Origin of the sequence: Spartinivicinus ruber, assembly GCF_011009015.1 — a bacterium.
Classification (GTDB): domain Bacteria; phylum Pseudomonadota; class Gammaproteobacteria; order Pseudomonadales; family Zooshikellaceae; genus Spartinivicinus; species Spartinivicinus ruber.
In genome coordinates this window covers 2,101,714-3,024,459 of the sequence record NZ_CP048878.1, presented here as the reverse complement: position 1 = coordinate 3,024,459, position 922,746 = coordinate 2,101,714, and the positions used below count along the sequence as shown (strand labels likewise).

Genomic DNA, 922,746 nt, shown 5'->3' with positions numbered 1-922,746 from the left:
AACGGCGCTATTTGGCCTGCAGGATAGCGACTGATTAAATAACTCCATAAGCTATACCCTAAAATACTGGCGCCAAATGCCAAATACAGCAGCGAACCCACAGACAGCCAAGAGAACTGTTGCAAGCTATCAGCAATAGCCACTGGGCCTTCGACAAAATATGAGAGAGTAAAAAACGGCACTGGAGGTATCCAGGCTGACCACACAACTAAACCAACGCCTGCTTTATAACCTTGCTGAGAGATTGCGCGATTGACAATATTGCCCATTGCCCAACAAGCAGCAGCAGCCAGTGTCAAACCAAAACCAACAGCCGTCATAGCCTCACCATTGTCAGACCAGCCGATTAATGCTAAACCACCGCCAGCAATTAAAATAGCAATTAACTGATAGCGTTGAATCGCTTCAGCAATCAATAAACTAGCCAATAGAAGCGTAAATAATGCCTGCGACTGCAGTACCAACGAGGCAAGCCCTGCCGGCATCCCCACAGCCATCGCCGAAAACAGGAAAGCAAACTGGCCAAAGCCAAGCGTCAAAGCATAAGCAAACAACCATTTAATCGGTATTTGAGGTCTGCTTATAAACCAGGAGCCAACCGTTGCAATTAGCAGAAAACGAAGCCCTCCCATTAACAAAGGAGGCATCTCTTCTAATCCCCAAACAATTACAACAAAATTAAACCCCCAAACTAAGATGATAATCAGGCCCAACACTACATCTTTAATACGCATAACTAGCTGCTCAAATAAGCTTTATGAAATAGCTGCCATTATACAAGGTAACCAGATATTAAATTTGCTGAAAAAAGGCAGAAATGAAGAAAAAAGACATCTGAGGTGACAGATAAAACAAAAGGAGACAGCTAGTCTCATTTTTAACTTCTCATCAAAAGTAAGGTGTTTACTTAATTTTTTTCGACTAACGTTAACTCCCACTTCACTGATACAACGGGGTTTATCGACTTGAGCCCCATTACCTGGGTCATCTTTTGGATACCGTCTTCACCACCATACTGATTGATATTGATTGAAGTGTCTTTATAAGACACAACCGAATAGTGAGTAGCCGAGTTTTTGGTCACTTTAACAAATAGTTGGATGGGCAACGTTGCCTCACGAATGGTTAAACTACCATCAACAGCCATTTGCTTAGAATCCCCAACTGCTATTTTTTGCTCATTAATAGCTGATAAATCAGCTTTTACTGTCGCATATCGATAATTAGTGATATCAAGTACCCACTTTTTAATGCGGTCATTCCGAACGGGTATTTTGGTATCAATCGTGGCTAAATCGATTTTTATTTCAGCCTGCTTTTGGTTATCTACCTCTCCTGCTACTCCACTGATTAATTGTGTTTCTTTTACCGACTTGTCATTAGTGAAAATTTTCTCCGTGATAAAATTAACCTTAGAATTCTCACTCTGTACTAGCCAAGCCGCTTGCACCTGTGAAACAGCAGCCGTCAGCAATGCACCTAATAACAGTTGTTTTGTCATAAAACACCCCTAAACAGTTAATTGTAGGGATAGCCTAAGGGGTGGAAATATTTTAGTTAAATAAAAAAGGCTAATGGTAGCGATTAGAATCTCTTATCAATTAAGCTTGATTTAAGGTAAGCATTCTATAGTTTGCCCTTCAACAGTAATACGAAACCGTGTATACAACAGGAGGGAACGAAAACAAACCAACATTTTATGCCTAAAGTCATATTTATGAGTTAAACAAAAGCGCTCCCGTTATCCCCTTAATCAGGGTTGAATCTGGTTAAGGGGCTCTTCTGCCCATTCCCACCTATTAAGACACACTTCGGCTTCTCCCTATTCAGCTTGATTTCAGGTAAAGTTGCTATCATTTACCAGGCCTTCAAAGCTGACAAGGAAACATAATGAAACTGCGATTACTTTTAGTCTTTCTGCTCTGCTGGATCACAGCATCAGGCGTGGCAGGTCAGGATATTTCGCCTTCACAGGCGTTGAGGCTCCAGCAGCAGGGGGTGATCTTACCAATGAATCAATTACTGCAACGGGTACGACGGCGCTACCCCGGGGAGTTACTGAATGCTGAGCTAGAAAAAGAAGGTAGTCGCTATGAATACGAGCTTAAAATACTCACCCCCCAAGGCCAAGTATGGGAAATTGAAGTCAACGCACAAACTGGTGCCATCCTTGAAGCAGAAAGAGATGACTAAACAATGCGACTACTCGTTGTAGATGACAACCTTGAGTTACTGGAAACAACAGCCCAAGAACTACGCCAAGCGGGCTTTGCGGTCGATACCTGTGACAATGGTGTTGATGCACTGCACCAAGGCCAGGAAGAAAACTATGCAGCGATAGTGTTAGATTTGGGCTTGCCGGATATTAATGGTTTAACCATTTTGCGAGAATGGCGTAGCCAACAAAATACAGTACCTGTCATCATCCTCACTGCACGTGGAGAATGGTACGAGCGGGTAGAAGGCCTCCAAGCTGGAGCAGATGACTATGTCAGCAAACCTTTTTATCATGAAGAACTGATTGCCCGTTTGCGAGCGGTTATTTGTCGTTATCACGGACATAATAATGCAGCTTTGCAGTTAGGCGATATCAGTTTAGATGAAGAAAAACAACAACTGAATTTTCAAGGCAAGCAATACAAGCTTACTGCCATGGAATTTCGATTATTGCGTTATTTTATGCTCAATCCAGGCAAAGTTTTAAGTAAACAGCGGCTTACCGACCAGCTGTATGAATACGATACAGATAAAGACAGCAATGTACTCGAAGTCTATATCGCTCACTTACGGAGAAAGTTAGGTAAAAAAGCAATCGAAACGCGTCGTGGGCAAGGCTATATTTTTCATGGATATGCTGCATGAAGTCAATCAGTCGTACCTTGGGGCTGGGTCTTGCCAGCTCCATTTGCTTTTTAAGCTTTATTATCGGCGTTATTACTTATGCAGCCATGGGAGAAAGCTTTAAGTCCTTTTTCAGCAATAAGCTAGATGATGATGCAAAAACAATACTCTCGCTACTGAGTACCAATAACCAACAACTAGTGTTAGACAAACAAGGGATCAGCCAATTACATAGCCGAATATTTTCTGGGCATTACTATATTATTCAAACTACCAAACAAAAATTTCGTTCCCGCTCATTATGGGATTATGAACTCACCTCTCCTACACTTGCAGTGGGTGAAAAGCTAATCGACGAGCTACCGGGCCCAGACCAGCAACAATTAATGATATTAAGCCAAGGATTTCGCATTGGTGATATCCCTGTCACAGTGACTATTGCCGAAGATGTTGGTGGCTTATATGCCAGTTTCCGTACCATGACTGGCGGGCTATTATGGGGGCTGTTCTTTGCTTTATTATTATTACTAATCATCCAACAATGGTTGTTACACCGTGGTTTAAAGCCCCTTACCAAATTAAAAAAATCCTTACATGCACTCCAAACAGGCGAGTTAAAAGTTATTACTACTAAAAAAATGCCAAAAGAAATACAGCCATTAGTTGCCGCATTGAATCAACTATTAGAAAACACTGCCAAATTATTAAAACGCAGCCGTAATGCAGTGGGGGATTTAAGTCATGCTCTTAAAACGCCTATAGCGCTGATGCAACACACGATTATTAGTGAATTACGGGAACAACCAGAAATTAGTAAAAAACTATTACGGCAATTAACTAGTATTCGTCAATACAGCGAACAAAAGTTAACCTCTGCTCGACTCGCAGGTGATATTTTACCTGGCGCCCAGTTTGAGCCTCATAAAGACTTAGTTGACCTTATTCAAACCCTACATACAATCTATCAAACCAAATCCGTGGCCATTAATTGGCAACCCCACCTATGGCCTGAACGCATTGCGATGAATCGCGAAGATGCATTAGAACTGATGGGTAATCTACTGGATAATGCCTGTAAGTGGGCTAACCAGCAAGTAGAGTTAAGCTATTCGCAGACCTCCACCCACCAACAGCTTACTATTGCTGATGATGGCCCAGGAGTTGCCCAAGCACATCAGAAACAATTAACCCAGCGGGGAAAACGCTTGGACGAACAGGTGGATGGACATGGTTTAGGATTAAATATAGTTGCTAATATTATTCAACATTATCAAGGCAATATTGAGTTCATCGGAAAAGGCTCATTGGGCGGTTTTGAAATTATAATTCAATTGCCGACTACTTCAATACAGTTAAAGTGAAGGGTATAAATACCTTCACTTTAACTGTATTACGCATATTACCTCAATCATTTATAAATACATAAGCTCATGGGATATCATGGATTGGCGGCCCAACTATAGAAGTTTTAATTTAATTAGTGCGGCTATCGCTAGCTTCACAGTAATAAGCTAGCCACCTAAAAACCATTCACGTTGTCTATAGATTATGGTTCATCCAAAAACATTTATTGAAATTTTTGTTTAACATTTCGACCTTCCTTAATCATTGATAATAACTCACTGTATCACCCGCCAATCAATATAAACAGAATAGAAAAACATAACGCGCAATAGTGATCATATACAAACAACAAAACAGCTATAGCTTATAACAGTATTATTTCATCGCGTTTAACTTTTATTGTTGTATGCTTTTTGTAAAATCGTAGTCACACTTCCTTACAGCTAAGGAAAACTCCAGTTATTTTTTAACTTCAGGAGGAAAAGCAATGGAAGCGTTCGAAACATACTGCAAAGGAATGGCAGCAAATATAAAAAAAATAAGAAAACAACGCGGCATGACCCAAGAAGCACTCGCAGAAGCCGCTAATATCAGCCCAGAATATGTTAGCCGAATAGAAAGAGGAATCAATAAGCCATCACTAAAAACCCTGTATGACCTTTCAATGGCATTAGAGTTCAAGTTCATGTTTATTATGGAAGGACATGAACCGGAAGCCAATCATCAAATCACAAACATCAAGTAACATGTATAAAGGGGAACTGCTTGCAAAGCAGAAGTAAATAAAAACTTACTTAAAATCAACAAAATAACAACAAGTCATAATAAAATAAATCTATCAACTTATTTTAAATAATAATATTTATATAAGCGCAAATCCTTGCGCTTATAACTGTCATCCATAACATTCAACCATTCGAGCTATTTAGCTACCTATAAACAGCTAATAGACCATCAGTGCCTATGCTTTCAAACAATCTAGCTGTCTATCAAACCCCAAATATTAATCATACACTATTTTCATAAATTATGTTTATTATAACATTATCCTGCCCTGTCTTGAATTAACTTATCCAGTTTTTCTTCTAATAACTGAATTTTAGAAAAACTCTCATCTTTACGTAAATAGGTTTCTGCTACTTGCTTTTGATACCCCAAAAAGCTCTTTTCAACTTCATGCAAATGTTGATCTTGTCGATGAAATACCTGCTTAAAATCCTCATCAAGATTATCCAACTTTTTACTGACATTACTCAAATTAGTATCAGCCTGCTGTTTTAACTGTTGAAACTGCCGACTAATACTTAGCCTGATAGTTGTCAGAATAAGCGTTATCAAGGTGACACTAACAGCAAGTAGTTGGAGCAGTTCTGATAGTTTCATTATTATTTCTCCATACAATGTTGGTTAGCTATACCTATTTTTATTTATTAAGGTATATCCTCTTCAAAATACGCTTCATTACCATTATTTTCTTCAAAGTCCATTAACTCATCCAAGCCATTACAATCCATTAGCTCATCAAAGTCTGTTAATAGCCGGTCAACTTCCTGCTCAGATTCAATAAAAAGATCAAAATCACCAGAAAAATCCCACAAAAAATCATTAGCCATACATTGCTCTCCTCTATTTTATGGTTTTAAACACTGCTACTTGATTAAATAGAAGTCATCAACCAATTGACAGGAACTATGGCTACCAATTAGTTACGATTGGAGGTGGCATAAAAGTGCTTACTGTTGTATAAAAATCAAATAGATTAACAACATAACTTGGTTTAAATACGATTAGGGCTTTATGGAAAAACACTTTATAACCCACGATGGCATAGAGCTATTTTATCGCCACTGGCCAGCTGAACAAACAACCAGAAAACAGGCTATTGTGCTGTTACACCGAGGCCACGAACACTCCGGTAGAGTGGCTCATCTGATAGCAGAATTAGGGTTAGACGAGTTTACTTTTTTTGCTTGGGATGCCCGTGGTCATGGCCATTCACCCGGCGAAAGGGGTTACAGCCCAAGTTTTGGAACTTTAGTCCGGGATTTACAAACCTTTATCGAACACATTACTACAACTTACCAAATTGACATTAATGATATTGCAGTTATCGGCCAAAGCGTAGGGGCAGTGGTAGCTGCAACCTGGGTACATGACTATGCCCCTAATATTCGCTGTCTGGTGCTTGCTTCACCTGCTTTCAAAATCAAGCTCTATATCCCTTTTGCCAGGACTGCAATTAAATTATGGTATAAATTTAAAGGATTATTTTTTGTTAATAGTTATGTCAACGCTAAATTCCTAACCCATGATCCCAAGCGCATTACCAGTTACAATACCGATCCATTAATTACTCGACCAATTGCTGCCAATGTATTATTGGGGCTATATGAAACAGCTGAGCGTGTCGTCACAGACGCAGCGGCAATAACGGTGCCTACTCAGCTATTAATTTCAGGCGCAGACTATGTGGTTCACCAACAACCACAGCATGCTTTTTTTGCTCGTTTGAGCTCAATAATCAAAGAAAAGCATGTGTTACCTGGATTTTATCACGACACATTAGGTGAACTTCACCGCGAACTTGCTGTTAATAAAATTAAACACTTTATCACTCAAATGTTTGCATCACCCCAGCAGCCATTATCAATGATTAATGCCCACCGACAAGGCTATACCAAAACAGAGGCTGATGAATTGGCCGTTCCCTATCCCGCTTTATCCTGTCAAAACCTATATTGGTATATATATAAACTTACATTAAAACTTGGTGGTTTATTATCCAAAGGGATTCGTTTAGGTCATCAAACAGGGTTCGACTCAGGCAGTACCCTCGATTACGTTTATCGAAATAAACCCACTGGAGCTTCATCAGTAGGCCAATGGATAGATAAACAATATCTCAGTAGTATCGGTTGGCGAGGTATTAGGCAGCGGAAAACTCATCTGGAAGAGTGCTTACGACTGGCCATCCAGTGGCTAAACCATAAAAGCATGCCAATAAATATTGTCGATATTGCAGCAGGTCATGGTCGCTATGCACTGGAAGCAATTGAGACTAGCAATATCAAGCCTGTTTCAATCTTATTACGCGACTATAGTGAGCTAAATGTTGAGCAAGGACAACGATTGATTGAAGAAAAAAGGTTAGCTGATATTGCTACTTTTACGACAGGTGATGCTTTTGATCAAGCTAGTTTAGCAGCAATTACACCAACACCTACAATTGGCATCGTTTCTGGCTTGTATGAGTTATTTGCTGATAATGAATTAATTAAACAATCATTAGCAGGGCTAGCCAGCGCTATCCCTACTGGCGGTTATCTCATTTACACCAACCAACCCTGGCACCCCCAATTGGAAATGATTGCCCGAGCATTAACCAGCCACCGTGAAGGGCAAGCCTGGGTCATGCGTCGACGTACTCAATTAGAAATGGACCAGTTGGTTAAGCTTGCAGGATTTAAAAAAATCACCCAGCGCATCGATGATGATGGAATATTTTCTGTATCCGTAGCAAAGCGCGTTGACGAAAAATAACTGAATTATTTTAGCTACCATAAATTTATTAAATTAATTTATGCGTCATGGATGACACATAAATTAAACTTAACAATCATTTAAATTGACAGTGGGAAATACTAATCCCATACTCAAATTTGGGTTCAATGGAATAGGAGCTATTAAAAGGTCTGTTACCTGCCTTCGTATTTATACTGTCTTATTAACAATTTTGCTTTCTTTTAATGTTGGCTTACGAGCAAAACCCAAATAGTATAATGAATTGACCTTATATGTATACTACATTTTCCCTTTCCTCTCATAGTTATTCTAATTCACCTCTAATCATTATTTAATATACCACAACCACTCTTATTTCATTTGCTTCATATAATTATTTATTATTCAATCAATTTTAATATCTCTTGAATGGAATTTTCTTGTTTTTTTAGGAAAACTTTCAACTCATCACCACTTTTCAAATAATCAGCCCAACCATATTTACTGCGCACTTCATTCCATTTATCAGTTTGATTAAGGGATTTAAACAGGTCAACATATTGCTGGACTTGGTCACTACTCATCCCAGACCGAGCAAAAAAACCACGCCAATTGGCAAAAACCAAATTTAGGCCTTGTTCCTTGAAAGTTGGAATTTCTAGCCCTGGTACCTTTGATTCACTTGTGATGCCTAAAATACGAACCTTATCTTTTTTATACTCGTCAACAATCTCACCAAAACCAGTTACTAAAGCAACACCTACTCCTTTATATAAACGCTCCAAAGCCTCTCCACCCCCATCGCTTGAAATATAACGCATTTTTTTAGGATTCAAACCTGCAGCTTGTAGAATAAGCGCAGCAGTAACATGATCCAAACTTCCTTTAGCAGAGCCACCAATAATTGAGTTTTTAGAGTAATTTTCTTTAACTGCCGCGATAAGCTCAGAGGTATTTTTATATACTGAATCCTTAGGAACCACCAAAACCTGATATTCAGCTATCAGCAGGCTAATTGGGGTTATATCTCGATAGCTATGTGGAATAACACCAGACAGATTACGCAATATTAAAGGTGTCGACTGAACCATCAGTGTGTTTTGATATTTATCAGGTTCCGTGACTAATGACTTAATTGCACGCCCACCGCCGCCCCCAGACAAGTTGTTATAACTAGCAGATTTGATTAAATTAGTCTCTATTAATGCCTGACCCGTTTGGCGGGCGGTTGTGTCCCAACCACCGCCCTCACCACCAGGAATTAGAAAGTCAATATTACTAATACCAGCAAACACGTTATTAATATTAAGTATTGTTATGAAAACAAATAACGCTTTAGTCAAACAACCGAGTTTCATTCGATGACTCCTAATCAATAACCATAAGAATCATAGACTATATTTTTATTAAACGTTAAATTTTTGATTAGCTGTTATGAGTCAGTAATTGATCTGGAGTTCAAAAATTAATATTGGCTAAATATCCTTCTACCTTTCTTGACAATATAGTCAAGTTATCTAAAACAGCTTCAATACATTTTTTCATGTTCAAAAGCCGAAATACCTGTTGCAATTAAGCCTTCTATACTGGTATGAATCATCAACAATGCACTTTCTTCAGATGCTTCCAACCAAAACTTATCACTCAGCTGATTAACCAGCTTTAGCCAACGCACGTTTTAGCCTAAAAAAAATACTTATTATTAATAAAATATTGATAATTAAAAAAATCCAAACCCCATAAGTCGCTATAGGCCAACCCAGAAATAAAGCTAGCCCACAAGCACCAATAACAAAAGCCCGGTCGCTTTTCCCCATTGGCCCATCATAACGACGCTCATAAGCTATTACTTTACCCAACAGCCCAGCAAACTCACTCAATATACTCAAACATAAAAAAACAACTACTAGATAAAGCTGCTCTGGAAAGAATTTTAAAAGTGGGAAAAAAATCACCCAATCAGATATAATATCCCCGACCTCATTCAATACCTCGCCCAATGTCGATTGTTGATTATAGGTGCGAGCCATCATACCATCGAGGGCATTCAAGGCCATTCGGAAAAACAAACCTACTGGCAGCGCTAAAAACAACCACGAATAACTCTCTGCATACCAAAACGCCACACCAATAACCACTGACAGTACAATAGCAACCAAGGTTATTTGATTAGCAGTGATATTCGAACGGTGCAACCAATGCAGGATAGGCAACAACAGTTGTTGAAACTTAGGCTTAATATCGTAAATAGAAACCATAATATAACTCTTAAATAATTGAGTCTATCCTATCCTACTCAACATAACTAATGGCTTAATCCTACTGACTAACATTTACTCCATTGATTTAGAGTTTCACACATTAGAGCGAACAACAGCGTAGGTATAGGGTTTTTACGCATTGTCATGCTTTAGTAATCTAGGCATTATTCGCCCCTTTTTTCAGTTGTTGTGTCGACATTAACTTGCTCAAAAAGCAAACAAGCTGTCAGCAGCAGTAAAAGCCACAAGCTAAAAAGGCTAACTTACTATAGCCTTCGAGAGGAAGTATCAATGGGCTGTAATCAATTCAGTCGTCGCCCTGGCCCAAACATCATGCTATTAATATTAGTATTTTGTACAGCATTAGGCCCCCTGTCTATTGACTTATTTGTGCCCTCATTACCAACAATCAGCACAGTATTTACCACTGATGCGGCAACAGCTCAGTGGACAATCAGTGTTTTTATGCTGGGCTTTGCTGTATCAATGTTAATCGTCGGACCGCTTTCAGATCGCTATGGCCGAAAGAAGACCCTTATTGCTGGTTATCTTGTTTATTTAGCAGCCACTGCAGTTATTCTTGTCACAGACAATATTTGGTTTCTGATCGCATCACGTTTCTTTCAAGCTGTTTTTGGCTGCTTTGGTACCGCACTCTCTCGAACAATTGTGAGAGACCTATATGATGGCAAGCAAGAAATAAAAATGATTGCACTCATTGGTGGCTGTATGGCCATCGCACCAGCCATTGCGCCGATTATTGGTGGTACGGTAGCCGAACTATTTAGCTGGCAAGCTAACTTTGTGCTCATGCTAATCATTGGCACAATATTAATGGCTATCATCATCTTATTTGTCCCAGAAACCCAGCCTTCACAGACAGCCTCCCATTCACATAGCAATCCTTTAAAAGGGTTTACCACTGTCCTAGCTGATCGGCACTACTGTTTTTATACCTTAATAGCAGCAATTGCGTTTGCCGGTGTTTTTGTATTTATCGCCGCAGCCCCCTTTGTGTTTATTGACCACTTTGGATTTAGCACTCAACAATTCAGTTACTGCATCGCTATTATGATCAGCGGCTATGTCATCAGTAGTATATTTGCTTCTCGAGTTACCGAGCATTTAGGTATACAACGAACAATACACATTACCTTTGCTATTATGGCCGCAGGAGCAAGCTTGGCAATTATCACAGGATTTGCATTTATCACTGAAAAACTAACAAGCAGCCAGTCAATTACAGGCTATATTGCAGGTATGTTTTTGTACGAGCTTGGCATAGGTATTTTTATACCTGCATGCCAAATTACAGCTTTACGTAATATCAAGCAAAACATTGGCACAGCATCTGGGTTAATATTCTTTGCTGAAATGGCTCTAGCCGCACCCATCAGCTACCTAGCAGGACAACTGCCACATAATAGTACCTATCCACTCAGTTGGGTATCAGCCGCTGCCGTGCTTATTATTGGGATAATGTTTTTATTCAAAAACACCTTTATCGCTAACAACTATAGCAGTTACACTAAAACCTCTGAGCCAACAGCCACAACGGTATAAACGAAAAATAACCAGGCTAAATAATCAGCCCCAAAAAATTAACTTGAATTTTTTGGGGCCCATAAGCAGATTACACTTACCTGAACTGATTAATTAAATCTCTCAATTTAAGTGTTTCATTTCGTGCGGCTTCGGCAAAATCTCGACCACTACTGGCATACAGAATACCTCTTGAAGAATTTACAATCAGCCCAGTACCATCTTCTGTTTTGCCTGCTTTTACCAATTGCTCTACATCGCCACCTTGAGCACCCGCTCCAGGTACCAAAAATGCCATATCACCCACAATACTGCGGATTTTCGCCATTTGCTCAGGCCAAGTAGCCCCAACCACCAGTAAACAATTGTTGTGTTTATTCCACTGATTCGCCACTAAATCAGCCACTTTTTCATAAAGGGGGGAGCCATTAACAACTAAATCTTGAATATCACTGGCACCACTATTGGAGGTGCGACACAATAATATAACCCCTCGGTCCTGATAAGTTAAAAATGGCTCAGCAGAATCAACCCCCATATATGGATTAATTGTCACTGCATCGGCTTGATAACGCTCAAAAGCTTCCACCGCATATTGTTGAGCAGTACTGCCAATATCCCCTCTTTTTGAATCAAGAATAACCGGGATATCAGGGTAATTCGTTTTTATATACCTAATTGTCTGCTCCAACTGCTCTTCAGCAGAACAAGCAGAAAAATAGGCAATTTGCGGCTTATAGGCACAGACTAAATCATGGGTGGCATCAATAATCGCTTTATTAAACTCAAAAATAGATTCTCGTTGCGGCGCCAATCCAGCAGGGAGTCTCGATAAATCTGGATCGAGCCCTACACACACCAAAGAATTGTTTTTCTTCCACGCAAGCTTGAGTTTTTCATTAAAGCTCATTAATAGCACCTTTTGATTAGTTCCAATGCACCCTTTTTGGCTAAAAAAAGCCGATACATCAGGTGTAATATAGTACGCGAATAGCCCTCAGACAGCCAATACGCATTTTTCCCCTCCGTTTCATTCACTTAGGGGTAATAGGGTATTTTGACACTGCGGTCGGGGGCTCTAAAGTCAAGGGATGGCACTGCAAGTGCGGTGGAGGCATATCCTGTTATTCCTATCTTTTTTCTATCCTCCCCCAGTACCCATTATCTAGTCCTGCCCATCCCTCCACACTAAGGTCTTATACAGGCATAGCGTTGCTTCTTATAAAATACATGAGGTATAGTAGCCAGCCATAGTCACCTATTGTGTGCTATGGCTTACATGACATTAGGATATTCATGGATCATGATTTAAACAATACCTCACATTAACAAAAATACAACACTCTCAATAGACTAAATAACAAGTTACGTCTGTTCTTAACCTATTGCAGTTGCAGGGATTCTGTTCATGTTTAAACGCTTAGCCATTATGGTCGTCTTATTGACCGTCATTTTTGGTGGTATTTTCGGCTATAAAATGTTCGAAAAAAAAATGGTTGGAGAATACTTTGCCAATTTTACACCACCTCCCATCACCGTATCTGCTGATAACAGCAAAACCGAAACATGGCAGCCAGAAATTCATGGTATCGGCACTTTACAAGCAGTCAATGGGGTTGAACTCGCTACTGAAGTAGGAGGCATGGTGCAAACCATTCACTTCGAGTCAGGCCAAATGATCGAAAAAGGTCAATTACTATTACAAATAGATGACGAAGTAGAACAAGCCACCCTAAAAAGTCAGCAAGCCCAGCTAAAACTGGCACAACTTAATTACAACCGAGATAAACAGCTACTGATAAAAAAAGCAATACCACAAACTCAGTTTGACTTAAGCAGTGCTGAACTGGAAGAAGCGATTGCCAACGTAGAAAAAACCAAGGCAATCATTGCTCAAAAGAAAGTTCGAGCACCTTTTTCTGGCAAAATTGGAATTCGCTTGATTAATCTAGGTGAATATATCAACGCCGGGGCTAGTATTGCTACCTTGCAAAATATCAACTCATTATTTGTTGATTTTAACCTGCCTGAACAGTTTTACCCCAAACTGTACGTCGGTCAGCAAGTTAGGTTTGATATTGACGCCTACCCCAATGAACACTTTATTGGTGAAGTCACTGCACTAAACGCCAAGGTTGATCCTAATACCCGCAATATTTTAGTGCGTGCCAGTGTGGCAAACCCAGAGCATAAGCTCATTCCTGGCATGTTTGCTGACTTAGCCGTACTGGAAAAAGCGTCAATCCAGGTAGTTACCGTACCAGTCACCGCCGTGACATACAGCTTATATGGTGATTCAATCTTTTTAATTACGGCACAAAATAATCAAACAACCACCAACCAGACAGCTGACAATGCAAACGACCAACCAAGTGCGAATAGCGAACAAGAAACAGACCCCACGCTGATTGTTAGCCGAAAATATATCAAAACAGGCCCACAGCAAAATGGCAAAGTAGCGGTATTAGAAGGGTTAAAAGAAGGTGACCAAGTAGTAACGTCTGGTCAACTTAAATTAAGTAATGGTGCCCGCATTGTTATCAATAATGATGTAAAAATTTAATTGCAGGGAAATGCTATGCAATTGACTGACATATTTATCAAACGCCCAGTGCTGGCAACGGTGGTTAGTTTACTGATCATCTTGCTAGGTGCGAAAGCGTTTGAAAACTTATCAATACGACAGTATCCCGAGTTAGAAAACTCTGTCATCAGTATCCAAACCACCTATGCAGGTGCTAATGCTGATGTTATTCAAGGATTTATCACCACTCCAGTGCAACAAACCATTGCCAGTGCAGAAGGGATTGATTACATCACCTCTTCCAGCATGCAAAGTGTCTCCAGCGTAAAAGCATATTTACGGTTGGGATACGACACTAATAGTGCATTGACAGAAATCATGGCTAAAGTGGCCGAAGTGCAAAATGAGCTGCCTGATGCAGCTGACCGCCCCGTAATTTCCAAAGAAACCGGCGGTGGTACTGCCCTGCTCTATATGAGTTTTTACAGTGAACAAATGTCCAATGAACAGGTTACTGACTATCTGACACGGGTTGTTCAACCTAAGCTGGCGACTATCGATGGTGTGGGTAGTGCTGAAATACTAGGGAAAAAAACCTTTGCCATGCGGTTATGGTTAGACCCAGTAAAAATGGCTGCATTTCAAGTGTCTGCTCAGGATATAAACCAAGCTATTATCAGCAATAACTTTTTATCCGCTGCTGGGCAAACGAAAGGTGAATGGGTAGTCACCAATGTTAATGCAAAAACAGACCTGAGCGACGTAGAAGCTTTTAAAAATATGGTGATTAAAAGCCAGGCTGACTCCCTTGTACGATTGGGCGATGTAGCAGAAGTAAAATTAAGCGCAGAAAACTTCGACAGTTATGTAACCTTTAATGGTATCCAGTCGGTTTACGTTGCCATTAGCCCTACCCCTTCTGCCAACCCCTTAGACGTTATTAAGCGGGTAAGAACAGCCATGCCGGCAATTGAAACACAGTTGCCGGATGTATTGAAAGCCAAAATCGTCTATGACGCCACAGAATTTATTAATGCCTCTATTGATGAAGTCGTTAAAACTCTGGTCGAAGCCACGTTAATTGTCATTGTAGTGGTTTTAATGTTCTTAGGTGCTTTTCGTTCCGTTATTATTCCGGTGGTTACTATTCCCCTGTCAATGATTGGGGTGTTATTTTTTATGCTGATGATGGGGTATTCCATTAACCTGCTGACCTTGTTAGCCATGGTGCTTGCAATTGGCTTAGTAGTGGATGATGCCATTGTGGTAGTGGAAAATATTCACCGTCACATTGAAGAAGGTTTATCACCTTTTAATGCAGCACTAGTGGGTGCTCGAGAAATTGCACTACCGGTGGTGGCCATGACCATTACCTTAGCAGCCGTTTATGCACCCATTGGTTTTATGGGGGGATTAACTGGCACACTATTTACTGAGTTTGCTTTCACCTTGGCAGGTGCCGTTATTATTTCTGGGATAATCGCCCTTACCTTATCTCCAATGATGTGCTCAAAACTGCTACAAGATAAGAGCCATGAAAGTAAAGTAGCACAAAAGCTGGATCATTTATTTGAACGACTCAAACAACGATTTCAACGCTCCTTAACTGGTGCACTCAATTACCGCCCAGTTACAGTGTTGTTTGCAATGACAGTTTTGGTAAGCATTCCATTCTTATTTATGATGACCAAAAGTGAACTGGCGCCAACAGAGGACCAAGGAATTGTTTTTATTTCCTCATCTTCACCCCAGTATGCCAATCTGGAGTATATGAATAAATATACGGCACTTTATGAAGATATCTATAAAGCATTTCCAGAGTACGACAGTTCATTTATGATCAATGGCATGGGTACCGTCAATAGCTCTATTGCTGGTATGCTATTAAAACCTTGGGATCAACGGGAACGTAGCCAACAACAATTGCAACCTTTAGTTCAGCAAAAATTAGATCAAATTGCCGGGTTACAAATCTTTTCGTTTAACTTACCCCCCCTGCCAGGCGCAGGTGATGGTTTACCCATTCAGTTCATTATTAATAGTACAGCTGATTACCAAACCATTAACCAAGTGAGCGAAAAACTGGTGGCTGCTGCCATGCAAAGTGGCTTATTCATGTTTATTTCCAGTGATTTGAAATTTGATAAGCCAGAACTGCAAATCAATATTAACCGTGATAAAGCAGCACAACTCAATATTGATATGAGACAAATAGGAGAAACCTTAGCAACCTTTTTAAGTGAAGGCCGTTTAAATCGCTTTACCTTGGATGGCCGCAGCTACAAAGTGATTCCACAGGTCAATCTTACTAGCCGTAACTCTGCAGATTGGCTCAACCGCTATTATATTAAAAATCGCCAAGGGGAGATGATTCCATTAGCCAGTATTATTGAGCTAACGTCGATAAATAAACCTAATCAACTGAATCAATTTCAACAGTTAAATTCAGCAAAACTACAAGGCGTAATGTTCCCAGGGGTTTCCTTAGGTCAAGCATTGGATTTTTTAAACCAAAAAGCCACTGAATTATTGCCCCAAGGTTTTGGTAAGGATTATTCTGGCCAGTCACGACAATATATGCAGGAAGGCAGTGCCCTACTCTATACTTTCTTGTTTTCATTAATTGTGATTTTCCTAGTACTTGCTGCGCAATTTGAAAGCTTCAGGGATCCAATTGTAGTATTAATCAGTGTACCAATGTCTATTTGTGGGGCGTTGATCCCTCTCACTTTAGGTGTCAGTACCATAAATATTTATACTCAAATCGGTTTGGTTACTCTCATTGGTTTGATTAGTAAACATGGCATTTTGATTGTGGAGTTCGCTAATCAATTACAAGTAGAAAAAGGCTTAACTAAACACCAAGCAGTGATCGAAGCCACCGCCATTCGCTTAAGGCCTGTATTAATGACAACTGCCGCCATGGTCTTGGGCGTTGTGCCTTTAGTGCTGGCATCTGGCGCTGGAGCAGCCAGCCGCTTTGATATCGGCTTGGTTATCGCAACAGGAATGACTATTGGTACTCTATTTACTTTATATGTGGTACCAACGATGTATACCTTCTTTGCTAAAGATCATAGTAAACAACCAGTGGCGAGTAGCGAACTGGTAACAAGTTAATTGATTAATAATATTGATCAACTAAGTGAATGAAGGCCAGCAATAGCTGGCCTTATTTTATTGCTGTCGCTGAAAAACAGGCGGCTTCAAGAACTCTCACTATCAGCAATAGAAGATGCTTATCGGGCAGATATAGCTGGGGCTTCGCCTGGATTGGTGTTTTAGTATTAATGGCTTATTTATTCTCTCTCGCTGAAAAAACATAATCAACTAAAGTATGCAGTAACTGGCAACATATCATTTGATAAAGTCATACTCTCCTTTATTATATGACTCTATCATTTTCTGATATTTTTCTGACTGCATTAAAATATCAAGACCTTTATTAAACTTTATCAGAAAATTTTTATTACTTGGTATTTTTTTAGATAGCATTAACCGATATATATTTTTCGAAATAATTTTATCAGAATGTGTTAACTGATTTTTTTCTAAAGGAAACTCTGTTCGCAACACATAGTCTGCTACCATTTTATTATAAGGAAAACCATCCACTCTCTTTTTAAGCAACAATAACAAACTATGTTTTATATCCTTAGCACGTATAAACTCGATTTTATCGCTACCTTCATGCTCAAGCCAAACGCCAAGGGTAGACCCTAATGGAATAGCTAAACGCAACCCATACAGATCGCTGAACTCTTGCCAACTAAGTTGACTCTCTCGACGAGAGTACAACACTTCTCCTAAAGAAATCACTGGTTTACTAAACCAAGCAAACTTCTCTCGTTCAGGCGTTTTCATCCATACGATAGACCCTGACACTGTTCCAGTCCTGACATTATGCTCTGCTCTACCCCATGGTAAAAACAAGTATTGGGTTTGAATACCTGCCTCAGCAAAAGCCTCAGTCACGATATGCGAAGCAAAACCAAAATGGGGTAAATTCTGGGATAAAAAAATAGCTTTTCATTATTTGATGAGATAGCAAGCCCTACCTACCTATTTACTACAGCATAGCAGACCGTTATATCTACTATACTTATCATGGAATATTCTGTTGCACCATTGCTTATCGCCCATCTAGCAACATACATCAACGATGTCCTCTTATATAGGATGAAGAGTGAAATTACTAAAAAGACTATCAACTATATTGGTAATAGTAGGAGGTTCTTATAACTGTTTTGCAACAGAAGTAATTCGCTTAACCAATGGCGAGTGGCCACCTTACTTAGGAAAAAACGTATCACATTATGGTATCTCCTCCTACATTGTTACCCAAGCATTTGCATTAGTAGGTGTAAAAGTTGTTTATGGCTTCTTCCCCTGGAAGCGTGCTTTTGAAGCAGCTTCAATTGGCAAGAACTGGGATGGTTCTGTGATATGGATTCGTCGTCCAGAGCGAGAAAAACTCTTTGACTATGGCCCAGCCATATTAGAGCAGGAAAAAGTATTTTTTCACCTTAAAGACACCCCATTTTCTTGGCAAACTGTTGATGACCTTAAACATTTTCAAATAGGTGGCACCATCGGCTATACTTATGGTGAAAGCTTCGACAACGCTGAAAAAAAAGGGTTATTAAATGTACGACGCCTGGTACAAGATAAACAAGGTTTAGGGATGGTGTTAGAAAAGCGACTGGATATTTTCCCATTAGAAATTGATGTTGCCAATAGTTTATTGGCTAAAGAATTTCAACCACAACAAATTCAACAATTAACCTATTACCCTAAACCATTAACTCGTCTTAATTATCATTTTATTTTATCGAAAAATATCAGTAAACAAAAAAGACAACACTTCCTACAGCTTTTTAACAATGGGCTAAACCAATTAAAACAAAGAATCGGAGAACAATGGGTTTTACACCCTTGTAGCACACCACTTACCGGCAACCACGGTTTAACGAAAGAAGAAGTTGAGCTGTACCAATCACTTTGCCCAAGTAAACTAGTTCAGCCTTCTCAACCAACCAGCCTTGATTAACAGCTTCTTCGTTCTTCCCTGTTTGAAAAATCACCCTTGACATCCTACTTCAAACTAGTTAGTTTAACTAACAAACTAGTTGGCTATGATGATCGATCATGAAGTTAGATGAGTCGTTAGATTGTTTTCACCGTTATTTGGCTCGGCTGTGGAATCAAGATCAACGGCAAGCTGAGTTAAGTTTTAACGAATATGAATACTTAACTTGCTTGGCCGCTATCGAAGGTGTTTGTGATGCCCACCAAGACACAATGTTTGATGGACCACACCTAACGGATTTAGCCGCAAAAATGCAAGTCAAGCGGGCATCAGCCAGTACGATGGTGAATAAATTGGAAAAACGTGGGCTGATTCAACGGGTACAATGCCGTTACGATGCACGAGCCCAACATGTGTTAGTCACCAAAGCTGGGATGACGTTGGTACGCAAAGAACAGGCAATTTATAAGGATATGGCTACCACCATTAAGCAACAGTTAACCAAGGAGGAATATCGACAGTTTGAGAAGGTAATGGATAAAGTGTGTAAACATTTGTAGATGGGTGTTGTGATAAAGGGAAAAACTAAATCCGCCCCCTAGTCCACTTTTTAAAGGGGGGAATAAAAGATGCTGGCTATTCCACGTAGCATTGCCTTTAAAGTAACTTCTCCCTCACCCCGTTCCAGCTAGCGCTCTCATAAAAATTAAAGATGCTATCGCTCACTATGCAGTAGCTAATGAGCCCCTCTCCCTGAGGGAGAGGGAGCTAAAAATGGCTTTTGTGACAGCCTGCATTGGAATAAATAGTTAAAAAACAGCTTATATAACAACCTAAAAGAAAGGAATAAATAGTACCGCTTGGAGTACTTATTTTAATTTTTTTAACCAAATAGTTAGTTAGTCTAACAAATCACTAATTTATTTTTTCAACTCATAAAATGGAGAACAGAAATGAACTCAGAATTCTGGAATAATTATTACCAAGAACAATCTACAATCTGGACCCAGCCTGATGAGGTATTTGCCGCAGAAGTGGCTGAATTAACTTCGGGTAATGCATTAGAGTTAGGTGCCGGTGAAGGTGCCGACTGTTTATTTTTAGCGAAATCCGGCTGGCAAGTGACTGCCATTGATTTTTCTCAAAAAGCTATCGATAGAATAAATCAACAGGCGGATTTGCAACAGTTAACAATTACGACAGATGTAGCGGATATTTTAAATTATCAATCTACCCAACAATATGACCTGGTGTATATGGTTTTTATTCATTTACCGTTGGCCGAAAGAAAACAGATGCTGGCTAATGCTGTTAACGCTTTAGCCCCTGGCGGCACCCTACTCTTTATCGGTATTGCTAGCAGTGATATGGACTGTGGCCAGGATGTTTCCCACCTGTTTTCTCCAGCCAAGGATATTGCTGCATTGCTACTAGAGGTAACGCCCGATTTACACATAGATAAACAAGACCATATTAATCGAACAATCCCAATGCCAGACAAAACCTCATTCAAAGCTGAAACCATTATTGTGAAAGCCAATAAACTTCCTTAAAAATAATTAACCCTATTTGTAAGCCATACTTACAACCAAGTATGGCTTACAGTGCTTTTATACTCTTCGCCAATGATTTTTAGGCTTTGTTACCATCGCTTTTCAGTCCAGTCATTTAGTTTATCTAAACTCCTGGAACTTCATCGCTCGGTGACCACACAAAGAAAATCCTTCGCTGTGAGAATATACCACTTTATTTATTACACCTAAAAATGAATCGTGATAGGTATATTACCAGTCACAATCAAATAAAGCACGACAGTACCAAATCATTCTATTTATCTCACCCCAATTCACCTACACTTAAAAGCTACCAACACCATACCTTTATATTCAAGTGGTTAACAGCAAATAGGGAGTCATTATGAATACCATGACTAAAGGACTAGTCACACTACTACTGTTTTACTGTGTAACGCTGACTAGCCAAGCAAAGCTATTGGAGTTTGTTCTAACTAACCAGGAATTGTCAGTGGACAGGGACAGTGAGCGTTACGATAACTATCTTAACAAATTAAACAATCAACTAGGTCAGCCCCAGTCAAGCCATACCCTCGCTGTCATCCAGTTAAATAAACATAACCAGATAGTGAAGCTAGAACAGTTAACTAGCCCATTAATGTTAAGAGGAGAAGCATTCAATCCACAAACTGGTCATATTGAATCAGTGGTTAATCAGCCTCTGGCCACTGGCAACCTTTACCTAAAGATTGATGAACAAGCAGCCATTAATAAAATACTGATTTTTTCACCTAAAATTAGTGGTGAAACAGGCTTAACTTGGCAGTTTGCTACTGAACGCAATGTAGCTTTGGCCGATATTGGAATTAAAGAAAAAACTGAAGAGTCCGTTTTTAAACTGGTTGATAATGGTCCATCCAGTAACCGGGTCGACTTGGTATTTGTAGCAGAAGGTTACACCAAAAATGAAATTGCGCGTTTTAAAGAAGATTTAGCACCTGTTGTTAATGGCTTTTTTGAAGAGCATCCTCTCAGTCTATATAAAAACTATTTTAATGTATGGGGCGTTGAATCAATCAGTAACCAGTCTGGTGCTGGCTATAGCTATCCCAAAGATACTCGATTTAAATCGTATTTTAATTGCTATAATATCGACCGACTATTATGTGTCGATATCAGTGAAGTACAAAAATATGTTTCTCAACGTTTAAGCAGTCATTCTCGCGATATTATTGTTGTGGTAGTCAATACCGATAAATATGGCGGTTCCGGCGGTGCAGTGGCAACAATGTCACTTCACTCTTCTGCAGTTGAGTTAGCGCTACATGAAGTAGGTCATACGTTTGGCTTGCTAGCCGACGAATACGATTATGGCAGCTGTCGTGTTGCACCAGCTTCAGAAGCCAATGTCACCAATAACCGTTCAGGCAGCAAGTGGTCTCATTGGTTTGACGCCGCCAATAATGTGAATGTGTTTGAAGGTGCAAAATACTGTCGATATGGTATGTATCGGCCAACCAATAACTCATTAATGCGTACATTAGGCTTGCCATTTTACGCCGTAAATAGTGAGCAATTGATTCGAAGAATTTACAATTTTACTACACCGCTCTCGTCACAAGCACCAAATACCAAAAACATCAATCTTAGCACTCGGCAACAACAAGGGTTTTCTGCCGCCTTGTTACAACCTACCACCAATACAGTCGCTGCAAAATGGCTGTTAAATGGCAAACCAATTAGTTCAGCAACCGATTTTACCTTTATGGGAAACCAATACCAGCCCGGTAAATATCAGTTAACCGTAGAAGCTCAAGATAATACTAAACATGTGATTATTGACAGCAAAAATAATCTCAAAGATTCATTTACTTGGACTATTAATCTAACAACCGGTAGCAACCAGTGCAGTACACCGTCAGACCCAACCCACTTGTCCGCACAAGTGCTTGATAAACAGAGCTTTCAATTATCCTGGTTGGCGCCAAGTTACGCACAACAATATATTGTGCAACGACTAGTTGAAGGCTATTGGCAAGATGAAGTGAGTACTACAGCAACCGTTGTAGAAATTGCTAATCTGCCAACAGAAAGCGAGCAAGTCGTTCGGGTAGTCGGTTTAAATGGCTGTGATGAAACGGGCCAAGCCTCTGAGCCACTTGAAGTTTCGCTTAATATTTAATACCAACCAAGGGTACCTTCTTTAAAGGCGCTAAAAACGCGCTTTTAGCGGTGCCCTAAAAATAGTATGTCATTTCAACAGTCAACCAGGTATTGTCCTTTAAAAAACCAAGGCGTGGGTCTTGTTTATCTATTCCTACATCAACATAAGCCAATACTGTCGCAGCACCTAACTGAGAATATTCAATCATAAATTGATGAGCATCCTTAGAATAAGCATTAATGGTACGATCCATCATGCGCTGACTATTTCTCAATCTCAACCCCTAACTTTCATACACAGAAAGCTATATAATAATTCATATCGTATTTTATAAACAGCTTATTGAATTCTTTATTACATTAGGCATGCTTTTAGAATATTATTTATTTAAATAGGAATATTCAGTTTTCTTTTTTATGATAAATACTCCCTTGCAATATAATTTAAGTCACCCAAAACCATTATTATTTTTTAACACACAACAACAATATAGCTACATAGGTGCTATGGCTCACTTAAAGCCATTGGTAGGTAAATGTTATGTCTATCTCAATATTAGCCATCATTTAGTTAAAAACATCACTTGGTTTGTTGATTACTGGAGATATTCAGGTTAATTTCTGCAAAGATATAATCAACTATTAGAGATATACACTTATGTTAGGTAGTGTGGGCTTAGTTTTTATTTGGTTATTGCGCAAAACGTTCGAGTGGACCTTAGTAACCGCAGCCGTATTAACTTACGCTGAGTTAGGCCCAGGTGGTGAGGCTGTTGCAGAATTAATTAATACTTTTCAGGAAATTTTACGTAATATTGACTGGCAAAATATCTTTCAACAACTGACCGATACTGTAAAAACCCTCATGGAATCATTATCAAAAGCTGTCTTTAATTAAACTCCATTAGCCTTGCCAACAACGCTGGCCAGTAAATCGAGAGCATAAGTATTCCATTTGATCACCTCGAATTTGCCGGTTGGCCAAATACATAAACTCAAACACATTGGGTTCAAAAGGCACTGCCAACAATTCCATTCCCGCTTGTTCCGGAGTTCTGCCCCCTTTATGGTGATTACAGCGCTGACAAGCGGCGACTACATTTTTCCATACATCTTTGCCACCTTGCACTTTGGGCACAATATGATCCCTCGTCAAATCCGTTTCTTTGAACTTATTTCCACAATACATACACAAATAATCATCACGACGAAATAACAACGCATTATTTAAACCCGGTACAAAATTCTGCCTGCGATGATTCCCCATGCAAGCAATGATTGGATCCATATTAATTTCTGAACGTACACCAAATTTATTTATCCCCCCAACAATCCGTAATGGTTGTTCACCAATACTCCACAACACTTGTTGCTTGACATACAGCGTTGCCGCTTCTTGCCGACTGATCCATGCCGTCGGCAACCCAGACTTATTCAATCTCAATACCCGAATCATCTGTATTCACCATTCCACCAGTCTGCTTCACACCTGTTATTACCAAAAAACACCATCAACACCCGATAATATGAATGGCTTTAAGGGTCAATGCAGATTGTCGCTGCAACCATTATCTCTGCTTAGGTTCTCAGCTACTCAACCCCTAACATTCAACACTAACGGGGATAGGCTAACGAAATGATGCTATCTATTTATAGTATCCCCCTTTTTTATTACAATTTTTACCATTTACTTTGACTATTATTAAAAGTGTACTCATCTTGTCATATTACCGATAAACACACTAATGTTTACCATTTTACTTTCTTATTTATAAACATAGCCTTACTCTTATATTCTGTCTTGCGAATTGTACCTAGCACTCGAATATTTAAACAACATGTTGATCAATTAGAGAAGTGAACTAAACTAGGGAATAGAAGTAATATAAAACCAAACATTATTTCATTCATGTTAGTTACTTAGTTATCAAGCAAACCTTATATAGCCTAACTCTTCCTAATAACCTGCTGCACGGTCAGCCTTTACTTGCCAAGAGCCTCAAGTGGCGGGTTTAACTATTTAGGAAAATACCAGCATGTAATGAGGACAACATGGGTGTTCGTGACATGCTTTTTATAAATAGCGAGTTTAGAGGAGCTCATGCAGCAAAATAAGCTTTATGTAGGGAATTTACCCTACTGCATCAACGAGTCACAGCTAGATGATTTGTTCTCACAATACGGCGAAATTGATGATATCAAATTAATTTTAGACCGTGAAACTGGACGTTCTAAAGGCTTTGCCTTCATTACCTTTGCCTCTGAGCAAGCAGCGAAGCAAGCACTGCAACATAATGGTATAGAAGTAGAAGGACGTACAATTAAGGTCAATAAAGCAATTGATAATAATCGTCAGCGTAACCGACGCCACTATTCTGCACAGCGAACAACATAAAAAAAATTAATAGTGCAAGTCATCTGACTATTTTAAGGGAATGGCCTAGCCCAACTACTTCAATGGGCTGTTATGTAAAAAACATTAGTTGCCTGGTAAAAGGCGTGAATAATACTACACCCTCTATCGACGGCCGTCCCTAAAAGCCATTCGCTTTGGCTATATTGTTGTAGCTAAGTGGCTGCTGTACTCATTACAAAAAATGTTAGCTGACCGGGTAGGAGGTATAATTGCTAACATTTTTCGATAGATAATAGGTTTCTGCTATACAAGAAAACAAGCCACTTTATTAATACCTAGTTAAGCAGCATCTACGGTAACACCTAATAACGTGTCAATTTTTTTCAAGATCGCATCTGACTGCCCAAATAACTCCTGCTGCCTATGTAATAATTTTTTAATAATAGGATCATCTTGATCAGCTGAACCTTGCAAACTAATAACGTTATTAATGGTATCGGTAATAATATGTAATTGGTCATTAATATTACTCAGAGTCTCATTTAACTGGCCTAAATGCTGGTCTAAATTATTCATTGAGTTATCCTTACTCATTCTTACGGTTCAATCCATTATAGCCAATACCCAACAAGACCAAACGTAACAATAAATTATAAAGGGATTGGGAGTTAATCAATGACTGTCATCAAACTACAACAGGTGTGTCATTATATTCCTGCTGGAAAACAGCGTACCCCTCTATTAACAGACATTAATCTCTCCCTTCAGGCTGGTGAAATAATGGTTTTATTGGGGCAAAGCGGCTCTGGAAAAACCACCCTGCTTAACCTGATTGCTGGCCTGATCAAACCCCATCAAGGGAAAATTTATCTGCATCAACATGCTATCCACAACAGCTCTGAATCCTACCGAGCCAACATTCGGCGACAACACATTGGCTTTGTTTATCAACAATTTAACTTATTACCCTCTCTCACGGTTGTAGAAAACGTGATGCTACCTGGTTTGCTTAACAAACAAACCCAAGTGGCAGCGCGGGCTAAAACGCTATTACAAACCGTTGGCATGGATGAATTACTGCACCGATTTCCCCATCAGCTGTCAGGTGGCGAGCAGCAACGGGTAGCCATCTGTCGTAGTTTAATTCACCACCCGAGCATCATATTAGCTGACGAACCAACTGGAAGCTTAGATAATGCCTCTGCCGCTAACGTCATTGAGCTATTTTTTTCTCAGGTGAAAGCCAGGCATCAAACCCTGTTACTGGCTACTCATAATGAGCAACTATGCCAATGGGCTAATCGGATTGCCGTTATTCATTATGGGAAGCTTGCAATCAAGTCATGAATTATTTACTACTGGTTGCCCTGTTAAGACACTATCGTTTTCATCCTTGGCAATTATTTTTTATTTTAATCGGCATCAGCTCTGCTATCTGCTTACTAACTACCATTGATTTATTGATAAAAAATAGTCAGGAAAATTTTTCCATTGCGGCCAATCAGCTCAGTGGCCCTGCTACGCATCATATTACGTCACCAACCGGTTGGTTGCCAGAACAGCTTTACAGTGAGTTAATACGTCGTTTTTCAATCATAGCTAGCCCAGCTATTCAAACGTCTATTAAACTGAGTCAAAATGGCGAACTGTACACGCTATTAGCCGTAGATCTATTTAAGTCGCAACGCTTTCAACTTTTTACCACAAACCAGTCCAGCACAAAACAACCAAACAATCGTACAGTCCCATTCCTCGATTTTATTCAGTTATCCCCTCCTGCTGTGATCATTGGCCAACATCATGTTAAACAACACCAGTGGCAAATGGGTGATGAACTAACTCTTTATACAGGCACACACGACTTTCCAGTGACATTATGGGCCAGTTTTAATCAAGACGTTAGTCCCCTGTTTGACCATTTATTAATAATGGATATAGGACGGGCGCAGCAACAGCTGAATATGAAGGGTAAGATTAGTCGCATTGATTTAACCCTTCATCAGGAGGAACAAATTAATGCTATTCAACATTGGCTACCTTCCACTTACCAATTAGCACCAAGCAGTGAAATCACCCTGCAATTAGGGCAAATGAGTGAAGCATTAACCATTAATTTATCAGCTTTGGCTTTATTAGTGATGGCCACTGGACTGTTTATTATGTTTAATACCGTACGGTTTGCCTTGCTACAACGCTACCCATTATTAATTCAGCTCACTCAGTTAGGCGTCACGGTCCAGCAAAAAACCTACTTACTATTACTGGAAATAAGCACTATTTCAGCAGTAGCAACCCTGTTGGGTAGCCTATTTGGTATTTTAATCAGTTTTGAAATACAACAAGTGGCACAACAAACGACTAGTAACCTCTATGGAAGGACACCTGTTAATTTATTCCATATACCTACCGCCACATTGATAAAAACCCTCTTGATTGGTTTGATTGGCCCCTTAGCCATTACTGGCTATGATTGTTGGCAAGCCAGTCGCCTATCTACCCAGCCCCAACAAGAATACCAATTAAGTTGGCAGTCAAACCAGTTAGTGTTTTTTTTATTATTCGGCGGGCTTAGCTTAAGTGTGAGTTTACTAATGTTTTATCTCACCACTGGGCTTATTCAGTGTTTTATGGCAATTGGCGGTTTACTTATTGGTTATGCGGCATGGATACCAGTAGTAAATGGGCTAATTGCTCACTTTGCCAGCAAAGTTGCATCCTGGCCAACTCAGCTAAAAGGATTATTGTGGCACTATTTTTGGCAAGATAACCAACGACACAGTATGACCACCAGCATTGCTATGATGGCATTGGTCATTGCCTTAGCAACAGCAATCGGGATTGGTATTATGATTGATAGCTTTCGATTAACCGTTACCAATTGGCTAGAGCATCGCCTATCTGCCCATATATACTTAAAACAACAAACCTGGGGACAACAACCAGCGAAACCACTCCCCCCCCCATTATTAAAGGTAATTGCTCAACATCCTGCAGTTCTTCACATCGCCCATTTTCAATCTAACCAAGTCAGTAGCCAAGGAAAGTATTTTCGGTTAACCAGTAGCAATACCCCGCCTCCTATGCAACAAGGTTATCTATTTACTCATGGTAACCCAATCCAAATTTGGCAAGATTGGCAAAAACCTAATCATTTACTAATCAGTGAACCATTGGCTCACCGGTTAAACCTAAAGCCTCATAGCCCATTGGAAGTGAATACACCCAAAGGCAAGCAGATTTTTCAAGTCGCTGGAATTTATTATGACTATGCCAGTGAATTTGGCCAGGCCTTAATGAGTGATACAAATTACCAGCATTACTGGCCTGTATTACCTATCACGTCAATTGCTATTTATTTAAACAATCCAATGCGACAGCAAGAAGTGATTAAATTTATTAAACAGCATACCGAGAGAAAAACCAACCAGCGACTCAACTTGCAAATAACTACTCCAGATCAAATCAAGCGACTTTCATTAGCCATTTTTGACCAAACGTTCTTAGTGACGAATGGTTTAAGAACGATCGCCATTATTATTGCAGCTATTGGCATTACCAGTACTTTAATGGCTTTGCAATTGAGCCGACTGCCTGAGTTTAAACTGCTATTACAATTAGGGTTTACCCAGTGGCAAATTAATATTTTTCAATTTAGTCAAATGATTTGGTTTGGCTGTTTATGTTGTTTGCTTGCCTTACCCATTGGTTATTGGTTATCCCTCTGGTTAATTACCGGGGTTAATATTCGGGCATTTGGCTGGAGTATGCCTTTAGTATTTAATTGGTCAAACTCATTACCCACGCTGGGATTAACCTTAGTTGCGGTGAGCACTGCCTGCCTTTACCCGATATGTCGTCCCCCCCTGGCCTTAAAAACATGAATAAACAACGACGTTTAATCATCATTGGGAGCACTATTACGCTTTTTTTATTGGGTGGGTATTTAACTAATCATTGGTTACTCCCAACGATTGCCTATTTATTTGAAACAGGAAAACAGCCCACTAATCAGTCAGTGGATAACAATAATACCGTTTCTTTACATCAACTGCTGGGTACGTTACAAACCAGTCCATTTCAGCAAGCTATCAAGCCGATTATTTTTAATTTTCCAGAAGACCATGGCCCCCATTTTTCATTTCGTTCAGAGTGGTGGTATTTCACCGGGCATTTATTTGATGCAAATCGACAGCATTATGGCTTTCAGTTTACCTTATTTCGTTTTGCCAGCCGCCCAACCACAGCTGCATCCAACCCTTGGTTGATTCCTCAGTTTTATATGGCCCACCTGGCTCTAAGTAATACTCAACAGCAAACCCACCGCAGTGCTGCTAAATTTAGCCGCCAAGGGCCCGGTCTTGCTGGCATTAAGTCCACACCTCTGAATGCCTGGTTGGAAACCTGGCAATTACAGTCAATCAATCCAGCGTCGCTATTGCCTGCCAAACTGATTGCCCATGCACCTGAACAACAAATAGGCTTACAGTTAACCCTCAATAAAGAGAAAACTTTAGTTTTACAGGGTAATCAGGGGCTTAGCCAAAAAAGCAACATGCCCGGCAATGCCTCTTATTATTATTCTTACCCTCGACTAACGGTAAGTGGCACTATTCACTGGAATCAACAGCAGCTGCCAGTTACCGGGCAAGCATGGTTTGACCATGAATGGGGCACCAGTGCCCTCGAGTATTTTCAAACCGGTTGGGATTGGTTTTCACTGCAATTGGAAAACCAACAGGAACTGATGATTTACCGTATTCGTAGCCAGCCCGGCCACCCTGAAACCTTATTCGCCAGCCTTAATCAAGCTAACCAACAACTTATCCCTCTCAATTCCAACCAAATTAACATTAAAACAACTCAATATTGGCAAGCACCTAATGGAACAAGTTGGCCAAGCCAATGGCAACTCAACGTTCCTGAGCATCAATTATCACTCACTCTAACGCCTACTCAGCCCAACCAACTGATGCCCTATTTATTTACTTATTGGGAAGGTGCAGTAAAAATAACAGGCAGTCACCAAGGCTGGGGGTTTGTCGAACTTACCGGCTATTAGTCAGTGTCAATATTCTTTTATCTCTAATACATAGCCAATGCGAAGGATATACACTAGATCAAGTGTAGACATTTGTATAATATACAACAATTGCTGTCTGAGGCACTTTAACTGGTTTTTTTTTAACAAAACAGGTAGTATTTTTATGCTTATTTAACAAGGATGGCAGTGTTCAAAAAATCGCCATGGCAAAAACAAAACTAGCACAAAACATTAAGTTTTTATTAGCAGAAAGTGGGTTATCTGAGCAAGATGTTCAACAGCAAACCGGGGTAAAACAAACCACTATTTATCAATTAGTAAATGGAGATGTTACCAGCACTAAGCGGTCAACGGTTAATATTTTATCTGATTTTTTTGGTGTGGATGTCTGGGAGCTGACAGAAGTTGATTTAAGTAAAAAGGATCATGATAGCAATGAAATAGAGTATATAGAGAGTAAAGCGCTCTATGCCGTTCCTCTACTAGAATGGCAGGATGTACTCCATTTTAAACGTTTTCCCATTGCTTATTGGTATCAACACCGCCCCACTACCTGCGCATCACGGAAAATCAACCAGGGGTTTGGCTTAACCATTCAGTCCAACGCTTACTTGCCTTATTTTAGCCCTGGTGTCACCTTGATATTTAGTGGTAACCGTCCTCCCGAACAAGACAATATTGTGCTAGCAATGGCAAATAAACAGCAACCTATTTTAGCTAAATGCAAAGCCTTTTCAGACGGGCTAATTTATCTACAATCACTGAACGATAAAAATAACACCATGCTTTACTCAAAAGCTTACAGTATCCAAGGAGTACTCATTGAAGAAAGGTATTCGTGACGAAGACAAGGCCACTCAGAAGTATGCCTTGCACGGGTTTGACAGCATTGAAGGCAAAGTCATTCTCACCGTCACAGGCATAGGGAAAAGACTGTCTGTTCCCATTGAATTGTTTTTTGAAGGTGACATGATGGATGGCGTGTCTGAGCGTGACTTCAAGCTCATCTGCATGCATTACTACAAAAAAACCAATACGTCGATTCTCTTTGATAAAAAAGAACGTAGTGAGCGCTCATGGACAACCTATGCCATCATGATCAGCATTTTAAGTGCAATCCTGATTAGCAGTAATTTTTCCGGTCTAAAGCCTATTAATTTAATGGGTACTGAGTTAGTGATTCCTATCGCGCTACTATTTTACCCTATTACCTATATTATTAACGATGTCATTAATGAATTTTATGGCCTGCGAATGGCCCGTAAAGGAATTCAAATTGCTTTTTTATCGAATATCTTTTTCTGCGCAGTTATCTTTGCTGCCCTGCAAATTCCACCCATCAATAATTGGCAGCTCAACGACGGATTTAACCTGATTGGTACTGAATTACTCAGTGTATTTTTTGCCTCAATGGTTGCTTATTTAGTCAGTGAAAACCTGAATGCGGTGATTCTGTCAAAAATCCGTAGTCTTACCAACAGCCGCTGGTTATACTTACGGGTATTGGGAAGCACCCTACCAAGCACGGTTATTGATAGCCTGTTATTTTGCACTATCGCTTTCTGGCATACCTTGGGCCCCGAGATTGTGATGATTATGATCACCTCACAAATTATCGTAAAATCCATTTATGCCCTGTTAAGTGTTCCCATGACTTATGCTGCCCACGCTGTTATGCGAAAATTCATTGTAACTGAAGACAGTACGAAGAAGGATCAACATGAATACGCCACTAGACAACACACCCTTAGGGAAGTCAGTTAAATATGAGTTCTGCTATAACCCTAAGCTGCTGGAAGGTGTGCCCCGGCGCTTGAATCGAGAGCCCATTGGGTTATACCCGGACAACCTACCCTTTTCTGGCGTGGATGTATGGAATTTATATGAGCTATCCTGGCTGACCCCTTCCGGTAAACCCACTATCGCAGTAGGGGAAACTTTTGTTGATGCCACCACCACCAATATTATCGAATCAAAGTCGTTTAAACTGTATTTAAACAGTTTTAATCAAACCCATTTTGATAATATTGAAGCTGTTCAGGCTACCCTTATTAAGGATTTAAGCCAAATTGCCGATGGTGAGGTAAAAGTCAATTTATGGCATCAACATAATGCCACCATTGGTAACTTGCCTGGCCAATCCATTGATGATGAAAACATCACCACTGACAGCTATGAAATTGACTCGACCCTATTAATAGATGCTGCAGACCCTCAACAAAACGCTGAAGAAACTTTACATTCTCATTTACTAAAATCCAATTGTTTAGTCACGGGTCAACCTGACTGGGGCAGTGTAATGATAAAATATGCCGGCGCTAAAATTAACCGAGCAGCTTTATTGAAATATATTATTTCTTTCCGTCAGCACAACGAATTTCACGAGCAATGTGTCGAGCGGATTTTTACCGATATTCAACGCTACTGCCAACCAGAAAAACTCACCGTCTACGCCCGCTATACCCGCCGCGGTGGTTTAGATATCAACCCCTTCCGGAGTAATTTTGAAACCGCCCCACCGGAAAATATACGGTTGTTAAGGCAGTAAGGTTTAAACAGCTAAATAATTATTTTACTTAATAACAATCGATACTCTCTCATCTAGCCTACTCTCACCCACTAGAGTTTTAGTGGGTGAAATAATATTTTTGCACTTTTTAGCCATTTGAATGATGATGCGTTAGTATCACCTAAGCTAACCAAGCGATTACAAATTATTTTTTATGGCTGGGCTGGGCGAGATGTTTTAAGAGCTTCAAGGATTACTTTGGTTTCTTCCCACCCACCACTTCCAAAACGGTGAGCGCCTTTTCTTACTAACTCAAAGCCCTCATTTGGTCCACGGCGAGCATAAATACCAGTTCTGTTATCAAACTTGAGTTTCATCTCACTATCTTCAGGAACCCAAAAGGTATATCTTCCAGTTGCAGACTTACTAGGCCAAATAGTAAACTTTGTTCTAACTTGAAAATTCTCATCTTTAGTCTCTAATACATCAGCTTCTCCAGATAAATTTGCATTAACATAAGCCCTTAATCTTCGGAAGTTAAAGCCGTCTATTGTAGGTTTTATTTCTTGCAAGTTACTAAATGTCAATACCTGTTCTCCTTCTGGCAAATCAGGTACATATAAAGAGTACTCCCAGGGACTTTTTGTGCTTTGCCAAATAGTTAATTGGTTTGAAGGGAAAAGGCCTCCAGGACGACTAGGATTAAATGTATCAGGAAGCAAATTATAACTGAATAGATTAATATCACTTCCAAAGGCTTTTTCTATTGTATATTTCTGGACTAGGTGAACTATTTTACTCAAATCCTCTAGGGGAACTGGTAACTGACCAGGAACGTATAGCGAATACTTACCAGGAAATCGTGTACTTTTATAGATAGCAATCTGGCTATAATTTGTCTCTGGGCGACTTTCTAACAGTTGTATATCTATGCCCAATAACTCATGAAATTTGCTTGGTAAATTCGTTTCAAAAAGTATTTTATTAGCTGGTTGGCTATAAAAATTATCTACTTTGGCGATAGCATCAGGAAGTGACTCTACAGCCGTTTCTTCTTCTCCTGGTAAGTGAATTTCGTAACTAATAGGGTTTAGCTCACTGATCCAAATAGCAGGAGCACTTGGATCAAGCAAATCATTTTGTGGCTTTTCTTCAAATACGTTTAGTTGTAAGTTGTTGGTTCTTTCCTTAAATGCTGAGCGCAAATTATTGATAGCTGTTTCTTTAGTAAGACCTGCCCCCCTAGTTGTATAGTTATTACTACTGCTCTCTCCTCCTTCTCTAGTCTGAAGGCGATTATCTAAGTTTTCTGTTAGGTTTTGTTTTCCTTTTTTCTTCCACCATCCTGGCCCCTCTCCACGACCTCCAGTATACCGATCAGATACAGACCACCAACTACCATCTTTTGTTATTATTACTTCCCAACTGTCAAAACCATTGTTTGATCCATGTTTGCTCGGTTTGAGGAAATATTTAGTAATTATTTTGTTGTTGAGAGTGTATTTCCTCTCAATTAACCGTACATAAGTACCATTACTGCCTTTTACATAGGGAATATGCTGACTATCTCTATATAGGCCCGGTCTTTTGGTGTCTCTGGTTGGGGGGCTATCGAAGCTTTCTTCTGATACTTTAGAGTACTCTAATGCTCTATTACGATTTTGAAAGTCAATTTGTTTTTGGTAGGTTTTAACTGGGGTAAAATCCATCCCCTCTGTATATTGGCCTTTTGATTTTAGTTTAGCGATTTTTTCATCTACTCTGATTTTATTTGGCCTGAAGTTTTCGTGAACTTCCGTTTTAATACCTAAGCTTTTCGCTTCTTGTAGTTCGGTAACAGTGACGTCCCCTCCCCCTAGAGAGTAGAATTTTCCTTTGTAGGATGCATTGCCTTTAGCTACATTCACCATATAGGACTCACCATTAGGATCTAGCACTTTCCAAGTACCACTGGGGTCAGGCACGTAGACATGGTTATCACAGTCCTCAGCTATAGGCACATTGTATTTTTCTGCTTCCTCAGAAACGATGCCTAATGTAGTCAGATTTTTACTTTTGGCAACTCCATAGACAGTTCCAATACCTTCTTCTGTTGCACCTGCAACAACAACAATATTGTCTTTACCATAACGCTCTATTTCCTTATCTAGAATTTCAGATAAGGTGTTTTCTAAGTCTAAGTAGGGTTCATTAAATTCAGCGTAAACTGTAGCATCAGCATAACCAAGGCCAGAGTAACCACTAAAGACGATAACTCGTTTATTTGCAGTAATATTTTCAATAGTGGTTTTTACTTCTGCATGTTTTGCAGCTAATTCTTCAGCAGTGAATGGCGTTTCAGAGGAGGGAGATTCTGTTGTATTCGATTCTTCCACACTAGTCTCTTCAGGTAATGATGTATTGTCAGTTGGTTCTTCAATAAAACTGGTTTCTTGAATTGGAGCAGCAAATTCACCTTCGCCTGGTAACATACCTTCCTTAGCGATAGCAGTAAAAACTGCTCTTCGGGCTGCTGGATTTGCTCGAATAGCAACAATACCTTCAACCGCACCATAGGCAGCCATAGCGACATTGATAGCCGCAGATAAACCAGACGAAAGGGCCTTACCTTCAAGCTCGTCTAAATAATGATCGGGCCAGTCTGTAAAACGGTGACGAGTTGCTAGTTCAGTACGCCAATGGTCTAGGTAGGGTTTTATTTGGAAAAAGTCGACTAAATTCTGTATAGCATCGTATACACCCGCTGTATTGACATTAGCCCATATTGTTAGCCCTGCTTTAGCATGCTTATTAATATTCCAATAACCTAAATTATCATCTTTAAGGGTTTCATTTATAAATTGCTGCGCTTCATCTTTATTAGTGACTTTTGCCTGTTTTAGAATTAATTGGCCTTTTTCTATTAAATATTTTGCACTAGACTGCGCAGAGTTATCAAAGTAGTGATTTAGCAAGTTGGTATTTTTTTTAAAATTATCGACATACTTATCGTGGTTATTTATTCTGTCAATATAACTTAGCTTATTTTTTAATTCATCCGTAGTTAATTCCGAATACTCGTTTACTATTTCTTTGGCAAAAGCAGCGATTCTTACCTTAGGGTGAGGGGTAATTAGGGTGCCATCGGCATTGAATTCTGGCCTCCATGTATCAATAGCATGCTTTAAAGCCCGCGTTAAAACTAAGTACTGATATTCAGGATGGTAAATAATATGAATACGGTTATGTTTATAATAATTATTAATTGTAGCTGTCCACATCCCAGTATTCATTCCTGAAACCCATTGGTGAGGATTTGCTGCAGAAAAGCTCACTTCTTCTCTTTTTTCAATCCTTTTCTTATCTAGTGTATCTAAAGCAGCCTCGCCTTTACCTTCACCATGCTCTTTGTCTACTTTTTCTTTATAAACTTGTCTGGCGACGCTTAAAAGTGCTGTTCGTGATAGGTCCAGGGAGAAACCAACTTCACGCCATTTATTTTCTACCTGATGCTGAGGAATATAATATCGGTATTCATATTTTAATGCTGTTAAATAAAAGCTTTGAACTGCAGAGAAAGACTTATTAATGTTGGGGTATTTTTCACCTTGAATTGTATAAAATAATACAGCTGCATGTTGGAATGCGTTGATAAAATCATTCTTTTGGCGACGAGGAAACTCATCAAATAGTGCTTGCACATGTCTATCTTCAAGACGCCTAGTACGGACGAACCTTTCTAAATAAGCTTCCAATGCTGTTACAAAACGATCGCAGTCAACATTATAATTCTCACAGGTTGCACTTAATATTTCATTAGGTGTATAACTAAATAATTCCGTTGTGTTTTTTGTCCATAGAGTAATAGCAGTGGCAATATCAGCAAATTTTTGTTCATCGGTCCGAATATCCAGTTTACAAGTAGAATCTGGAATTAATTTATCTATACACTGGTGTGTTTGAGTTTTGCCAAAGACTAATGGGGCGCTTACAGAAGCAATGCTTATTGCTAATACTAATGGTTTTACATTCATAATAAACCCATATTTCAATACTGTAGATAATTTTGGTCTTATAAAGATAAGAAAGCCAAGTACAAGACTCCACATGCTTGAACCATCACTGCTGTTTCATAGTGTTCCCATGCTAGGCTTGTGTAGCTGTTGAGTCTGAATTGATAATGTGTTTTGCTATTAAAACTAGAATCTTCTGGTATAGTATCCAGTGTATCTGCTACTCCCCAGAACTAACAAATAAATTACAAATAAAACACTTGAAGTATACCCTAACATATAATATTAGTGAATGATATCTAGCCTGGGTACATATTAGTTGATTTAATTTAAATTTATTAGATAAACTGAGAAAATTTACATTTTCTTTACGTTTCGATTAATGCATCCTGTTGTTCTTCTATGCTCCCTCTGCAAACATAGGATATTAATAACTTACACATTATACGGCCAATATCGCCTATTCGGGATTCTGTGACAAACTTTTTCAGATGCAAAAATGCCTGCTTAACCTGCTAATGCACAGAACTGTTCAAGTATTAGCTTGTATGTAGCTGCTACATCAGCAGCATGACCTTTTCTAAACCTATGCACCAGCTAGTAGGCCTGGCACTATTGACTGATTTAAAGTCCAACATCGGCCGATGTCATGCGCTTGATAAATCTATGGTCCTGCTCAACGATGTTATTGAGGTACTTGACTTGACGTATAATTTTAGTATAACAGTCCAGTTTTATTTTCCAGCCACAAAAAATAAATTTACTGGGCAGGTGAGAGTTTATAAAACAGGTTAGGCTCACTTACAATATAAATATTATCATTATCATCCATTGTTATCCCTTCTGCCTGTGGGATACTGGATTTAAAGCCATACAGGCCTTTTTCCAGATCAATATAGCTTAACGTTGAGCCTTTTTGATTTATCTCAACCAGCATTTGCGACTCATCGCTTAATAACATAGTGTGGCCTGTTTTGCTATGAAAATACATGCCAGAAAGATCGTCAATATCAAAGCGCTTTTTCTTAAAAAGCCACTTTATTTTAATATCACTTCTATTCAAGCTATTTTTAACTAAACCCACTATTTCATAAAATAAGATGGGTGATTTTTCTTTAGTTGTGATAATACTTTGGCTGTTCGTATTATAGGCTAAAGCTTCCAATCCCAAATTTTTATCCTTTAAAAAATCTAATGAGATACTGTCTTTAATTTGATAACCGTTTTCACTCTCAGGATTAATTTCAAGCAGTGAAACTTTAAACTTTCGTTCTTCTGATATGATAAACTGGTTATCTTTTACCCACACTAGTGCCTCCGTGTCTTCTAATTGCAAATCAACTTGATTGAGGCACTCCCCCTGCTCATTGACCACTACCACTTTGGTTGGGCTATTAACCACCAGGTAAAATAACTGATCTTGTTTATTATAGGTAATATCCGATAGGTTACTGTCAACACAGTTAATCACTTTTGACTGAATAATGGCTTGATATTGGGGGAGCCAGATGGCGGCTTTTTTCTCTTGTTCTGATGTCAACACGTTAAGCATGAAGCTGCCAATATGGTGATCAACGTTGTTCCAATAACCAACGCCCATTAACAACAGGCTTCCTACAACCAGCCACATCTTTTTTACTACATTCATCTTAAAAAACTCAAACCTTCATTAAACAACCTATCCAATCATACAGGTCGACAGCCTTAACCTGGAAAAGTTTAACATAAAAAATGTGAATAAAGTTTCACATTTACATTTGAGCGCCCTCTTACATATCTTTTATGATGGAGTTGAATATCAATGCAGTAGATAGCAGGGAGCGCCAAGTAAACACATGGGGTGAAAATGCCCAACAAGGGGAAATTGGTAATATATTTACTTACCAAAACCCTTTTAATAAAAAGAAAGAATTATTCAAACTGACTGGACTCAGCGATGATAAAAAATACTGGTATTTTCTTACCATTGGGTGGTAGAAGCCAATCCAAATGAAATTTATGTGATCACTGATAAGCAAACGGCTATCAAGTTTACTATTGAAAAATACAAGGAACCCTTAGAGAAGGAAATCACCATAAAGCCTGCTAGTGAAGCGATACTATTAAATTTTGGCACTGGATTTGAGTTTGGAGGAATAACCTATAACCGAGAGACAACTGGGTTTTATTTAATAAATTCAGACAATAATGAGAGTAATGATGATATTTTATATAAATTTAACCGTGAATTTACGAAAATTGATGGGTCAAAAATTACCATAGCAAACGATGCCTCTAGGACAAAGAATTTTCAAGTGTATGATACAGCTGGCGTCTTATATGCCAACAATCATATTTATGTCATATCAGAAGCATTCAAAAAAGTACTTAAAATGAATACAGATGGTGTGATTCAAGCGGTTTATGCACTACCCTGTAAAAGTCCAAAAGAGCCCTCTGAAATTGCTATTTATAAAGGCAGTATTTGGTTAATTGGTGACAATGAAGATACCCCACTTGCCTACCAGTATTCACTTTCCTCTCATTAACAGCTAAAAAACTGCCAGGTACAAAAGGAAGTGCCTGTTATTCAGCTAACTCAATCATTTCAAAGTCTGCCTTAGCCGCACCACAATCTGGACAAAACCAGTCTTCCGGAATATCTTCCCAGCGGGTCCCCGGTGCTATTCCCTCTTCCGGTAAACCCAGTGCTTCATCATAAATAAACCCGCAAACGATACATTGCCACTTATGCATATCCTCTCCGTTTCACCTTATTCAGGATACCTCTAATAATTGTTTATAGACTCTGGACAAGCTAGCAAGGTCTTGAACAATTATTAGAGGTGCCCTTCATCTCCATTAACTTTACGACAATCTCACATGCAGTAATAGTTTTCCTATCTTCACCCAAACAGTGTAGCAGTGTCCTTCCTGTCAGCACCCCATGCAACTGCAAATGATAATAATTCTCGACTATATTTAGCATACTTTCTGTTTTGGAAATCCTACCTTACGGAACATTTATTAAATATTGAAATTTTTATACGACAACTTATGGAGTATTTGCTGACTATGATGCCAGCTACTGCAGTAAATTCTACCCCATCCACTACCTCCATCAGCCAACCATTTCCTCCTGATTCGACCTCTGCTCCAGTAATGCCACCAGTAGGTCGTATTGGTAACCACACAGTACAATTAACGCCGACTGATCATACAATCGCTATGCGTCATAAAGCAGCATTGGATGAGAAAGCGTTAAGAAAGCAGCAAATCAAACAGCTTACTAACCAGTATCAGGTAACTATTAGCCGCTCAAACAACCCAAACTACCCCTGGAAAGTTACCGGAGAAACATTAGAGCAAGCTTTTCGTTTTAAATCATTAGATGAGATGAAACAGTCCCTTGAAGGGGGTTACTTACGCCGTACCGCCAAACACATGGCAGCTGTCGAAAGACTAGGTCGTGGTCGGGATGTACATAATGTGACGTCTCTTACCAAAATGGACACAGGTCCAGTATTAGTTATTGATGGAGGAGATGATTTAGCCGTCAGTTTGGAAAACTCAGGCCTACCTCGTTCGTTAGTGTTAGCCGTGCAAAGTACAGCACTGTACCCTGCTTTTATCGGTGTTGTGCATAAAGGCTGGCAAGGTGCTAGTGATGAATATGGTGAGGCTAGGGAGGAATATCAAGAACTGATCCAATCACAACAAGCATTAAAGAAAGAAATTCGTGAATTGGTTACCAAGGAACTGGTGCTTAAGGAACAATTACTGAATAGCTCTGACAATTCCAATGATCAACAACAGTTGCGGGATGTATTATTCAAACACAGTCAATTTAAAACGGCCTTATTAGCCAGCGTAGAGCCACTATTAAAAGCAAGCCCTCATGATGATGAGCAAACTCAGGCCACTACAAGTCAATTAAAAGACACCATCAAACAAATCAATGGCCTAAAAAGCCAGCTGGCTGAGCATAATCAACAAATTAATGAACAGTTAGCTGATACCCAACCATCCGGTGAACTACAACAGTTGTTAGATAAGCTGTCCAGTAACCAATTGTTTGACCCTACTTCACCAGAGTGCCATGACCTCATTCAGAAGCTAGCTGAATATAAAGCCAATCAAGATGATAAATTAGCTAAATTTGCAGATACCCATATTGCTGCCGCATTTACTGAGTCGGGGTTAAGTGGCATGTATTGGGGAATGGTCTCCTTTGAAGCCCGTGCGACCAGCGAATTATTATTAGGCGAAACAGCACAATCTTTCAGTGGCATCCTCAGCCAAATGGGAGACACCTTTAATGTCATTGGTCAAGCACAAATGGTCATTGCTGGGCTAACCAAAGCAGGCTTAGGCATCACAGAAATCAAATCACTAAATGAGTGGCTGGATCAAATCAATACAACACCTGCCTTGAAAAATCCAGACACCCCCGAGTTGGCTAAAGTCAAAAACATGGTTGACCAGTTTTATCGTCACCAGCGAAATGTAACAGCAGCGGAAACTGTTGGTAATAGTGTTCTCACCTTAGGTCAATTGGGGATGATTTTAGGTGGCCCGTTTGGCACAGGTATAGGTGGCATATTATACGCCGGGGTCGGCGCAACTATTGGTGGGGTGGCAATGAGCCAAGCTGCTGCTCAATATTCCAATAAAGTGTTTAATGTATCTGAAGAAAAGTCAACTAAAGAGCAAGCCATCAGCGAGTCACGAGGTAATGATCCCCAAGCGTCTGCGTTAACTATTATTCAGCAACGTATTAGTGATCTATACAAATTAAGCCAGGAACAGGCAATACCTAAAGTATGGTTAAACATTTACCAAGCCTTAATTAATAATCCTAAAGCAGATGCTTTTGAAATATTGGCAGAAACCGGTAAAAAATACCAACAATATGATGCCGAGCATACTGGCCATTACCGGCAATTATACAGAGAGGCACTAGATAATATAAAAAATGATCATCAAAACACCATTGATGTGATTAATCATGCAAAAGCGCTGTTACAACAAGATATCAATGGAGCAAATGCTAAAACCGCACTTTCTGCTTTTGTTAGCCAACATATCAGCGCTTTACAAGAGGGTGACAAGGTAGCAGCAGCAACCCAAGAAACTACTACAGCAGACCAAATCAACCAACTGTTTCAGTTTGCAGAACAACAAGGCTTTGATAAAGAGTTTGAGCGACGCATCGTCAAACGCCTAATTAATCAAAATGGCTATATTGGTCACAAAGAAAACGAGGTTGATCCTAGCCCTTATATTACTCAAATTGCAGCCAATAAATCAAAACGTCCCTGGCAAATCCCTAACCCTATAGCCCCTATTATTAATTTAGGCCGCTTAGTTAAGCAGCTAATCAAGCCTGTTGCTCATCCTACATTGTTATCAAATACTCTCTCTATACCCATGAACTGGGGTAAAAAAGATACGACTATTTACGTATTTAACCGAGAAAAGTTTTTACAAGACTTAGACGTGTTAACACCCGATAGCGCTGAAGGAAAAAAACTACACCTACTTTGTCAAACCTTATTTACTGAGCAAATGGCCAATGAAGCCAAAACTTGGCTGGGTAAAGACAACCGCCATGTATTTGAAGAAACCATGCGCCATATTGGTAAAAAAGTTTTAAGGGATAATGTTTTACGTCCTATTGTTCATGACGTTTCTGATCAAGTAAAACTGGCTGATTTAATAAGCCAGTTAGAACAGGGTAAAACCATCTAATGAGTACCAACAAAGATTACTATTTTTAGAGATACCCTAATTAGTGAGCACCTGAAGTAGCCTTTGCTACTTCAGGTGCTCAAATGCTTATACAACAGGCGTTGCTAAAGCCACTGACCTGGTAACTGAAGAACCAACCTGACCACTATCTCTACTCTCTCCATTAGCCTCATTTACGACAAACCCTGACATTGCATGTGCTAAGGATTGGCGATCCACTGAATGATGTGTTATTGCTGGCTGTTCGCTAAAAACAGGTTGTAACTGACTATTTAATTTAGCATCCGGCTTCACTGACAGTTTGGTTGTAATCTCTTTCAGTTGGTTATTGCCTAACACCTGTAAATCACTAAATGTTAACGTCAAGTTTTGCACTGTTTCATCACTAAACCAATCAGCCAAATAAACTTCCCGCCCAGTCACTTGCCTGTGCTCACCGTTAATCTGGTATTTACTAATCACCAAGTCGTTATCTTGCCGGGAAAACATGGTCTGGCTTAGTTGTAAATTGACCAACTGCACTTTATCAATCGCATTAGTATCATCATGATTATCAATCACAACAGAATGGCCATTATAATTAGCTGCTGTAATGGTTTTACTGGACTGCACATTTTCATGGCTAATAATAACTCGGTAGGTGTCTTTGCCTGCGCCACCTCGTAAATATTCAGTTCCCCCTCTTGCTTCAATGATGTCATCGCCTTTACCGGTATTCACATGATTATTAACGGTGGCATCAGTGATCACTTTATCTTGATAATCTGTCGTGATTACAGCTTCAATGGAAGTTAAAATATCCTTATCACCATTGGCGTCTATTCCCTCGCCAGCTTCTAAATATATACTAACCCCTTGTGCTTTTTGACTATCACCATCATATATAGCCGTATCAAACCCCTCTCCACCATCAATTGCATCCCGACCACGCCCACCAATCAGGATATCATTCCCTCCTCGGCCTAACAGAACATCATTACCCGCTTCACCGCGTAAAATATTGGCTTGGTGATCGCCTTTTAGCTGATCTGCATAGGCAGAGCCAGTTATATTTTCGATATCATTTAACACATCGTCTGTCGCATCTGCATGAAAACCTTCACCTTTTTCTAAGTCCACATGCACGCCCGTTTGGGTTGCCACATCACCCGCATACAGTACTGTATCATTGCCACTGCCACCTGATAATTTATCAGCCCCTAGCCCACCATACAGCACATCATTCCCTTCATTGCCAAATAAATGATCATGACCTGATCCACCAACCAACTGGTCTTCACCCTCTCCACCATGCAGTCGATCATCACCTGCCAGTCCTTTCAGAACATCGTTACCGTTATTTCCCAGTAATGTATCCGACAACTGTCCTCCAGTTAGCTGATTATTTTGCTGATTACCAGTGATCTGATTGCTCTGTGTAAGTGATCCTGTTACTGTGCGCACCGACTGCCAGTTACCTTCAGTTAAACTGATGGTTTGGGCATTTACTGATTGGTTACGCTCAATAACAATAGGGGTAAACTGGCCTGCTGTCGCTGCATCACCAGATAAAGCAAATAAAACCCCATCCTTGGACTTTACTAATAAATGTTGATTGGCAGAACCTTCAAACCAGCCTTTTAACCTTACTGCCACATAATCATGACCAGGAATATCAAGCTGTTTTTGTTTAATCTGAATAATCTTTTTTGCAGTCAAATCATGATTAGTCAATACCAAGTCATTAGCACCTGACCGCTGATAATGGAAACCACGAACATTGGCAAAATCAATATCTAACTGTAGAAAATCCGTTTTGTTATCCGTCGCTTCATTAGAAATAGTCACTAAACCGTAGCCTTGTTTGGCAATATAAGTATCACTACCATTATTGCCCTGTAACCAATCTCCCCCACGCCCATCAACAGTGCCTCGACCATCCAGCCGGTTATCACCTTCATTTCCCTTGAAGTTATCTTCACCGCCACCACCGATAATTTGGCGAACTCGTTGCCAGACCGGCTCACTCATTAAATTAATAGTTTGATTATCATTACTGGCCGAAAAATCAAATCCCAACAACTGCTTGCTGCCATCGTTACTATCTAACGTAAATAGCCGACCATCTTTGGATTTGATTAACAAATGACGGTATTGCTCACCTGCAAAGAAATTTTTAATCTCTGCACCACTGACAGGATCCGTTGTATAAAGCACTGCACTATTTCGAGTGTCACGCAATGAGCGTATTTTTATTTCATCATAATTAGCTTTATACAACAGGTAGTCAAACTTGCCATCAGCCGCCTTGTTATCGATTGTCACTGCAGAGCCATTTTGGGTAGGATCAACAATATAAGTATCTATACCATTGCCACCGGCTAGGGTATCAGCACCACCGCCACCATGAATAAAGTTATTTTTATCATTACCTATGATATTGTCATTGTGAGCACTGCCCGTAACAGCCACTACCTGTCGGGTAGTAGCCGATGTGGTTAAGTCAATGGTTTGCCCTGCTGTTTCAGTAGAAGCATCCACAGCCATCGGCTGTTTAAGTAACGAGCCATCATTATTAACTACTATTTTGAATACGATGTCATCCTGGCTAATAATGGATAAATGCTGCTGCTCAGCCCCTTTAAACCACTGCTTTAAAATAACCCTGTCACCGTCCACGTTTTGATGATATACCACTAAATCGTTACTGTCAGACTCTCTATGTAAGCGAATGTTGTCGTAATTCGCAGTGTAATACAGGAAATCGGCTTGTTGATCATGGGCATAATTATCAATGGTCATGACATTAGAACGGTCGGTATAGGTGGAAAAATAATACTGATCCATGCCATTGCCGCCAGCTACTTTATCTTCACCACCATAACCATCAATGATATTATTTAAATGGTTGCCAGTAATTGCGTCACTTTTACTGCTACCAGTAATACTGGTTACATGGAACCAGGTAGCACTTTCAGACACATCAATTATTTGTCCCTCAGCTTGGTGACTGCGGTTAATGGCGACTGCTTGCAAACTAATATTAGCGGAAGTTTCATCTACAAATTTTAAGATGGCACCATCGTTGGTTGATACCAATAAATGCCGATAACGATCTCCTAAAAACCAGTTTTCTACATTCACCAGGTATTGAATATTATCAGGTGTGACATAGCGAATGGTTAAATTTAAATTATTACCTGACTTTGACGCTTGTAATCGAGCTGCTTCAGAGTTCACTTTAAGAATATCCAGCTTTCTATCTTCAGCATCATTGTTAATCGTTAAATAAGAAGCTCCTTGTCCTGTGCTATAGTAATCTTGTCCTTCACCGCCGACAATATAAGCTTGCTGTGGCCCCATTAAAAAAGCATCATTGCCAGCACCACCAAACAGTCGATAATGATAAGCGGTTATGGATGAACCAATCGGATTACCAGGGCAATCGCATATAAAAATACAACAAAATCAGTATAATAGGATAAAAAGCAACTGATATAGAGTGCAACATTGGTAAAAAATAGTACAGTTTTAGATCATTTTGAACAGTTAGATGATCCTCGAATGGAACGCCATCGTCGCCATAAGCTCATTGATATTATTACTATTACGATTTGTGCCGCTTTATGTGGAGCAGATGACTGGGTAGCTATTGAGCGATTTGGTAACGCCAAAGAATCATGGTTTAAAAGCTTTCTAGAACTACCGAATGGAATACCCTCTCATGATACCTTTGGTCGTTTTTTCTCACGCCTTTGCCCTATCTCGTTTCAAAGCTGCTTCATCCAATGGATTCAGTCAATCACTGATAGCTTACCTGGCAAGCTGGTAGCAATTGATGGTAAAACCCTTAGACGATCATTTACTGAACCTGATAAGAAGAACGCTATTCACTTGGTTAACGCATGGTCAATAGAAAATAAGCTGGTGTTAGGCCAACTTAAAACTGATAGGAAATCCAATGAAATCACCGCCATTCCTGAACTATTAGAAGCAATAACAGTTAAAGGTGCTGTTGTATCAATAGATGCGATGGGATGTCACAAAGCCATTGCTGAAAAAACTCGTGAAAAAGAGGCTCATTACTTGTTGGCAGTTAAAAATAACCAACCTCGTTTATATTCTGCTATTCAAGAACAACTGTATTCTAAAAAAGCCAAAGTGTATCAACGTCCCGCTATAGACTTTCATTCTTCAGAAAAAGAACAGCATGGCCGTCATGAGATACGGCGCTGCTGGGTTTATCACTCAGTGGCTAAACTACCTATAGCAACAGAGTGGATCGATTTAGCGGCTGTCGTTAGGGTTGAAACAGAGCGCACCTTGCAAGGCAAAAAAGCAAAAGAACAACGCTATTATATTTCTAGCCAGCCCTTGTCAGCAAAAGCTGTCAGTGAAATGATTCAGCATCATTGGCAAATTGAGAATAGCCTACATTGGAGTCTGGATGTTGCATTTAGGGAAGATGATAGTCGAATTCGTATAGGCCATTCAGCTGAAAACATGTCCAGGATTAGACAAATAGCCCTTAATATACTTAAACAAGATGACACTTATAAAATTGGTATAAAAAATAAGAGGCTGTCTGCTGGTTGGGATCATGAGTATTTAATGAAGTTGATTTGTTCCGTGTAAATTTATATGCGATTGCCCTGATCGGATTACCCTCTTGATCTTTAGGTTGTTGCTGTACTGCGATAAACCGGTTATCTTGGGAATTACCGTAATAGGTGCCATGTAAGCTTGTGCTTTCCTCATCAATACCACTGATAATTCGTTTTTTATCAACCGGAATAAACCATAAAAACTTCACACTCTGTTCTTTAAAGCTGATTTTTTCTGACTCACCTACGCCTAAAACAATATCATTGACATTGTTACTTAAATTCAGGGGATGAGTTTCACTGTGATTATTACCGCGACTGTCGGGTATAGATGCAAGGTTTAATGTGGAAGCTTGCCCTGGCTCTCCCAACCTGAAGGTAATATTCCCTCCATTCCAGGAAGCACTACCATTGGCAAAATTAATTTCCTGAACATTATCACCTTGTTCTTTTTCCACTTTAAAATAGTTATGGTAATCAGCCAGGTTATTTAAATAAGCTTGATCCTTGACATATTCTTGATCCAGTTTTTTCGAGTGAGTCACTGCACCATAAATTTGCCCTGGTAACGTCCACTCTTCCCAAAGATGAAAACTTGCCTTGCCGATACCAGTAAATACAGCTTCTGCTTTTTGTCCTGCCGAGGCATCAGCGGGTAATGCATCTAATTCCTTTTTAATATCCGTATAAAACTCATCAATCCCCATGCGAATAATAGTTAAAGCAATCACAATAGGCTCAGCTTCAGGCCCAGCCAGCGATAAAGCGGTAATTGCCCCATCCAAGCCTGCGTCAATATAGCCTAGGGTATCACCCCGTTGTAAATCCTGTTCAATATTATAAATACCAAACGCAGTACCAATAATCGGCACATCTTCTAATAATTCACCAACACGTCCTGCTGTGCGTAATAAACTACCTGCATCTTCTGTTAATAGCTGGCCAACTTCTCTACCTGCTACCTCAGCGGTAACCTGACCCAACTGTTGTACACCACGGGACAGCACTTTAGTTAACGCCTGCCCTGCTGCCTTATATAACTTGCGGTTAATTCCGGTTAACTCACCAATACCATGAGAGGCTTGGCTTAATGCAATCGACCCTTCTGTAATTCTGCCTTGTTCAAGGGCCTGTATACCGCCTTTTAAACCAGCCGCAATCCCATAAATTGCCAACCCTCGATTAATATGGTTATTTAGACTTCCTTTCAACTCTTGTGGCTTACTGAGCTCTTCAGCCGTTTTATGATATTCATCCACCAGCCCAGGTGTTCGCAATTCTTCAGTTGGTATTTTTGTTTTAACCAACGGTCGCTGACGAGGGTCATTAACATCCACCACATTGAACTGCAAGTCACCTGTCGTTAAATCTACCTTCAACGAATGCTCATCAATCTCATAGTGACGTCCAGTTTCGCTATTTTTTTCAGCTAATACACTAGCCATGACTTTCACCATTACCCCATGGTCATGGCTTAACGCCAACGTTGCTTCTATTGGCTTGGCGACAGTTTGTTTTATTGACTGCTCTAAATTAGCAAAATAGTCTACTTGTTGTTGCCGCCATCTGTTAACCAGCTTACTGTTTGTTAATGCATCCGCAATTATTTCATCGGTGATAATATCAAGATTAGGACTGCTACTTTCACCTTCTCCATAGCGGGCTTCCACTTCACTAAACTGTCCTTCACCATCTGTCGTAAGAATCACTTTATGAGAGTGGTCACCTGATTGCCAGGCAACAGTGCCATCAGCCATAAAGCGCAGTGTTTCCCGTTGTCCTGTAGAGTTAATTCGAACCAATGTATCTCGAGCTGATATCTCAACTTTTGCTGTCGGATTATATCGTACCAGTGCTTGCGCTAGCTTTTTAACAAAGCTACTACCAGCCTGATCAACGGAACCTAATCCACAAGCTAATAAACTGATACGCTTAGGCATTCCTTTAACTAAGCCACTTTCAAACAAATTTTGACTAAAAGTAGTCGCATCAACACCCGCTATCTGATGGCCACCTGTTAATAAGTCAGTTGTCCTATCACTATGTCCAACAGCTAATAATCGATCATTATTGCTTAGTTGTAGTTCAGTTACTTGTTGGCCAGTTAGCACATCAACCATATTGCCTTGATGCGGATTCCACTGCAACCAGCGCACTTTTTCACTGGGGTATTTATGAAATAAACTCTGTGCAGCACGAAAGCTAACAGGATCGCCATCTGCTTGTAAAATAATATTGCTGTCGTATGCACCACGACTCACTTCTGTCAGCGGTGATCGCTCCAACTCATTTTGTGTCGGTTTTCTCCATTGCAGGGCATTAATTGCTCGGTAGTCATTGAGGTTAGCCCCTGCCGTTAAACTCGCTTCATAACGTACATCAACATTATTATTAATTTTATCTGGCTCTAACCAGTTTTTAGGGCTTTGATTACTGCCTTCTCCCGTTGATTCTCCACTTCGATACTCAATGCCATATTGCTTCAATTGAGCCTCACACTCACTACAAGCGGGCTTCGAAATTCCAAACCGTTTACCTTTCAGCTCTATGTTATGATCTTTTAAATAACGAATAAGCTGCATTTCAGCATGAGGAGCTGCAGCAGCTTCAGCTGACTCAGCTGTGTCACCGATACCAATAAACACTACTTTATCAAACTCGGCAACACCTTTTAACTCTGCTTGTAATTGATCAACCAAATTAACCCGATTTGCAGCGTGACTCATTCCACCAGGATTTTCAGCCGTAGGTTGTTGGTCCTGAAATAGTGAAAAAGATAAATATTTATTATTATTTTCCAAACCTTCAACATGTGTAGTACCATCTGGATTATCTGTAACGGTTACTCCACTACGGGTTTTGGTATTAGACGTGAAATAAAGTGTTTTATCAATTACCGTGACGGCTACCGTATCATAGCGAATCTCACTAGCGCCACCTGACTTTTCTTTTAAAACAACCCAATCATCTACATTATTACTGTTTATATCTTTTATAACGAAACTTTTAATTTTAGCAATTTTAGCTGATGTAATACCTGGAATAGTTTCAGGATGCAGCAAATACCCTTTCAATTGTTGTGCTGTTAAACTTTGGACATCGACAACACCTTTTAAAGCTTGTTGCAACTCTTTTACCGGTGAAGTAGATAAATAAGACTTAATATTAACCTGTCTGCCTTCAGCAAGATAAGGTCGCCACGACTCGATATGATTACTAACCCGCTGCTGGTAAGCTTTTGTCGCTTGCTTGACCACTTTTGGCTTTGCATTAGCTGGAATGCCAGCACCTTCCAGCCAACCTTCAATATGTTCATTTGAATAAGCAGAAGCTAAAATAAAGTTTGCCAATTTATCTTCAAAACTCAACTGACCATTAGCCACGGCTTCTGTTGAACTTGCTGTACCAGTCGGAACACTATTATCATCTGGCATAATTGCCCACTCCTGAGTTTATGATAAATATAAAAAACACTGACTAAAACACATAATATGTACCGTACTAACGTATCTATTCAGGAAAACCTCACCAGTAAATACATCATATTTCGTACATATTGAGTAAGCTCTCATAAACTCAGCAAGTCAACTATCAATAATAACCAGCATTTTTTATAACATAGGCAACACCTGTATTAAACTTAATTAAAATAATACCAATAATGCTCCACATAATAAGTAGCAAGAAAATATTCCCAATAATGCTCCACATAGTAAGTAGCAAAAAAATATTCCCAATATGAAGGGTAAAATTACTTAATTTTATAATTTAGAGAAAGGTCAGAAGTCACATAAACATAGCAAGCAGCTTCAATTATTTATGCTATTCCAATCGATGTGTGTGATATCTTAACTAATCACTTCAAGTGATTCAGGCTTACACCCAGCGTTATGGCGCCAATAGGCTGTTGATCCTCAGGATTAGTTACGGTAAAACTAAACTGGGTAGAATAGCTTAACGTTGATTCATCAAATTCCGTTTCAGCAATATGGGTAGCCCCTGCTCCCTTTAAATAAGTCTGTTGCCATTTGGCTTCATCTCCTTGCCAATAGTCTGATGTAATATCACTCATGCCAACATTGGTTCCTTTATCATTCATTACAATAATTTCTTTATATAAACCATTACTGTTGGCTTTTAGCTCACGCACAAAACTTGATGCACGACTATTAAAAATCTCATTAATTAAATCATATTTTCCACTTATTTTTTCCGAACGCCATTTATCATCAAGCGCTTTAACTTTAGCCTCATCCCACGAAATGGCATTTCGATTAGACTCAAGGATAGCATCAATCAACACTTTATCCGTTAGCCATTTATTTTGAATAGCCTGTAAATGTTGTTTAAGCTTGGCTGGTGTACTTGCAACAAAATACCAGTAAGCTCCCCCAGCCCCCCCAACAACGACCACTAGCAAGATAACTGCAATAACAAGCTTCTTCATAATATTCTCGAACTGGGTTTGGCAAATTTTTATAAGAGTATAGCCTTCATTTAACAGAATGGTAGCAATAGTGTCATTAGCTATTTTCAGCAAATCCCTATAGCATGGCTATTCTAAGTCCTTGCCATCATTTCAGGTACTTTATAAAAAACGTTAGCTAACGTTAACAAAAAACAGTCACTTAACATGAATAGGCGATATTACATTCAAACATCAACCACCACTCTATAGCTTTTTAGCTGCTATATTTTTTACATCTCGTTAAGAGATGAAAGGATCACCTTTGTGCCAAGCCATCTCTCTTCCCAGCAATATTATTTAGAGCCCAAAAAAGTTCAATACTAATCAAATTTTAAGGAAAAACCTTATTTATCAACCTATTTACCTAAAAATTATAGTTTGAACTCAAACCAAACATCTGCTATGTTTTTTCAGATAACTTGACAACCAAAAGGTTAACTATGTGCGGTATTTGCGGGGAATTTCGCTTCGACAAAGCAACACCATCTGTTAAAACGTTAGAGCAAATGAATGCAAAACAGGCACGGCGAGGGCCTGACCATTCAGGAATATTTGTACAAGATAATGTAGGGTTCGGCCATACTCGATTAAAAATTATGGACTTAGGGTCCGAGTCAGCCCAACCTATGCATGATTATCAACTTGGCTTAACGTTAGTATTTAATGGTGCTATTTATAATTATCCAGAAATTCGCCAACAGCTTGAACAATTGGGTTATCGTTTTCACTCTACTGGAGATACGGAAGTAGTACTAAAAGCATTCCATGCCTGGGGACCAGAATGCTTGCAACGATTTAATGGGATGTTTGCTTTTGTTATTTGGTTACGAGATAAAAATAAATTGTTTATGGCCCGTGATCGCTTGGGCATCAAACCACTTTATTATTCATTAAAGGCCAATACTTTTTTATTTGCTTCAACATTGCCCGCATTATTATTAGCTCCTACAATAAGTAAACAGCTCTGCCCAAAAGCGTTACACTTCTATATGCACTTTCATTCTGTAGTGCCAGCCCCTGACACTTTATTTAGCGATATTAATAAGCTAGAACCTGGCCATTACCAGTGGGTTGATGGTAACGGCCAACTAACCAAACATCAATATTGGCGCTTAAATTATGAACCTAACCATCAACCAATAAATGCTGACACCTTATCTGAATGGCAAGACCAACTCACCGAACAATTATTAACAGCGGTTCGACGGCGCAATGTTGCAGCAGTTGATGTAGGTATTTTACTGTCTGGCGGTGTCGACTCCAGTTTGCTGGTGGGTCTGTTAGCTGAAATAAAATCAACACCTATTCAAACCTTTTCTATTGGCTTTGATTCCATTGATAATGAAGCAGGTGATGAATTCAAATATTCTGACTTGATTGCCGAGCAATTTGCTACAGATCACCATAAATTATTTATTTCCCCAGCCCGACTAATGGAAAACTTACCCCATGCGATTGCTGCTATGGCCGAACCTATGATGAGCCATGACTGCATCGCCTTTTATCTACTAGCAGAAGAAGTCAGTAAACACTGCAAAGCCGTACAAAGTGGTCAAGGAGCAGATGAAGTATTTGGTGGTTATCACTGGTATCCTCCATTATTGACTTCAAATATGCCAGCACAAACCTATAAAAAACATTTTTTTGATCGTAGTTATTCAGAATACCAACATATTTTTCAAACGAACTGGCTAACGCGAGATTACGCCAGTGAGTTTGTCACTGAGCATTTTAGCCAACCTGGTGCCAGCGAGCCCATTAACAAAGCACTCCGTCTAGATACCACCGTGATGCTGATAGAAGACCCAGTAAAACGTGTAGATAACATGACCATGGCCCATGGCTTAGAAGCAAGAGTTCCCTTTCTTGATCACGAGCTAGTTGAGTTCAGTGCTACCTTACCAGCTGCCGTTAAAGTAAAAGCCAATGATGGCAAATGGATTTTAAAATCCGTGGCAAGACAGTTTGTCAATGAAAAAGTTATTGATAGGCCTAAAGGTTATTTTCCTGTCCCTGCCTTGAAATATTTACAAGGAGATACCCTTGATTGGGTTGCAACCGCGCTTACTAGTGACACAGCCAAACAACGTAAGCTTTATAATCCAGATTATATTCAAACTCTGCTTAATAACCCAAAAGACCATATATCTCCTTTAAATGGGTCTAAACTTTGGCAAATGGGCCTACTTGAACTCTGGCTTCAAACCCAAGGAATTTAACCATGCAACTTGACCAGCCAGTCTCTAATGAGCGACTTTTAAGAAAGCAGTTACCTTCTTTTAATAACTTAAAAGCCGTTGCCAGTCATAATGAGGCAAACAAGTTACCAGAAAACATTATCATTCCCTGCGGGTGGGGACGGTTATTAATAGGTAACACTTTTCAAGATCCACAACAACTGGCGCACACCCTAGCCGAAGAGTCCGAAGGGCAAAGGGACATCGCTCTCTATGTATCAAATCCCCATGTGGTACTCAGCTACTCGCCCCAGCACTTGTTTTTAGATCCTTCAGATACCTTGCGGATTTGGATGGATAATTACCGGGCAGCAAAAAAACCTTTTTCGCAACTACAAATTCGCCGCGCTTGCTCTACTGATGATGCAACCGCCATCAATGCGCTTTATCAGCAGCGCAAAATGGTGCCGGTCGACCCACAACAAGTTGAATTTTATAAAAATTCTCGCAAGGTAATTTTCTTTGTGGCAGAGCATTCTACCACTAAAGAAATTATTGGTACCGTCATTGCGGTTAATCATCGGGAGTCTTATAGTGACCCAACCCATGGCAGCAGTTTATGGTCATTAGCTGTGTCACCCAACGCCCAGATATCAGGCGTTGGAGAAGCTTTGGTTCGGCATGTCATTGAATACAGTGCCGCACGAGGTTGCCATTATCTAGATCTGTCTGTGCTACACAGTAATAACATGGCTAAAGACTTATACAAAAAAATCGGCTTTAAACTAATAAATACATTTGCCATAAAAAATAAAAATGCAATTAATGAAAAATTATTTTTAGGTGATAACCCACCCACTAAACTAAACCCTTACGCAAAGATAATTACTGATGAGGCCATGCGGAGAGGGATTGATGTAACAGTACAAGACTACGCCGAAAATTTATTTACCTTGTCTTTAGGTGGGCGCAAAATACGTTGTCACGAATCACTATCCGATGTAACACCTGCTGTTTCCATGCACCTGTGTCAACAAAAGGCCCTCACCCATAAAATCTTGAAAAATGCAGGTTTAAATACCCCAGAACATTGTATTTATCAGTCAGAACTGCAAGCCAATGCCTTTTTAGCCAAACATCAAGCCATTGTGGTAAAACCTGCTAATAGCGAGCAAGGCAAAGGGATTACTGTCAATATTCAAAATCATACGACATTAATGAATGCAATTGAACGCGCCCAACAAGAATCATCAGATATTTTATTAGAAAAATTTTATCAAGGCTTGGATTTACGAGTTGTGGTGATTGGTTACCAGGTGGTGGCGGCCGCCATTCGCAAACCCGCCGAAATTATTGGCGATGGGGTACATACTATTAAACGGTTAGTAGCTTACCAAAGTCGCCGACGCCAAGCAGCAACAGGCGGTGAAAGCCGTATACCGATGGATAATGAAACAGAACGCTGTATAACTGAGCAAGGCTTTTCCTGGAACTCTATACTTCCAAAAGGAAAGCGATTATTTGTCTGTAAAACTGCTAATTTACACACTGGCGGCACTTTGCAGGATGTTACTGGCCATTTATCTAATACCTTAAAAACAGTTTCAGAAAAAGCTTCTCAAGCCTTAGCCATCCCTGTGGTTGGGTTAGACCTCATTGTCTCAAGCCCTACTGACAATGATTATGTCATTATTGAAGCCAATGAACGGCCGGGGTTAGAGAATCATGCACCACAGCCCACAGCTGAAAAATTCATTGATTTATTATTTCCATTAAGTAACAAACACATAAAATGAAAAATATTCCTTTTACTATTGATCAAGATTATTTACTTGATCAACTGCAAGCTCTATTGGCAATCCCCTGCCCAACCGGGTTTACAGACCAGGCCGTTTGCTATGTCTGTCATGAACTTGATAAACTCAAAATAGACTACTCCCTCACTCGACGTGGGACAATCATTGGTAATATAGTTGGTAAACAACAGTCACCTGATCGTGCAGTTGTTACTCACTTAGATACCATTGGTGCCATGGTAAGAGAAATTAAACCCAATGGCCGCTTGGCCATTACGCCTGTTGGCCACTGGTCAAGCCGTTTTGCTGAAGGTGGTCGAGTCAGTATTTTTACCGATGTTGGCGAACTACGGGGAACTGTATTACCTATTTTTGCTGCAGGCCACGTGTTTAACCAGGAAATTGATACCCAACCGGTCACCTGGGACCACGTGGAAGTGCGAGTTGATTTGGAAATTCATTCTGAGGCTGATGCCCTGAACCATGGCATTGGGGTAGGCGATTTCGTAGCTTTTGATCCTAATTCTGAGGTGATGGAAAATGGCTATTTAGTTTCCCGCCATCTTGATAATAAAGCAGGTACTGCCAGTTTGTTAGCTGCCATCAAAGCAGTTAAAGATTACGGCATACCCGTTACAATTGATTGCCACCCTATTTTTACCTTATCAGAAGAAACCGGCATGGGCCTGGGCCACGCCTTGGATTGTCATGTAACAGAATGTGTGGGTATTGATATTGGACCTATAGCAGAAGGGCAAAATGCAATTGAACGAGGCGTCACCATTGCAATGAAGGACTCAAGCGGCCCTTATGATTATTATTTAACTCATCACCTGATCGACTTGTGTCGTACTAACAATATCCCCCATAGCCGAGATGTTTTTCGTTATTATTATAGTGATGCCGTGTCAGCAATTAATGCTGGACATGATGTTCGACATGGGTTAATTACCTTTGGTACTGATGCTACCCATGGGTATGAAAGAACCCATCTAGAAGCACTCATTCATTGTGCAAGACTAATTGTTCATTATGTGCAAAGCCCACCTGCAATTAAATCAGACGCAAAAGCAAAACCCACTGCAGAAGAGTTTTCAGATCAAGCGGCTAGTTATCCGAATATGACAACTAACAATACACCAACTTTCGCTAAATAATAATAGTCATGTATATCAGCAGAGCCTTCAGTAGAAAGCTCCACTTTCAAAACTCGCGACAGATATACATCATGACAAGTCTTTTTTGCCAGCAGGGGTAATGGCCCCCACCTCCAACACAGGTGCAGCATCCAAATCCTGAGCGTCCATCATGCTGGCAATTCGCTGCATTGATGAAAGTAACAAAGATTGCTCCCACTCTTTCAGTCCACAAAATTTTTCAATAAAGTGGTCCTGTAAAGGTTGCGGGGCTGATTTCAACGCTGCCTGCCCCTGATCAGTCAGATACAGCCCTACTCGTCGTTTATCTTGTTGGCTGCGCTGTCTAACTAACAGACTACGAGCTTCTAACCGATCCGTAATATTAGTAATCGTTGCTGGGCTTAAATTAATATTTTTGGCAACAGTGCTAATGGTAATGCCTTCCTGCTTTCCTACTTCCTGTAGAATTAACAACTGGGGGCCAGTCAAACCCAAATTTTTGTTTAACTGTTTTGAATGCAAGTCAATTGCCCGGATGACTTTCCGCAAGGCAACTAACAGTTCTTCATATTTTTCCATACGTAAGTATACCACTGTCAATTCTACCAGCTGATGCTACCTCCATTGTACAACAGATTTTCTTTAGTCAATAACTACTAAACATATCGAGGTGTCCTTAAGAGCATTATTCAACCAAAGTGTCCTTGTTACTCAGCAGTATGATGCAGCAGTTTTATCAAACTGAGCCGCTTAACCCAACTACCCCTTAAGCAGGAAAAACGAAATCTAAATATTACACTTCTAAACAGTAGAGTTCAAACAAATAAGCTTTAGCACAACTTTAATCCTTTAACTCCATCACAACAAAAATCAGGACATATTGCTAAAATTCATTCAATATAACGTATTTTAGGAACAACTTACGGGCTTAGCAAACTAGTTTGTATTGTAATGTTTAACAGAAAACACAGAGAGATAACAACCAAATTTTATTTTGAATACTAACAATATTACGTTAATATGTAACAACAATAATAAATCGACAGTCCTTTTCTCACGAATGAAAAGAAATTAATTAGGTTTACGATAATGAAAAAATCACTGCTTTTTATCTGGTTAACATTGATCCTTGCATTCCCTGTACAGGCAAATGATTGTGAAATTGATAGAAAAATTCGCTTTGCAGGAATGAATTGGCTCTCTAATCAAATTACGGTAGAAATTGAACGATTTATTTTAGAAAAAGGTTATGGTTGTACAACCACCGTTGAAACTGGTGGTACCTTACCCATGCTCGCAGCAATCAGCCGAGGTGATGTGGATATTATGGCTGAAGTTTGGATCAATAGTGTTTCAGATGCATGGAATAAAGGTGTTAAAGAAGGCAAAGTGAAAAGTCTAGGTGATGTTTACACCGGAGGTGTTGAAGGCTGGTTTATTCCTAAGTACCTTGCAAAAAAATACCCTGATCTAAAATCCGTCAACGACTTACCCAAATACAAGCATTTATTTAAAGACCGAGAAGCCCCAGGTAAAGGCCGGTTTTATTCTTGTCCTATTGGCTGGGCCTGCGAAGTAATCAACCAGAATTTGATTAAAGCTTTTCAACTGGAAGAGCAATATAATGTTTTTTCACCAGGAACTGGTGCTGCATTAAAAGCAGAAATTACCTCACACTACAAGCGTCGTAAGCCCATTTTATTTTATTATTGGGCACCAACTGCCATATTAGGCAAATATGATATGGTTAAGTTAGCCATGCCTCCTTATGAGAAATCCGGTCACCTTTGCAACACCAACCCTGAGTGTACCCAGCCCTATCCTGGTAGCTACCCCGTTGCAAAAATAAAAAGCGGCGTTCACACCGGCTTCGCAAAAGCTGCACCACAGCTGGTGAACTTTATTAGTAAAGTGAAAATTCCTACCCAGGAAGTCAACAAATTATTAGCCTGGGCTGATGAAGAAGGCGCCGAGTCAGCTGAAGTTGCGCAATATTTCTTAAAAAATTATGAGCCTTTATGGAGTCAATGGATACCTAGTGACATTGCCAATCAAGTTAAAGCGGCACTGTGAGGTACTAATATGTTTCCTGAGTTGATTCCTGCCCGCAAACTACGCAAAGCAATTGATAATACCGTTGATAACCTGGTAGCAGAGTATGGCGATATCCTTGAGCAAGCCACTCAACCTTTTATCGATCTATTAGTATGGCTTGAACAGGGGTTACGACAGTCACCCTGGTGGCTAGTACTACTGGTGGTGGCAGGATTAACCTGGCTTGGTAGCCGCCGCTGGCAGCTAACCCTGGCTATGCCCGCTTTACTTGGTTTTATCGGCGCCATCGGCCTTTGGGATCAAGGTATGCAAACCCTCGCCTTAATGATTGTGGCTACCGGGTTATCAATCCTAATTGGTATTCCTACTGGGATATTGATGTCTCGGTCAGTATGGTTGCGAAAAATCACCTTGCCTATCCTGGATATTATGCAAACCATGCCCAGCTTTGTTTACTTGATTCCAGTGGTGATGTTATTTGGCTTAGGAAAAATCCCTGCCATCATTGCCACGGTTATTTATGCTGTGCCACCGTTAATTCGGTTGACTGATCTTGGTATCCGCCTGGTTGATAAAGAAATTCTAGAAGCCTCACAAGCGTTTGGAGCCAATACCAGGCAACAGTTGCTGGGTATTCAATTACCCCTGGCTTTACCCAATATTATGGCAGGCATTAATCAAACCACGATGATGGCATTAGCTATGGTTGTTATTGCATCTATGATTGGAGCAAAAGGATTAGGCCAGGAAGTATTGATGGGCATCAACCGACTAGAAGTCGGACGTGGTTTATTAGCAGGATTGGCCATTGTTGCCCTAGCAATTTTATTTGATCGTATCACCCAGTCCTTTGGCCAACGCCAGCGGCAACAGGAGCAGTCTGCATGAAAATTGAAGTTCGCAATATTTATAAGCTGTTTGGTCCCCGCCCTAAAAAATGGCTGGATGAGGCTAAGGCTGGTTTAAGCAAACCGGCACTATTAGAAAAAAGCGGCCATACCATTGGACTACGCAACATCAACTTGAATATTGAAGCAGGACAAATATACGTCATTATGGGATTATCTGGCTCAGGAAAATCCACTTTGATTCGTCACTTTAATCGACTGATTGAGCCCACCGATGGAAAAATTATCGTTGATGGCATTGACGTGATGGCGATGTCTAAACGGGACTTAGAAGACTTCCGTCGTCATAAAGTGAGTATGGTTTTCCAACGATTTGGCCTATTCCCCCATAAAACCATTATCGATAATGCGGCTTATGGACTCGCTATTCAAGGTGTTAATAAACAAGCTCAAGAAGAAAAAGCCCGCTATTGGCTCGGTCAAGTAGGCTTAACCGGGTTTGAAAATCAATATCCTAGTCAGTTATCCGGTGGTATGCAACAGCGAGTTGGTCTTGCCAGGGCATTAGCCACTAACCCGGATATTTTATTAATGGATGAAGCCTTTAGTGCCCTTGATCCATTAATTCGCCGAGAAATGCAAGATCAGTTAATGGAATTACAAGAAAAACTCAATAAAACCATCATCTTTATTACCCATGACTTGGATGAAGCCCTGCGTTTAGGCAATCGAATTGCCATTTTACGAGATGGTGAGCTGATTCAGGAAGGCACTCCGGAAGATATTTTACTCAACCCAGAAAATGACTATGTGCAAGCTTTTCTTCAAGACGTCAATAGAGGTAAAGTACTTACTGCCGGCCACGCCATCAAACAACCCGGCATTACCTTAACTACCAGGACCACTCCACAAAAAGCACTGGAAAAACTTAAGCAACAGGGACTTGATTATGCTTGCGTATTAGAAGGTAAAACTTTAAAAGGCATTGTTACTCATTTGGATATCACCAAAGCCAGTCAGGAACAGGCTAAAGAAATCAGTCGTTATGTGCAGGATGCAATCACTATCCCTGATGATGCCGAATTACAAGAAGTTTTCCCTCAGTTACTCACTTCCAAATTGCCCGTTGCTGTCACCAATAAGCAAGGGGAGTTTAAAGGCTGGTTATCCAAAACCAAAGTAATCGACTTAGTGGCTTAGTCCTTTACATCTTTGCACCTTGTAGTTCAGTCAGTCATTATTGACCGAACTACAAGATGCAAAACTAGTAGTCTAACAATAAAGTTTTTTCACCTTGACTTATGCTGCATCTCTAAGAAAGAGCCTGTATATCAAAGCAGACAGGCATCACCTGTTGCCTTGAGTAGTGAAAGAATTTTTTGGTTGAAGCACTAAGTATTTAAATTATTTCCTGCCGTTGCTGGCACTCTTTATTATCTTAAATATGCTAAGCTATATTGCAGTTTCCGTATGGATAAGCTGCCATGACATTTTTTTTGCTATCTTTTTTGATATTCCTGTTGACCGCTTGCAGTCATATTGAAACCACCGCATCAGAACAACAGACCTCCCCCACAGTTAATGAAATTGTGATCCAAAATGATACCGGAGAACCAATTGATCAAGTTAAAATCAGCGTGCAGAATATTAATGGCTTTTTCAATTGTAGCCAGATTTTAGCCGGCTCTATTTGCTTGAATAAATTCTCTGATCGTACCTACCAGGGAAACCCTATCGAAGTCAGTTGGATTCAGCATTATGAGCCATGGACATCCGGACAAATCTGGTTAACCCTCCCCAGTCAAATAATGCCAGATCACCCCGTACGTGCTGTGATAGTCATTGGTAATGACGGTCAAGTGAAAGCCTCAATGAAAACCTCAGCCCAATAATATTCAACACTTAAAAATAATAACCAACATTTAAATTAAAATAGGTTTCCCAATTTCTATCACCATCGCCTCCAAACCCTCTGGCATCGTCACTATCAAAATACTGCGCATTTTTACCAAAAATAAAGTCTACATAAGTAAAGATAGGGCCAATTCCAAAACTGCAGCCTAAAGTATCAATTTGTGAATCTTCGATACTATTCCCTCCAGTGAGGATACTATAGTCGTTATAACACGTAATAGATTTAAGCTTTCCCCAATTCACATCAATGGTTCTCGCCACGTTAAAAACAAAAATATTCGCTTCTGACGGAATTAAATATTTATCAGCATACCCTCCAAATAAAACTGTATCTTCACTCACCCCTATAGGGTTTTCTGGATGATATTCATAACGCATACCTTCAAAACGAATATTCCATTTATCAATGTAAGTATCACTATGCACAGCAACTGCCCAGTGATCTCCATTGTCATCCGTAACTGTATTATATATCTGACCAATTAAAGCCGATGTGCCAACCTCTGTTTTATTTGCATCACCATGTTTAAAAGTATAACCAACTCGGCCATGCAGCCGGTTACTTTCCTCATTTGCCTGCAAACCAAACCGACCACTATCATCGGTTAATAAATCATAAGTATAGCGCTCATCTTTACTAGAATTGCCCCACTCTTCTGTTTTAATAAAAGCCATCTGAGCATTCCATGGGTCTTGGGTATAAGTCAGCTTAGCACCTAAATCATAATCCCACTCTAAACCTGCGTAATAATGAGTACCCCACCACCAGTTATTATCCGCATAAGGCAAAATACCAAAGGGCGTCTCAATTACCCCCATTTCCCCCCGCCAGGTTTCATTAAAGTCATAGCCAACAATGGCCCGCACAATGGTATCTTGATAACTATAAAAGGCATAGGCAAAATCAAAATCAAAATCAAAATCAATTTGTTCAATTTCTCCTTTAGCCCCTAAAATCAATTTATTATATGAAGCCCTGCCAAGTCGACTATCATCACCGCCATGCAATGAGCCTGAATCACGCCATGCATAATTAAAGGCAAATGCCCCCGTTGGTGAGATAGTATTGGTTGATTCAGCTTTTCCCTCGCTGGGTTCATTATATTGTGTACTGGATACCACTTGCTGTTGAGGTGACTGCTGAGCTTGTTCAACTCGCTCTAATTTCTTCGTTAGCAAATCCAGCTGTTGTTTAAGCATTTCAATTTCTTGGCGCAGCTGTTGAACCTGAACTTTATCATTAGCTAATACAGGGTGAGTCACAAGTGCTAACACAACACTTGTGCAAAGAGCATGACTACTTTTCATGTTTCTACACCTAATGACTGCGAATGCATTATTTTCGTTTTAAATATGCAGTATAGTTGCAATACAATCTTTTACTAATATAGCTAAAGATCAAATACAGGGAATATATCAGGCAGGTAACAACTATCAATGAAATAAAGAGAAATGAAATAAACTTCATTGCCCTTCATTGATTATATTTGATGAAAGATACTGGCTAGGTAGGTAAAATTTAGGCAAAAAAAAGCTCTGGCAGATTAGGAGGGATGCCAGAGCGTGAAAGTGTACCAATTAGGAGTCAAGCGAGTAACTTAACTGTGGTACAGTTTACCAGCTGCTCATTATAACAATATTCGTAGATGTACCGGCACTAATGTGGAAACTACTTACTTAGCTTAAGTTAGCAAAGTCCTGTAAGCCTATAATAGCTATAAAAAAATAAACAGTGATTAGGATGATATTCAATAAAGATAGATAGCCGAGCTTTGTGTCAGAAAATTAATTACACTAACGTGCAGAAGCTAACAGGATATTAGGCTCTTTCAAAAGGAAAATGGCATGGGTGGATTAAAACAAAAACTATTATTTGTTAAGCCTGCCTCGAGTTAAATTCTCAGCAGGCAATAACAAATTAGCAGCAGATTAGAAAGCAACTAGATATACGATTTATAAGTAATAATTACTTCTTTTTCTTTTTTAACAAGCTAACACCTGCTAAACCTAGCCCCATCAGCAATAATGAAGCAGGAGCAGGTACTGGCACAGGTGGCTGTGGTGGCTGTACATAGGTAACTTGTGTATGAATGTCTGTTGGGCTTAAACCAGGTGTCCAGTTGTGAACTGTAAGGTTTTGATCTTCTCTTAAGTACAGTGCATATCTCTTATCAGCACCAGCATATTTGTGGCGTAAAACATTATAGCTTCTACCATCGCTATAAGAAACCTTACCAGTTAAACCCACTAACCAATCAATATTATTTCCGCCTTTATTTCTTAAGGCTTTAACATCATGATATTCAATAGTGAAATCTATACCTTGTCTGGTTGTTCCTTTAATTGTGGCTGTAGTACCGCCATTCCATGTTAAAGTTTGAGCTCCTTGGCGGTTATTCTTAAATTGGTAATCGCCTTTAAGGATAGTTGCCAAGCTGTTTTGTGAAACAAGTAATGCAGTTGCAGCAGCAGCGATAGCTAATGCTTTTTTACTTTTTTGAAAAACTGTTTTGCTCATTTTATGACCTTCCATAATAGATTTTATTGCACTTCCTAATCATACCAGCCTGCTAAGCAAGCCCAGTGCCAATTTTTCTAAATCATTATTTTGAAAGGATTTTTTTATTAAATTATGCATTTCAAAAGTAATTACCACCATAAAAAAGCAGTGCTTTCACATAGCTGTAAAATTTATATTTATCTTACATTTTTTAAACACCGCTTAGTCTACATCCTACTAGTAAAATGGCTAAAATAAGTCCGACAGGGCTGTCTTTTTGTATAAGCCATCACATAAAAGTTGTAAATTTTTTTAATATATTAGCGTTGCATTAAGAAATACTGAAGGGGCGAAAACAACCCTACCCATTGACTAATCAATCAATTATCTATTGTTTTTTTGGGTGAGCGATCAAATAAAAGGGTAAGCAGAATTAAGGTTACCCTTTTATCATTAATGTATCCCTATTAGCATTTATTATTGAATGGTTAAATAAGGATATAAATCTTCATCATAACCCTCATTTTGATCATCGAGAGTTTCAATCGCCATCGGGGTAACCCCTGTCCATCGTTTTAGCATTCGATCTGCCTGCTTACGATCCTGCTGGTTTAAAGTGACAATATTCTCTCCATGATTGCCTTTTGCCACCATAAATTTATGGGTGCTGCGGTAAGTGGAGTTAGGTAAAAAAAACGCTGCGGCTGTCCAAGGATCAATCTCACCATAAATCAACATCACATTCCGACTATGAAAAGTCACCCAATTACCCACATCCCACATGGCATGCCAATCAAATGGTTCTGGCCACTCAGAAACATATACACGATAATCGTTAGGATCGTACATCAGTAGGTCCTTTAAATGACGAGTCAGTAATTTAGGGTAACCAAACTGGGAAATAGCCTGATAAAAATAAGGTTCAAAAGTAGCAACACCTGCGTCTGTTAATAATGACAGAGGCCCCCACTCTTTCATAAAACTACCTAATTATCACTATACCTAAGCCATTAACTGCTGTATATTTGAACAGCATGGAAACTTAATTGAGAAGGTATAAATAATGGCTATCAACAAAGTTCAATTTCAAAAAGGCCTGAGTTTAAACGAGTTTCTCAAACAATATGGTACAGAAGAACAATGCTTTAATACCTTATACAAATTGCGATGGCCAGAAGGTTTTCAGTGCCCCAATTGTGGATACGACAAATGCTGTCAACTCACTACTAGAAAGCTTCAGCAGTGCTATAAATGTCACCAGCAAACATCTGTAACTGCAGGTACTATCTTTGAATCAACCAAATTACCATTAAAGACTTGGTTCCAAGGGATGTATTTGATCTCCCAAGACAAAAAAGGTATATCAGCCATAGAATTACATCGCCATTTAGGTATTTCCTATCAAGCTGCCTGGAGAATGAAACATAAGCTCATGAAAGTGATGCAAGAAAGAGAAGGCACCAAGCAATTGTCGGGTTTTATTGAAATTGATGATGCCTATCTTGGTGGTGAGCGTACAGGTTGCAAAAGAGGTAGGGGAGCAGATGGGAAAATACCTTTTGTAGCAGCCGTAGAAACAACAAAACAAGGTCAACCGACACGAATTAAACTGAGCATTTTAAAAGGGTTTAATAAAGAAGAGATAACGGCTTGGAGTAGGCAGAATTTGGCCAAGGGCAGTACCGTAATCTCCGATGGACTGGCCTGTTTTAATGGTGTCATAGAAGCAGGTTGTCTTCATGATAAAATTGTATGCGGTGGTGGTCGTGCATCAGTAGAGGAACCTGAATTTTATTGGGTTAACACCATCCTTGGAAACTTAAAAAGTGCTTTACGTAGTACTTATCATGCTATTCGCGCTAAATATGCACAACGTTATCTTGCTGAATTTCAGTATCGATTTAATCGAAGATTTAGCTTAGTAGAATTTATTCCTAGGCTAGCATTTGTAGCACTGAGAACACCTCCACTACCAGGTAAGCTACTAAATATAGCTTAGGTATGATGATAATTAGGTAAAACTAAACATAGCTTCATCAGAAGCATCACTGGCTGGAATTAACCGACAGTTATCCAGTGAGCCATACTGATAAAACTGAAAATATAATTCAGCCACCGTATAATCTAACACTTGATCTAATCCACCTGGCACACTGAACTGCCAGTTCTGCTCTTTTGCATAGTTACTGATTAGTGTTTTCATCGACTCACGACGTTCTAATAAATTTCGCTGATAACGCTTAAGTGCCTGCCGACAGCTGCGTTCCCCCACCTGGTTTTGGAAAGTCACATAACGCTTATCCAACCGGCCAAAACTGTGTGGAGCCACGTTCGCCACTGTGCCATTAACGTCATTGGGATAAAAACGTCGATGGTATAAAGCCGTCATGCCGCCCTTACTACTCCCCCTGGAAACCCATTTACCCTGATAAAATGGACGAATCGCTTGTACAATTCGATGATGATCAGCAGCTGCCTGCCGAATAGTTAAATACTGCCAATCCAGCGGATCTGGCCGTGACTCAGCAAAATAGCGATGTTCAACTTTTAACTGGTTTGCGCCTAGCACTCTGGTTAAATTATAACGATAGGCACTAACTGATGTGTAATAACCGTTGGTAGCTAACACAGTAGGGGCATCTACAGAACGGTGCAGCAATACCATCCGCTGTTTAAAACTACCCTGCCAGGGTCTTAAATGATTGATAGGCTGCTCATAGCGGAGTAAGAAATAACGATAGCCCTCCGGCGGGTCAGCCATTTCTTCAACTTCCATGCCTGGCACTGATTGCAAATAAGCAAATATATCCTGGTTATCTGCTTTAGGTGTACCAACAAAGAAAAAACAACTAAATAATACAACCAATAATGTATAAATTCGATGGCCTGTCCTTAACATGTTAAATCCTTTTTTTAAATTATTTATTATTAGTTTGTACTGATGTACGCTATTTTAAATAGCGAGAACGTTGTTCAAGTAGGCGTACAGGAAAAATAATACTGCTATTGCCTGACTTGGGTCCAGCTTATAAATACCTACCAACCACTTATATCAATAATAATTAGTTCTTTCACTGCTATCATTCAGTAATAAAAAAATCCTTTTATGCTAACCCAAGAAACTTGTTCTACAATTTACTATCAAACAGGGTAACAGGTCATCAAGGTAGCGAATGACCTGAGGGGGAAGTTCAATGCCAGCAATCGCAGGCTTGAATATACCCAGGTGAAGCACATCAGCAATATGCAGAGCTGTAAAGATGTGGAATAAACTAGCTTCTTTAATGCTGGTCTCCTTTTCCCTGCTGATGAATACTCAGACATCAGCCAATGGTGCTTACTATGCCCAACGTTTTTGTCAATATGACCATGTTAAATGCGTGCTAGTTGATGAAGACAGCAGCTGGTACAGCCTATTTCCAGACTCAACTAAAAGAGACCTGATCCGTCGCCTTAATCGGATGAATACACCACTAAGACCGGGGACTGTCATTGCAATCCCCAATGATATTGACTCAATGCATATTATGGATATTTCCCCTTTTCAATATCGCATTGAAGCCCCTCAGCAAAAACTGTTATTAGTTAATTTAGATCGACTCGCCTGGGGGGCCTATGACCCTGATGGCAATCTTGTTCGATGGGGTCCGCTTTCAGGCGGTAAGTCATGGTGTCCAGACGTAAAACGTCCCTGTCGCACAGTAGCCGGAAACTTTTCTATTATTCGAAAAAAAGGAGCTGGATGTATTTCAACTAAATACCCCTTACCCAAAGGGGGCGCTCCCATGCCCTATTGCATGTTTTTTTTCCGCGGTTTTGCCTTCCATGGGTCTGACACAGTACCAGGTTATCATGCCAGCCATGGTTGTATCCGACTCTTTCACGAAGATGCAAAATGGCTTAACGAAGACTTTATTGACTTACCAGGCAATGGATTAAAAGGCACCAAAGTCATTGTTATGCGCACTTAACCCGTGTGTGTATTTCTCTTTATTATCACCACTAGTTGACAACTGTGGTGTAGCTCGATCAATCACCGCTTGAGCATTAATATGAGTGGGCAAGGTGCCATATTGATAACCAGAATTTGGTACCAATCGCCCGGCAATAAATGCTTCTGCAATAACAGGCTCTCCATAATTAATTAAAATACTGGCTTGTAATGCTAGCGCCAGTTTTTCTACTAGCTGGCGTGACTGCCATTGTACTTCTGTCGAACTGAATTGACCTAATTTCACAGCTATTTGCTCTAGTTGCAGACTTAAATGATCCAGATATTGATCACTTCCTCGCACCGCTTTTATCTCTTGAAAATAAACATCCAGTATCGCCGGTTGTTTATTGATTGCTCTTAATACGTCCAAGCACTGAATATTGCCAGAACCTTCCCAAATAGCATTCACTGGGGCTTCTCTATACAAACGAGGTAAAATATTATCTTCGACAACGGCCACCCCACCAATCGTTTCCATTGCTTCATAGCTATGTTGAACAGTGCGTTTACATACCCAGTATTTACCCACTGCAGTGGCCAGTCGTAAAAATAATTGTTGCTGCTCCTGGTCTTGGTTATCTAAGGAAGAAGCTACACGCATTCCTAAGGCAATAGCCGCTTCTGACTCAACAGCCAAGTCAGCCAACACATTTTGCATTAATGGTTGCTGTTGTAATACTTTACCAAAAACTTGTCGCTCCGCTGCATGATGTAAAGCTTGTGCCGCAGCTTGTCTCATTAAAGCAGCCGAGCCGATAATGCAATCAAAACGGGTCAATGCCACCATTTCAATAATATTTGGCACTCCCTGCCCCTCTTCCCCCACTAACCAAGCCAAAGCTCCCCGAAACTCGATCTCTGAAGATGCATTGGAAACATTACCCATTTTATTTTTCAAACGCTGAATAAATAGCTGATTTTTAATTCCATCCGGCCGCCACCTTGGCATTAAAAAGCAAGACAAACCACCCTTGGCTTGAGCTAACACTAAAAAAGCATCACTCATGGGTGCCGAGCAAAACCACTTATGGCCCACTAACTCATAGGCTTTGCCAGGTCCACTTTGAGCAATGGGTGTTGCAGTAGTGGTATTAGCACGCACATCAGAACCGCCTTGTTTTTCGGTCATTGCCATCCCAATTGTCACCCCCGCCTTGGTAAAATAAGGCTTATTTTCCGGATCATATTGGTCAGCCAGCACTTTTGGTAACCAATCATTCACTAGATCAGGCTGCTTACGCAACGTGGGTACCGCAGCAAAGGTCATAGTTAAGGGGCAACCGGTACCAGGGTCTGCCTGAGTATGCAGATAGCCCATGGCCGCCCTGACCACGTTGGCCCCTTCAATTGGTTGCTGCCAAGGCAATTGGTGATAACCACTTTCAACAGCAACCGTCATTAGCTGATGATAGGCCTGATGATAATCAACCTGATCAATCCTCCTCCCAAAGCGATCATGACTATTAAATTCAGGCTTATATTTATTTGCCAAAAAGCCTGCTCGTAGTAATTCATGCCCCACCGCTTTACCATAAGCCTGGCAACGACTATACCCCCAGCCTCCAGCAAATACTTTCAACCAATGTTGTAAAGTTAAGTCACTGTTAAACACATTATAATTTTCCAAAGGAGTTGGCTGATTCACTACTTGATGGGTGTCGGCCCACTGACTTGGGTAATGCTGATCAATAATGGGTTGAGACATGGGCAGGTTATCCTTTACCAGACAGAATACATAACAATATCAGTGAAAGTATCAATGATTGATAATAAATACTATTAATATACTTTAATTTATAATCGATATAATACTTGTTTTAATATTTTACACTTTTATTTCTTTTATATTTCACTTCTTCTTAACTATTTGATTATGAGGGGTTTATAAAGTTGGCACCAAGCTTGCTGTAGACTCATTAAATAGTTAATTAAAATAAGACAACTTGGTGTCAGCCTCATCGAGTAGAGTCGTTAAGTATTAATACCAGCGTTAGGTATCAGGGATAAATATTATGAAGAAGTTGGTCACCTTGTTAGGCAGTTCTGCTTTAGTTCTTTCCAGTCAGCTGTTTGCGCTTCCATTTAATGCAGATAAAAATATCACTGTCTATGATGGCAAACATAGTCGTGCAAGTGGTTGGTATGGTCCTCAAGAAGATAATGAAATAGAGCCAGGTAATTTAACCGGACAAAAGTGGGATTTAGAAGGATTTTTTCAAAAAGAAAATACTCTTAGCCTAATTGGTGGTTTTAACTATCAACAAGGGGCGACTGGCTATCATAATCGCCGTTGGCACTCTGGTGACATTTTTATTGATATCGATAACAACCATATCAATGCAAATTCACGTCGTAATTACAATGGAAATGACACCGTCCAAAATACTTTTGGTTATGACTATGTATTTGATGTCGACTGGGCAAACTTAACGTACGACATTATTAAATTAGACAATTTATCCTCCACAAAAACCGCTTATTATGGCAATAATTACGGTTCCAGTGCCTGGCTTTATGCTGGCGGTGGCCAGACTATTGGAAATGGCACCTTTTCAATCTCAACCTTAACTGACCAAGAGAGCGGCTTTAGCGGCGGTATTCACTACGGCGCAACAGGTTTTGACTTAAGCTTTTTAGGTGAAAATAGAGATTTTTATGCTCATTTTACCATGCAATGTGGGAACGACAATTTAAAAGGCCATGGCAAAACACCTAACAAACCAGTAGTCCCCGTACCTGTTCCTTCAACAATCGCACTGATTGGATTAGCACTACTTGGTGCCAACCGGTTTAACAAGCGAAGCTAAACCTACCCATACTTTCACCTACTCTTTAGCCGTCAGTTGACGGCTTTTTTATTTAATTATTATAAGCCTGCTAACCAAAGCCATAATAAATAACAATTATTTCTTGTTATTTATCATTTAAATTATCCATTTCCTGTATTTTGCAATTGGCTTATTCAAATCAATTCTACATAACAACCACTTTTTGTTTGGTTAATCACACTTTTTCTGACAATAATACCTATCAAAGATAACCAATAAAACTTGGTTAAGCTGACAAAGGGCAGCCGTGATCAGCATATCGAATTAGTGTCAGTAAAGTGACTTATGATAGTGAGCATAACGCTATGGCAACACAATCAAAGCTTATTTTTGGCAGTTTGGGTGTAATCATTTTAGGAGCAACTCTCACGATTGCTTTTAATTACTGGCAACAAATCACTACCACTCCACAAACTAGCAAACCCAAACCAGAGCCGACCATCCAACCACCCCCTACTATTCCCCAAACCGATGATGCGCTACCCCAACAACTGAATGAACAACAATGGCTAGTTCAATTAAATAAAGAGGATGACCTGGATGATCAACTTCTACAAGCAACCATCGCAGAGTTCCAGCTTGATGCCGTCATAGCAGAAAATTCGCCAGTTTGGGAAACAAACTATACAACAGATGCCGAATCATTACCTCTCGATAAACGCATCACCGAAAAACAATCCGTCCAAGTAGACAATGAACCACTGGAAAACAAACAAGTAGGCAACAAGTTATCGTTTGATCTGCCAGGAGGTTATCAAGTAGCTGCAACAATTAACCAGGTAACCCATAGTCAAACAGGGGCTACCATATTATCAGGCCACCTTGATGGCCACGGTGATCGCTACCCAGTGGTTGTCACCTCTGGCACGAACAGCAGCTTCGCCACTATCACCACTCCTCAAGGGAGTTACTCAATGGAAGCAGTTGAAGGTAAAGGTATCGTTTATAAAAACATTCCAGTTGAGCAGTTAAATGGCCCAGGTGGAGTAGATAATATTGAACCAGGATCACCTGAACAACCAAATATAGAAACTCTGAAAGGTTGACTGAATTACTTCATCATAAAAGTTTACTATTGAATGACAAAAAAATTCTTTTTTATTCTTTTATCAGTTAAGGAGGTTAGTTAACAGCAAATCCCTTCAAAATACCACGTGGGTTTTGGAATATTTAAAGCATAATTTTGCAAAGTTATTAGCTTGATATTCCTTAGCAACCTTCGTCTTTAACGGATGCGAATTGGATACAAGGAAGTTTGTTATGTAAAGACTGAAGATGAGACTCAAGCATGCCAAAAAAATCCATTATATCTACACTAGCAAGCTTACAAGTAGGGCTATTAACCCTTGTAAGTAGTGCCTCTGTAGCAAGTCAGACTGAAATTGATGTATTAGTATTATATACCCCCGGCGCAGCCAGTTTATATGGTGGTAACCCTAACGCTCGAATTGACCATTTAATGGCTGTTACCAATCAAGTTTATCAAGACAGTAACCTGAACTTAAAACTCCGTGCTGTTCATACTCATCATATAAACTACCCAGATACGGGTAACGCAGGCGATGCACTTAAAGCATTAACATATAAATCTGACCCCGCTTTTGACCAAGTTAATCAGTTACGCGAACAATACGGTGCCGATATGGTAATGCTGTACCGGCCCTATCACTCTAGCCATGCTAGCTGTGGAGTTGCCTGGATTGGTGGCTATAAATCAAATGGCAACTTATCCAACAGTTACTATAAAAACTACATGTACAGCCATGTGGCTATCTCAACGTGTGGTGAATATGTTACCTCCCATGAGTTAGGCCACAATATGGGACTACTGCACTCCCGAATACAAGACGGCAGTGGTGGTACATACCCCTTTGCCTTAGGTCATGGAGAACAAGGTAAGTTCGTTACCATTATGGCTTACCAATCAGCCTACAATGTGAACTACTGGACAGGTAAAGTCTACAAGTTCTCCAGCCCCAAATTACAATGCCAAGGCAGCCTATGCGGGGTTGACCGCCACGATACCTACTGGGGAGCCGACGCTGCTTATAGCTTAGGAGTTACCACTCCACAGATTGCCAAATACTTCCCCACCAAAGTTGAAAATAACAATCCATTGTTAGGAGAGCTGAAAAAAGCTAAGGAAAAGCTGGATAACATTAACAAACAAATTAAAGCCCAAAAAAACCAGTTAAGAACATTACGTTCACAGCTTCACCAAGCCCGCTACGCTGTCTGGCAACACTGGCACGCATTTCGTCAAGCCTGGTGGAACAGGCAAAACATCTGGGGAGCTTGGCAATCACTCATCACTGCTTACAAACAACGTTATACAATTCGTAAGGAGTATATGGCTAAAGCAAATGAACTCAGAAAGCTGTATAAAGAAAAACGCGCTGCCTGGAAACATTACCAAAAAATCAAACAACAAATTCAGTAACGCCTTTACTGAACAGTCTTTCTCCAATAAGCCCCGAAAAGGGGCTTTTCTTTTCTAATTACAACAATCTTAAAAACGTGACTTTCGGCTAAATTTCACTATGCTAGTAGCGAATTACAGCGACTAATTTCAATGTGTTGTCTATGTGGCAAGCCAAACTCCGTTTAATTTCTGGCCTTATTTTGTTTAGCTTCGTGCTTACCCACCTGCTTAATCATGCTGCAGGAATCATTAGTTTCCAAATGCAAAATCAATGGCAGCAGTGGTTGCTTGGTCCATGGCAAGCAGGCATTGGCAATATTCTATTAATATCCTCGCTCATTATTCATGCCCTCAATGCCGTTTATAGTATCTACCAACATAACAGCTTAAAGCTGGCCAAATGGCAGAAAACCCAGTTAATAACCGGGTTAATCATTCCATTTTTATTAATCGAACATGTTATTGGAACGTTTATCGCCGAAGAGCTGCTTGGGGTCAATCACGAATATATGTCAGTGCTGGCTATATTTTGGCATGTTGACCCTACCAAAGCCATCATCCAAATGGTTACGTTGTTAGTGGTATGGGGACATGGTTGTATAGGGATTCATTACTGGTTACGGGTGTTCACTGGCTATCGAAAATACCAAACAACATTATTGGGTTTGGCAGTAGTAATTCCCACCCTGGCATTAGCTGGATTTATTTCAGCTGGACAACAGCTGCTTAGGGATTTCTCAGAAGACATTTTGGTGATGCATCTGGCGGAAGCCAACTTAACCAACGAAGTTATTCAAACCATCAATAATTGGGTCACGCAAGGCCGCTATTTATTGATCATTATCATTTTGTCACCTTTTGCTCTGCGGTGGCTGAAACGGTGGATTAAGCAGCAAACCACCGCCACCATTACCTTAGCTAATGGTCATCAAATACCACTTAACCGTGAAGCGACATTGCTTGATAACTTACGCCAAAATAATATCAGTCATGCCGCTGTCTGTGGTGGGCGAGCCCGTTGCACAACTTGTCGCATACGCATCCTCGAAGGTAGTAGCCATTTCCCTCCCCCTTCACCACTAGAGCAACAAGCACTCACTAAAATCAAAGCACCACGGGATGTGCGCTTAGCTTGCCAAAGTCGCCCCAAAGGCTCGGTGACAATTCAGCCCTTAATAAGTCCAAAAGCCTCTCCGAGTGAAAGCCTGAAGCCTGGCGGCCTGGAAGGCCAGGAGCAGGAAGTGGCGATTTTATTTTTGGATTTACGCGAGTCCACCCGCCTGGCAGAACAGCGTTTACCCTACGATGTGTTATTTATTCTCAACCAGTTTTTTTCAGAAATGACTGAAGCACTGGCGCAAACCAAAGGACATTATGCTCAGTTTGCTGGCGATGGCTTGATGGCGCTCTATGGTATTGATAATGACAACCATCAACAGGCTTGCTTTCAAGCGTTAAATGGAGCAAAAGCGATGCTGGCAAAGCTTGAAAAGCTCAACCAACGCGTCGCTTCAGAGCTGGATAAACCATTGCAAATAGGTATTGGCCTGCACTTTGGTCGGGCTATTGTTGGCAGTATGGGACCACCAACCGCAGAAATGGTAAGTGCAATCGGTGATGATGTGAATATAGCTGCCCGCCTGGAAAGCTTATCTAAACAATATCTTGCCCCTGTGATTGTCTCTGCTGCTTTAATCAACCAGGCAGGTATAGAGCGCCCCATGACCACCCTGCATCAGGCGACGTTAAAAGGACGTAAAGATGCTGTCCAATTTTATGCACTCCAAAAAGAGGAGTTAACCTAACCAATATTAGCAAGCATTAAATCATTCAGCTGATTCGTGCCACAGTTTCATAACACTAGATACCTTGTCTGACATCGTCTGTGCTTTATCAGTCCGGGTACCTACTTTTAAGGTGGTGGTAATACGTGGGGCACCCATCTCATGGACTTTTTGGTGACAAGCCTTGATGGCTGTAAAGACATCATCCCAGTCACCCTCAATCAGCGTGCCATAGGCATGCAACTCCCAACTCACACTAGCTTGATCCAAGATAGGCTTACAAGCAGCTACATATTTAGCCAAGGACACACCAACGCCTATGGGGATCAAGCAAAAATCGACAGACACTTGCATAATTCAAAACTCCGTTGTTGCGCTACTTAGGAATGTGCACGAAATAACTTCCGCCTTTGGCCCAATCCATCACTCTTAATTCGACTTAGCCATATTTTTTGCACCCTGCCCAAATGAGCACCTTGGAACAAAAATCTAGCAAGTTACTTCATGCAGGTCCATTACAAGCTTAACCAAGTCCCGATAACAATCCAGTTTCTCAGGGTTACCCCTATTTGACTCACTAGTTGCAGTTAATTTCCAAACAAACTGTGATTGCTGTAGTCGAAAATTTGTCATAGATCTGTAACGATTCGCCACATCAACACCGAAATAAGGCGAGTTAGATATGATTGTAAAAAAGCTACTGTTATGCTTATTATTTTGTGTGCCTCCTGTTCTCGTCACTGCTCAAGAAATACCTCCCACTCCTTTTGAACGCAGTAAAGATTATCAATTACCTTCTGCGACACAAGTCGCCCAATACTTAAAACAGTTAGCAAATAGTTCACCCAAGGCGAGTTTAAAACAACTTGGGATTTCAGCAGGAAATCGACCTATTTATGCATTATTAGTATCTGACAACCCTGCTTTTTTAAACAATGGTGATGGAAAAGCAGAAAAACCCACCGTAATGCTCGTTGGCTCTCAACATGGTAATGAGCCTTCTGGCGCAGAGGGCTTACAAATTCTGGCTAAAGAGTTAATTGCAGGCAATCACCCCTCTTTACTCAAACAATTAAACCTAGTCATTGTTGCCTTAGCTAATCCAGACGGACGAGACCTGAAATCCCGCTATAATGCAGCCAAAACCAACCCTAATGTGGATTACATTGCAGCTTCTGCTGATGAAACCCGGATGTATATTGATGCTCTTAATCAATACCAACCCCATGTTGTTTATGATGTCCATGAGTCGGGAGTTTTTAAGCGAATTCTTACTAAACAGCAGGGTTATATGACAGATGTACAAGCCCAGTTTGAAGTGGGGAATAACCCTAATATTTATCAGCCACTTCGCCAGTATGCTGAACAAACATTTCTTCCACAATTGATTAGTCAGGTTAACCAAGCAGGTTTAGCAGCTGCCCGTTATCGTGGGGAAATTACTCGACTTCAGCAGTCTGTTGCCCGTGGGGGTATCGGTATTTCCAACTTTAGAAACTATGCTGCTATGCGTGGTGCCTTATCTGTGCTGGTTGAAAACCGCCTGGACAGTAAACAAGGCCAATACTCTACTCCACGGAATATTAAGCAACGTGTTGAAAAACAACACTTAAGTACCCTACAATTTCTTAAACTAGTTGCCAAAGACAAAGCTCAGATTTTACAGCTGACTGAGCAAGCACGACGCTTACATCAAAAGCCTGACTACACTGTACCAAAAGTGTACCTGGATATAGCGTTTACCAATAATCCAGAAAGAAAGCTGATAAAAGTCCCTCTAACAGAAGTTCAAACCGGTAAGCAAGTATTTAAAACCTTTAAAAACACTGACACGATCTCTGCACAACGACCGATCAAACCACCTAAAGCTTATGTCGTGGTAAATGAAACGCAAACAGTGGCTGAGCTGCTAAGGGCGCACCATATTCACTATCAAATGATTGATAAACCTACTACCGTACGTGTTGACCGCTGGAGAATAAGGTCAGTAAGTATTGACGAAATACATAAACCTGGTATTCGAGACTGGTTAGATGTAAAGCTGGATCAGCATGCCACAAACTTACGCCTGCAAAAAGGCAATTTAATTATTCCAACCAATCAACTAATGGGCCGTTTTGTTACCTTACTTTTTGATCCACGTTCTTCTACATCGATTTATCAAGAGCCACAGTATCGGGGCCTTTTAATTAAATTTCCCTATTTATTTATCGCGCCAACAAAAGCTCAACAAATTGCCATTGCACAAAACAAATAACGATAGTTAAAACGAATGTCTTTAGCAACGACAACAACCTCTAAAAATCATTCGAGAAAAGTATAACAACAAAAGCCACGTCATTATGCGTGGCTTTGACTCACTCTCCCATCCTTGTTTTTTCACTACTACTCTGCTTCTTTTCCACCCATCCCCTTGATTCAATCATCGTTTTTGCGTCAACATCTATTAATACTGTGGTACAAAATAAAAATAAACCTCATAAAAAAACCATCAAACACATCATCAACCAACCCCCGGCATTTTCCAAACAAGCTTGAGCATAAATTGAACGACTCAAAATTTTAATGTCACTAAACCAAAAGAAAAACCTATCTGATCTGATAAAATACTCAGGCTAGCTATTTACTGGAAATAACTGTAGTATTTCAAATTAAAAAACATTAATTATTATAACTCGATAGTTACTACTTATTAACTATAATTTTTATAAAACAATTTATTTGCTTTTGGATTGAATATTGTCAGTCCATTTTAAGGATTAACAGTGAAAGTGAAAAAACAGTATCTACTATTGTTTGCACTTGGGATTACTCACGCAACAACACAAGCAAACCCTATGGTGCAGCAGCTTAACCCTGTTCAACAAACAAGTCCCATTCAAGGTGGCAACCTCACCGATGCTAGGCTCTTTCTTGCTGAAACCCAGGCAAAACTGGAAAAAATAAATATTTTGAGCAGCAAGGCGGCCTGGATATACAACAACTTTATTACGGATGACTCAGCTGAAATTTCTGCACATTTTAATGAACTATCAACAGCATCTTATGTAAAAGCAGCTACCGATGCAGCTCAATATAATGATTACCCATTAGATCCTGTGACTCGCCGTAAACTGGATTTATTACGTACCAGTTTAACCCTACCAGCACCACAAAATGCCCAGGAAAATACCGAATTAGCTACCATTCAAACCCAGTTAGAAGGTATGTACGGCAAAGGAAAATACTGTCCTAGTGAAGATAAATGCCTTGACCTGACTGAAATGAGTAAAATCATGGCCACTTCCAGAAATGCCGATGAGTTATTGGAAATTTGGCAAGGTTGGCGACAAATTTCTCCACCCATGCGTGCACTTTACGAACGGGAAATAGAGCTGGCTAATAAGGGTGCACAAGAATTAGGGTTTGCCAATTTAAGTGAAATGTGGCGCTCCAAATATGATATGCCCGTTGATGACTTTCCTATAGAGCTGGATCGCCTGTGGGGACAAGTTAAACCCCTTTACGACTCACTACAGTGTCATGTGAAAGCCAAGCTGGGTGAATTTTACGGGAAAGACATCGTTCCACAAGATAAACCTATTCCAGCTCATTTATTAGGGAATATGTGGGCACAAACCTGGGGCAATGTCTATGATTTAGTCAAACCAACAGGCCCTGACAGCTCAATAGACCTAACTAAACAACTTGAGCTACATAATTATGATGAGATGAAAATGGTAAAAACTGCCGAAAACTTCTTCTCATCCTTAGGTTTCGCACCATTACCTGACACCTTTTATCAACGATCACTGTTTATTAAGCCAGCTGATCGAGATGTTGTATGCCATGCCTCTGCTTGGGATATTGATGATAAAGATGATATACGAATCAAGATGTGTATTCAGAAAACTGGTGAGGACTTCTCCACTATTCACCATGAATTAGGCCATAATTACTACCAACGGGCCTATAAAGATCAGCCATTATTATTTAGAGGCAGTGCCAATGATGGTTTTCATGAAGCCGTTGGCGATACCATTGCCCTTTCCATTACTCCTAAATATTTAAAGCAAATTGGTTTAATCAATAAAATTCCAGACCCAGCTAACGACCTGGGAATGTTAATGCGTCAAGCTTTAGATAAAATAGCCTTTTTACCTTTTGGCTTATTAGTTGACCAATGGCGTTGGAAAGTTTTTGCAGGTGAAGTTGCTCCTGAAGATTACAATAAACTATGGTGGGAATTGCGAGAAAAATACCAGGGAGTACGCGCACCTGTCGCGAGGGATGCTAATGCCTTTGACCCAGGTGCTAAATATCATATTCCAGGGAATGTGCCTTATACCCGTTATTTTCTAGCCTTTATTCAGCAGTTTCAATTCCACAAGGCGCTGTGTGAAATAGCAGGCGACCAGGGCCCCATTCACCGCTGTTCAATTTATGGCAGTAAAACAGCTGGCAAACGACTTAAAGATACTCTGACATTAGGCTTAAGTCGCCCATGGCAAGATGCCATGGAAAAATTGACAGGACAACGGGAAATGGATGCCTCTGCTATTTTAGATTATTTTGCCCCATTAAAAGCTTGGTTAGATCAACAAAATAAAGACCGTAACTGTGGTTGATAGTATTATCACCATTGAGTCCTGATTAAGGACTCAATGGTATTTAAAAAATACTATATAGTAGGTAAATAAGTCATAAACCTTGTGCCAAATCGACACATTTTTGTCAAATATCCATTCAAGTCTATTGACATAGAGGCGTTATCTGTTTGTCATATACCACTTAATAAGGGCACCTAAAAATGTACTTGTCCGCATTACTCATTTTTTTAGAGGCCCCCTTTAATTGTGATACTTGATTATAGCTACACAGCAACTACCAAATAAGCTTTTCAACTAACCAGAAGGAAGGAGGGACCCTTCATGTATTATTATTGCCAAAATAAGTCTTTTTTTAATAATTCTCATTTTATTTACAAAACATGTTTACTGGCTCTGCTCCTGTTCTTGAGCTGTTTGGTAGGTAATGCTTTTGGTGAAGAGCCCAGGCCACCAGGAAAAGGTTACACTAACCGACTTATTGTTAAGTTTTATGCCAGTAAAAACTCCATTGCAACGGAAGACTATTTTTTACAATGGAGTCATAATCAAGGTTTCCCATTAACTTATGTGAAAACCTTAGGTACAGGTGCTAATGTCTATCGTCTGAATGAGTACAAATCAGCAACTGATTTAGCTCTGATTATCGATTTAATGCTGAGCAATTACTATATAGAATATGCTGAGCCTGATTGGATTATGACACCAGTTTATAGTCTGCAAAGTTCAACATCTCAACAGCTTAAGCCCAATAAAGAATTGTTAAACCAGCAGTTCAGTCAATCTACAACCATTGCTCTACTTGCTCAGGGATATCCTCAACAAACATCACCTGACTTATTAACCGGCCTACAAATTAATCACCAACCTGAAAGGTACTGTGAAAGCTCAAATTATTATCACAATATAGTTGCCACTGCACTTGCCAGCCTCTTGCTAAATGAGCCAGATAATACATTTACTCATCACCAAACCAATCGAATGAAACTGCTGCCCGTCAAATTAGGTAGTGCTTGTCAAATATTAACCTCTGAGTTGGTAGAAGGCATTATGTGGGCTTCAGGCGTGCAGTTGCCCGGTTACCCTAAGAACCAATATCCAGCACAGGCCATTGTATTACCTATCGCCCTACAAGGGCAGTGCTCCCGACAACTGCAGTGGGCCATTGATCTGGCCGAAGGTAAAGGCAGTATCGTGATTTCAGCACAACCCAATTACCAAACCACTCAACCTACTCCATTATTAACTAACTGTCGTGGACTGATACCTATAGAGTTATTTACTTACTAGTAAGTAATAAAGAACTCGCTTGTTATCTGAATATGCAACAAGCGAGTTCTTTATATTACTGTCTTAAGGTGGGGTAAATTAGTCGTTAGGGTTTCACCTTTTATACCCGTTAATCCAGCATATTTCATAATTAATTGTCGGTTCAGCTCATCTTGCTGTTCATTATCATAAGAATTAGCAACCCCTAAAATAACCATTGGCTCCATCCCAACGCCCACCAAAAACATTGCTGCAGGAGAATTTTGTAGTAAGTTTAATTGCTGCTCGTCAATTGCCTTTAACTGTTGTTTAAGTTGCTTTAACTGCTGCTTGGTCAAAGACTCACCGGGTTGTGTTTCTTCAGCATATTGTTTTAGCAAAGTTATTATTGCTGATGTTGCTGAATGCTGGATACTGGTATTAGCCAGCTCTATTTTTAATTGATGAAGTAACTGTTCAGCAGCAAGGTGAGGAAACCGTTTTAATAACGCATGAGTTAACTGGATTTGCTGATCTTTTGTTGAATTTACAGCATTTTTTGCTGAATTTTGCTTTAATAATTGATTCACTCTCAACTGGGTTTTATCACTGGCAATATTCACTAAAGCTTCTGCTAAGCCCGCAACATTACGCTGCTTAACCCATTGCCGACCTTGATGATAAGCAACAGCACCTATCGCTGTACTAGCAGCAACAGCTGCTGCTACAGCCCCTGCAATAGAAGCTGAAGCAATACCCACTCCAGCTGTACCAGCTGTAGCCAAAGCAGCAGCTCCAACACCAGTTGATGCTGCATAAGCCGCTGCGGAAACTGTTTCTTTTGCCAGGTCAATAGCCTTAGGTAGCACTTTATGTTGCTTGGCCATCCCATAAGCAAAATCAGCTACTGCTGTCGTATTTTGCTCTTCACTCGGCAAATCAACTAGTAGCTGCTGCGAGTTGGCAAAAGCTCCTTTCAGTTGTCTTGTTCTTATTTGCTCTTGATGTAAGTTAATCCCAGCTTTTACAGCTTTAGCTGTTGATAACCCCAATGCAACAGCAGATGAAGCCGTTGAAGCAGTCGCCAAGACAGAGGCAGCTGATGTGGCAATGCCCACCCCTGTCGCTGTACTAACAGCCGTATCCGTTAAACGAGTACCGTTGACAGCTGTATTGGTTAAATAGCGCATTGTTCCCAGCAGCGCATCACTTGTATCAACTACCAGCCCATATAACCCTGCTTTTCCCAACTTACCTTTATTTAGTTCGAGTAAACCAGAGACCAACTGAGGAAAAGACCGCTGCTGGTTAAATAAAGGTTGTTGTAAAAATGCAGAAACTTTTTCTTTGGCTGCCAACTGAAGTTGTTGATTAGACTGCAACTGTTTTACTTTATTTAATAGCTCCTGAGTTTTAATCACCGAACTGGTAACACCAGCCACCGCTTCCGTTAAACCAAGCGCACTGGGAGCTAAGCTTACCATCAACGGCAGCTGAGTTGCCTCTCCCGCAGCCGCCATTTGATCAAGTTGCGTACTGGTATTATGAGCCCGCTGTAAACCACCTCCAAGCTTTGCTTTTTCTTTGACTAAATCAGCCTTTTTGACAGCAGGTTTTCCCTGCTTTAATTCTTGAGCCAAATTCCCTTTCAACGTTTTATGACGAAATTTAATGGGTTGAAATAACTGGCTGATAAAGGACTGCCGTTTTCGCTGAATTTGCGCTTCAATTTTCTGTCCTACCTGTGTAGCATTTGCTAATACAGTACGCCCATTACCCCTTTTAGCAGGGGATAAATTCAAACTTTGCTGGTGTAGTGTTAACAACAATTTTATTTCTGCCATCACTGGATGGCTTTCTACTCCACTAGTATGCTTGGCTGTATCAGCCATATTAAATGGAATACCCAGTTCGGTGAACTGCTGATGCATTAAAGCAATACTATGAGTACCGTATTGTTTTTGAAAGTTTTCAGCACCCACTGTTAGTAGCTGTGCTAACTGGTTTTTTAACTGAATCAATGTACCTAAGGTAGTTTTCTGCAAACTATCCACTTGAGTTTGGGCAGCTGTCTTACTTACAAACTTGCCTGTCAGTGGCGCTAAAGCATGACGCGCTTTTTTAGCCACCATTGACGAGGTCATGCTGACCCAATCAATCAACTCTTGGCTCTCATTGGATTGACTATAACGCACCTGCCGCCAATGCTGTTGTATCGTTTTAAAGAGCTTTTGTCCATTTTCCATCGACTCAGCAGTCTTATCTTGACTGACAAAACCGGTTAAAACATGGTCAGCCTTTATTATGGACTGATCAATAAGGTCTCTAATTACATAGTCAGGACGACGGTTTTGCCATTGACTAATCACCTTGTTCAGTTGATTAATAGCCGTGGTTATGGCGTCAACCTCTAATGGTTTTCCCTCTCCCATAGCCGTTTCAATAGCCGCTAACTGCTCATCACAGCCAATGGACTTAGCTAATAATTCACTAGGCGCCCATTGCTTAGTTTGGATTGTAATTGTTGGTGCACTTTTTGGTTGCGATTGATTGAACGGCCGCCCGGTTTTCACATCAAGTGGGATTAGCTTAGGAGAATGGGTTGTTTGATTGACATTCGCTGTTGCTGGTAGTGGAATCGCTTGTTTATCCAAACGGGATTTTGCCAGGCCTGGCATTGCTACTAATAACCCCAATTTTGCCGCAGTACGTGGTTGCTGAATAAATCCATTCACCACTTGTCGGGATACGCTTGTTAGTTGATTCAGCAACATCAGCTTACATCCACCAGCTAATATATTTAGAATTAATTTACTATACTTTAATGGCTAAAGGCTCTGTGGAACGAGCAGTCGATATCGTTTTGGAGGTATCACCACCATAAGCCTGTAACTGATGCCACCACTGATCAGCCACCTCAATAAAGTGAAATACTACCTCTTGAAACCCAACTGAATTATTAATCTCAGTCATGGCAACTCCATGCCAAAGAATGACATGGTCATCATCGTCTAAAGCAAAACTATAACCCTCTGTAGCCTGGCCTAGTAAATTTTGCTTTAACAGATATTCTGACAGCTGTTTTCTACCAGTATCCGTCAAACGGGTTAATACACCATAAAAATACAGTCGCTCACTGGCACCTGCTAACTCAATATTCAATAGCCAGCGTTGATCATAATTAAAACAATACACCATTTGATCATGGCTACAGATTGCCCCTGTGAAACCAGCAGCATCTAGCCATTGAGTTAATTGTGCGGTTACATTCTGCACAGTAAGCCTCTTTAACCTGGAAAAGAAGTTGTTGGCTATTGTAATGATTTATATGACAAACAAATGACAAAGAGAAACCAAAACAAACGAGCCTTAGTTTCTCAACAAAAGATTAATAAAAATTTACGCGAAATTATAAAATCACTGTGGTGCAGTATTCTGACTCGGCAACTCAACTGTATTACTGGCCAAAACCGGTCCACTATTAACTATTTGACCTACATGCTGACGTAAATCTTTTTCAAAGTAGTGTTGTAATGTCTTAGAAAGCGTTGTTAGATCATGACTGATCATCGTTTTGGGTAATGGGTCAATCCCCAGTGAATTAAGCACCATTCCATACTCGCTTTGCACTTCTGCATATTGATAATACTGATCAAGCTTCGCCAGCAATAAATCCCCTTGTGACTGAATTAGCTCTAGCCGCTCACCCACGCCACTGGTACTTGCTGCCTGGTATTGCTGATAGCGTTGCTTTTCAATATCAGTCGCCCAGGTGGAATACTCCAGGTCTTGTTTCGCTGCCAAATAACTGCGTAATGATAACTCCACCTGAGATAAAACCGCAGAGGTTAATGCTTGACGCTGCATATTGACTAGCTTTAGTCTCGTTTCGTGGAGTAAATTAACATCGGAAATACGTGCCAATTTCATCAAGTCATACGACACTTGGATACCCGCTTCAGCCCAGCTTTGGTTCAGCAGAAAGCTGTTATCGTCATAATAACTGCCCAGGTTAAATGATAAACCAGGCAATAAATCCAGTTTGGCTATCTTGCCTTCTTTTTTGACAATGCGTGACTTATAGTCCATTTCTATTAATTCTGGACGATAACTCAATGCCGCTAACTGGAGCTTTTGTAGCTGGCTAGCACTTAAAGCAGCGGCCGTATTGGTTGCCAAAAGGTTCTGGGAAACCTGAAAGCGACTACCAGGCGGTATATTCATTAACCGTGCTAAATCAGCTTTAGCCAAGGAAAGCTGCTCCTTTTTTTTCATTAAATTTCGCAGGGTTTTCAGTAAGTCGCGACGATACCTTAATGTCAACAACGGCTTTTGCAAAGCACCACGTTGCATTCTTTTAGCGGTATTTAGCGCATACTCAATATCACGCATTACGCGTTTAAGCTTCGTTTCAACTTGCTCTGCCGCTACCACTCGCCAATAGGCTTGCCGTACTTCTTGCACAATATTTTGCACTACTTTTCGGCGCTGCTCTTCTGCAATCAGCACTTTGTTTGCCTGTTGCTTCTGTCGTAAATAACTCACCCCAAAGTCCAAAACATTCCAAACAATACGGGCCTGTGCATTCCATAATTCTTGGTCTTGAGAAGTAGAGGTTTCCAAGGATTCAGTGTCACGAGAGACAGAAAAGCTGCTGGAAGCATTCACATTATCCCGATGTTTATAACCAGCAGAGGCAGCTAATTGAGGCAATAAATCATAGCGAGAAACATCCAATTCACGATTTTTAACCACTTGATCGAGCATTTTTAAGCGATGGGCCAAATTATATTTTAAGGCGCGTGCCATCGCCTCATAAAGCGAAATTTCTCCTCTAACAGGATCCTGATCTTTAAACATTTGTTCAAGGTCAGAGGTCACCCGCTTATTAATCGCTTCTTTATCAACTGGTTTTGGCGTCACCACACAACCGGTAACACACAATACCAAAACCCCAATGGAAGCCTTAACATACCCTACCCGTCCTTGGGCTTTTAACATAGGAAATCCTTCTTTATTATTATGCTGCTTATGTAGGGTAAATTATAGCCAAGGCTCTTGAGCAATCTACCTATTATATTACCCATTAACCACTTCAGGCTGCTCCAGCATATCTTCTAGAGCCTCTAAAAACAGCAGCTGTTCAATTTCAAAACGATTACTGACCAGTTGTAATTGCTCATTAAAGTTGAGCCCGTTTTGCATTAATTGTAGCTGTGCTTCAGTTTTTTTCTGCTTATTTTGCTCACTCGGCTGACTATTTGTGTCATTTGTTGCAGGCTCACCAGTTGTGTTTTCTCCTTGCTTAGCTGGCTCATTGTTAGAATTTGACCCTGCATTATTTGGCTGCTGACTATTGTTATTTATATCTACACCACTTGGTAAACCATTGCCTAGTAACGGTGCAGCAGTAGGATTAGCTTGGTTGTTATTAGTTGATGGGTCACCACTATTAGCTCCTTGATCACTACCTACAGGTTGATTACTCAAGCCACTATCAGCCGGAGATACAGATGTTACTGGGGATAGGGGAGCCCCAGGTGCAGTGGGAGCCACTCCCGAAATGGGTGACGTTGTAGGGGATGGTGTTATTGAGGGTGAGCCGGTTGAAACACTTGGTAGCGATTGTGAGCCAAAACTAACCCGAACACCTGGCTCACCACCAGATACAGCCGAATCACTACCACTGGGGACTAGCTGGCTGGTACCACTGTCACCACTGGAACTAAAACCAACGCCATTAGCCGTGTAAAAATCAAATGCTGCATTAATGCCTAAACCTGCATCTACCCTTTGGGGTAAGCCCGTTGCTATGCCTGTGCTGGCAGTAATCACATCAGCTGTCGTATTAATAGTTGGTATTAAGGTACTCACAACAGGGGTAACAGTTAAGGTAGGCGTGATCGTTTCCAGTACATCAGACAATACAGTGTCTGAGCTTATAGGCTCAAGCACAAAGGTAGCTAAGGGCGTCGTTTCAGCAACAGCAAGTGTCGTATCAACTGCACTATTACCACTTAGTTGGGTGATATTCAGATTGCTGCTTACATCATCAATAATAGTAATGGTAAAAATCCGCTCAAAACGTCCGCCATGACCATCATTAACTGCTACTCGAATACTATAAGTACCCTCATCTATTGCCGATAAATTTTTAGGTTTGAGTAGGTTATTGGTAATGGTAAATAAACCATTGTGTTGACTACCCACACCAGTAACCAAACTGTAATTATGGGTATCATCCGTATCTACATCCGTTGTTGCAAAGGTCCCTATTAAACCAGTGGTATTGGATTTCCTAATCACATCACTAGATAGACTGATTGCAGTTGGTGCATCATTAACCTGTACTACACCTACTGTAGAGCTAATATTAAACGCCCCTGCATCCTGCCCACCATTGGCTATGCCACCGTTGTCGGATAATTTGGTTAGTGTGACTACCCGCTCAACGGTATCAGGGAATTGACTATTATTTTGATAGCTCATGCCATTGACCAAGGCTTGCATAGCTATAACCGATAACGAGCCTCCCGTTAAATTCACGTGGGCTGTCGTCCCTACCACACTAACGGTATAGCTTAGATTATTAACCGAGGTTATACCGGTACGACCATCCACTAGCCTGATCCGAGTTCCATCAACATTAATGATTTCGTTAATACCATCCTTAATGTTGCTAACCTTGAAACTCAACCCTGTTAATGTTTGACCTGATTCAACCGTATCAATGGTGGTGCCATTGAATAAGCTCACTGCAGCACCGTCTTCAATGTAAGTAGGATTACTGGCCGTGCTACTTAATGTGGGTGCATCATTGTTTGCCACCACTGTCACTGTCGAGGCAATCGCCAATGAGCCAGTATTATCACCACCATTGGCCGTACCACCATTGTCCTGAATGCTGGTTAAGGTTACTACCCGATTCGCTGTAGTCGGTGTTTGGCTGTTATTTTGATAGCTCATATTATCAACTAGCGATTGAGCCGACGCCGCAGATAAGTTGCCTCCCGTCAGTGAAATGGTTGCAGTTGTGCCCACTACCGTCACGTTATAGTTCAGGCCATTGGTCGCGGTGGTGCCACTATTGCCATGGGTCAACACCACTGAGACACCATCCACAACAATGACTTCGCTGTTTCCATCACTGATATTACTTACCGTAAAGGTCATCCCAGTAATCGTTTGACCCACTTCTACTGTGCTAATGCTAGTACCATTAAACAGGCTGGCTACCGCGCCCCCTTCGGTAAAGGTCGGGTTGCTGGCATTAGCCGTTAGCGTCGGCTCATCATTTACCCCCACCACCGTCACAGTCGAAGCCACAGAAATAGACGCCGTATCATCCCCACCATTGGCGGTACCACCACTGTCTTGAATACTGGTTAACGTCACCACCCGGTTGCTGGTGCTGGGGGTATTGCTGTTGTTCTGATAACTCATGTTATCAATCAGGGTTTGCGTGGTGGCGGTGGACATCGTGCCGCCGGTCAATGCCACGGTGGCCGTCGTTCCCACCACGGTAACGCTATAACTCAAGCTATTACCCGCCGTACTGCCGCTGGTGCCATGGGTCAGCACTATCGCCGTGCCATCAATATTGATCACCTCATTGATCCCGTTGGCCACATTGGACACGGTAAAAGTAAAGCCCTTGATGGTTTGCCCCGCTTCCACAGTACTGATACTGGTGCCATTAAACAGGCTGCCCGCTGCCCCGCCTTCGGTAAAGGTGGGGTTGCTGCCATTGGCGGTTAGCGTCGGTTCGTCATTGTTTTGCACCACGGTGACAGTGGATGCCACTGCCAATGAGCCAGTGTTATCACCGCCATTAGCGGTACCCCCGCTGTCCTGGATGCTGGTTAAGGTCACTACCCGGTTACTGGTGCTTGGCGAGTTACTGTTATTCTGGTAACTCATGTTGTCGATCATGGTTTCTGCCGCTGCCACTGACAGGTTGCCCCCGGTCATAGTCACCGTAGCCGTAGTGCCAATCACCATCACGCTGTAATTCAAACTATTCCCTGCGGTGCTGCCATTGGTGCCATGGGTCAGCACAATCGTCGTGCCATCAATATTGATTCGCTCATTGCTGCCATTGGTGACATTGGTAATGGTAAAGCTCAGCCCCGTGATATTTTGCCCCGATTCCACCGTATTGATATTGGTACCGGTAAACAGGCTAGCTGCCGCGCCCCCTTCCGTAAAAGTGGGGTTACTGGCATTAGCGGTTAAGGTCGGCTCATCGTTTACCCCCACCACTGTCACGGTCGAAGCCACAGAAATAGACGCCGTATCATCCCCGCCATTGGCCGTACCACCACTGTCTTGAATACTGGTTAACGTCACCACCCGGTTGCTGGTGCTGGGGGTATTGCTGTTGTTCTGATAACTCATGTTATCAATCAAGGTTTGCGTGGTGGCGGTGGACATGGTGCCGCCAGTCAGCGCCACAGTGGCGGTCGTACCCACCACGGTAACGCTATAGCTCAAGCTATTGCCCGCCGTGCTGCCACTGGTGCCATGGGTCAGCACTATCGCGGTACCATCGATATTGATCACTTCATTAATGCCGTTGGCCACATTGGACACGGTAAAGGTGAAGCCCTTGATGGTTTGGCCCGCTTCCACAGTACTGATACTGGTGCCATTAAACAGACTGCCGGCTGCGCCGCCTTCGGTAAAGGTGGGGTTGCTGCCATTGGCGGTTAGCGTCGGCTCATCGTTGTTTTGCACCACGGTGACAGTGGATGCCACTGCCAATGAGCCAGTGTTATCACCGCCATTGGCCGTACCACCACTGTCCTGGATGCTGGTTAAGGTCACTACCCGGTTACTGGTGCTGGGGGAATTACTGTTGTTCTGGTAACTCATGTTGTCTACCAATGTCTGAGTTGCAGCAGTAGACATATTGCCACCCGTCATGGTCACCGTAGCCGTAGTGCCAATCACCATCACACTGTAGTTCAGGCTATTCCCCGCCGTACTGCCGTTAGTGCCATGGGTCAGTACAATAGTGGTGCCATCCACATTAATCCGCTCATTACTACCATTGGTGACATTGGTGATAGTAAAACTCAGCCCAGTAATGGTTTGACCAGCTTCTACCGTGCTAATACTGGTTCCGTTAAATAGACTGGCCGCCGCACCCCCTTCAGTAAAGGTCGGGTTACTGGCATTAGCCGTTAAGGTAGGTTCATCATTGACTCCAACTACGGTAACCGTCGAAGCAATAGCGACAGAAGCAGTATCATCCCCACCATTGGCGGTACCACCACTGTCTTGAATACTGGTTAACGTCACCACCCGGTTGCTGGTGCTAGGCGTGTTGCTGTTATTCTGATAGCTCATATTGTCTATCATGTTTTGAGTAGCCGCAGTTGACAGCGTGCCCCCAGTTAAGGAAACCGTCGCAGTCGTGCCAATGACCATCACACTGTAATTCAAGCTATTAGTAGCGGTGCTACCACTCGTGCCATGGGTCAACATAATCGCCGTGCCATCAATATTGATGATTTCACTACTGCCATTGGTAACGTTCGTTACCGTAAACGTCAGTCCTTTAATAGTTTGTCCGGCTTCTACCGTACTGATACTGGTACCGCTATATAAGCTGGCAGCTGCGCCCCCTTCGGTAAAGGTGGGGTTACTACCATTGGCAGTTAAGGTGGGTTCATCGTTGTTTTGAACCACGGTTACGGTGGAGGCAATCGCTAATGAGCCAGTGTTATCACCGCCATTGGCCGTACCACCACTATCCTGAATACTGGTTAAGGTCACTACCCGATTACTGGTGCTAGGCGAGTTACTGTTATTCTGGTAACTCATATTGTCCACCATGGTTTGCGCAGCAGCAGCTGACAAGCTACCCCCTGTCAGCGATATGGTGGCAGTGGTGCCAATGACACTCACTGAGTAATTTAAGCTATTGCTCGCAGTAGAGCCATTAGTGCCATGGGTCAGCACAATCGTCGTGCCATCGATATTGACCCGCTCATTACTGCCATTAGTCACATTGGTGACGGTAAAGGTTAGGCCACTGACAGTCTGTCCTGACTCAACTGTACTGATATTAGTACCACTAAACAGGCTGGCTGCCGCCCCCCCTTCAGTAAAAGTGGGGTCACTAGCGTTAGACGTTAAGGTAGGTTCATCATTGACTCCAACTACGGTAACCGTCGAAGCAATAGCGACAGAAGCAGTATCATCCCCACCATTGGCGGTACCACCACTGTCTTGAATACTGGTTAACGTCACCACCCGGTTGCTGGTGCTAGGCGTGTTGCTGTTATTCTGATAGCTCATATTGTCTATCATGTTTTGAGTAGCCGCAGTTGACAGCGTGCCCCCAGTTAAGGAAACCGTCGCAGTCGTGCCAATGACCATCACACTGTAATTCAAGCTATTAGTAGCGGTGCTACCACTCGTGCCATGGGTCAACATAATCGCCGTGCCATCAATATTGATGATTTCACTACTGCCATTGGTAACGTTCGTTACCGTAAACGTCAGTCCTTTAATAGTTTGTCCGGCTTCTACCGTACTGATACTGGTACCGCTATATAAGCTGGCAGCTGCGTCCCCTTCGGTAAAGGTGGGGTTACTACCATTGGCAGTTAAGGTGGGTTCATCGTTGTTTTGAACCACGGTTACGGTGGAGGCAATCGCTAATGAGCCAGTGTTATCACCGCCATTGGCCGTACCACCACTATCCTGAATACTGGTTAAGGTCACTACCCGATTACTGGTGCTAGGCGAGTTACTGTTATTCTGGTAACTCATATTGTCCACCATGGTTTGCGCAGCAGCAGCTGACAAGCTACCCCCTGTCAGCGATATGGTGGCAGTGGTGCCAATGACACTCACTGAGTAATTTAAGCTATTGCTCGCAGTAGAGCCATTAGTGCCATGGGTCAGCACAATCGTCGTGCCATCGATATTGACCCGCTCATTACTGCCATTAGTCACATTGGTGACGGTAAAGGTTAGGCCACTGACAGTCTGTCCTGACTCAACTGTACTGATATTAGTACCACTAAACAGGCTGGCTGCCGCCCCCCCTTCAGTAAAAGTGGGGTCACTAGCGTTAGACGTTAAGGTAGGTTCATCGTTGACAGCCGTCATTACAATAGTTCGTGTATCCGAACCACTGGCTGCATTTTTATCCGTAGCGGTAAATGTTATTGTGCGATTAGATGTCCCAGGATCATCAGTAGTCGAGTCATAACGAATTGACTGCAATACTTCCTGTACATTGGCATTCGTAGCGTCGCTGTCAAAGGTAATAGTCAGTTTGGTACCACCAGTGACAATACCCCCGCTCCCACTCAAATCACCTATATCAACGCCATTAGCAAAAATATTGGTACCACTAATCGTAATCGCCGTACCATCGCCATCACTGTCCACAATACTGATGCGATCCCCTGCTTCAGCGTTGCCAGTAATTTGCACGGAAAGGGAACCCCCATTCCATTCAGCATCACCATCCGAGTCACTGACAGTGGCAGCACCATCTATCTGACCCGCTGCATTTCCTTCGGTATAAGCTAAATTAGTGTCATTGACAGAAATAGCAGGGGTTGCATTGGCAGGAATTTCCGCCCCTACTTTTAAGTTATCCATGAAGATCCAGTGAGTATTAGCAACCACCTTCACTTCATCAACAGAGCCCCAATTTAAAGTCCAGGTACCAGAGCTGGTATCTGCAGCATTAAACCCTTGCGACTCTACTTGCACACCATTGCGAAAGCCATAAAAGGTAATGGTGGCATTGGCAGGATTTCCTGCGGTATCAATAACGTAATCGATACTGGTAAATTTAAAGTTAGAGCTATCGCTGGTATAAAAACGAGTACCAGTCGTATTAACATTGTCAGTTAAACTGCCTTCATGAGCATAAATACCCGTTTCACCTCCAAATCCATTAAATCGCCAACCATCATAAGAAATATCATCAATGACTGTGCCATTAGCAATAACTGCTGTATCAGCCAGTCCCAGCCCTTCATAATTAGTGGTCTGATCACTGGAAATAGGTAAGGCAAATAAATAATCATAGGCGGCAATTGCCTCCTCTGAAAACGGTGTATCGGTAGTGATATTGCCAGTGTTGTATTCTAAATCCCAATCCCCACTCAAATCACTGTTACCGGTATCATCCGTTGAAGCAGCAATATCAGCATCAGTTAAACCAGCCAGTGCTTGAACAAATGCTTCTCCAGCTGCACCACGGCCAACATCACAACCATATAAAAGAATATCCCCACGATCATTCCCTACACTATTAAGTGACTGACCTATCGCTGTTAAATAACTGGCATGATTATTCAGAGTATTGACATCAAGAATAGTATTTCCTAAAAATAATTTACCATCATCCCCATGGGAAACTATGTGAATAGCATCCACCTGTCGGCCACTCAAGCTGTTAGCGATTTGCTCTACGCCATTTTGATCAGCATTTAATACCACGACCTCCAGGTTATCGCCTAAACCATCCACTAGTGATTCATAATCGATTACTCGACTATCAATAAAAACCACTTCTTTTCGGGTATCATTATTATTTTCTGCTTCATTCGCCGTATTTAACGCTTGTAACAAATCTTGAGCAGCAGCGTCATCATTTGCCGGTTGAGGTTCAACAGGTTGTTGAGCTGCATCAACAGCAGTTGCCACCGCAGCTCCATCAAATAAATAGCGTTTTTCTAAAGGCAGTAACAAAGAAGCGTACATTGTTGGCAATGGAGAAACATCTGTATTCTTTAATGATGAAGAACAGTTTTTTACCTGTTGACATAAAACATTTAAATTTCCATTAAAAAATTTAAACGGCGTAAAGCTAAACAGGTTTTTGATGTAGTGACGCATACAATTGCCTCCAGCGTATAGCCTCTTTGCATCGGCTATAAATTGACCTTAACCTAACTTCTCAATTAATTATGTAAATACAGCTTCATATAAATAAGCTCCTTCCTGGATATGGTCCGATTGATGATCCCTACCAACCGGCACTAAAAAAAGTGATAATTCACCCATTATTTCATGGTTCAACTGATAAATTTGTTGGGGTAAAAAGCACTCGGCATCTCCCTTAAACAATAAAGAAAACTGATCTCTCTGGTTTTCTCCCTGAGCTTTTCTAAGCACTTTTACTTCAGCCAATTCAAGGATCAATTCACTTTTATTAGTTTTTATAATAAAAGGTGTGTTTATTTCTTTATTAAAATCCTGGTGCGTTAACGTTGCTAGCATTCCCTTTATTTCCGATTAATTAAAATTCCATTTCCAACCTGCTTACCCATTAAAAGTAGGTACATTTAACACCCCGTGCACCTACTTTTCTAACACACATATACTATTAACTTCGACTAGGATAAATACCCATTAATGCCATACAAAAATTTACAGCCAAAAATGGCTGCCGATTTTCATGCCCCTGCCCAAGCCCTGTCTCAGTTAAAGATGATGGTGACAATGGCATTAAATTTTCTGGATTATTGTATGTATCAATTGGATAAAAGCGTCCACCTCGACCCGGTGTTCCTCCTCTTGCTAAATAATCAGCGGCTGTTTCCGTTTCTACCGCATCAATATCTTCAGCATACATTTGGTGAGTGTGTTTCGGCATGGAGGCTTGAGTTAAGATGACTTCTTCTGTTCCTCCTTTTTCCGCTAATAGCCTAGGTGTAAGTCCTGGGCCATTTCCAGGATTCATGGGGGCACGCCCTTGAAGATTAGGAATTCCCATCGTGGTGCGACCATCACCACCATAAATGGTACCAATCAAAGAAAAGAGTGCCGTATTTTCGGCTATCGATAGTAATCCACCATCACAGTATGCCCAACCACGAGGTGCATAATTACAACCCCACATTTGAATTTGTGCAATAAAGGGTTCTGACATAGTTTGTAGCTCCTACATATAAAGTTAAGGCGACTCTAAAAATAGTAATTTTTAGAGATTCCTTTAATTTCGTTGGGGGTAAATACCTTGTAGTGCAATAATAAAATTGACGCATAAAAATGGCATAACATTATTGTGCGGTTGATCTCCTCCGGTATTACCTACTTGGCTTGGTGACATGGCAACTAAATTCGCGTGTGTTGATGAATAAATCGGTTGTCCATTTGCCAATACCCGGCTTTGGGGCTCTATGCTATCTGCCGCATTATTACTTCCTTGCAACTGGTGTGTATGAGCAGGCATTTGTGGAACCGTCAACGTCACTTCCTCTACTCCCATCCGCTCACCAATACTACGTGGGGTTAAACCTGGACCAGTGCCTTGGTTTACCGGTAATCGACCACGCATGTCCGGTAAGGCAAAAGTGCTTCTGCCATCGCCACCATAACGGTTTCCCAGCAACGAGAATAACGCACCATTTTCAGTCACAGGAATCAGGTTATTATCACAAAAAGCCCAGTGTACCGGTGCAAAATTACCAGCAAAGATTCTGATTTCACCAATATAGGGTTCAGCCATCATTCAATTCCTTTTTCATAAATTAAGTATTTTTGCCATTAATTAGGGTGCCTCTATAAATATAAATAGTAATTTTTAGAGGTTTCCATTAGCTTCTTGGTGGAAATAAACCTGTCAATGCAATGCAAAAATTTATTACCTGGGATGGCTGCATATTAAAATGAGCTTCGCCACCCCCAGTAGCCATCAGGGAATTTCCCATCTCCACTAAATTGGTGGCTGGACCATAGATATTTCTACCACTAGGCTCCATGGCTAACACTTGGTTACTTGGTTCATTGGTTTCTGCTGGTTGACTATTCGCTTGCATTTGATGGGTATGACGAGGCAAGTTTTCAACGGTTAACCGAACCGTTTCACTGCCTCCTTTTTCTCCTAATTGGTAACCATTACCCATGTGAATGGGTACACGGCCTTGTAAATTTGGTAAACCAAATGTGGTACGACCATCACCTCCATATGCAACCCCTAATAATGAAAACAAACTTGGATTATTGGCAATGGGTAAATTTTGTCCATCACATTTGGCCCAGGTTCTAGGTGCAAAATCAAACCCAAACATATTTATTTGACTAATATACGGTTCAGACATATTCGACCCTTCCTTTGTTTTTATTACAAAATAGTCACAGGCAACTTATTACTTACATGACAACTCCCTTGCTCATGCACTCATTTCTTTGACAGTGGGATACCAAATCATACGCTCGTAAGGAGTAGCAGACTGCTCAACTTGAAAACCCAGTTTTAAATAAAGGTTTTTAGCAGCCCAATTATTAGCATAAACACTGAGCAATAAGGGGGCACAGGTTTTTCCTGCTGCAATTTGTAGTGCTTGAATAACACCTTTTCCATAGCCTTTTCCCCTTGCCTCAAGAATAAAAGCAATATCTATGACGTGGATCACCTCATTAGTAAAATCTAAGGTAACTCTTCCAATGGATTGCTGTTGTTTTTCAATAATAAAATAGCAAGCATTGGGAAACATATTGCTATAGCCAACTGTTTGTGCCTGATATTGTTGTGCAATAAGCTCACTAATAAACTCCCCATGAGCATTAATATACTGCAGATCACTTCGAGTAGAATGATAAAGTAATTTAAGAAAATACTTATCTGCATCAGTGGCTGGGCGAATGACAAGTCCTTGAGGTAATTTCAAATTATCCGTTGAAGCGCTCATTTCAATTCCGTGACATGTTAAAAGTAAAAAGTGACTACTTCTACTTCTCCTTGTTTAATTATATACATCAGCTAGATTAACCGTTATATTATTTTCCCTAGCACAACTTGTGAAAAGCGACGACCAATATAAAAAGGTCAGCAAGAATTCTGTGACATTTAAAAGCCACAATGGGTTATTTCTAAAAAGACTATTTAAAGAAGAATCTAACAATTAAAACTGAGTTTCTCTGATAAGCACCTGCAATACTGAGCTAAATAAAGAGTAAATAATACTATAAGATTGCGTTTCTATTACCACTGTGCCACGAATAACCTGGCGAAGCACAGGAATATCTTCACTGACTTGTAAACGTACCTTAAATAACGCCTGTTCGCTATTTAGCTTGCCATTATTTCCCTTTCGTACAGCAATATCTCCACCATAAATAGAAGCTAAATAAGGTTGCTGCAGCTGTGCACTATGAATTAACTCAATTTCAGTGACTCGGCATTTAAAACTTGGCCAATCTGGGTCTTCTGGATAAAATTCCCCCATACTACCCACCTTAACCAGAGGTAAGTCTTTTTCTTTTACATAAGCTTCAACAAACCGGCTATTATTATTAACCAATAAAGCAAGTTGTTGTTTTGGATTAACCCACCGATTTTGCGTTAATCCTGTAGTAACTGACATAACTTCTCCAGCAAATGTACTTTTAATCACTAAATTTGCTAGCTCAGCCTCTAAGCCGGTGATTTTATTTTTTATTTCAGCTAACTGTTTTGCAATAATTGGCACTGTATCGATCATTTCCACGGTGGTAGCCCGTCGATCCAACGCCAGTTGAAATGCTTGATATCGCGCTTCTGCTAATGCCAACTGATAATTCAATGATGGTGAATACAACTCGAAAAGTGTATCACCAGCCTCAACCCGATTTCCTACCTGAACATTCACTTTTGCTATTTGTGCAGCTGAAGAGGGAAATAAATATTGATATTGTTTAGCACGTATGATTGCCGGCACATCAATATGCACCTGCCAGGGAATAATAAAAAAAACTACAATAACAGCAAAAAATAGTAGCCAAAGGCATTTTCGCCAAACTGAAATATCAGCTTTATATTTCCACCACACAGCTACCTCCCGAAAAATAGGGGTAAAAATTAAATAATAAATTTCGATAATAAATAAAAGGATTCCCAACGCTTTAAATGCCAGATTATAAACCAGCACAGCAATCCCTAAAAATAATACTAAACGGTAAAGCCAGGTACCAAAGGCATATAATATCAACCAAAATTGTTTTCTTGATGAAAATAACTCTGGCGGCTCAAAGCCAATACCTAATAATCTTTCTCGTAGCCACCAACGTGCTAAAGCAAAAGCACGAGGTTGTAGATTGGGAATATCAAAATAGTCTGCCACTAAATAATAGCCATCAAATCGCATAAATGGGTTAAGATTAACCGCCAAGCTAAATATCCATGAAGTGGTAGCAATAATAAAGGTGACTGTTTTAAAAACCCCTTGGGGTAAAAAGCTCCAACAGAAGGCAGCAATACCAGCAATAGCCAGCTCCGTCATAACACCTGCAATCGCAATGGTTGCCCGAGATTGTTTGTTTGTTAGCTTCCAAGCTTCAGTCGCATCTGTATAGAGCACTGGCCAAAACACCATAAAAGCCACTCCCATGGTCGGAACTCTGACACCATAATGTTTACAAGCATAAGCATGACCAAACTCGTGGGCAATTTTCACGACACATAAGCTGATCATAAATATTACTGCACCTTGAAAGCTAAATAAATAACTAAAGGTATGTAAAAAAGTATCCAGTTGTCGTGTAATCAAAAATAAACCTAAAGCACTGAGTAATAATACACACCAAAGCCACACTTTACTGAATAAGAACCGAATGTGAGGATAGGTTTTAGTTAAAAACCGATCGGGCCGCAACAGTGGAATACGTAAAAATAAATAATGTTGCGCTAACCAGCTATGCCAAGATTTTTTGATACGCTGATAGCGTTCATCAAATAACTGGAAAGCCCCCTGATGGGTTATTTTCAATAGCTCATTTTGCTGTAAAAAAGTAAACAATTTTTCAACATCTACAACACTCACCTTACCCGGAAGGACTTGATTAGTGCCCGCTAAAATATCAGCGACAACACTTTTATACCAATTGGCTAACAGCTGAAATTCACGCCAACCCAGGCGAAAAAAACGGTTGCTGGCGGGGTCGTGTAATGTCCAGGTTGGCGCCCCCTGTTGATCTCGAGGGCCTGGCACTAATTGAATTTCCTGTCTTAATGGCGGCAGTATTGAGTGCAATTGTAAGCTTACGGTGGGTTCCATTCCCTATCCTTTACAACTGTCAGCCTATTAGTCCATTATAAGCCTAGCCATCGCCTAGCTTCAGCTAACGGGCGGCGAAAAATATAATAAAACAATGACACGCTTTCTGAGTAGACTTTTGCAACCCCTTTCAAACCGAGTCTTGGCGGCTGTTGATCAACAGTAAAAGTTGCTTTTAATCGATAAGCTAAAATATCCTGTGGTGATATAGTGGCTTCATAACTGGTTTGCTGGATAATACCTTTTATTGATCGGACTGGATCAATATTTAAAAACAGTCTTAGCTCTGCTCCTTTATCCAAGGCGATAGCATCATCCACTGGCAGCCATATTTCCAACCAAGTGTCGTGAATATCTGCCAACGTCATTACTTTTTCACCCACAACGACTGGTTTGCCCAGCCAGTCATTGATATCTTCAAAAATTACCACCCCCGCTCGCTCAGCAACGACCTGAGTACGCTTTAGCAACTCAGCATAATAATCCGCTTCGGCCTGCTTCTCTGCCAGTACCGCTTTTAAAATTGCTAACTCACTTTTACTACGAGCATCTGCAAATGCCTGTTGGGTGGCTCTTAAATAATTAGCGGCGGCCACTTCCAGTGCTTTGTTAGCTACCGTGTGTTTATTGCGGATATTGGTATCATCCAAGGTAAATAAAACATCCCCTTTCTTTACTTCTTGGTTCGGCATAATATCAATTGAATGAATCACACCATCCAACGGTGCGCTAATAACAATTGGGTTTCGCGCCACTACTTGAGCATTCGCCAGTACGCTCATCCGAACGGGAATAAAACCCAATAAAATGAACAATAACAGCAACCACTTTATTCTCCCAGTTAAATGGGTATAAAGTACTTGTCGCCAGTTTTTCTGGGGCGCCAGTGCTTCCCAACTATAGGTATATGCATCAGCTAAATAATCTAAAATCGTTATGTCACTTTTCAGCCAAGGTTTTTTTCGTAGCAGCCACAAACCACCCAGTATTACTCCTCTTGCTGAAATCAACGGACACCACAATACCTGGCCTGGACACCAGCTGAACCACTCCTTACGCAAAGATAACGGTATATTGTCTGGTTTTATTTCACTGATGTTTCTGACTTCTTCTGCTTTTATTAAGTGTTTAACAACGGACTTTAACCAGGCAACCAAGGGCGCATCATTGTCAACCTGTGACATCGACGAAATGGCTGCTACTTTGACTCCATGTAAATCATTCTGTGAACTGTCGGACACTGGAAATACAACTAAAATGGCCTGCTCATAAGGTACAAGTCGATGGGTTTCATTACAAATCATAAACTTTAGCTGGTCACGATTATGCAACTGACGGATATCCCGTTCCATTTGCAATAATCCCGCTAAGCTTTTTAACCGAGGGTCAATATTTTGCTCTGCTGTATCTTGAACCAGAGCTTCTTCCATCACAGATTCCTTTCACACTTAAAAATTAGCAGTACCACTCATGCCGGCTAATAGTTCTTTTTGCTTACCCGTTAGTGACGCTTTAACTGCAACCGTTTGACTAGCCGAATCTACTTTAGCACCAATGGTTTGTACCAGAGCACTATAGTGTTTACCCGTTTCATCAATTTTCAATGTAAAACCATGGCCTACATTCAACCAACTTAGCCAGTGAGAGGGAACAAATAAATCCAACTGCAGAGGACTATTATCAATAATCGTTAATAATGGTGCACCAAATGCAACATTTTCATAGGAATTTGTTAGTCTTTTTACAACCCAGCCGTTATATGGCGCCTCAACTACACACCGCTGTACAACCACCTGGTTTAGGTTATTGGTTGCTTTCGCTTTTTCCACTTCAGCTGCTGCTATAGCAACATCCAGTTCACTGGCTGCCGACATTTTAGAAAGCTTTAACTGTGCCTGATAAGTTTTCTTGGCAATTTTCAATTCCGCCTCACTCATTTTCAAATTTGCCTGCTGCTCTTTACAGTCAAACTCTAACAAGACATCGCCTTTCTTAAATAAATCACCCTCTTCAACATTAAAATGAATAATTTGTCCATTCATTTGACTGGATAATTGCGCTTCGTGATGAGGAACTAATAATACCCGAATATCCCCTTGCTGCTTAATGAGTTCGCTGGGTTGTTCTCCAAGGGTTGTTATAGCAAAAGCCGAGAAGAACCAAAGAACCATTATCCTTAATATTGCTGTCATTTTTTTCATCACTCTGGCAATGGGTGCTATCATAAAACCGCTACTTGTGGTTATCCATAGAAACCCGGTTTGATGACTAAGCAACAACTTATCTACTTATTACTTTATACGCCAAGTGTGATTTTTTAAAATAATTGCTAAAAAAACGACTATTGTTGTCGAATGTAAAGGTGGGCTACATGAGGATATTCTGTAGCCTTGTGAAATATTCCAGCTAAGTTACCCTTTAGGGCCTCTGTTAACACAAGCTATGCAGTAATTGAAAAGCACCTTAAGCTGTTTCTATTACTTTTTTCTTTTATTTTTTTTACGCTTGTTACTTTTCTTTTTGGCTACTGGCTTAGGTTTAGTCGGCAAATAAGCCTCAAAACGCTGACGCATATCTTTTACTTTTTGCTCCTTGCGGGAGTGTACATGGGGCTCCTTAGCAGACAGGAAATCGATTACTTTATCATCACTCATTGCTTACCTATCTCGTTTTACTCACCGCGGTTTGGGTACAGTGCTATTGTACAGGTCTATGAACTTTTCTCATAGCTTAAGGAATTTATACCCTTCGCGAACGATTTTTAGGCTTTGTTACCATCGCTCTTCATCTCAGTCATTTTGATATTCCCCCCATTTAGCCTATCTAAACTCCTGAGGCTTCATTGCTCGGTGGCCTAGCCCTAAAAACCTTCGCTGTGAGTATATACCGCTTTAGGTTTACACCTAAAAATGAATCTTGATGAGTATATTTCGCTTGTCAGTTTTACTTTTAACTGGCTATATTCTAATAGCAAAATGTTACCAATCCTACCTATATATAGCCAAAACGAATGGTTGATAACGGACAGTAGACACAATTTCAGTTAGTGGAAAATAAGAGGCTGGCTTATCAGACTTTTGCTACTTCAGAGTTTTTGGGGCTTTCATCTCATTGCCCTTTTGGATATTTGTAAAACAAACCTGACCTCTTCCTTGAGCTTTGGCTTGATACAGCAGCCTATCGGCCTGTTCAATTAATAGCTTTGGAGAGATATCATTATCAGGAACCCAGGTTGCTACGCCTGCGCTCACTGTTACAACATGAGCTGTTGTGGAGGACTTATGTTGTATTTTCAAGTCCCGTATGGAAGCTTCTATGCCCTTAGCCACATTGACTGCGCCCGAGAGCGCTGTTTCTGGTAGGGTAATAGTAAACTCTTCACCACCATAGCGGGCTACTAAATCACCTGCACGTTGGGGTATCTTGATAATTGTTGAGGCAACTTTCTGGAGACACTCATCACCATACTGGTGTCCGTAAGTGTCATTAAAAGCTTTAAAGTGGTCAATATCCAATAAAATTAATGATAGAGGTTTTGAATTGCGAGCACACCGCCGCCACTCATGTCGTAAATGCTCATTAAAATACCGCCTATTGGCTACACCTGTTAACCCATCGAAAAAGGCAAGCTCCTTTAATAGGTCTGTCTGAAATTTGAGTTGTAAATGTGAACGCACACGATGAATTAAAGTGTGTATATTGAATGGTTTATGAATAAAGTCAACGCACCCTGCGTACCAACAAGCATCTTCTTCCTCTGGTGAATTATGACCTGTTACAAATATTACAGGAATATCTGCAGTTTCCTTTGAGCTTTTTAACTGTTGGCATACAGTTAATCCGTTCATTTCAGGCATTACAACATCAAGCAAAATTAAATCAACACTATTTTTTTGTAGAAAATTGATTGCTTGCATGCCACTCGTTGCCATAAATACAGTATGATATTTAGAAAAAACCTGATGAATAACTCGAATATTAATAGGCTCATCATCAACGATTAAGATACGTCCTGGTTTACTTAAGACATTAAACTCAGCAACCTTATCAGACAATATCGCCATATTTTTAAGCCTCACTCAGTGTTTCTTGTATGTTGCGACAATAAGAGGTTGCTGTTTGGAAGTCCATGTTATTAATGGCTTCATCAAGTGATTGAAAAGCATCCGGTACAGAGGTTTGAAACCGCATTTGTAAGCTCTCAAATAATGTCAGTGCTTCTAGATTCGATTGATTGAGCAATTCAATTAGCTTTTCTAAGTCTTCAACAAACTGATGTCTATCCTGGTCGGATAATGCTTTACTACCCTCTTCAACTGAAGTCAGTTGTGCTGCTTGTTTGCTAAGTTCCTGTTCCACAACTTCACACGTGTCATTCATTTGTTGATTTAATTGAAGGAGTAGTTGCTCGTAATTATTTGAGCTATTCTCGTTAAGTAAAAGCTGCTCCATTTGTTTGCAAGTATCAGCTACAACCATTGCACCCATTGTAGAAGCTACACCTTTCAAGGAATGTAATTGACTGGACACTTCTTCTATCTGTTGCTCGTGGGAAGGTATGTTGGTTGGTAATGTTGATACCCGTTTAGGGGCATCTCTTAAAAAATTACGTAATGCTCGATAGTAGATATGCTTGTGACCACCAAATCGAGTGATGGCTCTTTTTATATCTAATAAACCAGATGCTGTTGATGAATAGGCATTAAGTGTCTCTTCTTTTACAGTTACTATTGTTGATTGGTCTCGATCTTCTGCTTGAGGGGTATTCTGAGCTGTTGCTGGCTTGGTGTATTCAAGTAGAACTTTAACAACATGTTCTAATTCAAAAGGCTTACCTATATGAGCATTCATGCCAGCTGATAAAGCCGCTTCTTGGTCAGTCACCATTGCATTGGCTGTCATGGCAATAATCGGTAACTGCTTTAACCCTAGTGATTCACGAATTTCTTTAGTGGCAGTATATCCATCCATAACAGGCATCTGGATATCCATTAAAATTGCATCAAATGCTAATTGAGAGTTTTTAATTTTATCCAACGCAATCTTACCGTTATCAGCCAACTCAACTGTGGCTCCTTCTAGCTCTAATAGTTCTTGGGCTACTTGCTGATTGGTCTCATTATCTTCAACAAGTAAAAGTGATAGTCCATGAAGGCGGTTCTCTACAAATTTAGCGTAATCCAAATTTTCGATAGGTTTTTTTAGTTCCACTACTTTATCAAACAGCATTGAAGCGGTAAGGGGCTTCACTAAATACCCATCAGCTTGATGCTGTTGACTTTTTATATCATCGTGATGGGCAGTAACAAGAATAACCAATGGGCACTTATCAGATGCAAGCTGGGTTTTGATTAAATTACACGTTTGGGCCCCATCCAGTTCAGGCGTACACCAATCCAGTAACACTAAATCATAGGGAGCTGATCCATGTAATTTAGCCACAGCTTCCATTCCACTATTCACTGTCTCAACAGTCCATCCTATGGACTTGGCTAAATCAGCCATCACCGTGCGTGCATATCGATTATCGTCAACAACTAATACCCGTAGTTTATATACAGCTTCATTGGTTTGATGTGAAGTCGGTGCAAGACTACAGGATAAATAAAAACTAAATGTACTACCCTCTCCTAACTGGCTACTGACACTTATTTCTCCTCCCATTAATTCAACTAGGCGTCTACAAATCGTTAACCCTAGTCCTGTTCCACCAAATTTCCTGGTTGTAGATGATTCAGCTTGTATGAAACCATCAAAAATTTGCTGTTGCTGTTTTTTAGAAATTCCAATACCGGTATCGCGCACTTCGAAAAACAAAAAATGTGTTCCATGATCTTCTGTTTCTTCAACTACTAATGAAATTTCCCCTGCTGTGGTAAATTTAATAGCGTTGCTGGTTAAATTAATGAGAATTTGCTGTAAACGCAACTCATCAAGCATAAACATTTTATGAGATAAAGAAGGAGAAATATCAAACCCAATATTGATATCTTTATTGCCGAGGTTATTGGATGCAATCACGGCAACATGGCGGAGAAGTTGATCAACATTACACGGTTGTTGATTTAGAATAAGTTTACCCGCTTCAATTTTCGAAAAATCAAGGATATCGTTGATGATCGCTAGCAAAATCTTTGCGGAAAATTCTATTTTTTGTAAATAATCGCGTTGTTTATTTACCAGTGGGGTACGTGCAAAAAGTTGAATCATACCCATAATAGCATTCATTGGCGTACGAATTTCATGACTCATATTCGCGACAAATTCAGATTTTGCTTTGTTCGCATTGTCTGCAGCATCTTTAGCTTTTTGTAGTTGTAATTCATACTGTAACTGTTCTGTAATATCTCTATTTACACCGAGCAAAAATATAGGCTCTCCATTACTGTTGTTCTCTACAATAGCAGAAGCTTTGATATAGCGTATTTGCCTGTTAGGACGGATGATTCTAAAGGTAAAATCAAGGTTATCTTCCCCAACGATGACCTTATCAAATTTATCCAATGTCTCTTCTTTGTCTTCGGGATGTAGATACTCACACCAATCGTCATAAGACAAATGTTCTCCATTACCTTTCTTTGGAATCTGATAAATATCGTACATCATTTGATTCCACTTAAGCAGGTTACTGTTTAGATGCCAAGTCCAAATCCCTAATTCTGCCACCTCTGCTGCTTTTTGTAGTTGATCATGCATGGACATCAGCTTACGTCTACTTTTAACCAGCTGCGTCAAGTCTGTCGCCATAAATAGAAAACCCGTTATAATACTAAACTCATCTTTCAATGCGCTTACTGTTAAGAGTGCAGGAAATACTGACATATCACACCGTATAAGGCTCCACTCATGCTCATTTGGCATATTATGCTGTGACTTAATAATGAGTGCTTCAACCCCCGGTTTGACGGTTTCTTTGAGTTCATCCGTAAGTGCTTCTGCGTGTTTTTTCAATTCCTCTGGTGAGAAAAAAGTAGTAATATTCAGCTTATTAGAGACCTCACTTTCAGGATAACCCAGCATTTTTTCTGCAGCAGGATTAAAAAGCTTGACCACACCTGTTTCGTCCGTTGAAATAATCACGGCTGCTGCTTGGCTTAGAATAGCTGTTTGTAATTGAGCATAGCGACGTAACTCAGCAGTTCTTTCCTCTACTCGCTTCTCTAACTGTGTATTGAGTTCACGAATCTCATCTTCTGCTATTTTTTGTTGGGTAATATCACGAACGGTTGTGGCTGCACCAATAATGTGATGATTACTATCTGTGATAGGCGATACAGCAATGGATACATCCACTAACTGACCACCTTGGCCTTGCCGCTTCGTAACGAAATGAGGAATAACTTCACCTGCAGATACCTTATCTAATAGCGTATCTTCCTCCTGCTTTCTATCTTCCGGAATAATCAGGTCAACGACTCGCTTACCAATGGCTTCTTTAGCTAAATAACCAAACATATTTTGTGCTGCTTTGTTCCAATCGGTAATAACACCTTGCAACGTTTTGGCAATAACAGCATCTTGAGAGCTGGTTACAATGGCAGCAAGTCTTGCCTGTTCAGTATTCACACGTTGTTGCTGTTTTACATTCATCCAAAACAAATATAAAAAGCCAACTATCACTAGCATCCCTGTTAGCAAGCCTGCGAGATTTATCAGTAATCTCTGTAAAATACTGGATTGAATAATGGGTTGAGGTACAGCAATAGCAATTTTTAGAGTACGTTTTGGCTGAGCCTCTATTATTAATTCACTTTCACGAACTAACTGATTTCCCCCAGAGTGCTTATAAAGCGTAAAACCCGGTCTCTGGTATTTGTTGTTGGGTAGTATTTGAAATTCTTCACTCCAGCGATAGCGCTTGCCTAAATCAAAGCCAAACGTCATTTCCTGATTGGGATGTACAAGAAAGTCACCTTCAGAATTAGTAATATAGAATTGATATTTGTAAGGGATTTGTTTTCGTAAACGTGAAAATAACTCCGTCACATTAACATTAATAATAATAATTCCAAAAGGCGCTGCATTATTATATATAGGAATTGCTACTCGCAAGGTAGGTACATGAGGTTTTTGAATTTTTCCATTTTCTCTATTTAAGTTAATATCCGATATATAAATTTCACCCTCACTTTTTGAAATAGTTTTTTTAAAGTAGTTTCTGTTAGATTTGGCCTGTAATTTTTCTTTTTTTATGATGAGAGGAAAGCTATTGAAGTTATCAACGCGAACAAGTTCTCTGCCTTTATCAGCAATACCAATATAGCGTACCTGAGTGACATCAGGGTGAGACTCAATAAAGCCACTAAAAATTGTGTTAAGTCTTTTTTGCCAAAGTGATACTGTACTACTTTCCTGTTCATCAAAGCCATTATTCAATGTAGCCCTCACTATACCTTGAATAGGAGGAACCTTTGCAAGAAATAATACATCTTTTTTAAGTGAACTAATATTGTCTTTTATTTGAATCCTCGCAACTTCAGATTCATTCTGTAGGATTGATTCAAATTCAGTATAAACAGACTTATGAGCAATAAAATAACTTATATAAACTAATACAGACAATATAATTGTAATAACAGCAGCTACAATAGGGCCACGTTGAGCTGCTATAGATAATTTACTTAACATACCAGTCTCGAACAAGTCCTTTTGATCGACATTGCTTGTTAGTTTTTTATTCTACTCTAACAAGTGTTTTAATTTTCTTCACACTGTTAATTGTAGATCAGCTTTAGAATATAAGAGAAATGGTTGATTTGCATGGCTCCTGTTATAAGGAAACAGGAGCGTTAGAAGAAGATCAAAAAGATTAGCTTAGACCCTATTAATAGGCCCTCTAGCTCAGATATTTATTCAAACGTTACTAACCTACTAGGCTTAAGTGCCTCTAACTGTGAAATAAATGAAAACTAATAACGTTTAACTTCCGCATAGCGAAAGCAGTTGGTAGTATGATCATTAACCATACCGACTGCCTGCATAAAAGCATAACAAATCGTACTACCAACAAATTTAAACCCCCTTTTCTTTAAGTCTTTACTCATTAAATCTGATTCATTAGTGCTTGCTGGCACCTCCTTGATTGAAGTCCATTTATTTTGAATGGGTTTACCCTTTACAAAAGACCATATATAAGTATCAAAACAGCCAAACTCAGCTTGAGTTTGTAAAAAAGCCTTAGCATTCACCACTGATGCATTTACTTTCAGCTTATTCCTGACAATTGCTGGATTAGCTAATAACTTAGCTATTTTTTTCTCTGAATAACTGGCTATTTTTTTAGCATTAAAATCATCAAATGCCTTTCGATAACCTTCTCGCTTAGCTAAAATCGTAGACCAACTCAAACCAGCTTGTGCTCCTTCTAGAATTAAGAACTCAAATAGCAGTCGGTCATCGTGAATAGGCACCCCCCACTCCTGGTCATGATAAGCGGTTTCAAGTGTTGTTAATTTTACCCAGCTACATCGGTTCATTACTTCTCCCTATTAGTTTAACCAAGCTTAACCTATTGTGTTGACCTATGTTATAAAATAAATCCATTATAGGAAAGTACAACATTTGATAGTCAGAGTTTGCGACACTCTCAAACCAGAGAAGGAAAAGATATTATCCAGGAAACCCCTGCCTCTTCATCAACTTCATAAGAAAAACTCCCCTTCAATTCTTGTTGTACAAACAACTCGATGATGTATAACTCAAAAGCCAATTTAGTATAAGGGCTAGTATGGTCACTTTCGTGCTGAATGGTACTCAATGCATAAGAAACCACTAGATAAATATTCATGTTTTTTTTGTAAATACTGGTTTTTAACGAGGTAGGCTCATCTATTTGATAAATTAAGTAAAATACCACCCATAACAGTCTTTTGATTACACCAGGTTCTGCACTAAAAATAATATCTTCTTCTATTACCAAGTGATTTCTTTTTAAGAATGAAGAAACTTTCTGCAAAATCTCAGTCAAATCATTTTTATAAAAAAAAGTTAAGTTACCTTTATTCACTTCCCCAAACATTTCACTAACACGATCAGAAAACTTCATCGAAACGCTTATAATTTGCCTTGTTTTATTTGTTACCATTTTTTGTTCATTTAGCAGACCATCTATTGATTGGTTAGAACCACTCTGATTAATTATTGCATCATTCAGCAAAGCCATTTCATTGAGGTTACTTTCACAGTCATTTAGCACATTGTTTAATTCATTATTTAATCTAACAACTATACTATGAGTAAAATTTTTATCATGTTTTGCCAATAGTAGGCCGTAGTCTGCTATGTACTCATCTTTTAAAACTTGTGGCTGCTGCTTTTCTTGTTCTGCTTTTTCTTCTGCAGCCTTGGTGTCTACTACATAGTTACAAAGTTTATTAATACTATTAATTAGCGTATTGATTTCGCCTAAGCTTTCTTGATCACTTAGCACTATTTTCTCTTCACTCAGCAAGAGTTCTTTATGACGATCCAGCTGCTCCGATATACTTACAAGATGATTGGTGACCAATTTCCAAAAAACAAATAATATAACAAATGAAACGGCTAGTGTTTTTAGGCAGTTCAATAAAAAAATAAAAACCAGCTTCTCCAGTAATCCAAAATAAATACTTTCAAAATCATAAGATACTTTTAAAATGCCTAAATCAACCTGGGTAGAGTCATCTCTAGTATAAACAAGCGCAAAGTCATATTGTTTCACAAAAAATCTTTCTTTTGGTATTTCCCCATGAATAATCGCTTCTTTTTTGGGTATCTCAATTTTCACTCGAATCACTTCTGGAATTTTCATCAGTGATTGCAACTGAACCTTGACCTGTTCATCATCAAGATTCCACAACGACACCACAATACTGGGAACACTGGCAATTTTTATTTGTTGAAGTGTTCTTTCAATACGCTGAATATCTTGATAATAGTCGTATACAAGCTGAGATATAGTAATAATAAAGGCAATTAAAGTACTCACGCCAATAGTAATAAATAATAATTTTCTTGCTATTGGACTACGGCCATACTTTTTAAGAAGCATACACTTACTTAGAACAATACCAATAAGAAGGTTTCATGCCAACTTTACCCTCCTAGCCATTATACAGATACATAATATGTTTCTATTGTAGCATGCATGCCTTTCACGAATGATTTTAAAAGATTGTTGTTGCTACTCAAAGAACTTCTCTATGGCTGTTACGTTTTGATTAGGTACAAAATAAACAGTTTATTATGACTATTGCGCATAGCAATTTTAATCGTCATGCCAATTGGAAACTTGTAAGCATAGGTAGAAGTTGACTGCCCGCAAATTTAGAGGCTATCGATAACTTACTAATTCCGGAAAAGTTATTACATGTAAACACTTTGAATCGTTCATCTTATTCCCTATAAAAATACTTTTACTAAAATAAGACTATCATAAGACAATATGTGTAGCCTAAACATCACTCAAAATGATTGATCTTTACTGTGAACGCCTAGGACCTGGCTTATTAGCCGAGCCGATTAATGCAGCCTCTAATCTTGCTTTTTTTATCGCCGCCTGGAAAAGCTGGCTACTCATTAAAGATAGGGAAAGTATTGGTTATGAAGGGTTTTTACTAGTTGGACTTATCATTACAATTGGTATTGGTAGTACCTTATTTCACTCCTATGCTACAAACTGGGCAAAGCAGCTTGATATCATTCCTATTTTATTATTTCAACTGTGTTTTGTTTGGTTTTATATTCTCAAGGTAATTGAGCTCAATTACAGTAAAACGGCTATTATCGTGATAGCTTTATTTACTGCTAGCCACCTCACTAGACAATTCCCCCATCTCCTTAATGGCTCACTTATCTATGCTCCCGCATTTTGTGTCATTATTACGCTGGCCATTGTTCATTACTATCAGAAAAAAAATAACCCCACCTTACTCATTAGTGCGACAGCCATTTTCGCTCTTTCTCTCTTTTTTCGCACAATAGACAATGCCATTTGCTCTTACTTAACAATAGGCAGCCACTTTCTCTGGCATATTTTGAATGGGGTGCTGATATATCTTGTAATGAAAGCCTTGTTTACAAACTGGCCTGCTCAAAGGCATCTAAGTTAGATTCATCTCTCTGGTACTTCCGAAACAACCTGATAATTATTAAAACAACAAGCGCTAATAAGGCAATACCAGCAAGAGTAAAGTTGAAAAGGCAGTAGACAGCAAACGACAACAATAGAAGGGAGAAATAAAATCGCCCCATAAACCCAATTGCTTCTAGAAAACGCTGATTCTCAGATAAGTACAAGTTATTATCCCACTTCAGGCATATAGATCACACCAATAATTCCGCTCGGATTATCACTTAGTTTGCACAACCAATCAATAAAACTTAATGATGTGCATCACACTTTACTGTAAAGATAACTAGTCCATTTTCTATTTTCTCTCTTTTATTCACCTGTAATCCAACGAAGATTGATCAGTTATTGTTCCAACCCAGCATTTATAATTATCACGATAAGCTATATCTATCTGAAAAATATAGATTTTATGACTTCCCATGATAATTATTGATCAAATATTTTGACACTCAAAATTATCACATGTAACATACAGGAAATCTAAGGACATTTTATGTCAATCGCAATCCAAGGTTGGATTCTGCTATAGAGAGGTAATCCATTATGCTTTTTCTTGATAACTCTTATATAAAGGTTGGTCTGTTCTGCTTCGTACTTTCTGGTGGTGCAAGGCATTAACAACTTCCACTTCCTGGGACTTTAAGTGAAATTATCTACAAGGAAATTGACGCATGATGACTAACAACTTCATTGTTGATGATGTGCTAGAAGCCACCTGTCCAAAGTGTCACTCAACGGTTAAACGATTTTATTTCGACATTTTAGGCTGCCCTTCCTGTGGACACCAAAAAAAGGACAAAGAGAATAAAAAATAACTAACAGCTACATACAAACGAAAATAATGAAATTAAATAGCAGGCCCTTCAATAGAGAAGGGTTATTTTTTTGATTAATCATTTCTAAATCTTTCCAATGACAAAATTCTGGGTACTTTTCTGTAATTTTCACGCTATAAAATAAAACCTTGATTAAAGCACCATACCCAATCAATATTTGCAGAAATTGTGTGTTTAAACCTACACTTACATTACACTGCACCCATAAAATATCTAGGCTAACCAATACATGCGATATGCGTATAACTTACTAATACTGCTACTAAGTATTTTAGTGATATCTACCCAAGCTAAACCAAGGTATACCATTGCAGTCATCCCAAAAAGTACTAACCATATCTACTGGGATTATGTCCATGTAGGAGCCAAACAAGCCGCCAAAGAATTAAATATTAAAATCATGTGGTCTGGCCCAAGAGATGAAAGCCAACCCCAAATAGGCTATATCCAACGGATGCTAGAAAGTAATATAGACGCACTTGTCATCGCCCCTAATCACCGCTCGAATCTAATCCCTATCATCGAAAAACTAGTAGCGTCAGGGATTAAAGTCGTTATTATCGACTCTGGCATGGATGGCAGCAGTTATAGCAGCTTCATCGCAACCGACAATTATCAGGCAGGCTCTCAAGCAGGGGAATATCTAGCTAAGCTATTAAACCAACAAGGTCATATTATGCTTCTTCGTTATAAACAAGGAAATAGTTCTACCATGCTTAGAGAACAAGGTTTTTTGGATACGATAAAAAAATATCCTGGTTTGAAATTAGTATACGATGACTATGTCGGTACCTCTGTCGGTTCTACCTATCATACTCTCTTGCGAATATTTAAAAATATGCCAAAAATTGACGGTATTTTTGCCCCAAATGAGTCATCAACAACTGGTTTAATTCGAGCACTTAAGAAAAAAGGTCTTAGCAGTAAAGTTAAAACTGTTGGCTTTGATATAAGCCCAGAGCTAGTAAAAGCCATAAAAAGAGGGAAACTAAATGGCACCATGCTTCAACAGCCTATCAAAATTGGATACTTGGGCGTTAAGCAAGCATTTGAAATTTTGGAAAAAAAACCAGTTAAAAGTCAGACTTTAACTAAAGCTATATTGGTCACACCGAAAAATATCCGTAACAAGAAGATAAAGTCCTTATTATATATATCGTCTAAAGCAGGTAAGACTCGCTCCCCAACCACACCAGAAGACTTCTTAACCAAACTTCTCATCATATTAGAACTATTATACAAACATGATTAATAATACTTTATATCTTTCCATAACCATTAATTATTCATCACAAATAGTATAAGCCTAATGATTATTTACACTAAAATAGTAATATTAAAATTTCAATCGTTGTAAACCTTTAAGTTTATTTAATGAGACCTATTTAATCAATACAAGCGTGGAATTTCCAAACTATGCTAAAAACTTCTATCTAATTGCTGATATAGCTCCGCCAGTTGAAGCAACTGATCACCTTCATACACCTCAACTGCTTCAAGTGACGCCCAGGTTGAGTAAGGGGCAGCAGCCTCTGTAAAACCATCAATACGCTTTAGCTGTAAGGTATCTTCATTAAAGTAATCAGACGAGTAATTGGTAAAACGCCAATGTTCCATCTCATTTGAGGAACTAATTTGTTCCGCTTCAAGCGGAGTTACTTGTCGCTTAAAGATTTTCAAATCGGCTAAACTGCCACGGAAAAACTGTGTATTATCGAACCCCCCGTTGAACTGATCTTGTTCCTGACCAATAATAAATCGACCTGCAGTATCCAGTTTACCATGCTGTTCCGTGGTTACAGAATCGCGTAGCTGACCATCAACATAAATATCCAATTTACCCGTATTATTATTCCAGCTAGTTGTTACATCATGATATTGACCATCAAGTAGCTCATTGGCTTTAACAGATGTCGTATATTGCTTGCCTTTTATCCATACATTCAGGCCACCAGGGTGAACTCCTAATAAAAACTCATTAGCAGTATGACTGCCAGCATACGATATTAAGGGGACATAATCGTTACCACTCAATTGTTGACGGTCAGACCTAAACGACATTTGTACAGTAAATTCATCCAGCCCGGCTAAAGGTGAGTTCTCAATGGTAAAGTATTGATCATTCCCTCCTTGGTTTAAAGCAACTGCACCATGGGCCATGGCAGAGTAATGATTGGGCATTTCCCCATCAACCTGACTACCATCGTAGCTTTTTAACACGATGTTCGGCTTATTTTTCAAGTAGTCAGGTAACACGATAGTTAAGCTTTTACCGGCTTCACTACGAGGGGCTTTTCCTTCAATAATAAAACTCCCTTGGTCATAATGATAGCTAGCATCCTTCAGAGCAAAGGGTACCCATAATATCGTCTGCTCACTGTTATTAGCATTAATCACTTTTACACCTTGAGCATTGGAAGCTAAACGAACCTGGTCATAACCCGTGCCCGTATCAATTTGGTCATCCCCCCAAGAACTCACAATAATATCGTTATCTTTTCCGCCAATTAATACATCGTCAGCCAAACTATCCCTTAATGTGTCATTCCCTTCTCCACCTATCAGAATGTCGCCATCGGTTAACGTATAACTATCTGCTTGAGTGACAACCGTATGTTTTGCCTGTAGCCTATCGTCACCGGCCTCTCCTAATAGCGTATAACTGCCTTGTTCCCGTTCAGTCGTGTATAAATCATCAGCGCTCTCTGTACCAGAAATCACCGCACTATTCGATAAAACAGCATTGCCTTGTTCATCCACTTCGATGGCAGACTGACCACCTTTTTCATCAACGATAGATATATGCTGATAAGCTTCACCTTTAAAAAACTGTTGAAGTCGTACTGTTTCCTTTTGATCATTATCTTTCAAGCCGTTAACCAATAAGTCATCACCTTCTCGACTTAATTGGATATTATCACGACGAACGCCAGCCATTACCAAGTAATCTTGTTCATAGCTTGTTTGATGGTTAGCACCTGTTCCCTGAGCAGGATTAGCAAAATTATTAATTACCTTTTCAGCAGGATTGGTCGTTGTATCACCACTTCTACCAATAATATAAGTATCTTGTCCTTGATTACCTGTTGCCTCGTCCTGACCTTGATCAAGCATAAAGACATCATCTTGATTACCTCCCACCATCACATCACTCCCTTCCCAACCAGCAGGAATTAAGCGAATAAATTCTGGTGTGGTTAATGTTTGCGTAGCGCCATCTTTGTCAGTAATTTGAACCGTAGTTTCGTTACCTGACAAATCCTGTTTAATTTGTTGAATATTGTCCGGGTTTTGCTTAGCTGCAACAAAGCTTGCTGCCATAGTTGAGTTAAATGGGCGCTGACTGGAAATTGTTTCGGCCCATTCTGGCACTACTAAAAAGCCATCCCGAGTGACCATACTGAATTGATTTTGTAATTGTTTGGTACCATCAGGACGGGTTTTATAAACATCTTTCAATCGCAGGGTTAATTTTTCATTATTATCCCCTGTGAGGTCCATTAATATATCATTGCCTTCTAACCGGGCAGCCCCCATTTCATTAATATCATAATCTAAATAAAGGGCATTCACTTCCGTTAAATCAGCTTCTTCTTTTATTGTTATTTCACCTTTGCTTCGAGTAACATAGTAGGTATCAATACCCTGCCCCCCCTCAGCATGGTCACCACCATGGAGGAATAAAATATCATTACCACCGCCTGCTTTTAAGGTGTCGCCACCGCCATTACCATTTAAGGTATTGGTTTGATCATTCCCAATTAATTCATCAGCTGTTTTAGCTTGTCCTATGGCATTTTCAAAGCCATTAATAGTGGCAACTTTTTTATTGGAACCACGATAGCGAACGTCCCCTTGGTTAAGGTCAATACGATAGCCTGTATCTTCGGCTCGTCCAGTTAAATCCCCCTGGGCAATAATCGTGTCATTACCTTTACCAGCCGATAACTGACTGGCATTCGTTGGTGCAGCACCACCGGCTAAAATAAAGGCATCGTCTTTATTACCACCCGTAAATGATTTTTCACCTTCCCCTACGACAAAGATATTGCGTTTATTGGTGAAACCTTTCGCGGTGTCATTACCTTCACCAAGATTAATAAAAGCCGCTTTATTATCGTCTTGCTGAGTCGTTTGAACAGCAGCCGTGTTACTTCCAGCACTTGCAAAACTCTTTACTTTTAAATCATGATCTGGGGTGATTTCCCGGGTTCTGGTTTCATAAACAGGGGCCATACCCAATTTTCCAACTGGCCGAGAGCCCACTTTCACACGATAGCTTTCCGTTGTTGGCTCTACTTCTTTTTTAGTCGTATTTCCTTTTTCATCAGTCTGGTTTTTGTAGTAACGAATTTGGGCATGACCTGCAACACCATTAGTTAAATCCACATTGTCATTGCTTTCCTCTAGCTTTGGCTCATGCTTATAGCGAGCCACATCTTCATACCAAACCCGACCAATACCTGCATAACCGCCGCTACTTTCTCGCCTGACTTTTTCATAATATTTGGTTTCTTTTACTTCAACATCACCTTTTGAATAAACGACAGTATCAACAGTATTCAACATACTGTCCAGTTGACCGGTAGAACCTTCTCTTAATCCTTTATCAAATAATTTACGGCCTTCTACTTCAGCCTTAGCTTTTCCATAGCGCCGTACCACATCTTCGTCTAACTCTTTCCCCCAAAAGGCATACCAACCATTACGTAAACGTTCTCCTGTAGTTAAGCTGATATAATCGTCTATCTCATCAATTTGCCGTACTGCATTATAAATTTGCCCACCGATAGCTAATACAACAGCTGCCGCTACTCCAATGGGACCCGCCACCGCTGCTGCAGTACCACCAATCCCTATTGCTACAGCAGTGGCAATCCCAACCACCGCACCACTCACCGAGAGTGAACCATTGACAATTAAATCCTGGCGTTTTTTAGGGTCAGTTTCTGAAGCCAGTTTTTTAAAGGAGTCAACTGCCGAATAAATATCAAACCCAGAGGTTAATACCCCTAACACCGCGCCACCAGCCCGCATTAACCCTGAACCGAGTTTACCGGCAAATTTACCTGCCGTTGAAGCTGACTGGCCAAACCGGTTAACCAAAGACAAGCCTGCTTTCTGTAATCCTTTTTCTGCTAGTGGCTCTAATAAATCAGCCGCTAACCCACCGGCAGCCAAACCAATTTCCTTATTAATTTCACTTTGATCAGCCCCTGGTTGATTACTTCGACGAAGGGCGTTAAAAATTCCCATGATGTTCTGGTAATAGCCATACCCTTGTAGACCTTTACCTACTTTATTTGACACACTATTAGCCGTTGCCAAATGACTGTTAGATTTGACTTTGCTCGCTAATGATTGCCAGAATTCAGGGTCAACATTTAACTGGTTATTAACATGTTGTTTGACTGAAGCCAAAAAATCATCAGCAATTGCCGTATTTTGTCCTTCAGTTAAATTGGTTAATAATGATGTACTGCCTTCTCTTTGGTTGACTACTTTTTTCAACCATTGTGCAGTAGAGGGCAAAGAGCTATCGAGTGTTTGTACACGTTGAGTAACAAATTCACCTAGCAAGGCTCGATCAAATTGTAATTGATCAAAGCGACCTGTTTGCTGTAGATTTTGTACGTCATCAGCTGTCAGTCTTCTGCCATTAAGGCTGGCGCCCATATCATACAAGGTCGTCCAATTGATTTTTTGTCCTTCAAGCTCAGCCTCTCCCAGTTGTGCAAGGCGGTCCCGCTCCGTCATTAATTGCTCAGTATTCACAAACTGATTCAATTTAGCTGTTTGGCTGGTTAAACCCACATTAGTTGTATCAAGGCGAAATACACTCAATGTTGGTTTATTGTTGGATTGCTTCGTTTGATAAAGCTCAGCCAATGACTGATTAGCTTGACTGGTTAGGGCAAGATTGAAATGTTTCGTTAATACCTGCTGTAGGTTACTTGCTGAAGCCACCTGAACATCAGCAAAATTAGGATCATAGAAAAAGAATTGATTGCCTTTTTTGGCGACAGCTAAACTATGATTTCCGGTATTTAATACTAAATACTGATCACCACTGGCAGTGAGTTGGCCCACAATATCACGGATAGATAGTTCACCCATCGCTTGTAAAGGATTATTGCTGTCACGATTCTGGCTGGTCTCGTGTAATTGATCAATCAATGTAGCAAACTGATTGGCATCCTTTACTTCCTTACCACTAACACCTTCATCGATTGATTGCTGATAAATCGCCGAGTGAGTAACCAGGGTTTCAAACAATTTATTTTTCTTGGCTACACCATTATTTTGACTCAATAATTGTAAATAAGCCATAGCCAGTCCCGTACAACGCCCCTTGGGCTGACCAGACTGACTTAGCTGAACATACAATGACTGTGGTGCAAAATTCACCTTCGCATTAGAGGCCACCTGTTGTTTAAATTTAGTTGCCCCTTCCAGAACAAACTGATCCCATGACAACAAATATTCTAACCCTCGTTGGCCTGTTGGCCCAGTTATACGATCACTGGCTACTAACTCTGCGGGACTGTACTGATTCGCTTGATGAATAATCGCAGCTAATTTAGCCGGGTTATCAGCCAATGCTTGCAACTGTTGTTGCTGACTGGCCTGGCCGCCCGGAAAATATTCATTGATTAATAGACGCTGAGCAGGGTTTAGTCTTTTTAATGTCAACTCACCTGATACTAACAAATTAATTAAATCGCCTACTTTTAAAGTACGCAGACGAGGGCTTTGGCCAATACGAGGCTTAATTGAATTCACATTTTCTTGTCGTTGAACAATACGCTGCAAATCTTCACCATTAAATGGAGACTCACCTGCAAAAGCAGCAAATCCACTATAGCCGGATTGCATTTTTTGCAGTATTTGATCTCCAAAATGCCGCACTACCTGCATGGCTTCTGTTTGCGTTAATAATCGATTTTGATAAGCCAGTTGCCCCCGTACAAATTGTAAAATAGTGCCTGGGGTTTGAGTTTCGGTGGTCGCCACTTGATTAGTCGCTTGAGCTAATAATCGAGTAATATCAGCATGTCGTTGAGAAGCTAAATGCGCTCGCTGATAAAGCGATTGTTGGTATACATTTAATTTAGGCTGTTGCTGTTTTAACTGAGTTAATATATCCGTTACCTGTTTTAAAGCAGTGGCTCTATTATCAATAGGGTCATTAAGTAGCCCATTTAATATCGTTTGTTGATTAGATGATAGCTGTCGTGAATATAGCTCTTGAGTTCGCTGAGCCATGCCTTTGATTTCTGCCGGTGTGACTTGATTAATACCTAACTCTGATAATTGGCTCAATAATGCTGCCCGAGCTGCTTCAATAGGATCAGCGACCAGAGCATTCATATTATGTTGGTTAACACTGTCTGCCACATTCAACAAACGTTGCTGATGGGTTTGTTCAAAGTTTCTAAGGGTTGCTTGTAACTGTTGTGGTGTTTTGTTTAACAACTCACCTTCTAGCTGATAGCCTTTAGGTGTAGTATCGTTAGTATCATAATTAAAACTGATTTTACCCAATTTTTTCTTAATACTGGTTGCAGCTGCACTTTTAAAGTTCGCTAGTCCTATAGACTGGCCAAATGCACTATTATTTTTAGCACTGGCACTGACTTCAATCGACTTAATCCTAAACTGGCTGCGATCATTTAACAAATCGACTAATTGCGCAGGTGCTGCTGAATCATTACTGGCCATTAATCGGGCAACCTTTAACTTAGCATGCTCCGTTAACTCCATGGTAATTTTAGCCTCAGTGGCATCACTTTGCTTTAAGCTATCCACCAGGGTTTTTAGTTCTGGATGTTTATCCATCCACTGGCTTAACGTACGCGAACTGCTTTGCTGTTGATGGTTGGGATTGAGCTGTGCGCCTGCCCAACCCAATAAACCGCGCTCATCAAGTCGAGATAAATTAGTGACTGTCTTACCAAAAGAGACATCACTGACCGTATACTTACCTTGTTCAGCCAACTGCTGTTGTACTTTTAGTGATCCCAACTGCTCCAAAGTGTGACGGGCCAACTTTGAGTTTCCACCTGCCGCTTCCAGCTTTAATAAAGTTTGACTGAAATCTAATGATTGCAATTGCTTAATGGCTTCCGCTGCGCCAGCATCATTGCTGTTTTTAATATTGGCAACTCGATCTAACAATTCCCGCTGCTGTGGCGTTAAATCATCTTTGAACTGTTGTTGTAATTTCTCAACCACACTTTGCCATTCAGTCAGTTCAACCTGTTCAGCTAATTTTGTGGTTACATCATAGCTTTTACTGGTTTTTGACTCTACTGAACCACTCCACTTACCACCAGCTGAATAACTCAGCGCATTAGTAGCAAACTCATCATGCGCAACCCCAAATTTAAAATGACTGGTAGCCTCTATATCTAAACCTGCTTTGGTAAAAAAACGCGGCCGGTTACTTGAACGAGATTGGGTTTGCTCACCATTATCTTTATTAGTAGTCGATCTATCTTTATTGGCACTTAATATATTCAGGGTAAATTTAACCCCTCCCTTAGCTCGGGCCCAACCATTTAAATCAGTAACACCATCAGTCTCTGCATTGTCACCACCACCGGTGCTACCACTTCCCGTTAGTCGTGCCTCAGCCACTGCCTGAACATCTAAGTCAAATCCCCATTTATGGCCTTTTTTAACCGCATAATCATGCCCTTGTTCTAATAGTTGAGCAGGTTTTAATTGACCTCGAGTTAATTCATTTAGAAATTGATCCACTTTATTATTATCAATCTCAAAGGCCAGTTGATTATTTTTATCATGCTTTAAGGTTGGGTTTAATGCTCCACCTACCCGTGCTGATGCAACACCTGGTGTCCCAACATACCCACCAACAGTCACATTAACGGGTACACTCATATCACGTATAAAGGAGACTTTAATCCCTTTATCTGTTTTTTCAAAAGACAACCCATAGTGTCTTTCTGCTTTTACACCCGGCTCAAATTCAACCCCTACTGGATTCACCAGCTGCTGTAATTTATTAATAATCAAAAAAGGTGAACTCCCCCCTGAATAATTCCGGTCAAAGGTTAAGGTTTCACCTTTTTTCAGATGGGTAATCGCATCATATAAATTCGCTTTCAGTTGTTCACTAGACTCACTACCAAACGTATTAGCAGCATTTTGATAAACAGGGTGATGGGTTTTGCTAAATGCTTTACTGAAAAAGCGCATAGCATCATAACTTGACTCTAACCGATCCAAGTTACTAAACCCCATATCACTGTACTTTTTAATCGTGCTATTATCGTAGTTACCTTGAATTTCAGTAATCAACTGTTTGACCTGCTGAGAATCAAAGTCACTTGTCTTTGCACCATTAATCACTTTAATTAAGTTTTCTAAATCAGCTAAGGTATTACTGTTATGAACAACCCGCGCTGTCAACAAGCCAACACTGTCATCATAATCACGCCGGGTAAACCAATTATTTTGCCCAGGATGTCTTAAATAAAGCCCCTTATCCTGCATTAGTTTCAGTTGTTTTTTTATTTTTGATAAAGTTGAATTACTTTCATCACCTTGATAATTTTCCCATAATTGATTGAGCTCTCTAGTTAAATCATGAGAAGTAATCCGTGGATTTAAAAAACGGCCAATTTTAGCTTTATTGTTACCTGTAAACTGTTGATTTACCTCACCTGATTCCGTTAAAAGCCCTTTCTTTTTCCCTAGCCTATTTAAATAGGACAATGTTTCAGCTTCTAGTTGTTGTTTTAATGCCAATAATTGTTCTTTTTGCTCTTGGGTAATACGCCCTGAGTCTAAGGCTTGCTCAATGCGACTGGATAATGTTGACGTTGGTTGTTGCCCGCTTTGTTTAGTGGATAAATGTTGCAGCAACTGATTAAAACTATTACCTATTTCATTATAAAGTGGTTGTAACCCTTCCCGCCCCCTAGCTCGGTGCTGAAAATGATAGCCAATCGCTTTTAATGGCCGCGGCCAGTGAAACCAGTTTGGTTTTTTATGATATAAATGAGCTGCAAGATAATCTTTGGTATTAATGCCATCACTGGTTGGATTACCACTTTCAACCCCAGCAAATGCAAAGCTCCCTTTAGCTGTAAGCCCAGTTCCTGGTAGCCGCATTTGATCAACATCCTGCTGTTTTAAGCGCTGAAATAATTGATCAATGATCGCTTCCTGAGGAATATCACCCAGCTGACCTTGGTTATTGATGGTTTTACGAATAGCCAACTGACCGTCTGTTGACCGGTTATTTTCTATTATTACCGCTAGTTCACCCGTAGAGGTATGATTCAAGCCAATAATGTTTTCATCAACAGTAGCAGTAGCCACTGCTCGCCAATTACTATCTACTTGCTTGAGCACTTCCCCTGTTCTGGTTAACCCCACTAACTGGCCCTGCTTATTACTACTAATTGATTTTAATTGTGGCGCCGACGCCGTTAACTTAGCCTGTTGATTGGCTTTATCATATTCATATAACTGCCCCTGATGATCGATAAAATGGATTTGACCATCCTGGCCTACGGTAAAGTCACTGACAATATGGTTTGTCATCACCAAACTATCCGGCGTTAGTTGGGTTTGTTGACGGTCATTACCCCAGTCTTTAGTTGCAGGTAAACCATATTGAATTGATTTTGTTTGTGGGTTAATAGTGACTAGTTCATTAATACCTCGTAAGGCGTATAGCTGACCATCTCCCCCTAACTTTAACTGACTAAGATTGTGCACACCTGTACTATGCCAACGATTATCACCTGCTCGTTGGTAATGTAGCTCACCATTATGGATTGCATAACGTTCACCATCCCGCGTTTGTACGTAACCCTTGCTACCAATAACTGAATTCGATAGTCCCTGGGGATTAACAAATAAAACCGCACTATCTAAGGCTACACCTGTTTTCCATTTTCCATCCAGATAAACAAACTGCTGTAACCGCCCTGCTTTCTGCGCAGCTATTTGTAATTGAACACCAGCCTCCGTTGTCACGCGTTCTATACGAACAACATTTTCCACTCCCTCAGGTAGTTGCACAGCTTCCGGTTGTGCATTACCCGGTGCTTTTCGATAGAGTTGCTGATTATCACCTAATAGCCAGCGCTCATCTCCCCGGTTAACCAAGGCAGTCGCTTTCACGCCATCAGGTAACACCACAGGTGTAGTCGTTATACGACCATTGGTTGAAGTAACACTATAGTTCTGGGCTGTATCAATGAACGCGATTTGTTGATTCTGCTGTACAGTAAAATCCTGAATGCGTTTATCTGTTGCAGCTAAACGATAAATAGAGGTTGTTGTATTATTATTTAAACGGAAAATTTCATGTCCTTCACTTAAAGCATAAAGCTGACCATCCTTTCCTACTCGTAACTGTGATACGGACTTATCATGGGCCAACTTCCACTGTTGTTGGCTGTCATTCCAGTTAAATAGTTGATTATTTTCCAATAGCCACCGTTGCCCATCAGGTGCCGTATAAATACCTGCTGCCTGTTCAATCAGCCTTGATGTTAATACTTTAACTGGTTGACGGCCCTGCTCAATGCCATTACTAAGTATCTTTAATTGCCCTTGAGCTAAAGCTAAACTTATTTTAGATTTTACTTGTTGATAAGCAATGCCTTTTGCGCTCACTTTATTCTGCAATATTTGCTGGGAAAAACTGGCATCACTTGAGCGGGATACACGGGTAAGCCCTTTATCTTGTCTAACTTGATATAAAAAACCTAAGTTATCAACAGAAAAAAGGGTACCATTCTGGGCCGTTTCAATGGCTACATAATGATTATTACCCTGATTTAATAATGCAGATACAGATTCATTATATTGATACTGATTCACTACTTCTGACTGTCGGGTAAACTGATATATTTGACCTTTGTTACTTAATACCCATAACTGTTCACCGTTGCCTGATACTTTAACTTGGCTGACATTGATATTTTTAGGTAATTGGACATTCAACTAATCGCCACTCACCAATGAAACCACTAGCTTTAGTCGAGATAATAATGGTTTTTTAAATTGAGTGACTTGCTGGTTGGATGGGTTGACGGAGGTTTCATGCTGCTGATTGGCAAATTGTTCTTGGCTGTCTGTAATAGCAGTTGTAGGTCGTCGTGCTGCACGATGGCTAGTAGCATCACGATTAGTTCCTGTTGCGACCATAGGCCCTAATCGTTTAGTAAGTTTTCTAAACCCTCTTCGGCTTGGGCTGTTTCTTCTAAAAGGCTGGTTATCAGGAGTATCTTCAAAACCTAAGTCATTGGGCTGATTAACTGCATTAGGATGATCAACAGTGGGGGTCGTAGGCATCGCTTAACTCCTAACAATATTACTTTATGCGATAAGTAATACACATAAAGCGTAAATAGTTAGCCATTTAGACCCATTGTTTATTATACTGAATACCCTCAACTGAATTCGGTAAAGGGTATAGTGGGCCTTGTTAAATGGCCTTTGTTATTTTCGATAAGTTCATTATGCCGTATTCAGGAAAAACAAATAGTCATCAAAATAGCTATAAAGGCCAACTAAGTCACAGTAGGGCTGGGGCGATCATTTTTTTTAGTGGGCCACAAACACTTCTGATAAATAACATCTATTTTATAAATAAAGATTCTGTCGTAATAAAAAAGCAACAATTTATGACAAGTAATCAAGTACTGTATACTTGTCATTGGAACTAAAAGTAGTATACACCCTGTTATTATTAAAGCCTCATCACAAACCACTCTGGTTGTTTAATAGCTTTTAAATAACGTCGGGATATTTTATCCATTGTTAAAAATTCAGGGGTTACCATGGTACGTTTGAAACCAAATTGTTTCGGTAATTTTGTGTACAATGATCGAGGAGGGTTTGACCAGATACCTTTAATTTTCTTTCCTGTTTCATAGGTATGGTAATAAATTGTAGTAATACCCAATTCTTCTCTAATCAATTGAATAGCTGCAGCTAACGAAGCCTCAGCCCAAACTTGCTGATATGGTTTTAATGCATTTTGCACATATTCAACAAGTCCAGCATAATCACCACCAATATCCGACCATACTTGACTGGGTTTAGCATTTGGGTTGTTTTTTCTTTTGGCTTCCAACCGCTTTAAAGCACTATTCGCTTCCCGCAACCAGTCATTTTGCACTTCCTCAATTAATGCTTCATTTGTTTCCAAATTAAAATCCAGCCTCACCCAGGCCATGGTATGACGTCCCTGGTCATTAATAGGGTGCCCAAAGGATTCAAAGGGTCCACAAGAAAAGTCCTTTGGCTTTATTAATTTACGATAATCATCTAAATGCTCACCAGTAAAATTAATTTGTAATACAAGATTTGATTGATTACGAGAAGTTTGATCCCAACCTCTATCCCCTTCTCCCCAACTAGATAGGGTTAAGGTAAACAATAATGGTTTTTCCAACCAACAACTGACTAATTGTTCTATGTTAATCTCACCATTACCATAGCCTGCCAGTGTATTTTTTACGGTTTTTTTAGTAAAAAATTGACTAAATTGGCTTTGCTTTAACTGGCTAAGTTTACAGACTGATTGATTACTTTTCTGTAATTCATAACGCAACAAATCAAAACAATAGCGATCTTTATAATAATAGAACAAGCGCCTTTCGTCGCCTAAACAGGCGATAATCTCTTTTATATCTTTTTCGTTCATAATATCGGGTAGTTACAATACGAAACAAGGAAGTCATCGATTTTATTTTCCTAAGTTACTCTAGGGCCTGTTACCACTATTTGAATATCACTGTTGTGATTCAACAGGCCCTAGCTTATTAGTTGAATCTGCCCTTTTTTAGCATATGCAGCGGCCATTCACGAATGAATATAATAAATATTCAAGACACAGAAACCCACCTGTATTAACGAATAATACAAAGTCATTCGAATACAAATAAGGTAAGAGCCTACTAATTATGAGTTTTCAGAAAGCTACGAAGCACCCGTGAAATAACTTGAAAAATTTTTAACCCAAGAAGTAGATCTGATAAAAAATTTCAAGTTAATTTTTGTTCCTAAGCTCATAATGGTTTCGCGAAGTTCGAACAAGCAAAAGCTGCTATACATAGCGAAAAGTCTATAGAAAACAGATACTTGTATTCCGACTTTTCCTGAAAACTATCAACGAATTATTGCGCTAGGGCATAGTAACTAATAAGCTTAAAGCTTAGTTTAGCTAAATGGGCGATCAGCAAAGAAGCCTAATGCTGTCACAGTTAAGCGAATTATCATCATCTGAGCCTCCTTGTAATAGTATGTGAAACAACATGTGTAGGGTGAAATAGATAATGGCGAAGGACTATATAGCGTTTACACTTGAAATGCAACGATAATCTTCACGAATCATTGTTAGGCTTTCTCCTATACGATTGACGGGGTCAAATTGGAATAGCTTCAGCTGGCCATGGTAAATAATGCTAGGAAGGGACTTATAAAATTCAGCGGCATAGTAAATTCACTGCCTAGTATTAATACTCAAACAAACAGTAATCGATAGGTGATTTATTAATATTTAACCGATCAGCCCGGATAATACTGATGAACTATCCGGGCTGACTATGAGATTAATGGCAGTTAGTTATAAAATTAAAACAGCTATTTTGTAGATAGCACTTTTATAACTCATCTTTTTTGGGGCAGAAGTTATTATAAGTCCGTGCGACATTTAATACCCTTCCTTCAGTTATCTTTTCTTCTAAACTAGCGACTTTATCTGCATTAGTTAATATTGCTTGTTTAATTGACTTCATCGTTGCCCCTGGGTTACATGATTTCAATAATGCAGCAACACCTGATACAATCGCAGCGGCTTCAGATGTACCATTAGAAGGTTTCACTTCACCATCTGGGGTCAGTATTGATATATTTTGCCCTGGTGCACCAATATCTACACGACCAGTGCCGTAACGACTGCCTGTTGAGCGGCCGCGATAAATCTGTGGTGTTTCTCCAGGCTTATATTGAGCTAATGCAGCCACTCGAATAACTGGGTCATTGTCTTTATGGACTTTTGTTTTAGGTTTATAGGCAGCAGGCCAAATTTGTTTATCAGGCGATGCCGTTCGTATATCTAATGCATCATTTCCAACTGAAGCAACTATGAGTGCATTACCTGCTGCACCCAGCCGCTGCAATAACCCATTCCACTCATTGGCATTACCCGTACCCGTATTACCTCCCGAAATGTTAATAATGGTTTCCTGTACTCTTTCATCCGCTTGCAAACTAATCGCATCCTCAACTGCAGTTAATAACGAAGTACTGGTTCCATTTGGCGTCCAACGACGGTTAACAATTTTAACCCCTGGCGCAATACCCACAATACGGGTTTCATTGACAACAGTATCTTGAGAGGCAATCACACCAGCCATCGCAGTACCATGTATATATTTTGCTTCATCACTCCCTTTAACTGGCCCAGTTTTTCCATCGGTTGTATAACTTTTCGAAAATGCTTCTGTTCCTGCCAACCCCTTAACAAAGTTGATTCCAGAATCTAATACTGACACCGATACGGTTGAACGAATTTTGATTTTATCGGTAATTTGATCCAGACCAGTTGTACTAAAATACCATGGTAAAGCATATTGCTGCCCATGATCAGGACGTTTAGGCTTAAATGCCTTAGCATCAAATGTGGTTTCAGCAGTATAAGCATGATAGCCATGTACGACTGTTCCAAAGAATACCGCTGCACCCGCACAAACCCAAAAACTGACCGGACCAATACAACGCTTCTGTCGTCTAGATGAATGCAAGCCTAACCAAACCTGGCCATTCTCAGTATATTTATAAGCTAAGTGTTTTACTTTTATACCTTCCTGATTAGTGCTTGGGATGGCAAAATCAAAGTCACTGCCATATTGAGTTTTACAAGCGTTATCGCCATCAGCCCAACTAACCGCACGTTTGGTAATACGCCATTGAGTTCGATCATTGGAGCGACAAATTACTTGATGTTGATTATCACAATTATCTGCATACCAATAACCTTCGTACTCGCCTTGCCCCATTACGACACAATATCCGTTGTCTTTGTTAGGCTCATTAGTTGCCCAATGGCTATAAATAAATGGGCGAGATGTCCAGGTTTCACCCCGATGATCTAAAGGGTCTCGATGCCGATGGTCATCAGCGGTTTTAAAATAATTGACCCAAGTCCATTGATTTGTTTGAAGGCCAATTACTGTATTAAGTTCATCACGGTCTGCGTAAATCGCAAATTGATAATTATCGCCAAACTCATCATTACAAGCTTGATGCCCCCTATCCCATTTATCAACACGTTGAGTGATTTTCAAGTCATTACTGTTGTATTTATGCTTACAGACAAAAGGATACTGCTGATCACAGTTGGCTGTCCCTAACCCATTTGCCCGACCTTTAAAAACAGCAGCGCATAGATCATCACTGGTTGTATAATTGGCAAACCAATCATCTGTTATCCAATAAGGAAATGATGCATGATTACTAGCTGCTTGAGCAGTATGGCTTAATGATATCTGTAGCACCATTACCGATAATACAGACTTTGGTATTGTTAACTTCATCAACACATCCTCTTTGTTTTTATTTAATATTCTTATATTTATCATAATTAAAAGAGAGATGTATTTTGCCATTTTTAAGCTAAGTTTTGTTAGTTTTCGACTTTTTACAAAATAGTATAATGAAAACATGCACCCTGTCATAAACCACACTTAACTAAATTATAAATCACTATTTGTATGTACTATATTGCTTTAACTAACTACTGAAACTTAATACATTAGTTTTAAGATGTGTCTGCCAACTTTTTTCCCAATATTCAAAATTTGGCTGAGCAATAACATTAAATGCTGCAAAACTAGGTAGTCTACGCATACCTACATACTGTTGAGTAAAATGTACTGATGCTAATAACTCGTCAGGAGAAGTATGCTCAAATAATCCGTTAGTGTATGAAAAGGCTTCAATCGGCGCATTCCAGCTAGTAGACAACATGTAGCGCTTATCCGTTAAAAACCCTCCTTCACCATACCGTTTGGCATTACCAAAAAACAAGCCGTGAGCATAAACATCATCAAAATATTTTTTTAAACTCGATGGGGCACTAAACCAGTAAACAGGAAATTGAAAAATAATTGTATCAGCCCATAAAATCTTACTTTGTTCCTCAACTACCTGATATTGATCTGCCACCCGAGTCACTTTTATCTCAGCACTGGCTGATAACAATCTGTGAGCCGCCGTCAACATACTTTCGTTAAATCTACCTGGTGCAATATCTCGCACTTCCGCACCATTGATAATGAGAACTTTTTGCATAATCACAACACCGTAACCACTTGACGATGCCATATTAGTTGTTTCACACTTTGTTATTAATCAATCTTTTTCAATTTTATTATTCGAAAAATTGCAACAATGATCCGTTCCCTTGACTCCCTACGGGCATTCCTAGCAGTTGCCCATCATAACAGCTTTGCTAGAGCCGCCTCCCAGTTGAACCTGTCTAGCTCCTCAGTTTCTCGCCATATTGCCGAGTTAGAAAAAGATATGGGAGTAACCTTGTTAACCCGCAGCACCCGTAAAGTAGCCATGACAGCAGCTGGTCTCAGCTTATTTGAGCAAGTATCACCTTTAGTGGCCTCACTTGATGATTTGGGGAATAACCTGAAAGAAAAAAGCCAGCAAGTCTCTGGTAATGTCAGCCTTTCTGCACCTTGGTGGTTTAGTACGGACTTTATTGCACCGCTTTTGTCTGAATTACACCAACAACATCTAGAGTTAACGATTAACCTGGATAGTGATGACCAGCTATTGGACCCTAACGAAGGAAAACATGATATATATTTGCGATTTGGTCGCTTAGCTGACTCTGGCCTTATTGCCAAAGAAGTTGCGAAAAATGACTACTGGCTGGTGGCAGCTCCCAAGTATCTGGAAAAACATCAGCCTCCCAATACTCCTCAAGATTTATTCAATCATCAATTATTAACTTATCGATTTACTCAACCACACTCTAGTTGGCTGTTTAAACACCAAAAACAACGACATCGAATCAACCTTCAACATGCTTGGCTACAAACCAATAATTCTGCAGCCATTTATTATTGCGCCTTAAATGGCGGAGGCATTGCGTTATTACCTGAAATAGGCGTTGCACACGCCGTGTCAGAAGGGAAATTGATTCGTTTATTAAGCAGCTTCTCAGCAACACCTAACCGTTTAGACAACAGTATCTATTTAATTTACTCCAAAGATAAAATCCGTATAAAACGCATCAAGTTGGTTATCGACTTTTTAACCAATCAGTTAAGGCATCAACTAAACACTCTGACTAACGGGTAAAAAGCAGTTTTTATCAAATAAGCAAATATGCAACCATTGGCGCCAATAGATTTGTTTAAAGGTGCTCATCTTTCTCTCATTTTATGGGGTAATTTTTATCGATTTATGCATGCCTGCTTCGTAGTGACCAGGAATATTACAAGCGGCTTGAATATTGGCTGCTTTAGAAAACTGCCAGATTAATTCGCCCGTTTTTCCAGGTTCAACTGTAATGGAATTACCACCACCTGCGTGCACAATGCCAGGGTTTTCTCGCATCATTTTGCCATGAGCTTTATGCTCTTTCTGAGTGCCAATGGAAAACTCATGAGCCAACTTACCGGTATTGGTAATTAAAAATTTTACTGTTTCACCCGCCTTAAATTGGTTAGGTGAAAAGACAAATCGCATATCATCACCAGCAACTACTTTAACGGTACGATTCACTTCATCAGCCTTACCTGGGCTGCCTGTAACTGAACCATGATCCATTCCACTAGCATGATGTCCTTCACGATGATGACCACCATCATCGTGATGACCGGTTTTTTGCGCTTTATGTTCATCATGGCCATGCCCAGGTTCGCCTTTACCTGCATTCACCCAAGTACTAACACTCAAGACACTTACCATCACACCAATTGCTAATTGATTACGTTTTTTCATGTTTTTTCTTCTCATGATAGAGATTGTGATAAATGCTGCTTGTAGCTCCCTCTGAGGCTGTCGTAAAAATTGGGAAATATGGAGTGATAGGGTGTTCTGGAACTGCTGTTGGGAACAGCAAAAGCTCTAAAGGCTAGGGATGGCCTTGTAGAGCTGTGGAAGAATCCCCTGTTACTTCATATTTATTCTCCAGTACCTTTTCGCGACATCCTCTTTTAAAGCTTTACCTTTTTGCTTTCGATAGTCCTCGCGATTTCCATATAAAATAGATGACGGGTATTACCAGTAGAGTTAATACGACAGAACTCACCATCCCGCCAATCATTGGGCCTGCTATTCGTTGCATCACTTCCGATCCAGTACCTGAGCCGTACATGATGGGCACAAGGCCTGCAATAATAGCCGCAACCGTCATGGTAATAGGCCGCACCCGTTGTGCAGCTCCCTCCATAACTACTTGCTGTAATTCAGATAAGGTTAAGGTTTGATTATTTTCTGCCAGTCGTTGTTGCCAGGCTTGGTTCAAATAAACCAGCATCAACACGCCAATTTCAACAGTAACTCCCGCTAAGGCAATAAACCCAACACCCACAGCAACAGACATGGCATAGCCACTTAAATACATCAACCACAAGCCACCAATCAGGGCAAAGGGGACGGTGCCCATAATAATCAGCACTTCAGTTAAATTGCGGAAATTCAAATACAACAGTAATGCAATAATAACCAAGGTTAATGGCACCACGACCATTAATCGTTGTTTAGCCCGCTCCATGTATTCATATTGACCTGACCAGGTAATGGAGTAACCTGCAGGCAAAGTGAGTTTATCCGCTACCACTTGTTGTGCTTCAGCCACATAAGTGCCTAAGTCACGCCCTTCAATGTCTACAAAAGTCCAGCCATTAATTCTGGCATTTTCACTTTTAATCGCGGGAGGCCCATCTTCAATAAACACATTCGCCACATCGGATAGCGCTAACCGCTCTTTACGTGGGGTAACAATGGCGAGTTGTTTAAGTTGCTCCAGAGAATTACGATAATCCTGTGGGTAACGAATATTAACTGGGTAACGCTCTAAACCTTCAATGGTTTGGGTTATATTCATCCCCCCTATCGCGGTACGAATCACCATTTGGATATCACTGATATTTAAGCCATAGCGGGCGGCTTTTAACCGGTTAATATCCACTTTAATATAGCGACCACCGGCCACTCGCTCTGAATAAACCGAAGCTGTACCCTTAACATCTTTAAGTACTTTTTCTAATTGTTTACCAATTTTTTCAATTTCCACCAGTTGTGGTCCAGCCACTTTAATTCCTACCGGCGTTTTAATCCCGGTGGCCAACATATCGATACGAGTTTTAATCGGCATTACCCAGGCATTGGTTAATCCGGGAAACTGTACTAAAGAATCCATTTCTTTTTTCAGCGTATCGGTGGTTATACCAGGCCGCCACTCTGAGCGTGGCTTTAGCTGGATGACCGTTTCTATCATGGTTAATGGTGCCGGGTCAGTAGCCGTATCAGCCCGACCAATTTTACCGTAAACGGTTTTTACTTCAGGAATCGTACGAATGAGTTTATCCGTCTGTTGCAATAATTCTCTGGCTTTACCAATGGATACCCCTGGGTAGGTCGTCGGCATATACATCAAATCCCCTTCATCCAGTGGGGGCATAAACTCACTACCTAATTTAGTGGCAGGCCATAAACCAGCCACTAATACAATCACCGTCATTAAGAGCGTGGTTTTAGGAAATTGCAAAACGCCTTGTAGCAAAGGTTGGTAAATGGCGATTAAGCCTCTGTTTATCGGGTTTTTATGCTCAGCAACCACTTTACCGCGGATAAAATAACCCATTAATACTGGCACTAAGGTAATAGCCAATCCCGCCGCTACCGCCATGGCATAGGTTTTGGTATAAGCCAGTGGCGAAAATAATTTACCTTCCTGGGCTTCCAAGGTAAAAACAGGTAAGAAACTCAGAGTAATAATTAATAACGAAAAGAATAATGGTGCACCTACTTCTTTAGAGGCTCGGTAAATAATATCCCAGCGATTCTCATCTGTGAATGGTGTTTTTTCCATGTGCTTATGAACATTTTCAATCATGACAATGGCACCATCCACCATGGCCCCAATCGCAATCGCAATACCACCCAGGGACATAATATTGGCATTCAATCCCTGTAAATGCATGATCACATAAGCCCCTAAAATCCCCACTGGTAAACTAATCACAACGACTAATGCCGAGCGGAAATGAAATAGAAAAATGGCACAAATAATTGTCACCACTAAAAATTCTTCAATTAATTTTTCATATAAATTATCCACCGCACGATCAATTAATAGGGAACGATCATAAGTGGTTACCACTTCCACTCCCTCTGGCAAACTAATTGCTAACTCTTTAAGCTTTTGCTTCACCCCTTCAATTACCGATTTAGCATTCTCACCAAACCGCATTACCACTACACCACCAACCGCTTCACCTTCACCATTAAGTTCACCAATACCACGGCGCATTTGTGGGCCTAAGCGGATATCCGCCACATCTTTAAGCAATAAAGGGGTACCATTAACATTTAACCCTAACGGCACACTGGCTAAATCCTGTTGATTACTTAAATAGCCATTAGAACGCACCATATATTCGGCTTCCGCTAACTCGACAACCGAAGCACCGGTTTCTTGGTTCGCTTGCTGAATAGCGACTCGAATTAAGTGCAATGGAATTTGATAGGCTCTTAATTTATTGGGGTCAACCACCACCTGATATTGCTTGATCATGCCGCCAATCGTCGCTATTTCAGACACCCCAGGTACAGTTTGTAATTCATATTTTAAAAACCAGTTTTGTAAGCTAGTCAGCTCTGCTAAATCATGGTTACCGGTTTTATCAACCAAGGCATACATATAGGTCCAACCAACCCCTGTAGCATCTGGCCCTAGTGAGGGTTTTGCGGCTTCAGGCAAACTAGCGGTTACTTGATTTAAATATTCCAATACTCTAGAGCGTGCCCAATATAAATCGGTATCGTCGTCAAAAATCACATAGACATAGGAATCACCAAAAAAAGAATACCCCCTTACAGTTTCAGCCCCCGGCACAGCTAACATAGCCGTTGTTAATGGGTAAGTAATTTGGTCTTCTACCACCTGGGGGGCTTGGCCTGGATAGCTGGTTTTAATAATCACCTGAACATCCGACAAGTCAGGTATTGCATCAATGGGAGTTTGCCGCACCGACCAAAGCCCAGCAGCAATTAAAAATAACGTCGCAATGAGAATCAAAAACCGATTATGTAGCGACCAATAAATTATTTTATTAATCATATTCAGAGGCCTTCTACATCATTGATTGGTGTGATTCATATTGGAATGGTCCATCGTTGAATGGTCTACAGGTTCTTCACTTTCAGTCTTAGGCATTTGATGCTGGCTGTGATCCATCTGCGAATGATCCATGGTTGAATGATCTACTGGCTTTTCATCTTTAGCCTCTGGCATCTGATGTTGACTATGGTCCATTTTCGAATGATCCATGGTCGAGTGATCTACAGACTTTTTATCACTCATTTCAGGCATTTGGTGCTGACTATGATCCATCTTCGAATGATCCATTTTTGAGTGATCCATGCCTTCCATATCAGTACTCATTGACATGGCTTTTGCTGTTTTTTCACAGGCAGCCTCTGTTAAATCCCCCTTGGTTGAAAGGTCCGTAATCAGGTATTGGTTATTTAGTTTCTGAATACAAAAATCAATCGCTTGCTTATTTTCTACTGCTTCAGTGGATACACTTTTATCTAACTGAAAATTCATGGTCATCGCAGGCCAGTTCCAGGCTTCGATTGGATCATGGGTGATATTAACTTGATCAGCAGCAATTGCTTTATTCCAAACCCCTTTGGCTAATACCACACTAGCTGTTTCTGGCATTTTTTCTGCTGTTTCCATTCGATTAAAATCAGCGGTAATGCTTGACTCCGAATCAATTAAAAATTGTGCTGAAGTCACTATGCGATCACCTTCTTTTAACCCAGACAGAATTTCCACCTGTTGACTGGTTTCTTTTCCTGTGGTGACAGTTATAGATTGATACTTACCATCGCCCAACGCTTTCACTACTCGATTCATGGTGCCACTGCGTATTAATGCACCGTTAGGTATCAATAATGTGGGCTTAGTACTTTTGGCATCAATGGCTAAATGTACAAACATATTAGGCTTTAGCGATAATGCTTGATTGGGAAAACGTAGCCGGACTTTAAATGTACGGGTGGTGCTGTCTAAATCCGGGTAAATATAATCCACTTTACCTTGCCAGTTTCTTCCGGGTAAAAAATCAGTACGCATTGTGGCAGGTTGCCCCGGCTGAATTAAACTAGCTTGACGAGCAAATACTTCAGCAATTACCCAAACCTCTGATAAATCACCTATTTCCATAATTTGGGTCATCGGTTTAACGTACATACCTTCTCTCACACCCAGCTTGGTCACATAACCGGACATGGGGGCCCGAATTTGGATACGTTGACTCACTTGTTGAGTATTTACGAGTTGCTTAATCGCTTGATCATCTAACCCCAATGCCATTAAACGCGCTTTTGAGGCTGCAATTAACCCTTTATTATTGGTTTTTAATAAGCTTAAAAATTCATATTGGGCATTAACTAAAGTGGGAGAGTATAGTTCGAAAACAATGTCACCTTGTCCCACTGGGTCACCAACGGCTTTACGATTTAATTTTTCAATCCAGCCCTCGACTCGGGTATGAATATGATGCAGCTTGTCTTCATTGTGACTGATATAGCCGACGGTATTGATGCTACTAGCCACCTTTTGTCTCATTACTTTGGCTGTTTTAACCCCTAAATTATTTTCTACCGTCGCATCAATTTTAACCAACCCAGGCTCATCCTTACCTGCAGCATCTTCAGGATAAACAGGCACCAAGTCCATGCCCATTGGCGACAAGCCAGGTTTATCCCGCTTATAATTGGGGTCCATTGGTGCCACCCAGTATAAAGGCTTACGCTCAGCCGATGATTCACTCATCTCACTATTATTCACTCCACTCGCCCCCATCAAACCAGGCAACCATTGTTGAGCAAAATAACCACCAGTAAAGCCCAAACCAACCAGTACAATGACTAAAAAAGTTTTTTTCATTATTTATTTACCAGTAATAATCTCTTCAGAATAACAGTCCAACACCAAAGCTAGCAGATATGGGGTAACAGGATATTCTGGAGCTGCAACATGGATGTCGCTTTAGTTCTTGATGGGCCATGGATAGCACTTCAAGAACGGAGGAAGAATGCGCTGTTATTCCATATCAAACATCAGATTTATGATCTATATTTCTGTAAAAAATCGTAATTGAGTTAGTGTCTTAAACCTATTCTCTTTTAATTTCAGCAACTCTAATTTGACATTAAGCCGACTGATATATGCTTGAATCACCGTAGCAAAATCAATGCGATCTGCTTGATAAGACTCCAACGCCGCTTTTGCTTGTAAATTAGCCTCAGGAATTAATCGATGTTGATACAATGCAATACTGTCATTAATGCCTGTTATCTGTGATTGGAGCGACAGATATTGTGAGCGCATCTTGCGTAATAACACTTCCCGTTGATAAGTGGCCGACTCACGCCGTATTTGATTAGCAGCCAGGGTTCTATCCTGTTTATTTTCCGTAAATAACGGTAAATCAAAGGTCACCATGGCAGAAACAAAATTGGCTCTATCATTACCCATGGCATCGTCACCTTGTCTTACGCCATAACCCAACTCAACACCCCATTGTGGTTTGTATGCTTCTTTTGCTAACGCAATTTTATTGTCAGCTAAATCAACTTGTTTATTGCGCATTTCAATCATGGGATGTTTGAGTAATAGGGGGTCGATTGAGTTTGTTATAGAAGACCAGTGAGGTAATTTATTGGCAACCCGATTTATCTGTTGATCAGGTAACCACCGAGCTAGCATCGCCAATGAGGATTGCTGCTGTTTTTTTAGCTCAATAATCCGATTATCATGCCGACTTAAGGCGAGCTTTGCCTGATAAATATCCTGTTGGGTTTTTCTACCAACCGAATAAAGCGACTCAGATAACTCAATTAACTGACTAAACAAATAGCGGTCATTTTTCAGTAATTGAACGGCTTGTTGACTTCCCCAACTGCTAAACCAGGCGAGTTGGACTGCACGTTTAATTTCCAGCTTCCGTAACGCAGCACTGACTTGCTGATTAGCCGATTGAATCCCTAAGCCATCCCCTTGTAAGGCAAGCGTATTACCCCGTGGAAATTGCTGACGCACCCCAAAGCGCAATTGGGTCATATTTTCCTGATCAAAGTCAAAGGTATCATCGGGTACATTGATTGCACCAACACTGACTATCGGATCAGGCAATGTATTAGCTGCCACTTGCTCTTCTTTTAGTGCATTGACTTCTAGTTGACGACTTGCAAGCCCCGGTTCATTGGTTAACGCTGTCTTGACTGCCTGATCAAGCATTAGCCCTGAGTGAGCCTGCAACATGGGTACATAAACGGTAAATATAATGCACCAGAACAACCGCGTAGGCATAATCCCTCCTGACGCTAATAAATTATAATTAACTAACAACCAACAAAATGGTTAAATTGCTTAAAATCTTTTAATTTAGCTAAGGGTAGGGAGAAAAGGCTATTTCAGCCAGCGACAATGGCGAAGGTTAATGGGCGGGCTAGTTTGAGCATACCTCAACTGTTGTTGACGTACGGCTAAGCCAATTGATGGGCCAATCAGCAGTTGAAGGAAAGGAATGATAAGGAAAAGCGCAAATAGTGGCTGTAATGGTAATTGCAATAATGACTGCCATTTATTCATAGACTGGCAGGCACCATTAGAGTCACTGCAACCCATATCCCCAACATGTGATATATCATCACTCAATACTGATGCCATATGATGCTGGGTTACTGTGCTATCCATACTGGGCATAACATTAGTATCAGCAGCAGACATCCATACCGTTAAACAGCCGACAAGATGTAACATAACCCATACTGCCAATAAGGCTAAGGCTATACCACTTCGTTGTTGGTGTAGTTTGTTTAGCATTTAATTACTTTGCTGCCTTACAAGCGTTTACTTAAGAGAACTCTTGTTTAAAACTAGCCTACTATCATAAACCTTCCACCCACAAGAAGGTCAAGTCGCCCAGTAAATTAATTAACATTATGGTTAGTCTATTGGTCTGCGATTGTATTTAAGAAATCAGGCAAACGTTTGCCCCTTATACTGGAATTAATTGCTGGAAAAATATGGGCAGCACAGCTGATTAAGCCAATGCTATAAACATTGTTGTAGACGTATATATGTGGTTTTAAACTTTGTATATGACAATTTTCAGTATACAAAACAATCAATCAGATTAAGCAAAAGTAATGAGCCCACAGTTGAAGTCCAAGAGGTTGTTTTGTATAAACAACATTGGCTGCTAGCCATATCATGGCTAAGATATGGAAGCTATCTATGACTGGGCACAGGAATATAGCCAATATGAAAAAACTCAAAAATGAAGCAGGCCTGGTAAAGGAAGCCCTGCGGGTTGGGGCTATTTATGCAAAAAAACGGGGCGTCGGCCAAGTGGAAGAGTCTGACCCGCAAAAAGTGAAAGTCACTTTTATTTACCGTTTATTAGTGCATGATAACTTGGTCCAACCATTGGCTAAAGGTAAGGAAACAGAACCCAATATGCGCCATAAGTTGGCTTTATGGATTTCCCGTCAACTACCAAAAGACCACCCACTATTAAAAGAGGAATAAAGTGCAACAATTGGACAGTAACTGATATACAACTGGTTACAAACAAAGGTTAATGAGCTATTGCTTGGGACAAAATAGCCAATACTTTTACTATTCCCTCTTCCAGGGCCTGCTTAATATCATCCATGGTAATAATACCTGCTGAGCGACCTGCCGCCATATTGACCACTAAGGCAATTGACGCATATTCCAGCCCTAGCTCTCTAGCTAATGCTGCCTCTGGCATACCCGTCATCCCTACAATATCAACCCCATCTCGCTCCAACCGATCAATTTCAGCCTTGGTTTCCAACCGTGGTCCCTGGGTGCAACCATACACGCCACTCTTCGTACAACTAATGCCTTTTTGTTCAGCTGCTATTATTAACGCTTTGCGCAATGTATCTGCGTAGGGATAAGTAAAATCAATATGCTCTACTGAACGATCCTCATCACAAAACGTATGTTCCCGCCCATAGCTATAGTCAATAATTTGATCAGGGATAACGACATGTGCAGGGGGCATTGTTGAGTTTATTGCACCTACGGCATTAACTGCATAGATAGCCTTTACCCCTAGTGTTTTTAAGGCAAATATATTCGCCCGATAATTGACCTGATGCGGTGCTAGTTGATGAGGATCACCATGCCTGGCTAAAAAAGCTATCTCCTGCTCAGCAAGTTGGCCTATTCTAATAGGTGCTGACGGAGTTCCATAAGGGGTTTCAACTGATTTTTGTTCGGTAAGGGTTAATCCTGCTAACTGTGTTAACCCTGTTCCACCGATAATAGCAATATTTGGCATACTTAAGAGTTGGCTACTGATTGCTGAATATTAACTGGCTCTACATGCAAGGTACGGGTTGGGAAGGCTATTTCAGCACCATGCTTGGTAATAATTTCCATAATATCGAGCAATACCTCCTCCTTAATTTCATGGAACCGTATCCAATTAATAGTTTTGGTAAAACAATAAATAAAGAAGTCTAGTGAAGAAGCCCCAAAGCTATTAAAGTTAACAATCAAGGTTTGATTAGTATCAATTTCTGGATGCTTAATTAAGTAAGCTTTTACCTCACTAATAATTGGTTTTATTTTTTCCGCATCGTCATAGCGTAAACCAATCGTTTCATAAATACGTCGATTAAGCATCCGGGAAGGATTTTCTACCGAAATATTGGCAAAGGTTGCATTAGGAATATATAACGGCCGTTTGTCAAAGGTTCGAATATGCGTCAACCGCCAGCCAATATATTCTACTGTGCCTTCTATTTCTTTGTCTGGTGAGCGAATCCAATCTCCCACTTTAAAAGGCTGGTCTAAATAAATCATCAACCCACCAAAGAAGTTAGCCAGCAAGTCTTTGGCTGCAAAACCCACTGCAACACCACCAATACCTCCAAATGCTAATACACCAGAAATGCTATATCCCAATGATTGCAATATAACCAATGCTCCAGTAATAATCACTGCTGCTCGCAGTAGCTTACCGATGGCATGAACGGTGGTGGGATCTGCCTGTTTTTTACCTTCTCGGGGAGTAATTAACTGTTCTTCTACTGCTTTTATCAAGCGAATAAAAAACCAAACTATAAGGGCAATAATCAAAGTTTCACGTATTGGATCAATGGCTTGAAAAATCACCGCATCCGACACTTTATGCACAATTTCAGCTGCCCAGCTAAAACCAATCACCCAAATTAAAGCCGCTAACGGTTTTTGTGCTGAGTCAACAACAGTTTCATCCCAAATAGTACGGGTTTTAGTCAATTGTTGGTGTAAACGAGCAAGCAAGCGACGGGCAATAAAGTTGGCAAGTAAAGTTAAAAATACAACAATAAAAACCTGATAAACCCAAGCATCTTGCCCCTTAGCAAAATTTAAAAAGTCCAACCACTTTTCCATGAATTAATAGCTCTGATTGTTAATTAAGGTTCCGCCTATTCTACATTATTTATCGATTATTACAGTGTTTTTAGTTTTTCGTGGATTGCTAACCGACGGGGATGCTCCTCTAATTTCTGCCAGTTAAGTTTTGCATTCCCTTTTAATGGTTCAATATTAACATCTGTTGTCAAATGATTATTCAGTTCGGCAACCACCGCTTTTGCTCCTGCCACATTATTACACACTAACAATAACTGACAGCCCGCTTCAAGCGCTGCTAATGCACGTGATGGATAATCACCCGCCTGACTCGCAGCGTGCATGGTTAAATCGTCACTAAAAATAATACCCTTAAAATTCAAAGACTCTCGCAACACCGTTTGTAGCCAATAACGAGAAAAACCAGCAGGCTCTTCTGCCACTTGTGGATATAAAACATGCGCAGGCATAATCCCATCTAACAACTGTTGCTTAATTAGTGCAGTAAATGGCAGCAGGTCAGCTTGCTCTATTTCGGTAAAGGGCCGATCATCACAGGCAATATCATGATGGGTATCTGCCGCTACACTGCCATGCCCTGGGTAATGCTTACCGACTGTTGCCATTCCTGCTTGTTTCATCCCTACACAATAGTTGCAGGCTAATTCAGCAACGGTCTTAGGCTGCTCTGCAAATGCACGAGAACCAATCACCTGACTGATGGGTAAACCTAAATCTAAAACGGGTGCAAAGCTTAAATCTATGCCTGAGGCAATCACCTCACTGGCCATTAACCAGCCTAAATCTTCTGCTAATTGACAGGCTTCAACTGGATTATGTTGATAGTGCTCCCCTAGCCGACAGGCAGCGGGTAGTTTGGTATAACCATTAACCAACCGTTGTACCCGCCCCCCTTCCTGATCAACCGTAATTAATAAATCTTGCCGTACTGCTCGGATTGATTCCAATAATGTTAATACCTGCTGGCGATCTACCACATTACGGGCAAATAAAATCACCCCAGTAACCGCAGGCTGGTTTAACAACCAACGCTCGTCATCCGTTAGCGATATTCCTGCTAAATCAACAATTACCTGACCTGGCATAGGATTTACCAATGTTTATTGTTTACTGAAATTAAGGCTCAATTATCACTTGTGTATATACTGGCATACGCTCAAATAGTTCAATAACTGCATTATTACGCATCCGAATACAACCGTGGGAGGCGGGTATTCCCATTGGTTCTGTGTCAGGGGTACCATGGATATAAATATACCGTCGCATTGAGTCCACTTTCCCCAAGCGGTTATAACCAGGTTCCTGTCCACTTAACCATAAAATACGGGTTAAAATCCAATCGCGCTGGGGAAACTGACTGGCTAATTTCTCATCATAGACTTCCCCTGTAAATCGTCGCCCAACAAATACAGCATTTAATGGGCAGTTAGCACCGATCTTAGCTCGAACAAGGTGTCGGCCCAACGGGGTTTGAAAGCTGCCTTGCTGCTGGCCAGTTCCATTCGCCGCTGTAGAAATCGGGTATTGTTTAATCAGTTGATTATCATCAAACAATTTAAGGGTTTGTTCGGCAATGGAAACATAAATAACAGGCATCACTCACCGTACACACGCATGTAAAATAAACGATTAAACCTCTAGGCTGGTAGCAGGCAAATCAGCTTTCATGCCTTGAGCTAAAAACGGCACCAGTCGTTTCATAACCGCAGGTACAGAGGTATGCTCGTTGTATTCACTTTCAGCAATATCCCGTAAAGCATCTAATCCAGACATAGTAAATGCCACTGAACCAACCATAAAATTAACACGCCAGAAAATTTCTACAGGTGGTAAATCTGGTGATGCTTGCACGACCAAACTAACAAAACGGCGAAACACATCTCCATATACTTGTTCAAGGTATTTGCGTAGATGTCCTTGAGACTGGCTAAAAGCTAGTCCTAGCAAGCGCATAAACACCGATAGGTCATTCTTGCCTCGAGCTTCTACAGAGAGTATTTGCTGAAATAGCAGATTAAGCAGCTGTTCTGGAGTGGGTTGACGATCGGCTAATGATGCTTCAAATTCATTAAGCTTCAAAGTGAGTTTTTTACAAAAAGGCTCCAAGAAACGTGCAAATACAGCCTGAATGAGCGCCTTTTTAGAGCCAAAATGATAATTCACTGCCGCTAAGTTTACTCCAGCTTTACTGGTAATAGTCCGTAATGACGTTTCGGCAAACCCCTTTTCTGCAAATAAAGCCTCTGCAGCATCTAATATTCGTTCAACAGTTTCTGATTGTGCCATAACAAATTTAAAATAATTAATTAAAAACCTTAGCCCCCTACCCTCATCAAAACTTGTCGTAAAAGCTGAGAAATATTTGGGCTAGGGCCTGTTATAATCTTCAAACGTTTTGAACATACGTTTAATACGTATACAAGTCAAGCAGGCTTTCCCTTTTCCTGCAAGTGATATTGAACGCTACAAAGTAAGGAAACACCCTGATAAAAAACAACAAGGTACTTGAAAACTATTGAAGGATAGGCAAAACTGGATATAATCACAGTAACTGTATAAAATCACAGCAGCAGTGTTAGCCTGCAATTATCTAAAGCATTATTAGATAAGCTGAAGCATATAAAACAGCAAAAATCCAAATGCGTATAAGGAGCCATCTCAATGGCTAAACTAACAGCCCGACAGGCTGAGATTTTTCAATTTATTAAAGACCATATCGAAGATACGGGTTTCCCACCCACCCGAGCAGAAATTGCCCGACAGCTAGGGTTTCGTTCAGCAAACGCTGCGGAAGAACACCTCAAAGCCCTTGCCCGCAAAGGCGCTATTGAAATTATTGCAGGCACATCTCGTGGCATTCGCATCCCTAACGAAACCCAGCAAGGCATCCCAGTGGTGGGTCAAGTAGCTGCTGGCTTTCCAATTTTAGCCGAACAGAATATAGACAACTACTGCCAGATACCCGCCAACTTTTTCAAGCCCCAAGCTGATTATTTTTTAACAGTAAAAGGGATGAGCATGAAAGACTGCGGTATTCTTGATGGTGACCTATTGGCAGTACATAAAACATCCGATGTACATAATGGTCAAATTGTGGTGGCTAGAATCGAAGATGAAGTCACTGTCAAACGGTTTGAGCGCAAAGGTGATGTTGTATTACTCCACCCGGAAAATAACGAATTCAACACCATTGAAGTGGATTTGCACGACGGAAACTTTACTATCGAAGGCATTAGTGTTGGGGTAATAAGACACTAAGATGCTACCAACGCCTCTCCCCTATGAGGAGAGGCAAAAGAGTTTTTAACGATGTTAGCTTTTAGTTAGTCATATCTAACTGTTTTCGCAACTCTTTATTTTTTCAACTCCTTCATCGCTTCAATTAAGCTGCCAATAAACCATGCACAATTAACTTGTTGCGACTTATTCTGCAGTTTTGCACATTTTCATCAACTCTGATCCACAATCTACTCCAATATGGTAAACACAGTGAATTAGGCCAAAGATATAAATTTTTTGTCAGTGATACACTCCAGCCATAATTAGCGAACATGATAATAGGAATTAATCTCATGGAGTACAGTGGCAATGAAAATGATTCCAAGCCCAACTGTAGTACACCTAGTCAGCCACCTCACTTTCCTCTATCAACGAGTCACAGCGGCTTTACTCATATTACAGAAATTATTTTATCTTCTGCTCGCGTACCACTGACATCGTTTATTCCACCTATGTTGGCCCAGCTAAGTCATCATGAAAAGCAGCGCTGGCTAACGGTTGTCTGCTCAAAGCAGTACCACAAGCTTACCTTGAAGTGGCTACAGGATGCATACATTAATAACAAACAGGTTTTATTTCTAACAGCAACCAATGAAGGCTCTATTAAGGACCTAACTTTACAGGCTTTATCTCTAGGTAAAAGTCATACGGTAGTTAGCTGGTTACCGGTGTTGGACGAAGCTACCTTATCGGCTTTAGAGATTGCAGCAAAAAAGGGTAACTGCCATGTTATTAATATTAGACAACGTTAACCAGCCTATTATTTTGCGCTACTTACAAGATAAGAAGATTATTTACCAACCAATGAAATCGTTTGACCGGTCTTGCTGCTCTGTTCAGCCAACTGAATTATTTTAATTACTGCTAACGCTTGCTGCGCAGTTACAGCCACTGTTTTATTTTGCAAAATTGCGTCTGAAATGTTAGCAAAATAATGCTGGTATCCTCCTGCTTGCGTGGGATGAATACTTTCCCCATTTTCTTGAAACAAGGTCCCATAATTTTTTTCTGCTTCATTTGCCCAATTTTCATGCTGAGGCGAAAGCCCTTGTTTTAGCTGTTCTTCTTGTGGATCAAGGCCATACTTTACAAAACTACCTTTGGTTCCCTCTAATTGAAAACGCAACCCAGGCCCTGCAGAAAATGGGCTGGAGCGTAACACCACTTCATGATTAGGATAATGCAATTGAACATGGAAATAATCAGTGGTTGGTGAGTTTTCCCTTAACCTTCGACAACATGCAGTCAGTGCCATCGGCCAGCCAAATAAACATAACGCTTGATCTATCAGATGAGGACCTAAATCATACCAAATCCCCGTCCCTTCACCTGCTTGTTCGCGCCAGCGTTGTCGTACGATTGGCCTAAACCGGTCAAAGTGAGATTCAAATAAACGTATTTCACCCAGTGCTTTCGAATCGATTAATTGTTTTATGGTTAAAAAGTCACCGTCCCAGCGACGATTGTGATAAGTCGACAGTATCAGTTCTTTTGTTTTTGCTAGTGAAATTAATTCTTCCCCTTGTTCTACTCGCGTAACAAAGGGTTTCTCAACAATAACATGTTTATTACTGAGTAATGCCAGCTTAGCGAATTCATAATGGGTATCATTAGGTGAAGTAATAATCACCAACTGGATTGTATCGTCTTGAATTAATTGTTCGGCTGTATCATAAACCTGAATATCAGGGTTATCGGCTAATACTTGTTCTCTTTTACTTGAGCTGATAGCTGTTAATTCAAACTCCTTTAAATAGTTAATAAAAGGCAAGTGAAAAGTCTGAGCAGAAAAACCATAACCGATAATACCTGTTTTTATCATCTATCAAACCTTAAAACTTTTAACAATTTTGGCAATATTAAATGCAGTGTCTTCAATATTCTGTGCGGCAGTTTTTAAAGCATCAGTTAAATTCATTACCCCTGGTACCACACTAAATACTGCATCAATCCCTTGCTGATAAACCGCTTGGTAGCCAGCTCCCATGCTACCTGCTAATGCTATTACACAACAATTATATTGTTTAGCCCGTTTAGCAACACCAATCGGCGTTTTACCATAAATAGTCTGGCTGTCTATTTTTCCTTCGCCAGTGATCACTAGGTCCGCGTCAGATAAATAAGTTTCCAGTTGAATAGTATCTAACACAATATCAACACCACTTTCTAACTGGGCATTAAATCCCCCTAATAAAGTAGCGCCTAAACCACCAGCAGCACCCGATCCCGGTGTTGAAGCAATATCCCGATTGAGTGCTTGTTGCATGACTTTAGCAAAATGGCTTAAATGGTTTTCCAACTGTTGCAGCATAGGCTCATCAGCACCCTTTTGAGGACCATAGGTATAGGTAGCACCTGTAGGGCCTAATAATTGGTTATCTACATCACAAGCGACTTTAAATTCAACATTTTCTAGCCTGCTATCTAAGGAGTTAAAGTCAATCTGTTGTAAATTAGCCAGCCCTTCTGCACCTAGCGAAATTACATCCCCTGCGGTATTTAATAATCTTGCACCTAACGCCTGCAACATACCAGCCCCTCCATCATTGGTGGCGCTTCCGCCTAGACCGAGGATAAATTGTTTAGCACCGGCATTCAGTGCTTCAATAATCAGTTCTCCTATACCATAACTGGTGGCTTTTAACGGGTTACGTTGCTGAACTGGTACTTTCGCCAAACCCACAGCCTCAGCCACTTCAATCACTGCTGTAACACCATCACCCAATACCCCCCAGCAGGCGTCAACGGGTGTTCCCATTGGTCCAGTTACGCGACAAGTAAACTTACTACCCTGGGTACCAGCTACCATGGCATCAATCGTCCCTTCACCCCCATCGGCTACGGGTAGTTTAATTAACTCAGCATCAGGCAACACTTGTTGAATACCCTGCGCAACAGCATCCGCTACCTCAATGCTGGATAGGCTCTCTTTAAAAGAATCAGGTGCAATGACAATTTTCATTGGTTATTTTCTATCAAGTATTTATGACCTGTTAACACCATTTGATTTTAGTACGCCAGATTCGATAGCTTTGGTGAGAAAGCTCCATTTCACGACACCCTAAATCTATTAGTCATATAATCCATAAACAGCCTTCAATTGATTCATTCGATTCACCGCTAATACCGGATCTCTTAAAATACCTGCTTGGTCTGCTAATCGAAATATCTCTGCATAATGCCTTAAAGAACGGGCCGAATGCATGCCGCCCGCCATCGAAAAATGAGACTGATGGCCATTTAACCAGGCAATAAACACTACCCCTGCTTTATAATATTGCGTGGGCGCTTCAAATATTTTTCTTGATAAAGCCACGGTCGGGTCCATTAATCGATGATATTCAACAAAATTCCCATTAGCCAGCTCAGTTAATGCTTGCGCTGCCACTGGCGCAATCGGGTCAAAAATACCCAATAAGCCATGAGAAAAACTGTCGCCCTCCCCTGCAATTAATTCCGGGTAATTAAAATCATCCCCAGTAAACATTTTTACATTGTGAGGTAAACGCTGGCGTAATGCTAATTCATATTCCGTAGCTAACAATGACACTTTAATACCCTCTATTTTACTGGGGTTTTCTTTAATAATGGTCTCTACTGTATCCATCGCCTGCCAACTATTGGCACTGCCCCAATAGCCACTTAGCAGAGGATCAAACATATCTCCTAACCAGTGCAAAATCACCGGGTAACGACACCCCTGAATCAATTCAGCATAAAGAGACAAATAATCTTCTGGACCTCTTGCAACTTTCGCAAGTGCACGAGAAGCCATTAAAATCACTCGTGCACCCACAGCCTCGATAGCTTCTATTTGTTCAATATAGGCTTTACGCACATCATCCAAGTTAATTTGGGAAAAATCTATCAGTTGATCAGTACCTGCGCCTGCCGCTAAATCTGCACCTGGAATGGTGTTTGCCAACACAGTACTGCGTTTAATCAACTCTAAAGCGGTTGGCCAATCAACCCCCATCCCTCGCTGAGCCGTATCCATAGCTTCGGCTACTTTAAACCCCAGCTTCCACAAATACTCCCGATAAGCCAGGGTTGCTTCCCAATCCACTGCCGGCTTACCTTGCCAGGGATACAGCTCCTGTAAAGGATCAACCACTAAATGCGCAGCAGCATAAGCAGTGCGATTAAAAGGCGTATCTGGTATCACTTCAGCGAAACTACAAGACGACAAATTAAAACGTTCCAATTTTGAATTCAACGCTGGCAAGATAATCTGGTGAGACATTAAAGGCACCTCTAAATAGCTAATTCCTTCATATAATGGTTATTTGTTAATTAAATCAGCCCGTAGGGTTATTTTAAGTGAGTCCACTACTGTTATTTGAACGAGTTTATACTCATGCTATTGCAACAACTATTTAGAACGTTACAATAAACAAATACCTGTTGCAACTCTACACACTTGTTGCAGTAGGCACCTGTTTACTTGCAATATATTTAACTACCAGCGGCTAACCCCAAATCAGTTAGCTTTTGAAAAACTTACAATGAGAAAAAATAGTGAGTAAAACCAGTATTACTATTCCTGATATTGCGGCAGCCGCTGGGGTTTCAAAATCGACTGTGTCTTTAGCCTTACAAGACAGCCCCAAAATCAAACCAGAAACCAAGCGGAAAGTCTTAAAGGCCGCTAAGCAACTTGGTTATGTTTATAATAGAGCTGCGGCTAACCTACGCCGTCGTTCCTCAGAAATCATAGGGATGGTTATTAACGACCTGACCAATCCTTTTTTTGCTGAGCTGGCCGTTGCCTTAGAGCGCAGTTTTACTGACTCTGGCTATGTAGTGATGATGGCGAACACTTCTGAAGATATGCAACAACAAGCAAAGGTGGTGCGCACTTTTGCTGAACATGGTGCCGCAGGCATAGTAATTTGCCCTGTATTTGGTACTACCTACGAGCAACTGACTACCCATACAATGAAAGGCTTACCCATCGTCAGTGTGATGCGGCCAATTGAAGGGAACGAGTGTGATTTTATCAGCCCAGATAATATTGCCGGTAGTCAGGCAATTACTCAGCATTTGCTAGAACAAGGCTTTACCCAACTGGCTTTTTTAGGGGGTATCACTGACACTTCAGTTTACCAAAACCGGCTCGCTGGTTTTAAAGCGGCTTTAACCAAAGCCAATATACCAGTCGACCAGTGCGAAATACTCCCCTGCCCTCCCACTCGAGAAGCCTCTGCTCAACTGATTATGGCGCGTGCTAAACAAGGCCCTTTACCAGAAGCCATTGTGTGCTATAGCGATATAGTAGCATTTGGAGTGACGTTTGGTTTAGATCGTGCTGGTTTAAAAGCAGGAAAAGACGTAGCTGTCACCGGCTTTGATGATATTCAAGGCTGCAATGTATTTAGCCCTTCCTTAACCAGCGTCCATATATATACAGACCAATTAGCAAAATTAGCCGCCGAATGTTTAATCAATCGTCTAAAAGATCCAGAGCGCCCTATTTCCAACCAAACCGTGATGCCAAAAGTTATAGTACGAGAGTCTTCTACCCTAGCGAGAGAGCCATAGAAACACAATAAAAAGTGCTTAAAAAATAATACTGAACCTAAAAGCATCTCCAATAAAATTCAGTATTATTTTTTCTGGTTTTATCCTTTCCCTAAAATTAAATCCGCGCCTTTTTCTGCAATCATTATTGTTGCTGCATTAGTATTAGCGCTGACTACCCGAGGCATTACCGAAGAATCCATAACCCGCAGCCCATCGATCCCTCTCACCCGTAAATCTGGCCCAACCACACTATACTTGTCGTTTACTGCCCCCATTTTGCAAGCGCCAACCGGATGGTAGTCAGTTTTAGAAAATTGTTTGGCATATTTCATAATTTGCTGATCCGTTTTAGCTTCTACCCCTGGCATAGCTTCACCTTTTATAAAGGGTTTAAATGCCGGTTGAGCCATTATTTCTCTGGCTAACTTAAACCCTTCAATAGACATTTTCCGATCGTACTCTTCAGCCCAGTAATTCGGGTCAATTAAAGGTGCATCATTAAAATCTGCCGAACGTAATCTCACCGTTCCTCGGCTTTTTGGCCGTAATAATGCCGAATTTAAGGTGACCCCATTACGAATTTGTTTTAACCCATGTTCTAACCCTGAGCCGGGCAAAAAGTGAAATTGAATATCTGGCGAGCGCGCCTCTTTGTCTGCATACCAGAACCCACCCCCATCACAAAGATTAGAAGCAACCGGTCCCGTTTTAAATAATAAATATTGCAGCCCAGCCCATAGATTCATATACCAGGGTTTATAGCGATCAAAGCTATAATCACCACTGCATTCACTGACTACAAAAACATCCATGTGGTCATGAAAATTTACACCCACACCAGGCAAGTCATGCACAACATCTAACCCCACATTGCATAAATGATCGGCGGGACCAATTCCAGATAACATTAATAATTTCGGTGAACCCACTGCACCAGAAGTCACTAATACTTCTTGTTGTGAAGTCGCTTGATAAACCTGATTGCTTCCCTGCTGAATATATTCCACGCCTACTGCACGATAATTTTTAACTAATATTTTGGTGACAGTTGCTTTGGTAATAATAGTGAGATTGGGTCTATCTAATACAGGTTTAATATAAGCAGCAGCGGCACTACAACGCTTTCCAGAACGATTGGTTAACTGGTAGTAACCAAAACCTTCCTGAACGTCGCCATTAAAGTCTGCCGAAAAAGGAAGCCCTGCTTCTTGGGCGGCACGGACAAATGTACTGGTTAATGGATGGGGTACTGGGTCAGAAACTTTTAACGGCCCTCCCACTCCATGAAACTGATTCACTAGCCGGATATTATCTTCAGCCCGGCGAAAATAGGGTAATACCTCGTCATAAGACCAACCCTGACAGCCTTCCCGTTCGGCCCACTCATCATAATCTTTGGGATGACCGCGAGTATAAACCTGAGCATTAATTGAGCTACCCCCGCCCATCACCCGACCTTGCGGATACCACACTTCACGATTATTTAAATGCTTTTGTGGCACCGTGGAGTAACCCCAAGTGGCGGTTTTCCCTGTTAATTTGGCAAACCCCGCAGGCATATGAATAAAGGGGTGGTAATCCGTATCACCCGCTTCTAATAGTAATACCGAAATATCAGGATTTGCGGTTAAACGATTAGCTAATACACAGCCCGCCGGGCCTCCGCCAGTTATTATGTAATCGTACATCTTCACATCACCTACAACCTGTTAATGGATAAGCCACCATCCAATTCAATGGCACTACCACTGGCAAAGGCCATATACCCTTGGGCAAAAGGCACCACTGCTGAAGCAATATCTTCCGGTATCCCCCATCGTTTAGCAGGTACCAAACCCTCCTGTATATGCTGCTCATAACGGTTGGCAACACCTGCTGTCATACTGGTTTTAATAATGCCAGGCCGCAATTCAAATACTCCAATATTGTCACCGGCCAAACGTAATGCCAGCGTTTTATTGAACATGGCCAATGCTGCTTTAGACATACAATAATCTGCACGTTCAGGAGATGCCATCAGTGCACTCACCGACGAAATTGTAATAATAGAACGATAACACTCTGCGGAAGTCTCCAACATCAACTTGGCAACCGCCTGAGATAAAAACAAAGTACCCCGGACATTCACGGTCATGACCTGATCAAAAGACTCTGTTGTCAACTCCAACAAATCACCCCGGGCCAGCGAGCTGATACCTGCATTGTTTACCAAACAATCCAGCCCTCCCCCCCAACTGATGACTTGATCCAGCAATGCACAGTGGCCACTAATATCAGCCAAGTCATTGGGAATATAACAGGCTCTACTCCCAACAGACTCACAATAGGCGATTAATTCTGCACAATCATCATTTGAGTTTCTCGCAGTAAACGCCACTGCAAACCCCACTTTAGCAAGCTGTTTGACAATAGCCTGTCCTATCCCCTGGCGCCCCCCGGTGATCAATGCTACTGGTTGTCTCATCATTAAATCTCCGTCTGTTTTATATGTGTTGCTACCCGAATAGCCTGTGCTGCAATGGTCAGCGCAGGGTTAGTAGCAGCAGAATTAGGTAAAAAGGAAGCATCAACCACAAACAAATTATTATGGTCATAAGTTCGACAATAAGGATCTAATGGGGATTTAGCAGGATCACTACCCATCCGCACCGTGCCACATTGATGAGAAGGCGTTCGACGATCAAAAGCTTTGGTTAATAAAATGGGATATCCGGCGGAGTGCATCAGCGCTTTAGCTTTTTTTATTAATTGGTAATGAGCCGTTAAATTGCTTGGCTGCCAGTCCAAAATAATTCGACCACTACTATCAATGCGCACACGGCTATTAGCTTGAGGCAAATCTTCGCTCATGACATACCAATCTACTGAGTGTTTGGCCAACCAATCCAAAACCAGTTTAGGAATAAGCTTTAATTGCGCCTGCAGCATATTGCCATCTATTTTGCCTAATAACTGGATATTCCCTAATGGCTGCCCACCCTCGCCGTCAGACAAATAAAAATCATTAATACCCAGGGTTTTCTGATAAACAGCGTCGTTGACTTTAAAAGGGTTAATGGCCAAAAGAGCCGTACAGTTGTGATTCATAAAATTACGGCCTACTTGATCTGAGCTATTTGCCAGTCCATTGGGATATTGGTCATTGGCGGAACGCAGCAAGATAGCTGCGGAGTTAACCGCGCCTGCAGAAAGCACAAATAACTGCGCAGTAAGCTGTTTTCGTTCCCCCTCATGAGTGACTTCAACCGACTCAATTCGTTTACCACCCTTTGTAGTATGCAACTTGATAACAGTCATATTTGTCATTAATGTAATGTTAGGATGGTCTAATACCATTTGAAGAGCCGCCGTTTCAGCATCAAACTTCCCAGCGCCAGTGCCAGGAAACGCATCCCATGGCGTACGACCAGCTGCTAACCAAGCATCCACATCCATAGCCAATGGTAAACTAAAAGGATTAACGCCCAATTGAGAGAGTCTACCGCGCAGTAGACTAATCACAGGTTCATCAGCCACGGCTGAACCGACATAACCTTTCGCACCTGACGGCTCACAACTATCCTGGCCTGTTGTGCCTTTTACTTGGTAAAGGGTTTCTGCCTGTTGGTAATAGGGCGCCAATTCTTCATAGGGAAATGGCCAAGCGGGTGATACACCTTCATCAAACATTAATTCGCCAAAATCCTCCTGACGATAACGCATCATTACTGCGCCATAAAACTTCGAATTCCCCCCCAAGTAATAGTAATTCCCCGGATTAAATAATTTCCCTTGGCCATCCAACCACTGTTCCTGCGGGCGATAAATACCTTGCTTAAAAATGGCTCGACTATCCCGGGAACTGGCGGAATTAATTAAAGGCGCACCACGTTCAATCAGTAGTATGTTTAAGCCACTATCCGCTAACTGATTTAATAGCGTGGCACCACCAATGCCAGAACCAATAATGATTATGTCGTACTGCATCAACATTCCTTTTGTTACCCTTTTACTGACCCAGCCATTAACCCACGGACAAAATAACGACCACCCACGATATAGACAATCAGTGTCGGTAGTGCTGCAATAATAGCCGCAGCCATATGCACGTTATATTCTTTAACGCCGGTTGAGCTATTGACCAGGTTGTTCAAGGCAACTGTCATCGGTGCTGACTCGCCTGACGCAAATGAAGCACCAAAAATAAAATCATTCCAAATATTGGTAAACTGCCAAATAATAGTCACGACAATAATAGGGCCAGAATTAGGTAATAAAATATAACGGAATATTTGGAAAAAGCCGGCGCCATCCATTACTGCTGCACGAATCAATTCACTAGGAAAAGCTTCGTAAAAGTTTCGAAAAAACAAGGTGGTAAATCCCAAACCATAGACCACATGGACCAAAACTAAACCTGATGTACTATTGGCTAAGCCTAACCAACCTAACACTTGTGACATCGGCAATAACACAATTTGAAAAGGAATAAAGCAAGCAAACAACATCATGCCAAAAGCAACATGATGACCGTTAAAACGCCATTTGGTCAGCACATAACCATTTAATGCCCCTAAAAAAGTAGAGATCAGCACGGCTGGCACCACCATTTTCAAGCTATTCCAGAAATACCCATTAATACCGTTACAGTCCAACCCCAAACAGGCTGACTGCCAAGCTTTTAACCAGGGATCAAATGTGATTTCCAGCGGCAAAGCCATCATATTCCCTACCCGAACTTCATCTAGAGATTTAAATGAAGTGACGATCATGACAAACAGCGGCGCCAAATAAATGACTGCCACAATAATCAGTACAGTATAAATAACTGCACGCCCAATAAGATTGAAACGGAAGCCATTTTCTTGGGAGTTTTTATTCATTTTTTGCTCCCTTTTAGTTCTGAATACAAATAAGGCACTATAATTGCTGCCACCGTTATCAGCATAAATACCGCACTGCTGGCCCCCACCCCGATTTGATTGCGAGTAAATGAATAAGAATACATAAAGGTCGCAGGTAAAGCCGTGGCATTACCAGGTCCACCGCCGGTTAAAGCAATCACTAAATCAAAGCTTTTTATGGCTAAATGTACCAATACAATAAGCGCACTCATGAATACGGGCCCTAATTGCGGAATAATAATTCGCGTATATATTTTCCAGGTGGGCGCTCCATCGATTTGGGCTGCTTGAATAATTTCATTATCAATACCACGCAAGCCGGCTAAAAACATGGCCATTACAAACCCTGATGCCTGCCATACACCAGCAATCACCACCGTATAAATGGCCATATTCGGGTCAATTAACCAATTAAACTCAAAGTTTTCAAAACCCCATGCCTGCATGGTACGTTCTAACCCCAACCCTGGATTTAAAAACCATTTCCAGGCAGTCCCCGTCACGATAAAACTCAGTGCCATTGGGTATAAATAAAGGGTTCGTAAGCCTCCTTCCAAACGGATTTTCTGATCCAACAAAATGGCTAACAATAAACCAATAACCAAACATAAAATGATGTATAAGCTGCCAAATATTAGTAAATTATCGAGTGCCGTTTGCCAGGTTAAGGTATTCCACAGCCGCTGCCATTGTTCTAAACCAGCCCATTCATAATTGGGTAACATCCGTGATGTGCTAAAAGATAAATAAACTGTCCAGATAATAAAGCCATAAACAAATAATAAAATAACTGTGAATGACGGTGCCAATACTAATTTAGGTAACTGTATCTGTAACCACCCAATGGCTTTATCGGTATTTTTTTGTTCAACTGAGTTGGATTGCTGACTACTCATATCATTAATTCCCACTCCTAATAATGCTTTTCTTTTCTAACAGTATTTTTTAGTCCCTTCTCCCCCGTGAGGGTGTCGCGAAAGGGTGTTGAAAATAAGTCTTGTGTCCGATATGGAATAACAGCCTATTCCTCGCCACTCTAAAAGGCCATCCCTGGCCTTTAGAGCTAAAGCTGTTCCCGACAGCAGCGATTGAATACCCTGTTACCCCATATCCATTAGCTTTTGCGACACCCTGAAAAGAAAGAACCAAGCATCGATTTGTTATAAATAAACTCCATTTATTGTTATTAATTAAAGAAATCTCTAATAGGTATTTTTAACTGACGACACTAATGCTTTTACTGCTTCTTCTGATGAAAAAGCACCATTAAAGTGAGCGGTAATCACATCATAAAACGCAGTTTTTATAGCAGCGGGCACAGCATGACCATGAGCTAAACTCCCTACCAGGCTGTTGTTATTAACCGCTTGTTTTAAGTCAGCAATGGCTTTTTTACCGCAGTTATCAAAACGCTCAGTAGCAATGTCGGTTCGTGCTGGTGCAGAACCTTTAACCTGGTTAAAACTAATTTGAAATTCCGGTGATAATATTGCTTTAGCCATTTGTTGTTGGGCTGCTTTACGTTCTTTACCCACTTGAAACATGGCAAATTGATCAGCATTAAAAGTCACTGCACCCTGGCTACCCGGCGTTCGGAAACAGACAAAATCTTTACCCGGTTTTTTCCCGGCACTGATAAATTCGCCTTTGGCCCAATCCCCCATCATTTGAAAAGCGGCTTTACCATTAATAACCATCGCAGAAGCTAAATTCCAGTCACGGCCAGGGTAGTTTTTATCAACAAAACCCCGTAATTGCGCCATTCGATCAAAAACTTGTTTCATAGTGGCAGAGCTTAAAGCTTTAGGGTCTAATTCAATGAGGGCTTTTCGATAAAAATCCACGCCACCTGTTGCCAATACCACACCATCAAAAACGGTCGCATCCTGCCAGGCTTGCCCCCCATGAGCCAGCGCGACATAGCCCGCTGCTTTAACCTTCTTCATGGCATTTATTAGATCGTTCCAATTTTTAGGTATACTAACACCAACTTTGTCGAGTACCGCCTTATTTCCCCACACCCAATTTGTAGAATGCACATTTACTGGTACAGCAATCCACTTGCCTTCATATTTGGAGAATTTTTGCAACGCTTGCGGTACTACCTTATCCCATCCTTCTTGCTTAGCAACATCATTCAAATTGGCAACTACTCCTTGCTCACCCCAGTCTTGAATATCAAACCCAAGCATTTGAACAGCTGTCGGCGATTTACCTGATAATACTCGAGCCCGTAATACGGTCATGGCATTACTACCACCCCCTCCAGCTACCGGGGTATCTTTCCAACCAACTCCCTGTTTGGCTAAGGTTTGCTTTAACTCACCTAACGCCTTCGCTTCCCCCCCAGCTGTCCACCAGTGCATCACCTCCACATCTGCTGCTTCTACACCAGACACTAACGTCATCGCCAATGCCAACCCACTGATTGTTTTTTTAATCGTTATTTTCATTACTCACTCCACTTCTCTTTTTACTCCTATTGATTTGGTGCTTTTATTCCATATCAAACACCTTGGGTATCGCTTTTAGGCTGCATAAACAACGCAATACCCACTTACCTTGATAGCCACCAATTGGTTCTTGGTCCCATATGCATTTGAATGGTTTTTAGTTCAGTAAACTCTTCAATGCCGTATCGTCCTAACTCCCTCCCTTGACCACTCTCTTTAAAACCACCAAACGGCAATTCCGGATAGCCACTCATCCAGGTATTCACCCAAACTGTACCTGCTTTCACCTGCCGCCCAATGGCTAAGCAATTATCGATATTGGCACTCCACACCCCAGCGGATAAGCCATACAAACTGTCATTGGCAATGGCAATGGCCTCATCTAGATCACTAAATGTCAGCACTGATAACACTGGACCAAACACCTCCTCCTGTGCCACTGCCATGCTAGGCTGAACACCTGCAATCACTGTCGGTGCCAGATAAAACCCCTCCTGCAAGCCCGCCACTGGTGGAGATTGCGTATTCCCTATATAAACCTCCGCCCCTGCCGCTTTAGCCTCATCCACATAGGCAGTGACTTTCTGCAGATGTTCTGCAGAGATAATCGCCCCCACTTTGGTGGCTTCACACAAGGGATCACCCACTGGTACCTGACGACTGCGTTCTACTACAGCCTTAGTAAATTGATCCGCAATGGATTCATGGACTAATACCCGCGAGCTACTGTTACAGCATTCTCCAGCATTGAAATAAATACCAAATACCACTGCATCCACGGCCGCTTCCCAATCACAATCAGGGAAAATAATTTGTGGGTTTTTGCCACCCAGCTCTAGGGATACCTTTTTCAAGGAATCCGATGCTGCTGCACTAATGGCTTTCCCAACCCCTGTAGAGCCAGTAAACGACACCATATCCACCATAGGATGCGTGCTTAAAGTTGGGCCAATTTCTGGCCCTTCACCAACAACGATATTAACCACACCGGCTGGTAACCCCACCGTTTGCAAAATATCACCAAGAATTAAGGTGGTGGCCGACGTCAGCTCACTGGGTTTCACCACACAGGTACAGCCTGCAGCCAAGGCAAAAGGGAGTTTTTGGCTAACGATCAACAAAGGAAAATTCCAGGGGGTAATAATGCTGACGACGCCAACAGGCTCACGAATCACCATGGCTAGCATGTCTTCCCCTAAGTTGTTATGGCTTTCACCATGAAGACTTCTTGCCGATACTGCTGCATAACGCCACAACTCAGCCGCCCATACCACTTCATCTCGGGCTTGGCTAATGGGTTTGCCTGACTCCAATACCTCAAGTAATGCCAGTTCTTCTTGACGCGCCATCATCTGGTCAGCCACTTGATTCAGCAATTTGGCACGCTCAGCCCCAGACTGTTTTGACCATATCCCCTGATCAAACGCGTGACGAGCGGCTTTAATCGCTGCTTCGGTATCAGCCACAGTGGCTTTAGCATAACGGGAAACCGTTACACCATAAGCTGGGCTTTGTCGAGTTAACTGTTCCTTATCAGCAGCCTCCCGCCACTCCCCATTAATTAATAGCTGACCTTGAAAAGGCTCAGTGGGTATCTCAACCACCCGATTGCCAGTAACCCAGTTGACTAATGATTGTTGTTGGGACATTGAGGTTACTCCCCTTTAAACACTGGTTGTCTCTTTTCACGGAATGCAGTAATACCTTCCAGGGCATCCTGAGTATGGGCTGCCAAGCTGCCAGCCATCGCTTCTAAAATCATTGCGGTATTATCCCCCACTCCTGCATCCACCAATTGCTTAGCCAGTTGCACAGAAATAGGCGCTCGTTGGGCAATGTCTGTAGCCATTCGTCGAGCAAAGCTTAAGCCCTGGCCTTGTGCAGTTAATTCATTGACTAGCCCTAGCTGATATGCCCGTTGACTATCCAATCGCCGGCCCGTAAATAGCATTTCTTTGATTAGGCTTGGGTTAATCAACCGATTTAACCGCTGTGAACCGGACCAACCTGGGCAGGTAGCAATACCTGTTTCTGGCAAACCCAAACTGGCATTGGTCTCCGCAATACGAATATCAGCTGTCAGAGCGAGCTCCAGTCCACCACCTAACGCAGGCCCTTGAATCACTGCAATCACTGGCTGTCGTAACTGGGCTATGGCATCAAATAGCTGGTGACCCCGCTTTACCCAAGTGCGCCACATGGCTAATGGAGAGTATTCTGCCCAGGCGTTAATATCTGCACCCACACAAAAGGCACTAGAACCCGATGAGTGAATAATTACCGCTCGACAATCAAGCCTCTTTTCCAAGGTCTGTACACACGCATGTAGTGACTCCAACATTTCAACATTTAGTGCATTCAGCTTGGCAGGCCGATCAATAATGATTTCAGCAATAGGCCCCTGCTGTTCTAAACGAACCTGTCCACTCATGAAGTTTCTCTCTGTGTTTGCCCTACTAAAGTTGGCTCGCCAAGCATTAAGCCAAATGGCTCAGGTTTAAACAGTGCAGCATCCATTTGCTTTACATGATCAGCGACTTTCAGTTCAAAACCCGCCTGATTCAACACATCCCTCTCCAGGTCAATCCCTGGTGCCAATTCGACGACTTCAATACCCTCTGGTGTTAGCTTCATGACACAACGCTCAGTCACATAGAGCACTTGTTGCTCTCGCTGAATACCCATTCGCCCGGAAAAGGTGACGTGCTCAACCGCTTTAACCAACTTTTGAAAACGACCTTCCTGAATGACTCGAAGCTGGCCACTGTCCAACGAGTACTTGGCTCCTGCAGTAAAAAAACCACTGAACACAATTTTTTTGGCATGGGCAGTGATATCAACAAAGCCACCACAGCCAGCGGTAAGGTAAGGTTTGATCCCCAACTTGGAAACATTAACGTTCCCCTGCTGGTCCACCTCCATAAATGAGAGCAGGCTTTGGTCAAAACCACCGCCCTGAAAATAGGTAAATTGCTGGGGACTGGGGATAATACTGTCAGCATTGGCTGCACAACCAAATGCAAAACCCAACAGGGGAACACCACCCACCGCGCCTTGCTCTACCACCCAGGTCACCTGATTATGCAGACCTTCTTCCAACAGGATTCGTGGCACATTGGCAGAAATTCCAAAACCTAGATTTACTGCCTGACCCGCCTTAAGCTCTTGTGCCACCCTGCGGGCAATGATTTTTTCTGGCGAAAATTCCGGCATGGTAAAACTATCCTCTGGCTGGCGAATCTTACCTGAGATAGCTGGATCATAAGGGGTTTGGGTGGTTTGTAGCTGTTCTGGATCAACAACAATGGCATCCACCAGATTATTAGGAATATGGACTTGATAAGGAGGCAAACTGTTATTGCTAACTACCCGTTTGACCTGAGCAATGATCACACCACCATTATTCCTCACCGCTAATGCTTGCTCTAATGCACCGAGATAGGCGCCTTCTTGTTCAAAGGAAAGATTGCCTTTTTGATCAGCGGAAGTGGCACGAATAATTGCCACACGAGGAGTAATACTGGGGAAAAATAAATAGTCCGCCCCCTCAAACTGGACTTTTCGCACTATTGGCTCAGCGGCTGCCCGAGCATTCATTGCACCACCTTGGCGATCTGGATCAACAAAGGTATCAATACCTACTTGGGTCAACACCCCAGGTCGCTTAGCTGCAGCCTCTCGATGCATATCAAACAAAATACCACTGGGAATATTGTAGGCAGTAACACGATTTTCAGTAATTTCCTGCCAAACAGCCGGCATAGGTAAACTAGAGGGACCACTTGGGTAAGAGCCCGCAATCACCTTGGCAAGTAAGCCAGGCTTAGCAAGGTGATCAATCCCCTTAATCCCATACATATCCCCCGCTGCGATAGGGTGTAAGGTTCTAAGGGCTCTGGGCTGGCCTTCCTGCTCGAACCGCTCACCAATTGCACGCAACATGCGGTCTGGACAACCTAGCCCACTTGAAGAAGAAACAGTGACCACATCGCCATCTTTAATTAGCTTCGCGGCTTGCTCAAATGAAATCACTTTTGACATTTTCAGCCTCAATACTGCTCGTTATGGACATCAAACCGCGGGGTAATGAACCGCCACTCGTTGTTTTGTGGCAGCCGACTCAGTCATTGCCAAAGCAATGGCTAAGGCTTTCAAACCATCTTCGCCAGTCACTGCAGGTTCACCGCCTTGTGTTATGGCTTTGGCAAACTGACTCAATGCGTACTGGTATAAATTGTGATGCTCAATACTGAGCTGGCGCCGGCCTGCATCATTAACCAATTCAACCGTACCGGTGGCACGTTGGCTCATGACATCACGGGCAATGATACTGCCATGAGTACCATGCACCTCTAGCCCTGTTCCTGCATAAGGCACCATAAACGACTGATGGGTTTGCACCAAGGCACCACTGGGCATTTGCAAAATTGCCATCGCACCGTCTTCAACCTTTGAGGCCATACCACCTGTTTGGGCATAGGCCATCACATCGACTGGGTCTTCTGCCAACAAATAACGAATGACATCAACATCATGCACCGCCACATCAAGAATCACTCCACCACCTGCTTCAGGGTTATTTACTCGCCAGGTTTGGAGGGGTTTGGGTAAATGAATCGCATGAAAGATGCGCATGCCAATCACCTGGCCAATGGTGCCAGTAGCTAGCTCTGCACGCACTGCTTGATGGGTAGCGGCATTGCGTAAATGGTGGTTGGTGGCCATCACCACCCCTGCCTGCTGACAGGCTTTAACCATTGCTGCGGCATCAGCCAGATTAAGTGCCAGGGGTTTCTCACAAAACACGTGTTTACCTGCCTTTGCTGCCGCTAATACAGCTGGTTTATGCAACTCGTTCGTATTGGAGATATAAACCACATCTACAGCCGGATCAGCTAGTAGTGCATCAATCGAGTCATATGCACTGGCTATGTTTAACTCTTCGGCAAAGGCTTTGGCCCGTGACAAACTGTTACTCATGATGGCCACTACTTCATGGTTTTCTTGTGTCCGCACCGCATCCGCCATCCATTGCCTGGCAATATTGCTGGCCCCAACAAACCCCCAGCCGACTGTTCTCATCATTAACGGGTTATCAGTACTTGCCTTGGAATTCATGAGGTTATCCTCTTTTTCTATCACGGCTATTTTGCGGTAGCGGCTTTCTATATAGCCACTTTTTTAAAACTAGAGGGTGTCGCGAAAGCGTGAAGCAATAAGCTCTGTGCCAATATGGAATAACAGGATATTCATTGACTTTAGCGATACCCCCACTGAGACTTTTGGATAATGCGCTATTAATTGGAACGATCCAATTATTTACGTTTAGCATTCTTCTCGTCAAGGATTTTTTAAGCTAACTTTGGCTTTGTTGTAGTGTGAGCAAAATCAATTATTCCCATAACATGGGATAAAAAAATCATAACATACTGATTTTTAAAACTAATATCTCATACTGAGCAGCTTCATTAGCAAAAGCACTTGAAATTAAATCGTTCCAATTTATAATACTGCTTTATACTTAGAAAAGCTGTGTTCCGCATATGACATGAGGAAATCCTAATGATAAGCCATTTAGTACTGTTGAAATGCAGGCCAGATGTCAGTCAAACTCAAATAGACGACATGTTTACTCAGCTAAATTCGCTTGTGGGGGTTATTCCAGGACTACTGTCATGTAGTGGTGGTGAAAACAACAGCCCTGAAGGCATTAACCGGGGTTATACCCATGGATTTGTTATGCAGTTCGAAAGCATTGAAGCCCGCGATAATTACCTCCCCCACCCCGAACATAAAAAAGTTCAACCAGCAATACATACCGTTCTTAATGAGTGTGAAGATAATGTATTAGTTATTGATTTTTAATTTTCACAGAAACACTCAAAATTTCATGTCGTACTATTTATCATAATGTTCCAAAATAATAATTTTTTATCGCTTTAATATATTTTTACAACTTATCAAGCTCATAAAAATAAAATAGTATTTTTCAACTACTAGTTTTCCAGCTTAAATCATCAATTTTTAATTTATATTTCTTGCTAACAGGTCAATTAAATGAAAAAACTACTCGCTACAGCACTATTCGCATCTACCAGTTTAATGGCTCATGCCAATGTCGTATCCAACCATGCACTCAGTGTAGATACTGCTTTAGAACTGGTGAAAGAAGGCTTAGCCTACTGCGCCAAAGATCAATATAACGTTAGTGTTGCTATTGTAGACCACAGCGGCGAGTTAAAAGCCTTTGGGCGTCATAACCAATCAGGCCCCCATGCAGCAGAGGGCGCTAAACGCAAAGCCTTTAGTGCTGCTTCAATGGAAGCCAGTACGGAATTCTTTTTTAAATTGATTCAGAAAAATCCAGAACTACAGGGCTTACATTCGCTGCATGATAAGCTGTTGTTATTACCTGGCGGATTACCAATTAAATATAAAGGCAAAGTGATTGGCGGGATTGGTGTTAGTGGTGCCCCCGGTGGTGATTTAGATACAGCCTGTGCTGAAGCTGCAATAAATAAGGTACTCAATAAGTGAATTTTATTTATTTGCAATAACCAAGTTATTTATAAGTTCTCATTACTCTGTTAACTCCCCTTTGAGAGTAGCTTACTCTGTTATAATACCTCTTATAAGGCTGCTCTCCTTTTTAAATCCAGTCATTAGTGATTATCTCGTTTCTTCTGAAAAACTACTTTTAGACAACCGATAAAACTCAGCAATAACTGATTATAAGCAATAGTTATTTTTTATTGAAATAATTATCGTTGCTATACTGTTAGCAGCTCAATTTATATGCTGAGCTTTTACTACTGTGCCCTATGCATACTGCACAAACCTAGGTTCGGAATTAAAACGTATGGGTAAGTTAGACAGAAATGAGTTGACCAATCATATATTAGTTTGGTTTTTTGTGCTTATCCTCGCATTTGGTGGATGCTTCTACCTGATTAACGATGCAGTTTATATAAGTAATCTAAGATCTCAAGCGAGTGGTATTGCTGATATGGTTACCCATGTCGGCCATTGGGCAGGCAAGTTTAAGGGAGGCGTTTGGGTTAAGTCTGGTGTGCGAGAGCACTTCAATCCACAGGACTACCTCGAAAAAAAAACCTATGTGACAGAACTGACACAAGAAAATAAAAAAAGAGTTATCATTGAACACTATCATTTAAAGAATCCTTCCTTGGTGCAAAGAGAGCTATCTGATATCACTCTTGGAAGTAGCTCCAAAGTTAAATTTCGGATTACCTCGGATAACTTCCTAAACCCTCGTAATGCCCCTAATGGATTTGAACAACAAGCAATCAAATTAATCAAAGAAAAATTCCATAAGAGTGAATACTATACAAAAAGTAACAATCAATTCTTTTATGCACGAGAAATTGTAGCCGACAGGTCCTGTTTAAACTGTCATGGCGACCCCAAGAAAGCACCCGAAAAACTTCAAGAGCTTTACCCAGGGGAAAGTGGCTATAACTATGAACAAGGACGACTTGCCGGTATTGTAAGCATCACCTTACCCTATGAAAGCGGTCTATTAAATGTGATAAAAAATACTAATATTTATTCACTATTGGCTATAGGGTTATTTTTTATACTTATCATCTGCTTTATTGCTTATATTTTTATCTTTATTATCACGCCCATAAAACAGTTAACATTTCAAGCCTCCAAAGCTATTCAGTATAGCTATCAAGATAGAGAAGCAGATACTAACTTCTTTGCTAAAGATTACAAATCAAGCATTGAAATCAATGAGTTAAATAAACAATTGAGATCTCTTTACAGCATTATTCAAGAGCTGAAAAAGCTCATCAAAATGCATGACTAAATAAATGGCTGGCTAGACTGTTATAAAAACAGACTGTAGAGAGCTACATCAAGGTTTAAACCACCATTTGTCGTCGATATTTTTAAAGCCTTCAGATAAGTTGGGGGTTTCAATATCAATTCGCACTCTTTCTTTAAGTTTGGCTCTAGTAAAAGCATCTTTAAAGTATTTATGAGTTTCTAACATTTTCTGCAGACTACCATCACTTAAGGCTTTTTCCATCCCCTGATGGATAAGATTAGCTAGCTCAGTATCGCCCTTTTTTACATAGAAGAACCGTCCATAAGGGTATACTAACACAACATTAGTATCGATAACTAAATTGGGATCGCTTCCACCAAACTTTTCTAAAAAACTGTATACCTCATTGGCGCCTAAAGGAAAAAAGTCAAATCGTTTTCCTCCTACCATTTTAATCAAGCTAGGAATTTTACCTGCTGTTTTAACTTTAATACCTGCATTTTCAATAACAACTATGTCTCCCCAACCTTTTCCCTGTCCAGCAACATATTGCTGCAAATCTTTGAGTGATTTTATATTACCAAATTTTTCCTGATTATCCTTATGGATAATAAAAAGCCGCCAGCCTAATATTCCCCTATCAATCGGCAAATAAACAGGATCAAATCGTTGCTCCAGCCCCACTTGAAAGCCAGTATCAAACAATGAAAGCTGCCCCTGCTCAACAAGTTCTCTTGCCCGTTGCTGGTTTACCGTTGGCCCATAAACACTCAAATCAAATACCTGACCAGACTTCTCTAATGCCAACTTTAATACACTATAACCAATTGATTCTGCCCCTATACCGTCAATATTGGGATAGACTATCTTCAAACTTGAATAGGCTGTTTGCAACCCAAATAAGCAACAAATTAAAAAAAGCTTTACCACGTTAAAACTAAAAGTCATAGTCTCCCACCACTTAGCTTAGGTCAGTTTGTTAATTCCATTAAAGCACAACAAACTCTATGAAACCTTAGCTTCAAAACACATATGAGCCACCCACCATTATTCTCACTTAAACTAACAGATACGTCATCTGGCTATTATTTTAAGCTAAAGCGCCTTTAGTTTAGTAAAAGGATACACAATGTTACGATTACTACAGCAACTGCAATGGCAAATTAAAATAAAAAAATATTATTTAGTGGCACTATTGATGATATTTACTACTACAGTCAAGTCTGAAGTAGTAAATATCGTTTACCCGAACACCGATAATCTCGGTCAGACAGCACTGGGTTATCAAGTTCTTAAGCTAGCCCTCGCCCACTCCGGTGTAGAATATCAACTAACCCTATCAAAGAAAGTGATAAACCCAAAACGTGCAAGATTTTATATAAAACAAGGTAAAATAGATATTTACGACTTTGGCACAAGTAGTATCTTTGAAACAGAGTTATTGCCAATTTACTTCCCAATAGACAGAGGACTGAATGGCTGGAGAATTTTTATCATTCATAAAGATAATAAAACTGAATTTAATAAAGTCAACAATTTATCAGAGTTACAGAAATTTGTAGCACTTCAAGGTATTGGTTGGTCAGATATTGATTTACTTGAAAATGCAGGCATTAGGGTTGTGTCTTCTGAAATGCACAATTTATTTCGAATGCTACAACGTAAGCGAGCAGATTTTTTTCCTTTAGGTGTAAATGAAATTTATGGATTTTATCGAAACAACACAATAGAAACTCCTAGTCTGATTGTTGATAAAAGAGTATTGTTAATTTACCCTTTTGCTCGTTTTTTCTTTGTTAACAAACAAAATCACCAGCTAAGAGATATAATTCAACTCGGTTTAGAACGTTCATTTGCCAATGGTAGTTTTCAAAACTTATTCAATGCTCAACCAGAGTATATTGAAGCGCTGCAACTTGGTAAATTAAATAAAAGAACGACTATATATATTGACAACCCAGATATTACTGATGAGTTCAAGGCAATACCAAAAAAATATTTTATTCAACTTAATGAAATGTATACTATTCGTGAATAATTTTTTATAACTATCAGAAAAACAACAAGGGGCTATAAAGCCCCTTTTTACTACTGTTGGCGGCGGCATCGTTTTCGATAAAAGACAACTAAATAGGCAAGTAATAAACCAAACAAAGCAAATACAGGTGGTTCATCAATATTAATTAAGTAGACTATATAGTCACCTCCCATAATTCCGGAAGACCAGCTATTATCAGAATTAAGCATTAAGATATTATTGCTAGGTATAATAGGGGGAATGGCTGTATCTATCGACATAAAGCTTAATACAGACGAATTTGGATTCATTATGTCTATTAACGCCATTGCGATTGTTACATTATCTACTGGCGTATGAATACCTGGTACTCCTTCCATATCAAAGAATGCCCAATCCACTAATGCCTGAAACCCAGCACCATAATTTGGATCAGCATCATCAACGCTGAACATACCTGTTAGTACCATTGGATTAGTGACATCTTCTAGCTGAAATAAAACCGGTGCAGTATGCCCTTTCGTTGGAAGTAGCATGATGGTTGACATAAATGAAAAAATAAAAACTAGCTGCCTAACTGATATCAATGATTTCATAGCTTGCCTACCTATTGCTGTTTATAATTTAATCCGTTGCAATAAATAAAGCAAGTGATGTACCAGCTTCTATTAATCAACTACTTATATGCGTTTCACTCGTTTTGCCAACCACAATCGTATAAAAACACAACATTGATTTCAAAAACATTAATCGCGGACTTCACTCATGTTTAATTATTGTATTTTTTATGATTTACTACAGTTAAAATATAAAGATAAAAAGCTAATACCCAATGAAAAATCACAGGTATCAGGCCATTACTCCACCCATCCTGTAGTAAATTCTGCAACATATACCTAATTAGCATTCCTATGAAATATACGAGGCTAAACCAGTGAACCAATTTCCTTTTCTTGGTTGACTCAATAACAAAATAACCTTGCCCTTTTAAATTATCATAATTAATTACTGCCATTAACATTAAAATGAGTAGCTGGGTTAATACTAATATGGGATAAGCAATTAAACCTGAATACCACTGCGTAAAAGTGGGCAACCAGTCGGGCTGAGCAAATAGTACTACTATTTGCCCATATACGCGTAAAAAGAATAAGCTCGTACAAGCGATTAGGCTTTGTTGCCAAAAGCTATTCGTATTTATATTATTTAGTCGCATTGTAATAATCCAGCTTACTGACGATTTTTCAATAGTTTTCTATTGTCTAATAGCTCTTTGGCAAAGAGTCGACGATAATGTTGATACCAGTTACTTTGAAAGCGTTCCTCAGGGTCATACTTGAGTTTTTCCTGGAGAAAAGCTGGGAGCTGAGGAAAACAAGCCAATACCTGTTCACGACTGGCAAAGCGATGATAGGTCGGAAAATAACTACCCTGATATTTTATAGCGATATCAATTAATCCACATAATACTTTTCTACTTTTTGCCTTGCCTTCTATAGTATGGTCTGTGTGTACATTAAAAATAATACAAGCAAAATCTTCTTTAGCCCAGTTCAAAAATGACTCTTCATCACGTTGAATAAGCCGGACAGTCCCATAAATAATATCGGCTGCTGTTTTTCGTAAAAAATCTCTGGCGTCCGCCATAAACACAGTCAGTTTTGATTGCGGTACATAGAGTTCCGTTATCATCTCCGAACCACGACATTTAGCCCCTAGCTTTTGATCTAAAGCTTCATGATAGTCGTCCAGATAAATACTTAGCTGATGGGTATCTGACCAATATAACTGTCCTGATGATGCTAAGTAAAAATCACGAAACTGTTCAAAGGCTTTGGTTTTATCGGTATGGGCTAACTGCAATAACTCTTGCCACTGACTTTTGCTTAATCGCGTTTGATTTTTAGGAATAGGCATGTCCATTGGTACAGGTTTATAACAAGAAAATATCCCTGCTGTTAAAAACTCAGGTGACTGGGAATCAATTGCAAATTGAAAATCACCGTAAATATACCCTTGTTTAATTTTTTCATGAAGCAGAGGAATAAGCTGGTCAATGGTTGTAGCTTCCACAACTCTTCGTACTTTTTGCCTTTTTTTCAACTGGATGGTTACTTCTACGACAATGCCAAACAAACCATAACCGCCGATAACTTTACTAAATAAATCGTGATTTTCTGTGCGACTACAGTTGCACACGTTACCTTCTGCATCCACCAACTTAAAAGACACTACATCCTGGATAAACGGCTTCATTTGTAAACCTCGGCCATGAATATTGGCAGCGATAGCTCCTCCAATACTCAGCCGGTCTGCACCAGTTTGTTTTTGAGCAATTCCCCATATCACTCCAGTATCATGCTGTAGTATATGATACTGCCTGATTAAATCAGGCCATTGAATACCCGCTTCAACAGTAATTGTTCCTGCTGTAGAATCAAAATTAATCACCTGATTAAAATACTTCATATCCAGCAATAGCCCACCTGTTTTAAATTGCTGGCCTCCCATGGCATGATGCCCTCCCGCTACACAAATCAGTTGATTATGCTGCCGCGCTTGCTGTATCGCTTGTGTAACATCTTCTATAGTGGTTACCTGGATAACCTGTGTTACACAGGTTTGATTAAGTTTAGAGTGAACATCATTGACCCATTGGGGTTGATTGCATTGGTTAGTCAAGGAAATTAAGTTAGTTGTATTCTTTTTCATCACTTAACAACTTAGTAATTAAACACCTCTTTAAACTAGCAATCTCTTATCATATATTCGATACTTATATATGAAGTATTGTTTTTCGATACTTCATATCACCTATATTGAGACTAAGCTAAGGCAGTGACTCTTATGCAGCAAACCGAAGCCCTTATCACCGCACTCAAACGCCAACTCAAAGCCCGCGGTTTTCATTACACTGATGTAGCCCAAGCATTGGCTATTAGTGAGGCAAGTGTTAAACGGTTGTTTTCAGAGCGAAGCTTTTCACTGAAACGTTTAGAGGCCATTTGCCAATGGCTAGACATTTCCTTTTATGACCTGGCTAAACAGACATCCATGGCAGAATCAGATCGCTCAACCCAATTAACCTATGAGCAAGAACAAGCATTGGCCGATAATTCCTTATTATTAGTGTACTTTTATTTATTAATTAACGATTGGCCACCCCAAAAGATTGAAAAACACTACAATATTGCCCCGATTGAAAATATCAAATTGCTTACGACACTTGATAAATTGAAACTTATTGAATTGTTACCCAATAATAAGGTTCGCAGGCTCACTCACCGCCAAATAGACTGGCTTCCCAATGGCCCAATCCGAAAACAACATGAAGCTCAAGTTAAAGAAGAGTTTCTTAAAGCTTCTTTCTCCAATAACCTAAATGAATATTTTCAGTTTCATTTTGGCGAGTTGTCATCAGCGTCACGAAATTTGCTGTTTCGTAAACTTGAAAAATTAACAAAAGAATTTAATGATTTAGTGGAAGTTGACCTGCCTTTACCTAAAGAAGAAAAGACCAGCATTGGACTATTGACCGCCTCCCGTCCCTGGGTATTTTCAATGGTGAATCAGTTTAAGCGAGAAACCCATAATCATTAAAAACCACAAAAACCTTCTTAATAATTTTTTATTGTGTCTATACATAAGTCTAATCTATATTAGGCTTTTCCTAATAGTATTAGGCTCTTTATTGGCTATACAATTATAAATTTTACATTTCATGTCTGTCATTTTTATTCTTTACAGTTTTCTAACATATTCAGGAAGTCTTTTTAGCTCAATAAGTTAGGCGGTTTTCCTAATATCAACACAAGCATCCGAAACATTTCTATAACAAATATCACTTTTTTATTTAATCTTTCATGTTTACTATGTGACCTCTCTCAAATATTGGCGCATCCTAATAAATGGATTTTTTAAAACAGGAATAACTAAGGAATATAGAAAAGCCTACCTAGCTACCAATTAGTATGAGGTTGTAATATGAGCTGCTCATATAAATCACCATCGATAATAAAAAAATCACTAATAATTCCAACATTATTTTTTATTAATTTAGCCAGTGCTGAAACATGGGTCTACCTGGGCAATAACACAGATTACTCCGTTAATGTTAATACAACCAACACAGTCGGTAGTTTAGGCAGCGCCTATTGGACTAATAATTCAGGCAGCATCACTGCACGAAATGGCGATTTTCATAAAGTTACTAACCCAATAGCCAAATTTAATCGAAACGAAGGGCTTGGTTATAATAAAACATTTGAGTTTGATACCACTTTAACCATCCAATCAAAAACCGTCACTTTTACTACCTGGATCAAAAGTTGTTACTCTTGGCCATGCTCTGGTAGTTCCATAAAAACCAAAATAAAAGGGCCCAATGGTACACCGAATACAAGCTTAACCGATGACTATAGCCCTCATACCTTCACATTTACTTTAAATAATGGACAAACTATTCAAGCTCAGTATCGTCAATATAATACGGGTACGGGTGACGATCAGATATATTTGGTGCTCAACCAAGATCACCCTAATAACTATGTAGCATCTGGTGATATTGAAAAAGAAAATGTAATTGATGTCATCAATTACAATACCTGGATGCCAAGACATATGGCTAATGAAGCCAGTTATCGCAAGAACGAAATTCCTTTTCACCTCAAACCATTCGATATCATCGTGTTTGAAGAAGTATTCAATGATGAATATCGTAATGACATGCGTACTGCCTTAAATAACTCCCATCCCTTCTGGACAGGCCCTTTAAATCAACCCAACAATCAAAACTTTTCAGATGACGGTGGGGTTGCCATTTTAAGCAAATGGCCCATAGCAACAGACAGCCAAGGTAACGAAATCAAAGATGCTATTACCTACTCTCATTGTCCATGTGGTTTTAACAATGAGTATAAAGGGGCTTGGTATGTCAAAGTATTAAAACATGGGACGCCTTATCATATCTTTGGCACGCATACTGTGTGGGATTCTAGTCAAACGGCCAATATCGATACGATGGAGCAAATAACAGAATTAGGTGGATTTATTGCCCAGAAAAATATTCCCGCTAATGAAGCCGTCATCATCGCTGGCGATATGAATGTTTTTCAACATAAACCTATCTACAGTACAATGCTCGCTTCTCTCAATGCCCAAAATCCATCAAACCAGCCTGGAGCTGTACTAACCAATAGCCATGATGAAACCAGAAATGATGGCACTGAAGGTGGTACAGGTACGTTGGATTATGTACTTTATTCAAAAGCGCATAAACAACCTGTTTCCAGCTACGTTAAAGTCTTACCTTTGATGAGTCCTCAAACCAATGATAACAATGGTTATGGCGGCTATCTGCTAGGAGAGTATTTATCTGATCATTTTGCAAAACATGGCCACTTTGTATTTAATACAAGCAACAATGCGCCTAACTATGTAGAAATCAAATCAGTCAGTAATGCTAACTATACTTTTAGTTATCAAGGTGCAGGATACAGTGGTTGGGTAGGTATTTACAGAGAAGGTGATACCCCAGGACAACAATCTGCCTATACATGGAAATATACGTCAGGCACTAGCGGAAATCTGACGTTAAATGTAAGCACAACTGGAAAATATAAAGCTTATCTTTTTTATGATAATGGCTATAACCGCATCGCCGGGCCCATTTACTTCAACAAAATTTAATTTCACCTAGAGAGGAACAGCAATAGTTGTTCCTCTCTTTCATATTCATCACTATTAAAATCAGCTTTATTCCAAGTTTAACCTGCTACACTAGAAACTGATGGTAAATAGCTGCATATGTTACGAGCATTTCGATGAAAAAAATAATACTGATATTATTAATTGTGCTAATCGCCTTATCTATTGCTGGAGGAGTCTACTGGTTTTTCTTTAGCGCCAGCGCAACTTCGCAGAAAAAAATTGTAATCCTGTCAGACCCTATGCCACCTTGGCAATTTGTTGATGGGCCAGAAAATAAAGTGAATGGTATTAATGTCGATATCGCTTCAACAATTTTTAAAAAACTGGATATACCAGTCGAGTTTAAAGGGTTAAGATGGGAGCAAGTCTGGGAAAGAATAGAACAAGGGCAGGCAGAAGCAGCAATGTCTGTTTCTAGAAAAGATGCCAGAAAACCTTTTTTATGGTATCCAGAAGAAGACTTATGGCTTAGCGAATATGTTTTTTTTGCTAATAAAGGAACCAAAAAAAATGTCGCCGGTACTTACCAAGATGCCCATCAACTCTTTAATCGAATAGGGATACTCAAAGGATTTTCTTATAACAGTGAACTGTGGGAGCTATTCCCTTATAAAAATGGTAATACCTCCTATGATCAAGACGCCAAACGACGAGACTATAATGAAAGGCTAATCATCATGACCACCCCCAAAAGGTGCATGAAAAAACTAGCACTTAGGCAACTTGATGCATGCTTAATGGATAAGTCCGTTGGCTTATATGTCATAAAGGAAATTGGTGTTAAAGATAAAATTGAACCCTATAAGGCCGTTTTATTCTCCAAAGGCTATCCGATGCCTTTTATTAAGAAATCTAGTTATCCCGACCTAAAGAATGTTGCTACCCTCTTTGAAAAAGAGCTTAAAGCAATGAAAGCGAATGGTGAGTACGATAAAATCGTCAACCGCTGGCTTCATTAATTTCCAAGTTCAACTCACTGCTAATATTGCAATGAGTTGAACCCTTATCAGCCAACTAAGGAACATTCAAAAAATAATTTGAATTTTTTCTCTCCATTCATCCCACCAGGCTTTGTTGCAAACACTTGACAGAGTGCCCACTCTCCCTTCGATTTTGCACCTTGCCAGGTAGGTGCCTTGGGACTAAAGCTTTTCAAGTTATTTCCCATGCATTCCTAAAGCATAATAGCCGTTTCAAATTTGGGCCGGTTCAACGAAATGAGTGATCGAAACTTCCGCATATTGGCTTCAGTGTACAACACCCGCTGGATAAAGGCTTCATAAGCCTGCATATCAGGTACGACAACAACCAAAATAAAATCAACTTCTCCGGTTACCTGGTAACATTGGGTCACTTCCTCTGCAGCTAAGACCTTACGCTTAAACTGGTCATACAGGTCAGGTCGGTCCCGCTCTAATTCTACCTCTACAATTACATTAAGTTGGTAACCAACCTTCTTTGGGTCAAGTAATGCGACTTCAGCGTAGATAATCCCTGCTTCTCTCAGTCGGTTAACTCGCCTTAAACATGCCGGCGGTGACAGACCAACCTGATCAGCTAAAACCACATTACTGATACTGCTATCCTGCTGAAGAATATTCAAAATATGTCGATCAATCCGATCTAGCTCACTCATAGTTACTCAGCATCTCAACTGGATAATAAACAACCAAAGCTTATATAAAATATTATTTCATATAATATTAACTATAAAACATAAAGTTAAACAAAATATTTTGATTATTAAATTTTAGATATATTTAAGATTATATATTCGAATATTATTTCTTTAAGCCTCGTTATCATAGACCACCTTATTAACCTTCCAGATGTGAGAAATTGAAATGGTTATCAATCCCGTAGTGTTATTTTTCAGGGAACTCGTCACTGACATTTATGACGTCACCAGCACCTTATTTAAGGTAATGATTCCCACCACACTATTGGTCAAAGCCTTAGATGAACTGGGTGGTACTGTCTATTTAAGCTATTTGCTAGCCCCTATCATGGAGTGGGTCGGTTTGCCTGAATCTATGGGATTGGTTTGGGCAACCACCTTATTAACTAACATTTATACTGGCATGCTAGTTTTTTTCCTGGAAGCTCAGCAACACACCTTTACTGTCGCAGATATCACTGTGCTTGGCAGCATGTTATTGATTGCCCATTCACTGCCAGTGGAAGCGAGAGTGGCACAGCTAGCTGGAATACGGCTTGGGTTCACTTTAGTTCTGCGTATTGCTGGGGCACTACTGTTTGGCTGGCTATTGCATCAACTGTTTAGTTACGGTGGATGGCTACAACAACCCAACCAACTCCCCTGGCAACCGACCCAAACAAACCAGAGCTTAGGTGCCTGGCTAATCAGTTTTAGTCAAAGCCTGGGAATGGTGATTGTGATCATCAGTGCTTTAATAACATTATTAAAAGTCTTTAAGTTACTACACATTGAACAGCTCTTAATCTGGCTGTTAAGTCCGTTATTACGTTGGTTAGGAATCAATGTAAAAGCCACTTCTATTATTATTGTGGGGACTTTATTAGGACTTAGCTATGGTGGTGGTTTATTAATCAAGGAAGCTAACACGGGTGAATTAACCAAACAAGATATGCTGGTTACCATGGCATTTCTTGGTTTATTTCATAGTGTCATTGAAGACACCTTATTAATACTACTCCTCGGTGCCCATCTATCTGGTGTGTTATGGCTACGCTTGGCATTTGCCATTATGGTTACTTTATTAATTACTTACTGGCTTCGTCGATCCCGCAATCAGGAAATACAACGTCTTTTGTTTACCTCTTCAGCTAATGATCAAGCAACAAGCGTCACTGTTCATGCGGGTAACTAAACCTGCACCCACAAATCAATTCTGCTCAATTGTTGTGGCGCATTCTGTTAAGTAGAATGCACCACTCCCCCCAACATCTATAAAAGAATAGAAAATAAGTCTAGTGTCTGATATGGAGCAACCTGTTACCCCATATATCCACAGGCTTTTGCCATGCCTGTCAATGTAACACAGCTGTTTTTGTAGCTAAACTAGATACTCAAAAACCACAACAACTAAAAAATTTTGCGAAAACTCAATTTTCTGCTTCCCCTCAAGGGGCAAGATGTAGAAAATGCGCAAATTATTTAGCGATCAGGTTAGGGTTCGATTAATGACGCCGTATGTTAACGACTCAACTGGGAAAGCCACTGATAATGTGCCTACCCAAAATGCTTCCGAGTGGACTGCAGCCGACAGTGCCCAACTTTATGGTACCAGTCATTGGGGAGCTGGTTATTTTGATGTATCAGCCAAAGGTGATGCCTTAGTCACCATAGACTTCAATGGTAGTGGCAAAGTATCTGTACCCATTATTGAGCTTGTTAAGGGTATGCAAGAGCGTGGTCTGGATATGCCTGCAGTACTGCGGATTGAAAACCTGCTGGACCACCGAATTAAACAACTAAATGAAGCATTTGGCCGGGCAATCAAAGAGTGCGGCTATCGTAACCACTACCGTGGTGTTTTCCCTATTAAAGTTAACCAGCAGTGTCATGTTATTGAAGAGATCGCGACCTTTGGCGGCAGTTATCATCATGGCCTAGAAGCGGGAAGTAAAGCAGAACTGATTATTGCCTTATCCCAGTTGCAAGACCACGAGAGTTTTATTGTCTGTAACGGTTATAAAGATGCGGAGTTCATTGAGCTGGGTCTGTATGCCAAACAAATGGGCATTCGAACTTTCTTTGTGGTTGAAACCCCTGCTGAGCTGCCAATTATTATTGAACGTAGTAAGGCATTAGGAATTGAACCATTAATTGGCGTTCGTATCCGACTATCTGTCACTGTTGAAGGACACTGGGAACAGGACAGTGGTGATCGCTCCATTTTTGGCTTATCGACATATGCTCTGCTGGATGTGGTAGAACAATTGAAGTCAGCTAATATGCTTCATTGCCTGCAGTTGTTGCACTGCCATTTGGGCTCACAAATCCCGAATATTCGCAACATCCGTACTGGGGTACTGGAAGCCTGCCGTTACTACAGTGGGCTGGTGGCAGAAGGCGCTCCCATGGGTTATCTGGATATGGGAGGCGGCCTGGCTGTTGATTATGAAGGCTCCTGCTCGAATAGTACCCATAGTATGAATTACAAACTTGATGAGTACTGTGTGGATATTGTTGAAACCATTCGGGAAAACCTTGACCCTTTAAATATTGAACACCCAGTCATTATCACTGAATCTGGCCGAGCAACTGTGGCTTACTCCTCCATGCTGCTGTTTAATATTCTAGATGTAAGGGATCACCAGCCAGCCCAACTACCTGAGGCACTACCTGAAAACAGCCATGAACAATTGCATAACCTGTGGTATGTCAAAGAAAATATCCAACTGAAAAAGTTTCAGGAAAGTTATAACGACTGTTTGTATTACCGGGATGAAGTGAGAGAGTTATTCCGTCGGGGTCAAATCAACTTACGTGAACGTGCTTTAGCAGAAAACATCGCGTTGGCGATTTTTGAAGAAATTGCTTTACTTCTTCCCCAGGTAGATAGAATTCCAACCGAGTTGGAAAACCTGCCTACATTATTGTCTGATATTTATTATGGCAATTTCAGTTTATTCCAATCACTCCCGGATATTTGGGCTATTGATCAGACCTTTCCGATTATGCCTATTCATCGTCTTGATGAAGAGCCAACTCGAGAAGCCATTTTAGCGGATATTACTTGTGACTGTGATGGTAAAATTGATCAATTCACGACACCTGACGGCGTTCGAGCTACCCTACCACTACATCCCAAGCGAAAAAATGAAGAGTACTATTTAGGGGTCTTTTTGGTAGGGGCTTATCAAGAAACGTTAGGGGATTTACATAACCTGTTTGGTGATACCAATGTAGTTAGTGTGCGAATTAATGCTGATGGCAGCTATAATTTTGTGCGCGAGTTTCACGGTGACAGTATTGCTGATGTACTTAGCTATGTGGAATATGACCCTAAGATTATGCATGAGCAAATGCGGCGCAGTGCTGAATCAGCAGTTCGTGAGGGTAAAATTACCGTTAATATGCGTCAGCAGATTTTAAAAGCCTTCCGGGAAAGCCTACGTGGCTATACCTACTTTGAACGTTAATAAGAGGAAAAAAATGTCAAAAGTTTTAATTATTGGTGCCGGTGGTGTGGGTGGTGTGGTTACCCATAAATGTGCTCAACTACCTGAAGTATTTAAAGAAATTACTTTAGCCAGTCGTACTGAAGCAAAATGTAAGGCAATTGCTGCCCAGTTAAACCGCCCGATTAAAACTGCCCAAGTCGACGCTGATAATGTCCCAGAACTCGTGGCACTGTTAAAACAGGAAAAGCCAAACCTGGTAATTAACGTTGCACTTCCTTACCAAGACTTAACGATTATGGACGCCTGTTTAGAAGTGGGTGTTCATTATCTGGATACCGCCAATTACGAGCCACTGGATACGGCTAAATTTGAATACAAATGGCAGTGGGCTTATCAAGAAAAATTTGAAAAAGCCGGTTTAACGGCATTATTAGGCAGTGGCTTTGACCCAGGCGCTACTAACGTTTTTACAGCCTATTTAGCGAAGCATTACCTAGATGAAATTCATGAGCTGGATATTATCGATGTCAATGGTGGCGATCATGGCTATCCTTTTGCAACTAACTTCAGCCCTGAAATTAATATTCGTGAAGTCACTGCCGAGTGTCGCCACTGGGAAAACGGCAAGTTTGTCACTACCCCAGCCATGTCGAAAAAAGCTCGCTTTACCTGCCCGGATGGTGTCGGTGAGTACAACATTTACCGTATGTACCATGAAGAATTAGAGTCATTAGCCAAACATTTCCCTACCTTAAAACGGGCACAGTTTTGGATGAGTTTCTCTGACAATTACCTCAAGCATTTAGAAGTGTTAGGAAACGTAGGAATGACCAGCATTGAGCCGATTGAATATAACGGCCAACAGATTGTACCTATTCAATTACTTGCGAAATTACTGCCTGACCCCTCCAGCTTAGGCCCTCGTACCAAAGGCAAGACCTGTATTGGATGTGTGGCACGCGGTATCAAAGATGGTAAAGAGAAAGTCGTCTACATCTATAACATCTGTGATCACCAGTCCTGTTATCAGGAAGTGCAATCCCAAGCAATTTCTTACACAACAGGTGTACCAGCCATGATTGGCGCCAAAATGATGCTTGAAGGCAAGTGGCTAAAACCTGGGGTTTGGAATATGGAGCAGTTTGACCCTGATCCATTCTTAGCCGATATGAACGAACATGGTTTACCTTGGAAAGTCATTGAGCTCGATAACTTCAGCCTGGATCAATAAGCCATGCAGTTTACTGACTTCAGCCAACTGGATCTAAGCCGTCTCCCCTCCCCTTGTTTTGTGGTGGATGAAGTCGCTATTGAGCGTAACCTGGTCATCCTGAAACAGGTGGCTGATCAGAGTGGGGCCAAAGTTTTAGCTGCACTCAAAGCCTTTTCTATGTGGAGCCTGGCCCCTTTAACTGCAAAGTATTTAAGTGGCACCTGTGCCAGCGGCTTACATGAAGCGCGATTAGGACATGAGGAATATGGTGGTGAAGTCCATGTATTTTCGGCTGCCTATAGTGAAACAGATTTAACGGAATTACTGGAATTCGCCCACCATATTATTTTTAACTCTTGCAGCCAGTGGCAACGCTTTCAACCGTTAGTTCAGGCAGCCAAAGCCAAGCGCCCAGAACTGCAATTTGGCTTGCGGATTAACCCAGAACATTCAGAAGGCACAGTCCCCATTTATGATCCCTGTGCCCCCGGCTCACGTTTAGGCATTCCATTATCTGAACTGGATGAATCATTGTTAGACGGCATTACTGGTTTGCACTTTCATACGTTGTGTGAACAAGACTTTAGCCCATTGGCCCGAACCCTAGATGCAGTGGAAGCCAAGTTCGGCCATTTATTGCCAAGCATGGAATGGGTTAATTTTGGTGGTGGCCATCATATTACCCGCCCGGATTACCAGGTAAATGAACTGATTGAACGGATTAAAGCCTTTAGGCAAAAATATGATGTACAGGTGTATCTTGAACCTGGTGAAGCGGTGGCAATCGGCACAGGCGTTTTAAGTTGTGAAGTACTGGATATTACCTGGAACCAGCTAGACCAGGCAATTCTGGATACCTCAGCAACCTGCCATATGCCAGATACCCTGGAAATGCCCTATCGACCGGATATCTTAGGTGCCGGCAAGCCCGATGAACTGGCCCACACCTATCGTTTGGGAGGGCTCACCTGCCTGGCTGGAGATGTGATCGGTGACTACAGTTTTACCAAGCCTTTGACAGCTGGGCAACGGCTCCTGTTTGAAGACATGGCACACTACACCATGGTTAAAACTACTACCTTTAATGGTACCAAACTACCTGCATTGGCAGTGTGGAACTCAAAAACTGATGAGTTGAAAATTATCAAAACTTTTAGTTACGAAAACTTTAAAAATCGGCTGTCATAAATAATATAACGATTTTTTGTACTCCTCCTTTGATAGAGAGGAGGTTTTCGCTCAGCTAATCATTGTGGAATAACAGGGTATGAAGAATAACCTGTTATTCCATATGGAACTCTTAATTAATTATCTGTTCCCTTTTGCTACACCCTTTACAGGTATAAAGTCCAGCTGTGAGTTACTAGTAATGAATGAACCAACCAGTGATTACCCTATTTTTCTAGGCTCTGAAATTGAACAACCAGCACCTGAAGAAGCTCGCTTTCATGTGCTGCCAGTACCCTATGAAAAAACCGTTTCCTATGGTGGTGGCACCTATTTAGGTCCTTCTGCTATTTTAAAAGCGTCCTGGCAATTAGAAGAATGGGACGGTAAAAGCAAACCCTGTGAACAAGGGGTGTTTACGTGCGAGCCGGTTGACTGCTCAGTTTCTTCTGATCAAGTGATTGAGAATATTGCCGCGGCTACAGCCCATATTGTTAAACAAGGGGCTATGCCCGTAGTACTAGGTGGTGAGCACACTGTTACTTATGGTGTTATCAAAGGCTTAAAAGCCGCAGGTGTTGATGATTTTGGTATAGTCCAAATTGATGCCCATGCAGATTTACGGGATGCCTACGAAGGCGACCCACTAAGCCATGCCTCAGTCATGAAACGCTGTGTTGATATGGGTATTCCACTCTATCAGCTCGGTATTCGTGCCTATTGTGAAGAAGAAATGTCCATTCGTCAGCAGCATGGTGTCTACTTTCAAGATGCTGATGAGCTAGTCCCCCAAAACCTGCAAACCATTAAGCTACCTGCTGATTTTCCTAGCAAAGTATTTTTTACCCTGGATATTGATGGTATGGACCCCTCTGTATTCCCATCAACAGGTACCCCAGTTCCCGGTGGTTTAGGCTGGTATCAAACCCTTAATTTGTTTGAATCTGTGGCTAAGCAGCGGAAGATTATTGGTTTTGATATCATGGAGTTTGCTCCTATCGAAGGCTTCCACGCATACGACTTTGCTGCTTCTTTATTAACTTATAAGTTAATGGGTATCGTTCAGCGAACTAAACTTAACGACCATTAATTTCAAACCTCCCCTTTCCAATGAGGGTGTCGTAAATGGATGCCCACAGTAGTTTTGCGACACCCTCATACGAAAGGGAAGACTGCTCATAAGCCATGCCAAAATGCTTCATCACTTCTTAACAGACTGCAAAACCACACATCGTTATACTAACTATTCAAATAGTCAGTAGCAGCTAATTTAGCCCCTTAACCTATGGATAGTATTCTCTTTACCGGCACCCATCGTGCTCCCCGCAAGACCACAAAGTGGCATGCTGCACTCAAAGTTAAAGGTAACATTATTGCAGTAAAAATTCTGAACATTTCAGCGCAAGGGGCATTAATTAACTCCAACTATAATCTAATCAAAAATGAACTCATTGCTTTAATGATAAACGCTAAATACGATAAAAATAGGTTGATTATCTATACACGGGCTTTAGTTAGGCACTCCACAATAAGAAAAAATAACTTCTATCTTGGCCTGCAATTTATTGAGATTGCCAGACCACATCAACAATTTATCACAAACTATATTGACTATAATGAGGCCGGTTTCTAGGCCTTTTTATGCTGCCTTCGTTTTCGCTATAAACCCTATAAATGAACAAGGTGTTATATTTTTTTCTTTTTAAATAACATAACACTATTACATGATAAAACTTCATTGATCTTTCAGAAAGTTTATTGTGGGTTATGACAGCATTTTTTCGCTTTTGCTTTCATCCTTGGCAAGCTGTACTAGACTGAGAATTAACCCCATAGCTGGTAACGGGTCGGTTATGGGAAGCGGTTTTTTAACTAACCGTGTTGGGGTGAGAGTAATAACAAAGCTTGATAGGCAGTAACTAATTCCAGGTAGTCCTATGATTCCAAAAAGTATTCGTGCCCGCTTTATTTTACTATTTGTAGCTGTAGTTTCCGTCGTGCTGTTTGTATTTGGCTACTACAACTACAGCTCTGCAAAAGCTAGCCTGGAAGAAGAGTTAAATACCCAAGCCGAAAACGCCACTAAACGGTTATCTGTTAGTTTACCTGGCCCCATCTGGAATTATGAGCCTGAGTTTATCAACAGTAATGTTACCTCTGAAATGCAGGCAGCCAAGTTTATTGCAGGTATTCAAGTTAAGTCTAAAAGTGACGTATTGGCACTATTTGGTAGAGATGAAGAACGTAAAGTTGTTAAAGCGAAAGCAGCACCTGATAATTATTCCAGCACAATAGAAAAAGAGCTGATTTTTGATGATGATGGTGACCAGCAGAATGTGGGAACTGTTGTTATGTATATTGACGACTCATTCGTCAAAGCCAAATTAAAAGAAAACCTCATCATCCAAATTGTCCAAGGGCTGGTTTTAGATACACTAATTGCTTGTTTAATCATGGTTATAGTTAGTCGAATAGTTATTACACCATTACGTAATGTCACTGATGCGATTAACGACATCGCCGGTGGTGGCGGTGATTTAACTCAGCGTTTGGAAACTAAGAGTGCCACAGAAGTCAGTGAGTTAGCGACTGGCTTTAATGCCTTTGTTGCCAAATTACAGGCTATTATTCGAGAGTTAAGCCATGTTTCGGTGCAGTTACTTTCTTCTTCTCAAGACAGTGGCAATATTATCAATGAACAAACCGAAGGCATTTTAAGCCAACAAACAAAAATTGATATGGTGGCCACAGCCACCTCAGAAATGTCTCAATCGATCAGTTCAGTAGCGGATAACGCAAATTCTGCATCTGAATCTGCTCAAGATGCCAATAATAAGGCTTCAGAAGGTACACATGTGGTGAACCAAGCTGTTAATGCTATTCAGTCATTAGCCGATGAAATCACTGCTGTTACCCATGCCACCCAACAGTTAATTACTGAAGGCGAAAATATTGGTACTGTATTAGATGTCATTAAAAGCATTTCTGAACAAACCAATTTACTTGCACTTAATGCTGCGATTGAAGCAGCACGCGCCGGTGAAGCAGGAAGAGGGTTTGCGGTAGTCGCTGATGAGGTACGTACGCTGGCACAAAAAACCAATGAGTCTACTGATGAAATACACCAAAGCATTTTAAATTTACGGTCTTGTAGCGAAACCGTAGAAAAAGGCATTGTCAATCTGGAGCATCACGCTAATAGTGGGGTAGAAAAAGTAACCGAAGCCGGTTCTGCTATTGCCAAAATATTAGATGCAGTGAATACCATCACTGAAATGAACTCTCATATTGCTGAAGCATCTCAAGAGCAGAGCCAGGTTATCAGCGAAATTAATGAAAACATTGTTAACATAGCAGTGGTGGCAGAAGAAACCGTAGAACGCTCTAAAGAAACGCTCAGTAAAAGTAATGAAGTTGAAGGGCTGGCAAACCAGGTCCAAGCCGTGGTGGGCCGATTTAAAATTTAATCCACTTTATTATTTTTAACTTCAGCTTCTCTTTCATACTCTGTCATTTTACACATAATATGTTTTATTCGTTAATTTAACCTTTTTCCCTAACCAGAAATTCTGCTCATTGGTTTAATTCAGCATTTAAAAAATATCCCTGGTTAAAAAAAACCAACAAAAAGCCATGGATTTTTCCTCTGTCCATATAACGCCAAGCTTGCTGGGCTGAGGTATTTTTAGAGTTTATGATGACTTCCACAACCTTGTAACAGATCATACTGGTACAAGGCTGTTGTTAGGACTACTGAGCCTTCTGACTTTTACCATCTGGATAATAAACCAATTACTCAGTTTATTTATTAGCCGCTGATACTTTACCAGCCTCCACCACCGCCGCCTCCTCCGCCACCACCAGAGAAGCCTCCACCGGACGATCCAGAGCCAGAGCCAGAGCTGGAGCCTGGCGGAGTAGATGAGGATGAGATGTTAGATGAGAGGCTTGATCCCAGCGCATTGATCGATGAAACCATGTTAGCTGCGCTAACATGGTTGGTTGAAGTGTACCAGCCACGCTGCGGCAGCTCATCTGACTGCTCCATTGCGGCGAGCACTCCTTTGAAATGATCTGCCCAAGTACTTGCGCAACCCAGTGCGACAGCATAAGGCAGGAATTTTTCGAATTCCTCGAAGGTCTGTGGTGGTTCTTTCTGCCTTTCGAGGTCTTGCCGCTCAGCAACACCAAGATACAGCTTCAGGCCTTCGATTTCGTCCATGATCTTACGACCGCGAAGTGTTGGTGCCTTCATGATGATTGAAAAGACGGTGTTGATGATCAACAGAAGTCCCACAATAACGAACGCAGCAAATGACGGGAATGCACCCAGTAAAGCCATCAGGATGACAACAACCACGGAGCTACCCCAACCCAGCACAAGATAGTTGCTATTCAAAATGAAGTATTTCTTGTTGAAATCCTTCTCTAGCCAACGTTTATGAGCGCTTAACACCGACTGGATAATCTTATGATCTTGCTTGTCGAAACTGAAGCTCTTGCGTTGGCCAAGTAGGCGACGCAGAATAATCGATTCACCTGGCGCCAGTTTGGCATCGCTCTCGGTACGGTGGACGGTGAACGTTTTGGAGAATAAGAAGCCCCCCTTTTGTTCAATACGGATGTATCCCTTGACGGCCAGATTGACCAATGCCGCTGCCAGACAGGTCGTGTCATAGCCCATCCGCAGGATGTAGCGCAGTGAAGCTGGCGAATAGCCACCGGGTGCCTCGTAGCGCGGGATGATGATACCTTTTTCCGGATCCTTGCCAACTCGCTGCCAGGCGCGGAAATAGAACATGAACAAGCCAGCTGGCAACACTAAGCCCAGCAAAACCCATAAGTTATCACTGAAGAATCGTAGTGCTCGGTCAGCTGCCGTCGGTTCATCGACGATACCCTTCGGAAAACCGACAGCGATGGTCAGCCCTTGGTATGCGTCGAGTGGCCGGGTTGTCTCGAAGCGAACCTGATGAGGACTGGTGATCTCGACCTTTGCATTGTTGGCAGTACTGCCTTGGGGGCCTGTATAGCTGGCGGTTTGTAGATGCTCTCTGGCTACCTGCGTTGGGAGCGTCACGGTTGCCGATGCCTTGAGGATTGGGAAGACCCAACCGTTACCTGTGACGTTGAAATACAACTCATCAAAGGCTTCAAAAAAACCAAGCTGAAAGGTAGTACGGTATTTTAGCTTGTAGGTGTGTGTCCCATCCGGGAGCATCTGGTCAGGCGAACCAATGTAAACTCGGGTGCCATTAGGCATACTTTCGACATGCCGTGCTTCGTTTTCATTGTCGCGAAGTACACCGAGCACCTCAAAACCGACATTGACATTGTGACCGTAGCGGTCTTTATACTTGGTCGGAAAGTCCCGATAGATACCACGACGAATTTGGTTGCCTTCCGCATTGACGGTGATAGTTTCGGTAACGATCAGGTCGCCGGACTGTTTAATCTGTATGGCTGAATCAAAGCTGAGTATTTCTTCCGCAGCCTGTGCGCTTGGAAGGAGTATCAGAACGATAAAAGTGAGTAGGGCGAACCAGCGGACTACTCCGATGCGGCGCAGCTGTTCACCCTTCATGACAGATCCCCAACATTGATTGCCCCCCTGCTCTCTGCTTCAGCCTGGAAGAACTCAGCTGCCTTAAATCCAAGCGGCCCAGCTAGCAGGCGATCTGGCACCCGCTCAATGCGAATATTGAAGTCCCGCACGGCACCGTTGTAGAACCGGCGCGAAAACTGCAGGTGGTCTTCAATATTGACCAAGTTATCACTCAAATCGCGGAAATTTTCACCGGCTTTTAGGTCTGGATAGTCTTCAGCAATGACCATCAGCTGATGTATAGTCCTCTCCAGAATCGTTTCAATGCCTGCTTTTTCGCTAAGTGTTGCAGCACGGACGGCTGCGTCACGTTGCTGGACAACCGCTTGCAGCGTATCGCGTTCATGTTTCACGTAGGCCCTGACAATTTCAACCAGTTGCGGGACCAGGTCGTGACGTCGCTGCAGTTGTACATCAATATCAGCCCAGGCCGCTGCCACCAGATTGCGAGCTTTGATCAGTCCATTAAAAATCAAGATGACATAAATGAACACAATCACAATGCAGCCCATGAAAACCCAGCTACTACTCACCCGTTTTCCTCCATAGCCACAATTACACTCCGTGCCCTTACATTGCCGGCACGCATCAATACATTATGGTCCCTTGCACCACTCCGCACGATTTGATGACCTCAAAGTCTGGGTATAGAGAAAATTATAGGAAAAATAAGAAATTAGTCTTAATAAACTAGCTCTGACTTTACTATTGTAGCTTAGTTTAAACTTTAACTGGCGTAACAGATTTATATTCACTAAAACCATAAACACTTTGAGCTTAGCTTTATAAAAAGCCGTGTTTTAGAAAAAATTTCACCACACAAAAGCATATATAACAAAATATATATTTTTCATAATTATATACAACATATTTTGCATAAGAACATCATTAATCTATGCTACTTTAAGTGTGTGACTCTATTTTCATTCAAGGATGAATATAATGGATAGAAAAAATCAACCGGATAATCAAAAACGTCATGACGTTGATGGTAGCTATTTAGCAATGATAGCTGTACCAGAAAATTATTCTTTAAAATATTTTGAAGCTACTTGGCAAGTACCACAATTTCCAGATCCAGACGCCTATGGAACTGACCCCTTTTATATCTGGAATGGTGTTTGCCCTAGGAAAGGATCACAAATAATTCAGCCTGTACTCGCTTGGCAAAGAGGTGGGAGAGGTAGCAAAGATGATCTTCCCGGGTGGGTTGTTAATGTTGTGGATAATATTGACGGTTCCTATATTAACCACGATCATCACCTGCCAGTTAAGCCTGGCGAAACAGTCACAGGTTTTATACAGTTTGAGTCTGTAGCTGTTCATCCAAAAGAAGGTAGAACTGAATATACCTATCTTGTAGGTTTTAAGGGAGATGTTCCAGATCAAAAAGATTACTTCACTCCCACACAAATAAAACTGGTCACTCCAGTTCCTTATGATAATCCAATTCTTTGCGTTGAACCATGGAAAAAAGGTTCTGTTGATGGCTATCCTAATCAGGATTCTGTTGCTATGACTAATATTATTGTTGAGTTTTATGATAATATTAGCGAGCAGAGAGTTTCTTCTGGTCCGCACTGGCAGTTCATCACTAAGGGTGATGACCATAGGAAGCCAACACCATCCAATCGTAATGGTGAAATTATAAGTGATAGTATCAACGGTGGAGAAGTCCGTTTTTACTTTAAGTGACTTTATAATTTACAACTGTAAATCTACATAAATTCCTATTAAGTATTAATAGGTAGAATAGCTAAACTGGTTAATGCTTATACTGTAGTTAGCCAGTTTAATTCTTGAAAATTAAATACTGGATTTTTGTTACACAAAATCATTCTCAGCAAATTTTACTGATAAGCCTTGACGACTATTTAAATCTCCATAGATATCGAACATCAAATTTAAATCACTATAATAATTACTATCCATTAATATGATAATTGTCCACATTTATATACAGCTAATAATGTAAAGAAATAGAGGGGTTTGTAGAAAAACTCACTTTATCCATACTTGATTTTAATAAAAACAAAATATGATTACTCCCTGCAAAAGCCAGTTAAAGCACTCTCCAACCATTCAGCTCGTAACGGCTTGGCTACTGTACCAATTACCTGCAACCCCACCATTTTCGCTACCTGAAAACTATGCTCTAGTACTGATTGTTGCTCTTCACTGGCAATAATAACGCCCCCTTCAAAGCCTCGTTTGCCTAAGTGATGAAGAAATTCAGCACCATGCATCCCTGGTAGTTTTAAATCACAAATCACCACATCGACATTATGTTCACTCACAAGGTTTAATGCCGACTCACCATCTTCAGCTTCCAATAATTTACTAACACCCAACTGTTTTAGCAATAACAATAAATAATTACGCTGAAACTCATGATCTTCCAGCACAACAATGGTTAGATCAGCAACTGATGTGTTCATTCCTGGTTAAACTGTTCATCAAAATATTGTTGTAAATGGGTAAATTCACCACTCACTTGATCTGCATAATGAGTGATACCTGACCAGTCTCCTCCCTTCGCAGCCATTTCTAGTGAGAGACTGTTCTCCGCTAATGTATTTGCCTCAATAATTTTAGCGGCTCCTTTAATTCGATGGGCCGTTTCTGCTACTTCCTTTGCCTGGTGAGCCTCGACTGACTGATTTAATTTTGTAACATCTTGTTGAGTTTGACTGATAAAGTCCCGCAACATTTTATTCACTAATACCAGATCACCAAACAATGAAATGAGTTGATTAATCTGAACAGGAGCATCAGGGGGTTCATCAATTTGCTGTACAACAGCCTCTTTTTTATCACGCTGATTAATTATCGTCTTACCCAACCAGTAACGAAGAATTTTCCCCAACTCTGGGATGGTTACCGGTTTGGTAATGAAATCATCCATTCCTGCATTCCGGCACTTTTGGGCATCACCTGCAAGGGCACTGGCTGTTAAGGCAATAACAGGCGTTCTGCTCTGCCCCCGTTGCTGTTCTTCTTCTCGAATGGTTTGGGTCAGGGTATAGCCATCCATTTCAGGCATATGGCAATCAGAAATAATTAAATCATAGTCACCAGTCCGCCAAGCCTTTAGCGCTTCTACGCCGTTTTCAACCAAATGGGCATTCACCCCCAGTAGTTTTAACTGCTGTCTGATGACCTGCTGGTTGGTAGGGTGATCTTCAGCGACTAAAATCTTTCCAGCAAATTCCAACTTAGGAACTTCGACTTTTGGCATTGCCGTTAAGCGATCAGCCAAATAATCTTCAATCGCTAATGCCACTTTCAAGGCCCGGTAAAAGAGGCTGGGAAACAAAGGTTGTGCTCCCAACTTCACACCTACATTTTCTATCTCTTCGATTTGCTGATCATAATTAGGTGACAGTAATACAATTGGCACACCCAAATTAGCAAACCAATGCTGACTGCTTTCATCATCTAGCTGCCAGTAATGTTGGATCACATATTGTTGGGCCACAATACAATTTACCTGATTTGACTGGACAATATTGGGTACATCACTGGCGGCACGAGGTAACTCTTTTGGGCTAATTTGCTCCATTCCCCAAGCGCTTAGATATTTACCAATACAATTGGCTAGAAAACTGTCCTGAACCAGTGTTAAAACCGATTGTTTATTAAGCACTACAGACGGTTTACTGGGAGTAATAATTTCAAAGGGCTGGTTATAACTAATCATTGTTCCCTTTCCGATCGTGCTGGAAAGGGTAATCTCACCATCCATCATCGCAGCCAACCGTCGACAAATGACTAACCCCAAGCCAGTGCCACCATACCGACGGGTAGTGGTTGCCTCCGCTTGACTAAAAGGTTCAAACAATTTGGTTTGTTTTTCCTGACTGATGCCAACTCCAGTATCTTCAACAATCAATGCTAACCATTGGGTTTGAGCAGTAGCCCGCTGCAACTCTAGGCTTACCTTGACATAGCCCATATCCGTAAATTTAATAGCATTACTCAACATATTGAATAAGATTTGTCGAATTCTGACGCTATCAGCTTTCACTTCTTTTGCCAGATATGGGTCAATATACAGGCGTAACTCAACCTGTCTTTCAATAGCTTGAGCAGCAAAGGTACCTGCTACAGACTCTAGGAGTGCACTGAAGTCAACTGGGTGGTAATCCAACTTGAGTTTACCCGCTTCAATTTTGGAAAAGTCCAATATATCATTAAGAATTTGCATCAGAGCAGTGGCAGAGTCTCGCATGGTATCCACCAGCCGCTGCTGATCAGCTTGTAGCGTTGTATAACAAAGCAGCTCTAGCATCCCCATCACACCATTCATTGGGGTGCGAATTTCATGACTCATCACTGCCAAAAAGTCCGACTTAGCCTGGGTAGCAGCTTCAGCCTCTTCTTTTGCCTTTGCCAGTGCCTCTTCCTGAGCTTTACGCTCAGTAATATCAACAATTACGCCATCAATGAAGAGTGGATCTCTATTATGATCATAAATAGCCTTACCCCGCTCAAAGACCCAATGTAACTGTCCAGTTTTATCTACTATACGGTATTCAATGCTATAGGTTGGCTGCTGCAATACTTGCTGATGTACTTGTTTCCTCAAATGCTCTGCATCATCTGGGTGAGTAATGCTATCAAACTCTCGTACTTTGTTATTGATGAAGTCAGTTGCAGGGTAACCACTCAATGACTCAATGGCATCACTGATAAATAACATTGTGGATTGCTCATCCAACTGATAGCGAAATACTGCACCTGTCAGATTACTGAGCAAATTTCGATACCGTTCTTCACTTTGCTCAAGTGCTCGCTCAGTAGCCTTGCGTTCCGTAATATCAACCACTACCCCTAACAACCCAGAAGGCTGGCCCACCTGGCCACCAAAGGTGGACTTCCAAAACAACACATCGTGGACCACCCCATCAATGTAATGAGCCTGGGTTTCGCAGTGGGTTACACCTCCAACATCTAATAGTGAGCGATCATCAGCATCGTATTCATCCGCTTTAATCGGGTCTTCATGAACCTCCATTACAGTCTTACCAACCAACTCTTCTCGATAAATACCAAAAGCTTCTTCATAAGCCCGATTACAACCCAAGTATTTACCTTCTCGGTCTTTGAAAAAAATGGGGTTGGGAATGGTATCGAGTAATACTTTTTGAAAGTCCAACTGAGCAGAAAGCTGTAATTCCAGTTGACGACGCTTGTCAATTTCAGCAGATAATCGTTTGTTCCACCATAGGATCAAAGCCCAGGCAATTACAATAACTATTGTCACAGGCAGCAGATAGGTCAGCACCTGACGCCAGTTAGCCGCATGCTCATAACGAACCGCTAGCCATTTCTGCTGAATAGCACGATGTTCTTGGGGGGTCATACTGGCCAACACTTTGTTAACCAGTTGCACCAGATGAGGCCAGTCCATCCGTACGGCTAATCGAATATCCTGCAAGCGATCTTGAACGGGTGCTGCAATCTTTAACTTGCCTAAAAACTGCTGTTGAATCATTTGGCTCATTACCACCAAATTGCCAACAGTCGCTTCTGCTTCACCTTTAGCCACCATATCCAGAGCACTTTTAACAGAGTCGGTTTCTATCAGAGGAATAAAAGGATAGTCAAAACGTAGCATTTCAAAGCTGTCATACTCCGACACTGCGACCACTTTCTTGCCTGCTAAATCCTGCAAACCTTCAACAAAACCAGCATCAACGGCGGTAACAATTGCCAATGGCACTTTGGCATAAGGCCTGGAAAATAGCATGTTCTGAGCACGACTAGGGGTTTTGGAAATAGCAGCCAATAAATCAATATCGCCATATTGAATGGCTCTGATCTGCTGGCTCCATGTTTTATATTTCACCACATGAATGGAAACACCTAACCGCTGGCCAACAATTTTGGCATATTCAGAAGCAATACCAATATGATTCCCCTTAGCATCTAAGGCATCAAAGGGTGGCCAATTTGGATCAACCCCAAGCCTGATCACGGGATGAGCTTTAAGCCAAGCTTGTTCTTCCTGGGTTAATGCCAGCGCCCCTCGGCTAATTGCCGCCTCCTCTTTCAACCAGGGCCCATTTAGCAGTTGCCGCTCATCATCCCTCAACTGTTTTAAAAATGCTTGTAGTGCCTCTTGCCATGGCTGGTCCCCTGGTAGGCTACCAAGGAACCACTTTAAACTGGCCAGTCCTTTAACAGACTGCCATTGCCAGTTATGCACATTCACCTGATTCAGCCAGTAATTAGCCATAGCACTATCCCCTAATAGCCCCACTACCTCTCGCCGCTCTATTGCCTTTAGCACACTATTAAATGAGGTAAAGGTGCGCACCGTTGTCGTTTCAGGTAACTGAGACTTAACTAAGGGAAACCAAACAGGCTGACCAAGTACTGCAATCGTTTTATTTTGCAACCCGTCAATCGTCACTACACTAGCCTGATGGGAAGTGAGCAACCCCATCGGCGCTTGAATTAAGGCAGGTAAAAAAGTAAACCGGCGATGAAAGCGCTTATCAGGTTCACTGGCAAACACCAGATCAACCTGCTTTTTATCAGCTGCTTTTAGCAGTGACTCCACTGTTGAGTAAGCAGTTATCGTAAACTCAATGCCTAACTGTTTACTGAGTAACGCCAGATAATTGGCCTCAATTCCTCGTAGTTCATTACGGTCATTGAGAATGACATAGGGAGGCATTGTATCCGCAAGGGTACCCACCCTCCAACGCTCAACTTGGTTAAGCCGTTGTCTGACACTGGGATGAATTTCTGTGGTGGTGATTTGGTTCAGCTGGCCACTGATCTCATCAACCAATTGAGCCTGATAAGCCGCCACGCTCCCCTGACTAAGCAAGCAACTGAAAATCCCCCACAGACACAACCTTATCCAATAGCGTAAACCTGTGCAGCCCTCCAAACCATTTTCCTATTTCAACAAAACTTGATGACAACTCACCGTAATCTAAGTGTAGCTGTTTGCTATTGGCTTGCTATCTAGTTCAGTACTGTTTTTGAGCCTTTTTGCAGCTGGTTGGCAGGCCTTCGCTTAAACCGCCTGATCCGCCGATAAGGATAAACATCCATCACTTGTCCTTGCTCTATTAGCCGTTGTAGCTCTTGCCAGTAATTAGCATCAAACAGTTCAGGATGTAACTGAATAAATTGTTGGCGAATTTTGGGATCAGCAAAAAGAAACACCCCAAACTCTTCAGGAAAAACATCATTAGGTGCCACCGAGTACCAAGGCTCAGCAGCCATTTCATCTTCAGGAAAGCGCGGTGGCGGAATTTTTCGAAAGTTGCATTCCGTTAGATAACAAATTTCATCATAATCATAAAATACCACTCGCCCATGACGGGTTACGCCGAAGTTTTTCAGCAACATATCGCCTGGAAAAATATTTGCTGCCGCCAGTTGTTTGATAGCATTGCCATACTCATCCAAAACTGCGGCTAATGTCTCTCCTGTTACCTCTTTGATATATAAATTGAGCGGGATCATTTTTCGCTCAGTATACAAATGATGGATAATCACTTGATCATCGGTAATGGTTAAATTCGAACGAGCCACATTTTCCAACTCAGCTAATAATTCCGGAGCAAAGCGGTTTTTAGGAAAGGCAAAATGAGCAAACTCCTGGGTATCTGCCATCCGCCCCACCCGGTCGTGGATTTTCACCAACTGATATTTTTCTTTGACCATTGCTTTATTTACTTCTTTAGGCGGGTCAAAATAGTCTTTAATAATTTTAAAAACCGTCTGGCTAGAAGCAAGGGTAAATACTGTCATGACCATCCCTTTTACCCCAGGTGCAATAATAAATTGGTCATCAGTTTGCGCTAAGTGGGATAAAAAGTCTCGATAAAACTCGGTTTTGCCATGCTTATAAAAACCAATAGAAATGTATAATTCATAACGTTGTTTCCAGGGTAATAACTCATGTAAGAACTGCACATACTCTGAAGGGATGGGCGCTAGCACCATAAAGTAGGACCGGGTAAAACTAAAAATAATACTGACCTCATCAGGATCCATAATTAGGGTATCAACATAGGCTGCCCCCTGGCCATTATTTAATAATGGCAACACAAATGGCTTTACCTGCTTTTCAGTAATAATACGCCCCACTAAATAAGCGGCTTTATTCCGATAAAAAACTGACTTGATAATATCCACATGACTAGCAGTTTCACTGGCAAATGCCTCGCCCATTTCCTGTTTAATACAATAAATAATATGACTGATATCGCGGCGTAAATTCTCGTAAGGAATAGCAAAAGCATAGTCCATTAATATTTGCTTAATCAGTGCAACCAAACCTTGCTGAGGTAGATAACGATTATAAATCGGCTGCTGACTCCCTAGCGGCGGCGCTGTAAAGGAAGACTGCACAAATAAGCTATCTTTACTAATGGCATGGTGACGAAATACCCGGCAAAAAATCGAATTAAAAAAGGTTTCAGCTAATTCATAGTCAGTACGGCTAGCTATCAACTGATGATAAGCTCGCTTGGCATGACACCAAATGCCTAATGACACATAATCACCTGGCACATGCAGGTATAATTCAGCCACGACTTCAGCAACGGCTTTATCGTATAAATTAATTCGCCCACTGGATGCTCGCTGAACCTCTCCCCAGGCAGCTCGTTCAAAACGACGTCGTGCTCCTAAGGTTATTTCACTGAAACGTAAACGATAATGGCTAAAGCCCGTTAAGATTAAATCAGCAATTTGTTCTGCAGCTTGTTGTTTTTCCACCCACTTGCTCCATGCTGTTTTTTCCTATTGTGACTAAAACCTTGGTGAAACTCAGGCTAAAGCCATGACTTAGAGGTCAGTCTCAGTCTGGCAAAGTGTCAAACATGTGCCATACTGCGATATTAGTTTGCTATTAATTATTTGTGCTTGTCAGCTGAAACCAATCAATAACTGACAAGCTTAACCGCCTACCTAACTGAAAGTTGTTTGCAATGCAGTTCAAATCAATTTCTTCACAGGTATTAATCTATTCTGGTCTCTGCTTAATTTTAGCGATTGCTGCTATTGTTGGTTACAGTTTTATCTCCAGCAAGCAAGTGGAAACCCTAGTCACCGAAAACTCGACTGAACTGATTTCAACGGCTACTAAAGAAAAATTGGATGCAATTGCCAGTGCTCAAACCGGCATAATGATTACACGCATGGAAAAAGCAATGGTAGCAGCTCGCTCACTGGCACAAGCATTTGCAGCATTAAAAGCCTCTGAATTCACTAACCAAGCCGAAAACAGTCGAGAACATGTATCAAGCATGCTCAAGGGCATTACCGAATACAACCCTGATTTTTTAGGTGCCTATACTGGCTGGGAACCTAACCAGTTTGATAACAAGGATACTGACTTTAAAACGAACGAATTGGCTCATTCACAAAAAGATACCGGGCAATTTGCCCCTTATTGGAATCGTAATGCAGCGGGTAATTTAGCCAGTCGACCATTAGGTAGTTTTTATAACACCACCAAACAGCCTAATGGCGTTAGGCAAAGTGAGTGGTATTTATGCCCTAAAGACCAAAAGCGTGAATGTATTATTGATCCTGCCAGCTATGATATTCAAGGTACCCAGACCCTATTAACTTCATTTGTCGTCCCCATTATTGTAGAGGGTAAGTTTGTCGGTATGACCGGTATCGACTACTCCATGAATTTTCTTCAAGAGATGAGTTTACAGCTCAAAAAATCGATTTATGAAGCTAAAGGACAGGTCACTATTCTCAGTAGTTTAGGGATAGTTGCCGCATCAACCCCTACCCCTGACCAGATTGGTCAGCCCGTTGCTGGCCAACCTGACTGGGATAAAATTATTAGTTTGATCCAGTCCGGTCAAACCAGTATTCAAGAGACGGGAGAAAATATTCGAGTAATTAAACCGTTTAGTGTTGGCAATACCAAGACCTATTGGGGCATGATCGTTGATGTGCCTAAAGCGGTTGTGTTTGCTGAACTCAATATTTTCGAGCAAACCCTACATAAGCTGTTTAATAATAATTTACTCTTGCAAATGGGCATTGGTGTGCTTGCCACCCTTATCTCGTTGTTATTGCTGTGGCGCGTGTCAATCTCTATCGCCAGACCCATTCGACAAGTGGTGTCTTTAATTAAAGACTTGTCTTCTCAAGAAGGTGATTTAACCCATCGGATTAATGTCAAACGCGCTGATGAAGTGGGAGCATTAGCCCATTGGGTTAATCAATTTATTGAGAAAATTCAGCTTATGATCAAGGATGTTGCACATTCCATTGAGCAAGTTAACGGCTCAGCTAATCAAAGTGCTAACATTGCTGAAGTCACTAATAATGGAGTCCAGCGTCAGCGAGAAGAAATTGACCAAGTAGCAACCGCCATTAACGAAATGTCCGCCACTGCTAATGATGTAGCTAAAAATGCAGCACAAACAGCTCATTCAGCGAATGATGCCAATCATTCTGTTGAAGAAGGCCAGTCCATTGTTAATGACAGTGCGAATACTATTCGTCGCTTGTCTGTAGAAGTCGAGGATGCAGTAGAGGTTATTAATCAATTAAAAGAGGACAGTGAAAATATTAGCTCAATCTTGGATGTTATTATTTCCATTGCCGAGCAAACCAATTTACTGGCACTCAACGCTGCCATCGAAGCCGCCCGAGCAGGCGAGCAAGGCCGCGGTTTTGCCGTGGTTGCTGATGAAGTAAGGACCTTGGCTAGTCGCACACAGAGTTCTACTGATGAAATCCGTCAAACCATCAATAGCTTACAGGAAAGAACAGAAGCAGCCGTATCAACCATGAGTAGAGGCCAAACCATGACTCAAGAGAGTGTGGTTCAAGCTGAAACTGCTGCCAGCCGATTAGAACAGGTGGTGAATGCCATTAGTCAAATCACCGATATGGCCACCCAAATTGCCAGTGCTGCGGAGGAACAACATGCGGTTTCCGAAGACATCACCCGCAACATCACCACGATAAGCGATGTAGCAGGTGAAGTAGCAACCGGAGCACACAATGCCAGTGAAGAAAGCGATAAGCTCAGCCGATTATCGACGGAGTTACAAAATAAAATTAATCGCTTTAATTTCTAGTAGTTGCAGTATAAACAGGAGAAAATTAAGCTTCCTCTGTTTCAGCCTCTTCAGCCATCGCATCCAGCTTGCCCAAAATAGAACCAACCCGTTGGCTCCACTGACCCATTTCTTCCTTCAAAATATTATTTTCTTCTTCTAAGCGGGCTTTTTCTTCTCGCAACTCTTCAATTTCCATCCGTTGCAAACTAACGGTATCAACCACCTGTTGAATTTTCTCTTCAAGCCGAGCTAAATGATCTGTAGACATAAGGGTTCTCAGTCAATCTATTAAAAGTAATGTAACAGACTTTATATTATAGTGTGACTAGGTTAAAAAATTAAAGATTATCTTAGTCATTTTATTCTTTACTGAAACATACCACAATTTAAACATCCCCTCTCATTCAACAATCAACTGTCGTCGTATAAAAACCAGCCAGACTTTAGCTCATTACATCATGGCTATGTTATTGCGTATTTTTTATCAAATAACTGCCATCAAAAAGTAAACAACAGCTTAAGGACAACTCTAATAATTTTTTATTTGACGCATGCTAAATTCCATCCTTGTCTTATAGTGCATATTCTATTTAACAGGGACAGCCACCATGAAGTACTCTACATCAGCAGATGTACTTCATGTACTCACCTACTGGCAAATAAGAGAATAAAAGGAAAGGAAACCAACAATGAAGCAGACAAAACGCACTTTAACCGGGGTAGCTATTGCGATGGCAGCGGCCAGCCTGATTAGTGGTTGTGCTGGCCCCAGCAAGACCTCATCTCACTCAGCAGCTCCTCCAGCGACGGGCAAAACAGATCTTGCACACTGTTATGGGGTAAATATCTGTGGTGGTCACAACGACTGTAAAACCGCCAATAATGCCTGTAATGGTCAAGCTGCTTGCAAAGGCCAAGGGTTTGTAGCAATGCCAACTAAAGCCTGCAATGATGTCGGTGGCAAAGTGAAAGACAGCTGGCGTAGTAAAGTGAACAAAGCCGATTTAGTCAAATGCTATGGGGTTAATCTCTGTAAAGGTCATAATGACTGTAAAACTGCTGATAATGCATGTGCTGGTCAAGCGACTTGCAAAGGTCAGGGCTTCGTTTCAACTACCCAAAAGTCTTGTGAAGATATTGGTGGTAATGTGGGTTAATATTTTGAACTACACCTTCAGTACTCCAGGCAGCTAGAATACTGAAGGTGCAGTTTACAACAAATACAACACCAGCAAACAATAATTACAAAATATGAATCAACACTTTCTTGGTTTTGGTTTAGGGTTGAGAACCAACCACTTTCAAGACATTATCGATTTTCAGCCCCAGGTTGACTGGTTTGAAATTATCTCTGAAAACTTTATGGTGGCAGGGGGTAAGCCCAAGTATTACTTACATAAGATTCGTGAGCAATACCCCATGGTCATGCATGGTGTTTCTTTATCTATTGGCTCAACCGACCCGCTAGATTTTAATTACTTAAAAAAGTTAAAAGTGCTTATTAACGAAGTAGAGCCAGTGTGGGTATCTGATCATTTATGTTGGACAGGGGTTAACCACATCAATAGCCATGATCTGCTGCCCCTGCCCTATACTCAGGAAGCTATTGATCATGTAGTGACAAGAATACAGCAAGTGCAGGATTTTTTAGGCAGACAAATTCTGCTTGAAAATGTATCGAGTTACCTTTCCTATCAAGACTCCGAAATGTCAGAATGGGAATTTTATCAAGAAGTGGTAGCTAGAGCTGACTGTTACATGCTGTTGGATATTAATAATATCTATGTGAGTGCCCGTAATCATGGTTTTTCCGCCAACGATTATTTATATCATATTGATCCACAACGTGTACGACAGTTTCATTTAGCGGGTCATACAGATTATGGCGATTATGTAATCGACACTCATGATCACGACATTTGTGATCCAGTTTGGTCGCTTTATCAAAAAGCCTTACACCGTTTTGGTGCTGTAAGTACTATGATTGAGCGTGATGATCACATCCCCCCATTAGCTGAGTTGTTAGCAGAGTTGACTGTTGCCAAGAAAATTGCTGATGATGTCTTGGACTTAGCAAACAGTGAACAAAAAGCTCCTTTCGAGCCTGTTGCACTTATTAATTAAATCGGTCATGGATACACTACTAGCTGTTCGCCAACAGCAATTACTGGATTACTTATTAAAAGGCAATACCTGTATTAGCGATCACATCGTGAGTCAGGGTAATATTGCTATCGATACTCGCCTGAATATTTACCGCAATGCTTACCGAGTACGACTAAAAAAAACCATTGAAACTGACCATGAAATATTAGGTATCTATTTAGGTGATAACTTATTCGATGAAATGGTGGATGGTTACCTTAACACCCATGTTTCTAAATATACGTCACTTCGCCAGTTTGCAGACTCACTCCCCCGCTATTTAGCAATAACCTCGCCTTTTAATAACTACCCTATTATCAGCGAGCTAGCCGCATTTGAGCGACTGTTGCTAACGGCATTTGATGCAGCCGACGCTACACGCATGACCCAGGACCAATTAACTAGGCTACCTGTTGATCAGTGGCCCAGTTTACACTTGAAATTCCATCCCAGTATGCAATTATTCACCACTAACTGGAATACAGTTGAAGTATGGCAGGCCCTCAAAGTTAGTAAAACACCTCCTACTACAGCCGAAGGCCAAGCATACTGGATTATTTGGCGTAATAACGAGCGGTTAACGGAATTCCAGTCCCTAACCAGTGAAGAGTATCAATTGATCTGCCTCGCTTTAAAAGGTAATCCCCTAGCGGTTATGTGCGAAACTTTATTAACCAACCACTCCACTGAAAATACCAGCCAGTTGATCGTAAATTATTTATTGAGTTGGATTGAAAGAGGTTTATTAGCGTTTACCATGAGCTAATTTTACTGAATCGGGATGTAATCGTAATCGCCACATGGCTACCACGCCTAAAAATGGTCCAATTGCTAACAACCCAAATGCATACTGCCAACCAACCTGTTGCACCCAGATGGGAATTAAATGAATGGTAACCAAAGTTAGTAAAAAGCCAATAGAGGTTTGAATAGTTAACATGGTACCTTTATACGTAGGCTGGGATAATTCTACGACACAAGATGAAAATTGAGCCGAATCAGCAACAATAGATATCCCCCAAATAAGACAAATGATGGTTAATAGCCAAGGGTTACCTCCAAATAAAAAACCAACCACTAAGGCACAACTGCCACTTACTGCCATGGCTAACATAGTCAGTGTGGTTCGGCCCAATTTATCGGCAAATAATCCTCCACACAAACAACCAATAGCACCTGCAGCTATCACCAAGAAAGTGGCAAGGTTAGCGTAAAAAGTCGATTCAGTTTCCAACCATCCGGATTGTGCAAAACTAGCATGAAAAAATACCCCTATCCAAGCCCACATGGCATACAGCTCCCACATATGCCCAAAATAGCCTAAATTAGCTAGCCGTAGTGGTTTATTTTTCCATGCCTGTAGAACCAAAGCCCAATTAAATGATGAGGCCATACTATGTTGGGGCCCAAGTCCTACCAAATGAATTAAACCACCTGCTAGTAAGGCACAAATAGACGATAATTGAATTGTCAACTGCCAATCGATACCGCCTAGTGCATTAAATAAATGAGGGCAAGCAGAGCCTAACGTTAAAGCGCCCACTAACAGACCAATTAACAGCCCAGTATCTTTTTCTGCCCAGCTTGCCGCTATTTTCATGCCTACAGGATATAACCCAGCCATACAAACACCCGTGGCTAGACGACAGATAATTACCAGCCAGGAGGTAGGTTCCAGCAATAAAATTGCTCCATTAACACCCGCCGCAACAAAAGCCGCTATCGAAAAAAACTGTCTGGGATCTACACGGTCAGCCAACCCCAACAAGGCACTGGCCACAGTCCCCATGACAAAGCCTATCGCCACACTGCTACTAAACAGTGACGCCTGCCAGCTAGCCAGCTGATATTCTTCTCTCAAGACCGGGACGACCGCTGTGGCTGAAAACCATAAGGTTAATGCTAAAACTTCACAGGCCACCAAAATAGCAATGGCTGTCCATTTAGAAGCAATCATATTGGAGGTAGCCATCCGTTGTTCAAACATAGTGTTAACATCCAGTTTCATGAATCATTTTTAGATGTAAAGACAAGGCAGTAAAACCTCACAGCAAAGGGTTATTTTAAATATTTTGTATGATTAACCCACTGCCCCATAGCAATAAAATAGTTCCGACAGGTTTAGCAATGAGCTTACCCCAGCTGACATTTTTCTCAATCGCCATGATAGCGCCTAGCAACAGCATCCAAGCAACACTGCCAGTACCGACAGCAAACATCAGTAACATTAATGCCCAACAACATCCCACGCAATACAAGCCATGGTGTAAGCCTAATAACCAAGCCTGACGATAATAATGACTACCCCGCCAATAGCTCATTACAAAACTCAATGGTGTACGACACTTGTCTAAGCATTTATATTTCAATTGGCTAAATTGAAAAGCACCGGCAGTTATTAGTAACCCTGCACTAAACAACCAGGCATTTTCTCTCATACCACTATGCCCAAATAAATACTGCGTAATTGCCCACTGGGCCAGATGTACGACAACCCCAAACAATAGCCATACGAGTAAATAACCGAATATTAATAAACTCACCAATAACCAGCGATCCGTTCGAGCAGCGGCAATTCGATGAAATAACCGAATTAAAGGCAAAGTAGTCGGCAACATCATGGCAATACACATTAACATCCAACCCAGTAAGTACATAGCAACGGCAGGTGATACTGGCCCATGATGATGCATCCCATGGCTAGCTGTTGGGCCATGTAATATATAATGACTATAAGGTGACTGCTCCCACCAAAAAAGCACCAACCAGGCAACAATAACTAATACAACCGTTGTCGGTACAAATAATGACTGCTGAAATTTAATGGCTTTCATTTGATAATATTTTTAAAATAATTATGACATTGGCTGACAAATCAAAAATATCGACAAGTTATTCATCACATTGCCTGCATAAAAGTACTACACACAGCAAAGGAAATAGCAAAGTGATGAATAAATAAAATTAAGCTTCAAATAAAAACTGGCCTTGAATCGCATTATGACCTTGCATATCAATATCCAGGCCAAGCAGGGGTTGTTTCATTTTATAATCAGAGGCTTTGCCAACATAAGCTGGGGCACCCGGAACAGTGGAAAACACAGTGTCTGATAAAGTGGACTTACCTGTTGGACCTTCAAAGGGTTGCAAGTCCGCACTGATATCACTGCCGATACGAATCGTTCCTTTGCCGTCATGTACCGTAAAATCTATATTAGCGCGCTCAACGGCCACTACTTCACCAATTAATTGCACTAAATCAGCAACAGGACCACCCAACTCACCTTTATACACTTGAAGTAAGGCTTTCTCCTGCTCTTTTGTGGCTTTTTCATCCACATACATTACTACTCGCCAATTGCCTTCCATTATATTGCCAGGGATATGAGCAGTAACGGCTATGGTTAGTCCTGTTACATCAATACCATTGATGTCGCCTTTATCCATATGCCAGGCAATAATGGTATTACAGGTTTCACCATCAGGATCTTCCCCTACCCAACAAGGGCATAAAATATTACAATCGCAAACTTCGAGTAGCTTACCTTCCAGTTTGTAGCCCATCGTATCTTCCTTAATTAATGAGTATCAACGTTCTATTTTTTTAGAGGTGCCCTCAATTTGACACTTGTTTAGAACCTATCAGAGATCACCATCTTATACAGCTATTATCTGTATACACAATACTACTGTACAAATAAAGATTATGTTAAGCTAATAAAAGTAATGGTTTAAATTGATTGGTAAGAGAACTGGTTGGTAACAATGTTGCAAGCGTTGCAGACTAAACGATGGATAACGACGTTACTGCTAACAGTAGTGTGGCAGCTAATGGCGGTGTCTATTGTACAGGCAAGTCACTGCAACCAGGGGCAAGTGCTATTGGGCTTTTCTAGTTCACATGCCAGTTGTCAAACATGTGAGCCACAATCAAAACCAATCACTAGTCACTCTAAAAGATCCAGCTCGATAGATAACCATTGTTTAGATTGCTGTTCCTGTGTTGCCTCCAGTATAACAGGGCTAATTAATCAACCTCCTTTGTTTAAGCAACCTGAATCAATACCCTACTATCCAACACTCACTATTCAATTCACTACAGCTTTTCCAAAACGACTATTGCGCCCACCTATATACTGCTAACCCAGCTCTAACCGTGTTCAATCTTGGAGCTTAGCTACTATTTTTTACTGCATGCTGACACTTAAGTTAGCGGATATAGAGTAACAGGCTATTCAATATCGAATACTAAACTTATTTTACCCCCTTCTGAGACAGCCTCTACAGGGAAGGGAAACCGTGTTTTCACGCAATTATTGTTAAGGTTTTTTTGTAATGAATATTATTTATTTTCTTCGTCACTCTGTCATCTTTTGCTTGTCGCTGTTTAGCATAATCACTTTTGCTCAAGACAAACCCACCTTGAATACCTTGTTGCAGGTTTATAAAAGCCCACAATGTGGTTGCTGTGCCAAGTGGGTGGATCATATCGAACAAGCGGGATTTACCACTCAGGTTATTAATACTAATTCCTTAGCAGAGATTAAAACCCAATTTGCTATCGCACCCAACCACCGCTCTTGTCACACAGCCGTTTCCCAACAAGGCTATGTGTTTGAAGGACATATTCCCGCTAAAGTCATCAAGCGCTTTTTACAGGAGCAACCTAAAAATGCCGTTGGGCTTAGTGTTGCCGGAATGCCTGTAGGCAGCCCAGGAATGGAGGTTAAAAATAACTTTATGCCTTATCAGGTAGTGATGTTATTAAAAGATGGGAGTACTAAAACCTATGCTCAAATCAATTCAGCCAAACAGCAACACTGATTTATGATGGCAGGTTATTCATCGTAAACTATTTTTTCTAATCAACTAAAAAAGCCGTTACTAAATAAAAGAAGTAACGGCTTTTTTAACTATTTATACACTTAGTGAGTGATTTACGTTCTTGGCCTTAAGTGAGCATGCCAACGTCTTTCCAATATTTTAAAGCCACCCACAATGGCAAATGTCACTATCATATACAGTACACCCGCAGCAATGAACGCTTCGAATGGGCTGTAGTAGGTAGAATAAATTAATTTTGCTGCACCGGTTAAGTCTACAATAGTCACTGCACTGGCAATGGCACTGCCATGGAGCATAAAGATTACCTCATTACCATACGCCGGTAATGCTCGACGAAAAGCACTAGGAAATACAATTCGGTAAAAGGTTTGCCAGGGTGTCATCCCATAGGCTTTCGCAGCTTCTATTTCTCCACGATCAGTGGTATTAATCGCACCACGTAAAATTTCAGCCGTATAAGCTGCTGTATTTAGCGTAAAAGCCAACAAGGCACACAGGTAAGCTTCTTTGAAGAAACTCCATAGAAATGTATCTCTTATCCATTCGGCTTGACCCAGTCCATAATATATTAAGTACAACTGCACTAATAATGGCGTACCACGAAAGAAATAAATAAAGCCCCAAGCAAACCAGCGTGGTATAAGTGCTTTACCATTGCGCATCATCGCCATTGGCACAGCTAAAATAAAACCAATTAATAACGACAACGACACCAGCTCAATTGTAATGAGCAACCCTTCCAATAGCTGCGGATAATTATCTTTAATGATATCAAAATCCATTAGTGGCTCCCCCGTTTCACGCAAGCACCATAATGGTTTTCAGCCCACTGTAATAACGCGACCGATATGGAAGTGAATATTAAGAAGATAACCGCTACCGCTAAGAAAAAGATAAACGGCTCTTGTGTTGAACCTGAGGCCAGATGCGCTTTCCTCACCATATCTTCTAAGCCAATTAATGAAACCAGTGCGGTTGCCTTTAACAAAACCAGCCAGTTATTACCCAACCCTGGCAAAGCGTGACGCATCATTTGCGGAAATAATATTCGATGAAAAATCTGCCAGCGGGTCATACCATAAGCACTGCCCGCTTCCAGCTGCCCTTGATCAACGGCTAAAATTGCCCCTCGAAATGTTTCTCCCATATAGGCTCCATAAATAAAGCCAATGGTGATCACCCCAGAAATAAAAGGATCAATATCGATATAATCTTCATAACCTACACTGGCCGCCAACTCATTAATTAATAACTGGCCACCATAAAACACCAAAAACATTAACACTAGCTCAGGTATACCACGAATCACCGTGGTGTAAATACCAGCCAGCCAACGGGCAAACAAGTTATTGGAAAGTTTACCTAAGGCAGCTAACATGCCAAGTAAAATGGCAATTAATAGGGATAATAATGCCAGCTCAATGGTTAATAAGGCACCGTCCAGAATTGAGCCTGCATATTCAATTGGGTGTGGAGAGCCACTTGCTTGCGCCATACAACTATCTCAATGCACAAATAAAATAAGACTTTAAGCACTTTCTTGACTGTAAAATAATAAAGGGCACCTTAATTATTGTTAAGTTGTGCCCTTTTTAAATTACCTCTTTTTACAGTAACAGCTTGCTTTATTAGTTAGTCACCATAAATATCAAAGTCAAAATACTGGGTTCTAATTTTATCGTAAGTGCCATCTTTACGGATTTGCTCAATCGCCTTATTTAGTTTTTCTTTTAAGTCTTTATCCCCTTTGCGTAATGCAATCCCAATACCTTCACCAAACCAACGCTTATCGTTAATATCGGGGCCCACAAACTCAAATTTATCGGCATTTCCTTTTTTCAAAAAGCCTTCGTTCAGTGGAATAATATCACCCAGCAATAAATCTAACCGACCGGCTTTCATATCCAGATAAGCTTCATCTTGGGTGCCATAACGCTTGATTTTCACCATATCACCGTATTTATCAGTTAAATATTTGTCTGATACAGTGGAACGTTGCACACCAATGGTTTTGCCTTTTAAGCCTGCCTCTGTCACCTCAATATTAGAGCCTTTTTTGCGAATAAACTTAACTGGTGCATGGTAATACTTATTGGTAAAAGCGACTTTCTTTTTACGCTCTTCAGTAATCGACATGGATGCAATAATGGCATCATATTTACGGGCAAGCAGTGCTGGAATAATCCCATCCCAGTCCTGTGGGACGAGTTTACATTTGGCTTTCATCGCATCACAGAGTGCATTAGCTATATCAATATCAAAGCCTTTTAGCTCACCAGTTTCGGTCGTCCAGCTAAAAGGTGGATAAGCACCCTCAACGCCAATCCTGATATTTTTCCACTCTTTAGCCGTTGCCGTTGTTGCACAAACAGCCAGTAATACTGCTCCTATTAATTTTAAAGGTTTCATGGTTTAACCCCCATTCAATTATTGTTATTAACCCTAGCCAGTGATTTAATGATCTGCTAGCTCATTTGACCCAAAGAAAGCTAGTAACTACTCGCTAGAAATTGCTTTAAGCGCTCAGATTTCGGGTGATTAAATAACTCATCCGGTGAGCCCTGTTCTTCTATGGTACCTTGATGTAAAAACATCACGTGATTACACACGTCTTTAGCAAAAGCCATTTCATGGGTAACAATTAACATTGTTCGCCCCTCTTCTGCTAATCCCCGCATGACTTTTAACACTTCTCCAACCAGTTCTGGATCAAGTGCGGATGTGGGTTCATCAAACAACATCACTTCAGGGTCCATGGCCAATGCTCGCGCAATTGCCGCACGCTGTTGCTGACCACCGGATAAATGGCTGGGATAATAGTCCTTGCGTTGATAAATGCCGACTTTATGAAGTAACGCTTCAGCTCGCTCTATCGCTTCAGCTTTAGACAATTTCAGCACCCGGATTGGCGCCTCAATGATGTTGTCAAGAATGGTCATGTGAGACCATAAATTAAAACTTTGAAATACCATGGATAAACGTGAACGAATGCGTTCTACCTGTCGCATATCAGCAGGCACTCGTTGCTTATTGCGCCCAATTTTCATCGCAATGGGCTCACCATGCACTTTAATCTCGCCCGCAGTTGGAATTTCCAGCATATTAATACAGCGCAAAAAAGTACTTTTTCCTGAACCAGATGAGCCTATCATGGAAATCACATCGCCTTTACGGGCAGTAAGTGAAACCCCTTTTAACACCTCAGCTTTGCCAAAATGTTTATGAATATCGGTTAATTCTAATGCGGGTATCTCTGACATTATTATTTTCTCGCGCCCCTGGGACACAACTCCACTATACACTTCACTAATACTACAAATGAGCTAACACATCATAATCGGTTGGTGCGCTACTGTTAATGTATTTGATTAAATTATTATTTTTTTATCGTTATCATTATTATATTAGCTGTAATATTGTTCTCCCCTCTGCCTAATTTAAACAAGTAAACGACCTGTTTGAAGCAATCCAAGTAGGGAGATGCTAACCGTTTAGACCTTGCCCTGTCATCCACATTACCAAAATATTTCAGCAAAGAATGTCGGTATTTGGCCAAAAAGTTTTAATCTGGCGACCATTTTGAGCAAAGCTGCCTAAAAAGTTTTCAAAATATGACATTTTTCACCTTAACAAAAGTGAATACAACTTCCTTATTTCTCATTCAATAACTGTTGTCTTTCTTGGCGAGGTGTTACCCCAAAGTGGCCCCGGTAGGTCGTACTAAAGTGGGACGCCGTAGCAAAGCCACAACTTAACCCCACCTGAGCAATAGCTTTATCGGTTTGCTGTAATAGCTGTCTGGCGCGCTCTAAACGCAGCTGTAAATAGTATTTTGAAGGGACACTTTGTAAGTGTTTTTTAAACAGACGCTCTAAATGCCGTCGGGAAACCCCCACATGAAAAGCCAGGTCATCGGTGCTAAGCGGTTCTTCAATATTAGCTTCCATCAACGCCACAGCTTCAACCAGCTTACTATGACTGGTACCAATCCGCACTTTTAATGGAGCACGTTGCGGATCCTCGCCTGGACGAATCCGCTCACAAACAAACTGCTCTGAAATTGCCGAGGCCAGTTCCAACCCATGATGTTTGCCAATTAAAAATAACATCATATCCATTGCCGCTGTACCACCACTGCAAGTAAACCGGTTACTATCAATTTCAAATAAATGATTAGAAACAATTGTCTGGGGAAACTCTTCTCGTAAGCTGGCAATATCCCACCAATGAATCGTGGCTCGATAACCATCCAGCAATCCTGCACAGGCCAGTAAATAGCTGCCTGTACCAATCCCCCCTAGGGCAATCTGCTGATTTTTATCCTGCTGTCTTAGCCAAGCAATGACAGACTCGTTACCCGTGCGGGCAACCGGGCTAGCTCCTACCACAAACACCGCATCTAATGGGGGAATCTCCTCTAGTGCAATATCCACCTGAACAGTGGCACCACAGCTACTAGCCACCGCCGAGCCCTCTGCACAGATGGTAAATGTTTCATAAAGGTTATCGCCACTCACCCAGTTTGCCATGCGTAAAGGTTCGATAGCGGAAGAAAAGCCAATGAGAGAAAAGTTCGGCAAGAGTAAAAAGCCAAACTGTAATGGTTGATTGGTTTTATTAATAGTGGCTAAATCCGTGACGACCATCCATTCAAAGCCTTAAAATACTACACTTGATTACAAGCACTGACATAACTACCCAGTGATTAGCCATGCTCGTAACAGCGTTATGCTGAATTATGTTTGTAGCCCAGGTCACTTTTCGAATGAACACTACTCACATGCGCACTACCTGGTTTTAAAATTTGCGACACCCCAAAGTGTTCACTAAGAGACTAGTGCGCCAATTATAGCCAGATCAAAGGAGTACACAAGCTTACCAAAAAAGAAAAAATGTCAGGCCTTTTAAAGTCAAGGTCGCTTTCTTAATATTGAACATCTATCGTTATCGCTTGCTTTACACCATAATTTAATAGCCTAAAACGGTCGACGCTATTGTTAAGTTGCCACCATTTTAGGTAACAACATAATTCATTCGTGGTATTAAAAGACCCAGTCATGAGTAGTGTAACAACAAAAAAACAAGACACGATCGCCAAAGTCGTTGCTGTTATTCAAGAACGCCTGCCTTCTCATACCCAACCGGCAGCAATTGAATTTGCCAAACAGTTTTTGGCCGAAAGTATTACTAAAGAAATTATTAAGCTGCCTTTTGAAGGCCTTAGTAGCAGTGTATTGTCCCTGTGGGATTACCTGCAACACAAAGCACCAGGGGCTCCCTTAATAAGGGCATTCAATCCGACGTTTGAAGACCATGGCTGGGAATCACGTCATACCATTGTGGAAATTATCACTGATGACATGCCATTTTTAGTGTCGTCTATTTCAATGGCCTTGAATCGACTGAATTGCTCCATCGAAATAATCACCCATCCAGTAATTGCTATCAGCCGAAGCAGTGAAGGAGAACTGCAGACAGTTTTACCTCGACGCGATACTGCAATTACTACAACAGAAGCCGTCATGCGCTTTGAAATCGAACGGGAAAGCGATGAAAGTAAACTAGCAGAAATTGTTGAACAAATTCATCAAACCCTGAGCGATGTGCGCCAAGCAGTGACTGACTGGCCAGCAATGGTCGATAAATTAAAAGAAGCCATTCAGAGTACCGAACAAGCTCAATTACCTGTATCAGCAGAAGACCTAGCTGAAGAGCTAGACTTCTTACACTGGGTGGCCGCCCACCACTTTACGTTTTTAGGATTTCGCGCTTATCAACTAAGCTGTGACCCTCAAGATGGCAGTTGTTCTTTAACCCTTGATACTGCATCTAGTTTAGGCACCTTCCGCTCTTTGGGTGAAGATACACCTAAAGTACTTAAGTTGTCGCCTTACATGGCTGAGCGACTACTGGAGCCCTCTTTGTTAGTGCTCACAAAATCTATTAGCCGGTCCACGGTACATCGCCCTGCTCATTTGGATTACATTGGAATTAAACGCTACGACCAAACCGGTAAGGTGATTGGCGAGTGGCGCTTCTTTGGGCTTTATTCCTCAACGGCTTATACAACCCCCTACTCTGAGATTCCATTATTACGAAGAAAAGCAGCGCAGATTCTGGATAAAGCTAATATCCCGCTAAATAGCCATAAAGGCAAAACCCTACGCAATATCCTCAACCATTACCCCCGCGACGAAATGATGCAGGCAAACTTCCAGCAGTTGGAAGACACCGTGCTCGGTATTCTGGAAACTCAGGAAAGACGTCAGTTACGGGCTTTTATTCGGCCTGACATTTATGGCCGTTTTATTACCGCTATTGTCTATGTGCCTCGTGACCGGTATAACACCGAGCTACGGGTAAAAATGCAAAATTTATTGCTGAAAATTTTCAATGGCCACAGTGTTGAGTTTAATGTGCAGTTTTCTGAGCAAATCTCTGCTCGAGTGCAGTTTACTATCCACTGCGAAAACGCCCAGGAAATCCAATACAACACGGAAGAAATTGAAAGCCAAATGACTCGGGCCATGCTGTCCTGGGTGGATAATGTCAAAATTGCTCTTCGAGAAAAACTTGGAGAGGCTGAAGCCAATCGCATCTACAAAAGTTATCAGCAAGCATTTCCCGCAGCTTACCGGGACGACTTTGCCACCACCCAAGCCTTAGTGGATATACTACGAATCGAACAGCTCGATGATAACCACCCCTTATCCACTTATTTGTATCGCCCTCAAGGTAGTTTTGGCAACTTACACTTTAAAGTCATTGGCCGCGGCCAAACCTTAGCTTTATCGGATGTATTGCCGATCCTTGAACAAATGGGAGTACGGGTATTATCTGCACGCCCTTATACCATCACCCCACAAGAGCATGAGCCAGCCTGGATTATTGATTTTGATATTGCTACTGACAGCGCAGTGGATCTGGATGTTCCTAGCTGTAAGGATGAATTCCAAGATACCTTTGTTAAAGCTTATACCGGTGCCATTGAAAACGATGGCTTCAATAAGCTGGTAGTAGCTGCTGGGCTGAAATGCCGTAAAGCAGTAATGCTTCGTGCAGTATGCAAATATCTATTACAGATTAAGGTACCTTTCAGCCAGGCCTATATGGAGCAAACCCTGGCTCGAAATGCCGTTATTACCCGGTTACTAGCCGAGCTGTTTAGTTGGAAGTTTGACCCTTACCACCAGGACGAAGAACGAGCAACTCGTATCGAGCAACTGCAAAATAACATTGAGCAATCCCTTAGCTCCGTCAGCAATTTAGATGAAGATCGTATTCTGCGCCATTACCTGAGTGTTATCCAGGCGATGCAGCGGACCAACTATTACCAACTGGGTAATGACCATCTGCCAAAAAATTACCTGTCATTCAAGCTGAAGCCCAAGAAAATTCCGATTGCGCCTCAGCCACGCCCCATGTTTGAGATTTTTGTTTACTCACCCTGGGTAGAAGGGGTTCATATGCGAGGCGGCAAGGTCGCCAGAGGCGGGTTGCGCTGGTCAGATCGCAAAGAGGATTTCCGGACAGAAATTCTTGGTTTAGTCAAAGCACAAATGGTTAAAAATGCCGTAATTGTTCCAGCAGGCGCTAAAGGTGGCTTTGTTGCCAAACAACTTCCAGAAGCCACTGATCGAGATACTATTCAGCAAGAAGTCATACGTTGTTACACCACTTTTATTTCTGGCCTATTGGATATTACGGATAACCTGGTCCACAACCAGGTAACGCCACCCAACCGGGTGATTCGCCATGACCCAGATGATCCATACTTAGTCGTGGCTGCCGATAAAGGCACCGCTACCTTTTCAGATATTGCCAACCAAATAGCCAATGACTATGGGTTCTGGTTAGGCGATGCATTTGCTTCCGGAGGTAGCAACGGTTATGACCACAAGAAGATGGGTATCACTGCCCGGGGTGCTTGGGAGTCCGTTAAGCGACTCTTCCTTGAACAGGGCTTAAATACTCAACAGCAGGATTTTACCTGTGTGGGTATTGGTGACATGGGGGGCGACGTCTTTGGTAACGGGATGTTGTTATCTGAGCATATTCGTTTAGTCGCTGCCTTTAACCATATGCATATTTTTATCGACCCTAATCCCTCGGCAACAAGTAGCTTTGCCGAGCGACAACGACTATTTAAGCAGCCTCGCTCCAGCTGGATGGATTACGACCAGAGCTTGCTGTCCAAAGGTGGTGGTATTTTCGAGCGGTCAGCAAAACAGCTCACCATATCCGCTGAAGCCCAGCAAGCATTAGGGGTAAAAAAATCGACCTTAACCCCAAACGAATTAATTAAAGCTATTTTAAAAGCCCCGGTTGATTTGCTATGGAATGGTGGCATAGGCACCTATGCGAAAGCCAGTGCTGAGACTGATACCGATGTGGGTGACCGTGCTAATGATGCTCTACGGGTCAATGCCAATCAGCTTCGCTGCAAAGTCATTGGTGAAGGGGGCAATCTTGGCTTAACCCAACTGGCTCGAGTTGAGTTTGCTCAATATGGTGGTTTCATTACGACCGACGCGATCGATAACTCTGCTGGTGTTGACTCTTCAGACCACGAGGTCAATATCAAGATTGCCATTAGCCAAGTTGTTGAAAATGGTGACATGACAATCAAACAACGCAACCAGCTGTTGGCCGAAATGACCGATGAAGTAGCTGAGCTAGTGTTAAAACACAATTATCAGCAAAGCCAAATCCTCAGTATTACTAATCAATTCGCCACAGAGTTACTACCTGAGCATACACAGCTGATTCATCAGCTGGAAAAGCAAAAGCGGTTAAAGCGAAAGCTGGAGTTTCTACCAAACGATGAGCAAATTGCAGAACGACAACAAAACCACCAAGGCTTTTATCGCCCTGAACAAAGCGTATTGCTGGCTTACAGCAAAATAAACCTCCACGATGAATTAGTCGCTTCAGATATCAGTGCAGATAAAGACCTCCGTCAAATACTGATGGAGTATTTTCCTAAGCCATTAGTGACTCAATGCAAGCAAGCTTTGGGTAGCCACCCGCTGAAATCAGAAATTATTGCCACTCATTTAACCAACTTAATGGTTAACCGGATGGGACCTACTTTCTGTCTGCGAGTGCAAGAGCAAATCAACAGTAGTTCAGCTGACATCGTTCGGGCCTACATGGCTGCCAACGCCATCCTTAAACTGGATAACCTTTGGCGAGCTGTCGATAGCTTACAAACCAGCCTAAGCCATCCAGTATTGAATGATTTATTCCAAGGTCTGCAAGAAGTGGCAGAAAAAGTCACTGTCTGGCTGCTACGCCATGAAAGCTGGCCAATGCCCATCAATAAAGTGGTTGAAAAATACCGCGAGCCACTAAATAACGTTGTTGAAATATTGCCTAAGGTACTGATTGGTAGTAACTCCAAACACTTTAGCCAACTGCTCAACCATTATACGGAAAGTGGTGTGCCTGCTGACTTAGCTTCATCACTCGCGACCAGCCGCTATTTATACAATGGTCTGGATATCGTTGCCGTTGCTCTGATGCAGGGAGAGCAGGTTAACACCGTAGCCTCACTGTACTTTGCCTTAGATAACCAACTAAACCTGTCCTGGTTCCGGCAAAGCATCAACGCCCTGCCCCAACGTAACCTATGGCAACGCAAGGCCCGGATTACATTGGCTGATGAGCTAGAACTGGCCTTACGGCAAGTGTGTGTTCAGCTCATACTACAAACAGATGCAGTCACTAAACCAAGTGAGCGGCTGAATTGCTGGCATAACACGAATGTGGCTCGTCTCAAACATAGCCAGTCACTGGTGACAGAAATGCAGGCTGCAACCCAGCAAGACCTAGCCATGTTATCGGTAGCCGTGAAAGAAATCCGTCGGCTGACTTAAAAACATCATTGCTGCCAGCTGCACTGGCAGCTAACTAAGCAACACCAAGGAATAGCGACTGCATTTAATGCAGAGCAAACAAAAAAACTAAGAGGTAAGATAATGACAGATCAAACACTCACTCGTGACCTTTTTAATGAAGTGATGGTACCTAACTACAACCCACAGACCATCATTCCAGTACGCGGTAAAGGCTCACGGGTTTGGGACCAGCAAGGTAACGAGTTTATTGATTTTGCTGGCGGCATTGCCGTTAACGCCTTGGGGCACTGTCACCCCCGCTTAGTGGCTGCACTGAAGGATCAGGCTGAAAAACTCTGGCACTTGAGTAATGTCTACACCAACGAGCCCGCTTTAGCCCTAGCGAAAAAGCTCACTGAGCTGACTTTTGCTGATAAAGTATTTTTTGCCAATTCCGGCGGTGAAGCTAATGAAGCAGCTTTTAAACTGGCCCGAAAATATGCGTACGACAACTTTGGCCCAGAGAAAAACGAAATTATTTCCTTTACTCAGTCATTCCATGGTCGAACCCTGTTTACTGTTTCAGTCGGTGGTCAGCAAAAATATCGGGAAGGCTTTGAGCCAGTACCAGGGGGAATTACTCACTGTCCGTACAACGATATTGCTGCTCTGGAAGCAGCTATTTCTGACAAGACCTGTGCTGTTGTAATGGAACCCGTACAAGGTGAAGGCGGTATTATCTGTGGTGATCCAGCCTTTATTAAACGAGCTAGAGAGTTATGCGATCAATATAATGCCTTATTAGTGTTTGACGAGGTGCAAAGTGGCGTTGGTCGTACAGGTAAGCTTTATGCCTACATGGATTATGGTATTGAGCCTGACATCCTTAGTACTGCAAAAGCATTAGGTGGTGGCTTCCCCATTGGAGCTATGCTAACGACTGATAAAATTGCTCCTAGCTTAGGCTTTGGTACTCACGGCAGCACTTATGGCGGCAACCCACTGGCTTGTGCCGTAGCAAATGAAGTGGTTGATATTATCAATACTCCTGAGGTGTTGGCAGGTGTGTTGAAAAAACGCCAACGGTTTGAAGACGGCTTGAATGCCATTAACGAAAAACATCAAATATTTACTGAGTTAAGGGGCAAAGGCTTATTGGTTGGTGCCGCTCTTAAACCTGAATGGCACGGTAAAGCAGCTAAATTTTTAGCCGCCGCTAGAGAGCACAATACTATGATCTTAGTGGCTGGACCGAATGTGTTACGGATGGCACCTTCCTTGATTATCCCTGATGAAGATATCAAAGCTGGCTTAGCTGGCCTGGAAAAAGGGATAGCTGATGTAGTTGCTGCAGGACCAGATGCTTAAGACCTAGAACCTCTTTTCAATAAGGTGTTGAAAATCTAGTGTCCGATATGGACTTCTGCCGTTCTTGATGGGCCTTCCATAGCCCATCAAGAGCTTAGAGCTACAGCACACCCTATTACCCCATATCCGCTAGATATTGCAAAGGAAGTTCCTCACCAACATTCCAAAAACCATTGCTGAAAATAGTCCTCATTTAGCAAGTTACGGCCTTTTACTGATAAATCCCGTCGCAATTTCATCATTCTATCTCTAGTCTCTATGTCCTTTTTTCGAAATAATGGGCAGCAAGGAAAGCTGAGACAATGACAAGTGGCTAAATGAATAATAATACCTTTGCTCCCTACTTAGACTGGCTGGATAGTCAACATAATGAAATGGTCAATCAGACCATTGAACTGGCTAATATCAATTCTGGCAGCCTGAATGCTGCTGGGGTAAATCAGGTTCGCCAAAAACTAAGTGAATTAACTCGCCCTTTGAATGGTGAGCAAACCACTATTGCCATGCCTGATTACGAGCAAATCAATGATCAGGGAGATATTATCCACTCTCCCTTGGGAGACGCTCTCAGCATTATAAAACGCCCTAATGCCCCCTTCCGGGTATTTCTCTGTGGGCATATGGATACTGTGTTTGGTATTGACCATCACTTCCAATCCATTCGCTGGCTGGATGACAATACCCTTAATGGCCCCGGTGTTACTGATTTAAAAGGCGGCATCATGGTGATGTTAAAAGCATTAGAATGCTTCGAACAGAGTCCTTTTGCAGAAAAAATAGGCTGGGAAATCCTATTTAATCCCGATGAAGAAATTGGCTCACCCAGCTCAAAATCTTTATTTGCGGGTTGTGCCGAGCGTAACCATATAGGGTTTATCTATGAGCCTTGTTTTCCTGATGGCGACCTGGCGGGTGCTCGCAAAGGTAGTGGCAACTTTACTGTGGTCTGTCGAGGTAAAGCCGCCCATGCGGGTCGTGAACATCACTTAGGCCGCAATGCAATTCGTGCTCTCAGTGATTTTATCAGCCAACTTGATGATTTAAATGGCCAACGGGATGGGGTCACTATAAACCCAGGCTTCATTCAAGGGGGCGGACCAGTCAATATTGTCCCGGACTTATGTATTAGCAAATTCAATATCCGCTTACATAACCCTGCTGATGAAATCTGGTGTTTAGAGCAGCTCAATCAACTGGTTGAACAAATAAATCAGCGGGATGGCATTAGCTTGACATTGCATGGGGAGTTTGGCCGCAAACCAAAAGTGCTCTCTACCGCTAACACCAAACTGTTTGAATTAGCGCAAAGCTGTGGTCAGGCACTGGGGCTAAATATTACCTGGAAACCAACCGGTGGCTGTTGTGATGGCAATAACCTGGCAGCCCATGGACTACCTAATATTGATACCTTAGGAGTTCAAGGTGGCAATATTCACAGTGATCAGGAATATCTAAAAGTAGATAGCCTGGTAGCTCGGGCCAAACTATCGGCGCTACTACTGTTTAAGCTGGCCACTGGCGACCAGCAGATCTGGCTGGAGCACTAAAATGCTAATTGTTCGGCCTGTTACCCATAATGATTTACCAGCACTAGAGCGACTGGCAATTATTTGTGGTGGTCGTTTAACCACTTTGCCCGCCAATCGTGATCATTTAAGCAGTATTATCAGCTCAACCCAACGCTCGTTAAAGCAGTTAAATCATGAGCCAGGTGGTGAAAGTTTTCATTTCGTGCTGGAAAATCAGGCTACCCAGGAAATCATTGGTGTATCAGGTATTGAAGCCATTATCGGCTTAAAGTGGCCTTTTTATAACTACCGGACTAGTTCAGTGGTTCATGCTTCACCTGAATTACAAATCCATAATAGAATTCCTGCATTACACCTTTGCCAGGATTATGCAGGCTCAACTCGTTTGTGCACTTTATTCATTGACCCACAGCATCAACAGGAACACCACTATCAATTGCTGTCAAAAGCCCGCTTGTTATTTATGAACCTGGCATTAAACCGGTTTGCCGAACGTACAATTGTAGAATTACAAGGAGTTTTAAACAACGAGGGAAAATCGCCCTTTTGGGAGTGTTTGGGGAAACATTTTTTCAGTATGGATATTGCTAAGGCAATTTATTTAGTGGGTATTAACTCCAATGCATTTATTGCCAGCTTAATGCCCCAATACCCTGTTTATGTCCCGTTATTAAGCAAAGAGGCCCAGGCGACGCTGGGCAAGCCTCGGGAAGATGTAACTTTTAATATGGAATTACTGAAGCAAGAAGGTTTTCAACACCGTGGTTATATGGATATTTTTGATGCAGGCCCAACATTGGAAGCCGATACTAAAAAATTAAAAACCATCAGTAATAGCCAACAATGTCAGCCGGCTATTGGAGAAAAGGCCACCCAAAAACCAGCAGCAAAACATTGGTATTTAGTAAGCAATCATTTGCAACCTCAATATCGTTGTATGTTAATTCCTTTTAATCCTGACCAGCCGGTTCTTTCTGAAGCAGAAGCCAGCGCGCTACTGCTGTCAAAAGGTGATTATGTCCAATACTCCTCGGTTCAGTTGAGCCGATGACAAGCCAGTTTGGCCAGCTGTATTGGCAGTAAAAAAATACAACAATTGATAGTAATTAAGTAGTAATAGGAAGTTGTCATGAGAAAAATTGACCAATTAATGAATGCCATGTGGCAAGATTATTTAAACCTAAATCCCGATGCACAGAAAATTTATCAGTTGTTTTCTGATCAAAATGATGGGCAGGTAATTAACGATCACATTGCATTACGCACCTTCAACCTACCAAAAGTAACAATTAATAAGCTGGCTAAACCTTTTATTGATGCAGGTTATCAAGCCGCTGATGAATATGAGTTTAAAGAAAAGAAACTCTATGCTAAACATTTTCAGCATGAAGACCCAAACTTGCCGAAAATATTTATCAGTGAGTTATTGGTTGAACAACTATCACAAGAAACTTGTGCCATTATTGAGTACTTAGTAGAACAAATTCCAGCAGATGCGGTAACCACTGATAATTTTTGTTTTTCTGGTCGTCATTGGAATACAGACTATGCGACATATCAGCAATTACTAGCAGAAAGTGAATATGCAGCCTGGATGAGTGCATTTGGTTACCGACCAAACCACTTTACAGTTTATATTAATGCATTAAAATCCCATCAAACATTGGAAGCAGTTAACCAATTCCTGCTTGATCAAGGATTTGAGCTTAATACCAGTGGTGGGTTAATAAAAGGTTCACCTGAGGTTTATTTAGAACAGTCAGCAACTCTTGCTAATAAAACGGCAGTACAGTTTAACGACCAAACGGTCGCTATTCCCAGCTGTTTTTACGAGTTTGCGCGGCGCTACCCACTACCCTCAGGGAAGTTCTACCCAGGTTTTGTCGCACAATCAGCTGACAAAATTTTTGAAAGTACTGATGCTAGGTAACCAATAATACACATTTGTATACCCTAAATGGGTCTCGCAAAAGAATGTTGAAAATAAATCTAGTATCCAATATGGAACAACAAACCCAATCAAGGTATAACATCTAAAGTGTCGTTTATTAGTCCTTATCAGACTTTAGCAAGCAATAAAAATATTGTCGTGTTTGGATTAAATAGCTTCACTTGCGAGTGAGTAACAACATTATGATGATCATTCGACCTATCGCAGCCGACGATTACGATAGATTTTATGAACTTGCTGAAAAAACCGGCCCAGGGTTTACTTCCCTACAGCCTAATGAAAAACTGGTTCGTAATCGTCTTGAAAAATCTTTAGCCGCCTTTGCCAAGGAAGTTAAAGAACCAGGGGAAGAAAGTTACCTGTTTGTCTTAGAAGATACCGCTAACCACCGTGTAGCCGGCATTTGCGGTATTATGGCTAGCGTTGGTCTAAGTGAGCCTTGGTATAACTATCGACTGGGCACCTTAATGCATTCTTCCCGTGAGCTGAATGTCCACAATGTAGTTAATACTTTAAGTATTACCAATGACCATACTGGCTGTTCCGAAATTTGTACCCTGTTTTTAGACCCTGATTATCGGCACAGTAAAAATGGTAGCCTATTATCTAAATGCCGTTTTTTATTTATGGCAGAATTTCCTCAGCGGTTTGCTGAAACAGTGATTGCAGAAATGCGGGGCATCTCAGATAAGGATGGTATTTCACCTTTTTGGGAAGGGTTAGGTCGCCACTTTTTTTCCATCGATTTTTCTAAAGCTGACTACTTAACCGGTATTGGAGAAAAAGTCTTTATAGCTGAATTAATGCCTAAGCACCTAATTTACACCAACCTTTTACCAAAAAGCGCTCAAGCGGTTATCGGCAAGGTTCATGAAAATACCTTACCTGCATTAAAAATGCTGGAAGCAGAAGGGTTTCGTTATGAAGGTTATATGGACATTTTTGATGCAGGGCCTACCATTACTGCTCGCTTTGATGAAATTCGGGCAATTAGAGAAAGCCATTATGTAAAAATTCGTATTAGTGAAGAAGCTCATCATCAACAAGGTGAATTACATCTGATTAGTAATACGTCACTTAATGGCTTTCGCTGCTGCATGAGCCCACTGACCCAAGATAAACAAAACCTGATTTATATTACCCCTACCGTTGCTGCAAACCTTCAGGCCGAAGAAGGCGACTCCGTACGGGTAGTCCCTCTATCCAGTGGTAGGAGAGTTTAATTATGACTTCAACTCTATTTATTAATGGCAACTGGCAAGCAGGTGAAGGCGATTCCTTTACCTCTGTAGACCCTGCAAAAAATAAGGTGATTTGGGAAGGTAACTGTGCCTCTGAAGCACAAGTAGATGCTGCCGTCATTGCTGCCCGCAATGCCTTTTTACCCTGGTCAGATTTAACCTATGAGCAACGAGAAGCCATTATCAAACAGTTTGCTCAGTTACTAACTGAGGAAAAGCAAGCCTTAGCCTTATTGATTGCCAAAGAGACAGGCAAGCCTCTCTGGGAAACTCGTACTGAAGTGGCTGCTATGATTGGTAAAATCGATATTTCCATTAAGGCCTATCATGAACGAACTGGTACCAAAACCGCAGAGGTTCCAGCCGGCAGAGCAGTACTTCGGCATCGTCCTCATGGGGTAGTAGCGGTATTTGGTCCCTATAATTTCCCCGGTCATTTACCTAACGGGCATATTGTTCCTGCTTTGCTGGCTGGCAACACAGTGGTGTTCAAACCCAGCGAGTTGACACCAAAAGTGGCTGAAGCAGCAGTCAAGCTTTGGGAAAAAGCAGGTATCCCAGCAGGCGTACTGAATTTAGTTCAAGGAGAAAAAACAACTGGTATAGCTCTAGCCAACCACTCAGGTATTGACGGCTTATTCTTTACTGGCAGCTCTAATACCGGCCATTTACTTCATCAGCAGTTTGCTGGCAACCCAGGCAAAATCCTGGCGCTTGAGATGGGGGGTAATAACCCTCTGATCGTTGACCAGATTAATGATATTGATGCGGCCGTTCACGACACAGTTCAGTCTGCTTATCTTTCTGCCGGTCAACGCTGCACCTGTGCTCGTCGCTTATTTGTACCTAATACCGAGCAAGGTAATCAGTTTATGGCCCGCTTACAGGAAACCATCAGACACGTTAAAGTAGGCTTGTATGACGACGATGATCAACCGTTTATGGGGTCTCTAATCACTGAAGCCGCTGCCGATCATATTCTGCAAGGCCAAAGCAACCTAGAAAAGCTTGGTGGTAAATCGTTAGTTAAAGCCAAAAAATTGAAACCTGGTACCGGCTTGCTTAGCCCAGGCTTGATTGATGTGACTGATATAACTGAACTACCTGATGAAGAGCTGTTTGGGCCAATGCTACAAGTGATTCGCTATGATGACTTTGATGAAGCCATCGCTACCGCAAATAACACCCGTTATGGCTTGTCTGCTGGACTATTAAGTAATAGTCGTGAGCGCTATGACTACTTTTTACGCCGAATCCGAGCAGGTATTGTCAACTGGAATAAGCAAACCACTGGTGCTAGCAGTGCAGCTCCTTTCGGTGGTGTTGGTGCCAGTGGTAACAACCGGGCCAGCGCCTATTATGCAGCAGATTACTGCGCTTACCCTGTCGCCAGCTTAGAAGCCGATGAGCTGAGCTTACCAGAAACGTTAGCACCAGGTTTGTCACTACCCTAGTACTATTTCATCTAGTCTATTAGGTAATTCAGGGCACCATCCCTTGACAGTTTTAGGAGTCATCCATGCAAGCAGTTGAAGCCAATTTTGATGGCTTAGTTGGCCCCACACACAATTACAGTGGTCTTTCTTATGGTAATGTTGCTTCTGAGCTCAACCAACAAGCCAGTTCCAACCCAAAAGAGGCTGCTAAGCAAGGCTTAAAAAAAATGAAAGCGCTTTATGACTTAGGGCTAGTACAAGGCGTACTGGCCCCTCAAGAGCGCCCGGATATTCACACCCTACGCCGGCTGGGTTTTACTGGCTCAGACCAAAAAGTCCTGGAGCAAGCCGCTAAACAAGCGCCACGAATTTTAGCTAATTGCTGCTCGGCTTCCAGCATGTGGACTGCAAATGCTGCAACCGTATCACCCAGTGCTGATACCAGTGATAGGCGAGTCCACTTCACTCCAGCGAATCTGACCAATAAATTCCACCGTTCCATTGAACACCACACAACTGGTCGTATTCTTGAAGCTATTTTTACTAATGAACAGCATTTTGCCCATCACCAGGCTTTACCGGGTGCTGAACATTTTGGCGATGAAGGTGCTGCTAACCACACCCGTTTCTGTGAAAATTATAATGATACTGGTGTTGAGTTTTTTGTCTTTGGTAGACATGCATTTGATAGCAGCAAACCAGCGCCTACGAAGTACCCTGCCAGACAAACCTATGAGGCATCTGCTGCTATTGCACGACAACATCAGTTAGACCCCAAAAAAGTGGTTTACGCCCAACAAAACCCGATGGTCATTGATCAAGGTGTCTTCCATAACGATGTAATTGCTGTTGGTAACCAAAATGTATTATTTTTTCATGAGGATGCTTTTTTATCTAAAAAGCAAGTCATGGAAGATGTGAGTGCAGCTTTTGGCAACACCCCTTTCCACTTTGTTGAAGTACCTTCGAGTGCCGTTTCCGTTGCGGATGCGGTGAGTTCTTATCTATTTAACAGCCAATTAATTGCCTTACCTAAAGGCGGTATGGCGATTATTGTTCCTGAAGAGTGCCGAGAAAATACTGCTGTTTACCACTATTTACAGAAGCTGATTGCCAGCAATAACCCCATTAAAGAAGTTAAATTTTTCGATTTAAAACAAAGTATGTGTAACGGTGGTGGACCAGCCTGTCTGCGGCTACGTATTGTTTTGACTGAGGTAGAACAAGCTGAAATTAATCAAGCCTGCTTAATGAGCGATCATTTATTCGCTAGTTTAGATGCATGGATTGAAAAACACTACCGTGATTGCTTATCAGAGACAGATCTGGCTGATCCAAAATTATTAATGGAATCCCGTACTGCATTGGATGAATTAACGAATATTTTGGAATTAGGCTCAGTCTATCCTTTTCAACTGTAATTTCTTCTAAACTTTACACGACAGAACTAAAAAGGCCATTACCAGTTATCATTAAAATCAAATAATGATGGCTGGTAATGGCCTCTTTAGTAATTAGCTAAATAGCTCTTAGCTTGAGAACTTAAGCGCCTTCAGACTGAATAAAGTTTTTTACTTCCTGAGGTAAACGGTTCATGGTAGGGAAGTTGATGTCACCCTCTTCTAAAACCGCTAACTTAGTACAACCAGTTCTTACATCAAGTACAACATATTTAGCGTTTTCTGGGTGTTCATCAGCAATCGCTGCTTCGATAGGATACACTTTCCAGTGTTCATTGGAGGAAACAAATACCGGCTCAGCATTACTAACAACTGACTGTACTTGTTGTTCTGACTTAGCTGAATCAGCTTCTTCTGTGCCTGCTTCGGCTTCTTGCTTAGCCTGCTCTAAATCTTTTGATAAAGCCGCTACTTTTTCTTTCAGCTCACTCACCTTAGTTCTAAGTAACTGATTACCTTTAGTGAGTTCTTCGTTACGTTTTTTCTGCTCCAGCGCCTTGCGCTTTGCCCGCTCTGGGTTAATTTGCTTCAGCTGCTTTTTCAGTTGCTCTGTCTGATTGTGCATTTGCTTATTTTCAGACTTAGCCGACTGTAATTGTTTACGTAATAATTGAATTTGTTTTTCGTAGCCCTCAATTTGTTCTTCAAAAGAGGAGCGAACCTCCTCTTCTACCGCCATTAATTGTTCTAAACGCTCAATTTGTTCCAGGTTACTAATTTCTGTCATCATAAGTGCCTAGTTCACTTCTCCAGGTCTTGGTTAAAGTTTAATGGGTTGACTTATCTCTACGGCATAAAGTGCAATCAACAAGCTGCTGCCCTCCTTAGCCGTATTAAGCCAAACACGATAACATCACGCCAAGTTAGCGACTTGGCTGGTTAGGTTGACTAGGTTTAGTTAATCACCTTGAGAACTCCCCAATAAGGTTGCCGTATAACAGCTTATGCTGAAAAGCTTATCGGCAACCTTCAATAATACTGTAACAACCTGCCTGACATTGGATGTCCTAGGACAACTGTGTTACTCAAATAAAGATTTGGGAGACGCATTTAGCTGTGATTGTTTAAACTCAGTCTTGATAGGTTTACCCTATCTAATAGCACTCAACAGCAGGAATGACCCACCCAGAGTAAGTTCCCGGCGGATTATAAAGACCTAAAGCGCAGCAATCAACGGTTTCCAACGGATTAAGGCACTAATTTAATGTTTAATCTTAATATTAATGCACTATAGGACTTATCAGCACTGCTGTTTGATGGTATATAAGGCCGTTTTCTCCTGAAATAAAGCCTAAAAGACTTACATTATCCCTATTACAAGTATTGGCGGCTAATCATACACTGCCTACCTAATGGATGGAAGAGCACTGCCCTGGCATTTTTACATTTATTAAACACTTAGTGTGTTTTTTCATGTTAACCTTATTGGCTTGGTTAGCACTACTGACTTAACCATTATCACCATCACCTTTTTCATTAATTAGCCAGACGATTTAATAAAAGGAAATCAGCATGGCCTTTAACTTGCGCAATCGGCATTTCCTCAAATTACTTGATTTCAGCCCTGCCGAAATTCAATTTTTAATCAATTTAGCTCGCGACTTGAAGTCGGCTAAATACATTGGAAACGAGGCACCTCGCTTACGAGGAAAAAATATTGCGCTGATTTTCGAAAAGACGTCTACTCGCACACGCTGCGCCTTTGAAGTCGCAGCCTATGACCAAGGTGCCAATGTGACTTATCTGGCCCCCAGTGGTTCACAAATTGGCCATAAAGAGTCAATGAAAGACACCGCTCGCGTTCTCGGCCGGATGTATGATGCCATTGAATACCGTGGATATCATCAGAGCACAATTGAGGAGTTAGCCAAATATGCTGGCGTACCTGTGTGGAATGGCCTAACCAATGAATTCCACCCTACGCAAATTCTGGCTGATTTTCTGACAATGACAGAACACTGCACCAAAGCATTGTCAGCACAGTCTCTCTGTTATCTAGGCGATGGTGCTAACAATATGGGGAATTCATTATTAATCGGTGCTGCAAAAATGGGTTTAGATTTTCGCATGGCTTGCCCATCCCAATGCCGCCCCCAACCAGAATTAATTAAGCAGGCAGAAGCCATTGCCGCTAATACAGGCGCAAAACTGACTTTCACTGAAGATGTAACAGTAGCGGTTCATGGTGTAGACTTCCTCTACACAGATGTGTGGGTGTCGATGGGTGAACCAGAGTCTATTTGGGAAGAGCGCATCAAGCTACTCAGCCCTTATCAGATAAATAAACAAGTACTGGATTTAACGGAGAATCCAAAAGTAAAATTTCTGCACTGTTTGCCTGCCTTCCATAACCGGGAAACCACCATAGGTGAAACTATTTATGAAAAATATGGGCTTGACGGTCTAGAAGTAACTGAAGATGTATTTGAATCACCCCACTCGATCGTCTTCGACCAAGCTGAAAACCGAATGCACACCATTAAGTCAGTTATGGTGGCAACACTGGCCTAAAGCTCATACTTAACCACCTATCTCTGGCATTTTACCCAGTACATTCAGCACCTCATAACAAGCCCCCATGGTATGATAATCCGTTTTACCAGCGGGGCTTTTTAATTCATCATACTTCTGGTTTTGGCCATCAAGGATACGAAACCAGCCGCCATACTGGTGATCAATCATATGCTGCCAACTGAATTGCCAAATTCGCTGATACCAATCCCAGTACATCAGATTATCAGTTGCCTCTGCTAAAAGGGCTGCCGCTGCAAAGCTTTCAGCTTGCACCCAAAAATATTTATCGCTATCACAAATATGATGGTTAGGATCAAAGCCGTAACATATTCCACCCAACTTGCTATCCCAAGCAATGGCTAATGATTCAACAAATAAGTGTTCTGCCGTGCTCACTAACCAAGTTGCAGGTTTATATCGATTGAGGATTAATAACAATTTGGCCCATTCAGTCTGATGACCAGGTTGAAAACCCCAGGGGCGAAATAAATGGCGTGGGTTATCTCTATTATAATCCCAGTCAACTTGCCAATCAGAATGATAGTGCTCCCAAACAAACCCATCCCCCTGCTTGGCTAGATGCTGAGTGACCTGCCCTGCCAACGTTTGTGCGCGATCTAGATAGCGCTGTTCTCCAGTAGCCTGGTAGGCAGCAATCAGGGCCTCACAACTATGCATATTGGCATTTTGGCCTCGATAAGGAGAAATGTGCAGCCAATCAGCTGACGCTTCATCTTTATACAACTGGTGTTGCGGATCCCAAAAATATTGCTCCATCAACTCAAAAACAGCCGCCACTTGTTGAGCAGAGCCAACACCAGCTTGTAGTGCTTCTGCGTAAGCCAATAATACAAATGCCAATCCATAACAGTGGTTAGTACCATCAAGCACTTGATTATCAGCACCCAATAGCCAAGCATAGCTTTTTGTATCAGGTTGCCAGTGGGCCTGTTCTAAAAAAGCAAGCGCATATTTTAGATAAGGTAGATATTGCTGACGATCAATAAAACGAGTGGCTTTGGCATAATTAAACACAAAACGAGCGCTGGACACCAAGTGTCGCGTATCAGAATCATAAATATCACCATTATCCTTAAAATGATGATAAAAACCACCCCGTTGCTGATCCATACAACGACTGTCGTAAAAGGCCAATATTGACCGAATATGTGCTAATAAAAACTCAGGACTTTGAAAGTCAGGCACCGTTTTTTTTGCAGTGATTATTTTATCCATAGCCGTTGTCTTATTCTCTAATTGACTCATATGTCTGCCTTTTGGGTTAATGCCTTCACTTCTGCTAAGGTAGGTAAGGCAGGAAAAGCCCCCGCCCGACTCACGGTTAAAGCACCACAGGCTACAGCTTGAGCCACCGCTACTAGCAATTCATCAGTGGCTAACCAGTCAGCAAAGGACAAACTTTGCTTTAGTCCATTGGCCAAACCAAACAGTAGCCCCCCGACCAAAGCATCACCTGCAGCAGTAGTATCCACAACCTTAACCGCGGGAGTTACCTGCTCAAACTGCTGATTAGCCGTAATCACCCGCACTGGCTTGGCACCATCAGTTATCACAAGTAGCTGACAACCTTTACTCAACAACCAATCCTGCCACTGATTAATACCCCAGTCTGGCTTCAACTGAGTTAGCTCTTCAACACTGGCTTTTACCAAATCGACATGGTTAAGACAGGATTCAATCGCTTCATAGGGTGATCGATCAGTCGGCCAAAGTGCTGACCGCAAGTTGATGTCAAAGCTGGTAATCGCCCCCTGTTGGCGCGCACGCTGGAGTGCTTCCAAAGTCACATTCGCCAGGTCTGGGTCAGTTAAGGTATTAGAACAGCAATGGAACACAGCAGCAGCTTGAAAGTCCACCTGATCCAGGCACGCAAGGTCAAACAAAAGGTCAGCGGTTTGATCTCGATAGAAACTAAAGCAGCGCTCACCATGGGCATCTAGACTAACAAAGGCCAAAGCAGTTTTAGCCTGAGAAGAGGTAAACAGATAGCGGCTATTCACACCATACTGTTTAACTGAATCAACCAGCCAGTGACCAAAAAAATCGTCACCCACCTGCCCGATAAAACAGCTTTGACCACCCAACTTGGCAACCGCAACGGCTACATTAGCCGGCGCCCCTCCAGAAAATGGCCGATAATGCAGTCCTTGCTGTTGGTCTGGCTGAGCCAGCATATCGACTAACAGCTCACCAAACGAATATACGACGCCCATAGCAGTAATCCTTTGAGGGCACAGCATAGTCTATGCTGCAATACCCCCTGAAGTGAGAAAAAAGTAATGACACGACTTGATGTAATGGCTAACAGGATACGACGGCTGGCGTTTAGTTTAAACCTTATCCTAATTGATGGGATTTTACGGATGTCTAAAACGAAAAAAGGCAGCCTGTTGGCTGCCTTTTTAGATGTGGCGTCCCCTAGGGGACTCGAACCCCTGTTACCGCCGTGAAAGGGCGGTGTCCTAGGCCACTAGACGAAGGGGACAACAATTTGTCTTAACAACAAACTGAATTGTTGAATACTCAACGTCTGCTACTCGCCACCGCGAGTAGGCGGCGCTATAGTAGTTAGTTATAGCAATAGCGTCAAGTATTTTTCATACTTTTAACCATAGAATGACAATCTATTGCACTTGAGTGCTGCAAAGTACTTCTCCTGGGATAGAGTGGGCTATGCTTTCAGCAGGTAACTGTTAATTTTGACTATTATTTGTAATAGCCAAACAGTTTATTACTACTAATAGGAAAGACTGTGTCGCCAATTAGCATAGTTATTTCAATCGTGGTGGTGATTGTGGTGATTACCATAGTCGCCTACGTTAAACACTCTCTTGATAATGCTCGTTTAGAGAAAGCCCGGTTATTATCAGAATTCAATAGCCGAGTTCGACGTGCAGACTATTTACTTAATGACATTCCCCTGCAAATGCTGAGCAACGGTTTAGCAGTCTTCTTACTCGAAGAGAAACAGCATGCTCTAGAATGCATTAAAGACCTGTGCGGAAGAAAGGTCGATCCTGATGTCCTCAATAGCATGGAGCAAGTCAAACAACGACTAAGTGTTATTCAGCAAGAAGTCGCTAATAAGCAACAAGAAGCGTTTGCAATTACCTCAGAAAAACGAGCTAAAGAAATTAAGTCACTACTACACGAACTCTACCGTCAAGTCTCTGATAGTTATAAAAACAGCCGCCTAAATAAAGCCGATGCTAATAAGTTTTCGCTACACATCAAAGGCTTACTTGTTAATACCTCTATTGAATTACTGAGTTATTTTGGTAGAGAAGCTGAGAAGCAAAAGAAATATCGATCCGCAATAAACTATTACACCCAAGCCGTTGATGAACTAAAAAAACGCAACCAAAACCAACAGTACACAGAGCAAATTAAGCCGTTGCAAAGCCTCATCCGTACTCTCGAACAAAAAGAAAGTGAAAAGGCAGGAAAAACTGAAACCAGCAGCGGTCAGCTTATTGATCAGATAGACGAATTAAAAGGTAAAGATGACGACTGGAAAAAGAAAAACGTTTATGATTAGGCAATAAATCATAAGACAGTAGTAGTTAGCTTGGATAACTCCACCTTTTAATAAAAGGTATTTTCCAGGTAATACGATTAAACAAGTGATGTTGATCTTGGTCCAGAAATAAAAGAAGTAATGCAGTATATAGCCAATGAATATTAAATTTACTGAGCGACTTTCTTACAAACAAGCCAGAAACACGGTGTTACTGGCTTTTTTTATTGGCACATTACTCAGCTTTATCCAGGTAGCAATGGATTTTAGTTATGAAAAAGCCTTCATTGACCATCAAATTAAAAGCATTATTGATATCACCCGCAACCCTGCCGCTCGGATGGCCTATAACATTGACACTGAACTCGCCCAAGAGTTAGTTAATGGACTGTTGGAGTCACCCACCATTATTAGCGCTCAACTATTAGATAATGGCGGCATTGTTCTCGCCCAAGCAAGAGAACCAGTACAAGCAGCCCCTTACCGCAATTTAAGTGACTTTTTATTTGGCAAAACAAAGCACTATAAAGAAATCCTGCACATTGACTATAACCCACAAGAGCGACTCGGGGTGTTGGAAATTGAGATTGATACCTATGCAATTGGTGCTAATTTTCTGCAACGTGCTGCCATGACTTTAATGACTGGCTTTATCCGCAGCCTGTTTTTATCCATTCTATTGCTGCTACTTTTCTATGTCATGCTCACTAAACCCTTGGTAGGGTTAATCAAGTCAATGAAACAACTTGATCCTGAGCAGGATGAGCCGGCCAAACTCCCCTGCCCACCGAACCATGAACGAGATGAAATAGGTGAGCTGGTAGAAACCACTAACCAATATTTTCACAGTATCAGCGCTCATTTAAAAAAACGCCACCAGGCTGAAAATCAGCTTCGCCATTATTTAACAGAATTAGAGACTATTGTTGACGAACGAACCAGTGAGTTACTGGCAGCGAATAAAAAATTGCAAACCAGTAACGACATGCTGAACAGAGCTAAGCAGGAAGCAGAACGGATGGCCAATGCCCGCGCCGCTTTCTTAGCCAATATGAGCCATGAAATTCGCACCCCCATTAATGGTGTGCTAGGTATGATCGGCCTAACCCTTGATACCGAACTCACCCCAGAACAAAAGCAGCAACTGAATATTGCCTATAACTCAGGCAAGGTTTTGATTCAGTTATTAAATGATATTTTAGATTTATCTAAATTTGAGTCAGGTAAACTGCTGCTTGAACAAGTGGAGTTTGACTTACGGGATACCATTGAAGATGTGGTCAATCTGTTTAGTCAAAATGCTACCGATAAAAACCTTTCACTTGAATGTGATATCGATCCAGGTATTCCAGAAAACCTACTAGGCGACCCAACTCGAATTCACCAGATTTTAGGCAACTTAGTCAGTAATGCTATCAAGTTTACTGCTGAAGGCAATGTTAAGGTGGCAGCTTCCATACTCAAAGAAAGCCCCAGCGATTTATCCATTCAATTTAAAGTGGTTGATACCGGTATTGGCATCAGCCAGGAAACCATTAACGAAGTATTCAAGCCATTTTCTCAGGCCGATGAAACCATTCACCGTAAATACGGTGGTACAGGTTTAGGGCTAGCACTCAGTAAAAATCTGACAGAAGCCATGGGTGGCAGCTTACAAGTGGACTCCACACCCAATAAAGGCAGCACCTTTATCGTCACCATTCCCTTAGTAAAACCAGACCAGGTACATCACATTGAAATTGCCCAGCAACTTCATCAGCACCATGTCTTAATTTATTGTCATGAAGCTCTGCAAGACACCCTAAGCCATTACTTCAGCTATTGGCAAATGCCTCACACATTGCTGGATTATCAAGCTCCTCTAGCTAGCCAACTACAAGACCGGCAACTAGCACCTTACTCTTGCATCATTCTTGATAACCCAGGTGTGATTCAAGAGTTTTATAATTTAGCCCCTGATATCAATATTATTTATGCCACACCTCATCAATCACTACTCACCCGACAAGAAGTCGAGTTATTGCATATCAATCAGCAATTACCATTACCATTAAGACGTAACGACTTATATCAAGCCCTATTAACTACGCTGCATATCTCTGCACCAGAAAGCAACATAACTCCCTTACAATCAACGTCTGAAGTACGTACACCCTCTTACCAGCTATTAGTGGTGGAAGATAACCACATTAATCAAATGGTTGCTAAAGGCATGCTGGAAAAACTAGGGCATCAGGTCACGTTAGCTAGCCATGGCCAAGAGTGTATTGATCTCTGCGAGGAAAATGATTTTGATTTAATTTTCATGGACTGCAACATGCCAGTACTAGACGGTTATGCAGCTACCCAGCAACTTCGAAATAATTCAGCGACCCAACACCTTCCAATTGTGGCACTCACCGCTAATGCCCTCAGCCACGATCGACAAAAATGCTTGAATGCAGGAATGGACGACTATATTGCTAAACCATTTAAAAATGAGCAGCTGCGACAAGTCATTGAAAAATGGGTCCCGAAAAATGCAAAGCAAAAAACAGCTTAGCTCGAATCAAAGTTACTACAAACAATAAAACTAAGGGCACCAATAATTGTTTGCTGACTCAGGTTCTGGTCAACTCACAATCAAGGCACAGCCTGCGAAGCTGTTACACTGTATGGGTTTGCTTAGAAAGGCAACCAACCTTACACACCGCAAGCCGTACTTTTCAGAGGAGACCTTAAGCCGCATCACTCTGACGCATCGCTAAATACTTTTTAATTTCAGGCTCAATCACTTCTGGTAAGGTCTGTGGAGAATAACGCTTTATTTGCCTGGCCCCAGGCGCTACCAGAAATTTGGTAAAATTCCACTTTATCGCCTGGCTACCCAGAAAACCAGGTGCTTTTTGTTTTAGCAACTGGAATAGTGGATGGGCATCATCACCCTTAACATCTATTTTCCCAAACATTGGGAAACTCACCCCATACCGACTGACACAAAACTGCTGAATCTCATGCTCACCACCTGGTTCCTGGTGCCTAAATTGATTACAAGGAAACCCCAATACCACAAGCCCTTTTTGCTGGTATTGCTGATGCAGTTGTTCTAATTGCTGATATTGGGGCGTGAACATACATTTGCTGGCCGTATTAACAATCAACATAACCTTGTCAACGTAATCTGCCAAGGTAACTGACTGGCCATCAATGGTTTGACAGATTATTTGATAAATTTCATCCATGAATTATTCTCACTTGGTTGGATACCAAACACTTTTTATATTCGTTCAATAATTTGCTATTCACTCGGCACCTTGGGTGAAAACGCTAATGCCACTGAATTAATACAATAACGCAATCCGGTTGGCTCTGGACCATCCGAAAATACATGCCCTAAATGGGCATCACATTGGCTGCAGAGTACTTCAATACGTTGCATCCCAAGGCTACTATCACTGTCTTCCAGCACCGCTCCACTACTAATCGGCTGCCAATAACTTGGCCATCCAGAACCAGAATGATATTTATGGTTTGAATCAAACAATGCCTGGCCACAGCACACGCAATGATAAATGCCTTCGCCATCAAATGCTTCATATTGCCCAGTGAAAGGTGGCTCAGTGCCTTTTTGTCGGCAAACCCGATATTGCTCAGGGGTTAGCTGCTGTTGCCATTGGGACTCAGTTTTGTCAACTTTTGCCATAATTGACCTCAATTAGCCAGTGATTTATACACCTTTAACCATTACAATTCAGCTTAATCTCAGCAACATAAAAAATATACCCTGATGGGTAGATATCAAAAGGCTTAGATTGATTTAGAAAATGCCATTTTGATTTACTAACAGTAATAAATAGTGGTTTTTTCTCTGGAAAAATTTTTATTTACAGGGTCATACCATGCAGTTGGTGGATAAGTCTGAAAAATTGGTGGGTGTCTGTTATGACATTCGTGGTCCCGTCTTAAATGAAGCGAAGCGCCTTGAAGATGAAGGCCATCGTGTACTCAAGCTAAACATCGGCAACCCCGCCCCATTTGGCTTCGATGCCCCAGATGAACTCATTCAAGACGTCATTCATAACCTACCTAAGGCCCAAGGCTACGGCGATGCCAAAGGCTTATTTTCTGCCCGTAAGGCTATCATGCAGTACTACCAGCAGAAAGGCATGTTGGATGTAGCCATTGACGATATTTATATTGGCAATGGGGTCAGTGAGATGATTGTGATGGCAATGCAAGGTCTGCTTAATAACGGCGATGAGTTATTAATCCCCTCTCCTGATTACCCACTTTGGACTGCTGCTGTCAGCTTGTCAGGAGGCAAACCAGTACATTACCGTTGCGATGAGCAAGCCAACTGGTACCCAGACCTTGAAGATATTAAACAAAAAATCACCGACAAAACCCGTGGTATTGTGGTGATCAACCCTAACAATCCAACAGGTGCTGTTTATCCTAAAGCTTTCTTAGAAGAGTTAATAGAAGTTGCCCGGCAACATAAGCTAGTTATTTTTGCCGACGAAATCTATGACAAAATTTTATACGATGATATTCAGCATCACTCCTTGGCTAGCCTAGCTGATGATGTTCTATCCGTAACCTTTAATGGCCTGTCTAAATCTTACCGAGCAGCCGGATTTCGTTCCGGCTGGATGGTGATTCATGGACCGAAACAAAAAGCCAAAGGCTATATTGAAGGCCTGGACATGCTAGCCTCCATGCGCCTATGTCCCAATATGCCAACCCAGCATGCTATCCAGGCTGCATTAGGCGGTTATCAAAGTATTAATGATTTAGTACTACCTGGTGGCCGGTTAAAAGAGCAGCGAGATATTACCTGGCAATTACTTAATGAAATCCCAGGCGTGAGCTGTGTTAAGCCCACTGGTGCACTTTATGCGTTTCCTAAACTTGACCCTAAAGTATACCCGGTGGTTAATGATGAACAGCTAGTGCTGGATTTATTGCTTCAACAAAAAATCCTACTGGTACAAGGTACTGCCTTTAACTGGCCAGAACCTGACCACTTAAGAATCGTTACATTACCTCATGCCGAAGACCTACAAGATGCCATTCTACGCTTCGGTGAGTTTTTACAACAATATTTCCGTTAAACTTAGCGTGACAATTTCACGACAAGTCAACTAAGTTTTCATATAGGTAGTTGCCTAACAACGAGTAATGCTCCCTATCAATCAGGAGGGTGCATTACTAAGCACTACCTTTCTTGATAACTTTGCAACCCAACCACAGATATTAAGCAAACTATATAGTTGTTAGCATATGGCTGATATTCACATTGACGACTTTTACCACGATTGTGCCCATATTCTGCTTCGGTTATATCGCGTATTCCCCCGAAGCAGTACGCTCTATGTAGATGACATCATTGGTAGCTATGAGCCGGATGAGTTTGGTATCCCTCATGATCGGCATCTTGCCTGCTTTGGTAGCATGATTTGGTTAGGCAGTGAGGGCTACTTGCGTTATCAAGACACTATCCGCCAGGATGCCATTGACCAGGCTGTATTAACTGAAACAGCTTTTGTTCGTTTGGCAGGGCTTACTTTATTAGCCTCAGCCCCTGAAACTGACCCTCAAGTTCCACCATCAGTGGCAGAACAGCAAGCCACTTTGGCTCAACAGTTACGCAATGCAGTACAGTCACAAAGCGCTACTAATATCAAGCAGGTACTGAAAGCCTTCTTTACTAACAGCCGATAATCTCTATACGTACTAATCCTTAGTTTAAAATAAGTGTTTGCTAACATATAGGCGTTTTGTAAATCAGCGTTTCTTTTAATAGTCCTGAACGGTATAAAAAAAACCATGCCAGCAGTTGCAGGGTGTAACGATCCTCGTTTAATCTCACAAAAAAAGGACTAAAAACAATAAAGTGTGACTTACTAAACGCCTTAGCACTTTGGAGTAAAACTAAATTAATAATAATCCAGTCATAACAGGTGCTTTGGTAATACTCTCGTGTACTGTACTGATTAGGCTAAGAGGTAACTTATGCGCACCCAACCCATGATAGCAACAAAATCTACGCGACCAGCCAACTTGTTGTATGGCGCCGCCGTAATCGATGAAAATGGCAACGAAATTCCTATCACTGAAACAATGATTATGAAAGCTTGTAAAAAACTGGAAAAAGCCTGGGTTTATAAGAAAAAATAATCATTCCCACTAACCAGCTATTGAAGTAAAAAGCTACCTCAACAAAGTGTCAACTAAAAATTAGGCAACACCAAGCGAGTTTCTCTCAACCTACTACTTCCAACAAAAACACCGCCAATGGCGGTGTTTTTTTTATACTTATCAAAAGAGCGTATACTCAAAGCGAAGGACATTTTAGGCGAGGCAATGAAGCGATGAGTTCCAGTAGCACTTTTTTATAAATTAAAGTAGCTACCGCAAGTCTTACAGTAACAGACTTGCCCCCAGGAGTTTATTTGTAATAAATGACTGGGGTGAAAAGCGTCGATAACAAAGCCCTTGTGCCCTAGGGGTATAAAATGCATTCGCGAAGAGTATAATCAAACTGTCACTATATTAAAGTTTAAAGCCTTCAATGCTGAACTGATTTTTCCTGGGCATTTTTTAATCTTAATTTTTACAGTAGAAAACTCCCGTCGGCTACGATAATGCTTACGTAGCGAATCAAATACCCTTGCTGTAGACTCTCTTTCTGTTAATTCCCGAAGGCTGTTGCGAAATAGCGCATCATCCCGCCTTACATCATAAACAGAGCGGATAGAAGTAGACAGCACTTCCTCTAAACTAGCATCACTACTAAAACTTAATGCTTTCAGGACAGGCAGTGGCTTAATACCCTCCACCCGCACGCGGCTTGGCAGACCAAAGGCCCTACAAATGGCCCGATACACCATTTCTGTGCCTGCAATTTTGCCATCAACGCTGTACCCCGCAATATGAGGGGTTGCCACTGCGACCAAAGGCAACAGTTGACGATTAATATCTGGCTCATGCTCCCATACATCTAATGCGACTGTGAGAGGTTTTCCAGAGGCTAGTAAGGTTTGTAAGGCTTGATTATCCACTACTGCACCGCGACTGGCGTTAATCAGAATCGTATCGGGTTTTAGGCTTTCCAAACGAGCGGCATCCAATAAATGATAAGTCGGGTAATCACCCGTTTCCGTTAGTGGGGTATGTAAAGTGACAATATCACTTTCAGCCAGTAGTTGATCTAGGGAAACATATTCGCAACTTTCGTCTTCTGCTGCTTCTAAAATCGGGTCATTAACAAGACAAGTGATACCTAATTTAGTCAGTGCTTGATATAAACGATCTCCCACATTGCCTTTCCCTACAATCCCCACCACTTTTTCTTGCCAGTTAAAACCTTGCTGCTCCGCTAAAACATCCAGCACACTGATTACATATTCAACAACAGCATTCGCATTACAGCCCGGTGCAGCCGCAAAGTTAATGCCCTGCTCTTGCAAATAAGCTAAATCAATATGATCCGTACCGATGGTACAAGTCCCCACAAAACGTACACTACTGTTGGCCAGTAATGCTTGATTGACTTGGGTAACAGACCTCACCAGCAGTATATCAGCATCAGCGACCTGCTCAGGACCAATCTCCCGACCAGGGTAAGTGGTAATATCCCCAATCGACTGAAAAAAAGCATTAAGTAATGGGATATTTTCGTCAGCAACAATTTTCATAATCGGTTCTTCAGTAAACTGGATAGACCTTTTCAAGAGAAAAGCAGTCACAAAACGTTATAAGCGAAGCAAAGACAAGGCAAAAACTGACGAGAAAGCGGAGTTTATACTAATAAACAAACATTTTGAGTCAGTTTTTAACGCCGTATTTGCAAGCGCAGTCGTTTTGTGGCCGCTTTTTAGATTACAGGAAATTCCGCTCTAATATTCACAACCCCCTCCTCTGACTGCCGACTCACTTGAATCGCCTTAACGCTCACCTGATGACGGGTTGCCAATAGATTTAACCATTTTAATGCAGAAGTAAATGACACTTTTTCTAACCACAGCGTTACACCACGCTGCCCTGGCTCCAAACGGTTGATGGTTAAACCATGTTGAGCTGCTTGAGTAGTAATCAACTGGCGCAGTTGATTGACATTTAATGTGGCTCGCTGGTTTTGCCCACTGAGTAACCGCGCCTGTTGCTGGCGGTGCTCCATAAACTGATAAGCTTCCTGCCAATAAGTTAAATCACTCTCAGCCGTGTTATAACGGTTAACCAGTGGCTTCCAAATTAACAGATACAAAAATGCAACCAGTATAAAGCCCGATAACACCATCAGCGCCCGGCGGTCATTAGTCGACAGTTGTTGCCAGTATTGTTGAATCATCCTGCCTCCCGTTTTGCAATAGGGTTTACCAACAGATCTTTTACAACAATCCGTGCCACCACTTGCTCCTGACTATGATTCGCCGATTTTAACTCAGCATCAAGGCCCTGCTCTTTGACCGCAGCCAATAGTTTATCCACTGCATCCAATGATGAGGCATTCACCTCTAGTGAAAAACGCCCTTGCTCACGGAAGTCAATATTTTTCACCGTTACTTGGCCACCAGGCAACTTAGCTTGTGCCTGTCCCCATTTATGCAAGGCTTGTAAAAAACCTAAGCCCTCATCAACCCGACGACCTTGTAGTTTGGCTTTAAATTGATCGTATACATCAACAATCGTGTCATTAGGAAACAGCTTCTGATATAACTCAACTGCCGCTGTTTCATATTGTGTAGCTTGTTTTTCCAACTGTTTTATTTGCCAATACTGGCCACTACCCCATAACGCGATTGCTAACATTGCCGCAGCGATAGACCAACGCCATTGTTGAAATACACCATTATCCGCCTGCTGCAACTTAAATTGTCCATGACGCAAATTAATCCGCTTTAATGCAGCATTCTCTCCATAGTTTTTTGCCATCCAACATAAAACAGGCATGGTTTGTTGCTGCCAGGTTAACAGCGGTATGGAGGGCAATGACTCAATAGCACTATCGCCCAAGTAAATACCTGTCAGCTCTTCTTCAAAACTAATCACCGTGCCCAACAATAGCGACAGTTGCTGGTTTTTCAGCATACTAAACTGCCAATCCGGCAGTCTTAATACCGCCTGGTCTGTATCAGCAACTAATTGATTGGCTTCAGCGGCCATTAGCACCGATGCAGGCACAATCCTGTCTGGTTCAAAGTCTTGCTCCTGACAATAGTTTAATACCTGCGCAAGATAGGCTTTATTCACTGCAATCACAGGTACCATCTGCTGCTCAGTAACCGCCAGCAACGTTAAATGATAATCTTCAACATCCTCGACCAGTTGCTCCTCCAGCAAAAAAGGTACTGACTGCTCAATATGTTTACGCTGTTTAGAAGGCACTTTCACAGCAGTTACAGTACAACGCGAGCTGGGTAACACCAAAACCGTCTGTGCTTTAGGCTGAGCCTTTAGCTGCTCGACTAACACCGCCATGGTATCAGTGATTACCGTTGTTGTTACTTTTCCTTCGGCATCACTCCAGCACCAACTCAGGGAAAGCTCCTGATCGGCTGCTGTTAGTAACTCATCATGCCATTGAATAAAACAATCACTCATAGCTTCACTTTACGAAGTCTCTTTAGTAAAAATCGGTTCTGGTAACCAACGCCGTTTATATACAATTACTTCATCTTGACTTTTACGATAGAAATAACTGGTTAAAATGGTTTCATAGTCGTTTAAACGTACGGTAAATTGGGCGATAAAGTATTTACTGTTTAAACTAATTAAACTTTTCTGCTCAAGGTCTTTAATTTTATATCCATCTTGTCCACCACAAGAGCTTAAATCAGTACCTATTGCTTGAAGATTTGCGTACTGATCTTTTTTTACTCTTTTTTCAAGAAATTTTTCCAAGTGGGCTGGGTTCAAATCTCTGCCCTTCATTTCACATACAGCTTCGATCAATTCTTTTGAAGCGGTATAAATATTAATTGGCGTTTGGTTATCATCTTCCCTATCAGGCTCTGGTAAAGCAACCAAGTTTTCTGCTAAAGGTAAATAATAGGACTTACCTGACTTCTCCCTTATATACCTCACTAGTTGCAACTCAGAAACATGCTGTAATTGTTGGTTGGCTACCCGGTAAGGTGTCCTTAACCCTAAATACTCTAAATCCTCAGAACCACCTGTGTTTTCTTTGTTTATCCATTTTGCAATTTCTTTCACCAAATCTTGAGGAATTTTTTCCGAAAGCTGTTGTTCAATAACATTCCGATAGCTAGTAAAAATATCTTTAATATCTTTATTGGTTACTTTTTTATCTTCATTTTTGGGTTCAATTACATTCTTTCTTTCTTCCCCTCCATCACGCCCTCTATCATTTGGAACTGGTGGAGTTCTTTTTACTACGGTATTTTTTACATATAAGTTATTAATATTAAAATACCCCTGAGCATCTTTGATCTCCATCAAAATACCATCTTCACACTCTATTGGGTCTTTATCTTTTTTCTTGTTATCTTCTTTTTCTTTGTGTTTTTGCTTTTCTTTTTCATCTTCTAGTTTAGGGGTGGCAATCCCACTGTCATTGACTTTTAAACAACGAGGTTGCGCCCAAATTTCACCTAAATAGTCTATTTCTTTGCCATCTTCTTTATCGCTTTTTAAATCTTCAGCTAACAGAATTTTTACATATTCTTCAGTACCAAGCGCATACTGGCGCAACATAGCAGAGTGAACATGATGGGTGGTAGCTTGAATAGAAAGATCTAACTGACGAATAATTGCCGCCCCAATAATAGCAACTAAAGCAAATACCAGTAGGACTGTAATTAAAGCAACACCCTGTTGTTTTTTAGGCAGTGAGGAAGTCATAAAATACATTATTAGCTTCCTATCCCTACAGAGGGTGTCGAAAAACTAGGGGATAGGGAGTAACAGGGTATTTTGGAACGGCGACAGGGATGTCGCTTAAGTGCTTGATGGGCCATGGACTGCACTTCAAGCGCAGCGGAAAAATAGCCTGTTATTCCATATCGGACACCAGACTTTATTTTCTGAATGAAGGGGGATAGCTTTGCTATCTGAGTGAGCAACAATAGTAACTTCACCATCATACCTTACCCACCGCTACTTCAATTAACACCCGTAGCTCACCAAACAAGACATGCTCAAAGGTAACTTCTATCGCTTTTGGGAGATCACGGTTGTTGGTATTTCCTTGATTAGGCGATGGTGCATAGTCCTTACACTCTTTCCAGTCATCTTCAATGCTATTGTTTGATCCACTAGAAGATGTTGTTGGAGTTTGCTTTCTTTCCAAAAACCGCCATTTTAACGACTTAATTCCCGTTAATAATTTCTGTTCATATAATTTTGGTTCTGGAGCCTTGTCCAATACTCGCCAATAATCCCGCTCTAAAATAAACAGGTCATCATTACCCTGCTCTTCCGCTGCCTGATCCGGAACCATCCGGTATTGCACTCGCTGTAACTCACTGCGTGACTCGTTTAATGGGTTATCCCAAGCATGGTGGGTAAATACAAAAGTTTGCTCAAATTCATCACAAGACCAGGTATCTTCATTACCACCCAACTCATCACGGACACTGCGCGCCACCATATTGCCAATATCCCGCTGCAACATAAAAGTCGCACGTTGCAAGGCAATCACTTTTTCACTACGCTCAAAAACGGCAGTTTGAGTATTTAATACCGAGCTGAACAACTGATAAGTAGCCAAACCTAATAACGAAAAAATCGCAACGGCAATCACCACTTCTAATAAAGTGAAACCTGACTGAAGATTTCGCATAGGAGCAGCAACGGTATTTTTCATTTTAACTTCACCAAATACCCCTGCAGCTCGGCTAACTGATGAGGCTCACCATCGTGATAATCCAGCTTACGTTCTACTGACACTACCACTTTGCGCATGCGTTTTTCATCACCCGCTTGGGATACATTATGTTTGACTTCCCACTTGCGCCCCGCCAACACCACTTCTTCGGTTTTTTCACCAACAGCAGGCCATTCATTTTCCAGCTTTAATTCCACCAGATAATTTTCAGCAATTAAATTAGCTAAGGTTTTTTCTTCCAGATAAGCGGTTTTTTTAATGGCACCACCACCAGCCACCAATAACATAGAAGCCGCAATAGCAAATACAGCGACAGCGACGACCACTTCCAATAAGGTGAAACCTTGCTGATTATTCTTCTGATAGAATTTCAAAACCAGATACTCCATCAGTCGTTAAATAATACTGGGTTTTCTCTATGCCAGTGTCACTGACAATGGTGAGTTTAAACGGGGTCACCTCATAGCTGGATAAAAAGGCGATATCGGGTACTGGACCCAGTTCTTTTTTAATAATTTTATTATCTTTAAGTCGCTTGCGTTGTTTTGCTAGTAAATCACCAATAGGTGACTCTTTAGTGTCTATCATTAAGTTTTGAAAGGTTAAACCACCTGCTAACTTGATTGGCTTCCAAGGAATCGCCTTATCCTTACCAGATTCCGCCTCTTGCCATTTTCGTTTAGAGCGATCCCAGCTTAAAAAGCTCAACCGATCTTCGACCACCTTAATGCCGTAAGATTGGTTTTTGTATACCGCTGTGGTTTGCATTTGCTCAAACAGTAATGCCAACTCTGACATCTGCTGCCTTATTTCCCGCTCCCGGCCACCATCACCTAAACTTAATACTGCAACTGACGCTAGCACCCCAATAATCACCACCACCACTAATACTTCGATCAGGGTAAAACCGTTTTGGTTCAAATTAGATTTGGCGGGATAATTAGCTGCTTGCATAAACCAGCCCTACATCACCAGCTGGTTTAAGTTAAGAATAGGCAACAAGACGGCCAACACAATCACCAGTACGACAGCACCCATAAATAGCAGCATAAATGGCTCAAACAAACCAACCAACATGGTGACAAAGCCTTCTAATTCCTGCTCCTGGTTTTCTGCTGCCCGCGCTAACATTTCATCCAGCTCACCACTGGACTCACCACTGGCCACCATATGCACCACCATCGGTGCAAAAATGCCTGTTTGCTCTAGTGCTGCCCGCAAGCTGGCACCTTCACTCACTACTTGTGCCGTATTACTGACTTTGGCTTTTAATACTTCGTTACCGACTACTTCCACCGCAATTCGTAAACCATCCACCAGTGGCACACCACTTTTTGATAAAATACTTAAAGTGCTGATAAACCGCGCTGTTTCCGTATTTTTGGTTAAATTACCCATTAATGGCAGCATTAAGATAAAACGATGAACCTTGTAACGAAAGCTATCAAATTTCATCCCTTGCTTAACTCCCACCACTAAAGTAATAACCGATAATAAAATAATATGCCAGGAAGCTTTTACCCCATCACTAGCCGCAATAATCACTTTGGTTAAGCCAGGTAATTCTTGGTTGGAATTAATAAATACTTTAACAATATCGGGGACGACATAGCCTAATAAAAAACCCACTATTAATAACGAGGCCGTTAATAAAATAATGGGATACATTAATGCCATTTTAATCTTTTGTCGGGATTTATGGCGTGCTTCGGTATAATCAGCTAAACGGGTTAATACTAGATTTAAATGTCCTGCATGCTCACCCGCCGAAACGGTAGCCCGGTATAATTTAGGAAAGACATTTGGGTATTCAGCTAAACTGTCAGCCAAAGTATAACCTTCTAATACTTTGGCTCTCACCGACATCACCATCGATTTGATTTTATTTTTACCCGACTGCTCCCCCACTGCTCGCAAGCACTCCTCCAGGGGCATGCCGGCATGAATTAAGGTAGCTAACTGACGGGTAAATAAAGCCAACTCATGAACTGATATACGGTGACTACGCTGCACTGAAAAGCCACCACTACCTGACTGAGCTTTGCCTTTAGCAGGTGTTACCTGCATTGGGGCCAGTTGTTTATCTCGCAACAACTGTCGGACTTGCTTAATGCTGTCCCCTTCAATCACCCCTTTTTGTTCTTTACCCGTTTGGGTTAAGGCAATGTATTCAAATGCAGCCATAATCCAACTACCTGCTAGCTCGTTTGCTAATCTTCACGGGTGACTCTCAATACTTCTTCCAAAGTGGTTACCCCTTCCATTACCTTTCGGCAACCATCTTCACGAATACCGGGGCCTTTAGTCCGCGCATAAGCATTCATTTGCTGTTCAGAAGCCCCTTCATGAATATGCGTACGCAGCGGTTCATCCACCGCAATCACTTCGTAGATACCCGTCCGGCCTTTATAGCCACTGTGGTTACAATGCTCACAACCTTTCGGGCGATATAAAGTAGGTGGTGTACTTGTACTGACACCTAATAATTCACAGTCTTTAGCGCTGGCTTCAAAGGGTTGTTTACAGTCATCACATAATACTCGTACCAGCCGCTGGGCAATCACCCCCAACAAACTGGAAGCAAGCAAGAAAGGCTCCATCCCCATATCTTTTAATCGGGTAACGACCCCTATTGCCGTATTGGTATGAATGGTAGACAACACGAGGTGCCCGGTTAAACTCGCTTGAACGGCAATTTGTGCGGTTTCCGTATCACGAATTTCCCCCACCATGACTACATCGGGGTCTTGCCGCAAAATAGCACGAAGCCCACGAGCAAAGGTCATATCGGTTTTGGTATTAACCTGAGTTTGGCCAATCCCTTCCAAGTTATATTCGATAGGGTCTTCAACAGTTAAAATAGTTCGGGTTTCAGAGTTTAACGTAGTCAATCCGGCATACAGACTAGTGGTTTTACCAGAGCCAGTAGGGCCAGAGACCAGAATAATACCGTGGGGCTTCAATAATAAATCATGTAACAATTCATGATCACGGCCAGACATACCCAGGTGTTTTAAATCCAGACGACCTGCGCGCTTATCCAATAAACGCATTACCACCCGCTCACCATTATTGGAAGGTAAGGTTGATACCCGAATATCCACTTCCCGGCCAGCCACCCTAAGTGCAATCCGGCCGTCTTGAGGAATTCGTTTTTCAGCAATATCCAGCCGAGCCATTACCTTGATCCGCGATACCAATAAAGCTGCCAACTGTCGTTTAGGCTCGATCACTTTACGCATCACACCATCGACACGAAACCGTACCACCAAACGCTTTTCAAAGGTTTCGATATGGATATCTGATGCTTGCTCTCGAATGGCTTCGGTCAGCACCGCATTAATCAAGCGAATAATTGGCGCATCATCTTCCTGCTCCATTAGGTCTTCAGTTTCAGGGATGGCATCGGCCAGGCTGGCCAAATCCATATCATCACCTAAATCTTCCATCGCCTCCATGGTTTCAGAGGTTTTCCCCTGATACAGCTCACCCATTTTTTGCTCAAAGGCATCTGAAGATAATACTTCTACTGCTGTAGGCTGCCCCACATAACGGACAATTTCCGAAAACACCACTGGTGTGACGGGTGATGTATAAAACAGCGTTACCCCTTGTTCCGAAGGAGCAACTAACACCCCGTAACGCTTAGCGAAACTATAGGGTAAATTGTTAACAACTGGCTGAGCCAAATCCATAAATAATAATCTAACGACTTATTAAATTCTTAAATAAAATTTTAAATACTACTTTTGTATTACAGTTCTGGCACTGTAGGCACTTCAATATCTTTACCTAGTTTTTTCAACATTTTTCGATACTGTTGCTGCTGAAGTTGTATTTTATAGTATTCTTTTTTTGATACTTTATCTGCCACTTCACGAGTACGAATAATTGTTGGTCGTAGAAATACCATTAAATTAGTTTTTTTCTTTTCTTCCCTCTCAGCACGAAATAGCCTACCTAATATAGGGATATCACCTAAAAATGGCACTTTGTCTTCACCAATATCTACTGTATCTTCAACCAGCCCTCCTAATACCAGCATAGCTCCATCATCCAATAACACAGTAGTTTGTATTTCTCGTTTTTTGTAAGTTACGGGCTGCCCAGCAGCAGCTGACTCTACAGCAGAAGTTTCCTGCTCAATTTTTAAAGTCACTGAATCACTTTGATTCACTAAAGGAGTGATAGTCAGACTGACACCTATATCCTTACGCTCAAAGTTTTGAAATGGATTAGTTGAATCATTAGAAGAAGTGGTTTCTCGTGATGTTAAGACCCCAATATTCGATCCCACATGTATTTTTGCTTCTTCATTATCCAAAGTAACTAACGAAGGTGTTGATAAAATATTTGCTGTAGTATCTGTATCCAAGGCTTGCACTAAAGCTCTTAAAGAGCCATTACGATAAAATCCTAAGCTTAAGCCACTCCCTATTTCAACAGCTCCTTTTGTACCCGGAAAACCATTAAAGTTAGGCGTTATGTTTGTATTACCTGGTGTGTGACGTGTACCAGCAAATAAACCATCGCCATTAATCGCGCCGTCTGAGGTTCCCCACTGCACACCAATCTCATCCACTCTTTTATCTGTTAACTCAACAATCACCGCTTCAACCAACACCTGCGCTCGACGAATATCCAACTTCCTCACCGTTTCTTTAACGGTTTTCATTATTTTCGGTGGTCCAGATACAACTAGTGCATTAGTCGCCTCGTTAGCTTCGATGGCTACTTCTCGATCTGCGATTTTTGCGTCCTTCGCGCCTTTTTGGATATTACCCGCCAGTTTTTGTAGGGTTTCTGCTAAGTCTTTGGCTTTTTGATAATGTAGGTAAATTACTTCTGCACCACCATCTGAGCGTTCAGATTTATCCAAGCGGCGAACCAAACTAGCCAATACTTTTCGTTTAACAGGATCACCCGCCATTAAAATACTGTTGCTGCGTTCATCTGCAACAAAACTAATGCCTCGGTTTAACATGGTGCCAGATTTAACCGGTGGCACTAAGCCTTTTAAAACATTGACTAAATCTTTAGCACTGGCGTGTTCTAGCGGAATAAACTCAACATCAATTCCCCCCGCTAAATCGACTTCATGAATAATTTTTACTAATTGATCAATATTTCTAGCCCGGTCAGAAACAATTAAGGCATTACTATCAGGGTGTGCGACCAGATGACCTGTTTGAGGCACTAATGGCCTCAAGGTGCTGACTAATTTTTGTGCGGATATATTTTTGGGTTTAATTACCTGCACGACCATTTCGTCATTAGGCTCAGGATTTTTATCCTCAGCCATCACTGGCACACCACTATGGCGAGCAGTCGCATCAGGAATAATTTTTGTCACTTGCCCAGTGTTTAATGCAGTAAAACCATGGACTTGTAAAACGGATAAAAAGACCTGGTAAGCTTCTTCTGGGGATAATACTTCCTGGGAAATAACACTGACCCGCCCTTTAACCCGCGGATCAATGACAAAGTTTTTCCCTGTCCGCTCAGCAATCCACTGAATAAAACTGCGGATATCACCATCCTGCATATTTATTTTCATTTCAGTGGAAGGATTGGACTGATTTTGGGCTGACCATCCTACTGGCACGGCTGCAACCATTAGCAGCCATACGGCACAACTACCGAGATAACGTTTCATACAACTTTAATTTCGCTGATTAAACCTTGAACGCAGTGCTTGTAATTTTTTTCTAATTTCTGCTTCTCGAGGATTAACCCCCATGGCAGAAAAGCGACTGGGTGAATGAGAACCATCGTGCTGAGGCGAGGAAACCCCATCACTTTTATTTCGAGCAATAGATAAAACCTCAAGCTCACCATTTCGTAACAGAGTTACTGAAGTGGGCTTAATCCCTTTAATTACAACATTATTCTGGATTTTATCACCAACCCGAAAATACTTGGCAGGCTGGCTGTTTAACGCGATGGATGCAGCAGCACTACTTACATCAGAGGAGAAAAACACGGCCTGCAACGACAGGTTTAAGGTAGTTTCGGGGATATCTTCTACAACAGGTTCAGTCTCTTTCACTTCAGCAACTTTACCAAACAACTGTTCAGCAAGCTGACTTGCCTGCCCTGCAGACATGACAAAACCTGAGTCTACCCCGCTTCCTTGTGTACTATTGACTGTCGTGCTTGTTGTTGGCTCCGCTATAAGGGCTTGATTAACCTGACGATACTGGGTATAGGCATAACCCGATACCCCTGCCAAAATCACAACCGCTAAGCTGGTGTCTAACAAGCGTCGTCTATTTATCTGGGCCAAGCTTCGCTAACCTATGATCTATCCAACACTAGGTTGTCAACTATACACAAATGACGGTGGATATTGAAGTTTGTCACATGACAAAAATGAAATATTCTGCCGTATAGTTTTCAAACAATTCTACTTCATAAGACAGCTAAAGGCTTGGCCAGTTAGGATGAAATTATTTTTTTACTTTTAGTTAAGTGAAATTACTTATTTACTACTCCATGAAAACAAAAAAATAGTAAAATCATCCCCACTAAAAGACGGTTGACGGCTACCAAAGGTAGGTTATATCAGCCTCAGTTTAACGCTTTTCTACAATAATACTGCCAACAGAATAACCCGCACCAAAGGAGCAAATCACCCCAAGATCACCATTTTGTAAACTCTGGTTATGTTGATGAAACGCAATAATCGAGCCTGCCGAGCTGGTATTGGCATACTGATCTAAAATAACCGGAGCTTCTTCTATTTGAGGCTCCCGCCCCAACACTTTTTTAGCAACTAAATGATTCATACTGAGATTCGCTTGATGCAACCACAGCCGTTTTAACTGCTGAGCATCAATACTAAGCTCGCCTAGATGGCTGATAATGTGCTCTGCCACCATTGGACATACTTCCTTGAACACTTTACGTCCATTTTGCACAAACAGCTTATCTCGCTTACCCACACCCGCTTCATCACAACGATTAAGAAAACCAAAATTGTTCCGAATATGGCTTGAAAACTGAGTCGCTAACTTAGCACCTAATAATCGGAATCCCTTGCTCGTTTGTTCACCACTCGCAGCTTCTAATAATACGGCAGTACAAGCATCGCCAAAAATAAAGTGGCTATCACGATCACGAAAGTTTAAGTGGCCAGAGCAAATTTCTGGGCTAATCACCAGCACGGTTTTGGCACTGCCCGCTACAATTGCGTTATAGCCTGCCTGAATACCAAACGTGGCGGATGAACAAGCCACATTCATATCATAGGCAAAACCACCCGCACTTAAATAATGCTGAATCTCAACAGCAACGGCAGGATAAGCCCGTTGCATATTGGAACAGGCAACAATAATAGCATCCACATCAGTTGCTGTTTTACCCGCCTGGTCTAATGCCTGTTTTGCTGCTACTACCCCCATTTCACATTGAATCGAAGGCTCATCATTAGACCGATCTGGCAAAAATGGGTACATTCTATCCACATCTAAAATGCCAGCCTTATCCATTACATAGCGGTGCTTAATACCGGAAGCCTTTTCAATAAATTCAGCACTGGATTCTAATAGTGGCTCTAACTCACCTGCTTCAATTTGTGCCTGATGGGTTTGGTTGTAGGAAGCAACATAGGCATTAAATGAGGCAACTAACTCTTCATTGGTAATACCCTCTGCTGGTGTATAAAGCCCAGTACCCGTAATCAACACATCTGTCATTCTCATCTACCCTCAACAGTGAGGCTGTCGCAAAACTACTGCGCTTGCAACACCCTCCAATGGTCAGCTTAAATCTATTAGCCGGTATTTGCCCGCCCCATAACCTAGAAGTATGGAGTAATAGGGCCTTAGTTATTTCAGCTAATGGTAGCAGGTTTTCCCTAACCAAAGAAACGAGCGTTTGAATCCAGAGAACCACTTGTCACACGACCACCAAAATGAGATAGGTGAACAAGCGATCAAAGCCAATGATTATTGTGTAGCAATTGACTATAAAATAGTAAATCCTAATATGTAACAGGCGCATTGTTTTATCTGGCAGTTTTTTACTTTAATCACCAACAGATCATCATGAGTCATTTTTTAGACTCTCAGTCGACTATAAAATGACCGTTTTTTACCTGCTCAATATCACCATTAAAATAAGCAGGTATCGGGTAATCTTTGGACCAAAAACTTGGATTAGGAAAACCTTTATCCTGACGGACTCACCCTGGTCTTGCAAATTACCCAAAAATCGCTTCTCAATACTCAATAGTAGACACATGGGACCTATTGCTTCGGCGGTTTTATCTAGGGCCTGTTAACACTAATGTTGTTACAATAGGCTCATGGAGATTACAACACAACAATTTAAAATGATCGAACACTTGCTGCCTGTCCAGCGCGGCAATGTAAAACTATCGAATATACAAGTACTCAACGCTGTTCTCTATGTTGCCGAGCATGGTTGTAAGTGGCGAGGGTTACCGAAATATTTTGGCAACTGGCACAGCATTTATACACGCGTTAATCGATGGGCCAAAAAAGGTATTTTAGATGATCTTTTTTCTGTTTTACAAGAAGCTGATGTCATCAATATCCAGGTTGATCTTGTGTCGCTCGATAGTACAATCATACAAGTTCATCCTGATGGTACAGGCGCGTTAAAAAAAACGGTCCACAAGCGATTGGTAAATCAAGAGGAGGATGGTCAACTAAAATTCATCTGGTAGCAGCAGATGATCAAACGGCGGTCACTTTTTCATTATCTCCAGGTCAAGCAGGTGATGCACCGGAAGGTAGAAAGCTATTAAAAAGGCTTGAAAACTGTGGCTGGGAAGGTACGCACGTCATTATGGATAAAGCCTACGAAGGTGACGAAACCAGGCAACTCGTATTTGATTTAAATATGGAGCCTGTGGTTCCGCCAAAAAGTAATCGGTTATCACCTTGGAAGTATGATCGTGAAATGTACAAGAAACGTAATGAAGTTGAACGCTTATTTCGTAGGCTAAAAGGCTTTAGACGTATATTCTCTCGATTTGAAAAATTAGACACTGTTTTTCGCTTTTTTATTCACTTTGCACTTATCGTCGACAAACTAATTAGTGTTAACAGGCTCTAGTGAAGAGTATCGTAACCAACTTAAGCACTATAATATGACCCAAAGTATGAGCAGAAAAATGCAATTTCAGGGATAACTCCCCTACAGAAAGAGTATTTCGAACACTTAAATCAGAGTGGTTACACCGCTTCCGCTTTCAAACGAAGCATGAAGCACGCCAAGCGATCTGGGACTACATTACATACTATAAAAACGAACGAAAACATTCAGCTTTAAACTATCAAACACCGATGGAATTTGATAAAGCTCATCAATTGAAAAATCCCTCTTAAAAAATTGTTGGGTTTTACTGGACTACTACAGTAAGGGCTATGCCTATTTGCAACGGCCCCTTATTTACTGTTCAAAAAATAGGGAGTTATTATCTATTGCATCACGAATAAAATCATAGTCTCCATCATTTCCAGGTAAAAAAATACTTTTACTAGATTTATCACTTATATTAAGTAGAGTTCTTGAGAGTAGTTCAAATTCTTTCTTTGGAAAGCTACTACGTGCGACCCAAGCCTGAGAAATATTTTTAAATTTAAATATAATTTTTAATCTCCCTTTAAAAATATTGTGATTATAAATCCCCTCTTTAAATGCTCCGGCATCAAATTGATTTCTTATAACACTAACAGCAACCTTATCATGTTTCCCCAAATAATCATAGCTTAGTAAGTCATTTCCTCTGATTCCATTTTTATATAAATAATATTGAGCTAAATACCTTCCAATAGTTGATTCTTTATTTCCAAAAGCAAACCTCTTTCCTTTTAAATCCTTTAAAGAATTAATTGAGCTATCACTTTTTACACATATTAATCCATAGAAATACTTTACCCCTTTTTTTGCTTCAATAGCAATAATTGATAAATCCGAGTTTTTATTTTTTGCTTGAATATAGGAAGCGGCTCCTAGTCGCATAAAGTCAACCTCCCCTCCAACAATAGCATTTACTCCTTGGATATAATCAGGGAAAAATTTATTTTTTATTATTACAGGCTCATTTAGCTCAGAACCAAAATTAGTTTCAATTTTTTTTATAATAGGCCTAAATCTCTCATCAATTAATGACCTTCTTTCCGACCCATAAACCCCAAAAACTAAAGTTTTCGCATAACTAATTTTAGTTATAATTAAAAATGAAAGGATAATTAGCATAGATGTGAGTTTAATAAATTTCAAGTTGATAATGCACATCTTTTAACTCCAAAATTAACGCTATTTGGTGTATCCTTAAATCATTAATTTTGCTAAACATTACAATCTTACCGCCAAGAAGTTCACTGTACAAACCCCTTCTCTTATTCAAATTTGGATCATGAATATATACAAATTTTTCATAATTGATATCTCCCTGGTAGCAGGTACCATCGCAAACTTTATTTTAGATTCAGAAGTGCCAATTTACAAGATACACTCCACAGGGCGGGAGGCTTAACAGCTATGAGCAGCCCAAAGGGCTGCCAATATTAAAGTTTAGTGTTTAAAATTAGCTTCTGTATTAAAAAATCACCCTTTTCATCCGTGCCTTTTCCATCCAGTTGATCTTGGTTTGAATTTACTTTCTAATTCTGCTCTTCTTCGAATCTAACTGTTGAGCTCGCATAATCTCTTGCCCATAATGAGTCCCCATTGTAGTTTCTTTTCCTTCCACTAAATTTCCTTGCAACTGCTCTAGCACTTTTATCTTTTAAATAACCTAATAATTCTGATACATCATATCTTGGCAGTATCGCAATAAGCATATGGTCCTGTACCATATGCTCTTCCAAAATCCTACAGCGTTTTTGACCTGCCACTATAAAGTCGTACCTAATTATCATCATACCTAAGCTACTAAATATAGCTTAGGTATGATGATAATTAGGAAAGGTTTTGGGTTTGTTGAAATGGAGCTATGTACAAGACAAAAATTTTAAACAATACTGAAACTGCTGTATTTTAGTTATTCCTTCAACTAATAGCCGATGTAAGTAGTCGATTCCGATACGAAATAGGCTTTTGGACTTCCGACCATGCTTTTTTTGCTTGATAGGCTTAAGTGTATTTTGCCAAATGTCTAAAGTGAAGCACCAGCCAAATGCTAGTGCCAATACAAAAAATAGCTTATCTAGTAGTTCATAATACTTTAGGTGAGTTGCTTCTAAATTGAACCCTCAGCTTTTTAAACAGCCAAATAACGTTTCAATCAACCATCTTATGGAGTAGCGCTCGATAGCTGTTTTTGGCTGATCGTTAGTAGCAACGATAACACGCCCTTGATTACCCATCATGCAGGATAAATAAACAGGAATCCCCCAAATCTCTCGCTGTTTGTTTAAGCTCATCCGTTCACCTTGTTGCAAACCAAACATTCGACTAACAGGAAATTGTTAATTTCGGTGTTTATTCCACACCTGAGTATTGTTGGGAATTCTCACACAAAATGGAATTTTCTCATCAACCAGAAACTGCAGCCAGTCCTTACCTTTGAATTCTCTATCAGCTGTTAAATAGGCTATTTTTTTTAGTATCAAATACATACAAAAAACGATTGATTAAAGATTTTCGCTCGTCTGTATTGGAATTTCCTTTTTTTGGTAATAATACCCAAACTCAACAACTACCTACTAAAGTAGGTGGGTTAGCATTAATGACTGAAAGTCCGGATACGGGTTAAAAACCCGTTTACGTTAACCCTCAGTCCTGAAATTATCATCAACTCTTGGCTCAAAATGATGCTCAAGGTATTCCTTTATCATTTCTTCTGTTAATTCTCCAGAAGTCACACAAAAATAACCTCGCGCCCAAAAATGTCGTCCCCAATATCTTTTATTTAAATCTGGATAACTTTCAAATAGCTTTGCTGACGTCCCGCATTTTATTCTACGCATTATATCACTTGGTGCCATATTAGGCGGTGCCGAAACTAATAGATGCACATGGTCTTTACTAATCACACCTTTTAATATATCAATTTCAAATGCATGACAGGTTTGCCTAATTAACTCTCTAGCTTTTAAACCTACATCTCCTTTCAGTACATGGTATCGATATTTTGTTACAAATACGAAATGATACTGAATCTTGAATACTGTATGACTACCATATCTATAATCCATGGTGACACTCCAACATTATCATGGCTTGCAGAGTATCATAGCTAAAGCTGACCGGCTAAAAGCCGGTGGTTTTAACCATTCAGGAGACTAATAAAGTAGCTTTTACTTATGGGTGAAGGATATATTTATTATTGTTTAGCCACACACACCCAGGATGCCATGACACTAGCGTTAGATTGATCCTGACCTAATAAACCCTTAATCACACCATTGCGATTTTTTTCCGGTTGGTTTTGGCTTAATTTCCACTTTCCAACTATAGAAGTAATCTCAACTTTCACGCCGATAATCGCTTGCAACATTTTTTCAATATAGCCCTCTGGCGCATCATTGAGTGTCCAAGGTGTTTTCTGTGAGGCTTCATGCTCAACCGTTAAACGGTCTATCATTTCCTTATTCCAATCAGTATCATGGATAAATGATAGGCGACCTCTTACATGCACAGTCACATAATTCCAGGTGGGTACCGCTTTTCCTGTTTCGTGTTTAGTTGGATAATAATTTGGTGAGATGTAACCGTTAGGGCCATTAAATATCACTAAAACTTCCGATCCATTTTTTACGCTTTTCCATAATGAATTTGCTTTCGCTATATGGCCCTGTAAATATTTTTTATCTTCATCTTGGGTAAACAATAGAGGTATTTGATTCGCCTCTATTCCTTCAACCTCAGAAACAGTAATTAATGTTGCAAACGGATATTCACGAATTAGATTAATTAAACAATCAGTATTATTTTGTTCAAATGCTTTAGGAATAAACATCAACTCTACCTCACCTAAAAAAACAAAGCATACCCGCACCTAAAATTTGGTTACTCACCGTTTTATCATAACTGGCAAATTTACGAAGCCTGGAAAAACGGGTGCTATTGATAGTTACCATCACTCCACATCAGGTCTCATTAGCAGGCCATGCTCATTGAAAAGTGGTATGCTATGACAATATTGGATCTCAAAAAATAGCCAATTATTTATTTTTATTAGGTGCCAATTTTGAGCTATCGCTACCAAAAACTCTATCAATACTTACGAGATGCCATTAACCAAGGGTATTACAAACCTGGGCAGCGCTTGCCAGCTTCCCGCACTTTGGCGAAGGAACAAGGATTATCCCGTAATACGGTAGTTCGTGTGTATGACATGCTGATCAGTGAGGGTTACTTGACTAGCCATATTGGTGATGGCATGCGAGTAAGCAATAACCTTCCCGATAAGCCCTGGTTAACTGATCAAAATTCGCCGAGCGCATCAGTAGAGCCAAGCTGGTCTGGTTGGGGACAACGCCTATTAGCATTACCTAACTATTATGAGCAGTATCGCGAGAAAGCCGCTTTATCAAACTCCTCATTAATGATTGACTTTCAATATGGACATGTTGAGATGAGTGAGTCTATACGCCTTCAGTGGCGACGTCTTGCCAACAAATGGTCCCATTTACAAACCCAAGCTTATGGTGACCCTCAAGGACTAGTTGAACTAAGAAGAGCACTAACTACTCACTTGACCATTTACCGGGGCTGCCACACTAGTGAAGAACAGCTGGTGATTGGCTCTAGCGCGCAACATCTGTTTGCGTTAATTGTCCAACTTATCACCGAGCCAAGCGATACTGTTGTCATTGAAGAGCCTTGGTATAAACGCTTTAGAGACCTATTATTACTCGCCAACGTCAATGTGATTAGCGTACCCGTGGATGACCAAGGCCTTTGCCTTGACCAGCTCCAACAAAAAACCATTAATCAAGGCATTACTCCCAAGTTAATTTATGTAACCCCCTCTCACCAGTTCCCTGCTGGCGTCGTCATGTCCCTACACCGACGTTTAGCCCTACTGGATTGGTGCAACAAACAGCAGTGTTGGATAATTGAAGATGATTACGATAGCGAATTTCGATACAGCGGACCACCAATCGATGCTTTACAATCGTTAGATAAAAAAGGACGAGTTATTTATGTTGGCACTACATCCAAAGTTATTTGTCCTTCTCTTCGCATTGCCTATGGCATTTTTCCACTCTCTTGGATAAAGCCGATTTGCAGAGCCATTAATCTTGGATTTCGCCATTCAAGCTGGATGGAGCAGCATATGTTAGCAGAATGTATTAATAATGGCAGTTATGTCAGTCATATTCGTCGACAGCGGCGCCTCTACGACAATAATCGTATGATATTAGTCAATGCATTAACAACGCATTTTGGAGAAAGTATACAAATACAAGGCGAGAGTGCTGGACTGCATCTCTTGCTTTGGTTAAAGAATTTTAATGGTCAGCATCAACAAATGGTTGTGCAAAGTCTAAAAAAAGCCGGTATCGCTGTTTACCCGATTGATCACCTTTATTCAACACCCCAACAATATTTAGGTCTAATGATGGGCTATGCAACCCTTCCTCACACACAAATAGAACAAGGGGTACTTAAGATGAAAAAGGTTTTAGAGCACCTCTAATTAAAAAGAAGAACATGAAACAAGGTATTTGAGATAAATCAATTACCTTGTTTAAACTCTTTTCGAATGATTACAGTTTCACAACATAAAATCGATGAACAATTTCATACATTAATGTGATACTGCTAGTTCAGTACTTCTAGAAGTATGAGCTGACCCTATAGCAGTAACTGTATTTCCACCCATCGCCGTTTCACTGTTAAACCCACTGATACTTTGTATTAATTGATTGATGTTATTGTCCTCAGCCGAAACAAGCTGTTTTTCAAGTGAAGTAGGATTAACGCTAAATAGCTTTCCATCACGAGACTTGAACACAAGGTTTCGATGGGCATTATCTCGTTGATAATGCTGAATCACTAGCCCACCTCGTTGTCCTTCTACATATAAGCCAATACTTTCCCCTAGGTAAATACTTGACTCCTGCCTTGAAGCATTAACAGTTGTTACCTTTATATCAGCGAAATTTGCATTAAATAATGCAAGATCTGTGGCTGTGTCAGTGGAGTTGGTATCTAACACAACCAAACCATCTTTGTTGGGAGTATAGATATACACATCATGGCCCTTCCCACCAATTAAGGTATCATAACTGTAGACATGGCCATTATTACCACCACCTTGCATCACATTATTCTTATCATTACCAGTCAAACGATCACCAAACCGGCTACCAGTAAACTTGACCAACTCCGGTAGTGGATGTCGCTGGGTCAATTGATTACGATCAAGTACAACATTATTTGCCGACATAGATGCATCAAAACCAGTAACCGTAAACTGGTAGTTATTTCCATTTTTTTCAACGTTTAAAGTCAGGTTATCCTTAGTAAGAATATTTAAATGCTGATAATCACTCCTCTTTGACCAGTTTTTCAATGTGACACTCATTGACCCTAGGTTAGCGTTGTTTTTATAGTTAACGGCTTCTGTTAACTGCTGTTGATATTCAGCCGCAATTTTGGCGTATCTTTCTTTTTGTTGTTTTAGCGAATTATTAAAAGGTTGGGCTGGTGGTAAATTAAGGGCAAAACGACGCAAACGACCCGCCATGTTTTCACCTAGTGCCCTCTCAACTGCAGTACCTCTTTCAGACTCTGCTACGTGAACAGCTTCCCCATTAATTAACAATGATTTCTGATTGAGCTGGTCTACAAATTCGTCCTTAGATAATGAAGGCTTATCTTCAAGCAGGTTATTTAAATACCCCACGACTTTATTATATTCATTAAAAACGGTTGATAGTTGATTAATTCGTTGCTGCTTTAGCTGGCTATCAGCTGCAGCTTGAAACTGTAAGTCATTGTCATTTTGGGTAATAGCTGATAATTGACTGTAGTTAGCGCCAAGCACCAAAAAGTCGGTAACCTTATCTGACGCTTGATTATTAATTTCAACGTTATTACGTCTATCTAAATAAGCCTGCAGCATATAAAAGTCACTGCCATTGCCACCCTTTAATTGATCAGTACCGGTCTCTGTGCCATAGCCATTTAAAATATTTCCCAGCTTATTACCCACCAATTGATCAACTTTACGAGTACCCGTCACTTGTTGAACCTGGCTAAAGGCTAATAATTGGCCATTAAAGTTAGCACCCGTTAAGGTGTCAGCAGGCTGCGAAGATAAATCAAAGCTTATTGGGATAAGCTTCACTTTGCCACTGGTGGTGACAAGTTCCTTTTGCCCATTGAGTGCGCTTGGATTTAGCTGTTTTTTATCATGATCAGCCAAACTCAGTGAAGTTGACTGAGTTTGCGTATTGATATTTAAAATGTGTCCATCTTTCGTTTTTATTTGCAAGTGCTGATAGGCTTTGCCTTTAAAGAAGTCACTGACTCGAACGTTACGTTCTTTGCCAGCACTATCTTTATAAATAACAATCAGATCATCTGTGTATCGCCCACCTAACCACTGACTGCCTTGCTTTGTAGCAAGTCCAGCACGAAATGCTTGGATAGTGTCTCGCTCAGCATCAAGTACCAACGTATCAAATTCAGGTGCATGAGTTTCATCTTTATTATTAATGGTTAACCAGTTCGCGGCGTTTTTTCCGGCAATATATGTATCAGCCCCTTGACCGCCAGAAACCGTTATTTTTTGTGGGCCTAACACAAATAAGTCATCCCCACCCTTACCCATTATTTGATACTGGTATTCACTGATCGCTGCACCAATAGGCTCACCTTCAGCATTGGTTGGTTGGCGTTGAATTACTTGAAAAACATTATTTTTATCATTACCTTCGTAACTACCTTGCCTTGAAGCGCTGTCAGTATCAATCCCTCCCTGTTCATTTCGTTTAATGACATTTTTACTATTAATAGGGATTGTCCACAGCATTTTGACCGTTTTCGTTTCCATCTCAAACTTAGGTGACTGGCCCAGACCTAAAATAATATTTTGTACGCCTTCTGCTTTAATATTGAAGGTTCGATCTTGCAGCTGCCCCGTTACATCCGACATATTACCAATGGTTAGGGATGAATCTGCTCCTGCATTGGCTAATTTAAAGCGCAGATTTCCACCATAATAAGAGGCCGGGGCATTGGCAAAATCAATCGTAGCAGCACCACCCTCTTCTGCTTCGATAATACTATAGTAATTTCGATAATCTGCTAGCAGCGACAATAGTTGTGTATCTTCTCGATACTGATTTTCCAGTGCTTCACTGCGTTGAATGGCATTTAATATATTACCAATTGGGTGGAATTCATAAAATAATTTTTCAATACCATCACCTAAGCCAACAAAAAAGGCCTCTGCCCGTTCTTGCCAAGAAGCATCATCAGGTACCTCACTCATTTTTTGTTTTATACTGTCGTATAGTGTACCAAACCCAATTCTTACTAACGTAAAACCTATCGACATCGCTTCAAACAATGGCGACAATGGTGAAGGAATGGAGGCAAGCACCCCCGTTGCAGTCGCTAAAAAGTCTAAAGCAAAATTGACGACACCTCTGACTTTGTCTGGATCTTTTAAATCCTCAATCATGCCATGAACCCCCAACCCTATACCAACCAGTGGGGTGGCTCTACCCAATAATTTGCTAAAGCTCCTAATACCTGCGGCACCAGATTGGCTGACACTGGTAAACAACTTAGCTAGTTCAGGGGCTGCTTTTCTTGCGGCAATATCTGATAAGCCACTTGCTGTATAAGTTGTGGCTTTTGCTAATAACTTTCCTGCACCCGTGACTATTTTTTGTGGCGCATTTGCCAACTCCCCAAAACCATAAAGTGTTAGTGCTGAGTTGGCAGCAATTGCGGCAGCATCCCCTTTTTCTAATGCATTGGATAAACTTTCAAGCCCTTTTAAGCTCATAAAAATGCCTAAGGCACGTGAGGTATGTGCAGTCCCCCTAGCTAGCTCTTGGCGAAAACGACTGATGGTTTTAAAGGTGCGGAATTGGTTAGCATCAACATCAATCGTCTGGGTTGACAACTGTTGGCCATCTTGATACTGAACAACTAGTCGACCAGACTTGAAATCTGTTCCATCGGCAAAATCAACAAAGTCATTAGGCTGCTTGCCTATCGCTTTTAGTTTTGACTCAACAAACTGCTTGGCCAGCTTAAGGTCAAACAGCTTAGCTGCTTTTAATTCATTAGCAGGTTCAAAAAAAGCGTCACTGTTTACACCTGCTAAATCAGAAGCCGATTGCTTAACCTTAGCTAAAGCATCTTCCAGTTTTACATCGGCTAATTGCGCCTGACTGACTCGGTCAATGCTGATTTCACCCTCACCGTACCCACGCACAACATGATCATCAACGCCACCCTCACCATTGGTATTAATAATGACTTTATGCTGATGATCACCTGCTTTCCATGTTACTCTGCCATCTTCTAAAAAGCGCAGCGTTTCCCGCTGTCCGGCTGTATTAATTCTTACCAGAGTATCCTGCGCCGAAATTTTCACTTTCGCATTAGGAGCCAGGTTAGCTATTTTGTTAGCCACCTCTGATACAAATCGAGCATCATTATTCGAATCGGTTGCCCCTAGACCACAGGCGATCAAGCTGATTTTTTGCGGTAGCCCTTGCTTTAATCCTTGCTCAAATATGGCTGTGGTCAAGCGGTTTGCGTCCATTCCAGCTAACGTGGTTCCACGATTTAATATAGCACCTGAAAATGAGGCATCAGAATGCCCAACTAACAGCAACTGATCTTGCTGGGCTGCTGTTAGCTGGGCTGTTTGACCTGAAACTGCATCGATAATTGCGCCTTTAGTTGGGTTCCACTGCAACCATTGTACTTTGTCTGTAGGGTATTTTCGATAAAGGTTGAGTGCCGCCTGAAAACTGACAGGGTCACCGTCCACCTGGACAATAATATTTTTGTTATAACTATTTTCCGTTACCCTACTTCCTGCGGGACGAGCAAGATTCTCTTGCGAAGGTCGACGCCAACGATTGACCGCCAACGAGCGATATTCATTCATAAGTTGACCACGGCCAAATTCAACTTCATGAATAATCTTTACCTCACCACTTTCCGTTTGAATACTTTCAGGTGCAAGCCAGTTTTTAGGGTTGGTATTTTTTCCTTCACCCGTTTCGCTGCCATTACGGTATTGTATTTCATACTCCGTCAGTTTTGTTTCACAGGAAATACAAGCCGGTTTTGAAATACCAAAGGAGAGGCCATTGAGCGGTTTATTTTGCTTTTGCAGAAAAGAGATAAGTTGCATTTCAGCATGAGGCTTTGCAGCTTCAGCAGCCGATTGTGGCGTAGAACCAATACCAATAAAGACTACCTTGTCAAAATCTGCAATACCTTGGAACTCCTGCTGTAACTGCTCAACCACAGCAATGCGGTTTGCGGCTTGGTTGCCCTCATTGCCCGCTACAGGGCTCTCGCCATCATTAAAAAGCGAATAAGACAGATAAGTATTTTGCTCTCCCAACCCATTAACGGTAGTCGGTGTATCCCCGGGCGTCACGCCTTTACGGGTTTTGGTATTAGAAGCAATATACAGGGTACGATCAATGACTGTCACTGCAACGGTATCATAATGAATTTCACTGGCCCCACCCGGTGCCAAACCTTTTTTCATTTCCTTTGGCAGTATCTTTTTAATTTTTTCTACTGAAGCCTCATCAATTCCAGGAATAGTTTCAGGATGGCTCATATAGTCAGCTAATTGCTGAGCACTTAAGGCATTAATATCTAACTTACCTTCTACCGCTGCTTTAAATTGTGCTTCAAATGACGTGTTTTCAACATACGCCCTGACATTGAGCTGCTGCCCATCTTGTAAATAGGGTTGCCAGGCTTCCACATATTTAGCCACTTTTTCGGTAAATTTTTGTTTAGCAATATTAAGCAGCTCTCTTTTCTTATTTTCACTTAATTTTTTATTGGGTGGTTCTTCTACTCCTACATTTTCTAACCAGCTCTCGACATGCTCATTTGAGTATGCAGTTGCTAAAATAAAGTTAGCCAGCTTATCTTCAAAACTAAGGCGACCAATGTCTACAGTTGGTGCTGACGTACCAGCACCTTTATCAGTTGGCATAGTTAATAACCTCTTTTTTACAACAAAGCACTACTGCTGGTTACCCACTGTAAATGACTTTCTATTAAGTCTGACTCTTGTTAATACCAAGGATGAAATGCAGATAACGAATAAGTTTGACTATATAACACTTGAATTATCGCCAAAATAAGTTAGTAAAAGTCATTTACGAATGGATAACTGTTTGCGCCCCGCAGGTAAAAGCTAGTAAATAACTTTACGCATGGGCAACTCGAGAAATTTTCTCAGGACAAGATATTATAAAAAAGTGACTACTTGCAAATTAATTTTAAATCAGTTGTTTTATTGAAAAACACCTAACATTAATCAAATTATTTTTTTATAAAGATTAGCAATAATTTTGTTGAGACCAAGGTGCCTAATCCGAATATTTACTATATGCAACACACTCAATGGCAATCCACCATTGTTGGCTCGATATCGATAATTTTATGGGGAACCTTAGCATTATTGTCGCAATTAGCAGGCCCTGTTAGCCCTTTTCAATTATTGGCGCTAACCTTTGGTATTACATTATTACTCATGCTCATCAAGTAGGCTATTTTCACACAACCTTTAATACACATTGTTAAACAGCCTCCGTTAGCCTGGTTTATTGGAGTTGATGGATTATTTTGTTTTCATTTATGTTATTTTTTTGCGATTAAAAACGCACCGATTGTCGATATTAGTTTAATAAGCTATTTATAGCCTTTGTTTATCGCATTATTTTCCTCACTATTACCTAATGATATATCATAGGTGCAATTGTTGCTTCTGTTAGCTGTTCAGTAATAATAACTCCAGCCTAAATTTACAATACAGTATTGGCTGTGTGCCATAATATGGTCTGGTTGTTCAGTTGCCAGTCGATTTATTAAAAATGTGCCAATAGCAAAACCTCCCAAGTTGAAAGAATCAAGTTGGGAGGTTTTGAAGAGTAACGATTAAAAGCACCTACCTATTAGTTAGTACCGATAATACCGGCGTTTTTCAATTACAGTGCCATTGGGTAAGTAGCGAGTGGTTTTTCCCCTGTAGACTCCAGCATCATGATAACGTCGCTGGTTAAACCGGTCAGGGTTATTTGATCGAAAGTAAACAACGCCAGCAGGCTCCTGATAGTAACGCTTTGGATGATGGTAGCGGCGTTTGTGGTAATCATGTCTAGAACGATAACGGCCACTGTAGTGGTGTTTAGGCTTAAAGTGACCACAGTGGGCACTATGACGATGAACGTGACGTACTCGATCACCATAGTAAGGCCTACTATGATAACTGCTTGCAGAAATCCGGGCATTACCTACGCCAACACTTACACTAATATCAACAGCGTAACTCGAACAAGACATTAACAAGCCGATAAACGCTGTCGCTATAACACTTTTCTTCATACTCCCCTCCATTTATTGCCCATCACGTTGAATATGGCTTAATGGGTATTACTTCAATTAGCCATCCATGGAGAATAAGTAAGCGGAACTACTTATATAAATAGTTCGAGTTAAAGCTTACCTGAAGGTTCATACAATTAGTTATTATGAATAGTTGAAATAAGCGCTAATTCTCAGAAAACATAGATTACTAAAAAAACTATCCTTACAAAACTTTAATTATTCGCGGTAAAATAAAATTGAGATTTATTAAATCAAAATCATAATTAGTGAGTATAGTCAAAGTGCATAATTTTTAACGACGCTAACAAATCCTACAAAACATTCGCAAAGAGTATATCAAACAAAGGAACACCGGTTAAAAACTCTCATTAATTATTCACCTAATTTATACTAGGGCCTGATAACACTATTTGAATCCATATTCCTGCCGGATCTTGTGGTATGTACCATCAAGAAACAATTGTTTCATTCCTCTGTTAAAATCGCTCAGTTTCTTTTTATAACCCGGCGCTCTCTTAGAAATCCCAACTATTAGGTCATTGATTTCCCTTTTATGTATAGTCTATTTACCCTCCACCATCAAAACTACCAAACGATATATTTTTGTGGCTATAGTAAGTTGCAACCAGAATGAAAATGGACATCTTTATGAACACACCATTTCCCAATGTTTTCTTAATCGTTTTGTTGAAACCGGCACTTTAGTTTTTAACACTTGAGCAAATAAAGATACTCGGTATTCTTCTAACAGCCAGCGATATTCCTCTAATTCCGGGTTAATTATTTTTTGGCTTAATAAATCCTCTGCTTTTTGCTGATATTGCTCCCATAAATTTTGCAGCTCTTCTGTACTGGCTCTATCTTTAGCATGCTGCTGGCCGAGTTTATCCAGCCGTACCAGAATAGCTTGTAAATAACGTGGGTATTCTTGCAACCTGACCAGGGAGATATCCTTGATAAAACCTTTATACACCAGCTGTTGTAGTTGAAACTTAACGTCTGCCAACGAGCGGGCCATGGATAATTGAATAGTCCCCTTCAAGCGCCGTTGAATTTGCTGGTATAAATCTAAAATAGTGGTCACACAATCCGACAGCTGCTGAAAACGGTCTTCTAGTGTTTGTTTAACCTGCTGAATCCATTGTTCAAAGCTAGCTGCATTTCTTGGCCAAGCTTGATGATCTGACGGTAAGCAGGCCTTGACAGCTGCAAATTGCAAGTCCGCTTGCAATTCCTGCTTACTCAGCAAATTCACCGCAAACATGGCTAGCTTTCGCCAATCGGGAGTATTTTTCGAAAAGTAATTGAGTTGCCCAGTCAATTTTAATACCGCCAAACGGGTTAAACCATCCCGATGCATATACTCAGCCCAGCTTGCAGAGCTAAATAAGGTCAAACCGACGGTTTTACCCTCGTCCACCAATGCAGGGTAAGCTTTAATGACCACACCACCCCGTTGCTGCTCCAACAACTGGGGTATATCTGCAAATTCCCATTCAACTGCTCCCGTTCGCTCGAAACGACTATCAGCCACTTGTTGTACACCAGTCTCCATCTGATCAGCAAAACGCTGCTGCAACTCAATTAAATCACGCCCTTCTCCCAACAACGAACCCTCATCGGCCAGCACTTTAATATTGATCAAAAAATGTGGCTCAAGGTTCGCGAGCTGCCAACTGTCTGCAGCTATACGGGTACCTGCCATGCGAAATAAGCGCTCCCCCAATATTTGAGTTAACGGCTCATCACCCGGCGTCATCTGTTCCATTGCAGCTTTAACATAATCTGGTACGGGCACAAAGTTCTTGCGAATGTTTTTTGGTAGGGCTCTGACTAATGCCACACACTTGTCGTATAATAACCCAGGCACTAACCATTCTAACCGATATTTAGGCAACTGCCTTAATAACGAGACTGGCACTTCAATACTGACACCATCGTCTTCTCTGATAGGATCAAATTGATAGCTAAGTGGTAAACTAATACCCTGCCATTCAAACTGATCAGGAAACGCTTCTTCTGTGATATGTGCCGCATCATGCTGCATTAAATATTCTTTAGTTAACCACAACAATTGTGGATTTTTTTTCTCCGCTTTTTGTCGCCACTGTTCAAATTGTCGGCCACTATGCACCCAGTGAGGTATTCGCTCTCGGTAAAACTCAGCCAGCACTTCAGGTTCCACTAAAATATCCCGCCGCCGAGCTTTGGCCTCTAGCTCATCAACAGCTTCCAACTGTTGTAAATTGTGTTGATAAAACTGCCCTTTAGTATGCAACTCCCCTTCTACCAGTGCACTTTGAATAAAAATCTCCCGCGCCGCATCCGGATCAATTTTACCAAAATCCACTTTGCGTTTTGGCACAATTACCAAACCAAACAGCGACACTTGTTCAAAGCCAACTACTTGTTGGCGACGCTTTTCCCAATGAGGTTCAAAGTGTTGTATTTTAACTAAATGCTTGGCAAATGGCTCAACCCAGGCAGGATCAATTTTAGCGTTCATTCGTGCATAGAGTTTTGACGTTTCGACTAATTCTGCCGTCATTAACCACTTTGGCTGCTTTTTAAATAATGCAGAGCCAGGAAAAATATGAAACTTTTTATTGCGTGCTCCTAAATACTCACTTTGTTCAGTTTTATTGCCTAAATGGCTTAATAAGCCTGCCAGTAACGACTGATGAATAGGTGCATAAACAGCAGGCTCCGGGTTAAGGGGTAAGTTTAATTGTTTACAGGACAACATTAATTGCCGGTGCAAATCTCGCCATTCCCGCATTCGCATAAAGGATAAAAAGCGCTTTTTACAGAGCTTTCTTAACTGATTTTGGCTTATCTCCTGGCGTTGCTCTTCATAAAATTGCCATAAATTCAGTACACTCATAAAGTCTGAATCGTCATCTTTAAATTCATTGTGCGCTTGATCAGCAGCCTGTTGTTTTTCGACAGGTCTCTCCCTTGGGTCTTGAACCCCCAGGGCACTGACAATCACCAACACTTCATTTAAGGCTCGATTTTGTCCTGCAGCTAATAGCATACGGCCTAAGCGTGGATCAATCGGTAACTGGCTAAGTTGATGGCCAACAGGAGTTAACTTATTTTGTTGAGTGACCGCCCCTAATTCATGGAGTAACCGGAAGCCATCTTTAATAAAGCGCGGATCAGGTGGATCAACAAAAGGAAAGTCAGTAATTTCCCCTAGCCGTAATTTGAGCATTTGCAAAATAACAGCAGCTAAATTAGTCCGTAAAATTTCGGCATCCGTAAACTCTGGCCGAGCTAAAAAATCCTCTTCCGAATATAATCGAAAACACACCCCATCACTGACCCGACCACAACGCCCTTTTCGCTGATTAGCACTGGCTTGAGAAACAGCTTCAATTGGCAGCCGTTGTACTTTTGAGCGGTAACTATAACGACTAATCCTCGCAAAACCAGGATCAATCACATACTTAATACCTGGCACGGTTAAAGAGGTTTCTGCTACATTAGTCGCCAAAATAACTCGACGACCACGATGAGATTGAAATATTCGCAGTTGTTCTGCTGCACTTAATCGTGCATAAAGCGGGAGTATTTCTGTATCTCGAAACTGGCATTTACGTAAAAAATGAGCTGTCTCGCGAATCTCCCTTTCACCACTTAAAAATACCAGCACATCATTACTGCCAACATACTTTTCCTGTCTTTCTTGATGTTCGATTTCTGTTAAAACATTAACAATGCCCTGCTGAATACTAATATCCTGTTCTTTACTAGACTCATCTTCATCTTCTGCACTTTCAGTTAGCGGTCGATAACAAACTTCAACCGGATAAGTACGACCAGAGACTTCAATGACAGGTGCATTATCAAAATGACGGGAAAACCTTTCAACATCAATGGTAGCCGAGGTAATAATCAATTTTAAATCAGGACGCTTAGGTAAAATATGTTTTAAATAACCTAATAAAAAGTCGATGTTTAAACTACGCTCATGGGCTTCATCAATAATTAAAGTGTCATATTGATTTAAAAACCGATCCTGCTGTATTTCTGCCAGCAAGATACCGTCGGTCATTAATTTAATTAGGCTGTTATCACCGACTTGGTCAGTAAAACGCACCTGATAGCCCACTTGCTGGCCCAGTGCACAATTAAGCTCTTCGCTAATCCGGCTAGCTACTGAACGCGCCGCCAGTCTACGGGGTTGAGTATGGCCTATAGTACCGTATATTCCACGGCCTAGCTCCAGGCATATTTTGGGCAATTGGGTGGTTTTCCCTGAGCCTGTTTCCCCAGCAATTACCACCACTTGATTGGCTTGAATCGCCTTGGCAATTTCTTCCCGCTTTTGGGCAATAGGCAAGGCATCGTCGTATTCTGGTTTAGGTAAACCTGTTTGACGGGTAGCAACCTGCTGACAAGAAGCAGTCACTCTTTCAGCTAATTGTTCAAGTTTGACAGGGTCTTTGTGTTTGAATTGCTGCTGGATTGCCCGCCGTAAAGGAAAGCGATCCTTTAACATACAGCGGTTGATTTGTTTTTTTAATTCACCAATAGAGACCACACACTTCACCTTCAAACACAAAAAAGGCGTATTCTAAAAGGAAAGGGTAATACATAGCAAAAGACTTTACAGGGGAAGTAACATGCTGTGTTGTCAAGACTACCTGATTAACGACAGCAGCTCTAATTGATATAAAAAGTGCTGGCTGGACACTCGCTTCAGCTCTTGAAAGACCAATGATGGTCTTTCAAGAGCCGCGAAGAGTAGTCTGTTATTCCGTATCAAACACTAGGCTTATTTTCAACACACTTTCGCGACAGTCTCCTGAGGAGAAAGCACTTAGTTTGGAGCACTTTTTTAGCTGGCTTTTTTCAGTTTTGATAACTCCTGATCCCTAAGTTCCCGGCGTAAGATTTTGCCCACGTTGGTGGTAGGTAGTTCGTCGCGGAACTCAAAAATCCGTGGCACTTTGTAACCAGTTACCCGCTCTTTTAAATAATTAATCAACTCTTCTTTGGTTAAATTGGGGTTTTTAGTAACCACAAACATTTTAATGGCTTCACCAGTTTTTTCACTCGGTATACCAATCGCCGCACATTGGACTACATCTGGATGTGTGGCTAATTCATCTTCTATCTCGTTGGGGTAGACATTAAAGCCAGAGACCACAATCATGTCTTTTTTACGATCAACAATTTTGATATAACCTTTTTCATCAACCGTTGCGATATCACCCGTTTTTAGCCAACCATCATCAGACAACACTTTGGCTGTTTCTTCCGGACGGTTCCAATAGCCTTTCATTACCTGCGGGCCACGTACACACAATTCACCCGTTTCTTGCAAGGGAACATCATTACCCTCATCATCACATAATTTAATTTCAGTGGAAGGAATTGGCATACCAATAGTACCCAGCTGAACATCAGGCAACGGGTTAGTACTAACCACTGGTGATGTTTCAGTCATGCCATAACCTTCACAAATCTTACAACCGGTTAATTGCTCCCAACGATTAGCCGTATCTAGCTGTAATGCCATACCACCAGATAATGTCAGCTTTAACGGTTTGAAATTCAGCTGACGGAATCGCTCGTTATTCATTAAACCGACAAATAGTGTATTTAAGCCCACGAATACCGAAAATGGCTGCTTTTCTAACGTATCAATAAAACCTGATAAATCACGAGGGTTGGTAATCAATACATTGTGCAAACCTAAAAACAGCCCCACCATACAATGAAAGGTAAAGGCATAAATATGGTACAGCGGTAAAGGGGAGATGACTGTTTCCTTGCCCTCTTCCAATATATGGCAAGTGATAGCTTTACACTGAAACATGTTAGAGACGATATTACGGTGGGTTAGCATCGCTCCTTTTGCAACACCTGTTGTACCACCCGTGTACTGTAAAATAGCCACATCATCAAAACCGGCTTTATGGGGCTGAAAAGCATGAAGCTTGCCTTTGTTTAGAACATCAAGAAAACTGATTGCTTGAGGTAGATTGTAACTAGGCACCATCTTTTTCAGGTATTTCACAGCACAATTTACCATGACACGCTTAAACAGCGGCAGCATATCGCCCACCTGCGTAATGATCACATGCTTGATTTGGGTTTTGGGTACCACATCTTCTGCCAGATGAGCCATATTGGCTAGCACGACCAACGCTTTAGCCCCAGAATCATTAAACTGATGTTCCATTTCCCTTTCGGTGTATAGCGGATTAGTATTCACTACAACCAGTCCAGCGCGTAGCGCACCAAAAACAGCAATAGGAAATTGCAGTAAATTGGGCATTTGCACCGCAATGCGGTCACCTGGTTGTAAATCCGTTTCATTTTGCAGATAGGCAGCAAATTGACTGCTGAGTTGATCTAAATGCCGATAGGTTAAAACCTGGCCAAGGTTAGAAAAAGCAGGTAAGTCGCTGAACTTCTTGCAGGATTCCTCAAACACATCCAGGATCGAGGTATATTCACCTGTTGAGATTTCACGGGGAATCCCTGCCGGATATTTGTCCTTCCAGAAGTCCTCAGTCATTGGATTAGCTCCTAAGTCATGCTATTTCAACAGCGGATTAACTGCTGAATAAAATTATTGTTATTACCAGGATTGATTGTAGCGGATTGTCACTGTATTCATTTAATTGCCGCTATCATGAATCGTTCAACCACACAGCAGCCAAAGCCTGGCTTGTTTTTTACTCAATAAAGACTTAAGCTGAATACAGTTTCAAACGAGCGTTTTTTTAACATCTCAATTTAGCGAAGTCCAACAAATTGGCTCAAAACCCCATAGCCAATTAACAAGTATTATTATTTAACACCCAAAGGTTTACTGAACGGACCCTAGCGCCATTTATTATATAGGAAACAGCACTCTACAACGCAATCTTTGAAAAAACTACCGATGGAAAGCACAACAGCAGAAAAGCATACACAACAGATGCAGCAGATGAATAGTCACTGGCTTGCTGCTGAAGGCTGCGACCTATATATCCGCTATTGGCAACCGAGTTACCCTGCCAAAGGTATAATACATATTCTGCATGGTTTAGCAGAGCACAGCGGCCGTTACCAGCGACTAGCTGAATGGTTAAATCAGCAACAGTTTATCGTCATTGCCCATGATCAACGCGGTCATGGCCATACCGGCCAGCAAACCCAACTTGGTCATTTCAGTGATCACAATGGCTGGGCACACCTTATCAACGATGTGTCGTCTGTGCAGACCTGGGCTACTGGTCAATTTGGCAAGCTACCCATTATCTTACTAGGGCACAGTATGGGGTCCTACCTCACCCAGGATTTTTTACTTACCCATAGTCATAATATTCATGCAGCCATTTTATCAGGTTCTAATTATGACTTAGCCACAAAATTCACCTTCAGCCGCTGGATAGCCCAGTTTGAGTGCTGGCGACTAGGCCCTAGTGTTCCTAGTCGCTTAATTGAAAACCTGGTATTTGGACGTTTTAACCATCGCTTTGCCCCCAGCCGCACCAGCCATGATTGGCTCAGCCGGGATAGCAAACAAGTCAATGCCTATATTGCAGATCCACTGTGTGGTTTTATCAGCACAGCCCAACTGTGGTCTGACCTATTTGAAGCACTTCATCGCATTAACCAAGTTGATAACCTGAAGTCTATTCGCTTTGACTTGCCCATCTATGTATTGGGGGGACGAGATGACCCCATTAGTGCAGGTAAGCGCTTGAAACACTTAGCAAATGCTTTACGAGCAGCAGGCATTAACCAGGTAACCGAAGCCATATACGTGGGAGGGCGCCACGAAATGTTTAATGAAACAAACTATCAACAGGTGTATACCGATATGACCGATTGGCTAATTAGCACTTTTACTTCAACACCATGCAACTCTTTACATATTGCGTAAACTAATATCCGTACAGGGTGTTTTTTTGCTTGCTCAATTTAACATGTGAAACTGCTGGCCAATTTTGCTAGAATTGCGCTGTTTTTTTAGGTTGCTTGGAATGGATAGTATGATTAATCGCTGGGTTTTATTGGTGGCTTCAACCATTGTATTGGTTAGCCCTACCCAGGCATCGGAACAACTTGCCAACGAAATTAGTTATTTAAAACAACAAGTGAAAGATTCTCACTGTCAGTTTTTACACAATGGTAAGCTGTACCAGCCAACCGCTATGCTCGACTATATCGAGCGTAGATATAAGCTGTTTAAGGATGACATTGGTAATACGGAAGAGTTTATTGTATTAACCGCTAGCAGCAGTGCTAAAACGGGGCAGTCACTAAAAATTCAATGTCCAGACAAGCCCCCAATGAAAACTCAAGGCTGGCTCCTGGATAAGTTACAAAAGTTCCGGTTAACAACGGCTCAACGATCTAACTAATTCAACGCAAGGGGTATATTCCTACCCCTATACTACATTCTTAAGTCAGGCCGAAAATAGCTAAAAATCCTGCGATCTAACCCAGGGCTTTTAGTAAAATTTATTTATTGATACAACTGACTAGCCAAGATAGTTTGGTCAATTTTCTTCACCAGTCGCTGATAGCCTTCACTTTCTGGGTTTTGATAACGCTGTTTAAACTGGCTTTCAGTCATTCCTTCTGGTAACCGGTTTAATCGAGGTATTAAAGCATCAGCGGTTGTATTAATAATTTTTTGCTGCACAGCCCTAGCAGTATTTTCATCCTGAGTGGCATATGTGGCAAACTGGATGCCAGCCCGGTCAGCCGCTAAATCATAAAAACTAAAACCAGACCCATTTTTGGCATCATCCAGCTCTTTCCATAGCCCTAAGGTGTCTGACACTTCGCTACCCGCATATAAGGCAATAGCCGCTGAGAAACTGAAATGTCTGGCTAAGTCTTTGCGTTGATGTAGGTAAAAAATCCGCCGCCGCTCACCACGCAAGGCTTTATTAGCTAAATAATCAGCTGTTGGAAATGATGATTGATACAAAGCCAGTGCAGTAATCATGGCTTGATTTTGTGCTACAGCGGAAGCACCCTGCTGTACCTGTTGTTGTGCCTGCTCCGTCAAATATTGAAACAGCCTCCAAAAGCTTGGTAAACGGACATCCTGCTGTTGTGAGGCAAATACATAAATTGCCGTTAAATAAAAACCAATATGCTGTTGTTGTTCTGGACTAAACAGCAACTGTCGGCTCTGCTGGTTAATTCCAGAAACCACTTTGCGGGACTGGTATTTCACCACCAGCTGCTCAGGGGTTACCCTAACCTGATCGATTGTTTGGTAAAGTGACAACAACTGTTGCACACGTGAATATCGCTGAGCTGTATCAAGTCCCCACTCCGTTACCCCTTGAGGAATAGGAATAGGCCCTACTTTCAGTGCAGTGACTGTTGGCACTTCTGGCGTTGGTGCAACCTCTAATGACACCGTTAAATAGCGCCCCAACCAAGTCAACGCCCCCTGTAGCTTAACCTTATTTTGTAGATACTCTGCTTTCACCCCAGCGAGGTTAGGAAACCCACGCTGTATTTTAGTCACACCATGATTTAATACCGCCGTTGCATCCGAAGGCAATAAAGTCATTTGGTATAGTTTTTCATTTGGCAAATAAACAGGTGCATTTGCTTTAGTCAATTGTTTCAGTGTCAGAGTACTATCTTGATCTGTCGCAAAAGGCGGCTGTGTATCGGTTATTAAAAATCCCACCAAGGCTAAACACACCACCAATAGTATAAGTCTAAAAAACCAGCGCTTCATTCACACTCTCTATTCCAGCCTACTTACGTTTTATACTGATTGCTTTTTTAAGCGTATTTGATTGCAACCTTTTTACTGTTGTTGACTTACCAGGTGGTTTCTCATTTCACCATTTCATCTACTGATGAGGGTTATACCCTAATCTTCAATGCCTGGGTAGCCATGCCCTGAATGATGAGCAAAATTAATCACAAAGATAGATCAATACAATTAGCTGAAGTTCAACCATTAATGGAGACTATAGGTATCAACTCGCTTACAAATTTTTAAGTCAAACACAGTTTTGGAGTTAAAGGTTATGAAACGTGTTACTATTTTTGGTAGGTCTGATTGCGGCTACTGTCGTCGAGCTAAAGAGCTGTGCGAAATTAAAGAGCTAAATTATAAATACATTGATATTCACGAAGCCGGTATTAGCCAGGCAGATTTAGAAAAAACCATTGGTAAACCCGTAGCCACTGTACCACAGGTGTTTATTGGCCAACAGCATATTGGTGGTTTCACTGAGCTTGATGCACACCTTAAAGCAGTTAGTACAACAATATAGTCTCCTGAGTGACAACATACAATTGCATAAGCTAACAGATATGGGGTAGCAACCAGGTACTCATTCACTGCTTCAACACTAAATATCTTCTTCTATAGTTAGCTAACAACAATAATGACTGCAGTTGAGGACCCAGCACATGAAGGTAGGACATAATAGCCTGAATACCCGCCGTGAGCTTACCGTAGGTAACAATAAATACTGCTACTTTGACATTGACGCACTCCATCAAGAAGGGCATGGCGACGCTAGTCGACTGCCCTTTTCGCTAAAAGTATTGCTGGAAAATCTGCTGCGATTTGAGGATAGTCAGTCAGTGACTGTTGCTGATATTCAGGCATTATTAGGTTGGTTAAATCAGCGTCGTGCCAGCCAGGAAATTGCTTTCCGCCCTGCCCGTGTGTTAATGCAAGATTTTACGGGTGTTCCTGCTGTTGTTGACTTAGCCACGATGCGCCAAGCAGTAGAGGCTAAAAAAGGTAACTCTCAAGCCATTAACCCACTGATTCCCGTTGACCTGGTCATTGATCACTCAGTAATGGTTGATCACTTTGGCGATGACTCTGCATTTCGCGATAACGTCGTGCTGGAAATGGAAAGAAACAAAGAGCGTTATCAATTTTTAAAATGGGGACAACAGGCGTTCAGCAACTTTCGTGTAGTTCCACCGGGTACCGGGATTTGCCACCAAGTGAACTTAGAATACCTGGCCCAAACTGTCTGGCAATGTAAGATCAACCAGGATCATTATGTTTACCCAGATACCTTAGTTGGTACCGATAGTCATACCACGATGATTAATGGATTAGGCGTACTAGGTTGGGGCGTTGGTGGCATCGAAGCTGAAGCCGCTATGCTGGGCCAACCTATTTCAATGTTGATTCCTGAGGTCGTAGGTTTTGAGCTAACTGGAAAACTTCAGGAAGGGATAACTGCCACCGACTTAGTACTGACTGTCACACAACTGCTTCGTCAGGAAGGGGTCGTTGGTAAATTTGTTGAATTTTACGGTGCAGGGCTTAATCACCTGCCCTTAGCAGACCGAGCCACCATTGCCAATATGGCCCCTGAATATGGCGCTACTTGTGGTTTTTTTCCTGTCGATCAAGAAACCCTTACCTACCTCAAGCTAAGTGGCCGCTCTACAGAAACCATTGCTTTGGTGGAAGCCTATGCAAAAACACAAGGGCTCTGGCGAGCAGATGATGCCCCTGCTCCTTTATATAGCAGCCAACTATCTCTGGATTTAGCCTCTGTTGAAGCTTGCTTAGCAGGTCCAAAACGCCCCCAAGACAGAGTAACTTTAAAACAAGTAGCGCAAAACATGCAGGAAACCCTTGAGCTGGCTGGGCGAAAATCTCCTCAAACAGTTAAAGTCACTGATTATGAGCTAGCCGATGGTGATGTCGTAATTGCCGCGATTACTTCCTGCACAAACACCTCTAACCCTGCTGTAATGCTAGGCGCAGGGTTGGTCGCACAAAAAGCGCTAAAAAAAGGCATGAAAGTCAAGCCCTGGGTGAAAACCTCATTAGCTCCAGGCTCTAAAGTGGTCAGTGACTATCTTACTGCTTCGGGTTTACAAAAGGCACTTGATCAACTGGGGTTTAATCTGGTGGGTTATGGCTGCACCACATGCATTGGTAACTCCGGTCCCCTACCCGACCTCATTAATCAGGCTATTCAACAAGCTGATTTACATGTTTGCTCGGTTTTGTCAGGCAACCGTAATTTTGAAGGCCGGGTACATCCCCAGGTGAAAGCTAACTGGCTAGCTTCTCCACCATTAGTCGTGGCTTATGCCCTAGCTGGTACCCTAAAAATTAATTTAACTACCGACCCACTTGGTGAAGATAATCAAGGTAACCCTGTCTATCTGAAAGATATTTGGCCAACGCAGCACGAAATACAACAACTGCAGACTCATGTTTCGCAAAGCTTGTTTCAACAGGAATACCAAGCCGTATTTGATGGCACCCACGAATGGCAACAGCTCAAAGCGCCATCAGGTGAAATCTTCAGTTGGGATGATGACTCTACCTATATCCGTAAACCCCCGTTTTTTGAAGGAGAGTACGCTACCCCCCAACAATCGGATATCGAAGGGGCACGTATTCTTGCTTTATTAGGTGATTCCGTTACCACTGACCATATTTCCCCTGCTGGAGTAATCAAAGCGGATAGCCCCGCGGGAAAATATTTACAAAGTCAGGGCATCCAACCCAAGCACTTTAATTCCTACGGCTCCCGTCGGGGTAATCACGAAGTGATGATGCGTGGTACTTTCGCCAATATTCGTATCCGTAATGAAATGGTTCCTGGCGTTGAAGGGGGTTATACCCTGGATGTGATTACGGGTGACCAGCAGGCCATTTACGATGCAGCCATCCGTTATCAGTCCCGAGGGATTCCATTGATAGTCATTGCAGGCAAAGAATATGGAACTGGCTCCAGCCGCGATTGGGCAGCCAAAGGCACTCGTTTGCTTGGGGTTAAAGCCGTGATTGCAGAAAGCTTCGAGCGTATTCACCGTTCTAATTTAATTGGTATGGGGGTATTGCCTTTGCAGTTTGAACAAGGTATCAATCGAACCAGTCTGCAGCTGACAGGAGAAGAAACCATTAGCATTAGTGGAATTAAAGCGGGACTTACTCCACAACAGTCGTTGATGGTTACTATTTCCCGTCCTGATCAATCCGTTGAAACTATTAACGTCCGCTGCCGTATTGATACCTTGGATGAGCTTAGTTATTACCAACAGGGCGGCATATTACATTATGTATTGGATAAGCTTGCTGACACACAACAGTAGTAGTCTCACTAAAGAAGAAGTATTTAAAGGCATTCTTTCCAGTAGCGCTTTATGCAAGTTAGAAGTGCTACCGTAAACCTTCACAGCTACTGAACCACCTAAAAAGGTGCTTGCTAACTATCGCCAATTGGTGATCACCATGATAAGTTATTGTAACTCTTTGCAACTGTTTGTAATTGTTTCCTGCTTACGCTGGTTGGCGAATAATGCCAGAATCTAACCACAACACAGTTGGCAGCTGCAATGAAGTAATTTTCTGTACCTCTAAAATCCGGCGTCAAATTGCTTTATTTGATTAAGCTGGATTTCTTGTACTGCTAATAAAAAGCACATAAGTGGAAACCACTTTCCAGAGGAATAACAACAATGATTCGAAAGCTTTTGTCCATTCCAACCAAGCAGCACTTTACCTTGGGGATTGTTACTTTAACCCTTTCAATTACGGCCTTTTCGACTACCGTATCAGCTAAACAAGCCATCATAGAAGGCGAGCGTAGTGTACCCATTGAAGCAAAAAACGGTATGGTGGTTACCAGCCATACATTAGCCACCAAAGTTGCACAACAAGTGTTGGCAGAAGGGGGGAATGCTATTGATGCAGCCGTTACAGCCGGTTTTGCTTTGGCCGTTACCCAACCTCGGTCGGGTAATATTGGCGGTGGTGGCTTTATGCTAATTTCCAATGATACAAAAAATAAAATAGAAGCCATCGACTATCGCGAAACCGCTCCAGCAGCTGCCAGTGAAAAAATGTTTCAAGACAGTAAAGGTAATGTCGTCACTAACCGTAGCCGCTTTACTCATTTAGCAGCCGGTGTACCTGGCACTGTTTCTGGGTTACTACTTGCCCTTGAGCGTCACGGCACCATTTCACGGGAGCGCGCTTTAGCCCCTGCCATCAAACTGGCGGAAGAAGGGTTTATTGTACCGGCTCGTTTTACTAAAGGTACAACTGAAGCAGCCCCTATGTTAAAAGCTTGGCCAGCCACTAAAAGAGCATTTTATAAAAAGGATGGTTCTCCCTATCAGCCTGGCGAACGATTAATACAAAAAGACTTGGCTGAAACCTTAAAACGTATTGCGAAAGAAGGTCGAAAAGGTTTTTACCAAGGCAAAACCGCAGATTTAATTGTGGCCGAAATGAAGCGCCATAATGGCCTGATTACCCACAAAGACCTTAAAGGTTATGAGCCCAAAATCCGCAAGGCTGTGCACGGCACTTATCGTGGTTATGATATTTACTCCATGCCTAGCCCCAGTTCTGGCGGTACCCATGTAGTACAGATCTTAAACATTTTAGAGGGCTTTCCTATTGGGGAGTATGGTCTTAATTCAGCCAAAACTATTCATTTAATGGCGGAAGCCATGAAGCGTGCTTATGCAGATCGCTCTAAATATTTAGGCGACACAGACTTTGTAAAAGTGCCAGTAGCGGGTTTAATTGACAAAGGCTACTCAAAAACCCTGCGTGAACAAATTAATCCGAAGCAATCCACTCCCAGCAAAACCATTAGCCCTGGTAATCCTTCTGGTTATGAAAGTAATGAGACTACCCACTTCTCTATTGTCGATAAATACGGTAATGCCGTCGCCAACACCTATACCATTAACTTCAGCTATGGCTCAGGGATCGTAGTAGACGGTGCTGGCTTTTTACTTAACAATGAGATGGATGATTTCAGTGCTAAACCAGGGGTACCTAATGCTTATGGTTTAATTGGTGGCGAAGCTAATAAAGTGGAACCAAACAAGCGCATGCTCAGCTCTATGTCACCCACTATTGTGAAAAAAGACGGCAAGAACTTTATGGTCACTGGTAGCCCAGGTGGTTCTAGAATTATTACCACTACCTTGCAAGTGATTATGAATGTGATTGACCATAACCTAAATATTCTGGCAGCGGTCAGTGCTCCACGAATTCACCATCAATGGCTACCCGATGAGATCCGTATTGAACAAGGCATTAGCCCCGATACTATCCGATTATTAGAAAGCATGGGGCATAAAGTTAGCCAACAGTCTGCAATGGGCGCTATCCAAAGTATTATGGTTAAAGATGGTATTTTCTACGGCGCGCCTGACCCACGTCGTAGCACTTCCAGTGCAATGGGGATTTAATTTACAACCCCCCTTATAATTCTATATCTCTTGACTTAACTACTTACCACTAACAGCTGCTAAATAAGTTTAGCAGCTGTTTTTTCAAAAAGCCGCCAATTAAACCTTTTACTTACTACTATTACTCCATAGACTACAAAAGAATATTATAACTAACGAATAATTAGCTATAACCTGCACAACCCACTCTATTAACAAAATCCTTCATTAATATATTGATCATCATCTCACAAGTTTTTCCCCAGCCCTGCCCTAATTCGGTAAGCTAAATAAAATTTTATGGTTGAATATAAATTTATTAGGGAAAATTTGTGATGTATACACCATCAAGTATCACTTCACCCACTAATCAAATTAATAATGCAAACGAGTTAGCAGATGATTTTGCAGGAGTATCACATACCAAACCAGGTAAACCATCCAGCCGAAAAACAAAAGCTAAAGTCATCAGCCGTGTTGCTAGAAGTGTCGCCGAGAATATCAAGCCTTCTCATGACACAGCCGCAGTTGAACAATCTGTTTCAGCCGTTGAAAATTCAGGTGATAACCAACAACAAATTTTACAAACGCTAAATAAAACAAAACTACGCAATTTTTTTTCACAGTTTGTTAAAAATAAAACCAATACGAATAAATCAGACATAAAATCACTGATTAATCATTATGTAGCCAGTCGCTCTGGCCAAGATGAACAGTTAATTCAAGCCCTGGCTAAGGACTTAAACTTTTATGGGGGAAATCCTGGCGAAGACATGGATCCAGCGTTTAAGGCCAGTTTAAAATCCCTATTAATTACCTCATTAGTGGATGATGAAACAGGCCAAACAAATAACCGCTTTGATTTCAATGGGTTTACCTTTAAGCAACTAGCCAAAGAGTCTTCTGCCCTTTCACTGCAACAAGTAAAAACAGCATTTACTGACCAGCTTGGCGCGGGTTATACGACAGAAGCCAAAAATTGGCTAGCAACCACCTTACTGGCCGATAAAGACCCGACCCTCGCTTTAAATTCTCCACCCAATGATATTACTTATGGTGGATTTGCCTGGGCAGAGTTATATGCCGGTATTGTCACGGCCAAATCGCTAGGTATTGATCCCAACCAAATGAGTCCAAAAGAATTAACCGCTTTAGTGAATACCGCAAGTGAAGTGGCTGTCGATAATCAAAATGGTAATTTTCCACCTCAGGCATTAGCTACCTTATTATATGCAGATGCCCAGGGTAAAATTGATTTAGCCATCCTCAATGAGCAAAATGCCGATACATTAATTAATCAGGCTTATGATTTTGTCAAAAGCAAAATCAATGAAGCCAAACAAGTGCAACAAGCGATTGCCGATTTATCATCACCCCCCCCTACACGCTCAGATATTGCCAAACAAGTTCTCCGCGAATATGGGTATAATCCCGAACAAGAATATACTTGCAAACCCATGGAAAGTTAATGTCGAGTAATCACTCAGCAAAACTCTATGAACTCTATATGGATCGTGAGTCTTTTCGAGGGGCGGTGTTAACGAACTTCGGGGTTAATTTCTATAAATTACCAGATGTCGATGATAAATTTAATCAGGCTTATGCTGACTATCAGCAAAAAGTAACCCAAGCGTATAAATCCTTATTAGATGCCCAATTAAGTGCCCTTGACCCAGAAGCAAAACAAATCTGGGAAAATGGTAGTCATAAATTGCTCAAACCCGTTGTAGCCATTAAACCAGGTACAGGCACTCGCTGGGAGTCAAGTGGTTTTGGTGGGTATTCGGGTGCCAGCTCTGGTAGACGTGTGTCCTATACGACAGATCAATGGGAAAACTGGGATCGTGGGACAGCCAAAACCGGTATTATTATTGAAGCTAGCCTAAATGGACAAAAACGTTTTTATACTGCAACCTGGGGTAATGAAGTTAACTTTAAAGCTTTACCTGCCAACGTAGACCAATATACAGAACTGGAAAGCTGGGTATTAGCTAATCGAGATAAATTATTTACAGGCAAAGATTTAGAACAAGCCCAACGTGCCGTACATACGTCAAGCACTTCCAGTCGTGTATTAGCGATTAATGTTCAACGCGCTATTAACCGAACTGAAGCGTCAACCAAAGAAGCCATTGCCGCAATGGCTGGTGAATATACCAATGAATTCAAGGATGCGTCATACCAACAAACGGCTCGCCAGCAAAGTATGGAAATGCTACTTGATATGCTGGTACCTTTTTATGGATTTGCGCAGGCAATCAAAAAAGGCAATGTAGGTGAAGCGATAATTAGTGGCTTTGCTGATTTTCTATCACTCATTCCTGTCGCGGGCGCAGCGGGTAAGTTAGGCGGTACTGCCCTAAAAACAGGCTTTAAAGTTGCTAATATTGCCGCCCGCCAAGCGCTTAAAGCAGGACTTAAGACAGGTACTAAAGCTGCATTTCAAGCGGCTATAAAAGCCTCTCTGCAAACAAGTGCCAAATTAGCGCCTAACCTGGCTAAAAACAGTGGACGATTATTACTCGAAACAATAGACTTTTTTAATCCGCTCGGAGGCATCGATCAATTAGGCAAACGGTTATTTAAATTTTCCGATAATGCCGTTAAACAGATAGCCAATAAATTACGCGCCACCAATGTGTCATTGGCCAATAAACTCGACTCTTTAACCGAGTTAAGTCAACCTTTTAGTAAATCAGGCGGCACTTGGTCTGTCATTGATCCAAGTAAAATCACCACCAATAGTAATGGTCTTCGTGTTTATACCCATTCAGCCGGTGAGCAATTTGAGCTGTTAAACTGGAATGGCCTTGATAATGTGCCATTTAAAACCGTTAATCAACAGGATGGCAGCCAAGCCTTGGTTGCCGTTAATCCTAATACTGGGAAAGGCTATGGACCCACTTGGAAAAAGGGCCCTGCGCTTTCCACAGCCCGAAATGCAGAAACCTTTAATCATCCAAAGGTAACCCGAGAACAGGTAGGTAATGGTTTTGTTATTTATAGCAATAAAGGGGCAGATGGTAACCCTAGCCATGCTAAACGGTTAGTCATTACAGCTCATGGTGCCTATGTGCCACGACCTGAGTTAGGCCAAAGTCGTGCTGGTGGTTTTATTGATGTACCGGAAGATACCCAATTAAAATTTTATGGTCCCCATAAAAAAGCCTTAGAAGACCCAGGTATTAAGATGGTTACAGATAAAGAGCTGCAAGTATATGAAACCTTGCAAAACGGGGATAAAGTCAGAAATTACCGACTATGGAATTATGAACCTGATACTGAAAACAATATTAAATTTGGCCTGGGTTATGAAGGGTTTGATACCAATAATCAATTAAAGCCTGCTAGTGAGCGCTATGATGTATTAACCATACGCCCTGATACCTTAAAAGGTAAAACGACCGGCTATACATTAAATGAATTATTAAAAACATTGAAAGAAAATGGTTATGACTACGATGAAATTCATTGTGTATTTTGTCGTTGGCGGCCAGGTGGTGGTTCCTATAGTACCCCTAAAGTCAATGGTGAAGCAGCTGCAACCACAGGCAAAACTAAAGGCCTGGAATGGCTACTGGGGAAAAGTGCTACTGGCATTTCTGCTAACCGTCTTGCTGAGCAGTTTGCGGATAATACTGAACAATTTGCGCAAACTCATTTAATTAACAACATGAAAATTATGGATCCGGGTTTACGAGGCACTTATAAACTGACAAACCCAGCCAACCCATTAGAAGGTAGAATTGTTCCTTTCCGCTTTACCAGTGATGGCAACAAGCCTGTTAAACTACAAGCAGTACCTGAAGAATTGGCAACCCCACAAGATATTCGCGCTTATCACTTGCCGTACAACGGTGACCAAAGTAAAGGGGTTCCTTTTGTTGATATTCCCAAAACTGATCCGGCAGCCGACCAGCTATTTACCGGAGGCTTAAATGGTTGCTCTATCATTGTCGCTGATCATCCAACTAATTCTACTTTACTAAGGGTTTACCATGATGCTCATCCAACTAAAAATGTCGCGGCAAAGCCGTACCACAATAGCCACATTTATGGGCGTGTGGACTACGATGATTATCAGCGGACAGCCACTCAAGGAGAGCTAGCCATTAATGCCGCTGCTTTTATGAAATTCGATCACGCTGAAAATAAGTGGGAGTTATTTTATCAACCTCAAGTATTAAAAACAGGACCAGCAGGTTTCGAACCAGAGCAGTTTTCAGATAGCTTACAGAAGGTGTATATTAATACTTAAAAATCAGCCGTTTCATATCTCTATTGATTCTCTAGCTCTATTGCTTTTCTTTGACGTAGGCCCACTTATTGCCTCAGAAAAGCACCTTGCCAGAGCCCCCATGTAAAGAAAGGTAAATATTTTTGCTCATTAGTAATTTTTTCGAGCACAATAAGCATGTTAAATGGACTTAACTACTCTCAAATTTTACTAATATAAACATAAAAAGCTTATTTTTAGTCACTAACGCTTCAAATACAACAAACAACCAATACCACACAATCAAAGGAGTTATCACAGTCATCGTTCTATAAAGCTGCTTAGCCCACAAAATAATATTTTTTGTGATTCGGTATTTAGAGAAGGCTTTCACCACCAAAGTCGTCACCTTAAACTACTACAGAAAGAAATAAAGTTACTACAGCAAACATCTTCTGACTTACAAAGAGCGCGCGTTGAGTCAGCATTTACGTTATGGGTTAAACAACATCCCAGAGAAGCACGCACTAGAGGACACCTCATTAGTCAACTCCAATATGAACTAAGAGAATATAAAATACATTCAGCTCAATCGTTTATTAAAGAAAGAAGAAACGGTAATTTTAAACCAGAACAACAACCCACAGCACACCAAATAAAGTCAAAGAAAACTACATCCAACATAGCATCAGAAGCCTTTGGTTACCTCAATGCCTTTACAACAGACAAGCTTGGTATAAGCTTAATTGGTCATCAGCGTACTGATGAAGAAGTAAAACAGCAAGGATTTAAACGAAGAAAAAATCATGACAAACTTGTTCAAAAAATCAAAAATAAATACAAAGTTAATCACTCACTTTCTTAATGTATTTGGTGTATAACTGAAGCCTGCTAGTCTGGCCATCTACCAAACGAGTAATATTTATCTTTTATTGTTGCTATTTGACTTGAGTTTCTTAGTTTTTCAACCGTATTCCATATTTCTTCAGAAAATTCAGGATATTTTGAGTAAAACTGGTGTGATATGATCAAAAAATAAGGCTTAGTCTTTAAAGGTGGAGATAGTTGTTTAATATTATTATACTTTCTGACATACACTTGTCCAACATTTTCATGAACAGCTAAAGCAGATAGTCGATTATTTAACAACATAATAAAACCCGACTCTGGATTATCAACTTCTGTCGTTTTTACACCTAAGTTATTTAAATCAGCAACTATCGAAAATCCCCGCTGAGCCCCTACCGATAAATTACTTTTATTTTCTAGAATATTACCATCCCACTTTACTAATAAATCCTTGACAGCATAAAGAAAATAGCTTGATGTATTGAATCTTCTGCTAACATCTAATTGGCCTGCTTTCTTAGGGTAACGACCGCTTTTCTCTCTTTCTGGTTTATAACTTGCTGTTGTTACAGCATTAATACGCCCTTCCTGCAAACTAATCAAACAACGCTTCCAGGGCATTCTAACAATGTTAATATTAACATTTAAGTCCCTTGCTATTGCTTGAAGAAATTCAATAAAATAACCAGGATGCTTCCCTGTATAGTTACTTGCCGCCTCTCGATAAATTGGAAAACTACCTGAATCTTCTATAGCGACAATGACAGCTTTAGGTGTTCCTGCAAAAGTATGAGATATGTGAGTAAGTAAAATAATGCTTATTCCGATCATTAATAAACGCATAACTACCTCTCAACTTAGCTGTAGTTACCAGAATAGACAAAACTGGAACATATGAACATATTATGAGCATGCGGAGTCAATAAGTTGATATTTTCGCGAATGATTTCTAGGCTTATGGGACCTCTGACTTCGTCACTTGATCACCATACCTAAAAGCCAACCGTATGGAGTATAAACTATTTTCAGCGACTATTGGTTTGGCTAAACCATTTCTTAAGTTTTTCCTTTGCTTTTTCTACATGCTCATCTTTTATATGAACAGCAACTGTCGCTAGAGCTGCAGCCAAAACGCTCAAATCGTCAGTAAAACCAAATGCAGGTATTACATCAGGAATAGTATCCAAGGGTGAGATAAAATACCCCAAAGCACCAACAATTATAGCTCTTGCCCAAGCTGGAGTGTCTGAATCAATTAAAGCATAATACATTTTTAAGGCTGGCTCCAATACAGATTCACCAGCCCTTTTAGCATACTTTTTAACTTTAATCCAAAATTTATCTTCAGAATATTTACTCTCGTATTTTTTAGGTAAACGCTTAATTTCATACATTATTATCCCCTATAGAATGACGTTTTCTTTGATCACAACATGGGAAGTAAACGTTTCTTTATGTTGCTCACCCGCTTTCGATTTTGACCAAAATCACTATGCCCTACCCGTGAAGCAGAGCGTATATGTATTAGGCCGTTTGACTTATCTAACCGAACTTCCAGGTCATCGACAAAGCCAAAAGCTTTCGAGGTGAAGGTTGCAGCAATATAATGTTCTTGTCTGCTAACAATAGTACCATCAGAACTTTCAATAGCCGACGTGATCACCACCATGGTATCATTAAATAGCAGTTTTGGTAGTGTTAACGGTTCAATATAATGAGCTGAATCTTCTTTAAATTCGCTGTTCACACAGTTGGGCTTATCTGGACATTTAGCCAACACACCATTAAGAAGACCAATAGGCTCGCCAGTTCTGGACTGATATCCCAAATAGACAAAGTAAAAGACAATAACACCAACCAAAATAATTAATGTTATAAGAATCCCTAAAAACACTTTTTTTAACATTTACTGCTCATTTTTATTTTTACACACTACTACATTCAAAAAAGTCTGTTTTTTTGTTAGAGGCGATAGTATTAATTTCATATTTTGCATCCTCCAATATTGAATCTCCTCCATATACTACTCCCCATTTACCTGTTTCTCCTGTAATGGTTTGTGCTTGTTTAACTAATAATGCATTAGCTGAAGTAGTATTGGTTACTTTTTGCTGGACTTGAGCTGAACTAGTCAACAACAACTCATTTTGCTGATCAAGCTTGGCTAATTTTTCTTTAGTTTCAGTACTTGTCATCTGTTGTCTTAATTCAGTAAGGGTGACACCCAGTTTTTTGTTTTGTTCTCGAAAATCAGTAATGATTGCCTGGGCTTCAATTAGTACTTCATCAGATTGGGTTAGTTTGGCTTTCCATTTCATACCAGCAAAGCTACCCTCTTCAAACCCAGCTTCGACCAAAATGCTGTTTACTTTTTGCGGCCAGCCAATTAACAATATGGCGATCAGTAACAAAGCAGCATCTCGCAACATGGCAATTAAATCCTTTCCTGTTGCCACTGCATCAGCAAGCCCAGCGTTATTGTTAGTTTCAGTTTGCATCCTTTTTACCTTGCTTTTTGTGCTATCCCCTTATCCTCGTAAATAAACTTATCTATAACAACGCAGATAGCAATGTTGCAATCCCCAAAAATGACATAAATCCAGCAATATCGGTAATTGTGGTTAAAATAATGGAAGACGATTGGGCTGGGTCCTGACCCAGTTTGGTTAATACAATCGGCACAACAGCCCCTGCCATGCCTGCCATTACCATGGAAATCACCATCGCAATGGCGATAACCAGTGACAGGCCAAAACTTGCACTCCAAATATAAACACCAATTGCCGTGGTTAAAGCAATAGCAATACCATTAACCACGCCAATATTAATTTCTTTAAATAACACTCTTAACCAGTTTCTGACGGTAATTTCTTTTAAGGCTAAGCCTCGAATAGTGACGGCTTGGGCTTGGGCTCCTGCATTACCCGACTGACCTGCCACCACTGGAAGCAATACCGCCAGAGCCGTGAACCTGGCAATCGTATCTTCAAACAAGGCAACCACTGATGCAGCCACAAAGGCAGTGACCAAATTAATTTCCATCCAAGGCAGGCGTTTTTTAATGGCAAAAAATGCCTTGGATAAGGCCCGCTCTTCCCTACTCACCCCCACCATGGCTTGAATATCGGTTAACGAGTTATCCTGTAAAGTTCGCAGCAACGAAGGGTGTTGTATAGCCCCTAGCAATTTCCCATTAATATCTATGACTGGTAATGTATCCAAGTTAAACTGCGTCAGTTTATCAGCAACCTCATCAAGGGAATCAAAAGGCGATATTAAGGTTCTGGGGGGTAAAGCCAACTGTTGCAATTTTTCATCCCCTTCACATAAAGCCAAAGCTGTAATATCGACTATTCCCTGCAGCTGTTGATCAGCATCCACCATAAACACTTTCCTGATTGGTTTATGTTTTTTTTGGCGTAATAAACGCAAGGCATCATCTGCAGTATTGTCCGGCAGTAACCGAATGACTCTTGGGTCTAACATTTGTCCTGCGGTACGCTCCGGATATTCCAACAATTTTTGCAAATCATTGGCATAATCTTCAGGTAAATTATCCAAACAACGTTTTTTATCTTCTTTGGATAACCGATTTAAAGTTTGTGCACAATCAGGGGTATCCATAGCCAGCAATAAATTTTTTTGAGCTCGGTTCTCCAATAAAGGCAACAGTTGGTCAGCTATATGAGGAGGAAAAAAATTCCAAAGACGAATCAGTGTGGTAGTAGGTTGCTCAGCTAATAATGAAGCCATTTCCTCAAGTGGATAAGCTTCTAAGACATTTGCAGCCTCTTTAGGATACTCAAGTAGAAACTGTTGACTTAATCGATTAATAGCTATGCTATCGTCATTACTGACTCCTGAAAGGCTAGCGCTTGTCATTTTGTTCTCCTCTCGAATTTAAGTCCCATGCATCACGCAACGTTTGCCAAACACCAATGATACTATCTGAAAGTATTTGCCCTAGACTGTCGCCTAGTTGAGGAACTTCCATCGCTTTTTCAGGGAGATTTTTTAATTGTTTAATGGCTTGATTTAAGGCACCATAATTTAAGATACCAATAAACTCATCGTGCCGATTAACCACAGGCATCACAATTGAATGAGTCCAGTCAGAATGTTTTTGAGCCTGGCTCAACTGTAACCTGGAGCGTAAAGCATCTGGCTGAGCTTCCATTAATTCACTCAGCTTTTTACCTTCATCAACACTCCCCATCACATCAGTTGCAGTAATAACCCCCACCAGTTTTTGCCGACGATCAAGAATAAATAACCGGTGCTGGATTGTGCCTTGAAACGATTTTAGCTGCTGGTAAGCTTCGGCTACGGTAATATTATTTCTTAAGGTTAACACTTGCGGGTTAATCCAGGCCCCCACGACATTAGCCGGATAAGCTAACAATACTTGAATGGCTTGGGCTTTTAACTTGGGCATTTGATGTAAAATCGCTTTGGTTTTCGTTTGCGAAATCCCCTTTAATAACGTCGCCGCATGAGTTGCTGAAAGTGGTGTCAATAGTTGTGCAGAAGAGGAATGATCCAACTGATCCAAACAAGCAATACCTTTAGCACTGGTCAATTGCATTAACGCAGCAGCTCCTGCAGTATCAGGCGCTAGTTTTAATAACTGTGCAACGGCCACTTCTGGTAATGTTTCTAAAATCCTTGCTGCTGACTCAGGGGCTTTTTCCAGATAGGTTAATGCCAGCTTTTGCTTGCTACTCTCCATTAGCAGCCCCCTCATTCTCATCTTTACTACTGTACGCTTCTTTAATGCGTTTTAAGCAAGGCTCTTCAGTAAAAAATTTAGCGGGAATATGCAACTCGCCTTGGTCATTTTCAATGACTACCGCATGAGGGGTAATGCCAATAATTCGGCCACTATATTCACCTATCTGGATAGTTTCCCCTTCCTGATAATGCCGTTGCACATAACGAGCACTTATAAAATTACTGACATGTCGTGGTGTTGCTAAACCAAAACCCAAGGCAAAAGCCCCTAAAATAGCAGCCAAAGCTACAGTGGCCATATTCACGACAAAAGATACATCAATTCCCACCTGGCCGGTGCCGATTAAAATAGCACTACCGGCTAAAAACACTTGAGCAATTCGGCCTAATAACTCACTGTGGCGAAGGTTGGCAGCAATAGCGGCACTGGTGGCTAAGTCTTTGGCCATTTCCCCGAAAATAAAACCACCCAGTATGATCACAATGCCAGCAACAAGGGTGGGCAAATACGCTAAAAAGGCATCAATCCATTTGGTAAAAATTTCTATACCTAAGACATTGGTCGCCAAACCAATAAAGACAATAATAGTGACCCAATACACCAGAAGCGGTACAAAGCGACTGCTAGCAGGTTGTAACTGTTGAATATAACCAGCTCCCTGTTTTGAAAATCGATGTAATAGCCGATTGGTGCTATCAATTAAACGACTGCTTAAGTCTTTTAAAAAACGAGCAACAAACCAACCAAATAATAGTAATAAGAGTGCCGCAACAAATCGGGTAACTGACTGGCTAATCTGAGTGAGAAACTCCGGTGTAATCAAGTTAGAAAACCAAGGGGATGAGTCCATTCGTAATCCTTATAAAAGTTTCCAATCTATTGCAGCACTATCGTAAAAGGCATTTTTATTACTAATTAAGACTAACTTCTAGACGAGTCAGAGTCAGTCCCAGTGCTTGTAGCCCCTTCTTCATCTGACTGGGAGGTTTCCACTTTTTCCGACTGTTGCACAGATGTTGAATGGGTTTGTGCTTTAGTTGTCGTGTGAGTATCAGCAGGCTTTTCTAATTCAGCAACCACTTCATCTGGCTGTTCTGATTGCAAGACCAGCTGTGACAAACTAACCTGGGCTATACGCTCAAAGTCGTATTTGCTGATAGTAAAAGTCTGCTCAAAGCCAGTCCGCTTAACAAAGTATTTATCGTCAACTGAGGTTAATTGATAAGCTAGTTTTCCTTTATCATTGACAACCTCAATTGCTACTGGATTAATGTCAGCATTATCAGCTCCAAATAAATAATCTGCCATCCCTTGCACTTGTAAGTTAGCCAACGCTTTTGCTAGCTGCTTAGCTTTTTCCATATTCAATTTAGTCGCATTGGCTTCACTGGATAATGACTGTTTATTGTCATGTAAAGTCCAACTATCACCTGTTTTTTCCAAAAAGTAATCAGCACCTTTAATCGACTTGATATTATCTACATCGCCTACAGCTAATAATGATTTATCCAGCCAGTCGTCACCTTTTACAGGTAACTCATAACTGTTTAACTTAGCCGTATAAACCGCATCATCCTCTGGGTTACGAATATGCACCTTGCGGAAGCCCGGTGAGGTACCAACCAGTAATTCCCCAATCAGCTTATCACCTTGAAAAAGCTGCACCTGTCGTTGAAATTTATCCTCAGCCACTTCAAAGCGTTCGTGGCTGGAGGTGGTCGTCGCTACCGGCCAACCTGTTTGAATGGCTTCCAGCTTAACTAATACATCCGTTAATTGATCATCATTAACAGGTAAGTTAGCTAAATCCGGTAATACCCAGTGATCACCAGACTGACTGATAGTCACGCTGTCATCACTATCACTGATCACAAGCTTCGTCACATCCGCCAGCTTAAAACCAAGCAACGGTTGTTGTATGTTTTGTTGCTGCTGGTGTTCACTGCTCCAAAACAGTCCTGCAGCCAACACCAGTTGGATAGCCAACAGGCCAGTTAACCAGGTTTTTAATTTTGCCATTTTAACCTCCCCTTAATTGGCCAATAAAGCTAAATAGCGATGATCCCGGGCACGTTTTCGTTGCCGCTGAACAATGGCAATAACCCCCAAGGCAAGAATTGCCAAACCATAATTGAGATATTCCCAAAATAGCCGCACATTACGTTCCATGGGTGGCAAGGTACGATTAAAATGCCCCCGGGCCCGAATGCTGAGCAATCCTGCATCCTCTAATGACCAGTCCACGGTATTCGCCAACAGTTGTAAGTTATTAAGGTATTCACTACCTGTTGAAGAACCTGCCATACGAATTACCTGATCACGCAAAAAGTCATTAGAGCTAAATAAAATAATCCGAGCGGACTCCGGTGACCGAGAAATGACACTGGATATTGTTGTCTGTTTTGACACAGCGGCTGTATTATCACTGGTGTTTTCCGCCTCTTCACCAGTCTCTTCTGCTTTATCCTCTTTAATTAGTAAGGGAGAGTCTTTATCAGCAAAATAAGAATTAAAGCGACCAGCACTGATAACCCCCAATAATTGAGAGCCCTGCTTTCCTTCAGGTGTAAATGCACTTAAACCGTTCCGAGTAATTTTCGGCATAATATCCATAGACGAAGAAAGCCAAGCACCCTTAGAACTGCGCAATAATTCAGTCACTTTTCGGCCAACTTGTTTTTTCTGGTCAACTATAACGGGTGAAGCCCACACAACTGTCGTTTGTGGTAAATCAGCGGTAATTGCATTGTCCTGATTTAACCCCCTATCTCTTACATCAATAAAATAAGGGTAATCTAGCATACGCATTTCCTGGAACTGATAACCACCAACATTACGCGTCACTGGTATAGGGAAAGCAGCATTTTGTGGATCCATCACAATTTTATCTTCAATCAATAAACCGTGATGGGCAAGCCAATCCTGTAATCCACTGTTTTGTTTTTGCAAACTCAAACTACGGTTACTAAGGCTAGCACTATAAGGTGATGTAGCCGCTATGATGGTTCCCCCTTGCATTAGGAATTGGTCGATAGCAAACAGTTGTTTTTCGTTCAAGTCTTTAGGCGACATAAGTAGTAGAATATCCGCCTCCCCAGACACTCGACCATCACTGAGGTCTTCCTGCTTAATATTTAACTCATCACCTAAAAACTTCTCTAGCTGGCTAAATTTAGCACCACCACCCATGCTATAAGGGGAATAACCTGGTGTTTGTGGTGCCACTAAAGCCACTGTTTTGGTAAAGCCACTGGCAAAACGTTTTAACCCTGCTTCCAGATTCCGTTTAAAATTCCCCTCGCTCATACCTCCCAGCGGAATTTGTACTGTTTGCTCTTCCTGATTAGCCAGGGTCAAATAAAAATAAAAGCGATCATTACTCAGTAAGCTGGTCGTCATCGGTTTAAAACCAAAATCCTGAGCAATTTGCTGACCGACTTTACCTCCATCGGCATCTGGATCAATAAAGTTTATGGCCAAACGACCATTGGCATCAGCTTTTAGTTTATCTAGTACTTTAGTAATAGTCTTTTTAAAGCCTACCAGTTTTTCAGGTAAGGTAGACTCATTGGAAATATAGCCATTAAATACCAACTCACCTTTCACCGTGTCAAACAGATTCCCTCCTGCCTGATAGCTGTTTAATACCTTTTTAATGGCACGGGTCAAATCATGTTCCGGGTTACGAAGTTGCACATCAATATCGGCTTCACTCCGAGCCTTCACCTCAATTAAATCACGGAAACCCAACACTTGATGCTCATCACCATACTGCACTAACACATTAAAGTAAGAGCTAACAATCGATGCCTGATAACGATCCGCCACTTGGAAAGGTACGGGCTGAATGCCATATTTCTGGTTCGCCTCTTCTTCAAGTTCAGGGTTAGTTATTGGATCAACAAATTCCACCCGCACTTTACCTTTACCAGCCACTTCATACTCTTCAATTAAATCCCGCAACTGTGGTACTAAAGGTGCTAATAAAGGATGCGTTTTACTGCTGAAATAACCTCGCACCAGCAACGGCTCTTGTAGTTTATTAAGATAACCTGTGGTTGCTTCAGAAATAGAGTATTGATTACCTTCAGTGGCATCCATGCGAATGCTATTGATTTGCCCTAACCATAAATTAGCCCCAATGGCATTGGCTAACAGTAATCCTGTCACTGCTCGCCAAGTTTGATGATGAGGCGTAGCCTGCTGAGTCGCCCAGCGTTCTTTTTCCAACACGAAGGTATTTAACGCCAAGAAAACTGCAATCATGCTGAAATAATAATATAAATCGCGAAAATCAATCACACCGCGAGTAATGGCATCAAACCTTGAGCCGGTGCCGAGTAAACGTAACCATTCCCCAACTTGATTTCCAAAGAAGTCAGTAATGGTATTAGTACCAATTAAATAAAATAATCCACTAAGGGCAACCGCACTGATTAAGCTGACAATTTGATTATCACTGCGGGCTGAAACAAATAAACCAATACTTAAATAAGCAGCTCCCAATAGAAGTGTGGCTAAATAACCGGCCCAAACGGGTCCCCAGTCCAAATCCCCCATTACTGAAACACTTATAGGTAAAGGAAGAGTAATGGCTAACGCAATAGCTAATAATAATAAACATCCAACAAATTTACCGACGACAAAATGCCATAGTGGTACTGGCTGAGTCAGCACATGCTCCAATGTACCAGTGCGTCGCTCCTCACTCCATAACCGCATAGTCAACGTGCTAGCTAGGAATATTAATAACAACGGCATCCATTCAAACATAGGCCTCACATCGACAATATTACGAGAAAAAAAGGCTTCTCCCCAAAAGAAAATAAATAAAGTAACGGCAGCAAATGTCGCCAAAAACAAATAGGCAATAGGCGAGGCGAAAAACAACGCCACCTCTTTAGTAGCAATCCGACGAATCAGTGATAAGGGTTGTCCGTTAGGCTGCATTTTTAACCTCCTGAGACTGGGCGGTAGCAGACGACTCATTAACTTCTCTAAAAAGCGTTTCTAAATCACGATGCTCTGCTGTGAGAGCATATAATTCCGCTTTGGCTGCTATTATTTGTTTGGCAACAACTGCACTGACCTCTAGCGGATTACGCCCTTCAGCCAATTGCAAGCGATAATGAATAACCGGCGTTTTCACAGTTTCAGAAGGTTGCTGCTCAATGGCTTCGACATTTTTTAAACTGGGCAAGGCACCCAATAATGTTTTTGCTTGTTTACTGCCCATTGACGTCACAAGCCGTAAGTAACTACTTGAATGAAGCGTTTCTAATTTTGCATCAACGGCTAATTGCCCGTGACGAATAATTAATGCCCGGTCACAAATTGCATCTACTTCTTGCATGATATGGGTGGACAAAATCACCGTTGCATTTTTGGCAATTTCCCGGATTAACTGTCGCATGTGATCGGTTTGGGTAGGGTCTAAGCCATTTGTAGGCTCATCAAGAATTAGTAGTTTAGGCTGACCCAAAATAGCTTGTGCCACTCCAACCCGCTGTTTATAACCGCGAGATAAAGTTGCTATTGGGTCAAGTAACTTTCGATCAATGTCCGTCGCTTGAATAGCCCGCTTGATTTCAGCAATTTTATGATTATTAGTTAATCCTTTAATTTCAGCGGCATAATCCAAGTAGTCTGCTACAGTCATTTCGGGATATACCGGTAGATTTTCAGGTAAATAACCTAGACTTTGCTGTACTCGTTTGGGATCAAGCTGCAAATCCACCCCATCGATTTTGATGACTCCCTGATTAGGCTCTAAGTAACCACTTAACATTTTCATAATCGTGGTTTTACCCGCACCATTATGACCTAACAAGCCGACAATCTCACCTTTCCCTATGGTAAAACTGACATTATCAACCGCTTTGAAACTGCCATAACAACGGGTTAACTGGTTAACTTCCAGCATCATTACTCTCCTGTTATGAGTTTATTTTCTGCTTTTTTGTAACAGCTACAAGGGTCCCGCCAAAGAGGTCTTTCGCGACACACTCATTTACGGCGGGGGGCGTGCTTTATAGTTACGTTTATCCGTTAAACAAGCCATTTTTTAACCATTCCTTCACATTATATGAACTGATTCTCCTGTAATAACAATGCAACTGATGGAGTATTTGGCGTTATGATGGGGATTCTTTAAAAAAGTTCAAGATATCTTGAAACAGGCCGGTTAAAACAAGGTTACTTAACTCAATTGCTATAGTGAACTCTTAGCAGAAGGAGAAACTGTTGCTGAAGGGCTTGCAACAGAAGCAGAAACCTCTTTTACCAACTCCGTTGAAACTGCAGAGTCTACTACTAGTAATAGTATCCAGACCACTGCAGAAATCCATGAGCCTCCCTATTAATAATAAAGGGAGGCTTATAGCAACTTATTCAATTCACAGTGATAAAGGTCTACAGTCTTTTGGTGTATGCTCACCTATATAAAATCATTTTCTAGCTTCTTCCAAATGAGTAATCGCATTTTTAATATTCCCATCTTCAAAAAATTGACTAAATACCCAAATGCCATTATTTGCCATATTTTTCGGGGTATCACGATCATAAAACTGAGCATAGCCCGCGGCCTGATCAAGGAGCTGTTTCCCCTCTTTTAAGAAATAAGTATCCTTTGGTTTAGCATGTCGATTAACAGGTATCATTGATAGCCCTCCTGTCAGTAGTTCCTGCACTTGTTTTGTGGCTAAAAAAGCCATAAAGGCTTTTGCATATCTTTTATGTGCCAACACTTTACTTAAGAAAAATATATCCGTTGTTGCGTCCTCATAAATTGGCATATTTTTCGTCATCTCAGGAAATTTTACAAATTTAATATTTTTTTTAATCTTAGAAGGAATTTTTCCAAACAAACTCTCAGCAAAATTACCTATCAGGGTAAATGCTGTTTTCCCCCTATAGATAGTTGGAAAAACCAACTTCCAGTTATGGCTTGTTGCACCAGGCTCATAGAAGTTTTGATTCACCAACTCCGCCCAATGGGTAAATACATTTAATACACTAGGATGAGTATAAGCAATGCAGCCCTTGGTTAGTTCATGGTGAAAACCCAAGCCATTTAAGCGAAGATTTAAATAATCAAACCAGCCAGCAGCAGGCCAATGCTCTTTGGTGCCAATCCCAATACAATATATGTTGTGCTTTTTCAGAGTGTAGCAAATATCTAAAAACTGTTGCCAAGTGTTGGGTAGTGGAAGATTATACTTAGCCAATATGGCTGAGTTATAGTAGAAGCCCCATTGATAATAAGCAAAGGGGATAGCATAAACCTTGGCTTTAAGTGATACAGTGGCTTTGATACCGGCACTAAACACTTGGTCAAGCTTCTGTTGTTGCCAAATATCCGTGATATCCTGAACATAGTTTTTTCTGACTAGGTTAAATAAGCGCTCTCCCGCGCTTCCGAAGAAAATATCTGGCACATTTTTTCCAGGAGCCTTCTTTAGCCAAGGAATAGTGGCTGATTTAAACTCCTCATCATAAAGCGTAATAAGCTCAACTTTCGCTTCTGGGTATTGTTTTTCAAAGCGCTTTATTACTTCTGTTACCCCAGCTCTGGCCTTACCAGATGCAGTGATTAGTCCCACCCCTAACCTGAGTGTTTCGATGGCGAACGAACAACCTGCGAAACTACTAACAACGAATAGGAATACAACCAGAGAAAAGCGCAATAGCGTTGCTACATAACCTTTGCTCATTTTGCAAAATTAGATCTTACAATAATGTCAAGCACAATCACTGCCCCTTAGTTTTAATATAAGCGGAAGGCAACTTTTTGTACCAACTTTCTATTGTAGAAAATGAAAGTTACGCGAAAGACTTTTTTCTTGACTAAAATGACTAAACATCTGCGTAAAATTCGACTGCGTTATTCGAAATGATTTATAGCAGCGCTTTATAGATAAATAATCATTCATTGCACATGTTAACTGATATGATTAGTATCAAGTGAGTTCCTCTTTTTGGTCCTATCTTCATGAATATCGAGCGACGTATTGGCCCACGATACTCTCTTCAACAGTTAAACTGTATTGGGGTATTAAAAAGCCGTAAAGAAACCAGCTACATCAAAATGTTGAATATCTCTCAGGAGGGTATCTTGGTACAAGCATGTAAGAAACTGCTACCAGGTGAAATTTGTATCCTCTGTCTATATACCATTAACTATGAAAATAAGGGAATGAGCATTTATGTTCATGCTGAAGTTTGTCATGTAGAGTTAAACGATAACTATTATTTAATTGGCCTAGAATTCACCCACATTCATGCACAATCTGAAAATTTTATCGCCCACTTTATTGATGATATCAGTGCTTATAAGGATCAGCTGCATCCCTAATCCCATCACCAAAAAAGTTAAAGGCCAAGATCACGAAAATCACAGGAATAACCGGAATCAATAACCAAGGATAAACAGCAACCACATTAACATTCTGCGCTTCACTTAACAGCACCCCCCAACTAGTTATTGGTGGGCGTAATCCCAAGCCTAAAAAGCTAAGCGCGGTTTCTCCCAAAATCATCGTCGGTATGGACAGAGTCGCCGAAGCAATTAAGTGGCTAAAAAACGCAGGTAACAAGTGTCTTCTAACAATTCGCTGAGTTTTGGCACCCATCAACTGGGCAGCCATGGTGTAGTCTTCTTCCCGTAAGGCTAATAGCTTAGAACGCACTGCTCTGGCTAATCCAGTCCAATCCATCAAGGCTAAAATTAAGGTAATACCAAAAAATACCCACAGGGGGCTCCAAGTCACTGGTAAAATAGCCGATAACGCCATCCATAATGGCAACTCAGGAAATGAGCGGATAATCTCAATACTCCGTTGAACCAAATGGTCGATCCAGCCGCCGTAATAACCCGCCAAGCTCCCAATCACGATCCCCATAAACATACTTAAAGTAATGCCCACCAAACCAATGGTCATGGAGATTCTAGCTCCATAAATAACACGGGAGAACATATCCCGACCTAACCGATCCGTGCCAAATAAAAACAGAGTGCCATCTTCTGGTGCACAAAACAAATGAAAATTACCAGTAAAGGCTCCACCCCAAAACTCATATTCATCACCACTACAGAAAAACCGGATAGGTAGCACCTGGCTTTTATCTTCATGGTAGTCTCGTTGCAATAGCTCCATGTTGAGGGTGTTATACCAACGGTACACAAATGGACCAACAAACTCCCCTTCGTGAAAAAAATGAACGGGTTGTGGCGGTGAATAAATGTGATCGGTATTGCGGGTATGTAAATTATAGGGAGCCAAAAATTCGCAGATTAAAATGGAAGCGTACACAAAAATAATAAATATGCCACTGATTACTGCTAATCGATGACGTTTAAACTTCCACCAAATCAAAGCCCACTGTGAAGCTAAATAAAACTTTTCCTGCTCAGCGGCAACTTTGGTTATGGCTTCTGGGTCATAAGGCTCTATAGAAACATAGTGAGGATTAGCCGGGTATTCAGGTTGATGCCTCATTTGGTGGCCCCTCCTGTCAAGCGTATCCGGGGATCTAAAGCAGCTAATGCTAAGTCAGACACTAATACCCCCACCACGGTTAATACCGCCAAAAACATTAAAAATGAACCCGCTAAATACATGTCCTGACTTTGCAATGCTCCTAATAACATTGGCCCGGTAGTGGGTAATGACAGCACTAATGCCACAATTTCAGCGCCGGAAATAATACTGGGCAACATACTGCCAATGTCAGCGATAAAAAAATTCAGCGATACCCTTAAAGGGTATTTAACCAGTAATTTTTTCTCACCCAGCCCTTTCGCACGTCCTGTCACCACATAAGGCTTATTTAATTCATCTAGCAAATTAGCACGTAAACGCCGAATCATCCCCGCAGTACCCGAGGTACCAATAACAATCACAGGGATCCACAAGTGCTCCAAAATAGAGGTGAATTTTTCCCAGGTCCAAGGCTTATTGACATACTGCTCATCCATTAATCCACCTATTGAGGTGCCAAAATACACATTGGCCAGATATAACAATACCAATGCCAATAAGAAATTTGGCGTAGCCAGGCCAATAAACCCTACTAAAGTCAGCCCATAATCCCCCCAGCTATATTGATGGGTAGCAGAATACATCCCAATGGGGAACGCAATTACCCAGGTAAAAATAATAGTTAGGATCGATACCATAATGGTTAAATACATCCGGTCTCCCACCACTTCATTGACCGGTAGGTTGTATTCGAACGAGTAACCTAAATCCCCTTCCAATAAGCCAGTTACCCAAGTCCAATATTGTTCTAGTAGCGATTTATCAAGCCCGTATTCCTGTCTTAAATAGGCAATTTTCTGTTTATCAATTGACTCGCCCTGGCTTTGCAGTTCCGCCATGTAGCTTTCTAAAAAGTCTCCAGGGGGTAACTGGATAATGGTAAATACAATGATACTGATGACTATCAGGGTGGGTATCATCATAAAAATACGGCGAGCAATATAATTAACCATATTTACTCTCCAGACTCATTTTTTAACCAAAAAGTATCCATGCGATAAACCCCAAAATAAGCCCCTGGTTCCCAGCTATACCAACCCTCCTTAGGTACATTCATTAAATTATTGCTCACCACAATTGGTTGCAAAATGCCTGTAACAGTGCCAATGGTATATACCTGATCAGAATAAATAGACAGCATCTGTCGCCAGATATCCATTTTTGCCTGGTTGGTTGGTGCATGCATCCACTCTCGACGTAGTTTAACCAGCTCTAATATTTCGGGCTGTGTCGGTGGATTACCTTGACCCGTTTCATAATATTTTCCCCATTGAGACCATTGATATTGCTCCTGGATACTGGGTGCTAGCTCTTTAGGATTCATCTCAGCAGTAGGCAGTGCATTGTCTAGCCCTTCCCATACCGCCATCAATGCTTCTCCAGAAAAAACCCGATTACGAAATACTTCACGCTGGGAAGGCCGGGTAAGCAACTTAATCCCTATGGCTTGCCAGTGGTCTCGAATTAATTCCAAAATATCGGTTTGCTCGGTAGACTCACCGGGTGACTGCACAATGATTTCCATCGGCCGCCCGTCAGACAGCAGGCGAGTACCTACATTATTACGCTTGGTTAACCCCAGTTCGTCTAATAATTGATTGGCCAATTTGGGGTTATATTGGCACCAGGTTTTAGTATATTTTTCGTCATAAAGTGGGCTAGCCGGTAATATGGTATTCCCTCCTTCGATAGCCAATCCATAATAAACCACTTGATTTATTTCATGACGATTGATTGCCAATGACAATGCCCGTCTAAAATTGACTGATTGCATTAGTTTACGCCAAGCAGGGTCAGTTGCATTTAAATTGGGGTAAAGGGCAACCTGAGAGCCCCGCGCATTTTTCCAGAGAAATACCTTATAATTACCTTTCTTTTCCCCTGCTTTTAAAAAGGTATAGTTATCCAGTCGAATATACCGGCCTTGTAATGTGGCATCACCCGCCCGTGTTTTAGCTGGAATCAAACTACTGGATACAATATTGACCACCACCTGATCGATGTAAGGCAACTGTTGGCCTTTCTCATCTACCCGGTGATAATGTGGGTTACGTTTAAACACAAAGCGCTCAGAAGGCGGCTTAGTTGTATTAACCCAGGGCTGTAATACTGGCAATTTAGGGTTGGTTAACTTATATTGCCTGACTCGAGAATGGTGTAAACCTGCCCAATTCCGCTTACCGTATTTTTCAACTAATAAAGCGAGCGTTTCTGCTTGGGTATAAGACGCATGAAATTGCTTTAAATAATGGGCAGGGGCATAAATAAATAATGGTCTGGCTCCAGCTAATGCAGGTAAAAAGTACGGATTAGGCTCATCCCATTGATAACGTACCGTATGCTCATCAATCAGTGTAAAAGTGGGCGGTTTGCCTTTAACCATCAATTGGGGCGGTGGTCCAAAAGGTGAAAGCTTTTTATTATTAGCAATATCTTCCCAGTAATAACGAAAATCTTCTGCGGTAAACAGTTGGCCATCAGACCACCGGTGGCCTTTACGAATTACCAAGGTAAAACGTCGCCCATCTTCTTCAACAATAATATCTTTCAATATGTCCGGCTTCAGCTCAAAATTACGAGTAAACCCAACTAATCTGGCATAACCAAATACCGTCATCATCCGGATATCTTTGCTTTTGGCCATTAGGGTATAAAGTGTCCCACCAGGTTTACCAATAGCCTGATCAGATGCCATTTTGGTGACTAAAGGTTCTTCGGGTAAATCAGCCATTATTGACTGCGTAACGACTCCTCCCATGACTAGCACAATAAGTAAATAATTAAGATTAATACTCATGGGGACACATCCTGACAAAATGGTCTTCTTCTATCTCAACCAGCTCATTAGGAATATGAGGTGATAAGGTGTAAGGGGCTGGCCAGAATTCCGGTTGTGAGAGTGCCGGCCCTAATTTTTCAAATTGCCGCCGAGCCGTTAAATCGGGTGCTAATACCGCTTCCATCAAGGTTTTGGTATAGGGGTGATTAGGATTGACAAATAGTTTTTCAGTGGGCGCCTGCTCGACAATCTGACCTCGGCACATCACCACAATACGGTCAGCAATATAATCCACCACTGCTAGATTATGGCTGATAAATAAATAGGTTAGCCCCAATTCATGTTGTAAATCTTTTAATAAATTTAAAATTTGTGCCTGAACTGATACATCCAACGCCGAAACTGGCTCATCTAAAATTAAAAAGTCAGGGGCCAATGCCAATGCTCTGGCAATACTGATCCGCTGCCGCTGCCCTCCAGAAAAACTATGGGGATAACGATTTAAAAACGCTGGGTCTAACCCAACCAGTTTCATTAGTTCTTTGGCACAATTACGTCGAGATTCCGGATCACCAATATTATGAATCACTAACGGTTCAGTTAGTACATCCAAAATAGTCATGCGCGGGCTAAGCGCACTGAAAGGGTCTTGAAATACCAGTTGGATTTTGGTGCGAAATGCCCGTAATTCTTCATCAGTTAAATTAAGTAACGAGATAATTTTACCACGGTCATTATAGCGAATATCCCCAGAGCTAGGTGATAATGCCCGCATAACCATTTTACTGAGAGTACTTTTACCGCAGCCACTTTCACCCACCAAACCTAGGCATTCCCCTACCCCAATATTAAACGACACTCTATGTACAGCTTGAATCAACTCTTGCTCTGATTTGCGCTTAAACCACTTACCCTGTTTACGTTGAGTAAAGTTTTTACTGAGCCTGACTACCTCTAAGTGAGGTCCAACTAGTTTTTCTTCTGGTTGCCAATGGGTAAAATTACTCTCAATATTTTCGGTTGTTACCTGAATATCCCGAATTGGAGTTAAGCGTTCTTCTTTGGTCAACCCAAACCGAGGAATGGAGTGAAATAAGGCTTTTAAATAAGGATGCTGAGGGTCACTATAAATAGCTTCTACGGGGCCACGCTCAACCACATGACCGTGATACATCACCACCACTTCATCAGCCATATTGGCCACCACGCCTAAATCATGGGTAATCAGTAAAATCCCCATATTCAGTTCCCGTTGCAATCGCCGCATTAATTTTAAAATTTGCAACTGCACGGTGACATCTAATGCCGTGGTTGGCTCATCGGCAATTAAAATAGCAGGGTGGCAAATTAATGCCATGGCAATCATGGCCCGCTGTCGCAAGCCACCAGAAAGCTCAAAAGGGTAAAGGTGAAAAGCCTGATCCGCATTACGAAACCCCACTAACGACAACATATCTTTAGTGAGTTTAATTCCCTGCTGTTTACTGATGCGTCGATGCAAAAACAACGCTTCACTTACTTGATCGCCAATGGTATGCATATTCGACATGGATACCATGGGTTCCTGGAAAATAATCGAAATCTGACTGCCCCGCATATCCCGCATCATTTGTGAATCTGGTGACAGCTTGGCAATATTGGTGGTGCTGACTAAAATGCCTGGCTCGCGAAAAATGATATCGCCTTTGGCAATGCGTGCATTTTTTGGCAAGATCCCTAAAATCGCCTGAGCAGTCACTGACTTGCCTGACCCAGACTCGCCCACTAATGCCACCGTACTGCCATGGCGTAAGCAAAATGAGACATTCTTAACTGCCGTAAATACCCCACCTGGTAACTGAAATTCAATAGCCAGCTCTCTTACATCAAGTAACGGCAGTTCTTCTAGCTGATGATCTACTGCTTCAGTGTATGCACTTTCCAAACTTTTATTACCTTAATTCTTGTTATTTATTGGATAGTTTATAAGTTATGAATTACATTGTAGTTCACCGCGAAATGATTACCCCTCAGAGGCTAAGCCTAAACTAAAAAATTGGCCGTTACTCCATAGACCTAAGTGGTAGTCTCCTGCAATTTCTTTTTCTTCAGCTTTATCCACTAGTTCATAAAATACATTGCGGTTAATGAGTGCTTCTAACTGATCTCTTACCAAAATATAAGGTTTGGGCTGCTCAGCCACGGAACGGACTTGTAACGGGTGGTCTGTATCTAACACGACTTTATCACCAACATTAGTGGTAAATACCAGTTGTTGCTGATGATTTTCGTCCCTGATAGCAACTGCTACCACAACAAATGGTGCGTCCTCTACGGTAATTTTTAACTTTTCAACCGGCGTTACTAAGTAAAAATCAGTTTGTTCTTTGCGTAATACCGTCGAAAACAGTCGTACTAGTTGTGGACGGTTAATTGGAGTGCCATGAAAAAACCATTGACCATTACTTTTAATGACAATATCAATATCACCACAGAGACTAGGCTGCCATTGGCTAACAGGGGGCAGTGAGGGGTGGTTAATGGCTTGTTCGATACTCGCGGCAATGGCTGCAGGGTTAATATGTGCTTGACTCATAATTAGGCCGGTTGTTGTACCACTCTTGTTGCCTATTTAACCATAAAGCCTGTTTATAAGTCATGGTTATAATTGCTCATGTTTGAAAAGCCCAACAGAGGCTACGCAAAAACTGCAAAAGGTCAGGGGCACAGCAAAGATAAGGCAAAAATCGGCGAAAAAAGCGGAGTTTAATGAGCATTTTGAGCCGATTTTTAATGCAGTATTTGCAAGCGCAGTAATTTTGCGAAGCCTACCTATTGAGGAGTTAAACGATCAGCATAGTCTTCTATTGGCCCTCGAAACAGCTCATCAGGCTTGTCATTATAAAAGGTTAGCCAACCACTGTTACTTTGCAGCAAAATGGAGTCAACAATATATTCCGAACTCGTTTCGACCAATGTTAGCCTTGCCGAAATGCGGTCTGGCCCCACCCGTCGAATATCTTCAGAATACTCCCACTCAATCCAGTTGCTCACCTTATCGTCAAAAAATAATAGCTGAGTATATAAAACAAACTGATGGCGATGATTACGAGCTGTATTAAGTGCCGTCAATAAGGAAGGTTGTGATTTTGGGTAACGTTGTGTGTAGGGGAAGCGAGCGGTAAAGACTTGATAGACCTCTTTGGTTAAAGCAGCTTGATAATTCACCTCATCAATCTTTAATCCTGGGCCGGATACCACAAGGATCCGTGAATCACGGGGTATTACCCAGTTATTGTGATAACCAATCTGGCTGTTATCCACCAGCCGTAAATCAACAGCATAGCGATGCAATTCTTTGCCGATATCACTGGGCATACAACCGCTTAAACCAGTAGTTAGCAGTACACCCGCAAGTAGCCAGTAGTGCCTTAGCTGCCTGCCAATTCTTAAAGCACAGATAAATAATTGAGGCATTGTTCATATCTGGTTGTCATCATCTAACCAGATAGCAGCAAATTCTGTACCTAAGCTTTATCCAAACAAAAACAACGTAAAGTGTGCTGGTAAGTTAATAATCCATTACCTTACCAGCACTGGGCTTATGTATGCAGTTAACAGTAATAGTTAGCCTGCTATTAATGCTTCGTCAGCCACTTCAAGTTCATTATTATCGGTGATACTCCCCTGCTCCTCCCTGGTTGCATGCACCAATACACTAGCTTCCTTTTCTTCTTCCTGGCGACCAGGCTTAGCATGCCCGCGTCTACCCATGCGCATCCCAATATCCATCATAAACTGGAAAAACCCATCTTTATCTTCTATCACATCTTGCCAAAACGCTGAGTGATATACAGCAACTGCGCCATGAACCAATGCCCAGGCAGCGCAGTAGTGAAAATAAGGTGGAACGTTTTCCAGTAAATCGTCGTCAATTCGCGCTTTGATTAATTCAGTCAAACGCGCAATATTTGAGGCCCGAATTCGATGTAACTCACGAAATAGCTCAGGGTGAGGATTACGACGAGTGAGCTTTTGCTCAAGGCGATCAAATAAATAGTATTTTTCAGGATGCTTCATCCGATATTCGAAATAAGCGCGTGGTAATGCTCCACGATCCGCTGCAACTTCATCGGACTGAATAAGGCTGGCTAGTTCTTCTTCATAGGTCAGCATCAGTCGTAAAAATATTTCTGCTTTAGAGCGAAAGTGACTGTACACTGTTCCTTTACCAATACCGACTGCTTCAGCAATCATCTCGACTGTGACATTGTCTTCCCCCTTTTCTAAAAATAAAGTTAATGCAGTTTCTAGGATTTCGTTTTCGCGACGTTTAAATTCGCGCTGTTTTCTTGTTATATCCGCCATACACCTGCACCGTAGGCAAATTTTTGATTGTAGTTAGACCCCTTATTCATACCATGCTGAATATTTTTGGCAAGCAATATCGCTTTGTCGTTACAGTTAATCACGACAGTCGCTGTCATAATATCACCATAACAACCAACAAAATAAGTCACATACTAAACCAGCCACCCCAGGTGGCGCACCAGACTAGCCGACTTAAAGGCCACATTACTCAGGCTGTGCTATTGATAAAATACGGTACTGACGTTTGTTATCAAACCTAAAATTAATGTAATTAATTAGGTGTGATCCATTTGATTTAACTGTTGTATTAACATAAATTGACTGCAGTCTATCTCTACAACAACAGGTGACTTATGAGTCAGTGGCAAACTGAGTTTCCTATTAACTCTGCCATTTATTACCTTAACCATGCTGCCGTGGCCCCCTGGCCTGCGCGAACCGCACAAGCCATAACAGCGTTTGCTCAGGAAAATATTCAGCAAGGGGCCTGCCAATACCCCAACTGGGTAGCAACCGAACAACAGCTGAAAAGCCGCTTGGCTTCGTTGATTAATGTGGCCCAGTGGCATGATATCGCCTTGCTAAAAAATACGTCTGAAGCTCTATCGGTAGTAGCATATGGCTTAGATTGGCAGCCAGGCGATAATGTGGTGATCTCCGACCAAGAGTTTCCCTCTAACCGAATAGTTTGGGAATCTCTGGCTAACCAAGGTGTAACGGTTAAGCCAGTAGATGTATCCGGCAGTCAACCAGAACAAGCCATTATTGAAGCCTGCGACCAACGAACCCGTTTGCTTTCTATTAGCTCGGTACAGTATGCCACTGGGTTGCAATTAGACTTGAAACAGCTGGGGGATTTTTGCCAACAGAAGGATATTTTATATTGCGTGGATGCCATTCAGAGCATTGGAGCCATGCAGTTTGATGCCACATCCATTAAAGCGGATTTTGTGATGGCCGATGGCCATAAGTGGATGCTTGGACCAGAAGGGCTAGCACTATTTTACAGCACACCAAAAGCTAGAGATAAGCTAACAATTAAACAGTTTGGCTGGCATATGGTTGAAGCACAGGGCAATTATGATACAACCGAATGGGAAATTGCTCATTCAGCTCGCCGTTTTGAGTGTGGTAGTCCTAATATGCTAGGTATCTACGCACTCAATGCCAGTATCAGCTTATTGCTTGAAGTTGGTATGGAGCAAGTTGAACAACAAGTGCTCGACAACACCCGCTTTTTACAGCAGCAACTGGCTCAGATGTCTGGAGTTCAAGTTATCAGCGCTACTGATCCTGGTCGGTTTGGTGGTATTGTTACTTTTAGCGTTAACAACAGGGATATGCCTGAGCTTCACCGACATCTAATGGATAAAGGTGTAATTTGTGCTTACCGAGGTGGTGGTATTCGATTATCCCCCCACTTTTATACCAGTAAGCAAGTATTAGCGGGTGGGCTACAGATCATTCAGGAAGCAATCCGTTAATTGGTAAATATCAGGTTGTAACAAAACACACATGCTTGGCAAAACCGCTCGCCTTATTACCAAAGGGCTAACCCATCAACGCAAAATGCGACGCGCCCCCATGTGTGATTTTGAGCGCATCCGCTATGAGTTAAAGCCTTGCGATATTATCCTGGTTGAAGGGCGTTCCCGAGTTAGCGAAGTTATTAAAGTCATCACCCAAAGCCCTTGGTCTCATGCTGCTTTATACATCGGCCGTCTGCATGATATAGAAGATGCAGAAACCCGCGAACAAGTTAAGGAGCAGTGTGATTGCAGCCCCGATAGCCAGCTGTTGGTTGAAAGTGAGCTGGGCATGGGGACAGTAATCAGAGCAATTACCGTTTATGAAAAAGAGCATCTACGGATTTGCCGCCCTCGGGGGCTTAAATACCAAGATGCACAGAAAATCATTAACTATTCTGTGAGTAGAGTGGGCGTGGAATATGATGTCCGGCAGATTTTCGACTTGGCTCGATTCCTGTTCCCCTGGCGGCTATTACCCCGACGCTGGCGCTCTTCCTTATTTGCTAAAGGGGCTGGTCCCACCACCAAAACTGTTTGCTCTACCATGATTGCCGAAGCATTCAATAGTGTGCAATTTCCTATCTTACCCTTGGTAAAAACCAACTCAGTTGATGGGAGGGTGCAGTTATTCAGACGCAACCCTAAGCTTTGTGCTCCCAGAGATTTTGACTATTCCCCTTACTTCAAAATTATTAAATACCCATTTATTGACTACAGTCACCACGCTAGCTACCGGTTATTACCCTGGAATGGCAACATCCCACTGGATAGTGAAGAAGCAGATTTATATCTAGCCCCCGGCGAATCAGAAAACAGCATCGTCGCTATTGCTGATAACGAAATGGCTTTACCCTCCCAGAAGCCTAAGGAAAATCCCCGTTAAATAACTGGATAAATCATTTACGAAGGGTTGATGGCAAAATAATGACAATGCCCCCTACATACTTAGCACTCTGCTTATGCTAAATGAATTTAAAAATGCCTCAGTTTTCGCTGGAGGAATTAGCATCATCATCAATACTTAAATTACTGATGTGACTTAATCCCCCTAAAGCCACATCAGTCTAGGTCAATATGACCTCGGTACGTAGGATTGTGTACCTTTGTTTCACTCCTAATGGTCTTAACCCGAATTCATCCCCCAGGATTCGGGTTTTTTTTGCTTGCAATTTCTACCCAACGCCAACTTTATCAATCATTTAAATTCACTATTCCAGCCAAAATCCATACAGGCAATATAATCTGGAGAAATAATTTGGCTGTTAGCACAAATTTTATACTTGTCCACATTCAGCTAAAACCCGAAGAAATCCATATTGCCGTAGCCATTGTGCTTGTTCATTATTTTTTACTAAAAAGCGTCCTGTGTAATTTAAGCCGTTAACCAATAGCTCATTTAACTGTGCTTTTGTTCGTGGTAGAATTAACATCCATTGTTTGGTTAATAAAATATTATAGGGCAGACATTGGCCATCAATAATTAAACCTAATTGGTACATTGCTTCCTGATAGGCAGAAAATAAGTCTTCTGCCTTTAAATCAGTAAAATAATACAACTGATGTTTAAAAGCTAAATTACCACTGCTAATAATTTTCACCATTGGAATCTCAGTTTTCACTAATTGCATATGACGATGCATTTGACTGGCACCTGCTGCTTCGCCACCATTATAAAATCCCAATACATCAGGTGTCGTCACCCCTAACAACCAGGCTTCGAAATTCTCCAGGGTCAATGGTAAAGTTTGTGCTTCATAACGACGAGTACAAATCAGTAAATGATGCAGTAACACGGGAAATTTATTTAATAAACACACATGGCTATCCCCCGCCTCTCCCACATACATATCCTGCTCAAAAGGTAAAAAAGGGTTAGTTACTTTTTTATTACTCACTGCAGTTTTTTTATTAAAGGTCTTTAGTTTGGTATGCAATAAAAATTGAATCCCCGCCTCTTCTATCACACTAGGCTGGGTCGCAATAGGTAACAAACTACCCACAGCTAACGCTTGTTCAGTTACTTGCTCTGCTTGATCCCAAAACATAAAAATAGCTCTAATCATAAAAGAATAACCCTGAGCAATGCACTTTTATTGTTCAGGGAGAGTTTTTTAAGGCGTTGTAACACCAAACTGTAATTGGTAAACCGAAGTGGTGCCACTTATTTCATTACCCACCGCTAAATAATGCTTACCTTGGCGCTGAAAATATTCAATTGATTCTGGCCCTAAGTCACCTACCAAGGAATTATAAACTCCATTTTTACATTCACCATCATCCACTTTCGTACATACTGCTTGATCATAATGACGGTTATTAACATAAGTGATCAAACGACCATTAGCAGGGTCAGTAATGTCGTATACCATTATGCCTCCTTGACGTTCTAAGCCAATAAAAGCATAGTGGCGATCATTAACTGAGGCTATTTCAATGACTTCAGGCTCAACTCCTTTATCATCACTGCGGTTATCCCCACTTTGATTATTATCATAGGTACTATTTAAATGTTTGGGTTCCAAGGTAAAAATTAGCCGGCTAAATTGGTCACCACTATCAAAAATAAGCTTGCCGTTTTCATCCCAAATGGAAAAAGAACGTGCACCAAAGGTATAAACAGGCTCATTGGCTCCAAGAGTTGACTTGGATTTAACCACATTTAGTCTGGCAAGCTGTTGCTTGTCTTTTAATGCATCGACTAAAGGGTGTGCGGCATCAACCTTCAGTTTTTTACCACGAATCTCATCAGTATGAGCAATACAAACCCCATCTTTTGTTGTATAGTTCGAAGTGCTGCTATAGTCATCGTCGCCCCATGTATAACCAGCCTGATCACACAATTGCTGGGTAGTCTCAAAGCCATACTCACGGCTATCACCCTCATTTGCCGTTGCTATATACGTTTGGCCATTAACCGTGTAACTGGCGATAGCATCTGGCATGTATAAACTTTCTAACTGCAAATAGTTTTTAAAGTTACCTATTTTTTTGTCTTTATTAGACGCATCCAAAGCAGAGTTTACCCATGACTTTCCACCTAAACCAAAAATAGCATCTACATTTGCTGTAGCAACATCAATGGCAGCTAGTGCATTGTTTTCCTGCAACGACACATACAGTTTACCATTATCAGCAAAACTCAGATATTCAGGTTCCAAGTCCTGGGCTACTGAAGCATTGGGGCCTGAAACTCGCACAGCCGCTGGCAACTCATTATAACGTGAACCAGTTTTATTAAATGCCTTAAAATCAATTTGATGAATTTTCGGATTCAGTGGCCCCTTAGCCAGATCAACTAAAGTGACACTGCCCTCTGGATCTACCTGGTAATTTGCACTGGGCTCCCCTTCATTCGCCGTCGCCAAATAACGTCCATCTTTTGAAAAGCTCACCATGTCAGGTAATGCACCTGTTGTATAAGTAGTAATCAAGTTTAAATTATCCGAGCGATACAAAGCGATCAGGCCATTGGCTTGCTTATTAACATTCTCAATAGCCACGGCAATCAGTCCTCCATGGGTGGAAACACTATTCGCAGCACCAATATCAATATCAGCAGCTTTCGCCGCTGCATGCAGCTTAATCGCGCCAATTGTTATTGGTTTCCCCTGCTCATTCATTGCCAGTACATCTACTTGCTTCGCTTGGGCATTTACAACATACAGCCTATCAGTACAACTATCATAACTCACAATTTCAGCCGCTGAGGTTGCAAATGTTGCATCAGCTATTGAAGTGCCAATAAGCGTTAAACCACTCAGCTCCCCAATGGTTGGTGTGGGTTGTTGCAAGAACCCACACTGAATGTCTAAATGATGTTGTAAATCACTTGTCGCACAAGCGCTAAATAGTACACTCGGTAGGATTAAAGCTAAAAGAGATGGTTGTTTAATTAGCATAAACTATCATTCCTTGAGTTAAAGGAATCTAATAGTAGCTATAATTTCACTTATTGTTAATGCTAATTTAGTATAAGAACCTGACTTTTGTTTATCGTAAGCTACTCATTAAGTTTAGCAATACATAAATTAATTATTAAGATATTTTTCATTATCATACTCCTAAAAACAAACGCCAATACTCCTGTCCTTTGCTACCATACAACCTATACTCTACTGCTTTAACCACCCACACTATTGTAGTTTATTTAGCCATCAATGCGGTAACTTTAATGGCAGGTGATCACAGATTTAATTTATAAGTTTATTTATTTTTGATATTATGTAGTTTTAGTCGTATAACATGCCGTAAAACTATGATTGATAAGTTAAAGCTAACTGCTCAAACCATTTATATACTTCGTATACCGTCAATAATTATAGGGCTTACTTGTTTAATATCAGTCAGCTATATCTTTTTGACATCTAGATCACATGAAGATGATTTTTTCCTTATACCCAGTTTTATTGGTCTTCTTTGGGCTGTTAGTACACACTATTTCATAGTCACTTTTTGCTCAGCACCTGAATTCCCTAATCAAAAAATAGGTTTTTTCAAAAAACTTAAGTACAAGCTTAAACGTGCCTGGTACTGGACTATAAGTATATTTTTCCTTGTAACTTCTGTATTATTGGTACTGATGACTTTTCGCATACTGTCCTACTGGATTCGATCATACTAAAATGTTCTGGTCAACAGGATCGCTCCATCCTCCTAAATCCAAACTACCTGAAAGCGAATCACCAATTAGCTTTAATAACACACCTTTATCCGCCTGCTGTATAAGATAATCAAAACAGTCAAAATCCAGTTGGGTTTGAGATAAAGCATAATATCCATATTTTCGGTATTGGCATCCATCCCATGAAATAGACATATCAGTTAGATAAGGTTTCAAAAAATCCAGTACGGATTTCCTTAATTCGGTTATTATCAATCATTAGCTGTAGTGTAGTTTTCAGTTTAGAAACCAGATGCTTATTTTTTTTATGTAAATAATGAAATAATGGTACTTCTTCTAAAGGGGGCTCTAATATTACAATATCGCTGTATTTATATTTCTTGATTCGAGTAATTAAACTTATCCGATCATGTACTCCAAAGTCTATTCTACGGGCACCCACAACATATAATAGCTGTTGTAGGCTAGATAAAGCTTCTACATTTGAAAATCCTTTTGTGCCATTTTCTATAAACTTGATACCACTAACATAACTTACTGTATACTGGCTTATGCTAGACCAGTTAGAAATAGTAACACTCTTTAATTTTTCTTTTCTTGTGAAGGCTACTCCTTCGATATGAGTCACTGGCACTGGAACGCGTATCAAATTTGGGTAGTTTTTATCAATCCCTTTGATTCGGAAAAGCTCTCCATCAGTATTTCCTTTGTTTGATTCAATTAGGCTTCTTTTCCACCCAGGGTAATGTTGTACTTCTACTTTTTCATTCAATGATCCATAAGCCTCCTTCATTATTAAGGTAACTAACTTTACTAGAGGATCTGAACCATCACCCGTCGATAAAATTAATGCACTACCAGCACAGCAGTTTTGAACAGCTGTTATTATGCCTATGCCCAAAGAAAGAGTACATTTATCAATCATTTTGTTTTTCTTGCTGTTTTAACTTTACTTGCAAGTTTAGTTCATTTCCAACTGCATTTGATATTGCAAGAAATCCTGGAAACCTCGAATAATAAGTGGCAGCATTGAAAGTAGCTACTGAGAGTGATTCAGGATATTACTGGCACTAAGGTAGCCTACAAGCAAAGAGGAGATTTAGAAGTATCTTTAGCCAATTTATCAAGAAACTCAATAGTTCTACTTTGTGTTATCGAGCAACAATATATGACTGAGCTACACTTGATAGAATGTTAAGTATGGTAACAGTCATGAGGACAAATAGGCTATAAGACTATATGAAACCAAAGTGTCTAGCTGTATGGATCATCTATTTATCAATTTACAACCTCTGCCATAGCCAAACTCAAGACTATGACTACTTATTTTCAGCTGAATCCTGGCCACCTTATTATGATCGCTTTTTAAAAAATGAAGGATTCTTTGCTGAAATAGTAAAAGACGCTTACCGATTACAAGGAAAGAAAGTCAAAATTATATTTACTTCTTGGAAGCGTGCATTTGAACTTACCAAAAAAGGAAAATACCAGGCTCTTTTAGGAGCATATTATGTCCCGGAAAGAGAGAAATTCTTTAAATATTCAACTGAAATATGTCGTAGCCGACAATACTTATATAGTAAAAAATCTCGAAATATTACTTTCACATCATTAAGTGAATTGACCCCTTATAGAATTGGTATAGTTAGAGGTTATCATTATTCTGATGAGTTCAACAACTCCAAAGAACTAGATAAATATGAAGCTGTTAGTGCTAAACAAAATATTAAGCTTCTTATGATTGATCGATTAGAGCTGGTGACTGCAGATAGTCGAGTGATTCAATACTATTCAACGACTGACTACCCTTCATTAGCTAATCAATACAAACAACATCCCCTGATGTTGAAAGATATAACTGTACACCTAGTGATATCAAAAGCTATACCAAACACTGATCAATTATACCAAGAATTTGAAACAGGCTTTGCAATTATGAAAGAGAAAGGACTTGATAAAGATATCATGCGCAAACATGGCTTTGATCAGTAACAACAGCTTTAGGTTAATGGGTAACTCCTCATGTCTTACTTATTTTTAAGTTTTGTAGATCAGATTTAATCTCTCACAACCTGCAAACTGCCATTGATTTTGGCATCCATATTATAAATTTTAGTATAGTTTCTCAAGCCAACAATATGCTATTATTTTATTAACTCCCCATTTCAATTTGTTTACCTTACCTCTGTCATTTGTTTGGCTTGATCAGCTGTCTTATAGGTGTCACATAAGGTGTGATTAAGAAGGCTTTACTAATAAAACAAGGTTGAGGATTTTTATCAATGATACAAACAAACGATTCCCCACATTCAAATGCCTTAGAGCTATTATTTATTAAAAAAATACATACAATAAAGTCAAGCCAGCAAAATGAGAGTTATATATTTAGTAATTATCACATATTTTCTAGGTTTTTATTACGTACAAGCAAGCTCTCAAGAAATCAGGCATATTCAACCCACGAGTACTAGAGATACAAGAAATCAATACTTCATAGAACTCCTTAATCTCGCATTATCAAAAACTGTGGAATCCCATGGCCCATACAATCTTGTACCAGCCTTATCTAAAATGACACAAAGTAGAGCTTTTCCTTCATTGGGTAGACAGTTGGATGTCGTATGTTCAATGACATCTATTGAAAGAGAAACTTTATTTACTCCCATTCGAATACCTTTGCTTAAAGGACTGTTAGGACATCGTATTTTTATCATCCGTAATCGAGAAGAAAAACGTTTTGAAGATATCAACTCTCTTGAACAACTAAGGGAGTTCGTTGCCGGTCAAGGACATGATTGGCCAGATACTCAAATTCTCAGGTCAAATGGGTTGAAAGTGCAGACTTCAACTTCATATGAAAGCCTATTTATGATGCTGAAGAAAAGGCGATTTGATTACTTTCCAAGAGGAGTGAACGAACCATTTGAAGAACTTGCAACCAGACCAGAGTTTGATCTAACAGTAGAGCCTCACTTATTAATACGTTACCCTGCACCGATATTTTACTTTACTAGTGCTTCAACCAAAAGTTCTTTCACTACTCAAGGCAACAGGTGATGCCTGTCTGCTCTGATATACAGACTCATTCTTAGAGATACAGCATCAGTCAAGGTGAAAAAACTTTATTGTTAGACTACTAGCTGTATGACTTTGTTATGCCCAACATGTCACTCGAAAGTAACAAAAGGGGCAATAATATCCAAGCAACGAGTAAAAGATACAATGAAATCTCCTTGGGCATTCCAAAATGGACTTTCCTATGATGATTTAGAATTACCAGCTCAAAACCCTCAAATCCACATTGGGAATTCTGTTTTGGTCAAATTAAACAGCACACTCTATTTAAAGCAAGTGAATATTATAAGCTTTCCAAAATTTCCTTAATTTGGACAAGGTACCATTTTCACTCATATTTTTTAATTCACTATTAACGATATTCAGTAATTTATCATTCTCTTTAGCTATTGCAAAGCCAACTTTTTCAAGACTCGGTTTAATATCTATTATATTAAACTCTGGCTGTTGTTGTGCAATATATCCATTGCACGGTTCTCCACGAGCAAAAGCATCAATTTCATTATTTTGAAGGGCGTTTAGAACATCATCAGTATATTGATAACATATAATTTCTGCATGTTTAGGAGCATACTTTCGTAAGTAGATTTCACCCATCGTATTTTTTACTGCACCAATTTTTTTATTTACCAAGTCATGTAATGAATGAATATAGTATGAATCATTTGCACGAATGAGCAATGATTGACCAAATTCAAAAACAGGATTTGAAAACACTGCCCCTTCAGCTGAACGCTCGGGGAGTATAGTAAGAACGGCTGATATTATATCACATTCTTTCTGTTTGGGACGTAACCAAATATGATCAAAAGGAAAAGTTATAAAATGTATTGCAAGTTTCATATGTTCTGCAATGAGTTTTAGAATGTCTAATTCTAATCCTTTCCAATTTCCATCACTATCCCGATAAGTCATGGGTTTAACTTGTTCAATTGTTCCTACAGTAAGTACACCGGGTGTTACCAGTTGCAATGAGGAGGTAATAGCATGCATGGTTTTTAGTCCTTTTTTTTCCATACAGATATTTCGGATAAAGAGTGTTGATATTTACGTTTTGTCTCACGAATAACAAAAGGGATATCAATAGGTTTTTTTAGTAGGTAAAAGTCAGGTGTTAAATAATCCTGTAAGCTATCTAATGTTGTGTATGATTCTCCTGTGCTAGCTTTGAAACCACCTAGCCAATATTCACGCTTTGTAAAATCACTAAGCCAAGTATATGGTGATGTGATGACCAGCAGCCCTCCTGGGCAAATACGATCTTTAATGAGCTTTAAAAACTTAGCAGGATCATATAACCGATCTATTAGGTTTCCAGCAAAAACGAGGTCATAACTCGTAAACTTGGTGTTTAGATTACAAGCATCTCCTTGCAAAAAGGAAACTCGATCTTTAACACTTTGATAGTTAAAATCATCAATACGTATCTCTTTATAGGTGATGAGATCGCCTTCTTCTTGAATGGTATATCGTTGACATCCATGCTTTTGTAAGTTAGTAGGTGCTTGTATAATTCGTGTTGAAAAATCTACAGCATCCACATGATCAAAGACTTTTGCTAGCTCAAAACTTGCACGACCAGCACCACAACCGATATCTAGAGCACGACGAGTTGGTATACCTTCTGTAAGTTTATTACAGTATTGTGCACAAGTTACAGGAAAATTTGGAACATTAAAATAGGATTCACCATAATGGAATTCGATATATTGAGAAACTGTAGTATCTGTTTCATAAACATTTAAATTAGGTTTTGGCATTGGTGCTGCTTCCACATAACGGAGACCTGCATGCTGAAAAAAATGACGACGAAATGCATAACGAGAGTCTTTTATCGCGTAGTTTCCTGTTGAAATCCAACAACCCCCTTTAAATATAAAATGTTTACCATCAAATGTAGGGGTTGAAAAATCATCGTAGGCTGGGTGTACTGTAAACCCTTCATAAGAATCAATAGGGGTTTCAGTCCATTGCCAAACATTACCAATTATGTCATAGAAGCCATTAGCAAAAGCGTGTCGGTTTATAGGACATGATGACGTTTCATACTCTAAATTAATGTTTCCTGGAGCTGGATTCCAGTATGGTTGATCTGTATCTACTAGATTACGTAGCGTATACCATTCGGCTTCAGTTGGTAAACGTATATTTTTTTCTAATACGGTAGACTTCCAATTGCAAAACGCTTTTGCTTCATAATGATTTACATCAACAGGCCAATCCCAAGGCATGTCGATAATGTCAAGCATAGTTCGGTATTTAAAGTTATTACCTACTTTGAGCCAGTAAGTTGGCAATTTGTGATTACGAGATTGAACCCACTGCCAGCCTTCTTCATCCCAATACTTCTCTTGGTGGTATCCATTGTCATTAACAAAATCAAAATACTCTTTATTTGATACAAGATATTTACTAGCTTTAAAGTCTTTTACTTCGTTATGAGATATACCATATTCATTATCCCAACCATAGAGTGGATTATTTTTTGATTTTCCCAAGGTGATAGGACCACCTTTAACAAAAAGCAACTCATTGATTGGAGGTTCATTACTGGTTAAACAGATATTACTCCATATAGGATGAGGTTTAACACATTCTATAGGTAGCTCTCTAATGAGTACGGATGTCGTTTCTAAATGTATACGTTCATGTTCAATACCCATTAAAATTATCCACATAGGATCTTGCCAATCTATTGGTAATGAGAAATCTGTTGTTCGAATAAATTGATCAACAAGCTTACGTGTTTTTTCTCTGTAATCTCGGACCTGATTAGGTGTTGGCCAGTCATAATGTTCGTCATGAAGATCATCCCACGACATTTCATCAACACCAATGGCCAATATTGATTCTAACTTGGGATCGATGCGTGTTGAAATTAATCCTGCAACATTGAGTTTATTGATGAAAAAAACTGCTGTATGACCATAATAAAAAATTAATGGGTGACGTAGATGATTAGGCCGGATGTAAAATACATCCTCATTTATTAAACATTCAAAAATACTCTCATAAATAGAAAATGTGTCATGAAAATAGCTTAGTAACTCCTTTCTTTTTTCTGAAAGTTTTCTTCCATTTAATGTAACCGTTTTTTTTACAATAAAGCTATTTTGCAAGTCAAGTGTTTCTAAAGCTTGTATTGAAGGCATAATCTAGTCCCTTAGAGTATATAATTTCAATTATAAATAATCATGCTAGAATAATAATTCCATTTATATTTCATATGAGTGCAGCGAATGGTTGTTTTAATAATTTTTCCTTTATGATACTCGAAGTAAACCAAAGAAAATAATAAACAAATGTTGTAATATAACACTATTCGGAAAGCGATAATTTTTTGAAACATTGATCGAAAATACATTGGCTACAAAAATTCCTACAAAGCTAGTATGCTATAACAATGATAAAAAATTTGCTTGTGGCATTATTAATCTATTTTGGGGTGGCTTTAAGCGATATAGTAATAGTTTTAATCATCATGGTTGCATACATTACATTATAGACTCTAAAAATGGTCTGAGATTGAAATATTGCCCAAACTAAAAAAAATTATAGCAAGTAATGAAAAAATACATGCTAACCAATGAAAGAAATTAAAACTCTCTTTGAAGATTAGAATTCCTACAACAAGTGATGTGGTAACTATTGATAATGTTGCATATAAAACATAGTTTGATGCTCCATATTTCGTATATAGAAAATGAAATCCTACACATGTTAGTAATAGGCCTATACCACTAAGTAATGCCCATTGCCAACTGGACTTAACTATTTCCAAATAATTGGATGATCCAAATAGTGGGGCTGCCAAGGTTACTAAAATAACAAAAAACCAACCTGATACAGCAATAAATATTAAAGTATTGTCAAGATAGGCGGCTTTCTTTTGGCCAGTAGCAAATAGAGCATTGCCAAATGCAGCAATTAAAGAGTAAATTAATGGACCTAAAATTTTCATGTCTACCTATTTTCAATTAAAAGATGAAACAATAATATTTCGTTGATTTGTTTGAAATTTAATAAATAATTATATTATTTGTTTAAGTGTCTGCTGCTGAAATATAAATTTTAGTTTTTTAGCTTTCATTAGGAATTATAGTATAGGTTGTTTTTTATCTATTTCTTCTATCAATAAGTTTTAAAAAATACTGGAGATATGAACTTCTTTTAGAGTGACTTTATAGTTAATGAGTTTATAAATAATACTAAAATAGTTATAACTGTTGTAACAGAAAATAGGTTGTATTATCTTGGCTCATTTAGGAAGTGTCGTATTTATGTCTTCCTTGTTTTAAATGTTCTTTACTATTTAGTATTAGCTTTATATTGTTAAAAGAACCTTATTCAGCCTATCTACCAAGACATTGAGTATTATTAGCGAGGTATATTAAATAATTTTTATATAACGAATAATGTTAAAAAATTTGTAAAATCTAGCTACACTAATTTTTGCAGCTAGATCAGATATAATTATTATAAATAATTGTTGTGTGTGAGAAATAAAAAAGTATTTATTTTTACAAAAAATTTTTTAAGAAATAGAAAGCTAAAGCGCTTGAAGAAATATGGCAGTAAGGCGTTAAAATAGTTTTTATGAAATAGTATTTTTATATATAGTTTTGAGGGCGTAAAATGATAATTTCTTTAGAGCCGTTTTTTAAAAAATTTTATTACCCAATATGCCATGTCAGCAAATTAGAGAAGGGGCCGTTTGCATTTACGTTAATGAAACAACCAATAATAATTTGGCTTGATAAGAATAAAGAACCTGCGGCTATAGATAATAAATGTTGTCACAGATGGGCAAAACTAACAAATGGAAATATCATTGAAGGAAATATTCAATGCCCATATCATGGGTGGGAATATAATGCACAAGGACAGTGTGTAAGAATACCTCAGTACTCAGAACAAAAAATTCCTGCTAGCTATAAAATAAAATCATACTATTGTAAAAAATTATATGACTATGTCTGGGTAGCACTTGAAAATCCAATTATGCCCATTCCTGACATCCCAGAGTTTTTTAAAACAAACTATCGTACGATTCATTTTGAAAATAGAAATTGGCATTGTAGCCCCTTAGCAGGGATAGAAAATAATTTTGATAATGCACATCATCATTATGTTCATACACAACTAGGTGATCAAGCTAGTGCTATACCTCGCCGCCCTGATATTGTTCAAGAAACAGCAAATGGTTTATATTTTAAATCAGACATAAATAACTATGGTAATTCATTACAAGCAAAAGCATGGAATATTAAAAATTTTTCCAAAATGAATCTTTCTAGAGAATTTTACTGGTTTATACCGTTTACTGTAAAAATGATATTATATTTGCCAAATAATTTATGTAATATAACAATTTATTCATATACTCCTATTGATGAAACTACGTGTCTATGGGTAAGTTTTGTTATTCGTAATGATGCAGAAGTAGATGTTAAAACCTCTGATATTATGGCATTAAGCCTAGCTATTAGCTATGAGGATGAGGCTATATTAAAAGAAGTTAGTCCAGATGTACCATTAACACTAAATGATCAAAAAAATATGGAGTCTGATTATGTATCACTTATTATAAGAAAAAGACTGTCAGAGCTACTATCATCACATAAGTATTAAGGTTTGGTGCGTTAATCCAGTTATTTTAAGATGGTGTCAGTAGTTTTAATTATAAGGATGCAGTAATATTTTAAAATAATTTTATGTGTGCCCTTGTTGTATAATTTGTTTCTGTTGTAGCGTGTTACTAAAAAATCGGTAGCAAAGGATACTTCTGTAGTACTGAGTATTGGCGAGAAACAAACTACTAGTCTAACAATAACGTTTTTTCACCTTGACTGATGCTGTATCTCTAAGAATGAGCCTGTATATCAAAGCAGACAGGCATCACCTGTTGCCTTGAGTAGTGAAAGAACTTTTTGGTTGAAGCACTAGCAATGAATATGCTGAGTTAGCAATGAGAATACGAGTCGGCCTTCAAAAAGCAATTGAGGATGGATCTTTTAATGAGCTTTTTTATTCTCATCCAACTACAAAAAAAATATTTGAACTTGCTAATATTGCAAATAGACTTGTCATTGATTTGGATAACCCTTTTTTAACCAAGAAAACAAAAGTTATTGTTAACTATTCAAAACTTTGGTATAGACCAGGTGAAGAAACGCTTCATAAGTAGTGTGAATGAACTACCCTTAATCATTAACTCCCTATCAAAGATAGCTTGAACCTCATTGCTATATTTTTCCCTCTGCTACACTCAAATTTAATGTTTACAATTCAAGAGCTTAACTTGTTTTAAATATTCCAATAGACACAACTACTTACAAACATCTTATCCTGCAAAGGTTATACAACAAGCCTTCTTCACCCCTGTGCTAGAATATAAACGCTTAGTGGTCTTTACCGTAGGTTGACACACTATGCAACAGAGCCCTCCTTAATAAGCCACTAAATTTGTGGCTTATTAAGGAGTTAAGTGTATGGTCGCCACACTATTTTATCTTCATATGGGTTGTAATAACTTCGACCATAAGATCTAACTCTTTTCTCTCCAGTAGGTGAATCAGGTACAGGCGAACGCCCCCAAACCATAATTGATATATCATCTTTTTTGAAATTGGGATTAATGCCATTTTGCATTAATACTTGTATAGTTTTTTGTAAAACTTTTGCTGTATCAGTTGCAACAACTATTTCTGATTTAATATCAGTATCTGGATAAGTTAATCTCATCCTTAGAGTGGTATTATTTTTTTCAGCTATTGATAATTCACCTTCTATTTCATTACCTAACTCCTTTATTACTAATGCCACCAGATTAGCAGGATATTTTACTGATTTTATCTGATTATTTTCGATAGATTGAGCTTGCTGATTATTATTTTCTTGTGGTTTATTGTTAGGCTTATTTTTTAAAAGCCCAATTAAGAAAATAGCCACAAAAAACACGGCTGCTACACTAATAACATTTTTTGCTAAAGATGTTTTTTCCATAATTTATCATCCATTAGTCTAATAATCTTGTTGTCTTTTGGGGTGTTTTCTCTCCATCAGGAAGCTTTATTATTACTCCTGCTGGTAATTGAGCACCCAATTACCAATCTAGGGTTCGCATCTAACACCTGCTGCATACCCCACTCATCGCCATAGTAGGTTATGCTCACACTGAATTCAATCTTACAGCACTTACCTTCCTTATCCTGGTAAGAGCCGCTTTCGTTCACTTGGATAATACACCAGTAACCAAGTATTTCGCCGGTACTAGCTACCAAAATAAAAGGCGTACCTGCACCGGCAAGCTCTACCATATGAATCAGGCTATCATGGTAGCGATATCTATGTCGTATAAATCATTTTTCTGTAGAGTTTCAGTCGCTTGCTCTCACCCTTCTAACTTGGTAATGACGTCTTGTGTCGATTGTATCTATGCTCCTGCATCCTTTGACTGGCTTTACCAGTTTGTCGGTGAGTGCCTTTCATTCATAGTGATACTTATTTAAATGGGTCAAACCATAAAGACTTGTCATCGAGTAATTCTTGTTTAGTAAAAAGAGGATTATTTAATCTGAATAAACGCCTTGACTCCAATTTAGCTCTTTTAATTGCTTCTTTATTGTGTTTCCAAAACCATTTGTCATATTGACCATTAGCTTTTATTCGTTGAAAAGCTTGTGTCAACCTTTTCACTAGCAATGGTTTTTTCTTAGACACATAGAAAAATTTAGGCCAGGGATAGTAGACCAAAATATCTTGCTCAATATGTAAGTTAGGCAAACGTCCTACACGGTCATCATATTCAGCTGGTGCCTCATTAAAACCTCTTGAGAAATAGTCTATCCGACCCTTAGCCAACATTTTAAAAAGACTTTCATAATCTGCACTGGTTCTGACTGTAATACCATTTGCTTGAAATACTTTTACATCATTCCAAAAACGACCTTGGCCTACAGTGAGTTTTTTTAAGTCAGCTAACCTTTTAATTCTAGAAAACTTGGGCTGATCCTGTTTACGAATGAGGAAAATACGGTAACCTAATACACCTTTTCGTATAGGCTGCCAAATGGGAGTCAAGTGCTTTTCAAGATAGGGTGTGGCACTACTCCATATCACATCAAATACTATTTCATGTGAGATATAATATCGAAACTTCGCTTCGTTGACTTCCTCATCATAAGCCATCAAATTACAAGGCCCAAACTCTTTCTTTGATACATCAATGAGAATTTGTAGTAATTCTTCAATATCTTGTTCTCTCTTAGGTGCAGGTGGGTACACCACTCTTTCTATAGATAAAGCGCTACAAGTTAGTAGAAAGTAAATGACTACGATTAAAAAAAAGCATCTATAAAAAACATAACCAATATGCAACTTCACTTCCTATTGGCTTCAGGCATATCTTTGAGAATAGCACTCCAAGAAATGGATGTAACCTTATTGCTTTTTCCCTGTCGGCACAGCTGTACCACCCCCCCAGTGGTGAATTAGCTAATTGATGAATTTGTACTCTGACACATAACCATTGGTTTTTCTACATCAAACTCATATGCTGTACCTGGATAGCAGTTAGTGTCGTCTACACTACCAATTAGAAGACAGTTGCTAGTAATGGTAAGTACAATGATTCAGTGATCACGTGTTGGGGATTAAGATTCAAACGGCTGATTTAGAGCAAAGAGCTGTGCCATTAAGATTTTAACGATTAAAAGTTATACATTTCTATCTTTCACTTTCTTCATCGTATTGTTTTCGTGCTTTGCGGATATCGGCATGATGATCACCTGCCCAAGATACTAACTTCCATACGGAAGCAGATAGACCTTTCCCCAGCTCTGTTAGCTCATATTCTACTTTCACCGGAACCTGGGGATAAACTGTACGGAGTACAAAACCATCGCGCTCTAAATCGCGGAGGGTTTGTGTCAGCATACGTTGTGAGATCCCTTCAATACGTGACTTTAGAGAGTTGAAGCGATCTGGGCCGTCAACCAACGCAAACAGAATCAGAATGGACCATTTATCACCGATTTGAGCCACCACATTACGAATGGGACATTCCTCATTATTCAGAAAAACGCGTCTTTCATTGTCTTTTTGTAACCCCATCGTTCACTCCCCATAGGTTATCAAAAGGTAACTTAGCTACATAATCCTGCCTTATTGTAACCTAACACTCCATATGACAACATAGTATACATTAGTAACCAACATTACAATTAATTACTGTATAGGCAACCATATGACACAATCTCTTTTGAAAAAAGCACTAACTCAGTACGCCGCTGATAAACCCGAAACCACTGAAGACCCGTTTTCTCCACAATTTATATCAGTAGGGAAATATAAAATTCGCTACACCCACAAAGAAAAGCCGCTCGCACCTACCCTGCTACTGTTGAACGGTCTACCTCAGAGCATCCGTATGTGGGAATCCTCCATTGAAGCCTTCAGCGATAAGTTTGACGTATTGGCCTTTGATATCCCAGGGTTTGGTTTATCGCAAGCAAACGAAGCAGATATGTCGCCAAGTAACCTGAGCGAAGTGATTGTTCAGGTAATGGACTACTTCAATATCGAACAAGCCCACTTAGTAGGACCAGACGTTGGGGTACCCATTGCCCTGACCGCCGTGATTAATCATCCCCAACGATTCCTGAGTTTAAATATTTTTGATGGACCAGGCAGCTATCCACCAAAACTGTCGCCTATTTTGATGGCAGTGATCAAATCACGTTTTGTTCGGTGGTTAGCGAAAGGCCTGAATAGAAAGCCTGTGATGAAAACTAACTTTTTAACCGCAGTCAACGAAGGGTATCATCACTACAAACCGACTAAACGCGCGGTAAAAGAATATTATGATATTGCCTATGACGTTCAGGCCCACAATTGTGCGATTAGTTTCTTTGGCACTTATTCAAAAGAACTGCCGTGGATTGAGCAGAAACTAAAAGAAATTAAAGTTCCCACCTTGATAACGTGGGGCAAACAAGATCCGTTTGTATTAGTTGAAAACGCAGAATTTTTAGCCAAATGCATTCCCAATAACAAGTTAGTTATATTTGAAAATGCATCACACTTTTCTTCAGAAGATGCAGGGCAAGACTACGTGGATTTGTTAATTGATTGGATTGAAGGTGGCTTTTACTCACATAAAACGGATGTGCAATGTAATCATTTTTCTACGTTTTAGTATTCGATTCTCATAATGCCCGCCTTACCGGCGAGCAACTTGAGCAAATCATGAATAGTTGATGGTTCTGTCACTAAGACAGGAACCATTCCAGTCGAAGAAAATTTAAGGATTTCTTCTTTGTAACCCGAATTAGATAAATCTATTTTTTCCAAATTGAAATCAATGCCTGACAAATATCAACAAACGATAGTCCTCAATGAGCATGTTGATTCAGTTCCTACGATCAACTTCATAAAAAATCTTCCAGAGTTTTAAGTAGTGACTCACGCCCAATTTAGCGCGCATGAATATCTACACGACCTGTTGTGATAGAACGGAGTTCAGCGAAGTGACACAAAAGCCGTGGAGATTTACTGGTCAGCTGGAATGCTTTGCTAAGCACTGAGTTCCACCTGCCAATAACCAACATCCACCCATTGACCAAATTTAAATCCTACTTCCTTAAAATGGGCTACTTTTTCCATCCCGAATTTTTCATGTAAGGCTATGCTGGCAGGGTTAGGCAAAGCAATACCGCCTATAACTACATGAATAGAGCTTTCTCTAAGCATAGAAAATAACTCCTCGTACAGCTTAGTTCCCCAGCCTTCAGATTTCGCTGACGGGGATAGATACACTGTGGCTTCAACAGAAAAGCGATAAGCACACCGGCCATTCCATTTACTTGCATAGGCATATCCTACAATTTCGCCATTTTTCTCTGCAATTAACCAAGGCAACCCCATTGACATGATTTCCTGAATACGATTATTCATTTCATCAGCTGAAATACTTTCTTCCTCAAATGTAATTACTGTATTGGAAATATAATGGTTATAAATATTTGCAATATTTTCTGCATCACATGGTTTAGCCTGTCGAATCATCAGAATATCCTAAGTGCTTAACTAGTATAATGAACGTCACTATGACGTATAATACTCCAAATTAATTGATCAAGCTCATAGGTTAATATCAAAATTAATATTTAGCTATTCTTTATAAATAAACACTAACATAATAGGTATGTTCAGAAAATAACAGTAAGATGTGCTTGGCTAAACGGCGCTTGCCATCCAGGCAAAAATAGGCTTAACATGGAGTCTCCTCACCAACCCAGGCCATGGGGTCATGTACCATCATAATGGCCCCTTTTACACATCACCCGTTTATCAGCCGCTTGCACAATCACGGATGCAATGCTGGAGGCTTCGGTAAATTCTTTAACGGCCACACCATCTTCAGAAAACCTGTTTTTACCGATTTGATCGTAAATGCTGATTTCAGTGGTGAATTGTTGATAGTCACTACTACGAGCAATTACATTATATCAAGTCATTGAGGTTCCTTTTTTAGGCATAAAAAAACCCGGTGGGTGCCGGGTTTTGTATCATATGATATTCTTTTTATAAAGGCTCTATAATTTCATTCATGATATAATCTGTTTCCCGAGCTGCAAGCCCAAAAGCTGGATGGTGTTGTCTCACAACCCAACGCTTTTTAGTTGTATCCCATTCAATGGTGGTTCTAGTAATTTGTACATTATCATTAAACTTAACATTTTCAAGTTGATGGGTCTTTTTAGGACGGCGTCCGTTTTCCCCCTGCGAGAGCTTAGATTTTTGCAAGGTTCTATTGCCATATCCTTGATAGCCTACACCAACTTTCTTCCCATGATTAACATATATTTGATAGGCTTGTGCAGGAGGCTGAGCAGGCACTTTCTTAAAGTCTGGTCCAAAATCAACACCTGCACGCTCTTGAATTCTTTCAAATGCAAACCTTCTAGTGTCAAGCCATGTTTTTTCGTCCAAGAAGCGTGTTGAGTCATCAGCAGGAGAAAACCTATTATCAGGTGCTTGTCCTTTCTTGATTCTTTCTTTTAATTTTTTGTTTGAAATTTGAGGCCCATGACGTGCAATACTATGTCCCCCATCTAAATTATCAATTTGTTGAGCCGTTAGTTTTTTTGGTCTTTCTCCCCTGAATCTGTTACCACTACCGCCTCCGATACCATTTGTAGCATTGTGCTCAAACTGACCTTGACGATTTTTTATAAAGGTTCCTTCTAAACCATTCTCAGTGTATTTGTAATATCTATTTCCCCAAGCTCGCTGATATGCACTAATTTTTCCCGAGGAATCTAAAGTAAATGTAGTTTGTTTCCCACCAACTTGAGAAATTCTTGTTTGTCCTTGCTGCAATGAAGAGTATTTACTTTTATAGTGGTTGAAGTTATTTTTAAAAGTTCTACTGCTTGATGTAGATTTAATTTGATTGACACGAGGCTTTAATGAGTTTCCACTTGGCCTTTTTGCTTTAGCAATCTTTAAAGAAACTCGTGATCTTGGTGCACCTGAAAATCTTCCTTTTGTAATTTTAAGAAACCCTTTTGATATGCTTGCAATTTCAGCAATTGAAAATGCAAAGTTAAGCATTTCTTGAAATTCTGATGGTTCGGGCTGTGGATATAAAAAGTCAGAACGTCTATTTTCAAAGGCTTGAGTAAGTCTTGTATAATCATTATCGAATCTAGGTTGAATACAGTCCTTCAAAAGTATTTGTATTGTTTTATCACCATATGCGTACTCATGTGCACTGGCAGACATTTCACATGGAACTTCCCTCTGCATTCCTGCTTGAGGTGCTGCAGAGCGATTAATTAATATAGATGAGCCAATTTTACTTGAAAACTCTAGGAGTGTTGGTAAATTGTCTGGTATACCTGTCGTTTTGTTTATTCTTGGTAAATAGGCTACTTCAAATTTATTTGACAGGTTCATAATAGCTGCTAATAATTTTGAGCTATTAGTTCCATTTTTTGTATAAAATCTTTGAGCTTCACTTTCTCCAAATTGAATCTGATACATTCCCATGATGTAAGCAGCATAAGCTTTTAGCATGGGAACATCAGATAGAGCAAAAAATTTTGTATCTTGCTGATTACTAAAAAAAGCATTTAACCAATATTGATAGATTTCCCCCACACCTCCTTCAGGATTAAATTGGGAGTTTCCACTCAAATAGATAAGTGAACGAATTTTACTTTCTAAAGGAATATCTGTAGGCATTTCTTCAAAAACTTGCTCTACGACATCTTTAATCAGCTGATCTTGCTTTGTATTTGTATATATGATTTGGGCACTTTCCAAAGCATTATGAAGTAAAACATTCAACCTCTCTCGATGCTGATCTAAAATTCCAAAAATATTTACAGCGTAATTATTTTCCTGCTCATTATAGATAGCGACTTGTAATAATTCATCTATTCGGTAGAGTGGATTAAAATCAAGCAAGACATAATCATTTTCATTACATTCATCGTGTTGACAATTCTGATTATCTTTTATACGTCGTGAAAACTCAAATTGTGAAAGTCCACTTGGACCCACCATAACTGGGACTTCATTTATTCCAAAAATATTGTCTTCATAAGATTCAATTTCAGTTTCTGTCAACCCAGACAATATTTCATGCTTGATCATTTCCATTTGAGCATCATCACGTTCATTTACAATCTTTTCTTGCTCATCAAGCCATTGCTCAATTTCATAATGAGTCAAGGTATTTGAAAATGATGAGGTTGAAGACAAAGAGAATGTAACACCAGCGATGAAAACCGCTAATTTTGATTTTTTCATATACACCACGTATTAAAAACAATATTCGAGTAGCTTATGTTCAATATATAAGCTACTTATTAATATAACAGACAATAAAAAAAAATACATATTTACACGAATATAAAAAATAATTATTTACAAACCTTACAATAAAAATATATCTCATTTGCATTTAAGGGGATATCACACAAAACCAATTTAAATCCATTTATTTTAAAATAAATAGGTAAGATACTTAACAAGTAAAAATTACAAAATATTTTTATTATTGACTGATATCAATACTTTTAAATTCTTGCTGATTATTAAAAAATGTAACAGCTATTTCCGGTTTGGGCCACCACCTAAAAAGGGTATACGGTTTAATGGCACTACCTAAAGGGTCTCTAATATTTTTGTAACAATATGTAACACCAATTGATCTCAACCAATAAAGTTAATAAAGTCTCGGCCTGAAAAATTGACATAAGTCAATTGGTGTATATTTGGTATTACTTGAATCACTTACTTTAGATTGACTCATATGACTTGCAAGCTTGTTATGAGGAATATAAAGATTCCTCTTTCTGTAGTACTTTCTCTTTTTTTCATGCTGTCTCATGCAGTATTTGCAGACACAACAAATGTATTTTGCGCTAAACCAGATGGAAGCAAATGGTATTGGCTAAAAAACAATAGAGATGATCAGGTAACTGTGTCCGGTGAGTGGATGGAAGTGAGTAACGCTGATATTCAAATGTTTGAAATATCACATATAAATTATAAGAGTCTTAACTCTCAATGTAGAAAAAATTTTGTAGCACAACCTGCTAATAGCGTATTTTCAAGCTGGAGCGTGTTTTCTGTAAACAAAACTGATGGAACAAACTATATTGCACCGGGAGTGTATATAAACCTCTCAGAGTGTCCTGGCTGTTTCATACGTTTTAAATAAATAATCTAAACCAGGTGACCAAAATGAAATGCATGGCTCTCAGATTTTTAACTATTTCCCTTATCTTGCTTTGCTCTAATACATATGCTGAATGGACTAATGTAATTTGCGCTAAGCTAGATGGAAGTAAATGGTATTGGCTGAAAGACTCCAATGGCAATCAAGTGACCGCTTCTGGGCTATGGTCTGCTGCTTATCTAAGAGGTTCAAGTACTGAATATATAGATGCTTTTAATATTTCCGATGAAACTTACAATAACATCTCTTCTCAGTGTAATAACTCATACGTAGCCCAGCCTGCAAAGTCAACATTTAGTTCATGGGCTGTTTTTCAGATTACAAAGTTTGATGGTACTTCATATTTAGCACCAGGAAAATTTGTTAAACATAGAGATCGTAATTGCTTTTTGAGTCCAGTAAACTGTAGGCTACACAATAACACAATAGCTAGTTATTTGGATCACAACAAGCCCATACTTACAGCGTATGGGCAGAATTCCTTCTTAGGAAGCCTCTCTAAAACACGGTCTAATTTACTATAAATATTTTTGATATCGGCACGAAACTCACGCCACATTTCACTATACAACTGACGGAGGGCGACTCACTGTTGCAATGGTATATGTTCCTGCTCAGGTTCATGGCTTCGTGGTATTTTTCCATGTCGCTAGCCAAACCTTGTCCCCGATTGTGCCTTCCGTTTACCCATCCTCTACTGCTAACTTTTTATCTGGCCAAGCGAAGTCAAAACCCCATCTCCATATGGGTTGGAATTTGTATTCGCTTACTGGCATGGGGAACTTATGAGCTTTTAAATGAAGCTTTAAGGTTAACTCCAATTGACTCATATCAAATCCTGGGTTGCTTTCTGACTAATTGTTCATTTTTAACTAGACAACTAGACCCCTAGTGTTGTATTGTCCGACTTGCATTATTTAAGACAATTTAAACCACCTGTTATAGGTGCATTGCCTCACTCTTCCCTCTGTTCATCCGAACTTTTCGATGAGGCAATGCTTTTTTTCACTGGATGGTTATGTAATTGGCTTAATCTTAAATACACCTCATACATCCCTTGAGCTTCATCATCTGGGCCTCTGCTTAGGTGCAACGTTGCACTTTAATAAAATTTTATGGTACATCTATCTATAGCTGATCAAACCCATGTGCTATTATAAGATAATAGTTGTCATATACAAGAAGGTTGTAGATGTACTATTTACTTGCTTTTCTTATTCTTATCTTCTCAGAAGTCTCCTTTGCTAAGTCTTTTAGAATCTTAAATTGGTCTGCATACATTGACGACTCAGTGCTACAAGACTTTGGAAAAAAACACAACGTAGATATAAAATACGATACTTTTGATGACCTCGATGGTTTTAGACAAAAGTTTTTGGTTAAGTCCAAAGAAGATGCTTACGATGTAGTTTTTCCACCAGTTGATTATGTACCAGCTCTTATAGAGCGGAAGGTACTATACAAACTTGATAAAAGCCTTCTACCTAATATTGATAAACTTTCCGACACTTCCATAGCAGATTTAAAAAAGTATGACTCAACTAACGAGTATATACTTCCCTATCTTTGGGGAACAGTAGGGCTAGGTATCAATGTTGATCAGGTAAAGAAAACTCTCAATCAAGATAATATTCCTAACTCCTGGAAACTTGTATTTGATCCTGTATTTGCAGAAAAACTATCATCATGTGGTATTTCTTACTTAGATAGTGAAATTGAAATCTTCCCTTTAACTCTAAACTACTTAGGAAAGTCAGGACAATCAAAAGAACGTTCAGATATAGTATTAGCCTCTAAACACCTAAGAAAAATAGCACCGACAATAAAGTACTTCGATTCTGAAGAATATATTGATCGACTAAAAGATGGAAAAATATGTATTACCATCGGTTACTCAGGTGATATCTTTCAGGCTATTTCTGATGCAGAGGAAGAGAAAAAAGGCTATGAGTTAAAATACATAATCCCAGAGGAAGGCTCAACTCGTTGGATAGATGCTGTCGCCATACCAAGCAATAGCAATAACCTTAAAACTGCCCATGCCTTCTTAAACTATCTAATGGAACCAGAAGTTATTGCTAAAATATCTAATTTTGTGTGGTACGCAAACAATGTTCCCTCCTCAACGTCATTAGTTGAAGATGAAATAGTTAATGACAAATCAATTTACCCCTCTCCTGATGTAGAATCCCGGCTATTTTCAATACCAAAATACGAATTAAGATTCCAACGATCAATGGTTAGGTACTGGACACGAGTCAAATGTTCCCAGGGAGTTGTTGAATGCAGAGCTCCTGTATCTGGACTCCCAGGATTCTAAAATTTTTAAATAGCTAACTAATAACCTCGAACAATATTAAATTGAAATTGAGTATTTGAGACCAATAAGGTCTGCTCTAGACACACCTGCCCTTGATTCCATATTGGTTCGCCCTAACGCCATTGAGTCTACACCCCCATATTTTCATCTACTTCTTGCACTTCAATAACTTAGCTGACCCTATACGCTCTAATCAACACAAATACTTACAAACATCTTGTCCTACAAAGGCTATACACTATAATACTGTACATACATACAGTATACGGAGAACAAAATGCGCGTAGAACAAGTTGATAGAGCCCAACTGCTTGAGCTAGATAGCCTTCAAACGGCTCCACTCTATCTAGAGGCAGTAGAGGCAGGTTTTCCAAGCCCTGCATCTGACTATGTGACAGCTGAGATTAACCTTCACGATTACATGGTCAAACACCCCGCTGCGACCTTCTTTGTCAAAGCATCGGGCTATTCTATGACCAATGGAGGTATTCAGCCAGGAGACTTACTTGTTGTAGACCGCTCGATAGAAGCCAAGTCAGGGAATATTGTTATTGCTGCTCTGGATGGAGACTTAACCGTCAAACAATTAAAGATTAAAGATGCTCAGAGCTGGCTTGTTCCTATGAACCCCAATTTTTCTCCTATCGAGATTAAAGAGCAAGACTGCATCATTTGGGGTGTTGTTGTTTATATTATTCACAAAAGCTATCCATGAAAAAAATCGCTATTGTTGATTGCAACAATTTTTATGCAAGTTGTGAACGTTTGTTCCGGCCTGACCTGGAAAATAAGCCAATAGCTGTCTTATCAAACCAAGATGGCTGTATTGTTGCGCGGTCAAATGAAGTAAAAAAACTAGGCATCAAAATGGGTGTACCAGTTTTTCAAGTAATGCACCTGATTAAACAACATAATATTCAACTATTTTCATCAAACTATGAAAATTACGGGGTTATCTCTGAGCGAGTCATGCAGATACTTGAGTCATTCGTACCTGACACCGAGCGTTACTCTATTGATGAAATGTTCATGGAGCTAACTCATTGCAAGTTTATTGATTCTATCTCTGATTACTCTGTAATGATTAAAAAACAAGTCATGAAGCAAGTTGGCATACCTGTCAGTATTGGTATTGCTAAAACAAAAACGCTAGCCAAACTTGCAAATCATTATGCTAAGCAGCACCCTGAAACGGGTGGTGTATTTGACGCAACTGATTCAACCATTCAAGAAGAACTGCTCAAGCTCATGCCATTGGAGGAAATATGGGGGGTTGGGCACCGCCTTTATAAGTCACTTACTAATATGGGGATGAAAACGGCTTATGACCTGGCCTGTATGCCGCCCACGTTAATCCGACAACGCTATAGTGTTGTTTTAGAGCGTACTGTTCGAGAGCTTAATGGAGAGTCTTGTATTGATTTAGAAAACGAAGCTCCCGCTAAGCAACAAATCATCTGTAGTCGTTCGTTTTCACAACGCCTTTATAAGCTGGAGCATCTGAGAGAAGCGATTAGCACCTATACAGCACGAGCGGCAGAAAAGCTACGAGCCCAGGGATCATCTGCACATAACATTACTGTTTCTATTCGTACTAGCCCCTTTGCGGATGTACCACAATACCGTAATAGCGCTTTGGTGCAGCTCCCCCACCCAACTTCTGATACACGACTACTGGTAGAAATGGCAACCCAAGGGCTTCACCATATTTTCAGGTCTGGTCATGCCTATGCTAAGGCTGGAGTCATGTTGAGTGAGATTTGTGAGCAACAAGTTATACAACAAGACTTGTTCACCCCCATGCTAGATACACCAAAATCTAAACGCTTAATGCAAGTAGTTGATGACATCAATAGACGTTATCCTAAAGGGCTATTCTTAGCTAGTAATGGTATTAATCCTTCGTGGAAGTTAGTAAGACGTCACCTGTCACCTCACTTTTTTACTAACTGGGATGAGCTGCCGAAAGTCTCGCTATACTGAAAGTAAGCACATTCAAGGATGAAAGCATGTGTGGACAATTTGCTTTAAGTAATAACTTTACATGGGGCCATTTTTGTCAGAGGCTTGGGTTAAATGATAATAATCACGTTATCTGGTCATAAAAAGCTAAAAATAATACATGAAAAGTCAATGCTACTTATGTTACTTGAACAGGAAGATATAATTTTAAACTGGCTTAATCCAATGATGAATGATACGAATCATTTTGCAGAGTTATTTACAACAAAGCTCTATGATTCATTTACAGCTCAAGCAATAGATAAACCAAGTTTATTAAATCCTATTGCTGAAAGCTTTAAAATACAAAGTGATTAGATTCTTCTCAACGGTTGTAGAGCTAACAAACTAAAAAGCCCTTTAGAAAAAAGGGCTTTTATGGTTACTCTCCGTCTCCGAATAATCCACCAAAGCCATCCTCATCTTGCTGGCTTTTAGCAAATTTACTCTCCCAAATATTAGTTAACTGATCTTCAGTAATATGCCAGTCTACAGTTTCTTTTTGACGATCAACCACAACAAAATTCTCTATGTTTTCTATATCCTCAGGATTACTTGGGTTTTCATATCGGCTTGCTTTCGTTTCATTTATTACTTTTAACAGCGCATCTACTTTTTCTTGAGAAAAACCAGTAACATCGAGTATACCAGTAGTCCCCATAATGTCCTGCCCACCTTTTATATTGTGTGTGTGGGTTCGAAATGCACCATTTAACCATTTTGTTAGTTCAGGGTTACTTGAATTTATATCAGAAACAGGAGCATCCTTTAACCCCTTATACCAATCGTGGTAAATAATCTGTAAAATACCTGGTCACAGTATTTCACTTAATTTGACTAGGAATTTAATAATGGCAAGGATTGCTTCTATTCCAGATGAATTGTATGACTACGACTTTGATGCCTTACTGAACAGAGAACCACATCCAAGAACACGGCTTCGCTTATTAGCGATGGCTCATTTACAAGCAGGTTGGTCTCAAACTGAAATAGCACGAGCATTAAGGAAATCAAACAATACCATTCAGGACTGGCTCAACCGTTTTAGACGAGATGGCCTTGAAGGACTTTATGAACAACCCGGTAGAGGAAAAAAACCGTTTCTTTGTCCTTCACAATATAATGAATTTAAAGCAGCGGTTATTACCTTACAAAACCATCGTCAAGGCGGTAGAGTTCAGGGTAAAGACATACAACAGTTGCTGCTGGAACAATTTAATATAGACTACAGCTTAAGTAGTATTTATGAAGTATTGCATAAAGCAGGACTTTCTTGGATTACATCAAGATCTAAACATCCTAATCATCGCCCAGATAAACAGCAAGCATTTAAAAAAACTTTGAAAAAGAGGCCTTAAAAGTACTTCCCTCATGCGTTTCTCCAGATAAAGTTGATATTTGGTTTCAAGATGAAGCCAGAGTGGGTCAGCAAAATACCTGTACGCGTATTTGGGCAGAGAAAGGTACGCGTCCACGAGTGGTAAAGCAACAACAGTTTGAGTCAGCTTATCTCTTTGGCGCTGTGTGTCCTGCTAAAGATAGAGGAGTGGCTCTTGTATTACCTATTGCTAACACAGAAGCAATGAGGTTGCACTTAACAGAAATTTCAAAAGCCATTTCTAAGGGAAGACACGGACTGGTTATCGTTGATCAAGCGGCATGGCATACGACTCATCGCCTAGAAATACCTGCGAATATCACGCTATTAAATTTACCACCCGTTTCCCCAGAGCTTAACCCGGTAGAGCGGATATGGGAAAAACTGAGAGAAGATTCACTGGCAAATCGTTGTTTTAAAAATTTCAATGATATTGTTGAGTCTTGTTGTGAGGCATGGAATGTATTTGTGAATAAGAAAAATAACATTAAAAGCTTGTGCTCCAGATGTTGGGCTGTTTTAACAAGCTAATAAACAGGATTGGTATTAGGCGGCTGGAAGGGGTCTAATCCTACCTCTATTGTTTCACCATTCAAATTTAACTTCCCTACAAAGTCTACACTTTCACCAGCTGAGTCAGGTCTTGATACAGCTTCAGAGTTAAATAGTTTAGCTTGAGCACTTCCATCATGGAGTACTAATGCAGTTGAGTGAGATTCTTCAAGCTCTTGTCTTGCAGATGAAGCTGTAGTATCTCCTCCATGAGCAGGGTCTGTCTTCGAAAAAAGATTATCCGTCGTATTTTTTACTTTAGGGTTATTAATTGGAAATTCATTTTCATAATCAGCCCGAGCAGTCTCACGAACATTAGCAGCTCCCTGGCTACTTGACGGTCCAGGAGAACACTCTCCCCCTAAAGTCCTTCTGCATCTAACATTAACTTGTTCTTCTTCTACTTCCACCGGTTGCTCACCCTCAACACGAGGTGTACTTTCAGGAGTAATTGTCGGCTCTGAAATTTCTTCTCTTGGAATAATTGGTCTTCTTCCAGCAGCTAGGTTTGGACCACCACCAAAGATTCGTGGATCAACTGGAATTTCAGGTGGCTTGCCTGTTTCTAAAGTATCTGATGCTTGGCCAGCAATTTGTTGGAGTCCTGCAAAACCTCTCCCAAAAGGTCCACCCAAAAAGCCAATAATCCCTGTTATAATTGAATCTGCTGGTTTAGCTTTCTCTTTTGTACTAGCAGAATTTGCATCAGCTTCCTGAATCGAGTCGCCTCTTGCAGCGCTCACAAATTTAGAACCAATTTCTGCAGCATTTGACCAAGGCCTAGCGAAAGCATCAAGATATTCTGCCGCTGAGCTACCACCCCATGTAAACCTTAGTTCGTAAGGTACTGGTTCAACAGTAACATAACTATTATCACTTTTTTCTGGTTTTGGCTCAGGTTGAGATGGTTGCCAATCAGGTGGAATACCGCGTTTTTTTCTAGAAAGTGGCTGATCTTGAATACTTTCAGCAACACTAGCACCAATTTTTCTAGTTAATTCAGATAAACTTGATACTTGGTTTTGTACTTTCCTAGATTCACTACCAGGTAAATTATTTAAATTTGTTACTTGCTGTGTAACAGAAACAGGATTAATGGTATTCATGAAAACTCTCTCGTGCAAACTTAAATCGCGAAATAAATATACGTTCTAAGAAAACAAAAAAATGATAATTAATTAACAGTCACCTTTAAAAAATTTTTATTTGTGTGGGTAGATTAAAAGCACACTAAAACCTTGATTTTTCAGAGCACATATCAGAGAACCAATTAAATTAAAACAAGAGAGCCTATACCTATTTTAGGTAGTTTTACCTATAGAATTGTTATTTTCCGTTACCGATAAATTATATTTAATCTCTTTAATAATATTAAATATATGTCTTGTTGATAGTCCATACTTAAGCGCAATCAAGTCAGCTCTAGATATTCCTGACTTTGATTTAGTTGTTTCATACTCTTGTTTAATTAGTTTATCACTTACAATTTTAACTTCACTTTTGATTGGAAGTTGGATAGTTTGAAGTTACTTGCAATTTTTCTAGCCACTTCTGGTCCCACTGCAAGGATGATCTTTGCCTATATAACTCTTGAGATATATACCCTAACACCTCTAAGGCATTGGCCTAACTTGATAGCAGCTTGCTTTCCAATAATTTCCGTTAGCTCCTTCATGATTGACATGATGTATATCCTCTTTGGATCAATATAAAGCACTATGTGTGAACTTCTTTAAGTGGCTCGGGTCATACTGATTACACGGTAGCCCCCGTGTGCATTGCTTCGTTTTACTTACTACTCCCTAAACCAACGTTGACGAAGCAGTGCTTTTTTTATTTGGCTATTCCTAGTCTCAATACTGCTTCCTATCAGTATATCCTTACCGTATTCCCATGGGTGCCGATCTCCCCAAGATCAAAACAGTCTGATTTAATTTGGGCTCCTCTGGTTATGTGATTTCTGAAGAATTCAACGAGACGCTTTATTCCACCATGGGTAAAGTACCTCCAGCTATAGCCATAGAGGATGTAAATACATTTTCTGGTGTATGAATCGGTAAACCACACTTTTCCACACCCATCAATTTCCATGGATGCAATAAAAGGGTTTTCAACGTTATTCGGTTTATCTGCATTTTCTGAGAAAATGCACCGACCACAAGTGGCAATGATTTTGATTAGCTTGTTTACTGCTGCAAAGCGTTGTTGCTTGGTTTTATTAGTCATTTTTTTCATACATAAAATTGTAAAAGTGATGATGTATATCTATACATTATTGATGTACGACTCTTGATCTTCCCTCCATTCAGCAGCCTATTTTTATTAGGTTGACTCACGATCAAATAAGAAGTATTAGAACGGATTGTAGAAAAGCTGGATTCTCACCCCCTAAAAATTTCCGAGTAGTAATGTACACGCACTATTTAGGAGTTGTTTAACTATGTTGACTGTGACACGTCGTATCGGTGAATCCCTGAAGGTTAGCAAACCTAAGCAGGTAATAATACTGCATGATGAGCTTGAAACAGACTATTTTTGAAATAATAAAGCCAAACAGCTATTTATTGGGATAATAATTTAGGTAGTTCCAACCGTAAATCATAAGGATAAAAACACGACAGTTGATCAAAAAAATATTTGCTTGCGTCTACTGGATATTATGAAAAATTATGAAGTAAGATTGATTTTGCGTTAAATAACGCTACAATTATTTAGAGATGCTGCCCAGGGCAGAACCGGCATGGAGTATTCCTCCGAGGGATTTTAAGTCCAAAGAAAAACCTTTGGCTTTCAATGTGTTACAGCATATTTCATAATATTCTGCTTTTTATCCACCCTATATAAATCAATGACTTAAAAACACCCAAACCACTGTATATTATGAAATTTGCAATTGGGCTTGAATGCCCAAAATTAGAAGTCATTTGTTGTATTTAGCCTTTCCCTACAAGCTATCTCCCAAGTCATTTCAATTACGTCCATAAGCTTATCCATATACTCAGGATTGGAATCACAGAGGTCTATCAGCATCCTGAACGTTTTTGATAGCTTGTGACCACCATTATGTCCAATAGTTAACCAGATCATATCTCTTCCCAACATCTCGCAGACCTCCTGGGCAAAATCCAGGTTCATGTCTCCACTGGTAATGATCTTTCGTTTGCTTTCCCATTTACCACCTAAAGCCTTGGAAAGCATTCTCGCGGATGTATTCTGTTTATCCAGCTCACGCTTAACCCTGGCTTGCCTTTCTTTAACTCTTTTACTAACTGATGAATTACTACTCATAATGAGTGCATTTTAGACAAATGGTAATAGAAATGGTACTGGCGAACTCAAAAAATTGGGTAAAAATCCTACCCAATCTATGCGTATTTTTAGCAAATTAGTCGTAAATCTGGGTAATAATCTTACCTAAACGCCCGATTGATTGTTTTATGTGCTTTATTTCACATTAGCTTATGCTGTATATTTGGGCAGTGTTAAATGAGTAGACAGCTCTACTCATACATAAGACAGTTAAGGACTATTTATAGAAGGAATTCGCAATGAAATACCGTAGTCCCGACGACTGTCAGCACTTTTCTTTTAATGACATACAAAAAATTGCTGACAGCCGCTCTATAAAAATTGATAAGAGATTAGCCCGAATTAAAGAGACGCACGGGACCAGCCCTGAAATGGAGGAGCTAACCGACGATATAAATTTATTGAAAAAACAAAATGACATTCTTTTAAGAACGTTCATTCTGCAATACCAGCAAAGCATACATCAAGCGAAGGATATAATGCTTTGTCTTTATAGAGCAGACTCTTTTTAATTCCCCCTTTAAAGTACTGAGGTATTGTTTATTTACATAATGAAAAAAGAGCTACCTCAAGGATAGTTAAGTAGCCTACCTAGTTCACACCCTCTTGTCGGCAGAGGGTTGATTCTAGCTTACAATTACAACCTTTCATTATTAGTTTTTTGAAACTGGGTACCCAATCTTTAAACCTGATTCAGTACCAGCACAGCCCACTAGTGCGCTCTAAACTTCCATGTTCCCAGTCGTAGCGTTTTAATACATTGCTGCCAATCCAGGTTCTCTATTGTTACCCTTGCTAGCCTCAAATGAGCTTGTGAAAGGGTTTCTTTTAGCCTGATTAAGTTAAACCTTAATAGTGTGGTGCCAAAGGTTCGGCCAGTTAGTTTAACACCAAAGATCAGCTGCTGCAGCTAGTAAAACCGTGCTGCTCGTTGGATATCGGTTAGCATTTCAGGTGGGGTACTATTTTACCCACTCAAATAACTGGCGGCTAACCAAAGCCTTCTTAAACTGTCGGATAAATTCTTCTAAGTAATGCTGCACTACCCGGAATAAGTTAATCACATCCGACGAAATATCATTTAATACCTCTGCTTTCGACGGCTCCTTCATAAAAAATAATGCGGCTGACCACAGAACGGTTCAACCTAGCAGGTGTGATCAGGAAATAACGGTAAGATGTGCCTGGCTAAACGGCGCTTGCCGCCCATCCAGACAAAAATAGGTTTAGACATAGAGTCTCCTTCTACGAGGGAAAAAACACTCACAAGGCATTGCAAGTTGAGGTAGACTGATAAAATATAAAAATTTTCAAGAAAAAAGAGTTTATTGTTAGGCTAACGCCAAGCTAAGCGGCGCGCGGTATCACGTCCTAGCTTGAGCACCTTGTTAGCTGCGCGATAGATGCGGCCTGATTTTTGACTCTAGGCCACCTATTGCAACGTCAATTTTATTGGTTAATTCGTTTTCTATGGATTTAGTATCAGAAACCGCAGACCGTACTTTTTTAGCAAAGTCTTTGTCTTTGAAATCTTCACCACCAGAATATTTATCTGCAATCACGGCTTCAATATTTACTTGAAGGCTACGGACACACTGGCGCAACTCTTTAGCTTTTTCCTTAATGCTCACACCCCAAAGCGCCTCAGCTTCTAACACAGCAGCATCAAAATGCTGAACTGCTTGGCCAACAGGCTCCCATCTTTTAGAGTACACATATGCCCATGCTTGTCCTTCTTCCTCTGCTGTATGCTTACCTAGTGAGCCTTTGTACCCGTCAGGAAATTCCGCCGCAAAAATAAACGGAGAGCGACAATAACCAATCTCATCTCTTAACTTGTAGACCGACTTAATCAGTTCTCTGGCAACTTCAAAGTTGGCTTTTCCTCGGAGTTCCTTCTGCCACTTTTCAAGTCCAGTATATGCTACATATGCTGTAGTACCTGCTGCTCCTGCAAGAAAAACATCTTTAATTATAGAAAATACTTCTACAGCGCTCATCTTTCCTCCGAGCAGTTAACGACCAAAGAAGCGGCGCGCATTAGCGCGTTCAGCCCGCAAGGCGATGCTGCCTTTGTTTATTAGGCTTCTGATACAGCGCATAATTTGGCTTCTCGATATTCTTCGTATCTTGAAATAACGAACTATATTCTGGGTGCTGTTCTGAAATATAAGATAACAAAAGATCAGCGGTATCTGATACGTAATCCATTCGAGAGCCAATCTCACGAACTAGATTGATTTCTTCATGAGTCGCTGCAGAATTATTTACAAATTCTGAGGATAGATAGCTTTTTATAAGAGTGTCTGTATTTCGAATCTTTAGTGATAGCTGGTGAATATTGCGAACTTGAACAGCAGAAAGGAAACCATATAGCTCTATATTTTTTACTGCCTTAAAATCTCCGTATTTGGCGAACTCCATGCGCTTAATAACTTCCGAAATGTTTCTATCATCTCCGTCTATTAGACTAATGGGAATACCCGAAAATTGATAATGATTTAGAACGTTAAGAAGCTCTCCAAACAGTATTTTTACACAGGTTTTTTTCTTGACATTCTCATTTACCCTTCTGCTTATATGGTTCGCAATAATATTTAGTACAGCAGCTATTATTGCCCCTATAGCTATCCCAAATGTTATGTTCAATTTAGAAAACTCCATTTATAGCCTACACTTATTTGTCAGTTTTGATGGCCCTTGTTATGACGCAATATTTGTAAAAATATAATAGAAAATGTATCCAACAAAACACCATGCGGCAATGTAATGAGTGTAGCCAAGCCACATGAAAAATTGAGCTCTAAGCCAAAGCCAAAAATATCCAGGCCACTCTAAAAACTTTTCGGGTTTTTGGTGAAGGCGAGTAAATAAATAATCCACAGGCTTGTGATTTTCGTATTTTTCTAATATTCCATAGTACTCTTCTACCAACTCATCATACTTACTATAGCCATCAGGAATCCCCCTTAACTTTCTAGCAAATCTTCCTAACTCCACTCCATTTCTATGCATCGCTTCCGCTCGAGATACAAAATTTTCCTGGCCAAGCAATAAGGAATAAACAAGCACCATAACAGCTAAAACTGATTGAAAGCTATTCAATAGTTGCTCAGGAATGGTTAATTTTACACCATAGGCTTGGAAGAGAGGTATAAAGATTAAAGCTGCAGAAATAAAAGCTACAGTCCACTGCGATACCTTTTGGTGTGCTGCAAATCTCTCGCTAGCCTTGTACCGAGACTTTGTTGTCAGCTTAGTTCTTCGCAGTAACTCTTTTATTTTGCTATTTTCTAACTCTGCCAAATCGTCCTCCTTGAGTCATAACGCCAGCCGTACCGGCGCATTTGTAGTGAGCGCAACGAACGAAAAATGCGTCCAAGTTTACGGCATTGTTAGGCTTATACGACATAACCAGCACTACACATCTCTTTTATAAGCTCACTCTTCCAATTGCCTTTCTCGTCTAGCGCAATGTAAACGACCCCACTAATATCGTTTGGTGTTTCGACCGGGCCTTTAACTACCGCAGTCACTCTTGAACGACTTAGTTTCCCAATTAAATAACCGTGTTCAAATACGACATTTTGGCGCGCTCGATAGTTGCCGTTCAAAGCACCAAACTTAGAGCCGACATCGCAGGGCGTGTAACGGTGTTTGTCAACGTAGTTGTCGTGTTATCTTCTTATCTTCATCGAGCTATCTCAAAACGTGAGGCATAATAAATATTAATAATCAATTTAGGGCTAATTATTAATAACACAGACAACACCCATTGCTCCTTCTGGTGGACGCCTTGCGATGCAAAGCATCCATCCTCAGCAGCTTCAATTAAAGAGGGGAGTTGCACAGTTTTAAATGGATATTAACGAGTTTGATTTCTCTCAGGGTTTAAGTGGACTTCATCTGCCAACTCCCAGTTTCGTATATTCCCACTCCATCGGTTAGGGGAAGCTGCTTTAGCTTGCTCATAAACCTGTTTCCGCCGGCTTAAAATAACTAGGTCTTCACCTGTATGGCGTTGTACCGGTGTTACAAACTTTAATCCACTATGCTGATGCTCATGGTTATACCAATGAACAAATTGATCAACCCACCGTTGAGCGCTTTCTAATGAGGTAAACCCTTGGTGAGGGAAATCTGGTCGGTATTTAGTGGTCTTAAATATGGACTCTGCATAAGCATTGTCATTGCTAACTCGCGGTCGACTATAAGAAGGCTCAATACCAAGTTCAGCGAGTTTGACTTGTAAAGCGCTTCCCTTCATTGGACTCCCATTATCTGAATGTAATATCAGGGGCTGCTGGTGAATTTTATGGAGATTTTCCCGCCAGAAGGCTTTCTGTATTAAGTCTGCCGCTAGGCTACTACGCTCACAATCGTGCACCTCCCAGCCAACCACCTTGCGGCTGAAAACATCAAGGATCAAATACAGGTAAAAAAAGATGCCGGTGACGGGACCTGGCAACCAAGTGATATCCCAGCACCAAAGTTGATTAGGGCCTGTCGCCGTGTGGGTGGTTTTCGGTTTGGGTTGACGAGATTGGGTCTTCCCTCGATGGGTTGATAACCCTTCTGCCCGCATGAGCCGATAAAAGCTGGCTTCACTGGCAATATACTCACCTTGATCTGCTAATTTAGGCACAATCTGAGAAGGTGGGAGGTCAGCAAACTCCGGTGAATTCAGCGTTTCTCGCATCTGTTGATGAACATTGGGAGGCAGCTTATTAGGCGGCAATGGACGCTGTGCAGTGGTGCGGCCATCCGGTTGTAGCTCACCGCCTTGCTGCCACCGTTGATAAGTGCGCGGGGTTAACCCTAATACTTCACAGGCCTTAAATTGCCGAGCCCCTGCAGTTGTGGCTTCCCCAATTAACTGAACTGTTTGTTGCCTATCCGCATACGACGTTAGGCTTCCTCGTCCGGTCCCCAGATTGACTGAGCTTTTTTTTGAAGGACTAACAGGGCCGCGGCTTCGGCCAGTGCTTTTTCTTTTCGCTTTAGCTCTTTTTCAAGTTGTTGGCACCGCTGCTTTTCCACTTGCAAGCTTTTCTTTAGCTCCTGGGAGGGTTGCTCTGGCTGAATAAATGCCTGTTTCCACTGCTCAACTTGCTCAACATACAACCCTTTTTTTCGGCAATAGGCTGCTAGCTCTGCTTGAGATAAGGCCGCTGTCTCAATGATCACATTAAGCCTTTGTTCTGATGACCAGCTTTGATTTGATGTTTCTTTCGGCATGTTGGCAGATTGACTTCGCACTTTGGTTTTCCAAGTATGCAGGGTTGACTGAGGAATGCCAGTCATTTTGTGTACCACTGGGACTGATTTATTTTCGGGTGGGAGCAATAGCTTTAAGATATTTTCTTTTTGCTGTTTGGTATATTTAGCCATCAGTTATCTGTCGTCATCTCAGTGAATAAAAACGACAACTAGCCTGACAGAGAGGGGTAAAGTACGACACCAAACCCAACATTGGAGTAATGTTCGATCTTTTCGATTATTGTGCGCCCCGAACTAGCTTGCATATGAAGAATAATAGGTTCCAGGCCTAGGCTTTCGATGAACTCGGCTATCTCTAATTTAGCGATTTCGTCATGGCCATGCACAATGAATACTTGTGATGTGTTGAATGGAACCGAACCGTCAGCAGTTGCTGGCGGAACTATAGGTGGTGGCGGTGGCTCTTTTAATGCTTGCGATGCATTTAACTGCTGTAGGGTAATTAGGCCGTGCTTGAGCAAAATATCAAAAATAGCTTCATCTTTTACAGCCCAATGAGTTCGAGACAATTCCCAACGACCTAGGTCGATATCTGCTCTTAGGTTTTCTATTGATCCAATCGGCAAGAAAGGGAGGATTGGATCAAACTCAAAATCTACTACGACGGTATTCTGCCGAACCCTAATATCTGTGATATATCCAATTCGAGATTCTTTATATTCGTTCTCTATGACGAATAAGCAGGGAAAGCTTTTTAATTCCCGAATTGCTTTTTCATCGAAGAATTTATACCGCTCGCTGATTTCATCAGCAGTATATTCAACAACTGCCCTAGCTCGCTCGATTTCCCAATGAGGTGAATCCCAACTCTCCGGGTTTGCTGAAATAAGTAGGTTAAACAATGCTGATAACCTCCTTTTTGAAGCCTAACGCCGTGCTCTGGGGAAAACCGAAGCACAGCGTAGGTTTTTCCCTAGCAGCGCTTTGTTAGGACTGGGTTGACTAAATTGCAACGATCACCCTCCACTTTTCAAAATCAGGTTCCCATAAGTCAAAATATGTTGTTAGTTGGCCCTGTAAATTCATTTCAAGCTGATTCGAATTTAACTCCGTTCTATGCCAAAGAGCACAAGCCTCCAAGATACTTAAGGCAGCAACAAAATCTAGAGCGTCATCACCTTCAAACCAATACTTAGCCCCTTTGCTGACATTGCTAGTCAACTCAGCATGCTTAAGCTCGTATAAAGCCTCTCGCCTTTTCGAGTTTCTATCAGAAGAATAAATAGGGTCAACATCAACCAAAACCCATTCGTCTGATATTAAGTGCTCAAGCAACACTTTTATATCTGTGCTTATGCTAGTCCTAACTACTAATGAACGTCACTATGACGTGATATACTAAAAAATCGGTAGTTCAGGGTAATAACAGTGATTGATGAATACTACATTTATAGTGTTTATAGTTTTTTCCCACACACTGATGGTATTCATTTCATCCGACTTTATAGTATTAACTACCTAATCCTCCAACACATTTGGATTCTTTCTAATGTAGTTCCATGTCCAGTCAGTTATATTTACTGGAAAAGTAAAACTACCCTTCATGCCTCCATAACTGACACTTGATGCCAAAATTAAGAAGCCCTTTGAAATTAAAATATTTACATTACCATCTTGAATACTTAGATCTTGTGTCCTGATATTATTGATAATATAATATCTTAAAATTTCTTTTTCTTTTGGAGTAAGATTTGATATCTCCTCAGTTGCTTTGTTTAACCTTTTACGTGTGTCGATCATCTTTATGATTTTTTTATATGCAGATGGTATAGCTGGTTGAATCCCTACGATCAGAAAAAATAAGAATACTACTCCAAGCCACTTTCTATACTCATCAATGAAACTTTCAAGTCCCAAACCTTGTACAAACCATCCGGGCCCCCATAGCAGTAAGCAGCTAACGATTATTAAAGGCCATACAACTTCTCTTGGTGCCTTGATCCAACTAAGTAGATCCATATATCTAGCATCTGATCCGTTTGTTACTTTTATCCTGTACTAAACTCACATTATTACTGGTTAGGAATTCGTATGTAAATCATCCCATTGTCTTTTTCTTCAATGGTAATATTAATATCATACCCATTATCTAAAGTTGCAGTTGCTTTGTAAAAACCAGTTGTTACTTCTTTATTTATACTCACACCCATACATTTTGCTGAACTATATAATTGTGATTTGATTATATCTGTGACTATAGGACAGGCAGCTTCTTCTATAATTAATCTAGCACCACTAATAGCAAGGAATATTGACAAGAAAAAAGAAGCTATCCAACTATAAAAGTAGTTCCTTTTATGATTTAGTAATGTTGCACGTTTCCATATATAAACAGGTACAATAAAAACCGTCCAATGATTTGGCGCAATGTAACCCGCTGCCTTCAACTTTCTTATGTCCATTATACATAAAATAGTATTGGCGATAAATGATGGAAAAATCAAAACTGTACCAATAATAAAATCAATAGTAACTCCTAGAATTGGAACTACTATCAATATCCAAATGAAGTTATTAGCTACATCCTCAGAAGCTAGAGGTGGAGGAATTGCTGGATCTGCTGATTTTAAAATGTCAAATAACCGTGTTTCCTTAGCAGGTTTCCAATCCCCTTTACCATTCCATACTTTCGTCGAAGTAGTTATTTTACCTGCATTAACAGCGACTTTAATATCATCAATGCTAACAGGGCCTATTTGTTCTCCGTTAACTGCATAATGCCATTGTGTCATAATAAATACTCGTAAATAAATTTTAAATCACTAAATATAGGATTGCAGATCAATAAACAATCATTTGTTATACTAATGACTTACTTTCACATATTACTAAACAGTATTTTTTTATTTAAATGCCCTTTACGCTGTAATTTAGATTTAACAGGCCAATATTTTTGTTGCCTTTATTGTCTACTATTTATTAAAAGTTACTGCCACATCACTTTACCAAAAATATTTTCTGGATATAGACCAATTACCGCCTTTTGTGCTAATAATCTAGCGGTTTTAGTTCTTGGCTTTGATAAGTAATTAGCAATCCCTGATTCAGCAGTAGTGTTATTGAATGCTTTATCTGAACGCATTAGAACATCAACAGTTCTACCCTCATATTCTGTTACATCTGGGTGCTTTCCAAATTTCGATTGGCCAAAATCTACTACACCTCTACGACGACAAGGCAAATTGATTCCAGCTTCTGGAAAAAGAACCATATATCAAAATCTTTAACACCGTTTTTACTATCAATGTAATGCAATGCTGTTCCCTGACATAGCGCAACTAAACTTTCATTGCCAAAATACGAGCTTTTATATCTTGGATTTCGTTTAAAAAAAAGCCCTCATATCTTCAGAAGCTAGTTGATACAATTTTTTTAGGTCTGATAATGTAATTTTTTCTAAAGATCTTATCATTTGGCTTTCCTTACCCAACGATTAATTGATCATTATCTATTACTGGGTTGCCCCGCACTCACCGAACACCTACAACCCATCGACTTATTACCTCTATACATCACCCGCTCTATTGACCACTTACCTTGCATATGACCCGGAAAACTCCCATCTAATTCGATCAATCCTTCCGCTACTAACAACGGATTCGCTGGTATTTCTAAGGAAATATTCACACCTTTACGACCCACTTTTCTTAGCTGACTTTGGCCTATTTCTCTGGCCTTAGCCTCACTGTCAAACAGGTGTCGTAGTTTTTTATAGGCAGGTTTGCCTATTTTCACTTCTCGTTCCTTAGCGGCTTTTCCATCCCACCAGAGAGTGACCACACCATTATATTTACCTCGACTCGGTAAAGTGGCATGTGCATTAATAAAATTATGATTTGTCGGCTGGTTATTGGCAGGCAAACCAACTTTAACAGTCAATAACTGTTTACCCGATATGCTTTTTAGCTGTCCTTTTTTAGCCAGAATATACAGCTGGTTGACAGGCTTAGCGACTGCATCATACTGCCTGGCTAAACGGGTAATAAACGACATATCCGTTTCGTCGGTTTGATCGACATGACTTACTTTAATATTAGCTAACGCTGGATCGACGCGAGGTAAAAAACCGTGTTTTTTTACGATATTTTCAAATAACACACCGAGTGTATATTGCTCATAGGACTGTGACCGTCTTTTCTTAAACGCACTGTCATCTTTCACCTGAAACGGTGCCGCTGTTGCAACTATGGTTATTTCCATCGGAAATAATTTGGCGTTAATCCGGGTAATTAAAAACTCGCCTTTATCATAAGGAACACCTTGATAATTCAGTATTAACCCTATTCTTTCACCTTCTTTGGGTAGGCCAGGTAATCCTTCCGCATCGACGACTAGTTTTAATTGGTCAGACTGATGACCCGCCGCATCGGTTAATTCCCAGGAGATGAGCCGTTGATTAATAATGTTGGCATGCGCACCCGTCATAGTTGGATATACGCGATAATCTAATCCCATAATTGTATAACTGGCTTTGGTTTTATCGGTTGAGGGGTGGGTAAAGTGAGGGGAATACCGGCGGGTAAGATATAAGTGAGTTGTGTTATTTCTGGATTGAGTTGATAAAAAGCGTTCTCTAATTCGTCATTATCTTGCCCTAAATGCCGGTATAGTAAATCAGCTACCGTATCACCGGCCAGGGTCGTGACGCGCATTAGCATACTCCTCTAATGACAGGGTAAATTCAATTACTTGGGGTTCCCCGGTAGGTAATATCCGTTTATGGGTTTCAGTGACTTCCAGTATTTTCCACTGCCCTAAATTGGTACCCCGGCCATCCACTAAAAAATAAGGCTGACCGGCCAGCTGCATCTGTCGTAAACGCAATAAATTATCTTCGCCAGTCACACCAAAGACCTTACCATTTACGCTAATGGTATCTAAATTCGGTGCACTAAAGTGACTTAACGGTTTACCATTTACCACTTCGGTATTCACCCATTTAACGGAAGATTTGTATTGTAATTGCTCATACGCCGAGCGATGGGTAATACTGAATACAAAATCCCCTAATGCCATTTGTTGTCGCATTAATCGTTATTCCTATCTGAAAGCGAACCATCCAGTCGTTCGGCTAATTGACCACTGGCCATTAACGGTAAGACTTGAGATTGCATTTGATTGGTAATGCTATCGGCTAGCGCTTGGGTATTATTGGGATCAATGCCCGGTGGCATCATAAAACTTAGGTTAAAGGTAGGCGACACTTGTTGGTGGTTGTTATTAGTAACGATCTGCTGAGACACTTTTTCAGGTGAGGGTAATTTATCGGTAATGGGTTGATTAACAATATCAGCCACCTTGGGTTTAAGCTCGACTGTTTCTTTTTCATCGTCATCATCAAACCAGCTGCCAACGCCTTCACCAATCCATTTACCTAAACTGCTCCCGGCAATCCCCCCAACGACACTGCCAATGGCCCCACCAATTACGGTACCCACGACCGGTACCACACTACCCACTGCCGCCCCCATGGCACCACCGGCCATCGCTCCACTTAAACTGCCGGCTATATCGCCTAACTGTCCACCGGCTTCTGTCGCATCGCCCGCCATGGCCGCATCAGCTAAAGCAGTTGCCGCCAGTCCAACCCCTAATGGCCTCACCACACGGCCTGCGCCTTGTAATAACCGTCGGCCTATTCCTGGGGTAACAGCCGCAGCAGGGTTGGGTAAAACGGGTAATGTACGGCCTCTGCCGGATAGTCTCCCACGTCGGCTTCGCCCTCTGTTTCTTCTACCACGCCTTCTTCGTCTACCACCACCGTCCATCTGGCAACAACAGCAAGCACAGTTAGCGCCTAATTGTCGTCTATTGTTATTGCCTCGACCCGTACCCGCTAAGGTATTATTCAACTGTCGTAGTGACGTATTCGCTTGTTGGGTTTGGGTGGCCGTGGTCGCTGTCGTACCGCCTAACCTGGCACGGGCTCGGCGTAAATAATTAATCCCTTGGCCAATACCGAGGGCCATTAATTTAATGGCTAATCCAGCCCCAATTAACGCCACACCACCAGCGCCAATTAAGCCGATGGTTTTAGCTACGGTTGGATATTCCTCGGCGGCATCCGCTAATGAGTTAATAAATTCGGTGAGAGGATCAACAATGTCATTTAATACCGGCAATAACTGATCGCCCATTACTATAAATAAGCGGTCAAAACTGTTGCCTAATAATTCTAAGTTATTCGCAGTAGTGGCTGAACGGGCCTGATACTCCTTTTCCATGGAGCTAAGGTAACGACTTTCATCCCCGGTTAATTTGAATGCATTTTTTAAATTATCCAGGTTTTTAATTAAGGGCATCACTGCCCCTTTCGATTCTTCTCCAAATAAGGCAGAGACTAAGGCGCTGATTTCTTCCTCGGGCATATCCTGAAAGGCTTCAAAGACCCGAATAATGGTGTTAGGCGCATCCTGTAGCATTTCACCGGCTAATAATTCCGGGTCAAAGCCTAATTGCCCCCACACTTGTTTTTGGCGTTTGGAGGCCATTTTCCCTTTGGACATGGCCCCGGTGATATTTTTTAAGGCCGTAGCAGCGACTTCTTCAGCTGCACCACCGGATAATAAGGCAGCCGAAAAACTCGCGGCCTGGACTTCTGAAAAGCCAGAGGACATCGCCACTGATCCCTGGCGTTTCATTACCCCAGCAATATCCTTGGCTTCTGCTGATAGGTTATTTGATAAATAATTAGTAGCATCCGCCAGCTTAATTGCCCGGTCTTGATTTAATCCCATTGCCGAACGCCAGGCGGCCATGGTTTTACCGGCTTCTTCTGCCTCAATATCAAAGGCCACACCCATTTTGGCCGCCGAGGTCGCAAAGTTTAATAACTCACCTTTGGCGATATTACTTTGGCCACCGGCGGCAATAATTTCTGATAAGCCGTCTGCGGCCATCGGGATTTTAGTGGACAGCTTCAGTATGTCACTGGCCATTTGCTTGTCTTCGCCTTTGGACCCGTCAAAGTCCACGACTTTTTTTACATCGGCAAAAGACGATTCATAATCAATGGCTTTTCTGACAGGCTGGGCCATTAAATACCCCGCGGCGGCCACTTCCATCATCGCGCCATAGACTTTGCCCCGTTCCGCTTGGTTAGCATCAATTCGGGCTTGGGCCTGATTAACCGCCTGCATTCGTTGCTGTTGAGACTCTAAGGCATTATTGGCTTGGTTCACCGCACCCGCCATGCGGATTTGTTCAACCACTAAACGGTTAGTATCCACACCGGCATCAGACAACTCCCGTTGTAGGCGGTCTAACCGATTAGTTTGAGTTTGATACTGCGCATTTAACTGAGTCACCGCCCGGTTAGCCCGATCAAAATGTCGCGTCAGTTGTCGGCTGGGGTTTTGGGTATCCCGCATCTGTTGGGCTAACTGACGCTGCTCCAGCCTGGCATCAGATAACGAACGGCTGGTGTCTTCCATTTGCCGCTGCAATCGATCATAACTGCTCATATCCCGTTGCACGGCATTCAATCGGCGAACCTCAGAACGTTGCTCACGTAATTGTGATGTTAACTGTTCGGTGGTGCGCTGATACGACTGTAGTGGTGCCGAAAAGCGGTCAATCGCCGCAATGGCAATACTATATTGAGCGTTTGGCATAACGTTGTAGAGTCAGTTGATAACGACGCAGGGCTTTATCGACCGGCCAGGATAAAATTTCCTGTTCGGTGACATGGTAAACTAAGGGGATGGTATCGGTTAGGGTGTTAATGTCTCGACGGGAAAGGAGTCCGCCGTTTCGGTCAAAAAATCCGTAATCCTCGTTTGGATATGCAACCAGTCAGGCATGGCTAACCGATTAATTTCAGCCTCACTTAACCCGGTACAGGCACGGGTAATAAATAAGCCTTTTAATTCCGTGGTTTTTTGTGCTTGCATTAATTCGCTGGTTTCAACAGTGGGGATTTTTAAATCAATGTTATTAATCAGCTGATCATCATCGCCTTTAATCGGTACTAATAATTGCGGGTGGTCTTTATCAAAATCCTCGCCCAACTTTTCAAAGAAATAATCTGCGCCTTTACTGACTAAATCAATCAGCTTGTCTTTAATACTGTTCCAGTCAGGTGTATTTAACCGTTTAATTTCACTGATCGATAATCCACAGGATAATTGGGCTAACCGATATAAAGCTTCATTGTCTTCTGGCTTGTCTTTTAAAGCGTTAACGTGATCCTTTCGGTTAACCGGTTTTAGGGTGACTTGGGTTAAAGGCTGGTCTTTATCATCCGTAATCGCCCAGCGTAATTGATAGACTTCGGGTGTCCATTGGGTCATAATAATTTACCTTTTAAATAAATAATTAAATTATGGATTTCACTTAAATTACAATGAAGTTAAATAGCTAAATATTGATCAAAAAGCATATCATTACTAAACTAAATTTATACCAACTTCTCAGTGAGAGATTTATGAGTATGTCTTGTTTAGGTGATTGTGGAAAGCTTCCCACCTTGATTCATTCTAAAACCCATAATTCCTATCTTATTAATTGCTCTGTGTGTGGAAAATATGCTGTTTCAGAGTCTTTATGGGCAGAACAGTGTATGTCGCCTGTGCATTACTTTCAGAATGAATTTAAACAGCTCATTAACGGTACTTATAAAAACAAAGTGATTAGTTTAAATGATCTAATGACAAAAGAATTTATGGATATTAAATTATTGAATACCAAAAATTATCTTTAAATTCAAGGTAAACCTAATCCCCGCCGATCCTCCGCAAAAATATCCCCCTGACCTAAATCGATTTTCTGGGTACGGGTATTAATATCACAGAGGGTTTTGCCATTTTCGGTTTTCTTAAAGGCGATACAGCTGCCACTGATGGTCACTTCGGGTTTACTGCCCATCTTAATGGCTTCTTCTTTAATGCCGGTGAGTTGGCCGGATAAACTGTAGTGAATAATAAACTTACCGCCGTCTTTATCCCGCTCGGCGGCTTTAATATCCACCTGGCAGATTTCCCCGTGTTTTAAGCCGTATTGCTGTAATAGTTCTACACCCGCCCCGGCAATTTTTAATTCAAAGGTGAGCTTTTCTAAGCCCACCCAGACTTCATCAGGAATAAATTTACCGCCCTGGCTGTCTTCCATTTTGTGTTTTAATTCAGGTGGGGTAAATTCTTCTACCTCGGCCATTAACGGATGCCCGTTAACATTGGCACTTAACATCGTGCGATAACGTTGTTCAGCCATTAGCTTAAGACCTCCTCTAAGAATTCTTCAATAATATTGTCACTGGCATTCACATGGTAAATCATGTGCTCGTTCGGACTATAACGACCATACTCAACCACAATATACCAACTGCCGTTTTTATAGCGGCTCACCGTATTTAACTCAGGATGAAGATACACCTTCCCACCGGGGATAATTTCAGAGGCGACTAAATCCTGCATAAATAAATCGACTTTGGTAATTTCCTGTTCCATAAAAGACATGGTCAGGTTTTTACTCATCGCCCGCTGGCTGGCTGCCTCTAACTTTCTGGCAATGGCGTCTTTTAATCCGATATGGGAAATAAAATCGCCAGTCACTGTCCGGTTACCGATTAAACGCCAACCGTCACTGGTGCGGGCAAAATAGGAAATACCATGTTTATTGAGCAAGTTACCATCAGTGGATTTATCAATAATGTTGTAGTCAATGTGATACGACACATCCTGAATATAAATCCCTTGGTTACCCGGGCTTTCCCAGGGTTTTACCGCCGCTACCGCGCCCATCGCTAAAGTGCTAGCGGGAACATAAATATTACCCTGGGCTTTTTTACTGTAAATGGCGGGCATCGGTTCCACAAGATACACCCGATCATGCCCCGTACCGTCACCGCCAAACTGCTCGGAATATTTCGTGGCTTGCTTAATATTCTGTGCAGGGCCATCAGCAATGACCCGACAACGTAATTTATTCGCCATGGAGGCTAAAGCATCCACCACCGACTTTTGATGACTAAACCCAGGGGCGGCAATTAGGGTTGGACGTTCGGAGCATAACGCCAACGCCGAAATGCCCGTTAACTGTCGGGTATCCGTATCAACCCCACCGATAATGTTTTTGGTGGTTTCCGCTTCGTCGGCCCCTTCTTCCACCACAATAAAATACTGGGGCACCCGGGTGCGTTGCAGTGTTTGAATCGCCGCATGCCAACCAGTGCCACGCTCATCACCTTTACTATCCAATAAAGCGGCTGTCGTGGAATTAGAGACGCGATACGGGCAGTTTAATGGCACCGATTCATGTTTATCAGGGGCGGTGACGACCCAAGCCACCACGTTTTCACCCGGCGGACCCAATGGCGGGGGCGGCTCATTAGTAATAACGGTAATCCCGTTATGTTCAAAATTAGTTATCTGGGGCATCGCTATTGTTCCTTTTGCGTCGAGTGCGTCTTTCAGGTACCTCAACCGTTACCGGCTGAATAAATTGGGTGCGGAGTAATTGGGCCGCTTCACAGGGTATTAATTGAATGACTTCACCTGGATCAACCCAACTCCCTCGCCACGGGAATCCCCGGGCAATGTGGTATTGTTTTTTATTCATGGTGAATAGTATTAACCGTTGTAAGTGATGGTTTTTTCTTTGGAAATTTCGCTTTTGATTTCACCACGTGTAAAGTCACGACCATTGCCGACTTTCATATAATCAATGGCGAGTGTGGTGTAATAAATATCAGGAAAATGTAGCCTAAAAATCACATTCCCGTGTCGATCTTCATAGACCAGCGGATCACAGTTACCAGTAGCACCGTGTTTTTTTAAACGCCGTTCCTCTGCAATGCAATAACCAAACACCGTGGCATCAATGGCTTTAGCCGAGCCATTACTATAACCGCGCACTTTAAACCAAAACATACGGGAGTCACGCCGGGTATTTAATGGCAAAATAAAATGGCAATAGACATCTTTATCCGTATTTAAAAATGTTGGTTCAAAATCTCCACCGGCATGACCACTATCATCGTCCCCATATAAACTACATCGCACCACATAACCTTGAAATACATTATGGGCAATTGATCCGGCTTCTAATGGCTCCCCGGTAAAATGCTTTTCATAGTCATAGGTGGCTTTTTTAACATACTGCGGATGAGGATCAGGCAAAGCTTCATGGGCGGACAGATGGCTTTTTAAATCGTCTAAAAAAGCGATTTCTCGCCAGGGTTGCCAACTGTCCTCAACAAAACGTCGTTCGAATTTTCTATTTTCATTCACGGGTTGTAAGCGTTGGTAAATTAATTTGTCTCCGCCCGCTAACACTTCTAAATAAAACTCGGATTCTAGATCATTCACCCCATAGCCTAATGGCAAGGTACCCGCCGCTTCAGTGATATGGTAAAAACCAAAGCTTTTTAGGGTATCGATATCAGGTTTATTTTCCTGAATTAATTCCCCTAACCCAAAATCACCCACCACCGGGATTTGTCCTTTATTTTTTCCCAGCTGGCTTTTTGGAATATATTGTGGATGAGGGTCCACCTGACTGACATGCATTTCAATTGTGGCGGTCAGCATATCCCGGGTGGCATAGACGGTATCAGGATCAATGGTTAAGGTGATCTGCGCCGCATTAGCCGAAGCAATATAAAAATTAAAACCCACTTGTTTTTTAGCGCCTGAATCCGGCTCATTTTTAAAGGTCGGGTCTACTCGACCAATGGCGTATAAATCCCCATCGGCATCATAAATCCCCACTTCGCGAATAAACCAACCGCCCACATCATGAGGAACCACTGCATTGATTTTAATTTGCTTGGGGTGTTTACTGTCGATAAATACGCCATTAACGGCGGCGCGAAATTGCTGATTCATAAGTGCAGTACGGGCAGAGACTTCAGCTTTATTATCGGGTAATTCCCCATCGCCGACAGCAAATTCCACTAATTTAATTTTGGTATTATCGACCCGGGCACGGGCTTCTTTTTCTAAGCCTTTGTTGGTAATTAAACAATAATTATCATTCATTCGGGGTTACCTGGAGTGTAATGATTTCAAGTTGGGCAAAGTGACTGCCACTATAAAACTGACTGGATGAGTCGAGTTGCTCCGGTTGGTAGGGAGCCACATCGATGACTTCCCAGCACTCCGTCGCGACGCCGGTTGTTAATTCACTGGTTTCAGAGCGGGAATAATTAATCGTGTATTGATCACGAAGACTGACTGCTTCTTCCAACCGGGCACTGATCCGTTGCTCGATATTTTCAGGGAGGTTTTTACCGTCTAAAAACACCAGTAATTCGAAGGTATACGGCGTTTGATTGGTTTCATACCAGGGTAATATCGTCGCTTCATAACCCAGGGTTTCCACCGCCATTTTAATTGCACAAGCGGTACCCGCCTTGCGGCGTATGGGCCAGATCGCTTCAATGGTATGGCGTTTTTCGGCTTCGCTGGCTTCCATGGGCCAATCGGTGACGCCCCGATCTTGGGCTAAATGGGGCAATAATTTCTCTGGTGTCTCCTTGGGGTTTAATAACGTGGGATAAGGACTGCTAATATTTTGTAGTAACTCATAAAACCCTACCTCTAAGCCTCGTTCTAATAAGGATTTATTGTCGGGTAAAATACTGTAATGGTCGGTATTCATGATAGGGTTTTCATGGTGATGTTAATACCCGTGCAATACGGCGCTTGCTGTTGGGTAGTGATTAAGCGTTTTTCTGGTTGCATTAAATCGACTTGCACTGCACCCGATTGGTGAAGCACATGGTAAATTTGCCCGGCATCAATGGCGGCGTGTAAGGTAAATTGTTGGTCGGTGTAATTTTCTAGCGCCTGTTTAGCACTCTGTTGCGTCAGTCCAGCATCCGGTCCTGAATAGACATAACACTCTACATCCACCGTATAGGGAATTAATTCGGCTAACTGCACGGTAATCTGATCGGTGGCGGGGGCTACATCATCCCGAGCAAAATAGGCGTTAGCGTTTTCTAATAACGTATCAAGCTTTTGTTTAAGTGTTTTTTTGGCTGCTTCGGTTTCCGCAAAGGCTAGTTGTAATTGATCGTAGGCCAATAAGGTAATAATCACCTTCCCCGGCTCTGGTCGAATCGCCGTGGCGGATTTAATCTGGCTGGCTAAGCCATTGTCACGAAACTGATAGCGTAAATTAAATTCCGTGGGTGAGGTTTTTTCCAGGGTAATATCGGGCTTTTCTCCCAACATTAAGGCATGATAAACATACGCCTTATGGGGTCCAGCCACCGAAAACGCATAAGGCGCTAAAAAATACCGCAGCCGTAAATCATCATCACTCTCATTGGGGTGGCGTTCTAAGCCTAAATTACTCACCACCGCATCTAAATTGGAGCCTTTAGCCCACCAGGCAAACATCTGCTGGGCTTGATAATTCAGTTGTCGAATATCATGCTGGCGGATATATACCAAAGCTTGTAATAGCTTAGTGATTATTTCCGCATCGTTTTCCAGGGTGGTGGCTACCTCCTTAGCCTGGGTTTGATCCTGTTTAGCAATAAACTCGACGACCCGTTGTTTATATTCGGTGAATAGGTTTTCATAATCGGGCACTTCCAAGGCTTCAGGCATGGCCAGCTGGTTATGGCCGGGAATCATCATAAGGCAAACTCCAAAGTAATTAATTGGTCTTGCCATAACCCTTGTAAATAAATGGCAAAGCCAGTGTGATCGCTATTAACGGTGACGCGACATACCTGACACTGAAAATCCAATACCCCATTCGCCGGATTAATTAACGCTTCCAAGGTATACACCTGGGCTTTCAATGCAGCTTCGGGGCTGACATTACGGCCTAATAAATCCGGTACCCGGGAACCAAACGCCCGGCGTTTAATCCGTGCTCCTATTGGGGTACTTAACACCTGTTGTAGGCGGCTTTTTAATTGGGTAAGACCGGATAAGGTTTTACCTGTCGTACGATCAACACCTTGCATTGTCATGGATAATCTCGTTAAGATTCGCCCAACTTTTTATTGGATCGCGTTATGAAGAAGTCTTTACTGATCGTTTCCTGCACACTCGGCTTGTCTATTACTCAACCAAGTTACTCACTGGAGGACTTAGCTTGCCCTATTCAAATGCATCAGTCGTATCAACTAAGAGCAGACATAGCCAGAAGTGCAGCCGACAAAGATTGCGGTGCTTTTAATAAAAACATTGTTTCGTTGCAGGACCATTTAAAAACGATGTTAACCAGCAATGTATGCAGCGAAAAAGAAAAAAAGAAACTGGTTAATTCTGTAAAAAAATCAATGATCACATTTGAAAAATTAGCCACTAACATGAGTTGCGACTTAGTGATTTAATCAGTCAGTCTAATACCCAATAACTGTCGCCCGTGGCGACTTGACTACCACAACTGATCGGATCACCAATGCGGGCCACAGCGTTACCATTAACCGTCATATAAGCCGAGCCAGCGGCTAAAACCCCAGCATGACAAACGGGCACCGGGTTACAGTGATCCGCCCAACCATGACCGACACAATGCACCGGACGGCCATTGATCACTAAATAATGATCCGAGCCGGTATTATTACGCGGCGGAAAATCGGCATGACCGGTACAAGAGTCGCCTAATAAGCAAATAGGTTGCATAGGAAAATAAGAATTAAAAAGGAAGAAAATAATTAACGTTTATTAGCAATATGCTGCTGGGCTTTTTCGGTAATGATGCCACCAATATCCAAGATTAAATTACCAGTGGTTTTAATGGTTAAATCGCCCACATGATTAATCACCGCTTGGTTATTTTGATGATTCATCGTTACTTGAGTGCCATTAGGATACACCCGACAATGTTCGTGTAAGTTGGTTGAGGGTGGTGGGAATTGATCACAATAAAAACCACAGAGTGCAAAGGCCTGACTGGAGTTATCCCCGGCGGCATAGTTAATTAATAAACTTTGTTCACCCACAGACGGACAACGGTACTCTTTCACTTGGCCTGCAGCGGGCACAAAAAAACGAATAAACGGTGATAAATTATCACCATGTTTTATTTTGACTAAGGCATTTGGGGGATCAACGGCAGCCACCGTACCCACCCGAATTTGATTGCCTAATCGCCGGTAAATCTCGTCGGCTTCTTCCACCAGTTCCGCTATTTTATCCTGGTATTCCAGTAAATACCGTTGCACCACCGATTCGATAATCTCAATTAGGGAACCGTTCATATTCTTTTTCGTCGGCTGGATTAATGGGATTATCTGCCCACCAAATGCCTTTAACCGGTGGATCGTCTTCTAACTCACTGGGACCTATATACACCTTTTGCGAGAACAATACACACCAGGATTCGTAGCCAATATCATGTTGGCGATCAAAGCCACCGGGTACCGTGCGAATCTCATCCGGTAAAGACACCTGATTGCTGGGTAATCCCCAAGTATGATGCACAATCACCCGCTCTAAATAAGCGGCTAAATTAAGGGCTTTAATTTCTGGTTGGTCATATTGGCCACTCACAATCGCATGCAACACCATCTCAAATTGATGACCTAAACGGCCTTCATGATTGGGTGACAATAACGTCGATTGCTCAAACTCAATTAATACCAAGGCCGTGTCTTTTAATTCCAGTCGCCCATATTCAGCATAGCTACCCACATGACACGACGTGTGCAGTGTTTGATTTAAGGTGTTTTTAATCGCCTGATAATAATCACCTGGGTTATGTAACGTGTCCATTAATTAAAGCCTCCACCTCATGATCCAATAGTTCCTGAAAGCGGTGTAATACTCGCCGTTCCCACTGTTGAATAATATCCAACGCTGGGGCTTCTATCGTTTCTGAGACCAGTTCAATGGGCAACCGGTGTCGTCTTAATCGTCCTTGGCTATCACGGCCTTGGGCATAACGGGCTTCCGGTTTGCGTTTAAACACCAATAATTGATCAGAGCGCATCGGCTCAATAAAAGCCCCCGCATAATATCGCCGCCCTACTTTCACCCCTTGTTTGGCCACTGTCGGATTACCCAACCGATGGGCACCTATCCGGTTTAACCCGACCCAGAACTTCACTTGGCCTTCCCGGTAGCGGGGATAAATTTTCATGCGTTGTTTGAGTACGGAACGCTTAATATTCAGGGTTTGGCCAATTTCCCGGGCCGAATGGGTTCTTAACCATTGGCAGGCTTTAACTGCCGCCCGGTTAGCGGCTTTTTCTAATTGTTTGGGTGTCAGTAGCAACGATTCCGTGGCTAAATCCATTGTTTGGCTGACATCAATTTCGAGACCAGTCATTGCCATCGTGGGTTGTCTCCAGCGTCGGGGTTAATAAACATTCCAGGGTGTTATCATCCACCGGGTAATGATCGGTAATGGCATAATCCTGACCCGCTATACGCAAGGTGATGTCTTTTAATGGGACTGGCAGCAACGATTTATCTATTTGATAACAGCGAGTATTATCCACTTCTTTCATCCCGCCCCGGTGCTGATTGCCATTGCGTTTGATCATGCCAAACTGATCGACACTGACGGATAATGCCCGAATGGTTTGCGTGCGGTTGTCCGGTAATACCAAGGTTAATGACTCACCCAGCCGTTTTAATAACCGACGCTGGGCTTTAGCAAACACCTTATCCACGGTTATTTTTTCAGGCTAAGTTGCAGTAATGCCCGGGGATTGGTACATAAATTAATGGGGTTAGATTGCGCTTCAAAATCCCAGCCCTTGCCGTATTTACGGGATTCTTTTTTCGCGTAATAAGGCAAGCCGAGGGTATTCACGGTTTCGTTATAGTTGGCTGGTGCAAACCGGGTAATAAATAAGCTAGGCAATTGCTCTGGCACTAAGATGGCTTCATTGTCTGCGATGAATTGGCGATTACCGACACGCCCGTCGTATTCTTCCCATAAAATACTGCCAAAGCTCACCCCTTTACGTAAATCATTGCGCAGCATTTGGCCATCCTGCCAACGTTCATAAGCCCGCTTAAAATCTTCATTTTTCATGAGTTCATCCATGAATTCCGCACCGACTAAGGCGCGATAACCACGGGCTTTAATATTGCCTTGTTCTTTTTCAGCTTGGCGAATCAACTGGACACACTGCACCCGTAGGTCTTTTTTAAAGTCGAGTGTTGCATTGTTAGGGGTTAATTCAAAACGCTTGTATAAATCTTCTAATACCGTTTCGCCATCGGCATCCAGTATCTGCCCTTTTAAAGCACCCACCCGCTGATATTCAATAGTGGCATCCAAGGATTGACGCATCCGGGTTAATTCCCGGTTGACTAAGGTTTCCACTTGTTGTAGTTCGGATTCAGTACCAAAGGCCCTGACATTTTGCGCAGAATCGGCATCTAACCCACCCTCCAGTGGTAAATGCACCACTTCAAAGGTCAACATCCGTCGTTTTTCACTATCCAGGTTAGTACCCGGCGCACCACGGGGCTTGGCAGGAACAAGCACAAAAGTTTGGCCCCTCAATTCAATTTTAACCGTGGTGGTATCAATTCCGGCTTCTTGGAACCAACCCAATTCACTAATACGACCAGGGACGGATTCGGCTTTGTTAATGGCCAAGGTAAGGCCTTCGACAGTAAAGGTTTCATGTTCAGCTAATAGCGCTAAATCAGGCATGAGGTAGTGTCCTTTAAATAATGAAAGTAATGGAAGATAAAAAAATAAATAACGGAGAGAAAAAAATAAGAAAATTTATAGCGAAATTGAAAGTCAAATTAACGGACGACGATATGACGCTCGGCTAATTGAGCAATCGCGGCTTGCTGTTGTTTCTCAGTGATATTGTCCGGCCAGTGGAGTTTATGGCCATTAATGACCGTTAAACGAGCCGTGACGACCGCTATTTTATCGGTAGCACTGGCGTCGGTCATGTCGTATAAAATGGCAGCGGCTTTTTCGGAACCATCACTGGCAGTGGGGTTTAATTGCACTAAATGGCCGCTGGCTTTGAGCTGACCTAATACTGTCGCTGCCGGGTAATGACCACCACTAATAATTTTTTCGTCGCGGGCAAAGTCGGGAATTTCGCGTAGGATATATTCACCGGCAAAACGGGGTTCATGGATCATGCTGTTGTCCTCTGTCTGGCTTGATAAATGTCGTTGATATTAATTTTGGGGGTATTCACATGACTGCTAATTTCCCCGTTCAGGTCATCCGGCTCCAGTGATGCTTTGACATCTTGAATCACCTGGCCAATCAGCTTGGCGGGATCATGCATCACTTTAATTAATCCCTCGGCACTGTCTGTTAAATTGCCAACCACACACGCATTCCTTATCGCTTGGGCTTGATTAAGTGCTTGTTTAAAAGCCGATTCGGTGAGTTGTTTCTCTAACAATGACTGAGCTAAAAAAGCCACACCCGCTTGATCACACGCTTTAATTAACGCCAATGCATCCATTGGCTTGGATTGATTAGCTGTTGTTGGTTTAGGAGAAGCTGGCGCTTTCGGTGGCTTTAATTCATTGGCCACTTGGTTTTTTAATTGGTCATGATCGGCTGTACGACAGTTACTGACATAGGTTTCATCCAGCGCATCCGCAAAGCCTTTTTCGATGGCTTCTTCTGCCGTCATAAAGGTTTCAGCACTCATTAAGCTGGCGACCGTATCGCGATCTAATCCGGTGGTTTCGGTATAGGCATTAATCAGGCTTTCTTTATAGGTGGTTAAGGTGCTAGCCAGTTTTTGGCACTGCTGGGCATTCACATAACCACCAGCCCAGGCCATGGGGTCATGTACCATCATAATAGCGCCTTTACACATCACCCGTTTATCAGCCGCTTGCACTATCACGGAAGCGATACTCGACGCTTCGGCTAACACTAACACTTCGACTTGCGCCTGATGCCGACGTAAGAAGTTGTATATCTGCATGCCATCACGGATGCTACCACCCGGACTATTCAGCATTAATTTGATATGGCTGACATCACCCAACGCCTCTACCGCTTCGGTAAATTCTTTGGCGGCCACACCATCGTCAGAAAACCAGTTTTTACCGATTTGATCGTAAATACTGATTTCAGCGGTAAGTTGTTGATCGTCATTACGACGGGCAATTACATTAAACCAAGTCATTGGGGTTCCTTTTTTTAGGCATAAAAAAACCCGGCGGATGCCGGGTTTTTAATTAGGACAATATTAATTTATTGCACTTGAGTAATAGGCTATTTCTTCTGCCAAAGGGTAGACACGATTTTAAAGTTTTGAACTTTATCTAGTGGTGGAAGTTCACCATCAGGTCCATTATATTCACCTGCAAATACGTGTGAAATATGAGTTGTTTTACTTCTATCAGCAGTACGCGTTAAACAGATAATAGTGCCTGAGTATGTTTCCATTCCTGGCTTACAGTACTCCTTATATACTGCTTCGTCAGTTGAAAAAATAAACCCATCAAATGAGTCGCCTATTCTTCCTTGTACTCTAGGAATTACATCATAACTGCCCACTTTAATTGTGTGATATGCCCCACCAGCCCCTTCAATAACAACAGGTATATTTTTGTTATAGCCTATGTTGATGTAATTACACATTCCTTCTTCACATTCACTTTTTTCTTCAGTGATAACATAGCCTGTAAGTTGTTTTTTTATATCATCTACATTAAATGGAATTTTAGTGCCAATGTTATTTAAGCCATTTTCTTCTTCTAACACAAGATTAACGACTTTATTTTGTTTAGGGGGCGTGCTGTTATTATCTTCTTTAGAACAACCCACGGATAAAACTAAACACGAAACTAATACAGCATTTTTGATTAATGCATTAAGTTGCATTATATGTACTCCAAAAAATTTTACTTTATCATGAGGGGTAAAAGGCAATCAACTATCTAAACTTTCTCTGCAACATCATTATTGGCTGTATTTGATTGATTATTAAAAAATGCAGCCGCTATTTCCGGCTCAATCCCATTTTCCTGACAAATCGATAACCACCGTTTAAAGGCCTGAGCATTACGGCGCATATTGTCATCAATGTCATAACCCAATTCAGTGGCTTCACTGTCCATATTCGACAAGTGACTTTTAATCGCTGCTTGCCGGGCTTGAATATCCTGTACTGGGTGTAAGTGCCGCCAGGCGTCTGGGCAAGCTTCCATAGTTTGATAATACTTGGGGTTGGTAGCGTAGTGTTGTGCGGTTAGCTTACCCGTTAATACTGCCGTATCCATCCACCATTGCCATACCCGCCGACATACCTGATAGACCATCAGGTGATCTTGCATCATTTCGATTTCCCGGTGGTATTCGTTGAGGATACCCCTTACCAGTCGGTCATTTACATTATTCCAATCACCCGTTAATAACTGGTAAGGCAGCCCCATACCTGTGGCTAACTGCAATGCTTGCCAGCGCATAAAATCCGCATACCCCTGCCCGGAGTTATCGCCATCAAATAATTCCAGTTTTTCACCAGGTACTCCCCTTAACATTGTACCTGCCGCTATCCGTTGAACGGGCTCCATTTCTTCAATGTCACCCTCTTCCATTAATGGCTTGCCGCTCATAGGATCAAACTGATAATCCTCCTCAAAGGCTTCTTCTCGATATAAAAAGCCAGTATAGGCAGAGCGTTCTTTTTTCCGAATTAATTCCGTGTCGTCATAATCCGCAAAAGTCCGATCTTTTAACAAGGCCACTACACTGTCAGGTTCACCGCGGACTTGTTTAGGCCGAATGGGCAAGTAATGGTGAATAATATCCTTGGCAGGTACGCGGATTAAATTAGTTAAATCACCACTATCACCATCTTGTGGGTGTTGTTTATACAGCCAATAGGCCACCCGGTAAGCGCCTCTAAATTCTACCCCATGAACAATACGGTTACCGTTGGGTAACGTTTTTGAAAATTCAATGGGGACAAAATCCGCTTCCAGTACATCAATTTGGATAGGCACCGCTAGACCACTATTGGTTTTACGCCTTCTTAATCGAATAAAGACCTCACCCGATAGACGACGATTGCGGGCCATTTGGGCTTGCTGACCATAAAAATCTAATACGCTTTCTGGGTCCATTTCCGAGACGGAAATTCCCCATAGTTTATTCGCCGCCAGCCGAAAGTCATCGTCTTCACAATTACTGCAGACCTGAATACCAGTGCCAATTTCATTGCAGGTATTTTTATTAATGGCCGCCCGCTGCATTAAACTGTTGCGATAACCGGCACGGGTGCGATTACGTAAAGTGGGTAATGATCCGACCAAGGCACGGTTAGGACCACTACTCGGTGCATACCACCCCACAGAGCGAGGACCACGGGTAGCGCCTTCATAGGAGCGATTCACAACCACTATTCGCTCGCCATTAGGGCCTAATATTGGGCTGGTTTTCATTACAGACCTCTGTCTACCCAAGTGCGAGAGCCTTTAAACGCCTGGCTTTTTTGGTTGCTGGCCAAGGCTCGCTGGATTAACCGACGGGCTTTGATTAATTCATCCATACTGCGGTATTCCACTTCACGGTCTTTAAATTTAACCCGTAACTCACCACCGGCAATGGCTTCGTTAATCGCATCTAAATCAGTTGCAGTAAATGACATGGTTTCTATTAAAGGAGAGTTCTCAAGAAATGGATATATGTTACCTAAATGCGGATAATTTGCTTTTCAAGCATCCATTACGCTATAAACTGGCATAGTCACTGTTTTATTTATAAGAGGAACAAATGAAAATTCAATTGCCTGTATTATTAGCTGCATTCTTAGTATCAGGAATGGCTAGTGCAAATGAAAAGCAATTATGGCTCACATCTAAACTATACGGCAATGACAATGATATTGCCTCATTAAGAGCGGTGACCATCCGGCAAGAGAAAGATAAATACGTTGTATTCATTAAAAATCAATTTAAGTTTGAATGCGAGATCACCTTTGATCAATCGGGTAAACCGAGTGAACTTTTAAATTGTGTTTCTCAGTTAAAGGATGACCCAATGTGGACAGCTTCACCCGATAGAATAAAACTAAAGTGCTTTTCAACCAAAAAAGAAAGAATTTGTCGTGGTAAATATACGCTATCCAGTGGCAAGCATTATTCCAGCGAAGCAGAAATGACCATTGCAAGAAAATTATAAGCCTCTTGCCCTGACTATTTATAGTTTTCTAAAATGTACGACGGCGGCGACGCCGTTTAGGCATCACACGCTCATCAGATTTTTGTTGAATTTCCGAGTTGTCATCCCAAGGACGGGCATAGCCAGGGGGATTATCCCAATTAATTAAATCGGCTTTGCGCTCATAAATACAGGCCCAGTTATACACCATTAAATCCCAGGCTTCGTTAGGGGCAGAACCTTGTCGCTCCCAGCAACCATTCGGCAAACGTCGTTCACTGGTTAATTCATCAAAAAACCAGGAATCCAACCACCGTGGAAAATGCACATAACGCGGCCCGGGCACTTCCCTGTCTAAACAATTGGAGACAGTATCCTTAATTTGATGGGTATTCAGTAAATACACTGGCACGTCACCCATGGCAATGGCTTTACGGTTACTGCGCTTGGAATTATCTGGATAGGTTTTATTAATGGTCGGAGCAGTATGCCGTGAAGCGCCTTTGATCAACATAAAGCGTCGAGCGTAACCGGCTTTTTTTAGTCGTCGGTAAAACTGGTAAGCATTATCGGTAACACCGGCTTCACCACCACTATCACAAGCGACTTTGATAATGGGCATCACGCGGTTAGAGTCATCCGCTAATTGATAGGTCCGTAATATCACTTGCTCAATTAAAATATCCCAATCTTCATTGTAAGAGCCTGGCGACACCCGTAGTCGTTTGCCATTATCGTCCTCGCGATTAGAGAGTGTCAGTGAAAACCGGTCTACCACTAAGTGTTCTAATTGCTCCCCCCAACCAATGACTTGCACAACAAATCGGGCATTTTTACCGGCTTGAATATCAATGGCGGCTGTTAAAAACCGAACCCAGTCCGGTACCACCCGTTTTCCATAATTGGCCTGGCGATCTTGCAGGGCTTGGGCATCATAGCCACTGGTGTGAGGGCGAATATACGGTTTACCCTGATCGACATTAATCGTGGTTTTTAAATCTTCTTCAATCCCCGTTTCTTCAAATTTGCGTTTAGCTGCCACATACTTATACACCAGTTGCGACCAAGTTTGAAAAGCCGCCGTAGGGCTTTTTTGCCAAAAAGACGCATAACGGGATTGGCGAGGCTCACCACCACGAACCCCCTGTTTATCAATGGTTTCACCTTGGCGTAACCACTGGCCCGACTGGTTTAATTGGCTTTTTAGCTGCTCCTCAATCACCGCTGAGCAAATTGGACATCGTAAAAAGACGGATTCACTGGCTTTATTCGGGTCAGGCTCATCATATTCATACACCAATAAATCAAAATCGGGTTCAAACCAGTCTTGGCAATCGGGACATTGCCAATAAAAGCAGCGGCGATCACCTTGGTTGTATAGGCTAATAATGCCATCGGCTGGCAGCGCTTCATGGGGATGGCTGGGCCGAAAATTAGGATTGGTCACCACCCCTTTCGGTGAGCTTTCTACCAACACCATACCTGACGACATAAAGGTTTGTGTTCGTTTAGCTGCTAAAATAAAAGGGCTACCCTCCCCATCCACATCGGTTGGCATGCGATCATAATCCGTCAGTGCCACGCGCTTCCAATCGGATGAGGCTAAGATATTTTTTGAGGGCCAACCAATTTTTAAAAAATTACCGGCTTTAAAGACTTTATCGTGCACATTATTGTCACTGGCCCGAGGTGACATAGCCGCTTTTATTGGTGGGCAACTGTCAAAGGCTCGACTTAATCTTTTTTTACTGAACTCCCTGGCTTTTTCTTCGGTAATTTGTACCACCAACATATCTGCCGGATCATTCACGATGGTATTGCATACCCAGCCATCAACTAAGGAAACCGTTTTTGAGGTTCGAGCAGGCCCGACAAAAATTACCGCGTCATAAGCACGTGCACTTAAGCAGTCCATGGGCTCATGCATATAAGGCACAAGGTCTCCATCCCAACGCTCCATGGCATTACCCGACTTAACATATAGTACTTCTCGTGCTGCTTGGGAAAGTGGTTGACGTTTTGGGGGCCTTAATAAGGTGGCACATTCCCGCATCACTTTTCGGGCTGAGCCATATTTAATCATCATCAATAGCCATTAGCTGCTGATACAACTCTTCTCTAAATTTATCGTGGCAGTCATCCAATAGACTGAGTTGCTCGGTGGTAAATAAACGGGTTCGCTCCACTTTATCGGGTAGCGATTCAAAATAAGACACAAGACTTTTAAAGAGTGTGGCCATTTCATCGCGGACCTCACCTTCAGGAATCAGCTCGCGTACTTGCACTGCTAATTTATGGCGCTCTGTTTCCGATTGATACCAGTCTTTCCGCTCTTTTGGCGGTAGTTTTTCGGGTGTGAAATCCGCACTCTCAATTAAATTATCGGTAAATAAAATAGGCCCTACATCGGCCAAGGCATAAACCGGATTGCTTTTGACGGTACCTGCTGGCTCAATCCCCGCCTGCCGAATACGCTTTCGGACAGTCTGACGTGACAAGCCAAATGCATCCGCAATAAGTGAGATAGACCAATTGAAATTGGCTGGAAGCCCTGTGTTATCAGGCATTGAGAGATCATTCAGTTGGAACCCTTTAGCGATGTTCCAGGTGAAATCGCAAAAAGTCTAGTAAATTCAATGGGTTAAGTCATGTTGACCTGGAAACACCTACTTGGCCAAGTTACCAGGTGAAAACGTTAAAAAGTCAATAAAATCAATAGGTTAAGGCACCACCTGGTGACACCTATAAAAAATCGAAAAACGTGCCGAAAGCCGCGCGGTGACCCGCCGTAAAGACTTACCATCACCCAGGGTCCCCAGGTACAAGCGCTTAGATGGCAATCAGATAATGGTCGGACTGTTGTCATTACTCGGCTTGATGCTCTGGTTAATAGAGTAATTAAATACAGAAGTAAAGAAAACTGCTAATAAAGCTAATTGCATAACGTTCACCTAAATAATAAGTCCAAACTACATCTTCAATACTTGATTTAATTTCAGGCTTCTTGAAGGTTAGTTAATAAGTTAACTATTCCTTGTGAGTCATACATCATCTCCAGCGTATCTTCATCAGCTCTCATAACAGAGTAGTCGCCGGGTGGTAACTCATTAAAAGGGCCTTGTTTTAGAAAGGTTTGAGGACATTGAAAATACCAAGCCCCGTCATCAGACAATAGATTCTTTCCCACATATATATAAGTTTCTATATCTGGTATTTTTAAAGCATCATCATAAAAACCAATAAGATAATAAGTTTTTCCTTTAATCAGGCTTTCAGAGCTTATCATACAACCAGCCTCTTGTTACCGCAAAACCATACCTAAATATTAAGAATAGTGTTGTTAAATCTATACGGTCAGATTTAATTGCTTTGCCAAGAGTGTTAATCCTTTTGGTGTCACTTTCACTTGTTCTATAGTTTTTTCTGCCCCATCTGAACGACCTATGACAGTAACTTTATGTTCTAAAACACCTTGCTGTATTTTATTTTGATAAGCCGTCCAGGTAGCATGACCCACCCGACGATAAATCCACTTATTTTTAGATAACCAACTAAATAAATCTTTAGGTCTAATCTGTAAGTCTTTAGCCGCATTGGTGATGCACATACCACCATCGGAGTTGGCTATGCGCTCAAGCGCTTCAACTTTAGGCTTCATAGCGCCTATTTGCTGGTTTTGTTCTTGGATTTTTTCCATTGATTGCGCCAATATCCCTGCCACTTGCTGTGTATTAGTCCAATCAATTGGGGTTATACCATAGCCACCTGTTTTTCGAATAGCTGGAAGCACTTCACTAGTAACCCATTTTTTAAAGACTTTTGCTTCAGGGCGGCGGCTTCTTATTATGGCTGAATAAAGGCCTGATTCGTTGATGGTCTGCAATTCCTGGGCTCCGCCAAGGGTATGCACAATTGACATATCCTTTTCTTCAGCATCTAAATGCCGTGTCATTGCGCTTGGTAGTGAATAGCCTAATACGCTAGAAATATCCTTAGCCACAAACCAAGGCTCGCCATCTTTATCGATGACACGAACAGACAATGATCCAAATTCAAATCGAAGTAAGTCAGTCATTTTATGCTCTATTCTTTATAATTTTAGGAGATTGATATGAGTTAGATTACAAACTTTATGTTCTAGGTAAAAAAGCTGATTTATCAACTAGTATCACTTCAAATGCTTTAGCTATCTTTATTAAAAGCTGAAGTTTTAAAAAAGATAGCTACAATAAAGTAAAGACAGAAAAATGAGATTTATATATTCAATAATTATTATATGTTTTCTAGCATTTTATTCTTATTGCGTACAAGTAAGCTCTCAAGAAATCAAGCATATTCAACCCGTAAGCGCTAGAGACACAAGAAATCAATACTTCATAGAACTTCTTAATCTTGCATTGTCAAAAACGGTGGATTCTCATGGTCCATACAGTCTTGTACCAGCGTTATCTAAAATGACACAAAGTAGAGCTTTTCTTTCATTGGGTAGGCAGTTAGATGTTGTGTGGTCAATGACATCTATTGAAAGAGAAACTTTATTTACTCCTGTTCGAATACCTTTGCTTAAGGGATTGTTAGGACATCGCATTTTTATTATCCGTAATGGAGAAGAACAACGCTTTGAGGGTATCAACACTCTTGAACAACTAAGAGAGCTCGTTGCCGGTCAAGGGCATGATTGGCCAGATACTCAAATTCTTAGGTCAAATGGATTAAAAGTGCAGATTTCAACGTCATATGAAAGCCTATTTATGATGCTGAAGAAAGGTCGATTTGACTACTTTCCCAGAGGGGTGAACGAACCATTTGAAGAGCTTGCAACCAGACCAGAGTTTGATCTAGCAATAGAACCTCATTTATTAATACGTTACCCTGCTCCAATATTTTACTTCACTAGCAATGAACATACTGAGTTAGCAACGAGAATACAAGCCGGACTTCAAAAAGCAATTGAGGACGGTTCTTTTAATAAGCTTTTTTATACTCACCCAACCACAAAAAAAATATTTGAACTTGCTAATATTGCAGATAGAACTGTCATTGATTTGAATAATCCCCTTTTAACTGAGAAAACAAAAATTATTGTTAACTACTCAAAGCTTTGGTATAGGCCGGGTGAGGAAGCACTTCGTCAGTAGCTTGAAAGAGTATAAACTACCTTCGCTACTCATAATAAGACTACTTTTTAGGAAGCCTTTCTAAAACTCGATCCAACTTACTATCAATATTCTCAATATCAGCACGAAACTCACGCCGCATTTCTTTATACAGCTGGTCCATATTGTTTATGGCACTAGCATTTAGGTCAATGCGCTTATCCATTTGGCTACCAAACGCAACAGCAGAAATAACAACCGCAGCAGTTGTCACAATATGTCCAAGACTGACTTTTCTATCTAAGTGCCACCTATCATCATGATGGTCTTGAGTGTGGTTAGTAGTATTTTGCATTACTCTGACCTCATTAGTCAGTTATTTACCAAATCTGTTCGTTAAATACTGAACTAACACACTACGCAGTATTCTTCTAAATCCAAAAGTATCGATGAAAACAAGGGCTAAGGCGTATAAATACCATTCAGGCACACTGTTTTTTAAGGCATTAAAGCCATCCTGAATATAAATACTCATACCGGGCACAAAGCAAATGACTAATGGTAAAACAGTAATAATCAATAAAAATTCATCTTTCCAGCCTCGCGACTGGATACTAATAGAATCTAGTTCTGAAGCACTGATGTTGCCTTGCTGAATATCATCTAATTGCTTTTGGTGGATGGCTTGCTTTAGTTCAGCTTTATGCTGTTTGTTGGTTAGATAGGTTTGGAAAAGCCCAAAAACTTTGCTAATTATTATTGAGTACATAATTTTACATTCAACAAAAGTCTATACACATGATACAAACAATGCATACAGGCACAGTTAAGTTTTTTAATTCAGATAAAGGATTTGGTTTTATCACACCCGATGATGGCAAAGACCTGTTTTTTCATATATCAGAAGTACAGGGACAAGAGCCTAAAGATGGTGACAAAGTGGAGTTTAAAATAGGCGAAAGTAAGAAAGGCCCATGCGCAGTTAGTGTTCATGTAGTGGGTTAACAATAAAAAAGCCACCCAACCATCAAGAGTGGCTAATAGGTAGGTAACGCGTATATAGTATAGTCAATAGTCCGTTACTGTTATAACTTGGGCAATGCTAAGGTCAGACGGTCTTATAACAGCAACGGACAATTTATGTATAGCTGATTTCAAAATTTTTACCATAAAAAAACCACCTCAACAGAGGTGGCTAAAAGCACAGTCATTCTTGTGTAGAACAGTCCCTGTTACTGCTCAACCATGCACCATCTTGAGTTGTAGCTAGCTCATAATCAGATGGCAGTAACAGGTGATTTATATGTATAGCTAGTTTCAGGGATAATTCAATGAAAAGGCAACCGCTCTCTAATCACAACTGGCCAAGGAGAGAAAAAACAAGAGAGACAGTCACCCACTAGTTATATATAGCCCATTGCATTATCAATGCAACCTATAAAGGCTCTTGCCACCATTTACCTACGTTAAAATTAAGGCAGGTTTTCTTAGGTCCTAAGTGTCAATCTAGCGAGTACTTGAAGTCAATACACAGCTCTAATGTCTAACCGATCTAGTGTGAAATTATTTCAATATCAAGTAAATTAAAAAGCCAAAACTGATTAGCCCTGGCTTAATTTGAATTGGAATCAAAGTGTAAAGGGGTTTAAAGGCCTAACTGTTCGCGAAGCTTCTTGTTCTCTTGTTTCAACTCTTTCACAGCTTCGATTAAAACACCAACTAGTCCAGCATAGTTAACTTTTTTAAGTGTTACTTCAGCACCATTCTTATCTGTGACTTTGATATTATGAACCAACTCAGGAAACACTTTTTCAACATCTTGGGCAATCACACCAATATCCTTGCCTTGAGGATGGTGTTCGATATCACTCTCTTCAGGGTTTTTCCACTCAAAACTAACACCTTTTAATTGAGATATTTTTTCAAGTGGACTACTTACAGTTGAAGTGTTCTTCTTAAGACTCGCGTCACTAAAACGAGGTCTTTGGAGACTATTGATGGCATCATCTAATTCACACAAGAATTTTTTATTTGCAGATAAGCTCTCACAATCTTCAGAGATAGCATAAGGAGTTTGGAGTGTGAAAGCTAGAAAAAGCATCATTAATGTTTTTTTCATTGTATAGTTCGCTCGTACTTGATTTATGTCATTGTTTTCGGCGAATTATGAATCTATACAACACTGAAAGTATATGTAAATTATGAAACAGTTTGTAACAACACTTTAATTTTATATAGCCTTTCAGACACCATTAAGTTTAGCCTAGCTATCAAAAACCACTTTCCACCAATTATGTACATAAAAATTAGGACAGGTCTTACCTGAGTCCAAATCACAATGCCCAACCACTTTAGCATCAGGGTATTTAATGTGCCAGTTGACAATAACTTTCTCTAAACTATCAAGCTGAGCATCAGTAAACTGATCTCGACCAATCAAACAAACACCTAAGCTATGACTATTGTGACCTTTAACATGGGCACCGACCCAATATTCAGGCCGACCATTTTCAATCGTGCCATCACGTTTAATGACTTTGTGATAACCGATGCCGTCCCACCCCCGTTCTTTATGCCAGCGATGGATATCCTCAGCTGATATATCTCTATCGTCGGGTGTATCAGAACAATGCACAACGAGTTTAGTGATTTTCATAGGTTAAAAAGAATTAACTTGCTCTAAAGCAGATTTAGGGAATATGTCTTTATGTGGAGTAGCGCCATCAAACCAACGGCATTCGACAGCTGAAGTGTTTACATTAATAACAGTCATCACTGGCCCGCCTGACTTTAATCTAACAAGCGATCCAGTAAACAGGTTAGTAGTGTCCATAGTAATATCTATTAGGTGCAGGCATAAAAAAAGCCCCAACAATGTGGGGCTTACAAAAACGACTTAAAAACTATTGATCAAGAGTATTGCCTTCTGATGTATATTCAAGGGGCTCTAAAGGGGTTACATCATTAATCTCCATTCTCACATCATAACGAAATGGTCCGTAAGTCTTTTTATACTTACTAGTTAAATCTTTAATGATCCCATTTGCAAGCCCTTCATAATCAACGAAACCAAATAAGCTTTCAACTTTATATTTAGTCCCAGGGATAACAATTCTATTGGGTTCGTTTATATTACTATCCCAATTACATAAGCTATCGCGCAAGTCTTCTGTTTTCAGCTTATTTACAATTTTCATTGCAGGTCCATCAAGCATGAATCCATTTTGCTCAAGAGCATGTTCAATTGCTACACGATCCTTTGATACTAAAGTTATTTTATACAGGGCTGATGATGACTCATAAAGTGCAAGCGCTTTATCAGTTTTTAAAGATAGCTGATTTTTATCATCAAGACATAAATTAAGCTCATCTGCATATATAACATCACCCACTTCCAGCTGAGGATAAGGCATATAAGTCAATGCACTAAAAAAGTGAAATTCCTTTCCATGCTCAGGAACTACAAACTGTGCAGATGCAGTTGTTGAAATAGCCAACAATAGTCCTGTTATTTTTTTGATCACTAGGTACTTCTCCTTCACAAACTAAAGCCCCAAGAATAGGAGCCCTAAAATCGTTTAATCCCTTGCTTTACAAGGAGAAGCATTATACTACACGCGTCATATAGCATCTATCATACTAAAGATTAATTTTGGCATAAAAAAAAGCCCCATCGACTGATGAGGCTTTTCTCGAAACTTTCTATACTTGAATGTACTTTAGTTTAGGCAAAAAAATACATTCTGGAGAAATAGTACACAGTTCACCGACCCCTGTCAAAGGGATTTTTTATTTTTTTCTAAATACTCACTTAAATGGAAAATAATTTGAGCGTTCCATTTATGAACTTGCTTTAAGCATACTTCATAACGTGTATACCAACGTTCACGCCAGCACTTTTCAAATATGCCACAAAACTCAGCTTGCTTTATTTTTGTTAGTGGTCTTCTGCCATCGTTACAATTACACTTTCTGAATTTATTTGATCGCTTATCAATGCCTGTGCCTTTACAAACATCACATAGGTTTTCAAATACTATTTCGTTAATCATTAGTCGGGCAAATTGCTTAAAGAACATTAATGAGCGCTTTTTGTCATTTGGCCATGGTTCGCGCCATTTTTCCTTCACCCCCACACCTATCACATACTTTTGAACCAGGGTATCCAACTCATGTAATACTGTTTTATCACCTGCATACTTTAACAATCCTAATAAGTACGCCTCCCGAGGTAGGTTACCCATACCCAATGCACCAGCAACATCTTCAGCGGTTAATTGGGGAGTACCGCCAGGCACACCTTCATAATTGATACTGCCATGGGCTAATAATGCCATTACATTTGCATTTACCATACTTCACTCCTTCAAGGGTTTATTCGTTCTTACTAATATGTATCAGCCTCTCTACCATTATAAGTAGCGGTAAATTAGAGGCTTTCTTCTTGTTATTGGTGTTCTTGATTTGTGCTTGTTAATTTGGTGTTAGCCTCTCTAATTCAGGTATTAGCAGCTGATTTAGGCTTAATACGTTGTACTTAGTTTGTTGTGTGTCTCACCCCCTAATCTGGTCTCAGGCTGTCTAGCACGGATACTAGGAACCAACAGACAACAGCTTTTGTATCAGTTCTACCGCTCGGCCACTATGGATTAGCTCGCTGTTGCAGCGGTAGATGTTCCAGCCAAGGTTCATCGCTTCGTGGTATTTCTCCATGTCATTGGCAAAGCCTTTACCCCTTGTGTGTCTCCCGTTTACCCATCCACCGCCTTCTACCTCTACTGCTAACTTTTTATCAGGCCAGACGAAGTCAAATCGCCACTTTCTTATGGTTCGGTTACTGGCATGGGGAGCCTATGGGCTTTTAAATGAAATTCTAAAGTGGCTTCAAGCTGGCTCATCTTCATCTCTGTATTATTTTGTGATTTATTGCTCACTCTTTAGCTATACATTTAAACATCACTTGTTGTATTGTTTGACCCAGTTTACATAGGACCTTGGCCATCTAATATGGCGCATTGCCTCAGCCTTACCTGTGATCCACATCCTTTTAACTGAGGCGATGTTTTTTTTATTTTTCTACTGCATGGCCATGTAATTGGCTTAGTTTTAAATAAACTTCGTACATGGCTTGAGCTTCATTGTCTGGTCCACTGCGGGTGTGCCATTCAACTACACCATCTAGGCTGTATGTGATGCCTTTTCCGTCTTCCCATACCCATTGACCGGGCTTTACGTTTATTGCCGTTTTACTAACTGCAGGCTTGGCTAATTGCTTGAACATTGATTTGGGGAATTCTTTTTTAATTAGTTGTAGGTTGATGGTTGTCATTGGTTTTCCCTTATCCAAGTTTTTAATCCTTCTGGTAGAGGACAGTGATTTTTAGCAAGTAGGTGTAAGCATTCGATGTACAGCTGATGTTGGGTGCCGTAGCGTTTTTCAAATCTGGCTTTGTATGGGTGGATTGCCCAACCTTTTAATAATTGATTGCCGGTACCTTCTTGGTGGTGTCCAGCGCAAAGCGGTAATACATACCAATGAGCATGGTCTTTGGTTCTGCCATCGATATGGTGGATTGATACCCAGTTGTTGTGGTTTCCGGCTTTTCTGCATGCAATACAGCCGACATGTGTTGCTAATGCATCATGGAACTGTTTTTGTTCTTTGGTTACTGTACGTCCAGATAGCAATTTGTTGTTCCTGAATCTAAATTAAAAATAGAAACTGGCTTAAAACCGAGGACTTAGGTTAATTATGAAGGGAAAAAAGAGGCGTGTTTAGGTGCAATATTGCACTTATTAAAAGTTATTTTATTTATTTTCTGTTAAAAACTTATTGTCAATAGCTACTTATAGCATTATCTGCCACTCTGTGATGAGCAACACGCAAACATCTCTATAAATTTGACTACATTACATTCTATTGCTTAGCATTTAATGCGTTTTTTAATTTACTTATACCTTAAGTGATGAGGAATATTCGTGAAAAAAATTCTTGCTTCTTTTTGTATTGCTGCATTAGCAGCACCAAGTTTTGCAAGTGTTAACGGAGTAGATACAAATAAACAATATTCATGGATGGTCTCATTATTACAAGATTATGATGAGCAAGACTCAGATGAAGATGCAGCTAAAGATAGTCATGTTTGTGGAGGTATGTTAATTGACCAATCATGGGTATTAACAGCTGCCCATTGTGTCTATAATGAAAAGCCGAAAGATTTTACTGTAGCAATAGGTGCAACAAATTTAGTTGAAGAGCATAAAAATAAACAGCTATATACACGCAAAGTTGACAGAATAATTCTACATCCAAAGTATTTTGATGAAGATAGTGTTTGGCGAAGAGTATCTTTTGGTGAAAATGATATTGCACTACTTCGACTAAAAGATCATGTAGATACAAATAAAGTAGCTCCCATTACAATTACTGACCAGCCGGTTCAGGTTGGAACTGAAGCCAAAGTAACTGGATGGGGACTTATTAAAGAAGGTGGAGAACCTAAGCTAGCAGATCTTGAATACCAAGGTGTTATTGTCCCCATAGTTGATGAACAGGAATCTGGAACAACACCATCAATTAGAAAAGATATATACGTACAGGTAACTGATTACCAGTCATGTGAAAAAGCAGAAACCAAGACCCTTATCGACGAGTTAGATACCGCTGAAGACCTGCTAGAAAAAGAGCAGACATTCCAAGATTTGCATACTGTAAAGTATAAGTTAAAAAGAGAGATCAATGACATAGAAATGAAAATATATGACTTGGAACCATCCCCATATGATGCGTATGAGGATATGGATCCATCCAAAGATAAAGTCAAATACGAAATTAAAAATAATCCAGTACTCAAAGAACCCGATGATTTATCAGAATATTTTCAATTAAAGAATAGGCTTGAAAGATTAAAATTATTCTACTCAGACGTTGAAAGCTCATACGATGAGTTTAAACCCAGCCTTGATCATCGAGCAGAACTAACTATGATTCAAGATATTGAAAAAGGCTACAATAAATTAGTTTCACCAGAAAATATGATATGCACAATACCCTCATTATCAAATAAAGCCCATCCTGAATCAGGTGTATGCAATGGGGATAGCGGAGGCCCTTTATTTACTGAAACTGATGACAAAGCAACACTCATTGGTCTTGTTAGTTGGTCACAAAAAGCGTGTGGTAATAAAGATGCGAATGATATATTTACTAACGTGTATCAATACAGGGACTGGATCTTTAATACTATGAAAGCCCATCAAGCATACTAGCTAAGCGTTTATAGTATGTATTTCAGGGCATATTATTATATATGCCCTATATCTTCCTAAGCATTAATTGCCCCCTTCACAATATTGAATACTTGTCTTCTAGACAAAGCATATTTAAGAGCAATAAGATCAGCCCTAGATACCCCCAGTTTTGGTGCTATTGATTCATATTCTTGCTTGAGCAACCGGTTTCTAAGCGTTTTAAATTCATTTTTAGCTGGCAGGTGAATAGTTTGACCTTTAAATCGGTCTGCTATCTTCCTAGGGCCTGTTAACACTAATTAGTTTGTCGACGATAAGTGCAAAGTGAATAAAAAAGCGAAAAGTAGTATCTAATTTTTCAAATCGAGAGAATATACGTCTAAAGCCTTTTAGCCTACGAAATAAGCGTTCAACTTCATTACGTTTCTTGTACATTTCACGATCATACTTCCAAGGTGATAACCGATTACTTTTTGGCGGAACCACAGGCTCCATATTTAAATCAAATACGAGTTGCCTGGTTTCGTCACCTTCGTAGGCTTTATCCATAATGACGTGCGCACCTTCCCAGCCACAGTTTTCAAGCCTTTTTAATCGCTTTCTACCTTCCGGTGCATCACCTGCTTGACCTGGAGATAATGAAAAAGTGACCGCCGTTTGATCATCTGCTGCTACCAGGTGAATTTTAGTTGACCATTTTCCTCTTGATTTACCAATCGCTTGTGGACCGTTTTTTTTAACGCGCCTGTACCATCAGGATGAACTTGTATGATTGTGCTATCGAGCGACACAAGATCAACCTGGATATTGATGACATCAGCTTCTTGTAATACAGAAAAAACATCATCTAAAACACCTTTTTTGGCCCATCGATTAACGCGTGTATAAATGCTGTGCCAGTTGCCAAAATATTTCGGTAACCCTCGCCACTTACACCCATGCTCGGCAACATAGAGAACGGCGTTGAGTACTTGTATATTCGATAGTTTTACATTGCCGCGCTGAACAGGCAGCAAGTGTTCGATCATTTTAAATTGTTGTGTTGTAATCTCCATGAGCCTATTGTAACAACATTAGTGTTAACAGGCCCTAGCTGATTCTTGACCTACAGCCAGGGTTATAAGGTGGCTGTTACCTATAACACGGGGAATGTATACTCTAGCACCCCCAAGGCACTGACCTAGCTTAATCGCTGCTTGTTCTCCGATAGTTTCGGTTAGCTCGTTCATGATTGACATGATGTATATCCCCTTTGGATCGATATAAAGCACTAGGCGTGAACTTCTTTATTTAGTTGTAGTCATACTGATTACACGGCTACTCCCCGTGAGCATTGCTTCGTTGCACCACCCCCAAGCCCTAAACCAGCGTTGACGAAGCAGTGCTTTTTTTATTTGGCTATTCCTAGTCTTAATGCTGCTTCCTTTACTATCAGAAGATCATCACCATAATCCCATGGATGTTCACCAAAGTAAGAGCCATTGGGGTCAAAGTAATCTGCTCTGAATTGAGCACCTTTTGATATGTGATTTCTGAAGAACTCAACGAGTCATCTTAATGTTCCACCACGGGTAAAGCCTTTCCAGCCATATTGATAGTGGGTATAAATACGTTTTTTAGTGTATTAGTCAATGAACCAAATTTTTCCACGCTCATCGATTTCCATAAATGAAATAAATGGATGTTCTAGCTGCTTGCGATTCTCTGCATTTTCAGAGAAAAAACGCCAGCCACAGGTGGCAATAACTTTAATTTACATTACTTCTTGGAATTTTTTGAAGATTTTATTTAACCTTTTGCCATTTCTTACCTTTATCGTCAGTATCTCTGTTCATCACTTATGAATGACTAGCTCTTTGACTAACTTCTTTAGCTGTGCTACCTATAAGTAAGTAAGCAGTTGCATGGCTGTCAGTATTATGTTTATTCTTATCGGTGGCCTACTTTGTTTAGTAGGATGGATATGGTTAATTATTATTGCCTTCCAAAACAACAAAATTGTATGGGGTATTTTAATCCTCCTATTTACCCTGCCTGGTTATCTGTTTGGAATACTCAATTGGAATTTAGCTAAAACCCCATTTATCTTACTTGTTGTTGGTACGGTCTTAATAATCATTGCTGGACCCAGTGAGTTGAAAAAATACTCAAGTCAATATGAATTAGAGGGTAATATACCTATTGTTACTGTTATATCGTGTCCCCTTTCCAAGCGTGCGTGACTCGTACTTCTTGCCTCTGATAGCCTAACCTCAACCGTTTTCACCTAAGTTGAGGTTACTTAATGACCGAAGAAACAACTTTCACTAAACCACCATTAACCTTAGAGTCTGTGAAAGCCAAGTTTGAGCCCTGGCGGCAACAACCTGGTACACGACGACCATTTTCTAAAGTGTTTTGGTTAGATATCATTACATTGCAAAAGCATTATAAATGTGTCCCCTCGGTAAACATGAGTAAGTGAAAAAATTTATACTAACTCACGCTTACTGAGGGGACACCTTTATTTAGTTCATTTACTGCCTCAAGGCGCTGGTGTCTGGCTTTATTATTCATTATTCACCTATAATAAAATTGTAAAAATATTGATGTATATCTATTCTTGTTATTGTATTGACTCCGCTTCACATTGCTTCGTCGCTGTACTCCTAGACCCACTGGCGAAGCAATGTTTTTTTACCTATTTAACATTCCCTTAATTGCTGCCATGGCATCTGTTTTATTGTTTAAATGACTTAAGCCTGCCTGTTGAATTGATTGTTGTTGCTGTTGATCGTGGTAAGCCTTGTTTCGTTCAGCAATAGTTTGTTGTATCTGGCCAGGTAACGCTTTGGGTATATCGCTGATGGGCTCACCCTTGAGTATTTTCTTGGTGATAATATCATAGTTCCTGATGAAGACGGGCAGTATGTGTTTTTCTGCCATTGACTTTAATTCAAAGAAACCCGTTTGTTTTGCTGCTTCGTATACGGCTTGATGAGTCCATTTAGCTTTTAGTGGCTCATGGCTATGCCTGCACGCTTCACGGTAGGCAATTTCTGCCTCGGGTAATCCCAGTTCTTCAAGCTTTGGTTGGCAAAACTTAATGAATTCTGATGGCGTAGGGACAAACGCTTTTCCCTGGTTACGCACGTTTTTAAGGCCGTAGTAAATTTGAAAGTCAGTGTTAATGCTATTCTCGATAAACGCTTTTAACCACTCTTGTTTAGCTAGGTTAAGCGATTCGTTATCAGGATAAGCATGACTCCACGCGGGACAGCAGCCTTTGAGCTTTTGAAAAACATGGTTAATTAGCTTAACCGCTATTTTTTTATCGTCAGCTGTTAACTTTTGCTGAAGTGGTAACTGACCATGCTGCAAGTTAGGTGTAATTTCGTTGATGCGTTTCATTTGAAAACCTCCATATTGTCCGCCCAGGTTTCATCATCAAGATCAACGGATTTCTTAGTTGATTTACTGGCAAGGTTTTTGGTTTCTTGCTCGATATTTTCCACTTGCTGCTGAGTTTTCTTTTCCAGCGCCTGGTTAAGCTGTTGCTGCCGTTTCCGTTGGCTTTGGTAATACGGCCATTGATTAATCAAGTGTTGTATGAATTTGGCTGTCCAGGCTGGGTGAAGTGTTTCAGGCTGCCTAAGCCAGTAGAGTTTGAACTCATCGAATTTCACGTTAGCAAAATCAGGGTTAATGCCTGCTCGAATTAAGCTTGATTTCACCCACTCCCAATCAGGTTGCCAGTCCGCTGTCATGGGATTGCCTTGGGTTTTAACTCGGGTTTCGTATTTTTTTTGAAAAATATCGGGATCTGAATTTTTGACCTCGCGCGCGGTTGTTATAGTTGTGTTTGATGATTCTAATGATGATTCTAGGGGTACCACAGCTGTGATACCCTCCCCCTTACAGAGCTTTGACACCCCTTCTGTTATAGGGGTATCAGATTTTACCCCCTCATTTTCTTGAAGTTCCTCAGTTAGTGGTTCTTTAATAGCTGCGCCAACATGCAAGAAAAAACCATTCGTGCTTGTCGCTCCATTTGCTCGCGTTCTTTGTTGTTTAGTAATTAAATTTAATTCTTCTAATGATTTTAAGTGTCGTCTAACTGTCTGCTTGGACATTGAGGATTTATGCGCAATCGTATCCATTGAAGGCCAACAGTAACCTTGGTCATTTGCATTGTCAGCCAACGACAATAAAACAATTTTTTTATAGGGTTCTAGTTTCGACAGGGTAAATACCCAAGACATCGCTTGAATACTCATAAATCCCCCTCCTGAAACACTGCATTGATGTTGATTTCTTCAGCAGCTTTCTGCATAATATTTACATCCTTTTGTTGTTAAAAAAACTGCTTCTCTTGGTCGGGTAAAGCAGTTTTTTTATGTCTGAAATTTACCTCCGCTAAACTACAACTAAAAAATTCAGCACATAAAAATACCTTGCCAGCAAAAAACTATTGATTTGCCAGCTACTAAATTAGGTTTTAATTATTTATATTGAGTATTAGGCCCAATAATTAATAACGAATAAATTAACCCGATTGTGATTTTGAATAGATACACGGCAGATTCATTATCGCTACTTCCATATCAGCTCTCCCTTTGAGCACTGTACAAGTAGTCAGTATTTTTAGTTTCAATGACAGCTAAACAGAAACTCGGTATAGTTTTTACACAACATGAGCGCTAGAACTACAAGAGCCGGGTGTTTCCGTCTCCTTTAACACTCACCCCCAAACTTTAGGCGTAAGGGTGCCTCTCAAGCACTAGTGTTAGTGTTGATAAGGGTTTATTATGAGGCCGGGCTTTCAAATGGAAGTCCGGCTTTTTTGTTATTAAAGCAATCCTATATCTAAACTTTTGTTAGATCAAGCTTAGTAGAGAATTAAACTTTATGGCAGAACTATGGCAAAAGCTGAGAGCACGCAGAAGAGAGCTTGACCTTACACAGCGTGAAGTGGCCAGTTTCTGCGGGGTTAGTCATGGAGCAGTAGCTCAATGGGAGGCTAAAAATCCTGAAACACGAGTAATACCACGGAAGAAAGCATTAAATAAGCTTAGTGAAATTTTAGAAGTAGATACTGACTGGTTTTTTGATGACTCCATTGGTTTGACCAACTATGACGAATGCATTAGTGATGTAGAAGAAGATGATTATATTGAATCCAAAACTAAAGCTGAAAACTATCAAACAAAGATGCAAGTATTAGTAGACTTAAATAGTTTACTTGTTCGCGACAAACTTACCGATGAAGATGTAAAGATATTACGTACAGTAGTAGATATAGCAACCAATAGGAAGTCATAATCCCTCCCTCTAACTTCCCCTCCCACCATTTTAAATGCCCCCTATAAATCAAAAAAACTATTAATCACAAGCTTTTAATTATTAAATTCAATTTATAATCTAAGCAATTCTAAAATATGCTTATTTTAAACTAAGCAATACTTAGAGCTACGGACGGTTTCAACAATGATTACTACAGATGGATACTGGCAAGCGCATTTAGACAATTCACATCTTACATCGCGTGAAACTCAATTCTGCTTAGGCTTACTGTCTGGCAAAACTGACAAAATCATTGCACGCGAACAAGGTGTAGAGCCTGGCACAGTTAGCAACAGAATAAAAAACGTACATTACAAGCTTAAAACTACCAATCGAGCACATTTAGTGGCCGAGCTAATTCGGTTAAAGATTGTCACCCTTAATGTTTCGCCAGTGGTGATGATGTTATTGGCTGCATTTGTTGTTAATTGTGTGCCGATGGTAGTGAATGACGACCCTGATAAACCCAGGCAGGCCCGTGTTACACAACGGACCGTGAGACGGCAGGAGTATATGTCGTTAGACGATAATTCAAAAGGAGACGAGCCATGTATGAAAACGCAACTGTATATCACTTAAAAGCTAATGCTGATTATGTTGTTGAGCGGTTATTAGGTGGAGTTAGAGATGCGGAGTTTACCCCTTGTAGTAAATATCAAGAATTAAGTTATGGATTTGTACCGGTTAAAAAAGGCAGTTACCTGGAAACACGAAAAAAATTAGCAGTATTCAAAGTTAAATTAGAGAAAAAGGTATTATCACCTACTGTTTTAAGGCAGCGTGTCATTGAAGCTGTTGAAGACCATAAAGACCTTACTGGAGAGCGTCTAACAAAACTGCAAATTGAATGTTTACGGAAAGAAATTAGAACTGGACTGATTCCTCGGGCACCCAAAATAACGACAGTAATTGAGGTTTATATTGATACTGAGCAAGGCTGCTTGGTCGTTAATAATCAAGATACCGATGTAAATAAACTATTTCTACAGTTATTTATACAAATGGTTAGCAGCGGCAAAGCCGGCATAATGCTAGAGAACACGGTGGCGGCATGACTATGGCTACTCGCTTACCTAAGAACGACATAATTAATAATCAGCAGCTAAGAAGGAGAAAAACAGAAGCCGATTTACTATGGGATAAAATAACCGAAAAATATCAAGCTGATTTAGCTATTCATAACAATCTGCGCCGTCGTATGAGATATGTGCTTGATAAAACTCGGCATAAATTATTTGTAGAACCAGCAACTTTTTAAATTAAATAAACATTAGTTATTAAATGCTCAATATTGAGCCACGGCACTTTATTGCCTAAAAAAGGAGCTCTTATCAATGAATGAAAATACTCCCTTTAGCCAAACAGTTGCATACATCAATCGAGGTAGTCTGGATAGTGAGTTAACTGAAACACTATCTGAACTAGTGCAGGCTGTAAGAGATACCTGTAAAGCAGGCAGTATTACCCTGCAACTCAAAGTACAAATGCTCAGTGCAAATAATGAGGATACCGTAAAAATCACCCCCAATATTAAATCAAGTATTCCACAGCATGAGCAGCCGCAAGCAATTTTTTGGTCTACTGCAGATGGTGATTTACTTCGAAATGATCCGAAACAATCAGAGTTAGACCTTAAAACAGTGCCAGAAACCAGCACGAATCAAAACCTGAAGTCTATCAATTAATAAGCAGTAAATTTCACTTTAAGCAAAAGGAGACAGCATGGAACACAATAACGTACAAGAATTAATTAAATTAGGGGCTAGCCAAGTCATACATAATAAGGAAGGCATACCCTTTGTTGCTATAAGTAGTGACTATAAGTTGGTGAGCATTGAAGACTATCTGCCACACCCTATCAAAACACGGCAGTATGTGAAAATGAATACGGTTAAATCATTTATTGAGTATGTTAACCGTTTTAAAAACCCTCATACGACCATATTTGCTGACGACCAGTCTCACTTATTTAAAGGCATTATTGATTTTCATGTTTCACAAGATGAGCCAAGAAGTGGTAAGCATACAGTTGAGTATGGCTGCCCACTTTCTCGTGAATGGGAAGCTTGGCAGAACAGAAATAATGAAAAAATGGACCAAACCTCCTTTGCCGAATTTCTCGAAGAAAGAGCCGAGGATATTGTTAGCCCCAGCGGGGCCGAGCTATTGGAAATTGCCCTGAAATTTAATGTTATCCGTAAAGCGGTTTTTGGCTCAGCTATGCGGTTAAATACTGGGGAATACCAGTTCACCTATAGTGAAGATAATCAAAAGGGAACCGTTGAATTACCTGAACAAATCAAATTAGGGCTAGCCCCTTTTCATAATGGTGAAAAATACGAAGTGAAAGCCAAGCTTTATTATCGGCTACAAGAAGGCAATCTGTTGTTGTGGTACAAGCTGGTAGAGCCTGAACGGGTGATTGAAGATGCTTTTTACGAAGTTACCCAAAATATTCAAGTTGGTGTTGGCGACTTGATGGTGATTGAAGGTAAATCCTTAACTTGTTAATAATGACCAATGGTTTAGCAGGGAGCAGTCGCTAGACCTGAACCAAATAATACATTAGCAGAATATTTTATCTTAATAATTCAAAGTAAAGGAATTGCGATGATCAATGACAAATTAGGCTTACAGCCATGGAAACCACGCACTAGGGTGTTTAATTATCGTCGAGCTAAAGCTGATAAAAAGGAAATAGGCGTCACTGAGTTTATTCTTGATCAATCGGCAGGCATTGCTAACCAGGCAATCGTTAAAATGCTGAATTTAGCTAAAACAAATAAATATTTTTTTAACTTTAAAAAGCTTAGCCAAGACAACCAACAACTAATCAAGAAAATTTACCAATATATTGAGTTTTTTGAGAAGCATAAAGGGCATAAGCCTTACTTGATTAGACTTACCCACGAACAAATTAGAGGTATTGAAAGTGACTGCGAAAAAGCAGGAATGCCACCCCCCCAAGATTTTCAAGGTGTTTTCTATGTGCACTATTTAGGAGCCGTTTAATTATGTTGACTGTAACACGTCGTATAGGTGAACCCCTAAAGGTTGGTGATTTCCAGTTGGTATTGCGAGCGAGAAGCGTGGGCGGAGTAACGCTCACAACCTTACATAGAGGCCATATTAGTATTAAAGATATTGAGTTTGGCCACCCCTTTAAGTTGAGTCATGAAATAACTGTTTATCCCTACCCCAGTAATAGGGAGAGTTTATCCAAATCAATGGGGCAGGCAAAGTTAAGTGTTAGTGCACCGAAGCATATAAAAATACTTCGGGACGAGGTTGAAACTGGCTTTTGTAGAAATAGTAAAACCAATCAAGCTTTTTTTGGAGTAATGAGCTAAGGAGGATTTATGCAAGAGGCTCCACAGGCAACTCAAGTAGTTACTGAGAGTGAACTTCAGGATATTACTGGTGCTAAGATGGCCTACAAGCAAAGGGAAGTTTTAGAAAAGCATGGTATCTTTTATATAGAGAGGCTTGATGGAGCAATCAGGACAACCTGGCACCATATTAACAACCCTCTCAACCGGCAAAAACTTGATACAGAAGAGCCTGACTGGAGTTCGATGGAGTGATAAATGGGCCGAAAACGCAATGATGAAAGCAGTAACTGGCTACCACCCAGGGTATATCGTGGTAAGTCAGCTTACGAATTCCACCCAAAATGTGGTGGCAATATCAGGCTTTGCAACTTAGATGCTAGCCGCAGTTTAGTACTGAAGCGTTATCAAGAAGAGCTAGAAAAATATACACAACAGTCCACCTCCTTTACTAGCTTGTGCCAAGAATTCATGACTTCAACTGAATGGTATGATCTTTCTTTAACCACACGAAAAGACTATGAAAAATACTTTCACAAAGTAAATAAAGTGTTTGGGAGAATGCTCCTAAGCAGAATCAGGCCACAACATATTCGTCAATACATGGATAAGCGAGGTAGAAAATCAAAAGTGCAAGCAAATCGGGAACACGCCTTTTTAAGTAAAGTGTTTTCCTGGGGATATGAGCGAGGAAGACTAAACAAAAATCCATGCCATGGCGTTAAAAAATATACAGAAAAACCCAGAGACCGCTACATCACTGATCAAGAATATGAGCTTATTTACAAGCATGCTTCACTAGTCGTAAAAATTGTTATGGAAATATCATACCTTTGTGCAGCCCGCATTAGCGACGTACTACATTTGACTTACCAGCAAATTCAAGAGGAAGGTATATTTATTAAACAAGGAAAAACTGGCAAAAAACAAATTAAAGCATGGTCTGAAGATTTGCGAAGAGCTATTAAATTAGCCAGAACATTACCAGGGCTTTCTTCCTTTAATGTTATCCATAAAGTTAATGGTACCCGATACAGCTATGATGGTTTTCGTTATCACTGGAATCTGGCTAAGAAAAGAGCACGACAAGAAATTAGTGAGCAAGGATTAAATATTAATCTAGATTTTACTTTTCACGATATTAAAGCAAAAGGTATTTCTGACTTTGAGGGGAGCCTTTCCGACAAACAAGAGTTTAGCGGCCATAAAACCATCACCCAAACTGAAATATATGACAGAAAAATTCGGGTAGTTCCAACCGTGAATCGAAAGGACAAAAAACACGACAGTTGATCAAACAAACGTTTGCTTGCGACTACTGGATATTATGAAAAGTATTATGAAATATTATGAAGCTAGATTGAGTTGGCGTTCAATAACGCTACAACTCTTTAAGATGGTGCCCGGGGCCGGAGTCGAACCGGCACGGAGTATTCCTCCGAGGGATTTTAAGTCCCTTGCGTCTACCAATTTCGCCACCCGGGCATTGAATTCAAACCGTAAAAATATGGAGGCTGGGGTCGGAATCGAACCGGCGTACACGGAGTTGCAGTCCGCTGCATGACCACTCTGCCACCCAGCCATATTTTTTGGAGCGGGAAACGAGACTCGAACTCGCGACCCCAACCTTGGCAAGGTTGTGCTCTACCAACTGAGCTATTCCCGCTTCAAGTGCTGCGTATTTTAGGCAACTAGGCTTTTATGTCAAGCTATTGTTTGCAAATAATTTTTTCTATCGTTTAATCGTTCAAAAACACAACAAATTGCAGCTTTATTGCTCTACATTACCTCACATTTCTCTCACTCTTCATTGCTTTTAGTGACTTCATGGGTATTTTTAAAAGGGTCAAGGTCTGGCCAGGCTGCTTTTAAATACACCACCATTGACCATAGCGTGAGAATGGCAGCCACATATAGCAGCCCGAATCCAATAAAATAACCTGTCGTTTCAATACCTACAGGTGCAGTTAACAACACAAAGATAGCGACCATTTGTGCTGTGGTTTTAAGCTTGCCTATAAAAGACACCGCTACACTGGTGCGCTTGCCTAACTCTGCCATCCACTCACGCAAGGCTGAAATAACGATTTCACGACCAATAATAATAAGAGCTGGTAAGGTCAACCAAAAGTTAGCGTGCTCTTCAACCAACAAGACCAAAGCAACAGCAACCATGAGTTTGTCAGCAACCGGATCTAAAAATGCACCAAAAGGTGTCGTTTGATTGAGCTTTCTAGCTAAATATCCATCAAACCAGTCGGTAATAGCAGCCACTGCAAAAATAATGGCACTAACATGATAACTCCAGGGCATCGGTACATAGTAAATAACCACAATGATGGGGATTAGTACTATTCTTAATGTGGTTAAAATATTTGGGATATTCATATAACAGCGATTATTGTTTTGCCAAAAGCTCAATTTGCTTGTATTACTGTGGCCAGTGTTTAAAGCACATGATATTAGAGGGATTATTCTGGATGTAAAGCATTATAAATAACCTCAGCCAGCTTTATACTTACCCCTGGCACTTTACTTAACTCTTGAGCAGATGCTTGTTTAACACCACTTATTCCTCCAAAAAACTTCAACAGTTGTTGTCTACGTTTAGTGCCAATGCCTGGTATGTCTTCAAGTTGGGATCGTTGTCTAGCTTTACCACGGCGCTGACGATGACCAGTAATAGCAAACCGATGGGCTTCATCGCGTATTTGCTGAATAAGTAATAATGCCCCTGGTTCTTTTAGTTGTATTTCCCTGAATTGCTCTGACTCATCTAACAGCCATAAGGTTTCTAAACCTGGTTTACGGGTAACCCCTTTAGCTACCCCTACCAGTTTAATATGGCTTAACTGCAATTCAGTGAAAATTTCCTGGGCCTTGGCCAACTGTCCTTTTCCCCCATCGATTAATACCAGGTCGGGTAAGGGCACCTCTGCATCCACCAACACCTTTTGATAACGCCGCTGCAACACTTCAGCCATTGCACCATAATCATCGCCAGCAGTCGCCTGCTTAATATTATAACGACGATAATCACTGGTGATGGCGCCTTGCTGACCAAATACAACACAAGAAGCAACGGTAGCCTCACCACTGGAGTGGCTAATATCAAAACACTCTATACGATTAATAGCGTCTAACCCCAAACCTCGTTGCAGTAAGTTCATGCGATCGGCCACTTGTTGTTTGTCGGCTAATCGACTGGCTAATTGCTGAGCAGCATTTTTTTCCGCCAGCTGCAACCACTGCCGTCGTTCTCCACGCACCTGATGCTTAAACAAGACCAAATGTTCCACTTGCTGGTTAATAGCATCCGTCAAACATTGGCTATCAGGCAAAGCTACAGGTAGTACGACCTCTTTCGGGTAATCGATTTGGTTCATCGACAAATAAAACTGCGATAAAAAAGCCGATATCTGTTCTGGTATGCTCTGTTCTGCACCAGTGGAATGGAAAAAGCTTCGTTGGCCCAATACTCGACCGCCTCGTACAAACATCACCACTAAGCAGCCTAGCTCACCATTGCTTGCATAACCAATGACATCCACCTCCCCTGCCTCACCGCTTACGGCCTGATGAGCCTGTACTTGTTGTAAATACTGAATTTGATCACGTATCTGGGCAGCCTCTTCAAAGTTTAACTGCTGAGATGCTGCTTCCATTTCTGCTACCAACTGGGCGATTAATTGTTGATTTTTCCTCGCTAAAAATAATTGTGAATGTGCAACGTCTTGCTGGTATTCTTCTTCAGAGACAAACCCGACACAAGGCGCTTTACAACGGTCAATTTGATATTGCAAACAAGGACGGGAGCGATTTTTAAAAAAACTATCTTCACACTGGCGTACTTTAAATACTTTTTGTAATAAATTTAGGCTTTCTCGTACAGCCCCAGCACTGGGAAAAGGGCCAAAATAATTTCCCGGTAACGATTTTTTTCCACGATGAAAGGCTAATCGTGGGAAAGTATCCTGACTGGATAAATAAATATACGGATAAGATTTATCGTCTCGCAGTAAAATATTATAGGGAGGCTTAAACTGCTTAATTAAATTTTGCTCTAAAATAAGTGCCTCAGCTTCACTATTGGTGACCATCACCTCAATACGGGTAATTTTATTCACCAATGCCATGGTTTTAGTGGTTAACCCGGAGGCACGAAAATAACTGCTAACCCGTTTTTTTAAGTTTTTCGCCTTCCCCACATACAGCACTTGATCTGATTTATCATACATCTGATAAATACCTGGCTTTTGGGTTAAACGGGCTAAAAATGTCTTGTAATCAAATTCTAATGAGGTTTCTGCGTTCACAGCAAGTGACTTAATGAGTTAACAGAAATGAGAAAACATATGTTGATACCCAGTGTAACGGGATCACCAGAAAATGAGAAGCCACCCAAAGGCAGCCGTGATAGGTTATAGTGAAAGACCGCAATGTGAAAGTTGATAGTGTAAACTTCGTGCTTATCAGTGGATGCTAATTCATCGCTTCAGCATCTAACATCCCATGCTTTACAGCAAGCAGAGTTAACTCAACGTCACTGCTGATATTTAGCTTATCGAAAATACGATAACGATAGCTGTTAACTGTTTTGGGGCTTAAACACAGCTTGTCAGAAATGGCCTGTACCTTATGGCAGTTAACGATCATCATGGCAATTTGGATTTCACGTTCTGACAAACTGTCAAAAGGCGAAGCATTATCTTGCTGAAAAGGTTTCAATGCTAGCTGTTGCGCAATATCAGGACTGATGTAACGTTTGCCTTGGTATGCCTTATGAATAGCGTCAACCATGTCCGATAAGTCTGCTCCTTTGGTAACATAGCCCGCTGCTCCGGCTTGCAATAAACGAGAAGGAAAGGGTTCATCCTGACAAACAGTGACGGCAATGACTTTAATATCGAGCCCAAGTCGATTGATTTTCTTGGTTGCTTCTAGACCACCAATGCCTGGCATTTTGACATCCATTAGCACTACATTTGGCTTGAGTTTTCTAGCCAGCTCTACTGCTTCTTCACCGCTAGAGGCTTCACCCACCACTTCAATACCATCAACATCTGCCAACATCCGGGTAATACCGGTTCTTACCAAGTCATGGTCATCCGCCACAAGAATATTGATCAAAAGGGACTCCTCGGCATTAACCAACTCAACATACACCTAACAAATCTAGCGTCTTTTTCGAGATTAGGAAATTTTTTGCCCACTTAACCATTTAAATTGCCAAGTAGACTCTAGTGTAGAAAGGGCTAAACATATCAGAATGAAAATTAACTGAATAGCGCCTTTTTGTTATAAAAACAGAAATTTGGCTAATTTTCCGATTATTTTGGTTAAATATTCATTTAATAATAGAAATGAGGCCATCTCTCCCACTCGCTGGCTATTTTTTAGCTAACTTTAAGCCATACAATAGCCAAACGAGTCAGTGAGTTACCTTTTACAGCAGTTTTTCTAAAGCAGGTACCACCTCAAACAAGTCAGCAACCAAACCATAATCAGCCACCTGAAAAATTGGTGCTTCTTCATCTTTATTGATGGCCACAATTACTTTACTATCCTTCATACCCGCCAAATGCTGGATAGCACCAGAAATACCAACAGCGATGTATAAATTAGGTGCGACGATTTTACCTGTTTGTCCTACCTGCATATCATTGGGGACAAAGCCTGCGTCAACTGCCGCTCGAGAAGCCCCAACTGCAGCACCCAGCTTATCCGCCAGACTATATAACATGGCAAAGTTTTCACCATTAGCCATACCACGCCCACCGGATATCACAATATCTGCTGCAGTGAGTTCAGGGCGATCTGACTCAACAATCTCTTCACCTACAAAATCTGATGTACCTGCATTGTGGACAATACTCAATGATTCAGCAACAGCATCACCTCCTTCAGCATCTGCAGCATCAAACCCAGTTGTACGCACTGTTATCACTTTCGTTGCAGCAGAGGATTGCACTGTAGCAATTGCATTTCCAGCATAAATCGGGCGAGCAAAGGTGTCAGCACTTTCAACACGGATAATGTCGGATATCTGATCAACATCCAGAAGTGCTGCTACACGAGGCATAAAATTCTTGCCGGTTGTGGTAGCAGCTGTCAGGATATGTCCGTAATTTTTACCTAGTTCTGCCACCAGCAGACTGATATTTTCCGCTAATTGATGGGCATAAGCTTCATTATCTGCCACTAATACTTTATTGATACCGGCTATTTTAGCGGCTTCTTCAGCCATGCTACCACACTGATGACCGGCTACCAGGATATCAATTTCACCGCCAATGGCTTTCGCTGCAGTGACAACATTTAAAGTAGCCCCATGCAGTTTACCCTGATGATGTTCTGCAATAACCAGTACACTCATTTAAATCACCTTCGCTTCATTTTTTAATTTATCAACCAGCTCTTCGACACTTGCTACCTTAATGCCTGCTTGACGCTCTGCTGGGGACTCTACTTTCAAGGTAGTAATGGTTGATTCCACCTCAACACCATAGTCAGCAGGCGATTTAGTATCCAAAGGCTTCCTCTTGGCTTTCATAATATTGGGTAACGAAGCATAGCGGGGCTCATTCAAGCGTAAATCAGTCGTAACGATAGCAGGCAGTTGTAGTCCAACAGTTTCCAAACCACCATCGACCTCACGAGTCACGGCCACTTTGCCATCAGTTAACTCAACTTTGGAAGCAAACGTACCTTGAGGCAATCCAGCCAAAGCCGCTAGCATTTGACCAGTTTGGTTGTTATCCGTATCAATGGACTGCTTACCTAAAATAACTAAGTCGGGCTTTTCCTCATCTACAATGGCTTTGAGGATTTTAGCTACAGTTAATGAAGTTAAGTGTTCATCAGATTGCACTAAAATACCGCGATCAGCACCTAAGGCTAATGCCGTACGAATTTGCTCTTGGGCTTCTTTAGGACCTAATGAAACTGCAACAATTTCAGTATCAGTATCTTTATGCTTTTCTTTTAAGCGAACGGCTTCTTCTACCGCTATTTCACAAAATGGGTTCATCGCCATTTTGACATTGGTTAAATCAACATCACTATTATCTGGCTTGACTCGAACTTTCACGTTGTAATCAATAACGCGCTTGACCGCTACAAGAATCTTCATGGATTCCTCGTATCATGTTCGTGGGTGAAAAACCTGTTAACAACAGGTAACTAATAATCGGCACAAAAAATACGACAATCCTTGTGCTAAAAAATTCGGTGGTATCTTGAACCGATAACTACAACAGGTCAAGAGATCACCAACTGAAAACTTTGTATCACCTATTTTAGATGGGCGAACAAAATAATCTGAGTATTCCTTAATGTAACTACTCGCTTAAAAACACCTATTTTGTCGCATACATAATTTGGTAACCTATAAGTGCCGTGGGTATCAACACCTAATAGGGTATACGAACTGTAGCATGGTATAACCTAGTATATTGTGCCCATTAGACAAAATTAAAACAAGCGTTTAAAATCGACCGTAGTCTGACATAACAATACAGCTATCTTCAAGCTAGCATTGCATGTAGAGATAGCTCTTAGCCTGGGTAGGAGATTATAGTGCAACGTGAATCGATGGAGTTTGATGTAGTCATCGTCGGGGCGGGCCCTGCAGGTTTAGCCACCGCCTGTCGGCTAATGCAATTAGCAACAGAGGCAAACCAAGACTTGACAGTATGTGTCGTCGAAAAAGGCTCTGAAGTGGGTGCCCATATTCTTTCTGGCGCTATCCTAGAGCCTACTGCATTGAAGGAATTATTTCCTGACTGGAAAGACAAAGGTGCTCCCATTAATACGCCTGTGACCCAGGATGATATTTATGTGCTCAATAATGCCGAAAAATCGGTTAAAGTGCCTCCCCTCTTTATACCAAAAACAATGCACAACGAAGGTAACTATATTATCAGCTTAGGCAACTTATGTCGTTGGTTAGCTGAACAAGCAGAAAATCTCGGTGTTGAAGTCTTTCCTGGGTTTGCTGCTGCTGAAGTATTGTACGACGATAGTGGTACAGTTAAAGGAGTTATCACTGGTGATATGGGTGTTGGTCATGATGGCCAACCAAAAGATGGCTATATGCCAGGCATGGAGCTACATGCTAAATATACTGTATTTGCCGAAGGTTGTCGTGGCCATTTAGGAAAGCAGCTGATTGCTAAGTTTAAATTGGATGAAGGTAAAGAGCCCCAACACTACGGTATTGGTATCAAAGAGTTATGGGACATCCCTCCCGAAAAGCATCAGCCAGGTTTAGTCGTACACACCACAGGTTGGCCATTAAAAGAAAGTGGTAGCCATGGTGGTTCCTTTCTTTATCATTTAGAGAATAATCAAGTGGTGGTGGGTTTAATTACTGACTTAGGGTATGAAAACCCCCATGTAAGCCCTTTTGATGAATTTCAACGTCACAAACATCATCCTGTCATTAAACAATATTTAGAAGGTGGTAAGCGTGTATCTTATGGCGCCCGGGCAATTGCCAAAGGAGGTATTCAATCACTTCCTAAAATGACCTTTCCCGGCGGGCTATTAATTGGTTGTGATGCAGGTACGCTAAACTTCGCCAAAATTAAAGGCTCTCACACTGCGATGAAGTCAGGCATGATTGCTGCTGAAACCCTATTTAAAGTTCTGTCATCAGAAACGGAAACTAAGCCAGAACCCACTGAATTTACTGAAGCATATCAAGCCAGCTGGGCCTATAAAGAGCTATATCAACAACGGAATTTTGGCCCTGCCATGCACAAATATGGCAATATTTTAGGTGCTGCTTTTGCCTATATTGATTTAAATATTTTCAACGGCAAACTGCCCTTCACTCTGCATGATTTAAAACCCGACTACGCACAAATGAAACCAGCAGCAGAGTGCAAAAAAATTGACTACCCTAAACCGGATAATCAAATCAGTTTTGATAAACTCAGCTCTGTATTTATTTCCAATACCAACCATGAAGAAGATCAACCCTGCCACCTAAAATTAGCTGATCCAGAATTACCCATTCGGGAAAACCTGCCTAAATATAATGAGCCAGCACAACGCTATTGCCCTGCCGGTGTTTATGAAGTGGTAGATGCCGAGGAAGGAGGTAAACGGTTTCAAATTAATGCACAAAACTGTGTACACTGTAAAACCTGTGATATTAAAGACCCAGCACAAAATATTACTTGGGTGACACCAGAGGGGGCTGGGGGGCCAAACTACCCCAATATGTAAAAAAGGGGCTAGGAGCCCCTTTTTTACATATTTTGTGACATTAACGACACATCCCAAAAGTGAACCTCTATTTTATGGCCATCTAAATCGCGAACAAAACAGCCATAATAAGGTTCACCATAGTCTTGACGAGGCCCTGGTGCGCCCTCCTCTTTTGCTCCTGCTGCCAATGCTGCTTGAAAAAATGCATCCACTACTTGTTTGGAAGGCGCTAAAAAACCTATATGGGTACCATTTCCAATCGTCGCCGTTTTACCATCAATGGGCGTTTGCACCCAAAACTCTGGAAACTGTTTACCATAAGCGACTGCTCCAGGATACTCCATCATTCGCTTACATCCCAAAGGTTCCAGTACTTTGTCATAAAAACTCACAGCTTGCTCAAATTGATTAGTACCAATGGATACATGAGAAATTATGCTTGGCATATCATCCGACATTTTATGATTCCCTATTAATGTAATAGTTAACAGCTATTAGCATAGATGACTCATCCTGACGACATTATGTCAGTAGTCACACAAATAACTGACTAATCAGTCAGATATAGCACCTCTAAATTACGATCCAGACACATTTCACTACATAAAACCTGTATTGCTACCAATTATACGACAATAGAATTATTAATTCTTAATCCATAATGAAGATACTGCAATGAATAAAATTCGTTTAATAATTACTCTGGTATTACTACTCCTCAACCAAACTAAAGCATATGCCGCCTGGACTTATGTATTTTGTGCTACATCTGATGGTAAAGACTGGTATTGGTTAAAAGATAGTTATGATAATTATGTCACCATATCTGGCCAGTGGCGGGAAAGTCCTATCGTATGGGGTAAGTATTTTAAGTACATGAGTGTATCTGAAACTGATTATTTATCTGTAAACAGCCAGTGCCATGAAGGTTATGTAGCGCAACCTGCTAATAATAAGCTTTCTGACTGGCAACGTTTTAGAGTCTATAAACCTAATGGTGAAAATTATTACGCACCTGGAAAATACGGCGAAATAATTGCCCTTGGATAATTAATATATATGGCTACTGTAGTAGCCATTTAACCTAAAAATTATTCGCAAAGCGCATCATAGCAAGCGCGGCACACGGCTATTTCTTTGACAATTTCAAACCCTGTACCACCAGGATCATCTGTTATCTTAGCTTTTCCCTCTTTATGATGCTCATTTACCTTAGAGCGCTTGGGATAAGACTGTTTACGTTTTTGAATAACCAATGAATAGGAAGGTGTATTAGCACTTACCAGAGAAGAACACTGTTGACATTGATACATTTGAAACGGCCGAAAATATTTAATACCTTTCAGGGGCCGATGTCTGAAAGCGTTGTTTATTGAAGGAGATGCTAACTTAACGTAATGCCATCAATGCTGTCAACCTTTACTCCATTCAAGGTTGTCGCAAAAGCTAGCTATACTCATTAATAATCAAACATAGGGACAAGCACCAATGCCAACGGATAGCACAATACAACACGATATTCTTCTTGAATGTAAAGCCATGATGCAATACGCATTTGCCTCCGGACTAAAGGTGCCAGCGAACTTAGCAGCTTCCTTAGAAGCTTATGAGTTAGAAAACTTACAACTTTATGACCCGTCCAGTGAAGATCCACAGCTGGAATTAATCAGCACAAACACGTCTAAACTTCCTAAAAATAATGCATATCATTTGTCATTAATCCATAATCACTTAACCGACTTGATTGCTCCTGCTAGACCAAAAACACTCTTATTACTGGCAAGCGAAACCAAAAAACCCAAGTGGATAACGTTTTTAGGGCCAGTCCCTTTAATTCGACACATGATTTTAGTGGCTATTGCCGCATTAATTAGTTTTATCACTTTAAGCTTATCCGACTATGTTAATGGTATACCCAGCAGTTTCAGTTTATTAGAAAACTCTGGTATATCGTTATTGATTAATGAGTTATTTTTATTAACAGCAGCAGCCATTGGAGCTTCTTTTGCAGGTTTATTTCAGGCCAATTACTACATTAAAAATAGAACTTTTGATGAAATACATGGCTCATCCTATTGGATTCGTTTTGTCTTAGGGCTGTTATCCGGCATTATTTTAGCTTCACTTATCCCTATAGAAAGTATCAGTGAGCATAATGGTAAAATGTCTGGCTCATTACATGGTCTAGGTAAACCCGTATTGGCTCTGTTGGGAGGATTTTCTGCTTCTGTTGTTTATCGAATCCTTCATCGGTTAGTCAGTGCAGTGGAATCAATTATTCAAAGTGACGTAAAAGAAAGTATTACCTTACAAGAAAATGCCGCGAAAAGTCGCATTAACGAACAGCTATTGACTGAACGTATGCAGGTTTCATCTAAATTAACCAACTTACAACACAAATTGTCTTCACAAAACCAACTACCCGAAAACCTGATGAAAGAGTTTCAACGCATTCAACAAGAACTGATTAACCCTGATGCTAGTCAACTGGATTTACCAGAACAACCACCCAAGCCAACTACTGCTTCTGACCTCAATATTGACTTAGAAAAATCGGGTTAGGCTATATAACCTACTGTGAATTTAATAGAAGCAATAACCCCTCAACAATAAATAACAAACAATCAATCAAAAAATGTCATGTAATTTTACATAGAAATCATTAACAGTATAATTAGCTAGATAAAATCTATTATTATTAACACCTATTTCATTAGATACACCTAACAGGACAAAAGTATTGTATTTCAAAAATACGATTATTTTTACGCGAATATCTATATTATTGTCCCCTATACAACCCACCCCAACTCAATATTTTTTAATTTTTAAAAATCAGATAGTTAGAAGAAAAATAATTTATGGCATGGGCTTTGCTTGACAGCTCAAGCAAGCAAAATCACTTGCAAATTAAATAACTTAATAGAAGTAGGTTATAATTATGATCAAATCATTAGGTAAGTTTCTAGCCGGTGCAGTTTCATTAGCAGCTATTTATACTAGTAACACTATTGCTGCTCCTATTTATCAATATGAAATCAATAACCCTGCTAGCAATCCTGCTGGAGGCAAAATAACCAATATCACAACCCGCTATAATTCAGATAACCAAACATTTAGTTGGCAAGCCACATCACAAAAAGCAAATGGCCAGTATACTGATGGTTTCTGGCTAGTAGTTAGTGATGGTCCTGATCCTAAAGGCCACGTGAGTGAATATGCCATTATGTATGGAGACCTCGCAACAGGAACATTGACTTCCTATATCTACAATGGTCGAACCACCTACAACACCTGGCAACTAGATCAAAATTATATTTCTTCAACTGGTGCTAACTTTATTAATGTTTCAGATAATGGTAATGAAAGAACATTCAATTTTGAGTTAGATACCACTCAAATTAACTCGTTATTAAATACAGCTGAGTGGAATGGCGTTGAATTTGGTGAAAAAATAGGCATTTGGTACCATCCAAGTATCGGTAGCACCTTTGCTTATAACGCAGACGGCTCATTGCAAAATTTCGCTGTCACCCAGTCTGGTTGGTATGATGCAGCGAATCAAACAACAGTAAATGTTGATACGCCAGCGACACTTTCATTATTTTTAATGACTTTAGCCTTAGTTCCATTAATTCGCAACCGCCGTCGCACATTTAAATCTGCAATCGCTTAACAAGCAACTTAAGTAAAATAAAAGGCCTTATTGAGGCCTTTTTTATTTTTAACCATTACAGTTTATTTAAATTTTTTCTAGCAACAAAGAAAAAGTTACTCCCCTTCAATGATAATATCATTTTCAAGCATTCCAATTAAAATCATATCAAACAGCTCACATAGGATAAAAACTGATTGTAATGATATACTTAACGGTTGTATAAGCGTTAAGTTGTCAAGAAAAAATGAAATCATTCACCACTATCTCATTGGCTCTATTTATAGTTTTCAGCCGCATATCATTAAGTGAGCTTACCGTTACCCATGTGTCAAAGTATAGCGAAACAGATAATAGAGATTTATATTATATAGAGTTATTACACCTGGTTCTTAATAAAACTAAAAACACTGACGGAAACTTCACTGTTAACATGGCTGAATCACCTTTAAGCCAAGATAGGGCAATTGCCAGCCTTCAAGAAAATAAATTTATAAGTGTCTTATGGACTATGACTTCCCGTCGTCGTGAAGAGCTACTTTTACCGATTCGTATTCCTCTGTTAAAAGGATTACTTGGCCACCGAATTTTCATTATTCGAGAAAAAGATAAAACAAAGTTTGAATCAATCAAAAGTCTTGAGCAGCTCAAAAAGTACCGAGCAGGCCAAGGCCACGATTGGCCAGATACAATAATCCTAACAACAAATGGCATAACAACCATTACAAGCCCTGATTATGAAGGGTTATTTGCAATGTTGAAACACCGTAGATTTGACTATTTTCCTCGTGGAGTTACTGAAGTTTGGGGAGAAATAGAGTCACACAAAAATGATCACTTTATCGTGAATGAGACTCTAATGCTTGTCTATCCAGCCCCATTCTACTTTTTTGTTAATAAATCTAATACGAAACTTGCCGATAGATTGGAAAGAGGTTTATGGCTATCGATAAAGGATGGCAGCTTTGATCAGCTCTTTTATAATCACCCATCACATGCTGAAATTTTTAAATCAGCCAATATGGAAAATAGAATAATTTTCAATCTAAAAAACCCTTTACTTCCTCCTCAAACCCCGCTGGAAAAAGAGGTGCTCTGGCATAAAGTTAATAACCACTACCACTAAGCTAGCTATTCCATATGGATTAATTATATCCTTTATTTTACCGGCTCGATAAGGGTAAAGATGGAGTTCCTTGTGAATAAATATGAAAATAATATAAAAACTCTGATTCAATCTATGACAAAAAAATACTTAAATACATAATCATTACAACAAAATTATTAATTACAGTCATTACTGTTAGCCTATTAGTGAATTGTGTTCACTTAAAGTCACCAGTACCAGGGCAATCGCATATAAATTTACACGGAACAAATCAACTTCATTAAATACTCATGATCCCAACCAGCAGACAGCCTCTTATTTTTTATACCAATTTTATAAGTGTCATCTTGTTTAAGTATATTAAGGGCTATTTGTCTAATCCTGGACATGTTTTCAGCTGAATGGCCTATACGAATTCGACTATCATCTTCCCTAAATGCAACATCCAGACTCCAATGTAGGCTATTCTCAATTTGCCAATGATGCTGAATCATTTCACTGACAGCTTTTGCTGACAAGGGCTGGCTAGAAATATAATAGCGTTGTTCTTTTGCTTTTTTGCCTTGCAAGGTGCGCTCTGTTTCAACCCTAACGACAGCCGCTAAATCGATCCACTCTGTTGCTATAGGTAGTTTAGCCACTGAGTGATAAACCCAGCAGCGCCGTATCTCATGACGGCCATGCTGTTCTTTTTCTGAAGAATGAAAGTCTATAGCGGGACGTTGATACACTTTGGCTTTTTTAGAATACAGTTGTTCTTGAATAGCAGAATATAAACGAGGTTGGTTATTTTTAACTGCCAACAAGTAATGAGCCTCTTTTTCACGAGTTTTTTCAGCAATGGCTTTGTGACATCCCATCGCATCTATTGATACAACAGCACCTTTAACTGTTATTGCTTCTAATAGTTCAGGAATGGCGGTGATTTCATTGGATTTCCTATCAGTTTTAAGTTGGCCTAACACCAGCTTATTTTCTATTGACCATGCGTTAACCAAGTGAATAGCGTTCTTCTTATCAGGTTCAGTAAATGATCGTCTAAGGGTTTTACCATCAATTGCTACCAGCTTGCCAGGTAAGCTATCAGTGATTGACTGAATCCATTGGATGAAGCAGCTTTGAAACGAGATAGGGCAAAGGCGTGAGAAAAAACGACCAAAGGTATCATGAGAGGGTATTCCATTCGGTAGTTCTAGAAAGCTTTTAAACCATGATTCTTTGGCGTTACCAAATCGCTCAATAGCTACCCAGTCATCTGCTCCACATAAAGCGGCACAAATCGTAATAGTAATAATATCAATGAGCTTATGGCGACGATGGCGTTCCATTCGAGGATCATCTAACTGTTCAAAATGATCTAAAACTGTACTATTTTTTACCAATGTTGCACTCTATATCAGTTGCTTTTTATCCTATTATACTGATTTTGTTGTATTTTTATATGCGATTGCCCTGTCACCAGTACGAGAAATAAGCAACGGATACTTCACTTCATCAAGAAGCCCTATTTTGCAATTTAAAATCCCTAAAAATTGGCAATTATTTGAAGCAGACTTTCACACAGGATTTGACAATTATATTAAAAATGATATGAATAGAAGCTTATTTGGATCTAAAATTACAAGAGAGTGGTATGTATTTATTGAAGTAAACAAAGATACAAATCAGATTGATAAGTTTATAGATTTAACTTTTAGCAGAGCCTACGAACTGTACGATGAGTTTCGAGAAGGCTTTAAAGGGGAGGATGGTATTTATTCTGAAAAAAGGGAAAAACTAAGAGATGACTACCTATATCATACTGGTTATAAACTTTCCTAATTATCACTATACCTAAGCCATTAACTGCTGTATATTTGAACAGCATGGAAACTTAATTGAGAAGGTATAAATAATGGCTATCAACAAAGTTCAATTTCAAAAAGGCCTGAGTTTAAACGAGTTTCTCAAACAATATGGTACAGAAGAACAATGCTTTAATACCTTATACAAATTGCGATGGCCAGAAGGTTTTCAGTGCCCCAATTGTGGATACGACAAATGCTGTCAACTCACTACTAGAAAGCTTCAGCAGTGCTATAAATGTCACCAGCAAACATCTGTAACTGCAGGTACTATCTTTGAATCAACCAAATTACCATTAAAGACTTGGTTCCAAGGGATGTATTTGATCTCCCAAGACAAAAAAGGTATATCAGCCATAGAATTACATCGCCATTTAGGTATTTCCTATCAAGCTGCCTGGAGAATGAAACATAAGCTCATGAAAGTGATGCAAGAAAGAGAAGGCACCAAGCAATTGTCGGGTTTTATTGAAATTGATGATGCCTATCTTGGTGGTGAGCGTACAGGTTGCAAAAGAGGTAGGGGAGCAGATGGGAAAATACCTTTTGTAGCAGCCGTAGAAACAACAAAACAAGGTCAACCGACACGAATTAAACTGAGCATTTTAAAAGGGTTTAATAAAGAAGAGATAACGGCTTGGAGTAGGCAGAATTTGGCCAAGGGCAGTACCGTAATCTCCGATGGACTGGCCTGTTTTAATGGTGTCATAGAAGCAGGTTGTCTTCATGATAAAATTGTATGCGGTGGTGGTCGTGCATCAGTAGAGGAACCTGAATTTTATTGGGTTAACACCATCCTTGGAAACTTAAAAAGTGCTTTACGTAGTACTTATCATGCTATTCGCGCTAAATATGCACAACGTTATCTTGCTGAATTTCAGTATCGATTTAATCGAAGATTTAGCTTAGTAGAATTTATTCCTAGGCTAGCATTTGTAGCACTGAGAACACCTCCACTACCAGGTAAGCTACTAAATATAGCTTAGGTATGATGATAATTAGGTAAACTTTTAGAATTGGAGATAGTCAAAAATACTCACTCATCTATACCCTCACAATATAAACTTAATAACTGTTATGTTGCCAAAGAGTTTCACAGATCAGTAGGAAACAAAAAAAATGCAATCGTTATCACTATATACCAAGGTGGAATACCTTGTGATATAGACATCAAAAGCAAATATAAAAAATTAATCAAACAGTATGATACCCAGTTCAACTCAATTGTGAATAATATAATTTTAAAATGAGAAAAAACTTAACTTGCAATTTCATAAACACCAAAACTACAGGCTAATAGGATACCTTCCAGCTTTTAGGTTGTTCTGGTCTAATGAATAACACATATGTGCCGCAGGATGTAAGTCAGTAATATCAGAGGGCTGCAGGCTAACCGTTGGTAGTTTTATGCCTGAAGCTGACTTACCCTTCCTGGTATTCCTCCCCTACTCTGGGTTCCAGCTGATAACGGGCAGCAACCGTATACACAATTTCAGTCAGAGAAAAATACGGTGCTGGCTTACCAGAATTTTGCCACTTCTCTGTCCGTGGGGCTTTCATCTCCTTGCTCATGTCTGCTGCTTTACCCCGAATACACATCGCCCAAGGTGACCCTGTGATTTCAATTTCATCAATCACGTTGGAGCCCATTTTCACCAAACCAGTTTCTTTATAACCCAACCACACCATTAATTTAGCACCCTTGGAAGGCAAGGCTAGCGGGAATATCTGGTAATTGAATGATTAAGCCACTGGGTAAAATGGTTGGTTGCTTTGATAAATTAGGGTTAGCTTCCAATATCAACTCCACACAACCTGTCGTCTTGCCATAAAAACGCCAGGCAATTTCATCTAGGGTTTGGCCTGATACTGTTCTAGGGCCTGTTAACACTAATGTTGTTACAATAGGCTCATGGAGATTACAACACAACAATTTAAAATGATCGAACACTTGCTGCCTGTTCAGCGCGGCAATGTAAAACTATCGAATATACAAGTACTCAACGCCGTTCTCTATGTTGCCGAGCATGGGTGTAAGTGGCGAGGGTTACCGAAATATTTTGGCAACTGGCACAGCATTTATACACGCGTTAATCGATGGGCCAAAAAAGGTGTTTTAGATGATGTTTTTTCTGTATTACAAGAAGCTGATGTCATCAATATCCAGGTTGATCTTGTGTCGCTCGATAGCACAATCATACAAGTTCATCCTGATGGTACAGGCGCGTTAAAAAAAACGGTCCACAAGCGATTGGTAAATCAAGAGGAGGATGGTCAACTAAAATTCACCTGGTAGCAGCAGATGATCAAACGGCGGTCACTTTTTCATTATCTCCAGGTCAAGCAGGTGATGCACCGGAAGGTAGAAAGCTATTAAAGAGGCTTGAAAACTGTGGCTGGGAAGGTGCGCACGTCATTATGGATAAAGCCTACGAAGGTGACGAAACCAGGCAACTCGTATTTGATTTAAATATGGAGCCTGTGGTTCCGCCAAAAAGTAATCGGTTATCACCTTGGAAGTATGATCGTGAAATGTACAAGAAACGTAATGAAGTTGAACGCTTATTTCGTAGGCTAAAAGGCTTTAGACGTATATTCTCTCGATTTGAAAAATTAGACACTGTTTTTCGCTTTTTTATTCACTTTGCACTTATCGTCGACAAACTAATTAGTGTTAACAGGCCCTAGGTCATCACCGTATTTTTTCAGCGTTAAACGAAAGGTAATTTTCTGTGGTTGACCATCGACTAAAAAATACTCTTGATCCTCATCAATGGATTCAATGACGTACTGACCAAATACCAACCCAGACCCTTCGATTAGTAAAAATGATCTGCCCTTCCCTGCTTCTTACCTGAGTGACTCCATTTGCTTAAGGCCACCTCGATACTCTGGTTAAATCACCCCATCTAACTTCAAGCTATCTTCACCAAGGCCTATAAATTGGAAGGCAGGATCGGTACTAATCCGGTCGTGTTTTGCCCAACGGTACTGGGTAGAACAGTTGTGTGTTTGGTAAGCAGCCGTATTGCAGCTAAAATAGCGGATTTGCTGTTGGGCGTTGGTGAGGATTAGCATGGGTTGTGGCATAGCAGTCTCCTGGGTAGCTATGCCTGATTTTTAACTTTAAACATAAGAACGGTTAGGGGTAAATTTGCATAAACCTTAAATTAAACAGAAGTTTAGCAAATAGTCCAATGCAATGAATCTAAGAAGTGCAATTTTCTGTTTCCTCATAATTCTTTATTAATTATTAAATCAACATGCCAATAAAATGGAATATCAACTCACATCACTTATTGTTTGCAACTTACACTAGCATATTTTTGCGAATAAATATCAGGAAAAACATAATGTCATGCGTTTAATAATAAAGAAAAATAAAAAACAACTAGTATGTAGACTTATAAACTTTTTTTGCTTAAAAAGTTGTTAAATTTCAGTTTCAACTTGCATATCAATGTGTCGGAGACTTAAAAAGATGAAACAAAATCTAATACAATTTACACTGTGGATTAGTTGCTTTTTTATAAGTCAACTAAGTCAAGCAACACCAGTTAATTTAAATAACTGTTCCAATACAGAGGTTGAGCATAGTACAGCGTGTTCAGGTGCTTGGAAACCGGCAAATGACCAAATTAACCCAACTTTAACTGTTAACGACCTAAGCATCTTTGGTGGAGAATGGAGTTTTCTGGCAAAAGAAGATACCCCTGGAGGCTTAGAAGGCGCTGATATTGGCTTGCAAGTACACAAAGCTACATCAACCTCTGGTGATTGGTCAGTTAACCCTGGAGCATTGAATATTTTTGATGATATTTTAGTAGTGCTAAAAGCAGGTAATGCTTTTGCAGCATACTTAATTGAAAACACTGATATTAATGATGGTTACTTTAACTACCAGTGGACAAAATCAGGCTTATCTCACTTGTCTCTATATTATAGAAATGATGATCCAGTTAATGTAATAGCACCTTCTAGCTTATTATTACTATCACTGCCTCTAATACTAGCAGCTGCAATCAGATCATCGACCTCACTTAGCTAAGTAGCTCCTTCATAAGTGATGCCTTGACAAGAGATATCTAAGTCAAAATAACTACTTTTATATTGGCATCACTTTTCTCAACCATGAAAGCAAACCACATCACTGCCTAAATCATGATCAATACCTAGCTCACGTTTTCAATAACTCAATAGCCTCATCGGGCCAACAGAGTAGAATCCAGTCTTCAGGTGGAGTGCATTCGTCGTCTAAGTAGACTTTCATAAGTGGATAGTCTTATAATCCAAGCATGGAGTTTACGTTGCCGGAAGGATGGGAGTATTTAAATAGCTCATCAAAAAGAAAATTTTTAGAGTACAAAAGTGGTTTCAGTGGTTCAATGACTAAAAGCTCACATCATGTGTTATACAAAACTAATGGTCTTAATCAAGTAGATTATATTATTAGTTTGGCCTTCAAATACACTGCAGGCAACTCAATTTGGCTTTATATGGATGCTGATAAAAAAAGTTTTTACGATTTAAAAAAAGAATATATTGGTAATGAGTATTACCAAACAAGCTTCAATCTAGTATCACTTAATAATTTTTCAAAAGGCTTGGTTAATAAATTAAAAATAATGGTAAGGATAGCTTTTTCTGTTATACATCCAAAAACTACGATAAAATTTTTAATCCAAATAAAAAACATAAATTATCAATAAGAATTCTCAAAGGGGTTTCCTGCTCAACAAACTGGTTGAAACACGATAGTGAAAGAAGAAAAGTCTTTCCTCAAGAAGCTGATAAACTTGTTATGCACATGATGACCAAACAGCCTAAGGTGGTTCAAAAGTAATAGAATAATGAAAAAAACATTTTTCCGACTCCTATTTTGGAGCATCTTTGGCGGCATCATAGGCTTTTTTATAGCTGGTAAAGAAGCTTATGGTGATACTGGAGTTTATATCACTGGGATTGTAGCTGGAGCCATAGTTGGAACTATTTTTGGGTTGCTTTTTAATAATCTTAATAAGAAATAATACCAATCGTGGTAAATAATCTGTAAAATACCTGGTCACAGTATTTCACTTAATTTGACTAGGAATTTAATAATGGCAAGGATTGCTTCTATTCCAGATGAATTGTATGACTACGACTTTGATGCCTTACTGAACAGAGAACCACATCCAAGAACACGGCTTCGCTTATTAGCGATGGCTCATTTACAAGCAGGTTGGTCTCAAACTGAAATAGCACGAGCATTAAGGAAATCAAACAATACCATTCAGGACTGGCTCAACCGTTTTAGACGAGATGGCCTTGAAGGACTTTATGAACAACCCGGTAGAGGAAAAAAACCGTTTCTTTGTCCTTCACAATATAATGAATTTAAAGCAGCGGTTATTACCTTACAAAACCATCGTCAAGGCGGTAGAGTTCAGGGTAAAGACATACAACAGTTGCTGCTGGAACAATTTAATATAGACTACAGCTTAAGTAGTATTTATGAAGTATTGCATAAAGCAGGACTTTCTTGGATTACATCAAGATCTAAACATCCTAATCATCGCCCAGATAAACAGCAAGCATTTAAAAAAACTTTGAAAAAGAGGCCTTAAAAGTACTTCCCTCATGCGTTTCTCCAGATAAAGTTGATATTTGGTTTCAAGATGAAGCCAGAGTGGGTCAGCAAAATACCTGTACGCGTATTTGGGCAGAGAAAGGTACGCGTCCACGAGTGGTAAAGCAACAACAGTTTGAGTCAGCTTATCTCTTTGGCGCTGTGTGTCCTGCTAAAGATAGAGGAGTGGCTCTTGTATTACCTATTGCTAACACAGAAGCAATGAGGTTGCACTTAACAGAAATTTCAAAAGCCATTTCTAAGGGAAGACACGGACTGGTTATCGTTGATCAAGCGGCATGGCATACGACTCATCGCCTAGAAATACCTGCGAATATCACGCTATTAAATTTACCACCCGTTTCCCCAGAGCTTAACCCGGTAGAGCGGATATGGGAAAAACTGAGAGAAGATTCACTGGCAAATCGTTGTTTTAAAAATTTCAATGATATTGTTGAGTCTTGTTGTGAGGCATGGAATGTATTTGTGAATAAGAAAAATAACATTAAAAGCTTGTGCTCCAGATGTTGGGCTGTTTTAACAAGCTAATAAACAGGATTGGTATAAGCTCTTAGCCCACATCTGTGGGCTTTATTTTACGAAAACATAAAAGTAGCCAAAGCTTTTTGTACAGCGATAACATCTGAACTACCTTTTAACTCTTTTACTAAAGGCTCTTCAGTACTAGATATCCAAATTTTTAGTTCTGCATCCAAGTCAAAATGTCCTGCTGTTTCGACTACAAAGTGTGTGATCGATTTATACGGAATCGAATGATATTCAGTTTTCCTACCCGTAATGCCTTGTTTATCAATTAGTATCAATCTTCTTTGAGTAAAAACATACATATCACGAATAAGTTTGTAGACATGTTGGACTTCTTCACTATCTGCTAATATAGGCGCTAACTCTTCTTGGACTTTACTTACATCAACTTCAGACGCATTCCCTAACAAAGCATCAACAATTCCCATATCTAGATCCTTGTATTGAGGTTTGATTGTTATCATCAGTATAGCCCACTGTTATAGGCTCCCTTCAAGATAACACGTTAGCTTACACAAAACTGCAACAACATTAGTATTGATATACTCTTCACAAACCTATATGCCTAGTAATATTCCCAATCCCCGCCTCCATCTTAAGCCTCGCCGAGCTATTAGCAGAATGAACTTTGATTTTAGGTGGGATAAACTGTCTGGTCACAACAGCTTCTTCAATCCATAACACCACATCATAACCTATTCCGCGACCATCATCGCCTATATTTATTGTAGGAGAGTTATTAATAAAGTTTAAAACTATATGACAGTTATAATTGCTAGAAAAGGACCCAAGTAACTCCCCAAATCGCTAAACCCTGCCGATCCGCTTGGCTGCTAAATAAATTACTGGATTTAATCCCACTGGCCGCTACACCGTCCACACCCCAGCGTTGTTCCGCAATTAATAGGCTAAGGGCTTCAATGATATTGATGGCCGCCTTATCCTTAGGCAATTTACGGCTGTCGCTGACCATCACAAACGCCACTAGTCGTTCCCGCTGCTCGGTTTCTACTGACTTAAATTCGCGGGCTTCCATCAGGGCGACTTTTACAGCAGGCAACTTGCTGGCAATCCGTTTGACTTCACCCAGGTCAAACCGTCCGGCATGGGTGGAGACATCCCGTAAGACTGTGAATGGTTTGGGTAATGGCTGAGAGTAATTGGTTGATTTGCATGGCTTCTGTTATAGGGAAACAGGAACGGTGAGGTTAGGGGAAATTATTTATATACAACCTATTAATTATTTATTTAATTGATAATGGATCACCCTCAAAATAAATGAGATTTATTTAACAAAAAATTTCAAGGAAATAGCTACCTACAAAGGTTATTTCTTCCCACACTGTATAGATTGATCACACAGTTTTTGCTATTGTACGCGCCAATTTTTATATAACTCAATACGGAAGCATTGAAGTGAAAGCATTAGTTACTGTTATTTTAGTTTCATTATTAGTGGGTTGTGTAGCACCTCCTGTTCGCAATGTTCAAGATGGTTATTTTGTGTCATCAAGAAGTCCTAGCCTTAAATTTAAAGTACCTAGTAATTGGCAACTTGACGAACAAGATTCTAAGTCAGGGTATGAAGACTATGATAAAGGCGGTGAAAGCGGCGGTCATTTGGGTACAAATATTACTACCGAGTATTTTAAGTTCGTCGAAACTGCAAATAACTCGAATAAGATAAATAAAGTTATTGAAATTACATTTAGTCGTCTCGAAGGGCAATATGGCCGATTTATCGACGACTTTACAGATACCAATGCTCTAGCCAAAAAAAGAGAAACTCTAATTGATGGAAATAGGTATCATACTGCTTACATCTTTGGAAAAGTGGAAGAAAACAGTAACTCTGTTAACAATTGCTATATAAGAAAGATGTTTAGTCGAGCGGTTGGTAACAAGAAAAACAGCATATTTATTGGTGTATATAAAGCTGGTATTTCTTGCAAAACTGACTTCAAGACTAACTATAATACAGTCATCAAACAATATGAGTCTGAATTAAATTCAGTAGTAAACAATATCATTCTGAATTAACCACTCATCAATACCTGTTTAACCTAAACTCTTATAGATTAAACAGGTGTAATTATTTTTTCAAAATCACTGAATCAATTATATATTAGTATTTATAACATTCAGTGGTTTTTTTATTGCCCTCATACTCCTCTTCACAACGCACTTTTTCATTATTAAAGGCATCATGAAAACGCTTCTCATCCGTAGTAACTCCCTTCTCTACACAACGAGCAAACTCATCAGTGCCTGGGGCAAAACCATATTTTTGACATCTATCACGATGCTTGGAGATTCGCTCATCCATGCTAATGCAACCAGAGCAGAGTAAAGTTAAGATAATTGTAAATACACCGGATAATTTAATCATAAAACAACTATAAAGACTCATGATATAAAAACACCATCTTTCACTCTATAATAAACAACAAGTTTCTCCTACATAATTTACAGATTAAACCAATTATTTTGTGACTCAGTTATCATAATCCTACCCACTGTTCGGTCTCATCTTGGTTATTGTTGGATTTACAGCAGGTAATTTGTAAGCCATCCAGCATGGGTCGCAAGTCAGGTAAATGACTGTGGATAAGCTTGTGGTTGATTTGTATGGTTCCTGTTATAGGGGAACAGGAGCGGTGGGGTTAGGGGAAATTATTATTCAAAAAATACAAAAAACCACTTTTCTAGTTGTAAAAAGGGTATGTAACTATATTATCCACTAAGAAAGCGCGACAATTCTTAAAATGAGAGTCTGACAGCATTAATGATGCATCATCGCTTTTATCTTTTCCACTAATCTGGCTTTTAATACATTTCCCACGTATTGATATTTTTTTCCACGTTTGAGGTTGGTTATAGTTTGGTAACTCCAAACTAAGAATTTGATCTTTCAAAGATAAACTTGAAGCATATATCCATTTTTCTTTGCCATATTTATTAAGAAAAGGGGCTGGGCATCCTCCCGCCACCCCATATTTCTCTTCATGAAGTTGAGCCGCAGAATTCTCTAAATACATTAATCGAATTAAAGTACCTCCAAAATCAATAGGGTTTTCAATATATTGCAAAAATATACCAACCCCTTCCATATCTAAATAACTATCATCTAGCTTATAGCGAAAATTAAAATCATCATTATTAATTACATATTCGTTGTTAGACTCAATTGATATATCAAACTCATCTGAGTTTCTTGACAAAAACAAGAAAGCAACTAGTAAAAGCACAACGATTAGCACAGCTGCCATTGATTTCATTGAAATTTACCAACTAAAATAATTAGTATTATAGACTTAAAATAAAGTAGATACATCCCGTAAAGCTGGTACATGACTGTGAATAGAAGCGGAATAAGGGATATAGCCAGAGTCCTGGGTATTAGCCGAAATACAGTCATTGAGACGCTAAAAAAAAGAGACTGAGCTGCACACGATTAATAGTGAGCGGTTAGAACCATTAGAAAACCCCCGTGATGCCCTGGTTAAGTTGGAAAAAATATTGGTAGCTGAAGTTGATGAGATGTGGAGTTTTGTAAAGAAGAAAACCCCATCAGCGCTGGCTATGGCATGCCATCGATGCGGTATCTGGCGATGTACTAGCGTATGTACTCGACTCTCGCAAGGATGAAGCCTTGATAAAGCTACAATCATTACTGAAGCCTTTTGGAATTAAATTATTTTGTACAGATGACTGGGGAGCTGGTTTCTATTAGACCACTACACCCACTGCGGGGCTTCGATGGCCTGGAGAATTGGGTTAAGTCTGGTGTTAAGTGCAAGAGTTTGGTTGTTCATGCCCGTAGGATATTACGGGCATTTTGGGGGAGTTAGGGGAAAATTTTTACATATACTTAAATGTAAAAACTATGTAAGAGTATGTGACTCTTCTCTCATATTCAAACAAACAACTGTTCAAAATTTATCCAAAAATGTATATTTCCCACGCGCTTAACCGTAGTCATAGCATAATCAAGATTGATAGCTATAAGGAGCGCAATACACAGTATTTATTAACGTATTTTCCATAGTTTACAAAAGTATTATCAGTATCTGGAGTTTTACTAAAATGGACTCAAAAAAAATAATCCCCCTACGCCGTGATCAAGCCATAAATAGTGTCAACTATGGGTTCGAGCCAACTCCAGAAAATATTAAAGAAAAATATGAAGAAATGCGGTCTCTCTATTACTTAGATAAGATCCAAGAAACCCTAAACCTTGCCAATACATTGCTGCAAATAGACTTAAAATCAGCTGGTAGAGGATATCTTGAAACCAGCATTCTGCATTACAAAGGTGGTTGCCATACTAGGTTACAAGATTATAGAGCGGCTCTCACAGCATTTAAGCAAATAACAGAAATCAATAAATTTAATAATGGTGCTTGGGCTGCTATTACATTAATCTACCTAAAGCTAGGTCAACACGAAAAAGCTATACAAGCGAGCGATAAAGCATTAGAGATTTATGCTGACAAAAAACAGTTTGACTTTATGCGGATGGAGTTAAAGCTTTAACCTACTTTAAAATGGAGCGAAGGAATCATCACTCCATTTACCTTCAAAACTAAAGTTCTCTTTTCTTAAAAAAGTGGGTATAAAGTAGTGATAGGATTATCCAGGGCGTTCCAAATGATAATTCAATGGCTGTAATTGGGCCCAGTGCTTCAAACAGTTTATTCAACTTAGCAAAACCACTGAAATTATCAAAATTCACTACAGTAAAACCAATTATTGAAAAAAGAACCACTAATAGGGGAAAATAACATACTGACCAGAATACCTGCTTATCCGACTTATTTTTCATCCTCCACCAAGTTATACCAACAGCTAAGAAGTAAGGAATACAGAAAAGTATTAGCCCAATAATATTGATACCAAAAACTGCAACAACCGTTTCAAGCCACTCCATCTTAAAAAGACTTTGAGCTCCTACAGCAAGCAGCCAGATAGCCACAGGCCCAATCACTGGCATAAACAAGGTAAGTTTCAAGCAACTTGTGTACTTCACACGAACATCCATCAATAGCTAGCAAACAGTCAGCCCCTACATAGAGCAATTTCGGTGATTATCTCATAAGTAAAAACAGTAAGCTAAGCCACTTCATCTAGCTCAGAATTCAACCAAAGACTATCTAATTGACATGCCCTTTTCTACTAGCTTCCTTTTGGTATGAACCAAAACCGCTATGCTTATCTAAGAAAAAATGGTAGTGGATCAAACCTGTGTTTCATCAAATGTTTCGCCCAAATTCATAGCGATTAATATAAAGCCCTATAACAGTGTCATGCATTTTACCTAACTTAGAAAAACAAATTGTTTTTCTGCATAGGCGCTTAATTCGAGTTCTTAAGGTTAAGTACTTTCTTTCAATTTTTTGAGTATTTTTTTTCCTACTACGTGCTTTTCTGCTGGAATATGTCGGCTGTAAGCTCCCCAGTCATCTGTACATAATAATTTAATTCCAAAAAGCATCAGTAATGATTGTAGCTTTATCAAGGCTTCATCCTTGCGAGAGTCGAGTACATACGCTAGTACATCGCCAGATACCGCATCGATGACATGTCATAGCCAGCGCTGATTAGTTTTCTTCTTTACAAAACTCCACATCTCATCAACTTCAGCTACCAATATTTTTTCCAGATTAACCTGGGTATCACGGGGGTTTTCTAATGGTTCTAACCGCTCACTATTAATCGTGTGCAGCTAAGACTCTTTTTTTGAGCGTCTCAATAACTGTATTTCGGCTAATACCCAGGACTCTGGCTATATCCCTTATTCCGCTTCCATTCACAGTCATATCGATGATCTTTTCTTTTACCCCTGGCTGGTAAGCTTTATTGCTATAATCCAATATAAATGACTTTTTGCAGAGTAGGCTCTTACACTGATAGCGTTGCTTTCATTCTGGCGTATAACCTATTTTTTTCACTTGATCACTATTGCACTGAGTGCACAACACATTCACTGTAGCCAAAACTTACTCTTCGAAACCATCACTATAAGTACCGGCTATCATACAACAAAAGCAGTCATTATTTCACTCAGTGTATCTGTCTAATAATTATTCAAAAATAGGTTTGAGCACCACCAACAACTTTATCGCCGTTCCTACCACTAACCCACCAAAATAATAAAACCGGTTATAGTCCTCCCAATTAATTGGATAAGGCGCTACATCCACAGCAAAGGCTGGGAGTCGATAATGTTTGCTATGGGGAAATGCCAGCTTAGAACGACCAGCAGCAAAAGCGGCATCCTGATCTTGCTGATTACGGTGGCCAAATAAAATACTGCAATCACAATCTTTAATGATCTCGCTGAATAAAACTTGAAGGTCTTTGTGGCAGGAAGCTAAGCAATCTAATGATGTATGGCTGAATTTAGGCATAAACTCCTCAATATCTCGTTAGGGATATAGTGAAGAGTTTTTAAAAACTACCTGATAAAAGTTAGGGGAAACATTTTTTTAGCATGAAACTATCTAATCCAGCTGAGCTATAATCAAGCTAATATAGGTACTCTATACGCTCTGTGGATAACCCTAAGATGAAAAGCAATCCTATTATATTTTTGATAATTATAATCTATTATCTACCTTGGTTATCAATCGCAAACGAACATCATATTAATATTTATTATCATGAGCGACTTCCTTACTACAAAATGAAAAATAATAAGCTTATTGGCATTGTTGGGAATCGAGCTCAACAAATATTAGACAAAAGTGGTATCACATATCGAATATTAAACATACCAGCCGCACGCCAAATAGATGAAGTAAAATCTAATGAGGAGCACATATGTGCTATCGGTTGGTTCAAAAATGAAGAAAGAGAGATATTCGCAAAGTTCTCTATGCCGATTTATCAAGATAAACCAGCGGTGTTAATTACAACCAAAGATCAAACCGACATACTTAAAACTAAAAAAATTGATGAATTACTTGCAAATAAAAGCTTGTATATTGGTCTTAAACTAGGGTATTCATACGGTGAATTTATAGATAAAAAAATCAGTCAGCATAAACCAAACGAACTACACACTTCAAAGGGTAATTTTGGAATGATGGAAATGCTAAAAGCCAAGAGATTTGATTATTTCATCGTTGCTGAAGAAGAAGCGGAAGAGCTAATCTCCCCCACTAACAGTCACTTTATAATACATAGGTTATCTGACCTTCCTCCAGGAAGTCATCGTTATTTTATGTGCAGTAAAAAAGTAGACAATAGTATAATTCACAAAATCAATCAAGCCACAAAAAGTCTAAGCTTTTAAACGTATCGTAAGACATATTATTATGGCACAAACCCCACTAGTCATAATAGTCACAGTTTTTTGGGTTTGCTATATATATGCTAATGATACGATAATTTTTGATACATACCCTCCACTGACATATATAAACTCAAAAACAGGGAAAGTTGATGGACCAATAGCTCAGCTTATTAAAGAAGCAAACCAAAATATCAAGCAAAAAATAGAAATACAACTTCATCCTACTTTAAGAATGTTTAAAAATTTAAAAAATCACAGCACACATGCTGCATTTGGCATGAGCTATAGGGCTGAGAGAGCCAGAAAATGGTATTATAGCTATCCAATAAATTATGTAAATTATTCTATCTATGTTAACAAAACCAATCCTTTAAAATACTCTAAACGAGAGCAGCTAGAGGGTTATACAGTTGCTACTTGGGGGCCAACAAATATGTCTAAAACCTTGAGTAGTTTTGCTGAGCTCATTCCAAACTTAACGATTAAAATTTTCCCCGAATATAAGAATGTTTACAAAATGCTAGACAATGGACGATTTGGAGAAAAAGGAGCTATTTATGCTCCTGATTCAAATGCAGAACTATCAATTAGAAAAGAGCTATTGAGTAATATAAGATTTTCCGGAGTTGATAAAAAAAACATCTATTACATAGTTTTTGTTAAAGACATCACGCCAAAATCTTACATTTATAAGTTTAATGAAGCTATATTAAACTTATATAAAAATGGGAGGATGTCTGAAATTTACAGCAGTTTCTCAAAACAAGGGATCATAGCTAAAGTACCTTCAAAAGATGACTTCAGAATATTGAGTCAGTAGAGAGTTAATTTTTTCACTTTCATCCCAGCTCCATCCCCCCCTTTTTATCCAAACCCTCATCCCTCATGCTTGTCGTCTACAGATCCCATACTTAGCCGCCAGCCAATCAACCCGAGAACACCCACCACCTGACTTAGAAAAACAAATTGTTTTTCTACATAGGCGCTTAATTCAAGTTCTTAAGGTTAAGTGCTTTCTTTCAATTTTTTGAGTATTATTCACAGTCATATCGATGATCTTTTCTTTTACCCCTGGCTGGTAAGCTTTATTGCTATAATCCAATATAAATGACTTTTTACAGAGTAGGCTCTTACACTGATAGCGTTGCTTTCATTCTGGCGTATAACCTATTTTTTTCACTTGATCACTATTGCACTGAGTGCACAACACATTCACTGTAGCCAAAACTTACTCTTCGAAACCATCACTATAAGTACCGGCTATCATACAACAAAAGCAGTCATTATTTCACTCAGTGAATCTGTCTAATAATTATTCAAAAATAGGTTTGGGCACCACCACCGTAAGTCATGAATCCGCAAGCTATGCACCACACGTGTAAAGGCAGCCCCTACAGATTTAGAATTATAGGGAAAAATCAGATCTGAAACCCGAGGTTGTTTGAGAAAAATATCCAATGCCTTACCCAACAGCGGCACTTCCTAGTGGTTATTGTGTTTATTTTTTGGATCTTTGCGCTCACGGATCACAATCGTTTTCTTGTCCAGATTCAAGTCTTCCCAGCGCAAGCTGCAGATTTCGTTTTGCCGCTTAGCCGTTTCGATAGCAAATTCAAAAATATCACTCATTGGAATATTTGCTTGTCGATTTAAGAATCTTTCTTCAAACGCTGCTGACAACTGATTAACCTCATCAGGTGTAACTAGTCAATCACGCCGACTCGATTTACCGATAAGCCCCAACTGATTGAGCACAGCTCTTGCTGCATCAATTGCACTAGCAGTAATAGGCTCAACCTCTTTGATGTACCGATCGATAAGTTGCTCAATCGTTACTTTTGCCACCTTCAGCTTTTGGATCCCTTCAGGGGTTTGTAGCTCTAGCTCACGTTTCCTACCCCACAGTTTCGCTAGCTTCTCACAGTCAAAAGTTCGCGATTCAGAATAGACAATCTTACCTTTCCGCTTTACTCTCACCACGGCTCGATAAGCAGCGCTTCCATTTGCTCTGGAACGCTTTAAAATGGTTAACATTCAGCCAATTCACAGCGGTGCACCATTTACAATATGGTACACCGAAGGGTGAAAAACAGCGATTTTCTGAGACTTTTTAGTCAACTGTTTGAATAATTTAAGATAGTTAACTTATTGAAATGCAAACGAAAAGCAGTAAAACCTTGAACCGAACTTTTGCCGTTGCACCCATGATGGATTGGACGGCTTGTGAATTATTTCTTTTAAAATTCAATTAGTTATAAGACATTTGCTTTAAATGGTGCACTATATGATACACCGACAGGAAAAAATTTCACAAAATACATCAGTTGACTTATAAATTGATCACTCCTTAGTCGCTGCTTCGACAACTGATTTATATCCATTACTATCCAATGTATGCGTCACCCGCTCAATCGTCCAAATGCCATTCACCCCATCACGAAACCCTACCATTGATAAGTCAGCTTCGGCCATTAATTCTGGTTTGCCCGGTAAGTTGATCTCGATACTAGCCTCACCTCGCTGGTAGTGATCTAACTTGGCTTTTGCTGCCTTTGCTGCTTCTTCTTGGGTTTTGAATTTCTTCCGGATAGTGTGGCAGGGCTTGCCTTCACCGATGGTCACCTGTTGCGTTTTCGCGTTGCCTTGGTCCTCGTACTTGGCTGTTACACTCTGAAAAGCCCCCCGTTCAGCAATGATTATGTATAAATCAGTTATATCAGTAGGCTGCAGGTTAACCGTTGGTAGTTTGATGCCTGAAACTGACTTGCCCTTCCCCCGCTTCACAAACAATAGATAGTTACCCGCAGGTTTAGCAATCGCTCCAAGGTCTTTGGCTAAACGCGACAACAGGTGCAAGTCACTTTCATCGGTTTGGTTGATCACAGGATAAGCCGCTTGTTGGTATTCCTCCCCTACTCTGGGTTCCAGCTGATAACGGGCAGCCACCGTAGACACAATTTCAGTCAGCGGAAAATAAGGAGAAGGCTTACCAGCCTTTTGCCACTTCTCTGTCCGTGGGGCTTTCATCTCCTTGCGCATATCTGCCGCTTTACCCCGAATACAAATCGCCCAAGGTGGCCCTGTGATTTCAATTTCATCAACTATATAGGTGCCCATTCTCACCAAGCCGGTTTCTTGGTAGCCCAACCACACCATTAATTTAGCACCCGTGGCAGGCAAGGCTATTTTATGGTCACGATCATCCAGTTTGATTTCCAAGGTATCGGAATCAATGCCTGCACAATCTGTCACTTGCAGCAGTAACAACCTTTCCTGGATTTTTTGGGTGATATCCACTGAATTAGCCACCACTTTAAAAACTGGCGTTAATCCCATAGCTGCACCTGTTGTTTATCTTGGCTAGCGGGAATATCTGGCAGTTGAATAATTAATCCGCTGGGTAAAATCGTTGGTTGCTTTGATAAATTGGGGTTAACTTCCAATATCAACTCCACATAACCTGTCGTTTTCCCATAAAACCGCCAGGCAATTTCATCCAGGGTTTGGCCTGCTACGGTTCTATAGGATTGCATGGTCATCACCGTATTTTTTTAGGGTTAAGCGAAAGGTGATCTTCTGGGGTTGACCATCGACTAAAAAATACTCTTGATCCTCATCGATGGATTCAATCACGTACTTACCAAATACCAACCCAGTCCCTTCAATTAATAAAAATGGCCTGCCCTTCCCCGCTTCCTGTCTGAGTGACTCCATTTGCTTCAGGCCACCTCGATATTCCGGATAAATCACCCCATCTAATTTCAAGGTATCTTCACCAGGGCCAATAAATTGTAAGGCAGGATCTGTACTAATTCGGTCGTGTTTTGCCCAACGGTATTGGGTGGACCGGTTGCGAGCTTGGTAAGCAGCAGTGTTACGACTGAATCGGTAGCGGATTTGTTGTTGGGCATTAGTGAGGATAAGCATGGGTTGTGGCATAGCAAGCTCCTGGATAGCTATGCCTGATTTTCAAGCAAAAATAACAGTATCAACTAGGGGTAAATATACAAAATTTATCTTATTAGTGATGGATATTTTTTGTTCATATTAAGAAAGTGAAGTTTTTCACCTGTTGCGTACGTACCAATTGGCATTATAATAGCCGACTATTTTTTGACCGAGCGTTTAACAAAAAGCACTAGCAGTACAACACTAGCTGTTTAGGGGAGTAAATGAAGCAGTTTAAACGATTAATAGGGGCCATTGGGGTGGCTGCCTCCTCGCTTGTAGGAGCCAATACAAATAATACCATCGTCGGCACACTACCCGGCGATGTTACCGTCACCAAAAGCGGGGCCGCGAATTACCGCATTCCTATCGAAGTTCCACCGGGTATTAATGGCTTACAACCCAATTTAGCTTTGGCATACGACAGCCAAAAACGCAATGGCTTATTAGGCGTTGGCTGGAAATTAACCGGGATTTCATCTATTACTCGTTGCCCCACCACCTTAGCCCAAGATGGTTTTATTGATGGGGTGGATTTTGATGATAACGATAAATTTTGTTTAAACGGGGATCGACTGGTTGCGGTTAATGGCACTTATGGGGCTGAAGGTACCGAATACCGCAGCGAATACGCCAGTTACCGTAAAATTATTTCTTATGGTTCTGCTGGAAGTGGTCCGGCTTATTTTAAAGTCTGGTATAAAGATGGCCGCATTGCCGAATTTGGTAATACTGATGATTCCTTAGTAGAAGCCCAGGGAAAAACCGAAGCATTAAGCTGGTCCATTAATAAAGTCGAAGACCGGTTTGGTAATGCCATTAATTTTAATTATTTGGAGAATAATGAGACAGGGGAGCATTATCCTTCTGCTGTGGTTTATGCGGGAACAACGGTTAGTTTTAATTTTGAGGAGCGGCCTGATTCGATTTTTGGTTTTGTTTCAGGCGTTAAGTATCAAACAACTCAACGCTTAAATATAATTAAAATTAATCACCGTGATGATAGTAGTCAATATAAATTAGCTTATAAAACAACGCCGGCACCGGAAAAAAGTTTAATTAACTCTGTTGAGCGTTGTGCTCAAGCTTGCTTGCCACTAACGCAATTTAGCTGGCACCAAGTTGATAATAATTCTTCTTATACTCCTTCAGTAAATACTCTTCCAGCCTTTGGACTGCAAACAGGTGGTTGGCAGGTCGGACAACACCCTCGCATGCTTGGTGATGTGAATGGTGATGGCTTAACCGATATTGTTGGGTTTGCCTACGATGGCGTGTACGTTTCGTATAGTACTGGCAGTGGCTTTACACCTCATGAACGAAAGCTGGTCGCATTTAATGGCCAAACTGGCTGGGAAGTAGGCAAGCACCCTCGCATGCTTGGTGATGTGAATGGTGATGGCTTAACCGATATTGTTGGGTTTGCCTACGATGGCGTGTACGTTTCGTATAGTACTGGCAGTGGCTTTACACCTCATGAACGAAAGCTGGTCGCATTTAATGGCCAAACTGGCTGGGAAGTAGGCAAGCACCCTCGCATGCTTGGTGATGTGAATGGTGATGGCTTAACCGATATTGTTGGGTTTGCCAACGATGGCGTGTACGTTTCGTATAGTACCGGTAATGGCTTTACACCTCATGAACGAAAGCTGGTCGCATTTAATGGCCAAACTGGCTGGGAAGTAGGCAAGCACCCTCGCATGCTTGGTGATGTGAATGGTGATGGCTTAACCGATATTGTTGGGTTTGCCTACGATGGCGTGTACGTTTCGTATAGTACCGGTAATGGCTTTACACCTCATGAACGAAAGCTGGTCGCATTTAATGGCCAAACTGGCTGGGAAGTAGGCAAGCACCCTCGCATACTTGGTGATGTGAATGGTGATGGCTTAACCGATATTGTTGGGTTTGCCAACGATGGCGTGTACGTTTCGTATAGTACCGGTAATGGCTTTACACCTCATGAACGAAAGCTGGTCGTATTTAATGGCCAGACTGGCTGGGAAGTAGGCAAGCACCCTCGCATGCTTGGTGATGTGAATGGTGATGGCTTAACCGATATTGTTGGGTTTGCTAGCGATGGAGTTTATGTTTCCTATAGCACAGGTGACGGTTTTACCCAGCAACAGCGCAAAACCATTGGATTTAATTTCACAGGTGGCTGGCGAATAAATCAACACCCTCGTATGCTTGGCGACGTCAATGGCGATGGCTTAACCGACATCATCGGCTTTGCTAGTGATGGTGTTTACACCAGTCAGTCACTCCACGCCCCCCCTTTAATCACCCGAATCACCAACGGCCTCGGCCACGTTACCCAACTGACGTATAAACCCTTAACCGATAAAGCCATTTTCACCAAAAGCACCGGTAGCCAATATCCCTTAAAAGATACCCAACCGGCGACGTATGTGGTGACTCAGGTTAAAAAAGCTAATGGCATTAATGGTTTTACCACCACTGACTATGCATACGAAGGCTTAAAATTCCATCATCAAGGTTTGGGTTCGTTAGGGTTTGCCAAGGTCACCAGCACTCAGGTAGAAACGGGTATTCAAACCATTAATGAATACACTCAGGACGTGGATAGCCGAAAAATTGGCTTGCTTAGTCGCAGCCAAACCCTCTCAAAAAATGGGGTAGTGTTAAAAGACATCAAACAAGATTGGCAGGTTACCAAGCTGGATGATGGGGGTATTAGTCGTTATCAAACCTTATTGGCTAGCAGTACGACGATTCAAAAATCGTTACAGGATGAAAAGCTATCCGAGACTAACCAACAACTGACGTATGATGCGTTTGGTAATGTCACGGAAAGCCAAACCACGACTACCGATACATATGGCAGTTATCAACAAACGGTTAACACCACCTATAGCAATGATGAAAGCCAGTGGTTGTTGGGCTTAGCCACCCGCACAGAAGACACCCGCAGTGCACCGAATGCGACCAGTCAAACCCGCACCCATGCCTTTAGTTTTGATGGCACTACTGGGGCCTTATTGCAACAAACCGTCGAGCCAGATAATGGCGATTTACTTCTTACCGCCAATTACAGCTACGACAGTTTTGGTAACCCCACTGAGGTCACTCAAACCGGGGCGGGTATTGAAGCGACGACGACTCAGTTTACTTATACAGCCGATGGTCGCTTCTTAAAAACCACCACGAATGCGTTAGGCCATACCGCTTCACAAACGGTTGATCCGTTCTGGGGTGTCACGCTGACCAGCACGGATGCCAATGGCAAGGTGACAAGCTATCAATACGACAGCTTTGGCCGACTAGAAAAAGAAAGTCGATATGATGGCACTGAAACGACTGTCACCCGAGGTTGGTTCGAAGGCGCTAGTCCAGCGACAGCTAAATATTGGGTACAAACCCAATCCAGTGGTAGCAGCCCTTCGAAAGCCTATTTTGATACATTGGGCCGCTCTGTCCGCACGGAATCCATTGCATTAACTGGAAAAATTACTAGGACAGATATCGAGTACGATGCGCTTGGGCAAATCAAACGGCAGTCGTTCCCTTACTTTAAAACGGATACTACCCAACGCTGGACCACGTACCAATACGACGAGTTGTTAAGACCCGTTCAAGTCACTCGCCCTGATGACAGTGTGAGCACCACCGCTTATAACGGTTTGACGACAGTTGTTACCAATGCATTAGGCCAAACCAAAACCACTCACCAAAATGCTTTGGGCCAAGTGGTGAGTGTGGTGGATACGTTAAGCAGTACCCTACAGTATCAGTACGACGCGTTTGGTAATTTAACCCAAACCGCTGATCCCGCAGGGAATATCACCACCATTGCATACGACATCCGTGGCCGTAAGGTGGCGATGAATGATCCAGATAAAGGCAATTGGGCTTATGGCTATGATGCCCTTGATCGCCTGACTCGCCAGCAGGATGCTAAAGACCAGGTGACAACCCTGCATTACGATAAACTGGATCGGTTAGTTAAGCGGATTGATAATGCCCAAAAGGAGAAAAAAGACTGGCAAGTAAGCCTGTGGGAATACGATAAAACCTACAAGGGCTTATTGGATAACATTAAAAGCGAATACTTTAGCCAACAGTATGGCTATGACTCGCTATTGCGGTTAACTGAAAGCACGCAGCGTTCTTACAATGAAACCTTTACCGTTACAACCCAATACGACGAGTTTAGCCGTCCAGTTAAAACCGTTTATCCAACCGGTTTAGCGGTTGCCCAGCAATACAATGAGCACGGTTATTTAAAAGCCATTACCGATGGTAAAGCGGAAAGCCCGAAAAAGTATTGGGAAGCTGATGCAGTTGACCCGTTTGGTAATGTGATTTTATCTACCCTGGGGAATGGCGTTGACGTTATCCGGGAATTTGATGAGAAAACTAACCGCATCAAAACCATTTCCGAGAGTTTAAGTTCTGCCCATCAGGTGTCGTACTTAACCTTTGGGTTTGACGATATTGGTAATTTAACAGCGCGGGAAGATGTACGCTTAGGCACCAAAGAAACTTTCCAATACGACCAGCTTAACCGCCTGACCGATGTGTTAGCCACTTTAAATGACGGCGAAACCCAAACCACCCGGGTGGAATATGATGCGATCGGGAATATCACCTTTAAATCCGATGTGGGCAGTTACAGCTATGGGGGTAGCTGCAATGGCAATACTGCTGGGCCTCATGCGGTAACCAAAACCACAGGTGTCCAAAACACCACATATTGCTATGACAAAAACGGCAATATGGTCAGTGGCAATGGCCGCACGGTGCACTACACGGCATTTGATAAGCCAGATTTAATTACCAAAGGCGATGCTTCCACCGCGTTTGCTTATGGGGCTGATCGGGCGCGTCACCGTCGTGTCGATACTACAACCCAAGGTACAGCCACCACCTACTACATGGGCGGGGTTTACGAAAAGGTGGTTAGCGACAGCGGCAAAGTACAGCACAAGCATTATATTGCTGATGTGGCTATTGTCACCCAAACCGAAAATGGCGGTGATGAAAATGGCACCAAAACCAATTACCTGCACCGGGATCATTTAGACTCAATCGTTGCAATTACCGATGAAAATGCTCAGGTTATCGAGCGGTTTAGTTATGACCCCTGGGGTAAAAAGCGCTTAACCGACTGGAAACCCGCACCGGATTACACCGCACTTGCTTCCAATATCACCACCCGTGGTTTTACCAACCATGAGAATCTGGATGCCGTGGGCTTAGTGCACATGAACGGACGGGTGTATGATCCTAATCTAGGCAGATTCCTGTCGGCTGATCCATTTATACCCAATCCGCTGGATTTACAAAGCTTCAATCGATACAGCTACGTTCGAAATAATCCTCTTGCCTTCTATGATCCAACTGGGTTTTATGATCGGGATGTTCATACTCTCGATACCGTTGTTGTTACAGCAAACAGAAAAGATCCGAACTCCGAGAGAGGTGGATATGAAACCAATGGAAGTGATAATGGTGGAAGCGGCAATGGAGACAGCGATGGAAATGGATACAATGACAACAGCTCTAATTCACAAAGCTCAACTCAGACAGTATCTGTACTTCCTGCAGAGTTACCAGGCCTCCCTGATTATTCACCTGCATCAGCTTTAATGTTTAAAGGCCAACCCACTTGGTCCCCTATACCTGGAAACCCTCTCAAAGGTGCTTTAGCAACCTTTATAAATGATATTCTTACATTTGGGGTTTGGGAGCATGTGAATGTTCGTTCCTTACAAATGAGTATGCAGACTCAAGCCGATATTGCTGCTTTTAAAGAGCACTTTGCAGGCACTACAATGATGCTTGGGATACTAGGCACTCTTAGAAACCCAACCAAAGCTGCATGGAAAGGTTCAGGACCAACAGCAGGTGTCCTAGGTCTTGGTCCTAAAGCTAAATCAAACAAAGCATTGAAAGACTACAACCCTAAGTCAGGATCTATTGAATTTGTTTTTGATCCAAAGACTGATACATTCGTGACAGGAAAACCAAAAGACAAATCTTACAAAGGATCTCCTCATCAGCGCTTAGGACAAACAATTAATGCAGACGAGTCAACTATGCTCGGCGGAATGTTAAGCAAAAATGCAGATGGAAGCTTTTCTACAAATGAGTTTAGCGGTCACACTTGGCAAAACTGGAATGACAAAAACAGAGATAGCTTTGTAAATACAATGGAAGATTATGGGATTACTATTAACCATAACCCAGGTATGTAGCATGATATATGGAGTAGGAAAATGTTCATAAATGAAACTACCAATGGTACTCCTTTGGATTCAAGCTGGTTGCCTATTTACAAAATTCAAGGGTCTGGCTTTTACATTGGTATAACCTCCGACAACCAATGGGTTATAGAAACAAATAACTCTCTATTTAGTCTTGATGCATCTAATAGAGCAATTCCTATTATGGAATTGCTTGAACTGCAACCCAGTGAGTTTTATTCGGCTTTTTATAGTGCTTGCGAAGAAAAAGGTATTTTAAAAGACATACAACAAAATTTTCCTGTCAAAAAGGTAATTGAAACAGGTATAAATCAAAAGTCTGATTATTGGTGCAGTCTTGCGCTTAATTGGCTTCAGGCTCTACCAATGGCAGAGATAGGTCCTTTTAAGTCTCAACTAATGGACATTCTTGAAGAAAAGTGGCTTTCTCAAAAAACCAAACAGAGAATAAAAAAGCTTCTTAAGTTTTAATTTAACTTCCTCCCCAGCCTAAAAACTGGGGTTTATTAACTCTAGAACCAATCTTTTACATAATGAACCAAAACGCATATAAAACACCCGAGTCTTTATTAGATGATTGCAATAGAAAAAAAGAAAGTGTCATCACTAATTTCCTATATGGTGATCTTTCAAAGCTTAACTTGCCCACATATAAATGGTGGAAATCTAAGTGGCTTGAATACAATACTAAGCTGATAGCCTGCTTATTTATAAATCAAGTATTATTGTATTGCTACGGATTTATATCAGGCCTCATCACGTTTGCAAATACACCAGAGAAAGTAGTTAGCTCGATCATAGCTCTCTCAGGAATTATCGTTTTAGCAAACTTGTTTTATATTTTATGGCCTACAGTGGATTTTCTAATATTTAGAAAGGTGAGTAGATCATTTAGAAAATTCTGGTTTTCGTGCCTAAATGTATTAAGTTTAGTGCCTTTATTACTTTCTATCTCAGTTTTGCTGTTTAGTTAAAGAAGCTTGAAATACCTGTATTTCAATCTAAAAAACTGGGGCCATTAATTTTCATCATACTTTTAGTCAATATGGAGTAGTTAGAGTGAAGCAGTTATTGACTGTTATTTTACTTTCAACAGTAGTCGGTTGTGCTTACCAACCACCCGTACGCGAAGTACAAGAAGGTTTTTTTGTTTCATCCAGAAACCCAGTTTTAAAATTCAAACTGCCTGATAATTGGGAGTATAGAGACAGCAAATCCAAAAAAGGCTTTGAGCGTTATACTACAGGTCAAAATCGCGATTTGTTTGGTAATATGATGAATAACAACCAGCATAACTTTGTGATAAGGGGTAAACCTGAAGAAAGGGTTATAGACTCAGTATCCATCCAGTTCGAACGTACTTATGGCAATATGTTTTTTAGTAATGACTTTGCTGATAAGTCTGCTTACTTAAAACAAGATAAAGAGCGTTTTATTGATGGCCATTACTACAATACTGGCTATTTAGTACTCAATGAGCAGGGCAAAGAGAAAGGTTGCTACCTACACAAAACCTTTTTCCGCACTTTGCCCGGCAAAAAACACTCCTTTGCCATCAACCTGTATAAAGGTGTTGGATGTATAGATCGTGATGATACCGCAATTAATGCCTTGATTAAGCAACACGAAGCAGGGTTTAACCAAGTGGTGAATGAAGTGATTTTGAGTGCTGGTTAATCTGGGTAGTTAAAACCTCAGTTCATGCTGGGGTTTTATTTTGCCAGTCGCTCAATATTCCCAACCCCCGCTTCCATCTTAAGCCGCGCCGAACTATTAGCAGAATGCACTTTAATCTTAGGTGGTTAAACTGCCTAGTCACAATAGCTTCTTCAATCCGTAGCACCACATCATAACCTATTCCGCGACCATCATCGCCTATATTTATTGTAGGAGAGTTATTAATAAAGTTTAAAACTATATGACAGTTAGAATTGCTAGAAAAGGACCCAAGTAAATGGCTAGAAGAAACAATGGTCTAAGAATAGTTATGCAAATAATCAGAGAAATAGATAGATCTGCAAAGAGGCAACAAAGGGAGTATTTAAGGCAAGAGCGTGAGCTCAATAGACAACGAAAACAAGAAGAAAAAGCAAGAGCTAGTTATAAAAAATATAAACAACAAGCACAGGAAGATAACCTGAAATACCAATTTGAACAAGCCAAACAAGCATTTGAAAAAAGGTGCAATGAACGCAAGCATCATAGAGAGTTATTAATCAACAACGTCCTGTTTTAAGAAAAAATAATGGAGATTATAAATCATGGAATATCAACCTCTTATATGGCTAATTATTTTATTTATTATTACTATTCTTATAACCGACTATTTAGCAAGAAGGAAAGCAAGCAAACAATTATATGAATTTCGTTCATTATCGAAAGCTGTAAAGCATATGAATGAAGAGTTAACAAATAAAAACACCAAACTAGAAACGCTCAAACAAGAGTTCAAAAAAATAAACAATGAAACCTTAGAACTTCAAGAACTAAAGAAAAATTCAGAAAAAATAAAGCAGCAATTACTAGAAGTATCACACAATCTTTCCGAAAAAAAGTCCATACTTAGTTCAGTTGGAAGTAAACTTCATAATTTCATGTCAAGTATTGACCTATATTCACGAGTAGAAGAATTTATAGATGCAGGTTTTTTTGAGGAACCTGAATATTTATATGAAACATCTGACAGATATTCAGAACAAATCAGAAGAGTAAGGGAACAACAGAAAGAGCTGATAAAAAATAAGAAAGTAATATTCTACCCAGATCATGTCAAAATATCTCTACTACAAGGCATAGATAAAAAAATTTTTGATGGACAAATAAAGCTTATGCTACGAGCGTTTAATATAGAATGTGACTTTCTAATTGGAAAAGTTAACCCAGGAAACTTCTCTCGTACGCTTGAGCGTATAGAAAAACTCGCAAATAATATAGAGAAGTCAACCTCTCATTTATTCTGTGCATTCAATATTAATTACGTTAAGCTAAAATATGAAGAATGCAAGCTACAGTACCAATTCATGTTAAAAAAACAAAAAGAGCAAGAAGAGCAAAGACTAATTAAAGAACAAATTCGAGAAGAGCAAAAAGCAGCTAAAGAGTATGAAAGAGCTATCGCTGAAGCAGAAAAAGAAGAACAGCTATATCGAGAGCTACTAATAAAAGCTAGAAAAGAACTTGAAGATACATCTCAAGAAAGCCGTATTATCGCGGAACAAAGAATAATTGAGCTAGAACGTCAGTTAGCAGAAGCTGAAGCTAAAGAGGAACGGGCTAAAAGCTTGGCAGAGCAAACTCGTCGCGGACATGTATATGTAATTAGTAATATTGGTTCATTTGGTAAAAATGTATACAAAATTGGCCTTACCCGAAGACTTGACCCATTAGATCGAGTGAAAGAACTAGGTGGTGCAAGTGTACCTTTTTCATTTGATGTACACGCTATGATCTTTTCAGATGATGCTCCTGCATTAGAAACTGCTCTGCATAGAGAATTCACTCAGTTTCGTGTTAACGCTGTTAACCAAAAGAAAGAATTCTTTTATATAGATCTAAATACTATAAAAAAAGCAGCAGAAAATATTTCGGGCTCAGAAGTAGAGTTTAAAATGACAGCTCTTGCCGAAGAGTATTATGAATCAAGAAGATTACAATCTACCCCCAAAGCAGCTTAGCTTTTTTGACTTAAGTTGGCTTAGCCCCAACTCAGTCCCATTTAAACAAAACTGCAACAACTTTCGTATTGATCTTCCAGCTTAGTTGATATAGCTTAGTAACTGAGGCGTCGAAACCTCATACAGACGGATAACACCAACCCCGAAAGCGTTGGTATTTTTATGCCTGAAAAACGGATTCACTCGGTTTTATGCCGGGAGGGCGACGAATACAACACCCATTGGGGAATAAGTCCGCGGTCTCTGTAGCCGTTTCGAACCTCCCGACACCCTTATACTTTCGAAAAAAATACAGGAGTCATCGGATGACTACTTTACCCACCACATTAAGCTTTAATGCTGTTACTCTTTCAATAATTGACCATCATGGTAAGCCTTGGCTTACATCTCAAGAACTAGCTAAGGCCCTAAACTACCAAGATTCAAAGTCAGTTAACCGAATTTACAGCAGAAACAGTGACGAGTTTTCAAGCGATATGAGCCTGGTGGTCAATTTGACCCCCAGCGGAAAAGCAGAAGATCCAAAATATGATACACGAGTCTTCTCCCCCAGAGGCTGCCACCTAATTGCCATGTTTGCTCGCACTGACGTAGCAAAAGCCTTCAGAAAATGGGTGTTAGATGTACTGGAAAATCTAATACCAGAAGAACCAGCCCAACCCCAACTCAACCTAGAATCCAGCATCCCCGCCCTACTCGACCGGGTCCGCCTAATGCTGGTCTTTGAAAAAGGCAAGTTAGTCACTACCCGTCAGATAAAGGATGATGAGCTGATTACCTCCACAGAGCCAAAGTACCTGGCAGAGTTCGTGCGGGAGTGTATGCCAGATTATGCCTTGGTTAAGAAAGAGAATGTGTTGAAGGCTAAGGAGTTGTTGGCGGGGTTGGGGTAGATTATAGATTAGGCGGCTTTAGCCGCCTAGTTATACTATTTTTTGGAGATTACTTGTTTAGAGTAAATCTCACTAGCCTTCAGTTGACCATCAATTACTACTATCGTCATTTTTTCTTCAAAAGATATTGTGTCTGGATGCTCCCACTTCGGCATTTTAACTATTTCGGTCGCCGTTGAAAGCACGGTGGCACTGTCGCTATCTATTTTAACTTGAATATTCTTTCTTATAATTTCCGTGTCAACTCCTGTACTCAGAAATGCTTTAGACCTTTCAAGAAACTCATCCTTATACCTTACTTTCTGCTTATATTTTCCATTTTTGTTTAACATATCAAATATTATTTTTGCATTTGGTGCTAAACAGTTAGCTAGCTTATTTAAGTCCTCTGCAGTTGAGGCAGCATCGCAATGTTTAATAAACTCTTCTATATTGCTTTTATGCAGAAGACTTTCATTAGCACTAGCTTGCAGAGGAATAAATGATAATAGCACAAACATTGCAATAATTTTTTTCACTGTAATCACTTCCTTACCTGATAGAAATAAGCAAAATATTATACAGCTTATAATTCAGTTGAAACAAACAAGTTTTTTCTGCTAGTTATATATTAAATTAACTATAACCCCCATTAAAAAATGAAAAGTTAGAGCTATAGGTATAAATAGGACAATTACCAGGAAAAACCTTTTTAATTTAGGCTTTATCTTTCTAGTAAAAAAAATGCTCAACACCAAAGCAGTCAAGTAAGTGGCAAATATAAAAAATGTTATTAGATTTATCTGTACAGCAAAAGGTACTTCTGCGTAGGAAATGCTTGGTATCAATACTAAGAACAAAGGATTTAACTTCACCAGTGGACCTTCACCTAATAATATTCAGGTTCAGATTGTAGCAGGAGTAACTACCAAGTCTCAACTAACCCACATCATACAACGCCCCACGCCTCCTGGCCTGGGCCTGTCTTTCCTTCGCTTTCATCTCCTCCTGCACCACCCGTCTCGCTAAGGCTTCACTGTCTTCCCCAGGTTGCTGGACGATGGTGATATTACTGGTATTGGTTTGGTTAACGGTATTAGCCGCTGGTTTAATAGGCTGCACTTGTTGTTTTTTGATTGGCTGTGACTGCTCTTCGTCGTCATCACCGAAGGCCCAGTTCCAGGCACTGGATACACCACTGGTTACGGAATCGACTGCACCACTGACTTTATTGGAGATACTTTTACCAACATTCTGGCCAGCAGCCACTACTTTACTCATGTTGTCTAATACCCAACGAATGCCGTCTATTAATTTACCGATAGCTTCCACAGCGATATTTACACCCTTGGCAATAAACTCCCCAAATCGCCTGCCTATGTCGGCCGCACTGGCTAATTCTTCAGTAGTAGCATTAACTGGCGTAAATAAATTTGAAATGGCTTCAACCACCCAACTAATAGAGTCGCCTATCCAGTTAAATAGCGAGGCTAATGGCGCTAAGGATTCCTTAATGGGATTAATCGCTGCATTAAAACCTTCAACCACACCGCCGATAAAGGCTTTAACATGATCCCAGTATTTATAAATAGCAACACCGGCAGCGGTAATGGCCATGATAATCCAGCCGATGGGGGTCGTGAGTAATCCAACTGTTAATGCTCTCAGTCCTAGCAGTAAAGCTTTTAATCCACCGGTGGCTGCTCCCCACATGGCAACCCCCATACTGCGTACAACACCTCTACCCGCCACTAATGAACGGGTAAACCGTCGGTTCATCACTTCCGCCCGAGATAACCCAGTAATTTGCGAGAGAATGGTTAAGCGCCGATGAGCCGACAGGTGTCGGTTATATAGCATGAGTGCCAGCCTTCCCCGGTTTAACGCCACTATGCCCGCTAAAATACCGCCTCTAAAAAAGGTCCAGGCATATCCACAACCGATGGCCGCGACTTTACCCAGAATTAATACAGCCGTAATACCGACGATGGCTTTAGTAACCGCAGGGTGTTCTTTAGCAAACTCCGTCATTTTAACGGTGAGTTCACGAATATAATTAATAACTTTATTGAGGGGAGGTAATAATAGTGTACCTAAATTAATCGCAATTTCTGTCAGGCCATTACGCATTAATATTAAATTATTGGCGGTAGTTTTTGAGCGGTTTTCAAATTCCCGTTGCATACTTCCTGTGTATTTTGTTTTATCGCCCACTAAGCCTAACGCTTTACGATAGGTATCTAAACTGCCGACCAATAAACTGACATCATCACTGTATTCCATCCCGAATAAATCACTGAGCACATTGGCCCGCTGTTGTTTATCCAGTTTTTCCAGAGTCGTTAAAAACTCGAATAATGCACCTTGGGCATCCTGGGCAATCGCATCCTCTAAATCCCTGGCGGAATACCCGACCTTGTCCAACGCTTTGATAAAGGCTTTAGTTTGCCCTGAGGCATTTTGTAATTTCTGCAGCATGGCATTGATAGCTGTGCCTGCTACTTCGGGCTCTTTACCCAAGGCGATAAACGCATTGGATAGCGCGGCGGCTTGATGAGAGGCTAACCCAAACTGTCGTGCAGTCCCGCCAATACGACTTAAGGCGCTCACCATGTCCCTGGCTTTAGCCGCACTGTTATCCGACAGGTGATTAATAACATCACCCAAGTTTGTCATTTGCTCGATGGGGATTTTATAAATATTCGACAGTTTCGCCATCGCATCCCCAGCGGCTGACGGCAACATATCAAACGCGGTAGACATCTTCGCCACAGTGGTAACAAACTGGGGTAAATCCTGCTCGCCTATCCCTAACTGACCACCCGAGGCGGCTATTTCGGCTAAGCCGGTGGCAGTGACAGGAATAGTGCGAGTGAGTTGTTTCAGCGTTTCCCCCAGCTGCTCAAACCCTTGCGGTTGTTTAAAATCCACCACCTTTTTGACATCGGCCATCACCGACTCAAATTTAATCGCTTCACGAATCGGTACCGCTAAACCCAACCCTAAAGCCGCTGCATCCATTAATTGCCCACGTAATGCCGTACGCCGTTGCAGGTTTTGATTTAACAATTGCTGGCTACGTCGTAACGAGTGCAATCGGTTTTCCAAACGAGTAATGCTTTGGCTAGCATTATTAATAGGCGCCGTGATATGGCTGACCAAACTTAATACAATGGATACCCCTAAACTAGCCATCTGCTACCTCTGTACGCTCCCGGGCTTTTTCATGCCAGATCATTAGCTCAGTGATTTCCAGCTCCCATAATTCTGACGGTGGCCAGTGAAATACCACTGCTAAATCCGCTAAGACGCCGTAAACATCATGGGGGATGGGACAGCCCCTAAAAAACTCGCCACCACTTCACTGACTTTCTGAAAATCGGCCGCATCCAAATCTTCCACGGCTTTCGGGCTGATTTCTGCCAGGTGAGCAATTAAAGTAATGCTCTTGGAAATATCCCCGCCTTTGGTGGTTTCCATGATTTTTAAATCTCGCGCTTTGGGTCGACGTAGAGTAATACTGTCCACGGTGACGCCTTCACATTGAATGGGGTACTCTAAATTAACAGTACTCATGGTGTTTTCCTTTTTATTGATTGGATTGCTTGGTTAAACGACATAACGCCTATTTGATTTATTTTTTTACATTACAGAATATTTTTTCGCGTTTGTTCTAGCTGATCCACGCCGTTAATTTTACGGACCAGGTTCATAATATCGATTTCAACTATTTCCTCGTTATCCAACATCAGTCGGTAATAATCCAAGTTGAGGGTGAGTTTTAATGGCGCATTCTCTCCCATTTTCCAGCTACCAAAGTCCATTTCCTTTACGCGGCCTTCAGCGTTAATCACCACCGGTTTTTCTTCACCATTTTGCTCATCTAACATCGAGCCTTTTATGGTCAGTTTGGTTTTGTTATTCACCTTAATCCCAAAGGTGGTCAGCACTTCTTTGTGGTATTTACTGACGGTGAGTTGGGTTTCTAATTTCTCCATCCCCAAATCATATTCCACTGGGGCATCCATCCCCCCACCACGATACTCGTCCGTTTTTAAACTGAGTTTCGGCAATTGGATTTCATCAATCACCCCGGCAAAGCCAAAGTCATTGATGTATAAATTCATGTTTTTGAGGGTGTCTTTCATCATGGTGACAATTCCTCTAGGTAGTCATTGACTAAGCTGGATTGAAACGTAATGTGTTCAGCGGGATACGGTGGGGTAAAATCGAAATTAAAAAATACTTTCCCGTCAGCTATATTTGCTGGGGTATTGAGTTTTTCATCCAGCCAACATTCCCCACCGATGATCGCCCCTTTATTTTTTAAGGTGCGTAAATAGCTGTTGACCCCATCGGTGACTGACTCAATAAAATTCCGGTCAATATTCCGATCTACCGCCCATAAGTGCGCACGTAATAAACTTTCGTTAATCATGTCCGCCGTACGCCGAACCGATAAAAAAGCCCACTTAGGATCACTGGCACAAGTCCGATTACCCCACAACCGATAGCCTTGTTTTTGGATAATGGTGGCGACTTCATTTTCATTGAGGACATTCGCCCGAGCATTGGGATCCCCCAGGGTAAAATCTATAGGCCGATGCGTACCAATCAATCCGTATAATTCTTTATTCGACGGTGACCACCAGAAGCCGTATTTGTGATCGATCCGGGCAATTAATCCTGCCACTCTGGGGCTGGCGGGTTGTGCCGTTTCTTGTTTTAAGCTGGTATCAAACACCGTGACAGCTGGGTCCACTAAATACACCCGAGGCGAGCCAAACTTGCCCCGGTATTCAATGGACGCGTTATCTGTCGTATTAGGGCCATCGGCAATAATAACCGCCCGTAGCCGATCCGCAATACCGAGTAATTCTTGGGTGACTGCCTCAATCTGGGTAAACTCTGGGACGATTAATAACTTGGGTTGTACCTTCGCCACGGACTCTGCGCTGAGTAAAGCATGGACCCCTTCATAATTACCGGTATCAGCATTCACCCCACCGATAATCGCCGCTAATTGGTCGTCAGGTTCGGTATGTTCTTCCACCCGAATCACCACCACCATCGCCCCGGCTTGATCAAAGATCGCATCCAATGCCGCCGGTAAGGTACCGGTTTTACCCAGTGGTGCGGCTTCTTTGCGATTACCTGCAATGAGTACCGGTTTATTAATCGGAAACTGATCAGCCTTGGCTTCGGGTGCGGTACCGACAAGGCCAATTACACTGCTTCTGACGGTACGAATGGGACGGGGACCGCTGTCAATTTCAACGACTTCCACCCCATGGAGAAAATGTTCGGTCATGCTGAGATCCTCAGGTTAGGATTTAGGCTCAGCATGCCGTATACAAAAATAAAGAATTAGGGGAAACGTTATTTAAAATACTTCAAATGCTATAGAGGCACTTTCAATATCTTCATACTCCAGTGGAAGCCCTTTTTGAACGTCTTCAGTCGTTAAACGCTTTATTCCCATTGAAAATAGTTCTTCATCACCATCAATCGTATCATCTGGGCTAACTGTTTTCACATATTCACTTTGGTGGTTTTGCATATACAACCAGTTATCAATGATGTCGCCGGTTAATGTACTAATACTGACTTCACCGTTACTGTTATTGCTTGTCAACCAAAATTCATCATCACTATTTAATTCAACTCCCCCTTTGTCACCATGATTGTTTCCTCTCATGGTAAATAATGCAGTATGCGCTTTATCAACTGACTTGATTAAAATATTTCCTTTCTGCTGTTGATTTCTAATTGTGACTAATAAACGAAAAGAACGATCACGATAACCTAGCGGCAACCATAGCGTACCATCGCCGGAAAATTGTGGACGATATAAACGCTTAGTGGCGATAATGGCAGGGTAATAATCACCGTTTTCAACTTTACCGATCAACACATCATCATAAGTAGAATCAAAACTCAGATCCTGCTCAGCTAAATTATTTGAGTTATAAGTACTATCTACTAAATCCTTTAATTTAAAGCCAGCGGCAGGAGACCAACGCAAATGATAGGTTTTACCTGCTTGATAAGAGAATTGTCGTTCAATTTCTGAGTAATTTGAAGTATTGAAGTCTTTCCAGCCACGCCAGCGAATGATTTGATTCGGTTTAATAATAAGTAATTTATCGCTAAGAGTGACTTGTAACCGGTTATCGGGGGTAAGTAATTCCGCTGCAATAGGTAGCTGTGAAAAACTACTCATTAATAGTTCGTCAACATAAGAGCGTGAAGCTAATACAATCGCAGGATCAATTTTTAAGGCGACTGTATCCGTATTACTTAATTCCAGAATGACTCGCACATATAAACTACTGCCACTGCCTTGCGCTAACGTGGGTTTATAGGTTTTCGGGTATTTACCGACAATAATTAAATTATCATCCTGATCATATAAACCAAACTCGGTAATATAAAAATTACCGTCTTCTTCTGGAATGACCGTTTCAGCCACCAACCAATTATCATTCTCTGGATCCTGAAAAATACTATTAATCGGGCCTTCCCAACGCTCACGCACTAATGCTGTATCGGTTTCTTTGGGATTGGTTTCTTTGCCACCGTCATCACCACCATCCCCTACTTTCAGTTTGGTGAGCTTAACGGTTTTTCCCAAGGCATGCGCATTTATAATCCGGGCCTGTCCTAATTCCGTGAGTAAACTAAAAAATTGTTGGTTCATTGACCGACTCCTTTGGGATAAATCGTGAGGGTATTTACTGCCTGATAACCTGTCGTTAAAAAGCGACTCAGCTGGCTGTCTAATTGGGTGGTAATCTTTGGATAAACTCGATGTGTTGTAACACCTTGATAACCCGATGCCACACAACTGCACAGTTGACTGCTAATTTCTTTGGTTAAATAAGGGATGACGGTAGTTTGTTGACCTTGCTGACAAGTGGTGGCCACCCGAGGCACTTTGGTTTTATTGGTTAAATACACCGTTAAATCAAAATGACTACGCACGTTTTTCGTGCTGCAAATTAACCGATTAATATTGTCGTATTCCTGCTCGGTTAAACCACGGGTTTCTAAATTCACATCGGCTTTAAAGGTGTAAGGCTCGCCTTGATGCTCAAACCATTCCTGGATGGTGACATTTAATCCAGTTGCGGCCAGCGCTTTTTTCACGGCCCCAATTGTGCCTTTATGCTGGTGCACTTTAATTGAGTTTTTAATCACCTGGCGTTTGGTTTGTTCATTCCAGTGCTCGTCCCATTCATCCACCGATAAGGTCCAGGCCAACCAGGGTAATAACGGCAAGGGACAATGATCTGCTTGCCACAGGGTTTGGAAAGTAACCGGTATTTCCCCCGCTCTTGCCGTTGCTTCTGATAACGCGTTTTCCTGGGGATTGGCATTGGGGGGCAACAATGATTTATTCATCCGTCGCCCCCTTACTGATGATAATTTGGGTGCAATAGGCCGCTTGTGCTGGAGAAACAGTAATATTATCAGTAGGGCTTGTTAATTTAACGTTTTGCACCCCAGGAATATGTAATGCGGAATAAATTCCCGATAAAGTAATATCCAACCCCAGTCGGTGCTGATGGTTTACATAAGCATTAATTCGCTGAGTCGCTTCATCCGTCACCAAGGTAATATCTGGTCCGGTAAAATACGTCAGTTCCGCATTAATTTGGTAATGAATAATGTCTGCAGGTTTGACAAATACCTGATCGGTTAATGGCCGAATATCCTCGGCATTTAATTGGGCGTCAACAGCCGTAATAATATCCTCAGAAGGAACGCCCTGCCCTTCAGTACTTAATACTGTAACTACGACTTGTCCGGGTGAGGGGCTTTCCACACTGACGTCTTTGACCAATGCACTGGCACTTAACGCATGATACCGATAAGCGCCTTTGGGGCCAGCGGTGCTTAGCCCTTCTAATGAATAAACAATCCGCTCCCGTAACCGGTCGTCACTTTCCCATTGGTCTTCAGTGGGCGGAATCGCATTAGGATTGCCTTTTTCAATGAGTAGCCGATTAATACGAAACAAGGCGGCTAAGTGATCTAAATCATTTCCTTGGGCATAAGCCACCATCACCGCACGGGCGGCATCATTCACCCGCTGACGAATGATTAATTCCCGGTAGGCTACGACCTCTAAAATTTTATAAGCGGGATCCGACTCCACTAAAGCGGTAAATTCGCTATCCCGCTTTTTTAAATCCGTTAAAATTGCATCCAGAATACTCTCATAATCCAGTGTCTCGACCACATCGGGTGCCGTTAATTGGGATAAATTAATGGCATTGGTCATAGGATTAAGCCTTCCAACGTAATTAATTGTCCATCAGGGCGATATTCACCGCTGAGCGTCACGGTAATTTGTCCACCCCGAATGTCATGTACTTGGATCTGTTCCAGGCGAAAACGGGGTTCCCAACGGTCCAGGGCTTCGGCTGTCGCTGCGTAAATGTCGGTAATGGTTTCGGGGTTAATTGGTGCATCGATGAGTTCAAATAGCCGACTCCCGTAGTCGCGACGCATGATTCGGCTGCCAATGGGTGTAGTTAAAATATCCTGAATGGATTGTTTTAAATGGGCATGGCCTTTTAATCGCTTACCCGTTACCCGATCAATGCCGTGCATTATTGTTTAGCTCCAGTGGGCACAGCGGTACTGTGACCCACGACATCATGTTGATGGCTGTTATAAATGTCCCGGTCCCCTTGCATACTGCGGGTGTGGTCAATGATGTCCTGGGTAGCTTTGATCTGTCCCTCTACATAGACATCGCCTTCGATAGTGACGCCTGATGGGCTGATAATATGAACGGTACCTGCCGTGGGTAAATTCACGACCAACCGGTTAACCTCCCGGTCGTATTCCATCACCGCTCCATCCGCATACGTCACCCGATGGATACTGGGCCGTTGTTCTAAGGCAGGAAATTTATTCTGATAAAGCGCGGGTAATACAACACCCAATGCCGGTTCACCCTGGGGATTTAACACCACCACCTGTTCACTGATTTCCGGTGCCCAATAACTGACATCTTTTGCTGCCCGATAAGTAATCCAGGGCAACCAACCGGTAATGAGTTCGCCTGAAGTGACTTGCACTAATGAACGGTCATAATCCACCTCCGAGACAGTGCCAATTAAAATTAAATTCGCCAGTTGCCGTTCTAATTCCGTCAGGCGAAATAACACATCATTCATGGAGTAAGTCATACGCATCCTCCTGGCCATATTCCGATGGTTCATCAGCCACATATAAACGGGAAGGAAACGTCTGATTCGGCTGCCAAATACTGCTTTTAAGGCGCATCACTTGATCCCAAGTAATCCCCCAAATCGCTAATCCCTGCCGGTCCGTTTGGCTGCTATATAAATTACTGGCTTTAATCCCGTTGGCGGCTAACACACCATCCATGCCCCAGCGTTGTTCCGCAATTAATAGACTCAGGGCTTCAATGATATTGATGGCCGCCTCATCCTTGGGTAATTTACGGCTGTCGCTGACCATCACAAACGCCGCTAATCGTAGGCTGACATCCCGCTGCTCGGTTTCAACTGGTTTAAAATCGCGGGCTTCCATTAAGGCCACTTTGACGGTAGGTGTGTGGTTGGCAACCCGCTTTACCTCGCCCAGGTCAAAGCGCCCCGCATGGGTGGATACATCCTTCAAGTCAGGTAAATGACTGTGGATGGTTTGGGTAATGGCTGAGAGTAATTGATTGATTTGCATGGCTCCTGTTATATGGGAACAGGAGCGGAGGAGTTAGGGGAAATTATTTAAACTGCTTTATGTTTGATAACTCATTTTTTCTAAGGTCATCAAGCTTTTCCTCAAGAGCTGTACGAACTATATTATCAATTTCATAATTTGAATCTTTTTTAACTTTCATAAGAAGCTCAGAGTATTCTATTAGTCTTTCATACTGTTTTACTTGCAGAGCAACCTTATAGTCCACTTCTGTGTGTTTTTTTATAGAGGAATCAATTCCTAAATATAAATACATCAACACTCCCAAAAAAACTATAGCTTTAGGTATAGCCTCATAAAGTTCATTGGATTTTTCACTTATAAATTTAGCAAAAAAAGAAATAGTTAAAACTCCAAAACATAGCTTAAGCATTATTTTTACTCCATAAAAGTAATACTCCAATCCTTCTATCAAATAAATCACTAGAATTCCAATAGAACAACCTAATGCCGAAAAAAAGGCAAGCGATGATATTTTCATCAAAATATCAATTACATGCTGATTGAAAGAAACAAACACTTCCTTACCAACAATCCCTCTAAACAAAAAAGAAATACTTTCAACCAATACAACCACACAAAATAACATCAATATACTATTCATTGGAATATGATCAAAAACCAAGTCATGAAGAGCTTTTGTATAAAAATAACTTGGTATAATTTCAACCTTATCAAGAAAAAACATTAAAATGGTTGATGTAAAAGCTATCAAAACAAAAGCATAATCTTTTTTATTCAAATATACATACTTGTTAACTTGGAACTTAACGTTTTCTAACATACTAACCATTACTATGTCCTTATTAGTGAAAAGTAAAAAATTATATATAAATAAACTTTCAAACCAACCCCTCCACCCAATCCACCAACGCCTGCTCGATCTCATCCTGGTTATCATCGGATAACCCTAAAAAAGGTCGAGCCGGTATGGTCACCTCTTTAGCAAAGATGGTTTGGCTGCCTAGTTGAAACGCTAAATATTTTCCATTCTTGGGCTTAATGGTACCCCCATACTGATGGATAGCCGCATAAAGTAAATTAGTTTCCACCGACACATCATCCATGCCCACCACATAATTAATGCTATCGAGTAAATGGCCTTCACCCTGGAGTAACCCTTGGTTGCCATGGCGTGTCGCTTCATAACCGGATGACCAAGCGGGCCAAGGGGTGCCATCCGGTGCGGTTTGCTCTTCTTCAATTCGACGACGGGTTTGGTCTTCTACCAGAGCACCCAGTACATCCAGTATTTCACTATTGGCAGAGCCTAATGCTTGCAGGCGTTCAATTAACCGGTTTAGCCGGTCTATTCCTCGGATATAAATATCTAAGCCCGTGCCTGCCATTAAAACCCCTTCAGTGACTGGCGACTGAATTGGCGTTGGCTGGCCGTAAATGCAATACCAGTGGAATTTGAGGAGGGAGAGTCAACGGTGAGTTTGACTTCACCACTGCCGATTTTAGCCAAGGTTTTTTCCGCATCTTCAAACCGCTTTCGTCGTTCTTCGGAGGCACCACCGCGATCTTCACCCAACCAATACAGGGCAATATCAACACAGAGGCGAGTGAGTAATGCAGAGGTTTGTTTTAAAGGCAGGGTATAACGACCAGTGAGGTATAAATCAATATGGGCACTGGCATCCGCTAAGGCATATTCAATGGCCAAGTGATCCAACTGGTCGTCTTTATCCCGATCCGCCACGATATAAAGCGCATCGTTACCGTATCGGTCAATAATGGCTTGTTCCGTGGCGTACATCATTTGACTCGGGTCTGGTAAATTTTCCAGGCTTCATTCCGCTGGGCTGCGGAAATATCCTGGTTAAGTAGTCCTTCAATCGCCTCCACCTTGGGTTTACCGTCTTTTGACCAGTCCTCTTCATCGCGATTGGCATCCAACATGCCAATCACTTCGATCATTTCTTCCAAGGCGTCAGGTGAGGTATTTTCTACTTCAGCTTTTTCAGCTAACGCAGTAAAATCCCCTTGCTCGATAATCAACATGGGCTCCGCTTTAAGTCGCGCAAATAGCGCTGGCTCCAACTCTGTTTTGGTGATGACCGTCCCTTCTGCGGAAAAATAGCGACCACAGCGACGAAACCCCGGCTTTTGTTTGGCGCGAATTAAATAACCTTCAGGCATAATTATTTCCTTAAAAAAATCCACCCGCAAAACGGACAACCTCACTCGTTTTTAGGTGGCAATGGCTACCAATGATTTACAGACGACGAGAAATTAAAGTACTGAAGGCCCCTTTTAATTCATTGGAAACCGTGGTGTTGCCTTCCTGAATTAATTCCCGGCTAAGGGTTTGGGTGATTTTTTTCTCCAGAGTGGCCGGGGCAACAATTAAATTCGGACTTAAATCCAATGGACGACCCCCGTCGGCTTTAAATTCTGACATTCTGGCCTTGGCTTCCCAGAGACTGTCCAGACCAAATTCCGCTTGTACCGCAATGGCCATTTGCCAGAAACCAAAGCCGACATTACAACGCAGGTCTACCCCATAACGGTATTCGCCCCGCATAAAGACAGACTCGTCTTCTTCTTTGGTCATCGGCACAAACTTGGGCTTTTTCCGCTCTTGGAAAATAATCGGTTTAATCGCACGGCTGGTGTCCATTAAATACCAAGTGGGGCCTTGGTAAGCATCATCTTTAATGATATTCGACACGCTATTATCCGTGCCCTGCCCATCAACTTGGGTATTGACTGGGTGATCATTATCAAAGAAATATTGGCCGTCGTAACAAGTCTCAGCAAAACCCGCTTGTAATAAAGGGAACGTCAGCTCATCCGGAAATGCGGAGGTTGCCCGCCCCATCTCCTGAAACATCGGCGCATAAATACCGGTGTTTGTCAACGTAGTTGTCGTGTTATCTTCTTATCTTCATCGAGCTATCTCAAAACGTGAGGCATAATAAATATTAATAATCAATTTAGGGCTAATTATTAATAACACAGACAACACCCATTGCTCCTTCTGGTGGACGCCTTGCGATGCAAAGCATCCATCCTCAGCAGCTTCAATTAAAGAGGGGAGTTGCACAGTTTTAAATGGATATTAACGAGTTTGATTTCTCTCAGGGTTTAAGTGGACTTCATCTGCCAACTCCCAGTTTCGTATATTCCCACTCCATCGGTTAGGGGAAGCTGCTTTAGCTTGCTCATAAACCTGTTTCCGCCGGCTTAAAATAACTAGGTCTTCACCTGTATGGCGTTGTACCGGTGTTACAAACTTTAATCCACTATGCTGATGCTCATGGTTATACCAATGAACAAATTGATCAACCCACCGTTGAGCGCTTTCTAATGAGGTAAACCCTTGGTGAGGGAAATCTGGTCGGTATTTAGTGGTCTTAAATATGGACTCTGCATAAGCATTGTCATTGCTAACTCGCGGTCGACTATAAGAAGGCTCAATACCAAGTTCAGCGAGTTTGACTTGTAAAGCGCTTCCCTTCATTGGACTCCCATTATCTGAATGTAATATCAGGGGCTGCTGGTGAATTTTATGGAGATTTTCCCGCCAGAAGGCTTTCTGTATTAAGTCTGCCGCTAGGCTACTACGCTCACAATCGTGCACCTCCCAGCCAACCACCTTGCGGCTGAAAACATCAAGGATCAAATACAGGTAAAAAAAGATGCCGGTGACGGGACCTGGCAACCAAGTGATATCCCAGCACCAAAGTTGATTAGGGCCTGTCGCCGTGTGGGTGGTTTTCGGTTTGGGTTGACGAGATTGGGTCTTCCCTCGATGGGTTGATAACCCTTCTGCCCGCATGAGCCGATAAAAGCTGGCTTCACTGGCAATATACTCACCTTGATCTGCTAATTTAGGCACAATCTGAGAAGGTGGGAGGTCAGCAAACTCCGGTGAATTCAGCGTTTCTCGCATCTGTTGATGAACATTGGGAGGCAGCTTATTAGGCGGCAATGGACGCTGTGCAGTGGTGCGGCCATCCGGTTGTAGCTCACCGCCTTGCTGCCACCGTTGATAAGTGCGCGGGGTTAACCCTAATACTTCACAGGCCTTAAATTGCCGAGCCCCTGCAGTTGTGGCTTCCCCAATTAACTGAACTGTTTGTTGCCTATCCGCATACGACGTTAGGCTTCCTCGTCCGGTCCCCAGATTGACTGAGCTTTTTTTTGAAGGACTAACAGGGCCGCGGCTTCGGCCAGTGCTTTTTCTTTTCGCTTTAGCTCTTTTTCAAGTTGTTGGCACCGCTGCTTTTCCACTTGCAAGCTTTTCTTTAGCTCCTGGGAGGGTTGCTCTGGCTGAATAAATGCCTGTTTCCACTGCTCAACTTGCTCAACATACAACCCTTTTTTTCGGCAATAGGCTGCTAGCTCTGCTTGAGATAAGGCCGCTGTCTCAATGATCACATTAAGCCTTTGTTCTGATGACCAGCTTTGATTTGATGTTTCTTTCGGCATGTTGGCAGATTGACTTCGCACTTTGGTTTTCCAAGTATGCAGGGTTGACTGAGGAATGCCAGTCATTTTGTGTACCACTGGGACTGATTTATTTTCGGGTGGGAGCAATAGCTTTAAGATATTTTCTTTTTGCTGTTTGGTATATTTAGCCATCAGTTATCTGTCGTCATCTCAGTGAATAAAAACGACAACTAGCCTGACAGAGAGGGATACCTAAGTTGTCGTCTTCAATATCGGTACGTTTAACGCCAACGGTACTTTCAAATTGTTTATTCATGATCTGATAACCATGGGCTTCCATGGATTTAATTACCCGATCACCAATCCATTCTCTAAACCCTGGCCATTGCCCTAACCAACCGTAGGTATTGCTAGCGGTGCTGGAGGGAATTACCGTGGCGATTTGTTTGTATTGAGGGGCCGCCATCCCCAAGCCTTTTTGGTAGTTGGCTTTATAGCCGGCAAATAAACTTTTAATTAACTGGGGGGTAATGATGGCCATTCATCGATTTCCTTTTTAGCAATAACAGTGCAGCGAACAACAAGCGTTAAATCAGGTTATTTATTGGATTTAAATTCTTCTTCCGTTAGCCCTAAAAATTGGCAAGCGGCTTTATCTTCAGCAGACAGTTGGTCACTGGAACCCTGTGGCGGTTTATCGAAATTATCAACCTCCTTCACCACTTTTGGGGCTTGCTGGATAAATTGTTTAAATAACTCCAGCCCTTTTTCCTGGCGGCAACAGCTTTTATGGTATTCCACGCTGGCAGGGGTAATCACCCCGTCTTTTAATGCCTTATCGATCAGCGTTTCTATCTCAGCATTCAGGGCTTTTTCCTGCTGTTTTTTAATTTCCAGCTCGGCGCTTTGGGCGCGGTTAATCGCTTTATCGTAATCTGAGCGTGGCACAAATTTATTCAGGTCTGGCGTTTGTTGTTGGTTGACCGCCTTCTGCTCATTGGCCTTCAGTTGGTTAATGGCATTAATGGCCTGCTCGACAGTCGCGCCAGGCGCCAGGCCCAACGCGGCGAGTAGTGCTTCATCCATAGGTGATTCCTCTTGTGTCTGGCGCTGATTCAGTGCTTTTAATTCCAGATTGGGTTTATTGGTGAGGCCAACCGAAGTTAGCCGGGAAATACGACGGGTGTCTTTTTCAAAATAAAAAACCGGCGAGAGGTACCGATACTGCTTACTGGTGACTAGCGCGTCCCCCTCCCGGTTCCAGGCGACTAAACCCCAGATACTACCGCCGTCACGGGTCTCTAACTGCTTGACCCAGGCCACTGCAGGGGCCGGTTCGCCTTTTGGTGCTTTGTGCTCAGTGGCGTGCTCAATATCAATGGGTAACTCGACCCCACTACTGTTAAAGGCACGCACGATCGCTTGGGGGTTATCATTGAGCCAGGCCCGGCCATCACGGCCAACGACATCAACGCCAGCCGGAATTAATTGCACCCACTGCGGGGCTTGGCTGGCTTCGATGGCCTGGAGAATGGGGTTTAACTCGGTGTTAAGTGCAATGGTTTGATTGTTCATGCCCGCAGGGTAATGCGGGCGGAAGGCAGGTGTTAGGGGAAATTATTTTTCTTCTGTTTTTATAAAACTAATTCGCTTTAATACAGGAATAAGCAAGAGTGAAAGTACAACCCAAGGTGCTCCCATGAGCAGCTCTAGACCTAATACATACATAATAAAGCGTATAGATTGCATATTAAAAAGAACTTCTAAGCTCCCCGTCATTAATATAAAAATGGGTAAATAGAGTAAAGTGAAAACAATCACTACGACTGGAAACAAACACACTGAATTGAATGACTGCTTATTCGTAAGGTCCTTCAAGTTACTCCAACAGAGAATGAGGGCAATTAAGAAAGGAATAGCCAAGTAAACCAAGCCTATTAAATTCAGGAAAAAATAACCCTGAACATCTTCAATCCAGGAAGGATTAATTACCAGTTCTATTAAAAATGTCATTGCCCAAACCAGAAGTGGCCCAATAACAGGCATCAACAAAGTCAGTTTTAAATAACTCTTGTACTGCACAGAAACATTCACCTAATAACAAAGGAAACAGCCCCATTACGGGGCCTAAGTTCAGACGATTATCTCATATTTGGCAATGGTAAGCTAAGCCACCGACAAAAGCTGCTCTGACAACTTAACCAACCCCTTTGGCGTCACTTTTACCTGCTCCACCGTCTTTTCACTGCCATCAGATCGGCTTACCACGGTGACTTTATGCTCTAGCAACCCCCGCTGAATTTTATCCTGGTAAGCCGTCCAGCTACTGCCAGGCCGTCGATATATCCATTTATTGGCGGATAACCAATGGAATAAATCTTTTGGTCTCACTTGCAAGTCTTTTGCAGCATTTGTAATACACAGAGCACCATCGGATGTCGCAATACGGTGATAGGCGTCAGCTTGCGGTTTCATAACTTCAATTTGCCGGTTTTGCTCTTGAATCTTTTCCATGGACTGAGCCAAGATACCCGCAATCTGCTGTGGATTGGACCAATCAATTTGAGTAAGTCCGTAACTGCCCGTTTGTCGAATACTGGGTAGTACTTCCCCGACAACCCACTCTTCAAACTTTTGGGCCTCTGGCAATTTCGAGCGCATAATGAGCCTGTAAACATCACGCTCAGGGATCACAATTGTCTGCGAATCAAGGGTGAACGATTTGTTCACCCCTATGGAAGATGCAGCCTTGCAGTGATCTCGTACCGCTTTTTGTGGGTTGGTATAACCCAATAAGCCAGCAACATCTTTTGCCACAAACCAAGGCTCACCACCACGCTCAATTACCCGCACTTGACTATTGTTAAAATTAAATCGAACTAATTCCATGATACGTCCTCCACTTTACTGCAGTTTGCACGCTTCATTTCTTCTTTAATCATGGTTCTCAATTGCCCGGTTACCGTGCGATTATTCTCTTCAGCATATTTTTTTAACCATTCCAAAACGGCTGGTTCCAATCGTAAATTAAATGTCCGATGATCAAGGGCCATCTCAAACACACCTCTCTGTTGCTGATAAGGAACATTTGTAGTGTATGGGGGAAATCATCAGTGAATTAGGGGCAATTTTTTTCGCAGGAAATAACTTTTCTCTTTGGAAACTTATTAAATAATTATTCCGACCAATGGGTCATACTAAATCAATTAGCGGCAGGCTTGCTTTTACTTTAATTCATTTTAATTATTCTTAAAATTCATTCCATATTTAGAAAAACCTTCACTTAGTACGAAAGTCGTATTTTTTTTCGTTTACCCCTTCCATTTATTGCAGAAATATTTCATGATCACGGTTCGCAAATGGTTATACATTAGGAGCAAGCGATGTACAGGGAGATGATGAATCTACCAGGAGTATTCGCTTTTGCTAAAGACCGTCATGGAAAGTATACCTACGCATCGGAAGCCTATGCAGAAGCAGCCAATATGGACTCCCCACAACAATTAATTGGGTTAACTGACTTTGATATGCCTTGGTGTCAGCAGGCATCTGAACTACTAGCTGACGATAAGCGCGTGCTATCTGGCCACCTAATCAAAGGGCAAAGAGAAATCATCACGATAAATGACCGTATAGTCACCGTTATTACATCAAAGAAATTTGATGAAAAAAACCAGTGTATTTTAGGTATTTCTCACGAAATTATAAATGCCGAGCTTGGTCAGTTTACAATTGATACAGAAAAGCAAGTAGTTAAGTTAGGTCCTGCTTACAATAATATTCAGCTCAAGCGAGCACAGTTAGAAACACTCAAGCTAATTTGCACTTCTCGCAACAGCGAGGAGCTTGCCAATAAACTAGGATTAACGATTAAAGGAGCAGAGCATCGTATTAAAGCATTAAAAGCAAAATTTAATTGTGAGAAAAAAGCTGATTTGATTTCACTTTGTATGAAAAACAATCTATCTCAATTACTATCACAATCCATTAACTGGTAAAAAGTTGCAAAACTAGGGTTTTACCCTAGTTTTTTTAAAAAATAAATCAGTTATAGTCATATCCTCATTCTAATTAATAAGAGGGACACAATCCCTCGCAGTGTAAGCGCGTGTACCAACGCCAAAGGGATGATTATGGCTGTACGATATCTTTATTATAAAGTTACTAATAATGAAGCAATAAAAATTGGGATAGTCAAAAATTCAACTGTGATTATAGATACAGAATCATTACCTAATAATGGAGAATTAGGCTTATTCAAAGATGACAACAGAAATATTATAATTTCAACGAATAAATGTAAGCTCAAACCATTAGGTAAAGTAGTCCTTATAGGAAATGAGGTTAACTCATCATGAATCAACCAAATACCGCCTGAAACTCTTTCTCTTTTTCCTGAGCATACTTTTTCAACCACTGCGAACGTGACTGGCCTGGGTTATAATTCCAGCCTGGATCAATTCCTTCCGGGACCATTTCAGTGCGTCCAGTGTATTGGTTCGTCCAACGTACGGGATTAATTTCAGGTAACGGTGAAAGTCCTCGCCGGGTTGCTTCACGCTTGGTGACTTGCCTTACACGACACTTGCAGCCCCAACCGTTCGGTGGGAAATGGGTATTCCAAAACACATCGTCTATCGGTAAAACCAAACCTGCCCAGCGTTCATGTTGAAGCCGGTGCTCTTTGGATGGTCCCAAGCTATACAACAAATAAGGCATAACTTTTTTTGTGCGCTGCATTCGTGCCCATTGGCCAGCCGCACGGGATACTCGCATATTGGTGTCGTAAATGATTTTCAATCGCCTGGGGGACCCTAGTTCGACTCGTGTGCCATCCGGCTGGATTTTAATACCTACCCAACCTCGCCTTTGTAAAAAAGGCATTAATTCTTTTTGGAAAGTTTCAAACGGTATTCCTTCAGTCAAGGCTTTATCCACAGCGGCTTTAATCTCTAACAACACATCCTGGCACATGGCCTTAGATACCGTAAAAGCATGGGTATGTTCAGCTTTCCATACCTCACGATAATCCCAACTGATTTTAATCCCTTTATCCCGAAAATAGCTCAGCGCTTCGCTGAGTGTTTTATTGTCACTGTCTTGTTTATCACCCGTTTTCTGTTCACGATTAAACGCAAAATGCATTAGCTGTCATCCTCTACCCCGAGGCCATAGGCCATCAATCCCGCCTTCGCTAAGCTCTCCGTGAGTTGGCTACGATCCATTTTTGTTAATAACGCAGGTAACACTTGTTGTACTTCCTCATAACTTTTAGCTTGGTTTATCGCTTTTAACACCGGATCCATGATGGGCTGTAATTGGGGCTGCCAGTTATTGAGTAATTGTTTTTCCAGTTCTTCTATTTCATCCGACTGCTGATTATTCAACGCCTGACAATGGTGACAACCCTGTTGCTGATTATTCGCTTTGTCTTGGGGTTGCTTGCCTGGTGTTTCTTTTTCAGGTGGTTGGGTAACGGCTTGTAATAAATCCTCCCCTTCCTGGGGTTCTGACAAGCCCAGTTTTCTTAATACTTCCTGCTGTGAGACTTTTAATCCCAAGGGCACTAACTTGGCTAGATTATCCGCCAGAAATTCGGTGTTGTAGGTTTCAGGTAAATTAAGACTGATGCGCGGGTACTCTTTCTGTACCCCATAATTTAAATCGATATACGGCTTAATTAAATCCCGGTTAAGGGTAGCCGCTAATTGTTTAGCATCGGCGTCAATAATATCCTGGCGCACTTCATCGTGCACCTGCGCTTGGGCATGGCTGCTACCATCATCGGCGGTCATGGTCTGGCCGAGTACCGCTTTCGATACCTGACGATCAATCCACTCCACCAGTCGGGCAAAGGCATCGGAACCACTGGCCGCATAGGTGACCTGCACAAACTCGATTTCCATACTCCGTGGTAAAATAGCGGCAGCATCACTGCCTATTTCATACACAGCCCGTCGTAGGATTTCTTCCTGCTTGTCATCAATTTCACCGTCGTAATACCCCACCCGCAACGGGACACCATAAATTTCTAAAAAAGCCATCCAGTCCTTGAGACCGTACATTTTGCATAGGTAAGAAAAGGCCACCAATCGAGCTAATCCCCCTCTGAGGGTTAACCCGGATTTTAATCTGGGTCGATGGACAATAAATTTATAGGGTGGAATTGCCAGCCCTTGATCAGAATGCGCGTCATCAATAATCCGCAACTCTTCTGGATTATCCTGCAAAAATTTAAAATAACGGGGATCTCGCCATTGATAGGCGACCGGTTTCCAAACGCTACCCGATTGATCCCAGATAATTTCATTGACACTAAACCCTTTACCAATCGCATCCAGGGCATTATTCATCATGTCCGCAAACTCTGGTGTATCAACCAGCTGTTGTATTTCTTCTGTGAATCGATTTTCAGTGCTGTGCTCCACGCTAATATCCAGGCTACACACGGCAAATTTCCGGGTACGTAATACACTGGCGTAATGAGGCTCACGCTCTTCCATTTCTTCTGCCAGGGTTAAATAGGCTTGCATATCCCCTTCCGCCGCTTCCTGTAATACCGAGGCTAATTTACCGGGGGTTAAACCACTGGCTACCGATTCCATCGCAAACGGATTACGGACTGCTGATGGGCCAACAATTTCACGGGCGAGGTTTTGCTTGTTGGTGGTTTTGTTTTTTTCAGCCATTACCAGGCTCCTTTCTTGCGTTTAAATTCAGTACCACACCCTTTCACTGGCTTATACTCAAACTGTTGTTTATGGTCATTGACCCATTTCAGGAACTGGCTTGTACTATCCACCTGGTCGTCATGTTCGGATAGGGGAAATACAAAGATTTCCCGTTCATAATCCACCAGCCAACTGTCGGATTCGGGTAAAAACACTTTACCGGCTTCAATGGTGGCACTCTGGCTACTCATGCGGGTGAGTTTGTCGCCTTCGGGTTCAATGGCAATAATGGGTAAACTCGTTGTTAATCGCAGCTCTTGAATGAGGGATTGGCCGCTGGCTTTATCTTCGATTAATACGGCATGTGCGCCCCATTTAGCAGCCATAGCTTTTACCGCAGTTTTTAAATGGGGATATTCCACTCGCTCTCGCCAGACATCTACCAGGTAATAACCAAATTTGGTTTCCATCCATACGGTACACACAGACGGGTCATTAATTTGGTCAGGTTTATAGGCGGTATCCCAGCTGTGAATAATGCGTAGTGGATTGGCGGGCAACGCTTTATAGCGTTTAATCCAGGCCCGTTTAATGATGCCACCTTCTGCTGGGGCGGGTCGTTGTTGATAAAGGGCATCCCAGTTACGACTACCCTGGCTCGTGCGTTCCTGTTGCCAATGTTTAGGGCTAAACCAATCCGTCCATAAATACTCGCCAATTTGTCTACCTAGCGGATCATCCTCGCGCTCACATTGCGCTTGAAGACAGATGACGTACCACTCTTCCCCATCTCGGGCATTGACCCAACCCGATTGACCTTCATAGCCTAGCGGTAATATACGACCGGATAAGTCATCCTCATGCCAACGGGTTTGGATAATGATAATCCAGCCAGACGGCTTCAGTCGGGTACGTAGATCGGTTAAATAAGCATCCCAGGTTTTATCCCGAATGGTTTCACTTTCCGCCTGTTCAAAGCCTTTGACTGGATCATCGATGATTAACCCATCGGCCCGGTTGCCAGTAATCCCGGATAAAATCCCACCCGCCATATAGGTCGCTCCATTGGATAACGACCAGTTATCTACCGCTTGGTTATCCTGATTTAATTCGGCATGAAAGAGGGTTTTAAATTGTTCACTGCGGGTAATCGCCCGGCATTTACGGCCAAATTTTTTGGCGAGGTCACTGCCATAGGAGGTGGAAATAATATTTTTTCTAGGATTACGGCCCATAAACCAGGTGGGGAATACCACACTGGCATAAGTGGATTTAGCCGAGCCGGGGGGCATAAACAACATTACCCGTTTAATGCTGCCCTGCTCCACTTGCTCTAACGTGCGGTTAATTAATTGATGGTGCTCGGCAGGTTCAACCGTATCCGGGTAAAATAATTCACAATCAGCCGACTCAGATAACGGCACACCGGGAATGTCAATAAAACGACAATAGGCGTCTAATGAGTTGGCCGCCCGTATCGCTAATTTCTTTTCCAACAGGGCTAAAAGCTTTAATTTATCTGCCATGGTCATGACAGTTTTTTCGTTAATTCCGCTATGCGCTTATCAAGTTCAACTTCCGACAGGTTTTGGTTTTTGATGGTGCCGCTGTGTTCGACTTTATCAATAAAAATCCCATGACGCCGGCCCAATAATTCCAGGGCTTTTAATTTGTCGTAGAGTTTGACTTTAACCCCATGAGCGGTTTGGGATATTTCCTGGATGGTAGCCGTGACTTCTGGGGATAAGGTATCTGAGTCTTTTAATCGTATTGATTGGCAAGCTATGGCCGCTGAATGATTTGGCTCATCCTCATTGGATTCCAGGATGGTTTCATGCCAGTCAATCACATCGGTAATATGGCTAAAGGCAATTTTGGCGAGTTCTTTTTCGATGCGATCAGCGGATACTTCTAATCGATCACCACGATTAACTTGCTCTGCTTGAATGGCTTTTTGCACCTTAGCATAGGTTAACAGTCGTGCACCTTGCTCTGTGGCCGTCTTAGCACTATACCCCGCCCGTATTGCTGCCTGAGTGGCATTTAAATCCACCAGGTATTCTTTAACAAACATGGCTTGCTTCGGGGTTAGCTTACCGGACATTACTTGGCCCGTCCTCCGAACTTCTCAGCGGTTCTCAGCGCACCTAAACCTAATAGGGCCATGACTAGCTCCGTCATCACATCAAACGGCAGTTGTGGTCCTGGCTCGCCAGAGGCCCATTGCAAAATAGGATTAATCAGAAAGGTAAAGGTTAATCCCAAGCCACAAACCCAACCAATAAACGGACGCCAACCCGCCACAAATAAACTACGATGTTGCGCCTCTACCTTGTTCAGCTCAATTTGCAGTAAGCGCGGCTGCTGTCGTATACGGGATAATAAAATCTCCGCCTGGGCACGTTCAGAATCGCTGGTGGTGACTTTATCCAGTACATTACCAATCGCTTCGATGGGTTCAGCTAAACCACTGCCAATTAATTTACTCCACCAGCTCATGGTTGTTCCCGCCGTCGATCCAGGTGGGCGGCAATATCCGTATAGATCCGCACCAGCACACCAATCACACCGGCAATAATACCCAGTGCACTGAGCCACTCCATCGTGTTCCACTGTTCAATGGTCACCGAACCAATCACCGTGGCAGAACCCACCACATAACTGACAACACCTGATTTATCCATCATCACTTCCCTCGACTAACTCAAAATGAACCAGATCATTAAAACGCTGGTCACTCACTTGATGGTTACGATTCCAATCCCCACCCCAACGCAAGCGGTGTTTTATACGCCCTTCTTTAAACAACTTAATTGCTGTTCCTACCACTAACCCGCCAAAATAATAAAACCGACTGTAGTCCTCCCAATTAATTGGATAAGGGGCCACGTCTACAGCAAACGCTGGCAGTCGATTATGTTGACTGTGGGGAAATGCCAGCTTAGAACGGCCAGCCGCAAAGGCTGCATCCTGATCTTGCTGATTACGGTGGCCAATTAAAATACTGCAATCACAGTCTTTAATGACTTCACTGAATAAAACTTGAAGGTCTTCGTGGCAGGTGGCTAATCGCTCTAACGACGTAAGGCTAAATTTAGGCATAAACTCCTCAAAATCTGGTTGGGGATAGTGAGGAGTTTTAAAAGTTTAGGTGGAGTTGGTTAGGGGAAGTCCTTCATTCATCGTAAGCACTTTCTTCGTAGTAAGTTTTGAGTTCATCACATTGAATCCATTTGTTTTTATCCAAACCTTTAAGTAAAGAGTAATTTTCTATATAGTTCTTAAAACTTTTTTTATAAACATAGCCATAGTAACATAAAACTAATTTTTCACTCATTGACATTTGCCCTTGCAAAAATTTTATATAATTCAAGCCACCAACATTTTGAGTATCAACAAACTCAACAATATTCTCATAAGAGGAAAAATAAGAGCAGAATTCTACGTTAAGGTCAAAAAAAGTTTTTTCAATATTAATAAACAGATCTCCTTCTTCCTTAAAATTTTTATTAATTTTATTTACAAACCACTCAAAACTACTTCTACCCTTTTTAAAGTCCTTGCCCTGCTGATTTTGCATATTCAAACTATCAACCACTTCATTATGAAATGATAACAACCTAAAAAAAGTATCCTCAAAATTTTGTTTGGTTAGAGTTTTAGTCTGCATTTCCATTTGCTCTTTTTGCCCTTTCAACTCATCCCTTGTTAACTTTAACTCTTCTTGCTGTAGTTCAAGATCTGCTCTTTGAAGAATAAGGGTATAAATAATCACAGCAAATGCAAAACCAGAAAACAAAGCATTCAAACCACCAAACTGATCACCAAATATTCCCCTATCACTAGCGTCACCAAAGTTATCATCAATACCATATTCCACTGACACCCAATAAATTATCCAAAAAATAACCACAACAAATAACCACAATATTAAATATTTATATTTTTCCCACAGATTGCGTAGTTTATTTTTGCATTTATCTTCCATTGCACTATTATCCATCTGCTATCCATACACTGAGGAACCCAATATGCGACAACTGACTATACTACTCCTGACTCTGCTACCCTCATTAACTTTAGCACTTGATGGAAAGGTAATAAGCATTTCAGACGGAGACACCCTAACACTACTTACTACCAGCAGAGAGCAAGTCAAAATACGACTAGCAGAAATTGATACCCCAGAGAAAGCCCAACCATATGGCCAGAAGGCAAAACAAGCCTTGTCAAATATGGTGTTTCAAAAAAATGTCAAAGCAGAAATTCAGACCAAAGACAAATACGGCAGGAGTATTGCGCATATATACCTGGGTGAAACTTGGATCAATGCAGAACTCGTAAAACAAGGGGCTGCCTGGGTATACGACCATTACAGTGATAGTAAAGAGCTAAAACAATATGAGTCAGAGGCCAAAGCAGAAAAACGGGGAATATGGACCTTACCAACTGCTCAACAAGTACCACCTTGGGAATGGCGTCGCAATAAAAAGGCCACAGCCCAAGCGAAATCCAAACCTGATTATAAGCATGCATTTGCTTGTGGAAATAAAAAATACTGTAAGCAGATGACATCTTGTGAGGAAGCAAAGTTCTATCTTAATCAGTGCAATTTATTTAGGCTAGATAGGGATAAGGATGGCGTTCCTTGTGAAAGTTTGTGTCGATAATTGAAAAGCCAGCAATTGCTGGCTTTTACTCAAAAATAAAATGACAATCAAATATTAATTAACCTTATACGGTAAAAACTTATTCTGGGCAGTCTTTTTCATCATTTCCAACAAACCAAACAGAATTTGTTTTGCTGTAGGATAAACCCCTTCTCTCTCATAAAAGCTATTAATAATTTTTTCGATATTTTCCCTATTATAAAACTCTTCATCGTCACCAAACTCATCCATATCTTTAAAGAAGTCGTATGATTTAATTTCCTGATCATAAACCAGCTGATTTTCAATGGAAGATCTAATTTTATTTAGAGATTCTATAGCTTGTTTATAGTAATACTGCCGTTGTAGCAAAATAATTTTTTGTATTTGTTCAGTATTCAAATTAGCTTCTTGACTAATTTCTATAAACTCGATAAACGTGATTTTTTCTTCTGCTAACAACCTCGCAACCTGCTCTACATCAATGTAATTCATTATTATTTACTCCTAACTGTAGCAATCAATATAGTTGAATATTTTCACATCAATTGCAAGGTAGTTTGCACCGGCTCCATCCCCACCTCGTCCTCAGCTCCCTCATCCCTCAAAATATTCAACGCCTGTCGTCTGCATATCCCATACTTAGCCGCGAGCCAATCAACCCGAGAACACCCACCACCTGACTTTATCTTGTGATAGTCCCGTTTGATTAAGTCATTACGCACCTGCTTAAACTGCTGCTTTGATGGCAGCTCGATATGATCCCCTTGAAAGTAATCACTGAGCTGTTCGGCTGCCTCAAAACCAATAAGGGAGACTAGAATATGTTCATCCGTCATTCGGTGTGGAATATATAACCGTGCACCTCCCAGGTTTTGTCCTAGTTTCAATGTGGCTTCAGGGCCTATGATTTCGGCAAGTTCGTGTAACAGGTTCATTGTATCCCCCTTGACTGAAATACATCACTAGGCGGCTTGCTGGGTACGGGCAAGTAACAACTGAATAGCCTTAATTGCTCGTCCACTGGTGATTAACTCATCGTTACAACGATAAACATGCCAGCCCAGAATCATCGCTTCATGATATTTTTCCATGTCGCTAGCAAAGCCCTTACCTCGATTATGGCGACCATTAACCCAGCCACCACCTTCCACCTCCACTGCTATTTTTTGATCAACCCAGGCAAAGTCAAAACGCCACCGTCTAACAGGATGAAAGCGGTATTCTCGTGTTGGTTGTGGTATGCCATAACAACGAATATGTAGATCCAACGTTGATTCCAATTGACTCATATCAACCCCTAGTCTTTTTTATCACTTACATGGTCGTTCGTTACTAGCAAAATAAACTACATTTGCTGTATTGTTTAACCCGCTCGTGAAGACACTTACAACGCAATTGTTATGCATTGCCTCGGCTGCACTTCCTTTCTTTTGCATCCGTACTTTTGAGGCAATGCTTTTTTTATTTTCTACCCAACATCTGATAAATCGCACTCATCGCTTCCCGCGGATCATTTAGTTGATCAAGCCCCTGTTCCTGTAAATACTTCTGTTGCTGTGTATCGTGATAGGCTTTATTTTTTTCTGCGATCGATTTTGGTATTTCATCGGTCAGCGCCTTAGGTACGTCTTGTAGTGCTTCTCCTGCCATCACTTGCTGACAAGCCAAGTTATAATTTCGCTCAAAAAGTGGAAAAATATTCCGTTCAGACATGGATTTTAATTCGAAAAATCCCGTGTTTCTGGCAGCTGAGTATACCGCTGGATGACTCCAATTGAGTTGGCCAGGACTAAAATCATGTGCTTTTCGGCAAGCTTCTCGATAGGCTAAGGCTGCGCTGGGTAAACCAAAGTCTTCAGGATCACCTTTGCACCAGTTAACAAACACGCCAACACTCGGCACAAAATTTTTATTGATACCGCGCGCTTTGTTTAATCCAATTCTGACCTGTTCTACGCGGTTAATCCCATGAGTAATAAACCCTTTGGTCCAATTGCGTTTAGCGCTGGCTAAGACTTCAGGATCCGCATAGGTTTGTTTCCAAGCGGAAAATATACCGACCAGCTCTCGAAAAATTAAATTAACCAGTTGAGCGGCATGCTCAGAAACATCCTGAGAGTTTGGCTCTGGCTGCTGAGTATTGGGTTGATTAAAATTAATACCCGAAATTATTTCGCCTGGTTTTTTCATCGTCAAATCCTCACAGTCCTAGGTTAAACCGCCAGCTGGTATCATCCCAGTCCATTTCTCCAGCCTTGGAGCGGGTTGCAGATTGCGTTTGTTTTTCAGCCGCGAATTTCTCAGCGTTTCGCATCCAGTTGCGCCAAGCCGACGCCCAGCACTTGAACGTGGAACCTTTGGCTCGGTGGTAATCCAAGAATTTCTCGGTTTCGATCACGAGATCAACCTGGATAAATTTTTCGCTAGCCCACTGAACCAGCTCGGGAGTCAACTGGAATTTTTCTGGCGCTGGGGTGGCTCGCTTCGCTGGCGATCGAGATCGTGATTTCGAAGTCGGGTTGGTTGGGTTTTCCCCCTCGGGGGGGACCATAGGGGGGTTATTGTTTTTTGGTATAGTGTTTTTTGTCTTTTGTGTCTGGCGGATTTCTGCTAGTTTTTGTGGCCGATTTCCGCTAGTCGAGTAGCCGTTTTCTGCTAGTTTTTCGTTTTCATTTGTAGCCGTTTTCGGCCACTTTTGTAGCGGATTTCCGCTAGTTTTTTGGCCGGTTTCTGCTAGTTTTGACGTTTCATGAGTAGCCGATTTCTGCCAGTTTTGTGGCCGTTTTCTGCTAGTTTTAACTGCCTTAGGTTTTTGGTAAACCCACTCAGATGTCACTAAATTGATACCCTTATTTCTCCCTTTCGTTAATAAAATGTTTCTCGTTTTTAATACCCGCAAGTCTGCATAGATATGTGAAATATCCCCCTCATAATGAATTAACTCAGCAATTTGTTGAGGCGCAATCCAATCCACTTCAAGATTGAAACCTATGGTTTTTCGGGTAACGGCCATCAGGATTCGAAACTGGCGACCACTAATATCTAAGCGCGAAATTGCTTCTATTAACTCATTTGCAATTCGCATGTATCCGTTATTAATATCCACTTTGACCGACTCCCCCTGCTTCCTAAACTCCGGTTTTTCACCACTAGGAAAAGCAAAAACTTTGCATGATTCTGAAATCTCAGTCATACTTATATCTCCAACACTAAAATTAAAAGCTGCTTTTCTGGATATGCTCAGCTGGATTAGCAGCTTTTTTCTTTCTTTAGTGAAATAAACGGGTAATTCGTTTCTAATGCTTCAACAGCTGCCTGTGTGGTTGCGGCTGATTCTTTTAATTCCCGATGGGCATTTTTTACAGCCTCTTCTGTTGGGCAATCACCCAACTCAATCACCGATAACTGAGCCTCCATATTTTCTTTGGTTAAACGAGCTGCCATGGTTTGGCTGCAAATACCTTCACTACTGGATTGTTTAACCCCGATATAAACACCAGCAACATCGTATACTTCGTTTAAATAAGCCATGCGTAAATCGAGAGGCATTGTGGCCACTATGGCGGCTTCGACAAAAAATAGTTTACTGGGTGAAGGTTTTACTTCGTCATAATCACCCAACCAGCGAAAAATCTTTTGTGCATTAATCCTTAAGTCTTTTGTTAAATTGCGTGTTTGACTGAATTGAATATTTTCTCGCTCTAACACTTCGAGATAACCATATTCCTTTAAAAATGTGATTACTTCTTCAGCAATTCCCTGGCGAGATACCTTAGGATATTCCAACCAACGACTGATATACCTATTTAATAGGTGTACTCGATGTTTCCGATCGCAGTGGTACATGAGATACCTCCACACATGTAGTATTGTTAGTAGCCTGGTTTGGTATTTTTCTTGCCTTTAACTTACCTTGAGTGAGGTGCTCAAGTTGGAAGGCGCGAAGTGGTGGAACAAACTCTCTCCATTGTGTTATTGCTGAGGGCTTAATACCCAAAGCCTTAGCCAGATTTGAGGCAGTTCCAAAATAATTAATTGCATCAACCTTTCTCATACTCATCCTTGTTTGTGGTGTTTACACAATCACGATTGAAGCAAACTTAATTACTAAAATCAAGCAAACTTTATATTTGATATGTTAAGCTAACTTAAAAACCCGTTGAGAGATAAGCTATGACTAGCTTTGGCGAAAGGCTAAAAGCACGAAGAAAAGAGTTAGAAATGACTCAAAACGCACTGGGCAAAGAAGTGGGTGTATCTGGTGCAGCTATAAGTCAGCTTGAAAAAGGAGATACCAAAGGCTCTAAAGGAGAGAACCTATTTGCATTGGCTAGAGCTTTGCAGTGCAGTCCAGAGTGGCTTCTGACTGGTAATGAGCAACTAACACCAGAAAAACCAATGGTGATACCTGGACCACCAGTAACAGGTGTTTATCCACTTATCTCATGGGAGCAGCTTAATGAAGCTGGCTCAATTAAAAAGTTACCTATTGACGGTGCGCCCACTTACCCATCAATTACTCCATGCAGTGAAAGTACATTCATCTTGCCAGTCTCAGGTATCAGCATGGCTCCTAAGTTTGATGAAGGAGAGATGATTTACGTAGATCCAGAGAAACCTTTTAAAAATGGATCTTATGTAGTGGCAAAAGCGTCAGGTGAAGCTGTTCTTAGACAACTTATACAAGAAGGGACAAGGCTATTTCTTAAACCAGCTAACCCCAACTGGCCTGAACAGCTCATTGAAATTGATGCGCCAGATATCTTTGGTGTTGTTATTTCATCTGTCACCCTAGTTTAACAACCCTTTCACTTAAGTTTGATTAAGGCTCACAGCTCTGTGAGCTTAACTTTCCTCGAACAAAAATAAAGTTTTCTTCAAATCCCCTCTTGACTACAAATTAAAGTTAACTTAAATTTATATCTAAAGAAGTTAAGAATACTTTATCTTCTCTATCCATTGAGAGGGATCACCTCATGCGCAGAAAGAAACACAGCAGGCGTACGACCTTCACAGTATCTATACACATGGCAACCCCCAACCGGGCAGCTACCAATAAAGACCGATTAAATGCTTACAAAAAACGGCAGGAAAAATATTGGCAAACTTATAGAACTTCAGGTCAGCCAATTAAATTCCCGCTACCGATAATAAAAATATAAGGAGAATATTATGCAATGCCGCGTTATGGCGGACTTAGACCGCTATTACCGAAAAGAGGAACAACTGGAAAAAGCCTTTTTAGCCAAAGAAATTGATATTAAACAAACGGCAAAAGAATTATTAAACGATACTCCAGTCACCCTTTTCGATCAAACCTGGACATTTGATGATGTGTATGACCATGCCGCTGATACAAATCAATTTACTGACATTACTAAACAAATGGCATGCCATACCAATAACCCAAAAGAATTAAATAAAGTACTCAATCAATACCGCCAATTATTAATTGAATCAGCTTTCGAACTGGCATGTGTTATTCATGGAGAAGATTAAAATGGATATTGACGCAAAAATTCATGACGAATATGTCACGGCCCTGGCAGCACAGCATAATGTAGTTGAAATGTCAGAAGAAGAAGCCTGGCACTTTAATCGTCGGATGGGTATGGGTGGTTCAGATATCGGTGCTATTTTAGGGTTAAATCCCTATAAAACCCCACTGCAAGTATGGAAGGAAAAAGTTGGCGAAGCAGGTCCCGATCAAGCAGGTGAGGCTGCTTATTGGGGAACTCAACTAGAACCGGTGGTTGCCCAGGAATATACCAAGCGTACAGGCCATAAAGTACAACGGATCAATCGTATCATTCACCATGCAGACATGCCCTGGATGGCTGCCAATATTGACCGAATTATTTGGCAAAATGGTAAAGCACCGGTCGTTAAAAATGAAATTCGCTCCAAACATTTATTAGAGTGCAAAACTGCGAGTCCTTTTGCTAAAGAATGGGGGGAAGAAAACACCGACGAAATTCCCCACTCTTATTGGCTGCAATGCACTTGGTATCTGGCTGTCTTAAATGCTGATATTTGTGATGTGGCATTATTAAAGGGCGGTCAACAATATTTGCAATACCGGGTTGAGCGTAACCAACAAGTCGAAACCATGATGATCAAACGCGCTCGCCAATTCTGGTTTGATCATGTCATTGCGGGTGTACCCCCTGAACCAACGGCCTTAAATGAAGTGAATGAATTTTTCAAAAAGGATAATGGCCAATCGATTTTAGCTGACCGCGAAACGCAAGTGTCTATTGAAAAATTAAAAGAACTGAAAAGTAAAATTAAGGCTCTCGAAAAACTAGCCGACGTACACGAAACCAAAATAAAAAAATGCCTGGGTGAAGCCGCTATTTTAATTGATAACCACGGTTCTAAATTGGCTACTTGGAAATTGCAAAACGCCAGCCGATTCGATGGCAAAGGTTTTAAAGCAACCCATCCAACACTCGCGAAAAAATTTACTAAAACAAGCGAAAGCCGGGTATTTCGCCTTTAACAAAAGCCCCTCATAACTAGGGTTAAAACAGGAAACGCCACACCGCCAAAGGACAAGACGATGAGTAGAAGCCAACAAATTGCCCAAGCACTTAACCAGCAACCCATAAGCCAAGTTCCCAATAAAAAGCCATTACCTACCACTATTGATGGCATGTTGAAAGACAAGCGGTTTCTCAATCAAATTCAGGCGGCTTTACCTAAGCACATGACACCCGAGCGGATGTCCCGGATTGCCTTGACTGAAATTCGTAAAAATAAAATGCTGGGTGAATGTGATCCCCTTTCCTTATTCGGTGCCATTGTGCAATCGGCTCAACTGGGTTTAGAGGTCGGTTCAGGATTAGGCCACTCCTACCTTATACCCTTTCGCAATCGTCGTGAAAATCGCGTGGATGTACAGTTTATTGTCGGCTATCGCGGTATGATCGACCTAGCCCGTCGCTCAGGCCAGATTATTTCCTTACAAGCGCATGCGGTGTATGAAGGTGACGAATTTGATTTTGCTTATGGTCTGGAAGAACGCCTGCACCATGTACCCACCAGTGACACCCTAAATCGCGGTAGCATGCTGGGTGTTTATGCCCTGGCCAAATTAAAAGACGGCGGCCACCAGATTGAGGTGATGTGGAAGCCTGAAGTAGACGAAGTCCGTCGTCAATCCAAAGCCGCTGACTCTGGTCCCTGGAAAACCCACTATGAAGAAATGGCCAAGAAAACCGTCATCCGTCGTTTATTTAAATACCTGCCTGTTAGTGTCGAAATGCAAAAAGCAGTGACCTTGGAAGAGCAAGCCCATAGCGGTGAAAGCCAAGACCATCAAACCATGTTTGATGAGGTCAATGTTTTCGAAGGTGAATTTAGCAACGAGACTGAAGATAAAAAGGAATTTGTGGATACTGAAACCGGGGAAGTTGTAAATCAATAATATAAAACAAGATCTGCTTTAGTTCCCTCCTTAAACAATTTTAGGACTAAACAAATAATGAATGATAATACACCTTTTAGCAGAACCGTTGCAGAGCTAAGCAAAGGCTGTCTGGATGCAGAATTAACTGAGAAAATAACCAAAGTGGTTAAAGCTGTTAGAAAAACCAAAAAGACAGGTTCAGTTACCTTACAGTTAAAAATAAATATGCTTAATACTGAGGATGAAGATCCTGTAAAAATCACACCGGCGATCAAATTGGTAGTACCTGAAGAAGATCCGATGCAAGATGTTTTATGGTCCACAGAAGATGGTGATTTACTTAAAAATGACCCTGACCAACGTGAATTAGATCTACAAACTATAGAGTCACGAATGTTTAAGCGATTAAATTAATTATGTATTTGTTTAGCAGTTTGCAGTCGCTAAACCCTTTCAATAGCTTCAAAACTAAGGACAGGAAAATGAGCCTCAATACAATTGAAGAAGTGGAATATGCGTTAGCCAAACAGGTCCCTGATATGCAAACTGGTTTTATCATTAAAACCCACTATGGCGACATTGATTTTAACGACATTATCGAATACAGAGGTCATGAGGAACTCAATCGAATAGTTAATTGTATTGAGCGTGTGTTGGAGCATCGGCTAAAAATTTTAAAACTAGATATATGCTCGATTAACACTGCCAAATAATAGCCTAATTAAAAATAAGTTAAGGAATAGAGTCATGAAAAAATGGAGGCCCCGCGAATGCGTTATTCGCATCGATATAAAACACGACTATGACCTTATGAAAGCTTTTGGTAGGGCATACGCTGTCGGTCAAATGGAAATTTCAGCATCGATTGCTAATAAAGCTATTTCAAAAATGATGGCTTCTGTGCAAAACAGTAATCATTAAGCATCATTTAAGGAAGGAAAGCAGCAATGACTTTTAAATTTACCTAATTATCACTATACCTAAGCCATCAACTGCTGTATATTTGAACAGTATGGAAACTTAATTGAGAAGGTATAAATAATGGCTATCAACAAAGTTCAATTTCAAAAAGGCCTGAGTTTAAACGAGTTTCTCAAACAATATGGTACAGAAGAACAATGCTTTAATACCTTATACAAATTGCGATGGCCAGAAGGTTTTCAGTGCCCCAATTGTGGATACGACAAATGCTGTCAACTCACTACTAGAAAGCTTCAGCAGTGCTATAAATGTCACCAGCAAACATCTGTAACTGCAGGTACTATCTTTGAATCAACCAAATTACCATTAAAGACTTGGTTCCAAGGGATGTATTTGATCTCCCAAGACAAAAAAGGTATATCAGCCATAGAATTACATCGCCATTTAGGTATTTCCTATCAAGCTGCCTGGAGAATGAAACATAAGCTCATGAAAGTGATGCAAGAAAGAGAAGGCACCAAGCAATTGTCGGGTTTTATTGAAATTGATGATGCCTATCTTGGTGGCGAGCGTACAGGTTGCAAAAGAGGTAGGGGAGCAGATGGGAAAATACCTTTTGTAGCAGCCGTAGAAACAACAAAACAAGGTCAACCGACACGAATTAAACTGAGCATTTTAAAAGGGTTTAATAAAGAAGAGATAACGGCTTGGAGTAGGCAGAATTTGGCCAAGGGCAGTACCGTAATCTCCGATGGACTGGCCTGTTTTAATGGTGTCATAGAAGCAGGTTGTCTTCATGATAAAATTGTATGCGGTGGTGGTCGTGCATCAGTAGAGGAACCTGAATTTTATTGGGTTAACACCATCCTTGGAAACTTAAAAAGTGCTTTACGTAGCACTTATCATGCTATTCGCGCTAAATATGCACAACGTTATCTTGCTGAATTTCAGTATCGATTTAATCGAAGATTTAGCTTAGTAGAATTTATTCCTAGGCTAGCATTTGTAGCACTGAGAACACCTCCACTACCAGGTAAGCTACTAAATATAGCTTAGGTATGATGATAATTAGGTAAATTTAATACCGTTTTATTATTAATGGCTGAGTATGGTACCACTGTTATCCCTCTCAATGAAGTGTGTGAAAAATATTTAGGATTAACGCCACAAACGGCTAATTACCGTGCTAGTACTCATCAATTGCCGTTTAATACCTTTCGGGTAGGTAAAACGAATAAAGCCCCACGTATGGTGCATATTGAGGATTTAGCTCATTATATTGAAGAGCAACAAAAACATGCCCAAAGTGAATGGGACAAAATGAATTGCTAGCGGGTTTCCGCTAGCGATGTAACGATTCCGGTTTAATCTGAGTGTACCGACGTAGCATGTTCCAGTCCTTATGCCCAGTCACCAATGCCACTTCCTGAATATCATATCCCTGCTCAAAGAGCCTACTCGCTGCCTCATGACGAAGGTCATGAAAACGTAAGTCGTGTATACCCAAACTCCGCACCACACGTGTAAAGGCAGCCCCTACAGATTTAGAGTTATAGGGAAAAATCAGATCCGACACCTGGGGTTGTTTGAGAACAATACCCAATGCCTTACCCAACAGCGGCACTTCCTGGTGATTGTTGTGTTTATTTTTTGGATCTTTCCGCTCACGGATAACAATCGTTTTCTTGTCCAGATTCAGGTCTTCCCAGCGCAAGCTGCAGATTTCGTTTTGCCGCATAGCCGTTTCGATAGCAAATTCAAAAATATCACTCATTGGAATATTTGCTTGTCGATTTGAGAATCTTTCTTTAAAGGCTGCTGACAACTGATTGATTTCGTCGGGTGTAACTCGTCGATCACGTCGACTCGATTTACCGATAAGCCCCAACTGATTAAGTACTGGTCTTGCAGCATCAATCGCACCTGAGGTAATAGGCATCCCCCATGCTGCTTGGCAAAGGCTGAATATGGTTCTTAGGTAAGTCACATCCTGGCTAACCGTAGCCGGACCTGCTCCTTCAGACTGACGAATCTTGCAATGATCGATTACATCACTGCTAGTTAGCTCTACCGCTGATTTCCTACCAAGATCAGAACATCTCAACTGCTCCAAGGTATAACGCTTGCTTCGCCCTAATCGCTTAATTGGGTCAACTTCTTGGATGTAGCGTTCAATCAACTCTGCAACCGTGACCTTGGCTACCTTCAGTTTTTCAATACCATCCGTAGTCTGAAGCTCTAATTCCCGCTTCTTCCCCCAAGCTTTGGCCAGCCTTTCCCGGTCAAAAGTGCGCGATTCAGAATAGACAATCTTGCCTTTCCACTTTACTCTCACCACGGCCCGATAAGCGACATTTCCATTTGCACGTGGACGCTTTACAATGGTCAACATTTAATCAGCCTCGTAGCGGTGTACCATTTCTTATATGGTACACTAAATGGTACACCGAAGGGTGAAAAACAGCGATTTTCTGAGACTTTTTAGTCAACTGTTTGAATAATTTAAGATAGCTAACTTATTGAAATGCAAACGAAAAGCAGTAAAACCTTGAACCGAACTTTTGCCGTTGCACCCATGATGGATTGGACGGATCGTCATGCACGCTATTTTCTTCGTTTAATTTCTAAGCACAGCCTGCTGTATACTGAAATGGTGACCACAGGAGCCATTCTTCATGGAGATCGTCAACGTTTTTTAGACTTTAATGCTGAAGAACACCCCCTAGCTATCCAGCTAGGGGGCCATGAACCAGATGAACTGGCTAAGTGCGCCAAAATCGCTGAAGAATGGGGCTATGATGAGGTTAATTTAAATGTTGGCTGCCCCAGTGACCGAGTCCAAAATGGGCGCATTGGTGCCTGCCTGATGGCTGAGCCGAAAACGGTAGCTGACTGCATTAAAGCTATGCAAGACGCTTGTTCAGTGCCTGTTACTGTTAAACACCGGATTGGAATTAATGGCCAGGAGTCTTTTGAGCAGCTTGTTGAGTTTGTTTCAACGATAGCTGAAACTGGCTGTGACACCTTCATTGTCCATGCTCGGATTGCCATCTTGGAAGGCCTTTCTCCTAAAGAGAACCGAGAAATTCCACCACTGAAGTATGATTGGGTTTATCAACTCAAGTCACTATTTCCTAGTCTAAGCATCATTATCAATGGCGGAATCACCACCCTAGGCCAGGTTCAGGAGCACCTTATTCATGTGGATGGGGTGATGGTAGGCCGAGCAGCTTATCAAACACCTTACCTATTAGCAGATGTTGATAAATTACTTTATCAATGCAAAAAACCAGCGCCAAACCGCCACCAGGTCATAGAACAATTTATTCCTTATATAGAACAGCAGATGGCTACTGGTACCAGGCTACACCACCTGACACGACATATTTTGGGTTTATTCCAAGGTTTACCTGGTGCACGGCTGTTCAGGCGCCACTTAAGCGAAAACACCCACAAACCAAATGCCTCAATTGATGTATTGAAAACCGCCTTAAGCAAGTGCACAGAACTTTCTCTTACATAGCCTAACTTTATAAATATTCAGGCTTAGTCCATGTTATGATAAATAGAGTCAGTTAATGAGCAACTCAAATAAATAAGTCATTTGAAAACACTAGGTATTTTATGAGTAACCAACTAGCTCAGCTTAAAACAATGACAACGGTTGTAGCAGATACAGGTGATATAGAAGCGATTAAACGTTATCAACCAGTTGACGCGACCACCAACCCTTCGCTGCTATTGAAAGCCGCTGCTTTACCTCGATATCAACCACTACTTAAAGAAGCTATTCAGTGGGCTAAACAGCGAGGAGGCAACAATCAGGAAATGCTGGCCAATACTGTTGATAAACTGGCAGTTTCCATTGGCTGTGAAATTCTAAAAGTGATTCCTGGTCGTATTTCCACAGAAGTAGATGCAAGGCTTTCATTTGATACCCAAGCCTCCATCAACAAAGCCAAACAACTGATTGACTTATATCAAGTAGCCGGTATTGATAAAGAACGCATCCTGATCAAAATTGCCTCTACCTGGGAAGGTATCGAAGCCGCTCGGGTATTAGAAAAAGAAGGTATTGAGTGCAACCTAACACTGATGTTTAGTTTTGCCCAAGCAGCCGCTTGCGCAGATGCAGGAGCGTTCCTAATTTCACCTTTTGTTGGTCGTATTTTGGACTGGTATAAAAAAGTCTCAGGCAAAGACCATTACTCTGCTCATGAAGATCCAGGGGTTTTATCAGTTACCCAAATTTATAACTACTACAAGCAGTTTGGTTACAACACAGTGGTGATGGGTGCCAGCTTCCGTAATATCGGTGAAATACAACAACTGGCAGGCTGTGACCGTCTCACTATCAGCCCACAGTTACTGGCTGAGCTAGAAGCGACTGAAGATCCACTAGAAAGAAAACTGAATGCAGAGAATTGCGGTGCCCAATACGAAAAGTATGCCGTTAGCGAACAGCAATTCCGCTGGGATATGAATGAAGATGCTATGGCTACTGAAAAACTGGCTGAAGGCATTCGAAACTTTGCGGCAGACCAAGTCAAACTTGAAAAACAATTGGCTCAGCTAGGCTAATATAACATGCTTATTGCCTCTAGTTTACAGGGGTAATAAGCTTGACCATTAACTATCACACTCCAAGCTTTTTACTAAGTCTTTGAAAGTATTGCGATTTTTTTCATTTAAGCTCATCAATACTTTATGAGCATCAAGCACTTTTTCCTTCGCCACTTGCTCTGAGCATTCCTGACAAGGCAGCTCGTTCATTGCCTGATTTTCTTGAAGTTGATCTCTTACCAAAATAAATACCTGATCAAATCCCATACTTAACAAGACTCGATTAATATCTTCATTAGTTGAGACAATGGTTGGTATCAACCCAAAGCGCCTTTTGGCTTGAATGGAAAGCTTGGCAAGCAGCCCCAGTGAAGTACTATCAATACCTTCAGTTTCGGTTAAGTCAACTATCACTGAACGAAAGTCTGGCTGAGCGAACATTTTATCGAGGAAGGTATCCAGCGTAGAACAAAGGGTTAGCCGCACGTCACCTACAAACTTTAAAATGTAAGTGCCTTCACTCTCAGCAAACTGAATTTTACCTACAGTCATGACATATTCCTGGCCAATACCAGCACCGCAATATCATCAGGCGCATCTTTTAGCTGCTTAAGCTCTAACGCCTCAATTAAGGCTTCAACGGTAATGGCCCCACCTCTAATCACTGACAACAAATATTCTTCTTTGTCTTTTAATTTAGCATGTGGAAGTACTTCAATGATGCCATCAGAAAAAGTTATTAGCGCAAACCTTTCTGGTAACTCCATAGTAAAGTCGTTATAGGTAGCATCATCAAATAATCCCACTGGCAACCCATACCCTTCAAGATAGGCAACCTCTTTATCAGTTGCCAATATTGGAAAGGGAAAGTGTCCCCCAAATGCATACGTTAGCGTATTTGCTTTAGTATCAACAATACCGCCAAACATCGTAACATGTTTACCTAGGTCGGTATTAAGTAGGCCACGATTGATATAGCTAAACACCTCAGAAGGCTTGATTAAATTATCACTTTTTCGACTAGCATACTCACGCTTAAGCCGAGTAGACATATGCTTAAGCAACACTGTAACAAATGCTGAAGAAGCACCATGCCCAGAAACATCGGCTAAATAAAAAGCAAACTGGTGATCTGATAAACGAAAATAATCAACAAAGTCACCACTTAAATAAAGCGAAGGGCTGATATGGTGAGATAACTGATAATCTAAATAACGATAGGGAGTTGCCGGCAACATTTTCATTTGCACCTGCCGTCCGGCTTTTTGATCGGCTTGAAGTTCTTCCAAGCTTTCGCGTAAGGTTTGGATAGCCTCTTCCAGGCTTTCCCGGTAGCGCTGGTTATCTTTCACAAGCTGTGCATTTTCAAGCGCACGATTGACGGAATGCTCAAGCACTTCTAAATCAACAATGGGTTTAATCAGGTAATCACTGGCACCTAACCTGAGCGCCTCAACTACATCCGACATAACCCCCGCCCCAGAAACCACAATAACCGGTGTCTCGGGTGACTTTTCTCTAATCTGCTTAAGCACTCCCAAGCCATCAAGCTTTGGCATTCTAAGATCACAAATCACTAGATCAGGGTGATGTTCATCAAAAACTGCCAGCCCACGCACACCATTTTCGGCTTCTAGAATACTAAAGCCACTATCTTCTAGATAAGCCACAACACTCTCACGCACTGTGGTTTCATCATCTATAACTAGCAGTGTGTTGCTTTCCACCGCCATAAGGCGTCCTTTATATTCTTTACTTGTTTACTGCTTTTTGATGAAAAGCTTTTTGTCATCATTTTTGCAACCAAGCTTTCAAAAACAGGGTAAAACACCAGCTAATCAACAGCGCCTAACGCGAACCGGCACACCTTACTCTTTTCTTAATCGAACAGCAAGCGCTTTAAAACTGTGTTATTCCTTAGCATAAACCAGTTATCCTTTGTTCGTTATAATAGAGGCTTTGACAGAAAGAAAAATGCCGAGTATAAGGATTGTACAACTACTATAAAAGTGAGGGACAATAATGGCTTTGAGCAACAGACTCTATAGTGAAAAAAGAGGTTTTATCCGCATGGTGATGGACACACCTGCCTCACTCTCTCACGGTGAGCCTCGCCAAACATTTTCTGTCCACTGTCGCAACTTAAGTAGTTCAGGAATCATGATCGAGTATCACTCGCCATTACCGGTAGGAGACAGGGTTGAAATCACCATACCATCAGAACGCCCAGAATTCCCTGACTTTAAAGCAGAAGCTGAAGTGATAAGATCTGATATTACTGATGATAAACAAAGTGAGGAGGATGAAACCCTTTATCAAATCGCTCTAAAAATCCATAAAATTATTTAGTACTGACTAAATACTGGTCCAGAGGTACATGCCTTTCGCAAAAATAACAAGCCTGAAATATGATAGACAACTATTCAGGTGTTTATATAAGACAAATAGTGACTTTGTCAGGTAGGGTGGTCCAGTATTATTTATTTTCATGGCTGGAATTGCAGAAGGCCAGTTATACCGACCTTCTCAGAAAGGGCATCCCATCAAATCAATGTGGTTTATTGATCAACTAGCCACAACCTCTAGCTAGAAGTCATCCTCAGGCTGCTGACCCGTTAACAGGAATGCACGGTTTTGTAGATAAGTGTTACGGATAAATGTGTACTTATCCCCCACTATTAAGTCTTCTGCCTTCAATAAGCCTGAACGGGTATCTATAACATTCATTAACATTAAACCATTACGAACAGGCACATCCTCGATATGGGTAACCGGATTAAGCTGGGAATCGGGGATTAAGCCAACTGCAGAACGAACAGTATGAGGTCCAAAGAATGGCAGCACAAGATAATTGCCCTGAGGTACCTGCCAATGCCCCAAGGTTAATCCAAAATCTTGATATTTTTTTTCCAACCCAAACTCACTGGCTACGTCAAGCAAACCTAACATACCTACTGTTGAATTGACTACCAAACGACCAGAGTCATTTAACGCCTGCTTGCCTTCCAGTTGCAGCAAGTCATTCACCACATTACGTACTTCACCCAAATTATCAAAAAAGTTACTCACCAAACCTTCTACTGGATCAGGTGTAATGTATTGATAGCCTTGTGTAATAGGTTTAAGCGCATAAGTATCAATAGTCTCATTAAATGCAAAGATTGAGCGATTAAACCCTTCCCAAGGATCTTGATCGTTATTAGCAAGCACTGGAGCCGCGTAGAAAAAACTACAGCAAGTGAGTGCAAGCCATTTTCTTGCAAATTGCATCAAGCTTTAACCTCGTTCAAACCGAACAAAATCAGGTTACCTTTATATAAAGAGTGGAATATAACAGTTTTACAACAACCAGAAAAACATTTTACAGTAAATTACTGTGCTGATCACAAACTAAAACCCAATACACCAGATCAAAAAACAGACTACACCCATCGTCTTTAAGCACAGACTCCAAACAGGATTAGTATTTTGAGGTCTTATTATAGTGTATAGAATATGCCCTGCCTTTCCTCTAACTAAGAAAAGGCAAGGCTGTCCTTTACCTTAAAGCAGACTTCAGTTTCCGTCCAATATCAGTATGGTGTTGGATAGTTGCAAAGCTTTTGGTGAGTTGTTCAGGCCCATAAGCTAACACGGCAACTGGGGTATGAGTATGGGTACCAGTACCCCACACTACATTTTGTTGTTCCGCTAACTCACGCCCTAACAGGTTAAACTTCACCTCATCGCCATAAACATAAAATGCTTTAAAGTCAGTCACTTTAGGGAACTGCTTTAAGCTAAGGTATTTATGGTCAGGTTGATAATAGGTGTTATTTTCTGTGGCTAAAATTCGTTCAGCCTGAGCTTCAGTAATTTTAAACTCACTGTTTGCATTAATAATTTTCACTAGTGCTTTTGCACTTTGTTGATCTTTGGAAAGTGTCCAAAACTCCGCAAACATTGCATTAAAGCTCTTCTGTTGAGCAAATAGCCTATCTAAAATTGCAGGGCTACCAAAGTTGAAATTAGGTTTAAACTTAATCCCTTTAAAAGCGTTACCCGGTAAGGCCTTGGCTTTTGGTAAATTAGCGGCAGAATAACTAAACCCAAACGAGCCTGTTTCATGGTCAGCTGTTAGTACCACTAAAGTATCATCACGGTCTTTAACCCATTCCACAACAGCGGCCACCGCCTCATCAAACTTGAGCATTTCATGTAACATTGTGCCAGCATCATTATTGTGGCCCGCCCAGTCGATTTGACCACCTTCGACCATCAAAAAGAAACCATCAGGATCATTGGCTAAAACAGCTAATGCTTTTTTAGTCATTTCACGCAAGCTGGGCTCACGACGCTTTGGATCATCTTTCGCTTTACTATAGGCAATACCATCCAACATGCCTGAGCTACTAAACAAGCCTAATACTTTGCCATTATTATTAGCCGCTGAGAGTTGATCACGATCAAAAGCCAGTTGATATCCCGCCTGCTTGGCTTCAGCTAATAAGTTTCGGTTATCTTTTCGTTTAGACTTTAGACTAATCTTGTCACCTACCAATGTTACGAGTTGATCATGGGTTTTCCCTGGTTTACCAGCATCTGTTGGAATCCAGTGGCGTAATCCACCTGATAGCATGACATCTGGCGCCGTTGCCAACATATTTTCAGCAATTTTATTTTCCAGTGAACGATGCGGTTGATGAGCTGCAAACGAAGCAGGGGTTGCATGGGTTAAGCGAGTGTCAGATACCAATCCAGTTGCTTTACCTGCTTTTTTCGCCTGTTCTAAAATGGTTTCTATGGAATTTCCTTGAACATCCAAACCAATCATCTCAGAACCTGCTGGGACCCCGGTTGCCAATTGCGTGGCGGAACTGGCTGAGTCAACCACAATAGCGCTAGCAGGGTTATGCATCGATAACCCTATCACGCCCCTATCAGCTAAATGGGACATTGCCGTTTTCCCTTGCTGATATCGAGAATTAGGTGCTTGCCTTGCATAAGCTTCTAGTAGCCCCATTTGCTGAGGCCCCATACCATCTCCAATCAGTAGGATGATGTTTTTAATTTTTATTTCTGCAGCATCAACAGTCGCTACACTAATGGCACAAGTCGCAGCCAAACATAAATTGGCCAGCCATTTTTTTTGCCCTACCATCGTTATTACTCCCCCTAAAATTTAATGCAGTTAGCAACTAAAAAATCATGGGTTAATATGCTCACAAAACATTACATTTAGATGAAAGTTTTTTGTTTGACTGAGTAGTATTGGTATTAAATCAAGTAATAATGGCTAAATGACATCACTGCTGTCCCACATTTACAGCATCCTCATTTGCTTATGATCATCTGTATTATTCGGTGGTGAGGGTGTAAATAATGCTTTAAGCTCTCTACGCTCAAACAAAGTGAGTTGTATGAGTCGAGCTATTTGAGTGATCGATAGTGTTATTCCATGAGAAAATTTTAGATAAGCGACGAGCAAATAAGCACACATGGCTACCCATATCTGGGTTAACACGGCATTTTTAGAGGTACCGACAAACGATTTTATCTTTAGGTTTTGCTTTATCCACTTAAAAAATAGCTCTATTTTCCAGCGTTCTTTGTAAATAGCTGCAATGGTGCTGGCTGCGAGCTTACTATTATTAGTTAAAAAGTAATATTGGTTGCCAGTCTCTGGGCATTTAAAACCGATACGACGTAAATGACCTTTATAAACAGCCCCTTGTTGGCTAGTCAACTGAATGTGCTGATCAGAAGTGACTGTACTGCTATTGTCGGTAGGCTGGCGCTTTAGTACACGGTATTTGGCTTGCTTTTTTAGTCGGGTTACAAAGAAGATTCCTTGCTCATTTAAAGTATTAAACCAGCGATAATCAGTGTAGCCACGGTCTACAGCAAGAATACTCCCCTTGGGGAGATCAAGGCTGCGTGCTATCTGTATTTCATGACATTTCCCTTCAGTAATACTCATAAATGCAGGCAAGTAGCCATTATGATCAAACCCAACATGTAACTTGATAGCACCTTTACTTTTTCGAAAATCTGCCCAAGGAAACATGGATAAACACAAGTCGATCACTGATGCATCAAGAGAATACAATGGATTTTTAAAACGAAACTTATGCCCTGGCCGATGATGATGACATTTATTTAATAGCTTATAAAACAAGGCTTCATAAAGCGTAGCGGGTTGCTGTTCATTGACACGGGCCAAACTACTTCTGGTGATATTTCCAATACCATGGTGATAGCGTTTATGCTGCTGAATCGATAGGTGATCAATGATGTCACGCAAACTATTGCGACCTGAGAGTTGACCAAATAATAGCGCAACAAACTGCCCCCACCGAGTCATTTTACGTAGCCGTTGACCCGTATGATGCTGATTGGCTAGTGATTCAAACTCATGTCTAGAAAGCAACTGAAGTATTTGGTGCAAGATTGTGTTACGATGAGCCAAGGCTTAAATCCTCTGGTTTTGCAGTGTTTGGTTGCACTCTCATTGTAACAACTTATGGGGACTTAAGCCTTTTTTGTTTCAATCTTATGGGACAGCAGTGAAATGACATAAAAGTTTTCATATAGCAAGCGTAATCGCCTTCATGGGATTGTCACTTTGTTTTTATATAGTATTATTGGGAAGTTTTACATATAGCGTGTAGCGTCTATCATTGGAATGCACACCCACTGAAGCTCTATTTACATACCACAACCATTAGACAATGGATGGTCAATTTTGAATTGGGAAACTAGGGTTTTTTTAACTATCCGGCTACACTATCTTAAAGCCTTCATGACTTTTTACTAGGAGTATTACTTGTACAGTTACTAAACTGATTGGTAGGATAAGCCCAACACTAAAGTAGGTTATTTGTCGTCTGCCGGACGCTGTAGCAGCCGCTAACTAATAAGGAACATAATAATGCAGGAGCAACCTAAGAGTTACAGCAATCAGCGCAAATATATTGGCAAAGTCCAAGGTGTCATCTTTGATCTCGCTGGAACCCTCATTGACTTTGGCGCGATGGCCCCCGTAAAAGCACTTCAAGCCACCTTTGCTGATCACCAACTCGACTTGCCAGAATCACTCGTTCGCCAACTAAATACTGCTGATTACCAACAGCAAATTAAGCAGTTATTAGATGACCCAGCAATTACTGAAGCTTGGTCTAAAGAGCATGGTCGGCTTCCCAGTCATGAAGATATAGAAAAATTACATGAAAAGTTTATTCTCCATCAGATGAAAGCTATTTTAAGTCATGCAGAACTGACTCCAGGCACTACTGAACTGGTAAAACAGCTAACCAAACAAGGCATCAAATTAGGCATTAATACAGAATACAGCCGTAGCCTTGTAGCAGACCTATTACCAGAATTACAAAATCAAGGAGTAACCTTCACCAGTATTGTTTGTGCCAATGAAGTATCCCGTAACCGTCCTTGTCCACAAATGAGTTTAAAAAACGCTATTGAGTTAGATGTTGGGCATATCCATGCTTGCGTTAAAGTTGACGATAGCGAAGCTGGTATCGAAGAAGGTTTAAATGCAGGCATGTGGACAGTTGCTGTTGCAATCAGTGGGTGTAAACTCGGCAAAAGCTGGGAAGAATGGCAAGCTCTTGATAATACTGAACAAGATGCCTTAAGAAGCTCTGCGACTATCCAACTCTATCGTGCTGGTGCCCATTATGTCATAGATACGATTAAAGACCTGCCTGCCTGTTTAACCGATATAGAGCAGCGATTAAAACGAGGAGAAAAGCCTTAAGCAGCAACCTCCTACTACAGCTTAAGTATTTTTGGCATTATTATTAATCATAGGTCTTGTCTTATTCCTCTGGACAATACCTGTGATTAACCTTTAGCTTGCCGCTTAAATATTGAGCAAATAATAATGGCAGGCTTATTTTGTCCGACAACAACCACAACCCTTAACAGTGATAACCAAACTAGTACCCTATAATAACGATAACGTCTTACCTTAGAGCATAACTTTTCCTAATTATCATCATACCTAAGCTATATTTAGTAGCTTACCTGGTAGTGGAGGTGTTCTCAGTGCTACAAATGCTAGCCTAGGAATAAATTCTACTAAGCTAAATCTTCGATTAAATCGATACTGAAATTCAGCAAGATAACGTTGTGCATATTTAGCGCGAATAGCATGATAAGTACTACGTAAAGCACTTTTTAAGTTTCCAAGGATGGTGTTAACCCAATAAAATTCAGGTTCCTCTACTGATGCACGACCACCACCGCATACAATTTTATCATGAAGACAACCTGCTTCTATGACACCATTAAAACAGGCCAGTCCATCGGAGATTACGGTACTGCCCTTGGCCAAATTCTGCCTACTCCAAGCCGTTATCTCTTCTTTATTAAACCCTTTTAAAATGCTCAGTTTAATTCGTGTCGGTTGACCTTGTTTTGTTGTTTCTACGGCTGCTACAAAAGGTATTTTCCCATCTGCTCCCCTACCTCTTTTGCAACCTGTACGCTCACCACCAAGATAGGCATCATCAATTTCAATAAAACCCGACAATTGCTTGGTGCCTTCTCTTTCTTGCATCACTTTCATGAGCTTATGTTTCATTCTCCAGGCAGCTTGATAGGAAATACCTAAATGGCGATGTAATTCTATGGCTGATATACCTTTTTTGTCTTGGGAGATCAAATACATCCCTTGGAACCAAGTCTTTAATGGTAATTTGGTTGATTCAAAGATAGTACCTGCAGTTACAGATGTTTGCTGGTGACATTTATAGCACTGCTGAAGCTTTCTAGTAGTGAGTTGACAGCATTTGTCGTATCCACAATTGGGGCACTGAAAACCTTCTGGCCATCGCAATTTGTATAAGGTATTAAAGCATTGTTCTTCTGTACCATATTGTTTGAGAAACTCGTTTAAACTCAGGCCTTTTTGAAATTGAACTTTGTTGATAGCCATTATTTATACCTTCTCAATTAAGTTTCCATGCTGTTCAAATATACAGCAGTTAATGGCTTAGGTATAGTGATAATTAGGTAACTTTTTAATCAGGCTCGCTGCCCTCTCTTACTATTTTTTAAACCAAAGTCATCCTTCAAACTCTAGCTAGGGATACATACGTAAAGCTAAGTACTTCGACTTATGTCTATAAAGACAACTGTCTTAAGTCGTTTACTATTAAATATAAAAAACTGACAACTATATAGTCAAAACAAATGGCTTTTAGGGGGGTAACTTTCTTTCTACTGTGAAGTTAGCGATATCAACCTTATTAATTGAAGTAAAAAGTGCTGGCAGGGCCGTTGAACGATGAAGCCCTATGAGTTTATGTTTTTATACATGATTAGGGTGAAAAGTAACAACAAACCCTAAAAGTTATTCACGAAGAATATAAATCTTTATCTGCTTCGCTGGAGATTATTAGCTATAGCGAAAACGAAGGGTTAATACACATTTATCATTTTAGTTTTACTAATTAAAAGTTTTATCTATTAAAAAACAAAAAATCCTGACCAAATAAACAAGTTTTTTCATTAAAACATTAGACCCAGATATATTTAAACTTTCTTATATTAATAATCCTCTATTTACAGAAACTAAAAGATTAGCAACAAAAAAGTTGGCAGAACAGAAAAGACAATGCTAAGGTTGCCCGGCTAATTGGTATGCTACTCATGCGTTCATTATATAGCCATTTTTTTCAATACTCAGTCATACTAATGAATCTCGTTAATCTTAATTAAACAGATACGATGCATAATTAACGCAGGCTACTCCTATCAGTTAAGTAAGACTGGTGTGCATGGCTGTGTAAAAAAAACAGTAAGCAATCATCGTACGCTTTTATTAGAGTCAGCGTGTTTCTTAATTGCGGTTAGTTATTGAACGGTGCTATTTAATAAAAATGATAGTAGCAAAGAAAAATAAAAAATTTAAAAAAATACCCAAGCAATGCTAGCTCACCCTGGCAGTTGCGATGTTTCTTTGTCTACTTAATGACCCACTTAAAAGAAGAGATATTATGACTAAACTCCATAAATCACTTATTGCAGGTCTTGGCGCTTATCTGAGCCTGCCACTGAGTGCTGAAATTATAATCAGCGAATACAGTGAGGGTAAAAGCTACAATAAAGCAATTGAGTTATATAACCCCTCTTCACAATCTATTAACCTAGCCAATTACAAACTAACCAAATACACCAATGGCGACCCAAATAAAACCAACACTTTAGCTCTTAGTGGTAATCTCGCAGCTAAAACCACTTTCGTTATCAGCTACTCAAAAGCAGTTGAAGCCATTAAAAATAAAGCTCAACTGATAACAGACAGCCAGGCGGTCAACTTTAATGGGGATGACCCTATTGCTTTATTCAACAACCAACAGCTACTGGATATTATTGGTACACCTGGACAACGCACCAACTTTGGTAAAGATAAAACCATTCAACGTACAACAGCAAAAGCCAGTCAACAATACCAAACTTCTCAGTGGCAATTTTCACCTGCCAATGATCCCGAAGTAATGGCAGCTACCTTAGGCCAGGTAGACTTGACAGGCTCACCTAATCAAAACACCATTAGCTGTACAACAAATGATGTTACATTAATTAGTCAACTACAAGGCGCTGGAGACCGTAGCCCACTCATTCCTGCTGATAAGCGCCAAAGTGACACCTCTTTTTTAGTAGAAGGTATTGTTACTAAATTAACACCCAATCGTTATCAGGGTTTCTTTATGCAAGAAGAAATCACTGATGAAGATAACAATCCCAACACCTCTGAAGGAATCTTTGTATATGGTAACCCGATAGTTGCTGTTAATGTTGGTGATAAAGTACGTGTAGAAGGCTTGGTCAAGGAACATTATAACGAAACTCAACTGGTCTTAAAGCAAGCCAAAGTTTGTTCACCAATGGGACAACACCAAGATACGACTCAAATTGTTGACTTATCTGCCGAAACAACTTTACAGGCATTAGAGCCATATGAAGGTATGCAAGTCCGTTGGCAAGGTGATGCGTCATTAACTGTCACCAAAAATTATGGTTTCAACTTTAAAAGCCGGCGTAATGATATGACTCTTACTCAAGGCACCCCTTTATATAAGCCAACACAGTTATTTCCTGCACTTAGTGAAGAAGCTAAGCAGCTGGCAAAAGCAAACCAACAAAATCAAATCACTATTGAAACCGACCATAAACAACAAGATGGCGTGATTAGCTTTTATCCCCCCTTTGAGCCTAATCAGTTTTATATTCGCATTGGCGACACTGTTGATCAGTTAACCGGTGTCATTAAATATGCTTATGGCCAATACAGTGTTATCCCAACTCAGTTAATTGCTGACAATGCGTTTAGCCACCACCACTATCCTCGGCAGGCAACGCCACCACTCAAACAACACGGTAACTTGCGTATAGCCAGCTTTAATGTCCTAAACTACTTTAACCATGTCGTACCTGGTGCAGCAAGTAACCCAGCCAACAATCAAAATCGTGGCGCCACTCGTTTAACTGATTTCGAATTACAACAAACCAAAATCGTTAATGCCCTAGTCGCCATGGATGCAGATATTGTCGGCTTAATGGAAATTGAGAATAACGGTTTCAGTGAAAGCAGTGCTATCCATTCTTTAGTAACGGCACTGAATCAAATGATCAGCAACCCTGATGATCATTACCAATTTGTGAAACCAGCTGTTGCCGCTTACATTGGTAACGATGCAATTACTGTCGGGATTTTATATCGCCCTGCTAAGATAGCATTAGTGGGTAATGCCCATATCGTCACCATGCCTCATCAACAGTTCACAGTCACCACTACAGAAAACAAAACCCGTAACTTTAATAAAGGACAACGTGACGGTTTAATTCAAACCTTTAAAACCCAAACAGGAGAAGTACTCTCTATTGTTGTTAACCACTTTAAATCCAAAGGCTCGATGTGTCTTGAAGATTACTTGGAATATGCAGTTGATGGCAAAATCCCTCTTAATAATAAAGGCCAAGTTACTGGTAAGCCTACTGCTCCCAATTATGTCGATGACTTACAAGGCAGTTGTAATGAATTGAGGGTTTCCGCTGCTTATCGTTTAGGGGAGTACCTAAAACAATATAAAAAATCATTAAGCAATAATATCCTCATTCTTGGCGATCTAAATGCTTACGGCCAGGAAGACCCTCTACTCACCCTCACAGATTATCAGGCAAGTCAAATATCACGCCCAATCAAAACAGCAGCCCACACTGTGTTAGCAGGCAAATCTTGGCAACCGCCTCAAACCATTGTAGCCGGGTATGGTTTTATCAATTTAAACACCCACGCTCAAGGCAACAAAACATTTAGTTACAGCTACGAAGGTGAGTTAGGTAATTTAGATCATGCCTTGGCTTCTCCAAAACTAGCAAATAAAATGGTTGATATTGTTGGCTGGCATATTAACTCTGTGGAAAACAGCCTGTTTGAATATAGCCGTAAATATTCAGGCCAATTACCAAAATCTGACAGCCTTTTTAGCGCCTCTGATCACGACCCTATTATTATCGAATTTCAATTTGAGCCTAAACAACCAGTTAAAGCCGAACTTAATCAATTAGTTGAGCAGGCTTGGTCTGTTTATCAAGAAGTAGTTATTAAAGATATTGAGGGCTTTTATCCTTACTCTCTAAAATGGTCCCTCACTACCCATTTACTCCAAGCACTTGAAACCCAGTCAAACAATCAATCTACCCAGCAACAAGTCGATCGTGTAGTTAATAATCTAAAACAAGTGCTGACTAAAGTTGACAACTTTCGTCCAGTTGTTTACAAAGCAGGATTAGCAGCCACAATTGAAACAGCTAATTACCGGCTTAAACAGGCCAATCATAACCCACTGTGGTATTTCCCTGCTAAAGCACAACAACAGTTGGCTAATAAAATTAGCTTAGCAACAGCTGTATATCAAAGCAGCAACAGTAGCCAGCAGCAAGTGAATCAAACCACCTATCAACTGGTGAAAACCCTGTTTTGGTTCGAAAGCCAACGTCAGCTCCGCTGGCGACAGCCCTGGTCATTCAAAATGACCAATCATTGGGTTATTATTCACTAGCTTGTCAATTTAATTAGGGGGCAAAATGCCTCCTAGCCGCTTTATTGCAAATATTAGTCTCATCTTGTCTTTCAATTTTACAACGACTATTTAGTCAAAAATAGCTTGCTATATATAATCACTTTTTTATTTACCATATATTTTTTAATAAATGTGGTTTGGAGGTATGGATATGACCCCTTTTATAGCAGAGCTGTTAGGAACATTTTTTTTAATTCTATTAGGCACTGGTGTGGTGGCAAATGTTAGCCTAAATAGAACCATTGGCCACAATAGTGGCTGGATTGTTATCACTTTTGCCTGGGGGTTTGCTGTGTTTACCGGCGTAGTCGTGGCCGGCCCTATAAGTGGAGCACATTTAAACCCGGCCGTTTCAGTAGGATTAGCGCTTGCCGGACTGTTTCCATGGAAAAACCTGGCCGGCTATTGCTTAGCCCAAATGATAGGCGCATCATTAGGTGCACTGGTCGTTTGGTTAGTATATAAAGATCATTTTGATGCAACAGATGATAAAAACACTAAACTGAGTGTCTTTTCTACTAGCCCAGCAATTCGCAATTTACCACGTAACTTTCTTTCTGAGTTAGTTGGTACTTTCGCCCTGGTATTTGTTATTTTATATTTTTCAAACCCTACACTGCAATTCAGTGATACCAATACAGCTACCATTGGTTTAGGCTCCCTAGGTGCATTGCCTGTGGCGATTTTAGTGATTGTTATTGGTATGTCCTTAGGAGGAACTACAGGTTATGCCATTAACCCAGCTCGAGATTTAGCTCCCCGAATTATGCATGCAGTACTACCTATCAATAATAAAGGCAACAGTCAGTGGGATTACGCCTGGGTACCAGTCCTTGGCCCATTAACTGGTGCATGCATTGCCAGCAGCCTGTATTTAGCACTCTCTTAAAGCACACTTCTAAAAATAGTCATTTTTTTAAGACACTCTTAATTGAATACTTTATTTTCGCAGTAATTATTTACTATTAGCCGGCTGGATTTCTTTTCCAGCCATATGGCATAACATCTTAATGCTATATGGTTTTGTTCAGGCCAGTATTTCTGGTTGTAATCAGTGATTAACTGTTTTAGAAAACACATTAATCACAATGACACCTGCAACAATTAATCCCATACCTAAGATAGCTGGTAAATCAGGAGTCTGCTTATAAACAACGGCCCCCACCAGCGCAACAAGTACAATCCCAAGCCCTGCCCATAGAGCATAAGTAATCCCAACCGGTATAGTTCTTAACACCAGTGATAACAAGTAAAAAGCTAGGCCATAACCAACAATAACAACTAAGCTAGGCACCAATTTTGTAAATTCCTCTGAAGCTTTTAAGGCACTGGTTGCAGCCACTTCAGCAATAATAGCAATCGCTAAGTAAAAGTATCCCATCATCATTCCTTATAAAAGCAGTAGGACCATAGAAAAAACCAGGATATCGATGATTAATTTAGCTTGCTCTAACCTAAGCATGATCCTGTTATTTACAATTGCTATGGCACCTACCTCCTAATAGATCGATCTTTTTCTGGTAAAAGCAAAGCAACACAGCCCAGAGATAGAGAACCAAAATAGTGAGAAATTGCGACCTGATTTTGCGCATGCATCACTAGCTAAGCTACACTTTTATAAGCTCTTACCATCAAATGCATAAAGGTAACATAGTGAATAAGCATGTCATGTTATTAGCTAAGAGCACTGTACTTGGCATATTAAGCGCTATCTCAACAACTGTTGCTGCCGAAACAATATCACTATCCATTACTATGGACAAATCCTGGGAAATTCTTGACGCTAATATCCAAAACCAACAAACATCAGGAAACCAAATAAATTATCAATTGAAGTTAGATGAACAGGTTATGTTTGAAGCGAATAAAAAAAATACCAATAGCGTTTTCGCTATCAGTATTATCTCAAAAGAAGATGCTGAAGGGGCCACTTCAGCAAAAGATTACCTAATCAAAAATAAGCTGCCTTCCCCAGATACCCCACATAAAACAGATAACCAATCTATAGGTGGGGTACAATTTGACAATATTAGTACTGCTATTAATTATGACCCTGCAGTAAAAACCCTTGAACAAAATTATGCTGCTTTAAAAAACACCTATATCCTTGAAATTTACACCGCTTGTGAAGAGGGTCACTCTTCCTGTCAAGAGTTGAACAGCTTAATCAAGACGATTAAATTTAACGATTAACTTACCCTTCTTGCACAACCCCTGTCGTTTGATACACTTCCCTTTGTTGCTGCAATCTCTTAAGATTTATTTCTGCTGCAATAGTAGCCTGCCTTAACGATTTTGCTTTTAAGGCCATCTCGTCTTTTTGCTTTTCAGCTAACTCCAATTGAATCTCATAATCTGCAATCACTTTCGTCGCATTAACTGCCAGTGCTTCATTTCCTTTACCTAAAGCATCAGTAGCATCTTGAACCATACCATTGATTTTTGCTTTTATTTGCTCATATCGGGTAATGCATAGCTGTTGCTTTTTTAACTGACTTTCCAATGCTATTTTAGAGTCTTTAATAATTACATGTGCTGCAGCAATCGCCTGCTCAAAATCCTGCAATACCTGGTTATCAACCACTACTTCCACATGGTCTTCACACGAAACCGCTGTATTACCACGGATAGCTAACATTAATTTGTTCAAGATACTCATAAGCCTCTACCTCCTGCTTACAACATGACTGAAATTGCTGCTATGTCTTTGCCATGGATAATTGCTATATATGCTCCATTAAGACATCACATGTAAAACTTCAACCATATTACATGTTAGACTATTTTTTGTCCACATATTTATGCACAAATACTCTAAAGAAGCTTCTTGCTAAAAGAGGAAGGAAGCTAGGGAGGCCATAACCTACATATTGTTATAAAAATTCTTTTATTATAACAATATGTACACATGATCTTTACCCACTGGTTTATTTAAACCTCTATTATCATTTAAATTAATATAAATACATTTAATATATTTATAATAAAAGCACTCCGTAGCATGACAGGTAACGACTTGTGATTTAAATCTAAAATATTCATTCCGGGAGCAAAACCAATGCCTGACCAACCAGTGTAAAAACTACATTTAACTCGATATTCAAAGAAGACTTTTACCACAATATGCGAGATATTGAAGGGCGCCAAAACAACAGCAACAACAAACTGATCATTATCAGCTAATATTTCAATACATAATTTACGGATAATCCAATAGCTAAAAAAATAAACCATTAATGCTGTAATAAATACAGCAAGCGATAGTGATATCGGCACAACTCTTAAAACAAGCTATAACAAATATACACTGAAATATTCAGATTAAGCTTATAGCTGTTCAAATACCTCAACGATAATATTTTCTAAGTCACCACTATTTGGCAACGGTTCTTCCATTGCAAAAAAAGCCGCAAGCAATAAAGAGGCAGAAAAGTTTCCCCGGTTAACACGATTAGCTAAATTATTTGGCTCTATATCTATACTTGTTTTTTGCTTAATCAATTCAGCCAAATCCCGAAAAGTCAGGTCGTTTTTCTGTCTAGCCTGTTGAACCAGTGTCGCACACACTTTATTCCAGGATAGCTTATTGATTTGGTTATCATTCATTTGCCACTACCTTCCACCAATGGCAAGCACCTTTTTTGCCCAATTGATATGAGTAGAAGGCTCACACATTTGCCCCCCAGCTTTAAAAACGGCTTTATCCTGATGTCGAATAATTTCTTTGGCTAAATCCAACTCCTCATTTCTGATAGAAAGAATATCCTGAATCAAACTAACCTGAGTAGGATGAATAGCAGTTTTATTTAAAAAACCGTATGCACGATCAAGCATCAGCTCTTTTTTTAACAAGGGTATGTTTTCATCATCAATAAACTCAAATACAGGCGCTGACAATTGATAACCAAAAGGCCTAAAGGCAGTAATGCAATTATCAATCGCTATTCGTACAGGGGTTTCATATATCGTCACATAATCAGGTCGTTTAATCCCCAGCAAGCTTAATAAGTCATTACCACCAATGCGAAAACAGGGTATTCCAACCGGGAAAGTATCCATTAACTTCCTCAGCCGAATTAGCTCCTGATTATCGAAGGCTATTTCAGTTTCAATGGTTGGCATTAAGTAAAACTTCTCTTTACCTGAATCTTCAATTGCTGCCTTATATTCATGCACATTACTGTGATCGATTTTAGGAATAACAAACCCCTTAATGTGCTCAATCGTGTCCAATGCCAGTAAATTCGCTAATACCCCTGGCGAGCGAGCGCGAATAAACACGCTTGTATTAATCTGAGGAAAACTCGTCAACAACTTATTAATGTTTTTTAATGCATCTTCAATTTGGTGCTCAGAGATAGCATCTTCAGTACAAAGCACGACAGAACCTGCCTGAGTGGCCATCAATCGCTGAACCAAATCAGATCTGATAGCGGGCATATAAAGCGTTGCCCCTAATTGATAATACAGTTGTTCAGCCCCTTTCATGATTCACTCCTTGTTAAATCTTTTATCAAGGCTAATGCATTAAAAGGCATGGCTGGGTCAACAACCACCCTTACCTGCTTTTCCGCTGCTAACAGAAGAAGGTGTTCAACATCTTCTTGATTTTTATTATTTAATATTAATAAGTCTGGAATTCGACGAAGCATTACCCGAGTTGCTTCCGCAATACCCGGTTTCACTTTATTGATATCTTTAATACCCTGAGCTTTCATTATTTGAGTTAAATAGCTCAATATCACCTGATGTTGTTGAGCCTGAATTTGTTGACTGAGCATTGTAGCTATTTGCACCGTTGACGGATCAAGCCGAGTTATTTCACTGGCAACTTCTTCAATAAACCAATTACTTAAGTCATGCGACTGCAAGTTATGATAGGTGACACACTGATGAAAACCGACTACATTCGGGTCACGAATGGTTCGCGAAACTAAACCTGATACGGTGCTATTTAAAATACCGGAAGGAATAACATAGTCATCGTGGGTAGCCACATAGTGAGCGGTATAGCCAATATCCGAAACCACACATAACTTATCACTAAGTTTATAATCGGGGTTTTTACGATTCCAAGTTTTTATGGCCTGTTTTAGCTCACGGGTAATCGCTCCTTTTGCTGTCCAACCATCAACAAATACGATAGATTCAGCTTTCACGCCGATGCTTTGCAAATAAGACAAAGCTGCTTCATCAATTCCCTTGCCACGAATAATAGAAATGGAATAATGTTGAACTGAAATATCTCCCAACGCAGATAAAGCCCGCTTCAACAAAATACCAATCGGTGTACCTGCACGAGCTAAAGACACTAAAGTAATTGAGCTGCCTATTGCTTGCTGAAGTAATTTAGCTAGCTGGAAAATTTCTGTAGCTAATCTGGTTTTGTATTTAGCTGTTAATTTATAAAAAATATCGAGATAGGCCCTTGTTGGAGCCTGTTCAATCGATACCATTTGAGAATAATGAGTACCAGCCTGCAAACGCTGCTCTTTTTCTGCAACTGTCAGTAGCTCTATCCCTTCAGCTTCTTGAAGGAGAAACTGACAATCATTTGGGTGATAACTTCCGGTTAATAATTGCTGCTGCCCCATGTTATTCCCCAATGTATTCGTTAAATGCACTATCAGTGATTTGGCTGTTTTGCGGTACCACCAGATAATCACAGGCTTTCATGAATGCGATATCACTCAAACTATCCCCTGCACCAACAAATAACGTATGGTTATTTAAAGATTGATATTTTTGCTTTAAATAATTCACTGCTTTAGCTTTTGATGCATATGGCGGTAATAATGCCATATTACGGCCATTGATATGAATTCGCGCTTCCTGTCGTGCATTCACTTGCTCGATAACCGGCTTCAATAACGGATAAAAGTCCTCAATTTTATTCGCCTGATTGTCTACTTTAATACTGACATAACAGCTTATATCAAAGTCAGTAATCACATTCGTCCGAAGTGGCAACTGCTCATGATCAATAACCTGCTGGACCTGCCTTACCCATTCCACCAGCTGTTCTTGCCAAGGATCAACTTCAAACTCAATAAGCTGTAGCCACCCCTCATCAATGGTACAATCATGATTGAGAATTAATGCCCCATGATTAATAACTGCTTCATGACTAAATGTAAGCTGAGTACGACATAATGCCGCATAGTTTCTTCCTGTTACTGGAATTAATACGCCATCACTCAATAAGCTAATTAATTTATGCTGCTTCTCGGTATAAAAAGAAATGACCTGACCATTTCGATCAACAGCTCCTGGGTGCAACTTGTCATTGCCTACACATTTCCGCTCTGTTTGTATTAACGTATCGTCAATGTCAGTAAATACGACTAGTGACATTTTTACACCTCAACCTGCTGTTTAATCACAGGAATACACTCAATTTGTTGAGCTAATCCACAACTTAGATATTGGGCATAGGTTTCATAAGCAATAATGGTCATCCGTGTTGCAGGCCGGTTGTACACATAGTTTTCATAGCCATCTTCAACGGTAAATACTTCTTTCCGTTTAATACCATTTCCTTCAATGATAGGAGAGCGTGTCGTTGACTGAAAAACAACATCAAAGCCCTGGTTTTCCATTAACTCGGCTAATTTATAAGGTTGATATAAAAACTCACCATACCCTAATACGGTATATTTTTCAGTTTTAGCTAAACCATCTAAAGTAAAGCATTCACCATTTACCGAATAAAAACTAGTGCTATCCTCTTCAAAGGTAATACCAGTACGTATTTCAGCTAGCACTGATTGCTGAGAAAGTTGCTGCTGGGCTTTGGTAGGCAAGTCACAAGTAAAATCGAGATTTGGAGTGAAGTTAAACTCTCCTGCCATTAAACAAATAAACGACACTTCAATACCTGCTAATAACTGCTGTATTTCAGCTTTACGCCGCTCAGATAACCAACTAACCAAACTCACCCAAATAACTTTCTTTAAGCTACCAATATATTGGCGTAAATTTTCTGCTAACTGGAATAAAGTATTACCTGTCGTAATTTCATCATCAACCAACACTACTGTTTCTACCTGCTGTATTTGCAGCTGTTGCAATGGCTGATACACAATATGAGCGGGTGCATGACTATGGCTTTCATCAATACTAAAAATGGTGGGCACATTTGTTAACTGATAGCGGGTTGTATGGGTATACAATACCTCATGCCCATCATTTGCCAAGGCTTCCGCTACACCAGCGCCTAGCCCTGTAGCGGTTTCTGCCAAACCAACAACTAGAGTTGGTCCGCTACTAGCTAATTGAATTTTTTTAGACAGTACCTGGTAAGTTTCTGCCATTAAAGAAGGCTTGCAGGGAATGTGTTTCCCCAATACTTTCGAAATAAATAAATAGCCTCGCTTGGGATTTTGCCTGGCGCCAAATGTTAACAAATCAAGCAGGCTATAATGCTGACTACTAAGGTGATGATTGATATTAAAGATTAATGAGCCTGACTGAATTTCGACTTTTGCATCCATGGGAAGGACTACTTCTTAAAGTAATAAAACAGGCGGCAAATGCCGCCTGACAATAACTATCTAGGGTATATCTATTATAATTTAACCCACATTAACCCCGTATTGAGTCGCCATGGCTTTCAAACCACCGCTAAACCCTTGGCCTACGGCACGAAACTTCCATTCACCACCATGACGATATAATTCACCAAATAGCATCGCCGTTTCAATAGAATAGTCTTCACTCAAGTCATAGCGAACCACTTCTTCGTTATTAGCTTCATTCACAATGCGTATAAAAGCGTTAGAAACCTGGCCAAAGTTTTGGTTTCTTGACTCTGCATCGTGAATAGTGACACCAATAACGATTTTTTGAATATCAGTAGGGATTTTGACCAAGTCAACTTTTACTGACTCATCATCCCCTTCCCCTTCACCTGTTCGGTTATCGCCCATGTGCTCAACAGAACCACACTGACTTTTCAGCTGATTGTAGAAAATAAAGTCAGCATCACTACGTACCTGACCGGCTTCACCAACCATAAAAATAGAAGCATCCAAGTCAAAGTCAGAACCATCTGTTGACCGAGCATCCCACCCTAAACCAATAACCGCATTGGTCATACCAGGTGCAGTTTTTTCTAAGCTAACATTACCACCTTTTTGTAAAGTAACAGCCATTTTTTTCTCTCCTGTCCTTATTATCAACTAATATAACTAATGCAAATGCTTTTAAGCGAGACCATAGGTCTGTAAAAATGCAGCTAACCCACCAGCAAAACCATCGCCTTTAGCAACAAAACGCCACTCTCCGTCTTTTTTATAAATTTCACCAAAAATTAATGAGGTTTCTGTTGAGTAATCTTCAGTTAAATCATAACGTACAACTTCTTGTTGATTATCATCATTTAAAATACGAATAAAGGCATTTTCAACTAAACCAAAGTTTTGCCTTCTTTCTTCAGCATTATGAATTGTCACCACAACAACTAATTTTTCAACATCAGCAGGGATATTAGCAAGGTTAACCTTAATTACCTCATCATCACCTTCCCCTTCACCTGTCAGATTGTCGCCCATATGCTGTATCGAGCCACAAGCAGACTTGGTGTTGTTATAGAAAACAAAACCACCTTCACCAATGCCCTTGCCTTCGTTATTAACCATTAATAGTGAAGCATCAAGGTCAAATGCAGCACCATCTGTCGCACGGATATCCCAACCTAAACCTACGTGCAGTTTGGTCAAGCCCGGTGCTTCTTTTTCAAGGTTGACCCGTCCACCTTTCAGTAAACTAATTGCCATGATAATTTCTCCTTAATTGTGATTACACCCTTTGCTAAAAATCTTAAAGCAGTCGGTATCAAACCACTTCGCTATTATTTGTGTTTGATTCTTCTTTTTCTGGAAACAAAATAGAAGCCACGACACCTAAAGTGATTGTGCCTAATACAATAAACAAGCTCATACTGTGGGTAATTTCAAAGCTGAATTCCCAAATATGTTCAGCCGCTTGTGCACACAGTTTAAATGCAATGAAGAATAGAACAAATGCCACCGCTTTTTCCAAGTGACATAAGTATTTAGCTGCAACCGCTAGCATGAAATAAAGGTTACGCAGGCCAAGAATAGCAAAGATTACTGCAGCATAAACCAAGAAAGGTTCTTCTGTTACTGCAATAATGGCTGGTACAGAGTCAAATGAAAAAACAATATCACTTATCTCAATACAGATTAAGCACAAAAACAATGGCGTCGCATAAAAGGCCGCTTTACCCACCACAGTTAAACTGGAGTCAGTTGCTTTAAGTTGCTCGACTTCATTGTGCTTAATAAAGAACTTATTGCCATTTAAGCGAGGCAATACTGGAACAAACTTTTTAGTCCAACGGACAGACCAGTGATTAGAGTAGTCTTCAACCTCCTCCTCATCCCCGCCTTTCAACATTAAGACTGCAGTCCAGGCAACGATTAAACCAAAGATAAATTCCACCCACACACTTAAGCCAAATAAGGAAGTGCCTACCGCAATAAAAATAGCTCTAAATAACAGTGCTCCAACAATACCGTAATAAAGTACCCGGTGCTGTAGTGCTCCCTTAATGCCAAAAGAAGCAAAAATAGCAATAAACACCATCATGTTATCCACTGACAAAGTTTTTTCCAGCACATAGCCAGTTAAAAACAAGTCAGCCCACTTGGGCTCATAACGAAGGTATAAATAGGCATAAAATGCAATGGCTAAAGCCACCCAAAAAACGGACCAGCCTAAAGCATCTTTAAATTTTATTTCAGTTGAATTACGGTGGCTAAATAAATCACACCAAACAGAAGCAGCAACCACAACAAACAAAACAATCACTGCTTCCAAAGGAAAACCAAATGATTCCATCGACAACGCCTTAATAACTTACAGCTCAAATTCTGCTGGGTTCAGCCCCAGCTCTACAGCAACTTTACGTGCAACGGCTTTTTCATCCATATCAAAATTACCATCGGCTGCGGCAATAGCAATAATCAAACGCATTACTGTACGGCAGGCGACTTCATTGCCTTTAAGCTTGTTAAGTGCTTCAAAGGCTTTGGACTCACCAATATCTTTATCAAATTCCAAATTACTCACATGCTCAGAAAATGCAGAGACCACTTCGGTCATTTTAAATACTTTTAATGCTTCATTATTCTCAATAAACTTGATCATTTTTCGCTTTTCTTCAGGGTCAATCGAGCCATCAGCTAAAGCAATTAACGCAGCACCACCAGTTGCCGCATTTAAGAAATTTTTATTCTTAAATTTCATTACATCATCTTTTAGTTCACCGGCTTTTTCTTTTAGCGAGTTTAAAAAGCCACTAAATCCACCTGCCATAATTCAATCCTCTATTCTGGGTTTTGTTGTTGTGAACGCCAGGGCAGCCCCCACCCATAGGCTTGATCCATTGCAACCAAAGAATCAAAAAACTCAACAAGTGGGGTGAGCTTATATTGCTGAGCAACTCTTTCTATCATTGCCACGGCACATAATGGCTGATCACAACGGTAGGAATTAATATTTATTTGGTCTAATTTGTTAAAATCAATGCTGGCACCTAATTTATTCCATTGGCTTAACCCTTCTAAAATAAAACAATAAACTAAAACTCGATAAGACTTATGCCAATACTGAGTATTTAAGTGCAACTGCTGAACACGTTGCTCTTCATGACTCAGTGCATGAATATAAGGCACCCCGTAATAAGAGCCACGCTCTTCACCATAAGATTGTACCAACCCTCGTTGACCATTGCTTAATTCATAAAACGCCCCTATTCGCAAATCATTGACAGGATCAAAGTCAAGCACATTATTGATTGGATCATGGGGGTTTAACTGGTTATTCCAGGTTAATGTGACAAATAAATCTTCTGTTGAAATAGGGTGAAGGACGTCTTTAGCTTGGGTATTGCTCGCAGCTGTAGACGTTGATTGTGTTTTACTTGCAGTGTTACTGGCAGAAGGTGCGGATTCAGCAAGGGAAATATTATATTGTTTTTCCAGCTGCATTATTCCTTCATTAAACCCTTGACAAACTGATCGGACTTTCCAGTTATCTTGGTGGCGATAAAGCTCAGATACTATTAATAACGATTCATTGCGACTACTGTCCAGTGCAGCTTTTACCTCAAAAAGTGGCTGATCAGACAGTATATCTGTATAAAACACAGTCAACTGACTAACTAAAGCAGCTAAACTATCATCACCATAAGCAATGAATTTAATTTTATTAACGTGACTAGGTAATTCAAAAGGCTGAATCAACCAAGTCATATCATTAACCTGGTTGATACCTGTGCATGTTCCCTGAACAACCTGTTGTTGATCATCAAGTACTAAACTCAACCACCTGACCCCCATATTGCCTTCAATGCGAAGGGTCACGATTGGATTATCAACTTTTGCATTCTGCCCAGGTATCAATGACTGCATTTCAACAAATTCCTTGGTGCTGTAAACAAGTAACCTATCCGAGAATAAAACAACTATTCCCTACTTAGGTCACTAGATATACGAGCGAGAAACTGTTTCAATGGTTTGTTCTAGCCCTTGGTCCCGTGTGGCTTCACCCACAGCTTTAAATTTCCAGTCGCCGTCTTTCTTATACAAAATACCCAACACCATTGAGATAGAACCTGAAAATGACGGATCGTTAGCAATATCATAGGTAGCTAAAATATTATTCACTCTTGAAGGAGTGCCTTCGTATAGCCGAATAGAAGCAAAAGGAATTGCTGCAAAATCTTGTTTACGGAAAGAGTTAAGCACCACAGCAACCGCCGAGACACCTTGAGGCACTTGCTGTAAATTAATCGTGATTACTTCGTTATCTAAACCGTCATCACCTTCCATGTCGCCTGTTAAATCATCACCACTATGATGAATTGAACCACATTTACTTCTTAGTTGACCAAAATAAACGACATCGACAGGCTGTTTGTTTTCGTTATACAAGCCTACACTGGCATCCAGATCAACTGGCACTTTTTTAGCGCCAAAAAAACCTTTTTTCTCTATTGCGCCCCAGTTTACCCCTACACAAATTTGTTGAAGGTTTTTACCCGCTTCTTTTTCAAGGCTAATACGTTGACCTTTAGTTAATGAAATTGCCATATAGACTCCTTGCCCTAATAAAGTTTCATACAATAATATGAAGGCAGCACTTTGACATACCCCCTATAGCTAGTCAATAAGAATAATAATGGTTCTTTATTGACGCCAATAGTCGCCTATTCAGATTAATCAGGGCAGTCCTATACCACCAAATGGATAATACATATACTACAGTAGCCGACTTAAAAGCGACTTGTGTTGAAAAAAACCTAAAAGATCTACCATAGTGACAGATAAACTGAAACAAAGTTTCAGCAAGACGAATAGGAGATTATTTAGCTGAAGTTGGCCAAGGCAACACCGGCACAGCCGTCACACTGTTTTTTGGCGACCCCTCTACCAGCTTATCACTATAGGTCAGATAAATAATGACTTGTCGTTTGGGGTCATAAAACCGAACCACTTGCATGGTTTTAAAAAGCACTGAAGTACGTTTCTTAAACACCTGTTCACCATCCAACTTGCCAGCTTTCAATTCATCAGACAATTGAATAGGCCCCACTTGTCGACATGCAATGGAAGCATCTGAGGTATCTTCAGCCAGTCCTAATGAACCTGACACCCCACCTTTTTTAGCCCGACTTAAATAACAAGTCACTCCACTAACATCAGGGTCATCAAAAGCCTCTATCACTATTTTGTCATTAGCCCCCAGCAGCTTAAATGTTGTTGAAACTTTTCCCACTATTTCACCATAACACTGACTATAAAAAGCTGCGCTAATCAGAGCATACCAAAACGGCTTTATTCTCATTTGAATTGCACCTTTAATTACCCCCTAAAGACAATATCACCTTCCAATGTTTCCAGTATTTGTCGTATTTCTTTGATAGCCAGTGTCGTGAGAAAAAACGAACTGGTTACTGAGTAACCGGTAAACTCTGTTTCATCTAATTGCAAACAACGCTGTCGGATAGCTTCTAATTGCTCATCATTATAAATAGGGATACTGATAAAAATTTGCCAATCTTCTTCTGAAGCTCTGCCATTAACAATATCGTAAAGCAAGGTTTTTGCTTTGGCCCTTTCTACTCGATAGCGGGGCGTTCTTACTTTTAACAGTAACAACACAACACTCACTGTTATCAGGCTTGCTAATAGGATTGTGGTTAACCAGACCGCCATATCCACCATCGATAACCATCAGGTTTTTAACTGCGCTAACAGCACATCTTTTGCCGAATTCACTTGAATGGCTAGATAGCTACTCCCCCCTTTATCAGGATGAAGTTTTGCCATTAATCGTCGATGGGCATCAATAATTTCTTGCTTGCTGGCTGTCGTTTTTACACCTAGCACCTCTGCTGCTTCAGTAACCGTCATCGGTCCACTATCTCTATGACTTTTCGCTTGGGAATAAGAAGACTGCTGCTGATCCTGAAACACTTGCCATTCTGATGTACGCATTTTATTTAAATAAGTATCCAACAACTGACGAGTATCTTGTTCTTGTGCAGGACAATGGGAATAAAGCTCAGCTAACTGTTCAATAGTTAATTCTCTTAGCTGCTTTCCTTTATATTGCCCCACTAACACTTCACCCTCGATGTGGCCACTGCTGTGATCTAAAGTCATTAACAATAATTGGGTACGTACCGTAGATTGCTTGCCCTTCGTATGTGTTTGCTGTTGAGCTGTTGCTGCCCCCCCAGTGAAAATAGCTTTGTGTCCCCAAAGTCTTTGTAGTAATGGCCAATAGCTTGCCACTGAGAGCGCTTTTCTTAACAATGGAATAAGTGCAGCCAACAGAGCAAAAACAACTGATATACGTCCTGTAATAACTAAATAAGCAAAGACCAAAATAGCGGCGATGAGTGCTGATTTTTGTAACCACTTTTTTCTCGCTTCTGGTGGCAGCTGGTGATACTGATACCAAGCAATGGAACCACCGACTAGTGCAATAAGAATCAACAATTGAGACAAAACAAAATATCCTTTTATCCGTCGGTGACTAACAATACGTTAGTTAGCCTCCTCTACTGAGCAGTTTTAATAATCTTAAAACAAAAAGTACTTAACAACCGCCAGATAGCTGGTGCTCAAGCTGTAACACAATTTCCGGCTGCCCTTTAGCAAATTGATGTAGTGCTTTTAAGCCACCCACAGAGTAGACTGCCACAGCAGACAAAAGTGCCTGTAATTCAGCTGCACTTCCCTCATCAAACTGACAATGAGCTCCTCCGGATACTCTAGCAATTTGCTGATAGCCTTGAGTGGCCACTTCATCATCACCTTCTTGAAATAAAAAGACCGGTACACCTCGTAATTTTAGTTGACCTGCCCAGTTACATACTTCATCAATGGACTCTTCTAAACTATCTCCTACAAATACGATAGCCTGTAATGGTTGGCGCTTAGCCTCTGCTAAACCATGCTGCAACAGTCGACTAATTTGGGTAAAACCTCCAATACACGACACCTGATTCATCTCTGCAAGTAAGGCTTCTGTCGAGTGCAACCAAGGGCTAGCATGAAACTGACTAAAACCACGGTAGTAGCATAACTGTATCGCCAGTTGCCCTAGTGCTTTAGTTTCAGTAAACATTTTACCCTGCAAGTGACAGGCTCGGTCCCAGGTCGCTTCGCGACTTGCGGTGGCATCTAAGGCAAATATTAATCGGCCTTTGCTAATGGCATTGGTTGTAGTGGGTAGCTGCTCTGCTTGTTGGATGAAATCGGCAACTTCTTTATGGCTTGAAGGGGTTGCAGGAAACTGATCATTTTTATAGTCCGCCATGAACACCTCTTACAGCATTTTCTCTCTATAAGATTAAGATATGGCCACCAATAAAGACAAAATCAAGGGGCAGGAGTAATTCTATTACACCTCCCTAGCAAAACAGAGTGTCGCAAAAGGGAGTAATAAGTAAGCTGAGTGTTTAATTGGAGTAACAGGACATTCTTCCACCGCTCTTGAAGTACTGTCCCTAGCACTTCAAGCTCTGAAAAGGCTTATGCCTTAGCTCATATCTGCTAAGTTTTGATACAATCTCATAAATATTTTTTCATACGATAACCTAACAAAGCACTACGTTAACCGCTAACCCACCTAACGCTGTTTCTTTGTACTTCGATTGCATATCCATCCCTGTTTGACGCATGGTTTCAATCACACTATCTAAAGCTACCCGGTGAGTACCATCACCCCGTAATGCAAGTCGAGCCGCATTTACCGCTTTAACAGCCCCCATGGTATTACGCTCAATACAAGGGATTTGAACCAAACCACCAATAGGATCACAAGTCATACCCAAACTGTGTTCCATACCAATCTCAGCTGCATTTTCCACTTGTTCAGCTGTTCCACCTAATACAGCAGCCAAAGCACCTGCTGCCATTGAACAAGCAACGCCTATCTCTCCCTGACAACCCACTTCTGCAGCAGAAATAGAAGCATTCTTTTTATAAAGCATGCCAACAGCTGCCGCCGTTGCCAAAAAGTCATACAGTCCTTGTTGATTAGCGCCTGGCACAAAACGCATGTAATAACTTAATACGGCAGGAATCACTCCAGCAGCACCATTAGTGGGTGCTGTCACCACCCGCCCACCAGCTGCATTTTCTTCGTTAACAGCCAAGGCAAATAAACTAATCCAGTCCATGACCGTAAGAGGATCTTTCAAAGAGTCCTCAGGACGACCACAAAGCGCTTTATACAATTTTGAGGCACGCCGTTGAACACTCAAACCACCAGGCAACTCTCCTTCAGTTCGACACCCCCGCTCAATACAGCTATGAAATACTTGCCAAATTGCCTCTAACTGTTGCTCAACTGCTGCCATAGAACCTTGCAATACTTCCTCATTGGCAAACACCAACTGAGCAATAGAGAGATTGTGCTGCTTACAGAGTGCTAGCAATTCGGCTGCTGTATGAAAAGGAAAAGGCACCTCTATTTCTGGTGCAACTGGGGCAGCAGCAGAAAGCTCATCTTTACTGACAACAAAACCTCCACCGACCGAGAAAAATTGATCATGATGAAGCACCAGACCATTTACGTCATAAAGGGTAAGTTCAATACCATTGGGGTGCTCAGGCAAAAAGGTATCATTGTGGAACTCTATGGCCTGATCAGGATTAAAAGCAATTTCATGCTGACCCGCCAGCAACAAGCGGTGAGTAGCTTTGATTTCATCGAGCTTAGCAGTGACCTCCTCAGGGTCTACTTCATCTGGCCTCTCTCCCAGCAGTCCCAGCAATACCGCAGTATCGGTGCCATGGCCTTTACCCGTCAGCGCCAGTGAACCATACAAGGCTACTTTTACCTTAACCACTTCGTTCAGACAATCCTTACCATCAGCTAAAAACCGATAGACCGCCCACATTGGCCCCACTGTATGGGAGCTTGATGGACCAATACCGATTTTAAAGAGGTCAAAAATACTTAATATCGTGTTCTCACTCATACAGCTAACCAATGCCCTCAATACTGAAGCACTTATTGTGTTAATTTAGACTCTTTAGCTTAGGATTATTTTCAACTATCGACCTAGCTCGCCACGACTTATACACCAATGTGCACGCCATGCTCAGGTTTATCTACACTTATAACAAAAGACTAATGAGCAGCCACAGTAAGCAACTGAAGCAGACTTTGATGCAAACTCAAGGATAAAGTAATAAAAAGGAATCCAATTGTTTTAATTCAGTTGACGTAAAACTAAAACAAGTAATGAGCGATGGATAATATTTGAGACAGGACTGGCAAACGACAGACGATTATGTGAGTTCTGTTTAAGTGGCATTTGTTCAAAAACTTACCATAAAAAAAAGGGTCTATGATAATAGACCCTTTTTCGACGTTTGGCGGAGAGGCAGGGATTTGAACCCTGGGTGGGCTATTAACCCACGCCGGTTTTCAAGACCGGTGCTTTCAACCACTCAGCCACCTCTCCAAACTGTTTGGGTGCCCCCGAACTTGGTGGCAGATAATACCGGATTTTTTTTCAGAGTCAACGGCTAATTGCTTGATTTTAACTGTGACAGAGGTATGATTTTCAACAAAGGCATTTTTTGCTTGTTTTATAAACAAAACAGGAGTTTATCGTGTTAGAAAATAATCAATATGCAACAGCAGCTGCCTCCAAAGAGGCTTCGATTATTCAAACCAACAAGGTGTTAAAAAACACTTACATCTTACTCAGCCTATCGCTAGGCTTTGCCGCTGTTTGTGCTTTTATCTTCCGCAATGCCCCAATGATTAACCCATGGGTGTTCCTGGGAGGCTTCATCGGGCTATCTTTCCTGGCTCAAGCACTGTGCCGCAGTGTCTGGGGAATTGCCGCCGTTTTTGCATTTACCGGTTTTGTCGGCTTCGCACTCGGCCCCATTCTCAATATGTTTATGAGTAGTGGCCAAGGTACGGCTATTGTGATGAATGCACTTGGTGGTACAGCATTTATCTTCTTAGCTCTATCAGGCTATGCACTGGTGAGCCGGCGTGACTTCTCGTTCTTACGTGGGTTTCTTTTCGCGGGTGCCATTGTTCTGCTCGCGGCCGTGGTAATGTCATTGATCTTTGACATCAGCGGATTTAGCTTAGCAATTTCATGTGCCTTCATGGTATTTGCCAGTGCTCTGATACTCTACCAGACAGGTGAAATTATCAACGGTGGTGAGACCAACTACATTCTGGCCACTATCACGCTATTCGCTTCTATCTATAACTTGTTTATTTCTTTACTACATATTTTCATGGCCTTCTCAGGTGACGACTAAGCCTTAAGAAGATATGCTAAAACCCTGCAACTGCAGGGTTTTTTTTTGGCCTAATGATTAAGATGGAGTGATAGGGCTAGTTCCAAATGAAATTTACCTTATTAATTGCTGGTGGACCTTATAACAGTGAGGCACCTTATACAGCTCTAAACTTTGCTAAAGCAGCGCTAAAAGAGGGCCACAGTATTTACCGGATATTTTTCTACCAGGATGGTGTTCACTGCGGTAATAGTCTGGTCACTCCTCCACAAGATGAGCTTAATTTACCCAAAGAATGGAACAAATTTATTAAAAGAAATAAGCTCGATTGTGTCGTTTGTATTGGTGCCGCATTACGCCGGGGCGTTATTGATGAACAAGAGCAAAGTCGTTACGAGTTACCCGCTGCCAATTTACATAAAAACTGGCCATTATCTGGTTTGGGTCAATTAATTGAAGCGACTCAACATTCTGACCAAGTGATAACCTTTGGGGCTTAAGCACTGTGCAAGGAAAATAAACGACATGAAAAGTGTATGTATTATCTCTCAGCAGTCGCCTTACGCATCCCCTCGCGCCAAAGAAGCACTCGATGCAGTATTAGTAGCCGCTACCTTTGATATTCCTACCACACTGGTATTGCTAGGTGATGGCGTTTTTCAAGCTATTAAAGCGCAAGCAGGCGAAAAAATTCATCAGAAACACCTGGGCAAGCAGTTGGCTGTATTGCCTATGTATGACATTGAAACGCTCTATGTATCTGAACAAGACCTTGCCTGCCGAGGCATTAAGCCAGAACAATTAATGGATAATGTACATGTTTTAGCTAGCCAACAGCTTAGCCATTTAATTCGCCAGCAAGATATTGTTATTTCTTTATAGCCCTATGATTTTACATACATTAAACCAAGCTTCGGAAAAACTAATCCAGAGCTGCTCTGATACGATGGTTGCCGGTGATAGTCTGTTATTGATTGAAGAAGGTGTTTATCTAGGGATTCAGGAAACTATCTCTATGAAGCTTCTAGCAATGCATACTGAAATTAACCTCTATGCCCTTAAACCTGACTGCATAGCAAGAGGGATAAAAGCCCTGCTCTTTCCTGACATTCAGTTGATTGGCTATCCTGGCTTTGTCAAACTATGCACCGAACATAAACAGGTAATTAGCTGGTATTAATATGCAGTGTATAACAGTGTCTGATAAAACGATCCTGCTAGATAAGGAAGGCTATTTAAAGCGGCTTTCCGACTGGGATCAATCGGTAGCAGTGGCACTGGCTGAACAAGAAGGGCTTGAGCTGAGTGATAGCCATTGGGAAGTCATCTATGCCCTACGGGATTTTTACCAGCAGTTTGAGCAATCCCCTGCCATGCGCCCTTTTGTTAAGTACATTGCTAATAGCCTGGGCAAAGACAAAGGTAACTCTATTTACCTGATGCAACTGTTTCCAGGCAGCCCTGCCAAACTAGCCGCAAAAATTGCCGGCCTACCCAGGCCGACTAATTGTTTTTAATTTTTTGGCTCAAGGAATAGGTAGGGCTAGCTATTATTTTGTCTCCGCAGAAAACCAAGCCAGCTTACTCTGTAAGGACACAACCTCTCCCACTATTATCAACGTAGGTGGCTTAACTTCCTGATCTTTAATAACAGCTTCAATGGTTGCTAACGTACCAGTATAAACCCGTTGTTTTTGGGTGGTACCTTGTTGAACTAACGCAATCGGTGTATCTGGGCTGCGACCGTGATGTTGTAATTGCTGGCAGATAGTGCCCAGCCCCATCAATCCCATATAAAACACCAAGGTTTCAGCTGGGTTAGTAAACTGCTGCCAGGGAAGCTCAAGGTGGCCTTCTTTCATATGACCAGTAATAAATCGTACTGACTGAGCATAGTCTCGGTGGGTTAATGGTATCCCAGCATAACTGGCACACCCAGAAGCAGCGGTAATGCCCGGCACCACTTGAAAGGGAATGCCAGCCTCTGCTAACCGATCAATTTCTTCTCCACCACGACCAAAAATAAAAGGGTCTCCACCTTTTAGGCGTAAAACTCGTTTACCTTCTAAAGCTAAGTCGATTAACCGTTGATTAATTTCTGCTTGAGGGAGTGCGTGATTTGAACGTGCTTTACCAACATAGAGTCGGTCAGCGTCGCGCCGTACTAGTTCTAATACTTCAGGTGACACCAACCTATCATATAGCACCACATCTGCTTGCTGCATCAAGCGTAACGCCCTAAATGTCAATAAATCAGGGTCGCCTGGTCCCCCCCCCACTAAATAGACTTCACCTAGTTTAGTGGGTGTAGCTTCAGCAAGTGCAGACTCCAATTGCTGTTCTGCTTTGTCGAGCTTGCCAGCAAAAGCTTGTTCGGCAATAGGTCCTGTAAGAACTTTTTCCCAAAAATAGCGCCGATCATTAATGACATTAAACCGTTGCTTCACTTTTTCCCGGAATTTACCTGCCAACTCAGCCAATTGGCCATAGCGATGGGGAATCAGTGACTCAATTTTGCCGCGCAGTAAACGTGCTAAAACGGGGGCCGCACCACCACTACTAATTGCAATGGTTAAGGGCGAACGATCAATAATGGCCGGGAAAGTAACCGTTGATAAGGCAGGTTGATCCACAACGTTAACGGGGATATTAGCCTGTTGTGCTAACTGGGAAACTTGTTGATTAACCTGCTGGTCGTTAGTAGCTGCTACCACTAATGCATAAGGTAAGTGTTGTATATCCTGAGGATCAAAACATCGAAGATGATACTGGCTTCCCTGCTGAATGACCTGGTTTTGTAGGTTGTCATTAATTTGTGGGGCAACCACTATTAACTTTGCTCCTGCCTGCAATAGGAGATGCGCCTTACGATTAGCTACATCCCCACCACCGACTAACAGACAAGGGCGGTTTTTTAAATTATGAAATAATGGCAACTGATCCATTGAAAAACCCATTTACTGAAACTGGCTCCTATTGTCGCTAAGCCAGGTAACTTCAGCAAATGAGCTTTTGATCTAAGCTAATTACCCAATAACCTCAAGACCACCCATATATGGTTGTAATACCTTGGGTATATGAATGCAGCCAGCTTCGTCTTGGTAGTTTTCTAATACGGCAATTAATGTACGTCCTACCGCTAAACCAGAGCCATTCAAGGTATGCAACAGTTCGGGTTTACCAGTTTCTGGATTACGCCAACGAGCTTGCATCCGACGAGCTTGGAAATCCAGGGTATTACTGCAAGAAGAAATTTCCCGATATTTATTTTGGCCTGGCAACCAGACCTCAATATCGTAAGTTTTAGTGGCACCAAAGCCAAGATCACCACCACACAAGCTCACTACCCGATAAGGCAGTTCCAACAATTGGAGAACTTTTTCTGCATTACCAATTAATTCTTCCAATGCTGCAAATGACTCATCCGGCTTCACGATATGCAGTAATTCAACCTTATCGAACTGATGCTGACGAATCATCCCTCGGGTATCCCGCCCCGCACTGCCCGCTTCGCTACGGAAACAAGGTGAATGACAAACAAAACGCATTGGCAGCTGATCTGCATCCACAATTTCATCCCGCACCATATTGGTCACAGGCACTTCTGCCGTAGGAATTAAATAATAATCTTTGCCACTATCAGGATCATGCTCAATTTTAAATAAATCTTCACCAAATTTTGGTAGCTGCCCGGTACCCTGTAACGTGTCATTATTAACAATATACGGCACGTAGATTTCTTCATAGCCATGCTCATTAGCATGAGTATTCATCATAAATTGGGCAAGGGCACGGTGCAGTTTGGCAATCGGGCCTCGCATCACTATAAAGCGAGAGCCGGTTAATTTCGCTGCTGCATCAAAATCCATCCAACCATGCTTAGCCCCCAATGCTACATGATCTTGGGGCTCAAAATTCAACTGTTTGGGGTCACCCCAACGGCGAATCTCTTCGTTATCGTCTTCCGTTTCCCCCTTAGGAACAGAATCATGGGGAATATTAGGAATACCCAGCATTAAATCCTGCCACTGCACCTGCACTTCATGAAGTTCTGCTTCTGCTTTTTTTACTTCGTCAGAAAGCTGATCCATTTTCGCTTTGAGTGCAGAAATATCTTCGCCTTTGGCCTTTAATTGACCAAATTTTTTCGACTCAACTTTACGCTCATTTTGCAGTTGCTGGGTCCGCACTTGAATTTCTTTGCGACGACTTTCTAACGACTCGACCAAATCAACGTCGAGTTGAAAGCCACGGCGTTTAAGCTGCTCTGCCACCTCTGCTGGATGGGTGCGAACAAGTTTTGGATCTAACATGAGCGTTTTATTACCTTGTTTTAAAGTTTTAAAATCTCTATTCAACTAACCACTGGGCTATAGCAAAGCCTAACCAGGTGGCTAACAAACACAATACGACACTACCTACCATATAACTTAAGGCAATCCAAGGTTCACCATTTTGGATAACTCGAAATGCATCGAGAGAAAAAGTAGAGAATGTCGTAAAAGCGCCTAAAAAACCAACAATTAAGCCATTGCGCCATGCTGCTTGCAATTGTAAACGTTCTACCAAAATAAAATAAGCGATACCAATAAAAAAAGAACCCAGCACATTTACAATCAAGGTAGGCAAGGGAAAGAACTTTCCCCCTAATTGTTGATAGCTCCAGTAAACCAAAAATCGTGCGATCGCACCAAGGGCACCACCACAAGCAACTGAGATCATCTGTTGTAGCATGGTAATTAAACTATTAATTGGCGTTGCTAATCCGAATAGCGCTGTAATTCGCTTTGCTGATCCCACTCAGCCAGCTGTGTCAGCTTCTGCTTAATCTTTTGTTCTAGACCACGATCAACAGGCTGATAAAACTGCGCACCGACCATTTCAGGGGGAAAATACTGCTCACCTGACGCATAGGCATTGGGCTCATCATGGGCATATCGATATTCTGCACCATGACCTAACGACTTCTGTAGTTTAGTGGGTGCACTACGTAAATGGATTGGTACTTCATAATCCGGTAATTCCTTAACCGCTGCCCGTGCTTTTTTATAAGCCACATAAACTGCATTACTTTTTGGCGCACATGCACAATAAGTTATCGCTTGAGCAATCGCCAGTTCTCCCTCAGGACTACCTAAACGCTCCTGCACATTCCAGGCAGACAAGCAAACAGATAACGCTCTTGGGTCGGCATTACCAATATCTTCACTGGCCATTCGCACTACCCGTCGAGCGATGTACAAGGGGTCACAGCCACCATCCAACATTCTGGAAAACCAGTATAGGGCTGCATCGGGGGATGAGCCTCTAACCGCTTTATGTAAAGCTGAAATTTGATCGTAAAAAACATCACCGCCTTTATCAAAGCGCTTAGGTAAATCAGCAATAACTGGCTTAATTTGTTCAGCAGTAATCGTTGACCCATCTTCAGCTAAATCAGCCACTACTTCCAGCACATTAAGCAGTCGCCTGGCATCTCCATTAGCTGCCATTAGCAGTAATGCTTGTGCATCGAGATTACTACTCAGCTGTTTTTTGCCAATACCGCGCTCACGATCAGTCAATGCTTGCGATAGTAATTGCTCCAACTGCACATCTTCCAGAGGCTTTAAGGTATAAACTCTGGCTCGGGATAATAGGGCATTATTTAATTCGAAGGCGGGGTTTTCAGTGGTCGCGCCAATAAAAACAATGGTGCCATCTTCCACATAAGGTAAAAAGGCATCTTGCTGGGCTTTATTAAAACGATGGACTTCATCTACAAACAGGATTGTCGGCTGCTGGCGCATTTTTGCCTGTTGCACGGCATCTCGAATATCTTTAACCCCTGCTAATACGGCCGAAAGGGTTTGAAAGTGGGCTTTGGTATATTCTGCCAGCAATTTAGCCAAGGTGGTTTTACCCACTCCTGGTGGCCCCCACAACACCATGGAGTGCAACTGGCCCTGGCGAATCGCTTCTCCTAATGGCTCACCTGCCCCCAGCAAATGGGCTTGACCAACATATTCATCAAGGGTGCGAGGGCGCATTCGCGCAGCCAGTGGCTGCCAAGGCAGCGACTGGTCTGCAAACAGGTCAGACATAAATTACTCTTCAATCACATCAGCACTTTTCAGCACATCGGCTGGCAATTTAAATTTATCAGCTGGGATTTTGTTATTGGTACTAATATCAGTAAAGTCAATTGTGGTATGCGCTCCTAATGAATCAGTGAGTTTCATATTCGCTAACACATCATTATTAAACGTTAGGCGTAAAGCTTCAAAAACACTGTCCTTCGCTTTTGGGGTTAATTTAAAACCAACGGACTTGCCTTTAGCATCACCCATTTTCACTACTTCAAAATTATCCGCCAGTTTATTTACATCACCACTCAGTAATAATGCAGGTGTAGTGCTGATCTGTTTATCCAGTTTTTGAACTGTAACTTGCTCAAGGTCTGGATCATATACCCACACTTTAGCCCCATCTGAAATGACTAGCTGAGGAAATGGTCCAGTAACCTCCCAGCGAAACTGATTGGGTCGGGATACTGCCACCAAACCTTCAGATTTTTGAGTTCGATTACCCGCCGCATTCAATGTAATTTGATGAAACTGCGCAGTAATTGAGTGAGATTTTTCCAATAATTTGTTTAACGCTTCAACGGCTTGCTGATCGGCCATTGCCGTCGAGGCTAAACAGAAGCCGACTACGGCCAATGTAATTTGTTTCAACACAGTAAACCTTTCCAACAACAGATTATTTAGTCAGTGACAGGGGCTGGAGCGATAACTTCCCGGGAGCCATTACTGCCCATTGGGCTAACCACACCGGCTGCCTCCATTGCCTCAATCATTCGTGCAGCTCGGTTATACCCGATTTTCAACCGTCGTTGCACAGATGAAATGGAAGCACGCCTTGATTCTGTGACAAATGCAACAGCCTCATCATAAAGTGCGTCTTGTTCACTGTCATCCGAATTTTCCGCAGAGATACCAGGCACATCGGCGTCGCCCCCCTGTAAGACCTCATCCAAATAATCGGGTTCGGAGCGTGCTTTCCAGTCTGCCACCACCCGATGGACTTCATCATCAGACACAAATGCCCCATGGACTCGAATAGGTACCCCTGTACCCGGAGGGAGATAAAGCATATCACCATGACCTAACAGCTGCTCAGCCCCTCCTTGATCCAAGATGGTACGAGAATCGATTTTTGAAGAAACCTGGAAGCTGATTCGGGTAGGGATATTCGCCTTGATCAAACCAGTAATCACATCGACCGATGGGCGCTGGGTTGCCAGAATCATGTGAATACCGGCTGCCCGTGCTTTTTGCGCCAGCCGCGCAATCAACTCCTCAACCTTCTTACCAACAATCATCATCATGTCAGCAAACTCATCAATGACCACGACGATAAAAGGTAAAGGTTCCAGGCCAGGTGCTAGATCATCTTCACTAACAGGCTGGTGTAAAGGATCGGGGATCGGCTCTCCTGCTTTATTAGCATCCTTCACTTTACGGTTAAACCCGGCTATGTTTCTTACCCCCAGCTTAGCCATCAGCTTGTAACGGCGTTCCATCTCTGCCACACACCAACGCAGAGCATTGGAAGCCTCCTTCATATCCGTTACGACTGGCGCTAATAAGTGCGGAATCCCTTCATAAATGGACAGTTCCAACATTTTGGGGTCCACCATGATCAGCCGCAGCTCTTCAGGCGAGGCCTTAAACAGCATACTTAACAGCATACTATTAACTCCAACTGACTTACCTGAGCCTGTCGTACCCGCCACTAGTAAGTGAGGCATCTTAGCAAGGTTCACTACCACTGCCTGGCCAGAGATATCATGCCCCAATGCCAAACTCAGCGGGGAGTCAGAAGCCTGATAAGCTTTAGAATTAATCACCTCACTGAAATAAACAATCTCCCGATCCTCATTGGGGATTTCAATACCCACCACAGATTTCCCAGGAATGACCTCCACTACCCGAACACTGACTACTGCCAGAGAACGGGCCAAATCTTTAGCCAAGTTAGTAATTTTGCTGACTTTTACCCCAGCTGCAGGTTGAATTTCAAATCTCGTAATTACTGGCCCAGGATGCACAGCAACCACTTCCGCCACCACGTTAAAATCTTTCAACTTTACTTCAAGCAGCTCAGATAAGGTTTCTAAGTCTTCTGTAGAAAAGCCCTTGCGATTACCTGTGTCAGGCTCATCTAACAACGTAGCTGCAGGCATATCCCCAGAAACTTGCCCTGCATACTGGACATTGCGCCTAGGCTTGGTAGCTTTTGCTTGTGGAGCCTTGTTGATAGGTGCTTCTTGTGTAAGCGGAGAAATTAAAATCGGTGCACGCTTATCCCCCTCCCCTACTTCTATCTCATCATCAATAGCGGGCTCTTGGCGCTTCTGCCGTCTCCGTTGAGGCTTAGCCGGTTGCTCTATAATCTCTTCATCCTGCTGACGCTTTGGCAAGCGCTGCCAAACCAGTTTGCCGCCATGTGCTACCAGAGCAAGAAAGTCCAATACTACTCGCCCAGTTACATCCATCAAACGCAGCCAGGATAAATCCGTAAAAACTGTCACTCCTACTAGAAAACAAGTTACCAACACTAAGGTGGAGCCAATAACATTAAAAGCAGGTAATGTATGCTTAATGATTACTGTTCCCAGAATGCCACCCGAGGACGCTGGTAATTGCTCTGCTGCTGGCATAGAAAAGTGCAACGATGCCAGCGAAGCGCCAGTAGCAACGGTTACTAGCAACCCCAAAAACCGCAAAGTCCACAATAGGCCGTTAAACTCAATGGGGTGATGCCGAAAACGAAATACCTGCCAGGCTTTAATGGCCAGCAGTAATGGAAACAGAAAAGCAAAATAACCGAATAGTGATAATAGCAAATCTGCAAACCAAGCCCCTGATGCGCCAACTGCATTTTGTACTGGCTGCCCATCACCTGTGTGGGACCAGCCAGGGTCAGTAGGGCTATAAGTAAATAACGCCATCAGCAAATAAGCACAAGTTGCCACCAGGGCAATTAAAATACCCTCTTTCAGTCGTGCAACGAATGAAATACTGGGAATTGTAATAGTATCGTTAGCTCGAGTTTTCGCGCCTTTCAATAGCCTACCCTTCCTCAAAAAAGCTTATATAATAATAGTTTAGCAAGTTATTGCCCACCAAAACATTAACTATACGCGCCTAAATTATTGAATCGTTTAGTGTTTATACTAGCAAATCTGTTTTGTTCTCTACGCACTCAAATCAATAGCTTCTGCCAGAACAGTAATTCCCCATATATTAAGCAGTTGAGCTTTTGAAAAACCCGTTAGCAATATTCGAGCTAGAATTGCCAATGACCACCTCAGACTGTTAGGGTGCCGCAAACAAAAGAAATTAAGCTAGATTACATTGGTACATATGGCGCAAATTCCTTGGCTTAACGATTATCCCGTCAAATTTCCACCAGTGAGTGATGCTTTGGATTATCCAGATGGCTTGCTGGCAGCAGGCGGTAATCTCTCTGTCTCAACCCTGCTGGAAGCCTATCGCCATGGTATATTCCCCTGGTTCAGTGAAACTGAACCCATTCTTTGGTGGTCACCTAATCCAAGAATGGTTTTACTACCTGAAGAACTGAAAGTATCCCGTAGTCTACGCAAGTTTTTAAAGAAAATGTCATTTGTCGTTACCTGTGACCAAGCCTTTTCTCAAGTGATGCAAGCTTGTGCGGCACCCAGAAAACAGACCAGTGGCACCTGGATTAGTGATGAAATGTACAGTGCCTATAATGAACTGCATCAGTCAGGACATGCTCACTCCATCGAGTGCTGGCAAGATGGTGAGCTGGTGGGAGGACTTTATGGTGTAGCTATTGGCTCAGTATTTTTTGGTGAATCCATGTTCAGCAAAGCAACCAATGCTTCAAAAGTCGCTCTGTACTATTTGGTCGAACAACTTAAAGCATGGAACTTTCCACTGATTGACTGTCAGGTTTATAGTGAGCACCTGGCAAGTTTAGGCGCTCGCCCTATTTCCAGAGAGCTATTCGTTGACTATCTTAATCAGTATTGCTGTCATACTGCTGAAATTAGCTGGAAAGGATTTCACACCAATCCGTTGGGTGAAAGTGCATGAGCAACCTGAAAGCTTTAAAGTTTTACGCCACACAACCCCATACCTGCAGCTATTTACCCAAGCAACAGGCAACCACGCTGTTTCTTGATCCTGACATTATTATCTCGAAGCCCCTTTACAGTCAGTTGACCGACTTAGGCTTTCGACGGAGCGGCCAACATTTATACCGCCCCCATTGTGAAGCTTGTTGCGCCTGTACCCCAGTACGCGTCAAAGTGGACGAGTTTAAATACAAGCGTCGTTTTCAGCGGATCTTAAAAACAAACCAAGACATTTCCCTACGCATTTGTCCACCTCACTATTGTGATGAATACTATGAGCTTTATGCCCGTTACATTGAAGCCAGACATGCTGATGGTGATATGTTTCCTCCCAGCAAAGAGCAGTTCAATTCTTTCTTAGTAGGTGACTGGTCTTTTTGTAAATTTATGGAGTGCTGGTTAGACAATAAACTGGTTGCAGTGGCAGTAATGGATGAACTGACTAAAGGGCTATCAGCTATTTATACCTTTTTTGAGCCAGAACTGACCAAGCACAGCTTGGGGACTTATTGTATTCTTCAGCAAATCTACCTGGCTAAATCCTTAGGTTTACCCTACGTTTACCTGGGCTATTGGATCAAGGAATGCCAAAAAATGAGCTACAAAACGGAGTTTAGGCCACTAGAGATTTATTTGGATCACCAATGGCTGGCAGTTTTATAAGGCGGTTGTAACATAGTTTTTTAGTTTTATTACTAGCAGCGCATTTCCTCGCTTGAGCTTCAATACTGTATTTGCCTCCTAAAAAACCGCGCCATACTTAATAAAAACGCGGCTTTTAAAGCGTTTATATTAAAAAAGTTAGTTTTCTAGACCTTTATAGCCTTTACTTCTAGACTAGTTTTCAGGCAGAATGCAGCCCGTTTTACCAGAAGCTATCTTGATATAAATCAGCTAGCTTATATTGAGACTATATCAAGCTAGCTGATTTATACTGAGTTAGCTTCTCAGCTAATCAACGCATTGAGGTGCTAAGCCGAATGGCAAAAGAAGACTCTATTGAAATGGAAGGCACAGTGATCGACACTTTGCCCAATACAATGTTCCGTGTCGAACTGGAAAACGGCCATGTAGTAACTGCCCATATTTCTGGAAAAATGCGCAAAAACTACATTCGTATTTTAACTGGTGATAAGGTCCGGGTTGAGCTGACACCTTACGATTTAAGCAAAGGTCGTATTACTTATCGTGCCCGTTAATCCTGCTGGATCTAGCTAGTTATATCCATAATCGGATTACGAGGGCAGCCTTCAGGCTGCCTCATAATCCAGCACCAGCGCATCATCTTTCACAGAAATGTGGACCTTGCCACCATTACTAGCCAGCTGACCAAACAAGATTTCTTCTGCCAGTGGCTTTTTCAAATTTTCCTGAATAACTCGTGCCATAGGGCGTGCGCCCATTTGCTTGTCATAGCCTTCTTTTGCCAGCCAGGCACGTGCACTATCATCAACCTCTAACAATACTTTCTTATCATCAAGCTGCACTTGTAACTCAGTCAAGAACTTATCGACCACATGCTTGATCACGTCTGGATCTAAGCTACCAAATTGAATAATGGCATCTAAGCGATTACGAAACTCTGGTGAGAAGGTTTTCTTAATAGCCTCCATTCCATCAGTAGAATGATCCTGCTCAGTAAAACCAATCGAAGCACGACTAACAGTTTCAGCTCCAGCGTTAGTTGTCATCACAATAATGACATTACGGAAATCAGCTTTACGACCATTGTTGTCTGTTAACGTACCATGATCCATCACTTGCAACAGCAAGTTAAACACCTCCGGATGTGCTTTCTCAATCTCATCCAATAACAGCACACAGTGGGGTTGTTTATTGATAGCTTCCGTTAACAAGCCACCTTGGTCATAACCAACATAACCTGGTGGCGCTCCAATCAATCGCGATACAGTATGGCGCTCCATATACTCAGACATATCAAACCGAACCAGCTCTATACCGAGCACCTCAGCCAGCTGACGACTCACTTCAGTTTTACCTACCCCAGTAGGCCCAGCAAATAGGAAAGCCCCTACAGGACGCTCTGGAGCCTTTAAACCAGCACGAGACATTTTGATTGCTGTTGCCAATGAAGTAATGGCTTCATCCTGGCCAAATACCACCATTTTCAGGTTACGTTCCAGTTTCTCTAAAATTTCCTTATCAGAAGCAGACACATTTTTGGGTGGAATTCGGGCAATTTTCGCCACAATCGACTCAATATCACCCACACCAATGGTTTTTTTCCGCTTGTTTTCTGGCTGTAAACGCTGATAAGCCCCTGCTTCATCAATCACGTCAATAGCCTTATCAGGCATATGGCGGTCGTTAATATAACGGTCTGCCAGTTCTGAAGCCGCTCTGAGGGCTGTTTCCGTGTACTTAATACAATGATGCTCTTCGAACTTGGGTTTCAGTCCTTTTAAAATATGGAAGGTATCCTCCACATTGGGCTCATTAATATCGACTTTTTGAAAGCGCCGTGCCAAAGCCCGGTCTTTTTCAAAAATACCACGAAACTCCTGAAACGTAGTCGAGCCGACACAACGCAGCTCACCAGAGGTCAACAAGGGTTTCAATAAGTTAGAAGCATCCATCACCCCACCCGATGCAGCACCGGCACCAATGATGGTGTGGATTTCATCAATAAATAATATGGCATGGGCCTTCTTACGAAGCTCTGCCAGCAGCTGCTTGAATCGCTTTTCAAAATCACCACGGTATTTGGTCCCCGCAAGCAACGCTCCCAAGTCCAGAGAGTAAATCGTGGCATCAGTTAAAATATCAGGAACCTCTCCATCAACAATGCGCTTAGCAAGACCTTCCGCAATCGCTGTTTTCCCTACCCCCGCTTCACCCACCAATAAAGGGTTATTTTTGCGGCGACGGGTTAAAATTTGTGCAACTCGCTCCAGCTCTTGGTCTCTTCCTACCAGCGGATCAATCCGGCCAGCTTTAGCCTGTTCGTTCAGGTTAGTGGCAAAGTTTTCTAATGGATTCGATGAGGTGCCGGTATCGGTCGCCGCCTCATCATCTCCTTGCTCATGACCAATTTCTTCCTGGTCACTGCTTGCCCCTGATACTTTAGAAATACCATGAGCAATAAAATTAACCACATCTATCCTGGCGATGTTTTGTTGTTTGAGGAAATAAACGGCTTGACTCTCTTGCTCACTAAAAATGGCGACCAATACATTGGCGCCAGTCACTTCCTTTTTTCCTGAGCTTTGCACATGAAATACGGCACGTTGAAGCACCCGCTGAAACCCTAACGTTGGTTGAGTTTCCCGGTCTTCTTCATTGCTGGGGATTAAGGGCGTGGTTGAGTCGACGAAGTCAGTTAAGTCCCTGCGCAAGCGATCCATATCAGCACCACAGGCCTTCAATACCTTGGCTGCTGCATCGTTATCCAGCAGCGCCAACAACAGATGCTCCACCGTCATAAATTCATGACGTTTGGCACGAGCATCCTTGAAGGCATGATTCAAGGTCACTTCGAGGTCTTTATTCAACATATCGTTGGTACCTTAGGTTCCGCTGATTAATTAGCTTTTTCAATATTGCACAACAGGGGATGCTGACTCTCTTTTGAATATTGATTCACCTGTTCTGCTTTAGTTTCAGCAACATCTTTTGTAAACACTCCACAAACCCCCTTCCCTTGCGTGTGGACTGTTAGCATGATCTGGGTAGCTTTCTCCCAGTTCATATTAAAAAACAACTGTAGTACTTCAACAACAAAGTCCATTGGGGTGTAATCATCATTGATGAGTACTACTTTGTACATAGCGGGTGGTTTCAAAGCAGGCTTTGCCGGCGCCACCACAACTTGCCCATCTCCGTCTAGATCGCCGGTTCCATCCTCACTATCTAATGTTAGACGAAGTTCTTTTAATTTACCCATCGTTAATACTCAACCCTATTCACAAGAAAAATTATTCTATGGAATTCTTATTATGATAACTCTGTTAATCAAACTTTTGCAGCTTTGAACTACTTGACAGAAGCCTTCTCATGTTAAACACTAGTTTTAAAACCATCATTGATGGTTTTTTTCGTTTATGTTGCCTAGGGACAAGGTTGCATAGTGTTGTAGGAACTACTCCAATTAGGAGTTTATCGCAGAGGGAATTAAGCATGCCAACAGGTAAAGTGAAATGGTTTAATAATGCCAAAGGCTATGGATTTATTTTACCAGAGGATAGTGACGAAGACCTGTTTGTGCACTACTCATCGATTGAGATGGATGGTTACAAAACCTTAAAAGCAGGCCAACCCGTCAACTTTGATATCCTTCAAGGCCCGAAGGGATTGCATGCCATTAATATTGTTCCTTTACCCCAGGATGCCGGAGGCTCGATAGCAGTTTCAGAGCCAGGTGTGAAAGTATCCACTTTTAACCAGCGAGAGGAAGCAGCATTAGAAGACTAAAAAATAAACTAACAACAATAAAGATTGCTGTTTACAGCAACTGACAAAAAGGGTCTTAATACAATGGGTATTAAGACCCTTTTTTGGTGGCTTATTTTTAAAGACCAATACCCTTCAGTTTAAGGATAAAAACAACCAACCGATTTATTTTTAAACAATTTTGTTATTACCACCTAACTACATATTAATATTCGATTACTTATATGCAACCATTTAATTTATAGTTAGGCAGAAAAATAACTAAAAAGTGTAAAAATTAGCCCATATGCTCAATCATAGCGTCGCCAAATTCAGAACACTTTAATAATTTTGCGCCACTCATTAACCGCTCAAAGTCATAAGTAACCGTTTTAGCAGAAATAGCCCCTTCCATTCCCTTAATAATCAGATCAGCTGCTTCCGTCCAGCCCATATGACGCAACATCATCTCAGCAGAAAGTATTAATGACCCTGGATTCACCTTATCCTGACCAGCATATTTAGGTGCAGTACCATGAGTGGCTTCAAAAATAGCCACGGTGTCACTTAAGTTAGCACCTGGAGCAATACCAATACCACCCACTTCAGCAGCCAATGCATCAGATAAATAGTCACCATTCAAGTTAAGGGTAGCAATCACATCATACTCAGCTGGACGCAATAGAATTTGTTGCAACATAGCATCAGCAATCACATCTTTAACAACGATTTCTTTACCGGTTTTTGGATTTTTAAAGGTGCACCATGGGCCACCATCTAATAACTCAGCACCAAACTCTTGCTGGGCTAACTCGTAACCCCACTCTTTAAAAGCACCTTCAGTAAACTTCATGATGTTGCCTTTGTGTACCAACGTAAGTGAAGCTTTATCATTATCGATGGTATACTGAACTGCTTTACGTACTAAGCGCTTCGTTCCCTCTTCCGAAACGGGCTTAATACCAATACCACAGTTGGTGTCAAAGCGAATTTTAGTGACACCCATTTCTTCTTTGAAAAATTTAATTACTTTATCAGCTTCTGGTGTACCCGCTTTCCATTCAACACCTGCATAGATATCTTCTGAGTTTTCACGGAAAATGCACATATCTACATTTTCTGGGTTCACGAGAGGGCTAGGCACTCCAGTAAACCAACGCACTGGCCGCTGACAGACATACAGATCAAGCTCTTGACGTAAAGCTACATTTAAAGAGCGAATACCACCACCGACGGGGGTAGTCAGCGGACCTTTAATGCCCACGGCAAAGTCTTTAAAAGCCTCCAGAGTTTCTTCAGGCAACCAGGTGTTTTCGTCGTATACTTGAGTGGCTTTTTCTCCTGCATAGACTTCCATCCAGGAAATCTTACGCTGACCACCATAAGCTTTCTCAACAGCCGCATCGACCACTTTGATCATGGCAGGTGATACATCAACCCCAATGCCATCCCCTTCGATGTAGGGCACAATAGGATTATTAGGTACATTCAGGGAGTTATCAGCATTAACAGTTATTTTCTCGCCTGTCGTTGGTACCTGAATTTTTTGGTATCCCATTCTCTACTCCGTTTTTCTGGTTAGGTTAATTTTTAAAGCCTATCAAAATGCTAAAACAGGATTATTGTTGTAGTTATTCTACAAGTTGTCACCTACTTTTTCTGATTAGCCTTTTACCTTTAGTGCAAGAACTAAACAAGCCCTGTCGTGGTAACAGACGCTAAATAAAAACCTGTATGATTCACGACAGTATGAACTGGCCCTATTTTGTCGGGTATTATGACAGTATTTGTAGTTTTATTACATAAACCTCATTAATCCTGGTTATTTTTTATATTTATACAACAACTACTATTCGTTTTACTTGTCGTTGATTTTTAGCCAACATTTGATGACTATTCAACTAACTGCCTGTTAAGCGCTTTCTACAAAGCTGAGACAAACCCTATGATTTGGACCCCAAGAGCCACTGTGGCCACCGTCGTAGAAAAAGACCAAACATTTTTAACTGTTAGTGAGCAGGTTAAAGGCGAGTTAGTATTCAACCAGCCTGCCGGACACATAGAAGCTAATGAGAGAATAGTCGAAGCAGCTATCAGGGAGACCTTTGAAGAAACTGGCTGGGAAGTAAAGCCCAGTTATTTGCTAGGAGTGTATATTTATCGACCGCCAGCTAATGACCTTACCTTCCACCGCTACTGCTTTATTGCTGAACCTGTTCACCACCATCCAGACCATGTCATTGACCCCGATATTGAAGCAACTCATTGGTTAACCTTAGAGCAGCTCAGCCACCCTAATATTCACTTGCGTAGCCCACTGGTCGTACAATGTATTAAAGACTATCTTGCAGGAATACGTTACCCATTGGCAGTTATTCACGAGGATGAGTAAAATAGCTGGCTTTTTTAACATGATGTACATGGTTTAATAATGGTTGATAATCATCCCGCTCGCGTCATCGTTGGTATGTCAGGTGGTGTAGACTCTTCGGTTTCAGCCCTCTTGCTGAAAGAGCAAGGCTATCAAGTTGAAGGGCTGTTTATGAAAAACTGGGAGGAAGACGATGGCACTGAATACTGTACTGCCAAACAAGACTTAGCTGACGCTCAAGCGGTTTGCGACAAACTGGGAATTTCCTTACACACAGCAAACTTTGCCGCTGAATATTGGGACAACGTTTTCGAACACTTCCTACATGAATATCAGGCTGGACGCACTCCCAACCCAGATATTCTCTGCAACAAAGAAATTAAATTTAAGGCCTTTCTGGATTATGCCGTGGTCCTAGGTGCTGACTATATTGCCACTGGCCATTACGCCCGTAAACGCATAATCAATGGTAAAGCCTGCTTGTTAAGAGGGCTCGACCACAACAAAGACCAAAGTTACTTTTTACATGCAGTTGGGGCGGAGCAGTTTGCCAAAACCTTATTTCCAGTTGGTGAGTTAACCAAACCAGAGGTTCGTAATCTTGCTGAACAGCATGATTTGATCACCCACGATAAAAAAGACAGTACCGGTATTTGCTTTATTGGTGAGCGGCGCTTTAGTGACTTTTTAAAACAATACCTACCAGCGCAACCAGGCAATATTGAAACACCTGAGCGTGAAGTGATTGGCCAACACCAAGGGCTAATGTATCACACCATTGGCCAACGCCAAGGGTTGGGTATTGGGGGTTTAAAAGGCGCCCAAGAAGCACCTTGGTATGTTGCTGGCAAAGATCTAGAGCGCAACGTACTCATTGCTGTTCAGGGCACTGATCACCCATTACTTTTTGCCCAGCGCCTGATTGCCCCAACCATAGATTGGGTAGCGGGTGAGCCCCCCTCACTGCCAGCGCGATTAACTGCAAAAATCCGTTATCGCCAACAGGACCAAGCCTGCTTGTTAGAGCAGCTACCCAATGGCGATTATCAAGTGACATTTGACCAGCCCCAGCGGGCCATAACCCTAGGCCAGTCGGTGGTCTTTTATGATGATCAAATTTGTTTAGGTGGTGGGGTTATCGCAAGTTGCGCCCCTTGATTGATTGCCTCTGATGAATTGAGAATTAAATGGCATCACATAACTATCACAACCAACTCATTGCTTTAGCTGGTGTATTTCAGGCAAGTCATCTGGTGGAGCAAATTGCCAAGCAAGGGCAAGCACCTGCTGATGCATTAGAAACATCCATTAGCAGTATTTTGTCTACCAATCCAGAAAATGTAGAGGCTGTCTATGATGGGCTATCTGGGCTAACCATCGGCTTCAATATTCTCAGGCAAATTCTTGAGCGGAAAAATAACCAGCCAGTCCATACCGATACAATCCGTTATGCGCTGACACTCATACATCTCGAACGCAAGCTAAGCAAAGTCCCCCACATGCTAAAAACCATCAGTGAACGGCTGGAACAAGTGCAAGACCAGGTCGCTCACTTTGGTATTAACCACACCAATGTCATGGCCAACTTAGCTTCACTTTACCTTGACACCATCAGCACATTGCGACCAAGAATTCAGGTCACAGGCGATCCCCAGTACCTACAACAGCAGGCTAATGCCGATAAAATTCGCGCAACCCTGCTCGCAGGGGTAAGGTCAGCCATGCTTTGGTATCAAGTGGGGGGGCGGCGCTGGCATTTATTGTTTTATCGCAAGAAATTACTTTCTGCCCTCAATCACCTTGGCTATTAACTACACAATAGTTTGTTGCTTTAATGTTTAATTTATTAACTAATTAGTTGACTCCAACTACTATCTTAAACCTATCGCTGTGGACAATCCCTTATGCAACTTTCTGCACTAACCGCAATTTCTCCGATCGATGGCCGTTATGGCAATAAAACCGAAGCATTACGCACCATTTTCAGTGAATACGGCCTGATTCGTTTTCGTGTCATTGTAGAAGTACGCTGGCTCCAACAACTGGCTAGTCACCCAGGGATCATTGAAGTCCCAACGCTCTCTACTGAGGCAAACCAGGTTTTAGAAAACCTATTGAGCAACTTTTCAGTCGCTGATGCCGAGCAAGTAAAAGCCATAGAAAGTACGACCAATCATGATGTTAAAGCGGTGGAATACTTCATTAAGCAAAAACTGGCTGACCATCCTGAACTAGCAGCCATCAGTGAGTTTGTCCATTTTGCTTGTACCTCAGAGGACATCAACAATTTGTCACACGGGTTAATGCTAAAAGCGGGACTTACTGAAGTCTTGATCCCACAGATGGAGCAAGTCACAACAGCCATTAAACAACTAGCCCTCCAGTTTTCCGACTTGCCAATGCTATCCCGAACCCATGGCCAAACCGCCTCGCCTACTACCCTTGGCAAGGAAATGGCTAACGTGGTCGCTCGACTTAACCGTCAGCGGGTCCAACTCAAACAAGTACCATTATTGGGTAAAATCAACGGAGCCGTGGGTAACTACAATGCCCATCTGTCAGCTTATCCTGACATTGACTGGCAGGTTAATGCCCAACAGTTTGTTGAAAGCTTAGGACTCACTTGGAACCCCTATACCACCCAAATTGAGCCCCATGACTATATTGCTGAACTGTATGATGCCATTAGCCGCTTCAATACTATTCTGGTCGACTTTGACCGGGATGTATGGGGTTACATTTCATTGGGCTATTTCAAACAAAAAACGGTCGCTGGCGAAGTCGGTTCTTCCACCATGCCTCACAAAGTGAATCCCATCGATTTTGAAAACTCTGAAGGCAACCTGGGCATTGCCAATGCCATTTTTCAGCATTTATCCAGCAAACTACCCATTTCTCGCTGGCAACGTGATTTAACTGACTCCACTGTGTTACGTAATTTGGGCGTCGGGATTGGGCATTGTGTCATTGCATATCAGAGCAGCTTGAAAGGCATCAGCAAACTCGAAACCAACAAAGCTCGCCTGGCTGAAGATCTCGATAACGCCTGGGAAGTGTTGGCAGAGCCCATTCAAACGGTGATGCGCCGCTATGATATCCCTGAGCCCTATGAAAAGCTGAAAGCATTGACCCGAGGTAAAACCATAAACCAAACTACCCTAGCAGAGTTCATTGATACCCTTGAGCTACCGGCTGAGGTAAAAGCCCAGCTCAAACAGCTAACCCCAGCTAACTATATTGGCAATGCTGCAGACCAAGCCAAGGGGATTGAATGAACTTATTGGGCAACCTGCCAATAGCCACTTTTTTAAAAGACTACTGGCAAAAACAACCCTTGCTGATTAAACAGGCGCTTCCTCGGTTTGAAGCCCCCATCAGTCCCGACGAGCTAGCAGGTTTAGCATTAGAACCAGAAATTGAGTCGCGCATTATCCAAACCCAGGTGGGGAATCAACCCTGGGCATTACGCCGTGGGCCATTCAGTGAAGAGACCTTTGCTGAATTGGGTGATAAAGACTGGACCTTACTGGTCCAGGCGGTTGATCATTGGGTACCTGAAGTCGCAGAATTGCTCAACACGGTTAGCTTTTTACCCAGCTGGCGTTTGGATGACATCATGATCAGCTTTGCGGCAACAGGAGGAAGTGTAGGACCTCATTATGACAACTATGATGTGTTCTTGCTCCAGGCTGAGGGCACTCGTGAATGGCAGTTAGGAGGTCACTGTGACAGTGATACCCCGTTAATTTGCCACCCCGACCTGCAAATCCTTGAGCAGTTTTCTGCTGAACAAACCTATACATTGGAACCTGGGGATGTGCTCTATCTTCCCCCACAGATAGCACACTACGGGGTTGCTCTGACACCTGGCATGACATTCTCTATTGGCTTTCGTGCCCCCGCCTATGCCGATATGATTGGCTTGTATGCTGACTTTATCGCTAGCGAGCTGGTAGCCGAGCAACGTTATCATGATCCAGAACTAGAAGAAAACGTTAAGCCAGGCAAAATCGATGCAACGACCTTAAATCGGCTCCGCCAGCAACTGCTTAAGGTTATTGATCAGCCCGATAAGCTAGCTCAGTGGTTTGGTGAACACATGACCGAACCCAAATACAGCACCCCACCAGTATTAGCCAAAGAGCAGTTGGAACCAGCCGCCATAACAGAAATATCTAATTTATTACAACAAGGTTACCAAATTATCCTTAACCTTGGCGCTCGTCTGGCCTATAGTGAAATTAATCAAGAGCTCTTGGTGTTTGCTGATGGTGTGTCGGTCACCACTTCGAAAGAAGCACTGCCTATCATTCAACAGCTGTGCGAGCGCCACCCCGTTACTTGGCATCACCTGCAGTCGAAATCGGAAGCTGTGCTAACGCTTCTTGCAACTCTATGCGCAATGGAAACAGTGACGATTCATGACGACGACACTGATGGAAGCATTTAAAGCCGTATCCCTGGAACAATGGCAGCAAGTGTCTGAAGCACTTGCTGAGCCGCCTCCCGCACCAGATAATGCTCATCAACTTGATGATGCAGTGCCCTATGTGATTATCAAAGGGGATGACTTGTTGGTCGCTTCAGTATGGTTGCTAAGCGATCCCCACCGAATCGATCATATATGGGTTAATCCGAGCTTCCGGCATCAAGGCTTGGGACAGCAGCTACTCAAATTTGTTATTGATAAAGCCTCTGACCAAGCCATCACCCAACTACACTGCCAAGCAGATGGAAAGTGGGCTAGCTGGTTTGAAGCCGTCGGTTTTCAACGGATCAACCAGTTAGACTCTGGAAACTGGCAACTCTGCTGGCAGCAAGGACAGTGGCCCCCTATGCCTTATACACCACCGCCTCACGATGAACCCTTCACTATTCGCAAAGCGCCTGACAAGTCTGATTACGAGCCCCGAGCTAGTAAAACCAGTAGCGGAGACTGTCCCTTTGTTCTGGGTAAAGATGATGAGCCTGTCCGACTTACGGGCCATGAGCCCATTGTCAGTCACCTGGTTAGCTTGATTAATCAAGCAGATGAGCATATTCGGGTATTCTCTCCTGACTTGGATGTCAGCGTGTTTGGCCACCCTATGGTGGTTGCCAGTTTATCAGCTTTTGCCCGACGTAACCCCGTCAGTCGAGTCGATATCCTGGTGACAGACCCACAACCATTAGTTCGCCAATTTCACCCGCTCTTTGCTTTACAACAACGAATCCCCAGTCTGGTTGCGGTTCATTTGGTGCACCCCCACTATCCATTGGATAGCTTAGGTACCGCTCTGGTTGACCGACAGGGTTGGTTAGAGATTATGGACCGAGACCGTTATGAAGCCGTCGCGAACTTTAATGATGCTGGCTATGTCAAACAACACAATGAGCTATTTCGCTCAGCTTGGGAAAAAAGCACCATTCCGCCGGATTTCAGGAATTTAGCTATATGACTGTAACAACACGATTATCCCAACTACTTGGGATAATGACATTTTGTCAACTCGCTTGGGGAGAAGCATTAAATACCTATACACTTGAACCCCGTTTCCAACCTGCTGAAAACCTAGTTGAAGTACTTAAACCGCTTGTGTCGAATAATGGCACAGTCACTACCTTCAATAATGTATTAATTATCAAAACCACAGCCACCAACTATCAAGAGCTTACCCAGTTACTAAGTCAACTAGACAAACCAGCCAAACAACTACTGATCAGTGTACGCGACAACAGTCGTCAAACGAGCACCGACCGGGGTTTTGATACACAGGCACGGATTAAAATTGGCGATACCACCATCAGCAACACCCACCCGGTACCTAAAAAAAATCGGGTTATTATTCGTCATGGTACGCAGGCTAATCAAAATAATGGGGTAAAACAGGTTAGAGCACTGGAAGGACAACCTGCGTTTATTCAGGTAGGACAACAAATCCCTGTTAAAGAACACTCCAGTTACGGAAACTATCACCAAAGCAGTACTTATTATAAAAATGTTACCGCAGGGTTTTATGTGACCGTACGGGTAAGCGGTAATCAAGCCCATATTCAACTAAACAGTCACAATAACCGCGTCAACCCACAACAACAACGAACCATTGATATTCAAGAAACCAATACCACCTTTAGTGCACCACTCGGTCAATGGGTTAATTTCGGAGGTATCAGCAACAACAGTCAGGAGAGTAATAAAGAATTACTTAGCCGCCACTATTCTACAGCTAACCAGCAGTCGCAGTACGCTATTAAAATAGACACTTTGTAATAGTTAGTGGTGCATGCATTACTAGTTAATTTCGGTCAACTGAGCAGTCTTTGTTTTGTATCTTTGCAATACAGCAGTCAATTGCTTAATAGTGACAGGCTTGCTAATAAATTCATCCATCCCCGCCGCTAAACAGCGTTGTTGTTCATCGTTAACCGCATTAGCGGTTAACGCAATAATTGGGGTAGGCCTTTCTTCTGCTGAGTCATTTTCCAACTGACGAATGATTTCCGTTGCTTTAAAGCCATCCATTATTGGCATCTGACAGTCCATTAAAATAATATCAAACTTATCATGCTGCCATGCTTCCACAGCAGCCTTACCATTTTCCACCCATACCACCTGACAGCCTAGTTTACTCAACATGGTTTTAGCCACTTTTTGATTAACAGGATTATCTTCTACTAATAACACACGCAAATCGATATGAGTGGACTGCTGGTCATGGGACTCAGTTTTATGTTGGTCGCGAATCGAGTATTTTGTTAATACATCATCACTGATATTATTTGCCAATACCGCTTGCAATATGCTTTTTAAGTTTTGCTTACGGCAAGGCCGGGTAATAAACGCATTAATACCTACTTTTTTACAAAACTCCATATCGTGGGGGTCAGGCTCAGCCGTAGTCATCACCAGCTTCATCTTATTCAATTCTGGATTTTGTTGAATAGAACGAGCAATATCAAAGCCGTTCATAAAAGGTAGTATTTTATCAACAATCACCAACTCAAATGGGTCTTTATCCGCCTGGGCAGCTAACAAAGTAGGTAATACATCAACTGACTGATTAATACAAAATACCCGCATTCCCCAGCTATTAAGTTGTTGTTCAGAAACTTTAAGGTTAAAGTCATGATCATCAACAACCATCACACGAGAGCCTTTTAGTGATTTCTCTGGCGCTAATAATACTGGCATTTGACTATAAGGCTGTACTATAAATGGAATTTCAAAGTAGAAACAACTGCCTTTATTTAACTCGCTATCAACTTTCAACTCTCCGCCCATCAATTTGACTAAATTATTAGATATTGATAACCCTAACCCTGTACCGCCATACAAACGAGTCGTTGAATTATCCGCTTGACAGAACTTCTCAAAAATCAGTGATTGTTTTTCTTTACTGATACCGATTCCTGTATCTTGTACCGAAATTTTAATCCAGGTTTTACCATCCCCTTCTCTGGTTTTGCGAATATCTAACATCACATTGCCATGATGGGTAAATTTAATGGCATTATTAATCAAATTAGTGACCACTTGGCGAACTCGCCCAGGGTCATTGATTAATCGTTTAGGTACATTATCGTCAATATAACAAAACAGCTCTAGCCCCTTCTCTAAGGCCTTACCATGCAATAAATCAATAATATCCTCCATTAAATCAGTCAAGCTAAATTCAATTTGTTCAATATTAAGCTTGCCTGCTTCTATTTTCGAAAAGTCCAAAATATCATTAATGATGTTTAATAATGCGTGAGATGAAGAATATATAGTACTAATATAATCTTTTTGCTCAATATCAAGCTTGGTACCTTGTAATAAAGAAGTCATACCAATAATGCCATTCATTGGCGTTCTAATCTCATGACTCATATTGGCTACAAACTCACTCTTGCGCCGATTCGCCAATTCTGCTTCATTTTTAGCTTGTAATGTTTCCTGGTAAGACTGATGCAAATGCTTGTTCATCTTGTTATAAGAACTTACCAGGTAATTTAACTCATCATCTATCTTTTTATGCCGCTGTAGTTTTAAAACCTCGCCCCCCAAGTTTTTTAATTCCGCTCTTGCCATTTGGTCAGCCATATGCCTTAAATGACGACCAACTAACAAATAAACAATCAATAAGATAAATGCAGATATAATGAAGGTTTTAACAGCTTGGCTTGATAATACGATAAGAACCTTATCAAACAACCGTCGATAAACAGCCTCTAAACTAACAACCACTTTTAATTGACCTAATGATAATATTTCACCCTCATAGTCATAAAGTAACGGCCATTGTTTCGTCATGGGATAATTAGTTGCTGGATCTCCAAAGACGATTCTGGGTTCTCCTGATTGAATAACGGCAACATATTTAACATCAGGTAATCGCTTTATGCCCTCGGCTTGAACTGTCGCCTGCGCGACATCCTCTACCCATAAACTCGCTGTAATCGCGGGCAACAAGCTGTTCTCAATCTGAATAATTCTTTCATTAATAGCAGAAACATCATTACGGTAATCAACATAAAGGGTTAAACTTGTGATAATCAAGGTTAACACTGAGCTCGCCAACAAAATCCAAAAGATCAGCTGACGACCCAAACCTTGTTTAAATTTCAAAATCCCTGATTCCATTGATATAGGGGGTTCCTTAGCTTCTACTTATTGTATTGGCAACAATCTTATAAATACGCCTGTGCTATCACACGCACTTCATTTACTAGTGTAGTTGTATCTGAATCAATAAGTCATCTGACAAGCAGATAATTTCGCACAAATAAGCACCACCAAACTTATAATATCAGTAGCTATTGTGCTACGCTTAGCAATAAAACTGGCTATACGACAAGAGAAAAAAAATGAAAACAAAAATACTTTTTCTTTCTGCCATATTACCTTTTATATTTATTGCTCATGCTTGGGCGGAAGAAGTTAACTATGTAGTGATTGAAAAACAGGCTCAACCTTTCCAAATAGAGGAAAGTGATAAAGAACATTCTGGTATTGTGACAGATATAGTAAAAGAAGTTTTTAAAAATAGTGACTATCAGCTTACTACTCATACATATCCGTTCAAACGAATGATCTCCATAATGGAACAAAAAAAATATAAAAACTGGGTAACTTTCGGTTCACCTGCATGGCCAGGAATACAAAACGAAAATTTATCTACGTTACCGGTTTATAATGTAGAGAATGTTATGTTAATAAAAAAACCTGGTTTCAAATATGAAAAATCATCAGACTTATTTGGTAAGACAGTAATATTAATGGATGGATTTGACTACCCAGGTATAGAAGACTTAGTCAAGCAAGGAAAAATAAAAGAAATTAGAGTCAAAGGCCATAGTGCTGCTTTTAACATTCTTGATCGCCCTACTATGGCAAAGTTTACAGGTTTTATTGAATTAAAAGCACGTATACTATACAATTTAAGACAGGTTCAGCGAAATACTGACGAGTATCTAATGCTTGATGTGGGGGATATAGCTGACAACTACAGTATCCATTTAGCATTCTCAAAACAAATGGACAAGAATATTCAAGAATTTATTAACAATAAGCTTTCCAGCCTTAGAGACGAAGGTAAACTTGAGAATATTGTTAACAAATACAGTAAATAGGATATCAAGTTGACTAGCGCCCTAAAAGAAAGCAAGTATAAACTACGCTTAAGAAAGGCTATAGAGCACTTGCTTGACATAAGTGAAATATAATAGGGTATTCTTTTAACTCTACACTAAGCTCTGCGATAATATGACTATTCATATTAGCCTGCTGTAGGATTTCAGATAATGCTACTTCATCGCCAATAATAGGGGAAAATCCATAAAGCATTTTTCCATTAGGTGACAAATAATTATTTCCTTCACAAAAAAATCGTTTAACTGCTGCATATCCCTTATCGAAAACAGACCGTTCAAGCACAGATAGATCAGCATTAACTTTTCCGAAAGGAATATTCCAATAGATAACATCAAACTTCTCTTCAGAATTAACTTCAGAATATACATCCGAATAAAAACAACTTACTTTTTTTTCTACTTGATGTTTTTTAATATTGTGAATCGTATTTTTAATCGCCTCATCATTTATATCGACTGCTGTTACTTGATCAGCACCATTTAAGGCAAACATTACCGCAGTCACTCCAGTACCACATCCAACCTCTAGTACATGACAACCAGTTACATCAGGCATATTAGAAACAAAAAATTCAGTATCACGGAAATAGGAAGGTGGAAATACGTTTGGAAAAACATCAAATTTATTTCCTAGTATATTTATTTCATATATTTCTTGCTGTTCTCTTTGACTTCTTTCCAATAGACTAATGACACCATTGAGATATGAGTTTTTTTGTGGATCATTTGACCATAATCGTGACATATTCCCTCCATTAAATAGCACTAAAAAAACAAATAAAAACCATCAAGAACAAACTGGTTCTTTAAATAGATGACCAAGCCTTTTAGCCTTTGTTGCTAAATAATTATCGTTATAAGGATTATGCCCCTCTTGTAACGGCTCTCGCTCAACAACGTTAATACCCGCAATACACAGTGATTGCATTTTTCGAGGGTTATTCGTCATTAGTCGGACTTTATCTACCCCTAAATAATGTAACATTCCCTCACAAAAATGATACTCTCGCATATCAGCAGCAAATCCAAGTTGCTCATTGGCCTCAACCGTGTCTGCACCTTGATCTTGCAGGTGATAAGCACGAATTTTATTTAATAGTCCAATTCCTCTGCCTTCCTGTCGCAAATACAATAGTACCCCACTTCCATTAGCAACAATCATTTCTAATGCTTTGAGTAATTGAAATCCACAATCACAGCGCAGACTGAACAAGGCATCACCTGTCAAACATTCTGAGTGTAAGCGTACTAATACAGGCTTTGTTGTATCAATTTCACCATAACTCAAAACAACATGATCTTGATTACTATCCAATTGCACAAAACCATGCATAGTGAACTCCCCTAAGTGAGTGGGTAGTTGTGCAGAGTCTACATAACGAATAAGTTTATAAGGATGTTTATTCTGTAGCTCTTCACGAACCTCCATCAATAACTCACCCAATCGGTTTAAGCCATGGCCATCCCCACCATCCCCCCAATAGGCATCAGTATAAGAATGTTCAACTAAAAGTATTTTTTCTGTTGCCACTAACCAATGGCCTAACTGATGATGCTGATTAAATTTACAGCGCAGGCCACGCTTCATTACAGATTCTTTTATTTGCCCCCAATCTGGTCGCACTTGTTTATTGTATTCACGGCTTAATTTAAACGCATCTTGTGGGGTTTCAGCATGATGAATACGAGCAATTATGTCTGCGGCTAAAAACTTACTCGCTTGATAATAGTGCTCTATTGATTGCCAGGCAACGCCATCAATAACTATAGGATGTAATGAGAAGTTAGATAAAAATCCATAATCATCTTTAGGTTCATAAAACTTAATAACATCAGGCATAGCAGGTCCCACTTTTTATATTTCCCTAACTTTTAGTTTAGCAACCTACTAATAAAATGCTCGCAAAACGCACAACCATGCTTTATCAAAAAACAGTTAATTTATTAATGCAAAATTCTGTCACAATTAAAAAATATAATTACTTTAAAATACATCAACCAAAGCCAGCACCATATATACACAAACAACTGCCCTTGACTTGGTTTTTTAATAAAAATCCATTCCACAGCCTATTACATATAGGCTTATACTCATGAGTTTATGTATTTAGAATTAATTGGAGCGCAGAGAGTTAACTGATCCTCAGCAATTACTCCTGCATTGTTCTAATTGGTGGTATCCATACCACCAAGCATAAACTGCGTTCACACTGCCCTTGGTGCTTAGGCAACGACAACAAATCCTAAAAATCATTCGAGAAGTGCATATATCGCATTTCACTGCTGTCCCATAAGATTGAAACAAAAAAGGCTTAAGTCCCCATAAGTTGTTACAATGAGAGTGCAACCAAACACTGCAAAACCAGAGGATTTAAGCCTTGGCTCATCGTAACACAATCTTGCACCAAATACTTCAGTTGCTTTCTAGACATGAGTTTGAATCACTAGCCAATCAGCATCATACGGGTCAACGGCTACGTAAAATGACTCGGTGGGGGCAGTTTGTTGCGCTATTATTTGGTCAGCTCTCAGGTCGCAATAGTTTGCGTGACATCATTGATCACCTATCGATTCAGCAGCATAAACGCTATCACCATGGTATTGGAAATATCACCAGAAGTAGTTTGGCTCGTGTCAATGAACATCAACCCGCTACGCTTTATGAAGCCTTGTTTTATAAGCTATTAAATAAATGTCATCATCATCGGCCAGGGCATAAGTTTCGTTTTAAAAATCCATTGTATTCTCTTGATGCTTCAGTGATCGACTTGTGTTTATCCATGTTTCCTTGGGCAGATTTTCGAACAAGTAAAGGTGCTATCAAGTTACATGTTGGGTTTGATCATAATGGCTACTTGCCTGCATTTATGAGTATTACTGAAGGGAAATGCCATGAAATACAGATAGCACGCAGCCTTGATCTCCCCAAAGGGAGTATTCTTGCTGTAGACCGTGGCTACACTGATTATCGCTGGTTTAATACTTTAAATGAGCAAGGAATCTTCTTTGTAACCCGACTAAAAAAGCAAGCCAAATACCGTGTACTAAAGCGCCACCCTACCGACAATAGCAGTACAGTCACTTCTGATCAGCACATTCAGTTGACTAGCCAACAAGGGGCTGTTTATAAAGGTCATTTACGTCGTATCGGTTTTAAATGCCCAGAGACTGGCAACCAATATTACTTTTTAACTAATAATAGTAAGCTTGCAGCCAGCACCATTGCAGCTATTTACAAAGAACGCTGGAAAATAGAGCTATTTTTTAAGTGGATAAAGCAAAACCTAAAGATAAAATCGTTTGTCGGTACCTCTAAAAATGCCGTGTTAACCCAGATATGGGTAGCCATGTGTGCTTATTTGCTCGTCGCTTATCTAAAATTTTCTCATGGAATAACACTATCGATCACTCAAATAGCTCGACTCATACAACTCACTTTGTTTGAGCGTAGAGAGCTTAAAGCATTATTTACACCCTCACCACCGAATAATACAGATGATCATAAGCAAATGAGGATGCTGTAAATGTGGGACAGCAGTGATCGCATTTATACTTTTAATTTAATATCTTATCTCCCAACACCGATGAATTTTAGCATTACGCTGATAATCTGGATCTATGGTTGCTGGCGTAATTTCTTTGATCTGGTATTTTTCTAGTAAAGCTTCATCCAACTTAAACTTGCGGAAGTTATTTGAAAAATACAGCACACCTTCTCGAGTTAACAGCTTCATTGCTTGGCTAATCAACTCACTATGATCACGCTGTATATCAAAGTCTTTATTAAGCTTTTTTGAGTTAGAAAATGTGGGGGGGTCAATAAAAATTAAATCATACCGCTGGCTTTGTTCTTTTAACCACTCAAGACTATCCGCCTCAATGAGTTGATGGCGCTGCTGGGAAAAACCATTTAATCTAAAGTTTTTATCTGCCCAATTTAAATAAGTTTTGGACAAATCAACACTAGTGGTTTTCACTGCACCACCTTTAGCTGCATGGACGGATGCGGATGCGGTATAACAAAATAGGTTTAAAAATCGCTTGCCTTTTGCTTGCTGTTGAATAATATGGCGAATGGGGCGATGATCTAAAAATAATCCAGTATCCAGGTAATCTTGTAAGTTCACCAACAGCTGACAACCATATTCATCAATTTGAATAAACTCACCTCGGTTGTTGTGTTTTTGATACTGCTTTTTACCTTGTTGTTGTTCTCGTCGCTTAACAATAACCTGTTTCTCAGGAATACCTAATACCACAGGTATTGCACTAATTACGTCGTTTAACCGGGCAGATGCTTTTACAGGATCAATAGATTTAGGTGGTGCGTATTCCTGAACATGCACCCAATCATTATAACAGTCGATTGCGACAGCATATTCAGGCATATCTGCATCATATAATCGATAACAATGAATATTTTGCTGTTTACGCCACTTTTTTAATTGCTTTAGATTTTTCTTCAACCGATTAGCAAACATCTCTGCCCCCTTCGATAGCCGGACAGTTGCTGCCTGTGGCGGTAGTTCTCCCTGTACAGATTTAGCCGAAGGTGTTGTATCTTCTGGAATTGCAAATAAGTAAAGAGCACACTCTAACGCTCCATTATACAACTTATAGTGTTTATGGGAGCGCAAACGGGTTCGTCTGGCCAAATCAGCACTACTGGTAAGGAAAGCAGCCTGCCAGCCAGTAAAGCATTCCTGCATTTTTTCGCCCAAGTGCTGATAGAGATAAACCAAACTGGCTTCATTACCAAGCCGTTCACCATAAGGAGGATTGGTTATCATTAAACCTGTTGGTATATGTTCCAAGGATTTGGGAGTTAGTTGGGCCAAGTCCAGTTGTTTAAGCTTAACGATACCCGCCAGCCCTGCCCGTTCAATATTAGCTTGAGCCTTGGTCAACACCTTATAACCCGGCTCAAAACCACAGATGACGGGCATTGTTTGACTCATGCCCTGTTCACGACGCTGCTTAGCCTCTGCTACCAGCTTATTCCATAAAGCAGGAATATGGCCCAGCCAGCCTTGGAAACCAAAATAATGCCTTAGTAGACCAGGCGCAATATCAGCTGCCATCATCCCTGCTTCAATTAATAAAGTACCAGCCCCACACATTGGGTCGACCAAGCTGGCCGACTGGGCTTTCAAACCTGACCAGCCCGCCCGAATCAGCATGGCAGTCGCCAGGTTTTCTTTTAGTGGTGCAGCACCTGCTTCACGCCGATAGCCACGCTCGTGTAAGCTAACTCCAGCTAAATCAATCGCTACCGTCACCTTATCATGCTTTAACCGCACTGATACGCGAACCGCCGGGTGCTCTTTAGCAATATTCGGGCGCTTACCATATTTATTCCGAAACTGATCAACAATAGCATCCTTTACCGTTAGCGCGCCAAAACGACTATTGCGGATAGCAGGGGAAGTACCAACAAAATCAATTAAAAAGTCGCTATCAACATCAATATGGTCAGCCCAGTCGATCGTTTGTATTTGTCGATACAACGCTTCTTTAGAGCTTACAGGTAATTCAGCTAACTGAAGCAATATGCGATTGGCCAACCTAGACCATAAACAAGCCCGATAGGCCGTTTCCATTGATCCTAAAAAATTGACGGCAGCTACTGTTTGCTTGATTTCACTGCCACCCAGCTGGCTCAATTCATCCGCCAACAGCTGTTCCAAGCCTTTTGGGCAAGTAGCAGTCAATTGAAAGTGTGTAGGGTTAGTCATTACCGCATTGCTCATTCGCTGATTTAGCGGCGCATTCTAACGTAGTTAACTGGGTAGTCCAGTATTATCCAGCTTCAGATATATCCGGGCTAATCACTCAACAATAACGCCAATGAATTATAAAGAATAATCATAACTTACCATTCGGCACTTTTTTCACTTGTGCTGGTCCATACTTATACATAGATTAGGAGAGTAGAAAACAGAGCACTTAGGATACCAACTGGTACTGCAGCTAAGCCATAACCAACAATCAAAATAGCAGTCATCACAAGTTAATAGTTGCTACTAACAGCACGCTCCAAGGCAAGAAGGATCAAGGGTTATAGGAGTGTTATATAAAAACGAATATGTCTATTCTTAATCAATTCTTAACACAAGTTACGCAATACGCTATTCATAACATAACTCCTTCATCAAATTGAGGTGGAGCAAAGGTATGCACTTTATCTTCAACCCAACTTTTGCAGCCTTCAAGGTGAGTGAGTTAAAAGGTTGCCCTTTTACCGGGCACTACAGATTTGTAGCAACCTAACTTGTTACAAATGAAAGTAGTACCAAAACCTCAAGAGAAGTTTCTGGCATTAATCCAGATAATAACCAGTGAGGCCAATCACACTATGAGAAGACATAAAAGAAGCAAAGTAGAAAGAGCATTTCAAAAAGGTTATCAAATTGGAATTTCAGGCCGTTCGCGGGATCTCTGCCCCCATGGTCAAGATGAGATAAAACAGTCGTGGTTAAATGGCTGGCGAGAGGGGTGGTCAGATCAATGGGACGGTTATACCGGAGTATCCGGTGTACATAAAATATATTCTAAACGTTACTGACTTTGCTGATTCACACTGGCCCGCTTAAGCGGGCCATTTTCTTTTTAACGGTTTTTTATTGCCATTACCCCTTCTACCGCATCGCGAATCAGTTGTGGCCCTTGATAAATGAACCCACTGTAAATTTGCACTAATGAGGCACCTGCTTCAATTTTGGCAGCAGCACTGGCGGCATTATGAATACCACCCACACCAATAATAGGTATCTGCTCTTTTAAAACTTCGGCCAGCTGCTTGACTACAGCTGTTGACTGCTCAGCCAAAGGCGTACCACTCAAACCACCCTGCTCACTACCGTAGGGTAAATGACTGACCTGACTTTTATCAATGGTAGTATTAGTGGCAATCACGCCATCTAGTTTATGCGCTAACAGTACTTCTGCTACTTGAGTGGTTTCGTCAGCAGTCATATCTGGAGCAATCTTAACCACTAAGGGCACGTGTTTTTGATGTTGATCAGCTAATTCCGACTGTGCAGTTTTCAACCTGGCTAATAATGCAGCTAACGCATCACCGTATTGTAGATTTCTTAGTCCTGGTGTATTAGGTGAGGAAATATTAACAGTCACATAATCAGCATAGGGATACACTTTTTTCAAGCAAATTAAATAATCATCAACTGCTTTATCCACTGGGGTATCCAGGTTTTTTCCAATATTAATTCCAAGCACTCCCTGATAGCGATTGCGCTTAACCTGTTCAACCAGATGATCCACCCCTTTGTTATTAAAGCCCATCCGATTGATAATAGCCTCAGCCTCTGGTAGTCGAAATAACCGTGGTTTGGGATTACCCGGCTGTGGTCGTGGGGTTACCGTGCCCACTTCAATAAACCCAAAACCTAATGCTCCTAATCCGGCTAGGTAATCAGCATTTTTATCCAGCCCAGCCGCTAGCCCCACGGGGTTAGCAAAACGAATTCCCATGACTTCAACTGGCTGTTCTGGAATAGGCTTGATAAAACGTTTGGTCAATCCCAATCGCTCTCCTGCCCCGATCATATCCAACCCTAACTCATGGGAAGTCTCTGCTGAAAATTTAAACAACAGCTGACGCACAAGCTGATACATAATACCCCTTAAACAAAAAATGCTGATTAACTTGTCCAGTCGTATTATAACCTTGGCAAGTTAACCAGCACCACTTTGATATCTTTGTCTTAAAGCTTTTATAAAAATATCGGCTTAATTCATTAATTAACTGCCCTTCAGCTGTTGATCAACTTCCTGTTCTTTTTCAAGCAAGGTACGGTGCAAGTGAACTGGCGCCTTGGATTTTCCTCGTGCTTTTAAATTTAATAGTTCAACTATTACCGAAAAGGCCATAGCAAAATAAATGTAGCCTTTTGGAATATGCATATCTAAACCTTCCCCCACCAGCGCGGTACCAATCAATACTAAAAAGCTTAATGCCAGCATTTTTATAGTGGGATTTCTATCCACAAAATCACTGATAGCTTTCGCGGAGAGCATCATGACCAATACAGAAATAATAATGGCTAATACCATTACCGGCACATGCTTTGCCAAACCAACTGCAGTGATCACAGAATCCAAAGAAAAAACAATATCAATAATGGCAATTTGCACTAAAATCGCCGTAAAGCTAGCTGCTGCTTTGTGCTGACTATGCTCCCCCTCTCCTTCTAAGGAATTATGAATTTCCAGGGTACTTTTACCAATTAAAAATAATCCACCACCTAGTAAAATAAGATCTCGTCCGGAAATATCCTGACCAAAGGCGCTAAACAAGTTATCCGTTAACCCCATTACCCAAGACAACGACAAAAGCAGGCCAATTCGCATAAACATGGCCAAACCTAATCCTACTATACGGGCTTTTTGTCGCTGTTCCTCTGGTAATCGCCCAACAAGAATTGAAATAAAAATAATATTGTCTATTCCCAGCACAATTTCCAATGCCGTTAAGGTAGCCAATGCCACCCAAGCTTCTGGCTGCGCAATCCACTCCATAATGTGCCTACTATTATCGTTAGTTAATAATGACTGCTTAAGGTAAAAGGATAGGGAAAATAATCAAGTCTCTTATTGCACTTTTTTCTAATCAACGCATGTTAATAATAGTGACTCGCTGGTTAAGCATCCCATTGAATATACTTAGCAGGTATCCGCTCGGTTAACCAAATGCTATCGATTGCCTGATAAAACTTAAACCCAGCCGCAGCCATGGCTTTAGCATCCACCACCAAAATATGCGGCACCCCATGTCTAGTTCCCACCTCATGCGCCGTCTGAGTATCTGCCGACAAGTGTACATGTTGGCGCCGCATCGATTGCACACCCTGATGACGAATTGATTTAATAAATCGCGTAGCAGTGCCATGATAAAGCACATCAGGCGGTGTGAGTGGCGGCAGTGATAACTCTACAGGAATAGAATGGCCTCGATTAGCGCGAATTTTTTGGCCACATTCACTTAAACTGAAACGCTTTTTGTCATTTGTTTCCACTATCAATAACAGCTTTTCCAAGTCAAGTGGAATTTTTTTCTGCTGGGCAGCTTCCAATAATTTGGTGACTTCAACCCACCCTTGAGGGTCTAAGGTTAACCCCACTTCATCAGGCCGGTGTCTGAGCACATAGCTCAACCATTTACTACAACGAATATCGGAGTTTGTCATGCTTACTACTATCTATTATTAAATTAATACTGCAACAATACAGTTAGTTAAAACACTTCATTTTAATTATATCAATGAACCAGTAAAAAACCTGTCCAATAATATTTCTTCGTCCCTAGTGGTCATACGCAAAACTAAGCAACCACTTTACTCATGAACCACTAACTAATTACTCAACTCACTGATGCAACAACCTCAAGTAAAGTTGCAAGAATACTAGAAATGAACTATTACATGTGAAACACTTTCATAGATCACCTGTCAAAGTAATCACATGTAATGAAAGGTAGACTTTTGGCAGCATCACATGTAAACTTTAATCATTACATGTAACAAATAAAACATGTATAACATCTAGGAGATTGTCATGACTCGCAAGTCTGGCGCCCACTATCAGCGACTGTTTAGAGAGCGCTTGCGGGCACAAGGCCTGATTAAAAAAGATGTCTGGATATTGCCAGAACATGCTTCTACTCTGCGACAAGTAGAAAAAGTTTTACGCCTACCAGACACGCAACCTAGCGATATAGAGAGGATCACAATGGCTGAACAAACCTTATGGAACACCCAGTCGCTGTATGAAGAGTTAAGCAAAGCAGAATTATTTAAATCTAATGCAGCCACCCTGGAGTTAATCGAAGGCACTGATCAATGCCTACATATAATGATGCACGAGTATGCCGATATTCCTGTATTCCTCAGCGTTTCTGGCGAACAAATTCTGGCAGAAGTTATTCTCTGGTCAACAGAAGAAATTAATGATGTCACTGCCTTTAACGAAGAGGTGTTGCGCACCCATAAGCTACTACCACTATCCAGTATTAGCTTAGATCGCTGGCCAGATGGTAAAGATTATTACTGTTTATTCGGCGCATTAAGCGCTACTTCAATTATCCCTAACATTGTATTTGAAGTAGAAACCCTGGCTGATAATGTCATCAAAGCATCTGAAGCCTACGAACGTTTTTTAATTAAGCAAGAAGGAGCAAGCGCATGAGCATCTGGGGCAAACTAATGACTGCCGTTCGTGGTGGCGCAACTGAAATTGGTGAAGCGATTGTTGATAATCAAGCCTTGCGTATTCTTGACCAAGAAATTCGTGATTCTGGTGAAGAGCTTAACCGCTCGAAAACCGCTCTGGCGAATATTATGGCAAAGGAAAAACTCGCTACAGATAAATGCAACCAGCTAAAAACGAAAATCAGTGAATATGAAACTTATGCAAGCCAAGCGCTTGAAAAAGGTAACGAGACGTTAGCAGTAGAAATTGCGGAAAAAATCGCTGACTATGAAGCTCAGCTAGCCTCTGAAGAAGAAGTAAAAGTTGGCTTCAGTCAAAGCGTAGAAAATTTACGTAAAGCCGTTGCCCATGCTGAAAGTAATTTAAAGCGTCTTAAGCAACAAGTCGATACTGTAAAAGCAACAGATAGTGTACAAAAAGCCCAAGCAGCCGTTGCAGCTCGTTATAGTGGTGCCAACTCCAAAATGCAAACTGCCACCGACTCGCTTGATCGCATCAAGAAAAAACAAGCTGAACGTGCTGCCCAAATGGAAGCCGCACAACAAATGTCAGAGGAACATGGTGACGCAAGCTTAGAGTCAAAAATGAAAGCTGCGGGCATTAAGCCTGGTGCATCCAGTGCCAATGATATCCTGGCTCGCTTAAAAGCAAAAAAATAAGGTTAACCCCCTTTTTTCAACCAGCCCTGCTACTTAGCAGGGCCTTTTCTTTCCCCAATTTAAAAAACACCCTTCCATTTTTATACTTGCTTTCTTGCTGCTAGTTGTTCAGCATTAGCTCCCGTTTGACATATAAGGAAAACACCATGACCTCTTTATCTGCAGAAGTGGTTGCGCAGATGAAAGCAGTGGCAAAGCAAGCGGCAGCTAACGCCTATTGCTGTTATAGCCAGTTTCCTGTGGGGGCTGCCCTGTTAATTGCTGATGGGCAGATAATTCCTGGCTGTAATGTGGAAAATATTTCCTATGGCCTGACCAACTGCGCTGAACGCACTGCCATTTATAGCGCTATCGCTCAAGGTATTAACAAGCAAACCATGCAAGCCATGCTGATTTATATGCCTGGTGATAAGCTTTATTCCCCTTGTGGTGCTTGTCGTCAAGTGATTGCTGAATTTCTAATAGCAGAAACGCCAGTTTATGCCACCTGTGATGACGAAAACCTGCTACACGAGTGGACCGTACAGTCACTATTACCAGCAGGCTTTAGCTTTGATGGTTTCAATACCACTAACTGTTAGCGTAATAACTATTAGTTAAAAAAATAACAATTCTTAAAATATAAACTTGTTTCAATAACCAGCGCAGTCGCAACACTTTGACAAAAGTGGTTTAAAACTTAACCAACAGGACAAAAAGCGTTTGCGACAGGCAATGAATTTGTAATAATTGGCCGCTTTAACGCTGGTTGAGGTAGACCCATGATCCTACAAATAATAATTAGCCTCGGGGGGATGCTCGTCCTACTGGGGATTGCCTTAGCACTTTCAAAAAACCGAAAAGCCATTAATCTACGTACTGTTGGGGGAGCTTTTGCGCTACAAATTATAATCGGTGCCTTTGTACTGTATACATCAATTGGACAAGATGTTTTAAATGCCATGGCTAGCGGCGTTAATGCCGTGATTACTCAAAGTAAAGCAGGAACTGAATTTTTATTTGGTGATCTGGCCAAATTTAAAGTGGGCTTTGTCTTTGCCATTAATGTATTAACTGTCATTATCTTTTTCTCTTCATTGATTGCCGTACTTTATTACCTGGGTATTATGCAACTGGTAATCCGCTTTATAGGTGGCGGCATTCAAAAATTACTGGGAACCAGTCGTCCCGAGTCTTTATCTGCTACTGCTAATATTTTTGTTGGGCAAACAGAAGCCCCTCTAGTGGTAAAACCCTTTATTCCCAGCATGACCCAGTCTGAACTATTTGCCATTATGGTGGGTGGTTTAGCTTCTGTTGCTGGTACTGTGCTAGCGGGTTATGCAGGCTTAGGTGCTGATATGCGGTTTCTGATTGCAGCCAGTTTTATGGCTGCACCAGGCGGTTTATTAATGGCAAAAATCATGATGCCTGAAACGGAAAAACCCCATCAGAACTTTGAAGAAGTACTAAAAGATGCAGACAAGCCCGCTAACGTAATTGACGCGGCAGCGGTAGGTGCTTCCAACGGCCTACGCTTGGCAGTTAATGTGGGTGCCATGTTGATTGCCTTTGTTGGGTTAATCGCTCTACTCAACTTCTGGTTAGGTGGCATAGGCGAATATTTTGGGGTTAAAGACCTTACTTTCCAATACTTGCTTGGTCAGCTGTTTTCACCGATTGCGTTTATTTTAGGGGTTCCTTGGAGTGAAGCTAATCAGGTGGGCTCATTAATTGGACAAAAGCTAATTTTAAATGAGTTTGTAGCCTATATGGATTTTGCCAGCATTAAAGACAGCTTATCCCCCACCTCTCAAGCCATTGCCACTTTTGCTCTCTGTGGTTTCGCCAACCTGTCTTCTATTGCCATATTATTAGGCGGATTAGGTAGTTTAGCACCATCACGTCGTCAGGACATTGCCAGAATGGGGATTAAAGCAGTTATTGCAGGTACACTCTCTAACTTAATGAGTGCAACTATTGCCGGGATTTTCTTAACCCTGGCTGCGTTATAAACGGAATAATTAGCACGTACTCAATAACAAGGGGCTTTTCAGTAGCCCCTTTGTTTTTTTATCAAGTTTCTCCAAATTATTTACTAATTTCACTTGATTTAGTGCTCAGGAAAAGGCATAAGAAAAAACTAGACCGATTGGACAACTTTTTGATTACACAGAGAGCTACCAACGCTTTGCCAGAGACATTACGACTGCAAACGCCATAAGAGTAACAATATATGACCAATTTAGCGCAAGCTGCTCAACAAGCTATCCAATTAATGGACCTGACCTCCCTCAACGATGATGATACGGTAGAGAAAATTATTCAGCTGTGTCAGCAAGCTCATAACACCGCTGCTGATACCGCTGCCGTTTGCGTCTATCCCCAGTTTGTTCCTATTGCCAAACAAACTTTAAAAGAAATGGGGTGTGACAATATCTTAGTAGCAACCGTAACAAATTTTCCTTCAGGAAGTGACAATATCGCCGCTGCGGAAGCAGAAACCCGTGCCGCTGTCGCTGACGGTGCCGATGAAGTGGATGTCGTATTCCCCTACCGTGCGTTAATGGCAGGCAATGAGCAAGTCGGCGCTGAGCTAGTTGCTGCTTGTAAAAAAGCTTGTGGTGAAAAAACTAAATTAAAAGTCATTATTGAAAGTGGTGAATTAAAAAATCCAGCGTTAATTGAAAAAGCCAGCCTTATCAGTATTCAAGCAGGTGCTGATTTTATCAAAACCTCCTCTGGTAAAGTGCCCGTAAATGCGACCATAGAAGCTGCAGAAATTATGCTCAATGCCATTAAAGTCACAGGCAGTCACTGCGGTTTTAAAGCAGCAGGTGGGGTACGCAATGCTGAGCAAGCCGCAGAGTTTTTATCCCTTGCGAAAAATATCCTAGGTAGCGACTGGGTTAATGCCAGTCATTTTCGCTTTGGTGCCAGCAGCTTGTTAGCCAACCTATTAACCACCTTAGGCCACCAAAAGGAAACCCATACAACAAGTACTGGCTACTAGGTAAATAACCTGCAAACGATAACACAATTAAAAATGTTAATTTAAATATCCTTCAGGTTACTCCTTTCAAGGGTGTAACCACTCAAGAAGGCTATAAAACCAATAGGAGGTGTAGGATGTATCTACCTCAAGAAATTATTCGCCAAAAGCGCGATGGCCACTTGTTGAGTAACGAACAGATACAATTTTTTGTTGAGGGAATAACCTCAGGCAAAGTCAGTGAAGGCCAAATTGCTGCGCTCGCGATGGCTATTTATTTTAATGACTTAACCATGAGTGAGCGGGTCGCATTTACCCAAGCGATGCAACACTCTGGCGATGTACTGAACTGGGATGATTTACAGCTACCCGGCCCCATTCTGGACAAACACTCGACTGGCGGCGTTGGCGATGTTGTCAGCCTAATGTTGGGACCCATGATCGCCGCCTGTGGCGGTTATGTCCCAATGATTTCAGGCCGAGGCTTAGGCCACACGGGCGGCACATTGGATAAACTAGACAGTATTCCAGGCTATAACACCCACCCAGACAACCCCTTGTTTAGAAAAGTGGTAAAGGAAGTCGGTGTGGCCATTATTGGTCAGACAGCCAACCTAGCTCCTGCCGATAAGCGGGTCTATGGCATTAGGGATGTCACCGCAACGGTGGAATCCGTTGCAATGATTACCTGCTCAATCTTGTCTAAAAAACTAGCGGCGGGACTGGATGCCCTGGTGATGGATGTAAAAGTTGGTTCAGGTGCCTTTATGCCCAGTTACGAGAAATCTAAAGAGCTGGCAGAAAGTATTGTTCAAGTAGCTAATGGGGCAGGTGTTGCCACCAGCGCCCTACTCACTGATATGAACCAAGTACTAGCCAGCACCGCGGGTAATGCTGTTGAAGTAAGAGAAACGGTTGACTATTTAACTGGGCGTTATCGCAACCCACGGCTGCACCAAGTAACCATGGATTTATGTGCTGAGCTGCTGGTGTTGGGCAAACTGGCAGATTCTATCCCAGCAGCCAGAGATAAGCTGAGCTTGGCCTTAGAAAGCGGCAAAGCTGCCGAAATATTTGCGGAAATGGTCAGTGCACTGGGCGGCCCTACTGATTTACTGGAAAAGCCAGCGAGCTACCTCCCCTTAGCACCCGTCAGTAAACCCGTGTTATCACCACAAGCGGGTACTATATCAACGATGAATACTCGTGAGCTGGGTATTGCTGTGGTCAAACTGGGTGGCGGCAGACAACGGGCGTCCGATACTATTGATTATCAGGTGGGCTTATCTGATATCGTGACGTTAGGCACAAAGGTTGACAAAGGCCAGCCTTTAATGACAATTCATGCCCAAAGCGAAACCGACTGGCAAGCAGCTGCCGAACATGTTTTAGCCAACTTGGCCTGGTCGGCTGAAACACCAGAGAAAATGCCTTGCGTCTATGAGCGAATTGACTTAGCAAGCTGCCAAGAGAAACCCTTATGAAACGAGCCTTGATTTTAGTCCTGGATTCCTTTGGTATTGGCGCGACAGCCGATGCGGAGAAGTTTGGCGATATAGGTGCAGACACCCTAGGCCATATCGCAGAGGCCTGCGCTAACGGTTCAGCAAGCGATGGTCGCAACGGTCCCCTCTCCCTCCCCAATTTATCCAAGCTAGGGCTGATGCATGCCGCAAAAGGAAGCACTGGCCAATTTCCCCTGGGCGTAGAAACGAATATTGAATTAATTGGTGCATACGGCCATGCCAAAGAACTGAGTAGTGGCAAAGATACTCCCAGTGGTCACTGGGAAATTGCCGGGGTACCAGTGTTATTCGACTGGGGATATTTTTCGGCGCAGCAACAAAGCTTTCCACCAGAGCTGCTGGAAAAACTAATTGAGCGAGGCAAATTACCTGGCGTATTGGGTAACTGTCATGCCTCGGGCACCACAATTATTCAGCAGCTAGGTGAAGAACATATCAAAATGGGTAAGCCTATTGTGTACACGTCAGCCGATAGTGTTTTTCAAATTGCCTGTCATGAAGAAAGCTTTGGCTTAGAAAGGCTTTATGAGCTGTGTGAAATTGCCCGTGAGCTTTGTAATGAATACAACATTGGTCGGGTAATTGCTCGTCCCTTCGTTGGTGATCATCCAGATAATTATAACCGTACCGGCAACCGCCGTGATTATGCTGTACCTCCCCCTGCCCCAACTGTGCTGGATAAACTGGCAACTGCTGGAGGAGAAGTCATCAGTATCGGTAAAATTGCTGATATTTACGCTCATCAGGGTATTACCCAAAAAGTCAAAGCCACTGGCTTGGATGCTTTATTTGATGCCACCCTGGCAGAGATGGATAACACAGGCAACAACAGCATTATTTTCACTAATTTTGTTGATTTTGATTCATCCTACGGCCACCGCCGTGACATAAATGGCTATGCCTGTGCCTTAGAGTATTTTGATCAGCGACTGCCAGAGTTACTGAATAAGATGCAAGCAGAGGATATTCTGATCATAACTGCCGACCATGGTTGTGACCCTAGCTGGCCAGGCTCTGACCACACCCGTGAGCATATCCCTGTATTAGTTTATGGTCAGTCCATTCCCGCTCAAGATTTGGGTCAACGGGAAACCTTTGCAGACATAGGCCAAAGCCTCGCCCGTTATTTCAATTTAACCCCGATGGAATACGGCACTTCATTTTTACAATAATTCATCACATTTTTATAAGTCCGAACAGGAGCAAAAATAATGGCTACTCCTCATATCAGTGCAGCCCCAGGTGATTTTGCCGAAACAGTATTAATGCCAGGCGACCCATTAAGAGCTAAATTTATTGCCGAAACCTTCCTAACCGATGCTAAGTGCATAACTGAAGTACGCAATATGTTTGGCTACACCGGCACCTACCAAGGCTGTCGTATTTCGGTAATGGGCTCAGGTATGGGCATTCCCTCCATGTCAATTTATGCGAAAGAATTAATTACCGACTATAACGTTAAAAAAATTATTCGTGTGGGTAGCTGTGGTGCAGTTGATGATAGTATTAAACTGCAAGATATTATTATTGGTATGGGTGCCAGCACCGATTCTAAAGTCAACCGGATTCGCTTCAATGACTACGACTTTGCAGCCATTGCCGATTATCAATTATTAGCCAATGCCGTTACAGCGGCTCAACAAAAACAATTACCCGTGCGCGTGGGTAATGTATTTTCATCAGATCTATTTTATACCCCTGACCAACAACTATTTGAACTAATGGCAAAATACCAGGTATTAGCCGTTGAAATGGAAGCAGCCGGATTATATGGAGTAGCTGCGGAATACGGCGCTCATGCCCTGGCGATTTTTACCGTCAGTGACCATATTACCCGCAATGAAAAACTCAGTGCTGAAGAACGCCAAACCAGCTTTAAGCAAATGATTGAATTAGCACTTGACTCTATTTTATTAGATAAATAACGACTGTAGGCGTCTCTAAAAAGAGTAATTTTTAGCGACGCCCTAAATAGAGAATTTCATTTCCTCGCCATTCTCTCCCCGATTTTGGGTAAACTGCCTGACGATTTCATCAGGGCTGACGGGGCCACAAAATAAATATCCTTGAGCTTCATCACACAACTGCTGTTGTAGAAACTGCTGTTGTTCAAGGGTTTCAACTCCTTCCGCGACAGTGCGAATGCCCATACTTTTCGCCAGATTAATAATAGCTCTAACAATACCTGCTTGATCTACTTCATGACCACCAACTGTAGAGATTTGATGGATAAATTGCTTATCGATTTTTACACAACTAATGGGCAATCGGTTTAAATAACTTAACGATGAATAACCAGTACCAAAATCATCAATGGCTACGCCTACGCCGATATCTTTAAAGTGATGGAGTAATACACTATTTTTCTCCACATTTTTCATCACGGCAGATTCAGTTAATTCAATTTCCAAGTCACTACCACTCAACCCATATTCAGACAAAACCTGCTGAATAAACTTATGCAGCTGATTATTTTGCAACTCAGTCTCTGAAACATTTACCGCTATTTTGACAGGTAGTCCTGCTGCTTTCCATTCCTGAGACTGCCTACAAGCTTCAGTCACCACCCAGCGCCCCAGACTATGAATTAACCCAGAATTTTCTGCGATAGGAATAAATTCCAATGGCATCACTTCACCAAACTCTGGGTGAGTCCAGCGAGTTAACACTTCAACACTAGTATATTGCCCAGTTATTAAATTGGTTCGGGGCTGAAATGTCAGATACATTTGTGGTGAGCCAATGGCTTTTTGTAAATCTTTTTCCAGTTTCACCCGCCGCTGCATAACCTCAGCCTGTTCTTCCTTGAATAGCGATACATGCAGTCCTTTATGTTTAGCTTGATACATTGCAATATCAGCATTTTTAAATAGCTCGCTTAAGTTATCACCATCTTCTGGATAACAAGCAATACCAATACTAGCGCCTAACTCAATTGGGTGTTCATTAATATGGCAGGGTTCATCAAGAGCCTCGCGAATTCGATTTGCTAATTGCAAAGCAGTTAACGAATTACATTCAGGCAAAATAATCGAAAACTCATCGCCACCTTGACGACACAAGGTATCTACTTCCCTTAAACTAGCCTTTACCCGTTGGCCAATTTCAATGAGTACCGCATCCCCCACATCATGGCCAAGAGTATCATTAACTTGTTTAAATTTATCCAAGTCAATGACCATAACACCCATACTCTTATTCTGACGCTTAGCCATCGCTAAACTTTGCCTAGCCCGCTCCATCAATAAACGACGATTCGGCAAGTTGGTAAGTGAATCATAAAAAGCCAGGTTTTCAATTTGCTCCATCCGCCGAACCCGCTCAGAAATATCTTTATGAATGCCAATCACACGACGGGGGTTGCCTTCTACATCAATATCCACCACTTTGCCACGGGATAAGACATGAATTAATTCACCATTACTGCGATACATCCGAAACTGATCTTCATACTCACCATGCCGACAAATATGGTCGCTAATAAAGGCTTTGGCTTTTGGTAAGTCATCCGGGTGAACATATTGCAGCCAAGCCTGAGGATCATTTTCAAATTCGGTGCTGGCATAACCCAACATGGCAATATATTGTGGACTATAAAAAATACTTTGGGTAACCAGGTCATAATCCCAAATACCTTCATCTGCTACTTCAAATGCATAACGTAATTGTTCTTCACTGCGTTTTAAGCGTTCTTCCGCCTCCTTACGCCGGGTAATGTCTGTCAGAGTTCCCAACATACGAATCGGCTTTTTATTACGGTCAAACTGCGCTTTGCCCCGTTCCAACACCCAAATATAATGACCATCTCGGTGTTTTTTACGGTGTTCACTTAAATAAAACTCACTGTCTTCACAGGTATGTGCCTGGCATTCTTTAATGGTTCGCTCACGATCTTCAGGGTGAATTAAACTTAACCACTCTTCGCCATTTAAAATCATATTTTCCTGGCTGTAACCCAACATCTCGTACCAGCGTGGGGAGTAAAATAATATCCCTTCATGTATTTCCCAGTCCCATATACCATCTTGGCTACCCTCTAAAGCCAGCTGCCAGCGCTGCTCAGAACGCACTAGTTTACCAATCGCTCGATGCTGCTCAGTTATATTGACAGCAAATGCTGTCACCCCATTAATAAAACCATCACTGCTCAACATAGGGGTATATCGAAAATCAAATACTTCTGCTTCTTGATCAGGTAATTCATAACGGCGCTCAACCTGTACTGTTTCACCCCGAACAATCTGATTAAAAAAGCGAATCCCCTCATCCTCGCTAGAAAACTCTACCGCAACAGGTAAATATTCTATTCCTATTTTAATTTCAGTTTTGGTATACCGTTTCATCAGCTCAAAATGAGTTTCATTAAAAAAGGTATATTTAAAATCCATATCCAGAGAAAATACTTGAATGGAGGGGTTATCTAACAACTCATGCCCCCGCCACTCCCCTATGCCAGGCATCAACACATCAGTGGCGCCTTCCTCTGCTGCTTTTTCGGGGTTTTGTAATAATTCCAATGCTTTTTGGGTTTCGAGCAATTCCTGCTGAAGCTCTTTTAAATTTCTAAAAATCGAAAAGATGGGCTTTCGCCACTCAGACAAATCCGGTAAAGGTTCAACTCGCAAACCAATTGCCATCCACATACAGGCCATTAACGTGGCTACCCCACTGGCTAACCAGGCATAGGCCAGTAAGTCTTGTCCTGCTAAATAACTGAGTTCTGCCAAGTTATGGCGTAATACTGAATCAACCAGCAAAATCAACAACATGGTGATTCCAAGCCGGAGGGTGGCTGAAATCCCAGGCATTAACCAAACCAGGATTTCCCATAAAATCGCCATTGATACCAACATTAACATTGAGATGGCCGCACTCACCAAGGAAGGCAGTACCATAGAGCGAATGTGCATTGGAGAACCATCCGCAACCAGGCTGGTATTGAGTGAGGCAAGACCAAGATTAATCAGTGGCACCAAACTACTGGTAATGATTAAACCAATGGCCACCCGCGCCGCAAAAGGCCCTTCGTACAGGTACAGCAAAATGACGCCAAAGATCATGCCACTGTACACGGTAATATCCACCAACATTAATGACATTGGCTCTTTGACGATACGAAAATCTGCATAGCCGTAACGCCAGGCCAGCACACTGAAAATAATCAGTGCTCCATACAGCAGCGCTAGGGTAAAGTTTTTTCGAAGCCTATGACAAAGGCAAACTACCCCTTGAATAACAATCAGGTTGACAATAAAGCTCGGCAGCTCTTCCAGCACGCCAACCCCCTTAATAAAACAACTACGTTTTGGAAATGCTTGTAAATAACTTTAGCTTAGAGTCTGCCTCTATGCTGGTTACTCGTAAGTTCCAGGGTAACTCGTTACAATGCCGTCAAAATCAGTATCAAAAATTTAGTAGGGCTATGTCTTCTCAACAACCACCTCAAGCAACTCTCTCCTGGGATTCACAAGGGCTACCTATCGCCACAGCATTTGATGATGTTTATTTTTCGAAAACCAATGGTCTAGCAGAAACCCGCTATGTGTTTCTTGCCCATAACCAGTTAGCAGAGCGCTGGCAAAACCTTAAAAACCATTTTTTTACCATTGCCGAAACAGGCTTTGGTACCGGCTTAAATTTTCTTTGCGCCTGGCAGCTATGGCAGCAGTACGCGCCAGCTACAGCACAACTGCACTATATTTCCTGTGAGCAATTTCCTCTCAATAAACAGGATATGACCCAAGCACTGATCTTATGGCCAGAGTTGGCCCCTTTTGCAAAAGAATTGCTAAACCAATACCAAGAGCTTGGCCCTGGGTTTTATCGCTTCCAGTTTGCTTCAGGAAAAATTGTGCTCACTTTATTAATTGGTGATGCCAATGAGTATCTCCCCCAACTCGATGGCATTGTTGATGCCTGGTTTTTGGATGGTTTTGCTCCAGCCAAGAATCCTTCTCTCTGGCAAACCACTTTATTTGAAACCATGTCTGCTAAAAGTGCAGTCGGAACCACCTTCAGTACCTTTACTGCAGCTGGTATCGTGCGTCGGGGCTTAAAAGCGGCAGGCTTTACCGTAAATAAAGTGAGGGGGTTTGGCAGTAAGCGAGATATGCTATGTGGTGTGCAAGAACAGCCTACTCTACCTGCCGTCAAATCACCTTGGTATGATCGTCCCAAAGCATTAGTCGCAAACCAGCCATCATCATTTGCCAAGCAGGTATTAGTGATTGGGTCTGGTTTGGCAGGGGCTTGTACGGCTGAAGCCTTACGCCAACGGGGGTATTCTGTTACCGTTTTGGATCAACAAGCGGTCCCCGCTGAAGCTGCATCTGGCAACCCCCAAGGGGTGCTTTATGCCAAGCTTTCTGCCCATCAAACGTCATTAAACCAGTTAGTAGGACAAGGTTATCGCTTCAGCTTGCAATGGATAAAGACCCTTCAGAAGCACTTACCTCAGCACACTTTTTGGTCTGCCTGTGGGGTGATTCAACTAGCTTTTAATGATAAAGAAACTGAGCGGCAGCAGGTCATTATTAATAGCGGCTTATACCCAGAAAGTATGGTACAAGCAGCAACTGCTGATACTTTGACTCAACTGGCAGGCACTAAAGTGAAGTACTCTGGGCTGTTTTTTCCTGAGGCGGGTTGGGTTTCACCTAAGCTGATGTGTACCCGTATTTTGCAACAGCCCGGTATAGAATTTATTCCTCAAGCTCAGGTGGTTGATATTCAGTGGCAAACCACTGAGCGACAATGGTGTTTAACAGATCACCAACAACGACAGTGGCAAGCCCCCGTTGTAGTGATTGCCGGAGGCACATTGAGCAATCAACTACAGGTCAGTGACTATTTAAAGCTGACTGCTATTCGTGGCCAAACCAGTTATTTTCCAACCAACCCGGTCAGCCAACAACTGAATACGGTCATTTGTGGCGATGGTTATTTAGCTCCAGCATTTTCAGGACAACATTTAGTTGGAGCAACATTTAACCATCATACGTCATCTGTCGAATTAACTACAGAAGACCATCAAACCAATTTCAATCGTTTACAGCAACTAGCACCCGACTGTTTCCAAGCCTGTCAGCAAAACCAGCCTACAGGTTTTTCAGCAGGACGAGTCGGCTTCCGTTGTACAACACCTGACTTCTTACCGGTGGTAGGCCCTCTTGTTGATCAGCAAGCTTTTATTGAAACATTCAGCGATTTGCGGAAAAATGCTCGACAACTATTTACCAAACCAGCCCCTTTTCAACCAGGATTATTTGTTAACACTGGGCATGGCTCCAGAGGCTTAATTTCAGCACCACTTGCAGGGGAAATGATTGCTTGTTACTTAACTGGTGAACCGATGCCAGTTAGTCATGAACTCCTGACGGCCCTTCACCCCAGCCGTTTTTTGGTGAAGGATTTAATTCAACGTAAGCGTTAACAATTAAAAGAATACAGCTTATGAGGTATCACGATACTGTTCACAGCGAAAGCTACCCTCAATCTTATTATGCAGCAACGGCTAACCAACACTCCAACTATCCCCGCTTAGCGGGTAATAAAACAGTTGATATCTGTATTGTTGGTGGGGGGTTTACTGGGGTTGCCGCCGCACTGGAATTAGCTGAGCGCAATTACCAGGTTTGCTTATTGGAAGCCCATAAGATTGGCTGGGGAGCTTCAGGCCGCAATGGTGGGCAACTGATCAGAGGCATTGGCCATGGTACAGAACCTTTCCGCCCAATTATTGGCCAAGCGGGGATTGATGCCATTTGGCAAATGGGTACTGAAGGGGTTGAAATAATTAAACAACGTGTCAGCAAATACCAAATCGATTGTGATTTGAAGTGGGGCTATTTTGATGCAGCCACCAAACCCAGACATCTTCGCCAACTAGCTGATTATTATCAAGAATCTATCAAACACGGTTACTCAGCCCCACTCCAATGGATCGGTAAAGCTGACCTCAAAAGCGTTATCAATACTAATTGCTACCTAGGCGGTCTTGTAGATATAGGGAGTGGCCATCTCCACCCACTCAACCTTTGCTTAGGTGAAGCTAAAGCAGCACACCAGCTCGGAGTTGAAATCTATGAGAAAAGCCCAGTGACAGCTATTGAGCCAGGCGTAAAGCCGACAGTAAAAACCCCTTATGGGCAAATTCAGGCCAAATCCGTGGTGGTTGGTTGCAATGCTTATTTAGGGCAGTTATTACCACAATTGGCAGGCAAAGTACTCCCCGCAGGTAGCTATATCATCGCCTCAGAGCCATTGCCTGCGAGCCTTGCTCAGCAATTGTTACCGCAAGATATGGCCGTCAGTGATCAACGAGTAGCGCTCGATTATTTTCGTTTATCTGCTGATAAACGGCTGCTATTTGGAGGATTATGTCATTACTCTGGCCAACACCCACACAACATTATCCAAGCATTGCGCCCCAATATGCTTAAGGTTTTTCCTCAACTATCAGAGGTAAGCATTGATTATCAGTGGGGAGGTTATATTGGCATTGGTGCTAACCGAATGCCTCAGTTGGGCACTCTTGACCAGAATATTTATTATGCACAGGCCTATTCTGGCCATGGTCTAAATGCTACTCATATGATGGGACGTTTAATTGCAGAAGCGATTAGTGGCCAGCTTGAGCGATTTGATGTCTTTGCCAAAATCAAACATATTACGTTTCCTGGTGGCCCCTTACTCCGGTCCCCGATTCTGGCCTTAGGTATGTTATATTATCGTTTTAAAGATTGTTTTTAGCCCTCATGTAAAAACAATGAGTCTGCTGTTGAACTTAAATAAAATACATTAAGCGTGCTGTTTCGTTTTTAACAAACCATCATGTTGCCACTCACAGCGTACTTTTAAATCCTCTCCAGGTGAGTGGTAATTTTTCTCAGCAAACCAGCTAAAGGTATGGGTACCTGCAAGCTCAGTTTCTAGGTGAACCGTTGCAGAATTCCAGTACATCCGTTTGAGAATTGCTTCAAACTTTTTGATCCACTGCTCCCAATCACACTCTACAGCACAATAAGAAGCTCCAAAATGGATTATTTGCGTTATGTAAGTACCTTGCTCAGGCTGGCCACCTGAAACAGCAAAAAAATCACGAGATAAAAAAGGCCATTCATCTCCTCCTGGCAATGAGTGTATTGTGCGTAAATTATGATATCTACGCTTTAAAACTTCCGTCTCATTACCAAAAGGTAAGTCTTTAATACAACCATATACAATTGATTCACGGTCCAAGTGATACTCCTTCCTGAAAAGACCGACAAATGCCGTATTATAGCGTAAAAAAAATCAACACTATCAGTTAGTTAGTATGGATTCGCTGATAATCTACTTTTTTATTCAATTGGTGTCGACTGATAATTGCTTTCAGGTAAGGTCCTTCACTCCCTGAAGCAAGTAACTGTTTCGAGCACTTATATACATCAACAGAATCTGCTGAAGACTGCTTTCGTGCTACTTTATATTTAAGCGCTTTTATTAATCGCTTTTTATAGACTTCCACACGCCAACAGACCCGTCTAAATTAACAGCTGCTAAATCCATTGCCAAATTATGCTACTAACTAATCATTGAGAGAAGTATTTAGGTAGGGGCTTGTTCACATGCCAGCAATTTTTTGAAAAGAGTGAGACTTAATTAGCCAAATAGCCATTGCCAAAAGCTGGGTTTATTCAACTCTTCTTCACACTTTTTTAGCTGATAACGATACAACCTAGCTTTCTTTTCAACACGTTTCGCCACCCCCATCAACCATGGCTTACGGCGATACGTGCGGCGCTGATAACCTCCCCAACCTTCATGGTAATTCAGGTACTGATTACGAGAATCCGTCAGCTTTACCCTATTAATGCGTAATGACTTATTGGTGTACCAACCAATAAAGTCCACCGCATCCTCAAACTCATCACGATCCCCCCAGGCCCCTACTTCGGTGCGGTAATCGTCCCAAACCCCATCCAATGCCTGAGCATAGCCATAGGCAGTTGAAATTCGCGGCCCAGGAATAAATCCCCAGTACCAACGCCGAGGTGGGCGGGCATTCGCTACATAGTTAGACTCATGATACATGATGGACATCATCACTGGGATAGGGGTCCCCCACCGGTCGTTACTCTTCTTGGCAGCGTGATACCAGTCCTCTTTTTCTTGGAATATATTACAAATATCATGAGGATCTCCAGGGGGCGGGGTATGAGCACAACCTGCTAAAAACAGAGTGATGCTCAATATTAACCCAATCATCGGCTTACCTGAGGTTGCAACTAAACGTTTCCAACTAAAAGGTAAGCGTAAACAGCGATAATAATAATGGTTAACTTTCGCCAGAATAGTACTGCTCCAACAAGGTTAATAGTTGTTCCTCAGTTAATACTTCTACGCCCAAGGCCTCAGCTTTGGCTAACTTTGAGCCAGCCTTTTCGCCGGCAATGACGGCAGTTGTCTTATTTGACACTGAACCTGCTACTTTTGCTCCCAAGGCTTGTAATTTTTGCTTAGCCTGGTCACGAGGCATTTGTGATAAAGCCCCCGTTAACACATAAGTATTACCTGCTAGAGGTTTTTCTTCCACTTGAGCGACTTCAACTGTTGGCCACTGGACTCCATAGGCAAGCAAGCGATCAATAACTGCTAAATTATGCGGCTCACTAAAAAATACCGCGATATGTTTTGCTACAATGGGACCAACATCCGGCACCTGTTGTAAGCTCTCTTCATCTGCCTGTTGTAAAGCAGTTAAATCACCAAAGTAATTGGCTAATTGCTGGGCTGTTGCCTCTCCTACCTCTCGAATACCCAGCGCATAAATAAATCGAGCAAATGTCGTATGCTTAGCTTTAACTAATGCATTAATTAAATTTTCCGCTGACTTTGGCCCCATTCTTTCCAATTTAGCTACTGTTTCAGCAGTGAGTTTAAATAAGTCAGCTACATCCTTAATTAACTCTTGATCAACTAGCTGTTCAACTAGTTTTTCACCTAGCCCATCTATATCCATGGCTCGACGACTGGCAAAATGTTTGATCGCTTCTTTACGTTGTGCAGCGCAAATTAAACCGCCACTACAACGAGCAACTGCTTCACCTTCCACCCGCTCTATTAATGAGTCACAAACAGGGCAATGATCAGGTAGTGAAACAGGCTGGGCATTAGCTACCCTTTTCTCAATAATCACTTTTACCACCTGAGGAATAACATCACCCGCGCGACGTACAATCACAGTATCACCAGGCCGTACATCCAGTCTTGCCACTTCATCCATGTTATGTAGTGTGGCATTGGTGACAGTAACGCCACCCACAAATACAGGCTGTAATCGTGCAACAGGCGTAATCGCGCCCGTTCGTCCTACTTGAAACTCAACCTTTTCCAATACAGTACTTTCTTCTTGGGCTGGAAATTTATAGGCAACCGCCCAACGAGGTGCTCGAGCAACAAAGCCTAATTGCTGCTGCAGAGCAAGTGAGTTAACTTTATACACAATACCGTCTATCTCATACGACAGTTGCGCTCTTTTTTGCTCAAGTTGGATGTAATAACCCTGAGCGTTTATTGCACCCTCCACCACTTTAATTTCTGGGTTTAGTTTAAAGCCCCACTTACCCAACAATGCCAATACCTCGCTGTGTTTTTCTGGCAATTCCCATCCTTCTATAATTCCCACACCATAGCAACACATCTCCAGGGGACGGCTCGCAGTAATAGTAGAATCCAACTGTCGTAGGCTACCCGCTGCTGCATTACGAGGATTAACAAAGGTTTTTTCACCTTTTTCTGCTGCTTTTGTATTTAAGGCTTCAAACCCTGCTTTTGGCATGTACACTTCACCACGCACTTCAATCCGAGGAGGAATTTGATCTCCCATCAGCTGCAAAGGTATGGAAGGAATCGTGCGAATATTAAGGGTAATATCTTCGCCCGTATAACCATCACCTCTCGTAGCCGCTCTAACTAACATTCCCTTTTCATAGAGTAAGCTGACAGCAATACCATCTAGCTTGGGTTCACAGGTGTACTCAATAGATTGATCAGTTTTAAGTCGCTCTTGTATACGGCGCTCGAAGTCTTTTAATTCTTGTTCATCAAACGCATTGTCTAAAGACAACATTGGGAGTTCATGTACCACCTCACTGAACCCTGCTAGAGGTGCTGCTCCTACCCGTTGAGTAGGTGATGTAGGAGTAATTAATTCAGGGTACTGATGCTCTAAACGTTGTAGCTCACGAAGTAAGCGATCATATTCAACATCACTAACAATCGGGTCATCTTTAACATAATAATGATAATTATGCTCATTAATGGTGTTTCTTAACTGCTCAACTTGTTGTTTAACTGCATTAGATGCTGACATTCATTTCCCCAACAATCAGCTAAAAAATTTCAGGCCTGCAATAGCAGGCCTGAAATCATATAACAAGAATTAAAAAACGCGAAAAGGCTTACTGAAACGATTGTTTTCTAACTAAATCACGACGCTCATAATCCATAATTCGTTGGCGGAAATGCTCCAACGTTTGCTGAGTCATCACACTATGCTGCTCATCTTTTAACTCTCCCTGCAAAGACCGTGCTAAATAGTAGGCAGCCATGGCCATTTCTTCAAACGCTTTCATGGGCTCAGGAGGACCAGGCAAACTCATAAACAGACTCACTACAGTTGTTTTCAGTTGCTCCATGGAAGTAAGTTCAAAATAACCTGGCTCTACCCCATTGGCTGCACTAAATAACACACTGCCAGTACCATCTGGTTGTTCATGACGATGAAAGATTTGCATTTCACCGAACTTAAGACCATTGGCTAATAATGCATGTAGTAATTCAGTGCCATCAAACCCTTCGGGGGTTTTAGCCACAATATTAATTATGATCACTTCTTCTACCGGCTTACTAGTTTGCCTGTGCTCAGTAGATACAGGGTCTTTTTTTACCGGTTTAACTGGCGGGCTTTTAGTAACCTTTTGCTTACTAGTATTTTTAGGTTGCTGACCCGTTGCTTTATTGGTTACCCGAGCAGTCGGCTTAACTACGCCTGTTGTATAATGATCTTCTTTATCTGCGACCAACACATCATCACCCTCATCTTCTAGGACAGTCTTATGGTTGGTTGGATTGCTGTTTACTAGCTTATTTTTTGTAGTTGCCTTCGCTGATTTGTATTGCTGTAGCGGCGTAACTTTTTCTGTTTTCTCCATAACCACTGGGGTATTAATGAGTGGTGGCTCTGGTGCTATTGGCTCATCGTCAGCCAATGCCACTGCATCCTCCAGAATCTTTTGTTCGCTAGTTTGTGCAACTACACGCGCACCTCCATTGGGTAGCTCGTTATTGAAGTCATCAGCATCATTCTGTAACCCAGCGCCCATCCCTAAAGATAAATCTCTAGCTCGACGCCGGTTAACTTTCATCCGACGATAACCATCAAATAAAATACCGGCTATCACTATCATGCCGATAATAATTAACGATTCTCGTAACCCGATATCCATTGTGTTTGTCAACCTTATTACTTATTAGGCTATTGTAATGACTTCAAACATATACCCTTTGCTTTGGGTATTTCCTTCAAGTGCTAACGCAATACCTGATTGCGAGCTGGGCCAGAAGCGTTTGAGCTGTTACAACAGACTTTAATTTGCGCTTTTTGTTGTGGCTTGATTGCTATGCGACAATTTACAGCGACAATCTATAGCGACAATGCTTCTTACGTCTTACAACAATTATGGTGCATATTTTTCAAGCCGTGCAATATTTAACCACTTTTTAGTCATAAAAATTTTGATCCCACGCCACGGCTATAATCCTCCGGGCTATATTTACCTAGCATTATAATATTTTAGAGAGCAGCCAGTGCAGCCGCTGCTTCAACATCCACAGCCACTAATCGGGACACCCCAGGCTCTTGCATGGTAACCCCCATTAAATGACTGGCTGCTTCCATCGCTATTTTATTATGAGTAATATAAATAAACTGTACTGACTTAGACATTTCAGTCACCATCCGAGCATAACGTCCCACATTTGCATCATCTAAGGGAGCATCAACTTCATCTAACATACAAAACGGTGCCGGATTTAACTGAAAAATGGAAAACACTAACGCAATTGCTGTTAATGCTTTTTCACCACCCGATAATAAATGAATAGTGCTATTTTTCTTGCCCGGTGGTCTGGCCATAATTGCCACACCTGTGTCTAATAAATCTTCGCCTGTTAACTCCAAATAGGCGCTTCCCCCGCCAAATACTTTGGGGAAAAGGGTTTGTAAACCACTATTAACCTTATCGAAGGTACTTTTAAATCGGTTACGGGTTTCTTTATCAATTTTTCTGATAGCATCCTCAAGTGTATTAAGCGCCTCTTGCAAGTCTTCATTTTGTGCATCTAAATAACGCTTACGCTCTGATTGCACTTCATATTCTTCAATTGCTGCCAAGTTAATCGCACCCAGCCGCTGAATTTTATTAGCAATTTTTTCCAGCGCATCTGTCCAAACATTTTCATCTGCATCTTCTGGTAACTCAGCGATTACTTGCTCTAAATCAAACTGCTCTGCCTGTAACTGTTCCTGTAAAGTGTTTAACCTTACCGTTAAACCTTGCCAATCAATTCTTTGTTGCTCAAGTGCTGAACGGATTTTAGTTGCCTGTTGCTCTGCACCACTACGTAATTTCTCATACTGTCGTATTTCATGGTCAACGGTTTCTAATTCACGACGGGCGTTGGCTAATTCATCTTCAACTTGAATTCGACGCTCTAACTGCGTTTCAAGTTCCATATCCCATTCAGCCAACGGTAACTCAGTTTGCGCTACGGTCTCTTTTAACTGACTCTGCTGTTCAGTAAAGCGTGCCACCTGACTGGTTAAACGATTTAGTCCTTGTTCAATAGACTGTAACTGGGTTGTTAATGATTGCTGACGTAATGCTAGTTGATGAGATTTATCTTTATCATAACGGGCTTGCTGACGAGCCTGATCTAACGCGGCTCTTATTTCATCCCTACTGGCTAAAAGCTGCTCTCGTTGTCCTTCATCATCCGCCATCAAATCCAGTGCTTCTTGTAACAACAGTCGTGCTTCACTGATATTTTGCTGCTCATGATGTTGCTGACTCGCCAGCTCTTCTAACTCTTGCAGCACACGAGTGCGCCGCTCTAGGATTTGCTCAACTTTAACTTGTTTTCCACTTAAAGCTGCCTTGCACTCACCTTGCTGCCGATTGAGTTCTGCTAGAGTATGTTGCAACTGGTCCCGCTGTAGTTCTGCTGTTCGATGCTGTTCTTGAGTTTCAGTCAGCTGCTGGTTATTAGCCGCAATAGTGGTTTCCAACTGATCAATTGAATTAGCTAGGTTTTCCAATTCTTGTTTGCGTTTTAAAATACCCGCTTGAGCATTATCTCCTTTTGCCACTCTCAACCAGTTTGGCCCTACCCAAACGCCTTCACGACACACCACCGACTCATGGGGTGATAGTTCATGCCGCTGGGCCAACGCTTCCGGTAAAGTCTCCGTTAAATAAATCCCTGACAGCATTGAAGCAACATGCCGCTGATCATTCACCACTGACAACAAAGGAGTTTTACCATTAAGTAATACTGTATTCTGCTGACTTTGGGGCTCTAGCAAGGTAACGGTGCCTTCTTTCAAAGTTGCCAGCTGCTCAGAGGTAACAGCTAACTGATCAACTACGATTGCCTGCAAGCAGTCACCAAGTACTGTTTCTAACGCCGTTTCCCAACCAGGTGTCACTGACAGTTGCTCTGCCAGCTTGGTTTGCTCCGCTAGCCCCACTTCAGCTACCCAGCTGTTAGTCTCGTCATTATCACCCATGGCTGCCTGTTGCAATGCTTCCAAAGAAGCAAAACGACCACGGGCTTGTTGTAGTTCACTGCGTAACTGATCAAGCGCTTCGACCAATTGCTGCTCTTGCTGACGATAACTCTCAATTGACTGCGCGACATCATCCATTTGGCCAGCATGGGCCTCAGCATTGAGTTCAAACTCTGACTGCTGTTCTTGCAATAAAGCAATCTCTTCCTCTAAAGGGCCAGCAGATAGTCCTTGCTGCTCTTCTTCCAAGCGATGAATACGCTCATGAAGCCGTTTAAGGACTTGTTCCAAATGTTGAATTCGAGACTGCTCCACTTCCGCTTTCCGCTTAGGTTCTGCAGAACGCTGATTAAACTGGTCCCAGTTGTTTTGCCAGTTTTGCATGGCTTCTTCAGAGGACTGTAATGAAATTGCTGACTCTTCTTCAGCAGCGCTCAATAATTCCAGCTCGGGTGTTATTTCTGCCAGTTCTTCTTTTAACTGACCTTGCAACTGTTGATCATTGACTAAGTCAGTATTGGCTTCTTGCAAGTTTTTTTCGTTGGCTTGTAGGTCCTGCTGTAATTCTGCCAATCTGGCTTTAGCGTGCTGAATGCTTTGCTCTATCCGAGCCACTTCAGCACCAATGCTATAGTAGCGACCCTGCACTTCATTAAATTGGTCTGTTAATGTGGTATGCAACTCACGTTGTTTTTCAATTGCACTGTCTTGCGATCGTTGCCCTGCAACTTCTGCTTCTAACTTAACTTCCAGTTCACCAATTAGTTGTTTTTTTGCTTCCACTTGTTGATGGATTGTTCGCCAGCGCAACCCTTGTAATTGCGCTTTTTTCAACCGCTCTTCTTCTTTAAATGCTTTATACTTTTCCGCAGCCTGCGCTTGGCGATGCAGGTGATGCAATTGCCGCTCTAACTCTTCACGCAGGTCAGTGAGTCGTTCAAGGTTTTCTGTGGTGCGGCGAATTCGGTTTTCTGTTTCCCGACGACGCTCCTTATATTTTGAAATACCAGCCGCTTCTTCAATAAATACCCTTAACTCTTCGGGCTTTGACTCAATTAGATTGGAGATAATACCCTGGCTGATGATGGCATAACTACGTGGCCCCAGCCCAGTGCCAAGAAAAATATCCGTAATATCTTTACGTCGACATTTGGTACCATTGAGAAAATATTGGTTTTTACCATCGCGGGTGACGCGGCGCTTTACCGAAATTTCACTATATTTGGCGTATTCTCCCACCAGTGAGCCATCATTGTTATCGAATATCAACTCAACTGACGCTTGACCGACAGGCTTTCGTGCATTAGAGCCATTGAAGATAACATCAGTCATAGACTCACCGCGCAGGTTTTTGGCGGAACTCTCCCCCATTACCCAACGCACGGCGTCAATAATATTTGATTTGCCACAACCATTGGGCCCAACAACGCCACACATGTTGCTGGGTAAGGGGACATTAGTGGGATCAACAAAAGACTTAAAGCCTGCCAGTTTGATTGATTTAAGCCGCATGTAACATTAAATCTCTAAACGTAACTCTATATACAGTGGCGGGACAATATTAGATTAGCTAAAGAGCAGCGGAACAATCTCACCTAGAATATAAATAGAGTGAGCCAGAAACACTCTGCTTTGCCAGTACAACTAACTATAGTCCCCAATAGCGCAAGTTTACACAGCCAATGCGCTGAATGCACCTAGAAAGTTGTATAGATAGAAGTCAGTAGCATTATCATAATAACGCTACTGCTCTTAAGAAAAGGGGGGTTTTGTTCAAAATTAAACCAATTTATTAATTAGTATTCTCTTCCCCCCACGACCGTCATCAACATATCCTGATGATGCTTTCCATAAGCAGCAATAATTCCCCTAATTTGCTGCTGATCTCTTTGCTCCACAGCTTGGATTAGCTCTTTGAAAAATCCCAGGCTTTTAACAATATGATCCTCATATTTGCTTGCCACTAAATAATAAGTTCGATGGATAGCAGGCTGAACATTGGCCAAGATTTGTTCTAAATAAGAATTATCCGCTAGCGGTAACGCTTGACGTAAAATATCAAAGCTCACTTCAATATAGCGCTCAATATTGCGCTGCTCAGCTAATAACTCTAGTTCTTTTAAAGTCGCCTTGAACGGCTTCAGTTGTATCTCTGCCTGCCACTTCTCAGCAACTTTCAAAGCAAGAAATGAATACAGCTCCACCACCATTTCATAGAGGCTTTGAACTTTATGTTCAGTTAACTCAGTTACCATTGCACCACGACGGGGCAAAATATCAATTAAGTGCTTGCGTTGCAATATCAGCAAGGCTTCTCGAACAGAACCACGGCTTACTCCTAACTCGCTTGCTACCTTTAACTCCTGAATCCTTTCCTTGGCAAGTAGCTCCCCTTTAATAATTTTACTTGCCAAGTGTTGTGCAATTTGTTCAGAAAGACTATCAGATGCTTTAAAGACCATTACTGATTCCAGTTATGTAATTTATTATTTCATTATTAACACAAAGATACATAATAATTATTGAAAGCTAAACAGTCATCATATAAGTAAAAATATTTTTCTATTTATACGACAAAAACTGTACAAAAAGCTACACTTCACGGTTGAAATTTTTATTGTTAGACAGGTACAAATAAAAAAGGCTGTAAAAATACAGCCTTTTCAATATGTTCAACTCTATTGCCAGTACATCATATAGCTAAAGCAAATTGTTTTATAATCTTAATTTCTAAGCTTTTAGTCTAATTTACACAGAACTCTTTGATATTTGAGTAAAATAGAATACAGGACAAACCTACTATCACCAAACTTCTACAATATAAATCTCGATAAAAAGCCCCTGAACGCTATCCTTCTATACAAGTAAGAAAGCGATGAAGTGATTTCAAGCACACAAAATAATCCCTTAACTGCTGTTTTTAGAAATCGCTAAACGAATTACGCCTTTATGATTCACTTTGATATTTTGTTTACTGACCATATAGTCACTTTGTGTAGCATCGCCTGTAATAGAAACTTTAGCAATTACATCAACGGTTTGATATTGAGATAATTTATTACCAGCAATCATGACTTTAGAGTCATTTAACTTAACCAAGGCAGGTAAATCACTGGCTTGCAATGGTACCACCGCAACTGGCATTCTCAAACTAGCATGCTTGGCCAATACATAAACCCTTGCTTGAGCAGGCAACTGTTGTTGTAGCGTTTCATCTAACTCAACCAGCACACTGATTTCTGCCCCAGAGGCTTGTTCAGCCGCAGACTGTTCCTGCAGTACTTTTTCAGTTGTTACTTCTTGTTGATGGACCACTGGCGCTAATTGGTCTTCACCTGCATTCACCAATTGTTGTGCTTTGGCTATTCCCTGTTGTAAGGCAGTAGCCGTAGCATGGTCGGGACCAGTAGCCAACACTTGTTGCCAATAGTGAATCGCTTGCTGATAATTGGCTGATTCAAACGCAGCAATCCCCATAAGACCAAGCGCAGTAGGTTGATTAGGCTGTATTGTTAATGCTTGCTGTGCTAGCTCAGTAATTTCCTGAGTAATCTTATTGTTTTGTTTTAAATATTTCACTTGAGCTAACTGGGCAATCACTGAAGGGTCTTTGGGCGCTTGTGCCTTTAAAGTAACAAACGCATTTTCTGCTTTACCCAGCTGATTCATCGCCATATAAGCACGAGCCAGCAGATAATGGGCTTGGGGCTGATGAGGATAATCGCTTGCTAAAGTTTCCAGCGAACTAATTAACTCAGTACCACTGGCATTATCCCAGTCAATGGCCTGTAGCTGCTGGGTAAAAGTCACTTGTTGGCTACCACCAAGCAACAAATACAGGCCAATCGCAATTACTGGTAAACCTCCACCCACTATCCAAACTAGCGAGTTCATCCGAGATGATGTGACCTGTTGGTAGTCAGCTAATAAGCGTCTACCAAGCTCACTTTTTTGAACGTCATAGGCTGCCTGATCTAATTGGCCTGAGGTGAGCGCTTCATCAAGTTCAGCTAACTGCTGTTGGTAGCGACTGACCTGTTCTGCTTGTTGTTGCTGATTAGCCTGGTTTAATTGCTTTTTTAAAAGAGGAATTGGTAATAATACAAACAACACAGCCGCTGTTAATAATACTACTGCGGTAACCCAAAATAACGTCATGACTTCGATTCTTCATGCTGGTGAATAATGGCTGCAATTTGCTGCTGCTCATCTTTAGTTAATGCGACTGATGATAAAGATGCATCAGAAGACGAGCGTTTTCTAATTAGCCGGTAGAAAATCCCTCCACCCACCATGAGCAAGATGAAGGGCCCTAGCCATAATAACCAGGTTTTCTTGCTAAAGGTGGGCCGGTATAAAACAAAATCTCCGTAACGCGCGACCATAAAATCAACAATGGCTTGATTAGATTCACCCGCTAATAGCTGACGATAAATTTCTTCTCGAAGGTCCTTGGCGATGGGCGCATTTGAATCAGCAATATTCTGGTTCTGACATTTTGGGCAACGCAATTCATCAGTCAACTGCCTGAATCGCTGACGTTGCTCATCAGTTTGAAATGGGTAAGTATCAATGGAAGCCCAACTGAATGATAGCCAGCCAATACTTCCTGCTATCAACAATGGCTTTAAGCATGCTTTCATTTTCATAGCCAACTGCAACCCCACTTTTTAGCCCGAATTCTGTTGCTCTTGACCTGAGCTTTCCGTCATTAAGGCATTATATTTCGGTTTGATTTTATTAAGCCATACCTGGTCATCCACTACCCCCACATGTTTGTAACGGATAACCCCTGCACGATCAATTAAGTAGGTTTCAGGGGCACCATAAACCCCTAAATCCAAACCCAGCCGTCCCTTTTCATCAAAAACATTAAACGCATAAGGGTTTTTGAGTTTAGTTAACCACTGTTGAGCAGCTGTACGATTATCTTTATAGTTAATACCAATTATCTTCACTCCTTGTTTAGCCAATTTGAGTAAATAAGGATGCTCAACTTGGCAAGAAGGACACCAGGTTGCCCAAACATTGACTAATGCCACCTCGCCCAACAAATCCTTTTTAGTAAAGCTTTGTTCAACAGACTGCACTGATGACAACGAAAAATCAGGGAAAGGCTTATTTAATAACGCTGAAGTCAGGCTATCATCCTGATCATAAATTCCCTGGTAAAGAAAACCGGCTAACGCAATAAATAACAATAATGGAATAAATAACTTAAACCGTGCCATCAACAACACCCTCAGCTTTTACTACCTGAGAATCAGCTTGTTTTGATGTCAGTCGTAGTCGATATCGCTTATCAAGCGCAGCCAGTGCTCCACCAAACGCCATCAACAATGCACCTAACCAAATCAGCCGGACAAATGCTTTAAAGTGTACTCTCACTGCCCAGGCACCACTGTTATCTAGCGGTTCACCAAGTGCAACATACAAATCACGAAATAAACCCGGATCAATGGCCGCTTCTGTCATAACATTTTGCTGCACGGGATAGCGACGCTTCTCTGGCTTTAGTAGAGTAACAACTTGATCACCTTTAGTTATCACTAGCTGCCCCTGCTGAGCCACATAATTAGGCCCCTGTATATCTTTAGTACCTTTAAATAAAAATTGATAACCAGCCAGGCTAACTGAATCACCAGGTGCCAGCTTGATGTCCCGTTCAACACTATAAAAACTAGTCAACACTGCCCCAGCAATAGTTACTGCAAACCCTATATGGGCTAACAGCATTCCATAGTAATGTTTGGGTAAGCGGCGTAAGCCTGCGCTAAAAGACGACTGATTGCGGGTTTTATAATAAAGCTGTTTAACTGAAGCCAGGCAAATCCAAGTAACAAGCACAATCGCTAACCAAGCAGGTAATAGAAAACCATCACCATAACTAAAACAAAACACGACTCCTAAGACGACACTCGCTAAACCTATAGACCACAGTTGCTGCCATAAAAAACTTGCTTTAGATTGCTTCCAGTTTGCCCAAATGCCTATACCCAGACAAACAGCTAAAGGTGCCATAAAAATAGAAAACATTAAGTCAAAATAAGGTTTTCCAATTGAAATACTATTGTCACCCATCGCTTTCGCAATCAGCGGATACAAGGTGCCAATCAATATCATGGCTGTCGCAACCGAAAGCAAAATATTATTGAGTAATAACCAAGCTTCCTTAGCCTGCCAGCTAAAGCACTGTTGACTGGCTACTGCAGGGGCTCGAAACGCATATAAGGTAAAAGAGCCACCAATCACAATCAATAACAGCACTAAAATAAACACCCCTCGCGATGGATCACTGGCAAAGGAGTGAACTGAAGTTAATACCCCAGACCGCACTAAAAAGGCACCTAATAAACTTAATGAAAAGGCAAAAATGGCTAAAAAAACTGTCCAGCTTTTAAAAACGCCCCTTTTTTCCGTCACCGCCAAAGAGTGCAGTAATGCTGTTCCAACCAACCAAGGCATAAAAGAAGCATTTTCCACCGGGTCCCAAAACCACCAGCCTCCCCAGCCCAGTTCGTAATAAGCCCACCAGCTACCTAATGCAATGCCTACAGTTAAAAATGCCCAGGCAATTGCTGTCCAAGGGCGAGACCAACGGGCCCAAGTGGCATCCAAACGACCTTCTAACAACGCCGTAATGGCAAAGGCAAATACGACAGAAAAACCCACATAGCCCACATACAGCAAAGGTGGATGAATAATTAAGCCAAAATCTTGCAGCAAAGGGTTTAAGTCACGGCCGTCAGTAGGCGTGTTAGGCAACAGCCGCTCAAATGGGTTAGAGGTAATCACTAAAAACAGTAAAAAACCAACCGAGCACCAGCCCAATATCGCCAAAACTCTTGCGGTAACACGTTCAGGAAGATGGCCAGTAGCTAGCGCAACCACAAATGTCCAACCCGCCATAATTAAACACCATAATAAAAACGAGCCTTCGTGGGCACCCCATACAGCACTTAATTTATAAGGTGTTGGCAATAAGCTGTTGGAGTTTTGCGCAACATAAGTCACTGAAAAATCATCAGTTAGGAATGCATAAGCTAAACAGCCAAAGCTAAGTCCAAGAAATACCAATTGACCTGTGGCTAGAGGCTTAGCCAGCCCCATCATAATATGGTCTTTACAGTAGCTACCGATTAAAGGCACCACTGCCAGCAATACAGCCAAACACAAAGCAATAATGAGTGACAGGTGGCCAAGTTCTGGGATCATTCTACTCTCTCCTCAACATACAGGAGGCTATTCACAAATTTCTTCATTACTATTGTGCAGATGCCTGGGTATTTCGGCCAGGATGTCCAGCCTTTTCAATTGCCTCCTGAACTTCCGGTGGCATATAGTTTTCGTCATGTTTCGCCAGCACTTCATCTGCTTTCACAACTTGATTCGCTGACAACTTACCTAGAGCAATAATTCCCTGCCCTTCACGAAACAGGTCAGGTAAAATACCTTCAAAATGCACTACAGCAGTAGCTTGCTTATCGGTAATGGTAAATTCCACTTTCAAACTATCAGGATCACGTTTTACTGACCCTGGCACAACTAAACCACCCACCCTGATTTTCTGATCAAACTTGGCTTCACCTGCCTGAAGCTGTTGAGGAGAATAGAAATAATTGACATTCTCACGCAGCGCAAACAAAGCCAACCCCACCGCGAAACTAACCCCAAGCACAATAAAAACCACTACCAACAACCGCTGTTTTCGCACTGGATTCATTACAGGTTTACCTCTTCCCGGCGGATACTCCGTAAAGTCTCTTTAATCAGCTGCTTACGCTTTAGCCAGGGGCTCAATACGTTATACACAACTACCAACAAGCCAATCGCATAACTTACCCATACATAAGGGCCATGTCCGCCCATTGCCACAAACTGCTGCCATGACTCAAAATACATAATGCCTACCTACTGAAACCGTTTCATCCATAACCGTACCCACTGCGTACGCCGCTCCCGCCATAGAATTTCATTACGTAGCCGGTACAAGAAAACCACAAGAAAAAAACAATAGAATCCCGCAATACACACCAACAGTGGTATCAACATTTCTGGGGCCATACTCGGTTTTTCGGTGAGCTTTAATGTGGCAGGCTGATGCAGGGTATTCCACCACTCCACGGAATATTTAATAATAGGGATATTAACCAAACCCACTAATGCCAAGACAGCACATGCCTTGGCAGCCGTCTGCACATTATCAATGGCATTTTCTAAAGCAATAAACCCTAAATAAAGAAATAATAAAATCAACATTGAGGTAAGTCGGGCATCCCACTCCCACCAAGTGCCCCAGGTGGGTTTACCCCAAATAGCTCCAGTTAACAGAGCCAGAATGGTAAAAGAAGCACCTATTGGGGCACAGCATTTAGCTGCCATATCCGCCAGTTTCATTTTCCAGATTAAACCAACGGCTCCCGCTATCGCCATAGTGACATAGCAGGCCTGAGCCAAAAAAGCACTGGGCACATGAATAAAAATGATTCGATAGCTATTACCTTGCAAGTAATCAGGTGGAGCAAAAGCCAACCCCCATACAACTCCTGTCACTAGCAGCCCAATGGAAGCCCACGCCAGCCAGGGAAGCCACTTACTACTTTGCTCAAAAAACCACTTGGGTGAGCCTAATCGATGAAACCACGTCCAATTCATGGGTATACAGTCATTCAACTATTCAGAAACACTTATCCGCAGCCCCGCCGCAATGGCAAAAGGGGCTAGGGTAATACCTAACACTAACAATACTGCCAGCCATAACAACTGAGCAGCATAGGGTAACGCTTGCGTCGCAGCGATAACGGCCCCTGAGCCAAAAATCAGTACTGGAATGTTAAGTGGCAATACCAGTAGTGACAATAATACCCCACCTTTTTTCAAGCCAACAGTCAGTGCTGCACCAATAGCTCCAATCAAACTTAATAGAGGCGTGCCTAATAGTAAACTAGCCAACATTGGCCACCATGCGGCTTCAGGTAAATGCAGCATCAGTGACAAAATCGGCACTAGCAGTAATAATAATGCCCCTGTGACCAGCCAGTGCACCAAAACTTTGGCTAACACCAGCCAGAATAAAGGTACAGGCGATAACACCAGCAAGTTTAATGAGCCATCATCATAGTCATGCTTAAACAATTGATCTAAAGACAGCATCACCGCTAATAGCGCTGCAACCCAAATCACTCCGGGAGCAATTAGCGCCAATACTTTACGCTCGGGAGTAATCCCCAATGGAAACAAAGTGGCAACCAACAAGAAAAAAATCAGTGGATTGATAATTTCAGCTCGACGACGAAACGCCAACAACAAGTCCCGCTTTACCATTAATTGAAATGCACTTAGTAGACCCACAGCTGCCCCCTAGTGAGCCAAAAAATCAAGCAGTGAAAGGCGATTGAGGTGATGATACTCAAGATCAAGCTGATGATGAGTCGTCAGAATAATCGCTTTACCCTCCTTGGCTTTCTGTAACAGTAATTGCTCAAGTTCAGCCACACCAGACTTATCAATAGCAGTAAACGGCTCATCTAAAATCCACAACGGTTGGATTGCCAGTTGCAATCGAGCTAAAGCCACTCGTCGTAGTTGCCCCGCAGACAAGTGGTGACAAAGTACATCTTCATAGCCGGTTAAGCCAACTTGAGCCAGTGCCTCCATAATAGATTGATTGGATACATCACCATAAAAACCTAAATACCAGGTTAGATTTTCAATGGGTGTTAAATGTGCTTTCACCCCAACCTGATGGCCTACATAAAGTAACGACTGTTGAAAACTTGCCCGCAATTGCTGAATAGGCTTCCCCTGCCACAATACCTCCCCCATTTGCGGCGCTAATAAACCAGCCAAAATCCGCAATAAGGTGGTTTTTCCTGAGCCATTAGGGCCTTCTACCTGCCAGATATCCCCTGGATTGGCCTGGAAACTTAACTGTTGAAACAACCAGCGATCATCTCGTTCACACGCTAACTGCTGCACATTGAGAAAGTCTGGCACCTAAACCCCTTTACCACACCAAGCTATATAATTAGGTTGTCGTAAAAATCAACACCCTCCACTGGTGGGGCATTATACGCATCGGTGCTATCAGACCCAAGTGATAACGAGCTGCTAACCTCATTTAGCTTGCACTAATAAGCATTTTTCTTGATATTCAGCAAAAAATAAGTGTTGTTACATAAGATAAACAATTATCAAAGGTGTCCTTAAGTTAAAGCTAAACGACTATAATTTGTCATACGCATAATAAGGCTATTACTAGTGCTGCACCATGATAATGACTGAAAGGACAATGGATTGGCTGACCTAATTCCAGACAAACCCATCGAGCCCACCGCAGCAACCAAGTCGGCCAGCAAGGTAACAGCTGGCAATAGCCTGCGGGGTTCCCCCCCCACAGCTTCCGTTCCTCGCCAAACACTTGTGGTGACTCAAGTCCTCACCACTTTACCAGCCAATCAAAGCGAAGGCAGCCTTCTGCAATTAGACAAGTCTGGGCATTATTTTATTGAAGCTAAAGATCAAACTGGTAAATCCTGGTGGTTTCGGAGTGACACCCCCTGGCCTAGCAATAGTATATTACAGGTGAATTTACCAAAGTCAGGCAACCAGTTAATCCTTGTACAGGTGGTCGACCTACCCAGCCCTCAGCAACAACTGCAAAGTATTAGTCGGTTACTTGAAGCCAACCCACAACCGTCAGGCCGCCAAGGGCTGGTATTGGACAGTTTACCCACTCCTCATTTAAAAGCCTCTATTCCTTTAGCTGAGGGGGGTAATCGGTTGTTACCGATTATGCTCAATCAAACCAATCAGGTATTTTGGTTAAATACCGACCAAGCAATACTGCCTGGACAGACTATCAACCTTTATCTCAATAACCTGGGTATTCATTTACAAAGTCTACCCTATCAGCTGAGCCAGTGGCTGAGCCTTAATCAGTCACTGCAACAAAGTGTCACTAACAGTTTACCTGTCCATCAAGTGCTCAAACAGCTAGCTCAAAGCATCAGGCAAAACCAGCAATATCCTAGTAATATCACGAAAGCATTTGATGACTTAGTAGCAAAATTACCAACGGTTAAGCAGCTCACAACCCCCAGTCAACTCAGCCAATGGCTACAAAATAGCGGTTTATTTTTCGAACAAAAACTAGCCTCTTTACCACCAGGATTACATCAGCAGCCATTAAAAGAATTCCAAGACTTGAAAGGGCAGCTATTGCAGTTAGTCAAACAGCTCATTCAGCAAACTGATTCTCAACCCAATCTCTCTGTCACATCCAGGCAGCCTCCCTGGGCGCAATTATATAAAGCAGCACCATCACTACTGAGCCATCAGTTTCCCTGGCTTGCAGCATTAACGGTCAAACCAAGCTCACAACCAGAATTAATTCAACTATTAAAGCAAGCCATTTACCGTTTACAAAGCAATCAGCTGATATCGCTACAACCCACATTAGCGACACCGACGGCTGATGCTCCCGTTATTCAACAATGGCAACTGGAAATTCCACTTTTCGTTCAAGGCCAGTGGCAGAGTATTCAGTTAGAACTCCAAAAGCAGCGTGACCAGGAGCAGACATCACCAACAGAAGAACAGGAAACCCTCTGGCAATTTCAACTCAGCTTTGATTTACCCCCGATTGGACCGTTATATGCCAGAGTCAAATTACAAGGCAACCGGGTAAGTGCTACATTCTGGGCAGAGCAGCAACCCACCTATCATGCCATAAACCAACATTTTGATGAGCTTCAGCAGGCATTACAAAATCGAGGTATTCTTGTTGATACCCTTTCTTGCCAACAAGGCTCACCTGCTAGACAAAACACCTTTATCGAACAACATTTAATTGATATTAAAACCTGATGGATAACACACAACAAACAGCCGTTGCCTTATTTTATGACGGCGAAACAGCACCCAAAGTGACAGCCAAGGGAAGTAATGAAATTGCTGAAGAAATTATTGCCATTGCCATGGCATGCGAGGTGCCACTGTATCAAAATAAAGAATTAGTGCATTTACTTGCCGCCCTAGAATTAGGCGAAGAAATACCCGAAGCCTTATATTTTACCATTGCCGAAATAATTGCCTTTGCTTATAAGCTCCAAGGAAAATATCCGAAAGGATGGCAGGATACTACCAAAGATAGTCAAACAAGTAGTGATTATAATGACACGAATACAGATCAACTGCCTTTTTTACCTGACCAGGACGAATGAGGAGAAGGACGATGTACCAGTGCTATCAGCTCAGCTTCTGCTTTGGATAGCCCACAAGCATCCATTATTTCTTCTACCGATGCACCCATTGCACATAATTTATTAGCTTGTGTATACGACAGTTGTTCTGCGTCACGCTGTTCAAGCAATTCTTGCTGATCAATGGTTTTTGCTAATTTTGTTTCTACCACCTGTAAGCGTTGCCCGACCCCTATGGCACCAGCCCCAACGGCTTTAATATCCTGTTGTAATTGCTGAATTTTGAGATGCAGGTTTTTTATCGTTATTCTTAGCCGCCAACAATAAAACAATACAGCAATAGCAATTCCACAACTGACAATAGCAAGCAGATAAGCCCCAGCTATTTCACTCATATATTTATTATTAGGGCCATTTTCCTATTATAACTCACCTATTTCGGCCCATTCACCTTCTGACATTAATTTATCTAGCTCAACAAGAATTAATAATTCATTATTTTTATTACAAACGCCCTGAATGAACTTAGCCGTTTCTTCATTACCTACGTTTGGCGCTGTTTCAATTTCTGACTGCCTTAAATAAACCACTTCCGCCACGCTATCGACCAAAATCCCCACGACTTGTTTTTCAGCCTCAATAATGACAATTCGGGTATTATCCGTCACTTCTGCAGGATGCAAACCAAAGCGCTGGCGGGTATCAATTACAGTTACGACATTTCCCCGCAAATTAATAATGCCTAAAACATAAGTGGGTGCGCCAGGTACGGGAGCAATCTCGGTGTAACGCAATACTTCTTGCACTTGCATTACATTAATACCATAAGTTTCATCATCTAAACGAAAGGTTACCCATTGTAGAATCGGGTCTTCCGAACTTTGACTTTGTGTAGTATGAGTTGCCATAAACTGCTCTCTTCCAACTTATAATCCCCGGTTTGCATCTTTAACTATAATATAGGGCTCTCAAAATGCTTACTTTTTAGGGGAGCGCTGGTTTTTTGCCTGACTATCAAACAGCTTTGCCAGTTTAGCTATATCCAGTAAAGCACACATTTCATCAATCACAATACCCGCCAACCAGGGGCGCTTGGTTCGCTGCGTTCGCCATTTAACAGCATCAGGGCTAATCCTGACCGCATTTGCCAAATCATGCACAGCTATTCCCCAAAGCGTTCCTTCAATACTGATAATATAGTGATAGTTGTCATCCGTTTGTCGTGCACCTTGTTCCGGCATTACCCACCAGGCAGTATCAACAATTGAAAGCGACTGATCATGGTTCTTATAAAGTCCTAACTGCCATTCTGGTTGGCCAACCAGTGGTGTTACTGAATGATTAAAAAGGTATACCCCACCTAAGCTAACCAAAGGAACAGCCAGCTTTAATCCAGCCACCTGAAATAACAAGCACTCAAAAGGACTCTCAGCCCAACCTGGTCTTCCATGATCAACAGCCGTTACCGGTGGAGCCTTTTGCGCTCCGGAGATAATAGCTTCGACCAAAGAAGCTTTTTGTAACTTCTGCAGCCGAGTTTCATGAGTCAGCTCTGGCGTTGCTAAGCTTTTTTGCAGTTCTTCCCGTACAGGCGTTAAGACACTTTGTGGCAGTAACACTTCCGGGAGCTGCCGGGTGGTAGTGACAACGACAGGCTTTTCCTGAGAGTACGGTTGAGCATCAGCAACTAACTTTTCTTTCTCATCAGCTTTTTTATCCGTCCCTGGTGTAACTGGTGGACGCTGTTGTTGCTGTGATGATTGTGCTTGAGCAAGATCAGCAGGCTCATCATTATCAAGCAACAAGTCACTCAAATAATCGGACAATGCTTCATGTGCTGAATGATTAGATCCTTCTAACGGTTTCATAAACTTAACTCACCGCCTTTGATATCACCTTGGTTTGCAACTTCAGTAAATCTTTTAATAAATGTCGATATGCCTTTACACCACGAGTATGGTTATCTAATTCATGCACAGCAATACCTTGTTCACTAGCATCACGAAACTTGGTATCCACTGGAATAATAGATTGCCAAACATGCTCGGCGTAATTTGACCGCAATGTTCTTAATGCCGCAATACTGGCATGGGTGCGCCGATCAAAGAGCGTGGGCACAATTAAGTAAGGGAGTTGCGTTTTCCTGGAATGATTAATCATATCCAGGGTATGCATCATTCTCTCTAATCCTTTAATGGCTAAAAACTCAGTTTGAACTGGAATCAACAGTCGTTCACTAGCAGCCAAGGCATTGACCATCAGCACTCCTAACTGGGGGGGAGTATCAATTAAAACAAAGTCAAAGTGATCCCATAGATGGGCTAATGCCTTTGAAAGCACTAATCCATATCCACCTTCCCCCGCAAGCTTTCGCTCTAACGTCGCAATAGCTGTAGTGGCAGGCAAAAAATTGACATTGGGATGATTAGTTTCCAACACCAGCTGACCAGGCAAGCTTTCTGGCACATTCCCTTGATATTGGAATAAGTCGAACACACTATGCTCTAGGTGATCAGGGTCATACTTAAAGTAACAGGTTAATGAGGCATGAGGATCTAAATCAACTAGTAAAACTTTTTTATTTAAGCTACCTAATAAGCCTCCAAGGGTCACAACCGTGGTGGTTTTCCCCACGCCCCCCTTTTGATTAGATACCGCCCACACTCTCACACTTCACTCCCATGTCCACTAACCAGGATTCCTAGATCATTACAGAAAAGCCGAAGGATAAATGACGCAAAGATTAAGCCAAACAACACAATTAAAGTATAGCTATTGTTTGGGGTAGACGGCTTTAGTGGAAGCGCCTTTTAGTGAAGCAAACACCATAAAGCATGACATTACTGAATGCTGGTAGGGTTATTACGCCCCCCCGCAGTATTCACTCCATGTCTGGTATCTAGATTTTTTGAAATCACTAACACTACCCGGCGATTTTGTCGCCGTCCTTCTAGGGTTTCATTAGAAGCAATCGGTTGAAATTGACCATACCCCACAGCCGCCATCCGCCTTGGGTCTACACCATAACTGGCTAACAATCTCACAACCGCCGCCGCCCTTGAGGCTGAAAGTTCCCAGTTAGTAGGAAATTGATTGGTATTAATGGGCATATTGTCAGTAAAGCCCTCAACATGCAGCGGATTTTGGTAATTTTTAAGTATATTAGCCACCTGCTTTATAATATCAAAAGCCGCATTAGAAGGGATTGAATCACCACTGACAAACAACAAATTACTTTTTAACTCTATTTCCACCCACAGCTCATTCCCAGTAATAGTCAATAAATCTTTACTAATTAAATCTGAAAAAGTTTCACTAAACTGACTTTGCAATTGAGCAAGGCTGTCATCTTTAGGCTGTTCAGTTTCACTGTCATCCAACGTCATATCATAGGCATCAGGCACTTGAATAATATCTACTGGCTTATCAGGAAAACGTTGGGTAACATCACCTACTTGAATTGGCTTCAATGAACGATCCGGCTCACTAAATACTCCTACCAAGGTTTCAGATAAAATACGATACTTGCCTTCATTCACGGAAGAAATAGAATACATCACCACAAAAAAAGCAAATAGCAGGGTTATAAAATCAGCATAAGAAACTAACCAACGCTCATGATTTTCGTGCTCTTCTCGAAGTCTACGTCTTGTCATAATTCAATCGTTATTTCCATTAACTCCAAATACACGAATAATAGATAACGAAAACTTAGGAACACTTGAAAAGTAACTTAAAAAATTAAGTCTTGAGAGTTCCTTAGTTAGTAAAACCTTGTAACTTTAATTCAATAGCCCGTGGATTTTCACCATCTGCTATCGATAATATCCCTTCAATCATCATTTCCCGGTAAAGACTTTGGCGGTGAATGCAAAACTTTAATTTATTCGCTGCCGGTAATAAAAACAAGTTGGCAAAGGCCACACCATAAATTGTAGCAACAAATGCCGTGGCAATACCGGAGCCTAACTGAGAAGGATCTGCCAAGTTACCCATAACATGGATTAACCCCATTACAGCGCCAATGATACCAATCGTTGGTGAATACCCCCCCATACTTTCAAATACCTTTGCAGCCTGCATATCACGGGTTTCTACCGCATATAAGTCCACCTCCATGACATTTCTCAACACATCAGGCTCACTGCCATCAACTAACAACTGCAACCCTTTTCGGGCAAAATCATCTACTTCCGCATCCGCTATTGCTTCTAACCCTAGTAGTCCTTCCTTACGTGCAGTCATACTCCAAGTCACCACTTTACTGATGCCTTCCTGAATTTCAAACTGCGGTGGAATAAATATCCATAAAAACATTTGCATGGCCCGCTTAAAGCTGATGGCAGAGGTTTGAATAAAAGCAGCGCCCAGCGTGCCACCAAATACAATTATTGCCGCAGGTCCATTCACTAATGCGGATACATGTCCCCCTTCCAGGTAATTACCACCTATAATGGCTAAAATAGCGAGGATAACCCCCACCACACTTAACACATCCATATATGAGTGCAGTATCCTTATATTTATTGAGTGAATATATTGCCAGTATTTATTTTTTGTTACTTTATTAAGATGCCTTGCTAATCGACCCTGTGAACTGGCAAAATATTATTTACGAAGACAGGTGTAATCCCTTTCCTCCAAAAGAAAAATCACTGCAGGTAACTGACTAACTTAACTAGACTATTAGCGCTTAGATAGCTTCCACTAACCGTTGGCTAAGGTTATCCAAATTAACCACTTCATCGGCCAAATTAGCATTAATTACTGCCATTGGCATCCCAAAAATGACACAGCTTTCCTGATCCTGCGCCCATATTTTAGAACCTTTGGCTTTTAACATCCGTGCCCCTTCCCTGCCATCTGCCCCCATCCCGGTTAAGACAACTGCTAACACTTTATCACCAAATGCTTTTGCCGCTGAACCAAAGGTTACATCCACACAGGGCTTATAATTCAACCGCTCATCACCTTCCAATACCCGGACAGTTCCTCCCCCCCGACTATCCACCATCAACTGTTTCCCACCAGGTGCTAACAAGGCAACTCCTGGCTTTAACTGATCACCATCTTCAGCCTCTTTAACATTAATCTGACACAATCGATGCAGCCGCTCAGCAAACGCTCTAGTAAAAGTGCCAGGCATATGCTGAACCAGTAAAATAGGTGCAGGAAAATTACCAGGTAACGCTGTCAGCACTTTCTGTAATGCCACAGGCCCACCCGTTGAAGTACCAATCGCCACCAGCTTATGTCGAGCAGCCCCCCGATTATAACTCACAACTTTACCGGCTACTGCGTCTGTAGATGCCAAGTTATGGATAATTTTTTTCGACTTCGCAGCTGCCGGCGTTGGTGTTGGTGCAGTAGGCGCAGTTGGTGCTGCTGGTGCAGAAGCAGGTTCAGCTAGCTTGGGTTTACCTTGGATATGACTACGTGCTACTGCTTTTACCCGGTCACAGAGAGTTTTTCGTAATTCCGCACTATTTCTGGAAATATCTTCAAAATTTTTCGGTAAATAATCGACAGCACCCGCTTCCAATGCATCAAGAGTCACTCGCGCTCCTTCATGGGTCAAAGAAGAAAACATCAATACCGGGGTTGGGTGGGTTTCCATAATTTTAACCATCGCGGTAATACCATCCATTACCGGCATTTCATAATCCATGGTGATGACATCAGGTTTAAGCTCCAGGTTTTTTTCTACCGCTTCCCTGCCATTATCAGCTGTGCCTACCACCTGTATTTGGGGATCGGTTTTTAATATCTCACTCACCCGACGACGAAAAAAACCAGAATCATCGACAATTAGCACTCTAATGGCCACCCAGTCGCTCCTGTTTTTTGGCTAATGAAGTCAATACCACGTTTATGCATACTCTTTTAGTAGACTAGGAACATCCAAAATTAATGCGATTCGTCCATCACCCGTAATGGTGGCACCAGCCATGCCAGGTGTTCCCTGCAACGTCTGCCCCAAAGGTTTAATCACAACTTCTTCCTGGCCGATTAATTGGTCAACAACAAACCCTACTCGCTGTGTGCCTACAGATACGACAACCACATGCGCCTCCGTTTTCCCTCCATCATCAAACCGACTGCCATTAATTAACCAACGTTTTAAGTGAAATAAAGGTAAAGCTTTTTCTCTAACAATCACTACTTCTTGACCATCCACGACATTGGTTTTTGATAAATCCAAATGAAAAATTTCATTCACACTCACCAGAGGTAAGGCAAATGCCTGATTTTCCAGCATTACCATTAAGGTTGGCATAATTGCCAGGGTCAATGGCACTTTGATGACAAGTTTTGATCCTTCACCTTTAACTGAATCAATATTAATGGTGCCATTTAATTGGGAAATTTTATTTTTAACAACATCCATACCTACCCCACGGCCAGAAATATCAGTGATTTCTGTTTTTGTTGAAAAGCCAGGGGCAAAAATTAAGTTATAGCACTCGTTATCAGATAATCGATCAGCAGCATCTTGTTCGTACAATCCTCGTGATACAGCAATCCCTCTTAATTTGTCTGGGTCCATTCCAGCGCCGTCATCTGCAATGGAAAGTAAAATATGATCACCCTCCTGTTGAGCCGATAACACCACGGTACCTTTGCGTGATTTACCTGATTTTTCTCGATCTTCTGGAGACTCAATACCATGATCCACAGCATTTCTTACCAAATGCACTAACGGGTCAGCGAGGGCCTCTACCAAGTTTTTATCTAAGTCAGTTTCTTCCCCTTCAAGCTCTAAGTTAATTTCTTTTTTTAAACTTCTAGCCAAGTCACGTACGACTCGAGGAAAGCGACCAAACACTTTCTTAATCGGTTGCATCCTGGTTTTCATTACCGATAGCTGCAAGTCACCGGTCACCACATCCAAATTAGCCACTGCTTTAGATAACACTTCATCCCCGCTTTTATTGCCTAACCTGACCAGCCGGTTTCTCACCAAAACCAGCTCACCTACCATATTCATGATGTCATCTAACCGGGCCGTATCCACCCTTACCGTTGCCTCTGCGGCAGGTGCCTCTTTGGCCTGTGCAGGTTTACCACCACCTGCTGCTGGTTGACGGGCTTCAGGTGCAGCTGGTGGTGGTTGCCTAGGAGGTGATGGTGGTGGAGCAGCAGGTGGCTCTGGCTTGGCTGCAGCAGCGGCCGGCTGAGGTTGAGGAGGTGCTGCTGATGGCTTTGCTGCTTCAGGTTGAGGTGCAGCCGCCGCTGGAGTTTTTCCTTGCAGCTCATCCAGCAAGCTTTCAAATTCCGCTTCAGTGATTAGGTCACTTTCTGGTTTGGCAGCCGCCGCAGGAGCTGCCGACTCAGGTGCAGCTGGCTGCTTTACTGCTGGTGGTGGTACCGCCTCTGCACCACCACCCGGAGGTTTACCACCATGCAGCTCATCGAGCAGTGCTTCAAACTCATCCTCAGTAATTTCATCACTGCCACTGGGAGGTGATTTGGCTGATGTAGGTTCTGGTGCAGGAGGAGGTGTTTCAGATACTTCTGGTTGGGCTGGGGCTCCTGGAGTACTCACCGGGCCACTACCATGCAATTGATCTAGTAATGCTTCAAACTCATCTTCCGTGATTTCATCACCCCCAGCCACTGAAGCTGCTGGCTTTGCAGACTCTTTGGCAGTGGCTGTAGGCTCTTCTGCCACCGCATTCAACAGTTTTTCAAACTCCGCATCCGTAATATCTTCCCCCTCCCCCCCAGCTGCCGGTGATTCCGAAGGTGCAGCGGTTGGCGCAGGGGCTGCTGGTTGAGGTGGAGGAGGCTCTGGTGCAGGGGCCTCTGCAGCAGGTGCAGCACCTTCAGGTTGAGCTAAATCAGCCAGCGCTTTTAATAACTGAGGGTCAGCAGGTGTAGGCTCAACCCGGTCACGTACCTGGCTGAACATTTCGTTGATGGTATCAAGTGCCTGTAAAACAACATCCATTAATTCCGTAGAAACTGACCGTTGACCATTACGTAAAATATCGAAAACATTTTCTGCAACATGACAGCAATCAACAAGATTATTCAACTGAAGAAAACCAGCCCCTCCTTTAACAGTATGAAACCCACGGAAAATGGCATTTAGTAAGTCCATATCATCAGGTCGATTTTCCAGATCGACCAGCTGTTCTGACAGCAGTTCTAAGATTTCTCCAGCTTCAACCAAAAAGTCCTGTAGGATGTCTTCATCAGCCTCAAAACTCATGAGACAGCTCCCCTAAAACCCCAAACTAGAAAGCAAGTCATCAACATCATCTTGGCCTGATACAACATCGACCCGTTCCTCTGCTTTTATTTGTGGGCCTTCGGCAGCAATAGAATCTTCTTTGATTGCGGATATTTCATGCTCAGTACCCGTCAGTTTATCTACCTGACCAGCCATTCTAACTAAATCAACCAAACTGTCTTCTACTTGTTGAACAAGCTCAACGACTTTTTTAATAACTTGTCCAGTTAAATCCTGATAGTTTTGTGCAACTAAAATTTCGGTTAAATTACTATGGACTTCATTAACTTGTTTTTCACTGCGATCTAAAAATTCATCCATTTGTTTATAGAGTTTTCTAAATTCATCAGGATTCATTTGCCGCTTGCGAATTTTAGTCCATTCATCCCTTAAACTGTGAGCATCTGATTTTAATTCATCAACAATCGGCATACAGTTATCAACCAAATCCATGGTGGTATTTGCCGCTGTCTCGGTCATTTTTGTTACGTATTCTAAACGGTCAGAAGCATCAACCATGTCAGACATCGCTTCTTTATCATCACCTGCTAATCCTGCCTCCACATGAAAATTTCGGATGGATTCATGTAGTGCTCTCGTCAGCCGACCTACTTCCTGATACAGGCTTTTATCTCTAACTTCATTAATTTCATGGATGATTTCGATGGCATCTTTTAAATTGCCTTTTTCCAAATGCTCCACCATTTTTTGAGCCTGTTCTTTCAGGCTCACTTCAAACTCAGTGGGCGCATGGTCTTTTAATTTATCGAGCAGCGACATATATACCTCTTAACCACCTGCTTCAACACGCTCAAAAATCTTTTCGATTTTCTCCTTTAACACTGCAGCAGTAAAAGGTTTTACTACATAGCCATTCACACCTGCCTGAGCTGCTTCAATAATTTGATCCCGCTTGGCCTCGGCAGTTACCATTAAAACAGGCAGTGAATTTAATTTTGGGTCTGCTCTAACTGCTTTAAGTAAATCAATGCCAGTCATACCTGGCATATTCCAGTCAGTCACCAGAAAATCAAAACCACCACTTTGCAACATCGGTAGAGCGGTTTGCCCATCATCTGCTTCTGACGTATTTGTAAAACCCAAGTCACGAAGCAGATTTTTTATGATCCGCCTCATCGTAGAAAAATCATCTACGATTAGAATTTTCATATTTTTGTCCAAAGCGACCTCCATCAAGCCACATTGATGTTTGTGCTGAACATCTAACTTACTAGTCTAGTAGGTCATTAAGAGGGTGCCAGTCTATTCAACTGCCCAGTCATTCAGGCGAGCTCGAAGTCGAGCGGCTGCTTGACTGTGAAGCTGACTGACGCGAGACTCACTCACCCCCAATACCATGCCAATTTCCTTGAGGTTAAGCTCTTCGTCATAATAAAGAGAAAGCAATAATTGCTCTCGTTCCGGTAGCGTGGCAATGGCATTAGCCAGTGCTTTTTTAAACTGCTCAGTTTGATGCTTGGTTGGCGGCGACGATTGTTGTTGATCCGCTACCCAAGTATGTCTTCCATCTTGGCTACTCAGTAACTCTTCAAAACTAAATAGCCGACTTGAAGCTGTATCACTTAACAGCTGATGGTATTCAGTTAAGCCTAATCCTAATTCTTCTGCAATTTCAGAATCTTTTGCGTCTCGTCCCAACCTTGCTTCTAAAGCACTGATCGCTTCAGTAATCCGTCGACTATTACGATGAACAGAACGTGGTACCCAATCTCCTTTGCGAATTTCATCCAACATCGCACCACGAACTCGAATTCCAGCATAGGTTTCAAAGGTCGCACCTTTGCTCCCATCGTATTTTTTGGCAGCTTCTAACAGGCCGATCATGCCCGCTTGTAATAAATCATCCAACTGCACCTGCGAAGGTAATCGTGCTGCCAAATGATGGGCAATTCGCTTCACTAAACCAGTATACTGCTCAATTAATTGCTGGTTAAATTGTTGTCCTGACTTTGAATACAAACCTGCTTCATTCGACGCCATATAATTGCCTACTATCGACCAGCCTCACCAGCCACCAGGTTTTCAATAAAAAATTCTAAATGCCCACGAGGAGATGACGGAAGGGGAAAGGCGTCCACTTTTTGTGCCAGTGCTCTAATTGCCACGGCCGCTTTAGAGCGAGGATAAGCATCGATAACCGCGCGTTGGCGCAAGACCGCTTTCCGTACAGCCTCATCCCACGGTATAGCACCCAAATATTGCAGCGCCACTTCTAAAAATCGGTCGGTTACATTGACCAGTTTATTAAATATATTATGGCCCTCCTGCTGGGATCTCACCATATTGGCCACGATTCGAAACCGCAATAAGCCATAATCACGGTGCAATAGCTTAATCATGGCATAAGCATCAGTTATGGAAGTGGGTTCATCGGTAACGACAATAATGAGTTCTTGCGCAGCCCGCACAAAGCTAATAACCGTGTCAGAAATACCCGCAGCGGTATCAATAATTAGCATGTCCAACTGATGGCTAAGCTCACTGAACGCAGAAATCATCCCTGCATGTTCTTGCGAACTCAATTCAGTCATTTTTTGGGTACCAGAAGAAGCAGGAATAATACGTACGCCACCAGGGCCAGGGAGAATAATATCTTTTAAATCACAGCGGCCTTCCAATACATCAGCCATATTTCGAGTAGGCGATAATCCCAGTAAAATGTCCACATTTGCCAGCCCTAAATCGGCATCCAATAACATCACCCGACGCCCTAGTTCAGCCAACGCAATACTTAAATTTACCGCTACATTTGTTTTACCTACGCCCCCTTTTGCTCCTGTCACCGCTACGACTTGTACTGGATGTCTGATCATATGAAGATTAATCCTGGTTTATCTCCTTAATGAATGGCTTTGAGATTAGTTCAACAACAGCCGATTCACCTTGGCTGTACTCTACAACTGTCGAATACAGTTAAATAAGGAATAGCTTAACAAAGGTTAACGGTGAACTACCCCTCTCAGCTCCGTAATTATTATTGTCATATCCTTTACTTTAGAGGACCCCACTAAATACAAATGGACACTAACCCACATTTGCTTGCACAGGGCTTGTTGCTGCCATTGGGTTAGCCTGCATATAAGCAGACATTAATTCACTGTCTGCTAATTCAGCATGTTGGCTGAGTGCCACCGCGCGACTGATCACTTGGTGAGCCCGAGCTTGATGAATATCATCCGGAATTCGTTGTCCATCAGTGATATAAGAAACCGCAAGATGTTTATCCATTAGTAGCTCAACCGTCTCACCCAGGCTGGAAGCTTCATCCAACTTCGTTAATACACCACCTACCAACCGAGTCTGGCTATAAGTGTTATAAGCCACTTGTAGCACTTGTTGCTGACTAGTTGTCGATAACACAAGCAACCCTCTCACCATTGGGCGTACCTGATTTAATATAGATAATTGTAGCTGCAATTTAGGGTCTTGGTGGTTTAGCCCAGCCGTATCAATGAGGACCAAGGATTTTTTCTGGAAACTATCTAACGCCATTTGTAACTGGTGTCCATTCCCAACTATTTTAACTGGCACATTTAATATTTTACCTAAGGTTTTTATTTGGTCTGTCGCCCCAATTCGGTAGGTATCCATCGTTACTAATGCCAGCTGACTAGTACCATGGTTTAAGGCATAACGAGTAGCCAGCTTGCCAATGGTGGTGGTTTTTCCTGCACCTGTTGGCCCGACACAAGCAAATATTCCCCCTTGATCAACGATATCTTTGGAAGTCACTGGCAGTTTTTTTACAATACTGGCTAATAAATGACGCCAAGCATCCACACCTTGTTGCTCAGCGGGTAAATTCGCTAATAGTTGCTGACAATAGGGTCCGCTAAAGCCAATGGCCTGCAGCTTTTTCCATAACTGTGCTTTGGCAGGGCTTTGCTTACAATATTTTAACCAACCCAACTGGCCAAGCTGCTGCTCTAATAAAGCCCGCATCCCACTGACCTCATTTTGTAGTGCACTAAACTGATGATCACTGAAGTTAGGCTGTAATACAGTTGCCGTTGACTGTTTTGAGGCCGCATGATTGGCTACAGTTGTCGAAGCTCTTGACCTTAACTGCAAATTAACATCATTCGCTGCAGCACCGCCCAGCTGGGCTCTGTTAATTGCTTGCTTCGCTTGATTAAGTGCCGTACGGAGTTGTTGTTGGTCTTCATTGAATAGTGGCTCGGCCATTGGACGAGGTGGTTTAGTCGGTTGTGGTAGCTCCAAGGTAGCTATTACTTCAACCCCCCCTGCGACTTTTTGCTGATTTAGAATGGTGGCATCAACTCCTAAATCATTTTTCACCAGCCGCATGGCCTGTCGCATATCCGCTGCAAAATAACGTTTTATTGTCATGCCACTTAACCCCTGCGCATTCAAATAACTTAACCAAAATCCTACAAATTAAGCATTTTGACGCCGTTATATTGTGTTGAGCGATTTCACTTCACCTAATTTATTTACTGACCTACGGTCGCTTCAATGGTGACCTGCTTATTATCAGGCACCTCCTGATAGGAAAGTACATGCAAATTAGGCACACCAAACCGAGCAAATCGAGCTAAGAATGGCCGGATTGGCGCTGCCACTAATAAAATGGCAGGTTTTCCGGCCAGCTCTTGCCGCTGACAAGCTTCAGCCAATGACTGTTGTAACTTCTCTGCCATACCAGGTTCTAGTACCAGAGAGTCTACCGTTGTCGCACCTGACTGCTTGGCCTGCTGAACTGACTGCAGCAACATTTGTTCCAATTGCGGGGCTAACGTCACTACGGGGATTTGCAAGTCAGTCCCTACCAACCCTTGGACGATAGATCTTGCTAAAGCCTCTCTGGCAGCGGCGGTCAGTGTGGCAGGATCTTGACTGACCATTGCTGTTTCCGCCAAAGCTTCGGCTATGGTACGAATATCCCGAACGGGGACTTTTTCCAGTAGTAAATTTTGCAGGACTTTCAATAATAAACTGATGGTTAGTTTATTAGGCACTAAATCTTCAGCTAATTTCGGTGACTGCTTAGCCAACAAGTCCAACATTTGTTGAACTTCTTCATGGCCTAATAATTCATGGGCATGTTTATGAATAATCTGGTTTAAATGAGTAGCCACCACAGTTGAGGCATCCACCACCGTATAGCCTAACGTTTGGGCCTGTTCTTTTAAATTAGGTTCAATCCAAATCGCATCTAAACCAAACGCTGGATCCTTTGCTTCAATCCCTTGCAATGAGCCAAAAACTTGACCAGGGTTAATCGCCAGTTCACGATCAGGATGTACTTCAGCTTCACTAATGGTTACCCCCATCAAAGTTATCCGGTAAGCGTTGGGTAATAAATCCAGATTGTCGCGAATATGCACCGAAGGCATCAAAAACCCCAGCTCCTGTGACAGCTTTTTTCTAACCCCTTTGATTCGACTTAACAACTCCCCTCCTTGGGTTTTGTCGACTAAAGGAATTAACCGATACCCCACTTCCAGGCCAATCATATCCACTGGCGTAACATCATCCCACCCTAACTCTTTAACTTCAGGGGCTGTTGCCGCTGGCGCTTCAGCAGATGCAGCCGCTTCTTTACCAGCTACAGCTGGTAATTGCCCTTCTCCTGTAGCTTTTATTTGTTGTTGGGTGCGATGATAAATCCAAAAGGCACCACCGGCCGCTAGCACGCCTAGCCCTAAAAAGGCCAAGTGAGGCATCCCAGGGATAGCGCCCATCACCATCAAAATAGCTGCAGCAACTCCCAGTGCTTTGGGTGTTGCAAACATTTGCTGAATCACCTGGTGCCCCATGTCTTTGGCATCAGATACCCGAGTCACAATAATGGCAGCAGCGGTTGATAATAATAAGGAAGGAATTTGTGCGACTAACCCATCACCAATGGTTAGTAGCGAATAGTTCTGCATGGCGACAGGAAATGCCAAGTCATGTTGGATCATCCCAATACTAAGGCCACCAATAATATTAATAAATAAAATCAGTAATCCAGCAACAGCATCACCCCGAACAAATTTGCTGGCACCATCCATCGAGCCATAAAAGTCTGCTTCCTGCCCTACTTCTGTCCGCCGATTACGCGCTTCATCCTGATTAATCAAACCGGCATTTAAATCGGCATCAATAGCCATTTGTTTACCTGGCATGGCGTCCAAGGTAAATCTTGCACTGACCTCAGAAATCCGTCCTGCCCCTTTGGTGACTACCACGAAATTGATGATCATTAAAATGGCAAAGACCACCAAACCAACTACATAATTACCACCAATTACCACCTCACCAAATGCTTGAATAACCTTTCCCGCCGCATCCCCACCTTCATGACCACGAAGTAACACCACCCGAGTAGAAGCAACATTTAATGCTAAACGTAATAAAGTAGCGACGAGTAAAATGGTAGGAAAAACCGCAAAATCCAATGGCCGTAAGGTATAAACACTAACTAATAAAACCACTAACGATAAGGTGATATTAAAGGTAAAGAGCACATCCAAAATAAAGGGAGGAACGGGCAATGTCATCATCGCCAGCAGCGCTAACAACAGCAGCGGCACCCCAAAACTACCGCGGCCTACCCCTTTAAGACCTTCAACGACTGCCGCTTTGTCCATCTACTCAGGATACCTTTTGTTTTAAATCTTATACTTTGGAACTGCCAATTTTTTTACAACAATACTCTTTTATGCAAAAACTAATCCTGGAAAATTTAACCTGAATATTTTACCAGATACTAATAGTTCGACAGATCCTAGCTAAACAGGCCTGGGACAATTTTGACGGGATAAAAATACTGAAGGAGTTAGAAAGATCCAGGTGAAAATTCTAACCTGTTCTTAGATTAGTAGGTACATTCAGATTAAACAGTAACTATTATTACGACAGTAAAACAAATGAATTATCAGTCATTTATTTGACTGGAAATTCATTCCAGGACACTTTATATCTATCACCATCTGAAGCCAGTTTAATTAAACTATGAATTTTATTCATAAATAATATTACATAAAAACTGCAGGACAGCTCTTATTCAACAAAAAAAGACAACCATATTCAGAAAAACATTACTATAACAATAATCAACCAAAACTATACCTACACCTAGAACAACATAAAAACCGTCACAAATAGTTAAAAATAAATACACAACAAATAACATAAAACCAAAAAACAATAATAGCCTTGCAGATAATAAATCTAATTAAGCAAGGCCATTTTATTATATCACAAGGATGAAAAATGGGTACCAGCCGAAAGAGTGAGCGCCTACGAAAAAGTAGCCTGATAGAAATCATTGAATTAATTAATAGTTGTATTCGTAATATTAATGGTTCTGATAATCTTTCAGAAATTACCCGTCATTTTCTTTCCCTTACACGGTGTGATGAATTTATTGTCTATTCAGATAGAAACACCAAACATATTGGTAAAAGTTCACCATTTTGGTTTATTTACAACCACAACAATAACACCATCGTACCACAAAAAACCATTATTAATAGTAACCAGCATAAAATTATAAAAAATACATTAGCAAAACCTGACTGCTGCCGTACGTTGAAAACCAATGAACTGATGAAAGAGTTTGGTTTATTAGGAGCACACTTTATAGAGTCTTCTAATAAACTGGATGACTCAATAGTCGTGATCATTGTAGGCTGTCAGGACAACATAGAGTATAATTCTGTTGAACGAATTCTTTATTATACCTTGCCCCACTTAAACAATTTGTTCTTTCACTTACGAGATCAATGTTTAAAACAAGATAATGCACCTAGTTTAACCAAAAGAGAACAGGAGATTCTTTTTTGGATTATCCAAGGCAAGTCCACTTGGGATATTAGTAAAATTTTAGCTATATCTGAAAGAACTGTTAAGTTCCATATTTCAAATATTTTCAAAAAACTGGATGTTGTTAATCGAGTGCAAGCCATTAGTAAAGCATTAAATTTAAACCTTATTCAACTTCACAACTATTACTAAACAAAAAACACTACAGATAAATTGAATAAATAATTCGGATATCACCTACTAAGGCATAGCATCCTTAAATAAAACAATATAATATGGATTAATATTTACTTCGATTATTAAATCTATTTCATTACAAACGGTCTTTCTAATGAAAAACATCTATATCACTAATCAATAGTATTACAAAAATAGCTTTTTTAATCAGAGTTTAACCTTCACCAGACTACATAAATCTTAAAATCATTGCTGTCAGGTGAAGTACTCGAATCAAGGGCCGTTGTTATATAATAAACTAATACTATTCAACTAACGCTTTTGTTAAAGCATCCGTTTCTGGTTTAATGGGAGGATTCTGGTAGACAATATAGCAACTTAAAGAAGTAATGGAAGCTATTAACACCAATATTAATAAATGTCCTGGTTGGTTATTATAAACAACGACTCCCCCTACAAGAATAATTAAAAACTGACTGATAGCCTCTATTTTCCAAGTCAGTTTAACACCGTCAAAAGCAAGGCCATTATAATGACATAACCAGAAAAATAACACTGCTAGATTTGCTATCTGCCACCAACCCAGTAATGCAAAGTTCCACATTAACAATATAAATACACTTAATGTTAAAATAAACCGTATAATACAAGATTTTCTTGCATTTACACTAATCTCTCCACGAGAGGATACATGCTGCCTTGCTGATAAATTGGAAATCTCAGCATAAAATTTCTTGGCAGAAATTGCCTTGGGAACCCAGCCTGGAGATGCAAATATAGACTTAAGCATTTCACTAATAGAATGGCTATAAGCTATTTTCTTCAATATAACTTTATAATATTGAAGATTAATACTGACAGGACTAAAACTGGCAAAAGACTCCATAATACCGTATTTAACTGGGCTATCAGCCAGCTCATTCTGGTATGTTCCAAAAATTTGATCCCAGACAACTAGGATACCACCAAAGTTTTTATCAATATACATTTGGTTAGTCGCATGATGGACTCGATGTAAAGAAGGAGTATTCAAGATATTGTCTAGCCATCTAGTATTTTTCAAACATTTGGTGTGAATCAGAAATGCCCATGTTGCCTGAATATAGCTGGTAATCAAAAATACTTCTATTGAAATACCAACAAGCGCCATTAATAAGAACAAAGGCCACATAGTTAACTCAGTAAGAAAACTCTGGCGAATAGATACACCAAAATTCATTTCCTCGCCAGAATGATGAACTATGTGATCTGCCCATAGTATTCCTATTTTATGGTGTAATCTGTGATTCCAGTAATAACAAAAATCATAAAGTATAAAAGCTAATAACCAGGTTGATAACTCTGTTTGATTCAGTTGAAACTGGGAAAAATTACTGTAGGTATAGCTATACACAGCAAGTACAGCAGTAAGGATAATAAATGAAGCACCTAAATTTGCTAAACTGATAGATAAATTGGTTATTGTATCATTCAACCGATATCTATGTGTCTTCTTTATATAGTCAATGCCTGCGTCAAAGAAAAGAGGAAGAAATAATGATGGCAGTGTATAGAGAATAATTTCATGAAACTCTATATCCATTTTTATATCCTTACAGTAGTCAATATTGTGGCTAGTGGTACATGCATAAAGTTGGGTAACAACCTGTAAAGCTATTTATTTTCTGGCAAGGCATTTCTTTACAGGCACAGTGGACCTCAAAAAAAGTAACACTGCCAGAAGATAAATAGAGAAGAAGTTGCTACCTTATTTTACGCATAGTCTACTAGTAGTCTAACAATAAAGTTTTTTCACCTTGACTTATGCTGTATCTCTAAGAATGAGCCTGTATATCAAAGCAGACAGGCATCACCTGTTGCCTTGAGTAGTGAAAGAACTTTTTGGTTGAAGCACTAGTACACTCCTGGAATAAAACATTTAACATTCCTCTGATACTCTAGCCAGGCATTACCATAGCGTTTCTTAGCCATTGCTTCACTTTTTGGGATGGCATCACTGAGGTACTGCATCAAGTTTGCTAATGGTGCTACTATTCCCCACCAGTTGCCAGCTAATAAACCAAAACTGACAAATATCAAAAAATCACCAAAATAATTAGGATGACGCGAATATCTCCAAAAACCAGTACTTATGATTTTTCCTTTATTAGTTGGATCTTGTTTAAATTTACGCTTTTGATAATCACTACCAAAGTGCCAAATCGTTCCTACAATATAAACGGCTACAGCTGAATATTCTAAATAAGAAAAAGGACCAGCTAAATCTGCAGCCCAGTAAAAAGGCAAACAATAAATCCAACCAAATATATTAACCAGTAATATTGACAACCCAGCAAACTTTGCGGGATTAATTATTTCATTCAATTTTGCTGCAGCCGTATTTTCATACCAAGCAGTGAGTACAACGTTCATCCTCAATAAGTAAATCACCACAAAGCTGATGATTAATGCTTTATGAGGCCAGTCACCCTCACCAAAATAACAATAAACCAGTGCAACAGGCAACAAGGTATTGAACCCCCAAATAAAAGGCATACGCATATCAGCAGATTTTTTAGCACTTACCACTATACAAACTGACAAAATACCGATAACAATAACAAGGGTAATCCATAGTTCCATAAATTCCTCCTTTTCATTAAATGCTAGTAAAACTAAACTCTCAGTTTAAAAAAGCAGACACAACCATTAACTTTAAGCTGCTCCACCTTACCTAATTTTGGCAAACAACGTTGCATTGCAGACCAGGAGTCACCGTAGTTTGAAAAAATGCCTTTTTTGTTATAAAAGCTCAATAATTTTTCAGCAAATGCAGACTTATCCCCTCCCTCATAAAGCACTGTTGTACCAAAAATACTGCTTCCAGGGTTTAATGCACCTTTCAAGTTATCAATAATTGCTAGCTTTTCTTCCATAGTGCCTGGTAAACAATGCAGGAGAAAGTTCATACTACAACTATCAAACTTGTTTTCTAATTCAATCGGCTGAAACACGTCCCAACAATAAAGCTCAGGATTATAGCGTATTAGTCGTTTTTTGGCTTCTTGAAGACAGTTTTCATTTAAATCCATTAACCCGATACGAGGCTTTTGCTGCCATTGACAATTATCTAAAAAATAACCTGTACCAACACCAACATCCAAATGATTAGCACTTACAGACTCATTAAAAAAATCCTGAGTTAGTTTTTTCTTGCTTTTCCAGATAAACCGATTTGACAGACTCAATACTAAAATATCATATATTTTCAGTATATTGGGAGAGTAGACTTCCTGGCCTGTTTCTATTTGTTCTTGTGAAATCATATCAATACTATTCCCTATGAACATAATTAATTATTTATAGGTACTGTTCAACCAACAAGTGATAGTTAATCCCTCCCGTACCAAAAGCATTTACCCCGGCTCTTCTTGGTAGTTGCAAGTTATGCCAAGGGCGTGGCTGAGTGGGTATAACAGCTTGTAGATTTTCTGCTAATACCAAGGCTGGGTTCTGCTGAGAAATATTAATCGTAAAAGGAATTGTGCCATGATAAACCGCCAATAAAGCTCGCAAAAAGCCTGCTGCACCAGCTGCTGCCATGGTATGACCAATCATGGATTTTACTGAAGCTAAATAAAGTGGGCTTTGGCGTTTATAAACACCATAACTATTAGACAATGCTCTGGTTTCAATGACGTCGCCTTTAGTCGTTCCAGTACCATGCATTTCAATATACTCAACTTCACTTGGTAAAAAGTCTACCTGACGAAATGCTCTTTCTATTGCTAGCGCCTGCCCTTGATCCGATGGAGCCATCATAGAAACAGCATCATTAGAAGCACCAATACCCCGAATCACGCCATAAATTCGATCACCATCCCGAATACTGTCATCAAGTCGTTTTAAAACAAATAATGCTCCACCTTCACCAACTGAAAATCCATCGGCTTGAACATCAAATGGAGTAATGATACTAGGAGACAGTAGTTGCATTCTCGAACACAAAACAAGCTCATAACGATTTACTCCTAACTCTATCCCACCAGCCAATGCCACATCAATCTCTCCCTGCTGTAACGCTCGACAAGCGAGTTCAAGTGCTGCTAAGGAGGATGCACAAGCAGCTTGAACAGCTGTTGCCTTTCCTGCAAAATCAAAAAGCTGCAATGTAGCTAATGCAATCCCGGTAGCTAAAGTGCTATCAAAAGTAAACTGGTTTGATTCCCCTAATTGTTTTACAAGCCAACGTTGCCATTGTTGTTGTAATGCCTTAGGAACCTTTAGTTGATCCAATAATTTTGAAAATTGCCATTGATTATAACAACTTGCACCATGCTCCCGCGCTGTTTGATTAATCTGGTTAGTGCCCCAATAAACACCCATATGAGGCTTTTTCTTACTCAAAGCTGCTTGATTAGATTGCCAATCCTGAACAGCTTGCTGAGTCAACCAAATTGCCAACTTTTGGGCAGGGTCCAGTGCCAACCAACGATGGGGTAACACACCAACAGGACACGTCATATTGGGTAGCTTAATTTGAGAAGCTAGTGCCGTATAACTTCGATTAACATCATAATGTCCATCTTTAGTTAACAAACTACCATCTAAAGTATCTTCCGTTACTGGTTGCAAAGTATTTTTACCTTGCAAGTTATTATGCCAAAATTGATCAATGGAGTTACCTAAGGCAAAATTAACTCCTACTCCCACAACAGCGATTGGAGAAAAGCTGGGGGTTGCTACAGAGACTGACTGAACAGATTTATGGGCTTCCAATAGTAAATGGGCGCAGGCACCACCAATACCTATCGTATTTATTCCCACAGCCATAACAGGCTCATTCTGCCACTGCATTGCTGCATCTTTCTTCAAAGGATTGATGGCAGGCCATTGCTCATGTTGCATTGCCTGTACAGCATAGCTGATTGCCGCTATGGGAGCACAGGCAAAAGTATGACCAATTGATGCAACAGTTGATGCATAACTAACTGGTTGTAAGGATTGTTGGTAAATCGTAGATAATACCTGAGACTCTTCTTGCCAATTAGCTGGTATGCTACTCAACAGAACATGCTTTACTGCTTTTAGTGACAGCTTATCACTTTGTGCTAAAGCTCTCCTAATCACTTTTACTTGTTGAGACTGTTGTACATTATATCGAAATACACCTTTCCCTGGTTGTTGCCAAACACTCATACCTGTTAATGCTGCTAAAATAGGTCGCTGTTGTTTAATTGCATCACTTTGACGCATTAACACCAATGCCCCAATCCCCTCCCCTAATTTCAATTGGTTATCATCAGTTAATCTTGCCTGCGCCAACAAACTGGGTATTAAAGGTGAGTCATATAGTTGGCCTGCACATACTAAAGCTAAATTGGTCTGATGCGCACGTAAATTATTAATCGCCGCCTCTAATGCCCAAATTGATGATAAATCACTACCATCAAAAGAAATTGTCCGGCCTTGAAACTTAAACTGAGCTGCTATTTGACTCGCAATAGATGCTGACAACTCGTACAACTTATCGTTAAAATTTGTCGGCAAACTTGCAACTGCCTCCATAAACAAATGACGCTCTGCAGGCGGTAATGTTGCGGCAAATTCTACTGCATTTATTCGTAAGGCATTCAAACATACATTGGCAAATGGCTGTCCCCCAGCAAAGTAAACATCACTATAGTGAGTATCAATTGGTCCTCCTTTTTCAGCATGCAAAATAGCATCCTCAACTACAGCTAATACACGCAATAAAACATCAGGTAAAGTATTAAGATAGATAGGGGGAATTCGAAATTGCTTAATTAGCCCAGGTAAATCAACTGGCGATAATTTAAAAATAGATTGTGAGGAATCTGGTTTTGTAGTCACTCCTATTGCCTGCCACCACTCAGGAAGGCTCCTGTAACCAGCGTAGCAACCAGCAATACCAACAATAGCAATAGGCTCAGTAGCCATTACACCTCCAAAGCAATAGTTGTAGCTGCTGATCTTTGTTCTGGCTGAGATAATAGTGTAACCAGGCAACGTCTATCTATTTTTCCATTATGGTTCAAAGGTATTTGATTCACTTTTACTGCTTTATGGGGAATCATATATTTAGGTAAATATTGAGCACAGTGTTGTTTTAAGACAATTAAGTCAATAGGGTCAGATTCTGACTTATAACAAATAATTAACTGTAGTGTTTCTTCTTTATTAAGTGCCACAACAGCTACTTCGATTATTTCATCAAATTGACTGACCACATGCTCAATTTCTTCTAACTCAACACGATGACCATTAATTTTTATCATATTATCCAGACGACCATGATAATAAAAACAACCACCTATTTGATGTACCAAATCACCTGTATAGTGACAATTATTAGCATGTCGTCGGGTATGAATAAGGTCATTAATTTGCCAATATCCTGGTGTCACACAAGGGCCACTAATCACTAACTCGCCTTTTTCTCCCTCTTCCATTCGATTTCCCCATTCATCATAGACTTCTGCAACAACATTTGGTAAACAAAAACCTATCGGTAATGGTTTTGTTTCATCTAACTCTTCTACATTGACAGAAAAACAAGTACAAACATTAGTTTCAGTAGGACCATATAAATTAAAGAAACTTGCTTGTGGCAACGCTATAGTAAGCTGTCTTAATGACTTAGGAGGGAAAACTTCCCCAGCAAATAATATCCACCTTAATGAATGACAGTCAAAATATTGAATTACATTTGTTTTAACCATTAATTGTAAAATTGAGGGTACTGAATACCAAACTGTTATCTTATGCTGACTAATTTTTTCCGCTAAATCATAAGGATTAGTCATCGCCAACTCATCGAATACAACGAGACTTGCCCCTACGGCCAACGATACAAAAATATCAAATGTTGAAATATCAAAATTAAGTTTTGCATGCCAGGCAAACACATCTTGTTCATTTACCTTAAAGGTAGTAAGTGCCCAGTTAATGAAATTGAGTAAGTTGCGATGGGTAATCTTAACACCTTTTGGATTTCCTGTTGATCCTGATGTATATAAAATACACAACAAATCATCAGGTACAATATTTACATTACAACTTACTATAAAATTTTCTCGTTGATTTACTGATAATTTTTCGTAACAAACTTCTAACCACTTTAAGCTGTTATCTAATTTACTTTCCTTATTAACTTTTTTTAACCACTCCGAGGATGTTACCACCAGCTTGCACTGACAATTATCAATTATATAAATAGCTCTAGATCCAGGTTGTGAAATATCAATAGGAACATAAACAGCACCCAATTGAATAGCAGCCATTACAGCAATCAATGACTCTACTGATTTAGGTAAAGCAATAGCAACTCTATCCCCTTTTCGCAATCCATTTTTTTGTAATTCTACTATCATTTGATTGATCGCCTGACCATACTCCTGATAGTTTAATTTGGTACCATTACTAATTAATGCAGGCCGCTGTTGATTATGGTTAATCCCTATCGAAACTAAATCACGAAGAGAGGTAAAATTTTGCATAACAGTATTGACCATGTTTTATATAATTCGACTAAATAGTATCTTTGATAAGCAACTGATTTTTTGCAACTCGCGACGTATTTTGAAAGGATGATGTTGCCAGGCCTACTCGAGCAATAAAAACAAGTTGCCCTTTAATCCCCAAACGCTTTTCCATCTGCTTACGTACATGATCATGTTGCAGTAAAATACTTAATGGGTGATATGATAAGCCATTTGCTGTTGCAGCTAACCAACTATCAACCACACTAGCACCAGCTATAATTGTTTGTTTGACGGAGGGATTATCATCAATAACAATACCAACACACAAGTTACCATTTTTTACCAGTGCCGCCATTTGATTAGCAATGTGTTGATGAAAACTAAAATAATTCAGAATAAAAATGACAACTGGGTTAAATAAAATAGCCAACCCTAATCGTCGAATGAAACTACAAGGCCCAAATAAACTTTCAATAGAAAACCCAACAGGCTTGTTAGTAGATAAAAAATGGATATACCGATAAGTTTCTGACCAGGCTTGGTTGTGTTTAAAATCTAACCCTGCATATTGCTCCACTAAATCAGTAATTGTTCGAATCTGCCAGGATTGATTAAAATTAATTATCTGATTATTTTGTTGATCATATAGCTTGGCATATTGTAAGACATTTTCATTATTAATATTCAAATCTTGAAAAGACAGTGGTAAATAATGCCCCCGATTAGTTTTTCGAGCCCTTACTAAATCAACGAAACGAGTATACAATGACTGTAAAGTAAATTGCTCTGATTTTTTTGATATGTCAGGATTGAACTTAACAATCACTGCTAACCTGGGTTCTTTAGTATCATCAACCCAAGTCAGCAATGGTGTTTTTTCATAATATTGTTTTTCTACAATTAAACAACCAGTCAGATGTAATAAACGCAGTAAAACTTGACAGAAAGCGCCTAATGATAAATACATTTCATGCTGGTGCGCCATCAGACTTTTCAAACAGCGTTTGCGATCTACTCCTAATAAAATCACATGATAGCCAGGCTCTTCCAGAAATGAATTACTTACCTCTAACTTAAACAGCTGTTTTTTATGAGCATCACCTTCTACTAATAGACAGAACCAAGGCTGACTATTATGCGATGAAGGAGACCACTTAGCAATATCGACACAGTCCATCAAATGATTATGGAAAGTTTCTTTTATTCCTTTCTTCATTGATATACACAGCCTGAAATTTCATCAATCAACTATTATTTTCCTATAGAGACTGATTAAATTTAAAATTAAGAATATAAAATTTTAATTCAATTAAATCCAATTATAACCTGGCGATACTAAATCTAGTTTAACTTCTTCAACCACCACCGCCAAAGCAAAAAAATCATTTTCTAAAGATTTAAATAATGTTGTTTGCATATCTTGTTCAAAACGATTTAGATTATTTACAAAAATTATTTCGACATAGTCAACTCCATCAGAATTTCCCTGAACACGATGTACCGCAAAACGGTTAACTCCTTTGAGAGAACTACAAGCTATATAATCTTTTTCTTTAACCCAATTTTCAAAATCCAGCGATGTCACCCCATCTTTTAATTTTATTTTATGGATTATTAACATAATTACTCCAGTAATAATATAGTTACGAAAAATTTAATGAATAATACCAAGGTCACGACCTGCTGTTGCAAATACATCTAACGCTTGATTTAAATCAACATCTGAATGTTCAGAACTAATACTAATTCTTAAGCGTTCATCTCCATTACTTACTCCTGGATAAACAACTGTTTGGCAATAAACACCTGCTTCACGCACTTTTTTCCCAAATGCTAGGGTAAGCTTTTGATCTTTAATCACAATAGGAATAACAGCACTTTCACTATGCTCTGTATCAAACCCAAGTCTATTAAGCTCTGCTTTGAAATAATTAATATTTTTCCATAATTGTTGTAACCGCTCAGGTTCTGACTGCATCACCTCTAGTGATGCAATTAAACCAGCAGCCACATGGGCAGGAATGGTTGCAGCAAAAACATAAGCATTAGCAAAAAAACGTAAGTACTGAATGACTTCTGAACACCCACAAACAAAACCACCAACCCCTGATAGTGCTTTACTAAATGTCCCTAACTCTAAATCAATCTGACCTTTTAATCCAAAATGTTCTGCAGTGCCACTACCAGTTTCACCAAGCACACCTGTTGCATGGGCATCATCTACCATTACTTTAGCATTATATTGCTTGGCAAGACGTACGATATTTGGTAAATCACAAAGATTACCGTGCATACTGAAAACACCGTCAATAACAATAAGTTTGCCTTCAATATCCTTACAATGATCACTCAATACTGTTTCTAAGTGCCCCATGTCATTATGACGATAAATTTTAACGGCTCCACCAGATAACTTTGCCCCATCCATAATGGACATGTGATTAAGCTTATCAACTATTATAGCGTCGTATTTTCTAACTAAAGCAGAGATAGTCCCAACATTTGCAGAGTAACCTGAAGGAAAAACAATAGCATCTTCAGTACCTTTAAAATCTGCTAAGCGTTGTTCTAACTCTTTATGAAGATGGTTTGTGCCCCCAATAATACGACTACCTGTATGGGTAGCACCGTATTTACGAACAGTGGTTTCAATTGCTTCAAGTACTTTAGGGTGGTTTGCTAATCCTAAATAATTATTTGAAGCCATCATAATAAATTCGCGTTTCTCTTGCCTGATTTCATCATAAATTAAAACGCGTCCATTACTACGACTCAGCATTGGCATTCCATACCAATAACTACCATCTGTAGTCTTGGCTTGATAAAAGTCATTAAATCGGTGTGCTTTAGCAAATAAATCAGGACTTCGATATTCATGAAAATCCTTCATGGTTAATTGTTCAATATTTTCAGTTATTGGCTTTGGTTCACCAACAACTATTTTCATAAAGGCGGTAATGTCATCTAGAGACTGGCAGTCATCAATACTAATTGTTGACTTCCCTTTTGCAAGTTTAACTGCATAACTTTTGATTTGGTCACATTCATGAGCTGTTAAACGACTTGCTAAATATTGGTCTCCACTTAATGAAAGATCAAATGCTTGAGCAATTTTCTGGTACCAAGAATTGGTGGAATCCTGGCTAGCATTTTCTGTAACATTATTCTCTGTAACAGTAGATTGGGTATTTCTAGAGCTGTTAACTGTTGATAATTGGGGTATCTTATCTGAAAATGGCAGTACGCCATCAATAATATCACTTACTACAACACAATTATGGATATTTGAAATCAACTTTGAATTAAGGGTTTTATCTATTTCTGTTAACACACCATGTAAAGTAATCGAATCAATTCCTAACTGAGCTTCCAACTCTGAATCCAGAGCTAGAGTGGACTTATCATAGCCAGTATGCTTTACCAGTATGTTTATGACATATTGTTCAGAAATTGAATTATCCATTCACAACTCCAGTAACGTTGTAATGTTTCGCTTCAGGAAAAAAATTTATATATCATGATCAACAGTATATATTTAAATTTATTGTTCAAGATAATCCTGTACCATATGGCAAATTGCTGATATTGAATGAAAGTTTTCTGGCTTTATACTTTCCATTGGAATAAGCATACCAAATTCCTGCTGTAAATAAGCTATAAGTTCAAAAAGCGATATTGAGTCAAGTATATTTAGTTTAAGTAATGGTAAATCGTCATCTAATTTAATACCACCAATATCTCTTAAAGAACAAATATAACTTTTTATTTTTTGCTTTATTATATTTTGATCAATTACCACTTGATCTACAATCATAATTTCCATCCACCATGCTTATTAATATATTTTTTAGTGAACCTTGAACAAATCTGATAACATCCCTAGAATAACAACTGATAATTTTATACTCCTATATTCAAAGCATTTAAATCAACCTGTACTTTGGGACAGCTTTCTATCCTTATCATTAAAGACATAATCATGTTATAACCATAACGATAAGTCATTGAGTACCTAGTAAATCATATTACAACAGGTTAGGGATTATAAACCAACCTACAGAAAAGGTGTTTAAATGGATTTAGGGTTAACCAGTGAACAACAAGCTTACATAGAGAGTGTTGTTAAGTTTTCAGAAAAAACGTTTGGATCAATAAACGTACAATCTATTAGTAGCTCTGATTTTAATGAAAAAAATTGGAAACAAGCTGCAGAGTTTGGTTTTACAGGATTGCCTATTCCTGAGCAATGGGGTGGCTCCGGCTTAAATGTCTTAGATACCATGCTCATGGTAGAAACATTTGGTAAAACCTGTATAGATATGGGACTCATATTCTCATTATGTGCACATATGTTCGCCTCTACAGTGCCTCTTTGGAAACATGGCTCAGAGTATCTGAAGGAAAAGTATCTTACTGATTTAGCTCAAGGAAAATTAATTGCAGCAAATGCAATTACAGAGCCTGGCTCTGGATCAGATGTTTATAGTATGAATACTACAGCAATACCTTCAGCTAAAGGTGATTACTTTTATTTAAACGGTGAAAAATGTTTTATCACTAATGCTCCTGTTGCAGACTTATTTCTAGTATATGCCAAAACAGATACTTCTCATTCATTCTTAGGCGTTAGCTGTTTTATCATTGACCGCAATACTCCTGGTTTACAGGTTAGTTCTAACAGGCAAAAAACAGGGCTCGCTACAACTCCTTGGGCTGATATTTATCTAAACGACTGTAAGGTCCCATCAAACCAGCTACTAGGCTCTATAGGAACAGGAGCAGCAATATTCCACGAGTCAATGATATGGGAGCGCAGTTGCTTATTCGCTGCTTATGTGGGTGCAATGGAACGAGTACTTAACCAATGTATCGTTTTTTCCAAAGAGCGAAAACAGTTTGGTAAACCTATTGGCCATAATCAAGCGATATCTAACCGTATTGTTGATATTAAAGTTCGTTTAGAAACATCCCGTTTATTACTCTATAAAGTAGGCTGGCAAGCAGATCAAGGAAAACCTAATGAGTTAGATGTTGCTCTCAGTAAATTATGGATATCAGAAAATGCAGTACAAACAGGCTTGGATGCTATTCAAATTTTTGGTGGGATGGGAGTGTCTAAAGAAGTTGGGATCGATAAATTATTACTTGATGCCTTACCTGCTCGTATTTTTTCTGGTACATCAGACATACAAAGAGAATTAATTGCCAGACATATAGGACTTCGGTAAACAGGGCTATGTAATGACGATATTATCATCTCAATATCGATTTATATAGCTTATTTTACTTTAACACCTATTAAAACCATCAAAAACACCATGAAATTTATAAAGCGTGAAAAAATGAAGATTTTACAGAAAATAGTAGGAATTATCTATGTATTAGCAGGCTTGGGTAAAGCATTTCCCCAATTGGAGAATGTGAGTGAAGTATTGCATAATGCCTTACTAGCTAATCAAAATACCATTCTTGAGGGGGTCAGTGAATGGTTATATTTAAACTCAGCATTTATCAACATTTTTGTTGGGATAGCATTATTTTCTTCAGGGCTAGTATTACTAATAAACAAGTCACTGGTAAAAGCAGCCATTATTGGACAAATACTAATGCTAATCTGTTTCATAACTATTTTACATAAAGCCTATTGGCAAATATTTATAATAGATGGAGTTTTATTTTTCATTGCTCTCATTTTATTACTAAATCAGCTAACACCATCATTCAAAGATAAAAAACAAAGAAATTTACAAACTCTTTAGTCTAAATATATTATTAGCTAATTATAAAAACGATGACTAAATAAACTTAGATATGTAACGATAAGCGAAATAAACAAACCTCACTGGATTATGTGAAACCATCTCTGATCAAGTGAAGCATTAAAAACAGATAAAACCAATATAAAATTTAATCCAAAGCAGCGTCAAATGACAAATAAAATCAGAATATCTTCCCATAGAAATAGTGTTGTTTTTCCAACATTTCCTAGCAGCCAATATGAGTCTATGGCAACCTCATTACCAAAACTTAATCATAAGCCAATAATAAATACCAAAACGTATGAAGTCGTTATTGTAGGTGGAGGTTTGTCTGGACTAACTGCAGCATGGCAGCTAAAAAAGCACATTACTGGTTCTATTCTACTACTAGAAAAAGCAGATCAATTAGGAGGAAATGCCTGTTCAAATAACTACCATGGCTTGCGCTACTCTACTGCTGGTACTTGCTTTCAAAAGCCTTCTTTAGATAGCCATGTAGGTCAATTATTAACTGATTTAGAACTGTGGAACCAGTGGCAGGAAACAGAGCAAGATACACTCGTACTATTTGATAGAAAGCGGTTAATCAATAGTTTGGGGGAAATATCCCTATCATTTTTAAAACAACCAGTAGCTTTATTAAACCCAGCACTTTTAAAACTAACAAGCAATCTAATCTCAGGTACATTTAAACAACAACGTTATATTGCTGCTTCCAAGCATTTAGGTAACCCAGTATTTTCTCCTTTATTCTCCTATCTAAAACAATTTACAGTGACTGAAAAGTACCCTGAAGTCCCTTGGCATGAGCGATGTAAATGGACAAGAGCTGAGATGGAACTGTTTGACTCTATTTCTTTGTATGATTTATTCTGTAACCCTCAAGTTCAAGCTAAACTTCCCAAAACCCTTTTGCCAAAAATTAAACTGAGCTCATTAGTACTTAATGCTATCGATACGACCCTTCGAGTAGAATGTTTATCTAGCAAAACTGTTTCAGCTTATGTCGGACTTTATTTCTTAGTTGGTTACCTTTATGGTACCTTAGTTGCTTTTCCTGGTGGGAATGGTTTTATCTCTCAACGGTTAGGTAATCGCTTAAATAAATTAGCTAACTACCAGCAGCACTGTCAGTCAAGTGTGCTTTCTATAACTTCTGATAATAAAGGTTATCTGGTACGCTATGAACAAGAAAATCGACTATATGAAGTACATACAAAAGCAGTGATTTGGGCTGCTCCTAAATTTAGCGCCCTCAGTGCAGTAAACAACTTACCTGAGAAACAAAAAACAGCAATAAAAAAAATAAAACATCACGATTATTGTGTTGCAGCTGTATTTCTTAAACAACCTGTCTGGCCAGAAAACTTTGGGGGTTATTTAATAGAGGATTCTATACAACAGCTTTATCAAAATAGTTGGTGCCGCACAGGTGCTTGCATAGTGGCAAACTGGCAAGATCCCGGCTGTTCAAGCCAAACAGGCATATTCACACTTTTAAAGCCAGTTGCTCTTCCTGATGATCAAGGAAAACTACAAAAGGTAAGTTTCACTGAACTACAAAAATCAGCGTACCAAGAAGCAAGTGATATTATAGCTGCAGCTGGTGTATCAGCAAATTTAATTACCGATATTAAGCTTTGGCGTTGGAATAAAGGGTTAGTAGCTGCTGAAATTGGGCAACTTAAGAGTGAAGTATTTAACCAGGCATCACGACCCTATGGTGGGATTTTTTTTGCTAATCAGGATAGTGTTGGAATAGGCAATCTCGAATCAGCCGTATTTTCCGGCCAACACACTGCAAATGATACCAAGGCCTATTTAGATCAATGGTATTCAGCTTCATCTCTAAGTAATAAACAAGCTATTTGATGTATTTTTTCACTGATATATTTGGATATAAAGGTAATGAACAGCCAACCTCAATTTATAGAAGTTGTAGGTAATAGTGAAAACAGTAAACAATTAGGTGGTAAAGCAAGCTCATTAAGTAAATTAATAAATGCCGGCTTTCCCGTACCAGCCGCCTATTGTGTCACTGTGTCAGCTTACCACTCTTTTTTATCTGAATCAGGACTTGATACTTGGATTAGCAATCAAGATACCATTGATGCTGATACATGTGCAGAAATTCGTAATAAAATCCAACAAACAACATTACCTGTATCTTTACATACCAAGATTATTGATGCTTATAAAAAAATTGGTAGTCAACGGGTTGCGATACGATCCTCCGCAACTAATGAAGATGGTATCGCCAACTCCTATGCAGGCCAATACGACACCTATTTACATATTGAAGGTGACCAATCCGTTACCGATTGTGTAAAACGCTGCTGGGGATCAATTTGGACTGACAGAGCCCACACTTACCAGGTCACTAATACCCAGGACTTTTCACTGAAAGACTTAAAAAATCGGGGGATTGCTGTTGTTATTCAGGAGATGGTTGATGCAGATATTGCAGGTGTCCTGTTTACTACTGACCCCATTAACGATGATACCAGTTGTATTGTCATTGAAGCGTGTTGGGGGTTAGGTGAAGGCGTTGTCTCTGGTCAGGTCACAACAGATACTTTTGTCGTCACTAAAGATAACTTTAAAATAGCGCACCGTGTTATTCGTCAAAAACTGGTAAGGTCGGGTTACTCTAAGCAAGGAGCAATAGAGTTACTCGACGTTCCTGAAAATAATATAGAAAAACCAACCCTTACTGATGAACAAGTACAAAGACTAGCAAAACAAGCTCTTGCAATACGCCAACATTATAATCAAGAGCTTGACATTGAATGGGCAATAAAAGATGACAACATCTGGATTTTACAAGCAAGACCGGTAACCACAGCAAAACAAACAAAAAAGCTTTATGCCGATACTGCAGAAACTAGTGACTTTATTCGTAACAATACAATGTTCTCCAGAATGGATACCGGAGAAATCGTCACCGGGTTAATGTCTCCTCTTGGTTTATCATTCTGTCGCTTTTATCAACATAATATTCATGGCCCTGCAGTAAAAACCATGGGGTTACTTGATATCGGTCATTCACAACATTATATGGGTTATATACAAGGTCATGTGTATTTGAATATATCAGCATCAGCACAATTGCTTACCCAGTGTCCACCCACCCATGATCCAATGAAGTTTACAACCCGCTACGCAACAGATTCGGTGGACTTCAGTCACTATGTAAATCCTTATGGTAGTCCTGTGAGTGGTGTAAAATACCTAAAAAGCAGTCTTTACTGGTTTGGCTGTCAAATTAGAAATATGGCATCTGCAGGTGCTATTGTGAAAAAAATGGTGGAATTAAGAAAACAAGAAACCCAACGCTTTCACAAACTTGATTTAAGCTCAATGAACCTAGCCGATTTAAATCAAGAATTGCAACGTATTGATAAGTATTTTTTAGAGGCTTGTGCAGCCTATATGCCTTTCTTTCTACAATCATTTGCCTTATATGATTTACTTAAGGAATCATGTGAAAAGTGGCTAGGTGACACCGCTAATGGTTTGCAGAACCGTATTAAGGCCTCAATGAATGGTCTTAGAACGATTGAAGTGACGAAAAGCATTGCAAACTTAGCCAACGAAGTCAAACAGTCGCCTCATTTAACCAAGTTATTTCTTAATACACCCGTTGTTGACTTACCCGAGGTGCTAAAGCAGGATAATAAAGGTCGAAAATTTTGGTATGAGACATTTGCAAACTTCTTAATGGACTTTGGTTCGAGAGGTCATCAAGAATTCGAATTAACCATTCCTCGCTGGAATGATGACCCTAATTATCTTCTTCAGGTAATTAGGATGTATCTTAGTAATGAGATAGAGCTTGATTCACGGCTTGATCATGTTAACCAACTACGAGCAGCAGATACTCGACAACTCTTATCAAAACTCCCGTGGACAGCCAGGTTAAAACTAAAATTGGTCATTGCAGCCTATGGCAAAATGGCTGAACGAAGAGAAGCCACTCGTCCCACTTATATTGCTGAAACCTGGTTCTATCGTAAAATCATCTATGAAGTAGCAAGTCGTTTAGAAAAACAAGGTACTTTAAAGTCAGATGATATACCTTACATCGACTTTAACGATTTACGTGACTATATTGCTGGTAGAAAATCAGCAGATGACGCTTTTCCAAGAGAAAAGATTAACCAAAATAGGCATGACCATTTAGCAAACCAACGTGTCCAAGAACCACCAATGGCTTTAATTGGTGCTTACACTCCCAAAAGAGCAAATCAGTCTGTCATAGTAGATGATAGTAGTATTCAAGGATTTGGAGCAAGTCCTGGTACAGTTTTAGCGCGAGCACGAGTAATTACAGACTTAAATCAACAAGCAGAAACCTTTCAACAAGGTGAAATTCTGGTGGCAAAGTTTACTGATGCTTCCTGGACTCCTTTATTCGCTCTAGCAGCTGGTGTGATATCTGATATTGGCTCAATGTTATCCCATAGCTCTATTGTATCCAGAGAATTTGGTATACCTGCTGTTGTTAATACCATGATTGCGACGCAACAAATAAAGACAGGTGATTTACTTTATTTAGATGGGGATACTGGAATTATTCGAATTGAAGAAAAAAATCAAAACACCCCCTGATGTGCATGAGTTTAAAAATTTCTAAAAGGTATTTATAGAGCTGCATATAATCAAAGCAAATGGTTTTTGGCACAAGGGGGCGACCGTCGAGTGATAAAGCCCTATAAGCTTATGTTTTTATAAATGACTAGGATGACACGCATTAACTGCATTTCCACCTTCCTTGGTGGTCAAGAGCGACGATTTATGCCCTTTAGGGTATAAATAAAATTATTCACGAAGAGTATAGACCAGGCTAACCCATCAATAGGCAGAAAATAATATGGATATTACTATTGGGATTGTTGTCATTACAGAAAGTAACTATTTTTTTGAAACCGGACTTAGTGCACTAAGTGACATGCAGGGGAAAGTTATCCAGCATGTTACAATTGATGCAGATATTAATTATAAAGTTATCCCATCTACTCCTCATCCAGTATATAATGAAGCCAAAACTAAAGCGATTCAGTTTCTGAATAAACGGAAAGATCATATCCATGTCAAGATAATCCAAGCAAACTCGCTTGCTCGTGCTGCGACAAAAATTATTCATACACCTATTGAGCAACAGAACAGCCAACTGCAAATAGGTATGATATATATTGATTACAGCTCTTCTGCAACGGATGCATTAACCCCACAAATTATTGATCAACAACTTGTTGACTTCTATAGCCAAATAAAAGCATCAGATGTTCCTTCCTATTATTCCTCTTTTTCTGTAGCAGCTTTTACGAATCCCAATAGCAGCAAAATACGCTATCAGCCCATGCATTACATCGAATGTGTCTTACCCACAGAGCGCCCTATTTTACAAACAGAGCTAATCTGTTTATGGATGGATTTTTTCGAAATGAGTTATGCAAACCGCCGGGTGAAACCAGTAATCAAGGGTGTGCATGATAATATGTTGGGCGAACAATTAGTCAATCTGTTATCCAGCAGAGCTGGCTTTAACTGGTTATTTTTTTATTTTACTGGTTCTATTGTTTCATCACTTATTAACTACATTGAGTCTTTCACTAGCCAGAATGATATTCCAACCCTTCGTGGACCAAGTGAACATAGTTTGGCCTGTGGGGCTATGGCTAATTGGCAACTTTATCAAAAGCCTTTCATCATTGTCGTTACAAGCGGCATGATTGATGAGTTTAAAGGAACCCTAGCTAACCTGCGTGAAGCCAGAGCCAAAGGTATTATTGTTTGTGCAGAAAACAGAGCCAGTCAATGGTTTGCATTTCAAGGTACCATTTCAAAAGATGAAGATACCCGTGATGTTTTAACAGCCTATCGCATTCCCTATGTATACATGGAGAATATTGATAATGTACAAAAAGATTTATTAACAGCGATAGAATTATATGATGCTGAACAAGGTCCAGTAGTACTACTAGTAACCCAAGCTGTACTCGATGCCACTAATCATATAAATCTTAGCTTTCCTGAGCCAGCCGATAACAAATTTACTTCTTCATACAACTCAACTACTCAGGCTAATTTAGATGCTGTAATGGATATTATTAACCAGGGCCCAGAAAAATTATTATGGCAATGCGGGCCAATGGAACAAGATGAATTGGAATTGACCCTTTCCATTGCCGATCGTGCCGGCATTGCACTGGTTGACTCACTGACTTACCCAGGTGTTGTTCCTAAATTCTATCAAGGCAAGCGTAACCCAAATTATTTAGGTACTTTAAGCATTTACGGTTATACACCACGTGTTTACAATTTTCTTCATACAAATAACAAGTTAAACTCAACTACAGAGCAATGCCTGTTCTTCTTAAAAAGCAAACTTGCACAGATTGCTACTCCATTCCCTGAAGGCAGGCTGGAAAGAAAATTGAATATTGTTCAGCTGACAAAGAAAAAAGAGCATATTGCACCTTTTACTGACTATCCATTAGTAATGAATTACCGTAGTTTTCTTGAATATGTTGATAAACATCTGGCTGTTGCAGATTCACTACGTACTAAACGCAATCGTATCATTACCTCATTATCTGATACGCCCTCTGATGTTATCAATAAACTCCCCAAACGACCAATGAGCCCTAATTTCTTTTTTGCTAAATTAAATGGCTTAATTGAGCGACTTATCATTGAACACCACTATGATTATACAGGGCTTTTTGATGTTGGCCGTTGTGGGATCTCTGCAATAAGAAATTTGGCTAAAACCAGAAGAGGTTTTTCCGGCTGGTATGGTAGAGCATTAATGGGCGACGCTTTATTAGCTACTTTAGGTATAGCTTATACTTGCCCAACCAACATATTGGCATTTATTGGTGATGGTGCTAAGGGCGTAGTACCTGATATTTTACCAAGCTTGATAGAAAATGCTCTTGCTCATCCAGGCAAGTTGAAAAAAAATATCACTATTTTTTATTTTTTAAATGGTGGCCATTCCGTTATTAATACTTACCAGGAAAGAATTCTCTTTAAAAAAACCTCTCGACAAATGCGACTAGTGAATATTCAACTACCAGACTGGGAAGAAAATATTTGTGGTTTAAAAGTTAAATCACAAACATTAGAAACCTTTGACCACCAAATGCTTGCCAGCGCTTTACTAGAACCAGGTCGCCTTAACCTATTTTCTGTTGTTGTATCACATAATAATGAGGGAGATGGACTCAGTCTAGCAACAGCTACTGGATGGCAACGCGACGAAGCGACCACAAGGGAATCAGTCATTACCCAAGAGCCCTCTTCTTTAATTGAAGCATAAAGGTAGTTCTACGATGAAATTTGGATTTATTGCACACCCAACATCTATCGAGCTCAAACGCTACGTAAAAATGCTTGATTTGTTCGACAGAGCCACACAGGATTTACATAGTGGCTATGACCGACAGTTATGGAGCCACCGAAATTTGGTTCCTTTTGTTGACTTTGGGCAAATTCAATCAGCTACAGGTGCTACCTGTGAAGGTGTTGTACATTATTTGCCAATGACTGCTGAAGAAATGCTAGCGTCAGCGCGTACTGTACAACAACGTATTTTCGATGGCATATCTGCAATGGAAAGAATGGGTGCCAGCTTAATAGGCCTGGGCGGGTTTACTTCCATTATAGGCAAACGTGGTCTAGAAACAGCTAAACAGGCTAAATTACCGGTTACAAGTGGTAATTCACTTACAACCTATGCTGGCTATAAAGTCATATGTCAACTAATAGACTGGCTGCAGCTTAAGCCAGATGAAATAAGCATAGCCATTGTAGGTTATCCTGGTTCAATTTGTTTATCACTAGCCAAACTACTACTAATGCTAGGTTGCCGGCTTGACTTAGTCCATAGGACACGTGATGCCAACAAATCAGAAATTTTAGAAGATATTCCAATAAAGTGGCATGAAAAAATCACAGTAACTGATAAGATTGAAGACTGTTATCGGCGTAATTTAATTTATGCCACTGCCACTTCATCTGGCGACATTATTGATCCACAACAGCTTCAACCCGGCTCAATTGTCGTCGATATTGCCTTACCAAGAGATGTTAAAAAGCCCAAACAATCACGCAATGATATTTTGCTTATTGACGGTGGCTGTGTCACAGCATCTGAACAAATTAAACTGGGCGGCGAGTCACTACATTTAGGTATAAAACAACAACTGAATGGCTGCCTGGCTGAAACAATGGTTCTAGCACTTGAAGAACGGGCCGAATGCTTTTCTATTGGTCGTACCTTAGCTCCAGAAAAAGTACTGGAAATTGGTAAACTTGCTGAACAACATGGTTTCACTACTTTACCGCTAGCGTCTTATGGTCAGCGCATAAGTAAAGAAACTGTTTATAGCTTACGTCGGTTTCACCAAACTCACTTCGCTGACAATAGTATCGGCATAAAGCCCTTTGACAACTTAACATCGTTCAACTCAACCCAAACTGATACTCACGCTGCAACTTTGCATCGATTTCGTAGTCATATAAACCCAATGATGGCTGATTTTCTCCAAATGCAACATTGTGATCGGGTATTTGAACATGCGGAAAAATGTACGCTTACTGATACCAACAGTCGAAAATTTCTTGATATGGTTGCCGGTTACGGTTGTTTAAACCTGGGCCATAACCCCACTGAAGTCATTAAGACAACACAACAGTTTTTACAAAATTCATTACCTAATTTCATTCAATATATTTCTATTCCTCAACAAACCTCTTTGTTAGCTGAGCGGCTATGTGAAATTGCCCCTGGTCAACTAAAAAGAGTCTTTTTCAGTAATTCTGGGGCAGAAGCTGTTGAAGCAGCAATAAAACTCGCTAAAGCAGCTAATGGGCGTCCACAGTTGGTTTATGCAGACAACAGCTACCATGGCAAAACACTGGGAGCTTTATCCATTACTGGTCGTGAAAAGCACTGTAAACACTTTCGACCTTTATTACCTGGTTGTATCAATGTTCCTTTTGGCGATATTGATGCTTTAACAGAAGTATTAACTTCTCAAACCGTCTCCGCTTTTATTGTTGAACCTATCCAAGGTGAGGGGGGAGTACATGTCCCCCCCCCAGGTTATTTAAGTGCAGCACAAGCCATTTGCCAAAAAACAGGAACACTTTTTATTGTTGACGAAATTCAAACAGGACTTGGCAGAACAGGTAAACTATTTGCCGGTGAATGGGAAAACATCACGCCAGATATACTTATTCTAGCAAAATCCCTTTCAGGGGGATTAATTCCCATTGGCGCCACACTTAGTACAGTAGATGTGTGGGATGCTGCTTATGGTTCCAGTGGCCGTTTTTTACTGCATACATCAACATTTGGCGGTGGAAACCTTGCAGCTACTGCAGCAATCGCTGCAATTGATGCTATAGTAGAGCAAAAACTGGCACAGCGCGCAGAATCCCTAGGTAATTATTTAAAACAATCACTGGAGCAGATTGCAGCTACTTATCCTTTTATATCTGAAATTCGTGGTAAAGGGTTAATGCTTGGTATCCAGTTCAAACAAAACTTTGAAGGCGCTATAGAGGCTTGTGCCCATGAATTAGCAACCCGGTTTCCTGGCGATTGGTTCCGTACTTACCAGTTTTTACCAGATGAACTAAAGTCTCATATGACCGGAGTCATCAAAGAAATGGAAAAATCATTAGCCGAAATGTTTTGTATGCGTTTTGTAACAAAACTGGGTAATGATCATCAAATATTAACCTTCGTTACCGCCAATAGTTCTACAGTAATGCGGATACAGCCACCACTCATTATCACTAAACAAGAAATTGATTACTTTGTTGAATCCTTTGCCACCGTCTGCAAGGAGATGTCAACGTTTATGGATTAACCCATTTTCTATCACTCTGCATGATGCTGAGAATAGAACGTTTTTAGTAAGGATATTACCATGAGATTCAAAGGCATTAGTCATGTAGAGTTTTCGGTACTTAATTATGAAGAATCAATAAAGTTTTATGATCGAATGTTTGGCTGGCTAGGGTATAACAGTTTTTGGACAATGAATTTGGGTTATTGCTCTACCTATTATGTGGCTCGGTACCCATTCCCTCATAGTTATATAGGTATCCAACCGGCAGAAGCAGGTGCAAAATTAACACCTAATGAACACGCTACCGGGATTCACCATATTGCCTTATGGGGAAAAGGCAAAAAAGAAATCAATCAATTTTATGACGAATTCCTATTAAAAGAAGGCGTTACTGTCACCGATACTCCTGCTGAATACCCAATCTATGCACCAGGCTATTATGCCGTCTTTTTTACTGATCCTACTGGTATTCGCTGGGAGCTAGCACATATTCCAAGCATCCCTACGCCCTGGAGTATTCTGAAAACCCTGAAAGCACTCAAACAAAAGGGAAAAAACCACCCAGCTAAAGAAATGATTCGCAACCTGCCATCCAAACAAGATTTAAGTAAAGCTTAAAAGTGACTTGGTATACTCTTCGCGAATGATTTTTAGGGTTTGCTGTCGTCATTCTTCACCCTAATCATTTATTAAATTGGGGCTTCATCACTCGACAGCCGCACCCTTGTACCCTTTAGGGTATAAAAACTATTCACTTTAACTATATAAATCTGTTGTTGAATAAATTAAGGAGAATACAGTTGACAAAAACACTCACTCGTAGAAGCGCCATTAAGGAATTCATCACAGCAGGGGTTATCATTGGCTTCAATTTACAAACACGCAGCTGGGCAACAGCAGATACTCTTTTCAATACCCAGTCAATTACATTGGCTAAGGATTTTCCCGACTTTGAAGGTGAACTACTTACAGATAGCGATTCACTGCAAAAAGCATCTGATGACTTTGGCCATATCATTCATCATATCCCCAAAGCCGTGCTAAAACCTGCTTCAGTGCAAGACATTAGCAAAATGGTTAAATTTGCCATGCACCATCAGATTGATGTCGCTGCTCGCGGCCAAGGCTTTTCTACAACAGGTGAAACCCAAGCTGAAGCAGGAGTCGTCATCGATATGGCCACTTTAGCCGCCATTAAAACAGTTAATACATCAAGTGTCTCAGTTGAAGCAGGCGCTAGCTGGCTAACTGTATTAGAACACACATTAACTAGCAAACAAACTCTCCCCACAGTGCCAGATTTTCTCGAGTTAACTGTCGGCGGTACTATTTCCGTTGGCGGCTTTGGATCTCAGTCTTTCCAATTTGGCACATTAGCTGATAATGTATTGGAATTGACAGCAATTACTGGTAAAGGTGAATTAATTAACTGCTCACCAACCAGAAACCCTTCATTATTTCACTCCCTGCGATCAGGGTTAGGTCAGTTTGGTATTATTGTTGAAGCTCGTCTCAAAATTGTGCCAGCTCCTTCTCAAGTTAGACTTTATCAGCTTTATTACGATGACTTGTCACTCTTTATGAAAGACAATCTCCAGCTCATTACTGATAAACGCTTTGATACCGTTCAAGGAGGAGCAGAGCCTAATAATTCAGGTGGCTGGACATTCAGCTTGCAAACCACTAAATACTTCGAAACAGGTAATGAGCCTGATGATGATATTTTATTAAATGACCTCAGCTACAATATAGACACTACAATTATTCAGAGCTTACCTTTTTTCGCTTACTTAAATAGGCTAGCTCCTATTGTTGAACAATTAAAAAAAATAGGTGCTTGGTACTATCCTCACCCTTGGTGTCCTCTATTAGTCCCTGGTATTCAAGCTGAATCATTTATTTCTGATACACTCTTAAATTTAAACCCAGCTGATTTGGGTGGTGGCCCTATTCTACTTTCGGCATACTCTTGTCCCCCTTTTAAATGTCCATTATTTCAAATTCCCAAAGGCCATTACTTTTTTTATTTGTCTCTGATGAGAAATGCCACACCACCAACCAATGAACGTGCTTTAGAACTGATGCAAACCAATAAACAGTTATATGAGCAAGTAAAAGCTATTGGTGGGGCTCAATATCCAGTTGGCGGTATCCCAATGACCTCAGATGATTGGAAAGCACACTATAATCGCAAATGGCGCTTGATTAAAACCCTTAAACATTGGTATGACCCGAAATTAATCCTGGGTCCAGGTAGAGGGATTTTTCAGTAATTCTGAACTACCGACATCAAAGTAAGATGTTTCTCTGAATATAAATAATTACCTAATTATCATCATACCTAAGCTATATTTAGTAGCTTACCTGGTAGTGGAGGTGTTCTCAGTGCTACAAATGCTAGCCTAGGAATAAATTCTACTAAGCTAAATCTTCGATTAAATCGATACTGAAATTCAGCAAGATAACGTTGTGCATATTTAGCGCGAATAGCATGATAAGTACTACGTAAAGCACTTTTTAAGTTTCCAAGGATGGTGTTAACCCAATAAAATTCAGGTTCCTCTACTGATGCACGACCACCACCGCATACAATTTTATCATGAAGACAACCTGCTTCTATGACACCATTAAAACAGGCCAGTCCATCGGAGATTACGGTACTGCCCTTGGCCAAATTCTGCCTACTCCAAGCCGTTATCTCTTCTTTATTAAACCCTTTTAAAATGCTCAGTTTAATTCGTGTCGGTTGACCTTGTTTTGTTGTTTCTACGGCTGCTACAAAAGGTATTTTCCCATCTGCTCCCCTACCTCTTTTGCAACCTGTACGCTCACCACCAAGATAGGCATCATCAATTTCAATAAAACCCGACAATTGCTTGGTGCCTTCTCTTTCTTGCATCACTTTCATGAGCTTATGTTTCATTCTCCAGGCAGCTTGATAGGAAATACCTAAATGGCGATGTAATTCTATGGCTGATATACCTTTTTTGTCTTGGGAGATCAAATACATCCCTTGGAACCAAGTCTTTAATGGTAATTTGGTTGATTCAAAGATAGTACCTGCAGTTACAGATGTTTGCTGGTGACATTTATAGCACTGCTGAAGCTTTCTAGTAGTGAGTTGACAGCATTTGTCGTATCCACAATTGGGGCACTGAAAACCTTCTGGCCATCGCAATTTGTATAAGGTATTAAAGCATTGTTCTTCTGTACCATATTGTTTGAGAAACTCGTTTAAACTCAGGCCTTTTTGAAATTGAACTTTGTTGATAGCCATTATTTATACCTTCTCAATTAAGTTTCCATGCTGTTCAAATATACAGCAGCTAATGGCTTAGGTATAGTGATAATTAGGAATAATTATAAGAATTCACTCTAAGCGGTTTAATTCATTTTCTGACTCATTTTGATAGTATTATAGCTTTTAGTGACAACCTAAAAGCTATTCTCAAAGGGTATAGCACTTTCTATCACTCCCTTTTATTTTTAAAGTGTAAATTTTTATTGCCATCCTTCAATTTATTGTAATATGCTGAGATCGCCTAGATTTATGTAAGCTGTCATAAAAATTAATTATAAATATAATAATATACCTAACAGGGTTGCCTGCATTGTTAACTCAAATGGATAGGAGTGCTTATGAAAAGAAGGGATTTTATTAAAGCGGCAGGCGTGGCTGGTTTGATGCCTGGTATTACCTTATCAAATCAAACGTTAATTCCTCCTTCGTCTTTTCCCGATATAATTATGCAAAGCAGTTTAAAACCAACTTCAGGCCCTCTAGACATTGTTATGGGTTCACTTCCTGCTGACTTATACGGTCATGTTTTTATTGCTGAAGGCATACCATTAGAGAAAAATCATCTTTCACCAAACGGTAAAGGTGCCTTAACCCGAGTTGACTTTAGTCATGGGCAAGCCCAGTTTACCCGCAAGATGATTGAAACGCCTTCAGCCATTTTACAAGACAAACTCAGTGGGTTATTGGACCCATTTTATTTATTAGGGGGGACCGTATACTTTAGTCCTAATTTAGGTTTTATGAATTACTGTAATACTGCCCCAATTTATATGGGTGACAATCGCTTTGCTTTAAGTTATGAGGGAGGAATCCATTATGAATTTGATGGAACCACTCTTGATTTAATTACCCCGATTGGAGAAGTAGATGAATGGAAATCCAGTCTTCCTCCTATCGCAGAAGCATTTGCTCCTGATAAATGGCTATTTCCTCAAGTTAGAACTACTGCTCATCCGTACTTCGACTTTAGAACAGGGGAATGTTATACCATTAATTACGGAGGAAATATGGGTACTACCGGTACCCGTCATGGTTTTGTCAGATTGATAAACTGGGATATGAAAGGCCGCTTCAAAATTTGGACAATTACTGACAGACTGGGGAAAAATATTTACATTGCAGCCACCTCTCATTCTTTAGGTGTCACCCAAAATCATATCATTATCTTTGAAACTGCTACTCGAATTGAAAATACCCGAATACTAGGCTTCAAAGATGTTACACCACAACGCCACTCTACCTCAGCCTGGATTATTCGCAAGCAAGACTTGAACTCTAATCAGCATCAGGTAATCGCAGATAAAGTTGAATTAAATTTTGATACCTCAGATATTGTATGTGATTACGATGATTACGCTGGTGAAATTACCTTATATGGTCAATACCTAAGTGCCATGGATAAATCAGAACAACAGTTTCATAATGAAAAACTGTGGTTTGGAGGCTATGTTTCATCAGAAACTTCCGGTTACCCTGTTGCACCTGTTGATGTGGGAGGTCTTGTTCGAGCAAGAATTCAGGTATTAGAGCATTCTGCAAGAGAAATTACTAACGACTTCCGGTTAATCCGAGATCAAGCGGTCTGCTGGGATATGAATGATCCTGCTTACCGAGGGCACTATCAATTTCCCGATCAAATTAAACATATATATTGGGCCGCTATTGGCTATCGACCAGAGCATGTGGTTAAACGGATTGCTAGTGCCTATGATGATTATCCAAACCGACTATTTAACAACCAACAATTACCCAATTTTGCTATCCCCTCTGCTTTAATTCATATGGATTGCGAGCAAATGAAAATCGCAAATGTTTATCAGTTTCCAGAAGACTGCGTTATGCGTACTCCCCAATTTATGGAAAAAAACAATTCCTATGATCAAAATGATGGTTATATTATTACAACTGTCGTCCGTAAACACCCTTCTCATGAAAACTCTAATGGAAAAGAATATTGGATATTTGATGGAAAAAACCTTGCTCAAGGACCTATTTGCATTTTAGCAAGCAAAAGGCTCCATTTTGCTACTACCAATCACGCTCTCTGGGTACCTCAAATTAGCCAACGCCCAAATAATGCCTATAAAGCAGATATAGCTGGTTACTTTAAAGAAAAGTTGCCTTCACATTCACAACAAGTGCAACAAGCAATAAAACGCTACATTTTACCCCGGTTTAGTTAATACCAGTGATTGAGTTGTTTATGTTATAGCTAGAAAAATACTACATATGTAAGGAGTTGACTAGCAACACCATTACACAAGGAGACTAAGTGTGAAACGAAAAATTATTATTTTTAGTTCAGCAATATTGATTGCTATTATTTCAAAAGTTGCCCTGGCTTGGTTTGAAAGCAGTCAAGAAACACTTACCAATTATCAAGGTAGTTTTGAGTGTAAGCCTGGAGTTATTTATGACCCTAAATCAATAGAAGAAGTTCAGGAAATTGTACGACAAGCAATAACTGAAAACAGAAAAATCATGACAGGCAATCGTAAGTTCGCCAGCCAAATTGATGCTGCTTGCACCAAAGATGGAGAAGTACAAATAACTCTTAAGAACATGGATAAAGTCATTAATTTTGATGCCGCAAGTAAAACTATTACAGTCCAAGCAGGCATGCGCTTCAATAAACTAAACGACTTTTTACGGGTCCAAGAACTGGCTGTTAATATGGTTACTGAACTTGGCACTTTCACTATTGGTGGAATGCTAGGTAGTGGCACCCATGGTTCTACCCTACATAAAAAAAGCAATATGATTGCTGACTACGTAACTGAATTAAAAATTGTTGATGGTCAAGGGGAAGTCAGAGTTTTAACTGGAGAAGCCCTTAATGCTGCCAGAGTAAATTTAGGTGTATTAGGTGTTGTGGTTGAAGTTACCATTCAACTAGAGCCTGCTTTTAAAGTTAAAGCTGATGTAAAAGGCTATAAAAACGATAATGGGTTGGAAGAGAAAGTCTTAACCATAGCCAAAGAAAATTATTCAGCCAATATTGCCTGGTTTCCAGGGCTTGGACATTATACCGTCACTACTTATAACCCGGTACCACTGGAAACGCCAGGTAATGCTTACAATGCTCAGGCTGATGTATCAGACTTTCAGGAATATATGTATGGATTATTGTTTAATGCCCTGCATGAGTTTCCTGGCTCTAGCTTACAATGCCTAGCAGCTAGTGTTCGCTATAATGCCAGAGCCAGTTCCTATTACCGGGATATTGACACTGGCAAAAAACTGAAAAGTCCAATAGGCCATTCCGATCGGATGCAATACTTTCAATGTAAAAAACCCGATCAGTGTATTTGGGATCGTTTACCTATTGCTTTACAAGAAGTCACTATTCCTATTGAACAACTTCCTAACTGGATTAAAGATGTCAAACAAATCATCGCTAAACATCCGCGTACTTGTTTTCCATTAAATGGTATTTACTTCCGCTTTGGCAAAGCCTCACCCAGTTATTTAGGAATGAATGCTGGCCGTGATTCTGCTTATATAAGCACCGAATATACTTTACGACAAAAAGGGGAAGCTGTGCCTAAGAACTATTTTGTTAATTTAGAAATTGAGCAAATGTCTTTACGTAAATACCAAGCTAGACCACACTGGGGTAAAAACTCTATTGCCATTTTTGAAGATATGCCATTTCGTTACCCTAAATGGGATGAATTCGTTAGCTTAAAAAAAGAAATTGACCCCTATAATCTTTTTACCAACCCCTTCTGGGAACGTGTCAGTAATCAAGACCCATTAATTAATTATTTAAGTCCAGGCTGTAATGCCCGAGGCGAGTGTTACTGCCAGACTGATGAACATTGTCAGTCCGGCGCTCGTTGTGTATCTGGCATACATTTTTCTGATGCAAAAATTTGTCTTTAAGTTTTAATTATCAACTGAGTTTAACAGCGCCTTGGCCCAAGGCGCTTCTTCAAAATGATAGTTATGACAAAGCAGACAGTCTTCGCCAACTCCTTCTTCTTTGTGGCAACTGACACAAGGTTGTTTAGTCACTGGAGAAAACAGCCAACTAGATGTCTCTTGTTCTGTGGTATTTTCAGCAGCTAATGCTTCACTACCATCCAACTGTTTATCCACTACAACTTTTTTGCGTGCTGAGCGGGTATGGCAGTTTAAGCATACTGTTTCGGGCTGGCCTACCAAGTGAGGTTGATGCTTAAATTTAAAAGTGGGCATGGGTGGTTTTGGCTGATATTGCCAAACTACTTTTTTATCCTGTATTTGGTGACACAACAAACAACCAGTCTTTGAGTCCTCAGCTGTTAACTCTCCTTTTGCCAATTGTTTTTCAATCCGCTTAATTTCACTCACGCGTGCGTGATGATTAACTGCCACCACCACGGATCCTTTTCGGGTTAATTGCCAATTACCCATCGTTCCCCATTGCTGCGTTGGCTTCAGAGACTTTCTTGATGTTTTTTCAGGTTGATCCGAATCATTGGTTTCCTCTGGTGCAACTAATAAATTAGGAAACCACTGTTCTTGCAGGTCAGTCAGTAAAGGAATTAACGCTTTGCAGTCATACAACAATAAACGTACGGCATCTGCCTCCTTAAACAAGCCAGCAGCCATCAATTTGCCTTGTACTTTTAATAGGGTTGCTTCCTGTAAATTATCTTGCATAACATCTTGAAGCAATTGTTTATAACCTTTGGCAAGCTGCTGTTGATAACTCTGTTTAGCCTGTTTTGATTTATCTGCTGGTTTATCCGGTACACCGTACTCGATCAATAATGCTTGCATTGCTGCAGATAATTTTTTATTGCCACGTTGCTTGGGCCACTCCCCAATGCCTGGGGTTTTTGTCGCTACACGCGGTAAAGCAAGTAATACCACAGGTTTTTCGATTGTTTCTTCATGGCAGCTTAAACACTGTTGATCAAATTTTGGAAATATTGGCTCAGCCTTATCACCATGACATTGCTGACATTGAAATGCCTTCCCCTGCTCTGAAAATATTCCCTGATGACGGTCATGATTAAACTGAATACCCGTGTGACGAGCCAGGGAAAAGTCACTGTGTTGCTTCGCAAAACCCTGTTGTGATTTTAAGTGACAACTGTCGCACTCAGTATCCGACAGTTTTGTAAGCTCTCCCCCTGTACCTTGATGTTCAGTATGACAATTAAAACACCCCAGTGGTTTACGGCTGGCCAGTTCTGTTAAATGGCGATCGGCCTGCTTCAGGTCAATCTCTCTTGGTAACAAGGTACGTATGGCTTGCTCACTCAGCCCGTGGGCAACTACTCCTTTTTGATGTTTATGACGATGACAACTCATACAGCCTTGGCTCTGTTGTTCAACTGTCAGAGGCTGAGTGGTATGCCACAACCAAGACATTACTGGATCATTCGCCCTGACATGACAACTGATACACTGATCCTGTTGGCTACCATGTTGACTGCTTAAAGCCCCAGGAAAAAGTAACTGCTGGCGCCAGGGGGTATGAGTGAGGATGCTAAATAGCCCTAATAAAATCAGTAAAAACAAGACAAATGCCAGCCGACTTCGTTTCAAACGAGTAAGAGCACCTTCTTGATTGGGCCTTACATAGCGACTGAGACGATGGGAAATAGGTTGAATGCGCTCGCCTTTCATTTCAACCTATACCCCAGAAAAGCTATGAATCACCATTACATGAGCCAAGACAAAAACAAATAATGCATAAGCAAGTGGGATATGCAGAAATAGCCAGCGCCGTAATAAGCCTTGAATGGCATATTGTTTATCCAGTTCAATTTTACGGAATATCAATATTCTTAGCTCCGTTACGGCTGGTAGCTCTTCTTCTACCAAGTAGCGCTGTAATCCTTCAAATTTCAGGGCCCAGCGGCTACGCACCTGACCACTGTTAAACACATGCAACCAAAAATTAGCAGCCCCTTGTAAAAAGTTTTGCAAATTACGATTGTAAAATTTCACTAAGGTGTCAGAGCGATGCTCTGCTGCAACCTGGATAGCCAAATCTTCTGCCTGTTGACGCAGCTGTTGATAATACTCTGGCATTTTTTCATACAATAACCGTTCCCCCAACCAAGTCATCCGTGGAGGCATACTGCGAGATAAATAAAGACCCATCATCCCAGAGCCAACCTCCAATAAAAACATGACTGCAATCAATTGGTTAAACAAACCTTTAGGCCAGCTAAATTCAATATGAAAAAAAAATAAGGCCAGCCCATACCCCCCCAGTAAAACATGTAATCGCAGCCAGTAACGAACCCCCCCTAAATTGAGAAATAGCAGTTTTTTGCGCCAGTGATAGCTAACCAGCAACCCCATTACGGCAAGTAATACCCAACCAGTACAATAAACCTGACTGGCCATGGCTAAACTAACATAGCTCAATACAAGTTGAGTCCCCGCTAACAGCAACCCCAAGACTAATAAATAAGCAAGTCGTCGTCTTACAACATAGAGGTTCATTTTTTACTGCCTGTCATGCTAGCCAATCTCTAATTTTTTCTACTTGATGAATATCAACTCGTCTCAGGGCATCATGAGGACATGCCTTCTCACAGGCAGGCCCGCTTAATTGTCCGGTACACATATCGCATTTGGTGGCTTTTAACTGAGGAACCAGCTTGCCTTGCTGATCACTGGTATGAACTGGCTTACCATGTTCATCCACTATTTTCACCATCTGAATATTGTCAAACGGGCAGTTATCTGCACAGGTACTACAGCCAACACAGATATCGTCGTTTATTACCACTGTGCCAGCATTGTTCATGTAGATCGCACCCGTGGGGCAACCGTCCAAGCACAGCGGATCACTACATTGCATACAAGCATTAGCTACCATAAAGCCGCCATGTTGATGGCCATGACGAATAAACCGTGGATTTTGATCATGTACTGTGGCACAGGCTCTGACACAGTCATCACAGCCTGTACATCGATCAAGATTGATCAGCATAGTTTGGGTGCCATAAATGAAGCGCTGATCAATAAAAAACTCCAGTAAATCAGATGCCTCATGTACTAACAGCTCATGCTGCTGACTGGATGGTAGTACAGTTGAAGACATGGCTGCTGGTTGAGAGGTTTCTGGTGAAATAGGCTGCTTGTTAGCAGCTAAGACCTTTTCCAGCTCTCTGGCAGGAATTCTGACAATATCTGTATAACCTACGGCTCGAATAGTACAGCTGTAGCGAGGTAGGTGGGCTTCGGTTAACTCGCTCACTTGCTGACCTCGCAGCTGAATCCCCCCTAATATTTCTTGAAAACCGTAGCAATCGCCCTGGCGTAAATAATCCAGCGCCCGCTCACTGTGTCCATAGGCTTTACTTTTACGGGCATAGCCTGCACGAATAAAAATTACCGCATTGGCATATTCCCCTTCTTTAATGATCAGCGGTTCTGACTGCTCAATACGACTTTTACGTTGATCTGAGTTTTGGTCAGTGGTTGACTTCCAGTCCATCGTGCCAAAACTATCTAGCTCCGCAATAGCAGCCAAGTGCTCTAACTGAGATTTGTTTAATCCTAATAAAATCGGTTGCTGTTGTAATAATGCGGGTAGTCGATGACGCCGGTACTGTTGATCTAAAAACTGACGAAACCCACGGTCAAAACGGGCCAGCTGCCTGACGCCTTGCCAACGCACTTCCAACAAAGTGGCCTGCTCACTGGTCACTACTATCGTGCGATAGTGTGGGCTGTGTTGCAGGGCCGCGACAGCACCAAACAACTCCCCCGCCTCCAGCGGCTTAGGTTCTGGGGTGTCTGGTTCACGAGCTTCGGCTAGGTCTGGAATGCGCAAGTAACTGTCTCTCCCCTGCGAAACAGTAACTTGCTGTGCAGCATCATAACGTCGGGTATCGCGTCGCTCTACCCACTGGCAGGGGAATAGGTTTTGTTTAAGGCGTCGATACCAAGGATGCTGCTCAGGGCGCTGCCGAAATAAGGCTTTCTCTTTCACTTGTAACGCACAAGCTTGACCAGCTAACAGCAAATAAGCACTGCCCGCATGCTCATTCTGCCGCACCACCACAGCACTTTTTTCCATAACACGAATAGAGGCATGATGTAACAGAATCGATAACAAGGGCTGAAGCTCTTTTTGAGCAAGCTGATGAGCCTCATCGTCAGCTGTTTTACCTAAAAAGGCCTTTAGCCATTCATTGTCAGCCTCATTGTTAAGCCAGTGAATTAAGTACTGAATATCCTGCCAGAGACAGTTAAGGCCCTGAGTGAGGTCCGCAACAGATTGTGGCTGTAATGGCAACTGATTTTTTGACAACCACCCAAGCTTGGTCAGGTTTCTTTCATAGCGCCCACGCAACTTACGTAATCGCTGCTGCATATGGTGATAAACCATGGTACGAAATGGCTCAAACACCAATAGGGTTGCATCAAGCTGCCAGGGGCTGTCAGTTGATTTAATTCGGTCATCTACCATCGCAGAGTCGCTCAATACCTCTATCTAGTGCCTGCTAATTTGGTAGTTAATAATTAACAGACACTAACAACATTAATTTTTAAAGGTATTGGCAGCAGGCATTAAAGCATCAACAGCAGTTGAGTTGATTCCCTGTGCATACTTGCTAGCAAAGGCTTTAGCTGCCTGCGCAGCCTGCTCAGCACTAGTAGCTGATGCTACCTTTGCAACCAGAGGATCACCCAGTTTTGCTTGAATTTGCTTAAGCCGACCTTGGGTTTGCTGTAATTTTTCCTTTTGTACCTGAGCATATTTGCCTGTGGCACCTTGGGTCATTTTTAACAACAGTTCAAACTGAACCATCTGGCCCATGACATACAACAACCGTTGACGAGGTTTAGATACAGGAGGGTTATGATTACCTAGGCTAAAGTTATGGCGAATTTGCTCACCTTGAGACCAACTCAGTAATTCAAACCCTAGCTTAGAGGGATGCCCCCCTTGGTTAATCAGTTTTTGATTAGGCACCAAGTGACAACTTAAACAGTTTTTAGCTAGTCGATAAGCATGGCCAGGTCGTACCATTCCAGCCCTATCGGCCGCAGCTAAACGCTTCTGACGTTGGGCCGGAGCCTCCTGCTCTTTTTTATTTACTTTCTTACCCGCTGCATTCCGATAGGTACCGTGGGTTTCAAGCCAGTTTTTAGCAGGGTTATGGCAAGACTCACAAGAAACTGTGGCTAACTCTCCATGAAGTTTAGCTCCTCGAGTAAAATGACATTGTGAGCAAAGTGCTGAACTACTTTCTGGGTCTTCTACTCCCATTTTTTCAGCAATTTCTTCACTATCAAATTCTTCATCAAGAAACCCTATATTATGAGGGGAGTTTTCCCATACTTTATACTGTGGTTTATGACATTTTTGACACTTACCAGGCCCCACTACCATTGAAGGCTGCCAGTCAGACAGCAAGTCGGCTGCCTGACTGGTTGCAGTGACAACCCCCAAAAAAATACACCAGACCCATGCTTTCACTATCAAACTCCTACTACTAAGCACTTTATTATATAATCCTAGTTAATTTTGCATCGATTGCTCGACTGTTAAACATTCAGCACTACACGATTACTTTTTGGATAACAAACACAGGGTAAACAATAACGGGACTGGTCAACTTGGCTCGCCTGTTTTTGATTGAGATACTCAGGCTCTTTGAGATAGCCCACTTCACCTTCCAATATTTCAGTCATACACGAGCCACAGGATCCCTTCCGGCAGCTACTATTGATAGTTACTCCTTCTTCTTCTGACAAATTGAGCAGCCAGCGATCTTCACCTTGTAACCATTCAGCCCGTCTGCCCGAAGAAGAAAACACAACTTCTGCCAGCTCAGGCGCATCTAGGAGAGGTGTCTGGTGAGTCACTGTGGAACTGAAGCACTCATCATGAAAATGATCAGAATTAATACCGTTGGCGGCTAGCTCTTGCTGCAGCTTAGTCATAAAGTTTTCTGGGCCACAGAAGTAGTATTGGCACTGTTGTGGCTGAAGGGACAGCTCAGCTAACACATCCAGACAAATTTGCCCATTAAGTCGGCTGCCAAGGTGGTAATCTATTTCAGGCCAGTCTAGAGCAGGCCGAGGATGACTATAGGAGACATACAAATGCAGCCCTTGATATTTATCTTGCAGTTCTTCAAGCTCATCCTTCGCAGCATGGTGGGAGCCATTTCTGACACAATAAAATACGACAATTGGCGGTGGAAATGGCTGGTTGACTAATTCCTTCAACATACTGAGTACAGGCGTATAACCAACCCCGGCGACTAAAAAGACTAAGGGGTCAATACTTTTTTCAGATACCACAAAACTACCCTGTGGCTCACGAATCTCTATGACAGCTCCTTCATACACTTCTTGGTGAAGGTAGCTGGAAACCTTGCCTGCAGGGTGGCTGGTTGCTGCTAGCGCATCCTGCCGTTTCACACTAATCCGATAGTAATCAGGATTATAAGATGTTGAAAGTGAGTAACAACGCGTATATACCCTGGAGCCTATAGGCAGCCTAACCGTCACATGCTGACCCGCTAAAAAAGGGGATACCGGTAAACCATCACGAGGGCGAAGATAAAACGAGATAATATCGCCAACAGCATTTTCAACTACTCGCCTAGTGACAACAAAATCACGAAACCCCTGCCAGTGACTTTGCTCTACTAATTGATAGCCGACCTCTTGACAACGTTGCTGCCAGTTATCAACTGCTAAACCACGCTGTGCGTACTGAGCGCGATACTGCAACCACTCACTGTATGCTAACCAGGCGATATAACTACATACTAACAGAGTCAGCATCAAGACAATTAACCACTTCATTTGACTAACTTAACTACTTCCTTATTTATTTTTTTAAAAATTAACTTGCACCCCTACCCGTATCCCATTGGCATCATCTCGACGCTTCTGTGCTGAATGAAACATATCCAGCTGTACCAAGGTACGGTTGCCGATCGGTTGCTGATAGCGCATCCCTACTGCTATGGCACTTTGTTCTTGAGTTAAATGGCTGTAGCGGCCGCCTAGTTCCAACGTCAACTGGCGTCTTTTAGCCAATTGCCACTGATAGCCCATTGCAAAACCTGACGTTTTATTCGCTGTAGGGTCAAGGGCTGCGCCATAGTTACCAATGCCTGCACCCGCAAATAAAATTCCCATTGAAGCAAGCGGACCACCATTGCCTCGATCACGCGCTAATGACACATAATTTTTTTCACTGTGAAACAAGTTTAAATAAGCCAAGTCATTGGTAGCAGCAGGTGTAAGGGATAGTTCAGCAGACAATAAATAACCTTCCCGTTGGGTGTTATCTACTTGATTGTCTTCAGGTATATCAGTGGCATCTGAATAATTAAAACGAAAAGTAGTATTGAGATGGCCAAAGCGTCGAGTACTGCCTAGACCTAGCCAATAGCCATCATGACTATCATCTGACTCCCGATAAGCGAGATCCAACTCCATAGTGGTTGAATAGGTATCCCAAGACGAAAATAAGCCATAAATTTTCGTACCGCCAATTGGCTCCTGGTTGTAGTCATTAATATTGCCCCAACCATAAAAACCAGTAACCTGGAAATTAGTGGCTAATCCACCTAAAAATAGCGTGTTTTTAGTAACTCCAATACCATCCAAAGTATCATTAATTAAAATACCATTTTGAATATTAAGCGGCTGTCGGCCAATAGCAAAACCTATATCAGCAGCTTGATAACCCTTCTCAGAAAGTACTGGGAATATTTCACCAATATCCCCCTCAAAAAAAGCAACACTGACATCAGTGTCAAAATCACCAGCCCAGCCTTCATTCTCATTAGGTTTAAAAGTATAACCCGCATACTGCCGACCATCACGATCAAGGGGACGGAAGCCAACCAAAATTCGTTCAGTACCGGTGAGCCGAAGATTAAAAAACAGATCAAGCCGATTAGCCCACTCAGCTTGATCATTTTCGCCATTATCAAAATACTGTAATGCTGATTGATAACGACCAAATACCCATAAACTTGGTCGCCAAACAGCACCTGTTGGTATTTCCCACCCCCTTGATAATGTTGACGGAGCCAGGAAGGGTTCATTCAGCTCCAACAAAGGGGCTGGCCGTTCAGGCAAAATAGCAAGCCCACCTGCGGTCCTGGCATCATTACTATCTTGGCTTTCAGTATCTGTAGCCAATGTCAGTTCAGCAACACAACTAAGAGCGATGCCTACTCCTAATGCCATTACTCTAGTCATTTTGCAGCCCTCCTTGTGCTTGCTTACTTTGCTGGTAAAACGCTGGTGTATAAAGGTGGTTTTCTGGCAACACCATCCGCTTCGCCACCCCTTTATGTTTACCTGGTCGGCCTAGATCGACCTGCTGCTGCCAAAGTAATAATTTGCCTGCCACCAACTGCTTAGTCACTTGCTTAGTAGTCATTTGATAATCAAACCCCACATCAGCAATGGTATGCACTAGGTTAGCTGGTACCATTTGGGCATACAGGTTGACTTTGGCAGTATAGCGCTGACCTGGTTTAATTTTATTTTTGGGTATTTTGTATTCCACCCAACGCCGCCCATTAGGAGGGAGGCTGCGCTTATGGATACGTGCACCCTGTGGGCTCCCCTGTAATGTCGTAGGCGAAGTGGCTGGGCGCAAGAAAGGCAAAGCCGTTTGAGAATGATTAATAGGTAAAATTGCTTCTTGCTCACTACCCCGTAAATTTCTGGTTAAGAAGCGTGCCTGCAAGTTATGTAACTGATCATCTAGTGGTAATTTACCATCATGCACATATAAAGAGTGCTGGTCTCTCACATCACCATTAGGATCAAGATCGCCTGACTCAAATACCACCTCGCCAGACTCATCCTGCACTTTGACGTTGAGATAAACCAAACGCTCGCCTATGAAGCCAGTTGGTACCATATGGCCATCCGTACCATTGACCAACTCCACTTTGAGAATGGGGTCACCTAGCCAGCTACGACTAACTTCAGCAGCACCTAACTGATAGCCATTTTGTAAGACAGTGAGTCGCTTTTCATGGGCCTCAGTTAGTAACTGTAAGTTTGGCTGAATCACTTCCTGCCAAGCCATAATTCGATCTTTACTTTTCGACCAAACTTTAGGGAAGCGATAATTATCAGGAATCGCTTTTTCAAAAGCTTGAGTCCCCCAACCATCAGCCAGGTTGAACATATTCCAGATATCGATGCCAGTTAAACAAGTTTTCTTACGCTTTTGGCTTTTTTTCCGTTGTTTTTCACTGCCATCATGACAGCCTCTTGCATATTTACGAAAGCGTTTGTTGATAAACCGGTCTGCAGCTGGATTATGGGGAAAAACGCCAGGGTGAATAATAGAGTAGTCTGGACCAATAAAACTGTGGTCAGTTAAACGTCGAGAGGGCGAATGATAAGTAGAACCATGTGCTTTTTCGAAGGTAGCTGCAGAGCCTTGTGCGTAACCAGCATTCACCCCCGGCTCTTTACCCATATGGCAGTCCTGGCAAGTAATCCCTTTTTTCGCTGCAGGAGAAGCCCGATATTCAGAGTAAGCTTCTTCTAGCCGCAACTGAGTCATAGAGTTTACATCGTGACAGGTTCCACAAAATTGTGGTTTTACCAAATCAAAAAAAGGTTCAATTTTGCCGTGTACTTCAATACCCGGTGCTTGAAATTCCGCAGTCAAACCCACTTCAGGGTTTTTCAACAGTTTTTCAAAATCTTTATTTTCTGTCGCTCTTGGCCCACTGATTGGTTTCGTTAAGTCACCTTCTTCTAAACTAATTCGACCGCTGAATTTACCGTAAGCCTGATTTACCCGGTGGCAAGCAACACAGGTGACACCTTCTCGAGAAATGGGGTGGCGATATTTATTTTCGGTAAAAATGGGCTCTTTCATGGCCATTCCGACAGGGGTATGACAACGAATACAAAAATCACCGGTAGTGCCATTCGTCAGTTTGACTGTTTTGGCATGCATCGCATTAAAAATAGGGCTTAATTGTGCGTATGCATGGGGCGATACTGACCATTCACGATACTGCTTCGGGTGACAAGCGCCACATTCTTTTGCTGAAACAAATCGCTTTTCGCCATTAAATAAAGTTTGGTGGGCTCGGTTTGCCTCAGATAACCGCTTTTCTGCTTTTGTTAACGGGGCAGCATTTACAGTTTCCTGTCCCAAGACCAGTAGACAACACAGGAAACTTATCCATCTTGTCATTATCCAACTACTCTCCACATCTTAATATCGGCCACATACTATATTGGCACCAGCTAACAACGATTTATTATTGACCTAATCACTACATGCATTCACCACATGTAGTCATTCATAAATAATTCTTTTATAAGTTATTCATAGTCTATTTTTTGTTGTACGTATAACCAAAATTACCTGCTGACTTTGAAAAGTTTCAAAATGAATAAGTAATTTTCTCTCATTCGGTATATGGGAAAAAGCCAGTAATTTGAGTATGAGTTAACAGAACAAGTCAGCAGGTTAACCTATATCGCGCAACAATAATTTTTTGATTGTAAAAACTGGGAGGTGATACCGCTGTTGGATAAAGGTAGAACTAACCCTGTCGAAGATGGGTGCAATCATGATATGACGCTTCCTTTTCTGTTTTACGACCATATTGCTACTAGATTTTCTTGTAAGCAAAAGGCATACCATCATCTCGAAAGCGCATAATACTCTGGTTACTTATTGCAAGCTCAAAGAAAAAAAGAAATGACTTGTAAACTTATTTGACAAAATACCCAGTTACTTAAAACTAAGTACACCTTTTCAACTAATTTCTTTAGGCTTCCTCTTAGAACTACTATTTTTTGAAATGCTCCTAATGAATTGTTACTTTTGCAAGTCTTCAGGCACATTTACCTTAGGCACAGGCCCAGGTTTTTGACCTTGGCCATTACGGTATTGTTTAAGCTGATAAACATAAGCCAACACTTGAGCAACAGCCATATATAGCGCCGTAGGAATTTGCTGATTAATTTTCGTATTGTAATAAATTGCACGAGACAAAGGCGGTGCTTCCAACATCACCACTTCATGTTCTTTGGCTATCTCTCTAATTTTGAGCGCCACCTCATCAACCCCTTTGGCAACTAAATACGGTGCATCAGCTTGCTCTGGATTATATTTTAAGGCAACCGAGAAATGGGTAGGGTTAGTAATGACCACATCTGCCTTGGGCACTTCAGCCATCATTCGTTGTTGAGCTAAATCACGTTGCAACTGTCGAATACGACTCTTAACTTCCGGCTTACCTTCTGTATCTTTAAATTCGTCTTTGACTTCCTGTTTGGTCATTTTTAGTTTTCTCTGGTGCTCCCAAACTTGAAAAGGTACATCAATGAATGCAATCAAAATCAAACTGGAGCAAATTGCCACACAAGCCCAGCCTAAAATCCAACTGCCGTGAACAATGGCCTGCGCAATATTTTCTTTACCCAATGCAAGTAAATCATCTTGCCGAACAAACAACACCAGTAATACAACAGCCGCAACTACTAGCACTTTCGCAATAGCTTTAATTAACTCCACCAATGACTTTAAGGAAAACATACGCTTGAGCCCACTCAGTGGGTCAATTCGGCTTAATTTAGGTTGTAATGATTTACCACTAAAGATCCAGCCTCCCACCAAAATAGGGGATGCTAAGCCTACTAATAACAAGGTGATAAATAAAGGTAATAAAGCAAATGTCACAACTGCAATGGATTCAGCTAGATAATGAAACATCCGTGTGGTATCAAAAACAATTTCCCTTTCCAACGCAAAATTTAGCTGCATGACACTTGCCAATTTAGAAGCTAAAAAGTGGCCTGATAGAAACAAGCTGGACACACCTAACATTAACAACGCCATGGTTGACAGCTCTTTTGAACGAGCCACCTGCCCTTCTTTACGGGCATCCTGTAAGCGTTTCTGGGTAGGCTCCTCCGTCTTTTCCTGACTGTTGTCTTTATCCTCTGCCATACTGTCAAAAAAACCTGTTTATGCCTGTACTAAACCTCTAAGCATAAACAATGCCGCTTCAGTAAAACGACTGTATTGCGCTAACAAACCACTACTTACTCCTACCCAAGTGACAAACAAGCCAAAGATCATCGAAATAGGAAAACCCAGGGAAAAAACGTTCAATTGCGGTGCAGCTTTGGTCATTACACCAAAAGCAATATTAACGATTAACATGGCTATTACTACAGGCAGTGCAATCAGCAAAGCACTAGCAAAAATCCAGCTAAACCACATCACTAGTTCAATTAAATGATGAAATGGCATAAAACTACCAATAGGAATGGTGTGAAAACTTTCTACTAAAACCTCAAATACCACATGATGGCCATTCATGGATAAAAACAAGAGCGAACAGAGAATTAAAAAAAACTGTCCCACAGCAGCTACATTAACCCCATTGGCAGGGTCATTAAGGGAAGCAAACCCAAGCCCCATTTGCATAGAAATCATTTGCCCTGCTATCGCAAACAGATGAAAAAATAACTGTAAGGCAAACCCCATCAATACCCCTATTAGCACCTGTTGAGCAATGATCACCATACTGGGTATTGAAAGCAGATCAATTTTCGGGCCTGGAGGAATAACCGGCGCAATCAATAGCGTTACTAATATTGCAAAAAAACCTCGCACCCGCATAGGCACTAACTGAGTACCAAAAATCGGCATAACCATTAAAATGCCTGCAACGCGAAATAATGGCCAGAGTATTTGTGCCAGTAAAAACTGGATGTCTGCTAGTTGGTAGTGAATCAACCTCCATTCCTCAAAGAGTCAGCCGATTAAATTCGGTATTTCAAACAAAAGGTTTTCAAAAAACTCCTGCAGTTTTCTTAATAACCAAGGCCCCGTAAACAAAACGGCCAGTAGAGTGACTAATAATCGAGGTAAAAAACTTAAAGTTTGCTCATTAATTTGAGTAGCAGCTTGAAATACACTCACCACCAGACCGACAATTAAACTTGGAGTAATAATCACTGCTACCATTTGTACAATGATAAAAAGTGCTTCGCGGAAGATATCATTTACAGAGGCCGGTTCCATAACATACCCTTCTCAAATGATTTTTAGTCAGCTAGCCCCTAATAATCATTCGTTTTGGCTATAGATACTCATTTTGTATACCTAAATACTTGCACCAAAACTAGCAGCTAACGTACCCATAATCATTGCCCAACCATCTACCATCACAAATAACATAATTTTAAATGGCAATGACACAATTAATGGTGAAAGCATCATCATCCCCATTGCCATTAATACGCTGGCAACAACTAAATCAATCATTAAAAAAGGGATAAACAATAAAAAACCGATTTGAAAAGCAGTTTTTAATTCACTGGTTACAAAGGCCGGTACTAAAATAGAGAAAGGCACATCTTGTGGAGTATTGAATTTTTTCTCATCTGCAATGCGAATAAATAAATCTAAATCAGACTCACGGGTTTGGGCTAACATAAATGCATGAAAAGGCTCGCTGGCTTTATCCAATGCTTCTGCTGAAGTCAATTGTTCGTTTAAATAAGGTTGCAATCCCACTTTATTAGCTTCTTGCAGAACTGGCGTCATGATAAAAAAAGTTAAAAATAACGCTAAGCCCACCATTATTTGATTTGATGGTGTCTGCTGCAACCCCAACGCCTGGCGTAAAATAGCCAATACCACAATAATTCGGGTAAAAGAAGTCATCATCATTACGATAGCTGGCAACAGCGTCAATGCTGTCATAATGGCTAAAATTTGGATGGTCACGGTATATTCTTGTTGACCATCCGGCTGCGTGGTTACCTTAAGTGCAGGAATTCCTAAATCAACGGCAACTGCAGGTTGACAAATAAACAAGCCAACACCCAACAGCCATAGCCAGAAATTGCACTGATCAGGTAACCACTGCTTCATGATGATTTTTGCTTTAATAATTTTGCTAGTGTGTTGGAAAAATCTGCCCCTGTTGTGGTGGCAGTATCCGCTTCAATCACTGGTTCTGCAAACACATGTAGCATATTAATGCGACCAGGTGATGCACCAAGCAACACTTGTTGTTCACCCACCTGAACCAGTAATACCCGATCTCTCGGGCCTAAAGCCAAACTTGCCACCACTCGCATGGATGACTGAGACATAGGCTGAAAGTGCTGCATTTTTTTCACTAACCAGGCTAAGCCAGCAATAGCCGCAATCACTAATAGTAATGACAATGCCACTTGGGCCAATGCTGAAACACCCAATCCGTCGTCAGGTTTAGTTTTTTCCGCAGCCCATCCCCACTGCCCCAAAAAACAGCTCAAGGAAATAACCGAAAAATTAACGAAGTTTTTTAATACGTTCTGTTGGACTAATAACATCAGTTAACCGAATACCAAATTTTTCATTGACCACAACCACTTCACCATGCGCAATTAAGGTCCCATTCACTTTTACATCCAATGGTTCCCCTGCCAGGCGATCCAACTCAATTACTGATCCCTGGTTTAACTGCAACAGATTACGTATTGTAATTTCTGTGCCACCCACTTCCATAGTGATAATAACCGGAATATCTAAGATAACATCTAAGCTGGGTCCTTCGTCACCTTCGCCAAAACTTTCGATGCCAGCAAACTCATCCATCACCATTGGCTGTGAATCATCTTCATCACCGCCATCTGCCTGATTCATTAAGGCATCAATATCTTCCTGGCTGCCATCACCCGATTCTTCAAGTGCTGCAGCCCACTCCGCTGCCAAGTCTGCGTCATCCTGGTTCGTGCCTAGCTCATCCTCGAGTGAGTCCTCTGGATTCGCTTCGCCATTAGTCTCTTCATTCGGCTCTTCAGGATCTGCCATAGTAATCTGCTTTGCCTCCTTACCTACCTATTATTAGTTGAAACTTATTTAGGTCTTGAAATCGACGAAAGAACCTGCAGTGCCAGATTTTCCCGTGATACTCCTAAGCGCGTTTTAAAAATAGGAATTTGATTGGCCGTTAACACTATATAAGGGGGCATTTCAGCAGGAATCACATCCCCTTCCTCTAAATTTAAAATATCCCTTAGTTTTAATTCTTGCTTCAAAATAGTGGCGCTCAGTTCAACATTAATACCCAACACTTCTTGCCTAAGTGAGCGTACCCAACGTTCATCTCGATCATCCACATCACTTTGTACACCAGCATCTAAAACTTCTCGAATGGGCTCAATCATTGAATAAGGAATCGTAATATGCATATCACCCCCGCCACCTTCCAATTCAATATGGAAAGTACTGACCACTACCACTTCACTTGGGCTGACAATATTGGCTAAAGCAGGGTTAACCTCTGAGTTGATATATTCAAATATGACTTTCATCACCGGATTCCAGGCTTCTTTTAAATCCACAAAGACCTGGTTAAGTACCATCTGCACCACCCGGTTTTCCGTTGGGGTAAACTCCCGTCCCTCAATTTTGGCGTGCAGTCCTTCACCACCAAAAAAATTATCAACTAGCTTATAGACAAGTTTGGCATCCAGAATGAATAAAGCAGTGCCGCGTAAAGGTTTAATTTTTACTAAGTTTAAGCTGGTAGGTACATATAACGTATGTACATACTCACCAAACTTCATGACTTGAACGCCACCTACCGCAACATCCGCTGTCCGCCTTAGCATATTAAACATACTAATCCGGGTATAACGGGCAAACCGTTCGTTAATCATTTCCAGTGTGGGCATTCTGCCCCGCACAATCCTATCCTGACTAGTCAGGTCATAGGATGCCACGCCATCCGGGCTTTCATCACCCTCCGTTTCGACGGCACCGTCATCGACACCATGTAATAGGGCATCAATCTCGTCTTGTGACAGTAAGTCTTGCATAGTACACCACTCACCGCATTCCTACTGAAGTAAACAACAGTTGTTGCTTAAGCCAGTTATTGCATAACAAAATTAGTAAACAACACTTGTTCAATACCGGGTTTACCAATTTCCTTTTCCAATACTTCCTGGATTGATTTAGTCAACGCTTCTCTAAGCTTTTCTTTGCCTTCTTCTTTTTGCAAAGAGTGATAGTCAAAGCCACCTATGAGTAGCACCAGATTATTGCGAATTAACGGCATGTGCTTGGTCAACCCATCAAGGGCTCCAGGATCACGCCCCATTACCGTTAAACTCACCTGCAAAAATCGTTGTCTGCCTCCTACATTAAAATCAATCACGAAAGGTGGATCCAAAGACTGATAAACTGCAGGCTGTTTGACAGGTTCTGTCGGTTGTTCCGTTTCACCACCGTTTTCCTCCTCGCCCAACATCAAAAAAACCGTAACACCTATTGAAATACCCACCAGCAGTAAAGCAATAACAATAAACAGTATTAACTTTTTGTTACCACCCGTTTCCTTTTCTTCTTCTTGAGCCTGTTCCTGCTCTTTATCGTCAGCCATTCCCTTACCCGTCAATAATCCAACATTTATTGTGATTTGAAATCAAATGTTAATGGTACAGATGCAAATGCCATGCCCTTGAATTCATTGATTGCTACAAAAAAATGGTAACTCCTTTACTTTGACAACGATCTTCAGATCTGCTTAAAAAATTATAGAAATAAAAACTCAGGCTATACCAATAATTTGGCAATTAAAGGGGTAAGCAATAAGAGAAAAATTGACGATTGACAAACTTGCCTATCGTCGAGGAAATAAGATAAATCAAGTTAATTTGATTCAATGACTATATTGGGCAAGAAATAAGTGAAAAACATCCTCTACTTTTTTTCGTGAGGTGGTCACATCATTAGGAGTAACATTAAGTGCCTCACGCAGCCAAACACCATCAATAGCCGCAGCAAGAATTTCAGCCATATGCTGTGCCTGAGAACGCGGAAAAGCTTTTTTTAACTCAAAGGTCAAATTGCTCACCAACCGTTTCGCGTTAATATTTTGCAATCGGCGCAATTCCGGCTTATGCATGGCTTCAGCCCAAAAAGCCAGCCAAGCCTTACGAGCAGCGGAAGTCATTTGAGTCTGGTCAAAATTACCATCAATGATGGCGTGAATTCTCGCTTTAAAGTCATCATTTGAAATAGACGACAGCCTGGCTTTCACACCAAGTTGCAGGTCTTTCAGGATTTGCCGCATTGCAGCTTCCAACAAACCATCTTTACCAGAAAAGTAATGATTAATAATACCTGCAGATACCTGGGCTTGTTTACTGATTCGCTGTGTGGTGGTTTCAGACAACCCCCACTCATCAATACAATTTAATACTGCTTCAATTAATTGTTTACGCCGTATTGGCCCCATTCCAAGCTTTGGCATACAGTTAGTTCCTATCTTCTCATAAAAATATCAAACTCAATTACCCAGTCATTTATTCTTAATTAAATGTTATTAACTGAGCAATCAAAATATTGCTTATTTAATTAAAGCTCAACATGATACATGAAACCAGCTTGTCATGTTAATTACATTTTTAAAAGTCACTTTACCCGTCAAGTGCTATAGTTTATTCAGGCCCAACGAGTATTAACCCAAATGTTTCACCAAACCACAGATAATGTGCAGATGATCCAGTGAAATCAAGGGACTAGTACTTTGAAGGTTGTAATAACTTGTCTTAAGCCTGTTTATCAAATTTCAGAACATTCGGGCTAAAACCATGTGGCTTTTCCCCATTTATTTATTGCGCATACTCATCACCGTCAGTTTATTGTTATTAGTTACCGCTTGTGGTGAAGAGCCAGAAGAAAAAGCAGTTCCCATAGAGCCCAAAGGCCCACTGGCATTAGTCTATGTTGAATGGGCCAGTGAAATTGCCAGTACCCATGTAATTGCAGCATTGTTATCTTCTTATGGCTACCAGGTGTCTATAAAGCCAGTCTCTGCTGATGTTATGTGGAAAAGTGTCGCTGAGGGTAGTGCCGATGCCATGGTGGCTGCTTGGCTACCCAGTACTCACGCTCACTATCTACAACAACATCAGGCACAAGTTGATGACTATGGCCCAAACCTAAAAGGCACTCGTATTGGCTTAGTTGTGCCTTCTAATCTACCCATCAACTCTATTACAGAGCTTAATTCGATGACTAACGAGCTGTCGGGCCAAATTATTGGCATTGACCCTGGCGCAGGTTTAATGAAAAAAACTCACCAGGCAATCACCGAATATGGCCTTAACTATCAAGTAATTGAAGGTAGTGGCGCCACAATGACCAAAGCACTATCAACAGCAATTAACAGTAATAAACCCATTGTAGTGACAGGCTGGACCCCTCATTGGAAGTTCGCCAAGTTTGACCTGAAATATTTGGCAGATCCCAAAGGAGTTTATGGTAAACAAGAGTTTATTCATACCATTGCAAGAAAAGGTCTAAAAACAGAGAAGCCAGAAGCAGCCTATATATTAGATACATTTGAGTGGACCCCAACTGATATAGCCCAGGTTATGGTGTGGATTAATAGTGGGATGACTCCAGAAGAAAGCGCCAAACGATGGTTGAGCACCAATAAAAAGAAAGTGGCTCTCTGGCTACCTAAAAGCTAACTCAATACATACCAATAAATTGTCATTCAAAAAATCATTATTTATTATTGTTGTTTTTTTTTTCAAGCATTAACAAACGCTCATCAATTCGCTGTAAGCTTTGCTGCACATCAGCAGAGAGTGCTGAAATATCTGCTTTTTCAACTTGACTGGTTGGTAATTGATTAGTTTGCCATTGTGAAGTGGCACTTTGCAAAGACGCATTATTCCTCCACCAGTCTAATCCGAGTTCTACCGCTTTATCAACAGAACATACGACTAAACGAATTTCTAAACTGAGCAGCTCGATATCGACCAGTTTTATTTTAATATCGCCTGTAATAACGATACCTTTATCAAGAATCCGTTCCAATAAGTCAGCAACTGACGTAGTTTCCGTCGAGTGACGAAGGCCTTGCTGATTATGCAATGCCATTTGTTTGCTCCTTACCAACCATGGGGACCTCGACTCTGCATGAAGAATTATAATAATTGACCCAACGGTCCTAAATCCAAGTTTAAATCTTCCTCAGTTAATCCAAATACCTCACATAATCGATCAATTTCTTCTGCTTGCTGCATCAGGGCAATGCCTAGCTGTTCTATTTCTTCTTCAGTTAAAGAACCAGCATCCATTCGACGAATCGCTTGACGCTCCAACAGTTCATGTAACAACTTAACCAAAGTTAATACCAACTGGCCTAAACCATTTTTTACCTGACCAGCATCCACATTAATCCGTTGATTAGCAGGCTGTTGTGATTGGCACAATTCTTTTTGATCAGACCACTCTGTTGTTACTATATCAACAAAATCCGCCAAATAGTCAGACGACACTTTAGCTTGCTGGCTCATTAGTTGGACTTATCTCCGCTAATTTGATGTTGTCTTGCTGTTTCAATTGAGCTGAGTACTAATTGCAAACTAAGGTGAATAAGCTCAATATTCGCTACTGACAGAGTGACTTCACCTGCTACCACGGCACCTTTATTTAAAATTCGATCCAATGTCTCACAAATGGTAAGCCGTTCAGTATCTTCTAAGACAAATGATGTTTGTTCTTGGGATTTGAAAGCCATCAATTTATTAAAAATAAATTAGTTTAATTCACTCAACCTTATTAATAATAAGGCAAGTGACTAAAAATCAAAGGTTTGTTTTTTTAGAATGGATTACTGATCCCTGGACTCCTGCTCTATCTCAGTCATGTCTTCAGGTTCAGCTTCACCATGTTCCAATGTTTCATCAGACGGATTGAGCATTTCATCAATTTCATCCAATCGATTAAGCAACTGCTGCTCCCCATCATCAAATTCTTCTTCCGTAATTTCACCTGCTTCTAGTTTTCTGTATAATTCCGTTAATGCTTGCGTAATTTGCTCAGACTCATTTTCAAGCTCTTCTTGAGTAAGCCGGTGAATTTCTTTAAATATCCATTTAACCCCTTTATAAGGTGCTAGCAGCAGATCATCAATTAAAAACATATTACAGCCTCCTAATTTCCCACTAGCTTGCCAGCACTTTTAAATCCAGATCAACAAAATTATGAGGAGCCCACGGACCAGTAAAGTCAATATGACAATCATTACTCAGTTGTGTGGCTGTATCATTAATATACTGCTCTAAATCATCAAGATTTTCTCGATCAACCAAACAGGCTAAATTGACTATTTCAAATTCATTACCCGGAGGAAGTGTTTTTATCTTGCGACAACAAGGCTGTAACATTGCTTCTATTATTTGCTGATGAGCAGCGCGTTCTTGATTCAACAGTTTTTCATATAAACTACCAATTGCTATTTTTTCATCTCTATTTTTAAGTGTTGATTTGCCTTTCTGGTCAATCAATAGCTGGTCTCTTGCATCCTTGAGTTGCGGATAATGATTAACAAAATATTCATAAATATTACCCACTTTCCACTTAACTCGTAGCCCCATTTCTACTTTGCCACCTAACTCATTAAGTGCATTTACAATAAGTGACTCATTATTGGTTAGCATCTGCTGAATTGATTGGGTGCTATTGGTTATAACACCAAAACGCATGGGTAATACAGTTTCTGCCTCAGTAAAATACTTAAGCACTTCTCGGTGAGCAGCTAAATTTCTTCGTTCCGGCCTTGCCTTAGGAGATAAAATATCGCTAACCACTGCAGCAACCTTACCATGACTTACAGTATAAACAGATGCTTTATTAATACCTTTTAACGGCACCTGTTGTTTGTCTGTAGCTGCTTTTAAAGCGTATATATATTTACCACTACGTTGACTACGCTTTGTCATCATTGCACTCCTATGATATGAAGCGCTTGGTGGTAGAAGCAGGTGATAAAGACTCCTCTGAGTGTTGGTGTTGTGGCTCTGATACCCGTGAACGTGGCACCACAGATTTAACCTGACCAGCTTCAGCCCTCAATTCAAGCAAGGCAGAACATACCCAACATTTTACCGGTCCATGATAGTTATCATAATTTGTACCCAGATCAATGCTATGGCCACAGGAAGTACAATTAATTTTCATGATTATAGCGCTCCTTGCCTAAGCCAGGCTTTCTACTATGTATTCAGCGTCAATAGCTACTTCGTAAGAATGAGTTAATTTTTATTGCTTTTCGAAGTATAGACATTGACTGAATAACTATCACTGATTAAATGACAACACATAAAGTCTTCCCAAGCAAACTTATCAGGTCAAGTACGATATCTCTAGTGCTTTTTCTTGACATAAGCCCACTATATGCCTGCAAAAAACATCTTGCCAAAAAATAAATGGTTTTGAAGACTGTTACCTTATTTTGCACATGCACCACTAGTATTTAATCTGCAAACCATTAGATAATGAAAGTTGACTTATTTTTGAGTCTTTTTTCTGTAACATGTCAGTTTCATTACTTAATTGATTCCTCAACTCATTTAACTCATTATTAATTTGATCTAAACATTTATCAATATGCTCAATTCGCGAAATAGCTGCCTCACGTTCTTTTTGTTTTCTCATTTTTTGAATTTCTAAAGCACCTAATTTAAAGTAAGACTGGTAGCTTAAATGCTGCTGATTAACTCTACCGCCCATTGTTTTAATATCAGCCATTCCAAGTCTTGGTTTTGTTGGGATACCCATGATAATACTCCTGACTAGTTTTTTTCTAACTTAACAAGATTAACTGAACAGGCTTTCCGTATTACTTCATTAATAACTTGCTCTTTTCTCATCGTTTCGTTGACAGATGCATTTGCAGTAACAATATTAAAGAGGTCATAACAAGTACGACGAAAGCTGATATTATCCCAACAGGCTTGACCACCTGATCTAGCCAATACTTTAGCAATCGCAATAGCCGAGCGAATAGTGGTTTTAAATTTATTTTTTTTAGCTTTTCTTAAAGTCCGCATAATTCTGACAATACGTTGAGCATCACTTCTTTCAATACCTGACTGTTTTGTGACAATTTCTATTTCAGTTTCTAAGTCGAGATGGTCAAGTTTAATAGTAACCATCCTATCCATTAAGGCATCTTGTGCTTTATGAGTACCCGCATATTCTTCTGGATTAGAGGTAAAAATGGCGTGAAACTCTGGGTGCACACCAAGATAGCCTTCGCCCATATGTCGTAGCCCAGGTAAATTTAATACCCCCTCAGATAATACACTGAGTAACACATTATTTGCCTCAGGCCGGGAACGATTAAATTCATCATAAATTAATGTATCACCATTGCGACAGGCAGACGTAAGCCGGTTATCTACCCATAACTGCATCATTTCTTCTTCTCGTTTAACTACAGAATGGATAAAATTATCAACAATTTGTTTCTTACTATAACCTGCATCTCTACCAACCAAATCTGAACTACCAAATTCATCATTACCATGTACCAAGGTAACAGGTCTGCCAATTGAAGCAGCCACATGAAATGCCAGGGTTGTTTTTCCTGTACCAGCAGGGCCTGCAAAGTGCACTGGATAGCCCGCTTCCAAGTAGCTCAATGCCCGCTTAACAATTTCTTCTACATAAGAAGTAAGAACAAACTTATCACTTGCTGTAGGAATCACTTTATCTTGATTGACTGGTAATTTAGTTGCAGTCATCGAACTAAAGCCGGCTTGATTTTTTACCATTTTCAATTCACTCCCCAGAAAGGATCAAATACTACACGGGCTATAATTATTTATCTTTTTTAATATTATTTTCTAAAGCTCTACACTTTGGGTATATACTGGGGGCAAAATTGCCCCCAATCATCACCATCAAGCAGGTGCTGCTGCACTAGCGGTTAAACCAATTGCTTCTGCATATTTAAGATAAGTTTCCACTGAAGAAACCACAACACGAGCCTCTACAGATAATAACTCAATACCAACTAATGAAACTTTAACCCAAGCATCAACAACAATGCCTTTATCTAAAATACGATCAACAACTTCAGCAAGACCTGATGAGTCAGTTGACTTTTGAATAGTAGCCATTTGAATCTCCCTATTTTATTTTTCAATCATAAAAAATTTTACTCCATCAGAAATGACACGCGTCACTTCTATGAAAACACTGTAGCATAGGCGATGCCACGCTGCATTTTTATTGTATTTATAAAAACCAATTGATTTCCAAGGTTTTTTATACTTGTACCTAACTAATATGATAACGACCAAATCAATTTATCCAATAAAAGCTATGGAGTAAAATCCATAATAGGGTTTATATTCCATAGACAAGCAAATAAAGTAGTAGGTATTAAAGAGATATCCTCAAAAATATAATTAAAGTATTTTTAAAATATCACTATGAGTAAAAGGTTTTGCAATAAAATCATCAATCAAACCTTCTGATAAGGCCTTTTGGATGGTAGGGTCATCTTTATAATAATAACCAGAAACCAAGACCACTTGCAATTCAGGCATCAATTTATGCACTTCTCTTGCTAATTCAAGCCCCTCAATATCCGGTAATTTGGCGTCCATAAAAACACGACTAAAGTGATTTTTTTCTATCATAGGCAATACTTCTGCACCTGTTTGTAATGTGACGACTACCCCACCAGCAGAACCTAAGATACGCTTCATTACCCAGCCAATATCTGGCTCATCATCAACGACTAGATATTCTGCTTTTTTACACAAAATCTACTCCCTTTTTTGCAAAGGAAGTTTCACAGTAAAGGTGCTCCCTTTACTAGGGATACTCTCTACCAAAATGCTACCAAAGTGTTGTTTAATAATTGAATAGCAAATCGCCAAGCCTAACCCAGTGCCTTTTCCTATAGGAGATGTGGTATGAAATGGGTCAAATATTTTATCAAAATCAGCAGGATTTATCCCGACCCCAGTATCTTTTACTTGAACCTCAACACAATCTGAATTTGGATAAAGAAAAAATTTAACTACTAAATTTCCACCATTTTGCATAGCATTAACTGCATTTAAACATAAGTTTAGAAAAACCTGCTGCAGTAAACTAGCCACACCATTTACCAATACAGCTTGCTCAGGAAGTTGACTACTGACACAAATATTTTGTACTTTAGCATGACTGTCAATTAAGGTTAATGCTTCTTGAACCACCCTCACTAAATCAACTGATACCATTTCTGAAGCAGTGGTTGGTCGTGAAAATCGTAATAAATTTTCTATAATAGAAGAAATTTTCTCAATACTGACTTGTATTTTATCAGCACACTCACGGGCAAAGTCAGTGAGCAAAGATTCTGCTTGAAGAAATTGAGCCGCAGATGAACAAATCGCTAACGGATTACGAATTTCATGAGCAATTCCTCCAGCCATGACTCCTAAAGCAGCAATTTTTTGTGATTGTCTTAATTGGTATTCCAACTTACGCTGCTCAGTTAAATCTCGCCCAACAGCAACAAAACCAACCACTTTTCGATAATCATCCATCATCGGTGAAACCACCCATGATACTGGAATCATCTGGCTAGCTTTAGTAATAAGTTCCCACTCCGCAGTATGTACATCAGTCCCTGTACAAAAGTGACTAAGAAAACCTTTGATATCTGCTACCTGACTACAAAACTCAGACCAACAATGGCCTTTAACATCATTAAATTTAAATCCTGATAGCTTTTCTGCTGCTGAATTCCACGTCAGTATACGCCCAGATAAATCAGTCGATAACACAATATCTTGGGCACTTTCGACCACGCTGGCTAAATGTCGTTCCATTCGTCGTACTTCTTCACTTAATCGAACCTGCTCAGTCACATCCTCCATCAATAACACAACCAATCGCACACTGTCATCAGCACCAATCGGTAAAATACTATAATAATAAGTTCGAATTGGTATACCAGGGGCACGGTAAGTCATCCGGTGACCACGTATAAGCCGTTTTTTTTCAAAACAATCATGTACCTGCTTTTTAATACTGGTATGCTCTAAAATAACAGCCGGGAATACTTCTTCCAACCGTCGGCTAATGGTATCCTTCATTAGTCGCTGACTTTTTTCTAAAAAATTTCGATTGACAGAGACTATCCGCAAATTTTCATCCAATACTAAGATAGAGGAAGGGATTGCATCCAATAAAATACTATAAAGCTGCATTTTATCAGGCAAAGTCAAACACTGAATGTCTGTCAGCATTTAAGAGTAACCTCTATAATATTCGAATTAAAGTATATGACTACTTAATATCTAGTCGTTACCGTCTTGCAGGTTATAAAATTAATTCTATAATTTAACTAGCTGAGTCGGTTACAAAATTATAAGGTGCCCAAGGTCCACTCAGTAATAACTTACAGCTATTTGGCTCTGTATTTAAATGCTGGAATACGATATTAAAAGACTCTATTAACTCTTTTGCAACCAAGTAATAAATTGACAACACCTGTTGGCCTGCTTGAGACTTGGTTTCCCAGCAATATTCGCTATAAAGTCCGTGAAAAGCGCTATTGATATCTGCTACTAAGTGATTTACCACTGCATCATTAACCGTTTGATTATAGTGAGCTCTTCTTTCCAGCAAATACGCCCCTCCCTTTGCATACTGACCATCAGTTGCAAAGTTATTTTTCACTAAAAAGTGTTTACCATTAACTATGTCAACGTCGGCTATCCCATTAATAATGGATACTGGTAAGATTACCTTAATACTAAGTTCGGTAAAGTTAGCCAACGCAGTTAATTTTTGCAGATATTTTTGATAATAGTGTTTAAGGTGTGTAACTACCTCTTGTTCACTATTAAAACAACAACCAAAACGCATTGGAATGAGCGCGTAATGCTGATGTAGTATTTCTATTATCTGGTTAAATACTAAAGCATCATGAATAGCCTGCCCTTCGCTATGCTCAGGATGATAGTTATTTATTTTTTTTACTAAACTGCTTGTCTGCTGGACAGGATTATCAGAATAAAAACTATACGCACCAAAAATATCATGATGCCCAACCAAAAATACCTTGTTACCTTCCACCCCCTCAGGCAATGCCACTAATACATCTGCTCCCTGTAAATTATGAAATAAACAATACAACAAACACTTCATAAGGTGGCTGTTAATGACTCAGTAGTAAAAGGTGCTTGGCAAAAACTGTAAGGTGGCCAGCGATTGCAGGTAAACTGTAATCCGTAATTCTGCCAGTAATTATTCCTGTCTTCTATTATTTGTAACAGCTGATCTTGCCTGTCTGTTGCGACCAACAATGCTAAATTCAATATATTTTCAGCTTGTCTGCCACCATTTAAGGTAATATGACTCATAGTTACTACTTTTCGCTGGCACCACTCACGGGCTAATATTGATAACTCAGTGGCGACTTCCTGACAAGTTTGCTGTACCCAGGTATTCACCTGTTTACTAAACTCTCGGCGCAAACGCTGTTCCTGCAAATGCCGTATACCAGCAGAACTTGATAGTTTATTTTGATGTTGCTGACAGGTTGTTTCCCATAGTTTTTCCTGCGCTTGTTTTTTATCAAGAAACCCCTTTACTGCCCATTCATCAAAATTAGCAAATGTGATCAGTGCTTGTATAATGTCCCGTTGGTAACACGTCATTTGCTCAACCAGTTGAGTGGCAGAAGAAAATAACGTTGCCAGCCCCACTGGATAAATAGGTGTATACTGCCAAACTTGCTCTACCACTTGTTCATGCTGATAAGCCCGTTGCGTCAACCACTCAGGGTTTTGCAAATTGGCTTCAGCTTCAAACCCGGTAAAGAGATCAATCGGCACTTTACTAACAATAGCCGCCAACTGTTGATGGTAATAAATAAAAACTGGAAATCCTGCAATCCCTGCAACAGTAATTTCTTCTCGCAACGCTATATTGTCAATAAAACCATAAACATAAATCGCTTGATCATTTTGTAGCAATAATTCTGCAGCCGATCTAGCCATGACGATGTTTCCAAGTATCCTCCAGCGCTGCTGAGAAATCAGCTTCTTCAATACAGACTTGCATAGTATCCGGCTTGTCCATGGTGGCAATAGCTCGCCGAATAGCAGCAATAGCCGCTTGATTACAAACACCAGCAATATCCGCCCCACTAAAGTCTACCGTTTGATCCGCTAGGCTAGCAGCAGAAATACTAGATACAACCGGCTTATTGTTAAGGTGAATAGTAAAAATTTGTTCACGATCCCAGGCACTAGGCAATGCTATTTCTACCACTTGATCAAACCGTCCAGGTCTTAACATAGCAGGATCAATTAAATCAGTACGATTAGTGGCGCCTAATACAAACACTCCTTTCAACTCATCGATACCATCCATTTCTGCCAAAAACTGGCTTAATACCCGTTCAGATACGTGGGAGTCTGTTCCTGCCGCACTGCGTGCTGGCACTACACTATCAATTTCATCAAAAAATATTATACAAGGGGCAGCTTGTCTGGCTTTATGAAAAACCTCCCGCACGGCCCGCTCAGACTCGCCTACAAATTTGGACATTAATGCAGGACCTTTCACACTGATAAAATTCACCCCACTTTCATTAGCAACGGCTTTGGCCACTAAGGTTTTTCCTACCCCTGGCGGACCACCCAATAACACGCCCTTGGGTGGTCTTACTCCAGCTTGCTGGAATAATTCAGGGTATTTGAGTGGCCACTCTACGGCCTCTTTAAGACTCTTTTTAACATTTTCCATTCCTCCCACATCACCCCAATGTACGTCGGGTACTTCAACAAACACTTCACGGATAGCTGATGGCTCGACTTCACACATAGCAGCTAAAAAATCATCCATCTGGACCTGGAGCGTTAACAACTGTTCAGAGGGAATTTCTTCTAGTGTGAAATTAATATCCGGCAAAATACGGCGTAAGGCGACCATTGCCGCTTCACGACATAAAGCTTCTAAGTCAGCTCCAACAAAACCATGGCTGCTATCAGCGAGTTGTTCCAGGTCAACATCTTCAGCTAAAGGCATGCCACGGCTATGAATTTCTAAAATAGCCAGCCGTCCATGACGATCAGGTATCGGTATCGCAATTTCCCGGTCAAATCGGCCCGGTCGCCTTAAGGCAGGATCCAAGGCATTAGGTAAATTGGTGGCAGCAATAACAATTACATTATTGCGTTTATTCAGGCCATCCATTAATGCTAACAACTGGGCAACTACCCGCTTTTCCACTTCACCAGTTACTTGATCACGACGAGGAGCAATCGCATCAATTTCATCTAAAAAAACAATACTCGGCCCTTTTTTGCTGGCTTGCTCAAATACCTTGCGTAATGCTGCTTCACTTTCTCCATAAAACTTGTGCACAATTTCCGGACCACTGACAGAAAAGAAGTTGGCCTCTGTTTCCTGTGCAATAATCCGTGCAATTAAGGTTTTTCCACAGCCAGGTGGTCCATGTAATAACACCCCTTTAGGTGCATCAATACCTAATCGTTCGAATACTTCTGGGTAACGTAAGGGCAGTTCAATCATTTCACGAATGCGGTGTAATTGGTTTTTTAAACCCCCCACATCTTCATAAGATGCTGTTAATGAGGTTTCATTTTCCTGGGATTTACCAATGATTAATTCTGTGGTGGGATTAATCAATACCGCGCCTCGTGGCACTGTGCTCTGAACTCGAAAATCTGCTGAACCACGACCAAATAACGGTACATGAACTCGATCGCCCTCCATTACTGGCAACCCATCCACTAAATTGCAAATATAATCTAAATCTCGTTGTTTAGGGGTAACAGTAAGCGGTGCAATCACCAAACGTTCTGCATGGCGTGCTCGAACTGGCTGAATAGTCAATTGTTCATCTAATTTAACACCCGCATTTTGTCGGGTAATACCATCTAACTGAACCTGACCTTTACCCCGCATTTCCTTGTAAGCTGGCATTAATTTAGCCACAGTACGACGCTTGCCAAATATTTCTACAATATCGCCTACATCCATGCCCAACTGTTTGATATCCTCAGGCCCCATCCGTGCAAACGAACGCCCAACATCTTTGCTTAACGCTTCTGCCACTTTTAGTGTCAAAGCTTTATGGGAGTTTTTTTCTTTATCAGGTTGTTCGTCCATGAGTTTATCACTGTCCTTTTTATGTTATCCCTTAAGTCGGCGTCTTAACACGTTCTAGCTTTATTTCCACTACTCCATTTTTGACTCTAACCGTCATGCTGTCTTCATTGAATCTTTCAGGTAATAACATTTCTTTACGGTATTTTTTATCACCTCGCTCAGCAGTAAGAATTAAAATGTCGTCTTTCAATTCCAACTTTAAGTCATGTTGATTGATACCAGGCATTTCACCTACCAACAACACATGATCGTCTTCTTCAAAAATATCTACTAAGGGCTCACGCACGTCTTTTATTTCGGTTTTACCAGTCTTTTTATTACGATATACATTACCAAAAGGCTCAACCTGCACTTCTGAATCACCTTGTTCTCCTAGCCCCATTTTTACCGAAAAACCAAAAACTCCTTTTGCTTCTTGGCCTTCTTTGAGCTTGAATTCCATTTCACCAGTACGTTTCAAGTGCTCGCCAGCTTCAGCCAGCTCTGTCATTTTTTCCACTAACCCATTTAAGCCTTCCAAAATGCCGCCAAAATGCACACCAGCGCCACCGCGCTCATTATCCTTTGCCATAACCTAGTTCCTATTTTTTCTACCCCAAGTGAAAGGGAGATTATGCTATTCCATATCTTTTTAGCTTAGTATGAATTGTTTTGTAGTCCACCTGAAGTAAACGCGCCGCTTCTGCTTTATTACCATTGGTAAATGCTAATACTTCAGTTAAAACCTGTTGTTCAACAAATGCAGTATTTTTTTTCACAATTTCTTTCAACGAAAGTCCTTGATAGGGTACCTTATCAAGGACTTGAATAATGTCGTTGTCTTTAGGAGGGTCAAGCTGAATATGCTGTGCAGTAATCATCTCTTCTGCCAATAATACTGCACGTCGCACCACAGTTCGTAATTGTCGAACATTACCAGGCCAGTCATACGTTTGTAATTGGCATTGAGCTTCCTTGGAAAATCCATTGATAGATTTTTTCAACTCTTGGTTAGAAGCTTGACGAAACCTGTCGGCTAAAAACAAAATGTCTTCAGAACGTTCACGAAGTGCTGGTAAGTTAATTGCGAATTCATTCAGCCGGTAATAAAGATCCTCTCTAAACTCACCATTAGCGACAGCAGCTCGTAGATCTTGGTTAGAAGCCGCCAGCAACCTTACATCCACAGGAATAGCTTTGGCTCCACCTAACGGAAAAATCACCTTATCCTGCAATGCACATAATAATTTCATTTGAGATGACAGTGACATATTAGCCACTTCATCTAAAAATAATGTCCCGCCCTGTACTAACTCAAACTGCCCAGCTTTACGACAGTTAGCCCCCGTAAATGCTCCCCTTTCATAACCAAATAGCTCACTTTCTAACAGGCTTTCAGGAATAGCGCCACAATCTAAAGCAACGAAGTTTTTTTTAGCACGTGGGCTGGCATCATGAATGGTTCTGGCTAACAAGCTTTTTCCAGTACCAGTTTCGCCTTGTAATACTACAGTAAAACTGGTTTGTGCTACCCGTCTGACATCAGCAGCGATGTGCGCAATTGCTTCACTTGGCCCCATTTGTTGATGAAGCTGGGCTTCCACTTCAATAGCTGAGCTGGCTTTAACAGTGGCTTGTTTTCTCTGTTCTAGCGCACAACGAATCACCCGCATTACATGTTCATGATTAAAAGGCTTCGAAATATAATCCACCGCGCCAGCTCGCATGACTTCTACTGCATCAGCAACACCTGCATGACCGGTAATCATAATCACAGGGAGCGCTGGTCGCTGTTGTAAAACCTGCTTTAACAATTCAATCCCAGTCATTTCAGGCATTTGCACATCAACCAACATTACATCAGGCCAGACTGTCTTAATCTTTTTCAATGCTGCATAGCCATCATGTACAGTTGTTGTTTGGTAACCATGGGTTTGCATCAAATAACACAGCATCTGACACATATCCAAGTCATCATCAACAATTAGTACTTTACCCTCTTCAGCAACTGACACCCTACTTCCCTCAGCCATTACTTTTTTGTGCAGCTGCAATTGGATTAATTAACTGAATATCATTAGGTAAAAATCCTACAAGGTTATGTAACATACCTAAAAACAGGACGGCTGTTTCGTTTTCCGCTAAGGTTGCATTAATCCGTTCCGCAATAAACTGGTCCCGTAGCTGCAGTAATTGCTTAGCCTTTGCGATTGATTGCTGCTGATGATCGCTATTATTTGCAATTTGGGTTAACTGATACTCTTCACGTAACAACTCCGGTGACTCCGTTCCCATCAATGTCGCGCCTTTGTCCATTAAATCCAACAGTAGCTGATGATTGATACTGCCCTGCTCTGCCAAGTCACAAACAATTTGCTGCTCTTTTCCACATACCGGTAAGCCATCTTGATATAATTTCACTTTGCTAAAATTAAGTCGCAAACTATGCACAAATTGTTTTATTTCATTCCAAGCTTTCATAATTAAAGCTTGCTGCTGATCCCAAGCCTGTTGTCCCTGCTGATTAATTTTTTGTTCACGGACCGAAGCAGCTAAACTCCCTAGATCAATCTGAGTATGAATAATTGGAATTTGAATAATGACCCGATTAGCAACGGTGGTTTCATGTGTATTGTTCATGTTAGTAACGAGTATCTCTTCCAGATGAAGCTATCACAAACGCTAATATATATGGGGTATTCCATATCAGGCACTGATTTTATTTTTTGTTCTTTTTCAACAGCCTAGGGCCTGTTAACAGGAAACACATCTAGTGTAGTACGGGAAAGACGTTTTGGTGGGAATTCGTATTATTAACTGAGGTTGCTTTGAAGGTTAAACAAAATAATCAACCAACCCAATACCTTGTTGATTATTATCTACACCAGTTGTGGTTGTTTCATCCAACTCATCATCCATGTCATCTGCTGCATCAGCATGCAAACCGGACTGACGATTAGACTCAGAAAATTGCTGGTTGGACACATCTACATTAACCAAATCAATACCTTGCTGGGAAAACATTTCACGTAACCGAACTAACTGCGCCTCAATACTCTCCCGCACACTGGCATGGTGGCTGGCAAACTGAACATTCGCCTGATCTTGAGTCACTTGCACCCTAACTTCTACCATTCCTAAGTCAGGTGGGTCTAATTGAATATGGGCAGTTTTTACGCCTTGTTGAACCAGCCAGACCACCCGATCAGAAAACTGCTGCCCCCAATTAGGATGAGGCATGGGTAAGGGTAATTGCGAAGCAACCACTGACGGTTGTGCAAGCTGTCCCGAGTTGACATTGACACTTGCACTGCCAAACTGCAAAGCAGGAAATTGTGGCAGATGGGGTTGTGAATTGTCCTGCCCTACCGAATTTAATAGTGGAAACTCTAAACGCTGCTCAACACCAACCTGTAAGCCCATGAACCCCAACTGATTATTAAGCTTGTCAGGGCTTAATAAAGTGGTCAATGCCGTACTATTTTCCCCACTCAACAACTGAGTTTTAACATCCGCCAGTGCATTACCTAATAATTGATGGGGCATGGTTTGATGAGGAGATAAACCTCGCTCTGCTTTAGCTAAATCCTGCCAGTTAAACTGAAGTAATCCTTCCTTTTTCATGATCTCAGCAAAAGGACTTGGCTCACTCAAAACACTGAGAATAGGGTCTGTCTGCTGATCACTTTCCTGCTTCACCTCACTTACCTCTTTTAACCGCTTGGAAGTAGAAGAGGTGCTTTCCATTAGCGTGCTAATATCCATTTCAGCTTGCTCACCTTCCTGTTGGCTGGGTTGCTCAGTTGTTAGCAGCAAGGTTTTATCCAGTAGTGCAAAAGCCTCTGTTTCTGATATCGCTTCTACTAGGGATAGCTCAGTGTTACTGTCATCAGTTGGCTTTGCTATTGGCGTAGCTTCGGTTTTCTGTTGGTGCGGTTTTACTGATTGAGGCTGTTCATGATTAGACTCTGTGGCAACGTTTTGCCGTTGTTTATCCAAAGTTTTCTGAAAAGGTTTGCCATCAGCTGCCGCTACCGCTTGCTGATTATTAACAACTGGAGGCTCTTCCGGCTGATTTTTCACCGGTTTCTGTTTTGCCACACCAAGATTTAATAAGAAAGTATCCACTGCTTAGCTCACTTACTACTTTACTGACTTATTTGTTGCTAACAATATAGCTACCTGAATTTGCCGCTTACTTTTGCTACTCAGGAAAAGGAGCAATGGCTATGCCAAACAGGTAAGCGAAGAAAGTCAGTTAATGGTGCTTTTTAAAAACCCTTCAACTAACTTATATTCCTGTTCAATAGCAACCAAAACTGACTCTGTATCGCTTATATCACCCCTCTTGCCTTTTTCTTCAAGGGTTAAGCACATATTCCCCAACGGCATGATCCCCATATTAAAGCAACTGCCTTTCATACTATGGGCCAACTCACGCAATCGACTAGCATCGCTTTCAGCAATAGCACTGGCCATTCCCTCAATTCGTGTAGCACTATCCCGCATAAAGGTATTAACAAGCACTGCGTACTCATCTTCCATTACAGCTTTCAGTTCAAGAATGGCATCCATATCTAAATGTGATTCAATCATCCCACCTCCTCATCGCTTCCTTTCGGGATGGCCAATTTTTTTCTAATCATTTGTCCATGCAAAAACCACTTCCACACAATTTCCCTTACCAAGATAAACCACCTGCTGACAAAATGAACGTAATAGGCTGACGCCTCGTCCATGAAATAATTGATCATCCATGGCATTTTGAAGCTGTTGATAGTTAAAACCTGGGCCACTGTCTTCAACTCTAATTTGAACACTACCACCTTGCACAGTAGGCTGATGATTAATTGAAAACCGAATATAGCCCTGCTTTAACCACTGTAAGCGGCTTTCTCTTTCTGCATAATATTCAGAAAACCCCTGGCTGGAATGCTTAAGCGAAGAACTCATTTGTAGTACACCATGCTCCAGCGCATTGGAATACAGTTCTGATAAAATGGTATACAATTTACTGTTATGTAATCCCAAACCAGGAATTTCCATCAAACAATGCAGCACTAAAGGGATTGGGTTATAGTGGCGCAACGTTTCCGGGCGAAACTCAAAATTAACTGACCAGTTTTGTGCACCTCTCGCAGCAGACACTTCAAAAACTTCATCTTCATCTGCAAACGTTTCCAGCGGCACCATAGTGACTTCCACCATGGTCAAGTCATCTGTAGGTTCGCCAATAAAGCTAAATACCGATTCACGAATTTCATTAAACAAACTATCAATTTGCTGATTTTGCTTAAATACCTGTAACAACCGATCCACACCAAAAAACTGTTTGGATTCGTCCTGTGCTTCAATGACACCATCACTCATCAGTAATAATCGATCGCCATCAGCCATTTCTATCAACTGATAATCGGCATTAAATTTTTGTGCACCAAGAATGCCTAAAGGTAAATGCTGAGAAGCAAGTGTTTCAAACTCACCCGTACAACTGCGGTATAAGTAACAGTCAGGTAAACCACCAATCCATAGTTTAACGAGCTTACTGGTAAAATCGATATCGACCATCACCGCACAGCAAAAGCTAGAGACAGGTAATACCTTTTTTAATTTACCATTAATTTCTGCTAACACTTCTGGCATGGAAAAGCCTTTATAAATCATGCCATAAAAGATTTCAGATAACGGCATTGCACCAATAGCAGCAGGTAACCCATGACCAGCAAAATCACCCAACAATACCATCATTCCCCCCGATGGTTTTCGTGCAGCCACAACAATGTCACCATTAAAAATGGCAAATGGAGATTGCACAGCACGTAAATTAGGGGCATTCAAGCAACCCGAGTGGGCTACCTTATCAAAAATTTCTTTTGCTACGGTTTGCTCATGCAGTAAGTATTGATTGTGCTCAACTATTTTGTCCCGCTGCTCCTGCAACGTATTATGCATCATCCGCATGCGGTTAAAGGCATTGATTTTTGCACGTAAAATAGTGGCATTATAAGGTTTAGATAAAAAGTCATCCCCTCCTACATCTAAACAACGAGCAAGTGACTCAGCATCCGTTAATGACGTAAGAAAAATAATAGGGACTAGTTCTTCACCCGCTAATGTTTTAATTTGCCTTGCTGCTTCCAAACCATCGACATTAGGCATCATGACATCCAGTAATACCAAGGCAGGATGTTCTTGTTGGTATAATTCAACGGCTTCTGCACCATCAGTTGCAATGACAACCCGGTGCCCCAACTTAGTGACTATTGTCTTTAAAATAAGCCGGTCTGTCTCTGTGTCATCGGCAATTAATATGGTGAGCCCCATAGTTTTACGCTTAAACACCAAAATAAGTGATCAGGCCAAGCAACAGCCTTGTTTTATGGATGACTGAATTTGTTGAGCCAAACTACCACTAGCACCATTATCTTATTACCCATTATATTAAAGGTGTCATTAGTGTTAGCTGATTATTGGGTGCCCTACATCAACTGTTGTCACACGACATTCATCGTATAATTCCCGACTAACGAGAAATGCATACCTTGAGACGAAACAGTGAAAAACTACTGAATAGCAAATAGCTGCTCAAAATTAGAAATTAATAGAATTTTTTTAACATCCGGCTTGCAGTTGACAATTTTAATATCAGCTTCGTCACCACCGGCGTGATCACGCAATAATAACAACATGCCTAGCGCCGAACTATCTAAATAGGTTGTTTCATTAAGGTCAATCACATACTCGGCAGGACGCCCTGAAATGCGCTCATAAGCATCGCGAAATGCTTGGTGCTCACCAAAATCGAAGCGACCTTGAATTTTGATGGTTAGTTTGCCATCCTCTGACTTACTTGTGGATATTGCCATCGTATCCCCCTTGATTCATTCCCTTATCTTTTCAGCATAGCATTAATCAACTTAATAGTGCTTATGAGATTGATGGACTGCCACCCATTCATCCAATAGCCGTTGTTCCTTTCGGGTTAACTGCACCTGTTCTGCAGCTGCTATTCTTGCCTGCAATTGTTCCACTTTTCTGGTTTCCTGATGGGCAAGTTTCCACTGTTCCCTAGCCTGCTGCCACTGTTTAGTCACGGTAACAAGCTGCTGTTGCTGCTGCTCAATGGCTCTGCCTAGTTGTGCCAAAAAGCTGCTCATCATTTGCAAATGCTGCACATTCACATGAGGCCCCGCAGCCTGTTGCTGATACTCTGCTTGAAACTGAAACAATTGCTGCAGTTGTTGCTCAGCCAACAAACATTGTTGCTGACATTGCTGCAAGTATTGCCCTGCTGAAGCCTCCCTTGCCTGGTTAACTTTTAACACTACCTTAAGTTGTTGTGCAGGTTTCATCATCATTGCTCCCAGCATACTGCTCAGCCATTACCAACAGCTTATTATGTACGGTACTGTCGCGATGCCCTTACCCCATAGGAGTTGATAACAATTGTTCCAGTTGGCTGATACTGTCAGCCAGGTTCGCTTGTTCATTCAATCCTTGGGTTAAATAGTGCTCCAACTGAGGTCTTCGTAAAATCGCTTCATCTGTTACAACATCACTTCCTTGGGTATAGGCCCCAATGTTGATTAAGTCACGGTTTTTTTCAAAAGCAGAGACTAATTGTTTTAACCGTTGAGCATGAGCCAAGTGACTGGCATCAACAATAGCAGGCATCGCACGGCTAATTGAGGCTTCAATATCAATCGCAGGGTAATGGCCTGCATCAGCCAAGTGACGGGACAACACTAAATGGCCATCCAAGATTGCCCGAGACGCATCTGCAATAGGATCTTGCTGATCATCCCCTTCAGCCAGCACAGTATAAAATGCAGTGATTGAGCCACTGCCCTGAGCACCGTTACCGGCGCGTTCTACCAGCTGAGGTAGTTTAGCAAACACGGAGGGAGGATAACCTTTAGTGGCAGGAGGCTCACCAATCGCCAAAGCAATTTCCCGTTGCGCCTGGGCATACCGGGTTAATGAGTCCATCAATAATAAGACACTCTTGCCTTGATCACGAAAATACTCAGCAATTCTCGTGGCTAACATTGCAGCCCGTAGCCGCACTAACGGTGAGTCATCCGCAGGAGAAGCGACTACCACTGAGCGAGCTAACCCTGCTTGCCCCAAGGTGTGGTCAATAAACTCTTTCACCTCACGGCCCCGTTCACCAACCAGCGCCACCACAGTGATATCAGCTGCAGTAAAGCGAGTCATCATGCCCAGCAAAACACTTTTCCCAACGCCACTACCAGCAAATAACCCTAACCGCTGGCCCCCACCAACCGTTAGCAACCCATTAATTGCCCGAATACCAACATCCAGTGGTTCCTTGATTGGCCGCCGTGAAAGTGGGTTGATCATTGGGCCATGAAGCTCCACATAATCTTCCACGTCCAGTGGCCCCTGCCCATCAAGAGGTTTTCCTAACCCCCCGAGGATGCGGCCTAATAAGCCAGCCCCTACTGGTACCAAGGTTTCACTGGCCACTGGAATCACCTTCGCTCCTGGATGAATCCCTTCTGCGGACGTCAATGGCATCAAAAATAACTTATCGCCAGCAAAACCCATCACTTCAGCTTCAACCTGAGTGTTATCGTCTGCCACGACCATACAACGCTGGCCGGTAGAAATCCGACAACCAACAGCTTCTAAAGTTAGCCCTACCATCCGGGTCAAACGACCTTCCACTAATGGCTGAACTGGTTGAGTTAAGCTCTGTTGATAAGGCTTAAGCCTCTCTGTCAGGGGAATCCGCAGATTGGTCATTTGGTATAGCCTGGGGGGGTTCAGTTAGATCAGAAGCAACTTCCGGGGTTGCTTCCGTAGTTTCTTTTGAAATAGAAGGCTGCTGTTGAATAGTTTGTGCGTGAGCGTGTAAGTGTTGTTCAGCCAATCTTTCAGTTAACTGACTCAGCCGAGCTTCTACGGAAGCATCCACCAAACTGTTGGCTGTTTCTACTCGACAGCCGCCGGGTAATAATTTTTCATCTGGCAGGAGCTGCCAACTTTCCCCCTGCTGGGTAATATGTTCATTGATTAGGTCAATATCCTGAGGGTTTAAGAAAACCTTGATCTGTTGATCTGTCACAGGCATCGCTTGAATAGCCGCTTTGGCTACTGCAGTTATTTGCTGTGAGTCTAGCAACAGCTCACGCTGGATAACTTGCCTGGCAATGGTTATCGCAATATTCACCAATTGCTGAGTCAATGCTTCATCCTGTTCAGCAATTGGGTCATACAACGCATTAATCAATTGTTGTAAACGCCCCATTTGCTTATGCATCTCTTCAACGGCTGCTTCCTGCCCCTGTTTCAATCCTTGCTGATAACCCGCTTCTTGCCCTGATGTTAATCCTTCTTGGTAGCCTGCCGTTTTTCCCTCTTCTAGGCCAGTTTGCCAACCCAATTGCTTACCTTCATTAAAACCGGAATGGAAGCCTTGTTCCTGCTGTTGATCTGACTCACTTAGGGCGGGTGCAGGGCTTGCTGCTGGGGACTCAGCAGTTGAAACTGCTGTTGGCTGGGGGGAAGCCGGCATGGGAGCCTGTCCTGTAGGCTCTGTTGCCGGTGTTTGAGGTGCTGCTGATGCTTGTTGCTGGATCGACTTACTGGCAGGCGACCGTTCAGGATCTCGCGTTCGATGCTTAACGATATGCCGAGCATTGACAAACACTGGTAAGCCAAATGGCTTAACATCTGCCGCCTCACCTGCCGAAATTACCCGTTCAACATCCTTTCTTGTCATACACTGTTGCCACTACTTAATTTGAGAGTTGGGCCTATACCATTTCCTCACCGCCTTTACCTAAGGCAATTTCACCCGAATCAGCCATCCGCCTGGCAATGCTAAGGATTTCTTTTTGTGCCGTTTCCACTTCACTTAACCGAACAGGGCCTTTGGCTTCCAAATCATCTTGCAGTAATTCGGCAGCCCGTTTAGACATATTTTTGAATATTTTTTCCTTTACCGCCTCATTAGCACCTTTTAATGCCAGGATTAACACATCAGACGACACTTCACGCATTAATGCTTGAATACCACGGTCATCGACATCAGAAAGGTTGTCAAAAACAAACATTAAGTCCTCAATTTCAGTGCACAGGTCTTCATCTACTTGCTTGATAGACTCCATCAAAGGAGCTTCGATGGAACCTTCTACATAGTTCATAATATCTGCAACCCTTTTCACCCCTCCCATTGAGGTAGTTTTGGTTGAGCCACTACCAGAAAACTGGCGTTCCAGAATATCATTCAACTCTTGTAATGCTGCTGGCTGCACTGTAGTCAAGTTAGCAACCCGCAACATAATATCCAGGCGCACTTTAGCATCGAAATAACCTAGAATTTCTGCTGACTGATCAGCATCCAGATAAGCTACAACAATCGCCTGAATTTGTGGGTGTTCATAACGAATAATGTCAGCCACTGCCCGCGGCTCCATCCATTTTAAGGTATCCAATCCTGTCGTGTTACCACCAATCAGGATACGATCAATCAGCCCGCTGGCCTTATCTTCTCCCAGTGCCTGAGTGAGCATATTGCGAATATAGCCATCTGCCCCCATCCCTAAGCCTGTTTCGTGACGGACAATTTCAACGAAGTATTTCAGCACTGAAACCACTTTACCGCGGTTAACATTTTCCAGCTGAGCCATCATTGCCCCAACCTTTTGCACTTCTTTTGGCCCCATATGTTTTAACACTTCAGCAGCGTCAGCCTCTCCTAAGCTCAACAAAAAAATAGCAGAGCGTTCAACTCCAGACATTTTTGCAGCTTCAGCCGTTTCTTCAGAAATAGGGGCAGGCGTTTCTGGTTCAGTCATCTTCCGATACCCAATGCTTAATGACCAATGCAACCCGACCAGCATCCTCACTAATCAGCTCTCTCACGGCATTAAGCTGCTGCTCATAACCTTCATGAGGACCTGGTAACAGGATGCTGCCACCCGCACCGCCAGAAATACTAACCTGATCTTCAGCCAACCCACCGTCTTCACCTAGGCTTTCCAGCTCTTCAAAGGCTTCCATCCCCCCAACACCACCTGCGCCAGCTGCTTCAGGTGCAGGCTTGGCAAATAAATGACGAACCATTGGTTTTAAAAAACCAAATAATAAAATCAGTAAAAATAATCCGGCCAATACCAGTTTGATGATTTCCCAGAACCAGGGTTGCGTCCAAAACGGAATTTCTTCAATCGCTTCCGTTGGCACATCGACAAAAGCAGAGTTAATCACATTCACACTATCGCCCCGTGATATATCAAACCCCACTGCATCTTTGACTAACTGCGTGAACCTGGCTAGCTCATTCTCATCCCACGGCGTACGAACTACTTCACCAGTATCAGGAGCAGCTGTCACCAAGTCATTGACTACCACTGCTACCGTCAAACGCTTTAATCGCCCTTGTTGAAAACGGGTATGGCTGATGGTTTTATCTAGCTCAAAGTTACGAGTCGCTTGTACTCGCACATCCGTTGGCTTTGCAGCCGTGGCCTGGCCTTCTGCCTGTCCTCCCTCGACTTGCTCAGGTACGGTCACCTCTCCCGGCGGCTGGTTAGACAGTGCCCCAGGAACTCCCCCTTGCCCTGCACCCGTTTTACGGCTTTCATCCAAGGTTTGTTCACTACGCAGGGCTGGTGTATCAGGGTTAAACAACTCAGATGTCTGCTCAATAGCAGTAAAGTCAATATCTGCTGAGACTTCAGCCTTATAGTTATTTCGACCCAGCACTGGCTCTAAAATGTTGTGTACCCGCTGAACCAAAATATCCTCTACTTTGTTGATATATTCCCGCTGCTGATTAGCCAACTTGAGTCGACTCTCTTCAACAGTGGATTCTACAGAAAGCAGCTGGCCATGCTGATCCACCACAGCCACTCGCTCAACGGGCATATCTGGCACACTGGCTGCCACCAGGTTACGAATGGCCTTGACCTGCTCAGGCTTGAGGGTGCGAGTTCCATATAACTCCAGAAAAACCGATGCAGAAGGCAGGCGGGCATCACGAATAAACACGGAGCGTTTGGGAATAGCTAAGTGTACTCTGGCATTTCTGACGTTATACAAACTGGCAATGGTTCTCGCCAGCTCCCCCTCGAGTCCACGCCGATACCGCGCATTTTCTAAAAACTGACTGGTACCCAGACCTTGTTCTTTATCCAGTACCTCAAGACCTACATTGGTTTCATCCATCACATCTGCGGCGGCTAGTGCCATTCGTGCCTTCGCCACTTGATCAGCCTCAACCAGAATGATGCCGCTGTTCGGCTCAATTCTATAGTTGATTTCACTATCCTGTAGTGCTTGGATGACTTGAGCGCTGTTAAAGCCTTGCATCGAGCCATAAATAGGGCGGAAGTCTGGGGACTGGGACCACATGACAATCGCAAAGCCAATCGCCACGCTGGCTGCCAACCCCACCATTAAGGCAATTTGCCTGGCAATTGACAGACTGCTGAGTGAGTCAAAAAGCCCACCCCCGAAACGGTTTGATGACGCAGTTTGATCACCCACAACGGCAGGCTGTTGATTGCTGTTAGATTCAGCCTCAGTTGTTGCCATTGCAATAATACTCAACCATTAAATTGGCATTTTCATGATCTCTTCATAAGCACTGACAAGCTTATTCCGCACTTCTACCATTGCATCAAAGGCCACTCTGGCCTTTTGACTTTCAACCATCACCTGGGGCAAATCAATTGTGGTATCCCCTCGCGTGTAGCGGTCTTTTAACTCACTGCTAACTTGCTGCTGAGTATTCACCGCATCAATAGCCTGTTTAAACATATCCCCAAAAGAAGGCGTCACTTGCTTGACATCCCCTTCGGTATTCTGCTCATTAGCCTGCAACTTACCAGGCAGAGGCTGTGCCATGGCTTCTGCCTGCATAGCCCTCATTTCAACCAGTAAACGATTCATGGATAACTGCGAAGACATATGTAACTCCCTGCGCACCCGATGACAAACAATTGGCTTTCTAACAGGAGGCTGCATTTTTTACGCCATACATTAAGTTAGGCTAAAAATAGTTAGCTTATTCAGATAGTTATAATAAAGAGTTAAAGAAGTTTTTGATGTTTTCTTCGGACCCTGTTACATATCTAAGAAGGTTTCTTATTTACTATAGCGAAGGTGTTGAAATAACCCTGTAATTGATTAAATCAGAGAGTTGCCAAATTGAAGATTTTAATAACGGGTGCCGCTGGCTTTATTGGTAGTGCTATTGTGGCTGAATTATTACACCAGGGGCATCTGGTGTGTGCTTGTGTACGAAACCCACGTAATTTACCGGATCATCCCAACTTGTCGATTACTCAAGTAAACCTAGCCAACTACTTAACCCCTGAAAGCTGGTTACCCCATTTAAAGCACATTGACGCAGTGATTAATTGTGCAGGGATTTTAACGGAGTCCAAGCCAGGTGATTTTGAGCAATTACATTACCAAGCGCCTAAAGCACTAGCTGAAGCCTGCTTACAACAAGGCATCAACTGCTTTATTCAGTTATCTGCTCTTGGAAACCCTACTGATGGTGCCTTTATCAAGAGCAAACATCAGTTTGATGATTACCTTATTGAGTATTTTCCATCAGGCATTATTGTCAGGCCATCTGTTGTTTTATCTTGCCGGGGCTCCTATGGAGGCACTTCACTAATGAGAGCGATAGCCAGTTTGCCGGTGATTCCCCTAGCTGGAGATGGCAGCCAACAATTTCAGCCTATTTTATTGGAAGACCTGGCCAATGTTGTTAGCCGGCTGCTGACATATCAAGGAAACAAGCGGGTTTTTTATCCCGTTGGTCCAGAGGTGTTATCTATCAAAGATTATTTAGGTTCCCTAAGGCGGTGGTTAAAATGGCCTGAGCCTCGCTGGTTACCCACTCCTATAAGTTTGTTTAAACCATTCACTAAATTGAACAGTAAACTCAATATTGTACCGTTTAATGACACACTTTTAGCTATGCTGGAACAGGGTAATGTCGCACCGGATAATGAATATCAGGATTTGACTAAGGAGTTGAATTACATACCACAATCTGTCAAAACGACACTATTAAACACCCCTAGTTTTGTCCAAGACCGCTGGCATGCTCGACTTTATTGGGTGAGGCCCATACTTTGGTTTGCCATTGTACTTATTTGGCTATTTTCAGCTGGAGCTGGCTTTCTGACAAACCCAGATCAGTTCTCCCCTATTTTAAATGATCTGTCAATTCCAACTGAATACCAATCAACACTTGTGGTAATCACCAGTGTATTAGACATCAGTTTATGTATTTTATTTATTCTAAACTGGCGACCGACGTTAATTCTGGGTTTAATGGTATTATCAGTTTTAGGTTACACCTTAATGTTAGGGGTATTTGCGCCATTTACTTGGCTAGATCCTTTGGGTGGACTTATCAAAAATGTAGCGGTTTTAATGATGATATGGTGTTATTGGGCAATTAAAGAAGCACGTTAAAGGTATACCTAATAATGCACTTTTTTAGATGCACCCTTATGTAAACTTATGAGTCAGATATGAAATAACAGAATACCCTGTTATCTCATATCCCCTAGTTTTTACAACACCCCGCTTAAGGTAAAGAATTAAATGGCTGAGTATTATTTATTATTAAAATTAGTGCATATCATTTCTTCCACTTTGCTGTTCGGTACTGGATTAGGTACGGCATTTTATATGTGGCGTGCTGATCGTAGCCAAAACCTGAATACCATCGCCATTACCAGCCAAAATGTCGTATTAGCTGACTGGCTGTTTACCACACCTGCTGTCATTATTCAGCCTGTTACAGGTATTTGGATGTTAATGCTGGTGGGATTACCCCTCACCACTTCTTGGGTAATGGCAAGTTTGCTTTTGTACGTAATCATTGGGCTATGTTGGCTACCAGTAGTTTATATTCAAATTAAAGTCGCTAAGCTAGCCAAAACAGCACTTAGCAAAAACCAACCACTACCCACCCGCTATCGAAAATTAATGACTTATTGGTATAGCTTAGGCTGGCCCGCTTTTATTAGCGTAATCATCATTTTTTATTTTATGGTGTTTAAACCCACTCTTTGGTGACCTTAACTATGAAAGTACTGCATACTCGCCAGGCATACGTTTTAGAACAAATTAACCAATTTAATCAACAGTCCAGTGATGCTGATCGACGTTTAAAGTTTGAAAAAATGCAAGTGTCTCCCTTTGTTTTTTTCAGAGGCACAAATCACATTTACTGGCACGACGTTTCCCGTGACTGGCGCATCAGCCTTTATGGTGGTCGCCCCGAAACACAAGTGTGGTTGCAAGGTGATGCCCATGTGTATAATTTTGGTGCCCTGCACGATCACTATGATCGGGTTTACTATGGTATGGATGATTTTGACGATGCCATTATTGCTGATTACCAGTTCGACTTATGGCGGTTAGCCTCCAGTTTAGTTTTGGACTTACAACAGCGTGATTATTATCAACAAGACTTTGCTGAAGAAGCAATAAAGTTATTAGGTTCGGCCTATTTACAAGGTATTGTTGCTAGCGAAGCTGATGACTCTACCATTTATATTGAGAATGCAGCCAAACCAATTAGAAAGTTTTTGCAAAAAGTCCATAAGAATAATACCCGCTTAAGCATGCTAGAGAAATGGACTACACCTGACTTAAACCACTTCAATTATACAAATGCTAAACTGATTGAACTATCTGATCATGTTAAAACAAACTTAACAGGGGCTTTACTGGACTATCACCGTTGCCAACAGTCCGTTACTCAAAATTTTACCAGCCGTTTTGAAGTATTAGATCTAGTAAAACGAGTCAAAGCCGGTATGGGCTCGCTAGGTAATCAACGCTTTTATGCATTAATCCAAGGCCCCACCCCGGAAGAAAATATTATTTTAGACATTAAACAACAACAGCAACCCGCCGCTATTCGTTGCTTTTCGAAAATTGAACAAAACTGGTATAACAGCCAATTTACCAATGAAGGCCAGCGCCATGCCAATGCCTACTCCGCAATTGCTGAACACCCAGATGCCTGGCTAGGCTGGCTAAATTATAACGATGAAGTTTATTCTGTAAGAGAACGCTCCCCATTTAAAAAAGACTTTCCCACCCATAAGCTATTTAAACCCAAGCACTATTTAACAATAGCTGAAGTATGGGGCGAAATATTAGGCAAAGAACATGCCCGCGGCTCTATTCAAGTACAAGAACCCAACCACCGATTTATTCATTACGTTAAAAATGAGCTAATGGAAAATCAAAAGGATTTTATCAAACTCCTATCTGCAGTCTCAGTGCACTATGCTAGATGCGTGGTGCAAGATTGGGAGTATTTTAGAGGTGGTGGTTTATCATAAAAATGAGATAAAGGTTTTATCACAAAGAAAAGCAAGACTATAGGTGTTAACCTAATCATTATAACAGAGTCAATATAATAACTCAGTGTCTACCATGGAGTAGCTGGATATACTTTCGCTACTCCTGAAAAGTAAAAGGCAACCTATCTCCCCACTTTTCGATATGCACCTTTTTGTGCCTGATTTTCCTGATATTGTTTCATCCACTCGACAAATCTAGCAGCAGGTAATGGAGGAGTAAACAGATAGCCTTGGGCTTGATCGCACTTTAAATCCTGTAAAAATTCCAGTTGTTTTTTCGTTTCTACACCTTCAGCAATTACCACTAAATTTAAGCTATGCGCAAGGCTAATCACGGAACGGACTATTGCTTGAGATTCATGATTATGAAGTAAGTCTTTGACAAAAAACCGGTCTATCTTGACTTTGTTAACGGGAAAACGCCACAAATAAGCCAAGGATGAATAACCAGTTCCAAAGTCATCAATAGAAATACCCACACCTCGTCGGGCAAAATGATGCAGCGCTTGGGAAACAGCATCAGCATCATTCATTACCATCGTTTCAGTAATTTCAACTTCTAAAAAGGCAGGTTCCATTGCCTGGTCCTGCAATACCCTATCAATAGTCCCCGTAATATCACCATATTTAAACTGTGAGGCAGATAAATTAACAGCAACTTGTAGTGCTCCCAACTGACTGACATCATTCCATACTTTACATTGCTTACACGCTTCTTCTAACACCCACTCACCAATATCAGTTATTAGATTACTTTGTTCAGCAATAGGAATAAATTTATTCGGGGTAATTAAACCTCTATCAGAGTGCTGCCAACGAATTAATGCTTCCATACCCACTACCTTAAAGGTATTTAAGTCAACTTTCGGCTGATAAAAAACTAAAAACTCATTGTTCATTAATGCACGATGCATGTCTTTTTCTAATTCATTACGTTCTTGTACTCGCTGATTCATTTCATCGTTATACATCCGGTATTGATTACGGCCAAGATTCTTGGCTTCATACATCGCCATATCAGCATTTTTTAATAGTTGATCACTGTCATTACCATCATAAGGAAATAAGGTAACACCGATGCTGGCACCAATGTGAATACTATGTCCTTCACAATCAACATTGCAATTCAGCAGATCATTCATTCGTTGTGCCATATTTTCTGCTTCAACTTCAGAACGTAAATCACTGGAAATAACTGCAAACTCATCCCCCCCTAGTCTGGCAGCAATATCAAACCCACGAATAGACTTTAATAAAATATTTGCTACTTTTTTTAGCAGCTCATCACCTACCATATGCCCTAGTGTGTCATTCACATCCTTAAACTTATCTAAATCAATGAAAAATAGCGCAACAATTCCATCAAACCGTTCAGCTCGATTAATATTTTTCTTTAATTCGTTTTGAAACATCACCCGATTCGGTAAATTAGTCAACATGTCGTATGATGCCAGATACTGCAACCGTTGCTCAGCCATTTTGCGCTCAGTAATATCAGTATGAATACCAACTACCCCACCATCACTGGTGGCATATTCTCTAAATTCAATAAAGCGATCTTGGTTTAACTCAATCAGGTGGGCTCGTCCTACTTTATCTCTAGTCTGAATGATGCTTTTAACCCAGGTTTCCAAAGGTACCTCAACTGAAACGACCCCTTCTCGATACATAACCCGTAAGATTTCTTGAAATGAAGCATGTTCCGGCAGCAACGTTAAACTATAAAAGTCTCTAAAGTGCTGATTACATAAAACAAGGTGATCTTTATCATCAAATAAGACAAACCCTTCCGACATGCTTTCAATTGCATCACTTAGTTGCGCTTTCGCTTTTTCTATTTCCTGGTTGGTAGTTTCTAATAAGTGGGTCTTCTCAGTTAGGGAGTGCATCATACCCGCTATACTGTCACTTAAAAACTCAAACTCAAAGACACCACTGTAATTCGGTTGATTCCCTTCTTTAATAGCTCCAATAATACGATTTATTGGGTTTCTTACTTTATAACTTAAGAAATAGAACATCAGCCCAGTCACAATCACAATGGTTATCAGCGCCACACTAAACGCATATCGGTAAATAGGCTGTTCCATTGTCCGCAATGCCTGTGCTTTAGGTTTCAATAAAATGATATGCCACTGCCAAGGTTGAAACAGCTGGGAATAAACAATATAACCTTCTAGCTTGGCAGGAATAAGCGATAAATTATTCGTTAACAACAAGTTTTCTATAATAGACAACGTTTCTCTAGGTAACTCTGTTTTAACAATCACTTCTTGGCGGTTTTCATCAAATACTACCACCCCCACATTATTTGCGCGCACAAAGTCCTCAATAGCCACCATTGTGGAAACTTTTTCCAACCTGACCAATTTTTCATTGGTGGCTTTACCGGTTTGAAATAGCTTATCTAAGTTAGTATCACAAATATACAAAACACTGCGGGATAACCAGTTGAGGTTTTCTCTAATTTGATGGTTAGCAGAATCAGAAATAGAGTACGAGGTAAATAGATATAAAGTGATTACCACCAAACTGACAAACACCAAAAAAGGGGTGAATACACGAAATGCAAAAGAGTTCGTTAATTTCTTTAGCATTACTCATACCTTTGTTGCTACTAATTGGCTTTTTCAGTCGGTATAAAAATAGGTAGTTTAGTTCGTAGTGCCTCAGGCCAAACAATTTCTTTCTTGCCTTGCTGCCATTGAATAGTAAGAGGGAATCTTTTCACTTGTACACCAGTTCGATCAACGGCATAACGCCCAATGAGGCTATAAGTGTCCAGTGTAAACAAGGCTTCTCTTACCTTATTTCGATCGAATGAGTTTGCTCGTTTGATAGCTGCTTCCAAAATTTGCCCAGCAGCAAAAGCCGTTGCAGCATGATAAGAAGGCGAAATGTTATAAGTCGCTTCAAAGTCTTTCGCAAATCCTTGTGATCCACCTTGGATGCTACCCTGATCTTTAATTTGTTCCCAAATGGAAATAGCAAAGGTATTTTCAGCTTCAGCAGGTCCTAGCTCAGTTAAATATTTTGGCAGAGTTGGGCCCACTGTGGCCAAATAACCCCGTGGCTGCCAATTAATTGCCGTTAATGCTCGACGCATTTCGACCGACTCATTAAAGTGGCCAGTCATCATTAGAATTTGCGCTCCAGATTGACGCACGGCTGTGGCTAACACCTTATAATTCACCAGTCCTTTTTCAAAAACCTGGTAAAACTTGATGGTTAAGCCCAAACGTTTAGCCCATTCCCGCGCACCTAAGCCAACACTTTTAGAGAAGCTGTCATCAGGACTAACGATGGCTAAGTTATCCTCCTCCATTATTAGCAGCATTTTTAGAAAGCCTAGGGTATAACGACTGGCTGGTGTCCACATACCAAATACATTACTAAAACCATGCTGCCATATCTTATCGGAAGCGGCACCTGCGGCTAACATAGGATAGCCATAACGCTCAGCCACTCCCGATACGGCTAGGGTAATACCGCTAGAATATGGACCAAAAATAAACTCAACTTTTTCTTTGGTAATCAGTTCTTCATATAACGCAGGGGCTAACATTTTTTGGCTTTGATCATTTTTTATAATAATCTCAACCGGTCGTCCTAACAAACCACCGCGGGCGTTAATCTGGCGTTGCCAAAGTCGATAAGCCTTTTGCTGCATATCAGCCATCAAGGCATACCGCCCGGTTAAACCCAGTGACAAGCCTATTTTGACAGGCGCTTTGGCAACAGCCCAACGACTTTCTAACCCTAGCAACAACAACCAGGCTATGAAAACCACCCACCTGATTATACTAAGTTGATAAAAAAGAATCACAATGTTTTATCAATACTTTTGCAGTAAATTAGTTACAGTATAATGAAGCTGTGCCTTCCGTGCTGACAGATTAACTCCCAAAAAAAGCAGTTATAAAAATTACTGGCTAATTACCAGAAGGTATTTGTTAAAAAATGAGGCCGCCCTTATTTAATATAAATAGATTTATATGCTGTATAAATAGAGGCATACATTACTGGCATCAATACTAAATAGCCCAATAATAAAGGTATTGCCGCAATAATCGCCATGACGAACATAAAAATGCCATAGACAAGAAATGGTAAAATATTACGCAAACACCCTTTGAAGCTCATCACCATGGCAGGCCAAGCTCCCATATCATTTAGCATAACTAATGCGGGTGCAAACCAAATCATCATAATAATGGGTAACAAAAAAGCTAAAAATAAGAGTGCAAAGATAATACCTAAAGCTGCATTAAATTCTTGAGCACCTCCAGCTGTTTGGGATGACAGACTAACCCCAAAAGCCATGGCTAACAGAAATAACACAGCAATTACAATAATTGAAAGCACTAAACTAAATACCCCGACTAATACCAGAGTGCCCAGCTTTCGCTGAAACCCTTCAAAAATATCAACCACTTCCATGCCCTGCCCCGTATCCAGCTTATAACTGGCGTAGACAAAGCCTGCAGTAAAAATTGGTGTCACTAATCCAGACACCAGGTTAACAATGGGAATAAGCGCTAATACAAATACAACTACCCAGTAAACAATCGTTGCAGCAATCCATATCCCAGGTTTACTGGTAAATAATTTAAAAGCATCACTAATCCAGGTTACCCCCGCACCTACATTTTGTTTTACAGGGTCATGCAAAGTCAGATCAGTTGAATGCTCACCTACTACATCAGCATCAGGGCTTTTATAAGGGTTTGTCTCAGTCATGAGCAGATATCCGTTATCATTCCAGGTCATTTAGGCAAGCTGTTACAACGTTATACAGTCAGTATAGCTAGCAACCAAATTGGTCACCCTTTAATCACCACTAAGCAAATACCAGTCATAACTTACTACGCTTAAGTCTTGGAGCCGCCAAACCTTGCTGACAATAAAACCAATGGTTGAACCACAATATCCATAATCTTTGATATCCATCGTGATATTCAAGCTAAGCTTGGTTTAACAGCCCAAAATATCGATCAATGGAAGGCAGGACTGGTATAAGTGGCCATTAGAAAGCATTTAACCTTAATAAGACAATTGTGTTACAGTAACAAACTTTATTTTTAAGTGGCTAATAGCTTCAACAATTATGCAACGGCTGGATTCACAGATAGTCATCGAAACCCCAGAGGGTATTTCCCTGCCACTTACACCTGCAGGCCCTGGCGTGCGAATCCTGGCATTTTTAATCGATGCTATTATTCGCTACTCTATCGTATTTGCAGTGTTTCTTGCTTTACAGTTTTTTGGTGATATTGGCAGCGGCATCGGCTTAGTTGCCTTATTTTTAGTGGAATGGTTTTACCCTGTTTTCTTTGACGTTTTTCGCCATGGTGTCACCCCTGGTAAGAAATCCTTTCATTTACGCGTCATTCATGATGATGGTTCTCCTATCTGCTTTTCCAGTTCAATGGTACGTAACCTTTTACGAGTAGCAGATTTTTTACCGGCTTTTTATATCTTAGGGGTGCTCAGTATGATGAGTAACCGGCGATTTCAACGGTTAGGGGACTTAGCAGCTGGCACCTTAGTGGTATACGACACTACCACTGCCAATTTTACTGGCACCCCAATCGAAGGCAGCCAACCTTTCCCCATCCCTTTAAACTGGCAACAGCAACAAGCCATTATCCAATTTTCTGAGCGTAGCAATACCTTATCAGAAGCTCGACAACAAGAGCTGGCTAATTTGCTAGCGCCTATTACCCATGATAAAGACCAAGCCGCTGTTACCTCTTTATTAAAAGTTGCCAATGGAATACTTGGGCGCCAATGAAGCAAGAAACTTTTGAAAATCGTTATCAACATGACTGGCAAGCATTTGAAGTAATACTTGAGCAACTGGAAAAACGCCAGGCAACTTCCGTGACCCAATTTTCCAGCCACTATCGCCGTATTTGCCACTATTTGGCGTTAGCCAAATCTCGCACCTACAGCCCTCAGTTACAAGCCAAACTGGAAAACATGGTGTTACGTGGGCATCAACAGTTGTATACCCGTAAAACACAATTCCTCTATAACAGTATTCAATTTATTTTGCTGAAATTTCCTGCCTTGCTTCGAGAAAATGGGCACTTTTTCTGGTTGGCTACGGCCCTCTTTTATCTCCCAGGGTTGGTCATGTTTTTCGCTATTCAGTGGGACCCTAATCTGGTTTACACCATAATGAATCCCCACCAAGTCACTGAATATGAAAGCATGTACGACCCCACCTTACGTCGTATAGGGAGAGACAGGCAGTCAGATACTGATATTATGATGTTTGGCTTTTATATCTGGAACAATATCGGTGTTGCCTTTAAAACCTTTGCAGGCGGGATTTTAGTGACCGTAGGCAGCCTGTTCTTTATGCTTTTTAATGGGTTATTTTTTGGCGCTTTTGCCAGCCATATCGTTAATGTCGGTTATCAAAATACTTTTTTTCCTTTTGTGATCGGCCACGGTGCATTTGAGTTAACCGCTATCACCATCGCTGGGGCAGCTGGTATAAAAATGGGCTATAGCCTTTTGGCACCAGGCAACTTATCCCGCTTGGATGCTTTAAAACAAAGCGCTAAAGTTGCTATACAGCTTCTGTTGGGAGCTGCTTTTATGCTGGTTATTGCAGCCTTTGTTGAAGCATTTTGGTCATCTTCTACACTGCTCACCCCAACCCTTAAATACGGCATTGGCGCTTTATTTTGGTTACTGGTTGCTGGTTACCTTGGTTTAGGAGGTAAAAGCCATGCAACTTGAACGAATTGCCTTTACTGCCCGTCCGCGTCAACCCTGGGAAGCGGCTGACTTAGGAATGCAGTTTACCCGCTCTCTATACTGGCAATTGGTCAAGCTTTGCTTGCTGGTTACTTTGCCTATTTATGTGTTACTTGAAATCATTTGGACCAATACAGTCGTCAGCAGCCTTGTTATCTGGTGGCTAAAACCACTTTGGGAGCGCATTGTTCTGGTAGTTCTCAGCCAATCAGTATTCCAATCGACACCAACTACTCGTCAGGCCTTGCAAGGTTTTAAATCAATCGTCGGGCGCCAAGCATTCGCTGCAATCACTTGGCGGCGGTTTTCACCAACTCGCTCTTTTAACTTGCCCGTTATTCAATTAGAAGGATTAAAAGGCCAACAATACCAGTCACGCTTATCGATTTTACATCGAGGTAATACCTCACCTGCCTTCTGGTTAACTATTATTGGCATACACTTAGAGTCTTTTCTTTCATTAAGTGCATTTATGCTAGTCATCTACCTGGCACCAAATATCAATGAGTTGTCAGAAGCAGTTGACTTACTCGAAATAACCTGGATAGGTAGTTTATTTTATTATTCCAGTATGCTGATGGTTGCCCCCTTTTATGTGGCCAGTGGTTTTTTTCTTTACTTGAATCGTCGTATTTTATTGGAAGGCTGGGATATTGAACTAATATTCCGCCAAATGGCGGCTAGCCATAAGCAACCAGCCAAGTCTATAAATAAAACAGCCCAACTCATGTTAACGGCAGGCTTACTGATTGGTAGCCTGTATCCAATGCAAGATGTTTTTGCAGGGGTAGTTGAAACACCTGAGGCAGCCAAAACCAACATAGAAGAAGTACTTAATAGCGATGACTTCCATCAAATCGAAACAACCCGCTTTCCAAAACTGGACATAGACTGGAGCTGGCTATTTGATGATGAACATGATGATACATCAGAACAAGGTTGGTTAGCCAATTTAGCCATGGCCATCGCTCCGTTTATAGAGGTGGTTTTATGGAGCATTGTTGTTGTACTCATACTATTGGTGACATTTCGCTATCGCCACTGGATAATGACTTTAACCAAACCCATTAGCACCCCAGCTAAACCCTCTAGCCAGCCAAACACCCTGTTTGGTCTGGAAGTAAATGCCGAATCCTTACCTAAGAATATTCCTTCAACCGTCATAACATTGTGGAAAAACCAGCAACACCGAGAAGCGGTTGGTTTGCTCTATCGAGCCATACTCAACCAATTAATTAGCCATTATCAAGTGCCTATTATTAATGGGGATACTGAAGGTGATTGTATAAACAAAACGAAACCTTTAGCTAACAGCCAGCTCACTCAATATCTACAAGATGTCACTGCCATTTGGTTACAATTGGCCTATGCCCATCAACTACCTACCGAGCCTATGATAACAGCACTTTGCCAGCGCTGGCAGCAGCTGGACACAGGAGCAGCAGATGGCTAAGTCAACTAAAATCATCCTGGCAATTATTCTCCTATTAATCATTGCAAGTGCTGGCTGGTTATTGATTCATATTGAGTGGCAACAACGAGAAATTGATTTAGGCTATTCCAAAGCAGCCAAACAAAATCACTACCTGGCGTTACAACAATTTCTTGCTAAACAAGGCATTAATGCCACTGTCAAACAAGGCTTAGCAGGTGTTGATAAAATGTCTGGTTATGGCACTGTTATTCTTTCTCAGGCATACAGTTCATTAGATAAACAACGGACCCAACGATTACTGAAATGGGTTAAAATGGGTGGCCATTTAATTATGGAAGCCCATAATCCTTTTATTCATGATTTGGCCACTAAAAAAGACACTATCTTCAGTCAATTTAATGTTACTGTTATTGACGATGAATCAGTGGATGATAACCTGGAAGAACGCCTTCAATCTTTAGCCGCGACCCTAGATCAGGCTAAAGGAAAACGCCAAAAAAATTGCCGTGGTTATGGATTATTAGGCGAAATTAAAATTAAAGGCCTAACCAACCCCCTTACCATTGATTTTTCCAATGATCGATTATTAAGTGCACCTCTAGATAACGCTTATGGCTGGGTGACGGCTGAAACAAATGATAATTTAGTGAGAATGGTTCAATTCCAATATGGCGATGGCTTAATCAGCTTTATGGGTAGCCTAAAATTATGGCGTAACCCCTATATCAGTTGTGAAGATAATGCTTTTTTACTCACTCAGCTAATTGATCCCAAAGGAGATTTAACCCTATTTAAAAATCAGGATAGCGATTCATTATTTACCAAGTTATGGCAATGGGCGCCTTATTTTATAATTGGCTTTGGCTTATGGCTGATCGCCTGGTTATGGCATCAAGGCATACGTTTTGGCCCCATAAAGCATTATCAGCCTTATGAAATACGACAGATTGTTGAGCATATTGAAGCGGCCAGCCGATTATGCTGGCAACAACAACAAATTGCTGAGCAAGTGGATCAGCTAAGAAAAGCAATTTTAACCCAATACGCAGATAAGCACCCTGGTTTTAAACAGCTAAGTGCCTCCGAACAAACTCAACATATTGCTAAAGATACCCATCTAGCAGATGCCCTGATTGAACACAGCTTATTTTCACCAGTCTCCCGAAAAGAAGTTGAATTTACCCAACAGTTAAAAGGGCTACAACAAATTAGGAACGGTTTATGACACAAGCACCCAATGCCAATCTGGAGCAAACCCAAGCCTATGAGCTCACCCAACAAATTCAACAACAGCTGAACAATGTTGTGATTGGTCAGCCTGAAGTGGTTAACCAAGTATTAATTGGTTTATTAGCAGGTGGCCATATTTTAATTGAAGGGGTACCTGGCTTGGGTAAAACCTTACTGGTGCGGTCTTTAGCCAAAACGTTTAATGGCCACTTCAGTCGTATTCAATTTACTCCCGATTTAATGCCAACGGATATTACTGGGCATGCCTTGTTTAATATGCAATCCAGAGAGTTCGAAATTCGCAAAGGCCCAGTTTTTACTAATTTATTATTAGCCGACGAAATCAACCGGGCTCCAGCAAAAACCCAAGCCGCATTACTGGAAGTCATGCAGGAAAAACAAGTAACTATTGAGGGGGACTCTTTTGCAGTATCCGCTCCATTTATGGTGCTTGCCACACAGAACCCTATTGAACAAGAAGGCACTTATCCGTTACCAGAAGCCGAGCTTGACCGGTTTATGATGAAAGTTTTTATTAATTATCCCGCTGCTGACCAAGAATTAGCCATGGTTGCTAAGCTATCAGCACCATCTAAAGAAGATTATCTGGCTCAAGTTAAGTCGATCTTAACAGCTGAAGCTGTGATTAATCTACAACACCTGACGAATCAAGTAACAACTGACACCAGTGTGTTGGATTATGCTGTTCGTATTGTGCGTACTACCCGAGACTGGCCAGGTATTTCCCGAGGCGCTGGTCCCAGGGCCAGCTTGTTTATTGTGCAAGCAGCTAAAGCTAATGCGCTACTAAATAGTAGAAATTTCATCACGCCTGATGATATCAAAACCCTAGCCTTACCTATCCTTCGCCATAGGGTATTATTAAGTGCTGACCGGGAATTGGAAGGAGTGACCGCTGACCAGGCATTAGCAGAATTACTTGCCCAAGTGGATGCTCCTCGACAATGAGACAGTTTAAGCCTAGTCAGTCATTTCTGTATTTTTTGCTTTTATTTGCTGGGCTGGGATTAGCTCAAGCTGTTAGTAGTCAGTTTTGGCCTAATGTATTGCCTTGGTTTTCCCAGCTATTATTGGCTGGTTTGTTAATTATTAGTCTGTTGGCCATAGCTGATGTGCTTTCATCCAAACAAGCTCCCACACTCACTATTACCCGACAATTGCCTCATAATTTAGCCCTGTCCAACCCCGTTAGCGTTGAAGTTTTGATTCACCATAAAAGCCGGCAACGGCAGCAAATACAGCTTTATGACCATGTACCTAGTCAATTTAATTTTGCTGGGTTGCCTTTAACCATAGAATTACTTCCAGGTAAATACTCCATTGCCCATTATCAAGTCACCCCTCATCAACGAGGGCCAGCACGATTTGAGCAAGTAGAAGTCAGTATCCGCTCCCAATTGGGTTTATGGGAAATGCAATTTATTTACCCAGTAACGACCGAAGTGAAAATTTACCCCAACTTTGCCACCGTCACTGGCTATAATCTATTAGCCAATAGCCATCATACTTCTCAACTGGGGATACGTAAGCAACAACGTCGGGGAGAAGGCATGGACTTTCATCAACTAAGAGAGTACCGACCTGGAGACCCTCTACGACAAGTAGATTGGAAAGCCACTGCAAGACGGTTGTCGCTTATCTCAAAAGAATATCAAGATGAGCGAGACCAACAAATACTCATCCTGTTGGATAGTGGAAAACGAATGCGCATTCAGGATGGCCAACTAACCCATTTTGATCACGCGCTAAACTCCTTATTGTTACTTGCTTTAGTCGCATTAAAACAGGGTGATGTAGTAGGTATGATGAGTTTTGGGCAAAGCAATCGGTGGGTACCTGGGATTAAAGGCACCGGCAATATAAATATGTTGCTTAATAACTTCTATGATTTATACCCTGATGAACAGCCTACTGACTATATTGCAGCTGCGGAAGATTTAATGACCCGCCAGCGTAAACGGGCTTTAGTTGTATTAGTTACCAACCTGCGCGATGAAGATACCCAAGATCTGGTGGCTGCCATCAAATTACTACGCCGAAAACACTTGGTATTATTGGTCAATTTACAAGAAACCGCTATACAACAAATTAACCACCAACCCATCAGCGATTTTTCCGATGCCCTGCGATATTTAGGTGCTTATCAATATTTAACTGAACGCAGTGCAACCGTTGACAAATTAGTAGCAGAAGGAGCCTTAACTCTTGATTGTACACCACAAGAAATGATGGCCCGTTTAGTGAACCACTATCTAGATATTAAACGCAGTGGCAGGCTTTAATAATTACCGTCAAATCACTTAGATTTATGATTACCAGGTTCCAGGAGAATTACTGAGCCGTCTTTTACTTTGACGCAGTTTCGCCCCGCTTGCTTGGCTTGATACATTGCTTGATCGGCTTCTTTTAATAGGTCAAAATGGCTTGCCTTAACCGAAGGTAAGACACTAGCAACACCTGCACTTATAGTTACACTATCGTTGGTCGGAGAAAACTCATGGTGAATATGTAAATTTTCAATTCCCTCTCGCATCGTTTCTGCCACTTTCAACGCACCAACTTTATCAGTGCCTGGTAATATCACCACAAATTCCTCACCACCATAACGGGCAATGGAATCTGTTTCACGCATAGTCAAAGCGTTGAGAGCTTTAGCGACTAACCGAAGACATTGGTCGCCTGCTTGATGGCCATAATGGTCGTTGTATAACTTAAAATGATCAATATCGATCATAATAATGGCCAGACTTTTCTGATGACGAACAGCTCGTTTCCACTCCCTTTTAAATACTTCATCAAAATAGCGACGATTACTGAGTTCAGTCAGTGGGTCCACAAGCGACAATCGTCGTAATTCAGTCTCAGCTTGCTTGCGAGTAGTAATTTCTGCTTCAAGCTTTTTATTCGTTTCTACAATAGCGACTGCATAATCATTCGTTTCAAGCTGGCGTAGTCGCAATTTACGAAGTGCCAACGTAATACAGATAAGACAACAAACTAAGATACTACTGATGAGAATAAACGACTGCCTGAGCATACTATTAGTAAGTAGCATATGAGTTTCTATTGGAATAACCACTTCCAAAACCCCTCTCACATCACCTACTCGCCAATCATTTTTAGGACTATCAGGATGGGAATTGTGACAGTTGATGCAGCTTGGCCGCATTAAATCAGCAGAAGCATAGCGTAAAGAGGCTCGACCATCCACCTCTTCAAAGCGATAATAAGGCTGATTGGGATTGTTTTGTAAGTATTGCCAGGCTGACTTAGCAAAAGCATCACTTAGCCCACCAGAAATTTCACGCCAGGGAAAAGGATATTTACTATAAAGCCGACTTTTTATGCCACCTTGTTTCCCCCCAAGGCGATTTCCCAATAACATACTTAGCGTTGCAGGAAGAGGAATTGCGTCCGCTTTGGTTCTATAATCATGGCTAACCTTAATACCATGGGTTTGTGCGATTACCACCACTTCAGAAGTATATAAGGTACGAAATTCCGTAAGAGCCTGAGAGTAAGATTGCGCATTATCCAACGCCGTCGTCTGGATTTGCTCATTAGCCAGGTGCTCCAAATGCCATAAGATGACGATGGTGGCCATGGTAAAAGTGACTGCCAAGGTTATTAATGGATGATTGATAAATGCATTAATAGAAAACTCAAACAACCTGGAAATACGCTGTTTCATTAACTGTCATTCCTACAACAAATACACAGCTATCATAACCTACTGTAGTATATGCCACTCCAGTTTATCTAATTATCAAATCAAATTGATATTTTTCTCTTGAAGGATTTTAGTTTTGATTAAAGTGCACTTAAAACTCAAGTAAATCGTAGGTGACTAGCAACCGGTTAACCCGCTCGCTGTTTTCAAGCCCTTTGTGGTTAGCATAGTACCAGCCTAAGCCAAGCCCTTCTAATAACCCAGTCTGGATAGTGTAAGACAGATAGCCACCTAACTCTGTTGCGACATTCTTTTCATCCTGTTCAATTAATAGCATTTCATCAGGTCGAGAACCACGGGCATAATGCATACTTAAAGTTAAGCCCGGTAGTGAAGCCTCTGCAAAATCGTAATCAAACCCCAACACCCAGGCACCTTCATTTTTATGGTTAAAGTTTTTATGCAGTGCCAAAGTTGAGTTAAAGGTACCTTCATCATCGTAGAAATACCCTCCTGCCCAATCAGCATCATAGGTTTTGTTATAGCCTAAATAAAGTTTGCCATGGCGGGTATGTAAAGCACTCGTTAAATTAATATAACGGCTTTTGTAGTCTTCATACCGCACATAGGTGAACATTTGGGCATTATTAAAAGATAGCCAGTCATAATAACCAAAACCATTTTTGCCTTGCGCTTGGCCATAACGTGCATCGAATAAAATAGCAACGTCACTGTTAAGCTCAGTGATATAAAACAGTTTGGCAAAATATTTTGCAAGCTGATCACCGGCTTTGCCATACTCAAGCTGCCCGGTTAGACCCGGTGCTAATTGATAGTTAAGGCCCAGAATATCAATGTGCTTAATTTTACTCTGGCGATCATAACTTTCTAAATTGCTTAATAACTGGCTAGAGCGACGATTGTGGTATTTATTAAAACGAGTCAAATAAACTTGGGCATTTTTCCAATTAGCAGTAATTAACGCACCAAAGATAGAACTGGCTGTAACATTGGAGTTTGCTGTCGAAAAGGTGGCTATATCGACACTTTGCAAACCGTAATGTAAACCAATATTAAAAGTGTCATCGCCAAAGCGCAGTTTAGTATAAGCCTGTGAAATAGTAGATAAACTACCACTACTGTCACTACTCAATTGAGGTTGACGTAAATAATCAATCTCTTCTGTTTCTAAAATAGGAACTTCTATTTGACAAGCTTGAGGGGCTTGATTATCAGGATCCAACATACAACCCTGCATTTCCTTACTTTTTGCCTCAAGTTGTTCATAACTAAAAGACGAAAAGACAAATTCGCTATCACTCGCTATAGGCTGCTCTATAAAACCCGCTGCTTCAGCTCCTTCAACTGCCTGCTGCTGAGCGACTAGCCCATGGCCACCACCTCTATTATTTGCTCCGTTACTGTTACTGTTATTGTTGCCATTTACATAAGAGGCACTCCCCATGGTGAAATCAAATCCAATAAAACCAAAATAATAATCGGACTTAAATTCCAGCTCTAAACCATGAACCCATTCATCCAAGTCAAATACTTCACTGCGTTGAGCTGCATTACTATTAACAAACAAGTTGTTGTAACGCATTGTAACAGGTCCATTGCTTTTCTCCATACCAACACAAGCGCTACTCATTAAACCTAATGATAAAGCTATTGCAGTGAAAATCGATAAATTTCTTACGGCTACCACACTAGAATGCATTACAACAACCACTACAACGTTTTATAGCAAATAAACAACGCCAGAATGTATAAAATCTGGTGAAATTATTGGGATAAAGGAGGGAAATAAAAGGAAACTGATTTAGTTTAACTTGCGGTACATTGATGTCCTCCATGGCTATAAAACAGCTGTATCCCTTCACTTATTGGGAGTGGTTAATGAATATCTTGTCGTATTTTATTTATTTCCTTTTGAAGTTAAAGTTATAAGTTCACAGTTTCATGTACTGTTTCAGTAACAAAAGCCCCTGTTTTTAAAGACATCCGCGTACCCAATATCCTCAACGTTTAATACCCTATACCTAATGCTCATCGTATACATCCCTTATGCATAAATAATACTATATTCTTCGCGAATGTTTTTTAGGCTTGTTACAATTTATATTATTCCCTACTTTACCTTGCTTATTTTCGTTTTTGGCGTTTTACGTCTAGCCTTAATAACTCAATAAAAATAAAAAAGGAATTTTCATAATGCGTTTAATTATTGTCTTGCTAGCCAATATACGACTTTTTATCTCTATCTTGTTTATGCTGCTATACACCTCAACTGTATCGGCAGGGGCTTACTCACAAAGCTGGCTTAACCGTGCTATTCAGTTGCAAATCAAACTGGATATTAGCGAGCCTCTCGGTCGTAGTACTTTTTTATATACCCATAACAGTTACAATTCAAAAGCCTATGCAAACTTGGGTAGTTATTGGGACCCGAATCATCAATTAAGTATTCATCAGCAGCTAGAGTATGGTATCCGCGCTATTGAATTAGATACCCATTGGACCTTAGGCACCCGAGCAAAAAAAGAAATTTTATTGTGCCACGGTACCAATAAGCACACAGGATGTAGTATTTTCGACCGACAATTGACAGCCACTCTCAAAGAAATAAGTAACTGGTTACGGAAGCCTAACCACCGAGATCAGCTACTGATGATCTATTTAGAAGACCACTTGGATGGTCATTATCAGGAAGCATTAGCAGCACTCAACCAAAGTTTCGGCGACCTGATCTATCGCCCAAGTAACTGCCAAACGTTGCCCCAAACAGTCTCCAAACAGGATATTTTGCAACAAGGCAAACAAGTGATTTTAGTTGGGGGGAATTGTGCAACTCCTGCATGGAGCTCAACGGTTTTTAAAGACCATTGGACAACCGAAAATGGCAGCTTTAGCGGTTACCCGCTTTGCACGACCAAACGATTTTCTGCAATGGAAGTGGCGAATCAGTTAATCCGTATTTATGAGGATGCTACCTGGTTAACCCGCCACTTTGGCAATCCTCCACCCACAATCACACCTCAGGTAATGCAAAATGCAGTTAACTGTGGTCTCGGTTTAGTAGGCGCAGAACCATTGAAGGAATTTGATCCACGCTTGTATGCAGCGGTATGGAGTTGGGCAACCGATGAACCCAAAGCTAACTCAACCGATCAGCACTGCGCGATTCAAGGCAAAAATGGCCGTTTTTACTCTGAAGCATGTACTAACCATTACCCTTATAGTTGTCGTAATAGACAAACTAATCATTGGCAAATAACAACTAACGAAGGAAGCTGGTCTCAGGGAGAGCATCAGTGTAAACAAGCCTTTGGCCCTAACTATCAATTTGATGTACCTAGAAGTGGCTATCAAAACTTACAATTACTAAATGAAACAAGCAGTAAAATAGTATGGGTGAACTATCAGGATCAAAATAAGCAAGGAATGTGGTTACCGGGAGATTATCCTATGGATTTAATTGATGAATAAAAAATTCTGTTTGCTAAAAATTATAGCCTTCGCTTTTGGTATAAATAAGCAGTGATTACCAAAAATAATGTGAACCAAAAGAGTTTTCACTAGAGAACTCTATCTAAAATAATAGTTTAAAATACCTAAAACGTTTTTAGTTTGCGTATAGTTTGGTTTCTCATAAATATGGGGAGATTTAATAATGGGAATTATTGCTTGGATCATTTTAGGATTAATTGCTGGTATACTTGCCAAGTGGATTATGCCTGGTCGAGATGGCGGCGGTTTTATTCTTACCACTTTATTAGGTATTGCAGGTGCATTAGTCGGTGGTTATATCGGTAGCCTCCTTGGTTTCGGTAGTGTAAACTCCTTTAGTTTACAAGGTATTTTTATTGCTACAGGCGGCGCATTTTTACTGCTGTTTTTATATCGACTTATTAATAAATAACAGTCAAGCCTAAGTAACTGCTACTGTATACCCTATATAAATTATATCAATAGGGTTATACAGTAGTTTTTTAGAGAAAATGATTTTTTATTTAATTTACAATTTATTAATCACTGAACGTCACATAAAACAGTGTTAATCATGCCACACTTTCTCGCTCAGTTTTAAATGAACTTCCTTTTGACTTTCTAAAAATTCATTAAAAATGGGTAACACCTCCTGATAATTATTAGCAGTTGCGTGCTGTTTGAAGTCATTGATTTTAGCAAATAATGCTAACTCCAAGTCAGAATTATTAATCTTAGCTAGCAGCTTTTCCGTTTCCTCTCTTATTGACGTCCCTGGTGTTGCAATAGCGATAAACATTTTTTTCAGCTCTTTTTCATGCTGCTGCATAAATAACTGCCACCGCTCTATCTGCTCTGTATTATGTAAGGTGTTATAAATAGGCAATAAATAACTTAGCGTGTTACTACCCAACCATTCCTGTCTTACAACTGTTTGTTTTTCAGCTGCTTTCGCACTAACTGCCGCTTTAACAGCAGGTGCGACAAGAACACCTAACCCAGGCACCATTGCTGCACGGCCCATTTGAGTTTTTATTCTGACAAACTGTAAACTCCAATGACCTTTAACAGACTGTTTAAAACGACATTCTAGGCTAGCACCTAACTCCAATCCCACATCAAACACATGGCTTAAGGTCTGCCTTAACTGAGATAAAATACTTTGCTGAGTGACACCTGGAGTTGCTGGATTATTTTCAGAGTCAGCGCGACTGGATTGAAGAATAGAGTCTAAACTGGTAAAGGCAGTTTTATCAGAGGCAATTAATGATAAGATATTTTCAACATTAAACTGGTTATCAAGCTTGATAGTAAAGTCTAAAAATTTACCTTGCCGATAATAGTTTGGGTGTTGTTCTGTATCTGTATAAGTGACATTAAGACTTAAGCCAGCATTTTCAGAAGGTAGCGCCAATGATAAAGTGCCTCCATATTCATTACGTAATAACTGACAACGAGTAGGAAAACTCAGTTGCTTAATCATTTTATTCAGTGGCACATAAAAAAGTGGCTGTCTTAATTGCTTTTCAAAAGCTTGATAAGCTTGCTCGTATTGTTGTCGTTGCACTGCTGGGCAACTAGCAAGATATAACTGTAATAACGCTACATAGGAAATTGATACTGACTTTAGATAATCAACCCTGCCCTTTGTCCCCCGCTGGGCCTCTATTGACGCTTTTACTTTTTTAGCTTGAGCTAAATGACTGGGTTGAATTTTTTTCGGATTAGCTCGAGCATAGTCACAAAATTGAACCAACTCAGTATAATGCTGATATTCAGCCACGAGTTTGTCCAATACCTGTTTAGCTCGATCAACAAAGGGCACTTGTTGCTGACAACCCAGTTTAGATAGGTCTCGAATACTTTTCGAGTAATAATGCTGATCAAAACGAAATAGTCGTAACACGTCTTGTTTTAAACTATCCACTAAAGGTTCTCGTTTTGCGATATCTGCTTTAAGCCTACTAGCTGATAACTCACTACTAAAGATTCGTTTAAATAGTTGTACCCCTGCCGCTACTTTACCCGTCAGCAGTTTCATCTTCATTGGGATTTTTTTTTCTTGAGATAGCTCTGGTACCCATTGTGCAGGCAAGCCTTGTTTGAGTAATAAATTATTTAATCGATACTGGCTTGATAATGCCTGTTGCTGGAGTTCAACATAGGTCTGGTTGCGCTTCCAATCCATCAACTGACCAATACTTTTGCTGGTAGCAGCAGTAAACAAAGCTCCCATGATCGAGTCCACATAACGATCAACAAAAGCCATTAACGACTCATCACTGTAAACAGTCCCACAATCAGCCTGGGCACCGACCACCCCTTCAGCAATGGCTTTATCACCTGCCGCCAAACTGAGTTTTAATCCAGCGGCACGTATTTCTAAAATGCCTGTATCATCATCCGTTAACACCTTAAAGACAGCTTTGAAGGTCACACCACCTTCTAATAAGTCTAAACCCAGCAAACAGGCTCCAACTGATAGACGTAACTGGGCCTGATACTCACTACTACTACCTGGCTGCTCAAACTGGCTTAACTGTTGGTATAATTGTTGCTTTAATAATTCTCTGGCAATGGCTAAGTTTTGTAATTTAGCTTGTGTTGCCAATAGCTCAGTTAACTCCTGAAATTCAGTTCCCTCGGGTAATTCTTTTGCTAATTTTTTTACTAGTTGATAAAAGCTGATAATTTCCGCATCAGTCAATGTTTCCTCCGTACATCCACTTAACTGATCAGTTAACTGTTTTATTTGATTATTGGTGTTATATTGAATGGTGTAATTTTTGAATTTATGATTATTCAAAGAGTCAGAGGTATTAAGCGTGGCGACAGCCGTGGTTTTTTTCTGAAATAACTGTAATAGCTCTAATAAGCTTGTTCGCAGCCATTGCCCAGTTTCATTGCGTATGTAGAAAGGAGTAGTATGCGATTGAGATTCACTTTGTTGCTTTTTTAAGCAGTGCTTAAAAAAGGAAAAACAATTAGAGCTGTTGACTTTTCCTGGTTCGATGTTATTGAGTATTTTAACAATACGGCCTTTATATATATAAACAATTGATTGACTAACATAATTAGGTTTTGATGCTTGACTAGACGGCGCAATTATTTTAATTGTTGTTGATTGCATTGTATTTATTATTTTTTGCTAAGTTGCTTTAATTATTACTAAATAACCAACATACGATCTTTAGTAATTAGTTTTAAATATTTAGCTTTTTCAACAATTAATAGCACTACCGGATCAAACAGTCATAAACTGACTGTTTGAGTGAGAAAGGAAGAAAATATATAAATTTAAGTCTATGTTTTATTCAATACCTTTTTCAATCCAACGACTGTTGGGGTCATCAATTCTGTCAAAGCATTTTGAAAAAACTGTGGATCAAAGGTAACCGCCCCATTATCATCACGCTCAAATACCAATGGAGCCGGACCGACTTCTATTTCATTCACTTCCAAACCCAACTGTTTTCTTCTCGCTAACTCCTGATCAACGTAGTTGGCTAATTCTAGACATTGCTCTATTGAGCAGTCAGCAAAAATTCTTTCAACAAAGGTAATACCCTGCAAGTGATCCATTTCATGTTGGACAATATGTGCAAAAAAGCCATCACACACTTCTATATGTTGCTTACCTTCTTTATCCCAATACTCCACTGTCACAGACCAGTGCCGTTTAACTTTGCCTCTTAAAGGGCCAAATACACTGAGGCAGCCTTCACCAGAAGTTGGAAAATACGTCTCCTGACTGACTGTGGTAATTTTGGGGTTTATCATTACAGTAATGTAAGGAATGGTTTCTCCAGGATAACGTTCCATGGCTTGCTGTCTTAATTGCTCGTCATCCGTACCTACAATCATAATTTGCACTGGCTCAGCTATTGCTGAGCACTGGTTACAAGCAACCCCAACCCCACCATTCAGACTTTCTTTCATAATGGCAATGGTGTTTGCCAATATTGGTAGACTTGATAAATCAGCAGGTTGAGGCGTCTGATGCAGGATAGGGTCGCCGACCTGGCGTATTCTCAGTTCATTATTACTTACTTTCATACTTAACTTTTAACTATTTGTTGGCGCTGCTCTTCTAATCCCATTGAGATTATAAAGGGATCAATTTTTTGGCTTTCAATAAAATCTTCTTTAGCTTGCCAGCCTAACCAGTTAATAGCAATTAATGATTGAGCGACAGCCCCACCCAACGTGCTACCAGGACCTAAAATGATCAGTTTATCAGGGGCAAATTCTTTCACCCCCACTTGAATGGCTTTAGTAAAATCATAGGTGTTTGTCACCTGATAGCCTAGGGTGTAATCCCATAGTAAGGAGGGATCCGTGCTATAAGGTGACCATAACTTTCCTCGTCCATCAATTAATGGAATCTTCGGTTGCTGAAAAAAATCTTGTGTTAATAACTGCTTGGCTTGTAGAGAAATTGCTTGTTGTAGTGGCGTATGAAATGCCGCATGATTAAAAAGCCGCATAGGAAAACGTTGTTGTTCTGGAGGCAAAGCTTCTGTTAATTTTTTTAAAGCTAATTCATTACCACCAAATACCAACATACCACCTAGCTCGATAGAAATAGTTAATTCACAGCTAGCTTGTTGGTTAATTGCAGCCATAACTTCCAACAAATGCTCACGCCGACCTGCAATAGGTTGCCAATGTTCATCCACTAATGGATAAATCACCTGTCCCCCAATCAGCGACTGATGCATTAAATTACCCATAGTATTAATCAGCGTTAATGCAGTCATTGATTCCATGGCTGCAGCTACAGCCAGGCTAATGTACCAACCCATGGAATTACCCGTCACTGCGACAATTTCAAATTGGTTCTGGTCAATCGCTAAAAAGTCACAGTAAGCGCAGGCATAAATCAGGGAAGAAGCATTATCACCTGCGCTATGTTTTTTTAAGACATATTCTTCAGCGCTATCTAACTCAGTAAGAGTAATTTGCTGTTGTTCTGCTCGATAACCATCGGCCTGGTTAATCCATGACTGCTGGTGGTGGTGATAATGCTGTAAATAGCCCAGCTCCGTTTTATTGTAAGTTCCCCTTCCTGGGCATACGACAAATGCTCTTTGTTTTGGTTTCATCATCTTTTAGGCTTGCTTGATGTCGTATAGTGAGTTTTTAGCACCTGACTGATTAACTAAATCAAGTGCCGTTTTAATAATCGATTGTTTACTCGGTAAGGTACAGCTGGCCGCTCGACCAATAGGAATAAAGCTGTCAATGGCAGTTAGGCGTTTAATCGGCTTATTAAAATGTCCTTGCTCCACGGATTGTTCCATAAACAAAGTCATTAATGCTTCGCTAATCGAGCCAGTTTGTCGACACTCATCCACTATTAATACGGATTGACAAGGTGCAGCTGCGTTGAGAATAGCTTCGTGATTTAATGGCGCTAACCAACGTAAATCCACTACACGTAACCTGATGTGATATTGTTCAGCCAATACCTTAGCCGCCTGCCGACTCAAATAATAACCGTTACCGTAAGTAATGATGCATAAATCTGTACCCACTCCATACTGACCAACTTCACCACAACGTATTAATTGTTTGCCCGGCTCTGGGTAAGAAAATAACCATTGCTCATCTCCTGGTTCGTGTAAATCGCGGGTCATATACAGGGCAATCGGTTCAATAAATACCACGATTCGCTGTTCTTCAGCAGCCAATCTCACGCATTCTCTCAATAAACCTACAGCATCTGTGCCATTGGATGGACAGGCAATAATAACCCCTGGAATATCTCTAAATACGGCAAATGAATTATCATTATGAAAATGACCACCAAAGCCCTTTTGATAACCTAACCCAGGAATTCTAATCACCATTGGGTTTGTATATTGTCCCTGAGAGAAAAAGCTCAGTGTCGATGCCTCGCCACGAATTTGGTCCTCGGCATTATGGATATAAGCTAAAAACTGAATTTCAGGGATAGGAATAAAACCATTATGGGCCAAGCCCATAGCTAAACCTAAAATACTTTGCTCATCCAGTAAGGTATTAATTACTCGGTGAGCACCAAACTTGTCCACTAGTTTACTGGTAACATTATATACGCCACCTTTAGGGCCAATGTCCTCCCCGGCCAATACAATATTCTGATATTGCAACATTAAATCCACCAATGCCCAGTTTAACAACTTGGCCAAATGCTGCGGTTTATTCATCAATTGTTTATCTCTGGCAAATGCCAGAGTACGAGCGTTTTCATTGAAAATTGCACCCACTACAGGCTGTTTTATCTTAGGCGGAATTAATGAAGCAGCTACTGTGTTAGGGTCACTTAAATAAGGTTTAGTCGCTACTTCTTTAGCCACAGCCCCCACCCGTTCAGCAGTCCATTGATAAAGCTCGATCACCTGCTGCTGGTTTAAAATATTTTCTTTTACCAACAGGCAAGCACTAAATAACAAGGGGTCTTGTGATTCTTGGGCAATAATCTGAGCACGGCTTAAATAGGCCGTTTCGGCATCAGAGCCGGCATGACCTAATAACCGCACACAACGAAAATGCAAAAAAACGGGGGTTCGATGTTTTCTTGCTATTTGAACCGCTTGCTGTGCTGTTTGGTAGGTATCAATTAAATCAAGGCCATTACAGCTTAGATAAATAATGTCTTTTCGGGCTTGTATGGATTGGGCAACCCACCCTTTTGGGGTTGAGGTGGAAATACCAATTCCGTTGTCTTCACACACAAATACAATGGGTAATGGCACTTGTTGATAGCTCGTCCAACTCGCCGTGTTTAATGCACCTTGTGCCGTAGAATGATTTAATGAAGCATCACCAAAACTACACACAACCACACTATCTTTCGGTAATTTCCCACACTGCAACCTTTTCGCTAGAGGTATACTATAAGCCGTGCCCACCGCCTTAGGAAAATGAGAAGCAATGGTGCTAGTTTGAGGAGGGATAAATAGATTTTTTGAACCCAATACTTTATGCCTACCACCAGCAATAGGATCATCACTGGAAGCGGCAAAACTTAATAACATATCATATAAAGGGGTTTGGCCAGGCAACTGTTTGGAGCGCTGAATAAAAAAAGCCGCATCACGATAATGTAAAAAGGCTATATCGGTATATTTAAAAGCGGCTGCCACCGCCGCCATACCTTCATGTCCAGTACTCCCAATGGTATAAAAGGCCTCACCACGTTTTTGCATACGCCGAGCCTCCAAATCAAGATGGCGACTCAGTAGCTGGCTTTCGAACAACTCCACTAATTGCTGTGGAGATAAGTGAGTATCCGCTAAATCAGTTTCAGCTGACCAATAAGGCCAATTGCCTTGTTGCACCCGCTGAATAAAATTTTCGTCAATGACCTCGGCACGGTTTCTCATCACCTATCCTCGCGACACCCAACCTCTGTCTTATTGATACTCTTTGCGAATAACTAAAAGTTATCACTAAAGCAAGTGAATATGGGGTAACAGGCTATTTTCTGTAGTTTGTTATTCCTTATCAAACACTAGACTTATTTTCAACATCTCTTAGTGGTAACCTTCAGTCATGAAAGAAGTTAACTTTGAGTATATTTATTTATAAGTCAAATTAACTAAATGCCTGTATTCCTGTCTGAGCCCTACCCAAAATTAACGCATGAATATCATGAGTCCCTTCATAAGTATTCACCGCCTCTAAATTCATGACATGCCGGATAACATGAAACTCATCAGAAATACCATTCCCACCATGCATATCCCTTGCTACACGGGCTATCTCTAATGCCTTACCACAAGAGTTGCGTTTTAATAAGGAAATTAATTCTGGTGGACAACGGTTGTCGTCCATTAGTCGACCAGCTCTTAAACAACCTTGTAGTCCTAGGCTTATTTCCGTTTGCATATTTGCCAGTTTCAATTGAATCAGTTGGTTAGCTGCCAATGGCCGGCCAAATTGTTTACGATCCAGGGTATATTGCCGCGCTTGCAGCCAACAAAATTCTGCAGCACCTAATGCTCCCCAGGCAATTCCATAGCGCGCTTTATTCAAACAGCCAAAGGGTCCTTTAATCCCTTTAACGTTAGGCAACAGTTGTTCTTCAGGCACTACTACATCTTCCATCACAATTTCGCCCGTAATGGACGCCCGTAAAGAAAACTTCCCTTCTATTTTCGGGGCTGATAAACCCGGGGTACCTTTTTCTAAAATAAACCCTCGTACATCACCATCCAGTTTTGCCCACACAATAAATACATCAGCGATTGGCGAGTTGGTAATCCACATTTTACTCCCGTTAAGCCGATAGCCATCTACCACCTTTTCAGCTTTAGTTCTCATACTCGCGGGGTCTGAGCCAGAATCTGGCTCGGTTAAACCAAAACAGCCTACCCACTCTCCAGTGGCTAATTTGGGTAAATACTTCTTCCGTTGGGCTTCACTACCGTAGCTATATATAGGGTGCATTACCAACGAGGACTGCACACTCATCGCAGAACGATAACCACTATCAACCCGCTCAATTTCCCGAGCGGTTAGTCCATAACACACATGATTAACACCCGCACAGCCATACTCGGAGGGTAAGGTTGAGCCCAACAAACCGAGTTCTCCCAGCTCAAATAAAATATCTCGATCAAACACTTCATCCCGATTAGCTTGCTGCACCCGAGGCATTAGCCGCTTTTGCGCATAGTCAAAGGCAGTTTGCCTGACCATACGTTCTTCTTCGGTGAGTTGCTCATCCAAAAAAAATGGGTCTTGCCAGTTAAAGGCCGGTTTATGCTTGTCCATTATGAGTGACTACCTTCTATCTTATAGTAATTTCCTATCCTGGGCTAAAACCACCCAATTGTCGTTTATAGCGAGGATACGATGTTTTAAAATTAGGTTAAAATATTGTTTAACTTTGCCGGATATAGGTAAAAGCTATGGATCTGCGTTCACTGAACTACTTTATTACCGTTTATGAGCTACGCAATATTAGTGCAGCAGCAAGAGCTTGCTTTGTCGCCCAACCCTCTATTTCGGCTGCTATTCATCAGCTAGAAGAGTCACTGAATACCCCATTATTTCTTCGCCACCCCAAAGGGGTTGAGCCAACAGAAGAAGGCCATCAGCTTTACCCCATGGCCAAAAGGCTAACCAATGATGCCAAAGCCATTCAACAAACCTTTGCCAGAGAGCCTACGCCACTTCCCTTTCGCTTGGGGTTAATGCGATCACTAGGGGCTGAGCGGATGAGTAGGTTACTAAAGGAACTTACCAGTGCTGTCGATGCCTTAGAGCTCACCTTAGTTAACCCTGAAGAGCCTTGTGATGCTCGTATTATTGATAGCAGCTTAATCAGCCAACAGGAATGCGCTCAACCAATTTGGCAGGATTGTTATATGATTGCATTACCCATTGATCACCCATTATCAAATCAAACATCAATTAACTTTACTGATCTAGCTGGGTTACCCTTTATTAACCGCCCCCCTTGTGATGCCCTCACAAAATTAAAGCAGGCCTTAGCTCAACAAAATATTTATTTGAATAACCGAGCCCATATTCGCACTATTGAGTACGCCTTAGCATTAGTAAGTGCCGGGGTTGGAGCCGCATTTGTGCCAGATTGGGAAAACACAAAAAAAAGAGTAGATATTGTGTTATTGCCTTTAGACGAGTTAAACATTAGCCACCAAATTGTACTGGCCTATAGGGAACATGCCCCCCTTGAAGGTCCATTAAAAGTGTTAGTTGATCGCTGTAAACAATGTTATAGCTCATCAAGCCACTAAATAGATCATCCAAAATCATACAACTATATCAGCTGATTTATTTTTCTAATGAATCACTTTTTTATTTCAATCACTAAAGGTGATTATTTTAATTAAAAACGCCCTTCATTAGTTTTGTCAATTGATAATATCAATAACCTGAATAACAACCTAATAGTCTGATTTTTTCACTTGATCACTATTGCACTGAATGCACAACACATTAACTGTAGCCAAAACTCATTCTTTGAGAACTAGCATTATAAGTATCATACGAAAAAAGTAGTCATTATTTCATTCAACATATCTATTCAATATTCAACTAAGCACAAGTTGAAATCACCGCTGCTAATATATAGTCACCCTCCTAAATAAAAGCGCCATGCTCAAATGTGTTTATTAGTATTTATTCTGTTTCAATGAAGTGTTTAAAGTTACTAGGTAATTGCAGTTGAATTTTATCAAGTAATACCTGATTCACTTTTACTCGCCAGTCTTTATTAGTGGTAATGGGTATGTCTGCAGGAGAGGTACCTGCCATTATTTTTAATGCAGTATTTGCGGCATAATAACCTTGTTCTTCTGGTAAGTGAAAAAAAGATAGCATAACAAATGGCTGCATCCAACGAGCGGTAGACACAGTAATAGTAGTGGTAGTCGTTGTATGAAAAAATTTTCTAGCCGTTCCTTCATCCCAGTCTTTCAAATCATGATTGTTGGGTATATAAATAAAATCATATTGCTGACTGTCTAAAAACACTGTTTTTAATTGATCAAAACTGTTTACCCAGCGAATATCAAGGGTGACATCGAACTCATCAGCAAGTGCTGCTAAGTTAGCATGCAGTTTACTATTAGTAATACGATGGGCAGCAATCATAACGCCAGTTTTAATCGATGGCCTAACCTTCTTCAACTGCACCATCATCGGCCGAATTGGTTCAAACTCCACCATGCCTGTCACATTAGGATAAGGGTAACCATATTTTTCTGCTGAGAAATTTACTCCACAAAATACCACAGGTATTTTACTCCCCTTTAAGTAAGGCTCCACTAAGTATTGTGACGCATTATCATCACTGGCAATGACAATATTGGGTTGCCAGTCTTGAATTATTGCCCAGGCTTGCTTAGCCATAGTTTGCTTATTCAATTCACTGGACTGACGAATGGTGTCTAAATAAAACGACTTAAGTCGGCAATAACCCGATAGTCCTTCTTCTACAGCGGCAGCTAAACCATCTTGCCAAGGATAACCTTTATGATAAGAGGCCACATAAAAACAGCGCTTTTTTCCCCCTACCCAGATGGCAAAACCAATACTGATGATGAGCAATAAAATGATACCAGCAATAGTAAAGGATAATGTTGTTTTTTTCATTATATTGTGTCTTATAACCGCTCTCTGGTTATCTTAATTAATATTGCATCGAATTGGTCAATAGCTAGCTCCAATTGAGCGATCATGCGGTCTACCATTGTTTGATTACTTGCCATAATAATAACACTCCATTCTGCCTGCTGATGTTGGTCATGTAAGTTCGATTCAGTGACAGCCACATTGGTCATTTTGCCAAATTTATCTTTAATACCACGCAAACGTCCGCGCTTTTCTTTAAGCGACCGACAACCCGGTAAACGAAAGTGTAATGTGAGTAACTGAATGACCATAAGACTAATGCTGCATCCTTTAAATTAAGTAGCATTTAGCACTAGCTATGGTAGGTTTCAACCATTAGACCATTTTGCTTCAAGTGCTCAACCAATAATGCTCTATCAACTTGATTTAAAAACTCACCTACGGGAATTGATTCGTCTCGATAACATAAGCTTATCTCATCCATTCCCCAGCTATACAAAGGACGACCTACTTGTACAATCGTCCACTCTCGCTGGAGCACATAACGTTGCTCTATGCACCGACGCCCTTTTTCGATGAAAACCTGATCGAGAGTAAAATATATTCTCTGCTGTCGGCTGGCCTGCCAAGCGGTGTAATATAAGCCGATAGCTAAACACAATAGCTCTAAACCAGCAAAGGGTAACACTACCCATGCCCCCACCAAGGCGAAACCTATTGCTATGAGCATGCTTAATACAGCAATTGCTCCCCAAACTTGCAAATTAGCTCGCCAACTTAACGATTGATTAGACCGTAACCAAATAACAAAGCCTGCTTGTTTGTTCTGCTCCACAGCAACCATTTTCTAGCTCTACCTACAAGCAAAACACTCACTTAATGTCTAAGCTTAGTTCAAGTAGTCTGTCTCTAAAAACCCACTTACTTTATAGTAAGGAAGCATAAAAGCTAAGGATGCTATGGCTGAGAAAGCAAAGTTTTCGATTGGACAACTGATCCATCATAAGCTTTTTAATTATCGAGGTGTCATCATTAATATCGACCCTTCCTTTATGTTGTCTGAAGAATGGTATCAGACTATGGCTAAAAGCCACCCACCAAAAAATAAACCTTGGTATCACGTTTTAGTAGATAAAGCGGTCCATCAAACCTATGTGGCTGAAAAAAATTTAGAGTCTGATACTACTGAGGAACAAATTAACCATCCTAACCTGGGCCTATACTTCGACCAGTTTATTGATGGTTGTTACCACTTAAAGCAGAAGTCTAACTAACTAGCCCAAAAGCTAATGCCATATTTTGCCTTTTTATTACCGACAACTGTCTTAATATGAATATTAGATAGTCGCTTTCTTTTGTTTCAATAACCTTAACAGAGCAGTGTTTGGAATCTACTTCATAACTGCTGTATTTAGTAATCAGATTGAAACATAGGAAATACCATGAGACTGGCAAAATTTGCTTGCATCTTAGTCGCCACTAGTTGTTTATCTACCACCGTTTTGGCTAAAGAGCCTAAAGCCAGTGCTGGTGATAAATTAATGGGGGTAGGATCAGGTATGGTGATTGGTGCCTTAGCGGGTGGCCCTTTTGGTGCCGTAATCGGAGCCGCTGTTGGGGATGGAATCACTGAAAAATTCGCCATGGCAGACCAGGCTGAAGCGAATGAAGCTGCACTAATTAGCGCCCAACAGGAAATTGAATTACTCAGAGAACAGCTTGCTGCAAACCAAGCTGGTAGCGAGTCTATTAATGAAGACAGTTACTGGGTAATGAGTCAAAAACAAACAGCACAATTTCCTGTTCTATTTCATACCGCCGAGAGCCGCATACCCACTTCCCATTTAGAGCTGCTTGATCATTGGGTAACGATTTTAACAGCCAATCCAACCCTAACCATTCAGCTAGATGGCTATGCAGACCAACGAGGCTCTGATACGATAAACTACCAGTTATCACTCGCTAGGGCCCAGGCAGTAAAGCAATACCTACTCAGCGCCGGTATTACTTCAGAACGTATCAATATCACTGCCCATGGCAAACACAACACATCAGCTGCACAGGGAAATTTAGACGGTTATGCCTTAGATCGTCGAGTCGTTGTGACACTCAGCACCAATGAAAACACAGCAACTGTTGCACAAAACTAATTATGCCGCATAAGTTGCAATCATTGGTTGAGCGACTGACTGCACTTTTTCCTTACCCAGTAAGACTTCAACCAGGGCCAAGGCAAAGCCTAATGCAGTGCCTGGCCCCTGACTGGTAACCAGTTTATTATCCTGATCAACCACCACCGCCGCAGTTTTATCAACCTGTGCCCCTATCAGATTATCTTGAAAACTAGGATAACAGGTTGCTTTTACCCCCTGCAACCAACCATGTTGGGCCAACACTACAGCAGGTGACGCACAAATCGCTGCATGCCATTGTTTATTACTCCTTTGTTTTTGCAACAATTCAGTCAATGGCTGGCATTCATATAAGTGTTTCGCACCTGGCATCCCACCCGGTAACACAATTAAATCATAGGTTTGGTTAACACAGGCCTTAATATGACAATCTGCCTGAATTTTTACGCCTCTAGAAGCCGTAATTAATAACAAGTCTGCTGGCATACAACTAGCCACCGTCACTTCTATACCCGCACGGCGTAATACATCAATAATACAAACCGCTTCTAATTCTTCTGTACCATCAGCAATGGCAACCAGTACCTTCTTCATGTTATTACCTAGTGTAGAAAATCGAGTACTTATAGAATAGTATGACAAGATAAAAGCATTCTCACAAAAACGCTCTCTAATGGAAGTAATAAGTTGTTATAAATGAAGAATCAAAAACTCGCCACTATTTATGGACTATCTGCTGTACTGCTTTGGTCTACTGTAGCCACCGCATTTAAAATCAGTCTGCAACATTTAAATCCACTTCAGTTGTTATTCTACTCCAGCCTATGCTGTATTATTTTGTTAACAGTCATTCTAGGCTGGCAAGGTAAACTGAAGCAGGTTTATCATTGTATCAAAGCAGCGCCTGCTCATTATTTACTGCTGGGGACAATGAACCCCTTTATTTATTACCTGCTGTTACTGCAAGGTTATGATCTGTTACCTGCCCAGCAAGCTCAACCCATTAATTACACATGGGCTATTACTTTAACACTATTATCAATACCTATTCTGAAACAAAAAATTACCCTATTAGAGTTCTTGGCCTGCTTAGTCAGTTATTTAGGCGTACTAGTCATTTCTACCAAAGGGGAATTACTCAGTTTAAATTTTTCCGATCCACTTGGGGTGTTATTTTTATTAGTTAGCACCTTGTTTTGGGCTTTATATTGGTTATTAAACACCAAACAAAACCACGATCCTATTGTCAGCTTATTGGCTTGTTTTTTAATGGGCTTCCCTTTATTAATTGTTAGCACAGCAATATTTGCTGACTTTACCCTCCCTCATTGGCAGGGCATGGCAGGTGCACTTTACATCGGCTTATTTGAAATGGGGTTTAGTTTTATTTTGTGGCTCAATGCAATGAAACTGGCTGAAAATACCGCCAAAATCAGTAATTTAATCTTTTTAGCCCCCTTTACTTCACTGATTTTTATTCATTATTTACTGGGCGAAGTCATTCACCCTGCAACTTATGTTGGACTGATATTAATTATTACTGGTATTTTATTGCAACAACGGTTAAGTGACAGCTCAGCAAGAGTTAAAGGAGAAAAAACTATTGCTCACTAAGCATACTATTATCTAACTCCCTTAGCATGACAAATAATAATGTCACTAATTGATTGGTACAACTTTTGTGGTATATCATGCCCCATGCCTGGAATGGTCACTAGCCTAGCACCTAGTATTAACTGTTTTAATTGTGTGCTAGCTTTTACCGCAATAAGTGGGTCAGCCATACCATGAATAATTTGAGTAGGTATGGTGATTTCACGGGTCCATTTAATCAATGAGCCGGTCGCTAAAATCGCATGAGTTTGACGCATCATTCCCGCTGGCCGAAAATCCCGATCAAAACATTTTTCCAATAACTGACGCAACATCACAGGATCAGCTGGGTAAGCAGGACTACCAATGGTCTGCCACATAGCTTGTTGCTGATCCACTACCCGTTGTTTGTTCCGCCCTGCTAACTTTCTGGCAAAGACAAACTTAATCAATCGAGGATTAGGCGTGGGCAAGTTCGGGTGGTTAGTGGACGTCATCAGTAAAGTTAAACTCGCTAATTTATCTGGATACTTAGCCGCCAACAGTTGGGCAATCATCCCCCCCATAGACACCCCCACTAAATGCACATCGATTAAATTCAGTCCATTAATTAAGGCTAAGGTATCCTGCGCCATATCATGCAAATTGTAATGGGCTTCAGGAAAACCACCTAACCGATACTTGGCATAACTCAATGGTAAGTGAATTGGTATCTGTTGTTTAACACTGCTAGAGCCACCAATATCTCGATTATCAAAGCGAATTACCCGGAAACCTTGTTTTACTAACAATGCTACAAAAGGGTCTGGCCACATCCACATCTGACAGGATAAGCCCATTACCAATAAAATCGTTGGCTTGCCAGGCTCTCCCCATGACTCATAAGCCAGCTTAATGCCATTGGCCCGTATTATTCCAGAGGTGATAGGAATATCGACAGAAAATACGGCATGCGAATGAGGGGTAACCAGACAGTCGTTCAAGAAAGCTCTCCTTCTTTGATTAACACGCTCATAGCAACACAAAAAGTTGTTAGGTAAAATAGCCCGCTTTTTTTGACTATTAATATAAATTATTAGCTGCTGGGAGATAACTGATTATGTCAAATCCTAAAGTTGGGTTTGTAAGCTTAGGCTGCCCCAAAGCCCTGGTAGACTCAGAACGTATTTTGACCCAGCTACGGACAGATGGCTATGAAATTGTACCCACCTACCAAGACGCCGATGTAGTGGTAGTTAATACCTGTGGCTTTATTGACGAAGCTAAAGCTGAATCCTTAGAGGCTATTGGTGAAGCCATTGATGCTAATGGCAAAGTGATAGTAACAGGCTGTATGGGTAAAGATGCAGCACAAATAAAATCCATTCACCCCCAAGTATTAAGTGTCACCGGCCCCCAACAATATGAAGAAGTAGTTGGTGCTGTACATGAGTATGTGCCTCCAACCATACAGCATGATCCTTATCTTGATTTAGTCCCCCCACAAGGTATCAAGTTAACTCCGCGCCATTATGCCTATTTAAAAATTTCAGAAGGCTGTAACCACAGCTGCACCTTCTGCATTATTCCTTCTTTACGAGGCAAATTAGTCAGTCGGCCAGTGGGAGAAGTGATGGATGAAGCGGAAAGACTAGTCAAAGCGGGCGTTAATGAACTATTAGTGATTTCCCAAGATACCAGTGCCTATGGTGTCGATATCAAATACCGCACCGGTTTCTGGCAAGGTCGCCCTATGAAGTCAAAAATGCTCGACTTATGTAAAGGTTTAGGATCGTTAGGTGCCTGGGTAAGATTGCATTATGTCTACCCCTACCCCCATGTGGATGAAATTATTCCGTTAATGGAAGATGGAATTATTCTGCCCTATCTGGATATCCCTTTCCAACATGCTAGCCCAACTGTACTTAAAAGCATGAAACGCCCGGCCCATGCAGAAAATACCTTAAATAGAATTAATGCCTGGCGTGACATCTGCCCAGATATTACCTTAAGAAGTACATTTATTGTCGGCTTTCCTGGTGAAACAGGGCAGGATTTTGAGCTCATACTCGACTGGCTAGAAGAGGCACAATTAGACCGGGTGGGTTGCTTTAAATACTCCCCAGTAGAAGGAGCCAAAGCGAACGAGCTGGAGGGAGCAATACCAGAAGAAGTCAAACAGGAACGTTGGGAACGATTTATGGCAACTCAGCAGCAAATCAGCACCAACAAACTTCAGCAAAAAGTCGGTAAAACAGTTGATGTAATTATTGATGAGGTAGATGATGATGGCGCTGTTGGCCGAACTAAAGCCGACGCCCCAGAAATTGATGGGAAAATTTATATAGAAGGAGCCACTCACTTACAGCATGGACAACTGGTTAAGGCTGTAGTAGAAGAAGCTGATGAGTATGATATGTGGGGGCATATTCTTCACGAATAGTTTTTAGGCTTTGTTGTTTTCCTTCTTCAACTCAGTCACTTATTACAATAAGCTCCTGGGGCTTCATTACTCAACGGCCTCGCCTAAACAACTCTTCGTATTGAAGATGTAGTGCAGTATAGAATATAAAAAAGCCAGCTATTGCTGGCCTTTTTGTTCCAAACTCACAACCTTTTCTACAGTGACTTTTTTGTTTTGGTTATACAACAAATCCACAATATTTTTTTCAGGTTTATACCCTGTCACTGCTTTAAGTAACAAGTGGCGTACATTGGTATAGTCATACTCCCTTAACGACTGCTCAATATCACCCAACAATTCAGTCAATTGCTCCCACGGTAGCATTTCCTCATGGGCACGCATAATCATCGAATGTTCTGTCGGAGTGTCATTTTCACCAATTAATAACTCTTCGTACAGTTTTTCACCTGGCCGCAAACCAGTGAACTCAATTTCAATATCCCCTTCAGGGTTATCCTCATTTTTAACTGTCAGCCCTGAAAGGTTGATTATTTTTTCAGCCAGATCAACAATCTTAACTGGCTCTCCCATATTTAACACAAATACATCACCACCTTGCCCCATAGCACCCGCTTGAATTACCAACTGAGAGGCTTCAGGTATCGTCATAAAGTAACGAGTAATATTAGGGTGTGTGACAGTAATAGGCCCACCCTCTGTCACCTGCTCCCTGAACTTGGGAATAACTGAGCCAGATGACCCTAATACATTACCAAAACGTACCATGGTAAAACGAGTCTCATTATGAAAGGCACAATGGTTAACTAAGCCAAATACATTACTCTTATTTAAATAGAGCGTTGACTCTTCACTCAGTGCTTGTAACACCATTTCTGCCAAACGCTTACTGGCCCCCATGACATTAGTGGGCCTCACTGCTTTATCTGTGGAAATCAACACAAAGTGTTTTACTTTACCAATAATCGCTGCTTGTGCAGTCAACAAAGTGCCAAATACATTATTACAAATTCCCTCAGCAATGTTTTGTTCGACAATCGGCACATGTTTGTATGCAGCAGCATGATACAACGTATCGACATGGTAAGAGCTGATAGTATTAAGCAGATGCTTAGCATTGGTAACTGAGCCAAGCAAAGGAATAATTTCAACAGCATAACTCGCTTGCTGTATACCCTGCTCCAGCTCTTTGTGAATACTGTATAAGTTGTATTCCGAGTGCTCAAACAAAATGATGCTTATAGGTTGATTCTGCACAATCTGTCGACATAGCTCAGACCCAATGGAACCACCCGCCCCAGTCACCATAACTACCTTATTTTTAATACAACGTTCTAAAAGCGCTTCTTCAGGCTGGACAGGGTCTCTCCCTAAAACATCCGCTATATCAACTTCTCGAATATCCGCCACTTTAACCTTACCCATGGCCAATTCAGAAATGCTGGGCACTGTTCTCACATGCAGAGGATATTGTTCTAAAGACTCTAAAATTTGCTTTTTCTGTGAACGCGATAAGGCAGGCATCGCTAGTAGTATTTCTCTGGCTCCAGTTTCCTCAATCATTTGACCAATATGTTTAGGTGTATAAACTCGCTTACCCGCAATCAAGCGATTAGCAATCGAACGATCATCATCCACAAATGCCACCGGCATTAGCTCATGACCACGCTCTAACGCCCCCAACAACTCAAAGCCTGCTTCACCTGCACCATAAATAGCTACTGGACGCTTACTTAAGTTTTGCGCTCGAGATATTCGTAATAAATGGGCACTTTCCTGAGGAATCAACCACAACCTGACAGCCCAACGAATTCCTCCAATGGCTAACATACACAACGCCCAGTAATTTAATACGAGCGAACGCGGCACCACTGCTGCTTCTCGATACCAGTAAATCAATAAAGACAACACTAGAGTAGATAAAGTAATTGCTTTAAACACCGCCAAAAAAGCATCGCGTCCCATATAACGAAGCACAGCACGATAAAGCCCTAACCTGATAAAGATTGGTAAAGACACCAGTGGCGCGACGATAAATAACCAAACATAGTCAGCACCAATGGGGTTAATTAACTGATCTGTACCCAAGCGAACAAAGAAGGCAAGCCAAAGACAGGTCCAGATGAGAACAACATCTGTTATGACCCCCAGAATTCTCTTTTTTCGCCGGTTTAGCCCTAGTAAAAAATTTTTAATATTCATTAGTTACACGCTAGGCCTATTATAAACTTTGCATAATAAATTCTTCATAACAACACAATAGTCATTACTCATCAAGCTTATCTTTTTTCGAAAAAATAAATTATTAATAGAAATGTTTTTTATGAATTATACGAATACTTGTTAAGTAAAAAGCTTGTAACAACTTACACTCAATATTTCAAACTATAGTCTTACTGACCTTGTAACAGCCACATCCATACTAACAGGAGGCTTCCAATCAAGAAGTGTTTTTGCTTTAGTGATGTCTATTTGAAGAGAACCACATAGTTGTTGGTATAATGATTTTTTTCTTAATAGCAACAATCCAAAACGCAAACACCACCTAGGTATAGATAATAGTCTAATACTTTTATTTAACGCTTTGGCAATATATAAAATTAACTGAGCAGTAGAAATATCAAAATCATCACTAATCAAAAATAACTCACCAGCAGCTTTTGGGTGATCAATACACTTGATAATAAAGTCTACTAGGTTATCTATTGCAATCAAACTACGCAGGTTTTCAACCCTGCCAAAAGGCAAAGGATACCCTTTATTTAAAAGCTTAATAAATCGAGCAATATTCCCTGGTGCACCTGGTCCATAGACTAAAGGGGGGCGAATAATGACTACTTCCAACCCTGTTTCTTTTTCAATTGCTCTTAAACCCTGCTCCGCCTCAAACTTTGAAATTGCATAATTTGAGTGAGGAGTTGGAATATCTTTCTCTGTTAATGGAGTATTACTAGAGTTAATACCATTGACACCAATTGAGCTAATAAATATAAAGCGCTTGACATTATTAGCTGCTGCTTGCCTTGCTAAATTAAGTGTGCCCTCAACATTTACAGTACGGAATGTTGATAAAGGATTTTCTTCCTGCTCTTTTAGTACATGAACACGAGCTGCTGTGTGTATTACCACATCAACATCTTGGAGCGCCTCACACCAGTTTGTATCGCCATTAATATTACCTACGCAGATACCACTAGAATTGTTTTTTCTATAAGCAGCTCTAACATTTATAGAAGACTTATTTAAAAGTAAGGAGTAAACATTCTTGCCAATAAAACCATTTGCACCGGTTACTAATACTTTATTGGTCATAAGCAGTCAATTCATACTACACAGTAGCTTTAAAATATAGAGATTGAACTAATTGATGGCTTCATGATATATTTTAAAGGTTTTTTGATACATTTGATCGGCTGTAAAAAAACGAAGATACCGCTGATAACCCAACTCACCAAACTTAACTCTTTTATCTTTAGACTGTATTAAATCTGATAAAGTAGCCACTATCTTATTGATATCCTTGCGATCCACAAGATATCCCGTTTCATTATCAATAACTAGCTCTGGAACACCACCAACATTGGAAGCAATAACTGGAAGTCTACCACGCATTGCTTCAATGATCGTTAATGGTAATCCCTCCCAGTTTGAAATCAAAAGAAATACATCTGCTTGTGATATTCTTTTAGCAACATCATGACATTCACCAGAAAATATTACTCGATGCTCTATACCAAGCTTCTTTGTATACTGTTTTACTTCTGATAATAACGGACCAGAACCAACTAACTCTAACTGCCAGGGTAAATCAGAAATTTGAGATATAGCTGTAATTAAATCTTTGTGATTTTTGGGTTGATCAAATCTAGCAACCATAATTAGTTTACAACTATTTTGTTGATGCCTAATATTTTTATAGGCTATATTTGGCACACCATTATGAACGACTTCAATATGATCAGTAGATGCAACTTTATTTTCTACTGCCAAGTTTTTATCATAACCAGAAACAGCAATTATTTTACTTGATAATCGAGATAGCAATCGCTCAACCTGTTGGTATAGTTTGGCACGAAATAAAGATACCCCCTCAGTAAATGCCCAACCATGAGCTGTAAATATAGCAGGAATGCCCAAGCGCCTAGAAACAAGCCTACCAATTACACCCGCTTTTGTGGAATGCAAATGCACTATATCTGGAGCTAAAGATAAAATTAATCTTTTAAGCTCAAAGAATGCCAAAACATCTTTTACAGGGTGAATAGATCTAACCAGATATTTTGAAGAAATGCAGGTAATGCCTTTTTCATTTGCTTTTTGATTAAAAACACCTATGCCACCAACAATTACTGTGACCTGATAACCTTGTTGAATAGCATAACCAGCCAAATCGAGCAGATGGACACTTGCACCACCTATAACATCAGATCGAGTTAGCACATATACAATTTTCAATTTTTTAATGCCTATAAAAATACCAAGTAAAAAATGATCATAATAGCACTTTATTAGTTAACAACGTTCTCAAGTTCAGAGAATAGTTTTGTAAGCAGGATTTTCTTATCAATATATTTTCGAGAAGCAGATGCAACTGCACTTTTAGAAGCCTTTCTCATATCATGCCCAAAAGATAAAATGTTTTTAATACATGGCTTACCATCCATATAAAAAGGAAAGTCATCACCAAAGACGTCCCTATAGCCTGCAAAAACAGGTAGGCCAAGCATTAAATACTCTCTAACTTTGAGTGTGCATGCTTCCTTCATTTTCTTTCTATTTAAAGCAAAAGAAGAAAGTCCAACCCAAGCTTTTTCAGATAACTCTTTAATTTCTTTATGTGAAAGTTTCCCGTGTAAAATAACCCTTGGGTCTGTTTTTGATATTTCTAAGTCACGATCACTAAGTTCTCCAACTAAATGAAGAACAAACTTATCCTTATTTGACTTTAGATTATCTAATAATAAATCTAATCCATGCCATGAATCAAAATAAGATGCCACAAACAAAATTTCAGGTATTTCACTGCGCTTATCAATTATTTCATCATTGTTAAATACAATCCCATTTGGATAGGCTAATAAATTTATATTGCTATTTTTTCCTGATCGTTGCTTTTCATATTCAATAATTTCATTAGTTACTCCTATGACCCCTTCCGCATTACTCAAGGTATATTTACCAAGCAATCGCTCACAACTTGAGCGGATAAAACCTGAAATACCACCAGATAAAGCTAACTCGGGAACTTCTAAAGTATGATTGACAAAATATATCGGTTTTGGGCTATTTTTAACAAACCAATATTGAAATGGATCATGTACATAATATCGTAGTACAAAAATATCATACTCATTTACTAGAGACATTAGCCAGCGATAATAATTTTTCCTGCATTGTACCCAGGCTTTTAGTTTACTAGTTACTTTTGTTAATGATTTAAAGTCAACACTTTCATCAAAGACAGTTATGTCTTTCTTTGAAGTTGAATGTACTGGACAATACAATCTAACGTCCCATGCCAGCCCTAGCTCATAGGCAGCTTCTTGTTCCCATTGCATTTGGTTTAAAATACCAGCAGGTGGCCTTAATAATGAAGCAGCATGTAGTACCTTTATTTTATACCCGTTTTTCACTCTCAGCTCTCTGAAATTTCATTATATCATGACAAGCATCTACACTATTTAAACCGAATTCAATGCTTATTCAAAAGACAACCAAATTAATATATTAAAAAATTACAACTAAAAATTATCGCTAACATAATTTCAAAAAAGTAAAACCAAAAACTCAAATAATAAGCACACATATCAGTTTTAAACTATATTAAATCACTAAGATTTTAAATTTAACATTTCCTGATGTAACTGAAACCATCTACAATAATTAATTAACCGCCAAGCTTGATACGAAAAAGGCTTTTGTCCATCTAAAATTTGAGCTACTTCTTTTAGTGCCAGACTTTTATCAATAAACGGAATATTGTCTGCAAAATTTAACCATGTTATTACTTTCTGTCGTAATAGTTCCAACCAATCTTTTTCCGGTGTAGCAAAGCCAACTTTATCTTTTCTATCCAGTATTTCATCAGGAACAATACCGCGCATGGCTTCTCTAAAAATACTCTTAGTTTCTCCCTCATTTGAAATCAAGTATTCTTCTGGCAATGATAAAAGAAACTCAGCCATATCTACCGTTAAAAATGGTACTCGGCTTTCAATCGACCAATGCATAGAATTACGGTCTGCATGCCTCATAAGAGCAGGCAAACCTTGAAAAGTTAATGAGTGTCTTAATACCTCTATAACTCTCCTTCCTTTTCCTTCAGTGCTAAACTCTGAAAAACGCTGTTTTTGATGAACACTGTAATAAGCTAAACATTCTGAGTCGAGCCAGTTTGGAATAGAACTAACACCAATGAGTTTCAAAGCGTATCGTCTCAAAGTAGGGTTAGTAAAAAAGGTATTCAATAACGACAACCATGCTTTTTTCTGAGAACGGCCTGGAAATTTTGCCCAATTATAGGCAAATGAAAATACTTTACTAAGTTTCAACTCTTCAGTGAGACTTCTCATTCGATGGCCGGGGTATCCATTATAACCAGCTAATAATTCATCTGCCCCCTGTCCATCTAAAGTCACTGTTATATTATTACTTGCAGCCTCTTTAAACACTCGATATTGAGCATAGATACTAGTACTACCAAATGGCTCACCTTGACTTAAAATCATATCATCAAGATCACTTGCTAACTCATCAGCACTAACAACTATTTTATGAGGTATAGCTCCAATAAAATCATTAACTTTATCTGCCCACACTTCTTCATTAACATTAGAACCTCTTGCTACATAACAAAAAGTATGTATTGGCATATTAGGCTCAAGATATCGCATGGCACAAACAACAGCAGATGAATCTAATCCACCAGAAAGAGCAGCACCAATAGAAACATCACTCCTTAAATGTAGCTCAACATTATGTAAAAATTTTTCTCTAAGTTTAACTGCAGCCTCTTTAAACGATAATTGATTATTTTCTTTAATACTTGGCCACCACCATCGCTGATTAACAATAATTTCTGACTTATTCAAATCAAACACTAAGCAATGACCCGGTAATAAATGACTCACTTCGTTAAAAAAAGTTTTTTCTTGATCATCGTATTCTCCAAACACCAAATAATCATAGGCCCGCTGATAATTTGGAGTAAAAGGGTTAGAAGTTAAATGGCTTAAGGTTTTTATTTCAGATGAAAAAACAAAAAAGTCATTAGTTAAACTAATGAAAAAAGGCTTAACACCAAATGCATCACGCACACAAGTTAGTATATTTTCGTACTTATCATATACCACAAAGGCAAACATGCCTTTCAAACGACTTAAAACATCTTTTTTCCATCTAATCCAAGCATATAATAATACTTCTGTATCAGTTTGAGTTAAAAATCGCTGTCCTTGAAATTTAAGCTCACTTCTAAGCTCCTTATAATTATATATTTCTCCGTTAAAAATAATTACGTAGCGCCCATCAACCGAGTGCATTGGCTGATGTCCAGCAGAAGATAAGTCAATTATAGATAGCCTAGTATGTCCTAAAACAATATTTCCATTTGAGCCGTTAGAAAATACTTCATAACCATTATCGTTAGGTCCTCGGTGATGAAGTGAGTTAAGTGATTTAGAAACTCTTGACTCAAATGAATTAGGTAGTCGCTTAAACCACCCACCTATAATTCCACACATTACACACTTCTTTTCAATAAGTCTAAATAAATAGAATGGAGTTGAGAAACTACTGCTCGCCTAGAAAATCTCTGCTCAAAGTCTTGTCGGATTTTTATAGGCGAATAATTCTGATAGTTATTATATAACTCATACATTGCATCAGATAACTGCTCAGGGTCATCTATATCAACCAGAATACCATTTTCAGAATTAACTATACATTCAGGCCCTCCACAACGAGTTGCAATAACAGGTTTACCACTCGCAATTGATTCGGCAAATACAATACCAAATGTCTCGTGTCTTGAAGGCATAACATAGGCATGGCATTCACCAAACTGTTGACTTGCCTGAGAACGAGTAACTTCACCTAACCATTCAACCTGATCCTCAATGCCTAACGTTTTTGTCATGTGTATTAATTTTTTGCGTAGAGGTCCATCACCTCCTATTCTAAAATAAATATTAGAATTTTTTAATCTCAAAAGTGAAATAGCAGTTAATAAAGTATCAATTCCTTTCTGTTCTGTTAACTTACATAAAGTGAAAAATATGAATTTCTTATTATTTGATGAGGATATATTAAACCTTCTTTCATCTATAACATTTGGCACATACACAACATTATTTATATTAAATTTATTAATTTTTTTCTTTAGTGAGGGGCTAACAGCAACCACCTTATCAGCTTTATCAAAACTTTCTTGTAACTCATCAATTAATTTTCCATCAGGTGTTAAATACGGTGAAAATGGAAATGGGCTCATATGCTCAGTTAATACATAAGGTATGCCAAATTCTTCTTTTAGTTTGGCAGCAACGAAACCTGCAGGGTAACTTACATGAGCGTGTATAATGTCAATTTTACCAAATTTATTAGTGGCACTTAAAAGGTTTTTCCTATTTGCTTCAATTATTGAGTTAATGCAGTTAAGTGGCAGCTGTTTAGACCATGTTATACAAGGGTTCAATACTTCCCATATTTTTCCTGTTTTTGACCATTGCCCATGTTGAGCTTTAAAATACCATGATAGAGTATTAAAGATTTTCCAAATTTCCTTGACAGAAATTTCTCCCTCACTTTGTCCCCATCGACTTATTATAACATTGGCATTACTCTGTATTTCAGCAATAGCTAATGCTTGCTCTTTTGTAAATATACCAGTTATCTGTGATGAGGAACTTGGATACCAGGATGGAATAATGAATATATTCAATTTTTTCTTACTCTATACATAATTTTATTTATGAGCGTTTTGATAAAATCAAAGTCATTACTTGAAAAACATACTGGTTCTAATATATTAACCTTAGTTAACTTAGAGTATATATATAGCCTAACTGAAACATTAAAAAAATATGATATTGAAGTAGCTGCTGCTGCACCATCTATTCCGTAAATAGGTATAAGTAAAATATTACAAATCAGGTTTATAAGTACTGCAAATACATCATTATACAAGTTTAGCTCAGGATAGCCTTGCGCACTAATATCATTTGCAAGTACTCTAGAAACTGCTCCACAGACTATCCCTGGTAATAAAATATAGATTGAAAGAACTGCTTTTTTATACTCTTCCCCAAAGAGTATACTAATAGCAATATCTGCAAGAAAATATACCCCTACAGCTCCTACAATAGTCAAAAGCATAACCCATCTAGAAATTACTGGAGTTAATGTAAATTTTGTATTTTTCTGATGTGATTCTACAGCCTTAGGAAATAGAACTGTGCTACAAGCTGTAGACAGCACCCATAACCGCTGAGTTATTTGTGCTGCTATAACATATAAGCCTGTTGCAGCTGGACCAACTAATATACCAATTAACACGGTATCTACTTTTTCATTGATAAAAGCAAGGATATTACATAAATGAACTTTGTATCCATATTTAGTAGCCTTATAGAAATAGCTTATACTAGCTTTTTCCTTTTTAAAAGATACTTCCTTTAAAATATAATATAGAGAAACAACTACAGTAATTGTATAAGAGATAATCCAAGATAAGATGGCCCCCCTTACTCCTTGATTTACCATATACAAAAATACTACTAATAGTAGAAGATTCAAGATTGGTTGAATAAGTAAAACTGAGTTGTATACACTAAACCGTTGTAATGCTTGAAAAATACTTAATATAAAACCATTCAGCAAACTAACAGGAAATATCACCAATGATAGCCAAAAATAAATTTTTTCAACTTCAGGAAATATCTTTTCAAATATAAAATAAATAATAACAGAGCTTACTATAAGTCCAAATATTGATACATATAACCATACATATGCTGTTGTTTTGAATACAACAGAGGGGTTTTCCTTATCTTTATTTATATAATATATATTTGCAGAAGGAATACCTAAACTTAGTATATTTGTTAAAAACATCGGAAAAAATAATGCCAGTGCATACTCCCCATTACATTGAGGACCAAGCAATCTTGCTATCAATACCATTGATAGCAAATTAATAAGAAGACTTACAACTTGTTGTGTTACCGTACCCAGTATATTTAGTTGAAACCCTCCTCGCATCATAAATATATCTCTATCCTAATAAAACTATATAAAAACAATGATTGAATCTAGATTCTAATTATTTATCTAAAACTGTTTACCATATCTACTTCTTCTTATAAATAAGGAGTAGATACTCACATTATCATCAAAAGTATTTTTGATTTAAGATGTAGACTTAACGACATCGATTATATTACCTATATTTTTTAATGTTAAGTACGGATGCATCGGAAGGCTTAAGACCTGTTTAGCTAGGCTTTCTGCAACAGGAAAATCTCCTTCTTTATGTACTAATTCTGAAAATGCAGTTTGCTGATGCATACATTTTTCATAATAAACAACAGCTGGAATCCCTTTCTCTTTTAGTTTGGCTACCAACTCATCACGCCTATTTACTACCACTGTGTATTGTGCCCAGCTACTCATATATCCCTCTGGAACGGAAGGAGTAATTACATGACTCTGTAATAAGGACGAGTATTTAGCTGCAGCTTCATTCCGCGCTTCAAGCTCTTGGGGAAATATTGCTAACTTCTCAAGTAAAATTGCAGCTTGAATTGTATCCAGCCGGCTATTCACTCCAATATGAATATTGTCATATTTATCTTGCCCCTTTCCATGTACTCGCAATGATCTTAATAGTTCTGCATACTCATCATTATTAGTAAAAACAGCTCCACCATCTCCATAACAACCTAAAGGTTTAGCAGGAAAAAAACTGGTGGTTGCTATGTCTGCGAAGCTTCCTGCCCTCCTGCCTTTTATTTCACCACCAAAGCCCTGAGCTGCATCCTCAATTATCTTTAATTGATACTTATCAGCTATGCGCTTGATCTTAGGGTAATTCGCAGGGAGCCCAAATAAATCAACTGCAATGATTGCTTTGGGTATAAGTTTTCCGTCAGAAATAAGCTGCTTAATTTGTTTTTCTAAATTCTTAGGGCAGATATTGAACGTTTTTTCTTCTACATCTACAAATATAGGTGTAGCTTTAGCAAAAGCGATGACTTCTGCAGAAGCAAAAAAAGTAAATGTTGGACAAAATACTGCATCTCCCTCTTTTATGCCCAAAACCATCATTGTAAGCTGAAGGGCATCTGTTCCATTAGCACAAGACACTACGTGTTTTACACCAACATAGTCAGCCAACCTTTCTTCAAGCTCCTGTACTTCAGGCCCCATAATATATTTACCATGATCCAGTACTACTTGTATCCTATTATTAATACGTTCTTTTAAGTTCTGATACTGGGCGGCTAAGTCAATAAATTGCATTATAGATTTCCTACTCTTCAGCAATGTAAACTTGTTTACCTGATAGCTTGTATTTTTCACCTGTATGCGGACAAATGGCTAGTCCTTCTCCTTCTAATGGTAAGTTTAATTGCTCTCCATACTTACTTATCCAGCCGATTTGTTTTGCTGGTACACCAACCATAAGTGAAAAGTCAGGAACATTTTTATTAACAACTGTCCCTGCTCCTATAAATGCAAATTGACCCACTGTTATCCCACAAACAATTGTACAGTTTGCACCTAAAGTAGCACCTTTTTTAATTAAAGTATTACGATACTCGGACTTTCTTTCTATTAGTGCACGTGGATTATAGACATTAGTAAACACCATGCTCGGGCCACAAAAGACCCCTTCTTCCAGAGTGACATTATCATATACAGATACATTATTTTGTATCTTACAGTGGTCACCTATATTGACTTTATTTCCTACGAAAACATTTTGCCCAAGCGAAACGCTCTTTCCTATTTTAGCTCCACTACATACATGTACAAAATGCCAGACTCTTGATCCATTACCAATCTGAGCACCTTCATCTATTATGGCACTCTCATGCACTGTATATTTATTTTTTGAAATCATGTCAGAATATTTCTTAAAAATGGGTGATACTCACCTTTTAGCCCCAAAGGTTCAGCAGTACGAATGTTTGAGACAGTTTCAATTGCTACTCTATTTTCTTCTAAACCAAAACCTCGTCCTGCAATAATTTCTTCATAGCTTCGAGTATGTAGATCAGTAAACCCACCAGAGAATTCAATTTCCTTACTGTTAATAGTAATAGAACGATAAGTACGTTGTCCTTCTGCTCTAACTGCACTAGGTACATCCTCAATATCTACAGAAAGGAACCAACGCACCCGAGCATTTTCATATTCTAAATAGCCTGCGGCTTTAGTATCAGAGCTGTGATGTACAACAACCTCTTGCAACCCACCAAATATAAAATGCAACATATCATAAAAATGCACACCAATATTTGTTGCAATGCCACCCGATTTTTTTATATCACCTTTCCAAGACTGCAAATACCAGTTCCCTCGAGAAGTAATATAAGTTAAGTCAACCTCATATTTTGAGCTTTTATTGCTTTCAGCTATTTCCTCTTTTAATTTAATAATTGCTGGATGAAGGCGTAACTGAAGAATAGTATTAATTTTACGACCAGTATCTTTTTCAATTTCTTTTAATCCATCAATATTCCATGGATTCAACACCAAAGGTTTTTCACATATTGCATCAGTCCCTGACCGCAGAGCAAAACGCATATGCGAGTCATGTAAATAATTTGGTGAACATATGGAAACATAATGCACTTGATTGTGGTGATTGCGTCGATGTAATTTATCAATGTGCCGATCGAATCGCTCAAATTCTGTAAAGAAGTCTGCTTCAGAAAAATAGCTATCAATAATTCCTACTGAATCATTTGGATCTAAAACAGCAACTAAATTATTTTTTGTTTCTTTAATTGCTTTCATATGGCGAGGAGCTATATAGCCTGCAGCACCAATAAGAGCGAAGTTTTTCATTTTCAAATCAATACCAACTTAATTTAACTTAGGCCTATTTACTATCATGTTCATAACAAACCTTATTACAAGCTGACTGATATAACAGATAGGTAAATATGAGTAAAAATGGCAGCACTTGTGCCTTATATCTAGTTGCAGTCCCTAAATTTTGATATGATACAAACCCATATAATCCAGCCCAACATATAATAAACAATACAATCCAGATAAACTCTATCTTTACAATTTTAAATAAAGTTAACTTTGTCAACCCAACAACTATAAACATCAATAATAATGTATTTTCAACTCCAGCCAATATTCCAAAAATATTACTTAAATCACTGATCAACGGTTTAAATAAGGCAGCAAACATACCTACTGGAATAAACAATAATACATCCACTATATTTGTTATTCCTCCCTCAATTTTTCTCGCAGAGCCACCCTCAGCCCAACCTTTGGAAATGTTATCTACTCTTCCAACCATATGATCAATTGTTCTACTACCGGCTGTTACCTCAAAGTTTAAATTGACAAGCCCCATTTCCAAATTAATAAAATATAAAGCTACGATTATTGCTCCTAAAACACTAAGCATTAGTAATAATTTTTTAACATTTTCAATTTTTATACAACAAAAAGAAAACAATGGAATTAGCATAATAAGTGGCATCCAAATACGGATCCAACCAGAAAAAATAACGCCAAAAAATATTATTAAAAAATATATTATTTTTTTTTGCAAAAAGAATTTGATTACTCCATATGCATATATCCCTATTGCAAATATTACTAAAGGATCTTTACCAACAATAGAACTCCAAAAGGTTAAACTTGGAAAAAGTCCTAAGATTAAAAAGAGTAGGCTGCTATCTTTTCTTAATATTATGGTTGAAGCCAGATAAAATAAATATATACCTATTAATCCACATAAAGACCATGTTACTTTCAATGAGTGGTAGGAATCAGGAAAAACTCTATTATGTAGACTCACTAAGCCTATAATATGATCAGCCCCACTTTCTGAAATAACCAACATTTCAAATGGATTAGCTAATAATCCTCTATGAAAGTATGTCTTAGCGTCAAGCCGACCACTGCCATAATGAGTCTCATAGTACAACATAAAACCCAATATTAATCCTATCCGAACTATCCAACAGATTATTAAAAGTAGTTTATGCTTTTCTTGGATAGGCCACAGTGGTATAGATATTAGAATCACTAACGACCATATAAAGGCTACGCTATAGTCCCAAACAGGGTCAGGTAAAGAAAGCACATTTACATGGCTATCCCAAAAAAAATCAACACTGATAGCTACTGAAAAAACACAGAAAAATACTGATAAAATCAGAATATTATTTAAGTATTTTTCTTTAAAAGAATATTGATAATTACTCAACATTTGTAATAGTGGTTACAAAAATTTTATAGTAAAAATTGTTATTGTTTAAACTCACGCTACCGCTCCAGGATTTACAGTTAATTTCCTGAGAACTTTACAATCAAGGTTTTTAAAAAATTGAACAAAACCCTGATAAACGCTATGTTAATGTCAGCTTGTGTGTTATAAAAAACTATCAAAATACAGCTCGTTAACAATACAATATGCCAACAGCTATCTATATCCACCTATTTAGGATGGTTATTAAACAAGCTATGACTGGTCAACAATAAACCTTGTCTTGAGGTATCAGAAGTAATTGGCGAAATAAAGACTTTAAGAAGCACTGAAACGTGCTTGGCAGATAGATCTAGTTGGCACTGCATACTTCTACTCCGATTACTTATCAGGCTGCTGTTCTGACCTAGAGTTACAGAGGCATGATTATATAATAAAAGTATTCACTATTAATAGATTCTATACATCAGAAACAGGTTGCCAATAGTTTAAATTCCAGTCTCTATTTAAGTTCTAAAAACTGATTCTCGATTCATCAAGTTAATAACGGCTATTTTTTGTACACCATATGATTTTGGTTTGCTTGTAGGCTGAAGAAGGGAACACTTTAGGTGAATGGAAACTAAGTGGAGTATAGAGGTTCTTGCCACTTCAGAAAGAAAAGCGGAGATATAAAGCGAGGTAGGATGGGAATGGCTAAAGCGAAACTACTTTACTGGTAAACTATTGTTTTTAAAGCATCGTTTTCTCTTAGCCAATCTAGTACACTAGGCCCGACTATATATACATTATGAATGTCTGTCACACAGTAGATTTTGACTAAGAAACAAACACTTCTATGATTAGAGCAGTTGACTTTCTTGTAGCATTGATTGGCTTACTATTGCTTTGGCCATTACTACTCATCGTAACCGTTATCGGTTGCTTTGATACTGGCAAGCCAATATTTGTACAACGCCGTATAGGTAAAAATAGCTGCACATTCAAATTAATCAAATTTCGAACAATGCACCCTCAAACTGCTTCTGTTGGAACACATTTGGTTAATGTAAGTGCAGTTACTCGGCTTGGAGCCTTCTTAAGGAAAACGAAGCTAGATGAACTGCCCCAGTTAATTAATGTTTTACTGGGACAAATGAGTTTGGTAGGGGCTAGACCTTGCTTGCCAAATCAGCAAGTGCTTATTGAGGAAAGGGATAAACGAGGAGTGTACAACTACAGGCCTGGTATTACAGGCCTGGCACAAGTCAATAACATAGATATGTCTACACCTAAAAAATTGGCTAGGGTTGATGCACTTATGGTCAAACAACTCAACCTGTGTATGTATTTTACATTAGTTCTTAAAACTATTGTTGGGCATGGCCAGGGGGATAAAGTTAAAATATCATAAGCCATAATGAGCAATAATTTTGAAGTAAACTTTTAGATGTAGCTAATCTGTTGCATATTAAACAAAATAGCACTGGTCAAATGAAAAAATAGGTTATACAACAGTAGGGAAACAATGATTTCGGCTTAAAGATCTATCCTAAAGAAAAGCATTTATATTAAGTTGCAGCAATACAACCTAGCAAACAAGGATAAACGACCATCTAAGTGAATATGAATGGAAGGGGAATTAGAGAATTGAGCTGGAAAAGATTTTAGTTGCTAAACTTATAGTTGTGTATGTTATTTTGGAAGATCCTCTAGTTTTAATAAAAAACCACGGGGCCTAAAGCCGAATGCACCTGTGGCCTCAGAATGATCGAAAACAAGATCTTGATTCATGCGTTGCGCCATGGCCGATGACCAGTGTTTGTAACGAGGGATCAATTTCAGGACAGCTACAGCAAGTCCAAACACCCACAGCGGAACAGGAAATAGCCTTGGCTTTTTACCCTTCGCCTTGAAGATACGCTCTACCATTTCTTTGTAGGGTAAGGTTTCTCCACCTGAAAGATTGAAAGCCCGGCCGGAAACATCATTATGTAGTAACGCAGCAACGCATGCCTGTGCTACATCATCCGCATGTATCGGCTGACGCAAACCTTGCGCCTGCCCTAATAAAGGGAAGAAACCAAAACGAAGAATAAATCGAGAGATTTCAGAAACATTTGTATCCAAACCACGGCCGTAAATAAGCGTTGGACGAAGGATAACCAACTCAATCTTTCTCTCATCTGACCAGCGTTGTAACTTAGCCTCAGCTTCAGCTAATCGCTGGGCCAGCGTTCGCTCTGCAACATCTTTAGATATAAGCTTTCCAAACCGGCTAGTAGAGGAAAGTACAATGATACGGTGAACACCCTGTGACTCAAGAAGTTCAAAATGCGCTGGCAATACCCAGATAGGAGCAACACAAATCCAGTATTGAATGTTCTCGGCTATATGTGATGGCGATGACTCAAAGGAGCGCCACTGAATGCTACTGCCAGGCTGAACATGTATGGATTTACGTGTGTAGGCCACAATGTTATAGCCCTCATCAACCAATCGAGGCAAAAGTAATTGTCCTACAAGACTGGTTGCGCCAATTAAACCGATGCGTTGACTATTCATACCGACGACTGAGTATGTCACCTAGTAGTTTCACAGAGCGTTGAATGCAAACCAAACTAAACCTGATCCAGACTCCAGTAATTACCAAACCCATTAGGCCCAACGGATACTGGTTACGAAAAAACTTACGATAAAAGTGAATCATTCCCTTATGTTTATGCCATTCGACAAAGAAAGGACGGCTTTGACTGCACGCCCCTTGTTGATGAACTACTTTTGCAGTAGGGACAAAAAGTATTTTCCATCCTTTGTCTCTAAAACGCATGCACCAGTCTAAATCTTCACAATGTAGGAAATAGTCTTCGTCCCAAAGCCCCACTTCCTCTACAGCTTCTCTTTTAACCATCATGCAAGCCCCTGAAATAGCTTCTACTTCAATAGCGGTGTCTGGCAAGGGTTGTTTATGTAAGTAAAAGTCATAGAAAAGTCGTGGCCATCGATTAGCTAAACGATGCAGCCCAAAGGCACGAACAAAAGAGCGCCAAAGAGTAGGGATTGCACGCCGACCGCCGCCCTGTTCTGAGCCATCAGGGTTTACCAGCAAGCCGCCTACCATGCCGCATCCATTTTCTGAATATAAGGTGCTAGTCAAGTCATCAACTGAATTTTGAGTGAGCCGGCAATCAGGATTAAGAAATAATATGGCCGAGTTCGTAGCGGCACGATAACCAATATTGCAAGCAGCTGCAAAACCTAAATTGACATCGTTATAAATAATTTTTAATGACGAATATTGATTAACGTAAACAGAACAGAGCGCTATACTCCCATCTGATGATGCATTATCAACTACAATAACCTCAGCAGCTTGAGATATGCATATTGAAATAGCCGTTGAGAGAAGCTCACCAGAATTGTAGTTTACAATCACAATGGATAAGTTTGCATTCATTTTTTACGATACTCAAATCTGACTTCAACCAATATGAAATCTAGAAACTCTTGAAAGGAGCTTTAAGTCAAAAATAAAGACCAATGTACGATTTCCAGCGTCTGTAGTTTCGCCAAGCCATTGCTTTTATCAAGGGAAGAAAACTAAACTCACAATCATTGGATAAGCTTTGTAGCAAAAAATCAGGTGTAAAGTTAGAGGATAGTTTAGGGCATTGAGGCCTATCAGGTGACTGTTCCAACACTTTCTGAGCTATATTTGTCGCATGGTATTTATCATACCACTCTCGAGCACGGCGACTGTGCTCTTTCAACAGATCACTATTTACATTGTTCAAGAAATAAAACAACTCATCAGGGTAACGCCAAATCAACGCACCTTTATAAACTAGATCAACTCCACCAATCATGCGATCCGAATGGTGTCTGTGAACTACTAGAGGAACTCCCGCCCCCATTACCTCAACAGAAGTTCGACCAGCCCCATAGGGAAAAGAAGATATATATAGATTAACATTATTCCTTTTAAGCGCATCCCAGACACTAGAAACAAAAGGTATATATATAAAACGTCCTACAGGGAAACCTAATCTGGCTAAATTCTTATTTATACGGTTTCTGGCCATAGGAGTTAAATGGCCAATATGAATATGTTGACCACCTGTAACTTTTAATATGTCAGGAATAATATCTTCATAACGAATAAAGTAGTCAACTTCAATTTTATTATGACTTGCTGCTGTGCAAGTAACCAAACCACGGGCTTTTGAAATTTCAGAAGCCGCTTGATGAACACCATAATCACTTGCGGTAAGCGGAAGATATTGATTATTTTCAATTCCTAGCACATCACGGCAACAATAGAAATTATTAGGGTTAGAATCATAATGTTGTGCATATGCTAAACACACTCCTAAACTCAACCTATCATCTGCATGATGATAAAATTTTAAATTATACCCTTGGTTTGGCTGGACTGAAGCAACCGCCACACTATCCTGGCTATGATTGAATAACCAAACATTCCTTGGGCATAATTCAAGCAACCGGATCTGCAACCATTTCAGTTTTTTTAGGTGATTTCCTGACGGGGCATATTCTATATATAGATTTTGGATATCATTGAATCTATTAAATACGGATTTTCTCTTTGTTGAACCGCATGTGTTAGTTACCAATATAATTGATTTTTTTTCTGACGAAAGTCTGATAGTATCGCGTAAAACTGCAGTATGACCACCAGATGACTGTAATTTACTAGCAATATAAACCGCTATATTTTGCCGATTTTTCTGTTCGAGAGCAGTATTCTCTCCAATAGTTTGCAGCGTTATTCGACCAATATCTTGGCACAGATTGTCCAAATAAGCTGAACCAAAAGTTTTTCCAACATTTGTCGGAGTGCAAAATAGACGGTTTGTCAGATTCTGAATTTTTTTTAAGCTAGAATTTAACCCAATTTTATCTATATCAATATCAACCACTGGGTATTTCATCTTTTAGAGCTAATTAGTTAATTTTTTCACCATAAACCCATCAAGAAATAAAACATTTATTTCTGTATTCAAAAGCATATTGATTGCATTCCTAGAATCATTAACTATTGGTTCACCTGGGCCATTAAAACTTGTATTCAGTAATACTGGAGGAATGCCTTTTTCTTTAATTTTATTTAAAATTTCAAATATTGGACCATCTTCTTTAACTACAGTTTGGACCCGACTGGTTCCATCGACGTGTATTACTGCCGGTATTTTTTCTGCAACTTCTCTAGAACAAGCTTTGTGGGTAAATAACATAAACGGCGAGCAACCAGGCCCGTCTGAAAACCAGTTATCAATATCATCTTGCAAAACGACTGGTGCAAAGGGTCTCCACTCCTCTCGTGTCTTAATTTTATTAACCCTAGACCAGTTATTCTTAAATTGAGGATTCGCAAGAATTGATCTGTGCCCTAAAGCACGTGGCCCTGTTTCGTAAGTTGAGAAACATATGGCAATAATATTGTTTTGAGCCAATTCATCAGCAGCCCGTTCGGTCCAGTTATCATAATTGTCCCATGTAATTTGCCCTTCAAAGTCAGCAAATACGTCCTGATGATTATTCTCCAAACAGGGTCCCATCATTGCGTAACAACTCGTCAACTTTGGATATACTTTTCGCTTAGCGTCATAAATATTATATTGAACATATTGCGCCGCACCAATGGATAGTCCACCATCTTCACAGTGCGGCTCAATATGAATTGAAGAAAAATTTCCAGAATTAAACAAGTTACTATTCGCAGGGCAATTTAGAGCGACTCCACCAGACAAACAGAGATGTTGAGCATGCTCATTCAATTGATTATCACAGAATGCTTCAGCCGCCTGGCTAATCGACAGAGTTAAAGACCTCTCGATCATATGCTGTACTGCACTCGCAATTTCGGGGGCAGCCCCTGATAACACAAACTGTGGATTACCAATATTATTAGTGTTTAGTTTTTGCTGCTGCGCAGCGTCAATCATGAAGGAAAAAATCTTCTCGTAAAGTGGACCAGAAAAATGTTGAAGATCAACCTTTGCCCATTGCTCCCAATCAAGCCGCGTCCCACTCTGTATTAAACTGTTAAGAGCACCTTTACCATAAGGCGCCAACCCCATCAACTTACCAGCCCCTCCAATTTCTCCAAGGCCTAGTCGGCTAGCACAATAATCGTAGAATTGGCCACACTCAAGCCAATGAGGGGCTATGCCGGTTATCTTATCCGCTTCTCCTTTAAATACGAAACCTGAATCCACACCTACGCCACCATCATGGGTAAATATCATTGAGCTTTGATATGGACTGCTATAAAAAGAGGATGCTGCATGCGCCATATGGTGATTAACATACCACCCTGGTTTTCTTTTTCCTGCAAGCTCTACATCTAGAGGAAAGCTAAAAGCCTGCGGCATATTTTCACTAAGAAAATAATTAATTTGGCTCTTTGTGTCAGTCAATAGATATGGGTTCAACCACTCAGGAGGTCCATAAAGGGGGGATAATATACTGAGAATCTCCCAATTAATATGCGTTGCCATTGGTATTCTTCGGTTGGTCTCTAGCTGCTCAAGAAAGCTTACCGCTTGAGCCGGAGGGTCATCATTCTTATTCCACCTTTCGACAATGAGTTTATCTGTCGCATCAGACCAATAGGGATTATCAATCAAACGACAGCTGCTTGGCTGATTAGAAAAAGCTCTTTCTTTGAAATTTAGGTAGTCAGGATCATTTACTAAGCAGGGAATTTGTTGAGTAGAAGCTATTGCAATCGCTTCTACATCACCTGCCGTAATCTTGGCCTGTTTAAGTGTAGCTTCTATTGTTAAGCGATCAATACCTAAGTGATGACGCACCCTTGAGTTCCTTTCGCGCAAAGCATGGCCACTTATCGCACCATCTTTTATTATGGTTGCTGATGCATCATGTCCCAGATTAAGCCCCAGAATTACCATTTCAGCTCTCTATAAATTTATTTGCTTGATTCAGAATATCAACAACATAGTGTACAGCTGCCTCAGGCATATTCGGATATAGAGGTAAGCTAAGAACTTGCTCAGATAACTGCTCTGAAAGTGGCTGCGGGTCATAGGATTGTGTTAAATAACAACCCTGATAACTTGGTGGTGTAGGGTAATGAATCATTGTACTAATGCCTTCATCACGCAAGTAAACTTCTAATTTTTTTCTAAACTTAGCTTTTACAACATATAGATGCCATACTGGGTCAGCAAACTCTGGTACAAAAGGTAAAGTTAAAATTGATGATCGAATGTTTGCAGAGTAGAACTTCGCAATTTTAAATCGGCTTTCATTCATAAAATCAAGATATTTAAGTTTAACTCTAAGAAGAGCAGCCTGAATTTCATCTAGCCTAGAATTAAAACCCAATTCATCATGTTGGTATTTAATTAATGATCCATAATTACGCAGACTTCTAACTTTTTCCGCAACATCTTTACTGTTAGTCAATACTGCACCACCATCCCCGCATGCACCTAGGTTTTTTCCTGGGTAAAAGCTAGTTGCCGCAGCGTTCGCTAGGGAACATGATCGAGTCCCCTTATATTTAGCACCTTGCGCTTGGGCCGCATCTTCAATCACTAGTAAACCATGCTTCTTAGCAATGTTATTAATTGAATCCATATCCGCTGGCTGACCATACAAATGCACTGGCAAGATAGCTTTTGTCTTCAGTGTTATAGCCTCTTCAATCTTTTTGGGGTCTATATTATATGTTTTTGTATCAGGTTCAATTGGGATAGGAATAGCACCAACTTGAGACACTGCTAACCAAGTAGCGATAAATGTATGGGCCGGAACAATGACCTCATCACCGGGACCTATTCCATAAGCTAAAAGAAGCAGGCGCAAAGCATCCAAACCGTTGCCAACACCTACACAATGTTCAACACCACAATAGTTAGCAAATTCCTCTTCAAATGCCTCCAGTTCTGATCCCATGATATACCAACCAGACGCCATTACCCGGCTGACTGCATCGGAAAGCTCACCTTCTATTTCTTTGTGGTACAAATTTAGATCAAGAAAATTTACCTTCACTTTTTTATTCTCAATACTGCAGACTGAAATTCATCATAATTTCGAAAATAGTCACTTTCATCGAAAAAATCAGACGCTAATACCATACAAACGGCACCTGAAGAAAAATTGTCTAGATCCCTCCATATCATGGGTGGGATATAGAGACCTTGATAAGACCTGTTGAGGTGATACTGCTTCTTTTCCATGCCATCATCTAAAGTCACATTAAAGCTGCCAGACATTGCAACCATCAGTTGATGCAATGCCTTGTGACCATGTGCAGCTCTTGATGCACCACCAGGTACATCGTACAGGTAGTAAACCCTTTGGATATCAAATGGAATATGCCTCAAACTCTCGATAAATGTTAGATTTCCCCGCTCATCATTAACTTTAGGCAGCTCAATCAACTTAGAACCGTGGATAGACATTAAAAATTCCTTAGTTCAATTTCGTAAAATTCGTGCACAAACCCACCCGCACCAAATTCTGTTTTAAACCTATAGAGTCCCTCATTAAGTTTCGCACCGTTGTCTTCTGTACTGACGCCAAAGTCAAACCAGTGTTTCTTTGACTCACGTGCTTGCATAATACAATGATCAAAGACCATATCGAGGGCGGATACCTCATAGCCTTTTTCACTGGAGGCAATGTACTGCGCATGGTCGGCTACAGTCGTACTGAATATGATTATTCCTGCCACAACTTGATTGCTTAGCACACCACACAAGCAGTGGATATTGTTAGGAAAACGTTTCATTAAGAGAGTAATTTCGTTGAGCGAGTGAACGGGGGTAACACCGTGTTTTCGAATCAAATTTTCCGAAAGGACCTCCCAAAGTGCAGGTAAGTATTCAACTCCTGAAACGATACTTACCCCAGCGTTGCGGGATTTTTTTAAGCCACGGCGTCTTCTCGAACTCACTGGCACTTTAATGCTAAGATCTATAGCACTGCTCAGGTCGCACCTTATACGCAACGCACCCAGACGAAACATAGCGTATAAGTCATCCTGCGCAGGACGGCTATGATAGAATGTAGGCACTGCTTTATAGATTAAGGACTCATAGCCTAACGTGTTAAAATATCGACTGATAGCGACTATGGCATCCTTAATCTTTTCGCCGCGCAGTGCACCAGAATGCAATACACCTCCATAAGTTATACCTGGATGACTGGTGACTTGTTTACACTGCTGAGGGTGTTCAGCCGCAGGAAACAGTCCGAGAAGCTTCCCATCTTCCTTAATAAGAAGTGAGCGATCTACAAAGCGCCCACCATGATAGTTCAGAAAACGACGGGTATGTAGAAATGTCGATTGATCTGCTTGTTCAGAAAACTCATCCCATTGCTGAGAATCTTCTTCTAAAAAAGGATAAACGGTGACTGTCATATCAACATGCCCCTAGGGCAAGCAGATCCAATTCTTCAACCGAACTCACGATGAGATCAGGAGTATATTTCTTGAGTCTTATAACAGAACTTGCGCCTGAGGCAACAGCCACAGTAAAGATTCCTAATTCCTTGCCAGTTAGAATATCTTCGCCACTATCACCAATGAATACATCGTTTATGCCGATGCAAGTATTCGAGCACATGAGATTCGCTTTTGACATACGTTGTGCAGTATTTAGCATGCTGGTGAAATAATTATAAATTCCAAGTTGATGCATCTGCTCAATGAGAAAGTCACGATTCTGTCTGCCTGTTACAAGATGCAGTTTAAAGTGTTGCTTTGCTTTACCAAGGAAGTCTAAAGCACCTGAGATTAGCTTATCTTTTTTCAGGCGTTTGGGTTCTTCAATCAGTTTCATCCATGCATGACTAAAGTGACGTATTTTTTCTGGCGAGGGTGAGGAATATAATTTAAGCATATCGCTTTGCTTCATTCCGTCGCGCTTATCATTCCAATACTGATCTAGACTAATTTCAACCTTGCCAATTAGCTCCACGAATAACTCATACTGTCGTCGTCGAGAATCTATCAATGTTCCGTCATAGTCGATGAACAAGTTTCTATCCATGAATGCGTTCCGCTTCGAAGCAATCAGCTTCGTCATAACGATTGGTCAATTTAGAATCAAGAGCAATCGGTACTTCAATGATATAGGGTAAGTCATCCGAAAAAACATCCCTCAATGAATCAACATCTTCCAGAGCTCCAATCCGTCGATAACCAAGACCATACGTCTGCGCCAGCATTTTTAGATCAACACAACCAAATTCAAATGGATTGGCCCCATGATAGTTGGCATTGTAATAACGGATTTGTACCTCACGAATCATACCCAGAGTATTATTGTTAAATACCACAATTTTTATACCTAGCTGACGCATTCCAATCAGCATCAATTCCTGAACATTAATCTGAAGGCCACCATCTCCCGTGAAGGACAATACTAGGTGTTCTGGCTTGGCAAATTTTGCGCCTATGGCGGCCGGAAGAGAAAAACCCATACTCCCCAGACCTACAGAGTTTAATAGTCGCTGTCCCTTTTTTACTTGAAAGGCTTGAGATACCCACATCTGGTTCTGGCCAACATCGTTGACAAATATGGCATTTGTCGAAGTTAACGGCATCATTTTCTCAACAACACGAACCGGATCCAAACCGACATCATTAAGCAATGCATTGACGTGATATTTTTCTTTCCAAGAACTGATGGTCTCATGCCATAAGGAGTAATCTGGCAAGTTTTCTTTGCTCAATGCGGACAACATTTCTGTTATAAAGGTTTCTAGGTGTACATTGATGATCAGCTCATCAGGAAACACTCTCTTGAGCTCTGCAGAATCAATGTCAACGTGAATGATGCGTGCCATAGTATATCTCTCTGGCACTTTTCCTACTTGACGCTGCCCGAGGCGCGCACCAAGGACAATTAGCAGGTCCGCATTCTGTGCGGCGAGATTTGCAGCAGTATTACCATATAACCCAGCAAAACCATAACCACCTTCAAACACATCAAGTCCATTAAGGGTTGAGATAACCGGAATATTTGACTGTTTCGCAAACTGATAAAATGCTTCTTCGGCCCCACTCAAACGTACACCGCCACCAACTAGAATTAGCGGGCGAGCGGCTTCCTGCATGAGTTGAATTACTCTGCTAACATCTATACCTGAATTACCGAAGGCTTCAGTTGGAGTAAAACCTTTAAGAGCCTTAGGATCAATTTCTGCGAACTGAATATCGATAGGAATATCCAGTAATACCGCTCCCGGTCTACCCTGAGTAGCACAGTAGTAAGCTTTTTCAAGTTCATAGCGAATTGTTTTAGGATCTACGACTAAAGACGAATATTTGGTAACAGGCTTAGCAATACTGACAATATCCAAATCTTGGAAGCCGTTCTGGCGAGCACCATTCTTCTTAGTAATATTAGCCTTGTAGTCTTGGCCGGTAATAAACAATGTGGGTATTGAATCCAAATTGGCATTAACAATCCCCGTCATCAAGTTCGTTGCACCGGGCCCAGAAGTTGCCAAAGCAACCCCAAGATTGCCAGTAACACGCGAGTAAGCATCAGCACAAAAGGCTGAACCTTGCTCATGATAGTTCTGAATAAACTCAATTTTTCCAGTTGCAACAAACTCATCTACCAACTTGAGGATTGCACCTCCTTGGTACCCAAAAACATGGGCCACTCCCTTGTCGACTAAAAAATTTGCCACATACTGAGCAACATTCATAACATTTTTCCTACACTTAGTATCGTAAAACCCTGTTAAACCCTAGACTTTAAGGAGGGTGTCATTGATTTCGCCCTCCGTAGTAAGGATTGGCGGTGCATCCAGAGCACGCAACCACAACAGACCATCAGGTAGTGGATTTTCCGGACACTCAAGGTTAGGAAGTTTGTCATAAAGTACAATATCTTTAAGGATCTTTGGCATGTTCAGCCCTGCTTCTGCAAAGAACTGAATAGTGGTGAAAAAGCGGGAAACATTGATCTCAGTAGGATTAGGTATTCCATTTCGGTCATAGGTCATATCAACACCAAAAATACCATGAGGCACCGGCATCACAGACTTAATTGACTTCACCGCAATTTCGTCTACCTGCGGATTGCTTACTGTTTCACAGACCCTGGTTATACCTGTCACACCTGAAGGACTCATGGCACTATATGCCCATGAATGCCTACTGCGCCCTTGAGCAACAATCAGTTCACCTTGGACATAGATGCAAAGCCATGTCACTGTTTTATCGGTCAAAATTTCAGCGGCCGTAAATTCACCCCACCCATTGTTACGGTTAATCCATTTTTCTGCCTCTTCAAAATCATTGGCTGCCAAAGAACCCTTTCCACCATTTCCAATTGACATTGATCGAAGCCATACTGTGCCATTTTCATCACCAAGATCTCTTAATGCTCGACGCAGGTCCGATGGTTCATTAAGAACAATATTTTCTGGGACCTGAATTCCAGCCTCTTTGAACTTAAGCCAAGATTTATACTTATGAACACAGGTATCAACTGTTTCAAAACTCGGAACCAACATTTTTATTCCTAGAGCCTCAATTTCATCTTGAAACTGTAATGCCTTCCATACCTCTAAATCATGCTGAAAATGGATCATGTCAGGACGCTCCATTTCCAATAGCCGCAGCAATGACTCTTTGTGGTTAGGCTGGCTGGCATGAGGGACGAGATAACGCTTATGAGCCCTGCAAAACATAAGATCAACCGGATCTGCTCCTGGTCCCACAATCGTCTCACCATCATCGGCCATCAACAAGCAATTAATGGTGGCGTTCGATTGAGCGCTCCCTGCCCCTGTAATAACAATTTTTTTATTCATATTTTTTCCTAACTACTCGATTCCGAAGTTTTTTAGATTGACATAACCGTTGACTTATTCATGCAGCCACTTTGTATTTAAATGAGTCAGTAGGTTTTTGTTTACCAAAATCAACACTGTAATGATCAAGTGGAAACCAACTCTTGGATAAGCGCCAATTGTCACCTAAGTTGTCGGAGTAGATATAACCAGAAAAAAGAAGACTTATACCGAAGAGTTAAAATGTGGGTGCAATAACACTCGTAACAAAGCAACAAATGACGTCTTATCAGGCAGCTAATCGGCCCAGCACATTAGATAAGAATGTACCACCGTTTGGTACTAGAATATAAGGTAAATAATCTACCAGTGAAGCTACTCTGGCCGAATATCAATCAAAAATTTAAAGCACTTAAAAAAATAAACGACCTCAAATAAAACGTGAAATTTTAAAAATTATTTCATTTAATTAATTCGGCGTATCCGATACCACCCTGACCGTAATGGTTACCGGAATAAAACAGGTATATTTTGCCTGCACACTCAATACGAGCAGGAAAAGCGATCATCTCACTATCCCACCCACTTTCAGAAACATCTATACCTACCTTATGGTCTTGACGAACGAAATTCTGTCCATCATATGAATATGCATACCCGAGTCGATATCCACTAGAAAATCTACGTACTGAGAAGAGAGCTTTATAAAGCCCCAATTCTCTCCAAATTGTCCCTTTAGCAATACCAAATTCATCACTACCCTCAAGTGAAATGCACGTTTCACCGGTACATTCAGACCAATCCAAGGGGGATTTGGCTCTAAAAAACTTCATATCGTAGCTGGGATAGAGCTTTCCATCATCATTTACCCAGCCATTTCGTGCGTCAGATGTATACCACACAAGGTAATCTTCACCGTCCATTATCACCGTTGGTGAACTACGAAGACAACTCTCACCTTCAATACTATCCAAGATTGGGGTATCAGAAAGATTTCTGAAATTGTCCACTCCATCTGAGCTCACCGCGACACCAGAAAAAATACTGTAAGGACGTTTCTCGTTAGCTTGATAACCTGAGTAATACATATAGAGTTTGTTATCAAATTCAAACAAAGAAGAAGTCACTATGCCTTGCTCGGAGAAACTCCCTGGCACTCCAGTATCAAGAACCGGAGTCTCACTGAATGACAAAATCTGTGAGGGATTTTCTGGATCAACATCAACATACCCTATTCGTCCAATATTATGCTCATCACACATCGTTAAAAAAATCCGAAGAACATTACTGCTTTTCAAATAGGGAAGTGGAACCATCGCATTTTTCTTAAACCAAGGAATTGACATACTCTTGGCATTACATATCAACCCCTTTTTTTCCCATTTCATCTATTTTCTCCAGCATAAACCATTACATCTATGGTCTGCGAATTAAGATATCTTCACGTCTGTTTGACATGGGTAACGATGGTCCCTGTGGTAATGCCCAAGCATGAAAACCTGCTGCTCTGGCTCTCGACAAAATTGCAAGCACAACGGAATCATCAATTTTCGCTGGTTCCAATTGATTGAAACAAATATCTGGGATTTCATCACTTTGTGTATATTCTTGGTGTGTTCGAATACCATCCGAACTGGAGAAGAAACGTTTACGCATTGTTGTGTTTGGGATATCACCAAGCAATACCTCGCCACCTTCATTCAAAAGGGACAGGCAGCAATCAACAAAATCCCAAAGGTTGCCTTCTGCAAATACATACTGAATCACACTATAAACAACAATCGAATCGACCTTACCCGTTAGTGCTTCAAATAATTCAGGTACATCAGGAAAACACCTTGCCCACTTATGTATCCAAGGTGCATTAGGTAACAAATCAAGCATTTCCTTACTATCAACAAAATGCACATCTCCAGACTGCTGCTGACACAAATTACCCAACAATAACGGCAATTGACTACAGCCTGGGCCTATATCTAACGCAACAATATTATCTCTGTTAAGAGAGCGCATTTTCGTACGTATATCAGAGAAAATTTCTTCTTCTCTTCCTTTCCGATATTCATCAGGAAAGCCTACTTTTTCATGGGAACTCAGCTCATTAGAAAGTGCCAACACTTTGAATTTATCAAACGTTAAATTTTCAAAGTTAATTTTATTTTTCATATCTGAATAGCTCGCATAAGAGATTTAATGGGAACATTTTGTCCCATATGCGCACGGTGAGAATCATGCTCACTATTTGCCTGTTCACAAAGTAATAAAGTGCAGCGCAACCCAAGAATTGACGCTAGATTGGAGAAATAGTAGTGAATTGTATATGGAGACCATGTCGACAGCACTACAACATGACATCCCTCGGGAGCGAAAACAATATTGCCTAGAGCAGCACCACCTGCACCAACTATCAATTCTGCTTTACTGAAAAGGCACACTTGCTCCTGTAATGTAAGGGTTTCTGGCTCCACTATTTCAAATCCTAGCTCTAGTAGAAGCTCCTCTACTTCCGCAGCATTCGACATCTGTCTAGATGTACCTGTCCTTCGTAGAAATAGTTTTTTCTTCGAAGTTCCCTCAGTAGATTGTGATAATTCAGTTAGCTTATGTCGGACTGCCCGCAACCCATCAGGAGAATACAAAGCATAATCCGGTGTGATATCACCCTTCTTCAGCTCAAGGCCGGGCCTAAAATCAAATGGGATATAGGCTACAGGTGATATGCTAATAAGCCGTTCAACTGACATAATTTCTCCACGCTTAAGCGAGATCAACTCCCTTTTATCGGTATTTAATAAGCGTATCGATTCCAGAATATTCGGATGTAAATCAGCATCCATGATCAGAGGAAAGTCTTTATACCCTTCCAGATTTTCTAATAACGCCAGTTTAGGAAATGTTTCTGTAAGCCAGTGAATGTAATTGGCTGTAGCACATCCGAGGAGGGATATACCCGCCGGGATTGTTCGCTTCACTTCAGAATCACCCACCCTTAACAAGCGCTTGCTTGGATTGATACTAACTAAGCCGTGCATTTCTTCAAATAAAAAATCACGGTCAAAATCATAGAGCGCATGGTGTAAGCAGTTTTGTCCAAAATAGATCAGATCACTCTTCCCCATAACTTGAGCATTTGCCAGCTCCATAGCTTCTACAGCTGGGAAAGAAGTATTCCACGTGCCCGAATAAAGGTGATTGGCATAATGCTCAGGACATACTACGGGTGTTTTCACACTAAAATCACGGGCTGGTATCAGTTGATGGAATTTTATTTTTGGTACACCACGAAACACACTTGTAGATACAAGTTTATTAGGCAGTGCTTTTGTTTTTGCTTTTGTTTTTGTCCAAACAGTCAAACCATTCTCTTTGAAAATCCTCATGATAAAGAGTTGACTTGTACCACGATACACATTTGTAGATACAAGTTTATCAGGTAGAGATTTGGTTTTAGTCCTGGTAGTCAAATAAAACTCTTTGAAAGTCCTCATGATAAAGAATTGACTATTAGGGCTAAAAAGCCGTAGTACATATCTCTTGACAAACGAATTACAACCATGAGTTTGCCAAATAATTACATTTCGCAAATGAAGATAATTAAAAAAAATATATAAATAAATTTTTTTTAACCACCTCGCCCATTTGTAACGAGAAAGATAACTTCGGTAAAGCTTACGAATTAAACTCAATTCTTCCATAAACATTTCAACTACTCATATATGCATCAAGCACACTTGAGTCACCATCAGCCACCACCTTTCCTTGGTCCAGCCAAATGAATCGATCGCATAGAGAGCGCAAGAGGCTTTGGTCATGAGACACAAGCACCATCACATTGGAACGATCGATCATCTTGTTCATTCGCTCTTTCCCACGTTTAATAAATGAAGCATCTCCACCGACAAATAACTCATCTAAAACAAGAATATCGGGATGAAACGTTGTCGCCAGAGAGAAGGCCAGTCTCATATACATTCCGGTTGAATAATATTTAACTGGGGTATCAATAAAATCTTGCAATTCTGCAAATTCGAAGACTTCATTTTCAATTTCTTCAAGATGTAATCTGCTGTACCCTAAGATAGCTCCATTGAAATAAATATTTTCACGACCCGTGAATTCAGGATGAAACCCAGCTCCTATTTCTAACAGAGGCGCAATATTTCCCTGCACCCTAACCCTGCCTTTTGTTGGTTGATAAACGCCACAAATCGCTTTAAGCAAGGTACTTTTTCCCGTACCATTTCGACCGACAATACCTAGGCGCTCTCCTCCCTTTACGGTAAAAGTCACATCTTTCAAAGCAGAAAAATCTGAATAAGTATTATTCTTTCTTCGCAGAAGACTGGCAAAATACTCCTTAGCTGAAGTTGCGCCATCCTGGTATTTTCGATAAACCAGACTTACGTTATTTACTTCAATTTTACTCATGATTTACAACCTAAAGGCCACTCTGTTTTCTAATTTACGAAAAACATATATTCCTAATGCTAGAGAAATACAAGAGTAAAGTGCTGCCATCAGCACTGTTGTCATGGATGGTAAATCGCCATTGTAGATAGGAGCCCTAAATAGCTCGATATAATGTGTTAAAGGGTTAAGTTCAATTAGCACTTTAACCTTTCCCGCTAGAGACTCAGGCTTATAAAAAACGGGGCTAAGAAATAACAGGGCCTGCATAACTATCGCAATAATATGTTGTAAATCTCTAAAAAAAACGGAGGCTACCGACAGGATTAACCCAAGCCCAAAACTAAACCCATAGATCAACAGATAGGATAATGGAATAAACAAAATTGCCCATGTTATTTTCCCACCAATGGCTAGGATAATAATAAATAGTGATGATGCCATCAGGATACTATCAATCAATAATGCAAATGAAACGGACAAAGGAAAGAGTAACTTTGTAACATATATCTTCTTGATTAACTGTTCATTCCCAAGCAATGACTGCCCACTTTGAGCAGAACATGTTGCGAAAAACTGAAATGCAACCATCCCTGAAAAAAGAAAAATCGCGTACGTTTTCAGATCAAGCTGAAAGATAGTTGAAAACACAACAGCGGTAACAGACATCATCAGTAGTGGGTTAAATAGCGTCCACAGATAACCAAAAAAAGTCCTTCTATATCTAAGAATCAACTGTTGACGTACTAGCTGATATAGAATCGCTTCGTTTCCTGTCAAATTGTCAAAAAATTTAGCTAATCGAGGAGTTGCTACTAACGATATTGCCTTCATGCATAATCCGCCATAAGAAATGGTTTTGCCATTAAATCCCTATTAGACAAAATTGGATTTTGAATTGGCCAATTGATCTTCAGGGAACTGTCATCCCAAGAAACAGAACGTTCATATTTCGGGTGGTAATATTCAGTAACTTTATAGATCACTTTAGCCTCGTCGCTCATGGTTAGAAATCCATGCGCGAACCCCTCTGGAATCCACAACTGCCTTTTGTTAACACTAGAAAGTACTGTGCCAACCCAATGCCCATGAGTTTTTGAGTTTTTGCGTATATCTACCGCAACATCAAAAATTTCACCATGGGCAACATAAATCAGTTTCCCCTGAGCCTTAGGCTGGATTTGGTAATGAAGCCCTCTAAGAACATCTTTATTTGATTTGGAAAAATTATCTTGTACAAATCTAACGTTGTACCCAACCTCTTCCTCAAACTTTTTATGATTAAAGCTTTCAAAAAAGAAGCCTCGTCCATCTTCAAAAACGGTCGGTTCAATAATTTTTACTTCAGGAATCTTGGTAGTAACCATTCTCACAGACTGATTCCTTAGTTGTTTGCATAAGGTATTTTCCGTAACCATTTTTGAGCATTGGCTGCGCAAGCTCTTCTAATTTACCTTGGTCAATCCACTTCTGCCGGAAGGCAATCTCTTCTGGACAAGCTATTTTGAGCCCTTGGCGCTGTTCAATTGTCTGCACAAACTGGTGTGCATCCACTAGGCTTTCATGAGTACCTGTATCTAACCAGGCATAGCCGCGGTTCATTTGTTCTACTGACAGTAGACCTATCTCCAAGTAAATTTTGTTCAGATCTGTAATCTCTAACTCGCCACGACGTGAAGGTCTAATCTCTTTCGCGTATTCAGGTGCACGTTCGTCATAAAAATAGAGGCCAGTCACAGCATAGTTAGATTTAGGCTTTGAAGGCTTTTCTTGCAAGCTAATAACTTTTCCATTTTTATCAAACTCGACAACACCATAACGTTCAGGGTCGTGCACATGATAAGCAAAAACAGTGGCGCCACAGTCTCGTTGACCAGCAGATGCAAGTTTCTCTTGCAGCGAGTTGCCGTAGAAAATGTTGTCACCAAGAATCAGAACTGAGGGGGCTCCATCTAGAAATTCTTCGCCGATAATCAATGCCTGAGCGAGACCATCAGGCGATGGTTGAACCGCATATTCAATTTTGAGCCCCCATTGACTACCATCACCCAAAAGCTCCTCAAAACGGGGAGTATCTTTGGGTGTAGATATGATCAGAATCTCTCGAATATCCGCCAACATGAGCGTGCTTAATGGATAGTAGATCATAGGCTTATCAAACACTGGAAGCAGCTGTTTAGAAACTACTTGAGTGGCTGGATATAGACGCGTTCCCGATCCACCGGCGAGTATAATACCTTTGCGTTTCATGCTGTTTTTACTTCCTTATAATTGCTTCTGCAGTGGCAGCAAAATCATCCCTCCAATTGGGTAAATCAAATGAGAGTTGCAAGCTAAGCTTGCCAGTATTTAGGTGAGAGTTAGTAGGCCGGCTTGCAGTGGTTGGGTACTCGGCTGCTGTAATAGCCTTGAGTTGCGATGCTTTTGTTAACAGCTCTATATTTGCGTCACTAGCGTGTTTAAGGAGTGCTTCTGCAATACCAAACCAGGTGGTTTTGCCTTTAGGGACTAAATGATATATACCCATAGGCCAGCTATCGCCCTTTTTGATGGCATCAGTCGCATCTAGGGTTACTTTGGAAATCAATGCTGGTGATGTAGGCACCCCAAATTGATCGTTTATAACGCTAAGGCTCTCGCGTTCAGTAGCTAATCGTAGAACCACCTTCGCAAAGTTGCTTCCATCTCTACCCATGACCCATGAGGTACGAAAGACTAAGTACTTACAGCCGATAGCAGCAATGGCCTTCTCACCTGCAAGTTTAGATTTGCCGTAGACGCTTAACGGGTTTGTCGCATCTGTTTCCACATAGGCTTCAACTTTGCGGCCGTCAAATACATAATCGGTAGAGTAGTGAAATAGCCAGATATCTCTCTTTTTAGCTTCATTGGCAAGAAAACCAACAGCCTCAGCATTAATGTCAAAAGCTAACTTTCGTTCACTTTCTGCTTTGTCGACATTTGTGTAGGCTGCAGCATTGACGATAACATCAGGCTTGAATGCATCGAGAACTGCAAGGATGGATTGCCAGTTAGTTAGGTCAGTATCGGATCGATCACTGGCCTTAATTTCGCCCACAGAAGGTAAAGTGCGACTCAATTCTTTACCCAATTGACCGCTAGCGCCTAACAGCAATAACTTCAACATATTGCCTTTCAATCCAGCGGCGGTAGTCACCACTGATAACCTGCTCTACCCAGGTTTGATTATCTAGATACCACTCAACAGTCTTGCGTATACCGGTTTCGAAGGTTTCCGCAGGATACCAACCAAGTTCAGCTTCTATTTTTGTTGCATCAATGGCGTAGCGGCGATCGTGGCCAGGTCGGTCCTTAACGTAGGTAATGAGTTCATGATGACTGGCAATTGATGAAATGGGTTCTGCAGGGTGCAGTTCATTAAGCATGTCACAGAGTGTACGGACGACCTCGATATTGGCTTTCTCATTAAAACCCCCGACGTTGTATACCTCGCCGGGGGTCCCTCTGGCTAGAACAGTTCGAATGGCACTGCAATGGTCACTGACATAGAGCCAGTCACGGACCTGCTGGCCATCACCGTAGATGGGCAATGGCTTACGTGCTAGGGCGTTGTGAATAACCAGCGGGATCAATTTTTCAGGAAATTGAAAGGGGCCATAGTTGTTGGAGCAGTTGGTGATGAGTACCGGTAGTCCATAGGTATGGTGGTAGGCGCGTACCAAGTGGTCGGATGAAGCCTTACTGGCACTGTAGGGACTATTGGGCTGGTATTGATGGGATTCAGTAAAAGCGGGTTCATCCGGGCCTAACGAGCCGTAGACCTCATCTGTAGAAACATGAAGGAAGCGGAAATTGCTCTTTTGGTTTAACGGGAGATCACTCCAGTGTCCGCGAACGACATCTAACAAGCGAAAGGTACCGACGATATTTGTCTGAATAAAGTCCTCAGGCCCATGGATGGAGCGATCTACATGGGACTCAGCCGCAAAGCTGATGATGGCGCGTGGCTTGTGTTCAGAGAGTAAGCGTTCAATAAGTGGCTGATCACCTATATCACCTTGTATGAAGGTGTGGCGCTCATCATTTTGCAAGGCAGCCAGGTTCCCCAAATTGCCCGCATAGGTGAGCTTATCGAGATTGACTATAGGCTCGTCATACGCCTGTAGCCAGTCGATTACAAAATTTGCACCGATAAATCCAGCACCACCAGTGACCAGAATTGTCATGCCTCTCTCTCCTGTTCTGGTCTGATGAAATCAGATACTTTCATGCGAGATACTTAATATTAATCCTTGAGGTATGTCTATGGGACTGAAACGAAGTTACAAAGCAGTAGAAGTTACACAGCAGTAAGCAACAAGATTGGTTGTTTCTAAATTAAACTCTATTGAATAACTTTTTTCACTGCTTGTACCTCTGTCATGGGCAATTTTATACTACACTCTTAGGTGTACAAATTTACTCGACCACTACAATACCCGAATCTATGTCAAGTTAGTTAAATGTCGACATGTTAAAAAGCATTTAAAAGCTATCATTGGTGATGCTATCAGCCTGCTAATGGCTGCATATTCCTAAAAATTGATAAACTTATTGATTACTACACTGAGTTGCTGTTAATTAGTTGAATAAGCCTATTTAAAAATCAATTCAAAACACGCTACCGCCCCAGGATTTTATTCCCTGTATAAACCTAAAAACAGCCTTTAATTCTATTTTTAATTTTAGGGCAAAATTTTCCACATATGAGCATCTGAAAATATATTTATAAATTGAATTTTATGTACTCAATAAACTGCAAATATATTATTTTTTAATTTTTGCTCACAAAATAACCTTTTAACTAAAAAATAACCAAGCCGCTCTACTATACTTTACAACTGCAAAATAGATGTAGTTATTGCTTAATAATAAGCTTCCACCGTCTAATTTTGAAAGCTACTATTATTCCTTTAATAACTGAATTGATCTGCTATGATAGTTTGGTTTGGTCAAATGTATCTACCTAACAATCCCTCACTGCCCCTCAACACCATGTATAGGCTTAACTTCACCCCAGTGTTGGCAGCTTGGACATTGCCAGTGTAGTTCTTGACCTGAGAAGCCGCAGTTAATGCAGCGGTAGAGTGGTTTTCCATCGGCGAGTTTCCTTGTTAGTTCCCTTAACAATCCGAGATTCTTTTTAGACTTACCCTCAGCAATACCAATATGTATATCAATTAGCTGATTTAAGCCTCTTAATGATGGGCGCCTGGCAAGTTGTTCCGCTATAAACTTGCCAGCTTCTTTTGCCCCTTGTTTCATTTCTATTTCTTTGGCCAGTGACATTACTACTGCTACTGACGGATAGTCCTTTAAACATTTTTGCAAATAACTATTTACTGACTTTTGTATAGACCCAGAGTGTTCTGTACGTAATGCTTCTAAGAGCTGAATAGATTCTGATATATAATCCGGATCTTGGTTATAAATTTTTTGTAAGGCTTTTAAAGATTCTTTTAAGTTTCCTTGGTTGTACTCGAGCTTTCCTAAAACTATGCTAGCACGTACACATTGCTTGTCATATTTCAGCGCCTGTTTTAAATGCTGTCTGGCCTCAGTAATATTAGACTTAACTACTTGCTCTTCGGCCAGCTCACAGTAAAAATGAGCAATCAAACATGAGAACTCAACTACATTATTCTTTAATAATTTTTCGCCAATTTCAATAGCTAAAAGCCATTCTTTTTCTTGCTGATAAATTGCAAGTAATAACTCAAGCGCTTCAGTTTGAAACCCGGCATTGACTTCTACCAGTTGGGTCAGTAAACCTTCTGCCCTGTCTAACAACCCTGCAGAATAATAGTCTCTTGAAAGCTCAAGCTGCACAATTAGCGATTGTTTTTTTGTAAGACTCGGGCGAGCCAGTAAACTTTGATGCACCCTAATCGCCCTATCAACTTCACCTCGCTTACAAAACAATCTGCCCAATGCAATACAAGTGTCGAATGTTTCTTGACTGTCTGGATTCGTTTCTAACGCCTTAATAAAGGTGTCAATTGCTTCATTGGTTTGTTCATTCAACAAATAGTTTAATCCAATAAAGTACTCTTTAGACAGCCGCTCCTTTGACTTTCTAATTTTTTTGCGCTTGTCTCGACGCCCTAACCAAAACCCAATGGCAATTGCGCACAAAAAACCTAGCAAGTAAACCGTGTCGTTCAAAAATCAACCTTTATAGAGAGCTAGTGCGCAGCTTTTGAATTTCATCATCCCGACGCTTAAGTTTTGACTTTAACTGTTTATTTTTCACTTGTAACAATACTAATAAGACAACAGCTGAAATCAATCCCATTATCGCACCAACGATAAATACAGCAATTAGGACCACCGATAATTTAATCTGCTCTAGTGAGTAGTCTAAAAAGCTGATAGTGATCTCTTGTTGGTTTGCGCCAATAAACTCTACACCGGCAAGCAATAAAATAACAAATATTGCCAGCCAACCTATCAACTTTAGGATCTTCAATAATTTAACCAACATTTAGCTTTTGACCCACATTACACAACATTATTAGTCAGGATTATAATGGCAAATAGATAGCAGTAAAATGACAAATGCCGTATTTATCATAGCTACAGTGTAGCAGTTTACTACTCACATATTGCTATTTACATAATGCTGAATTCACTTGATCTTTCAGTTCTTTACCAGGCTTAAAATGAGGTACATATTTTCCATCCAACTTAACTGTCTCTCCAGTTTTAGGATTTCTTCCCATTCTTGGTGGTCTGTAGTGAAGAGAAAAACTTCCAAAGCCTCGAATTTCTATCCTTTCTCCAATACCGAATGTTTGAACCATATGCTCCAGCATAGTTTTCATCGCTAACTCCACATCTTTGGCTGACAGCTGACTCTGCTGATCAACAATCCGTTCAATTAGCTCCGCCCTTGTCATGGAGACCCTTCCCATTGACTTTCTATACCTCTATCGGACTAAAAATAGCTAATCAATTTATTAATAGCAAGTAAGCCACTGATTATTAAGAAGATATTATTGCACCACAAACAAAAAAGGCGACCACTTGGTCGCCTTTTTTGGAGTAGTAGCTTGCTACTATTCTTTGCCGCCATCCATTTGGGCCTTAATCAGGTCGCCAATTGTAGTAGGACCAGAAGCTTCAAGCTCTTGCTTGCGCAGCTCTTTTAATGCTGCTTTCTCATCCGCTTCATCTTTAGCTTTGATAGATAGGCTAATTACACGGTTTTTGCGGTCAATACTAATGATTTTAGTATCAAGCTCTTCGCCCTCTTTTAAGACATTAGTCGCATCTTCAACTTTATCACGACTAATCTCAGAAGCCTTCAGAGTACCTTCAACTTCATTAGCTAATGTTACAACAGCTGCTTTAGCCGTGACCTCTTTAATAACACCTTTAACGATAGTGCCTTTTTCATGGATGCTTGCATAAACAGCAAATGGATCTTCTTCCAATTGCTTAACACCTAATGAAATACGCTCACGCTCAGGGTCGATAGATAGAATAACTGTCTCGATTTCCTCACCTTTCTTGTACTTACGAACCGCTTCTTCACCTGGCTCGCTCCAAGAAATGTCAGATAAGTGAACCAAACCATCGATTGCACCATCAAGACCAATAAAGATACCAAAATCAGTAATTGACTTAATGTTACCCTTAACTTTGTCACCTTTATTGTTCTTAGTAGAGAACTCTTCCCATGGATTAACTTTACATTGCTTAATACCTAGGGAAATACGACGACGTTCTTCATCGATGTCCAATACTTGAACTTCAACCTCATCACCCAGTTGAACCACTTTAGATGGGTGAATGTTCTTGTTAGTCCAGTCCATTTCAGAAACGTGAACTAAACCTTCAACCCCTTCTTCAAGCTCAACGAAACAACCATAGTCAGTTAAGTTGGTTACGCGACCTGAGGTACGAGCACCTTCTGGGAAACGATTCTTAACAGCAACCCATGGATCTTCACCCAGCTGCTTAAGACCTAGCGAAACACGGTTACGATCACGGTCAAATTTCAATACTTTAACCAGGATTTCATCACCCACATTGACGATTTCACTTGGATGCTTGATACGTTTCCAAGCCATATCAGTAATGTGCAACAAGCCATCTACACCACCCAAGTCAACAAACGCGCCGTAGTCAGTCAAGTTCTTAACGATACCTTTAACTTCCTGACCTTCTTGCAATGACTCTAGTAACGCTTCACGCTCAGCACTGTTTTCAGCTTCCAATACGCTACGGCGAGATACCACCACATTGTTGCGTTTTTGATCCAGCTTAATCACTTTGAAATCAAGTTCTTTACCTTCAAGGTGAGCTGTGTCACGCACAGGTCTAACATCAACTAATGAACCAGGTAGGAAGGCACGAATGGTATTAATATCAACCGTAAAGCCACCTTTAACTTTGCCGTTAATAATGCCTTTAACAATATCTTCTGCTTCGTAAGCGGCTTCAAGGTCAGTCCAGGCTTCTGCACGCTTAGCTTTTTCACGGGACAAGCGAGTCTCACCAAAACCATCTTCAACTGTGTCCAAAGCAACTTGTACTTCATCACCCACTTGGATGGTTAGATCACCGCTTTCGTTGAGAAACTGTTCTTTAGGAATAACACCTTCAGACTTTAAGCCCGCATGGACAGTAACCCAATCGCTATCAATATCAACCACAATTCCACTAATAATGGAACCTGGTTTCATATCGAGTTCTTTTAAACTTTCTTCAAATAGTTCGGCAAAGCTTTCGCTCATACTTATTCCTACATAGATCAATTGTTAATGTCACCAGTATCTCCCAAAGCAATAATGATTAGATAAACTAGATGACAAACCGTATTTCCAGCTAACACGGGGTAATTAAAAATATAAGGCGGTAGTAAGTATTGCTGGAATCCTTACTACCGCCCCCGGTCAAACTATTTTATAAACCTTTACAACAAGCCTCTTATTTCCACTTCAACCATCACTTTTGAAACAACTTCAGTAACAGTCAGCCGCGAAGTATCAATAATAATAGCGTCATTGGCTGGTTTTAGTGGAGCAGCTGCACGGTTCATATCGCGCTCATCTCGAGCACAAATATCTTCTAAAATCTGATCGATGTTAGCACTAAAACCAGATTCTTTCAATTGCATATAGCGCCTTTCAGCACGTACCTCTGCAGAAGCGGTTAAGAAAATTTTCAGCGGAGCCTTGGGAAATACAATAGTTCCCATATCACGACCATCAGCAACTAAACCTGGTGACTCAGCAAAGGCCCTTTGCCGCTCCAGTAAAGCCTGACGAACCTGGGTTAATGCAGCCACTTTTGAAGCTAGTAGGCTAATTTCTTCTGAGCGAATTGTACGCTCTACCTGCTCCCCCTCCAGAATAATTTTTGCTGACTCACTTTCTGTCGCAGCCACAAACTGCACATCCAAATGACCAGCCAAAACCTTTAAGTTTTCCTCATCTGCAAGGTCTACCCCATGGATTTGCCCAGCCAGTGCAGTTAAACGATACAAAGAACCACTATCAAGCAAGTGCCAACCCAACTGATTTGCTAGGATTGAAGCAACGGTGCCTTTTCCTGAGCCACTAGGTCCATCAATAGTTATTACTGGCACTTTAGTAAAATACAGATCAGCCATTACTTAGCCTTCGACTGTCAGGTTAAAGCCAGACGCTTGAGCCAGCTCAACAAAATTTGGAAATGAGGTGGCCACATTCGCACAGTCTTTTATCACGATTGCTCCCTGTGCAACCAATCCAGCTACCGCAAAAGCCATTGCAATTCGGTGATCACCTTGGCTATCTACTTCACCACCACCTATTGGTCCACCCACAACTTCAATACCATCAGGCAAAGTAGTTGCGTTAACTCCTAAGGCCTGCAACCCATCAGCCATGGCTTGAATTCGATCACTCTCTTTAACTCTCAATTCTTCAGCACCACGCAATACCGTTTTTCCTTCTGCACAAGCAGCAGCCACAAATAGTACAGGGAACTCATCAATTGCAAGTGGTACCTGATCCTGAGGTATTTGAATACCTCTCAGCTTTGCATATTTCACTTGGATATCTGCAACAGGCTCCCCCCCTACCATTCGCTCATTTCTAAGGGTTAAATCAGCACCCATTGCTTTTAAAATATTGATAACCCCTATACGAGTTGGATTTATTCCCACATGCTCAATCAGCAAGTCAGAGCCAGGAGTAATGGATGCAGCTACCATAAAAAACGCAGCCGATGAAATATCAGAAGGTACTTCAATATCAGCAGCTGTCAGCTTACCACCACTGGCAACTCGAACCGTATCCCCCTCAACTTCAATGGGATAACCAAAGCCTTGCAGCATACGCTCAGTATGGTCTCGTGTAGGTGCCGGCTCTGTTACTTCAGTGATACCTTCAGCATACATCCCTGCAAGTAATAAGCAGGACTTCACTTGAGCACTAGCCATTGGCATCTCATACTTAATGCCCTTAAGTGGCTGGCCTCCACTAATTTTCAATGGTGGCGTACCCCCTTCTTCCGTATTAATGACCGCCCCCATTAATCGCAACGGTTTACCCACCCGTTCCATTGGCCGCTTTGAGAGAGACTCATCGCCAGTTAATGTTACATCAAAAGACTGAGCTGCCATTAAACCAGCAAACAACCGCATTGCAGTACCAGAGTTGCCTAAATAAAGCGGCCCTGGGGATGGCATTAAACCATGAAGACCTACTCCATTAATCGTGACTTTACCCTGGTGCGGGCCCTCTATTACCACTCCCATATCACGGAATGCTTGCAAAGTGGCCAGACTATCTTCCCCTTCCAAAAAGCCACTGACTTGGGTCACTCCCTCGGCTAAAGAGCCTAAAATAATAGAGCGATGGGATATAGACTTATCACCAGGGACACGGATGGTACCAGTCACACTATCAGCTGGCTTTGAACAATAAATGAGACTTTGTTGCTTCATAGGTTCTAAATATGCTTTTCGTGCCAACATTTTGGAAAAGTGCTCCCTGGCTACTTTCGCCCGAGTAAAAACCCCTTTCATATATTGGCTGTTTGCTGTTTGAACGGCTGTTTTTAACTTCTCCAGACCGTCAGTGAAATCATTGAGTGCTTGCAGGACTGCTGTTTGATTGGCAATAAAAATATCATGCCACATGGTAGGATCACTGGCAGCAATACGGGTAAAATCTCTGAAACCACCAGCAGCATAGCGGAAAATTTCCTGGTTATCTCGCTCTGTGGCCAAGGTATCTACCAGTGAAAAAGCTAACAAATGGGGTAGATGACTAGTTACTGCCAGCACTTCATCATGCCGTTGCACATCCATGAGCAACACTTCTGCCCCTATTTTATCCCACAAAGAAGATACGACTGCCAATGCTTGATCATCTGAAAACGCATGGGGAGTCAAAATCACTTTATGATCAGCAAATAAATCTGCTTTCGCCGCCATCACCCCACTTTGCTCGGAGCCTGCAATCGGGTGACCAGGAATATATTGGGGTAGCAATTCACCAAATACCTGCTCCATGGCCGTCAAAACATTATTTTTGACACTGCCCACATCAGTAATTATTTTGCCTTCAAGATTACACGCTTTAATAGCTGAAAAAATACTCGCCATACTTAAAATGGGCACAGCCAGCATAATTAAGTCGGCCTGCTCAACTGCTGTTGGTAAGTCAAGATAATAGTCGTCGATTATCTCTTTCACTTTTGCCAGCTTAAGCGCCTGTTCATCACAGTCACACGCAATAACCTGATGACAGATGAGATTAGCTTTAATTGCTTTGGCAATAGAGCCGCCAATAAGGCCCAAGCCAACAATGAGTACAGTCGACTCAGATAATGTTGCGGATTTATTCATAAAGTGGATTAAACAAACACTTTTGCTGACAATTTTATATTACACACTACATGTTGACTAACTAAGAGCTATTGTTGCTATTCCAAGAAACATCAATAGTTCCTAAAGAGACCAGCAGAAGATTGTTTATTCTGCAACCAGCTGCTTAAGTGCTACTAAAAAGCGCTGATTTTCATCAGCCAAACCGATGCTCACCCGGAGATGATGAGGCATCGCATAATTAGCCACAGGGCGCACAATTACACCTTGAGCCAATAGCTGTTGGTAAATCATCTGGCTTTGCTCACCCAACTCCACCGTAATAAAATTACCTTTTGATGGAATATAATTCAGCCCTAACGCTTCAAAGCCTTTGATTAACTGCTCCATTCCCTGCTGATTTACTTTAACTGAGTCAGCCAGATACTGCTGGTCAGACAAGGCTGCCGCTGCGGCCACTAATGCCAGACTATTCACATTAAATGCCTGACGTAGGCGATTAAGAATATCAGCAATTTGCGGTGAAGAAATACTGTAACCCACTCTTAAACCAGCCAAACCATAGGCCTTAGAAAAAGTACGGGTCACTATCACATTAGGGTGTTGCTTTAAATAATCCAAACCATTGGGAAACGCAGGGTCATCAACATACTCGATATAAGCTTCATCCAGCACCACAATGACCTGATCCGATACTTTACTTAAAAACACTTCAAGTTCTGTTTTACTAAACCAAGTACCTGTGGGGTTGTTCGGGTTTGCAATAAAAACCAGCTTAGTTTTGTTTGTTACTGCATTAGCCATGGCAGTTAAATCATGCCCCCAATTAATTGCAGGGACTACAACCGGTATGGCCTCCACAGCTTTTGTCGCATGCGGATAAACCACAAATGCATATTCAGAGAAAACCACTTCATCATTTGGCCCAGCAAATGCCCGCGCAATTAGCTCAAGCACATCATTGGAGCCATTCCCCAATGTAATTTGCTCCTGCTGGACACCATGTTTTTCCGCTATCGCTTGCTTTAAAATAAAACCATTACCATCTGGGTAACGGCTTAATTCAGCAGTGGCTGACTCAATAGCTTTTAGTACCTTTGGCGAAGGCCCTAATGGGTTTTCATTACTGGCTAGCTTAATAATATTGGCAGGCTCCAAACCGAACTCACGAGCCAACTCGTCAATGGGTTTGCCTGGCTGGTATGGCTGGATAGAACGCACTCCCAGCCTGGTTAACACTTCCACATCACATACCATGAATTAACTTCCTTTATTTTTATTTATTTTATAAAACCCCTTTAGGGTAAGAGCCCAACACCTTCAAATCAGAAGCACGACTACCTACCTCTTCCATCACTTTACTGACATCAGCCCTATCAATATGGCCAATAAAGTCAATGAAAAATACATAATTCCATGTACCGCTGGTTGAAGGACGGGTTTCCACACGAGTCAAATCAATGTTGTGGCTATGGAATGGTTCAAGTAATGCGTGAAGAGCCCCAGGCTGGTTTCGCATGGCGACAACAATCGAGGTTTTATCATCACCACTAGCCAGCACAGCTTCATTACCAATAATCAAAAACCGCGTTGAGTTATCTGGACGGTCCTCAATTTTTTCTGATATTTTTTTAAGTCCATAAAGCTCCGCTGCCATATCGCCAGCAATAGCAGCAGAGTGCCATTCTGACTTAATTCGCTTAGCAGCCTCAGCATTACTACTTACTGCTATCCGCTCAGCATGAGGATAATGGGAATCAAGCCATTTACGACACTGAGCAAACGACTGAGCATGGGAATAGATACGAGAGATTTTGTCTTTTCTCGTGGTATCAGCAATTAATAAGTGGTGATGAATTCTCAATTCAACCTCACCACAAATTTTTAATGGCGAATCGATAAAGCTATCAAGGGTGTGATTAATCACCCCTTCCGTGGAGTTTTCAACAGGGACTACTCCATAATTCACCGCACCGGCCTCAACTTCCCTAAATACTTCATCAATAGCAGACATTGGAATACTAATTGCCGAATGGCCAAAATGCTTAAGGGCTGCCGCCTGGGTGAAAGTTCCTTCTGGGCCTAAATAAGCCACTTTAATTGGCTGCTCCAATGCCAAACAGGCAGACATAATTTCACGAAACAACCGAGCCATTTCTTCATCGTTTAATGGCCCTTGATTACTGTCCATCACATTACGTAATACTTGAGCTTCACGTTCTGGCCGATAAAAAAAAGCATCAGCATTAAATGACTTCTTAACCTCAGCCACTTGCTGAGCACAATTAGCACGATCACTAATCAACTCTAAGATTTTACGATCAATATCGTCTATTTTTTTGCGCAATGCTTTTAAATTTTTTGCTGATTCTTCAGACATAATGGTTAACCACAACGTTGCTCAAAGTCTTTCATAAACTCGATGAGTGCATCGACAGCCTGCTCAGGGATCGCATTATAAAGGCTAGCGCGCATTCCGCCTACCAGTCGATGGCCTTTTAAATTTAATAGCTGGTTTGCTTCTGCTTCAGCTAAAAACTGTTTATCCAGTTGATCATCAGCCAAAGTAAACGGAATATTCATCCAAGAACGACAGCTAACGTCTATTGGATTATTATAAAAGCCACTTTGATCAATAAACTGATAAAGCTTTTCAGCCTTACGTTGGTTAATTTCTTCCATTGCTCCCACGCCGCCTTGTTGCTTCAACCACTTAAATACCAAACCAGCTAAATAAATGGCAAAACTAGGAGGAGTATTTAACATAGACTGATGCTTAGCCACTTGCTCATAATTCATCACAGATGGCGTTATAGGTAATGCCTTACCAAACAATGCTTTGTTGACAATAACCACGACCAACCCAGAAGGCCCAATATTTTTCTGCGCGCCCGCATAAATTAAACCATATTGGTTAACATTGATTGGCCGAGAAAGAATGTTGGACGACATATCTGCAACTAAAGGTACATCACCTGTTGTAGGTACCCAGTTAAACTCAACCCCATTTATGGTTTCATTTGGCGTGTAGTGTAAATAGGCCGCCTGTGGGTTTATTTGCCATTCTGACTGGCCAGGAATTTGGCAATAATTGCTCTCTTTAGCGGAAGAAACAATATTAACTTCACCATAACGAGAGGCTTCCTTACTAGCTTTTTGCGACCACACCCCTGTGTCGACAAAATCCATTTGTCGCTTGGTGCCTAGCAAATTCATGGGAATCGTCGAAAACTGAGCTGTTGCGCCCCCTTGCATAAATAAAACAGCATAGTCATCAGAAATAGACAGCAGATCTCGTAAGTCTTGTTCAGCCTCTTCAACAACTGCAACAAATTCTGGGCTGCGATGGCTTACCTCCATCACTGACACCCCTCTACCTTGCCAGTCTAATAGCTCTTGTTGTGCCTGCGCCAAAACTGCCTCAGGCATGGTGGCTGGGCCTGAGCAAAAATTAAAAGCACGGCTCATAAACCTTTTACTCCTTAGCGGGTAGTCACTAAATTTCCTTGTTTTAGTCGTTACCCAATTAACTTATGGTCAACTCAAATATAAAGGGCCAGAATTCCTGGCCCTTATTTTATCGTGATTAGCGGTTACTCATCTGCGGGCAAATCTTCTTCGGGGCTTGCCTGTTCATCATTCTGCTCATCACTTTCAACAACTTCTGAATCAGTGGTTTCCTCTTCTTCTGGCTCAGCTACCCGCTCAATACCTACCAAGTGCTCATCACCAGCTAATTTAATTAAGCGTACACCCTGAGTATTGCGGCTTAAAATCGAAATCTCATCTACTCGAGTTCTAACCAAGGTGCCTTGATCTGAGATCAACATGACTTCATCACCATCATCGACCAGAGAAGCACCAACCAGTGGACCATTACGCTCATTGCTCTGCATGGCAATAACCCCCTGACCACCTCTACCATAAACAGGGAAGTCATCCAAACGGGTACGCTTACCATAGCCATTTTCACTGGCGGTTAAGACCTGGCCAGTCGTGCCGGGAATAATCAGTGAAATAACCTGCTGACCTTCTTGTAACTTAATACCACGCACACCACGAGCAGTTCTGCCCATTGCTCGCACATCTGCCTCTTTAAATCGAATAGCTTTACCCGCGCTGCTGAAAAGCATGGCCTCCTGCTCGCCATCGGTAATAGCTGCCGCAACTAGGTGGTCATCATCATCAAGGTCAACTGCAATAAGCCCTGAAGAACGAGGACGACTAAACTGCTCCAGTGGGGTTTTCTTTACTGTGCCTTTCGACGTTGCCATAAAGACAAAGTGGCCATCGTTATACTCTTCTACTGGCAGAATAGTAGAGATACGCTCGCCTTCTTCTAGGGGCAGAATATTGTTAACAGGGCGGCCACGGGAAGTACGGGTGGCTTGCGGTATTTCATACACTTTCAGCCAATACACTTTCCCTCTGGTTGAGAAACAAAGAATTTGGGTATGAGTATTAGCAACCAGTAAGTGCTCAATAAAGTCTTCATCTTTAACCCCACTGGCTGACTTACCTCTTCCACCCCGCCGTTGGGCCTGATAAGTATCCAATGGTGTCGTTTTAGCGTAGCCACCGTGAGAAATGGTCACCACCATATCTTCTTCAGTGATTAGATCTTCAACGGTTAAGTCACGGCGAGAGCTGGTGATCTCTGTCCGACGCTCATCCCCATAATTTTCTTTAATAACTTCCAACTCTTCCCGAATGACTTCCATTAAGCGTTCAGGGCTCGCCAGAATTAATCCTAGCTCTGCAATTTTGTCTAATAGCTGCTTGTATTCTTCCAGCAACTTATCGTGTTCAAGCCCAGTCAGCTTATGCAAACGCAAGTCTAAAATTGCTTGGGCTTGTACGGGTGACAAGTAATATTTGTCATCACGTAACCCATATTCAGCTGGCAAATCATCAGGGCGACAAGAGTCAGCTCCGGCTTTATCCAACATCGATAAAACCAAGCCTGCCTGCCAAGGCGTATTAATTAACTTTTCTTTAGCTTCTGCTGGCGTTGGCGATTCTTTAATTAACTGAATAACAGGATCAATATTGGATAACGCAACTGCTTGCCCTTCTAAAATATGACCTCGCTCTCTCGCCTTACGCAGCTCATAAACTGTACGACGAGTGACGACTTCACGGCGATGGCGAACAAAGGCCTCAATAATATCCTTCAGATTAAGCAGCTTCGGCTGACCATCAACCAGTGCTACCATATTGATGCCAAACACTGACTCAAGCTGGGTTTGGGCATATAAGTTATTCAAAATAACCTCACCCACTTCACCCCGACGCAGTTCAATCACTACTCGCATGCCATCTTTATCAGATTCATCACGGATTTCCGTAATGCCTTCGATTTTTTTCTCTTTAACTAATTCTGCAATACGCTCAATCAGTCGGGCTTTGTTCAGTTGATAAGGAATTTCAGTGATGATGATGGTTTGCTTATTTTTCTTTTCATCAACTTCAATATCTGCTTTGGCGCGCACATAAATTCGACCACGCCCAGTGCGATAAGCCTGCAAAATCCCCGCACGGCCATTAATGGTGGCTCCAGTAGGAAAATCTGGGCCTGGGATATATTCCATTAAACCATCGATATCCAACTCTGGGTTATCGATAAATGCTAAACAAGCGTTAATAACTTCGTTTAAGTTATGAGGAGGAATATTCGTTGCCATCCCCACCGCAATACCTGATGAACCATTAACCAACAGGTTAGGTATGCGGGTTGGCATCACTACCGGAATCTGCTCCGAACCATCATAGTTAGGTACAAAATCGACAGTCTCTTTTTCAAGATCAGCCATGATGTCATGGGAAATTTTTTCCATGCGAATTTCGGTATAACGCATGGCTGCTGCCGAGTCACCATCAACAGAACCAAAGTTACCCTGTCCATCTACCAGGGTGTAACGCATAGAGAAAGGCTGAGCTAACCGGACAATTGTGTCGTATACAGCAGAGTCTCCATGGGGATGGTATTTACCAATAACATCACCGACCACCCGGGCAGATTTCTTATACGGTTTATTCCAATCGTTGCTTAGCTCACCCATGGCAAATAACACCCGGCGGTGAACTGGCTTTAAACCATCCCGTACATCAGGCAAGGCACGTCCCACAATTACGCTCATCGCATAATCCAAATAGGACTGCTTCAGTTCATCTTCGATATTGACTGGAAGGACTTCTTTGGCAATTTCACCCATTATGGAATACGTTCCTTAATTTTAAATACAAGCTAAAAGCCAACTGCACCTGTAATACCTTAAAGATCAGGCATCGGCACTGTTTAGAAATAAGTATAAAAAGTCTTGATTTGATAAATGACAAAACGGCTTTTCAACAATAAGAAATGGACGCCAAGTATACCTCAAATCGTTGCTGCTGTATATTCAATAGCAGCTGGCTAACTCTATGATTTGCAGACTTTTTGCCGTTTCTTCAGAAGTGACAAATCAGTAATATTATTGAGCGCTGTATTTTTAATAAAAAGTAACTTCATTAACCCTCCCCCTGAAACAAGGCCTCAAGCTTGGTCTTGGTAGGGCTTGCTACTACACCTTGCTCAGTAACAATAAAGTCAACCAGTTCCGCAGGTGTGATATCAAAGACCGGGTTGTTTACAACTACATTATCGGGAGACAGCTGTTGCCTAGCCAAACAACATAATTCTCCTGCCTCCCGATGCTCCAATGGGATCTCATTACCATTAGCCAGCGATAGGTCACAAGTTGACAATGGGGCAACCACCATTAACTTAGCCTGATGGTAACGAGCCAATACAGCCAAACTATAAGTACCAATTTTATTCGCCACATCACCATTAGCCGTAATCCGATCAGCCCCCACAATCACCCAGCTGACTTTTTCTACTTTCATTAAGTGGGCTGCTGCACTATCCGCATTAAGTTGAAAGGGGATATTAGCTTGCTGCAACTCCCAACAAGTCAGACGAGAGCCCTGCAACCAAGGGCGCGTTTCATCAACAAATAGCTGATTAATTAAACCCTGCTGATAAGACGCACTAATCACGGCAAGCGCCGTACCACTCCCTCCTGTGGCTAGCCGTCCAGTATTGCAGTGAGTCAAGACATTACAAGGTATATTAGAAGGCTGTGCAATTAACTCAGCACCATAGGCAGCCATTCGCTGATTAGCTGTAATTTCTTGTTGAAAAATCCGATCAGCTTCAGTAAGTAGCAACTCAGTTAAATGCTCCCCCTCATTGCCCATAACCAGCTTTTTCATTCGCTCAACAGCCCACTGCAAATTAATAGCGGTGGGTCTTGCTGCCGCTAATACAGCCAAATTATCTAGTAAGCTAGCTGTCTTATTGTACTGTTTTGCAGCCAACACAGCACCATAGGCTGCAGCTATACCAATGGCAGGTGCACCTCTAACAACCATTAGTTTGATTGCAGTAATAACATCTGCCACTTGATAACACACATAATTTTGTTGTTGGTGGGGTAACTTTCGCTGGTCTAATAATTGTAAATGGTCACCACACCATTTAATGACGTCATACACAAGCGTTCCCTCACTTTTTTTGTCCTAGAATGGTTTTATACAACCGGATAAACTACACCTGTTTTATTTACTAACTTAAATACCTCCCTAACCTCGAAAAGTATTTAATATTCGTTATATACTCGCCAAATAATTTTAAGGAAAGGTAATAAGTGATTTATGTCTGAGTCAACCCAACAGGTCGATACCCTGATTCATGCAGGCTGGGTTATTCCCGTTAATGCCAGTCAAGATATTCTTGAGAGCCACTCAATCGCTATCAGCAATGGTAAAATCACTGCCATTATGCCCACGGCTGAAGCTAAACAGCAGCTCAAGGCTCAGCACAGCTATGATTTAACCGCTCACGCGGTCATCCCTGGCCTGATCAATGCCCATGGTCATGCTGCCATGACACTGTTTAGGGGTAAAGCCGACGACCTTGCTTTAATGACCTGGTTGAATGACCATATCTGGCCTGCTGAAGCCGCCTGTGTTTGCGATGACTTCGTGCGTGATGGAACTAAGCTAGCGATTGCCGAAATGCTTCGTTGCGGCACCACCACTTACAGCGACATGTATTTCTTCCCTGATACCGCAGCCCAGGTGGCAATTGATGCCAATATTCGTGCACAAATTACCTTTCCCATCATGGATTTCCCTACCAGCTGGGCACAAAACCATGATGAATACTTCAGTAAAGGGCTAGCCGTTTACGAACAGTTTAAGCAAGCAGAGCTAGTTGATATCGCCTTTGGTCCTCATGCGCCGTATACCGTTTCTGACGCACCGATCAATAAGATTGCCCAACTTTCTGCTGATATGGATGCTATGGTGCAAATGCATATCCATGAAACTGCTCATGAAGTGGAAGAAGGTATTAAACTGCACGGTAAACGTCCAATGCAACGGCTAGCTGACCTTGGTTTATTAAGCCCTCGTTTGCAGTGCGTGCATATGACACAGATTGATGACAGTGATATTGAGCTTCTCAAGCAATATGGCAGTCATATCATTCACTGCCCTGAGTCCAACTTAAAGCTAGCTAGCGGCTTTAGCCCAATCGATAAACTACGCCAAGCGGGCGTTAATGTCGCCTTGGGCACTGATGGCGCAGCTAGTAATAATGACTTGGATATGATTGGCGAAATGCGCACTGCAGCTATTCTAGCCAAAGCTGTACACCAGGATGCTGAAGCCATTTCTGCTTATGAAGCACTGAAAATGGCCACTTTAAATGGTGCAAAGGCACTAGGAATTGACGATATTACTGGTAGCTTAGAGACAGGTAAAGCAGCTGATATTACTGCTGTTCGCTTGGATGAGCTGGAAAACCTACCTTTATATAGTCCTGTCTCACAACTTGTTTATACTGCAAGTAGCCGCCAGGTTACTCATGTATGGGTTAATGGCAAACTGGTGCTGAACAACCGTGAGCTGACTACCCTAGACATGGCTGAAATAAAGCAGTTCGTTGCTGACTGGAAATCACGAATTCTTTCCGCACAAGGCTAACACTCAATCAACCTAAGACAGTATGTAGCTATGGCCACTGAACACACCAACGTTGACCCACAAGAGATAGCTAAGTTTGAAGCCCTAGCCCACCGCTGGTGGGATAAATCCAGCGAATTTAAACCCCTTCACGACATTAATCCATTACGGCTGAGTTTTATTGAGCAGTTTGTAAACCTGGCGGGACAAAAAGTGGTTGATGTTGGCTGTGGTGGTGGGATTTTATCAGAAGCTATGGCTATTCGCAGCGCTGACGTAACAGGCATTGACATGGGTGAAGAGCCACTGACTGTCGCCAAACTTCATGGTCTGGAGTCTGGGGTGAAAGTCGACTACCAGCAAATAACCGCTGAAGGTTTAGCATCACAGCAACAAGGCACTTTTGATGTAGTCACTTGTATGGAAATGCTAGAGCATGTTCCTCATCCCATTTCAGTGATAGAAGCCTGCAGCCAGCTGGTTAAACCTGGTGGACATTTATTTTTTTCAACAATCAACCGAAATCCTAAGGCTTACGCATTAGCTGTGATCGGCGCAGAATATATTCTCAAGATGCTGCCGAAAGGTACCCATGATTACGATAAGTTTATAAAGCCATCTGAATTAGCTGGCTGGGCACGCAAATGTGGCTTAACGGTTAACCATATCAAAGGCATGGTATACAACCCAATCACCAAAGCCTTTAAACTGAGTGATGATGTGGATGTCAACTATTTAGTTCATATCACCAAAAACCAACATTAAACTATTAATAGTAAAAACTATATATAGTCAAAGCGAAGGCTTTTGAGGGGAGAGTTGTCTATGCCATACCCAATCGCTGCAGTGCTATTCGATCTTGATGGCACCCTTGTGGACACAGCCCCTGATTTTGTGCAACCTATTAACCAGTTAAGAGCCCAGGAAGGACTTCCAGCTCTGACGGCGCAGGTAATTCGCACCCAGGTTTCTAATGGTGCTAAAGCACTCGTACAACTTGCACTCTCGTTAGATCATCAACAGTCGGGCTTTGAGCAGGCACGAAGTCAACTGCTGGAGCTATATCACCAGGTGATTGGGGAGCAAGCACAATTATTCCCCGGCATTGCTGAGCTGCTTACTACCCTTGAAAGCAAGTCGATTCCTTGGGGAATAGTCACCAATAAACCCTGGTATCTTACTGAGCGGCTGCTGGAGAATATGGAACTTTCATCCCGAACCAGCGTGACGATTTGCCCAGAGCATGTAAAAAATACCAAACCGGACCCAGAGCCTTTATTATTAGCCTGCCATAAACTAAAAATTGATCCTTATCACGCAGTTTATGTGGGAGACCACCAAAGAGACATCAGTGCTGGCAACTCAGCCGGTATGTTAACGGTGGCTGCCAGCTACGGTTATGTAGAAGCTGATCATGATATAACTCAATGGCATGCTGATCATGCCATTAGTCGTGCAGATTTGCTGCTGGCCTGGCTGGACGAACTTAACTGGCAACGAAACCAAGAACCCTGACAGACCCATATGTTTGACTATCAAGCGCCAGAAAACCTATTAAAAGACCGCATTATTTTAGTCACCGGCGCCGGTGATGGCATTGGCAAAGCTGCAGCTATTCGCTTTGCCAAACATGGTGCTACGGTTATTTTACTCGGTCGCACTACAAAAAAACTGGAAGATGTCTATGACCAGATTGAATCAGCAGGTGGCCCTCAACCAGCAATTTACCCAATGAATCTGGAGGGAGCCAGTCCCAAGGACTATGATGACCTAGCGGTTACAATCGAAAAGGAGTTTGAGCGCCTGGATGGAGTGCTGCATAACGCAAGCTTATTGGGAAATTTAAGCCCCATCAGCCAGTACGATATAGAAACCTGGTATAAAGTAATGCAGGTTAACCTGAATGCTCCGTTTTTAATGACTCAAGCTTTATTACCCCTACTGCATCAGTCAAAGGATGCTTCAATTGTTTTTACTTCTTCATCAGTAGGCCGAAAAGGCAGAGCTCACTGGGGTGCTTATGCCGTTTCCAAATTTGCCTCTGAAGGGATAATGCAAACCCTTGCCGATGAAGAAGAAGGCATTGGCCCAGTCCGTGTCAACACCATTAACCCTGGTGCTACCCGCACCCATATGCGAGCCCAAGCATATCCAGCGGAAAACCCTGAGCAATTGCCTCGCCCTGAAGATATCATGAACGTCTACCTGTATTTATTCGGACCCGATAGCCAAGGAGTGACCGGTCAGGCATTTGACGCCCAGTAAAATAAGGCGCCTGTCGATACTCCTCCCTGATTGAGTTTGTTTAAAACCCCATCAGGGAGAAGTAAATTGATCATTACTTTCCATACTAAGCTTGATGCAAACTTATCTTTACTGCTGTTGCTATGCCAACGTTTGTTAGGGCATCTGAAATGTCTTTAGCTACTGGCTAGTCTATATGCAAACAACAAGGCAAATATTTGCCTTACTTATGCCAAAAGATTGGCAATATTGATAATTTCCTAATTTATTCCAGCCACAGAATTGACAGCGGTCAAAAATCCCTCATCATAAACCTAACAAGCGTTTTAGATACTTAGTACAAACTCTTGTTTTTTCGATATTTATTAAAAATATAAAGTGATTGGCACAATTATCGCTATGACTTCAACATAACATCAAAAGGAAACACGCTTTACACAAAGGGTTCGCGAATGCAGTCAACATCAGCAGCAGATAAGTCAAAGAACAGCAATATAAAATTAATCACTCCTCTACCAGCCAAAGGAAAACAACACAGCTCCACCGAAAGCCAACTTTTACTCAAAATCAGGTTAATGAATCGACTGCAAAATAGCCTTGAGGTGGAGCGAGTACTGACGGCTTTTTTCCACGAAATTCAAACCCACGTAACTACTCACGGACTGAACTACGTTCATAACGAACTCAATATCAATGTATCAGTCGGCGAGCAAAGCTATCATAGTTGTAATTACCGTCTGATCACTGATAACGAAGCTGTTGGGGAAATCACGTTTCGTCGCCAGCAACGTTTTCAGGAAGAAGAACTGGCAACAATCGAGGGGCTTCTAGGTTGTTTGGTTTATCCTCTTCGTAATGCCTTACAGTACCAGTTAGCTGTTACCACCTCATTAAAAGACCCACTGACTGGTGCCGGCAATCGAATCGCATTTGATAATGCTATTAAACGGGAATTAAATATCTGTCGCCGCGAAGAGCAACCACTGTCACTGCTAATGATTGATATTGATCACTTTAAGAATATCAATGACAGCTATGGCCATCCTGCTGGTGACTATATTCTGAAGAAAGCCGTTGATTGCCTACAACAGTCGTTAAGAAATGTAGATATGACCTTTCGCTTTGGTGGTGAAGAGTTTGTGATATTACTATCAAAAACAAATTTAATCAGTGCTGAGCTAGTTGCAGAGCGGCTAAGAGAAAATATTGCAGCCATGCAATGCCATTACAATGGTCAGTCTATTCCTGTGACAATCAGCATTGGCACTGCCATGTTTAGTACTGGTGATAGTATTTTTTGCTTACTGGAACGTGCTGACAAAGCACTCTATCAAGCAAAAAATCAGGGGAGAAATAAAGTCTGTGCCATTGCCTGAAAGCAGTGACTCTCACTCATTCAGGCATGGTTTGCTTCAATCGTCTCAATGCTTTCGTGTGGCTTTACCCGTTGCTTTAGGCCGCATTGTCTTTTTCGATTTAGCCTCTGGCTTCAGGCGTTTACCTTGCAACCGCTTACCCTGCTCCTGCTGCTTTGGGTTTAACGGTGCTACTGGTTTGGGTGATAGCTCCACAGCACTGGCTAGCTGATCTACCGATTGTTGATCTAAGGTTTCCCAACGCCCTAAACGTAAATGACTTGGCATAATCACTGAGCCATAGCGAACCCTTTTTAATCGACTCACTTGCAGCCCTTGCGACTCCCATAATCGGCGAACCTCACGATTTCTTCCTTCCATGATAACAACATGAAACCAGTGGTTAATGCCTTCTCCTCCTGAGTCAACAATATCAGTAAACCGGGCAAAACCATCTTCCAGCTCAACCCCTTTAAAAAGCTGCTTAGTTTTGTCTTCAGTCACCTCTCCCATCACCCGAACCGCATATTCCCGTTCAACTTGATGAGAAGGGTGCATCAGTCGGTTAGCTAACTCGCCATCCGTTGTAAATAGCAACAAGCCTGAGGTATTGATATCGAGCCGACCAATGGCTATCCACCGCTCTCCTTTCAATGGTGGTAACCGATCAAACACTGTTGGCCGTCCTTCTGGATCATTGCGCGAACAGACAACTCCTTCTGGCTTGTTATACATTAATACCCGACGAAAGCCTGCCTGTTCTGGCATGACTTTTACTTGCCGACCATCCAGCTTAATGTCATCAGTTGGTGATACACGCTGGCCCAGTTCAGCCAACACACCATTCACAGTAATGCGCTGCTCTGCTATCCATTTTTCAATTTGTCGGCGTGAGCCAACACCTGCTCTGGCTAAAGCTTTTTGAATACGCTCAGATTGGGTTGTTTCAGTGGTCATCAAAGTAATTCTTAAATTTACTTAGGAGTCTTGTTGAATATCAGAAGAGTTTGATGTTAGCGAGTCATCTGATTGCACCTGCTCACTTTCATCCTCATCCTGAAATATAGAGGGAATAATTGTATCTGCTGAACTAGTCAGTAATTCAGTAGCTAATACATCAGCAGCAGTATGATCTGCTGGCTCGTCAATGTCTTTTGCTTGATCAGCTTCAGGCAGATCATTCACATCTACCTCATCTATCGTGACAGCCGTTTGTTCTGCCATATCAATTGAAGGCTCAAGCCTATCAGCTTCGGTTGATATATTTGGAGGTATTGTTTGATCGATAGATAAATCATTAAACAGCGAAGGCAAGTCATCCATTTCAGCATCTGCAAACTCTAACTGATCTCCTTCATCAGCAGCCATATCTGAACTAGTTTGAGCTTCATTATCATCTGCTGTATCAGACTCCATAACCAACTCAATTATTTGCTCATCAAACTGCTCAACTTCAGCAACAGAAACAAAATCTACTGGCTCAGCAAGTGCTTCGTTATTAAACACTGAATCTAATTCAGCAGCAGTATCTTCTTGTTGCTGTTCAGTAAGTTCAACAACGGCCTCGTTAGTTGGTAGCTCATCTTCTACGGGGCTATGTTCTGAAACATGCTCAATAATAATTGCTTGATCTACTGAGCTAACATCATCTGTCGTATTAAGCTCCTCAGACACTTGAGTTGCCTCAGTAGCATCTGTTGCTAATACATCATTTAGTAATTTTTGTTGTATTTCTGGTGTTTCTTGCTGTAATACTTCATTGCTTAAATCATCATGCCCCTCTTCTGCTGATTCTTCTTCATCTTCAGAGGCTGATTGTTGTGCTTCTAAAGCAGCCAGCTCATCTGGATCTAGCTTTGCGGGGTCAATAAAATCTTCTGGCAAACCTTTCTGCATCTCGTCGATTTCCTGGAACAAGACTTCCTCATCAACGACTTCTACCTCCTCTATTGCTGTATTATCTTCGCCTGAAGAGCCCTCTGAAGTTGAAAGATCAGCTTTTACCGTCGTTACTGCTTCCTCACCCTCTTCAAGTGCCAGTTCTTGATTCGCTTTTTCAATATCCTGCAGCTCAGAGAGTGGTGGCAACTCATCCAAGTTAGCTAAATTAAAGTAATCTAAAAACTGTCGTGTTGTTGCATACATAGCAGGCCGGCCAGGCACATCACGATAACCAACAATACGCACCCACTCGCGCTCCAATAAGGTTTTCATAATAGATGAACTTACGCTCACCCCACGAATTTCCTCAATTTCGGCACGAGTAACTGGCTGCCGGTAAGCAACTAAAGCTAACGTTTCTAATAATGCACGGGTATAGCGTTGAGGCTTCTCTTCCCACAGTTTACCTACCCACGGTGCCATCTCCTGACGAATTTGTAGACGATAGCCACTGGCCACTTCTTTGAGTTCAAAACTACGACCTTCACAGGCAGCAGAAATATCAGCCAAAGCCTGCTGAATTTCTTCTTTGGCTGGTTCAGCCTTTTCAGGAAACAACTGGCGTATTTGATCCAGGTTTAATGGTTTACTAGAAGCCAACAAAGCGGCTTCAATAATATTGGCTAACTTAATTGCTGGTTGATCCGTCATCATGGACTGCCTTAGCTTTTACATGAATGGGAGCAAATGGCTCGGTTTGAACAATTTCTACTAGTGACTCTTTGATCAACTCCATAACGGCTAAAAATGTCACCACAACCCCTAACCTGCCTTCTTCAACTTTAAACAAAGAAACGAATGGCACAAAAGAGTCAGCCGCCAGCATACTGAGCACTTGGGTCATCCGTTCTCGGGTTGACAGCGCCTCCTGCTCTATGTGGTGATTTTCAGATAATTCTGCCCGCGATAAAACACCAGAAAGCGCTAATAGTATTTCTTTTAAATCGACGTCAGGATGCTGTTTTTCTACCTCTATTGTCGGAGGTGCTGCTGACACGGGGTAATAATCCCGCCCTTCCCTTGGTAAATTATCCAAGTCCTCAGCAGCTTTTTTAAACCGCTCATATTCTAGCAGTCGGCGAATCAGCTCAGCCCTTGGATCCTCTTCCTCGTCTTCCGTTGCTGTTTCAGTGCGGGGAAGTAGCATCCGGGATTTAATTTCAGCCAACATAGCAGCCATTACTAAATATTCAGCTGCCAGCTCAAACTGTACGGCTTTCATTAACTCCACATAATCCACGTACTGTCGGGTAATATCTGCTACACAGATTTCCAGTACATCCATATTCTGCCGTTTAATTAAATACAACAGTAAGTCCAACGGCCCTTCAAATGCCTCCAGGAAAACTTCTAAGGCATCTGGTGGAATATACAAATCTTGTGGTATTTCAGTAACAGGTTTGCCTTGCACAACAGCAAAAGGCAGCTCTTGTTGTTGACTATGCTGACGAAATCGACGCTTAACAACCTGTTCTACTGTTGTGGTTTCTTCAGTTACTGCTTCGCTCACATCATTGGCATCAACAACTTCGCCAGCATCAATAACAGCGGTCGTTGGTTCATTTACTGTTTCATCAGCTGTTGTGAAATCAACCTGTTTATTCATCAGAAGATTCTACTATCAAAACTACTGAAGGCTTTTTACACAAAGCCACTGAAAATTTCCCTAATAATATAACTGATGGTTTCCAGCATTAATCAAGCAACTGAAGGCATTCCAATACGCTCACGCAGCTGAAGGTTCCTGAAAAGGCGACGGATCACCCTTGCCCTCACGCAAAAGTTCGGGCACATCATCTAACATCGAAACAACGGTGGTTGCTTCCATTCCACAATAGCCACCATCAATAATCAAATCGACTTGCTGTTCCAACAACTGTCGCATTTCATAGGGATCTATCATTGGCTCTTTTTCGCCAGGTAATATCATGGTGACACTCATCATTGGCGAGCTCAAACTTTCCAGTAGCGCCTGTGTCACCTGACAATCAGGTACCCGTAAGCCAATTGTACGGCGCTTAGGGTGTAAGAAGCGCCGCGGTACTTCTCTGGTTGCTTCCAAAATAAACGTGTATGAACCAGGCGTATAAGCTTTAAGCAGTCGATACGCAGAATTATCAACTTTTGCGTAGGTAGAAATCTCAGCTAAATCACGACACATTAGGGTAAAATTATGTCGAGAGTCGATTTGCCGTATACGACGGATGCGGTCAATGGCTTTTTTTTCACCAATATGACAACCAATTGCATAAGCAGAATCAGTAGGAAAAATCACCACTCCACCCTGGTTAATAATATCGGCTGCTTGGTTAATAAGGCGCTGTTGTGGATTTTCTGGATGAATTTGAAAAAATTGACTCACAAAACACCTGCTATGGGTTAGTTGTCATCTCGACAAGCGATGTGCAATTAGGGGCTGCTGAACATTCAGCTCATGTCAACAGGCCTCGAACTATATCATTAATTTAGCAGTAAACCTATTATTTATCCTTCAAGAAATGTCAACAAACTCGCATCTTATCCCAAGCCCAATTTTCCCACAGTGGTTTGCATTGCTTAGGCAAGGGCGGAGCATTACCTAGCTCAATCCAGCGATTAAACGGACCATGAAAATCACTAGCCACTGAGGCAGATAATTCAAATTGGGTGGCTAAATCCGCTAAAAAACCAGTAGCATCTCGAGGCTGCCCAGCCAAGGCTACTTCAATTCCCTCACCCCCAGCATCTTTAAACGCCTTTATTAATGCTCTTAGCTTGGTATTGGTCATTTTATATTTAAGTGGGTGAGCTAACACTGCTACCCCATTTAAGGAAGTTATCCATTCCACTACTTGCACCAATGTTGGCCACTGACTTTTGACATCTCCCACTTTACCAGCCCCTAAATAACGCTGAAAAGCTGTTGCCATATCAGGCACATACCCCTCACTGACTAAGTATCTAGCAAAATGGGGACGACCAATTTGGACATCAGCTGCAGGCAAGCCCGAATGCTCCTGAGCCATTGCCAACGCCCCTTCTAAGATATCGCTAAAGCCTCGCTTGGCAAGCCGACTGGCAATCGTTTCAGCACGCTGCTGCCTAGCAAGGCGTTGTTGCTCCATATATCCATTCAGCAATGGATTATCCAGAGAAAAGCCTAGCCCTACTAAATGGATTGTTACCCCAGACCAGACGGCTGATAGCTCAACACCTGGGATCAAACAAATCTGATCGAGCACCGCTTGCCCTTTTAGTGACTGATAACCTGAAACAGTGTCGTGATCTGTTAGTGAAAGTACTGAGACTTCTTGCTCTATCGCTCTTTGTATCAGGGCTAGAGGCGACAGTACCCCATCCGAAGCGGTGGAGTGACAATGTAAATCTATTTTCAACCGATATTCCTTACTGACTTCTGAGCCCTTTCATTAGATAGGACTCAAACAATCAAACCTGCGAATTTATCGCTAATTATCCTATTCTTATGCTAACAGCGAAACTACCTGCTAAAGCCAAAATCGTATATCATAGCCACTATCTAAAAGCGGACAGAATTTAGCCTATCATGAAATTTTTCTTTGACCTGTTACCCGTCATTGCTTTCTTCGGTGTGTATAAGTATACCGGCGATATCCTGACTGCCACAGCCACCATTATCGTAGCCACTTTATTTCAAATGGCTTATACCTGGTTTAAACATAAAAAGATCGAGAAGATCCATGTTATTTCTATGGTTCTGGTGGTCTTCTTAGGTGGCCTGACATTACTGTTTGGAGATAAGGCCTTTATTCAGTGGAAACCAACCATTCTCTATTGGGTATTAGCTGCCGCGCTATTGATCAGCCACTTTGTGACCCATAAAAATCTGACCCAACGGGCCTTAGAGGGTATGCTCAAAACATCCAACATTGCTATGACGGATGTCCCAGCCCGCATGTGGCAGAAGCTGAATGGGTTTACTTGTGGCTTTTTATTCTTTATAGGCGTGCTTAATCTCTATATCGCCTACCAGTTTACTGAGGACGCCTGGGTTAACTTTAAATTGTTTGGGTTAACCGCCTTAACCATGGTGTATATGATTGGTGTAGTAATGTCCCTGTCGCGTTATATGACTGAGCCAAACAAAAACAGCCAGTCAATTAGCCAGCAATCTGAAGACTAAAAATCAACTTTACTAAGGATTTTTATGCTGTTCGCTATTATCTGCCAGGATGTTCCTGGCAGCTTGCCCAAACGTCAGTCAGCCCGTCCAGATCACTTAGCTCGATTAGAAACACTTCAACAACAAGGTCGATTAGTGCTGGCAGGCCCGTTTCCTGCCATTGATAATAATGACCCTGGCCCCGCTGGGTTTACAGGCAGTTTAATTGTGGCCGAGTTTGCCTCTCAGGCAGAAGCTGAAGACTGGGCCAACCAAGATCCTTACCTAGCTGCCGGGGTTTATGAACAGGTTACCGTTAAACCCTTTAAACAAGTCTTTCCCAAAATAAGCTAATTTACTTACCGGTCTATATGGCCTAAGTCCTGGTCAGGGGCAATCAGATCTCTGACCCGTCGCTTCAACTCTTTTGCCTCAGGAAATCCCCCGTCTTTAACCCGCTCCCAAACAGTTTCATCAGCAACCTGAACGTTAAATATCCCACCAGTACCAGGGATTAATGCCACTTCACCCAAGTCAGTTCCAAAGGTACTTAATAGTTCCTGGGCTAGCCAAGCAGAACGCAACAACCATTGGCATTGGGTACAATATTCAATAGTAATTCTTGGTTTATTCATTCAATAGTTACCAGCTTTTTATCTTCCAGCTATTCACTTTAACGAAGGCATATCAGCCATCCGCTTGCAGTATGACCAAAGATCACTACAATTGGCCATCATTTCGCTGTAGAAAAAAGATGATGAAAGACTTTCTTGTAAACCCAGCCATAGACCAATATTGCTTTGAGCAAACCACACCTGAGCCACCTTTACTCCAAGAGCTGATTGATGCCACCAATGAACACATGGGTTACCCAATTAAATTATCCGGACGGGTGATTGGCCGATTTTTAAAGCTTATTACCCAACTCAACCAAACCAAAACCGTCCTAGAAATTGGTATGTTTACTGGTTACTCTGCATTGTCCATTGCTGAGGCTTTACCAGAAGACGGCAAAGTGATTTGCTGTGAAACTAATCCACGAGCGATTGAGTTTGCCCAATCATTTTTTGATCGCAGCCCCCATGGTCATAAAATTGAAGTACGCTTTGGCAAAGCATTGGATACTATCAACTGCCTTCAAGATAAACAGTTTGATATGATATTTGTTGATGCTGATAAAAAAAATTATTTTAATTACCTGAAAGCTACTTTTCCCTTGGTGCGATCCGGAGGATTATTTATTATTGATAACGCACTCTGGCAAGGCAATGTACTTAACCCCAATGATGAGCGTGACCAAGCCATCGTCGAACTGAATCAGCATATTGTAGAAAACCCACAACTGGAGAATGTATTTCTCAGCGTACGAGATGGAGTCAATTTAGTTCGAAAAAAATAAGTCGCGCAATTCTTTAGCCATTGCCATTCGTTGTTTGGCTAATGTGCATTCCTACCAGTCTTGCCACTAAAATCGTGAGAAAAAACTGGCCGGTAATGGCCTCCATTGCCGCTATGGATTGCACAGGCCCAGCCAGTGGCACCATATCACCGAACCCTAAGGTAGTTAGGGTTACATAACTAAAATAAATAAACTGGCTCAAGTCGTGAGCACTCTGATAACCACTCCCACCAAAGGCATTAGGCACTAATAAGTCAAGTAGCGCATAAACAAATGCCCACATAATACCCAGCAACAAATAAATAGTCATTGCACCATAGATGATATTACGTGTTACTACAGAGGCACTGAAAATAATTTTGATCAATTCAAAGATTACATAAAGAAAAAACACCACATTGGTCGCATTATCTAAGATAGCTAATGCTGGTGCACCACTAATAATCGTTAACCAAGTAGAGATAGCCGTAGGAATCGCTAACACAAAGCATATGATTAGCGCTTTCTTATCATGACTAAAAATATAAACTGAAGCGATCAATAAAATACTAAGACTGCCTTTCAGTAAAATATTTTGGGTGATTAGCTTGGGTATAAAAGGGTAAACAATACCTACAAATATCAAACATATGAACAAGCTAGCAAAACTATAACGAGGAAAGTTAATCATAAGTGAAAACGGCCACTGTTATTTACCGTTGCTTATTTACCATTTAGCATAGTGATCTTCAACAAACCCCAACATGTTATTAATGGCTATTTTTTCTTCTTCAGCTGTTTGTAAATAGCCATTAAAATGACCAAACAGCTGATGAAAGTTTGTGGCCATTAACCACAAATCAAGGCATTCTGCATGCTTACCTAGTGGTGTAAACTGTAAGTCAACTTTGCCATCGTAAGACTGAATATGCCAAGGTTTAAATAAATCCTGTTTTTGGTAATGAAAAGCTACCGTATCGACCTTATGCAATTGACCATTCAGCCAAAAGCAATTTTCAGTAAAACCAGTTTCATTGACACCACAAGACACATTAAGCCCAACTGCCTGACCATCAGCAGTATTTCCTGACAAGCATCCCCAGTTCCAAAAGGTTTCACGACGCATGTAACCACTGGAAAAATCATGGTGAGCACAAGCACCTATTGCAGCCAAGTCAAACGTTCCCCATGGACAGTCAATTGTGCCTTCCACAGGTATTCCGGCCGCTTTTTGGGCATAAACCCAGCCATTGACGCCAGTTTTAGTGCATATTCGCATTGGGTTAAAACTGTCGCACTCAATAAAACTGCAATCAATTGCTAACCCTTGCTTCGGCAAGGCAATTTGTAAAGATCGACTTTGAGGACAAGTTTTATTTACCATCTCAATTCGGCGTTTACCTTGTGTAAAAGTGGTAGTACCTGCATCAGGGCTAGCAGCAAACTGGCAAGCATGAGCGAAGGGAGACTTAAGCGAGTAAGACAACATTTTTCCAGTATTAGGCTGATATAAATAGCAAAAAGCCGCGCCTACCAGTTTGGTATCAGCAATAGCACAACCCAAAATCAATTCTTGTGAAATCACACCAAAATACTGGAATTGATTAAAGCCAAACCATTGTTGCCAACGGTTTGATGGCTTACCAAAAGGTGTCAATAACTGAAAATCACCGACATTAATTTCACTAATCGGGTAGTCAAAAATACCAAATAACGGCTCGCCATTTGGCTGAATAAGTGGGTGTGCTGTCATATGTTGTTATTATTTGTTTAGCAGAGTAATGTAGGCAGTATTCTATGATACACATTATGCTTAAAGAAAGCCTACTTTAGGAACACGATTATGTGGCGCTGGGTTTATATTGGAGCTGGGCATTTAGCGGTAGGGCTTGGTGTGCTAGGCATTTTTTTACCTTTATTACCCACTACTCCCTTTTTATTGTTAGCAGCAGGCTGCTATGCCAAAGGCTCAGACAAGTTTCACGATTGGCTGATTAATCATCCTCATTTGGGCAACTACATTCACTATTATATTTCTGGTGAAGGCATGCCAGCCAAAGCCAAAACTTATACCTTATTACTCATGTGGCCCTGCATACTGTTTAGCTGCTGGTTAGTGAGTAACTGGCTACTAAAAGGTTTATTAATCACCATTGCTTGTAGTGTCAGCTATTACATTTTAATTAAAATACCCACTTTAAAGACACAGCCATTTCCCAGCGAACAGATTAAATGATTAATTCTTTCATTAATGGCTGTAACTCCTCCCACCGTTTATAGCCACTGACCAATATATGCCACTGCTGTTGATCAGTGAACAGTAACGTGGGAAAGCCCTGAATTCCTAAGTTATAAGTAAATTCAAAGTCCTGCTCAGTTAATGCTTTCGTTTCATTCGAAAAAAAAGCTTCCATAAAACCTTCTTCAGGTAATCCTGCTTCAGCTGCTACTTGTTTAATTCCATGTGGGGTTGTTATATCCAGTTGATTAACATAAAAGCCCCGCTGTAGAGCAGTGATTAATTTTTTTAGCTGATCAGGAAAATGTTCTCTTGCAACCACAACAGCCCTACAAGAAGGCTCCGTATCATAGATAAACCCTTCAGATAACGCGCCTGAAAAATTAAATGGCTGACCAGTGGTTTTTTGTACTTGTTGCCAGTGCTCAAGAATGTAATTGCGTAATGGTGGGGTCAATGGTTGCTGCTGTCCTGCACGCAGCCCACCAACCCGATAATGCAGTTTTCCTTTCCCTGCCAATGCCACTGTAAGCTTGTCAATCACTGGAGCAAAACCCCAGCACCAGGAGCACATAGGGTCAAATAAGTAAGTAATTTCCATGCAGGGTAATAATTAGTCCTTCATCTGTAAGCCCACTGGATGTGGCTGTTTTCGCCTTTTGGCTAACTCTATTTGCTTTTGTCGAGACTCTGCTCGTTGCCTGGTTTTTTCTGACTGAGAGTCAAAGCAGTATGAACAATAAATCCCTTCTTTATATTGCTCTGATTGCTTTTCTTGCTCAGAAATTGGCATTCGGCAACCAAAGCACATATCATAGCTGCCTTTATTGAGCTGATGATCCACTGTCACGCGATTATCAAATACAAAACACTCTCCTTGCCATTTAGTTTCTGAGGCTGGGACTTCTTCCAAGTACTTTAAAATCCCTCCCTCAAGGTGATAAACGGCTTCAAAGCCCTTTTCTTTTAACAATGCAGTGGATTTTTCACAGCGAATGCCTCCAGTACAAAACATGGCTACTTTTTTGTGTTTAGCAGGGTCAAGCTGTTGCTCAACATACTCAGGAAACTCTCGAAAGCTATCTGTTTTGGGGTTAACCGCACCTTCAAAAGTCCCTACTTGATATTCATAATCATTACGGGTATCTATCAGCAGCACCTCTGGGTCATTGATTAACTGATTCCATTCCGTTGGTTTCACATAAGTACCTACCACGTGGTTAGGATCAATACCAGGTACACCCATGGTAACAATTTCTTTTTTCAATTTTACTTTAGTGCGATAGAAAGGCTGCTTATTATCATAGGATTCTTTATGAGTTAAGCCAGCCAATGGCTGATGGGACTTTAAATAATTTAATAACTGATCAACCCCCTCTCGGCTCCCTGCAACCGTGCCATTAATTCCTTCAGCAGCTAGTAATAAGGTTCCCTTCACTTCAAGGTCAAGCATCTTGTCCAATAACGGCTGGCGCATCGATTCAAAGTCAGGTAATCGAGTAAATTTATAAAGAGCGGCAATAACAAACTGAGACATCTTAATCCCTCTACCTTAGCAGATCGCAAATCTGCTGGTGTTACTAGCACTGCAACCTGTAAATAAAGAAGCAGCACAAGACCAATTAAAACGTCTTATTTTAAAGGTTTAGTGAAAGCAAGACCAGTTTTGGAGACAGTTCCCTTAAATTAACGAGGTTTGCTCAGGCTCGTCTAAAGTTGATTCTCCCTTATCAACAGGTTCTTTAAGAGGAATAACTCGTGGCCAGCGGCCACTGTCGTGGGTCGATTCAGGATGGGGTTCAGTCACCACATAAACCCGTTGAATATTACCTTCAGTGGCCAATAACCCTTGGATGATTTCATGGGCTTCAAGAGGAAACCAGCGGCTTTGCTCTGTTTCATCTTTTTCCATAAATGAGGTGACTACTATTTTCACTGGCCTTGGGTTAAAGGGCTGCCAAGCGCATCGTTGAATAGATTCCAGTCTAGCCCATCCCCCTTGAGGAGAACTTCCTGGCTGATTTTCACGCCGTCCCCAAGGCACCATGACAACGCTACCATCTCTTTGCAATACAGGGAGTTTTGCATTAGGGTTAGGAAAAAATACCCGATAACGCTCCTGGTTTTGCACAAACTCAGCACCACCACACATAGATTGGGAGCCTATCTTTTATTTGCACAGCTGGGGGACTCAGGAGCAGACTCGGCCTGTTTCTTCCACTCATCTGGCGTATAAGTATGCAACGCTAATGCATGAATTTTATGTTGCACTTCTTCAGCTAATAAACCATAAATCAGCTGATGTCTTTTTACTGGCATTTTTCCTAAAAAGTCAGCTGATACAACCACCACTTTAAAGTGCGACTCCGAGCCAGGCGGCACATTGTGCATATGACTTTCATTTGTAACAGCTAAGTAGGCAGGATTTAAAGCTTTCGTCAATTTTTGTTCAATTTCAGCCTGTACACTCATCACCTGTCTCCCATGCTTAACCAACTAAATTAATCTTACCTTGAAACCGGTCAAGCTGAAAGCCAGATAAAGGAGTAAAAGGAACCATCATAAGGTACTAATAAAAGCTAGAAGAGAAAAAACAGGCAAGGTGATAGACTACGTAAAACCTGACAAAACTAAGTAGCCCACCACACTTACCTTAAAAGCTCTATACAAATAGAGCATCCTTACGTCTGTCTAGCCTCAAACGTTCAGGTCATAATGACCTGACTTTTGGCCAGCAGCCAAAACTGCTGACCAAAACTGTGAAAATCGGTATATTCAACGTTGCCCTCTAATATCCTTTCGAATCAGTAGGCCAACACCAACAAAGAAACCAACAACTAAGCCAATCGTTATTAAAGAAGCTAACACTGTTTCATCGATATACATCGCTTACCTCCTGTTGGCTATTGCCTAAACTTGAACCAACAGTAGCAGCAACCCAGGCTGCTTTTATTGACCAACATCAATCAGCTCATAAGGCTAATAGCCTAGTTAGAGACTTTTATTGACCTAAAGCAATTTTTCATTCTTACAAGCCAACGGTAAAAACTAGTGATTTAAAGCGACAGAAAATATTTGGATTGTTCCTAGCCAACCTTATTGGATACAATACAGCCCCTATGGACAAATATACTGTATTTATATACAGTACAACCATAATAACTAGCTAACTAAGCTGGCTAGTTTCACAATGAGTTTTAATCCACAGGTCTCTCAATGTACTTATATTTGAGACCTAAATTAATTTGGTCCATGCAAGAGGTGAGCGAATGGCCGTTATACCCATGTGGAAATGCGATAGGGACGGTAGTATGTTCTCAGATAAAAAAGCCGCCGAAGAACACGACAAAATGCTTGAGCTAGCTGCAAATATTACCATGCTGCTAGAGCAAACATTTGATAGTATTGATGAGAAGATTGCTGAAGATATTGGTTTATTATTCGCCAAGCACAAAGAAACCCTGGCCAAAGCGATTAAAGGCAAACCAGAGTTAATATTAGAGATTGGTAAAGAATCTGCTGATGGACAATCTGAAGAAGCCAATACTAATGAATAATTAAGGCTTTTTTACCCTGCCTGTTGCTGTTTTTCTAAAGAGTCAATAACAAACAACAACAGGCGACTAACTACTTTTAAGCTTTTTCTTCCCACTGATAAAAATTACTGCCGAAAATTAGGCAAATCGACTATTGTTATTCAGAATATATTCGCTACCATATCGCCTTTTTCTGAGGTAGATAGGCGTACAGAATGACGACATTTGTTCCAGGACAACGTTGGATTAGTGATACAGAAACAGAGCTAGGCCTAGGCACTGTTTTATCCTTGGATCAACGAATGGTCACATTACTGTTTCCCTCTAATGGGCAAACTCGACTTTATGCAGTAAAAAACTCCCCTCTTACCCGCATCCGCTTTGTTGCCGGTGACACCATTGAAAGCCATGAAGGCTGGAGCATGATGGTTACCGACATAGTGGAGCAAGATGGCTTAATTACTTATCAGGGCACTTTGCCCAACGGTAAACCTCAAGAGCTTTCAGAGTCATGCCTAGGCAACTTCATCCAGTTTCAAAAACCGAAAGAGCGCTTATTAGCAGGTCAAATTGACCAAAATAACCACTTTAGCTTGCGCTATAAAACCTGGGAACATGCCCGCAATATTTATCAATCTCCTTTACTGGGCATGTGTGGCGCACGCACCAGCTTAATTCCCCACCAGTTACATATTGCCGATGAAGTCGGTAAACGTCAGGCTCCTCGGGTATTGCTGGCTGACGAGGTGGGCTTAGGAAAAACCATTGAGGCCGGGTTGATCATGTATCAACAGCTACTCACTGGGCGAGCGGAAAGAGTCTTGATTGTGGTACCCGAAAGTTTATTGCACCAGTGGCTGGTGGAAATGCTTAGACGTTTCAACCTGCACTTTAGCCTGTTTGATAGTGAGCGACTGGCTCAATTCAATGATTCTGACTCAGGCAATCCCTTTGAAAGTGAGCAATTAATATTAATCAGCTTAAATGAACTCACACAAGCTAAGCATTTAAATGATGCCTTAGCAGCTGACTGGGATTTACTCGTCGTTGATGAAGCCCACCACTTAAGCTGGACCCCTGACACGGCAAGTGAAGAGTATTTAGCCATTGAAAAGCTTGCACAAAAAACAGCTGGAGTATTATTGCTGACAGCTACTCCAGAGCAATGCGGTCACAGCAGCCACTTTGCCCACCTTCGGTTACTTGATCCAGACAAATTTCATTCACTGGCTGACTTTGAAGAGCAGTCACAGCATTATCAAGCCGTTGCAGAAATAGCTGAAGAGTTAATTGAAAGTCAAACTTTATCTGAAGCTGCAATTAACCGACTGATTAATTATTTAGGTGAAGAAGCCAGCCAGCAGGCTGCCACCATTAATAGCGATCAGCCTGAAAAGATCAAACAACAGACCAAACAGCAACTGTTATCTCACTTATTGGATCGTCATGGCACTAGCCGGGTGCTTTACCGAAATACCCGATCTGCCGTATCTGGCTTTCCTGGTAGGGTCATGCAAGCTTACCCACAGAAGTTGCCTGAGTTATATCAGCTTGCTCTCGAAAACCGTGATACTCCCAATGCAGTTTTGTTTCCAGAGCGCACCTACGAAAGGGAAATTTTGGTTGAAGATAAAGACCCCTGGTGGCGTTTTGATCCACGTGTTGACTGGTTAATCAACCTGTTAAAATTACTAAAAAGCCAAAAAGTCTTAATTATTTGTGCTCATGCAGAAACCTGTATGGAGCTAGACGAAGCATTAAGAGTACGTTCAGGCATTGCCAGTGCCATTTTTCATGAAGGGATGAGTATTATTGAGCGGGATAGAGCCGCAGCTTATTTTGCTGATGAAGAGTATGGTTGCCAAACCTTAATTTGTTCAGAAATTGGCAGTGAAGGCCGTAATTTTCAATTTGCCCATCACTTAGTATTATTTGATTTACCTGTGCTGCCTGATTTACTTGAACAGAGAATCGGCCGTCTTGATCGCATTGGCCAGACTGAAACCATTAAAGTGCATGTGCCGTATTTTGAAAACTCAGCACAAGACGTTTTATTTCAATGGTACCACCATAGCCTTAATTCATTTGAACAAATATGCACAACGGGTGACGGTGTTTATCAAAAACTAAAGCCTTCTCTGGAAGATTTATTAACTGCTTCAACCTGTGAGCAACAGGATATTGATGCTTTTATTGAAGAAGCCAAAGTCCTCAATCAACAGTTAAAGTCTAATCTACAAGCCGGGCGTGATCGGCTGTTGGAATTACACTCTCAAGGCCTGAGTGACACTAGCGAGTTAATTAGCACCGTTGAGTCTGCTAGTGAAACTAAACCGCTGAAAAAGTATTTAGAGGCTTTATTTGACTGCTTTGGTATTGATTCAGAAGACCACTCTGAACATGCCATTATCGTGCGTCCAGGTGAACAAATGTTATTACCCAGTTTTCCAGGGCTGCCTGAAGACGGGACTACCATGACATTTTCTCGCGAACAAGCACTAAGCAGAGAAGATATGCAGTTTTTAACCTGGGAGCACCCCCTAGTTCGCTATGGCATGGAGCAAATGCTGGATACTGAATTAGGTAATACAGCAGTTGCTTTATTAAAAAATAAAGCTTTAAAGCCTGGTACTATGCTGGTAGAAGCCATTTTTATTGTTGAAGCGCCTGTCCAACAACAACCCCAATTAAAACGGTTAATGGTTCCATCTAGCATTCGTGCTTTAATTGATCCAAAAGGCAATGACCTAGCTGATAAAGTCACCTTTGAAACGCTAGATACTCAATTACACCCAATCAAGAAAAAAACTGCCAGAAAGCTGATTAAAGCACAGTCAGAGCCTATCAGCGAAGCATTAAAAATGGCTGAAAATAAAGCCAGTGAACAGGTAGACGCTATCGTAAAAGCCGCTACTCAACAACTGCTCACCAAGCTAGGAGAAGAAATCAGCCGACTAGAAGCCCTACAAAAAGTGAATCCCAATATTCGTGAAGCGGAAATTGAGCAGTGGCGTTCCCTAGCTAATCAAGGAACTGCAGCTCTACAAAAAACTAACTTAAGACTAGATAGCATTCGTGTTATGTTTGCAGGCTAAGGCAGGCGATAACAGCACCTAAAGTGCTGTTATCATAGCTAGTGCTTCAACCAAAAAGTTCTTTCACTACTCAAGGCAACAGGTGATGCCTGTCTGCTTTGATATACAGGCTCATTCTTAGAGATACAGCATAAGTCAAGGTGAAAAAACTTTATTGTTAGACTACTTAGTATATTTTTACATCCCCTACTGGTCTGGTTTTAAAGCGTCTATGCAACCACATATATTGATCAGGCCGTTTTCGGACTTCTCTTTCAACTAACTGATTGACTGTAATGGCATCCGCCTCTTCATCACCTGTGGGAAAGTTTTCCAATGGTGGTAATACTTGCACATGATAGCCTTTACCATCTTCTCGACGGTGTTGAACAAAAGGTACCACTTTCGCTTTACCTAATTTGGCAAATTTAGCTGTTGCTGTCACTGTTGCGGCAATTACACCAAAAAATGGAACAAAAATACTTTGCTTTGGCCCATAATCTTGGTCAGGTGCATACCACACAGTTCTGCCCTGTCTTAGTGCTTTCAACATAGTTCTCACTTCCTTGCGTGGAATAGTTTGTGATGAGGGATGATAATTTTCCCTACCCCGACGCTGAATAAAATCAAAAACAGGGTTTTTATGTTTACGGTACATTCCATCAATTGGCATTTCTCTACCCAGTAATGCTGCACCAATTTCCAATGTTGAAAAGTGCATGGCTACTAATAAAATGCCTTCACCATCCTGGCTTTGTAAATACTCCAAACCATCTATTGTTGATAGTTTAGCCAGTCGCCATTTTGGCCACCACCATGCCATCCCTACTTCTAATAAACTCATCCCCATTGAGATAAAGTTATTTTTGAGCATTTGCTCTTGCTCTATTACTGATAGCTCTGGAAAACACAGTGCAATGTTTGTTTTTGCAATGTGTTTCCGACGACCACCCAAACAATACAAAAGCCTTCCAATTCCCCCCCCTAACCACATCAAGCATTTATAAGGCAACCAGCTGATCAGCCAGGCAATACCTAACCATAACCAAGTCAGCCAGTATTTTGGGCTGAGAAATTTAGCTTTAAAGCGATTGGGCTCCAACATACCTTTAACTACCAAATTCAGAAAGCCTGAGTAGTGTAGCTGCTCACCCCTTTAATATAAGGGTATTCCACTAGTCAACGGCCACTATCAATTGCAAATCAATGATGAATACAAAAAAATGCTATCTTTTCTAAGCATCCAATAAAAAAATTCTTCTACAATAAAATAAAAGCGCGCCATTGTACGCAATTTACTCCAATCAGCATAGAGGACTTAAATCTCCTACTCTTTGAGTATGGGTATATCGCAAGCTAAATTCGGTAAATACATATGAAGAATTGGCGTTTCAACTGCTAGTTCACCAAGCTATTCGCAGTACCTACTGCTAAAGCTGTTATTTAGAGACTCAAACACTTCAGCGGTTTACTTTTGCGATAGCTCACCAGATTCGATTTTTTATTTGTGATTGTCCAGGTATTATTGTTTAACCTATGAGCTTATATAAAGCAGCCAAAGCAGCAACGACTATGACAACTAACGCGAATTTTGCTTCAAAGGAAGACAGCTGTTTTCAATTAAAAGCTAGCAGGGTCAACTTGACATCAATTGACTTATACCGTTACCAACCAGAAAAATTTACTGTAGCACTTGCAGAAAAAGTCGCGCAGGCACCTAATTTTTTTAGGCAAACTCCAGTAATCATTAATTTAGCAAAGTGCATCAATAACCATAACTTAGATTTACTACAACTGAAGCAACAGTGTGCAGAACATGGCCTACAGGTGGTTGCCTTTCGCTCAGATAATATCTATATCCGTCAGGCCGCAACGGGTGCAGGTTTAGCCTGGCTACCAGAAGAAAGAGGCAGTACTGCACAGCAAAATTCACTTAATGATCATCAAACTGACAACACAATTGCACATACTTCCTCAAGTTCTACGACAGCTGAATCCAAAACTAAAGGAACTTTGCAACCAGAACAGCCCTCAAAGCAGCAGGTAGCGACCAAATTGGTAACTCATCCAGTACGCTCAGGGCAGCAGTTATTAGCACCAGCGGGTGATCTGATTGTTATCGCCCCAGTTAGTGCTGGTGCCGAGCTATTAGCAGCGGGCAATATTCATGTTTATGGGCCATTACGTGGTCGAGCTTTAGCAGGTATTAACGGTAATCGCGAAGCAAGAATTTTTTGTCAGCGCTTTGAGCCTGAATTAATTGCCATTGCTGGCAGCTATCAAGTCGATAGTGGTATACCAAGAGATAAATGGCAACAGCCGGTACATGTCGTATTGTCGAATGAAGAGTTGCAAATTATCGCACTCTGAATCAGAGTGTGCTAATTAATAATTAAGAAACGCTTAATAAATCAGCAACAGAATTTTTAAGGGTCCTAATTTTGGCAACAATTATTGTGGTGACCTCCGGTAAAGGAGGTGTTGGTAAGACAACAACAAGTGCTGCCTTTGCCACTGGCCTTGCGCTAAAAGGGCATAAGACAGTTGTCATTGACTTTGACATCGGCTTACGCAACCTAGACTTGGTAATGGGCTGCGAACGACGAGTGGTGTACGACTTTGTTAATGTTATTAATAAAGAGGCTACCATTCACCAAACCCTGATTAAAGATAAACGGGTTGAAAATTTATATATTTTACCTGCATCACAAACTCGTGATAAAGATGCCCTGACCATGGAAGGCGTTGAGACAGTACTCAATGAGCTTCGAAAAGAATTTGATTACATTGTTTGTGATTCACCTGCTGGTATCGAAAAAGGTGCACAAATGTCACTTTATTTTGCCGATGAAGCATTAATTGTGACTAACCCAGAAGTTTCATCAGTACGCGATTCAGACAGAATCCTGGGCATTCTTCACAGTAAATCGAAGCGAGCAGAAGAAAATAAAGAGCCAATAAAAGAACACTTATTACTCACTCGCTACGATCCAGACCGGGTCAACCGAGGTGAAATGTTAAGTGTCGCTGATGTGGAGGATATCCTGGCAATTCCTCTTCTTGGCGTCATACCTGAATCAAAAGCAGTACTTAAAGCATCCAACCAAGGGGTACCGGTTATTCACGACCTTGAAAGCGATGCAGGTCAAGCATACAACGACGCTGTCTCTCGCTTCAAAGGCGAAGACCTGCCCCACCGTTTTCTAGAGGTACAGCGCAAGAGCCTGCTAAAAAGGATGTTTGGAGGCTAATGATGAGTTTCCTGGAAATGTTTAGACAAAAAAAGCAGCCTAGCGCCAATATTGCCAAAGAGCGCTTACAAATCATTGTGGCTCATGAACGAGCGACCCGTGATGGCCCGGACTACTTGCCCAACTTACAACAAGATATTTTAGCCGTGGTTAGAAAATACATTGAGATTGAAAATGATCAAGTCAGTGTGAGTGTTGATAATGCTGACAACTGCTCCATTTTAGAGTTGAATGTCACCCTTCCCGGCTAATTTTTCAAAAAACAAGGAGCAGCCATATAATTGGCTGCCTCTGACTAAACCTCCAATCTATTGCTTTTTACTTGTTTAACTGCCTGCTAATCACTACAATCTGCACCCCGCTATTATCCTAGTTTTAGAGCCAGCTATGCGGTACCTCAACTGTATTTATTATGATGATGATCTTGCGGTTTTTGATAAGCCAGCAAAACTATTGACTGTACCCAGTAATCGTCCTGAGCTTAATGACAGCCTAGCTACTCGCGTTACCCGAGTATTTCCGACGGCAAGAATAGTCCACCGACTTGACTGGCAAACATCTGGCTTGATTGTAATGGCTATGAATTTAGACAGTCTTCGCCACCTCAGTAAACAGTTTGAAACCCGAGTGGTTAATAAAACCTATCAGGCCGTTGTAGCAGGCCGACTTCCCCAACCCCAAGGCCGAATTACTTTGCCACTTTGTGTCGATTGGCCTAACCGCCCCAAGCAGCGCATTGACTATCAAATGGGACGCAATGCGGATACCTACTGGAAAGTATTGGATTATGATGGCCAGAAAAGCCGCGTAGAACTCAAACCCATTACTGGCCGCTCTCATCAGCTACGATTACACCTGAAAGCATTAGGTAATCCTATTTTGGGGGATGAGTGGTATGCACCAGCCAGTATTCATGCTAAATCAACACGAATGTTGTTGCATGCTCACATCCTCAAACTTTACCACCCGAAGAGCAATGCACCTCTGGAATTTACCTCCCCTATTCCGTTTTGAGTACATTAGAAAGAAAGGTGATAGATAATAAGTTTTTGCTTTTCCGCATTTAAGGCTGTCATCAACAATTCTTGATATACTCAGCTAGATAACAACATAATCTATATCTATTCATTGTCATTAGTGGAATTGCAAAACGACTACGCTTGCAATCCCCTTATCGTGTACCGGTAAAACAAAGCAAATGATTTCATCTCAATCCTTTAACCAAGACCTGCTCACCTTTTTAGCAAGTTCACCCACTCCATTTCATGCAACAGCTGCTATGGCCAATGCCTTAAAAGCAGCAGGCTTTAACCAGCTATTTGAACATGAGGCCTGGCAACTAAAGCCACAAAAGGGCTATTTTGTTACTCGTAATGACTCATCAATTATTGCTTTTACCACAGGTAATGAAAATTACACCCAACAGGGGTTCAGAATGACAGGTGCTCATACTGACAGCCCTTGCCTAAAAATCATGCCTAATGCTGAGCGGTATCAACAGGGATATTTCCAGCTAGGGTTAGAGGTGTATGGTGGAGTGTTACTCGCCCCCTGGTTTGACCGGGACTTATCTTTAGCAGGTCGGGTCAGCTATAGCACCCAGTCAGGCAAGCTCAACAGCAGCCTAATTGATTTTGAAAAGCCTGTTGGCATCATTCCCAGTCTGGCCATCCATCTTGATCGCGAAGCCAATGACAAGCGCTCAATCAACCCTCAAAAGGACATACCTGTTATTCTGGGACAATTGCCAAAGGATCAGACTAGCTTTCGTCAACTGCTGTTAGAGCAACTCCAGCAACAAGGCATTGAAGATGTCACCAAAGTGCTCGACTACGAAGTTGTTTGCTATGACACCCAGCCACCTGGTTATATTGGTTTAAACCAAGAGTTTATTGCCAGTGCTCGTTTAGATAACTTACTCAGCTGTTATACCGGCTTGGTGGCACTAATCGATGCATTTCAGCAAGACCAGCAACAACCCATGTTACTAGTATGCAACGACCATGAAGAGGTGGGAAGCTTATCAGCGTGCGGCGCTAACGGTCCCTTTTTGAAGTCGACTTTAGAGCGAGTGGTGGGTATAGGTGAGCCTCTCATTGTCTGCCTGGAAAACAGCCTGATGATTTCGGCTGATAACGCCCACGGAATTCACCCTAACTTTGCAGATAAACATGACACCAACCATGGCCCCAAACTCAACGAAGGCCCTGTTATAAAAATTAATGCTAACCAACGCTATGCTACTACCAGTGAAACTAGCGCTCTGTTTCGCTGGGTATGTGACGAGGTAAACGTACCAGTACAAGCATTTGTCACTCGCGCCGATATGGCCTGTGGCAGCACGATTGGTCCAATTACCGCCGGAGAGCTTGGAGTAAGAACTTTAGATGTGGGTGCTCCTACTTTTGCAATGCACTCTATACGGGAGCTAGCAGGTAGCCAAGACGCCTACTCACTTTGTAAAGCCTTAAGCTACTTCATGCAGCTTCATCAGCTACCAAACAAATAAAACAAACCTAAATAAAAAACACTTCAGTTAAGAAAATACCACAAAGGATACTCGGCTATTTTTTAAAGCTAGAGTGTCCTGAAATTTACCACTCACATTTGTCAAATTTATTTACATGAAATCTCAGCTTAATTTTTTTCTTCCCCGACTTTCCCCCTAAATAAAGTTAAGGAAAAGTTCACACTTAGCCTGTTAAATTACGTATAGATACGGATTATTCACTGATCAATTGTTGCTAGACTAACCCTGTCAGAAACAAGGAAGCGCTAGAAAGTAAGTAATTAACTAATAAGCAAAAGGAAGCAAATTACTGAAAAGACTGCGCTTTATTATTGGAGCTTTAGCTATGCCTAGAACACAAAAAAACAGCTTTGCAGATCATATTGCTTGCCAACGCTTTAGCAAAAAGGCAGAGAAGCCAGTTAACACACTAGTGAACCCGCTCCTCAAAACTAATTTTATTACAACCAAACGTTCTGACCAAGATTGTAGCTTTGTACTTGGTTATAACTAAACCGAATTTTCATTAGGCAGTGCTTTACAAAATCCACTGCCTATCTCCAAAACCCTGCCACTCTTCAATCTTTTCCCCCTCCAAGATACGCTAAACTTTACCCTAAGCCACTCCTGTGGTACTAACTTATCTTGAATTACAGCGTCAGTGGAACTTAGTTTGCAAGACTGTTCTCAAACTCTTGTAACAGCAGTAAACCTAGCGTTTCAAGATAACATGAAAAGGGCTGCCAAGTAGGCGCCCATAAATTAGCTGAGTTGCATCCAATGGTATTAAAACTTAACAAACAGGCTTTTGTCCGCCCTGTTGTTTCAATTCTAGCAGTCTGGTTATCATTGACTGCTGAAGCAAAAACAATCAGTAATAGCGAAGACTTCCAACTACTTAAGCCTTCCAGGGAACAAAAAATTGCAGCGGTCACTGCAGTACGTAACCTACGCAATCACTATGAGCAAATACCACTTAATGATGTAACTTCTGAAAAGATCTATCAGCGCTACCTTGAAAGGCTTGACCCCAACCGCCTTTACTTCTTAAAGCAAGATATCGATAAATTTAATCAGTATCGCTATAAGTTTGATAATCAATTAAAAACCGGCAATATCAAACCAGCCTTTGAAATTTACAACGTTTATCAGCAACGTATTCGTGATTACTTAAACTTTAAAATTGAGTTCATTAAATCCAACTTAGATAAGCTTGATTTTGACAAAAATGAAAGTATAGACATAGAACGAGAGCATTCGCCCTGGCCTAGTGATACGCAAACACAACAAGACTTATGGCGAAAATTTCTGAAAGATCAAGTGTTACGACTAAAGCTCAGCGGCGAGTCTATTCCTGAAATTAGCAAAAAGCTTGTAAAGCGTTATCAAAGCCAGCTCCATCGATTAAATCAAAGCAATAGTGAAGATGCTTTTTCAGAGTTTCTTAATGCTTTTACCCAAATTTATGATCCTCACACTCAGTATTTATCCCCAACTAAAGCTGAAAATTTTAATATTAATATGAGCCTGTCCTTAGAGGGGATCGGCGCATTATTAGAACAGGATGAACGTTACACCAAAGTTGTCAGGTTAATTGCCAAAGGCCCAGCCGAAAAAGCAGGCCTACTTCAGCCCGCCGATAAAATTGTCGGGGTTGGACAAGGCAAAGAAGGTGAAATTGTTGATGTAGTTGGCTGGCGACTGGATGATGTAGTTAAGCTTATTCGCGGCCCTAAAAAGACCGTTGTGCGCTTAGAAGTTATTCCTTCTACAGTTACCGGCGACCAAACCAAGATTTACCATATCGTTCGCGATAAAGTGAAGCTGGAAGAACAAGCCGCTCAAAAGCAGGTGATTGAGCTGAAGCATAATGGTGCTCCATTAAAAGTAGGGGTTATCCAGGTACCCGCTTTTTACATTGACTTCAAAGCAGCACAACAAGGTGACCCAAACTACAAAAGTACTACTCGCGATGTTAGAAAGCTAATCAAAGAGCTTGAAAAAGAAGGAATTGATGGCCTTGTCATCGATTTACGCAATAATGGTGGCGGCTCGCTTCAAGAAGCCAATGAGTTGACTGGATTATTCATCCCTAGCGGCCCTACGGTCTTAGTTAAAAACCACTTAGGCAGAGTTAGTCCTAAAGTAGATAGTGATAATCAAGTGGCATATAAAGGCCCTATGGCTGTATTAGTGAACCGTTTGAGCGCTTCAGCATCAGAGATTTTTGCTGGTGCTATGCAGGATTACCAACGAGCTATTGTGGTTGGTGGCCGTACTTTTGGTAAAGGTACTGTTCAAGCCATTCAACCCATCAACCATGGCGAACTGAAACTGACCTTAGCGAAGTTTTATCGCGTATCTGGTGAAAGCACTCAAAACCAAGGTGTAATCCCCGACATCCAGTTCCCTGCCCTCTATGATGTAGATAAAGTGGGTGAAAGCTCGTTACCCGATGCCTTGCCCTGGGATCGTATCAAGCCTGGTAAGTATATGACTTATCAAGAAATTACTCCTTATCTAAACCAACTGGACAGAAGCTACAGACTGAGAACCAAAAATAATCCTGACTTTATCTATTATGCTGACTACTTAAAACTACAAAAAGATATTCAGCAAAATACAGTTTTGTCTTTAAATGCAAAGCAACGTAAAACCAATAATGATCTGATTGATGACAAAAGACTAGAAATAGAAAACAAGCGCCGGAAGGCTAAAGGAGAAAAACCCTATGCCTCACTGGAAGAGCTCGAAGCCAAACAAAAAGAGCTCGCTCGGAATAATAAACAACTTCCCATTGAAGAAGACCCATTACTGGCAGAAGCTGGCAATATTCTGGCAGACTACATCAATATTCAACACAGACTTGCTGCAACAACCAATAATTAACTTTTTTCATGTATTCATAAAAAAGCCTGGCTTACCAACCAGGCTTTTTTTGTTGGCTAATTTAAATGAGCCGTAAGTCTTGTAAGTTTACCCCCAACCCTACATCCGTTCGTAACTCTACCAGTTGTTGAAATAAACTTAGTTGTTGCTGACTCGCTTTTAATAATGAAATCATCTTATTTTCAGCGGAGCTTTGTGGATGAATAGATTGCGTAGTTATGGTTTTAATTGAATCATATTGATTTAACAACTGCTTTGCCGTTTTAGGCCCTACACCTTTAATACCGGGAATATTATTTGTGCTATCCCCAACCAATGCCCAATAATCGACTAACTGCTCAATCTGCACTCCAAACTTTTCATAGACGTATTGGGCATCTCGATTTTGTTTGGCAAAGTGATCTCTAATAGTTATCTCTTTTGATATCAGCTGACAAAATAGCTTATCCGTTGATAACACAATCACCTTGCAGCCCGCTACCTGAGCTTTACAAGCAATAGAAGCAATCACATCATCGGCTTCATAATGATCAAGCTGAAAGCTGCTTATACCTTGATCTTGGCATAATGTAATAAAGCGAGGTAAATTATCAGTCAGTGCTTGTGGTGCTTCAGCTCGATTGGCTTTATAGCTTGGATAAAGCTGCTTACGCCAGTTAGGCCCCTGCCCCTCTAAAACCATCAAACCATGGGTAGGCTGACAATCTCTAATAGCCCGTCGCAATGACTGTGCAACTAACTGCAAACTTTGCTCAATATCAGGCTGGACAGCATAAATCCGTCGAATTAAGTTTAAACCATCAATTAGTAGCAGATTAATTGATCTCAACGAAAGCCTCTTATTGTAAATTGGCTTGATTTTATCAGATAAAACAAAAACTTTGAGATTGAAGAACTAATGAATTTTGGTGATGGCGGAGCGGACGGGACTCGAACCCGCGACCCCCGGCGTGACAGGCCGGTATTCTAACCAACTGAACTACCGCTCCATTTTAGGAATTATTCTAACGTAAATATTGGTGGGCAGAGAGGGGTTCGAACCCCCGACCCTCGCCTTGTAAGGGCGATGCTCTCCCAGCTGAGCTATCTGCCCACCGCGTCAGAACGGGGCGCATTATAAGCAACCTTTTACCAGCATTGCAACTCTTTTTGATAGAAAGCTGTCCACAGCAAATTTAAGTACATTTTCCAAACAAAATAAAAACTGTGCGAATATCTTTTCAATCAATATTAATAACCACACCTAATTGATTGATTTCAACCAAAACCAATACATGAACAGGCTAAATGAACAAACAAATACAAAAGACAATTAAGGAAAAGTAACCGCCGAGAGCCAACTGACACTACATAGCAAATAGAAAAAAGGCGATAAACCGAGTGTTATACTAAGCAGAAAGAAACAAAAAATGGCGGAGCGGACGGGACTCGAACCCGCGACCCCCGGCGTGACAGGCCGGTATTCTAACCAACTGAACTACCGCTCCATTTCAGGAATTATTCCAACGTAAATATGGTGGGCAGAGAGGGGTTCGAACCCCCGACCCTCGCCTTGTAAGGGCGATGCTCTCCCAGCTGAGCTATCTGCCCACCGCGTCAGAACGAGGCGAATTATAAGGGCCTCTTCACTCAAATTGCAACAGCTATTTTAAAATTTTCATATCGAATAAATTTCGACCAAAAAATCAAATCATTTTTTAAACATCACTGTTTCTTTAGCTTAGGTTAACAATCTGAACTATTCGGTTATTTACCACTTTGTTAAGATAGCGGCCCCTCCAATACTGATAGAGCTCATAATGTGGTTTAAAAATCTATTTATTTATCGGTTATCTGATGACTTTTCAATTGATGAGTCCAGCCTAGAGTCACTTCTTGAACAAGGGCGCTTTAAGCCTTGCGGAAAAATGCAACCCTTTAGCCTGGGTTGGACATCACCTTTAGGTAAAAACAGTGATCAACTGGTCCATATTAACCAGGGAAATTGCTTACTCTCATTAAAAAAGGAAGAACGCTTATTACCAGCAGCTGTTATTAATGAGTTTGTTGCAGAAAAAGTTGAAGTGATAGAGGAAGAACAAAACCGCAAAGTCACACGGAAAGAGCGGGAGTCAATTAAAGACGACACTATTGCTGAGCTATTACCCAAAGCATTTACTCGATCTAATTTTAGCTTTGGTTTTCTTGCTACAGCCCAAAAGCTACTGATTATTAATGCAGGAAGCAGTAAAAAAGCTGAAGAATTTACCAGTCACTTGCGCCACTGCGTAGGTAGCCTGCCGATTACCCCATTTGCTACCAAACACACACCTGCTGATCAAATGACAGCCTGGCTTACCCTTTCAGAGAGCTTTCCTGATAGTTTCATTATTGGCGATGAGTGTGAGCTACGAGAGCCTAGTGAAGAGGGTGGCATTATCCGCTGTAAACAGCTAGACCTTACCAGCGAAGAAGTTGAGGGTCATTTAAACACAGGTAAAAAAGTTAACAAACTTGCCCTTACCTGGCGTGATCAAATCCACTTTGTTCTCAGTGATGATTTAACAGTTAAACGTATAAAGTACACTGAGTTATTAATGGAGCAAGCAGAAGATCACGAAGATAAAGCACTGCAATTTGATGCTGACTTTATGTTAATGACTGATTCATTAATTAGATTAGTGCAAGATTTAACCAGCGCACTGGGTGGCGAAGACTCATCCTCACCTCAGCCTGGTATAGCTGCTTAAAAAAATGGCATAACTGGTAAAATCAGGGGCTACTAACAAAACAACAGCCCCTATTAAATTCCAATTAATGCAATAAACTAAACAGCTGACGCCTAAATTGTTTGGCAAGAGGATGCCCAGCTCCTAACAAATCAAATATCTGGATCATTAACTTTTGCGCCGCACCTTCCTCAAACTGACGATCTTTACGTAAAGTTGTCATCAGTGCAATTAATGCTGCTTCATATTCATCATCCAACACCTGACGTATTGCTAGCTGATAAATTAAGCTTAAATTTTCCTGATCTTCACTAAGTGACTTCTCTAGTGCTTCACGTTTGGGCAGCTCCGCCGCCATTTCATAAAAACCCAGTTTTGCTTTTGGCTGAGCAAGCCCTGGCGTCTCCTCAGGAATCGTCGCCATCACCTGCTTAGCATCATCAATTCGCCCTTGATGCAACAAGATATTCGTCATCATTACCCGCAAACTGTGATTATTCGGCTCCTGCTGTAAAGTTTGCTGTAATAAGTCCAATGCTTGTTGATCTTCACCCGCTTCAAGCAGCTGATCAATTTGTTGTTTAATTCGATCAGCTGGACTCATAGTTACTTCATCCAGTACTTCACGTAATTCTGATTCCTGCTGCAAACCTACAAAATCTTTTAGCAACTGACCTTGAAAGATCAACTTCAAAGAAGGAAGACTGCGCACGCCTAAATGTTGTGCCAAAGCAGGTTCTTTATCTGCATCGATTTTAGCAACAATAAATTTACCTTGATATTCAGTAGCCAACTTTTCCAAAATTGGTAGCTGCGCTTTGCAGGGTTGACACCAGTCAGCCCATACATCAATTAATACAGGCACTTCCTGGGATTTTTCTAAAACATCAGACTGGAAAGTCTGGGTTGTGACCTCAATAATATGAGGGTTATCAGACATACCTTTCACCTTAAATTTAGTTTTATTCAACACTGACTATCATGTTAATAAAAAAACCAGCTCGCTTCAGCCTGATTGTCTTTAATTATCAGCTAATAACTGCCTTTCACTCAGCACGTCCCAATAACTAAGTACCACCGTCATCAAACTTTAGCCAAATCATAAAATTGTCATCTTTACCCACAGAATCTGTGGATAACCTTGTGGATCAACAACCAAGATCCAGCGCTATCACTTGTCTATACTATCTCTTTAACAGTTTGCATACTTTTTCAGCACAGCTATATTTGTACTTAATTTTCAATAGGTTACTCTTTATTATTGAGCAAAAATTTAACTGTTCAACAAGCACTCAGCAATGCCTTATAAGTCACTTATTGGCTACTTCAATTAACTAATACTTATACACAGCACTTTGTGGTACATGCTACAAACACGTTTTATTTGCAAGATACTATTAGCCGCAGCTCTCTAGCTAAACCTCTAAACAACAAAAAACCAGCAACTGCTGGCTTTTTGTTGTTTTCAAAATTGATAAAAATTCTGATTAACTATCAAAGTCAATACCTAATCGCAGACCAACAGCCTCATAAGCTTCAACCACCCCACCAAGCCCTTGCCTAAAACGGTCTTTATCCAGCTTTTCACGGGTGTCTTTATCCCACAATCGGCAGCCATCTGGAGTAAACTCATCACCTAACACAACTTGCCCCTTGTACAAGCCAAACTCCAGCTTATAATCAACTAAGAGTAACCCAGCATCAGCAAACAGTGCTTTCAGCACATCATTCACCTTAAAGGTCAGCTCTTTCATCACTTCAATATGCTCTGCTTTAGCCCAACCAAATGACTCAATATGATACTCATTGATCATTGGATCACCCAGCTCATCGTTCTTCAGGAAAAACTCAAAAGTAGGAGGATTAAGATCTAGCCCCTCTTGCACACCAAGACGACGGCAGATACTACCTGCAGAAATATTTCGCACTACACATTCTACTGGCACCATATCCAAACGCTTAACCAACGACTCCTGGTCTGATAACAGGCGATCCATTTGAGTAGGGATGCCAGCCTCTTCCAGCTTCTGCATAATAAAGGAATTAAACTTATTATTGACCATACCTTTACGGTCTAGCTGTGCAGTTTTTTTACCATCGAATGCAGAGGTATCATTACGAAAATAAAGAATTAAACGATCAGGGTCATCAGTTGTATAAACAGATTTAGCCTTACCTTTATACAACTCTTCACGCTTTTCCATTATCAACTCCACCCATTTAAACCCCAAAAAAAGCCTATGGATTATAGTGCACCCTGTTACTATAGACCAATCAATATCATTATCTATAGCCGACAGGAGCATTCTAAGATTTTAATAACAAACAAAAACTCCGGCTTTAGCCGGAGTTAAAAATGATATAAACCGATTAACCAAGATTCTCTTTTATTAGCTGCAAAAGCTGCTTGCTCACATCAACTGGAGCAACGGCATTTATATTTCGCTCCACAGAAATTTGGACTTCATCATTAAACAGAGTAAGACGAATCTGGTAGGACTCCTGCTCTTCAGCTGCTGCCCCCTTGCCCTCATCATCACCTAGAATACCTGAGAAAAAGCCTTCTTCTTTTTCTGGTACTGGCTGATGCTCCGCATCCAACGCAATATAAAACAAACCAGCCGTTCGGTTTTTATCTGTTACTTTCACATTGGCAGCTTTTAAAGCATCAGCAACTGAAGTCCAAGCTAAACCAAATCCAGTTTTAATTAATAAAATAGGATTGCCATTACCATCTTGCTCAATAAAAGCACGATCATTAATTGGCTGGTTCTGGTCAACTAAAGCCACTGAGGTTTTAGCAGCACGAGTTAAATACAGCAGTAGCTCATTCAACATACCAGCTGAAATAGAATCCGTCCTCTTGGCTAGCTTATCCCAAGGCACCTGTTTACCCTCTTCTACAGCCTCGTGTGCTTCCCGAACATGCTGGAGAAAATAGCGAGTTTCACCTGCTATTTCACCATCAACAGCAGTCAGTTTGAACTTGTCTGTTGCTAGCTCTTCATCTTCGTCACCTATCACACCTAAAATAAACTGGCCAACAACATCTTGCTCGCTATAGGCTTTTGGGTGAATCCAGTCAGTTTCAATAACCCCCGCTGCTTGATCAGCAATCGCTAAGGGCACTTTACTATCTTTCCAAAACTCAACCAGCAAGGGCCACACTTCTCGCTTAGGCTTATCCGTCACTAGCCAACGTAATGTGCCAGATTTTTCAATACGAAAATCATTTGTATCGGCACGCACAACAACTCTCTCGGGCCTTGGCAGGGTAAATTCTTTCGGTGGCTTCCCAGCAGCCCTGATATTAGGTACTACCATTACACCTTCTGCTGGTCTCGCATTCAGTTCATCTGGTATATTAAGTCGTGGATATGTCTTTGCTTTTAAGTAGTCGTTGGAGCGATCCCGAATATAACCACCATCACCAAAAATGCCACAAGCTGACAAAGTTGCTGTCGCTAGCAGCAACGACAGTGGTTTGGTTAGTCCTTGAAAAACTCTAGCCATGAACAACAAACCTCCCACTACACTCTTGACTGACTGACTAAGCCAACTTGCTCCATTGCCAACTTTAATGGCTCATGAAACTCTGAAGAAAGCTCAGTAAGTGGCAAGCGGATCCCTGATTGAATTTTGCCTAACGCAGACAGGGCCCACTTCACTGGAATGGGGTTAGACTCTAAAAACAGCGCTTGGTGCAATGACATCAGTTGATTATTCAGTGCTCTTGCTTGTTCAGACTGACCAGCATTAGCCAGTCGACATAGCTCTGCCATTTGTTTGGGAGCTACATTGGCAGTGACAGAAATATTTCCCTTACCACCCAGCAATATTAACTCTACGGCAGTTGCATCATCACCTGATAACAGTACAAAGTCATCTGGACACTGATCTACAATAGATTGTGCTCTCGCTAAGTCACCTGTCGCTTCTTTAATACCAATAATATTGGTTACAGTTGCTAACCTAGCCACAGTTTCAGGCAGCATATCCACAGCCGTACGGCCAGGTACATTATACAACAACTGAGGAATATCCACTGCTTTCGCAATATGAGCAAAGTGCTGATACAAGCCTTCTTGAGTTGGCTTGTTGTAATAAGGCGTCACTAATAGACAAGCATCAGCCCCAGCCGCTTTTGCCTCTTGGGTCAACACTACCGCTTCTGCCGTAGAATTTGCACCTGTACCTGCTATAACCGGAATCTTCCCTCTTACTTGAGCAACCACTCGCTTAATCACTTGGCAATGCTCTGCTACTGACAGGGTAGCTGACTCCCCTGAGGTTCCGACCGCCACAATAGCATCAGTACCTTCTGCTAAGTGAAACTCAACAAGTTGATCCAATGCTTCCCAATCTAGTTCGCCATTGGGATACATTGGAGTAACCAAAGCAACTATGCTGCCTGTAATCATTGGGTGACTCCGTGGTTTAAACTGGGCTAATGTTACTGACCCCAACAAGCAAGCACAAGGGATTAGGCCATTTCCTACAAGAAAAAATCACCTGCAAACTTCAAGTCCAGTAGAATGAGAAAAGCTTCACCTGAAAGCTGTATAAAACGACAGGCTCGGTGTATGCTTCAAACATTAGTCAATAAACAAACCTGGTTAACTTGTTGAGCAGCTAAAATACTCATTGCATAATTTACTTAAGTAATGACTGAGTCATAACTTTCAGCAACATAACCAATTTCATCATCTAACCAGTTGCATCAGCTTTATTGAGTGCAATTGCATGCTAAACACGCAATATATACGACTGAATCAACCGACAAGATAAGGACTTGTTATGACAGTTGCTTTAGGACAACCTGTTTCAGATTTTAGGGCCAACGCCACTAGCAATAAAGATGTGCTGCTCTCTGCCCTGCAAGGTTACAATCTTGTACTGTACTTTTACCCCAAGGACAGCACACCTGGCTGTACCACCGAAGGACAAGATTTTCGTGATTATTATGAAGAGTTTAAAGCAGCCAAAACCGTCATTTTTGGTGTTTCCAGAGATAGCTTGAAATCTCATGAAAACTTTAAGGCCAATCAAAACTTTCCCTTCGAGCTCATTTCTGATACTGATGAAGAACTATGTAAACTCTTTGATGTTATCAAGCTCAAAAATATGTATGGGAAACAAGTGTTAGGTATTGAGCGCAGCACTTTTTTAATTGATAAAAAAGGGTATTTACACAAAGAATGGCGCAAAGTGTCAGTTGCAGGCCATGTCCAAGAAGTACTCAATGCGGCGAATGCACTAAATCAAATACAAGACTAGTGGTTATTAAGCTTGAGTAGTATAAAGCCGTGATAGCAGCAGCCTCTGTTAACACGGCCTAATTAAACATCTACCAAACTTCAGACCGTATCTGTTTCACTATCAGTCTGGATATCGCCATTATTTTGATCCTGATGGCGGGGCCATGCAGACATAAGCGCCTTCAACAATGTCGCGAGGGGAATGGCAAAAAACACTCCCCAAAAGCCCCATAAACCACCAAACATTAAGACTGCGACAATAATAGCCACCGGGTGTAAGTTAACTGCTTCAGAAAACAGTAGTGGAACCAGCACATTACCATCCAACGCCTGAATAATGCCATAAGCCACCATTAAGATAATAAAATCATTCCCCCACCCCCATTGAAAAAAACCTATGAGTGCTACAGGAATAGTCACCACCGCTGCCCCGATATAAGGAACAATCACTGAAAGCCCAACCAATAAGCCTAATAATGCAGCGTAGTTCACCCCTAAAAAAGCAAATACAACATATGTCACTGCCCCTACAATAAAAATTTCAATGACTTTGCCACGTACATAGTTAGCAATTTGGTCATTCATTTCATCTGACACTTGCTTCATTAGTGGACGATTACTGGGTAGCAGAGAAGTAAACCAGTTAAGCAGTAACTCTCGATCCTTTAAGAAAAAGAAAACTAAAATAGGCACTAAAATAAGGTAAATCAGTAAACCAACAAAGTTAGGGAGTAGAGTTAAAGAGAATGACAATACTTTTTGCCCCAACTCCCCAAGCTGCTGACTAGCCTCACTAATCCACAGGTTCACTTGTTCAGGGGAAATAAAGTCAGGGTATTGCTGCGGCAAGAGAAGCAACAGCTTGCGCCCCTTTTGCAACATTCTTGGCAGCTCATTCACCAAGTTAGTTACTTGATCCCATACCAACGGTAGCAATACAAATAAAATAACAATGAAAAGGGTAAGAAATATTAAGAAAACAATATTAACCGACCAGATATGCTTTATAGACTTGCGCTCAAGAAAAGCGACCAAACCTTGTAATAAAAATGCCAACACAACACTTGCTAGTACAGGGGCCAGGATGCTCCCCATGGTTAAAATAATTGCAAAGCCAATCACGAGCAGCAGAGTTAGCAGGATGGCTTCTTCGTCAGAAAAGTAACGCGCTAACCAACCTTTAAAGACTTTTAGCATTAGTTGCTCCTAGGCTTTTTGTAGAATATGAATATAAACTTCAGCTTCCTGAGAAGAAGACAACAACTTGTGACCGCTTAGCTCACAATAAGCTTTGAAATCAGCCACTGAACCTTGGTCTGTTGCTTTGACACACAACACTTGTCCACTTTCCATGCTAGCCAATAACTGCTTAGCTTTAAGTAGTGGCAATGGGCAACGCAAACCAGTAGCATTGAGTTCACGATCAATAGTTACCATTAATCAACTATCCTCTTAGATTGGCAGGGAACTCTTTCGGCATTTTTAATGCCCAAGACGATTACGAGTGCTGCACCCTATTAGCTAAATAGCGTTTATTAGACCGCTAAGTCATTAGCTGCGAGGCACACTTCTGCTGGACTAGTCATTATTTAGAGAATTAACCATTTGCGCAATAGTAGCAGCTCGTTAATAATGGCAAGGATCCTATGAGCGCTAACGCTGAATATTGTGATAGGAAAGGCTTTAATCACTTAGCGATGCAAAAATATTTGCCAAACCATGATGGCACAGCGAGCTTAATTCGCCAAACTCACGGTCAACATTCACGACTAATAACAAGGGTACCTTACATTTTTCGGTTTCCTATTAATCTAAAGAAAATAGCTATGTCTACACGCAGACTCCCTATTCTTGCTTGTTGTTTCGCATTTTTGCTTAATTACTTCCCAGCCAGTTATGCCAATGATGGCTTACCCAGCTTGGGAGACTCCACTTCCAGTGTGGTGTCTCCAGAAAAAGAACATCAGCTTGGTCGAGCCTGGCTGCAAAACTTACGTAGCCAAGTTAAAACCATTAGCGACCCAGAACTGAAGGCCTATGTAGAAAGCTTAATTTACCGCCTTGTAGAAACCAGCCAAGTACAAGACCGCCGCCTGGAGATCGTAGTTGTTGATAGCCCTGAGCTCAATGCCTTTGCCGTACCTGGAGGAATAATTGGAATCAATGCAGGGTTATTCCTCTATGCAGAAACAGAGCAGCAATTTGCTTCAGTACTGGCACATGAACTTGCTCACTTAAGCCAACGTCACTTTGCCCGCAGCATTGAAAATGCTAAACGGCAACGAGTCCCTATGTTGGCTGCAACCTTAGCCAGTGTTGTACTGTTAGCCGCTGGTGGTGGAGATGCCGGTTTAGCGGCAATTGCTTCTACCCATGCAGCAGCCTTACAAAACCGCTTAAGCTATAGCCGCCAGCATGAGCAAGAAGCAGACCGTATTGGCATTCAAAATCTGGTTAAAGCAGGCATGGACCCTCGCTCAATGGCCGCGATGTTTGAACAAATGAACCGCGCACAACGATTTGCTGGACGCAAGCCACCAGAATTTTTGCTGACTCACCCCGTGACCGAAAACCGAATTGCTGATACCAAAAGCCGAGCAGAGCAATACCCCAAAAGGTCTTCAAAAGATAGCTCTAGCTATTATCTAATGCGGGCTAAAGTCGAGCTACATTATGCCCAGACACCACAACTCGCAGCCAAGCGTTTCAAAGCCAAAATAAAAAGTGGCGCTTCCAGTTTAGCTTTTGCTTATCAGTATGGATTAGCTTTGGCTTACAACAAAGCAGGAGACACTAAAAGTGCATCTGCCGCATTAGCCCCATTATTAAAGCAGCAGCCCGACAACCCTCATTACATTCTGTTGAAAAGCAACATTGACATTACCAACCAACAATATAAACATGCTGAGCAGCAACTCGCCTCTGCGCTACGCTATCATATCAATGATTTTGCACTCAGTTACACTCAAGCAGAAGCATTCATGGGCAGTAAGCAATACCAGTCTGCGGAAAAAGTTTTAAGGAAATTAGCCAAGCAGCGCCCTACTGACCCAGATATTTGGTACCTATTAGCAGAAACCCAAGGGTTGGCCAAAAACATTGCTGGCTTGCACCAGTCACGAGCAGAGTACTTCTTTTTAAATGGTGCGGTTGATAAGGCCATTGAGCATTTAGAATATGCTTTAAAGCTCAGTCAGAAGAGCTTTGCCACCACAGCAAAGCTCAAGCAGCGGATTAAAGATATGAAGGACTATAAAAATTTAAGTTTTAAGCTCTAAGCCTTTACTAGTACTAATGAATGCATCCTTCAATTTTATGTAAGGATGCACCTTTTCTGCCTTATTTATTTATGCGTTTCCTTTGACCTTTAGCTTCAAGTCAGCAGCAAAATCCAGCATCCGTCTCAGCGGTACCATTGCTTTTTCAGCTAAGTCCGCATCTATCTCGATTATATTAGTGCCTTGTTCAAGGGATGTTGCCAGGTTTTCCAGCTGATTCATCGCCATCCAAGGACAATGCGCACAACTACGACAGGTAGCACTAGCTCCCGCAGTCGGCGCTTCAATAAAAGACTTATTAGGTGTCAACTGGCGCATTTTATAAAAAATACCTCGGTCAGTTGCCACAATAAATGTAGGGTTTGGCAGGGTTTGAGAGGCTTTGATTAGCTGACTGGTTGAGCCTACTACATCAGCCATTTCCACCACACTAGCAGGAGACTCTGGGTGCACCAGAATAGCAGCATCTGGATAAATCTGTTTTAGATCCAAAATGCCTTTGGCTTTAAATTCTTCATGAACGATACAGGCACTGTCCCATAGCACCATATCCGCCCCCGTCTGCTTTTGAATATAACCACCAAGGTGCTTATCAGGCGCCCAAATCAGCTTTTCGCCTTCATCAATTAAGTGCTCAACAATTTCCAGCGCGATACTTGAAGTAACTACCCAGTCGGCCCGAGCTTTAACTGCTGCAGAGGTATTGGCATAAACCACCACTTTTCGGTCAGAGTGTTGATCACAGAATGCAGAAAACTCATCAATGGGGCAACCAATATCCAAGGAACAGGTTGCCTCTAAGGTCGGCATAATGACACGCTTTTCTGGCGTCAAAATCTTCGCCGTTTCCCCCATAAAACGAACCCCTGCAACAACTAAAGTTGATGCAGGGTGATGATTGCCAAATCGAGCCATTTCAAGTGAGTCTGCAACACAGCCACCGGTTTCTTCAGCCAAGGCTTGAATCACTTCATCGGTGTAATAATGAGCGACCAGTACTGCATCCTGTTGTTGGAGCAGTTTCTTAATTTTGTTTATATAGTGGCTTTTCTCAGCACCACTTATCTCTGGCATAGTTGTTTCGCTGGCTAAGTGTTGCTGCACTAATTCACGGCTATTTATCACAGTCATCTCAGTTTGCTAATGACAAGTTAAGGATGCATTTCTGCTTTAATCGCTATGTTGCTGCAATTTTACCACATGTGCAATTTGGCGAGAATCATTGCGGTAAGAAAGGAAGAGAATAACCAGGTAGGTTGAAATGGTGGGTCGTGCTGGACTCGAACCAGCGACCAATTGGTTAAAAGCCAACTGCTCTACCAACTGAGCTAACGACCCTTCTACGGGCGGGTATAATACAGAACTGAGCTGTCACATCAAGTCATTTTTAAAAAATAATGACAGCCCAGCCGAAACTAAAAGTAGTTAATCACTACCAAGGTAAACAGTAGCATCTACTAAACCAGCATCGACAAAGCCTTTCTCACGCAGTCGACAACTATCACAAACACCACATGCTTGGCCTTGTGTATTAGCCTGATAACAGGAAACTGTCATGCGGTAATCAATGCCTAGCTCAGTGCCACAACGGATAATATCAGCCTTACTCATATCTTTCAGTGGCGTTTGAATCTTAAATGACTGCCCTTCAACACCCACTTTAGTGGCTAGATTGGCAAGCCTTTCAAAGGCTTCAATAAACTCAGGGCGACAATCAGGGTAGCCCGAATAGTCAATGGCATTCACACCAATAAATATGTCATACGCACCCACAATTTCTGCCCATCCTAATGCAAGGGACAAAAATACTGTATTTCGTGCAGGTACATAGGTAACAGGAATACCTTCAGATAGCTCTTCAGGTACATCGATTGACTCATCTGTCAATGCGGAGCCACCAAGTTCACCAAAATTTAACGTCATTACTCGGTGTTCTTTAGCACCCAGAGCATCAGCTACTCGCTTTGCTGCTACCAGCTCAGCACGATGGCGCTGACCATAGTCAAAGCTCATGGCATAACAGGTATATCCCTGGGCTTTTGCCATCGCCAGTACTGTCGTCGAATCCAAGCCACCAGACAACAGTATAACTGCTTTTTTTGACTGCTCTGACTTTGAAACTTGTTCTTTTTCTGTTGCTACTGTGCGTTTTGACTGTTCCATACTTAATACTAAAAACCTTAATCAAAAATCCTGGTTGATTAATCTGAGAGGAGCTTAATGCCCAGGTTCGTCATTCCAAAGGTACTTATGAAGCTGAATTTGCATTCGAACAGGAAGATTATCTGCCAAAATCCACTCGGCGAGTTTTGTTGGACTCAATTCACCATAAACAGGAGAAAATAGCACCTCAGACACTTTTGCGGGCAAATCATATTCTGCCAGTTTAAAAGCAGCCCACTCGAAATCAGCTCGATTGGCTACTACAAACTTCACTTGATCATGAGGCAATAGCCACTGAATATTTTCATAGCGATTACGATGCATTTCACCTGAACTGGGCGCTTTCAAATCCATCACTTTAACAACTCGTGGATCCACAGGGGCAATATCAAGTGCACCACTGGTTTCTAGCGACACTTCATAGCCTCGCTTTGCCAGTTCAGTCAATAAACTAAAGCAATTTCGCTGCGCTAGTGGTTCTCCACCAGTGACAGTGACATAACGAGGCTGATACTTAGCAACTTCTGCTACTACACTTGCCACCGTCATCACTTCTCCACCATTAAAGGCATAAGCAGTGTCACAATAACCACAACGCAAAGGGCAACCAGTTAGCCTGACAAATACAGTAGGCAGACCAATGGTTTTGGTTTCACCTTGAAGCGAATAAAAAATTTCAGAAATGCGTACCTTGAGCTCGCTCATACTGCCAGCTATTTGACCTCACTCACTAGACCAAGTATGTACGGAAAAACCCCAAAATACTTGACTAGCCAACTCTGGTTTGACAAAGCGGGCAATCATAACTGATAGCGGCATAGCCCAGCAAGCAAAAACAATTGTTTACACATGAAGGACAGAGTAATAGCAGTTAAGCAATCACTCTGCTCAGAAAGCGGATACTAGAAACTTGCTAGCGCATAGTTTGCAGCAATGCACTCGCTAACCTAGCAGCAGACGAATTCGGGTAGTCTTTGGTCACTCGACTTAGCATTGATTTTGCTTTGTCTGTTTGCCCTTGCTGATAAAGTACTCGACCTAACTTATAAATAGCATCTGGGGCTTTTCGACTAGATGGAAACTGGCTAATAATCTGCTCAAATTCCGATTTGGCTTGATCAAGAGACTGGCTGGTAAAATAAATCTCACCCAGCCAATAGTGGGCATTTGCAGCATATTTACCCTGGGGAAACTGCTTTAGTAATGCGGAAAAAGCAGCTTTTGCTTTATCATACTGCCTTTGTCGTACTAAATTAAAAGCATCTTTATAAGCTTCTTTTTCAATATCGGCTTGAGCACTGGCTTGATCTTGATTATCACTACCTACTGTTTGATTCAGCTGGCTATCAGCAGCAGTATTACTAACAGTAGATGCCGTTGAAGTTGAAACAGCACCACCTGACAGCTGAGAAACACGACGATCAAGATCTAAGTAACGATCTTTTTGCTCTTGTCTCATTCGTTGAATGATATGATTTTGCTCTTCAACCAAGCCTCGCAGCGTCTGAACTTCCTGCTGTAAAGCTTCCAGTTGAAAAAACAGTCCAGCGGCTGAGTTTCGGCTGGCACCCCGTTGACTGTCTTGCTGTTTTTTGCCAACGGGGGTTGAGCTAACGACTGGCACTTCAGCCAATGCAGAGGATAACCCACATACTAATGCGGCCCCAAGCAAACAACCTGTTAGGGTTAAGTGATTTACTTTTGGCTTTATCATCAATATCCCCTTAGCCGTGCCAACTTATACCTTATCAGATAATTTAAAAGTAAAAGAGCCTTCGATAATAAGTACACCAACTGGCAACTCTCTTACTCTAAAAAAATGCAGGATTCAATCACTGCATTTTTATTACTACAACTAACTTAATTAGTGATAATAATTGCACGACGGTTTTGCGACCAAGAGCCTTCATCATGCCCAAAAGCAACTGGCTGCTCTTCACCATAACTCGTTGATTCTATTTGAGAGGGTGAAACGCCTTTGATAACCAAGTACTTTTTAATCGCGTTAGCTCGACGCTCACCTAATGCTAAATTATATTCACGAGTGCCGCGCTCATCAGTATGGCCTTGAATAGTAATTGATTTATTACTATCAGCAACTAATGCACCAGCATGGGCATCAAGTGCAGCATAGTCATCTGGGCTGATTTTTGAATCATCAAACTCAAATAAAAATATGTTTTTATCAAGTAACGCCGCTTGTGAGGAATCTCCCCCACCCTCAATACCGTCAGTGGTAATACCCGCTGTTGATGCATCTTCTATTGTGTCAGTAGTGCCTGTACCTTTACCACCTGTAGAGGAACAAGCTGCTAGCCATACGACAGAAGAAGCAAGCAGAACAACCTTACCAAGTTTAACCAATTGCATATCCAACTCCTGTTTTATATCTTTTATTGGCGACGTAAAATATCAGAAATTATCAGCACTTTCACGCTTATTTATTAATAGGTGACCAGGCTGGTTCTCTTACATCTCCTTCAGATGATGGCAGGGTTAACTTCACAGCACCATCCGCAGAAACCGCAGCCAATACCCCGCGACCTCGCTGCTGGGTAGCATAAATTAGCATTGAACCATTGGGTGCCACACTAGGCGACTCATCAAGAGGAGTTGAGGTCAATAACCTTAATCTACCAGAATCCAGCTCTAAAACAGCAATGTTAAATTGGGCAATACCTTCCCCTTTATGCACCATGGCAATGGATTTTCCATCCGGAAAAACACGAGCTCTGGCATTATATTTTCCTTCAAACGTCAGCCGTTTAGCTGCACCTGTTTGCACATTAGCCTGATAAATTTGCGGTGCACCACCACGGTTAGAAGTAAACACCAAATGTTGTCCATCAGGCATCCAGCTGGGCTCAGTATCAATGGCAAAATGCCGTGTTACTTGATTAAGCTTGCGGGTAGCAACATCCATAACATAGATGTCTGGGTTACCCCCTTTTGATAACACCATGGCTAATTTGCGCCCATCAGGTGACCAGGCCGGTGCACTATTTAGTCCTTTAAATGCAGTCATACGCTGGCGTTTGCCCTGATAAATATCCTGAATATAAATACCTGGACGGCCTTTGCTGAAATTAACATAGGCAACTTTTTTAGCATCAGGTGACCAAGAAGGTGATAGAATTGGCTCTGAAGAATTTAAAATAGTTTTTGCGCCAAAACCATCAGAGTCAGCATAATTCAACTTATATCTGATTTTATTAGCAGCCGCACGCGTGGAAGTAACATATAAAATCTTGGTATCAAATGCTCCAGGCTTACCAGTTAGTTTTTCGTATATATCGTCACTAATGCGATGAGCCACTTTTCTGTGATTAGAGCTTGCATAGCTATGCTCCAACATTTGTTTTTGTTTAATCACATCATATAAGACAAAAGTTGCCTTATATTGACTCCCTTCTTTCTTCACGTTTCCAATAACCAGGTAGTCCACTCCAGACTTACGCCAATCACTATAAACCACATCTTCTTTTTTCTGTGGCAAACTCAGCATGTTGCCAGGTGCAAAGGGCTCAAATAAACCACTACGCTTTAAATCAGCACCAATTATTTCAGCAACATCGTGAGGGGGAGTATCACCACCAAATGGCACCACCGCAATAGGCACAGCACTGTCATTACCTTGAGTAATTTCGATGGTCAAACCTGCCCAAGCAGTTTGCCCCACACATACAAATAGCAGCGCTGCAAATACAGCTTTTATATGTCGTCCTATCACCCTGTTAAATCCTCCGGTCTAAAAACAAATCTCATAGTACGAAAGTCTCTTTCAAAAGTTGCAGAATTCACCTGCCGTACTTCAGGGAAGCGCCCTGCCTTCTCTACTGCACGAACAGCTGCTCGGTCAAATGTACTATCTCCACTGGACTGAGTGACTGTGACATTAATCACCTCACCTGTTGGCACCATCTGAATTTGTAGAACCACCTGCATTCCTCTTCGAGCAGTAGGAGGTCGACTCCAGTAGTTTTGTACTGTCTGAGTTATCACTCCTACAATTGCTGTAACTTTTTCAGCTTGTGTTGCAGCAATACGGGCATTTTCTTCAGCTTCTTCTTCCTCTGCCAACAAAGCGGCTAGTTCAGCTTCTTGGGCTTTTTTAGCTACTTCTTGTTGCTTACGTTGTTTCTCTTCACGCTCACGTTTTAACCGCGCTTCTCTTTCCCTTTTTGCTTTTTCTTCACGCTGTTTCTTTAATTTTTCTTCTTTTAATCTTGCTTCACGGGCTTTCCGCGCTTGCTCTTCCTTTTGCTTTTTCAGTTTTTCCTGCTTTAATTTAGCTTTTCGAGCTTTTTCTTCCTGCTGTTTTTTCAGCTTAGCTTGTTGAGCTTTACGCTCTTTTTCTTGCTGAATGTGCTTTTGCTTTTCTGCTTCCGCTTTTCTTTTGGCTGCTTCTTTTGCTTTTTGTTCAGCCAGTTTGTCTTTATCAGGCTGAGGAGGCTTTTGTGCAGGTGGCTTTTTAGCTGTGGCTGGTTTATTGGCAGCAGGTTTTAAGGCAATCAATTTTGCCTTCACATAATCCGGTGTTGCTTTAATAGGCGGCTGATGCTCTTTCTGCCAAATATTTACTACAGCTAATATAGCAGTAATATGAAGCACAATAGCTATCGTAGCAGGTAAGGTATAACCGTTAGGCAATCTCACAACAATAACTTCTTAATTTAACCAGTTTGTTCTTGAGGATCTGTAATCAAGCCAACATTAGGCACACCAGCTGCTTGTAAAGCAGCCATGGCTTGAACCACTGTGCCATAGTCAACCTGCTGATCACCTTTGATTAACACTAAGCGGTTAGGTTTAACCTTCATTATTTTGGCAACTTGCTTTTGTATTTTTTCTAAGGAAACAGCTTGCTCCTGGTCCTTACCAATATTGATATAATAAGTACCATCGGGTTTAACCGACACAACAATTGCTTCTTCATCCTCCTTAACATCAAGAGGCTTTGCATCTGTCTTAGGCAAATCCACATTCACACCCTGCGTTAACATAGGAGCAGCCACCATAAACACAATCAAAAGCACCAACATCACATCAATATAAGGCACTACGTTGATTTCAGACATCGGCTTTCGCCGAATACGTTTAACAGCCATTATGGTTATCCCTGCCTAGATCGGGTGTGTACTTTGCGATGTAAAATACTGGAAAACTCATCAGAAAAAGTGTCATAGCTATTTAATAACTGATCTACCTTTGCAGAATATTTGTTGTATGCAACCACTGCAGGGATAGCAGCTAATAGCCCCATTGCTGTTGCAACCAATGCTTCTGAAATACCTGGCGCCACCGTTGCTAAAGTTGCTTGGGTTTGGTTGGCTAAACCTCGGAATGAGTTCATAATCCCAATAACTGTACCAAATAGCCCAATATAAGGACTAATTGAGCCTACCGTTGCAAGGAAGGGAAGATTTTGCTCTAAGCGCTCTTGCTCTCTTGCCAGCGCCACTCGCATGGCACGCTGAGTACCTTCCATTACTGCATCAGGATCAGCATTAGAGTCCTGACGTAGTCGAGTAAACTCTTTAAAGCCTGCTCTAAACAAATGCTCCATACCATTATCAGGATCAGGTTCATTGGTAACTTGGCGAAATAATTTACTTAAATCCATACCTGACCAGAACCGATCTTCAAAGGCAATTGCACTTCGCTTGGTATTCGACAATAAAAAACCACGTTGTAAAATCATGACCCATGACACAATAGATGCCATGAGTAGTACCAACATCACTAGTTGTACAATCCAGCTGGCGCCGGCAATTAAGGACCAAATTGACATTTCTGCCACAATACTTACCCTCAAGCTATTTTATGTACGGTGACACAGCCTCACCAGGCGAAAGGCCGATCATACCACCTCTCTTTACATGTTTTCGTGAAATTACCTAGAGTAATTGTATTTTTTGTTGCAAACTGGTTGGAATCATTGTTGGCCTCATATTAATTGGCGACACACAGGCCACTTTTACTTCAGCTTCACAGCACAATGTATTTGTCCGACAATTAACTACTTGTTGTATAAAAATAATAGCTACTTTTGTCATCTTTTTTACAACTGCTGTCACTTTTAATTCATCATCCAACCTAGCTGGGCTGCGATAGTTTATTGATGAACTATGGACAACAAACATCACATTTTGTTCGAGAAGCGAGTGCTGCTCAATATCTAGGCTACGCAATAAGTCAGTACGCGCCCGCTCCATAAACTTCAAATAGTTTACGTAATAAACAATTCCACCAGCATCAGTGTCCTCATAATATACTCGACAGTGAATAGCAAAATTATTCACACACGGTTTCCTCAAATAAAAATCCAACGAGAGCCACACCCTATAAACAGAAGCGCAGTACTAGCAAATCATACAAGATTCATAGTGTTTTCAAAAATAGGGCTGGAGCATTTTATTGAGTTGATCAGCAAGCAGCTAGATCAAGACTGCTCGGGCACTGAAAGCCCGAAGTGAAGATAGGCCCGTTCGGTAACCACTCGACCTCTTGGCGTGCGCATAATAAAACCTTGTTGAATTAAATAGGGCTCCAGTACATCTTCAATAGTATCCCTCTCCTCACTAATGGCAGCTGCCAAACTATCCACACCTACCGGGCCACCAGAAAACTTTTCAATCATAGCCAGCAACAGTCGTCTATCCATCTGATCAAAGCCTTGACTATCAACATCAAGCATACTTAAAGCCTGATCAGCAATCTGCTGGGTAATCACGCCAGTTCCTTTTACTTCTGCAAAATCCCTCACTCGCCTTAATAAACGATTAGCTATTCGCGGTGTACCTCGCGATCGTTTGGCAATCTCTATTGCCCCTGCTTCTTCAAGGGATACGCCCAGTATCCTTGAAGAACGCTGAACAATAATGGCTAAATGTTCTACAGAGTAAAATTCCAACCGCTGAACAATACCAAAACGGTCGCGTAAAGGAGAGGTCAACAAACCTGCACGGGTCGTAGCACCAACTAAAGTAAAAGGAGGCAAATCAAGCTTAATAGAACGTGCTGCAGGTCCTTCGCCAATCATAATATCCAGCTGATAGTCTTCCATTGCAGGGTATAAGACTTCTTCAACCACAGGGCTTAAGCGATGAATTTCATCGACAAATAACACATCACCTGCCTCCAAATTGGTGAGCATAGCAGCTAAGTCTCCCGCTTTTTCTAGCACTGGCCCTGAGGTAGTTTTTATTTGCCCCCCCATTTCGTTAGCCAAAATATTGGCTAAGGTGGTTTTTCCCAGCCCTGGTGGCCCAAAAATCAGGGTATGATCCAACGCCTCGCTACGCCTTTTAGCCGCTTCGATAAATATACTCATTTGCTCACGCACAGACGCTTGGCCGATATAGTCTGCCAAACTTTTCGGGCGAATCGCACGATCTTGCTTTTCTTCTATAGGGTTTGAAGTAGTAGTGATTAAACGATCAGCTTCAATCATCGTCTATAGGTTACCTGTTTTGTCAGCCTAGCTGGTTCGCCGCTACTTTTTACTAATAAAGTCTTTTACTAAAGCGATTCTCGCCCAGTTTATTACAACTTAATATTGTCACATGCTGCTTTATTGTAATAAATGAGCTGTTAAACCATCGCTTTTAACGCTTGACGAATTAATTCTTCACGGGGCAACTCCTGGTCGGGGAGCGCTTTGATTGTTTTAGCCGCTTGCTGAGGTTTATAGCCCAATGCTACCAATGCACTAATCGCATCATCCAAATGACTGGCAGCCGGTATTGAGATTTGTTGACTAGTATTTGAAGTCACATCTGCATCAGCAGGCAGCCAACTTGCCAACTTATCACGCATCTCAACCAGCAAACGTTCAGCTGTTTTTTTGCCAACCCCAGGCAGTTTAACCAAGCTTGCAACGTCATTATCCTGAACCGTTCGCACAAAACTTTCAGAACTCATACCAGACAATATAGTGAGAGCCAGCTTAGGCCCTACGCCATTCACTTTAATCAGTATCCGAAATAACTCTCTTTCCTGCCTGGCAGCAAAACCATACAACTGTTGAGCATCTTCTCTTACTACAAAGTGAGTATGAAGCACGACAGACTGCCCGACTTCTGGCAACTGATAAAACGTTGTCATGGGTGCATCTACTTCATAAGCCACCCCTTGGACATCAATCAACAAGTGCGGTGGTTGCTTTTCCAGTAAAATCCCGTTAATTCGACCAATCATTACTCAATATTCTCATTGACTATTTCGTACACTATTAATGTATCCAGCCTTAACAGATGTGGAGCAAGCATTTAGATGCCCTACTAACGGATTCGACGCCGACGGACACTACGAGCGCCGACAATTTTAATCAAGCCTTGCTGGGTATGGGCATGACAGAGAGCAACCGCCAGCGCATCTGCAGCATCACTGGGTGGACAACGATTCAAGCACAACAACTGTTGTACCATATGCTGCACCTGACTTTTTTCTGCACTACCTTTACCAACCACAGACTGTTTAATTTGTCGTGCTGAATATTCAGATACTGGCAAGGCATGGTTAACTGCAGCCACTATAGCAGCACCTCTCGCCTGCCCTAACTTTAATGCTGAATCAGCATTTCGAGCCATAAACACTTGCTCCACCCCCACTTGCTGTGGAGCAAACTGTTCAATAATAGTGGAAATACCTTGAAAGATTTGCGATAGCCTTTCTGGAAGCAGCTCACCACTGGTGCGAATACAGCCACTGGTCACATATTCACAACGACTACCCAACTGATTGATTATGCCATACCCAGTTACTCTCGAACCGGGGTCAATACCAAGAATAAGGCTCATATTACGTTAAAAAAAGGCTATTTTAATAACACTGTACACTTATACATAACTTGAAGCCAATTTTATTTTGAGCCACCTCTTACAGAGTAATGGCTAGACAGTTACAAAGTAGCAACGTTAGTTACTAAAAACCTGTACCTTACATGCCATTTTAAGCGTAGGCTTATACTGTAACTGACAATAAGTAAAATAAAGATGGAATCATCCTGGTTACTACTCAAAATATCAGCCACAGTTGGCTTACTGTTTTTGCTAATGTTATTAGGTTGGTGGTTAGTTGCTTAGCAACTATCAAGCTTAATGGATTCAAAAACAAGAACGGCCACTAGACTGTTAGTGGCCGCTGAATAAATAATCGTAGTCTATTGATCTACTTCAAATATTCAAAAAGCAAAGATATACCCGTTATTCCAATGCCTCTGCAGGGAAGTCTGCATTAGTATAAACATTTTGCACGTCGTCCAGATCTTCTAACCGATCAATCAACTTGATAACTTTTTCTGCTTGTTCATTATCAAGTTCCGCCATAGTAGAAGCAATCATTGTCACTTCAGCATTAGCAGGCTCCAAACCTGCAGCGACTAAAGCATCTTTAACCTGGCCAAAATCAGAAGGATCAGTAATAACATCAGTTGACCCATCATCATTGGCAATCACATCCTCAGCACCAGACTCAAGACTGACTTCCATTAATTGTTCTTCATCAGTACCAGGAGCAAAACTGAACTGCCCTTTTTTTGAAAATAAATAAGCAACCGAACCATCAGTACCAAGATTCCCACCATGCTTACTGAAAGCATGACGCACTTCTGCCACAGTTCTATTGCGATTATCCGTCATCACTTCAACGAGCACTGCCACACCACCTGAGGCATAACCTTCATAGGTAAGCTCTTCCATGTTGTCAGCTTCATTGGTACCAGCACCACGAGCAATGGCTCGATCAATGGTGTCTCTGGTCATATTGGCTGCCAGTGCTTTATCCATTGTTGCACGCAGCCGAGGGTTATCTTCAGGTATTGGACCACCCTGCTTTGCTGCAACAACCAATTCCCGGATGATTTTAGTAAAAACCTTTCCCCGCTTGGCATCTTGAGCAGCTTTACGGTGTTTAATATTGGCCCACTTACTATGACCTGCCATAATTCTTCCTCGCTAAGATTAAATCTAAGAGAGATAGATTTTTCTTCAATCTAATGAGTTAAAAAGGGTTAGCTGGTATCCAACTAACCCTTCAAATGTTGTTCAAATAATTATTCTGCAGCAGTTGACTTACGGAGTCTGATATTTAACTCACGAAGCTGTTTACTATCCACTTCTCCTGGCGCATCTGTTAACAAACAGGCAGCACTTTGGGTTTTAGGAAAAGCAATAACTTCGCGAATCGAGTTTGCACCCGTCAATAACATCACCAGACGGTCCAAACCAAACGCCAAACCACCATGCGGTGGGCAACCATATTTCAAAGCAGATAATAAAAAGCCAAACTTCTCTTCAGCTTCCACTTCACTAATGCCCAAAATATTAAACACTACTTGCTGCATATCTTGTTGGTGAATACGAATTGAACCACCTCCAAGCTCACAACCGTTCAACACCATATCATAAGCTCTGGACAATGCTTGTTCCGGGTGTTCTTGAAGCTCTTTAACAGAGCATGCTGGTGCAGTAAATGGATGGTGTAGTGGTGTTAAATTACCTTCACTGGCGTCTTCGAACATAGGGAAGTCAACCACCCATAACGGAGCCCACTCTTTAGTGTAAAGATTTAAGTCTTCACCTAGTTTTAATCGTAATGCCCCCATCGCCTCGTTAACCACTTTGGCTCTGTCTGCACCAAAGAAAACAATATCGCCATTTTCAGCGCCTACAGCTTCCATTACCGCCATCACTTGTGACTCGATATGCTTGACTATGGGGGATTGTAGCCCTTCCACTCCTTGGCTGAGGTCATTGACTTTAATCCAGGCTAACCCTTTAGCCCCATAGATACCGACATATTTACCATAATCATCAATTTGCTTACGAGTCAGCAGGTTAGCGCCATTGGGTAAGCGAAGTGCAACAACCCGGCCTTTCGCATCATTGGCAGGGCCATTAAATACTTTAAACTCTGCATCTTTAACCAGTTGATCGATATCAACCAGCTCTAGTGGAATCCGCAAATCTGGCTTATCACTGCCAAACCGTTGCATGGCCTCCTGATAAGTCATTCTTGGAAAGTCACCTAACTGAACACCCAACAAATCATCAAACACCTGACGTACTAAACCTTCTGCCATTCCCATAATGGCATATTCATCCATAAAAGAGGTTTCAATATCCACCTGGGTAAATTCTGGCTGACGATCAGCTCTTAAGTCTTCGTCACGGAAACATTTGGCAATCTGGTAATAGCGATCCATCCCTGCCATCATCAGTAACTGCTTAAACAGTTGTGGTGACTGAGGCAACGCAAAAAACTCGCCTGGATGGGTACGACTGGGAACCAGATAGTCCCTAGCCCCTTCAGGTGTAGCACGAGTCAAAATAGGGGTTTCAATATCCATAAAACCGTTCGACTCAAGATAATGCCGAATAATAGAAGTGAGCCTGGCTCTTACTTGTAGCTTTTCGAGCATTTCTGGGCGACGCAAATCCAGGTATCGATATTTCAAACGAATATCTTCCCCCACCTGAACATGTTCATCTAACTGAAATGGAGGCGTTGCCGCAGTATTCAGGATTTCTAAGGCACTACCTAACACCTCAACTTCACCGGTCTTCATATCAGGGTTAACAGTACCTTCAGGACGATGCCTAACCCGACCAGTTACTTGGATAACAAATTCATTACGTACTTTATCAGCTAAATTAAAAGCATCTTGCGTATCTGGATCAAATACTACTTGAGTGACGCCATTACGGTCACGCAAATCCAGGAAAATGACACCGCCATGGTCACGACGGCGATGCACCCAGCCGCATAAAGTTACTTCTTGATCAATAAACGAGGTGTTTAGTTCGCCACAATAATGGCTGCGCATTGGTAATACCCTATCTACAAATTATTCGTGGGATTAGCAAGAAAGCTACTTGTTTAGTGGCTAGCACTTGTAAAGCGCTTTCTTGCTTAATACCAGCTTACCGTACTAATTAGTAACAACCAGTTGCTTGTTACTTAATTACTTCCAGTTGCTGCTGGAGTTGAAGTTGCTTTTTTCTCAGTAGATGCTGACTTGCTGCTACCTGAGTCCACTAAGTTCTTTTTAGTACCGGTTTTAAAGTCTGTTTCATACCAGCCAGAACCTTTTAACCGAAAAGCAGGGGCAGACAGTAGCTTTTTGAGCGCATCTTCACCACACTGCGGGCAAGTTTTTAGTGGATCATCGCTAATTTTCTGAATGACCTCATGGGTATTCTCGCATTGGTCACAGAGGTACTCATAAATAGGCATAAACGACCATCCTCATCATAACTACTTAACCTACATTACAATCAACTCACAAAAGAGCGCCATTATAGCCTAACCAAAGAGGAAATGGGCAGCACTACAAAGGAAAAACTACTCAAGGAAAGCGTCACTACAACTTTCTAACTGAACACTGTTCAATCACCTATAGAGCGGAAGTTAATTTTTACAAACACAAAACCTACTGCTATAACTAATTCAAACATGATGCAAGTGTTGTACATTAACCAAAAGCGCAATAAAGCCACTCATTGCGCACACTGGGTATATCCTATACCAGTAGTTAAATATGATTTTTTACATTAAGTTATGAATTAGATGCATAAAAATTAAAACAACTTGCACCCAATTTAATATTTTTTTAATAATTATTCTTGAAAATTAAGCTATTAAATTAAGGTGGACTGTTTATTTTTTAGCCTAAATTAAAAATTACTAAATCAATGAGCAGTTTACCAAGCAATCTGCTCAGTGCATTTAGTTGATAATAATGCACTTAATACTAAAACTTGTGCGCTAACCAATTAACTAAACTATCACCCCTCCAAGGAGGGGTGATAGTGAAAAACCTTAGGAATAGGTAATCACAAATACCTTAGGAGTAGGTTCAACAATGAAAATACTTAAACTTTCTGCATTAGCCGCTGCAATAGTTGCTGCAACCACGTCATATACAACGCCAGTCCAGGCTGAGAGTTTTATCGACGATAGCTCTTTGCAGCTACATCTCAGGAATGTTTATTTTAACCGTGATGGTCGAACCAGCCAGAACCGATTTGATAACCGGGAGTGGGGGCAAGGACTTATGCTCAATTACTCATCCGGTTATTTTGCCGATATTATCGGGTTTGATATGTCTTATTTTGGCGGCGTCAAGCTTGATGACCCCGGCACAAACTTTACCAACTTTTCCCGGCGAGATTCAGAGCAAGATGGCATAGACAGCATCAGTAAAATTGCCCGCGCATTTGTTAAAGCCAAAGTAGGCGATGACAATATGAATCTAAACGCTATTTATGGGCGAGTAGGCATGGGAACCAATTTATTGATGACATCTGGTTCCCGTTTACTACCAAGCTCCTTTAAAGGGGGCATGATTGAGGCAAATCTTTATGGAGCAAAGTTTTACGTCAATCGAGTAACAGAAATCTCTGAACGGGATGGATCAAGCTTCGATGACTTTGGCAATAATGTTGACTATGTCAACACTTTTGGTGGCAGCTATGAGTTCGATAACGGCTTTGGCTTCGCTCTTGATTATGGTAGTTCTGATGATTTTTTAGAGCAAACATTTGCTAAAATCTATTACACCTTAGATTTAGGTAATGATACTTCTCTGTACTTAGAGGCCAACAAGCAGTGGTCTGAAGAGGATGGCGACAACTTTTCTCCCAGCGGATACGACTCTAGTTATACAAACTACAATGCTGAATTATCAGGTGGGCCAATCACAATTTCTCTTTCCCACTCCAGAATCGGCAGTGATGACTTCCAATATTCTTGGGATGGAGATAAAGATTACGGCCCCATCAGCGCCTGGACTTCACGAAACTGGTCTGACTTTAACTTCGAAAATGAAAAAACCTGGCAAGTTGCTTTTTCTTATGATTTTTCGGATATAGGAATACCAGGGCTGTCACTGGATACTGCGTATACCTACGGTTATGACATTGATGACAGAGGAGATACAAGACGTGACTCCGAGTGGGAGCGCGGATCCAATATTAAGTATTCCTTCCAGGATACTATGTTAAAAGGCTTATCTGTTCGCTGGAATAACTGGACTTATAGAGGGAATACTTTAGCCGGAGATACTAATGGTAACCGGATTTATATCGACTACAAAATAGATCTTTTATAGGACAGTAGCTACAAATCCAAGGGTAGCGATCTTCTATTCTCCAGTATTATTAAAACTAAGTAAAAAACGCCACCAAGTAGTAAAACAAGTGGTGTTTTTTATTGTTCACTCAAAAACACAACCCCACCAACAACCAATCCTTAATTTAGAACATACTTAATTTGTTGTTTTTGCGGTCCACGAAAGACTACTTTTTAATCAACCACATTTAATTCAACAAATACTACTTTAGTAGTACCTTACAATAGCAAATAAATACTATATAAAGCTGCCAAAAATGTACCATGATATGCCAACCACTTTGGCTTTTAGTCAATGTTATGTAGCCTGTTTAATGTCTTTATTTCACCAAACTTACATAATTCTTTAGTATAAAATACATGGCAAATTCTTTTACGTTTTTTGTAAGGGGATCAACATTTAGCATTGCAATACTTTTGATTTTTTATTAAAAACGGCATAATGCGTTAGTTCTTTATCAGAACGAGCAGTAGGATCTGTCAAAAAAGACATCAAGTCATAAAGTATTTTTTGCTCGCCATGGTGAGCAAAATATTAATTGGCTTTAATTGATGTCTACTCAAGAATATGCTGCAAAAGGTCATAAACGTAGTAGTTTGCAACATATTCTAACAGGATGATGAGACGCATTGGGTTGAGTAGAATTCAAGCAATTCAAATTAAGTTCCGCTTAACCGCAAACAGCAACCTGTAAGACAGTCGTGAGTAAGGAGATAGATATGCTTTTTATATCGCTCATTACGCACAACACCTTAGGAGTAGTTAGGAGTAGGTCACATAATGAAAACGTTTAAATTTTCCACGCTGGCTGCTGCAGTTGTTGCTGCATCTGCCGCCTCAATCACCACTGCCCAAGCTGAAGGCTTTATTGAAGACAGCACGGGTAACCTAAGCATTCGCAACTATTACTTTAACGAAAATGGCAAGAACGGTAACGACTTTGACCGCCGTGAGTGGGTCCAAGGTTTCCGTTTTGACTTTGTATCAGGCTATTTATTCGACACTATCGGCTTTGATTACTCAGCCGGCGCTGCATTCAAATTAGATGCACCAGGTAAAAACTTTACCAACCTGCCTAAAGATAAAGGTAGCAACAATGACGTCAATGATATTGGCGGCACCACTCAAGCTTATGTTAAAGCTAAGTTTGGCGATGAAAACCTAGGCCTAAATGCCAAGCATGGCTTAATGCAACTAGGAACAGCTACCTTTGGTACTTCTGGCTCACGTATTTTGCCTAGCTCAGTTTTTGCTACCTATTTAGAAGGCAACGTTAGTGGCTTAAAACTGTATGGCGCACGCATAACTAAGCATAGCGACCGTGATTCAAGTAATTTTGCAGATGCCCTGCAATCAAATGGTGTAAACGATAATGTTGACTACGTTAACATTGTTGGAGCTGCTTATGAGTTTGAAAATGGCCTAGGCTTTGAAGTTGAAGCAGGCAAGTCAGATGACTTCGTTGAAAAACGTTTTGCTAAAGCTTACTACACCATCGATATGGGTAGTGATACATCCCTATTATTAGATGCACGTTATGGCGAAGCAGAAGAAGATGGTAACAAATATGATGACACCCCTAATGATCGTGCAGAAAGCCGCTACTACAATGCAACTGCCACATTAAATGTTGGTGCAGCAAGCACTTGGGTAGGCTATAACCGTACCTATGAAGGTAACTGGATTAGTGAATACTATGGACAAGATTACGGTACATTCAACTCTAGCCTGAGCTTATGGCAGGACTATAGCCGTAAAGATGAAAAAGCCTGGGTTGTCGGTGTAGGTTATGACTTTTCTGACGCTGGCATTCCTGGCTTAACAGCTAAAGCTTGGTATGCTCGTAGTAATGGTATTGATACCGTTGATGCACAAGTAGCTCATGAAGGCGGCAGTGAATTTACCCAAGACTTAACTTATAAGTTCCAAACTGGTGCGCTTAAAGACTTATCTGTTCAGTGGCAGCACACTAGACTAAATAGCCCCAAAGCAGATAATGATGAAGACTCTCATCGTATCAAACTAATCTACGATATCGCTTTATTCTAATTTGAGCGACATCTAGATCACCTAGAAAACGCCACAAATGTGGCGTTTTTTTTGTTTTAATAATAATCAGCTCTCTATTCTTACTAAGACAAAGAAGACTATAAGTGGTACTGAATCTTATCTTTCTTAACCCATATCAAACACTAGCGCATCAACTCAATACGATTGTTGGGTAGCGCTACCACAAAGTCAGTTAAAAAAATGCACTAGGCTTACCCTCTACTCACTAGAAAATGAACCAGCTTTTTACAAAAACAAGGAAAAGCCTCTCCCCCCCTTTTTTAGCCAAGCATGCAATCTTTTATTTACTGCCTTTGAACGGAAACAGCCAATCTAACTAATATTCTGGAAACATTACGAACAGTAAATTGAAACACTCATAGGAAATGATCTGTGATTTTAGCTGATTGCTTACAGCTTTATGATGGCGCTCAGCAGATAATAAGAGCTTAACTAAGCCATATTCACGGAAGAAGTAAAGAAAAGAAAAAAGCAAAGCTAACCACTCGCCTATTTTGAAGCGACTTATTGGTAAGCTTTTTTAAAAGCAACAAAACTGCAAGAGCAGCCGCTTGACCACTCTTGCGAAAAACTGTTTTTACTAGCAGTAAAACAGTGACATGGTATGATTAGCTTAAAGCAAAGTCTTTCAGTTTTTTCAAAGGACGCACTTTAACCTGAACACTGGCAGGCTTAGCTTTAAACATCATTTCTTCACCAGTAAAAGGATTAACTCCTTTACGAGCCTTAACTGCAGGTTTTTTCTTAGTCGTTACCTTCATCAAACCAGGCAAGGTGAATTCGCCACAGCCACGCTTTTTAATATGTCTTTCAATCAGATCAGACAGCTCGTCCAATACAGCTGATACGTCTTTTTTAGTTAATCCTGTGTTCTCAGCTAACTCCGTTAAGATTTGAGTTTTAGTGTATCTTTCTTTAACAGCGGTTAATTTTTTTCCTGCCATTGCTAATATACTCCAGTAAAAACATGCGTCAAATTGGAAGCATAAAGTGATTTAACCTATAAACTCGCTAATTTACAGATTAACAACGCTTCTTTACGAAACGCTTTTCTTACCGACTTACACGGCACATTACCTACTTTTACAACCACTTTCATACCTACTTGTAGGCCCTCTGCTTTCTGCTACAGCATCAGTACATAAGACTTATACTGTAGCAATTTTTTGATGCTTTGGCCTAAACAAGCACTTAAATTTGCTTGCACTTCAGTGAAACAGTAGTAAATGCCTTGCAAAATATACGGCAACCAGTTTTATGCTAGACGTTATACGTATCATTTATAGCTGCACGAATAAGCCTACAATAAAAGTAGGATAAACAAGCAACTCTCGCAAGGGACTATAATATAAGTATTAGGGGTACGCACGCACTTTCTATAATTTTTTTTGTTTTTAGCTGTCTGTCACAGCATACCCTGCCAGAGCCGTATTTTGTTTAGCTATCTTCTAGAAGGATATATTGCAATAGCCATACAATAACGGTTTGTTATGAGCTAAAATAAAGCTCATGCTTTATCTCATCATTTTCAGATAAGCAGTGTTGTAAATGTTACCAGTAATAAACGCAAACCTTCGCTGTTTTCCTTATTAAAGCAGGTTAGCAAGGAGTAAAAACCAGCCTAAAGCAGCAGGCTGAATTGAATTAGTCACTTTTAAGGCGGTCCTATGTCTGCAGCAAGAAGGGCCAAACTCATCCGATCAACATACTAAAATAACAAACGATGAAACTATCGAAATATATAAAGTGTAGCCACCTATGGACAGGCATAATCAGTCTAGTGGCATTTTTAGTTAGCCCAGCAATCTATAAAAGCCGGTTTAGTGAGGTATACGCCAACTATAGCACAGTAGATTTATATAGCTTACCCGCTGTTACCCACTTATTAGCCATAGGATTAATCAGCCTGTTACTGGGCCTCCATTTAACGACTCCTGCTAACAGACGAATGGGGCAACTTCAGTTAATAGGTAGTAGTTGTTTTATAATTGCTAACCTCTCTCTGCTATTTTTTTGGTGGCAACACACTACTATTAGTCAGCTCAGTAGCCAGTTATGGGTGTGGTGGCTAGCCATTTTCGCAACTCTTCTTCAGCTTCTACCACGCTTACATTTATTTAAGACCAGTTTTCCTGTACTGGATACTTCCAACCGAAAAACCGGCTCCGTCAAGTGGTTCAATGTATCTAAAGGCTTTGGGTTTATCTCTCAAGATACTGGAGAAGATGTTTTTGTCCACTTTAAAGCCATACGGGGTGAAGGTCACCGAGCACTAATGGAAGGCCAACGGGTCGAGTTTTTAGTGACAACTCGGGATAAAGGCTTACAAGCGGAAGATGTAATACCTGCCAGAACGGAGGGCTAACAATAGCCCCTTCAATAAAAAGATTCACAATAAAGTATTTAAAATAAATCTAGCGGAATAACAGGCTATTCTTCCCCCACTCTTGAAGTGCCTTCCCTGGCCCCATCAAGAGCTAAAGCGACATCCCTGTCGCCGCTACAGAATACCCTGTTACCCCACTCCCCGCTTTTGCAACAAAGTATTAGTAATGGGGAGGCTTTTCATGACCACTAATGCCCTGCTCATTCATAATGGCAGTAATCGCCTGCTTTAATAAAGTCATCTGATTTGTTAATTGATCAATTTGTTGCTGCTGCTTGGTCACTACCTGATTAAGCTGATCAATCGTATCATCTTGAAAGGCCAGCTTAGTTTCCAGATCAATTAACTTGTTATCTAAGGTTTGCTCAGTCATTGGCATACTGCAAATAAGTGGTAAATAATGTACGTAGTTTGTCTTTCATTTGAATCACTGTCGCCTCATCATAAGGCTTGCAAGCGACTTTTCCCCATACAGGTTGTGGCCATGCAGCATCTGTTTCCCTTCTAGCAATCACATGAACATGCAGCTGCCTTACCTGGTTTCCCAAAGCCGCTACATTCATTTTAGTGGCTGCAAATAAATCTTTAAGTTTTTCTGCTACATAACTGATTTCCCACATTAACTGCTGCTGGTCATCTTCAGACAATTGATATAACTCTTGTATATCAGTCACTCTCGGCACCAATATAAACCAGGGGTAATTGGCATCATTCATTAATAGCAGCTGTGACAGCTTAAAGTCACCAATTAAACAAGTATCAGCAGCTAGCTGAGGGTCAAGCTGAAAAGTATCCATAATTCTCCAAACAGAATTGTTTTAGTCAATAATCCGTGGATTTATCGAACCATCCCCGATCCTGACAAATTATACTACATTTGCCTATACGGCTTTTAAGGTGACAAACCCTGCCCTCACAGCTTAGAATGGCAGTCTTTTTTCAATCAGGTACTGGTTAGCCTACAATTATGCGATTAAGCCAATACTTAGCTCCAACATTAAAAGAAAACCCAACAGATGCGGTAGTCATTAGCCATCAGCTGATGCTGCGTGCAGGAATGATTCGCAAGCTTGCTTCTGGTTTATATACCTGGCTACCGTTAGGTTTAAGAACCCTGCGCAAAGTGGAACGTATTGTTCGCGAAGAGATGGACCGCTCGGGTGCCCAAGAAGTGTTAATGCCAGCTGTTCAGCCCGCTGAATTATGGCAGGAAACCGGTCGCTGGGATCAGTTTGGCCCAGAATTATTAAGGATTCAAGATCGGCACCAACGAGACTTCTGTGTAGGCCCAACTCACGAAGAAGTGATAACAGATATCGCTCGAAACGAGCTAAACAGCTACAAACAGCTACCGGTTAATTTTTATCAAATTCAAACCAAGTTCCGTGATGAAATTCGGCCGCGCTTTGGGGTAATGCGTGCTCGTGAGTTTTTAATGAAAGACGCCTATTCATTTCATCTTGATAGCGGCTCGTTAGAGGCTACTTACCAGGTCATGCACAACACTTACTGCCGTATTTTTGACCGATTAGGTTTAGATTACCGTGCAGTCTTAGCCGACACAGGTAGTATTGGTGGCAGTGCTTCTCATGAATTTCATGTACTAGCAAAATCTGGTGAAGATGCCATTGCTTTTAGTGATGGTAGCCAGTATGCCGCAAATATTGAAAAAGCAGAGACGTTAGCTCCTACAGGAGACCGACCAACTGCCGGTCAAAGCCTAGAAAAAGTAGCAACTCCAGATGTCCATACTATTGAACAGCTTTGTCAGTTTTTAACTATTCAGTCCAGTCAAACGGTTAAAACATTAATCGTGGTTGGACAAACAGAGGAGAATGAGCCATTAAAACTGGTTGCCCTGATTGTTCGAGGTGACCATGAGCTTAATGAAATCAAAGCTTCTCACCTCCCAGAAGTCGCCAGTCCACTCACATTTGCAACTGACGAACAAATAAAACAAGTGGTGGGTTGTGAAACTGGCTCACTTGGCCCTATTGGTTTAACTATTCCTGTTATTGCCGATTACAGTGCAGCACATTTAGCTGACTTTGTTTGCGGTGCTAACGAAAATGAATTTCACTTAACGGGTGCTAATTGGGAAAGAGATGGCCAATATACCCGAACCGCTGATTTACGTAATGCTATTGAAGGTGATCCTAGTCCTTGTGGCAAAGGCCAGTTAGTTATTAAACGGGGAATTGAAGTCGGCCATATTTTCCAGCTGGGTGATAAATATAGTGAGTCCATGGGTGCCACCGTATTAAATGAAAATGGTAAAGCCGTCGCTATGAAAATGGGTTGCTATGGTATTGGTGTATCTCGGGTAGTTGCAGCAGCCATTGAACAAAACCATGATGAAAATGGCATTATTTGGCCAGATGCAATTGCACCTTTCCAGATAGGCTTGATTCCATTAAATATGGATCGCTCTGAAACTGTGAAAAACACCGCAGATCAGCTATACCAGCAATTACAACAGGCTGGCTACGATGTATTACTAGATGATCGTGACCGAAAAACCAGCCCTGGGGTTAAGTTCGCGGATATGGAGCTGATCGGGATCCCCCATCGCATTGTAATTGGTGATCGCGGCTTAGAAAAAGGGGTTATTGAATACAAACACAGATCTAGCGATGAAAAAATCGAAGTGCAGTTAGCGCAGTTACAGGCGTTTCTCGCTGGCAAAATAACTATTAAATAATCACAAACCACGACAGCACTTAATAACAAACAAAAACATATGCTTCGCTTCTGTTTCTTACACTCCTTTGCTTTCCACCTTACCTGGTGGAAAGCGGCTCAATTAATTCTATTATGCTTAGGCTACATCAGTAGTATGAATGCCATAGCAAGCGCTCAACAGTTACCCGACGCAGAAATGCGGAGTTACTTGAAAAGCACAATTGCTAAAGCCGATAGCTTTACCGATCGCTTTGATGCGGAAGTTTGGCTGGTAGATATGTCTGGCCGGCTAAAGCGTTATATTAAAGACCCCAAAAGACGTTTAGAGGTGCTTCGTCTGATTCATAAAGAAGCCTCCCGCACCGGCCTACAACCAGAGCTGGTTCTTTCAGTAATTCACGTAGAAAGCTTGTTTAATCGCTTTGCTGTTTCTCGGGTAGGTGCACAGGGGATGATGCAGGTAATGCCATTTTGGAAAAAAGAAATTGGCAGACCCAATGATAATTTAACTGATAACGCCACTAATATCCGCTATGGCTGCACTATTCTTAGTTATTATCTGAAAAAAGAAAAAGGTAACCTTACCCGAGCACTGGCCAGATATAATGGTAGCTTAGGTAAAACCTGGTACCCAAGCCGAGTATTTTCAGCTTGGGATCGCTTTTGGTTTGTTCGTTAGCACTATTTATCGACTAGCAACCTAACAAGTTATAAAGCCATCACAGGCTTGGCTCTCAGCATCAACAACTTGAAGCTCATTAACAACTGCCATGGGTGGTCCTTCTTCCAGCCACTCAAGCAGTGTTACTACTGCAGCTTCACTGCCACATATCAACACTTCAACTCGACCATCATCAAGATTCTTCGCATAACCACTAATTCCTAACCGGTCAGCCAGCTGCTTAGTTGAAGCACGAAACCATACCCCTTGTACTTTCCCAGACACCCAGGCTTTTTTATATACCTTGCTCATAATTAACTACCTTTACTTTTGCTTGTCTGCAATCCTTGCTGATATAAGCTTATCATTTGCCCAATTGACTCTGCCGTTTGTGGCCCTAACAATGTTTTCATTGGTTTACCATCTGGGCTAATTAATACTGTAAAAGGCAATACACTGGGTCTACTAAACTGATAGTACTCTCTTGGGTCTTGTTGCAATACATCAAATGCAATAGCTAAGTCTTGCATTTGTTTTTTTAGCTCTACATGATCAGGCAAGTCAAAGTTAACCCCTAATACCTTAATATTATTTGCTTGCTGATTAAGCTGATTAAGCTCTGGTATTTCCTTGCGACAAGGGGTACACCAGGCAGCCCAATAATTGATGAGCAGCCATTGACCATTAAAGGAGTCTAACGCAACTGTTTTATTGTTGTGATCATAAAAAACAGTTTTACTACAGCCAAATGAACTTAAGCAAAAAATACAAATAGCCACTATCCTAAACATCAAGGGGATCCTCCGGTTATTAACCACTTTTCAATAGACGCTTTTTGAAAAGGACTTACCACCCGCTAACATAACAACAGGCAAACAGCAGTTTTGTATAAATTGATTGCTAATGTATCAGGCAGTAGTCATGTTATCAGTTCCAAAGCAGCAAATTATAAGAAACACCGTAATTAACTGTACACCTCAGGCTGTCAAACAAGAGTTAAAAGACTTACCCTTAGATGATATGCCACAAACCCTAAGGCAAACTTGCGCGTTATTGTCACTCATTAATCGCACCCAAGTTAACGACAATAAACGCCTTGGTATTATGCAGTGTTTCGATTATGCCTTTCGCAACTTGGATGAGAACTACCACTTGCGTAATCCGCAAGCACTAATCAATAGCACTACCACAGAAAAAAATAAACTCGCTGAGTTAAAACAGGAAATGGCTTACGGCTATAAAACCATTTTACTAGAAGCCATTGCCCAAAATGACCTCACTCACAAGCCTATCGCAGAGATTATTTACATGGCAATGTATTATCTCGGCCATAGTATTATGCAGTGCTATGATACTTACACACTACCTGACGATAACCTTTGGTATGAGATAAACCAGCTCTATAGTTTTGCTGAACGTTACCAAATTCACCGGGTCACACTTGGTAGAGCCTTTTCTTTGCCCGCTGCTAACACAATCGAGGACTACTTTAAGCAAATATTACTGGTTGAATTAGCAAATCCTTATCAGCTAAGCTCAGGGGAAAGCTGGCAAGTATATAGCTATCTTGGTCATTGGGTTAAACATGTTAAGCTTTTGCATGAGCCTGAATCACTTAATTATTTAGATTATTTTTTACTTGATTTAGATAGCCGGCGTTGTCCTCACCAAATTTTTGCTCCTCCACAACCTGACCAACATAGCTATCGTTATTTATGTCCTAACCGACTAATTGCCTTAACTGAACAACACATTAACACATTAAAAGGCGGCCACCGACCTGCTGAAATTGGCATTCCTAATAGCAACAATAATAATCGAGCCATTGAGCTACTAACAGCAATTGAGCGTCAATGGCAACATATGAAGCACCGCCAAGATACACGAGTACCCTGTAATTTGTTCACTTCCATAGCCTGGGGGGTCGACACCATTCATGAAATGCTGGCTCCAATTGAAACTGTTAATAGTCAAAATAACAGCTATCACCGAGCAACAGGTAAAATGGTCAACGAAAGCCAGGGTGGCTATTGTCTTAAAATTAATCAAGCCCTCATGAAGGAGTTTTACAACGGACAAATCATTGCTATGCGTAGTGATAAGCAAGCACATCCTCGCTGGCTCCTAGGGTTTGTTCGCTGGCAGCAACAGTTACCTAGCGCAGGCAGTAGTTTGGTAGGAATTCAGTATTTAAAAGGTCATGTTCGTCCTGTTACCCTTCAGCCACTCCAAAAGTCGTTCACAAAAAACCCCTTAACGGGGTTAATGCTAACAAATAAAGAAAATACAGGTAAGCAACAGCACTCTCTTCTTACCTCCGCCGGAACCCTTGGCCTTGGAAAAGGCCTAGAATTGATTGTTCCACAAAAGACGAAAGCTTTCGAAATTCTCACAGACCATTTATTAAACCATACACCACTGGTTGAACAATATTCTTTTAGGGCTTTCGCAGCTTAGGGATACCCAAGAATTAACTTGAAAAAATTTTGGCCCAAGGCGCCCGTCTGTCATTGTTGCAAAAATTCAAGTTAGTTTTTGGATGTTCCTTACAATGGGTTCGTTAATATTTTGCTGGGAAATCAGCTCAGCCACACTACCTGATAATTGATTAGCTGCTGCTTGGTTAATATTATCAAGCTTTTCAATAAGCAATTTTGCCCAAGGCGGCCGCTGATCTGGCTTTAATAAAGTTAGCTCATGATTATTTGGCAATGCCCAGGGTAACTCTTGAATAAACGGCCAAAGCTCTAGCTCAGCCAAATCACGAGCCAGTATCAGCTCATTATTTTCGTCCTTGGTAATAATACCTTTAATCAATAAATAGTTAGTATATTGCTCCCAGTCTTCCAGAGCCATTCCCCATCCCATGGCCCGTACATCTCTTAATTCCGCCGGCACACCATACTGAAACTGACGCCAAAATGTAGCCAGCACCATCAGCATACCAATGGTCTTGGGTATAGTTTGCTGCCGAGTGACTTCTTCTAACACCCCTAAAGCACGAATTAGCTCAGCCCCTAACAACACAAGTACCCAGGATAAATAAATCCATAGCAGAAAAATCGGCACCGCAGCAAAAGCACCATAAATCAGCTGATAGGTGGGAGTTAAGGTAACAAAAAAAGCAAAGCCTTGTTTGGCAATTTCAAACAGCAATGCCACGATGCCACTACCAATTAACGCATGTTTAAACCTAACCGGGCTATTCGGTACTGCCATATAAATCAAACAAAATGCAGCCGTACTTAATAATAAAGGCGCTACTCGAAAGATAATTTGCTCTCCCCCCAACAAGGAGGTAGCGTCATTGAACAATTTTAGTGAGGTTAAATAAGAGCTGAGAATAAAACCAGCGCCCAATAGTATTGGCCCTAAACTTAAAATGGCCCAGTATAATAAAAAACTTGCCATTCCCCGGCGGCTTTGTTTGACATGCCAAATAGCATTGAGAGCCCCTTCAATGGTTCTCAGCATCATAAATGCAGTAATTATCAAAAAAACCACGCCGACTACTGTTAAACTTCTTGCCTGCTCAGAAAACTGCATTAAGTACTGTTGTACTTTATCACCAGTATTAGGCAAAAAATTACTAAAGATAAATGACTGAATTTGCCCGCCTACATCCTGAAATGCAGGGATTGCTGCAAACATGCTATAGGTGACTGTCATTAAGGGAACAACTGCAAACAAGGTGGTATAGGTTAGTGCAGCCGCACTATTTAAACAGCCATCGGCAGCAAATCGTTGGCCAATATGCACTAATAAGCGCTTAACCGTTATCCACCACTTATTCATTGTTCTCCCCCATTTGGTATAATCTCCCACCAGTTACATCTCCAGTTATTACATGTATACAACCTAAGGTAACAGCCCCTATGAGCAACGTCACTATTTATCACAACCCTCGCTGTTCAAAGTCCAGACAAACCTTACAGCGAATTGAAGATAAAAATATTACTCCTGAAATTATCCGTTACCTGGAAACCCCTCCCTCTAAAGCAGAGCTAAAAAAAATCTTAAAACTGTTGGGTATTTCAGCTAAAGAACTAGTCCGCACGGGTGAAGCCGAGTACAAAGCGTTAGCAATAGACCTAGAGACAGCTACTGAAGATCAATTAATTACTGCGATGATCAAACACCCCAAACTCATTCAACGCCCTATTGTGACCGCTAATGGCAAAGCTGTTTTAGGTCGCCCACCTGAAAATGTTGATGAGATTCTTTAGCCATGAGCCAGACTAATCCTTATATTTTAGTCCTTTACTATAGCCGCCATGGCGCTACTCAACAGCTAGCACAGTTAATTGCCCGAGGAGTGGAACAAGTGTCAGGAATGGAAGCCAGACTACGAACCGTGCCTGCCGTTTCCACTGTATGCGAAGCAACAGCAGATAATATTCCTGATCAGGGTGCTGTTTATTGTACTGAAGATGATTTGCGTTATTGTGCTGGTTTGGCTATAGGTAGCCCAACTCGATTTGGCAATATGGCAGCACCATTAAAATATTTTTTAGATGGCACCAGTGCTTTATGGCTATCCGGAGCGCTAATTAATAAGCCAGCCACAGCCTTTACCTCAACCGCTAGTCTTCATGGCGGACAGGAAACGACCCTGATCAGCATGCTACTACCATTACTCCACCATGGTATGGTGTATTGCGGCATTCCCTATAGCGAATCTGCCTTATTGTCTACCACTACTGGTGGTACACCTTATGGCATGAGCCATACGGCCGGGCCTGATAATGATAGAGAAATTTCAGACAGCGAGTCACAGTTATGCCTGGCAACCGGCAAACGCATTGCGACACTTGCTTTACAGCTGTCTCCATTACAACCTCCACAACAAAAGCAGCCTGCTTAAGCTGCCTCTATTTAGCTAGTATTTTATATGCCTGAATTTAACCATCCTACAGTCAGTCGGCTTTATCAAACCAATGTGGTGCTACTGACGTTGTTGTTAGCCACCCTTTCCCTCTGGATTTTTGTGATTAATCCACCCAGTGTGGATCGACCTTATATTATTTGGTTGGTGCAAATTGTACCGATAGCGATCATTATCCCTGGGGTCTTAAAAGGTAACCCAAGAAGTTTTGCCTGGCTGTGTTTTATTATTTTGCTGTATTTTACGTCGGCGGTTCTCAACACCTATGAATCACCAAGTGAGTTATATGGCTGGATAAAACTAAGCCTTTGTATAAGCTTATTTATTACCGCAATGTTGTATATTCGCTGTTACTATCGACTGAATGGCTCCAAATCGTCACCTGAGTAAACATAGTAGTAGCCAGTAGCTGTAGGGTAATAGGGTTATTCTACAGCTGTGACAGCGAAGATTAGCCAGTTATTCCATATCAATTATTACCTACCCTCACTAACTACCAATAAGCTTCTTATCCCTAAAATTATCCTTTTGATCACAAGTTTTAACCTCTCAACGCTTGACTCAATCAAAATGTAATAATATAACATTACAATACTAACTATTACTGAGCTACTCATTTCACACAAACAACCTAGTAATAGTCCTGACATTAGTGACAGCTTTAATACAATTTATGTATAGATAAAGCTTAGGAGTCGATATGAAATTAAAATGTTTGGTGACAGCCATTCTTGCTTCTACCATTTTTAACACCAGTTATGCCAAAGATGACCACCAACAACACGGTGCCCATGAACACGGCCATGCCCAACTGAATATCGCTCAGGAAGGTGGCACCGTGACGATGCAGTTTATTTCTCCAGCCGCAAATATTTTAGGCTTTGAACACCACCCCAAAAATGAAGAACAAGAAACTCAACTGGAACAAGCGATTCAGCAATTAAAAAAAGGTGATGGATTATTTGGCTTCCCTGAGGCAGCTAAGTGCGAATTAGTCAGTGCAAAAGTGGAAACATCCATTATGGATAAAGATGAAGATCATCATGAGGGGGAAGACGAACATCACGAAGAGGCAAGCCACACTAAAGAATCCAATCATAAAGAAGAGCATGATGATAAAGAAAGCCATAGTGAATTTGACGTAGAATACAGCTTTACTTGTAGTCAACCTGCAAAATTCCACCAGCTACAAGTTCATCTATTTGATGCATTTAAAGGAATCGAAGAAATACGCACTCAATATATTGGTGAACAGGGTCAACAAGGTTATGAGTTAACACCTAAAGTTTCAGTTTTTAATCTACCTTAACCCATGTTTTCCTGGCTTATTCACTGAACCGCGGCCGATCAGCCATTACAATCAGCCGCGAAAACTTACTTGTAGCCAAATATTTGATATGGAACATATCCACCTAACTGATGTGCAATACAGTTGGCAACCTAACCAACTCACTATCGATATTCCTGAGTTAATCATTGAGCGTTATTCAAGGGTATTTATCAAAGGCCCTAGCGGCTGTGGTAAAACTACTTTGTTGGGACTACTAGGTGGCATTATGTTGCCTAATCAGGGCAGTATAAATTTATTGGGTACTGATGTTGCCAAATTATCCAGCATTCAGCGCGACCACTTTCGCAGTGAGCATATCGGTTTTATTTTCCAAATGTTTAACTTACTCCCCTACCTGTCGGTGGTTGATAACATCATTTTGCCTTGCCGGTTTTCGAAAAAACGCAAACAAAAAGCCTTAGCCGAATATTCAAGTTTGCCTGAAGCCGCTATGTCATTACTGACACAGTTGGGCTTAAACCAGCCTGACTTACATAAACGCAAAGTCACTGAACTGAGTATTGGTCAACAGCAACGGGTAGCCGCAGCCAGAGCGCTCATTGGTCACCCCGAACTAATTATTGCCGATGAGCCCACTTCAGCATTAGACACCGACGCTCGTGAAGGCTTTCTAAAGTTATTGTTTGAAGTATGTAAAAAGGCTGGTGCTACTTTATTATTTGTCAGTCATGATGGCACCCTTGAACATTTATTTTCAAACACCTTGGATATGCGTTTAATTAATAAAGCCAGCCAAACCGTTTCCAGTGAGGGTGCATAACAATGGCAGTCATGAGTCTTGCCTGGCACAGTTTGCTGAACCGTAAAGTCACCGTAGCACTCACCGTATTAGCGATAGGCCTCAGCGTTACTTTGTTGCTAGGCGTAGAAAAAATACGTCATGAAGCAAAGCGAGGTTTTATCAGTACCATTTCAGGCACCGATTTAATTGTCGGCGCCCGCACCGGGCCAGTACAGCTACTGTTGTACTCTGTATTCCGTATTGGCGATGCGACCAATAATATTTCCTGGGAAAATTATCAGCACTTTGCAAATCACAAAATGGTGAAGTGGAGTATTCCTTTTGCCCTTGGCGACTCCCACAAAGGCTATCGGGTACTGGGAACCAATCAGACTTATTTTGAGTTTTATCGCTATGGCAATAAACAGCCCCTAAATGTAGCACAAGGTAAGCAGTTCAACGATTTATATGATGCAGTGATTGGTGCTGAAGTCGCCAAAAAGTTGGGTTATAAGCTTGGAGACAAAGTGGTTTTGGCCCATGGTGCGGGTAAAACCAGCTTCGTCAAACATGACAACCAACCTTTCGAAATTGCTGGTATTTTAGCCCCTACTGGCACCCCTGTTGACCAAACTATTCATGTTTCCCTGGAAGCAATCGAGGCAATTCATTTAGGCTGGGAGCGCGGTACTCCATCTGCACTAGCAAAATCTATTACCCCAGACCAAGCCCGCCAATTAGATTTACAACCAAAAACCATTACCGCTTTTTTACTTGGCCTAAAAAGTAAAATTGGCACTTTTGTGTTGCAGCGCGAAGTTAATGAGTTTGAGCAAGAGCCCTTACTAGCAATTATTCCCGGTGTTGCCATCACTCAACTCTGGCAATTAATTGGCACTGCCGAAAAAGCCCTACTGGTTATTTCTGCGTTTGTAGTAGTTACTGGTTTGATTGGTATGCTCACCACGATTTTAACATCATTAAGTGAGCGTCGGCGCGAAATGGCTATTCTCCGCTCAGTAGGTGCCAGGCCTTTTCATATTTTTAGTTTAATGATTAGTGAAGCCGGGTTGACTGCTACTTTAGGTTGTCTAACTGGTATTGGCTTTTTATATGGGCTAATGGCGGCTGCTCAACCCATTTTCATGGAACTTTATGGCATTCATATTCAAATTAGTTTTCTTACTCAGCACGAGTTAATACTACTGAGTATTGTAATTGTAAGTGGCTTTTTCATGGGAATTTTCCCAGCTTGGCGTGCTTATAAAAACTCATTAACTGATGGAATGACAATTAGGACTTAACATGGCTACATTAGATTTTAAAACTGCACTAATGAGCGCAGTGTTATTGCTTTCATCTACCCTCACGTTAGCAGATGTAAAAACCCTACAATGGGAAGATTTAGTACCAGAAGATATGCGTAACGCCTTCTTGGAAGAGCAAGCACCAAAAGATATTAATGCTCTAGCTGAAGCATTAACCAAACAAGCCCAGGAAAAAACCAAAGGTACTGCTACTGCCCCAGTGGTGGTCTCGCTAGATAAACAAGAAGTAAAAATACCGGGTTATGTTGTACCACTTAATATGAAAGACGATGGCTCGATTACTGAGTTCTTACTCGTGCCTTACTTTGGTGCCTGTGTACATGTGCCACCACCACCACCTAACCAAGTGGTCCATGTTATCCATGAAAAAGGGCTTAACCCAGATGCTTTATATGATCCTTTTTGGGTAACCGGCACATTAAGTATTACTGGCGTTGAAACAGAGTTGGCCCAAGCAGGTTATACTATGAAGGCTAAAAAAATAGAGCTATATACTGATGAATCTGCTGAAGAACAGCAGCCGGCTGCCAAGGAATCAGCAGAACCACCAAAACAGCAAGACAAGTCAAAGCAACAGGAAAGTCAAAGCAAAAACAATAACAGCCAAGAAAACCAGGCTAAATCTACAGAGCAGGAAGATACTAAAAAGTCTAAAAAACAAACCAGTGACAAAGACAAAAAAGCCGGTTAAGCCAATATTTAGTGGTATTACTTCCATAGTAATGCCACTGACTTTCAGCAAGATACTACTCTACCACTCCATAGTGGCTTTAACAAAAGGAATGGTGAGCTTTCTTTTAGCAGAGAGTGAAGCGGAGTCCAGTTGGTTTAACACATCAAATAACTTAACCATTTCTCGGGGTGAGCGATAAATAATATACCGAGCTACTTCTTCTGTTAGCTCAAGCCCTCGTTGCTGAGCCCGTAGCATCAATACACCTACTTTATCTTTATCAGTGAGCCCACTGATTTTTAATACTAGTCCCCAGTTAAGTCGTGACTTAAAGTCCGCTAACTGAATGGGTAAGTAATTGGGCTGTTGAGTGGCGCCCAAAATAAGACGACTATCTGTCTGGCGAATACGATTAAATAAGTGAAATAACGCTTCTTCCCAGGTGGGATTACCTGCAATAACTTCCAGTTCGTCTATACAAACTAAGTCGAGAGTTTCCAATCCTTCAAGTAGTGCCGTATCGCAATCCAGCAATTCAGACAATGGTAGATAAACACTACTCATCTTAGCACTATCAGCCTGGTGGCAAGCAGCCTGCAACAAATGGGTACAACCTACTCCATCGGGACCATATAGAAACACCACCGGCTCCATATCGTCCAGACTCGTTTGTTCTAGGTCTATTGCCGCGACGACTGCTTCATTACCAACAGCGTAAAAGTTGGCAAAAGTCGCATCATCTCGTAAATAAATACCCAGCGGGAGTTGTACAGGCAAGCTCATACCGTTTTTCAATCATCTTGTTGTATAGGCTCCGGCGCAGTATGGTATAAATCACTTAATTTATAAATATCATGGAGGTGGCGTAATAACACCATAATAATCGCCGCCACAGGAAGAGCAATCAAGACACCAACAAACCCAAATAGCTGACCACCCGCTAAAATAGCAAAAATAACCGCTACTGGGTGCAACCCAATTCGATCACCAACTAATAAAGGTGTCAGTACCACCCCTTCCAAAATTTGACCCACTGTAAAAACAACCACCACCCCAACAAAAGGTAGTGTACTATCAAATTGGAATGCCGCTGCTATTAACGCAGAACCAATGCCAATGGCAAATCCCATATAAGGCACGATACTCGCTAACCCAGCAATAAGACCAATAATGACGGCAAACTGCAAACCAACGATCCACAAGCCTGTAGAGTATATCAGCCCCAAACATAGCATAACGACTAACTGTCCTTTAAGAAAAGCACCCAGCACTTCATCACACTCAATTGCTAGCTGCCTGACTACCGGCTCTATGCTACGAGGTAATAAGCTGCTAATTTTAGCCATCATAATGTCCCAGTCACGCAACAAGTAAAATGTTACAACGGGTACTAAAAACAAATTAGCCAAGGCTGTGACAATCGCCACACCTGATGCAGTCGCAGACTTAATGATTGGTGTTAAAAAACTACCTGTATCACGCCAGGTAGCCGTAATATGTTGGGTAATGGTATCTAACTTAAAAGCTGAAGGGTCAATGCCAAGCTTCGTATGTAAGATAGGAATAACATTGATTTGTATCCATTGCTGCCAAATCGGTAAATGCTGAATCAAAGCTTTAATTTGCAAAATCAGCTGCGGCAACAAAATTAACAGTAATAAAAAACCAACCAGCGACAATGCGACAAATACCGTCGTTACCGCCCAGGTTCGACTCATGCCTTTCGCTTCCAGCCTATCTGCTATAGGATCACCTAAGTAAGCTAGTACTACACCAACTAAAAAGGGTGGAAGAATAGGCTTTAATAAATAAATTAAAGCTACAACAATCAGCAGCACCCCTAAAATAAACCAACGCTGAGAGTCTGAAATCATACTTTGGCCCGCTCCCTTAAATACTGACGCCCCCACACCCAAACGTAATCAGCTCCACTTAATATAGTCACTGTCAGCGTGAGTAGCATGAGACTATCTGTTAACCAAGCAGAGAGATTGATGAGCATCGCCAAATGAATAATTAACAAAACCGCCAAAAGTATTTGGCAAAAGGTACTGAGTTTTCCAAGCATAGTAGGCTTAAAGTCATAAGGGCCAACTAGGTGGTGATAGGCTATGGCACCACTGACAATAATAATGTCTCTGCTCAAAATCACTGCGGTTAGCCACCAGGGAATAACTGCCGTTAGTGTTAATACAATATAAGTGACTACTAGCAACAGCTTGTCAGCCAGAGGATCTACCATTGCACCAAATCGAGAATGCCAGTTAAAGCGCCGTGCCAGAAAACCATCCAAACCATCTGACAACCCAGCTACAACAAACAGGGCAAATGCCAGCTGATATGCTCTCCACCACAGTGCCAGGGCTACTGGTATAACCAGCAGCAGCCTAATCACTGTAAGCACGTTTGGAATATAACTTAAATTCAAAGCAGGACTCATGAAACAGTAGACTAGTGATATCAATGTAAACGCCTTTTGTTTACATATAGCTATACCACTAAATATGGTGCCTACAATTACTGTTAGGGTCATTCAAAGCCTGTTTACAAGTAAAACTTTCGGCTTTTCCTGGTCAAAATTAAGGTGCAACATCAGCTTGCTACTATAAGGGCGTTTTTGTGAAATTCAACACAAGCAGCAATGGAAACTTGATACAATAACCTCTTCTAGCTACACCTGTTCACTCAGAATAAGTATAGTGCCCGAAATAAACCTATTTCCTCCGCTCTTGAAGAGGCAGAGAGCTACCACTAATCTTTCAGCCATTGATATACCAGTTGTTGTGAAGTATTGTTAGCTGTGCCCTGTGTTACATCAATTAACTGCATATAGCCACTAGCCTCCAGCTCATTTTGTAAAGCAGTAACATCTCCTTTTAACACTAGCTCAAAGCTAGCTTGAGACTCTGTTACTTCTAATAAACTAGCCTCTTCAACAACAGCAAGTTTTTCCAAAAATTTGCTTACAGATGCATAAGCCGTTAGTCCTTGCACCCCTTGCACGATCAATTGCACACCGCCACTGGTTACACTGGGAGCACTCTGATCAACTGGCTGTTGAACATGTGTACCGGATAGTTTACCCGTCACAAGTTTAATACCTGTTTGCATAAAGTCTGGTAAAGAAACCTTTGTTAAATCTTCAACATATTGTTGACCTTGAAGCAGTAATACCCAACGACCACTGTATTGATTAGCGCCAGAGGCATAAAGCCGGCCAGCTAATACAGACTTGGCTTGATAGCGGCTTGAAGCCTTATTAATCACATCAGAAAACAGCCCCCAGGCATCCACTTCAGAGAGTGAGGCACTGTCTTCAAAATCCATAATAGGAAAAATCAGTGGAATACGGCTTTGGCTTGCCTGATTTTTCAGGGCAGCTACTGTACTATCCGCATCATCTTCAGAGGAGAAAATTTGCCTTTTTCCACCTGCTTTTTCTTCAATCAGCCAAACCAAGGTTTCTTCCCGCTGCTGGTCCCAGGCATTAAAGCCATTTTTTTTTAACAACTGTCGTACAGCGCTTGGATCAAAACTAACCGCCAACTGTTTTAATGGTGTTTGCTCACTCTCGCTGACTTGCCTTTGCTCACCATATTTCAAAACATAGCGGCTTGCCTCTGCCATTGCAGCTTGAATTTCAGGGTGATTAAGCACCTCCTCACTGCCAGTTACCATAGTAACCACTTGCTTGAAAGCAGCTTGAATTGCTTGTTGTTGAGCAGCTTCTGTCTCATCAGCCAATGGTACTACTGCCTCATATAGTTTTCGGTCTACTTCCGCAACCCCTTGTTGAATTAAGCAAATGCTTACCAAACAACTCAAAAGCAATTGTTGTATAAATTTCATCTAATGGTCCTTGCCTTAAGTAACGACCTGCCAATACCCAAATACTTACCTAAATCAAACCTCCAACAAACATGGCTTGATAGGTTAACAGCTGCTAGAATACCGCAGCTCAAATAGGGCCATGAAAAACAGTGAATTATCATTCATCAGACTATAAGTAAGCCACTTGGTTTTACCTAGTCCAACGTTTTTCATATTCCATTTAAAATTGTGTATTGACTGTTTAACCTCTGCAACAGGCCATTAAATTAACGGTTTCATTCCGGAAATACTACCCTGATTGCAGCGGAATCAACTGTTTACTACAAGTTAGGGGTACCCATGACCCAGCACAACGCTTCATCAAGCAATGCCAAATCCCTCAGTTACAAAGACGCCGGTGTCGATATTGATGCAGGTAACGCGTTGGTAGAGCGCATCAAGTCTGTGGCAAAACGAACCAGCCGCCCTGGGGTGCTCGCGGGTCTAGGTGGTTTTGGTGCCCTATTTGAATTACCCACCGGCTACCGCGAACCTGTATTGGTTTCAGGCACTGACGGTGTAGGCACTAAGCTCAGACTAGCGATGGATCTACAAAAACATGACACTATCGGTATTGACTTGGTAGCCATGTGTGTCAATGACTTAGTGGTTGCTGGTGCAGAACCACTATTCTTTTTAGACTATTATGCAACAGGTCAACTGAATGTAGATGTTGCAACAGATGTCGTCACTGGTATTGGTCAAGGTTGTGAGTTGTCTGGCTGTGCACTGGTCGGTGGAGAAACAGCTGAAATGCCAGGCATGTACGAAGGCGAAGACTACGATTTGGCAGGCTTTTGTGTAGGCATCGTCGAAAAAAGTGAAATTATTGATGGCAGCAAAGTCTCAGCAGGCGATGTATTAATTGGTCTAGCCTCTTCAGGACCACACTCTAACGGCTATTCATTAATTCGCAAGATTATTGAAGTAACAGATGCCGACTTATCCCAGACAATTGATGGTATTAGTTTGGCTGATGCCTTACTTGCTCCAACCCGTATTTATGTTAAACCCCTGCTTGAGCTAATGAAAACGATGCCAGTGCACGCCCTTTCTCATATCACTGGTGGCGGCTTTACTGAAAATATTCCACGTGTATTACCTGACCATTTACAAGCTAATATCGATACCAACAGCTGGACCATGCCTGCTGTATTTAACTGGCTACAACAAGCGGGCAATATCGAACAAGCTGAAATGTACCGTACTTTTAACTGTGGTGTTGGCATGGTTATTTGTGTACCACAAGCAGCAGCAGAAAAAGCCATCAAACAATTACAGCAAGCAGGTGAAACGGTCTGGCAGCTGGGGACCATTAGTGAAAAAGCTAATAGTGACTCACCTGCCGTTAATATGCAGGGTTAACCACTTCGCTACTCTAAAACCTTCAATAAGCGCTTTTAAAAAAATATTAAAAGCGCTGCTATTAAAGCTACCAGGAACCTAATCATGACGAAAAAGCCTATTAATGTTGTTGTTGTCATCTCTGGCAGTGGTAGCAACTTACAAGCACTCATTGATCAGGCTACAGCAATTAATATCAATATCACTGGCGTTATAAGTAATATTGCCTCAGCCTATGGTTTAACCCGTGCCACCAATGCCAATATTCCCACTGAGGTTGTTGACCATACTCAGTTTGCTGACAGGGACACATTTGACACAGCATTAATGGCCACCATAGACCGCTACCAACCAGATCTGGTTATATTAGCGGGGTTTATGAGAATTCTTACCCCAGCATTTACCAAATACTATACAGGCCGTATGTTAAACATCCATCCTTCATTGTTACCAAAATACCGAGGCTTACATACTCATCGGCGGGCACTTGAGGCGGGTGATAAAGAGCATGGTGCAACAGTTCACTTTGTAACAGAAGAGCTCGACGGTGGACCTAATGTGATTCAAGCTATTGTTCCAGTAGTCAAGATGGATACTGAAGCCAGCTTAATGGAAAAAGTTCAGCAAAAAGAACACAAAATTTACCCCCAAGCAGTCGCCTGGTTCGCGGAAGGTAAATTAAAAATGGAGGACAATAAGGCGTTCCTAATGGGAGAACTGTTACCTCCTACAGGAAAGCGACTGTCAGACGATGATAACGAGTGATGGGCAAATACATAAATAAACAACTTGTTTGATAAAAATGCATGTATCGCAGGCCATCACGTTACACATAACCCGTTTGACTGGAACTAAACAAGCTAACAATTAAATGGATTACTATCGCTTATGATGAAAAAAGGCGTTCTAGCAATCGCAGCGAGTGTTTTATACCTGGTAAGTGCAGTTAGCGGGGTTAATGCTGCCACAATCAAACCGTTTAAAGCCTCTTATGGTGCCAAAGCATCCAGCATCCCCGTAAAAGGCAGTGCCACTCGTGAGCTCAGTGTAAGCAAAGACGGTACTTACCAGCTCAGCTTTAATGCAGATATCGTACTGGTAAACCTTAATGAAAGCTCAGCCTTCATGCTTGATGACAAACAACAGGTAAAACCTATCAGCTATCACTTTAGGCGCGGCGGCTTAGCCAAAAACAAAGAGATCAACCTTAAGTTTGACTGGACTAACAAGCAGGCACATAACATCGCTGATGATGATGTAAAGCCTTTTGCAATCTCTTCAGGCACACTGGATAAAATCAGTTATCAATTTCAGCTTCGGCAAGACCTGATTAACAACAAAAAAGAGCTAAACTACACCATTGCAGACGATGACGAGCTTAAGACATACAAATTTAAGCGCGTTGGCGAAGAAACAATAGAGACCCCTGTGGGCCCTGTCAAAGCAATTAAAGTCGAGCGTATTCGTGAAGATGACTCTGATCGCCAAACCCTGATTTGGTTTGCTAAAGATTGGGACTACCTACTGGTCCGACTACAACAGATTGAAGATAGTAAGCAGTATGATATTTACTTAAAAAGCGCTTCTATTGAAGGTCAACAAGTAAAAACAAACTAACCATTTATATACTGCAAATACATACTCAAATAACCAGTTGTTTTTTTATTAGCAGCTGGTTATTTACTCACCCTTTCAGCTTTTATCCTTATCATTGCTAGGCTATGCTTTCTTTTAATTTTCACCTTGAAGAATCTACCAAAAGCCTCAATAAATGATAGTAATCAGATCCAACGACTGGTGGTGCATCCTGTAAATACCACTTATTTACACTAACCACTTGCGGAGGCCACTATGTTAAGAATCGCTTTATTTATTGGCACCAATTTAGCCATTCTGGTGTTACTCAGCATCACATTCCAAGTACTTGGGATTGAAGGCTTGTTGCAGCAAAATGGCGTTGATTTAAATCTGACTGCACTACTTATCTACTCTGCCGTTATTGGCTTCTCAGGATCTTTTATCTCATTGTTTCTATCAAAAACCCTAGCAAAAAGAAGCATGGGAGTTCAAATCATTGACCAGCCCACCAACTCAGCTGAGCAGTGGTTATTAAATACAGTACAACAACAAGCCAGCCGCGCAGGGATTTCAATGCCAGAAGTTGGCGTATTCAACCACCCTTCTCCTAATGCCTTTGCCACTGGCTGGAATAAAAATGCAGCACTAGTAGCAGTCAGTACAGGCTTACTGGAACATATGAATCAAGATGAAGTTGAGGCAGTCTTAGGCCATGAAATCAGCCATGTAGCTAATGGGGATATGGTTACCCTAACCCTGATCCAAGGGGTAATGAACACATTTGTCGTCTTTTTGTCACGCGTCATTGGATTCTTAGTTGACCGCCTTGTATTCAAAGTTGAACGGGGCCATGGACCTGCTTTTTGGATTGTATCTCTCATTGCTCAAGTAATACTCGGCATCCTAGCAATGGCCATTGTTATGTGGTTTTCCCGCTGGCGGGAATTTCGAGCAGATGCAGGAGGCGCCTCATTAGCAGGTCGAAATAAAATGATCAGTGCCTTACAACGGCTTCAGTCTGCTCAAGATGCCCCCAAAATACCTGATGAAATGGCTGCATTTGCAATTAATGCTGGGCATGTACAAGCACTTTTTGCAAGCCATCCCCCTCTGGAAAAACGTATCGCAGCTCTGCAACAAATGTCATAACTAGAATAAAACCAAAACAGGAACGATTAGCCTATGCGTATTTTACACACCATGTTGCGTGTTGCTGACTTAGATCGGGCCGTGCATTTTTATACCCAAGTGATGGGGATGAAGTTGTTACGTAAATCTGAAAACCAGCAATATCAGTATACTCTAGCGTTTGTTGGCTATCAGAATGAAACAGAAGGTGCCGTCATTGAACTGACCTACAACTGGGATACGAACCAGTACGATTTAGGTAATGCCTTTGGCCATATAGCCATTGAAACTGAAGATCTATACGACACTTGTGAGAAAATACGTGAGGCGGGTGGTACTATTACCCGTGAGCCAGGCCCTGTCAAAGGAGGCACCACAGAAATTGCTTTTGTTAAAGACCCGGACGGCTATTTGCTGGAGTTAATTAATAAGAAACAAGCCGGTAAAGGTTTAGAAGGTTAAAAACTCAAGACAAACTCGTTGCTAATTAATTAGCAACGAGTTTGATACAGTTATAACAAGCTGCGCCCTTTACTGGCAGCAATTTTCAACCGCAGTGCATTTAGTTTGATAAAGCCTGCTGCATCGGCCTGATCATAAGCCCCTGCATCATCTTCAAAAGTGGCAATATTTTCATCAAACAAACTATTATCAGATTGGCGACCAACAACAGTAACATTACCTTTATACAGCTTCAGTCTTACTTTGCCGTTAACAGGTAATTGCGATTGATCAATCATTTGCTGAAGCATTTCACGCTCAGGCGACCACCAATAGCCGTTATAAATTAAATTGGCATAACGAGGCATTAACTCATCTTTTAAATGGGCTACTTCCCGATCTAACGTAATAGACTCAATGGCACGATGGGCTTTTAACATGATAGTGCCACCGGGCGTTTCATAGCAGCCACGGGATTTCATACCAACATAACGGTTTTCAACAATATCCAAGCGACCAATACCATTATCCCCCCCCACTTTATTTAAGTGAGCGAGTACTTCAGCTGGAGTCATGGGCTTGCCATCAATGGCAACAATGTCCCCTTTTTGATAACTCAAATCAATGTAAGTGGACTTATCAGGAGCCTGCTCTGGAGAAACAGACCAACGCCACATGTCTTCTTCTGGCTCTGCCCAAGGGTCTTCTAGAATTCCACCCTCATAAGATATATGCAGTAAGTTAGCATCCATTGAATAAGGGGATTTGCCCTTTTTCTTTTCTACAACAATATTATGCTTTTCACAGTAGGCTAATAAGCTTTCTCGTGAACTCAGGTCCCACTCACGCCATGGGGCAATTACTTCAATACCAGGTTTCAATGCGTAAGCACCCAACTCAAAGCGAACTTGGTCATTACCTTTACCAGTCGCACCATGAGATATCGCATCTGCCCCTGTTTCATTGGCTATTTCCACCAACCGTTTGGCAATTAATGGCCGTGCAATGGATGTACCTAGCAAGTACTCCCCTTCATAGATGGTATTCGCACGAAACATCGGAAACACAAAGTCTCGGGTAAACTCCTCGCGTAAGTCTTCAATAAAAACCTCCTTTATTCCCAATGCTTCCGCTTTGGCTCTAGCAGGCTCAACCTCTTCCCCTTGCCCTAAGTCAGCGGTAAAAGTAACTACTTCACAGCGGTAGGTTTCTTCCAACCACTTAGCAATTACTGAAGTATCCAGCCCACCCGAATAGGCTAAAACAACTTTATTCACTTGCTTCATTTAAAAATGCTCCGACGAATTCCCCAAGCGTCTATACCCTTCCCGAATGATTTTTAGGGTTTGTTGTCGTCGCTAACCACCAAGAATGGTGGAAATGCAGTTTATGCAGGAGCATTTAACTGCCTTCACCCCAATCATTTATAAACACATAAACTCATGGGGCCTCATCACTCGACGACCGCCCCTAAAAACCATTCGCTTTGGGTATACAAATAGCTAATACTCAAGCAACAGCTCAATATATTATTACAACCTAAGACAAGCGTAGTAATACAATTAAACAAGCTCATTATCTTATACTGCAATGCCAGTCTTACCAACCCTAACTGAGGCAGTATCAAAACAACTACGCTTGCAAATACCGCGTTAAAAATTGGCTCAAAATGCTCATTTATTAGCTATCATCTCCGCCTTTTCACCGATGTTGCCTTGTCTTTGCTGCGCTCCTGACCTATTGCAACACCCTCAATTAAGGTAACAGTTACCTTAACAGCCCGTTAATTATTACCAACAGAATAACTAATAGAAACAAATTATTGTCTTTGGTTACTATCTCGTTAAAACACTGTGAATACATACAGTTAAGTCAAACTGATTTGACTAACCCTTCAGTTATACATAGGTACTCTTCCATCACTTTTTTAATGGGAACTAAATAACATAAACACAATCTTATATGACAATTGTTGTCTTTGTTGAGGAATGCGCTGATAAATTAAATTTTATAGCTATAATCAGCGGTTGTAATAAAAACTATTTTCCAAAAAAATAGCTCCCTCAAAAAAGCCATTAACGAATAGCAACGAAAACTAAAAAATAACTGCATACCCAATAATAAGGGAGCAATGTGCAACTGTTACCGTTACTTTATGAAATGAAACCAGCAAACAAACTAGTATTAGAGGAGAGACTAACAATGGGGGAAGTACTGTGGCACCACAGTGCGCAGTTTTCAATCAAACAAGAACAGTTTCAACCACTGCTAGAAGCCCTTTGCTACCACCCTCAAGATATATCACCTGATAATATCTATGCGTTTGTTATGACTGAATTCAGTAGCTTTAATTTCTCTGTTGCCTTTAATCAGGCAGGTGACTTAAATAGCATAGAGTTGATCAGTACTCCTGAAGGTGATATAGATGATTTACTGGTTCCTATTGCACCTTATGTAGAACCATCCAGCTTCATTGAATGTGCTTTTCACCCCACAAACCATTACTTACCTAGTAACGAAATTGCTGTTGTTCGTTGGTTATTTGACCGTCAGGAAGTCAACTCATCGTTATATGCCGTACAACGTGACCACTACAGCCAACAAGAAGTTAGTCGACGCCTGCTGTCCAATTTGCATGTTGCAGCCTAGCCTGGTTGAGTATTCCATTTAGGTTAAGAGTTATTAGGCTTAGGTTGCTCACTTGTTTCTTCAGGTAGCCCTTTATTTTCTGCTTGAGTTTTTATTGGCTCTTTATCAAGCCGGATGGTCACCCGACGGTTTCGGGCCCGATTCTCTGCGGTATTGTTTTTTGCCACAGGGTAACGCTCTCCATGAAATCGCATGACAATCATTTCAGCAGGAACACCTTTCTTTTCAAGATAATCACGTATCGACTCAGCACGCTGTTTCGATAACTCTCGGTTTGATAAGCGTCGCCCCAAGGCATCAGTATGACCATCAATATACATAGCTTTTACTGAAGAATCGGCTTTGATATAGATGGCAATATTATCCAGCAGTTGCTCGCTATTATTCGGTACGTTGATTTTATTGGTATCAAAAAACACAACTGAACGCTGTATCTGATCAAAATTAACAGGCAACAAACTAGAAAGACAGTTGATGTATTTTGGATAAACTTGTTGAAAATTAACAGCAGAGATTTCCACCGTAATTTTTTCGGCTAAATTGCCACCATACCAAGACATATTGGCAAACGAAGGGTACATACCTTGCGCCAACTGACCAATCATCCAACTGGGTAAATCACCAGCTAGTACAACAGGCTCTTTAGAGCCTAAAACAGGTACTTTACCTTTAGCTTTTGAGCGTTGATCAAACCGCCAGGCAGGAGCTATTACCCCAAGATCTGCATCTCCCTGCTGCATTGGCCTGTTCCAACTCACCAGTTTAAAGCCTACCCGCTCACCGGCCCGATGACGAAATACCGCTTTACCATACCGGGGAATATCTTGAATTAAAGTACACTCAAAAATCGACTCTTCTAGTTGCCACTGGGTATTATCCAAAGGAGCCCTAAAGGTAGCTGCGATTGTTTGATCACTACTCCAGCTCCCTACAACTGCTAACCACCAAGCCATAAAGCAAAGGCTTCGCCATTGTTTCCCCAATAACATAGTAGCCCCTTTGATAACACAGTTTTGCTTACACTAATGATTCAGCCTATTAAAGGTGCATCACTTAGCTTATCGGCCAGTGACTAACAATCTTGAAACTCATGCTTCACCCAAATACCCTGTCATGTCATATCGGGCCTATATTTACTTTCTACACATCTATTTACTTTCTACACATCGTAAATAAATGACACCCTTAAGATAACCGGTAGCCAGGTGATGCCCCTTTGGGTAAGATGCCTCCCTGTTCGCAGACCAACAACCTGGAAAGCCCAGATGACAACCACGTTAACCATTACCCAGCCTGATGATTGGCATATTCACTTACGAGATAATGCTGCTTTACCAACCACTGTGAGCGATGTTAGCCGCTATTTTGGGCGCGCCATTGTGATGCCTAACTTGGTCCCTCCCATAACCACTACTGATCAAGCCCTTGCTTATCGGCAGCGGATTGTAAGAGCAATGCCCGCTGATCGAACCTGGCAACCATTAATGACCCTATACCTCACTGATAATACATCTCCTGATACTATTCATGAGGCAAAGCAGTCGGGGCATATTTATGCCGCTAAATTGTATCCGGCAGGTGCAACAACAAACTCCGACTCAGGTGTTACTGACATAAAAAAAATCTATCCAGTGTTAGAAGCGATGGCTGCAACGGGCATGCCGCTGCTGGTACATGGTGAAGTCACTGATAATGCAATTGACGTATTTGACCGTGAAAAAGTGTTTATCGACCGCTATCTTAGCGAAATTGTCGCAAAATTTCCGACCCTTAAGGTAGTGCTTGAACATATAACCACAGCAGATGCCGTCAAATTCGTGGAGGAAGTATCTGACCAGGTTGCCGCCACTATAACTGCACACCATTTGTTGTATAACCGTAACCACATGTTAGTGGGTGGTATTAAGCCACATTATTATTGTTTACCTATTCTTAAGCGACAAACCCACCAACAAGCATTACAAGCCGCAGCAACCAGTGGTAACCCTAAGTTTTTCTTGGGTACTGATTCTGCCCCCCATGCCCAAAAAGCCAAAGAAAACAGTTGTGGCTGTGCTGGTTGTTATACGGCCTATGCGGCCATTGAGCTTTATGCAGAGGCCTTTGAGCAGCTCAACGCCTTAGATAAATTGGAACCCTTTGCCAGCTGGTATGGTCCAGACTTTTATGGTCTACCTCGCAACCAACGTACGATTACGTTGGAAAAAAACCCTTGGCAAGTGCCAGCACAGCTCACATTGGGTGATCAACCATTGATTCCACTACGAGCAGATGAAACGATTCAATGGCGTGTTATTGCCAAAAAATAGCTATTACTTTTAGCATTATTTATTAAACACTTAAGGCTGTATAGTGACAGAAATAACTGAACCACACCCCTTAATTAGTAACCGATTCAGGGGGTTTTTACCGGTAATTATTGATGTGGAAACCGGAGGATTTAATGCTAAAACCGATGCTTTATTGGAGGTTGCGGCAGTACTAATCAAAATGAATAAAGATGGCAACTTGCAGCCAGGTAAAGAAATAGCTTTTCAGGTAACACCTTTTCCTGGAGCCAATATTGAGTTATCTGCTTTAGAGTTCACTGGTATTGACCCTTTTGCACCCGAACGTAAGGCTGTTGCGGAAGCAGAAAGCTTAAAAGAAATATTTAAGGCTATTCGCAAAGAGCTCAAACAACAGCAGTGTACCCGTGCAGTCTTGGTAGGCCATAATGCAACATTTGACTTAAGCTTTATTAATGAAGCCACTACCCGCAATAACCTTAAGCGTAACCCCTTTCATCCATTTTCCTGCTTTGATACCGCAACTCTAGCCGGGCTTGCTTTTGGTCATACAGTACTGGCTAAAGCTTGCCAATTAGCAGGCATTGAGTTCAGCAACCAGTCTGCTCATTCAGCAGCCTATGATGCCAGAAAAACGGCCGAACTATTTTGCTGTATTGTTAACCAGTGGAAACAACTGGGGGGTTGGCCTTTGTCTGCCAACAACTTTACGAATGACGAAGTCTGATTGTTTGCATAAAAAAACCTGCCGATTGGCAGGTTTTTTTATGCAATAAACTGAGTAAGCTATTACAGTTCTTCAGCACTTTCGCTAAGGTACTTAGCTACGCCTTCTGGAGAAGCTTGCATACCTTTGTCACCTTTTTTCCAACCAGCAGGGCACACTTCACCATGTGATTCGTGGAACTGCAACGCATCAACCAAACGGATCAACTCATCCATGTTACGGCCAAGCGGCAGATCATTGATGATTTGTGAGCGGACCACACCTTCTTTGTCAATCAAGAACGCTCCACGGAATGCAACACCACCTTCAGACTCAACGTCATAAGCCTGAGCAATTTCGTGCTTCATATCAGCAGCTAAGGTATATTTCACTTGACCAATACCACCATTATCCACTGATGTATTACGCCATGCATTATGGGTAAAATGAGAGTCGATAGAAACACCTATTACTTCCACCTCTCTCTCATTGAACGCATCCATCCGGTGATCTAAAGCAATCAGCTCAGAAGGACAAACGAAAGTAAAGTCAAGTGGATAGAAAAAGATTAAGCCATATTTACCTTTAATTGCTTCAGACAAGGTGAAGTTTTCAACAATTTCACCATTTCCTAATACGGCAGGTACAGTAAAATCAGGAGCACGTTTGCCTACTAAAACGCCCATGTTTCTCTCCATTTATGCAGTTGCTAGTTCATTCAGTCAACTTAAGACCTCAGTAGTGTACAGCGATTGGCTTAAGAAAACCTATATAAGCTAGATATGTAGCTTACTTTAGCTGTCACAAGACTCAGACTGTGTATCTTAATTGAATCGTTACTTGTTAGCTTACCAATTGCCATTCACACGACAATTTTGGCGCACATGATAACCTGCATTCACAACTTAGCCCACCGCTTTTATGATTGAATTTTTTTTACAACCTAATAGATGAAATTTATTAGGTTGTAAAAAACCATAAAAACTGAATGGTTACTCTTACAATCACAACAAAGACCAATTTAAGCCTAATTCACCATTACCGCATTGACAATCATTCTCATTACCATTAGCCTTAGTGATAAGCAATTAGTCAGCAAATTAATCTAGCTTGTTAGGGGCGTTACCACCATGTATGTATGTATCTGCAAAAATGTTACCTGTCATCAGATTCGTAATGCAGTTTATAATGGTGCAAACTCATTAAAAGACATACGCAAAGAGCTTTGTGTAGGAACCCAGTGCGGCAAATGTGTCAAAGACGCCAAACAAGTCATTAAAAGCTCCTTAGTTGATATTGAGCCTGTTAATATGATTACAGCAGTTGCTGTTTAACCGATAACAAGCACTTACGACAACCCAGCACTTACCTAATTGGTTTGTTTGCCCCGCCTCTTTTAACCCTATTTACCATCTAGCAGAGTCATATCGACAATGCTGTATCCTCAAACAAATTAGGCTACTAGCCCAATTATTTTTCTCAACCGTCTATAATAACCCAGTAATATCAAGACCTTTCGTGTCCACTACAGTTAGCTTTCCCAATGGTTTATCAGCTTCTCAAGAGACAAGTATTGTAGCGACCTCCCCCTAGTTCTGAGCTTAAAAACCACCCCTATTAGATACATTATGACTTGTTATTCTATTTCATAATAAGACTCACTATTAAGTCCTAACCTAAATACGACTGATAACACTTATCAAAAACAACTGATTATCATTATATTTTCCTTTTAAAATCAATGAGTTACATTTGACAGCTATCCTTGCCAGCGCCATACTTCAGTAAATACAGTGCTCGCACTGGGGCGCTTGTCATACTGTCATAGCCAAATAGCACCAAACAAATGTCACTAAAAAACCTGATGAGGAATACCCAATGAAAGGCGACCCGAAAGTTATTGAATACCTAAACAAGGCCTTAGGTAATGAACTGGTTGCCATCAATCAGTACTTCTTACATGCCCGTATGTATAAAGACTGGGGACTAAAAGAGCTAGGTGAAAAGGAGTATCACGAGTCAATTGATGAAATGAAACATGCTGATTGGCTTATTGAACGTATTCTATTTCTGGAAGGCTTACCCAATCTGCAAGACCTAGGCCGTTTAAAAATTGGCGAAAATACTAAAGAAATGCTGGAATGTGACTTGGAGTTAGAAACCAAGCAAGCTGTCCCTTTACTTAGAGAAGCCATTGCTTATTGCGAATCAGTACAAGATTATATAAGCCGTGAGTTACTGGAAAAAATACTCGAATCTGAAGAAGAACATATCGACTGGCTGGAGACCCAATTAGATCTTATTGGTAAAGTAGGTATGGAAAATTACTTACAAACTGCAATGGGATCGATTGAGTCTTCTTAAGCATTATTTAATTAAAATGCCTTTTCCATTTTACATAAATAAGGAAAAGGCTTTTATTAGCTTTGGGTACACTCGATAGGTGCCCTTTATTGAATATCGATATACTTGCCCACAATCGCCTTAACTTTTCCCTGCTTTTTCATCATAACCAGCTCTTTATTGAACCTTTGTACAAACCCAACCCATGACTGTGTAAACATGATGCGATAGGCTACTTCATCAATAGCACCTTCTGATACATAGAACTCTTTACGTATATTTTGTTGTTTAAGCAGCCATAAGCCAACATGCTCTGATATAACTGCAGCTCTGGCACGCTTATGTTTCAACATATTAAGCATATTTTCTTCACTATTTGTATAGACAACTTGTATTATTTTATTATTAATGAAGTTTTCCAGCGTCGGATAAATATAATTTTTCCTCAAAATAATCGTTTGATTTTTCAGCTCTTCAAGATAATTAAACTCAACAGGCTGCTCCTGTAAGGAAAAAAGTACATCTCGCTGTAGCACAATAGGATCAGTAAACACATAATGTTCAGGGTTAGCTTCCCATTCAATCGCCCTTGGCGTTGCATCCAGTTTGCGACTATCTAAACTAACCCTGACACGTTGTTTTGACATTTTCACAGGGATAATTTTAACTTCTTGCTTAGTGGCAAGCACATGTAGCACATCATACATAATCCCTTGAGGCTGACCATTTTCACCAAAAAACATATAAGGTGGATATTCCTTATCCCCCATATTAAATATAATTGTTTTATCATCAATGGAGGCAGTAACCAACACAGGTAAAGATAAAAGAAACAACAATAACAGCTTAATAATCATATCTAATGCCAAGCACTGCGATTAAGGCTCATGATAGTGAGATTTCATTTCACCATAGAGTGTTTTATATTTTTTTGTTTTTTTAAACTCATTTAGCTTTTGATTAATCATGGCCAGATCTTCTTGCGGAGTTGTTTTTTTACTAAACATGAAATGCACTGGTGCATCATTAACAACAAATGGCAAAAAACTGACCTCACTTTTTTTATCAAGCTTTTCAGCCATAGACATAAGATAAATCTTATCATGTAACACAGCATCAACACGATAAGACATCAACATAGAAAAACGATCTGCATCTTCTGTTACACCAATAATTAATTTTTTAAACTCCTTATTATCCTTCAATTTGGCAAACTCTTTACCAAACCAATTTTCTAACACCACTGCTGTTCGCATTTTAAATTTAATTACGTCTTGCAAACGTTCGATAGGCCAGCGTTGTGCTTCGTTTTTTCGAATCATAAAACGCATTTGTTCATTACGATAAGGTAATGAAAAATAGGCATACATTGAGCGCTCTGTAGTTTTGGATGCAACCAATACCACATCAGGTACACCATGCTTTAGCCCTTTAATCATCCGAGACCATGGCATATTGACAAAATCAAAGGTACAACCCGCCTGCTCAAATACAGCTTTGACTAATTCAGCATCCAGTCCTACTACCTCACCACTACTGGCAGTATAGGTAAACGGGAAAAATTCACTATAACCAACAACATAGCCCTCTTTGATACATGCCCATAAAAAAGCAGGTTTAAATAAAGTTAGAAAGATTCCTAGTAGAAGTAATTGAGCGAATTTATATTTCATTATGTGCCACTCTACTGCTGAAATATAAGCGTTGGTTTCAAGTATAATCTAAAGTCTATCTTTTCAGCTCCATGAATTTACGAGCATCAGTGGGTGAGGCAATGTCCCTGCCAGCTAACCGAGCACATTCTACTAACGCTTCAATTAACTCAGCATTATTGCGAGCCTTTTCGCCATTAGGTAAATAGAACGTATCCTCAAGCCCCGTTCTTAATGAGCCCCCCAAGTCTGCAGCTTTTTGATGAAGTGACCACACAGCTTGACGTCCGATAGCCGTCACCTGCCATAGCGTGTCTGGTAGTCGATAATTCACTAACAGTTCAAGTAGTGCTGGGTCAGTAGGCATACCTGATGCCACCCCCATGACAAAATTATAATCCGGCTTTGCTGGTGCAATACCATTTTCCACATACAGCTCAATTGACCTAACGATCCCCACATCAAAGCATTCAAACTCAGGAATGGTTTCTGTTTCTGTCATTACCTCTAATATTTGCTGAACTTTACTGACAGGATTATCAAAAACCATCGGTGGCCAAGCCCAACTCCCATCTTGACGGGTTTTTAAGTAATTTAAAGTTCCTGCGTTACAAGCGGCAATTTCTGGCTTTATTTTTTTTAAACAATTGATCGGTCCACTAAGATCACTGCCTATGACACCTGTACTCATATTAATAATGACGCCAGGACATGCCTGGCGAATAGCAGCAATAATATCAGCAGCCACTTCAGGTTCCCAAGAGGGCAAGTGACCTTTTCCCATTTGTTGACAACGAAAATGCACATGCATAATAGCTGCCCCAGCGTTATAGGCACCTTTACATGCCTCCGCCATTTCTGCGACAGTCACTGGCACTGGATATTTTTGAGGGTCAGTTAGCACCCCCGTAACAGCACAGGTAATAATTGCTTTATCCATTACTCACTCTTGTTTTTGTAAATCAACTAATTTCAGACCTGCCGATACCTGCTGTCCCGACTTAATATAAATCTGCATAACTCTACCTGAAACAGGTGCAGCAATGACATGTTCCATTTTCATTGCTTCTATTATGGCTATTTTGTCGCCTTTCTTTACTGCTTGATTGATTTCAACCAAGACTTTGCTAACACAACCCGAAATAGGCGCAGATACACGACTGCTGACTTGTTGAAGCTGCTCTTTTGTCTCAACACGTAATTTAGTTAAATTCAGTTGCTGGGTTTGGCTCGCTATATAAACTCGATCTTGCTCTACTATAAGATAGGCGTGTTCAGTAACACCATTTATCTTGTAGTGCCATAGGTGTTTTTCAACACTGATAATTTCCAGGTCAACTGTCTCTTGATTACTAATCGTTATCTGATAAGGCTGCTGTGGTATTTTTTTCAATTTACAATTAAAAACTTCCTTATTATTAACTTGTAAACGACAATACCAAACAGACTCACCACTGTTTCTCCACCCTTGCCGTCGATATCTTTCATTATTTTTCACTAAAACTGTTGTGCTAATTGCAGCTAAGGCTATAAGCTGATTATTCGTCGTATTTTCTGTTCGTTTAGTTATTTCAGACTTTTCAGCTAAATATTGCTCAATAAACTGGCAATGGGCTTTTCCTGCAACAAAAATGGGAGACTGTAATAATTCAACTAAAAACTGCCGATTAGTCGTAGGTCCTAGTAAGATTGTTTGTTTTAAAGCCCATATTAAACGACGTCTGGCTTGTTCTCGGTTATCACCTACTGCAATAATTTTCGCGAGCATGGGATCATAATAACTTGAGATCATTTGCCCTGGATTAACACCCACATCACAACGAATACCTTCTGCTTCTGGAAACTGACAAAACTTCACTTTCCCCGTTTGCGGTAAAAACTGTTGTACAGCATCTTCCGCATACAACCGTGCTTCAATGGAATGTTGAGTAGCAATCACGTCATGCTGCAACAGCGATAAAGATTCACCTTCTGCTATTTTCAGCTGCCATTTGACCAAGTCTATTCCCGTTACCATTTCAGTTACTGGGTGCTCAACCTGAAGACGGGTATTCATTTCCAGAAAATAAAAGCTACCATTTTCTGCCAACAAAAACTCTATTGTGCCTGCACCCACATAACCGATGGCCTTCCCTGCAGCAACAGCCACTTCCCCCATTTGTTGTCTTAGTAGTTCATCAATGATAGGTGAAGGACTTTCTTCAATCACTTTTTGATGACGACGTTGCAGTGAACAATCACGCTCGCCTAAATGAATAGTATGCCCCTGCTGGTCTGCTAAAATCTGCACCTCAATATGACGCCCATTTGTAATGGCTTTTTCCAAAATTAATCGGTTATTACCAAATGCAGATTGTGCCTCGGCTTGGGCTGCTTCTATCGCTGCAGCCAGTTTATCTATAGACTGCACCAGCCGCATACCCCTACCACCACCGCCCAGAGCAGCTTTAATATAAATCGGCAACCCAATCATTTGGGCTTGTTGCTGGAGTGTAGTTAACTGTTGATCTTCACCACTATAACCAGGAATACAAGGCACACCCGCTGCTTTCATGCTGCTTTTAGCCAGTGCTTTATTGCCCATCATATGAATAGCTTCTGGCGATGGGCCTATAAATATTAACCCAGCCTCCTGGCAAGCTTGTGCAAAATCAGCATTTTCAGCCAAAAAACCATAGCCGGGATGAATCCCATCGGCCTGAACCTGTTTAGCCGCTTGAATAATTGCAGAGCTATTCAAATAGGACTCACTACTGTTAGCCTTACCAATCAAAATGGCTTGGTCAGCCAATTTAACATGCAACGCATTCTGATCCACTTCACTATATACCGCTACTGTTTGATAACCCAATTGATGCGCCGCGTTAATAATTCTAACGGCTATTTCACCACGATTAGCGACCAGTATTTTATTCATGATCTAACTTATTTCAGCTTAGTAGGGTAGATACCATTTAATTTACAAATAATCCCTAGCATAATTTCATCAGCCCCGGCACCAATTGACATTAAGCGTCCATCTCTAAATTGCCGGGAAATACGGGTTTCCCACATATAACCCATCCCGCCCCAGAATTGAAGGCATTTATCAATGACTTCCCGACAAAGTCGACCTGCTTTTAGTTTTGCCATACTAGCTAAACGAGTAACATCCTGACCATTGATATAGTCTTGTGCAGCTCGGTAAACTAATGCTCTTAACGCTTCAACTTCAGTCACCAATTCCCCTAAGGTAAAATGAACATACTGATTGTTAATGATGGGTTGACCAAACGTTTTTCGGGTTTGAGTATATTCAATGGTATCCTTGATAGCATTTTCCAGTAGTGTTACCACATTAGCGGCTCCCCACATCCGCTCTTCCTGAAACTGCATCATTTGCAGGGTAAAGCCTTTATTCTCTTCACCGATGACATAACGCTGTGGTACTTTCACATCATCAAAAAATATTTGCGCTGTATCAGATGAAGCCATTCCCAATTTTTTTAATTTTTGCCGAGTAATCCCTTTTTGATGCAAAGGCACAATAATTAATGATTTATTTTTATGCATTGGCCCATCACCGGTATTGGCCAGACAACACATCCAGTCTGCTTGCATGCCATTGGTAATCCACATTTTTGAGCCATTAATTACATAATCATCACCCACTTTCCGAGCGATGGTTTTAATCGAAGCTACATCAGAGCCTGCCGAAGGTTCGCTTACCCCAATACACCCTACTAATTCTCCTTTAATAGAAGGTGCCAAATAATCCCGCTTCAATTCTTCCGAGCCAAACCGTGCTAATGCTGGAGTACACATATCACTTTGTACTCCAATAGCCATCGGTACCCCACCACAAGCAATATGTCCCCATTCTTCAGCCATCAGCAATGCATAAGAATAATCTAGCCCCATACCACCATATTTTTCAGGTTTGTTCACGCCTAAAAAACCCAACTGACCAGCTTTGCCAAATAACTCATGGGCAGGAAATTGTTCTTTTTCTTCCCACTCATCAATAAAGGGGTTAATTTCGTTTTCAATAAATTTACGTACCTGATCTCGCAGGATTGAGTGCTGTTCTGTAAATAACATTCCTTGTTCCTATTATATTTATTTTTATAAAATTACATCCTTGCTACACCAAAACTATTTGCCTTTAACTGTCGTTTTTCTGCCTCTGCGCAAATAGCTAAACATTCAGCTAATACTCGTCGACTATCTCGGGGATCAATAATTCCATCATCCCATAACCTGGCCGTTGCATATAAAGCCGTTGACTCCTCTTTAAATTGCTGCTTAATTTTCTTCTCCATAGCAACCAATATCTCAGCAGGTACCGACTTACCTTGCTTTTTATATTTTTCTATAGTCACCAGCTCCATCACTTTAGCTGCTTGAGCTCCGCCCATCACTGAAATCTGACTATTAGGCCAGCTAAAGCAAAAATTTGGATCAAAGGCACGACCACACATCCCATAATTTCCAGCCCCGAATGAACCACCAATTACCAATGATATTTTTGGTACTGAAGCATTAGTCACTGCTTGAATCATTTTCGAGCCATGCTTAATTGCACCCCTCTCCTCAGCTGTCTTCCCTACCATATAACCTGTAGTATTGTGTAAAAAAACCAACGGCACAGCACTTTGACAACACAGCTGAATAAACTGAGCTGCTTTCATTGACCCTTCCGGAAAAATCGGTCCATTATTACCAATAATGCCACAGGTGAAGCCATTGATTTGTCCATGACCACACACCAGCTCTTTACCAAATAGCGGTTTAAAATCCAAAAAATCTGAGTCATCCACTAACCGAGCAATGACTTCTCGTACCTCATAGGGAGTTTTATAGTCAGGCGACACGATACCTAACAGGTCATCTATTGCATAACGGGACGCTGGTATTTTATTACTTTGTTCGTAATCATAATAATCGTGGGGTTGCCAAGGTAGTTTAGCTAATAAATCCCGCGCTACTTGAATACCATGATGATCGTCCTCAGCCAAATATTCTGCCGTACCTGCACAAGTCGCATGCATCAGCGCACCACCCAATGCTTCATCTGTAGACTCTTCACCCAATGCAGCTTTTACTAAAGGGGGGCCTGCTAAAAATACTTTGCTTTTATCACGCACCATCACCACATAATCAGACATACCGGGTAAATAAGCGCCTCCTGCTGTAGAAGAACCATGTACAACAGTTATTTGCGGAATCCCAGCAGCTGATAACCTCGCCATATTTGCAAATAAACGCCCCCCATCCACAAAAATCTCTGCCTGATACAGCAGATTGGCCCCAGCACTTTCAGCCAAAATCACCATGGGCAATCTGTGCAATAAAGCTATTTCCTGGGCTCTTATATTTTTTCGTAGTCCCATGGGCGCTACTGCACCACCTTTAATGGCCGAGTCATGAACAAATACCACACAACGAATTCCAGATACCCAGCCAATACCTGTTATAACCCCCCCTCCTGCCACACTTTCATCACCATCATCATCGTGCATTTGATAGCCAGCTAATGTGGAAAGCTCAATAAACGGACTTGCTGGATCTAATAAATAGTTCAATCGCTCCCTAGGCAGTAATTGGTTGCGCTGTCGAAAAATAGCTTCACGTTTTTGTGAGTTTTGCCGAATTTTATTTTCAATTGCACGAAACTCAGCAATTAATACTTCATTTTGCTGATAATTCGCTTTAAATTCAGGCGTACTATGATTAACAAGTGTTTCAATCACTGGCATAGGTTCTATTCCGTGTTATCTTGGTCAGCTAACACTTTAGGAGGTGTAGCTCGATGAAATCCATTATACGGCTGTGACCGTTGATGAGGTTGCATTGGCCACATTACTGTGGAAAGTGGCGCAGCACCATCCACCTTGATGGTTTCACCATTAATAAACGCTGCAGCCTCACTTAATAAAAACACTATAGCAGCACTAACTTCTGATTCAGTTCCAAAACGCTGTAGGGGCACCGCTTGGGTTAATTTAGGTATTAATGTTTTAAAGCTACTGTCGTAATGATCAAATCCACTGGAAGCAATCCAGCCAGGCGCAATCGCATTCACTCTTACCCCAGCGCCAGCCCATTCTACGGCAGCAGTTTTAGTTAAATTCACCATTCCTGCTCGAGCCGCCCCAGAGTGCCCCATAATAGGCATTCCCTTCCACATATCAGCCACTATATTGACAATAGCACCACCATGCTTTGCCATAGACTGAGTGAATACCTCTCTGGCCATCAAAAAACCACCAACCAAGTTAGTCCTGGCAACAGTCTCAAACCCTTTTTGCGAAATTTGTGATAATGGCGCAGGAAATTGCCCACCAGCATTGTTTACTAATCCATCAATTGTTGTATGCTGTTTGATGACACTTTCAATAGTTGTTTTAACTAACGCTTCTTGTCTTATATCGCAACAAAAATAACTGGCAACACCGCCATCGGTTTGAATTTCATCAACCGTTTTTGTTAACTTATCTTCATTTCGGCCAATCAGTACGACACTAGCCCCTAACGCTGCTAACTCATGAGCAGTACAACGCCCAATACCACTACCGCCTCCAGTTACTAAAATGGTTTTATTCTGAAATAAATTAGGTCGAAACACTGATTGATATGACATTGTTATTATTCTTAGTTTTGTTCACTTTTAATGAGACTATTATCGGAAATAAAGCTCCTTTTTCCGATAACAAATATACATACCAGTATTAATAAAGCCAAATAAACGATACAGAAAGGTGGCCTACACCCAGCTAGGCTATAGAAGGAAGGTGTAACTCTATAAATGCCTTCCCAATTCAATAAAAACACCACAATTAAATAAAAAAGTCAGGCAATAACTCTTTATCTGATAATTCTGGGTTAACTTTATAGTGAGAAAAATCGGTTATACCAGTCTCTCTCAGTACATCTTCATCAATGAAAAAATTACCGGTACATTCCCGGCTGTTTTTATTTAAAATTGCATAAGCAGCATCAGCCATAATTTCAGGGGTTCTTGCTTTCGAACAAACGGTCTCTCCCCCTAATAAATTACGCACTGCAGCAGTTTCAATCACTGTTTTAGGCCATAGCGCATTAAATGCAATGCCCTCTTTTTTAAACTCTTCAGCCATACCTAACACACACATACTCATTCCGTATTTAGCCATGGTATACGCCACATGAGGCCCAAACCAACGAGGTTCCATATTAAGTGGTGGCGATAAATTTAAGACATGTGGGTTACTACTTTCTTTCAAAAAAGGAATACAAGTTTTAGAACAAAGAAAAGTACCACGGGTATTAATCTGATGCATTAAATCATAACGCTTCATTTCTGTATCTGTCGTTTTGGTTAAGCTAATAGCAGATGCGTTATTTACTAAAATATCAATGCCGCCAAATGTTTTCACTGCTTTTTTTACCGCATTCTCTACCTGGTCTTCAAAGCGAATATCAACGATACAAGGTAGCGCTTTACCACCTGCAGCTTCAATCTCTTCAGCTGCCGTATAAATAGTGCCTGGTAATTTAGGGTGAGGTTCAGCTGTTTTAGCCGCGATAATAATATTTGCGCCATCACGGGCTGCTTTCAGGGCAATTGCTTTGCCAATCCCGCGGCTGGCGCCCGAAATAAAAAGGGTTTTGTTTAGTAAACTCACAGTTGATATCCTTTTATACTCTTTGCGAATGCTTCTTAGGGTTAAAACGTAAACTCATGGGGACAAATCTGATACAGCAAGATTTGCGGTAGCTACTTTAATTTACATAAAAGTGCTACTAACTCATCGCTTGACGGCCACCCCTAAAAACCTCTCACTTTGACTACATTGATAATCTAATGATTCTTCCTTGAAGCTAAATCGATATTAACCCTAAAGAAAATAAAAATGTTCGACTATTTGGTCTTTGTTCGTTCTATAAAAAAGGCCGCTTACGCGACCTTTTTTAGTTTAACAAGGTAAGATTATTCTGCTGGCTTCTCTTCAGCTTGAGCTGTATCAGCCACAGCAGCTTTCACTAGCTTCTGTAGTTCACCACTTTCATACATTTCCATTAGAATGTCACTGCCGCCTACCAACTCACCATTAATCCATAACTGGGGAAAAGTTGGCCAATTGGCATATGTCGGCAGGTTGGCACGAATTTCCGGGTTTTGTAGGATATCAACATAAGCAAACTTTTCACCACAGGCCATCATGACTTGTGCAGCCCGAGAAGAGAAACCGCACTGAGGCAATTTAGGAGACCCTTTCATATATAACAAAATTGGGTTGGATTTAATCTGCTCTTCAATTTGCTCCATTATGTCCATTCGATTACCTCATCAGATACCAAGTCATTAAACACTCCCACCATTTTACCTAAGCACTAACAAAAATGCTCCCTTAAATTTAAGGGCACCTCTAAAAATGCTCCTTTTCCGCGATAGTGGTGTTAGCCCTGTACTCAGGTCCTTATGTATTACTTTACATTGTGACCTTCCGTGTGGCATTGCCTTGCTCTCACGAAAAATTACTATTTTTAAAGGTGCCCTTATGTGTGCCTAGCGATTTGTGGTGTTCTTATCCCATTACCAAAACCACCACCACCTGGGGTATTGATTGTTAGTATATCGCCGGGTTTAGCGACAAAGCTGCATTTGCCCCCAATATCCTGGTAATTCAAGCCATTTAGTCCAGTCAAACCATTGCCGCCGCCTGATAATCCCCAAGGTTCATTGGTTCGCCGTTCACTCAACAAAGTTACTTGGGCAGGTTGTAAAAACTCAAATTCTCTAACGATTCCATCCCCTCCAAGGTAGTGGCCCTCTCCACCAGAACCATAACGAATTTTATAACGTCTGATGCGCAAAGGATAATGCATCTCCAGGCTTTCGACTGGCGTGTTTAATGTGTTAGTCATGTGGCTATGCACAGCCGACAACCCAGGTCCTGCCTGACTGGCACCCATCCCTCCAGCAATAGTTTCGTAATAATCCCAACCGGGTTGGTTTCCATCTGCTGGCCACCCCATAGCTATATTATTCATTGTGCCCTGACTAGCTGCCGGAATTTGCTCAGGAATTGCTTTTGCTAATGCCCCCAACACCACGTCCACAATTCTTGATGATGTTTCTACATTACCTGCAGCCACCGCTGCAGGCCGTTTAGCATTCACCAAGCAACCCTGTGGGGCCTGTAGCTGAATAGGTTTGAAGCTACCTGCACAAGCCGGCGTTACCGCAGGCATTAAGCAACGAAAACCATAATAAACGGCAGCCGCTGTTACAGATAAAGGACAATTAATATTACCAGCCACCTGTTGTGCAGTGCCGTTAAAATCAACCACAACAGTATCACCACTCACCTGCAAATTAAGGCTAATCACTATATCTTGATTGCCTTGCCCATCATCATCCATAACATCTTCAAAGCAATAGCTGCCATCGGGTATTTGCTGGATAGTTTGCCTTGCCAGCCGTTCAGCATAGTCATTCAGGGCTTTTAATAAATCATTAAATGTCGCTACACCATAGGTTGCTAATAGCTCGGCTATCCGCTCACTGCCTACCTGACAAGCACTGACTTGCGCATTAAAATCACCTGCCTGCTCTGCCCGCCCCGGTTTTGCCAGTCGTGAAAACACTTGCTCCACCAACTTGCCTTGCTCACGTATTTTTGTTGGAGGAATAATCTCTCCTTCCTGTTCAAGTCGAGTTGAAATTGGCATTGAGCCAGGCGTTTCTGCACCAATGTTGGCATGATGGGCACGGCTTGCAACAAAAGCAGCCAACTGATCATTAATAAACACTGGAGCAATGATAGTTACATCAGGCAAATGGGTGCCTCCCAGATAAGGGTCATTTACAACTACCATGTCACTAGGCAACCAGTTAATAGAACTCACTATTTGTTGCATTGCATAAGCCATACTGCCTAAATGCACAGGAATATGCGCTGCTTGTGCCACTAGCTCACCCTCTCGGGAAAATACCGCACAGGAAAAATCCAAGCGATCTTTTATATTGGGAGAAAAAGCAGAACGTTTTAATACTGCCCCCATCTCATCACAAACAGCACTCAATCGATTGGCAAACACACCCAACTCTACAGCATTCATTAATTTTCCTTTTTCTATTGCAAACCTGGGCTGATCAGCTCTACCATAGCTCAGCCTTTCATTGTGGCTATAAGTAAGAACACTAAACTTGATAAAACACAACACTTAATCATTTTGTACCCAAACCACAAAACAATGGAATCACCATTACTCACGTTAGAAGATGTTCACTGTGGCTATAATCACCATACCATAGTTCATAACATCAGCTTTCATATTAACCCAGGCGACATTTGTAGCCTGTTAGGTCCAAGTGGCTGCGGCAAAACCACAACACTACGTGCTATTGCTGGGTTTGAGCCTATCAGTCAAGGTTTGGTTAAATTAACTGACAACATACTATCAAGCCCACAACACAGCGTTCCACCTGAAAAACGGGAAATAGGTATGGTGTTTCAGGATTATGCGCTGTTCCCCCATTTAACGGTGGCTAAAAATATTGCTTTTGGTATCCCTAAACAAACTAATAAAGCCGCTATCACTGACAAGTTATTAAATCTGGTCAATTTAACTGGCTATGGTGAACGTTTTCCCCATGAGCTATCTGGTGGTCAACAACAGCGAGTGGCATTGGCTCGTGCTTTAGCACCTGCTCCCAAATTGCTGCTAATGGATGAACCATTTTCTAACCTGGATATTGACCTCCGTCGCCGGTTAAGCGAAGAGGTACGAGAAATTCTGAAAAGCCAGGGTATTAGTGCAATTTTAGTCACCCACGACCAGGAAGAAGCCTTTAGCTTTTCTGATAAAGTTGGTGTGATGAAAGAGGGCAAGTTACTCCAATGGGATACACCCTATAATTTATACCACGAGCCACGTACACATTTTGTCGCCAATTTTATTGGCCAAGGGCATTTTATTCGCGGCAACGCCACCAGCCCCGAAAGTGTCGCGACCGAGCTCGGCGAACTCACAGGTAACCGTTCTTATGATTGGGTTGTTGGTACACCTATTGAAGTATTATTACGACCAGATGACGTGATAGAAGCACCTGATAGCCCAATCAAAGCCCACGTTGTACAAAAAGTGTTTAAAGGAGCCATGACCCATTATCACTTACAACTATCGACAGGCAGTATTGTGGAGTCATTAATTCCCAGTCACCATAATTACGAGATTGGAGAGCAAATTGGTATTAAGGTAGAAGCCGACCATCTGGTGGCATTTTCATCACCTACTGATGGCAATAAAACATCCATTGTTCTGTAATTGATAAATGAAATGACATAAAAATGGCTAAAGGATATGACGACCATCAAGCTCGACTAAGTGAGTTAAACCTGTTAGGAAAAGCCCTCACTCGTCGGGCGAAGTCCTGTTGCGAGCTGTGTGAAGCAAGCGGAGTTAAATTAACTACTTATGAGGTGCCGCCTATACCTGTAGAGCCGGAGCTTGATCAATGCTTGTTGCTTTGCCCAACCTGCTATGAGCAATTAAATCGCCCAAAATCTATTCAGACTGACCACTGGCGGTGTTTAACCAAAACCATGTGGAGTAGCCTGCCTGCTGCTCAAATTATTGCTATAAGAATGTTAAAATATTTAGCAGATAAAGCCGACTGGGCAGCAGAGTTACTTGAGCAGGCATACCTTGAGCCAGAAATAGCAGAGCAAATTGACAAGGCAATCATTACTGAGAAAAAGAAATAACAACGTCTAAGCATAGATGCCATCCAGCATCTATATTGACTAAACCTTTATATATGCTTGCCGCCGCTCCAACCGTGGCATTTCAACACTTGCTCTGCCAACGCCTTAGGAGGCCCCTCCAGGTCAGTGGCCATTGAGTCATTCCAACGATTTAAAAAACCATATAAACAAACTGCTGCGAGTATTTCTACAATTTGTTGTTCTGACCAGTGCTGCTTCATTTTTATCATTAAGGTGTCGTCAACAGCATTAGGGACAGCTCCAGACGCTAAAGCAAAATCCAGTGCCACCCTTTCTGCCTCAGTATATAAAGAGCTTGTCTTATAATCCCACACTGCAGCTACTTTTTCATCACTGATACCATGAATTTTTGCCGCCACTAATGAGTGTGCCTCACAATAACGACACCCTGCTGCTTTACTGGCAAAATGGGCAATCAGTCGTTTAAATCCCATATCCACACTACCGTAAGGACTCATCACCGCTTCTGTTAATACTGTAAACCCTTTTACAACTTCAGGGCAACGTTGCATGGTTAACATACTGTTAGGCACAAAGCCTAAAATACGCTCAAATACACTAAAACTGTCTATTAATTCAGGATGGTGGGTCGTTGGTAATGGTTGTAAATAGGCCATAGTAATTTATCCTTATAGTTTTTATTGTCTTCCTTTACACTGATTTCACTTTTGAAACAAAGGCAACCTACTCATTAAATATCTCTCAATTTACACGATAAAATTTCACTGTAGTAAAAAAATGTCTTTCCGCAAACTTTATTTAAGCGCAAAAACCCAGGGTACAGAACTGTTATCAGCCAGGTCATAAGCGACCACACACAACGTCATTGGTAGTTGTTCCTTGTTCAACAGTATATTTGACCAAAATGGAATTTTATAACCCGCCTGATCATTACAGTCGGTAATTTCAGTCGCGCCATGCTTCACTTTAAACAGGCTAACCTTGGGTGGTAAGTGAGTTAACGAAATTCGTATGGTATCTCCCCAGTCCATTAATTGCACTGGTGGTATAGCAGCAAGCACAGGCGTTTGAGTTGAGGATAATGGCTCTGCAAAACTGTTACTAACAATAATTTGAGAAAAAACTACGATCCCAATTAGCTGAGTTAAAATATCCTGTTTATTCACTAGTCTTCCTTTGTTCCCTTATACCCTTTGATTGGCGATAGGCTAAACAGCCTGATTCCAAAATTTGACACCCTTCTTCTAAATACCCATCTTATGCTGTATATATTTTATTATCGTTAAGTATTTATACTGATCAGCCATTGATACAGGCTAAATATTTATATTCACTAGCCATTTATACTAACCAGGTTGGTCTCTAGCATAATTCGCAGGCTTCCAACCTGTCGCCATTTAGTACGTATATTAACCAGGAAGTATACTGCAATTGATGTAATTATTAGCAGCAAGATTTTTGCATAAATAAGTCTCAGTAGACAAGTTTGTTTTTTTAGCTTTTTATACGCTTCTCAAATGATTTTTAGGTAAACACAATTGTATATAACTAAAGGTTTGATAGGTATCAAATAGCATCAACGATAGACAACGAGTTTTACGAAATTGGTTCAAACGATCGATTTAAACTAACCGATTAGACAACTAAACTTATTATTTTAAATAAAAATCATTCTCAGGATATAATAACTGATATTTATCAAATAATGCTCTCATTTGACCTGTTTTCACCAAACGGATAATCCCCTTGTCAATTATTTCAACCAACTCATTGGCATGGGGAATGTGGCGACTAATCATCATATAAAAAGGCTCTTGCTTTACACCAGGAAGCTTCACATACCCCAATAGAGGGTCTGTCATAAAAGGCTTACCAATTACAGTAAAACCAATCATTATTTCATAGCCCTCTATAAAAACATCACATCGTCTACCATGTTTATGGAGTGCATTGATTAACAAGCCATAATTCTTTGCCCAAGCATCAACTTCATTTTCTTCAAAACCCCTTGCCGCATAGCTATAGCCAAAAATTCCGCAGGTTTTAAACCGTTTTTTTACATCCTCTACACCACTGATCAATAATTTTTCAGGGTGATATTTTTTCGAATAAAATATATAAGGATTTAATTGATAATATGGTTTTGTCAATAAATAAACTTGATTACGCTTATCACTATAAGATGCATTTAGCAACATATGATAACGATTCCCTTTCTCCACTTCGGCTTGTGCCCGTTGCCATGGTAGTAACTCCATCGTGTACTTTATATGGTGTGAGGTAAATATCTGATCAACAATATCAACCGCCAAACCTGCAATTTTCTGAGTAGCTTGTCCATTTTTTCGTACAAAATAGGTATAGGGAGGCCACTCTGCCAAATCATCTGCCACATTGACTACATGTGTAGACCAATAGTTACCAGCTAATAAATTTGTCTGACAGTAAATGGTGAACAGCCAACATTCAATAACGCTGATGCTTTTCATGAGTGAGAGAAAGTTATTCATATGATTATCTCAAGTGTAGCTTGCAGATAGAAAGATAGTGGGTAATTAAGCCTTCCCCTACTCAATTCTGTGCTTACCCTTGAGATTTCACTCATTGCTATCTATATATGCTGTTATCTCCTGGTAAAGAGCAAAGCACAATGAGTTACAAACACACCTTAAGAATGAGTGAGTTAGTAACCCCCGAAATGGCTAACTTTTCCGGCAAAATGCATGGAGGGGACTTACTCAGGTTGCTTGATCGGGTTGCTTATACCTGTGCCATGCGCTACTGCGCTTCTTATGTTGTTACACTGTCAGTTGATAAGGTGCTGTTTAAAGACGCCATTGAAATAGGTGAAATGGTCTCTTGCCTGGCAAGCGTCAATTATACTGGCAATACGTCACTGGAAGTGGGAATCCGGGTGGTTGCAGAGGACATTCGCCAACGCAAATCACGGCATACGAACAGTTGCTATTTTACCATGGTTTCATTGGACAAGAATGGCAAACCCACCCAAGTACCACCATTTACTCCTCAAACTCCGGATGAAAAGCGTCGCTACCAAGAAGCACTTCAGCGTAGGCAAATCAGGCTTGAAGAGGCTCAATTATCAGGCTGAATCCACTCCTAAGCAACTAAGACAGCAGCCATGCAATATAGCTAGCCTACTATACGGTATAATCACTCAAACAAAAATACTACAAGTCAGGTATAGCTAGTTGCTTTTTTGTTATTCATTAGCCACAGCTATACACAACTTGTTTCATTTTTTTAATGCTAACTATTCCTCAAAAGACCTCATAAAAATATGCGATAGTTCGCGCTTGTTTTTTAGCCTACTTCAAGCCATTCGTAACAATAAAGGAAGCTGAAGACCCATTATAAAATAGATTGGATATTTTTATTGAGGTAAATATGAAACGCATACTTTATTACTTACAGCATGTGGGTTTAGGCCTTAAGTCCCTGGCAATGGCAGTATACGAGACAGGCTTTACACTATTACCAATTATTGTTTATGTACTGATTTTATTATCGATTGGTAAAGAATGGGATAGCATTAAGCGGTTACCAGAATGGTCCTTTATTACGATTGCCCTATGGGGCATCATGTTACGCGACTCACTGAGAAGCTTTAAGCAAACAAAAGCAGACAATATCTTATTAACAACTGGGTTAATTATGTCTATTTCCGGGCTTGTTTTAACAACCGCCTTACTAACTATTTCAACCCTTAGTCAAAATAAAATTAATTTACCCTTACTGAAAGTTTATTATAACTATCAGTACATCATGTTTATATGTGCACTAATTCAATGCTGGTTTTTAAAAACAGTCGGCTTTTACCAAATCTTACCCAAACCACAAAAAACACAATCAGCCCCTTTAACAACAAGAGAAAGCAAAAGAACAGAGAAAAAACCAGAACGCAAAACCCGGAGCCGTCGCCAGGCTCCTATAATGGAAGATGATGAGCTAGAAGATTTTTAGTGCTACAGGGAAATATAACCTATTTCGGTCGTAATCTTAATAACTCCCCTGGACTTTGATCTGTCAGTAAGTAGACCAAACCATCAGGGCCTTCTGTAACAGCTCTGATGCGTTTATGAAAATCATAACGCTGCTCTGTCCCTTTTTGCACATCCGTTAAGGATACTCTAGCTAATAGCCGGTCTTTTAAAGCTCCCACTAAAAAATCACCTTGCCAGCTTTTAAACGGCTTACCTCTATATAAAGTCATACCAGAAGGCGCGATAGAAGGTACCCAATACCAATGGGGTTGTGCCATTTTAGGATCATGGGTTTTATCAGTAATTACATCGCCAGAATATTCCCGCCCATAAGTAATGACTGGCCAGCCATAATTTACCCCTGCTTCAACTAAATTAATTTCATCTCCGCCTTGGGGGCCATGCTCATGTAACCAGAGCTGTTGGGTTTGTAGATCAAATACCATCCCCTGGGGATTACGATGTCCATAACTATAAATTTCTGGCAGTGCATTGGGCTTTTTCACAAAGGGATTATTCTTTGCTGGTTTACCTTCAGCCGTTAATCTCAACACTTTTCCTGCATGAGTATTTAAACGCTGGGAATTATGGCGGTCACCTCGATCACCAATGGTCATATACAGATAGCCTTGCTGATCAAATACAATTCTTGAACCAAAATGACGTCCAGCCCGACTGATTGCAGAAGTAACCAACAGCTCTCGTATTTGTTTAAGCTGGGTCTTTTTAAAAATGCCTCTAGCTAAAGTTGTGGTATACCCACCTTCAACTGCCTTACTATAAGTCAAATACACCCACCGGTTTTGCTTAAAATCGGGGTGCAAAGCAATATCCAATAACCCCCCTTGCCCCACTTGAGCTACTGGCAAAGTGGCAATGGTTTTACTCACTTGATTATTTAATTGAATATATTTTACAGCACCACCTTTTTCTGTGATGAGTAATTCCGCAGGCGTGATAAATGCCATTCCCCAAGGGTAGCGTAAATCACTCACCAAACTCTCAACTTTAAAGGGCAACGCTTCAGCAACTACCCAGTCTGCTAAAATCAACCATGCTAATAAACCAATAAAAATCCGTTTCATGGTAAGTTTTCCACTAATCTCCAACACCCGCATGACGCAGAACAAACGCATATTCCATTGCTAACTCACGACAGGCCTGATAGCGACCGGATACTCTCCTGTGTCCTGCTTCCATCTCAGTATACTGTAGTGGTCTAATAGAAACCGTATTTCTCAGGTTCCCATAGAAAGCGGCAAGTTCTCTTTTGGCATACAATCAGAAGCAAGCAAGGTGAAAGTAGCGCTTATTTCTGAGTCACATCTTCCGTTAACCTTTCAGGCTGCCCAGTGGACTGCTCGCTTTTACAAAAGGAATCACCGTACTTAATTGGTTAAGCGTCTACGGATTCCTTTATTTCAACATGTTTTCCAAAAAAAGCATTATTTATTAATTCCGTAACCTCTCGTTTAGGGCTAATGATTGTTAAGTGGCCGTAATGCTTTTTAACTATTGAGCTTATTACAGCTAAATCCCCCATACCCATAGAGTCAATGTACTCAACTCCAGATATATCTAAAATCACATTGACATCATCATGACTAATCCGCTTGCTTAACTTTTTGCTTAGGCTAAATCTGTTTCCTGCAACTAAGCTCCCGGTTATACAAGCGATTAACGTTTCTCCAATTACTCTGCAGTGAAATGTAAATGACATACGACTATACCTCTCCTGCAATTGTTGCAATATATTATGCCATATGTGCAGCATATATAATTAACTTAAACATAAAATATGAAAACTAATAATTTTAAAAGACATTCTTCAATAAAAATCCGACAAACGGATAAAAGTGATTGTTACTTACTGGTTACCCGATTGAGATAACAAGATTTAGATGAATTAGAAACTCTTGGGGTTAGTCCTTTACACTCACTATTACACGGCTTGCGTCATGAGGTGGGGTGTTTACTGCATGGGAGAATGATAAGCTTATTGCTATGATTGGCATTAGAGGTCACAAAGTTTCAGGTTGCCCTTGGATGTTAGGCAGCTTTATTATTTTTAGTATACGGGAGAATGGCTATGAAACGTTTTTTATTCTAACAATATTTTTAAATATTAAATTTAGAATTGAGTTACAAGATTGTGATGGGTTGATGATGGTAAAACTACCACCTAGCTTATAAATCATAGAATGAAGTGCTAATAACTCCCCAAGCCCTGCTGAGTCAATATAACCAATATTTGATAAATCCAATTGAATGTTGTTGGGACAAGTTGTTATGATTTTATTAATTGTATCGACCAGACTAATTTTATTAAATTGAGTTAAGTTACCCTTCAAGGAAACTATCGTTAAATCTTTTTCTACTTTATAACTCAGTTTACAAGACATCATATCATACCTAATTAGGGGTACCTATTTAGTAGTATAATACAGGCAATCATTAATATGAATTACACCTTAGTGTGTATTTTTTTAAAAGGATAATTATTTGATAGAAATTAGACAAACAGAAGAAAAAGATTGTTACTTATTGGCCCCCAGAATACGACAGCAAAATTGTGCCGATGGAGTTACACCTTTAGACTCGCTATTACATGGCTTGCGTCATGGTGTGGAGTGTTATACTGCATGGGAAAATAACAGCCCGATTGCAATGTTTGGACTAAGTGAACATGACGAAGTAGGTGTTCCATAGTTATTGGGAAGCAATGAGCTAGAAAATAGAGGCAATATTCTGTGTAAGTTCGGTAAGCATAGGCTTGAGCCACCATCAGAACCTAAATAGATATTACCCCATATTGTTGATTAATTGAATTATTGTTTTTTAGACATTGCGGGAACAAGGTCTAATGACGTACCACAATTTAATCTAGGGATATAATAATCACTGTCGGTAGACTTCTTAATGTATTTATCCCCATACTGTAAATATGTTTTTATATCCGTAAGAGATAATGTTGGATTTTTTTCTAGCATTCTTGCAACACAAGCTGTTACTGCTGGTGCTGCTTGAGATGTACCATTCATACTTTTTGTGCCATTTGATTCATGGTCTAGCGAAATAATTTCTTGCCCAGGTGCAGCAATATCAGTAGCTTCACTGACGTTAGAGTAACACATAATTTCATCTTCAGAGAAAGAGCGCTGTAGACATTTATTATCTATCATTTGATTTACTTTATTAGAATGGTAACCATGAGCAGCAACAGAAATTACATTACTCAAACAACTTGGTATTTCTTCACTTCCAGTTAACCCTTCATTCCCATTTGCTACAATAATTATTTTTCCCTGAGAGGCTAATTGGTTTATTCGATCCTTCATTTCACCCACTACATATGAATCACATGTGCCAGGGAAAAATAATTTCGATCCAAGGCTTAAATTAATTATCTTTACATCTTGCAGGCTTGGATCCTCTTCTAAAAGCTTTAATGAATCAAGTAAGTCAGCTAATTCATACTCATTATAACTATTGATCACTTTGATACTTACTATTTCAGTTTTAGAAGCGCCACCTTCAGGAGCAGCATTTGGTTCCTTTGATTTATTTGCAGCGATTATACCTGTGACATGAGTCCCATGACCTTGATTATCTGCGGCTGAATTTTTTCCAGTTTGAAACTTTAAATTATTTGGACATATTCCGTAATCTTTACCATATGTCTTTTCTAAAGCTTCAATTTGTTTTAATGAGAGATCTTTAGGATTATATCGCTGAAAGCAGTATTCCTTTATAATTCTTCCTTGAATTTGAGGGTGGCTATTGTTTATGCCACTATCTATTACCGCAATTTTTACACCTTTACCTTTATAATCTGAAGCTGGTAGTCCCATAGTAGATATAAGTGTGCTGCTTGTATTAGAAGATAAACCTATACCTGTTCCGCTTTTTATAAAAATGGTACGATTATTCTTATAAATTTCTAGAAGTCCTCTAAGTGTTGTTACGATGTAAAAACTTCCACCATCACGACTGATACGTTGATCAACGACAGGTGCTGTTAGACTATTTATAACCGCTTTAGCTTCATTTTTACTTCTGCTAAACAGTTGTACTTCAAGTGAAAGCAACTCTTCATTTACATCATTGATTGATTGGGCTGATTCAAGTACAGCTTTTGATACTTTACTTGTACTCTGAATACTATTAAAAATTTCAGACTTTTTATCACTGGCAGTAGCACAAAATGAAGATAGGACTCCAATAGCCATAAATAATATATTTTTCGTCATGATTTTTTTATTTCTCTAATTTTTTTAAGCGGATATTAAAACATACAGAACATTTATTTATTATATAATAGCATTGATTTTTATTTAGGGTTGGGAAGTGGTTTGTATTTGCTACTTTAATTGGTGCGTAATAGCTTGTTAATTTTAGGTTCTGGCCGACCTGGCTCCGATGCCTATTTGCAACGGAACCAGAAAGTTTACCTATTCCTGAAGTTATCCGCTGGTTTTGGAAAAGCTATAGGTGGCACCAAGCACTCAGTCAACCTCAGAACTAGATGATTGAATTTTATACACATCAGATGAATTAGACCTTTAAATTCAAATCATGTCCCGCCCAAATGTAAAGAAAGTAAATTTTTTGTAAAAAGACTTATCTATAAAAAATACTCAAGAAAATTAGCGTATCATACAAGCTATAGATGTTACTTATATACACCGAATCATTTATGAAACGCTCAGAACAAATGAAACTTACACATATTTCAGGAGTTATTACTTGTACTCTATCTATTTTTAATATTAGTTGATTTATCTTCTTTAGTAATTTCCCTGGGCTTGCAATTGTGAAAACAGTATGTATTAAGAAAATACCCCATATAGCAGAAACCTTGGGTGTGTTGCAAATAGGCATAACCCTTGTCACCTGTTATCCTCTAAGCTGGCAAGATCACCGAAGGATTAAACGGTTAACGCGTCCTATTTTGGGGTTTATGAATTATCATGCAGCACAGAAAACGTTGGCGAGTATTTAAACCATGGCGATGATTAAAAAGGCTAGATGAAAACTAAGGTAGGATATGGTCGGTCTCACGCTGGGTTGTTCTATGCACTAGCGGCGAAAGGCAAAAAACAAAATATTTTTTAGAAACCAAGTGAAAATTTGCGACAAAACCGTAAATATACGGTAGCAAAAATACATGTGACTATTACGGCATACTAGTCAAAGAGGCATATTACTTTATATTTAAAATATCAAGTGTTTCTTTATTAGAAAGAATTTTACTACGCTTGTTGCTTGCTCAAATACTATCATGTGAACATAAGCACATTATTATTACGTCTAATAAAGTATATCATGATGTTGATTCACCTCCTTTTTAGATAAACTTTACTAAAACTTCTCACATGAACTTTAACAAACAATATCAACAAACTGCCTTATACTCTTAAATTATCCACTATTTTTGAGTAATTTTATGATTTTTTATCACTTGGTTTTATTTAGAAAAACCAATATGGACAGGTAAATTTAACTAATAATTTAATTATTTTTCCAAAAACCTGTTTTACAGTTCAACTCATCGAATACAGACATGATCTTCATGTCTGATACAAAAAAACAATTGGTTATTGTTATAGGGTAGAACACATGTTTAAAGATTTACTAGCATTCTCAAAAAATAACTATGATTTAGTCACTACGGTAAGAGAGGCATTATTACAACTCGATTGTCCTTCTGAGAAATTAAACGATTTTGATCAACACTCTGCAATTATCATTAATTTTACAAATAATATCAGTATAAATATTGCTGTATGTGAAGACAGGATTTGGGTTTGGAGTAAACTTCATTTAACTCAGAATGAGCTTACTATTCATGCAAACGAGGTATTCCAGCTATTAACAGCACCAATAGAGGGAGTGGAAACCAACCAATTAATTCTTGGAAAATCAGACCAAGGATACGAATTAAAAGCATTAGTAACTCCACCATATATAGAGAATAATCAAGGTCTTGCAACTATCATTGAAAAATTTTATGAAAATTTACTGACACTACACAATCTATAAGGAGTTTTCATAGTGGTAAAGCCTATCACATCAGTACAAAGTCCAATTAATATTGAAAGCAATGAAACAAGCCATAGAGGTATTGGTACACACATTCACCAGGTAGCGAACTCCTATTCTAATGCTCCTCACTCAAATAGTGCTTTAAGTACAAGACAGTCCATCAGTCAACCAATGAATCTACGACCTCTGGATAGTGATATACGCTACCACAATCAAACGAAGCATAAATTTGAGCTGGAAATATCCTGTCTTCATATAGCAAAAGAAAAAAGTGGGGCCACAACAACAGCTGTGACTAGTTTAGAGGAATTAAGGAAAGTTGTTTTTCCTAACGATAATGCTTATCACAAATTTGTCTTATCCTCAGACGACCAGTTAGCCATACACTCGATATCAATTGACACCTATTTAGACCAACCCAAAGCACTACGCCGTGTATCTCATGCTGCACTCGCTCAAGCAGAAGGCATTGATGGATTAAATGGTACAGTCAAATGTGCTGGAACCATTAGAGCTGCAAATGATGGACATTTTATAATTAACAATTCTTCAGGGCACTACAAAACAAGTAAAGACAGTTTAAAGCATATGCAAGCCAAGCTTGCGCTATGGGGGTCTATACCTGAAATAAGAGATATCACAGAAGAACCCCCTGGTGGTTTAAGAAGACAAAACTAACTATAGACTGGCAGTTAGATGAGGCAGCCAAATACATAAATCGAATAACCACATCATGCACACTTTTAATAGGAGTTAACATGCCCATTGTTATAGGTGGTGACTCTACGGTTAGTAAAACACCTTTAACTGATCCAGCTGTAAAGAACAGCTTTGGTCAGAATATTGCTGAAGTTACGAATAACTCAGTAGAAATACCACTCTCAAACTATCAGTATAAACAAGGTAGTTGTGATGACACATACCTAATCATGGCACGAGAAAGTGCAATAAAAGCAAAAAATGCCGCTGCTGATGATCGGGTTTACCCCAAAGCTCTTGAGTATTATGATTTAGCGCAATTACATTCCAAGCCTCAGCTTAAGTTCGTACCTACGAGCAAAGCCGTCAAAAAATATAATAACCCTGAAGTTGCCATGCTAAACCAAGCTAATTTTGCAAAACAAGTTAGCTTATACGACACGCTAAAAACTTCCAGCGGTGTTCCTGGCTTCATTGATGCTTTTTTTAAAGGAGAACCCAGTGGTAGAACAGAAGGATTCTCTCTTCATCCAGAGCAATTTGTTGGTACGAGATTTGACCCTAAATTAGGCGGTTTTATTATATCTCCCAACCCCTCAAATATTCCAGAAATAGGGCAAACCTATACAGCAATCCCAGAAATGCTCTTAGACAACACTAGGAGTACAACTGGTTTTGGGTTAGTCGCTTTTTGGGTACCCCCCAACCAATATGAAAGATATCCAGTGTTTCAGCAGCTTTTCCCTGATACTCCTATCCCCTCTGATGCACCAGCAATCGAACCTACGGCCACTATCGAGAATCGCCAAAAAAGAAATAACGACCAGGAGTTAAATACCGAGTATCAGCAAAGAACTGGCAACAGGTTTCTCTCAATACCTTTGCATCTTAGTGAAGCTCATATCCCACTGCTTGAAGACTTAAAAGCAACTGCTATTTCTCACTTATTTGATGTCTATCGATGTGATGAAAAACGAGAAAAAGTCAATATCTACTCCCATGCACCGATATATGCAATGCAAACTTGTGGATTACATTTTCACATTAGAGTAAATGAAGGCAATCATCCACTTGAAACTGACTTAAGAAACTTATCTGTGGATGAGATTATTAGTCAGTTAAAAAGTGCTGGTAAAATTACCAAATTTCCAATGACAAGTTCCGGCAAAGTCATCACCCAAAACCCAATACTTAAGCCAAAAACTTATGCAGATAATGGGGTTGATTTTGAGCGCGCTCCTAATCCGTGGAAAACTCCGGCAACAAAATCAGCTAATTTAGCATTCATTAACACTAATCGGGCCGCAGAATTACATGAACGAAGGATGACAAATAAAACACCCTATGAAATAACAGCAAAAGCGGCTAAGAAATATGATAAGGACTCCATTGCATTAGTTCCTCGCGAAAATATAAAAAAAAGGTTGCAAGGCTATAATAGTAACTTTGCTCTACCCAAGTTTATCCATAATTTTTTTGTTGAGAGTAACAATATAAAATCAAGAACGCTTGATGCACACCCTGAGCAATTTGCAGCCACCTCTTTTCAGCCAAAAATAGGTGGAATGATTATTATGCCTAACCCATCTTATACACCAGGGAAGAAAGAATTCTTCGACAACCCAACTCAAGCCAAGTTTGGTCCTGGTGGTTTTGGCTGTGTTGCCTATCTTGTTCCCTCCGATCTTTATGAGCATACCAGTGTTTTTAGTAAATTATTTACACATCAGGAACAGTCTGAGCAAGTGGCCACATTAAACAGAGAAACGGCTGCTGAATATAAAGCAAGAACGGGTAACGATGTTGTTTCAACAGTCAGTCATTTAAGGAAAGAGCATCTGAGCTTACTTGAGGAGATGAAAACACTTGCAATATCTCACTTGAAAACCGTTTATCATGTTAATGAAAGTGATAAAATAGACTTATATTTTCACAGCCCCGTTTATGGTGATAAAACCGCAGGATTGCACTTACATCTTCGAGTGAATCAGGGGGTTCACCCAGGTGAAAATGACACTCAACGACTTGATCTTGATAAAGTAATATCAATATTAAAAGATGAAAATATTGCTGATGAACAAATCGAAGACGCTATTATTGATACAGCAAAACGTACCACATCAGATAAAGTATTTTCAATGAGTCCAATCTGGAATAAAGCGCAATTCGAGAACCATGATGCAAGCTTTGAAACACTAATGAACCCCTGGAAACGGCCATTTAGTTAAGCTTTATTGTATTCTTCTCGAGAGGTTTTAACTCAGCTAAAAGACTTTTGTGAAAGAATGAGCTGGAGCGACTAACTGAAAATTAAAGTATCTCCTCGGCAGCTATGTGCTTGAAAAAATTCTGTTAGCACACGCTTGCCGAAAGGAGACTTTTCAGTTGTTTTTCACATATTTAATTAATTATAAAACGGCTTTCCCTTGGACGCACTTATCCAACTAACGCATAAAATTGTTCAGTCAGTGATAAATTGCCACGATAGTGTTTTTTCATTTGCCCTTTTTTAATCATATGCATGAACTCGATGCCTTTTAAGATTTTCTTAGCCTTCTCTTCAATGCCCAAGTTGTTCAGCGTTTACTTTTGGTTCGCATCTCCGAAGGCTTCCCAAAACAGTTGTTGTATGGTCTAAAACACAGGGACCTACACACAGCCTCACTCTTTATGCACTCCACTTTCTTTGCTGGTCTTGTCTACGTTGGCCAAACTCATTTACAAGCCACTGGCAGACACGACAGACGGGAATTTTTACGCAGACGGCTAGCTCCTGAAGTGTTGTGGTCCGTGTTAAACGCGACACGCCTTTACATGAGCGTGCTGTTGATTTCGGTGACGGCGCTATTTTATCCGAAGCCATTTTAGATAAAGCTAATGAACAGCTTTTTTATGTTGCTCAGGAAGTCCTTGATTATTCGGAGGGTTTACTGAAGATGAAAGAGGACGGTTACTTTGACGCGTTAAATAGACGAATTAGAAATGTCGCTAATCCAATTGAAAATAACGATGTTGTGAATCTAGGCTTCATGAACTCGCAATATATTCCTACAGCGCGCGCAGAAGCGGACCTCGCAAAAAGCGGAAGAGAAAAAACCGAGCATGTCAAAGCTTCAACTAATCAACTAAAAATTGACACAGAGCAAACTTTAAGTGAAGCCAGAACTTTTACTACTTCAATTAAGAAGCAGACTGAGGTATTAAGGGGGAAAGCTGAGCAACATATGGTGACTGCCCATGCGTACAAAGAGAAAGCTATTGCAGAAGCAAATAAGGCAACGTCGGAGGCTAATCGCGCACATGGAGAAGCCAACAGAGCAAAAGGCTATGTTGAGAAATATAAGCCTGAAGTAAAAGGCTCTTGGACTTTTGATGATTATAGGCAATATGCGGTAGATGGTGTCGGTCTTGGTGGCGCGTGTATTTATAATGATGGCACTAAATATAAAGCATTAATGATACTTGGTAATACATCAGATGATGATAAATGCCGCCGTATTTGGTTTTGGATGATGCCAACGTAACGGAAACACTGACTGAGAAAGGCAAGCCTGTTTATCACCAAGGTAATGTAATTTTGAGTAAAGGAAATCCTTCTGGTGGTTCTCACGGTAATCTCTGGTTTAAATATAGCTAGTCTACAATAAGTCAATTATAATTGTCGTGGTATGTTATGAAAGCCAGGGAAAGCATTGCATGGAAAACCAGCGTAGGTATAAGAACCGGCACTACTTACGAAAAAGAATAATATGGAATGGGAAACTATCTAAGATAGAAAAAGACATAAAACATTACAGTTTTAATACAGTTAATGTGTCAACTGGAGGAGTCCTTATACATACACAAGCGGAATTGGAGCAAGACTCGACTATTCAACTAGTAATTTTTGCTTTTGATGATATAAAAAATAAAGAACTACCAATAAAAATAAATGCTAGAGTTATCCATGTAGCTAAAATAAGCATGCAACAAACAGAGTCTCAGTACGACTTTCAAGACAGCAAGCAAGTATATCAAGCAGGCTTAGAATTTGATGACCTATCACCAGATACTTCTGAATTTCTAACAAATATAATTCTAGCCTATTAACACTAAACAATTTAAATAATAAATAAGAGTGACATTTTAGATGGTACTCTTTATCACCTATGTCAGAAACTTTTTTAAATATTAATAATCGCTGGTAATCGCTTGATACCACTTATGTCAATGTAAATGGCCACTGGAAAGAAACGGATATTTTTGTCAATGTTAATGGCGTTTGGATGTTAGTTTCACTTAAATGTGTTTCATTGGGTAGCGGAACAAATGTGAATTTATTTGCCACCCTACTTTCTCATGTTGGCGGTGCGGGTAATATTGAAATTACCTTAACAGGCACTTTTAAAGCTTCATCCACTAGAAATGCTGCTCTCTAGCATGGGTGATATAGGCGCGTGCAGGGACAATTCGGTTGTTGAATGGTTCTTTGGTAGCCTCAAACACAATTGGCTGTTGAAAATACTACAACTGACGTGTAAGTGTATTAAAAATGATGTCACTGCTTATATGCGATATTACAACGTAGACAGGCTGCAAACTGCTAATAATGATATGTCACCAGTCGAATATGAAAATTCCTTTAGAAAAGTGTCCTGTTTTAGTTGAGCAGAACATACCGCTTTGACTTGGTTTGCAAAGAGATGAAAACCTCACGCTTATCAAAGGTATGCCTTAAGTCTTCAGGAAGAACCTTTCTAAAGTAATAAGTAGAATTTCGTAATAACAAGTTACGCATCCGTCACCTCATTTTTGTAGCAGAAGCTTGAAAGTTCACAGGCGTAAAAATCGACAAATTAATCTCCAACACCCGCATGATGCAAAACAAATGCATATTCCATTGCTAATTCACGATAAGCCTGATAGCGACCGGATACCCCACTGTGCCCTGCTTCCATCTCAGTATACAACAGGATTTGATTATCACTGGTATCGTAGTGTCGTAGTTTGGCGATCCACTTGGCAGGCTCCCAATATTGCACTTGTGAATCATGTAGTCCAGCTGTCACTAACATATTAGGATACGCCTGACGGGTAATATTATCGTAAGGAGAGTAGGACTTTATATAATCATAAGCGCTGCGATCATTTGGGTTTCCCCACTCTTCATATTCATTGGTGGTAAGTGGAATTGATTCGTCAAACATAGTAGTCAAAACATCAACAAACGGGACCTCAGCGACAATTCCTCGATATAATTCAGGTGCCATATTAGCCACCGCCCCCACTAACAAACCACCTGCACTTCCCCCCATCGCAAATACATTATCGGCTGCACCGTACCCTTCTGACACTAAATAGCGTGTCACATCAATAAAGTCGTTAAAACTATTCAATTTATGATCAAGTTTACCTGACTCATACCATTGCCGACCTAAATCCTCACCACCTCGAACATGAGCCAACACATAAACGACTCCTCTGTCCAAGAGGCTTAATCGTGCTGAACTAAAAAAAGGGTCTAACGAGCTACCATAAGCACCATAGCCATAAATCAACAAAGGGTGACCAGCATTACGACGAAATCCTTTACGATAAACTAGCGAGACTGGTACCTTCACTCCGTCTCTAACAGCTACCATCAGCCGTTCAGATTGATAAAGTTCTGGTTTGAAAGTACCGATCACTTTATCCTGCTTCAGTAGTATTTTTTGACGCGTTCGCATATTGTAGTCAAATACTGAGTCTGGCGTAGTCAATGAAGAATAACCAAAGCGGAGGATTTCCGTATCCAGCTCTTCATTATGGCCAATATATGCCGTATAAGCGGGCTCGCCAAAGTCTAAATAATGATCTTTATTATTATTCAACTGACGTATTCTCAGCTGTAACAAACCGTTGGTCCGTTCGGCAACCACCAAATAATCTTTAAATGCTTCTAGGTCTTCTAGAAAGGTATCAGCCCGATGAGGAATCACTTCTTGCCAAGCTTGCTTATCGCCAATATGACGCTTATCTACCGTCATTAACCGAAAGTTTTCTGCCTGCCAGTTGGTTCGAATATAAAATCGGTCAGCAACATCTACTAATTCATATTCATGACCTGGCTCCCTACTAACAAATGAAACAGGTTTGGCCAAAGGATTATAGGCATCAATTAACTTAATATCACTGGTGCGTGTGCTGGTTAACTCAATTACCACATATTGATAGGATTTTGTCGTATATAATGAAGTAAAAAACTGGTTATCGGCTTCTTCATACACTAGCTGATCTTGCTTTTGCTCGGTACCCAGCTCATGCCTATATACCTGATAAGGTAATAAGGTTTTTGGATGTTTGCGGGTATAATACAGAGTTTTATTATCACTGGCCCAGGCAATATCACCTGACGTATTGTTTAACTTATCACCAAGTAGTTTACCTGTTGTTAAATCTTTTATACGAATACTGTATTGCCGACGTCCATTGGTATCTTCAGAAAAGGCCAACAGCTGCTGATTAAAACTAACCTCCGCCTCCCCTAGCTGGTAATATTTGTGTGGCTTTGCTCGCTCGTTCAAGTCTAAAAGGACTGATTCAGTCGCTGTTAAGTTTCCTTTGCGCCGGCATAATTTTTCATATTCATCATTCCCTTCAAAGCGGTTGTAATACCAATAGTTTCCCCGTTGATAAGGAACGCTTCTGTCGTCTTTTTGCAGCCGACCAACCATTTCCTGATAAAGCTGCTCCTGCAACGGCGCTATCGGCTTTAAGTTTTGCTGTGTATAGCTATTTTCTGCTAACAGATAATCCAACACCGGCTGAGCCTTACGTTCATCATCCCTCAGCCAATAGTAAGGATCTACTCTCTCTTCACCATGTGCTTTCAAGGCTTTTGGGTGCTGCTTGGCAATGGGAGGGGATTTTGACATATTGACAGTATTCTCCACTGGTGTTGATACAACATTATTTGAAATCAGGAGTATAGCTAAGCTGACTATCCACTTTATGCTACCATTACACCGCTGCTTCATTGTATTCCTTGTTATACTACACAAATGGTATTACCCACCTAAGTTTTGCAAGACCCGTTAGTTTGAAATGAAACTCAAGTTTAATCAACATGATACTTTTATTGAATAAAGTTAAGGACCCATTATGTCATCAGTTGACCAGTTTGAAAGTGTATTCAGATCAGCAGTAAAAGATGTCTATCATTATAAACCAGTGAAAATTGAATCTGTTTTATTGATTACTGATCAAACTGAAGAGAATAGTGCAAAAATTAAACAACAACTGCAGCAGTTTTCACCACAGCTGAGTACTAATAGCATCCAATGGCATTTAAGTATTGGTGAAACACCAAAAACTACAGAAGCACTTTTGCAAGAAGCTGAAGCAATTAAACCTGACCTGATTTGTAGTTATCGAAATTTATACAGTAATGCCTGGCAATTTCCCCATAGTTTAGGGGAGCATCTAGATGTATTACTACAACGTACGGCAATACCAGTATTAGTTATTCCACACCCTAAAGCCAGTTATGCCAGTGAGCACGCTTTAACAAAAAGCACTTCCGTTATGGTAGTAACTGACCACCTCACCCTTGACCACGATTTAGTCCATAATGCTGTTGCGTTTACAGCACCGGGGGGTAGCCTACACTTGAGTCATATTGAAGATGAGGTCTATTTTAAGCGGATTATTAAAGCAATCAGTAAAATTGCCACTATAAATACTGACGATGCAGAAGAAAAGCTGGCAAGACAATTACTAAAGGAGCCTCACGATTTTATTAGCTCATGCCCACCCGCGTTAGCTGAAGCTAATATTAATCTTAATGTGATCGAGCATGTGAAGTTTGGTCACCATATTAAAGACTATAAAAGTTTAATTGAAGAATATGAACTGGATTTGCTAGTAATGAATACCAAAGATGAAGACCAACTGGCAATGCATGGTCTAGCCTATCCATTGGCCATTGAGCTACGACATATTCCATTATTAATGCTATAGATCTGCCTTTTTCTCATTTTAGCCTGTGTTATTTTGATGAGATTTTAAGAACAAGATTTTTAGGAAAATAGCAAATGAGCAATACCCAACAAGTGGCCTCTGAGCTTGCCACCCATAGTGTTCACAGTGTCAGTACTGGGGTCACCATTACATTTGTGATTATTTTGGTGCTAATGATTGTTAGCTTGGCCCTTGAAGAAAAAATTCATGCAAAAAAGTCACTGATTGTGGCTGTATTTGCTGCAATCAGTCTGCTATTAGGTGCTTTTTTTGAGCTGTTACCCTTTGGAAGTATTGCCTTACCGAATGGCCATGAGATTAACATGCCGGTATTTATTCCTGCTGTTGACTGGGGGGTGATCGCCATTATTTTAGGGTCCAGTATTTTTGTTGATGTGACCTCCCGATCGGGACTATTTACTTGGGTTGCAATCAAACTTACTAAAGCATCCGCAGGTGATCCGCTAAAATTGCTGTGGTATTACGGGATGATGACAGTTATTTTTTCTGCTGTGCTGAACAATGTGACGGCAATGATTATTGTTGGTTCATTAACCGCCGTATCACTGAATAAATTAAATCGCTCAGAAAAACTGCTTGGGTTCTTATTAATCCAAGGCCTTCTCACTAACATTGGTGGTTTATTAACCCTAATTAGCTCAGTACCAAACATCATTGTGGGAAATACTGCTGGTATCAGCTTTGTTGCTTTTTTCTTGAAAGCCAGTCCTTATGTGTTGGTTGCAACTGTCATCACATTATGGATGGGTTCCAAATTATTCGCTATTCAGTCTTTGGCCTCTGAAGAGGAAAAAAGTCAAGCCAAAGAGCTTGTGGCTAGCTTTGATGAACGTGATGGTATTGAAAGCAAGCGATTTTTTCAGTTTGCAGGGGTTATGTTAATTATGTTTATCTTAACCATTGCCACAACATCCATATTGCCATTAGTGAAAGATTTAGGAATGGGGTTCGTCGCACTTGGTTTTGCTACGGTAATGATGATTCGTTACAAATCAGAAGTTGATCAGTTTTATAAAGCTGTCGACTGGGACTTAATTACGTTCTTCTGTGCTTTATTTGTAGTCATTAATGTAATGGAACATGCACAGGTGTTGGATTTAATCGGGAAAGGCATTACAGCACTCATTGGCACAGAAGAAACAGCCGTTGGTACCAGTATTCTATTAATACTCTCAGCTATTTTTAGCTCTGTTACTGATAATATTCCTTTAGCCGCAATGTTAGCCAAAATTTTAGATACAGCGAGTACAGCCAGTGACTCGTCCCTTTGGTGGTCAGTGGTATTTGGTGCCAACCTGGGTGGTAACTTAACCCCTATTGGCAGCGCATCTACATTGGTGGCAGTGACAATTATGCATAAGTACGAGCTTTCTTTATCTTTTGCCGGTTTCGTCAAAAAAGCGCTACCATTTGCTGTATTACATATTATCTTGGCAACAGTTTATGTACTAATAGCCTAAAAAACTAAAAGGGGACAAAGTACCCTTTTAGTTATTCATCAAATATCCCGGTAATATTGCCAGATACAAAGGGATCATAATAATTCCCAGAGCTGTGCTGGTGAGCACAGCAATTGATGCTTTTTGTGGCTGTACATTCAATTCAATTGCTAATGCAATGGTATTAGCAGCCAAAGGCACCACAGCCACTAATAACATGACAAAAATAATTTGCTGGTCAAGCCACTGGGTGTACTGCTGGTCTACAAGTATTAATATCGTTATGATAAGTGGCCAGCAAATATACTTGCTAAATGTAGTGAATAAAATTAACCGCCAATCAATATGCTGACGCCCTACATTAGCTAATGAAAAACCTATTAGCATCATCCCCAGCACTGTGTAAGCCCCTTTAAACACAGCCAGCTGTCCCATAATACTACCAGGCAAAGATAATTCAGTTAAATTAAGTATTAGCCCTGCGCTAAATGCATAAATAAAAGGAATTTTAGCTAACTTCAGCAAGCTTTTCTTTACCGAAAAACGACCTCTTGCTGCAATGTAAAAGCCAACCGTATATTCGTAAAAGGTAATCCCCAGCATTGAGAAAATTACCAGAGCGACACCATTATCATCTAAAACAGCCATGGCAACAGGTAAACCGAAATAACCTGTATTTGCAGTACTGCAGGATAAAGCAAACAGGTGTTGAGTATTGTCTTTCCAACAACGCTGCCCTACTCGCAAGCCAAGCAAACCAAATACTATACAAATCACAAAGAAGATGATTGGCACAGCCAAGTAGGCTGGGGTTAAATCTGCTTTCGCTGTGCCACTAAAAATAACTATAGGTGACAACACATAAAGTAATAGTGTTGAAATTGTTTTCAGCTCAATAGTAAAACAACGGCCAATAATAAAGCCCAATAATACCAAGAAAAATAAAAAGCTTACTTTTTCGAGTAAGAAAAGGAAGTCAACCACGGCCACTCCTATGAGTATCCCTGACTAAAAGGTTAAAAAGAAAAGGGTAATCTAAACTGCTAGATTACCTCCCAAAATGGGTAAACATATCCAGGGTTAATTAGACGTGATTGCCAAGGCTCAGACAAACGATTAAAATGAACAGCATCATGAGAAAAACTCATACTTACGTTTAAAGCTGTTGTTGTGGTATTAAAGTCCTATGCCCCGTTTCCTTCCTTCTCTTAACGCATTGAAAGCCTTTGAAGCCGCTGGTCGCCATCAAAGCTTTACTCTTGCAGCCCACGAACTATTTGTCACTCAAGGTGCTATTAGTCGGCAGGTCAAGCAGTTAGAGGAGTTTTTAGGGTTTTCTTTGTTTGAACGGAAAGGCCAAACCTTACAACTCACCACAGCGGGCAAACAGTACTTGGGTTCTATTATAGAAGCCATGGACTTGTTGGATGAAGCCACTCAAAGTTTAATCCAACAATTTCGGCCGAATGAAATTCTCACTGTCAGTATGCTACCTTCACTGAGTTCCCATTGGCTGATTCCCAAAATCAATCAATTCAAACAGCAACACCCTCACCTACAGTTAAATATCATTACCAGTGACAATACCGATGCTTTGTTTGAAGAAAATGTCGATATTGTCATTCGTAGCAGCAAAGACAACTATTGGCCTAAAGTTAATGCAACTTGGCTAATGAATGAAACATTAATTCCTATTTGTAGTCCTGACTTATTACAAAAAGACTACCCAATCAATACAGCAAAAGACTTCCAGCACTATACGTTACTCGAACATACTTCTAGAAAACACATGTGGCGTAATTGGTTCCAACAGCATAATTGTGACGAGCCAAAAGAAAAGCGACTGGGCTTTGAACACTATTTTATGTTGATACAAGCAGCGCAAGAAAAACTTGGCATTGCATTAGTCCCTCGTTTTCTAGTTGAACAGGAACTGAAAAAACAGTTATTCATATCTCCTATTTCATCTCCTTGTACCAGCCAATACAGCTACTACCTTATAACCCGCAAAATGCAGCAAGTTCCACAAAAAGTCAGTCTGTTTAAAGAGTGGATTTTATTTTTGTGTCAGTCACTGTAAAATTAATATCAAAAAAATTAAAGGTAGTTTCCAATATTAATGATAGCTAATGAGTAGGACTTACATTTACCTTTTTTCAACCATTGCCTATACTGGTTACGCTGAAAATGAAAACAGTACTATTTATGCAAAACAGCTCGAAGGCCCACTGTTGTACCTCGTCTCGTTCTACATAAGTAACATCTGCAATTCTCAGCATTGGCTCAACTTTGAGCTATCTCATCATTGGTTTTAATAGCCAAAGCAGCCACCAACAAGTTTGAACTGGTAAAGCTTCTGGAGTAATTAAATGTCCACTAATTTTGGTCATGTAAAATGGTTTAACGAGACTAAAGGGTTCGGGTTTATTGAGCAAGACAATGGCTCGGATGTATTTGTTCATTACAGTGCGATTAGCGGTACTGGCCATCGAACCCTAATTGAGGGCCAAAAAGTTCAGTTCAATATTAAGCAAGGGCAAAAAGGCCCTCAAGCTGATAATGTAACTGTACTTTAATTAACTCTCCTTATCCTTTTCCCCTTATATGGCTGCCATCTTTCCAGATTGCAGCCCTTTTATTATAAAAATATTACTAGTGGTTCATGTACAAAATAAGGTAATAGTTTCTCCTATTTCTTGATCGAGAGATCAGCTATTTAAAATATATTCATATATTTAACCAGCTAACTGCTTCCTTCAGTTTATTCTGCCCAGCCTGTTCAATCACATCACCATGTGCCATTACGATGCGCTCAAAGTTCCAGTGTAATATTTGACGTAATTGCTCCCTGGCATGGGTTTTATTACGCATTAACAAGCGAAACATTCTGCTCATGGCCAATTTTCCTAACACCCCGGACAAACGTAAATAAAGACTGAAAAGAGATCTATCGACTTTTTGAATATTACACACCAGGTCAGTCACAATTAGACTATTACTTGCCGGATGAAAAAATACCACCTCATTTAATATTGGCAAAGCAGTAAAGACAAAGTGACTAAGTTCACTCTGCCATGGTTGAAAAGACTGATTATCAAATACATAGTCAAATGCCAGGTCCCTACGCTTCGCTGGTAACCCAGGAGCCACCAATAAACTAGCATCAGGAAAATGTTGCTTTGCCTCCTCAGCATAAAGGTGATGCATTAAGTTAGGTGCTACAATATACGTCACATGACCTAATTGATTTCACGCATCAACCATTGCTTCTTCTATGGCCACCGGACTAATTAACACTAACGTATTATTCGATAGTCGAACCACTGTCATTCGAAGAGCAATATCAGCTCCTAAAAAACGCATATCGCTTTCTACTGTCCATAGATTTTCTGCAAGCTTTTTTAGCATAATAGTGTGTTAACTCTAGATACCAAGAAAATGTGGAAAAATATTAGCACCGTTATGCATTAATCGCTATCTCTTGATCAGTAAACAGATACCTTTTTTAATCTTTTTAACTTTTGCTAACCATTGGAACTTTTTAGTCTCGGTATGAGAGGGATGACTAATTATATCATAGTCGTACTCATTTTTTATTGAATCTTCTTCAAAAGTGCACGACTAAAGTCGCCTTATTTTATAATTTTTTCCTAATATTTATTGTTGTTATTTTTTATTAGCTACTGATTATTATCGAGGATCAGTTCATCATGAAAATTACACTCTAAATACTGCCAACCACCAACAAAGCGGATTATATGTTTAATGCATTGTGCATCAATAAAAAACTTTCTCTTAGTTGGATTTTACTTACATTTAACTTTATGTCTAAAACCTGAGAATTTATCAGTTTGACTTTGCCAAGTTTGGTTAATGAACTATATAACTGTTGCATCATCTTATCACCTTAAGTTGCTTGATTATTTCTTATTTTCAAACGCACGATTAGGTCAAAGACTTCACTGTCCCAACATAAACAGACCTGGATATAATTAAAACAACAAGGTGAATCATCAAAGAGGAACTGATACAATTGAACTGTCTATTTACTAGCCAAACACAAAGCATCTAAACTGAACGCAAAACAACCAAAGCTGACTAAACCATCACCTATACAACCAATTTAAAATACTATTTCGGGATGATGGTTTATAATTAAGCCTATGATCAACTGAGTAGACTTCATGAAACAAGGTAAGATTATGAAATGGAGCCTAATACCCTTATTATTACTGTGCTTTTCCGGCGCTATTGCAGGCCCCAAAGCAACTCAGCCCCTACCCAAGTGGGCAGTTAAACTGAACTGTAAAGGGTGGTCCGACTGTTATGCCGTCAATAACGGCAGTTATGGCAACCGTGACAAAGCCAAAAAATTTACAACTCAGCATGAGGCTTTGCAGTTTGTAAAAACATTCACTACAAGCTTGCAACGACTAAATCCACAAGTAGTAGAAATTCATCTTGCCCGAAACTAACGTTTTTGTTCGGGCAAGCTAGCTCTTTATCCTTTGTTACTTTTTACCCGTTGCACAGCTTCTTGCCAGCCCTGATAGAGTTTCTCTCGTTGCACTTGCTCCATACTCACTTCAAACCTCTGGTCAGAATGCCAATAGTTAGCAATGTCATCCACTGACTGATATATCCCTTTATAGAGTCCAGCTAGGTAAGCTACACCAAGTGCTGTCGTTTCAGTAACCTGTGGCCGCTCGACTGTCACCCCTAAAATGTCGGCTAAAAACTGAACCATCCAGTTGTTTACCACCATTCCCCCATCCACTCTTAAGGTTGTAGGAACAACGCCATCCGCGGCCATCGCATTCATCAGGTCTTTAGTTTGATAGCAAACAGACTGCAAACCTGCAGAGACTATTTCTGCGATACCGGTATCTCGCGTTAAACCCATAATGGCCCCTCTGGCATGAGGGTCCCAATAGGGAGCACCTAACCCAGTAAAAGCCGGTACCATATACACCCCATGACTTTTTTTCGCTACTTGAGCCAATGCTTCTGTAACATTGGCGTGAGGAATTAGCCTTAACCCATCTCGCAGCCATTGCATCGCTGCACCTGCAATAAAAATACTGCCCTCAATAGCGTAGCTCACTTTGCCATTAAGCCGATAGCCGATAGTAGTTAACAATCGATTTTCAGACTGTATCGCCTGTTCACCAGTATTCATAATGACAAAGCAACCTGTTCCATAGGTGCTTTTTACCATTCCTGGCTTAAAACAAGCCTGCCCCACCAGTGCAGCCTGCTGATCACCTGCCATCGAATAAATAGGAATTTCTCCTCCAAACAAGGTGCGTTCTGTTACACCAAAATCAGCACTGCAATCCATTACTTCCGGCATTAGGGCAACGGGAACATGGTGAAGTTTTAATAACTCTTCATCCCACTGCTGCGTATGAATATTAAACAACTGAGTTCGAGAAGCATTAGTAGCATCAGTCTTATGGCTTTTACCACCAGTTAATCGCCATAGTAAAAAAGTATCAATGGTGCCAAATAATAATTTTCCCGATTCAGCATTTTCTCTTGCATCAGGTACATTTTCTAACAACCAGTTTACTTTCGATGCTGAGAAATAAGGGTCTATTAATAGACCCGTTTTTTGATTAATAACCGTTTCCTTACCGGCTCGGGTTAATTTTTCGCAATAATCCGCAGTGCGCCTGTCTTGCCAGACAATTGCATTATAAATAGGCTTACCTGTCTCCCGGTCCCACACGACCGTTGTTTCACGCTGATTAGTAATACCGATTGCCGCTATATCCGCTGCCCGCAGTTTGCCTTTTTGCATCACTTGCTGACAAACCTGTAAAGTAGTTATCCAAATTTCCTCAGGATCATGCTCAACCCAACCGTCATCGGGATAATATTGTTTAAACTCCTGCTGCGCTTGCCATAGTGGTAGGCCTTTTTCGTTAAAAATAATTGCCCGAGAGCTGGTGGTACCTTGATCAATAGCCAAAATATAGGTTGACATGCTTACTCCTTTTTTTATTCCTTACCAGCAAGTACCAATCAATTTAATGATGACTTTATCTTAAATAAAAGAGTATTCTTCCACCACTCAAAAATGGTGGTTACAGAGATACACTATGACACAACAACACCGACATCAAGAAATTGTAAATTGGGTTATTCAACATGGTTATGCCAGCATTGATGACTTAGCCCATCATTTTAGTGTTACTCCCCAAACCATTCGACGCGATCTGAATAACCTGGCAAATACCGGTAAAATTATTCGTTATCATGGCGGTGCTGTGTCACAAACCAGTACGCAAAATACGGCTTATCATACCCGCCAAATTATGCAGTTAAACGAAAAAAAGCGAATAGCCAAACAACTAGTTACTTATATTCCCAATCATGCATCGCTTTTTATTAACATTGGCACGACTACCGAAACCATTGCCAAAGCCCTGTTAAAGCATCAAGGGCTAAAAATTATCACTAATAACATTCACGTGGCCAGTTTGTTTTGCAATAAAACTGACTTTGAAGTCATATTAGCCGGAGGTCAGCTCAGACAACCTGATGGAGGTATTGTAGGGCAAGCCACAGTGGATTTTATCCAACAGTTTAAGGTGGATTTCGGTATCATCGGCATTAGTGGTATTGACGCCGATGGGGCATTGCTTGATTTTGACTACCAGGAAGTAAAGGTTTCACAAGCTATTATTAATAACTCTCGCGCCGTTTATTTAGCAGCAGACCATTCAAAGTTTGGTCGTAACGCCGTAGTTCGTTTAGGCCATATCACCCAAATCAGTAAGGTATTTACTGACCACTGTCCCTTCTCTAAGCTAAAACAACAGTTAAATGACTATAACGTCGAATTAATCGAATGTTGACTTATACACCTCATAAAAAGACTTAATACACTTTTTATCGACTTCTCGTAGTATTTTTTCTAACCCAACCTTTCAGCTTGTATTTACTAATGGTCACACGTTAAACTCAGGTAATGTTCTTTTTCGAAAATAATGTTCGAAATCTTACATGCAAGGTTTTTATTAAAAGGAAACATGTGCTTTATGGATGCATTAGTCGGCAATAGCCCAACAAACCCTATAGATCTGATTATAATTGGTGGCGGTATCAACGGTGCCGGCATTGCTGCCGATGCAGCAGGACGTGGTTTAAAAGTGCTTATTTGCGAACAACAGGATTTTGCTTCCGCTACTTCATCAGCCAGTAGCAAGCTGATTCATGGTGGTTTACGCTATTTAGAGCATTATGAATTTAGACTAGTCAAAGAAGCCCTACAGGAGAGGGAAGTATTATTAAAAATAGCGCCTCACTTAGTTAAACCTATGCGTTTTGTTCTACCTCACCAGCCTCATTTACGCCCAGCCTGGATGATTCGCACGGGTTTATTTTTATACGACCACTTAGGTAAGCGAGAATCACTAGAGGCCTCTCGTGGCGTACGATTCGATGAAGACTCTGCATTAGATGAGAAAATTAAACAAGGCTTTGAATATGCTGACTGCTGGGTCGATGATGCCCGACTGGTTATCAGTAATATCATATCCGCTTATCAGCATGGTGCTGATATTCGAAATCGAACATCCTTTGTGGAAGCATTTCGCGAAAACGGTTATTGGAAGGTGGTATTACGCAATGAGCTAACTCAAAAGCTAACCACCCATTATTGTAATGGCATTGTCAATGCTGCTGGCCCCTGGGTAGCAAATGTATTGCAAAATAATATCCATACCCAATCGCCCTATAAAATCCGCCTAATAAAAGGCAGCCATATTGTGGTACCTAAGCTACATGAAGGTTCTGAAGCTTATATTTTGCAAAATAATGACCAACGGATCGTTTTCGTTATTCCTTATTTAAATGACTTCTCACTAATTGGTACTACTGATGTTGAATACCAAGGAGACCCTCGGCAAGTAAAAATCTCAGCTACAGAGGTTGATTATTTGATTAATATTATCAATAGCCACTTTAAACAACATATTAGTGAAGCTGATATTGTTTATAGTTACGCCGGTGTTCGCCCTTTGTGTGATGATGAATCCAACGATCCTTCCGCCATTACCCGAGACTATACCTTAACGCTCAGCAATCAAGATAATAAGGCTCCTTTATTGTCAGTTTTTGGTGGCAAAATTACAACCTACCGTAAGTTAGCTGAAGCAGCACTGGCAAAACTAACCCCTTACATTACTAATATGGGTGAACCTTGGACTCAAAACACACCATTACCAGGGGGGGATTTAACAGAGGGTATCTCAGGTTTACAAAAACAATTACAACAAAACTTTCCCTGGTTAGAGGAAAAAATGATTAACCGCTACGTCAGTAGTTATGGCAGCCGTTGCATGCTATTTCTTAATGGCATTCAAGGCCCAGAAATGATGGGGCCTTATTTTGGTGCTGGCTTATACGGCTGTGAAGTTGATTATTTAGTTGAACATGAATGGGTAAATCACATTGATGATATTTTATGGAGACGAACTAAAACAGGTATAATGATTAACCGTAAACAATTTAACCACTTGAGTTACTACTTAGAAAAGTGGCACCAAATATAGTCTAAGCGAATGGTTATTGAGGCGAGCGATGAGTTCCAGTAGCACTTTTATGTAAATTAAAGCCGCTACCGCAAGCCTTGCTGTATCAGACTTTCCCCTATGAGTTTATATTTTAATATAATGATTAGGGTGACAGTTAAATGCTCCTTGCATTTTGCTATAGAGTGGATAGATCAACCAGATAAAGTGGTATACAGTGACACCATTATGCGGATAAAAGATGTTGTCTGGTCACTCGTATAGGCCATCACTACCCATCATTACAGCCTTACTTTGACAACAAACAAATCATTAAGTAAGAAACCAGCTCTAATAAAAATGTACTTAGACTAGTTACTAAAAAGCGGGTGCCCATAGGCATTGTTGCTCAACTGACTGGCCAATGGTTAGCTCAACAAGATGACTGGACAGCTGATTTATATTTTTCAGAACAAGAAGTTAATGGTGTTGACTATCGTTTTTTATTGAACAAAAAGTGGAAAAACCTTATTCCAGAGATTAATAAAACATTAAATAGCATAAAAAGGAATGGTACTTTAACATCTATCGTTAACAGGTACACTCAACAAAAGAAAGTGGCGAGCTAATCTTTTTAGTGAATGTAAAATAATTCTCATTAAACAACAAAGATTGTATCATCTGCCGAAATCTCGGCAGATGACTTCATCACTAACTCGCTTGATATTCCTCCCGCAATTCTTTAGCAACTGCTACCATATTTGCTAATGCCTGTTCTGTTTCGCTCCAATCACGGGTTTTTAAACCACAGTCAGGGTTAACCCAGAGTCGTTCCAGGTCTATTTTATTGGCTGCTTTTTTCAGTAGTTGTTTAATCCAGTCTTGACTTGGGATATTCGGTGAGTGAATATCATAAACCCCTGGGCCTATTTCGTTTGGGTATTCAAAGTTTTCAAAGGCATCCAGCAGTTCCATATCAGACCGGGATGTTTCAATTGTAATCACATCTGCATCTAACGCAGCAATTGCTTCAATAATGTCATTAAATTCGCTATAACACATATGGGTGTGAATTTGCGTTGTATTTTCTACTCCACAAGATGCAATTTTAAAACAGCGCACTGCCCAATCTAAATATTGTTGCCATTCCGCTTTTCTTAAAGGTAAACCTTCCCGAATAGCCGGTTCATCAATTTGAATAATATGAATACCTGCTTTTTCCAAATCCTGTACTTCGTCACGTAAAGCCAAAGCTAACTGTAAGCAGCTCACTTCACGACTAACGTCTTCTCTTGGGAAAGACCAGCAAAGCATGGTCACAGGGCCGGTTAACATGCCTTTTAATGGTTTATTCGTTAAGGTTTGCGCATAACGAATCCATTCAACTGTCATCGGCTGCTCCCGCTTAATATCCCCTAAAATAATAGGCGGTTTCACACACCGGGAACCATAGCTTTGGACCCAACCATGCTGGCTAAATAAAAAGCCTGACAATTGTTCTCCAAAATACTCCACCATGTCGTTACGCTCAGCTTCGCCATGCACCAACACATCTAAGTCGAGAGTTTCCTGACGATGTACGGCATCTGCAATTTGCTGTTTCATTTCGGCACGGTATTCAGCTTCCGTTAATTTACCTGCTTTAAATGCTTTCCTGGCCGCTCGAATAGCTGTGGTTTGCGGAAACGAACCGATGGTGGTTGTCGGTAATAAAGGCAGTTTTAATTGCTGACGTTGTAATACAACTCGCTGATTATACGGCTTTTGACGTATTGACATGTTAGCATCAATAGCTTGAACACGCGCTTGTATTGTTTCATCATGAATACGACCAGAGTTGTTTTTCTCTTTAAACGCTGCCATTGATGCTTCAATAGCGGCTGTAATTTCCGTTGAGTTATCACCTGCCAACGCTTTGGCCAATACAGCAATTTCCTTATTTTTTTGCACTGCAAATGCCAACCACTGACGAACATCATCAGCGAACTGTTGTTCCTGATTTAAATCAACGGGTGAATGCAACAGTGAACAGCTTGGTCCTACCCACAACCGATCACCAATGCGTTGCTTAACGGGTTGTAACCGCTCTAGCCATTGCTGTAAATCCGTGCGCCACACGTTTCGGCCATTGACAACCCCAACAGACAACACTTTATAGGCAGGTAAACGATCTACAACTGATGTTAACTGCTCTGGTGCTCTTACCAAGTCAATATGCAGCCCTTCAGTCGGTAAGTTAATTGCAGTACCTAAGTTATCCCCTAATGCCCCAAAATAAGTCGCTAGCAGTATATTTACAGGTGTGCTTTGCAGACGGTTATAAGCGGTTTCAAAACCCTGGCGCCATTCATTGTCAAGATCCAAGGTTAAAATCGGCTCGTCTAATTGAATCCATTCAACCCCTAAATCAGCTATTTTAACTAATAACTCGCCGTACACGCGAATCAACTCATCCAGTAGCGATAGCTTATTAAAGTCACTGCCTTTTGCTTTTCCTAACCACAAATAGCTTAACGGACCTAATAATACTGGTTTAGGCTTTAACCCCTGCTGCGCTGCTTCTTTTATTTCTTCTAATAATTGGCTACTGGAAATAGCAAAGGATTGGTTTTCCGTAAACTCTGGGACAATATAATGGTAATTGGTATCAAACCACTTGGTCATTTCACAGGCAGCGACTTCACCTTGTTCATTGGTGTCACCCCTGGCCATCTTAAAATACAGCTCCAAACCTACTTCGCTTGGTATTTGTTTAGCATCAGCTAAAAACCGCTCAGGAATAACACCCAGAGTACAAGACAGGTTCAGTACTTGGTCATACCAAGCAAAATCACCGACAGGCACATAGTCAAGCCCAGCCTCTGCCTGCCATTGCCAATGCTGTTGCCTTAGTTTTTGACCCTCAGCCAGCAACTGTTCTTGATTCAGTTTCCCCCGCCAGTAGGCCTCAACCGCTTTCTTTAACTCCCGCTGTTTACCAATACGTGGAAAACCTAAACTGTGTGCAATTGTCATGTCATCTATTCCAAGTTAGCCTGTTCACTCAATGGACCTTAGTATGAAAATCACTTACACTTGAATCAAACTCATTTTATTAATATTCAACTTGAATAAAATTGAACTTATAGGCGTTCACGTTCCTTAACTCAGCAAGTACAGAAGTCCTCGTTATGCTTGAAATGCGACACCTTAAAACCCTGTCTACTTTAAAAGAATCTGGCAGCTTAGTAGAAACAGCAGAGCGCCTGCACTTAACCCAGTCAGCACTATCCCACCAGTTGAAAGACTTGGAAGAAAAAATCGGTTGTCAGCTATTTATCCGCAAAACTAAACCATTACGTTTTACCACTGCAGGCAAAAGGCTGCTTAACTTGGCTCAAGATGTGTTACCACTGGTTCGCTCCGCTGAGCGAGACCTCAGTCGCCTAGCAGGTGGTGAGGCAGGTAGGCTACATATGGCAATTGAATGTCATAGTTGTTATCAATGGTTAATGCCGACCATTGACCAGTTTCGCAATAACTGGCCAGAAGTCGAAATGGATTTGGCTAGCGGCTTTAATTTTGCCCCATTACCAGCTCTAGCCAGAGGTGATTTAGATTTAGTCGTTACAGCTGACCCTCAAGGCATTACAGGTATTAGCTACATTCCCTTATTTAAATACGAAAGCCTGCTGGCCATTGCCAACCAACATCCGTTAGCCAATAAGGCATTTATTGCCCCCTGTGACCTGGTTAATGAAACCTTAATTATTTATCCCGTTGAACATGATCGGTTGGATATTTTCAAACAATTTTTAGATCCAGCAGGTATTGAGCCCGCCCATATTCGAACCGCCGAGCTGACATTAATGATGATTCAATTAGTTGCTAGTGGTAGAGGGGTTTGTAATTTGCCCAATTGGGCACTGACGGAATATTTAGAAAAAGGTTATGTACAAGCTAAACCACTTGGCCCTGAAGGTGTTTGGGCAACGTTATATGCAGCTGTTCGAGATGATCAATTAAACACCCCATTTATGAAAGACTTTTTATTAACAGCAAAGGATGTTTCTTTTGAAGCACTATCAGGCATTAAAATAGCAGACACAACGAGTGCTCTTTAAACATTACCCAGTGCGAAGGATTGTTAGGTGAGGCCATCGAGTGACGAAGTCTCATGAGTCTATATAAATAGGTGATTAGGAGCGATGATAACAAAACCTAGAAATGATTCGCGACAGGTAAAAAAAAGCCTGCTAAATATTAGCAGGCCTATACTCTATCTAGGAGATAAAATAACTTAACTTAATAGAACACATATGTTCTAACTACAACCTCACTTGCACCTGTTGCAGATGCCGCTCTATGTTGGCAAAAACTTACTGTTAGTTCTATATGAGGTTTGTAACCAAAAGAAACGATTTGTAATAAAACCAATAAAGTGGCAGCAAATTGATTGTCTAACCAGTCAAGTTCAGAGTATTTTAACTAACTAACAAAGCTACCCAACAATGTTTCTTGACTGAGCCAGCTTATACAACAAGTTTTGTTTTACCGCTGGCCATTCACTTTCAATAATGGAAAATACGACTGTATCTCGATAAACACCCTCAGCTGTTTGTTGATGATTACGGAGAACCCCATCCTGTTTGGCCCCCAAACGTGCAATGGCTGCCCGGGAAGCCTGATTGTGCCAATGGGTTCTGAATTCGACAGCAATTACCTTGAGCTGCTCAAAAGCATGGGTTAACAGCAAGCTCTTAGCTTCGGTATTTATTGCCGTACGCTGGAAGCGTTTAGCATACCAAGTGTATCCTATTTCCAAACGTCGATTTTTCTGGTCAACATTACAAAACCGAGTAGAACCAATAACCGTATTTGATTGCTTATCACGCACAACAAACGGCAAGGCTGCTTGTTGTTCCGCCATCATCAGTGCTGTTTGCACATAACTGACCGTCTGATCAGGAGAAGGCACAGAAGTAAACCATAATTGCCATAATTCCCCATCTGTTGCTGCATTCTGCAAAGACGACACATGCGCCATTGATAAGGGCTCTAACGTTACCTGATTACCAACTAGAGTAACAGGGGCTATGCAATTACTTCCTGTTTTATGATTATTATTGCCACTGCTATCACTTCTAATGTTCATTAACTACCCTCTTAATAGAGTCTATATCTAGTCCTGACCTATCGTACTGCTACTGTTAAGTAGCCCCGCCTAACTATAGCAACATTCCTGTAACAGTAACTTAAGTTAGTTTTGTTGGGTAGCCTCTTCATTTCCAATATCAAAGGCTAAGTGTGTGATATTGAAAATTATTAGCTACTCTTGAGCTATTATTGACAACATGTAAGAACCTAAGGATTAGGTTATGACCAGAATATCTTATATTGATAAGCCGACTGATTTATCTGGCGAACAAAAAGAAGCTTACGACTATATTAATCAAAGCCGTAAAAAAGTAGTTGGTATTTTTTCATTTTTATTAAATAGCCCATCGATTGCTAAACTGACTGCCGACCTGGGTGCTTATTTACGCTTTGACTCAATATTGCCTGCAAATATTAAAGAACTCGTTACCTTAGTAACACTCAGCGAAAATTATTGCCAATTTGAATGGTCTGGCCATGAAGGGTATGCATTAAAAGCGGGTGTTTCACAATACACTATTGACATCATTAAACATAAGCATGCCTTAACAAACTTAAACCCAAAAGAGCAAACCATTATTCGTTATGGGCGTGAACTGATAAATAACAAACGAGTCAGCTCAACTGTTTTTTCAGAGCTAAAAAAACTATTCAATGATGTAGAAATTACTGAAATTACAACATTAATTGGTTATTACTCTATGGTTGCCTGTTCATTAAACGCTTTTGAATTAGGCCCACAACCAGGTAAACCTGCATTGTCAGAACCAACAATTAAACAGCCGTCAAAATCAACCAACCAAACAGCAACTGAAGAACAATCAGCATAACTCTAACCAACACATAATAAAAATATCACAGAAACATTAACAATTGCATAGCCAAAGGGAATGAATGGATGTCAGTTGACTTAAACCAAACCAATATTGATATTGATGACCCTAATTTCAAGCATATTTTTGCCAACTTACAGGGAAATATATTAAAAGGCCATGGGCGAGATCATTCCCGGCATATTTTTATCAAATTCAATGACAATCCTGCAAATAGCCGTAAATGGGTCAGTCAGTTTGCTGATAAAATAACATCAACATTAGATCAAGAAAACCAGTCAAGTGATTTTAAAAAAACCGGCAACAACCACTTATTTTTCAATTTAATGTTAAGTCGCTCAGGCTATCAAGCATTAGCCATAAATAAAGCGCAATGGCCAACGGATAAGGCCTTTTTGGCAGGAATGAAAGATCTTTCTCAAAAATATGATACGACACCAAGATTAGATAAAAAGCGACAGCACCATCATTCTAAAGCTAACCCACTCAATGATGATTTAAATGACTGGGAACCTCCATTCAAATCTACAATCGACGGGCTCATTCTCTTGGCTTACGGTAGGCAGCCCAATATTGATTTTGCCACTGCCAATGCTATAGCAGAGCGATTTTTAGATCAGCAGGTTGAGCAATTAGTTAATGAACTGAAAGGAATCGCGGAAGTTATCACTATTCAGTCTGGTCATGTCATGCGTAACGACAAAGGCCAGGTTATTGAACATTTTGGTTTTGTCGACGGCGTTAGTAATCCCAAGTTTTTGTTTTCTGACTTGCAAGAAGACTTTAAAAATGGTGGTTTTAACCATTATGACCCCAGTGCCTCTCTCCATACTGTAATGGTTAAAGACCCAGGTGGCAATAAAAATAGTTACGGTAGTTATATAGTTTACCGAAAACTACAACAAAATATTAAAGGGTTTTGGGATCGCTTAGCTTTATTAGCCAGCACCATTAACGAAGTCAGTGGTAGTTCAGAGCCTATTACTGCCGAGTATGCAGGCGCCTTATGTGTAGGGCGTTTTAAAGACGGTACCCCAATTTCTGAGCAAGCAACTAACGGTTGGATTAATTTATTCAATAACTTTAATTATGATGATGATATAAACGGCTTACGTTGTCCATTACATTCACATGTCCGTAAAACGAATCCCCGTAATGATACCTTGCGGCAATTTAATGCTCCCCCTACCATAGAACGCAGCCGCCGTATAGTGCGTCGAGGCATCAGCTATGGTTCGACCAACTTGCAACCTGGTCAGGAATGGACCGATGTAGGCCTATTATTTCTCAGTTTACAAGCAAATATTGAGCAGCAATTTATATTCATGCAAAATACCTGGTGTAATAACAATAACTTCCTAAAAAAAGATACGGGACTTGATCCTCTCATAGGTGTGCCCCTCCCCCAAACAACACCCACCGGTCAAACCTGGCCGAAAAAATGGGGTACCAATGACCTATCGGGTAATCCTCCTATTACATTTGACTTCTCAGGCTTTGTTAAAAATCGTGGTGGTGAGTACTTTTTTATGCCCAGTATTAATTTTTTAAAACAGCTACACACTAATGACGATAACCAATAAATTAATACCAATTGATATTATCAAAGTAAACTAATGTAAAATGGATTTAAAGGGAGTTGTACATGACGACCGGAACAAAAACAACAAAATATATATTTAACACCATCAAACAATATGGTGTTTCTCATGTTTTTATGGTTCCAGGTGGCGTAGTTGATCCCTTTCTTGATGAATTTGGCGAGCAGCCAGATGATATGAAAGCCATTGTTGCAGCCAGTGAAACAGGTGCGGCTTATATGGCTGATGGCTATGCCCGAGCCAGTGGTAAATTTGGTGTTTGTATGGGTATTGGTGGCCCTGGTACAGCCAATATGGTTGGGCCATTAGCTACCGCTTATACTGATCAATCCCCTATCCTCGCCATTACAGGTGAAATACCAACCCAGTGGAGTGGCAAAGGCGGTTTTCAAGATGCCAGTGCTGCTGGTTTAAATGACATTAATTTATTACGGCCTGTTACCTCTTTTGCCCAGCAAATTCCCAGTAGCAAACTAGTTCCCCATTATTTACATACCGCCATTAGAACCATGTTAGGCCTTAAACCTCAACCCGTCAGTTTAAGCATTCCTAAAGAAATACAAACTGAAACCATTGACTATGAAAATAGTATCGAAGCGAGCCTTAAAAGTGAAGTTAAGCAACCCAGCTTTATTGACTTAACAGGTGCCAACCAATTACTAACAGCACTTGTTCAAAATGCTAAGGGTAATATTGCTATTTTAGCTGGCAGCGGCTGTACTCGCTCAGAGGCTAGTGAAGCGTTATATCAATTTGCCATTCAATATCAAATTCCTGTTGCTACCACGTTAAAAGCAAAAGGGGTTTTCCCTGAAGATGATCCCCTATCACTGGGAGTATTTGGTTATGCTGGCACTCATCATGCGTCACGTGCATTACTTAACAGTAATACAGAAGATGAAACTTGCCCCAACAAAGGGGTTGCTAATATTACCCTGTTAATTGTCATTGGTTCGAGCCTTAATCAACGGGATACTATGCGCTGGGATAAGCACTTAAATCCACAAGCAGGTATTTATCATGTTGATGTAGATACTACTGTTTTTTCCAAAAATTTTCCGATTAATTACGCTATTAATGCAGACGCGAATACACTTTTAACTTGGTTGTTAACGTCTAGTCAATACAAACAACTTGAAACATTAAAAATAGGCAATAAGTGTCGACAACAATGGCTCGCCACTATTAAAGAATGTCCTCGTTATTACCAAATGAAAAATATACAAAGTAATGCAGCGCCCATGCACCCTGCTCGAGTCATTGCAGAATTACAACAAGCGGCACCTAGAAATACAATGATTATCGGCGACTCAGGTGCTCATAGAGCATTTACTGGACATTACTGGGATAGTAGTCATCCTAGAAGTTATTTAACTGCCACTGCACTTGCACCTATGGGTTGGGCTATTCCTGCCGGAGTAGGAGCGAAAATTGCCTGCCCAGATAAACCTTGTGTCGTGGTGACAGGTGATGGCTGCATGCTAATGAATGGGATAGAAATACAAACAGCCGCTCACCATAATATCCATTTAATTGTTTTAATCATCAATAACAGTGCACTAGGTAATGTATACCTAAGAGCCAAGTCTCCTATCGCTAAAAAAATTACTACACTCAGTACTCATGACTGGGCTGCTTTTTCCCGCTCACTGGGTGGAGATGGTATTCGGGTTGAGCAACCCCAACTATTATCAGCAGCTTTTGAGCAAGCATTTAAGGCAACAGGGCCATTTATTATTGATGCTCGATGTGATCCACAATATCAAACCCCAATTAATCCTTGGCGACAAGAAATGGTAGAACATACATCCTGGGTTGACGGTTAAATATAAGGAAAAATTATGGCGAAGCTTCCCTTACCCGACAGAAACAATTTAGATGATCAAGGCAAAATCATTTACGATAAGCTTCTAGGGCCTAGAGAAAACTTATCCGGCATGTATCGTACACTGCTAAACCATCCAATTTTAGCAGAACATGTTGGCCAATTAGGCACTTATGTCCGCTATGAAAGTCAGTTAGCTGGAGATATCCGAGAATTGGGAATATTAGCCACCGCACGAGAAATAGGTGCACCTTTTGTTTGGGAAAAACACATTCAACCAGCCCTTAAAGCTGGATTGCCACAAACGGTTATAGATCAAGTACTTGATGGCGATATTGCAACAGCTGATATGAAACCTTTATATTTAGCCACATGGCAAGTTGCTCATCATATTGTTCATCAACGAAATATTCCGTTAAAAACACAAAATATGTTAGTTGAGTTTTTGGGTTTAAAAGGTTTACTTGATCTTACTATTGCCTGCGGCATGTATCGGATGATTACGACAGTTATATTTTCTTTTGAAGTGCCCTTGCCTGAAGAAGGAATCGCTCCTTTTTAAGCATATCCCCCAATCATTAATCAATTTTAAGTGCAAAATGAAGCAATATATACTCACAATGAAGGGCAAGTTTACTACCGTGAAACTTGCGGTAGCACCTTTAATTTCTACAAAAGCGCTACTGGAAAGCTTAGGCGCGGCCACCAAGCGATGAAGCCCCAGGAGTTTAGTAAACTAAATGACAGGGGTAAAGATCGACGGTAACAATCATTAACGAAGAGTATACCCTATTCCAAGGAGGAACTATGCCACATTACACATTTAAAGATTTAGCCCACAGTAAACAGGTTCCAGCAACAGCGGATGTCGTTGTCGTGGGCGCAGGTATGGCTGGCTTATATGCTACCTGGCGAATTTTAAGAGACTGTCCAGAAAAAAGTATTGTTATTTTAGAACGCTCACATCGCACTGGTGGTCGTTTAGACTCTGATCTTATTGAGTTCAGTGATGAGATTACCGTCAAGGAAGAAGAAGGTGGAATGCGTTTCACTTTTGATAATATGGATGACTTGATGAGTCTGTTTTTATTACTGGATATTGACGATCAAATTGTCCCATTTCCTATGGATAGCGGTGGTAACAATAGACTTTACTTTAGAGGTAAGAGCTTTAATAACCAAAAGTCCAAAGAAAATAACTACTCTATCTGGAGTGAACTTTATAACCTTGAGCCCATTGAACAAGGGATTGACCCAAAATCCATTATTAATACCGTTTTTAATCGTATTCTTGATGCAAACCCTCATTTTACTGAAAGGCCAAGCAAACGCACCCCCACTTTTTGGCAAAAGTTTCGGCTGGAGTGTCAGTGGGATGGCGTCTACCTGAAAGACTGGACACTTTGGAATCTATTAACCGAGATGGGTTATTCCAATGAGTCTGTCACCTTACTCTATCGTTTATTAGGATTTAATGGCACTTTCTTGTCACAAATGAATGCAGGTGTCGCCTATCAACTGTTAGAAGATTTTCCTAACGATCCACAATTTAGAACCTTAAAAGATGGCTTTTGTACCTTACCAAACGCACTGGTTAATACTATAGGCAAAGAACGTATTTTCTTAAAAACACATTTGGCTAGTATTGATCGGCGTGAAAAACAAGGCGATTATGAACTAACCTATCACACGACAGCTCCCAACGGAGATATCAAAGAAAATACCATTCATGCCAAGCAAGTCATTCTTGGATTACCTAGGCTGGCACTGGAAAAACTGTTTATCAACTCCAATGCATTAAATCGCTTACCTGGAGACCAATCCAGGCAATTATGGAATACCTTACAAGCCACTACAAATCAAGCACTACTAAAGATTAATTTATATTACGACAAAGCTTGGTGGGGTAATAGCATTACTGGTCGTCCTCCTGTAGAATTTGGGCCTAACTTCTCTGATTTACCCTTAGGCTCCGTCTACCCATTTTATGCTATAAATAACGAGCTTGTTGCAGCTCTGGAATATCAAAATTGGCTTAAAAGTCATCAAAAAAATGTACCAAAACACTTAAATGAAAAAATAGATGAAATTAATCAAAGTAAATATGAAAAACCTGCCGCATTAACGATTTATTGTGATTATTTAAATATCAATTTTTGGAAGGCTTTACAACATAATGGGCCTTTATTTGACTCACCGATGCAAGAGAAGTATAAAGGACATTTCTTTGCAGCTTCTCAAGCTGTGGTTAATACAGCGACCGAATTCTTTAAATCATTGTTTTCAACCCACTATGTGCCACAACCTACTTTAACTAGCGCACGCATATGGGATGGAACAACTCGCTTTGAAGCCAATCCCAGTGAACAGTTTGGTTATGGGGTACATCAATGGGCTTTACATGCTGATGATAAAGAAGTGATGGCTCAGCTAGCTGAGCCCCTACCAGGCTTATATATTTGTGGAGAAGCTTATTCTGACTACCAAGGTTGGGTCGAAGGCACACTACGTTCTACAGATTTAGTACTAGCAAAAGGGTTTAATCTACCCCCTATTAGTGCTGTCTATGAAGAGCAATACCAGCAAACACCTTCCGCTGCTATTAAAGAAAAATATAACGTCAATTCAACCCACTTAATTCGAGAGTATATCGATCCTAACTTTGAGCCCAATGCACCCAAGGAGGTAATCAACGCGCCGGATTTAGATACATCAGAAGAAAATAATTATCATATATCGCTAAGTTATTTTGATAAATAACTACAATATAAAGTAAAGGCACATAGATTTAAGTGCCTTTACTATACTCTTCGCGAATGATTCCTAGGCTTTGTTACCATCGCTCTTCACCCCAGTCATTTAGCCTATCTAAACTCCTGAGGCTTCATCACTCGATGGCCTCGCCTAAGAACCCTGCGCTTTGAGTATATACCGCTTTATTTTTACACCTAGAAATCATTCGTGAAGGGTATATTGTGATTTACGTTTTTGCTCTCTAAGATAACCATGTAAAATCTCTGCATCCAAGCCATGTAACATTAGTCGAAACCCAGCTTGCAAAGTTGAAAAAGGGACTGATGGATGACGATTACTTACCAACATAACAGCCAGAGGATCATTCATCAGTTTACTGATATAAATAGCAAAAGTTTCGTCTAACTGTAAAGAATTACTTGCCCGCCAAAAGTCATGATCAGATAAAAGTAATGCATATAATGGCGTATAAGCTTCAACAGCTGTTTGTAAGTCAACAACATTCAGAATGCTTTGTTTTCCAGGATCTAGATCAAATTCACCATCGGTAATGGCATCATAATTAATCGTTGATGGTGCTTTAAAGTCTCTTGCTTCTTCACTCAACTTAGTATTTAACTCTGCTATAAAGTTATACACATTAAGATCATGAATAAGGAATGTATCATCTTTTAAATCTTCCAGTTTTTTTGGCTTTAATGGTATAGTGGATTCAATTTTTACGCCTATATTATCAGCAATAAACTGAAGTAGTTCCGTACCAATATTAAAGTGCCTTAGAATTAAATAGTTAGCATCTCTTTTTACAAGATGTTTTAGTCCCCAATAAATTGTGTAGTGTAAGAGCTTTGAAGAATTCCATTTATTGGGAATAACCATCCGTAATAACTGTACCAATACAATCATTAGCCGTGCTAACGGCCTGATAATTGGCAGTAACAGTCGTCTAGACCAACTATTATGCCCTTGTAATAGGGCTCGCTTTGCCTCTGTATGCATAGGCAAGCTTTTATCTAAATACAAGGCTAACCAGGGATTAGGATCATTCTTATCAACCTGCGGGTCTTCAAAATTATTATGCCACACCATCTTGCTATGTACTCCAGCCAACCGTTATAAAACCATTTCAAGAAGTTCTATTTAATAATTGCCTAGCTCTTCCAACTGTAATAAATAAAGCCTTGCTGTCACTTTAGCCGTGCGAATAATCTCATCGGGTAATTGAGGAATAGTTAAAATATCAGTGTTCAATATAGCTTCCAGTTCATCAAGATGATCACCATCATGCTCAGCATGGTAGGTATAAAATTCCAATTGTTCTGCAGATATTCCCATATTATGATGCAATGTTTCAGCAAAGGTTTGGGCAAACCGTTTGCCTAAACCTTCAATAATGAACATTGCTCCTATCAAATCAAAAGGATTTGGCTGACTGGCTTTATGATACATCCAAGCAGATAATGCTTCTGAACCAATATTTTTACTTTGTTTATACAGCTCATTAATATAACCACCTGCTGCCACATAACAACGCTCCAGCATTTGATAATCCATATGCTCAGTTGATGCATGACTAATAAATACGGCTCGTTGTTCCAAATAAGGTTCCGTAATAGACGAAGCAGCCCGACAAATCCAACCACTTCCCTCTTTCACTTGATGATAATGATCAGCCAATAAAATACGATAATCATCCAATTGCAATTGATTATTCATTGCCCGAGAAATAATCGGCACCTGGAGTAAACGACTTTCAAAATCAGCCCAAACAATTGTTAATTTGCGCAGTACTTGTTGTACGGTAGTGAGTTGATAGCCTTTAGTTGTCATGGTAACAGCCTTAATTATTATCAAATACAGTTAAATACATAAACGAACAAATACCCCGACCACTTTCTGGCACAAAACACAATATTTTTTGGCCTGAGGTAAGAGGCTGCGTTTTCACTAGTTCATCTAACATAATAAATATTGAAGCAGTACCCGTATTGCCGCAATAAGCCAAATTGGAAAACCAGCGTTCTTCAGGGATCATTGCACCGGTTTTGACTAATAATTTTTTCATTTCCTGACCTAGTGATTGAGCCGAATAATGAGGCAGAAAATAATCAATCTCATGAGGATCAATCTGGTACTTATCTAATAACTCAAGATAATACCCCACCCAGGCAGGAAACATTTTATAAAGCAAAGTAAAGTCCTGTTTTAATGCAATCGCTCCCGCTTGATAAGCTTCACTAGGGCTATTATATAAACTCCACGGTTGGTTATCCGTTGTCTTATTAGATACCGTACCAGCATACATACAAGGGGGAAAACGATCGGCAAACGACTTTTGTTTTATCCAATCAACTCGCAGCGAAACCCCTTGTGCTTTGGGCTCTGGTTCAAACACAGCGGCACCTGCTCCATCAGAAAGGGTCCAGCGTAAAAACTCCAATCCAGGATCAGGTCTTGAGTGTTCATTATAAAAAGGCTGATAGAATCCTGGTCGAAACCAACGGCTAGAAAATTCACTACCACTGGCAACAGCCAGCTTGGCTTCATCTGTTCGAACTGTAAGCCAGGCACTTTTTGCAGCCATTAGGCTGCTGGCACATACACTTTGGAACGAAGCCAATTCCAGAGGGGGAATACCTAACTCACCGTGCACTGCACTGGCAAACCCCGGTACCAGGTAGTCACCTTGTGTCGTACTGGTGGCTAAATAATCAACCCTATCTGGCGGCCGCCTAGCATGAGCTAATGCCCCATTAATCGCTTTAGCCGCCATTTGTGCATTGGTATGAGTATGCTCGCCATTAGCCGCTAATGCATAATACCGCGTTTTAATGCCATTTTTTCTTAAGGTAGCAGCCCCAAGCGCAGCGCTTCGCTCACTGATCCTGCCGATAATAGCTTCCATCTCATTATTGGCCACCGGCTTACCAGGTAGGTATTTACCTACCCCTGTTATAAATATATCTGTCATATTGCCTAACGCTTAGTTAAAAGAACACCTTTAAGATAATCGATGAAATGGGGTATGTCGGCAACTAATACTAAAGTTCAACTATATAATACCCAAAAGAGCAGCGGGTAATACTGCTATACTGATCATGGAATAAGCTATTCGATACTCGCGTATCTAAAAATAATGCTTTTTTTGTTAGAGGAAGGTAGCAGACTATATGGATACGGGAGATAGAACAATACATGAAGCAGTTGTCGAAGGCCACAGAATATAAGGCGCATATGAAAGCTAAGCAAAGACGAAAAAAGCCATTTATTAATACTAGAAATGTGTGGTTGTTATTTTGTTTCGTTGTGTCTGTTTACAAGCTTTTCAAACATGAACTTCACCTGACTTAATATCCACATGAATTGAATATAAACAAATAGGGCGATGATTGCGATAACTACTATTTGCTACAGGTTGAATAGAATTTCCGTATTTATGGTGAAACAAGCAGGTACTCTCTGACTTTTTACTCAAACACTTAGGTCAATAAATAGTGAATACGAAATTTATTGATTCAGGCAAGGTTCTGTAAACTCCGCATTTCGTCTACTTCAGCACAAGTGATTTGTTCAAGCTTCACCTTAATTTTCAGGGACTCTTAATTTTTTCTATGAATGGCCTATTAACAGATTCTAGTAGAGATTCTGTTTGATTGTATTAATGACAGTATTTTTACTTATACATTACTCTAGCTGTATGTGTACTACTACCACAAGCATTTCCACTCTGAGCAAAAAATCATGCAAATCAATCTTTAGACATACTATTGGGAAATAACCGCACTGGTCGATCAATGCGGTACAGCAATCAATTCCACCACAAAGACACATAGGGATTATTAATTATTTCGTTCAATAACATACATTCTGTTAATCAATAATTCACTACCAGGCTCACCCGTTACAACCAAAGTTGCTACTTTAATATTATTGGGTAATTTAACATCACCCTCTAGCGTAATAAAACCAGTGTCATCAGTTTTTTTCTCTGCTACTTTAAACCATTTTTTATACAGTTCTCCTGTGCTAGGATTAATATTTGCCAGCTCATAGTATAACCATAAAGTACTAATACCAGGTTTTTTTGTTTTCACTTTTGCAGCAAGTTTATAGATTTTTGACGATTGAATACCACAACCTATTTCAACTCCAATAATAGGAGCATAGCTATCTATCTTATTTACAGCCAAAATCCCATCATCACTTTCATCAAATATTATCTGGGTATTATCATTCCAGGGATAAATCCCATCCGTACCATTCTCATCAGGCATAGTTAAATAGCTAAGAAATATATTATACTCTAGGCTTTTTGGAGTATCAGATGAAAAGCTTTCAGGGTCAATTTCACTTAGTAATTTTTTTGGTTTAATAAGATGTGCATTTATTATATTAGATGCTAATGACATGCTTTCTGAGTCAGATTTTACTGATCTGGTCTGACATAAGTTAGCAACTTTAGCAGCTACTAAATTAAGAGATCTGCTGGCATTTGCAGTTGCCGAGCCACATTTGACATCATATAGACCTATTTTATCACTAGAGCATAACAAATCAATAGAAGAAAAATACGGCATAATATTATCCCCATAAGACATAATTGTACCATATTTTATAGAATTAAATTCACCTGCATATCCTAAAGAAAAGTCAAATATTCCATTAAACCAAAAATCATCGACATTTTTATCAACATAATCTTGATATGACATCAATCCATCTTTTCCTGCATAATACTCAAGAATATATAATGCATCAACTAATATTTGATCCCTAAGAGCTTCTACCTCTTTTATTATTTCATCATCAGTTGTTAAATAAATTCTCACTTGCTCTGTCAGAATTTCATTAAGTAATTCGTTTGAATTAGTAAAATTCCTATTACCCTCACCATCTACCTTAATACTATTCTTTGGTAGTGTATAACTATTTTTGTTTATATAATCCATATAATCGTTGAGATGATCTTGACCATCATTATCACTGAAATTAACTGTAGTTTTAATATCATGAGAAAGTCCCATTAAATGACCAATCTCATGAGTAAAAGTATGATCCGTTGCATTTTTATTTTTTATTACTATATCCCTACTCTGATCTTGCCTCCATTTATCAATCTGAACCAGTCCAAATGGTTGGGATGATTGTTTTATACTAAATTTTGTTTTTTCTTTAAGTTTGTTATTGTTTATTATTTTTCTAAGACCAGCATGGTAATCATAGCTTGCTAAACCATAATTTTTAGTGTCATCACTTGCTGTTAAAGTGACGACAATATCTGCATTAAGCTTACTACGTAATTGCTGCAACTGTCGATTTCCGATAAGCTGATATAAAAATGGCTCACTAACCTCACTGATAGATAAATCAATAAAATGACAGTCTACTAACTTAAATTCTAAATTTACTCGACTATTGTTTAGTACATCGTTAGAGTAATCAATATGCTTTTTAGCTTCGATGCAAGGTGTTAGATTGTATTTTTCATAATAAGCTTTTGCCTCCTGAGAATAGGCAACCATAATATCTACTTGATTTGTTGCCGCAACCCCCTCCTGTGAAAAGAGTCCTAGTATAACAACAAGCTTATAACAAGCAATTTTTTTAAGTTTTACATCAAAGTCATACAACATATTAAAATTAACCAAATTAAAAAAATTACTATGACAGATTTAGGTGCAAGCCTTGAAAAACAGAGACTTTACTTAAAATAAGGAAAACAGCTGTTTTATATTTTTACTTTACAACAAAGTTAGCTGCTGTATCACTACTGATTTGAAGTGATAAACCACTTTACATTCCTTTTTCTCAGACATAGGCATATAGTATTTATATATTACAAATACGCCTTCACCAAAATAAACGTGAATTACGATTTATTAAATCAGCGGCAGACAGAACAAAATAGATAACACTTGTGAGTTTATGGAGTATTTTCATATATTGTATATTTAGCGCTAAAATACAGTCACTCAAAAGTAACTGCTCACAAACTTTCAGTATTAAAAATATAAGCTGTTTTTTTACTAAAGTGAAGATATTTACCAAAACTTTACAAAATATTTACTGTAATCTAGTTTAATTAGTATATCTATCCATAATATTACCTAATTATCACTATACCTAAGCCATTAACTGCTGTATATTTGAACAGCATGGAAACTTAATTGAGAAGGTATAAATAATGGCTATCAACAAAGTTCAATTTCAAAAAGGCCTGAGTTTAAACGAGTTTCTCAAACAATATGGTACAGAAGAACAATGCTTTAATACCTTATACAAATTGCGATGGCCAGAAGGTTTTCAGTGCCCCAATTGTGGATACGACAAATGCTGTCAACTCACTACTAGAAAGCTTCAGCAGTGCTATAAATGTCACCAGCAAACATCTGTAACTGCAGGTACTATCTTTGAATCAACCAAATTACCATTAAAGACTTGGTTCCAAGGGATGTATTTGATCTCCCAAGACAAAAAAGGTATATCAGCCATAGAATTACATCGCCATTTAGGTATTTCCTATCAAGCTGCCTGGAGAATGAAACATAAGCTCATGAAAGTGATGCAAGAAAGAGAAGGCACCAAGCAATTGTCGGGTTTTATTGAAATTGATGATGCCTATCTTGGTGGTGAGCGTACAGGTTGCAAAAGAGGTAGGGGAGCAGATGGGAAAATACCTTTTGTAGCAGCCGTAGAAACAACAAAACAAGGTCAACCGACACGAATTAAACTGAGCATTTTAAAAGGGTTTAATAAAGAAGAGATAACGGCTTGGAGTAGGCAGAATTTGGCCAAGGGCAGTACCGTAATCTCCGATGGACTGGCCTGTTTTAATGGTGTCATAGAAGCAGGTTGTCTTCATGATAAAATTGTATGCGGTGGTGGTCGTGCATCAGTAGAGGAACCTGAATTTTATTGGGTTAACACCATCCTTGGAAACTTAAAAAGTGCTTTACGTAGTACTTATCATGCTATTCGCGCTAAATATGCACAACGTTATCTTGCTGAATTTCAGTATCGATTTAATCGAAGATTTAGCTTAGTAGAATTTATTCCTAGGCTAGCATTTGTAGCACTGAGAACACCTCCACTACCAGGTAAGCTACTAAATATAGCTTAGGTATGATGATAATTAGGTAATATTAATGTTGGCAAAAAAATACCGCAGCTGCTATCAAGGTAAAGCAATTAGACCTACCGAATCTATCAGAAAGTAAGTAACAGTGTAGTCGCAGATGGACTAACTCTATGGCTGAATACACTTAACGATAATAAGCAACCATATTTGAAGATACAATGAAAGTAACAAGGGTTTTTAAGGCTCCCCCTAACTCCCCTTTCGCCTTGGCCACACCAAGCTAAACTTTGCGCCGCCCAAGCTACTGTGATCCACTTGAGCGGTGCCGTTATGCCAATACATAATCCGTCGTACAATAGAAAGGCCTAAGCCATACCCACCTGAGGCTCGGGTGCGACTGTCGTCTAAGCGGGCAAAGGGGGTAAATACCCGGTCCCATTCATTTTCAGGAATACCTGGGCCGTCATCTTCCACATCAATACGACAAGTGTCGGAGCCTACTGAAAATGTCACTTGCACTTTTTCATTGGCATAACGACAGGCATTCGCAACTAAGTTTTGTATCGCTCGGTGCATATAGCGGCGCTCAACATCAGCTTTACGACGCTGATCTGATAAATAACTGGGTTGTAAGGTAATAGCAATACTCGGATTTACATGAGACTGTTCATTAACCACTTGCGATAAAATTTCTTCAATATCAACCCGCTTAAAATGAATAACAGGTGCACCTTGCTCTAAGCTTGCATAGGTTAAGATTTCATCAACCAAATGATCCAGCTCTTGAATATCCTTATCCATTCCCTCCAACTGTTTTTGCTGCTCTTCTTTTGAAGTAGCATCAGCCACCATTTCCAAACCAAAACGCAATCGGGCAACTGGGGTTCTTAATTCATGTGATACCCCACGAATCATTTCTTTTTGGATACTCAACAGTCGTTGTATATGACTGGCCATACCATTAAATGCCATCGCCAGCCGACCAACGGAATCTGAACCTCTTACCCTCACCCTGGCATCTAAATTACCACGGGAAATACTCGTCGCTGCGTGTTCCATTTTTTTCAGTCGTTGTTCTAACCCTCTCACTAGAATGTAAATAGCCAGGCTAACCGAGGTGAGCACAAATAACACAATAGTCACCAGTAAACTGAGTGGATATAGCTCTAAAAACCAAACGGGGCCAACAGCTAATACTTTTTGGCCTTGATCAATGCCGATTAGATTACCGCCTTCAAGTCCTACATACAGCTTAATTGACTGCCCTTCCGGCCCTAATATCATTACCATATGGCCATCACGTAACCGCTGTTGATGTTGAGGGGATAAGCCTATCTCAGATGTTTTCAACATATGTAACGGATAACTAAAAGCATCCTTCAACTGTTGTAGTTGTTCTTCTCGATGAGCACTGGGGAAACTGATTAAATGCTGCTTGATCAGCATTAAGGTGCCATAGGCCAGTTGCTCAGAAATAGAAGAAACCGTTCCCCGCAACAATAAACCTGGCTGAATCCAAGCATAGATATGGGCTTGTTTTTCAGCTAAAGGAATAACTTTAACATCCCCTGACTTTAACAGTCGTATATCTTCTTTACTGATTGCATCTGTATCTGGTTGTTTAACCAGCTCAAGTGGAATACCTAATAAATGTTCAGCCTGTTGCAGTAGTAAAACCTGTAGTGAGTCTGGTTTATTTTTGAGCTGCATCGCCACTAAGCGAAATGTGCCTCTGGCCATTTCAGCCCGATATTCTTGGATACGCACGCTATTGATGATGGTAACCGCCAAGCTTGATAACAACGCCACCAACACCAACGTAAACAGCAAACCGCCATAAATACGAAGAAAAATACTGGTCATAGTTTATTCAGCTATACCCAACCTGCTGGGTATATCAAAAAGTTGGGGGCTTGGGTCGTGTTGCAGTTTATTAGAACTGCAACACGACCCAAGCCCTATTGTGCCCTTAGCATTGGATATAGTTATTGGCCATTGGCTTCTTTTTTGTCTTTAACAAACAAATAGCCTCTACTGCGTACCGTTTTGATTAAGCGGGGATGCATGGGGTCATCGCCTATTTTAGGACGAATGCGCGAAACTCTAACATCAATGGAGCGATCTTGGCCGTCATACTCAATACCACGTAATGAAGAAAATATTTCCTCCCGGCTTAATACTCGACCCGCATGACTGGCAAGCAGCCAAAGCAAATCAAACTCGGCACTGGTCAAATCAATGCTTTCTCCTGCTAACCAAGCTTCTCGCATTGCATTATCAATAACTAATTCACCAAACACTAAACGGGCCTGGGATGTCACCGGTAGCTCTGGTTCTGCTGAGGTGGCAGGACTACTTCGCCGGAGCAAAGCACGAATACGCGCCAACAAAACGCGAGGCCGAACTGGCTTGGCCACATAATCATCAGCCCCCATTTCCAACCCCAACACTTGGTCTAAGTCATCAGTACGTGCTGTAAGCATTAAAATAGGTCCTTGATAATCGTTTCTTGCCCGACGACAAATGGACACACCATCCTCCCCGGGTAGCATTAAATCCAGTACCACGAGATCGGGTTGCTCGTTTCGAATTCTCTCCACGGCCTTTCCGCCATCCGCCTCAATGCTCACTTGCAAGCCATTGCTTTCAAGGTAGTCTTTAGTCAAGGCGGCTAATCGTTCGTCATCCTCTACAATAAGAATTCGATCGCTATCTGAACGTTCCACTGCACTACTCTTCTTAGTTAGTACTACTTGTTTTGTTAGTCGATGTTACTTGTTAGACAATGCTAATGTGTTAATACGACAGCTTACAGTATAATGTTGCCAAAGTAAGCCAGCACCGATCATATCGTTCGCCTGTAATGGTTACTGTATCAATCATGTAACAGGATAGACAATATTATCTAACCTGGATATTTCGCCAGCAAGCAAATAAGCAAAACCATTATTATTTGACTATAGTGTTTAATGAGACCATCAAGAAGTGTTTATAAATAGAACAAAAAATAGACGTAAAGGCGGCTGATGTTGTATTCTTTTTAAACAAAACTATTACTAATTTTTTCTTGCAAAACCGCTAACTATCTGAGTAAAAACAACTTATCGTTAGTGTTTGCTAACTAATTGTTTTGTCATATTTTTTCAACGTTTTCCATAGAGAATTACTACTTGCAATAAATTAGAAACCGCATTATCTTGTACCGCCCGAAACGTTCTATACTACATATAGTACTGCTTAATTATCTGAGCCCTAGCATCATGAATAACGATTTTCAAGTGCATAGCGGATTTTTTTCCACGGCCCGATTTCAGCAGTTATCCAATGAGGCAGCAAATCCCTTCTTAGTAAGGTGTATCACTGTAAGCTCAAATAGTTCTTGTGCAAAAAACAACCTTTACTGACACTTATTCAGTGCTGGTGGGTTTGTTCGATTTTTACTTAACATTTGGTAGGTATCCACTACATGAATAAAAACCTGATGGTTACTAAGCGCGATGGGCGAACTGAACCTATCGATCTGGAAAAAATCCACCGGGTGATTACATGGGCAGCAGAAGGCCTTAACAATGTCTCTGTTTCTCAGGTAGAACTAAAATCGCATATTCAGTTTTTCGACGGTATTAAAACCGCCGATATCCATGAAACCATCATTAAATCGGCTGCAGACTTAATTTCAACTGATACGCCTGATTACCAGTACCTAGCTGCACGTCTGGCTATTTATCATCTGCGTAAAAAAGCCTATGGCCAGTTTGAACCACCGGCACTGTATAACCACGTCTGTCGTTTAGTTGAACTGGGTAAGTATGATTGCCACTTGCTGGAAGATTATACAGAAACCGAATTTACCGAAATGGACCGTTTTATTGATCACCAACGGGACATGAACTTTTGCTATGCAGCCGTTAAGCAGTTGGAAGGCAAATACTTGGTGCAAAACCGGGTAACTGGCGAATATTATGAAAGCCCACAGTTTTTGTATGTTTTAATTGCTGCTTGTTTGTTTGCAAAATACCCTAAAGAGCAACGGTTAAATTATATTCAACGGTTTTATGATGCCGTTTCACGATTTAAGCTATCACTACCAACACCAATTATGGCTGGGGTTAGAACGCCTACCCGACAATTCAGCTCTTGTGTATTGATAGAGTGCGATGACTCATTAGATTCCATTAATGCCACTTCTAGCGCAATTGTTAAGTATGTCAGCCAACGAGCAGGTATTGGCATTGGTGCTGGTCGAATTCGCGCATTAGGTAGCCCTATTCGTAATGGTGAGGCGTTCCACACAGGCTGTATCCCTTTTTACAAACACTTCCAAACGGCGGTTAAAAGTTGTTCACAAGGTGGTGTTCGCGGTGGGGCAGCTACCTTGTTTTATCCTATCTGGCACTTAGAAGTTGAATCACTGCTGGTGTTAAAAAACAACCGTGGTGTTGAGGAAAACCGGGTACGACATCTCGATTATGGTGTTCAATTTAATAAGCTGATGTATCAACGCTTAATTAAGGGCGAGCATATTACTCTGTTTAGTCCTTCAGATGTGCCCGGTTTATACGATGCCTTTTTTGCCGACCAGGAAAAGTTCGAAGCACTTTATGTCCAGTATGAACAAGACCCCGCTATTCGCAAAAAACAAGTAAAAGCCATTGAACTGTTTAGCTTGTTTTTACAAGAACGGGCCAGCACAGGTCGGGTTTATTTACAAAATGTTGATCACTGCAATACCCACAGCCCTTTTAAAGCGAATGTTGCGCCAATTAAACAAAGCAACTTATGCCTAGAAATTGCCCTACCGACCAAACCACTTAATCGGTTTGATGACCCTAATGGGGAAATTGCCCTATGTACGCTTGCCGCATTTAACCTAGGCGCACTGGCCCACCTAGACGAGCTGGAAAGCCTAGCTGACTTAATTGTTCGCGCATTAGACAGTTTACTCAGCTATCAGCACTATCCTATTCCAGCAGCACAAAACTCCAGCGACAACCGTCGTACATTAGGTGTTGGTGTTATTAACTATGCCTATTACCTGGCCAAACATAGTGCTAAATACTCTGATGGCTCAGCCAACAACTTAACCCACCGTACTTTCGAAGCCATCCAGTATTACTTATTGAAAGCCTCTAATCGTTTGGCACAAGAGCAAGGTGCTTGCAATAAGTTTAACGAAACTACCTATGCTGAAGGCATTTTACCGATTGATACGTATAAAAAAGACCTCAACGAGGTATGCCAAGAGCCACTCCATTACGACTGGGAAGCATTACGTGCCGATATTAAACGATACGGCTTACGTAACAGCACTTTAAGTGCATTGATGCCATCAGAGACATCATCACAAATTAGTAATGCCACCAATGGCATAGAGCCACCTCGGGGCTATATCAGTATTAAAGCCAGTAAAGATGGCATCTTGAAACAAGTGGTGCCTGATTTTGAACAACTCAAAGAAAAGTATGAGTTGCTATGGCAAATTCCATCTAATCAGGGTTACTTGCAGCTAGTTGGGATTATGCAAAAGTTTGTTGATCAAACTATTTCGGCCAATACTAATTATGATCCCAGCAAATTTGCTGATGGCAAAGTACCAATGAAATTGATGATTCAAGACTTATTAACTGCTTACAAATTGGGTGTTAAAACACTTTACTATCACAATACCCGTGATGGTGCTGAAGACTCCCAAAATGATTTGGATGACGGTTGCGCGGGAGGCGCATGCAAAATTTAGCATAGGCCAACTGGCGCTTGGCTAAAGGGTTACTCCCAAACCATGCGCCAAAAAGCCAGCCTGCTCTTTTACCTGGGCCGGTTAATAGCCTGAGAACACCAATCTGAGTCGATAATGTAACCATGAGCTACACCACATTTAACCGTGAGCACTTTTCCCCCACTAGCCAGCCAATGTTTTTTGGTGAGCTGGTTAATATTTCTCGGTACGATATTCAAAAATACCCAATTTTTGAAAAATTAATCGAGAAACAACTGTCTTTTTTCTGGCGACCCGAAGAAGTCGATTTATCTACCGACAGACGGGATTTTGCTGACTTGCCAGAGCATGAAAAGCATATCTTTATCAGCAATCTAAAATACCAAACATTACTCGATTCCATTCAAGGACGCTCACCTAACGTGGCTTTACTGCCTATTGTATCACTACCAGAATTAGAAACCTGGATCGAAACTTGGGCCTTCAGTGAAACCATCCACAGCCGCAGCTATACCCATATTATTCGTAATATCATGAGCCAACCCAGTGATGTGTTTGATGATATTGTCACCAATGAGGCTATTCAAAAGCGTGCTACGGCAATTACTCAATATTATGATGAGCTTATTGAGAGCATTAACTTATACCATACCTTAGGTACAGGTACTCATAAAGTGGGTAACGACACCATTACCATCAGCCTACGTGATTTAAAGCGCAAGCTGTATTTAACTCTGGTCTCTGTCAATGTCCTGGAAGCTATTCGTTTTTATGTCAGCTTTGCTTGTAGCTTTGCCTTCGCCGAACGGGCCACAATGGAAGGCAACGCTAAAATCATTAAACTGATTGCTCGCGACGAAGCCCTACACTTGACGGGTACTCAGCACATGCTGCAATTGATGGCCAGTGGTGAAGATGATCCAGAAATGGCCGAAATTGCCAAAGAGTGTCGAGAAGAAGCTCACCAGATTTTTATTCAAGGGGCTGAGCAAGAAAAAGAGTGGGCAGAATACCTGTTTAAAGATGGCTCAATGATTGGTTTAAATAAAGACATTCTTGCTCAATACGTCGAATATATTACCAACCAACGAATGCTAGCTATTGGCTTTACCGCTCCCTTCGAAACCAAAAACAACCCATTACCTTGGATGAACGCCTGGTTAGTCAGTGACAATGTGCAAGTAGCCCCCCAAGAAGCAGAAATCAGCTCATACTTGGTCGGTGCTATCGACAGCCAAGTAGACACATCTGAATTTACTGACTTCGACCTCTAACCTACTAAAACCTTGTGTCAGACAAAAAGGCTGACACAAGCCTCGCAATGAAATATAGCCAATGCGAAGGAGAAATATGGCAAATATCATTAAAATAATTGACGGCTTCAGCTTTATACCACGAGAAGAACATACCGTACTGGAAGCCATGGAAGCCCAACAACTGATAGCCGAATATCAATGCCGCCAAGGCTATTGTGGTGCCTGTCAGGTTGAATTAGTTGATGGCAATATCGAATACACCGAAGAGCCTGTTGCGTTTATTCCTAAAGGACGTATTCTCGCTTGCTGCACCAAGCCTACATCCGATATCACTATCGAGCTGCCCTACCCAGTTAAACAAAAAAACAGCGAATCTTAATTATTTTTCCCAGTACAACTTTATAAAGTATGAGACTACCAAGGAATTTCCTGACCATCATAAGCATAAAATCTACCACTTTTTTCTAGAGTTAATGATTCAACCACCTGACGCAAGCCATTAATTGAAGTAGTGACATCAATCAATCCACTAGGTCCACCCATAGCAGTCCTTACCCAGCCAGGATGTAACAACACAACTTTAATACCCTCACTGCGTAGATCTTCAGCTAAACTTTTCCCCACCGCATTTAGCCCAGCCTTAGAACTACGATAAATATAACTGCCTCCACTAGAGTTATCAGCCATACTGCCCATTTTACTGGTCATTAATGCAATGGTTTTCTGCTGACTACGGCGGATATGAGGCAACAACTGTTGTACCAATAATAAAGGAGCGACCGTATTGATTTTTAACGTATCCATCCAGGCATCAGTGGTTATTTCTCCCAAACCAATCCCTTTAGGGCCATAAACACCAGCATTGCACCAAAGTAAGTCAATGGCTTGTTGATCCAGTTGACTCGCCAGTGAAGTCATTGACCCAAGGTCATTCATATCTAACGGATAAACAGTAATTGATGAACTTTGTTGTGCTAGCTGATTCAACTCAGTTGCCGTATCAGGTGTACGACAAGTTGCGACCACTTGCCAACCATCCTCACTGTATTGCTTGACTGCTTCCAGCCCCAAGCCACGATTAGCCCCTGTCACTAAAATAGTATGATTTTTTTCCATATTGGATATAACCCTTCAACTGGTATAGTGAAGGGTTCATTTTATGTCCAAGCAATAAGCTGGGTCTACAGTTACTACTAATCAGCTAGTAAATCCAACCAACGGTGCCAGTGATACCTGAAGCATCATCCGATGAAGATCTAAGACCAATACCTGTCAATACAACATGGTTGGTATTGTAAAATCGATTATTAATTTGATCTATTCTTAAATCGAGTGACTGTTCATAGCCAGTTCCGCTGTTAGTGGATAATACACTGCCTGTTAGCTTTCTAAGAGTATGGTTCCATTTTTTTGAAAGGATATTGATTGCTGCAACATTGTCACTCTTAATTCGAAACTCAATCCCAGTAAGAACATGACCCGAAGGGGCTTCTACATATTTCTCGTAGCCACTTCCACACTGCTTATGTTGTACAGAGCCTAAAGAACCACTAGCTAGCAATTTTCTGTAGCCAATTCGGATACCCTTGACATCATCCCCTTTTACACGTGCTCCTACACCTACAATGACCGAAAGCTCAGGTGCACGACAATATTTTTCAGTGCCACCTTTACCAACGCGGACTTCGCCAATATCATAAACACTATAAGGGTCCACTGGTAACTTGACCTTAGCCAAATTAGCTATAGTATTTTTTCTGGTGATATTGCAAGTATTTAATGATGAATAGCAAACACCTGTAGCATACTTTAATGCCTCTATATTAGATCTGACGAACGATTTAGCTTCATTATAATCACCTAATACTTTATTCCACCTTTCTTGCAAAAGTGGTGAAAAATCAGTGCTTAACACTGTTTCAATACGAGACAACATTTTTTGCTGCTCTTTAAATTTATTATAAATAGCCGCTCGCGAGTTGATAATTGCTTGAGTAAGTTCAGAGCTGTGCTGTGGATTGTTAAGCAGCACCTCACTGTAGCTAGTCGTAATCACTCCTGTTACAGCAGGATTATTTTTCCAGGATTTAAGCAGGGGACCATTCGCGCTTACATAAGTGCTCAAATTATCGATAATAGTACCACAGTTATAGCTATTTTCTGTAGATGAGTAACAAGCTTTTATTTTATCTCCAGATACAACCCCTAGAATATTACCCAGAGCTAGCTGATCACCACCAATTTGATGAGCAGTTAAATAGATATTAACAAAATTAGAATATTTATTTCTGGTTTTATTCAATGTTGCTTTAACACTGCCAAAATCAGCAAAGTTAAAGTTAGCACTAGCTTTAAACTCATCTTTAATACTTTTGTTGGCAAAATCAAGTTTAATGCTAACAAAAAGACTACCTCCGCGTTCAAGCTGGCTGATATAAGCATCACCACATAAACGATAAAACGCCTCTATGCCTTGATCTAACGCTTGCTGCCCCAATTCTGTCAACCTATTACCAGCATTGGGTAGGTTATAACGAACCACAGGTGCCTTATAGCTGTAAGACAGTAAAAGCGTATATGAAGTATCCGTTTCTTCCACCGTGCGTTTGAACTTTTGCTCATCATCCATCTTAATAATATCAAATAAATTCAGGTCACCATTTACTTTGATATCAAGTTTATCTTCTAATTTACTATAGTTATACTTTGAATTTAAACTTATCGTTTGAGTGGTATTCCCTGGGTTATCTATTACCGGTGAGCCATTTAAACAAGTCGATGGCCAAGAGCTACTTGCATCAGAGTCAAATGCAGCCCCTAAAAATGCGGTACTCGCTGAAGAAACACTTGGGCGCCCAAGCTGATGAGTATACTCAGAAGCAGCAGTTAATGATGAAGCAAAGAGAAGTGACGTTAACGATAAACAAGATACCTGTTTAATATCCATAAAAACTTCCTTTTATTCTAGGCATAAAAAATTATCAAAGGCCTGCCTTATTGCATTCCTTTGCAATGCCTTGTTAATCATATAGTATTTTTCGTCAACAGATATTAAACTGATCACCGTTCAAAACACAAGCATTAAATAAAAATTAATGAGTAACCATTTTAATTTTAAAAAACGAACAGACATCTCAAACTAAGTCAACTATTATAAAACTAAAGTCTAACAAAAAAAGCACCTATAGACAAAGCGAATGTCCTATACAACTAAAGTATTATAATTCAAGGCTATACTCTCCTTGCTGAGACGCTTCAAACATTTTTTGGTATTCACCACTTTTTCTTAGTTGTTTTAGCCCATCGTTAAATTGTTTAACCCAATAGAAACTTTTTTCTTTTCTCTTGGTAAAAATCAAATGATGGGAAGTTTCAATAATAGGCTTAGGGTGATGGACAAATAATTCCCTTTGATCAGAAGTATAATTATTATTAATAATTTCATAGCCAACATCTTTTTCAATAGGAAAAATATCAACCCTTTCCTTTATCAACATATTAAAATTAAGCAAGTCACTGCGAACTGGCACTACTATAATATGCCCTTCTTCTGCAGCTTTATCAAATAATTCACCATAGGTATAGCCTAAGGTAGCGCCTATGGTATATTTATTTAAGTCCTTTAGAGAATTCCAGTTAAACTAATTCTTTTTCAAATAGAAAAATACTTTCTGATTAGTATGCACCACTTCACTAAAATAAAAGTCCGCTAGCCTCTCAGGAGTGGGCACCCTTGAAGGTGAGGCATCCCAATTACCTGTCATGACCTGCTTAAGAGCACGCTTCCAAGGGAAAAAGAGTAGATCACTTTAACTCCTTTTTAGCAAAGGCCTGTGAAATTACATGTGATACAACTCCGAAGTGTTTAAGATTTTTTGATATATAAGGTGGCCACTCTCCTGTTGCTATCCTAATCACTCCCTGATTTTGAGGAGGATTTGTTTGTTCTTCAGCAGATACACCAAAGGAAATAATAAATAAAATAGTTAACGCAAGTTTATATAAGTACATAGCACACTTCTTACTATTCAAAGCTATTTACTTATTTATAGCAGCTATCAAAGGCAATCAATCACCTTTTCACAGTTCATCCATTTATTTATTATTTCATCATATTTCCCTGAAGCTTTCATTTGTGCCAGCTCAGCATTAAAAGCAACTGATAAAGCATATATATTGGGATAATCTGACCTTTTAACAAAGGGCATTGTATATCCTTTTTCAAATAATACCTTTTTTGAATAGGTAACTTTATGCCTTAACCTTAAATCATTAACTACAAAATGTCCTACTGTCTTATCAATAATAAATAAATCCACCCGTCCATTTGCTAATTTTAAAAAGCTTTGCTGAACATCTGTCGCTTCCTCTAATAATGGATTTAAAGTACCATCATCTCTATTTGGATATTTTTCCCAAAATGAATCATGGTAAGAGTAACCTCTCACAATACCAATAGTATTTAGATTTTTTAGAGGAGTATCATAATCCACCTCTACAGGCTGACTCATTTTGCCTCGAGTAAAAAATATATAGCTACTTTTCCACATATCCTCTTGAGGATAGTACACAAAGGGTTCTCTAACTTTTTTACGCGATGCTCCAAGAATTGCGTCTACTCTGGCAATTTCAACTTCATGCCATGCTCTTTTCCAGGGCATTAGTCTAACTGTATATTCCACTCCAAATTTTCCAAAAATATATTTAATAATGTCTATATCAATACCGACAATCCTACCCTCAAATTCAAACTCATAAGGAGGAAATGACTCACCAACAATGTTCAGTGGGCGAACCTCAGCAAAACTTGGCCTAATCAGGATATAAATTGATAGAATAAAAAACGATAGAGAGGCTTTCATAGTTAACTACTCAAAAATGACTTCAATCAACCATTCGCTTTGACTATAGACTAGGTTAAAACCTGTAGAATTACCATGAAAGGGGCCTATAACAGGCTATCGAGCTAGATCTTGCATTACTACTCCCTGTCTATACCCAATGCGAAGAATTTTTAGGTGAGGCCATTGAGTGACGAAGCCTCATGAGCCTATACAAATAAGTGATTGGGGAACGGAGCGATGATAAAAAAACCGAGAAATGATTCGCGACAGGTATATTTGCAATTATCAGCTCTGAATCACCACTAAAGGTAAATATTAAAATATACTCACCTAAATTTTTATAGATTTTTTAAGCTTGAGCCTGGTATCGAAACTTTCTTATCAATTTATAAATCCCACTTGCACCAATCGCCAGATAAAGCCCTATCAACATTTCCAACAATGTTATTACCAACCCAACCCAGTATTGACTTAATCCGTTAGCATCTCCTGACGAAAATTGTTTAAAGTAAAATAGCCCTAAAAAATTGTAAAAAAAGTCAGGCACTGACCAAGACAGTATATAGACACCTAATAATACTAGCCCAGCTATTTGAATTTGCTTACCATCAGTTTCTAGCGTAGGAGAATCAGCAAATGAGTTTGGAACTAATAACTTTGCTATTGAAACAGGGAATTTAATTATCAATATTGAGGCAATAAACATGATTAACGGAGAAACAAAAAAATAGTAAAACCCAATTTGATCACCGCTATCTCTAAAATCTGTTAGTATCATTTGTTGATATTGCACGTAATTGCCTGGTATAGCAGCAAGTGCCTTGACTAACATAAATAGCCCCACCAATCGCAGACCTAAAGCAGTGACTTCAATGACTTTCATTTTCAAATTCCAATAACGTTAGCTTGCGCTTGGCAACAATTTTCTTGTGAATCCCACGGTATGCTTGTAACGCCGTTTTACTACAGATACGAAGGCCAGGAAACCCCAGTGTATTATGAAAAGTATCAACTGGCCATTGAAATAAATAACAATCAGCAAAGAAATTGGTTATTAATGTAACTGGATCAACAAGAAATAGTTCAACTCTAATAGAATGGTATTCAAAAGATCGTTTATGAGAAAATCGTTTCTCAGGAATATCTACAAGCGCATCGTCAGACTCAAGCAAATTATCCACACAAGTAAAACAATGGTCTCTCACTAGCAGGTCAATATCACTATGCCAACCAGGCTCTCTTAATTGGCATAATTCCTCAGCCCAGCCTCCAAAAACCCAATTATCAATACCTTTTGCTAATAAATATTGATGTACCTGACACAGAAATTCAATATTGTTCATTTTATAAATTCAAATTCTTCCGTTCATGCTCCAACAGCCAACGTTTTCTTTCAAGTCCCCCTGCATAGCCCACCAGTTTACCATCCTTTCCAATAACGCGATGACAGGGGATGATGATTGCTATTCGATTACAGCCATTAGCGGTTGCAACAGCTCTAACTGCTTTTGGCCTGTTTATTTTTTCTGCTTGCTGTTGATAGGAACAGGTTTGACCATAGGGTATTGCTTTTAAGCACTCCCAAACTGCATGCTGAAAATCAGTTCCCGGCGAGTGTAATTTAACGGTAAAAGTCGTTCGTTCACCAACAAAATATTCGTCTATTTCTTTTTTAGCCTGTTTTATATGTTGGTTTTCCCCAGCAATAATTTTTGCTTTTAACCGTTGCTGTAGATCTTTAAATTCGGTTTCCAACATCCGCCTATCGACAAACTCCAGCAAACAGACACCTTTATCAGTGGCACAAACAAACATAGGGCCTAACGGTGTCGTCAATCGACTAATTAAAATAACGGCATGTTCTGCACTATTTTTGGGTGATTTGCCAATAAATTTTTTATAAGTATAACCAAAGCCACTGAGTGACTCATACCCTGTATCAAAGGCTGTTTCCGTGGCTGTTTTGCCGTCTTTTAGTTCTTGAAAAGCATTATTGATTCGGTACATCCGCTGATAAGCATGAAAAGTCATTCCATAGTTCTTTTTAAACCATCTACGGACCAATTCAGGGCTAATTTGATTTTCTCTCAATTGCCAGTCAGTAATTTTTTCCTTGGGATTTTCCTTCATCAAGTTGATTGCTTGTTCAACCGGCTTTGGGGCCTCATTTGCATTCTCAGTTGGCTTACACACTTTGCAAGGCCGGTAGCCTGCATCCAAAGCCTCTTTAAAAGTGGTGAAAAATTCGACATTTTCCAGTTTAGGCTTACGAGCTCGACAGGTTGCAATACAGAAGACTGAAGTGGTTTTCACCCCCACATAAAATATGCCCACATAGCTTGGTTCTCTATCCAGTAATGCTTGATAGTAGTTGTTTATTGTTTTCTGGTCTGTCACTAGCATTTATATAACCTTAACGTCCATACAGCCCCTAAACTGAGGTCATACTCTCTTAGCTATACAGTAGCCAAAGTGGCTATCAACAGACAACCGAAAACTGAACAAGTATTTTTGGAGAGGTGCCCTTAAAACTTAGCGGATATGGTGCACCCCCAAATTCTAGTAGAATCTGATCAGATATTTATTTTACTCCGCCAAATACCCAATCAGGCTCAAACCCTCAAGCTCATCCCACAGGCTTTATTTTCAAAGTAATTTGCCTGGGTAATTGATAACTTTCAAACGACACGCTCAGTACTTCTTGGGCTGCATCCCAATCAGTCGTCATATATTGATTCATACCCTGTTTAGTTTCAATTTGCCAGCCATTAGGGAAATGACGACGTGCAGGTATATAAATTTCTGTCGGCTCAGTTATTTGAGGGTTGTGATTAAAGGTTAAAGTAAATTCTTTTTTATTAGGCTCAAACAAAAAGTTAATAATTTGTCCAGCTACTGCTCTGGGATATACCCTCACTAAGCCATCTACTAATACGGTTTCACTGCCTTCTGCATCCGTCGGTGCCCATGAACCTGGATCATTGGACCAAAATGCCCAGCTGGCTCCCATGTGATCCGCCATGGTAGTCACATCATTAATAAAGCGTAAGGCACCTTCTTGGTTGGGACTAATCCCAAACTCTCCAACCACTAGGGGTACTTTCATTTTATTTAGCTCTTTAACACGAGCATTAGGCCAGGATTTAAATGCTAATACATTACCTTTATAAGCAGCCCCTTCATGAACCAGTACAGGATAAAAATGGGGAGCATAAACAATACGAGAACCTCCCACTCTAGGATCTTCAACAGTGCCTAAAGTAGAAGCTACTCCAAAATTAACCCCAAATGCCTGTGGTTCAATAAACAACCAAGTGTCATTATCCACTGCGCGAATTCGGCTGATAACCCGGTCATAAAAAGGCTTTAATTTCAGTGGTTCAAATAGTGGCCAAACAGAACTGCCACCATAAGGCTCATTCATCAAGTCATAGCCAATCACATTGGGGGTATCTTTAAAATAGTTGGCTACTTGCTGCCAGGCATTGGCATAATGTTCCTGTAAATAGCTGTGGCTGCCTGAGCCATCCCAAAAATTATCAAATGCTCTGGTAACACCCAACTCTAGATATGTTAACCACCAAGGGGAGCGAATCGTAACGGGTAAGCCATCGGTAACTGTTGCCCATTTAGGTGCACCATCACCACCAAACTGTAAAGCATACAAATCCTGATGCATATCCAGCAGTACATACATATTATACTTGGCATACCAGCGTACTCTTTCTGCTATTTCAGCTAAATATTGCTGGTCATAAACACCTGGAGAAGGTTCTAAACGGTCCCAAAAGATTAAAAACCGAACAAAATTAAAACCCCAGTCATTAGCAGCCCTTGCTACGTCTTTTTCTTCAATCCAAGGTAAACGATTAGGGGCTGATTTGGCACTACTGCTGGTATTCAGGCCATGTAAAACCAAAGAGCGTCCGTGTTGATCTTTGATATAACGAGGTTGATCCGGTTTGATTTTGCAACCTGCTACTACTAAAAAGGTAGCTAACAAAATCAACCAACTAAGAGGCCGTAATAAATCCTTTACAGAGTAAGTCATAAGTAGTCCTTTCTTATTATCTTCACTTTAATAAGTATTTACCGAAACATTACTACTCATCTACGTACAGTTCATTATAATGCCGCTCTTTATTTCAGCAGTTGGCAGGTAATGCGGCTGGCCATCATGTCCAAAAGACTTCAGCATGCAGCATTGATAGCCAACACGAAGGACATAACCTTCACATTGGGTGTAGTAGGCGTATCTATCAAAAAATAGAGCCAATATATAGAGGTACTTACTTATCCAGTCAGTACCCCTCATCCCATTACCCTACAGCTGAATTATTAAATTTTTGCACGCTGATAGGTTATTAATGAATCATAACGCTAGTTTTAAAACCATTGATATTATTGCCATTGGGCTAATGACCTTTGCCCTATTTCTTGGCGCAGGTAACTTGATATTACCTCCTAGCTTAGGTTATCAGGCTGGTGCGGAACTAATGCCAGTGATGTTTGGTTTCTTGCTCACTGGGGTCGGGCTACCACTACTAGGTATTGTTGCGACAGCAAAAGTGAACGGTGGCTTACCCACCATCACCAAAAACTTACCTACAATAGTCGCCTTTATTATTGGTCTGGTTATTTATCTGTCGATCGGCCCTTTATTTGCTGCTCCGAGGACTGCAGTTGTCGCTTATGAAATGAGTGTTATACCACTGGCAGGGTTAACAGAAGACACTAACCAATTCCTATGGTTATACACCATTATCTATTTCACAGCAGTGCTACTCATTGCACTATTCCCTGGCAGGCTAATGGATTCCATTGGAAAGGTGATTACGCCGTTCTTAGTCATTGTCTTAGTACTCATTGCTGCTGGCACCATCTTTTATCCACAAGGCGAGCTTCAGGCCACTACCCAAATTAAAGGCTCACCCTTTAGTGAAGGGTTTACTAAAGGCTATCTGACTCTCGATACCCTAGCTTCGCTGGTATTTGGTATGGTTATCATTAATAGCCTACGCCAACGGGGTATTAATGATTCCAAGCAGCTAACCAAATACACCTTGGCAGCTGGCTTTATTGCAGCCATTGGCCTGTCTGTGGTTTACCTTAGTTTGTCTTATCTCGGTGCCACTAGTCATAGCTTAATCGCTGAACAAGTCAATGGCGCTCAAATGATTGGTATCTATATCAATCAAATATACGGCCATTGGGGACAAGTGATTTTAGCCATTGCCATAACCTTAGCTTGCTTCACTACCGCTGTTGGTTTGATGACCTCTTGTGGTGAATACTTTCATCAATGTTGGCCACAAGTGTCTTATCGCACTTTTGTGATTATTTGTACTGCCGCTACAGCCCTGGTAGCCAATGTTGGTCTTAACCAGCTGATGGCCTTAGCAATCCCTGCTTTATTTGCTATCTACCCAGTTGCCATTGGGTTAATCCTGTTATGTTTTATCAGTCATTGTTTGGCAAATCCTCGGCTAGTGAATGGCCTAACATTAGTGGCTATTTTCTGTGTGAGCCTGTTCGATGGTTTAAATGCAGCAGGTATCGAAGCAATTAAGCCAATCTACAACGTGTATCAGCAATTGCCTTTTGCCAGCCAAGGCCTTACTTGGTTAATACCAGGGATTGCAGGCTTTTTAGTCGCTGTAGCACTTTCAAAGCTCACAGCCAGTAGTGAGCAAAAACAGCAAACGGCTTAATAAACCTTTGCTCATAGGTTAGCCCTATTATTTCACCGGTTATCAAAAACACTGTGTTCTGGTGAAATATTTGAACCAGCAGGCTAGAATAGCAGCACATCATTTCTGATATAGGAAAACAGTGAGTATGCGTTATTTAACCGTTTCTATTCTAGCCACTCTGATTGCCTTGCTAACAGGTTGCAGCAAAGTGACTAGCGAAAATTACAATAAGATTAAACTGGGCATGGAAAGCAGTGAAGTCGAACAAATTTTAGGTAAGCCGACCAAATGTGATGCTATTTTGACTGCAAAACAATGTGTTTGGTCATCAGGAAGCAAATCGATCGATATTAAATTTGTTAGCGGTAAAGTCGTGTTATTCAGCAATACAGGGCTTTAGTCTATTCGCTTTGCTAGTTATTTTATTACTCACTTTTAAAAATCTAGTTAAAAGCCCTTATGAAGGATAGTTGAAGACTCACCTATAACTATCCTTCTCATTATGGGTGTTTAATTAGTGCCAATGCCACGCTAATCGACACTAATCCAAACTCCCGCCTGATCACATAAAGATTTTTCAGGCAATTATCTGACCAGTCAATCATAAACAGTGCATAGTGAAAAAACACCATCGCCGCTATCCAGGCAGCCCATTTCACTACTTTTAAAGAATCAACTGTTAATGCAGCACCTAAGGCTGCCAGTAAAAAAGCAGGTGCAGCAAGGGTTGGAATATGACCAAAACCGCCAAAAAGGGCTGCAACAACCAGAGGCAAGATTAGGGCATAACGTAATTGCCCCCACAAGCTATACCAATGTTTCTGCATAACCTCCAAGTTTGTCTCAACGTTTATCCGCCCCGCTTCTGGTGCTAACTTATATAAAACAAATGCGGCTATTGCCATTGCCACTTCACGAATTTGCACTAGGGGTGCAGGTGCCGTATAAACAGCGACATCGAGCTGAATATTGGGAACCGTCATCACAGGCAAAGCTATGACATAAAAAACCAACATAAAAAACGTCAACATAGCGTTCCACCGAACAGCCAGCCCTGCTATTAAACTACAGCCAACTACCAGCTCCACCATCGCTAACAACGCCAGTAAACTTGCCGGACTGAATAAGTGTCCCCAACTGCTTTGAAACAAAAAGTATTGAAAAAACTGATTAATATAACCGGCAGCGCCTAAATAAAAACCAAGCATGTCGGCAAACTGGGAAGGTGATAATAGCCCTAAGAATTTAATCAAAGCCTCAACAACCAACCAGCCACCTAAACCTACTCGAAGAATAAAGGCAGTACGCATTACAGCAACTTGATAGGTTTGACCTGTTTGAACGCCTCCAATTAATGCCTGCAGCATATATCTCTCTACATAAAAAATAGTCATTACTCATTACAAAGACCCTGCAAGACGGGGATTCCTTTCATTCTGGCGGTTAATGTTAATTGTAAAGGTAGTCAACTTAGATAAAAGGTTATGTTATTGTATGGATACTTAAAAAACTTCACTCACCTTATAGTTCAGTTCAATGTTGAGCAGATTAATTTCAATAATAATTATAATTTTCTCATCAATACCACCAGTAGTAGTTGCTCAAGAGAGTCGCTCCCCATTAATCATCAAGCACCTCCAGGCAATTGATCCATATGTACTCAAGCTATTAACTTTAGCATTAGAAAAAACACTCACACCAGACGAGCCCTATGAGTTAAAAGGCGTTATAAATGGCTTCACAGAAGGTAGGCGAGTAAAAATGCTGGAACAAGGCTATTATGATATTCTTCATTTTGGTTTCAGTAAAGAAAGAGAAAAACGATTTACAGCAATTAAAGAACCTATTTTCCGCGGTCTAAAAGGCTATCGTTTATTTCTCATCCACAAGGATAATAGCAAGCTTTTTGCTAACATCAATACATTTAACCAGCTTAAAAATCAGTTTACTGCTGGCTTCGGCACACACTGGTCTGATAATACCATTCTTAAAAAGAATGGTATTAAAGTACAAGAAGCAGTAGCAAGTCATCATTTAATGGGAATGCTAAATGCAAAACGATTTGACTATTTCCCTAGAAGTATTGACGAGATTTGGCAAAACTTGTTAGAAACAGATTACCCAGAGATTATCATCGAAAACAGCTTAGCATTTTACTACCCTCACCCTATATATTTCTATGTACAAAAGGACAATAAATCATTAGCAAACCGCATTCAACGTGGTCTAATAGCTGCTAAAAACGATGGTACATTTAAACAGTTATTCTTAACCTATCATTCCACTTATATAAAAAAAGCAAACATTCAAGACAGAAAACTATTTAACCTTAAAAATTCTGGGTTACCACCAGCAATGTCATCTATTGATACCAGCTGGTGGCAATAATAGATAGCAATATCAGACTAACGTATAATAAGCCCAACGACGCTCCCCCACTCTCATCAACTGTCCTTCTCTATTTAGTTTCTTCAGTAAGTAAGATGCCCGCTGATGGGTGATATTTAAAAGCTTTTGACATTGGTTATTATTGATATGCTTATTAGTTGCTAAATAATCTAAAATAATAGCTTCTGCATTTTGGTTACTATGAATAGAGAGTAAACTATTCTCTTTACTATTGACTTTTGACTCATACCTGTTTTTACACCGTGAGTTATCAGAATTTAAGTTAGCTATAGATTTATTATTTAAAGGTAGATGATATGGCTGTATTGCATTGCCTCCACTGCGAATCAAAGCATACTCAATAAAATTCCTAAGTTCACGAACATTACCAGGGAAAGCATATTGCTCCAATGCCTTAATCGCCTCACAGCTTATTGAAACTGGAGTGAAAGCCATTTCATCCACCAACTGAGCAAGAAAATGGTTAGCCAATAGTTCAATATCCTCTTTACGTTCACGTAAGGGCGGTGTTTGTAAGCAATAACCAGATAAACGAAAATATAAATCCTGTCTGAAAACTTTATCAGCAATCGCTTGCTGCAAGTCCACATGAGTAGCAGCAATGATACGAACATCAATATCACGCTCTTTTACATCACCAACCGGTATAATTTTTCCTTCCTCCAACACACGAAGTAACTTCGCTTGTAAACGTAGTGGCATTTCTCCCATCTCATCTAAAAATAAAGTACCGCTATTCGCTGCTTCAAAATAACCTTTTCGATCACCTTGGGAACCTGTATAAGCACCCTTAATAGAGCCAAAAAAGGTTGCATCAGCCAGTTCTTCAGGAATTGCCGAACAATTCACCGCAATAAAAGGGCCACTAGACCTATTGCTGCCAAAGTGAATCGCTCGTGCAACCAACTCTTTTCCTGTGCCACTTTCCCCTAATAGTAATACATTAGTTTTGCTTACATGATGCAAACGACGTATTTCTGTTAGTAAGCCCATTACTGCTTTACTTTTACCAACAAATGTTGAAATACCCCACTTTTCGGCTTCCTGCTTTGACAATGTAGATAAGGCATGGTTGGCTTGGTTAAAAGCAGCTTCTGCCTTCTCACGCTGATTTTGTTCTTCCAATAATTGGTCATTAAGAAAACTTAACTCCCTATTTTTTTGTGCCAACTCAACTAGTTGATGTCTAACTGTTATGTGTGTTTTTACCCTGGCTAATACCTCTTCTGCTTCAAATGGCTTAGTGATATAGTCCACCGCACCTTTTGTAAAAGCATCAAGTTTATGGGTTGTTGATTCCAACATACTAATAAAAATAATGGGTATATCTCTTGTATGTGGGTTAGACTTTAATTTCTGGCAGGTGTCAAAACCATCAATACCAGGCATCAAAATATCGAGTAAAATCAAGTCAGGATAACTTCTAACTGGGGATTCACTGAATAATAACTTCAATACTTGCTCACCACTTATTGCAACACTGACATCATAGTGGGATGACAAAATTTCTCCTAATATAAGAATATTTGCCCGTTCATCATCTACTATTAGTACTCTACCATTATTATTCTGCATCATTTGTAGTAACTTTTAATTTTTTTATAATACTATCAACAATATTCAGCCCTTGATCAAAGTCAAAAGCTGCAATAGCGAGTATAAGTTTTTCAAAAGCAGCAGCACAAGTCGTAGGAATTTTACTTTTTATCTCTATTGCCTGTTGACTTGCACAAAATGCATGTTGACACAAACTATCTCTCAAAGCTGTTATTTTCTTATGGGTAGTAACATCTATACTAATCATTTGATCAATCGTAGTATCTATTAAGGCGTTATTTTTAGGCGAATAATCTAGGCCAGACCAGTTACATAAACCTACAATCACTCTATTGTGTTCTTTTATAAAATCTGAAATATCTTGCTCTTTACAATTACGCTTACCACAAGCTTTTTCTAATTTATCTAAAACTAAAACCAGTTGATCGGCACCAATATTAGCAGCAGCCCCTTTTAGTGCGTGTAATTTTTTACTGGCAGGAACAAAATGATTTTGCTCAATCAACTGTTTAACTTGCAAACCATCAGAGTAATGATCAGAATAAAATACATTCAATATTTTTTCATAAGCTAGCTGATTACCCTGAATTCGGCTAATGCCTATTTGTATATTTATTCCAGGTAAACAATCTGACAATAAATCGCCTTGAATTGTCTTTTTCTCTAATGTAACACAGGATTCACTTCTAAAATCTTTCAACCAACGAGATAAACAATTATAGAATATCAAGGGATCAATCGGCTTCGTTAGAAAGTCGTTCATCCCGGCTTGAATTGCTTTTTCTCGCTCCCCATCCAAAGCATTCGAGGTCAGCGCTATTATGGGTACATCTTTTAACTCAGACAACTTACGTATTCTTCTTACTGTTTGATAACCGGACAAACCTGGCATCTGGATATCCATCAATACCAGTTGGTAGTGCTGGCATCTCATTTTAGCAATTGCCTCACTACCATTATTTACAACACTTACATCAATTTCAGCTTGACTTAATAGCTCGCTAATTATCTGCTGATTAACTTGGTTATCCTCTACTACTAAGACCCTACACCCTCTCCAAGCTAATGATTTGTTTTGCTCTACTAGTGGTTGAGAGGGTACATAACCTAAATTAAAAGGTATTTCTACAATAAATTCACTGCCGTATCCTAATTCCGATTTTACGCTAATGGCACCTCCCATGAGTTCTACTAATTGGCGACAAATAGTAAGCCCCAGGCCGGTGCCACCATAACGCCTGGTCGTGGCAGCTTCCGCTTGAGTAAAACTCTCAAACAATGAGTCTATTTTCGATTCATCAATACCAATGCCTGTGTCCTTTATATAAAAGCGTATATATACATGGTTATTTTCTGATACTGCTGTATTTACCTGTTTATTAGTAATACTTTGTTGTTTAACATAACTACCGTCCCCAAATATTGTTACACTCACTGTACCTGAATCAGTAAATTTCATCGCATTGTTGATCAAGTTAATGAATACCTGCTGTAGCCTTAATTCATCCCCTATCAAATAATCAGGTACCTGCGGACTCAAAGTTACTATAAAATGCAAACCCTTTTCTCTCATCTGTTCTGTAAAAATTTGCTCAATAGTGCTTACAACTCTTTTCAAACTAAAGTTTGCATTTTCAATTATTAACTTTCCAGCCTCTATCTTTGACATATCCAAAGTGTTATTAATAATCCCTAGTAAAGTCTGTGAAGCTGATTGAATTTTATTTAAATAATTTTTCTGTTTTTGGGATAGGCTAGTTTTCAAAGCTAAATACGCTAACCCCGTAATAGCATTCAGTGGAGTACGAATTTCATGGCTGATATTAGCAAGAAACTGGCTCTTTGCTGCATTTGCCTCACACGCTTTCTGTTGTGCAATCTCTAACTCTTGAGTACGAATGTTAACCGTTTTTTCTAGTTCAGTATTATAATTCGCTATTACTTGTTCTGCCTTTTTAAGTTTTGTGATGTCTGTTGCGATAGTGCCAACATCTTTAATTTTGGCCTTTGAGTCATAAAGAGGAAACTTAACCAATAAGTAAGTGTGATCACCATCAGCAAGCCTTATAGTTTCTTCCACTTCTATTGGTTGTTGCTTTTCAAAAACTTGATCATCATTTGTAGAAAAAGAAATGCTAGCCTGCTTATTAACATTGTTTTGGTCGGTTTGAATGCCTGTCTGTTCAGAAGCAGATGAGCTAAAAATTCTTTCATACTCTTTATTTACCATTACATACTGATGCTGCCTATTTGTTATAGTAATAATAGCAGGTGCATTATCGAGTAATGCTTGGAACCGTGCTGAGCTCTCACTAAGCTGTTTATTTTTTTCGATAATGGTTGCTTTTGAACTATATAAACTTGCAAGCATTTGATTGAATGCTTCAACTAACAGAGCTATTTCATTACGCACTCTGGTGTTAATAGAAATTTTTTGGCTATTCAATGAGTTTAATCTGATATCTTTTATGGCATGGGTCAACTCTGCCAAGGGTTTACGAATCTTTTTATTAAAAACCCAGAAAAACAGTAGCCACAGTGCAATTGTTTTTAAAACAGCGTTAACAATAATAAAGAAAAACCCAACCTTAACTTCATTCAAAATAACACTCATACTTGAAAACAAAGCCACTTCACCTATATTGATTGGCTGCCCTTCATGAATAAAGTTAATCTTGAATTTATAGACACTGTCATCGATATACTGTCCATCATTCTTTAGACCTTCATTGGCTTTGGAAAGAACTAAGCTGGATAAAGTTGAACTAGGAACTTGCCCAACTTTACCAATGACCTGACCAGTTTCTCCTTTGAGTACAACCCCTTCAACTGATGGATAAGCAACCAAACCAGATAAAACACTACTTACTTGTTCATGATTTACATCCCACAATGCTTTAGCAAGTATCGGTTGAAACGTCTTGGCAATAGCAGATAACTCTTGTGATACACCGGCTTTAGCATGCAACCACTCACTTACCATATGAACAGAAGTAACTGCTAAGGTAATAAACAAATAAAAGGAAAAAACAACTTTAAGTAACTCGCCAGCAAGTGACTCGGTTATTTTAATAGGTAGACCACTCTTGCCACTGCTCAGTATTTCACCACACATAACCAAATAAAAAACCACTAAAGCAAATACTTACTTGTTTTTATTTTAATAAGCAATTTGCTTATAACATGCTTATAGAAGTTTTTACAAGCTTATAGGCTGCTTATAACTGGTTCTTTAACACTTTATATACATTAAGTACTTAAATACCAGATTAGCTTTTAATTTAAAAGACACAGGAAGTCAGCAAGTAAACACTTTAAGAAATATTTTTATCTATTACTTATAATTGGCATATTTGCTGCTCATCAATATCCGAGCTTGATTTTTGAGATTAGCTGTAGATTCATTATTAATAAATATTTTCTATTACTGACTAATGAACTTTAAATTAGATAAAAGAGACTAGTTAAACTAATTAGATGTTTATTTTTTTGTGGAAAATCTCGCACTGATTAGTATTTAATATTTAAAAAATATTTTTACTCGCTAATTGAGAACGATGAATATACTTAGCGATAGAGCATTAAGGGGGACATTTAGTGATATAAAAACGACATACAGGATACTGAGTTATGAGTAAAACACATATTATTAAAATTCTTATAAAGTATATTGGAGATAGATCATGAAATTAGATCTTAAAAGTATTTTTGTTATACCTTTACTGATGTCTAGCTTGTACACTTTTGCTGATGGTACTACTAAAAATTTGAACATCATTCTTAGTCAGGATGAAGTAAAGTTTCTTAAAGAAAATAAGTTAAATATGGTCATTGCCAAGGCTGTAAATAGTGGAGGAGCTGAAAAATACAATGTTGTTTGGGAGTCCAGGTCTGATTATGCAATCACGAATACCTATAGCTGGATACCTCAATATACAGCAAACACGACTAGTATTGATATAATTTCACCTACCTCAAAAGTTGTTGCTCAAGGTGTTAATGTTCCTATGAAGTTAGGACAGAAAACAATATTAAACCAATATGGAATGCTTTCTCAAAACGTATCTAAATCAGATAACCCAAATTCAATTGAATTTGATATTGCACAAAATTTCTATGAAAAGAGTTTTCATATTACATTAGCAACAGGATTAAATAGTAGCACCAAACCTCAGCCTTTTTTTATTGATACAGAGACTTATGAACCTGGTTATAAAGTTGAAGTTACCCCAATAGAAAAGGTTAAAGTTTGGTTTCAAACTGAATTAGAAACGGGAAATTATATAGAAAAAATTATTGCTCCGGAATTAACTGTAGATTTTACCAATCAATCAGACTCAACCTATAAATATGATAACGGTAAGTGGAGTCCCGTTCCTG

At 40.9% G+C, this 922,746-nt stretch carries 835 protein-coding genes, 10 tRNA genes and 18 pseudogenes (2 of these 863 cut by a window edge); 309 read left to right on the top strand and 554 right to left on the bottom strand.

Annotated elements, in window-relative coordinates; translation table 11 throughout:
- Positions 1-734, bottom strand: partial view of an EamA family transporter gene (locus tag G4Y78_RS14185; protein ID WP_163833642.1) — the 5' portion only. The gene continues 190 nt to the left of window position 1, outside the view; 734 of the gene's 924 nt are visible here — the first part of the coding sequence; the start codon lies at positions 732-734; the stop codon falls past the left edge of the window.
- A gap of 173 nt (positions 735-907) precedes the next feature.
- Complete coding sequence (locus G4Y78_RS14180) at positions 908-1,501, bottom strand: YceI family protein (RefSeq protein WP_163833641.1); 594 nt, start codon at positions 1,499-1,501, stop codon at positions 908-910.
- Between the two features lie 389 nt (positions 1,502-1,890).
- Between G4Y78_RS14180 and G4Y78_RS14175 the strand changes: the two genes are divergently transcribed.
- From G4Y78_RS14175 to G4Y78_RS14160, 4 genes are all read left to right on the top strand, one after another.
- A complete protein-coding gene (locus tag G4Y78_RS14175) occupies positions 1,891-2,193 on the top strand; it encodes a PepSY domain-containing protein (protein WP_163833640.1) in 303 nt (100 codons plus the stop codon).
- A gap of 3 nt (positions 2,194-2,196) precedes the next feature.
- On the top strand, positions 2,197-2,862 hold the full coding sequence (locus G4Y78_RS14170) for a response regulator transcription factor (RefSeq protein ID WP_163833639.1): 666 nt from the start codon (positions 2,197-2,199) through the stop codon (positions 2,860-2,862).
- On the top strand, positions 2,859-4,202 hold the full coding sequence (locus tag G4Y78_RS14165; protein ID WP_163833638.1) for an ATP-binding protein: 1,344 nt from the start codon (positions 2,859-2,861) through the stop codon (positions 4,200-4,202). Before G4Y78_RS14170 ends, G4Y78_RS14165 begins: the two co-directional genes overlap by 4 nt.
- A 470-nt stretch (positions 4,203-4,672) precedes the next feature.
- Complete coding sequence (locus tag G4Y78_RS14160) at positions 4,673-4,930, top strand: helix-turn-helix domain-containing protein (protein ID WP_163833637.1); 258 nt, start codon at positions 4,673-4,675, stop codon at positions 4,928-4,930.
- A 299-nt stretch (positions 4,931-5,229) separates the two neighbouring features.
- On the opposite strand, the gene G4Y78_RS14155 is transcribed toward G4Y78_RS14160, so the two are convergent.
- Together G4Y78_RS14155 and G4Y78_RS14150 are read right to left on the bottom strand one after the other, a co-directional pair.
- Entirely contained in the window at positions 5,230-5,568 is a 339-nt protein-coding gene (locus G4Y78_RS14155; protein ID WP_163833636.1) for a hypothetical protein, read from the bottom strand.
- Positions 5,569-5,615: 47 nt separating this feature from the next.
- Complete coding sequence (locus tag G4Y78_RS14150; protein WP_163833635.1) at positions 5,616-5,798, bottom strand: hypothetical protein; 183 nt, start codon at positions 5,796-5,798, stop codon at positions 5,616-5,618.
- A gap of 184 nt (positions 5,799-5,982) precedes the next feature.
- On the opposite strand from G4Y78_RS14150, the gene G4Y78_RS14145 reads away from it, so the two are divergent.
- Positions 5,983-7,725: a bifunctional alpha/beta hydrolase/class I SAM-dependent methyltransferase gene (locus G4Y78_RS14145; RefSeq protein ID WP_163833634.1), complete on the top strand. Its 1,743-nt coding sequence runs from the start codon at positions 5,983-5,985 to the stop codon at positions 7,723-7,725.
- A gap of 362 nt (positions 7,726-8,087) precedes the next feature.
- Here G4Y78_RS14145 and G4Y78_RS14140 read toward each other — a convergent pair whose 3' ends face one another.
- From G4Y78_RS14140 to G4Y78_RS14130, 3 genes are all read right to left on the bottom strand, one after another.
- The gene (locus tag G4Y78_RS14140) at positions 8,088-9,044 is read right to left on the bottom strand and encodes a tripartite tricarboxylate transporter substrate binding protein (protein ID WP_163833633.1); all 957 of its coding nucleotides are present in this window, start codon (positions 9,042-9,044) and stop codon (positions 8,088-8,090) included.
- Positions 9,045-9,214: 170 nt separating this feature from the next.
- The gene (locus G4Y78_RS14135) at positions 9,215-9,361 is read right to left on the bottom strand and encodes a hypothetical protein (RefSeq protein WP_163833632.1); all 147 of its coding nucleotides are present in this window, start codon (positions 9,359-9,361) and stop codon (positions 9,215-9,217) included.
- Positions 9,339-9,944 carry a CDP-alcohol phosphatidyltransferase family protein gene (locus G4Y78_RS14130; RefSeq protein WP_163833631.1) on the bottom strand — a complete coding sequence of 202 codons (606 nt, stop codon included), beginning with the start codon at positions 9,942-9,944 and terminating at the stop codon, positions 9,339-9,341. Before G4Y78_RS14130 ends, G4Y78_RS14135 begins: the two co-directional genes overlap by 23 nt.
- 294 nt (positions 9,945-10,238) lie before the next feature.
- Here G4Y78_RS14130 and G4Y78_RS14125 point away from each other — a divergent pair, with 294 nt between their 5' ends.
- Entirely contained in the window at positions 10,239-11,510 is a 1,272-nt protein-coding gene (locus tag G4Y78_RS14125) for a multidrug effflux MFS transporter (RefSeq protein WP_163833630.1), read from the top strand.
- 76 nt (positions 11,511-11,586) lie between these two features.
- Here G4Y78_RS14125 and pyrF read toward each other — a convergent pair whose 3' ends face one another.
- A complete protein-coding gene (gene pyrF / locus G4Y78_RS14120; protein ID WP_163833629.1) occupies positions 11,587-12,399 on the bottom strand; it encodes an orotidine-5'-phosphate decarboxylase in 813 nt (270 codons plus the stop codon).
- Between the two features lie 498 nt (positions 12,400-12,897).
- Between pyrF and G4Y78_RS14115 the strand changes: the two genes are divergently transcribed.
- Both G4Y78_RS14115 and G4Y78_RS14110 read left to right on the top strand, forming a co-directional pair.
- Positions 12,898-14,052 carry an efflux RND transporter periplasmic adaptor subunit gene (locus G4Y78_RS14115; protein ID WP_163833628.1) on the top strand — a complete coding sequence of 385 codons (1,155 nt, stop codon included), beginning with the start codon at positions 12,898-12,900 and terminating at the stop codon, positions 14,050-14,052.
- A gap of 15 nt (positions 14,053-14,067) precedes the next feature.
- Entirely contained in the window at positions 14,068-17,133 is a 3,066-nt protein-coding gene (locus G4Y78_RS14110) for a MexW/MexI family multidrug efflux RND transporter permease subunit (RefSeq protein WP_163833627.1), read from the top strand.
- A 237-nt stretch (positions 17,134-17,370) separates the two neighbouring features.
- On the opposite strand, the gene G4Y78_RS14105 is transcribed toward G4Y78_RS14110, so the two are convergent.
- Positions 17,371-18,036, bottom strand: a complete 666-nt coding sequence (locus G4Y78_RS14105; RefSeq protein ID WP_268935097.1) for a substrate-binding periplasmic protein — start codon at positions 18,034-18,036, stop codon at positions 17,371-17,373.
- Between the two features lie 163 nt (positions 18,037-18,199).
- Between G4Y78_RS14105 and G4Y78_RS14100 the strand changes: the two genes are divergently transcribed.
- The 4 genes from G4Y78_RS14100 (at position 18,200) to G4Y78_RS14085 (ending at position 22,738) form a co-directional block, all read left to right on the top strand.
- Positions 18,200-19,063, top strand: coding sequence for a substrate-binding periplasmic protein (locus G4Y78_RS14100; protein WP_163833625.1), 864 nt, complete (start codon positions 18,200-18,202; stop codon positions 19,061-19,063).
- A gap of 98 nt (positions 19,064-19,161) precedes the next feature.
- Complete coding sequence (locus G4Y78_RS14095; RefSeq protein ID WP_163833624.1) at positions 19,162-19,602, top strand: MarR family winged helix-turn-helix transcriptional regulator; 441 nt, start codon at positions 19,162-19,164, stop codon at positions 19,600-19,602.
- A gap of 393 nt (positions 19,603-19,995) precedes the next feature.
- Positions 19,996-20,595 (top strand): class I SAM-dependent methyltransferase, encoded by a 600-nt coding sequence (locus tag G4Y78_RS14090; RefSeq protein WP_163833623.1) that lies wholly within the window; start codon positions 19,996-19,998, stop codon positions 20,593-20,595.
- 364 nt (positions 20,596-20,959) lie between these two features.
- Positions 20,960-22,738 carry a M64 family metallopeptidase gene (locus G4Y78_RS14085; RefSeq protein ID WP_163833622.1) on the top strand — a complete coding sequence of 593 codons (1,779 nt, stop codon included), beginning with the start codon at positions 20,960-20,962 and terminating at the stop codon, positions 22,736-22,738.
- Positions 22,739-22,793: 55 nt separating this feature from the next.
- On the opposite strand, the gene G4Y78_RS14080 is transcribed toward G4Y78_RS14085, so the two are convergent.
- Complete coding sequence (locus G4Y78_RS14080) at positions 22,794-22,994, bottom strand: hypothetical protein (RefSeq protein WP_163833621.1); 201 nt, start codon at positions 22,992-22,994, stop codon at positions 22,794-22,796.
- Positions 22,995-23,377: 383 nt separating this feature from the next.
- Between G4Y78_RS14080 and G4Y78_RS14075 the strand changes: the two genes are divergently transcribed.
- Entirely contained in the window at positions 23,378-23,617 is a 240-nt protein-coding gene (locus tag G4Y78_RS14075) for a hypothetical protein (protein WP_163833620.1), read from the top strand.
- Between the two features lie 6 nt (positions 23,618-23,623).
- Here G4Y78_RS14075 and G4Y78_RS14070 read toward each other — a convergent pair whose 3' ends face one another.
- Entirely contained in the window at positions 23,624-24,175 is a 552-nt protein-coding gene (locus tag G4Y78_RS14070; RefSeq protein WP_222937705.1) for an HNH endonuclease, read from the bottom strand.
- A 645-nt stretch (positions 24,176-24,820) separates the two neighbouring features.
- On the opposite strand from G4Y78_RS14070, the gene G4Y78_RS14065 reads away from it, so the two are divergent.
- Positions 24,821-25,114: an RNA recognition motif domain-containing protein gene (locus G4Y78_RS14065; protein WP_163833619.1), complete on the top strand. Its 294-nt coding sequence runs from the start codon at positions 24,821-24,823 to the stop codon at positions 25,112-25,114.
- A 300-nt stretch (positions 25,115-25,414) separates the two neighbouring features.
- On the opposite strand, the gene G4Y78_RS14060 is transcribed toward G4Y78_RS14065, so the two are convergent.
- Complete coding sequence (locus tag G4Y78_RS14060; RefSeq protein ID WP_163833618.1) at positions 25,415-25,651, bottom strand: hypothetical protein; 237 nt, start codon at positions 25,649-25,651, stop codon at positions 25,415-25,417.
- Between the two features lie 99 nt (positions 25,652-25,750).
- On the opposite strand from G4Y78_RS14060, the gene G4Y78_RS14055 reads away from it, so the two are divergent.
- The 6 genes from G4Y78_RS14055 to queF all read left to right on the top strand — a co-directional run bounded on the left by G4Y78_RS14055 (position 25,751) and on the right by queF (position 32,664).
- The gene (locus G4Y78_RS14055) at positions 25,751-26,422 is read left to right on the top strand and encodes an ABC transporter ATP-binding protein (protein ID WP_163833617.1); all 672 of its coding nucleotides are present in this window, start codon (positions 25,751-25,753) and stop codon (positions 26,420-26,422) included.
- On the top strand, positions 26,419-28,956 hold the full coding sequence (locus tag G4Y78_RS14050) for an ABC transporter permease (protein ID WP_163833616.1): 2,538 nt from the start codon (positions 26,419-26,421) through the stop codon (positions 28,954-28,956). Before G4Y78_RS14055 ends, G4Y78_RS14050 begins: the two co-directional genes overlap by 4 nt.
- Positions 28,953-30,134 (top strand): lipocalin-like domain-containing protein, encoded by a 1,182-nt coding sequence (locus tag G4Y78_RS14045; RefSeq protein WP_163833615.1) that lies wholly within the window; start codon positions 28,953-28,955, stop codon positions 30,132-30,134. The genes G4Y78_RS14050 and G4Y78_RS14045 overlap by 4 nt, the downstream gene beginning before the upstream one ends.
- A 185-nt stretch (positions 30,135-30,319) precedes the next feature.
- Complete coding sequence (locus G4Y78_RS14040; protein ID WP_163833614.1) at positions 30,320-30,958, top strand: helix-turn-helix domain-containing protein; 639 nt, start codon at positions 30,320-30,322, stop codon at positions 30,956-30,958.
- Positions 30,939-31,880 carry a queuosine precursor transporter gene (locus G4Y78_RS14035; RefSeq protein WP_163833613.1) on the top strand — a complete coding sequence of 314 codons (942 nt, stop codon included), beginning with the start codon at positions 30,939-30,941 and terminating at the stop codon, positions 31,878-31,880. The genes G4Y78_RS14040 and G4Y78_RS14035 overlap by 20 nt, the downstream gene beginning before the upstream one ends.
- Entirely contained in the window at positions 31,837-32,664 is an 828-nt protein-coding gene (queF, locus tag G4Y78_RS14030) for an NADPH-dependent 7-cyano-7-deazaguanine reductase QueF (protein WP_163833612.1), read from the top strand. The genes G4Y78_RS14035 and queF overlap by 44 nt, the downstream gene beginning before the upstream one ends.
- 173 nt (positions 32,665-32,837) lie before the next feature.
- On the opposite strand, the gene G4Y78_RS14025 is transcribed toward queF, so the two are convergent.
- From G4Y78_RS14025 to G4Y78_RS14015, 3 genes and pseudogenes are all read right to left on the bottom strand, one after another.
- Positions 32,838-36,638: a hypothetical protein gene (locus tag G4Y78_RS14025; protein ID WP_163833611.1), complete on the bottom strand. Its 3,801-nt coding sequence runs from the start codon at positions 36,636-36,638 to the stop codon at positions 32,838-32,840.
- Between the two features lie 536 nt (positions 36,639-37,174).
- Positions 37,175-37,328, bottom strand: a pseudogene (locus tag G4Y78_RS14020) (DDE-type integrase/transposase/recombinase); the annotation flags it as partial.
- Between the two features lie 49 nt (positions 37,329-37,377).
- On the bottom strand, positions 37,378-38,265 hold the full coding sequence (locus tag G4Y78_RS14015; RefSeq protein WP_163833610.1) for an SdiA-regulated domain-containing protein: 888 nt from the start codon (positions 38,263-38,265) through the stop codon (positions 37,378-37,380).
- Between the two features lie 134 nt (positions 38,266-38,399).
- Between G4Y78_RS14015 and G4Y78_RS14010 the strand changes: the two genes are divergently transcribed.
- On the top strand, positions 38,400-38,594 hold the full coding sequence (locus tag G4Y78_RS14010; RefSeq protein WP_163833609.1) for a hypothetical protein: 195 nt from the start codon (positions 38,400-38,402) through the stop codon (positions 38,592-38,594).
- Positions 38,588-39,145, top strand: a complete 558-nt coding sequence (locus G4Y78_RS14005) for an SdiA-regulated/phytase-like domain-containing protein (RefSeq protein ID WP_163833608.1) — start codon at positions 38,588-38,590, stop codon at positions 39,143-39,145. Before G4Y78_RS14010 ends, G4Y78_RS14005 begins: the two co-directional genes overlap by 7 nt.
- Positions 39,146-39,182: 37 nt before the next feature.
- Here G4Y78_RS14005 and G4Y78_RS14000 read toward each other — a convergent pair whose 3' ends face one another.
- The gene (locus tag G4Y78_RS14000; RefSeq protein WP_163833607.1) at positions 39,183-39,353 is read right to left on the bottom strand and encodes a rubredoxin; all 171 of its coding nucleotides are present in this window, start codon (positions 39,351-39,353) and stop codon (positions 39,183-39,185) included.
- A 318-nt stretch (positions 39,354-39,671) separates the two neighbouring features.
- Here G4Y78_RS14000 and G4Y78_RS13995 point away from each other — a divergent pair, with 318 nt between their 5' ends.
- Positions 39,672-42,347 carry an AAA family ATPase gene (locus G4Y78_RS13995; RefSeq protein ID WP_163833606.1) on the top strand — a complete coding sequence of 892 codons (2,676 nt, stop codon included), beginning with the start codon at positions 39,672-39,674 and terminating at the stop codon, positions 42,345-42,347.
- Positions 42,348-42,434: 87 nt separating this feature from the next.
- On the opposite strand, the gene G4Y78_RS13990 is transcribed toward G4Y78_RS13995, so the two are convergent.
- The gene (locus G4Y78_RS13990) at positions 42,435-45,689 is read right to left on the bottom strand and encodes a hypothetical protein (RefSeq protein WP_163833605.1); all 3,255 of its coding nucleotides are present in this window, start codon (positions 45,687-45,689) and stop codon (positions 42,435-42,437) included.
- Between the two features lie 147 nt (positions 45,690-45,836).
- On the opposite strand from G4Y78_RS13990, the gene G4Y78_RS13985 reads away from it, so the two are divergent.
- Positions 45,837-46,961 carry an ISAs1 family transposase gene (locus G4Y78_RS13985; protein ID WP_222937590.1) on the top strand — a complete coding sequence of 375 codons (1,125 nt, stop codon included), beginning with the start codon at positions 45,837-45,839 and terminating at the stop codon, positions 46,959-46,961.
- On the opposite strand, the gene G4Y78_RS13980 is transcribed toward G4Y78_RS13985, so the two are convergent.
- Positions 46,864-50,364: a C80 family cysteine peptidase gene (locus G4Y78_RS13980; RefSeq protein ID WP_163833604.1), complete on the bottom strand. Its 3,501-nt coding sequence runs from the start codon at positions 50,362-50,364 to the stop codon at positions 46,864-46,866. The genes G4Y78_RS13985 and G4Y78_RS13980 overlap by 98 nt on opposite strands.
- Positions 50,365-50,786: 422 nt before the next feature.
- Positions 50,787-51,377, bottom strand: coding sequence for a hypothetical protein (locus G4Y78_RS13975; RefSeq protein WP_163833603.1), 591 nt, complete (start codon positions 51,375-51,377; stop codon positions 50,787-50,789).
- A 461-nt stretch (positions 51,378-51,838) separates the two neighbouring features.
- Here G4Y78_RS13975 and G4Y78_RS13970 point away from each other — a divergent pair, with 461 nt between their 5' ends.
- From G4Y78_RS13970 to G4Y78_RS13960, 3 genes are read left to right on the top strand one after another with little or no spacing between them, the layout of a single operon-like run.
- Positions 51,839-53,617, top strand: coding sequence for an N-acetylglutaminylglutamine amidotransferase (locus tag G4Y78_RS13970; protein ID WP_163833602.1), 1,779 nt, complete (start codon positions 51,839-51,841; stop codon positions 53,615-53,617).
- A 2-nt stretch (positions 53,618-53,619) separates the two neighbouring features.
- Positions 53,620-55,371, top strand: coding sequence for an N-acetylglutaminylglutamine synthetase (ngg, locus tag G4Y78_RS13965; protein WP_163833601.1), 1,752 nt, complete (start codon positions 53,620-53,622; stop codon positions 55,369-55,371).
- Entirely contained in the window at positions 55,368-56,528 is a 1,161-nt protein-coding gene (locus tag G4Y78_RS13960; RefSeq protein ID WP_163833600.1) for an osmoprotectant NAGGN system M42 family peptidase, read from the top strand. The genes ngg and G4Y78_RS13960 overlap by 4 nt, the downstream gene beginning before the upstream one ends.
- 69 nt (positions 56,529-56,597) lie before the next feature.
- On the opposite strand, the gene G4Y78_RS13955 is transcribed toward G4Y78_RS13960, so the two are convergent.
- Positions 56,598-57,089, bottom strand: coding sequence for a MarR family winged helix-turn-helix transcriptional regulator (locus G4Y78_RS13955; RefSeq protein ID WP_163833599.1), 492 nt, complete (start codon positions 57,087-57,089; stop codon positions 56,598-56,600).
- A 510-nt stretch (positions 57,090-57,599) separates the two neighbouring features.
- On the opposite strand from G4Y78_RS13955, the gene G4Y78_RS13950 reads away from it, so the two are divergent.
- From G4Y78_RS13950 to G4Y78_RS13935, 4 genes are all read left to right on the top strand, one after another.
- A complete protein-coding gene (locus G4Y78_RS13950; protein ID WP_163833598.1) occupies positions 57,600-58,583 on the top strand; it encodes an ABC transporter substrate-binding protein in 984 nt (327 codons plus the stop codon).
- A 9-nt stretch (positions 58,584-58,592) separates the two neighbouring features.
- Entirely contained in the window at positions 58,593-59,453 is an 861-nt protein-coding gene (locus G4Y78_RS13945; RefSeq protein WP_163833597.1) for an ABC transporter permease, read from the top strand.
- A complete protein-coding gene (locus tag G4Y78_RS13940; protein WP_163833596.1) occupies positions 59,450-60,613 on the top strand; it encodes a quaternary amine ABC transporter ATP-binding protein in 1,164 nt (387 codons plus the stop codon). Before G4Y78_RS13945 ends, G4Y78_RS13940 begins: the two co-directional genes overlap by 4 nt.
- A 284-nt stretch (positions 60,614-60,897) precedes the next feature.
- Positions 60,898-61,305, top strand: a complete 408-nt coding sequence (locus tag G4Y78_RS13935; protein WP_163833595.1) for a hypothetical protein — start codon at positions 60,898-60,900, stop codon at positions 61,303-61,305.
- Positions 61,306-61,315: 10 nt separating this feature from the next.
- Here the strand turns inward: G4Y78_RS13935 and G4Y78_RS13930 are convergent, their stop codons facing one another.
- The 3 genes from G4Y78_RS13930 to G4Y78_RS13920 form a co-directional block, all read right to left on the bottom strand.
- Entirely contained in the window at positions 61,316-62,635 is a 1,320-nt protein-coding gene (locus G4Y78_RS13930; RefSeq protein ID WP_163833594.1) for a hypothetical protein, read from the bottom strand.
- Between the two features lie 658 nt (positions 62,636-63,293).
- Positions 63,294-63,845, bottom strand: a complete 552-nt coding sequence (locus G4Y78_RS13925) for a PEP-CTERM sorting domain-containing protein (protein WP_163833593.1) — start codon at positions 63,843-63,845, stop codon at positions 63,294-63,296.
- A 459-nt stretch (positions 63,846-64,304) separates the two neighbouring features.
- On the bottom strand, positions 64,305-64,805 hold the full coding sequence (locus G4Y78_RS13920; protein ID WP_163833592.1) for an alpha/beta hydrolase family protein: 501 nt from the start codon (positions 64,803-64,805) through the stop codon (positions 64,305-64,307).
- Between the two features lie 85 nt (positions 64,806-64,890).
- On the opposite strand from G4Y78_RS13920, the gene G4Y78_RS13915 reads away from it, so the two are divergent.
- Positions 64,891-65,826 (top strand): IS1595 family transposase, encoded by a 936-nt coding sequence (locus G4Y78_RS13915; RefSeq protein ID WP_163830705.1) that lies wholly within the window; start codon positions 64,891-64,893, stop codon positions 65,824-65,826.
- Between the two features lie 12 nt (positions 65,827-65,838).
- Here G4Y78_RS13915 and G4Y78_RS13910 read toward each other — a convergent pair whose 3' ends face one another.
- The gene (locus tag G4Y78_RS13910; protein WP_163833591.1) at positions 65,839-66,726 is read right to left on the bottom strand and encodes a S28 family serine protease; all 888 of its coding nucleotides are present in this window, start codon (positions 66,724-66,726) and stop codon (positions 65,839-65,841) included.
- A gap of 361 nt (positions 66,727-67,087) precedes the next feature.
- Between G4Y78_RS13910 and G4Y78_RS13905 the strand changes: the two genes are divergently transcribed.
- A complete protein-coding gene (locus G4Y78_RS13905) occupies positions 67,088-67,798 on the top strand; it encodes a L,D-transpeptidase (RefSeq protein WP_222937704.1) in 711 nt (236 codons plus the stop codon).
- Here G4Y78_RS13905 and G4Y78_RS13900 read toward each other — a convergent pair.
- Positions 67,763-69,526, bottom strand: coding sequence for an acyl-CoA dehydrogenase family protein (locus G4Y78_RS13900; protein ID WP_163833590.1), 1,764 nt, complete (start codon positions 69,524-69,526; stop codon positions 67,763-67,765). The two genes, G4Y78_RS13905 and G4Y78_RS13900, sit on opposite strands and share 36 nt — an antisense overlap.
- 307 nt (positions 69,527-69,833) lie before the next feature.
- Here G4Y78_RS13900 and G4Y78_RS13895 point away from each other — a divergent pair, with 307 nt between their 5' ends.
- The 4 genes from G4Y78_RS13895 (at position 69,834) to G4Y78_RS13880 (ending at position 74,876) form a co-directional block, all read left to right on the top strand.
- Positions 69,834-70,628: a PEP-CTERM sorting domain-containing protein gene (locus G4Y78_RS13895; RefSeq protein ID WP_163833589.1), complete on the top strand. Its 795-nt coding sequence runs from the start codon at positions 69,834-69,836 to the stop codon at positions 70,626-70,628.
- A gap of 326 nt (positions 70,629-70,954) precedes the next feature.
- Entirely contained in the window at positions 70,955-71,695 is a 741-nt protein-coding gene (locus G4Y78_RS13890; protein ID WP_163833588.1) for a hypothetical protein, read from the top strand.
- Between the two features lie 242 nt (positions 71,696-71,937).
- Positions 71,938-73,089: a zinc-dependent metalloprotease gene (locus tag G4Y78_RS13885; protein WP_163833587.1), complete on the top strand. Its 1,152-nt coding sequence runs from the start codon at positions 71,938-71,940 to the stop codon at positions 73,087-73,089.
- A 143-nt stretch (positions 73,090-73,232) separates the two neighbouring features.
- Positions 73,233-74,876: an adenylate/guanylate cyclase domain-containing protein gene (locus G4Y78_RS13880; RefSeq protein ID WP_163833586.1), complete on the top strand. Its 1,644-nt coding sequence runs from the start codon at positions 73,233-73,235 to the stop codon at positions 74,874-74,876.
- A gap of 21 nt (positions 74,877-74,897) precedes the next feature.
- Here the strand turns inward: G4Y78_RS13880 and G4Y78_RS13875 are convergent, their stop codons facing one another.
- Positions 74,898-75,209, bottom strand: coding sequence for an MTH1187 family thiamine-binding protein (locus G4Y78_RS13875; protein WP_163833585.1), 312 nt, complete (start codon positions 75,207-75,209; stop codon positions 74,898-74,900).
- Positions 75,210-75,537: 328 nt separating this feature from the next.
- Here G4Y78_RS13875 and G4Y78_RS13870 point away from each other — a divergent pair, with 328 nt between their 5' ends.
- The 3 genes from G4Y78_RS13870 (at position 75,538) to G4Y78_RS13860 (ending at position 80,731) form a co-directional block, all read left to right on the top strand.
- A complete protein-coding gene (locus G4Y78_RS13870; protein ID WP_163833584.1) occupies positions 75,538-77,112 on the top strand; it encodes a M14 family zinc carboxypeptidase in 1,575 nt (524 codons plus the stop codon).
- A 508-nt stretch (positions 77,113-77,620) separates the two neighbouring features.
- Positions 77,621-79,462, top strand: coding sequence for a M2 family metallopeptidase (locus G4Y78_RS13865; protein WP_230425737.1), 1,842 nt, complete (start codon positions 77,621-77,623; stop codon positions 79,460-79,462).
- Positions 79,463-79,849: 387 nt separating this feature from the next.
- Positions 79,850-80,731, top strand: coding sequence for a S8/S53 family peptidase (locus G4Y78_RS13860; RefSeq protein ID WP_163833583.1), 882 nt, complete (start codon positions 79,850-79,852; stop codon positions 80,729-80,731).
- A gap of 50 nt (positions 80,732-80,781) precedes the next feature.
- Here the strand turns inward: G4Y78_RS13860 and G4Y78_RS13855 are convergent, their stop codons facing one another.
- The 17 genes from G4Y78_RS13855 to G4Y78_RS13775 form a co-directional block, all read right to left on the bottom strand.
- The gene (locus G4Y78_RS13855; RefSeq protein WP_163833582.1) at positions 80,782-83,463 is read right to left on the bottom strand and encodes a hypothetical protein; all 2,682 of its coding nucleotides are present in this window, start codon (positions 83,461-83,463) and stop codon (positions 80,782-80,784) included.
- Between the two features lie 40 nt (positions 83,464-83,503).
- Positions 83,504-83,965: a type III secretion system chaperone gene (locus G4Y78_RS13850; protein ID WP_163833581.1), complete on the bottom strand. Its 462-nt coding sequence runs from the start codon at positions 83,963-83,965 to the stop codon at positions 83,504-83,506.
- Between the two features lie 141 nt (positions 83,966-84,106).
- Complete coding sequence (locus G4Y78_RS13845) at positions 84,107-85,690, bottom strand: TolC family protein (RefSeq protein WP_163833580.1); 1,584 nt, start codon at positions 85,688-85,690, stop codon at positions 84,107-84,109.
- 78 nt (positions 85,691-85,768) lie between these two features.
- Positions 85,769-93,562, bottom strand: coding sequence for a DUF4347 domain-containing protein (locus G4Y78_RS13840; protein ID WP_163833579.1), 7,794 nt, complete (start codon positions 93,560-93,562; stop codon positions 85,769-85,771).
- Positions 93,563-93,631: 69 nt separating this feature from the next.
- Positions 93,632-93,946 carry a DUF6916 family protein gene (locus G4Y78_RS13835; protein WP_163833578.1) on the bottom strand — a complete coding sequence of 105 codons (315 nt, stop codon included), beginning with the start codon at positions 93,944-93,946 and terminating at the stop codon, positions 93,632-93,634.
- Between the two features lie 106 nt (positions 93,947-94,052).
- Positions 94,053-94,598, bottom strand: coding sequence for a phage tail protein (locus tag G4Y78_RS13830; protein WP_163833577.1), 546 nt, complete (start codon positions 94,596-94,598; stop codon positions 94,053-94,055).
- 63 nt (positions 94,599-94,661) lie between these two features.
- A complete protein-coding gene (locus G4Y78_RS13825; RefSeq protein ID WP_230425736.1) occupies positions 94,662-95,180 on the bottom strand; it encodes a phage tail protein in 519 nt (172 codons plus the stop codon).
- An 85-nt stretch (positions 95,181-95,265) separates the two neighbouring features.
- On the bottom strand, positions 95,266-95,769 hold the full coding sequence (locus G4Y78_RS13820; RefSeq protein ID WP_163833576.1) for a phage tail protein: 504 nt from the start codon (positions 95,767-95,769) through the stop codon (positions 95,266-95,268).
- A gap of 72 nt (positions 95,770-95,841) precedes the next feature.
- Positions 95,842-96,360: a GNAT family N-acetyltransferase gene (locus G4Y78_RS13815; protein WP_163833575.1), complete on the bottom strand. Its 519-nt coding sequence runs from the start codon at positions 96,358-96,360 to the stop codon at positions 95,842-95,844.
- 213 nt (positions 96,361-96,573) lie between these two features.
- Positions 96,574-98,703: a site-2 protease family protein gene (locus tag G4Y78_RS13810; protein ID WP_163833574.1), complete on the bottom strand. Its 2,130-nt coding sequence runs from the start codon at positions 98,701-98,703 to the stop codon at positions 96,574-96,576.
- A gap of 35 nt (positions 98,704-98,738) precedes the next feature.
- Positions 98,739-100,133, bottom strand: coding sequence for an efflux RND transporter periplasmic adaptor subunit (locus G4Y78_RS13805; RefSeq protein ID WP_163833573.1), 1,395 nt, complete (start codon positions 100,131-100,133; stop codon positions 98,739-98,741).
- 18 nt (positions 100,134-100,151) lie between these two features.
- A complete protein-coding gene (locus tag G4Y78_RS13800; protein WP_163833572.1) occupies positions 100,152-100,928 on the bottom strand; it encodes an efflux RND transporter periplasmic adaptor subunit in 777 nt (258 codons plus the stop codon).
- A 252-nt stretch (positions 100,929-101,180) separates the two neighbouring features.
- The gene (locus tag G4Y78_RS13795) at positions 101,181-101,357 is read right to left on the bottom strand and encodes a tRNA (uracil-5-)-methyltransferase (RefSeq protein ID WP_163833571.1); all 177 of its coding nucleotides are present in this window, start codon (positions 101,355-101,357) and stop codon (positions 101,181-101,183) included.
- 426 nt (positions 101,358-101,783) lie between these two features.
- Complete coding sequence (locus G4Y78_RS13790) at positions 101,784-102,767, bottom strand: diguanylate cyclase domain-containing protein (RefSeq protein ID WP_163833570.1); 984 nt, start codon at positions 102,765-102,767, stop codon at positions 101,784-101,786.
- Positions 102,768-102,771: 4 nt separating this feature from the next.
- On the bottom strand, positions 102,772-107,331 hold the full coding sequence (locus G4Y78_RS13785) for a response regulator (protein WP_163833569.1): 4,560 nt from the start codon (positions 107,329-107,331) through the stop codon (positions 102,772-102,774).
- A gap of 281 nt (positions 107,332-107,612) precedes the next feature.
- Positions 107,613-108,179, bottom strand: a complete 567-nt coding sequence (locus G4Y78_RS13780; RefSeq protein WP_163833568.1) for a DNA-3-methyladenine glycosylase I — start codon at positions 108,177-108,179, stop codon at positions 107,613-107,615.
- Positions 108,180-108,289: 110 nt separating this feature from the next.
- On the bottom strand, positions 108,290-109,732 hold the full coding sequence (locus G4Y78_RS13775) for a hypothetical protein (RefSeq protein ID WP_163833567.1): 1,443 nt from the start codon (positions 109,730-109,732) through the stop codon (positions 108,290-108,292).
- Between the two features lie 418 nt (positions 109,733-110,150).
- Here G4Y78_RS13775 and G4Y78_RS13770 point away from each other — a divergent pair, with 418 nt between their 5' ends.
- From G4Y78_RS13770 to G4Y78_RS13760, 3 genes are all read left to right on the top strand, one after another.
- On the top strand, positions 110,151-110,792 hold the full coding sequence (locus tag G4Y78_RS13770; RefSeq protein ID WP_163833566.1) for a ceramidase domain-containing protein: 642 nt from the start codon (positions 110,151-110,153) through the stop codon (positions 110,790-110,792).
- A gap of 694 nt (positions 110,793-111,486) precedes the next feature.
- Complete coding sequence (locus G4Y78_RS13765) at positions 111,487-111,630, top strand: hypothetical protein (RefSeq protein WP_163833565.1); 144 nt, start codon at positions 111,487-111,489, stop codon at positions 111,628-111,630.
- A 250-nt stretch (positions 111,631-111,880) separates the two neighbouring features.
- Positions 111,881-112,903, top strand: a complete 1,023-nt coding sequence (locus tag G4Y78_RS13760; protein ID WP_163833564.1) for an ABC transporter substrate-binding protein — start codon at positions 111,881-111,883, stop codon at positions 112,901-112,903.
- Positions 112,904-113,070: 167 nt separating this feature from the next.
- Here G4Y78_RS13760 and G4Y78_RS13755 read toward each other — a convergent pair whose 3' ends face one another.
- From G4Y78_RS13755 to G4Y78_RS13735, 5 genes are all read right to left on the bottom strand, one after another.
- Positions 113,071-123,639: an AvrE-family type 3 secretion system effector gene (locus tag G4Y78_RS13755; protein WP_163833563.1), complete on the bottom strand. Its 10,569-nt coding sequence runs from the start codon at positions 123,637-123,639 to the stop codon at positions 113,071-113,073.
- On the bottom strand, positions 123,640-123,990 hold the full coding sequence (locus G4Y78_RS13750) for a hypothetical protein (RefSeq protein WP_163833562.1): 351 nt from the start codon (positions 123,988-123,990) through the stop codon (positions 123,640-123,642).
- A 397-nt stretch (positions 123,991-124,387) separates the two neighbouring features.
- Positions 124,388-125,347 (bottom strand): hypothetical protein, encoded by a 960-nt coding sequence (locus G4Y78_RS13745; RefSeq protein ID WP_163833561.1) that lies wholly within the window; start codon positions 125,345-125,347, stop codon positions 124,388-124,390.
- 958 nt (positions 125,348-126,305) lie between these two features.
- On the bottom strand, positions 126,306-128,240 hold the full coding sequence (locus tag G4Y78_RS13740) for a S8 family serine peptidase (RefSeq protein WP_163833560.1): 1,935 nt from the start codon (positions 128,238-128,240) through the stop codon (positions 126,306-126,308).
- Between the two features lie 196 nt (positions 128,241-128,436).
- Positions 128,437-128,997 (bottom strand): NAD(P)H-dependent oxidoreductase, encoded by a 561-nt coding sequence (locus tag G4Y78_RS13735; protein ID WP_163833559.1) that lies wholly within the window; start codon positions 128,995-128,997, stop codon positions 128,437-128,439.
- Positions 128,998-129,096: 99 nt separating this feature from the next.
- On the opposite strand from G4Y78_RS13735, the gene G4Y78_RS13730 reads away from it, so the two are divergent.
- On the top strand, positions 129,097-130,023 hold the full coding sequence (locus G4Y78_RS13730; RefSeq protein ID WP_163833558.1) for a LysR family transcriptional regulator: 927 nt from the start codon (positions 129,097-129,099) through the stop codon (positions 130,021-130,023).
- Positions 130,024-130,104: 81 nt separating this feature from the next.
- Here the strand turns inward: G4Y78_RS13730 and G4Y78_RS13725 are convergent, their stop codons facing one another.
- The 5 genes from G4Y78_RS13725 to G4Y78_RS13705 form a co-directional block, all read right to left on the bottom strand.
- Positions 130,105-130,668, bottom strand: a complete 564-nt coding sequence (locus G4Y78_RS13725) for a cupredoxin domain-containing protein (RefSeq protein ID WP_163833557.1) — start codon at positions 130,666-130,668, stop codon at positions 130,105-130,107.
- Positions 130,669-130,891: 223 nt separating this feature from the next.
- A complete protein-coding gene (locus tag G4Y78_RS13720; RefSeq protein WP_163833556.1) occupies positions 130,892-134,014 on the bottom strand; it encodes an efflux RND transporter permease subunit in 3,123 nt (1,040 codons plus the stop codon).
- Positions 134,015-134,032: 18 nt separating this feature from the next.
- Positions 134,033-135,853: an efflux RND transporter periplasmic adaptor subunit gene (locus G4Y78_RS13715; protein WP_163833555.1), complete on the bottom strand. Its 1,821-nt coding sequence runs from the start codon at positions 135,851-135,853 to the stop codon at positions 134,033-134,035.
- Positions 135,854-136,039: 186 nt separating this feature from the next.
- The gene (locus G4Y78_RS13710) at positions 136,040-137,278 is read right to left on the bottom strand and encodes a TolC family protein (RefSeq protein WP_163833554.1); all 1,239 of its coding nucleotides are present in this window, start codon (positions 137,276-137,278) and stop codon (positions 136,040-136,042) included.
- A 99-nt stretch (positions 137,279-137,377) separates the two neighbouring features.
- Positions 137,378-137,794, bottom strand: a complete 417-nt coding sequence (locus G4Y78_RS13705) for a hypothetical protein (RefSeq protein ID WP_163833553.1) — start codon at positions 137,792-137,794, stop codon at positions 137,378-137,380.
- Positions 137,795-138,235: 441 nt separating this feature from the next.
- On the opposite strand from G4Y78_RS13705, the gene G4Y78_RS13700 reads away from it, so the two are divergent.
- On the top strand, positions 138,236-138,502 hold the full coding sequence (locus G4Y78_RS13700; RefSeq protein ID WP_163833552.1) for a DUF5062 family protein: 267 nt from the start codon (positions 138,236-138,238) through the stop codon (positions 138,500-138,502).
- A 49-nt stretch (positions 138,503-138,551) separates the two neighbouring features.
- Here the strand turns inward: G4Y78_RS13700 and G4Y78_RS13695 are convergent, their stop codons facing one another.
- Genes G4Y78_RS13695 through G4Y78_RS13675 form a run of 5 tightly spaced genes read right to left on the bottom strand, consistent with a single transcriptional unit; the run spans position 138,552 to position 142,654 of the window.
- Positions 138,552-139,286, bottom strand: a complete 735-nt coding sequence (locus G4Y78_RS13695) for an S-methyl-5'-thioinosine phosphorylase (RefSeq protein ID WP_163833551.1) — start codon at positions 139,284-139,286, stop codon at positions 138,552-138,554.
- Between the two features lie 2 nt (positions 139,287-139,288).
- Positions 139,289-140,386, bottom strand: coding sequence for a mechanosensitive ion channel family protein (locus G4Y78_RS13690; RefSeq protein ID WP_163833550.1), 1,098 nt, complete (start codon positions 140,384-140,386; stop codon positions 139,289-139,291).
- Positions 140,387-140,445: 59 nt separating this feature from the next.
- Positions 140,446-141,453 carry a beta-N-acetylhexosaminidase gene (nagZ, locus tag G4Y78_RS13685; protein WP_163833549.1) on the bottom strand — a complete coding sequence of 336 codons (1,008 nt, stop codon included), beginning with the start codon at positions 141,451-141,453 and terminating at the stop codon, positions 140,446-140,448.
- Between the two features lie 31 nt (positions 141,454-141,484).
- Positions 141,485-141,964 (bottom strand): L,D-transpeptidase, encoded by a 480-nt coding sequence (locus G4Y78_RS13680; RefSeq protein ID WP_163833548.1) that lies wholly within the window; start codon positions 141,962-141,964, stop codon positions 141,485-141,487.
- 33 nt (positions 141,965-141,997) lie between these two features.
- On the bottom strand, positions 141,998-142,654 hold the full coding sequence (locus G4Y78_RS13675; RefSeq protein ID WP_163833547.1) for a TetR/AcrR family transcriptional regulator: 657 nt from the start codon (positions 142,652-142,654) through the stop codon (positions 141,998-142,000).
- Positions 142,655-143,029: 375 nt separating this feature from the next.
- Here G4Y78_RS13675 and lexA point away from each other — a divergent pair, with 375 nt between their 5' ends.
- Complete coding sequence (lexA, locus tag G4Y78_RS13670) at positions 143,030-143,626, top strand: transcriptional repressor LexA (RefSeq protein ID WP_163833546.1); 597 nt, start codon at positions 143,030-143,032, stop codon at positions 143,624-143,626.
- Positions 143,627-143,940: 314 nt separating this feature from the next.
- Positions 143,941-144,399: a SulA-like leucine-rich domain-containing protein gene (locus G4Y78_RS13665; protein WP_163833545.1), complete on the top strand. Its 459-nt coding sequence runs from the start codon at positions 143,941-143,943 to the stop codon at positions 144,397-144,399.
- A gap of 38 nt (positions 144,400-144,437) precedes the next feature.
- On the opposite strand, the gene G4Y78_RS13660 is transcribed toward G4Y78_RS13665, so the two are convergent.
- The 3 genes from G4Y78_RS13660 to G4Y78_RS13650 form a co-directional block, all read right to left on the bottom strand.
- Positions 144,438-145,469, bottom strand: coding sequence for an oxidoreductase (locus G4Y78_RS13660; RefSeq protein ID WP_163833544.1), 1,032 nt, complete (start codon positions 145,467-145,469; stop codon positions 144,438-144,440).
- 3 nt (positions 145,470-145,472) lie between these two features.
- Complete coding sequence (locus G4Y78_RS13655) at positions 145,473-146,609, bottom strand: glycerate kinase (RefSeq protein ID WP_163833543.1); 1,137 nt, start codon at positions 146,607-146,609, stop codon at positions 145,473-145,475.
- A gap of 108 nt (positions 146,610-146,717) precedes the next feature.
- On the bottom strand, positions 146,718-147,890 hold the full coding sequence (locus tag G4Y78_RS13650) for a dihydrodipicolinate synthase family protein (RefSeq protein ID WP_163833542.1): 1,173 nt from the start codon (positions 147,888-147,890) through the stop codon (positions 146,718-146,720).
- A gap of 275 nt (positions 147,891-148,165) precedes the next feature.
- Here G4Y78_RS13650 and G4Y78_RS13645 point away from each other — a divergent pair, with 275 nt between their 5' ends.
- A complete protein-coding gene (locus G4Y78_RS13645; RefSeq protein WP_163833541.1) occupies positions 148,166-149,188 on the top strand; it encodes a LacI family DNA-binding transcriptional regulator in 1,023 nt (340 codons plus the stop codon).
- Between the two features lie 80 nt (positions 149,189-149,268).
- Here G4Y78_RS13645 and G4Y78_RS13640 read toward each other — a convergent pair whose 3' ends face one another.
- The 10 genes from G4Y78_RS13640 to G4Y78_RS13595 all read right to left on the bottom strand — a co-directional run bounded on the left by G4Y78_RS13640 (position 149,269) and on the right by G4Y78_RS13595 (position 161,624).
- Positions 149,269-150,858, bottom strand: a complete 1,590-nt coding sequence (locus G4Y78_RS13640; RefSeq protein ID WP_163833540.1) for a GMC family oxidoreductase — start codon at positions 150,856-150,858, stop codon at positions 149,269-149,271.
- 11 nt (positions 150,859-150,869) lie between these two features.
- On the bottom strand, positions 150,870-151,637 hold the full coding sequence (locus tag G4Y78_RS13635; RefSeq protein ID WP_222937703.1) for a 3-ketoacyl-ACP reductase: 768 nt from the start codon (positions 151,635-151,637) through the stop codon (positions 150,870-150,872).
- Positions 151,637-153,136 (bottom strand): FAD-dependent oxidoreductase, encoded by a 1,500-nt coding sequence (locus tag G4Y78_RS13630; protein ID WP_222937702.1) that lies wholly within the window; start codon positions 153,134-153,136, stop codon positions 151,637-151,639. Before G4Y78_RS13630 ends, G4Y78_RS13635 begins: the two co-directional genes overlap by 1 nt.
- A gap of 14 nt (positions 153,137-153,150) precedes the next feature.
- A complete protein-coding gene (locus G4Y78_RS13625) occupies positions 153,151-154,032 on the bottom strand; it encodes a carbohydrate ABC transporter permease (RefSeq protein WP_163833538.1) in 882 nt (293 codons plus the stop codon).
- On the bottom strand, positions 154,029-154,949 hold the full coding sequence (locus G4Y78_RS13620; protein WP_163833537.1) for a carbohydrate ABC transporter permease: 921 nt from the start codon (positions 154,947-154,949) through the stop codon (positions 154,029-154,031). The genes G4Y78_RS13625 and G4Y78_RS13620 overlap by 4 nt, the downstream gene beginning before the upstream one ends.
- Positions 154,950-155,255: 306 nt before the next feature.
- Positions 155,256-156,506 (bottom strand): ABC transporter substrate-binding protein, encoded by a 1,251-nt coding sequence (locus G4Y78_RS13615; RefSeq protein WP_163833536.1) that lies wholly within the window; start codon positions 156,504-156,506, stop codon positions 155,256-155,258.
- Positions 156,507-156,610: 104 nt separating this feature from the next.
- Positions 156,611-158,155, bottom strand: coding sequence for an aldehyde dehydrogenase family protein (locus G4Y78_RS13610; RefSeq protein WP_163833535.1), 1,545 nt, complete (start codon positions 158,153-158,155; stop codon positions 156,611-156,613).
- 5 nt (positions 158,156-158,160) lie between these two features.
- A complete protein-coding gene (locus G4Y78_RS13605; RefSeq protein WP_163833534.1) occupies positions 158,161-158,937 on the bottom strand; it encodes an enoyl-CoA hydratase/isomerase family protein in 777 nt (258 codons plus the stop codon).
- Positions 158,934-160,547, bottom strand: coding sequence for an acyl CoA:acetate/3-ketoacid CoA transferase (locus G4Y78_RS13600; protein ID WP_163833533.1), 1,614 nt, complete (start codon positions 160,545-160,547; stop codon positions 158,934-158,936). The genes G4Y78_RS13605 and G4Y78_RS13600 overlap by 4 nt, the downstream gene beginning before the upstream one ends.
- Before the next feature lie 30 nt (positions 160,548-160,577).
- Entirely contained in the window at positions 160,578-161,624 is a 1,047-nt protein-coding gene (locus G4Y78_RS13595; protein ID WP_230425735.1) for a Gfo/Idh/MocA family protein, read from the bottom strand.
- A gap of 444 nt (positions 161,625-162,068) precedes the next feature.
- On the opposite strand from G4Y78_RS13595, the gene G4Y78_RS13590 reads away from it, so the two are divergent.
- The 3 genes from G4Y78_RS13590 (at position 162,069) to G4Y78_RS13580 (ending at position 164,340) form a co-directional block, all read left to right on the top strand.
- Positions 162,069-162,371: a Dabb family protein gene (locus G4Y78_RS13590; protein WP_163833532.1), complete on the top strand. Its 303-nt coding sequence runs from the start codon at positions 162,069-162,071 to the stop codon at positions 162,369-162,371.
- A gap of 192 nt (positions 162,372-162,563) precedes the next feature.
- The gene (locus G4Y78_RS13585; protein WP_163833531.1) at positions 162,564-163,043 is read left to right on the top strand and encodes a GlcG/HbpS family heme-binding protein; all 480 of its coding nucleotides are present in this window, start codon (positions 162,564-162,566) and stop codon (positions 163,041-163,043) included.
- A gap of 322 nt (positions 163,044-163,365) precedes the next feature.
- Positions 163,366-164,340: a Tll0287-like domain-containing protein gene (locus G4Y78_RS13580; RefSeq protein WP_163833530.1), complete on the top strand. Its 975-nt coding sequence runs from the start codon at positions 163,366-163,368 to the stop codon at positions 164,338-164,340.
- A 48-nt stretch (positions 164,341-164,388) separates the two neighbouring features.
- Here the strand turns inward: G4Y78_RS13580 and G4Y78_RS13575 are convergent, their stop codons facing one another.
- Positions 164,389-165,249, bottom strand: coding sequence for a type 2 periplasmic-binding domain-containing protein (locus tag G4Y78_RS13575; RefSeq protein WP_163833529.1), 861 nt, complete (start codon positions 165,247-165,249; stop codon positions 164,389-164,391).
- 181 nt (positions 165,250-165,430) lie between these two features.
- On the opposite strand from G4Y78_RS13575, the gene G4Y78_RS13570 reads away from it, so the two are divergent.
- Entirely contained in the window at positions 165,431-166,339 is a 909-nt protein-coding gene (locus G4Y78_RS13570; protein ID WP_163833528.1) for a type 2 periplasmic-binding domain-containing protein, read from the top strand.
- Positions 166,340-166,389: 50 nt separating this feature from the next.
- Here G4Y78_RS13570 and G4Y78_RS13565 read toward each other — a convergent pair whose 3' ends face one another.
- The 3 genes from G4Y78_RS13565 to G4Y78_RS13555 form a co-directional block, all read right to left on the bottom strand.
- Positions 166,390-166,914 carry a hypothetical protein gene (locus G4Y78_RS13565; RefSeq protein WP_163833527.1) on the bottom strand — a complete coding sequence of 175 codons (525 nt, stop codon included), beginning with the start codon at positions 166,912-166,914 and terminating at the stop codon, positions 166,390-166,392.
- Positions 166,915-167,087: 173 nt separating this feature from the next.
- A complete protein-coding gene (locus G4Y78_RS13560; RefSeq protein ID WP_163833526.1) occupies positions 167,088-167,534 on the bottom strand; it encodes a hypothetical protein in 447 nt (148 codons plus the stop codon).
- A 14-nt stretch (positions 167,535-167,548) separates the two neighbouring features.
- Positions 167,549-169,030 carry an FAD-binding oxidoreductase gene (locus tag G4Y78_RS13555; RefSeq protein WP_163833525.1) on the bottom strand — a complete coding sequence of 494 codons (1,482 nt, stop codon included), beginning with the start codon at positions 169,028-169,030 and terminating at the stop codon, positions 167,549-167,551.
- Positions 169,031-169,165: 135 nt separating this feature from the next.
- Between G4Y78_RS13555 and G4Y78_RS13550 the strand changes: the two genes are divergently transcribed.
- From G4Y78_RS13550 to G4Y78_RS13540, 3 genes are all read left to right on the top strand, one after another.
- Positions 169,166-169,918 carry a helix-turn-helix domain-containing protein gene (locus G4Y78_RS13550; RefSeq protein WP_163833524.1) on the top strand — a complete coding sequence of 251 codons (753 nt, stop codon included), beginning with the start codon at positions 169,166-169,168 and terminating at the stop codon, positions 169,916-169,918.
- A 384-nt stretch (positions 169,919-170,302) separates the two neighbouring features.
- The gene (locus G4Y78_RS13545; protein ID WP_163833523.1) at positions 170,303-172,006 is read left to right on the top strand and encodes a sphingomyelin phosphodiesterase; all 1,704 of its coding nucleotides are present in this window, start codon (positions 170,303-170,305) and stop codon (positions 172,004-172,006) included.
- A 134-nt stretch (positions 172,007-172,140) separates the two neighbouring features.
- Positions 172,141-172,986 (top strand): substrate-binding periplasmic protein, encoded by an 846-nt coding sequence (locus G4Y78_RS13540; RefSeq protein WP_163833522.1) that lies wholly within the window; start codon positions 172,141-172,143, stop codon positions 172,984-172,986.
- A 215-nt stretch (positions 172,987-173,201) separates the two neighbouring features.
- Here G4Y78_RS13540 and G4Y78_RS13535 read toward each other — a convergent pair whose 3' ends face one another.
- Complete coding sequence (locus G4Y78_RS13535; protein WP_163833521.1) at positions 173,202-173,663, bottom strand: Lrp/AsnC family transcriptional regulator; 462 nt, start codon at positions 173,661-173,663, stop codon at positions 173,202-173,204.
- A 208-nt stretch (positions 173,664-173,871) separates the two neighbouring features.
- Between G4Y78_RS13535 and G4Y78_RS13530 the strand changes: the two genes are divergently transcribed.
- From G4Y78_RS13530 to G4Y78_RS13500, 7 genes are all read left to right on the top strand, one after another.
- Positions 173,872-174,879, top strand: a complete 1,008-nt coding sequence (locus tag G4Y78_RS13530) for a hypothetical protein (RefSeq protein ID WP_163833520.1) — start codon at positions 173,872-173,874, stop codon at positions 174,877-174,879.
- Positions 174,880-175,153: 274 nt separating this feature from the next.
- Positions 175,154-177,157 (top strand): biosynthetic arginine decarboxylase, encoded by a 2,004-nt coding sequence (gene speA / locus G4Y78_RS13525; RefSeq protein ID WP_230425734.1) that lies wholly within the window; start codon positions 175,154-175,156, stop codon positions 177,155-177,157.
- Positions 177,158-177,170: 13 nt separating this feature from the next.
- Entirely contained in the window at positions 177,171-178,370 is a 1,200-nt protein-coding gene (locus G4Y78_RS13520) for a saccharopine dehydrogenase family protein (RefSeq protein ID WP_163833519.1), read from the top strand.
- A 3-nt stretch (positions 178,371-178,373) separates the two neighbouring features.
- Positions 178,374-179,540 carry a carboxynorspermidine decarboxylase gene (gene nspC / locus G4Y78_RS13515; protein WP_163833518.1) on the top strand — a complete coding sequence of 389 codons (1,167 nt, stop codon included), beginning with the start codon at positions 178,374-178,376 and terminating at the stop codon, positions 179,538-179,540.
- Between the two features lie 79 nt (positions 179,541-179,619).
- Positions 179,620-180,609: an agmatinase gene (gene speB, locus G4Y78_RS13510; protein WP_230425733.1), complete on the top strand. Its 990-nt coding sequence runs from the start codon at positions 179,620-179,622 to the stop codon at positions 180,607-180,609.
- A gap of 195 nt (positions 180,610-180,804) precedes the next feature.
- Positions 180,805-181,152, top strand: a complete 348-nt coding sequence (locus G4Y78_RS13505; protein WP_163833516.1) for a PilZ domain-containing protein — start codon at positions 180,805-180,807, stop codon at positions 181,150-181,152.
- Positions 181,153-181,456: 304 nt separating this feature from the next.
- Positions 181,457-182,986: a methyl-accepting chemotaxis protein gene (locus tag G4Y78_RS13500; RefSeq protein ID WP_163833515.1), complete on the top strand. Its 1,530-nt coding sequence runs from the start codon at positions 181,457-181,459 to the stop codon at positions 182,984-182,986.
- 356 nt (positions 182,987-183,342) lie between these two features.
- Here the strand turns inward: G4Y78_RS13500 and G4Y78_RS30650 are convergent, their stop codons facing one another.
- Together G4Y78_RS30650 and G4Y78_RS13490 are read right to left on the bottom strand one after the other, a co-directional pair.
- Complete coding sequence (locus G4Y78_RS30650; protein WP_178124461.1) at positions 183,343-185,103, bottom strand: DUF2207 domain-containing protein; 1,761 nt, start codon at positions 185,101-185,103, stop codon at positions 183,343-183,345.
- Positions 185,100-185,636 carry a LemA family protein gene (locus G4Y78_RS13490; protein WP_222937701.1) on the bottom strand — a complete coding sequence of 179 codons (537 nt, stop codon included), beginning with the start codon at positions 185,634-185,636 and terminating at the stop codon, positions 185,100-185,102. Before G4Y78_RS13490 ends, G4Y78_RS30650 begins: the two co-directional genes overlap by 4 nt.
- Positions 185,637-186,066: 430 nt before the next feature.
- Between G4Y78_RS13490 and G4Y78_RS13485 the strand changes: the two genes are divergently transcribed.
- A complete protein-coding gene (locus G4Y78_RS13485) occupies positions 186,067-186,819 on the top strand; it encodes a hypothetical protein (protein WP_163833513.1) in 753 nt (250 codons plus the stop codon).
- Between the two features lie 347 nt (positions 186,820-187,166).
- Here G4Y78_RS13485 and G4Y78_RS13480 read toward each other — a convergent pair whose 3' ends face one another.
- The 3 genes from G4Y78_RS13480 to aceK form a co-directional block, all read right to left on the bottom strand.
- Positions 187,167-187,562, bottom strand: a complete 396-nt coding sequence (locus G4Y78_RS13480; RefSeq protein ID WP_163833512.1) for a response regulator — start codon at positions 187,560-187,562, stop codon at positions 187,167-187,169.
- Positions 187,559-191,947, bottom strand: coding sequence for a transporter substrate-binding domain-containing protein (locus G4Y78_RS13475; RefSeq protein WP_163833511.1), 4,389 nt, complete (start codon positions 191,945-191,947; stop codon positions 187,559-187,561). The genes G4Y78_RS13480 and G4Y78_RS13475 overlap by 4 nt, the downstream gene beginning before the upstream one ends.
- 158 nt (positions 191,948-192,105) lie before the next feature.
- Positions 192,106-193,872: a bifunctional isocitrate dehydrogenase kinase/phosphatase gene (gene aceK / locus G4Y78_RS13470; protein WP_163833510.1), complete on the bottom strand. Its 1,767-nt coding sequence runs from the start codon at positions 193,870-193,872 to the stop codon at positions 192,106-192,108.
- Between the two features lie 212 nt (positions 193,873-194,084).
- Between aceK and G4Y78_RS13465 the strand changes: the two genes are divergently transcribed.
- Entirely contained in the window at positions 194,085-196,208 is a 2,124-nt protein-coding gene (locus G4Y78_RS13465; protein ID WP_163833509.1) for a methyl-accepting chemotaxis protein, read from the top strand.
- A gap of 25 nt (positions 196,209-196,233) precedes the next feature.
- Here the strand turns inward: G4Y78_RS13465 and G4Y78_RS13460 are convergent, their stop codons facing one another.
- Positions 196,234-196,458, bottom strand: a complete 225-nt coding sequence (locus G4Y78_RS13460; RefSeq protein WP_163833508.1) for a cell division protein ZapB — start codon at positions 196,456-196,458, stop codon at positions 196,234-196,236.
- Positions 196,459-196,879: 421 nt separating this feature from the next.
- Here G4Y78_RS13460 and bufA2 point away from each other — a divergent pair, with 421 nt between their 5' ends.
- The 3 genes from bufA2 (at position 196,880) to G4Y78_RS13445 (ending at position 199,101) form a co-directional block, all read left to right on the top strand.
- Complete coding sequence (bufA2, locus tag G4Y78_RS13455) at positions 196,880-197,347, top strand: BufA2 family periplasmic bufferin-type metallophore (RefSeq protein WP_163833507.1); 468 nt, start codon at positions 196,880-196,882, stop codon at positions 197,345-197,347.
- A 94-nt stretch (positions 197,348-197,441) separates the two neighbouring features.
- Positions 197,442-198,314: an MNIO family bufferin maturase gene (bufB, locus tag G4Y78_RS13450; RefSeq protein ID WP_163833506.1), complete on the top strand. Its 873-nt coding sequence runs from the start codon at positions 197,442-197,444 to the stop codon at positions 198,312-198,314.
- Positions 198,315-198,321: 7 nt separating this feature from the next.
- Positions 198,322-199,101 (top strand): HvfC/BufC N-terminal domain-containing protein, encoded by a 780-nt coding sequence (locus tag G4Y78_RS13445; RefSeq protein WP_163833505.1) that lies wholly within the window; start codon positions 198,322-198,324, stop codon positions 199,099-199,101.
- Here G4Y78_RS13445 and G4Y78_RS13440 read toward each other — a convergent pair.
- The 3 genes from G4Y78_RS13440 to G4Y78_RS13430 all read right to left on the bottom strand — a co-directional run bounded on the left by G4Y78_RS13440 (position 199,081) and on the right by G4Y78_RS13430 (position 201,899).
- A complete protein-coding gene (locus G4Y78_RS13440; RefSeq protein ID WP_222937700.1) occupies positions 199,081-200,343 on the bottom strand; it encodes an MFS transporter in 1,263 nt (420 codons plus the stop codon). The genes G4Y78_RS13445 and G4Y78_RS13440 overlap by 21 nt on opposite strands.
- 55 nt (positions 200,344-200,398) lie before the next feature.
- Positions 200,399-201,169: a DUF2182 domain-containing protein gene (locus tag G4Y78_RS13435; protein WP_163833504.1), complete on the bottom strand. Its 771-nt coding sequence runs from the start codon at positions 201,167-201,169 to the stop codon at positions 200,399-200,401.
- A gap of 130 nt (positions 201,170-201,299) precedes the next feature.
- The gene (locus tag G4Y78_RS13430; protein ID WP_163833503.1) at positions 201,300-201,899 is read right to left on the bottom strand and encodes a DUF1326 domain-containing protein; all 600 of its coding nucleotides are present in this window, start codon (positions 201,897-201,899) and stop codon (positions 201,300-201,302) included.
- Positions 201,900-202,670: 771 nt separating this feature from the next.
- On the opposite strand from G4Y78_RS13430, the gene G4Y78_RS13425 reads away from it, so the two are divergent.
- The gene (locus G4Y78_RS13425) at positions 202,671-203,159 is read left to right on the top strand and encodes a DUF411 domain-containing protein (RefSeq protein ID WP_163833502.1); all 489 of its coding nucleotides are present in this window, start codon (positions 202,671-202,673) and stop codon (positions 203,157-203,159) included.
- A 113-nt stretch (positions 203,160-203,272) separates the two neighbouring features.
- Here G4Y78_RS13425 and G4Y78_RS13420 read toward each other — a convergent pair whose 3' ends face one another.
- From G4Y78_RS13420 to G4Y78_RS13400, 5 genes are all read right to left on the bottom strand, one after another.
- Positions 203,273-203,962, bottom strand: coding sequence for an ABC transporter permease (locus tag G4Y78_RS13420; protein ID WP_163833501.1), 690 nt, complete (start codon positions 203,960-203,962; stop codon positions 203,273-203,275).
- Positions 203,962-204,675 carry an ABC transporter permease gene (locus G4Y78_RS13415; protein WP_163833500.1) on the bottom strand — a complete coding sequence of 238 codons (714 nt, stop codon included), beginning with the start codon at positions 204,673-204,675 and terminating at the stop codon, positions 203,962-203,964. The genes G4Y78_RS13420 and G4Y78_RS13415 overlap by 1 nt, the downstream gene beginning before the upstream one ends.
- A gap of 137 nt (positions 204,676-204,812) precedes the next feature.
- Entirely contained in the window at positions 204,813-205,589 is a 777-nt protein-coding gene (locus G4Y78_RS13410) for an ABC transporter substrate-binding protein (RefSeq protein ID WP_163833499.1), read from the bottom strand.
- Positions 205,590-205,669: 80 nt separating this feature from the next.
- Complete coding sequence (locus G4Y78_RS13405) at positions 205,670-206,440, bottom strand: ABC transporter ATP-binding protein (protein ID WP_163833498.1); 771 nt, start codon at positions 206,438-206,440, stop codon at positions 205,670-205,672.
- A gap of 390 nt (positions 206,441-206,830) precedes the next feature.
- Entirely contained in the window at positions 206,831-207,826 is a 996-nt protein-coding gene (locus tag G4Y78_RS13400; protein WP_163833497.1) for a GlxA family transcriptional regulator, read from the bottom strand.
- Positions 207,827-208,237: 411 nt separating this feature from the next.
- On the opposite strand from G4Y78_RS13400, the gene G4Y78_RS13395 reads away from it, so the two are divergent.
- The 8 genes from G4Y78_RS13395 to astB all read left to right on the top strand — a co-directional run bounded on the left by G4Y78_RS13395 (position 208,238) and on the right by astB (position 221,965).
- Positions 208,238-213,058 carry an NAD-glutamate dehydrogenase gene (locus G4Y78_RS13395; RefSeq protein ID WP_163833496.1) on the top strand — a complete coding sequence of 1,607 codons (4,821 nt, stop codon included), beginning with the start codon at positions 208,238-208,240 and terminating at the stop codon, positions 213,056-213,058.
- 102 nt (positions 213,059-213,160) lie between these two features.
- Positions 213,161-214,387 carry an aspartate aminotransferase family protein gene (locus G4Y78_RS13390; protein ID WP_163833495.1) on the top strand — a complete coding sequence of 409 codons (1,227 nt, stop codon included), beginning with the start codon at positions 213,161-213,163 and terminating at the stop codon, positions 214,385-214,387.
- Positions 214,388-214,704: 317 nt separating this feature from the next.
- Positions 214,705-215,934 (top strand): hydrolase, encoded by a 1,230-nt coding sequence (locus G4Y78_RS13385; RefSeq protein ID WP_163833494.1) that lies wholly within the window; start codon positions 214,705-214,707, stop codon positions 215,932-215,934.
- A gap of 1 nt (position 215,935) precedes the next feature.
- A complete protein-coding gene (locus tag G4Y78_RS13380; protein ID WP_163833493.1) occupies positions 215,936-216,967 on the top strand; it encodes an arginine N-succinyltransferase in 1,032 nt (343 codons plus the stop codon).
- A 78-nt stretch (positions 216,968-217,045) separates the two neighbouring features.
- Complete coding sequence (locus G4Y78_RS13375) at positions 217,046-217,846, top strand: DUF1338 domain-containing protein (protein ID WP_163833492.1); 801 nt, start codon at positions 217,046-217,048, stop codon at positions 217,844-217,846.
- A 203-nt stretch (positions 217,847-218,049) separates the two neighbouring features.
- Positions 218,050-219,090 (top strand): arginine N-succinyltransferase, encoded by a 1,041-nt coding sequence (gene astA, locus G4Y78_RS13370; protein WP_163833491.1) that lies wholly within the window; start codon positions 218,050-218,052, stop codon positions 219,088-219,090.
- Positions 219,091-219,092: 2 nt separating this feature from the next.
- Complete coding sequence (astD, locus tag G4Y78_RS13365; protein ID WP_163833490.1) at positions 219,093-220,562, top strand: succinylglutamate-semialdehyde dehydrogenase; 1,470 nt, start codon at positions 219,093-219,095, stop codon at positions 220,560-220,562.
- A gap of 65 nt (positions 220,563-220,627) precedes the next feature.
- Entirely contained in the window at positions 220,628-221,965 is a 1,338-nt protein-coding gene (gene astB, locus G4Y78_RS13360) for an N-succinylarginine dihydrolase (RefSeq protein ID WP_163833489.1), read from the top strand.
- 121 nt (positions 221,966-222,086) lie between these two features.
- On the opposite strand, the gene G4Y78_RS13355 is transcribed toward astB, so the two are convergent.
- The gene (locus G4Y78_RS13355; protein ID WP_163833488.1) at positions 222,087-222,734 is read right to left on the bottom strand and encodes a hypothetical protein; all 648 of its coding nucleotides are present in this window, start codon (positions 222,732-222,734) and stop codon (positions 222,087-222,089) included.
- A gap of 782 nt (positions 222,735-223,516) precedes the next feature.
- On the opposite strand from G4Y78_RS13355, the gene argF reads away from it, so the two are divergent.
- A complete protein-coding gene (argF, locus tag G4Y78_RS13350) occupies positions 223,517-224,515 on the top strand; it encodes an ornithine carbamoyltransferase (protein ID WP_163833487.1) in 999 nt (332 codons plus the stop codon).
- Between the two features lie 9 nt (positions 224,516-224,524).
- Here the strand turns inward: argF and G4Y78_RS13345 are convergent, their stop codons facing one another.
- The 3 genes from G4Y78_RS13345 to G4Y78_RS13335 all read right to left on the bottom strand — a co-directional run bounded on the left by G4Y78_RS13345 (position 224,525) and on the right by G4Y78_RS13335 (position 227,024).
- Positions 224,525-225,784 carry an AGE family epimerase/isomerase gene (locus tag G4Y78_RS13345; protein ID WP_230425732.1) on the bottom strand — a complete coding sequence of 420 codons (1,260 nt, stop codon included), beginning with the start codon at positions 225,782-225,784 and terminating at the stop codon, positions 224,525-224,527.
- Positions 225,781-226,752, bottom strand: coding sequence for a carbohydrate kinase family protein (locus tag G4Y78_RS13340; RefSeq protein WP_163833486.1), 972 nt, complete (start codon positions 226,750-226,752; stop codon positions 225,781-225,783). The genes G4Y78_RS13345 and G4Y78_RS13340 overlap by 4 nt, the downstream gene beginning before the upstream one ends.
- A gap of 196 nt (positions 226,753-226,948) precedes the next feature.
- A tRNA-Glu gene (locus tag G4Y78_RS13335) sits at positions 226,949-227,024 on the bottom strand.
- A 267-nt stretch (positions 227,025-227,291) separates the two neighbouring features.
- Between G4Y78_RS13335 and G4Y78_RS13330 the strand changes: the two genes are divergently transcribed.
- Positions 227,292-228,077, top strand: a complete 786-nt coding sequence (locus G4Y78_RS13330; RefSeq protein ID WP_163833485.1) for a hypothetical protein — start codon at positions 227,292-227,294, stop codon at positions 228,075-228,077.
- A 136-nt stretch (positions 228,078-228,213) separates the two neighbouring features.
- Positions 228,214-230,598, top strand: a complete 2,385-nt coding sequence (locus G4Y78_RS13325) for a response regulator (RefSeq protein WP_163833484.1) — start codon at positions 228,214-228,216, stop codon at positions 230,596-230,598.
- 175 nt (positions 230,599-230,773) lie between these two features.
- On the opposite strand, the gene G4Y78_RS13320 is transcribed toward G4Y78_RS13325, so the two are convergent.
- Together G4Y78_RS13320 and msrB are read right to left on the bottom strand one after the other, a co-directional pair.
- On the bottom strand, positions 230,774-231,277 hold the full coding sequence (locus G4Y78_RS13320) for a glutathione peroxidase (protein ID WP_163833483.1): 504 nt from the start codon (positions 231,275-231,277) through the stop codon (positions 230,774-230,776).
- A 56-nt stretch (positions 231,278-231,333) separates the two neighbouring features.
- Entirely contained in the window at positions 231,334-231,738 is a 405-nt protein-coding gene (gene msrB / locus G4Y78_RS13315) for a peptide-methionine (R)-S-oxide reductase MsrB (RefSeq protein ID WP_163833482.1), read from the bottom strand.
- A gap of 196 nt (positions 231,739-231,934) precedes the next feature.
- Here msrB and G4Y78_RS13310 point away from each other — a divergent pair, with 196 nt between their 5' ends.
- The 3 genes from G4Y78_RS13310 (at position 231,935) to G4Y78_RS13300 (ending at position 234,215) form a co-directional block, all read left to right on the top strand.
- Positions 231,935-233,149: a pyridoxal phosphate-dependent aminotransferase gene (locus G4Y78_RS13310; protein WP_163833481.1), complete on the top strand. Its 1,215-nt coding sequence runs from the start codon at positions 231,935-231,937 to the stop codon at positions 233,147-233,149.
- 169 nt (positions 233,150-233,318) lie between these two features.
- Positions 233,319-233,759, top strand: coding sequence for a hypothetical protein (locus tag G4Y78_RS13305; RefSeq protein ID WP_163833480.1), 441 nt, complete (start codon positions 233,319-233,321; stop codon positions 233,757-233,759).
- A 291-nt stretch (positions 233,760-234,050) separates the two neighbouring features.
- Positions 234,051-234,215: a PA1571 family protein gene (locus G4Y78_RS13300; protein ID WP_163833479.1), complete on the top strand. Its 165-nt coding sequence runs from the start codon at positions 234,051-234,053 to the stop codon at positions 234,213-234,215.
- A 359-nt stretch (positions 234,216-234,574) separates the two neighbouring features.
- Here the strand turns inward: G4Y78_RS13300 and pdxB are convergent, their stop codons facing one another.
- The 12 genes from pdxB to G4Y78_RS13240 form a co-directional block, all read right to left on the bottom strand.
- A complete protein-coding gene (pdxB, locus tag G4Y78_RS13295) occupies positions 234,575-235,735 on the bottom strand; it encodes a 4-phosphoerythronate dehydrogenase PdxB (protein ID WP_163833478.1) in 1,161 nt (386 codons plus the stop codon).
- Positions 235,736-235,914: 179 nt separating this feature from the next.
- Entirely contained in the window at positions 235,915-236,388 is a 474-nt protein-coding gene (gspM, locus tag G4Y78_RS13290) for a type II secretion system protein GspM (protein ID WP_163833477.1), read from the bottom strand.
- Positions 236,385-237,641, bottom strand: coding sequence for a type II secretion system protein GspL (gene gspL, locus G4Y78_RS13285; RefSeq protein ID WP_163833476.1), 1,257 nt, complete (start codon positions 237,639-237,641; stop codon positions 236,385-236,387). Before gspL ends, gspM begins: the two co-directional genes overlap by 4 nt.
- Positions 237,642-237,650: 9 nt before the next feature.
- A complete protein-coding gene (gene gspK / locus G4Y78_RS13280; protein ID WP_163833475.1) occupies positions 237,651-238,910 on the bottom strand; it encodes a type II secretion system minor pseudopilin GspK in 1,260 nt (419 codons plus the stop codon).
- Positions 238,911-239,139: 229 nt separating this feature from the next.
- Positions 239,140-239,865, bottom strand: a complete 726-nt coding sequence (gene gspJ / locus G4Y78_RS13275; protein WP_163833474.1) for a type II secretion system minor pseudopilin GspJ — start codon at positions 239,863-239,865, stop codon at positions 239,140-239,142.
- The gene (gene gspI / locus G4Y78_RS13270) at positions 239,862-240,260 is read right to left on the bottom strand and encodes a type II secretion system minor pseudopilin GspI (RefSeq protein ID WP_163833473.1); all 399 of its coding nucleotides are present in this window, start codon (positions 240,258-240,260) and stop codon (positions 239,862-239,864) included. The genes gspJ and gspI overlap by 4 nt, the downstream gene beginning before the upstream one ends.
- On the bottom strand, positions 240,238-240,840 hold the full coding sequence (gene gspH / locus G4Y78_RS13265; RefSeq protein WP_163833472.1) for a type II secretion system minor pseudopilin GspH: 603 nt from the start codon (positions 240,838-240,840) through the stop codon (positions 240,238-240,240). The genes gspI and gspH overlap by 23 nt, the downstream gene beginning before the upstream one ends.
- A 9-nt stretch (positions 240,841-240,849) precedes the next feature.
- Positions 240,850-242,070: a type II secretion system inner membrane protein GspF gene (gspF, locus tag G4Y78_RS13260; RefSeq protein ID WP_163833471.1), complete on the bottom strand. Its 1,221-nt coding sequence runs from the start codon at positions 242,068-242,070 to the stop codon at positions 240,850-240,852.
- A gap of 26 nt (positions 242,071-242,096) precedes the next feature.
- Positions 242,097-243,581, bottom strand: coding sequence for a type II secretion system ATPase GspE (gene gspE, locus G4Y78_RS13255; RefSeq protein WP_163833470.1), 1,485 nt, complete (start codon positions 243,579-243,581; stop codon positions 242,097-242,099).
- Positions 243,582-243,640: 59 nt separating this feature from the next.
- Positions 243,641-245,542, bottom strand: coding sequence for a type II secretion system secretin GspD (gene gspD, locus G4Y78_RS13250; RefSeq protein WP_163833469.1), 1,902 nt, complete (start codon positions 245,540-245,542; stop codon positions 243,641-243,643).
- A 6-nt stretch (positions 245,543-245,548) separates the two neighbouring features.
- Positions 245,549-246,172 (bottom strand): type II secretion system protein N, encoded by a 624-nt coding sequence (locus G4Y78_RS13245; RefSeq protein WP_163833468.1) that lies wholly within the window; start codon positions 246,170-246,172, stop codon positions 245,549-245,551.
- A gap of 289 nt (positions 246,173-246,461) precedes the next feature.
- Positions 246,462-247,583: a beta-ketoacyl-ACP synthase III gene (locus tag G4Y78_RS13240; protein WP_163833467.1), complete on the bottom strand. Its 1,122-nt coding sequence runs from the start codon at positions 247,581-247,583 to the stop codon at positions 246,462-246,464.
- Positions 247,584-248,194: 611 nt separating this feature from the next.
- On the opposite strand from G4Y78_RS13240, the gene G4Y78_RS13235 reads away from it, so the two are divergent.
- Positions 248,195-248,970 (top strand): IS5 family transposase gene (locus tag G4Y78_RS13235; protein ID WP_163833466.1). Its coding sequence is split into 2 segments (ribosomal slippage): positions 248,195-248,510 and positions 248,510-248,970, totalling 777 coding nucleotides; the frame shifts between segments, so codons are not numbered across the junction.
- A gap of 83 nt (positions 248,971-249,053) precedes the next feature.
- Positions 249,054-249,242 (top strand): annotated as a pseudogene (locus G4Y78_RS31710) (IS3 family transposase); the annotation flags it as partial.
- 64 nt (positions 249,243-249,306) lie between these two features.
- Here the strand turns inward: G4Y78_RS31710 and G4Y78_RS13225 are convergent.
- From G4Y78_RS13225 to G4Y78_RS31885, 3 genes and pseudogenes are all read right to left on the bottom strand, one after another.
- Positions 249,307-250,155: a PhnD/SsuA/transferrin family substrate-binding protein gene (locus G4Y78_RS13225; RefSeq protein WP_163833465.1), complete on the bottom strand. Its 849-nt coding sequence runs from the start codon at positions 250,153-250,155 to the stop codon at positions 249,307-249,309.
- Between the two features lie 368 nt (positions 250,156-250,523).
- Positions 250,524-250,784 carry a transposase gene (locus tag G4Y78_RS13220; RefSeq protein ID WP_163833464.1) on the bottom strand — a complete coding sequence of 87 codons (261 nt, stop codon included), beginning with the start codon at positions 250,782-250,784 and terminating at the stop codon, positions 250,524-250,526.
- 69 nt (positions 250,785-250,853) lie between these two features.
- Positions 250,854-251,550: pseudogene (locus G4Y78_RS31885) on the bottom strand (transposase); the annotation flags it as partial.
- On the opposite strand from G4Y78_RS31885, the gene G4Y78_RS31390 reads away from it, so the two are divergent.
- Positions 251,492-251,617, top strand: a complete 126-nt coding sequence (locus G4Y78_RS31390) for a hypothetical protein (RefSeq protein ID WP_268935079.1) — start codon at positions 251,492-251,494, stop codon at positions 251,615-251,617. The pseudogene G4Y78_RS31885 and the gene G4Y78_RS31390 overlap by 59 nt on opposite strands.
- Positions 251,618-251,630: 13 nt before the next feature.
- Here G4Y78_RS31390 and tnpA read toward each other — a convergent pair whose 3' ends face one another.
- Together tnpA and G4Y78_RS13200 are read right to left on the bottom strand one after the other, a co-directional pair.
- Positions 251,631-252,059: an IS200/IS605 family transposase gene (gene tnpA / locus G4Y78_RS13205; protein WP_163833461.1), complete on the bottom strand. Its 429-nt coding sequence runs from the start codon at positions 252,057-252,059 to the stop codon at positions 251,631-251,633.
- Positions 252,060-252,187: 128 nt separating this feature from the next.
- Complete coding sequence (locus G4Y78_RS13200) at positions 252,188-252,823, bottom strand: FMN-binding negative transcriptional regulator (protein ID WP_163833460.1); 636 nt, start codon at positions 252,821-252,823, stop codon at positions 252,188-252,190.
- 231 nt (positions 252,824-253,054) lie between these two features.
- On the opposite strand from G4Y78_RS13200, the gene pdxR reads away from it, so the two are divergent.
- Positions 253,055-254,509 (top strand): MocR-like pyridoxine biosynthesis transcription factor PdxR, encoded by a 1,455-nt coding sequence (gene pdxR / locus G4Y78_RS13195; protein WP_163833459.1) that lies wholly within the window; start codon positions 253,055-253,057, stop codon positions 254,507-254,509.
- A gap of 111 nt (positions 254,510-254,620) precedes the next feature.
- Here the strand turns inward: pdxR and G4Y78_RS13190 are convergent, their stop codons facing one another.
- From G4Y78_RS13190 to G4Y78_RS13175, 4 genes are all read right to left on the bottom strand, one after another.
- Entirely contained in the window at positions 254,621-260,032 is a 5,412-nt protein-coding gene (locus G4Y78_RS13190; protein WP_163833458.1) for a C80 family cysteine peptidase, read from the bottom strand.
- A gap of 968 nt (positions 260,033-261,000) precedes the next feature.
- Positions 261,001-261,426, bottom strand: a complete 426-nt coding sequence (locus G4Y78_RS13185) for a hypothetical protein (RefSeq protein WP_163833457.1) — start codon at positions 261,424-261,426, stop codon at positions 261,001-261,003.
- A 649-nt stretch (positions 261,427-262,075) separates the two neighbouring features.
- Complete coding sequence (hrpA, locus tag G4Y78_RS13180) at positions 262,076-265,978, bottom strand: ATP-dependent RNA helicase HrpA (protein WP_230425731.1); 3,903 nt, start codon at positions 265,976-265,978, stop codon at positions 262,076-262,078.
- A gap of 297 nt (positions 265,979-266,275) precedes the next feature.
- Positions 266,276-267,964: an AMP-binding protein gene (locus tag G4Y78_RS13175; RefSeq protein WP_163833456.1), complete on the bottom strand. Its 1,689-nt coding sequence runs from the start codon at positions 267,962-267,964 to the stop codon at positions 266,276-266,278.
- Between the two features lie 369 nt (positions 267,965-268,333).
- On the opposite strand from G4Y78_RS13175, the gene G4Y78_RS13170 reads away from it, so the two are divergent.
- Together G4Y78_RS13170 and G4Y78_RS13165 are read left to right on the top strand one after the other, a co-directional pair.
- Entirely contained in the window at positions 268,334-269,320 is a 987-nt protein-coding gene (locus tag G4Y78_RS13170; protein ID WP_163833455.1) for an alpha/beta hydrolase, read from the top strand.
- Between the two features lie 100 nt (positions 269,321-269,420).
- A complete protein-coding gene (locus tag G4Y78_RS13165) occupies positions 269,421-269,801 on the top strand; it encodes a DUF5329 family protein (RefSeq protein ID WP_163833454.1) in 381 nt (126 codons plus the stop codon).
- Positions 269,802-269,905: 104 nt separating this feature from the next.
- On the opposite strand, the gene G4Y78_RS13160 is transcribed toward G4Y78_RS13165, so the two are convergent.
- Positions 269,906-271,147 (bottom strand): hypothetical protein, encoded by a 1,242-nt coding sequence (locus G4Y78_RS13160; protein ID WP_163833453.1) that lies wholly within the window; start codon positions 271,145-271,147, stop codon positions 269,906-269,908.
- A 298-nt stretch (positions 271,148-271,445) separates the two neighbouring features.
- Here G4Y78_RS13160 and G4Y78_RS13155 point away from each other — a divergent pair, with 298 nt between their 5' ends.
- The 5 genes from G4Y78_RS13155 to G4Y78_RS13135 all read left to right on the top strand — a co-directional run bounded on the left by G4Y78_RS13155 (position 271,446) and on the right by G4Y78_RS13135 (position 280,861).
- Positions 271,446-271,694: a GrxA family glutaredoxin gene (locus G4Y78_RS13155; RefSeq protein WP_163833452.1), complete on the top strand. Its 249-nt coding sequence runs from the start codon at positions 271,446-271,448 to the stop codon at positions 271,692-271,694.
- Positions 271,695-271,833: 139 nt separating this feature from the next.
- Positions 271,834-274,506, top strand: coding sequence for an aconitate hydratase AcnA (gene acnA, locus G4Y78_RS13150; protein ID WP_163833451.1), 2,673 nt, complete (start codon positions 271,834-271,836; stop codon positions 274,504-274,506).
- A 366-nt stretch (positions 274,507-274,872) separates the two neighbouring features.
- Positions 274,873-276,624, top strand: coding sequence for a gamma-glutamyltransferase (ggt, locus tag G4Y78_RS13145; protein WP_163833450.1), 1,752 nt, complete (start codon positions 274,873-274,875; stop codon positions 276,622-276,624).
- A 314-nt stretch (positions 276,625-276,938) separates the two neighbouring features.
- On the top strand, positions 276,939-278,072 hold the full coding sequence (locus G4Y78_RS13140) for a hypothetical protein (protein WP_163833449.1): 1,134 nt from the start codon (positions 276,939-276,941) through the stop codon (positions 278,070-278,072).
- Positions 278,072-280,861 carry a putative adhesin gene (locus tag G4Y78_RS13135; protein WP_163833448.1) on the top strand — a complete coding sequence of 930 codons (2,790 nt, stop codon included), beginning with the start codon at positions 278,072-278,074 and terminating at the stop codon, positions 280,859-280,861. Before G4Y78_RS13140 ends, G4Y78_RS13135 begins: the two co-directional genes overlap by 1 nt.
- Positions 280,862-281,710: 849 nt before the next feature.
- On the opposite strand, the gene G4Y78_RS13130 is transcribed toward G4Y78_RS13135, so the two are convergent.
- From G4Y78_RS13130 to G4Y78_RS13080, 11 genes are all read right to left on the bottom strand, one after another.
- Positions 281,711-282,511 (bottom strand): substrate-binding periplasmic protein, encoded by an 801-nt coding sequence (locus G4Y78_RS13130; RefSeq protein ID WP_163833447.1) that lies wholly within the window; start codon positions 282,509-282,511, stop codon positions 281,711-281,713.
- Positions 282,512-282,693: 182 nt separating this feature from the next.
- Entirely contained in the window at positions 282,694-283,062 is a 369-nt protein-coding gene (locus G4Y78_RS13125; protein WP_163833446.1) for a YkvA family protein, read from the bottom strand.
- A 32-nt stretch (positions 283,063-283,094) separates the two neighbouring features.
- Positions 283,095-283,574: a DUF1499 domain-containing protein gene (locus G4Y78_RS13120; RefSeq protein WP_163833445.1), complete on the bottom strand. Its 480-nt coding sequence runs from the start codon at positions 283,572-283,574 to the stop codon at positions 283,095-283,097.
- Between the two features lie 19 nt (positions 283,575-283,593).
- Positions 283,594-284,166, bottom strand: a complete 573-nt coding sequence (locus G4Y78_RS13115; RefSeq protein WP_163833444.1) for a hypothetical protein — start codon at positions 284,164-284,166, stop codon at positions 283,594-283,596.
- Positions 284,167-284,218: 52 nt separating this feature from the next.
- Positions 284,219-285,550 carry a magnesium transporter gene (mgtE, locus tag G4Y78_RS13110; protein ID WP_163833443.1) on the bottom strand — a complete coding sequence of 444 codons (1,332 nt, stop codon included), beginning with the start codon at positions 285,548-285,550 and terminating at the stop codon, positions 284,219-284,221.
- On the bottom strand, positions 285,537-286,397 hold the full coding sequence (locus tag G4Y78_RS13105; RefSeq protein WP_163833442.1) for a magnesium transporter MgtE N-terminal domain-containing protein: 861 nt from the start codon (positions 286,395-286,397) through the stop codon (positions 285,537-285,539). The genes mgtE and G4Y78_RS13105 overlap by 14 nt, the downstream gene beginning before the upstream one ends.
- Positions 286,387-287,250, bottom strand: a complete 864-nt coding sequence (locus tag G4Y78_RS13100; protein WP_163833441.1) for a mechanosensitive ion channel family protein — start codon at positions 287,248-287,250, stop codon at positions 286,387-286,389. The genes G4Y78_RS13105 and G4Y78_RS13100 overlap by 11 nt, the downstream gene beginning before the upstream one ends.
- Before the next feature lie 71 nt (positions 287,251-287,321).
- Complete coding sequence (locus G4Y78_RS13095) at positions 287,322-288,419, bottom strand: DUF4340 domain-containing protein (RefSeq protein ID WP_163833440.1); 1,098 nt, start codon at positions 288,417-288,419, stop codon at positions 287,322-287,324.
- 12 nt (positions 288,420-288,431) lie between these two features.
- Positions 288,432-291,350: a Gldg family protein gene (locus G4Y78_RS13090; RefSeq protein WP_163833439.1), complete on the bottom strand. Its 2,919-nt coding sequence runs from the start codon at positions 291,348-291,350 to the stop codon at positions 288,432-288,434.
- Positions 291,340-292,326, bottom strand: coding sequence for an ABC transporter ATP-binding protein (locus G4Y78_RS13085; protein WP_230425730.1), 987 nt, complete (start codon positions 292,324-292,326; stop codon positions 291,340-291,342). Before G4Y78_RS13085 ends, G4Y78_RS13090 begins: the two co-directional genes overlap by 11 nt.
- Positions 292,327-292,846: 520 nt before the next feature.
- A complete protein-coding gene (locus G4Y78_RS13080; RefSeq protein WP_163833438.1) occupies positions 292,847-294,112 on the bottom strand; it encodes an ABC transporter substrate-binding protein in 1,266 nt (421 codons plus the stop codon).
- A 278-nt stretch (positions 294,113-294,390) separates the two neighbouring features.
- Between G4Y78_RS13080 and G4Y78_RS13075 the strand changes: the two genes are divergently transcribed.
- Positions 294,391-294,753 carry a PilZ domain-containing protein gene (locus tag G4Y78_RS13075; protein WP_163833437.1) on the top strand — a complete coding sequence of 121 codons (363 nt, stop codon included), beginning with the start codon at positions 294,391-294,393 and terminating at the stop codon, positions 294,751-294,753.
- On the opposite strand, the gene G4Y78_RS13070 is transcribed toward G4Y78_RS13075, so the two are convergent.
- From G4Y78_RS13070 to G4Y78_RS31385, 8 genes are all read right to left on the bottom strand, one after another.
- Positions 294,722-295,897, bottom strand: a complete 1,176-nt coding sequence (locus tag G4Y78_RS13070; protein ID WP_163833436.1) for an ABC transporter permease — start codon at positions 295,895-295,897, stop codon at positions 294,722-294,724. The genes G4Y78_RS13075 and G4Y78_RS13070 overlap by 32 nt on opposite strands.
- Positions 295,894-296,892, bottom strand: a complete 999-nt coding sequence (locus G4Y78_RS13065; RefSeq protein ID WP_163833435.1) for an ABC transporter permease — start codon at positions 296,890-296,892, stop codon at positions 295,894-295,896. The genes G4Y78_RS13070 and G4Y78_RS13065 overlap by 4 nt, the downstream gene beginning before the upstream one ends.
- A 2-nt stretch (positions 296,893-296,894) precedes the next feature.
- Positions 296,895-298,736 (bottom strand): ABC transporter substrate-binding protein, encoded by a 1,842-nt coding sequence (locus tag G4Y78_RS13060; RefSeq protein ID WP_163833434.1) that lies wholly within the window; start codon positions 298,734-298,736, stop codon positions 296,895-296,897.
- The gene (locus G4Y78_RS13055; protein ID WP_230425729.1) at positions 298,726-300,642 is read right to left on the bottom strand and encodes an ABC transporter ATP-binding protein; all 1,917 of its coding nucleotides are present in this window, start codon (positions 300,640-300,642) and stop codon (positions 298,726-298,728) included. The genes G4Y78_RS13060 and G4Y78_RS13055 overlap by 11 nt, the downstream gene beginning before the upstream one ends.
- Positions 300,643-300,720: 78 nt before the next feature.
- Entirely contained in the window at positions 300,721-301,293 is a 573-nt protein-coding gene (locus G4Y78_RS13050; protein WP_163833433.1) for a DUF1285 domain-containing protein, read from the bottom strand.
- Between the two features lie 236 nt (positions 301,294-301,529).
- Positions 301,530-302,174, bottom strand: a complete 645-nt coding sequence (locus tag G4Y78_RS13045) for a DUF4823 domain-containing protein (protein ID WP_163833432.1) — start codon at positions 302,172-302,174, stop codon at positions 301,530-301,532.
- Between the two features lie 150 nt (positions 302,175-302,324).
- Positions 302,325-303,065, bottom strand: a complete 741-nt coding sequence (locus tag G4Y78_RS13040) for a TetR/AcrR family transcriptional regulator (protein WP_163833431.1) — start codon at positions 303,063-303,065, stop codon at positions 302,325-302,327.
- On the bottom strand, positions 303,053-303,184 hold the full coding sequence (locus G4Y78_RS31385) for a hypothetical protein (RefSeq protein ID WP_268935078.1): 132 nt from the start codon (positions 303,182-303,184) through the stop codon (positions 303,053-303,055). Before G4Y78_RS31385 ends, G4Y78_RS13040 begins: the two co-directional genes overlap by 13 nt.
- Positions 303,185-303,421: 237 nt before the next feature.
- On the opposite strand from G4Y78_RS31385, the gene G4Y78_RS13035 reads away from it, so the two are divergent.
- Together G4Y78_RS13035 and G4Y78_RS13030 are read left to right on the top strand one after the other, a co-directional pair.
- Entirely contained in the window at positions 303,422-304,552 is a 1,131-nt protein-coding gene (locus G4Y78_RS13035) for an aminotransferase class V-fold PLP-dependent enzyme (protein ID WP_163833430.1), read from the top strand.
- Positions 304,553-304,583: 31 nt separating this feature from the next.
- Positions 304,584-305,480 carry a C40 family peptidase gene (locus tag G4Y78_RS13030; RefSeq protein WP_178124460.1) on the top strand — a complete coding sequence of 299 codons (897 nt, stop codon included), beginning with the start codon at positions 304,584-304,586 and terminating at the stop codon, positions 305,478-305,480.
- A gap of 391 nt (positions 305,481-305,871) precedes the next feature.
- On the opposite strand, the gene G4Y78_RS13025 is transcribed toward G4Y78_RS13030, so the two are convergent.
- The 4 genes from G4Y78_RS13025 to G4Y78_RS13010 all read right to left on the bottom strand — a co-directional run bounded on the left by G4Y78_RS13025 (position 305,872) and on the right by G4Y78_RS13010 (position 310,143).
- Positions 305,872-306,660, bottom strand: coding sequence for a DUF4922 domain-containing protein (locus tag G4Y78_RS13025; RefSeq protein WP_222937699.1), 789 nt, complete (start codon positions 306,658-306,660; stop codon positions 305,872-305,874).
- A gap of 48 nt (positions 306,661-306,708) precedes the next feature.
- Entirely contained in the window at positions 306,709-308,496 is a 1,788-nt protein-coding gene (locus G4Y78_RS13020) for a choice-of-anchor I family protein (protein ID WP_163833429.1), read from the bottom strand.
- A gap of 713 nt (positions 308,497-309,209) precedes the next feature.
- Complete coding sequence (locus tag G4Y78_RS13015) at positions 309,210-309,413, bottom strand: hypothetical protein (RefSeq protein ID WP_163833428.1); 204 nt, start codon at positions 309,411-309,413, stop codon at positions 309,210-309,212.
- A gap of 1 nt (position 309,414) precedes the next feature.
- On the bottom strand, positions 309,415-310,143 hold the full coding sequence (locus G4Y78_RS13010; protein WP_163833427.1) for a type 2 periplasmic-binding domain-containing protein: 729 nt from the start codon (positions 310,141-310,143) through the stop codon (positions 309,415-309,417).
- Between the two features lie 314 nt (positions 310,144-310,457).
- Between G4Y78_RS13010 and G4Y78_RS13005 the strand changes: the two genes are divergently transcribed.
- Complete coding sequence (locus tag G4Y78_RS13005; RefSeq protein ID WP_163833426.1) at positions 310,458-311,210, top strand: substrate-binding periplasmic protein; 753 nt, start codon at positions 310,458-310,460, stop codon at positions 311,208-311,210.
- Between the two features lie 579 nt (positions 311,211-311,789).
- Positions 311,790-312,275 carry a hypothetical protein gene (locus G4Y78_RS13000; RefSeq protein ID WP_163833425.1) on the top strand — a complete coding sequence of 162 codons (486 nt, stop codon included), beginning with the start codon at positions 311,790-311,792 and terminating at the stop codon, positions 312,273-312,275.
- A gap of 285 nt (positions 312,276-312,560) precedes the next feature.
- Here G4Y78_RS13000 and G4Y78_RS12995 read toward each other — a convergent pair whose 3' ends face one another.
- The 3 genes from G4Y78_RS12995 to G4Y78_RS12985 form a co-directional block, all read right to left on the bottom strand.
- Positions 312,561-313,310, bottom strand: a complete 750-nt coding sequence (locus G4Y78_RS12995) for a substrate-binding periplasmic protein (protein ID WP_222937698.1) — start codon at positions 313,308-313,310, stop codon at positions 312,561-312,563.
- On the bottom strand, positions 313,292-315,445 hold the full coding sequence (gene ovoA / locus G4Y78_RS12990) for a 5-histidylcysteine sulfoxide synthase (protein ID WP_163833423.1): 2,154 nt from the start codon (positions 315,443-315,445) through the stop codon (positions 313,292-313,294). Before ovoA ends, G4Y78_RS12995 begins: the two co-directional genes overlap by 19 nt.
- A 356-nt stretch (positions 315,446-315,801) precedes the next feature.
- Positions 315,802-316,254 (bottom strand): transporter, encoded by a 453-nt coding sequence (locus G4Y78_RS12985; protein ID WP_163833422.1) that lies wholly within the window; start codon positions 316,252-316,254, stop codon positions 315,802-315,804.
- Positions 316,255-316,928: 674 nt separating this feature from the next.
- Here G4Y78_RS12985 and G4Y78_RS12980 point away from each other — a divergent pair.
- Together G4Y78_RS12980 and G4Y78_RS12975 are read left to right on the top strand one after the other, a co-directional pair.
- A complete protein-coding gene (locus tag G4Y78_RS12980) occupies positions 316,929-317,924 on the top strand; it encodes an aromatic ring-hydroxylating oxygenase subunit alpha (protein ID WP_163833421.1) in 996 nt (331 codons plus the stop codon).
- Positions 317,925-318,261: 337 nt separating this feature from the next.
- A complete protein-coding gene (locus tag G4Y78_RS12975) occupies positions 318,262-318,480 on the top strand; it encodes a hypothetical protein (protein WP_163833420.1) in 219 nt (72 codons plus the stop codon).
- A gap of 296 nt (positions 318,481-318,776) precedes the next feature.
- Here G4Y78_RS12975 and G4Y78_RS12970 read toward each other — a convergent pair whose 3' ends face one another.
- The 4 genes from G4Y78_RS12970 to G4Y78_RS12955 form a co-directional block, all read right to left on the bottom strand.
- Positions 318,777-319,298, bottom strand: coding sequence for a hypothetical protein (locus tag G4Y78_RS12970; RefSeq protein WP_163833419.1), 522 nt, complete (start codon positions 319,296-319,298; stop codon positions 318,777-318,779).
- Positions 319,299-319,354: 56 nt separating this feature from the next.
- Positions 319,355-319,618, bottom strand: coding sequence for a phage tail protein (locus tag G4Y78_RS12965; protein WP_268935096.1), 264 nt, complete (start codon positions 319,616-319,618; stop codon positions 319,355-319,357).
- Positions 319,619-319,796: 178 nt separating this feature from the next.
- A complete protein-coding gene (locus G4Y78_RS12960) occupies positions 319,797-320,579 on the bottom strand; it encodes a substrate-binding periplasmic protein (RefSeq protein WP_163833417.1) in 783 nt (260 codons plus the stop codon).
- Positions 320,580-321,020: 441 nt separating this feature from the next.
- A complete protein-coding gene (locus G4Y78_RS12955; RefSeq protein WP_163833416.1) occupies positions 321,021-321,407 on the bottom strand; it encodes a winged helix-turn-helix transcriptional regulator in 387 nt (128 codons plus the stop codon).
- Between the two features lie 133 nt (positions 321,408-321,540).
- Between G4Y78_RS12955 and G4Y78_RS12950 the strand changes: the two genes are divergently transcribed.
- Complete coding sequence (locus tag G4Y78_RS12950; protein WP_163833415.1) at positions 321,541-322,491, top strand: alpha/beta fold hydrolase; 951 nt, start codon at positions 321,541-321,543, stop codon at positions 322,489-322,491.
- A gap of 377 nt (positions 322,492-322,868) precedes the next feature.
- Here G4Y78_RS12950 and G4Y78_RS12945 read toward each other — a convergent pair whose 3' ends face one another.
- Positions 322,869-323,360 carry an arsinothricin resistance N-acetyltransferase ArsN1 family B gene (locus tag G4Y78_RS12945; RefSeq protein WP_163833414.1) on the bottom strand — a complete coding sequence of 164 codons (492 nt, stop codon included), beginning with the start codon at positions 323,358-323,360 and terminating at the stop codon, positions 322,869-322,871.
- 519 nt (positions 323,361-323,879) lie between these two features.
- Complete coding sequence (locus G4Y78_RS12940) at positions 323,880-326,114, bottom strand: hypothetical protein (protein WP_163833413.1); 2,235 nt, start codon at positions 326,112-326,114, stop codon at positions 323,880-323,882.
- Positions 326,115-326,619: 505 nt separating this feature from the next.
- On the opposite strand from G4Y78_RS12940, the gene G4Y78_RS12935 reads away from it, so the two are divergent.
- The 5 genes from G4Y78_RS12935 to G4Y78_RS12915 all read left to right on the top strand — a co-directional run bounded on the left by G4Y78_RS12935 (position 326,620) and on the right by G4Y78_RS12915 (position 331,687).
- On the top strand, positions 326,620-327,030 hold the full coding sequence (locus G4Y78_RS12935) for a hypothetical protein (RefSeq protein WP_163833412.1): 411 nt from the start codon (positions 326,620-326,622) through the stop codon (positions 327,028-327,030).
- A 1,210-nt stretch (positions 327,031-328,240) separates the two neighbouring features.
- Complete coding sequence (locus tag G4Y78_RS12930; protein ID WP_163833411.1) at positions 328,241-329,368, top strand: extracellular solute-binding protein; 1,128 nt, start codon at positions 328,241-328,243, stop codon at positions 329,366-329,368.
- A 277-nt stretch (positions 329,369-329,645) separates the two neighbouring features.
- Entirely contained in the window at positions 329,646-330,083 is a 438-nt protein-coding gene (locus G4Y78_RS12925) for a LexA family protein (RefSeq protein ID WP_163833410.1), read from the top strand.
- Positions 330,080-331,351 carry a Y-family DNA polymerase gene (locus G4Y78_RS12920; protein WP_163833409.1) on the top strand — a complete coding sequence of 424 codons (1,272 nt, stop codon included), beginning with the start codon at positions 330,080-330,082 and terminating at the stop codon, positions 331,349-331,351. The genes G4Y78_RS12925 and G4Y78_RS12920 overlap by 4 nt, the downstream gene beginning before the upstream one ends.
- 93 nt (positions 331,352-331,444) lie before the next feature.
- Positions 331,445-331,687, top strand: a complete 243-nt coding sequence (locus G4Y78_RS12915; protein WP_163833408.1) for a hypothetical protein — start codon at positions 331,445-331,447, stop codon at positions 331,685-331,687.
- A 64-nt stretch (positions 331,688-331,751) separates the two neighbouring features.
- On the opposite strand, the gene G4Y78_RS12910 is transcribed toward G4Y78_RS12915, so the two are convergent.
- Positions 331,752-332,030, bottom strand: coding sequence for a hypothetical protein (locus G4Y78_RS12910; RefSeq protein ID WP_163833407.1), 279 nt, complete (start codon positions 332,028-332,030; stop codon positions 331,752-331,754).
- 190 nt (positions 332,031-332,220) lie between these two features.
- Here G4Y78_RS12910 and G4Y78_RS31380 point away from each other — a divergent pair, with 190 nt between their 5' ends.
- Both G4Y78_RS31380 and G4Y78_RS31375 read left to right on the top strand, forming a co-directional pair.
- Entirely contained in the window at positions 332,221-332,727 is a 507-nt protein-coding gene (locus tag G4Y78_RS31380) for an IS630 family transposase (RefSeq protein ID WP_163832145.1), read from the top strand.
- Positions 332,728-332,750: 23 nt separating this feature from the next.
- Positions 332,751-333,278: pseudogene (locus G4Y78_RS31375) on the top strand (IS630 family transposase); the annotation flags it as partial.
- On the opposite strand, the gene G4Y78_RS12895 reads toward G4Y78_RS31375, so the two are convergent.
- From G4Y78_RS12895 to G4Y78_RS12885, 3 genes are all read right to left on the bottom strand, one after another.
- Positions 333,275-334,405 (bottom strand): hypothetical protein, encoded by a 1,131-nt coding sequence (locus tag G4Y78_RS12895; protein WP_163833406.1) that lies wholly within the window; start codon positions 334,403-334,405, stop codon positions 333,275-333,277. The pseudogene G4Y78_RS31375 and the gene G4Y78_RS12895 overlap by 4 nt on opposite strands.
- Positions 334,406-335,168: 763 nt before the next feature.
- Positions 335,169-335,525 carry a hypothetical protein gene (locus G4Y78_RS12890; RefSeq protein ID WP_163833405.1) on the bottom strand — a complete coding sequence of 119 codons (357 nt, stop codon included), beginning with the start codon at positions 335,523-335,525 and terminating at the stop codon, positions 335,169-335,171.
- Positions 335,526-336,212: 687 nt separating this feature from the next.
- Positions 336,213-336,587 (bottom strand): hypothetical protein, encoded by a 375-nt coding sequence (locus G4Y78_RS12885; protein ID WP_163833404.1) that lies wholly within the window; start codon positions 336,585-336,587, stop codon positions 336,213-336,215.
- Between the two features lie 260 nt (positions 336,588-336,847).
- On the opposite strand from G4Y78_RS12885, the gene G4Y78_RS12880 reads away from it, so the two are divergent.
- On the top strand, positions 336,848-337,120 hold the full coding sequence (locus tag G4Y78_RS12880; RefSeq protein ID WP_163833403.1) for a hypothetical protein: 273 nt from the start codon (positions 336,848-336,850) through the stop codon (positions 337,118-337,120).
- Positions 337,121-337,570: 450 nt separating this feature from the next.
- Here G4Y78_RS12880 and G4Y78_RS30645 read toward each other — a convergent pair whose 3' ends face one another.
- From G4Y78_RS30645 to G4Y78_RS12800, 16 genes and pseudogenes are all read right to left on the bottom strand, one after another.
- Positions 337,571-337,720 carry a hypothetical protein gene (locus G4Y78_RS30645; protein ID WP_178124459.1) on the bottom strand — a complete coding sequence of 50 codons (150 nt, stop codon included), beginning with the start codon at positions 337,718-337,720 and terminating at the stop codon, positions 337,571-337,573.
- Between the two features lie 276 nt (positions 337,721-337,996).
- Positions 337,997-338,608 carry a hypothetical protein gene (locus G4Y78_RS12870; RefSeq protein ID WP_163833402.1) on the bottom strand — a complete coding sequence of 204 codons (612 nt, stop codon included), beginning with the start codon at positions 338,606-338,608 and terminating at the stop codon, positions 337,997-337,999.
- 49 nt (positions 338,609-338,657) lie between these two features.
- A complete protein-coding gene (locus tag G4Y78_RS12865; RefSeq protein WP_163833401.1) occupies positions 338,658-339,272 on the bottom strand; it encodes a hypothetical protein in 615 nt (204 codons plus the stop codon).
- Positions 339,273-339,311: 39 nt separating this feature from the next.
- Entirely contained in the window at positions 339,312-339,914 is a 603-nt protein-coding gene (locus G4Y78_RS12860; protein WP_163833400.1) for an SLATT domain-containing protein, read from the bottom strand.
- A 95-nt stretch (positions 339,915-340,009) separates the two neighbouring features.
- Positions 340,010-340,246, bottom strand: a pseudogene (locus tag G4Y78_RS31700) (TIR domain-containing protein); the annotation flags it as partial.
- Positions 340,247-340,473: 227 nt separating this feature from the next.
- Positions 340,474-341,999, bottom strand: a pseudogene (locus G4Y78_RS12850) (IS3 family transposase).
- Between the two features lie 38 nt (positions 342,000-342,037).
- A complete protein-coding gene (locus G4Y78_RS12845) occupies positions 342,038-342,730 on the bottom strand; it encodes a TIR domain-containing protein (protein WP_163833398.1) in 693 nt (230 codons plus the stop codon).
- A 100-nt stretch (positions 342,731-342,830) separates the two neighbouring features.
- Positions 342,831-343,166, bottom strand: a complete 336-nt coding sequence (locus tag G4Y78_RS12840; protein WP_163833397.1) for a hypothetical protein — start codon at positions 343,164-343,166, stop codon at positions 342,831-342,833.
- A gap of 180 nt (positions 343,167-343,346) precedes the next feature.
- Positions 343,347-343,847 carry a superinfection exclusion B family protein gene (locus tag G4Y78_RS12835; RefSeq protein WP_163833396.1) on the bottom strand — a complete coding sequence of 167 codons (501 nt, stop codon included), beginning with the start codon at positions 343,845-343,847 and terminating at the stop codon, positions 343,347-343,349.
- A 53-nt stretch (positions 343,848-343,900) separates the two neighbouring features.
- Positions 343,901-344,620 carry a DUF4339 domain-containing protein gene (locus G4Y78_RS12830; RefSeq protein ID WP_163833395.1) on the bottom strand — a complete coding sequence of 240 codons (720 nt, stop codon included), beginning with the start codon at positions 344,618-344,620 and terminating at the stop codon, positions 343,901-343,903.
- A 194-nt stretch (positions 344,621-344,814) separates the two neighbouring features.
- The gene (locus tag G4Y78_RS12825) at positions 344,815-345,099 is read right to left on the bottom strand and encodes a hypothetical protein (RefSeq protein ID WP_163833394.1); all 285 of its coding nucleotides are present in this window, start codon (positions 345,097-345,099) and stop codon (positions 344,815-344,817) included.
- Between the two features lie 233 nt (positions 345,100-345,332).
- Complete coding sequence (locus tag G4Y78_RS12820) at positions 345,333-346,343, bottom strand: contractile injection system protein, VgrG/Pvc8 family (protein ID WP_163833393.1); 1,011 nt, start codon at positions 346,341-346,343, stop codon at positions 345,333-345,335.
- Complete coding sequence (locus G4Y78_RS12815) at positions 346,334-346,540, bottom strand: tail protein X (RefSeq protein ID WP_163833392.1); 207 nt, start codon at positions 346,538-346,540, stop codon at positions 346,334-346,336. Before G4Y78_RS12815 ends, G4Y78_RS12820 begins: the two co-directional genes overlap by 10 nt.
- Positions 346,515-346,916 carry a phage tail protein gene (locus G4Y78_RS12810; RefSeq protein WP_163833391.1) on the bottom strand — a complete coding sequence of 134 codons (402 nt, stop codon included), beginning with the start codon at positions 346,914-346,916 and terminating at the stop codon, positions 346,515-346,517. Before G4Y78_RS12810 ends, G4Y78_RS12815 begins: the two co-directional genes overlap by 26 nt.
- Positions 346,916-349,501 (bottom strand): phage tail tape measure protein, encoded by a 2,586-nt coding sequence (locus tag G4Y78_RS12805; protein ID WP_163833390.1) that lies wholly within the window; start codon positions 349,499-349,501, stop codon positions 346,916-346,918. The genes G4Y78_RS12810 and G4Y78_RS12805 overlap by 1 nt, the downstream gene beginning before the upstream one ends.
- Positions 349,502-349,600: 99 nt before the next feature.
- Complete coding sequence (locus tag G4Y78_RS12800) at positions 349,601-350,179, bottom strand: phage tail assembly protein (RefSeq protein WP_163833389.1); 579 nt, start codon at positions 350,177-350,179, stop codon at positions 349,601-349,603.
- A gap of 134 nt (positions 350,180-350,313) precedes the next feature.
- On the opposite strand from G4Y78_RS12800, the gene G4Y78_RS12795 reads away from it, so the two are divergent.
- On the top strand, positions 350,314-350,589 hold the full coding sequence (locus tag G4Y78_RS12795; protein ID WP_163833388.1) for a hypothetical protein: 276 nt from the start codon (positions 350,314-350,316) through the stop codon (positions 350,587-350,589).
- Between the two features lie 2 nt (positions 350,590-350,591).
- Here G4Y78_RS12795 and G4Y78_RS12790 read toward each other — a convergent pair whose 3' ends face one another.
- The 7 genes from G4Y78_RS12790 to G4Y78_RS12760 are packed head-to-tail and all read right to left on the bottom strand — an operon-like array spanning position 350,592 to position 355,818.
- Positions 350,592-351,098, bottom strand: coding sequence for a phage major tail tube protein (locus G4Y78_RS12790; RefSeq protein WP_163833387.1), 507 nt, complete (start codon positions 351,096-351,098; stop codon positions 350,592-350,594).
- Positions 351,098-352,264, bottom strand: a complete 1,167-nt coding sequence (locus G4Y78_RS12785; RefSeq protein ID WP_163833386.1) for a phage tail sheath protein — start codon at positions 352,262-352,264, stop codon at positions 351,098-351,100. Before G4Y78_RS12785 ends, G4Y78_RS12790 begins: the two co-directional genes overlap by 1 nt.
- A complete protein-coding gene (locus G4Y78_RS12780) occupies positions 352,248-352,445 on the bottom strand; it encodes a hypothetical protein (protein WP_163830644.1) in 198 nt (65 codons plus the stop codon). The genes G4Y78_RS12785 and G4Y78_RS12780 overlap by 17 nt, the downstream gene beginning before the upstream one ends.
- A gap of 11 nt (positions 352,446-352,456) precedes the next feature.
- Positions 352,457-353,866, bottom strand: coding sequence for a phage tail-collar fiber domain-containing protein (locus G4Y78_RS12775; protein WP_163833385.1), 1,410 nt, complete (start codon positions 353,864-353,866; stop codon positions 352,457-352,459).
- The gene (locus G4Y78_RS12770) at positions 353,859-354,488 is read right to left on the bottom strand and encodes a phage tail protein I (protein ID WP_163833384.1); all 630 of its coding nucleotides are present in this window, start codon (positions 354,486-354,488) and stop codon (positions 353,859-353,861) included. Before G4Y78_RS12770 ends, G4Y78_RS12775 begins: the two co-directional genes overlap by 8 nt.
- Positions 354,485-355,477 (bottom strand): baseplate J/gp47 family protein, encoded by a 993-nt coding sequence (locus tag G4Y78_RS12765; protein WP_163833383.1) that lies wholly within the window; start codon positions 355,475-355,477, stop codon positions 354,485-354,487. The genes G4Y78_RS12770 and G4Y78_RS12765 overlap by 4 nt, the downstream gene beginning before the upstream one ends.
- Complete coding sequence (locus G4Y78_RS12760; RefSeq protein ID WP_163833382.1) at positions 355,474-355,818, bottom strand: phage baseplate protein; 345 nt, start codon at positions 355,816-355,818, stop codon at positions 355,474-355,476. Before G4Y78_RS12760 ends, G4Y78_RS12765 begins: the two co-directional genes overlap by 4 nt.
- A gap of 45 nt (positions 355,819-355,863) precedes the next feature.
- Between G4Y78_RS12760 and G4Y78_RS12755 the strand changes: the two genes are divergently transcribed.
- Positions 355,864-356,184 (top strand): hypothetical protein, encoded by a 321-nt coding sequence (locus tag G4Y78_RS12755; RefSeq protein ID WP_163833381.1) that lies wholly within the window; start codon positions 355,864-355,866, stop codon positions 356,182-356,184.
- Positions 356,185-356,188: 4 nt separating this feature from the next.
- On the opposite strand, the gene G4Y78_RS12750 is transcribed toward G4Y78_RS12755, so the two are convergent.
- The 11 genes from G4Y78_RS12750 to G4Y78_RS12700 all read right to left on the bottom strand — a co-directional run bounded on the left by G4Y78_RS12750 (position 356,189) and on the right by G4Y78_RS12700 (position 363,402).
- Positions 356,189-356,476, bottom strand: a complete 288-nt coding sequence (locus G4Y78_RS12750; protein ID WP_163833380.1) for a PAAR domain-containing protein — start codon at positions 356,474-356,476, stop codon at positions 356,189-356,191.
- Positions 356,477-356,508: 32 nt separating this feature from the next.
- Positions 356,509-357,054 (bottom strand): phage baseplate assembly protein V, encoded by a 546-nt coding sequence (locus tag G4Y78_RS12745; RefSeq protein ID WP_163833379.1) that lies wholly within the window; start codon positions 357,052-357,054, stop codon positions 356,509-356,511.
- Positions 357,035-357,568: a hypothetical protein gene (locus G4Y78_RS12740; RefSeq protein ID WP_163833378.1), complete on the bottom strand. Its 534-nt coding sequence runs from the start codon at positions 357,566-357,568 to the stop codon at positions 357,035-357,037. Before G4Y78_RS12740 ends, G4Y78_RS12745 begins: the two co-directional genes overlap by 20 nt.
- Positions 357,552-358,130 carry a hypothetical protein gene (locus G4Y78_RS12735; RefSeq protein WP_163833377.1) on the bottom strand — a complete coding sequence of 193 codons (579 nt, stop codon included), beginning with the start codon at positions 358,128-358,130 and terminating at the stop codon, positions 357,552-357,554. Before G4Y78_RS12735 ends, G4Y78_RS12740 begins: the two co-directional genes overlap by 17 nt.
- Positions 358,105-358,470 carry a hypothetical protein gene (locus G4Y78_RS12730; RefSeq protein ID WP_163833376.1) on the bottom strand — a complete coding sequence of 122 codons (366 nt, stop codon included), beginning with the start codon at positions 358,468-358,470 and terminating at the stop codon, positions 358,105-358,107. The genes G4Y78_RS12735 and G4Y78_RS12730 overlap by 26 nt, the downstream gene beginning before the upstream one ends.
- A gap of 2 nt (positions 358,471-358,472) precedes the next feature.
- Positions 358,473-359,468: a major capsid protein gene (locus G4Y78_RS12725; protein ID WP_163833375.1), complete on the bottom strand. Its 996-nt coding sequence runs from the start codon at positions 359,466-359,468 to the stop codon at positions 358,473-358,475.
- A 98-nt stretch (positions 359,469-359,566) separates the two neighbouring features.
- Positions 359,567-359,920 carry a head decoration protein gene (locus tag G4Y78_RS12720; RefSeq protein WP_163833374.1) on the bottom strand — a complete coding sequence of 118 codons (354 nt, stop codon included), beginning with the start codon at positions 359,918-359,920 and terminating at the stop codon, positions 359,567-359,569.
- A complete protein-coding gene (locus G4Y78_RS12715; protein ID WP_163833373.1) occupies positions 359,917-360,933 on the bottom strand; it encodes a head maturation protease, ClpP-related in 1,017 nt (338 codons plus the stop codon). Before G4Y78_RS12715 ends, G4Y78_RS12720 begins: the two co-directional genes overlap by 4 nt.
- Before the next feature lie 89 nt (positions 360,934-361,022).
- On the bottom strand, positions 361,023-361,634 hold the full coding sequence (locus G4Y78_RS12710) for a DUF1131 family protein (RefSeq protein ID WP_163833372.1): 612 nt from the start codon (positions 361,632-361,634) through the stop codon (positions 361,023-361,025).
- A 56-nt stretch (positions 361,635-361,690) separates the two neighbouring features.
- The gene (locus G4Y78_RS12705; protein WP_163833371.1) at positions 361,691-363,196 is read right to left on the bottom strand and encodes a phage portal protein; all 1,506 of its coding nucleotides are present in this window, start codon (positions 363,194-363,196) and stop codon (positions 361,691-361,693) included.
- Entirely contained in the window at positions 363,196-363,402 is a 207-nt protein-coding gene (locus tag G4Y78_RS12700; RefSeq protein ID WP_163833370.1) for a phage head-tail joining protein, read from the bottom strand. The genes G4Y78_RS12705 and G4Y78_RS12700 overlap by 1 nt, the downstream gene beginning before the upstream one ends.
- Positions 363,403-363,527: 125 nt before the next feature.
- Here G4Y78_RS12700 and G4Y78_RS12695 point away from each other — a divergent pair, with 125 nt between their 5' ends.
- Positions 363,528-363,935, top strand: coding sequence for a hypothetical protein (locus G4Y78_RS12695; protein WP_163833369.1), 408 nt, complete (start codon positions 363,528-363,530; stop codon positions 363,933-363,935).
- Between the two features lie 28 nt (positions 363,936-363,963).
- Here G4Y78_RS12695 and G4Y78_RS12690 read toward each other — a convergent pair whose 3' ends face one another.
- The 4 genes from G4Y78_RS12690 to G4Y78_RS12675 form a co-directional block, all read right to left on the bottom strand.
- Entirely contained in the window at positions 363,964-366,000 is a 2,037-nt protein-coding gene (locus tag G4Y78_RS12690; protein WP_222937697.1) for a phage terminase large subunit family protein, read from the bottom strand.
- Positions 365,990-366,481, bottom strand: a complete 492-nt coding sequence (locus G4Y78_RS12685; protein ID WP_163833368.1) for a DUF1441 family protein — start codon at positions 366,479-366,481, stop codon at positions 365,990-365,992. Before G4Y78_RS12685 ends, G4Y78_RS12690 begins: the two co-directional genes overlap by 11 nt.
- Before the next feature lie 428 nt (positions 366,482-366,909).
- Positions 366,910-367,200, bottom strand: a complete 291-nt coding sequence (locus G4Y78_RS12680) for a hypothetical protein (protein WP_163833367.1) — start codon at positions 367,198-367,200, stop codon at positions 366,910-366,912.
- A gap of 60 nt (positions 367,201-367,260) precedes the next feature.
- Positions 367,261-367,989: a phage antirepressor KilAC domain-containing protein gene (locus G4Y78_RS12675; RefSeq protein ID WP_163833366.1), complete on the bottom strand. Its 729-nt coding sequence runs from the start codon at positions 367,987-367,989 to the stop codon at positions 367,261-367,263.
- Between the two features lie 172 nt (positions 367,990-368,161).
- Here G4Y78_RS12675 and G4Y78_RS12670 point away from each other — a divergent pair, with 172 nt between their 5' ends.
- A complete protein-coding gene (locus tag G4Y78_RS12670; protein WP_163833365.1) occupies positions 368,162-369,052 on the top strand; it encodes a substrate-binding periplasmic protein in 891 nt (296 codons plus the stop codon).
- A gap of 40 nt (positions 369,053-369,092) precedes the next feature.
- On the opposite strand, the gene G4Y78_RS12665 is transcribed toward G4Y78_RS12670, so the two are convergent.
- Positions 369,093-369,365 carry a hypothetical protein gene (locus G4Y78_RS12665; RefSeq protein WP_163833364.1) on the bottom strand — a complete coding sequence of 91 codons (273 nt, stop codon included), beginning with the start codon at positions 369,363-369,365 and terminating at the stop codon, positions 369,093-369,095.
- 21 nt (positions 369,366-369,386) lie between these two features.
- Entirely contained in the window at positions 369,387-369,779 is a 393-nt protein-coding gene (locus tag G4Y78_RS12660) for a hypothetical protein (RefSeq protein WP_163833363.1), read from the bottom strand.
- Between the two features lie 41 nt (positions 369,780-369,820).
- Here G4Y78_RS12660 and G4Y78_RS12655 point away from each other — a divergent pair, with 41 nt between their 5' ends.
- The gene (locus G4Y78_RS12655; RefSeq protein WP_163836459.1) at positions 369,821-370,015 is read left to right on the top strand and encodes a cold-shock protein; all 195 of its coding nucleotides are present in this window, start codon (positions 369,821-369,823) and stop codon (positions 370,013-370,015) included.
- Between the two features lie 640 nt (positions 370,016-370,655).
- Here G4Y78_RS12655 and G4Y78_RS12650 read toward each other — a convergent pair.
- The 7 genes from G4Y78_RS12650 to G4Y78_RS12620 all read right to left on the bottom strand — a co-directional run bounded on the left by G4Y78_RS12650 (position 370,656) and on the right by G4Y78_RS12620 (position 374,698).
- Positions 370,656-371,129, bottom strand: coding sequence for a tail fiber domain-containing protein (locus G4Y78_RS12650; RefSeq protein WP_163833362.1), 474 nt, complete (start codon positions 371,127-371,129; stop codon positions 370,656-370,658).
- Positions 371,130-371,273: 144 nt separating this feature from the next.
- A complete protein-coding gene (locus G4Y78_RS12645) occupies positions 371,274-371,666 on the bottom strand; it encodes an N-acetylmuramoyl-L-alanine amidase (protein WP_163833361.1) in 393 nt (130 codons plus the stop codon).
- 3 nt (positions 371,667-371,669) lie between these two features.
- The gene (locus G4Y78_RS12640; RefSeq protein WP_163833360.1) at positions 371,670-371,843 is read right to left on the bottom strand and encodes a YodC family protein; all 174 of its coding nucleotides are present in this window, start codon (positions 371,841-371,843) and stop codon (positions 371,670-371,672) included.
- A gap of 70 nt (positions 371,844-371,913) precedes the next feature.
- Entirely contained in the window at positions 371,914-372,534 is a 621-nt protein-coding gene (locus tag G4Y78_RS12635) for a hypothetical protein (RefSeq protein WP_163833359.1), read from the bottom strand.
- 252 nt (positions 372,535-372,786) lie between these two features.
- Positions 372,787-373,365, bottom strand: a complete 579-nt coding sequence (locus G4Y78_RS12630; protein ID WP_163833358.1) for a hypothetical protein — start codon at positions 373,363-373,365, stop codon at positions 372,787-372,789.
- Between the two features lie 713 nt (positions 373,366-374,078).
- Positions 374,079-374,339 (bottom strand): hypothetical protein, encoded by a 261-nt coding sequence (locus tag G4Y78_RS12625; RefSeq protein ID WP_163833357.1) that lies wholly within the window; start codon positions 374,337-374,339, stop codon positions 374,079-374,081.
- Positions 374,336-374,698, bottom strand: a complete 363-nt coding sequence (locus tag G4Y78_RS12620; protein ID WP_163833356.1) for a Ref family recombination enhancement nuclease — start codon at positions 374,696-374,698, stop codon at positions 374,336-374,338. The genes G4Y78_RS12625 and G4Y78_RS12620 overlap by 4 nt, the downstream gene beginning before the upstream one ends.
- Before the next feature lie 291 nt (positions 374,699-374,989).
- On the opposite strand from G4Y78_RS12620, the gene G4Y78_RS12615 reads away from it, so the two are divergent.
- On the top strand, positions 374,990-376,279 hold the full coding sequence (locus G4Y78_RS12615; RefSeq protein WP_163833355.1) for a serine protease: 1,290 nt from the start codon (positions 374,990-374,992) through the stop codon (positions 376,277-376,279).
- Positions 376,280-376,540: 261 nt separating this feature from the next.
- Here G4Y78_RS12615 and G4Y78_RS12610 read toward each other — a convergent pair.
- Positions 376,541-377,316 (bottom strand): IS5 family transposase gene (locus G4Y78_RS12610; protein ID WP_163833354.1). Its coding sequence is split into 2 segments (ribosomal slippage): positions 376,541-377,001 and positions 377,001-377,316, totalling 777 coding nucleotides; the frame shifts between segments, so codons are not numbered across the junction.
- 24 nt (positions 377,317-377,340) lie between these two features.
- The gene (locus G4Y78_RS12605) at positions 377,341-377,499 is read right to left on the bottom strand and encodes a hypothetical protein (RefSeq protein WP_163833353.1); all 159 of its coding nucleotides are present in this window, start codon (positions 377,497-377,499) and stop codon (positions 377,341-377,343) included.
- Between the two features lie 666 nt (positions 377,500-378,165).
- Here G4Y78_RS12605 and G4Y78_RS12600 point away from each other — a divergent pair.
- Together G4Y78_RS12600 and G4Y78_RS12595 are read left to right on the top strand one after the other, a co-directional pair.
- Complete coding sequence (locus G4Y78_RS12600; RefSeq protein ID WP_163833352.1) at positions 378,166-378,483, top strand: hypothetical protein; 318 nt, start codon at positions 378,166-378,168, stop codon at positions 378,481-378,483.
- Between the two features lie 62 nt (positions 378,484-378,545).
- Complete coding sequence (locus tag G4Y78_RS12595; RefSeq protein WP_163833351.1) at positions 378,546-378,725, top strand: hypothetical protein; 180 nt, start codon at positions 378,546-378,548, stop codon at positions 378,723-378,725.
- A 212-nt stretch (positions 378,726-378,937) separates the two neighbouring features.
- On the opposite strand, the gene G4Y78_RS12590 is transcribed toward G4Y78_RS12595, so the two are convergent.
- Positions 378,938-379,651: a replication protein P gene (locus G4Y78_RS12590; protein ID WP_163833350.1), complete on the bottom strand. Its 714-nt coding sequence runs from the start codon at positions 379,649-379,651 to the stop codon at positions 378,938-378,940.
- The gene (locus G4Y78_RS12585) at positions 379,648-380,517 is read right to left on the bottom strand and encodes a helix-turn-helix domain-containing protein (protein WP_163833349.1); all 870 of its coding nucleotides are present in this window, start codon (positions 380,515-380,517) and stop codon (positions 379,648-379,650) included. Before G4Y78_RS12585 ends, G4Y78_RS12590 begins: the two co-directional genes overlap by 4 nt.
- Positions 380,518-381,148: 631 nt before the next feature.
- Between G4Y78_RS12585 and G4Y78_RS12580 the strand changes: the two genes are divergently transcribed.
- The 10 genes from G4Y78_RS12580 (at position 381,149) to G4Y78_RS12535 (ending at position 386,205) form a co-directional block, all read left to right on the top strand.
- The gene (locus G4Y78_RS12580; protein ID WP_163833348.1) at positions 381,149-381,562 is read left to right on the top strand and encodes a helix-turn-helix domain-containing protein; all 414 of its coding nucleotides are present in this window, start codon (positions 381,149-381,151) and stop codon (positions 381,560-381,562) included.
- A 165-nt stretch (positions 381,563-381,727) separates the two neighbouring features.
- Entirely contained in the window at positions 381,728-382,162 is a 435-nt protein-coding gene (locus G4Y78_RS12575) for a helix-turn-helix transcriptional regulator (RefSeq protein WP_163833347.1), read from the top strand.
- Positions 382,132-382,638: a recombination-associated protein RdgC gene (gene rdgC, locus G4Y78_RS12570; RefSeq protein ID WP_163833346.1), complete on the top strand. Its 507-nt coding sequence runs from the start codon at positions 382,132-382,134 to the stop codon at positions 382,636-382,638. The genes G4Y78_RS12575 and rdgC (G4Y78_RS12570) overlap by 31 nt, the downstream gene beginning before the upstream one ends.
- 2 nt (positions 382,639-382,640) lie before the next feature.
- A complete protein-coding gene (locus tag G4Y78_RS12565; RefSeq protein ID WP_163833345.1) occupies positions 382,641-382,841 on the top strand; it encodes a hypothetical protein in 201 nt (66 codons plus the stop codon).
- A 76-nt stretch (positions 382,842-382,917) separates the two neighbouring features.
- Positions 382,918-383,268, top strand: coding sequence for a hypothetical protein (locus G4Y78_RS12560; protein WP_163833344.1), 351 nt, complete (start codon positions 382,918-382,920; stop codon positions 383,266-383,268).
- Positions 383,269-383,305: 37 nt separating this feature from the next.
- Complete coding sequence (locus tag G4Y78_RS12555; protein ID WP_163833343.1) at positions 383,306-384,094, top strand: DUF2303 family protein; 789 nt, start codon at positions 383,306-383,308, stop codon at positions 384,092-384,094.
- Between the two features lie 99 nt (positions 384,095-384,193).
- Entirely contained in the window at positions 384,194-384,595 is a 402-nt protein-coding gene (locus G4Y78_RS12550; RefSeq protein WP_163833342.1) for a hypothetical protein, read from the top strand.
- A gap of 2 nt (positions 384,596-384,597) precedes the next feature.
- Positions 384,598-384,933, top strand: a complete 336-nt coding sequence (locus G4Y78_RS12545) for a hypothetical protein (protein WP_163833341.1) — start codon at positions 384,598-384,600, stop codon at positions 384,931-384,933.
- A 9-nt stretch (positions 384,934-384,942) separates the two neighbouring features.
- Complete coding sequence (locus G4Y78_RS12540) at positions 384,943-385,167, top strand: DUF4224 domain-containing protein (RefSeq protein ID WP_163833340.1); 225 nt, start codon at positions 384,943-384,945, stop codon at positions 385,165-385,167.
- Positions 385,168-385,170: 3 nt separating this feature from the next.
- On the top strand, positions 385,171-386,205 hold the full coding sequence (locus G4Y78_RS12535) for a tyrosine-type recombinase/integrase (protein WP_163833339.1): 1,035 nt from the start codon (positions 385,171-385,173) through the stop codon (positions 386,203-386,205).
- A gap of 104 nt (positions 386,206-386,309) precedes the next feature.
- On the opposite strand, the gene G4Y78_RS12530 is transcribed toward G4Y78_RS12535, so the two are convergent.
- From G4Y78_RS12530 to G4Y78_RS12495, 8 genes are all read right to left on the bottom strand, one after another.
- Positions 386,310-386,397: transfer RNA gene (locus G4Y78_RS12530), tRNA-Leu, on the bottom strand.
- A gap of 23 nt (positions 386,398-386,420) precedes the next feature.
- Positions 386,421-386,494 (bottom strand) — tRNA-Cys (locus G4Y78_RS12525).
- 8 nt (positions 386,495-386,502) lie between these two features.
- Positions 386,503-386,578 (bottom strand) — tRNA-Gly (locus G4Y78_RS12520).
- A 134-nt stretch (positions 386,579-386,712) separates the two neighbouring features.
- Positions 386,713-387,300, bottom strand: coding sequence for a CDP-diacylglycerol--glycerol-3-phosphate 3-phosphatidyltransferase (gene pgsA, locus G4Y78_RS12515; protein WP_163833338.1), 588 nt, complete (start codon positions 387,298-387,300; stop codon positions 386,713-386,715).
- A gap of 83 nt (positions 387,301-387,383) precedes the next feature.
- Complete coding sequence (gene uvrC / locus G4Y78_RS12510; RefSeq protein WP_163833337.1) at positions 387,384-389,228, bottom strand: excinuclease ABC subunit UvrC; 1,845 nt, start codon at positions 389,226-389,228, stop codon at positions 387,384-387,386.
- 166 nt (positions 389,229-389,394) lie between these two features.
- Positions 389,395-390,042 carry a UvrY/SirA/GacA family response regulator transcription factor gene (gene uvrY, locus G4Y78_RS12505; protein ID WP_163833336.1) on the bottom strand — a complete coding sequence of 216 codons (648 nt, stop codon included), beginning with the start codon at positions 390,040-390,042 and terminating at the stop codon, positions 389,395-389,397.
- Positions 390,043-390,358: 316 nt separating this feature from the next.
- A complete protein-coding gene (locus tag G4Y78_RS12500; RefSeq protein ID WP_163833335.1) occupies positions 390,359-391,288 on the bottom strand; it encodes an electron transfer flavoprotein subunit alpha/FixB family protein in 930 nt (309 codons plus the stop codon).
- Positions 391,289-392,044 (bottom strand): electron transfer flavoprotein subunit beta/FixA family protein, encoded by a 756-nt coding sequence (locus G4Y78_RS12495; protein WP_163833334.1) that lies wholly within the window; start codon positions 392,042-392,044, stop codon positions 391,289-391,291.
- A gap of 446 nt (positions 392,045-392,490) precedes the next feature.
- Between G4Y78_RS12495 and G4Y78_RS12490 the strand changes: the two genes are divergently transcribed.
- Positions 392,491-394,146, top strand: coding sequence for an electron transfer flavoprotein-ubiquinone oxidoreductase (locus G4Y78_RS12490; RefSeq protein ID WP_163833333.1), 1,656 nt, complete (start codon positions 392,491-392,493; stop codon positions 394,144-394,146).
- 23 nt (positions 394,147-394,169) lie between these two features.
- On the opposite strand, the gene G4Y78_RS12485 is transcribed toward G4Y78_RS12490, so the two are convergent.
- A complete protein-coding gene (locus G4Y78_RS12485; protein WP_163833332.1) occupies positions 394,170-394,586 on the bottom strand; it encodes a VOC family protein in 417 nt (138 codons plus the stop codon).
- A gap of 217 nt (positions 394,587-394,803) precedes the next feature.
- Here G4Y78_RS12485 and G4Y78_RS12480 point away from each other — a divergent pair, with 217 nt between their 5' ends.
- A complete protein-coding gene (locus tag G4Y78_RS12480) occupies positions 394,804-395,178 on the top strand; it encodes a hypothetical protein (protein WP_163833331.1) in 375 nt (124 codons plus the stop codon).
- Between the two features lie 41 nt (positions 395,179-395,219).
- On the opposite strand, the gene G4Y78_RS12475 is transcribed toward G4Y78_RS12480, so the two are convergent.
- Complete coding sequence (locus G4Y78_RS12475; RefSeq protein WP_163833330.1) at positions 395,220-395,441, bottom strand: hypothetical protein; 222 nt, start codon at positions 395,439-395,441, stop codon at positions 395,220-395,222.
- 175 nt (positions 395,442-395,616) lie between these two features.
- Between G4Y78_RS12475 and G4Y78_RS12470 the strand changes: the two genes are divergently transcribed.
- The 3 genes from G4Y78_RS12470 (at position 395,617) to G4Y78_RS12460 (ending at position 398,909) form a co-directional block, all read left to right on the top strand.
- Positions 395,617-396,690 (top strand): hypothetical protein, encoded by a 1,074-nt coding sequence (locus tag G4Y78_RS12470; protein WP_163833329.1) that lies wholly within the window; start codon positions 395,617-395,619, stop codon positions 396,688-396,690.
- A gap of 379 nt (positions 396,691-397,069) precedes the next feature.
- Positions 397,070-397,804: a hypothetical protein gene (locus G4Y78_RS12465; RefSeq protein ID WP_163833328.1), complete on the top strand. Its 735-nt coding sequence runs from the start codon at positions 397,070-397,072 to the stop codon at positions 397,802-397,804.
- Positions 397,805-398,030: 226 nt separating this feature from the next.
- Positions 398,031-398,909: a type 2 periplasmic-binding domain-containing protein gene (locus tag G4Y78_RS12460; RefSeq protein ID WP_163833327.1), complete on the top strand. Its 879-nt coding sequence runs from the start codon at positions 398,031-398,033 to the stop codon at positions 398,907-398,909.
- A 239-nt stretch (positions 398,910-399,148) separates the two neighbouring features.
- On the opposite strand, the gene G4Y78_RS12455 is transcribed toward G4Y78_RS12460, so the two are convergent.
- Entirely contained in the window at positions 399,149-400,273 is a 1,125-nt protein-coding gene (locus tag G4Y78_RS12455) for an ISAs1 family transposase (RefSeq protein WP_222937590.1), read from the bottom strand.
- A gap of 127 nt (positions 400,274-400,400) precedes the next feature.
- Here G4Y78_RS12455 and G4Y78_RS12450 point away from each other — a divergent pair, with 127 nt between their 5' ends.
- Together G4Y78_RS12450 and G4Y78_RS12445 are read left to right on the top strand one after the other, a co-directional pair.
- A complete protein-coding gene (locus G4Y78_RS12450; protein WP_163833326.1) occupies positions 400,401-400,712 on the top strand; it encodes a hypothetical protein in 312 nt (103 codons plus the stop codon).
- A 73-nt stretch (positions 400,713-400,785) separates the two neighbouring features.
- Complete coding sequence (locus G4Y78_RS12445) at positions 400,786-401,721, top strand: IS1595 family transposase (RefSeq protein WP_163830705.1); 936 nt, start codon at positions 400,786-400,788, stop codon at positions 401,719-401,721.
- A gap of 436 nt (positions 401,722-402,157) precedes the next feature.
- On the opposite strand, the gene G4Y78_RS12440 is transcribed toward G4Y78_RS12445, so the two are convergent.
- The gene (locus G4Y78_RS12440) at positions 402,158-402,424 is read right to left on the bottom strand and encodes a hypothetical protein (protein WP_163833325.1); all 267 of its coding nucleotides are present in this window, start codon (positions 402,422-402,424) and stop codon (positions 402,158-402,160) included.
- A 4-nt stretch (positions 402,425-402,428) separates the two neighbouring features.
- Complete coding sequence (locus G4Y78_RS12435; protein WP_163833324.1) at positions 402,429-402,626, bottom strand: tail protein X; 198 nt, start codon at positions 402,624-402,626, stop codon at positions 402,429-402,431.
- Positions 402,627-402,647: 21 nt separating this feature from the next.
- On the opposite strand from G4Y78_RS12435, the gene G4Y78_RS12430 reads away from it, so the two are divergent.
- Positions 402,648-403,423 (top strand): IS5 family transposase gene (locus G4Y78_RS12430; protein ID WP_163832560.1). Its coding sequence is split into 2 segments (ribosomal slippage): positions 402,648-402,963 and positions 402,963-403,423, totalling 777 coding nucleotides; the frame shifts between segments, so codons are not numbered across the junction.
- Here the strand turns inward: G4Y78_RS12430 and G4Y78_RS31040 are convergent.
- Positions 403,400-403,813: pseudogene (locus G4Y78_RS31040) on the bottom strand (phage tail protein). The gene G4Y78_RS12430 and the pseudogene G4Y78_RS31040 overlap by 24 nt on opposite strands.
- A 403-nt stretch (positions 403,814-404,216) precedes the next feature.
- Between G4Y78_RS31040 and G4Y78_RS12415 the strand changes: the two are divergent.
- From G4Y78_RS12415 to G4Y78_RS31365, 5 genes and pseudogenes are all read left to right on the top strand, one after another.
- Positions 404,217-404,783, top strand: a complete 567-nt coding sequence (locus G4Y78_RS12415; RefSeq protein WP_163833321.1) for a hypothetical protein — start codon at positions 404,217-404,219, stop codon at positions 404,781-404,783.
- A 259-nt stretch (positions 404,784-405,042) separates the two neighbouring features.
- Entirely contained in the window at positions 405,043-405,444 is a 402-nt protein-coding gene (locus G4Y78_RS12410; RefSeq protein ID WP_163833320.1) for a hypothetical protein, read from the top strand.
- Positions 405,445-405,585: 141 nt separating this feature from the next.
- On the top strand, positions 405,586-405,762 hold the full coding sequence (locus tag G4Y78_RS12405) for a hypothetical protein (RefSeq protein WP_163833319.1): 177 nt from the start codon (positions 405,586-405,588) through the stop codon (positions 405,760-405,762).
- Between the two features lie 72 nt (positions 405,763-405,834).
- A complete protein-coding gene (locus tag G4Y78_RS31370) occupies positions 405,835-406,341 on the top strand; it encodes an IS630 family transposase (protein WP_163832145.1) in 507 nt (168 codons plus the stop codon).
- A gap of 23 nt (positions 406,342-406,364) precedes the next feature.
- Positions 406,365-406,892, top strand: a pseudogene (locus tag G4Y78_RS31365) (IS630 family transposase); the annotation flags it as partial.
- A 47-nt stretch (positions 406,893-406,939) separates the two neighbouring features.
- On the opposite strand, the gene G4Y78_RS12390 reads toward G4Y78_RS31365, so the two are convergent.
- The 3 genes and pseudogenes from G4Y78_RS12390 to G4Y78_RS12385 form a co-directional block, all read right to left on the bottom strand.
- Complete coding sequence (locus tag G4Y78_RS12390) at positions 406,940-407,317, bottom strand: PH domain-containing protein (RefSeq protein WP_163833318.1); 378 nt, start codon at positions 407,315-407,317, stop codon at positions 406,940-406,942.
- A gap of 121 nt (positions 407,318-407,438) precedes the next feature.
- The gene (locus tag G4Y78_RS31545) at positions 407,439-407,588 is read right to left on the bottom strand and encodes a cyclic-phosphate processing receiver domain-containing protein (protein ID WP_329604971.1); all 150 of its coding nucleotides are present in this window, start codon (positions 407,586-407,588) and stop codon (positions 407,439-407,441) included.
- A gap of 76 nt (positions 407,589-407,664) precedes the next feature.
- Positions 407,665-408,006, bottom strand: a pseudogene (locus G4Y78_RS12385) (hypothetical protein); the annotation flags it as partial.
- Positions 408,007-408,305: 299 nt separating this feature from the next.
- Here G4Y78_RS12385 and G4Y78_RS12380 point away from each other — a divergent pair.
- Positions 408,306-408,929, top strand: a complete 624-nt coding sequence (locus G4Y78_RS12380; protein WP_163833316.1) for a hypothetical protein — start codon at positions 408,306-408,308, stop codon at positions 408,927-408,929.
- Positions 408,930-409,014: 85 nt separating this feature from the next.
- Here the strand turns inward: G4Y78_RS12380 and G4Y78_RS12375 are convergent, their stop codons facing one another.
- Positions 409,015-409,215 carry a hypothetical protein gene (locus tag G4Y78_RS12375; protein ID WP_163833315.1) on the bottom strand — a complete coding sequence of 67 codons (201 nt, stop codon included), beginning with the start codon at positions 409,213-409,215 and terminating at the stop codon, positions 409,015-409,017.
- A 379-nt stretch (positions 409,216-409,594) separates the two neighbouring features.
- On the bottom strand, positions 409,595-410,167 hold the full coding sequence (locus G4Y78_RS12370) for a hypothetical protein (protein ID WP_163833314.1): 573 nt from the start codon (positions 410,165-410,167) through the stop codon (positions 409,595-409,597).
- A gap of 72 nt (positions 410,168-410,239) precedes the next feature.
- Here G4Y78_RS12370 and G4Y78_RS31880 point away from each other — a divergent pair.
- Positions 410,240-410,610 (top strand): annotated as a pseudogene (locus tag G4Y78_RS31880) (IS1 family transposase); the annotation flags it as partial.
- Positions 410,611-410,975: 365 nt separating this feature from the next.
- Positions 410,976-411,425 (top strand): tetratricopeptide repeat protein, encoded by a 450-nt coding sequence (locus tag G4Y78_RS12355; protein WP_163833312.1) that lies wholly within the window; start codon positions 410,976-410,978, stop codon positions 411,423-411,425.
- Positions 411,426-411,474: 49 nt separating this feature from the next.
- Here G4Y78_RS12355 and G4Y78_RS12350 read toward each other — a convergent pair whose 3' ends face one another.
- From G4Y78_RS12350 to G4Y78_RS12340, 3 genes and pseudogenes are all read right to left on the bottom strand, one after another.
- Complete coding sequence (locus G4Y78_RS12350) at positions 411,475-411,930, bottom strand: hypothetical protein (protein WP_222937696.1); 456 nt, start codon at positions 411,928-411,930, stop codon at positions 411,475-411,477.
- A gap of 211 nt (positions 411,931-412,141) precedes the next feature.
- Positions 412,142-412,885 (bottom strand): annotated as a pseudogene (locus G4Y78_RS12345) (IS1 family transposase).
- Between the two features lie 87 nt (positions 412,886-412,972).
- The gene (locus G4Y78_RS12340; protein WP_163833310.1) at positions 412,973-413,299 is read right to left on the bottom strand and encodes a M15 family metallopeptidase; all 327 of its coding nucleotides are present in this window, start codon (positions 413,297-413,299) and stop codon (positions 412,973-412,975) included.
- 158 nt (positions 413,300-413,457) lie between these two features.
- Here G4Y78_RS12340 and G4Y78_RS12335 point away from each other — a divergent pair, with 158 nt between their 5' ends.
- Complete coding sequence (locus tag G4Y78_RS12335; RefSeq protein WP_163833309.1) at positions 413,458-414,186, top strand: substrate-binding periplasmic protein; 729 nt, start codon at positions 413,458-413,460, stop codon at positions 414,184-414,186.
- A gap of 22 nt (positions 414,187-414,208) precedes the next feature.
- Positions 414,209-415,006, top strand: a complete 798-nt coding sequence (locus tag G4Y78_RS12330) for a substrate-binding periplasmic protein (protein ID WP_163833308.1) — start codon at positions 414,209-414,211, stop codon at positions 415,004-415,006.
- Positions 415,007-415,069: 63 nt separating this feature from the next.
- Here the strand turns inward: G4Y78_RS12330 and G4Y78_RS31875 are convergent.
- The 7 genes and pseudogenes from G4Y78_RS31875 to G4Y78_RS12305 all read right to left on the bottom strand — a co-directional run.
- Positions 415,070-415,219: pseudogene (locus G4Y78_RS31875) on the bottom strand (IS1 family transposase); the annotation flags it as partial.
- Positions 415,217-415,411 (bottom strand): annotated as a pseudogene (locus G4Y78_RS31685) (IS1/IS1595 family N-terminal zinc-binding domain-containing protein); the annotation flags it as partial. The pseudogenes G4Y78_RS31875 and G4Y78_RS31685, both read right to left, overlap by 3 nt.
- A gap of 257 nt (positions 415,412-415,668) precedes the next feature.
- Positions 415,669-415,878 (bottom strand): annotated as a pseudogene (locus tag G4Y78_RS12325) (tyrosine-type recombinase/integrase); the annotation flags it as partial.
- A 15-nt stretch (positions 415,879-415,893) separates the two neighbouring features.
- Positions 415,894-416,220, bottom strand: coding sequence for a hypothetical protein (locus tag G4Y78_RS12320; protein ID WP_163833306.1), 327 nt, complete (start codon positions 416,218-416,220; stop codon positions 415,894-415,896).
- A 306-nt stretch (positions 416,221-416,526) separates the two neighbouring features.
- Positions 416,527-417,522 carry a phage late control D family protein gene (locus tag G4Y78_RS12315; RefSeq protein ID WP_163833305.1) on the bottom strand — a complete coding sequence of 332 codons (996 nt, stop codon included), beginning with the start codon at positions 417,520-417,522 and terminating at the stop codon, positions 416,527-416,529.
- Positions 417,513-417,719, bottom strand: coding sequence for a tail protein X (locus G4Y78_RS12310; protein WP_163833304.1), 207 nt, complete (start codon positions 417,717-417,719; stop codon positions 417,513-417,515). Before G4Y78_RS12310 ends, G4Y78_RS12315 begins: the two co-directional genes overlap by 10 nt.
- Positions 417,706-418,125 (bottom strand): phage tail protein, encoded by a 420-nt coding sequence (locus G4Y78_RS12305; RefSeq protein ID WP_163833303.1) that lies wholly within the window; start codon positions 418,123-418,125, stop codon positions 417,706-417,708. Before G4Y78_RS12305 ends, G4Y78_RS12310 begins: the two co-directional genes overlap by 14 nt.
- Positions 418,126-418,358: 233 nt before the next feature.
- On the opposite strand from G4Y78_RS12305, the gene G4Y78_RS12300 reads away from it, so the two are divergent.
- The 6 genes from G4Y78_RS12300 to G4Y78_RS12275 all read left to right on the top strand — a co-directional run bounded on the left by G4Y78_RS12300 (position 418,359) and on the right by G4Y78_RS12275 (position 428,931).
- Positions 418,359-424,355 (top strand): FG-GAP-like repeat-containing protein, encoded by a 5,997-nt coding sequence (locus G4Y78_RS12300; RefSeq protein ID WP_163833302.1) that lies wholly within the window; start codon positions 418,359-418,361, stop codon positions 424,353-424,355.
- Between the two features lie 21 nt (positions 424,356-424,376).
- A complete protein-coding gene (locus G4Y78_RS12295) occupies positions 424,377-424,835 on the top strand; it encodes a hypothetical protein (protein WP_163833301.1) in 459 nt (152 codons plus the stop codon).
- Between the two features lie 588 nt (positions 424,836-425,423).
- Positions 425,424-426,041: a hypothetical protein gene (locus tag G4Y78_RS12290; RefSeq protein WP_163833300.1), complete on the top strand. Its 618-nt coding sequence runs from the start codon at positions 425,424-425,426 to the stop codon at positions 426,039-426,041.
- Positions 426,042-426,318: 277 nt separating this feature from the next.
- Positions 426,319-426,600 (top strand): hypothetical protein, encoded by a 282-nt coding sequence (locus G4Y78_RS12285; RefSeq protein ID WP_163833299.1) that lies wholly within the window; start codon positions 426,319-426,321, stop codon positions 426,598-426,600.
- Between the two features lie 25 nt (positions 426,601-426,625).
- On the top strand, positions 426,626-428,038 hold the full coding sequence (locus G4Y78_RS12280) for a DUF4041 domain-containing protein (RefSeq protein WP_163833298.1): 1,413 nt from the start codon (positions 426,626-426,628) through the stop codon (positions 428,036-428,038).
- Between the two features lie 305 nt (positions 428,039-428,343).
- On the top strand, positions 428,344-428,931 hold the full coding sequence (locus G4Y78_RS12275; protein ID WP_163833297.1) for a BRO-N domain-containing protein: 588 nt from the start codon (positions 428,344-428,346) through the stop codon (positions 428,929-428,931).
- 35 nt (positions 428,932-428,966) lie between these two features.
- On the opposite strand, the gene G4Y78_RS12270 is transcribed toward G4Y78_RS12275, so the two are convergent.
- From G4Y78_RS12270 to G4Y78_RS12160, 23 genes and pseudogenes are all read right to left on the bottom strand, one after another.
- Complete coding sequence (locus G4Y78_RS12270; protein ID WP_163833296.1) at positions 428,967-429,449, bottom strand: hypothetical protein; 483 nt, start codon at positions 429,447-429,449, stop codon at positions 428,967-428,969.
- Positions 429,450-429,849: 400 nt separating this feature from the next.
- On the bottom strand, positions 429,850-432,105 hold the full coding sequence (locus tag G4Y78_RS12265; protein ID WP_163833295.1) for a phage tail tape measure protein: 2,256 nt from the start codon (positions 432,103-432,105) through the stop codon (positions 429,850-429,852).
- Entirely contained in the window at positions 432,098-432,202 is a 105-nt protein-coding gene (locus G4Y78_RS12260; RefSeq protein ID WP_230425728.1) for a GpE family phage tail protein, read from the bottom strand. The genes G4Y78_RS12265 and G4Y78_RS12260 overlap by 8 nt, the downstream gene beginning before the upstream one ends.
- A gap of 11 nt (positions 432,203-432,213) precedes the next feature.
- On the bottom strand, positions 432,214-432,486 hold the full coding sequence (locus G4Y78_RS12255) for a phage tail assembly protein (protein ID WP_163833294.1): 273 nt from the start codon (positions 432,484-432,486) through the stop codon (positions 432,214-432,216).
- A gap of 71 nt (positions 432,487-432,557) precedes the next feature.
- Positions 432,558-433,061 (bottom strand): phage major tail tube protein, encoded by a 504-nt coding sequence (locus G4Y78_RS12250; RefSeq protein WP_163833293.1) that lies wholly within the window; start codon positions 433,059-433,061, stop codon positions 432,558-432,560.
- Complete coding sequence (locus G4Y78_RS12245; protein ID WP_163833292.1) at positions 433,058-434,221, bottom strand: phage tail sheath C-terminal domain-containing protein; 1,164 nt, start codon at positions 434,219-434,221, stop codon at positions 433,058-433,060. Before G4Y78_RS12245 ends, G4Y78_RS12250 begins: the two co-directional genes overlap by 4 nt.
- A 72-nt stretch (positions 434,222-434,293) precedes the next feature.
- Positions 434,294-435,610, bottom strand: coding sequence for a phage tail protein (locus G4Y78_RS12240; protein WP_163833291.1), 1,317 nt, complete (start codon positions 435,608-435,610; stop codon positions 434,294-434,296).
- Complete coding sequence (locus G4Y78_RS12235) at positions 435,607-436,314, bottom strand: phage tail protein I (RefSeq protein ID WP_163833290.1); 708 nt, start codon at positions 436,312-436,314, stop codon at positions 435,607-435,609. Before G4Y78_RS12235 ends, G4Y78_RS12240 begins: the two co-directional genes overlap by 4 nt.
- Positions 436,307-437,197: a baseplate assembly protein gene (locus G4Y78_RS12230; protein WP_163833289.1), complete on the bottom strand. Its 891-nt coding sequence runs from the start codon at positions 437,195-437,197 to the stop codon at positions 436,307-436,309. The genes G4Y78_RS12235 and G4Y78_RS12230 overlap by 8 nt, the downstream gene beginning before the upstream one ends.
- Positions 437,194-437,529, bottom strand: coding sequence for a GPW/gp25 family protein (locus G4Y78_RS12225; protein ID WP_163833288.1), 336 nt, complete (start codon positions 437,527-437,529; stop codon positions 437,194-437,196). Before G4Y78_RS12225 ends, G4Y78_RS12230 begins: the two co-directional genes overlap by 4 nt.
- Positions 437,529-438,113, bottom strand: a complete 585-nt coding sequence (locus G4Y78_RS12220) for a phage baseplate assembly protein V (protein WP_222937695.1) — start codon at positions 438,111-438,113, stop codon at positions 437,529-437,531. Before G4Y78_RS12220 ends, G4Y78_RS12225 begins: the two co-directional genes overlap by 1 nt.
- Positions 438,094-438,630 (bottom strand): phage protein Gp37, encoded by a 537-nt coding sequence (locus tag G4Y78_RS12215; protein ID WP_163833287.1) that lies wholly within the window; start codon positions 438,628-438,630, stop codon positions 438,094-438,096. Before G4Y78_RS12215 ends, G4Y78_RS12220 begins: the two co-directional genes overlap by 20 nt.
- A gap of 43 nt (positions 438,631-438,673) precedes the next feature.
- A complete protein-coding gene (locus G4Y78_RS12210; protein WP_222937694.1) occupies positions 438,674-439,432 on the bottom strand; it encodes a hypothetical protein in 759 nt (252 codons plus the stop codon).
- Positions 439,433-439,490: 58 nt separating this feature from the next.
- The gene (locus G4Y78_RS12205; protein ID WP_163833285.1) at positions 439,491-439,997 is read right to left on the bottom strand and encodes a phage virion morphogenesis protein; all 507 of its coding nucleotides are present in this window, start codon (positions 439,995-439,997) and stop codon (positions 439,491-439,493) included.
- Positions 439,997-440,413 (bottom strand): gp436 family protein, encoded by a 417-nt coding sequence (locus G4Y78_RS12200; RefSeq protein ID WP_163833284.1) that lies wholly within the window; start codon positions 440,411-440,413, stop codon positions 439,997-439,999. Before G4Y78_RS12200 ends, G4Y78_RS12205 begins: the two co-directional genes overlap by 1 nt.
- Positions 440,410-440,793: a hypothetical protein gene (locus tag G4Y78_RS12195; protein ID WP_163833283.1), complete on the bottom strand. Its 384-nt coding sequence runs from the start codon at positions 440,791-440,793 to the stop codon at positions 440,410-440,412. Before G4Y78_RS12195 ends, G4Y78_RS12200 begins: the two co-directional genes overlap by 4 nt.
- Positions 440,794-440,869: 76 nt before the next feature.
- Positions 440,870-441,514: a Mu-like prophage major head subunit gpT family protein gene (locus G4Y78_RS12190; RefSeq protein WP_268935075.1), complete on the bottom strand. Its 645-nt coding sequence runs from the start codon at positions 441,512-441,514 to the stop codon at positions 440,870-440,872.
- A gap of 201 nt (positions 441,515-441,715) precedes the next feature.
- A pseudogene (locus tag G4Y78_RS12185) lies at positions 441,716-443,241 on the bottom strand (IS3 family transposase).
- A 13-nt stretch (positions 443,242-443,254) separates the two neighbouring features.
- Positions 443,255-443,590, bottom strand: a complete 336-nt coding sequence (locus tag G4Y78_RS12180; protein WP_163833281.1) for a Mu-like prophage major head subunit gpT family protein — start codon at positions 443,588-443,590, stop codon at positions 443,255-443,257.
- Positions 443,591-443,646: 56 nt separating this feature from the next.
- The gene (locus G4Y78_RS12175) at positions 443,647-444,543 is read right to left on the bottom strand and encodes a phage protease (RefSeq protein ID WP_222937693.1); all 897 of its coding nucleotides are present in this window, start codon (positions 444,541-444,543) and stop codon (positions 443,647-443,649) included.
- Between the two features lie 123 nt (positions 444,544-444,666).
- Entirely contained in the window at positions 444,667-445,062 is a 396-nt protein-coding gene (locus tag G4Y78_RS12170; protein ID WP_163833279.1) for a hypothetical protein, read from the bottom strand.
- A 153-nt stretch (positions 445,063-445,215) separates the two neighbouring features.
- Positions 445,216-445,938, bottom strand: coding sequence for a phage antirepressor KilAC domain-containing protein (locus G4Y78_RS30705; RefSeq protein WP_222937692.1), 723 nt, complete (start codon positions 445,936-445,938; stop codon positions 445,216-445,218).
- Entirely contained in the window at positions 445,929-446,102 is a 174-nt protein-coding gene (locus G4Y78_RS12160; RefSeq protein WP_163833278.1) for an Arc family DNA-binding protein, read from the bottom strand. The genes G4Y78_RS30705 and G4Y78_RS12160 overlap by 10 nt, the downstream gene beginning before the upstream one ends.
- 330 nt (positions 446,103-446,432) lie before the next feature.
- Here G4Y78_RS12160 and G4Y78_RS12155 point away from each other — a divergent pair, with 330 nt between their 5' ends.
- Positions 446,433-447,047 carry a helix-turn-helix transcriptional regulator gene (locus G4Y78_RS12155; RefSeq protein WP_163833277.1) on the top strand — a complete coding sequence of 205 codons (615 nt, stop codon included), beginning with the start codon at positions 446,433-446,435 and terminating at the stop codon, positions 447,045-447,047.
- 135 nt (positions 447,048-447,182) lie between these two features.
- The gene (locus G4Y78_RS12150; protein WP_163833276.1) at positions 447,183-447,407 is read left to right on the top strand and encodes a hypothetical protein; all 225 of its coding nucleotides are present in this window, start codon (positions 447,183-447,185) and stop codon (positions 447,405-447,407) included.
- A gap of 1 nt (position 447,408) precedes the next feature.
- Here G4Y78_RS12150 and G4Y78_RS12145 read toward each other — a convergent pair whose 3' ends face one another.
- From G4Y78_RS12145 to G4Y78_RS12110, 8 genes are all read right to left on the bottom strand, one after another.
- Positions 447,409-448,194: a phage head morphogenesis protein gene (locus tag G4Y78_RS12145; RefSeq protein ID WP_163833275.1), complete on the bottom strand. Its 786-nt coding sequence runs from the start codon at positions 448,192-448,194 to the stop codon at positions 447,409-447,411.
- Entirely contained in the window at positions 448,194-449,738 is a 1,545-nt protein-coding gene (locus G4Y78_RS12140; protein WP_163833274.1) for a DUF935 domain-containing protein, read from the bottom strand. Before G4Y78_RS12140 ends, G4Y78_RS12145 begins: the two co-directional genes overlap by 1 nt.
- Complete coding sequence (gene terL, locus G4Y78_RS12135) at positions 449,738-451,246, bottom strand: phage terminase large subunit (protein WP_163833273.1); 1,509 nt, start codon at positions 451,244-451,246, stop codon at positions 449,738-449,740. Before terL ends, G4Y78_RS12140 begins: the two co-directional genes overlap by 1 nt.
- A 2-nt stretch (positions 451,247-451,248) precedes the next feature.
- Positions 451,249-451,824 carry a terminase small subunit gene (locus tag G4Y78_RS12130; RefSeq protein ID WP_163833272.1) on the bottom strand — a complete coding sequence of 192 codons (576 nt, stop codon included), beginning with the start codon at positions 451,822-451,824 and terminating at the stop codon, positions 451,249-451,251.
- The gene (locus tag G4Y78_RS12125; protein WP_163833271.1) at positions 451,824-452,219 is read right to left on the bottom strand and encodes a 3TM-type holin; all 396 of its coding nucleotides are present in this window, start codon (positions 452,217-452,219) and stop codon (positions 451,824-451,826) included. The genes G4Y78_RS12130 and G4Y78_RS12125 overlap by 1 nt, the downstream gene beginning before the upstream one ends.
- Positions 452,216-452,407, bottom strand: coding sequence for a hypothetical protein (locus G4Y78_RS12120; protein ID WP_163833270.1), 192 nt, complete (start codon positions 452,405-452,407; stop codon positions 452,216-452,218). Before G4Y78_RS12120 ends, G4Y78_RS12125 begins: the two co-directional genes overlap by 4 nt.
- A complete protein-coding gene (locus G4Y78_RS12115; protein WP_163833269.1) occupies positions 452,397-452,822 on the bottom strand; it encodes a M15 family metallopeptidase in 426 nt (141 codons plus the stop codon). Before G4Y78_RS12115 ends, G4Y78_RS12120 begins: the two co-directional genes overlap by 11 nt.
- Before the next feature lie 73 nt (positions 452,823-452,895).
- The gene (locus tag G4Y78_RS12110) at positions 452,896-453,723 is read right to left on the bottom strand and encodes a putative phage abortive infection protein (RefSeq protein WP_163833268.1); all 828 of its coding nucleotides are present in this window, start codon (positions 453,721-453,723) and stop codon (positions 452,896-452,898) included.
- A 28-nt stretch (positions 453,724-453,751) separates the two neighbouring features.
- Between G4Y78_RS12110 and G4Y78_RS12105 the strand changes: the two genes are divergently transcribed.
- Positions 453,752-454,390, top strand: a complete 639-nt coding sequence (locus G4Y78_RS12105) for a thermonuclease family protein (RefSeq protein ID WP_163833267.1) — start codon at positions 453,752-453,754, stop codon at positions 454,388-454,390.
- Positions 454,391-454,444: 54 nt separating this feature from the next.
- On the opposite strand, the gene G4Y78_RS12100 is transcribed toward G4Y78_RS12105, so the two are convergent.
- The 7 genes from G4Y78_RS12100 to G4Y78_RS12070 all read right to left on the bottom strand — a co-directional run bounded on the left by G4Y78_RS12100 (position 454,445) and on the right by G4Y78_RS12070 (position 458,426).
- Positions 454,445-454,864, bottom strand: a complete 420-nt coding sequence (locus G4Y78_RS12100; RefSeq protein WP_163833266.1) for a hypothetical protein — start codon at positions 454,862-454,864, stop codon at positions 454,445-454,447.
- A gap of 44 nt (positions 454,865-454,908) precedes the next feature.
- Positions 454,909-455,307: a hypothetical protein gene (locus tag G4Y78_RS12095; RefSeq protein WP_178124458.1), complete on the bottom strand. Its 399-nt coding sequence runs from the start codon at positions 455,305-455,307 to the stop codon at positions 454,909-454,911.
- A gap of 27 nt (positions 455,308-455,334) precedes the next feature.
- On the bottom strand, positions 455,335-455,661 hold the full coding sequence (locus tag G4Y78_RS12090) for a PDDEXK family nuclease (protein WP_163833265.1): 327 nt from the start codon (positions 455,659-455,661) through the stop codon (positions 455,335-455,337).
- A 172-nt stretch (positions 455,662-455,833) separates the two neighbouring features.
- A complete protein-coding gene (locus G4Y78_RS12085) occupies positions 455,834-456,562 on the bottom strand; it encodes a replication protein P (protein WP_163833264.1) in 729 nt (242 codons plus the stop codon).
- A gap of 10 nt (positions 456,563-456,572) precedes the next feature.
- The gene (locus G4Y78_RS12080; RefSeq protein WP_163833263.1) at positions 456,573-457,565 is read right to left on the bottom strand and encodes a replication protein; all 993 of its coding nucleotides are present in this window, start codon (positions 457,563-457,565) and stop codon (positions 456,573-456,575) included.
- Positions 457,566-457,621: 56 nt separating this feature from the next.
- Entirely contained in the window at positions 457,622-458,218 is a 597-nt protein-coding gene (locus tag G4Y78_RS12075; protein WP_163833262.1) for a hypothetical protein, read from the bottom strand.
- Positions 458,175-458,426: a Cro/CI family transcriptional regulator gene (locus tag G4Y78_RS12070; RefSeq protein WP_163833261.1), complete on the bottom strand. Its 252-nt coding sequence runs from the start codon at positions 458,424-458,426 to the stop codon at positions 458,175-458,177. Before G4Y78_RS12070 ends, G4Y78_RS12075 begins: the two co-directional genes overlap by 44 nt.
- Before the next feature lie 119 nt (positions 458,427-458,545).
- Between G4Y78_RS12070 and G4Y78_RS12065 the strand changes: the two genes are divergently transcribed.
- From G4Y78_RS12065 to G4Y78_RS12025, 9 genes and pseudogenes are all read left to right on the top strand, one after another.
- Positions 458,546-459,172: a S24 family peptidase gene (locus G4Y78_RS12065; protein WP_163833260.1), complete on the top strand. Its 627-nt coding sequence runs from the start codon at positions 458,546-458,548 to the stop codon at positions 459,170-459,172.
- A gap of 372 nt (positions 459,173-459,544) precedes the next feature.
- Positions 459,545-459,871, top strand: coding sequence for a hypothetical protein (locus G4Y78_RS12060; protein ID WP_163833259.1), 327 nt, complete (start codon positions 459,545-459,547; stop codon positions 459,869-459,871).
- 1 nt (position 459,872) lies between these two features.
- Entirely contained in the window at positions 459,873-460,874 is a 1,002-nt protein-coding gene (locus G4Y78_RS12055) for a YqaJ viral recombinase family nuclease (protein ID WP_163833258.1), read from the top strand.
- A 60-nt stretch (positions 460,875-460,934) separates the two neighbouring features.
- Positions 460,935-461,801, top strand: a complete 867-nt coding sequence (gene recT, locus G4Y78_RS12050) for a recombination protein RecT (RefSeq protein WP_163833257.1) — start codon at positions 460,935-460,937, stop codon at positions 461,799-461,801.
- A gap of 57 nt (positions 461,802-461,858) precedes the next feature.
- Entirely contained in the window at positions 461,859-462,197 is a 339-nt protein-coding gene (locus G4Y78_RS12045) for a hypothetical protein (protein ID WP_163833256.1), read from the top strand.
- 68 nt (positions 462,198-462,265) lie between these two features.
- Positions 462,266-462,496, top strand: a complete 231-nt coding sequence (locus G4Y78_RS12040) for a hypothetical protein (protein ID WP_163833255.1) — start codon at positions 462,266-462,268, stop codon at positions 462,494-462,496.
- Between the two features lie 34 nt (positions 462,497-462,530).
- Positions 462,531-462,704, top strand: coding sequence for a hypothetical protein (locus G4Y78_RS12035; RefSeq protein WP_163833254.1), 174 nt, complete (start codon positions 462,531-462,533; stop codon positions 462,702-462,704).
- Positions 462,705-462,824: 120 nt separating this feature from the next.
- The gene (locus G4Y78_RS12030) at positions 462,825-463,760 is read left to right on the top strand and encodes an IS1595 family transposase (RefSeq protein WP_163830705.1); all 936 of its coding nucleotides are present in this window, start codon (positions 462,825-462,827) and stop codon (positions 463,758-463,760) included.
- A gap of 39 nt (positions 463,761-463,799) precedes the next feature.
- Positions 463,800-464,036, top strand: a pseudogene (locus G4Y78_RS12025) (pyocin activator PrtN family protein); the annotation flags it as partial.
- A gap of 10 nt (positions 464,037-464,046) precedes the next feature.
- On the opposite strand, the gene G4Y78_RS12020 reads toward G4Y78_RS12025, so the two are convergent.
- Positions 464,047-465,096 carry a tyrosine-type recombinase/integrase gene (locus G4Y78_RS12020; RefSeq protein ID WP_163833252.1) on the bottom strand — a complete coding sequence of 350 codons (1,050 nt, stop codon included), beginning with the start codon at positions 465,094-465,096 and terminating at the stop codon, positions 464,047-464,049.
- A 132-nt stretch (positions 465,097-465,228) separates the two neighbouring features.
- Here G4Y78_RS12020 and dusA point away from each other — a divergent pair, with 132 nt between their 5' ends.
- The gene (dusA, locus tag G4Y78_RS12015; RefSeq protein WP_163833251.1) at positions 465,229-466,227 is read left to right on the top strand and encodes a tRNA dihydrouridine(20/20a) synthase DusA; all 999 of its coding nucleotides are present in this window, start codon (positions 465,229-465,231) and stop codon (positions 466,225-466,227) included.
- A 101-nt stretch (positions 466,228-466,328) separates the two neighbouring features.
- Positions 466,329-467,285 (top strand): transaldolase, encoded by a 957-nt coding sequence (gene tal, locus G4Y78_RS12010; RefSeq protein ID WP_163833250.1) that lies wholly within the window; start codon positions 466,329-466,331, stop codon positions 467,283-467,285.
- Positions 467,286-467,333: 48 nt separating this feature from the next.
- Here the strand turns inward: tal and G4Y78_RS12005 are convergent, their stop codons facing one another.
- On the bottom strand, positions 467,334-467,819 hold the full coding sequence (locus G4Y78_RS12005) for an STAS domain-containing protein (protein WP_163833249.1): 486 nt from the start codon (positions 467,817-467,819) through the stop codon (positions 467,334-467,336).
- Positions 467,816-469,000, bottom strand: a complete 1,185-nt coding sequence (locus G4Y78_RS12000; protein ID WP_163833248.1) for a SpoIIE family protein phosphatase — start codon at positions 468,998-469,000, stop codon at positions 467,816-467,818. The genes G4Y78_RS12005 and G4Y78_RS12000 overlap by 4 nt, the downstream gene beginning before the upstream one ends.
- Before the next feature lie 289 nt (positions 469,001-469,289).
- Here G4Y78_RS12000 and G4Y78_RS11995 point away from each other — a divergent pair, with 289 nt between their 5' ends.
- A complete protein-coding gene (locus tag G4Y78_RS11995) occupies positions 469,290-469,616 on the top strand; it encodes a PilZ domain-containing protein (RefSeq protein ID WP_163833247.1) in 327 nt (108 codons plus the stop codon).
- A 237-nt stretch (positions 469,617-469,853) separates the two neighbouring features.
- On the opposite strand, the gene G4Y78_RS11990 is transcribed toward G4Y78_RS11995, so the two are convergent.
- From G4Y78_RS11990 to G4Y78_RS11980, 3 genes are all read right to left on the bottom strand, one after another.
- Positions 469,854-470,537: an MlaA family lipoprotein gene (locus tag G4Y78_RS11990; protein ID WP_163833246.1), complete on the bottom strand. Its 684-nt coding sequence runs from the start codon at positions 470,535-470,537 to the stop codon at positions 469,854-469,856.
- A gap of 268 nt (positions 470,538-470,805) precedes the next feature.
- The gene (locus G4Y78_RS11985) at positions 470,806-472,407 is read right to left on the bottom strand and encodes an alkaline phosphatase (protein ID WP_163833245.1); all 1,602 of its coding nucleotides are present in this window, start codon (positions 472,405-472,407) and stop codon (positions 470,806-470,808) included.
- Positions 472,408-472,569: 162 nt separating this feature from the next.
- Positions 472,570-473,715 carry an IS4 family transposase gene (locus G4Y78_RS11980; protein ID WP_163832675.1) on the bottom strand — a complete coding sequence of 382 codons (1,146 nt, stop codon included), beginning with the start codon at positions 473,713-473,715 and terminating at the stop codon, positions 472,570-472,572.
- A gap of 462 nt (positions 473,716-474,177) precedes the next feature.
- On the opposite strand from G4Y78_RS11980, the gene phnX reads away from it, so the two are divergent.
- Entirely contained in the window at positions 474,178-475,023 is an 846-nt protein-coding gene (gene phnX, locus G4Y78_RS11975) for a phosphonoacetaldehyde hydrolase (RefSeq protein WP_163833244.1), read from the top strand.
- A 246-nt stretch (positions 475,024-475,269) separates the two neighbouring features.
- Here the strand turns inward: phnX and G4Y78_RS11970 are convergent, their stop codons facing one another.
- Positions 475,270-476,205, bottom strand: a complete 936-nt coding sequence (locus tag G4Y78_RS11970) for an IS1595 family transposase (RefSeq protein ID WP_163830705.1) — start codon at positions 476,203-476,205, stop codon at positions 475,270-475,272.
- A 1,063-nt stretch (positions 476,206-477,268) separates the two neighbouring features.
- Here G4Y78_RS11970 and G4Y78_RS11965 point away from each other — a divergent pair.
- Positions 477,269-480,337 carry an ExeM/NucH family extracellular endonuclease gene (locus G4Y78_RS11965; RefSeq protein WP_163833243.1) on the top strand — a complete coding sequence of 1,023 codons (3,069 nt, stop codon included), beginning with the start codon at positions 477,269-477,271 and terminating at the stop codon, positions 480,335-480,337.
- A gap of 172 nt (positions 480,338-480,509) precedes the next feature.
- On the top strand, positions 480,510-481,247 hold the full coding sequence (locus G4Y78_RS11960; RefSeq protein ID WP_163833242.1) for an MIP/aquaporin family protein: 738 nt from the start codon (positions 480,510-480,512) through the stop codon (positions 481,245-481,247).
- Between the two features lie 162 nt (positions 481,248-481,409).
- On the opposite strand, the gene G4Y78_RS11955 is transcribed toward G4Y78_RS11960, so the two are convergent.
- Positions 481,410-481,742 (bottom strand): DMT family transporter, encoded by a 333-nt coding sequence (locus G4Y78_RS11955; protein ID WP_163836454.1) that lies wholly within the window; start codon positions 481,740-481,742, stop codon positions 481,410-481,412.
- 269 nt (positions 481,743-482,011) lie between these two features.
- Between G4Y78_RS11955 and G4Y78_RS11950 the strand changes: the two genes are divergently transcribed.
- Entirely contained in the window at positions 482,012-482,551 is a 540-nt protein-coding gene (locus G4Y78_RS11950) for a hypothetical protein (protein ID WP_163833241.1), read from the top strand.
- Between the two features lies 1 nt (position 482,552).
- On the opposite strand, the gene G4Y78_RS11945 is transcribed toward G4Y78_RS11950, so the two are convergent.
- From G4Y78_RS11945 to G4Y78_RS11855, 19 genes are all read right to left on the bottom strand, one after another.
- On the bottom strand, positions 482,553-483,017 hold the full coding sequence (locus G4Y78_RS11945; RefSeq protein ID WP_163833240.1) for a PspA/IM30 family protein: 465 nt from the start codon (positions 483,015-483,017) through the stop codon (positions 482,553-482,555).
- A gap of 290 nt (positions 483,018-483,307) precedes the next feature.
- Positions 483,308-483,634, bottom strand: coding sequence for a hypothetical protein (locus G4Y78_RS11940; RefSeq protein WP_163833239.1), 327 nt, complete (start codon positions 483,632-483,634; stop codon positions 483,308-483,310).
- A 51-nt stretch (positions 483,635-483,685) separates the two neighbouring features.
- Positions 483,686-483,964 (bottom strand): DUF6471 domain-containing protein, encoded by a 279-nt coding sequence (locus G4Y78_RS11935; protein WP_163833238.1) that lies wholly within the window; start codon positions 483,962-483,964, stop codon positions 483,686-483,688.
- A gap of 6 nt (positions 483,965-483,970) precedes the next feature.
- The gene (locus G4Y78_RS11930) at positions 483,971-484,846 is read right to left on the bottom strand and encodes an aldolase/citrate lyase family protein (protein WP_163833237.1); all 876 of its coding nucleotides are present in this window, start codon (positions 484,844-484,846) and stop codon (positions 483,971-483,973) included.
- Positions 484,843-485,952 carry a cysteine protease StiP family protein gene (locus G4Y78_RS11925; protein WP_163833236.1) on the bottom strand — a complete coding sequence of 370 codons (1,110 nt, stop codon included), beginning with the start codon at positions 485,950-485,952 and terminating at the stop codon, positions 484,843-484,845. The genes G4Y78_RS11930 and G4Y78_RS11925 overlap by 4 nt, the downstream gene beginning before the upstream one ends.
- A gap of 1 nt (position 485,953) precedes the next feature.
- Positions 485,954-486,712 carry an HAD family hydrolase gene (locus G4Y78_RS11920; protein ID WP_163833235.1) on the bottom strand — a complete coding sequence of 253 codons (759 nt, stop codon included), beginning with the start codon at positions 486,710-486,712 and terminating at the stop codon, positions 485,954-485,956.
- 2 nt (positions 486,713-486,714) lie between these two features.
- Entirely contained in the window at positions 486,715-487,851 is a 1,137-nt protein-coding gene (locus G4Y78_RS11915; protein WP_163833234.1) for a phosphoribosyltransferase domain-containing protein, read from the bottom strand.
- Positions 487,852-487,932: 81 nt separating this feature from the next.
- Complete coding sequence (locus G4Y78_RS11910) at positions 487,933-488,511, bottom strand: TerD family protein (protein ID WP_163833233.1); 579 nt, start codon at positions 488,509-488,511, stop codon at positions 487,933-487,935.
- A 51-nt stretch (positions 488,512-488,562) separates the two neighbouring features.
- Positions 488,563-489,135, bottom strand: a complete 573-nt coding sequence (locus G4Y78_RS11905; protein WP_163833232.1) for a TerD family protein — start codon at positions 489,133-489,135, stop codon at positions 488,563-488,565.
- A gap of 58 nt (positions 489,136-489,193) precedes the next feature.
- Positions 489,194-490,222: a TerC/Alx family metal homeostasis membrane protein gene (locus G4Y78_RS11900; RefSeq protein ID WP_163833231.1), complete on the bottom strand. Its 1,029-nt coding sequence runs from the start codon at positions 490,220-490,222 to the stop codon at positions 489,194-489,196.
- Positions 490,223-490,240: 18 nt separating this feature from the next.
- A complete protein-coding gene (locus tag G4Y78_RS11895) occupies positions 490,241-490,699 on the bottom strand; it encodes a tellurite resistance TerB family protein (protein ID WP_163833230.1) in 459 nt (152 codons plus the stop codon).
- Positions 490,700-490,710: 11 nt separating this feature from the next.
- Positions 490,711-491,796 (bottom strand): TerD family protein, encoded by a 1,086-nt coding sequence (locus G4Y78_RS11890; RefSeq protein WP_163833229.1) that lies wholly within the window; start codon positions 491,794-491,796, stop codon positions 490,711-490,713.
- 72 nt (positions 491,797-491,868) lie between these two features.
- Entirely contained in the window at positions 491,869-492,477 is a 609-nt protein-coding gene (locus G4Y78_RS11885) for a TerD family protein (protein ID WP_163833228.1), read from the bottom strand.
- Positions 492,478-492,748: 271 nt separating this feature from the next.
- The gene (locus G4Y78_RS11880; RefSeq protein ID WP_163833227.1) at positions 492,749-493,231 is read right to left on the bottom strand and encodes a CreA family protein; all 483 of its coding nucleotides are present in this window, start codon (positions 493,229-493,231) and stop codon (positions 492,749-492,751) included.
- Between the two features lie 17 nt (positions 493,232-493,248).
- Positions 493,249-493,602, bottom strand: a complete 354-nt coding sequence (locus tag G4Y78_RS11875; RefSeq protein WP_163833226.1) for a hypothetical protein — start codon at positions 493,600-493,602, stop codon at positions 493,249-493,251.
- A gap of 18 nt (positions 493,603-493,620) precedes the next feature.
- Positions 493,621-494,400: a DnaJ domain-containing protein gene (locus G4Y78_RS11870; protein ID WP_163833225.1), complete on the bottom strand. Its 780-nt coding sequence runs from the start codon at positions 494,398-494,400 to the stop codon at positions 493,621-493,623.
- 91 nt (positions 494,401-494,491) lie between these two features.
- Positions 494,492-495,214, bottom strand: a complete 723-nt coding sequence (locus G4Y78_RS11865; RefSeq protein WP_163833224.1) for a vWA domain-containing protein — start codon at positions 495,212-495,214, stop codon at positions 494,492-494,494.
- A 280-nt stretch (positions 495,215-495,494) separates the two neighbouring features.
- On the bottom strand, positions 495,495-496,883 hold the full coding sequence (locus G4Y78_RS11860) for an L-serine ammonia-lyase (protein ID WP_163833223.1): 1,389 nt from the start codon (positions 496,881-496,883) through the stop codon (positions 495,495-495,497).
- 398 nt (positions 496,884-497,281) lie between these two features.
- Positions 497,282-497,372, bottom strand: a tRNA-Ser gene (locus tag G4Y78_RS11855).
- Between the two features lie 151 nt (positions 497,373-497,523).
- On the opposite strand from G4Y78_RS11855, the gene G4Y78_RS11850 reads away from it, so the two are divergent.
- From G4Y78_RS11850 to G4Y78_RS11830, 5 genes are all read left to right on the top strand, one after another.
- On the top strand, positions 497,524-498,195 hold the full coding sequence (locus G4Y78_RS11850) for a Bax inhibitor-1/YccA family protein (protein ID WP_163833222.1): 672 nt from the start codon (positions 497,524-497,526) through the stop codon (positions 498,193-498,195).
- An 86-nt stretch (positions 498,196-498,281) separates the two neighbouring features.
- A complete protein-coding gene (gene tusD / locus G4Y78_RS11845) occupies positions 498,282-498,674 on the top strand; it encodes a sulfurtransferase complex subunit TusD (RefSeq protein ID WP_163833221.1) in 393 nt (130 codons plus the stop codon).
- A 25-nt stretch (positions 498,675-498,699) separates the two neighbouring features.
- Complete coding sequence (gene tusC / locus G4Y78_RS11840) at positions 498,700-499,056, top strand: sulfurtransferase complex subunit TusC (protein ID WP_163833220.1); 357 nt, start codon at positions 498,700-498,702, stop codon at positions 499,054-499,056.
- Between the two features lie 4 nt (positions 499,057-499,060).
- The gene (gene tusB / locus G4Y78_RS11835; RefSeq protein WP_163833219.1) at positions 499,061-499,354 is read left to right on the top strand and encodes a sulfurtransferase complex subunit TusB; all 294 of its coding nucleotides are present in this window, start codon (positions 499,061-499,063) and stop codon (positions 499,352-499,354) included.
- Between the two features lies 1 nt (position 499,355).
- A complete protein-coding gene (locus G4Y78_RS11830; protein WP_163833218.1) occupies positions 499,356-499,691 on the top strand; it encodes a TusE/DsrC/DsvC family sulfur relay protein in 336 nt (111 codons plus the stop codon).
- Positions 499,692-499,724: 33 nt separating this feature from the next.
- Here G4Y78_RS11830 and cysG read toward each other — a convergent pair whose 3' ends face one another.
- The 6 genes from cysG to G4Y78_RS11800 all read right to left on the bottom strand — a co-directional run bounded on the left by cysG (position 499,725) and on the right by G4Y78_RS11800 (position 507,286).
- Positions 499,725-501,119 carry a siroheme synthase CysG gene (gene cysG, locus G4Y78_RS11825; protein WP_163836453.1) on the bottom strand — a complete coding sequence of 465 codons (1,395 nt, stop codon included), beginning with the start codon at positions 501,117-501,119 and terminating at the stop codon, positions 499,725-499,727.
- A gap of 81 nt (positions 501,120-501,200) precedes the next feature.
- Positions 501,201-502,487, bottom strand: coding sequence for a serine--tRNA ligase (gene serS / locus G4Y78_RS11820; RefSeq protein WP_163833217.1), 1,287 nt, complete (start codon positions 502,485-502,487; stop codon positions 501,201-501,203).
- 37 nt (positions 502,488-502,524) lie between these two features.
- Positions 502,525-502,974, bottom strand: coding sequence for a fluoride efflux transporter CrcB (gene crcB / locus G4Y78_RS11815; protein ID WP_222937690.1), 450 nt, complete (start codon positions 502,972-502,974; stop codon positions 502,525-502,527).
- Positions 502,935-504,257 (bottom strand): replication-associated recombination protein A, encoded by a 1,323-nt coding sequence (locus tag G4Y78_RS11810; protein ID WP_163833216.1) that lies wholly within the window; start codon positions 504,255-504,257, stop codon positions 502,935-502,937. The genes crcB and G4Y78_RS11810 overlap by 40 nt, the downstream gene beginning before the upstream one ends.
- A gap of 3 nt (positions 504,258-504,260) precedes the next feature.
- Positions 504,261-504,893: an outer membrane lipoprotein chaperone LolA gene (lolA, locus tag G4Y78_RS11805; RefSeq protein WP_163833215.1), complete on the bottom strand. Its 633-nt coding sequence runs from the start codon at positions 504,891-504,893 to the stop codon at positions 504,261-504,263.
- Positions 504,894-504,919: 26 nt separating this feature from the next.
- The gene (locus G4Y78_RS11800) at positions 504,920-507,286 is read right to left on the bottom strand and encodes a DNA translocase FtsK (protein WP_268935074.1); all 2,367 of its coding nucleotides are present in this window, start codon (positions 507,284-507,286) and stop codon (positions 504,920-504,922) included.
- Between the two features lie 298 nt (positions 507,287-507,584).
- On the opposite strand from G4Y78_RS11800, the gene aat reads away from it, so the two are divergent.
- The 3 genes from aat to infA all read left to right on the top strand — a co-directional run bounded on the left by aat (position 507,585) and on the right by infA (position 509,541).
- Complete coding sequence (gene aat / locus G4Y78_RS11795) at positions 507,585-508,301, top strand: leucyl/phenylalanyl-tRNA--protein transferase (protein ID WP_163833213.1); 717 nt, start codon at positions 507,585-507,587, stop codon at positions 508,299-508,301.
- Positions 508,298-509,005: an arginyltransferase gene (locus G4Y78_RS11790; protein WP_163833212.1), complete on the top strand. Its 708-nt coding sequence runs from the start codon at positions 508,298-508,300 to the stop codon at positions 509,003-509,005. The genes aat and G4Y78_RS11790 overlap by 4 nt, the downstream gene beginning before the upstream one ends.
- Before the next feature lie 317 nt (positions 509,006-509,322).
- The gene (gene infA / locus G4Y78_RS11785) at positions 509,323-509,541 is read left to right on the top strand and encodes a translation initiation factor IF-1 (protein ID WP_027706826.1); all 219 of its coding nucleotides are present in this window, start codon (positions 509,323-509,325) and stop codon (positions 509,539-509,541) included.
- Between the two features lie 51 nt (positions 509,542-509,592).
- Here infA and clpA read toward each other — a convergent pair whose 3' ends face one another.
- Complete coding sequence (gene clpA, locus G4Y78_RS11780) at positions 509,593-511,857, bottom strand: ATP-dependent Clp protease ATP-binding subunit ClpA (RefSeq protein ID WP_163833211.1); 2,265 nt, start codon at positions 511,855-511,857, stop codon at positions 509,593-509,595.
- A 26-nt stretch (positions 511,858-511,883) separates the two neighbouring features.
- On the bottom strand, positions 511,884-512,246 hold the full coding sequence (gene clpS, locus G4Y78_RS11775) for an ATP-dependent Clp protease adapter ClpS (protein WP_163833210.1): 363 nt from the start codon (positions 512,244-512,246) through the stop codon (positions 511,884-511,886).
- A 233-nt stretch (positions 512,247-512,479) separates the two neighbouring features.
- Between clpS and cspD the strand changes: the two genes are divergently transcribed.
- Positions 512,480-512,773: a cold shock domain-containing protein CspD gene (cspD, locus tag G4Y78_RS11770; protein ID WP_163833209.1), complete on the top strand. Its 294-nt coding sequence runs from the start codon at positions 512,480-512,482 to the stop codon at positions 512,771-512,773.
- Between the two features lie 256 nt (positions 512,774-513,029).
- Here cspD and icd read toward each other — a convergent pair whose 3' ends face one another.
- On the bottom strand, positions 513,030-514,289 hold the full coding sequence (icd, locus tag G4Y78_RS11765) for an NADP-dependent isocitrate dehydrogenase (RefSeq protein WP_163833208.1): 1,260 nt from the start codon (positions 514,287-514,289) through the stop codon (positions 513,030-513,032).
- 387 nt (positions 514,290-514,676) lie between these two features.
- Here icd and G4Y78_RS11760 point away from each other — a divergent pair, with 387 nt between their 5' ends.
- From G4Y78_RS11760 to G4Y78_RS11730, 7 genes are all read left to right on the top strand, one after another.
- On the top strand, positions 514,677-515,123 hold the full coding sequence (locus G4Y78_RS11760; RefSeq protein ID WP_163833207.1) for an NUDIX hydrolase: 447 nt from the start codon (positions 514,677-514,679) through the stop codon (positions 515,121-515,123).
- Between the two features lie 39 nt (positions 515,124-515,162).
- On the top strand, positions 515,163-516,260 hold the full coding sequence (mnmA, locus tag G4Y78_RS11755) for a tRNA 2-thiouridine(34) synthase MnmA (protein WP_163833206.1): 1,098 nt from the start codon (positions 515,163-515,165) through the stop codon (positions 516,258-516,260).
- A 29-nt stretch (positions 516,261-516,289) separates the two neighbouring features.
- The gene (gene hflD, locus G4Y78_RS11750; protein ID WP_163833205.1) at positions 516,290-516,913 is read left to right on the top strand and encodes a high frequency lysogenization protein HflD; all 624 of its coding nucleotides are present in this window, start codon (positions 516,290-516,292) and stop codon (positions 516,911-516,913) included.
- Positions 516,914-517,006: 93 nt separating this feature from the next.
- Complete coding sequence (gene purB, locus G4Y78_RS11745) at positions 517,007-518,377, top strand: adenylosuccinate lyase (RefSeq protein WP_163833204.1); 1,371 nt, start codon at positions 517,007-517,009, stop codon at positions 518,375-518,377.
- Positions 518,374-519,552 carry a cupin domain-containing protein gene (locus G4Y78_RS11740; RefSeq protein WP_163833203.1) on the top strand — a complete coding sequence of 393 codons (1,179 nt, stop codon included), beginning with the start codon at positions 518,374-518,376 and terminating at the stop codon, positions 519,550-519,552. Before purB ends, G4Y78_RS11740 begins: the two co-directional genes overlap by 4 nt.
- The gene (locus tag G4Y78_RS11735; protein ID WP_163833202.1) at positions 519,524-520,540 is read left to right on the top strand and encodes a GNAT family N-acetyltransferase; all 1,017 of its coding nucleotides are present in this window, start codon (positions 519,524-519,526) and stop codon (positions 520,538-520,540) included. Before G4Y78_RS11740 ends, G4Y78_RS11735 begins: the two co-directional genes overlap by 29 nt.
- Entirely contained in the window at positions 520,537-521,352 is an 816-nt protein-coding gene (locus G4Y78_RS11730; protein WP_163833201.1) for a secretin N-terminal domain-containing protein, read from the top strand. Before G4Y78_RS11735 ends, G4Y78_RS11730 begins: the two co-directional genes overlap by 4 nt.
- A gap of 21 nt (positions 521,353-521,373) precedes the next feature.
- Here G4Y78_RS11730 and G4Y78_RS11725 read toward each other — a convergent pair whose 3' ends face one another.
- Positions 521,374-523,704, bottom strand: a complete 2,331-nt coding sequence (locus tag G4Y78_RS11725) for a response regulator (RefSeq protein WP_163833200.1) — start codon at positions 523,702-523,704, stop codon at positions 521,374-521,376.
- A 224-nt stretch (positions 523,705-523,928) separates the two neighbouring features.
- On the opposite strand from G4Y78_RS11725, the gene G4Y78_RS11720 reads away from it, so the two are divergent.
- Positions 523,929-524,693, top strand: a complete 765-nt coding sequence (locus G4Y78_RS11720; protein ID WP_163833199.1) for a substrate-binding periplasmic protein — start codon at positions 523,929-523,931, stop codon at positions 524,691-524,693.
- Between the two features lie 58 nt (positions 524,694-524,751).
- Here the strand turns inward: G4Y78_RS11720 and G4Y78_RS11715 are convergent, their stop codons facing one another.
- Both G4Y78_RS11715 and ribA read right to left on the bottom strand, forming a co-directional pair.
- Positions 524,752-525,459, bottom strand: coding sequence for a methyltransferase (locus G4Y78_RS11715; protein WP_163833198.1), 708 nt, complete (start codon positions 525,457-525,459; stop codon positions 524,752-524,754).
- A 42-nt stretch (positions 525,460-525,501) separates the two neighbouring features.
- Complete coding sequence (gene ribA, locus G4Y78_RS31360) at positions 525,502-526,554, bottom strand: GTP cyclohydrolase II (RefSeq protein WP_163833197.1); 1,053 nt, start codon at positions 526,552-526,554, stop codon at positions 525,502-525,504.
- Between the two features lie 538 nt (positions 526,555-527,092).
- On the opposite strand from ribA, the gene G4Y78_RS11705 reads away from it, so the two are divergent.
- Complete coding sequence (locus G4Y78_RS11705; protein WP_163833196.1) at positions 527,093-528,238, top strand: IS4 family transposase; 1,146 nt, start codon at positions 527,093-527,095, stop codon at positions 528,236-528,238.
- A gap of 36 nt (positions 528,239-528,274) precedes the next feature.
- On the opposite strand, the gene rlmKL is transcribed toward G4Y78_RS11705, so the two are convergent.
- Positions 528,275-530,449 carry a bifunctional 23S rRNA (guanine(2069)-N(7))-methyltransferase RlmK/23S rRNA (guanine(2445)-N(2))-methyltransferase RlmL gene (gene rlmKL, locus G4Y78_RS11700; RefSeq protein WP_163833195.1) on the bottom strand — a complete coding sequence of 725 codons (2,175 nt, stop codon included), beginning with the start codon at positions 530,447-530,449 and terminating at the stop codon, positions 528,275-528,277.
- 620 nt (positions 530,450-531,069) lie between these two features.
- On the opposite strand from rlmKL, the gene rmf reads away from it, so the two are divergent.
- Complete coding sequence (gene rmf / locus G4Y78_RS11695) at positions 531,070-531,279, top strand: ribosome modulation factor (RefSeq protein ID WP_163833194.1); 210 nt, start codon at positions 531,070-531,072, stop codon at positions 531,277-531,279.
- 44 nt (positions 531,280-531,323) lie between these two features.
- Here the strand turns inward: rmf and G4Y78_RS11690 are convergent, their stop codons facing one another.
- From G4Y78_RS11690 to G4Y78_RS11680, 3 genes are all read right to left on the bottom strand, one after another.
- On the bottom strand, positions 531,324-532,349 hold the full coding sequence (locus G4Y78_RS11690; RefSeq protein ID WP_163833193.1) for a quinone-dependent dihydroorotate dehydrogenase: 1,026 nt from the start codon (positions 532,347-532,349) through the stop codon (positions 531,324-531,326).
- A gap of 126 nt (positions 532,350-532,475) precedes the next feature.
- Positions 532,476-533,252 (bottom strand): TerC family protein, encoded by a 777-nt coding sequence (locus tag G4Y78_RS11685; protein ID WP_163833192.1) that lies wholly within the window; start codon positions 533,250-533,252, stop codon positions 532,476-532,478.
- Between the two features lie 122 nt (positions 533,253-533,374).
- Positions 533,375-533,920 (bottom strand): RNA 2'-phosphotransferase, encoded by a 546-nt coding sequence (locus G4Y78_RS11680; protein WP_163833191.1) that lies wholly within the window; start codon positions 533,918-533,920, stop codon positions 533,375-533,377.
- Between the two features lie 367 nt (positions 533,921-534,287).
- Here G4Y78_RS11680 and G4Y78_RS11675 point away from each other — a divergent pair, with 367 nt between their 5' ends.
- From G4Y78_RS11675 to deoD, 8 genes are all read left to right on the top strand, one after another.
- Positions 534,288-534,917 (top strand): YjfI family protein, encoded by a 630-nt coding sequence (locus tag G4Y78_RS11675; protein WP_163833190.1) that lies wholly within the window; start codon positions 534,288-534,290, stop codon positions 534,915-534,917.
- Positions 534,914-535,600, top strand: a complete 687-nt coding sequence (locus tag G4Y78_RS11670; RefSeq protein WP_163833189.1) for a PspA/IM30 family protein — start codon at positions 534,914-534,916, stop codon at positions 535,598-535,600. The genes G4Y78_RS11675 and G4Y78_RS11670 overlap by 4 nt, the downstream gene beginning before the upstream one ends.
- Before the next feature lie 104 nt (positions 535,601-535,704).
- Positions 535,705-536,181, top strand: coding sequence for a cytidine deaminase (gene cdd, locus G4Y78_RS11665; protein ID WP_408022085.1), 477 nt, complete (start codon positions 535,705-535,707; stop codon positions 536,179-536,181).
- 180 nt (positions 536,182-536,361) lie between these two features.
- Entirely contained in the window at positions 536,362-537,594 is a 1,233-nt protein-coding gene (locus G4Y78_RS11660; RefSeq protein ID WP_163833187.1) for a NupC/NupG family nucleoside CNT transporter, read from the top strand.
- 221 nt (positions 537,595-537,815) lie between these two features.
- The gene (gene deoC, locus G4Y78_RS11655) at positions 537,816-538,592 is read left to right on the top strand and encodes a deoxyribose-phosphate aldolase (RefSeq protein ID WP_163833186.1); all 777 of its coding nucleotides are present in this window, start codon (positions 537,816-537,818) and stop codon (positions 538,590-538,592) included.
- A 116-nt stretch (positions 538,593-538,708) separates the two neighbouring features.
- Positions 538,709-540,055, top strand: a complete 1,347-nt coding sequence (deoA, locus tag G4Y78_RS11650; RefSeq protein ID WP_163833185.1) for a thymidine phosphorylase — start codon at positions 538,709-538,711, stop codon at positions 540,053-540,055.
- Positions 540,052-541,269 (top strand): phosphopentomutase, encoded by a 1,218-nt coding sequence (locus G4Y78_RS11645; protein ID WP_163833184.1) that lies wholly within the window; start codon positions 540,052-540,054, stop codon positions 541,267-541,269. Before deoA ends, G4Y78_RS11645 begins: the two co-directional genes overlap by 4 nt.
- A 39-nt stretch (positions 541,270-541,308) precedes the next feature.
- Positions 541,309-542,022 (top strand): purine-nucleoside phosphorylase, encoded by a 714-nt coding sequence (gene deoD / locus G4Y78_RS11640; protein WP_163833183.1) that lies wholly within the window; start codon positions 541,309-541,311, stop codon positions 542,020-542,022.
- A gap of 42 nt (positions 542,023-542,064) precedes the next feature.
- Here deoD and G4Y78_RS11635 read toward each other — a convergent pair whose 3' ends face one another.
- Positions 542,065-545,373 (bottom strand): EAL domain-containing protein, encoded by a 3,309-nt coding sequence (locus tag G4Y78_RS11635; protein ID WP_163833182.1) that lies wholly within the window; start codon positions 545,371-545,373, stop codon positions 542,065-542,067.
- Between the two features lie 35 nt (positions 545,374-545,408).
- On the opposite strand from G4Y78_RS11635, the gene mnmC reads away from it, so the two are divergent.
- Positions 545,409-547,529 (top strand): bifunctional tRNA (5-methylaminomethyl-2-thiouridine)(34)-methyltransferase MnmD/FAD-dependent 5-carboxymethylaminomethyl-2-thiouridine(34) oxidoreductase MnmC, encoded by a 2,121-nt coding sequence (gene mnmC, locus G4Y78_RS11630; protein WP_163833181.1) that lies wholly within the window; start codon positions 545,409-545,411, stop codon positions 547,527-547,529.
- 20 nt (positions 547,530-547,549) lie between these two features.
- Positions 547,550-548,848 carry an NAD(P)/FAD-dependent oxidoreductase gene (locus tag G4Y78_RS11625; protein ID WP_163833180.1) on the top strand — a complete coding sequence of 433 codons (1,299 nt, stop codon included), beginning with the start codon at positions 547,550-547,552 and terminating at the stop codon, positions 548,846-548,848.
- 48 nt (positions 548,849-548,896) lie between these two features.
- Here G4Y78_RS11625 and G4Y78_RS11620 read toward each other — a convergent pair whose 3' ends face one another.
- From G4Y78_RS11620 to ccmA, 16 genes are all read right to left on the bottom strand, one after another.
- Positions 548,897-549,337, bottom strand: coding sequence for a hypothetical protein (locus tag G4Y78_RS11620; protein WP_163833179.1), 441 nt, complete (start codon positions 549,335-549,337; stop codon positions 548,897-548,899).
- 67 nt (positions 549,338-549,404) lie between these two features.
- On the bottom strand, positions 549,405-549,605 hold the full coding sequence (locus G4Y78_RS11615) for a hypothetical protein (RefSeq protein ID WP_163833178.1): 201 nt from the start codon (positions 549,603-549,605) through the stop codon (positions 549,405-549,407).
- A gap of 134 nt (positions 549,606-549,739) precedes the next feature.
- Entirely contained in the window at positions 549,740-550,345 is a 606-nt protein-coding gene (locus G4Y78_RS11610) for a transglycosylase SLT domain-containing protein (RefSeq protein ID WP_178124457.1), read from the bottom strand.
- Between the two features lie 70 nt (positions 550,346-550,415).
- The gene (ligA, locus tag G4Y78_RS11605) at positions 550,416-552,452 is read right to left on the bottom strand and encodes an NAD-dependent DNA ligase LigA (protein WP_163833177.1); all 2,037 of its coding nucleotides are present in this window, start codon (positions 552,450-552,452) and stop codon (positions 550,416-550,418) included.
- 88 nt (positions 552,453-552,540) lie between these two features.
- Entirely contained in the window at positions 552,541-553,587 is a 1,047-nt protein-coding gene (gene zipA, locus G4Y78_RS11600) for a cell division protein ZipA (RefSeq protein ID WP_163833176.1), read from the bottom strand.
- Positions 553,588-553,934: 347 nt separating this feature from the next.
- Entirely contained in the window at positions 553,935-557,441 is a 3,507-nt protein-coding gene (smc, locus tag G4Y78_RS11595; protein ID WP_163833175.1) for a chromosome segregation protein SMC, read from the bottom strand.
- A 284-nt stretch (positions 557,442-557,725) separates the two neighbouring features.
- Positions 557,726-558,391: a GntR family transcriptional regulator gene (locus G4Y78_RS11590; RefSeq protein ID WP_163833174.1), complete on the bottom strand. Its 666-nt coding sequence runs from the start codon at positions 558,389-558,391 to the stop codon at positions 557,726-557,728.
- Between the two features lie 445 nt (positions 558,392-558,836).
- Entirely contained in the window at positions 558,837-560,087 is a 1,251-nt protein-coding gene (gene ccmI, locus G4Y78_RS11585; protein ID WP_163833173.1) for a c-type cytochrome biogenesis protein CcmI, read from the bottom strand.
- Positions 560,084-560,578 carry a cytochrome c-type biogenesis protein gene (locus G4Y78_RS11580; RefSeq protein ID WP_456242955.1) on the bottom strand — a complete coding sequence of 165 codons (495 nt, stop codon included), beginning with the start codon at positions 560,576-560,578 and terminating at the stop codon, positions 560,084-560,086. The genes ccmI and G4Y78_RS11580 overlap by 4 nt, the downstream gene beginning before the upstream one ends.
- Before the next feature lie 21 nt (positions 560,579-560,599).
- Positions 560,600-561,160, bottom strand: coding sequence for a DsbE family thiol:disulfide interchange protein (locus tag G4Y78_RS11575; protein WP_163833172.1), 561 nt, complete (start codon positions 561,158-561,160; stop codon positions 560,600-560,602).
- Positions 561,147-563,144: a heme lyase CcmF/NrfE family subunit gene (locus G4Y78_RS11570; protein ID WP_163833171.1), complete on the bottom strand. Its 1,998-nt coding sequence runs from the start codon at positions 563,142-563,144 to the stop codon at positions 561,147-561,149. Before G4Y78_RS11570 ends, G4Y78_RS11575 begins: the two co-directional genes overlap by 14 nt.
- 49 nt (positions 563,145-563,193) lie before the next feature.
- Entirely contained in the window at positions 563,194-563,652 is a 459-nt protein-coding gene (gene ccmE / locus G4Y78_RS11565; protein ID WP_163833170.1) for a cytochrome c maturation protein CcmE, read from the bottom strand.
- Positions 563,652-563,831: a heme exporter protein CcmD gene (ccmD, locus tag G4Y78_RS11560; RefSeq protein ID WP_163833169.1), complete on the bottom strand. Its 180-nt coding sequence runs from the start codon at positions 563,829-563,831 to the stop codon at positions 563,652-563,654. Before ccmD ends, ccmE begins: the two co-directional genes overlap by 1 nt.
- Positions 563,832-563,840: 9 nt before the next feature.
- The gene (locus G4Y78_RS11555; protein WP_163833168.1) at positions 563,841-564,584 is read right to left on the bottom strand and encodes a heme ABC transporter permease; all 744 of its coding nucleotides are present in this window, start codon (positions 564,582-564,584) and stop codon (positions 563,841-563,843) included.
- Between the two features lie 18 nt (positions 564,585-564,602).
- Positions 564,603-565,280 carry a heme exporter protein CcmB gene (gene ccmB, locus G4Y78_RS11550; protein WP_456242954.1) on the bottom strand — a complete coding sequence of 226 codons (678 nt, stop codon included), beginning with the start codon at positions 565,278-565,280 and terminating at the stop codon, positions 564,603-564,605.
- A gap of 9 nt (positions 565,281-565,289) precedes the next feature.
- Positions 565,290-565,925, bottom strand: coding sequence for a cytochrome c biogenesis heme-transporting ATPase CcmA (gene ccmA / locus G4Y78_RS11545; protein WP_163833167.1), 636 nt, complete (start codon positions 565,923-565,925; stop codon positions 565,290-565,292).
- Between the two features lie 300 nt (positions 565,926-566,225).
- Here ccmA and fliK point away from each other — a divergent pair, with 300 nt between their 5' ends.
- Together fliK and G4Y78_RS11535 are read left to right on the top strand one after the other, a co-directional pair.
- Complete coding sequence (fliK, locus tag G4Y78_RS11540) at positions 566,226-567,797, top strand: flagellar hook-length control protein FliK (protein ID WP_163833166.1); 1,572 nt, start codon at positions 566,226-566,228, stop codon at positions 567,795-567,797.
- The gene (locus G4Y78_RS11535) at positions 567,797-568,153 is read left to right on the top strand and encodes an EscU/YscU/HrcU family type III secretion system export apparatus switch protein (protein ID WP_222937689.1); all 357 of its coding nucleotides are present in this window, start codon (positions 567,797-567,799) and stop codon (positions 568,151-568,153) included. Before fliK ends, G4Y78_RS11535 begins: the two co-directional genes overlap by 1 nt.
- On the opposite strand, the gene G4Y78_RS11530 is transcribed toward G4Y78_RS11535, so the two are convergent.
- From G4Y78_RS11530 to flhA, 14 genes are all read right to left on the bottom strand, one after another.
- Positions 568,120-568,527 carry a DUF2802 domain-containing protein gene (locus tag G4Y78_RS11530; protein ID WP_163833165.1) on the bottom strand — a complete coding sequence of 136 codons (408 nt, stop codon included), beginning with the start codon at positions 568,525-568,527 and terminating at the stop codon, positions 568,120-568,122. The two genes, G4Y78_RS11535 and G4Y78_RS11530, sit on opposite strands and share 34 nt — an antisense overlap.
- Positions 568,528-568,554: 27 nt before the next feature.
- On the bottom strand, positions 568,555-569,040 hold the full coding sequence (locus tag G4Y78_RS11525) for a chemotaxis protein CheW (protein ID WP_163833164.1): 486 nt from the start codon (positions 569,038-569,040) through the stop codon (positions 568,555-568,557).
- Between the two features lie 69 nt (positions 569,041-569,109).
- A complete protein-coding gene (locus G4Y78_RS11520) occupies positions 569,110-570,000 on the bottom strand; it encodes a chemotaxis protein CheW (RefSeq protein WP_163833163.1) in 891 nt (296 codons plus the stop codon).
- 4 nt (positions 570,001-570,004) lie between these two features.
- Positions 570,005-570,802 carry a ParA family protein gene (locus tag G4Y78_RS11515; protein WP_163833162.1) on the bottom strand — a complete coding sequence of 266 codons (798 nt, stop codon included), beginning with the start codon at positions 570,800-570,802 and terminating at the stop codon, positions 570,005-570,007.
- Positions 570,803-570,972: 170 nt separating this feature from the next.
- Entirely contained in the window at positions 570,973-571,788 is an 816-nt protein-coding gene (motD, locus tag G4Y78_RS11510) for a flagellar motor protein MotD (protein WP_163833161.1), read from the bottom strand.
- A 103-nt stretch (positions 571,789-571,891) separates the two neighbouring features.
- Entirely contained in the window at positions 571,892-572,632 is a 741-nt protein-coding gene (locus tag G4Y78_RS11505; RefSeq protein WP_163833160.1) for a flagellar motor protein, read from the bottom strand.
- Positions 572,633-572,825: 193 nt separating this feature from the next.
- On the bottom strand, positions 572,826-573,959 hold the full coding sequence (locus G4Y78_RS11500; RefSeq protein ID WP_163833159.1) for a protein-glutamate methylesterase/protein-glutamine glutaminase: 1,134 nt from the start codon (positions 573,957-573,959) through the stop codon (positions 572,826-572,828).
- Positions 573,960-574,001: 42 nt separating this feature from the next.
- Positions 574,002-576,347 carry a chemotaxis protein CheA gene (locus G4Y78_RS11495; protein ID WP_163833158.1) on the bottom strand — a complete coding sequence of 782 codons (2,346 nt, stop codon included), beginning with the start codon at positions 576,345-576,347 and terminating at the stop codon, positions 574,002-574,004.
- A 12-nt stretch (positions 576,348-576,359) separates the two neighbouring features.
- The gene (locus G4Y78_RS11490) at positions 576,360-577,148 is read right to left on the bottom strand and encodes a protein phosphatase CheZ (RefSeq protein WP_178124456.1); all 789 of its coding nucleotides are present in this window, start codon (positions 577,146-577,148) and stop codon (positions 576,360-576,362) included.
- 9 nt (positions 577,149-577,157) lie between these two features.
- Entirely contained in the window at positions 577,158-577,538 is a 381-nt protein-coding gene (cheY, locus tag G4Y78_RS11485; protein ID WP_456242953.1) for a chemotaxis response regulator CheY, read from the bottom strand.
- 93 nt (positions 577,539-577,631) lie between these two features.
- On the bottom strand, positions 577,632-578,369 hold the full coding sequence (locus G4Y78_RS11480; protein WP_163833156.1) for an RNA polymerase sigma factor FliA: 738 nt from the start codon (positions 578,367-578,369) through the stop codon (positions 577,632-577,634).
- 11 nt (positions 578,370-578,380) lie between these two features.
- Positions 578,381-579,202 carry a MinD/ParA family protein gene (locus tag G4Y78_RS11475; protein ID WP_163833155.1) on the bottom strand — a complete coding sequence of 274 codons (822 nt, stop codon included), beginning with the start codon at positions 579,200-579,202 and terminating at the stop codon, positions 578,381-578,383.
- A gap of 211 nt (positions 579,203-579,413) precedes the next feature.
- Positions 579,414-580,739: a flagellar biosynthesis protein FlhF gene (gene flhF / locus G4Y78_RS11470; RefSeq protein WP_163833154.1), complete on the bottom strand. Its 1,326-nt coding sequence runs from the start codon at positions 580,737-580,739 to the stop codon at positions 579,414-579,416.
- A 104-nt stretch (positions 580,740-580,843) separates the two neighbouring features.
- Positions 580,844-582,985 carry a flagellar biosynthesis protein FlhA gene (flhA, locus tag G4Y78_RS11465; protein WP_163833153.1) on the bottom strand — a complete coding sequence of 714 codons (2,142 nt, stop codon included), beginning with the start codon at positions 582,983-582,985 and terminating at the stop codon, positions 580,844-580,846.
- Between the two features lie 625 nt (positions 582,986-583,610).
- Between flhA and G4Y78_RS31540 the strand changes: the two genes are divergently transcribed.
- A complete protein-coding gene (locus G4Y78_RS31540; RefSeq protein WP_163833152.1) occupies positions 583,611-584,354 on the top strand; it encodes a helix-turn-helix transcriptional regulator in 744 nt (247 codons plus the stop codon).
- 289 nt (positions 584,355-584,643) lie between these two features.
- Here the strand turns inward: G4Y78_RS31540 and G4Y78_RS11455 are convergent, their stop codons facing one another.
- The 9 genes from G4Y78_RS11455 to G4Y78_RS11415 form a co-directional block, all read right to left on the bottom strand.
- Complete coding sequence (locus tag G4Y78_RS11455) at positions 584,644-585,921, bottom strand: sterol desaturase family protein (RefSeq protein WP_163833151.1); 1,278 nt, start codon at positions 585,919-585,921, stop codon at positions 584,644-584,646.
- Between the two features lie 311 nt (positions 585,922-586,232).
- Positions 586,233-586,961 carry a DUF1295 domain-containing protein gene (locus G4Y78_RS11450; protein ID WP_163833150.1) on the bottom strand — a complete coding sequence of 243 codons (729 nt, stop codon included), beginning with the start codon at positions 586,959-586,961 and terminating at the stop codon, positions 586,233-586,235.
- A 32-nt stretch (positions 586,962-586,993) separates the two neighbouring features.
- The gene (locus tag G4Y78_RS11445) at positions 586,994-587,644 is read right to left on the bottom strand and encodes a class I SAM-dependent methyltransferase (RefSeq protein WP_163833149.1); all 651 of its coding nucleotides are present in this window, start codon (positions 587,642-587,644) and stop codon (positions 586,994-586,996) included.
- A 34-nt stretch (positions 587,645-587,678) separates the two neighbouring features.
- Positions 587,679-590,279, bottom strand: coding sequence for a polyketide synthase (locus tag G4Y78_RS11440; RefSeq protein ID WP_163833148.1), 2,601 nt, complete (start codon positions 590,277-590,279; stop codon positions 587,679-587,681).
- On the bottom strand, positions 590,279-591,838 hold the full coding sequence (locus G4Y78_RS11435) for an amino acid adenylation domain-containing protein (protein WP_163833147.1): 1,560 nt from the start codon (positions 591,836-591,838) through the stop codon (positions 590,279-590,281). The genes G4Y78_RS11440 and G4Y78_RS11435 overlap by 1 nt, the downstream gene beginning before the upstream one ends.
- Before the next feature lie 31 nt (positions 591,839-591,869).
- A complete protein-coding gene (locus G4Y78_RS11430; RefSeq protein ID WP_163833146.1) occupies positions 591,870-593,039 on the bottom strand; it encodes a nitroreductase family protein in 1,170 nt (389 codons plus the stop codon).
- Positions 593,040-593,132: 93 nt separating this feature from the next.
- The gene (locus G4Y78_RS11425) at positions 593,133-593,444 is read right to left on the bottom strand and encodes a RedY protein (RefSeq protein WP_222937688.1); all 312 of its coding nucleotides are present in this window, start codon (positions 593,442-593,444) and stop codon (positions 593,133-593,135) included.
- A gap of 33 nt (positions 593,445-593,477) precedes the next feature.
- Positions 593,478-595,286, bottom strand: a complete 1,809-nt coding sequence (locus G4Y78_RS11420) for an aminotransferase class I/II-fold pyridoxal phosphate-dependent enzyme (protein ID WP_163833145.1) — start codon at positions 595,284-595,286, stop codon at positions 593,478-593,480.
- Positions 595,287-595,364: 78 nt separating this feature from the next.
- Complete coding sequence (locus tag G4Y78_RS11415; protein ID WP_163833144.1) at positions 595,365-595,637, bottom strand: acyl carrier protein; 273 nt, start codon at positions 595,635-595,637, stop codon at positions 595,365-595,367.
- A 259-nt stretch (positions 595,638-595,896) separates the two neighbouring features.
- On the opposite strand from G4Y78_RS11415, the gene G4Y78_RS11410 reads away from it, so the two are divergent.
- The 8 genes from G4Y78_RS11410 (at position 595,897) to G4Y78_RS11375 (ending at position 609,724) form a co-directional block, all read left to right on the top strand.
- Positions 595,897-597,051 carry an acyl-CoA dehydrogenase family protein gene (locus tag G4Y78_RS11410; RefSeq protein WP_163833143.1) on the top strand — a complete coding sequence of 385 codons (1,155 nt, stop codon included), beginning with the start codon at positions 595,897-595,899 and terminating at the stop codon, positions 597,049-597,051.
- Between the two features lie 114 nt (positions 597,052-597,165).
- The gene (locus tag G4Y78_RS11405) at positions 597,166-597,582 is read left to right on the top strand and encodes a DUF6041 domain-containing protein (RefSeq protein WP_163833142.1); all 417 of its coding nucleotides are present in this window, start codon (positions 597,166-597,168) and stop codon (positions 597,580-597,582) included.
- A gap of 168 nt (positions 597,583-597,750) precedes the next feature.
- A complete protein-coding gene (locus tag G4Y78_RS11400; RefSeq protein WP_163833141.1) occupies positions 597,751-599,454 on the top strand; it encodes an NAD(P)/FAD-dependent oxidoreductase in 1,704 nt (567 codons plus the stop codon).
- 36 nt (positions 599,455-599,490) lie between these two features.
- Entirely contained in the window at positions 599,491-602,193 is a 2,703-nt protein-coding gene (locus tag G4Y78_RS11395) for a PEP/pyruvate-binding domain-containing protein (RefSeq protein WP_163833140.1), read from the top strand.
- 262 nt (positions 602,194-602,455) lie between these two features.
- The gene (locus G4Y78_RS11390) at positions 602,456-604,909 is read left to right on the top strand and encodes a thiamine pyrophosphate-dependent enzyme (RefSeq protein ID WP_163833139.1); all 2,454 of its coding nucleotides are present in this window, start codon (positions 602,456-602,458) and stop codon (positions 604,907-604,909) included.
- A gap of 13 nt (positions 604,910-604,922) precedes the next feature.
- A complete protein-coding gene (locus G4Y78_RS11385) occupies positions 604,923-607,469 on the top strand; it encodes an aminotransferase class III-fold pyridoxal phosphate-dependent enzyme (protein WP_163833138.1) in 2,547 nt (848 codons plus the stop codon).
- 60 nt (positions 607,470-607,529) lie between these two features.
- Positions 607,530-608,069: a VOC family protein gene (locus G4Y78_RS11380; RefSeq protein ID WP_163833137.1), complete on the top strand. Its 540-nt coding sequence runs from the start codon at positions 607,530-607,532 to the stop codon at positions 608,067-608,069.
- A 182-nt stretch (positions 608,070-608,251) separates the two neighbouring features.
- Positions 608,252-609,724: an FAD-binding protein gene (locus G4Y78_RS11375; RefSeq protein WP_163833136.1), complete on the top strand. Its 1,473-nt coding sequence runs from the start codon at positions 608,252-608,254 to the stop codon at positions 609,722-609,724.
- Positions 609,725-609,792: 68 nt separating this feature from the next.
- Here the strand turns inward: G4Y78_RS11375 and G4Y78_RS11370 are convergent, their stop codons facing one another.
- On the bottom strand, positions 609,793-610,728 hold the full coding sequence (locus G4Y78_RS11370) for an IS1595 family transposase (protein WP_163830705.1): 936 nt from the start codon (positions 610,726-610,728) through the stop codon (positions 609,793-609,795).
- A gap of 362 nt (positions 610,729-611,090) precedes the next feature.
- Between G4Y78_RS11370 and G4Y78_RS11365 the strand changes: the two genes are divergently transcribed.
- Both G4Y78_RS11365 and G4Y78_RS11360 read left to right on the top strand, forming a co-directional pair.
- Complete coding sequence (locus G4Y78_RS11365; RefSeq protein ID WP_163833135.1) at positions 611,091-612,935, top strand: carotenoid oxygenase family protein; 1,845 nt, start codon at positions 611,091-611,093, stop codon at positions 612,933-612,935.
- Between the two features lie 124 nt (positions 612,936-613,059).
- Positions 613,060-614,637: a D-arabinono-1,4-lactone oxidase gene (locus G4Y78_RS11360; protein WP_456242958.1), complete on the top strand. Its 1,578-nt coding sequence runs from the start codon at positions 613,060-613,062 to the stop codon at positions 614,635-614,637.
- Between the two features lie 3 nt (positions 614,638-614,640).
- On the opposite strand, the gene G4Y78_RS11355 is transcribed toward G4Y78_RS11360, so the two are convergent.
- The 16 genes from G4Y78_RS11355 to betI form a co-directional block, all read right to left on the bottom strand.
- Positions 614,641-616,374: a hypothetical protein gene (locus G4Y78_RS11355; RefSeq protein WP_163833133.1), complete on the bottom strand. Its 1,734-nt coding sequence runs from the start codon at positions 616,372-616,374 to the stop codon at positions 614,641-614,643.
- 6 nt (positions 616,375-616,380) lie between these two features.
- Positions 616,381-617,202 carry a hypothetical protein gene (locus G4Y78_RS11350; RefSeq protein WP_163833132.1) on the bottom strand — a complete coding sequence of 274 codons (822 nt, stop codon included), beginning with the start codon at positions 617,200-617,202 and terminating at the stop codon, positions 616,381-616,383.
- A 13-nt stretch (positions 617,203-617,215) separates the two neighbouring features.
- A complete protein-coding gene (locus G4Y78_RS11345) occupies positions 617,216-619,195 on the bottom strand; it encodes a 4Fe-4S dicluster domain-containing protein (protein WP_163833131.1) in 1,980 nt (659 codons plus the stop codon).
- Positions 619,196-619,252: 57 nt separating this feature from the next.
- On the bottom strand, positions 619,253-620,194 hold the full coding sequence (locus G4Y78_RS11340) for a multiheme c-type cytochrome (protein ID WP_163833130.1): 942 nt from the start codon (positions 620,192-620,194) through the stop codon (positions 619,253-619,255).
- Positions 620,195-620,262: 68 nt separating this feature from the next.
- Positions 620,263-621,534: a 2Fe-2S iron-sulfur cluster-binding protein gene (locus tag G4Y78_RS11335; RefSeq protein WP_163833129.1), complete on the bottom strand. Its 1,272-nt coding sequence runs from the start codon at positions 621,532-621,534 to the stop codon at positions 620,263-620,265.
- A 33-nt stretch (positions 621,535-621,567) separates the two neighbouring features.
- Positions 621,568-622,947 carry a hypothetical protein gene (locus G4Y78_RS11330; RefSeq protein ID WP_163833128.1) on the bottom strand — a complete coding sequence of 460 codons (1,380 nt, stop codon included), beginning with the start codon at positions 622,945-622,947 and terminating at the stop codon, positions 621,568-621,570.
- A complete protein-coding gene (locus G4Y78_RS11325) occupies positions 622,940-624,922 on the bottom strand; it encodes a multiheme c-type cytochrome (RefSeq protein ID WP_163833127.1) in 1,983 nt (660 codons plus the stop codon). Before G4Y78_RS11325 ends, G4Y78_RS11330 begins: the two co-directional genes overlap by 8 nt.
- A 633-nt stretch (positions 624,923-625,555) precedes the next feature.
- Complete coding sequence (gene flhB, locus G4Y78_RS11320; RefSeq protein ID WP_163833126.1) at positions 625,556-626,689, bottom strand: flagellar biosynthesis protein FlhB; 1,134 nt, start codon at positions 626,687-626,689, stop codon at positions 625,556-625,558.
- Between the two features lie 18 nt (positions 626,690-626,707).
- Entirely contained in the window at positions 626,708-627,484 is a 777-nt protein-coding gene (fliR, locus tag G4Y78_RS11315; RefSeq protein WP_163833125.1) for a flagellar biosynthetic protein FliR, read from the bottom strand.
- 18 nt (positions 627,485-627,502) lie between these two features.
- Entirely contained in the window at positions 627,503-627,772 is a 270-nt protein-coding gene (fliQ, locus tag G4Y78_RS11310; RefSeq protein WP_163833124.1) for a flagellar biosynthesis protein FliQ, read from the bottom strand.
- Positions 627,773-627,853: 81 nt separating this feature from the next.
- On the bottom strand, positions 627,854-628,627 hold the full coding sequence (fliP, locus tag G4Y78_RS11305; RefSeq protein ID WP_163833123.1) for a flagellar type III secretion system pore protein FliP: 774 nt from the start codon (positions 628,625-628,627) through the stop codon (positions 627,854-627,856).
- The gene (fliO, locus tag G4Y78_RS11300) at positions 628,624-629,004 is read right to left on the bottom strand and encodes a flagellar biosynthetic protein FliO (RefSeq protein ID WP_163833122.1); all 381 of its coding nucleotides are present in this window, start codon (positions 629,002-629,004) and stop codon (positions 628,624-628,626) included. The genes fliP and fliO overlap by 4 nt, the downstream gene beginning before the upstream one ends.
- Before the next feature lie 28 nt (positions 629,005-629,032).
- Positions 629,033-629,554 carry a flagellar motor switch protein FliN gene (gene fliN / locus G4Y78_RS11295; protein WP_163833121.1) on the bottom strand — a complete coding sequence of 174 codons (522 nt, stop codon included), beginning with the start codon at positions 629,552-629,554 and terminating at the stop codon, positions 629,033-629,035.
- 44 nt (positions 629,555-629,598) lie between these two features.
- Positions 629,599-630,564, bottom strand: coding sequence for a flagellar motor switch protein FliM (gene fliM / locus G4Y78_RS11290; protein WP_163833120.1), 966 nt, complete (start codon positions 630,562-630,564; stop codon positions 629,599-629,601).
- 56 nt (positions 630,565-630,620) lie between these two features.
- The gene (locus tag G4Y78_RS11285) at positions 630,621-631,130 is read right to left on the bottom strand and encodes a flagellar basal body-associated FliL family protein (RefSeq protein ID WP_163833119.1); all 510 of its coding nucleotides are present in this window, start codon (positions 631,128-631,130) and stop codon (positions 630,621-630,623) included.
- Between the two features lie 279 nt (positions 631,131-631,409).
- Positions 631,410-632,003: a transcriptional regulator BetI gene (betI, locus tag G4Y78_RS11280; protein WP_163833118.1), complete on the bottom strand. Its 594-nt coding sequence runs from the start codon at positions 632,001-632,003 to the stop codon at positions 631,410-631,412.
- A 340-nt stretch (positions 632,004-632,343) separates the two neighbouring features.
- Here betI and G4Y78_RS11275 point away from each other — a divergent pair, with 340 nt between their 5' ends.
- Positions 632,344-633,228, top strand: coding sequence for a glycine betaine ABC transporter substrate-binding protein (locus tag G4Y78_RS11275; RefSeq protein WP_163833117.1), 885 nt, complete (start codon positions 632,344-632,346; stop codon positions 633,226-633,228).
- A gap of 37 nt (positions 633,229-633,265) precedes the next feature.
- On the opposite strand, the gene G4Y78_RS11270 is transcribed toward G4Y78_RS11275, so the two are convergent.
- The 27 genes from G4Y78_RS11270 to fliE form a co-directional block, all read right to left on the bottom strand.
- A complete protein-coding gene (locus G4Y78_RS11270; protein ID WP_163833116.1) occupies positions 633,266-633,643 on the bottom strand; it encodes a gas vesicle protein in 378 nt (125 codons plus the stop codon).
- A 47-nt stretch (positions 633,644-633,690) separates the two neighbouring features.
- Positions 633,691-634,062, bottom strand: a complete 372-nt coding sequence (locus tag G4Y78_RS11265) for a gas vesicle protein K (RefSeq protein WP_163833115.1) — start codon at positions 634,060-634,062, stop codon at positions 633,691-633,693.
- On the bottom strand, positions 634,062-634,286 hold the full coding sequence (locus G4Y78_RS11260; protein ID WP_163833114.1) for a gas vesicle protein: 225 nt from the start codon (positions 634,284-634,286) through the stop codon (positions 634,062-634,064). Before G4Y78_RS11260 ends, G4Y78_RS11265 begins: the two co-directional genes overlap by 1 nt.
- A gap of 93 nt (positions 634,287-634,379) precedes the next feature.
- Positions 634,380-634,691 (bottom strand): gas vesicle protein GvpG, encoded by a 312-nt coding sequence (locus G4Y78_RS11255; RefSeq protein WP_163833113.1) that lies wholly within the window; start codon positions 634,689-634,691, stop codon positions 634,380-634,382.
- Positions 634,692-634,713: 22 nt separating this feature from the next.
- Positions 634,714-635,493 (bottom strand): GvpL/GvpF family gas vesicle protein, encoded by a 780-nt coding sequence (locus G4Y78_RS11250; protein WP_163833112.1) that lies wholly within the window; start codon positions 635,491-635,493, stop codon positions 634,714-634,716.
- A 7-nt stretch (positions 635,494-635,500) separates the two neighbouring features.
- Positions 635,501-635,728, bottom strand: a complete 228-nt coding sequence (locus G4Y78_RS11245) for a hypothetical protein (protein WP_163830643.1) — start codon at positions 635,726-635,728, stop codon at positions 635,501-635,503.
- Between the two features lie 288 nt (positions 635,729-636,016).
- On the bottom strand, positions 636,017-636,328 hold the full coding sequence (locus G4Y78_RS11240; RefSeq protein ID WP_163833111.1) for a hypothetical protein: 312 nt from the start codon (positions 636,326-636,328) through the stop codon (positions 636,017-636,019).
- A gap of 14 nt (positions 636,329-636,342) precedes the next feature.
- A complete protein-coding gene (gvpN, locus tag G4Y78_RS11235) occupies positions 636,343-637,326 on the bottom strand; it encodes a gas vesicle protein GvpN (RefSeq protein ID WP_222937687.1) in 984 nt (327 codons plus the stop codon).
- A gap of 129 nt (positions 637,327-637,455) precedes the next feature.
- Positions 637,456-637,674, bottom strand: coding sequence for a gas vesicle structural protein GvpA (gvpA, locus tag G4Y78_RS11230; RefSeq protein ID WP_163833110.1), 219 nt, complete (start codon positions 637,672-637,674; stop codon positions 637,456-637,458).
- 291 nt (positions 637,675-637,965) lie between these two features.
- Positions 637,966-638,325 (bottom strand): response regulator, encoded by a 360-nt coding sequence (locus tag G4Y78_RS11225; protein ID WP_222937686.1) that lies wholly within the window; start codon positions 638,323-638,325, stop codon positions 637,966-637,968.
- Positions 638,326-638,328: 3 nt separating this feature from the next.
- Entirely contained in the window at positions 638,329-639,804 is a 1,476-nt protein-coding gene (locus G4Y78_RS11220) for a PAS domain-containing sensor histidine kinase (protein WP_163833109.1), read from the bottom strand.
- 94 nt (positions 639,805-639,898) lie between these two features.
- A complete protein-coding gene (locus G4Y78_RS11215) occupies positions 639,899-640,708 on the bottom strand; it encodes a GvpL/GvpF family gas vesicle protein (protein WP_163833108.1) in 810 nt (269 codons plus the stop codon).
- Positions 640,705-641,562, bottom strand: a complete 858-nt coding sequence (locus tag G4Y78_RS11210) for a GvpL/GvpF family gas vesicle protein (protein WP_163833107.1) — start codon at positions 641,560-641,562, stop codon at positions 640,705-640,707. Before G4Y78_RS11210 ends, G4Y78_RS11215 begins: the two co-directional genes overlap by 4 nt.
- A complete protein-coding gene (locus tag G4Y78_RS11205; RefSeq protein ID WP_163833106.1) occupies positions 641,555-643,702 on the bottom strand; it encodes a CDC48 family AAA ATPase in 2,148 nt (715 codons plus the stop codon). The genes G4Y78_RS11210 and G4Y78_RS11205 overlap by 8 nt, the downstream gene beginning before the upstream one ends.
- A 31-nt stretch (positions 643,703-643,733) precedes the next feature.
- A complete protein-coding gene (locus G4Y78_RS11200; RefSeq protein ID WP_163833105.1) occupies positions 643,734-644,273 on the bottom strand; it encodes an Hsp20/alpha crystallin family protein in 540 nt (179 codons plus the stop codon).
- A 40-nt stretch (positions 644,274-644,313) separates the two neighbouring features.
- Positions 644,314-645,696 (bottom strand): sigma-54-dependent transcriptional regulator, encoded by a 1,383-nt coding sequence (locus G4Y78_RS11195; protein ID WP_222937685.1) that lies wholly within the window; start codon positions 645,694-645,696, stop codon positions 644,314-644,316.
- Positions 645,697-645,706: 10 nt separating this feature from the next.
- Positions 645,707-646,321 carry a hypothetical protein gene (locus tag G4Y78_RS11190; protein WP_163833103.1) on the bottom strand — a complete coding sequence of 205 codons (615 nt, stop codon included), beginning with the start codon at positions 646,319-646,321 and terminating at the stop codon, positions 645,707-645,709.
- A gap of 195 nt (positions 646,322-646,516) precedes the next feature.
- Entirely contained in the window at positions 646,517-647,809 is a 1,293-nt protein-coding gene (locus tag G4Y78_RS11185; RefSeq protein ID WP_163833102.1) for a flagellar hook-length control protein FliK, read from the bottom strand.
- Between the two features lie 126 nt (positions 647,810-647,935).
- Positions 647,936-648,277: an Hpt domain-containing protein gene (locus tag G4Y78_RS11180; protein WP_163833101.1), complete on the bottom strand. Its 342-nt coding sequence runs from the start codon at positions 648,275-648,277 to the stop codon at positions 647,936-647,938.
- Between the two features lie 42 nt (positions 648,278-648,319).
- On the bottom strand, positions 648,320-650,005 hold the full coding sequence (locus G4Y78_RS11175; protein WP_163833100.1) for an ATP-binding SpoIIE family protein phosphatase: 1,686 nt from the start codon (positions 650,003-650,005) through the stop codon (positions 648,320-648,322).
- Positions 650,006-650,244: 239 nt separating this feature from the next.
- On the bottom strand, positions 650,245-650,547 hold the full coding sequence (locus G4Y78_RS11170; protein WP_163833099.1) for an STAS domain-containing protein: 303 nt from the start codon (positions 650,545-650,547) through the stop codon (positions 650,245-650,247).
- Between the two features lie 51 nt (positions 650,548-650,598).
- Positions 650,599-651,039 (bottom strand): flagellar export protein FliJ, encoded by a 441-nt coding sequence (fliJ, locus tag G4Y78_RS11165; protein WP_163833098.1) that lies wholly within the window; start codon positions 651,037-651,039, stop codon positions 650,599-650,601.
- Between the two features lie 64 nt (positions 651,040-651,103).
- Complete coding sequence (gene fliI / locus G4Y78_RS11160) at positions 651,104-652,450, bottom strand: flagellar protein export ATPase FliI (protein WP_163833097.1); 1,347 nt, start codon at positions 652,448-652,450, stop codon at positions 651,104-651,106.
- Entirely contained in the window at positions 652,413-653,429 is a 1,017-nt protein-coding gene (locus G4Y78_RS11155) for a flagellar assembly protein FliH (RefSeq protein ID WP_163833096.1), read from the bottom strand. The genes fliI and G4Y78_RS11155 overlap by 38 nt, the downstream gene beginning before the upstream one ends.
- Positions 653,430-653,463: 34 nt before the next feature.
- Positions 653,464-654,450, bottom strand: a complete 987-nt coding sequence (gene fliG, locus G4Y78_RS11150; RefSeq protein WP_456242957.1) for a flagellar motor switch protein FliG — start codon at positions 654,448-654,450, stop codon at positions 653,464-653,466.
- Positions 654,451-654,499: 49 nt separating this feature from the next.
- On the bottom strand, positions 654,500-656,248 hold the full coding sequence (fliF, locus tag G4Y78_RS11145) for a flagellar basal-body MS-ring/collar protein FliF (protein WP_163833094.1): 1,749 nt from the start codon (positions 656,246-656,248) through the stop codon (positions 654,500-654,502).
- A gap of 18 nt (positions 656,249-656,266) precedes the next feature.
- Positions 656,267-656,623, bottom strand: a complete 357-nt coding sequence (gene fliE / locus G4Y78_RS11140; RefSeq protein WP_163833093.1) for a flagellar hook-basal body complex protein FliE — start codon at positions 656,621-656,623, stop codon at positions 656,267-656,269.
- Positions 656,624-656,863: 240 nt separating this feature from the next.
- Here fliE and G4Y78_RS11135 point away from each other — a divergent pair, with 240 nt between their 5' ends.
- From G4Y78_RS11135 to G4Y78_RS11125, 3 genes are all read left to right on the top strand, one after another.
- Entirely contained in the window at positions 656,864-658,150 is a 1,287-nt protein-coding gene (locus G4Y78_RS11135; RefSeq protein ID WP_163833092.1) for an NAD(P)H-binding protein, read from the top strand.
- 132 nt (positions 658,151-658,282) lie between these two features.
- Positions 658,283-658,759 (top strand): DUF2269 family protein, encoded by a 477-nt coding sequence (locus G4Y78_RS11130; protein ID WP_163833091.1) that lies wholly within the window; start codon positions 658,283-658,285, stop codon positions 658,757-658,759.
- A gap of 8 nt (positions 658,760-658,767) precedes the next feature.
- The gene (locus G4Y78_RS11125; RefSeq protein ID WP_163833090.1) at positions 658,768-660,039 is read left to right on the top strand and encodes a DUF2252 family protein; all 1,272 of its coding nucleotides are present in this window, start codon (positions 658,768-658,770) and stop codon (positions 660,037-660,039) included.
- A gap of 143 nt (positions 660,040-660,182) precedes the next feature.
- On the opposite strand, the gene G4Y78_RS11120 is transcribed toward G4Y78_RS11125, so the two are convergent.
- The 3 genes from G4Y78_RS11120 to G4Y78_RS11110 all read right to left on the bottom strand — a co-directional run bounded on the left by G4Y78_RS11120 (position 660,183) and on the right by G4Y78_RS11110 (position 664,800).
- Positions 660,183-662,657 carry a putative bifunctional diguanylate cyclase/phosphodiesterase gene (locus G4Y78_RS11120; protein WP_163833089.1) on the bottom strand — a complete coding sequence of 825 codons (2,475 nt, stop codon included), beginning with the start codon at positions 662,655-662,657 and terminating at the stop codon, positions 660,183-660,185.
- Between the two features lie 20 nt (positions 662,658-662,677).
- The gene (locus G4Y78_RS11115) at positions 662,678-663,850 is read right to left on the bottom strand and encodes an amino acid ABC transporter substrate-binding protein (protein WP_163833088.1); all 1,173 of its coding nucleotides are present in this window, start codon (positions 663,848-663,850) and stop codon (positions 662,678-662,680) included.
- Between the two features lie 182 nt (positions 663,851-664,032).
- Positions 664,033-664,800 (bottom strand): BPSS1780 family membrane protein, encoded by a 768-nt coding sequence (locus tag G4Y78_RS11110; RefSeq protein WP_163833087.1) that lies wholly within the window; start codon positions 664,798-664,800, stop codon positions 664,033-664,035.
- Positions 664,801-665,167: 367 nt separating this feature from the next.
- On the opposite strand from G4Y78_RS11110, the gene G4Y78_RS11105 reads away from it, so the two are divergent.
- Genes G4Y78_RS11105 through G4Y78_RS11080 form a run of 6 tightly spaced genes read left to right on the top strand, consistent with a single transcriptional unit; the run spans position 665,168 to position 671,799 of the window.
- Positions 665,168-665,854: an RDD family protein gene (locus tag G4Y78_RS11105; RefSeq protein WP_163833086.1), complete on the top strand. Its 687-nt coding sequence runs from the start codon at positions 665,168-665,170 to the stop codon at positions 665,852-665,854.
- Positions 665,851-666,813 (top strand): stage II sporulation protein M, encoded by a 963-nt coding sequence (locus G4Y78_RS11100; protein ID WP_163833085.1) that lies wholly within the window; start codon positions 665,851-665,853, stop codon positions 666,811-666,813. Before G4Y78_RS11105 ends, G4Y78_RS11100 begins: the two co-directional genes overlap by 4 nt.
- The gene (locus G4Y78_RS11095) at positions 666,803-668,284 is read left to right on the top strand and encodes a hypothetical protein (protein WP_163833084.1); all 1,482 of its coding nucleotides are present in this window, start codon (positions 666,803-666,805) and stop codon (positions 668,282-668,284) included. Before G4Y78_RS11100 ends, G4Y78_RS11095 begins: the two co-directional genes overlap by 11 nt.
- A complete protein-coding gene (locus G4Y78_RS11090) occupies positions 668,277-669,491 on the top strand; it encodes a DUF4350 domain-containing protein (protein ID WP_163833083.1) in 1,215 nt (404 codons plus the stop codon). Before G4Y78_RS11095 ends, G4Y78_RS11090 begins: the two co-directional genes overlap by 8 nt.
- Positions 669,488-670,465 (top strand): AAA family ATPase, encoded by a 978-nt coding sequence (locus G4Y78_RS11085; RefSeq protein WP_163833082.1) that lies wholly within the window; start codon positions 669,488-669,490, stop codon positions 670,463-670,465. Before G4Y78_RS11090 ends, G4Y78_RS11085 begins: the two co-directional genes overlap by 4 nt.
- Positions 670,462-671,799, top strand: coding sequence for a DUF58 domain-containing protein (locus G4Y78_RS11080; RefSeq protein ID WP_163833081.1), 1,338 nt, complete (start codon positions 670,462-670,464; stop codon positions 671,797-671,799). The genes G4Y78_RS11085 and G4Y78_RS11080 overlap by 4 nt, the downstream gene beginning before the upstream one ends.
- Before the next feature lie 14 nt (positions 671,800-671,813).
- Here the strand turns inward: G4Y78_RS11080 and G4Y78_RS11075 are convergent, their stop codons facing one another.
- Together G4Y78_RS11075 and G4Y78_RS11070 are read right to left on the bottom strand one after the other, a co-directional pair.
- Entirely contained in the window at positions 671,814-673,208 is a 1,395-nt protein-coding gene (locus G4Y78_RS11075) for a diguanylate cyclase (RefSeq protein WP_163833080.1), read from the bottom strand.
- A 130-nt stretch (positions 673,209-673,338) separates the two neighbouring features.
- Positions 673,339-674,907: an OprD family outer membrane porin gene (locus G4Y78_RS11070; protein WP_163833079.1), complete on the bottom strand. Its 1,569-nt coding sequence runs from the start codon at positions 674,905-674,907 to the stop codon at positions 673,339-673,341.
- 494 nt (positions 674,908-675,401) lie between these two features.
- On the opposite strand from G4Y78_RS11070, the gene G4Y78_RS11065 reads away from it, so the two are divergent.
- Positions 675,402-676,676: a phosphatidylinositol-specific phospholipase C domain-containing protein gene (locus tag G4Y78_RS11065; protein WP_163833078.1), complete on the top strand. Its 1,275-nt coding sequence runs from the start codon at positions 675,402-675,404 to the stop codon at positions 676,674-676,676.
- A 184-nt stretch (positions 676,677-676,860) separates the two neighbouring features.
- Positions 676,861-677,109: a GlsB/YeaQ/YmgE family stress response membrane protein gene (locus G4Y78_RS11060; protein WP_163833077.1), complete on the top strand. Its 249-nt coding sequence runs from the start codon at positions 676,861-676,863 to the stop codon at positions 677,107-677,109.
- Between the two features lie 135 nt (positions 677,110-677,244).
- On the opposite strand, the gene G4Y78_RS11055 is transcribed toward G4Y78_RS11060, so the two are convergent.
- The 5 genes from G4Y78_RS11055 to G4Y78_RS11035 form a co-directional block, all read right to left on the bottom strand.
- Entirely contained in the window at positions 677,245-679,806 is a 2,562-nt protein-coding gene (locus G4Y78_RS11055) for a DUF1848 domain-containing protein (protein WP_163833076.1), read from the bottom strand.
- Between the two features lie 173 nt (positions 679,807-679,979).
- A complete protein-coding gene (locus G4Y78_RS11050) occupies positions 679,980-680,732 on the bottom strand; it encodes a peptide deformylase (RefSeq protein ID WP_163833075.1) in 753 nt (250 codons plus the stop codon).
- A gap of 2 nt (positions 680,733-680,734) precedes the next feature.
- A complete protein-coding gene (locus G4Y78_RS11045) occupies positions 680,735-681,784 on the bottom strand; it encodes an ACP S-malonyltransferase (RefSeq protein WP_163833074.1) in 1,050 nt (349 codons plus the stop codon).
- A gap of 3 nt (positions 681,785-681,787) precedes the next feature.
- Positions 681,788-684,046: a dehydrogenase E1 component subunit alpha/beta gene (locus G4Y78_RS11040; protein WP_163833073.1), complete on the bottom strand. Its 2,259-nt coding sequence runs from the start codon at positions 684,044-684,046 to the stop codon at positions 681,788-681,790.
- A 211-nt stretch (positions 684,047-684,257) separates the two neighbouring features.
- Entirely contained in the window at positions 684,258-685,439 is a 1,182-nt protein-coding gene (locus tag G4Y78_RS11035) for an acyl-CoA dehydrogenase (RefSeq protein WP_163833072.1), read from the bottom strand.
- Positions 685,440-685,576: 137 nt separating this feature from the next.
- Here G4Y78_RS11035 and G4Y78_RS11030 point away from each other — a divergent pair, with 137 nt between their 5' ends.
- The gene (locus G4Y78_RS11030; RefSeq protein ID WP_163833071.1) at positions 685,577-686,428 is read left to right on the top strand and encodes a LysR family transcriptional regulator; all 852 of its coding nucleotides are present in this window, start codon (positions 685,577-685,579) and stop codon (positions 686,426-686,428) included.
- A 385-nt stretch (positions 686,429-686,813) separates the two neighbouring features.
- Here the strand turns inward: G4Y78_RS11030 and G4Y78_RS11025 are convergent, their stop codons facing one another.
- Genes G4Y78_RS11025 through G4Y78_RS11015 form a run of 3 tightly spaced genes read right to left on the bottom strand, consistent with a single transcriptional unit; the run spans position 686,814 to position 688,611 of the window.
- Positions 686,814-687,788 (bottom strand): ABC transporter substrate-binding protein, encoded by a 975-nt coding sequence (locus G4Y78_RS11025; RefSeq protein WP_163833070.1) that lies wholly within the window; start codon positions 687,786-687,788, stop codon positions 686,814-686,816.
- An 11-nt stretch (positions 687,789-687,799) separates the two neighbouring features.
- Positions 687,800-688,078, bottom strand: coding sequence for a DUF503 domain-containing protein (locus G4Y78_RS11020; RefSeq protein ID WP_163833069.1), 279 nt, complete (start codon positions 688,076-688,078; stop codon positions 687,800-687,802).
- 41 nt (positions 688,079-688,119) lie between these two features.
- On the bottom strand, positions 688,120-688,611 hold the full coding sequence (locus G4Y78_RS11015; RefSeq protein ID WP_163833068.1) for a DUF2244 domain-containing protein: 492 nt from the start codon (positions 688,609-688,611) through the stop codon (positions 688,120-688,122).
- A 115-nt stretch (positions 688,612-688,726) separates the two neighbouring features.
- Here G4Y78_RS11015 and hspQ point away from each other — a divergent pair, with 115 nt between their 5' ends.
- Positions 688,727-689,041: a heat shock protein HspQ gene (gene hspQ / locus G4Y78_RS11010; protein ID WP_163833067.1), complete on the top strand. Its 315-nt coding sequence runs from the start codon at positions 688,727-688,729 to the stop codon at positions 689,039-689,041.
- Positions 689,042-689,209: 168 nt separating this feature from the next.
- Positions 689,210-689,917, top strand: coding sequence for an OmpA family protein (locus G4Y78_RS11005; protein WP_163833066.1), 708 nt, complete (start codon positions 689,210-689,212; stop codon positions 689,915-689,917).
- Here the strand turns inward: G4Y78_RS11005 and G4Y78_RS11000 are convergent, their stop codons facing one another.
- Complete coding sequence (locus G4Y78_RS11000; RefSeq protein ID WP_163833065.1) at positions 689,918-690,493, bottom strand: DJ-1 family glyoxalase III; 576 nt, start codon at positions 690,491-690,493, stop codon at positions 689,918-689,920. It abuts the gene before it with no gap.
- 102 nt (positions 690,494-690,595) lie between these two features.
- On the opposite strand from G4Y78_RS11000, the gene G4Y78_RS10995 reads away from it, so the two are divergent.
- Positions 690,596-691,513, top strand: coding sequence for a DMT family transporter (locus G4Y78_RS10995; RefSeq protein ID WP_163833064.1), 918 nt, complete (start codon positions 690,596-690,598; stop codon positions 691,511-691,513).
- A gap of 8 nt (positions 691,514-691,521) precedes the next feature.
- On the opposite strand, the gene G4Y78_RS10990 is transcribed toward G4Y78_RS10995, so the two are convergent.
- Positions 691,522-692,475, bottom strand: coding sequence for an alpha/beta fold hydrolase (locus G4Y78_RS10990; RefSeq protein ID WP_163833063.1), 954 nt, complete (start codon positions 692,473-692,475; stop codon positions 691,522-691,524).
- 116 nt (positions 692,476-692,591) lie between these two features.
- Between G4Y78_RS10990 and rimO the strand changes: the two genes are divergently transcribed.
- On the top strand, positions 692,592-693,914 hold the full coding sequence (rimO, locus tag G4Y78_RS10985) for a 30S ribosomal protein S12 methylthiotransferase RimO (RefSeq protein WP_163833062.1): 1,323 nt from the start codon (positions 692,592-692,594) through the stop codon (positions 693,912-693,914).
- A 138-nt stretch (positions 693,915-694,052) separates the two neighbouring features.
- Here the strand turns inward: rimO and G4Y78_RS10980 are convergent, their stop codons facing one another.
- The 11 genes from G4Y78_RS10980 to G4Y78_RS10930 all read right to left on the bottom strand — a co-directional run bounded on the left by G4Y78_RS10980 (position 694,053) and on the right by G4Y78_RS10930 (position 708,360).
- Positions 694,053-696,095, bottom strand: a complete 2,043-nt coding sequence (locus G4Y78_RS10980) for a polysaccharide biosynthesis protein (RefSeq protein WP_163833061.1) — start codon at positions 696,093-696,095, stop codon at positions 694,053-694,055.
- A 183-nt stretch (positions 696,096-696,278) separates the two neighbouring features.
- Positions 696,279-697,205 (bottom strand): UDP-glucose 4-epimerase family protein, encoded by a 927-nt coding sequence (locus G4Y78_RS10975; RefSeq protein WP_163833060.1) that lies wholly within the window; start codon positions 697,203-697,205, stop codon positions 696,279-696,281.
- A 48-nt stretch (positions 697,206-697,253) separates the two neighbouring features.
- The gene (locus G4Y78_RS10970; RefSeq protein ID WP_163833059.1) at positions 697,254-698,348 is read right to left on the bottom strand and encodes a glycosyltransferase family 4 protein; all 1,095 of its coding nucleotides are present in this window, start codon (positions 698,346-698,348) and stop codon (positions 697,254-697,256) included.
- 53 nt (positions 698,349-698,401) lie between these two features.
- Entirely contained in the window at positions 698,402-699,526 is a 1,125-nt protein-coding gene (locus G4Y78_RS10965) for a glycosyltransferase (protein WP_163833058.1), read from the bottom strand.
- A gap of 198 nt (positions 699,527-699,724) precedes the next feature.
- Entirely contained in the window at positions 699,725-701,635 is a 1,911-nt protein-coding gene (gene asnB, locus G4Y78_RS10960) for an asparagine synthase (glutamine-hydrolyzing) (RefSeq protein ID WP_163833057.1), read from the bottom strand.
- Complete coding sequence (locus G4Y78_RS10955) at positions 701,635-702,834, bottom strand: glycosyltransferase (protein WP_163833056.1); 1,200 nt, start codon at positions 702,832-702,834, stop codon at positions 701,635-701,637. The genes asnB and G4Y78_RS10955 overlap by 1 nt, the downstream gene beginning before the upstream one ends.
- Positions 702,831-704,156, bottom strand: coding sequence for a flippase (locus tag G4Y78_RS10950; RefSeq protein ID WP_163833055.1), 1,326 nt, complete (start codon positions 704,154-704,156; stop codon positions 702,831-702,833). The genes G4Y78_RS10955 and G4Y78_RS10950 overlap by 4 nt, the downstream gene beginning before the upstream one ends.
- Before the next feature lie 144 nt (positions 704,157-704,300).
- Positions 704,301-705,413, bottom strand: a complete 1,113-nt coding sequence (locus tag G4Y78_RS10945) for a DegT/DnrJ/EryC1/StrS family aminotransferase (protein WP_163833054.1) — start codon at positions 705,411-705,413, stop codon at positions 704,301-704,303.
- A gap of 10 nt (positions 705,414-705,423) precedes the next feature.
- On the bottom strand, positions 705,424-706,017 hold the full coding sequence (locus tag G4Y78_RS10940) for an acyltransferase (protein ID WP_163833053.1): 594 nt from the start codon (positions 706,015-706,017) through the stop codon (positions 705,424-705,426).
- On the bottom strand, positions 706,014-706,967 hold the full coding sequence (locus G4Y78_RS10935; RefSeq protein ID WP_163836443.1) for a Gfo/Idh/MocA family protein: 954 nt from the start codon (positions 706,965-706,967) through the stop codon (positions 706,014-706,016). The genes G4Y78_RS10940 and G4Y78_RS10935 overlap by 4 nt, the downstream gene beginning before the upstream one ends.
- Before the next feature lie 34 nt (positions 706,968-707,001).
- On the bottom strand, positions 707,002-708,360 hold the full coding sequence (locus G4Y78_RS10930) for a hypothetical protein (RefSeq protein ID WP_163833052.1): 1,359 nt from the start codon (positions 708,358-708,360) through the stop codon (positions 707,002-707,004).
- A gap of 835 nt (positions 708,361-709,195) precedes the next feature.
- On the opposite strand from G4Y78_RS10930, the gene G4Y78_RS10925 reads away from it, so the two are divergent.
- Entirely contained in the window at positions 709,196-709,750 is a 555-nt protein-coding gene (locus tag G4Y78_RS10925) for a sugar transferase (protein ID WP_163833051.1), read from the top strand.
- Positions 709,751-710,031: 281 nt separating this feature from the next.
- On the opposite strand, the gene G4Y78_RS10920 is transcribed toward G4Y78_RS10925, so the two are convergent.
- From G4Y78_RS10920 to mtnA, 30 genes are all read right to left on the bottom strand, one after another.
- Positions 710,032-710,901 (bottom strand): NAD-dependent epimerase/dehydratase family protein, encoded by an 870-nt coding sequence (locus G4Y78_RS10920; protein ID WP_163833050.1) that lies wholly within the window; start codon positions 710,899-710,901, stop codon positions 710,032-710,034.
- Positions 710,894-711,793, bottom strand: coding sequence for a glycosyltransferase family 2 protein (locus tag G4Y78_RS10915; protein WP_163833049.1), 900 nt, complete (start codon positions 711,791-711,793; stop codon positions 710,894-710,896). Before G4Y78_RS10915 ends, G4Y78_RS10920 begins: the two co-directional genes overlap by 8 nt.
- A gap of 67 nt (positions 711,794-711,860) precedes the next feature.
- A complete protein-coding gene (locus tag G4Y78_RS10910) occupies positions 711,861-713,288 on the bottom strand; it encodes a tetratricopeptide repeat protein (protein WP_163833048.1) in 1,428 nt (475 codons plus the stop codon).
- Positions 713,289-713,297: 9 nt separating this feature from the next.
- Complete coding sequence (locus G4Y78_RS10905; protein WP_163833047.1) at positions 713,298-715,271, bottom strand: carbamoyltransferase C-terminal domain-containing protein; 1,974 nt, start codon at positions 715,269-715,271, stop codon at positions 713,298-713,300.
- A 1-nt stretch (position 715,272) separates the two neighbouring features.
- Positions 715,273-716,379: a DegT/DnrJ/EryC1/StrS family aminotransferase gene (locus tag G4Y78_RS10900; protein ID WP_163833046.1), complete on the bottom strand. Its 1,107-nt coding sequence runs from the start codon at positions 716,377-716,379 to the stop codon at positions 715,273-715,275.
- Positions 716,376-716,792, bottom strand: a complete 417-nt coding sequence (locus tag G4Y78_RS10895) for a sugar 3,4-ketoisomerase (protein ID WP_163833045.1) — start codon at positions 716,790-716,792, stop codon at positions 716,376-716,378. The genes G4Y78_RS10900 and G4Y78_RS10895 overlap by 4 nt, the downstream gene beginning before the upstream one ends.
- Positions 716,792-717,754, bottom strand: coding sequence for a GNAT family N-acetyltransferase (locus G4Y78_RS10890; RefSeq protein WP_163833044.1), 963 nt, complete (start codon positions 717,752-717,754; stop codon positions 716,792-716,794). Before G4Y78_RS10890 ends, G4Y78_RS10895 begins: the two co-directional genes overlap by 1 nt.
- Position 717,755: 1 nt before the next feature.
- Positions 717,756-718,385, bottom strand: coding sequence for an HAD family hydrolase (locus G4Y78_RS10885; protein ID WP_163833043.1), 630 nt, complete (start codon positions 718,383-718,385; stop codon positions 717,756-717,758).
- On the bottom strand, positions 718,378-720,054 hold the full coding sequence (locus tag G4Y78_RS10880) for a thiamine pyrophosphate-binding protein (RefSeq protein ID WP_163833042.1): 1,677 nt from the start codon (positions 720,052-720,054) through the stop codon (positions 718,378-718,380). The genes G4Y78_RS10885 and G4Y78_RS10880 overlap by 8 nt, the downstream gene beginning before the upstream one ends.
- 42 nt (positions 720,055-720,096) lie before the next feature.
- On the bottom strand, positions 720,097-721,167 hold the full coding sequence (locus G4Y78_RS10875) for an ATP-grasp domain-containing protein (protein ID WP_163833041.1): 1,071 nt from the start codon (positions 721,165-721,167) through the stop codon (positions 720,097-720,099).
- A 440-nt stretch (positions 721,168-721,607) separates the two neighbouring features.
- Complete coding sequence (locus G4Y78_RS10870; protein WP_163833040.1) at positions 721,608-722,534, bottom strand: hypothetical protein; 927 nt, start codon at positions 722,532-722,534, stop codon at positions 721,608-721,610.
- A gap of 28 nt (positions 722,535-722,562) precedes the next feature.
- Entirely contained in the window at positions 722,563-723,312 is a 750-nt protein-coding gene (locus tag G4Y78_RS10865; RefSeq protein ID WP_163833039.1) for an SAM-dependent methyltransferase, read from the bottom strand.
- Entirely contained in the window at positions 723,309-724,847 is a 1,539-nt protein-coding gene (locus G4Y78_RS10860) for a glycosyltransferase family 61 protein (RefSeq protein ID WP_163833038.1), read from the bottom strand. Before G4Y78_RS10860 ends, G4Y78_RS10865 begins: the two co-directional genes overlap by 4 nt.
- Position 724,848: 1 nt before the next feature.
- Complete coding sequence (locus G4Y78_RS10855) at positions 724,849-725,574, bottom strand: ABC transporter ATP-binding protein (protein ID WP_163833037.1); 726 nt, start codon at positions 725,572-725,574, stop codon at positions 724,849-724,851.
- Between the two features lie 3 nt (positions 725,575-725,577).
- Positions 725,578-726,387, bottom strand: a complete 810-nt coding sequence (locus G4Y78_RS10850; protein ID WP_163833036.1) for an ABC transporter permease — start codon at positions 726,385-726,387, stop codon at positions 725,578-725,580.
- Positions 726,384-726,920 carry a dTDP-4-dehydrorhamnose 3,5-epimerase gene (rfbC, locus tag G4Y78_RS10845; protein WP_329604960.1) on the bottom strand — a complete coding sequence of 179 codons (537 nt, stop codon included), beginning with the start codon at positions 726,918-726,920 and terminating at the stop codon, positions 726,384-726,386. Before rfbC ends, G4Y78_RS10850 begins: the two co-directional genes overlap by 4 nt.
- Entirely contained in the window at positions 726,898-727,803 is a 906-nt protein-coding gene (gene rfbA, locus G4Y78_RS10840; protein ID WP_163833034.1) for a glucose-1-phosphate thymidylyltransferase RfbA, read from the bottom strand. The genes rfbC and rfbA overlap by 23 nt, the downstream gene beginning before the upstream one ends.
- A 7-nt stretch (positions 727,804-727,810) precedes the next feature.
- Positions 727,811-728,731 carry a dTDP-4-dehydrorhamnose reductase gene (gene rfbD, locus G4Y78_RS10835; RefSeq protein ID WP_222937684.1) on the bottom strand — a complete coding sequence of 307 codons (921 nt, stop codon included), beginning with the start codon at positions 728,729-728,731 and terminating at the stop codon, positions 727,811-727,813.
- Positions 728,673-729,761: a dTDP-glucose 4,6-dehydratase gene (rfbB, locus tag G4Y78_RS10830; protein ID WP_163833033.1), complete on the bottom strand. Its 1,089-nt coding sequence runs from the start codon at positions 729,759-729,761 to the stop codon at positions 728,673-728,675. Before rfbB ends, rfbD begins: the two co-directional genes overlap by 59 nt.
- Before the next feature lie 790 nt (positions 729,762-730,551).
- A complete protein-coding gene (lapB, locus tag G4Y78_RS10825; protein ID WP_163833032.1) occupies positions 730,552-731,739 on the bottom strand; it encodes a lipopolysaccharide assembly protein LapB in 1,188 nt (395 codons plus the stop codon).
- Positions 731,740-731,749: 10 nt separating this feature from the next.
- Positions 731,750-732,043 (bottom strand): LapA family protein, encoded by a 294-nt coding sequence (locus tag G4Y78_RS10820; protein WP_163833031.1) that lies wholly within the window; start codon positions 732,041-732,043, stop codon positions 731,750-731,752.
- 139 nt (positions 732,044-732,182) lie between these two features.
- The gene (ihfB, locus tag G4Y78_RS10815; RefSeq protein ID WP_163833030.1) at positions 732,183-732,473 is read right to left on the bottom strand and encodes an integration host factor subunit beta; all 291 of its coding nucleotides are present in this window, start codon (positions 732,471-732,473) and stop codon (positions 732,183-732,185) included.
- Between the two features lie 159 nt (positions 732,474-732,632).
- Positions 732,633-734,315, bottom strand: a complete 1,683-nt coding sequence (rpsA, locus tag G4Y78_RS10810) for a 30S ribosomal protein S1 (RefSeq protein WP_163833029.1) — start codon at positions 734,313-734,315, stop codon at positions 732,633-732,635.
- Between the two features lie 179 nt (positions 734,316-734,494).
- On the bottom strand, positions 734,495-735,193 hold the full coding sequence (gene cmk, locus G4Y78_RS10805; protein ID WP_163833028.1) for a (d)CMP kinase: 699 nt from the start codon (positions 735,191-735,193) through the stop codon (positions 734,495-734,497).
- A gap of 3 nt (positions 735,194-735,196) precedes the next feature.
- Entirely contained in the window at positions 735,197-737,419 is a 2,223-nt protein-coding gene (locus G4Y78_RS10800) for a bifunctional prephenate dehydrogenase/3-phosphoshikimate 1-carboxyvinyltransferase (protein WP_163833027.1), read from the bottom strand.
- A gap of 126 nt (positions 737,420-737,545) precedes the next feature.
- Positions 737,546-738,655 (bottom strand): histidinol-phosphate transaminase, encoded by a 1,110-nt coding sequence (gene hisC, locus G4Y78_RS10795; protein ID WP_163833026.1) that lies wholly within the window; start codon positions 738,653-738,655, stop codon positions 737,546-737,548.
- 28 nt (positions 738,656-738,683) lie between these two features.
- Entirely contained in the window at positions 738,684-739,778 is a 1,095-nt protein-coding gene (gene pheA, locus G4Y78_RS10790) for a prephenate dehydratase (protein ID WP_163833025.1), read from the bottom strand.
- A gap of 5 nt (positions 739,779-739,783) precedes the next feature.
- Entirely contained in the window at positions 739,784-740,866 is a 1,083-nt protein-coding gene (serC, locus tag G4Y78_RS10785; protein WP_163833024.1) for a 3-phosphoserine/phosphohydroxythreonine transaminase, read from the bottom strand.
- A gap of 125 nt (positions 740,867-740,991) precedes the next feature.
- Complete coding sequence (gene gyrA / locus G4Y78_RS10780) at positions 740,992-743,613, bottom strand: DNA gyrase subunit A (RefSeq protein WP_163833023.1); 2,622 nt, start codon at positions 743,611-743,613, stop codon at positions 740,992-740,994.
- Between the two features lie 295 nt (positions 743,614-743,908).
- Complete coding sequence (gene mtnA, locus G4Y78_RS10775; RefSeq protein ID WP_163833022.1) at positions 743,909-744,937, bottom strand: S-methyl-5-thioribose-1-phosphate isomerase; 1,029 nt, start codon at positions 744,935-744,937, stop codon at positions 743,909-743,911.
- Positions 744,938-745,096: 159 nt separating this feature from the next.
- Between mtnA and G4Y78_RS10770 the strand changes: the two genes are divergently transcribed.
- The 5 genes from G4Y78_RS10770 to G4Y78_RS10750 all read left to right on the top strand — a co-directional run bounded on the left by G4Y78_RS10770 (position 745,097) and on the right by G4Y78_RS10750 (position 750,030).
- Positions 745,097-746,431, top strand: a complete 1,335-nt coding sequence (locus tag G4Y78_RS10770) for a TRZ/ATZ family hydrolase (protein ID WP_163833021.1) — start codon at positions 745,097-745,099, stop codon at positions 746,429-746,431.
- A 30-nt stretch (positions 746,432-746,461) separates the two neighbouring features.
- Positions 746,462-747,175 (top strand): bifunctional 2-polyprenyl-6-hydroxyphenol methylase/3-demethylubiquinol 3-O-methyltransferase UbiG, encoded by a 714-nt coding sequence (gene ubiG, locus G4Y78_RS10765; protein ID WP_163833020.1) that lies wholly within the window; start codon positions 746,462-746,464, stop codon positions 747,173-747,175.
- Positions 747,176-747,235: 60 nt separating this feature from the next.
- On the top strand, positions 747,236-747,925 hold the full coding sequence (locus G4Y78_RS10760) for an HAD-IA family hydrolase (protein ID WP_222937683.1): 690 nt from the start codon (positions 747,236-747,238) through the stop codon (positions 747,923-747,925).
- Between the two features lie 9 nt (positions 747,926-747,934).
- Complete coding sequence (locus G4Y78_RS10755; RefSeq protein WP_163833019.1) at positions 747,935-748,675, top strand: YciK family oxidoreductase; 741 nt, start codon at positions 747,935-747,937, stop codon at positions 748,673-748,675.
- A gap of 431 nt (positions 748,676-749,106) precedes the next feature.
- Positions 749,107-750,030, top strand: a complete 924-nt coding sequence (locus G4Y78_RS10750; protein ID WP_163833018.1) for a GGDEF domain-containing protein — start codon at positions 749,107-749,109, stop codon at positions 750,028-750,030.
- Positions 750,031-750,075: 45 nt separating this feature from the next.
- Here the strand turns inward: G4Y78_RS10750 and rluB are convergent, their stop codons facing one another.
- From rluB to G4Y78_RS10725, 5 genes are all read right to left on the bottom strand, one after another.
- Positions 750,076-750,966, bottom strand: coding sequence for a 23S rRNA pseudouridine(2605) synthase RluB (rluB, locus tag G4Y78_RS10745; RefSeq protein WP_163833017.1), 891 nt, complete (start codon positions 750,964-750,966; stop codon positions 750,076-750,078).
- Positions 750,967-750,987: 21 nt separating this feature from the next.
- Positions 750,988-752,604 carry an SMC-Scp complex subunit ScpB gene (gene scpB / locus G4Y78_RS10740; protein WP_230425726.1) on the bottom strand — a complete coding sequence of 539 codons (1,617 nt, stop codon included), beginning with the start codon at positions 752,602-752,604 and terminating at the stop codon, positions 750,988-750,990.
- Positions 752,579-753,559: a segregation and condensation protein A gene (locus tag G4Y78_RS10735; protein ID WP_408022094.1), complete on the bottom strand. Its 981-nt coding sequence runs from the start codon at positions 753,557-753,559 to the stop codon at positions 752,579-752,581. Before G4Y78_RS10735 ends, scpB begins: the two co-directional genes overlap by 26 nt.
- 117 nt (positions 753,560-753,676) lie before the next feature.
- A complete protein-coding gene (locus tag G4Y78_RS10730; RefSeq protein WP_163833015.1) occupies positions 753,677-754,312 on the bottom strand; it encodes an L-threonylcarbamoyladenylate synthase in 636 nt (211 codons plus the stop codon).
- A gap of 139 nt (positions 754,313-754,451) precedes the next feature.
- Positions 754,452-755,324 carry a PHP domain-containing protein gene (locus G4Y78_RS10725; RefSeq protein ID WP_163833014.1) on the bottom strand — a complete coding sequence of 291 codons (873 nt, stop codon included), beginning with the start codon at positions 755,322-755,324 and terminating at the stop codon, positions 754,452-754,454.
- Positions 755,325-755,494: 170 nt separating this feature from the next.
- On the opposite strand from G4Y78_RS10725, the gene G4Y78_RS10720 reads away from it, so the two are divergent.
- Both G4Y78_RS10720 and G4Y78_RS10715 read left to right on the top strand, forming a co-directional pair.
- On the top strand, positions 755,495-756,091 hold the full coding sequence (locus G4Y78_RS10720) for a septation protein A (RefSeq protein WP_163833013.1): 597 nt from the start codon (positions 755,495-755,497) through the stop codon (positions 756,089-756,091).
- A gap of 24 nt (positions 756,092-756,115) precedes the next feature.
- On the top strand, positions 756,116-756,424 hold the full coding sequence (locus tag G4Y78_RS10715) for a YciI family protein (RefSeq protein WP_163833012.1): 309 nt from the start codon (positions 756,116-756,118) through the stop codon (positions 756,422-756,424).
- Positions 756,425-756,429: 5 nt separating this feature from the next.
- Here the strand turns inward: G4Y78_RS10715 and G4Y78_RS10710 are convergent, their stop codons facing one another.
- On the bottom strand, positions 756,430-756,705 hold the full coding sequence (locus G4Y78_RS10710) for a SelT/SelW/SelH family protein (protein WP_163833011.1): 276 nt from the start codon (positions 756,703-756,705) through the stop codon (positions 756,430-756,432).
- 119 nt (positions 756,706-756,824) lie between these two features.
- Here G4Y78_RS10710 and G4Y78_RS10705 point away from each other — a divergent pair, with 119 nt between their 5' ends.
- Positions 756,825-757,469 (top strand): O-methyltransferase, encoded by a 645-nt coding sequence (locus G4Y78_RS10705; protein WP_329604959.1) that lies wholly within the window; start codon positions 756,825-756,827, stop codon positions 757,467-757,469.
- A 13-nt stretch (positions 757,470-757,482) separates the two neighbouring features.
- Here the strand turns inward: G4Y78_RS10705 and G4Y78_RS10700 are convergent, their stop codons facing one another.
- Both G4Y78_RS10700 and G4Y78_RS10695 read right to left on the bottom strand, forming a co-directional pair.
- Positions 757,483-758,139, bottom strand: coding sequence for an ion channel (locus tag G4Y78_RS10700; protein WP_163833010.1), 657 nt, complete (start codon positions 758,137-758,139; stop codon positions 757,483-757,485).
- Positions 758,140-758,175: 36 nt separating this feature from the next.
- Entirely contained in the window at positions 758,176-759,201 is a 1,026-nt protein-coding gene (locus G4Y78_RS10695) for a DUF2804 domain-containing protein (RefSeq protein WP_163833009.1), read from the bottom strand.
- Positions 759,202-759,291: 90 nt separating this feature from the next.
- Here G4Y78_RS10695 and G4Y78_RS10690 point away from each other — a divergent pair, with 90 nt between their 5' ends.
- Entirely contained in the window at positions 759,292-759,684 is a 393-nt protein-coding gene (locus G4Y78_RS10690; protein ID WP_163833008.1) for a YbaN family protein, read from the top strand.
- Here G4Y78_RS10690 and G4Y78_RS10685 read toward each other — a convergent pair.
- The 5 genes from G4Y78_RS10685 to ccoM form a co-directional block, all read right to left on the bottom strand.
- Positions 759,677-760,288, bottom strand: a complete 612-nt coding sequence (locus G4Y78_RS10685) for a DsbA family protein (protein WP_163833007.1) — start codon at positions 760,286-760,288, stop codon at positions 759,677-759,679. The two genes, G4Y78_RS10690 and G4Y78_RS10685, sit on opposite strands and share 8 nt — an antisense overlap.
- Positions 760,289-760,300: 12 nt before the next feature.
- Positions 760,301-761,224 carry an oxygen-dependent tRNA uridine(34) hydroxylase TrhO gene (gene trhO, locus G4Y78_RS10680; protein WP_163833006.1) on the bottom strand — a complete coding sequence of 308 codons (924 nt, stop codon included), beginning with the start codon at positions 761,222-761,224 and terminating at the stop codon, positions 760,301-760,303.
- Between the two features lie 144 nt (positions 761,225-761,368).
- A complete protein-coding gene (locus tag G4Y78_RS10675) occupies positions 761,369-761,839 on the bottom strand; it encodes a hypothetical protein (protein ID WP_178124455.1) in 471 nt (156 codons plus the stop codon).
- 11 nt (positions 761,840-761,850) lie between these two features.
- On the bottom strand, positions 761,851-762,159 hold the full coding sequence (locus G4Y78_RS10670; RefSeq protein WP_163833005.1) for a BolA family protein: 309 nt from the start codon (positions 762,157-762,159) through the stop codon (positions 761,851-761,853).
- A 303-nt stretch (positions 762,160-762,462) separates the two neighbouring features.
- Complete coding sequence (gene ccoM, locus G4Y78_RS31535) at positions 762,463-762,573, bottom strand: cytochrome c oxidase subunit CcoM (protein WP_329604958.1); 111 nt, start codon at positions 762,571-762,573, stop codon at positions 762,463-762,465.
- Positions 762,574-762,956: 383 nt separating this feature from the next.
- Here ccoM and G4Y78_RS10665 point away from each other — a divergent pair, with 383 nt between their 5' ends.
- Both G4Y78_RS10665 and rapA read left to right on the top strand, forming a co-directional pair.
- Positions 762,957-763,244 carry a YebG family protein gene (locus G4Y78_RS10665; RefSeq protein WP_163833004.1) on the top strand — a complete coding sequence of 96 codons (288 nt, stop codon included), beginning with the start codon at positions 762,957-762,959 and terminating at the stop codon, positions 763,242-763,244.
- A gap of 194 nt (positions 763,245-763,438) precedes the next feature.
- A complete protein-coding gene (gene rapA / locus G4Y78_RS10660) occupies positions 763,439-766,318 on the top strand; it encodes an RNA polymerase-associated protein RapA (protein ID WP_163833003.1) in 2,880 nt (959 codons plus the stop codon).
- Positions 766,319-766,484: 166 nt separating this feature from the next.
- Here rapA and lpxL read toward each other — a convergent pair whose 3' ends face one another.
- A complete protein-coding gene (lpxL, locus tag G4Y78_RS10655) occupies positions 766,485-767,402 on the bottom strand; it encodes an LpxL/LpxP family Kdo(2)-lipid IV(A) lauroyl/palmitoleoyl acyltransferase (RefSeq protein ID WP_222937682.1) in 918 nt (305 codons plus the stop codon).
- A gap of 431 nt (positions 767,403-767,833) precedes the next feature.
- Here lpxL and minC point away from each other — a divergent pair, with 431 nt between their 5' ends.
- From minC to G4Y78_RS10625, 6 genes are all read left to right on the top strand, one after another.
- A complete protein-coding gene (minC, locus tag G4Y78_RS10650; protein ID WP_222937681.1) occupies positions 767,834-768,667 on the top strand; it encodes a septum site-determining protein MinC in 834 nt (277 codons plus the stop codon).
- Positions 768,668-768,738: 71 nt separating this feature from the next.
- Positions 768,739-769,548: a septum site-determining protein MinD gene (minD, locus tag G4Y78_RS10645; protein WP_163833001.1), complete on the top strand. Its 810-nt coding sequence runs from the start codon at positions 768,739-768,741 to the stop codon at positions 769,546-769,548.
- Positions 769,549-769,550: 2 nt separating this feature from the next.
- Entirely contained in the window at positions 769,551-769,799 is a 249-nt protein-coding gene (gene minE / locus G4Y78_RS10640) for a cell division topological specificity factor MinE (RefSeq protein WP_163836437.1), read from the top strand.
- Positions 769,800-769,935: 136 nt separating this feature from the next.
- Entirely contained in the window at positions 769,936-770,562 is a 627-nt protein-coding gene (locus G4Y78_RS10635) for a pseudouridine synthase (protein ID WP_163833000.1), read from the top strand.
- A gap of 184 nt (positions 770,563-770,746) precedes the next feature.
- Complete coding sequence (locus G4Y78_RS10630; RefSeq protein WP_163832999.1) at positions 770,747-772,057, top strand: M18 family aminopeptidase; 1,311 nt, start codon at positions 770,747-770,749, stop codon at positions 772,055-772,057.
- A gap of 780 nt (positions 772,058-772,837) precedes the next feature.
- Complete coding sequence (locus tag G4Y78_RS10625; protein WP_163832998.1) at positions 772,838-774,946, top strand: carboxy terminal-processing peptidase; 2,109 nt, start codon at positions 772,838-772,840, stop codon at positions 774,944-774,946.
- Between the two features lie 61 nt (positions 774,947-775,007).
- Here G4Y78_RS10625 and G4Y78_RS10620 read toward each other — a convergent pair whose 3' ends face one another.
- The 5 genes from G4Y78_RS10620 to G4Y78_RS10600 all read right to left on the bottom strand — a co-directional run bounded on the left by G4Y78_RS10620 (position 775,008) and on the right by G4Y78_RS10600 (position 776,536).
- Entirely contained in the window at positions 775,008-775,775 is a 768-nt protein-coding gene (locus G4Y78_RS10620; RefSeq protein WP_163832997.1) for a 5'-3' exonuclease H3TH domain-containing protein, read from the bottom strand.
- 83 nt (positions 775,776-775,858) lie between these two features.
- A tRNA-Asp gene (locus tag G4Y78_RS10615) sits at positions 775,859-775,935 on the bottom strand.
- Between the two features lie 28 nt (positions 775,936-775,963).
- Positions 775,964-776,039 (bottom strand) — tRNA-Val (locus tag G4Y78_RS10610).
- 317 nt (positions 776,040-776,356) lie between these two features.
- A tRNA-Asp gene (locus G4Y78_RS10605) sits at positions 776,357-776,433 on the bottom strand.
- 27 nt (positions 776,434-776,460) lie between these two features.
- A tRNA-Val gene (locus G4Y78_RS10600) sits at positions 776,461-776,536 on the bottom strand.
- A gap of 209 nt (positions 776,537-776,745) precedes the next feature.
- Between G4Y78_RS10600 and rdgC (G4Y78_RS10595) the strand changes: the two genes are divergently transcribed.
- A complete protein-coding gene (gene rdgC, locus G4Y78_RS10595; RefSeq protein WP_163832996.1) occupies positions 776,746-777,675 on the top strand; it encodes a recombination-associated protein RdgC in 930 nt (309 codons plus the stop codon).
- 64 nt (positions 777,676-777,739) lie between these two features.
- Here the strand turns inward: rdgC (G4Y78_RS10595) and G4Y78_RS10590 are convergent, their stop codons facing one another.
- The 4 genes from G4Y78_RS10590 to dapA form a co-directional block, all read right to left on the bottom strand.
- The gene (locus G4Y78_RS10590; RefSeq protein WP_163832995.1) at positions 777,740-778,594 is read right to left on the bottom strand and encodes a tetratricopeptide repeat protein; all 855 of its coding nucleotides are present in this window, start codon (positions 778,592-778,594) and stop codon (positions 777,740-777,742) included.
- Positions 778,595-779,141: 547 nt separating this feature from the next.
- On the bottom strand, positions 779,142-779,858 hold the full coding sequence (purC, locus tag G4Y78_RS10585) for a phosphoribosylaminoimidazolesuccinocarboxamide synthase (protein ID WP_163832994.1): 717 nt from the start codon (positions 779,856-779,858) through the stop codon (positions 779,142-779,144).
- Positions 779,859-780,024: 166 nt separating this feature from the next.
- The gene (bamC, locus tag G4Y78_RS10580) at positions 780,025-781,167 is read right to left on the bottom strand and encodes an outer membrane protein assembly factor BamC (RefSeq protein ID WP_163832993.1); all 1,143 of its coding nucleotides are present in this window, start codon (positions 781,165-781,167) and stop codon (positions 780,025-780,027) included.
- Between the two features lie 17 nt (positions 781,168-781,184).
- On the bottom strand, positions 781,185-782,075 hold the full coding sequence (gene dapA, locus G4Y78_RS10575) for a 4-hydroxy-tetrahydrodipicolinate synthase (protein WP_163832992.1): 891 nt from the start codon (positions 782,073-782,075) through the stop codon (positions 781,185-781,187).
- A gap of 376 nt (positions 782,076-782,451) precedes the next feature.
- On the opposite strand from dapA, the gene G4Y78_RS10570 reads away from it, so the two are divergent.
- The gene (locus G4Y78_RS10570) at positions 782,452-782,931 is read left to right on the top strand and encodes a peroxiredoxin (protein ID WP_163832991.1); all 480 of its coding nucleotides are present in this window, start codon (positions 782,452-782,454) and stop codon (positions 782,929-782,931) included.
- Positions 782,932-783,011: 80 nt separating this feature from the next.
- On the opposite strand, the gene G4Y78_RS10565 is transcribed toward G4Y78_RS10570, so the two are convergent.
- Complete coding sequence (locus G4Y78_RS10565) at positions 783,012-784,109, bottom strand: AI-2E family transporter (protein ID WP_163832990.1); 1,098 nt, start codon at positions 784,107-784,109, stop codon at positions 783,012-783,014.
- A 9-nt stretch (positions 784,110-784,118) separates the two neighbouring features.
- A complete protein-coding gene (locus tag G4Y78_RS10560; protein ID WP_163832989.1) occupies positions 784,119-784,349 on the bottom strand; it encodes a sulfurtransferase TusA family protein in 231 nt (76 codons plus the stop codon).
- A gap of 209 nt (positions 784,350-784,558) precedes the next feature.
- Here G4Y78_RS10560 and G4Y78_RS10555 point away from each other — a divergent pair, with 209 nt between their 5' ends.
- A complete protein-coding gene (locus tag G4Y78_RS10555) occupies positions 784,559-786,190 on the top strand; it encodes a M48 family metalloprotease (RefSeq protein ID WP_222937680.1) in 1,632 nt (543 codons plus the stop codon).
- 69 nt (positions 786,191-786,259) lie between these two features.
- On the opposite strand, the gene nadA is transcribed toward G4Y78_RS10555, so the two are convergent.
- The 17 genes from nadA to G4Y78_RS10470 form a co-directional block, all read right to left on the bottom strand.
- On the bottom strand, positions 786,260-787,321 hold the full coding sequence (gene nadA / locus G4Y78_RS10550) for a quinolinate synthase NadA (RefSeq protein ID WP_163832988.1): 1,062 nt from the start codon (positions 787,319-787,321) through the stop codon (positions 786,260-786,262).
- 131 nt (positions 787,322-787,452) lie between these two features.
- Positions 787,453-787,528, bottom strand: a tRNA-Lys gene (locus G4Y78_RS10545).
- 87 nt (positions 787,529-787,615) lie between these two features.
- Positions 787,616-788,353 carry a 7-cyano-7-deazaguanine synthase QueC gene (queC, locus tag G4Y78_RS10540; RefSeq protein WP_163832987.1) on the bottom strand — a complete coding sequence of 246 codons (738 nt, stop codon included), beginning with the start codon at positions 788,351-788,353 and terminating at the stop codon, positions 787,616-787,618.
- 54 nt (positions 788,354-788,407) lie between these two features.
- A complete protein-coding gene (queE, locus tag G4Y78_RS10535; protein ID WP_163832986.1) occupies positions 788,408-789,058 on the bottom strand; it encodes a 7-carboxy-7-deazaguanine synthase QueE in 651 nt (216 codons plus the stop codon).
- Between the two features lie 208 nt (positions 789,059-789,266).
- Entirely contained in the window at positions 789,267-790,067 is an 801-nt protein-coding gene (gene ybgF / locus G4Y78_RS10530) for a tol-pal system protein YbgF (RefSeq protein WP_163832985.1), read from the bottom strand.
- Between the two features lie 146 nt (positions 790,068-790,213).
- Positions 790,214-790,723, bottom strand: a complete 510-nt coding sequence (gene pal, locus G4Y78_RS10525) for a peptidoglycan-associated lipoprotein Pal (RefSeq protein ID WP_163832984.1) — start codon at positions 790,721-790,723, stop codon at positions 790,214-790,216.
- Positions 790,724-790,790: 67 nt separating this feature from the next.
- Entirely contained in the window at positions 790,791-792,083 is a 1,293-nt protein-coding gene (gene tolB / locus G4Y78_RS10520; protein ID WP_329604957.1) for a Tol-Pal system beta propeller repeat protein TolB, read from the bottom strand.
- Positions 792,080-793,009 (bottom strand): cell envelope integrity protein TolA, encoded by a 930-nt coding sequence (tolA, locus tag G4Y78_RS10515; RefSeq protein WP_163832983.1) that lies wholly within the window; start codon positions 793,007-793,009, stop codon positions 792,080-792,082. Before tolA ends, tolB begins: the two co-directional genes overlap by 4 nt.
- A gap of 17 nt (positions 793,010-793,026) precedes the next feature.
- Positions 793,027-793,461: a protein TolR gene (tolR, locus tag G4Y78_RS10510; RefSeq protein ID WP_163832982.1), complete on the bottom strand. Its 435-nt coding sequence runs from the start codon at positions 793,459-793,461 to the stop codon at positions 793,027-793,029.
- A gap of 5 nt (positions 793,462-793,466) precedes the next feature.
- Positions 793,467-794,144, bottom strand: coding sequence for a protein TolQ (gene tolQ / locus G4Y78_RS10505; protein ID WP_163836434.1), 678 nt, complete (start codon positions 794,142-794,144; stop codon positions 793,467-793,469).
- Between the two features lie 106 nt (positions 794,145-794,250).
- A complete protein-coding gene (gene ybgC, locus G4Y78_RS10500) occupies positions 794,251-794,655 on the bottom strand; it encodes a tol-pal system-associated acyl-CoA thioesterase (protein ID WP_222937679.1) in 405 nt (134 codons plus the stop codon).
- Positions 794,656-794,795: 140 nt separating this feature from the next.
- Positions 794,796-795,806, bottom strand: a complete 1,011-nt coding sequence (ruvB, locus tag G4Y78_RS10495) for a Holliday junction branch migration DNA helicase RuvB (RefSeq protein WP_163832980.1) — start codon at positions 795,804-795,806, stop codon at positions 794,796-794,798.
- 140 nt (positions 795,807-795,946) lie between these two features.
- A complete protein-coding gene (gene ruvA / locus G4Y78_RS10490; RefSeq protein WP_163832979.1) occupies positions 795,947-796,552 on the bottom strand; it encodes a Holliday junction branch migration protein RuvA in 606 nt (201 codons plus the stop codon).
- A gap of 83 nt (positions 796,553-796,635) precedes the next feature.
- Positions 796,636-797,154 carry a crossover junction endodeoxyribonuclease RuvC gene (gene ruvC, locus G4Y78_RS10485; protein ID WP_163832978.1) on the bottom strand — a complete coding sequence of 173 codons (519 nt, stop codon included), beginning with the start codon at positions 797,152-797,154 and terminating at the stop codon, positions 796,636-796,638.
- Positions 797,155-797,559: 405 nt separating this feature from the next.
- Positions 797,560-798,297 (bottom strand): YebC/PmpR family DNA-binding transcriptional regulator, encoded by a 738-nt coding sequence (locus G4Y78_RS10480; RefSeq protein WP_163832977.1) that lies wholly within the window; start codon positions 798,295-798,297, stop codon positions 797,560-797,562.
- Positions 798,298-798,407: 110 nt separating this feature from the next.
- A complete protein-coding gene (gene aspS / locus G4Y78_RS10475; RefSeq protein WP_163832976.1) occupies positions 798,408-800,180 on the bottom strand; it encodes an aspartate--tRNA ligase in 1,773 nt (590 codons plus the stop codon).
- A 134-nt stretch (positions 800,181-800,314) separates the two neighbouring features.
- Positions 800,315-800,590: an FmdB family zinc ribbon protein gene (locus tag G4Y78_RS10470; RefSeq protein ID WP_163832975.1), complete on the bottom strand. Its 276-nt coding sequence runs from the start codon at positions 800,588-800,590 to the stop codon at positions 800,315-800,317.
- Between the two features lie 628 nt (positions 800,591-801,218).
- On the opposite strand from G4Y78_RS10470, the gene G4Y78_RS10465 reads away from it, so the two are divergent.
- Both G4Y78_RS10465 and G4Y78_RS10460 read left to right on the top strand, forming a co-directional pair.
- Positions 801,219-802,466 (top strand): OprD family outer membrane porin, encoded by a 1,248-nt coding sequence (locus tag G4Y78_RS10465; protein ID WP_163832974.1) that lies wholly within the window; start codon positions 801,219-801,221, stop codon positions 802,464-802,466.
- 801 nt (positions 802,467-803,267) lie between these two features.
- Positions 803,268-804,536 carry an OprD family outer membrane porin gene (locus tag G4Y78_RS10460; protein ID WP_163832973.1) on the top strand — a complete coding sequence of 423 codons (1,269 nt, stop codon included), beginning with the start codon at positions 803,268-803,270 and terminating at the stop codon, positions 804,534-804,536.
- Positions 804,537-805,165: 629 nt separating this feature from the next.
- On the opposite strand, the gene G4Y78_RS10455 is transcribed toward G4Y78_RS10460, so the two are convergent.
- Entirely contained in the window at positions 805,166-805,501 is a 336-nt protein-coding gene (locus G4Y78_RS10455; RefSeq protein ID WP_163832972.1) for an HU family DNA-binding protein, read from the bottom strand.
- 836 nt (positions 805,502-806,337) lie between these two features.
- Here G4Y78_RS10455 and G4Y78_RS31530 point away from each other — a divergent pair.
- Positions 806,338-806,922: a cold-shock protein gene (locus G4Y78_RS31530; RefSeq protein WP_329604956.1), complete on the top strand. Its 585-nt coding sequence runs from the start codon at positions 806,338-806,340 to the stop codon at positions 806,920-806,922.
- 181 nt (positions 806,923-807,103) lie between these two features.
- Here G4Y78_RS31530 and G4Y78_RS10445 read toward each other — a convergent pair whose 3' ends face one another.
- Both G4Y78_RS10445 and G4Y78_RS10440 read right to left on the bottom strand, forming a co-directional pair.
- On the bottom strand, positions 807,104-807,316 hold the full coding sequence (locus G4Y78_RS10445) for a SlyX family protein (protein WP_163832971.1): 213 nt from the start codon (positions 807,314-807,316) through the stop codon (positions 807,104-807,106).
- Positions 807,309-807,740 carry an HIT domain-containing protein gene (locus tag G4Y78_RS10440; RefSeq protein WP_163832970.1) on the bottom strand — a complete coding sequence of 144 codons (432 nt, stop codon included), beginning with the start codon at positions 807,738-807,740 and terminating at the stop codon, positions 807,309-807,311. The genes G4Y78_RS10445 and G4Y78_RS10440 overlap by 8 nt, the downstream gene beginning before the upstream one ends.
- Positions 807,741-807,910: 170 nt before the next feature.
- Between G4Y78_RS10440 and G4Y78_RS10435 the strand changes: the two genes are divergently transcribed.
- Together G4Y78_RS10435 and G4Y78_RS10430 are read left to right on the top strand one after the other, a co-directional pair.
- A complete protein-coding gene (locus G4Y78_RS10435) occupies positions 807,911-809,644 on the top strand; it encodes a proline--tRNA ligase (protein WP_163832969.1) in 1,734 nt (577 codons plus the stop codon).
- Positions 809,645-809,779: 135 nt separating this feature from the next.
- On the top strand, positions 809,780-810,304 hold the full coding sequence (locus tag G4Y78_RS10430) for a transglycosylase SLT domain-containing protein (RefSeq protein ID WP_163832968.1): 525 nt from the start codon (positions 809,780-809,782) through the stop codon (positions 810,302-810,304).
- Between the two features lie 21 nt (positions 810,305-810,325).
- Here G4Y78_RS10430 and G4Y78_RS10425 read toward each other — a convergent pair whose 3' ends face one another.
- Entirely contained in the window at positions 810,326-810,598 is a 273-nt protein-coding gene (locus tag G4Y78_RS10425; protein ID WP_163832967.1) for an acylphosphatase, read from the bottom strand.
- A gap of 2 nt (positions 810,599-810,600) precedes the next feature.
- A complete protein-coding gene (locus tag G4Y78_RS10420) occupies positions 810,601-811,077 on the bottom strand; it encodes a TlpA family protein disulfide reductase (protein ID WP_163832966.1) in 477 nt (158 codons plus the stop codon).
- A 130-nt stretch (positions 811,078-811,207) separates the two neighbouring features.
- Here G4Y78_RS10420 and G4Y78_RS10415 point away from each other — a divergent pair, with 130 nt between their 5' ends.
- Positions 811,208-812,743 carry a hypothetical protein gene (locus G4Y78_RS10415; RefSeq protein WP_163832965.1) on the top strand — a complete coding sequence of 512 codons (1,536 nt, stop codon included), beginning with the start codon at positions 811,208-811,210 and terminating at the stop codon, positions 812,741-812,743.
- A gap of 66 nt (positions 812,744-812,809) precedes the next feature.
- On the opposite strand, the gene G4Y78_RS10410 is transcribed toward G4Y78_RS10415, so the two are convergent.
- On the bottom strand, positions 812,810-814,081 hold the full coding sequence (locus tag G4Y78_RS10410) for a virulence factor BrkB family protein (protein ID WP_163832964.1): 1,272 nt from the start codon (positions 814,079-814,081) through the stop codon (positions 812,810-812,812).
- Between the two features lie 80 nt (positions 814,082-814,161).
- Here G4Y78_RS10410 and arsC point away from each other — a divergent pair, with 80 nt between their 5' ends.
- From arsC to G4Y78_RS10375, 7 genes are all read left to right on the top strand, one after another.
- On the top strand, positions 814,162-814,512 hold the full coding sequence (gene arsC, locus G4Y78_RS10405; RefSeq protein ID WP_163832963.1) for an arsenate reductase (glutaredoxin): 351 nt from the start codon (positions 814,162-814,164) through the stop codon (positions 814,510-814,512).
- A gap of 2 nt (positions 814,513-814,514) precedes the next feature.
- Positions 814,515-815,150: an NAD(P)H:quinone oxidoreductase gene (gene wrbA, locus G4Y78_RS10400; protein ID WP_163832962.1), complete on the top strand. Its 636-nt coding sequence runs from the start codon at positions 814,515-814,517 to the stop codon at positions 815,148-815,150.
- Positions 815,151-815,177: 27 nt separating this feature from the next.
- On the top strand, positions 815,178-815,561 hold the full coding sequence (locus tag G4Y78_RS10395) for a DUF2069 domain-containing protein (RefSeq protein ID WP_163832961.1): 384 nt from the start codon (positions 815,178-815,180) through the stop codon (positions 815,559-815,561).
- 310 nt (positions 815,562-815,871) lie between these two features.
- Positions 815,872-816,480 (top strand): DUF2796 domain-containing protein, encoded by a 609-nt coding sequence (locus tag G4Y78_RS10390; protein WP_163832960.1) that lies wholly within the window; start codon positions 815,872-815,874, stop codon positions 816,478-816,480.
- An 88-nt stretch (positions 816,481-816,568) separates the two neighbouring features.
- Complete coding sequence (locus G4Y78_RS10385; RefSeq protein WP_163832959.1) at positions 816,569-817,282, top strand: ATP-binding cassette domain-containing protein; 714 nt, start codon at positions 816,569-816,571, stop codon at positions 817,280-817,282.
- 2 nt (positions 817,283-817,284) lie between these two features.
- Positions 817,285-818,547 (top strand): ABC transporter permease, encoded by a 1,263-nt coding sequence (locus tag G4Y78_RS10380; protein ID WP_163832958.1) that lies wholly within the window; start codon positions 817,285-817,287, stop codon positions 818,545-818,547.
- Position 818,548: 1 nt separating this feature from the next.
- Positions 818,549-819,262, top strand: coding sequence for a DUF3299 domain-containing protein (locus G4Y78_RS10375; protein WP_163832957.1), 714 nt, complete (start codon positions 818,549-818,551; stop codon positions 819,260-819,262).
- Between the two features lie 60 nt (positions 819,263-819,322).
- Here the strand turns inward: G4Y78_RS10375 and hda are convergent, their stop codons facing one another.
- The 4 genes from hda to G4Y78_RS10355 form a co-directional block, all read right to left on the bottom strand.
- On the bottom strand, positions 819,323-820,027 hold the full coding sequence (gene hda, locus G4Y78_RS10370; RefSeq protein ID WP_163832956.1) for a DnaA regulatory inactivator Hda: 705 nt from the start codon (positions 820,025-820,027) through the stop codon (positions 819,323-819,325).
- Between the two features lie 8 nt (positions 820,028-820,035).
- Positions 820,036-821,118, bottom strand: coding sequence for an AI-2E family transporter (locus G4Y78_RS10365; RefSeq protein WP_163832955.1), 1,083 nt, complete (start codon positions 821,116-821,118; stop codon positions 820,036-820,038).
- Positions 821,115-821,684 (bottom strand): CDP-alcohol phosphatidyltransferase family protein, encoded by a 570-nt coding sequence (locus tag G4Y78_RS10360; RefSeq protein ID WP_222937678.1) that lies wholly within the window; start codon positions 821,682-821,684, stop codon positions 821,115-821,117. The genes G4Y78_RS10365 and G4Y78_RS10360 overlap by 4 nt, the downstream gene beginning before the upstream one ends.
- A 311-nt stretch (positions 821,685-821,995) precedes the next feature.
- Complete coding sequence (locus G4Y78_RS10355; RefSeq protein WP_163832953.1) at positions 821,996-823,093, bottom strand: DUF2066 domain-containing protein; 1,098 nt, start codon at positions 823,091-823,093, stop codon at positions 821,996-821,998.
- 321 nt (positions 823,094-823,414) lie between these two features.
- Here G4Y78_RS10355 and purM point away from each other — a divergent pair, with 321 nt between their 5' ends.
- The 5 genes from purM (at position 823,415) to gloA (ending at position 827,626) form a co-directional block, all read left to right on the top strand.
- On the top strand, positions 823,415-824,479 hold the full coding sequence (gene purM / locus G4Y78_RS10350; protein WP_163832952.1) for a phosphoribosylformylglycinamidine cyclo-ligase: 1,065 nt from the start codon (positions 823,415-823,417) through the stop codon (positions 824,477-824,479).
- Between the two features lie 84 nt (positions 824,480-824,563).
- Positions 824,564-825,223: a phosphoribosylglycinamide formyltransferase gene (purN, locus tag G4Y78_RS10345; RefSeq protein WP_163832951.1), complete on the top strand. Its 660-nt coding sequence runs from the start codon at positions 824,564-824,566 to the stop codon at positions 825,221-825,223.
- 123 nt (positions 825,224-825,346) lie between these two features.
- Positions 825,347-826,075, top strand: a complete 729-nt coding sequence (locus G4Y78_RS10340) for a DUF3108 domain-containing protein (protein ID WP_163832950.1) — start codon at positions 825,347-825,349, stop codon at positions 826,073-826,075.
- Between the two features lie 234 nt (positions 826,076-826,309).
- Entirely contained in the window at positions 826,310-827,185 is an 876-nt protein-coding gene (htpX, locus tag G4Y78_RS10335) for a protease HtpX (protein WP_163832949.1), read from the top strand.
- 33 nt (positions 827,186-827,218) lie between these two features.
- Positions 827,219-827,626, top strand: a complete 408-nt coding sequence (gloA, locus tag G4Y78_RS10330) for a lactoylglutathione lyase (protein WP_163832948.1) — start codon at positions 827,219-827,221, stop codon at positions 827,624-827,626.
- Positions 827,627-827,676: 50 nt separating this feature from the next.
- Here gloA and G4Y78_RS10325 read toward each other — a convergent pair whose 3' ends face one another.
- Complete coding sequence (locus G4Y78_RS10325) at positions 827,677-828,891, bottom strand: argininosuccinate synthase (protein WP_163832947.1); 1,215 nt, start codon at positions 828,889-828,891, stop codon at positions 827,677-827,679.
- 847 nt (positions 828,892-829,738) lie between these two features.
- On the opposite strand from G4Y78_RS10325, the gene G4Y78_RS10320 reads away from it, so the two are divergent.
- Positions 829,739-830,254, top strand: coding sequence for a hypothetical protein (locus tag G4Y78_RS10320; protein WP_163832946.1), 516 nt, complete (start codon positions 829,739-829,741; stop codon positions 830,252-830,254).
- Between the two features lie 23 nt (positions 830,255-830,277).
- On the opposite strand, the gene G4Y78_RS10315 is transcribed toward G4Y78_RS10320, so the two are convergent.
- Entirely contained in the window at positions 830,278-831,207 is a 930-nt protein-coding gene (locus G4Y78_RS10315) for a flagellar protein MotY (RefSeq protein WP_163832945.1), read from the bottom strand.
- A 312-nt stretch (positions 831,208-831,519) separates the two neighbouring features.
- On the opposite strand from G4Y78_RS10315, the gene pyrC reads away from it, so the two are divergent.
- Both pyrC and rnt read left to right on the top strand, forming a co-directional pair.
- A complete protein-coding gene (gene pyrC / locus G4Y78_RS10310) occupies positions 831,520-832,563 on the top strand; it encodes a dihydroorotase (protein WP_163832944.1) in 1,044 nt (347 codons plus the stop codon).
- A gap of 52 nt (positions 832,564-832,615) precedes the next feature.
- Positions 832,616-833,269 (top strand): ribonuclease T, encoded by a 654-nt coding sequence (gene rnt, locus G4Y78_RS10305; RefSeq protein WP_222937735.1) that lies wholly within the window; start codon positions 832,616-832,618, stop codon positions 833,267-833,269.
- Positions 833,270-833,331: 62 nt separating this feature from the next.
- Here the strand turns inward: rnt and G4Y78_RS10300 are convergent, their stop codons facing one another.
- Entirely contained in the window at positions 833,332-833,934 is a 603-nt protein-coding gene (locus G4Y78_RS10300) for a peroxiredoxin (protein ID WP_163832943.1), read from the bottom strand.
- Positions 833,935-834,378: 444 nt separating this feature from the next.
- On the opposite strand from G4Y78_RS10300, the gene G4Y78_RS10295 reads away from it, so the two are divergent.
- The gene (locus tag G4Y78_RS10295; RefSeq protein ID WP_163832942.1) at positions 834,379-834,582 is read left to right on the top strand and encodes a (2Fe-2S)-binding protein; all 204 of its coding nucleotides are present in this window, start codon (positions 834,379-834,381) and stop codon (positions 834,580-834,582) included.
- Positions 834,583-835,126: 544 nt separating this feature from the next.
- On the top strand, positions 835,127-835,612 hold the full coding sequence (gene bfr, locus G4Y78_RS10290; RefSeq protein ID WP_163832941.1) for a bacterioferritin: 486 nt from the start codon (positions 835,127-835,129) through the stop codon (positions 835,610-835,612).
- Between the two features lie 86 nt (positions 835,613-835,698).
- Here the strand turns inward: bfr and G4Y78_RS10285 are convergent, their stop codons facing one another.
- The 10 genes from G4Y78_RS10285 to G4Y78_RS10240 all read right to left on the bottom strand — a co-directional run bounded on the left by G4Y78_RS10285 (position 835,699) and on the right by G4Y78_RS10240 (position 847,329).
- Positions 835,699-836,448 carry a substrate-binding periplasmic protein gene (locus tag G4Y78_RS10285; RefSeq protein ID WP_163832940.1) on the bottom strand — a complete coding sequence of 250 codons (750 nt, stop codon included), beginning with the start codon at positions 836,446-836,448 and terminating at the stop codon, positions 835,699-835,701.
- A gap of 21 nt (positions 836,449-836,469) precedes the next feature.
- The gene (locus G4Y78_RS10280; protein ID WP_163832939.1) at positions 836,470-837,264 is read right to left on the bottom strand and encodes a substrate-binding periplasmic protein; all 795 of its coding nucleotides are present in this window, start codon (positions 837,262-837,264) and stop codon (positions 836,470-836,472) included.
- A gap of 55 nt (positions 837,265-837,319) precedes the next feature.
- Positions 837,320-838,183 carry a BKACE family enzyme gene (locus G4Y78_RS10275; RefSeq protein WP_163832938.1) on the bottom strand — a complete coding sequence of 288 codons (864 nt, stop codon included), beginning with the start codon at positions 838,181-838,183 and terminating at the stop codon, positions 837,320-837,322.
- 3 nt (positions 838,184-838,186) lie between these two features.
- Positions 838,187-840,160: an acetyl/propionyl/methylcrotonyl-CoA carboxylase subunit alpha gene (locus G4Y78_RS10270; RefSeq protein WP_163832937.1), complete on the bottom strand. Its 1,974-nt coding sequence runs from the start codon at positions 840,158-840,160 to the stop codon at positions 838,187-838,189.
- 8 nt (positions 840,161-840,168) lie between these two features.
- Complete coding sequence (locus tag G4Y78_RS10265) at positions 840,169-841,323, bottom strand: acyl-CoA dehydrogenase family protein (RefSeq protein ID WP_163832936.1); 1,155 nt, start codon at positions 841,321-841,323, stop codon at positions 840,169-840,171.
- A gap of 32 nt (positions 841,324-841,355) precedes the next feature.
- Positions 841,356-842,981, bottom strand: a complete 1,626-nt coding sequence (locus G4Y78_RS10260; RefSeq protein ID WP_163832935.1) for an acyl-CoA carboxylase subunit beta — start codon at positions 842,979-842,981, stop codon at positions 841,356-841,358.
- A 5-nt stretch (positions 842,982-842,986) separates the two neighbouring features.
- Complete coding sequence (locus G4Y78_RS10255; RefSeq protein WP_163832934.1) at positions 842,987-843,865, bottom strand: SDR family oxidoreductase; 879 nt, start codon at positions 843,863-843,865, stop codon at positions 842,987-842,989.
- A 196-nt stretch (positions 843,866-844,061) separates the two neighbouring features.
- A complete protein-coding gene (locus G4Y78_RS10250) occupies positions 844,062-844,898 on the bottom strand; it encodes an SDR family oxidoreductase (RefSeq protein WP_222937734.1) in 837 nt (278 codons plus the stop codon).
- 296 nt (positions 844,899-845,194) lie between these two features.
- The gene (grxD, locus tag G4Y78_RS10245) at positions 845,195-845,542 is read right to left on the bottom strand and encodes a Grx4 family monothiol glutaredoxin (RefSeq protein ID WP_163832932.1); all 348 of its coding nucleotides are present in this window, start codon (positions 845,540-845,542) and stop codon (positions 845,195-845,197) included.
- Positions 845,543-845,763: 221 nt separating this feature from the next.
- A complete protein-coding gene (locus tag G4Y78_RS10240; protein WP_163832931.1) occupies positions 845,764-847,329 on the bottom strand; it encodes a hydantoinase B/oxoprolinase family protein in 1,566 nt (521 codons plus the stop codon).
- 135 nt (positions 847,330-847,464) lie between these two features.
- Here G4Y78_RS10240 and G4Y78_RS10235 point away from each other — a divergent pair, with 135 nt between their 5' ends.
- Positions 847,465-848,538 carry an ABC transporter ATP-binding protein gene (locus G4Y78_RS10235; RefSeq protein ID WP_163832930.1) on the top strand — a complete coding sequence of 358 codons (1,074 nt, stop codon included), beginning with the start codon at positions 847,465-847,467 and terminating at the stop codon, positions 848,536-848,538.
- 23 nt (positions 848,539-848,561) lie between these two features.
- On the top strand, positions 848,562-848,978 hold the full coding sequence (locus G4Y78_RS10230; RefSeq protein WP_163832929.1) for a phnA protein: 417 nt from the start codon (positions 848,562-848,564) through the stop codon (positions 848,976-848,978).
- Between the two features lie 47 nt (positions 848,979-849,025).
- Here G4Y78_RS10230 and G4Y78_RS10225 read toward each other — a convergent pair whose 3' ends face one another.
- The 3 genes from G4Y78_RS10225 to G4Y78_RS10215 all read right to left on the bottom strand — a co-directional run bounded on the left by G4Y78_RS10225 (position 849,026) and on the right by G4Y78_RS10215 (position 851,470).
- Positions 849,026-849,616 (bottom strand): carboxymuconolactone decarboxylase family protein, encoded by a 591-nt coding sequence (locus tag G4Y78_RS10225; RefSeq protein WP_163832928.1) that lies wholly within the window; start codon positions 849,614-849,616, stop codon positions 849,026-849,028.
- Positions 849,617-849,754: 138 nt separating this feature from the next.
- Positions 849,755-850,126 (bottom strand): hypothetical protein, encoded by a 372-nt coding sequence (locus tag G4Y78_RS10220; RefSeq protein WP_163832927.1) that lies wholly within the window; start codon positions 850,124-850,126, stop codon positions 849,755-849,757.
- A 486-nt stretch (positions 850,127-850,612) separates the two neighbouring features.
- On the bottom strand, positions 850,613-851,470 hold the full coding sequence (locus G4Y78_RS10215; protein ID WP_163832926.1) for a substrate-binding periplasmic protein: 858 nt from the start codon (positions 851,468-851,470) through the stop codon (positions 850,613-850,615).
- A 140-nt stretch (positions 851,471-851,610) separates the two neighbouring features.
- Here G4Y78_RS10215 and G4Y78_RS10210 point away from each other — a divergent pair, with 140 nt between their 5' ends.
- Together G4Y78_RS10210 and G4Y78_RS10205 are read left to right on the top strand one after the other, a co-directional pair.
- Positions 851,611-852,072, top strand: coding sequence for an acyl-CoA thioesterase (locus tag G4Y78_RS10210; RefSeq protein WP_163832925.1), 462 nt, complete (start codon positions 851,611-851,613; stop codon positions 852,070-852,072).
- A gap of 296 nt (positions 852,073-852,368) precedes the next feature.
- Complete coding sequence (locus tag G4Y78_RS10205; protein ID WP_163832924.1) at positions 852,369-852,944, top strand: hypothetical protein; 576 nt, start codon at positions 852,369-852,371, stop codon at positions 852,942-852,944.
- Between the two features lie 19 nt (positions 852,945-852,963).
- Here G4Y78_RS10205 and G4Y78_RS10200 read toward each other — a convergent pair whose 3' ends face one another.
- Entirely contained in the window at positions 852,964-854,049 is a 1,086-nt protein-coding gene (locus tag G4Y78_RS10200) for a PQQ-dependent sugar dehydrogenase (protein WP_163832923.1), read from the bottom strand.
- A 145-nt stretch (positions 854,050-854,194) separates the two neighbouring features.
- Here G4Y78_RS10200 and G4Y78_RS31870 point away from each other — a divergent pair.
- Positions 854,195-854,356 (top strand): annotated as a pseudogene (locus G4Y78_RS31870) (phage nozzle protein); the annotation flags it as partial.
- A 4-nt stretch (positions 854,357-854,360) separates the two neighbouring features.
- Here the strand turns inward: G4Y78_RS31870 and G4Y78_RS10195 are convergent.
- Both G4Y78_RS10195 and G4Y78_RS10190 read right to left on the bottom strand, forming a co-directional pair.
- Positions 854,361-854,684 (bottom strand): STAS domain-containing protein, encoded by a 324-nt coding sequence (locus G4Y78_RS10195; RefSeq protein WP_163832922.1) that lies wholly within the window; start codon positions 854,682-854,684, stop codon positions 854,361-854,363.
- Positions 854,685-855,051: 367 nt separating this feature from the next.
- Complete coding sequence (locus tag G4Y78_RS10190) at positions 855,052-855,369, bottom strand: STAS domain-containing protein (RefSeq protein WP_163832921.1); 318 nt, start codon at positions 855,367-855,369, stop codon at positions 855,052-855,054.
- A gap of 97 nt (positions 855,370-855,466) precedes the next feature.
- Here G4Y78_RS10190 and G4Y78_RS10185 point away from each other — a divergent pair, with 97 nt between their 5' ends.
- Positions 855,467-855,673: a hypothetical protein gene (locus G4Y78_RS10185; RefSeq protein ID WP_163832920.1), complete on the top strand. Its 207-nt coding sequence runs from the start codon at positions 855,467-855,469 to the stop codon at positions 855,671-855,673.
- Between the two features lie 119 nt (positions 855,674-855,792).
- On the opposite strand, the gene G4Y78_RS10180 is transcribed toward G4Y78_RS10185, so the two are convergent.
- Positions 855,793-857,214, bottom strand: coding sequence for a S8 family peptidase (locus G4Y78_RS10180; protein ID WP_163832919.1), 1,422 nt, complete (start codon positions 857,212-857,214; stop codon positions 855,793-855,795).
- 563 nt (positions 857,215-857,777) lie between these two features.
- Between G4Y78_RS10180 and G4Y78_RS10175 the strand changes: the two genes are divergently transcribed.
- From G4Y78_RS10175 to G4Y78_RS10140, 8 genes and pseudogenes are all read left to right on the top strand, one after another.
- On the top strand, positions 857,778-857,966 hold the full coding sequence (locus G4Y78_RS10175) for a hypothetical protein (RefSeq protein WP_163832918.1): 189 nt from the start codon (positions 857,778-857,780) through the stop codon (positions 857,964-857,966).
- A 617-nt stretch (positions 857,967-858,583) separates the two neighbouring features.
- Entirely contained in the window at positions 858,584-859,006 is a 423-nt protein-coding gene (locus tag G4Y78_RS10170) for an InvB/SpaK family type III secretion system chaperone (RefSeq protein WP_163832917.1), read from the top strand.
- 12 nt (positions 859,007-859,018) lie between these two features.
- Positions 859,019-859,687, top strand: coding sequence for a hypothetical protein (locus G4Y78_RS10165; RefSeq protein ID WP_163832916.1), 669 nt, complete (start codon positions 859,019-859,021; stop codon positions 859,685-859,687).
- Positions 859,688-859,767: 80 nt separating this feature from the next.
- Positions 859,768-861,936 carry an HIT family protein gene (locus G4Y78_RS10160; RefSeq protein ID WP_163832915.1) on the top strand — a complete coding sequence of 723 codons (2,169 nt, stop codon included), beginning with the start codon at positions 859,768-859,770 and terminating at the stop codon, positions 861,934-861,936.
- A 555-nt stretch (positions 861,937-862,491) separates the two neighbouring features.
- Positions 862,492-863,232, top strand: a complete 741-nt coding sequence (locus tag G4Y78_RS10155) for a phage tail fiber domain-containing protein (RefSeq protein WP_163832914.1) — start codon at positions 862,492-862,494, stop codon at positions 863,230-863,232.
- Between the two features lie 172 nt (positions 863,233-863,404).
- Positions 863,405-863,797, top strand: a complete 393-nt coding sequence (locus tag G4Y78_RS10150; RefSeq protein ID WP_163832913.1) for a PilZ domain-containing protein — start codon at positions 863,405-863,407, stop codon at positions 863,795-863,797.
- A 176-nt stretch (positions 863,798-863,973) separates the two neighbouring features.
- Positions 863,974-864,126 carry a hypothetical protein gene (locus G4Y78_RS10145; protein ID WP_163832912.1) on the top strand — a complete coding sequence of 51 codons (153 nt, stop codon included), beginning with the start codon at positions 863,974-863,976 and terminating at the stop codon, positions 864,124-864,126.
- Positions 864,122-864,355: pseudogene (locus G4Y78_RS10140) on the top strand (IS3 family transposase); the annotation flags it as partial. The gene G4Y78_RS10145 and the pseudogene G4Y78_RS10140, both read left to right, overlap by 5 nt.
- Here G4Y78_RS10140 and G4Y78_RS31680 read toward each other — a convergent pair.
- Both G4Y78_RS31680 and G4Y78_RS10135 read right to left on the bottom strand, forming a co-directional pair.
- Positions 864,348-864,485 carry a DUF6538 domain-containing protein gene (locus G4Y78_RS31680; protein ID WP_408022084.1) on the bottom strand — a complete coding sequence of 46 codons (138 nt, stop codon included), beginning with the start codon at positions 864,483-864,485 and terminating at the stop codon, positions 864,348-864,350. The pseudogene G4Y78_RS10140 and the gene G4Y78_RS31680 overlap by 8 nt on opposite strands.
- Positions 864,486-864,543: 58 nt before the next feature.
- A complete protein-coding gene (locus G4Y78_RS10135; protein WP_163832910.1) occupies positions 864,544-866,703 on the bottom strand; it encodes a S9 family peptidase in 2,160 nt (719 codons plus the stop codon).
- Between the two features lie 124 nt (positions 866,704-866,827).
- On the opposite strand from G4Y78_RS10135, the gene G4Y78_RS10130 reads away from it, so the two are divergent.
- Positions 866,828-867,685, top strand: a complete 858-nt coding sequence (locus G4Y78_RS10130; protein WP_163832909.1) for a hypothetical protein — start codon at positions 866,828-866,830, stop codon at positions 867,683-867,685.
- Between the two features lie 74 nt (positions 867,686-867,759).
- Entirely contained in the window at positions 867,760-869,166 is a 1,407-nt protein-coding gene (locus G4Y78_RS10125) for an ArsB/NhaD family transporter (protein ID WP_163832908.1), read from the top strand.
- Positions 869,167-869,193: 27 nt separating this feature from the next.
- Here the strand turns inward: G4Y78_RS10125 and G4Y78_RS10120 are convergent, their stop codons facing one another.
- The gene (locus G4Y78_RS10120; protein WP_163832907.1) at positions 869,194-870,129 is read right to left on the bottom strand and encodes an AEC family transporter; all 936 of its coding nucleotides are present in this window, start codon (positions 870,127-870,129) and stop codon (positions 869,194-869,196) included.
- A gap of 202 nt (positions 870,130-870,331) precedes the next feature.
- Between G4Y78_RS10120 and gcvA the strand changes: the two genes are divergently transcribed.
- Together gcvA and G4Y78_RS10110 are read left to right on the top strand one after the other, a co-directional pair.
- Entirely contained in the window at positions 870,332-871,225 is an 894-nt protein-coding gene (gene gcvA, locus G4Y78_RS10115) for a transcriptional regulator GcvA (protein WP_163832906.1), read from the top strand.
- A 289-nt stretch (positions 871,226-871,514) separates the two neighbouring features.
- A complete protein-coding gene (locus G4Y78_RS10110; RefSeq protein ID WP_163832905.1) occupies positions 871,515-871,721 on the top strand; it encodes a cold-shock protein in 207 nt (68 codons plus the stop codon).
- A 151-nt stretch (positions 871,722-871,872) separates the two neighbouring features.
- Here the strand turns inward: G4Y78_RS10110 and G4Y78_RS10105 are convergent, their stop codons facing one another.
- A complete protein-coding gene (locus G4Y78_RS10105; protein WP_163832904.1) occupies positions 871,873-872,379 on the bottom strand; it encodes a DUF4336 domain-containing protein in 507 nt (168 codons plus the stop codon).
- 15 nt (positions 872,380-872,394) lie between these two features.
- On the bottom strand, positions 872,395-872,553 hold the full coding sequence (locus G4Y78_RS10100) for a hypothetical protein (RefSeq protein WP_163832903.1): 159 nt from the start codon (positions 872,551-872,553) through the stop codon (positions 872,395-872,397).
- Positions 872,554-873,347: 794 nt separating this feature from the next.
- Between G4Y78_RS10100 and G4Y78_RS10095 the strand changes: the two genes are divergently transcribed.
- Entirely contained in the window at positions 873,348-873,620 is a 273-nt protein-coding gene (locus tag G4Y78_RS10095; RefSeq protein ID WP_163832902.1) for a hypothetical protein, read from the top strand.
- A gap of 26 nt (positions 873,621-873,646) precedes the next feature.
- Here G4Y78_RS10095 and glpK read toward each other — a convergent pair whose 3' ends face one another.
- A complete protein-coding gene (gene glpK, locus G4Y78_RS10090; RefSeq protein WP_163832901.1) occupies positions 873,647-875,134 on the bottom strand; it encodes a glycerol kinase GlpK in 1,488 nt (495 codons plus the stop codon).
- Positions 875,135-875,249: 115 nt separating this feature from the next.
- Here glpK and G4Y78_RS10085 point away from each other — a divergent pair, with 115 nt between their 5' ends.
- From G4Y78_RS10085 to G4Y78_RS10075, 3 genes are all read left to right on the top strand, one after another.
- Positions 875,250-876,008, top strand: a complete 759-nt coding sequence (locus G4Y78_RS10085) for a DeoR/GlpR family transcriptional regulator (protein ID WP_163832900.1) — start codon at positions 875,250-875,252, stop codon at positions 876,006-876,008.
- 183 nt (positions 876,009-876,191) lie between these two features.
- A complete protein-coding gene (gene glpD / locus G4Y78_RS10080) occupies positions 876,192-877,706 on the top strand; it encodes a glycerol-3-phosphate dehydrogenase (RefSeq protein ID WP_163832899.1) in 1,515 nt (504 codons plus the stop codon).
- 347 nt (positions 877,707-878,053) lie between these two features.
- Positions 878,054-878,293, top strand: a complete 240-nt coding sequence (locus tag G4Y78_RS10075; RefSeq protein ID WP_163832898.1) for an amino acid ABC transporter substrate-binding protein — start codon at positions 878,054-878,056, stop codon at positions 878,291-878,293.
- Between the two features lie 82 nt (positions 878,294-878,375).
- On the opposite strand, the gene metE is transcribed toward G4Y78_RS10075, so the two are convergent.
- On the bottom strand, positions 878,376-880,679 hold the full coding sequence (gene metE, locus G4Y78_RS10070) for a 5-methyltetrahydropteroyltriglutamate--homocysteine S-methyltransferase (RefSeq protein WP_163832897.1): 2,304 nt from the start codon (positions 880,677-880,679) through the stop codon (positions 878,376-878,378).
- 155 nt (positions 880,680-880,834) lie between these two features.
- Between metE and G4Y78_RS10065 the strand changes: the two genes are divergently transcribed.
- Positions 880,835-881,767 carry a LysR family transcriptional regulator gene (locus tag G4Y78_RS10065; protein ID WP_163832896.1) on the top strand — a complete coding sequence of 311 codons (933 nt, stop codon included), beginning with the start codon at positions 880,835-880,837 and terminating at the stop codon, positions 881,765-881,767.
- 377 nt (positions 881,768-882,144) lie between these two features.
- Here G4Y78_RS10065 and G4Y78_RS10060 read toward each other — a convergent pair whose 3' ends face one another.
- Positions 882,145-882,798, bottom strand: coding sequence for a GNAT family N-acetyltransferase (locus G4Y78_RS10060; RefSeq protein ID WP_163832895.1), 654 nt, complete (start codon positions 882,796-882,798; stop codon positions 882,145-882,147).
- A gap of 223 nt (positions 882,799-883,021) precedes the next feature.
- On the opposite strand from G4Y78_RS10060, the gene G4Y78_RS10055 reads away from it, so the two are divergent.
- The 5 genes from G4Y78_RS10055 (at position 883,022) to G4Y78_RS10035 (ending at position 889,819) form a co-directional block, all read left to right on the top strand.
- Positions 883,022-883,630 (top strand): carboxymuconolactone decarboxylase family protein, encoded by a 609-nt coding sequence (locus G4Y78_RS10055; protein WP_163832894.1) that lies wholly within the window; start codon positions 883,022-883,024, stop codon positions 883,628-883,630.
- A 68-nt stretch (positions 883,631-883,698) separates the two neighbouring features.
- On the top strand, positions 883,699-885,216 hold the full coding sequence (locus G4Y78_RS10050; RefSeq protein WP_163832893.1) for a Dyp-type peroxidase: 1,518 nt from the start codon (positions 883,699-883,701) through the stop codon (positions 885,214-885,216).
- Between the two features lie 62 nt (positions 885,217-885,278).
- On the top strand, positions 885,279-887,060 hold the full coding sequence (locus tag G4Y78_RS10045; RefSeq protein ID WP_163832892.1) for a thiamine pyrophosphate-binding protein: 1,782 nt from the start codon (positions 885,279-885,281) through the stop codon (positions 887,058-887,060).
- A gap of 15 nt (positions 887,061-887,075) precedes the next feature.
- A complete protein-coding gene (locus G4Y78_RS10040) occupies positions 887,076-887,621 on the top strand; it encodes a carboxymuconolactone decarboxylase family protein (RefSeq protein WP_163832891.1) in 546 nt (181 codons plus the stop codon).
- A gap of 245 nt (positions 887,622-887,866) precedes the next feature.
- Complete coding sequence (locus tag G4Y78_RS10035; RefSeq protein ID WP_163832890.1) at positions 887,867-889,819, top strand: FAD-dependent oxidoreductase; 1,953 nt, start codon at positions 887,867-887,869, stop codon at positions 889,817-889,819.
- Between the two features lie 195 nt (positions 889,820-890,014).
- Here the strand turns inward: G4Y78_RS10035 and G4Y78_RS10030 are convergent, their stop codons facing one another.
- The 5 genes from G4Y78_RS10030 to G4Y78_RS10010 all read right to left on the bottom strand — a co-directional run bounded on the left by G4Y78_RS10030 (position 890,015) and on the right by G4Y78_RS10010 (position 895,446).
- On the bottom strand, positions 890,015-890,902 hold the full coding sequence (locus G4Y78_RS10030) for a DUF6999 family protein (RefSeq protein WP_163832889.1): 888 nt from the start codon (positions 890,900-890,902) through the stop codon (positions 890,015-890,017).
- 51 nt (positions 890,903-890,953) lie between these two features.
- Complete coding sequence (locus G4Y78_RS10025) at positions 890,954-891,643, bottom strand: iron-containing redox enzyme family protein (protein ID WP_163832888.1); 690 nt, start codon at positions 891,641-891,643, stop codon at positions 890,954-890,956.
- 10 nt (positions 891,644-891,653) lie between these two features.
- The gene (locus tag G4Y78_RS10020; protein WP_163832887.1) at positions 891,654-892,784 is read right to left on the bottom strand and encodes a beta-ketoacyl-ACP synthase III; all 1,131 of its coding nucleotides are present in this window, start codon (positions 892,782-892,784) and stop codon (positions 891,654-891,656) included.
- 354 nt (positions 892,785-893,138) lie between these two features.
- Positions 893,139-893,261 carry an RNHCP domain-containing protein gene (locus G4Y78_RS31675; RefSeq protein WP_163832886.1) on the bottom strand — a complete coding sequence of 41 codons (123 nt, stop codon included), beginning with the start codon at positions 893,259-893,261 and terminating at the stop codon, positions 893,139-893,141.
- 391 nt (positions 893,262-893,652) lie between these two features.
- Positions 893,653-895,446: a zinc-dependent metalloprotease family protein gene (locus G4Y78_RS10010; RefSeq protein ID WP_163832885.1), complete on the bottom strand. Its 1,794-nt coding sequence runs from the start codon at positions 895,444-895,446 to the stop codon at positions 893,653-893,655.
- Positions 895,447-895,997: 551 nt separating this feature from the next.
- On the opposite strand from G4Y78_RS10010, the gene G4Y78_RS10005 reads away from it, so the two are divergent.
- Positions 895,998-896,933: an IS1595 family transposase gene (locus G4Y78_RS10005; protein WP_163830705.1), complete on the top strand. Its 936-nt coding sequence runs from the start codon at positions 895,998-896,000 to the stop codon at positions 896,931-896,933.
- A gap of 207 nt (positions 896,934-897,140) precedes the next feature.
- Here G4Y78_RS10005 and G4Y78_RS10000 read toward each other — a convergent pair whose 3' ends face one another.
- Both G4Y78_RS10000 and G4Y78_RS09995 read right to left on the bottom strand, forming a co-directional pair.
- Entirely contained in the window at positions 897,141-898,754 is a 1,614-nt protein-coding gene (locus tag G4Y78_RS10000; protein WP_163832884.1) for an ATP-binding protein, read from the bottom strand.
- Positions 898,755-898,876: 122 nt separating this feature from the next.
- Positions 898,877-899,617 (bottom strand): winged helix-turn-helix domain-containing protein, encoded by a 741-nt coding sequence (locus G4Y78_RS09995; RefSeq protein WP_163832883.1) that lies wholly within the window; start codon positions 899,615-899,617, stop codon positions 898,877-898,879.
- A 740-nt stretch (positions 899,618-900,357) separates the two neighbouring features.
- Here G4Y78_RS09995 and nrdA point away from each other — a divergent pair.
- The 3 genes from nrdA to yfaE all read left to right on the top strand — a co-directional run bounded on the left by nrdA (position 900,358) and on the right by yfaE (position 904,242).
- Positions 900,358-902,628, top strand: a complete 2,271-nt coding sequence (gene nrdA, locus G4Y78_RS09990; RefSeq protein WP_163832882.1) for a class 1a ribonucleoside-diphosphate reductase subunit alpha — start codon at positions 900,358-900,360, stop codon at positions 902,626-902,628.
- A 122-nt stretch (positions 902,629-902,750) separates the two neighbouring features.
- Positions 902,751-903,881: a class Ia ribonucleoside-diphosphate reductase subunit beta gene (nrdB, locus tag G4Y78_RS09985; protein ID WP_163832881.1), complete on the top strand. Its 1,131-nt coding sequence runs from the start codon at positions 902,751-902,753 to the stop codon at positions 903,879-903,881.
- 76 nt (positions 903,882-903,957) lie between these two features.
- Complete coding sequence (gene yfaE, locus G4Y78_RS09980; RefSeq protein ID WP_163832880.1) at positions 903,958-904,242, top strand: class I ribonucleotide reductase maintenance protein YfaE; 285 nt, start codon at positions 903,958-903,960, stop codon at positions 904,240-904,242.
- 35 nt (positions 904,243-904,277) lie between these two features.
- Here yfaE and G4Y78_RS09975 read toward each other — a convergent pair whose 3' ends face one another.
- The 9 genes from G4Y78_RS09975 to G4Y78_RS09935 all read right to left on the bottom strand — a co-directional run bounded on the left by G4Y78_RS09975 (position 904,278) and on the right by G4Y78_RS09935 (position 912,758).
- Positions 904,278-904,979, bottom strand: a complete 702-nt coding sequence (locus tag G4Y78_RS09975; protein WP_163832879.1) for an SDR family oxidoreductase — start codon at positions 904,977-904,979, stop codon at positions 904,278-904,280.
- 85 nt (positions 904,980-905,064) lie between these two features.
- A complete protein-coding gene (locus tag G4Y78_RS09970; protein WP_163832878.1) occupies positions 905,065-906,810 on the bottom strand; it encodes a hypothetical protein in 1,746 nt (581 codons plus the stop codon).
- Between the two features lie 271 nt (positions 906,811-907,081).
- Positions 907,082-907,393, bottom strand: coding sequence for a hypothetical protein (locus G4Y78_RS09965; RefSeq protein ID WP_408022083.1), 312 nt, complete (start codon positions 907,391-907,393; stop codon positions 907,082-907,084).
- Positions 907,394-907,667: 274 nt separating this feature from the next.
- On the bottom strand, positions 907,668-907,874 hold the full coding sequence (locus G4Y78_RS09960) for a hypothetical protein (protein WP_163832877.1): 207 nt from the start codon (positions 907,872-907,874) through the stop codon (positions 907,668-907,670).
- 47 nt (positions 907,875-907,921) lie between these two features.
- Positions 907,922-908,725, bottom strand: coding sequence for a substrate-binding periplasmic protein (locus tag G4Y78_RS09955; RefSeq protein ID WP_163832876.1), 804 nt, complete (start codon positions 908,723-908,725; stop codon positions 907,922-907,924).
- 331 nt (positions 908,726-909,056) lie between these two features.
- Positions 909,057-909,590, bottom strand: a complete 534-nt coding sequence (locus G4Y78_RS09950) for a hypothetical protein (protein WP_163832875.1) — start codon at positions 909,588-909,590, stop codon at positions 909,057-909,059.
- Positions 909,577-910,050, bottom strand: coding sequence for a hypothetical protein (locus G4Y78_RS09945; RefSeq protein WP_163832874.1), 474 nt, complete (start codon positions 910,048-910,050; stop codon positions 909,577-909,579). Before G4Y78_RS09945 ends, G4Y78_RS09950 begins: the two co-directional genes overlap by 14 nt.
- A 1-nt stretch (position 910,051) precedes the next feature.
- Entirely contained in the window at positions 910,052-911,110 is a 1,059-nt protein-coding gene (locus G4Y78_RS09940) for a bifunctional transcriptional activator/DNA repair enzyme AdaA (protein ID WP_163832873.1), read from the bottom strand.
- 223 nt (positions 911,111-911,333) lie between these two features.
- Complete coding sequence (locus tag G4Y78_RS09935; protein ID WP_163832872.1) at positions 911,334-912,758, bottom strand: cellulase family glycosylhydrolase; 1,425 nt, start codon at positions 912,756-912,758, stop codon at positions 911,334-911,336.
- Positions 912,759-913,074: 316 nt separating this feature from the next.
- Here G4Y78_RS09935 and brnQ point away from each other — a divergent pair, with 316 nt between their 5' ends.
- Positions 913,075-914,418 carry a branched-chain amino acid transport system II carrier protein gene (brnQ, locus tag G4Y78_RS09930; RefSeq protein WP_163832871.1) on the top strand — a complete coding sequence of 448 codons (1,344 nt, stop codon included), beginning with the start codon at positions 913,075-913,077 and terminating at the stop codon, positions 914,416-914,418.
- A 127-nt stretch (positions 914,419-914,545) separates the two neighbouring features.
- Positions 914,546-914,800 (top strand): DUF3862 domain-containing protein, encoded by a 255-nt coding sequence (locus G4Y78_RS09925; protein ID WP_163832870.1) that lies wholly within the window; start codon positions 914,546-914,548, stop codon positions 914,798-914,800.
- A 100-nt stretch (positions 914,801-914,900) separates the two neighbouring features.
- On the opposite strand, the gene G4Y78_RS09920 is transcribed toward G4Y78_RS09925, so the two are convergent.
- A complete protein-coding gene (locus tag G4Y78_RS09920; protein ID WP_163832869.1) occupies positions 914,901-915,794 on the bottom strand; it encodes a DoxX family membrane protein in 894 nt (297 codons plus the stop codon).
- A 142-nt stretch (positions 915,795-915,936) separates the two neighbouring features.
- Between G4Y78_RS09920 and G4Y78_RS09915 the strand changes: the two genes are divergently transcribed.
- Positions 915,937-916,788 carry a type 2 periplasmic-binding domain-containing protein gene (locus tag G4Y78_RS09915; protein WP_163832868.1) on the top strand — a complete coding sequence of 284 codons (852 nt, stop codon included), beginning with the start codon at positions 915,937-915,939 and terminating at the stop codon, positions 916,786-916,788.
- A gap of 12 nt (positions 916,789-916,800) precedes the next feature.
- Here G4Y78_RS09915 and G4Y78_RS09910 read toward each other — a convergent pair whose 3' ends face one another.
- Both G4Y78_RS09910 and G4Y78_RS09905 read right to left on the bottom strand, forming a co-directional pair.
- Complete coding sequence (locus G4Y78_RS09910) at positions 916,801-918,387, bottom strand: sigma-54-dependent transcriptional regulator (RefSeq protein ID WP_163832867.1); 1,587 nt, start codon at positions 918,385-918,387, stop codon at positions 916,801-916,803.
- Positions 918,374-921,499, bottom strand: coding sequence for a response regulator (locus tag G4Y78_RS09905; RefSeq protein WP_163832866.1), 3,126 nt, complete (start codon positions 921,497-921,499; stop codon positions 918,374-918,376). The genes G4Y78_RS09910 and G4Y78_RS09905 overlap by 14 nt, the downstream gene beginning before the upstream one ends.
- Positions 921,500-922,049: 550 nt before the next feature.
- Here G4Y78_RS09905 and G4Y78_RS09900 point away from each other — a divergent pair.
- On the top strand, positions 922,050-922,746 hold the 5' portion of the coding sequence (locus tag G4Y78_RS09900; RefSeq protein WP_163832865.1) for a hypothetical protein. It continues 521 nt past the right edge of the window; the window shows 697 of its 1,218 coding nt (coding positions 1-697); its start codon is at positions 922,050-922,052; its stop codon lies beyond the right edge, outside the window.

Excerpts from the sequence above, each read along its gene's own strand:
- G4Y78_RS14180 (WP_163833641.1), bottom strand. The coding sequence starts at position 1,501 with ATGACAAAACAACTGTTATTAGGTGCATTGCTGACGGCTGCTGTTTCA.
- G4Y78_RS14175 (WP_163833640.1), top strand. The coding sequence starts at position 1,891 with ATGAAACTGCGATTACTTTTAGTCTTTCTGCTCTGCTGGATCACAGCA.
- G4Y78_RS14170 (WP_163833639.1), top strand. The coding sequence starts at position 2,197 with ATGCGACTACTCGTTGTAGATGACAACCTTGAGTTACTGGAAACAACA.
- G4Y78_RS14165 (WP_163833638.1), top strand. The coding sequence starts at position 2,859 with ATGAAGTCAATCAGTCGTACCTTGGGGCTGGGTCTTGCCAGCTCCATT.
- G4Y78_RS14160 (WP_163833637.1), top strand. The coding sequence starts at position 4,673 with ATGGAAGCGTTCGAAACATACTGCAAAGGAATGGCAGCAAATATAAAA.
- G4Y78_RS14155 (WP_163833636.1), bottom strand. The coding sequence starts at position 5,568 with ATGAAACTATCAGAACTGCTCCAACTACTTGCTGTTAGTGTCACCTTG.
- G4Y78_RS14150 (WP_163833635.1), bottom strand. The coding sequence starts at position 5,798 with ATGGCTAATGATTTTTTGTGGGATTTTTCTGGTGATTTTGATCTTTTT.
- G4Y78_RS14145 (WP_163833634.1), top strand. The coding sequence starts at position 5,983 with ATGGAAAAACACTTTATAACCCACGATGGCATAGAGCTATTTTATCGC.
- G4Y78_RS14140 (WP_163833633.1), bottom strand. The coding sequence starts at position 9,044 with ATGAAACTCGGTTGTTTGACTAAAGCGTTATTTGTTTTCATAACAATA.
- G4Y78_RS14130 (WP_163833631.1), bottom strand. The coding sequence starts at position 9,944 with ATGGTTTCTATTTACGATATTAAGCCTAAGTTTCAACAACTGTTGTTG.
- G4Y78_RS14125 (WP_163833630.1), top strand. The coding sequence starts at position 10,239 with ATGGGCTGTAATCAATTCAGTCGTCGCCCTGGCCCAAACATCATGCTA.
- pyrF (WP_163833629.1), bottom strand. The coding sequence starts at position 12,399 with ATGAGCTTTAATGAAAAACTCAAGCTTGCGTGGAAGAAAAACAATTCT.
- G4Y78_RS14115 (WP_163833628.1), top strand. The coding sequence starts at position 12,898 with ATGTTTAAACGCTTAGCCATTATGGTCGTCTTATTGACCGTCATTTTT.
- G4Y78_RS14110 (WP_163833627.1), top strand. The coding sequence starts at position 14,068 with ATGCAATTGACTGACATATTTATCAAACGCCCAGTGCTGGCAACGGTG.
- G4Y78_RS14095 (WP_163833624.1), top strand. The coding sequence starts at position 19,162 with ATGAAGTTAGATGAGTCGTTAGATTGTTTTCACCGTTATTTGGCTCGG.
- G4Y78_RS14090 (WP_163833623.1), top strand. The coding sequence starts at position 19,996 with ATGAACTCAGAATTCTGGAATAATTATTACCAAGAACAATCTACAATC.
- G4Y78_RS14085 (WP_163833622.1), top strand. The coding sequence starts at position 20,960 with ATGAATACCATGACTAAAGGACTAGTCACACTACTACTGTTTTACTGT.
- G4Y78_RS14075 (WP_163833620.1), top strand. The coding sequence starts at position 23,378 with ATGTTAGGTAGTGTGGGCTTAGTTTTTATTTGGTTATTGCGCAAAACG.
- G4Y78_RS14070 (WP_222937705.1), bottom strand. The coding sequence starts at position 24,175 with ATGATTCGGGTATTGAGATTGAATAAGTCTGGGTTGCCGACGGCATGG.
- G4Y78_RS14065 (WP_163833619.1), top strand. The coding sequence starts at position 24,821 with ATGCAGCAAAATAAGCTTTATGTAGGGAATTTACCCTACTGCATCAAC.
- G4Y78_RS14060 (WP_163833618.1), bottom strand. The coding sequence starts at position 25,651 with ATGAATAATTTAGACCAGCATTTAGGCCAGTTAAATGAGACTCTGAGT.
- G4Y78_RS14055 (WP_163833617.1), top strand. The coding sequence starts at position 25,751 with ATGACTGTCATCAAACTACAACAGGTGTGTCATTATATTCCTGCTGGA.
- G4Y78_RS14050 (WP_163833616.1), top strand. The coding sequence starts at position 26,419 with ATGAATTATTTACTACTGGTTGCCCTGTTAAGACACTATCGTTTTCAT.
- G4Y78_RS14045 (WP_163833615.1), top strand. The coding sequence starts at position 28,953 with ATGAATAAACAACGACGTTTAATCATCATTGGGAGCACTATTACGCTT.
- G4Y78_RS14040 (WP_163833614.1), top strand. The coding sequence starts at position 30,320 with ATGGCAAAAACAAAACTAGCACAAAACATTAAGTTTTTATTAGCAGAA.
- queF (WP_163833612.1), top strand. The coding sequence starts at position 31,837 with ATGAATACGCCACTAGACAACACACCCTTAGGGAAGTCAGTTAAATAT.
- G4Y78_RS14025 (WP_163833611.1), bottom strand. The coding sequence starts at position 36,638 with ATGAATGTAAAACCATTAGTATTAGCAATAAGCATTGCTTCTGTAAGC.
- G4Y78_RS14015 (WP_163833610.1), bottom strand. The coding sequence starts at position 38,265 with ATGAATGTAGTAAAAAAGATGTGGCTGGTTGTAGGAAGCCTGTTGTTA.
- G4Y78_RS14010 (WP_163833609.1), top strand. The coding sequence starts at position 38,400 with ATGATGGAGTTGAATATCAATGCAGTAGATAGCAGGGAGCGCCAAGTA.
- G4Y78_RS14000 (WP_163833607.1), bottom strand. The coding sequence starts at position 39,353 with ATGCATAAGTGGCAATGTATCGTTTGCGGGTTTATTTATGATGAAGCA.
- G4Y78_RS13995 (WP_163833606.1), top strand. The coding sequence starts at position 39,672 with ATGATGCCAGCTACTGCAGTAAATTCTACCCCATCCACTACCTCCATC.
- G4Y78_RS13990 (WP_163833605.1), bottom strand. The coding sequence starts at position 45,689 with ATGGGGCCACAGCAAGCTTATATTGTCGGCGGTGAAGGACAAGATTAC.
- G4Y78_RS13980 (WP_163833604.1), bottom strand. The coding sequence starts at position 50,364 with ATGCCAGATGATAATAGTGTTCCGACTGGTACAGCAAGTTCAACAGAA.
- G4Y78_RS13975 (WP_163833603.1), bottom strand. The coding sequence starts at position 51,377 with ATGAAGAAGCTTGTTATTGCAGTTATCTTGCTAGTGGTCGTTGTTGGG.
- G4Y78_RS13970 (WP_163833602.1), top strand. The coding sequence starts at position 51,839 with ATGTGCGGTATTTGCGGGGAATTTCGCTTCGACAAAGCAACACCATCT.
- ngg (WP_163833601.1), top strand. The coding sequence starts at position 53,620 with ATGCAACTTGACCAGCCAGTCTCTAATGAGCGACTTTTAAGAAAGCAG.
- G4Y78_RS13960 (WP_163833600.1), top strand. The coding sequence starts at position 55,368 with ATGAAAAATATTCCTTTTACTATTGATCAAGATTATTTACTTGATCAA.
- G4Y78_RS13955 (WP_163833599.1), bottom strand. The coding sequence starts at position 57,089 with ATGGAAAAATATGAAGAACTGTTAGTTGCCTTGCGGAAAGTCATCCGG.
- G4Y78_RS13950 (WP_163833598.1), top strand. The coding sequence starts at position 57,600 with ATGAAAAAATCACTGCTTTTTATCTGGTTAACATTGATCCTTGCATTC.
- G4Y78_RS13945 (WP_163833597.1), top strand. The coding sequence starts at position 58,593 with ATGTTTCCTGAGTTGATTCCTGCCCGCAAACTACGCAAAGCAATTGAT.
- G4Y78_RS13940 (WP_163833596.1), top strand. The coding sequence starts at position 59,450 with ATGAAAATTGAAGTTCGCAATATTTATAAGCTGTTTGGTCCCCGCCCT.
- G4Y78_RS13935 (WP_163833595.1), top strand. The coding sequence starts at position 60,898 with ATGACATTTTTTTTGCTATCTTTTTTGATATTCCTGTTGACCGCTTGC.
- G4Y78_RS13930 (WP_163833594.1), bottom strand. The coding sequence starts at position 62,635 with ATGAAAAGTAGTCATGCTCTTTGCACAAGTGTTGTGTTAGCACTTGTG.
- G4Y78_RS13925 (WP_163833593.1), bottom strand. The coding sequence starts at position 63,845 with ATGAGCAAAACAGTTTTTCAAAAAAGTAAAAAAGCATTAGCTATCGCT.
- G4Y78_RS13920 (WP_163833592.1), bottom strand. The coding sequence starts at position 64,805 with ATGAAAGAGTGGGGGCCTCTGTCATTATTAACAGACGCAGGTGTTGCT.
- G4Y78_RS13915 (WP_163830705.1), top strand. The coding sequence starts at position 64,891 with ATGGCTATCAACAAAGTTCAATTTCAAAAAGGCCTGAGTTTAAACGAG.
- G4Y78_RS13910 (WP_163833591.1), bottom strand. The coding sequence starts at position 66,726 with ATGTTAAGGACAGGCCATCGAATTTATACATTATTGGTTGTATTATTT.
- G4Y78_RS13905 (WP_222937704.1), top strand. The coding sequence starts at position 67,088 with ATGTGGAATAAACTAGCTTCTTTAATGCTGGTCTCCTTTTCCCTGCTG.
- G4Y78_RS13900 (WP_163833590.1), bottom strand. The coding sequence starts at position 69,526 with ATGTCTCAACCCATTATTGATCAGCATTACCCAAGTCAGTGGGCCGAC.
- G4Y78_RS13895 (WP_163833589.1), top strand. The coding sequence starts at position 69,834 with ATGAAGAAGTTGGTCACCTTGTTAGGCAGTTCTGCTTTAGTTCTTTCC.
- G4Y78_RS13890 (WP_163833588.1), top strand. The coding sequence starts at position 70,955 with ATGGCAACACAATCAAAGCTTATTTTTGGCAGTTTGGGTGTAATCATT.
- G4Y78_RS13885 (WP_163833587.1), top strand. The coding sequence starts at position 71,938 with ATGCCAAAAAAATCCATTATATCTACACTAGCAAGCTTACAAGTAGGG.
- G4Y78_RS13880 (WP_163833586.1), top strand. The coding sequence starts at position 73,233 with ATGTGGCAAGCCAAACTCCGTTTAATTTCTGGCCTTATTTTGTTTAGC.
- G4Y78_RS13875 (WP_163833585.1), bottom strand. The coding sequence starts at position 75,209 with ATGCAAGTGTCTGTCGATTTTTGCTTGATCCCCATAGGCGTTGGTGTG.
- G4Y78_RS13870 (WP_163833584.1), top strand. The coding sequence starts at position 75,538 with ATGATTGTAAAAAAGCTACTGTTATGCTTATTATTTTGTGTGCCTCCT.
- G4Y78_RS13855 (WP_163833582.1), bottom strand. The coding sequence starts at position 83,463 with ATGTTGCTGAATCAACTAACAAGCGTATCCCGACAAGTGGTGAATGGA.
- G4Y78_RS13845 (WP_163833580.1), bottom strand. The coding sequence starts at position 85,690 with ATGTTAAAAGCCCAAGGACGGGTAGGGTATGTTAAGGCTTCCATTGGG.
- G4Y78_RS13840 (WP_163833579.1), bottom strand. The coding sequence starts at position 93,562 with ATGCGTCACTACATCAAAAACCTGTTTAGCTTTACGCCGTTTAAATTT.
- G4Y78_RS13835 (WP_163833578.1), bottom strand. The coding sequence starts at position 93,946 with ATGCTAGCAACGTTAACGCACCAGGATTTTAATAAAGAAATAAACACA.
- G4Y78_RS13830 (WP_163833577.1), bottom strand. The coding sequence starts at position 94,598 with ATGTCAGAACCCTTTATTGCACAAATTCAAATGTGGGGTTGTAATTAT.
- G4Y78_RS13825 (WP_230425736.1), bottom strand. The coding sequence starts at position 95,180 with ATGATGGCTGAACCCTATATTGGTGAAATCAGAATCTTTGCTGGTAAT.
- G4Y78_RS13820 (WP_163833576.1), bottom strand. The coding sequence starts at position 95,769 with ATGTCTGAACCGTATATTAGTCAAATAAATATGTTTGGGTTTGATTTT.
- G4Y78_RS13815 (WP_163833575.1), bottom strand. The coding sequence starts at position 96,360 with ATGAGCGCTTCAACGGATAATTTGAAATTACCTCAAGGACTTGTCATT.
- G4Y78_RS13810 (WP_163833574.1), bottom strand. The coding sequence starts at position 98,703 with ATGGAACCCACCGTAAGCTTACAATTGCACTCAATACTGCCGCCATTA.
- G4Y78_RS13805 (WP_163833573.1), bottom strand. The coding sequence starts at position 100,133 with ATGGAAGAAGCTCTGGTTCAAGATACAGCAGAGCAAAATATTGACCCT.
- G4Y78_RS13800 (WP_163833572.1), bottom strand. The coding sequence starts at position 100,928 with ATGATAGCACCCATTGCCAGAGTGATGAAAAAAATGACAGCAATATTA.
- G4Y78_RS13795 (WP_163833571.1), bottom strand. The coding sequence starts at position 101,357 with ATGAGTGATGATAAAGTAATCGATTTCCTGTCTGCTAAGGAGCCCCAT.
- G4Y78_RS13790 (WP_163833570.1), bottom strand. The coding sequence starts at position 102,767 with ATGGCGATATTGTCTGATAAGGTTGCTGAGTTTAATGTCTTAAGTAAA.
- G4Y78_RS13785 (WP_163833569.1), bottom strand. The coding sequence starts at position 107,331 with ATGTTAAGTAAATTATCTATAGCAGCTCAACGTGGCCCTATTGTAGCT.
- G4Y78_RS13780 (WP_163833568.1), bottom strand. The coding sequence starts at position 108,179 with ATGAACCGATGTAGCTGGGTAAAATTAACAACACTTGAAACCGCTTAT.
- G4Y78_RS13775 (WP_163833567.1), bottom strand. The coding sequence starts at position 109,732 with ATGCTTCTTAAAAAGTATGGCCGTAGTCCAATAGCAAGAAAATTATTA.
- G4Y78_RS13770 (WP_163833566.1), top strand. The coding sequence starts at position 110,151 with ATGATTGATCTTTACTGTGAACGCCTAGGACCTGGCTTATTAGCCGAG.
- G4Y78_RS13765 (WP_163833565.1), top strand. The coding sequence starts at position 111,487 with ATGATGACTAACAACTTCATTGTTGATGATGTGCTAGAAGCCACCTGT.
- G4Y78_RS13760 (WP_163833564.1), top strand. The coding sequence starts at position 111,881 with ATGCGATATGCGTATAACTTACTAATACTGCTACTAAGTATTTTAGTG.
- G4Y78_RS13750 (WP_163833562.1), bottom strand. The coding sequence starts at position 123,990 with ATGCCTACGACCCCCACTGTTGATCATCCTAATGCAGTTAATCAGCCC.
- G4Y78_RS13745 (WP_163833561.1), bottom strand. The coding sequence starts at position 125,347 with ATGAACGAAAAAGATATAAAAGAGATTATCGCCTGTTTAGGCGACGAA.
- G4Y78_RS13740 (WP_163833560.1), bottom strand. The coding sequence starts at position 128,240 with ATGAAGTTAACAATACCAAAGTCTGTATTATCGGTAATGGTGCTACAG.
- G4Y78_RS13735 (WP_163833559.1), bottom strand. The coding sequence starts at position 128,997 with ATGCAAAAAGTTCTCATTATCAATGGTGCGGAAGTGCGAGATATTGCA.
- G4Y78_RS13730 (WP_163833558.1), top strand. The coding sequence starts at position 129,097 with ATGATCCGTTCCCTTGACTCCCTACGGGCATTCCTAGCAGTTGCCCAT.
- G4Y78_RS13725 (WP_163833557.1), bottom strand. The coding sequence starts at position 130,668 with ATGAAAAAACGTAATCAATTAGCAATTGGTGTGATGGTAAGTGTCTTG.
- G4Y78_RS13720 (WP_163833556.1), bottom strand. The coding sequence starts at position 134,014 with ATGATTAATAAAATAATTTATTGGTCGCTACATAATCGGTTTTTGATT.
- G4Y78_RS13715 (WP_163833555.1), bottom strand. The coding sequence starts at position 135,853 with ATGAAAAAAACTTTTTTAGTCATTGTACTGGTTGGTTTGGGCTTTACT.
- G4Y78_RS13710 (WP_163833554.1), bottom strand. The coding sequence starts at position 137,278 with ATGCCTACGCGGTTGTTCTGGTGCATTATATTTACCGTTTATGTACCC.
- G4Y78_RS13705 (WP_163833553.1), bottom strand. The coding sequence starts at position 137,794 with ATGCTAAACAAACTACACCAACAACGAAGTGGTATAGCCTTAGCCTTA.
- G4Y78_RS13700 (WP_163833552.1), top strand. The coding sequence starts at position 138,236 with ATGAAAAAACTCAAAAATGAAGCAGGCCTGGTAAAGGAAGCCCTGCGG.
- G4Y78_RS13695 (WP_163833551.1), bottom strand. The coding sequence starts at position 139,286 with ATGCCAAATATTGCTATTATCGGTGGAACAGGGTTAACACAGTTAGCA.
- G4Y78_RS13690 (WP_163833550.1), bottom strand. The coding sequence starts at position 140,386 with ATGGAAAAGTGGTTGGACTTTTTAAATTTTGCTAAGGGGCAAGATGCT.
- nagZ (WP_163833549.1), bottom strand. The coding sequence starts at position 141,453 with ATGCCAGGTCAGGTAATTGTTGATTTAGCAGGAATATCGCTAACGGAT.
- G4Y78_RS13680 (WP_163833548.1), bottom strand. The coding sequence starts at position 141,964 with ATGCCTGTTATTTATGTTTCCATTGCCGAACAAACCCTTAAATTGTTT.
- G4Y78_RS13675 (WP_163833547.1), bottom strand. The coding sequence starts at position 142,654 with ATGGCACAATCAGAAACTGTTGAACGAATATTAGATGCTGCAGAGGCT.
- lexA (WP_163833546.1), top strand. The coding sequence starts at position 143,030 with ATGGCTAAACTAACAGCCCGACAGGCTGAGATTTTTCAATTTATTAAA.
- G4Y78_RS13665 (WP_163833545.1), top strand. The coding sequence starts at position 143,941 with ATGGAGTACAGTGGCAATGAAAATGATTCCAAGCCCAACTGTAGTACA.
- G4Y78_RS13660 (WP_163833544.1), bottom strand. The coding sequence starts at position 145,469 with ATGATAAAAACAGGTATTATCGGTTATGGTTTTTCTGCTCAGACTTTT.
- G4Y78_RS13655 (WP_163833543.1), bottom strand. The coding sequence starts at position 146,609 with ATGAAAATTGTCATTGCACCTGATTCTTTTAAAGAGAGCCTATCCAGC.
- G4Y78_RS13650 (WP_163833542.1), bottom strand. The coding sequence starts at position 147,890 with ATGTCTCACCAGATTATCTTGCCAGCGTTGAATTCAAAATTGGAACGT.
- G4Y78_RS13640 (WP_163833540.1), bottom strand. The coding sequence starts at position 150,858 with ATGTACGATTACATAATAACTGGCGGAGGCCCGGCGGGCTGTGTATTA.
- G4Y78_RS13635 (WP_222937703.1), bottom strand. The coding sequence starts at position 151,637 with ATGATGAGACAACCAGTAGCATTGATCACCGGGGGGCGCCAGGGGATA.
- G4Y78_RS13630 (WP_222937702.1), bottom strand. The coding sequence starts at position 153,136 with ATGCAGTACGACATAATCATTATTGGTTCTGGCATTGGTGGTGCCACG.
- G4Y78_RS13625 (WP_163833538.1), bottom strand. The coding sequence starts at position 154,032 with ATGAATAAAAACTCCCAAGAAAATGGCTTCCGTTTCAATCTTATTGGG.
- G4Y78_RS13620 (WP_163833537.1), bottom strand. The coding sequence starts at position 154,949 with ATGAGTAGTCAGCAATCCAACTCAGTTGAACAAAAAAATACCGATAAA.
- G4Y78_RS13615 (WP_163833536.1), bottom strand. The coding sequence starts at position 156,506 with ATGAAAATAACGATTAAAAAAACAATCAGTGGGTTGGCATTGGCGATG.
- G4Y78_RS13610 (WP_163833535.1), bottom strand. The coding sequence starts at position 158,155 with ATGTCCCAACAACAATCATTAGTCAACTGGGTTACTGGCAATCGGGTG.
- G4Y78_RS13605 (WP_163833534.1), bottom strand. The coding sequence starts at position 158,937 with ATGAGTGGACAGGTTCGTTTAGAACAGCAGGGGCCTATTGCTGAAATC.
- G4Y78_RS13600 (WP_163833533.1), bottom strand. The coding sequence starts at position 160,547 with ATGTCAAAAGTGATTTCATTTGAGCAAGCCGCGAAGCTAATTAAAGAT.
- G4Y78_RS13595 (WP_230425735.1), bottom strand. The coding sequence starts at position 161,624 with ATGAATTCCAAGGCAAGTACTGATAACCCGTTAATGATGAGAACAGTC.
- G4Y78_RS13590 (WP_163833532.1), top strand. The coding sequence starts at position 162,069 with ATGATAAGCCATTTAGTACTGTTGAAATGCAGGCCAGATGTCAGTCAA.
- G4Y78_RS13585 (WP_163833531.1), top strand. The coding sequence starts at position 162,564 with ATGAAAAAACTACTCGCTACAGCACTATTCGCATCTACCAGTTTAATG.
- G4Y78_RS13580 (WP_163833530.1), top strand. The coding sequence starts at position 163,366 with ATGGGTAAGTTAGACAGAAATGAGTTGACCAATCATATATTAGTTTGG.
- G4Y78_RS13575 (WP_163833529.1), bottom strand. The coding sequence starts at position 165,249 with ATGACTTTTAGTTTTAACGTGGTAAAGCTTTTTTTAATTTGTTGCTTA.
- G4Y78_RS13570 (WP_163833528.1), top strand. The coding sequence starts at position 165,431 with ATGTTACGATTACTACAGCAACTGCAATGGCAAATTAAAATAAAAAAA.
- G4Y78_RS13565 (WP_163833527.1), bottom strand. The coding sequence starts at position 166,914 with ATGAAATCATTGATATCAGTTAGGCAGCTAGTTTTTATTTTTTCATTT.
- G4Y78_RS13560 (WP_163833526.1), bottom strand. The coding sequence starts at position 167,534 with ATGCGACTAAATAATATAAATACGAATAGCTTTTGGCAACAAAGCCTA.
- G4Y78_RS13555 (WP_163833525.1), bottom strand. The coding sequence starts at position 169,030 with ATGAAAAAGAATACAACTAACTTAATTTCCTTGACTAACCAATGCAAT.
- G4Y78_RS13550 (WP_163833524.1), top strand. The coding sequence starts at position 169,166 with ATGCAGCAAACCGAAGCCCTTATCACCGCACTCAAACGCCAACTCAAA.
- G4Y78_RS13545 (WP_163833523.1), top strand. The coding sequence starts at position 170,303 with ATGAGCTGCTCATATAAATCACCATCGATAATAAAAAAATCACTAATA.
- G4Y78_RS13540 (WP_163833522.1), top strand. The coding sequence starts at position 172,141 with ATGAAAAAAATAATACTGATATTATTAATTGTGCTAATCGCCTTATCT.
- G4Y78_RS13535 (WP_163833521.1), bottom strand. The coding sequence starts at position 173,663 with ATGAGTGAGCTAGATCGGATTGATCGACATATTTTGAATATTCTTCAG.
- G4Y78_RS13530 (WP_163833520.1), top strand. The coding sequence starts at position 173,872 with ATGGTTATCAATCCCGTAGTGTTATTTTTCAGGGAACTCGTCACTGAC.
- speA (WP_230425734.1), top strand. The coding sequence starts at position 175,154 with ATGCGCAAATTATTTAGCGATCAGGTTAGGGTTCGATTAATGACGCCG.
- G4Y78_RS13520 (WP_163833519.1), top strand. The coding sequence starts at position 177,171 with ATGTCAAAAGTTTTAATTATTGGTGCCGGTGGTGTGGGTGGTGTGGTT.
- nspC (WP_163833518.1), top strand. The coding sequence starts at position 178,374 with ATGCAGTTTACTGACTTCAGCCAACTGGATCTAAGCCGTCTCCCCTCC.
- speB (WP_230425733.1), top strand. The coding sequence starts at position 179,620 with ATGAAGAATAACCTGTTATTCCATATGGAACTCTTAATTAATTATCTG.
- G4Y78_RS13505 (WP_163833516.1), top strand. The coding sequence starts at position 180,805 with ATGGATAGTATTCTCTTTACCGGCACCCATCGTGCTCCCCGCAAGACC.
- G4Y78_RS13500 (WP_163833515.1), top strand. The coding sequence starts at position 181,457 with ATGATTCCAAAAAGTATTCGTGCCCGCTTTATTTTACTATTTGTAGCT.
- G4Y78_RS30650 (WP_178124461.1), bottom strand. The coding sequence starts at position 185,103 with ATGAAGGGTGAACAGCTGCGCCGCATCGGAGTAGTCCGCTGGTTCGCC.
- G4Y78_RS13490 (WP_222937701.1), bottom strand. The coding sequence starts at position 185,636 with ATGGGCTGCATTGTGATTGTGTTCATTTATGTCATCTTGATTTTTAAT.
- G4Y78_RS13485 (WP_163833513.1), top strand. The coding sequence starts at position 186,067 with ATGGATAGAAAAAATCAACCGGATAATCAAAAACGTCATGACGTTGAT.
- G4Y78_RS13480 (WP_163833512.1), bottom strand. The coding sequence starts at position 187,562 with ATGAACACATCAGTTGCTGATCTAACCATTGTTGTGCTGGAAGATCAT.
- G4Y78_RS13465 (WP_163833509.1), top strand. The coding sequence starts at position 194,085 with ATGCAGTTCAAATCAATTTCTTCACAGGTATTAATCTATTCTGGTCTC.
- G4Y78_RS13460 (WP_163833508.1), bottom strand. The coding sequence starts at position 196,458 with ATGTCTACAGATCATTTAGCTCGGCTTGAAGAGAAAATTCAACAGGTG.
- bufA2 (WP_163833507.1), top strand. The coding sequence starts at position 196,880 with ATGAAGCAGACAAAACGCACTTTAACCGGGGTAGCTATTGCGATGGCA.
- bufB (WP_163833506.1), top strand. The coding sequence starts at position 197,442 with ATGAATCAACACTTTCTTGGTTTTGGTTTAGGGTTGAGAACCAACCAC.
- G4Y78_RS13445 (WP_163833505.1), top strand. The coding sequence starts at position 198,322 with ATGGATACACTACTAGCTGTTCGCCAACAGCAATTACTGGATTACTTA.
- G4Y78_RS13440 (WP_222937700.1), bottom strand. The coding sequence starts at position 200,343 with ATGAAACTGGATGTTAACACTATGTTTGAACAACGGATGGCTACCTCC.
- G4Y78_RS13435 (WP_163833504.1), bottom strand. The coding sequence starts at position 201,169 with ATGAAAGCCATTAAATTTCAGCAGTCATTATTTGTACCGACAACGGTT.
- G4Y78_RS13430 (WP_163833503.1), bottom strand. The coding sequence starts at position 201,899 with ATGGGCTACAAACTGGAAGGTAAGCTACTCGAAGTTTGCGATTGTAAT.
- G4Y78_RS13425 (WP_163833502.1), top strand. The coding sequence starts at position 202,671 with ATGAATATTATTTATTTTCTTCGTCACTCTGTCATCTTTTGCTTGTCG.
- G4Y78_RS13420 (WP_163833501.1), bottom strand. The coding sequence starts at position 203,962 with ATGGATTTTGATATCATTAAAGATAATTATCCGCAGCTATTGGAAGGG.
- G4Y78_RS13415 (WP_163833500.1), bottom strand. The coding sequence starts at position 204,675 with ATGGCGCAAGCAAGTGGCTCTCCACACCCAATTGAATATGCAGGCTCA.
- G4Y78_RS13410 (WP_163833499.1), bottom strand. The coding sequence starts at position 205,589 with ATGAAACCTTTAAAATTAATAGGAGCAGTATTACTGGCTGTTTGTGCA.
- G4Y78_RS13405 (WP_163833498.1), bottom strand. The coding sequence starts at position 206,440 with ATGTCAGAGATACCCGCATTAGAATTAACCGATATTCATAAACATTTT.
- G4Y78_RS13400 (WP_163833497.1), bottom strand. The coding sequence starts at position 207,826 with ATGGTCGTCACGGATTTAGCCACTATTAATAAAACCAATCAACCATTA.
- G4Y78_RS13395 (WP_163833496.1), top strand. The coding sequence starts at position 208,238 with ATGAGTAGTGTAACAACAAAAAAACAAGACACGATCGCCAAAGTCGTT.
- G4Y78_RS13390 (WP_163833495.1), top strand. The coding sequence starts at position 213,161 with ATGACAGATCAAACACTCACTCGTGACCTTTTTAATGAAGTGATGGTA.
- G4Y78_RS13385 (WP_163833494.1), top strand. The coding sequence starts at position 214,705 with ATGAATAATAATACCTTTGCTCCCTACTTAGACTGGCTGGATAGTCAA.
- G4Y78_RS13380 (WP_163833493.1), top strand. The coding sequence starts at position 215,936 with ATGCTAATTGTTCGGCCTGTTACCCATAATGATTTACCAGCACTAGAG.
- G4Y78_RS13375 (WP_163833492.1), top strand. The coding sequence starts at position 217,046 with ATGAGAAAAATTGACCAATTAATGAATGCCATGTGGCAAGATTATTTA.
- astA (WP_163833491.1), top strand. The coding sequence starts at position 218,050 with ATGATGATCATTCGACCTATCGCAGCCGACGATTACGATAGATTTTAT.
- astD (WP_163833490.1), top strand. The coding sequence starts at position 219,093 with ATGACTTCAACTCTATTTATTAATGGCAACTGGCAAGCAGGTGAAGGC.
- astB (WP_163833489.1), top strand. The coding sequence starts at position 220,628 with ATGCAAGCAGTTGAAGCCAATTTTGATGGCTTAGTTGGCCCCACACAC.
- G4Y78_RS13355 (WP_163833488.1), bottom strand. The coding sequence starts at position 222,734 with ATGATGACAGAAATTAGTAACCTGGAACAAATTGAGCGTTTAGAACAA.
- argF (WP_163833487.1), top strand. The coding sequence starts at position 223,517 with ATGGCCTTTAACTTGCGCAATCGGCATTTCCTCAAATTACTTGATTTC.
- G4Y78_RS13345 (WP_230425732.1), bottom strand. The coding sequence starts at position 225,784 with ATGAGTCAATTAGAGAATAAGACAACGGCTATGGATAAAATAATCACT.
- G4Y78_RS13340 (WP_163833486.1), bottom strand. The coding sequence starts at position 226,752 with ATGGGCGTCGTATATTCGTTTGGTGAGCTGTTAGTCGATATGCTGGCT.
- G4Y78_RS13325 (WP_163833484.1), top strand. The coding sequence starts at position 228,214 with ATGAATATTAAATTTACTGAGCGACTTTCTTACAAACAAGCCAGAAAC.
- G4Y78_RS13320 (WP_163833483.1), bottom strand. The coding sequence starts at position 231,277 with ATGGATGAAATTTATCAAATAATCTGTCAAACCATTGATGGCCAGTCA.
- msrB (WP_163833482.1), bottom strand. The coding sequence starts at position 231,738 with ATGGCAAAAGTTGACAAAACTGAGTCCCAATGGCAACAGCAGCTAACC.
- G4Y78_RS13310 (WP_163833481.1), top strand. The coding sequence starts at position 231,935 with ATGCAGTTGGTGGATAAGTCTGAAAAATTGGTGGGTGTCTGTTATGAC.
- G4Y78_RS13305 (WP_163833480.1), top strand. The coding sequence starts at position 233,319 with ATGGCTGATATTCACATTGACGACTTTTACCACGATTGTGCCCATATT.
- G4Y78_RS13300 (WP_163833479.1), top strand. The coding sequence starts at position 234,051 with ATGCGCACCCAACCCATGATAGCAACAAAATCTACGCGACCAGCCAAC.
- pdxB (WP_163833478.1), bottom strand. The coding sequence starts at position 235,735 with ATGAAAATTGTTGCTGACGAAAATATCCCATTACTTAATGCTTTTTTT.
- gspM (WP_163833477.1), bottom strand. The coding sequence starts at position 236,388 with ATGATTCAACAATACTGGCAACAACTGTCGACTAATGACCGCCGGGCG.
- gspL (WP_163833476.1), bottom strand. The coding sequence starts at position 237,641 with ATGAGTGATTGTTTTATTCAATGGCATGATGAGTTACTAACAGCAGCC.
- gspK (WP_163833475.1), bottom strand. The coding sequence starts at position 238,910 with ATGTATTTTATGACTTCCTCACTGCCTAAAAAACAACAGGGTGTTGCT.
- gspJ (WP_163833474.1), bottom strand. The coding sequence starts at position 239,865 with ATGAAAAATACCGTTGCTGCTCCTATGCGAAATCTTCAGTCAGGTTTC.
- gspH (WP_163833472.1), bottom strand. The coding sequence starts at position 240,840 with ATGCAAGCAGCTAATTATCCCGCCAAATCTAATTTGAACCAAAACGGT.
- gspF (WP_163833471.1), bottom strand. The coding sequence starts at position 242,070 with ATGGCTGCATTTGAATACATTGCCTTAACCCAAACGGGTAAAGAACAA.
- gspE (WP_163833470.1), bottom strand. The coding sequence starts at position 243,581 with ATGGATTTGGCTCAGCCAGTTGTTAACAATTTACCCTATAGTTTCGCT.
- gspD (WP_163833469.1), bottom strand. The coding sequence starts at position 245,542 with ATGAAACGTTATCTCGGTAGTTGTGCCGTATGGCTGCTAATGGTTGCA.
- G4Y78_RS13240 (WP_163833467.1), bottom strand. The coding sequence starts at position 247,583 with ATGACAGATGTGTTGATTACGGGTACTGGGCTTTATACACCAGCAGAG.
- G4Y78_RS13225 (WP_163833465.1), bottom strand. The coding sequence starts at position 250,155 with ATGTGCATTATCAACTTGAAATTTATTAAACTCACATCTATGCTAATT.
- G4Y78_RS13220 (WP_163833464.1), bottom strand. The coding sequence starts at position 250,784 with ATGATGATAATTAGGTACGACTTTATAGTGGCAGGTCAAAAACGCTGT.
- tnpA (WP_163833461.1), bottom strand. The coding sequence starts at position 252,059 with ATGGATTATAGATATGGTAGTCATACAGTATTCAAGATTCAGTATCAT.
- G4Y78_RS13200 (WP_163833460.1), bottom strand. The coding sequence starts at position 252,823 with ATGTTTATTCCTAAAGCATTTGAACAAAATAATACTGATTGTTTAATT.
- G4Y78_RS13190 (WP_163833458.1), bottom strand. The coding sequence starts at position 260,032 with ATGCCAACTGATAAAGGTGCTGGTACGTCAGCACCAACTGTAGACATT.
- G4Y78_RS13185 (WP_163833457.1), bottom strand. The coding sequence starts at position 261,426 with ATGAAGAAAAGTGTTATAGCGACAGCGTTTATCGGCTTGTTAATGTCT.
- G4Y78_RS13175 (WP_163833456.1), bottom strand. The coding sequence starts at position 267,964 with ATGACTGAGGACTTCTGGAAGGACAAATATCCGGCAGGGATTCCCCGT.
- G4Y78_RS13170 (WP_163833455.1), top strand. The coding sequence starts at position 268,334 with ATGGAAAGCACAACAGCAGAAAAGCATACACAACAGATGCAGCAGATG.
- G4Y78_RS13165 (WP_163833454.1), top strand. The coding sequence starts at position 269,421 with ATGGATAGTATGATTAATCGCTGGGTTTTATTGGTGGCTTCAACCATT.
- G4Y78_RS13160 (WP_163833453.1), bottom strand. The coding sequence starts at position 271,147 with ATGAAGCGCTGGTTTTTTAGACTTATACTATTGGTGGTGTGTTTAGCC.
- G4Y78_RS13155 (WP_163833452.1), top strand. The coding sequence starts at position 271,446 with ATGAAACGTGTTACTATTTTTGGTAGGTCTGATTGCGGCTACTGTCGT.
- acnA (WP_163833451.1), top strand. The coding sequence starts at position 271,834 with ATGAAGGTAGGACATAATAGCCTGAATACCCGCCGTGAGCTTACCGTA.
- ggt (WP_163833450.1), top strand. The coding sequence starts at position 274,873 with ATGATTCGAAAGCTTTTGTCCATTCCAACCAAGCAGCACTTTACCTTG.
- G4Y78_RS13140 (WP_163833449.1), top strand. The coding sequence starts at position 276,939 with ATGTATACACCATCAAGTATCACTTCACCCACTAATCAAATTAATAAT.
- G4Y78_RS13135 (WP_163833448.1), top strand. The coding sequence starts at position 278,072 with ATGTCGAGTAATCACTCAGCAAAACTCTATGAACTCTATATGGATCGT.
- G4Y78_RS13130 (WP_163833447.1), bottom strand. The coding sequence starts at position 282,511 with ATGCGTTTATTAATGATCGGAATAAGCATTATTTTACTTACTCACATA.
- G4Y78_RS13125 (WP_163833446.1), bottom strand. The coding sequence starts at position 283,062 with ATGTATGAAATTAAGCGTTTACCTAAAAAATACGAGAGTAAATATTCT.
- G4Y78_RS13120 (WP_163833445.1), bottom strand. The coding sequence starts at position 283,574 with ATGTTAAAAAAAGTGTTTTTAGGGATTCTTATAACATTAATTATTTTG.
- G4Y78_RS13115 (WP_163833444.1), bottom strand. The coding sequence starts at position 284,166 with ATGCAAACTGAAACTAACAATAACGCTGGGCTTGCTGATGCAGTGGCA.
- mgtE (WP_163833443.1), bottom strand. The coding sequence starts at position 285,550 with ATGACAAGCGCTAGCCTTTCAGGAGTCAGTAATGACGATAGCATAGCT.
- G4Y78_RS13105 (WP_163833442.1), bottom strand. The coding sequence starts at position 286,397 with ATGGAGAGTAGCAAGCAAAAGCTGGCATTAACCTATCTGGAAAAAGCC.
- G4Y78_RS13100 (WP_163833441.1), bottom strand. The coding sequence starts at position 287,250 with ATGGACTCATCCCCTTGGTTTTCTAACTTGATTACACCGGAGTTTCTC.
- G4Y78_RS13095 (WP_163833440.1), bottom strand. The coding sequence starts at position 288,419 with ATGGCAAAATTAAAAACCTGGTTAACTGGCCTGTTGGCTATCCAACTG.
- G4Y78_RS13090 (WP_163833439.1), bottom strand. The coding sequence starts at position 291,350 with ATGCAGCCTAACGGACAACCCTTATCACTGATTCGTCGGATTGCTACT.
- G4Y78_RS13085 (WP_230425730.1), bottom strand. The coding sequence starts at position 292,326 with ATGATGCTGGAAGTTAACCAGTTAACCCGTTGTTATGGCAGTTTCAAA.
- G4Y78_RS13080 (WP_163833438.1), bottom strand. The coding sequence starts at position 294,112 with ATGAGCAAAGGTTATGTAGCAACGCTATTGCGCTTTTCTCTGGTTGTA.
- G4Y78_RS13075 (WP_163833437.1), top strand. The coding sequence starts at position 294,391 with ATGAATATCGAGCGACGTATTGGCCCACGATACTCTCTTCAACAGTTA.
- G4Y78_RS13070 (WP_163833436.1), bottom strand. The coding sequence starts at position 295,897 with ATGAGGCATCAACCTGAATACCCGGCTAATCCTCACTATGTTTCTATA.
- G4Y78_RS13065 (WP_163833435.1), bottom strand. The coding sequence starts at position 296,892 with ATGGTTAATTATATTGCTCGCCGTATTTTTATGATGATACCCACCCTG.
- G4Y78_RS13060 (WP_163833434.1), bottom strand. The coding sequence starts at position 298,736 with ATGAGTATTAATCTTAATTATTTACTTATTGTGCTAGTCATGGGAGGA.
- G4Y78_RS13050 (WP_163833433.1), bottom strand. The coding sequence starts at position 301,293 with ATGAGTCAAGCACATATTAACCCTGCAGCCATTGCCGCGAGTATCGAA.
- G4Y78_RS13045 (WP_163833432.1), bottom strand. The coding sequence starts at position 302,174 with ATGCCTCAATTATTTATCTGTGCTTTAAGAATTGGCAGGCAGCTAAGG.
- G4Y78_RS13040 (WP_163833431.1), bottom strand. The coding sequence starts at position 303,065 with ATGGCGGATATAACAAGAAAACAGCGCGAATTTAAACGTCGCGAAAAC.
- G4Y78_RS31385 (WP_268935078.1), bottom strand. The coding sequence starts at position 303,184 with ATGACAGCGACTGTCGTGATTAACTGTAACGACAAAGCGATATTGCTT.
- G4Y78_RS13035 (WP_163833430.1), top strand. The coding sequence starts at position 303,422 with ATGAGTCAGTGGCAAACTGAGTTTCCTATTAACTCTGCCATTTATTAC.
- G4Y78_RS13030 (WP_178124460.1), top strand. The coding sequence starts at position 304,584 with ATGCTTGGCAAAACCGCTCGCCTTATTACCAAAGGGCTAACCCATCAA.
- G4Y78_RS13025 (WP_222937699.1), bottom strand. The coding sequence starts at position 306,660 with ATGATTAGAGCTATTTTTATGTTTTGGGATCAAGCAGAGCAAGTAACT.
- G4Y78_RS13020 (WP_163833429.1), bottom strand. The coding sequence starts at position 308,496 with ATGCTAATTAAACAACCATCTCTTTTAGCTTTAATCCTACCGAGTGTA.
- G4Y78_RS13015 (WP_163833428.1), bottom strand. The coding sequence starts at position 309,413 with ATGTCTATTTCATGGGATGGATGCCAATACCGAAAATATGGATATTAT.
- G4Y78_RS13010 (WP_163833427.1), bottom strand. The coding sequence starts at position 310,143 with ATGATTGATAAATGTACTCTTTCTTTGGGCATAGGCATAATAACAGCT.
- G4Y78_RS13005 (WP_163833426.1), top strand. The coding sequence starts at position 310,458 with ATGAAACCAAAGTGTCTAGCTGTATGGATCATCTATTTATCAATTTAC.
- G4Y78_RS13000 (WP_163833425.1), top strand. The coding sequence starts at position 311,790 with ATGACACAAAGTAGAGCTTTTCCTTCATTGGGTAGACAGTTGGATGTC.
- G4Y78_RS12995 (WP_222937698.1), bottom strand. The coding sequence starts at position 313,310 with ATGGAAAAAAAAGGACTAAAAACCATGCATGCTATTACCTCCTCATTG.
- ovoA (WP_163833423.1), bottom strand. The coding sequence starts at position 315,445 with ATGCCTTCAATACAAGCTTTAGAAACACTTGACTTGCAAAATAGCTTT.
- G4Y78_RS12985 (WP_163833422.1), bottom strand. The coding sequence starts at position 316,254 with ATGAAAATTTTAGGTCCATTAATTTACTCTTTAATTGCTGCATTTGGC.
- G4Y78_RS12980 (WP_163833421.1), top strand. The coding sequence starts at position 316,929 with ATGATAATTTCTTTAGAGCCGTTTTTTAAAAAATTTTATTACCCAATA.
- G4Y78_RS12975 (WP_163833420.1), top strand. The coding sequence starts at position 318,262 with ATGAGAATACGAGTCGGCCTTCAAAAAGCAATTGAGGATGGATCTTTT.
- G4Y78_RS12970 (WP_163833419.1), bottom strand. The coding sequence starts at position 319,298 with ATGGAAAAAACATCTTTAGCAAAAAATGTTATTAGTGTAGCAGCCGTG.
- G4Y78_RS12955 (WP_163833416.1), bottom strand. The coding sequence starts at position 321,407 with ATGGGGTTACAAAAAGACAATGAAAGACGCGTTTTTCTGAATAATGAG.
- G4Y78_RS12950 (WP_163833415.1), top strand. The coding sequence starts at position 321,541 with ATGACACAATCTCTTTTGAAAAAAGCACTAACTCAGTACGCCGCTGAT.
- G4Y78_RS12945 (WP_163833414.1), bottom strand. The coding sequence starts at position 323,360 with ATGATTCGACAGGCTAAACCATGTGATGCAGAAAATATTGCAAATATT.
- G4Y78_RS12940 (WP_163833413.1), bottom strand. The coding sequence starts at position 326,114 with ATGAAAAAATCAAAATTAGCGGTTTTCATCGCTGGTGTTACATTCTCT.
- G4Y78_RS12935 (WP_163833412.1), top strand. The coding sequence starts at position 326,620 with ATGACTTGCAAGCTTGTTATGAGGAATATAAAGATTCCTCTTTCTGTA.
- G4Y78_RS12930 (WP_163833411.1), top strand. The coding sequence starts at position 328,241 with ATGTACTATTTACTTGCTTTTCTTATTCTTATCTTCTCAGAAGTCTCC.
- G4Y78_RS12925 (WP_163833410.1), top strand. The coding sequence starts at position 329,646 with ATGCGCGTAGAACAAGTTGATAGAGCCCAACTGCTTGAGCTAGATAGC.
- G4Y78_RS12920 (WP_163833409.1), top strand. The coding sequence starts at position 330,080 with ATGAAAAAAATCGCTATTGTTGATTGCAACAATTTTTATGCAAGTTGT.
- G4Y78_RS12915 (WP_163833408.1), top strand. The coding sequence starts at position 331,445 with ATGATAATAATCACGTTATCTGGTCATAAAAAGCTAAAAATAATACAT.
- G4Y78_RS12910 (WP_163833407.1), bottom strand. The coding sequence starts at position 332,030 with ATGGGGACTACTGGTATACTCGATGTTACTGGTTTTTCTCAAGAAAAA.
- G4Y78_RS31380 (WP_163832145.1), top strand. The coding sequence starts at position 332,221 with ATGGCAAGGATTGCTTCTATTCCAGATGAATTGTATGACTACGACTTT.
- G4Y78_RS12895 (WP_163833406.1), bottom strand. The coding sequence starts at position 334,405 with ATGAATACCATTAATCCTGTTTCTGTTACACAGCAAGTAACAAATTTA.
- G4Y78_RS12890 (WP_163833405.1), bottom strand. The coding sequence starts at position 335,525 with ATGACTAATAAAACCAAGCAACAACGCTTTGCAGCAGTAAACAAGCTA.
- G4Y78_RS12885 (WP_163833404.1), bottom strand. The coding sequence starts at position 336,587 with ATGAGTAGTAATTCATCAGTTAGTAAAAGAGTTAAAGAAAGGCAAGCC.
- G4Y78_RS12880 (WP_163833403.1), top strand. The coding sequence starts at position 336,848 with ATGAAATACCGTAGTCCCGACGACTGTCAGCACTTTTCTTTTAATGAC.
- G4Y78_RS30645 (WP_178124459.1), bottom strand. The coding sequence starts at position 337,720 with ATGAAGGAGCCGTCGAAAGCAGAGGTATTAAATGATATTTCGTCGGAT.
- G4Y78_RS12870 (WP_163833402.1), bottom strand. The coding sequence starts at position 338,608 with ATGAGCGCTGTAGAAGTATTTTCTATAATTAAAGATGTTTTTCTTGCA.
- G4Y78_RS12865 (WP_163833401.1), bottom strand. The coding sequence starts at position 339,272 with ATGGAGTTTTCTAAATTGAACATAACATTTGGGATAGCTATAGGGGCA.
- G4Y78_RS12835 (WP_163833396.1), bottom strand. The coding sequence starts at position 343,847 with ATGGATCTACTTAGTTGGATCAAGGCACCAAGAGAAGTTGTATGGCCT.
- G4Y78_RS12830 (WP_163833395.1), bottom strand. The coding sequence starts at position 344,620 with ATGACACAATGGCATTATGCAGTTAACGGAGAACAAATAGGCCCTGTT.
- G4Y78_RS12825 (WP_163833394.1), bottom strand. The coding sequence starts at position 345,099 with ATGGTTCTTTTTCCAGAAGCTGGAATCAATTTGCCTTGTCGTCGTAGA.
- G4Y78_RS12820 (WP_163833393.1), bottom strand. The coding sequence starts at position 346,343 with ATGGGATTAGATTATCGCGTATATCCAACTATGACGGGTGCGCATGCC.
- G4Y78_RS12815 (WP_163833392.1), bottom strand. The coding sequence starts at position 346,540 with ATGCGCGTCACGACCCTGGCCGGTGATACGGTAGCTGATTTACTATAC.
- G4Y78_RS12810 (WP_163833391.1), bottom strand. The coding sequence starts at position 346,916 with ATGCGACAACAAATGGCATTAGGGGATTTTGTATTCAGTATTACCCAT.
- G4Y78_RS12805 (WP_163833390.1), bottom strand. The coding sequence starts at position 349,501 with ATGCCAAACGCTCAATATAGTATTGCCATTGCGGCGATTGACCGCTTT.
- G4Y78_RS12800 (WP_163833389.1), bottom strand. The coding sequence starts at position 350,179 with ATGACCCAATGGACACCCGAAGTCTATCAATTACGCTGGGCGATTACG.
- G4Y78_RS12795 (WP_163833388.1), top strand. The coding sequence starts at position 350,314 with ATGAGTATGTCTTGTTTAGGTGATTGTGGAAAGCTTCCCACCTTGATT.
- G4Y78_RS12790 (WP_163833387.1), bottom strand. The coding sequence starts at position 351,098 with ATGGCTGAACAACGTTATCGCACGATGTTAAGTGCCAATGTTAACGGG.
- G4Y78_RS12785 (WP_163833386.1), bottom strand. The coding sequence starts at position 352,264 with ATGCCCCAGATAACTAATTTTGAACATAACGGGATTACCGTTATTACT.
- G4Y78_RS12780 (WP_163830644.1), bottom strand. The coding sequence starts at position 352,445 with ATGAATAAAAAACAATACCACATTGCCCGGGGATTCCCGTGGCGAGGG.
- G4Y78_RS12775 (WP_163833385.1), bottom strand. The coding sequence starts at position 353,866 with ATGAATGATAATTATTGTTTAATTACCAACAAAGGCTTAGAAAAAGAA.
- G4Y78_RS12770 (WP_163833384.1), bottom strand. The coding sequence starts at position 354,488 with ATGAATACCGACCATTACAGTATTTTACCCGACAATAAATCCTTATTA.
- G4Y78_RS12765 (WP_163833383.1), bottom strand. The coding sequence starts at position 355,477 with ATGATGATTCCCGGCCATAACCAGCTGGCCATGCCTGAAGCCTTGGAA.
- G4Y78_RS12760 (WP_163833382.1), bottom strand. The coding sequence starts at position 355,818 with ATGACAATGCAAGGTGTTGATCGTACGACAGGTAAAACCTTATCCGGT.
- G4Y78_RS12755 (WP_163833381.1), top strand. The coding sequence starts at position 355,864 with ATGAAGAAGTCTTTACTGATCGTTTCCTGCACACTCGGCTTGTCTATT.
- G4Y78_RS12750 (WP_163833380.1), bottom strand. The coding sequence starts at position 356,476 with ATGCAACCTATTTGCTTATTAGGCGACTCTTGTACCGGTCATGCCGAT.
- G4Y78_RS12745 (WP_163833379.1), bottom strand. The coding sequence starts at position 357,054 with ATGAACGGTTCCCTAATTGAGATTATCGAATCGGTGGTGCAACGGTAT.
- G4Y78_RS12740 (WP_163833378.1), bottom strand. The coding sequence starts at position 357,568 with ATGGACACGTTACATAACCCAGGTGATTATTATCAGGCGATTAAAAAC.
- G4Y78_RS12735 (WP_163833377.1), bottom strand. The coding sequence starts at position 358,130 with ATGGCAATGACTGGTCTCGAAATTGATGTCAGCCAAACAATGGATTTA.
- G4Y78_RS12725 (WP_163833375.1), bottom strand. The coding sequence starts at position 359,468 with ATGCCTGATTTAGCGCTATTAGCTGAACATGAAACCTTTACTGTCGAA.
- G4Y78_RS12720 (WP_163833374.1), bottom strand. The coding sequence starts at position 359,920 with ATGATCCATGAACCCCGTTTTGCCGGTGAATATATCCTACGCGAAATT.
- G4Y78_RS12715 (WP_163833373.1), bottom strand. The coding sequence starts at position 360,933 with ATGACTTGGTTTAATGTAATTGCCCGTCGTAATGACGATCAACAACTT.
- G4Y78_RS12710 (WP_163833372.1), bottom strand. The coding sequence starts at position 361,634 with ATGCAACTTAATGCATTAATCAAAAATGCTGTATTAGTTTCGTGTTTA.
- G4Y78_RS12705 (WP_163833371.1), bottom strand. The coding sequence starts at position 363,196 with ATGAAAACCAGCCCAATATTAGGCCCTAATGGCGAGCGAATAGTGGTT.
- G4Y78_RS12700 (WP_163833370.1), bottom strand. The coding sequence starts at position 363,402 with ATGTCATTTACTGCAACTGATTTAGATGCGATTAACGAAGCCATTGCC.
- G4Y78_RS12695 (WP_163833369.1), top strand. The coding sequence starts at position 363,528 with ATGAAAATTCAATTGCCTGTATTATTAGCTGCATTCTTAGTATCAGGA.
- G4Y78_RS12690 (WP_222937697.1), bottom strand. The coding sequence starts at position 366,000 with ATGATGATTAAATATGGCTCAGCCCGAAAAGTGATGCGGGAATGTGCC.
- G4Y78_RS12685 (WP_163833368.1), bottom strand. The coding sequence starts at position 366,481 with ATGCCTGATAACACAGGGCTTCCAGCCAATTTCAATTGGTCTATCTCA.
- G4Y78_RS12680 (WP_163833367.1), bottom strand. The coding sequence starts at position 367,200 with ATGATAAGCTCTGAAAGCCTGATTAAAGGAAAAACTTATTATCTTATT.
- G4Y78_RS12675 (WP_163833366.1), bottom strand. The coding sequence starts at position 367,989 with ATGACTGACTTACTTCGATTTGAATTTGGATCATTGTCTGTTCGTGTC.
- G4Y78_RS12670 (WP_163833365.1), top strand. The coding sequence starts at position 368,162 with ATGAGATTTATATATTCAATAATTATTATATGTTTTCTAGCATTTTAT.
- G4Y78_RS12665 (WP_163833364.1), bottom strand. The coding sequence starts at position 369,365 with ATGCAAAATACTACTAACCACACTCAAGACCATCATGATGATAGGTGG.
- G4Y78_RS12660 (WP_163833363.1), bottom strand. The coding sequence starts at position 369,779 with ATGTACTCAATAATAATTAGCAAAGTTTTTGGGCTTTTCCAAACCTAT.
- G4Y78_RS12655 (WP_163836459.1), top strand. The coding sequence starts at position 369,821 with ATGCATACAGGCACAGTTAAGTTTTTTAATTCAGATAAAGGATTTGGT.
- G4Y78_RS12650 (WP_163833362.1), bottom strand. The coding sequence starts at position 371,129 with ATGAAAAAAACATTAATGATGCTTTTTCTAGCTTTCACACTCCAAACT.
- G4Y78_RS12645 (WP_163833361.1), bottom strand. The coding sequence starts at position 371,666 with ATGAAAATCACTAAACTCGTTGTGCATTGTTCTGATACACCCGACGAT.
- G4Y78_RS12640 (WP_163833360.1), bottom strand. The coding sequence starts at position 371,843 with ATGGACACTACTAACCTGTTTACTGGATCGCTTGTTAGATTAAAGTCA.
- G4Y78_RS12630 (WP_163833358.1), bottom strand. The coding sequence starts at position 373,365 with ATGGTAAATGCAAATGTAATGGCATTATTAGCCCATGGCAGTATCAAT.
- G4Y78_RS12625 (WP_163833357.1), bottom strand. The coding sequence starts at position 374,339 with ATGACAACCATCAACCTACAACTAATTAAAAAAGAATTCCCCAAATCA.
- G4Y78_RS12605 (WP_163833353.1), bottom strand. The coding sequence starts at position 377,499 with ATGTCAATCATGAACGAGCTAACCGAAACTATCGGAGAACAAGCAGCG.
- G4Y78_RS12600 (WP_163833352.1), top strand. The coding sequence starts at position 378,166 with ATGGCTGTCAGTATTATGTTTATTCTTATCGGTGGCCTACTTTGTTTA.
- G4Y78_RS12595 (WP_163833351.1), top strand. The coding sequence starts at position 378,546 with ATGACCGAAGAAACAACTTTCACTAAACCACCATTAACCTTAGAGTCT.
- G4Y78_RS12590 (WP_163833350.1), bottom strand. The coding sequence starts at position 379,651 with ATGAAACGCATCAACGAAATTACACCTAACTTGCAGCATGGTCAGTTA.
- G4Y78_RS12585 (WP_163833349.1), bottom strand. The coding sequence starts at position 380,517 with ATGAGTATTCAAGCGATGTCTTGGGTATTTACCCTGTCGAAACTAGAA.
- G4Y78_RS12580 (WP_163833348.1), top strand. The coding sequence starts at position 381,149 with ATGGCAGAACTATGGCAAAAGCTGAGAGCACGCAGAAGAGAGCTTGAC.
- G4Y78_RS12575 (WP_163833347.1), top strand. The coding sequence starts at position 381,728 with ATGATTACTACAGATGGATACTGGCAAGCGCATTTAGACAATTCACAT.
- rdgC (WP_163833346.1), top strand. The coding sequence starts at position 382,132 with ATGTATGAAAACGCAACTGTATATCACTTAAAAGCTAATGCTGATTAT.
- G4Y78_RS12565 (WP_163833345.1), top strand. The coding sequence starts at position 382,641 with ATGGCTACTCGCTTACCTAAGAACGACATAATTAATAATCAGCAGCTA.
- G4Y78_RS12560 (WP_163833344.1), top strand. The coding sequence starts at position 382,918 with ATGAATGAAAATACTCCCTTTAGCCAAACAGTTGCATACATCAATCGA.
- G4Y78_RS12555 (WP_163833343.1), top strand. The coding sequence starts at position 383,306 with ATGGAACACAATAACGTACAAGAATTAATTAAATTAGGGGCTAGCCAA.
- G4Y78_RS12550 (WP_163833342.1), top strand. The coding sequence starts at position 384,194 with ATGATCAATGACAAATTAGGCTTACAGCCATGGAAACCACGCACTAGG.
- G4Y78_RS12545 (WP_163833341.1), top strand. The coding sequence starts at position 384,598 with ATGTTGACTGTAACACGTCGTATAGGTGAACCCCTAAAGGTTGGTGAT.
- G4Y78_RS12540 (WP_163833340.1), top strand. The coding sequence starts at position 384,943 with ATGCAAGAGGCTCCACAGGCAACTCAAGTAGTTACTGAGAGTGAACTT.
- G4Y78_RS12535 (WP_163833339.1), top strand. The coding sequence starts at position 385,171 with ATGGGCCGAAAACGCAATGATGAAAGCAGTAACTGGCTACCACCCAGG.
- pgsA (WP_163833338.1), bottom strand. The coding sequence starts at position 387,300 with ATGAATATCCCAAATATTTTAACCACATTAAGAATAGTACTAATCCCC.
- G4Y78_RS12500 (WP_163833335.1), bottom strand. The coding sequence starts at position 391,288 with ATGAGTGTACTGGTTATTGCAGAACATCATCAGGGTAAACTGCATGGG.
- G4Y78_RS12495 (WP_163833334.1), bottom strand. The coding sequence starts at position 392,044 with ATGAAGATTCTTGTAGCGGTCAAGCGCGTTATTGATTACAACGTGAAA.
- G4Y78_RS12485 (WP_163833332.1), bottom strand. The coding sequence starts at position 394,586 with ATGTCGGATGATATGCCAAGCATAATTTCTCATGTATCCATTGGTACT.
- G4Y78_RS12480 (WP_163833331.1), top strand. The coding sequence starts at position 394,804 with ATGAATAAAATTCGTTTAATAATTACTCTGGTATTACTACTCCTCAAC.
- G4Y78_RS12475 (WP_163833330.1), bottom strand. The coding sequence starts at position 395,441 with ATGTATCAATGTCAACAGTGTTCTTCTCTGGTAAGTGCTAATACACCT.
- G4Y78_RS12470 (WP_163833329.1), top strand. The coding sequence starts at position 395,617 with ATGCCAACGGATAGCACAATACAACACGATATTCTTCTTGAATGTAAA.
- G4Y78_RS12465 (WP_163833328.1), top strand. The coding sequence starts at position 397,070 with ATGATCAAATCATTAGGTAAGTTTCTAGCCGGTGCAGTTTCATTAGCA.
- G4Y78_RS12460 (WP_163833327.1), top strand. The coding sequence starts at position 398,031 with ATGAAATCATTCACCACTATCTCATTGGCTCTATTTATAGTTTTCAGC.
- G4Y78_RS12445 (WP_163830705.1), top strand. The coding sequence starts at position 400,786 with ATGGCTATCAACAAAGTTCAATTTCAAAAAGGCCTGAGTTTAAACGAG.
- G4Y78_RS12440 (WP_163833325.1), bottom strand. The coding sequence starts at position 402,424 with ATGGTGTGGTTGGGTTATAAAGAAACTGGTTTGGTGAAAATGGGCTCC.
- G4Y78_RS12415 (WP_163833321.1), top strand. The coding sequence starts at position 404,217 with ATGAAACAAAATCTAATACAATTTACACTGTGGATTAGTTGCTTTTTT.
- G4Y78_RS12405 (WP_163833319.1), top strand. The coding sequence starts at position 405,586 with ATGAAAAAAACATTTTTCCGACTCCTATTTTGGAGCATCTTTGGCGGC.
- G4Y78_RS31370 (WP_163832145.1), top strand. The coding sequence starts at position 405,835 with ATGGCAAGGATTGCTTCTATTCCAGATGAATTGTATGACTACGACTTT.
- G4Y78_RS12390 (WP_163833318.1), bottom strand. The coding sequence starts at position 407,317 with ATGGGAATTGTTGATGCTTTGTTAGGGAATGCGTCTGAAGTTGATGTA.
- G4Y78_RS12375 (WP_163833315.1), bottom strand. The coding sequence starts at position 409,215 with ATGGATGAGCGAATCTCCAAGCATCGTGATAGATGTCAAAAATATGGT.
- G4Y78_RS12370 (WP_163833314.1), bottom strand. The coding sequence starts at position 410,167 with ATGAAATCAATGGCAGCTGTGCTAATCGTTGTGCTTTTACTAGTTGCT.
- G4Y78_RS12355 (WP_163833312.1), top strand. The coding sequence starts at position 410,976 with ATGGACTCAAAAAAAATAATCCCCCTACGCCGTGATCAAGCCATAAAT.
- G4Y78_RS12350 (WP_222937696.1), bottom strand. The coding sequence starts at position 411,930 with ATGGATGTTCGTGTGAAGTACACAAGTTGCTTGAAACTTACCTTGTTT.
- G4Y78_RS12340 (WP_163833310.1), bottom strand. The coding sequence starts at position 413,299 with ATGCCTAAATTCAGCCATACATCATTAGATTGCTTAGCTTCCTGCCAC.
- G4Y78_RS12335 (WP_163833309.1), top strand. The coding sequence starts at position 413,458 with ATGAAAAGCAATCCTATTATATTTTTGATAATTATAATCTATTATCTA.
- G4Y78_RS12330 (WP_163833308.1), top strand. The coding sequence starts at position 414,209 with ATGGCACAAACCCCACTAGTCATAATAGTCACAGTTTTTTGGGTTTGC.
- G4Y78_RS12320 (WP_163833306.1), bottom strand. The coding sequence starts at position 416,220 with ATGTTAACCATTTTAAAGCGTTCCAGAGCAAATGGAAGCGCTGCTTAT.
- G4Y78_RS12315 (WP_163833305.1), bottom strand. The coding sequence starts at position 417,522 with ATGGGATTAACGCCAGTTTTTAAAGTGGTGGCTAATTCAGTGGATATC.
- G4Y78_RS12310 (WP_163833304.1), bottom strand. The coding sequence starts at position 417,719 with ATGCAATCCTATAGAACCGTAGCAGGCCAAACCCTGGATGAAATTGCC.
- G4Y78_RS12305 (WP_163833303.1), bottom strand. The coding sequence starts at position 418,125 with ATGCCACAACCCATGCTTATCCTCACTAATGCCCAACAACAAATCCGC.
- G4Y78_RS12300 (WP_163833302.1), top strand. The coding sequence starts at position 418,359 with ATGAAGCAGTTTAAACGATTAATAGGGGCCATTGGGGTGGCTGCCTCC.
- G4Y78_RS12295 (WP_163833301.1), top strand. The coding sequence starts at position 424,377 with ATGTTCATAAATGAAACTACCAATGGTACTCCTTTGGATTCAAGCTGG.
- G4Y78_RS12285 (WP_163833299.1), top strand. The coding sequence starts at position 426,319 with ATGGCTAGAAGAAACAATGGTCTAAGAATAGTTATGCAAATAATCAGA.
- G4Y78_RS12280 (WP_163833298.1), top strand. The coding sequence starts at position 426,626 with ATGGAATATCAACCTCTTATATGGCTAATTATTTTATTTATTATTACT.
- G4Y78_RS12275 (WP_163833297.1), top strand. The coding sequence starts at position 428,344 with ATGACTACTTTACCCACCACATTAAGCTTTAATGCTGTTACTCTTTCA.
- G4Y78_RS12265 (WP_163833295.1), bottom strand. The coding sequence starts at position 432,105 with ATGGCTAGTTTAGGGGTATCCATTGTATTAAGTTTGGTCAGCCATATC.
- G4Y78_RS12255 (WP_163833294.1), bottom strand. The coding sequence starts at position 432,486 with ATGAGTACTGTTAATTTAGAGTACCCCATTCAATGTGAAGGCGTCACC.
- G4Y78_RS12250 (WP_163833293.1), bottom strand. The coding sequence starts at position 433,061 with ATGATGAAAGACACCCTCAAAAACATGAATTTATACATCAATGACTTT.
- G4Y78_RS12245 (WP_163833292.1), bottom strand. The coding sequence starts at position 434,221 with ATGACCGAACATTTTCTCCATGGGGTGGAAGTCGTTGAAATTGACAGC.
- G4Y78_RS12240 (WP_163833291.1), bottom strand. The coding sequence starts at position 435,610 with ATGAACCAACAATTTTTTAGTTTACTCACGGAATTAGGACAGGCCCGG.
- G4Y78_RS12235 (WP_163833290.1), bottom strand. The coding sequence starts at position 436,314 with ATGAATAAATCATTGTTGCCCCCCAATGCCAATCCCCAGGAAAACGCG.
- G4Y78_RS12230 (WP_163833289.1), bottom strand. The coding sequence starts at position 437,197 with ATGACCAATGCCATTAATTTATCCCAATTAACGGCACCCGATGTGGTC.
- G4Y78_RS12225 (WP_163833288.1), bottom strand. The coding sequence starts at position 437,529 with ATGCACGGCATTGATCGGGTAACGGGTAAGCGATTAAAAGGCCATGCC.
- G4Y78_RS12220 (WP_222937695.1), bottom strand. The coding sequence starts at position 438,113 with ATGACTTACTCCATGAATGATGTGTTATTTCGCCTGACGGAATTAGAA.
- G4Y78_RS12215 (WP_163833287.1), bottom strand. The coding sequence starts at position 438,630 with ATGCAAATCAATCAATTACTCTCAGCCATTACCCAAACCATCCACAGT.
- G4Y78_RS12210 (WP_222937694.1), bottom strand. The coding sequence starts at position 439,432 with ATGTTAGAAAACGTTAAGTTCCAAGTTAACAAGTATGTATATTTGAAT.
- G4Y78_RS12205 (WP_163833285.1), bottom strand. The coding sequence starts at position 439,997 with ATGGCAGGCACGGGCTTAGATATTTATATCCGAGGAATAGACCGGCTA.
- G4Y78_RS12200 (WP_163833284.1), bottom strand. The coding sequence starts at position 440,413 with ATGATGTACGCCACGGAACAAGCCATTATTGACCGATACGGTAACGAT.
- G4Y78_RS12195 (WP_163833283.1), bottom strand. The coding sequence starts at position 440,793 with ATGCCTGAAGGTTATTTAATTCGCGCCAAACAAAAGCCGGGGTTTCGT.
- G4Y78_RS12180 (WP_163833281.1), bottom strand. The coding sequence starts at position 443,590 with ATGGCCATCATTACCCCCCAGTTAATTAAAAGTTTATTTGCCGGCTAT.
- G4Y78_RS12170 (WP_163833279.1), bottom strand. The coding sequence starts at position 445,062 with ATGACATTTTTAATAGAACTGGTAATTAATCCTTCCTGGATTGAAGAT.
- G4Y78_RS30705 (WP_222937692.1), bottom strand. The coding sequence starts at position 445,938 with ATGGAATTAGTTCGATTTAATTTTAACAATAGTCAAGTGCGGGTAATT.
- G4Y78_RS12160 (WP_163833278.1), bottom strand. The coding sequence starts at position 446,102 with ATGGCCCTTGATCATCGGACATTTAATTTACGATTGGAACCAGCCGTT.
- G4Y78_RS12155 (WP_163833277.1), top strand. The coding sequence starts at position 446,433 with ATGTACAGGGAGATGATGAATCTACCAGGAGTATTCGCTTTTGCTAAA.
- G4Y78_RS12150 (WP_163833276.1), top strand. The coding sequence starts at position 447,183 with ATGGCTGTACGATATCTTTATTATAAAGTTACTAATAATGAAGCAATA.
- G4Y78_RS12145 (WP_163833275.1), bottom strand. The coding sequence starts at position 448,194 with ATGCATTTTGCGTTTAATCGTGAACAGAAAACGGGTGATAAACAAGAC.
- G4Y78_RS12140 (WP_163833274.1), bottom strand. The coding sequence starts at position 449,738 with ATGGCTGAAAAAAACAAAACCACCAACAAGCAAAACCTCGCCCGTGAA.
- terL (WP_163833273.1), bottom strand. The coding sequence starts at position 451,246 with ATGGCAGATAAATTAAAGCTTTTAGCCCTGTTGGAAAAGAAATTAGCG.
- G4Y78_RS12130 (WP_163833272.1), bottom strand. The coding sequence starts at position 451,824 with ATGTCCGGTAAGCTAACCCCGAAGCAAGCCATGTTTGTTAAAGAATAC.
- G4Y78_RS12125 (WP_163833271.1), bottom strand. The coding sequence starts at position 452,219 with ATGAGCTGGTGGAGTAAATTAATTGGCAGTGGTTTAGCTGAACCCATC.
- G4Y78_RS12120 (WP_163833270.1), bottom strand. The coding sequence starts at position 452,407 with ATGATGGATAAATCAGGTGTTGTCAGTTATGTGGTGGGTTCTGCCACG.
- G4Y78_RS12115 (WP_163833269.1), bottom strand. The coding sequence starts at position 452,822 with ATGCCTAAATTTAGCCTTACGTCGTTAGAGCGATTAGCCACCTGCCAC.
- G4Y78_RS12110 (WP_163833268.1), bottom strand. The coding sequence starts at position 453,723 with ATGGATAATAGTGCAATGGAAGATAAATGCAAAAATAAACTACGCAAT.
- G4Y78_RS12105 (WP_163833267.1), top strand. The coding sequence starts at position 453,752 with ATGCGACAACTGACTATACTACTCCTGACTCTGCTACCCTCATTAACT.
- G4Y78_RS12100 (WP_163833266.1), bottom strand. The coding sequence starts at position 454,864 with ATGAATTACATTGATGTAGAGCAGGTTGCGAGGTTGTTAGCAGAAGAA.
- G4Y78_RS12095 (WP_178124458.1), bottom strand. The coding sequence starts at position 455,307 with ATGAACCTGTTACACGAACTTGCCGAAATCATAGGCCCTGAAGCCACA.
- G4Y78_RS12090 (WP_163833265.1), bottom strand. The coding sequence starts at position 455,661 with ATGAGTCAATTGGAATCAACGTTGGATCTACATATTCGTTGTTATGGC.
- G4Y78_RS12085 (WP_163833264.1), bottom strand. The coding sequence starts at position 456,562 with ATGAAAAAACCAGGCGAAATAATTTCGGGTATTAATTTTAATCAACCC.
- G4Y78_RS12080 (WP_163833263.1), bottom strand. The coding sequence starts at position 457,565 with ATGACTGAGATTTCAGAATCATGCAAAGTTTTTGCTTTTCCTAGTGGT.
- G4Y78_RS12075 (WP_163833262.1), bottom strand. The coding sequence starts at position 458,218 with ATGTACCACTGCGATCGGAAACATCGAGTACACCTATTAAATAGGTAT.
- G4Y78_RS12070 (WP_163833261.1), bottom strand. The coding sequence starts at position 458,426 with ATGAGAAAGGTTGATGCAATTAATTATTTTGGAACTGCCTCAAATCTG.
- G4Y78_RS12065 (WP_163833260.1), top strand. The coding sequence starts at position 458,546 with ATGACTAGCTTTGGCGAAAGGCTAAAAGCACGAAGAAAAGAGTTAGAA.
- G4Y78_RS12060 (WP_163833259.1), top strand. The coding sequence starts at position 459,545 with ATGCAATGCCGCGTTATGGCGGACTTAGACCGCTATTACCGAAAAGAG.
- G4Y78_RS12055 (WP_163833258.1), top strand. The coding sequence starts at position 459,873 with ATGGATATTGACGCAAAAATTCATGACGAATATGTCACGGCCCTGGCA.
- recT (WP_163833257.1), top strand. The coding sequence starts at position 460,935 with ATGAGTAGAAGCCAACAAATTGCCCAAGCACTTAACCAGCAACCCATA.
- G4Y78_RS12045 (WP_163833256.1), top strand. The coding sequence starts at position 461,859 with ATGAATGATAATACACCTTTTAGCAGAACCGTTGCAGAGCTAAGCAAA.
- G4Y78_RS12040 (WP_163833255.1), top strand. The coding sequence starts at position 462,266 with ATGAGCCTCAATACAATTGAAGAAGTGGAATATGCGTTAGCCAAACAG.
- G4Y78_RS12035 (WP_163833254.1), top strand. The coding sequence starts at position 462,531 with ATGAAAAAATGGAGGCCCCGCGAATGCGTTATTCGCATCGATATAAAA.
- G4Y78_RS12030 (WP_163830705.1), top strand. The coding sequence starts at position 462,825 with ATGGCTATCAACAAAGTTCAATTTCAAAAAGGCCTGAGTTTAAACGAG.
- G4Y78_RS12020 (WP_163833252.1), bottom strand. The coding sequence starts at position 465,096 with ATGTTGACCATTGTAAAGCGTCCACGTGCAAATGGAAATGTCGCTTAT.
- dusA (WP_163833251.1), top strand. The coding sequence starts at position 465,229 with ATGCAAACGAAAAGCAGTAAAACCTTGAACCGAACTTTTGCCGTTGCA.
- tal (WP_163833250.1), top strand. The coding sequence starts at position 466,329 with ATGAGTAACCAACTAGCTCAGCTTAAAACAATGACAACGGTTGTAGCA.
- G4Y78_RS12005 (WP_163833249.1), bottom strand. The coding sequence starts at position 467,819 with ATGACTGTAGGTAAAATTCAGTTTGCTGAGAGTGAAGGCACTTACATT.
- G4Y78_RS12000 (WP_163833248.1), bottom strand. The coding sequence starts at position 469,000 with ATGGCGGTGGAAAGCAACACACTGCTAGTTATAGATGATGAAACCACA.
- G4Y78_RS11995 (WP_163833247.1), top strand. The coding sequence starts at position 469,290 with ATGGCTTTGAGCAACAGACTCTATAGTGAAAAAAGAGGTTTTATCCGC.
- G4Y78_RS11990 (WP_163833246.1), bottom strand. The coding sequence starts at position 470,537 with ATGCAATTTGCAAGAAAATGGCTTGCACTCACTTGCTGTAGTTTTTTC.
- G4Y78_RS11985 (WP_163833245.1), bottom strand. The coding sequence starts at position 472,407 with ATGGTAGGGCAAAAAAAATGGCTGGCCAATTTATGTTTGGCTGCGACT.
- phnX (WP_163833244.1), top strand. The coding sequence starts at position 474,178 with ATGCAGGAGCAACCTAAGAGTTACAGCAATCAGCGCAAATATATTGGC.
- G4Y78_RS11970 (WP_163830705.1), bottom strand. The coding sequence starts at position 476,205 with ATGGCTATCAACAAAGTTCAATTTCAAAAAGGCCTGAGTTTAAACGAG.
- G4Y78_RS11965 (WP_163833243.1), top strand. The coding sequence starts at position 477,269 with ATGACTAAACTCCATAAATCACTTATTGCAGGTCTTGGCGCTTATCTG.
- G4Y78_RS11960 (WP_163833242.1), top strand. The coding sequence starts at position 480,510 with ATGACCCCTTTTATAGCAGAGCTGTTAGGAACATTTTTTTTAATTCTA.
- G4Y78_RS11955 (WP_163836454.1), bottom strand. The coding sequence starts at position 481,742 with ATGATGGGATACTTTTACTTAGCGATTGCTATTATTGCTGAAGTGGCT.
- G4Y78_RS11945 (WP_163833240.1), bottom strand. The coding sequence starts at position 483,017 with ATGAGTATCTTGAACAAATTAATGTTAGCTATCCGTGGTAATACAGCG.
- G4Y78_RS11935 (WP_163833238.1), bottom strand. The coding sequence starts at position 483,964 with ATGAATGATAACCAAATCAATAAGCTATCCTGGAATAAAGTGTGTGCG.
- G4Y78_RS11930 (WP_163833237.1), bottom strand. The coding sequence starts at position 484,846 with ATGAAAGGGGCTGAACAACTGTATTATCAATTAGGGGCAACGCTTTAT.
- G4Y78_RS11925 (WP_163833236.1), bottom strand. The coding sequence starts at position 485,952 with ATGGGGCAGCAGCAATTATTAACCGGAAGTTATCACCCAAATGATTGT.
- G4Y78_RS11920 (WP_163833235.1), bottom strand. The coding sequence starts at position 486,712 with ATGTCACTAGTCGTATTTACTGACATTGACGATACGTTAATACAAACA.
- G4Y78_RS11915 (WP_163833234.1), bottom strand. The coding sequence starts at position 487,851 with ATGGATGCAAAAGTCGAAATTCAGTCAGGCTCATTAATCTTTAATATC.
- G4Y78_RS11910 (WP_163833233.1), bottom strand. The coding sequence starts at position 488,511 with ATGGCTGTTACTTTACAAAAAGGTGGTAATGTTAGCTTAGAAAAAACT.
- G4Y78_RS11905 (WP_163833232.1), bottom strand. The coding sequence starts at position 489,135 with ATGGCAATTAGTTTACTGAAAGGTGGACGGGTCAACCTTGAAAAAGAA.
- G4Y78_RS11900 (WP_163833231.1), bottom strand. The coding sequence starts at position 490,222 with ATGGAATCATTTGGTTTTCCTTTGGAAGCAGTGATTGTTTTGTTTGTT.
- G4Y78_RS11895 (WP_163833230.1), bottom strand. The coding sequence starts at position 490,699 with ATGGCAGGTGGATTTAGTGGCTTTTTAAACTCGCTAAAAGAAAAAGCC.
- G4Y78_RS11890 (WP_163833229.1), bottom strand. The coding sequence starts at position 491,796 with ATGCAGTCATTGATACCTGGGCAGAATGCAAAAGTTGATAATCCAATC.
- G4Y78_RS11885 (WP_163833228.1), bottom strand. The coding sequence starts at position 492,477 with ATGGCAATTTCATTAACTAAAGGTCAACGTATTAGCCTTGAAAAAGAA.
- G4Y78_RS11880 (WP_163833227.1), bottom strand. The coding sequence starts at position 493,231 with ATGAGAATAAAGCCGTTTTGGTATGCTCTGATTAGCGCAGCTTTTTAT.
- G4Y78_RS11875 (WP_163833226.1), bottom strand. The coding sequence starts at position 493,602 with ATGGCGGTCTGGTTAACCACAATCCTATTAGCAAGCCTGATAACAGTG.
- G4Y78_RS11865 (WP_163833224.1), bottom strand. The coding sequence starts at position 495,214 with ATGGCGGACTATAAAAATGATCAGTTTCCTGCAACCCCTTCAAGCCAT.
- G4Y78_RS11860 (WP_163833223.1), bottom strand. The coding sequence starts at position 496,883 with ATGAGTGAGAACACGATATTAAGTATTTTTGACCTCTTTAAAATCGGT.
- tusD (WP_163833221.1), top strand. The coding sequence starts at position 498,282 with ATGAAATTTACCTTATTAATTGCTGGTGGACCTTATAACAGTGAGGCA.
- tusC (WP_163833220.1), top strand. The coding sequence starts at position 498,700 with ATGAAAAGTGTATGTATTATCTCTCAGCAGTCGCCTTACGCATCCCCT.
- tusB (WP_163833219.1), top strand. The coding sequence starts at position 499,061 with ATGATTTTACATACATTAAACCAAGCTTCGGAAAAACTAATCCAGAGC.
- G4Y78_RS11830 (WP_163833218.1), top strand. The coding sequence starts at position 499,356 with ATGCAGTGTATAACAGTGTCTGATAAAACGATCCTGCTAGATAAGGAA.
- cysG (WP_163836453.1), bottom strand. The coding sequence starts at position 501,119 with ATGGATCAGTTGCCATTATTTCATAATTTAAAAAACCGCCCTTGTCTG.
- serS (WP_163833217.1), bottom strand. The coding sequence starts at position 502,487 with ATGTTAGATCCAAAACTTGTTCGCACCCATCCAGCAGAGGTGGCAGAG.
- G4Y78_RS11810 (WP_163833216.1), bottom strand. The coding sequence starts at position 504,257 with ATGTCTGACCTGTTTGCAGACCAGTCGCTGCCTTGGCAGCCACTGGCT.
- aat (WP_163833213.1), top strand. The coding sequence starts at position 507,585 with ATGGCGCAAATTCCTTGGCTTAACGATTATCCCGTCAAATTTCCACCA.
- G4Y78_RS11790 (WP_163833212.1), top strand. The coding sequence starts at position 508,298 with ATGAGCAACCTGAAAGCTTTAAAGTTTTACGCCACACAACCCCATACC.
- infA (WP_027706826.1), top strand. The coding sequence starts at position 509,323 with ATGGCAAAAGAAGACTCTATTGAAATGGAAGGCACAGTGATCGACACT.
- clpA (WP_163833211.1), bottom strand. The coding sequence starts at position 511,857 with ATGTTGAATAAAGACCTCGAAGTGACCTTGAATCATGCCTTCAAGGAT.
- clpS (WP_163833210.1), bottom strand. The coding sequence starts at position 512,246 with ATGGGTAAATTAAAAGAACTTCGTCTAACATTAGATAGTGAGGATGGA.
- cspD (WP_163833209.1), top strand. The coding sequence starts at position 512,480 with ATGCCAACAGGTAAAGTGAAATGGTTTAATAATGCCAAAGGCTATGGA.
- icd (WP_163833208.1), bottom strand. The coding sequence starts at position 514,289 with ATGGGATACCAAAAAATTCAGGTACCAACGACAGGCGAGAAAATAACT.
- G4Y78_RS11760 (WP_163833207.1), top strand. The coding sequence starts at position 514,677 with ATGATTTGGACCCCAAGAGCCACTGTGGCCACCGTCGTAGAAAAAGAC.
- mnmA (WP_163833206.1), top strand. The coding sequence starts at position 515,163 with ATGGTTGATAATCATCCCGCTCGCGTCATCGTTGGTATGTCAGGTGGT.
- hflD (WP_163833205.1), top strand. The coding sequence starts at position 516,290 with ATGGCATCACATAACTATCACAACCAACTCATTGCTTTAGCTGGTGTA.
- purB (WP_163833204.1), top strand. The coding sequence starts at position 517,007 with ATGCAACTTTCTGCACTAACCGCAATTTCTCCGATCGATGGCCGTTAT.
- G4Y78_RS11740 (WP_163833203.1), top strand. The coding sequence starts at position 518,374 with ATGAACTTATTGGGCAACCTGCCAATAGCCACTTTTTTAAAAGACTAC.
- G4Y78_RS11735 (WP_163833202.1), top strand. The coding sequence starts at position 519,524 with ATGACGACGACACTGATGGAAGCATTTAAAGCCGTATCCCTGGAACAA.
- G4Y78_RS11730 (WP_163833201.1), top strand. The coding sequence starts at position 520,537 with ATGACTGTAACAACACGATTATCCCAACTACTTGGGATAATGACATTT.
- G4Y78_RS11725 (WP_163833200.1), bottom strand. The coding sequence starts at position 523,704 with ATGGAATCAGGGATTTTGAAATTTAAACAAGGTTTGGGTCGTCAGCTG.
- G4Y78_RS11720 (WP_163833199.1), top strand. The coding sequence starts at position 523,929 with ATGAAAACAAAAATACTTTTTCTTTCTGCCATATTACCTTTTATATTT.
- G4Y78_RS11715 (WP_163833198.1), bottom strand. The coding sequence starts at position 525,459 with ATGTCACGATTATGGTCAAATGATCCACAAAAAAACTCATATCTCAAT.
- ribA (WP_163833197.1), bottom strand. The coding sequence starts at position 526,554 with ATGCCTGATGTTATTAAGTTTTATGAACCTAAAGATGATTATGGATTT.
- rlmKL (WP_163833195.1), bottom strand. The coding sequence starts at position 530,449 with ATGACTAACCCTACACACTTTCAATTGACTGCTACTTGCCCAAAAGGC.
- rmf (WP_163833194.1), top strand. The coding sequence starts at position 531,070 with ATGAGAAGACATAAAAGAAGCAAAGTAGAAAGAGCATTTCAAAAAGGT.
- G4Y78_RS11690 (WP_163833193.1), bottom strand. The coding sequence starts at position 532,349 with ATGTATCAGCTTGTGCGTCAGCTGTTGTTTAAATTTTCAGCAGAGACT.
- G4Y78_RS11685 (WP_163833192.1), bottom strand. The coding sequence starts at position 533,252 with ATGGAGTGGATTGCGCAGCCAGAAGCTTGGGTGGCATTGGCTACCTTA.
- G4Y78_RS11680 (WP_163833191.1), bottom strand. The coding sequence starts at position 533,920 with ATGACAAACTCCGATATTCGTTGTAGTAAATGGTTGAGCTATGTGCTC.
- G4Y78_RS11675 (WP_163833190.1), top strand. The coding sequence starts at position 534,288 with ATGACTCGCAAGTCTGGCGCCCACTATCAGCGACTGTTTAGAGAGCGC.
- G4Y78_RS11670 (WP_163833189.1), top strand. The coding sequence starts at position 534,914 with ATGAGCATCTGGGGCAAACTAATGACTGCCGTTCGTGGTGGCGCAACT.
- G4Y78_RS11660 (WP_163833187.1), top strand. The coding sequence starts at position 536,362 with ATGATCCTACAAATAATAATTAGCCTCGGGGGGATGCTCGTCCTACTG.
- deoC (WP_163833186.1), top strand. The coding sequence starts at position 537,816 with ATGACCAATTTAGCGCAAGCTGCTCAACAAGCTATCCAATTAATGGAC.
- deoA (WP_163833185.1), top strand. The coding sequence starts at position 538,709 with ATGTATCTACCTCAAGAAATTATTCGCCAAAAGCGCGATGGCCACTTG.
- G4Y78_RS11645 (WP_163833184.1), top strand. The coding sequence starts at position 540,052 with ATGAAACGAGCCTTGATTTTAGTCCTGGATTCCTTTGGTATTGGCGCG.
- deoD (WP_163833183.1), top strand. The coding sequence starts at position 541,309 with ATGGCTACTCCTCATATCAGTGCAGCCCCAGGTGATTTTGCCGAAACA.
- mnmC (WP_163833181.1), top strand. The coding sequence starts at position 545,409 with ATGCTTGTAAATAACTTTAGCTTAGAGTCTGCCTCTATGCTGGTTACT.
- G4Y78_RS11625 (WP_163833180.1), top strand. The coding sequence starts at position 547,550 with ATGAGGTATCACGATACTGTTCACAGCGAAAGCTACCCTCAATCTTAT.
- G4Y78_RS11610 (WP_178124457.1), bottom strand. The coding sequence starts at position 550,345 with ATGATTGGGTTAATATTGAGCATCACTCTGTTTTTAGCAGGTTGTGCT.
- ligA (WP_163833177.1), bottom strand. The coding sequence starts at position 552,452 with ATGTCAGCATCTAATGCAGTTAAACAACAAGTTGAGCAGTTAAGAAAC.
- zipA (WP_163833176.1), bottom strand. The coding sequence starts at position 553,587 with ATGGATATCGGGTTACGAGAATCGTTAATTATTATCGGCATGATAGTG.
- smc (WP_163833175.1), bottom strand. The coding sequence starts at position 557,441 with ATGCGGCTTAAATCAATCAAACTGGCAGGCTTTAAGTCTTTTGTTGAT.
- G4Y78_RS11590 (WP_163833174.1), bottom strand. The coding sequence starts at position 558,391 with ATGGTCTTTAAAGCATCTGATAGTCTTTCTGAACAAATTGCACAACAC.
- ccmI (WP_163833173.1), bottom strand. The coding sequence starts at position 560,087 with ATGACGTTATTTTGGGTTACCGCAGTAGTATTATTAACAGCGGCTGTG.
- G4Y78_RS11580 (WP_456242955.1), bottom strand. The coding sequence starts at position 560,578 with ATGAAAATGAAAGCATGCTTAAAGCCATTGTTGATAGCAGGAAGTATT.
- G4Y78_RS11575 (WP_163833172.1), bottom strand. The coding sequence starts at position 561,160 with ATGGCACGGTTTAAGTTATTTATTCCATTATTGTTATTTATTGCGTTA.
- G4Y78_RS11570 (WP_163833171.1), bottom strand. The coding sequence starts at position 563,144 with ATGATCCCAGAACTTGGCCACCTGTCACTCATTATTGCTTTGTGTTTG.
- ccmE (WP_163833170.1), bottom strand. The coding sequence starts at position 563,652 with ATGAATCCAGTGCGAAAACAGCGGTTGTTGGTAGTGGTTTTTATTGTG.
- ccmD (WP_163833169.1), bottom strand. The coding sequence starts at position 563,831 with ATGTATTTTGAGTCATGGCAGCAGTTTGTGGCAATGGGCGGACATGGC.
- G4Y78_RS11555 (WP_163833168.1), bottom strand. The coding sequence starts at position 564,584 with ATGAATTGGACGTGGTTTCATCGATTAGGCTCACCCAAGTGGTTTTTT.
- G4Y78_RS11535 (WP_222937689.1), top strand. The coding sequence starts at position 567,797 with ATGGATAACACACAACAAACAGCCGTTGCCTTATTTTATGACGGCGAA.
- G4Y78_RS11530 (WP_163833165.1), bottom strand. The coding sequence starts at position 568,527 with ATGAGTGAAATAGCTGGGGCTTATCTGCTTGCTATTGTCAGTTGTGGA.
- G4Y78_RS11525 (WP_163833164.1), bottom strand. The coding sequence starts at position 569,040 with ATGGCAACTCATACTACACAAAGTCAAAGTTCGGAAGACCCGATTCTA.
- G4Y78_RS11520 (WP_163833163.1), bottom strand. The coding sequence starts at position 570,000 with ATGAAACCGTTAGAAGGATCTAATCATTCAGCACATGAAGCATTGTCC.
- motD (WP_163833161.1), bottom strand. The coding sequence starts at position 571,788 with ATGACAAGACGTAGACTTCGAGAAGAGCACGAAAATCATGAGCGTTGG.
- G4Y78_RS11505 (WP_163833160.1), bottom strand. The coding sequence starts at position 572,632 with ATGGATGTGTTAAGTGTGGTGGGGGTTATCCTCGCTATTTTAGCCATT.
- G4Y78_RS11495 (WP_163833158.1), bottom strand. The coding sequence starts at position 576,347 with ATGAGTTTTGAGGCTGATGAAGACATCCTACAGGACTTTTTGGTTGAA.
- G4Y78_RS11490 (WP_178124456.1), bottom strand. The coding sequence starts at position 577,148 with ATGTCGCTGCTCGATAAATTAAAAGACCATGCGCCCACTGAGTTTGAA.
- cheY (WP_456242953.1), bottom strand. The coding sequence starts at position 577,538 with ATGAAAATTCTAATCGTAGATGATTTTTCTACGATGAGGCGGATCATA.
- G4Y78_RS11480 (WP_163833156.1), bottom strand. The coding sequence starts at position 578,369 with ATGGCGTCGAATGAAGCAGGTTTGTATTCAAAGTCAGGACAACAATTT.
- G4Y78_RS11475 (WP_163833155.1), bottom strand. The coding sequence starts at position 579,202 with ATGATCAGACATCCAGTACAAGTCGTAGCGGTGACAGGAGCAAAAGGG.
- flhF (WP_163833154.1), bottom strand. The coding sequence starts at position 580,739 with ATGACAATAAAACGTTATTTTGCAGCGGATATGCGACAGGCCATGCGG.
- flhA (WP_163833153.1), bottom strand. The coding sequence starts at position 582,985 with ATGGACAAAGCGGCAGTCGTTGAAGGTCTTAAAGGGGTAGGCCGCGGT.
- G4Y78_RS31540 (WP_163833152.1), top strand. The coding sequence starts at position 583,611 with ATGGGTACCAGCCGAAAGAGTGAGCGCCTACGAAAAAGTAGCCTGATA.
- G4Y78_RS11455 (WP_163833151.1), bottom strand. The coding sequence starts at position 585,921 with ATGGATATAGAGTTTCATGAAATTATTCTCTATACACTGCCATCATTA.
- G4Y78_RS11450 (WP_163833150.1), bottom strand. The coding sequence starts at position 586,961 with ATGGAACTATGGATTACCCTTGTTATTGTTATCGGTATTTTGTCAGTT.
- G4Y78_RS11445 (WP_163833149.1), bottom strand. The coding sequence starts at position 587,644 with ATGATTTCACAAGAACAAATAGAAACAGGCCAGGAAGTCTACTCTCCC.
- G4Y78_RS11440 (WP_163833148.1), bottom strand. The coding sequence starts at position 590,279 with ATGGCTACTGAGCCTATTGCTATTGTTGGTATTGCTGGTTGCTACGCT.
- G4Y78_RS11435 (WP_163833147.1), bottom strand. The coding sequence starts at position 591,838 with ATGCAAAATTTTACCTCTCTTCGTGATTTAGTTTCGATAGGGATTAAC.
- G4Y78_RS11430 (WP_163833146.1), bottom strand. The coding sequence starts at position 593,039 with ATGAAGAAAGGAATAAAAGAAACTTTCCATAATCATTTGATGGACTGT.
- G4Y78_RS11425 (WP_222937688.1), bottom strand. The coding sequence starts at position 593,444 with ATGTTAATAATCCATAAAATAAAATTAAAAGATGGGGTGACATCGCTG.
- G4Y78_RS11420 (WP_163833145.1), bottom strand. The coding sequence starts at position 595,286 with ATGGATAATTCAATTTCTGAACAATATGTCATAAACATACTGGTAAAG.
- G4Y78_RS11415 (WP_163833144.1), bottom strand. The coding sequence starts at position 595,637 with ATGATTGTAGATCAAGTGGTAATTGATCAAAATATAATAAAGCAAAAA.
- G4Y78_RS11410 (WP_163833143.1), top strand. The coding sequence starts at position 595,897 with ATGGATTTAGGGTTAACCAGTGAACAACAAGCTTACATAGAGAGTGTT.
- G4Y78_RS11405 (WP_163833142.1), top strand. The coding sequence starts at position 597,166 with ATGAAGATTTTACAGAAAATAGTAGGAATTATCTATGTATTAGCAGGC.
- G4Y78_RS11400 (WP_163833141.1), top strand. The coding sequence starts at position 597,751 with ATGACAAATAAAATCAGAATATCTTCCCATAGAAATAGTGTTGTTTTT.
- G4Y78_RS11395 (WP_163833140.1), top strand. The coding sequence starts at position 599,491 with ATGAACAGCCAACCTCAATTTATAGAAGTTGTAGGTAATAGTGAAAAC.
- G4Y78_RS11390 (WP_163833139.1), top strand. The coding sequence starts at position 602,456 with ATGGATATTACTATTGGGATTGTTGTCATTACAGAAAGTAACTATTTT.
- G4Y78_RS11385 (WP_163833138.1), top strand. The coding sequence starts at position 604,923 with ATGAAATTTGGATTTATTGCACACCCAACATCTATCGAGCTCAAACGC.
- G4Y78_RS11380 (WP_163833137.1), top strand. The coding sequence starts at position 607,530 with ATGAGATTCAAAGGCATTAGTCATGTAGAGTTTTCGGTACTTAATTAT.
- G4Y78_RS11370 (WP_163830705.1), bottom strand. The coding sequence starts at position 610,728 with ATGGCTATCAACAAAGTTCAATTTCAAAAAGGCCTGAGTTTAAACGAG.
- G4Y78_RS11365 (WP_163833135.1), top strand. The coding sequence starts at position 611,091 with ATGAAAAGAAGGGATTTTATTAAAGCGGCAGGCGTGGCTGGTTTGATG.
- G4Y78_RS11355 (WP_163833133.1), bottom strand. The coding sequence starts at position 616,374 with ATGAAAGGCGAGCGCATTCAACCTATTTCCCATCGTCTCAGTCGCTAT.
- G4Y78_RS11350 (WP_163833132.1), bottom strand. The coding sequence starts at position 617,202 with ATGAACCTCTATGTTGTAAGACGACGACTTGCTTATTTATTAGTCTTG.
- G4Y78_RS11335 (WP_163833129.1), bottom strand. The coding sequence starts at position 621,534 with ATGAAGTGGTTAATTGTCTTGATGCTGACTCTGTTAGTATGTAGTTAT.
- G4Y78_RS11330 (WP_163833128.1), bottom strand. The coding sequence starts at position 622,947 with ATGACTAGAGTAATGGCATTAGGAGTAGGCATCGCTCTTAGTTGTGTT.
- G4Y78_RS11325 (WP_163833127.1), bottom strand. The coding sequence starts at position 624,922 with ATGACAAGATGGATAAGTTTCCTGTGTTGTCTACTGGTCTTGGGACAG.
- flhB (WP_163833126.1), bottom strand. The coding sequence starts at position 626,689 with ATGGCAGAGGATAAAGACAACAGTCAGGAAAAGACGGAGGAGCCTACC.
- fliQ (WP_163833124.1), bottom strand. The coding sequence starts at position 627,772 with ATGGAACCGGCCTCTGTAAATGATATCTTCCGCGAAGCACTTTTTATC.
- fliP (WP_163833123.1), bottom strand. The coding sequence starts at position 628,627 with ATGAAGCAGTGGTTACCTGATCAGTGCAATTTCTGGCTATGGCTGTTG.
- fliN (WP_163833121.1), bottom strand. The coding sequence starts at position 629,554 with ATGGCAGATCCTGAAGAGCCGAATGAAGAGACTAATGGCGAAGCGAAT.
- fliM (WP_163833120.1), bottom strand. The coding sequence starts at position 630,564 with ATGCAAGACTTACTGTCACAAGACGAGATTGATGCCCTATTACATGGT.
- G4Y78_RS11285 (WP_163833119.1), bottom strand. The coding sequence starts at position 631,130 with ATGGCTGACGATAAAGAGCAGGAACAGGCTCAAGAAGAAGAAAAGGAA.
- betI (WP_163833118.1), bottom strand. The coding sequence starts at position 632,003 with ATGCCAAAGCTTGGAATGGGGCCAATACGGCGTAAACAATTAATTGAA.
- G4Y78_RS11275 (WP_163833117.1), top strand. The coding sequence starts at position 632,344 with ATGTGGCTTTTCCCCATTTATTTATTGCGCATACTCATCACCGTCAGT.
- G4Y78_RS11270 (WP_163833116.1), bottom strand. The coding sequence starts at position 633,643 with ATGGCATTGCATAATCAGCAAGGCCTTCGTCACTCGACGGAAACTACG.
- G4Y78_RS11265 (WP_163833115.1), bottom strand. The coding sequence starts at position 634,062 with ATGAGCCAGCAAGCTAAAGTGTCGTCTGACTATTTGGCGGATTTTGTT.
- G4Y78_RS11260 (WP_163833114.1), bottom strand. The coding sequence starts at position 634,286 with ATGGCTTTCAAATCCCAAGAACAAACATCATTTGTCTTAGAAGATACT.
- G4Y78_RS11255 (WP_163833113.1), bottom strand. The coding sequence starts at position 634,691 with ATGTTTTTAATTGATGATCTGCTGCTAGCACCTTATAAAGGGGTTAAA.
- G4Y78_RS11250 (WP_163833112.1), bottom strand. The coding sequence starts at position 635,493 with ATGATGACAAAGCGTAGTCAACGTAGTGGTAAATATATATACGCTTTA.
- G4Y78_RS11245 (WP_163830643.1), bottom strand. The coding sequence starts at position 635,728 with ATGAAAATTAATTGTACTTCCTGTGGCCATAGCATTGATCTGGGTACA.
- G4Y78_RS11240 (WP_163833111.1), bottom strand. The coding sequence starts at position 636,328 with ATGGGTATCCCAACAAAACCAAGACTTGGAATGGCTGATATTAAAACA.
- gvpN (WP_222937687.1), bottom strand. The coding sequence starts at position 637,326 with ATGGTAAAAAATCAAGCCGGCTTTAGTTCGATGACTGCAACTAAATTA.
- gvpA (WP_163833110.1), bottom strand. The coding sequence starts at position 637,674 with ATGGCTACTATTCAAAAGTCAACTGACTCATCAGGTCTTGCTGAAGTT.
- G4Y78_RS11220 (WP_163833109.1), bottom strand. The coding sequence starts at position 639,804 with ATGCTGACAGACATTCAGTGTTTGACTTTGCCTGATAAAATGCAGCTT.
- G4Y78_RS11215 (WP_163833108.1), bottom strand. The coding sequence starts at position 640,708 with ATGAAGTGTTTGTTGTATTGTTTATTTCATAATTTACAGGGAGCAGAT.
- G4Y78_RS11210 (WP_163833107.1), bottom strand. The coding sequence starts at position 641,562 with ATGGCTAGATCGGCTGCAGAATTATTGCTACAAAATGATCAAGCGATT.
- G4Y78_RS11205 (WP_163833106.1), bottom strand. The coding sequence starts at position 643,702 with ATGGACGAACAACCTGATAAAGAAAAAAACTCCCATAAAGCTTTGACA.
- G4Y78_RS11200 (WP_163833105.1), bottom strand. The coding sequence starts at position 644,273 with ATGGCAAAGGATAATGAGCGCGGTGGCGCTGGTGTGCATTTTGGCGGC.
- G4Y78_RS11190 (WP_163833103.1), bottom strand. The coding sequence starts at position 646,321 with ATGAACAATACACATGAAACCACCGTTGCTAATCGGGTCATTATTCAA.
- G4Y78_RS11180 (WP_163833101.1), bottom strand. The coding sequence starts at position 648,277 with ATGATTGAATCACATTTAGATATGGATGCCATTCTTGAACTGAAAGCT.
- G4Y78_RS11175 (WP_163833100.1), bottom strand. The coding sequence starts at position 650,005 with ATGGGGCTCACCATATTAATTGCCGATGACACAGAGACAGACCGGCTT.
- G4Y78_RS11170 (WP_163833099.1), bottom strand. The coding sequence starts at position 650,547 with ATGGCAATATCCACAAGTAAGTCAGAGGATGGCAAACTAACCATCAAA.
- fliJ (WP_163833098.1), bottom strand. The coding sequence starts at position 651,039 with ATGATGATGAAACCTGCACAACAACTTAAGGTAGTGTTAAAAGTTAAC.
- fliI (WP_163833097.1), bottom strand. The coding sequence starts at position 652,450 with ATGACCAATCTGCGGATTCCCCTGACAGAGAGGCTTAAGCCTTATCAA.
- G4Y78_RS11155 (WP_163833096.1), bottom strand. The coding sequence starts at position 653,429 with ATGACAAGAAAGGATGTTGAACGGGTAATTTCGGCAGGTGAGGCGGCA.
- fliG (WP_456242957.1), bottom strand. The coding sequence starts at position 654,450 with ATGTCTGGAGTTGAACGCTCTGCTATTTTTTTGTTGAGCTTAGGAGAG.
- fliF (WP_163833094.1), bottom strand. The coding sequence starts at position 656,248 with ATGGCAACAACTGAGGCTGAATCTAACAGCAATCAACAGCCTGCCGTT.
- fliE (WP_163833093.1), bottom strand. The coding sequence starts at position 656,623 with ATGTCTTCGCAGTTATCCATGAATCGTTTACTGGTTGAAATGAGGGCT.
- G4Y78_RS11130 (WP_163833091.1), top strand. The coding sequence starts at position 658,283 with ATGGCTGAGTATTATTTATTATTAAAATTAGTGCATATCATTTCTTCC.
- G4Y78_RS11125 (WP_163833090.1), top strand. The coding sequence starts at position 658,768 with ATGAAAGTACTGCATACTCGCCAGGCATACGTTTTAGAACAAATTAAC.
- G4Y78_RS11120 (WP_163833089.1), bottom strand. The coding sequence starts at position 662,657 with ATGCTAAAGAAATTAACGAACTCTTTTGCATTTCGTGTATTCACCCCT.
- G4Y78_RS11110 (WP_163833087.1), bottom strand. The coding sequence starts at position 664,800 with ATGACTGAGACAAACCCTTATAAAAGCCCTGATGCTGATGTAGTAGGT.
- G4Y78_RS11105 (WP_163833086.1), top strand. The coding sequence starts at position 665,168 with ATGCAACGGCTGGATTCACAGATAGTCATCGAAACCCCAGAGGGTATT.
- G4Y78_RS11100 (WP_163833085.1), top strand. The coding sequence starts at position 665,851 with ATGAAGCAAGAAACTTTTGAAAATCGTTATCAACATGACTGGCAAGCA.
- G4Y78_RS11095 (WP_163833084.1), top strand. The coding sequence starts at position 666,803 with ATGCAACTTGAACGAATTGCCTTTACTGCCCGTCCGCGTCAACCCTGG.
- G4Y78_RS11090 (WP_163833083.1), top strand. The coding sequence starts at position 668,277 with ATGGCTAAGTCAACTAAAATCATCCTGGCAATTATTCTCCTATTAATC.
- G4Y78_RS11085 (WP_163833082.1), top strand. The coding sequence starts at position 669,488 with ATGACACAAGCACCCAATGCCAATCTGGAGCAAACCCAAGCCTATGAG.
- G4Y78_RS11080 (WP_163833081.1), top strand. The coding sequence starts at position 670,462 with ATGAGACAGTTTAAGCCTAGTCAGTCATTTCTGTATTTTTTGCTTTTA.
- G4Y78_RS11075 (WP_163833080.1), bottom strand. The coding sequence starts at position 673,208 with ATGAAACAGCGTATTTCCAGGTTGTTTGAGTTTTCTATTAATGCATTT.
- G4Y78_RS11070 (WP_163833079.1), bottom strand. The coding sequence starts at position 674,907 with ATGCATTCTAGTGTGGTAGCCGTAAGAAATTTATCGATTTTCACTGCA.
- G4Y78_RS11065 (WP_163833078.1), top strand. The coding sequence starts at position 675,402 with ATGCGTTTAATTATTGTCTTGCTAGCCAATATACGACTTTTTATCTCT.
- G4Y78_RS11060 (WP_163833077.1), top strand. The coding sequence starts at position 676,861 with ATGGGAATTATTGCTTGGATCATTTTAGGATTAATTGCTGGTATACTT.
- G4Y78_RS11055 (WP_163833076.1), bottom strand. The coding sequence starts at position 679,806 with ATGCAATCAACAACAATTAAAATAATTGCGCCGTCTAGTCAAGCATCA.
- G4Y78_RS11050 (WP_163833075.1), bottom strand. The coding sequence starts at position 680,732 with ATGAAAGTAAGTAATAATGAACTGAGAATACGCCAGGTCGGCGACCCT.
- G4Y78_RS11045 (WP_163833074.1), bottom strand. The coding sequence starts at position 681,784 with ATGATGAAACCAAAACAAAGAGCATTTGTCGTATGCCCAGGAAGGGGA.
- G4Y78_RS11040 (WP_163833073.1), bottom strand. The coding sequence starts at position 684,046 with ATGAGAAACCGTGCCGAGGTCATTGACGAAAATTTTATTCAGCGGGTG.
- G4Y78_RS11035 (WP_163833072.1), bottom strand. The coding sequence starts at position 685,439 with ATGGACAAGCATAAACCGGCCTTTAACTGGCAAGACCCATTTTTTTTG.
- G4Y78_RS11030 (WP_163833071.1), top strand. The coding sequence starts at position 685,577 with ATGGATCTGCGTTCACTGAACTACTTTATTACCGTTTATGAGCTACGC.
- G4Y78_RS11025 (WP_163833070.1), bottom strand. The coding sequence starts at position 687,788 with ATGAAAAAAACAACATTATCCTTTACTATTGCTGGTATCATTTTATTG.
- G4Y78_RS11020 (WP_163833069.1), bottom strand. The coding sequence starts at position 688,078 with ATGGTCATTCAGTTACTCACATTACACTTTCGTTTACCGGGTTGTCGG.
- G4Y78_RS11015 (WP_163833068.1), bottom strand. The coding sequence starts at position 688,611 with ATGGTTGCTGTGGAGCAGAACAAACAAGCAGGCTTTGTTATTTGGTTA.
- hspQ (WP_163833067.1), top strand. The coding sequence starts at position 688,727 with ATGGCTGAGAAAGCAAAGTTTTCGATTGGACAACTGATCCATCATAAG.
- G4Y78_RS11005 (WP_163833066.1), top strand. The coding sequence starts at position 689,210 with ATGAGACTGGCAAAATTTGCTTGCATCTTAGTCGCCACTAGTTGTTTA.
- G4Y78_RS11000 (WP_163833065.1), bottom strand. The coding sequence starts at position 690,493 with ATGAAGAAGGTACTGGTTGCCATTGCTGATGGTACAGAAGAATTAGAA.
- G4Y78_RS10995 (WP_163833064.1), top strand. The coding sequence starts at position 690,596 with ATGAAGAATCAAAAACTCGCCACTATTTATGGACTATCTGCTGTACTG.
- rimO (WP_163833062.1), top strand. The coding sequence starts at position 692,592 with ATGTCAAATCCTAAAGTTGGGTTTGTAAGCTTAGGCTGCCCCAAAGCC.
- G4Y78_RS10980 (WP_163833061.1), bottom strand. The coding sequence starts at position 696,095 with ATGAATATTAAAAATTTTTTACTAGGGCTAAACCGGCGAAAAAAGAGA.
- G4Y78_RS10975 (WP_163833060.1), bottom strand. The coding sequence starts at position 697,205 with ATGACCAATAAAGTATTAGTAACCGGTGCAAATGGTTTTATTGGCAAG.
- asnB (WP_163833057.1), bottom strand. The coding sequence starts at position 701,635 with ATGTGTGGAATTATAGGTGGGTGGTTTAAGCGACTACCTAATTCATTT.
- G4Y78_RS10950 (WP_163833055.1), bottom strand. The coding sequence starts at position 704,156 with ATGATGCGAGGAGGGTTTCAACTAAATATACTGGGTACGGTAACACAA.
- G4Y78_RS10945 (WP_163833054.1), bottom strand. The coding sequence starts at position 705,413 with ATGCAATTTATTGACTTAGCCGCCCAGTATCAGAACTTAAAAGAACGT.
- G4Y78_RS10940 (WP_163833053.1), bottom strand. The coding sequence starts at position 706,017 with ATGATTTCAAAAAATAAATATACAGTGCATGAGAGTGCCATAATAGAT.
- G4Y78_RS10935 (WP_163836443.1), bottom strand. The coding sequence starts at position 706,967 with ATGAAAAACTTCGCTCTTATTGGTGCTGCAGGCTATATAGCTCCTCGC.
- G4Y78_RS10930 (WP_163833052.1), bottom strand. The coding sequence starts at position 708,360 with ATGTTGAGTAATTATCAATATTCTTTTAAAGAAAAATACTTAAATAAT.
- G4Y78_RS10925 (WP_163833051.1), top strand. The coding sequence starts at position 709,196 with ATGATTAGAGCAGTTGACTTTCTTGTAGCATTGATTGGCTTACTATTG.
- G4Y78_RS10920 (WP_163833050.1), bottom strand. The coding sequence starts at position 710,901 with ATGAATAGTCAACGCATCGGTTTAATTGGCGCAACCAGTCTTGTAGGA.
- G4Y78_RS10915 (WP_163833049.1), bottom strand. The coding sequence starts at position 711,793 with ATGAATGCAAACTTATCCATTGTGATTGTAAACTACAATTCTGGTGAG.
- G4Y78_RS10910 (WP_163833048.1), bottom strand. The coding sequence starts at position 713,288 with ATGAAATACCCAGTGGTTGATATTGATATAGATAAAATTGGGTTAAAT.
- G4Y78_RS10905 (WP_163833047.1), bottom strand. The coding sequence starts at position 715,271 with ATGGTAATTCTGGGGCTTAATCTGGGACATGATGCATCAGCAACCATA.
- G4Y78_RS10895 (WP_163833045.1), bottom strand. The coding sequence starts at position 716,792 with ATGTCTATCCACGGTTCTAAGTTGATTGAGCTGCCTAAAGTTAATGAT.
- G4Y78_RS10890 (WP_163833044.1), bottom strand. The coding sequence starts at position 717,754 with ATGACAGTCACCGTTTATCCTTTTTTAGAAGAAGATTCTCAGCAATGG.
- G4Y78_RS10885 (WP_163833043.1), bottom strand. The coding sequence starts at position 718,385 with ATGGATAGAAACTTGTTCATCGACTATGACGGAACATTGATAGATTCT.
- G4Y78_RS10880 (WP_163833042.1), bottom strand. The coding sequence starts at position 720,054 with ATGAATGTTGCTCAGTATGTGGCAAATTTTTTAGTCGACAAGGGAGTG.
- G4Y78_RS10875 (WP_163833041.1), bottom strand. The coding sequence starts at position 721,167 with ATGAATAAAAAAATTGTTATTACAGGGGCAGGGAGCGCTCAATCGAAC.
- G4Y78_RS10870 (WP_163833040.1), bottom strand. The coding sequence starts at position 722,534 with ATGAAATGGGAAAAAAAGGGGTTGATATGTAATGCCAAGAGTATGTCA.
- G4Y78_RS10865 (WP_163833039.1), bottom strand. The coding sequence starts at position 723,312 with ATGAAAAATAAAATTAACTTTGAAAATTTAACGTTTGATAAATTCAAA.
- G4Y78_RS10860 (WP_163833038.1), bottom strand. The coding sequence starts at position 724,847 with ATGTTTATGGAAGAATTGAGTTTAATTCGTAAGCTTTACCGAAGTTAT.
- G4Y78_RS10855 (WP_163833037.1), bottom strand. The coding sequence starts at position 725,574 with ATGAGTAAAATTGAAGTAAATAACGTAAGTCTGGTTTATCGAAAATAC.
- G4Y78_RS10850 (WP_163833036.1), bottom strand. The coding sequence starts at position 726,387 with ATGAAGGCAATATCGTTAGTAGCAACTCCTCGATTAGCTAAATTTTTT.
- rfbC (WP_329604960.1), bottom strand. The coding sequence starts at position 726,920 with ATGGTTACTACCAAGATTCCTGAAGTAAAAATTATTGAACCGACCGTT.
- rfbA (WP_163833034.1), bottom strand. The coding sequence starts at position 727,803 with ATGAAACGCAAAGGTATTATACTCGCCGGTGGATCGGGAACGCGTCTA.
- rfbB (WP_163833033.1), bottom strand. The coding sequence starts at position 729,761 with ATGACAATTCTGGTCACTGGTGGTGCTGGATTTATCGGTGCAAATTTT.
- ihfB (WP_163833030.1), bottom strand. The coding sequence starts at position 732,473 with ATGACAAGGGCGGAGCTAATTGAACGGATTGTTGATCAGCAGAGTCAG.
- rpsA (WP_163833029.1), bottom strand. The coding sequence starts at position 734,315 with ATGAGCGAAAGCTTTGCCGAACTATTTGAAGAAAGTTTAAAAGAACTC.
- cmk (WP_163833028.1), bottom strand. The coding sequence starts at position 735,193 with ATGGCTGATCTGTATTTTACTAAAGTGCCAGTAATAACTATTGATGGA.
- G4Y78_RS10800 (WP_163833027.1), bottom strand. The coding sequence starts at position 737,419 with ATGAATAAATCCGCAACATTATCTGAGTCGACTGTACTCATTGTTGGC.
- hisC (WP_163833026.1), bottom strand. The coding sequence starts at position 738,655 with ATGGTATGTGATGTGGAAGTGTTAACCAGGCTGGGAGTGCGTTCTATC.
- pheA (WP_163833025.1), bottom strand. The coding sequence starts at position 739,778 with ATGTCTGAAGAATCAGCAAAAAATTTAAAAGCATTGCGCAAAAAAATA.
- serC (WP_163833024.1), bottom strand. The coding sequence starts at position 740,866 with ATGAGCCGTGCTTTTAATTTTTGCTCAGGCCCAGCCACCATGCCTGAG.
- gyrA (WP_163833023.1), bottom strand. The coding sequence starts at position 743,613 with ATGGGTGAAATTGCCAAAGAAGTCCTTCCAGTCAATATCGAAGATGAA.
- G4Y78_RS10770 (WP_163833021.1), top strand. The coding sequence starts at position 745,097 with ATGTCTGAGTCAACCCAACAGGTCGATACCCTGATTCATGCAGGCTGG.
- ubiG (WP_163833020.1), top strand. The coding sequence starts at position 746,462 with ATGGCCACTGAACACACCAACGTTGACCCACAAGAGATAGCTAAGTTT.
- G4Y78_RS10760 (WP_222937683.1), top strand. The coding sequence starts at position 747,236 with ATGCCATACCCAATCGCTGCAGTGCTATTCGATCTTGATGGCACCCTT.
- G4Y78_RS10755 (WP_163833019.1), top strand. The coding sequence starts at position 747,935 with ATGTTTGACTATCAAGCGCCAGAAAACCTATTAAAAGACCGCATTATT.
- G4Y78_RS10750 (WP_163833018.1), top strand. The coding sequence starts at position 749,107 with ATGCAGTCAACATCAGCAGCAGATAAGTCAAAGAACAGCAATATAAAA.
- rluB (WP_163833017.1), bottom strand. The coding sequence starts at position 750,966 with ATGACCACTGAAACAACCCAATCTGAGCGTATTCAAAAAGCTTTAGCC.
- scpB (WP_230425726.1), bottom strand. The coding sequence starts at position 752,604 with ATGATGACGGATCAACCAGCAATTAAGTTAGCCAATATTATTGAAGCC.
- G4Y78_RS10720 (WP_163833013.1), top strand. The coding sequence starts at position 755,495 with ATGAAATTTTTCTTTGACCTGTTACCCGTCATTGCTTTCTTCGGTGTG.
- G4Y78_RS10715 (WP_163833012.1), top strand. The coding sequence starts at position 756,116 with ATGCTGTTCGCTATTATCTGCCAGGATGTTCCTGGCAGCTTGCCCAAA.
- G4Y78_RS10710 (WP_163833011.1), bottom strand. The coding sequence starts at position 756,705 with ATGAATAAACCAAGAATTACTATTGAATATTGTACCCAATGCCAATGG.
- G4Y78_RS10705 (WP_329604959.1), top strand. The coding sequence starts at position 756,825 with ATGATGAAAGACTTTCTTGTAAACCCAGCCATAGACCAATATTGCTTT.
- G4Y78_RS10700 (WP_163833010.1), bottom strand. The coding sequence starts at position 758,139 with ATGATTAACTTTCCTCGTTATAGTTTTGCTAGCTTGTTCATATGTTTG.
- G4Y78_RS10695 (WP_163833009.1), bottom strand. The coding sequence starts at position 759,201 with ATGACAGCACACCCACTTATTCAGCCAAATGGCGAGCCGTTATTTGGT.
- G4Y78_RS10690 (WP_163833008.1), top strand. The coding sequence starts at position 759,292 with ATGTGGCGCTGGGTTTATATTGGAGCTGGGCATTTAGCGGTAGGGCTT.
- G4Y78_RS10685 (WP_163833007.1), bottom strand. The coding sequence starts at position 760,288 with ATGGAAATTACTTACTTATTTGACCCTATGTGCTCCTGGTGCTGGGGT.
- trhO (WP_163833006.1), bottom strand. The coding sequence starts at position 761,224 with ATGTCTCAGTTTGTTATTGCCGCTCTTTATAAATTTACTCGATTACCT.
- G4Y78_RS10675 (WP_178124455.1), bottom strand. The coding sequence starts at position 761,839 with ATGTGTGGTGGTGCTGAGTTTGTGCAAAACCAGGAGCGTTATCGGGTA.
- G4Y78_RS10670 (WP_163833005.1), bottom strand. The coding sequence starts at position 762,159 with ATGAGTGTACAGGCTGAAATTGAACAAAAATTGACGAAAGCTTTAAAT.
- ccoM (WP_329604958.1), bottom strand. The coding sequence starts at position 762,573 with ATGTATATCGATGAAACAGTGTTAGCTTCTTTAATAACGATTGGCTTA.
- G4Y78_RS10665 (WP_163833004.1), top strand. The coding sequence starts at position 762,957 with ATGGCCGTTATACCCATGTGGAAATGCGATAGGGACGGTAGTATGTTC.
- rapA (WP_163833003.1), top strand. The coding sequence starts at position 763,439 with ATGACGACATTTGTTCCAGGACAACGTTGGATTAGTGATACAGAAACA.
- lpxL (WP_222937682.1), bottom strand. The coding sequence starts at position 767,402 with ATGTTGGAGCCCAATCGCTTTAAAGCTAAATTTCTCAGCCCAAAATAC.
- minC (WP_222937681.1), top strand. The coding sequence starts at position 767,834 with ATGAGCTTATATAAAGCAGCCAAAGCAGCAACGACTATGACAACTAAC.
- minE (WP_163836437.1), top strand. The coding sequence starts at position 769,551 with ATGAGTTTCCTGGAAATGTTTAGACAAAAAAAGCAGCCTAGCGCCAAT.
- G4Y78_RS10635 (WP_163833000.1), top strand. The coding sequence starts at position 769,936 with ATGCGGTACCTCAACTGTATTTATTATGATGATGATCTTGCGGTTTTT.
- G4Y78_RS10630 (WP_163832999.1), top strand. The coding sequence starts at position 770,747 with ATGATTTCATCTCAATCCTTTAACCAAGACCTGCTCACCTTTTTAGCA.
- G4Y78_RS10625 (WP_163832998.1), top strand. The coding sequence starts at position 772,838 with ATGGTATTAAAACTTAACAAACAGGCTTTTGTCCGCCCTGTTGTTTCA.
- rdgC (WP_163832996.1), top strand. The coding sequence starts at position 776,746 with ATGTGGTTTAAAAATCTATTTATTTATCGGTTATCTGATGACTTTTCA.
- G4Y78_RS10590 (WP_163832995.1), bottom strand. The coding sequence starts at position 778,594 with ATGTCTGATAACCCTCATATTATTGAGGTCACAACCCAGACTTTCCAG.
- purC (WP_163832994.1), bottom strand. The coding sequence starts at position 779,858 with ATGGAAAAGCGTGAAGAGTTGTATAAAGGTAAGGCTAAATCTGTTTAT.
- bamC (WP_163832993.1), bottom strand. The coding sequence starts at position 781,167 with ATGGCTAGAGTTTTTCAAGGACTAACCAAACCACTGTCGTTGCTGCTA.
- dapA (WP_163832992.1), bottom strand. The coding sequence starts at position 782,075 with ATGATTACAGGCAGCATAGTTGCTTTGGTTACTCCAATGTATCCCAAT.
- G4Y78_RS10570 (WP_163832991.1), top strand. The coding sequence starts at position 782,452 with ATGACAGTTGCTTTAGGACAACCTGTTTCAGATTTTAGGGCCAACGCC.
- G4Y78_RS10565 (WP_163832990.1), bottom strand. The coding sequence starts at position 784,109 with ATGCTAAAAGTCTTTAAAGGTTGGTTAGCGCGTTACTTTTCTGACGAA.
- G4Y78_RS10560 (WP_163832989.1), bottom strand. The coding sequence starts at position 784,349 with ATGGTAACTATTGATCGTGAACTCAATGCTACTGGTTTGCGTTGCCCA.
- G4Y78_RS10555 (WP_222937680.1), top strand. The coding sequence starts at position 784,559 with ATGAGCGCTAACGCTGAATATTGTGATAGGAAAGGCTTTAATCACTTA.
- nadA (WP_163832988.1), bottom strand. The coding sequence starts at position 787,321 with ATGACTGTGATAAATAGCCGTGAATTAGTGCAGCAACACTTAGCCAGC.
- queC (WP_163832987.1), bottom strand. The coding sequence starts at position 788,353 with ATGGAACAGTCAAAACGCACAGTAGCAACAGAAAAAGAACAAGTTTCA.
- queE (WP_163832986.1), bottom strand. The coding sequence starts at position 789,058 with ATGAGCGAGCTCAAGGTACGCATTTCTGAAATTTTTTATTCGCTTCAA.
- ybgF (WP_163832985.1), bottom strand. The coding sequence starts at position 790,067 with ATGATAAAGCCAAAAGTAAATCACTTAACCCTAACAGGTTGTTTGCTT.
- pal (WP_163832984.1), bottom strand. The coding sequence starts at position 790,723 with ATGCAATTGGTTAAACTTGGTAAGGTTGTTCTGCTTGCTTCTTCTGTC.
- tolR (WP_163832982.1), bottom strand. The coding sequence starts at position 793,461 with ATGGCTGTTAAACGTATTCGGCGAAAGCCGATGTCTGAAATCAACGTA.
- tolQ (WP_163836434.1), bottom strand. The coding sequence starts at position 794,144 with ATGTCAATTTGGTCCTTAATTGCCGGCGCCAGCTGGATTGTACAACTA.
- ruvB (WP_163832980.1), bottom strand. The coding sequence starts at position 795,806 with ATGATTGAAGCTGATCGTTTAATCACTACTACTTCAAACCCTATAGAA.
- ruvA (WP_163832979.1), bottom strand. The coding sequence starts at position 796,552 with ATGATTGGTCGAATTAACGGGATTTTACTGGAAAAGCAACCACCGCAC.
- ruvC (WP_163832978.1), bottom strand. The coding sequence starts at position 797,154 with ATGAGCCTTATTCTTGGTATTGACCCCGGTTCGAGAGTAACTGGGTAT.
- G4Y78_RS10480 (WP_163832977.1), bottom strand. The coding sequence starts at position 798,297 with ATGGCAGGTCATAGTAAGTGGGCCAATATTAAACACCGTAAAGCTGCT.
- aspS (WP_163832976.1), bottom strand. The coding sequence starts at position 800,180 with ATGCGCAGCCATTATTGTGGCGAACTAAACACCTCGTTTATTGATCAA.
- G4Y78_RS10470 (WP_163832975.1), bottom strand. The coding sequence starts at position 800,590 with ATGCCTATTTATGAGTACCTCTGTGACCAATGCGAGAATACCCATGAG.
- G4Y78_RS10465 (WP_163832974.1), top strand. The coding sequence starts at position 801,219 with ATGAAAATACTTAAACTTTCTGCATTAGCCGCTGCAATAGTTGCTGCA.
- G4Y78_RS10460 (WP_163832973.1), top strand. The coding sequence starts at position 803,268 with ATGAAAACGTTTAAATTTTCCACGCTGGCTGCTGCAGTTGTTGCTGCA.
- G4Y78_RS10455 (WP_163832972.1), bottom strand. The coding sequence starts at position 805,501 with ATGGCAGGAAAAAAATTAACCGCTGTTAAAGAAAGATACACTAAAACT.
- G4Y78_RS10445 (WP_163832971.1), bottom strand. The coding sequence starts at position 807,316 with ATGACTGAGCAAACCTTAGATAACAAGTTAATTGATCTGGAAACTAAG.
- G4Y78_RS10440 (WP_163832970.1), bottom strand. The coding sequence starts at position 807,740 with ATGGATACTTTTCAGCTTGACCCTCAGCTAGCTGCTGATACTTGTTTA.
- G4Y78_RS10435 (WP_163832969.1), top strand. The coding sequence starts at position 807,911 with ATGCGATTAAGCCAATACTTAGCTCCAACATTAAAAGAAAACCCAACA.
- G4Y78_RS10430 (WP_163832968.1), top strand. The coding sequence starts at position 809,780 with ATGAATGCCATAGCAAGCGCTCAACAGTTACCCGACGCAGAAATGCGG.
- G4Y78_RS10425 (WP_163832967.1), bottom strand. The coding sequence starts at position 810,598 with ATGAGCAAGGTATATAAAAAAGCCTGGGTGTCTGGGAAAGTACAAGGG.
- G4Y78_RS10420 (WP_163832966.1), bottom strand. The coding sequence starts at position 811,077 with ATGTTTAGGATAGTGGCTATTTGTATTTTTTGCTTAAGTTCATTTGGC.
- G4Y78_RS10415 (WP_163832965.1), top strand. The coding sequence starts at position 811,208 with ATGTTATCAGTTCCAAAGCAGCAAATTATAAGAAACACCGTAATTAAC.
- G4Y78_RS10410 (WP_163832964.1), bottom strand. The coding sequence starts at position 814,081 with ATGAATAAGTGGTGGATAACGGTTAAGCGCTTATTAGTGCATATTGGC.
- arsC (WP_163832963.1), top strand. The coding sequence starts at position 814,162 with ATGAGCAACGTCACTATTTATCACAACCCTCGCTGTTCAAAGTCCAGA.
- wrbA (WP_163832962.1), top strand. The coding sequence starts at position 814,515 with ATGAGCCAGACTAATCCTTATATTTTAGTCCTTTACTATAGCCGCCAT.
- G4Y78_RS10395 (WP_163832961.1), top strand. The coding sequence starts at position 815,178 with ATGCCTGAATTTAACCATCCTACAGTCAGTCGGCTTTATCAAACCAAT.
- G4Y78_RS10390 (WP_163832960.1), top strand. The coding sequence starts at position 815,872 with ATGAAATTAAAATGTTTGGTGACAGCCATTCTTGCTTCTACCATTTTT.
- G4Y78_RS10385 (WP_163832959.1), top strand. The coding sequence starts at position 816,569 with ATGGAACATATCCACCTAACTGATGTGCAATACAGTTGGCAACCTAAC.
- G4Y78_RS10380 (WP_163832958.1), top strand. The coding sequence starts at position 817,285 with ATGGCAGTCATGAGTCTTGCCTGGCACAGTTTGCTGAACCGTAAAGTC.
- G4Y78_RS10375 (WP_163832957.1), top strand. The coding sequence starts at position 818,549 with ATGGCTACATTAGATTTTAAAACTGCACTAATGAGCGCAGTGTTATTG.
- hda (WP_163832956.1), bottom strand. The coding sequence starts at position 820,027 with ATGAGCTTGCCTGTACAACTCCCGCTGGGTATTTATTTACGAGATGAT.
- G4Y78_RS10365 (WP_163832955.1), bottom strand. The coding sequence starts at position 821,118 with ATGATTTCAGACTCTCAGCGTTGGTTTATTTTAGGGGTGCTGCTGATT.
- G4Y78_RS10360 (WP_222937678.1), bottom strand. The coding sequence starts at position 821,684 with ATGAGTCCTGCTTTGAATTTAAGTTATATTCCAAACGTGCTTACAGTG.
- G4Y78_RS10355 (WP_163832953.1), bottom strand. The coding sequence starts at position 823,093 with ATGAAATTTATACAACAATTGCTTTTGAGTTGTTTGGTAAGCATTTGC.
- purM (WP_163832952.1), top strand. The coding sequence starts at position 823,415 with ATGACCCAGCACAACGCTTCATCAAGCAATGCCAAATCCCTCAGTTAC.
- purN (WP_163832951.1), top strand. The coding sequence starts at position 824,564 with ATGACGAAAAAGCCTATTAATGTTGTTGTTGTCATCTCTGGCAGTGGT.
- G4Y78_RS10340 (WP_163832950.1), top strand. The coding sequence starts at position 825,347 with ATGATGAAAAAAGGCGTTCTAGCAATCGCAGCGAGTGTTTTATACCTG.
- htpX (WP_163832949.1), top strand. The coding sequence starts at position 826,310 with ATGTTAAGAATCGCTTTATTTATTGGCACCAATTTAGCCATTCTGGTG.
- gloA (WP_163832948.1), top strand. The coding sequence starts at position 827,219 with ATGCGTATTTTACACACCATGTTGCGTGTTGCTGACTTAGATCGGGCC.
- G4Y78_RS10325 (WP_163832947.1), bottom strand. The coding sequence starts at position 828,891 with ATGAAGCAAGTGAATAAAGTTGTTTTAGCCTATTCGGGTGGGCTGGAT.
- G4Y78_RS10315 (WP_163832945.1), bottom strand. The coding sequence starts at position 831,207 with ATGGCTTGGTGGTTAGCAGTTGTAGGGAGCTGGAGTAGTGATCAAACA.
- pyrC (WP_163832944.1), top strand. The coding sequence starts at position 831,520 with ATGACAACCACGTTAACCATTACCCAGCCTGATGATTGGCATATTCAC.
- G4Y78_RS10300 (WP_163832943.1), bottom strand. The coding sequence starts at position 833,934 with ATGGGCGTTTTAGTAGGCAAACGTGCTCCTGATTTTACTGTACCTGCC.
- G4Y78_RS10295 (WP_163832942.1), top strand. The coding sequence starts at position 834,379 with ATGTATGTATGTATCTGCAAAAATGTTACCTGTCATCAGATTCGTAAT.
- bfr (WP_163832941.1), top strand. The coding sequence starts at position 835,127 with ATGAAAGGCGACCCGAAAGTTATTGAATACCTAAACAAGGCCTTAGGT.
- G4Y78_RS10285 (WP_163832940.1), bottom strand. The coding sequence starts at position 836,448 with ATGATTATTAAGCTGTTATTGTTGTTTCTTTTATCTTTACCTGTGTTG.
- G4Y78_RS10280 (WP_163832939.1), bottom strand. The coding sequence starts at position 837,264 with ATGAAATATAAATTCGCTCAATTACTTCTACTAGGAATCTTTCTAACT.
- G4Y78_RS10275 (WP_163832938.1), bottom strand. The coding sequence starts at position 838,183 with ATGGATAAAGCAATTATTACCTGTGCTGTTACGGGGGTGCTAACTGAC.
- G4Y78_RS10270 (WP_163832937.1), bottom strand. The coding sequence starts at position 840,160 with ATGAATAAAATACTGGTCGCTAATCGTGGTGAAATAGCCGTTAGAATT.
- G4Y78_RS10265 (WP_163832936.1), bottom strand. The coding sequence starts at position 841,323 with ATGTTATTTACAGAACAGCACTCAATCCTGCGAGATCAGGTACGTAAA.
- G4Y78_RS10260 (WP_163832935.1), bottom strand. The coding sequence starts at position 842,981 with ATGCCAGTGATTGAAACACTTGTTAATCATAGTACGCCTGAATTTAAA.
- G4Y78_RS10255 (WP_163832934.1), bottom strand. The coding sequence starts at position 843,865 with ATGTCATATCAATCAGTGTTTCGACCTAATTTATTTCAGAATAAAACC.
- grxD (WP_163832932.1), bottom strand. The coding sequence starts at position 845,542 with ATGGACATAATGGAGCAAATTGAAGAGCAGATTAAATCCAACCCAATT.
- G4Y78_RS10240 (WP_163832931.1), bottom strand. The coding sequence starts at position 847,329 with ATGAATGCTGTAGAGTTGGGTGTGTTTGCCAATCGATTGAGTGCTGTT.
- G4Y78_RS10235 (WP_163832930.1), top strand. The coding sequence starts at position 847,465 with ATGGAATCACCATTACTCACGTTAGAAGATGTTCACTGTGGCTATAAT.
- G4Y78_RS10230 (WP_163832929.1), top strand. The coding sequence starts at position 848,562 with ATGGCTAAAGGATATGACGACCATCAAGCTCGACTAAGTGAGTTAAAC.
- G4Y78_RS10225 (WP_163832928.1), bottom strand. The coding sequence starts at position 849,616 with ATGGCCTATTTACAACCATTACCAACGACCCACCATCCTGAATTAATA.
- G4Y78_RS10215 (WP_163832926.1), bottom strand. The coding sequence starts at position 851,470 with ATGAATAACTTTCTCTCACTCATGAAAAGCATCAGCGTTATTGAATGT.
- G4Y78_RS10210 (WP_163832925.1), top strand. The coding sequence starts at position 851,611 with ATGAGTTACAAACACACCTTAAGAATGAGTGAGTTAGTAACCCCCGAA.
- G4Y78_RS10205 (WP_163832924.1), top strand. The coding sequence starts at position 852,369 with ATGAAACGCATACTTTATTACTTACAGCATGTGGGTTTAGGCCTTAAG.
- G4Y78_RS10200 (WP_163832923.1), bottom strand. The coding sequence starts at position 854,049 with ATGAAACGGATTTTTATTGGTTTATTAGCATGGTTGATTTTAGCAGAC.
- G4Y78_RS10195 (WP_163832922.1), bottom strand. The coding sequence starts at position 854,684 with ATGTCATTTACATTTCACTGCAGAGTAATTGGAGAAACGTTAATCGCT.
- G4Y78_RS10190 (WP_163832921.1), bottom strand. The coding sequence starts at position 855,369 with ATGATGTCTTGTAAACTGAGTTATAAAGTAGAAAAAGATTTAACGATA.
- G4Y78_RS10180 (WP_163832919.1), bottom strand. The coding sequence starts at position 857,214 with ATGACGAAAAATATATTATTTATGGCTATTGGAGTCCTATCTTCATTT.
- G4Y78_RS10170 (WP_163832917.1), top strand. The coding sequence starts at position 858,584 with ATGTTTAAAGATTTACTAGCATTCTCAAAAAATAACTATGATTTAGTC.
- G4Y78_RS10160 (WP_163832915.1), top strand. The coding sequence starts at position 859,768 with ATGCCCATTGTTATAGGTGGTGACTCTACGGTTAGTAAAACACCTTTA.
- G4Y78_RS10150 (WP_163832913.1), top strand. The coding sequence starts at position 863,405 with ATGGAAAACCAGCGTAGGTATAAGAACCGGCACTACTTACGAAAAAGA.
- G4Y78_RS10145 (WP_163832912.1), top strand. The coding sequence starts at position 863,974 with ATGTTAGTTTCACTTAAATGTGTTTCATTGGGTAGCGGAACAAATGTG.
- G4Y78_RS31680 (WP_408022084.1), bottom strand. The coding sequence starts at position 864,485 with ATGCGTAACTTGTTATTACGAAATTCTACTTATTACTTTAGAAAGGTT.
- G4Y78_RS10135 (WP_163832910.1), bottom strand. The coding sequence starts at position 866,703 with ATGAAGCAGCGGTGTAATGGTAGCATAAAGTGGATAGTCAGCTTAGCT.
- G4Y78_RS10130 (WP_163832909.1), top strand. The coding sequence starts at position 866,828 with ATGTCATCAGTTGACCAGTTTGAAAGTGTATTCAGATCAGCAGTAAAA.
- G4Y78_RS10125 (WP_163832908.1), top strand. The coding sequence starts at position 867,760 with ATGAGCAATACCCAACAAGTGGCCTCTGAGCTTGCCACCCATAGTGTT.
- gcvA (WP_163832906.1), top strand. The coding sequence starts at position 870,332 with ATGCCCCGTTTCCTTCCTTCTCTTAACGCATTGAAAGCCTTTGAAGCC.
- G4Y78_RS10110 (WP_163832905.1), top strand. The coding sequence starts at position 871,515 with ATGTCCACTAATTTTGGTCATGTAAAATGGTTTAACGAGACTAAAGGG.
- G4Y78_RS10100 (WP_163832903.1), bottom strand. The coding sequence starts at position 872,553 with ATGCTAAAAAAGCTTGCAGAAAATCTATGGACAGTAGAAAGCGATATG.
- G4Y78_RS10095 (WP_163832902.1), top strand. The coding sequence starts at position 873,348 with ATGAAATGGAGCCTAATACCCTTATTATTACTGTGCTTTTCCGGCGCT.
- glpK (WP_163832901.1), bottom strand. The coding sequence starts at position 875,134 with ATGTCAACCTATATTTTGGCTATTGATCAAGGTACCACCAGCTCTCGG.
- G4Y78_RS10085 (WP_163832900.1), top strand. The coding sequence starts at position 875,250 with ATGACACAACAACACCGACATCAAGAAATTGTAAATTGGGTTATTCAA.
- glpD (WP_163832899.1), top strand. The coding sequence starts at position 876,192 with ATGGATGCATTAGTCGGCAATAGCCCAACAAACCCTATAGATCTGATT.
- metE (WP_163832897.1), bottom strand. The coding sequence starts at position 880,679 with ATGACAATTGCACACAGTTTAGGTTTTCCACGTATTGGTAAACAGCGG.
- G4Y78_RS10065 (WP_163832896.1), top strand. The coding sequence starts at position 880,835 with ATGCTTGAAATGCGACACCTTAAAACCCTGTCTACTTTAAAAGAATCT.
- G4Y78_RS10060 (WP_163832895.1), bottom strand. The coding sequence starts at position 882,798 with ATGAACATTAGAAGTGATAGCAGTGGCAATAATAATCATAAAACAGGA.
- G4Y78_RS10055 (WP_163832894.1), top strand. The coding sequence starts at position 883,022 with ATGACCAGAATATCTTATATTGATAAGCCGACTGATTTATCTGGCGAA.
- G4Y78_RS10050 (WP_163832893.1), top strand. The coding sequence starts at position 883,699 with ATGTCAGTTGACTTAAACCAAACCAATATTGATATTGATGACCCTAAT.
- G4Y78_RS10045 (WP_163832892.1), top strand. The coding sequence starts at position 885,279 with ATGACGACCGGAACAAAAACAACAAAATATATATTTAACACCATCAAA.
- G4Y78_RS10040 (WP_163832891.1), top strand. The coding sequence starts at position 887,076 with ATGGCGAAGCTTCCCTTACCCGACAGAAACAATTTAGATGATCAAGGC.
- G4Y78_RS10035 (WP_163832890.1), top strand. The coding sequence starts at position 887,867 with ATGCCACATTACACATTTAAAGATTTAGCCCACAGTAAACAGGTTCCA.
- G4Y78_RS10030 (WP_163832889.1), bottom strand. The coding sequence starts at position 890,902 with ATGGTGTGGCATAATAATTTTGAAGACCCGCAGGTTGATAAGAATGAT.
- G4Y78_RS10025 (WP_163832888.1), bottom strand. The coding sequence starts at position 891,643 with ATGACAACTAAAGGCTATCAACTCACTACCGTACAACAAGTACTGCGC.
- G4Y78_RS10020 (WP_163832887.1), bottom strand. The coding sequence starts at position 892,784 with ATGACAGATATATTTATAACAGGGGTAGGTAAATACCTACCTGGTAAG.
- G4Y78_RS10010 (WP_163832885.1), bottom strand. The coding sequence starts at position 895,446 with ATGTTGTATGACTTTGATGTAAAACTTAAAAAAATTGCTTGTTATAAG.
- G4Y78_RS10005 (WP_163830705.1), top strand. The coding sequence starts at position 895,998 with ATGGCTATCAACAAAGTTCAATTTCAAAAAGGCCTGAGTTTAAACGAG.
- G4Y78_RS10000 (WP_163832884.1), bottom strand. The coding sequence starts at position 898,754 with ATGACCAGTATTTTTCTTCGTATTTATGGCGGTTTGCTGTTTACGTTG.
- nrdA (WP_163832882.1), top strand. The coding sequence starts at position 900,358 with ATGAATAAAAACCTGATGGTTACTAAGCGCGATGGGCGAACTGAACCT.
- nrdB (WP_163832881.1), top strand. The coding sequence starts at position 902,751 with ATGAGCTACACCACATTTAACCGTGAGCACTTTTCCCCCACTAGCCAG.
- yfaE (WP_163832880.1), top strand. The coding sequence starts at position 903,958 with ATGGCAAATATCATTAAAATAATTGACGGCTTCAGCTTTATACCACGA.
- G4Y78_RS09975 (WP_163832879.1), bottom strand. The coding sequence starts at position 904,979 with ATGGAAAAAAATCATACTATTTTAGTGACAGGGGCTAATCGTGGCTTG.
- G4Y78_RS09970 (WP_163832878.1), bottom strand. The coding sequence starts at position 906,810 with ATGGATATTAAACAGGTATCTTGTTTATCGTTAACGTCACTTCTCTTT.
- G4Y78_RS09960 (WP_163832877.1), bottom strand. The coding sequence starts at position 907,874 with ATGTACTTATATAAACTTGCGTTAACTATTTTATTTATTATTTCCTTT.
- G4Y78_RS09955 (WP_163832876.1), bottom strand. The coding sequence starts at position 908,725 with ATGAAAGCCTCTCTATCGTTTTTTATTCTATCAATTTATATCCTGATT.
- G4Y78_RS09950 (WP_163832875.1), bottom strand. The coding sequence starts at position 909,590 with ATGAAAGTCATTGAAGTCACTGCTTTAGGTCTGCGATTGGTGGGGCTA.
- G4Y78_RS09945 (WP_163832874.1), bottom strand. The coding sequence starts at position 910,050 with ATGAACAATATTGAATTTCTGTGTCAGGTACATCAATATTTATTAGCA.
- G4Y78_RS09940 (WP_163832873.1), bottom strand. The coding sequence starts at position 911,110 with ATGCTAGTGACAGACCAGAAAACAATAAACAACTACTATCAAGCATTA.
- G4Y78_RS09935 (WP_163832872.1), bottom strand. The coding sequence starts at position 912,758 with ATGACTTACTCTGTAAAGGATTTATTACGGCCTCTTAGTTGGTTGATT.
- brnQ (WP_163832871.1), top strand. The coding sequence starts at position 913,075 with ATGAATCATAACGCTAGTTTTAAAACCATTGATATTATTGCCATTGGG.
- G4Y78_RS09925 (WP_163832870.1), top strand. The coding sequence starts at position 914,546 with ATGCGTTATTTAACCGTTTCTATTCTAGCCACTCTGATTGCCTTGCTA.
- G4Y78_RS09920 (WP_163832869.1), bottom strand. The coding sequence starts at position 915,794 with ATGACTATTTTTTATGTAGAGAGATATATGCTGCAGGCATTAATTGGA.
- G4Y78_RS09915 (WP_163832868.1), top strand. The coding sequence starts at position 915,937 with ATGTTGAGCAGATTAATTTCAATAATAATTATAATTTTCTCATCAATA.
- G4Y78_RS09910 (WP_163832867.1), bottom strand. The coding sequence starts at position 918,387 with ATGATGCAGAATAATAATGGTAGAGTACTAATAGTAGATGATGAACGG.